The sequence below is a fragment of the Arthrobacter globiformis genome (genome assembly GCF_046536215.2).
Classification (GTDB): domain Bacteria; phylum Actinomycetota; class Actinomycetes; order Actinomycetales; family Micrococcaceae; genus Arthrobacter; species Arthrobacter globiformis_E.
The window spans coordinates 2292955-3199515 of the sequence record NZ_CM143421.1 but is presented as its reverse complement, the minus strand read 5'-3'; the positions used below and the strand labels follow the sequence as shown (position 1 = coordinate 3199515).

The following is a 906561-nucleotide window of genomic DNA, read 5'->3' as shown; positions in this document are numbered from 1 at the left end:
CTGCGTTGTCCATTGCATGGAACACCTGCTGGGCCGTCTTGAAGGCGGTGTTGGCGGAGGGGACTCCGCAGTAGATGGCAGTCTGCAGCAGGATCTCCTTGATCTCGTCCCTGCTCAGGCCGTTGGTGATGGCCGCGCGGATGTGCATGGCCAGTTCCTCCCAGTGCCCGTGCGCCACCATGGCGGTGATGGTGACGGCGGAGCGCATCTGGCGCGGCAGGCCCGGACGGGTCCAGATGCCGCCCCATGCAATGCGGGTGATCATGTCCTGGAAGTCCTCGGTGAAGGCGTCCTTCTTGGCATTGGCCCGGTCCACGTGCGCGTCGCCGAGCACTTCGCGCCGGACCACCATGCCGCCGTCGTAAATCTCCTGGCTGGTGGCGTCCGGCTGGACCACACCGTTGCGCTCGGTGCCGGCCGTTTCGGTGCCGATAGCTTCGGCCCTGGCTCCTTCAAACGTGGTCATTTCGCTCCTCCGCGGGTTTCGGTCCAGGAAATGAGGCTCCGCATCAGTTCGGCCACGTGGGCCGGCGCCTCGGCGGGTGCCAGGTGCCCCACGCCCTCGAGCGTGACTGCGGACGCGGTGCCGCCGCCGGCGGTGATGCCGGCGGCCACCTCTTCGGCGAACGACGGCGGCGCAACAGCATCGTGAGCGCCGGCCACGGCCTGCGTGGGGACGCTGATGCTGCCGAGCTGGTCGCGCACGTCGAAGCCGGCCAGGGCCTCGCAGCAGAACGCGTAGCTGAAGCGGTCGGCGTCGCGCAGGGAGTGCAGGAGGCGGCTGCTGACTTCGGGTTCGCGGTCCATGAATCCGGGGGCAAACCAGCGTTCGGCCGAGCCCTGGATCATCACCGGCGTACCCTGGGCGCGCACGGTCTCGGCGCGTTCCAGCCAGCCCTCGGGGGTGCCGATCTTGGCACCGGAGCACTGCACGGAGAGGCTCTTGAGCCGGTGGCCATGCTTGATGCCCAGCTGCAGGCCGGTGGCCCCGCCCAGGGACACGCCGGCGTAGTGGAACTTCTCGCCGGGGGCGATCGAGTCAACAAGCTCGACGACGGCGTCCGCCAGATCGGCGACGCTGAACGTTTCAGCGGCCGGGGCAGAGACGCCGTGGCCGGGCAGGTCCCAGGCGACGACGTCGTAATCGTTGCCCAGGAGCGAGCCGGACTGGGTCCACAGCACCGAGGAGGTGCCGAGCGACGGCCCGACGATCAGGAGCGGTTTGTCCCCCAAGGCGCGCTGGGGGGAAAGCAGCACTGCCTTCACTGCTGGTTTAGCCACGGGAATCTCCGTTTCGGTCGGGTTCGGTTGAAGTAAGCGCAAAATCCGGGAAAGCTGCCAGGATCCGCCGCGAAATCTCGGTTGCCTGGCCGAGGTAGCTGGCGGGGTTGAGCAGCTCCTCGAGCTGTGCGTCGGAGAGCCTGTCCCCGGGGACGGCCTCGCGCAGCAGCCGGCGGTACGTGGCGGCCTGTTCGGCCGGCGGCGCCTGCAGCGTCTTGTCGACGACGGCCTGCAGCTGCTGCTTTCCGTCCCCGTTGGATCCCGCAGCGCCGGCTTCCCCGGCGGGAAGAAGCGGTGCCACTGCGGCGGAAACACCCTCGCTGAGCAGCAGCGGCCCGGACAGGTCAAGGTTCCGCCGCATGCCGTCGGGGAAGACCTGCAGGCCATCCGCGAGTTCCCGCACATGGCCGGCGGCACCAAGGGCCAACGCGAGCAGCTGGCGCAGGGCCGGCCATTCGGTGTGCCACGCACCGTCGGGGCGTTCGTCGTTGAAGGTGGCCGCGGCAAGATGCAGCTGGGCCGCCAGGCCGGGGGCCTGCAGGGCCGCGCTGCGAACCAGCACGGACAGCACGGGGTTCTGCTTCTGCGGCATCGCGGAGGAAACTCCGCGGCCCGGCGCGCGGGGTTCGGCCACCTCGGCCACCTCGGGACGGCTCAGGAACAGGACGTCCGCGGCGATCTTGCCAAGCGCGTCCACCACGGAGGCAACGGCGTCACCGAGCGAGGTCACCGCGAGCCGGTTGGTGTGCCACGGTGCAGGTGCGGCGGCGAGTCCCAGCTGGGCTGCCAACGAGTCCGCGAGTGTAAAGGGGTCAGTGGTGGAACTGGAGGTCAGCACAGTCCCGGCAGCGAGCGTGCCGGCCGCGCCGCCGAACTGCACGGGCAGCTCCAGTGCACCGAGCCGGCGTGCCGCGGCCGCCAGGCCATGGAACCACTGCGCGGCCCTCAGCCCGAACGTGAACGGCAGCGAATGCTGGGTCAGGCTCCTGCCGACGCACAGCGTGTCCGCATGCCGTTCCGCGAGCCGGGCGAGCGCCGCCGTAGTGCCTTTCACGTCGGCGATCAGCGCCTCAACGGTATTGCGGGCCACCAGCATCAGTGCGGTGTCCAGCACGTCCTGGCTGGTCAGCGATGTATGCACGGCCTTCGCAGCGCCGACACCAGCGCCGGAAGTATCCAGCGCTTTGACCTGGGTGCGAAGGTCGGCCAGCAGCGGGATCACGGGGTTCCCGCCTCCCTGCGCACGGCGGGCGATATCGGCAAGAGCGTACCGGGAGGCGTCGGCGGCGTGGGCCACCACGGCAGCGGAACCGGCGGGAGCGAGGTCATGGTGCTCCAGCACCGCAGCCCAGCCGGCCTCGACGGCGAGAATCGCCGCGAGGACGGCCCGGTCACCGGTCAGGGCCGCCACCAGAGGCGACGCCGACACGGGACTGAGCAGGCCAAAGTCGCCAACCCCGCCGGGGCCCGCTGCCTGGAAGCCGGTCACTTTGCGGCGCCCCCGGTGCCGGTTCCCTCGAAGTCGAGGAAGACGGTTTCGCCCTCGCCCTGCAGGCGGATGTCCCACGTGAGCCCGCCGTCGGCGTCGCGGCGCGCGATCAGCGTCTTGCGGCGCTCGGGGTCCAGCGAGGACAGCAGCGGGTCCTTCGCCAGTGCTTCCTGGTTCTCCGGCAGGTAGACGCGGGTGAAGAGGCGGTTCATCAGGCCGCGGGCAAAGACCGCGACGGAGATGAAGGCCGCGGCGCCGGGCTCGGTGGGCCCCGGGTTCACTGTGGTGAAGGTGTAGACGCCGGTGTTGCCCACGGCGCTGCGGCCGAAGCCGGTGAAGGTGTAGCCGTCGCGGACCAGCGAGCCGGTCCGGTGCACGATGTTGCCCTCGGCGTCCGGCTGCCAGATCTCCAGGATGGCGTCCGGAATCGGGTGCCCGGCGCCGTCGTAGACGGTGCCCTGGAGGCGGATGGAGCCGGCGGATCCGGGGGCCAGCAGCTCGCGGTCCTTGTTGTAGGGCAGTGCGTAGCCGTAGAACGGGCCCACGGTCTGGCCCGGAGTGGGAACAAGCTTGGTGGAGTTACTCATGGTCGTCGCCTTCCGCGCCCAGCGCCTCGTTCTCGGTCCAGGTCCGCTTGGAACCCGTCAGGACGATGTCCCAGTTGTAGCCCAGCGCCCATTCCGGCTGGGTCAGCTCGTGGTCGTAGGTGGCCACGAGGCGGTCGCGGGCGTCCTGGTCCACGATCGACTGGTAGATCGGGTCCAGCGGGAAGAGCTGGTCGCCGGGGAAGTACATCTGCGTGACGATGCGCTGCGTGAACTCGGTGCCGAACAGCGAGAAGTGGATGTGCGCGGGGCGCCAGGCGTTGAGGTGGTTCTTCCACGGGTAGGCGCCGGGCTTGATGGTGACGAAGCGGTAGGAGCCGTCCGGGCCGGTGATGCAGCGGCCCACGCCGGTGAAGTTGGGGTCCAGCGGCGCGGGGTGCTGGTCGCGCTTGTGGATGTAGCGGCCGGAGGAGTTGGCCTGCCAGATCTCCACCAGCTGGCCGGCAACCGGGCGGCCGTCGCCGTCGAGCACCTTGCCCTGGACGATGATCCGCTCGCCCAGCGGCTCGCCGTTGTGCTGGATGGTCAGGTCCGCTTCCAGCTCGTGGACGTCCTGGTGGCCGAACGCCGGGGAGTACAGCTCGATGGTTTCCGGGTCAGCGTGGTGCAGGCTCTTGGTGGGGTGGCGCAGGAGGCTGCTGCGGTAGGGCGGGAAGTCCAGGCGCGGCTGGGTTTCCGGCGCCGCACCGTCCTTCAGCGCCCGGGCGTAGGCGTCTCCGAGGGACTTGATCTCCGCGGTGAGATCCTGCTGGGTTTCCACGCGCGGCTTCCCTGCCGGAGCGGCCGTCGGGGCGGCCGGGGTTGCGGGTACTGCGTCCGACAGGTCCTCGGTCAGCGCGTCGGCGTTGTACGTTGCGAGATTCACGTCTTCAGGCACAGCAGCCTCCTTTCAATCTGTGGTTGGGCAATCAGCGGTTGGGCAATCAGCGGTTGGTTTGGGTCAGGCGGTGCAGGTGGTCGTACTGGACGGCGTGGCGCACCGGCGCGTTGGGCGCCCCGTAGCCGTCGTAGCTGCCGCGGCGTTCCACCATTTCGAAGAACACGCTGCCCACCGTGGCGGTGTAGAAGTGCAGGAATTCTCCGTCGGCGTCGCGGTCGTACAGCAGGTTGAGGTCCCGGAGCGTGGCCAGGAAACCCGGGTCGAGGTCGAAGCGGGCGTCCAGGTCCTCGTAGTAGTTCTCCGGGATCTGCAGGAAGGCCAGTCCCCGGTCGCGGGCTGCGCGGGCCGTGGCCACCAGGTCATCCACCGCGAAGGCGATGTGCTCCTGGTAGGTCTTCCGCGGCGCCGTCCCGGACTCCGCGCCGTCCTGCTGGATGACCGGGGCCAGGTTCAGCACCAGGCGCACGTCCCGGTCCGAAGTCTGCATGACCTGCGACCGGACCAGGCCGCTGGGGCTGGCCACCTCGGCGTACGGCTGCGGCTCCAGCGCCAGCGCGCTCGTGTAGAAAAGGACAGCCTCGTCGAAGTGCTGCCACGGCTGGGCCAGGTTCACGTGGTCGATCACCGCGGTCCGGGCGCCGAAGGGCACCTCGAGCCCCTCACCGAATTCGCGCGTCCAGGCCGCCGTCCCGTCGGGGTTGCCCTGGCACAGGAAGATCTCGGTGGAGTCGGGGGCGGCGAAGCCCTGGAAGACTTCCTCGTTGGCCTGGCTCTTGCGCGGAACCACGGGGGCCTTGAGCTGCTGGGCGCGGGCCGAGGCAATCACCGGGGAGTCGACGTCGAACCCCAGCGCGGCGATGGCGGGCTCGGCGGCTTCGGGGGCCTGTTCGTTGATGATCACCCGGGCGTGGCCCATGGTCCAGAGCTGGACGTCCTTGGTGCGGTGGCGGCCGTTGAACTCGAAGCCGAGCTGGCCGAGCACCTTTTCGAGCACCCCGGTGTCCGCGGCCTTGACCTCGGCGAAGTTGAAGCCGGCGGGTTCCGCCACCTGCGGAAGGGTGGCCAGTTCCATCGGATAACGACGGCGGGCAGAGGCTTGGGTGCCGGCGGCACCGGCAGTGCCAGCGGAGGCAGCGTCCAGCCACTTGGCGCTCTGCTCCTCCAGCCAGATCAGCGAGCGCATGGCGTCGACGGCGGTGCGTTCGACGTCGGACTGGCGGAAGACGTCGTTGAAGACCTCCAGCGACACCGGGCCTGTGTAGCCGGCGCGGACCACGTGGCCCATGAACTTGGCGAGCTCGAACTGGCCCTCGCCCGGGAAGACGCGGTAGTGCCGGCTCCAGGAGAGCACATCCATGGAGAGCTTGGGGGCGTCGGCCACCTGCACGAAGAAGATCTTGTCCGCGTTGATGTTCTCGATGGGCGCGGTGTCCCAGTCCCGGGACAGGATGTGGAAGGAGTCCAGGCAGGTGCCGAGGTTGGGGTGGTCCACCGTCTCCACGAGCCGGTGGGCGTGCTCGTAGTCGTTGACGTACTTGCCCCAGGCGAGGGCCTCGTAGGCGACCTTGACGCCGTGCTCGCCGGCGAGGTCAGCCAGGGCGGAGAGCTGCGCAGCGCGGAGGTCGTCGTCGTCGATGGTGGCGGTGGCGACGTTGGTGCAGACCAGGATGGTGTCCATGCCCAGCCGGGACATGAGCCGGAACTTGGCCTCGGCCCGGCGGAGGTTGGCCGCGAGCAGGTCCTCGGTCACGCTGTCGAAGTCGCGGAAGGGCTGGTAGAGGTCCAGCGTGAGGCCCAGGTCGGCGGCCATCTTGCGGACGTCCTCGGGGCTGAGCGACGAGGTGACCAGGTCCTGCTCGAAGATCTCGATGCCGTCGAAACCCGCGATGGCGCAGGCCTGCATCTTCTCCTTCAGCGTGCCGGAGAGGCAGACGGTGGCGATTCCGGTGCGCATCAGACGGCCACCTCTTCGGCCGCGATGAGCTCGAGGAAGTGGGCGCGCATCCGTTCGGCGTCGGGCTCGAGCCCCGTAAAGATCCGGAACGCGTCGGCGGCCTGGCCCACGGCCATGCGTCCGCCGTCGAGCACCTGGCAGCCCTTGGCCCGCGATTCGCGGACCAGCTCGGTTTCGATGGGGCGGTAGACGATGTCCGCCACCCAGTGCCGGGGCTCGACGAGCGCCATGTCCAGCGGGGTGCCGGGGTGGGCGGCCATGCCCACGGGGGTGCAGTGCACCAGACCGTCGGCGGCGGGCATCAGCTGCGGCAGCTCCGCCGTCGTGCGTGCGGTGACGGTGCGGTCCGGGAAGAAGCCGGCCAGTTCGGCGGCACGTTCGGCGCAGCGCGCCGGATCCATGTCCACCAGTTCCAGCGTCTGCACGCCGGCGGTGAGGAGGGCGTAGGCGACGGCGGATCCGGCACCGCCCGCTCCCAGCTGCACCACGCGGCCCAGCCTGGCATCTGGAAGTCCGGAGGCGAGGGCGGCGGCAAAGCCGGAGAAGTCTGTGTTGTGGCCGATGAACCGGCCGTCCTGGATGACCACGGTGTTGGCGGCGCCCAGGCGTTCGGCGTCGGGGGCGATCTCGTCGAGGTGCTCGAGGACCAGCTGCTTGCACGGGTGCGTGATGTTGAGGCCGTTGTACCCCATCCGGTAGGCGCTCTGCAGCAGGTCGCCTACGGCGGCGGCCGGCAGGTCGAGCTCGTGGAGGTCGATGGGCCGGTACAGGTAGCGGACGCCCTGGACGTCGCCTTCGCGTTCGTGCATGTAGGGCGAGAGCGACGGCATCACGCCATCCCCGATAAGTCCTATGAGGTAGGACTCGGTTCGATTGCTCATGCGTGCGGCTCCTTTGACAACGGCACTCGGCGGGTGCGGGCGTCTGCTGCGTCGCGTGCTGGCCGGGTGATATGGATAACGGTACAGGAAAAGTTCACATGCTGCACTCTTGTTCTAGATGCGAACAAAAAAGTTTCGGATCGCATTTTCCGAACGGTTCAGCGCTGGGGCAGACGGGCGGAAAGCTCGACGGCGGCGGCCTGCAGGAGGGGGACCAGCGCTTCCATCGCCTCCATACTGAGCCGGAAAACCGGAGCGGCCGTGGCCAGGGAGGCAAAGGCAATGCCCTGGGAGTTGAAGACCGGCACGGCAATGGCCCGCATGCCGAGCTCATTTTCCTCATCCATCACCGCGTAGCCCTGCCGCCGGACTTTCTCGATTTCGGCGCGGAAGGCGTCCCGGTCGGTGATGGACAGGCTGGTCAGCGGCTCCAGCGGAAGCTCCTCCAGCAGCCTTTCCCGGTCCTCATCCTCAGCGAACGCCACGAGCGCCTTGCCGACCGAGGTGGTGTGGAGCGCACCGAGAAAGCCGGGGTCACTGGTCACACGGAAAGTCTGCGGACCGTCCACCTTGTTCACGGTGAGGTGGTGGATGCCGTCCCGGACAGACAGGATGGTGGCCTCGCCCGTCTGCTCAGTAACCTTGCGCAGGACAGGCAGCGCGGTGCCGGCGAAACCGTGGTGGTTGGAGACCGCCTGGCCCAGCTGGAAGATGCGGAGGCCCAGGTGATAGCGGCGGCCATCCGGCTCGTAGTCCACAAAACCGTCGCGGGTGAGCGAGCCGAGGAGCCGGTAGGTGGTGCTGAAGGGCAAGTCCGCGCGGCGCGAGATCTCCGCAGCGCTGGCGCCGCGGGGCTCATCCCCCAGCAGCACCAGCAGGCCCAGGGCCTTGCCCACCATGTCGGTGCGGGACTCCCCCTTGGCGGGCTTTGCGACTTCGGGGGCTACTGCTTCAGCAGGGGCTGCTGGGTCAGCGGGGGTCTCTGGGGAGGCGTCTTCGCCTGTGGCTTCCTTCACACTCATAGCTCGATGTTGCCACAATGTGAGAGCTATTTCTAGATCGTGAGCAGGTTTCTTGACAGGTGACTGTCCTCACAGCCATCATTGCTGTATCGCACAGGTAGCTCTCACCATGTGGCTACTGAGCTCCGGGTCTCCCCAGGGACCCCCAACCGCCCCTCCCCCACCCGGACGGCGGCCCGCGATCCCCCGATTTATCCCGCGACAACGTCGTCCCCCTGAAGGAACACCATGAGCCAGACCATCCCGTCCGCCGCGCCGGGCACTGTTGCCCCGGCCGGGACACCGAAGAAGGCAGCCCTTGCCAGCTTCCTCGGCAGCGCCGTCGAGTATTACGACTTCTTTATCTTCGGCTCGGCAGCCGCCCTGATCTTCCCGCACGTGTTTTTCCCTGACGCGGACGCCAATGCCGCCATCATGTCCTTCGCGACGTTTGGTTTCGCTTACATCGCACGGCCCGTCGGCGCCGTCATCCTGGGCCACTTCGGTGACCGGGTGGGCCGGCGCAAGGTCCTGATGTTCACCCTGGTCCTCATGGGTGCCTCCACCTTCCTGATCGGCTGCCTGCCGGACTTCAACACCGTGGGCTGGTGGGCTCCGGCGCTGCTGGTGCTGGCCCGCCTCTGCCAGGGCCTCTCGGCTGCCGGTGAACAGGCCGGCGCATCCTCCATGACCCTGGAGCACGCTCCGGACAACCAGCGCTCCTTCTTCACCTCGTGGACCCTGACCGGCACGCAGGGAGGCCAGATCCTGGCCGCGCTCGTCTTCATTCCGGTCCTCGCCCTGCCCGATGAGATCAAGTACGGCATCGGCTGGCGGGTCCCCTTCTGGCTCAGCGCCGTGGTTGTCATGATCGCGTTCTTCATCCGCCGTTCCCTGCACGAGCCGCCGGCCTTCGAGGCAGCCCAGAAGTCGGCCCAGATCGCCAAGCTCCCCGTCGCCGACCTGCTCAAGGCCCACTGGCGCGATGTCCTCCGCGTCATCTGCTGCGCCTTCATTGCCGCCGTCTCCACCGTGTTCGGGACCCTCGCCATCAGCTACGCCAAGACCGTCGCCGGCGTGGACGGCACCATCACCCTCTGGCTCGTGGTCGGCGCCAACCTCGTCGCCCTGGGCACCCAGCCGCTCTTCGGCAAGCTGGCCGACCGGATCGGCCGGAAGCCGGTCTACATCTACGGTGCCCTGTCCAGCGCGGCCCTGGCCCCGCTGTTCCTGCTGAGCCTCGAGTCCGGCAACGTGCCGCTGATGTTCCTGGCCGCCATCGCCTTCTTCTCCTGCGGCTACGCAGCCGCGAACGCCGTCTGGCCGTCCTTCTACGCCGAGATGTTCAGCACCAAGGTTCGGTTCTCCGGCCTGGCCATCGGCACGCAGCTTGGCTTCCTCATGGCCGGCTTCGCCCCGGCCATCGTCGCGGCCATGGGCGGCATCAAGCCCGGCGGCTGGGTGCAGATCAGCATCTTCACCGCGGTCATCTGCGTTATCGCCGCCGTCTCGGCCCTCACGGCCAAGGAGACCTTCAAGGTTCCCACCAGGGAGCTCGGCCTTAAGTAGCTCAACACGGTGCGTCCCGCCGTCGTGACCCGGTTTGCCCCCCGAACCGGGTCACAGCACGGCGGGTCGCGCCGTTTTGGGGAAATTTAGTTTGAAAGAAGGTCACGACGGCGGGCCGCCCCTCAGGTGGCGAGCACCTCGGCGAGGTCGAACTTCACCGGCTCATCGAGCTGTTCGTAGGTGCAGGACTCCGGGTCACGGTCCGGCCGCCAGCGAACGAACTGGGCAGTGTGACGGAACCGCTCGCCCTCCATGTGGTCGTACTTCACTTCCAGCACCCGTTCCGGCCGCAGCGGCGTGAAGGACAGGTCCTTGCCCGCGCTCCACCGGCTGCCCTCCGCGTTGCGGGGTGTGCGGTTGCCTTCCTCCTGCTTGGCCCAGGCCCACGGGTGCTCCTCGAAACTGGTCACCAAGGGCTGGAGTTCCTCGAAAAGCTCCTTGCGCCGCTTCATCGGGAACGCGCCAACGACGCCCACGCTGGCGAGTTCACCGCCGGGCTTGTACAGGCCCAGCAGCAGCGAGCCGATCGCGTCAGGGCCGCTCTTGTGGACGCGGTAGCCGGCCAGGACGCAGTCGGCGGTCCGTTCGTGCTTGATCTTGAACATCACGCGCTTGTCCGGCTGGTACGGACCGTCCAGCGGCTTGGCAATGATCCCGTCCAGACCGGCGCCCTCGAACTGGTGGAACCACTTTCCGGCCAGTTCCGGGTCCTGCGTGGCGGCGGTCAGATGGACCGGGGCGCCGGCGGAGGCGAAGGCCCGCTCCAGGGCCGCCCGCCGCTCGGCGAAGGGACGGCCGCTGAAATCCTCGTCTCCGAGGGCCAGCAGGTCGAAGGCCACGAACTTGGCCGGCGTCTGTTCGGAGAGCATCTTGACCCTGCTGGCCGCGGGGTGGATCCGCTGCTGCAGGGCGTCGAAGTCCAGCCGGTCCCCGGACGCGCCCACCAGGACGATCTCGCCGTCGATCACGCATTTGGGCGGCAGGTTGGCCTTCAGTGCCTCCACGAGCTCCGGGAAGTAGCGCGTCATCGGTTTCTCGTTGCGGCTGCCGATCTCCACGTCGTCGCCGTCGCGGAAGATGATGGAGCGGAATCCGTCCCACTTCGGCTCGTAGCTCAGGCGGCCTTCGGGGATGGCACCGACCGACTTGGCCAGCATGGGGGCGACAGGGGGCATGACCGGCAGCTGCATAGGCCCCATTCTTGCCCGGGACCCTGCCGGACGCCACCCCCATGGCCCGGCGCGCCTCCGCAGGGCCACCCCCCCGAACACGCCGCCCTCGACACGGCCCCCGCCCGCCGGTAGACGTTCAACGATGGCAGCTATCGGTTTCCACGCATCGCATGAACAGATCAGCCCCGGCCAGCTCCTGAAGGACGTCCGGCTCGCCGAGGAGGCGGGCTTCGACGCCGCCATGTGCTCGGACCACATCGAACCGTGGTCGGCGCGGCAGGGGCACTCGGGCTTCGCGTGGTCCTGGCTCGGGGCTGCCCTGGCCACCACCGGCCTGCGCTTCGGCGTGGTCACCGCGCCGGGCCAGCGGTACCACCCGGCCATCATCGGCCACGCCTCGGCCACCCTGGCATCCATGTTTCCCGGCCGGTTCTGGATGGCGCCGGGCAGCGGCGAGAACATGAACGAGCACGTCACCGGCGATCCCTGGCCTCTGAAGGAAACCCGGCAGCAGCGGCTGGAGGAGTGCGTGGATGTCATCCGCCGGCTGCACGCGGGCGAGGAGGTGACCCACCACGGCCTCGTCACCGTGGAGCAGGCCCGGATCTGGGATGTGCCCGAGCCCCCGCCGCCGCTGATTGCGCCGGCCATCAGCGTGGAGACGGCCCGCCGCGCCGCCGGGTGGGCTGACGGCCTCGTCACGGTGAACCAGCCGGCCGAAAAACTCACCGAAATGCTGGCGGCGTACCGGGCCGGGGGCGGCAAGGGGAAGGCCGTGCTGCAGATCCACCTGTCCTGGGCTCCCCAGGAGGAGGACGCGGTCGCCATTGCCCTGGACCAGTGGCGTTCGAACGTCTTCGCCCCGCCCATCCCCTGGGACCTGCCGACGGCGGCGCACTTCGACGGCGTCAGCACCGACGTCGGGGAAGCCCAGGTCCGGAAGTCGGTGAACATCTCCGCCAGTCTGGACCGCCACGTGCAGTGGCTGGGCGAGTACCTGGACCTTGGCTTCGACGAGCTGTACCTCCACTTCGTGGGGCAGGAGCAGGCGCCGTTCATCGACGCCTTCGCGGACAGCGTCCTGCCGCAGCTGCGGAAGGTGCCCGTGGCATGAACATCGCGGAGACATCGGACCTGTGGTGGAAAACCGCGGTCGTCTACTGCCTGGACGTGGAGACGTTCTTTGACCACGACGGCGACGGCACCGGGGACTTCAGCGGCCTGACCCAGCGTGTGGACTACCTGGCCGCGCTGGGCGTGAACTGCATCTGGCTCATGCCCTTCTATCCGTCACCGGACCGGGACGACGGCTACGACGTGACCGACTTTTTCGACGTCGACCGCCGGCTGGGCACGCTGGGCGACTTTGTGGAGTTCATCCGCACCGCGAAGGACCGCGGCATCCGGGTGATCGCGGACTTCGTGGTCAACCACACCTCCAACCAGCACCCCTGGTTCGTGGAGGCCCGCAAATCCGTGGACAACCCGTACCGGGACTACTACGTCTGGCGCAGCGATCCGCCGCCGGACACGTCCTCCGAGGTGGTGTTCCCGGGCGAGCAGACCTCCATCTGGACCCAGGATGACGCCACCGGCGAGTGGTACCTGCACATGTTCATGGAGCACCAGCCGGACCTCAACGTCACCAACCCCAAGGTCCGCAACGAGATCGCCAAGGCCATGGGCCTCTGGCTGGAGCTCGGGCTGGACGGCTTCCGGCTGGATGCCGTGCCGTTTTTCCTGGAGACCCGCGGCGCGCCCAAGGACGAGGCCGCCAACATCAACCCGCACGACTACCTCAGCGCCCTGCGCAGCTTCGTCAACCGGCGCAACGGCGGCGCGGTGCTGCTGGGCGAGGTGAACCTGCCGTACAAGGACCAGCTGGAGTATTTCGGCGGCGCCGAAGGCAACGAGCTGAACATGCAGTTCGACTTCATGTCCATGCAGCACATCTACCTGTCGCTCGCCAGGCAGGACGCCCGGCCGCTGGCCGAAACGCTGAAGACGCGTCCGCGGCTCCATCCCGACAACCACTGGGCGATGTTCGTGCGCAACCATGACGAGCTCACGCTGGACAAGCTCAGCGACGGCGAACGCGAGGAGGTGTTCGCCGCGTTCGGACCGGACAAGAACATGCAGCTCTACGGCAGGGGGCTGCGGCGCCGGTTGCCGCCGATGCTGGACGGCGATGCCGACCGGATCCGGATGGTCTACTCGCTGATGTTCTCGCTGCCGGGCACGCCGGTGCTCTTCTACGGCGAGGAGATCGGCATGGGCGAGGACCTGCGGCAGAAGGGCCGCGCCGCCGTCCGCACGCCCATGCAGTGGAACGACGAAAAGAACGGCGGCTTCTCCAGTGCCAAGGTGTCCGATCTGGTGGTCCCGCTGCCCCGCGGCGAGTACGGCCCGGAGAAGGTCAACGCGGCCGGCGCCAAACGGGATCCGGAGTCACTCTGGAACTTCATGGCCACCCTGATCCAGCGGTACCGCGAATCGCCGGAGCTGGGCTGGGGCGAGTTCGCCGTCCTCGAACAGCCCGAGCCGGCCGTGTTTGCGCACCGCTGCAGCTCGTCGGAGGCCACCGTGGTGCTGCTGCACAACTTCGGCGACGCGCCGGTCAAGGTTGCCGCGAACGTCGGGTCCGGGGACAGCCCGCCACGGGCGTTCCGGGACGCGATCCTGCTGGACCTGTTCGACGGCGGGAACGTTCCGTTGGAGGCCGACGGCGGGTTCACCGTTGAGCTGGGACGGTACGGCTACCGCTGGTTCCGGGTCCACCGGCCCGGTGACCGGCTGGCACCCTGACTTCAGAGATCCCCTGCCGGCCCGGCCGGGCCCCTACTGCAGGCTGCGGCGAAACACTTTCACCTCCCACGGGCGCAGGGCGAACGGCTGGCGTTCGCCGGCGTCGGCGCCGGTGTCCGTGTCGGGCGGATAGTTGCCCAGCACCAGGTCCGGCGTTCCCCCGACCCAGGTACCGCCGTCGAGCGCGGCCGTCCGGCCGGTCCCCGAAAAGTTGGCCAGCACCAGCAGTTCCGCCTCCGGAAGGGAGCGTGTGAACGCGTAGACGTGTTCGTCGTCGGGCAGCAGCATGCCGAAGTCACCGTAGGCGACCACGGGGTCCGAGTGCCGGAGGGCGATGACCTTGCGGTAGAAGCTGAAGACGGACCCGGGGTCGTCAACCTGGGCGGCGGCGTTGATGGTGTTGGCGTTCGGGTTCACGGCGATCCAGGGCGCCCCGGTGGTGAAGCCGCCATGCCGGCTGGCGTCCCACTGCACGGGTGTACGGGCGTTGTCCCGGTTCAACGGCGCCAGGGCGGCGAGGACCTCGGCGTCGGTGTGGCCCAGGTGCGTGGTGGCTTCGCGGTGGTGGTTGAGGACTTCGATGTCGCGGTAGTCGCTGATGGCGCCGAACGCCATGTTGGTCATGCCCAGCTCTTCGCCCTGGTAAACGTACGGCGTGCCGCGGTGCAGGTGCAGGACAGCGGCCAGCATCTTCGCCGACAGTTCCCGGTACCGGCCGTCATCGCCGAACCGTGAAACGGCACGGGCCTGGTCATGGTTTCCCCAGTAGAGGCTGTTCCAGCCGCGTTCCGCGAGCCCTTCCTGCCAGCGCCCCAGGGACTTCTTCAGGTCGGTGAGCAGCAGCTTCTTGGGCCGCCACTTGTTGCCGCCCTCCTGGTCCAGCGCCACGTGCTCGAACTGGAACACCATGTCCACCTCGCGGCGGGCGGGATCCGTGAACAGCGCCGCGTCCCCGACGGTGACGCCCGGCATCTCGCCCACGGTCAGCAGGTCCTTGTCCCGGCCCGCGAAGACTTCCTCGTGCATCTCCTGCAGGAACTCGTGGATGCGCGGGCCGCAGATGAAGTGCGGGCCGCCGTCGCCGTAGAGCATGCCTTCGGCCTGCGGACCGTCGGGCAGCGACTGCTGTTTGGAGATGAAGTTGATGACGTCCATCCGAAAGCCGTCCACGCCGCGGTCCAGCCACCAGTTCATCATGTCGTACACGGCGGCCCGCACCTCGGTGTTTTCCCAGTTGAGGTCCGGCTGCTTGCGGGAGAACAGGTGCAGGTAGTACTCACCTGTCTCCGCGTCGTATTCCCAGGCCGGGCCCGAGAAGGCTGAGCCCCAGTTGTTGGGTTCTGCGCCCGGTGTTCCGGGCTCAGGCGTTCCGGGCTCAGCGCCCTCACGCGGCGGCCGCCACCAGTACCAGTCCCGCTTGGGGTTGTCCTTGCTGGAACGGGATTCCACGAACCACGGGTGCTCGTCCGAGGTGTGGTTCACCACGAGGTCCATCACCAGCTTCATGTCCCGCGAGTGCAGGCCGTCCAGCAGTTCGTCGAGGGTTTCCAGCTCGCCGAACACCGGGTCGATGTCGCGGTAGTCGCTGATGTCGTAGCCGTTGTCATCCTGCGGTGAGCGGTACACCGGGGACAGCCAGACGACGTCGACCCCCAGCTTCTGCAGGTAGTCCAGCTTGCCGATGATCCCGCGCAGGTCACCGATGCCGTCGCCGTCCGAGTCAGCGAAGCTGCGCGGATAGATCTGGTACACCACCGCACTCTTAAACCACTCCCTGCCGGCCCGGTAGGGCGTCTCTGCCTCGGTTTCCTGCGTGGTCATCGCTGGCTCCTCCTGGTCGACGGTGGCGGGCTGCTGGCCCACTGAAAGTCTTGTTCCAGAAGAATCCGCGGTCAATGGCCTGACTCAATGGACCCGCTCAATGGACTGGCTCAATGGATTGGCTTGGGGGAAGTGCCCGGCCTGGCCCATGCTCAGTCCGTTTCCGGGCCGGCGCAGTAGAAGCAAATGTTCGCGTCGCAATCCTCGGCGGTTTCTGCTGTGGATGACGCGTCGCGGGCAGCTTCGGCGTAAAGAATGGCAGTCATGGCGCTGGCCTGTGCTTACTCGCCGTACATCAGGCTGTTGAGGAACGAGTCCAACTGCTGGCGCGTCGCGCCCTTGTTCCCGCGTGCCGTGACCGGGTGGGCCTGTGCCAGGTAGAGGCCTTCCCAGGGGGAGCACACCAGCGCTCCAGGCTCGACGGCGGTCTGTACCGCCGCCGTCGGGGCGGCCACTTCTGCGCCCGGACTGTCTGTGACGGTCAGGGGCTCGGCGGGCAGCGGCCCGGCGGCCCGCTGGGCGTGGCCGTGTCCCCAGCCGAATGCACTGGCAATTGCCCGGTGACCTACTGAGATGGACATGGTTCCTTCCCTTCTGCCTTGCGGGCCGGTACTTCCGCGTACCGGCCGACGTCTTTGTCTGAAGCTGAACCGGATCTGAAGTTCATCGAGACCTGAACAGTTATATATTGAACGTGACGTTCATTTTATGAACGTATAGTCATTGTGGCACGGCTCACCTTCCGGCGCAATAGTTACGGCCGCCGCCGAGGAAGCATTTCCGGGGTGGCTAGCGCGCGCTGTCCGACGTCGCGGCCCGGACCACCACGGGCCTGTCGGAACTGCAGATCATGACCCTTCCCCGGCCGGCCGACTGGATCACCCAAAAGACACTGCGGTCCACGGCGATCATGTCGATTTGCCCCGAGATGATCCTGCCGTCGCGCAGAAGCACCCTGACGGCATCATCCCGCGAAAGCTTGGACCAGTCGGGCACTGGCGCGACGGGCAGGCGGGTTGTGTGGCGGGCTGGCGTATCCGTATGTAAGCGCATGTTCCTGGTCCGGGGATAGGGGGTAAGGGTGCATATCAGACGTTCATTCAATGAACGTGGCGTTCAGCATAAGAAGTGATCCACTTCACCGTCAAGCCCACCACCGCCCGGAACTACCGCCGCGGACGCCGCAACTGCCCCCTTGCAAAATGCCGTGACAGGGGCCACAATGGAGCTACGTTCATAAAATGAACGTAGCGTTCAAAACTTTAGATCTGCAACTATCCCGGATGGCCAAAGGCGGCTCACCGGTATCCGAAACCTACGGGAACCCTGGTTCCCCCAGCACCCGCGAGGAGCCCACCATGAGCACCGTTCACCGCATCCTTCTCATCGCGTTCGCCCGTCCCGCCACCGGGCCCACCGTCGGCGGGCGCAGGCGGGCAGGCGCCGCGGGCGCCGCGGGCGCCGCGATCCGGCAGTCCATGGGCCCCGACGTATTGACCTGCACCCCGTGGGCAGGCCTGTACGTTGAAGGCCCCGACGCGTCCTAAGCGCCACGCAGAGGTACGACATGACTCACTGGCGCCAGAAGGCAAGGCGCAAGACCCCCAAGATGGTCGCGGAAATCCTCCGTGAACGCGATGAACGGCGCACCGCAGCCCTGATCGCCTGCATCACAGAAGTGAGCAGCAGCGAGGGCCCGGACGGCGTCACGCACGGCGTGGTGGCCGAACGCGCGGGAGTCCCGGTCCGGTACGTGGAATGGAAGTACCCGTCGCGCGAACACCTGATCGCGATGGCTGGCAACTAAGCCCCTAGGCGGTCAGCTGAGAGCCGCGACACGGCGCTGATGACCGGCAGCGAAGCCCTAGGAGAGGGCCTTCGCCACCTCGTCGGCGGCCTTGTGGAGCTGGTCGACAACTCCGGGCAGCTTGTCCGACCTGAACCGCTGCACGGGTCCCTGGGCAGCGAGCACGCCGATCAGTCCGTTTGAACTGTCACGCACCGGATAGGCGACGGCGAAAAGGCCCTCTTCAAGCTCCTCATCGATGACTGCATAGCCCTGTTGGCGGACCTGGCGGATCTCCTGCAGGAGCGCCTTCCGGCTCGTGATGGTACGGGCGGTGTAGGACTCCAGCTTTTCGGGCAATGACGCCGCAATTCCGTCGTCGCTGAGTTCAGACAGCAGCAGCTTTCCGGTGGCACTGGCATGGGCGGGGTAGTTCCCGCCGACGTACAGGTGGGTAGCGTTCAGGTAGCGGGAGCCCGAGGCTTCGGCGATCACGTCGTAAGACGTTTCACTCCGGACCATGGCAAAGCTCATCGTCTCCTTGAGCTTCGCGGCGTATTCGTCCAGGATCGGCTGGATCCTGGCTACAGCACCCGTGTAAGGGTCGGCCAGCCTGCCCAGCTTGGCCATCTGCCAGCCCAGCAGATAGCGGTTGTCCACGCGGTCCACAAAGCCCGTCTGCTCAAGGCTCAGGAGCAGCCGGAAGGCGGTCGGGCGGGTCATGCCCACTGCCTGGGCCAGCTCTGTGACGGTGATGCCCTGCCGGTGGCGGCCCAGTTCACTCAAAAGGACGGTCGCCTTAATGACGGACTTGTTGGTCAGGTCCACCGATTCATCGGCAGCTGCCGCCTCGGTTCCTTGTGCGTCGTCTGCTTCTGCTGCGCTTCGTCCCGCCGCCATATCTGCTCCCGGTTCGCGTTCGCTCACGGTCCGAAGCCCGTGCTGTCCCCATCCATCCTATGCGCTTTTCAAGTAGCGAACGGGGCGTTCACCCACGGCTCAACGGCTCAGCCCAGGGCTCAGGGGACCAGGAGGACCCCGCCGGTGGTTGCTTAGCTCATGACCATCGGGGCGGTCAGTCCTCGGGCAGGATCGCGGAAGCTGACCCACGCACCCAGGTGCGTCCCGCGAACTGGCAGCTGTTGCCCTCAAAATCTCTCCGAGAGGGCATCAGCTGCCAGTTCGCGCGAGTGTCCTGTTGGTTTGGGACTACCGCACCAATGCTTTGCCCTGCGGCGCCGAGGTGTCGCTCAGGCTCAGGCCCTTGGTTTCCGGAGCGAGGTACTGCGAGATGACCGCACCCACCACACAGATGCCGGCGGCGATCAGCATGGTGGTTCCCACGCCCAGGCCGTCGACCGACATCGGCAGGATGAACGTTCCGGCCGCGGCACCGATCCGTGAGAACGCCGTGGCAAAGCCGACGCCGGCGCCGCGGATTTCCGTGGGGAAGACCTCGCCGGGGTACACGCCGGTCAGGGCCGTGGAAATGGCGTTGAAGAAGGAGAAGGCGATGAAGCAGACCAGGATGACCAGCGGCGAGACGTGGGAGAACAGGCCGATGATCACCAGGGCGACGGCGGCGATCCACATCGGCGGGATGGACAGTTTGCGGCGGCCGACGCGTTCAATGAGGAACATCGCAGCCAGGGAACCGGCCACCACCACGCCGTTGAGCAGCAGCGCCCCGGCCAGGCCGTCCTCAACACCGAGGCTTTCCAGCACGATGGGTGCGAAGGTGGCGATAGCGAAGTAGGGGGTTACATTGCAGACCCAGTACATGCAGACGAAGATCGTGGAGTTGCGGTACTGCGGGGAGAAGAGCTTGCCGAAGTTGGGGCGCTCCGGCTTCTCAAACGCGAGGTCCCGGACGTCGGCTTCCTCCATGTACTGCTGGGCAATGGCGAGCCCCTCCTCGGTCCGCCCCTTGCTGATGAGCCAGCGCGGGGATTCGGGGGAACCCAGCCGGAGCAGGAAGACGATCAGGGACGGAACCGTGCTCATGCCCAGGATGATGCGCCAGTCCGCGTGGATGGCTGTGGACAGGTAGTAGCCCACCGCGTAGGAGATCAGGTAGCCGACGTACCACGCGACTTCCTGGAAGGCCATGAGCTTGCCGCGCAGCCGGGCCGGGGAAAACTCGACCAGGAGGGGCCAGCCGATGGCGTAGTCGGCGCCGATCGCCATGCCCATGAGCAGCCGGATGATGAACAGCTGCCAGGCGTCCGCGACGAAGAACTGCGCGGCCGAGCCGGCCAGGAAGATGGCCAGGTCCACGATGAACATCGGCTTGCGGCCGATCTTGTCGGCCAGGTACCCGCCGATGGGGCCGCCGAAGAAGATGCCGATCAGGGCCGAGGCGCCAATCAGGCCCTGCCAGGTGGCCGACAGGCTCAGGTCCGACGTCAGCGCCGGCATGACGAGCCCGATGCCGCCCAGGATGAACCCGTCGATGAACATGCCGCCGGCGATGACTCCGCTGAGCTTGTACAGGAACCGCTTCTTCTGCGGATCCTCAACGGCCGGCGACTGCAGCGACGGCCCGGGGGCGGGTGTAACAGGTGTATTCACGATGGACTTCCTTGTAGATCGTAAAAATCGAAGGGGAGCGGACGCCGGCGGTGTCAGCACGGCGGCTGTTTGGGGGGAAGGCTGAAGAGAGCCACAATCAGTTCGTTCATCTTTCGAACGTCGTGGTCAAAAATATGGCATGCGCCACATTCGGTGTCAATAGCCCGCGCGTAATCTTCCCGCCCAATAAGCGCACCCTTGACAGTGAGCTGGCTAACATCTTAAATTGAACGCAGTGTTCAGTTTATGAACGTCAGCCCCAAAGTTGTCGCCTAGTCCGGCACGAGTCCAAGGAAGCACCGCTGCCATGAAAAATGAACCTCTGAGCCTTTTCGCCTTCGACGTCTTCTCCCCCACCCACCTGACCTCGGGTACGTGGCGCGCTGAAGGGGACCAGGGCCACCGATACACCGATCTGCAGTACTGGACCGGCGTCGCACAGATGCTCGAGAAGGCCGGCTTCGACGGGATCTTCTTCGCGGACAACGTCGGCTACCACGACGTCTTCCGCGGCAACGCTGATGCCGCGCTGCGCGACGCAGCCCAGGTGCCGATCAACGACCCGACGGTGCTGATCAGCGGCATGGCCGCGGTGACGAAGCACCTCACCTTCGGGGTGACCTGCTCGGCCACCTACGAGCCGCCCTACCTGCTGGCCCGCAAGTTCAGCAGCCTGGACCACCTCACCGGCGGCCGCGTGGGCTGGAACATCGTGACCTCGTACTCCGAGGCGGCCGCCCGCAACCTGGGCAAGGAACAGCAGCTCTCCCCCGAGGAGCGCTACGACATGGCCGACGAGTACATGGAGGTCGTCTACAAGCTCTGGGAAAGCTCCTACGAGGAGGACTCCGTGGTCCGGGACGCCGACTCGGCAACCTACATCGACCCGGCGAAGGTCCACCCGATCAACCACGCCGGCAAGTACTTCACCGTCCCCGGTTTCCACCTGTGCGAGCCGTCCCCGCAGCGCACCCCGGTGCTGTTCCAGGCCGGCTCGTCCTCCAGGGGCATGGAATTCGGCGGCAAGCACGCCGAAGCCGTCTTCATCCAGTCCACCTCGGTAGAGGGCGCCAAGCGCACCGTCGCCAAGCTCCGCCAGGCAGTGGCCGACGCCGGCCGCGACCCCCGGGACGTCAAGATCGTCATCCTCCTTACCGTCATCGTCGCCCCCACCGACGAAGAAGCCCAGGCCAAGTACCAGAAGGCCGTGGACCTGGCCCCGGTCGACGCGATCCTGGCCCGCCTCAGCGGCTGGACCGGCATCGACATGTCCGAATACGACCTCGACACCCCCCTGGCTTCCGTCGGAACCAAGGCGGGCCAGTCCATGGTGGACATGTTCTCCAAGGCCGACCCGGACCGGGACTGGACCCCGCGCCAAATCGCGGAATTCCTCGCCGTCGGCGGCACCGGTTCCACAATCGTCGGCTCCCCGGAGACGGTGGCCGCCGAGCTGCGCCGCTGGCGCGACGAGGCCGACATCGACGGCGTCAACCTCAGCTACGTCACCAAGCCCGGCGGCTGGGAGGACTTCATCGAACTGGCACTGCCGGAACTCCGCGCCCAGGGCATTGTTGCCCCGGCACGCCCGGAGGACCAGGAGCCGGTGACCCTGCGCGAAAAGCTCTTCGGGCAGAAATACACGCTGGACGGCCACCCCGCCACCGCGCAGCGGGCCGCGAACCTCAGCCAGGCCGCCCGCTAAGCGCCGCCACCCATCAACGAACCATCAACGGAGATACTTCAATGACTGAACAGACAGACGTCGTCGTCATCGGTGCCGGTCTTGCCGGCCTCGTCACCGCCCGTGAACTGAGCAACCGCGGCCACAGCGTGGTTGTCCTGGAAGCCCAGAACCGTCTTGGCGGCCGCCTGTACACCGAGCGCCGCCTCGGCCAGAACCTGGAGCTCGGCGGCAACTGGCTGCACTGGACCCAGCCCCACGTCTGGGCCGAGGTCACCCGCTACGGTCTGGAGGTCTCCCGCGGCCCCCGCTCGGAGGAAACCTACTGGCTCGCCGGCGACGAGGTGCGCCGGGGCAACCTGGATGACTTCATGAAGCTCATCGATCCTGGCATGACCCGGCTGCTGGAGGACACCGTCAAGTGGCTGCCCCGCCCGGACGCGCCGCTGACCGTGGAGAACCTGGCCGAGGTGGACCAGTACAACCTGCAGGAAATGCTGGACAAGCTGGACCTCTCCGAGGACGAGCGGAACGCCAACGAAGCCGCCTGGGTGGGCCACTTCAACGCACCCCTGGACCAGTGCGCCTACGTCAATGCCCTGCGCTGGACCGCCGGCTCCTCCGGCCACTGGCACCTGATGCACGAGGCCTCCGCCATCTACCGCCTGAAGGACGGCAACGACGGACTGGTCAACGCCATCGCCGGGGACAGCACCGCCGACATCCGGCTCAACGCCCCGGTCACCTCCGTCCGGCACGACGCCGACGGCGCCACCGTCACCTACGGCGACGGCCAGGAAATCCAGGCCAGGAAGGTGGTCATCACCCTGTCGCAGAACATTCTGCACAAGCTCGACGTCGAGCCCGCCCTGTCCGAGGGCAAGCTCGCCCCCAGCCGGGAAAAGACCGCGTCCCAGGGCGTCAAGGCCTGGATCCGGGTCAAGGGACCCATCAAGCCGTTCTTCGCCTACTCCGCCCAGGACAAGCCGCTCTCCGTGATCCGCACCGAGTTCGTCGGGGAAGACGACGCCGTGCTGGTCGGCTTCGGAGCCGACGCGAACCGCATCGACGTCACCGACCCCGTCCAGGTCCAGGAAGCCATCAAGGTCTGGCGCGACGACCTGGAAGTCCTCGAAGTCACCGGCCACAAGTGGGGCGAAGACCCCTACGCCGAGGAAACCTGGCAGATCCAGCGCCCCGGCCAGCTCACCAAGTACCACGCCGCACAGCAGGCCAGCGAAGGCGCACTGCACTTCGCCAGCAGCGACACCGCGAACATCTGGGCCGGTTTCTTCGACGGCGCCATCGAGTCCGGCCTCCGCGCCGGCCGCAACATCCACACCGAGCTGCGCGCAGAAGGGAAAGCACTGTCATGACCGCTCCCGTACTGGAAGGCCGCCGGATCGATTCCGACACCTACCGCGCCGTCATGCGGCACCTGCCCACCGGGGTTGCCGCGATCTGCTCCACCGATCCCGTGACCGGGGCCCAGAACGGCATGATCGTGGGAACGTTCGCCTCACTGTCCGTGGAACCGGCACTGGTGACGTTCAGCGTGATGCACTCCTCCACCAGCTGGCCCAGGATCTCCGAAGCGGGGACCTTCAGCGTCAGCCTCCTCGCCGCGGACCAGCAGCAGGTCTGCCGCGCGCTCTCCGCCAAGGGCGAGGAGAAGCTCAGCAGCGTAGCCTGGTCGGAATCCGCGTGGGGCACCCCGCACCTGCACGGCTCCCTTGCGTGGTTCGACTGCCGCGTCGAGCAGCAGTTCACCGCAGGGGACCACGTCGTCGTCATCGCCAGCGTGCTGGCCATGACCCCCGCTGAGGGGGCATCCGCTCCGCTCATTTTCCACGGCGGCCGCTTCGGCAGCTTCCGCGAAACCGCCTGATTCACTCCACCTGATCCAATTCACTTGATCAAGGACCACTGACATGGATATCACCCCCACCCCGGCCGCCACTCCCGTGGCCGACATCACTCCCGCCCTGTACCGCCAGATCCTGGGCAAGCTGCCCACCGGCGTCACGGCCATCACCGGCGTCAACGACGACGACGAGAAGCTCGGTCTCGTCGTCGGCACCTTCCAGTCCCTGTCACTCGAGCCGCCGCTGGTCATGTTCTGCGTGGACAAGTCCTCCTCCAGCTGGCCGAAGCTGCGCAAGCTCCAGAGATTCACCGCGAACATCCTCTCCGACGACCAGATCACCATCTGCAGGTCGCTGTCCCGCAAGGGACCGGAGAAGTTCGAGGGCCTGCCCTGCTCCACCGGCCCCCTCGGCACCCCGCACCTGAACGGTGCAACCGCCTACATCGACTGCGTCGTCACCGCCGAAGTCGTCGTCGGCGACCACTACATGGTGGTCGGCTCCGTGACCAACATGGAAGAGGGAAGCGGCGACGCCCTGCTGTTCAGGGGCGGAAAGTTCGGCCAGTACCTGCCCATCGAAATCCCGGCACCTGTGCCGGCCGCGCCTGCGGCACCGGAAACCGAACCTGCAAGGAGCGCATCATGAGCCGCCGCGACACCATTCTTAAGGCCTGGAACGGCGCCTGGGGCGACGGGGACCTGGCCGCGTTCGAGCAGCTCCTCGCACCGGGCTACGTCCGGCGCTCCAAAACCGGGGCCGAGGACTACGCCAGCCTCCGCAAGACCATCGAGGCGATGCACACCGCCTTCCCGGACTCCAGCACCGAAATCCTGGAAATCATCGAGGACGGCCCCAAGGTGGCCGTGCACTGGCAGACCACCGGCACCCACACCGGCGAGTTCATGGACGTCCCCGCCACCGGCCGCAGCATCGCCGTGACCGGCGCATCCTTCCTCCGTTTCGACGGCGACAAACTCGCCGAGGAATGGGTGGTCTGGGACCCGCGTGAGCTGCTTTCCGCCCTCGGCATCTGGCACCTCGGAGCCGGCAACGCCTAACCAGGCACCGCCGCACCAGAACCACCCATCCCCACTCCCAACCGCCCAGGAGGGCGCATTATGACACTCCAAGGACATTCCCTCATCGCCGGCGAGACCGTTCCCGGCACCAGCGGCACGGCCCACGGCTTCAACCCCGCCACGAACGAACAGCTGGAACCTGCCTACACCCTGATCAGCGAGCAGCAGCTCAAGACGGCCACCGACGCGGCCGCCGACGCCTTCGACTCCTTCAGCACCCTCGCACCGGAGCAGCACGCCCGGTTCCTGGAGGCGATCGCGGAGAACATCGAGGCCATCGGTGAGGAACTGATCGTCCGCGCAGGCCAGGAGACCGGCCTGCCCGCCGCACGCCTGCAGGGCGAACGCGTCCGCACCACCGGCCAGCTGCGGCTCTTCGCCGAGGTCATCCGCCAGGGCGACTTCCGCGGCGTCCGCATCGACCCGGCGATCCCGGACAGGGCACCCCTGCCCCGCGCCGACATCCGCCAGCGCCAGATCCCGCTCGGCCCCGTAGCCGTCTTCGGTGCCAGCAACTTCCCGCTGGCCTTCTCCGTTGCCGGCGGAGACACCGCGTCCGCGTTTGCTGCCGGCTGCCCGGTGATCGTCAAGGCCCACAACGCCCACCCCGGCACCGCCGAGCTCGTCGGCCAGGCCATCATCAAGGCCGTTGCCGACCTCGGCCTGCACCCGGGTGTCTTCTCCCTGATCTATGGCTCCGGCGCCAGCATCGGCCAGGCCCTCGTGGCCGACCCCGCCATCAAGGCCGTCGGCTTCACCGGATCCCGCGCCGGCGGCACCGCCCTCATGCGCACCGCCGCCGCCCGGCCCGAACCGATCCCGGTCTACGCGGAAATGTCCTCCATCAACCCGGTCTACGTTTTCCCCGGCGCCCTGGACGGGGACGTTGAGACCCTGGCCCAGGGATACGTCACCTCGGTCACCGGCAGCAGCGGACAGCTCTGCACCTCACCGGGTCTCGTCTTCGTCCCCGAAGGCGACGCCGGAAACAGGTTCGCCGCGGCCGTCACCGACGCGATCACGCAGCTGTCCGGGCAGACCATGCTCAGCGGCGGCATCGCCTCCGCCTGGGAGCACGGCCACAACGCGCTCGAGGCTGCGGCCGACGTCGAACTCATCGGCCGCGGAACGAAGGGCCCGACCGAAAACGCGCCCGCCCCGGCCGTGTTCGGTGCCGACCTGGACGCCTTCACGTCCAATCCCGTCCTGCACGAGGAAATCTTCGGCGCCGCCAGCCTCGTGGTCCGCTACAAGAACATCGACGACCTGGTCCGGGCCACCCGGCTGCTCGAGGGCCAGCTCACCGCGTCCCTGCACATCGCCGAGGACGATTACACCGCCGCAGCACCGCTCATCCCCGCCCTGGAGCGCAAGGTCGGCAGGATCATCATCAACGGCTGGCCCACCGGCGTCGAAGTCGGCCACGCCGTGGTCCACGGCGGCCCCTACCCGGCCACCTCGGACTCGAAGACCACCTCGGTGGGCACGCTGGCCATCAACCGGTTCCTGCGCCCGGTCGCCTACCAGAACTTCCCGGAGCAGCTGCGCCCGGCACCGCTCCAGGACGCCAACCCCTGGCAGGTCAGCCGCCTGATCGACGGCAAGCCCGAAAAGGCCCAGTAACAGCCACACACTTCCGGCCCCGGACAGGCTCCCGCAACAGACACCGTCCGGGGCCGGAGATCCACCTGCCGGCGGGCGCTGCATTCGATGTAGCCGCCTTAGCCCGGCATCTCTGACCCAACCAAGCCATTCATCCAAAGGACAAACGGTGCGCCTGGCCAACATCGCGAACCGGCTGACACTCGTCACGCCGAACAATGAAGTCATCGACCTTTCGCAGGAGTCGCGCGGCCGTTTCAGTCCTTCCATCCAGGAGTGCTACGAACGCTGGGATGAGCTCCTCGGGTTTGCCCGCTCGCTCGGCAGCACGCCGGGAAAGCCCGTGGCCGAGGTCCCGCTCAAGGACTTCGGCAACCCGGCGCCCCAGCCGCGGCAGGTCTTCGCGATCGGGCTCAACTACGCCGCCCACGCAGCGGAGGCCTCACTCGCAGTGCCCGAGGACCTCACCGTCTTCACAAAGTTCGCCAGCTCCCTCGCCGGCCCGTACGGCACCGTCACCCTCCCGCCCGGAACCGTGGACTGGGAGGTCGAGCTCGTGGCAGTCATCGGACGCGGCGGGTCGCACATCCCGGCGGACAGGGCGTGGAGCCACGTCGCCGGAATCACCATCGGGCAGGACCTGTCCGAACGCACCATGCAGTCCGCGGGACCGGCGCCGCAGTACAGCCTGGCCAAGTCCTTCCCCGGCTTCGGGCCGGTTGGTCCGCTGCTGGTCACCCCTGACGAGTTCGAGGACCCGGACAGCATCGAACTGGGCTGTGCCATCAACGGCGAACAGGTCCAGAAGGGGAACACCTCGGACATGGTCTTCCCGGTTCCCGAGATCATTGCCCGCCTGTCCAGGGTCACGCCGCTGTTCCCCGGGGACGCCATCTTCACCGGCACGCCGCCCGGCGTTGGAGTCGGCCGAGTACCCCAGCGCTTCCTCGCCCCCGGCGACGAACTCGTCACCCACATTCGCGGCGTCGGCGAAATGCGCCACCGGATGCAGGCGTCATCCTAGGCTCCCCGATGGCGCGCGGAAACCGCCTCGGCGCCGGAAACTAACCGGGCGCTAACGGGCAGGAAACGCGTGCGCAACATTGCCGCGCCACACTGGTTGTGCCGGCAATTGCAGGCACCAGCTCCAGCTCAGGAGGCCACGCCATGTTGAAGGAAGCCAAACCCCACATCACCCGGGTCCGCGCCCTGGACCAGCTGCATCGCGGCGACGAGATCGAGGCCCGCCTGTCGGTTGGCCCCAGCTATGACGACGTCATCATCCGCCGCGGCAGCGTCCAGGAGACAGCCCCGGGCATTGGCGTCGTGTGGATCATGGATCATCACACGGGCATGCGCAAGGCCATCAATACGGACGAATGCAGCGTTTGGCGCGTCGCCTGAGCTGCCTAGCCGCCGGCCACGGACTGGATGATCAGCACCTCCTGGCCGGCAGAAACTTCCGTTTCCAGGCCGCGCAGACGCCGGACCTCCTCACCGTTCACGTAAATATTCACGTAGCGGCGGAGCGCACCCGTCTCGTCCCGCAGCCGCCTGGCAAGCACCGGGTAAGTCCCGGTCACGGAATCCAGCAACCGGCCCACAGTCACCGCCCCGTCGGCGGGTGTAGTCAGTATGGACTGCCCGCCGGCGAGCGGCTGGAGGACGCTGGGAAGGACCACGCTGATCTCAGCCACTGCACACCCTCATGCGCCAGTCCCGGCAGCGACCGGGGCCCCGGCCACAACGGCGGCGCGGACGCACAGCACATCCGGCAGGTGGGACGCCACCTCCGCGAAGGTTTCGCCTTCGTCGGCGCTGGCATACACCGCACCCCCGCGCGTTCCGAAGTACACCCCGGCAGGCTCGGCGGAATCCACGCTGGCCGCGTCACGGAGCACGGCATTGAATTCTGACTGCGGCAGGCCGGCGTCCAGGCGCTTCCACGTGGAACCGGCGTCGTCCGTACGGTGCACGGCGAGCTTTCCGTCCGGCGGGATGCGTTCGCCGTCGGCCTTCAAGGGAACAACCCAGGCCGTGCCCGCGCGCCTGGGGTGCGTCAGCATGACGAACCCGAAATCGGCCGGCAGGCCGTCCGCTATCGATTCCCAGTTCTCGGCATTGTCGTCGGTGCGGTACACGCCGTGGTGGTTCTGCGCGTAAAGTCGGCCTTCGACGGCGGCATCCGCCGCTATCTTGTGCACGCACTGGCCGAATTCCGGGTTGGGATCGGGCATGAAGTAGGCGGAGATGCCTTTGTTGCGCGCCTCCCAGGACGCCCCGCCGTCGAGCGAGCGGTACACGCCCCCGGTGCTCATGGCGACGTGGACGTTCTCGCCCGAGGGGTTGACCACGATCGAGTGGGCTGCTGCGCCGCCATACCCGGCTCCCCACTCGCTGCGGTGCGGGTGGTCCCAGAGTCCGCGGTTCAGCTCAAAGTGCTCGCCGCCGTCGGTCGATTTCCACACTGAAATCGGCTCCGCGCCGGCCCAGACGACGCCCGGGCGGGATTCGGCGTCGGGATAGATCTGCCAGATCCGTTCCACGGCGGCGTCGGTGCCTTCGGGGAACCTGATGGCGCCCTGCTCGGGCTCGGTCCAGCTGGCGCCAAGGTCATCCGAGTGGGCTACGTACGGACCCCAGTGCTCGGACCGCACCCCCACCATGATGCGCGTGCGGCCGTCCCGCGTATCGATGCCGATGCTCGGTATCTCGCTCATCAGGAAATGCGGGCCGGAAAAGGACCACTGCTTCCGGTCCTGGCTGGTGGCCAGCCAGAGGCCTTTTTTGGTCCCGATTGCTAACACGAAACTCTCTGAGGCATTCATGGACCCCATGCAACCACTCGGGCGGAGGGGCTGCAATGGTTTTGGCCGCCACGGGTTTGGCTGGATTCCTGGCTGAGGCCGGGCCTAGGACCCGACTTTCGCGCCGTCTTTTGCGGTGCCGTCATTGGGCGTGCCGGTCTTTGCGGCCCGGCGGTTTCGCCACCACCGGCGAAGCAGGTCCGCCGCGGCCAGGATTCCGGCCAGGGGCGTCAGGACGGCGGCGGCGTAGACGAAGAGCAGCCAGGTGAGCGTGGCGATCGGGGGCTGGCTCCGGCTCAGCAGTGACAGGCCGCCGAACAGGCCCGCAACCCAGAAGAGCACCACCAGCGTCAGCACGGCCGCTGCCGGAAAGTACTCGTTCCGCACCACCCTCTTCAAGGTTTCCACCACTGATCCTCCTGTGCCTTGCATCCCCATGAGACCAGTATGCGACGGAGACCCGCTGCGACGGAGACGGCACGACGAACGTGTGATGAACACAACCGCTGCCTGGCGCGGCTGCATTCTGTCAGTCCCGGGAGCTACACTGAACTATCGAACATATATTCGAAAAAAGGTGTGTTGTGGGGGCGATCATTGGTCCCCGCGTGATAGAGGCGGGACTTTCCCTGCGGCTGGTGCTGGTCTCCCCCGTGGCCGTGGCGGCGGGATTTCCGTCCCCCGCCCAGGACTACTTTGACGGGCGCATCGACCTGAACGAGCACCTGATCAAGGACATCACCAGCACCTACATCGTTCGGGTATCCGGCGACTCGATGGAGCAGGCCGGCATCAGCGACGGCGACGAGCTGATCGTCAACCGGGCATTGGAACCGCGCGACGGATCCGTGGTGGTCGCCGTCCTGGACGGCGAGCTCACCATCAAGCGCCTGAAGATCACCGCGGCCGGCGTGGTGCTCCAGGCGGCCAACCCGCTGTATCCGGACATCATTGTCCCCGCCCTGGCGGACCTCACCATCTGGGGCGTGGCCACGAGGTGCCTCCACCATGTCTGAGGCCCGGCAGCAGATTGCCCTGGTGGATGTGAACTGCTTCTATGCCAGTGCGGAGCGGGTCTTCGACCCCTCGCTCGAAGGCAAACCGCTGGTGGTGCTCTCCAACAACGACGGCTGCGCCGTGACCCGCAGCCCGGAGGCCAAGGCCCTGGGTATCAGCACCGGCGAGCCGTGGTTCAAGATTGCGCCCCGGGCCAAGGAGTGGGGGCTCGTTGCCCGGTCCAGCAACTATGAACTGTACGGCGACATCAGCGCCCGGGTCATGGAGCTGCTGGGACGCTACTCGGCCTGGCTTGAGGTGTACAGCATCGACGAGGCGTTCCTGGGCATCAAGGGCAGTCCCGAACAGATGGTGGATCTCGGCCGGACCATTAAGGCCGCGGTCCAGCGCAACGTGGGGGTGCCCGTGTGCGTCGGCATCGCCGGCACCAAGACGCTGGCCAAACTGGCCAACCGGTGGGCCAAGAACAACCCCGCCCTTGGAGGGGTGTGCCGCTGGGAGTCGATGCCCCCGGAGGCGCGGGAACTGCTCATGGCCCGGCTGCCGGTCTCCGAGGTCTGGGGCGTGGCGGGCCGGCTGGAAAAGCGGCTGAACGCCATGGGGATCCGCTCCGTCCTGGAGCTCAGCCGGGCGGATCCGGTGATGGTCCGCGAGCGCTTTTCGGTGGTGCTGATGCGCACCGTGCTGGAGCTGCGCGGGACACCGTGCATACCGCTGGAGGAGGAGCGCGCGGGCCGGGACCAGCTGATCTTCTCCCGCTCGTTTTCCACTCCCCTGACGTCGGTCCCCGAATTTCGCCAGGTTCTGAGCGTTTATGCGCAGCAGGCGAGTGCCCGGCTGGCCCGTCACCACCTTCAGGCCAAAGTCCTCACAGCCTTCGCCGGCACGTCCCACTACAACCCGAAGGACAAGTCGTTTCCCTCGGTGTGCGTTCCGCTGCCCATGCCCACCTCGGACCCGGTGCTGCTCACCAGGGCGGCCCACGCCCTGCTTCCAGTGATCCAGGAGGGCGTGAAATACGCGCGGGCAGGCATCATGGTCACCGACCTTCGGCCGTCCGGCAATCAGCAGCCGCTGGAGCCCTTCACCAACCCGCACGAGGAGCGCGGGATCGGCCCGCTGGTTGAGCAGATCAGCCGCAAGTACGGAAGGGGCACGATCGGGCTCGGGTTCGCCGGCCTGAGGAGCGGTCTGGACTGGAGCATGAAGCGCGGCATGCGTTCGCCGCGCTACACGACCCACTGGGACGAGTTACCGGTGGTGCGCGCGGCCTGACCGGCCCTGACGCATGCGCCGGGGCCGGTCAGACCGGCAGAACCAGTCAGTCCACAAACTCCGACTGGGTCTCGATGAAATCCCACTCGGCTTCGGTCAGGACCGCCTGCGGGGTGTCCGGGTGCGGGCCGCCAGCCTGGGCAATCCCCTCCATCACGAACGCCGGAACATCGCCGGCCCGCAGGTTCTCGCGAAGCCACTCCTTGCTTTTCAGGTCCAGATCAAGCCACCACATGTGAATCTGCATGGGACGCCGCCTTTCTACGTCTCCAAACTAGGCTCACCCGGCGCGGGATTCAAGGGAGAAGTCACGCTCTTCCACCCGCGCCCAGGACTGCGCCGCAGGCCCGAAAACCGGCGCTGAGCTGGGCGAAGGCCCTGTGCCGCTATGGCCTTTCCCGACGCCGCGGGCACACAATTGACTATGGATGCAGAGCACTTCAGCGGCCCGCCTCCCCTTCTTGTGGGCATGGTTCCCGGCCAGCATCCGGAGGTCCTCAAGACCGCCGTCAGCCTGGCCCAAAAGCTGTCCGCCCCGCTGCTCTGCGCGTACGTGGACGAGGCAAGCTATTTGGTCGAATGGGACCCCGCCCGCTCCGCACACCGCCTCTCCCTACATCCGGACAGGGACGACGACGACATCCGCTCAGTTACCACGGAGCTGAAGTCGGCCATCACTTCAGCCGTCCAGGACGGCGGGCCAGCATGGACCTTGCGGACGCTGGCCGGGGACCCCGCCCGCGCGCTCGGCAGGCTGGCATCGGAGGTCAATGCACCCATGATCATTGTGGGAACGCCGGAGCGCGGCTTCGGGCACCGCATAACGGAACTCCTGAACGGCTCCGTGGCCGCCTGGCTCACCCACCACCAGAGCCGGCCTGTCCTGGTGGTGCCGTTCCGGATGGCGGCGCATCAGGACCGCCCGGAATAAGCGGGCCGGAGGCCTGCCACCAAAGCGCGGAAAAGTAAAGTCAAAGTAGTTATTCGAAGCGGTGGCCAACTTGGCTACCGGCAAGTAAGCTGAACACGCAGGCTGATCAAGAGCCCGCCCAAAGACTGCTCCGGAGTGCGTATCCCCCAATAACGCGCTCCGGAGCTTTTTTGTTGCCCACAGCTTCCGGACCTCCCCTTCAGGGCATCCGCCCGCTCGGGGCCATGACTCCCCCATCCCAGGACCAGCGGTTTCCGCATCCTCGTGACCTCCCGCACACCTTCCTTGACGGATACCCCCTAGGGGTATAACTTGAGGGAATGGAGACTTCCGAAGGACGGACGCCGGCGGCGTCCAGCGAAGAAGCGATTGCCGACTCCGCGCAGCACGGCTACACAGGGGACAAAGACGCGTACCTGCGCCGGCTCCGGCGGATTGAAGGGCAGGTCCGGGGAATCGCGCGGATGGTCGAGGAGGACAAGTACTGCATCGACATCCTGACGCAGGTCGCGGCCGTGACCAAGGCCCTGCACGCCGTCAGCCTGGGCCTCGTGGAAGAACACATCGGCCACTGCGTCGTCGGGGCGGCCTCCGAACCTGACCCTGACCTCCGGGCCGAAGCCATCGACGTTAAGGTCAAGGAGGCGGCGGGTGCCATCGGGCGCCTGCTGCGCTAGCGGCACAACCACCACCCACCAAGCTGGCCCACCCAGTCAGCGCAGCAACGAGGAGCCAGCAATGAGCACCATCTCCACCAAAGTCCACGTTTCCGGCATGACCTGCGGACACTGCGTGTCCGCCGTCAGCGAGGAGCTCGAGGCGCTGGCCGGCGTCGAGGAGATCGACATCGACCTCAATGCCGGCGGCATCACCACCGTCACCATCACCTCCACGCAGAAGCTCTCCCCCTCCGAAATCGGCGAGGCAGTGGCTGAGGCGGGCTACCTGGTGGTGGCCAACGAGGCCTAACCCCGCCTCCCATTCACACGCAGCACCAAACACCAGGCAGAGCACGAAGCATCACCACAGAAGGACCAGGCATGGGCACCGAACACCTTCCCGCAGGCAACCCCCGCAGGGTGATCGAACTGGACGTTGAGGGCATGACCTGCGCCTCCTGCGTGAACCGCGTGGAAAAGAAACTCGCCAAGCTCGAAGGCGTCGAGGCCACGGTCAACCTCCCCCTGGAAACGGCCCACGTAACAGCCCCGGCCAGCATCACGGACCAGCAGATTACAGACCAGGTAGCCTCAGCCGGCTACAAGGCAACGGTCAAAGTGGTCACCGAGAAGGACAGGGCGGAGCATGGCGGACCGTCGGAGGACAGTGCCGCGCACGAAGACCACATGGCCCACGGCGGCAAGGCCTCGGAGCTGAAGCCGCGCCTGCTGGTCGCGGCGGTCCTGACGGTGCCCGTGTTCCTGATCTCGATGTTCCCGGCGTTCCAGTTCCCGGATTGGGGCTGGGTGGCCGGCGCCCTGGCGCTGCCGGTGGTCAGCTGGGCGGCGTGGCCGTTCCACAGGGCGGCCGCCATCAACGCCCGCCATTTCGCCTCCACCATGGACACCCTGGTGTCGCTCGGCGTGATCGCGGCCTACCTGTTCTCCGCTTGGCAGCTCCTCGCCTTCCCCCGCCTGACCGAGCACCCCGGCATGGAAGAGATGGGGGGCGCCGGGTCCGGCGGCCTGTACTTCGAGGTGGCCAGCGTGGTCACCACATTCCTCCTGTTGGGCCGGTTCCTGGAGGCGAACGCCAAGTCAAAGGCCGGCGACGCGCTCAGGGCCCTCCTGGACCTCGGCGCCAAGGACGCCTCCATCCTGCAGGACGGCGCCGAAGTGAAGATCCCGGCGAGCCGGCTGGCTGTCGGGGACGTGATCGTGGTCCGTCCCGGCGAGAAGATCGCCACCGACGGCGTGGTGGTGGACGGCGTCTCGGCGGTGGATGCCTCGCTGGTCACCGGCGAATCGGTTCCCGTGGACGTCGGGCCGGGCAGCCTTGTCACCGGCGCCACCATCAACACATCCGGCCGGATGCTGGTCCGGGCCACGCGCGTCGGCGCCGAAACCACCCTGGCCCAGATGGGCCGGCTCGTTTCGCAGGCACAGACCGGCAAGGCCCCGATCGCCCGGCTTGCCGACCGCATCAGCGCGGTCTTCGTGCCCGTGGTCCTGGCCATCGCCGTCCTCACCTTCGCCGGCTGGCTGCTTGCCGCCGGGCCGGACATCACGGGCCCCGAACTCCGTGCGGCCTTCACCGCCGCGGTGGCCGTGCTGGTCATCGCCTGCCCCTGCGCCCTTGGCCTGGCCACCCCCGTGGGCCTGCTGACCGGCACGGGCCGCGGGGCACAACTGGGCATCCTCATCAAGGGCCCGCAGGTCCTGGAAGACACCCGCACGGTGGACACCATCCTGCTGGACAAGACCGGAACCGTCACCAGCGGGCAGCTGTCCGTGGACGCGGTGGCGGCATTTGCGCCGTTCAGCGGGCCGGACGTGCTGCGTCTGGCCGGAGCGGTGGAGTCGGCGTCGGAGCATCCGATTGCCGTGGCCATCGCCGCCGCCGCAAAATCCGCCGTACCGGCCATCGGCCTGCATGCAAACCCCAGCCAAAGCGGCAGTTCAGGGAACGACGGCGCCGGCCTCCCCGCCGTCGTCGGCTTCCGCTCCGCCCCCGGCGGCGGAGTGGTGGGAACCGTTGACGGCCAGCTCGTCGCTGCCGGCCGCAGCGGCTGGCTGCTGGAGAACGGAGTCGAGATCACTCCGGAGCAGGATGAGGTGCTCCGCAACGCGGAAGAGTCCGGCGCCACGGCCATCTGGGTGGCCGTGGACGGCGAAGCTGCCGGCATCATCGAACTTCGGGACACGGTCAAGGAGGGATCGGAGGCCGCTGTCGCGCGCCTCAAGGCCCTGGGACTGCGGCCCATGCTGCTCACCGGCGACAACGACGCCGTTGCTGCCCAGGTGGCTGCCGCCGTCGGAATCGCCGCGGACGATGTTTTCGCCGGAGTCCTCCCCGAGGGCAAGGTGGAAGCCGTCCGCAGGCTGCAGGCCGGCGGCGCGACAGTGGCCATGGCCGGCGACGGCGTGAACGACGCCGCAGCCCTGGCGCAGGCCGACCTCGGCATCGCGATGGGTTCCGGCACGGACGTGGCGATCGAGGCCGCCGACCTGACCGTGATGGGCAACGATCTGGGGCAGGTGGCCACCGCGATCGAGCTGTCCCGGCGCACGCTGGCCACCATCAAGACCAACCTGTTCTGGGCCTTCTTCTACAACGCGGTGGGCATTCCGGTGGCTGCCCTCGGACTGCTCAATCCCATGGTGGCCGGCGTGGCCATGGCGGCGAGTTCGGTGCTGGTGGTGGCCAACTCGCTCAGGCTGCGGCGCTTCGGCAAGTAGTACCCGCGGCGGGTGACCGGACCTAGGCCGTCCCGAAGCGAACGGCCGCGCGGGCCTTCGCCTTGGCCGCTTCCTCATCCCGGTCCTTCGCGGGAGCGTGCGTCACCAGGGATTCGAGCAGGTGCTGGGTCACGTGCGCTATCTCGTGCACGGCGCGCTCGAACGCCTCCTCATTGGCCTTGGAGGGCTTGGTGCTGCCGCTGATTTTTCGCACGTACTGCAGCGCCGCGGCGTGGATCTCCTCGGACGTGGCGTGCGGTTCGTAGTTGTGAAGGGTACGGATATTCCGGCACATACCCCCATGCTAGGCTCTGGAACGCCGAGGATCGACCCTTCCGGACCCGCTTCAGGCGGGGCGTGTGGCCATGGGGAGGGCTCCATGGGGAGCGCTGCCCATCGACACTGTTCCGGGCCGGAGGATAGTTTTTAGGCAATGGATCTTCCGGACGAGCCGGAGGCCGCTGGGGATGCCGACTGGATCGGGTCCGTTGATTAAAGGAGAAATGTAATGGCTATTTGGGGTGCAGACATTGCGCAGCTGAAGAACTTGGGCACCAAGCTTCAGGCTGGTTCGAATGAAATCGAGAAGCAGAAGTCCCTGCTGACCAAGGTGCTCGAGGGCACCGACTGGAAGGGCCCGGACGCCGAAAAGTTCCGCAGCGAGTGGCACGGCCAGCACGCCGCAGCCCTTGCCAAGGTGGCGCAGGCCCTGGACGAGGCCGGCAAGCAGGCCAGCCGCAACGCTTCCCAGCAGGAGGAAGCCTCCCGCTAACCCGGGAACACCGGAGGGCCGGACGCACCATGCGTCCGGCCCTCCGGCATTTAACCGGTAAAGACCTAGGGGACGGGTTCGACGTCGTTCGCGTGGTCAAGCGGTCCGGTCGCCGCCGCCGGCGCCCCGGTTTTGGCTCCCCGGAGCTCATCCAGCCGGACGCAGAGCACGCCGCCCACGATCAGGAGTCCGCCTGCGAGCTGGATTGCACCAGGCAGTTCGCCCAGCAGCAGCCATGCCCAGATCACGGCAAACAGGACCTCGGTGAGGGAGACGAATGAGGCCACCTTGGTGCCGAGCGCGCGTGCAGCCATGATCCCGGAGACGTAGGCCAGGACGGTGGCCAGCACCACAAGACCGCCCAGCGGGACCCACCACGGGGTGGTTAAGGGGCCGAGTTTGGTGTCGGCCGTGCTCATGGCCATCGGGAGGAGGCCGGTGGCCGCCATCAGCCACATGACCGCGGCACCGGTCAGCAGCCCGCCCGATGCGAGGACGATGGGCGGCAGCGTGTCGTTCTGCTTGGCCGTGAGGAAGAAATAGATGGCAAGGCAGACGGCCGCGGCCAGGCCCCAGAGCACGCCGACGGCGTCCACCTTCACCGCCCCCGTGAGGTCCAGGACGAGGACCAGGCCACCCAGGGACAGGAGCGTCCCGGCGATGGTGAGGGCGCGCGGCCGCTTCCGGCTGGCCACCCAGAGCCACAGCACGATCAGCACCGGCCCAAGGTATTCGAGCAGCAGTGCCACGCCAACCGACAGCCTGGCCACGGCGTTGAAGTAGAACAACTGGCAGCCTGCGACGCCGATCAGGCCAAACAGGAGAATCGTTAGCCAGTTCGACCGCAGCTGGTGCCACCGGCCCCGGAGCGCCAGCACAGCGGGGATCGCGAGGATGAGCGCGGCGCCTGTCAGCCGGGCGGTGACGGCAGCCCCGGGCGTCCAGCCGGTTTCCAGCAACGCCTTGGCGAAGGAGCCGGACAGCCCGAAGATCGCAGACGAAAAAAGGGCGATACCCAGTCCTGACGCAAGGAAGCCGGTGGCCGTGGCCTCAGCGGTAGGGGCAGGAGCGGAAGGCTGCACGGGAGCGGGAGCCGCAACCGGGGCCGGAAGGCGGGCCGGAGCCGGCGCCACGGAAGTGAGCGCCGTTTGGGCGCGGTTGTTCGATACGGGCACGGATGCCTCCCGTCAGGAGTAAAGTGGGGTATTGGTCCTGACACTACGCCCCGGCACTGTAAGGAGTCAAGGTGGTCTTTGCCCCTGACACGGAACTCTCGCTGCGCTTTGTGGTGAACCTCATCAACTCGGCCGCCAACGGCGAGGAAAACCTGCCCACGGTAGCGGATCTGGATGAGTTCCTCCGTCAGGAGGGATTCAGCGGTGCCCGCACGCACGATGCCGCCGAGCTGGCCAGCGTCCACGAACTGCGCACCGAACTGGCAAGGCTGTGGACGGCCGACGAGGACACTGCGGTGGACGGCGTGAACCGGCTCCTGCGCGAGGCCCACGCCCTCCCCCAGCTGCTCAAGCACGACCAGTGGGACTGGCACCTCCACGCCACCACCCGCGAAGCACCGCTGGCGGACAGGATGGGCACCGAGGCGGCCATGGCCCTCGTGGACGTGATCCGCAGCAAGGAGATGGACCGCATGCTCGTGTGCGCGGCCGATGACTGCGACGCGGCGGTGCTCGATCTCAGCCGCAACCGGTCCAAGAGATACTGCGATACCGGAAACTGCGCCAACCGCGCGCATGTGGCGGCCTACCGGGCACGGCGCGCCAGCGGAGAATAACCAGCGCCAGGGGAGAGTAATCAGCGCGCGCGGGGAATAATCACACCCGCGGAAAGCAAGCCGCGCCGGCGGCTTGCCGTCGGGCGCTAGGAGGCTCCGCCGTCGGGCCCGGACTCACCGGGTGCGGCAGGACCCGCAGTGCCCGGAGCATCCGGACCGCCCTGGGTCCCCTGCCCGCCGTGCCCCTGCGAGGACTTCCGCGCCGAGCTCAGGTTCACGCCCGAGCCCTTACCCAGGTGGGCCGCGTTGTCCTTGTAGCTCATGGACAGCATCGCGGCGATGACGAGCGTAACAATGAAGGCGATGCCGGCGCCGGTGAAGGCCAGGTCGAACCGCGGCGACCGGGCGCTGCCGCCGGAGGCGAAGATCAGTACCGCGAAGAAGGCGACCACAGCCCAGAAGGCGGAGAACATCAGGGGTCCCTTGACCGAGGTCCGCAGATTGCGCGGTTCTCCTGGTTTCTGGTGTGCCAAGGTGATTCCTCCCGTGCGGGCGGCGCGATGCGGCCTGCCCGCTGTACTGTGTGGTGTTCTGAAGGGCTGCTGGCAGCCAACGGCTGTTCTACAACGAGTAGAACCTTTAGTACTAGTTTACGGCCTTTGACGCGTCCGTCCGCGCATCGTGCCGGAGCGAGAGGCCTGCCAGGATCCACAGCACACCCGAGATGATGGCCCCGCCACCGGCAACCCCCAGCAGCGCGTGCGGGCCAAGTTCCACGAAGAACGGCAGCGTCGCGGCCGTGCCCAGCCCGATGACGCCGGAGGCAAGCCAGTCGCGGGCCAGGACATGCCGTCCGCGGAACCTGATGCCCAGGTAAAGCTCGGCTGCCGACGCCACGGCCAGGCCCAAGGCGCCGATTACGGCGAACACCAGGCTGCCGTGCAGGAACAGCAGGGCCACGCCGGCACCGGTGAGGGCTGCGCCGCCGGCGGACAGAAGCCGGCCGGCCGGTGCGTCACGGCGGAAGCCGGTCAGCGGAATGCCCCAGAGCAGGATCAAGCCGGTGGCCAGCAGATACACGCTGCCCGTCAGCGACATGCCCGTCACGGAAGGAGCCGCCCAGAACACTGTCACGGCACCGAAGACCAGCGCGGCGGCGGCCCGCAGCAGGGCGGGTTTCCACAGTTCCGCCGAGGGGGCAGGCACGTCGGACTGGGCAGGGGTAGCGGGGGAAGTCACCGCTCCAGTTTAGTGCGCCAGCCTGTGCCGGCGAATCCGGGCCTGTTAGGAGCCGAGCACCATCCAGCGGTCTGTCCTGGCCCGCAGCCCCAGCGTTACGGCGCGGGCGCACATGTAGCCCAGCGAAAAGGCCACCCACACCCAAACCAGCGCCGCCGCGCCGTCGGCCCCGGCCAGCGGCACCGCCAGCAGCAGCGGAAGGTACACCGCAAGATTTACGACGCCGGCAATCGCCAGATACTTTGCGTCGCCGGCGCCGATGAGCACCCCGTCGAGCACGAACACGTACCCGGCCAGGGGCTGGCCCGCGGCCAGTACCCAGAGGGCCGCGGTCAGCACTGACTGGACGCCGGCGTCGGACGTGAAGAGGGCACCTGCGAACGGGGCCGCCACGGCGAGCAGCACGCCGGTGGCCACCCCGAAGCCGGCACCCCAGCGGATCATGGTCCGGGTCAGGATCCTGGCCTTGCCGGGATTGGAAGCGCCCAGCTCCTTGCCGATCAGTGCCTGCGCGGCGATGGCCAGGGCGTCCAGTGCGAAGGCGAGGAAGGTAAAGACAGTCATGGCCAGCTGGTGGGCGGCGAGGTTCACGGCCCCCTGGGCCGTGACCACCAGGACCGTGGCGAGGATGGCGGTGCGCAGGCTCAGCGTCCGCAGCATGAGCCAGGAGCCCACCTTGGTCATGGCCCGGATCCCATGCCAGTCGGGCAGCAGGCTGACGCCGTGGTGACGGGCGTTGCGCTGCACCATCACCAGGTACACTGCGGCCATGGCCCACTGCGCAATGCTCGTTCCCACGGCCGATCCGACCACAGACAGGCCGAGGCCGTAAACCAGCACCAGGTTCAGCACGATGTTCAGCGTGAATCCCGCCGTGGCCACCACCAAGGGCGTCCGGGTGTCCTGCAGTCCCCTCAGCACGCCTGTGCCGGCGAAGATCAGCAGCATGGCGACCAGCCCGGGCATGGACCAGCGCAGGTAATCGACGGCGAAGGTGCGGATCTCCGGGCCCGGCCCCATGAGCCCGATCAGCGGCTCCGCGGCAAGGAACCCGGCCAGCGCCAGTACGGTGCCCAGCAGCAGGGCGAGCCAGACGCCGTCGCGCCCGGCGGCCAGCGCCCTGCCAAGCTGGCCGTCACCGACTGCCCGTGCCACTGCCGGGGTGGTGGAGTAGGCCAGGAAAACCATCAGCCCAACGGCCGTATGCAGCACCGCCGAGGCCAGCCCGACGCCGGCCAGCTGGGCAACGCCGAGGTGGCCGACGATCGCCGAGTCGGCAAGCAGAAAGAGCGGTTCGGCGATCAGGGCGCCAAATGCCGGAACGGCAAGCCGGAGGATTTCACGGCCGTGGCTCTCGGGTTTTGGGGTGGAAACGGTGGCGGAAGGCGATTGGGGCACGGTTTCAGCCTAGCTGGCACAGAAAAGATAACCACGACACATTAGTTGACACTTCAACAAAACTTCGGGACAGTGGAAGGGAAGCTTCATCCGACGCGCTCCGGACCGCGTGCCCAAAGAGACAACCCCCCAATCGATCCGAACGGTGAGAATCTCCATGAACCAGTCCACCCAGACCACCACAGCCCTGACGATCCTGCGAGTGATCGCCGGATTCCTCTTCGCCGCGCACGGCTGGCAGAAGTTCAGCGAATTCACCATCGCCGGCACGCAGGCATCCTTCGCCAAGATGGGGGTTCCGGCCGCCGAAATCGCCGCCCCGGTGGTCGCCACCCTGGAACTCGCGGGCGGCATCGCCCTCATCCTTGGCGTGCTGACCCGCGTCTTCGCCGCCCTGCTCGCCCTGGACATGCTGGGCGCCTTCTTCCTGGTCCACGCCTCGGCCGGCGTTTTCGCCGCCACCGGCGGCTACGAGCTGGTCCTCCTGCTGGCAGCCGGAGCCGCGGCCATCGCCCTCGCCGGAGCCGGCCGCATCTCGGCGGACGCCGCCCTGTTCGGCCGCGCCGATTCAAAGCTCAAGGTTCTCGCGTAACATTTCCGGGCGCCGCTTCACGGCGGCGAGTGTCCAGGAAAACAACAACGACGGCGGCTGCCCGCCTGGCGCTTCGGCGCCGGGTGGGCGGCCGCCGTCGTTTTTCCCCTGCTTCAGCCGGTGACGCCCGTCAGTTCATCGGGTGTATGGGGCAGCGAAGCCGTGCGGACCACCTTCCCCGTGTTCAGGTCGACGGCGTGGAGTTTCCGCGAGGCCGGCTCGGTCACATAGGCGGTGGAGCCCTGGACGTACAGGGTGGGCCGCGGATCCTGCCAGGCCCCGGGCTCCTGCCAGGCCGGCACGACCGGCACCGTTGTCACGATTGCACCGGTCAGCGGATTGAGAACATGCAGCCCGCCGTCGGTGCCGAGGACCAGCGCCTCCCCCGCCGGACCGCGTCCCAGCGACCGGAAGGAATAGCTGGTGCCAAGATCCACCAGCCTGAGGGCTTTGGTGCCGGTGTTCACCAGCGAAATCCGCGTGGGCCGCTCCAGGACCGCATCCTTGTCCGCCTTGTAGTCCCCGAGCACCACGGGTGACGCCGGCGAACCGGCCTGGTTTCCCATCCGGCCATAGGCGTCGGGGCTGGAGGTCTTGGAGAACCTGCCGTCCTTGAATACCAGCATCCCGTCCTCACAGCCGAAGGTCACGGTATTTTCACCCGCCACTGCCTCACCGTGGACGCCGGGGCAGTCCTGGCTCCGGAGGACCTCCTTGCGGCCCCGGCCAGCGGCCCCGGAGGAGGCGCCCCCCTCGGAAGAAGCGGCAGGACCCAAAAGCGCCACGGCGTTGCGGGAGTTCTCGTTTCCCACGGTCACCAGCAGCCTGCCGTCCTCCAACTCCACCGCAACGCCGTGGTGGGCCTCGGGTGCGGTGTAGGTCGTCGTCTTCGGAAGGCCGCCTTCGGCAAGCGCTCCGAGGGCGGCTGACTCGAACGACTCCACCTTGCCCGACCCGTCGCTGAACAGGACGGTCCTGCCGGCGTGCCGCACCACATGGCCCGGCTTGCTGGCCCCGAACGCATGGTCCGTCAGCGCGGGCCGGGCGGCATAGGAATGGCCGTGGTCGCCATGCCGCTCAGTCCATGCGCCGGCATCGAGGACGCGGAACGAGTCGCCCGCCGCAACCAGGACGTGGCGGCCGTCCCCGGCAGGGCTGATGCGGTTGTAGCCCTCCAGTGCAACATCGCCCGCGGGTTCAAGGGTGGCCGCATCGAGCACGCCGGCACCGCCGGCGTAGGTGTAGACCAGGCGCGGCTTGGGGGCGCGGAGCTCGGCGGGTTCTGCGGCCTCCGTCTGCGGCGAAGGATTGACGGAACTTCCGGCGGAAGTTGGTGCGGAACTTTGCGCAGAATCTTGCCCAGTGCCGGCTGCGCAACCTGACAGCAGCAGGGCGGCTCCGCAGGCTGCGGCCAGCGGCGCAGCATACGGCGCCCTGCTGCGGTGAGTAGCCGGCGTGGTGGGCGGTCCTGCGAAGGGCCGGGCCAAGGGCCGCGCGAAGGGCTCGTGGGGGCGGCCGCGGTGGCGCCCGGGTGTGGCGTCGGGAAGTGCAAATCGTCTCATCAACATGGGACTAATGATAATCATTATCGTTAGTGGAATGGCCAATCGGTCTTGTCAATGACGCCAACGCCCGGCCTGAGGGCCTTATGGCGACCGTGCGCGCCTTTGTGAAGGCCCGGATCTGCCGTTCGGACGGCGGTCAGTAAACTGCGAGCATGAGCGAGACTGCCGCCAACTCAGTAACCCTCCGCTTCCTGGCCGCCCCCATGGACGTGGGCCACAGCGGATCCGTTGACGCCGGAACGGTACTCGAGTGGGTGGACAAGGCGGCCTATGCGGCTGCCGTAGGCTGGGCCAAGTCCTACTGCGTCACCGCCTATGTGGGGAACATCCACTTTGCCGATCCGGTGAACATCGGCGACATGGTTGAGGTAACGGCCACCATCGTCTACACAGGCCGCTCCTCCATGCACATCCGCACCGTGGTTTCCTCCGGGGACCCCAAGGGCGGACCGGCCACCATGCGCAGCCAGTGCATGGTGATCTTTGTGGCGGTTGGCGAGGACGGGAAACCCGTCCCGGTGAAGCAGTTCGAGCCGGCTACGCCGGAGGAACTGGAAGAGCGGGACCACGCCCTTGCCCGGATCGGGATCCGTGAGCAGATCGTCAAAGCGATGAACGCCCAGGAATATACCGATGCCGGCACGGCCGAGCGCGTCGTCCTGCGGTTCATGGCGGCGCCCACCGACGTGAACTGGGGCGGCAAGGTCCATGGCGGCATCGTCATGAAATGGATCGACGAGGCCGCATATGTCTGCGCCTCACGCTACTGCGGCCGGGACACGGTGGCCGTCTTCTCCGGCGGGGTCCGGTTCTACCGGCCGCTGCTGATCGGCCACGTGGTGGAGGTGGAGGCACGGCTGGTCTACACAGGCACCAAGGGCATGCACATTGCGGTACACGTCCGCTCGGGGGACCCCAAGGGCCGCGAGCTGAACCTCACCACCTACTGCCTCACCGTAATGGTGGCCCGCGACGCCGAGGGCACCTCGGTCCCGATCCCCGCATGGACCCCGGTGTCCGAGGAGGACAAGCGGCTCCACGCCCACGCCCGTGAGCTACTGGAAATCAGGGCAGCAGCCCCCGGAAACAGGCTGCCCAACCACCTGCTGCAGTCACAACCGCACTAGCAGCGGCATTAGCAACAGCAGCGCAGCCTAGAAGCCGCCGCCTCCGCCGGCGTCCCCCGCCATGTTGGCGAACCGCGAGTAGTGGCCCTGGAAGGCAACCACGATGTCCTTGGTGGGGCCGTTACGGTGTTTCGCCACGAGGATGTCTGCCTCACCGGCGCGCGGGGACTCCTTGTCGTACACGTCCTCGCGGTGCAGCAGGATTACCATGTCGGCGTCCTGCTCGATGGACCCCGATTCGCGCAGGTCGGAAACCATGGGGCGCTTGTCCTGGCGCTGCTCGGACCCACGGTTCAGCTGCGACAGCGCGATGACGGGGACCTGGAGTTCCTTGGCGAGCAGCTTCAGCGCACGGGAGAACTCGGAGACTTCCTGCTGGCGGGACTCCACCTTTTTGCCTGAACTCATGAGCTGCAGGTAGTCAAGGATCACCAGCTTGAGGTCGTGCTGCTGCTTGAGGCGGCGGCACTTGGCCCGGATCTCCATGAGGGACATGTTCGGACTGTCGTCAATGAACAGCGGGGCGTCATTCATCCGCCCCATGGTGGTGGCGATCTTGGACCACTGCTCGTCCTTGATGGTGCCCTTGCGAAGGTCCTGCAGGCCGATGGTGGCCTCGGCCGAGAGCAGACGCATGGCGATCTCGTTGCGCCCCATTTCGAGCGAGAACATCACCGTGCTCAGGTTGTTCTTGATGGCGGCCGAGCGGGCAAAGTCCAGCGCGAAGGTGGACTTACCCACGGCGGGACGGGCGGCGATGACGATCATCTGGCCCGGGTGCAGGCCATGCGTCAGCTCGTCCAGCTCGTAGAAGCCGGTGGGAACGCCCACCATGCCTTCGCCGCGGTGGCCGGAGGCCTCAATTTCATCCACCGTGGACTCCATGACGTCCTTCAGGACGACGTAGTCTTCGGCCGTACGGCGTTCGGCGACCGCATAGACCTCCGCCTGGGCCTGGTTGACCAGGTCCTCCACCTCGCCGTCCTGCCCGTAGCCGAGCTGCACGATCTTGGTGCCGGCGTTGACCAGCCGGCGGAGCACGGCGCGCTCGGCCACGATCTCGGCGTAGTAGCCTGCGTTCGCGGCCGTGGGCACCGTCTGAATGAGCTCATGGAGGTAGGCGGGGCCGCCGATCCGGTTGATCTCGCCGCGCTTGGTCAGTTCATCGGACACCGTGACGGCATCGGCGGGTTCACCGCGGCCGTAGAGGTCGATGACGGCCTCGTAGATGGTTTCGTGGGCGGGGCGGTAGAAGTCCTGCCCCCGCAGGATCTCAACCACGTCCGCAATGGCGTCCTTGGAGAGCATCATGCCGCCCAGGACGGACTGTTCGGCGGGGATGTCCTGGGGAGGTTTGCGGCTGCCTTCGGATTCGCGGGTACCTTCTATTGAGTCCAGGTGCGTAACTGACAAAGCTGCCGTCCTCCATTGTGTCCGCAGCCCGTGCAGGGAACTGCGGCGCGTGTGCCGTGTGCCGTGGGTGGTCCGAGCTGCAGAAATCTGCTGCCCGGGCTGATGCAACTACACCAGCAGGCCCTGACATTTTTCAGTCCCGGCCGCTGAACCCCGGCGACGCCTCATCCACAGGTTTTCCACAGGGCAGCACGAATCTCCCGGAGTCCGGCTGTCCGCCGGCTCCGGTCTTCAGGCCGGAAGGGAAAACCCACCCGAATGGGGTGTCTCCGCAACGTTAGCGCCCAGCCGGCCACTCACAAAGCCCGCAGTTCCGCACCTCTGTGGATAACGTGTGCACAAGATACTGATGCTTGTGCACAGCCTGTGGGGGAAGCTGTGGATAGAAATTTTCTTTCCGGCATATATGGCCTCTGACCTGCGGAAACGTCCGAATTTTCCTGTGGACAAATTTAATTTTTACGCCAACCTTCATCCACAGCCTTAACCGCCCGCTGGGGATACCGGCCGGTAAGTCAGCCTCTGGCAGGAGTTTTCGCCGCCTTTATATCCTGTTTGTGATACGGGTCACCGGCATATGCCTGAATCCGTCCCCGCATGCATGCCGGCTGGACGATTCTTCCCTCCCAAGGCCGCAACCGGCGCCGCCGCAGGGCCGCACTATGCGCGGCCGGGCATATGCTGTGGATAACGCGGATGTGGCGTTAAGCTCTAGGTATGGGCGACGTTCTGACAGTCTTGGTTCCTGCCCTTGTCCTCGCCGCAGCCCTCTGGGCGTTTGCCACGGCACTGAAGCCGCGCGACGGAGGAATGTCCGATGCTGACCGCTACCAACTGGAGCTGGCCCGGCGCTCCCAAGCCCACTACACAGCCCAGGTTCAGGCGGCCCTGGCAGCCCGGGCCCGCATGGAGGCGGCAGCCCTGCCCAGCCAGAACAGGCAGCAGCAGATCCAGCAGCATGAGCATCGTCCGGCAACGCCCCCGGGCCATCCTGGTCACGATCCCGGCCGCCAACCTGACTACCCGCACGGCTCTTATCCCGCGGCGCCTGTGCCCGGAACCATGCTGAACCCGCAGCTGGTGTTACAGCTGCAGACCCTGGTGCGCAACGGGCAGAAGCTCCAGGCCATCAGGCTTCTGCGCCAGGCCACCCACTCCAACCTTTTGACCGCCAAGCAATACGTAGATCGGCTGTAACCATGGAATCGCTCCTGATCCCCTTCCTGATCCTCGTGGCCGTGGCTGTGGCCGTGGCCCTGACGGCGCGGACGTTGAGCCGCCGCCGTACAGTCACGGAGCCCGCCAAACCGCCAGCGGAGTCCGCAGAGCTGGCCAGGGAAGCCGCAGCCAAGCTGTCCGAGGACGAACACCGGCGGTTGTATGCGCTCATCGCCCAGGGCCAGGCCATGGCTGCGATCAAGCTGTACTACGAAGTGTCAGGACAGGGCCTGCGCGCATCACGGGACGCGGTGGCCGCGCTGGCAGCCCACCCGCAGCCCTTCCGTTCCCCGGCCCAGGTGCCCAGCGAACCCGAGGACGACGACGAGCCGCCGCAGCGGTTCCCGTACCGGTACCGGGCCATCGCCAGCAAGGGCGATGTCACCCGGGAGGTCAGCAGCAACATGCTCAATGACGAGATCTACGGCCGCATCCGCACGCTCGCGAAGAGCGGCAACATCGAAGCAGCCGCCACCGCGCTGACCCGGCACTCGGACATCACCATGAAGCAGGCGCGCGAGTTCATCGCACTGCTGGACGACTGACCGGCTCCGCTAGCCACGGCGCAGCAAACGGCAGCGGGTGGCTGGCTAGAAGTCGAACAGGTCCCCCAGCCAGCCTTCCTTCTTCTTGTTGCGGCGGCGGTCGTAGTCGCGGTCATATCCCTTGCCGTAGCTGCGGTCGTCGTAACGCGGCTGGTCACGCCGCGGTTCGAAGTTGCGGTACAGCGGCGGCGGAGCCATGCCGGGTGCGGGTGACCCCGGAGCAGGGGTAACGGGCGCAGCAGGTGCCGCCGGCGCTCCCGCGTTGACCCGGTCGATGATCTTGTCCAGTTCGCCGCGGTCCAGCCACACGCCCCGGCATTGCGGGCAGTAGTCGATTTCCACCCCGCTGCGTTCGCTCATGACCAGGTCTGAAGAATCAATGGGACATTTCATGCCCGGCACAACGAGCGGGTGCCGCGATTAGTTCGCCCTACCGCCCGCCCGAGATCCCGGCCAGCAGCTGCTCAAAGGGCAGCGACTCCAGCGGGGCAGGCTTGCGGCCGGGCTGGTCGCCTTCCAGGAGACGGCTGAACTCTGCCGCCGCCCGTTCGATCCGCGCCGAAAGGGGCGTTCCGCCGTCGTCCGTGTTTCCCCAGTCCTGGGGGCCGGCGAAGACGGCGGTGGCGGCGGTCCGCGTGCGCAGGTAGCTGAACAGCGGGCGCATGGCGTGGTCCAGCACCATCTGGTGGCGGTCCGTTCCGCCGGTGGCCCCCAGGAGCGCCGCCTTGCCGTCCAGGGACTTGGGATCGAGCACGTCAATGAAGGACTTGAACAGCCCGCTGTAGGACGCGCTGAACACCGGCGAGACCGCGATGATGCCGTCGGAGGCCTCGACGGCGGCAATCACTTCCGCCAGCCGGGGCGGGGCAAAGCCAGTGACGAAGTTGTTGGCGATGTCCACGGCGAGGTCGCGGAGCTCGACGACGTCGGTGGCCACCTCGTAGCCGGCCGCCGTCAGCTCGCGTGTGGCGGCGGCGGCCAGCTGGTCGGCCAGCAGGCGGGTCGACGACGGCACTCCCAGGCCGGCGGACAGAACGGTTATGCGGCGGGTCTCCATGGCGGTCTCCTCTGATTGGCGCTTACATGCATTTGCATCTACTCGCTCAACCCGGCAGGTCCGGCCTTTATTCCGCTGCCCGGCAGACGGTTCAGTACACTGCCTCCATGGCGGAGAACAAGACACAGGTGACAGGGGTTTCGGCGGACGACTTCATCGCGGCTGTGGAGCACCCCGTACGCCGGCAGGACGCCGTGCGCCTCCGTGCCCTCATGGCGGAACTGACGGGCGAGGAACCGGAGATGTGGGGTCCCACGATCGTCGGGTTCGGCAGCGTGCACTACAGGTACGCCACAGGGCGGGAGGGGGACACTGCCGCGGTGGGGTTTTCGCCCCGCAAAGCGAGCCTCTCGCTGTACGGCCTGACGAATGCACCGGAGGCGGCTGCGCTCCTCGGCCGGCTGGGAAAGCACAAGGCCGGCGCCGGCTGCCTCTACATCAACAAGCTCGCCGACATCGACGAAGCCGTCCTGGCCGAATTGATTAGCCTCGGCTACCGCCACGGCACCACAGTCCTGCACAGCCGCTAGCGAGCCCGCCTGAACGACGAAGCCCCCGCCGTCGGCTTCCCGGAGGAATCCGACGGCGGGGGCCGTCAGCAGTTCAGGACTGCGGAGCAGATCCGGCGAAAGCCGGGACTGCTACTTGCCTGCGACTACGTCGAGTTCGATCACAGCGGCAACGTCGTCGTGCAGACGGACGTTGGCCTGGTAAGAACCGACCGACTTGATGTGAGCCGGCAGTTCAACCTTGCGCTTGTCGATGCTGCCCAGGCCTGCGGCCTCAACAGCGGCGGCAACGTCGGCCTGCTTGACCGTGCCGAACAGGCGGCCGCTTTCGCCGGCCTTGACAACCAGCTTGACCGGCTTGGCGGACAGAGCGGCGGCCTGCTTCTGAGCATCTTCCAGGGAAGCGTGCTCGCGGGCAACGCGGGCAGCCTTGATGGACTCAACCTGCTTCTCGCCACCCTTCGACCAGGTCAGGGCGAAACCGCGGGGCAGCAGGTAGTTACGTGCGTAACCGTCCTTGACCTCGACAACGTCGCCAGCAGCACCGAGACCGGTTACTTCGTGGGTCAGAATGAGCTTTGCCATGTTAGTTAATCCCTTTCCTTAGCCCCGGCCAGCGCCGGAGTAGGGCAGCAGAGCAACTTCGCGGGCGTTCTTGATTGCCTGGGCGATCTTGCGCTGCTCCTGGACCGTAACGCCGGTGACGCGACGGGCGCGGATCTTTCCGCGGTCGGAGATGAACTTGCGCAGCAATGCTACGTCCTTGTAGTCGATGACAGTGATGTCAGCGGCCTTCAAGGGGTTGGACTTTGGTTTGGGCTTACGGAGTTCAGCCTTAGCCATCGTGGAGCTCCTATTCTAGGGAGCCCGTGAATCGTGATCCACGGGATGGTGGTGGTCCGACCGCGGCGTGCACAGAACGTTCCATATGGAACGCTGTGGCGCATGCTGCGCCGGACCTTTGTTTATGTTTTAGAAGGGAGGTTCGGAATCCGGGCCGTTGCCCCAGCCGCCGCCCGCATTGCTGACTCCGGGCGTGGCCCAGGGGTCATCCTGCGCTGCGGGCTGCTGGTTGCCGCCCCAGTTTCCTCCGGTGTTGCCGCCCTGGTTTCCACCCTGGCCGCCACCGAATCCACCGCCACCGAATCCGCCGCTGTTGCCGCCGCCGAAACCGCCCTGGCCGCCGGAGCGCTGGGTGCGGTTGACCTTGGCATTCGCGTAACGCAGGCTGGGGCCGATTTCGTCGACCTCGAGCTCGATAACGGTGCGCTTCTCGCCTTCTTTTGTTTCGTAGGAACGGCTCTTCAGGCGGCCGGAAACAATCACACGGGTGCCCTTGGTGAGCGACTCGGCGACGTTTTCTGCTGCCTCGCGCCAGACCGAAGCGCGGAGGAACAGGGTTTCCCCGTCCTTCCACTCATTGGACTGGCGGTCGAAGGTGCGAGGCGTGGACGCGATGGTGAAGTTCGCTACTGCCGAACCTGACGGTGTGAACCTCAGTTCGGGGTCATTGGTGAGATTACCGATGACCGTAATAGTGGTTTCGCCTGCCATCTACTGCCTCCTTGTTCGTTCCTGCGGGGTAAAGAATGAAAGTTGGGAGCTGAAATTACTCAGCAACAACCTTCTGCTCTTCGGGGCGGATGATCTTGGTGCGCATGATGGTCTCGTTGAGACCCAGCTGGCGGTCAAGTTCCTTGGCGGTAGCCGGCGTCGCGGTGAAGTTCACCACGGCGTAGATACCTTCGGACTTCTTCTTGATGTCGTAAGCCAGACGGCGACGGCCCCAGATGTCAACCTTTTCGATGGTTCCACCATCGTTGGTGATGACGTTCAGGAACTTCTGAAGCGACGGCTCTACGGTACGCTCTTCGACCTCGGGGTCGATGATTACCATCAATTCGTAAGGACGCATATGTGAACCCACCTCCTTTGGGCTAAGCGGTTACGGTATTTCCGTAACAGGAGGTTCATTTGCGATGCCGTGCACGCCCGCGTCTAAAAATGGACCAGGGCGCAGCACAGACTTCACTATCTTAGTGCATCGGGGAGGAATTCCGCGATTCGGACAGGTCCTAGGCTACTGGGCCCCATGACGGGCAGGAAGTGCCTGGCCGCCTATGTGGAAAACCGGGCGGAATACTGGACCCATGACGATTCTGAAATCCGTGCTCCTTTTCACCCTGGCCGCCGTGGCCGAGATCGGCGGAGCCTGGCTGATCTGGCAGGCCGTGCGGGAAGACAAGGCGTGGTGGTGGGCCGGACTCGGGATTGTGGCGCTGGGGCTCTACGGTTTCGTGGCCGCGTTCCAGCCTGATGCCCACTTTGGCCGGGTCCTCGCGGCATACGGCGGAGTCTTCATCGTCGGGTCCCTGGCGTGGGGCGTGCTTCTGGACGGCTTCCGGCCCGACCGCTGGGACCTCATCGGTGCCGCCGTCTGCCTCGTTGGCGTCGCCCTCATCATGTTCGCTCCCAGGCAGGGCTGAACCGGAAGCATGACACCCAACCAAAACCATCCGCCCGGTCAGGCCGTGAAGGCCAACCGGGCGGATGGTTCAAAAGGGAAGGATGGGGGCGGAATTACGACGCCGGGCCGGACCCCACGCCTGCGTCTGCGGTTTCGGCGGGCGTTGCGGAAGCGGCAGGCACCTGAGCCTGCCCCGGACCGCCCTTGCGGTAGCGCCACACGCCGATGCCGACCACCACGACGGCCAGGGCCACGGAGAGCAGGAGCGACTCGCGGGTGGAGTCCAGGATCACCATGCCGATGATGAGAGCCACGATGCTTCCGATTGCCAGCCAGGTGAGGTAGGGGAAGAGCCACATCTTCAGCGTCAAGTCCTTGGCCGCGGCGCCCATCCGGCGGCGCAGCACCAGCTGGGACGCGGCGATGACCAGCCAGACAAACAGGGCGATCGCGCCGGAGGTGTTCACCAGGAACAGGAAGACGGTGTCCGGGGCGATGTAGTTCAGTCCCACGGTGATGAAACCGACCACGGTGGAGGCCAGCACCGCAGCTGCGGGCACACCGCGCCTGGAGATGCGGGTCCAGGACTTCGGGGCGTCGCCGCGCTGCGAGAGCGAGAACAGCATGCGGCTGGCCGTGTAGAGGCCCGAGTTCAGGCAGGACAGCACAGACGTCAGGACCACGATGTCCATGATGGTGCCCGCACCGGGGATGCCGAACAGTTCGATGACCGCGACGTACGGACTCTTGGCCACGTTGGCGGAGTTCCAGGGGAGCAGCGTGACAACAATGGCGATGGAGCCGATGTAGAAGACGAGGATCCGCCACACGGTGGACCGGACGGCCTTCTTGACCGCCTCCACCGGGTTCTCGGATTCACCGGCCGCGATGGTGGCGATCTCCGCCCCGAAGAACGCGAAGACCACCACGAGGATGCCGGCCAGGACCGCTCCCGGGCCGTTGGGCAGGAAGCCGCCGTTGCCCGTCAGGTTGCTCAGTCCCGGCGCCGGAACGCCCGGAACCAGACCGAGGATCGCAGCCACGCCAAACAGGAGGAACAGGATGATGGCGGTGACCTTGATGGAGGCGAACCAGAACTCGAACTCCCCGTAGGACTTCACCGAGCCCAGGTTGGTCAGCGTGAGCAGGACCATGAGCACCAGGGCCCAGACCCACTGGTCAATGCCGGGCACCCAGCGGTGCATGATCGCGGCCCCGGCCGTGGCTTCGATGCCCAGCACGATGATCCAGAACCACGCATAGAGCCAGCCGATGCTGAAGCCCGCCCAGCGGCCGAGCGCCTTGTCCGCGTAGGTGGAGAAGGATCCGGTTTCAGGGTTCGCGGCCGCCATCTCGCCCAGCATCCGCATGACCAGAATGACCACGATGCCTGCGGCCATGTAGGCCAGCAGGATGCCGGGACCGGCCTGCTGGATGGCCGCTCCGGAGCCGACGAACAGGCCGGCGCCGATGACACCGGCGATGGCGATCATGGACAGGTGCCGGGGTTTTAGGGATTTCGACAGTTGTTGGTCAGCGTGCATGGCTGCGCCATCCTCGTTTTGATTGCAGGTTTTGGGCGGTGGCCGGGCGGCAGCGTCTGTGCCGGGGACCACACTGTGCGTTTCACACTAAGGGAGCCGGGGGCAGGTCCGGGCTGTGCAAAGACACAGTTTACGGCAATTCAAAACGGGCACATTTCCAGCCATGCACCACAGCATGCAACAAAAGTTGTCCAAAAGGCACTTTTGTAACCGGGCGGAAATCTGTCACCCGCGCGCTAGGAGTGCGCCGCGGCTCCGAAGAACAGCTCAGTCACCCGTGCCAGGCGGTGCGGGTCCTCAACGCCGCAAAGCTCCCGGGCAGAGTGCATCGACAGCAGCGGAACACCCACGTCCACGGTCCTGATGCCCAGCCGGGTGGCCGTCAGCGGGCCGATCGTGGAACCGCACGGCATCACGTTGTTGGAGACAAACTCCTGGAAGGGAACCCCGGCCTCGCCGCACAGCCGCGCCCAGAGCGCAGCTCCGGCGGCGTCGGTGGCGTACCGCTGGTTGGCGTTGATCTTCAGCAGCGGCCCGCCGTTGAGGACGGGGCGGTTGACGGGATCGTGCCGTTCGGCATAGTTGGGGTGGACGGCGTGGCCCGCATCGGCGGAAACACAGAACGACGCCGCGAACGCCTGCCGCCGCTGGCTCGCCGAGGCGCCCAGGCCGTCCGAGATCCGGACCAGGATGTCCTCCAGGACCGGCCCGCATGCCCCGGACCGGGACGCCGACCCGATTTCCTCGTGGTCGAAGGCGGCGAGCACCGGAATCGGTGCGGTCCCCCCGGAAGCCGCCGGGCCGCCGTCGGAAGCGTCAGCGTGCGCGATCAGCGCGGTGATTCCGGCGTGCGTGGCGGACAGGTTGTCCAGGCGCCCGGAGGCGAAGAACTCACCCCTGACCCCGAAAACCGCAGGCGGCTGCGTGTCCGCGATGACGACGTCGTACCCGCCGATCCGGGCCGGGTCAACCGGTCCGGCATCGCCGGAAACCCGTTCGGCCAGCACCGCCAGCAGGTCCTCGGCGCCGGGATCGCCGAGCCCGAACACCGGATTCATGTGCTGCTGCTTGTCCAGCGTGAGGCCCTCGTTCACGGCCCGGTCCAGGTGGATGGCCAGCTGCGGAAAACGCAGCATCGGGCCGGTGGCCGTCAGGTGCTGCGTGCCGTCGAGCATTACGAGGCGCCCCGCCAGCTGCAGTTCCCGGTCCAGCCACGAGTTCAGCAGCGGCCCGCCGTAGACCTCCACGCCGGCCTGGAGCCAGCCGAACCGGCCCGTGGTCGGCCTGGGCTTTAGCTTGAACGACGGCGAATCCGTGTGGGCGCCCAGGATGTTGAAGCCGGTGGTGGGGCCGGCATCAACAGGAGTGACCCAGGCAATGAGGGCACCGTCCCGGACGATGTAGAACTTGCCAGCCGTTGCCTCCCACGGCTGCAGCTCGTCCAGGCCGGTGAAGCCTGCTTCCGTGAGGCGCCGGGCGCCCTCGTGGGCGGCGTGAAAGCTCGACGGCGAGGCGCTGACGTAGTCGCCCAGGTCCCGGATGTGCTCTGCGGCGGAGGAATGGAGAGGCATGGCTCCGAGTCTAGCGGTGCGCTAGATGGTGACGTTGAGCCCTGCCGTGTACCCGGCGGCGACGGACCCGGACATGGTGGCCAACTGGTAGATGCCGCCGTCCTCGCCGAACACGTTGTCCGATCTCAGCGTGGTGTTTGGGAAGTTCCGGGCGCTGGTTTCGTAGCCCGTGGAGGCATAGACCTCCCGGCAGGCGGCATCGGTCAGGGCGATCTGCGAGACGGCGAGCACCTGGCCCGCCGCCGTGGCGTTGTTCATGGACTCGAACACCTCAAAGTGGATGTGCGGCCAGCGGCCGTTGTAGGCGCCGGGGTAGACGGTCTTGAAGGTGACCTGGCCGTTGGCGTCCGCCTCCTGCACGCCGCGCAGGAAGTTCTCGTTCTCCAGCCCCGAATCGTAGAGCGAGTACCTGCCCTGCTTGTCGCAGTGCCAGGCGTAGACGGCCGCGCCGGCCAGCGGGACACAGCCGTTGGCGTTGTCGAGCAGGGTCAGCGTGACGGTCAGCGGCACGCCGTCCGTCTTCGTGGCGGACGTGCCGAAGCTCGAGGTGATGTCCTGCCGGACCACGCCGGAGGCTTCCAGCACGTTCGGTCCGTTGGAGCCATCGCCGGGGTACGGTCCGGCCGTCTCCTGCGGAATCTCCACGCCGCATTCGGCGATGGCCCGGGTCACGGTGGGCGACGCGGACGCCGTTGAGCCGGCGGAAGCCGACGACGGCGATCCCGACGGTGCGGACGACGACCCGCCGGGCGTGCAGGCCGCCAGCGCGGCGGCCGTGCCGGCGCCGAGGAACATGCCCAGCGAGCGGCGCGACATGAGCGTGGAGAGGTCGAACTCCAGGCCGCGGTCATGGTTGGGATGCGGCTCGTGCCGGGGCGGCTGTCCCTCGGGTGTGACTGTCATGGCACCATCCAACTCCAGCAGGCTATGACGTGCATAGGGCCTCCCTGTGCGGGAGCTGTGCCTGCATCCCCGGCCGGTCGTGTCAGTAGTCCGGGTTGCCCTCAGTAGTCCGGGTTGCTGGGGGTCACCAGGCCGGTCTCGTAGGCGTAGACCACGGCCTGGACACGGTCCCGCAGGTGCAGCTTGGTCAGGATCCGCCGCACGTGGGTCTTCACCGTGGCCTCCGAGAGGAAATAGCGGTGCGCGATCTCCGCGTTGGACAACCCCTCGGACATCGCCTCCAGCATCTCGGTTTCCCGGGGCGTCAGGTCCTCCAGCAGCGGGTCGCGTGAAGCAGGCACCGCTGCCGGCGGGGCCTGCGTGCCCAAAGCATCCGGCGCGGGGGCCGGTCCGGCGCCGCGGACGTACGTCTCCAGAAGCCGCTGGGTGACGCGAGGCGCCACCACGGCATCCCCGCTGGCCACCACCCGCACGGCCTGGACCAGTTCGGCGGGTGCCACATCCTTCAGCAGGAACGCCGAGGCACCGGCCTGGAGCCCGGCGAAGGCGTACTCGTCCAGGTCGAAGGTGGTCAGGATGATGATCCTGGCACGTGCGCCTGATCTGGTGATGGCCCGCGTGGCCTCGATCCCGTCGAGGGTGGGCATCCGGACGTCCATCAGCACGACGTCGGGATCGAGCCGGCCCACCTGGCGGACGGCGTCGGCCCCGTCGGAGGCCTCACCCACCACCTCGAGGCCGTCCTCACCCTCGAGGATGAGCCGGAAACCCATCCGCAGCAGCGGCTGGTCATCCGCCAGCAGGACGCGGAGTCGCCCGGATTCGTTCATTCTTTCCCCCATGTGCCGTTCCCCGTGTTGCCGTTCTGCATCCGGCCGTCCTGCATCCTGCCGTTCAGTGCCAGGACCGCCCGAACGTGCCAGCCACCGCCTGCTGCCGGCCCCGCCTCCACCGTACCGCCGTAGATTCCGGCCCGTTCCTTCATCCCGGTCAGGCCTTGGCCCGTCCCGCCCGGGGTGACCATGTCAACGGTGCCCCGGCCGTCGTCGAGCACGTCAATGGTGACCATGGAATCCTCGCGCACCACCAACACGTCCACCCGGCTCAGCGCCCGGCCGTAGCGCAGTACGTTGGTCAGCGATTCCTGCACGATCCGGTAAACCGTCAGCTGGAGCGCCACATCCTCGGGCAGTGCCGGGCCCGTGTGCGAGTAATGGACCGGAAGGCCTGCGGTCCGGAAGCCGTCCAGCAGCTTCCCGAGACTGGCACCGTCCGCGAGGGGCTCACGGGGCGCCTGGCCCCCGGTTGCGTCATCCCGCAGAACCCCGAGCACCCTGCGCATGTCGGCCAGTGCGGCACGGCCGGTCCGGGACAGTTCCGCGAGGACCTCCGCCGCACGTTCCGGATCACGGCGGACCACGACGGCGGCCCCGTCGGACAGGGCGACCATGACGGTCAGCGAATGGGCCACGACGTCGTGCATCTCCCGGGCGATCCTGTTGCGTTCGTTGACCGAGCCCAGGCGGGCGGACTGGGCCGCCCATGCCGCGATTTCCTGCTCATGCTCGCGCCGCTGGCGGACCGAAATTCCGATTCCGGTGGCGATGATGTTGGAAAACGCGATGCTGGTGCCGGCCGCAATGCTGGTCACGAGGTGGAACTCCTCGGGCGAGACCGGACGGTTCGGCAGTTCCCGCTCCAGCGGCCCCACCGCGGACAGGAAGTACAGCAGGGCCAGCGGCGCGGTGGCCACTGCCATGGTTACCAGGGCAAAGCGGCGGGTATGGACCACGGCAACCGCGTACAGCGAGAACCACAGCCCCGCCGAAACGTTGGATCCCCACGGGTGCAGCAGGGTCACGCCGACTTCGGCCACCGCGACGAACGCCACCACGGTCACCGGGCGCCGGCGCCGCAGGAACAGGGACAGCGCCACGGCGGCGAGCAGCCCCACAGCGGCCCACCTGCCGGCATTCACGGCGTCGATCACGGTGGGCACCACCAGCACCGCATAGCAGGCGACCACCACGGCATCCATTACCCGCGGCCGCCGGTACAGGTAGCGCCGGAGCAGGCCCCGGCGGCGGGCAGCGAGCTCGGCAAAGGACGCGTCAGCCTGGGTGGCTGGCGCGTCCCTTCCGGAAACCGTGTCAATCATGGGGAGAGCCTGGATGCGGCTAGACGTCCCGTTTCTTCAGCAGGACCATGGCCAGGACCACCGGCACCACCACCCAGGCGCCCAGCACCAGGGCCGCCTGCCAGACCTCGAGCGTGTCCGGGACATGCTCCACGGCGGTCAAAGGGTTGATCGTGTTTCCGGGGAGGTACTTGCGGGCCTCCTCGAAGAAGTCGCCCGGGATGAGCTGGAACGCGATGGGTGCCACGAAGAACAGACCGACGAGTGCCATGATGCCGCCGGCCGAATTCCGCAGCAGCGTGCCGAGCGCCATGCCGATGGCGGCCACCGCGGCCACGTAGGCGCTGGTGACGAGCAGCAGCTTGACGGACTGCGAGCTGGCGAGGTCGAGCTTGAGGCCGAAGTTGTCCAGGATCGGCACCGCCACCAGGCCGGCGATGTAGGTGGACACCGCCGTCAGGGCAAAGGCACTGACGACCACTACCACGAGCTTGGCGACGAACGCCGGGAGCCTCTTGGGCACGGCCGCGAAGGTGGAGCGTGCCATGCCGGTGGTGAACTCCGAGCTCATGAGCAGGACGCCCAGTGAGCCCAGGATCAGCTGCGCAAAGGATACGCCGGAGGTGGGGACCGTGACGGCGAGGTCGCCGCCCTGTGCCGCGATGGCTGCGGCTGCCTCGGGGTCGGAGGCGGCCTGGTCCGCGAACTGGCCCGTTCCCCAGGCGGACAGGGCGCCGAAGCCCACCATGACGACGGCCGTCGAAGCGAGCAGGATCATGGTGGACAGGAGCGTCCGGAATTTGATGAATTCCGAGTTCAGGACGCGGAAGAAGCTCGGACCGGGACCAGGGCCAGCTGCGTGGCGGATGGCGGCGCGGCCGGGACCGGGCTGGGTGGAAGTCGATGTGCTCATGGCGTCAGTTGCCTCCGGACTGGGCGGGAACCGGGGCTCCCGTGGTGATCAGCGAGTGGTATTCGACCTCGTCCTTGGTCAGCTCCATGTAGGCCTCTTCGAGGCTCGCCTGGAGCGGGGTGAGCTCGTAGATCAGAACCTGGTTGTCCAGTGCGGTGCGGGCGATCTGGCGGGGATCCAGGCCCGTGACCTCAAGGAGTTCGTGGTCCTGCAGCTCCACCGAGACCCCGGTTCCGGCAAGGACGTTCATGAGACGGTCAGGCTGGTCGGAGCGCACGCGGGTCCGGCTCTGGCCCTTGCCCGTGATGATGTCCTTGATGGGCGCGTCGGCGATGATTTTTCCGCGGCCGATCACGATCAGGTGGTCTGCGGTCAGGGCCATCTCGCTCATCAGGTGGCTGGAGAGGAACACCGTGCGTCCCTCGGAGGCCAGATACTTCACGAGGTTCCGCACCCAGACCACGCCTTCCGGATCGAGGCCGTTGACGGGTTCGTCCAGGATGATGGTCTGCGGATCGCCGAGGAGCGCGGCGGCGATGCCCAGCCGCTGGCCCATGCCGAGGGAGAACCCCTTGACCTTCTTCCGGGCCACATCAGCGAGGCCTGTCATGTCGATGACCTCGTGCACACGCTTCCGCGGGATGCTGTGCGTGGCAGCCATGGCCAGCAGGTGGTTGTACGCGGAGCGGCTCGTGTGGACGGCCTTGGCGTCCAGCAGCGCGCCGATTTCGCGGAGCGGTGCCGTGTGCTTGGCGAACGGCACGCCGTTGACGGTGACCGTTCCCGCCGTCGGGGTGTCCAGGCCCATGATCATGCGCATGGTGGTTGACTTGCCGGCCCCGTTGGGTCCCAGGAAGCCGGTGACCTGGCCGGCTTGGACGGTGAAACTGACGCCGCCGACGGCGGTTTTGTCGCCGTAGACCTTCGTCAGGCCTTCTGCCTCAATCATGGAAGCTTTCCTTTGCATAGCTGCGGGCGTGCTGTCTGGTGTGCACGTTCCACGCTACCGATGCCGTCTGCCGAATTCGCCGGTCTCAGGGATGATTCAGGGGCGAATCAGGGTTCTGCCCGTCATCCGGTGGGATGAGCGGATGCGTCCCCTTCCCGGCGTCAGCTGTCTTCCGCCGGGGAGTAGTAGCGCAGGGCGGCACGCTTCAGGGTGAACTCGGCGGCACGGACACCGGGCATGGCTTCGCCGTCCACGGCGAGCACCATGGGTGCCGTGCCGCATTCCACGCGGACGCGGGTGGCTTCGGTCAGGTGGGTGATCCTGGACGTCGCCACCGTGCCGGTCAGCACTGACCAGAGCATCCGCAGCCGGGCGAAGGACTCGTCGGCGGTTATCATCCTGACGTCCAGCACGCCGTCGTCCAGCACCGGCCGGAAGAGGGGGGCGTGGTCCCGCGGGTAGTAGCGGCCGCGGCCCAGGTACATGATCCACAGCCTGTGCCGGACGCCGTCGACGATGAGCGTGATGGGCTTCTCCATGGCGAAGGTCCGGAACATCGCCACCACGCCGGCGAGCGGCTTCCCCAGGGCGGGCTGGAGATGTTCCCTGCGCCGCACCAGGTTCGGGTAGAGACCGATGCTCGCGGTGTTGAGCATGATGAGCTCCACCTTTTCCGGATCGTCCGCGAGGCCGCGTTCCACTGCAACGGCGCCCACGTCGGCCAGCGCCGCTTCGCCGCGTTCCGCCGCAGCCACCGCCTCCACCAGGGAAGGCGTTCCGGCGTCCCTGGCGAAGTGGTTGAGGGTTCCGCCGGCCAGGACCAGCAAGGGAAGATCACGTTCGACGGCGGCAGCGGCAGCAGTGCCCACCGTACCGTCCCCGCCCCACACTCCAAGGGCGCGGATGCCCGGCACAGCGGCTGCCTCCGCCATCCGCTCGGCGACATCGTCATCCGGTGCCATCAGCGTTATATGCGCGAGAGGGAATACTTGCTTCAGGGCTGCTGCGGTTTCTTCCGTGAAGGAACCGCCCAGCGTGTTCACCGCGATACTCAGGCCCTCGCCCTGCGGGACCTTGGCCGCGTCCACCCGACGCCTGGCGGTGGCAGGCATGGGTGGCCGGACCGGCCACCACTTCCTCGTCACGAGGGCCGCGCCGGCCCCGATCGCCGAGCCGAACAGCACATCGGAGGGCCAGTGCGCACCTGTATGCACCCTCGAGTATGCAACGCCGGCCGCCACCGGGGCGACGACTGCTCCGAGCGCGGGCTGCACCAGTCCGGTGCCGAGCGCGAACGCCACTGCCGAGGCGGAGTGGCCCGACGGCATGGACGAACTGGTGGGCTGCGGATGGACGAAGCGGAACACTGGCAGATGCTCGGGCAGCGGCCGGGCGCGGGGGAGCAGGGTCTTGAAAACGAGGTTGGTCACGGCTGACGCCACGCCCTGGGCCAGCAGCCCATGGACCGCCGCGCGCCTGGTGCGTCCCGGGATGGCGGCCGCCACGGCGGCGACGCCAAACCAGAGTTTTCCCTTGTTGGCGGAGGCTGAGAGCCGCCGGAAGAAGGTGTCATGGTGGCCGCCCGGGAAGCCGGAGACAGCCCGCATCAACGTGCGGTCCAGGGCGGCAACCCAGCCCGGTCCGCGGCGCAGCATTCGTCGCATTTCCCCACCCTACCGCCCGGTACAGGCGTGTGTTCCCGCTACGGCAGATTTCCGCCCCGGCGGGTCATTCGCCGCGGGTCATTCCCTGCCGGGAAGCGGTTTGGCGACGCCGGCGAGCAGCAGGGCGACCAGGATAGGCACACCGATCGCCAGCAGTGCCAGGTGGATTCCAGTCAGGTCCCCCAGGTAGCCAAGCAGCGGGGGGCCGGCCAGGAATGCAACGTAGCCAATGGTGGAAACCACCGCGACCCTGGCCGCCGCATGCCGCGGATCGTCCGCCGCTGCCGACATTCCCATCGGAAACGCCAGCGCCGCGCCCACTCCCCACAGCGCTGCCCCGACGGCGGCCAGCCAAAGGTTTCCGGCGAACACGAACAGTGCCAGGCCCAGGGCGGCAGCCGCCATGCTTCCGCGGAGCACTGCCACCCGGCCGTATCTGTCGATGACACCGCCGCCGAAGAACCGCATGCCGGTCATGGCCAGCACAAAGAGGGCAAAGAGCAGCGCGCCCGTTGACTCGGAGCTCCCCAGCCCGTCCACTGACGCCTTGGCGATCCAATCGTTGCCGGCCCCCTCGGTCAGCGTGGCGCCGAGGACCACCACGCCGATGAGCAGGGTGCGGCCGTCCCGCCAGGCCGATGGTCCGCGGGGAACCTTGGCTTCGCCGTCGGCCGGCTTTTCCGGTGCGGTGTGAGGGAGGAAATAACGGGGGACCACCAGCGTCAGCACTGCCACGGCGGCGGCGATGGCCAGCAGATGCTGGGGCAGGCCGACGCCCAGTCCGGACAGGCCTGCACCGATCAGCGCACCCACGAAAGCACCGCCGCTGAACGCCGCGTGGAACTTCGGCATCACTGTCTTGCGGAGCCGGTGCTCGACGTCGGCCCCTTCAACGTTCTGGGAGACGTCCCACAGCCCGACGCCCATGCCGAAGAAGAGGAGCGAGACCGCTGTGCCGGGCACTGACTCAGCGAGCAGCGACACAGAGACTCCCACACTCGCCAGCGCGGCCAGGAGCCCGCTGGCGCGGACGCTGTTGGCGGTGCCGATCCGGGTGATGACGTGGCCGGCGGTGGGCAGCGCGATCAGCGAACCGACGGCGGTGCACAGCAGCAGGGTTCCCATCTGGCCCGACGAGATCCCCAGGATCTGCGTGACAGCCGGGATGCGGGCGGCCCAGCTCGCAAAGACCAGGCCGTTCGCACCGAAAATGATGAACGTGGCCAGGGCGGCGGCGGACACCTGCCGGCCGGCAAGCTGCTGGGTTGTGGTCATTCGACAACTCTAATGCCGCCGCCAACGCTCTCTCACGTCCTGCAGCAAACCGGCCAACGCTCTCTCACCGGGTGCGAGAGCGTCGCGGCAAAACGTGCAGGAAATGAGAGTGCGTCAGGGGTCAGCGGGCGCGTTCCACCCGCTTCTCGTCCCAGACAGGCTCGGCGGACTCGTACACCTTGCCGTCGGAGCCGAAGACCAGGAAGCGGTCGAAGGTCCGGGCGAACCAGCGGTCGTGGGTGACGGCCAGGACGGTGCCTTCGAAGTGGTCGATGGCCCGCTCCAGCACCTCGGCCGAATGCAGGTCGAGGTTGTCGGTGGGCTCGTCCAGGAGCAGCAGTGTTGCCCCGGACAGCTGCAGGAGCAGGATCTGGAACCGTGCCTGCTGGCCGCCGGACAGCGACTCGTACTTCTGCTCCGACTGTCCCGCCAGCCCGTAGCCGTCGAGTGCGCCGGCGGCGGCCTCGCGGCCCAGGCCGGAACGGTGCTCATCGCCGCGGTGCAGGATCTCCAGCAGGGTCTTGCCAAGCAGGTCGGGCCGGACGTGCGTCTGGGCAAAGAACCCGGGCCGGATACGGGCGCCGAGTTTCACGGTGCCCTCATGGGGCACTTCGGCTATTTCGACGTCGGACACCGGAAGGTGTTCCCGCTCCGGATCGGTGCCCCCGGTGGCCAGCAGCCGCAGGAAGTGTGACTTGCCGGAGCCGTTCGAGCCCAGCACGCCCACCCGGTCACCGAACCAGATCTCGGTGGAGAAGGCCCTCATCAGGCCGGTCAGCTCCAGCTTTTCGGCCACGATGGCCCGCTTGGCGGTGCGGCCGCCCTTGAGCCGCATCTGGACGTTCTGTTCGATCGGCAGTGCTTCGGGCGGGCCGGCCTCGAGGAACTTCGCCAGCCGCGTCTGGGCGGCGTGGTACCGGTTGGCCATGTCCGAGCGGAAGGCGGCTTTGTTCTTGTACATGTTGACGAGTTCCTTGAGCTTGGCGTGCTCCTCGTCCCAGCGTTTGCGAAGCTCCTCGAAGCGCGCGTTGCGGTCCGCCCGGGCCTCCACATAGGAGCCGAAGCCGCCGCCGTGGATCCAGGCGCCTGCGCCGTTGATGCCCGGCTCGAGCGTGACGATGCGGCCGGCGGCGTTGTTCAGCAGCTCGCGGTCGTGGCTGATGAAGAAGACTGTCTTCTTCGATTCGTTCAGCTTCTCCTCGAGCCAGCGCTTGCCGGGGACGTCGAGGTAGTTGTCCGGTTCGTCGAGGAGCAGCAGTTCGTCGGGGCCGGCGAAGAGCGCCTCAAGAACCAGACGCTTCTGCTCACCGCCGGACAGCGTGGACGCGCGGCGGTGCTGGGCACGGTCGAAAGGCAGGCCCAGCGCGGCCATGCAGACCTCGTCCCAGACGGTTTCGACGTCGTACCCGCCGGCGTCCCCCCAGTCCACGATTGCCTGGGCGTAGCGCATCTGGGTGGGCTCGTCGTCGTGCTCCATCATGGCCAGCTCGGCCTCATCCACGGCGCGGGCGGCGTCCGCCAGCGCCGGAGGTGCGGCGGACACCAGAAGGTCGCGGACCGTGGAGCCGTCGCGGACCTGCCCCACGAACTGGCGCATGATGCCCATGTTCCCGGAGCGGCCGACCACGCCCTCGTCCGGGGTCAGGTCCCCGGCGATGATGCGGAACAGGGTGGTTTTGCCCGTGCCGTTGGGTCCGATGAGCGCCGTCTTGGTGCCGTCCGGGACCTTGAAGGTCACCCCGTTCAGCAGCTGGGTGCCGTCGGAGAGGAAGTAGTCGATGCCGGAAACGTCAATATGGGCCACCGGGCAATTCTCCCACGCCCGCCCGCCGGAGTTTTTGTCCAGATATCGTGCCCAAAAGGGCCTTAAAGTCGCGACAAGTGGACAAAAACTCCAGCGCGGGAGGGGGACGCGCGCGGGGTGTCAGCCGGCGGCGGTCAGGAACTTCTTCAGGAGCGGGCCGGAAGTGGTGGCGCCGAGCCCGCCGTCCTCGACGAAAACAGCCACGGCCAGGTCCCCGTGCACGGCGATGATCCAGGCGTGGGTCTTGGGCGGCTTGGCGTTACCGAACTCGGCGGTGCCTGTCTTGGCACCCACGGGCTCGCCGGGGACATCGGCCAGGAAGCCGGCGTGGCCGGAGGTCACCACCGCACGCATCATGTCCGCGAGGGACGCAGCTTCCGCCTTGGTGACGGGGGTCTGGACGGTCTTGTTGGGCGCTTCCGCTGTAACGGTCGACGACGGGGCGGAACCTTCCGGGGTCGGCGCCGGGCTAGCCGACGCCGATGCGGAGGGAGCGCTCTCTTCCACCAGGACGGGGGAGACGGGTGCGCCCTTGGCCACCGAGCCTGCCATCACGGCCGCCGCCAGCGGCGACATCAGGACCCTGCCCTGGCCGATCATGGCCGCCGCGTGTTCGGTGCCCTCGGCCTCGCCGGGAACGGAGCCCATGAAGGCCTCGGCGCCCAGCTTCGGCGCCTCCACGGCGACGCCGAGGGAGGTGGCGGCCGATTCCAGCTGGGCCTGGGTGACCTTGTCCCGGGCGGCAATGAAGGCGGTATTGCAGGAGTGCGCGAAGGCGTCACGCAGGGTTACGGAGCCGAGGGAGTCCTTGGGGTAGCCCTCGGCGTTCTTGAATTTCCGTCCGTCCACGGTGAGCGTAGGCGTGCATTCGACGGTCGAATCGGGGGTGAATCCGTTGCGGATCATGGCAAGGGAGTCCACCACCTTGAAGGTGGATCCCGGCGCGTACTGTCCGAGCATGGCCGTGTTGTAGCCGTTGCTTCCGGGTCCGGATGCGGCGGCCAGCACGGCTCCCGTAGAGGGCCGGAGCGCCACGATGGCGGCCGCCGGCTTGATGTCGGCAAGGGTGTCCTCGGCAAGCTGCTGCAGTTTCGTGTCGAGGGTGGTTTGCAGCGGCGTGCCGGGAACTGGCTTCACTTCGAAGACAGTGCGCCGCGGGTCCGTGGGCGCGGCCTGGATCTCTTCGCGGGTCAGGTCGGCGCGCTGCACGCGGACAACGGTGCCGTCCGTACCCCGGAGCTGGGCGTCGTACTGCTGCTGGAGTCCGCCCGTGCCGATGACGTCACCCGCGGTGAGGGTGCCCTTGGACTTTTCGATCTGTTCAGCGCTGGCTTGGCCAACGGTGCCAAGAACGGCCCGGGCGAAGTTCCGCGTCGGTGCCAGCGGCAGTTCGTCCGGGATGGCCCGGCCTCCCGGGATGGCCTCGATCTGGGCATCGGTGACGGCCCGGTCGCTGGTGTTGCGCAGGGTGATGGCGGGAACGAACGCCTCGGCGCCGGACGCCTCGACCTGCTGCACGTAGGCTGCGGGATCCACGCCCACCAGCTTGGCGAGCTTGGTGGCCGAGTCTGCGGCATCGGCGCCGCCCAGCTGGGGCTTGTCGATGCCCACGTTGACCACCGGGCGCAGCGTCACGAGCTTCTGGTTGCCGGCACCGAGGATGTCGGCGCGCGGGGACGACTGGGTCGCCTTGCTGAGGATTTCCCCTTCGGCCAGGTTCGGGACCAGCAGCCCGGGCGACCAGACGGTCAGCCATTTGTCACCGGATTTACGCAGGTCGGCTGAGACGGTGTACTTCCACTCGCCGGTGGAAATCTTCCAGCTGTAGTTAAGCGGTATCCGCGCAGTGTCGCCGTCAAGCGTCAGTTCACCGGCTTCGACGGACGGTTTGGCAGGCGCCAGTGCCTTAAAGACCTGGTTGAGCTGGTCGTTGGCCACCGACGAGTCACGGCCGTCGAAGGCCACCGGGCGCAGGTCCAGGCCCGCGACGGCCGAGGCCAGCTGCTTGGCGGCTGCTTCCGCGCCGCCGCGGCCGTCGTCGCACGCCACCAATGAACCGCTAAGTATGAGACCGGCAAGGACAAGTGAAATTTTTTGAGTGTTCCCCACCGCGCTATTATCCCCCGGCGGCAATGGCTCGCCAGCCACGAATCAACGCCGCCACAGCCGCGGGCGGCGCCCGCGGCCCGCCCCGGCTACAGGCCCAGTGCCGGGACCTCCAGCCCGAAGATGTCCTTGAGTGCATATTTGGCGGCGCGGAACCCGGACATGCCCGTGACGCCGGGTCCGGGCGGCGTGGAGGAGGAGCACAGGTATACGCCGCGTGCGGGAGTGCGCCAGGGAACGGGCGAGACGACCGGCCGCTGGATCAGGCCGCGGGGGTCCAGCAGGCCGGCGCTGAAGTCGCCGCCGACGTAGTTCTCGTTGTAGGCGGCCAGTTCTGCCGCCGTCGTGACCTTGTGCCGCAGCACGATGTCACGGAAGCCGGGTGCGAAGCGCTCCAGCTGGTCCATGACGGCCTGGCCCATGTCCACTGTGGACCCCGCGGGAACATGGCAGTAGGTCCAGAGGATGTGCCTGCCCTGCGGCGCGCGGCCGGGATCGACCACGGACGGCTGCGAAACCAGGACGTAGGGCTGTTCCGGGTGCCTGCCGTGGGACACGGCGTTTTCCGCGTCCGCCATCTCTGCCCGGGTGCCGCCCACGTGCACCGTTCCGGCCCCTGCCAGTCCTGCAGCGGTCCACGGCACCGGCCCTGAGAGGATGAAGTCCACCTTGCACGCACCGTTCCCGAACCGGAAGGACTCCAGTGCCCGGCGGTAGGACGCGGGCAGGCGGCTGCCCGCGATGCGGGACAGGGCTGGGGGAGCCACGTCCAGAAGTACTGCCTTCGCCGGCTCGAGCTCCGCCAGCGACGTGACCCGGATTCCCGTCTGCAGTTCGCCGCCGTGGGCTTCGATGTCGCCGGCCATGGCCTCGGCGATGGCCGACGATCCGCCCACTGGAATCGGCCAGCCCCCGCTGTGCGCCAGCGCGTTGAGCAGCAGGCCGGCACCCGCTCCGGACAGGGATGGGAGGCGGCCCACCACGTGGGCTGCCACGCCGCTGACGAGGGCGGGTGCCAGGTCCTGCCGGAAACGCAGGTTCCAGAGAGCCGATCCCTGCTCAAAGGTCCGCAGTCCCAGAACGGCGGCGGCCAGCGGGTCGCCGGGAACGCGCAGCAGCTGGTCGGACGTGGTCTGCACTATGCCGTCGATGTGCCGCACCAGCGGAGCGAGGAGCCTTCGGTAGGCGTGCCCGTCCCTGCCCAGCTCGTCGGCGGTCCGGTCGAGTGAACGGTATGCCAAGGCGGACCGGCCACCGTCCAGCGGTGAGCCGAACTGTACCGGCGGGAGCCGCAGGTCCACACGGCGCGCCAGCTCGAACGCCCGGAAAAAAGGCGAGGCCAGGGCCATCGGGTGCACGGCCGAGCAGACGTCGTGCCAGTGCCCTTCCTCTATGACCTGTGACGTCCGGGACCCTCCGCCGAGCTGGTCCGCGGCCTCGTACACGCGCACCTTGAGTCCCGCCCGCGCCATGACGACGGCGGCGGCGAGTCCGTTGGGTCCCGAACCAACGACGGCGACATCAGACATCGCGGGCAACCGTTCGCCACGGGACCAGGGAAGCAGAGGGACGGAACGGATCGATCCGCAACCAGTCCGGGGCACGGTCGAAGGGACCGCCGTGGGGGTCGTCCATGTCGTGCCGCCGGATGGGATCATACCGGGGGTCCCATACGTCCCAGGCGACCCGCAGCATGAGATATGCCGTTGCAAGCATATGAGCGGCGACGGCCAGGACGTAATAGGGCATGTCGATGTTGTGCTGTGAGACGCCACCGCTGGTCACTTGGCCAAGATACATCCAGATGGCCGCCCAATGCAGCCCCTCGATGCCCTGCCAGATCAGGAAATCACGCCACTTCGGCCGGGCGAGGGCCAGCAGCGGCACGAGCCACAGGACAAACTGGGGCGAGTAGACCTTGTTGGTGAGAATGAAGGCCGCCACGATGAGGAAGGTCAGCTGTGCAATCCGCGGCCGCTGCGGGGCGGTCAGGGCCAGGACCGCAATGAGGACGCAGGCCAGCAGGAACACGTTCAGCGCCAGCGTGTTGATGACCTCCGGGGTGAGGAGCGTCCAGCGCACCCGCCCGGCCACCAGGTTGTACGCAAACCAGGGTGAGCTGTAGCCCGCCGGGCGGTCCTGGGTGAACTCGAAGAAGTACTTCCAGCCGGCCGGGTCCCGCGCGGCAATGGGCAGATTGACGGCAAGCCAGGCTGCGGCGGCTGACACCGCCGGGATTACGAAGGCCCGGATCTTCCCGGTGCGCAGGGCCAACAGGAAGATGGCACCGAAGACCAGGACGGGGTACAGCTTGGTGGCGGTTCCCAGGCCGATCAGGATGCCGGCAAATACCAGCCGTTCCCGGGACAGAAAGTACATGCCAAGGGCCAGCATGGCCACGGCCCACATGTCCCAGTTGATCACTCCGGCGAGGACGATGCCCGGCGCAAGGGCCACCATGGCCGCGTCCCAGGGCCGCCGCCGGGTCATCCGGGCCGTGGCCAGCACGGTGACGATCCAGACGGCGGCAACCAGGGTTGCGTTGACGTCGAAGTAGCCGAGGATCCGGGCATCCGTGACTCCGTCGCCCGGCACCAGATGGGCCGTGATGCCTGCAATCAGACCCATCAGGACCGGATACTCGAAGAGGGCACCCGGGGTGAAAAACGGAAAAGCCCCGTCGCCAAGGCCCCGGTTGCGGAACAGTTCTGGGAAATCTGAGTAGCAGGTCGCGTAGAACTGCGACGGCGTCTCCCAGCCGTTCACCCGGCAGTAGTCCTTGATGATGATGGCTGCCAGGGCGGCCAGCACGGTCAGGACGATCAGTACGCGTTCCACCGTGAAGAAGCCGGACGCGACCACCCCCGGGGCAGACCGCTGGCCCAGGGGCCCGCCGATGAGCTCGGTAAAGTTCCGCAGGAAGCGGTCGCTGCGGCTCGGCACCACCAGGCGCGCGAGCTTTCGATCGGGCGGCGGCTGTGTCTCCTGCATGGTCTCGAGCTTACCGGTGGGTCGCTGGCCGACGGCTGCGGGCATACGGTTAGCGCAGGCTGATCATCTGCTCGTGCATGAGCGTGTAGACGTCCTCCCGCTTCCGGTCCAGCATCTGTCCGTCGAACTGGGGCTGCTGGACCGCTGCCGAACCAAGGCCGAAAAGGAACTCCTGAAGTTTGCGGAGCATAATTTCACCTCCTTTCAGGAAATGAGGAAAAGAATCCGGGCACGGCAATTAGAGCCATTCAGGCATGCAAAGAAATGACCGTAAACGGACAAAGAAATGCCCGGCAAGGAAAAGAAATCCGCAAAAGCGGTAAATTGGCCCACGAAACGGTGGCGCGGCAATCCCCAACAAGAAGCAGGGTTCGGAATTATGGGGAAGCTGCGCAACCGCGTGGTTCCGCTACATCAGACCGCCGGGGTCAGGGTTCCTGAGAAAGCAGCAGAATCAGCTGCCGATCTCCTCACCGCTCTTCCGCGTCAGCGGGAGAGCGGCCGGGGAGTCAGAATTGGGCTCGGGCGAGTCCGTGAAGAGGGCGCGGGTCAGCAACGAAGGCCGGAAACGCGATGATGGTCATCTTCCATCCGCTAGTCAAAGTAATCATTTTCCCAACCTCCTTTTCTGCTATGCCGCTGTTCCGGCTGACTGGCCGAACAGCGTGCGCCAAGACCCCGGCAGATCGCTCTGGGGTCAGGAATAAAAGTACACCAGAAATGCCGGGGCTGACTACTTATTTTTCAAAAATTCGAAAAACAAATCCAAAAAGGACGTTTTTACAGGCCCCAGCGGAGAATCACGGGGGTCCTTTTGTCCCAGCCGAGGGTGCAGACTTTGGCTGTTCCGAGAAGGAAATGCCGGCCCTCAGTTGGATCGAGTTCGAGCCAGCGGGCGGTGAGGATCCGGGAAAAGTGGCCATGGGCCACAATGAGGACGTTGTCCAGTCCGGACTCCAAAACCCGGGCAATGATCTTGTCTGCCCGTGCCGCGACATCCTCCAGCTTTTCGCCGTTGGGGACCCCGTGCGTCCAGATGAGGTAATCGGGGTTGTCCTTGCGGATCAGGTCGGAGCTGATGCCTTCGTAGTCGCCGTAGTCCCATTCGACGGCCAGCGGTTCGTGGACGGCGTCCGGGAATCCGGCGAGTTCCGCGGTCCGCCGGGCCCGGCGCAGCGGGGAGGTCAGGACCAGGTCGAAGTCGACGGTGTCCAGGATCCGGCGTGCCTCGACCGCCTGCTGTTCACCCTCCACTGTCAGGGGCAGGTCTGTCAGCCCGGTGTACTGACCGCTCTTGGACCATTCGGTTTCGCCGTGCCGCAGGATCCAGAGCTGGGGGCGGGCGATGTTGGCGGCGTTCACTTGGACTCCTCGGTTAGGGAAGATTCGACGTCGGCGGGAGAAGCGGCAGATACGGAAGTAGCAGCTGACTCAGGCTGCTCAGCCCACCAGGCCCGCAGCCGGGACTCGGCGTCGGCATGATCGAGCGGGCCATTTTCCATCCGTTCCTCCAGCAGGAACTTGTACGCCCTGCCCACGACAGGCCCGGGCTTGAGGTCCAGCAGGGCCATGATCTCGGCGCCGTTGAGGTCCGGCCGGACCGCGTCCAGGGATTCCTGCTCACGGAGGGCGGCAATGCGGGATTCGAGGTCGTCGTAGGCGAAGGAGAGCCGGTCGGCCTTGCGCTGGTTGCGGGTGGTGACGTCGGAGCGGGTCAGCCGGTGCAGGCGCTCCAGCAGGGGACCGGCGTCGGTGACGAAGCGCCGGACTGCGGAATCGGTCCAGCCGGCGTCACCGTAGCCGTAGAAGCGCATGTGCAGCTCGACGAGGCGGGCCACTGCCTTAGTGGTGTCGTTGTCGAAGCGCAGCTTCTTCATCCGCTTAGTCGTCAGCTTCGCCCCCACCATGTCGTGGTGGCGGAAACTGACCGCACCGCCCGGTTCGAACCGGCGCGTAGCCGGCTTCCCGACGTCGTGCATCAGTGCCGCAAACCGGAGGACAAAGTCGGGGCCGGGGACGGCGCCGTCGGAATCCGTCTCCAAAGCCGCCGCCTGCTCCAGGACCTGGAGGGAGTGCTGGTACACGTCCTTGTGGCGGTGGTGCTCGTCCGCTTCCAGCCGCAGTGCGGACACCTCGGGCAGCACGAACTCAGCCAGGCCGGTATCCACGAGCAGGTCGATGCCCACGCGCGGGTGCCGCCCGCAGACGAGCTTGACCAGCTCATCGCGGACGCGTTCGGCCGAGATGATGCTGATGCGTTCGGCCATCCGGGTCATGGCAGTGCGGACATCGTCCCGTACAGTGACGCCCAGCTGGGATGCAAACCGGGCGGCCCGCATCATCCGCAGCGGATCGTCGGAGAAGGATGCCTCGGGAGCACCCGGGGTGGCCAGCGCCGAGGCGTGCAGGTCACGGACTCCGCCGAAAGGATCCACAAGCTCCATCGACGGCAGCCGCAGGGCCATGGCATTGATGGTGAAGTCGCGGCGCAGCAGGTCGTCTGTGAGGGAGGACCCGAAGGCCACCACAGGTTTCCGCGACTCGGGGTCGTAGGCCTCGGCGCGGTAGGTGGTGATTTCAATCTGGAATCCGGCCTTGCGCATGCCGATCGTTCCGAAGGCGCGTCCGATCTCCCAGAAGTTGTCCGCCCACTTCTTGATCAGCGCCACTGTCTGGTCCGGCGTCGCGTCCGTCGTGAAATCGAGGTCGGGGGAGGTGCGGCCCAGGAAGAGGTCCCGGACCGGGCCGCCGACCAGCGACAGCTCATGACCGGCATCCACGAACCGCTGGCCGAGCTCCAGGACCACCGGGTCCACCTGGAAGTCAACGGTGTGAAGATCAGTCTTTTGATGTGCGTGCGCCATAGTTACTTAAGCTTGTCAGAAAACCGAGCCCCACCGCACCAAATCCCGTCATTGTGCGACGGCTCCGGCGAACCCGGTCACATGCAGTCCACCTGCAAGCCATGTCCCGGTCATCACGGCGGGGCAAGAGTCGTTAGAGTGGACTGCATGGCCCATCCAGTACCGAGCGCTCCCGGCAGGAGGACGAACCCACCGTTGCCGTCGGCAATCGGTGCCCACGTCGCGCCTGCACCGCACTCGGCCCCGGCCTCGCTCCCCACTGTGGAGGAGATCTCCGCCGGCGGCGTCGTGGTGGACACGTCCGACGACGAGCTGAGGGTTGCGATTATTGCCCGCCTTAATAGGGGCGGACGGCTGGAGTGGTGCCTCCCCAAGGGCCATCCGGAGGGCCGGGAGAACAACGAGGAAGCCGCGGTCCGTGAGATCGCCGAGGAAACCGGCATCGACGGTGACATCCTGGCCCCGCTGGGCAGCATCGATTACTGGTTTACCGTCAGCGGGCACCGCGTGCACAAGACAGTTCATCACTACCTGCTGCGCGCCACCGGCGGCGAACTCACCATCGAAAACGATCCTGACAAGGAAGCGGTTGATGTTGCCTGGGTTCCCATCCACGAGCTTGCCCGCAAGCTTTCGTTCCCCAATGAACGCCGCATCGCCGACCTGGCACGCGAAGTCCTTCCCGAGCACCTCTGACCGTCCGGCAATGCCTGCGAGGTACCCCCTTGCGTGCCGCAATATCAGCACCCGGGTGAGACGATGAAGACGATGTCAGCAGCCAATCCGTCCTCCGACCAGCCCGCGCAGCCGGGCGAAACACCGCCCGGTGAAACTCCGCCCGGTGTGACGCCCGCCAGCGAGGCAGCCTCCAGTGCCGCACAGCCCGGCGAGGCCCGTTCCAGCGCCATCATGGCCGCCGGGACGCTGGTGTCCCGTGTGCTGGGATTCGGGAAGACCTGGATGCTCGGCGCGGCCCTCGGACTGGGCTCGACCGTTAATGACACGTTCATCAACGCCAACAACCTGCCCAACCTGATCTTCCTGCTGGTGGCCGGCGGCGTCTTCAACGCCGTGCTGGTGCCGCAGATCATCAAGGCGAGCAAGGCCGCGGACAGGGGAGCCGACTACATCAGCAGGCTGCTCACGCTTGCAGTCATCGTCCTCCTGTCGCTGACCCTGCTGGTCACCCTGTTGGCGCCCGCCGTCATCGAACTCACCACGCAGGGCTACTCGCCCCAGCAAAAGGCACTGGCCGTTACCTTCGCCTTCTGGTGCCTGCCGCAGATTTTCTTCTATGGCCTGTATGCGCTGCTGACCCAGGTCCTCAACGCCAACGGTGCTTTCGGCCCGGCCATGTGGGCGCCCATCCTGAACAACATCGTGGCCATTGCCGGCCTCGGCATGTTCATCTGGATCTTCGGTGCCAACAATGTCAACCGGCATTCGCTGGATAACTGGGGTGCATCCCAGACGTTCTTCGTCGCCGGCTTCTCCACCATCGGCGTCCTCTCCCAGACGGCCATCCTCCTGGTCCCGGTGTTCCGGCTGAAGCTCGGGCTCCGTCCGCGTTTCGGCTGGCGCGGGGTGGGGCTGGGCCACGCCGCGAGACTGAGCGTGTGGACGCTCCTGACGGCCGCCGCCGGCCAGCTCGCGTTCCTGTACGTCATGCGCATCGCCACCATCCCCGGTGCCGAACGGCTGCGGCTGCAGGAGGCCGGCGACCCCGCCGGTGACATGCTTCCGGGCAACGCGGTCCTGGAAGTGGCGAGCCAGCTTTACCTGCTGCCGCACTCCATCATCGCGCTCTCGCTGGCCACCGTACTGTTCAACCGCATGACCCGTGCCTCGCAGGACGGCAACCGGGCGGCACTTCGGGATGCCCTGTCCCACGGCCTACGGACCATGGCCGTGGCCACGGTGTTCGGCGCGCTGGCGCTGTTCGCCCTCGCCGGCCCGCTGGGCATGTTCTTCTCCGGCGGTGCCCGCACGGACGGCGTCATGCTGGCCCAGACGCTCACCATCCTGGCGCTCAGCACGCCGTTCATGAGTGCCAACTTCATGATGTCCCGGGTCTTTTACGCCAACGAGGACGCGCGCACGCCTTTCTATATCCAGCTGGTGCTGGCCCTGGTGAATGTGGTGGCCGCGTTCTTCATCCAGTTCCTTCCGTTCGACCAGATTATTTTCGCCATCGCCGTCCTATACACCGCGGGGAATATTCTCTCGGTGGTCGTCTCCGCCATTTTCCTGCGCCGGCTGCTGGGACACCTGGACGGTCCGCGGATCATCACCTCGTACATCCGCATGGGCTACGCCGCGCTCGGCTCGGCCGTTGCCGGCGCGGGGGCACTGTGGCTCATGGGCAGCTACAGCCCGGTCGGCTTCGCCTGGAGCAGCCGGCCCGCCGCCCTGGTGACCATCGTCGTCGTCGGCCCCGTCATGCTGGCCGCCTATCTGGTGCTGCTGAAGCTGTTCCGGGTCACCGAACTGCGCGACCTGCTGCGCCCGCTGCTGGGACGGCTGGGCCGTGGTTCGGCTGCACCGGCGGCTGCTCCGGCTGGCCCCGCAAGCGCCCGGGCTTCGGCTGCCGGTGCGGCCGCCGGCGCTGCGCCGTCTCGGCGTCCGACGCCGGAACGGGCCACAGTCTCCTCGGACACCGGCCTGATTCCCCGGATTTCCGGCGAGTTCGATTCCGCCTCCTTCCGTGCCGGGCCTGCGCCCCAGCCGGAACCGGAAGATTACGACGGCGCCACTTACCTTCCCGAGGAGGATGTCCCAGGGACGGCCCGCGGGAACGCCCTGCGCGGGGAGATCCCGCTTCCTGGCCGCCGGACCTACCAGGGGACCCCCGGCCAGAACCCGCATTTCCCGTCGCGGCGGCGGAGGAAAAAGTAGCCCCGACGGGAGTCTGCCAGCCCCGTCTTCCGCGGCCGTTGCACAGCATCGGCTAGGATCGAGGGGAACAACGGTAGTTGCAGACCAGGGGTCCGCCGGTGCGCCGGAGGCCTTCCCGGGCGACGCATCGCCACGGCCAGAAGCAATTCCCGGACAGGCTAGGAGGAACACGTGTCCCACCCGATCGATGTCGGATCAGTACTTGGCGGCCGCTACAAGGTCACGGCCACAGTGCTGAGTTCGCATGACCAGGATCAGGTGCTGGACGGTGTGGACCAGGTGCTGAACCGTCCGGTCAGCATTCTTGTGGCCGGTCCGTACAACGCCGACCAGGTGGCCCAAAGCGCCCGCGAGGTGGCCACGGGGGAGCGCCCCGGGAACGTGCAGATCCTTGACCTTGGAGTCAGTGACGCCACGACGTACCTGATCACCAACCACACCTCTGCCGCTGACCTGCTGGACCTTGTGGTCGCCTCCAACCCGCCCTACGTGGAGCCGTTCTTCACAGACACCCTGGGCAGCGAGATCTTTGGCCAGGCACGCTCCCACGAACCCGAAACCTACGACGAAGACGACGAGGTCGAAGCCGGGTACATCAACTACAACGGCGAGCAGAGCTACAGCGAGGGCCAGTCCCGGCCGGGCGGGCAGTACCCTGCCACCGCGCCGAGCCCCGCCGCCAGCCGGTCCGGCCACGGCGGCGTGGCTTCCGGCGCTGCGGCTCCCGCGCAGGCCCCCACGGCGCCCGTGCGGAAGGCTCCCGTCGTGCCGCCGCTCCCGGCTGCCCGCCCCGCCGCAGGTCCGGCCGCTGGTGCAGCTGCCGCGGCTGCCGCCGGCGCGGCAGCCGGTGCTGCTGCTGGTTCGCGCGGCAACAGGCAGGGGGTCCCGGAGACCACTGCGCCGCAGCCGGTTCAGCCGGGTAACGGCCGCGAGCAGAAAGCCGGACAAGAGGCCGTTCAGCACGACAACGTCGAGCAGGCACTCCTGCAGCGCGACACCAACCGTTCCGGAAACGCCGCACGCGGCGCCGCCGGCGCAGGCGCAGCTGCTGCCGGTGCCGCAGCTTCCGGTGACGGCCACAACTCGTCCAAGGTCTCGCTGTGGTCCGAGAACGACTATGACTATGTCCCCGAAGACGAGTACGGCGACGAGGGCAACAACGCGCAGGAGCAGGATCGCCGTGCCGGGAATTTCCCTGCCGTCGCCCGCACCGGCGCAGCTCCGGCTGCCGATTATTACGACGATGAAGACGACGAGCCGCAGAAGGAACCGCGTTCCATGCGCTGGCTTGTCGGTGGTCTTCTCGCGGCCGTCCTGATCGTCGGGCTCATCTTCGCCGTGACCAACCTCGGCAGCCTCTTCAGGAGTGCACCGCAAACGGAAGCGACCCCCGGAACCTCCGCACCGCCGTCGGCCGCTGCCCAGCCGAGCACCGGAACGCCGACCAAGAGCACCGCTCCGGCGGCAGGACCGCCGGCCATAGAGGGGATCACCCGCCAGGGCAACTTTGATTTCGCCGCGACGTACGACGACGACCTCGGCAAGGCGTTCGACGGAAATGCTGCCAGCTACTGGTCCGACATGGAGTTTGCCACCGAGGACTGGGGCGGTCTTGCTCCCGAGGGTGTGCCGCTGGTGGTCAAGCTCAAGAGCCCTTCCCAGGTCTCCTCGATCACCCTGAACCAGTTGGGTGCCTCTGGCGGAAGCATCACGGTGTACACGAATGACCGCCCGTCGCTGGACGGTGCAAAGCAGGTGGGAACCAACAGCTTCACTTCGCCGGACCTCACCATGCCGCTGGCCGAACCGGTGACGGCCCAGTACGTGATCATCTCGATCAAGAACCTTCCCAAGCTCGCCGCCCCGAAGACCCGCTTTGGCTACGGCCTGCGGCTCGCGGAGATCAAGGTCCAGTAGGCGCTACCGCCGTTCGGCAGTCACGTTCCATTAAGGCGTAACCGGCATGCCCTGAGGTGGCCGGAGGCGGTACCCTTGTGGAAAGTCCCGTGGCGGTGTTTCCGTGCAGGCACGGGCGTTTCCGTCTGCCTCCAAACACGTTTGGAATATTCCACACTGCCAATCAGTTGTGCCCTGTGGCTGGCCGGAAGGCTGGCGCATCGACAAAGGAAGAGGTTCACCGTTCAGTGAGCACCGCAGAAAACAGCACGTCAGAAGTACGTGATGTCATCATCGTCGGCTCCGGCCCCGCAGGCTACACAGCCGCCGTATACACGGCCCGCGCCAACCTCAAGCCGCTGCTGCTTGCTGGCTCCGTCACCGCGGGCGGTGAGCTCATGAACACCACCGACGTCGAGAATTACCCGGGCTTCCCCGAGGGCATCATGGGGCCGGACCTCATGGAGAACTTCGAAAAGCAGGCCGCCCGCTTCGGCACGGAGATCCAGTTCGAGGACGTTACCGCCCTGGACCTCGACGGCGACATCAAGACTGTCACCATCGCAACGGGGGAGACCTTCCGCGCCCGCGCCATCATTCTGTCCACCGGTTCGGCGTACCGCGAGCTCGGCCTGGCCAACGAAAAGCGGCTCTCCGGCCACGGTGTCAGCTGGTGTGCAACCTGCGACGGTTTCTTCTTCAAGGACCAGGACATCGCCGTGATCGGTGGCGGCGACTCGGCCATGGAGGAAGCCCTCTTCCTCACCAAGTTCGCCAAGTCCGTGACCGTGGTGCACCGCCGCGACACGCTGAAGGCCTCCAAGATCATGGGTGACCGTGCCCAGGCCCACGAGAAGATCAACTTCGTGTGGAACACCGCCGTCGAGGACGTCCTCGGTGAAGACAAGGTCACCGGCCTGAAGCTGAAGAACCTGGTCGACGGCACCGAGTCCGAACTTGCCGTGACCGGCGTCTTCGTGGCCATCGGCAACGATCCTCGCACCGAGCTGATCGAGGACAGCCTCGAAATCACGGATGCCGGGACCATCGCCGTCGAGGGCCGCAGCTCGCGTACCAGCGTCAAGGGGGTTTTCGCCGCCGGCGATGTCGTGGACCCGACCTACCGCCAGGCGATCACTGCCTCCGGCTCCGGCTGTGTCGCGGCGATTGACGTCGAGCACTACCTCGCAGACCTTCACGCCTGACCGGCGCGGAAATTCATCCGAAGAGAGAGACAAGGGTTATGAGCAACGCAAAAGATGTAACTGACGCAAGCTTCAGCACTGACGTACTCGCTGCTGACAAGCCGGTAATCGTTGATTTCTGGGCTGAATGGTGCGGTCCGTGCCGGAAGCTGGGCCCCATCCTGGATGAGATCTCGGTGGAGTACGGCGAGAAGGTCAACGTCGTCAAGGTGAATGTCGATGACAACCCGGCCATCGCCGCTGAGTACGGCATCACCTCGATTCCTGCCGTCTACCTGTTCCAGGGCGGCGAAGTGAAGAGCACGGTCATTGGCGCCAAGCCGAAGCAGTTCTTTGAGAAGGAATTCGCGGACGTCCTGTCCTAGAGGCATCGCGCCTCTGTGGTGGCTGCCTGCACGGTAACCGTTCAGGCAGCGCCGGCACCAATTCGCGAAGAGGTGGCCATCGCTCCAAGGGGAGTGGTGGCCGCCTTTTTGTTCGCTCCCGAGGGAGTGCAGTCGCACATTCGGCCCGCGTCGTATCTCTTTCTCCTGGTACTTCCTCAATTGACGTCACGTGGATTTAGAAATAGCGCTCTGTCGGTTGTATTCCGAGCCTTTCATCTCTCAGAACCCCTCAGCTGAAGTGGACTCGGTGAAGCCAGCGTCCGGCACCGCGCCCCAGCTGCTTTCGAAGCCGATTCCGTCCTGGAGCGTCGGAATTGGCCCAAGTGCAGCGGATGTTTCACGTGAAACGACGGCAAGCTGATAGTTTGGGGCCGCGCAACTGACTGCTGCGCGGACGTTCCCACTCCTTAGCAATTGAACCCGTTTTGGCAAATGAGCCCGTACCTCCTCAGCGCCGTGCCGCCTTCCTTCAGATGAATGCCACGCTGAACTGCCTGCGCTTTACGCGGGATCAGTCGACCTACCGCGTGAAGGTGGTGTTTGGCGATCGGGGAGTATTTGCCGGTCTCTGGTTGGCGGCGAGCACGGCGGGCATCTACCATCCTCATAGCGAGGCCAACGTGTCGATTGCCTCCAGAGTCGTTCCTTCTTGCCGGGAACAGGATGATCCTCGCTGGCGCGCACAAGCCGCGGGTCCATGGTGATGCAGATTGAGGTCTCATCAGGACGCCGCCAGGCACGCTGCCAAATTGTTGCCAGCCTCTCAAGCGGCGTGACATCGCATTCATATGCGCGGTCCCTCTGCTTCAGCTCCTCCTGTGCGCACTGCGCTGACCTAGTCCACGTGGGGCGTCATGGGTCTCGCACCCAGAGTTTGCCGGTCCGGGCACGGCCACTCGGGGTCGTTTCACGTGAAACAAGCCCGGTCCACTCGGGTCCTAACCCCTGCGACACTGGCAGCGTCGCCCGCCTAAGAAGGGACGAGTCGAAGCTATCGGGCCACTGTCTCTCCGCACACCGCCTACGGGGAAGTTCAACGCCAACCCAAGAACTTCTTTTGTATGATTGGCTCTCGGATGGCCCAGGCGCGGTTGATGTGGGAGCACAACTTAAGTAGCGATATATAGCGAGTTAAGTCGGTAGAGCCCATGCATCGTGCGTTGTTCCCCAACCGACCGACCAAAAAACGCCTGCAGGAACGCGAAATGGATTGCAGGCCTTCTCTGGTTAGCACCACCTGCGCTCCCCGATTCCCAGGTGGGAATCCGAAGACTCCTGACGAGGCACTTAGCGCCCGTTGCCCAGGCTCCATTCGCACAGCGCCGCGTCGATTGCGCGACGGCGACACTCATTCCGGCAGACGACGTAACTTGCTGGTGCGTGAATTCGACGGCATCCATTTCCCTGTACGCCGGCCGTAGCGGGAAACTTTGCAAGCTTCAGGTCCGACCATCGACGGACGTGCCGCACACCGTCGGTACCTCAGCGTCAACGACACCAGCGCCACCAGCAAATTGCGCGTCCTGTTTTCAGTGAACACCACCATAGGGGAGCAGAGCGGTTGCACAAAAGTGGACCCGCCGTTGACCGCAGCCGCCCTGGGGAGTTCTCTAATGCCTTTCGGCTGCTTTTGGAATCCTCAGACGTCATTTCAGCGTGATTTGGTACCAAGCGTGCTGCATCCCTGCACTAAATGCCCCTTATGGAGAATCAGGTCCCGCGAAGTCAGGGGGCCATGCGCGCCGTCCAAGGCTTTTGCGCCCGGCGCCGCCAAGTCCTTTGGCTTCTGGCCGCTAGTCTCCAGCTGTCACCGACGCCACCGCTCGCTCCGAAAACCGCTTCTAAGTTTCACGTGAAACAGGGCACGTTCACCGTCCTGTGCTACCGCTGCATTGTCCCCGTTTCACGTGAAACACGGCCCTACTCAGTCGTGGCCGCAAAATGGGCGCTGGATGCAGAACTAGTACACAGTCGAGTCGTGCATGGCCTACCGCCAGGCGACATTCCCCGCTCCACACCCCTGTTTCTCAACGTGTCCGCACTTTAGCCCGCTTCTTCAACGCGGCGGTGGGGACCCGTCGAAGACAGGTTTGCGCGCACCATCCACGGAACATATGACGGAGCGAAAGAGACAATTGCAACGTCATCCTGTGAGTCCGCAGCCGGTCACCAGATCAGTATGGACGCCAAACATTCGTGGAATCACTGTGAGCCGGAACCGCGCAAAGAACAACCCCGAGAACGAGATGGGGGCTAAACCAGTACTCGAGGTTTCACGTGAAACCGGTCGACAAATCTGGCATCCACGGGCCGCATCGTGCAGGGCGAAGACACCATGTACCAGGTGGATGACCCACTCGCCGGCACGACGGGTGGCGGGCGCACTGTGGCCGGATCGCTCGAACAGGCATGCTGGTCAAAGCGAACCGGAGTACTACGACCCGCCGAGGATTACGCGCTGCTGGGCAGTTGCTTAGACCGAGGCCGAAGCGGAGACAGAAGCGGAGGACAGCGCCTCACACCACGGACTTGGATTCCCGGCGATCATAACAGGACCCCACGACTCGGCCGAAGCGGTCAGGCACAAGTCGCAATGACGGCTCAGACCTCCACTCGATCGCCTGCAGTCCGAAGGCCGGCGGCTCGGCCAGCCCCTAGAAGGGGCAGGCCTGGAACACCTACAAAGGGGGCCGCTGCGCTCACCGGGTCCACCCGCTTGGGCCCACGAATTTGCCACCTCCCTACTGGCACCCCCAGCCATATCCCTAGCGACATTAGACAGTATGCTTACGGATTGTCTGCACTTGTCCGATGAACTTTGAAGCCCGCGGAGGTAAGTGCCGGCAAGCGTACGCCGAAAGAGAGACAGTCTGAGGATCCCCTGACTTCATAACCACAGCTCATCACCCAAAGGGAAGAGCCATGGCAAAGCATGTAGCTAGTCGGAGGATCCAAGCATCTACGGGACGGTATTCTCCTTCAGCGCAACACACGGGCCACATCGGAACCGACGCCCAGGAAACAGCACCTCAACCACGCTCAGTCACGAGTCCGCGCCAGTCACGGAAATCCGTATTCAGACAGTGCCACCGTCAGCGGCGCGCTCATTTCCTTTCCAGGCCCGGAGCCGTGCGTTGTCCTTCGCGCGGATATGACGATGCGGGCGTCCGATGTCCCACTTTGCGGTCACCTGTTGGTGCTCTTGGTCAGGAGCCTGCTGAGTCGAGCACACGAGCCTGACGGCCAGAGGTGCCGCACGGACGGCTGGCTACATACCTAGAAGCTGGGAACGGCCATCATCCATCGTGCGCCACAGATCACCATTGGAAATGGAGTCGCTCCTCGGGAAGCTCAGCACCCTCGCCTAGGTCGCTGTGGCGCATCGAGAAATGTCCAGCGGTCGGTATGTTGGTGGCCCGTCATGTGCTGATGTATGGAGTCTCACCATGACATTATTCACACGTTTATCCACAGCGGAATCCACAGGGTTATCCACAGCCAGATGAGTCGGCCTGTGGATTAGAGTCGGGGGCCCGTGAGCAGAATCACAAGGCGCCGCTCCTTGAGCACTGGGGCTGTCGAGCCCCGCGGGCCCACCTGTGGTGGAAGGAGCCGCCGATGTGCGCGGAATCGGCTAGGCAAAATGGACCTCGCACCACCAAATATGATTGACGACCGTGGCAGAATGCGTGCGTGCTGCGATGTGGCACGCGGAAGCACCAGCGGGTACGGGTGTTTCACGTGAAACACGGCCAGCAGTCGCGAAGGGGGTCACTACCCGGGAAGGTCGGTGGCTCGGTCGGTCCAGATGCGGGAGCCCGCAAGCTGTGTCATATCCCCAGCTTTACCCACAGGGTTATCCACAGCCTTATCCACCGGGTTATCACCAGCTAAATATGCTCGCGGACAACTGACAAAAACATGGTCGCGCATGCGTCCGTCGGGCCCCTGAGAGGCAAACACCGTGAGCGCTAGACCGGGCTGGGTACTCCACTATTGCTCGCAAACTGACTGACAGCTGCAGCACTGGTGGTCAGATGCTGAGTCGGGACGGACTTCGGCGCCGGCAGGGAAGCGAGCATGGGGAAGTGAGACAGCATGCCGAACAGCAGGCCGGCCGAGTTTGGGGGTTGGAGCAATGGTACCGATATGGCTCGGAGGGCACGGTCTACTCCAGCGTGGCCAAACGCCGCGCAGAGCACCGAGAATCCGTGTCGTCGCTAATCGGCCACTTGGCATTGTTCGTGAGCTTCACGTGCCGCCGGCCGCGGCTCTTCTGCTTCGCAATAGAGAGGCAACTCCGTGAGGGACCAATAGTTCGAGGCGTGGGGGCTCCCGGCCTTCTGGTCGTTGCGCTCCATGTGTCCCGTGGTCCGACATTGACTGTCCAGTCCCTGACAGAGTGGGGCGGCTATTCCAACGGCGCCGCAGGGCTCGGCAGGCCGCCTTTAGCAAAGGTGCGCGTTTCACGTGAAACTGTCGTCGGCCCTACCGGGGCTGAGGTGAGAGCTGAGCGAGCATCAGCAGTTTGGTTGGGCCCATTAGCCTGGGTAACCGCGGACCGCCACCAGGCCCCCTAGGCCTGCGGCGCGCCCTCTGGGGAAAACGACACGCGCGGGCGCCAGCGTATCTCGCCTGCCGACACGCAAGGGCTGCCAGGCTGCCAACATCCTGCGGGGTGAAGGCGGGCGATTAGCGTTTGGTCCGTTATGCCCGCGTTATCGACCGACGATCCACGAATGGGCACCGAGCCCTCAGCCCAGCGAGGCGACAAGCTGCGACCGCGAGCTCAAGCAGCACACCCTCGAATCACCAGCCGCTTTTGACGAAGCAACTGGCCCTCCTGGTTCGGTCGAACTCAGCCTCCGTAATTGTTTGTACCGAGTCGACACTTCCTTCTGACGCACTTGGGAGGGTTGGGCACGCCGGGACGCTCACAGTTGCGTCCTCCTTCGCGACGGCGCCTTACCGCAAACACAAGTGCCCTAGCATCAATGCTTCCCAGAATCGCAGCCTTTGCGCCTGTCTCAGCAGCGCAAAGAAGCCAGTGGGGAAGCCGCCAACTTGATATCCGGGTTCGGTGCATGACCTTCTCGCCACGCGCCACTTGTTTCACGTGAAACGTGGGCGCGGCAGCGCGTCTCCCCAGCCCCCCCCAGAAGGGTGCGAAACCAGCGGGGATGCGGCACCAAGAAGGGCTGGGCCGTCAGTGAACGGACAGCGAAGCCATTTCGGCCAGGCTGCCGATCTCGGTCTGCAGATGGCCTAGTGCCTGGACGGAGACGCGCTAATGCGGGACCGCCAAGATGAGCGAAAGTGACCGAGCATCCACAGGCCGGGGGAGCGGTGGGGAGTTCAGAAAATATAGGCAGCGTCGCTTACCGCGCGCCGATCGACTCCGATGGACTCCGGACCATATGGATACGCACTAACGTTCTGCAGGACCGCATCGGGTTCCAGCGTGATATGGGACTCCGAAGTGCCTTGAGTAGCTATCAACACCTGCGGCCGCTATCCCTCACGGTCGGCGGGACAAACAAGAACGGCGGGCGCTATTCAATCAACAAGCTGTGTGGGCGTACTGACCTTCGCCGGAGCCGACGCCCTGCGTCAATTGGAGCTGGTTTCACGTGAAACATGCCCTCCAAAACCGGGAAGCTCAGGGAACAAACGGGCAATTCAGCTCCACAACATCAACGCGCCTGACGGCGCATCCGCATTTTGCGGCGCTTCAGGGCCGTGCACGGCGCCGCGGGCACATGGAACATAGACGCCAGTGCAGTAGAAGGGGGAGTGGCTTCTGCACATGCTCCAGGCTTCGATAACAAAAACCCTGCGAATCATGCGGATTCGCCACCCCACATGGGCTCGTGCGCGTTGTGAACGGGCCACCAAAGAAGATAAGGATATACAACGGCGCAAACCCCCAGGAGGTCAACCACGGCTGCCAAAAGGCCGGCGGGCGGGCTAACGCGCCCATGAGCGCGGTCAAGCCCGACGCAACAAGGCAGAGCCAACGAGGAGGCTGTTCAGACCGCCTAGAACGCTCTGAAATCGCCCCTAGATACTATAGGCGCCCCAAAAGCCGCCCGCGCATCTGCCCACAAACGTACAGACTTCCACGGGCCCGTCAAAAACTTCCCCGTTGTACCCAATTAGCTGCAGGACGACACCAGAACGCTCAGGTCTCCAGACTCCCGCGCATTTACGATTCTTCCAGGTTCACCCCGCGGCCACATGCCCCACTCACGTGAAACGGCCAGGCAGCCATCAAGCCGCCTGATTCAGCCAAGCGGCCCTAGATACCGCCGTCGAAACAATCCGCGAACAGCAAAGATGAACAGCAAACAGAAAAGGGCCCGTTCACCTGAACGGGCCCTGATCTTCGACTGAGTTCTTAGTTGTCGCTTCCTGGTGCGAGAACGTCCATGATGCGGTTGAGGTCCTCAACACTCGCGAACTCGATACTCACGCGGCCCTTCCGCGCACCAAGTGAGATCTTCACATTGGTGTCGAGCCTGTCGGACAACGAGGAGGCCAGGTAGTCCAGACGCTCGTGGCGTGCCCCCGGGCGGGGAATGTTGTTCTTGGCCGGTGTCGCGGGTTCCCGGTGGAGCGTGACTGCTTCCTCGGTGGCGCGAACAGACATGCCCTCGGCCACAATCTTCTGCGCGAGGCGCTCCATGGACGCTGCGTCGGGAAGCGAGAGGAGAGCCCGGGCGTGGCCGGCCGAGAGCACATTGGCGGCGACACGACGCTGCACCAGCGGCGGGAGCTTCAGCAGCCGGAGGGTGTTGGACACCTGGGGGCGCGAGCGGCCGATGCGGTCCGCCAGCTGCTCGTGCGTGGTACCAAAGTCTTCCAGGAGCTGCTGGTACGCCGCTGCTTCTTCGAGCGGGTTCAGCTGGCTGCGGTGCAGGTTCTCCAACAGGGCGTCGCGGAGCAGGTCGTCATCCGTCGTGTCACGGACAATCGCCGGGATCGTGGGGAGTCCGGCAGCCTGTACTGCACGCCAGCGGCGTTCACCCATGACCAGCTCATACGGTTCTCCACCCTCTTCGGTTGAAGTACGCACCACAATTGGCTGGAGGACGCCTATTTCGCGAACCGAGTGAACAAGCTCCGCCATATCGTCCTCATCGAAGACGGTACGGGGCTGTTTGCGGTTGGGATGGATGTCCGTGACCGGGATTTCGGCAAAGCGGACGCCCGGCACCTCGACGAGTTCGACGTCGTTATCCAGGACAACGGCGGAGTCCGCCTTTCGGGGATCGGCGGCAGCCTTCGGTGTATCCACGGCGTCCGGCCCAGCAGGTTCGGACTTCGCGGCCGATGCCGCACCAGAGGGCTTGACTGCACCAGTGGGCTTGGCACCACCGGCGGACTTCGACGCACCCGCACCAGAATCCTTGGCGGGCGTCTTCGCCGTGGACTTCGCAGCCGAGGGCCTCGCCGAATCCGAAGCGTCGGCACCACCTTCGACCGCGGCTTCGGCCTGGGCCTCAGCCTTCCGGCCGGACCGGCGCGCCGGCGCGTCATCGAGGACAGACATGTCGGTCTCTACGGCAGGAACGGGTTCGGCCGTTTTCCGCGCCTCCGGGAAGAAGAGATCCACAGGGCGCGACGGAGCTGCTCCGTTACCCGAAGCGCCTGCGGAAGCGGAACTTGGAATGAGTGCGCCAAGACCGCGACCGAGCCCGCGTCGCTTATCGCTCATGGATGATTCCCTCCATCGGAAGAGCCCGGCTATGCCGGGCTCCGGCTGTTGCTGTGTTTGGAAAATTCTAACGCTCAGCGATTTCCGCTGCGGCTTCCAGGTAGGACAACGCGCCGCTGGAGGATGGATCATAGGTCATGACGGTCTGCTGGTAGCTCGGCGCTTCGGAGATGCGCACGGAGCGGGGAACGACGGCGTCGAGGACCTGGTCCGGGAAGTGCTGCCGGACTTCAGCTGCGACCTGGGCGGCCAGGTTGGTCCTGCCGTCGTACATGGTCAGCAGGATGGTGGAAACTTCAAGATCCGCATTCAGGTGCTTCTGGATCATCTCGATGTTCTTCAGCAGCTGGCTCAGGCCCTCGAGGGCGTAGTACTCGCACTGGATGGGGATGAGAACCTCGCCGGCCGCGCAGAACGCATTGACCGTCAGCAGACCCAGGCTGGGCGGGCAGTCGATGAAGATGTAGTCCAGCCGCTGCTCGCCCTTCTTCTGCCGGGCTTTGGCATAGACATCGATGGCTCGGCGGAGGCGCTGCTCCCGGGCCACCAGGGAGACCAGTTCGATCTCGGCACCTGCCAGGTGGATGGTGGCCGGGGCGCAGATAAGGTTGCTAATGTCCGGGCACTGGGCCACCACATCCTCAAGCGCCACATCGTTGATTAGCACGTCGTAGATGCTGTCGACGTCGGCGTGGTGTTCAATGCCCAGTGCCGTGGATGCATTGCCCTGCGGGTCAATGTCAATGACCAGGACGTTCAAGCCGGCGGCAGCCAGGGCCGCAGCGATGTTCACGGTGGTGGTGGTTTTTCCCACGCCACCTTTTTGGTTTGAAACCGTGAAGATTCGCGTCTTCTCCGGCTTCGGCAGATTACGGCCCAGGAGCCGTTCCCGCCGCCGGTTCTCGTGCGCGAGCTCCCGGGCGATGGGGCTCGAGTCATCCAGGGTGTCCAAGACGTTGCCGCGGGCCGCGGTTTCACGTGAAACCTTGGCGGCAACAGTTCCTGCAACCGGATTGAATTGATTTGCCGTGGTAGCGACCGGTGATACGCCAAAGGCACGCGCCGACCCCAGGGACACGAACGGGGGGATCCGCTGCGTGGAGGTTTCGCTACTGGTCACTGGGACACACTCACTCTCGTTCGGCTTTCACTGCCGTTCTCTAGCCTAACCGCTACACCCTATGGACCCGCGGCACCGTGCGGGGCTAGGCGCTCTTTTGGGTCTTCTTAACTACGATCCGCACCACCGTGGTGGGTTCTTCGAGCAGGTTTTGTCCTACTGTGACAACGGATGTCTCCACACCGCCGAGCTTGCGGATGGCCTTGGCCGCCTTCTCGATCTCCTCGGCAGCACTGCGGCCCTTGATGGCCACGACTTCACCCTCGCCGCCTAGCAGCGGGATAGTCAGGCCGGCAAGGTTGCTCAGGGCGGACACAGCCCGGGCGGTCACGACGTCGGCCGTCACCATCCCCACAGCCAGTTCAGCACGCGTGCGCATAACGGTTACGTTGCTCAAGCCGAGGTCGTCAACCACTTCCTGCAGCCAGATCACCCGGCGCTCCAGCGGTTCGATGAGGGTCAGTTCCAGGTCCGGACGGGCAATGGCCAGGCACAGGCCCGGCAGGCCGGCGCCGCTTCCGACGTCGGCCACGTGGCTGCCCTGCGGAATTTCGCTTTCAATCACCGCACAGTTCAGGACATGGCGTCCCCAGAGCCTGGGGATTTCCCTTGGGCCGATGAGACCGCGCTCGGTCCCGGAGGTCGCCAGGTGTTCGACGTACCGTTCAGCGAGGCCAAGGCGGTCACCGAAGATCTTCTCCGCCGCCTGGCGCTCGGCTGCAGTCATTTCAACCATCAGTAAGTCAGCCAACGGTTCAGTCGGCGGAAACGACGATGTGCCGGCCTGCACCCTCGCCCTCGGACTCGCTGACGAAGCCAAGGTCGGCAACGGCGTCGTGCACGATCTTCCGTTCGTAGGCGCTCATGGGCTCCAGGGCTACGGCTTCACCGGTCTCCTTGACGGAGGCGACGGCGTCCTCTGCGATCTTCTGCAGGTGGCCCGCGCGTTCCTTGCGGTAGCCGTTGATGTCCAGCACCAGGCGTGAGCGGTTCTCCGTCGCGGAAAGAACGGACAGACGGGTCAGTTCCTGCAGGGCTTCCAGCACCTCGCCGTCGCGGCCCACGAGGCTCTCGAGCCCGGCGGACTCTTCCTCGGTCACGATCGAGATGTAGGTGCGTCCGTTGCGGACCTCAATGTCAATGTCGCCGTCGATGTCGGCGATGTCGAGCAGTTCCTCAAGGTAGTCGGCGGCGACGTCGCCTTCTTCTTCCAGGCGGCTTGCCGAGGTGCCCTTGCCCGCGTTCACGGTGCCGGCAACGGAGTCCTGGTCTTCGCTGGGATCAGCGGAAAGTGCGTGTTCAGAGCTCTCAACAGACATTACTTCTTCTTCCTGTTCTTACGTTGTGGCTGAGTGCGCTGCGTCCGGGCCTGCGCAACTGCAGCGGCGGCAGCTGCTTCCGCTTCGGCGTCGGCCTTCTTGCCGCCCAGGATGGGAAGGGCCGGAAGGCCCTTGGCGGCACGGCGCTCCGCGAGGGCCTTGGCGGCGGGGGATCCCGGCGTCGGCATGCGGCGGATGACAAAGAACTGCTGGCCCATCGTCCACAGGTTGGTGGTGGTCCAGTAGATCAGGACACCGATGGGGAAGTTGATGCCGCCCACACCGAAGACGATGGGGAGGATGTACAGCATCATCTTCTGCTGGCGCATGAACGGGCTGGCCATGGCCTCTTCGGACATGTTCTTGGCCATGATCTGCTTCTGCGTGATGAACTGCGAGGCCGTCATGGCGAGGATCATCACGATGGAAAGGATCCAGACCGCAACCACGTTGCCGCCGGGGGGCGTGCCGTGAAGGAGGGTCGCGGACAACGGAGCACCAAAGATGCTGGACTCGTCGAACTGCCTGACCTGCTCAACACTCATGGCGCCAATGCCCTGGCCGCCTGCCTTGGCGGAGCTGATGCCGGAGAGCACCTGGAACAGCGCAAAGAAGAATGGCATCTGGATCAACATCGGGAGGCAGGCAGAGAACGGGTTGGTGCCGTGCTTCTTGTACAGGGCCATCTGCTCCTGCGCCATGGCCTGGCGGGAAAGCTGATCGGTCTTGCCCTTGTACTTGTCCTGCATCTTCTTCAGGTCGGGCTGCAGCAGCTGCATCCCGCGCTGGGCCTTGATCTGCTTGACGAACACGGGGATCAGCGCAGCACGGATCACCAGCACCAGCCCGATGATGGACAGCGTCCAGGTCCAGCCGTTCGCGGCCGGCAGGCCGATGAAGCTCAATCCGTCATGGAAGCCGACCATAATGACTGAGACCAGCCATTTGAACGGGGCCATGATTGTTCCAAAGAAGTCCATACGATTTCCCTATTCGTCAGGCCGCAGCGCGGCCTTCTTCATCAGTCTGAGCAGCCAGGTACTTGTCCGGGTTGTTCAGCACAACAATTCTGGGGGTCTGGTTTTCAGGCCATTCCCGGCGGCCGGCGGGGACATGGTCCACACCGCCGGCGTTCCACGGGTGGCAGCGTGCCAGGCGCCTGGCCGCGAGCCAGCTGCCCTTGACAGCGCCGTGGACGGTGACGGCTTCAAGCGCATAGGCCGAGCAGGAGGGAAAAAAGCGGCATACCTGGCCGTACAAGGGCGAAACCACCTTGCGGTAGGCCAAGAGCAGAAGAATGAGGATGTTGCGGGGCAGGTTCCAGATGAAGCTGCCCACGGCCGCTGCTGCGGACTTGGCGGGACGCTTGGGAAAACGGACGACGGCGGCAGTCGGGTCAAGCACGCTGTGTCCCTTCCTGTGTTGTCGCGTCCGGTGGCGTTCCAGCCGGCCGTTTTCCGGTCACCGCCGGAAGGCGGCCAGCCAGCCGCCTCATGGTGTTTTCCAGGGCGGCGTTGTAATCCGCCAGGAGTTCATCCCAGCTGGCTGTTGCGGAGGCGGGCAAAGCACGCACCACAATAGCGAATCCGGTGCCGTACTCGCGCAGCGAGACAGCGCCGGCTTCTCTAAGTCTCCTCTTAACGAGGTTCCTGGCAACAGCGTTCCCGACAGCTTTGGAAACGATGAACCCGATCCGGCTGGGTTCGTCGGCTCCGATAGTTGCCGTATATAACACTACGTTCCGGCGTCCATTGCGGACGCCGGAACGTACAGTTGTTGAAAAATCGGTTGAAGTCCTCAGGCGGTTACGGGTGGCAAGCACCGCTAATCTCGCAGAAGGAAGAAGACCGACAAGTCAGTATTTATGCCGACAGTTCGGTGCGGCCCTTGCCACGGCGGGCGGCCAGGATGGCGCGGCCGGCACGGGTGCGCATACGAAGGCGGAAGCCGTGCTTCTTGGCCCGACGGCGGTTATTCGGCTGAAAAGTCCGCTTGCTCACGTTAGTTACTCCAGTGGATCAAAGGTGCGCCCACCCGATCAGTAAGGGGAAGAACTGGCCGACGCTAAGTTTTGTATGTGTCTGCTTCCCCAGGTTTTTCCGAACACGCGAAGTGTCCGGAAGTCCAAAATAGGGTCAGAAAGCAGGCACAAAGGACTCCACAACGTTAGGGCAAAACGCCGACGCGAGTCAAACCAGCAGGCCGCCCGGCGTGTTTCCCCAGCTGTGGCTAACCGGGCGCCGGACCTGTGGATGAAGCGGCTCACAAACGCCGTTTTCGAACCACAGCGGTGTAATTATCCACAAGGCACTTCCCAGCTATCTTCTAGGCTTTTCATCCCCTAGAGTGTCTCAGTAGCCGATTATCCACGGACTGTGCATAACCCTGTGGATTAAGCCGGGCCAGCACCCTGGTTCCGGGCTTGCGGCTGCATGTAATGCAGGCAGCAAGCTTTGAGGAACCAAATTTGATGACAGTAGACGAAGCCAACCACGCCAACACTGTCGGAAGTTCCTGGCGGCGCGTGGTGAATCTTCTCGAACAGGACGACCGCGTCTCGCCCCGGCAACGCGGCTTTGTCATCCTCGCGCAGGCCCAGGGCCTCATCGGTTCCACGCTCCTCGTCGCAGTCCCCAACGAACTGACCCGCGAAGTCCTCCAGACGCAGGTCAAGGACGCACTTGACGACGCGCTCCGCAACGTCTTCTCGGACGACATCCGCTGCGCTATCGACGTCGACACCGATCTGGTGCCCATCCACGACGAGCCGGAACCCGCCGTCGAGCTTTCCCTCGCAAACGATCCCTCCATTGAGCAGAAGCCGCAGCCCATGCTGCCGAGCACGTCGCACGAATTCGGCCGGCTCAATCCGAAGTACGTTTTCGACACGTTCGTGATCGGATCCTCAAACCGGTTTGCCCATGCCGCAGCCGTCGCCGTCGCAGAAGCCCCCGCGAAGGCCTACAACCCGCTGTTCATCTACGGCGACTCGGGTCTGGGCAAGACGCACCTGCTGCACGCCATCGGCCACTACGCCCGGCGCCTCTACAGCGGCATCCGCGTCCGGTACGTCAACTCCGAGGAATTCACCAACGACTTCATCAACTCGATCCGCGACGACGAAGGCGCCAGCTTCAAGACGACGTACCGCAACGTCGACGTCCTGCTGATCGATGACATCCAGTTCCTGGCCGGCAAGGACCGGACGCTGGAGGAGTTCTTCCACACGTTCAACTCGCTGCACAACAACAACAAGCAGGTGGTCATCACCTCGGACCAGCCGCCCAAGCTGCTGGCAGGTTTCGAGGACCGGATGAAATCCCGCTTCGAGTGGGGCCTGCTGACGGACATCCAGCCGCCCGAACTCGAAACGCGTATCGCCATCCTCCGGAAGAAGGCGCTCAGCGAAGGCCTCTCGGCCCCGGACGACGCGCTGGAGTACATCGCTTCGAAGATCGCCAGCAATATCCGCGAACTCGAAGGCGCCCTCATCCGCGTCACGGCATTTGCCAGCCTCAACCGCCAGCCGGTGGACGTGGCCCTTGCGGAGATGGTGCTCAAGGACCTCATCACCGACGACGGCGCCCAGGAAATCACCTCGAGCCAGATCCTGCAGCAGACGGCGGACTACTTCAAGCTCAGCATGGAAGAGCTCTGCAGCAAGTCCCGGACCCGGACGCTGGTGACCGCACGGCAGATCGCAATGTACCTGTGCCGCGAGCTGACTGACATGTCGCTTCCCAAGATCGGCCAGGAGCTCGGTGGCCGCGACCACACCACCGTGATCCACGCCGATCGCAAGATCCGTGAACTCATGGCCGAGCGCCGTGTGATTTACAACCAGGTTACGGAGCTCACCAACCGGATCAAGCAGCAGCAGCGCGACTCCTGATCCAAGGTTCTTAACCTTATTAACAGGTGCGTGTGGATAACCCTGTGGACAGTTAAGGGGACAACCGCGGTTAATGGGCTTAAAACCCTTAAGGCGTCTGTGGATCACCGAAACGGGCCAAAAATCTTGTCCCCATCCACAGCCTGTTTAAAACCTGCCGAACCCACAGTCCATGAACAGGGCTTAACCGCGGATCCGCGCCGGGAAACCGGGTTATCCACAGTTTCCACAGCAGTTATTAACACTACTAATCCCAAAAAATTGAAATCCCTCAAACAACAATCTCGTTCCCGGACCTCCACCGCACCGGCCGATGGCCCGCCGAAGGGCCGCCGGCTGAGCCGGCATCAATGCCGGGGATGGGGAATGCCTGTAGTTCCGGCTAAGCTGTCTGCAGCGCTCCCATCCCTGGGTCTGTTTGCGGTCGGCCATGCGCGGACCATGCAGGTTCCGGGACTTGGGGGCAACGGTCTTGTGGGCTCCTGGCGAGTTCCCGTTCAGAAAATGGCAGCAGCAATGAAAGGCGGCACCCTTCCGTGAAGTTCAGAGTCGAACGGGACGTCCTGGCAGAAGCCGTCACATGGACAGCCCGGTCGTTGTCTCCGCGGCCGCCCGTACCCGTGCTGTCCGGCCTCCTTCTCAAGGCCGAATCCGGGACCGTCAGCCTGTCCAGCTTCGATTACGAGACCTCCGCACGGCTTGAGATTCCTGCCGACATCAGGGACGAAGGCACCATCCTGGTTTCCGGGCGGCTCCTGGCCGACATCTGCCGCAGCCTGCCGTCAGCGCCGGTGGACATCGAGACCGACGGCAACAAGGTGACACTTACCTGCCGCCGAAGCAGCTTCCACCTCGCCACCATGCCCGAGGCCGAATACCCCCCGCTGCCTGCACTGCCCACCATCACCGGAACAGTCGCCGGCGACGCGTTCGCCCAGGCGGTGTCCCAGGTGATCATCGCCGCCAGCAAGGACGACACCCTTCCGATCCTCACCGGCGTACGGATGGAGATCGAGGACGACCTCATCACTCTCCTGGCCACGGACCGTTACCGGCTCGCCATGCGCGAGGTTCCCTGGAAGCCCGTCACTCCGGGCATCTCCACCAGCGCCCTGGTCAAGGCCAAGACCCTCAACGAGGTTGCCAAGACCCTGGGCGGCAGCGGTGACATCAACCTCGCCATCGCCGACGACGACAGCCGCCTCATCGGCTTCGAAAGCGGCGGGCGCACCACAACGTCGCTGCTGGTCGACGGCGATTACCCCAAGATCCGTTCGCTGTTCCCGGATTCCACCCCGATCCACGCCACCGTTCAGACCCAGGAGCTGGTTGAAGCCGTCCGCCGTGTCTCGCTCGTCGCGGAACGCAACACCCCGGTCCGGCTCGCGTTCACCCAGGGCCAGCTGCACCTGGACGCCGGCACCGGCGAGGACGCTCAGGCCTCCGAAGAACTTGAGGCACAGCTGTCCGGCGATGACATCACCGTCGCGTTCAACCCGCACTACCTGGTTGAAGGCCTCAGCGTGATCGAAACCAAGTTCGTGCGCTTCTCCTTCACCACGGCACCCAAGCCGGCCATGATCACGGCGCAGAATGACGTCGACGGCGAAGATCAGGACGACTACCGCTACCTCGTAATGCCGGTGCGCCTGCCTAACTAAGCCACACGCCCAACTGGGTAGCAGCTGAGGGGCTTCTGAACGTCCAGAACGCCCTGATCTGCTACCTAGTTGGGTCACCAGCCCCCAACCATCCGCGCAGAAAAGAGTTCCCACGGTGCATATCGGACTGATCGGCCTTGGAAAAATGGGCTTCAACATGCGCGAACGGCTGCGCAAGGGCGGGATCGAGGTCACCGGCTTCGACCGCAACCCAGAGGTCACCGACGTCGCCTCCACGGACGAGCTCATCGCGGCAATTCCCGCGCCGCGCCTCATCTGGGTCATGGTCCCGGCGGGTGAAATCACCGACGCCGTCATCACCGAGCTCGGTGCCAAGCTGCAGCCCGGCGACATGGTGATCGACGGCGGCAACTCCCGTTTCACCGAGGATCAGAAGCACGGCGCCGCCCTGGCCGAAAAGGGAATCCGCTTCGCTGACTGCGGCGTCTCCGGCGGAGTCTGGGGCCTGCAGAACGGTTACGGACTCATGGCCGGCGGCGACGCCGAGGACATCGAACGAGCCCTTCCGGTCTTTGACGCACTCCGTCCGGAAGGTGACCGCGCGGACAGCTTCGTCCATGTGGGCGGCGTCGGCGCGGGCCACTACGCCAAGATGGTGCACAACGGCATCGAGTACGGCCTGATGCAGGCCTACGCCGAAGGCTACGAACTGCTCGCCGCCAAGGAAATCGTCACGGATCTGCCCGGAACCTTCCGGGCCTGGCAGAAGGGGACGGTCGTCCGGTCCTGGCTGCTGGACCTCATGGTGAAGGCTCTGGACGAGGATCCCGGACTGGCCTCGATCGACGACTACGTCGAAGACTCCGGTGAAGGCCGCTGGACCGTGGAAGAAGCCATCGCCAACGCGGTGCCGGCCCCGGCGATCACCGCTGCGCTGTTTGCCCGCTTCGCCTCCCGCGAGGACAACTCGCCGGCCATGAAGATGGTGTCCGCGCTGCGCCACCAGTTCGGCGGGCATGCCACCCGGCCAGCCAAGTAGTGTACCTAGAACACCTGTCCCTGACGGATTTCCGCAGCTACGCCCAGGTGGATCTCCGGTTTGACCCGGGCGTCACGGTCCTGGTCGGTTCCAACGGAATCGGCAAGACCAACCTGATGGAGGCCATCGGCTACCTGGCCACCCTCAGTTCCCACCGGGTCAGTGCCGACGGTCCGCTACTCCGGTTCGGAACCGACCGCGCCCTGATCCGCGCGAAGCTGGTCCGGGGCGAACAGTCCACCATTCTTGAGCTGGAGATCAACGGCGGCCGCGCCAACCGCGGGCGGATCAACCGCAGCAACCCCGTCCGTGCGCGCGACCTGCTGGGCATCTGCCACACCGTCCTGTTCGCTCCGGAGGACCTGGCGCTTGTGAAGGGCGATCCGTCAAACCGCCGCCGCTTCCTGGACGAGCTTCTGGTGAGCCTTATTCCCCGGCACGCCGCCACCCGCAGTGATTACGACCGGGTGCTCAAACAGCGCAACGCACTGCTGAAGTCGGCCCGTGCCGGAAAGTTCACGGCTGGCCACGAGGCGACCCTCGATGTCTGGGACCAGCACATGGCCCGCGCCGGCGCGGAACTGCTCCACGCCAGGCTGGAACTTGTCGAGCGCCTCCGGCCGCACCTCAACAACGCGTACGCCCAGCTCACCGACGGCTCCAAAGCCGCGGATGCGATCTACCGGTCAACGCTGCAGAACATGATGGACGACGACGGCGAGCCGGCCGCCGCTTCGGCGGCACCGTCCGCCCCGGGCAGCCAGGCGGAGGATCTTCGCCAGCTGTCCGTGGAAGAGCTCGCCGAACGCTACATCCAGGCCTTGGCGGCGTCCCGCCGCAAGGAACTCGAACGCGGCATCTCGCTGGTGGGTCCGCACCGGGATGAGCTGGAACTCGTGCTCGGACAGGCCCCCGCCAAGGGCTACGCCTCGCACGGCGAAACGTGGTCCATGTGCCTGTCCCTCCGGCTGGCGTCCTACTACGTCATGCTCGACGACGCCCGCACCGGAGGGTCGGCGCCGATCCTCATCCTGGACGACGTTTTCGCCGAACTCGATGTCCAGCGGCGGCGTAAACTGGCCGCAATAGTTGCCGGCGCCGAGCAGGTGCTGGTGACCGCCGCCGTCGACGCCGACATTCCGGACGAGCTTGCGGGCCGGCGGGTGAAGGTCATCCCGGGAGGAATCGATGAACAGGGATAAGGACGGCGGCCTGCAGCCGGGCCGCGATCCCGATGAAATCGATGCCGCCCAGGCAGCGCTGAACAGGATGCGTGAGGCAGCGGCCGCGCGGGGCGAAATCCGCCGGAAGGCGCCGCCGGCAGGTGCCGGCCAAAAACCGCGCACCGCAGCCCAGGGCACGCGGGGCTTCAGCCAGTTCCACTCCACCGGCCGCGATCCCCTCGGGCTGGGAAAAGTCGTGGGCCGGCTGGTCGCCGAGCGTGGCTGGACCTCGCCGGTCGCCGTCGGCTCGGTCATGGCCGAGTGGCCGGCGCTGGTGGGACCGGAAATCGCCGCCCACTGCACCCCGGAAAGCTTCACCGACACCACCCTCCACGTCCGGTGTGATTCGACTGCCTGGGCGACTCAGCTCCGGTTGCTCAGCATGAGCCTGCTGGAAAAGTTCCGCACCGAACTCGGTGATGGCGTGGTCACCAGCATCCAGGTGCTGGGCCCGGCGGCACCGAACTGGCGCAAGGGCGGACGCACCGTCAACGGACGCGGGCCCAGGGACACCTACGGATAGCGTCGACAGCTGCGGTTCCGATTGTGCCTTCTGAGAACAAAGCTCAAACGGCGTGCAGGGCGCTCAAACCGCCGTCGGCCGTATAGGAGTCCAAAACGGGGACTGCTGGAGCCTTGCAGGCGGGGCCAATGGCCAGCGAGAGGCACATTGGGCCGCGTCGGCGCCCCGCCAATGCGGGGATCGACCACGTTTCACGATAGAATTCCTCTAGATAACTGGGCGCCGGTGAAACGTTGACTGAGTCCGTTTTCCCGCGCTTTTTTTCGTGCGGGAGCGGTACCGCAAGTCAACCGAGCAGCCGGCGCTGGCAGTGACGTGCCTTTTGGCGGACGCCTTCCCCGGCGGACGGCGGAGGCCGGCCATCATCGAACATAGAGGAGTCGAAAGCGCCTGTGGCTAACGACAATGCAGATATCGAGGCAGTGGAGCCTGTAGCGGAGGATGCCCGGACGTCCGGCACTCCGGCGGAGACTGCTACACCGCGGGAGTACGGCGCCAGCGACATCACCGTTCTTGAGGGCCTCGAGGCCGTGCGGAAACGGCCCGGCATGTACATTGGCTCCACCGGTCTGCGCGGCCTGCACCACCTGGTGTACGAAGTCGTGGACAACTCCGTGGATGAGGCCCTCGCAGGGTACTGCACGCACATCGAAGTGGTTCTGCAGGCGGACGGCGGCGTCAAGGTAATCGACGACGGCCGCGGCATCCCGGTGGACATCCACCCCACCGAGGGGAAGCCCACCGTCGAGGTGGTCATGACCATCCTGCACGCCGGCGGCAAGTTCGGCGGCGGCGGTTACGCGGTGTCCGGCGGCCTCCACGGCGTGGGCATTTCCGTGGTCAACGCCCTCTCCACCCGCGTGAACACCGAGGTCCGCAGGCAGGGCCACGTCTGGCGCATGTCCTTTGCCGACGGCGGCAAGCCCCAGGGCGCCCTGGTCCAGGGTGAGGAAACAGAAGCCACCGGAACCACCCAGACCTTCTACCCGGATCCGAGCATCTTCGAGTCCGTGGAATTCGACTTCGAGACGCTCCGCGCCCGTTTCCAGCAGATGGCCTTCCTCAACAAGGGGCTGAAGATCACCCTGACGGACGAGCGCCAGTCCGCAGCAGGAACGGATGAAGCCGGCGACCTGGACCTGGACGGCGTGCTGACTGAGGGCGAGGTCCTCGCCGACCACCGCACCGTGGTCTACCAGTACAACGAGGGCCTCCTCGACTACGTCAAGCACCTGAACTCGAGCAAGAAGGTGGATGTGGTCCATGAGGACGTCATCGCCTTCGAGACCGAGGACACAGAGCGGCACATCGCCGTCGAGATGGCAATGCAGTGGACCACGGCGTACTCCGAAAGCGTCCACACCTACGCGAACACCATCAACACCCACGAGGGCGGCACCCACGAAGAGGGATTCCGCGCCGCAATGACCTCGCTCATCAACCGCTATGCGCGGGAGAAGAGCATCATCAAGGAAAAAGAGGAGAACCTCACCGGCGACGACATCCGTGAAGGCCTGACGGCAGTCATCTCCGTGAAGCTCTCCGAGCCCCAGTTCGAGGGCCAGACCAAGACGAAGCTCGGCAACTCCGAGGTCAAGGGCTTCGTCCAGCGCGTGGTGACCGACCAGCTGGGCGACTGGCTGGAACGCAATCCCGGCCCCGCCCGGGACGTGATCCGCAAGGCGATCTCCGCGGCTCAGGCACGCATGGCTGCACGCAAAGCCCGCGACAACGCGCGCCGGAAGAGCCCGCTGGAGTCCTTCGGCATGCCGGGCAAGCTCTCCGACTGCTCCTCGAAGGATCCCTCGAAGTGCGAGGTGTACCTGGTGGAGGGTGACTCGGCAGGCGGCTCGGCCAAACGCGGGCGCAACCCCGAAACGCAGGCCATCCTGCCGCTCCGCGGCAAGATCCTCAACGTGGAGCGGGCACGCCTGGACAAGGCACTCGGCAACAACGAGGTCCAGTCCATGATCACGGCGTTCGGCACGGGCATCGGCGAGGACTTCGACCTCAGCAAGCTGCGCTACCACAAGATCGTGCTGATGGCCGATGCCGACGTGGACGGACAGCACATCACCACGCTGCTGATGACGCTGCTCTTCCGCTACATGCGCCCCCTGATCGAGAACGGCTATGTCTACCTCGCGCAGCCGCCGCTGTACCGGATCAAGTGGTCCAACGCACCCCACGACTACGTCTTCAGCGACCGTGAGCGCGACGCCGTCCTGGTCTCCGGCCAGGCAGCGGGCCGCCGCATTCCAAAGGAAAACGGCATCCAGCGCTACAAGGGCCTCGGTGAAATGGACTACACCGAACTCTGGGACACCACCATGGACCCCGACCGGCGCACCCTCCTGCAGGTGACCATGGAGGACGCAGCCGCCGCCGACCAGATCTTCGCCGTGCTGATGGGCGAGGACGTCGAGTCCCGCCGAAACTTCATCCAGCAGAACGCCAAGGACGTCAGGTTCCTCGATATCTAGCGGTTTTCACCCGTGATATTCCAGAACCGACATATACCTGAAACGGAAAATACAGACTATGAGTGACGAAACACCCGAGGTCCCGGCCGAGTCTCCGGACGGCAAGGAGCCGGTGCTGGAGGGCGACGTGCTGATCGACCGCGTGGAGCAGGTGGACCTGCAGACGGAGATGCAGCGCTCCTACCTCGACTACGCCATGGCCGTCATTGTCGGCCGCGCGCTGCCGGATGTACGTGATGGGCTGAAGCCGGTCCACCGCCGCGTGCTCTACGCGATGTTCGACGGCGGCTACCGTCCGGACCGCGCCTTCAACAAGTGTGCCCGCGTGGTGGGCGAGGTCATGGGCCAGTACCACCCGCACGGTGACACGGCGATCTACGATGCGCTGGTGCGCCTGATCCAGGACTGGACCATGCGGTACCCGTTGGCGCTGGGCCAGGGCAACTTTGGCTCGCCCGGCAACGACGGCGCCGCGGCCCCGCGGTACACGGAAACCAAGATGGCGCCGCTCGCCATGGAGATGGTCCGCGACATCGACGAGGAAACCGTCGATTTCCAGGACAACTACGACGGCAAGAACCAGGAACCCACCATCCTTCCGGCGCGGTTCCCCAACCTGCTGGTCAACGGGTCCTCCGGCATCGCCGTCGGCATGGCCACCAACATCCCGCCGCACAACCTCCGCGAGGTGGCCGACGGCGTCCAGTGGTACCTGGCCAACCCGACCGCCAGCCGCGAGCAGCTCCTGGAGGAACTGCTGAAGCGGATCAAGGGCCCCGATTTCCCCACCGGCGCCACCATCCTGGGCCACAAGGGCATCGAGGATGCCTACCGCACCGGCCGCGGCTCCATCACCATGCGCGCCGTGGTCAACGTCGAGGAGCTGCAGGGCCGGACCTGCCTGGTGGTCACCGAGCTGCCGTACCAGGCGAACCCGGACAACCTGGCCATCAAGATCGCCGAACTGGTCAAGGACGGCAAGGTCCAGGGCATCGCCGACCTCCGCGACGAAACCTCCGGCCGCACCGGCCAGCGCCTCGTCATCGTCCTGAAGCGCGACGCCGTCGCCAAGGTGGTGCTGAACAACCTCTACAAGCACACCCAGCTGCAGGAAAACTTCGGCGCGAACATGCTGGCGATCGTGGACGGGGTGCCGCGCACCCTCAGCCTCGATGCCTTCATCCGCCACTGGGTCACCCACCAGCTGGATGTCATCGCCCGGCGCACGCGCTACCGCCTGCGCAAGGCCGAGGAAGAAGCACACATCCTGCGTGCCCTCCTCAAAGCACTGGACATGCTGGACGAGGTCATCGCCCTGATCCGCGCCTCGAGCACCACCGAGGCTGCACGGGACGGCCTCATGCAGCTGCTGGACATCGACGAGATCCAGGCCCGCGCCATCCTGGACATGCAGCTCCGCCGGCTGGCTGCCCTGGAACGCCAGAAGATCCAGGACCGCCACGCCGAACTCGAAGCGATGATCGCCGAATACAACGCGATCCTCGGCTCGGAGGAACGCCAGCGCACGATCATCAGCGAGGAACTCGCCGAGATCGTGGCCAAGCACGGCGACGACCGCCGCACGCAGATCCTGATGGGCTACGACGGCGACATGTCCATGGAAGACCTCATTCCCGAAGAGGAAGTGGTGGTCACCATCACCCGCGGCGGCTACGTCAAGCGCACGCGGAGCGACAACTACCGTTCGCAGCAGCGCGGCGGCAAGGGCATCAAGGGTGCCCAGCTGCGCGGCGACGACGTCGTGGAACACTTCTTCGTCACCACCACCCACCACTGGCTGCTCTTCTTCACCAACTTCGGCCGGGTGTACCGGGCCAAGGCCTATGAGCTTGCCGAGGGCGGCCGCGACACCAAGGGCCAGCACGTGGCAAACCTGCTGGCCTTCCAGCCGGACGAGCACATCGCGCAGGTGCTGGACCTGAACGACTACCAGCAGGCGCCGTACCTGGTGCTCGCCACCAAGCGCGGCCTGGTCAAGAAAACCCGGCTCGAGGACTACGACACCAACCGCTCCGCCGGCGTCATTGCCATCAACCTCCGGGAGGAGGACGAACTGGTTTCCGCCCAGCTGGTCTCCGAGACGGACGACCTCATGCTGGTGTCCCGCAAAGGCCAGTCGATCCGCTTCACGGCCACCGACGACGCGCTCCGCCCCATGGGCCGCGCCACGTCCGGCGTGACTGGCATGAAGTTCCGCGAGGACGACGAACTGCTGGCCATGAATGTCGTGGCCGAGGGGTCCTACGTCTTCGTGGTGACTGAAGGCGGCTACGCCAAGCGCACCGCCGTCGAGGAATACCGGCTGCAGGGCCGCGGCGGCCTGGGCATCAAGGTGGCCAAGCTGGCCGAGGAACGCGGGGATCTTGTGGGCGCCCTCGTGGTCCAGGAGGAAGACGAGGTCCTGGTGGTCATGGGCGGCGGCAAGGTGGTCCGTTCATCCGTGGCGGGAGTCCCTGCCAAGGGCCGCGACACGATGGGCGTCATCTTCGCCAAGCCGGACAAGAACGACCGCATCATCGAGGTTGCCCGCAACACCGAACGCGGCCTCGAAGCCGAAGTTGAAGCCAGCGCCGAGCGCGAGTCTGAAGCCGACCACGCCGACGAACCGAGCGCGTCAGAAATCTTGGCTATCGCCGCTGATGACGTAACGTTGGCTGAAGATGCCGGGCCAGACGAGGAATCCGCAGAGGCGGCTTCAGGACTGGCCGATGAAGCAGAAGGAACGTCCGGCGATGCTGAGGCGAACGAAGACAACACCGGAGGTAACGAGTGAGCAATTCCGACTCATTTCCCAAGCCGAGCAGTAATGGTCCCGGCGGGATGCGTCAGCCGGCCTCCGCTCCCCGGGTGAACGCCCCGGTGCGCCCCCAGCAGAGCCCGGCCGCGCCGTCGGGCGCCCCGGGACAGCGTCCGGCAGGTGCGGGGCAACGCCCGGCCCCCACCGGGCAGCGCCCGCAGGGCCAGCGGCCGGCCGCGCCGGCACAGCGCCCGGCAGCCCCCGGACAGCGGCCCCAGGCCGCCCAAAGCGCCCAGGGCGCGCCCGGGCTGGTTAAGCCCGCTCCGAAGGCGAAGGTGCGCCGCGCCCGGCTCCTGGTCAGCAAGGTTGACCCCTGGTCCGTCCTGAAAATGGCGTTCCTGCTGTCTGTCGCGCTCGGCATCGTCACCGTCGTGGCGGCCATCGTGCTGTGGACCGTGCTGGACCTGACCGGCATCTTCGACCAGGTGGACAGCCTGCTGGGAACCCTCGCCGGTTCCGAAGGCGGCGGCTTCGAACTGAAGAAGGTCGCCTCGCTCGGCCAGGTGGCGTCGTTCGCGACCATCATCGCGGTCGTGAATGTGGTGTTGCTCACGGCCCTGTCCATGCTGTCAGCTGTGCTGTACAACATCTCGGCAACCCTTGTGGGCGGCATCGGCGTGACCCTGACGGACGACTAAAACCCCGTATTTCCGCGGGAAAAACCCGCTGGAATGCCTCGATTTGAGATCGGGCCGGGATGTGCTGTAGAGTCATGTCTCGGCCCGATGAGGCATCGGGGCGTATAGCTCAGGCGGTTAGAGCGCTTCGCTGATAACGAAGAGGTCCCAGGTTCAAGTCCTGGTACGCCCACGGAACCTGCACAGGTCCAAGTAGAGGTTTAGGTCGGATTTTCAGGAATCCAGCCGGAACGGGGTGCGTGTGAAGAAGTTGCTGGTTATTGCAGCTGCGGTCGCAGGCGTCCTCTTCTACAGGAAAAAGGTGCAGGAATCCGAAGCCCGGAAAACAGTCTGGAGCGAAGCAACCGACAAGGTTGAATAGCCCGGATCCCGGTGCGGAGGCCGGTCAGCCGGCCTCCGGAACTAGGGTATGATGGACGGGTTGCTTCTTATGGGGGCATGGCGCAATTGGTAGCGCACCTGCTTTGCAAGCAGGGGGTTCGGGGTTCGAGTCCCCGTGCCTCCACCATAAGAAAGGTCCCGGTCGGAAACGGCCGGGACCTTTTGCTTTGCCCTGGTTTCGGCAGGCATCGGCAGGCACCGGCGGGGCACTCCCGGCCCACTACTGTTGAAGCGTGAATCTCTTCTTTGCAGCCTTGGGCGTCCTGGGCGTGGCTTCATCCGGACCGCTCATCGCCGCCACGCTTGGCGCCACCACTGTCACGGCCCTCGCCATCGCCTTCTGGCGCAACGCCATCGCGGCAGCCGTCATGGCCACCCCCACCCTGATCCGGGAGCCGCGCCAGTTCGGCCGCATCGGGCGTTATGAGTTCCGCTGGTCGCTCGTCGCGGCCGTAGCCCTCGCCCTGCACTTCGCCTGCTTCATCACGTCCCTGCAGCTGACCTCCGTGGCCGCAGCTACGGCCCTCGTCTGCCTGCAGTCCGCCTGGATCGCCATCATTCAGCTCTTCCGCGGCGTGCGGCACCGCTGGCAGGTCCTGGTGGGCCTGGGCATCTCGTTCGGCGGCGTGGTGGCCATCACCGGCTTCGACATGGGCACCTCCGCCGACGCGCTGCTGGGTGACCTCCTGGCCATGGCGGGCGGGCTCCTCGCCGGCATCTACACGCTGGCCGGTGGCCGGGCCCGGCAGAGCATGACCACCGGCACCTACACGGCCCTCTGCTACGGCATGTGCGCTGTCCTGGTGGCCGTACTGGCAGTCTTCACCAACCAGCCACTGACCGGGTTCGACGCCGGCGGCTGGCTGGGGATCCTGGCCATCACCGTGTGCGCCCAGCTCGTGGGACATACGGCATTCAACCATCTGCTGGCCACCATGAGCCCGCTGCTGGTGTCCATGGTCATCCTGCTTGAAATACCCGGTGCCGCGCTCCTGGCCGCCGTGTTCCTGAACGAGACTCTCCCTGCGGGAACGTACGCCGGGCTGGCGCTCATCCTCGTGGGCCTCGCCGTCGTCGTGGCCGGACAGCGCAACGGTAAAGCCGGGCGGGGCAAGCCGCCCGAGGAACGCCCGCTGGCGGAGCTGGGGGCTGACTGACCGCGGCGGCCGGTAGCCGCCGTGCTACTGGCCGCCGCGGCGGACCGGCTGGCTGGTGTTGACGGTGTGGATGGCGCGCAGTAGCTTGGCCGGAAAATACACCGAGAAGAACACCACCATCGGCGCCTTGAGGGCCATCTTCTTCACGTTGTGGGCCTTGTACGTGCGGTCGAAGCGCGTCACGTAGTACCTGTAGTCGCGGGGTGAGTCCTCAAGCCGGCGTGCCGACATTCCGGAGACCATCTGCGGCCAGTAATGGACCTTGAGGTCGTGGTCCGCGAGATGCAGGGAAAGGTCGATGTCCTCGTGCATCTCGTCCTTCTCATCCCGGCAGGTTTCACTGCGGATGGTCTCCCAGGCGGACCGGCGGAGGGCCATGTTGGAGCCGAACAGGAAGTGGTACTGGTGCTTGGCCAGCTTCAGCATCAGCTGGCGCATCTTGTCATCCGCCTTCAGGCCAAAGCGGCGCATCGGCATGTCGTAATAGACCACGGGCCCGGTGGCGGCGGATGTGGACAGGTCCTCGAAGGCCTTCTGCACCTGCTCCACCCAGTCAGGTTCAACCACCGAGTCGGCGTCGATCCGGCCCAGGATGTCCCCGGTGGCGTGGTCCAGGCCAAAATTGCGGGTGGGGATGAGTCCCTGCTCCCTGTCCTGGCTGAGCAGGATGATGGGGCTCTCGGGGTACTCCTGCTGCATCTGCGTGACGATCGACGCCGTGCGGTCCTTGGACATGTTGTCCACCACGATGATTTCGTGCGCCGGAACGGACTGGTACACCGCCGCGATCAGGCACTGCCGGATGACACTTTCCTCGTTGTAGGCCGGGATAACAATGGATACGCGCGGCTCAGTGTCAGTCAAGGCATCCTCTGCGGATCTATCGGGTGACATCACCTCAAACTTAGCACCGCAGAGACAACAGGAGGGGTCCCGCCGCAGCGGAACCCCTCCTGTTGCTGCCCCTGCGGGCACTTGGCTAGGCCTTCTTGTCGGCACCGTTCTCGATGTTGGATGCGATGTTCTTCACCGCGGTCTTTTCATCGGTGGCAACGTCAGCGGCGTTGGAACCAGCGTCGCCGGCAACGTGCTTTGCCTTGTCGGCGGAGGCGTCGGCGGAAGTCTCGGCTTCGTCCTCGGCGGCCAGTGCGAAGGCGGCATCCAGCGGCGTTTCAGCGGAATCCGAAGCAGAACCGCTGGCGGGGGCTGCCGGAACGGGAGCCGGGGTGGCGGCGGCCGACCCAACACCGGTGGCGGAGGCTGCCGGCGTGGTCGCAGCCGTCGTCGACGGTGCCGGCGTCACGGGGGCGGGAGTCTTCCAGGGGTCCTCGACCGGCTTGGAAGCCTTCCACGCCGCAACGCCGGCGGCCACGGCCGCGGTGATCACACCGATAATGAGGAGGCCGCGCTTCTTCGGCTTCTGGGGCTCCACCACCAGCGCCTTGCCCGTCACTGCCCGGCTGGCCTCGTTGGCGGCTGACTTGAGGTGGCCGCCGGCCACGTGGGCCTGTTCCTGGATAGTGTGGATGATGCCCACGTCGCCGAGCTTCTGGGCCACGGCGTCAACACGGGCCGGGGTGTTTTCGAGCGTCCTGTGGACAGCCTCGGATGCGGATCCGATCTGGTCCGAGAGCCGGGGCAGGTACTCAACCACCACGCGGTCGCGTGCGTTCGCAATGACGGGGGTGGCCCGGTCCAGCGCATCGTGCAGCCGCGGCGGCGCGCCTTCCACGACGTCGTGGATCTTCGGGGCAAGCTGCGCCAAGCCGTCCTGGAGCCGCGGCGTTACCGTGGCGACGCCGTCGGCAAGGTTGTGGGCTGCCACCTTGAGCCCCTCTTGGATCTTGGGGGAAGCGGTGTCAATGCCCTGCTGGAGGCGGGGAACTGCCCAGTCCACCGCTGCTTCCACGCGGTCTTTTGCGTTCTCGACTGCAGAACTGACCGACAACTCCAGTTCGCGGGCAATACGATCCGATTTCTTCACAACTACCTCCCGATTAATGTGACGGTTCTGTTGTTAGCCTACGTGCACGAATAGCCGGGCTGCTATCGTTCCGGCGGATTCACGGTGGATTTCACCGAACGCGGAACTGTCTTTGGCGCCCGGGTTAGCGTTGACCCGCCGTGAAAGAATGACCGTATGACTGCCTCAGCAACTGCAAAAGCAACCATCCACACCAGCCTCGGCGACATCGTTGTGAACCTTTTCGGCAACCACGCGCCCAAGACTGTCAAGAACTTCATCGGACTGGCCACGGGCGAACAGGCCTGGACCCACCCGGAAACCGGCGAGGACAAGACCGGCACGCCGCTCTACAACGGCACCATCTTCCACCGCATCATCAAGGACTTCATGATCCAGGCCGGCGACCCGCTGGGCCGCGGCACCGGCGGACCGGGCTACCGCTTCGACGACGAGATCCACCCCGAGCTGAGCTTCAGCGCCCCCTACAAGCTGGCCATGGCCAACGCCGGCATCCAGATGGGCAAGGGAACCAACGGTTCACAGTTCTTCATCACCACCATCCCCACCGACTGGCTGCAGGGCAAGCACAGCATCTTCGGCGAAGTTGCCGACGACGAGTCCAAGAAGGTTGTGGACGCGATTGAGGGCGTCCGCACCGGCATGGGCGATCGCCCGGTTGAAGATGTGACCATCAACAGCATCGACATCGAGCAGCTCTAGCCACGTGAGCTACGGAATTCCGGCGGCGGAGCCGTCAGCGCAGGTACCGGTGTGCCCCCGGCACCCGGACCGGCCCTCGTATGTCAGCTGCCAGCGTTGCGGGCGGCCGGCATGCCCCGAGTGCCAGCGCGCGGCCGCCGTCGGATTCCAGTGTGTTGACTGCGTCAACGAAACAAAGCGTGCGACGCCGGCAGCACGGACCGTTTACGGCGGTGCCGTTGCGTCCGGCAAACCCGCGGTGACGTACGCGATCATCGCCTCGTGTGCCCTGCTGTTCGTTCTGCAGTGGGTGCTTCCCGGCAACGCCGTGTACCGGACCCTCGCCTACGCGTCGGTCTACGCGACACCCGAGTACGGGGTGTTCCAGCCGTGGCGCATGCTCACCTCGGCATTCCTGCACTCCCAAGGTTTCCTGCTCCATATCGTCCTGAACATGTACACGCTGTGGATTTTCGGCCAGGCGCTTGAGCCATTGCTGGGCCGGATCCGCTTCCTTGCCGTTTACCTGCTGTCCGCCATCGGCGGGTCGGTGGGATACCTGCTGCTGACGCCGATCCTCCCCGAGGGCGGTCCCGTGGGACTCGTGGGCGCCTCCGGCGCGATCTTCGGGCTGTTCGGCGCCATGCTGGTGGTGCAGCGCCACCGCGGCGGCGAGACGAGACAGCTCTGGGTGCTCATCGCGATCAACGGCGTCATCGGCTTCATGGTGCCGCAGATCGCCTGGCAGGCACACCTGGGCGGCTTCATCACCGGTGCCCTGTGTGCCGCCGCCATCGCCTACGCTCCACGCGGCCCGCGGCGCAACATCCTGCAGGCCGGCGGGCTGGCCCTGGTGATGGGCCTGCTGGTGGTGGCCTCCTGGTACCGGGTGATCGTGGCGTCCTGACGCTGGGCCGCGGCACCCCGCGCCCTCCAGTCCTCTCCCCCGCAATGCCCTCGCTTTCCGAAGCGGGGGCATTTTTGTGTATACGGGCCGGGGCGGGTGCCCTTGGGTGGATTCCGGGAGGCCGCACCCGGTCTGCGGGACCCGCAGGGTTTTCCACAGCGGTTATCCACACTGTTAATAACTTACACAGCTGTAACTCATCGGCCCGGCCCCGAGATGGCGGGCTGCTGAGCGATTTCCGGACAATGTGCACGCTGCCGTCCACACCTGTGGATAACTTCGCAGCCTACGGCTGTGGTTAAGTGGACAACTTCACCGAAAGTTCACCGCGTGACGGTGTTCCGGGCACAAATAGACATCTGGACACCGGTCGAGCCCTGCAGCGGCCTTCCTTTCAACAGGGTTATTCACACTGTTAATAACTCACAGGGGTGTCATTCCACCGGTAAAAAGCCCCGCAACGCCTAGTTTGTGCCGATCCCGCGGACTATCCCCACAAGTTTTCCCCACCTGTGGATAACTTGTGGGTAGTCGCCTGTTGCTAAGTGGATAACCGGCCGAGTATCCACACCCGCCCGTGTAGTCTCTATGGGGTGAGTACCCACAGCCACATCTTCTTGGACAAGCACCACCCCGCGGCCTGGCGGGCCCTGAACGGGCTGGGGCTGAAGGCCAAGGAAGCGATGCTGGAAGCCGGCCTGGACGCGAAGCTGATCGAACTGCTCAACGTCCGCATATCGCAGATTAACGGCTGTGCCTACTGCCTCGACATGCACGTCGCCGATGCCGTCAAGGGTGGCGAATCCACCCAGCGCCTGGCCGTTCTTCCAGCCTGGCGGGACACCGCTGTGTTCCAGGACCACGAGCGTGCCGCGCTGGCCCTTGCCGAGAGCGTCACGGTTCTCCCGGACGCCCGTACGCGCGGCCTGGAGGACGCGTACGCGCGGGAGCACCTTACCGAGGAGCAGTATTCAGCGGTGAGCTGGCTGGCTATCGCGATGAATGCCTTCAACCGGGTTTCCATCACCAGCCAGCATCCCGTGAAGCAGGAAAAGGGCTGAAAGCCGGAGTTTTCCACAGTCGTTTCCACAACTGTTAATAACTTCGAAAATGCAAGTTTCGGCCCTCCGGCGGTGCCAGCCGGGGTTGTAGCGGGTTCTCGCCGGGCGGCGACCGCCGAAGTTATCAACACTGTGGATATCTTTACCAACACGTGTGGACCGGCCGGTGCGGGAAGCTAGCGTGCCCGGCAGCGTGTCCCGAAGAAGCTAGGCCCAGACTCCTGAGGTTCCCCGTCGGTGGCTGTCCACAAGGTGCGTGTCCACCATGCCGATCGCTTCCATCAGGGCAAACATGGTGGTGGGCCCCACGAAGGCGAAGCCCTTCTTCCGCAGTGCCTTGGAAAGGGCGATGGACTCAGGGGACGTGGTGGGCACGTCGGCGTAAGTGACGGGGGCGGGGGTGGAGGTTGGCCGGAACTTCCAGACAAAGTCCACGAGGCCGCCCTCGTCCCGCAGCGCGAAGGTGGCTTTGGCATTGGTGATCGCGGCACGGATCTTGAGGCGGTTGCGGACGATGCCGGGATCCTGAAGGAGGCGTTCGACGTCGTCCTCGGTGAAGGCGGCCACGGTTTCGGGGTGGAAGTTGTCGAAGGCAGCCCGGAACGCGGGGCGTTTGCGCAGGATTGTGGCCCACGACAGGCCCGCCTGGAAAGCTTCGAGGCTGATTCGCTCGTACATGCCCTGTTCGTCCCGGACGGGCAGGCCCCACTCCGTGTCGTAATACTCGCGCAGAAGGGGATCCGTGGACGCCCACAGCGGGCGGGCCAGGCCATCCTCGCCGATGATGATGCCTTCTGCGGTCATGGGTGTTGGCTCAGGAGCGCCAGCGCGTGGTCATCAGGAAGCCCACGATCGCAATGCCGAACCCGGCCAGGATGTTCCAGGACTGCCACGCCTGGACCGGCAGCTGCCCCTCGCTGATGTAAAAGGTGATGATCCAGAGCAGGCCGATGATCATCAGGCCGAACATGACGGGCTTGAACCAGACGGGGTTCGGCTTGTAGGCGGCCTGGGCGGAAACGGGCTCGGCCGGGCGGGCAGGCTTCTTACGTGGCTTTGACTCGGGCACATGTCCTCCTTAGCTGCTGAATCAAGAGGACCGACCCCGGCTTGATATCCTGCTGTGAGGGGATAGCCGGCGGTCTGCACACTCTTGGTCAGGTCTGAAGTCTTACTAGCAGCCAATTCTAGCTGTAGTTCAGTCCGCACCGGTGCCCCGCAACCGCCTTGGAGGAGATCGCGTGGTAGTGCAGGAGAAGGTGACGGCCACCGGCAAGCCGGCGACCGGCGTCGTAATCCTGCGGAAGGCCGTGCAGATCTTCGGCGAGCTGCTCATCACCGCCGGCATAGTGCTGCTCCTGTTTGTCGCATGGCAGCTGTGGTGGACCAACGTGGAGTCCGATGCCAAGCAAAGCGCAGCCGTCAGGGACTTCGCCCGGGACCTGGGCGGCCCGGTGACCCCCGCGCCTGCGCCGTCTGCGACGGGCGGCACGGCCTCCGCCGGCCCGAAGGACTACGGAGCGCCCGTTGTGGGAGAGGCCCCCGGACACGGCGGCACCATCGGAATCATGTACATCCCCCGGTTCGGCGAAACCTACACCCGGCCCATCGTCGAAGGCACCAGTGCGGACGTCCTGGACACCCTGGGCCTCGGCCACTACGGCAACACCTCCATGCCAGGCGCGGTGGGCAACTTCGCGGTGGCAGGCCACCGGCAGACACACGGCGCCGTGCTGGACAATATCCACACGCTGGTTCCCGGGGACAGGATCTACGTCCAGACACGGGACGGCTACTACATCTACGTCTTCCGCAACAACCGGATCGTCCTGCCGACCGAAGCCGATGTCCTCCTGCCGGTGCCCAACCAGCCAGGAGTGCGCCCCACCGAAAGACTTCTCACCATGACCAGCTGCAATCCCCGCTTCGGCTCCGAGGAACGGATCATCGCGTACTCGGTGCTGGACCACTGGCAGCCGGCCTCGGCAGGACCGCCTGCCGAGATCGCAGCCCAGGTGGCCCGCGCGAGGGGGGAAGGCTAGGCATGTACGGCTGGATTTTCCGTCATCTCCCCGGCCCGCTCTGGCTTCGCGTCCTCACGTCGCTGGTGCTGGTGGCAGGCGCTCTGTTCCTGATGGTCGAGTTCCTTTTCCCCTGGATGTCCCAGTTCACCCAATTCACCGACTCAACGATTGGTGCGCCGAAAAACCCATGAGCACAGCAAAGATTCTCGTCGTGGATAACTACGACAGCTTCGTCTACACCCTGGTGGGGTACCTCCAGGAGCTGGGCGCCGAGACAACAGTGGTCCGCAACGACGATGTGACCCTCGCCGAAGCGATCGAAATGGCAGAAACGCGCGACGGCGTACTCATCTCGCCCGGCCCGGGATCGCCGTCGGAAGCGGGCGTCTGCATCGAGCTGATCCGGTGGTGCGGCGAGAAGACGAAGCCGATGTTCGGCGTGTGCCTGGGGCACCAGGCCCTGGCCGAGGCCTACGGCGGAACGGTGACCCACGCGCCGGAGCTCATGCACGGCAAGACCTCCCTGGTCCAGCACGACGGCGCCAGCGTTTTCGCCGGCCTGCCCTCCCCCGTGACGGCCACGCGCTACCATTCCCTGGCCGCTGTCCGGGACACGATTCCGGAGATCCTGGAGATCACGGCGGAAACCGCCAGCGGCGTCGTCATGGGGCTGCAGCACCGCACCGCACCGCTGTGCGGAGTCCAGTTCCACCCCGAGTCCGTGCTGACCGAGGGCGGCTACCAGATGCTGGGCAACTGGCTCGAGTCGCTGGGCATGAAGGGTGCCGCCGAAAGGGCCGCCAAGCTCAGCCCGCTGATCCAACACTAGCCGGATTCGGCACTGGCCCGAACCAGTACCCGGGCTGGTGCGGCGCCGGCCCTGCGCCAGTTCTGGCCCTACTTGCCCTTGGTGGGGCTCGGTGTAGGCGTCGGGGTGGGTGTGGGCTCCGGAGCCGGAGCCGGGGCCACGGCCACCGTCACGGTGATGGCCTTGCCCTGCTCCACCAGCGAATTCAACGGATCGCTCTGGCCGGTCACCTTGCCGGGCTGGACCTGGGAGTTCTCCACCTCACGGATGACGGCAACCAGGCCGAGTGCCTTGAGCGCCGCCTCAGCCTCGGCGCGGGTCATCCCGCGAAGCTCCGGCATGGCCACCTTGCCGGTGGACACCAGGATCTCGACCGTGCTCCCCACCGCCACCTGCTGGCCCGGGGCCGGCTTGGTGGTGATCACCAGGCCCGCCGGAACGGTGGCGCTGTTGACCATGGTGGTGGACGGGGCGCCCACCAGTCCCGCCTGCCGCAGGATGTCGCGGGCGGCCGCCTCCGTCCGTCCCGGCAGCGTCTCCGGGATCTTGACGGCACTGGGGCCCGCCGAGATGTTCAGGACCACTTCCGAGTTCGGTTCCAGCGACGAACCCGCAGGCGGGGCGGTGCCAATGGCAGTGCCCTTGGCGATCGAGTCGTGCTGCACCCGCTTGATCTGTGGCCGCAGTTTCGCGTCGTAGAGCGTCTGTATCGCCTCGGATTCGGAGAGCTTCTCCACCGAGGGAATGGCGACGCGCGCCGGCTCGGCAGGCGGCTGGTTGAGGAAGTTGTAGAACCACAGGCCGCCGCCGGCCAGCACCAGGAGGGTAAAGATCACGAACGTCGTGATCCAGGCCCGACGGCGGGACTTCTGCAGGCCGGACCGCTCCCGTTCGCGGGGTAGCCCGAGCGGCAGCTCGTCGTGCTCGGCCGTCTCGTAGACCGCCGCGGCCTCGGCCGGCAGCACGGATTCGTCATCACCGGCGTCCCGGGAACGGCGAAGCCGGCCCGTGGGAGCGTCGTCGAGGAAGCTGGCTCCGGTCATGGAGAACGCTTCCGTGGCCGGCGTGCGGTGCGGCTCCGGGATGTCATTGGGGTCGGTCGGCGCCTCGCTGGGCGACAACGCCGGAACGGCGATTCCGTTCTTCGCGGCGCGCAGCGCACGGCGGAAGGCCGCGGCATCCTGGAAACGGTCCGCACGGTTCTTCTGCAGCGCCTTTTCCAGCACGCTGTCCAGCGCATCGGAGACGTCCGGATTGAAACTGCTGGGCGGTTCGGGCTTCTCCCGGACATGCTGGTACGCCACGGAGACGGGGCTTTCACCCACGAACGGCGGGCGGCCGGTCAGGGTTTCGTACAGCAGGCAGCCTGCCGAGTACAGGTCGCTGCGGGCATCGACGGCCTCGCCGCGCGCCTGTTCCGGCGACAGGTACTGCGCCGTGCCCACCACGGCCTGCGTCTGGGTCATCGTCGCGGAGGAATCAGCCACTGCGCGGGCAATGCCGAAGTCCATGACCTTGACCATGTCCGAGTTCTCGCAGTACATCACGTTGGCCGGCTTGATGTCCCGGTGCACGATTCCGGCCTTGTGGCTGTACTCCAGCGCGGACAGGACACCCAGCGTGTAATCCACCGCCTGGTCAATGGTGATGTCGCTGGCCCGGATCAGGTCGCGGAGGGTCTTGCCGGCCACGAACTCCATGACGATGTAGGGAACGCGGACCTGGTCGTGCCCGTCGCCCGGCACAGTATGTTCGCCGGTGTCGTAGATGGCCACGATCGAGGGATGGTTCAGTGCTGCGACGGCCTGGGCCTCGCGCTTGAACCTGGCCTGGAACTGGGGGTCCCGGGCCAGGTCGGGGCGGAGCAGTTTGATGGCGACTGTCCGGCCCAGCCGGGTATCCAGGCCACGGTGCACATCGGCCATGCCCCCGCGGCCGATGAGTTCCCCGAGTTCATAGCGTCCGTTCAGGACACGCTGACTGGTCACCGGGATGTTGTCTTCCCGGTGTGACGGAGTTCGTGGCGTGGTCACGGCTTACCTTCCAGTTGGCGGGCCGCTTGGAGTTGGCGTGGGTGTGGGGATCAGCGGTTCGGCAAGGTGGTAAGTGACGACCGACCCGGCGTCGACCTCCCGGCCGCTGTCGGGCTCGGTCCGGACCAGCGTTCCGGGGTCCTGGCCGGGGTCGCCGGCCTCGTCAGCGCCCTTTTGCCAGCGCAGCCCGGCCTTCTCGATGGCTGCCTGGACCTCCTTTTCAGTGCTGCCCGTGCTGATGTCCGGGACCCTGATCTTCTCAGGGCCCTTGGAATAGGTGACAGTGACGGTGTCACCGGCCTGCAGCGGGCCCGACGGGTTGAGGTCCGTGACCGTGCCCGGGGCGGCAGGGTTGAACACTTCCTTGCCGTCCACCTTGAGGCCCAACGCGATCAGTTCGGTGCGTACCTCACTGAACTGCTTGCCCAGGTACGCCTCAGGGATCACGTTGATGGCCGCGGGAGTGGTCTGCGTAGGCGTCGGGGTCGGCGTCGGGGTTTCCGAGGTCTGCGTAGGCGTGGGCGTTGCACTCGTGCTGATGCTGCGGCTCGGTGTGCTCGACGTGGTGGCGGCCGGGCTCTTGGTCGGGAACAGGAAGCCCGCCTGGCTCAGCAGGATACCGGCGACGGCGAACAGCACCAGCAGGATGAGGGCGATCAGCGGCCAGGTCCACGGGCTGCGCTTCCGCCGCTCGGGCTCATCCTCTGGTTCGTCGTCGTACTGTTCCGGTTCCTGGTCCCAGGTGCGTTCGGCTGCCAGGGCATCGGCACGCGACAGCGTGCTCCCGGCACGTGTGGGGGCGGCATCCGGGTCACCGGCCGCCGCAGCCGCCGCCCCGCCGGCGGCAGCGCCGGCGGCCGCAGCGCCAAGCACGGGCAGGGCGGAGGTGGCTGTCGTCGAGCTCTTCTCCGAGCCGATCACGCCGGTGGGCGCGGTGGCGATGTTCACAGGGGCCGTCATGGCGCCGGTGCCGCCTTCGTACAGGAGCATGCCGGGGACGGCGGCGTGGGCCGCAGAGATGTCACCGTTGCGGATGGCCTCTGCCGCCTCGGCCAGCTTGATGGCGTTGGCCGGCCGGTTCTTCGGATCCTTGGCCAGCATGGACATCAGCAGTGCACGGACCGGCTTGGGCAGCGACTCCGGCAGCGGCGGCGGCGCGTCGTTGACCTGCGCCAGCGCGATGGCGATCTGGGATTCGCCGGAGAACGGCCGGTGCCCGGTGAGGCACTCGTAGCCGATCACTCCGAGCGAGTAGATGTCCGAGGCGCCGGTGGCGGTCTGGCCGGTGGCCTGTTCGGGGGCGAGGTACTGGGCGGTGCCCATGACCTGGCCGGTCTGGGTCAGCGGCACCTGGTCGGCCAGGCGCGCGATGCCGAAGTCGGTGACCTTGACCCGCCCGTCAGGGGTGATCAGGAGGTTTCCGGGCTTGACGTCACGGTGCACCAGGCCCTGGGCGTGGGCCACGGACAGGGCCCGCGCCGTCTGGGCCATGATGGACAGCGTGCGGTCCGGCGAGAGGACCTGCTCGTGCTCGATGATGCTGCTCAGCGGCTGGCCGGGGACCAGCTCCATCACCAGGTAGGCGGAGCCTTCCTCCTCGCCGTAGTCGAAGACGTTGGCGATGCCCACGTGGTTGAGCAGGGCGGTGTGGCGGGCCTCGGCACGGAACCGCTGGAGGAAGCCGGGGTCACCCGTGTACTCCTCTTTGAGTACCTTGATGGCCACGATCCGGCCTAGGATCTGGTCCTTGGCCTTCCAGACTTCACCCATGCCGCCGATCGCAATACGCGTGGTCAACTGGAATCTGCCGCCGAGGGTGATTCCCGATGTAGGCCTCACTTATTCAACACCGCCTCAAAAATCTTCTTTGCGTTCGGACTGGTTAGCTGTGCTCCGGTGGTGATGTCCACGCCCTGCATGACAACGGTGACGGACACTTGCGGATCGTTGGCCGGGGCGAACCCGGTGAACCAGGAGTTGTTCAGGCCGTTCCCGAGCTCGGCGGTGCCGGTCTTGCCGGCCACCTGGACACCGGGAACGCCGGCACCCGAGGCGATGCCCTCGCTGACCACGCTGGTCATCCATTCGGTGATCTGCCCGGCGATCTCGGGCGTCGTGGAGGTCCGCAGAGCCACCGGCTTCGGTTCATCGATGACCCTGAGGTCCGGGGAACGGACTGCCTTGATGAGGTTGGGTGCCATCTGCACCCCGCCGTTGGCGATGGCCGAGGTCATCAGTGCAATCTGGAGCGGCGTCGCCCGGACGTCGCGCTGGCCGATGGCGGACTGCGCCAGTCCGGCGGCGTCGAGATCCGACGGGAAAACGCTCTTGGCGTAGTCCAGCTTGAGCTGGTCGCCCAGCTCCTGGTTGAAGCCGAACTTGCTGGCTTGCTGGGCTATCGCGTTTTCGCCGAGGTCGCGGGCAATGCTGGCGAACGGGGTGTTGCAGGACTGCTGCAGCGCGAACGCGAAGCTGGCTGTGTTCCGGGTGTAGCAGTTGCCGCCGGCGTAGTTGGGCAGCTGGTACTGGATCCCCGGGAAGCTCATCTGGGCAGGGTTGGGCAGCACGCTGTCGGCGTTGTACTTGCCGGAGTTCAGGGCTGCTGCCGTGTCCACCAGCTTGAACACCGAGCCCGGTGCCAGCAGGGCGCCGGTGGGGCCGCTGACCGAGGGGTTCAGGTTTACGCCGGGGACCTTAATGGCGTCGTTGTAGGCGGCCTGTTCCTTGGCAACGTCCTGGGTGGCGATCAGGTTGGGATCGTAGGACGGCTTGCTGACCATGGCCAGGATGTTGCCCGTCTTGGGATCGGTCACCACGATCGAGCCCCGCTGGCCGTCCGGGATCAGGTCGTACGCCAGCTTCTGGATCTTGGGGTCGATCGTCAGCTCGACGGACGCGCCCTTGGGCTGGTTGCCCAGAAAGAGCTGCCCGATCCGGTCGAAGAACAGCTGGTCCGAGCTTCCGGCGAGCTGGGCATCCATGGCGCCTTCGAGGCCGGTGACCCCGTAGCTCCGGGAGAAGTATCCGGTCAGCCCGGCATACAGCTCGGGCTGGTTGTACTTGCGCTGGAACTTGCAGGACTCGTTGCCCGGCACGGATTCGGCGATGGCCGAACCGCCCACGAGGATCGCCCCGCGGTCATTGCAGTAGTTCTGCAGGATGGCCCGCCGGTTCCACGGGTTGGCTTTGAGCTCGTCCGCGCCCACCACCTGGACGTAGCTGATCGCACCGAAAATCAGGGCGAACATCGCGATCGCGGCGATCCATGAATGTCGAATGGCCTGGTTCACAGGTGTTTCACCGCCTCGGTGGGAGCGTCTGGGAGGGTCTGGGTGGCGTTACGGTCCTGCCGGCTTCCTGCGGCGGTCACCGGCTTCTGCGCCTCCGGTGTCCGGCCGGGCTGCATCGGCGAGGTGTCCACCGGGCCGCGGGCCGTGTGCGAGATCATCAGCAGCAGGCCCACGATGATCCAGTTGGCCAGCAGCGAGGAGCCACCCGCGGCGAGGAACGGCGTGGTGAGGCCGGTGAGCGGGATGAGCCGCGTGACGCCGCCGATCACCACGAAGCACTGCAGGGCCACGGCGAAGGACAGGCCGCAGGCGAGGAGTTTGCCGAAGGCGTCGCGGGTGCCGAGGGCCGCGCGGAAACCGCGGGTGAAGAGCAGCAGGTACATCATCACGATGGCGAACAGGCCGATCAGGCCGAGTTCCTCACCGAAGGAGGCGATGATCATGTCGCTGTTGGCGAACGGGACCAGGTTGGGCCGGCCCTGTCCGAGGCCGGTGCCCACGAGGCCGCCGCTGGCCATGCCGAACAGGCCTTCCACGATCTGGCCGCTGCCGCCGGGGGAACGGCCGAAGACTTCCTCGGTGAAGGCGTTGAGCCAGCTGTCGATGCGGAGGGCAACGTGCGAGAAGACCTTGGACGCCACGAAGCCGCCGCCGAGGATCAGGGTGAGGCCGATGACCACCCAGCTGATGCGGCTGGTGGCCACGTAGATCATCACGATGAACAGGCCGAAGAACAGGACTGACGATCCGAGGTCGCGCTGGAAGATCAGTACACCGATGCTGACGAGCCAGGCGGTGATCATCGGGCCCATGTCCTTGAACCGCGGGAACTGCATCGGCCCGATCTTCCGGCCGGCCAGCATGATGAGGTCCCGGTTCGAGGAAAGATACCCGGCAAAGAATATGGCGAGGGTGATCTTGGCGACCTCACCGGGCTGGAACGTCATGGGTCCGAGGCGGATCCACACCCGGGCGCCGAGGATTTCGCCGGCGGAGATGCCGGGAACCAGCGGCAGGATCAGGAGCAGGGCACTGACGGCCAAGGAAATGTACGTGAAGCGGCGCAGCACGCGGTGGTCCTTGAGGAACCAGATCACGGCGATGGCAACGGCCATGGCGATGACGGTCCACCGCAGCTGGTTGTTGCCGGTGTCCTCCCCGGGGGCGTCCAAGCGGTGGATCATCGCCAGGCCGAGGCCATTGAGGGTAATCACCAGTGGAAGTATTACCGGGTCGGCATATTTGGCACGGAGCCGGAGAACCACGTGGAACACGAGGGATGCGACGGCCAGCAGGCTGGACTGGAACCAGAAGTCGGTGTCCAGTGACGTCTGTTCATCGATGCTGATCAGTGCGTTGGCGCCGATGCTGACCGACAGGGCGAGCACGAGCAACAGCAGTTCCACGTTGCGCCGGGGTTTGGGCATGGTGTCGGCGTGGCTCATTGGCCCCCCTCACAGGTTGCGGTTGGGGTGGGTACGGCCGAGGCTCCGGCTGTTGCGGTCGGCGAGGCCGTCGGCTTGGCGGTGGAGGTCGCCTTCGGTGACGCTGTTGCCGTCGGCTTCGGTGTGGCGGAAGCCTTCGCGGTAGCCGTGGCCTTGCCTGTCGCCTTCGGCGTGGCCGAAGGAGTGGCGGTGGGCGAGGGAGTCAGGCACTCATCCGACGGCGCGGTGCTTCCCGTGCGCTCGAGGTTCTTCACGATCCGCTGGGCATCGTAGAGATCCCGCGCGGGGACCGTCTGGCGGACCCGCTGCTGCGAGAACTGCGGCAGCGAGTCCATCTTGATGTCCGTGACCGCTTCCAGGGTGGAAAGCTGTATGGGCCCGAGGCGCTGGGATACCCCGTTGAAGATGGCCACCCGCTGGTCGAACTCGCCGATGTAGTAGCGCGTCTGGGTCCAGGCGTAACCGAGCCAGAGGCCGACGGCGAGAACCAGGAGTGCCGCGCCGGCAATTCCCAGGGTGAGCCAGCGGCGGGGACGCCTGGCCGGCGCGAATTCGTCGGCCTCGTCGCGGGCCTGGTCCGCCTTGTGGGTCAGGACCGTGGCGGCGCGGCGGGCGACGGTGCGGCCGGCGATGGTGGGGATGGAACCGGTCTCGGCAGCAGCAACGGCGGCGCCGACCAGGATGTGCGGCCGGGAGGAAAGCTCCTCGCGCAGCACCTCGGCGGAAAGATGTTCACCCAGATGCGGGTCTGTGCTGGTGGAAGGCTCGTTGGACGGCTTCTCTGTGCCTTCGGCTGCGTCACCCTCGGCTGCGCTAGCCTCGGCTGCGCTGGCGGACGCGGGCGCGGACGCGGGCGCTGCGGCAGCCGGGGTGGCAGGAGGTGCGGCGTCCGGCTTCGCTTCGGCTGGTACGGCGCCCGGCGCCGCGGCGTCGGGCCCGGCAGGAGGAGCGGCGGCAGCTACATCGGGGGCCGCAGCCTTGGTCCCGGTAATCGCTTCCGGTTGCCCGGTGTCAGGCACGATGTCGACGGCGGCGGTACTGACGTCGTCGGGCGTTTCCTCCACGATCTCCACCATGACAACGGTGACGTTGTCCGGCGCGCCCGCCTCGAGGGTGAGGTCGACGAGGGTCTCGACGCATTCGTGGAGGTCCGGGGTTTCCCGCACGGTGCGTTCCACGACGTGGCCTGCCACGTAGTTGAGGCCGTCGGAGCAGAGCAGCCAGCGCTCTCCGGGCTGCACCTCGATCGTGGCGAGGTCCAGTTCGGGGCTGGCATCGACGTCGCCGAGGACACGCATCAGGACGTTCTTGTGCGGATGCGTTTCTGCTTCCTCGGGGCGCAGCCGGCCCTCGTCGATGAGGCGCTGGACGAACGTGTGGTCCACGCTGATCTGTTCGAACTCGCCGTCGCGCAGGCGGTAGGCGCGGGAATCGCCGATGTGGGCAAAGTGCAGCTTGCCCTCGGCGAGCAGCAGGGCAGTCACTGTGGTGCCCATGCCCGCCAGCTTGGGATTGATGTGGACGAGTTCCGAGAGCAGCGAGTTGGCGGTCTGGATCTCGTCGGCCAGCACGGTGCCGGCGTCGTCGTCGTAGTCATCGGTGTCCAGGTGGATCATGTCCAGGACAGTGGCGGCGGAAGCAACATCGCCGCCGGCGTGGCCGCCCATGCCGTCCGCCACGACGGCCAGATGCCGGCCCACGTAGGCGGAGTCGTCGTTCTTCGCGCGGATGCGGCCGACGTCGGAGCGCGCCGCGTAGCGCAGGATAAGGGGCCGGGGCGAGGCTGGAACCTCGTCCGCGGGCATGTCCGGAGCGGCCATGGCTACGGCCTCAATTCAATGACCGTCTTGCCGATTCTCACGGGTACACCAAGGTCCACGGGCAGGGCCCTGGTGAGCTGCTGGTCGGCCAGATAGGTGCCGTTGGTGGAGCCGAGGTCCTCGATGAACCAGCGGCTTCCCTGGGGAAAGAGCCGGGCGTGCCTGCCGGACGCATAGTCATCCTCGAGGACCAGGGTGGCCTCCTGTGCGCGGCCCAGCAGGATGGGGCTGGCAGCCAACGGGACCGTACGGCCCTTGAGCGGGCCTTCGGTGACCAACAACTGGCGTGCCTGTTGCTTGACCGGCGCCGGAGCCGGTTCGGCGAGTTCGGGATTCTTGCGCACCTGCCGTGCCGTGGGGGCCCCGGTGGCGGCCTTGCGGCCGATCATGAGGTCCCGCCGCATGGCGGAGACGATGCTGAAGATGAGGACCCAGAGAAGAAGCAGGAACCCGAAGCGCAGGGCCGTGATGGTCAGTTCGCTCATGGGCGGCCGCCATTGTTGGCGGGCAGGAGGCGGAAGATGATTTTGGTCCGTCCCATCGTGATGGTGGAGCCGTCGGTGAGCTCCATGCTGCCGGCCACTTTGTGTCCGTTGACATAGCTGCCGTTGGTGGAGCCAAGGTCGACGGCGGTGGTGGTTCCGCCCTGGGTCTGGATTTCCAGATGACGGCGGGAGACTCCGGTGTCGTCCACCAGGATGTCAGCCTCTGATGAACGGCCCAGGACGACTGAGGGAGCATTGAGTGAATACCGCTGGCCGTCAATGTCCAGGACAGGCTGCAGGCGGACCGGCTGGCGGCTTGGCGCTGCCGGGACGTTGGCCCGCGGGGCGGCCGGGGCGGCGCCGGATGACTTCTCGGTTTTTGAGGTGATCTCGAAGTCTCCGGCCCGGTGGGATTCGTCCCGCCGGAACGAGATGCGGACCGGACCCTGGAGGATGTAGCCCTGGCTGCGGACGTGGTTGATGACGACGTCGCAGAGTTCCTCGGCCAGCGGCGTTCCCCATTCCTGGGCGCGCTGGAAATCCTCGTCGCTCAGGAGGACATCGAAAACGTTGGGCACCAGGGTGCGGCCGGCGGCGATGGTGATGGCCTTGTGGTCCACTTCGCGGCGGAGGCGGCTCGCGATTTCCACGGGCTCAACCTGCGCTTTGGAGCCGGTGGAGAAGACGCCGCGGACGGCCTTTTCGATGCCGCGCTCGACCTTGTCCAGCAAACCCATGGTCTTCTCCTTTCCTTGCTGCTGAGGGACAGCACGTCCCGTGGAACTCGTTCAGGCAACGCAGTCACAACAAAACACCGTGCCCGCCGGAAGCGGGCCCCTATGTATCCGATACTACTTGCCACGTCTGCGAAAGACCTTAATCCACAACGTGCCGGGAACCCGATTCGTTCACGTTTCCCCGGTGAATGTGGGCGCGATCACAGGCACGGATCCTCCCTCGGCCGCGGTCTCAGGGGTCTTCCTAACCCCTGTCCTGCCGGGGATAACCGTGCCGAAAAGTGGCTCCGATGCGCCGATTAGGAATTTGCGGGGAATGTCCGTTATGCTTGATCTCGCTGCTTTTACGAGGTACAAACCGGACTCCGGTTGGCCGAGTGGAAGAAGTTGCGCGCGAGTGGCGGAACGGCAGACGCGCTGGCTTCAGGTGCCAGTGTCCGAAAGGGCGTGGGGGTTCAAATCCCCCCTCGCGCACGCATCAGAACCCCGGGAAATCAATGATTTCCCGGGGTTCTTTCTTTGTTTTGGCCGGCGCCCTCTAAGCCCGGTTACCGGGACCCCTTTTACCCCGCCGCCAGTGCTGCGTTGACAAGCTTGGCGAGCTCCGGCGCCGCACCTGCTGTCACGCTTCCGGCGGCCCCGGTTTTCACGGCCGTGGCCGCCAGCGTGCCTTTAACACCCGTAACCGTGAGTACGGCCTGTTTCTGGCCATTGGGGAGGGTCTGGGTCTGCAGCGCGCTGACCGACTTGTCAGCTTCCACCGCCACATCGATCGGCTTCATGGCACTCGTGATTTTCTGCCCCTTCAATTCGAACGTATAGGTTGCGCAGTCGCGGACCGCTGTATCGCTCTTCTCGAACTGGGTTGTCATGACTGCGGGATCCTTGACCGCGAAGACCGTCACCACCGTTGCCGTCTTGGCCTCCGCCGCGAGGCTTGCGCCCGCTGCGTAGGTGCTCCCCTCGGGCACCTGCGTGTTGTTGTCTGCCAGCACCCCGCAGGCCTTCGGCGTAATGACGGCGTTCTTGAGCAGTTCCCGGGCGACGATCAGGCCCTGGTCCACCTGGGCGGCGGGAACCACGGTCAGGGCCTGGCCCTGCGCGTCCTTAAGCCCCGTGACGATCGCCGTGAGGTCCTCGTTGGTGTAGGCCTTCGCCGGAGACGTTGATGCCGGAGACGTTGGTGCGGCAGGCGCGGAGGATGGCTCTGCCGTGCTTGAGGGTGCGGGGCCGCCGCAGCCCGCGAGGAAAAGGGCCGCTGCTGCGGCGAGGGAGGTTGGCGCGATGCTTCGTTGCATGAGTGGATCCCCGTTCCCTGTGCCGGGTGACCCGCGGGTTTTCGCAGGCTTATCCCGGAAACCGCCCCAGCCGGGGCCGGAGCGCAGGGAGCAGCGTTCGGTTTTGCCCGGCCGCGTGCGATTGCTCCGAGCCTACGACGCTTGTCCCTTCAAGGCCAGAGCGCCGGCGGCCCAATCCCAGACGCCGCGGGCGAGTGCCGGAATTCCGGCACCCGCCCCAAGGCAATGGATGGCCTACTTCGCGGTTGACGGTTCCATCCGGGTTGCGCCCGGCACCGCTGCCTTCTCGGTAACGTCGCCGGCCGGCTTCCGCTCCTTGAGGAAGTACACCAGGATGGCAGCCACCGTTGATGCCGCGGCGAGGGCGAACAGGCCGGGCACCACGCTTCCGGTCTGCTCCTTGATGATGCCGAATCCGAACGGTGCCACGAAGCCGCCGAGGTTACCCAGCGAGTTGATGATGGCGATGGCGGGGGCGAGGACTAGCGGGTGCAGGGCCGACTGCGGGATGGTCCAGAACAGCGGCGACGCGCTCTTGAAGCCCATGGCTGCGATGGCGAGGAACACCAGGGCAAGGACCGGGGTTGCGACGGCTGCCGCGAGGGTGCCGACGGCGGCCACGAGGAGTGCGGCGACCAGCAGCGGGCGCTTGGACTTTGCCTTGTCCTGCCACTTGGCGGCGAAGTACATGGCGAAGACGGCGCACACCCAGGGAATGGAGGACAGGAAACCGACGCTCAGGTCCGTGGTGCCGGGGATCTGCTTGACGATGGTCGGCAGCCAGAACGTGTTCGCATAGATGGAGAGCTGCACCGAGAAGTAGATGCCGCACAGCAGAAGGATCTGGGGGTTCAGGAGCATCTTCCAGCGGTTGACCTTGCCGCCCTGCGTGCCGTTGGCCGTCGTGTGCTGGGCGTCCTCCTGGTCGATGGTTGCGGTGAGGGCGGACTTCTCGCCGGCCGTGAGCCACTTGGCGTCCTGGATCTTCGCGTCCAGGAAGAAGAACACGATGATGCCGACGACGACGGACAGCACGCCTTCGAAGCCGAACAGCCACTGCCAGCCGCGCAGGCCCAGGACGTCATGCAGGCTCAGGAGCAGGCCGGCGATGGGGCCGGACAGGGCAGCGGCCACAGACGAGCCGGCGATGAAGACGGCGGTCGCCTTGCCGCGCTGGCCGGCGGGCACCCAGCGGGCGAAGTAGAAGATCACAGCAGGGAAGAAGCCGGCCTCCGCCGCACCCAGCAGGAACCGCAGAACGTAGAACATCATCTCGTTCTGGACGAACGCCATGAGGAAGGACACGATGCCCCAGCTGACCATGATCCGGGTCAGCCAGATCTTGGCGCCGTACTTTTCCATCATCACGTTGCTCGGAAGCTCGAAAATGGCGTACGCGATGAAGAACAGCCCGGCGCCGAAGCCGTAGGCCGCGGCACCGATGCCGACGTCAGCCTGAAGATGGTCCTGCGCGTAGCCGATGTTGGACCGGTTCAGCTGGTTGCACACCAGCATGACCAGCATGACGGGCAGCACGCGCCGGAAAAACTTCTTCATGGCCGAAGCCACATCCGTGACAGCGATGTCTACAGACTGCATGGGGGGAATCCTCTTTGATAGAGCAGCAAGATCACGCTGTGGGGACTACGGGGCAGGCCGTTGTGGTCCTCGCCACAGCACCTGTTAACTGTAAGCAGTTGCTTTCATGCCCGTCCAACACACATATTGCATGGCGTGATACCCGCAGGGAACCACCGTCGCCGCGCCTACTCGCGCGCCCGGCTCCTAGTCCCGCCCGGCCCGGAGCCTGCGCCGCGAGTTGGCCAGGTGGTTGCGCATCGCAGCGGACGCCGCGGCGCCATCGCTGTCCGCGATGGCGGCAAAGATGGACCCGTGTTCGTGGACCACCTGTTCGAAGTGGTCCCGGGCGTAATGCTCGACGCCGGTCATCAGCCGGGTGCGCGGCATGGCGATCATCGTCTGGCCCAGGGAGGCAAGGCAATCCGTGTAGAAGGGGTTTCCCGAGGCTGCGGCGACGGCCTTGTGGAACTCAAAGTCCGCCTTCATCGCGTGCGCCGGGTGCTCCACGCTGTCCGTAAAGTCCGTCAGGGCCTGCCGCAGGGCGTTCAGCTGCCGCTCGGTCCGGTTGCCGGCAGCCAGCGCCGCCGCTTCGGTTTCGACGCCGATCCGGAATTCCAGCAGGTGCAGCCGGTCCTCGGCGGTGACCACAGCCCTGGCGGGCTGGCCCGCCGTCGGACCCGCCGTGGGCGGGGTCAGCGCAAAGCTGCCCCGCCCACGTTCGGTTTCCACGAGGCCTTCGGCCTGGAGCCGCGTGAGCGCGGACCGGACGACGGTCCGGCTGACGCCGAATTCCCCGATCAGGGTGTTTTCGCTCGGAAGCTTCTCACCGGGCTGGATGACGCCGTCGACGATGCGGGTGCGAAGGTCGGCGGCGAGGTCCGCGGTCAGGTTCCGGCTCATGGATTCAAGGTTACGCGCCGAATTCCGCGGTCTCGGTGGTCCATGCGCGGGCCTGGTCGCTGAGACTGACGCCGAGGCCAGGACGGTCCGGAACGATCATGCGGCCGTCCTTGGTTTCCAGTCGCTCGTTGAACAGCGGGTCCAGCCAGTCGAAGTGCTCCACCCACGGTTCGCGCGGGTAGGCGGCGGCCAGGTGCAGGTGGATTTCCATCGCGAAGTGCGGGGCGAGGCCCAGGCCGCGTTCGTCCGCGAGGGCGGCCAGCCGGAGGAACTGGGTGATGCCGCCGACGCGCGGGGCGTCGGGCTGGATGATGTCGCAGCCGTTGGCGGCGATGAGGCCCTTGTGCTCGGCCACGGAGGCAAGCATTTCACCGGTGGCGATTGGGGTGTCCAGGACCTGGGCGAGGTGGGCGTGGCCCTCGAAGTCGTAGGCGTCGAGCGGCTCTTCGATCCAGATCAGGTTGAACTCCTCGAGCTGGCGGCCCATGCGCAGTGCCGTGGCGCGGTCCCACTGCTGGTTGGCGTCCACCATGAGGGGCACGTCCCAGCCGATGTGCTCGCGGATGCCGGCCACACGGCGCAGGTCTTCCTTGGTGTCCGGGAGGCCCACCTTGATCTTGATGCCGCCGATGCCTTCCTCGACGGACTGTGTGGCGCGGGCCTTCACCTCGTCGAGGGTGGCGTTGAGGAAACCGCCGGAGGTGTTGTAGGTCTGGACGGAGTCGCGGTAGGAGCCCAGGAGCTTGGCCAGGGGCAGGCCGGCGCGCTTGGCCTTGAGGTCGTACAGGGCGATGTCGATGGCGGCGAGGGCCTGGGTGGCCACGCCCGAGCGGCCCACGGAGGCGCCGGCCCAGAGCAGCTTGGTGTAGAGCTTGCCGATGTCGTTCGGGTCCTCGCCGATGATGCCTTCGGCGACTTCCTTGGCGTGCGCGTACTGGGCCGGGCCGCCGGCGCGCTTGGAGTAGCTGAAGCCGAGGCCGGTGTGGCCCTGTTCCGTGGTGATCTCGGCGAAGAGGAAAACCACCTCGGTCATGGGCTTCTGCCGGCCCGTGAAAACCTTGGCGTCGCTGATCGGGACGGCCAGCGGAAGGCGGGCGGTGGAAAGTTTGACGTGCCGGATGAGATCGACGGTGCTCATTGGGTTCTCCTTGGAAGTAGGGGCAACATCGCCCGCTCACATAGGATACAAGTTAGATACTTGTAGTACAAGTGACTGTCCCATATCGTGGTACAGGGGAAATACGGCGCGCAGATCTGCCCCCGCCCGTAGTCTGTTTACATGCCTCGTTTTGCGCTTGATATCGACTCCGTCCCCCGTCCCGATCGCTCCCAGTTGCTGCTGGATGCGGTGAACCACCGGGTGGTCATTGCCGATGGGGCGATGGGAACCATGCTCCAGGACCGGGAACTGTCGCTGGAGACGGATTTCCAGGGGCTGGAAGGCTGCAACGAGATTCTCAATGACACGCGTCCGGACGTCATCGCGGACATCCATGACGCGTACTTCGCGGTGGGGATCGATGCCGTCGAGACCAACACCTTCGGTGCGAACTGGTCAAATCTCTCCGACTACGGCATCGACGACCGGATCGAAGAGCTCGCCCGGAAGGGTGCGGCAATCGCCAGGGAACGTGCCGAGGCTGCGGAAGCCGCTGACGGACGGATGCGGTGGGTCCTGGGCTCAATGGGGCCGGGCACGAAGCTCCCCAGCCTGGGGCACACCAGCTACGACTACCTCAAGCAGACGTTCGCGCTGCAGGCCGAAGGCCTCATCGACGGCGGAGCGGATGCGTTCCTCGTCGAAACGAGCCAGGATCTCCTGCAGACCAAGGCCGCGGTCAACGGCTGCAAGCAGGCGATCGTGGCCCGCGGCATCCGCCTCCCGATCTTCGTCGAAGTGACCGTCGAGACCACCGGAACCATGCTGATGGGATCCGAAATCGGCGCAGCCCTCACCGCGCTCGAGCCGCTCGGCGTCGACGCCATCGGCCTGAACTGCGCCACCGGGCCGGACGAGATGAGCGAGCACCTGCGCCACCTGGCCAAGCAGTCCTCCGTGGCGATCGCCTGCATGCCCAACGCCGGCCTGCCCATCCTCGGCGCCAACGGTGCGTACTACCCGCTTTCGCCCACGGAACTCGCCACCTCGCACGAGCAGTTCGTACGGGAGTTCGGCCTGGGCCTGGTGGGCGGCTGCTGCGGTACGACGCCGGAACACATGGCCGCCGTCGTCGAACGTCTTGCGCCCTTCCGCACCAGCGCCGCCGTCACCAGCGGCGGGAGGGGCGCCGAGGGCGAACGCCTTCCCACCGAGCGCGAAGCAGGCATCGCTTCCCTCTACCATCACGTGAATTTCGACCAGGAGTCCGCGTACCTCGCCATCGGTGAGCGCACCAACGCGAACGGCTCGAAGGCGTTCCGCCAGGCGATGCTCGAGGAGCGCTGGGACGATTGCGTTGACATCGCCCGCGAGCAGGTCCGCGTCGGCGCGCACCTGCTGGACGTCTGCATCGACTACGTGGGGCGCGACGGCGTGGCCGACATCAAGGAGGTCGTCTCACGTTTCGCGTCGGCCTCCACGCTCCCGCTCGTCATCGACTCCACCGAACCGCCCGTCCTGCAGGCCGGCCTCGAACTCATCGGCGGACGCCCGGTGGTCAACTCCGTCAACTACGAGGACGGCGACGGCCCCAACAGCCGCTTCGCGCGCATCATGCCGCTCGTGAAGGAACACGGCACGGCGGTGATCGCCCTGACCATCGACGAGCACGGCCAGGCGCGCACCACCGACGGCAAGGTGGCCATCGCCTCGCGCCTCGTCGACGCCCTGGTGGGCGAATGGGGGATGCGCGTCGAGGACATCATCGTCGACGCGCTGACCTTCCCCATCGCCACCGGCCAGGAAGAAACCCGCCGGGACGCCATCGAAACGATCGAAGCCATCCGGCAGATCACCACGAAGTACCCCGGCATCCAAACCACCCTCGGCGTCTCGAACGTGTCCTTCGGCCTGAACCCGGCGGCGCGCATCGTCCTGAACTCGGTGTTTCTGCACGAGGCAGTGCAGGCGGGCCTGACCAGCGGCATCATCGACGCGGCGAAAATCGTGCCGCTCGCTTCACTCCCGGAGGACCAGCGCAAAGTGGCTCTGGACCTCGTCTGGGACCGCCGCGAGTACGACGCCGACGGCAACCTGACGTACGACCCGCTGGCCATCATGCTGGACCTGTTCGCCGGCGTCGACACCGCAGCGCTCAAGGACCAGCGCGCGGCGGAACTCGCGGCGCTGCCCACCGGGCAGCGCCTGGAGCGGCGCATCATCGACGGCGAAGGCAAGGGCCTTGAAGAGGACCTGGACCTGGCCCGCGCCGAGGGGCTGACCCCGCTCGGCATCATCAACGACTACCTGCTCGAAGGCATGAAGGTGGTGGGCGAGCGGTTCGGCGCCGGTGAGATGCAGCTGCCGTTCGTGCTGCAGTCCGCGGAGGTGATGAAGACCGCGGTGGCACTGCTCGAGCCGCACATGGAGAAATCGGATGCCTCTGGCAAGGGCACCATGGTGATCGCCACCGTGCGCGGCGACGTGCACGATATCGGCAAGAACCTGGTGGACATCATCCTCACCAACAACGGCTACAAGGTGATCAACCTCGGCATCAAGCAGCCGATCGCCGACATCATCGCCGCGGCCGAGGAACACGACGCCGACGTGATCGGCATGTCAGGCCTGCTCGTGAAATCCACGGTGGTGATGAAGGAGAATCTGGCGGAGCTGCAGTCCCGTGGCCTCGGGAAGAAGTGGCCGATCATCCTCGGTGGCGCAGCCCTGACCCGTGCCTACGTCGAGCAGGACCTGGCAGGCCAGTTCGAGGGCGAGGTGCGGTACGCGAAGGACGCCTTCGAAGGCTTGTCCCTCATGGAACCGCTGGTGCGTGTTGCGCGCGGTGAGGCGCCGGACGCCGTGGGCCTTCCGCCCCTGAAGAAGCGCCTCCACCGGACGGGTGCGAAGGTCACTCTGACTGAGCCGGAGGCCATGCCCGGGCGGTCCGACGTCGCCGCCGACAACCACGTTCCTTCGCCGCCGTTCTGGGGCACGCGCATCGTGCGCGGCGTCTCGCTCCACGACTTCGGTGCCTTCCTCGACGAGCGCGCCACATTCATGGGGCAGTGGGGGCTCAAGCCCGGCCGCGGCGACGACGGCGCCTCCTACGAGGAACTGGTGGAACGCGAGGGCCGCCCGCGGCTGAGGTACTGGATGGACCGCATCCTCGGCGAGGGAATGCTCGACGCGTCAGTCGCATATGGCTACTTCCCGGTGGTCTCCGAGGGGGAACAGGTGGTGGTGCTGCACCATGGAGAGGACCGCGATGGCGTCCTCGGCACCCCGGGCCTGCTCGCCCCCGACGGCGGATCAGGCGGTCCGCTCGGCACCGAGCGGCTGCGTTTCGATTTCCCGCGCCAGCGCCGCGACCGGCACCTGTGCCTCGCCGACTTTGTGCGGTCGCGCGAATCGGGGCAGATCGACGTCCTGCCCGTGCAGTTGGTCACCGCCGGCGGCAACGTCGACCAGGTGACCGCCAAGCTCTTCGCCGGCGACCACTACCGCGATTACTACGAGCTCAACGGCCTGGTCATGCAGCTCACCGAGGCACTCGCCGAGTTCTGGCACGCACGCATCCGCTCGGAGCTGGGCTTCGCCGCCGAGGACCCCAAGGACAAGGCCGGCCTGTTCAAGCTCGATTACCGCGGTGCGCGGTTCTCGCTCGGCTACCCCGCGTGCCCGGACATGGAGGACCGCCGCAAGGTGGTGGAACTGCTGAAACCCGAGCGGATGGGCGTGGTCTTGAGTGACGAGCTGATGCTGCACCCCGAACAGTCAACCGATGCATTCGTGTTCCACCACCCGGAGGCGAAGTACTTTAAGGTGTGAGCCGACGCCGGTCCGGGTCCTGCGTCGGTTGGGCCCGGGCGGGTTGCCCGCCTTGGCTTCCGCCCGGGCCGGCGACCGGCTTGACCCGCCGCAGGGCGGCGAGAATGGCCCTGCCCACCACAGTGATGCCGATGATCGTGGTGACGGCGCGCAGGGTGTCCCATCCCGCCGTCGAGGTCAAAAGCGAGTAGAGCAGGAAGCTGCTGAGATTGGTGGCCAGCGGCGCGCCGGGCGTGTACGAGATGCCGGTGCCGGCGCCCACAGCGAAGGGCCAGAACCACAGATTGGTCAGCAGGCCGAACACGTAGGACGCCAGGATGCCGTAGCCGCACAGCATCCACAGTTCGGCCCGCCCCCGCACCCGGCCGGGGAGCAGGCCTGCCCCGGCGGCCACCCACGCGCAGGCGAAGATCTGGAACGGTGACCATGGCCCGATGCCGCTCCACAGGGCACTGGAGACGGCGATGGTGGCGGCGCCCAGGAGCATGCCGAAGCGGGCACCGAAGGCCCGGCCGGCCAGGATCAGCAGGATAAAGACTGCCTCCACGCCCCCGACGCCGGTGCTTGCCACCCGCACCGCCGAGCCGATGGCAGCCAGAACGCCGAGCAGCGCCACCGTATGCGCGGAGCGGACCGAGCCGTCCAGGGACACCACGATGGCGACGACGGCAAGGGGTGCCATGGCCAGCGCCGCGTAGGGGACGGCCGCGGCGGCATCCTCCGGAAGGGCGGCAGCGAGCAGGGGCCAGCAGAATGCGCCGAGGGCCAGGAGATTTGCCGCGGTGAGAACCGTGAGCTCCACAGCCCGCGGCAGCCGGAAGCAGCGGGCTTTTCCGGCCGCGGGAAGGTTGGCTGGACGGGCGGTGAATGGTACTGCTGCGGGGCGGTGGGTTGGTTCGCTGCCGTGCGCTGTTTCGCTGCGCTGTGATTCGACGACGGGCGCCGTGGCGGCGCTGGCCGGCGCGGCTTCTGTCACGGAGGAGGGGGTGACACCGTCGCGCATCGGCAGGATCCGGGCTCCGAGGCCGTGGGCGAAGTCGAGGTCGTGGGTGGCGATCAGGACCGCCGCGCCGGCGTCGGCTGCGGCCCGCAGCGCCGCCGCGACTGCTGCGCGCGCCACGGGATCGAGTCCGCGGGTCGGCTCGTCGATCAGGAGTACCTGGGGGTCGTACGTGGTCTGCAGCGCGATGGCCAGGATCCGGCGTTCACCTGCGGAGAGGTCCCGGGGATGCTCGTGTCCGATGGGAACCCGGACGTCCCCGCGCAAACGGGCAAGGCGTGAAGCAGCGTCGCCGGGCGCCGGTTGGGCGCCGCTCTTTCGGCGCGCCTGGCGCCGCTCTGCCGCGCGGAGCTCGGCAGCGACGGTATCCCTGGTGAAGAGGTCGTCAGAGGCGTCCGGGACGAGGGCTATGCGGCTGCCGTCGGCTGTGTTTTCCCTGGGTGTGCTTTCCCCGGGCGTGCCTTCACCGAGGGCGAGTGCCACAAGGAGGGAGGACTTCCCGGCGCCGTTGGGCCCCACCAGGGCGACCACTTCACCGCGGTGCAGGGAGAGGGAGGCGTCGTGCACGAGTGGCTTGCCGCCGCGGTGCACCGCGAGGTTTGTGGCAGTGAGCACGGACGCGTGCTGTACCGGCGGATCCGCCGGTTGTGCCGGCGTCGGATGCTGGGCGACCGGATGCGAAGGTTGGGGCACTGCCCCTGGTACCAGGGCGCCGTCGTCGATGTTCCACCACAAGTCTGCAACGGGTACCAGCGGCTCCGCCCGGTGCTCCGCCACGATGACGCAGACGCCGGCGTCGCGGGCGAGGCCGTTGAGCACGGCGACGACGCGTCGGCGTGCTGCGGTGTCGAGGTCGGCGAGGGGCTCGTCCACGAGGAGGAGGGCCGGATGCTCCACTATTGCGGCGGCGATGGCTACGAGCGTTGCCTCACCCGCGGAGAGGGTGCTGAGATTCCGGTCCAGCAGCGCCGACACCCCGACCCGCTCCGCGACCTCCCGCACCCAGTCTTTGGCGGTGGCGGGGGCCACGCCGCGCAGCTCAAGTGCGAGGGAGATTTCGTCCCGGACCCGGGTGGTGGCGAATGCGGCGCGGGGGTTCTGCAACACGACGCCGACGAGGCGGGCAGTGTCGCGCGGCGGCGCGGTGGCGCGGTCCGTTCCGCCGACCCGCACCGTGCCGGAAATGTCTCCGCCGTCGACGTGGGAGAGGAGGCCCGCGATGCCCCGCAGGATCGTGGACTTGCCGGAACCTGTCGGCCCGGTGATGACCGTGATTGACCCACTCGGCGGCGCAAAATCGGCGACGCGCAGCCGCGTGTTTGCAATGCGGAAATGTGCGTCCCGGACGAGGACCGGCGGTTCGCCGCCGAGGGCGGGCTGGTGTGCTGCCCGGCTGCCGAAGCCGCGCAGCTCCAAGGCGGCGGCGACCCGGCTGGCGTGCTCGAGGGTGCGCTCGAGCACGGGAACAAGGGCGCGGGGTCCGAAGCGTTCGCCGCGCAATCGGAAGGCCAGGCGCACGGAGTTTACGGCGTCGGCGAGGGCCGGCAGCGCCGCCCAGGCCACCACAAGCATCCGGGCTATGCCCTGCATGGGGCCGCCGCGGGCCAGGTGCACGAAGCCGCGGGCGACGTCCACCCAGGCGTTGAGGACCCCGAAAGCGAGGATCATCCCGGCAATCGGCAGGGCGGACAGGACCGCCTCCCAGAGGCCAGGCGCCGTTACCGGACCGAGGAGGACCACATGGGCGTACGGGGGAGGCAGCGGCACCGGCGGCGTGTCGAGCAGAACGGGGCTGCCGATGCCCGCCCCGTTGAAGAGGATGCGGTAGACGACCCGCGCCGCGATGAAGACGGCGGCGAGAGCCGCCGCGGCGCGTAACGGCGCGGGTCGAAAGGTCACGCCGCGGGTGCTGCCGGTGCGCCGTCGACCGTGTAGAGCAGTTCCAGGCTCTGTCCCGGGCTCACCTTGAGGGTGGCGAGGCCTTCCTGTGCGTAGGCCCAGGCGCCGGTGGCGGGCTTAACCCAGAGCGACCAGTAGGCGAAGGCAGCCGGCATCTTCTTGCAGTCTTCCTTGTACGTGCCGCCCTTGTGGGTGATGTCGAGGTCTGCGGCGGGGACACCGTTCACCCGGCACACCAGTTCCTTGGGGTATTGCTCGGTGCCCTCGGTCTTCACCTTGGCATCGTCGAGGACCTTGGACGCGAGCGTCGGCCCGCTCGCAGGCACGCAAACTGAGGTGTCGGCGGCGGCCTGCTTCAGGGCGCCGGAATCGACGATGACCTTCACGCCGGCGCAGGGCTCGGCGGCCGCGCTGGCTGATGCTGATGCTGATGCCGATGCGGTGGAAGCAGGGGCGGAGGTAGCGGGCTGGGTGGCGGCGGGCGCGGAACACGCGGCGAGAGTAAACAGGAGACCGGCGGCGGCGAGGGAGCTCGCGGCGGCGGTGCGGATCTTAGTCAAAGTCACCAGTCAAGGGTAGGTCGTTGCCGGTCCGGATCCGGATGCTGTCGCGTTGTGTGACGCTGTCGTTGCGGCACCGGCGTGGCCAACGCTGTGGCGCCTACTCGGTGTAGCTCTTGAGGCACCGCCAGCGGGCAGTTTCGCGGGCAGGGCATACGCGAATCTTGAGGGCAGTGTTTACGCGGAATTCCGGGAGTGGGGGAGTAGCTCGGAAGTGTCGCGTTGGAGGACCGTCATATGCGACAGAAGTAGCGTCCAGCAGCCACGGTTCCAAGCGCCGTACTTCCGCTGAGGACCATTAGAGGTGTCAGGCTCCTATCTGCCTCGTTTACGACGGGAGGGTGAGCGTTACGGTGGTTCCCTGGCCCGGCGCGCTCCGCAGGCTGATGGAACCGCCGTGGCCCTCCACGATGGTTTTGCTGATCGGCAGCCCCAGGCCGGCGCCCGGAATGGCCGTTTCGCGTGAGCGGGCAGACCGGAAGAACTTGGTGAAGGCCTGCTCCTGTTCCGGGCCATCCATGCCAATGCCGGTGTCCGCGATGGAGCAGACGACGTGGCTGTTTGCCCGGTAGGCACGGGCGGTGACCTTTCCCCCGTCTGGCGAGAACTTGATTGCATTGGAGACCAGGTTGCCGAAGACCTGGCGGATCCGGCCTGGGTCGATGCAGGCGGCCAGGGGTTCCTCGACGTCGAGGACCAGCTCCACACCGCAGACCGCCGCCTTGGCGCGCGAGGAGGCCACGACCCCGGCCAGCAGTGCGGCGACGTCGGCATCCTGCAGGGTCAGTTCGATCCGCTCCGAGGCGACTGCGATCAGATCGTTCACGAGGCCCAGCAGGTGGTGGGCGTTGCGCTCCACGATCCGCAGTTCCTCCTCAATGCCCTCGTGGCCGGGCTCGTCGAGGACGAGCTCAAGGTAGCCCAGGATGGAGGTCAGCGGGGTGCGGAGCTCATGGGAGACGGTGGCCACGAAGTTGTCCTTGGCGGAGAGCGCACCGATCAGTGCCGTGACCTCGGCGAAGGTGATCACCGCACCGGCATGGTTTCCGTTGGTGGAACTCATGGTGCGGGCCGTGACGGAGTAGGCGCGCATCTCCTCGCCCTCGCCTGCCCCGTATTCGCCTGCCCAGTACAGCTCGTCGGTGAACGTCTCGCCGCCGGCCGCACGCGCCGTCGGGAAGCGTTCCGGCGGCACCGGTGTGGTGCGGTCGGCCTGGAACAGCCGTGGCCGGGTGCTGGACGGGGCCAGCACCGACAGGGCTGCTACAGACAGTGCTGCGTCCGTCTCCAGCGCTTTGTTGGTCAGTACGTCCTTGCCGTCCTGGTCCACGACCCACACGGCCACATTGACCGTGGATAGTACGGCGTCCAGGAGCCTCTGCCGGCGGATGCTCTCGGCGGCTGTGTCCGCCAGGGCTTCGTCCTTCCTGGCCAGGGTCTGGCGCTGGCGGTACAGCGTGCCCGCCAGAACATGGGCGGTGACCGCGATGGCGGCCATGACCAGTGGCAGGAAAATCGTCCGGATGATCGGCCCCTGCGCGGGCGGGGTGCCGAAGGCCGCAGCGGGCAGCAGGGTGCTCAGGAGAGTCGCAGCCACGGCGAGGACGACGCCGGCGCGGTTGCTGTCCACGGACAGCCAGATGACGGGAAACACCAGCAGCAGGCTCAGGACGTTGAAGTTGGGACCGCCCGCCTCCCGCGTGAAGCCGATGGCCAGACAGTCCAGCACGGGAATCACGGCGTAGGCTCCCGCCGGAAGCCTGCCCCAAGGCACGGCAATGCTCAGGACGAAAAGGGTCGCGTGGGCCAGCAGGGCGAGGCGGAAGCGTGGATCCGCCAGGGTCTCCGGGTAAAAAACCGCGGCGGCTGCAACCACCAGCAGCACAGTGATTGAGAGGGGGCAGCTGCCGCACGATTACGCGGCCGCGCTCCCCGCGGCGAAAGAAGGCATCACCCCGGTCTGACAGTTCAAACCTGTCGGCCAGTTCTGGGCCGGCGCCAGGCCGACGCTCGGGCTGGACATCCGGTTCCCCTACACGACACATCAGTCTCTTCCCCCCGGAGCAGGACCAAGTAAGGCCCCGGCTGCTTGAAGGGCGCTGGTCACAGAGTAACCCGCAGGAGGCGGGTGGGCACCGACGTTTCACACTTAGGTTCGACGCTGGTGGAACCGATCGGCGTTGAAGGCTTCGCAATCTCATGGTCAAAACGGGCTCTGAGAAGCCGCTCCGCTGCACCACGTGTCCGCCGGGGAGGTTTCGCTTCCCTACTGATCATCCTGTTAGAGGTTGCGGCATCCTGGTGATGGTCAGACGGGCACGGCATGTAGGACATTCAAAGCGTGGCAGTCACCATTCGGGTGGGCTTGCTGTGCTCAGGCTCTGCTGCCGGGTCTGGTTGTGAGTCTCGCGCTCCCGCGTATTGAATGCTGCTTGGGTCGAATCCATCCGAACAAGGTTGAAGGCGATTAGCCCGAAAATTTTGGGCGGTCCGGTCAGCCACGGCCGTAGGTGCTGTCCTGCTGATCACTGCCCGACCTGTCCGGCGCTCTGGAGCTACGGTTCACAGCCACTCTGCTCCAGGGACATGACCAGTGTCTGTTCTGCACCTTATGAAATGTGTGGATGTTCGTTCGGATCTGGGCCGGGTTGTTACCCCTATTTGCGGGGGAAAGCATCGCAGCTGCTTTCTCCGACGCTCCGGCAAGCCAACCACGCTTTAATCGGTCCCGCTCCTGCACCTTCGCCTACTGCCTAGTTCACCGCGACGAAGTTTGGGCCGGTGCCGACGAAAATAGCCTTACCGATCAAGGAACGCGCGTTCATAGCGGGCATGGGCCTGAGGCGGTGTGCTTCGCAAACCCAGACGGGACGTTTGTCCCAGTCAACGGTTCAGGACAAAGGGGTAGGACACTAGTGTTAGGAACAGGCCCCCACCCGGGCGAAAACGGGATACTGGAGAGTGAGCTATGCGGATACCCGCGGAAGAACGAAAAGAACAACTAATTGCGGCGACCGTTGAACTGATGCGTCGTGAGGGCGTTCAGGCCGTGACCGTCCGGGCGATCGCCAAGGAAGCCAACGCGCCCCTGGCTACGGCACATTATTGCTTCACTGGGAAAGACGAGATTCTGGACGCGGCCGCCGAGGCGTGGCTGAAGAATTTGAGTCTTTTTTCCAGTGACGTCCCGGTCGATCTGGGGTTGCGTAAGGCCGTGGAACAAGTCGCGGAAGGCTACTGGCGGGCGCTGGAAGAGGAGCCGGCCAACCTTCTTGCTGAGATCGAAATGATTCTGTGGGCAACTCGCAATATCGCCGTCAGCCCGCTTGCCGCGAAAATTTATCCCGCCTACGAAAAAGAGCTGGGAAACATATTCTCCTCCGCGGCAACAAACAGCGGCGAAGAGTGTCTCATCAGCTTTGCCATGCTTGCGCGGTCCTTCCTGATGATCTACGACGGAGCGGTCATTCAGTACCTCACCGACCCCGAGGCTGCCGATCACAGGGTCATGTTCTTCATGATGCTGGATGCACTTCTGCTCAAGGCCGGCGTCTAGACTTCGCCGATATCGGAGCGGCGACTTCGCCGCCCCGATATCGGTTCGCTTTCGTTGTATTGAAGGCTGACGCGGTTTCTAACCGGGTTCTATGGCGCTGCAGAGCTTCCGGATTGCGGGAGGCGGTGGTTCTGATGGCCCGTGTCCGGGTTAGTCCTCGGCGCGGGTGTCCGTGCTGTGGGCGTCTTGGGGGTTCAGGTGGGTGAGGAAGCCGAGGTGTGCTTCGTACCGGGCCAGGACGTCGTCGATCATTTGCTCGTGCGTTACGCCCATTAGGTCATAGCCCTCGGAGCCGGTCGCGGTGAAGACTTCCACGCGGTAATAGACGTCGGTTTCCGGGAACATCCGCCCACCGAATACCGGCATGTGGGCTTCAACGGCCTGCACTTGATAGAGGAAGTCGGGATGGTCCGGGATGTTGACTACCATGGCGTAACTGGAAATGCCTGTCTGGTCGTTCGGGACTATGTCCATGGTGGCCTGGTGGCCCTGCTTGGTGAACTCTGCGATAAGTTCGGTCAGGGCTGGTTGCACAGTGTCTTCCATGAACTGGGCTGCCTGCTTTTTCGAGGGATAGGACCATATTCCGGCGAGCCTGTGCCGCCAGGTGCGTTCGGGCACGTGACCGCCGTCTGCTGCCGTTGACCGTCGGCGTAGTATCCGGCCTTCACGTTGGGCGCGCTCGATGCGCAGTGCCTTCGTGAAGGAGGCCATGATCAGCCAGGCGATGATGGTCACGGGCAGGGCGAAGATGAGTGTGGCGTGTTCCATGGTGGTCACGCCGCCTGCTACCAGCATCGCGATGGTCAGCAGTGCGGTGACCAGGGCCCAGAAGATTCGGAGCCATTTGGGCCCGTCCTGGGATGGGTCGGGGATGGTGGAGGAGAAGTTGGACATCATCATTGCGCCGGAGTTGGCGCTGGTGATGTAAAACAGCATGCCGGACAGGGTGCCCAGGCCAATCAGGAAGGGGGCTCCGGGGAACATGCCGAGCAGCGCGTACCAGCCCTGTTCCGGGCTTTCGGTGGCGAGTTTGGCGAATGCGGTGTTTCCGCCCAGGACTTCGTGCATGGCGCTGTTGCCGAAGATGCTCACGACCAGGAAGTCGCACAGCACCGGGGCGGTGATGGCGGCGATTACGAACTCGCGCAGGGTCCGGCCCCGCGAGATGCGTGCGAGGAACAGGCCGACGAACGGGCCCCAGGCCAGCCAGAAGGCCCAGAAGAACAGGGTCCAGCCGCCCATCCATTCCGATCCGCCGTGTTCGTAGGCGAATGTCTGGAGTGTGCGGCCGGGCATGGTGACGATGAATTGGCCGATGTTCTCCACCAGGGAGTTGAGCAGGAAGGAGGTCTGGCCGGTCACCAGGATGTACAGCAGCAGGGCTGCCGCGCACCAGATGTTGAGCTCGGCTATCCAGCGGATTCCTTTGTCCACACCGGATGTGCATGCCCCGATGGTCAGTACGACGGCGACAATCACCAGCGCGATCTGCAGGGCCAGGCCCTGCTCCAGGCCGAACATGATGGAGAAGCCGACGTTCAGCAGCACGACGCCGATGCCCATCGCCGTGGCGACGCCGAAGACGGTCCCTACCAGGGTGATGATGTCGATCGTGTCGCCGACCCCGCCGTGGACGCGTTTGCCCAGCAGGGGATACAGGGCTGCCCGGATCGACAGGGGCTTGCCGTGCCGGTAGGCGAAATACCCCATTGCCATACCAAGCAGCGAATACATGGCCCAGCCTGCCATCCCGTAGTGGAACATGGTCCACACCACGGCATCCTGGGCGGCCGCCGCCGTCTGGCCTTGGCCTGAGGGGGGCGACATGTACTGGGTGATGGGTTCGGTCACGGAGTAGAACAGCATGTCTATGCCCACGCCGGCCGCGAACAGTTGGGCCACCCATGTGAAGAGTTTGTATTGGGGGCGGGAGTGGTCCGGGCCCAAGCGGATCGAGCCGACCTTGGACAAGGCGACCCACAGGACAAAGCCGATGACGACGGTGACGGTGAGGACGTAAACCCAGCCGAGGTTTTCCGCGGTCCAGCCCACCACCGCCTTCATGGTGTCCTCCGCGTTACCGGGCGTCAGGATCGCCCAAATGGAGAATGCCAGGGTGATGGCTGCAGCGATGATGAGGACGCGCCAGTTGACCTTGGGCCCGCGGTCCTTAGTGACTTGGGCGGGCGCCGTGTCAGGGTCTTTCTTGATCATGGTGATGCTCAACGATCCAACTCCAATTCTGGTTCTGTGCCACGCGCAGCAGCACATCCTGTGATGTGTTCGTGGCCCTTTCGTCGTCCGCCAGAAAACCGGCGCCCGGGGAGCCTCGGGATTACTAGGGGTGCATGCGGCAAGCAAACTAGGTCCACATGTTCCAATCGCATTCCGGCCCGGGGGCGGGTTCGCCGATTGATCTTCGCCGGCTCACGGCTGCGGAAGGCTTTTAATCCACCAGGCACGCCAGGCGGCTACGCGGTCGTGCCTGCCACCGGACTGCGTCGAGGGCGGCGTGGCATCCTTGTTGGCCCATCAGGCAGGGTGTGGCGTAAACGAAAGGGACCGGTCTGATGCCGGCTCCCGGTCACGGATAGTCCGGACTCTCACCACAAGCGTCCGTCACGACTTTGCGTTTTCCACTAGTGCCTATTTCCTGGCAGTGGCCGCCCGCAAACGTTTCTGGCACGCGTGACCGGCCCTAGGGTGCGAAGGTGCGGTCGCCGGTAAAGAACCCGAGACCGTACTCGGGCGTCTCGAACTTGACTGTCGTTCCCTTCGGGAAGAACAGCACATCGCGCTCCTTGGCGTGGGTGACTTCCCCTGTGGTCTGGTCGGTGAGGATGAACTCACCGGCGATGACGACCTTCATCTCGTCGTAGGTGTACGTGTACACCAGGGGTTCGGAAGCCTTCAGTTCGAAGAACCCGGCGCTCATGACCGACCCTTCGGGGTTGTGGAGGGAGTCGCCGATGGCGGCGACTGTCCCAGGCTCGTTCATCGGCGGCAGACCGACATAGCCGTTTACTACCTTGTGGATGGATCCGGCCTTGCTCAGTGTTCCTACGAGGGTTTCCATGTCACTCCTGTGTGAATAGCTTGATGTGAATGATGTGTCAGAACTGTTCATCGTCGTCAGAACTGATCACCTTGGTGGGCGCCAAGTGAGACTGTGCTGAAGATCAACCAAAGTCCGGTCAGGAATTTGGGAGGATCGTCCGCTAACCCGGCATCCCCTACTGTTGAGGGTCGGGTGTGGCTCATCTTCGAGCCTCTTCCGTGTGATGCCAGTCACTTAGTTCGTCCCCAAAACTGTGACATGGACGCAGGTCTAAGTCAACGGTCCATGAAGAAAGAATCGAGTTTTGCTGAAGTATCGTCCGGACCGCGGCCGTGCGAAGGCTCCCAGTGCGCGGATTTTCGGCCGTTCGGCGACTAAGGGAAGTGGGACTGTTGACTGGGACGAGTGTCCATGTAAGAGTACTGGCAGGCGAAGTGATCCACATCACGAGTGCGCCGGCGAGCTTGATGACATCACCCGCAATGCGGGTTCCCACTGAAGAAATGGTTTAAGACAATGGCGACCACCACCCCTCAGCCCTCGACAGTGACGACGGGGGAAGCAATCGATTTTTGGCCGGTACGGTCCATGAAGGCCATGAAGGACGAATGGCAGGGATTGAGCTGCAGGTTCATCAATTCCCATCCATCAGTAGGCCGGTGGGACGATTTCATACTTTCGGAGTGGGAGCTGCATTCCTGCGCCTGGGAGGACTTCCACCCCCACACCGAGACCAACTTCGTACTGGAAGGCGAACTCCACATCGAAAGCGACGGCAAGACCGTCATCCTGAGGCCCGGAGACGCGGCGCGGGTAAATCCCGGACGAAAGGGCAGATATTGGGCCCCCGTCTACGCACGCATGGTGACCATTTACGGCCCCAACCCCGAAGGCCTGGAATCGCACTCCTTCAGGTACTCCGAAATCTGATCCTAGAACACCCGGTCCAGCCCTCGGCTGATCATCTCGCCGGTTGCGCGGTGCGGGGAGCGGACACGCCCTTCTTGAGTTCGAAGCCGGAACCAGCCCTCATCCAGGGAGTGGTCCCGAACCTCCTTATCAGGCGCTTTGGTCACCTTGGCGCCACACCTTGAAAATCCATTCCAGAAGCGACTAACAGCCACTAACAGCCCGACGAAAGGCAAGATCCATGACTGAAAAGACGGCCTCGATTCCAGCACACCTGATCCGTGACGCACGGAACGTTACGGTACTCGACGATTGGGGCCCATGCCCTGAAGCGACCGGACAGCTGATGGACACCCGCGGGCGCTACCTGTGGAAAGACGACAACGGCTCCGAATCCGGCATCTGGGAATGCACCCAAGGACCCTCCCGCTGGGTCCTTGAAACGAACGAATTCGTACACGTTCTCTCGGGTTCGATGACCATCACGCCCGACGGCGGAGAACCTGAGCTGGTCGGCCCCGGCGACACGGTTTTCATCCCCCGCGGCTGGAGCGGCAACTGGGAACTGCACGAGACACTGCGCAAACTCTATGTCATCTTCTGAGGCAGCCGCAGGCTGCATGAAGGAGTAGCAGCATGATTTTCGATCCGAAGCTAGTCGTTCGTGACTGCGCGGACCTGTCCGTCGGCGAGCAGATACACGCCTGGCAGGCTGGCAAGATATTTCAAACGGGAATCATTACCGACCTCTTCCCCGCCATGGGGCTGTTCTGGATTCGGGAACGGGCACTGGGTGAACGTCGACTGCTGGACATGAACGACCTCCAAATCACCCGCATGCCGCATCCCGCGCCTCAGAAACCCGAGCCTGCAGCCGCGTGAAAGGCCACTGGAGTCCGGCCACTCCTGCGATGGCTCATCCCATCCAGCCCTTCCGGCGCTTCCTCTCTTCAGGCTCCGCGATGGACTGGTCGTTTCCGGCCGCATCGGTGCCGGCTCTAGACGGGAAGGTCGCCAAGGGATAACGGGCTGTCAGCGGCCATGAAAAACTGCCCGTAGGCGGCCACGGAAATGCCCACTGACGGCCAGTAGCACTGCCCATTGGTGGCCATGAGATCTGCCCACTTCCTTACTGAACCTGCCGCGTCTTAAGCGGTGGGGGCCTCTCCCCGGGATTTGATGACGGTGTCTAGTCGCACCAAATGTCATCCCAGGAAGAGGCCCTGTATGAAGCATGACGGAGAAATCATGGAAATTCTTGCTGCCTACGATCTGACTGGATCGTTGCGCGCCACGGCGGAGCTCACGGGCTGCTCGCACCACACTGTTGCCAGGCATGTCGCGGCGCGGGACGCCGGCCGGCCAATCGCCGAACCTGGGCCCCGGCCAAGGGTCACGGACGATTACCTGCCCAAGATCGAGGAATGGATCGAGACGTCCAAGGGGCGGATCCGCGCCGACAAGGCCCACGCGAAGCTCCTCGCCATGGGGTATGCGGGCTCGGAGCGGTCCACCCGCCGTGCGATCGCGCAGGTCAAGGCCGCGTGGCGGCTGGGACACACCCGCGTTCACCGGCCGTGGATCACCGAGCCAGGAATGTGGCTGCAGTACGACTTCGGCGACGGACCACGGATCGGCGGAGTGAAGACCATCCTGTTCGTTGCCTGGCTGGCGTTCTCGAGGTTCCGGATCGTGATCCCGCTGCGGGACCGGACCGCGCCGAGCGTGTTCGCCGCTCTGGACCGCTGCTTCCGGATCCTGGGCGGGGCACCGACCTACGTCCTGACGGACAACGAGAAAACCGTGACCACGGCCCACGTGGCCGGGGTGCCGGTGCGGAACCAGCAGACCCTGGACTTCGCCCGCCACTACGGGGTCACCGTGCTGACCTGCCAGCCGGCGGACCCCGCCACGAAGGGAGGCGTCGAAGCGTCCGTGAAGCTGGCCAAGGCCGATATCGTTCCCAAAGAGACCAACCTGCGGGCGGACTACAGCTCCTTCACTGAACTTGAGGCCGCCTGCGAGGCGTTCATGGACGAGGTGAACAACCGGGAGCACCGCACCATCCGGCGCAAACCTGCAGCGGTGCTGGCAGAGGAACAGCTCCGGCTGCACCGGATCCCGGACACGGCGCACACGGTCGCGTTCGGACTGGCCCGCACGGTTCCGGGGAACACGCCGATGGTCACCTTCGAGAACGCCCAGTACTCCGTGCCCGCGCATCTGCTCGGCGCGAGGGTGTTCGTCCGCTCCCACGGCACCGAGCCCGATGAGCAGGTCATCATCGTCCACCACGGCCCCGCCGGCCCGGTCGAGGTCGCCCGCCATCACCGGGCCAGGCCCGGCAGCCCCGCGATCATCGATGAGCACTTTCCCGGGACCAGGACCAGGATCCCGGGCGACTACGCCGTGAAGGCACGCAACGCCGGTGAGGCCGAATTCCTTGCCATCGGCGAGGGCGCCAGGTCCTGGCTCGTGGAAGCCGCCGGGACCGGGACGGCCCGGATGAACGTGAAAATGGCTGAGGCCGTGACGCTGGCCAAAATCGCCGGCGCCGAGGCGGTGGACCGGGCCCTGGGCGACGCCGCCCTGCATGGCCGCTTCGCTCACGGCGATCTGGCTTCGATCCTCAACGCCAACATCCGACGCACCACCACCCACGCCGCGGACGAGACCCGGTCCCTGACCCAAGGCACCAGTGCCTGGGCCGGCCTGGGCACTGAACCCGCCCCTGTGAAGGAGCCGAACCGATGAGCCCTGTCAGCACCACGAACACCACCGCGCCGCCCCTGCCGGCCGAACTTGAAGCGTTGATGCGGCAGCTGAAAATGCCCCACGCCCGCGCCCTGGCCCCGGAACTCATCGCGACCGCACGAGCCCAGCGCTGGGAACCGGCAGAGATCATCAAAGCCCTGTTCACCGAAGAAACAGCCGGCCGGGCCCGGTCCATGCTCGCCACCCGGCGCAAGGCAGCAGGCTTCCCCACAGGGAAAACCTTCGACGCCTGGGACCCCACCGTCTCCTCCATCCCCGCGCCGACCCAGCAGGCCCTGCGCACCCTGGAATGGATCAGCCGCAGGGAGAACCTGGTCGTCTGCGGACCGTCCGGCACCGGAAAAACCTTCTTCCTCGAAGCCCTCGGCCAGCAAGCCGTCGAAGCCGGCATGCGCGTGGCCTGGTTCAGGCTCGAGGACCTCGGCGCCCTGATCCGGGCCCACCGCACCGACGACAGCGTCACCCGGGCCGTGGCCAAATCCTGCGCGCCGAACTCGTCGTGATCGATGACATCGGGCTCCTGCCGGTGGCCACGGACGCCGCCGAAGGCCTCTACCGGGTCGTGGACGCAGCCTACGAAAAGCGCTCCGTCGCGATCAGCTCGAACCTGCACCCGGCAGGCTTTGACGAGCTCATGCCCAAAACCCTGGCCACCGCCACCGTGGACCGGCTGCTGCACCACGCCCATGTCTGCCAGACCAGCGGCGATTCCATCCGGCTCACCCAGGCCCTCACCGGAAAAGGAGTCACCCAACTGAACTGACACGACCCCACGATGGCCAACCCCGCCGAAACCTTCAGTGGGCAGATCTGTTGGCCATCACCGGGCAGTTTCACTGGCCACCAGCGGGCACATTAACTGGCCGCCGTTGGGCAGAAACTAATGGCCATTGACAACGGGCCATCGCAGGCAGTCAGGCAACGTCGTGCCATGCAACGCGCCGAGGCGGCATGCTCGCATCGCCTGATGCACAATCCGCCAACTGCAGCACAACGTGCGGGCTCATCCGGGACCGCCGTCGGGCCTTTTCGAGGCCCAAAGTCTTGGCGGTTACCCCGCCCCAGAAAAAGCCCGCTGGCGGTAGGCCAAGAGCGACACTGCCTCGCATGCCCGGTTTGCCCCAGCTACACGTGTCGTCTGCAGAATCCAGTCATTTCAGGTCAGGGAACGCGCATTCATAGCCCGCGACGTGGCTGTGGACGGCACAGGTTCGAAAATCGAGCCCTCTTTCGGACTCGCGGACCCCAACCGAGAGATAGCCGAAAAGCAGGATCATCTATTCACACCCCCGAATTGGGCTAGATGACGGGGGGAGCGGATGCGAGGTGTCGCGCTGGAGGACCGGTCTACGCGACTGGGCGTGAGATTGAGGACCATGACCTACGACAAGGTGCGTCAGTAATACAGCCAATCAGGTCCTATCTGACGCTTTATTGTTTTCATCTGACGTCAGGTTGCTGTGTGCCCCAGCCGGGCCTTGGATGTTATTTCACACGGATAGTCCCTTCTGTTATCCGAGGTACTGGGAGAAGCCGAGTGCCAGCGCGGCTAAGATACGCACGGGATTAGCTGCCGAACTAAGGACATTACTGACATATCACAGACGTAGAGATTTCCGTTGGCAATCACGCGTAATCCTTCTCAACGACCTTGTTTGCAAGCTGCGTGGCGGACAGTCCCAGGCCGAAACCCCTTTCCGTTCTGCCCGTACCAATATTCGTTTTCCTCTCGAAAAGCCAGTTGACGAATGTTGAGGGGAAGGTGTGGTATGGGACCAACTTTTGTTCGCACCTAGCGCTGGAACGTTGGGAGATCAGAATGTCTCGACACGATTTCGATGGTGACGGACGTGCCGCGTTAGGTTCGGACGTCGGCGTGCGCAAGTACGCGATCGACTCCGTGATGCTTGCCGGCAGTGCGAGTGTGAAGCGACTGGTCATGGACATGTCAAACTCAGAGCACGCAACCCTCAAGGTCCGGGCAGAATCCGGGTACGCGATCAAGGCAGGTGACCAGTGAACGTGGTCAGTAAAGGTGCACCGGAGGCTGACATTCTCAGCCCTGACTTCTACGTGCAGATCCCTGCCTACCGTGACAATGAACTGTTTCCCACGCTACGTTCACTGTACGCCCAGGCAGCCAAGCCGGGACGCCTTCGTGTGCGGGTCATGTGGCAGAGAAAAGTGCACGTAGACCTGCCCATCGACGTCCAAGGGCTTCCGGGGCTGGAGGTGGAAGAAGTTGATGCCGCGAGCAGTGAGGGCTGTAACTGGGCACGGCGCAGGCTTCAGCGTGCGTGGCGCGGGGAGCGATACACTCTCTTCATCGACTCGCACCACCGATTCGTCGCAGGGTGGGACGATCTCGCGCTCGAGATGCTCGAAGAGTCACGTGGCGAGAATTCTACGAAGCCGGTGCTCACCGGGTACCTGCCGGGCTATGACCCTGCCAGCGGCTATCGCCGCACTCGTCGGCCCCTTCGGCTCTACCCGTACGCGCGTGACCAGGGCGTGTTGACCCGGCTCAAAGGCGAAATCATGACTGACTTCGAAAGACTGGTGAAACCGGCGCCGGCGGACTTCGTGTCTCTTCACTTCCTTCTCGCCGACGGGTCTTTCAACAATGATGTCCCGTTCAACCCGGCGATCTACTTCTTCGGCGACGAAGTGCTGACCAGCGTGCGCGCATTTGCCGCGGGGTATCGCCTTTTCCATCCCCAAAGGGTAGTCGGGTGGCACGCGTACAACCGAGACAGCCGGGTGACCCACTGGGTCGATCACGACGGGTACGAGGCTCGGCACGAGCATTCGCTAGCAGAACTGCGACGCACATATCGCGGCGAACGAGACATCTCATCCGCTGAAGTCGCTGCATTCGAGGACCACGTTAATCTTTCGCTGGTGATCGACTGATGCTCGGCACCCCTGTAACTCTGGAGAGAGGCACAGTCACGTGTGTGGACGACTTCCTGAACGTGGAGGAGTGCGCCCGCCTCACGGACGATCTCCAACACATCTACTGGTGGGACAGCCCTGTCATCCGGCTCGACTCGCAACGTGGGTTAGTGTCTGGACACTCAATCAGTCGGACTAGTTCGACTACGGACGAGACTTGGCTGAGCGACGAATCTCGCGAGGTGCTGCGCAGCGTCGAGCAGAAGCTGGCCGTCGACTTCCGCGTACCCATTGAGCACTTCGAGCCGTGGCAGCTGGCCAGGTACCGGAAGGGCGAGCGATTCGAGGAGCACCACGACAGCGGCTTCTTCACTGGTGACCAATGGGGCGAGCGCACGATTTCCGTGCTCATTTACCTTAGCGCTTCCCCCACTGGGGGAAGCACGTACTTCCCCGCCCTCAAGCAACGCTTCCAACCCGTGACCGGGCGGCTGTTGGTCTGGCCGGATCTTCTTCCCGACGGCTCCGTCGATCACCGCATGCGTCACATCGCGTGCCCTGCCAGGCGTGTCAAAACGATTGTCTCGACGTGGGTGCGTGAGCTTCCGACGAAATGAACACTGAGGAGTAAGGACGTGCACTAATGCCGATCTCAAAGCGAGAGAACCGCGTGATTCAGCAGGTTGTCAAAGCCCACGGCACGGTGATCGACCTCGAAGCCCAGCCGGAGCTTCTTGTCGAGATCGTTCGCAAGTGGGGCTTCGACCTGCTGGAGGAGATTCCGGATGCTGGAGTGCGGCCCGGGGGCGTGGGCCCCACGAGTCTGGAAGCCGGTCCGGGACTGGAAGACGTGCTCAAGGAAGTCCTCGCGCTCCGCAGGCAAGTCGACAAACTCGGCCGCCAGATCACAGGTTGAGAACGCACAGGTTCCCCGCTGCCACATGCCGAGTTTGCCGTGCGGACAGTTCACCGCTAATGGGTATTCCGTCAAGCTGCGGCCGCGTCAGCATTGGCGAATCGTCGATGCATTCACCGAGTCGTGCAAGAGCCCCCACTAGACTGTCAATCCTGCAGTCATCGATTCTCCGCTCTGGCTGCCAACACCCTGAAATTCCCAACTGCTTCCACGTTGAGCAATGAGTTGCAAGCCTGCACTGATCCGCCCCAAACCATCAGGGTCCACGGCGGTCAAAGTAGCCCATGAGCCCCACTGGCCGCCGATTTTTTGCCGATCCCGTAGTGTGACCACTTCCCCAGGCCTGAACCCCGATCCCCCCACGGTCACTGAAATGGAGCTGCCGAAATTGGATGAGTCTGCTTCAACCGAAAGAAAGGGGCGCCCATTGCTGGCGACACCTCCTCCATGGCCGGACGGCACTGCCTTCTGAACCAGATTATTGACCAGCAGTTCAAGGGACTGAATCCTGTGTAAAAGATCCGCTCCTTGAACGATGATGGACCCGCTGACAGCTACATTGCCTGCAAAGTATCCTGCGTGACCGCGAGTTCCGCGTTTCTCGGCGTAAATGGCGGCACCATCGCTAGTCTCATTCCTGTGGAAGGCAACGATTGCGGCATGATGGGTGGATGCAGTTTCGGAATGAACTCCTTCATTGGTTGCACTGTCGGCCCAAATTCCAGGGCCGGATTTACTGCTGGCACGGACTCCGGCTCCAGATTGGCTATCGCCATGAACTCCGATACCGCTGACACTCACCCCTCCCGTACCTGTAAGGACCTTGCTGGCGCCGAATACTCCTACTCCTGATTCAGAATCACCGCGAACTGCTGGGCCAGCCTCGCTCACGCCGTGCACACCGATACCGCTCGTGCTAACGCCTCCAAGGCCGCTGGAGCTTTCACTCTTCCCCCAGACACCGACGCCCGAGGTTGACGTTCCAACGACGCCAGTTCCAGATACCGTATGTCCCAAAACTGCGGTCCCTTTTGCGTTATGCTGACCCTCTACCGCCGGTGTATTGGCATCGTCGCTGACGCCACTAAACGTTGTCATTTCCTTCACCTTCTCTATGTTTTCTGCCTTCTTGGAGATGGATGAACTCCAAAAGATGCATTTATCGTTATTGAGGGAGCTGGGCAGGCACACATCGCAGTATGGCCGTGTTCTTAAGTTCTCCGACCGCGACAACGTCTACCGAAATGTCCGATAACGCGATTCGTCCCTTTGCTCAGGCAATCGTCTTGTTGATAGGGGTCCGTTCTGCACCCGAACACTTCGCACTTTTAGCTCCTACGAAGATGATAGGAAAGTGAGAGTCTTGGCAGGGCAAGTTTTTCCTTGCTGGAAACGGCCCTTGACGAGCAGGGATTGACTGTTCTTCTGACCAGGCACATCTTTGTTACGAATAGGCTAAAGGCCACTGAGACTTCAGGTGGAGGTCCGTCGTGAATATTGATCTCAGCTGCGTGGAAAGCTTTGTAGTCTTGGCTGGCGAACGTCATTATGGTCGCGCAGCTAGCCGTCTAAGCATGAGCACTTCGGCCCTGTCCAAACGCATCAGCCGGCTGGAGAAGTCGGTTGGGACGCAGCTAGTTGAACGGGACACCGGCGGGTTCGTGGACCTCACACGTTCAGGGGACCGTTTCCTCGCCCGCTGTGATCCTTTGCTGCGCGCCGTTCGCGATGCACGCCGAGACGCTCTGCAGGCATCCGAATCCGCGGTTCTCCGTGTCGGGATTCCTGGGGCGCCTACCGACCACTTCCCGCCGCAGGCTTGGCGCATGGTTTCCTTAGGGCTCAAACAACTTGTTCCCGGATGTCGGCTGGAACTCAGGGACGTGCCCTATGGGCGAGTCGCGCAAAGTCTTCTGTCGGGCTGGATTGATGTACTCCTGAGCTCTTCGCTCGTGGGCTCACCTTTAGTGAACCGGTTTGATCTCGTCGCTGAGCAGATAGGCGTGTCGGGTAGAGTGCTTCATGTTCCCCCTGGGCACGAACTGGACGGCGCCCTCACAACTACAGTCGCCGAGATTGCCGACTTTGCTTTTGTTCGGGAGCCTACAGCTCCAGACTATTGGATGGCTCCGTGGCTCCTTGGCGACCTTCGCGGGCCAAAAGAGATACGTGCCGTTGACGTGCCCGGCCGAAGGATCGGGGACATTGATCGCGCTGTGCATCAGCGCGTAGCTGCCGGTGTGTTCTCCGCCATAACGCCTCTTTCATTCCCTGATCTGATCGTCATACCCATCAAGGACGCACCCCTTGTGCCTTTCTATGCCGTTAGACGGCGTCAAGACGATCGCGACGCAGTTTTAGGCCTCCTGCAAACACTCCGAGTCCTGTCGGCGGCTTTTGCCGTGAATCATTCGGCGACTCGATCTCAGCCCTCCATGCAGGACCTGAATGCCTGGTGGGTGGCATGGACAATCGCATCCGCAGGGGATCCGTCAGCCCTCGGAACTCTGCCTAGGGCATAGAGCATCCGAACAGGCGGCGTCCTGCACTCAGCACGGCGGGAGATGCAACAGCGACTGGCCGTCGCTCTAGGGATTCCACAAATTCTGTTGCCGGTCAGGTGGATTCTTGCGCTACGGAGCATCTGAAAAGCCTTCGGGTCCTCGTCGCCGAGCAGGTCGTGTTGGAGCCCTAGCAGGAACATCCCAAGATTCGCTTGGCCCTCTGATCGGATTTCCGCAGCCCAGGTCTCCGTCTCCCCCCCACAGCATTTCAAACGCCGATAGCCGCGATTCCGTCAAGCTGTAAGGACGGTTAGGCCAAAGCATAATCATGTATTTCAATTTTTGGGATGCTCGTGAATGCTTTGGTTATGATGTGGACATGGAACCAGCTCTGAATCCCTTCGCTCCCGGCTCTGGAGTCAAGCCCCCGGCTCTTGTTGGCAGGCGGCCTGAGATTGATGCGTTCGATCTCCTAGTGGCAAGGGCGAAGGCCAACGCTGTTGGGGACCGTGGCATTCTCCTGACAGGGCTGCGGGGAGTGGGCAAGACAGTGCTCTTGAACGAGTTCTCGGAGATGGCGCGGCGCAACGGCTGGCTCGTGGTGCAGTTTGAGGCTCAGCCCGGGGAAGGCGGCCCCGAAGCTGTCCGGAAGAAGCTTGCCCGTGAGCTCCAGCTAGGAGCTCGCCGGCTTCGACAGACTCCCGCATGGTCGCACCTTCGCAGCCAGGGCTTGGGGAGTATCTCCAACATCTCCGTGTCCCTTGGACTCCAGGGACTCACCGCTGACCTGAAATTCGCGGCCGGGCGGGCCGACTCCCGCGTCCTCGACATCGATCTAGAGGAAATGATCGAGGACGTCTCGATATCCATGAGGAAGGCCAGGGCCGGTTTCGCGCTGGTGATCGATGAGATGCAGGACGTCGACGCGGAGCTGCTGGGTGCGCTGTTGACCGTCCAGCACGCCGCAGGTCAACGCGGCTGGCCCTTCTACATTGTCGGTGGAGGACTGCCGTCCCTGCCGGGTCGGCTCAGTGAAAGCCGCTCTTACGCCGAACGGCTGTTCCACTACCGCATGGTCGGCCAACTCGATCCGGGCGCAGCAGCGGAAGCGCTCACCGTTCCGATCGGCCGACTCGGGGGAGTCCTTCGAGGAGAAGCTCTCGATACGGTCCTCGACGCCGCCGGGGGCTACGCCTACTTCCTCCAGGCCTATGGACGCACACTCTGGGAGACAGCTTCCGAGAAAGAGATCACCGTCGGAGACGCCCGCCTCGCCGTCGAGCTCGGAACGGCAGACCTGGACCACGGCTTCTTCGTCGCCAGATGGCAACGGGCAACACCTGCCGAAAGGAACTACCTACGCGCAATGAGCCAGGACGGCGAAGGCCCCTCCACCACCGCCGACCTGAGCGGCCGGCTCGGAAAGGACCACAGCTCCCTCACCAGCCAACGCGGCCGCCTCATCGAAAAGGGCATCATCTTCGCCCCCGAGCACGGACAGATCCAATTCACCGTCCCCGGCATGGGAGCATTCATTACCCGTCAGAAGGAGTGACCAGAAACCTCTTCGCCACAGTCCACTACGGCTGTCAGGTTGGGGTGTGCCTCCCTCTGACTGAGGGCCTCGAGACTGTGGGTTTCCGCGCTATGGCGGTCAGGAGGCGTCCGTCGTCCCTCCATTCCCGGGTTTCGGATGCTACATATGCGACGCGAGTCGTCTGTCATCTGGACCCAGTTCGCCCCCGAATCACGTCATTCTCCCAGGAGCTTCCCAAGGATCCGGAGACCAGCATGTGTCCGTCAGATTGAACTCGGACCTCCCGAAGCGTTCGAGTGCAAGGTCCAGCTCTCCCCATGTCTCGGCGGACACTTGAGCAACGGCGGACCGAAGAAAGGATTCGATATCGCGCCGGTCGAACTTGGCAACAATCACCTGACCATGTCCGGCTATGTAGGGCTGAAATCATCCGGAGCGTCAGTTCCTCGACCGTTGTCACGGCTACCTCATATCGCAGAGCAGCAGCCTGCCCGGGCGATGTCACGTACATCGCTAGGAGAGTCGGGAAATTAGGGGCAGCGTTGTCATCCTCGATGTCGAGCCACCTAAACTGCCTTACTTCCGCGAACATCATCTAGATCCCCTTCCAGACTGCGTAGGGCCGGCCATGGGAGCGTAATACAGCTCTGTGCCACCTAGCATCCCAAGCTGCGGAGGATGTCGCCTCGAGAGCGCCATGGCTTCACTTTACTGGTTCCTTTAGGCCTGGGGCTTTGGTCCGTTTTTTCTGCCATAGGGGTTAGTCCTTGGTGCTGAAGGCGGCGTCGAAGCTGGTCTGCGACGCCGGGAAGTCGAACTTCTTGAGGGCGGCGAGGGCTTCGGGGGCGCCGTGGAGGCGGTCCATGCCGGCGTCTTCCCATTCGATGCTGATCGGGCCGTCGTAGCCGATGGCGGTGAGGGCACGGAAGGAGGATTCCCAGGGGACGTCTCCGCGGCCTGCGGAGACGAAGTCCCAGCCGCGGCGGGGGTCGCCCCAGGGCAGGTGGGAGCCCATGACGGTGTTCCGGCCGGTGGGGCGGAGCTTGGTGTCTTTGCAGTCGACGTGGTAGATCCGGTCTTTGAAGTCCCAGATGAAGGAGACGGGGTCGATGCCCTGCCACATGAAGTGGGAGGGGTCCCAGTTCAGGCCGAACGCTTCGCGGTGGCCGATCGCTTCGAGAGTGCGGACGGTGGTCCAGTAGTCGTAGGCGATCTCACTGGGGTGGACCTCATGGGCGAAGCGGACGCCGTTTTCGTCGAAGACGTCCAGGATGGGGTTCCAGCGGTCGGCGAAGTCCTGGTAGCCGGCGTCGATGACCTTTTCCGGGACGGGCGGGAACATCGCGACGTATTGCCAGATGGAGGAGCCGGTGAACCCGACGACGGTGTCCACGCCGAGGGCTTTGGCGAGCCGGGCGGTGTGTTTCATTTCCTCGGCGGCGCGGGTGCGGACGCCTTCGGGGTCCCCGTCGCCCCAGACCTTGGATCCGACGATCGCTTCGTGGCGGAAGTCGATCGGGTCATCGCACACGGCCTGGCCCTTGAGGTGGTTGGAGATGGCCCAGACCTTGAGGTTGTATTTGTCCAGGATGGCGAGTTTGGAGTCGACGTAGCCGGGCTCGTCCCAGCGCCAGGCGTCCAGGTGGTCGCCGGAGACGGCGATTTCCAGGCCGTCGTAGCCCCAGCCGGAGGCGAGCCTGGCGACTTCCTCGAAGGGGAGGTCGGCCCACTGGCCGGTGAACAGGGTGTACGGGCGGGACATGGTCAGGCTCCTTCAGTGGTCAGCGCAGCCTGACGCACGTTCGTCAGCACGCTCTTGTTGTTGGCTGATTCTTCGACGGCTGCGAGGACGCTTTGCACCTGAAGTCCTTCTTCGAAGGACGGCGAGGGCGACTCATTGTTGTCAATGGCGGCTAGGAAGTCGCGGATCTCGTGCGTGAAGGTGTGCTCCCAACCGATGATGTGGCCCTGCGGCCACCACGCCTCCAGATAGGGGTGCTCGGGTTCGTTGACGAGGATCCGGCGGAAGCCCTGCTCCCGGATCGAATCACTTGCATCGAGGAACATGAGTTCATTCAGGTTCTCTAGATCAAAGGTCAGTGAGCCTTTGGAGCCGTACATCTCGATGCGAAGGCTGTTTTTTTGGCCGGTAGCCACCCGGGAGGCTTCCACGGATGCGCTGATCCCGCCGGTCAGTCCAAGGGTTGCCCAGACCGCATCGTCGACGCTGACTTCCTCAGGGCCGTTAGGTCCGGGACGTTGCGTGACAAAGTTACGTAGAGTGCCTGTCACTTCCGTGACGGTCTGCGCGGTGAGGTGCTGGATCTGGTCGATGGCGTGGCTGGCAATATCACCTAGGGCGCCGGACCCGGCCGTTTCTTTGCGCAAGCGCCAGGTCATGGGGACTTCCGGGTCGGCGAGCCAGTCCTGCAGGTAGGCGGCCCGGACGTGCCGGACGGTGCCGAGCCGGCCTTCCGCGATCAGTTCGCGGGCCAACGCCAGGGCCGGGACGCGGCGGTAGTTGAACCCGACCATCGACTGGACCCCGCGGGTCCGGGCCGCCTGCGCCCTGGCGGTCATCGCCTCGGCCTCAGCCAGGGTGTTGGCCAGCGGCTTCTCCACGAGCACATGCTTGCCCGCCTCCAGGGCGGCGATGGCGATCTCGGCATGCATCCAGCCCGGGGCGCAGATGTCGACGATGTCGATATCGTCCCGATCCAGCACGGACCGCCAGTCCGTCGCGGACTCGGCCCAGCCATACTTAGCTGCAGCTGCGGCAACCTGTCCGGCGTCCCGGCCGACTAGGACCTTCATCTCGACGGGGGGTACATCGAAGAAGCTGCCGACATTCCGCCAGGCGTTCGAGTGGGCCTTGCCCATGAACGCATAACCGATCATTGCCACGCCGAAGGTTTTGCTCGGATTATTCGGGTAAGACATGCTTTCCGTTTCTTTCTGCGAACAGTAGGGGTCGTTGGCGAGCTGGCACAGCCCAGCTTCAATGGCACGGGGACTGAGACGGTGCTCTTTGCCAGCCCGCCTCGCTCAGGCCATGGGGCGGCGGGGAACGGGAGGGGACTGTCCCGGTCGTAGGAGGGTGCGGGCGAGATGGCCCGCACCCTCCTAAATCAATCCCTACTTGGTGATCGTGGACAGTTCGGCGACCGTTGGTACGTCCACCCAGGCGCCCTTGTCCGCTGATGTGACGATAGCGTCGTCGATGAGCGCGGTCTGATAGCCGTCGGCGAAGTTCGGGCTCACGCTGCCGCCTTCTGCGATGGCTTTGAAGAAGTCATGCGCTTCGATGATCTTCGTTTCGCCATAGCCGATACCCAGAGCCGGGATCGGCCAGAGCCCGTCCCCGTAGGGATGGGCGGGGCCGGTGTAGACGGTCCGGAAGCCGCGTCGGTCGTTCTGATCGGAGGCGAAGCAGACCTGCAGCTCGTCGCGGCGTTCATAGTTGAATGCGATGCTGCCTTCGGTGCCGTGGATTTCGAAAGTGATGAAGTTATTGCGGCCATAGGCATTGCGGGTGGCCTCGATCGAGCCGACGGCGCCGTTGGCGAAGCGGACCATGGTCATCACCTCGTCGTCGACGTCAACCTCGCCCCGGGGTCCTTCACCGCCGCGGACGTTCCCTAGCGCGTCGGCGCCCCCGGTCTGCAGCGGACGTTCCGGGATCCACGTTGAGAGGACCGAGTTCACGGAGGCGAACTCACCGACAAGGTAGCGGGCCATGTCAACGACATGGGTCGCGATGTCGCCGAGGGCCCCGGACCCGGCGATGTTTTTCTGGAAGCGCCAGGACAGTGGCGAGTTGGGGTCCGCGGACCAATCCTGGAGGTATGTGCCGCGGAAGTTCAGGATTCGCCCGATAGCGCCCTCCTCGATGTACTTCTTGGCCAAGGCGACGGCGGGAGTTCGGCGGTAATTGAAGGCCACCATATGGACGATTCCCGCGTCCTTGACCGCGTCGTACATGGCCTTGGACTCCTCACCCGTGCGGGCCAGAGGCTTTTCGCAGATAACATGCTTGCCGGCTTGGGCTGCGGCGATGGCGATCTCGGCATGCAGGTGGTTGGGGGTGGCAATGTCGACGACATCAATCGCCGGGTCATCCACGATCCGGCGCCAATCGGCGGTGGAGTTTTCAAAACCGAAGCGGCGGGCGGCCTCGGCGGCGAGGGCGTCATTGGCTTCAGCGATGGTGTGGCGGATGGGGAGGGCCGGTGCGGGCCAGAAGAACATGGGCATGGCCGAGTAGGCCAGGGAGTGGGCCTTGCCCATGAAGCCGCCTCCGATGAGGCCGACGTTAAGGTTTTTCACGATCGTGTTCCTTTTCTGAGATGCGTTGGGGTTAGGGGAGGAGCTCTTCGAGGTATTGGCGGCTGATCTCAGCCGCCTCCCTTGGGTTGCCGTCGTACTCATCGAGCTCAACCATGAGCCAGCTGTCGTAGCCGCTCTCTTTGATGGCTTGGACGATGTCTGGGAAGTCCAGCTCACCCTGCCCGAGGGGCAGGAAGGAGAAGGGGTCCTTTCGCAGATCCTTGAGGTGGACGTGGCGGATCCGCTCGGGGTACTTGCGGATGACAGCGGCCGGGTCCGCCCCGCCTGCCGCGAGGTGTGCGGTGTCCGGGCAGAAGCCGATCCGGGTGAGGGGCATGAGGCGTTCCAGCTCATCCGGGCTCTCGACGATGGTGGTCAGATGCGGGTGGTAGGTGGCGGTCAGCCCCGCGGTCTCGGCGATGTCGGTGACGCGGTCCAGGGCCTCGCCGAGGCGCCGGTAGTCCTCGTCCGTGGTGCCCGCGGCGCGCCGGGCGCCGCCTCCAACGACGAGGCGTTCGGCCCCGAAGGTCGCGGCGAGCTCGGCGGCACGCTGGATGCGGTGCAGCTCGTCGGGCAGGATGTCCGCGTAGACGAAGTTTGCCCCGGTGTAGACGCTGACGAGGGAGACACCGGCCTCTTCGAGAATGCCGCGGAGCTGCTCCGGGTTGTCCTCGTAGTGGGCGAGGTTTCCGTCGAACATTTCCACGCCCTGGTATCCGGCCGCGGCGATGTCTTTGACGGCGGTGTCCATTGACCCGTGCGTCAGATAGAAGAGGTCCTTGACGCTGGTCACGCCGACCGGATGGCCGACGACGCCGCCCCAGGTAATGGTGCAGTATCCGAGTTTCATGGTTCTGCCTTTCAAAGGAGAATGTTGCGAGGGGCCTGCGTATGCGGGCCAAGGCGACGGCAAGGGCAATGCCCTCCTGCTGTCCGAGCGCCCCCAGGATCAGGGGTCGTTGATCAGGAGCCCCGGCTCTTGCGGGAAGAGGAGGCGCAGTCTGCCGTAATGTGCTCCGTGAACGTTTACGATTCAGCCTCCGCATCCACGGAGTATCGGGGGAACTATTGCTTCGCCACCGACGTGCAATTCGAACGATGGCGAAGCAGCGCTGGGAGTTGCAGCGGGCAGTCGGGTGCGTCGTTTGGCGCAGTCGCCCGCAGGTTGGCCCGCCGCCGGAGCGGCGGGGGTGGCTCCCGGAGCCGGTGTTCAGGAGGGGTGGGCTGTCATTTCCGTTGCTGGGCTGTAGCCTGTGCCTGGGCGTTGGCTTCGCGGATCCGGTCGGTCATGTCGGTGTAGAACTCGTCCTTCGGGTCCTTGATGCCCCAGCCGCGGCCGAGGTTCTCGATGTAGCCGCACCAGTGCCAGCCGATGATCCAGGGCTCGGCCATCACCTTGGCGAGCCCGTTGGCGTAGTCCGCGCCGCGCTCGGCGTGGGTGGTCATGTCGCTTGTCCGGTGGGGGTTCATGTCCGTGGGTACCCAGTTGCCGATGTCTGCGATGACCACGGGCTTGCCGGTCAGTTCGTGCCAGCCGCGAAGGTCTTCGATCATGGTCTTGTATTCCTCGTCCGACTTCCCGGTGAAGTACTGGACGGAGAGGACGTCCACAAAGGGGACCATTGCGCGCAGCGCCGCTTCCGGGATGCCTTTATTACCGTTGTAGCGGTCGCCAAGGATCAGGTGGTTGGGGTCGTAGCGGCGAATCGCCTCGGTGATGGTCTTGTAGTACTGGGTTGCGACCTCGAAGAGCTTTTTGTCGTGCTCTTCCTGGCTGAGCCCCTCGAATCCGGGCCAGAACCTACCCGCGGCGTGGGGCAGCCAGGCTGGGATGTCCACCAGAAAGTAGCCGATCAGGTTCCGGCTGTTCTTGTGGTCGGAGACCATCCGTCGGGCGATCCAGTCGGCGTACTTCTGGAAGTCTTCCCCGAAGACGTCCCGGAAGGCGGGGTGGCCGTTCCAGTCCTCGATCTCCTGCACGCGGATTTGCACGACGTAGGGCATGCCGGAGTCCAGCAGGTGCTGGTCGGGCCAGGGGAGTGAGTGGCCAAGGTCCACGGGGTCCCCGAACCAGTCCAGGGCCTCACCCCAGCCGCCGCTGATGTACTGCGACGTCCACCCGATCGTGTTGAAGTTCAGGTCTTGGAGGTCCTGGACCACGCCCTTCGTCCAGGCCTCGCGCGAGCCGTACTTGCGATCGAAGATCTCCGCGTTGTGCGGGTAGCGCAGGTCGGTGTCGTCGATGTGGTTCAGGGCGAGGGAGAGGAACGGCTTGCCCTCGGGGTCAACGAAGCTCCACGCTCCGTCTCCGTTCTGGGCTACCTGGAAGAATCCGTTGTTCTTTGCTTCGGCTGACATTTCAATCGTTCCTTTGCGGGTTCTGCTATTTCTTGCTGAGGGACACGGCGGCGATGATGATGGCTCCCTTGATGATCTGCTGCACCGAGGAATCAACGCCCATGAGGACCAACCCGTTGTTCATCATGCCGATGATCAGGGATCCTGCAAGGGCTCCGATAATCGTTCCCCTGCCGCCGAAGAGGCTGACGCCTCCAAGGATGACGGCGGCGATGACATCCAGTTCGAGGCCGACGCCGACATCCGGGCGGGCGGCGTGGGCGATGCCGGTGAACAGGAGCGACGCAACACCAACGAGAGCGCCAGTGATGACGAACGACAGGATCACGGTGCGGTGCGTCTTGACGCCGGTGAAGCGCGCCGCCTGTGGGTTCCCTCCGGTGGCGAAGACCCGGAGCCCGAAGACACTCTTGTGCAGGAGCACGAAGCCGAGTGCAACTATCACGATGGTCCAGACGACGGCGATGGGAACGCCCAGGATGCTGCTGTCACCGAAGATGCTGAAGTAGGGCCGGTTGGCGATGAGCACGGGGCGGGTGTCCGTGATGAGCAACGCTATCCCGCGGGCGACGCCGAGCATCCCCAAGGTGACCAGGAAGCTGGGTATCCCGAGCTTCACAGTCAGCAAGCCGTTGACGAATCCAAAGACGACGCCGACGGCGATGGCCGCCAGAGCCCCGAGCACCCAGAAGTTGGACAGGTGCTGGAGCGCCAAGGCTGAGGCCATTCCGGAGAGCGCGAAGACGCTTCCGACCGAGAGGTCGATCTGGGCGTTGACGATGACGAGCGTAACTCCGACGGCGATGATGGACACGATCGCTGTTTGCCGGCCGACGTTGGCGAAGTTCTGCACGCTGAAGAAAACAGGCGAGGCTATGGAGAAGAAAATCACCAGGGCCACGAGCGCGATATAGACGAAGTATTCGCGGACAAAGTCCATGGCGGACCGGCCGCCCCATTGCGGTTTGGTCAGGCTAAAGCTGTTGGTGATCGCGCTCATGGCTCTCACGAACCCTTTCATTGAGTCTTGAATAGATGTACTGGTCAGTCATGCCGGGGGTGACTTTCTCCGGTTCGCTCATGGATGTTGAGGTCATGAAGTAGATCTCGTCGCACAGCTCCTGGAGCTCGACGAAGTCGGAGGAGGCCACGACGATGGCCGCTCCCTCTTCTGCGAACCGGTGGATGACCCGGTAGATCTCCTGCCGTGCTCTGACGTCTACGCCCTGGGTCGGCTCGTCCAGGAGCAGGAGGTGCATCCCCGGCTGGAGCCACTTGGCGAACACGACTTTCTGTTGGTTGCCGCCGGACAGTGTCTGGACGGGGCTGTCGATCGAGTTCGCTTTTACCTGAAGTGTCTCCACGAGGCCGCGGATCAGTGACCGTGCCGCCCTGTTGTCGACGAGCCCGCCCCTCCGCAGTGACTTGTAGTGGGCCAGGGTCAGGTTTCGCTGGATCGAATGCTGCAGCACGACACCCGAGCGGTGTCTGTCCTCGGGGACGAGCGCGACCCCGGCGCTGAGCGCTTCCCACGGGTGCTTGAAACGGACTGTCCTGCCATCGAGCATGACTTCCCCGGCGGTGCTGCGGCGCATGCCGCCGATGGTTTCCAGCAGCTCGGTGCGGCCGGTCCCGATCAGCCCGGCGATGCCGATGATCCGCCCAGCCTCAGCGGTGAAGCTGATGTCTGAGAACCGGTCCCCGGCCAACTTGGATACCCGGAGTTTCGGTCCGCTGGAGGAGTTGGGCAGCAGTTCGGGACGGGCGAACCTGTCGAACGCTTCCTTCGGCGGCCCGGGTTCCTGGGGTTCGACGCCTGTGATCTCGCGGACCAGCGAGCTCATCTCCATATCGGCTACGTCGGCGGTCAGCACCTTCTTGCCGTCGCGGATGATCGTCACCCGGTCGGCGAGTTCGAAGACCTCCGTGAGGCGGTGGGTGACATAGATGATGCCCACGCCGGACTTTTGGATGTCGCGGATGCTCTTGAACAGCAGCAGCTCATCGGCCTTGGTCAGTGTCGACGTCGGCTCGTCCAGCACCAGGACGCGGGCGTTCCGGTGGATGGCCTTGGCGATCTCGACAAGCTGACGGGAGGCGACGGAGAGGTTCTCGACCAATTCCTGAGGTGGCAGGTGCAGCCCGAGCGAGTCGAGGAGTTCCTGGGCTACGCTGTTCATCTTCTTCTTCTGGACGATCCCGAAGGCGTTTCGGAGCTCGTTGCCGAGGAAGATGTTCTGGGCCACTGAGAGTGACGGGACGAGGCTGAGCTCCTGGAAGACGGTCGCGATGTCCGACTCGACGCGTTCGCGTCCGTCGATTTCGACATGTCCTTCGTCCTGTGGCTGGACGCCGTCGAGGATCTTGATCAACGTGGATTTGCCGGCGCCGTTGGGGCCCAGGAGTGCATGGACCTCGCCGGGACGCAGATCGAAATCGACGTCCTTCAGGGCATAAACTCCGCTGAAAGCCTTGCTGACGCCACGGGCTTGAAGAATTGGTTTGGCGTAGGCCTGCCCTGCTTCGCCCACTTCGGTCGCCGTTTTCATGTCGGTGTCTTCCGTGGGTGTTTGCTTGTTAGTGGCCATGTCACTGGCCTCCGCAGATTCCCGAGGACTTGCATGCGTCCAGGACTTCCCGGGGCGGCTTGGCATGGAAGATCGTTTCGTATTTCTCCAGGAGGTTCCCGGGCGTAACGGCGACGGCCGGAAGAGCAACCCAGGCCGGTACCTTGTTGCCGATCAGGGCGTGCGCGGCAGCCATGCCCTCGGCGACTCCTTGGTTGTAGGGCTCCTGGGCACCAATGGCCTTGATGTAGCCGCCGCTGGCCATCTCTACGGCGACTTCGGTGCCGAGGTCGATTGTCGTGATCGGGACGTTGATTCCTGCGTTGCGGAGGGCGGCGACGGACTGCATGGCCGGTGAATCCCAGATGACAAAAAGCCCTTTGACGTCAGGGTTCGCGGTCATGAAATTGGCTGCGGCCGGTCCGACGGCATTGGTGTCCGTGAAGCCGACTTCCTTGATTTTCACGTCCGGGCGGTTCTCCTTGAACCATTCTTTAACCCGCTGGGTGCGCTGGTTCGTGGTGTAGAAATCGACAGCGAAGTCCACGATGCCGGCTGTCCCGTTCTGCGGGATGAATTCCGAGAGGGCGGCCGCGGCAATTTGTCCGTTGCCCTGGTTGTCCGGGGCGATCACTGCCTGATAGTCCGAGGGGTAAGAGAGCCCGGAGGCGGGCATGTGGATGAAGACGAGTTTGATGCCGGCGTCCGCGACCTTTTTGTAGGTCTGGGCGGTGGCTACATCGTCAGTGGGGATGCTGATGATGAGGTCCGGTTTTTTGGTGATGAGGTTTTCGAGGTCGGCAATCTGCTGCTGGACTTTGAATTTTGCATCGGTGACTCCGATGACTTTGACGCCGAGGTCGCCCAGGGTTTTTTGGATGCCTTCGATCGTCAGCCGGGACCAGTCGATGTCCATGGTGTTCATCGAGATGCCGACGGTGAACTTGCCCTCGGCCACTTTCTTCTTGTCTGCGTCGCTGAGTTTGAGTGCGTCCGCAAGTGCTGGCTTCTCGCCGTTCTTGCCCTGACCGACGATTCCGGCGGGGGTGATGGATGCGGCGTTGACGGCTGTGCGTTCCGGGGATGTTCCGCCGCCAGCATCGCTGGAGCATCCGGACAGCGAAATGGCGATCGCGGTGAGCAGCCCGGCCGCGGTGGAGAGCGTCTTTCTGCGTGTCATTACAGTTGGTCCTTTTGGTGGCCAGGGAAGCCTGTGGCGGACTTCAACCTGAGGGGAATGAAATGTATTGAGGGAACCGAGGTCGCCGGTTGCGCGTCGTCCTCGTGTTTGGACTTCTAAGGCCGCGCGGGACGGCCGGGCGGCCGTCCCGCGCGGGTGTTGCTGTTATTCCTTGAAGAACTGCAGGTAAGCCTCGGCCAGGGCCTCCGGGTCCTCTTCTGCCAGCTGGTGGCCCCAGGGTAGGATCACGCCTCGCACGTCCTCGGCGACTTCGCGCATCTGCCGCTCGTTGTCGGCTCCGATGAAGTACTCGCTGCCAACGGCCAGGACCGGCATGGTCAGTTTGGTCTTTGCGGCCTCGCGGTTCTGTTCGGCGTCCTCGAGTGTGGCCCGGTAGATGGCGAACATGCTCCGCAGGCCTCCAGGAGAGGAGTAGCAGCGCACGTACTCGTCTAGAGCATCGGGGGTGATGGCCTGGGGGTTGTGAGTCTCGTGCTTGATGAAGTAGTTGAAGTACTCCCGTTCCTTGCCAGTGATCAGCAGCTCCGGGAAGTCCGGCACACTGTAGAAGTTGATGTGCCAGAGCCAGACGTAGGTGCTGACGTTCTCCTTGGTCAGGAAGGAATAGTCCTCGAGCCCGAAGCCGGGCAGGATCATCTCCTGGTAAACGAGTTTCTTCACCCGCTCCGGGTACTGGGCTGCGACCTGGTAAGCGGTCGAGGCGCCCCAGTCTTCGCCGACGAGGTAGAAGCTCTCGTAGCCGAGGTGCGTGGCAAGCTGCGCGATGTCTTCGGCCATGTTTTTCATGTCGAAGCCGCCCTGTGGGTGCTCGGAGTCGCCCAAGCCCCGGAGGTCCGGTGCGATGACCGTGTAGTAAGGGGTCAGCAGAGGAATGATGCGGCGCCAGTGGTAGGACGTCTTCGGCACACCGTGCAGCAGGAACAGCGGCTCACCTTCGCCGGCGATGGAGTAATGGAGCCTGACTCCGTTGACGAAAGCGCGTCCGTGCTTTGCAGGCACTCCATTGTGGTCCTGAATGATTTCCATGATCTACAGCTCCTGTTTTCTTGTCGGTATTTCGGGATATTGGGTTGTTGGGGTTACCCGCAGCCCTCGGTGGACTTGCAGGCCTCTGCGAGCTGGCTGGGTGGATCCTGGTGGTAGACCTGCTTCCACGCCTGGAGGACGTTGTTCTGGAGAACCGGAACTGCGGGGAAAGCAAGCCAATTGGGAGCGGTGCCGCCCAGGAGCACCTTGATGGCCATGTCAGCCTCGGCGAGGCCCTGGTCGTAGGGAACCTGGGCCCCCAGGGCCTTGATGTTGCCGCCGGTAGCGAGGTCGGCCGCCACATCGGAGGCGATGTTGACTGCGGTGATTGGCATCGTTTTGCCCTGGGCCCGCAGGGCCTGGTCAATGCCCACTGCCGGGACTTCCCATTCAGTGAACATTCCCTGGACGTCCGGGTTCGCCGTGAGGAAATTCCCGGCGTCCTTGCCTGAGTTAGCCGGATCGAGGAATTCGGCGACCTTGATCTTGATGTCGGGGCGGTTGGCCTTCATCCAGCCGACGAAGCCCTTCATGCGTTCCTTGGTCACAAAGAAGTCGACTCCGAAGTCGAGCACGCCGACGGTTCCGCCTTGCGGGATGTGCTTGGCCAGTGCCTCGGCGCAGACGGCGCCGTTGCCCTGGTTGTCGGAAGAAACCATGCCCTGGTAGTCCTTCGGGTACTTCAGTCCCGTGGGCACGTTGTCCATCATGATGAGCTTGATGCCGGCAGCCCCAATCTTGCGATAAGCCTCGGCCGTAGCGGTGTCGTCCACCGGGATGCTGATGATCGCGTCCGGTTTCAGCTGGATCATGTTCTCGATGCTTGATACCTGCTTTTGGACATCAAAGTTGGGATCGGCCACGCCAACAACCTCGGCGTCGTACTTCTTCAACCGGTCGGTAATGGCCCGAACCTGTTCGGTGGACCACTCGATGTTCATCGTCTGCATGACGATGCCGACCCGGAATTTCCGCTGCTTGGCCTGATTGACTTCCGCCTCGGTCAGTTTGATGTCGTCAAGGGTCCCGGACTTTACACCGTTCGGCCCGCGTCCGACGATGTCCTTGGGCACGAGGTCTTCTGCCTTGACCTGTGCGAGTGGGTTCTGGCTGCCAGCGGGCGCTGCCCCCGTGTCCGAGGCGCAGCCAGTAAATAATGCAGCGATCGTGGCGAGGGCAAGGGCCCCGGCTGTTGCTGACCTTCTCATTCTCGTCTTCCCTTCAGTTGGTCGTCGGCGACCCCGGTGGTGCCCGTTTCGGGCATGGCTTTTCACGGTGGGGATATTGGAGTCTTGTGGGGTGGGGCGGCTCAGGCGAGGGCGGTCGCCAGAGCAGGGGGCAGCGGAGACAGTACGAGCCCGCCGGCGGCCGATGCCGCGCGGATGGCCGCAGCCTTGTCGGAGGCATTCAGCAGGGCCTCCGCATGGGGTTTATCCAAGAAGAGGCCCAGGGAGCACGGTCCGTAATGGGTGTGAACCCACCGCACTGCATCGCCCGCCACTGCGGCCATGTCCCCCCGCAGCTCAACGGCGTCGCCGTCCACTGTTGTTACTGACACAGGCAGACCTGAGGAGTCGACAGCGACGACCAGGCTTGCCCATAGGACGCCGGCCTCGAAGACGCCGACGACCGCCGCGGAGCGGTGGGGTACGAACATTCGGATGCCGAGCGCGAGATCTTCGCGTGTGCATCCCGTATCCGCTAGGAGTTCTTCGGCGTGCGTCCACTGGGCGCCGCCGATGTTGTGGGGCTCGAGGTCGGTGCGGAGCGCGAGGATCTGCTCGATGTAGTCATGCATCCTGCACTCCTTTCCACTTCTTCGTGAACGTTTACGGTTTCTATCGTGAACGTTCACGAGAGTTGTGTCAAGAGTCACATCGGGAGATTTTTAGTGGAAGGATAATTACAGCTTTAGAACTTCGTGGCTCTGTAAGCTTAATTAGGCAGTCAGGCTTCCCGTGCGGCTGGAGGGATAGACAGGAGAGTTCGTGGCAGGAGCAATCAGGCAAAAGGACGCCGAAGCAAGGCCACCAGAATCACCTTCGCGCCGCAAGCCGAACATCAATGACGTTGCACGGATTGCGGGCGTCTCTTACGGTACGGTCTCGCGGGTGCTTAACAATGCGCCCGATGTCAACGCCGCAACTCGCGAACGGGTGCTGCAAATTATCAAGGACATCGGGTACCGCCGCAATCGCGCGGCGACCACGCTCGTAACGAGCCGCTCGACGTCCATCGGAATCCTGACTGACGGCTCGCCCCGCTTTGGCCCGGTCGGGACGCTCATGGCCCTTGAGAACACCGCCCGGAAGAAGGGCTATTCGACGAACGTCGTCACAGTGGAGGCGCCCTACGAAGATTCGGTGCACAAGGCTCTGGACACCTTGGACGACATCGGTGTGGACGGAATCATTGCCATCGCGCCGGTCGTATCGATGGCCTCGGCCGTCTGGAGCGCCTCGGTCCGGGTTCCCGTCGAGATGATCGCCGCCGGAGCGTCTTCGACACCCAATGTCTTCACGTACTCGGAGAACCAGGAGCTGGGGGCGCGCATGGCGACACAGCACCTCATCGACCTCGGCCACACCGACATTGCCCACTTGGCGGGCTCGATGGAATGGTTTGATGGCCGGGTCCGCAAGCGCGGATGGGAGGCCGCCCTGCGAGATGCAGGCCTCCGCCCGGGGCTCTGCCTTGAGGGTGACTGGAGCCCAAAATGGGCCTACGAAACGGGCTTGCGGCTCGTGGAGGAGGGCAACATCCCCCAGGCTATTGTCGCAGCGAGCGACCACACAGCCCTTGGAGTGATTCGGGCCTTTGCTGAGAAGGGTGTGCGGGTGCCCGAGGATGTTAGCGTTGTTGGCTTTGACGACATCGAGGGATCGGACTATTTTCTGCCTCCGTTGACGACAGTGCGACAGGATTTCACTACGCTCGCGGCAGCCAGCATTGACGTGCTCCTGGGCGCGATCGAAGGCCGGGAGGTTGACCGCGATCCCAGTCCGCCGACGCTCGTCGTCCGTCGAAGCTCCGCCCCTGCCCGTAACGCCGGTCGCTAGCTCACGGGGTAGGCGGAGGAGAACGACCCCAAGCAGACCTGAGCAAGCCTACGTTTCAAACGAAACCCCGGGCACCGCCACAGCGGCGCCGGAGTGCGCACTCGCTAATCCACGGCCGACAACGCGCCCCTGCCCGGGCGTTTTTGAAACGCCGATAATGGAGATTATGTCAACCTGAACTCTGCGTATCTCATCAGATGAATCAATTCGCACTGTTCGCTCTCAGTTTTTTAGCAACATTCACAACGACTCTGGCGATCCACGGATCGAGGTCATCCGTCTCATGCAAGTTGGCATCTCGGTCCCCTGACTGACCCGGCTCAATGGGCCGCGGCCCGACGCAAAACACTTACTGTATTGCCAATCATGAGTGAGGCGCCGGCCGCCGGATCCGTCTCCCTCGAGTTGGCGCCAGGTCAGCGTCCTTGGGCCATGCCTAACCGTGGTTCCCTAGCCGGCAAGCCAAGGGATCTCGCAGGTTCCTTCCGGACAGCTACTTCCCGAAGTATTCGAGCTCGGCCTCTATCTCCTGGGTCTTTGTGGGACAGAAGTAGGCGTTGGTCAACCGGACGACTTCGATGCCACCCCCATCAGCAGGGGTTCCGCCGCCGATACTGCGGACAGCGATGCCGAGGCCAGTACGATCCTGCTCGCAGATCTGCTCCTTCATCCACGAGGCGTAGCTCTGCATGTTGTCTGGCTTGATGCCCAGCTTGGTCACGTCGGCCTCGTAGGAGCCAGTTGTCGCGATTGGCTTGGAGATGGGGGCAGCAGTAGTCGCGGCGCCATGCGATGCCGATGCATTTGAATCTGCTGTGGGAGAAGTTGTCGCGGCTGTCGTTCTTGGTGATGCCGCTTCTGGAGCCCCATTGGCGCATCCTGCCAGGCCCAGCCCCGTCGCCATCATGAATATTAGCGATGCCTTCTTCATAAATCCCCCAAATTCTCAAATTGCCCTGCAAGCGAGGCCTTCAAGACAGCCTATAGGGAGGCGAGCAGCCTGCGGCGGACGACTAGGATTTTGACCCTTTCACGTTGGCACTGCGGACGCCCGCGGCGAGATGGCTTTTACTCATCGTGCAGCGACTAGCATCAAATTTGGCGAATTGCTCGGCCGTTGACTGGCCGAAGCAACCTACACGGCAAAGCGGGGACAGGCACATCGAATGGAAGAAGCAACGCTATTTTGGACGATGATCTCGGCGATTGCCACTGCAATTGCTGCTGGAGCCACCGCAGTATCTGCGGTGGTCATCGCGGTACAAGCAGTTCAAACAAAGAGGTCAGTGGAAGAGGCAAAAAGGTCGGCTGACGCGAGCGAAAGAGCGGTGAACGCGGCAAATGAGGCCTTGCAGCTCACCCGGCAGCAAGCTAAGCACTCTGAAATCATGGCAGGGGAAGCCATACGTTCCCGAATGGAAGCCCAAGGTCCCGCAGTCTCCGTCTCCTTTAGCGATGTCGATGATGATGGACGGCCACTGCCCTTCGGGTACGCGATAGGGTCGAAGCTAGACGATGACAATTACCAGCAGGTAGAGCCAGGCCACGTGTTCTTCGAAACGCGAGATGACGACCAGTGGCTCTTTGCTGTTGTGCGGGTGGCCTTCAGCAACAACGGCCCGCATCCTGTGACGGTTTCGACTCACACCATGACGCGGCAGTTCAGGAATAGGCAGCTTTCGCTTGCCAATCGCCATGTGCGCCTAGAAGGCGCTGGAAGTACTGGCCGTACAGATGGCGGCTTCATGCCAATTGGCGCCCCAGTCAGCCAATGGGTGTGGGTAATTAGACAATCTCAAAGAGGTCATCAAGTAGGCGGGTCTACAGCATGGTGGACCGAAATCGACGGAGAGGCTGGGATTCAAATCACCCAGACTCTCAAGATCATGGGAACGCTACTGGAAAGTGGTGACCGGCAGGGTGAGTGGCGCCTTAGGGGCTTTGGCCCTGACGTGAACTACCCATCGTCCTTTGTCCTTGAGCCCCAGAAACGGCACTACTATATCGGCATTGACCCCACTGGCAAGCGGCACGCGTTACCACCGCTCGAGCCGGAGGAGTTGGCGATCGACGCTCCCTAGCTGTTTCCAACCGTCGCCAAGTGGCGGTTCTTAGCGGAGTAGATTGCGCCCTGCGATGCTGGGAAACAGTGATGCCCGCGACAATTGACCCCGCGCCCGTACGCCACCAGTAGCGTATGAGGCCGATCATGGTAACAAGCTGGTATCGGGCATCAAGTGGAAGCCGGTGAGGGTGCAGGTGCGCATGGATACGGCCGCGGTCACGCGATGATCGGGGCGGAAGCCCAACGTCGTGCCTCCGCCCGACCATCTAGACAAACCCCATCCCCAACGAACCCTGCACAGGCCGCCGGCCGGTAGCATCGGTGGCATGAACACGGACGACAGCGCGGCACTGGCGGAGCTCTTCGCGAACGCGGACCGAATCAAGGGCCTCACGCTGCAGGACCTTGGCTATGTCCCCCATCCCGGTGTGCTGTCTGAGGAAGACCGTGCCCAACTGGATTCACTAACCCTGGAGTGGATGGCCGAGGTACCCGGCGCCGAGCGTGACCGCGGGCTGGTCCGTGCCCGCCTTCTGGCTGGTGCGATCTGGCATGCTTCCATCGTCCTCATCGACGAGCTCTTCCAGGACGTCGCCGCCCTGTACGAAAAGGAAGCCATCACGCGGGAGGACATCGACGAAACTTGGGTGCTGTGGAGCCTCCCACCCCAATACGCCACCAAGTACGACGGACTATTCGCCCGGCGCTTCCTCGTCATGGCCTCCGACCTGACCACCAAGCTAACCGGCCACTGGACCATGCCCAGCTGCGTCGCCCAAGAACTCGCCGTGCGATGCCTGCTCGACAAAATCGAGGTCGTCGCCGATACCTATGACCTTGACCTGGAGCCAGGATGGCGAGGACGGCTCACCGACCGGATGCTCGAAGACACCGACAGCGAACTGCTCTACGACCCCAGCCTTGACGGCTTCCAACACGACGAAGAACTCACTGCAGCATTCAGGCTCGCACCAATGACACTCGAGCACTGGTTCGAACCGTTCAACGAGGAAAGCCAGGTCGCACCCTACGCCCGCGAACATTGAAGGCCTCCTGCTGCAGCGGGTCGCGGGCTAGCAATCGCCAGATTTCTTTCATCCAACCTGACAGTCCCCACGTCGCGACTGACAACTGGATTGAGAACGAGCACACCTGGCCCTGGTAACAGGCGTCGAATGCGCCCAGGTTTACGAAACGGCGGTTATCGGCGTTTAAACCACGGGAGTAGAAAGTAGCTGCGAGAACTCCCGGCCTCGGACGTATTGGACGTTTCGCACGCAACGCGGCCAGTTGGATACCGTTCCGCCGGCCTGCCTGCTGCGAAGGCCATGTCGAGCATGGGGCCCAGGCCGTCCCCGCCGCCCCTATGCCTTCAGGGCCAAAGGCTTACAGGGGTCATGAACTCCAACCCGCCATAGCAGTTAGCCGGCACGGGCGGTACGGCCGCGAGGAAAGTTCGGGCGGCTCAGGGGTTTTTCTCGACCCGGTGCCCGGTACCTTGGACGCCCAGGCGGTATCCCAGCCAGAAGGTCAGGACCAGCAGACCTACAGCAATGAGCAGGTATCCAGCCCACGCTCCGGTGTCCATCAGGACTATCTGATCCGACACGAACGTCTGCTCGGAGTCGCCTACAAAGGAGAAATCAACGGTCTGCTCCCGAGGCGCCAGAACGAAGGCCGCCCCGGCGACCACCGCGGATGCTGCAAGCACAGGCACCAGCGGCTGCCGCCAGCGGCGTGACTGGATTGATGGACTGTTGCCGTGGTCTTCCCCCATGGTCATGACATCACCCTACTGCCGCTCTGTGCGCTGGCGGGACAGCCTGCAGGCCGTGGCTGCACGACGGGCGCAGTTCCGGTCGGCGTGACGGCACACCGACTGCCGGTCGATGGTCGGGCAATTCGAAACGGAGGCAAACCGTCTCTACCTGCATCGGCGTAAAGTTGTAATCGGCCGGCGGCGGACAGCCGACTGGCGTCCCCCCACGCCAGCGGCCCCCAGCTCCGTCGTCGGTCCGCTGCTCGGTGGCAGCGGTGTTAACCCAGGCCAGGGACGTGGGTGGACTACCCTACGGAGGGCCCGCTTCAGGTTGACGAAATCCTGGTTGTCGGCGTTTTTGGAACACGCCGGGGAGAACCGTGACGGAGTTGGGTTCCGGCTATCGCCGGCGGTGTTTCGTCGTGGGCCCCGAACTTAGAAGAGCTTTTCCAGCGCCCGGTTCGCGGCGGGGATATCCAGGCTGCTTGAGGTATTGGCTGGCTTTCGCCGCGATGCCAGGCTGGTGCGGAGCTGGACGAGGCGCCTGTGCCGCCGTTGATAGCACACGCCGCAACGTTGGAAGGGTCGGCGTCGGGACAGGGTCCACGACTGAACTGCAGGCCCATTACGGGCCGCCGGCCCGCTCGATTGGTGACGCCCGGAGTCTTCGCTGGTCCTCAGGTTGCTGTGGAAGCCGTCAGTGGCTATCCCGCTGGTGCATCCCTGACGCCGGTGCCCGGGTCCCTGACAGGTTGCTGGCTGACCCTTGCGCGTTGTTAACAGGAGTGCTAAAAAATCTATATCAGCGGATAAAGATGTCTGCACTTGGTTGATGATCAAGGAGGTATGTGATGTTGATGATGAGCGATCCGTTCCGGCAACTGGACCGGCTGGCCCAGCAGGTGCTGGGCACGTCGGCGCACCCAGCGGCCATGCCCCTGGATGCCTGGCGGGAAGAGAACGAGTTCGTGGTCGCGGTGGACCTGCCCGGCGTGGACGTGAACTCGATCGATGTGGATGTTGAGCGGAACGTCCTGACCATTCGGGCTGAACGGAAGAACGGCGCCCCCGAAGGTGCCGAGATGGTGGCCGGTGAGCGGCCGCAGGGCGTCTTTAGCCGGCAGCTGGTCCTCGGTGAAGCGCTGGATGCCGACAACGTGAAGGCCGGGTACGACGGAGGCGTGCTGACCCTGCGCATCCCGGTCGCTGCCAAGGCCCAGCCGCGCAAGATTGAGATCACCAGCGGCCAGGGCACGCAGCAGCAGATCGGCGCCTAGCATCGGCGGCCAGGGCGGCCACGCCCCGCACGGTTTCCCGGTACCCGTCACCCGGGGAACCGTGCCGCCGCGCCCGGCCATGAGCCGGTACCCCGGGGGCATGAAAGGAAGGAACTTTCGGGACAAGGAGGAGCTCTGCTGATGCCAGTCACACGCAATGTTGCCTGGGACGGGCGTTTGGAATCGTTCAAAGGCAGGGACACCGTGCAGTACGTGCTCGCGGCTGCCTCCATGGCCAGCGCGTGCGCTGCCTGCCGGGCTCCGCTGGAGCCAGGTGAGCCGCTCTCCCTGCTCGTGAACGTCACGGAAAGCACCGCTCCGGACGGAACAAAATACGTTACCTTCACCGACTGTGTCTGCCACAGCGGCTGCAGCGGCCCCGGCCTGAGCGTCGAGCGTGGTCCGTGGGCTCCCAGCGAGCTCACCCCCGTGGCCGCCCGGATGGTCCTAACACAGGACTCCGATGGCGTGAAGGGTCGGCCGGTGCCGGTACTGGCCTACACCCTGGTCCCGGTCGTGGCCTTCCGCGAGGGCGGCGGCGACCTGACCTCTGCCCTGGTCTCGGTGCTGCTCTTTCATGGCTTTCAGCTGGCCTTGGGCCCTGACTTGGGCGGCATTGTCGGGGACGTGGCGGAAACGGCGGCCAGCTGCACGGTTGCCGTGGACCCCCAGGGCCTGGTGACCTTCAGCATCGGCGGCAGGCTGCTCTTCCGGGACCGGCTCCGCCCCGAAAATCCGGATGATGCCTTGTGGATGGAGGCTGTGCGCAGCGGCGAGCACGTCCTGGTCATCAGCGGGGACAACCTCTTCATTACCAGCGGCGGCCTCGACCTGCGCCACGCTGCTGCGCAGGGCACCCTGGTCATCGGCGCGGTCCGGGTCCACCGGCAGGCACCTCGGTTCGCAGGGTAGAGGCCGGCCGGTTCATCGCTATAGCTTCAGTCCACGAGTGGGGGCGGCCCGAAGAGGAATTCGTTGGCGTGGGCTACGGCTTTGCGGAACGCGTCATTCCGCAGCGCGACCAGGTGCTCGACGTCGTCAGCGGCTGGTTCCAGGAATGCGGTGAAGCCTGGCCGGAGCATCCAGATATCCCCTGCCGGGGGCAGATAGAACACCCCGAAGGAACGGTGCTGGCTGTCGTTCTCGTCCGTCCAGATGGGCACCACGGCCAGGGCGGCGCCGGTGGCCGGATTGATCCACTGCGCCCGAGGCAAGGGTTCCTCGTGGGCCTCGGGGTCCAGGAAGGGTGCCGTCCCCTTGCCCCAGCGCTGTTCGAAACGCTCGCAAAAGGCCGGGATCAGATGTGAGTCGTAACGGCGCCAGTCACTCATGGTGGTAGTTCCTCCTCGGGGGCGTGCTTCGTGTGCTCTTGAGTTATCGGCTGCTCTCCCACCGGACCGGCGTGACGCGCAGTGGCGGCTCCGGGCGCCGGATCACACGGACCGGGATCACCTGCGGGCCGCCGCTGCGGGGCCCTTCCGGTTTCCGGTGTTCTTCCCGTGGGTGCGGCTCCTGGCCGGCCGCCCCCTGGCGCGACTGCGCCTTGCTTTCCCCGACCTCGGGCCCGGTACGCCTGCTGCGGGCGGCTTCCCGGTCGTAGGCGCGCCGGCGCTGAGGGTCCCGGAGCACGGAAAAAGCCTTCATGATGAGCTGCAGTTCTGCCGGCACAGCGTCCGCGCTGCCCATATCCGGATGGTGTCGGCGCATCAGGGCCCGGTAGGCGCGCGCGATCTCCTGCGGTGATGCGCCACGGGAAACGCGCAGCACCGCGTAATGGTCCGGGACAGGTACGGTCATCAGCTGAACACCCCCGACCCCCGAAGAGCCGGCGCAGGGCCGTGGCGGCAGTTCCGGCGGCAGCCGCCGGGGGCGGCTCCGGCTGTGGCCCCGGGGGCCAGGGACCGGGCGGCCGCCCCCTCGCGCGCGCCGCAGGGCTATGATGCGATCTGCTGTTGCTGGCCCTTGCTTTCGATCTCGATCTTCCGCGGCTTGGCCTGCTCGGCAACCGGGATCCGCAGCGTCAGCACGCCGACGTCGTAGCTGGCCTTGATGTTGTCCGTATCCAGGGTGTCTCCCAGAATGAGCTGGCGGCTGAAGACACCGCGCGGCCGTTCGGAGACGACCAGCTCCACATTGGGCTGGGTGGCCTCACGGCGTTCAGCCCGGACGGTGAGGACATTCCTTTCGACGTTCAGGTCCACGGCGTCAGGCGAGATGCCGGGCAGGTCGAACGCCACCACGAATTCCCCGTCTTCCTGCCACGCATCCATCGGCATGGCTGCCGGACGGGCTGCTGTTCCGAAGACCTGCTGGGTGAGCCGGTCCAGCTCACGGAACGGGTCAGTACGGATTAGCATCATTTCCCACTCCCTTCAGCATGTAGGTTTCATCGCTACCCACCGTGACTATCTGTGACGGTGGATATAGATTTTTTATAGCACCAGTGCCAAACTGGTGCAAGAGGGGGAGCCAGCCATTTTCTGACGGGAAGCCAGATGACGAACCAACGCAGCAACGCGCGCGGCCTGTACGCGATTTCCGTGGTGGCGGAACTGCTTGGAACAGGCCAGCAGAACATCCGCCTCTATGAACGCCGCGGCCTGCTCACTCCGAAACGGACCGAAGGCGGGACCCGCCAGTACAGCGAAGCCGACCTCGCCGTACTGCGCCGCATCGCTGCACTCCTGGAGGAAGGACTCAACCTGGCCGGCGTCGCGAAAGTGCTCGAACTGGAATTGGACAACGCACGCCTCCGGCGCCAGCTCAAGCGCGCCCGCGCCGCCGCCCGGCAGGACGGCCACAAGGAATGAACCATCCAGACCACCCCAGGCCGCCGTCATGCCAACGGCGCTGGCAGCGGCCCGGGGGAATCATCAGGTTGTCCTCCGTTGCGGCATCTGCCTGCAAAGGTGGACATAGGGGCGTCTAGGACAGCCCCTCGATACCGGGTGCCGCCACAACGGTTCCCGTGCCGGAAGGTTCCGGCTGAGCAGCTCCAGCAGCTCGCCCTGGTCCAACTCCGTCGCCGCACTGACGTCAGCAAGGGTCGCATCCCCCGTGCGCAGCAGCGCCGCGGCCGACTCCCGCAGCGTCCGGCATGCCGCGCCCAGGGTGATTTCTGCGGTGGCTATGACCGCCGCCAGCGCCCGCAGCCTCTGAAGTTCCGGATTCATGCCCTGCCGCCCCCTTCGTCTGAACCTGTGCGGACCAGCGCCCGCGAAACGTCCAGGCGTGCACCCGGTGGGGATCGAACCCACGACCCGAGGATTAAAAGTCCCCTGCTCTCCCGGCTGAGCTACGGGTGCCAGCACCGCCCGCACGCGTCCTCCCAGTTTTCACATTCACCCCGTGATCTATGCCATTAACCATAGATTTTCTAGCACTCACGTACGGCGCGCAACCGTTCTTCGGTGAAAAAATAGGCCGGAAAACACTTGCGCGGCCCCGTGCCCGGTGCTATTTAAATCTATGTCAGCCAATATAGATACGGATCGAGAGTGAACCAGGGGGAGTCAGTAGCCGCAGTTTCGACGCGGCCCAACAGACCGGCACGGGACACCCGGTACACGCCAACGCTGCCACATCGGGCGGTCGGGCATTCACCGAAATGCAACGCCACCGCGCCTTGCAGCGCACATGCAGCGGCAGCGCACGGACCGTCCCAAACCGGCGGTCCCTGGCCGCCCCGGCGGCCAGGGACCGTTCTAAACCAGAACCGTTCTGACCTACCGTGGCTCCGCAAAGGAGGTGCCCGCAGTGGACGATGAGGGCCGGCCGGTTGCCTACACCGCGCTGCCCAAAGGGATACCCGTCACCACCCAGTCCGGACGAGCCCTCGGGAAGCTGGAACGGATCCTGGATGACAACGGGGACATCTTCCACGGGATCGTTGTGTCCACCGGCACAGGCCCGAAGTTCGTGGCCCGGAACATGATCGAGCGCATGACAACCACCCATATCCGCTGCTTCCTCACCGACGAACAAGCCCGGGAACTGCCCCCGGCGCCGTCAATCCGGCGGCCGAAGGCCAAAGCATGGTTTACCCGGAGGGCCCCGTAACCCGCCCACACATCCACCACGATGGCGCCCCAACGGTGAACCCGGGCATCCGAAGCCCAGCGGCAGCCGCAGCACCAAACCTAACCCAACCGGGGATCACTCGGGCCAGTCGAACCGCGACCTCGCCCACCCGGGGACGGACGCAGGGCTGGGCCGCCGTCGGGAGATTCCGGCGGGCGTTTCTCGTTTCTCAGCACCACAGAATTCGCAGGCCAAGCGGTTCAACGCGCCGAGGGATTGGCTCGTCAGCCCGCTCCCCCGGTTGACTGAATCTCCATTATCGGCTCTCAAGGGCGGCGGGTGGGAAAGTGACTGAAAAGTTGCCCTGGCTGAGCGGGATTCCGTCGGGACGTTCCTGCCACTCGCCTTGATTGTGGCATTGGCATTGTTGCCTGTCGTCATGAAGACGGCTGTTCCTTCGGCCAACAAATCGTCTAGGAAGGCAGGCGGTCCTTGGGAAAACCTTGCAACAACAGCCCCTGTTAGCCCCTCAAATAGGGGTGACGGGGCGCCAAGCGAAATACTAAGCTCCCGATGTGGCCGCCGCGACGAAGCGGCCAGAGGACGTACAGACGTACAGACGCCCCTACGCGGGCTGATTCAAACGTCTCGGTGTCGCGTGCCAATGGCGGCATGCACATCGCCACCTGCTGGGGGATTGGCGGATTCACAACTGCAGCATTTTTATGCACCGCTGAGGAATCATCATGAAAAAAATTTTGCGGGCGCTCGTGTCAGTCGCCCTTCTCGCTGGCCTAACCATGGTCGCGCCACAAGTGGCCACCGCCCAGGAAACAATTGGTCCTTTCCCGGCATGTCCGAACTTCGATGTCTCCCTCACCATCTCCGGCGGAAACCAAGCACTACGTCAAACACGCGTGAAAGACGGCGTGATCTACACCGTCACCGCAGGAAGCGGAACAACGATCATCTTCAATGCCGTGGGCAAGAAAGGAACCATACTCAAATCCGTGACGTTCGACACGAAAGGCTCCGTCACCAAGACGGCCACAAGCGGTAACCTCACAACCTTCCAGATCACCGGATTCGGGACGCTCCTTCTCTTCCCCACGGATCCGGGCGGCCCATCGACAACGGTCTACAACGGCAAGGTTACTTTCACCCTCGACCAAACCGGGACGCTGGTCAGCACCGTAGTCAACAGCGGGCGGACGTTCGACATCTGTGCGGCACTGTCGTGACAGTGCCGATTTGACCGCCAGCCACTATCGTCGATAGCACTGGGTAAGCGGTCCTGGTGTCCGGGGCCGCTTGCTTTCATGAATCCCGGAGCTTCATTGTCCTGATGATCAGCATGGGCCATGCATGCGCCTGTAGAAAGACCTGCACCACCCATTGCCGATCAGATGAGTCACGACCGCCGGGTGGAACGGCCTGCACTTACTCTGCCAGCCAGTCCCAGACCAGCCACCCCAATCCTCACAGGCGTTTTAAGTAGGACGAGGCTTCCGCCCGGACATGCAGGAGGCGGACAACGAACTGCTGGGCAAGGCACGAATCTTCGTTGACAACCACCAATCGGCAGCGGCGGCAGGGGACATCCTCATCCGCTTGAGGCGGGCGTGATCGACAGGGCACGCATCGAAGGAGACCTGTTCGACCTGACCCAATTACCGGCCTTCGAGCGCCGGCGGGATGACATCACCGTGTACAAGAACGCCGGTGGAGCGCATCTGGACCTGATCGTCAGCCAGCATGTAATTGCACGTCTAAGCTGACTCACCGCGCGCAGAGACACGCAAAGAACGAGTCCACGCCGGGACGGTAGGACGTGCTGAGCAACTGCCCCCGCAAAACCCGCAAATCCAGTTGGTCACGCAACTCCCGCCCCTATTCCGAGGTGACACCCCCGCCGCTACTATGGCGACATCACGTCTGTCCATTAGATCTATGGGGAGAAATGAAAACTTCTCGGATCGCCGCCGGAATCGCCCTCTTGGCACTAGTGCTCACGGCATGCGCCGGCCCGCAGCCCCAAGCAGAACCGGTCTCAGTTGCACCGGCACCGGCAGAGGCGCCGGCGCCGAGCGCAACACCTATCCCCAAGGCGGCCGTTGCCGGCATTGCGAACGAACGCGGCCAGGTGGTCCAGGAGATCGGTGAAACGGGCGTACTCGTTACCGATGGATATGACGCCCCTCCTACGATGACCTTCAAGGTGACGTCCATTGAGCCGGTCACATGCGACGCTCCTGACGCACCCACGCCACAGGGAACTGCCGTCGCGGTGGCCCTGGAGATCGTCACCTCCCCAACGTTTTCCGGACCGCTGGAAGTCAAAGGCCAGCCAGGGATGATCAGTTTCCGCCCGCACTACTGGAAAGGCTATGCCTCCAACGGTGCGCAGATGAACACCGTTGAGTCCTCCATCGAGCACAGCTGCCTTACCGACAGAACAAAGCTTCTGCCCGATTATTTCGGCAAAGACCGAAAGCTGAACGGCATGGTCATCCTGGATGTGACCGCACCGATCGGTGAGGTTGCCTGGATTCCGAACGGCATCGGCGGCTGGGCCTGGGAGTACCCCGGGGAGGAACCCCGGGACTGAGCCGAACGTCCCGCAGCCCTACGCCGCAGCCCACGCGACCACCAGCAGCGCGCCCACGCACAGGATGGTGGTGCAGAGGATCACGTCGCGGGCCACCGTCATGCCCCGGCCGTAGGGGGAGGCGAAGAGGAAGACGTTCTGCGCGGTAGGCAGCGTCCCCATGATCACGCTGGCCAGCAGATGCTGCCCCGACAGGCCAAACACATAGCGTCCCAGCAGCCACACAATCAAAGGCATGCCGGCGATCTTCAGGAAGGTCGCCACGAGCGTTTCAACACGGCCGTCGTCCTTCTGCAGCGGCGCCCTCCCGGCCAGTGACAGGCCGAAGGCGAGAAGCACCATCGGGACAGCACCGCCGGCCAGCATGTCGATCGGTTTCTGTAGCAGGTCCGGGGCCTGCCAGCCCGTCAGCGCAACCACCACGCCAAGCGCCGATGCGATGATCATCGGGTTGGACAGCGGCTGGAGTAGCACTTTCTTCCACGAGATCCGGGCGCCGGAGAACAGCCCAAGAAGCGTGAGGTAGAACGGGGCCATGACCAGGAGCTGCACCAGCAGCACGGGCGCCACGTGCTGGGCGGTTCCGACGGCGTACAGCGAGACCGGGATGCCGATGTTGTTGGCGTTGGCGTAGCTGCTGGCCATCGCGCCGACGGCGGTCTCCGCGGCCGGGCGGCGGAAGAACAGGAAGCTCAGCAGCCAGTAAAGAAGCCCCACCGCCGCTGCTGAAAGCAGCGCCAGCGGGGCGTCGGTTCCGAGGGCGGCCCGGATATCGGAGCCGGCCACCACGGTGTAAAGCAGGGCAGGGTTGGTGATGTAGAAAGCTGTGCGGGTCAGTGCCGTCTGGACCTCGGGCCCCAGAATGCGGAACCTGGCGGCGAAGTACCCCACGGCGATGACTGCAGAAACAACGAGTATTCCGGAGACAACGCCGCCCACTCTTGACCCTTCTGTTTATGTGCGCTCCGCACGGCCGCCCCCTCGAGCGGAGTGCCGGCCGTGCGGAAGTCTACTTGAGCTACCGAACCAGGCAGGGCCGCTTCGGGTCGAAGGACCAGCCGTCGATGTAGTACTGCATGCCGATGCTGTCGTCGCGGGCGTCCAGGCCGTGCTGCAGGTACAGCTGGTGCGCCTTGTCCAGTGCCTCGCGGTCCAGTTCGATGCCGAGCCCGGGCGCGGCCGGAACCTCGATGGCGCCGCCCCTGATCTGGAGCGGGTTCTTGGTCAGGCCCTGCCCGTCCTGCCAGATCCAGTGCGTGTCCAGCGCGGTGATCTCGCCGGGGGCTGCCGCGCCGGTATGCGTGAACATGGCCAGCGAGATGTCGAAGTGGTTGTTCGAGTGCGAGCCCCAGGTCAGGCCGAACTCGTTGCACAGCTGCGCCACGCGGACCGAGCCGTGCATGGTCCAGAAGTGCGGGTCCGCCAGCGGGATGTCGACGGCGTTGCTGCGGATGGCGTGCGCCATCTCGCGCCAGTCCGTGGCGATCATGTTGGTGGCCGTCTTCAGCCCGGTGGCCCGGCGGAACTCTGCCATGACCTCGCGGCCGGAGAAGCGGCCTTCAGCACCGCAGGGGTCCTCGGCGTACGCCACGACGCCCTGCATCCGCTTGCCCAGCCGGATGGCCTCCTCGAGCAGCCAGCCGCCGTTCGGGTCCAGCGTGACGCGGGCATCGGGGAAGCGTTTGGCGAGTGCCGTGACCACGTCCACTTCGTCGTCGCCGGACAGCACGCCGCCCTTGAGCTTGAAGTCGCTGAAGCCGTAGCGCTCCTGCGCCGCTTCGGCGAGGGCGACGACGGCTTCCGGAGTCATGGCCTCCTGGCGCCGCAGTTCCTCCCAACGGTCCGACGGCGCGTCCTCCACGAGGTACGGAAGATCCGTCCGCTTGTGGTCGCCGACGAAGAACAGGTAGCCGAGCATCGGCACGGACGTGCGCTGCTGGCCGTCGCCCAGCAGTTCGGCCACGGGAACGCCCAGGAACTGGCCGTGCAGGTCCAGCAGCGCGGACTCGACGGCGGTGACGGCGTGGACCGTGGTGCGCAGATCGAAGGTCTGCAGGCCGCGGCCGCCGGCGTCGCGGTCCGCGAACTCCGCAGCGATCTCGCGCAGCAGGGAGCGGTAGCGGGCCACCGGCTTGCCGGCGATCAGCGCGCCGGCTTCCTCGATGGTGGTGCGGATCTTCTCGCCGCCGGGAACCTCGCCGAGGCCGGTGCGGCCGTCCGAGTCGGTCACGATGACCACGTTCCGGGTGAAGAACGGCCCGTGAGCGCCGCTGAGGTTCATCAGCATGCTGTCGTAGCCAGCAACCGGAACTACTTCCACGCGGGCAATTGTCGGCTGGGCGGTCATGCGTTGACCTCGGCTTTCTCTCCAACGGGAACAACTTCGCCGTCGATGCGGCGGTTCAGCTGCCACGGGTTGGCGTCCTTCAGTGGTGCGGGGAGCAGTTCCTGGGGCAGGTTCTGGTAGGCGACCGGGCGGAGGAAGCGGTTGATGGCGAGGGTGCCGACGGAGGTGGTGCGCGTGTCGGAGGTGGCGGGGAAGGGTCCGCCGTGGACCATGGCGTGGCCCACTTCGACGCCGGTGGGCCAGCCGTTCACGATGATTCGTCCCACCTTCTGTTCCAGCGCGGGGATCAGTTGCGCCGCCGTCGGGTAGTCCTCTTCGGTGAGCTGCAGGGAAGCGGTGAGCTGGCCCTCGATCCGGTTGGTGGCCTCGATGAGTTCCGCGGCGGTGGAGTAGCGGATCACCAGGGAAGCCGCGCCGAAGATCTCGGCGTGCAGCACCTCGTTGGTGATGAAATCGCGGATTTGGGTGCCGTAGATGGCCGGTGCCGGGGCATTTTCGGTGGGGCCGGGGGTTCCGGTCCCGACGGTCGTCACGTTCTCGGCGGCGCTGAGCGCCTCCGTGCCGGAGGTCCAGGAGCCGGCGATGCCCGCGGTGAGCATCGTCTGGCCGGCGCAGGCGGAAACGGCGCGTCCGACGGCGGCAGCCAGTTTGTCGCCCGCCTCGCCGGCGGGGGCGAACAGCAGGCCGGGGGAGGTGCAGAGCTGGCCGGAGCTGCCGGTCACGGCGGTGACGTACTGCTGTGCCAGCGCGTCGATCTGTTCGGCGGAGCCGTTCAGGGCGCCGGGGAACACGAACACCGGGTTGAGCGAGGACATCTCCGCGTACACGGGGATCGGCTCCGGGCGGGCGGCGGCGGTGCGCATGAGGGCGACGCCGGCGCTCTGGGAGCCGGTGAAGCCCACGGCCTTGATGGCGGGGTCGGCCACGAGGGCCTGGCCGATGCTGCTGCCGGGGCCGTAGATCAGGGAGAACACGCCGGGGTGCAGGCCGAGGTCGGTGACGGCCTTGGTAATGGCCTTGCCCACGAGTTCACTGGTGCCGGGGTGGGCGTTGTGCGCCTTGAACACCACGGGGCAGCCGGCGGCGAGGGCCGAGGCGGTGTCTCCGCCCGCCGTCGAGAACGCCAGCGGGAAGTTGCTGGCACCGAACACGGCGACGGGGCCGAGCGGGATCTGGCGCTGGCGGATGTCGGCCCGGGGCAGCGGCGTGCGGTCCGGGAGGGCGGGGTCGATGCGGACGCCACGGAAGTCGCCCTGGCGGACCACGTTCGCGAAGAGCCGCAGCTGGCCGGTGGTGCGGGCACGTTCACCCGTGAGGCGGGCGGCGGGCAGGCCGGTTTCCTGGCCGGCGCGGACGGTCAGTTCGTCGCCGATCGCTTCGATGTTGTCCGCGATGGCGTCCAGGAACGCGGCGTGGGTTTCCGGGTCAAGGGTGCTGAACGACGCGAAGGCCTCGGCGGCCGCCGCGGTGGCGGCCGTGAGCTGCTCCGCGGTGAGCAGGGTGTAGGCGGGCTCGAGCTGTTCGTTGCTGGCCGGGTTGAAGGCGAAGGTGGTCTTGCCTTCGCCGGCAACGGTCTGTCCGGCGATGAGGGAGTGTCCGGTGAGGGTCACGGTTGGTTCCTCCTGGGTAAAGGTGGGAGACGGCTGACTAGGAAACCCTGGCGATGAGTGCCTTGAGGTCGGCCAGGTCCTTTTCGGCCATGTTCTGCAGCGGGGGACGGACGCCGCCGGCGGAACGGCCGATCGCGTCCAGCCCGCCCTTGACGATGGAAACGGCGTAGCCCTTCACGCGGTCGCGGATGTCCAGGTACGGGATGACGAAGTCGTTGAGCTTCTGGTTGACGGCCACACGGTCGTTGTTGCGGACGTCCTGGTAGAAGTCGAGCGCAAACTGCGGAATGAAGTTGTACATGGCGCTGGAGTAGGTGCTCATGCCCAGCTGCAGGAGCGGCAGCGCGAAGGTCTCTGCCGTGGGGAGGCCGCCCAGGTAGAACAGGCGGTCTCCGAGCTTGGCGTAGACGCGGGCATCGTGCTCCAGGTCGCCCACGCCGTCCTTGAAGCCGATGAGGTTCTCGTGGCGGTCTGCCAGGGTGGCCACCGTGGTGTCCTTGTAGATGGCGTTGGCGCGGTTGTAGATGATGACGCCCAGCGACGTGGCGCTGCAGACGGCGCTGACGTGGTCGATCAGGCCGCCCTGGTCGGCTTCGGTCAGGTACGGCGGCAGGAGCAGGATGCCCTCGGCGCCGGCGGCCTCGGCAGCCTTGGCGTTCTCGATGGCCTGGGCGGTGGAACCGCCGGCGGAGGCCAGGACGGGGACGGTGTTGCCGACTTCCTCGACGGCGGCACGGACCACGCGGGCCGACTCGGCCGGGGTGAGCGAGAAGCCCTCACCCGTGCCGCCGGCGGCGAAGAGGCCGGCAACCGGGTAGCTGGCCTGCCAGGCCAGGTGCTTGCGGTAGTTTTCCTCGTCGAACTGCAGCTCTGCGTCGAAGGAGGTCACGGGGAAGGACAGCAGCCCGTCCTTGAGGGTGTTGGCGAGTTCCTGGGGTGAAAGTTTTGCCACGGGATGTCCTTGGAGTCGGTGCCGGGAATGGCGGGGGTGGTGTGGTTCCTTTCAGACTAGGACTCCCGTCTATGCCTGTCTAAGTGCATTTTTGTATCTATTGATACCCTCAGCGCATTGAGCACGGGGTGCGGGGGTTAGCTGGCCGCAAACTCCAGGTCGCGCAGCAGCCGCACCAGCGCAGGGTTCTTTGCGTCCCGGTTCCAGATGGCATGGAGCTCCACCGGCTCCTCTTCGCTGCTGGCCAGCCGCAGGAACGAAACTCCGCGGATGCCCAGTGCTGTGGCCGAGTGAGGCACGAAGGCCACCCCGCGCTTGGCGGCCACCAGCGAGACCATGGTGAGGATCTGGCTGACGGTGTGCACCACGTTTTCATGCCGGATGGCGTGCAGCCGGACCACGAGGTCGTAGAAGTACCTTGCCTCCGTAGGGGAGTGCATGATGAGCGGCTCGTCCTTGAAGTCCTCGTTCCGGATGTCCCGCTTGAGGTCCGCGAGGGCGTGCGATGCGGGGACGGCCAGCACCATCGACTCGCGGTACAGCAGGTGGGAGTCGAAGACCCCAGTGTCAAAGGGTGGACGCGCCAGGCCAAGGTCCAGTTCGCCGGTGAGCAGGCCCTGGATCTGTTCGCCCGTCACCAGTTCTTGGAGGTCGATGTCCACATCGGGCACGATGGCGCCGATCTCCTCCAGCAGGGGGCCCAGGATGCTGAACCCGCTGGCGGCCGTGAAGCCGATGCGGAGATGGCCCTGCCGGCCCGAGGCAATACGCCGTGCCGTCACGGGCGCCCGGCTGGCCAGTGCCATGAGCCTGCGGGCCTCCTCGAGGAAGGCCCGTCCGGCGGCGGTCAGCTCAACCCGGCGGTTGTCCCGCTCGAGGAGTTCGGCCCCCACCGTCTTCTCCAGTTTCTGGATCTGGCGGCTCAGCGGCGGCTGCGTCATGTTGAGCCGTTCCGCGGCGCGGCCGAAGTGCAGCTCCTCGGCTACGGCAATGAACCCCGTCAGCTGGTCGAAGGTAAACGTGATGCCCTCCCGGTATTACTTGATGCATATTTGGGCTTAGACATGCATCATAACGCCTCCCTACACTCGACCTAGCGAACCGGCAGTGACCCGGTTCACACAGACCTACGGGCTGAGGCAGCCCGCAGTGCAAACGAGGAGTTTCAATGATGCACTTCCCCACCCGCCGCGCCGTTCTCGGAGCGGCGTCCGCCATCACCCTGCTGGCCATGACCGCATGCGGCAACGTTGCCGGCGGCAGCAGTGATTCGTCGAAGTACCCCAACGGCCCGGTCACCCTGACCGTGGGACAGGCGCCCGGCGGCAGCACCGACCTCATCGCGCGGGCCGTCTCGGAGGGCGCCGCCAAGACACTCGGCGCCCCGGTTCCCGTGGTCAACAAGCCCGGCGCCAACGGCGCACTCGCCAGCAAAGAGGTCGCCGGCAAGCCTGCCGACGGCCAGAACCTGCTGCTCCTCACCGCTTCCCTGATCACCATCACGCCGCTGGCCGTGACCCAGGACGAGGCCGTCAACATCGATGACTTTGACATCATCACCGGCCTGTCCCAGGACGACTACGTCCTCGTTGCCAGCGAAAAGTCCGGCTTCAAGTCCATCAAGGACCTGACCTCGGCCGGCCGCAACATCACCTACGGCACCACCGGTGTCGGCACCGGCAGCCAGCTCGCCCAGACCGTCCTGTTCAAGCAGGCCAACGTGAAGGGCACCGACGTTCCGTTCGACAGCGGCAAGCCCGCCCTGACCGCCGTCCTCGGCAACCAGGTGGAAGTCACCACCATCCAGCTTGGTGAAGCGATGCCGCAGATCAAGGCCGGCAAGGTGTCCCCGCTGCTCGTCTTCTCGGAGGAGCGCAACTCCTTCCTGCCGGACACGCCCACCGCCAAGGAGTCCGGCTACGACGTTCCGGTGGCCCAGTACCGCGCTGTCGCCGCACCCAAGGGAACCCCGAAGGAGGTCAAGGACAAGCTGATCGCCGCCATCCAGGACACCCTGAAGTCGGACTCGTACAAGGAGTTCAACAAGAAGAACATGCTGACTCCGAAGGAAATCTCCGGTGAGGAAGTAGTCACCCAGTGGAAGGACTACGCAGCCAAGTACAAGGCCCTGGTGGAGAAGTACGACATCAGCCTCGCCGGGAACAAGTGATTCCAGTGCAGGCAGCATCACCGGTCGAACCCGATGATCTGACGCCCGAACAGCTGGCCGCCCAGTGGGAGGAAGAAAAGCCCCCGGCCGCCGGGCCGCTGGCCAACGTGGGATCCTCCCTCGTGGTCATCGGCGTCGGCGTCGGAGCTGTGGCCCTGTCAGTCGCCATGGGCCTCGGCACCCCGTCCGCTCCGCAGCCGGGCCTGTGGCCGTTCATGATCAGCTGCGTCATGGTGGCCCTCGGGCTGTTCCAGCTCATCATGGGACGGCACAACCGGGACGCAGAGAAGTTCACCCGGATGTCCATGGCCCCGCTGACCGGCCTGGTCACCCTGGCCGCCACGGTGGCCCTGATGCCGCTGGCCGGCTTCGAACTGCCGGCCCTGGTGCTCTGCATCATCTGGATGCGTTTCCTCGGCGGCGAAACCTGGCGCTCCACGCTCCTGGTGAGCGCCGTCGTCGTAACGGCCTTCTACGTCATCTTCGTGACTGCGCTCAACACGTCCATCCCCCACCTCTTCTAGGAGACCACCGTGGATTTCCTGAATCCCGTGATCAACGGATTTGCAGTCGTCCTGGAGCCAATGAACCTCCTGTACTGCCTGATCGGCGTCGTCATCGGCATGCTGATCGGTGTGTTGCCCGGTCTGGGGCCCGCGGCAACCATCGCCATCCTGCTTCCGCTCACCTACAACGTTGAGCCCGTCACCGCCATCATCATGCTCGCCGGCATCTTCTACGGTGCCCAGTACGGCGGCACCATCACCTCAGTGCTCCTGCGGCTGCCCGGCGAGGCGTCCTCGGTGGTGACCGTCTTCGACGGCTACCAGATGGCGAAGCAGGGACGGGCCGGCACGGCCCTGGGGCTGGCCTCCATCGGCTCGTTCATCGGCGGCACCGCGGCCATCATCGGCCTGACCTTCCTGGCCCCGGTCGTGGCGAGCTTCGCCCTGGACTTCGGTCCTGCGGAGTACACAGCCCTTGCACTGCTGGGCATCCTGCTGGTGGCCACCATCAGCAGCGGTTCAAAGGCCAAGGCGCTCATCGCGGCCGCCCTCGGACTGCTGCTGGCGACCGTCGGCCGGGACATCTTCACCGGTGAAAACCGGTTCACTTTCGGCGGCCTGGAGCTGGCCGACGGCATCGACTTCGTGCCGATCGCCATGGGAATCTTCGGCCTCGGCGAGATCCTGTACAACCTCGAAGAGCGCCACCGTGCCGCAAAGGCGCCCTCCGCCGTCGCCAACGTCTGGCCCTCGCGGGGCGACCTCAAGCAGGCATCAGGCGCCATCGGGCGCGGCTCGGTCCTCGGCTTCTTCCTCGGCATCCTGCCCGGCGGCGGTGCCACCATCGCCTCGATGGCCTCCTACGCCATGGAGAAGAAGCGGGCCAAGCAGCCCGAGCGCTTCGGCAAGGGCGCGCCGGAGGGCGTGGCCGGGCCGGAAACCGCCAACAACGCCGCGGCGACGTCCTCGTTCATTCCGCTGCTGACCCTCGGCATCCCGGCCAACGCCACCATGGCCCTGATGTTCGGCGCACTGCTGATCCAGGGCGTCACACCCGGACCCCAGCTCGTCGAACAGGACCCGGGGCTGTTCTGGGGCGTGGTGAACTCCATGTACATCGGCAACATCCTGCTGCTGATCATGAGCCTGCCGCTGGTGGGGATCTTCGTGAAGATCCTCCGCGTCCGCGCCGCCATCCTGGCGCCGATCACCGCGCTGATCACCCTGCTCGGCGCGTACACGATCAACAACAGCATGTTCGACGTCACGCTCGTGGTGGTCTTCGGGATCGTGGGCTACCTCATGAAGAAGTTCGGCTTCGAACCGGGTCCGCTGGTGCTGGCCTTCGTGTTGGGTTCACTGCTGGAAAGCTCCCTGCGCCGTGCGCTGCTGGTGTTTGGCGGCGACCCGCTGGGCTTCTTCAGCCGGCCCATCTCCGCCACGCTCCTCATCGTGTTCGTCGTCGTCGCCGCGCTGCCGGGAATCCGCTCGGCGCTGGCCAAGCGCAAGGCCATCGTCCCCGCGGGAACCGCCGCCACTGAAATCAAGGAGAAGGTATGAGCATCATCGTTGGATTCGTCCCAACCCCGGCAGGGGAGGCCGCCCTCGCGGCCGGGATCGCGGAAGCACGCCTCCGCGACCAGGATCTGGTGATCGTCAACTCCGCCCGTGAAGGCGCCTTGGTCGATAAGTCTGTTGCCCCGGATGATGTCCTGGCCAAGGCCTCGAAGCAGGCAGCGGACGCAGGTGTGACGGCCCGGGTGATCCAGCCGCCGTACCAGCATGACCTGGCGGATGAGTTCCTGGACGTCGCGCGGGATGAAAACGCCTCCCTGATCGTCATCGGGCTGCGGCACCGGACGCAGGTGGGCAAGTTCATCCTTGGCAGCCACGCGCAGCGCATCCTCATGCAGGCTGACCGTCCCGTTTTGGCCGTGAAGGCCGACGGCGGCCAGTTTTAGTTCCAGAATCACCGCTTGGTAAGAGGCGGGCCGGCACCCGAAAGGATCCCGGACCGCCTCAGCCGTACCCGCACTCCTCCGCAAGTCCGCCACAAGCCCCCAAAGGAGTTTTTGTCCAGATAATGGCCGCTAAAGGCCCCGCAACTCGCGATATCTGGACAAAAACTCCCATCCGTTGCTCCGTAGGTGCCCTTATGGAGCGTGAAAAGGGCACCTGCGGAGCAACCGATGTGCGGGATTTCCAGAGGAGCAGCTCCCGGACTGTCAGCTGAAGCCGGATCGTGCCGGCGGGCTTAAGCTGATACCAAAGGGTCCCTTCCAGCGCCGGGGAGCTCTGCATGGACAACAATGAGACCGCCACCGTGATGGGTCATGACGTCACCACCATCACCTGTGTCTGCGGCAACACGGTCAGCCAGGCGGGACTGATCCAGGCCAATTCAGATGGCGTCCCCGTTTACGCCGGCGGAAAAACTCCCATCCCCGATACTCTGGCGGAGTGGCCCTCGGACGAGGATCTCTACACACTCTGTCCCTCATGTGGCCGTGTGTACCGCGATGCCACAATCGAAGAGACCGGGACCGCTCCCGTTGCTTTCCGGGTGGATGTCACCGCTGCCCCCATTGCAGAGGCAATCCGGGACCACTGGAACCTCAGTTCATAGGCCGCGCCCGTAAAACAGTCGATATTCCCGCCGTCGTCGGCATAGGGTGGGCGGAGCGGACAAGCGTGAATACTCTCGAAATGCCGGGGTACGGAAAGACTGAAGAACACCCCCGGGGGGAGGTGCCACGCAGGAACCACCGATAAAGGAGCAGTCTGTGCGGGAAGCAAGCTTCAACCAGAGCGTTTCAGCAGCCGACGAGTTTGACGCCGAGACCAACGGATTCGGGCCCGGCGCAGCAGCGGCCCCGGCCGGGGAGGCGGACCCGGCTGACTCAGCAGCCGAGGCGGACGAGACGGTAGAGGCGACCGAAGCGCCGGAAGCTACCGAAGCCGGGGACATCACCTACGACGAGCAGTTCTATCCCGCCCGGCCCAAGGCACTCAGGCCGATCGCCCGCCGTCGGCAGTTCTTTGCCGACCGCCCATCGCTCGAATTCGACGGGCGCAACGCGGCCTATGTTGAATGGCTGCGCAACCAGGCGATGCTGGGCGACGCGAACGTGATGGCCCGGCAGCTTTCCGGGCAGGCCAGCATGTGGCAGAACTCGTACGCCCATCCGAACCCGCGGGCCGCGGTGGAACGCGCGCCCGTCTGGTTTACCGCCTACCCGCTCTCCTTCATCACGCGCCCGGGCCAGTCCTTCCTTTCGGCCCTGGGCGATCCCGAGCTGTGGGACGCGTTCCGGGAGATCGGCATCAGGGGCCTGCACACCGGGCCCGTAAAACTCGCCGGCGGCATCAGCGGCTGGTCGCAAACGCCGAGCGTGGACGGGCACTTCGACCGCATCAGCATGGCGATTGACCCCGTGTTCGGCACCGAGGACGAGTTCCGCAAGATGTGCGAGGTCGCCGCCGACCACGACGGCACCGTCATCGACGACATCGTCCCCGGCCACACGGGCAAGGGGGCCGACTTCCGCCTGGCCGAGATGAACTTCCGCGATTACCCCGGCATCTACCACATGATCGACATCCCGGAGGAGGACTGGCACCTGCTGCCGGACGTTCCCGCCGGCGAGGACTCGGTCAACCTAAGTCCGGACGCGGAGCAGGCCCTGCAAGAGGCCGGGTACATCATCGGCCGGCTGCAGCGGGTGATCTTCTACGAGCCGGGCGTCAAGGAGACCAACTGGAGCGCCACGCGGCCCATCGTGGACACGGCCGGGAAGACCCGGCGCTGGGTCTACCTGCACTACTTCAAGGCCGGCCAGCCGTCCATCAACTGGCTGGACCCCACCTTCGCGGGCATGCGGCTCGTGGTCGGGGATGCGCTGCATTCGCTGCTCGACCTGGGCACGGGGGCGCTCCGGCTGGACGCGAACGGGTTCCTGGGCGTCGAGAAGAGCGCCGAGGAGCAGCCGGGCTGGTCCGAGGGGCACCCGCTGTCCGAGGCGGCCAACCAGCTGATCGGCTCCATGATCCGCAAGGTGGGCGGGTTCTCCTTCCAGGAACTCAACCTGACCATCGACGACATCAAGGCCACGTCGGAGTCGGGCCCGGATCTCTCCTATGACTTCGTCACCAGGCCGGCGTACCACTACGCGCTGGTGACGGCCGATACCGAATTCCTGCGCCTGACCCTGCGCCTCGCCATGGAAATCGGCGTGGATCAGGCATCACTGGTCCACGCCCTGCAGAACCACGACGAACTGACCTACGAGCTGGTCCATTTCGCCGCCGGCCACAAGGACGACGTGTTCGAGCTCAACGGCCAGGAGCTCACCGGCGCCGAAGTTGCCGAGCATGTCCAGCAGACCCTGCGGGAGCGGCTGACCGGTCCGGACACCCCGTACAACGCCCTGTTCACCACCAACGGGATCGCCTGCACCACCGCCAGCTTCATCATGGCCGCCCTTGGCATCCAGGACCCGGAGAACCTCACCGACGAACAGCAGGCCCAGGTCCTGGACGTCCACATCCTGCTGTCCATGTACAACGCCCTGCAGCCCGGTGTGTTCGCCCTCTCCGGCTGGGACCTCACCGGCGTCGCCGCCCTCGACCGCCAGAAGGTCCGCGAGCTCACCGCGCAGGGCGACACCCGGTGGATCAACCGTGGCGCGCACGACATCATGGGCACCAGCCCCGAGGCGGAGGCCTCCTCCGCCGGCATGCCGCGTGCCCGCAGCCTTTACGGCCCGCTGCCGGACCAGCTCAAGAACCCGGCTTCCTTCGCCCGGCGGCTGCAGAAGATCCTTGCCGTGCGGGAAGAGAGCGGGATTGCCACCAGCACCCTGCTGGACGTGCCGGAGGTTTCCCAGCGCGGGCTGCTGGTCATGGTCAACCGGCTGGGGGACGGGAACCTGCAGGCCACCGTGCTCAACTTCTCCGGCCAGGACATCGCGGGCAGCATCCAGTCCACGCACCTGGTTCCCGGCAGCAGCGTCCACGACCTCTTCAGCGGCGAGGCCGTGGGGCAGGTCGACGACCTGCACAGCTTCTTTCTGGAGCTGGGTGCCTATCAGGGCACGGCGCTGCTGCTTAAAGAAGGCGAGAAGGACGACGACGGCGACGCAGCGTGAGCGGCTGAGCCAGGTTCTCCCGGGGTAAGGCAAGCGGAAGCCCCGCACCGTTCAGTTCCTGAGCGGTGCGGGGCTTCTTTGGCGAATCCTCCGGTCTGGGGTATCCGGAGTGCTCCCCTAAAGCTACCGGCCAGTAACCAGAAGTCAAGAGGCGGTCACAATCACGAGGCGGCTATCGGATGGTCCGCCGCCGTGACGTACGATACGAGTCACATGCGGTTGCTGCCCGTCGGGTGCTGGGCGCATCTGATGCTGGGGGGCGGATGAAAACAGGCGTGACTCGAAAAGCGGACGGACCGGGCGCCCGGCAGGGCCCGCGGCGGTCCCTGCTGTGGCTTATGTGGCTGCTGCTGGCCCTATACCTGACCGGTCTGCTGCTGGACACGGACGGCTTCAGTCCGGTTGAGAACTTCTGGCTCGGTGTGCCCGCGGCCTGGGCTCCCGCAGCAGTAGCCGGCCTGGCGGCGTACCGGGCCAAGTCGCACCGGTCATTGGCCCTGGTGGCGATGGCTCTGGCCGCCTTTGCCGCCGGAAGCACCATCTATGTGTCCGCGCTCGCGGGGGCCACTTCGCTGCCTTTCCCGTCACCCGCTGATATTGGCTACCTGCTGTTCTATCCCCTCGCCCTGAGCGGGCTGTTCGTCTATCTGCTCCCGTTGCGCCAGCGGCTCGCCCGCTCGGTGCTGCTGGACGCCGTCGTCGGCTCGCTCGGCGCGGCCTCTGTCCTCGTGGTTCTGCTCAGCCCGCTGCTGGCGGCAGCCGGCGGCTTTTCCTCACTGGCTACGGCCGTGGCGGCAGCCTACCCGCTCCTTGATCTCATCCTCCTGGCGGTGACCGCCGGAATGGCGGCAGTCCCAGGCCTTGCCACGGGCCGCAGCGGGGCAACGCTGATGCTGGGACTGATGGTGTTCTCTGCCGCCGACGTCGTCTACGTCTACAGGCTTGCGACTGACACCTACTACCTGGGCACTCCGCTGGATGCGGGATGGACAGCAGGTCTGTGCCTCATCGCCACCTGGGCGGACGGCTTCGCCCGGCAGGAAGAACGGGCCCAGGGTGCCAGCGAAGGCTCGTGGACACCTGCGGTGCCGTTGGCTGCCACCGCCGCGGGACTCGGGGTGCTGGTCGTGGGCACCGGAGTTGAGATACCGGAACTTGCTGTCGGGCTTGCCGCGGCAACCCTGGTGTCCGCGGGCATCCGGACGCAGATGGCCTTCCGCCAGCTCGTCACCCTTGCCGAGGTGCGCCGGCAGTCGAGGACGGACGAGCTGACGGGCCTGCCGAACCGGCGGGCTCTGTATGCCGACGCTCCCGCCGTGCTGAAGGCGCGGCAGGGCAACCCATGCGCCTTTCTGCTGCTGGACGCGGACCGCTTCAAGGAGATCAACGACAGCCTGGGGCATGACGTCGGAGACCGGCTGCTGATCCAGGTCAGCGAACGGCTTCGCCGCTGCCTGCGCCCCGGCGACCTGATAGCCCGGCTGGGCGGGGACGAGTTCGCCATCCTCCACCTGGACGCCGGCGAAGAGGAGGCCATCCGGTTCGCGGACCGGCTGCGGGCTGCCCTGAGTGAACCCCTGACCCTCAGAGGCATTGCCCTCCAGGTCGGCGTCAGCGTCGGCATCGCCATGTCCCCCGAACAGGGGGAGGACCTCAAGACACTGCTCCGCAAGGCGGACACTGCCATGTACCGGGCCAAATCGTCCCGCAGCGGCCGGCATGTGTACGCCAGTGAGGACAACAGCCCCGGGGAGGAGCGGCTGCGGATGCTGCAGGAGCTTCGCGCCGCCCTGGTCGAGGAGGAGCTCGTGCTGCACTACCAGCCGAAGGTGGATGTGCTCACCGGCGAGCCGAAGGGTGTGGAGGCCCTGGTCCGCTGGAACCATCCCCGGCACGGGCTGCTGTGGCCGGGCTCGTTTCTTCTCCTGGCAGAGGAGAGCGGGCTCATGAACGCCTTGAACGACCGCGTGCTCACCTTGGCGCTGGACCAGGCGACGGTCTGGCATTTGCAGGGGCGTCCGATGACGGTGGCGGCAAACCTCTCCGCCAGCTCACTCATCGATGCAGAGCTTCCCGGCCGGATTGCCGGCATGCTCACGAAGCGGGGTTTGCCGGCGTCGGTCCTGATGGTCGAAATCACCGAGGATTTCATGATGCCCGACCGCGTCCGTGCCAGGGACATCCTGGCCGGATTGCAGGCCAGCGGCATCCGGGTGGCCATCGATGACTTCGGCACCGGCTACAGCTCGCTGGCCTATCTTCGCGACCTGCCCATCAACGAGCTGAAACTGGACCGCTCCTTCATTGTTTCGATGACCGAGGACCCCCGGGCGGCGGCCCTGGTGGCCTCCACCATCAACCTCGCGCACAGCCTCGGGCTGACCGTCGTCGCCGAAGGGGTGGAGGACGGCGACGCGCTGGACCAGCTGGGCCGCTACGGCTGCGACCAGGCCCAGGGATTCCATATCCTCCGCCCCGTGCCGCCCGCCGAGCTGGACGACTGGTTCAGCACGTCCCCGCTGGACAGCGGGCTGTCCTCGGCGTGACCGGCTCAGCCTGCCGTTGCCGGCTCAGCTGCGCAACTGCCCCGACGGCGTCGTGTGGTCAGGCCAGGATTTTCTTGTGGAAGAACACGAGGTAGTCGCCCGTGGCGTCCTCGAATCCGAAGTCCTTCCAGTACTCGCGCAACGCCGACTTGGCCTGCGCGTATTCGTCCGAGTCCTCCGGCGCGGACTCCTCGCCGTCCGCCGGCGCGGCGTGGACCACCACCAGGTTCACGGACCGGCCAACAGTTTCCACGATGGCGTTCAGCACCGAATAGCCGGTCCTGCCGCCCCGGTACTCGGGGAAGATCTCGAGCGAGGAGACGATCATCAGGTCGCCGCCGTCCTGCAGGTACTCCCTGATCAGGTCCGGGCGGTCCATGGTGAGCATTTCGACGGCCTTGGCCATTTCCTGGTCGGCCTTGCCGGTGGTGAGGAACAGGTTGATCATGCCGGCTTTGGGAACAACCTGGACGACGGCGCTGCCGAGCTGCCGTTCCTCGCCGCCGCCGGGGGTGGGAACCGGGCAGCTTACGGCGACTTCCCAGCGCAGCGGGTAGTCCACTGGGTCATGCTCCAGCCCCGGCGTACCGCGGTACCGGAGCTTGTACTCAAAGTACAGCGATTCCGGGTCGATTACGGTCATGGCGCCGTCCTTGAGCTCGCAAAGTTGCGTGTTAAGGAATTTTAGTCGCCCTGGGCAGCATGAGGAATGGACGGCATGAGGAATGGGCGGCGTGAGGAACGGGATCAGCCCCGCAGCGCGCCCAGCCCGCTGATGAGTGCCTCCAGGCCGAGGCTGAAGGCGACGTCGGCCGGCCGTTCGTGGCCCTGCTCGGCCAGGCTCCGGACCGCGCCGGTGAAGCTGGGCGTCTCCTCGGCCATGGTTCCGGGGTCGAAGATGTCCGCCGGCGCCGTGACGTCGTAGGCCGAGCCGAAGATGAACGACTCCAGCGCGACGATGGAGGAGACGATCCGTTCCTCCGGAAAGCCTGCATCGCGGAACCCCGCGCTGACCGTCTCATACATGGCCAGGGTCTGCGGTGCGTCGGTGACGGGCAGCACGGCAATGACGGGTATCAGCGGGGTGTGCTCGGAAAAGACGTCCCGGTAGCTCCACGCCCACTTTCGCACGGCGTCCTCCCAGGGACCGCCGCCGAATGCCGAGACGTCCACGAGTGATGCCAGGTGGTCCTCGACGAGCAGGAGCACGTCCCGCTTGGATTTCACGTGGTTGTAGAGGGCCGACGGCGCCACGTTCAGTGAGCGGGCCAGTGCGGCCATGGTGAGGCCGTCGTAGCCTTTCTTCTCAATGAGCCGCAGCGCGGCTTCCGTGATGCCGCCCTTGTCCAGGACGCCTCCCACAGGGCGCCCGGCGCGGCGCCGGTTGCCCTGACGATCTGCTGCTGAGCCAGCCGTTGCTGAACCGGCTGTTGCTACGGCTGGTGATGCCGGCATGGTGACCTTTCTGCGGGTGAACGTCCTTTCGCATTATTCCACCAGCCTCTTCCGCTCCTTCGCCAAAGGCTCTATAGTTCTTATAAATGAATGGCATTCATTTAGTGGTTCGCATCAGTTACGCGGCCACAGAGAGAGGACATCATGCTGAATCTTGACCGCGACGTAGTGATCGTCGGCGCCGGCCCCTCCGGCCTCACCGCTGCCCGCGAACTGAAAAAGGCGGGCCTGAGCGTCGCCGTGCTCGAAGCCCGTGACCGCGTGGGCGGCCGGACGTGGACCGACACCGTGGACGGTGCCATGCTCGAGATCGGCGGCCAGTGGGTCTCGCCGGACCAGACCGCCCTGCTGGCCCTGCTGGACGAGCTCGGCCTGGACACCTACCCGCGCTACCGCGACGGCGAGTCTGTCTACATCGGGGCGGACGGGACGCCGGTCCGCTACACCGGGGACATGTTCCCGGTCAGCGCCACCACGGCTGCCGAAATGGACAAGCTCATCACGCTGCTGGACGAACTGGCGGCCGAGATCGGCGCCACCGAGCCGTGGGCGCACCCCAAGGCGCGGGAACTGGACACCATCTCCTTCCACCACTGGCTGCGCCAGAACTCCCCGGACGAGGAAGCCTGCAACAACATCGGGCTCTTCATCGCCGGCGGCATGCTCACCAAGCCGGCGCACGCCTTCTCCGCCCTGCAGGCAGTCCTGATGGCCGCCTCCGCCGGCTCTTTCACCCACCTGACGGATGAGGACTTCATCCTGGACAAGCGGGTTATCGGCGGGATGCAGCAGGTTTCCCTGCTGCAGGCAGCGGAACTGGGTGCCGACGTCGTCCTTAACAGCCCCGTGCGCACCATCAACTGGGAAGCCGACGGCGAAAACGGCCACCGCGTCACCGCCGTCTCCGACCGGGCCACGGTGAACGCGCGTTTCGTGATCATGGCCGTGCCGCCCAACCTGTACTCCCGGGTCTCCTTCAACCCGCCGCTGCCGCGCCGCCAGCACCAGATGCACCAGCACCAGTCCCTGGGCCTGGTCATTAAGGTCCACGCCGTCTACAGGACGCCGTTCTGGCGCGAGGACGGGCTCTCCGGCACCGGATTCGGCGCCGGCTCGCTGGTCCAGGAGGTCTACGACAACACCAACCACGGCGACACCCGCGGAACACTCGTGGGCTTCATTTCCGATGAGAAGGCCGACGCAGTCTTCGAACTGAGCGCCGGGGACCGCAAGAAGGCCGTCCTGGAATCGATCGCCGGCTTCCTGGGGGACAAGGCGCTGGAGCCTGAGGTGTACTACGAATCCGACTGGGGCTCAGAGGAGTGGACGCGCGGTGCCTACGCCGCGAGCTACGACCTGGGCGGCCTGCACCGCTACGGCAAGGACCAGCACGCCGCCGTCGGCCCCATCTACTGGTGCTCCTCCGACCTCGCCGCCGAGGGCTACCAGCACGTGGACGGGGCGGTCCGCATGGGCCGGGCCACGGCTGCCCGCATCGCCGGGGCCGCAGCGGCGGCGCCTGAACTGGCGGACGCAACGGCCGCCGTCGGCTAAAAAAGCGGCGCCGCATCTGTGGCCGCACCCCATTCAACGATGAATGACACTCCGGAGAGGCAATCCCATGAGTACAAAAGCCCCCATTAGCCGGGGCACGCATAAAAGCCTGAGCGAAAAGGGACTCAAGGCCGGGTCCGTCGGGCTGATCGGCGCCGTGGTGATCGGGGTGTCCTGCATCGCGCCGGCGTACACGCTCACCGCGGCCCTCGGTCCCACCGTGTCCGAGGTGGGCGTGCACCTGCCGGCGGTCTTCCTCGTGGGGTTCATCCCCATGCTGCTCGTGGCGCTCGGCTACCGGGAACTCAACAACGCAATGCCCGACGCTGGAACCTCCTTCACGTGGGCAACGCGCGCCTTTGGCCCGTGGATCGGCTGGATGGGAGGCTGGGGGCTGATCGCCGCCACCATCATCGTGCTGTCCAACCTGGCGGCAGTCGCCGTCGACTTCTTCTACCTGATGCTCGCCCAGCTGCTCGGCAACCCCGGGATCGCTGAGCTGTCAAAGAACCTGCCGCTGAACATCGCCACCACTTTGGTGTTTATTGCGGCGGCGTGCTGGATCTCCTACCGCGGCATGGAAACCACCAAGGGCGTCCAGTACGTCCTGGTGGGGTTCCAGCTGCTGGTGCTGGGATGGTTTGCCGTCTCCGCATTCGTGCACGTGGCCAACGGGACCGCCTTCGACGCCATGGCCATCTCACCGGACTGGTTCAACCCCTTCGCCGTCGACTCCTTTTCCGCCTTCGCGGCCGGGGTGTCACTGTCGATCTTCATCTACTGGGGCTGGGACGTGACCCTGACCATGAACGAGGAGACGCGGAACCCGGAGAAGACCCCCGGGCGGGCGGCGACCGTGACCGTCGTCGTTATTGTGGCCATCTACATGATGGCCGCGCTGGCCACGCTCTCCTTCGCCGGCGTCGGGGAGGCCGGCCTGGGCACCGGCAATCCCGAGAACCAGTCAAGCATCTTCGCCGTCCTGTCCGGGCCGGTCATGGGGCCGTTCGCCATCCTGATGTCGCTGGCCATCCTCAGCAGTTCCGCTGCCTCGCTGCAGTCCACCTTCGTCTCCCCGGCGCGGACGCTGCTGGCCATGGGCCACTACAAGGCCTTGCCGGGGAAGTTCAGCAAGGTCAGCCCCACGTTCAAGTCGCCGAGCTATGCCACAGTTGCGGCGGCCGTCGCGGCGGCGGCGTTCTACGTGATCACCCGGACCACGTCCGAGAACGCGCTGTGGGACACCATCACGGCGCTGGGCATGATGATCTGCTTCTACTACGGGATCACGGCGCTCGCGTGTGTCTGGTTCTTCCGCGCGGTGGCCTTCAGCAGTGCACGGGCGTTCCTCTTCAAGTTCCTCGCGCCGCTGCTGGGCGGCGTGATCCTGCTGGTGATGTTCGTGAAGACGGCCTACGACTCCATGGACCCGGAGTACGGTTCCGGCTCCTCGGTGGGCGGCGTGGGCATGGTGTTCATCCTGGGCATGGGCGTCATCCTGCTCGGCGTGGTCAGCATGCTGGTGATGGCCAGGATCCGGCCGGAGTTCTTCCGGGGCGAGGTGCTGGCGCGGGGCCTCTGACTGGAAACTAAGCACGCTTACCAATAGGGTGGTGCCAGGGCACTGACCCGGTTCAACTGAACGTACTGAGAACGTACTCGAGCAGAACGAGGTGACAGCATGACGGGCACGGAAAGCATCAGCAAGGTCACGGACATCATCAACCATTCCCATATCGGAATGTTCACCACCCTCAACGGGGAAGGCGCCCTGGTCAGCCGGCCGCTGGCCGTCCAGGACGTGAAGGACGACGGCGACATGTGGTTCTTCACCGGCGAGGGAACCTCCCAGGTGGCGCACGTTTCCGCCGACGCCAGGGTCAACGTGTCCTTCGGCAAGGGCACCGAGTGGGTCTCGGTGGCCGGGACCGCCGAAGTGGTCCGTGACCGGGCCAAGATCCGCGAACTGTGGAACCAGTCCGTCGAGGCCTGGTTCCCGGACGGCCCGGATACGCCGGAGGTGGTCCTCCTGCACGTGGATTCCGACTCCGCGGAGTACTGGACCAGCCCCGGCGGCACCGCGGCGACCGTCCTGCAGTGGGTCAAGTCGAAGGTCACCCACAGCCGCGTGAGCGTCGGCGAGAGCGGCACCGTCGAGCTGTAACCCCCAAACACCAACGCGGGGTCACTTATCGCCCAATCCGGGCCTCGGAAAGGGCGATATCTGACCCCGCGTTGGTGTTTCTAGGCTTCCGGTGCCGTCTCCTTGACCTTCAGCGGTTCGATCCTGCCCATGATGAACAGGTAGTTGGCGGCGCCGACCAGGGACACCGCGCCGATGACCGCGAGCGGCGCGACGAACGATCCCGTCTGGTCCACCAGTACGCCGATCAGGATCGGGGTGAAGATGCCGGCCAGGTTGGAGGCGAAGTTCTGCAGGCCGCCGATGGATCCCACGTGGCGGGAGCTGGGGGCGACGTCGGCCGGCAGCGACCAGATGCCGGTGGCGGCCACGGTCAGGCTGGAGTAGGCCACGGACAGCAGGGCGAGAGCCATCCAGGCTTCGGGCACCAGGGCTGCGAACATGATGACCGAGCCGCCGGCCAGGCCGCCGGCGATGGCGGTCTTGCGGACCTTGGTCACGGATGCCCCAGCCCGGACCGCGCGGTCGGCCAGGTAGCCGCCGAGCCAGCCGAACAGTACGGCGCAGATGCCCGGGATGGCGCCGAAGAAGCCCAGCTTCAGGAGGTCGAAGCCGCGTTCCTTTACGAGGTAGCTGGGGAAGAACGTGATGAAGAAGTAGATGGCGCTGTTCAGGCAGAAGAAGCCGAACATCATGCTGAGCACGGTGCGGTACTTGAAAAGCGATCGCCACGGGAGCTTGGCGGCGCCGGCATTGTCGCTGGCTTCGCCGCGGGCTCCGCCTTCGCGGATGTAGTCCACCTCGGCGGCGTTGGCGCCCCTGTGCTCCTCGGGGTTGCGATAGTACTTCCACCAGACTGCGGCCCAGATGATGCCGGCGACGCCGATGATGATGAACACCGCGTGCCAAGAGGTGAGGGCAACGATCAGGGTAACGATGGGCAGTGCGATCACCGCGCCAACCCGCGAACCGGAGTCCCAGATGCTCGTGGCGAAGGCGCGTTCCCGGACCGGGAACCAGGTGGCCACCACCTTGGCTGCGGTGCTGGGCGCCGGGCTCTCGCCGATGCCGAGGAGGAACCTTGCGGCGAACAGTGACCAGAAGCTGGACGCGGCGGCCGTGACCATGGTGAAGGCGGACCACCAGACGGCCGCCAGGGAGAAGGAACGGCGGGGACCCACCTTGTCCACGTACCAGCCGGCGGCGAGCTGGCAGAAGTCGTAGGCCCAGAAGAAGGCTGCGAAGATGAGTCCCTGCTGGGTGGCGGAGAGCTCAAAGTCCTTGCCCATGAATGGCAGGGCGACGCTGAGGCTCGAGCGGTCGAGGTAGTTGATGCTGAGGCCCGCAAAGGCGAGCCAGATGATCACCCAGCGCTTTCTGGTCATCAGGCGGGGTGGCGTGGCGGATGATGTGGCGGCGGTCTTGCTTCCGAGCGCAGTCATGCGGTCTCCTTCGACGTGAACATGGCTTCGGGTGCTGTGGGCACCGGCGGGAGGGGGAGACGCCGAAGAGGTCGGCGCCAAAATCATATAGGAATCTGGTTAATCATATAGATCATGTGCTGCGGATCAAGGGGCAGCCGAAAAAAGTTTGCCAGGAGGTGCCGGGGCCCGTGGCTTATGATTCCCCCAGCGACTCCAGTCAGACCAGAATCAAGAGGTAACCGCGTGCCACCACGTCAATCGTCCGATACGTCCCGCGGAAAGGCTGCCGTCAGCGACGTCTACGCGTCCATGCGGGCGGCCATTCTCGAGGGTGAGATGGCCCCGGGCGCACGCATCAACATCGACGCTGTCTCACGCAGTCTCGGCGTCTCCCAGACGCCGGTTCGCGAGGTGCTCCAGCGCCTGGAAGGCGACAATCTGGTGGTCTACAGCCCCGGCCGTGGGTACAGCACCACGCCGCTGCTGGATCTGGCCGAGCTGCGCTCGCTGTTCGAGTTCCGGCTGCTCGTGGAGCCCTGGGCTGCGCGGGCGGCCGCCGTAGACCGGCTGGCCAATCCGGCGGCTGCCCTGGAGAAGGAGCTCGCCGGCTTCAGGAAGGCCATGAAGGTCACCAAGGACCTGCGCCAGGATCTCGTGGCGCACGACACCCGCTTTCACGACACCATCCTGGCTGCCTCCGGGAATTCCGTCGTCCGGCATGCCTTTGCGCAGACCCACTGCCACCTCCATACCTTCCGGCTGTATCCGGCGGACGTGGACGGCGCCATCACTGTGGCGGAGCATTCCGCCGTCACGGATGCCATCGAGGCATGTGATCCGGAGGGGGCGGAGGTGGCCATGACCCGGCACATCCGCAACTCCTTCGACAGGTTCGCGCAGGCCTTCGAGGGCGAGCTGGCCCCGCTGGAGGACGTCGGCCCGCCCGGAAAGCGGATCATCAAATAGGCGGACCTGCAACGGTCCCCGGGAAAGGCCCTGGCCCTCGTGGCCGGGGCTTTTTCGCGCCCGAACGCGGGTGATGTCCGGATCCCGGCGCGGAGAGGGGCTTGATCTGGATCACAGTTCCTATATGATTATCGAAATTCATATAGGAATCGCCAGATCCAACCCAGTTCCAGACCCGAAAGAAGCACCATGCCTTCCATCACCTCCATCAGCACACAGGACGTCCGGTTCCCCACGTCCCTGGAGCTTGACGGCTCCGACGCGGTCAACGTCGACCCCGACTACTCCGCCGCCTACGTCGTGATCCGCACCGACGTGGGCGACGAAGGCCACGGCTTCGTCTTTAGCTGCGGCCGCGGCAACGAGATCCTCACCGCCGCCATCGACGCCTACGCCCGCCTGCTTGTGGGCCGGGATATCGACGAACTGATCTACGACCTGGGCGGCGCGTCCCGGCGCCTGGTCCACGACTCACAGCTCCGCTGGCTGGGACCCGAGAAGGGCGTGACGCAGATGGCCTGCGGCGCCCTGGTCAGCGCCCTGTGGGACATCCGGGCGCGCCGCGAGAACAAGCCCCTCTGGCTCCTGCTCAGCGAAATGAGCCCGGAGGAGCTGGTGAGCGTCGTCGATTTCACCCACATCCGCGACGCCCTCAGCCCCGAGGAGGCGCTGGAGATCCTGCGCGCCGGACAGGAGGGAAAGGCCGCCCGGATTGCCGCGCTGAAGGCGGACGGGTTCCCGGCCTACACCACCTCGCCCGGCTGGCTCGGCTACAGCGACGAGAAGCTGGTCCGGCTGAGCAAGGAGGCCGCCGCCGACGGCTTCTCCATGATCAAGCTCAAAGTGGGCGGCGACATCAGCGACGACCGCCGCCGCATGGCCCTCGCCCGCGAAGCCGTGGGCGACCTGCCCATCGCGATTGACGCCAACCAGCGCTGGGAGGTCTCCGAGGCCATCAGCTGGGTCAACGAGCTCGCCGAATTCAACCCCTACTGGATCGAGGAGCCCACCAGCACCGATGACATCCTGGGCCATGCCGACATCCGGAAGGGCGTCGCGCCGGTCCGGGTGGCCACCGGTGAGGCCGTCGCCAGCCGCATCGTGTTCAAGCAGCTGCTGCAGGCCGGCGCCATCGACGTCCTGCAGCTCGACTCCACCCGCGTGGGCGGCGTCAACGAGAACATCGCCAACCTCCTGCTCGCGGCCAAGTTCGGCGTCCCGGTCTGCCCGCACGCCGGCGGAGTGGGCCTGTGCGAACTGGTCCAGCACTTCTCGTTCTTCGATTACGCAGCGGTCAGCGGCAGCCAGGAAGGCCGCATGATCGAGTACGTCGACCACCTGCACGAGCACTTCGCGGAGCCGGTCCGGATCATCGGCGGACGCTACGCCGCGCCCGTTCTTCCCGGCACCGGGGCCGAGATGCTCAGCGCCTCCCGCACCCGCTGGGAATTCCCCGCGGGATCCGGCTGGCAGGAAGTGGGCACCCGCGCCGCGGTCACTGGCGCGGCCCTCGCTCCCGCCGGTGCCGCCCGATGACCGGCGCAAGCACTGCGGTCATCGCTGACGCCACCACTGTCGACGAACTGAACGAGGCCGTCGAGGCAGCGCAGTCCGCCTTCGAGGGCGGCCGGACCGCGGCACCGGCCACCCGGGCCGGCTGGCTGGAGGCCGTGGCCGCCGGGCTGGAGCAGGACGCCGCAACCCTGGTGGGCATCGCCGCCCGGGAAACCCACCTGGGCGTTCCCCGGCTTGAGGGGGAGCTCAAGCGCACAGTCTTCCAGCTCCGGCTCTTCGCGGCCGAGATCCTGCAGGGCGAGCACTTCGACGCCACGATTGACCATGCCGACCCCGGCTGGGGCATGGGTCCCCGCCCGGACCTGCGGCGCTACAACGTCCCGCTTGGCGTCGTGGGTGTCTTCGGCGCGTCCAACTTCCCCTTCGCGTTCAGTGTGATGGGCGGTGACAGCGCGTCGGCGCTCGCCGCCGGCTGCGCCGTCGTGCACAAGGCGCACGACGGCCACCGGGAGCTCGCGGTCCGCACCGCCGAAACGGTGACGTCCGCGCTGGAAGCCGCCGGGGCGCCGTCGGGCCTCCTCTCCCTGGTTTCCGGACGGCGGGCCGCCGAGGCGCTGGTGGACCATCCGCTGGTGAAAGCCATCGGCTTCACGGGTTCGACGGCGGGCGGCCGGGCACTGCTGGACCGCGCCGCAGCGCGGCCCGAACCCATCCCGTTCTTCGGCGAACTGGGCGGCATCAACGCCGTCTTTGTCACGCCGAACGCGTGGAAGGCCCGCCGCGAGGAGATCCTCACCGGCTACGCGGCATCCTTCACCCTCGGCATGGGCCAGTTCTGCACCAAACCGGGGCTGCTGTTCGTTCCCGCCGCCGGATCCGCCGCACAGGCCGGGAAGCTCCAAAACACCCTCGCCGGGGCCCTCGCGGATTTCGCTCCGGCGCAGCTGCTCAGCGAACGGCTGCACGCCGGCTACGCCGACGCGGTCCGCCGCCTCAGCGCCAGCAGCGGGGTAGACGTGCTGCTCGAGGGCGACTTCGCGGCGGCCCCGGCGCCCACCGTCCTGCGCACCACGGCCGACGCGGTGCGCAGCGATCCCGGCATCCTGCGGCAGGAGATGTTCGGCCCGGCCAGTCTGGTGGTTGAGTACGCGGACGAGGCTGAGCTTCCGGGCCTCGCCGAGCTGCTCGAGGGGCAGCTCACCACTACACTGCAGGCCGAAGAGCACGACGACGTCGCCGGGCTCGCCGCCCGGCTCACCGACATCAGTGGCAGGGTGCTGTGGAACGGCTGGCCCACCGGGGTCACCGTCAGCTACGCCCAGAACCACGGCGGCCCTTATCCGGCCACGACGGCGGCCACCACGTCCGTGGGGACCGCCGCCATCCGGCGCTTTCTGCGGCCGGTGGCTTACCAGTCGTTCCCCGCCGGCCGCCTGCCGGAGCCGCTGCGGGACGGCAATCCGTGGCACGTTCCGCAGCGGGTGGACGGCGTCTGGCACCGGCCGTCCGACGCCGGTGCCGGTGCTGGTGCGGCGACCGGGGGCCGGCCGTGACCGGGTCGCCGCTGAATTCTGTCCTGCCGGACGATGCCGGCCAGGCGCTGCTGGTTGGCCGGATCTGGGACCCCGCCACCGGCGGTCCCCGCGTGGTGGCACTCAGCGGGGACTCCGCCGTCGACCTGACCGGTCTAGCCGGCACTGTGTCGGAACTCCTCGAACTGGCTGATCCGGCCGCCGCGGTCCGGGCGGCACTCCTTGACCCGGCGGCGGGGCAGCGGTGGGCGACGGCCGACGTCGTCGCCGCTTCGCTGGCGGGCGACACGGCGCGCCCGCACCTGCTCGCCCCGGTTGACCTGCAGGTGATCAAGGCCTGCGGCGTGACCTTCGTGGACAGCATGATCGAGCGCGTGATCGAGGAACGGTGCGCCGGTGACGCCGGGCGGGCGGCCGAGATGCGCGAGCTTGTCGGGAAGGCGCTCGGCGGAAGCATCGCAGCGGTCCGGCCCGGGTCCGCGGAGGCGGCGGAGGCCAAGCGGGTGCTGATTGCCGAGGGCCTGTGGTCGCAGTACCTCGAGGTGGGCATCGGGCCGGACCCGGAGGTGTTCACGAAGGCGCCGGTGCTGTCCTCGGTGGGCCTGGGCGCGGGCATCGGGATTCCGGTGTTCTCGTCGTGGAACAACCCGGAGCCTGAACTGGTCCTGATTGCCACGTCCCGCGGCGAGGTAGTGGGCGCCACGCTCGGCAACGACGTCAACCTGCGCGACGTCGAGGGCCGCAGCGCCCTGCTGCTGGGCAAGGCCAAGGACAACAATGCGTCCAGCGCGCTGGGGCCGCTGATCAGGCTTTTCGACGGCGCCTTCACCCTGGATACGCTGCGCGCGGAGGAGATCCTGCTGCGCGTCGAGGGCCCGGACGGCTACCTGCTCGAGGGGCGGAACACGCTGGCGAGGATCAGCAGGCCCTTCGAGGAGCTCGTGGCGGCCACCCGCGGCAGGCACCACCAGTATCCGGACGGCTTCGCCCTGTTCACGGGCACGCTGTTCGCGCCGACCCAGGACCGCGACGAGCCCGGCCAGGGGTTCACGCACAAGCACGGGGACGTGGTGACCATCCGCAGCCGCCACCTCGGCGCCCTCATCAACACCGTGGGTGCCGCGGAGGAGCTGCCGGAGTGGACCTTCGGCCTGCGGCAGCTCTTTGCCTACCTCGAGGAGCAGCGCCAGGCGAGGCAGCGTCAGGCGGAGCAGTGCCAGATGGAGCAGGCAGCCCTCGGCGGCTGAGCCTTACAGCAACGCGGGGTCACTTATCGCCCAATCCGGGCCTCGGAAGCGGCGATATCTGACCCCGCGTTGCTGTTACTTGGTGGAGTCTCCCTGCAGGGTCAGATGCAGGAGTAGTCGTAGTCGAAGCCGCCGGAGACGTACTGCGTGAGCGAGACTGTGCCGCCACCGGTCAGCGGCGCGCCCGAGCAGTTGCGGCTGGCCGCGGTCAGGGTCCGTGCCCCGGCCAGCCAGCTGGGCAGTGTGTACAGCGGGCTGGCGGACGGGACGGCGCCGGCGATCTGCGACCACTGCGTGGCGGTGGAGTAGATGCCCGTCTTCGCGTTGATGCTGCCGAAGAAGGCGACCATTCCCTCCAGGTCCGCCCGGTTGGCCACCTTGTCGCCGGACCAGGAGTTCCCCGTTTCCACATCCAGCCACCAGGTGTAGCTGGAGGGGTTGCTGACGCCGCGGATGTTCGCGTCGTCGTAGGCCTTGGCCCAGCCGTACATGTAGGAGCAGGCAGGACCGACGTCGTTCGCCTTGCAGTCGCCGTACGGGTTGAAGACCTTGGTTCCGGCATAGGTGTTGCTGGTGGGCCACCAGCTGCCGGCCAGTCCCGGGTTGGCGGTGTTGACGTACAGCTGCACCTTCGGTTGGCCCGTGGTGCCCGACGAGGACCCGGCCCATGTCAGCTGGGTGGCCAGGCACGGGTTCGTGGTGTTTGCCAGGCCGTTGTTGACCCCCACAATGCCGAAGGCCTGCCCCTTCGGCAGGGCCTTGCCGCACTGGGGCCACGAGACGTCATTGCCGACAGACGCATTGGGGGCGGCCTCGGCCGGAACGGCCTGAAGCATCAGTATGGCGGTGGCGGCCAGCGCCGGAAGCCATCGGAATTTGGACAGAAAAGATCGAGTAGCGGACATCATCGGCCTTCCTCGCGCGGTGACAGAACGAAGAAACAAGCATCGGTTCCGCCGGCGGCCGAGGTCAAGAGGCCAGGCTGACCTGTGTTTTCAGCGGCCGCCCTTTTGGGTGTAGTCCGCGGCGTCGTAATGCAACCGCAGAGCAGTAATTTTGCCGTCGCTGATGCTGAAGAATTCGGCGAACCGCACTGTCCCGCCGGGCATCCGCGCGTCGTAAAGGATCGCCGACCCGTCCAAGCCGTGGACTTCCTGGATGACATCAATGTCTGAGACGTTGGCGATGAAACCCTTGACCCCCTGACAAAAGCCTCCCGCGCCTGTGCGTTTGCCGGCCAGCGGACCTTCGAACTCCAGGCCGTCCGCGAGGAGCGTCCGAAATTCGCCGCCCGGATCGTAGGCCTCGATTCCTGCACCGAGGATCCGGTAGTAGGCCTGCAGCACTCCGGGTGCGTCGCCTCTCAGCGTGGTCACTGCTGCTCCCTGGCGGACTGCCAGCTGACAGGCAGCTCCTTGACCCCGTACACGATGGTGCTGTCCATCCGTTCGAGGTGGGCTCCCGGCGTGAGGGCCAGCCCGGGGAGCCGCTCCAGAACGGACTGCAGCGCCACCCTGGCTTCGAGCCTGGCCAGCGGGGCACCGAGGCAGAAGTGAATGCCGTGACCGAAGGCGAGATGCCGGTTTGGCGTCCGCTCCACGTCGAAGTGTTCGGGACGCTGGAATTGGCGCGTATCGCGGTTTGCCGAACCGATCCAGGCAACCAGTGGGGCGCCGGCCGGAACCTGAAGGCCGCCCAGCGTTGTCTCGCCGGCGGTGACCCGGTACATCGACTGGACGGGGGAACGGTAGCGGAGCACCTCTTCGATGGCCTGGGGGAGCAGTGCCGGTTCCGCGCGGAGCCGTTCCATCGTTCCGGGGGCCTCGGTGAAACACAGGACCGCGTTGCCGATCAGGTTGGTGGTGGTCTCATTGCCGGCCACCAGGAGCAGGCTGCAGAAGCCCAGCAGCTCGGGAACGCTCAGCTTCTGCCCGTCGATCTCGGCCACCAGCAGGCTGCTGATCAGGTCATTCCCGGGCTGTCTCCTGCGGTGCTCGATGAGGGCGAGGAAGTACTCGGCCATCTCCCGGTTCGTGGTGCTGTGGTCGGCAGTCCGGGCTCCGGACTGCGTCTGGCTGACGATGACATCGGACCAGTTTTTGAAGCGGTCGCGGTCCTCGGCGGGGATGCCCATGAGCTCGGCGATGACGATCACCGGGAGGGGGTAGGCCAGCTCGGCGATGAGGTCGGCGGATCCTTTGGACTCGATCCCGTCCAGCAGCTCCTCCGTCAGTGCCGAGATGCGCGGGGCGAGCCCGTCCACTGCCTTCGGGGTAAACGCCTGGGTCACCAGGGAGCGCAGCTGCCGGTGCCGGGGCGGATCGGCCGTGATCAGGCTCGCCGCAAACAACTGGCCCGTCTCGGATGGATCGTCGCCGCCCATTCTCGAAGAGAAGGTGCCGTGTTCGGACAAAACCCGCTGGACGTCGTCGTACCTGTAGACATGCCAGCTTCCGGATTGCTCGTCGTGGTAGACGGGGGCGGATTCCCGCATCCGTTCGTACTGCGGGAAGGGATCCAGCGAAGACGCATCACTGTTCACGAAGTCCATGGCGCAGTCTATTCCGGGGAGGCGCCCGCCGTCAGTAGCCTGCGCCGGAATCAGCCAAACATCCAGGCCGCGCCCAGAAGCAGCGGGATGGCCAGGGCCGATGTAACTACCGCCGTGGTCTGCGCAAGGTTCTGGCCCACACCGTACCGGACGGCGTAGAGGACCACGTTCTGGCCGGTGGGAAGGATCGCGCAGGCCGTGACGACGAAGGTGCTGAAGGTATCGAGCCGGAACACGAACACGGCCAGCAGCCAGGCGAGCAACGGCTGGACGGCCGACTTGAGAATCACCGCGAACAGCGTCGGGACGCGGTCCAACGTGCCCTGCCGCGGAGACAGGCCGTGGAGTGACATGCCGAAGATGATCAGCATCAGGGGCACCGTCAGCTGGGCCACCAGCTTCAACGGATCCAGCACCAGGGCAGGAAGTTCAATCCCGGCCGCGCTGACGATGACGCCGAGAATGGCCGCCACCGTGACAGGGTTGCGCAGTGGGGTGGACAGGATGCTCCACACAGAGGCCCGTTTCCCGGCAGGATCGGTCAGGTCCAGGATGGTCAGCGCCACAGGGGTCACCAGCGCCAGCTGAAACAGCATGATCGGGGTGACGAAGGTGGCACTCCCCAGGATGTAGAGGGACAGCGGAACGCCGAGGTTAGTGGAATTGACGATTCCCGTGGCCAGCGCGCCGACCGTGGTGCGCCGGACGCCCCACCTGCCGATCGCCCCGCTTAGCGCGAACAGCGCCATGCAGCACAGTGCCGTCACGACGGAGATGAGGCCTGTCTGGCTGAGCACTTCGGAGATGTGCCGGGAGGCGATCGTGGAGAACATCAGGCTTGGCAGCCCCACCATGAACGTCAGGGTGGACAGGACCTTCGTTCCGTGCGGCCCGAGGGCGTTCGTCCTGGCCAGAATGTAGCCGACGAGCAGGACCATGCCCACCACAAAGAATCCCTTTAAGACTCCGTCCAAGCCGCTGTCCTCAATCGTCTTTATCAGCTATTACGACGCCGGGCACCCGGCTCTTATCTAAGACTACAGTGTTATTTAGTGGCTTCGTTGGTGCGCAGTCCCTGCAGGGCGCTCCAGTACAGGCGGCTGCACCGCTGCACGAGTTGCTCGTCCGGCATGCCTTCCACAGCCCGGAAATCCATGATCTCCCTGGAGTTGAACAGGGCGTTGAACAGGGACAGTGCGTAAGGAAGCTGGCTTCCGTCGATGTTGGCTTCCTCGAGCAGCTGACGGACGGGCGGTCCCCAGACCCGTTCCAGGGCGCGGGCGTGGGGTTCGCCCGCCTGCAGCCTTGTCAGGAACCCTTCGCGGGAGCGGACAAGGACCATGGCGGGGCCGTATTCCGCCACCACCCTGAGCCATTGCGCCATGGTGTCCTTGAAGAGGTCCATTCCGCTGCTTTCCAGGGTCTTCGTGGACTCGTAAAGCTCGTCGATGACGCTCAGCATGAACTTGCGGTGCAGCTCATCGAGCGTAGGAAAGTACCGGTAGGCAGTCGCGAGAGAGAGTCCTGCGCGTTCGGCCACGGCGGGCATTGTTGCCGAATCCGGATCCTCACGGAGAAGTTCGCCGACAGCCACAACGAGTTCCTGCTGGTTGCGGATTGAATCCTGCCGGAGGCGACGCTGCCGCGGCGCAGCTGCTGGCTTCATGCGTCCTGCTCCTCCGCGGGGTTGGTGTCCGTAAGCCGGTCGCGGCTCTGTTTAGACGATAAGCCAGCGACCAGGCAGACAGAAAAGGCTGCGCAGGCGGAAAAGACGGGCACACAGAAAAGACGGGCCCCAAAAGCGGGCCCGCCTCTTCAGTACTGCGGCCCTGCTACAGCCCGAGGCCCCCAAGCTTGTCGCCCAGCCCGCCCGGAAGCTTGCCCAGCAGGTCGGCGGGGTTGATGCCGAGCTGGGAGAGCAGCCCGGAGTGCTGGTCCGTGTCCACCTGGTCGGGCAGCTGCGAATCGGCCTGGGCGGCCTTGTCGTTGTCGCCCTGGGACCTGAGGAATTCGAGGATCTGGGACTTGTCGATCTGCATGGCGTTTCTCCTTTGCGATTCCGGAACTGCTAAGGGTGCTTATTACCTTTCCGGAAAAAAGCCCGCCGAACAAGGCCCAACCAGTGCCGGGCAAGGAACCCAGGACCGGGGCAGCGGAACTACGCCTGCCTGGTCCCGGCCGCAGTGGCCAGCGAAGCCAGGCCCTTCTCGAAGTCACCGCCCACCAACTTGTCCATGTTCATGAACACTGCAAAGACCTTGCCGATGCCCTTGTGCTCGCCGGTCATGGCCCAGGTCACACGGGTGCCGCCGCCCTCCGGAACGAACGTGAAGATGGTGGGGTTCACGCCTGGGAACGGCTTGGTGAACTCCAGCCGGATCCTGATCACGTCCGGCTCCTGCGCCTCGACAATTTCCATGTTGCCGGCGCCCGCCTTGCGGTTGCCGCTCCAGGCGTACCTGGCACCGGCGCCGGATTCCGCGCCCGAGTAGGTGCGCTTCATGTCAGGATCGACGGTCTCCCACGGCGACCACTTGGGCCACTCGCGGAAGCTGTTGACCAGCGGAAACACATCCTTGGCGGGGGCAGGGATCACTGTGCTGCGCGTCACTGAGTATGTTGACATGGCCCCATCCTAAGGCCGCGCCCTCCAACCGGCCCGCTGCAACCCGGGGGACACAGCGGGCCGTTCCATCGGCTGCCGCTAGCTGTTGGCGATGGCGTCGCCAGAGCCCTGCGGTCCTCCGCGGCCGCCGGGACCGCCGAAGTCTTCCTGCGTGCCCGTGACCGCGAAGTTCGCATGAAGAAGCACCGTGGCACGGGTGGCGTCCAATGGTGGCGCCGGGCTGGGCGGCCTTGACGGCCGCCTCCACCTTGGCAGCGGTATCGCCGGTCAGGATTTCCCCACGGCAGGCCGCAGAGTTGCCGGGACTCCCGCGGCGGTTTCCGCGCAGTCCAGCGCCCGGCCGAGGCGATCGACTGCGTGCGGATACTCAGGAGAGGCAAGGGTTTTCAGCGTCTCGGCCTCCCGCAGGGCCTTCACAAACGCAGCGGTTTCGGGCCGCCGGACGTCCGCCAGGTCCGGGTAGCTGATGGCCAGTGCGGGGTCGAGTTCGTAGCGCGCCCAGCGTCCCATGATTTCCTCATGCACGACGGCGGCCGCCCGGCACCGCGGGCCGTCCACCCGGCGCTGCCGCCGGGCGTCGTGCCAGGAAAGCACCGCAGGGCTGCTGCGGTAGGCGGCGATGCCGCTTAGCCCCGCCACGGCGGCCAGCGCCAGGCCGGCCGGCGGCGAAGCCACCGCGGGAATGAGCAGCGCCGGGGCGATCACCACTGCGCCGCCGAAAAGGTCCCAGAAGAGCAGATCTGAACTGTCGCCGTCGGACGTCCTTAAATGGTGGCGCACCACGAAAACCGTGCAGGCGACGGCGGCCACCAGCACTGCGCTCCAGAGGACCAGCTGCAGCAGCCCCAAGGGGGCGGCTTCGGAAACTGCGGGCACCACTGCACCTCCCAAGGACGGGCGCTGCCCGGCAATTCGGGCCGCACTTAAATTGCAGCCCCTGCGGAAGCCCCGGTCAATGGGTGCAGCTACGGTCATTGGGCCGGGTTTGCAGCGGCGGCGGTGCGGCGTAGCGTAGGCGGCATGCGACTCAAAATGTGCAGCATCCACGTCCAGGACCCTGCCGCTGCGCACTCCTTCTACACGGAGACCCTCGGCTTCGACACTCTCATGGCCATGCCCGAGCACAACCTCTTCATCGTCAAGGACCCCGGTGCGGCCGGCACCGTGGGCCTGCTGCTGGAGCCCAGCGACAACCCCATCGCCTCCGCCTACAGCAAGGGACTGTACGACGCCGGGATCCCCGCCATCGTCTTTGGCGCACCGGACGTCCGGGCCGAGTATGAGCGGCTGGCCTCCGCCGGCGTCCGGTTCCGCGGCGAGCCCGCCGAGGACCCGTCCGGAATCTCCGCAGTGTTCGACGACGGCTGCGGCAACTACATCCAGCTGCACCAGGACTGAAACCGCCGCCGCCGGAAAAGGAGCAGAATGGACGCCGCCGACGCCCTCAACGAGATCGCCTTCTGGCTCGAGCGCTCCGCAGCGCCGACGTTCAAGGTCCAGGCCTTCCGGAAGGCGGCCGGCGTCATCGGGGGACTGACGCCGGACGAGGTGGCGGAGCGCGCCCGGGACGGCCGGCTCAAGCGGACGAAGGGGATCGGGGACACCACCTTCACCGTGATCCGGCAGGCTGTGGACGGCGACGTCCCGGAGTACCTGGAAAAGCTGCGGCAGGGCGGCGCTAAACCGCTCGCCGCCGGGGGAGACGGGCTGCGCCCGCTGCTCCGCGGCGACCTGCACAGCCACAGCGACTGGTCCGACGGCGGTTCCCCGCCGGAGCTGATGGCCGGTGCCGCCCGGCACCTGGGCCGGGAATACCTCGCCCTGACGGACCACTCGCCGAACCTCAAAATCGCCAACGGGCTGAGCGCCGAGCGGCTCAGTGAGCAGCTGGATGTGGTGGCAGGGCTGAACGGCGATGCCGACGGCGGCTTCCGGCTGCTGTCCGGCATCGAGGTGGACATCCTGGAAAACGGCGAGCTGGACCAGACGCCGGAGATGCTGGACCGGCTGGACGTGGTGGTGGCCAGCGTGCACTCCAAGCTCCGCTCGGACCGGCGCACCATGACCGAGCGGATGCTCGGCGGCATCTCCGATCCCCACACCAATGTGCTGGGCCATTGCACCGGCCGCCTGCTGCAGGGGTCGCGCGGGACCCGTCCCGAGTCTGAATTCGATGCCGAGCGGGTCTTTGCGGCGTGCGCTGAAGCCAATGTCGCCGTCGAAATCAACTCCCGGCCGGAACGGCAGGACCCGCCGGACAACCTGATGCAGCTGGCGCTCGCGGCCGGCTGCCTGTTCAGCATCGACAGCGACGCCCATGCCCCGGGCCAGCTCGACTTCCTGCAGTACGGCGCCGAACGGGCCGAACGCAACGGTGTTCCGGCCGAACGGATCATCACCACCTGGCCGCTGGACCGGCTCCTGGAGTGGCTGAACAGCAGGAATTAGCGGCGCGGACCCTTGCTTAAGAATTTAGTAAGCATAATGACTATGCATGGACGGAGTGGTACACCTTAATTGTTCCGTCGCGGAACCCGGGCGGACCCGTCTCTCCTTGCGAGGTGCACCATGACCGCTATGAATCCGGCGAACCACCTGGACGAACTGGGCCACCGGACCCTGAGAAAAGTGCGCGGCCGCCTCATGCCGCTCATCGTGCTGCTCTACTTCGTGGCGTACCTGGACCGGAACAACGTCGGTTTCGCCAAGCTGACCATGAGTGCGGACATCGGCCTCAGCGCCGCGGCCTACGGCCTCGGTGCGGGCATGTTCTTCATCGGCTACGCGCTGCTGGAGATCCCCAGCAATGCCGGCATGTACCGGTTCGGCGCGCGGAAGTGGATCGCCCGCATCCTGATCTCCTGGGGCATCTTCGCCACCGCCATGGCACTGGTGAACGGGGAGACCACCTTCTACGTCATCCGCTTCCTGCTCGGTGCGGCCGAGGCCGGCTTCTTCCCCGCCATCCTCTTCTACCTGACCCTGTGGTTCCCCGCCCCGCAGCGCGTGCTGGTGCTGGGCATCTTCATCCTCGCCCAGCCCGTCTCCAACGCCCTCGGCGCACCCGTGTCCGGCCTGCTGCTCCAGATGGAAGGCGTCGCCGGGCTGCACGGGTGGCAGTGGCTGTACATCATCGAAGGGATCCCGGCCATCCTCCTCGGCCTGCTCACCCCCGTGCTCATGACGGACAAGCCAAGCCACGCGCACTGGCTCGCCGCGGACGAGCGGGAATGGCTCACCCGGACCATGGACGAGGAACTCGCCCACAAGCAAAAGGGCCAGCCGCACCACTTCCTCGCCGGCCTGAAGGATCCCCGCACCATCGCATACTCGGCGCTGTACTTCGGCCTGGTCTGCGGCATCTACGGCCTGGGCCTGTGGATGCCCACCATCGTCGCCGCCCTCGGCAAGTTCAACACCACCCAGGTGGGCTTCATCGTCGCCATCCCGTACACCATCGCCGCGGTGTTTGTGTACTACTGGGGCCGGCGTTCCGACCGCACCGGCAACCGCGTGCTGCACGCCAGCATCAGCATGGTGATGGCCGCCGTCGGCCTGGTGGCTGCCGGCAGCCTGGTGCAGGTCAACGCCATCCTGGCCATGATCGCCCTGACCCTCGCGGCCATGGGCATCTACTCCGCCATCGCACCGTTCCTGGCGATGCCGTCCACGGCGCTGGTGGGAGCCGCCGCCGCTGCCGGCCTCGCCATGGTCAACTCACTGGGTAACCTGGGCGGCTTTGTGGCGCCGTACATCGTGGGCGTGCTCAATGATGCCAGCGGCGACAACCGTTCCGGCCTGCTCTTCCTGGCCGCCTGCCTCGCTGTCACCGCCGTCGCCACCTACCTGTACGCCCGCAAGCGTCCCGAGGGGCACGTGAAGCCGGGCACGCACGCTGCGGTGGGTGAGGAAGCCGTGGCCGCTGACGAGTTCGGTGATACGAAGTACTGACGACGCGAGTACCAACAACAACACGCACCAAGAGGGGATCACAGAAATGACGCACCACGACACGTTCCCGGCCGAACGCACCGCGGTGCTGACCGGGGCCGCTTCTGCACGGGGCATTGGCCGGGCGACGGCGGAAATGCTCGCCAGCGAGGGCTGGTCCGTGGCCATCCTCGACATCGACGGCGACGCCGCCCGGCGCGCGGCGGAGGACATTTCCTCCGTGTACGGCGTCCTGGCCAGGGGCGTGGGCGCCGACGTCTCGGACCAGGCCACCGTGAACGCCGCCATCGACGAGGTGGAGGCCAACATGCCGCCCATCGTGGCGCTCGCGAACCTCGCCGGCATCAGCTCGCCCACCGAGTTCATGGACGAGACGCTGGAGGCATGGGAACGGGTCTTCCGGATCAACATGACCGGCACGTTCCTGGTCACCCAGCGCGTGCTCCGCGGCATGATCGAGCGCAGGCTCGGCCGGGTGGTCAGCGTGTCCTCCATCTCCGCCCAACGCGGCGGGGGCACCTACTCCAAGGTGGCGTACAGCGCCTCGAAGGCGGCCATCATCGGGTTCACCCGGGCGCTCGCGCGGGAGATGGGCCAGCACAACATCACCGTCAACTGCATCGCCCCCGGCCCCGTGGACACCGACATCATGGGCGGCACCCTCACCGACGAACGCAAGGCGGACATGTCCCGGGACATCCTGATGGGCCGCGTGGGCACGGTCCGCGACATCGCCGCCCTCATGGCGTTCCTGATGGGGGAGGACGCCGGCTACATCACCGCCGCGACCTACGACATCAACGGCGGCCTGCAGATCTCCTGAAGCACTCAGGCCGCGGGGCTGGGCGACATCTCGGCCGCCTGGCGCAGCGCCTCGATCATGCTGCGCACGTCCACGATGCCCTTGCCCGCGATGTCGAAGGCCGTGCCGTGGTCCACGGACGTGCGGATGACGGGCAGGCCCACGGTGATGTTGACGCCTGCCTCGATGCCGAGGACCTTGATGGGGCCGTGGCCCTGGTCGTGGTACATCGCCACGATGAGGTCGTAGTCGCCGCGCCCGGCCAGAAAGAACGCCGTGTCCGCCGGGAGGGGTCCGCGGGCGTCGATGCCGTCGGCCTGCAGCTTCTCGATGGCCGGGGTGATCTTCTCGGCCTCCTCGCCGTAGCCGAACAGGCCGTTTTCGCCGGCGTGCGGGTTGATCGCGCACACGCCGATCTTCGGGGTGGCGATGCCGGCGCGCTGCATGGCGCTGTGGCCGCGGCGCACGGTCCGCTCCACCAGGCCGGGCTCAATCCTGTTGATGGCATCGATGAGGCCGATGTGCGTGGTGACGTGGATGACCTTGACCTTCGGCGTGGACAGCATCATGGACACTTCCTCGATGCCCATGAAGTGCGCCAGCAGCTCCGTGTGGCCCGGGTAGATATGGCCCGCCTTGTGCAGCGCTGCCTTGTTCAGGGGTGCCGTGCAGATGCCCTGGACCTGGCCGGCCATGCCCAGCTCGCAGGCGATCCGGATGTAGTGGTAGGCGGCGTTGCCGGCCTCGGCGGACTCCTGGCCCCACGGCAGGTCGGCCGGAAGCAGCTTGGGGTCGATCACGTTGATCCGGCCCGCTTCGAAGACGGCGTCGCCCACCGATTCAACCTCGACGATGTTGGCTTCCACACCCAGCGCCTTGGCGCCCAGCTGCAGCCGGTATACGTCGCCGATGACGACCGGGCGGCAGTCGCGGTAGGCGTTTTCGTCGAGGAGGGCACCCACGGTCACCTCGGGGCCCACGCCGGCGCCGTCGCCCATGGTCACGGCGATAAAGGGCCGGGTGTCCTGTTCGGTTGCGTTCACTGCAGATGTCATTGGAGCTCCAGGTTCGAGGGAGGGATGGGAAGTGCTGTTGGAAGACCGGAGGTCTTTGATGGCTGAGTAAAGCTGGACGAGGGCGTCGTTGTCGCCGAAGCTGCCGGGTTTGGTGCCCACCAGCCGCCCGTCGTCGGAAAGGCTGACCACGGCGCCGTGCTGGACTGACGCCAGCGGGGTCAGCGCGCGGATACCGAGGGCGTCGAGGACCTCACGGGCCGTTTCGCCGCCGGTGAGGATCAGGTCTGCGGTACCGGCTGCCGCGCCGGCTGCCAGCCGCGCCAGGTTCCGCACGATCCTGCCCGACTCTTGCGGATTGACGACGCCGGCACTGACAGTCACGGCTGCCGGTTTGCCTGCCGCCAGCAGCAGCTGCGCCTCGGTGAGCCGCGGGCGGAAATCCTCCGGACGCTTCAGCTCGTCCGGCGCGATGCGCAGGGCGGTGAAGCCGCCGGCTTCCAGGTTCCGCAGCTGCGCCGCGGCCTTTGCCGAGGCGGAGCCGACGGCGGCCAGCAGCGGCCGGGGTCCGCCCACCGTCGTCTGGCCGAACGGCTCCTGTTTTTGCGCGTTTCGCGCAGAGCTGTTGCCCAGTTTCGTGGCCAGCAGCAGCGCCATGCCCCCGGTCCCTGCCAGCACTATGCGCCGCCCGCCGGCACTGAAGCCCACATCCAGGAGCGCGTCCGCGACGGCTTCGAGGTCGGCGGAAGTCTCGCCGTCCACAATCACGGTGGCGGGGGCGGCGCCGGAAGCAGCGCCGGAAAATGCCTCCGCGAGGAAGGCCGCCAGGCCGCCCGACCGCAGCATGGGCAGCTCGGCAAGCTGTACCGCGGTGCCCAGCAGCTTCGCGAGGTCGCCGGGCGGGGCGGCTGCCTCCGCCCGCCACAGGTCCGTCCGGTCCAGCCGGATACCGCCGGCAAAGGGCCTGCCGCCTACGACGGTCCGGTTCAGCTGGGGGAGCGCACCGGCGACCACAACGTGGTGGCCCAGGGCCGAGACCGCCGCGAGTTCCGGGCCGATGTTGCCCCGCCACAGGGAATCGATTTTCTTGAACAGGACGCCTGCGTCGGCGGCGGCGGCGCTGTCAAAGACGGCTGCGGAAGCCGCGGCTGCGGACTCCGGGGCCACGGCCCGCGAGTGGGTGTCCACCACCACAACGTCCGGGGCGCCTTCGGTGTTCGCGTCCGCGGACAGGAGGAGCCGCGTGTCCAGCCCCTGGGCTGCGAAGCATTGCCCTACTTCTGCTGCGCCGGAAAAGTCGTCGGCCTGGATGAGGACTGCAGTCACGTCGTCCTCCCTTCTTTGGGTTGTCGGTAGCACCATGATGGCATGGTTGCGCGAATTGCGCTAGGGCGGTTGCGCATTTCGCGCAGAGGTGGCAGAGTGATCCATGTAACACGGCGCAGGCCATCCGGCCGCCAGCCGTCCCATTCAACCGAGAGGTCAACGATGACCGTTCTTCCTCAAGGAAGTGAGATCTCACGGCGCCGCCTCCTGCAGTTTGGCGCAGCCGCCGGATTTCTCCTGGGCACAGGCTCCATGGCCGGGTGTGCCGGCCCCACGGGCCTGCCGGGACCCAGCACCCTGACGCTGGCCCTCAACAGGTCCCTCGTCAGCCTGGACAACAAGCTCAACCAGTTCGACGCCGCTGTCACCGTCCAGCGTGCCGTGCGGCAGGGCCTGACCGCCATCGGCCCCGAAACCAAGCCGATCCTGGTCCTCGCGGACCGCTTCGAGATGACCTCGCCCACCGCGTGGACGGTGCGGCTGCGCGAAGGCGTCAAGTACTCCGATGGCACGCCGCTAAAGATCGAGGACGTCGCCACAGCCCTGAAGATGTACCAGCAGGTGCAGGGCTCCTTCGTCGCCGGCTTCTTCCCCGAATTCCCCACGGTGGTGCCGGTGGATGACCGGACGTTCCGGATGGAATCCAAGAACCCCATTCCCATCCTCGACTCCCTCATGAGCATGATCCTGATCAGCCCGGCCGCCAAGAACAAGCCGGAGGAGCTGCAGGAGGGCGTGGGCACCGGCCCGTACGTGGTAACCAGGTTCAACCGCGGCGCCGGCACCTACAGCCTCAAGCGCAACGAGAACTACTGGGGCCCGGCCCCCAAGGTGGACAACGTCGAAGTCCGCTTCCTGCCGGAGGAATCCAGCCGCGTTATCGCGCTGCGCAGCGGCGAGGTGGACGTCATTGACTCCATCACGCCCGACTCGCGCGAACAGCTTGCCGGACTTCCCGGCGTCGTCCTGGCTGAGGCGTCAAGCCTCCGCCTGAACCAGATCTTCTACAACTTCCGCAAGCCGTCCAGCCACCCGCTGTCCGACGTCCGCGTCCGCGAAGCCCTCAGCTGGGCGGTCGACGGCGGGGCGCTGGTCAAGGACGTGCTGGTCGATTCGGTCAGCGAAGCCGAAGGCGTGGTCCCGTCCAGCCTCACCGGCTTCGCCAAGACCGGCAACTACACCTATGATCCGGAAAAGGCCAAGGCCACGCTGAAGAGCCTCGGCGTCACCGACCTGAACCTGAAGATCATCTGGGAAACCGGCGAGTTCGCCTCCGACACCTCCGTGATGGAGGCACTGGTGGAGATGTTCGGCAACATCGGCGTGAAGACCCAGCTGCAGCAGTTCGAGCCGGGCGGCAACATCCTGGCCTGGCGCCAGGGCAAACAGGGCGACTGGGACCTGCTGGGCAACGGCTTCAGCAGCCCCACCGGCCTGGCCATCACCATGATGCAGGGCATGTACGCCGGCACCGCGGAAAAGGAAAAAACCCGCGACACCTACCAGGGCTACGTGATTCCGGACGTCCAGGCCAAGATCCAGGCCGCCTCCTCCGAGGTGGATCCCGTCCGCCGCGGGCAGCTGCTCGCCACGGCGCAGAAGGCCATCTGGGACACCTGGCCGTGCGCCTGGGCCTTCGTTCCCAAGTCGGTGCTGGCCCACCAGAAGCGCGTGGCGGGCCTGGCCCTGGCGCCCACCAACTCCTACCCCCTTGTTGACGTCCGGCTGGAGGCCTGAGCCATGACCACGTACATCCTCAAGCGGCTGGGCCAAGGCCTGCTGACCGTGTTCCTGACGGTCTCCACGGTCTTCATCCTGATCCGCCTCGCTCCCGGTGATCCGGCGGTGTCCTACGCCGGACCGCTGGCCACCACCGAGCAGCTGGCCAAGGTCCGCGAACAGTTCGGCCTGGACCGGCCCGTGCTGGAGCAGTACTGGATCTTCCTGCAGCAGCTGTTCACCGGCAACCTGGGCACCTCCTACTCCTTCCAGGCGCCAGCCATGCAGGTGGTGGCCGAGCGCATGCCGTACACGCTCACCCTCGCCACCGCCGCCATCCTCCTCACCGCCGTGATCGCCATCCCGCTGGGCGTGTGGATGGCCCGCCGGCCGGACACCAACCGGGAACTCGGCGTCAACGTCCTCACCATCGCCGGGCAGTCCATGCCGGACTTCTGGACCGGCATCATGCTCCTGACCGGCTTCGCCGTCCTGATTCCGCTGTTCCCGGCCTCGGGCTTCGCCACCTGGGGCGGACTGGTCCTCCCCACCGTCACCATCGCCATCCTGCAGATCGCACTGATCTCACGGATGGTGCGGCGGGAGATGACCGCCAACTTCGCCGCCCCTTACCTGACCGTGGCGCGGTCCAGGGGAGTGGGCAGCCCGGCGCTGACCTGGCGCTATGCCATGGGCAACTCCGCCATCCCGGTCTTCACCGCCCTGGGCACCCGCTTCGCGGCCATGCTGAACGGCGTGGTGGTGGTGGAAGTCGTGTTCGCCTGGCCCGGCGTCGGCTCCCTCATTGTCCGGGCCCTCGAAACCCGCGACTACCCCCTCATCCAGGCGACCGTCCTGCTGACATCCCTGCTGGCGGTGGCCGTCCAGCTCGTCATCGACCTCGCTTACCCGCTTCTTGATCCCCGCGTTCGTCTTGGAAAGGCGGCAGCAGCATGAGCATCAGCGACACCGCAACACCGGCGGCCTCCGCCGCACAACCGTCCCGGACGCCCTCGCCCAGCGCCGTCACCAAGGAACTCGTGGCGAAGGCCGGTGCCACCCGCCGCCGCAACGCCGCCAAGTGGAAGCTGCGCATCGGCGCCGTCTGCACGCTGCTCGTGATCATCCCCATCCTGCTGGCCCAGGTGCTTCCGCTGCCGGACGCCAACCACCAGGACCTCTCCGCCCGCCGGCTCGCCCCGCTGGTGGACGGCCACCTGTTCGGCACCGACCAGTTGGGCCGCGACCTGCTCTCCCGCGTCCTGCACGGCGGCCAGGTGTCCCTGACCATCGGCATCCTGGCCGTGGTGGTCTCCGGCGCAATCGGCATCATCCTCGGTGCCGCCGCCGGCTACTTCGGCGGCTGGGTGGACACGGTGGTCTCGCGCCTCCTCGAAGCCCAGATGTCCCTGCCGCTCCTGATGATGCTGCTCCTTGTGGTGGCACTCTTCGGCCCGTCCATCCCGGTGATCACGTTCGTCATCGCGATCGCGCAATGGCCCGAAGTGGCCAGGCTGACCAGGTCCATGGTGCTGGTGGAACGCGAAAAACCGTACGTCTCTGCGGCGCGCATCCTCGGCCTGCACCGCATCCAGATCCTCATCCAGCACATCATCCCCAACGTCATCAAACAGGCAACCCTCGTGGTGCTGCTGCTCCTGGCCCAGGCCGTCCTACTCGAGAGCGCGCTCAGCTTCCTCGGCGCCGGCCCCCAGCGGCCGTTCGCCACCTGGGGACGCATCATCTCCGACGGCCAGGACTACATCACCACCTCGTGGTGGATGGTCACCCTGCCCGGCCTGGTGATCGTGCTGATGGTGGTGGGCGTGAACCTGCTGGGCGACGGCCTCCGCGACCGTCCCCGCCGCAAGAAGAAGGGTGCCTGACATGAACGCCAATAAAGAGCAGGCCCTCCTGGAGGTCCGCGACTTCCAGGTGGAGCTGATCACCGACGCCGGCATCATCCGGGCCGTGGATTCGGTGAACTTCAGCATCCACCGCGGCGAGACGGTCACCATCATCGGTGAGTCCGGTTCGGGCAAATCGACGACGGCGATGGGCATCCTCCGTTTGCTCCCGGACGATCTGGCGGTGCTGTCCGGCACCGTGCGCATCGACGGCGTGGACGTGGTGGCCGTACCCAAGGCCATCGACAAGGTCCGCGGCCGGACCCTCGCGCTCATCCCGCAGGACCCGATGACCGCGCTGAGCCCCGTGCATTCCATCGGCAGCCAGCTCTCCGAGGCCATCCGGATCGCCGGCGCCGCGTCCAAGGACAAGGACGCCGTCCGCGCCCGCGCCATCCGGTTGCTGGAACAGGTGCACATCCCCACACCGGAGGTGCAGCTGAAGAAGTACCCCCACCAGCTCTCCGGCGGCATGCTGCAGCGCGTCCTGATCGCGATCGCCCTGGCCAGCGAACCGCAGCTGCTGGTTGCCGACGAACCCACCTCGGCGCTGGACGTCACCGTGCAGGCCGGCATCCTGGACCTCCTGCTGGAGCTCCAGGAGCAGCGCGGCATCGGCATCCTGATGATCACGCACGACCTCGGCGTGGCCCGGCTCATCTCGGACCGCATCCACGTCATGAAGGACGGCTCCTTCGTTGAGTCCGGCGATGTCCAGCAGATCGTGGAGCAGCCGGCCACGGAGTACACCCGCAGCCTGCTGGCAGCGGTCCCTGTGCTGGGCCCGTGGGACGAAACCCCGGCCGGCAGCACCGACCCGAAATCCACGACGTCCACTACCAGCACGGCCGGCGACGCCGCCCTGACCAGCACCGGAGGCCAGCATGACTAAGCCGTTCCTCTCCGTCGAGAACCTCGTGGTGGACTACCACGTGCCGGGCGGAACGTTCCGCGCCGTGGACGACGTCTCCTTCTCCGTGGACAAAGGCAAGACGATCGCCGTCGTCGGTGAATCCGGCTGCGGAAAGTCCACGGTGGCCAAGGCACTGATGCGCCTGGTGACGCCGGCCAGCGGCCGGATCGAACTGGACGGCACGGACCTCGCCGCGCTCAGCGAGGCGAAACTGCGGCCGCTGCGCTCCAAGTTCCAGATGGTCTTCCAGGACCCGTACGGCTCGCTGGATCCGCACCTCACCGCCCAGGAGATCGTGGCCGAACCGCTCAAGCTGCAGGGTGTGCGGTCCAAGGCCGAACGGCACAAGGAAGCCGCGAAGCTGATCGACCAGGTGGGCCTGCCGGCCAAGTCCCTGGACCGCCACCCCGCCGAGTTCTCCGGCGGCCAGCGGCAGCGCATCGGCATCGCCCGGGCGCTCGCCTCCAAGCCGGAACTGCTGGTCTGCGATGAGGCCACGAGTGCGCTGGACGTGTCCGTCCAGGCCCAGGTGCTGCGGCTGCTGAAGTCCATCCAGGACGAAACGGGCATCACCTACGTGTTCATCTCGCACAACCTTGGCGTGGTGCAGGAGATCAGCGATAGCGTCATGGTCATGCAGCGCGGCAAGCTCGTCGAGCACGGAACCACGGCGCAGGTGCTCACCGCGCCCAAGGAGGACTACACCCGCAAGCTCCGCCGTGCCGCCCTCGACCCGTCCACCATGCGCGGCCTCAAGCCCCGCCACGTGGTCCGGTCACTGGCCCTGAAGGGCGCCTGACCCGGCTCCCTGATAAGGCTCCCTGGCCCGGCCCCTCAACCGCCCCGAACCCAACCCATACTGCAACCACGGAGAATTAACGCATGAGCAAGCAGCCAGAAGGCACCCCGGTGGAAGGACTGAAGCTTCCCATCTCGCGGCTGGTCCTGGGCACCATGACGTTCGGCGACACCGCCGATGAGGCCACCGCCGGACGCATGGTGGAGGAGGCGCTCGACGCCGGCATCACCACCATCGACACGGCCAACGCCTACGTGGGCGGCGTGACCGAGGAAATGCTCGCCCGCCTGCTCAAGGGCCGCCGCGACGAGGTCATCCTTGCCTCCAAGGCCGGCATGCCGCACGCGGACCACGGCGAGCACACGCCGCTGTCCCCGCAGGGGCTGCGCAACAGCGTGGAGGGCAGCCTGCGCCGGCTTGGCGTGGACAGCATCGACCTGTTCTACCTGCACCAGCCGGACCGGGCCACCCCGCTGCAGGACACCCTGGCCACTGTGGCTGCGCTCAAGGCAGAAGGAAAGATCGGGGCGCTGGGCGTCTCCAACTTCGCCGCCTGGCAGATCGCCGACGTGATCCACACGGCCCGCGAGGTGGGCGCGCCCACCCCCGTGGTGGCGCAGCAGCTCTACAACCTGGTGGCGCGGCGGGTGGAGGAGGAATACCTCGAGTTCGCCGCCACCCACAAGGTCCACACCATGGTCTACAACCCGCTGGGCGGCGGCCTGCTTACGGGCAAGCACAGCTTCGAGGCCAAGCCGTCGGAGGGCCGTTTCGGGGACTCCAAGCTGGCCGCCATGTACACCCAGCGCTACTGGGACAAGCAGCTGTTCGACGCCGTCAATGCCCTGGCCGGCATCGCCGAGGGGGCAGGCATCAGCCTCGCCGAGCTGTCCCTGCGCTGGCTCGCCTACCGGGACGGCGTCGGCTCGATGCTGCTCGGGGGTTCCAAGGTGGAGCAGCTGCGCTCCAACATCGCCGCCGTGGCCAAGGGCCCGCTGCCGGAGGACGTCACCGCCGCGTGCGACGCCGTCGGTTCCGGGCTGCGCGGGCCCATGCCGGCCTACAACCGCTGATAACCCGCCCACCCCGCTGATTTTCCGAACCTAAGGCAGAAGACACCCCATGACATCTGAACTCGCAACCGAATTCGCCCGCAAGGTCCGCGCCCGTGAGCAGGCCGTCGGCTACTGGGCCGTGCTGGACGCGCCCGTGGCAACCGAACGCATCAGCCGGCTCGGCTACGACTACGTGGCCCTGGACGCGCAGCACGGCCTGCTCGGCTACTCCGGCGTGCTGAACGGCCTGATGGCCATCGACGCCGGGCACACCGCCGTCGGCATGGTGCGGGTCGAGGCCAACGACTTCACCGCGATCGGCAAGGCGCTCGACGCCGGCGCCGTCGGCGTGATCGTCCCGCTCGTCAACAACGCGGCCGACGCCGCCGCGGCCGTCGCGGCCGCCAAGTACCCGCCGCTGGGCGGGCGGTCCTACGGGCCCATGCGCTCGGCCCTGCGGATCGGCCCGGTGCCCGCCGAAGCCAACGCCGCCACCCTGGTCTTCGCCATGATCGAGACGCCCGAGGGGCTGGCCAACGTGAAGGAGATCTGCGCGACGCCCGGCCTGGACGGCATCTACGTGGGCCCCTCGGACCTGGCCATCGCCGTCGGCGGCGCCTTCCCGGGCGATCCCGCCATCGAGGCAGAGTTCAACGCGGCGCTGGAAACCATCGCCGACGCGGCAGCCTCCGCAGGCATCGCCGCCGGCATCCACACCGCCGCGGGCGAGATCGCCGCCCAGCGGCTGCGCCAGGGCTACACGTTCACCACCGTCGCGTCGGACCTGACCCACCTGGAGCTGGCCGCCAAGGCGCACCTGGCCGCCGCCAAGTCGGAGGGCTGAGGAATGCAGACCACCAGCGCCGGCTACAGCACCATCACGCCCGACGGCGCCGTGAAGCGCGCGGACGGCGCAGACTTCGCGTACCTGCCGGCGCCCACCGTGCAGAGCCACGCCGCCAACCTCCTGACCCTGCCGGACGGCCGCCTCGGCTGCGTGTGGTTCGGCGGCACCCAGGAGGGCGTGCCGGACATCTCCATCTGGTTCTCCACCCTGGAGCCCGGTAGCCCCCAGTGGTCCCCGGCGCAGCAGCTGTCGGACGACTCCACCCGCTCCGAGCAGAACCCGATCCTGTTCACCGCGCCCGGCAACCAGCTCTGGCTCCTGTACACCGCGCAAAAGGCGGGCAACCAGGACACGGCGGAGGTCCGCCGTCGTACTTCAACCGACAGCGGCCGCACGTGGGGACCGGTGGAAACACTGTTCCCCGCCAACGAAACGGGCGGCGTCTTTGTCCGGCAGCTGCCGGTGCTGCTGCCGTCCGGCCGCCTGATCATCCCGATCTTCCGCTGCATCACCACGCCGGGCGAGAAGTGGGTGGGCAACAGCGATGACAGCGCGGTGATGATTTCCGACGACGGCGGCACCACCTGGAGCGAGCACATCCTGCCGGGCAGCCTGGGCTGCGTCCACATGAACATCCAGCCCGTGGCCGACGGCTCGCTGCTGGCACTCTTCCGCAGCCGCTGGGCCGACTCGATCTACGAATCCCGCTCCACCGACGACGGCACCACCTGGAGCGAGCCCGTCCCCACCGAGCTGCCCAACAACAACTCCTCCATCCAGTTCGCGGCGCTCGCCGACGGCCGCCTGGCGCTGGTCTACAACCACAGCCGCGCGGAGGAGAACACCGAGCGGCGGCTCTCGCTCTACGACGAAATTGACGACGACGGCCTGGCCGCCGAACAGGGCCAGCTCGCCGAACCGGACCCGTCAGCCGGCGCCGGAACGGACGACGGCGGGCGGCGCGCCTTCTGGGGGACGCCGCGCTCGCCCATGACGCTGGCCATCTCCGAGGATTCGGGGCGCAGCTGGCCCATCCGGCGGAACCTCGACGTGGGGGACGGCTACTGCCTTTCCAACAACTCCCGCGACGGCCTGAACAGGGAGTACTCCTACCCGTCCATCCACCAGGGATTGGACGGTGCGCTGAACATCGCGTACACCTACTTCCGGCAGGCCATCAAGTACGTCCGCGTGGACCCGCAGTGGGCTTATGAGGGCAGCACGACGCCGGGAGGAGACGAGCAGTGACCGGCTCCTGCCACGCGGTGGTCACGGGCTGCAGCTCCGGCATCGGCAAGGCGATCGCAGAGTGGCTGCTGGCCGACGGCTGGACTGTCACCGGGCTGAGCCGCAGCGAAACCTCGCTGGGGCCCGGCTTCCGGTGGCTGCACGCGGACCTGTCCGACCCGGCGTCGCTGGCGGAAACGGCGGCGGGGATTGACACCGCCGACGCGCTGGTGCACGCCGCCGGATACCAGCGCACCGGGCCGCTGGGCGAACTGGACCCGGAGGCCCTCGCCGGCATGTTCGCCGTCCACGTGGGGGCTGCCAGCGCGCTCGCCAACGAGGTGGTGCCGCGGATGCCCGACGGCGGCCGGGTGCTGCTGATCGGCAGCCGGACCTCCACGGGCGCGGCGGGCAAGAGCCAGTATGCGGCCACGAAGGCGGCGCTGATGGGGATGGGCCGGACGTGGGCGCAGGAGCTTGCCCCACGCGGCATCACGGTGAACGTGCTGTCGCCGGGGCCCACGGACACGCCCATGCTGGCCGACCCCGGCCGGGCGGCCACCCCGCCGAAGCTGCCGGCGCTCGGCCGGCTGGTGGATCCCGAGGACGTCGCGGCGCTCGCCGGTTTCCTGCTCGGGCCGCACGGAAAGTCCATCACGGGCCAGAACTACGTGATCTGCGGCGGCGCCTCGCTGTGAGGCCTGGGACGGACCGGGCCCTACGATAAAGGTCAGCGTGTAAGGAGAGCCACAGATGACCACCGCCAAAGCCAGGCGCGAAGAGATCTACCACCTCGCCGTCACCACCGGGCTGGCGTCTGTGGAGGAGCTGTCGCGTCATTTCCTCGTCACCGCCTCCACCATCCGGCGGGACCTCGCCGTCCTGAACGAGGAAGGGAAGCTGGCCCGGACCTACGGCGGGGCCGTGGCGCTCGGCGCGCACCCCGAACCGTCGCTGCGGCAGCGGACCGGCGAGGCGTACGAACAGAAGCACGCCATCGCGGCCTGGGCCGCCGCCGAGGTCAAGGACGGCGAGAATATCCTGCTCGACGGCGGTTCCACCGTGGGTGCCTTGGCGCACGCCCTGCGCGGCCGGGAAAACCTGTCGGTCACCACGCCGGGAATCAACACCCTGCAGGAGCTCGCCGACTCGCCAGGCATCCAGGTGGACTGCCTCGGCGGCCGGCTGCGCGGCGTCAGCCAGACGTTCGTCGGCCCCCTCGCCGAGGCTGCCCTGGAGCGCATGAGCTTTGACCGGGTGTTCCTGGGCGCGGACGCCGTCACCGCCGACGACGGTCTCTGCGAGGCGGACCACGCCCAGACCCGGCTGAAGGAGCTCATGGCCCGGCGCGGCGACGCGGTTTACGTCCTGGCCGACTCCGGCAAGCTGGGGAAGCGCCCCTTCCACGCCTGGGCGAAGCTCGCCCTGCCGTGGACCCTGGTGACCGATTCCGGCGCAGACCCGGGCCAGGTGGCGCTGTTCAAGGAGACCGGTGTGCAGGTGCAGCTGGTGCCGGTCCAGGCCGGGCAGCAGGCCTCGGCGTAGGGAAACGCCGGTCTGACGGGAACACCGGCGTGCCGGCAGTTGTTATTGCCGGCAGTTGTTATTAAGAGTGACCGAAAATGAACACTGCACATACCGCCTTGATCGTCCCGCCCCGCCTGGGCGAACCCCTCCGGGTCGTACCCGTGGAAGGGGCGGACAGCCTGAAGGACCTGCTCGGGGGCGACTTCGAGTCCGTCGCCCGGGGCGACTGGCACCTCTATCTCAACGCCGAGGGGACCTCGGCCAACCTGCCGGTCAACCTCCGCGCCGACCAGCTCATGCACGACTGCGGCCTTGACCTCGCTGGCGCCGCCCGCGGACCGGCGGTCATCGTCGGCCGTGATGCCAAGGGCAAAGACACCAGCATCCCGGAGCACCTGCTGCGCCTTGCCGCTGAGCTCTTCGGGACGCCGCAGGCAGCCTGAGACGCGCGCTTGATTTTTTGCTTCCCCGAACAACCGGGCCTTTTGACGTTTAGCATTGTGGAATGACTGAAGCGAGCGAAGATTCGGCCGTCCTGCAGCTGCAGGACATCCTGATAGGCGCCGAAAGCGTTGATGGCTTCCTCTACGGGCTGGCCACGTTTGCCGCATCCACACTCACCGGTCTGGCAGGTACCGGCATCGAATGCGCCGTGACCCTGAAGCGGCACCGGCACACCGCCACTGTTGCCGGCAGCAGCCCCCGGGCGGTGGAGCTGGACCGGATCGAGCAGGCTGTGGGCGACGGTCCCTGCATCCGGGCGCTGTTCACCATGGCCCCCGAACTTCTCGACGACGTCCACACGGACGAACGGTGGCCGGAATACCAGAAGCAGCTGGCTGAGCACGGCGTATATACAACGCTGGGGGTTCCCCTGGACATCGGCGAAGGCGCCAGCGCGGCAATCAACTTTTTCGGCCCCGCACCGGGCCTGTTCACTGCCGAGCTCTTCGAGCGGGCGGTTGAGTTCGGCGAGCTGGCCAGCCGTACCCTGCACCTGTCTGTCCGGATCGGGTCCGCCCAGGCCAGGGCGCAGAACCTTGAGGCAGCCATGCAGAGCCGCACGGCGATCGACGTTGCCTGCGGCGTCATCATGGCGCAGAACAGGTGCTCGCAAAAGGAAGCAATGGACATCCTGGCCAAGGTCTCGAGCAACCGGAACCAGAAGCTGCGCGACGTGGCCGTGGAACTCCTGGGCAGGCTCTCCGGATCAGGTGTCGAGACGCACTTCGAGTAGGTCTTCAGCCTGCCCTGGCGGCGCTACTTGCCGCCCTTCCCGATCATGGACGCCGGAGGTTTGGGGAACGGTTTGGCCGGATACATCTTTGCCACCTTCAGCATGTAGTTGGCCCACTGCGGCCCGGCGATCATGTAGCCGTCAATGCGGTCATAGTGTTTGCCGTTGATGGTGATGTTCCTGCCGGGCCGTTTCTGGCCGTTCAGGGCATCACCGAAGAAGGACGCTGTGACGATGCCGCTGGTGTAGCCCAGAACCCAGGTGGCACCGTTGCTGTTGTTGGTGCCGGTCTTGGCCGCCACGGGGACCTTGCTCTGGACTTTGGGGTTGATGTAGACGCCTGAACCCTTTTTGAGCACGTCCTGCAGGACCGAGTTCACACCCCGCGCGATATTCGGTTCGACGGCGGTCCGGCACGCCGGCCGCTGGCTGGCCAGCGCCCGCCCGGAGAAGTCGGTCACGCGCAGGATGGCCATCGGTGCGCAGTAGCGGCCGTCGGCGGCGAAGGTGGCGAAGGCGGTGGCAAGGTTGAGCGGTGAGACGGCGGTTCCACCGAGCACGTTGCCCAGCTGGTGCATGTTGATCCCGGAGCCGTCCAGCCCGCTGTGCAGGCCCAGGGCGTCAACCATCTTCTGGATGCCGCAGATGTCCAGCTGCGCGACTTCGGCGAAGGTGGCCGTGTTGATGGAGTTATACAGCCCGTAGTTTGCGGGCATCCTCCGGTAGTAGCCCTCCGACGCGTTCTGCAGATCGTCGGCAGTTTCGAGGCCGGCGGCGCGTTGCCTGCTGCTGTAGCCGCCAACCACCCTGGCGCACGAGTCCCGCCAGCCGAACCCCAGGGGGTACTCCCGGCGTGTGGCGTCCACCTCTTCGGTGATCTTCCGTCCCTGGTGCAGCCACTCAGCGAACGTGAACGGCTTCATGGTGGAGCCGGGCTGGAATCCGCCCGCACCGTTGAGGTCGTTGCCGTTGGCGTCCTTGGCGTCCACGTTGAAGTTCAGCTGGGTGTCGAATTTACCCGGCAGCGGGAGGAACACCGTGTTCTGCGCCATCGACAGGATCTTGCCGGTGCCGGGCTGGAGCGTCAGCAGCGAAGCCCCCCACTTGCCCTGGTTGGCCCCGGCGGTGGAATCCACCTGCGCCTGGGCCGCCGCCTGCAGCCGGCTGTCCAGAGTCGTGGTGATGGTCAGCCCGCCGCGGAACAGCTTCTGCTCCCGGGCCTCCGTGTCGGCGCCGTACGCCCGGTTGTTCAGGATCAGGTGGGACACGTAATCGCAGAAGTAAGGGGCGATGGTGGCCGCGGCGCAGCCCTGCTTGGAGCTGCGGATTTTCAGGCCGACGCCGGAGGCGGCCGCGGCGTCGTGGTTCTTCTTCGTGATCTTGCCCTGCGCCAGCATGGCGTCCAGGACCAGGTTTCGCCGCTTGAGTGAGTTCTCCGGGTTCGTCACGGGATCGTAGAGGCTGGGGCTGTTGACGAGCCCTGCCAGCAGCGCGGCCTGCGGGAGGCTGAGCTTGCTGGCCGGAACGCTGTAGAAATGCTGCGCGGCGGCCTCGATGCCGTAGGCGCCGCGGTTGAAGAACACGATGTTCAGGTAGCCCTCGAGGATCTGGTCTTTGGTGAACTTCTTCTCCAGCTCGATGGCGAGCTTCATTTCCCGGACCTTGTCGCCAATGGTCTTCTCCCCGCTCAGGACCACCTCATCCTCGCGGCCGGAGGTTACTTTGGCTTCGTTGGCCACGTTGGTGACGTACTGTTGGGTCAGGGTGGACGCGCCTTGCCGGCCCCCGCCGGAGACGTTGCTCACCAGTGCGCGCAGGACACCCACGGGGTCGACGCCGCTGTGTTCGTAAAAGCGGCTGTCCTCGATCGCCACTACGGCGTCTTTGATGTACGGCGACATCTGCTTCAGTGGCACCCGTACCCGGTTTTCCTCATAGAACGAGGCGATCAGTTTGCCGTCCGATGTCAGGATCCTGGTGGTTTGCGCCGGCGGACGCACGGCAAGGTCGGAAGGCAGGCCATTGTAGAAGTTGAGGGACCCGTTCACGGCTGCGCCGGCGGCGGCAAGCTGGGGAACGAAGTACGCGGCAACGAGGGCGCCGCAGACGCAACTGAGGACTACGAACCCCAGCAACCTTGCCAGGGCCGAATGGGATCGCGATGCCTTGCTTTTGCGTACCATCACCACGGTTCACACCCCAAAAAAGCGTGCTTACAGAATACGCTTTACGTGACTGCCGGGCCAGAGCGGGGCCGCCACGCCGCGGGCTCAGGGCAGTTCGATATTCGTCAGCTCTGAGCGGCTGCCGTTCGGTTCCTCGATCAGGACCAGCGAGCTTACCTTGGGGCAGTAGTACTTGTGTTCCCGTGAATTGAACTCCAGCGGAGTCCAGTCGTCCACCTTGACGCAGTCCGTAAAGGTGCCCATTTTCGTGGTGACGGTCTGGCCCGTGGCTATGGTGTCCCGCATGTCCTCGGCATGTCCACGGTAATACTCCTGCCGGTAGGTGTCGCCCACGCGCTGCTCGGCCTTCATCCAGATGCCGGCCTTTGCCCCGTCCTGGCCGTGGATGAAGCTGCCGGAGTGATCCTTCAACTGGCCGTCCTTGAAGTTGTTCACGTCCTCGCCGAAGTACCACACGTCGCCGTTCCTGTGCTGCGCGAGGTAGTCCCTGGTCTCCTCGACAAGCTGCCCGTTCTTGAACTCCTTGTCCAGGTAGATGACTGTTTCGACGCCCTCAATGACCCGCGTCTCCTTGAGGATCTCGATCTCGATCCTGTTGTCGCCGGCGCCGTACGTCATCTTCTTGCCGACTGGGAGCGCGAAGTACTTGTTGGTGATCTTCGTCGTGAAGTCCGCCGGGGTGATCTGCGGATTGTAGTCAGCAGCCATGCTTCTCTGGTTATTGAAGTAAAAAAATGCCGCCCCGCCAGCGACCAGCAACAGAACGATGATCCCCAATACGATGGTTCTTGGCTTCATGGCCCGTCCCACTCCTCGTTGAGTAGAAACCTTCATGCGGCCCGGTGCATCTGCTGCCTGCCCGGTCCATAGGAGAAAGGTAGTCCTGTCAGGCCGCCGGGGACAGAGCCAGCGCAAATCCATTCAGCTGAATGAGGCAGCCGCTACCTTTTCGCCGTTGAAGTATTCGAGCTGCCAGCCGTCGACGGCGTGGTGGTGGGCCAGGTTGAGCACGGCGTTGTCGATGCTTTGCAGGGTGCTGCCGGTGGCGCGGCTGAGGGCCAGGCGGAGGAGCGTGCCGCGCGCTACGACCAAAACGCGGCGCCCGCGGAACTCCTCGGCCAGTGCTTCCAGGGCGGCCAGGCCGCGGGAGGCCGCGTCGTCGTCGCTCTCTGCCCCACGGAAGCCGTCCGGGGTGCGCAGGGCCTCCAGTTCAGGGCCTGCCTGCAGTCCCTCGGCGTCGCCGAAGCTGCGCTCCGTCAGCTCCGGCACGTGGCGGCTCACTGTGAGCCCCAGGCCGGCGGCGATCAGTTCCGCGGTCTCCGCCGCGCGACCCAGCGGCGAAGATACGACCGTGTCCCACTCCTGCCCGGACAGCACGGCGACGGCGTCACGCGCCTGGCCGCGGCCGACGTCGTTCAGCGGAATGTCGCTGGACCCCTGCAGCCGGCGCTGCGCGTTCCAGTCTGTCTGGCCGTGGCGGATGAGGGCGAAAGTCGTGTGGGTCATGCCTTCCATTGTGCCCGACAGCAGGGAGGCGACTTGAGCCGCCGCCTTACAGCCCGAACGGGCCGAACCGGCCGGCTGCCACGCCTGCGGCGAGGACGGCGAGGAAGAGGAGTGCGAGGATCGAGGTGATGACCCAGAGGGCGATGTTCATGGTGTGTTCCTTCTTTGAGGTGCGGTCAGGCGGCCGTGCTGGAGCGTCCGCCGTCTGCGAGCATTTCGCGGACCAGGGGCACGACCTTGCTGCCGTAGAGTTCCACGGCCTTCAGGCGGGCGCTGATCGGCTGGGCTCCTGAGGTGAAGATGAGGTCGAAGCGGCCGACGTCGAGGGCGGCGACCGTACGGGCGATTCTCTTGGCGACGGTCTCGGGTGAGCCGACGTACATCGAGCCGTGCCGTGTCTCTGCCTCGAATTCCTCTCGCCGGACGGGGGGCCATCCGCGCAGGGCGCCGATGCGGTCCCGGACCACCTTGTAGTGGGGCCAGAAGATTTCCTTTGCTTCGTCGTCGGTATCGGCAATGAACCCGGGGGAGTGCATGCCCACCGGCCACGCGGTGGTCCCGAATTCCCCGGCCGCCCGCTGATAGAGGTCGATGAAGGGCATGAACCGTTCTGGCTGTCCGCCGATGATGGCCAGCATGAGCGGGAACCCGTATCTGGCCGTGCGGACGACCGATTGCGGCGTGCCTCCGACGCCGACCCAGGTTTTCAGCCCACTCTCGGTTTTGGGGTACACATCGGCGTCCGCCAGGGGAGCGCGCGTGGTGCCGCTCCAGGTCACGGGCTTTTCGAGGAGGAGCCGGGCGAAGAGTTCAATCTTCTCCTCGAACAGGATGTCGTAGTCCTTGAGGTCGTAGCCGAAGAGCGGGAACGACTCCGTGAAGGAACCGCGGCCCAGGATCACCTCGGCGCGGCCGCTGGAGAGCGCATCCACGGTGGCGAACCGCTGAAAGACCCGTACGGGATCGTCGGAGCTGAGTACCGTCACGCCGGAACCCAGGCGGATCCGTTCGGTGCGGGTCGCCATGCCCGCCAGGACGGTTTCCGGCGCTGAGACCGAATATTCAGGTCGGTGGTGCTCACCCACCGTAAAGGCGTCGACGCCGAGCTGGTCTGCGAGTACCGCCTCGTCCAGCAGCTGCCGGATGGCCCGTGCATGGCTCACGGGTGCCCCGGCGTCATCCATGGGCACGTCGCCGAACGTGTCCAGGCCAAAGATCACTTCGCTCACGACTCTCCTCTAATTGACATGTCAATCACTTAATTGACGTGTCAATGAACGTGTCGCCGGGTGACTACGCCGTACTTCTGGCCCTCAGCGAAGCCGACGAACACCGGCTGCGCTCCTCGGTACTCGCGGACGGCATCGGATGGGAGCGAAGCCGGCTGTCCCACCACCTCGGCCGCATGGAAAAGCGGGGACTTATCCGCCGCCACCGGTCCGGCTCCGACAGCAGAGGTGCTGAAATTGAACTGACGGACGACGGCGCCAGGACCTTCCGCAGCTCCTCGGCATCACATTTGCGGCTGGTCCGCCAACTCTTCATTGACGCGCTTGCACCGGAGGACCTGGAAGCCGCGGGCAGGGTGGCAGCGCGTCTGCGGCACCACCTGGCTGAGATCGCCCTAGAGCCCGGGGCTGACTAGTGCCCTGAGGGCTGCCTGATGCCAGGCCTGCCGGGGACCGGCAGGGGCTCAGCCGAACAGGACCGCGGCTTCGTCGTAGCGCTTCTGCGGAACAACCTTCAGCTGGCCCAGGGCCGCCTTGAAGCCCACGTGCTCGATGTCCGTTCCCTTCTGGGCCACCATGGTGCCCCAGAGGCCCTCCACCACCAGGTGGACGGCGGCCATGCCAAGGCGGGTGGCCAGGACGCGGTCGAAGGCGGACGGGACGCCGCCGCGTTGGATGTGGCCCAGGATGGTGGCGCGGGTTTCGATGCCGGTCCGGGCTTCGATTTCCGGGGCCAGCTGGTCGGCGATGCCGCCCAGCCGCGGCCTGCCGAAGGTGTCCAGTCCGCGTTCGGAGTGCGGGGTCTCCATGTGCTCCGGCATGAAGCCTTCGGCGACTACCACCAGCGGCGCGCGCCCGCGGGCATGTGCTTCCTTCACCCACTGGGCGATCTGCACGACGCTGACCTTCTGCTCCGGAATGAGGATGGCGTGGGCGCCTGCAGCCATGCCGGAGTGCAGCGCGATCCAGCCGACGTGGCGGCCCATCACTTCTGCGACCATGCAGCGGTGGTGGGACTCGCCGGTGGTCCGCAACCGGTCGATGGCCTCGGTGGCGATCTGCACGGCGGTGTCGAAGCCGAACGTGTAGTCCGTGGCGTCGAGGTCGTTGTCGACGGTCTTGGGGACGCCGACGATCTTCAGGCCGGCGTCGGTGAGGCGCTGGGCGGCGGCGAGGGTCCCCTCACCGCCGATGGCGATGATGGCGTCGATGCCCAGCCGGTCCATGTGGGCCTTGATGACCTCAGGGCCGCCGCCGTTCTCGAACGGGTTGGTCCGGGACGTGCCAAGGATGGTGCCGCCCTGCTTGGCGATGCCCCGGACCATGGTGCGGGGTAGATCGATGACGTCACCCTCCACTACGCCGCGCCACCCGTCGCGGAAACCGACGAACTCATGGCCGTGAACCGCGATGCCCTTGAGGACGGCGCCGCGGATCACCGCATTCAGGCCGGGACAGTCGCCCCCGCTGGTGAGGATTCCGATCTTCATGTTTCGGCTCAAATCGCAGGAGTGGCCGATTCCACGGCGGCAAGCACCGACATGGCCTCCTCAACGACATCCGCGGCGGGGAACGACGGCCGGTTCACGCCGGCCATTTCCTCCAGAACGCGGACCACCTGGCAGCTGTAGCCGAACTCGTTGTCGTACCAGACGTAGAGCACCAGGTTCTTGTCGTTGGAGATGGTGGCGAGGCCGTCAACGATGCCGGCGTGGCGCGAGCCCACGAAGTCGGTGGAGACCACCTCGGGGGAGTCGATGTAGTCGATCTGCTTGCGCAGGTCCGAGTGCAGCGCCATCCCGCGGAGGTAGTTGTTGACCTCGTCCTTGGTGGTGCCGCGTTCCAGGTTGAGGTTCAGGATGGCCATGGACACGTCCGGGGTGGGGACCCGGATGGAGCTGCCGGTGAGCTTGCCCTGCAGTTCGGGCAGCGCCTTGGCCACGGCCTTGGCGGCACCGGTCTCGGTGATCACCATGTTCAGCGCGGCGGAGCGGCCGCGGCGGTCGCCCTTGTGGAAGTTGTCGATCAGGTTCTGGTCGTTGGTGAACGAGTGGACCGTCTCGACGTGGCCGTGGACCACGCCGTACCTGTCGTTGAGGGCCTGCAGGACCGGGGTGATGGCATTGGTGGTGCAGGAGGCCGCCGTCACGATCCGGTCCGAGTCGGTGATGTCACGGTGGTTGATGCCGTGCACGATGTTCTTCAGGTCGCCCTTGCCCGGTGCGGTCAGCAGGACCCGGGCAATGCCCTTGCTCAGCAGGTGCTGGCCGAGGCCCTCGGCGTCGCGCCAGCGGCCGGTGTTGTCCACCAGGATGGCATCCTTGATGCCGTAGGCCGTGTAGTCGATGGTGGCGGGGTTGTCCGAGTAGATGACCTGGATCTGCACGCCGTTGGCCGTGATGGTGTTGGCCTCGGTGTCCACCCGGATGGTCCCCTCGAAGGAGCCGTGCACCGAGTCGCGGCGCAGCAGGCTGGCACGCTTGGTGAGGTCGTTGTCGGAGCCGCGCCGGACCACGATGGCACGCAACCGCAGGCCGTGGCCGCCGCCGGCCTGTTCGATCAGGAGCCGCGCCACCAGGCGGCCGATGCGGCCAAAGCCGTAGAGCACGACGTCGGTGCTGGCGCGGCTGCCAGCCCCGCCCTTGCCCACTACCTCAGCCAGTTCGGCACGGAGGAATTCCTCCAAAACCATGCCCCCGCCGTCGGACTTGAACTTCTGGTTCAGGCGGGCAATGTCGATGGCAGCGGCACCCAGGTCCAGCTGTGCCAGCGTGTTCAGCAGCGGCGCCGTCTCCTCCAGGGGCAGCTCGTCCTTGCTGATGCGGCGCGCGAAACGGTGGGCCTTCAGGATGCTCATGGTGGACTTGTTGATCAGGCTGCGGCCATGGATGCTCGTCACCACGTTGTTTTCGCGGTAGAGCCGGCCGATCACCGGGATCATGGCCTCGGCGAGGGCCTCCCGGCCCATCCAGGCATCAAGACAAGAATCTGAGGTTTTTAGCATCGGGCTGCCTTTCCAAAGGGGTGGGTCTGTTCTTAGCTTCAGCTCCTGAGATGGTCTGAGAGGGGCTTGATATCCATCGTCCCGCCATCTTTGGGTAGGGGAAACGCTAATTCAGGATGGTTTTTACGACCCTTTTGGGTAGGGTGGCCGGGTTATGCGGTGGTGGCGAACATGAGGGCCATGGTGGTGGCGCTGAGGGTTTCGAGGGCGTGTTCTGTGCGGGTGGAGGGGCGTTTGGACCCGTGGTGGTTGGTGGTGGTTGTGCGGTTGCGGAGCAGGAGGATGAGGAAGATCAGGGCGGCGGTGGCGAAGAGGAGGGTGAGCAGGAGGCCAGGGGTTGGGCCGAGTGCCGGTGCGGTTGTTGCTGTTCCTGTTGTTGCTGGGGTGTGGGGTGTGGTGGTGATGGCGTGGTGGCTGGCGTGGTCCATGGGCATCTGCATGGGTGCTCCGCTGGCGGGGTGGGTCATGGTGGTGATCATGAGGGCTGCGCCGGTCATCGTGAGGGCGTGGTAGGCGCATTTGATTCGGCCTTGGGTGCCGGCGCAGAGGAGTTTGTATTCGGGGCGGGCGACGGCCTGGATGATGAACCAGAGGGCGGCGCCGGCGAGGAGGCCGATTTGGGCGAGGAGTGTGGTGGGGGCCAGGTTCCAGAGCATGGCTGCCATCAGGGTGTTCATGAGGGCGTGCAGGGTGTTGTTGACCCGGTCGGTGACGTGGCCGGATCGTAATGCCTGCCAGAGGTGGTAGGTGGTGCCGGCGAGGAGGACGGCGGTGAGGGTCCAGGTCATTGCGGGGAGGTGGAACACGCGGATCACGCCCTTTTTGGGTGGGGAAAGGGGTAGGTCCCCGGTGCTGCCCGTGGGCAGCATCGGGGACCCGTTTGGTGGTGCTGGTTGTTCTTCGGCTCTTGGTTTTGCGGAGCGTGTGTGTGGTTAGTGTCCGTTGCTGGTGGAGCAGTGTCCGCCGTTGGTGGTTCGGGTTTCGGTGGGGAGGTTGAGGGTGGGGTTTTGGTTGAAGAAGCCGTGGGGTTCGAGCATGAAGCCGATGTTCTGGCGGGGCATGACGGGCCAGTCTTCGAGGCGGACGACGTGGTGCATGCCGAAGGTGTACCAGACGACGAGGTCCTGATCGACGATGTTGCGGTCTTTCTGGGTCCAGATGTGCAGTCCGTCGTCGGCGCCGGTGGCCTGGTTGGGGTATTCGCCGGCGGCGAAGCGTTCGGTCCGGTCGTAGGCGGTGACCCAGAGGTTGTTCCGGGCGAACTGGGCGCGTTTGGAGACGTAGGACTCGTCGCCGGCGGCGAGCTGGATCCCGTCGGTGGGGATGAGCCGGTAGGCGACGGGTTCGTCGACGATGTTTTTGGAGTCGTGGTTGACGATCTTCCAGAAGCGGTGTTTGGCTGAGTCGGTCTTGCGGATCGCTGCCTGCTCGGTTTCCAGGAGCCGGTCCACGGCCTTGAACGCGGTGTGGGTCGGGTTGTGCTCGGGGTATTCCATGTCGACTTCGTAGACGGCGTTGTTGGGTCCGTCGATTTCGAAGTCCATCCGGACGTTGAACATGTGCTGGTGGATGGGGGCGTAGAGGCCGTCGTTGTTCAGGGACTGCCCGTACGGGCTCTTCTCACCGGGGGCCTGGCCGGCGGTGGAGAGGATGCCGGTGGCTTTGACGAGGAACTCGATGGACCCGTCGAGGAAGAGGTGCCAGTAGAAGGCGTATTCGTAGTTCGCGACCGTGGCGATGAAGGAGATCACGAGCTTGCGGTTCCGGCGGGTCTCGGCGGTCCCTTCGCGGAAGTCGAAGTGCTTCCACAGGATCGAGTCGTCTTCCTCGTGCATGCAGATCGCGTTCTCGATGGTCCACGGGTTGCCGTGGGAGTCCACGCTGTTGCCGTCGAAGTACTTGATCTCGCCCAGGCAGTCACAGCCCAGGGTCAGGGAGTTGGCCATGTTGCCGATGTTGTACTCACCGGAATCGAACGCGTTCTTCTTCGCCTGGACCGGGGCGGTGTCACCGTACGGGACGACCATTTCCGAGAGCGAGGCGCGGTTGATGACCGGGCGTTCCACGCCCTGGTCCTTGAACTTGAGCTGGTGCAGGACCAGGCCCTCACGCGGGGTGAACCCGACCCGGAAGGACCAGTCGGCCCACTGCACATGGTTCCCGGTGACCTGGAACGAGGCGCCCTCGGGCTGGGTGATCTCGATCGGCTTCAGGTCCGTGCGGGCCGGGCCGACGTACTTGGGCAGGTAGTTGCCGCGCGCGGCCGGGACCGGGATCGCCTGGTCGTCCTCGAGCTTGACGACCTCGCCGGCGTTCAGGTCATAGAAGACAATGAAGTTCTCGATCGGGTGCGCGTACGGGCTGTCATCGGCCTCGTCCCGGACGAAGACCAGGGCACGCATCAGGCGCCGGCCCTCGTTGTCCTCACCGAAATACCCCACGCTCCACGGCTCGAAGCACACCAGGTCCAGATCCGTCAGGCCACGCTTGGCCAACGCAGCGATCACGTTCGGGTCTTTCCGGCACGCTTCCTCGCACTCGGCGAACTCATCCAGCATGAACGGCGGCTGGACATTCTCCGCCAGCTGAACCCACGACTCCACCGTGCCGGTCTCCAGGTTCACCACAGCCTCGAACGCACGCGCCGCGGCACGGTCCACCAGCACAGCGTCCGCCTCACGGACCACCCGCACACCATTGCGCAGGTCCTCCTTGGACGGCTCCCGCAGCTCAACGCTGATAAAACGGAACGACTCCGCCGCAGCAGGGCCCTCCTTCAACACCGCCACCGCACGGGAAATCTCCCCTCGCGACAACGGATCCAACGGGTGCGAAACACCCACAACAGTTGAAGTTTCAATGTCAAGAGTCATGCTTTTACTCCTTGATAAGTCCCAAACAGGAAGAGGATGCCTACGTGGTGTTGCTTTCAGGGGGCCGGCCAGGCTCTGCTCCGAACCCTCCAATGTGATGCCGGCCACATAAATTCCGTCCGTGTAGAAAAAGCTACGGCATCTAAATCATCTAGTCCAGCCCTTTTTAGGAATTACTTCCTCGGGCTGCAGTTATTGCGTGTCGGGCTGGGATGAGGGCGGCGTTAGCCGGCCAGCAGCCAGTCGGATGCCGCCTTGCGGTAACGGACGATGCCTTTGTATTCGGCCATGTCATCCGGGAGCTCGGCCAGGACATGGCCGAACTTTTCGCGCCAGGCGGGAACCATGGCGATGTCCCTGAGGGGCAGGAGGTAGCTGCGGATCAGGAACAGCAGGACCCCGGTGTGGGGGAGTCGGATCAGGTGCTGGACTTCGACGCGAAGATGGAGCTTGTCCGGCATGTCGGGGTCCGTGGCGATGGTTCCGCGGTCCGGGCCCCACTCGGGGTAGGTTTCGGTGGAGGTGTCCAGCCGGTTGCCCACGGTCATGGTCCAGTTGGTGCGGCGGAACTGTTCCCCGGGCTGCAGGCGCATGAGGAACTGCTCGGCGCGGCTGATGATGTTTTCTTCCTTGACCCGCGGGACGGGGCCGTGGATCTCGAGGAAGCTCATGCCGACGTCGAAATTGAAGGACCAGTCGGCGGCGAAGGTGACCAGGCCGGCGTCGAGCCACATCGTGTTGTCCCGAATGTCCAGGAGCACGATGTCGTCCTGGATCTGGGTGCCCAGGAACTTCATGGGGCCCATGGGCAGCGAGTCGTCGTCGCCTACGGTGAACTCGATGTCGAGGTTCTGCAGCTTGTTCTGCCAGCGGCAGGCGTTTCCTTCGCGGTGGAAGGACATGATCTCCGGGTATTCCGCCGCCATGGCGGGAAGCAGGGTGGCGATCGTGTCCCAGACGGCGGGCCGCATGTGGGGCAGGACCTGCATTCGCGAGGGGTCCTTGGACAGGATTCGGTCGCGGTCGGCCAGTTCCTGAAGGTAGAACTCGTCGATGTCGATGAGGCCGGCGCCCCATGCGCCGGCGTCCGTCGGCACGTTCTTGTTGGCCGGTTCCACGTTGGCGCTGTAGCGGTACTGGTCGCCGGTAAAGGGGAAGGGGAAGCGCCTGATGCGTTCCGGGAGCGTGGCGGTGTCAGTGTCTTTGTCGAGAGTGATACTCAAAGGTCCAACTCCAATTCTGGGTCTTCGCTGCGTGAAACACAGCACATCATTGTGGTGTTCTCGGCCTTTTCCTGGTCTGTCAGGTAGAGGTCCCGGTGCTGCGGGGTTCCCCGGAGGACCGGCAGGACGCATTCGCCGCAGATGCCTTTGCGGCACATGTTGGGGATGGTTTTTCCTGCCTTTTCGAGCGTTTCCAGCAGCGATACGCCAGCCGGCACATCCAGCTTGAGTCCGCTGCGGACCAGGTTCACCGTGAACGGCTCGCCATCGTCCAGTTCGGCCGCGCCGAAGGCTTCCGAGTGCAGCCTCGCCGGTGGCCATCCCAGCTCCCGTGCCTGATCGAGGACTGCATCCATGAAAGCGACCGGGCCGCACACATAGAGGTGGGTTCCCAGGCTCTGGGTCATGAGCTGTTCGGTGAGGACCGCATGGAAACTGTTGCGGTCGCTGCATTCGGTCAGGCCATCTCCCAGCAGATCCCGGGCTTCCTCCACGTGGGCTCCGGCCCCGGGCCGGTACACGTAGATCAGGGATGAGGTGGTACCCCGGTCGGCGGCTGCACGGGCGTGCGAGAGGACCGGCGTGATGCCGATGCCCGCGGCGATCAGCAGGTGGTGGGTGGCTGTTGAGGCCGGGGCGAAGGCGCTGCGGGGCCGGGAGACGTATACCCGGTCGCCGACGTCGAGCTGGTGCATGGCTACCGAACCACCCGCTCCGTCCTCGACCCGGAGGACGGAGATGTTGTATTCGGACGGGCCATTGCCCGAGCCGGTGAGCGAATACGCATTCACGCCGCTGCCGTACTGGACCACCAGATGGCTGCCCGGGACATAGGGCGGAAGGCGTGCTCCGGACGGGTCAGCCAATGTGATGCTGACAATCGATTCCGTCTGGGGACTGACGTCGGTCACTTCCAGCTGGAGGCCACCTTCCACCGCCGGGTGGGCAGTGATCGGGAGCGCCGTGATAGTCATGATGCCTCCTCGGCGTGGGCTGCGTACCCCAGGTACGCACCCATTCGGCGGGAAAAGTGATCTGTAGTGGCCAGGCTGGTGGCGCATCCCTGGCACTGCACCTCGGAGCCGGCTGGCCGAAAGGTTGTGGTGGTTGCGTGGCAATGCGGGCAGTAAATTACCCGCGGGGCGGTCTCGTCACTCAGGAGGGTGAGCTCCTCCTGCTGCAGCCCGCATTCCGCGGCGGCGGCCGCGGCTGCACGGATGTCCGCCGGAGGGCCGGCGAGTACGAGGCGGACTCCAACGTGGGAACGTCCGAGTGCGGACCTCAACTCCGAGAGGGCCTCGTGGTTTGCAGCTTTGAAACGGAGATCATGCCTGGGCTGGACACCGGTGTGTTGACCCGCGGTGTCACCTGTGGCGCCAAAAGACGCACAGATGACACCGCGGAAACCAGGTTCCAGGCCTGTGCCTGCTGCCGGCGGCATGGACGCGGAACGCATGGTCGGTCCTTACGGTGCGAAGGAGCGGTGGCCGGTGAAGAACCCCAGGCCGTACTCAGGGGTCTCGAACTTGACGGTGGTGCCCTTCGGGAAGAACAGCACGTCGCGCTCCTTCGCGTGTGTCACTTCGCCTGTCGACTCGTCGGTGAGGATGAATTCGCCGGCTACGACGACCTTCATTTCGTCGTAGGTGTACGTGTAGACCAGGGGCTCTGAAGCCTTCAGCTCGAAGAAGCCGGCGCTCATGACCGAGCCCTCCGGGTTGTGCAGCGAGTCACCGATTGCGGCGATCGTTCCAGGCTCGTTCATGGAGGGCAGACCGACGTAGCCGCCTACTACCTTGTGGATGGATCCTGCCTTGCTGAGTGTTCCTACGAGGGTTTCCATGGGTCTCTCCTGAGTGGATAGTGGTGAAAATGGTTCGTCAGAACTGTTCGTCTTTGTCAGAACTGTTCGTTGGCGGGGTGCATTTGAAGGTTGCGCTGAAGGTCACCTCAAACCCGGTTAGAACTCCGGGTGGGGACCTGCAAACCCGGCATCCTCTGTCTCCAGAGGGTCCAGCCGAGCTCTGCTCCGAGGTCTGCTGGTGTGATGCCGGTCACGCATCTTCGTCCCAAAAGCAAACCTACTCCTCGTAATTCATCTAGTCCAGCTTTTTTTATATAAATCTGTGCATTGGGTCACTATTACGTTTGAGGCCGCGGAATCGTGGGCATCGGGCCCGCACTTGTGGTCCTTTGGAACCGCACATGCCGGGCGGAGGCGGGCCCAGTGACCCTAGGCGGCTAAAACCTGGATTTTGGGAAGTATTGGCTGGGCCGACGAGAGGGCAGCAGCACCGGACGGAGTCGGACGCAGAAAGGACAGGAAGGCGAGACCGTTCCAGTAACGGTCTCGCCTTCCTGTCCCTATACGGTCACATCATTGCGGGCTGGAAGCGTTCTCCAGATCCGCGGCATCATGATTTAACGCGCGAGCCGTGGCCGCTTTTTGGTTCGCGCGCCTCGTTTCATTCTGGGAGTAGAACCAGATGGGTATGTACAGTGCCAGCACGATGAAGCCGACCCAGGTTGGGGTCCAGCCGATCTCCAGGCTGTTCAGGTAGACCACGCCGGCCAGGCACAGCGGCAGATTGAACAGGCCAAAGAGCATGGCGACGTTTTTCCAACCTCTGGGTGCCTTGAAGGGCCGTTCCAGGGCAGCGAAGGCAGGGTGCTTCTTTGCCCTGACATAGGCGAACAGGCTGATGCCGTTGGCGCAGGTGTAGCCAATGGCCGAAGCCGCGACGATTGCCGCGGGGTTGCCCATGAAAATCAGCACCAGGTTGAAGGCTCCGATGACCAGCATGGCAATAAACGGAGTGCCGTGGCGGTTCGTTTTGCCGAGGGACCTCGGGAGGTTCCCTTCAACTGCCATGGAGTGCATCGCGCGGGAGGAGCCCAGATAAGCGGTCTGGATGATCAGGACCATGGCGGCGATCAACATGATGATGGTGATCATAGAGCCGGCCTCGCCGAAGACGGCATGGGCCACCGGAATCAGGGGCGACACCGGTTCGTCCAGAACACCGTTAATGCCGAGCACGCCGATAACTGCAGCCTGGACCAGCACGAACGAGAAGAAGCAGATGATGCCGCAGGCAAAGAGCGCTTTGGAGACATCCTTGGCCGGGTTTTTGTACTCCGGGCCGTAGATGGCTGCCGTTTCCCAAGCGCAGGCACTCCACTGTGCGATGGCAAAGATGCCCAGGAGGATCAGGATGTGGTGCATGTCCCAAGACCAGTCGGCGGGCAGCCAGCTGCCGGTGATATTTGTCAGTTCAACGTGTCCGGTAGCGAAAGGCGCCACGGTCAGGACAATCAGCGGTATCAGGGAAAACGCAGCCAGGATGTAGCCCAGGGTGGCGCCATCCTTGAGGCCGAACCAGTTGACCACAAACAATCCACCGAAAATCACCAGGCCTGTCATCAGGGCGAGCTGATTCTCGGTGAACGTCTCGCCCAGCACGGGAAAGAGCCCGTGCAGGTAGCTGCCCACCAGGATGGAAAAGATCGCCAGTACGGGGGTCCAGGCGAACCAGTAGCTCCAGGCGCTGAAGCCGCCGATCAGCTTGCTCTTGTCGTACTTGCCTTGGTAGTTCTCAGTGCGAAACACATGCTGCGCAAAACCCGGAAGGCCGGAAGCCTTGGGAAATGTGGTGGCCATTTCAGCATAGGCGGCGTTCTGAAAGAAGCCCTGAATGACCGACAGCCCCCAGATGAGGATTGCTGCGGCCGACAAATACATCGGAAGGTAGCCCAAGGAGGGCAGAATCAGCAGAGGCACACCCAGCGCAATGGCCAGGCCCTGCTTCCAGTCAATCGACCTTTCCAGGCCGTCGCCCCCATCAATACGATTTTCACTCATAACAATCTCCCTAAAACAACGTAAAAGTTGTCAGATTCTTGTCCAGGTCCTGCGTAGCTGGCAGGCCGGCTGAGGAAGCTCTTCCCGAATGCGACACCTTCGTCCGGGTTCCGCTGCTGGTTCAGGTGTAGTTCGCCAGTGAACTGCCTGAAAGCGAAGCCGATATCGGTGAATCCCTCTCCAACCTCGGCGGGCCGGCTAAGAGCGCCGGATTCTTCGAGCTGAAGGCTTCCGAGCCTGCGGCGCACCCCACGCCTTAGGCCCTCCTGTGAAACAGATCACTTCGAAGATTACTCCTTAAAGCTGCAATGCAATAGCTTTTTTTGGATCAACGCGGCGCTTCGTCTTAGCCGCTTGCCTTGGGGTAGTGCCAGCCAAAGGCGGTGTTCTCCGCTTAGCCGGGCACGTCGGCGTCGTGCGTTTGATAGAGGATTTAGCGGTACTCCGGCAGGGGCGCGGCCGCCTCAGGATTCGTCGCCACGCATAGATCAGGTGGTTAGTCCGGGCGTGCCGCCGGCTTAATAAAGTTCCAGTTCTGAGGGTTTTCCATCGTTTCGCGGGGTGCCGCCACGGCCGCCCTGCTTGAGGAGACTACGGCGCTGCGGTGTAGATCAATGACAGCCCCAGGTGCGGGACATCCAGGGCCATCCGCTGCTGCTCCGGAGATCCGGACTTGATCCGCTCGCCAACCAGGTACATTCCGGAGTTGCCGAGAATGACGCGGTTGCTGGCGTTGACCAGGGCGGCATCCCCCGGGATGACGCGCAGGTGGGGCATGATGAGGGGCTCCAGGTCCTTGATCCGGATGTCGCATCCCGTAACGCCCGTGAAGGTTCCGTGGACGGAAAAGGGCGCGGTGAACGTCAGGATGTATTCCTCGAAGCCGAGATAGTCGATGTACGGGCCCCAGAGGGTCTGTTCACCTGTGGAAGCGGCAGTCGAGAAAAAGGGCAGCTTCTCATAGTCGTAGAAACGGTTGCTGCCCGGAGTCAGGTCAAAGTCCAGCCTTCCGACTGCCCCGGTTGCCTTGCGGGACCACCATTCCAGGGCCCGGCCGCCCTCCTCAACGGATTCATGGGCGAAGAACGTCCCGGCGCCGACGGCAAAAGCGTTCTTCGCCAGGAACTCCTGGGAGAGTTTGTCCAGCCCCACCAGGGCAGCCTTGTCGACCTTGGATTTGCCGACGAGATTTCGTTCAAGCAGCGAGGCAACCTTTTTGGAAAGTTCCTCGATCTCCGCGGAGACGCCGTTGGTCCACGAAGTGAGGGCATTGGCAGCATGTACGACTTCAGTGTCGGGCTTCATTGGATTCCTGGATTGATTGGCTGTAACCGAGGGTCAGTTTCGTGTCTATGAGGTGGAAAATATTCCGCCTGATGTGCTCAAGTGCCAGTTTCTGGGCTCGTTCGGGTTGGTCCTGGGCCACTGCCCGGACCAGCTCCAAGTGTTCTGCGGTTGCCGTTTCGGGGTCAAGTGCTACGCCGAGGGGGGCCCACAGCTGTTGAACTGACTCCTCCTGAAGCCGGATTTCGGCGTTCGCCAGCCTCGGTGACTGCGCTGATACTGCCAGCTCGATGTGGAAGCGGCTGTCGGCCGATGCGCGGACCTCCGGGGTCCTGGCCAGAACCAATGCGCGCGCCAGCTCCTGGAGACGCTCGAAGTCATGCGCTTCCGCGCGTTCACAGGCCAGCCGGATAGTGGTGGCGGCGATGGCCGAATGTTCGTCTCCGATGTCGCGTATTTCCGAGATCGACGTCGAGAGAAACCAATCCCGGATTGCGTCGGTCTGGCTCTGGGGCTGGCGGACGACAAAGGATCCTCCGCTCCGGCCCCTGCGCGTTTCAACGATTCCGCGGTCGCGCAGCTCGCCCAGAGCCTCGCGAAGGGTGGCGCCGCCCACCCCGAACATCTCCGAGAGTGATGCTTCGGGGGGCAGGCGTTCGCCCACCTTGAGCAGCCCGAGCGAGATGGCCGTGGAAATTCTGTCGACGATCGCATCGGCCCGCTCGATCTCGGGCAACGATCGATATATCTGCGACTCGAAGGGGGTCGGCGAGGACAAAAGTCTGCGCTCCGAAGATGGGCTACGGGTTGGGCCTAATACTACAGTCCGGGAGTACTTCAAGAGCTTTGATATGCCTTGGAGCCTTTTGCAATTTCGGTGTCGCTCTACCCCGTTCCCGAGCCCGACCAATCCTTAAGGGTAGTCAGAACCGTCAGAAAACAGTGTTACCCCTGCCCGTTCGCTTCGCAATCATGGATATCAACCAGAAAGCATCCACTCGGCCGACACAGGCCGATGGCCGAATCGAAGGGAACAATCGTGAATCCGACAGCAACCGCGACGAGCACTGTCTACAGCACCACAGACGACATTGTCCGCAACCTGTCCCTCGTCCGGGACGAGATCGCGGCCACGGCGGCCAAAATCGACGAACAGCAGGTAGCCAGCCTGGCACGCCACATCAGCCTGACGGGCCGCATTTTCGTCGCCGGAGCCGGCCGCAGCGGTCTGGTCCTGCGCATGGCCGCCATGAGGCTGATGCACCTGGGCCTGAACGTCCACGTCGCCGGCGACACCACCACGCCGGCCATCGCCTCCGGCGACCTGCTCCTGGTAGCTTCCGGTTCTGGAACCACCTCCGGTGTGGTCAAGGCAGCGGAAACCGCAGCGAAGGCCGGAGCGCGGATTGCCGCGTTCACCACCAACCCGGACTCGCCGCTCGCTGGCCTTGCCGACGCAGTAGTGGTCATCCCCGCCGCCCAGAAGACCGACCACGGCACCAGCGTTTCACGCCAGTACGCCGGGTCCCTCTTCGAGCAGGTACTTTTCGTTGCCACCGAGGCCATCTTCCAGTCGCTGTGGGACAACGACGCCCAGCCGGCTGAGGAGCTGTGGCTGCGCCACGCAAACCTCGAGTAACAGATTTTCCACACCCAACATTTTCCACACCGAACAGCAGTTCCCTTACAGAAAGAAACACACCATCATGAAGCTCCAAGTTGCCATTGACCTCCTGACCACCGAAGCTGCCCTCGAGCTGGCCGGCAAGGTTGCCGAGCACGTTGACATCATCGAACTGGGCACCCCGCTGATCAAGGCAGAAGGCCTCTCCGTCATCACCGCCGTGAAGAACGCGCACCCGGACAAGGTTGTCTTCGCCGACCTGAAGACCATGGACGCCGGCGAGCTCGAAGCCGACATCGCCTTCAAGGCCGGCGCCGACCTCGTCACCGTGCTCGGTTCTGCCGATGACTCCACCATCGCCGGTGCGGTCAAGGCAGCCCAGGCCCACAACAAGGGTGTTGTCGTTGACCTGATCGGCATCGCTGACAAGGTCACCCGTGCCAAGGAAGTCCGCGCCCTGGGTGCGAAGTTCGTTGAGATGCACGCCGGCCTGGACGAGCAGGCCAAGCCGGGCTTTGACCTGAACGGTCTGCTCAAGGCCGGTGCCGAGGCCCGCGTTCCGTTCTCCGTGGCCGGCGGCGTGAAGCTCGCCACCATCGGTGACGTGCAGAAGGCCGGCGCCGATGTCGCCGTCGCCGGCGGCGCCATCTACGGTGCAGCCGACCCCGCACTGGCCGCCAAGGAACTCCGCGCAGCCATCGTCTAGGTCGCCGATTTACGGTGGCGTCCCGCGCCCTTGCGGCTGCGGGACGCCACCTACGGAGTTAAGACCCATCTATGGAATCAGCTAACCCCGGGGAATAGGGGTTGCATGTCGGGGGACCCTAATCCCTGGGAAGGAAACTGTTCATCATGTCTAGTCAGGCCGCCGAGTACGTGGAAGTTCTCGTTAATGACCCTGTTCGACTTTACGAGTTGCTCGACGATGCAGAGGCCTTGCTGCGCCGGGCGCCCCAGCGGTTTGCCGGGATTCTGGTCACCCGCCATGATCCTGGCCGGTACACGCTCACGCTTAGCGACACCGTTCCCTTTGGGGAGACTCGCGAGCTAGTTCTCTCGTGACCGTCAGTCGACGCGCACTGCCTGTCGATAGTTAGAAGGCAACAATGTCTGTTACTTACCCTGATTCGAGTGTGAGGTCCGGGCAGAATCCGCTCCGGGACCCGCGCGACCGCCGGCTATCCCGGGTGGCGGGCCCATCGTCCCTGGTGCTCTTTGGCGTAACCGGCGACTTGGCACGCAAGAAGCTCCTGCCCGCCGTCTATGACCTGGCAAACCGGGGACTCCTGCCGCCCAGCTTTGCGCTCGTGGGGTTCGGCCGGCAGAACCGGACGAATGAGGAGCTCACGGCCGCGATAAAGGAGTCAGTCAAAGCATATTCGCGGACGCCGTTTTCCGAGGCGGTATGGGACCAGCTTTCCGAGGGCATCCGCTTCGTCCAGGGCGAGTTCGACGACGACGCCGCCTTTGGGCGGCTTTCCGCCACCCTGGCCGAACTGGACGAACAGCGCGGTACAGGGGGCAACCACGCGTTCTACCTTTCTATCCCTCCGAAGGCCTTCGAATTGGTCTGCCGGCAGCTCTCGAAGCACGGACTGGCACAGGCCGAGGACGGGAAGTGGCGGCGGGTGGTCATTGAAAAGCCCTTTGGCCACGACCTCGAATCAGCAAGGCAGCTGAACAACATTGTCGAGTCGGTGTTCCCGGCCGATTCCGTATTCCGCATCGACCATTACCTCGGCAAAGAGACGGTGCAGAACATCCTCGCCCTGCGCTTCGTCAACCAGCTCTTCGAGCCGCTCTGGAACGCCAAGTATGTGGACCACGTCCAGATCACCATGGCCGAGGACATCGGCACCGGCGGCCGGGCGGGCTATTACGACGGCGTGGGCGCAGCCCGCGACGTGATCCAGAACCACCTGCTGCAGCTGCTCGCGTTGACAGCCATGGAGGAGCCCATCTCCTTTAACGCCGCTGACCTGCGCGCCGAGAAGGAAAAGGTCCTCGCCGCGGTCCAGCTCCCGGAGGACCTGTCCACTCACTCCGCCCGCGGGCAGTTCAGCGGGGGCTGGCAGGGTGGCGAGGAGGTCCAGGGATACCTCGAAGAAGAGGGCATCCCGGCGGACTCCGCCACCGAAACGTATGCCGCGATCCGGGTGGACATCAATACCCGGCGCTGGAACGGGGTGCCGTTTTACCTGCGCGCCGGCAAGCGGCTGGGCCGGCGCGTCACGGAGATCGCCGTTGTGTTCAAGCGGGCACCAAACCTGCTCTTCCATGGCCACGGCGACGACGATTTCGGGCAGAACGCCGTGGTGATCCGCGTCCAGCCCGACGAAGGCGCCACCATCCGGTTCGGGTCCAAGGTCCCCGGCACACAGATGGAAGTCCGGGACGTGACCATGGACTTCGGCTATGGCCATGCGTTCACGGAGTCCAGCCCTGAAGCCTATGAACGGCTGATCCTGGACGTGCTCCTCGGTGAGCCGCCGCTGTTTCCCCGCCACCAGGAGGTGGAGCTGTCTTGGAAAATCCTGGACCCGTTCGAGAAGTACTGGGCCTCGCTGCCCGACCAGCCCGATCCGTACGCGCCCGGAAGCTGGGGGCCGGCCTCGGCTGACGAACTGCTAACCCGCGACGGACGCACCTGGAGAAGGCCATGATTGTAGAACTCCCCAACACCACCACGTCGACGGTTGCCAAGAAGATCCAGTCCCTGCGCGCGCAGGGCGGCGTGATCGCCCTTGGCCGCGTCCTGACCCTGGTGGTCATCACAACGTCAGGGCTGGAAGAGGAAGCCATCGAGGCGGCCAATGAGGCAAGCCGCGAGCACCCCTGCCGGATCATCGTGCTGGCTGCCGGTTCGCCGGAGGAACCCACCCGCCTGGACGCCCAGATCCGGGTCGGGGGCGACGCGGGCGCATCGGAGGTCATCGTGCTGCGCGGCTTCGGTGAACTCGCCGAGGAAAGCGAGTCCCTCGTTGCCGCACTGCTGCTGCCCGACGCCCCGATTGTGGCCTGGTGGTCGAACGGGGCACCGCCGAATGCCAGCCAGACCTCTATCGGCCGGATTGCGCACCGCCGGATTACGGACTCGGCCAATGAGGCGGACCCGCGGTGGGCGCTGGAGAACATCCGGAACACCTATCGGGCAGGCGATACCGACCTGGCCTGGACCCGGCTGACGAACTGGCGGATCAAGCTCGCTGCAGTTCTGGATCAGGCCGACGACACCCCGATTACCGCCGTCACCGTCGAGGGCGCCTCAGACTCGCCGAGCACCATCCTGCTCGCGGCGTGGCTCACGCAGGCCCTGGACGTGCCGGTCAGCATCCTCGCGGACGCCCCCGGCACCGGCATCCGCGGCGTCCAGCTGATCAAGACGTCCGGCAATATCCGGCTGTTCCGGCCCGGACACACCGTCGCCGAACTCACGCAACCGGGACAGCCCGCGCAACGGATTTCCCTCCCGCGGCGCAGCCTTCGTGACTGCCTCGCAGAGGAACTCCGCCGCCTCGACCCCGACGAAGTCTTTGGCGAAACGGTCCGCGGTCTGTCTGATTCTCCAGTGCATCAAGTAGGCCATTACGGGCCGGGGAACGCCGACCTGGATTCGTTCGTCCCGGAGCGCCTCACCATTGACGAGGCCGTCAGCAAGATGGCGGTATCTGCATGAGCGTCCGAGTAGAGAACCTCGTCACGTCCGGCACGTTCTCGCTAGACGGCGGGACCTGGGATGTGGACAACAACGTCTGGATCGTGGGCAACGATGAGGAGTGTGTGGTCATTGATTCCCCGTACGACGCGGCCGCGATCATCAACGCAGTCCGGGCCCGGAAGGTCCTGGCGGTCCTGCTCACGCACGCGCACAACGACCACATCGGCGTCGCCCGCGAACTCGCCGAGACCGTCGGTGCCCCGGTCTGGCTGAACCCCGAGGACCAGGTCCTCTGGGAACAGGTCTACCCCGGCACCACCCCGGACCGGCAGATCAGCGACGGGGACGAGTTCCACGTCGCCGGGGCGATGCTGAAGGCGATCCACACCCCGGGCCACTCACCCGGCTCCACCTGCTTCCACCTCGAAACAGAAGGGACCGTGTTCACCGGCGACACCCTGTTCAACGGCGGACCCGGCGCCACCGGCCGCTCCTACAGCGACTACCCCACCATCCTGACCTCCATCCGCGAACGCCTCCTCACCCTCCCCGCGGACACCATCGTCAGGACCGGACACGGCGAGAACACCACCATCGCCGCCGAACGCGAAACCCTCGCCAAAGTCACCCAGCAATAAGTAAAAGAAAAAAGACACGCTCCCATAGCTAATGCGCGCCAGGAATGCCTGGCGCGCATTACGTGCTGGCCATCAGAACAGGAAAGGTGCCAGCCGCAAGGTCAGCTCGCGGGCCGCTTCGGCGTGTTCGCGGGTTGCGGTGAACCGCTCCGCCGGGCTGGAGAGGCACAGGGCTGCGCCTGCCACCCCGTTGGGCAGTCGTACGGGGAGGGCCAAGCTGGCGGACCCCTGTTCTAATTCGTTGATTTCCGATGCCTCGCCTTGGAGCCTTATCTCCGCGAGCTGTTCTTCCAGCTGAGCACTGTTGGTGATGGTCTGCGGTGTCAGTCTTACCAACGGCCCTTTCGGGAGCGGGGAGGTCGAATCGCCAAGTTCGGCAAGCATCAGCTTTCCTGCGGCGGAGGCGTGCGGATACCGGAGCATTTCGAAAACAGAATGGAGCGGATAATCCGGGTCCTCATCGGCCACCCTGAGTGCAGCGCTCCGGAACATGAAGAGGTGCACTGCGAAACGGTTCCCGCCGCGGAATTCCTGTATCAGGCCGCGGGCTGCCGTGGGCACGGTTGGGGGAGTCGCAGCCGTAATCAGCCCCGTAATCGCCTGACCGAGCGCAAACCCGCGGAGGTCGGAGGTGCGGGCCAGATATTCGTCCGCGACGAGCGAATTCAGGATCCGGTACGCGGTGGCCTGGGGCATCTGCAGCGCATCGGTGACCTCTTTGGCCGTTGTCCCGGTGCCGTACCGTGCCACGATTTCCAGGATCCTGAGCGGGTTTGACGTTGTGCTGGGTCCGGAGTGGGTGGGCCTGTAGGTCATGGGGTGGCCCTGCCATTAAAGAGGTCCAGTTCCCGGGTTTCGTCGTAGATCCCCACCGACGCCAGCCGTCCCGGTAACCGGAGGCGGAGGAACGTGGCGTACAGGCCACTGGCCAGGAGGACGCCGGCGTAGATGACGGTTTGCAGGCTGCCTGTGCGGATCGATGCCGCCGCGGCCGTCCAGAAGACCGCTCCGAGGGCCACGGTGGTCACGGCTCCCACGATCCAGCTGGAGAAGGTGCTCTCGCCTATCCGGCGAAGGAAGAAGGGCATGGACGCGCTGGCAAGGATGTAGGAGCCCAGGTATCCATATGCGCCCAGGGTGAAGAGGTTCACGAGGCCCCGTTCCGGACTGGCGCCGAAGATGGTGACCGCGATGGGAACGACGGCGACTACCGGCATTACGACCATGATTGCCATCGAGGGGGTCCGGAAGACGGGATGCGTCCTACCGACCAGCCGCGGCGCAACCCCTTCCCTTCCCATGCAGAAGAAGATCCGGGCGAGGGCGTTCACGGATGCGATCGCGCAGCCAAACCAGGATGCTGCGATTCCCAGGTCGAGAACGGCGGCAGACACAGGGGAAGACTGGGAAAACAGGTCAGACAACGGTGTGGAGCTGGCGGCAACATTTAACGGAGCATCCTTGAGTGCTGCGTCCTGGGCGGTCACTGCCAGCAGGCAGAGCACGCCCATCAGGATGGGGGTCCACGTGATGGCCCGGGGGACGGTGATGAAGGGCCTGTGCGCCTCGCCGCCCAGCGTGGTCGGGCTTTCGAAGCCGACAAAGGCACTTACGGCCACGACGATTCCGATCGGTAACGAATCAAAGTCTCCGTTCCACGCAAACACGCTGCCAAGATCGGCGCTTGGTGCGTTGAAGGCGAAGTAGACGATCATGAGGACGGCGAGGACACCGATCGAAATGGACTCCAGCAACACCGTGAACCACGCCGATACCCGGATCCCCCTCACCATGAGGAAACAGGCGGCGGCCGCGGCGGCAATGATGACCGGCACTGTGAAGGCCCTGGAATCCGCGACGGGAACGCCGAGGTTGTCGAACAGCTTGACGACGTATACGCCAACAAGCAGCAGGCTGGCCATGGCTATCAGGCCGTAACCAAACATCGCCGACCAGCCGGCGGTAATTGCCGTCCGCTGGCCAAGTCCCTTGGCGGTGTAGCTGTAGAGGCCGCTGACGGCAGCCATGCGCTGCGCCATCGGTCTCAGGGAGAACGAAACGAGGACCATGACTGCCATGGCCGCACCGAACGTCACCACAAGATTCGGTCCGCTGGACCCAAAGACGAGTCCCGGAAACACAAGGGCCGGAATGACGGACATGGCACCCGCAGGCGCCACGCCGGCAACTGCCTGCGCGAAGACCGGCAGGAAGGAAAGTCTCCGGCGGCGCAGGCCCTCCACTGGGGAGCGGGGGGTGATGAAGCGATCACCGCGAGCAGACACTGGGTACCAACTTTCCCTCGGACAGGCAGGTGTGCCTTGCTCACGAGGGGACGCAAGTCATCGGGCCCACGCTGCAGAACATTAGCATTTCCGGGCTCCTGGCAACAGTCTCGGCCGTGTTTCCGAATGTTTCCAACATGTTAACTGCGGTGGGAATTAATGCCCCGGAATTTCTCAAGTAAATCTTTATGAATTCCTCGCCTAAATGAATTCCCTGACGTAGTTTTGCTTGTGAAAGGAACGCAGGTGACCGGAATCACACCGCTGATCTGCACCAGGGATGACCAGCTCTGACGAAGACGAACAGTTCTGAGAATCCGTGGACCTTTGTGTGTCTGTTGGCCCCAACACCACCGACCGGGCCGGGCACGAGATCCAGGCCGCGTGTGGGTCAGCAACCACCATGACTACCCCTCGGCTTTTCAAAGCCCGTTTCCGGGGCGCTTCGGCTCCGAGGCCATAGGCGTCCTCATCCTTTTCCAAGGACTTATTAAGGAGTTAGGCATGACCATCGATACTGAAACTTCAACTGTTGTGGGTGTTTCGCACCCGTTGGATCCGTTGTCGCGGGCGGAGATTTCCCGTGCGGTGGCGGTGTTGAAGGAGGGCCCTGCTGCGGCGGAGTCGTTCCGTTTTATCAGCGTTGAGCTGCGGGAGCCGTCCAAGGAGGACCTGCGCAATGGTGTGCGGGTGGTCCGTGAGGCGGACGCTGTGCTGGTGGACCGTGCCGCGGCGCGTGCGTTCGAGGCTGTGGTGAACCTGGAGACCGGCACGGTGGAGTCGTGGGTTCAGCTGGCGGAGAATGTCCAGCCGCCGTTCATGCTGGATGAGTTCGCCGAGTGCGAGGAAGCGTGCCGGAAAGACCCGAACGTGATCGCTGCGTTGGCCAAGCGTGGCCTGACGGATCTGGACCTGGTGTGCTTCGAGCCGTGGAGCGTGGGGTATTTCGGTGAGGACAACGAGGGCCGGCGCCTGATGCGTGCCCTGGTCTTCGTCCGGGACGAGGCCGATGACAGCCCGTACGCGCACCCGATCGAGAACTTCATTGTCTTCTATGACCTGAACGCCGGCGAGGTCGTCAAGCTCGAGGACGACCAGGCGATCCCGGTCCCGGCCGCGCGCGGCAACTACCTGCCCAAGTACGTCGGCCCGGCCCGCACGGACCTGAAGCCGATCGAGATCACCCAGCCCGAGGGCGCCTCGTTCCAGGTCACCGGGAACCATGTGCAGTGGGCCGACTGGTCCTTCCGGGTCGGGTTCACCCCGCGTGAGGGCCTGGTCCTGCACCAGCTCAAGTTCAAGGACCAGGGCGTGGAACGCCCGGTCATCAACCGCGCCTCGCTCTCGGAAATGGTCGTCCCGTACGGTGACACCGCCCCGGTCCAGGCGAAGAAGAACGCGTTCGATTCCGGTGAGTACAACATCGGCAACATGGCCAACTCCCTGACCCTGGGCTGTGACTGCCTGGGCGAGATCAAGTACTTCGACGGCAACAGCGTGGACTCCCACGGCAACCCGTGGACCATCGAGAACGCGATCTGCATGCACGAGGAAGACGACTCGATCCTGTGGAAGCACTTCGACTTCCGCGAAGGGACCGCCGAGACCCGCCGGAACCGCAAGCTCGTGATCTCCTTCATCGCCACGGTCGCGAACTACGAATACGCCTTCTACTGGCACCTCTTCCTCGACGGGTCCATCGAGTTCCTCGTCAAAGCCACCGGCATCCTCTCCACCGCCGGCCAGGCCCCCGGTGAGAAGAGCCCGTACGGGCAGTCCCTGAACAACGACGGCCTCTACGCCCCCATCCACCAGCACATGTTCAACGTCCGGATGGACTTCGAAATCGACGGACCCAACAACGCCGTCTACGAAGTCGACATGGAATACCCCGAGCACAACCCGACCCACACCGCGTTCAAGGCCGTGGACCGGCTCCTGGAAACCGAGCAGGCAGCGATCCGCAAGACCGACTCAGCCAAACACCGCTTCTGGAAGATCGTCAACCACGACTCCAAAAACATCGTCGACGAACCCGTCGCCTACCGGCTCATCCCCACCGACGGGATCCAGCTCGCCGCCGGCGACGAGTCCTACGTCTCCAAACGCGCCCAGTTCGCCCGGAACAACCTCTGGGTCACCGCCTACGACCGGACCGAACGCTTCGCCGCCGGCGAATACCCCAACCAGGCCACCGGCGCCGACGACGGACTGCACATCTGGACCCAGAAAGACCGCAACATCGTCGATCAGGACCTCGTCGTCTGGTACACCTTCGGCATGCACCACGTCGTCCGCCTCGAAGACTGGCCCGTCATGCCCCGCCAGAACATCGGCTTCATGCTCGAACCCCACGGCTTCTTCAACCAAAACCCCACCCTCAACCTCCCCACCGAAACCCGAAGCACCAACGGCGGACACTGCAGCATGGGAGGAGAGCGATGAGCCGGCAACAAGCTACCGCAAGCTCCAGTACCCCCAAGTCGGGGAAGCTGAAGGCCAACACCCTGGGGCTGTGGGATGTGGTGTTCATGGCGGTCGCGACGTCAGCACCCATCACGGTGATGAGCGGCAACGTCCCGATTTCGGTCGGCTTCGGTGTCGGTACCGGAACCCCGGCAACATACATCTGGGCAACGGTGATCCTGTCGGTCTTCGCGATCGCCTATGTCACGATGGCCCGTTACGTGACCTCTACGGCCGCGTTCTACGGCTTCATCTCCCGCGGTTTAGGGCGCGTGCTCGGCCTCGGAACCGGTTTCATGGTGACCTTCGGCTACATCGTTTTTGAGGCCAGCATCATCGGTATTTTCTCGTACTTTGGCCATCTGGCCTTCAAGGATCAGCTGGGCCTGGATATCCACTGGGTAGTCTTCGCTGTGGGCGGCCTGCTCATCATTGGGTTCCTGACCTTCTTCGAGATCAGCATGGCAGCGAAAATCCTGACGCTGCTGTTGTTCACGGAGATCGCGATCCTTGCCATCATGGCTTTCGGCGTGCTCTTCAAGGGCGGAGGGCCCGACGGGTTGATGCCGGAGACATTGAACCCGGCCATTGCATTCTCGCCCAACGGGCTGCAGGTCGCAGCGCCCGGGCTGGCCATGTTCATCGCATTCTGGTCCTGGACCGGCTTCGAGTCGACTGTGATGTACGGGGAGGAATCCAAGAACCCGAAGAAGATCATCCCGATCGCCACGATGATCGCGGTCACCGGCGTTGGCGTCTTCTACACGTTCGTCTCCTGGATGTCCGTCGCCGGCAACGGCGCCCAGGGAGCCATCGCCCTGGCGCAAAGCTCCAACCCGCTGGACATGTTCTTCCACCCCACTGACGTCTTTGTCGGCCATGGCTGGGTCCTGGTCATGGAATGGCTGATGATGACCGGATCCTTCGCCTGCGCTATGGCCTTCCACAACGCGGCATCACGCTACATGTACTCCCTCGGACGGGAAGGCATCCTGCCTGGCGCACTTGGCAGGACCCACAAGAAGCACGGATCGCCCCACGTCGCGTCGTTCCTCCAGACAGGTATCGCCATCCTGTGGATCCTCGGATTCTGGTTCTTCAACAAGGACCCCTACCTGGATGTTTTTGCCCTTCTGGCGATCCTTGGGACATTCATGCTGGTGATTGTGCAGACCGTAACCATGGCGGCAGTGTTCAACTACTTCCGCAAGCACCATCCGGAAGAAAACTTCTGGCGGGTCAAGGTCGCCCCGATCATCGGCGGGGCCGGGATGCTGGGGGTGGTCATCATGATGTTCATGAACCTGGACACGGCTGCCGGACCCGCATCGTCGTCCCTGCTGTTCAAGCTCATCCCTTATATCGCCGCCGCGCTCTTCCTCACCGGCGCAGGCCTGGCGCTGCACTTCCGGAAGACCGATCCGCTCAAGTACGAAACCATCGGCCACGTCGTTCTTGCCGAGGATGGCCACGGCCCGGTCCTGGATGAGGAAGATCCGGAACCGTTGCACCCGATCGATCTCGACGACGTCAGGGAGATGGAGCGCCAGCACGCCACCGGCGACCTGGACCTGGAACTCGACGAACTCGAACGCGAGAAAAAGCTGGAGCTGGAGAAGGAATAGCACCGGCATCCGGTCCCCGATGCTGCCCGACGGCGGCATCGGGGACCGGCCCTGTTCCCCGCCCAAAAGCTTTCTCCCCCGAAATCTTCGGTCCCCGGTGCTGTCGGCACCCGCACCGGGGACCGAAAACCAAATCCCCACCTCAACCCAACCCAGTAGGGCGTGATCCGCGTGTTCCACCTCCCCGCAATGACCTGGACCCTCACCGCCGTCCTCCTCGCCGGCGGCAGTTACTACCTCTGGCAGGCATTAAGATCCGGCCTCGTCACCGACCGGGTCAACAACACCCTGCACGCCCTCATGAACACCCTGATGGCCGCCATGCTCTGGAACCTGGCCCCCGCCACGCTCCTCGCCCAGATCGGCCTGCTCGCCGGCGCCGCCCTCTGGTTCATCATCCAGGCCGTCGCCCGGCCCGAATACAAACTCCTCTGCGCCGGCACCCAGGGCCGGATCAAATGCGCCTACCACGCCCTCACCATGGCCGGCGCAGCCCTCATGATCGCCCTCATGACCCACCCCGCCAGCCCCGCCACCGGCCAAACAGCCATGACAATGCCCATGCCGGCCGGCCACCATGCGATGACAAGCGCACCGCACAGCCAAGGAATGGCAACAGGAACAGCAGCTGCGGCACCAGTACTCGGACTAACACCCGGCGTCCTGCTCACCCTCCTCTTCGGAGCCGCCGCCCTGATCTTCCTCATCCTCCTGCTCCGCAACAGGGCAACCACCACCAACCACCACCCCGGCTCAAGGCGCCGCTCCACCCGCACAGAACACGCCCTCGAAGCACTCAGCGCCACCATCATGGCCCTCATGTTCGCCACCACCGCATAACCCAATACCAGCAGAGTAAGAACGACGGCGGCACCCTCCTCGGGTGCCGCCGTTTCGCGTGCTGCCGTGTTTCCGAATGTTTCCAACATGTTAACTGGGCTGGGAATTTATGCTCCCGAATTTCTCAAGTAAATGTTTATAAATAACTTTCACAAACGAATTCGCTCGCGTAGTTTTGCTTGTGAAAGGAAGCAGGTGACTGGCATCACACCCGCTCACCCGCGCCGGGGATGAACAGATCTGCCAAGGACGAACAGTTCTGGGAATCCACAGGACCCTTTTCTGCCTATCGCCCCCCAACGGCAATACCACCAGGCTTCGGGCCATAGGCATCCTCTTCCTGTTTGGGACTTATCAAGGAGTAAAAGCATGACTCTTGACATTGAAACTTCTGCTGTTGTGGGTGTTTCGCACCCGTTGGATCCGTTGTCGCGGGGGGAGATTTCCCGTGCGGTGGCGGTGTTGAAGGAGGGCCCTGCTGCGGCGGAGTCGTTCCGTTTTATCAGCGTTGAGCTGCGGGAGCCGTCCAAGGAGGACCTGCGCAATGGTGTGCGGGTGGTCCGTGAGGCGGACGCTGTGCTGGTGGACCGTGCCGCGGCGCGTGCGTTCGAGGCTGTGGTGAACCTGGAGACCGGCACGGTGGAGTCGTGGGTTCAGCTGGCGGAGAATGTCCAGCCGCCGTTCATGCTGGATGAGTTCGCCGAGTGCGAGGAAGCGTGCCGGAAAGACCCGAACGTGATCGCTGCGTTGGCCAAGCGTGGCCTGACGGATCTGGACCTGGTGTGCTTCGAGCCGTGGAGCGTGGGGTATTTCGGTGAGGACAACGAGGGCCGGCGCCTGATGCGTGCCCTGGTCTTCGTCCGGGACGAGGCCGATGACAGCCCGTACGCGCACCCGATCGAGAACTTCATTGTCTTCTATGACCTGAACGCCGGCGAGGTCGTCAAGCTCGAGGACGACCAGGCGATCCCGGTCCCGGCCGCGCGCGGCAACTACCTGCCCAAGTACGTCGGCCCGGCCCGCACGGACCTGAAGCCGATCGAGATCACCCAGCCCGAGGGCGCCTCGTTCCAGGTCACCGGGAACCATGTGCAGTGGGCCGACTGGTCCTTCCGGGTCGGGTTCACCCCGCGTGAGGGCCTGGTCCTGCACCAGCTCAAGTTCAAGGACCAGGGCGTGGAACGCCCGGTCATCAACCGCGCCTCGCTCTCGGAAATGGTCGTCCCGTACGGTGACACCGCCCCGGTCCAGGCGAAGAAGAACGCGTTCGATTCCGGTGAGTACAACATCGGCAACATGGCCAACTCCCTGACCCTGGGCTGTGACTGCCTGGGCGAGATCAAGTACTTCGACGGCAACAGCGTGGACTCCCACGGCAACCCGTGGACCATCGAGAACGCGATCTGCATGCACGAGGAAGACGACTCGATCCTGTGGAAGCACTTCGACTTCCGCGAAGGGACCGCCGAGACCCGCCGGAACCGCAAGCTCGTGATCTCCTTCATCGCCACGGTCGCGAACTACGAATACGCCTTCTACTGGCACCTCTTCCTCGACGGGTCCATCGAGTTCCTCGTCAAAGCCACCGGCATCCTCTCCACCGCCGGCCAGGCCCCCGGTGAGAAGAGCCCGTACGGGCAGTCCCTGAACAACGACGGCCTCTACGCCCCCATCCACCAGCACATGTTCAACGTCCGGATGGACTTCGAAATCGACGGACCCAACAACGCCGTCTACGAAGTCGACATGGAATACCCCGAGCACAACCCGACCCACACCGCGTTCAAGGCCGTGGACCGGCTCCTGGAAACCGAGCAGGCAGCGATCCGCAAGACCGACTCAGCCAAACACCGCTTCTGGAAGATCGTCAACCACGACTCCAAAAACATCGTCGACGAACCCGTCGCCTACCGGCTCATCCCCACCGACGGGATCCAGCTCGCCGCCGGCGACGAGTCCTACGTCTCCAAACGCGCCCAGTTCGCCCGGAACAACCTCTGGGTCACCGCCTACGACCGGACCGAACGCTTCGCCGCCGGCGAATACCCCAACCAGGCCACCGGCGCCGACGACGGACTGCACATCTGGACCCAGAAAGACCGCAACATCGTCGATCAGGACCTCGTCGTCTGGTACACCTTCGGCATGCACCACGTCGTCCGCCTCGAAGACTGGCCCGTCATGCCCCGCCAGAACATCGGCTTCATGCTCGAACCCCACGGCTTCTTCAACCAAAACCCCACCCTCAACCTCCCCACCGAAACCCGCACCACCAACGGCGGACACTGCTCCACCAGCAACGGACACTAACCACACACACGCTCCGCAAAACCAAGAGCCGAAGAACAACCAGCACCACCAACCGGGTCCCCGATGCTGCCCACGGGCAGCACCGGGGACCTACCCCTTTCCCCACCCAAAAAGGGCGTGATCCGCGTGTTCCACCTCCCCGCAATGACCTGGACCCTCACCGCCGTCCTCCTCGCCGGCGGCGCCCTCTGGTTCATCATCCAGGCCGTCGCCCGCCCCGAATACAAACTCCTCTGCGCCGGCACCCAGGGCCGGATCAAATGCGCCTACCACGCCCTCACCATGACCGGCGCCGCCCTCATGATCACCCTCATGACCCACCCCGCCAGCCCCACCAACGGCCAAACAGCCACGCCCATGCCGGCCGGCCACCACGCCATCAACAGGCACAGCAACAACCGCGCCAACCGCACAACCACCACCCCGGCTCAAGGCGCCGCTCCACCCCGCACAGAACACGCCCTCGAAACCCTCAGCGCCACCACCATGGCCCTCATGTTCGCCACCACCGCATAACCGGGCCCAGCCAGAACGACAAACGGCGGCACCCTCTCGGGTGCCGCCGTTTTCGAGTGCTGCCGGGTTCCTAGGCTGTCACCGGAGCCCGTGGTTGTGTGCCAGCGCGATCGCCTCGGTGCGTGAGCCGACGTCGAGCTTCTTGAAGAGGTTCCGCACATGGAACTTGACCGTGTTCTCGCTGATGCCCATTGCCGCGGCGATGGTGCGGTTGCGGTTTCCGGCGGCGAGGTGCTGGAGTACTTCAAGTTCCCGGGCGGCAAGGTTCCACCCGGCGACATCCCCGGCCGGGCGCGTGGGTAGGTCGAGGGGTAGGGAGACGAAGACGTCTGCACCCCAGCCCGGCATGACGTCCATCCGCAGCTGTCCGGTGAGCGCCTGGACCCGGCGGTCGAGGCGGGTGATGCTCGGCGAGTCGGCGGCGAGTGCACCGCGGCCGTCGTCGCGCACGTTGATCAGCAGGTTTTCGCCGTCGCAGTCCCACTGCGTCCGGATTCTGCTGACCTCGGGTTGCTCCATCATGGCCAGCACAAGTCCGCGGACCACTGCCCTTGCCGCGTGGGCGACTTCGCCGGGGAGGGCCCGTCCATTCAGCGGCGGTTCGATGAACTCGGCCTCGATGCCGCTGTAACCGGTCAGCGGCCGCAGGTCCTCGCGCAGGCGTTCGAAGGCCTTGGCAACGGGCTCTTCCACCAGGTCGGTGGTGCGGTCACTGAGGGTGCGGAGCCGGACCAATGCCTTGGCGGTGAGGTCCGTGACGGTGGTGCGGGCGGCTGCGTTGTCCATCGAGGAGGAGCGCAGGGCCGCCAGGAGGGTCTCCAGGGTGGTGGAGTGCAGGTCAGTCAGTTCCGCGGTGACGCGGATGCGTTCGGCTGAGGCCGCCCGGGATTCCAGCAGGTACGACGGCGGCGCATCGGCCACCTTCTCCTGGATCCGACGGGCAGCAAGGCCCCACAGGTACGTCACCAGGTCCAGGCCGGCGTTGTCCCCGGCATCGGCCGGCTGGGGATCCGTGAGGACGAGGAGGGCCTGGCTGGACGCGTGTTTCAGGGCGAGTGCAGGCCGGGATTTGCCGGCCAGCTCGGCTTCGCCGAACCAGGGGGTCTCATCCGAAAGCGTGGCACGGAGGGTGTCCAGTTCGGCGATGGAAACGTGGGAAATGATTTCTTCGGCACCGGCCTTCTTTTGCGGCCGCCCCGTGCAGTCCTCTGTGAAGATAACCAGCGCGCTGCTTCCCAGATAGGGGAGCAAGGCATCACGCAGCCGCTCCGCTATCTGAAGCAACGGGGCATCCGCTACTGCGGCCACGGAATGCAGCAGCGGCCACGGCAGGTCTGAAACGGGCTTATTGGACGCCTTCGTGGGCTGGTCGGTGACTGCGCTCATTCGGACAGTTTACCCACTACCCAGTCCGAAAGTGTAGTAAAAACCGTCAGAAAACAGTGTTACCCCTACCCATTAGTTTCGGAAATATTGGTGGCAACCGGAAAGCATCCGTACGGCCGCCGCAGGCCGACGACCGAATCAAAGGGGATTAATTGTGAATCCGACAGCAACCGCGACGCGTATCGCAGACAACACCACCACACTTGACTGGACGTCCGAGGACCAGCGTGCGGTGGACACCCTCCGGGTTTTGGCCGCCGACGCCGTCGAGAAGGTCGGCAACGGCCACCCCGGCACCGCGATGAGCCTCGCGCCCGCAGCGTACCTTCTGTTCCAGAAGCTGATGCGCCACGACCCGCGCGACCCGGAGTGGATCGGCCGTGACCGGTTCATCCTGTCACCGGGGCACTCCTCGCTGACGCTGTACAGCCAGCTGTTCTTCTCCGGCTACGGCCTGGAACTGAAGGACCTGGAAGCCCTCCGCACGTGGGGTGCGCTGACCCCCGGCCACCCGGAATACAAGCACACCCCGGGCGTGGAAATCACCACCGGCCCGCTGGGCCAGGGCCTTGCCTCCTCGGTGGGCTTCGCGTACTCCCAGCGGCGCCAGCGCGGCCTGTTCGACGCCGATGCTCCCGCCGGCACCAGCCCGTTCGACCACACCATCTGGGTCATCGCTTCCGACGGCGACATCCAGGAAGGCGTGACCTCCGAGGCTTCCTCCCTCGCCGGCCACCAGGAACTCGGCAACCTGGTTGTCATCTACGACGAGAACCACATCTCCATCGAGGACGACACCGACATCGCCTTCACCGAGGACGTCCTGAAGCGCTACGAAGCCTACGGCTGGCACACCCAGCGTGTGGACTGGACCGAGTCGGGCGAGTACGTCGAGGACGTCCAGGAGCTCTACTCCGCACTCCTGGCTGCGAAGGCCGAAACCTCCAAGCCGTCCATCATCTCGCTGCGCACCATCATCGGCTACCCGGCCCCCAAGAAGCAGAACACCGGCAAGATCCACGGTTCGGCCCTTGGCGCGGACGAGGTCGCAGCCCTGAAGGAAGTGCTGGGCTTCGACCCCGCCAAGTCCTTCGAAGTGGACGCCGACGTGCTGGCCCACGCCCGGCGTGTGGTGGACCGCGGCGCGGCTGCCCGCCAGGAATGGGAAGAGTCCTTCTCCGCGTGGCAGTCCGCCAACCCGGAAGCCGCCGCCCTGCTGGAGCGCGTCGAAGCCCGTCAGCTTCCCGCCGGACTCGACGCCGCGCTGCCGGTCTTCGAAGCCGGCAAGGACGTTTCCACCCGCGCCGCCTCCGGCAAGGTCCTGAACGCCATCGGCCCGGTCATGCCGGAACTCTGGGGCGGCTCGGCAGACCTCGCCGAGTCCAACAACACCACCATCGAGGGCTCGCCGTCGTTCATCCCGGCCTCGCGCTCCACTGAAGCGTGGAAGGGCAACCCGTACGGCCGCGTCCTGCACTTCGGTATCCGTGAGCACGCCGCCGCGTCGATCGTGAACGGCATCAGCCTGCACGGCAAGACCCGCGCGTTCTCCGGCACGTTCCTGATCTTCAGCGACTACCAGAAGCCGGCCATCCGCCTCGGCGCGCTGATGGGCGTCCCGTCCATCTATGTGTGGTCGCACGACTCCATCGGACTGGGCGAAGACGGCCCCACCCACCAGCCGGTGGAACAGCTCGCCACCCTGCGTGCGATCGTCGGCCTGGACGTCGTCCGCCCGGCCGACGCCAACGAGGTTGGCGTCGCGTGGAAGACCATCCTGCAGAACCACGAGAACCCGGCCGGCATCGTCCTGACCCGCCAGAACGTCCCGACCTTCGCCCGCGGCGAGGGCGCTGCCCAGGGTGACACCTTCGCCTCCCCGGCAGGTGTGGCCAAGGGCGGCTACGTTCTGGCCGAGGCATCCAAGGGAGGCCAGACGGTAAACCCGCAGGTCATCCTGATCGCCACCGGCTCCGAGGTCCAGCTGGCTGTCCAGGCCCGCGAAGCACTCCAGGCCGAAGGCATCGCCGCCCGCGTGGTCTCCATGCCGTGCGTTGAGTGGTTCAACCAGCAGGACGCCGCCTACCGCGAGGCAGTCCTGCCCGCAGCGGTCAAGGCCCGTGTGTCCGTCGAAGCCGGACTTGCCCTGGGCTGGAAGGAATTCGTCGGCGACGCCGGCCGCTCCGTCAGCCTCGAGCACTACGGCGCATCCGCCGACTACAAGCGCCTGTTCCAGGAATTCGGCATCACCGCAGAAGCAGTAGCGGCCGCCGCCAAGGACTCCCTCGCCGCCGCAGCCAACTAACTCTTGAAGGAAGAAACAAGCCATGACCAACGCAACACCCACCGCACAGCTTTCTGAAGCAGGTCTGTCCATCTGGCTGGACGACCTCTCCCGCGAGCGTCTCGACAGCGGCAGCCTGCAGAAGCTCATCGACCAGAAGAACGTCGTCGGCGTGACCACCAACCCGTCCATCTTCCAGGCCGCGATCACCTCCGGCACGGACTACGACGCCAAGATCGCCGAACTTGCGGCGCAGGGCGCGGGCGTCGAGGAGACGATCTTCGAGATCACGACGACGGACGTCGCCGACGCCTGCGACCTCTTCGCCCCGATCGCCGCCGCCACGAACGGCGTCGACGGCCGCGTCTCCATCGAAGTTGATCCCCGCCTGGCCTGGGACACCGAAGGCACGATCGCCGAAGCCAAGAACCTGTTCAAGAAGGTCGACAAGGACAACGTCCTGATCAAGATCCCCGCCACGCTCGAAGGCCTCGCAGCCATCACCGCGGTCCTGGCCGAAGGCATCAGCGTCAACGTGACCCTGATCTTCTCGCTGGAGCGCTACCGGGCAGTCATCAACGCCTTCCAGGCCGGCCTCAAGCTGGCCAGGGACAACGGCCATGACCTGTCCAAGATCCACTCGGTGGCCTCGTTCTTCGTCTCCCGCGTGGACAGCGAGATCGACAAGCGCCTGGATGCGATCGGCACCGACGCAGCCAAGGCCCTCAAGGGCAAGGCCGGCGTTGCCAACGCCCGCCTCGCCTACCAGGTCTACGAGGAGCTCTTCTCCACCGAACGCTGGGCGGTCCTGGCCGAAGCCGGCGCCCGTCCGCAGCGTCCGCTCTGGGCCTCGACCGGCGTAAAGGACCCGGCCTACCCGGACACCCTGTACGTCACCGAGCTCGTCGCTGCCGGCATCGTCAACACCATGCCGGAGAAGACCCTGGACGCCACCTTTGACCACGGTGTGGTCAAGGGTGACACCATCACGGGCACGTACGGGGAGGCGAACAGGGTCCTCACTGCCCTCGAGCACCTCGGCGTCTCCTACAACAACGTCGTCGCCCTGCTGGAATCCGAAGGCCTGGACAAGTTCGTGGCCAGCTGGAACGAGCTGCTGGCCGACGTCAACAACGCCCTCACTACTGCACGGAAGGCGTCCTAGCCGCCCGGCTATCCGCCATCCGTCGTGACTGCGTGGGGACCCCTTTGGGGGTCCCCACGCAGCTCTCACCCAGATCACTGAAAGGCAGATATCATGTCCGTTTCACCCCTGAATTGCTGCATCAACCCCAGCATCCTCTCGGCCGACTTCGTCAACCTCGAAGCCGAGCTGGCCCGCATCAGCAACGCCGACGCCGTGCACGTGGATGTCATGGACAACCACTTCGTGCCGAACCTGACCATCGGCCTGCCGGTTGTGGAACGGATCCAAAAGGTCAGCCCCGTGCCGCTTGACGCGCACCTCATGATTTCCAATGCCGACCGCTGGGCGCCCCATTTCGCCGACGCCGGCCTCGCCTCCGTGACGTTCCACGTCGAGGCGTCCGACGCCCCCATCAAACTGGCCCGCGAACTTCGCGCACGCGGCTCCAAGGCAGGCATGGCACTGCGCCCGGCCACGCCGGTGGAACCGTACCTGGACATGCTCACCGAACTGGACATGCTGTTGCTCATGACGGTCGAGCCGGGCTTCGGCGGCCAGGCATTCCTGGACGTCGTGCTGCCCAAGATCCGCCGCGCCCGCGCCGCGGTCGAGGGGGCCGGGGTGAACGTGGCCATCCAGGTTGACGGCGGCATCACCGAAGAAACCATCGTCCGCGCCGCAGAGGCCGGCGCCAACGTCTTCGTGGCCGGATCGGCCGTGTACGGCAAGCCGTCTCCCGAGGACGCCATCGAGTCGCTGCGGGCAAAGGGCCAGCTCGCCTTCGGCCCGGCAGCATCGAGCCCCAACAACGTCGTATTCCAGCAAGCCTAAAGGACCACTCATGCGCGTTCATATCGCAACCGACCACGCCGGCATGGAGCTGAGCTCCCACCTCATCACGGCCCTGTCAGCCAGCGGCTACGAGATGGTGGACCACGGTCCTGCCGCCTACGACGCCGAGGATGACTACCCCGCATTCTGCATCAACGCCGCGGCCGCCGTCGTCGCCGACCAGGCCGCGGGCGTGGACGCCCTGGGGATCGTGCTGGGCGGCTCAGGCAACGGCGAGCAGATCTCGGCGAACAAGGTCAAGGGCGTGCGGGCAGCACTGGCCTGGAACCTGGACACGGCCAAACTGGCCCGTCAGCACAACAATGCCAACGTTGTCGCAGTCGGCGGACGCCAGCACAGCGTCGAGGAGGCCACCGAACTGATCAAGGCGTTCCTGGCCGAACCGTTCACCAACGCCGAACGCCACGAACGCCGCATCGGCAAGATCGCCACCTTTGAGTCCACCGGCGAGGTTGTCGAATAACATGCCAATTGCAACCCCAGAGATTTATGCCGACATGATCGACCGTGCCAAGAAGGGCGGCTTCGCGTTTCCGGCGGTCAACGTCACGTCTTCGCAGACCCTGAATGCTGCGTTGCGTGGTTTCGCGGAGGCCGAGTCTGACGGCATTGTGCAGGTTTCCACCGGCGGTGCCGCGTACTGGTCCGGTGCGTCGACGAAGGACATGGTGGCCGGGTCGCTTGGTTTCGCGGCGTTCGCGCGTGAGGTGGCGAAGAACTACAACGTGAACATCGCGCTGCACACGGACCACTGCCCGAAGGACAAGCTGGACGGGTTTGTGCTGCCGCTGCTGGCGGCGTCGGAGGCGGAGGTCAAGGCTGGCCGGAACCCGCTGTTCAACTCGCACATGTGGGACGGTTCGGCCGAGACGCTGCAGGAGAACCTGCGGATCGCCCGTGAGCTGCTGGCCCGCACGGCCGCGGCGAAGATCATCCTCGAGGTCGAGATCGGCACGGTCGGCGGCGAGGAGGACGGTGTGGAGCACGAGATCAACGAGAAGCTCTACACCACGGTGGAAGACGCGCTGGCCACGATCGATGCCCTGGGTGCGGGGGAGAACGGCCGGTACATCACCGCTTTGACGTTCGGGAACGTGCACGGTGTGTACAAGCCGGGCGGGGTGAAGCTGCGTCCGGAGATCCTGAAGGACATCCAGGCCCAGGTGGGTGCGAAGATCGGCAAGGAGAACCCGTTTGACCTGGTGTTCCACGGCGGGTCGGGGTCATCTGACCAGGAGATCGCGGACGCTGTCTCGTACGGCACCATCAAGATGAACATCGACACGGACACGCAGTATGCGTACACGCGTCCGGTGGCGGACCACATGTTCCGCAACTACGACGGCGTCCTGAAGGTCGACGGCGAGGTGGGCAACAAGAAGACCTACGACCCCCGCGTCTGGGGCGCCTCCGCCGAAGCCGGCCTCGCCGCCCGCGTCGTCGAGGCAACCCAGCAGCTCGGCTCCGCAGGCCAAACCTTCTAACCCTGAAAGTGATCACATGAATAACACATCAGCAAACAACGGGCCCGAAGCCGGCGCTGTTTACCGTGTCCACATCGGTACCGATCACGCAGGCCTGGAATTGAGCCGCACGCTGCAGCATGAACTGGCAAGTCTCGGGTTCGACGTCGTGGACCACGGCCCCACCGAGTACGACGCCCAGGACGACTACCCGGCTTTCTGCATCAGTGCCGCCGAGGGCGTCGCCCACGACATCAGCCACAACAGGCCAAGCCTCGGAATCGTCATCGGCGGCTCCGGCAACGGCGAGCAGATCGCGGCGAACAAGGTCAGGGGCATCCGCGCGGCTTTGGTCTGGAACGAGTCAACCGCCCGCCTGGCCCGGCAGCACAACGACGCGAACGTCATCGCCCTCGGCGCCCGCGAGCACACCCCGGAGGAATGCCGCCGGCTCGCGGTCCTCTTCCTGCAGGAGCCTTTCACCCAGGACTCCCGGCACAAGCGCCGCATTGCGCAGATCGCGGACTACGAAACCTGCCTCACCCCGCTGGCATGCGAGATCAGCCGGAAGGACGCGCTGGCACGCATGGAGCGCAACGTGGGAGTCCCGCAACCCGTTTAGCCGGCTGATACCCGGTAGTGAAACCCCAGCCGTTCCTCAACGGCCCAGGCTTCGTAGGACGCCGCCTTCTCGAAAAGGCGGCGTCCTTCTATCGCTGAGCGGATCCAGAGGATCCCGCCGTCGTCCGTCACGTCGTCGACCATCCCGCTGCAAACGGCGACGCCGTGTGCGCGAATCTCCACGCTGGCGCCGCGGAGCAGCCCCCAGTCGTCAATGCGCCGGACGTTGAGCATGCGGCTGAAGCTCATGGCTTTCCTTTCCTACCGGACGTAGTCCGCGCCGGTGATGTCGATGGTGGCTCCGGTGGTGTGCCGGGAGCGGCCCGAGGCCAGGAATGTGATGACTTCGGCCACGTCCTCCGGCGGTGTGACCTCACCGAGCGGCAGGGCGCTGAGCATGGGGTCGTCGGGGGAGATGTGCGCGGAGATGTCGGTGGCCACCCAGCCCGGCGCGACAGCGTAGGCGAGGATATTGTCCTTCGCATAGCCGCGGGCGATGCCCTTTGTGAGGGCGAGCAGCCCGCCCTTCGCCGCACCGTAGGCGAGGTGCTCGGCGTCGTCCCCCCGGTGCGCCGAGCGGCTGGTGACGTTGACGATGATCCCGCCGCCCCGTTCCCGGAACCCCAGGATGGCTTCCCGGCAGAGATCGGCAGGGGCGAGCAGGTTCAGCTCATGGTTGGCCTGCCAGCCCTGCTGCCACGCGGCGTCGTCACCGATGTCCGACGCCAGCCAGGCACCGGCGTTGTTGACCAAAACGTCGACGCCGGCCCGCCAGTCCGCCGCTTCGGTCCAGACCCGCTTGCGCTCGGCCGGGTCCCGAAGGTCCCCCTGGACCAGCTTCACGCGCTCGCCGAGCCGGTCCGCTGTGGCTTGCGCTGAGTCCTTGTCGTTGCCGTAATGCAGCACCACGTGGGCGCCTTCGCGGTGGAATGCCACCGCCGTCGCGCGGCCGATGCCGCGCGAGGCGCCGGTGACCAGGACGGTGCGGCCATCCAGCATGCCGCTCATGCGACTGCCTGCGCGCCGGTGATTTCGACGACGGAGCCGCAGATATACGGCGCCTCGTCCGAGGCGAGGAACGCCACAAGCGCGGCAACTTCCTCGGGCTTGCCGATGCGCCCGAGCGGCACGAGCGCGTCGAGGTCGGCCACGGTGCGGCCACTGCGTGCCAGCCCGGATTCGAGCATCGGGGTGTGGATCTCACCCGGTGCTACGGCGTTGACCCGGATGTTGTCCGGGGCGTAGTCGCGGGCCAGGTTTTTGGTGAACGCGACGACGGCGGCCTTGGACACGTTGTACGCCAGGTGGCCCGGAGCGGGGTAGAGGCCCCACTGGGATGCGGTGTTCACGATGGCGCCGCCGCCGGCCTCGATCATGTACGGGAGGACAGCCCGGCAGAGGTGGAAAAGAGAATCGACGTTGACGGCGAAGGACAGGTCCCAGTCGTTTTCGCTCAGCGAGAGCAGGTCACCGCGCCGGTTGACGCCGGCGTTGTTGACCAGGACGTCGAGCCGGCCCCGCGCGTCGATGATGCGCTGGACCGCGGCCTGCGAGACCTCCGGGTCCAGGAGGTCGAAGACCAGCGGCTCGGCGGAAAGGCCTTCACCAACCAGGGTGTCGGCGATTTCCTTGGCCGCTGCCTCGTTGACGTCGCAGATGAACACGTGGGCGCCCTCGGTGGCGAGGCGCCGGCCGATGGCCGAGCCGATGCCGCCGCCGGCACCGGTGACCAGCGCCGTCTTGCCGCTGAAGCGGCCGGCGAGTCCCGTCGTCGTCATTCCTTCAGCCCTCCAGCGAGAAGATGGTGCGGTGCCAGGGTTTGGCCTGTTCTCCGGTGAGGTCGAACATGACGTGTTTGACGACGGTGTATTCGTCGAAGGAGTAGGTGGACATGTCTTTGCCGAAGCCGGACTGCTTGAGGCCGCCGTGGGGCATTTCGCTGATGATCGGGATGTGGTCGTTGACCCAGACGGCTCCGGCGCGGATTTCGCGGGTGGCGCGCAGGGCGCGGTAGACGTCCTTGGTCCATGCTGAGGCGGCCAGGCCGTAGGGGGTGTCGTTGGCGAGGGTGATGGCTTCGTCGTCGGTGTCGAAGGGGGTGACGGCGAGGACGGGGCCGAAGACTTCGTCGCGGAAGATCTCCGAGTCGGGGGTGGCGTCGGCGATGAGGGTGGGGCGGTAGTAGGAGCCGTTGGCCAGGTCGCCGTCGGGGATGCCGCCGCCGATGACGCGGGCGTAGCTGCGCGCCCGGTCGACCATGCCGGCGACGGTTTCCTGGTGCCTGCGGGAGACGAGCGGGCCGAGGTCCGTGGCGGGATCGGTGGTGGGGCCGAGTTTGACCTTGGCATACAGCGCCGCGACGCCTTCGATGAACTGCTCGTAGAGGGAGCGGTGGACGATGGCGCGGGTGGCGGCGGTGCAGTCCTGGCCGGTGTTGATCAGGGAGGCGGCGACGGCGCCGTGGATCGCGGCGTCCAGGTCGGCGTCGTCGAACACGACGAAGGGTGCTTTGCCGCCGAGTTCGAGGTGGACGCGTTTGGCGGTGGTGGCGGCGGCGTCCAGGACGGTGCGGCCGACGGTCGTGGAGCCGGTGAAGGAGAGCATGTCGACGTCGGGGTGGCGGAGGAGTTCGGCGCCGACGGTGGAGCCGCGGCCGGTGAGGACGTTGATGACGCCGTCCGGGACGCCGGCCTCGGTGGCGGTTTGGGCGAAGAGGAGGGTGGTCAGCGGGGTGATTTCGGCGGGTTTGAGGACGATGGTGTTTCCGGCGGCGATGGCGGGCAGGATCTTCCACGCGGCCATCTGGAGGGGGTAGTTCCAGGGCGAGATGGAGCCGATCACGCCGATCGCTTCGCGGCGGATGGAGGAGGTGTGGTCGGCGGAGTATTCGCCGGTGGCTTTGCCTTCGAGGTTGCGGGCGGCGCCGGCGAAGAAGGCGATGTTGTCGATGGTGCCCGGGACGTCGAATTCGCGGGTCAGGCGGATGGGTTTGCCGGCCTGGCGGGATTCGAGCTGTGCGAATTCTTCGGCGCGCTCTTCCATCAGGGCGGCGAATTTGGTGAGGATGGCGGAGCGTTCGGCCGGGGTTTTGGTGGACCAGGCGGGGAAGGCGTCCCGGGCGGCCTGGACGGCCTGTTTGACCTCGTCGCTGCCGGCAACGCTGAGGGTGGCGATCACGGTGCCATTGGACGGGTCGATGACGTCCACGGTCTCCCCGGTGCTGCCTTCGAGGGTCTTGCCGTTAATGAACTGGCTCACAACTCCTGCTTTCAAGTCGTTTGGAAAGAATGTGTGGTTGGCGCGGCGTGCTTTAGGCGCCGGGGGCCCAGATGTCGCCGACGGTGTAGCCGGCGGGGAAGGGGTCGGTGGGGTCCAGGATCCATTGGCTGTGTCCGGTGACCCAACCCCGCCCCGTGACGGTGGGAAGGGCCGCGTCCCGGCCGCCGACCGTCGTCGTGCCTGTGAGGCGGCCGATGAATTCGCTGCCGATGATGCTGTGGTGCGAGAAGTCCTCCCCGATCTCGAGTTGGCCGCGGGCGTGCAGCGCGGCCATCCGGGCACTGGTGCCGGTGCCGCAGGGGGAGCGGTCCAGCGCCCCGGTCCAGGTGGAGGGGTCGGAGGGGACGAGTTTGCCGTTGGAGAGGACCACGGTGTTGCGGTCCTGCCGGCCCGGGACCCGGTCGCCGGTGTGGAGCATGACCAGGTTCACCCCGGAAATCAGCGGGTTCTCCGGATGGCTGACATGGATCTGTTCCAGGGCGGCCATCTTGATCAGGGCGCCGGCGCGGGCGAGGTCCTTGCCGTTGTCCGGGTGCAGCTCCAACCCGACGTCGGCAACGCGGGCCTGGGCGAAGAACTGTCCGCCGAACACGACGTCGACCGGCACCGTGCCCAGTTCCGGAACCTGGAGCGGGAAGTCGAGTTCGACGACGAACGCCGGGACGTTCACGACGGTCACCGACAGGACTTTGCCCTCATGGACCTTGGCGACCGCCTGCACCGTCCCGACCGCGGTGTCGATCGTGACTGTCGTTTCGGGGCCGCGGGCCGGGACGATGCCGGCCTCCAGGACCGCGGTGACGGCGCAGATCGTGTTGGACCCGGACATCGGGGTGAAGCCGCCCTGTTCCAGGACAACGATGCCGAAATCCGAGCCCTCGTTCACCGGGGGCAGGATGATCACAGAGCACAGGCCCGGGTAGCCGCGCGGCTCATGGAGCATGAGCCGGCGCAGCCAGTCCAGGTGTTCCTTGCAGTACTGCAGCCGCTCCACCATCGTCTCGCCCCGCACCAGCGAGGCGGCGGAGGTCAGGATCCGCCCGGGCTCGCCCTCCGCGTGCACCTCGATCGCGTCCAGGGCGAGCCTGTGGGTAGAGGTTGTGCTGCCGGTGGTGGAGCGGGTGCTCATGCTGCGACTGCCGGGAGGACGCCCGCGTTCTGCAGGATGCCGGCGAAACGCTCACGCTCTTCGGCAGGCAGCGGCAGGATGGGCAGGCGGGCGGGGCCGACGGGGTGGCCGATGAGTTCCAGTCCTGCCTTGATCCCGGCGACGTAGTTGACGGACTCGAGGAAGTCGCTGATGGCCCAGAGGTGCTTCCACAGTTCGCGGGCGCGGACCAGGTCCTTCTGTTCGGCCAGTGCCTCCCAGAATTCGACGGCGAGTTCGGGGACGACGCCCGCGGTGCCCCAGACGGAGGCTTCGGCGCCGGAGGCGATGCCGAAGAACGTCAGGGTGTCCCAGCCGTTGAACGCCTTGATGCTGCCGGTGTGGTTGGCGAGGAGCTCGGCCAGGCCGACGGCGTCGTCGGAGGTGTTCTTGATGTAGTCCACCCCGTCGATCTGGCCGAGTTCGGCGAGTTCGGAGGCGGTCAGGCGGATGCCGGTGGCGCCGGGGACGTTGTAGTACACGATCGGCAGGGTGATTGAGCCGGCGACGGCGGAGAGGAAGGCCTTCAGGGTGGTGAAGTCCAGCGGGTCGTAGAACGGCGGGACGAGCATGATCGCGTCGGCGCCGACGGTTTCGGCGTGCTGGGCGAGGTCGATCGCGGCCTGGGTGGAGAGCGCGCCGATGCCGGCGACGACGGGGATGCGGCCGTCGGCGCCCTTGACGTAAAGCTCGATCACCCGGCGGTACTCGTCCGCGGAGAGGGTGGTGAATTCGCCGGTGGTGCCGGTGGGGACGATGCCGTGGATCCCGGCCGTGACCAGCCGCTCGACCTGGTGCTGCAGGGCTGCCTCGTCGATCGCGGCGCCGTCCTCGGTGAACGGGGTGGTGACGGCGGCGAGGATGCCGCGGAGGTCCTTCTTCGTGCGTGATGACATGTCTTCTGGGTCCTTTCGGGACGTTTATGGAAAATGGGGAGGTCTTAGAGGGCCGGGACCGGCTGCCGGCGTTGGACGCCACTGAAGCGGTCGGCCCTGAAGGGCTGAAGGGTGGGCGCCATGCGGCCGTGCACGATCAGGTCCGTCAGGGCGGCAGCGGTGCCTGGCGCGAGGGTGATGCCCATCATTCCGTGGCCGGTCGAAACATAGGTGTTGTGCAGATGCCCGAGGTGGCCTATGACCGGCAGGCCGTCCGGTGTCATTGGCCGCATGCCGGCCATCGGCGTCGGCTTCGTGGCGGGCGGCTCCCAGTTGCGGAAGTACTTCGCGGGGGCACGCAGGATCGCGTCGACCCGGACCTGGTTGATCTTCTCGTCCAGGCCGCCGAACTCCATCGTGCCGGCAAGGCGCAGGCGTTCGTTGAACGGGGTCACCGCGACCTTCGCGTCCCAAAGGTTCACTGCGCTGCGCAGGCCCAGCGCGGGCACCTCAACGCTGTAGCCCTTACCCGGACGCACGGGCAGCACCACGCCGAACTGCTTCGACAGGTTCCCGCTCCAGGCGCCGGCGGCCAGGACGAAGTTGTCCCCGGTGTAGCGGTTTCCGCCGCTATGCACCGCGGTGACCCGATCCCCGTTCCGCTCCACCGCATCGATCGGTGAGTTCTCGACGATCTTCACGCCCATCGCCACCAGCCGCTTGTGCAGCGCGGCAGCCATTGCGCCCGGATCCACGTGCCGTTCCTGCGGGAAGTAGATGCCGCCAAGGACTCCGTCGGTGAGCAGTGGCTCGTGCTCATGCACGGCGTCCCGGTTCAGCACCCGTGGTTCGCGCCCGTACTGCGACGCCAGATCCAGGTTGTCGATGTGGTGGTCGAAGTTGTCCTGCTCCATGAACGCCATGAGCAGTCCGTCCGTGTGCATTTCGAAGTCCATGCCGTCAGCGCGGTAATCGTCAAAGATCTGGAGGGTGTCGGCGGCGAGGCGGAGATGACCCTCAAACCCGGCGCGCTGGTCCCGGGCGTTGGACTTGCGCCACATCCCGAACATGAACTTCAGGAAGTCGGGCCGGAGTGAGGGCCTGATGTAGAGCGGGCTGTCCGGGCGGAGCATCCACTTCATGGATTTGAGGACGACGCCGGGCCCCGGGACGGGTGCCGATTCGGCCGGGCAAATCCACCCTGCGTTGACCTTCGACGCGCCCAGGCCCGTGGCCCGGGCATCGATGACGGTAACGATCTCGCCCTCGCGGGCGAGGTGGTAGGCCTGCGTCAGGCCGATAACGCCGCCGCCAATTACAACGGTGTGCACTGTAGTTTCCTTTCTTGGCCCGTTTTAACCCGGTTGGGCTAGAAACGGACGGCGTCCACGAACTTCTTGAGGTCTTCGTTGTCGCACTTGTCGAATGCGGCTTCCGGAGTGGCGTTGACGGCGATTTCACCGTTGTGGAAGAACACCACGCGGTCGGCCGCCTTGGAGGCGAAGGCCATGTCATGGGTCACGAGGGCTACCGCGATGCCGTCCTCCTCCTTCAGGCGGCGCAGGACGTCCAGGACCTCGGCCGCAACGGGCGGGTCAAGGGCGGAGGTGATCTCGTCGCAGAGCAGGAGCTTGGGCTTCATCATCAGGGCCCTGGCGATGGCGACGCGCTGCCGTTCACCGCCGGAGAGCCGGGTGGGTTTGCTGAGGATGTGGTGTGCCATGCCCACTTCCGCCAGCGCCGATTCGGCGCGGTCCCGGGATTCGGAGGCGCTGGCGCCGCGGACCTTGCGGGGTGCCAGGACCAGGTTGTCCAGCACGTTCATGTGCGGCCAGAGCGTGTAGGTCTGGAAGACCATGCCGACTTCGGAGCGGACGCTGTCCCATTCCTTGGTGCGCTGCTGTTCGGTGAAAACGGTCTGGCCGTCGACGATGATCTGGCCTTCATCGGGGTCGGTGAGTCCGGCGAGGGCCCGCAGCAGGGTGGATTTGCCGGAACCGGACTTGCCGATGATGACGGTGATGTCGCCCTTGTTCATCTGGAAGTCGACGTTCTTGAGGATCTGCCGGGGACCGAAGCTCTTCTGGAGGCCGCGGGCCTCCACCAGTACCTGCCCGCTGCCGGTGCGGCCCGCGATCTGCTCCAGAGTTGTCATCTGGGTGCCCTTCCGTTCGCTTCCATCATTGTCCTTCTGCTGGCGGGTGGAAAGCTGCGTGCTGGATGCCGAATGGCTCATGCCGGCACCGCCGTCCGGGAGTCTTTTGCCGGTGAGCTCGGCGTCCCCGTGCCTGTCGTCCGGGACCCGGGCATCATGCGGGAGACGAGTTTCCGGGACGGCGGGGCACCCATTCCGGAGCTGTTCTGCATCCGGCGTTCCAGGGCGCTCGTTGCCAGGGATACCGGGAAGGCGATCGCGAAGTAGACGAAGGCCGCCAGGGTGAAGACTTCCAGGGACCGGTACGTCTGCGAGGAGATGGTGTTGGAGATGAACATCAGGTCCGCGACGGCGATGGTGGAGACGAGTGCCGTGTCCTTGAACAGCGAGATGTTCAGGGACAGGATCACCGGAAGCTGCTGGCGCAGGGCCTGCGGGACGATGATGTAGCGAAGCTGCTGGAAGCGGCTCAGCTGGAGCATCCGCCCGGCCTCGACCTGTTCCACGGGCACGGACTGGAATCCGCTGCGGTAGGCCTCGGCCATGAAAGCCGTGAGGTTGGCCGTCAGTGCGATGACTGCCGAGACCTCGCCGGGAAGGGTGACCCCGGTCAGCGCCGGCATCGCGTAGAAGATCCAGAACAGCTGGACCAGCAGGGGTGTGCAGCGGAAGACCTCGATGTAGGCCTGGGCGGCCCAGCGGATGACCTCGATCTTGGACATGCGTCCCACGGCCACGGGGACTGCCAGGACCATGCTGATGGCAATGGTGATGAGTGTGATCTGGACGGTGATTCCGAGGCCCTGCACCATTGCAGGTACTGCCCGGGCAACCACGTCCCAGTCGAAGTTGTAGTTCATGATGTCTTGGCTCCTTGCCGGGTGACTTCTTGCCAGATCATTTCCTGGCAGGTCACTTCTTCTGGAGGTCGCCGAGGTTGTCCACCTCGAAGTAGTTGACCTTGGAGTAGGCCTGGGCGAGTTTGCCGCTCTTCTGTGCGCGCTCGATGGCGATGTTCACAATTTGCATTGAACGGGCGTCGACGGTGGCGGGTACGCCATAGGCTGCGGTGCCTGAGTAGATCTCCGGGTCCGGGACGACGATCTTCAGGGTCTTGTCTGCCTGGGCCTGGGATTCAGCGGTGGGAAGGTCCGTGAATTCGGCGACCGCACGGCCGGCCTGGATGGCGGAGATGGCGTTCGAGTAGGAATCCATGGGCATGATCTTGGACGTGAGGCCCTTCAGCGTCGCTTCCGGGGCTGCGCCCTGGGCGGTGGCGATCTGGCCGCCGCTCTGGATGATCTGGTCAGAGGTGGTGTGCGGCGAGTTGGCCTTCACCACGAACACGCCGGGGTACTCGTAGACGGGGTTCGTGAAGGAGATCGCCAGTGACCGCTCCACGGTGTAGTCCAGGTTGGCTGCGAAGTCGTAGCGGTTGGCCTGCAGGCCGGCCACGATGTTCTTCCATTCCGCGGCCACCGGCACCAGCTTCACGCCGAGCTGCTTGGCCAGTTCCTCCAGCGGAATGAGGTTGGGGCCGCCCAGCGTGCCGTCGGCCTGCTGGACAGTCATGGGCGGAGCGATTGCAACGCCGACGCGGAGTTCGCCGCGCTTCTTGATTTCCTCGATGAACGTGCCCTGCGCCGAGCCGGTGGAAGCGGCCGCGCTGTTGCCGCGGAAGCCGCTGCCGAAGAAGCCTGCGGCTGCGGACAGAACGGCGATGGCGAGGACAGCAAGGACGATCTTGCTTGTTTTGGTCATTTTTAAACCCTCTTTACGGGAATGGGGTTACCGGGCCGGGAGGCATCAAGGGGCCATCCGCAGCTCGAAGGAAATTTGTGGCCGGCTGCCCGGGGGCTGCCGTTGGGGAGGTGAGGGACGACGTTTGCATTGGGCCGTCGTCGTGGTTTGGTTGTTTTATTGTCAAACAATCTGCTTGCTGGTTCAACAGTAGCGTTGTGACCCCTGCCACGTCCAGTACTTTTTCCGCGGACCTTGCGTTAGGCGGAAATATTGCGGCAGGAATTACGACGGCGGCACTCGCCGCGCTGCTCTGGGTGCAGGCAACAGCCATGAGCAGGCCTCCAACGGCGCTTACCCCTGGGCTGGACCCACGCCACCGAGCTGGCAGAAATCGGCAATGCCGACTATCCGCCCAACGAACCAAAACCCCCACCCTTCTGGCAGGGCGGGGGTTCGGGTGATTCAGCTGTGCGTTCGCGCTGGACCGCGGCAGCTCAGTCCAGGGCGAAGACCTGGCCGGTCTGGATACCTTCGACGGACTTCACGTAGGCGCGGCCAACCTCGTCGGCGGGCACCTGCGAGAAGCCGGGGAAGAACTCGTGATAGCCGGAAGCCTCGGCCAGGACTGTGGGGCTGACGGCGTTGATCCGGATGCCCCGGGGGAGTTCGGCGGCGGCAGCCATCACGAACGACTCGAGCGCGCCGTTGGCCAGCGATGCCGCGGCGCCGGTCAGGATGGGCTCGCGGGCGAGGACACCGCTGGTCAGCGTGAAGGAGCCGCCGTCGGCAATGTACTCGGCGCCGAGCTGCACCAGGTTGACCTGGCCGAGGACCTTGTCCTCAAAGCCGGACCGGAAGTCCTTGTCCGTGAGCTCAGCCAGCGGCTTGAAGGGTACCGACCCCGTGCAGGAGATAACGGCATCCACGGTGCCCACCTGATCGAACATGCGCCGGATCGAGTCGGGTTCGGCCAGGTCCACGCTGATGTCGCTCGAACGGGATGCTTCGATAACTTCGTGCCGTCCCTTGAGGGCTGCGACCGCTGCGGATCCGAGCAGGCCGTTCGCGCCAACGATGAGAATCTTCATGGGCTGATGCTCCTTCTACTTCTTATCCGACTGGGGTGCGTCCGCACGTTGCTTGTCCAGCAGCGCGATGAGTTCCTTCGCGCTGTCGATCGTGTGTTCCTTGAAGGCCTTCCGGATGACCTCGAGGTCCTTGGTTCGGATAGCCTTCACCAGCTTCTCGTGCACGCGGTGGGCGCGGACGGGGTCCGCGCGCGTGGCCTGGTCCTGGGCGAGGATGATGGTGACGTGGGCTTCGGTAACCGGCCAAAGACGCAGCAGCAGCGCGTTCTCGGAGGCGGCCCACAGCTTGCGGTGGAAGGCCACGTGGCTTTCGTGCCGCACCACAGGATCGGGGTCCATCTCCACGCGGCTGTATTCGGCCCAGCTTTCCTCAACCATGCGCATGCGGCGCCCGGTCTCGTCTTCAATGATCGCGGCGACGGCGAGCATGTCCAGGGCCATGCGGGTGTTCGCCAGGTCCATGATGGCGGTCGTATCCAGCGTGGCCACGCGGAGCCCGCGGTAGGGTTCCTGCACCAGGAGGCCCTCCTGCGCCATCTGGTTCAGTGCCTCGCGGACCGTGGGCCTGCTGACGTTGAGCCATTCGGAGAGTTGGACTTCCGTCAGCTTTTCGCCGGGCTTGATGGTGCCGAGCACCACCGCGCGGCGGATTTCGTTGACCACGCCGTCCCGGCGGGAAACAGAGGCCACGGGCGACATTCTCACAGGCAGGGATATCGGCTCGGGTGACAGGTGCGTTTCCGCCATGCGCTTCCCCAATTGCTAGTTTCTGGTCTGCCTTGCTTTGCAGATTGTCTGACAAAGCCTACCGGCTACGCGCGCGCGCGTAAATGGGGCGGCGGGAGTTTTCGCTGCGGGGCCTTGCGGGCGTGGTCAGCCGTTCCGGCCCGGCAGCCACAGCGACGGTGCGCCGGCGACCGCCGGCATGACGCTTCCCTGCCCCACGAACCGCGGGGCCGGACCGGATGCCGGGGCCGGGCCGGGTGCCGGGTCCGGGCCGGGCGCTGAGCCGGAGGCGGCCGGCTCGGACGCCAGCGGGTACCACCACCCTGTCTGGGGGCAGTGCTCGCCGGTGCGGACCGCAGCCCGGCTCGGGACGGCGGCGGTGGCGGCAATGGAGACGGCGGCGGGACGGCGTCGTTTCATGGAGGCTCCTCTTTACAAGACACTCAGGTGGGGTGGCTGGTGACATCACCGTAGGACCGCACCGGCCGCCGTCGGGCGTATACATATGTCGATCCGTACCTCCGGGGCGTGACAAATGTAGGGCGCTGGCCGCCTCGCGGCCCAACTACCGTGGCTAGCAAGCCGCTCCGGCGCCCCTGCCAACAACCCTGAAAGCGAGAAGCAGCGTGTCAGAAAACAGCGTTTCAGAGAACCAGGAACTTCCCGTACTGTCCCACTGGATCGGCGGAGAAGAAGCCATCTCCTCGGGTGATCGCACCGCGCCGGTCTTCGACCCCGCCCGCGGCATCGAGACCAAGCGCGTGGCCCTTGCCAACGCCGGCGACATTGAGGCCGCCATCTCCTCCGCGCAAAAGGCCTTCCCGGCCTGGCGCGACCTGTCCATCACCAAGCGCCAGCAGATCATCTTCCGCTTCCGCGAGCTGCTGAACGAGCGCAAGGGCGAGCTGGCACAAATCATCACTGCCGAGCACGGCAAAGTGGTCTCCGACGCGCTGGGCGAAATCACCCGCGGCCTGGAGGTCGTGGAACTGGCCACCGGCTTCCCGCACCTGATCAAGGGCGAGCACTCCGAGAACGTCTCCAGCGGCGTGGACGTGTACTCCACGAAGTCGCCGCTTGGCGTGGTCGGCATCATCAGCCCGTTCAACTTCCCCGCGATGGTACCGCTGTGGTTCCTCCCGATCGCCATCGCCGCCGGCAACGCCGTGGTCCTGAAGCCCAGCGAAAAGGACCCGTCGGCGGCTAACTGGCTCGCCGAGCTGTTCACCGAGGCGGGGCTGCCGGACGGCGTCTTCAACGTCCTGCACGGCGACAAGGAAGCCGTCGACGGCCTCCTGGAGCACCCGGACGTGAAGGCCATCTCCTTCGTCGGCTCCACCCCGATCGCCCAGTACATCTACGAGACCGCAGCCCGCAACGGCAAGCGTGTCCAGGCCCTCGGCGGCGCCAAGAACCACATGCTGGTCCTGCCCGACGCCGACCTCGACCTGACCGCCGACGCCGCCATCAACGCCGGCTTCGGTTCCGCCGGCGAACGCTGCATGGCCATCAGCGTCCTGGTCGCCGTCGAACCCGTCGCCGACGCCCTGATCGAAAAGATCACCTCCCGCATGTCCACGCTGCGGATCGGCGACGGCCGCCGCAACTGCGACATGGGCCCTCTGGTCACCAGGCAGCACCGCGACAAGGTGGCCTCCTACATCGACGTCGCCATCGAGGACGGCGCCAAGGTGGTGGTGGACGGCCGCGGCATCAACGTTGACGGCGACGAGAACGGCTTCTGGCTTGGCCCCACCCTGATCGACGACGTCCCGGTCACCTCCCGCGTCTACACGGAAGAGATCTTCGGCCCCGTGCTGGCCGTGGTCCGCGTCCGCAGCTACGAGGAGGGCCTGGACCTGATCAACTCCGGCGCCTTCGGCAACGGCACCGCCATTTTCACGAACGACGGCGGAGCCGCCCGCCGCTTCCAGAACGAGGTCGAGGTGGGCATGGTCGGCATCAACGTGCCCATTCCGGTCCCCGTGGCCTACTACTCCTTCGGCGGTTTCAAGGACTCGATCTTCGGCAGCTCCAAGGCGTACGGCCTGCAGGGCTTCCAGTTCTACACGCGCGAGAAGGCCATCACCTCCCGCTGGCTCGACCCCAGCCACGGCGGCATCAACCTCGGCTTCCCGCAGAACTGATGGAGCGTTGGGGGAAACCCCGCAGGATGTGAAAGAGCGTTGGGGGAAACCCCGCAGGATCTGAGAGAGCGTTGGTGGGGGGGGCCGCCCCGTCCCAACGCTCTTTCACTTAATACCGGTTTCCGGCGGACGCTCTATCACTTATTACCGATTTCCCCTGACGCTCTATCACTAATTACCGGTTTCCGGCGGACGCTCCCGCACTTGGGCCTCTTCGAGGAACTGCACCGCGGCGAACAGCTCCAGCCGGTCGCGCATGCCGTCCAGGTTCAGCCCGAGGATCCTGCCGGCGGCATCCACCCGGTTCCGCAGGGTGTGGCGGTGGACGCCGAGACGCCGGGCTGTCTTGTCCCACACACAGTCGTTCGCGAACCACTCCCTTACCGTGGCCAGCAGCTCCGTCTGCTCGGCCGCGTCGTGCGCGATGAGAGGCTGCAACAGTCCGCGTGCCACGGGTCCCGCCTTTTCCTCGCGCAGCAAACCCAGCATCCCGCCGTCGGACAATTCGGAAAATTCGACGGCGGTCCTCCCCAACTCCGCAGCGCGCCCCAGTGCGCGGCTGGCTTCCTCAAGGGCGCCGGAGAGCCTCTCCATGGACGTTTCGGAAGAAACGCCGCAGGCACCGTGGCGCTGCAGCAGTTCCAGGACCTTGTCCTGGTGCTGCCGGCCGGCCAGGACCACCAAAAGGTCGCCGCGGAGCGCATAAAACACGGCGCCCCGGTAGTCGTCGGCGAGCAGTTCGAGCGCCTCGAGCAGGTTCGGGGCCGGGTTCTCCTGCCGCGAGGCGGTGACCAGCAACGGTTCCCGCGGCAGCTGTCCCCACACCTGACGGGCCGTCCTGACCGCGACGTCGGTGCTGCCCGCCAGCAGCTGCTCGAAGACACCCGCGCGGAGATGACGGCGGGCGGTGTCCAGGGTGCGGGCCTGCTCAAGCGCCAGGCTGGCGAGGCCGATCACGCTGTTGACGATGTCCGTCCTGGCCGGGTCCAGGGGCTCGATGGCGCCCAGGGCCAGAGCGCCGCGGAGGCTGCCCTTCCGGCCAAGCGTCTGCAGAGTCACCGACTGGCCGCCGATGTCCAGGTGCGAGGCGGAACGCGTCCCCAGGTCCAGGGCTTTGCGGACCTTCGCCGTGACCTCGGCGGCGATGTCAGAGGGAACCGGACGGTTCCTGGGCATCCGGACGTAGTTGCCTGCTGCGTCATAGAGCGCCACCCAGCTGTGCAGTTGGCGTTCCAGCTCCCCGAGGATCGAGGTCAGCCCGTCCGGGCGGAGGGCGGCGCGGGAGATGGCGCGCTGCGCCTGCAGCGACCATTCCGCCCGGGCATGCTCTTCCTTGGCCAGATAGTCGGCCACCATACGGATGATCGCAATGAACGGCGTCCGGTCGGGAACCTCCAGCAGCGGCAGCCCGTGGTTCAGGCAGGCTTCCTCCAGCGCCGGCGGCAGCGTCCCGTGGATCACCTGCGTGGCGAAGCCCAGGCCCGCGATGCCGTGCCCCACGAGGCGCTCCACGTACTCCTCGTAGATGGAGCCGTTGGGCACGTCCAGCGGAAACTGGGTCCCGTCGGTGAGCAGCAGCTGACCGGCGTCGAGGAACGGCGTGGGGTCGGCGAGGTCTGAGCTGTGGACCCAGGAAACCGGTTCGTCGAGCTGGGCAGAGCCGGGTTCGGGCGCCACGAGGCGAAGCTTCAGCGCGCGGCTGCGGAGGAGGACGTTCAGGCTTGGCGGCATGCCGGACCCCTAGGATGTGAAAACGTCGAATGGGATTGGACTGATTGTACAAAGGTATATGGGGTCGCAGTGCGCGTGGACCGGATGATGAAGGAACTCCCCAATCCATCCACCGAGAGGAACCGTCATGGTCGCCAGCCAGGCAATCCTGGACTCCGCAGTCACCAACACTGTCTCCAATGCCGACGTCGTCGCCCTGGACCGGGCGAACGTCTTCCACTCCTGGTCGGCGCAGAAGTCCCTAAACCCGATGGCCATCGCGGGCGGGGCCGGCAGCACGGTCTGGGACCACGACGGCAACACGTACCTGGACTTCTCCAGCCAGCTGGTGAACACCAACATCGGACACCAGCACCCCAGGGTCATCGCGGCCATCGCGCAGCAGGCAACGAGCCTGGCCACCGTGGCGCCGGCGCACGCCAACCACGTCCGCGGAACGGCTGCGGCCAAGATCCTGTCCCACGCCCCTGCCAACATGGAGAAGGTCTTCTTCACCAACGGCGGCGCGGACGCGAACGAGAACGCCATCCGCATGGCCCGCCTGCACACCGGCCGGGATAAGGTCATCTCGCGCTACCGCTCGTACCACGGCAACACCGGTTCGGCGATCGTTGCCACCGGCGACTGGCGCCGCATTCCCAACGAGTACGCCCGCGGCCACGTTCACGTCTTCGGCCCCTACCTCTACCGCTCCGAGTTCTGGGCGGAGACCCCGGAACAGGAAACCGAGCGCGCCCTGCACCACCTGCGCCGCGTCATCCAGGCCGAGGGGCCGCAGTCGGTCGCCGCGGTCCTGCTGGAAACCGTCCCCGGCACGGCAGGCGTCCTGGTGCCGACGCCGGGCTACCTCGAAGGTGTCCGTGCGCTGTGCGTTGAGTACGGCATCGTGATGATCCTGGACGAGGTCATGGCCGGCTTCGGACGCACCGGCGACTGGTTCGCCCTCGACGCGTTCAACGTCACCCCGGACCTCATCACCTTCGCCAAGGGCGTGAACTCCGGCTACGTCCCCGTGGGCGGCGTCATCATCTCCGGCGAGATCGCAGCCACCTTCGACGAGCGCGTCTTCCCCGGCGGCCTCACGTACTCCGGCCACCCGCTTGCCGCCGCCTCCGTCGTCGCGTCCATCGAGGCGTTCGAGGAGGAGGACATCGTCGGCAACGCCGCACGGATCGGCCGCGACCACCTCGAGCCCGGCCTTCGTGCGCTGGCCGAGCGGCACGGCGTCATTGGTGAGGTCCGCGGCCGCGGCGTGTTCTGGGCGCTGGAACTCGTCCAGGACCGCGCCACCCGTACGCCGGTTCCCGCCGAGTACATGGGACGCCTCAAGGCCGAACTGCTGCGCCTCGGTCTGCTGCCCTTCTTCGCCGACAACCGCATCCACGTGGTTCCGCCCGCCGTCGTGACGCCCGAGGAAGTGGCCACGGCCCTGGACATCTACGACCAGGCGCTGACCGCCGTCGAACTCTAACGAGGGAGGAGTTTTTGTCCATATATCGCGACTTAGAGGGCCTTTAGAGGCCATTATCTGGACAAAAACTCGGGAGACTAAGGCAAGTACGACGCCGGCCGGTCACTTTTCGTGGTGACCGACCGGCGCCGGGTTTTATCAAGAGCCGAACTGGGCGGGGCCGGCGTGGCGGTGCGGAGCGATCAGTCCGCTGGCCATCCGCCGGGCGCGGTGGCCCGAATGCCGGTCGGTATCGGCCCGGCACGGTAATAGGACCGGGGCAGAAGGGCTATCCTTCTGCCCCGTCATTCACAGCGGCTTGTTATCCTCGGTGTCCGCCTCCGGGTCCACGTCGTCCCCGTAATGGGTGGCGGCAGCGAGCCCGGCCACCTGCTGGTCCGCGTTGGTCTGGCCCGGAGGCAGCCGCTTCCCCTCGCTGTTGGTGGTCTCCTGGTCGGCGCCGGGCACCACGTCTTCCCGGAGGTGCGAATCACGGGGCAGGTCTGAGTTTTCTTCCTTGTCCGTCATGACCTCAGGGAAGCAGCTACTCCGGGCCGCCGCAAGGGCAAGGCTGGGTCACCAGCACCTAGAAGGGCGGGGGTTCGGGTGCTTTCGGCGGATAAAGGGCATTGCCGAAGTCTGCTGGTTTGGTGTTGTATTTCCGGCCCAGGGGTGATCGCCATTGCAGGTTTCCGGTTGGGGTGGATTGTGTGTAGGTCCAGGCGCCGATGGATTTGAGGGCGTGGTGTTTTGGGCAGAGCATGGCGAGGTTGCCGGGGTCGGTGGTGCCGCCGTTTTGCCATTCGATGGTGTGGTCGGGTTCGCAGGCGGTGGCGGGCCGGGGGCAGCCGGGGAAGCGGCAGGTTTTGTCGCGGGAGTTCAGGTAGCGGCGGAGTGCTTTGGGTGGTCGGTAGGCGGTGCGGCCGACGCCGAGGGCCTGGCCGGTGGTGCAGTCGGTGAAGAGCCGTTGCCAGGTGGGGGCGAGGGCGGCCAGGCGCCGGGCGGTGGCGGCATCGATGGGGCCGTAGCCTTCGAGTTCGGCTGATTCGGGCTCGGCTGCGGCGAGCTCGTTGCTGAGGATGTGCCGGACGGGGATGGTCACGATGATCTCGGCGCGGAATGCTCCGGTATCCGGGCCATGATTTTCGCCCAGGAATCGGTGGGTGAAGGCGTCGGCGCGGAGCTCCGGGAGCGTGTTGTGGTCGGGAGCGGCGTCAGCCCCGGGGACGGGGCCGGGTTTGGTGGCGTGTGCGTGGGCTTGCCGTGCGTGCTGGTCGAGTCCGCTGTAGATGGCGAGTCCGGTTTCGGCTGTCAGGCGTGCGGTGAGGGTGCACATGCCGTCGGGTTCGGCCGTGAACCAGACTCCGCGTTCGCGTTGGGCGGCTTCTTTGCGGGTGGTGAGGCTTTCGGGGTGGAGTCGCTCGCGCAGCCGCCGCAGGCAGGAGCGGAACTCGGACGGGGTGCGGCGGCGGCCGTGCCGGGTCCGGGTGCGCTGCAGGGCGATGGTGGCGAATTGTTCGGACTGTGTGGCGGGGAGGGAGCGGGCCTGGTCCAGGATGATCCGGGCGTGGGCCTCGGAGATCTCCCCCTGCTCGACCGCTTCGAGGACCTGCCAGTGGGAGGTGGCCAGGTCAGCGGCATCGTTCAACCAGCGCGCGGCGGTCCCTTCGGCGAGGGCGCACGCGGCGCCCACTTCGGACACGGCCAGGGCGTGGGCCTCGTCCCCGCCGAAGCGGACCGGCTGGCTCTCATGACGGGGGGGTGGCTCTTCGCCCATGGCTTCCTCAACCCGCGCCAGGGCGCTCATTTTCATGGCTGTTGCCCAGGCGATGACCCGATCGGCCGACTCCACCACGCCGAGCGCCTGATCGGCCGTCAGGAACGACGGGAGCGGAACGCTCAGGGTGCCGGCCAGCAGTGAATCCTCCCGGTCCGCGAAGTCCACAGCCGGAACCCACACCCCGTCATCGCTGACCGCCATAACTTCCACGCCGCACCCCCTCCGGAAACCCCGCCGGTATTTCCCCTAACCGGACAATTCCAGAGTATGGGGAGGGTCTGACATTTTAATGCTGAGCCCGGGTAGGGGCCTCAAGTGTACGTTCGCGCCGAGGTGGGGGTACCGGCGCTGGGCCGTTTAGGCCGTGGCTTCGTCGTCCAAGTTGGGATCAGCCGTGAGCGTGTGGTCGGTCTGGGCTGATTCGATGAGCCGCGTCATGGCAACGTGGATGTCCTCCGCCTGCGCGCGGGTGAGGCCGAGCTTGGCCAGCATGGTGCCGGGCACGCCCATGGCCTTGTCGCGCAGCGCCGCACCTTCCGGCGTCAGGCCCACCGCAAGGGACCGTTCATCGCCGGGAACGCGGCGGCGCGTCACGTACCCCAGGGCCTCGAGGCGCTTTAGCAGCGGGGACAGGGTGGCCGGAACCAGGAGGAGGGCATCGCTGATTTCCTTGACTGAACGCGGACTCTTCTCCCACAGCGCCAACATCACCAAGTACTGCGGGTGGGTCAGGTTCAGCTCCTGCAGCACGGGCCGGTAGGCGCCGATGACGGTGCGCGAGGCGACAGCCAGAGCGAAGCAGAGCTGCCGCTCGAGCAGGAGGTCTTCGTCGCTCCCTAAGGGGGAAGTCATGAAGCCATGATATCGAAGTGCCGAAACCGGTTACTGGAACACCGCCTACGGGAACATGGCGAGGAACAGGAACGCGGCGAACAGCACCAGGTGGATGGCCCCCTGCAGCCGCGTGGCGCGGCCGGGCACAACGGTGAGTGTTCCCACGATGACGGTCAGCAGGAACAGGACTATCTGCGTGCCGCCGAGCCCCAGCGTCAGCGGTCCCTCCAGCCAGATGCTGGCCACGGCGATGGCGGGAATCGTCAGGCCGATGCTGGCAATCGCCGAGCCGTAGGCCAGGTTGAGGCTGATCTGGATCCTGTTCCGCGAGGCGGCCCGGGTGGCGGCAAGACCCTCCGGCAGCAGCACCAGGAGGGCGATGACAACGCCCACGAAGGACTCCGGGATCCCGGCCCGGGTGACGCCCGCCTCGATGACCGGGGATACGGTTTTGGCCAGTCCGACGACGGCGACCAGCGCCGCGCACAGCAGCGCCAGGCTTGTGTAGGTGGCTCGGTTGGTGGGGGCTGGGCCATGCCCATCGTCCTCGCCGTCGTCGTCGGAAACGACGGGAAGGAAAAAGTGGCGGTGGCGGACGGTCTGGGTCAGCACGAACACGCCGTACAGGGCAAGCGAGGCAACGGCAGCGAAGCCCAGCTGCAGGGGCGAAAATTCAGGCCCGGGGCGTGAGGTCGTGAAGGTGGGCAGGACCAGCGTCAGGGTAGCCAGCGTGGTGACCACTGCCAGGGCCGCACCGGCACCCTCCGAGTTGAACCGCGGAATGCCGTACCTGCGGGCGCCAACGAGCAGGGCGATCCCCACGATGCCGTTGGCTGTGATCATGACGGCGGCGAAGACAGTGTCCCGTGCCAGCGAATGGCTTCCCTCGCCACCGGACGCGATCAGCGTGACGATGAGGGCCACCTCAATGATGGTCACGGCGACGGCCAGCACGAGCGATCCGAAGGGCTCGCCGACGCGGTGCGCCACCACTTCGGCGTGATGCACCGCGGCCAGGACCGCACCTATCAGGACCACCGCGATGACGGTGGCCAGCGCCGGCCCGGGGGAGACTCCCCAGGTCACGGCCAGCACGATCAGGCCGACGACGGGGACGACGGCGGTCCAGGACGATCGGATCCGGGCCAGCACAGCGCTATCTTCTCAGTGCTGGCCCTTCAGAGCTAGCCCTCTGGTGCTAGCCTTCACACTCCGAGCAGTACTTCTTGCCGTCCTTTTCGCGCGCGAGCTGGCTGCGGTGGTGGACCAGGAAGCAGGACATACAGGTGAACTCGTCTTCCTGCACCGGAACAACCTGGATCAGCAGCTCTTCGTGCGACAGGTCGGCGCCGGGAAGGTCGATGCCTTCGGCGGTGTCCGCTTCCTCCACGTCAAGCAGGGCAGTCTGCGATCCGCCCTGCCGGGACTGTATAGCCTCCAGGGACTCGTTGGCCGGCTGGTCCTCTTGGGCCACGCGAGGGGCGTCGTAGTCAGTTGCCATGGTTCTTACTCCTTCGGCTGTGCGCCGGACGACGCACATTTCGCAGGACTCAACGAGTGGGCGCCGCCAGGTATTCCCGGAAACCGGGGACGGGTTAAGGTCCCCAAAGTTTAGAGGATGATTTCGCGGGTCATGCCGAAGGGGACCTGGTCGGACAGCGTGGCGGTGTAGCTCCCTGGCTTGTTGCGGGTGACCATGATCCCGTGTGTACCGGTGAGAATGGCCGCCTCCTGAAGGCACTTGACGGCGGCATCGAGCCGCTCGTCGAGGATCTTGCGGTCGTCTACCTGGATATCGATGGTCTGGGTGGTGCTGGGCATGGGTGTCCTTTAGGTGTTAATAAGTTTGAGCTGTGCAGAGTTTTTTGGGCCGCTCGTGAATCGGCGGCAGGGCACTTCGGGCTGTCTGCGTATGCGGCGACTGCCGGATGCCAATATGTGCGGCCTGTAGGCCGCTGGTGCACCGCCCCCACGGGCTCTGATGGAAGCCTGTCCACGCGTACGGTTCGCGTGATTATGTCGGTGCTCTGCGAAAAATTAGACCGTGAGCCCAAAACTTTTGTCAAGACACGCCGGTGGCAGCCCCAGTGGTTCGGGTGCCCAAGTAGTTAGCGGGCCCCAAAACCCAGGAACCTAGGCTCCTTCCCGCACCGCTTCTTCGATCCGCCGTGCTGCCCGAACGACGACGGCGCCGTGGTCCTGGCCCGGCGACCCTGTGACCCGGGCAAGGGGCATGGCGAGGCAGACCGCGGCGATGATTCCCTCCTGCGTCTGCACGGGCGCGCTGATGGAACCGAGGCCCGGCGTCCGGGAGCCCACAGATTCAATCCACCCGGACGAGGCCAGCTCGGCCAGCACGTCGTCGTCGGCGGCGAGGAGCCGGCCGCTGGAACCGGCGGGCAGCGGGAGCCGCGAGCCCGGCGGGAGGGTGGCCCGCAGTTCGTGCCGACTGTCCGCGCTGAGGAGGCAGACCCGTTCGTCCCCGCGGCGGACCCAGAGCTGGGCGGTCTCGCCGGTGCTGTCACGGAGCTCATGCAGCACTGGCAAGGCGGCGTTCTCCAGGGCCGATCGGACGAACCGCTGGCCCAGCCGGAAGGTGCCGTCCTCGGTACGGCGGAGGAAGCCATAGTCCACCATCTGCAGGGCCAGGCGGTGCGCAGTGGACAGCGACAGGCCGGTCCGCCGCGACAGTTCACTGCCTGATACGGCGGACCGGCCCACCGCGTCGAGGATCGCGGCGGCGCGCTCCAGGGTGCGGTTGCTTCCGTTCTGTTCAGTAGGCGGCATATGGCCAGCTTATGACGGTGGCTCAGCCCTTGGCGGCCACAGACTCCCTCATGTACTCGGCAACCACCTTCTGCGAGATGGCCACATCCAGAACGAACACGCCGTCGTCGTGCGTGGCAAGCCACTGCTCAAGCTGCCCCAGGTCTGCCAGCGTCCGGGCCTTGGCCCCCTCCGCACCCAGGGCGCGTCCGACGGCGGCAAAGTCCACTTCGTCGATCAGCATCGCCTGGCTGTGCAGCCCCTTTGCGGCGTACTGGTGCAGCTCCGCACCATACGCCGAGTCGTTCAGGACCACCACCACACCCCTGCGGGTGGCCCGGAGGAACGTCTCGAAGTCGGCCAGCCCCATCAGCCCGCCGCCGTCGCCGCTGACCAGGACGGTGGTGCGTTCCGGACGGGCCGCCGAGACGCCGGCGGCAGAGCCGAAGCCCATCCCGATGGACTGGAAGGCCGTCCCCACCAGGACCATGGCGTGCGGGTCCGGGACAGACAGGTACATCGGTGCCCAGCCGATGAAGTGCCCGCCGTCCATCACCACCGAGCGTTCGGCGGGCAGGATGCGGTCCAGGGCAGCGACGACGGCACGCGGGTTGAGCCGCCCGTCCGGGCCGAACTCCACCGGGTCTTCGCTGGGGTGCGATGAGCGGAAATCTGCGCCGGACACTTCCGGGACAGCGTCCCGCCAGGTGGGCGATCCTGACGCCGGCACCCGTTCCAGCAGGCCTTCGACGAACGGCAGGATGTCGGCCCGGACGTATTCGGCGCCGGCGTTCTGCCCGCCGTCGGGCTCGTTGTCGAGGCGGATGATCCTGGCATCCGCCGGGAACAGGGTCCCGTAGCGAGTCTGGAAGGTGTTGAGGCTCGCCCCGGCCACCAGGACGACGTCGGCCTGCCGGGCCACGTCGAGGCGGTGGCTGCGGGTGAAGCCGCCGGCGATGCCGAGGTCCCACTCGCTGCCGAAGGCATTGGCGGCCATCACCGAGGTCATGAACAGGGCACCCAGCCGGTCGCCGATTTCACGGAGCGGGGCGACGGCGCCGGCCAGGAGCACGCCGCGCCCGGCCAGGATCAGTGGCCGCTGCGCCGAACCGAGCAGCTCCGCCACCCGGTCCAGATCGTGAGGCTCTGCGGGCCACACGGGCTTGACGGGCAGCGGCTGCAGCGGCACCTGGGACGACAGGGGAGCGGTGGCGAGGTCGTACGGAATCGCCACCACCACAGGCTGGACGGACTGGAGTGCGAGGTCGAAGGCGCGGTGGGTGACCGCGGCGGCGTTGTCCGGGCGGGCCACCAGCGTGGTGACGCCGGCGGCTTCGGCCGCCTTGGCCTGGTCGATGTCGAAGAACCGGCGCCCTCCGGCAGGGGCGTCTCCAACGACGAACACCAGCGGGATGCGGGCCAGCCGGGCCTCGGCGAGGGTGGTGTAGGCGTTCGTGAACCCGGCGCCGTAGGTGGTGGTGGCGGCCGCGACGCCTCCGGTGGCCCGGTGGTACGCGTCGGCCATGGCAACGCTGGCCGCCTCGTGCCGGGCCGACGTGAAGGGAAAGCCGCCGCGGGTGAGCCGGCTGATGAGGTGGGCGTTGCCGTTGCCCATCAGCCCGAACAGGTGCCCTGCCCGCTCCGCCAGGACGTCCGCGATGGCGGCGGAGACGTGGCCCTCGTCGGGGAGAGCCGCATCGGCGGGGCGAAGAGCGGTGTGAGTGGTGGTCATTGGCTGTCCTCGCGTTCGTTGGGTGGGAACCGGTCAGGCCGGCAGCGCCGCGGCAGTGGCGTCCCGGTGCTTCAGGGCCAGTGCGGCGTACGTGACGGCGTTCTGCCGGCAATGCTCGATTTCCTCCGCCGTGAGCGGGCGGCGCACCTTGGCTGGGACCCCCGTCACAAGCGAACCGGGCGGCACTTCGGTGCCCTCCAGGACGAGCGCGTTGGCCGCCACCAGGGAGCCGGCGCCGATGACGGCGCCGTTGAGGACCGTGGCGTTCATCCCGATGAGCGCACCGTCGCCCACTGTGCAGCCATGCAGCACCGCGCCGTGCCCGATGCTGACGTGGTTGCCGACATGTGCCGGAAAGCCGGGGTCGGCGTGGACGACGGCGATGTCCTGGACGTTGCTTCCCTCGCCCACGGTGATGTCCTCCATGTCGGCACGAATGACGGCGCCGTAGAAGATTCCCGTGCCTGCTCCGATGGTGGCGGATCCGACGACGGCGGCGGTGGGCGCTACCCACGCCCCGCCGTCGATCGCGGGGGAGCGGCCGTCGACGGCCAGGATGTTCGAGCTCATGGTGGCCCTTTCTTAGGTGAAGGAACGCGTCTTAGGTGAGGAACGGGACGATCAGCGACGTCACGAACAGGACGAGCGCCCCGCCAAGGCGGTTGGTGAGGGCTGCGAACGGCATGAGGTGCATGCGGTTCGCTGCGCTCAGCACGGAGACGTCGCCGCTGCCGCCGGTGTCCGCCATGACCAGGCCTGGTGTGATGGAGGCTTCGACGAAGTTGAACTTCACGAGCCAGCCGAGGACGCCGGAGGTCAGGGTGGCGATGATGACGGTGCAGATGGTGAGCAGGATGAACAGCGGGTTGCCGAGCGAGGCGAAGACCTGGGTCATGTCGATGTAGGTGATGCTGACGCCCACGAGGAGCGCCGGGACCAGGACGGCGCCGATCAGGTCGCCCCAGTCGGCGGTCGAATCCTCGACGTCCTGCGGGAGCAGCCCGAAGATCTTGACGGCGGCCGCCGCGATGATCGTCCAGGCGTACGGGTGCAGTCCGGGGATGAAGGCGGCCATGAGGTTGCCGAAGACAAAGAGGCTGCCGGCGATCAGGAGGCCCTTGCCCAGCGCGACGAACGAGGAGGTGTCGCGTTTGGGCGGCAGGGTGAGCTCGCCGCCGCGGCCGGTGATCCGCAGCAGCTGGCCGTGGCCGTTGAAGCCGACGAAGAGCTGCTTCTTGCGCTTGCCCAGGCCGTTGTAGATGCCGGCAATGAGGATGCAGACCACGTTGGCCATCACGACGGCGGACATCAGGTCGCCCATGAAGGTGGCGGAGTCGCCGCCGGTGGCCGTGGCGTACATCTTGGACATGGGCAGCGCGCCGACGCCGAGGCCGCCGGCCATGATGGGCGCCGCGATGAAGAGGATGCCGTTGATGAACCCGAAGCCGGTTACCGCTCCGAGCAGCCCGACCAGGACGAACGTGGCGATGAGGCAGCCGATGAGAGGGACGGCGAACCGCGGACCTGCTTTGAGGAGCAGCGCCCGCGGCATGCCGAGGATGGAGCCGGCGATGATGCCGACGACGAAGAAGTCCAGGAAGCCCTGGCCGTCAACGAAGTTCTTCACCACGCTGACCAGGTTCTCCGGCATAAAACCCAGGAACACCAGGGTAGCGGGGACGAACGTGCAGAGGATGGTCGGCAGGCCGAAGTCCCGGACCACCGGGAACAGGTTGCCGATCCAGATGAAGAGCCCGCCGAGCAGGATGGTGGCGGCGAAGCCCACCACCATGGTGTCCGGGAGGTTGCCAGTGATCGCGGCGGTGAGGACCAAGCCAGCGAGGACGACGTAGAGGGGAGCAGGGACACTGGCGATTTTGAACCCCGGCCGGCCGGGGGCGGTCTCGCTCATGGCGGTGTCCGTTGGTTTGCTGGTGAATTCCGTGGTGCGTGGGCTTGTAGACATCATCGTCTCCAAAACGGTGAGTAGGAACTGTTGGTTGGGGAACGTCTTAGCTGGGAGATTTTCAACGGGCGGGGTCGAGCACGCCGACTGCCGGGGAAAGGGCGACGACGTCACGCGCGAGCCGGACAGCCTCGCCGAGGCGGTCCTCGTCGATGCCGGTCTGGTGCCCGGCGTCGTGCAGGTGCCGGACGAGTTCCTCGGTGGCGATGTTGCCGTGCGCCCCGGGGGCGAACGGGCAGCCGCCGTAGCCGCCGAGGGCGGCGTCGAAGCGGAGGACCCCGGTGTCCACCGCGGCGCTCGCGGTGGCCAGCGCCTGGCTGTGCGCGTTGTGCAGGTGCAGGTAGTACGTGAGGTCCGGTTCGGCCTCGCGGACGTGCTGCAGGCTGGCCATCACCTGGTCGGTGGGCGTGGTGCCGAGCGTGTCCGCGAGCCCGACGTCGGTGATGCCCATGTCCTTGAACGCCCGCACCACGCGCAGCAGGTAGGCGGGGTCGATCGTGCCCTCGAACGGGCAGGTGAAGGCGGTGGAGATGCCGGCGAAGAACCGGGCTTCCGGAAATTCCGCCACGGCCGCGCCCAAGCTGGCCAGCGCGTCCTCGATGGCTTGGCCGGCGTTGGCGTTGCTGTGTGCCTGGCTCGCCGAGGTGACCACCTGGATATCGGTGGCGCCGGCGTCCACGGCCCTCTGGATGCCCCGGCCGTTGAGCACCAGGCTGGTGTAGGTGACGCCCGGAACTGCCGGCAGCGAGGAGACGAGGCCAGCGGCATCGGCCATCTGCGGTACCCGTTTCGGGTTCACGAAGGAGGCCACCTCGATGCGCTTCAGCCCGGCGCCGACGAGTGCCGCGGCGATCTCGAGTTTGTGCGCCGTGGAGACGATGACGGGCTCGTCCTGGAGTCCGTCGCGCAGGAAGACGTCGGTTACTTCTACCCTCATGGTCAGCGCACCTCCTGCAGTCCGAGTCCGGCGATCTGGTCGGCGTCCATGCCGGCAAGGTCCTGCAGGACCTCGGCCGTGTGCTGTCCCAGTTCCGGGCCCACCCAGCGCACGCGCCCCTCGTGGCCCGGGATCTTCGGCACCACCCCGGGGAACCGGATCAGCTCGGGCTCGTCCTCGATGACCACCTCATGGGTCTGGATCATGTCCCGCGCCAGGTAATGCCGGTCGACGGCGATACTGGGGGCGTCGTACACGGGACCGGCGGGGACACCGGCGTCGTCCAGCTTGTCCAGCACCTCGGTGAGCGGCATGCTGCCGGTCCACGCGGAGATGGCACCGTTGAGCTCTTCCTCGCGTGCGCCGCGGGCCTCTGTGGTGAGCAGGGTGGTGTCCTCGGCGAGGTCATCGCGGCCGATGGCGCGCATGAGCCGGATGAAAACGGAGTTCGAGTTGCCGCCGATGACCACCTCGAGGGCGTCGCCGCACAGGTAGGAGCCGGTAGGAACGACGCCGGGCAGCGCACCGCCGGTGCGCTGCCGGATCATGCCGTAGGCGTCATAGTCCGGGACCAGCGATTCGAGCAGGCTGAAAACCCCTTCATAAAGGGCGACGTCGACAACCTGGGAAGTTCCGGCCCCCAGTCCGCGGGCCTTCTGCAGCATCAGCATCAGGGCACCGATGACGCCGTAGAGTCCGGCGACGGTGTCGCCGACGCTGGCCGCCGCGCGGCCGGCGGGGCGGTCGGGCTCGCCTGTGATGTAGCGCAGGCCGGCGAAGGATTCCGCCGAGCTGCCGAAGCCTGCACGGTTCTTGTACGGTCCGGTCTGGCCGTAGCCGGAGATCCGCACCATCACGAGCCCGGGGTTGAGTCCCTGCAGCACGTCCGGTCCGAGGCCCCACTTTTCAAGGGTGCCAGGGCGGAAGTTCTCGATGACCACGTCGCACTGGGCGGCGATCTTCTTGACCGCCTCGCGCCCCGCCTCGGAGCGGAGGTCAAGGGCCACGGATTTCTTGTTGCGGCCGATGGTGCGGAACAGCATGGAGGTGGTGCCGCGGGTCTTGCGCCAGTCGCGCAGTTCGTCGCCGCCCTGAGGCTTTTCGATCTTGATGACCTCTGCACCGAAGTCGCCGAAGACGCGGGCGGCGAACGGGGCGGCGATGAAGCTGCCCAGCTCGAGCACGCGGATGCCGCGGAGGGGGAGGGCATTGCCCTCAATGTGTAGTTCGTCAGTCATGTTCTTCCTGCCTGCACTGTTGGCGGTTTCCCATTCTGTGGGAAGTACTTGTCATTAGGCGGAGAAACGATAACAGGGTTGTGTGACCTGCGCAACAGGGTTGTGACGCCTTTGTGCGCCGGGTGGGCAGGCGGGCGGTGCCGCCGGGTTAGGCTGTTCCGTGCTTCGTCTGAAACGCCTCGCGGTTCTTGGCCTTTTCGCGTTCTGCGCCATCACGGCGTGCGCGTTCTGGCTGCTCGGTGCGACCGGTGCGGGCGTGTCCGGGGCGGGGACGCGTGCAGCCCAGCCGGCCCCGCCGCAGGCGGCGGGGAGATTCTTGCCTCTGGCCAGCGGGAGTGCGCATGCCGTGAACATCACCAGGACCGTCGACCCGGGCTGGCTGGCCCGGACCGCTGTAAAAACAGGAATCCCCGCACGGGCCCTCCGGGCGTACGTCGCCGCGGCAGGCATGGCGAATGCCGACGCGCCGGGGTGCGGGATCGGCTGGAACACGGTGGCCGCCGTCGGATTTGTTGAATCTGTGCACGGCGCACTCGGCGGCGGCCGGCTTACGGCTTCGGGGGAGGTGAGCGGCCCGATCGTCGGGCCCGGTCTCAACGGCGACGGTTTCGCCGCCATTCCCGACACCGACGGCGGCGCGCTGGACGGTGACGCCCGCTGGGACCGCGCCGTCGGACCCATGCAGTTCATCCCCTCCACGTGGAAGCTCGCAGGGCGGGATGCGAACGGGGACGGGGTGGCCGATCCGCACAACATCGACGACGCGGCACTCAGCGCCGCCGGCTACCTGTGCACCGGCGGCCGCGACCTCACCGCCGCGCAGGGATGGAGCGACGCCATCTGGTCCTACAACCAGTCAGAGGCCTACCTGGGGCAAGTGGGCGAAAAAGCTGTCGAGTACGCGGAGCGGGCCGGGTAACATCCTAGATCCGGTGCGGGGATCCCAACTCCACGGGTTCCTCATCCATCAGGTAGGCGGATTCGGAGTGCGCGGCGATGTCGATGCCGCGGAGTTCGGCAGCCTCGTCGATGCGGAGGCCCATGGTGCTGTTGAGGACCTTGGCGATGACCCAGGTTGCCGCAAAAGAGTAGGCGAGTGTGGCCACCGTTGCCAGCGTCTGGATGCCCAGCAGGTCAAGCCCTCCACCGTAGAAGAGCCCGTTGACCTTGTTCGGGGCGGCGTCCGTGGCGAAGAAGCCGATCAGCAGGGTTCCGATAATGCCGCCGATGAGGTGCACGCCCACGACGTCGAGTGAGTCGTCGAACCCGAGGCGGAACTTCAGTTCGATGGCCAGGGAGCAGACGGCCCCGGCGATCAGTCCGATGGCCAGTGCGCCGAGCGGGCTCACGGCGCCGCACGCCGGGGTGATGGCGACGAGGGCAGAAATCAATCCGGACGCGGCACCCATGCTGCTGGCCTTGCCGAGCCTGATGCGTTCCACCAGGGTCCAGGCGAGCAGGCCGGCTGCCCCGGCCACGGCGGTGTTCAGGAAAACCACCGACGCCGAGTGCCCGGCAGTGAGGGCGGAGCCGGCGTTGAACCCGAACCAGCCGGCCCACAGCAGCCCCGCTCCGACCAGCACCAGAGGACGGCTGTGCGGCCTGACGTGCTCGCTCTTGGGCCACCCGGCGCTGCGTCCCAGGACGAGTGCGAGGGCCAGGGCGGCGATTCCGGCATTCATGTGCACGGCTGTGCCGCCGGCAAAGTCGATCGCCTTGAGATTGTTGACGATCCAGCCGCCGGTGACGGAGCCGTCCGCGGAGCTGAAGGCGAAGACCCAGTGGGCCACCGGGAAGTACACCACCGTTGCCCACAGGGCCGCGAACATCATCCAGGCGCCGAACTTCATCCGGCCGGCGGCGGCTCCCGCGATGATGGCGGTGGTGATTCCGGCGAAGAATAGCTGGAAGGCGGCGAAGAGAGCCGGCGGGATGGCGGCGCCGGGATCCTCGGCCAGCAGCTGGCCCATGCCGAAGTACTCGGTGGCGTCGCCGATGAGGCCCGCCCCGCCGAGGGAATTGCCGAAGACCATCGAGTAGCCGAAGACTGCCCAGAGGACAGCGACCACGCTTACGCCGCCGAAGCACATCATCATCATGTTCAGGATCCGGCGGGAACCCACCATGCCACCGTAGAACAGGGCAAGCGCGGGGATCATCATGCAGACCAAGGCGCTCGCGGCGAGAATCCAGGCAACATCTCCAGAGTTCATGGGGGCTCCAATCAGGGAACTTGATAAGTAACGGCGTGAAACCATGATTCACCGCAGTGAACCATGGCGGGTTTCGCCCGCGTTAATTCCACGTGCGCTCACCGCCTCTGGCCGTCTTTCAGATTTAACAAACAGGGCGCACTTTTGTAACATCAGCTTGGCTACTGTGGTTCAACACCGTTTCACCGAAGGTAACACCGAACCGAACAGGACAGTTCCGATGACAAGCCTCGCAACACCTGAAGTAGCAACGGAGCCCGCCGTTCCGCTGGAAGCCGGCCGGATCTCCCTTGCCGACGTCGCCAAGGCCCACGATGTCCGCTTCCTGCTGGCCACGTTCGTGGACATGACCGGTAAGCCGTGCGCCAAGCTGGTGCCGGTCGAGGCCGCCGGCGAGCTCGAATCCGGGGCCATGGGATTCGCGGGCTACGCAGCCGGACTGATCGGCCAGAAGCCGCAGGACTCAGACCTCGTTGCCGTTCCCGACCTCGCATCCTTTACCCCCGTGCCGTTCATCAAAGAGGGCCTGGCGCTGATCCACTGCGATCCCTACGTGGACGGCAAGCCCTGGCCCTACGCACCGCGCGTCATCCTCAAAAACACCCTCGCCCGCCTGGCAGAGAGAGGGATGCAGGCAAAGATCGGCGCCGAGGTGGAGTACTTTCTCGTCAACAAGAACGCCGACGGCACGCTGAGCACAGCCGACACCCGCGACGATTCGCCCCGTCCCTGCTACGACGCCCGCGGCGTCACCCGCATGTATGAGCACCTCACCTCGATCTCCACCGCAATGAACAGCCTGGGCTGGGGCAACTACGCCAGCGACCACGAGGACGCCGCCGGCCAGTTCGAGCAGAACTTCAACTATGCCGACGCCCTGACCACTGCCGACCGCGTGGTCTCCCTGCGTTACATCCTGAACATCCTCGCCGAGCAGCGCGGCATGACCGCGACCTTCATGCCCAAGCCCTTCACCGACCGCACCGGCACGGGGCTCCACTTCCACCTGTCCCTGTGGTCAGGCGCGGACGCCCTGTTTCCCGGGAACGACGGCGACCGCGGCCTTGGGCTGTCAGAGCTCGCCTATTCATTCATCGGCGGCCTCCTCGAACACGCCCCGGCCCTGCAGGCCTTCCTCGCGCCGACGGTCAACTCCTACAAGCGGACCGGCGCCACCACCAGCTCCTCCGGGGCAACGTGGTCACCCCGGAAAGCCTCCTTTGGAGGCAATGACCGCACCCACATGGTCCGCGTTCCGGATGAAAAGCGGATCGAGCTGCGGTCCGGGGACGGCTCGGCCAACCCCTACCTGGCCATCGCCACCACCATCGAGGCAGGGCTCGACGGGATCACCAGCGGAGCGGACCCCGGAGCCCCATCCGGTCCGGGTGAAGCGCGCCCGGATGCCCATTTGCTGCCGGCAACACTTCTCCACGCCGTGGAGGCCCTGCGCCGGGACCCCGTCATCCTCTCCAGCCTCAGCGGCGACCAGGAGATTGGCCAGTACTACGCCGATGCCAAGGAAGAGGAGTTCCTGACCTGGCACAACCAGGTGAGCGACTGGGAAATCCGGACGTACCTGACCTCGATCTGAAACCAGCCCCACCTAGAAAAGGACACACACATGTGCGGAATCGCCGCGCTGCAGCTGCGCAACCCCCTGCTGCATTCCCAAATGGGCAGCCTTCTGTCCTCGATGCTGTGCCAGATCGTGGACCGCGGCCCGGACTCGGCCGGCCTCGCCGTCTATGACACCCCGGGCCTCGTTTCCGGCAACACCTCCACGCTCAGCCTCCTGGGCAAGGAACATGCCCTGCCGACGGCCGGAATCGCCGCGGCACTGGAAAACCTCCTGCCGGCCTCCGCCGGGACGGCCGTGAAGGTGGTGGGTGATACCACCTTCGTCAGCTCCGCCGTCGACACCGGGCTGCTCGCCAAGGCGGTGCGCGAAACCCTTCCTGAGTCCACCATCATCGGCCGCGGCGAGCACGTGGCGGTGATGAAGAGCGTGGGCCATCCGATGGAGATCGCCGCCGAGCACGGGCTGGAGGCCATGGCCGGCAGCCAGGGCCTGTCCCACACCCGGATGGCCACGGAATCGGCCGTCACCGCAGGCGGATCCCACCCGTTCTCCGTTGCCGACGACCTGTGCCTGGTCCACAACGGCTCGTTCTCCAACCACGCCACCATCCGCCGGGACCTGCTGCGCGAAGGCGTGGAGTTCGACTCGGACAACGACACCGAAGTCGGCGCCCGGTACATCGCCTCCCGCCTCAAGCAGGGCGACACCCTGCAGGAGGCCCTGACCAATCTCGGCAAGGTCTTCGACGGCTTCTACACGCTGGTGGTCACCACCGCCGACAGCATGGCAGTGGTCCGCGACCCCATCGCCTGCAAGCCGGCCATCATCGCCGAAACCGACGATTACGTGGCCATGGCGTCCGAATACCGTGCCCTGGCATCCCTGCCAGGCATCGACTCAGCCCGCATCTTTGAACCGGAACCCGGAAAGGTCTACACATGGTCACTCTGATCGAAACCCAGACGCAGGATTACGCCACGGTCACCGATGGGTTTTCCACCCGGGTGGACCTCGCCGACAGGCCCGTCCGTGAGCTCAACCAGGCCCTGCACGATGCAGCCGACGGGCAAACCTGGACCGTTGAGAACCCTGGCGGGAAACACAGCCTCGCCGTCGGCATCAATGCCGCGGTGTCCGTCACCATCAACGGCCACGCCGGCTACTACGCTGCCGGGATGCACCAAAAAGGCGACGTGACCGTCAACGGCAATGCCGGCGTCGGACTCGCCGAGAACATCATGTCCGGAAGGGTCCACGTAACGGGTGACGCCTCCCAGTCGGCGGCGGCCACGGGCCACGGCGGACTCGTGGTGATCGACGGCAACGCCGGAGCCCGCTGCGGGATCTCCATGAAGGGCGTCGACATCGTGGTGGGCGGCAACATCGGCCACATGTCCGCCTTCATGGCGCAGGCCGGACGGCTCGTGGTCTGCGGCGACGCCGGCGACGCCCTCGGCGACTCCATCTACGAGGCCCGCATCTACGTGAAGGGAACCGTGGCCTCCCTCGGCGCGGACTGCATCGAGAAGCCGATGAAGGCCGAGCATCTGGAGGAGCTCGGCGACCTGCTCGCCGCCGCCGGGCGCACCGACAACCCCGCGGACTTCAGGCGCTACGGCTCGGCGCGGAACCTCTACCACTTCAGCGTCCACAACTCGACGTCTTACTAAAGGACAACGCCATGACCATCACCTCCCTGACCCAGGCCGCCCCGGCAGCCTCCCCCGCACGGCAGGTCGAAGAACTGGGCCTTCGCGAATCCGCCACGTTCGACCGCGCCACCATCGCCGACATCCAGCGCGCCGCCGCCACCGGTGTCTACGACATCCGCGGCTGGGGAGCCAAGCGCAAGGTCCCGCACTTCGATGACCTGCTGTTCCTGGGTGCCTCCATGTCCCGCTACCCGCTGGAGGGCTACCGCGAAAAGTGCGATACCGACGTCGTCCTCGGCGACCGCCACGCCTCCCGGCCGCTGCACCTGGAGACCCCGGTGACCATCGCCGGGATGAGCTTCGGCGCCCTGTCCGCCAACGCCAAGGAGGCCCTGGGCCGCGGCGCCAGCGAGGTGGGCACCTCCACCACCACGGGCGACGGCGGCATGACGCCCGAGGAGCGCGGGCAGTCCAAGCACCTCGTGTACCAGTACCTGCCGTCCCGCTACGGCATGAACCCGGACGATCTCCGCAAGGCCGACGCCATCGAAGTGGTCCTCGGCCAGGGCGCCAAGCCCGGCGGCGGCGGCATGCTGCTGGGCCAGAAGATCACCGAGCGCGTGGCAGGCATGCGCACCCTGCCGGTGGGCATCGACCAGCGCTCCGCCAGCCGCCACCCGGACTGGACCGGACCGGACGACCTGGAGATCAAGATCGGTGAGCTCCGCGAGATCACCGACTGGAAGACGCCCATCTACGTCAAGATCGGAGCGTCCCGGCCCTATTACGACACCGCCCTGGCCGTAAAGGCCGGAGCCGACGTCGTCGTCGTCGATGGCATGCAGGGCGGCACCGCCGCGACCCAGCAGGTGTTCATCGAAAACGTCGGGATCCCCACCCTGGCGGCCATCCCGCAGGCGGTCCAGGCGCTGCAGGAGCTCGGCCTGCACCGCAAGGTCCAGCTCATCGTCTCCGGCGGCATCCGCACCGGCGCCGACGTCGCCAAGGCCATGGCCCTGGGTGCCGACGCCGTCGCCATCGGTACGGCGGCGCTGATTGCGCTGGGCGACAACGATCCCCGGTACGCCGCCGAATACGCGGCCGTGGGCTCCGCGGCGGGCTTCTACGACGACTTCCAGGACGGCCGGGATCCCGCCGGCATCACCACGCAGGACCCGGAACTCGCGTCCCGGCTCGACCCCGTCGCCGGCGGCCGGCGCCTGGCCAACTACCTGCGCGTCCTCACCATGGAGGCCCAGACCATCGCCCGGGCCTGCGGAAAGTCGCACCTGCGCAACCTTGAGCCGGAGGACCTTGTGGCCCTCACCATCGAGGCGTCGGCCATGGCCCGCGTCCCGCTAGCAGGGACGAGCTGGATCCCCGGCGCCGGGTAGCGGCGCCCCCAGGCGGAGCCCGCGGGTCCGGGTGCAGGCTCCGCCTATGATGGCTTGATGACGGATCAGGCTGGCGAAGCGAGGGATATGGCCGCGGAGAACACCGACGACGGCGTGGCCGGCAAGCTGGAACGGATCATTGCCGGCCAGGTCCGCCACTACCGGACGGCGAACGGGCTCTCCGCCTCGGAACTGGCCTCACGCACCGGCATGTCCAAGGCGATGATCTCCAAGATTGAAACCGCCAGCACGTCCTGTTCGCTCACCACGCTGCAGCGGCTGGCGGACGGGCTGAAAATTCCGGTCACGGCGCTGTTCCGCGGCGCGGACACGGACCGGGACGCCACCTTCACCAAGAACGGCCAGGGCAGCCTGACGGTGCGCAGCGGCACCCAGCACGGACACGAATACCGGGTGCTGGGGACCCTCAAGGGGCGGAGTGACGCCCTCGAGCCGACGCTGGTGACACTGACCGACGCGTCCGACGTCTTCCCGCTGTTCCAGCACCCCGGCACCGAGTTCATCTACATGCTGGCCGGCAGGATGGTGTACGGCCACGGCGCCTACGAATACACGATGGAACCCGGCGATTCCCTGCTCCTGGACGGCGAAGGCCCGCACGGTCCGCTGGAGCTGCTCGACCTGCCCATCCGGTTCCTGGCCATCGCGGCGAGATAGGGCCTAGTCCGCGAGGATCTGGTAGAGAGCGCGGCGGGTCTCATCGATCTTTTCCATTGCGGCCGCACGCTGTTCCTCGGTTGCCGCAAACCGGAACTGGTGGATGACGCCCATGAGCTTCTCCACGCTCTGGTGGAACACCGGTCCGGAATCCTCGGCGTTGGTGTTCCACGCCCGGTCCAGTTCCTCGGCGTGCTCGGTTACGTACTGCCGCCCCTGGTCAGTGAGGGCGAACTCGGTGCGGCGGCCGTCGCCCACCGGGGCAATGAGCTCCTCGTCGACGAGCTGCTGCAGCGTCGGGTAGACGGAGCCAGGGCTGGGCCGCCAGGCGCCGGACGACTTCTCGGCAATGGTCTTGATGATTCCGTAGCCATTGGACGGAGCTTCCGCCAGGAGCGAGAGGATCGCGGAGCGGACATCGCCCCTGTTGGCCCGGCGTGAACCGCCGGGGCCAAAGCCGGGGCCGAATCCGCGGCCGGGGCCGAACCTGCCGTGTCCATGCGGCCCGCGCCGGCTCCTTCCCCGCTCGAAGCGCCCCGCCTCGGGGCCGAAATCCGCAAATCTGTGATGTTCGTGAATGCCTTTCATGGTGGCATCGTCCTTTCGTTGAGTATCACTTCGACTTGAAGCGATACTCAACGATATATCGGTACATATCGGCCGTCAATGATTTTTTGATGCCCGCACGGTGCAACGGATGAGAGTTTTTGTCCAGATATCGCGAGTTGAGGGGTGGCAAAGTCCCGTTATCTGCACAAAAACTCTTGGGGTTTCATGCTTTTTCCTTTAGTGCTCCCGGGTCTGCAGGCCTGATGCTGTGCGCTTCGGTGGCGGCCCAGCTGGCGAGCAGCCGGAGGCCGTCCTCGTCCGGGGTTCCGGGTTGCGCGCTGTAGGCGGTGAGGGTCAGGCCGGGCGTTGCCGGAAGTTCCATGGCGTCGAAATTCAGGCGCAGATTGCCGACGGCGGGATGCCGGAACTCCTTGAATCCGGTGCTGTGCAGGCGCACGTCGTGCCGCGCCCAGCGGATGCGGAATTCCTCCGACCGTGTGCTCAGCTCGCCCACGAGGTCGCTGAGGTCCTTGTTGTACGGGTCGCGGCCGGCCTCGGTATGCAGCAGCGCGGCGCCGGTGTCCGCGGCTTTGTCCCAGTCGGGGTAGAGGTTGCGTGAGCGCGGGTCCAGGAACTGGAACCGGGCGAGGTTCACCGGCCGGACGGGGGAGAGGAACGCTTCGAAGTAGAGTGCCCGGCCCAGGTCGTTGATCGCGAGGATGTCCAGCCGGCCGTTGCGGACGAAAGCGGGGATCCCGCTCATTGAATCGAGGATGGTCTGGACGCTGGGCTGCACGGCCGTTGCAGGTTGCCGCCTGGCGCGCCGCGCCGGGCCGGCGGCCCGGGCGAGGTTGGCCAGGTGCTGCCGCTCAGCGGCGTCGAGCTGCAGGGCCCGGGATAATGCATCCAGCACAGTCTCGGAGACGCCGGCGAGGCCGCCGCGTTCCAGCTTCGTGTAGTACTCCATGCTCACTCCCGCGAGCAGGGCGACCTCTTCACGCCGCAGCCCGGGCACGCGCCGGATGCCGCCGAAGTTCGGCAGCCCCGCGGCCTCGGGAGTGATCCTGGCCCGCCGTGACACGAGGAACTCGCGGGCTTCCTTTCGGTTATCCATGCCCACCACGTTAGGCCCGGACGCAGGGCCGGTGGCAGTCCCTGCCAGTACCTGCATGAGCCCCTCAGGCCTCCCGCCGGCTCACCATCTCGTTGATCCAGATCGGAGCAAAGGGCGACGTGCAGTTCGGCGGCGTCGGGTAGTCCTTCAGGACTTCCAGCCGTTCGCCGATGTTGATGGCGCGGGCCCGGTGGTCGGCGTGTTCGATGCCGATCTGCGCCAAGGTGTGGTTCATGGCCCACTGCAGACGGTCCGGGGCGGCCTTCATTTCCGCTTCGATGGTGTCCAGGAGCCCCGTCAGGTCGAGACCCTCGGGCTTCTTGGCGACCCGCTCCGTGGTCAGGGCCCAGCCGGCGCTCGCGACCACCGGGTCCGGATCGTCAGTCCACGCGAGGCGCAGCTCTTCGGCGTGCGGGCTTTTCTTCACCACGTAGTTCACCAGCCAGTCGTGCACCTTGGGTGCCCGGGCCTGGCGCAGCATGGTGTCCAGCTCCTGCAGCTCGAAGGACTTTGGCCGGCAGATCAGCAGCGACAGCAAGCGGGCGGCGGTGTTATCCGTGGCCCACAATTCACGGGCCAGCTCGTGCTGGGTCTTCAGCCGCTTGGCGACCGCGCGCAAGGCCGCGAGGTTCACGCCGTGGTCGTCGCCGCGCCTCTGGTTCGCCTCGCGCATCTTCGGATCCTCGAGTGCGGCCACTTCGGACATCACTGCGTCGATCGTTGCCTCTGCCATCACTGCTCCTGCTCGCCGGCCCTTCGGTCGTATTCTACGGTCGCGGACTGAACCGCCCGTTGCACTTGCCTCAGTGCCTGTTCACTTGCCGGACCGCTGCGGTTCGCTTCCGGACCCTAGCCTGTCCCGGGATAACCGATGGACACACTCAAGATGGACAAACTCAAGGAGAAGCCATGCGATCAATCACACGCCGGTCAATCAAGCGCCGATCAATCACACGCCGGGCGCTGGCAGGTGTGGGCGCAGCCCTGATGGCGGGATCGGTGCTGGCACAGCCGGCGCTCGCTGCCAACGACGATGCCGCCACGAAGGGCACCTTCAGCTTTGCCGTTATCGGCGACGTGCCCTACGGCGATGCGGAGTTCCAGGCGTTCCCGTCCTACATCCAGGACATCAACGCCCACCAGGAGCTCTCCTTCGTGGCCCACCTCGGGGACATCAAGAGCGGCTCCACCAAATGCACCGATGAGTATTTCGCCGCGATCCGGAAGAATTTCGACACGTTCACCCTGCCCCTGGTCTACACGCCCGGGGACAACGAATGGACCGACTGCCACCGGACGAACAACGGCGCCTACAACCCTCTTGAAAGGCTGGACCAGGTCCGCGACACCTTCTTCCCGAAGCCGGGCACCACGCTGGGAACCCCGATGAAGGTCAGCTCCCAGGACCGGCTCGGCTTTCCCGAGAACGTGAACTTCAGCAGGCACGGCATCGCCGTCACCGCCGTGAACATCACCGGCAGCAATAACGGCCTCCTGCCCTGGTCAGGGCTCGGCAACACCGCACCCACCGCCGAGCAGGCGGACGAGGTCCGGGTCCGCACCGCGGCGGACATCAAGGAACTGACCGAGACGTTCCGGAAGGCCCGCGAGGACGACGACCGGGCCGTCGTCGTCATGACGCAGGCTGACATGTTCGACCCGACCGTCACCGCCCCCACGCAGGCAAACTACAGTGCGTTCACGCCGCTGGTCCAGACGCTGATCCGCGAATCCAACGCCTTCGGCGGTCCGGTGTACCTGATCAACGGCGACAGCCACGTCTTCAACCAGGACTACCCGCTGGCGGCCGGCTCCCCGTGGCTGGACTTCTACGGCCAGGACACGGCCGCCAAGAACCTGACCAGGGTCACCGTTGACGGATCGGACAACGCCAAGGACTGGCTCAAGGTCACCACCACCAGGCCAGGTGCATCGCGCGTCCTGTCCTTTGAACGGATCCCCTTCACCAACGCTGTGTCCTAAGGGACTACAGCGGGAATTACGACGACGGCGGGTCGCCCTTGCGGGGGCGGCCCGCCGTCGTCGTCGTGCCAGCAAAAAATGCAAACGGTTTACCGTTGACAGATTTACCTGACGGAACGTATGGTGAACGTCACGTTCAACTTTCGAGCATCGCAAGTTGGCCTTCCCCCAATTACGGACATACGAACAAGGGAGTTCCGTGAGCACTACTACGGAAGAAGGCGTGGGCCCCGTGCCGGCGCGCAAGGAATCATTGCCCGCGACGATGGCGGCGGTGCTGCTGACCGGCCATGGTGGCCTGGAGAAGCTTGAGTACCGCACGGACGTTGCCGTTCCTACCCCGGGTGAGGGGGAGGTCCTGATCCGGGTCGCGGCGGCGGGCATCAACAACACCGACATCAACACGCGGATTGGCTGGTACTCCAAGGCCGTTGATTCGGGAACCAATGTTGGCGGCGCTGCTGGGTTCGCTGAGATCACCGATGACGACGCCGCGTGGTCGGGTGAGGCGCTGACCTTCCCCCGCATCCAGGGTGCCGACGTCGCCGGGCGCATTGCCGCCGTCGGCCCCGGCGTGCCGGCCGAGCGGATCGGTGAGCGGGTGCTGGTACGGAACATGCTGCGGACCTATGTCGGCTACCGCCCGTACGAGTGCTGGACGTTCGGCAGCGAATGCGACGGCGGTTTCGCCCAGTTCGCCGTCGCCCCCGCCCGCGAAACGTACGCCGTGAACTCGGACTGGTCCGACGCTGATCTGGCCGCAATCCCCTGCGCCTACTCCACCGCGGAAAACATGCTGCACCGCGCCGGCGTCGGCCCCGAACGCGTGCTCATCACCGGAGCCTCCGGTGGCGTGGGACTCGCCGCCGTCCAGCTCGCCAAGCGCCGCGGCGCCACCGTGACCGCCGTCTGCTCCGCATCCAAGGCCGAGCAGGTCCGGGCCGAAGGTGCCGACCGCACCATCGACCGCGGCACCGACCTCGTGGCCGAACTGGGACGGAACTCTTTCGACGTCGTCATCGATATGGTCGGCGGCGCGCAGGCAGGGCAGCTGCTCGAACTGCTGCGGGCCGGCGGCCGGTACGCCATCGCCGGTGCAATCTCCGGCCCGCTCGCCGAGATCGACCTGCGCACCATCTACCTCAAGGACCTGAGCCTGCTTGGCTGCACGTTCCAGGAGGACGAGGTCTTCGAAAACCTCATCAGCTACATCGAGGCCAACGAGATCCACCCCGTGGTCTCCAAGACCTACCCCCTCGCCGACATCGCCCAGGCCCAGGAAGACTTCCTGTCCAAGAAGCACACCGGCAAGCTCGTCCTCCTCCCGCCGGCCGTCGCTCCGGCCAGCCCCAACCAGACGGAAATCTGAGACATGAAAATCGAACGCATTGAACTTTTCCAGGTGGACCTGCCCTACTCGGGAGGCGTGTACCACCTGTCCGGAGGCCGTACCTACGAATCCTTCGACGCTTCCATCGTGAAGATCACGGCCGACGACGGAACCACCGGCTGGGGCGAGAGCACCCCGTTCGGTTCCACCTACATTGCCGCCCACGCCCTGGGCACGCGGGCCGGCATCACTGAACTCGCTCCCCACCTGCTGGGCCGCGACCCCCGCCGGGTGGACCGGAACTATGACCTGATGGACGCCACCCTCGTGGGGCACAACCACGCAAAAACACCGCTGGACATCGCCTGCTGGGACATCTTCGGCAAGTCGGTGGGCCTGCCCGTCTACGAGCTGCTGGGCGGCGGCACCGGGACCCCGATGGTGATGATCTCCTCCATCCACGTGGGCGATCCCGAAGAGATGCGCGCCCGGGTGGCCGACCACCGTGCCCGCGGCTACCGCGGCCACTCCATCAAGATCGGAACCCCGGACAGCGAAGGCGGGCCCGCCCTCGACGCCGAGCGCATCGCCGCCTGCCTCGCCGACCGGCAGCCGGGGGAATTCTTCCTCGTGGACGCCAACGGCGGCATGACCCCCGAATCCGCGCTGCGGATGCTGGCGATGCTCCCCTCCGGCCTGGATTTCGTCATCGAGGCACCCTGCGCCACCTGGCGCGAAACCATGTCGCTGCGGCAGCGCTGCCGGTACCCGATCATCCTGGACGAACTCGCGCAACAGGACAGCGACCTCGCCTGGGCGATCGCCCACGATGTGGCGGACGGCCTGGGGCTGAAAATCTCCAAGGCCGGCGGACTCACCCCGGGACGGCGCCAGCGGGACGTTGCCCGCGCCGCCGGACTGACCGTCAGCGTCCAGGACACGGTCGGATCCGCGATCGCCTTCGCCGGCATCGCCCAGCTGGGCGCCACCGTTCCCGAAAAGCTGCTCCGCTGCGTGCTCAACTGCGATGACATGGTCACCCTCAAGACGGCGGAGTTCAACTACATCCAGCGCGACGGCGGAATCCTCCCGCCCGAAGCGCCGGGCCTCGGCATCACCGTCAACGAAGACGTCCTCGGCGAACCCGTCGCCGTCTGGGGCGACTAGAGGGGAACTCAGCCGGGAAGCCTCGACGTGATTCGCTAGAATCAAACGGGCTCACGAGAGGTGGAAGTATGGCTGTGGCGCGACGCGTCGCCCGGGCGGAGGCACTGAGCGAGCAGGTGGTGGCGGCCTTGCGGTCCGACATCCTGACGGGCGACCTTCCTCCCGGGGAGCTGCTGGTCGAGGCCGCACTCGCGGAGACCTTCGGCGTCAGCCGCGGCCCGGTCAGGGATGCGTTGCGTACGCTGTCCGGCGAAGGCCTCATCGCAGCGTCCGGCAGGAGCTACCGGGTGGTCGGCCTGGATGAGCAGGACCTCCACGATCTCTTTGCGCTCCGCGAACTGCTCGAGGTTGCGGCCGCACAGCGGTGTGCGGTCTCCGACGCGGACGGGTTCCGGAAGTCGGCGGAGGCAGCCCTGGCCGACATGCAGCGTGCGGCCGACGCAGGGGACGCCGACGCGTTCGCGCGTGCGGACGTGGCGTTCCATTCCGCATTTTTCACCTCCTGCGGCAACCGCCGGCTGCTGGCAGTGTGGGAGCAGCAGGTGCCCACCTTCGGGGAGCTGTTCCGTTTGACCACGGCCCTGGACGAACCCCTGTCGCGCTCCGTGGAGTGGCACCGCCCAATGCTCGACGTCATTTCAGGAGGGGATCCGGAGGCCATTGCAGCCGAGGTCCGCAAGCTCGTGGTGGGCGGCGAGCAACAGATCATCGCCGCCCAGCGCAAGCTGCTCGAACAGCAGGCCGACGCCTGACCCCAAGGCGCCGGATCAGGCGTAGGAGGCCACCGGCCCGCCGAGCACTGACTCATCGGGCGTAACGCCAAGACCGGGTCCCTCGGGCAGGGCGATGTGGCCGCCCACGACCTTGATTCCGTTCTCCGGGTCGAAGTGGCCGTCGATGTATGGCTGCGCGATCCACACGCCCTCGTTCAGGTGCGGCCGCACGGTGGCCCCGACATGCGCGCACGCGGCGGCGATGATGTCTCCGCCCCAGGCGTCGTCCACGGTGTGCGGCAATGACAGGGTCTCGCAGATGTCCCGGACCACAGTCATTGGACGGATTCCGCCGATCCTGGTGATCTTCATGCCGAACCCGTCAGCCAGGTTCGCCCCCACCACACGCAGGACGGTGGGCAGGTTCTCCGTCACCTCGTCGAGGTAGACGGCGTGGTTCAGCTGTGGCCGGACCCGGGCGATTTCCTCGATGGTGTTGCACGGCTGTTCGATGATGAACGGAATGTCCGGGCATTCGAGGCTGAGGCGCAGCGCGTCGCGGCCCGTCAGGCTCCGGTTGGCGTCCACGGCGAGCCGGACCTTGTTGCCCACCCGCTCCCAGACCTTGCGGATCACTTCGATGTCGATTTCCACGGGACGGTTGCCGACCTTGAGCTGCAGCCGCGGATAGCCTTCCGCTGCCCGCTCGGCAGCCTGCGCGGCGACCTGGTCCGGTTCCCCGACGCTCAGGGCGTAGTAGGAGGGGATCCGTTCGGTTTCGACGCCGCCGAGCAGGTCAGCGACGCGTACGCCATAGTGCTTGCCGGTGAGGTCGTGGGCGGCAATGTCGATGGCCGCCTTCGCGTAACCGTGCCCGTTCAGCAAAGAGTCCATCCGGCGGTGAAGCCCAAGCAGGTTGGTCGGGTCGGCGCCGATGAGGCCGGGAGCCATCTCCATCAGGGCGGCGCGGGCACCCTTTGCATGGTGCGGCTGGTACACGGGGCCGACAGGACACGTCTCGCCCCAGCCCACCAGGCCGCTGTCCGTGGTGATCCGGACAAGGGTGCTGTCAACGTCCTTGATCTCGCCGAACGACATCCGGTAAGGCCCGTTCGCCACGGGAAGGTTGTAGGAGTAGACGGAAATTTCTGAAATGCGCAATTTTCTTCCTTAAACGTCGGTGTCAGTGGGCGGAAGGAGGACGAGCTTGCCGGTGTGCCTTTTGGACAGGAAGTCTTCCTGGGCCTGGGCGATCTCGGCGAGGGGGTAGGTCTTGGAGACCACGGGGTGGATCTCGTTGGCCTCGATGTAGCTGATGAGGTTCTCGAAGACCTCGTCCTCCTGGAACGTGCAGCCGAGAAGCTGCAGGTCCTTGAGGTAGACGGTGCGCAGGTCGATCTGGGCCAGCGGGCCGGAGATTGCGCCGGCGATGGCGTACCGGCCGCCGGCCCGCAGCAGTTCGAGCAGCTGCCCGGCCTGCGCGCCACCAACGACGTCGATGACGGCGTCGAAGGAGTTCCGTCCCAGCCCGGCCACGAGGTCGGTGCCGCGGTCGATGGTGCGGTCGGCGCCTTCTGCCCGGACCTGCTCCGCCTTGGATGGGGAGCAGACGGCGGTCACGGTGGCGCCGCGGCGCTTGGCGAGCTGGACGGCGGCGAGTCCCACGCCACCGGAGGCTCCGGTGATGAGCACGCGTTCGGCGCCGACGCCGGCGCGGTGCAGCATGTTCTCCGCGGTGGAGTAGGCGCACGGGATCGCGGCCAGTTCGGCGTCCGACCAGTCCGAGTTCACGGCGTAGGTTTCGCGGGCGGGGGCGACGGCGAACTGGGCGAATCCGCCGTCGCAATCGCTGCCGAACGTCCAGCACTCGTACGGGCGGTAGCCGACATAGGTCCGCAGCAGATTCCGCACGAGGACACGCTGGCCGATCCGTTCGGCCGGCACGCCGGGACCGACGGCGGCAATGTAGCCGGCGACGTCGGCACCCTGGATGCGGGGGAAGGTCAGCGCCTCGCCCGACCATGATGCGTCCGAGTCCGTGATCTCAGCGAACCCAGCAGCGCCGCCAACATTGGTTCCGGAATCAACGGCCTTGGAGTACCAGCCAATCCGCGTGTTGATGTCGGTGTTGTTGATGCCCGCCGCCGCGACCCGGATCAGGACCTCCCCCTCACCCGGGGTGGGAACGGCAACGTCCGTGCGGTACTCAAGCTTCTCCAGGCCGCCATGGCCGGTCAGCAGCACCGCCGCCATTGTTTCGGGCAGTGATTCAGTGCGGGCTGACATCAGCCCTCCTCTCGTGCGGGCACCAGCAGCATGGTGGAGGTGTCGACCCGGTCGTTGGTGTCCTGGCCTTCGGCGAGGGCTGCCGCTTCGCCCTGGCTGGTTACGACCGGCACGGAGCCGAGGAGCGGACGGGCGGCCGTTTCGCGCATCTTCAGCAGCGCCAGGAGGGCGACGGCGGAGAAGAACATGACGTAGAACGCCGGTGCGTAGGAGTTGCCGGTGGCCTCGACGAGGATCTGGCTCACCAGCGGGGTGGTGCCGCCAAACAGTGAGATGGCGACGTTGTGTGTCAGGCCCACGCCGCCGTAGCGGGAAGCCGTGGGGAACAGTTCGGACATCGCGGCGCCGGTCAGGGCCAGGAAGAACGCGCTGGGCAGGGAGACCATGAACAGGGCCAGGTACAGCGACCACACTTCGCCTATGTGCATCAGGGCGAACGCGGGCAGGAGCAGGACGAGGTTGCCGAGCGTGGCGATGGCGTAGACGGGGCGGCGACCGATCCGGTCCGACCACCGCGCGACCACCGGCACGATGAGCGCCTGCAGCAGGAGGATCACCACTGTCGCCACTGCGGTGTAGACGGTGGCCATGCCCACCTGGGTTTCCAGGTACGTCGGCATGTAGCTGGTGACGGTGTAGGACGAGGTCCCGTCCGCGGCGATCAGGGCGATGCCGACCAGGATCTGCGGCCAGTACAGCCGGACGATGTTGGTGAGGTTCTGCCGGACGAAGAGCGGGTTGGTGTTCTCGGTGGCGGTCTTTTCCTGCGCCACCTCAAAGCTGGGCGACTCGGGGATGCGCTTGCGCAGGGAGATGGCGACCAGGCCCAGCGGCAGGGCGAGCAGGAAGGGGATCCGCCAGCCGCCGTCGAGCATTGCCGACTCGCCCCACACGGAGGTGGTGACCATGGTGGTGACCGCGACGACGGCGGCGCCGGCGGCGAAGCCCAGCTGCGCTCCGGTGTTCAGCAGCGCCGTCCAGAAGCCGCGGTGCCGGTCCGGGGAGAACTCGGCCACGTAGGTCGCGGCGCCGGAATACTCGCCGCCCGTGGAGAACCCCTGCAGCATCTTCAGCAGGTACATCGGGACGAGGACCCACAGGCCCACCTGCCCGGCGGTCGGCAGCATGCCGATGACAGTGGTGGCCGACGCCATCAGGGCCATGGTGAAGAAGAGGACCTTGCGGCGTCCGATCCTGTCTCCCAGCGGACCCAGGATCATGCCGCCAAGCGGCCGCACGATGAACGAGACCGCGAAGCCCAGCAGCGTCACCAGCAGCCCCGTCCGCTGGTCCATGCCCTCGGTAAACACGCTGGTCATGGTGATCGCCAGGTACCCGTAGATGCCGATGTCGTACCACTCGATGAAGTTGCCCACGCCGGCGCCGATCTGGGCCTTGCGCAGTTCACGCTTGTCGACGACGATGCAGTCTTCCGCCCGCAGCCGGCGGGAGGTCTGGGGTGATGTTGGGAGTTGTGTGCTCGGATAATCGGACATCTTTGTCTTTCGTTTGTGTGGCTACTGGTTGGGGGGCCCGGCGAGGTCAGACGAGGCGTACGCCGTCGACGAGGCGCGGTGCCGCGAACGGGTTGTCCTCCCGCAGCTCCGGGGGAAGCAGGTGCTGCGGGAAATTCTGGAAGGCCACCGGGCGGAGGAAGCGGGTGATGGCCGCGGTGCCGACGGACGTCGATCCGGGCACGGTGGTTGCCGGGTACGGTCCGCCGTGCTGCTGCGCGTAGGTGACGGAGACACCGGTGGGCCACTGGTTCCACAGCAGCCTGCCGGCCTTCTCCGCCAAAACTGCTACAAGGTCCTGGACCTCGCTGGCAGGCTCCGCCTGCAGCGTCGCGGTCAGTTGCCCCTCGAAGGTCTTCGCCGCCTCGACGAGTTGGGACTCGTCGTCGTACTCGACGACGAAGGCGGCGGGGCCGAAGCACTCCGCCTCCAGCGCTTGGGGGTCGGCCAGGAGCCGCTCCACGCCGGTGCCGAGCAGCACGGGTGCGGGAGCGCCGGAGCCGGCCGCCGCGGTGTTCAGCACCTGCACGCCGTCGATGCCGGAGAGTGCCTCCAGAACGTGGTTGAAGCCCGCCTCGATCCTGCCGTTCAGCATTGGCCCGACGGCCGGCAGGGACGCGTTCCGCAGTTCCTCCACCATGCCGGTGCCGCGGGGGACGAACATGATGCCGGGCTTGGTGCAGAACTGTCCGGTGCCCAGGGTGAAGGATTCGAGGAATCCGGCAACGATTTCCGCGGCGCGGGCCTGCGCCGCATCACGGGTGACGAAGATCGGGTTGGTGCTTCCCAGCTCGCCGTAGAACGGGATGGGGTCCGGGCGCCCGTTGGCTATGTCCTGGAGGGCGCGGCCGCCGGGAATGGAGCCGGTGAATCCTGCCGCCTTGATCCGGCTGTCCGCCAGGACCGCGGTCCCCGCGTCGCGGCCGAAGACAACGCTGAGCAGGTGGGGATCCACGCCGGCCGCCTTGAGTGCGTCCTGCACCACGGTCCCGGTCAGCCCGGACAGGCGCGGATGGCCCTCATGGGCCTTGACGACGACGGCGTTCCCGGCCGCCAGGGCCGAGGCGGTGTCGCCGCCGGCCACCGAGAAGGCAAACGGGAAGTTGCTCGCGGAGAAAACAGCGACCGGTCCGATCGGCCGGAGGGACCTGCGCAGGTCCGGGCGGGGTGCTCCCATCGGCCACTCGGGATCGGCGTGGTCGATCCGTGCATCGAGGTATCCGCCCTCGCGCAGCACGGTGCCGAAGAGGCGCAGCTGGAAAGCGGTGCGCTTCAGTTCGCCGCGCAGCCTTGCCTCGGGCAGGTGCGTCTCCTCGAGGGCCACCGGCACCAGGCGGTCCGCGGCTTCTTCCAGGGCATCTGCCACGCGGTCCAGGACGGCCGCGCGGCCCGCCGGCGGTGTGGCCGACCAGCCGGCGTGGGCGGCGGCGGCCGCCGAGAGGATCTCTGCCGTTGCGGCGGCTGAGGTCTCCTGCGTGTCGATGTGAGTGACCGTCATCTCGGTGAATTCCCTTCGGGGTGGTTGGTGTGAACCCCGGGAATGCCACCCTCAGATGCGGGTCGCTATCCCTGCGGTGCGGGGTTCATGCGCTGCTGCACACGTTCTGCAACAGCAATCAGGCGGGCCGGCAGCTGCGCCTGTGTTTCTTCGTTGTCCATGCGGTGGCGGGGGCCAACGACAGAGATGGCTCCGACGAGAGTCCCTACCGAGTCCCGCACGGGGGCGCCAAAGGCGATGATGCCGTCCTCAAGCTCCTCGACCGTGCTGGCCCAGCCTCGTTCCCGAACGGCCTCCAGCTCCCTGGCCAGGTCCTCGTGCTTGGTGATCGTCAGGTCCGTGAGCGCCTCCAGCTGCTCTCCCAGCGCCAGGCGCACCTGTTCCGGCGTCAGCTCTGCGAGCAGCACCTTCCCGGTGGCTGAGGCGTGGTGCGGCCACCGCATGCCGTACATCTCGGACATCCGCATCCCCAGGGAACGCGGCGATGTCTGGAGCACCAGGTCCAGCTCGTACAGGCCGTGCCTGAGGCTGAACGTGACCGTCTCGCCGGCTTCGTCGGCAAATTCCTCGAGGACGTCCTTGATCCGGGGCACCAGGCCGGAGGCCGGGTTGACGGACTGGGCGATGCGGCCCAGGTCCCATCCCAGTGTGTACAGCGTGTCCTGCCGGTCCACGATCCCTTCCTCCTCCAGCGTCATCATGAGGCGGAAGGTGGTGGCGCGGGCCAGGTCGATCTTCTTGGCGACGTCGGTGACCGTCATGGGGGTCTCCGACGCCGCCAGAGCGCGCAGAACCCGGATGGCCCGTGTCACCGAGCGGTTCGCTGCGAATCCCTGCTGGGGTGGGTCCTGCGTGGTGCTCATCGTCGGTCAGGGCCTTTCGGGTAGAGGTCTTTTCAACCCTAACCGGCGGCGGTGTAGTCGAAGCTGACCTCTCCCCACCCTTCAAAGCGGCCGGTGATGCGGGTGCCGGGGACCATCCTGGCTGCGGCAAGGCAGCTGCCGGGAAGGATCAGCTGGCCGGCCTTCAGGGTGATGCCGTACTCCGCGACCCGGCGGCACAGCCACACGAGGGCGGAGATCGGGCTGCCGTAAATGTCCGCGGTGTTTCCCTTGGCCACGACCTCACCGTCGAAGGTGATCTCACCCGGAGTGTCGGAGAGGTTCACATCGCTGAGGCTCCGCGGCTGGCCGCCGAGGATGACGCCGGCGCTTGAGCCGCTGTCGGCCAGCGTGTCGAAGATGCCGATGTTCCAGTCGCGGACCCGCGAGTCGATGATCTCCAGTGCCGGCACCACGAAGTCGGTGGCGGCAATGATGTCGGCAACGGTCACGTTGGCGCCGCCGACGTCGCGCTTGAAGACGAAGGCCGGCTCCAGTTCGATGTACGGCTCGATGAATTCGGCCTCGGAGCGGGGCAGGTTCTCCGGGTAGAACTGGCTGGCGAGCAGGTAACCGTAGTCGGGTTCATCGACGCCGAACTTTGCCTGCATGGCCTTGGCGATGTTTCCCAGCTTGAAGCCTGCGACGCTGTCGCCGGCGGCCACCTGGCGGCGGATCACTTCCTCCTGGACCCGGAAGGCGTCAGCGACGGTGGGCCCGTCTTCGGCCCGGATCAGGGTGTCGACCGGGGTCCGGGCCGCCTTGGCGTCAAGGATGCGGTCTGCGGTCTCGAGGATGTTAATTGGCATTGTTCTGTACCTTTCGGCGGGGGGAGCGCTGGTCACCGAGGTGCCAGATGCTCATGGAGGAAAGCATTTCGCGGGGATCCCACACCACCGATTCGGAGGTGATCACCCCGTCCTGATGGCTGATGAACGAGGCACCCTGGACGGTCACCGTGCGGCCCGTCGGGGGGACGCCCATGAAGTCGCCGGTGTGCTTGCCGGCGGTCTCCCAGTGGATGGCCACGAGGTTCTCGTCCTCGAGGGCACGCAGGACCGTGACCTGGAAGTCGCTGAAGGCGCGGTGGGATTCCTGGATCTGCTCCACCACCTGGGCCAGCCCTTCCGGGCCGGTCTTCGACTGCCGGACATAGTCCGGGGCGACGAGGCGCTCGAAGGCTTCCGTTTCGCCGGCACCCCAGGCCTTAGTCCAGGCCTCGGTCACCCGGTTAAGCATGCTGGTCATGTCGCTACGCCTTTCCGGCCGGGGCGGCTGCTGCGGCCGGGGCGGCTGCTCCGGCAGGGGCGGGGGCGGGCCACTGGTTGAAGTCGCCGAATTTGCCGCCGCGGAACAGCAGGGCCTCCCCAACGCCTGGGACGAGTTCCTCGATGGAACCGACGATCATGTAGTGGTCGCCGGCCACGACCTCGGAGAGCACTTCGCAGTCGACCCAGGCCGTGGCGCCGGAAATCCGGGGGGTGCCGATGGGGCTCGTTTCGTAGTCGACGCCGTTGAACTTCTCATCGCCCTTGCGGGAGAGCGCGCGGCACACGGGCAACTGCTCCGTGGAGAGGATGTTGGCGGTGAACCGGCCCAGGGACCGGAGCGTGGGCCAGGTGCTCGAGGACTTGTCGACGCAGAACGTGACGAGGGGCGGATCGAGGGACAGCGACTGGAACGTGCCGACGACGAATCCGCGGGGAGTGCCGTCCTCGGTCAGACCAGTGATGGCCGTGACACCCGTGGGCAGGGCGCCGAAGACCTGGCGCTGCACGGCGGGGTCGATGGATGTGGTTTCGGCGGTAACGATGATGGACATGGTTGACCTCCTTTACTGGGCCTGGGTGGTGAGGGAGTGGTGGTAGGCGGCGCCCGGGTGGTCCGAAGCCAGCCGGGCCTGTCCTGCGCCGAAGAGGCCTTCGCGCAGGGTGTCGCCGTCGTAGGAGGTGCGCATAACGCCGCGGGCCTGCAGTTCGGGAACGACGTAGCGGACGAAGTCCTCGATGTCCCGGAACTTGACCGCGTGCGAGATGTTGAAGCCGTCCGCTCCGGTCTCGTCGATCCAGGACGCCAGTTCGTCGGCCACCGTCTGGGGGCCGCCGACGATCACTGGCGAGGTGCCGCCGATGCCGTTGTATTCGGCGATGTCGCGAGGGGTCCAGCGCTTGTCCGGGTCGATCTTGGTGAAGAAGTTGACCATGGTCTGGCCGGCGTTGGTCTGCACGTTCTCGAACGGCTCGTCCGGGTCGAACTGGGCCATGTCCAGGCCGGTCCAGCCGCTGTAGCGGGCCATGGCGCCGTCGTAGTCAACGTATTCCTGGTACTCGCGGTACTTGGCCTGCGCCTCCTCGTCGGTGGCGGCGCTGATCACGGTGACCATCTGCAGGATGGCGATGTGGGAGGGTTCGCGGCCGACCTCGACGGCCTTGGCGCGCAGCGCGTCGATCTGCTTCTTCAGGCCGGGCTTCGTCGCGGAGTTCATGAAGACGGCCTCTGCGGTCTTGGCCGCCAATTCCACGCCGCGGGGTGAGCCGCCGGCCTGGAAGATCACCGGGGTGCGCTGGGGGGACGGTTCGCAGAGGAAGATGCCCGGCACGGTGAAGTGCTTGCCCTCGTGGCCGATCTGGTGAACGCGGCTGGGGTCCACATACGTCCCGGTCGCCTTGTCGCGCACGACGGCGTCGTCCTCCCAGGAGCCTTCCCAGAGCTTGAGCGCCACGTCGATGAATTCCTCGGCGATCTCGTAGCGGTCGTCGTGCGCCGTCTGGGTGCCGGTTCCGAGGTTGCGGGCGGCGCTGTCGGAGTAGGACGTGACGACGTTCCAGCCGATGCGGCCACGGGTGAGGTGGTCAAGCGTCGAGAACTTCCGTGCCAGCGCGTACGGGTGGTCGTAGGCGGTGGAGGACGTCACGCCGAAGCCCAGGTGGCGGGTGCCGGCAGCCATCGCAGGAATCAGGTATGCCGGGTCGTTGGCAGGAATCTGGGCTGCGTCCCGCAGGGCCCCGTCCACCTCGCCGCGGTACTTGTCGTGGTAGCCGTTGTTGTCGGCAAAGAACATGCCGTCGAAGCCGGCGCGTTCCAGCATCTGCGCGTATTCGACCCAGCGCCGGACATCCAGGTAGTCCGCCCCGCCGTCGTTCTCATGGCGCCACAGGCCGGCCGAAAGATGCGCCGGTCCGTTGAAGTCAAAGGCAAACACCTTTATTTGCTTTGCCATTCCATTCCCCTTGTGTGTGTTCATTAGATGAACAGAGTATTTATCTGTTGAACACTAAGGTAAAGTGGTGCGAGACACATCGTCAAGTCCCCTCCCACTTTCGAGAAAGGAAGTGCAGCATGAAGATTCCCGGTGAGACGAGCAGGCCCAGCCCGCTCACGGCACCAGAACTGAACCTGACGGACCGCGGGCGCCGCGGGGTCTGGATCGACCTGCAGGACCCGGCCTCGATCGAGCTGATCTGCGCGGAGGGTCCGGACTGGATCTGCATCGACGGGCAGCACGGGCAGCCGGAGTTCCCGGATTTGCTGGGCCTGATCGACGCGGCCAACGTGTTCGGCGTCCCGGCCATCGTTCGGGTGCCGGGACACGACGTCGGCAGTGCCGGCCGGGTGACCGACGCCGGCGCCCAGGGCATCATCTTCCCCACGGTGGAGGACGGCGCCGCGGCGTCGGCGCTGGTCTCGGCGCTGCGCTTTCCCCCTCGCGGCGGGCGCAGCTACGGACCCGTCCGGCGCTCTCCCCGGTACGCGAAGCCAACCCCCGGTGTGGCGGCGGACGATCCGCTGGCCATCCTCATGGTGGAGACCCGGGCCGGCTACGACAATCTCGACGCGATCCTGGCCGCAGACCCCGACGGCATCTTTGTGGGCCCCTACGACCTCTCGCTGAGCCTCGGCGTTGACTTCGACACCCTGATCTCCACCGACCCGGACGGCATCCTGCGCGATATCGCCGGGCGGTGCGCCGACGCCGGCATTCCGGCCGGAATCTACTCTGGTTCGCCGGAGCTGTCCGCGGCGCCGGCCAGCTGGGGATACAGCTTCATGCCCATCGCCTCGGACTACTCGCTGCTGTCCACCGCGACCCGCGGCGTCCTGGCAGAGCACGCCGCCCGCTACGAGACCGTGAGCCTGTAGACAGCATGGAGCTCGAAGGCAAAGTCGCGCTGGTCACCGGCGGCGGGCAGGGCATAGGACGCGGCATCGTTGACCGGTTCCTGGAAGAGGGGGCGCAGGTCGCCGTCGTCCAGCGCCGGGCACTGGGGGAGGAGCTCCTGCGCCAGCCGGGCATTCTGGGCATCCAGGCAGATCTTGGCGACCCCGCCGCCATCAAGGAGGCTGCCGACCAGGCCGCCGGGCACTTTGGCGGCATCGACATCGTGGTCAACAACGCCGGCATCATGTTCGAGCGCAGCGTCGCGGACATCAGGCTGGACGAATGGGACCTGATGATGGCCATCAACATGCGTGCCCCGCTGTTCCTGGCCCAGGCTGCCCTGCCCCACCTGCAGCGGCGGGGCGGCGGAAGCATCATCAACGTGGGGTCCATCGAAGGACTGTCGGCGAATCCGCTGCACGCTGCCTATTGCGCGTCGAAAGCCGGCGTCCACGGCATGACGCGCGCCATGGCGGTGGATCTGGGCAAGGACGGCATCCGCTGCAACGCCATTGCCCCCGGGTGGATCGCTTCGGAGTTGAGCGAAAACTACCTGGGGTCCCAGCCGGACGCGGCCGGCGCCCGGGAGGCCCTGAACCGCTTGCACGCCGTCGGGCGCGTGGGCCAGCCCAGCGACGTCGGGGACCTGGCCGTTTTCCTGGCCGGCGACCGGTCAGGCTTCCTGACCGGAGAGATCCTGGTGCTCGACGGCGGCAGGACGGCAAAGCTGCCGCTGCCCTTTTAGGGCTACCCAGGCTCTGCCTTGGACACTTAAACAGCGGTGGTGCCCGGCCCCTCAGGGGGCCGGGCACACCGCTGTTTGGCCGGCTCTACCGGGCCTTGTTGTGCATGACGTGCTTGGTGCGTGAGTAGTCGTCCAAGGCGTAGGCGGAGAGGTCGCGGCCGTAGCCGGAGCTCTTGAACCCGGCCCAGGGCATTTCGTTGGCCAGCGCCAGGTGCGAGTTCACCCAGACCGTGCCCGCGTCCAGGCGCGAGGAGACGTCGTGGCCCCGCTGCGCGTTGAGCGTCCACACCGACGCAGCCAGGCCGTACGGCACACCGTTGGCCCGCGTTACTGCCTCTTCTTCGGTGGAGAAGGTTTCCACGGTGACTACCGGTCCGAAGATCTCCTCGAGCGTGCAGGCCGCGCCTTCCGGAACGTCCACGAGAACCGTCGGAGCAATGAAGTAGCCCTGGCCCTCCAGGGCGCCGCCGCCCAAAGCCGCGCGGGCGCCGTCGGACTGTGCCCGTTCAAGGTGCCCCACAACGCGCTCGTAGTGGGCCTTCGAGATCATCGGACCGATTTCGACGTCGGACCCAGCCGTCGGCTCGCCGACCACCAGAGTGCTGACCTGCTGCACAAGCAGTTCGGTGAAGCGCTCGGCAACCGATTCGTGCACCAGCACGCGGGTTCCGGCGCCACATTCCTGGCCCGAGTTCCAGTATCCGGCCGCGCGCAGGGACTCGGCTGCAGCGGCGAGATCCGCGTCCTCGAAGATGACCACGGGGGCCTTGCCGCCCAGTTCCAGGTGCACGCGTTTGACGGTGTCGGCGGCGGCGCGGGCTACGGCACGGCCGCTGTTCACCGAACCGGTCAGGGCGATCATGTCCACCTGCGGGTGTTCGGCCAGGCGCTGGCCAACCACGGGACCGAGGCCCGTGACGATGTTCAGCACGCCCGCGGGCAGCAGGTCCGCGGTCAGCTCGGCGAACTTCAGCGTGGTCAACGGGGTCTGCTCTGAAGGCTTGAGGACGATGGTGTTGCCTGCGGCCAGGATGGGTGCGATCTTCCAGACCGCCATGAGCAGCGGGTAGTTCCACGGAGTAACGACGCCGACGACGCCCAGCGGTTCGCGCAGGATCACCGAGAGGTGGTCCTGGGCGTATTCGCCCGCGGCGATCGAGGTCTGGGCACGGACAGCCCCGGCCATGAAGCGGAACGAGTCGATCGAGGAGGCGACGTCATCCTCGGACACCATGAGCGGCTTGCCGCAGTTGGCGGACTCGATCCGGGCCAGCAGGTCCGCGTTCTCGGACAGCCGGTCCGCGATGGCCAGCAGGATCTCTGCGCGTTCCTTCGGAAGTTTTCGTCCCCATGCCTGCTTGGCCTCCAGTGCTGCAGCGACCGCGACGTCGACATCCGCCGCGGTGCCTTGCGGCACCTCGCAGAGGGTCGCCTCAGTGCACGGATCGACAATCGCCTGCGTCTCACCGCTTGAACCGGCTTGGAACTGTCCTGCGATGAAGTGCTGGGTGGGGGGAAGCTCGCCGGCGGCGAGCAGCGGTGTGGGCTCGGTGGGCCGGCGCACGGCGCCGGAAATGGTCTCGGTGGTAGAGGTCATGATCACTCCTAAGTAATGAACGGGATAAGGGTCAGGCGTACGCAGCTTCGAGCTGCAGCTCGGCAATGAGTTTTTCCAGGCGCGCCACGGACACGGGGTCCAGGTCTTCGGTGGGGCGGCGGGGCGAGCCGATCGGGTGTCCGAGCAACCTCAGGGCCGCCTTGACCGACGGCACGAAAGGCGAGGACAGGACGGCGTCGATCAACGGATAGATGCGGTTCCATTTAGCCCGTGCAGCAGTGAAGTCACCGGCCGCGACCGCCCGTTGGGCGGCCACGATCTCCCGCGGCACGATGTTCGCCGTGCCCGCCATGACGGCAGCCGCACCCTCGGTCAGGGCAGCCAGGATCAGGCTGTCCCACCCGATGATGGTGGAGATGTACTCGCTGTGGTGGTGGATCAGCTGGGTGGCCTGCCCCATGTCGCCGCTGGAGTCCTTGATGTATTGGATGTTCTCCACTTCGCGGGCGAGCTTCCCAACAAGATCGGGCTCAAGGTTGATCCCGACGGGTCCAGGCATGTTGTACAGCATCACTGGGCGCTCCACAGCCTCAGCTACGGCGCGGAAGTATCCGTTGACCTCGGAAATCGAGGGCGCGTCATAGTAGGGGGCGACCACCATGAGCACGTCCGCACCGCATTGCTGCGCGTGGAGGGACAGGTTGATGGCCTCCTGGGTGCTTGTCGCGCCGGTCTGGGCCACCACCGGCACCCGGCCCGCGGTGTGCTCGACGACGGTCTCCACTACCAGGCGCCGCTCGTCGGCGCTGAGCGCCGCGAACTCGCCCGTGGAGCCGCAGGCCACCACCCCATTGACCCCGGCCTCAATTGACCGATCCACAAGGTACCGCAACATCGCGACGTCGATCCCGCCGTCGGACGTGAACGGCGTGGCAAGCGCGGTCAGTACACCGCTGAGCTGAGTGGACATCACTGGAACCAGCTATCGGCGTCCTTGCGATTCTGGGGTGTCTCAAGCCACTTCTTGGCGCCTTCCACCGGATCCTTGGCCTGGCTGACTGCGAGCATGAGGCTCGCGAACTGGTCATCGGTGATCTTGAAGTTGGACATCCACTTGACGACCTCGGGGTCCTTCGCTGCGAACTTCTTGGACAGCACCACGAATGAACCGTCCGGCTTGGGCCAGGCGCCCATGTCATCCGTCAGCACCTTGATGGGCATTTCGGAAAAGGCCCAGTGCGGCGTCCACAACGTTGCTACGAGCGGCTTGTTCTTCGCCGCGGCGTCCTTGAGTGCCGCGAGCGTTGCAGGCGTACTTCCCGCCACGATGTTGAGCTTGTCCGTTGCCCCGTATTTATTCAGCACGTCGGGGAGGATCTTCATCTCGCCCGAGCCTGCTTCAATGCCGACAATCTTCGAATCGTATTTGGCAGCGTTCTGGACGACCTCCGAAATGGTGTTCTCGGGGACAGACTTCGGCGCGACCAGGACCAGGCGGTCGTTCGCGAAGAAGGGCTTGTCCAGGATCTGCAGCTTGTCCTTGTACTTGTCCACGTACGTGCCGTGCGTTGACGGCAGCCATGCGTCCAGGTAGCCGTCCAGGTCACCGCGGGCGACGGCGGAGAAGCCGGCGGCGAGGTCCACCTGCTTGGTCTGGAGGGTGTAGCCGTGCTCGCTGAGCAGTTGCTGCCACAGTCCGTTGACGGCGACGGTGTCGTCATACCCGGCCACTGTGGCGACAGTGATGGTCTTGTCACTGGCCGCGGAATTGCTGGCGGTGGTGCTGACTCCGGAGCATGCGGCCACGGAGGCGGTGAGGAAGGCACAGGCCAGGAAGGCCCCGATCTTCTTGTTCAATGTAGGTCTCCAATATGAGGGGTGGGCGTGGGGAGGATTAGTGGGCGACTGCGGTTGCGGGTGGTTTGGCTGCCGGGGTCGCGGCCGCAGCCTTCTGTTCTTTGCGGATGCGCCTGCGGCGAAGGACGTCACCGAGGGACTGGGCGCCGCTGGTAACACGGTCCAGGTAGACGGCGAGGATCACGACGGCGACTCCGCCTTCGAAGCCGCGGGCGGTGTCGAGTTGGGCAACGCCCTGGACGACGACACCGCCCAAGCCCCCTGCCCCGACGAGTCCTGCGACAACCACCATGGAAAGGGCGAGCATGATGACCTGATTGACGCCGGCCATGATGGAGGGGAAGGCCAGCGGCAGCTGGACGTCTTTGAGGATGATGCTTCGCTTAGCCCCGAACGCCGTGGCGGCTTCGAGGAGTTCGACGTCGAGCTTGCGGATCCCGAGCTCGGTCAGGCGCACCGCCGGAGGAATGGCGAACACGATCGTGGCGGCGATGCCGGGGACCGTGCCGACGCCGAAGAAGAAGACCGCCGGGATGAGGTACACGAACACGGGCATGGCCTGCATGAGGTCAAGGATCGGACGCACGATCGCGCTCACCGTGGAGTTCAGGGCCGCCCAGATCCCCAGGGGGATGCCGATGGCAAGGGAGAACAGCACCGACACGAGCACCACGGCAAGTGTGGACATGCTCTCCACCCACAGTCCGATTGAGAGGATCAGCAGGAACGCCAGCACGGAGAAAACGGTCAGGCCGAGGCTCCGTGTCAGGACCGCTGCCAGCCCCGCCAGGATGACGATGATCACGAACGGGTGCAGACCGACCAAAGCGTCCTGCACGCCGCCGACGATCCCGTTGACCAGCCAGGCAGCGCCGTCGAAGAACCATCCGAAGTTGGCCAGCATCCAGTCGATGACGGACGCGAACCAGTCGCCTATGTTAAGACGCATAGCTGTTCCCCTTGGGTGAAAGTGCCGCAAAGACTTCCCTTGCGGTCAGGTGTCCGATTGATTCCCCCTGGTTGTCCACGACGATGACCCGGTCCGCGCCTGCTGCGAAGACCGGCAGCACTTCGTGCAAGACGGTGCCCTCGGCGACCTGTTCGGCGTCGTTGCCGTAGGGGGCGGAGTCTTGTGATGGTGTGGTGTGCCGGGCGATCATGCCGGCGGTGACGACCCGGCTGCGGTCGACCTCGGCAACGAACTCCTCGATGTAGGGATCGGCCGGTGCTTCGAGCAGGTCCAGCGCTGTGCCGGTCTGCATGTTTTTGCCCTGCTTCATCACCATGATGCGGTCTCCGAGGTACATCGCTTCGTTGAGGTCGTGGGTGACGAAGACAATGGTCTTCTTGAAGTTGCGCTGCAGTTTGACCAGGAGTTCCTGCATTTCCTTGCGGATGAGCGGGTCCAGGGCGCTAAACGGTTCGTCCATCAGCAGGATTTCGGCGTCCGTGGCAAGCGCCCGCGCCAGCCCGACGCGCTGCTTCATGCCGCCGCTGAGCTGGTCCGGCATCGCGTGGATGCGGTCTCCGAGGCCGACGAGTTCGAGGGCCTCGGCGGCCTTTGCCTCCCGGGTCTCCTTGTCCACGCCGCGCACCTTCAGCCCGAAGGCGACATTGTCGACGAGCGATTTGTGCGGGAAAAGCCCGAAGTGCTGGAAGACCATGTTGATGGTCTGGTTCCGGTAGGCCCGCAGATCAGCCGACACCAGGCCGAGGACGTTCTTGCCATCGACGGTGATGGCTCCGTCCGTGGTGCCGATGAGGCGGTTGAGCATGCGGATGATGGTCGACTTCCCCGAGCCGGAAAGCCCCATGATGACGAAAATCTGTCCCCGCTGTACCTCGAAGGACACGTCGTCGACGGCGGTGAAACCTTTCGGCGCGGACTTCTTTAGCAGCCCCAGGCGCTGGGACTTGCCAAGACGGTAGACCTTGGTGAGGTGGTCGACCCTGATAAAGGGCGCTTCGGCGTTCATGGTCTCCCCGCCGCGTTTCGTTGCGGGCGCTGTTGTAGGCACGGTGCTCACGCGTTTCTCCTGACCTGCTCGCCGAGGTGCCAGATGTTCATGGAGGACAGGAGTTCCCGCGGATCCCACACGACTGATTCCTCGGTGATGAGTCCGTCCCTGTGGCGCAGGAACGACGCGCCGTTCACCGTCACGGTGCGGTTGGTCGGCGGAACTCCCATGAAAGTTCCGGTGTGCGTGCCGATGCTCTGCCAGTGGATGGCGACGAGCTCCGAGTCTTCGACGGCCTGCAGCACGTTCACGCGGAAGTCGGAAAATGCGGCGTGCGACTCCTCGATCTGGCGGATGACCTCGGAGAGCGCTTCCTCTCCGCTCTTGGAATGGCGGCGGTAGTTGTCGGCCACGATGCGTTCGAAGGCACCTGTGTCCCCGTCGCCCCAGGCGCGTGCCCAGGCTTCGGTGATGCGCGTCAACATAGTCATCGCTCTTCTGCTTTCTTCATAAAGCTCTGTTCCTTAGTTCACTAGATGAACAACCCGGTTACTGGATGAACAACAGATTAGAGTGGCCTAGCTCACAGCGTCAATACGTTTGGTGAAATTCTGAACACTTAGCTCAAAATGTGAACGGATGCGCGCGCTTTATTAACGCCAGTCGATGAAGAAATGAAGGTGCTGCGGGCGCGCGAAACCGGCGCCCGGCATCCGGGCAGGCGGGGCCAGAAATTGCCCACGGTTTTGGGCGGGGAGGAGCCTGTTTTAGGCGCTGGCCGGCAGGGTGCTGGTCAGCTGGTGGGTCAGCCGGCCGGCGGTTTGCAGGAGGAGCTCCCGGGACCGCTCGATGGTTTTTTCGCCTGCGATCCGGTGCTTCGGGCCCACCATGGCCAAAGCCGCGAACATTTGGCCGACGTTGTCGCGGAGGGGGACGGCCATGGCAATGATGCCGTCCTCGAGTTCATCGTCGATGTGCGCCCATCCTTCACGGCGGACGCGGTCGAGCTCCGTGCGCAGCTGCGCCTGGTCCGTGATGGTCCGTGACGCGAGCTTGGGCAGCTCCTCGCCCATGACACTGGCCACCTGTTCCGGGGGGAGTTCGGCAAGCAGAAGTTTCCCGGTTGCCGTGGCGTGGTGGGGCCACCGCATGCCGCGCATGTCCGACATCATCACGCCAATTGACCTCGGGGCTTCCTGCAGGACGAGGTCGTATTCGAAGAGGCCCTGGCGCAGGCTGAGGGTGACTGTCTCCCCGAGCTGCTCGGCAAGCGCGTGCACCGTGTCCCGGACCCGGGCAACCAGCCCGGCCGCAGGGTCTGCAGACCTTGCAACGCGCGCCAGGTCCCAGCCCAGCGAATAGTGGGTGTCCATCCGGTCCACGAAGCCCTCTTCCTCGAGGGTCAGCAGGAGCCGGAAGACCGTCGGCCGGGGCAGGCCAACCATCTTGGCCACCTCCGTGGCAGTGGTGGCCCGTGAGCTGGCGGCCAGGGCCCGCAACACGCTGATGGCGCGCGCCACCGACCTGTTGGCACTGACCGTGCCTTTGGACCGGGACTCCGGCTGACTCACAAGACGGGCCTTCCGAGTAGTTTTCCCTTCAGGCTAGTACATGGAACACCCGATATAGTGGAGGGCATTATGGACGACCCTCCTTCACATATGCCCTGGCCCCTCACCCACTTGACCGGCAAGCCGGTTAGCACGGGAGAGGGGCGCCCCCAATGAATGAATGGATCATGATCGGGATCGGCCTGATCCTGACAGTCGGCACCGGATTCTTTGTGGCATCCGAGTTTGCCCTGGTCAATCTTGACCGCAACGACCTGGAAGCGCGCCAGGCCCGGGGTGAGAAACGCCTTGCCCCCACCATCAAAGCCCTGAAAATCACGTCGACGCACCTTTCCGGTGCGCAGCTGGGCATCACCCTTACCACCCTCCTGACCGGTTACACCTTTGAGCCGGCCATCAGCAGGCTGCTGAGCGGGCCGCTGGCGGCGGCAGGGTTCCCGGCGGGCCTCGTGCCCGGTGTGGGTGCCGTCGTCGCGATTTTCATCGCCACCATCTTCTCGATGGTGATCGGCGAGCTGGTGCCCAAGAACTTCGCGCTGGCACTGCCGCTGGCCACCGCCAAGGTGGTGGTCCCGTTCCAGGCCCTGTTCACTGCGGTCTTCAAGCCCGTCATCCTCCTGTTTAACAACACCGCGAACGCCGTCATCAGGTCCTTCGGCATCGAGCCCAAAGAGGAGTTGTCAGGTGCCCGCAGCGCCGAGGAGCTGAGCTCGCTGGTCCGCCGTTCCGCGCTGGAAGGCGTCCTCGACCTCGACCACGCGGCCCTGCTGCACCGGACGTTGCGCTTCTCCGAGCACAGCGCCGCCGACGTCCTGACCCCGCGCGTCCGGATGACCGCCGTGAACACCGATGACACGGCCGAGCAGATCATCGCGCTGGCCAGTTCCACCGGCTATTCACGGTTTCCCGTCATCGGCCGGGACCGGGACGACGTCCTCGGCGTGCTGCACGTCAAGCAGGCCTTCGCCGTGGCCCTCGGGGAGCGCGCCAACGTGCTCGCCGCCGACCTGATGATCGAACCGCTCATGGTCCCCGAATCCATGGGCGTCGACTCCCTCCTGGTGCTGCTCCGCAAACAGGGCCTCCAGGTGGCCATCGTTTCTGACGAGCACGGCGGAACGGCCGGCATCGTCACCTTGGAAGACCTGGTGGAGGAAATCGTGGGCGAACTGGAGGACGAGCACGACCGCGCCCGCGTGGGCGTGGTCCGGACCGGCCGCTCCATCACCTTCGACGCGTCGCTGCGCCCTGACGAGCTCCTCGACCGGACCGGCATTGCCGTGCCGGACGGCGAGGACTACGACACTGTGGCAGGTTTCGTCGCGGACCGGCTGGACCGCATCCCGGAACTCGGCGACGAGGTGGCCATCGACGGCGGCACGCTCCGCGTGGAGCGGGTGGCCGGCACGCACGTGGGGCGCCTGAAGTTCACGCCGGAGGAATCGGCAGAGCCGCCCAAGAGCGCGCACGACCGGATCATCGACAGCCTTACACAGGAGCTGACCCATGAGTGAGTATCTTCCGGGCATCATCTGGCTCGCCGTCCTGCTGGTGGTCAACGGCTTCTTCGTCGGCGCCGAATTCGCCGTCATCTCCGCCCGCCGGTCGCAGATCGAGCCCAAGGCGGAGGCAGGCAGCAAGGCCGCGAAAACCACCCTGTGGGCCATGGAGCACGCCACGCTCATGCTGGCCACCAGCCAGCTGGGCATCACCGTCTGCTCGCTGGTGATCCTGAACGTTTCCGAACCGGCGATCCACCACCTGCTGGAGATCCCGCTGGGACTGACGTCCCTGTCAGGTGAGGCGATCGGCATCATCGCCTTCGTGGCGGCGCTGCTGCTGGTGACCTTCCTGCACGTGGTCCTCGGGGAGATGGTCCCCAAGAACATCTCGTTCTCGGTCCCCACCCGCGCAGCGCTCATCCTTGCACCGCCGCTGGTCATGGTGGCGCGCGTCTTCAAACCGGTGATCTGGACCCTGAACGGCATTGCCAACTCCATCCTCCGCCTGTTCCGGGTGGAGCCCAAGGACGAGGCCACCAGCGCCTACACCCTGGACGAGGTGGCCAACATCGTGGAGCAGTCCACCAGGGAAGGCGTCCTGACGGACAACACCGGCGCCCTCAGCGCGGCCTTCGAGTTCACCGAAAAGACCGTGGCCGACGTCGAGGTTCCCATCGCGGAGATGGTGCTCCTGCCGGCGTCGTCGACGCCGGCGGACATCCAGCGGGCGGTGGCCGAGCACGGTTACTCCCGCTACATCCTGACCGACGGCGACGGCGACCCCTCCGGCTACCTCCACCTGAAGGACGTCATGGACCTCACCTCGGCGGAGAAATTCAGCCGGCCGGTGCCGGAGAAACGCATCCGCCGGCTGGCCTCGACCTTCCGCGGCAGTGAGCTCGAGGATGCCCTCGCCACCATGCGCCGCACCGGCGCCCATGTGGCCAGGGTCTTCGATGCGCGGGGGAACACTACCGGCGTGCTGTTCCTCGAGGACATCATCGAGGAACTGGTGGGCGAGGTGCAGGACGCCACCAGCAGCTCCTAAACAATAGAACCCGGAACGCAAAACGGGTCCGGTGGCTGACGGCTGATGCCGCCGGCCACCGGACCCGGTGGTTAATGCTGGCTCTACTTGTTGGCTACCGCCTTGGGACCTGCGGTGCCGCCGAGCGTGGATTCAACCCACACGGTGCCCGGGTTGGTGGTGCCGGCGGCCGCGTTGCGGAGCCGCAGCGTGTAGACGCCGCCCGTTGCCGGTGCCACGGCCGCGGTGACCGCTGCCTGGCCGAGGACCCGGCCGGTCGGTCCGCCGACGCGGATGGTGACGGTGCCGCCGACCGCGGAGCTGGTGCCGTCGATCCGGAGGTCGCCGGTCTTCCACTGGGCGACGCCGATGGTCACCCGGTCCGTAACCGGTACGACCTTGACTTCATCGGTCCGGACCGTCGTGCCGACAGTTACGGTGAGCCGGAACGTGAGCGCGTTGTTGGTCATCGGGGTCCTGAAGACCGGGAGGCTGAACGTCGGCTTGAGCGTGGTGGCCCCGTTGAGCGTGACCTGGTCCGGATCGGTGGCGCCGCTCAGGACCTGCTCCCACTTGTAGGTTGCCCCGGTGGTGGTGGAACCGGTGCCGTCAAGGGTGACCGTGGTGGCCGTGGTGCGCCGGACAACGTTCTGGTCCGGGCCGGCCACTGCGACGACGGCGCCCTGTGCGGTGACGGAGGTGGTCTTGGCCGATTCGGGGCTGCTGCCGTTGGCGTTGCTGGCCTTGATGGTGAACTGGTAGGCGGTGTCTCCCGCGAGTCCGTCGTAGACGAGGGACGTTGCCGTGCCGGCTGCCGTCTTGGGGGCGCCGAATGCCGTGCCGTCAGCGGTGTACGCCTGGAGGGTGTAGCCGGTGATCGTCAGGCCCGGGGCGCCGGGATCCGGGGCGGTCCACGTCAGTGTGGCCGTGCCCTGGCCCACCACGGGTGCACCGGAGAAGGCGGGTGTGGCGGGAACAGGATCATTCGTGACGGTGAAGACGGCCTGGCTGATGGTGGAGACGTTGCCCGAGGGGTCGAACGCGGCAAACCGCAGGGTGGTGGTGGCCGGGATGTCCATCGGGCCCGTGTAGCGGATGGCCGTCGCGCCGAGGACGCCGCCGGAGAGGACCGGATCGGAACCGTCGGTGGTGTAGTAGATGTCGCTGCCCGTCTCGTTGGAGGTCAGCGTGACGCGCTGGGCGACCGGGGAGGTGCCGCCGTTGGGGGTGGCGGATACCGTCGGAGCCGTGGTGTCCGTCACCGGGATGGCGTGGGCGGCGGGGTAGGTCTCGCCGACGCTGCTGACGCCCACGACGTACACGTCGTAGTCCTCGCTGGCGGTGAGGCCGGTGATCGTGGTGCCGGTGGCGGCCTGGCCGGAGATGCGCTTGCCGATCTCCACCTGCTCGTTTGCGGTGACGGTCTTGGCGACTGCAACGGCACGGTAGCCGGTGATGGCCGGGGTTCCGGGGATGGCTTCCGCCGGCGTCCAGTTCAGCTTGATGCCGCCCGAAACCTTGGCGGCCGTGATGCCGGAAGGTGCGGGGGGACCGGACTGCAGCGGGCCGTTGGGGCAGCCGCCCATGCCGGGGCCGCCGGGCTCGCCGTACTCGGCGATGGTCAGGCCCTGCCGGTTGGCGTCTGCGTCTTCGAACTCCCAGGCCATGGCGCGCTCGCCGAGTCCTGCGTTGGCGGCGATTTCGGCGGTGGCGGCGTCGTCGAAGTTGTAGGTGGCCGTGAAAGTGTCGCCCAGGACTTCCAGCCCGGAGGAGTAGCCGCCCTTGGGGGCCGGGGTAAGCGGGCCGGGGACGGCGCGGATGTCGCGGCGGGCCACCGTGGTGTCCCTGAGTGCCGGCTCAATGATGCGCTGTTCCAGCTGGGCGGGGTTGACGCCCGGGCCGATGTGGCCCTTGACGGTGAGGGTGGTGCCGCTGAGCGCGGCATCGCCGGTCACGTAGGTGTCCTGGACAGTGGTCTCGCCGGCGGCTGTGGCGCCGAACCGGAGCGAGACGACGTCGCCGGGGAGGATGTCCGGGGTGACGTTCAGGCCGGTTCCTGCTCCCCAGCAGTACCCGCCGGGGTGGTTGACTTCGAAGGCCACATCGCCGGCCGCGACCACGCCTTGCGCGGAGCCGATGATCTTGCCGGCCCGCTTGACCTCGACGGTGCCGGTCTGCCCGAGGTGGTCCTGGTAGCCCTCAAGGGTGACGAAGTCGCGGTTGGGGAAGACGACGATGTTGTCCGGGAAGGTGGGGACGGCGGCGCTGGCGGCTGGAATGGCGAACATGGAGGTTGAGCAGATGACCGCGGAGACGGTGGCAAAGACACCGGCTCTGCGGGCGCCGTGAGAAGTGTGCGCTCCCGGCTCGCTTTGTGCTGATTTCATGATGACCTCATCGATCCGAGGTGCGCGACCTTCACGCACAATCACAGAATCAAGAAGGCCCCTTGGGGAAACGCTGTGCGGTTTGGCTCGGAGAAACATGCCGCAGCACCGGATTGACCGTACTTTTTGGGCCCCCCACGTGGAGGGGCCCATGAGGGCGACGCGGGTGGTTTGCCCACGTCAGCGCTGGCATTCCGGGCGTTTAACCGGCCGGAGGACGTGCACCCCGCAGAGGGGTGGGAACCCCCACTTCCCCCTGTGCGGGGGGATCAGGTTTCCGGTTTTCCCCAAGGGGGCGGCCGGAAACCGGGCCATTCTCAGTTTTGGCGTGCCTTTTTTGCTGCCTTCTTGGCAGCCTCGTCCTTGACCCGCTGGGCCTCGGCGCGGACGGCGGCGTGCGTGGCCCGCTCGGCGACCAGCCATGCGGGGGGAGCCTGCAGCAGCGCGGTGATTTCCGCCGTCGTCAGCGCCTCTTCGACGCCGCCGCGGGCCAGGCCGCTGATGGAGATGTTGAGCTTCTGCGCTACGACCGGGCGGGGGTGCGGGCCGTTGCGGCGCAGTTCGGCCAGCCACTCCGGCGGGTTGGTCTGCAGCTCGGCGAAATCCGCGCGGCTGATGGTTGATTCCTGGAACTCCTGGGGCGTCGCGGGCAGGTAGATGCCAAGCTTCTTGGCAGCGGTGGCCGGCTTCATGGACTGGGAGTTAGCAGAGGTCATGCATTAAGGGTATCCGGCCGGGCCGGTTCCCCCGACCAGGCCCGGGAGCCTACGCGCGCCGCGCTGTGGGTGCCGGTGGCAGTACTGTGAAGGTGTGCCCGCTGAAGATGACCCCGCCCTGGACCCGGCCGCGCCGGAGTCCCCGCCGCGCGAGCTCCGCTTTGCCTACGTTGCCGGCGTGACGCCGGGGAAGTGGATCCGGCGCTGGGAGGAACGGATGCCGCACGTTCCCCTGCGGTCGTTCATGTCCGACGGCGGCACGCAGCTTTCGGTGCTGAGTGACGGTTCGGCGGACCTCAGCTTTGTCCGCCTGCCGGTGGAGCGCGAAGGCCTGAACGTCATCCCGCTGTACGAGGAACAGCCCGTGGTGGTGGCACCCAAGGGCCACGAGATCACCGTGTTCGAGGTCGTTGCGCTGGAGGACCTGGCCGAGGAAACCTTCCTCGACGCCGATGAGCTGGGCGGGCCGGAAACGGCCCTACAGGTGGTGGCGTCCGGCGCCGGCCTGCTGATACTTCCCATGTCCGTGGCGCGGCACTTCAACGTCAAGGACACCGTGGCCCGCCGGCTCACGGGGGCGCCGGGAACGCAGATCGCCCTCGCCTGGCCCAGCGATGCCACGGACGAGGTCATCGAGGAGTTCATCGGCATCGTCCGCGGCCGCACGGCGCAAAGCTCACGGCAGCCGTCCGCCCGGCAGGAGAAAGAAAAGAAGGCTCCCAAGCCTGACCGCCGCGGCAGCGGTGCAGGGGCAGCCGGCAAGAAGCCGAAGATCGCCCAGCGCTACGCCCCCAACCCGGACAAGGGCCGGGGCCGTGGCTCGCGGAAAAAGGGCAAGCGGTAGCGCCGTCCGCAACGTGTGCCGACGGCGCTACCGTTTATTGCTGGCGCTTCAGCTGTTAGCGGGTGCCGGTGGTGAAACTCCAGGCTGTGCTGGCCAGGGGAGTGCCGGCCACATCCCGTACTGCCGCGGGTCCGCCCGTGATGGTGGCGGTGTACCTGGTGCCCGCAGCAAGCGTGGCTGCCGGGTTGAGGATCCACTGGTTGGTGGTCCCGTTGCGGGTGACGGAGGCTGCCACAGCGGCGCCGGTGGCGGCGTTCTTCAGCGTGAAGGTGGTGGTGCCGACGCCGTTGACGGGCTTGCTGAACGTTGCCGTGATGTTGGCCGTCCGCAATGCCCCGGTGGAGTTCACGCCAGGAGCCCGGGAGGACACGGTGGGGGCGGCGCTGGTGGTGAACCGCCAGCTGGTCGAGGCCAGCGGCCGGTTGGCCAGGTCGCGGATGGTGGCCGTGCCGCCGGTCAGGGTGGCGGTGTAGGTTGTGCTCGGGGTGAGCAGGGCGGTGGGGTCCAGCGTCGCCCGCCGGGTGGCCTGGTCGTAGGTGACCGTCGCCGGGATCGTGGCCCCGGCGGCGTTCTTCAGCGTGAACGTGCTGCCGGAGACGCCCTGGACGAACTCACTGAAAGTGGCGGTGACATTGGTTCCGGTACCCACACCGGTGGCGGCCGAGGCGGGTGCCCGGCCCGTGACGGTTGGGGCCACCGTGTCGGCCGGTCCGATCTGCACGGTCCGGCTGGCGACTGCGCTGACGTTGCCGGCGGCATCCGTTGCGCGGACGTTGAACACGTACGTCCCGTTGGCCTGCGCATCCCAGGTCTTGGGTGCCGCGCAGGTGGGGTCCCAGTCGGTGTTGCTCGGCAGCAGCTGGCATTCAAACCTGGCACCGGCTTCGCTGCTGAAGTTCAGCGTGGGCGTGTTGTCGAGGGTGGGGGTTGACGGAAAGGGTGCGATGACCGAAGCCACCGGCGCGGCGCTGTCCACGGTGAACGTCAGCGTCGGGGAAATCAGGAACTGCGGAACGCCTGCCGGCACAACTCCGGTCAGCGGGTCCGGGACGTAGGCCGGATTGGCGGTCCGGGACTGAATCCTGTGGACGCCCTGGCCGAGCGGTGCCAGCCGGGCGGAGTAGTTTCCGCCGGCCAGGGTGGTGGCCACGGGGGTTGCCGCGCCGTCCACGATCAGCTGCACGGGTGCGGTGCTTCCCGCGGGCAGGGCCCCGGTGAAGGTGGGCGCCGTGACGTTGGTGATGTTGTCCGTGGCGGAACGTCCGCTGTCACTGGCTGCCGCCAGGTCCGGGGTGGCGGGGGCGCCGTCGGACCCTTCAGCGATCAGTCCCTGCACGGTAAATGTGCTGACGGTCAGGGTGTTGATCCCCGGGCCGCCGGCGTTGGGGCCGGTGATGACGACGGCGTTGGTGCCGGAGGGTGCGCCGGTGACCGCCCGTGCTGTGTTGATATCGCCCAACGTGCCGGGCGCGGCGCCGACCTGGCGGAGGAAGGTGGCCGTGCTGCCGGCCTTGTAGTCGCCCAGGAAGGCGGCGCCGACTCCGGCCCAGTCGCAGGGTGCCGTGGGGCTGGGCGCGCACACGCCGGAGTCGATGGTGGTCTTGATCCTGCCGAGGGAGGCGTTCTTGGGGTCAGGCGCGGCAGTCAGAACGTTCACGCCGTACGGGTGGGTGATGGTGTATGAAGCATTGGGGACGAGGTTGTCTACGAGGAAACGAAGCCGCGCGAATCCCATCTGCTGGCCGGGTTCCACCACGCCGTTGGTGTGGGCGCCTTCGAGGCCTGCCTCATAGAGCCTGAGGTTGCCGCCGGTGGCGGACGCGTTGAACCAGAACGCCTCCTCCGGGAAGTTGTCCGGATACGACGCCGGTGCAGCGGGGTCCGGCGGCTCGGAGAGGCACCCCGCGCCTGCCATGTAGCAGAGCTGCAGCTTCACCGTGCCATCGGAAAACCAGGTGGGAAAGCCGTTGGACGGATCCACGGGTCCCACCCCGGCAGTGGCGGCGCTCGCCGGCACCGCGGCCAGCGGCGACAAGGCGGCGGTCAGCAGGGCGGCGGTGGCAGCGGCTGCCAGTCCGCCCCTGGTGCGTGTGCGGTGGAATTTCGGAAACATGGTGACTCCTTCGGTGGTCAAGATGGCCCCCAGAACCTCTTAGGCCAGACCGGGTGATTTCCCCCGGCCACCGCAAGCTTCAAATAAAGACCTTGGATAAAAGCCCGGCAGGTCCACCCTCAAACGAGCCCCCGTTCACCCTTGTGGGGGGACTACCCCGGCGCTTCCTTGGCCCCCGCAGTCGCGGAGGTGCGCCAGCAGTGCCTGTTCCGGGCGTCCGGGGTTCGCGCCAAGGTGCCGCAGCAGCGCCATCCGGACGTCCGTGTCCGTGGCCTCGTCGGTGAGGACATGGCTGATCACGCCCATGATCTGGCGCCGAAGGCCTTCCTCCTGCATGGGACCACGCTCCTTTGCTCCTCAGCCCAGTCTGCCGCCGGTCCGTTGTGAATAACCGGGAGCCTGCACGCCGGTCCGCAGATGCGGCGGCCATACCGAGGGGGCCGGCCGCCGCTCCCACCTATTCAGGTGGGACGGGCGCCCGCCGGCGCTGCTTCCCAAGGTTTTCTGGAGTCACGCGGCGCACCATGGCTGTGTTTCCACTTTTGGCCGGCGTCAACGCCGCCGCCGAGGCCATAACAACCAGCTGGGAGGACGTCATGGCAACAACACGGAGGGACGTGTTGAAACTAAGCCTGTTAGGCGGCGCAGTCGCCGTCACAGCATCAAATGCGGGGCCGGCGCTCGCCGGTGTCCCCGGCAGTGTCTCCGGGCGCCGGGGAGCGGACGATGTTGAGACGGCGATCACCACGCCAAGCAGGCTCGCCCCGGCAAACATGCCGGTTCCGTTTACCACCGTCTTCCGGCGGCCGCCGGAACTGCTTCCCTACGCCACTGGCCGGGACCGCGACGGCACGCCGTTTGCGAAGTATGCCCTAAACCAAAAACTGGGCAGGGCCCAGATCGCGAGGGGCCTCAGCACCACCCTGGCGGGGTACAACGGCGTTTTCCCGGGCCCCACCATCCGCGTCCAGCAGGGAACGCGGAGCGAACTGAGGATCAGCAACCGCCTGCCCGCCACCGGCCTGCTGTACCCGAACACGTTCAACACCGTCACCCACCTGCACGGTTCCGCGTCGCTGCCCCAGTACGACGGGTACGCCAACGACCGCACCGCACCCGGCAGGGTGAAGAACTACCACTATCCGAACTGGCAGGCGGCGCGGACGCTGTGGTACCACGACCACAACCACATGCTGACGGCGCAGGGCGTCTACTCGGGGCTCGCCTCCATTTACTCGATCACCAGCGCCGGTGAGCGGGCGCAGCTGCCGCAGGGCGAGTTCGACGTGCCCATCCTGGTCTCGGATGTGATGCTGAACGCCGACGGGTCCCTCGGCTACAACGACAACGGCCACGCCGGCCTGTGGGGCGACATCATCATGGTCAACGGGGTGCCGTGGCCCACCATGAAGGTCAAGCCGCGCATCTACCGGTTCCGGTTCCTGGTGGGCTCGATCACCCGCTCCTACCGGTTCGCCCTGTCCAACGGCGACCCGTTCCATGTGGTCGGCACGGACGCCGGGATGACCCCGAAGGTGCAGGCGGTGTCCTCCTGGCGGCAGGGCACGGCAGAGCGCTACGAGGTGCTGATCGACTTCCGGAAGTACAAGCCGGGCCAATCCGTGGAGCTGCGGAACCTGAGCAACAAGAACAACGTGAACTTCGCCAACACCGGCAAGGTCATGAAGTTCCAGGTTGTAGCCGATTCCCCCGCCCAGCCCGGATCCCACACCATCAGCTCCATCCCCACCACGCTGGACCCCGGCCCGCACCCCACCAGGGCCATCGGCGGGCTGGACACCATGAAGCTGACCCCTGACATGGCCGTTGCCAAGAGAATCCTCCGGGTCCAGCGGCAGAGCGGTGAATGGACCATCAACGGTGAGACCTGGGACGACGTGGAGAAATCCAACTTCACCCGGTGCTTCGCCAATCCGCAGCGCAACCAGGTGGAACAGTGGACCATCGTCAATGAGTCCGGCGGCTGGTTCCACCCGGTCCACATCCACCTGATCGACGGCAAGATCATCGGCCGCAACACCAACGGCGGCAAGCCCTTCGCCTGGGAAGGCGGGCCGAAGGACGTCTTCTACGCGGGCGAAAGCGAGTCGGTCACGGTCCTCATGCAGTTCGACACCGGCAAGCACGTCGGCGGCCGGTACATGGTGCACTGCCACAACCTCGTGCACGAGGACCACGACATGATGGTCCAGTTCTCCGTGGGCGACCTGCGGAACAACGATCCCATCAACGCCGACAAACCCGTGCTGGAGACCCGGCCGGAGGGGTACTATGCGTCGAAGTACAAGCTGGCCTACCCGGCGGGGACGTGACATGAAGCGGACGCTCCTGATCGCACCGGCGGTGCTCCTGGCCTTCTCCCTGGCCGGCTGCACCGGCGGTGTCCAGGCCAGCCCCACGGCAAACCCGGCGCCCCGTCCATCCGCAAGCAGCGCCGCCGCCGCGGACCGGGTCCTCGCGCAGGCGGAGGAAGGCCAGGACCTGGGCAATGGGCGGCCCACCGTCAGCTATGACGGGCTGATGGTCCGGCGCAGGGTGGTGATCGCCGTCCATACCGGGCTGGACGCCGACATCGCCGGCATCCGCAAGCGGCTGGACGTCGCCGCCGCGGCTCGGGGCACCGCCCTGTCCGCCATTTCGCCTGATGTGCTGGAACCAGCTGTGCTGCAGCAGATGGTTCCGGAGGTCATCGTTGCCCTTCCGTCAACGGCCACGTCCGACGACGGACGGACCATTGTGCGGGCAGTCACCGAGGAGGACACCGGGAAACTGGGCGTGAAGAACTTCTACGTCCTGCCGGTCCTGGTGCATGACCTGCGCTTCAGTGTCGCCACGGCGGACCCCACCGCAGTGTTGGCCGCGGTGGACAGGGAGGGCATCGTCTCCGACGCACTCGGGAACTACAGCACCGTGGCCCAGAGCGGGCAGCTCAGCATCAGCTACACGGGCCCGCTGCTGGGAGACGAAACCGTGGAGAGCGTCCGCGCGGGCATCAGCAGGCAGGCGAAAGTTCCTGCCGCCGAGGTGACCGTCGGCCCAAGGTCGGCGTCCGGAACCGGCGTGGACATGGCCGCCGAGCCGCCGTGGGACGCGGAGCAGCTCGAGGGCCAGGCAATACATCCGCATACGGAATGATTAGGAGATAACAGTGAGGAGCATGTCCAGCCCCACCATCCGGGACGTTGCCGAACGGGCCGGGGTCTCACTGACGACGGTGTCCTACGTGCTGTCCGGAAGGAGCGGAGGCACCACCCGGATCAGCCCGTCGACGCATGATCGCGTCCTGGCCGCCGTCGACGATCTTGGCTACGTGCCCAACCAGGCGGCGCGGGGAATGCGCCGCGGCAGGACGGACCTGGTGGCCATCGCCATTGAGGACCTCGAATGGCCGGCGGACCGGGCGCTGGCCACGGCCGCCGCCGCGATACTTCCGCGGCACGGCTACCAGCCGGTCATCCTGCTCGGCCAGTCGTGGCGCAAGTTCATGCTGGCCGGCGGAGCCGACGGCGTGATCGTGGGCGTCCTGCCTTCCACTGAGGAGGAGGACTACGCCATCGCCGAGCTGACCAGGCGCGGCATCGCACAGGTGGTCATCTCTGAATCGGTGCAGGCCGAACAGGCGGTGGCGCTTCTCGTGGACCGGATGGCGGCATACGCGGCCAAGGCCGCGGAAAACCCGTCGTGGAAGCGGCTCAGCGGACATGCCCTCTTCGGCGGCGGTGCACTCCAGATGCTGAACGAGATCCTGTCCGCCGCCGGCGCGTTTGCCGAGCAGATCCCCGTTTTCTAGGAACCCGTCTTCCAGGGGCCGGGTGCCGGCGGCCGCGTAACAATCGGCACTTCGCCCTGCCCGGGTTCGGTGCAGGGCGCGGGCGGCTCCAGCCCGTCATGGTCCGTAGCCTGCCGCAACATCAGCCGCCGCCGGGGCCGGTTTCTGTCGCCATGCGTCATCCAGTGTCCCCGGAAGACGCCCGCCATTACGCACTGTTTACTCTGAAGTCCCTGCGCGTCCCCGGGCCGCCCATCCGCGGCGCCGGCCGGCAGGTTACGCCCCGTTTCCCCTCGTGACCGTGCCCTTCAGGCGGTGGTCCATCTCTGCTCTCATGGTGGACACCAAACGCCTTGAACGACCTGCTGAAGGGAAGCACGCCATGACCTCCGGAACCGGGCCGATACCGAAAATCAGCCTCCAAAACATCACCAAGAAGTTCACGGTGCGGCCTAGCAAGGACAACCCGGAAGGCGCTGTCCTTACCGCCCTGGACGGCATCTCCCTTGACGTCTCCGCAGGCGAATTCATCACCCTGGTGGGCCCTAGCGGCTCCGGCAAGACCACCCTCCTGGATCTTCTGGCCGGCCTCACCAGGCCGGACACCGGCCAGGTGCTGGTGGACGGCCGGGAAGTGTCGGGCCCGGGCCGGGACCGCGCCGTCGTCTTCCAGCAGTATGCGCTGTTCCCCTGGCGCACCGCCGCCGCCAACGTGTCCTTTGGCCTGGAAGGCGTGGGCAGCGACGGGAAGCGCTATACCCGCCGGGAGCGGGCCGAGAAGGCGCGGGAATACCTCGGGCTTGTGGGCCTCGGCGGGTTTGAAGACCGCTACCCGCACGAGCTGTCCGGCGGCATGAAGCAGCGCGTGGCCATCGCCCGCAGCCTGGCCTACGAGCCGGACATCCTGCTGATGGATGAACCCTTCGCCGCGCTGGACGCCCAGACCCGCGAGCAGCTGCAGACCGAGCTGCTCCGGATCTGGGCCACCACGGGCAAGACCATCATCTTCATCACCCACGGCATCGACGAGGCCGTGTACCTCGGCCAGCGCGTGGCCGTGCTCAGCTCCCGGCCGGGACGGCTGAAGGAAATCGTGGACATCGACCTCGGGGACCGCTCCGGTGACGAGGACGTCCGCTCCAACCCGGCCTTCGTGGAACACCGGCACAAGGTCTGGTCGCTGCTGCATGACGAGGTACGCCGTGCCCAGGAAGCAGGGCACGCAAAGATCCAGCCCGACGGAACGGCGCCGGACGAGACCAGGACCATCACCACCGGAAAGGCAGCCTGATGAGCACGCCAACACTGACCAAGGAAACGGAAACCCGCAGCGGTCCCGCGGCGGCCGCCGGGGAGGCAACAGCGGAGCGGACTCCGGCGCTGCGTCCCGGGCCGGGCAAGACACCGGCGGCCAGATTGCGCCTGTACGCCCTGCAGGGCGGCAAAGCCGTCTGGGGCGCCGGGGCCATCATCCTCTTCCTGCTGCTCTGGGAACTGGGACCCACCTACCTCGCGCCGGCATCGACGAGGGTGTTCCTTCCGCCGCTGCACGTGGTGCTCGAGGCGCTGGGCGCACTTATCGCAAACGGCCAGCTGCAGAACCACCTCGCCGCCAGCCTGAGCCGCTCCGCGAGCGGCTTCGGCATCGCCGTCGTCACCGCCGTGGCCCTCGGGCTGCTCGTGGCCTGGTACGGCGCCCTCGACCGCTTCCTCAATCCGCTGCTGGAGGTATTCCGGAACACGGCCGCACTGGCCCTGCTGCCGGTGTTCACGCTCTTGCTGGGCATCGGCGAGACGTCCAAGATCAGCATCGTGGCCTACGCCGCGTTCTTCCCGGTGCTGCTGAACACCATCGCCGGCGTCCGGACCGTTGACCCGCTGCTGATCCGGGCCGCCCGCTCACTGGGGCTGTCCAACTTCCAGCTGTTCCAAAAGGTGATCCTCCCGTCCGCCGTACCCACCATCTTCACGGGCATCAGGATGGCCGGCACGTCCTCCATCCTGGTCCTGATCGCCGCCGAGATGGTGGGGGCCAAGGCCGGGCTGGGCTACCTGATCGTCAATTCCCAGATGAGCTTCCTGATCCCGGACATGTACGCGGGCATCCTGACCGTGTCCCTGCTCGGCCTGGTGGTCAACTACCTGCTGGTCGCCGTCGAACGCCATTTCTCCCGCTGGCGGACCGCCGTCGGATCCCGGACCGCCTGACCCGCCCTCCCTACCCAAGGAACCAGACCATGCCTGAACGCAAGCTCCACCTGAATGCCTTCCTGATGAGCACCGGACACCATGAGGCGTCCTGGCGCCTCCCCGAAAGCGACAGCTTCGCCGGAACGCAGGTGGCACACTTCCAGCAGCTCGCCCGCACGGCCGAGCGCGGCACCTTCGACTCGATCTTTTTCGCCGATTCGCCCGTGCTGCACGGCGACGTGCGCCAGCGCCCCTACGGGACGCTCGAGCCGACGGTCCTGCTAAGCGCCATAGCCGCCGTGACCAGGCGGATCGGCCTGATCGCCACCGCCTCCACCACCTACAACGACCCCTACAACCTGGCCCGCAGGTTCGCCTCGCTGGACCACATCAGCGGCGGCCGGGCCGGCTGGAACGTGGTGACGACGGCTGGCGAGGCCGCCGCGCGGAACTTCTCCCTGGAGGACCAGCCCGCGCACTGGCGCCGCTACGAGCGCGCCGCTGAATTCCTCGACGCCGCCAGGAAGCTCTGGGACAGCTGGGAGGATGACGCTGCGGTGGGGGACAAGGCCGACGGGATCTGGGCGGACAGCTCCCGTGTCCACGCCATCAACCACACCGGCCGCTATTTCCGGATCCAGGGTCCCCTGGACGTGCCGCGCTCACCGCAGGGCCACCCCGTCATTGTGCAGGCCGGCTCGTCGGAGGATGGCAAGGACTTCGCCGCCCGCTACGCCGAGGCGGTGTTCACCGCGCAGCAGACCCTTGCCGAGGCACAGCGCTTCTACGCCGACCTGAAGCGGAAGACGGCCGCCGTGGGCCGGAACCCGGACCACATCAAGATCCTGCCCGGCATCGTCCCGGTGATCGGCTCCACCGAGCAGGAGGCGCGGCGGCTGGAGAAGCAGCTCGATGAGCTCATCCATCCTGAGCACGCGCGGAAGCAACTGGCCGGCGTACTGCGTGTCTCGCCGGAATCACTGCCGCTGGACGCGCAGCTGCCCGAGGACCTGCCGTCGGAGGACGCGATCGAGGGCGCCAAGAGCCGGTACACGCTGATTGTGGAACTCGCCCGGCGCGAACGGCTCACCGTCCGCCAGCTCATCGGCAGGCTGGGCGGCGGCCGCGGCCACCGCACCTTCTCCGGCACACCCGAGCAGGTGGCGGATGCCATCCAGGAGTGGTTTGAGAAGGGTGCTGCCGACGGCTTCAACATCATGCCGCCCGTGCTGCCGTCGGGCCTGGACGCCTTCGTGGACCACGTCATTCCGATCCTGCGGTCCCGCGGGCTGTTCCGCCGGCAGTACTCGGGGAACACGCTGCGTGAGCATTACGGACTGCCGCGGCCCGTTAGCGTCTTTGCCCCGGCAGGCGCCGGGGAAGCCGTCCCTGCCTAGGCTTCCTGCTGCGCGGGCTGTTCCGGAGTCCTGGCCAGTTCCTGCTGTTCGGGCAGCGGCTTGCGGGCCAGCCAGGCTGCGACGATGGCGCCGGAGATGTTGTGCCAGAGCGAGAAGACGGCTGACGGCAGCGCTGCCAGCGGCGTGAAGTGGGCGGTGGCCAGCGTCGCCGCCAGGCCGGAGTTCTGCATGCCGACCTCGAACGCGAGTGCCCTGCGCGCCTTGGCGTCCAGGCGGCCCAGCCTGCCGGCCAGGTAGCCGAGCCCGAGGCCGAAGCCGTTGTGCAGCACCACGGCCAGGAACACAATGCCGCCGGCGGCCAGGATCTTGCTGGCGCTTCCCGCCACCACCACCGCCACGATCAGGGAAATTACGACGGCGGACGCCCAGGGGAGCGCCGGCAGCGCCGTGGCGACGAGGTTCTTGAGGAACAGCCGGGCCAGGAGGCCGGCAACAACCGGCATCAGCACGGTCTTGACGATGTCCAGCACCATGCCGCCGGCGTCGATGGTCAGGAAGGAACCGGCCAGGAACAGCACCAGGACGGGCGTGACCACCGGGGCGATCAGGGTGGACACGCTGGCAACCGCCACGGACAGGGCCACGTCGCCCTTGGCCAGGAACGCCATCACGTTGGAGGCCGTGCCGGAGGGCGCGCAGCCAACGAGGATCAGGCCGACGGCGAGTGCGGGCTCCAGGTGAAGAAGGGTGGCGATCGCCCAGCCGGCGCCGGGCATGATCACATAGTGGGCCACGATGCCCAGCACCACGGCCCAGGGCCTGCGGGCAACAGCCGCGAAGTCCGGCGGGGTCAGCGTCAGGCCCATGCAGAACATGATGATTCCCAGCAGGTACGGGACGGCCGGCCCGAGGGGTTTGAAGGCGCCGGGAAGCAGGAACCCGGCAATGCCGGCTGCGAGCACCAGGAGGGGGAAGACGGTCACCGCGACGCGCGCAATCCTGGCTTCCGCGGCGAGGGCCGGGTTCAGGGGTGCGGCGCCGGCCGCCGTGGCCGGGGGAGCGGATACGGGGTCTTTTGTTGCCTCAAGCATTCAATAATGCTGGCACCGGAGCGTCGCAGCGGCCAATTCGTGACAGATGTCAGACAAATGTGTCGTTTCCCCGGGAAATTTCTGTGCGCCATGGCGGGACCCTGATCGCTCTCGGTGCGATACTGGATTGCACTGGATCGGCATTCAAGGGGACGGAATGATCCTAGACACGGCAACACTGCGGGTTGCCTTCGCAGCGATGGCCCTGGTCCTGGCGCTGCTGTTCTACTTTTCAACGTTCCGCAGCACCCGCTCGCCCTACAGCGCCTGGTGGTGCGCCGCCCTGCTCCTGTTCCTCTCCGGCTCCGCATCTTTCCTGCTCAACGGCACGCCGCAGCAGGTGTGGGCCAATCCGCTGGGCAACTTTCTGTTGGTGTCCGGCGCGGCGGGTGTCTGGGCGGGGGCCCGATCCCTGCGGAACCTGAAATACAACCTGTGGGTGTCCGTGGCGCTGCCCGTCATCGCCGGCGCCGCAGCCGGTGTCGACAGCCCGGGAACCAACACGTGGGCCGGAGGTGCTGTGTTCCTGGCCTCCATGGCCGTGCTTATCGGACTGGCGTCGCATGAACTGTGGCGGCTTGAACCCGGGTACTCCCGGGTGAGGATCCCCATGGCCATCGCGGCCGGCGGGGTGGCCTTCTTCTATTCCTGCCGCCTGGTGGTGTTCCTCATCCAGGGACCAAACGGTCAGGTTTTCACCACCTACTTCGGGTCCGCGGTGACCACCATGGTCACCATGGTGCTCCTGGTGGTGGTTTCCTTCAGCATGGCGGGGCTGAGCACCGAGCAGCAGACCCGGGCGCTGCGGACGGTCGCCACCCAGGACGGGCTCACCGGCCTGCTCAACCGCGGCGCTTTCCTGGAGGCGGCGGCCGAAGAGCTGGAACGCAGCAGGGCCGCCAACAGCGGCGGCTCGCTGATCCTCGCGGACCTGGACCACTTCAAGTCGGTCAACGACACCTTCGGCCACGCGGCCGGAGACCTGGCGCTGCAGGCGTTCGCCGAGGCGTGCAGCGCATCGGTCCGGTCCACGGACGTCGCGGGGCGCTACGGCGGCGAGGAGTTCATCCTGCTGCTTCCCGGTGCGGGCCCCAAGAGTGCCGAAATCATCGCGGGTGAAATCAGCAGGAGGCTGGCGGAGCAGCACATTCCGGAGCTGCTCCGGATGCCGACCGTCAGCTACGGCATCTCCACCTACAACGCGAAAACGGCAGACCTCGACGAGGTGATCGCGGCGGCCGACGTTGCCCTGTACGAAGCCAAATCGCAGGGGCGGAACCGCACCGTCAGGGGCTGAAATGGAACCGGCGCCCGCTTGGACCAGGCGCGGGATCATTAAAAGCAGGCACCGGATCCGGAATGCATGGGGGACAATCCGGACCCGGCGATCCTGACTCGCAGCCGGAGACTGCGGTCTTTCATCAGGCACAGCCAGTGTGTTCCGCCATCCTTGGAGAAAGGTGGGAGCACCTTGGGGGGGCCGTGTTCCGCCGCCCCCAAGGCAGCGGAACACGGCGGTTTTTTCGGTTCTGCCAGCCGTGCGCCGGCTAGGCCGCGCGGACGAACGTGACGGGACCCGTGGCGGTGAGCCAGGACAGCGGGTGCGCCATGGTGGCGTTGATGCCGTTCATGCCGCCGCTGATGACCTTGCCGGCGCCGGCGTAGATGCCCACGTGGCCTGACTGGACCACCATGTCGCCGGGCTGCGGGGTGGAGACCACCTTGCCGTGGCCCAGGAACTGCATCGGCGCGAGGTCACCCACACGGATGCCGGCGGCGCCGAGGGCCTTCTCCACCATGGCCGTGCAGTCCTGCGTGATGCCGATCTGGGAGTAGGCCGAGGCCAGCATGGTTGCGTTGACGCCGGCGGCAGCCTTGACGGGTGCCGCAGGGGCCGGGGCCGCGGCCTTGACGGTGACCTTCGGTGCGGGCGCGGCCGGTGCGGGTGCAGCCTTGGGAGCCGGGGCGGCCACAGGCGCGGCAGCTTTCTTTGCGGCAGGCTTTGCGGCGGCCGGCTGTGCGACGGCGACAGGTGCTGCCGCCACGGGGGCCGGGGACGACTTGACGGCGGTGCGTTCAAAGTCGATCTTGACGCCGGAGGCGGCGCTCAGGGGAGCCTGGACCTGGCCGGCTGTCGCGAAGACGCCAGCGGGAGCCTGGGCCTGCTGGGCCGGAGCGTTGGCGGCATTGGCCGCGACGGTGCCGGTGAAAGCCAGGCCGGATGCTGCAAGGATGGCCGCAGCACGGCGGCCAGAAATAAAGCGGAACGACATGAAGAAGCCTCTCCCGATGCCTGCGAGGTGAGCTGTCGGATTCGGATGGGAGGCACCCGGCCGCGGTCCTGAGCGTGGTCAGGAGCTGTGCGGCTTCACCCCAAGGCCTGCTTCGAGCAGGCCGAAAAGTGGTTTCCCCGTCTCTGCCGGACATGGGTCTTCGGTTGGTTCCTCGGGCTGCGGCAGAGTTAGGCAATCAGCGCGGGAGTGCCTCATCGGTGAAAAAGGCACGTTTTCCACCGTACGGGAGGCCTCATTCAATGTCACATTAAGGTAACGGGGCCGTGTCGTTCACGCCGCGTTGGTCCGCGTCATGTATGGGTTTGTGGTCCGAGTGGTGTGGTGAATCTCACTCTGCGGCGTTGAGTTTACCGGCGAGTCGTTCCCGCATCTGAATGCTGGCGGAGTTGAGGCCGATCAGTTCCACCTCGCGGCCGTGCCTGCGGTATTTCTCCGTGACGGAGTCCAGTACGGCGATGGTGGAGGCATCCCACAGGTGGGAGGCGTGCAGGTCGATCACCACGCTGTCGATGTCCGGCTCGGCGTCGCGGGCGTAGTTGAACTGCGTGTAGAGGTCGTTGGAGGAGGCGAAGAACAGTTCGCCGTCCACCGTGTAGGTGGCCACCGTCCGGCCGTTGAGCTCCACTTCCGTCCGTTCCACGGTGGCGAAGTGGGCCACCCTGCGGGCGAACATCGCCATCGCTGCCAGCACCCCGACGCCGACGCCGATGGCCAGGTTGTGCGTGACCACCACGGTGCCCACCGTGATCAGCATGACGGCGGTCTCCGATTTGGGCATCCGCTTCAGGGTTGCGGGTGCAACAGAGTGCCAGTCGAAGGTGATGGCCGAGACGAAGACCATTACCGCCACCAGAGCGGCCATGGGGATGCGGCCCACGATGTCGCCCAGGGCGACCACCAGCACCAGCAGGAAGGCGCCCGCGAGGAACGTGGAGACCCGGCTCCGGGCGCCGGAGCCCTTGACGTTGATCATGGTCTGGCCGATCACGGCGCAGCCGCCCATGCCGCCCAGGAACCCGGTGACAATGTTGGCCACGCCCTGGCCCCAGGATTCGCGGGTCTTGTTGGAGCGGGTATCGGTGATGTCGTCCACGAGCTTGGCCGTCATCAGGGATTCCAGCAGCCCCACGAGCGCCATGGACAGCGAGAACGGGGCGATGGTCTGGAAGGTTTCCCACGTCAGGGGCACATTCGGAATGAACAGCGTGGGGAGGCTCTCCGGCAGCTGGCCCTTGTCCTGGACGGTGGGGACGTCGATCCCGGCGACCACGGCGAGGACCGTCAGGAGGACGATGGCCACCAAAGGTGAGGGCACCGCCGTCGTAATCCTGCGGAAGCCGACGACGATCAGCAGGCCCGCGGCGACCAGCGGATACACGGGCCAGGGCACGCCGATTAGTTCCGGCAGCTGGGCCATGAACACCAGGATGGCCAGCGCGTTCACGAAGCCCACCATCACCGAGCGCGGGATGAAGCGCATGAGCCGGGTGACGCCCAGGACGGCGAGCAGGATCTGGAACACCCCGGCGAGGATCACCGCGGCGATCAGGTGGTCCAGGCCGTGGCTGCGCATCAGCGGTGCGATCACCAGGGCGACGGCGCCCGTCGCGGCCGAGATCATGGCGGGCCGGCCGCCCACGAAGGAGATGGTGACGGCCATGGTGAAGGAGGCGAACAGTCCGATCCGGGGATCCACTCCGGCGATTACGGAGAATGCGATGGCTTCCGGAATGAGGGCAAGGGCCACCACCAGCCCGGCAAGGGCCTCGGTCTTGAGGCGCGCCGGGGAACGGAGCGTGGCCCGGACGGACTGGAGCTGTTCGGGCTTCATGGAACTCTATTTCTTGGTCTGGCGGTAGCGCTCGATCTGCTTCAGCCGCCGCAGGAGGCTGTCGCGCCGCGGGTGGGGAACGGCGTCGGGCGCCTCGGCGGTGAGGTCGATGTGTTTGGTGCCGTACTGCCACAGCAGGAGGTCATCCAGGAGGCGGTCCGGGCCGGGGGAGTAGCGGTGGTCCAGGGCCTTGCGGACCTCGGTGATCCGGTTGGCGCTGAGCAGTCCGGCAAGCTGGACTGTCTGCTTGAGTCCGTGGGCCGCCAGGAGTTCGGCCGCCCATCCCCAGTCATCATCTACTTTACGGTCTACGTGCGGAAGCAGGGTGCGCCAGACGTCCCGGATGCGGTTGGGGGTGAGCTGCGCCGCGCCCTCGCCGTCCACGTCCCAGTAGCTGCGGACCTCCTCGTAGCGTTCATGGAGGTCGGCGAAGGCGCTCTCCACGGTCTCCAGCATGGCGGCGGTGGCGGTGAACTGGCGGTCGAAGTGCGGTGTCCAAGCACGCGGGTCCTCGGCCTTGAACCGGATGTCGTGCTCGATCTCGCTCCAGGCATGCGCGAAGACGGTGCGGATCTGGCATTCGAAGAAGTAGCTGCCATTGGGCGGGACCTCGGGGTTGAACACCTGCTGGTAGTTCTTCACGACGTCGTTCTGGATGGTGCGCAGGATCAGGTGCCTGCTGGAGTAGCCGTACGTTCCGGACTCAATGGAGCCGATGTCCTTTTCGCGGTCCCCGCGGCAGTCGAAGAGGTTCCGCTGGCGCTTGATCAGGTTGGCCACCAGGGCGTTCTCCGCAGGCAGCTTGGTGATCACGCGCACGCCCACCATGTCGTTGAGGGTCCGGAACGGGTCCGGGAACTTCAGGAGCCGCGGGCCGCCCGGCTCCAGCGGTTCCTCGGTCCGGGAGATCTTCTCGCGGAAGGAATCCACCGATTTGGTGCGGCCGGTGACGAACAGCGGCGTGACCTCGGTGTCCTTGAGCATGGTCCGCAGGATCTGCAGGACTTCCCGGGTGACCAGCTTCAGCGCAGGCCGGACGCGCTCATAGAGTTCCACGCTTTCCTGCACGGAGTCGCGCTGAGTGACGTCCAGGCGATCCCAGTTGCTTGCCATGGTTCCAAACTATCAAGGCGGTGCGACAGCGCGCCGGTGACACCCCTGCCACTGCAGCCCCTTCTGCCCCATGGAGGCGGTGCCCATGTAGGCTCGGGACATGGGTTTTGTGGATCCTAGGAGGATGCAGTGAAGCGGCAGAAGTACCACTACGGTGACCACCCCAGCCAGTGGGGTGAGCTCTTCCTGCCGGAAACACCTGCCGCACGCAACGGCCGGCCGCCCTCCCCTCGCGGTGTCGTTGTTGTGATCCACGGCGGCTACTGGCGCTCCCAGTACGGCGCCGAACTGGGCGAACCGCTGGCGAAGGACCTCGCGGCGCACGGCATTGCGGCCTGGAATCTGGAGTACCGCCGGGCGGGCAACGGCGGCGGCTGGCCGCGGACCTTCGAGGACGTCCTCGCCGGGATCGACAAACTGCGTGAGGTGGCCAGCGAGCACGACCTCGACCTGAACCGCGTGGTGGCGCTGGGCCATTCGGCAGGCGGGCACCTGGCCGTCTGGGCGGCCGGCCGGGACCGGCTCGCGGGGCTCGGTGCGGCCGACGCCGACCGGCAGGTCGACCGGAACCTCAACGGTGAAGCCGTACACCTGACAGGCGTGGTCAGCCAGTCCGGGCTGCTCAACCTCGCGCAGGCGGAGTGGCTGGACCTCAGCAACGGCGCCGTCAGCAACTTCCTGGGCGGCTCCGCGGAACGGTACCCCAAGCGGCACAAGTACGCCGACCCGATGAGCGCCGTGCCGCTCACCATCCCGGTCTACGCAGTCCACGGGCTCGACGACGACACCGTGCCGGTCAGCCAGTCCGAGGCCTACGCCACGGCCGCCCGCGCAGCCGGGGCACCGGTCCAGGTGGTCAAGGTGCCGGGCGACCACTTCTCGCTGATCGACCCCAAGACCCCGTCCTACCGGAAGTGCCGCGAGCTGGTGCAGGAGCTGCTGCAGCTCTAGGCCCTTCGGCGTTGGCCGGGGAACCCTAGGCGTCCGGCGGGGTGAAGCAGCGCTCCTCCCCGGCCCTGTCCAGGATGGCGTCGATGGCCTGCTGCCCCTTGCCGAACCACGCCTCCCGGACCTGGATCTGCTGGCAATCGATGCCGATCAGGCTTACCAGTCCGTCCGGCGCCACAGCCACACCCACGAGGTCATCCCAGGTGATGCTGGCGGTGTAGTCCGCGGAGAGCGTTACGCCCTTCTCTCCGACGAACAGCTTGCTGCCGCCGGGAACTCCGTAGAGGGCGCCGCGTACGCTGCGCCGGAACTCCCTGCCGCCCAGCCAGTCGATGGTGCGGTCTGAATCGGATCTGATGGAGTCATCGTCCGGCCGGGTCCCCTCCGGCATCCCGAAGATGGCTGTCGCTTCGAGGCTGGCCAGGGCGGCGCGGCAGGCTTCGGCGGTGACGCCGTGAGCCAGCGCCAGCTTGTCCGGCGGAGACACCGGTTCCCGTCCGAGCAGGTGTGCTTCGGCGGCGGCGACGGCCATCTCAATGGCTGACGACGAATCCTCCAGATACTCCTGAAATTCCTCCGCGTCCGCCTGGAGTTCCCCGGCTGTGGGGCCGTTGAGCCGAAGGTCCCGCAGGATGGCCATGAGGCCGAGCCGTGCGTCGTCGGCATGCTGCGGTGTCGGATCGGTTTCGAAGCACAGGATGCCCGTGTCCCCGCTGTCGAGGAAATGCATGACGTCGACGTCGTAGACCCAGCCCTGCTCCTGCCGCAGAGTGCGGTGGGCGCGGCGGCAGGCGATGCGCGACACGGTGCGGGCTGCCTCCCGCAGGGCTTCCGTCCCGGCAGGCACTTCGAATGAGAGGCCAAGACGGGGCCACCCCTGCTCGAACCACATCGGCAGCGAAGCGGCCAGGGCCGCCGGGCTGTGCGGCCGACGTGGAGATCCCGCCGGAAGGTCAAGGCGGAGTCCCTCTGGCGGCGCGCCACTCAGGGCCAGCGCCGCGTTGCCCGCCGTGAAATGGCTTCGGAGCAGCTGCAGGACTTCGTCCGGTCCCAGCGTCCCGAGCGACGGCGGTGACACGTCTGTCAGGCCCAGGGAGGACAGCCCGAAGCGGTGCCGCAGGTGCTCTGCCGTAGCTGGCGGAACCGTCGTGGAAGCCTCGGCGGCCAGAATTTTCTTTTCTATTTCGAGCCGGCCGAGATCAGGCACTGACAGGAAGGAGCAGACCGCGGCGAGAAACGTCGCCACGGTCTCAGCCTTGCCGCTGCAGGTAAACGAGGTGAAGGTCGGCCCGACCGTGGCATTGTGACTATGGCGCCGCAGGTCGGGGACGCCTGACATTGCCAGATGCTCCACCAGGTGCGTGAGGCCGGTGGTCATGAAGGTTTCGTCTCTGACTCCCGCGCGGAAAACCAGTTGCGCTGTGAGTGGCTGGGCGCCCTCGACCCAGAACACGGGAACTCCACGGAGTTCCGTTCGTTGCAATGTCATGGGGTAGATCGTAAATGCGCTGCCGGCGATTGGGGGCAGCGGCGCACCCGTGCATTGTCTCCCGCTGTATCCACACTCCGGCGGTAAGTATGCTTATCATCAACCGCGGATGCCGCAGACGCCACAACGGAGGGATATTGCCTTGTCTGACCCCACCATCGCCCGGATCTGCACGCTCACGCCGTCGCCCTCGCCATCCAGCAGCGAACTCATCCGCAAGGCGCCAAAGTGGACGCCGGTTGCTAGCGGCACCGGCATGGGGGACTCTTGTAGTTGGGGGACAGTCAGCACATTTCGATCATGGGTTTCACTAGGAGATACACATGGGTGAACCCGGTAAGAAGCGGACGGCGTGATCCGGCTCCGCAAATTGGCGCGCGCGGCGTCCGTCCTGACAACTCCCTTGGCCCCGGAGGACATCCTCGCGCTGTTTGACCCGGTGTTCTCGGCCCGGCAGCTGCGCGGCGTGGTCACCAAAGTCGTCCCCGAAACGGCGGATTCAGCCACCATCCATTTCCGGCCCGGTCGCGGCTGGAAGGCCCACAAGGCCGGCCAGTGGGCGCGCATCGGCGTGGAACTGGACGGCGTCCGGCACTGGCGCTCCTATTCGCTCAGCGCCCCGGCTGGCGAGGACCCCGCCATCACGGTCAGCGACATGGGCGCCGTGTCCGGCGTCCTGGTCCGCACCACCCGGCCCGGCGACGTCCTGTTCCTGGCCCCGCCGCAGGGTGACTTCGTCCTCCCCGAACATCCCCGGCCGCTCCTGATGCTCACCGCCGGCAGCGGCATCACCCCCGTGATGTCCATGGTCCGCACGCTCGTGCCGCACCGCCCCGACGCCGACGTGGTCCTGATCCACTCCGCCCGCAGACCGGAGGACAGTATCTTCCGCGAGGAGCTTTCCGAGCTCGCCGACCAGTTTCCCAACTTCCGCGTCACGCACTGGTACACGGGGGAGCGCGGCCGGGTGGACTTCGGCTCGGCCGCCGGGCTGGACGCACTCTGCCCCGACTGGCGTCGCCGGGCTGCCTACGCCTGCGGCCCGGAAGAGTTCCTCGACGATGCCGAAGCCCTGTGGGCCGCCGAAGCGGCCGCCCACCCCAAAGACCCCAAGTCAGCCCGCGCGGACGGGGCCACCGGCCCCTTCGCGGCGGACCCCGTCAACCTCATCATCGAACGCTTCAACACCAGCCTGCTGGGTGGTGAAGGGCACGACGGCGGTTTGGTCACCTTTGAAGCCTCCGACCGCGAGGTGGAGGCCGACGGCGACACCCCCCTTCTCGACGTCGGCGAAGACGCCGGCGTCCTCATGCCCAGCGGCTGCCGCATGGGCATCTGCCACAGCTGCCTGCTGCCCCTGCGTGCAGGGCAGGTCCGGGACCTGCGCACCGGCGAAGTCCACGGTGAACCGGGCCAACTAATCCAGACGTGCGTTTCGGCAGCTGCCGGGCCCGTTAACCTCGACATCTGAGGAGCATCACCAGCATGACTGCAATATCCGATCGCACAGCCGCGACTGCAAGGTCCACCGGTGGAGCCGCCACCGACAAACCCGTCACGAAGCCGCGGCCCGGGGCCCTCGCTGCCACCGGCCGGCCGGCGGTGCGCCCGCCCGCCGCGGCGCACCTGACGGACGAGCAGGTGGCAGAGCTCGGCCGTGAGCTGGACGCCATCAAGGACGAGGTCCTCGCCAAGCGCGGGGCCTCGGACGCCGCCTACATCCGCCGGATGATCAAGATCCAGCGCGGCCTGGAGATCACCGGACGGGCAGCGCTGCTGGGCAGCCGCAACAAGGCGGCATGGGTGGCCGGCACCAGCCTGCTCAGCCTCGCCAAGATCCTGGAAAACATGGAGATCGGCCACAACATCCTGCACGGCCAGTGGGACTGGATGCGCGATCCGGACATCCACTCCACCACGTGGGAATGGGACTTCGTGACCCCGGCGCGCTCCTGGCAGCACACCCACAACGACCTCCACCACCGCTGGACCAACGTGGTGGGCAAGGACAACGACGTCGGATACAACCTGCTGCGCATGGACGAGGACCAGCCCTGGACCCCCCGCGCCCTGGGCAACCCGCTGTACAACGCCATCCTCGCCCCGATTTTCGAATGGGGCATCGCCGTCTACGACCTCGAGCTGGTGGAGTACAAGGAGGGCAAGAAGAGCAAGGAGGCCATGACCCGCGACCTCAAGGCGCTCGGCATCAAGGCCCTCAAGCAGTTCACCAAGGACTACGCCGCCACCCCGGCCGTGGCCATGCTCACCGGCTCGGGCAAGCAGGCCCTCCTCGGCACACTCACCGCCAACGCCGTCCGCAACGTCTGGGCCCACGCCGTGATCTTCTGCGGACACTTCCCCGAGGGGACGGATACGTTCACGGAGGAAATGGTGGAGGGCGAGACCCGCGGCGACTGGTACGTCCGCCAGATGATCGGCTCGGCCAACATCTCCGGCTCCAGGTTCATGCACATCATGACCGGCAACCTGTCCCACCAGATCGAGCACCACCTGTTCCCTGACCTGCCCTCCAACCGGTACGGGGAAGTGGCGCCCAAAGTGCAGGAAATCTGCCAGCGCTACGGCCTGCCGTACACCACCGGGCCGCTGCTGAAGCAGGTGGGATCCTCCTGGGCGAAGGTCTTCAAGCTCGCGCTGCCGGGAAAGAAGGCCTAACCCACGGCGGCGAACCCGAGCGCCGGGCGGCGTTCTCTGGCAGAGTATGACCATGCTCACTGTTATCGGCGAGGGCCTCGTTGACGTGGTCCAGCGCAGCTCCGGAATCGAAGCCCATGTGGGCGGCAGCCCGCTCAATGTCGCCGTCGGGCTCGCCCGGCTGGGGCACCCGGTGCAGTTCGTCGGCCGGTACGGCCGGGACGCCTACGGTGAGTCGGTGGCCGCCCACCTGCGGGCGAGTTCCGTCATGCTCCCGCAGGCCCCGGACGGCCTGCCCACCAGCGTTGCCACCGCCCTGGTGGACGACGACGGCGCCGCCACCTACACGTTCGACCTCGCGTGGGAGCTCCCCGGGCTGGGGGAACGGCTGCCGTTCATGCTGCAGGGAACCACGCTGCTGCACACCGGCTCCATCGCCACCATGCTGGCGCCCGGCGCCGCGGAGGTGCTGGCCGCCGTCGAGCACGCCCACCCGGCGTCGACCATCAGCTTCGACCCCAACTGCCGCCCCAGCATCATCACGGACGCCGACTACGCCCGCCGGCAGGCGGAAAAGTTCGTGACCCTCTCGGACATCGTCAAGGCCTCCGACGAGGACCTCGCCTGGCTCTACCCCGGCGTGGACCCGCTGGAGTCCGCGCGCCGCTGGCTGAAGCTCGGTGGTGCCGAGGGGCCCGCCGTCGTGGTGGTGACGCGCGGCGCAGCCGGGCCGTGGGGGATCACTGCGGCAGGGGAGGCAGAGTTTGCCGCGCCCCGCGTGGAGGTGGCGGACACCGTTGGCGCAGGGGATTCGTTCATGGCCGCGCTGCTTTCCGGCGTGGTGGACCGCGGCCTGGACGGCGCCCAGAACCGGGCTGACCTGCGGGCACTCCCGGCCGAGGGGCTCACCGCCCTCCTGGCGCACGCCTCCCGCGCGGCCGCAGTGACCGTGTCCCGCGCCGGCGCCAATCCGCCTACCCGGGCGGAGCTCAACCACGTCGAAGCAGCAGCAGAGGAAACCGAAGTTCCCACCACCTGAGGAGCAGCCATGACATCGCCGGGCCCTTTTTCAAACCTGCCGGACGTTCCCTCGTTCGGGCTCACCAGCCGCTCCTTTGAGGATGGCGGGACCCTGGCGCCGCCGCAACGCAGCGGCAGGATGCACGCCGGCGGCGCCGACGAGTCCCCACAGCTGAGCTGGACCGGGGCACCGGACGGCACCCGGAGCTACGCCGTGACCGTGTTCGATCCGGACGCGCCGGGCGCCGGCGGATTCTGGCACTGGGCCGTCCTCAACCTCCCCGCGGACACCACCTCCCTCGCCGAGGGGGCCGGGGCCGAGGGCGGGCCGCAGCTCCCGCCTGCCGCCGTGCAGCTGAAGAACGACGGCGGCTTCCGCGGCTACCTGGGTGCGGCCCCGCCGCCGGGGCATGGGCGGCACCGCTACGTTGTTACTGTCTACGCGCTGGACGTTGAGGAACTGCCCGGAGGGGCAGGGGCGAAGCCGGCAAGGCTGGGATCCGAACTCGCCCGCCACCTGCTGGGCACGGCGACGCTCACCGGCGTCTACCAGCGCTAGGGCCGAGTAGGACTATTGACAGGACAAAGTCCTGCTTTTATTCTCAATTTGTGGAGCGCTCCAAGTGCGCTCGGTCACATCCACTTCTCCGGCCGGGAAGATCCTGTGGTGTGGTTCCCCTAATCATCTGGACGCGATCGAAGGAGATCACCAGTGAAGAAGTATTTTTGGCGCCGCGCAGCGGTGGCCGCGGTTGCAATCCCGATGCTGGCTTTGACGGCATGCTCCAGCCAGGGCGGAAGGGCGCCGGAAGCCAACAGCGGGGGCGGCGGGGGCCAGGCCGTGTCGACTCCGCGCCTGAAGATCGCCCTGGTCACGCACGCTCCGGCGGGCGACACCTTCTGGGACACCGTCCGGAAGGGCGCCGAGGAAGCCGCGGCCAAGGACAACGTGGAACTCCTCTACACGAACGATCCGGAGGCCGGCCGGCAGGCGCAGCTGATCCAGCAGGCCGTGGACCAGAAGGTGGACGGAATCGCCGTCACCCTGGCCACGCCCGGCGCGCTGAAGGATTCCCTCAAGAAGGCCTCTGACGCCGGCATCCCCATCGTGAGCCTGAACGCCGGCGAGGACGTCTCCAAACAGCTCGGGGCGTTTACGCACTTCGGCTCCAACGAGCAGCTCGCCGGCCAGGCCGTGGGCGAGAAACTGGCGGCCGAGAACTTCAAGCACCCCATCTGCGTGATCCAGGCGCAGGGGCATGTTGGGCTGGAGGCGCGATGCGCCGGCGTGAAGTCAAAGGTTCCCGGAACAGAGATTCTTTACGTGAACGGCGCCGACATGACGTCCGTCGAGTCAACGGCAACGGCCAAGCTGCAGGCAGCCAGGGACGCCGACGTCATCATCGGCCTGGGCGCGCCCATCACGCTGACCCTGCTGAAGTCCGTGGCCACCGCGGGCAGCTCAGCCAAGGTGGCCTCGTTTGACCTGAACAAGGAACTTGCCCAGAAGATCGCCGACGGCACCGTGCTGTTCACGGTGGACCAGCAGCCGTGGCTGCAGGGCTACGAGTCCGTGGACGCCCTGTGGCAGGTCAAACGGGGCGGCTTCAAGCTCGGCGGCGGACAGCCAGTGCTCACCGGGCCCACCATCGTGGACAAGGCCAACGCCGCGGACGTCGTGAAGTTTTCCGACCAGGGAATCCGCTAACCTGACTGCCGCTGGTTGAGCCTGCCGAAACCCACGCTCAGTCGCCCGCGACGAGGTGCCACGGGGGAGTGGTGAGGTCCGCCACCGGCACGGGGACTGACCGGGGTCCGCTGCGGGGCCCCTCGAAGCGGGTGCCGGGGGCAAACCGGGCGCTGTTGGAGGCCACCACCTTGCCGGTCTCGGTGATCAGAGCGACGTGTTCGTCCCGGCGGCCGAGGTTGAGCAGGAATGTGCGCTCGATGGACTCCATGGAGAGGTCCGCCCCGGCCACGGCCACCGTGCGTTGCTCATGCTGTACGGGCAGCGACGCGGTGACGATCTTGATGTCAGCTCCGCCGAAATCGATGTAGGGGCCAATGAGTTCGGGCTGGCCGGACGCGAGCGGCCGCTCGTACCAGGTCATTTCGGTGTAGTCGTAGTAGTTGATCGACGCGGGATTCAGGTTGTGCGGGATGAACACCAGTTTTCCGCCCACCAGGCTCCACCACTGGTGCCACGCGTCGGCGTCGGTGAACAGCCCCGGGGTGACGGACACCCCGGCGCTGTCCACCAGGCCCGCGTGCCGCGTGACGATGTCTCCGACGACGGGCCGGAGGGACTCGAGTTTGGTCCTGGACGTGCCCGGGGCCGCGAGGATGTCCGTCGTGGCGCCGGCCAGGACTGACAGGTCGGCGAAAACCCGCTCCAGGCTCTGGCCAAGGGCGCGGGCGGTCGACTGCAGGACCTCGTTGATGGGCTTCACCGCTGGTCCGCCAGGTCCGAGGTGAGGATGGCCAGGCGCTGGTTGATGATAAGGGCGCCTTCCCGTTCGAAGTGCGCGATGGCGGTGTTCTCCGCGGCGGCGGGGTCCCCCTGCTCGATGGCGTCCAGGAGCGCCCCGTGTTCCTCGACGGCGGTCGGCTGGCCGTCCAGCCACGCGTTGCCCCACGTCAGCGGGGACAGCTCGGCGTGGATCTGGATCAGCAGGGCGGTGAGGCGGCGGGACTGGGCGGCGACACCAAGGCCGATGTGAAGCCTGGCATCCGCCTGCCGAAGCATGTGCGGCTCCGAGCTTGAGGCGAAGCGCTGGGCGAGCTTCCGGAGGCGCCGCACGTCCTGCTCATCGGACCGCCTGGACGCGAGCCGCGCTGCCGAGCCGGCCGTCGCGGCGGCGAGGTCGATGAGGTCGCGCAGGTCATCGCTCTTGTGCCGGCGCAGTTGCTGGGCGATCTCCGCTTCCCTGACCGGAAGCACTCCCGCCACGTAGCTTCCGCCGCCGCGCCCGCGGCGGGTGCCAAGGAGCCCTTTGCTCCGCAGCACGGCCAGGGACTGGCGCAGGGTCAGGGGTGAGACGCCGAGGTGCTCGGCCATGACCGATTCCGGCGGGAGCCGCTCGCCCGGGTTGAGCAGCCCCATGCCGATGGCGCTCTCCAGTTGCAGGGTCACCTGCTCCGCCCGGCCGGAGATGTCCTGCCCCTGGGGCCGGACCTGGGCCGCCATTTCCAGGGCGCGGAGGGATACGGAACCGCCGTCGTCCCGCACTTCTTTCGCCATGGTCCGGCCTGCTCCTCCTCGTGCGATGTGTGACCTCAACAGTTAACAATAAGTTTTAGACTATCGATTTTCTCCCAGCCGGCTCGACCGTTCGCAGGAAAACAAGAGCGTGCCGCCCAGGTGGCTGACCCACTCTGAACGGCACGCTCTTCTGGTTGAGGCCGCTAGTTTGCCTGCAGGGCCGGCTCCTCCTTGCCGGCTGCCGCTTCGGGCTCGCCGCCGGCCTGGGCCAGCGTCATGCCCTTGGTTTCTTCGGCCATGAACAGGCAGACGAAGAATCCGATGGCGGTCAGCACCGCGGCGACGAGCATGGTGGGGCCGATGCCCCAGTAGGCAAGGCCGAACGGCAGCGCGAAGGTTCCGAGGGCCGCGCCGATGCGGCTCACGGCGGTGGTGATGCCGACGGCGCTGGCGCGGACGTGGGTGGGGAAAATTTCGCTCGGGTAGGCCCATTCGAGGATGCTGGGTCCGCCGGAGAACAGGGCGTAGGCCACGAAGCAGCCCACAATGATGGCCACGGGAGCCGACGGGAAGAGCCCCAGGATGAACAGCGGGATGGCCATCAGGGCGAAGCACCAGATGATGAGCGGCCGGCGGCCCCAGGACTCGATGAGTTTGAGCGCCGGGATGCAGCCGGCCAGGAACACCATGTCGATGATGACGGAACCGAGGTTGGAGAGATTGCCCTCGCCCATGCCGAATGCTGACAGGATCGTGGGGCCGAAGGTAAAGATGGCGAACAGCGGGCCCACCTGCAGGGCATAGAAGGAGCTGCAGAAGATGATGCGCTTGAGGTAGGGCCGGCGCAGCAGCACGCGGAGATCCACCTTCTTCTTGGTAACAGGGGCTTCATCAGCCGTTTCAAAGACCACGTGGTCGACGTTGAGCTGGTCCGAAAGGGCGGCGCGAAGTGCCAGTTTGGCGTCTGCCTTGCGTCCGTTGTGCAGCAGCCAGCGCGGGGACTCCGGTGTCCCGAGGCGCATGAGCATGACGACGGTACCCAGCACGGCTGCGGTGAGCAGGATCCAGCGCCAGGAGCCGGCACCGAAGACTTCGAAGATGGCGAATCCGACGAGGGATGCCAGGGCTGCGCCGATGAACCAGCCAACCTGCAGGACGCCGAGCATCTGCCCGCGGCGCTTCCGCGGGAGCCATTCGGCCAGGAGGGAGTTGGCGATCGGGTAGTCCGCGCCGATGGCCAGGCCGGCAATGAAGCGCAGGATGATCAACTGCAGGGAATCCTGCACGAAGAACTGCAGCACTGACACGATCACCAGCGCCCACAGGTCAATGGTGTACATCAGCTGCCGGCCGATCCGGTCGGTCAGCGGGCCCAGCAGGACTGCGCCAAAAAAGATCCCGACGAGGGCCGAGGCGCCGATCAGGCTGGTCTCCAGCTCCGTTGTGTGGAAATCGGCCGAAATGCCCACCAGGGCGATGGCAATGATGCTCAGGATGTAGCCGTCAAGGATCGGCCCTCCCATGCAGGCAGCGACGAGCTTCTTGTGGAACCGCGTGAACCGCGCTTCATCGATGGCGACGTGTATGTTCATGAATCCTTCTCACGGGCTGAACGAAGTGGGAATCAGGTGCTGGATCAATCGTCGACAGGTTGGCAACACTTGATATATCAGGAGCGTAATGTGGGTCCCATCACAGGTCAATAGAAATTTGAAGGTTACGTCGCGCTGATGTAGCTGCTGAATCCGCTGACGTGGCCGGCCATGAGGGCGGCCGCCTTGGCCTCGTCCTTGCCGAGGATCGCCTGGATGACGCCGTCGAGCTCCACGATGTGCTGCAGGATCAACGGCCGCCGCTCCAGCATCACGCCCTGGATCCGGGTCCAGAGATTGGCGTAACGGATAAGGATTTCCTCCATGTGGCTGTTGCCGGCGGCCCGGTAAATGAGCTGGTGCACGGCCAGGTCCAGGCGCATCAGGTCGCTCTGGTCCACGGTGGCCGCCTCCAGCCCCCGGATCACCCCTGAGTACTTTTCAAAGGTCTCAAGCGCGTCCGGGCGCGCCTTCCTGGCGGCCAGTCCGGCCGCCACGGGTTCCAGCGCCTGCCGCACCTCGGAAATCTCCTCAAGGTCTGCGAGATCGACCGGCGCGGCGAACGCGCCCTTCCGGGCATGCGAGACGATCAGATGGTCATTCTCGAGGCGCTTCAGGGCGGCCCGGATGGGGGTGCGCCCCATCTGCATCTCTTTGGACAGCTGGGTTTCATTGATCGACGCGTTGGGCCGGATGCCCAGCATGATGACCCTGTCGGCTATCACCCGGTAGGCCACATCCTCCAGCGACTCATCGGTGCCGCCGGTCTTCCCGGCCATGGGGATGTCCAGCATTGAGTCCCACCTTTCTCCCCGCCCGCGGAGCGTCCGGCGCGTTGGACCTGCATTCCAAAGTCACACCTACGATACCTGCGGGCCGTGTGACTCAGGCAACGGCGGAAGCCTGCCGGTTGAATGCCGGCAGGCTTCCTGTCCGTGCGGGTAGTGCGCGTCCGGCCGTCAGGGGCTGACCAGCGATGCGGCCAGGGCTGCGTCCGCTTCCTTCAAAACCTTGGCGGCGACTTCGAGGCCTTCGATGCGGCCGAGTTCGGTGTCTTCGTGTTCGATGTTGACGAGCATGTCCGGGTCGACGTCGTGGAGGGCGCGCAGGAACTCGGTCCAGTAGGCGGTGTCGTGGCCCTTGCCGAGGGCGACGAAGTCCCACGCGGCGGGCCTGGGCCATTCGTTCGCCCACTCGTCACCGCCGAGGTTGGTGCGGTTTTCCTCGGGGGAAAGCCGGCGGAAGCGGTTGTCCAGGACGCCGTAGATGGCGGCGGTGTCCTTGTTGACGCGCACGTCCTTGGCGGCGGCGTGGAACACCAGGGGCCCGAGTTGGCGGACGACGGCGATCGGGTCCATCTGCTGCCAGAACAGGTGGGAGGCGTCCAGCTCGACGCCGACGTGGGTGGCTCCGGTGAGTTCGACGAGCTTGTGGACGTCGGCGGGGTTGAAGACGAGGTTTTGCGGGTGCAGTTCCAGGGCGACCTTGACGCCGTGGTCGGCGGCGAGCCGGTCCGTTTCCTTCCAGAACTTGGCGGCGACCCCCCACTGGTAGTCCAGGACGTCCAGGGCCGCGGAGTTCCACGCGTTGACGATCCAGTTGGGCACGGTGGCGCCGGGTTCCCCGCCGGGCAGGCCGGACATGGTCACGACGCGGTCCTGGCCGAGGCGGTGGGCCAGGCGGATGGAGCGGCGGATGTCCTCGGCATGCTTGTCGTCGATGGCGCGGTTGGGGTGCAGCGGGTTGCCGTTGCAGTTCAGCCCGGCGATGGAGACGCCGGTGCCTTCGAAGATGGCGAGGTAGTCATCGCGGGCGGCGTCGCTTTCGAGGATGTCATCGAAGGTGGGGACATGGACCGCGGGCAGGAACCCGCCGGAGTTGATTTCGATGCCGGTCAGGCCGAGATCGGCGACGACCTTCAGGGCCTCGGGCAGTGGGCGGTCGTGCAGGATCGCGTTGTAGACGCCGAGCTTCATAGCGTGATCTTCTTTCCGTTGTTCAGGGCCGATTCGGTGACCGCGGCGAGCAGTTCCATGTTGCGGACGCCTTCGTCGAAGGTGGCGCAGCGCGGCAGGGATTCGGCTTCGCTGAGGCCGGCGACCTCGTCGAGGAACGCGCGGGACTGGTAGGCGAAGGCGTCGTTCTGGCCGAAGCCGACCTCGGGGGCGTCCATGGCCAGGCCGCCGGCGATGTAGGGGTGGCCCGGGCCGAGGATGACCTGGCGGTAGCCGCTTTCGTGGTCGGAGCCGTCGTTGAGGAACAGCTGGACCTCGCCGGGGCGGCGCTGGTCGAATTTCGCGGAGCCGTTCTCGCAGAAGACCTCGAAGTTGAGGCTGTTGGCGTGCCCGGCGGCGACGCGGGAGACTTCGAAGCTGCCGGCGCCGTTTTCGAATTCGGCGTTGAAGGCTGCGTAGTCGTCGTTTTCCACGGCTTCGTAGGTGTCGCTGACGGCGGCGTGGTCGTGGCCCATGACGGCGCCCAGCGGCAGGGGCCGCTTGTCGATGGCGGTGGTGAGGCGGCCGCCGCTGATGGACTTGATGTCGCCGCAGAGGAACTCGGACACGTACGCCAGATGGGATCCGACGTCGGCCAGGGCGCCGGAGCCGGGGCCGCCCTTGTAGCGCCAGCTCATCGGGGCGTCCGGGCTGAAGCCGTAGTCGGTCCAGTAGCGGCCGCTGAAGTGCAGCACCTTGCCCAGGGTTCCGTTGCGGATGAGGTCGCGGATGTAGGCGATGCCCGGGGTGCGGCGGAAGGTGAAGCCGATGCGGGCGATCGAGGAGGCGCTGCGGGCGGCGTCGGCCATGGCCCGGGCGTCCTCCAGGGTGTCGCTCAGCGGCTTCTCGCACAGCACGTGCTTGCCGGCGGCGAGCAGGCCCTCCACCACTTCGCGGTGCAGCGAGTTGGCGATGACAACACTGACGACGTCGATGTCATCGGCCTCGGCAATGGCCTGCCATGAGGTGTCGTTGCGCTCGTAGCCGAAGCGCCGGGCGGCCAGGGAGCCGAACTCCGGGTTCACGTCGCCGATGGAGACCAGCCGGATCGGCGGCAGGACGGGGCTGTACAGGGCGGAAGCGGTGCGGAAGGCGGCGGCGTGAGCCTTGCCGGCCATGCCCGCCCCGATAACGGCGACGCCGAGATCTTTGGGCATTGGTTTTCTCCTTTGAAACGGGCTTTGCGGGCTCAGCCGCTGTGACGTGTGACGCATAATGGAGCGCTCCACAAACACGATAGGGGCCGAAGTTTGTCCTGTCAATATGCTCAGGTATCCAAAAAGAGGCGACCGATGGGTGACAATGGCAGGGTGACCCAGGAGACGGGCAAGCGCCCGAACATTTACGACGTTGCCTCCGCGGCCGGGGTATCAAAATCCCTGGTCTCGCTGGTCCTGCGAGGGGCGCCGGGCGTCTCCGCCGCCCGCCGTGCCGCCGTCGAGGAAGCCATTCAGCGGCTGAACTACCGCCCGAGCCGGGCGGCAGCGACCCTCGCCGGAAACCGGTCCCGGACCATCGGCGTCGTCCTGGATGACTACCGGAACCTCTGGTTCGTCGGCCTGCTGGGCGGGCTGCACGATGAACTCGCGCCCCTCGGCTTCCGGGTGGCCGTCGCCGACCCGTCGTTCAACGCCCACCTGGACCGGACGCCGGTGGACGGCCTCATCTCGCTGCGGGTGGACGGCATTGTGATTGCGACCGAGCCCACGGAGGAGATGTTCGCCGCCGTCGACGTTCCTGCGGTGGTGGCCGGCAACCGCGACGTCGTTGTCCCGGGGGCGGACATCGTGGCCAATGACGACGAAGCCGGCGGACGCCTGGCCACGCAGCACCTGATCGGGCTGGGGCACAGGGAAATCGGCCATGTGACCGGCGGGGGCGGCGCCGCGCGCCTCAGGGCGCAGGGGTTTGCGGCTGCGATGCGCGAACACGGGCTGCGGCCGCACACGGTGCAGGGCCACGGGCTGACGATGGAGCCGGACGGCTACGAGGGGGCGCTGACGCTGCTTGACCGGAACCCCGGGCTTACGGCGATTTTTGCGGCCAACGACGTGATGGCGATGGGCGTGGCGGCCGCGGCAAGGGACCGGGGCCGGCGCATCCCGGAGGATCTTTCCCTGATCGGCTACGACAACTCGCCGTTGGCCTCGGCGAACCTGCTGCGCCTGACCACCATCGACGGCCGCAACGGCGAGGTGGGTGCCGGGGCCGCAAAGGCCCTGCTGGACCGAATGAAGGAACCGGAGCTGCCGGTGCAGACGAAGCTCGTGGACCCGGAGCTGGTGGTCAGGGCTTCGACCGCGGCCCCCGCCTGAGCGGCGGACCCTCGCCCGCACAGGCGAGGGGCCGCCGTCGTTCTTTAGGCCGGAGCCCTTAGGTCAGAGCGCGCCCTGCGCGCTGGTGCCGGCGGGGATCGCGGCCAGCCGCGTCACCTCCACCGGTTCCGCCAGGAGTCCCTCGAGGGAGGCGTTCAGGCGCCTGACCGGCTCGCCGGCGCCGTGGGCATCGAGGAGTTCGGCGCTTTCCCACTTTTCGATCATGACGATCTGGCCGTTCGGGGCTTCGTGGATGGCGTACAGGATGCAGCCGGGCTCGTCGTGCACCTCCGCGATGGCGGGGGAGAGGGCGGCCACGACGTCGTCGAAGGCGCCTTCCTTGGGCGTGAACATGGCGGTGACAACTACGGTCATGGGTTTTCCTTTTCCTTATCTGGTTGCGGACTTGCTGGTGACGAGGCGGGCCGGTGCGGCGCAGCTGCTGCGCGGCACGAAATCCGCCTTGACTTCGATGGTTCTGGCGCCGGCGGGCAGCCGGCCCTGCATCCGTCCGAGGACGAGCTCGAGGGAGTGCACCGCGAGCATGCCGATGGGCTGCCGGATGACGCTGAGGGGAGGGCTCGTCAGTTCCGTCCACGGGTTGTCGTCAAAGACGATCACCGACAGGTCGTCGGGGATCCGGGCGCCCATCTGGACGAGGCGCCGGACCGAGCTTTGCACCTGGGCGGTGTTGGCGACGATCAGCCCGGTGGGGGCGTCCGGGGACGCAAGGAGGGAGCCGACGGCGTCGCCCCCTCCATCTCCGCGGAAGGGAACGTCGCGGACCAGCATGGGATCGAGGCTTATCGACGCGTTTTCGAGGGCGGTCCGGTAGCCGCTGATCCTCGAACGGCCCGTGGAGGTGCTGGCCGGTCCGGTGATTAGCCCGATCCGCTCGTGGCCGAGGGCGAGGAGGTGGTCGGTGGCGCGCCGGGCCGAGTCCGAGTTTTCGATGCTGACGACGTCCACGTCGCCAAGCTCGGCAATGGCGCGGTCAACGAAAACCACGTTGACCCCGAGGTCACGCAGGCGGTCCCATTTCTCTACGTTTCCGCCCGTTGGCGTGGCAATGACGCCGCCCACGGAACGGTCCAGGAGCGTATCGAGCGATTCAGCCTCAAGGTGCGGGTCCTCCTGGGTGGTCATGACCACCACCTGCACGCCGTGGCTGCGCGCCTCCCACACCACCCGGTCCGCCAGTTGGGCGAAGAACGGGTTGGCAAGGTCCGTGACCACCAGGCCGACGGTGAGGGCGTGGCCGGCGCTGAGTTCGCGCGCAGCCGCCCGGGGGCGGTAGCCGAGTTCGCTGATGACATTCAGGACCTGTTCGCGCTTGGCCGGCGCGACCGGGCCGGAGTCGGGGTTCAGCACCCGCGACACCACGGACACGGAGACTCCCGCTGCTGCCGCCACATCGCGGATAGTGGGCGCCTTCTTCAATGCTCCTCCTTGCGGCCGGCGGGGTTCACCGACATCTGTTGACACAGCTTAACACTGACTGGTACAAAAGTGGAACCGGTTCCACTCGGTAACCCAGATCACAGCAGCTACGACGAAGAGGTGCTCCACCGCCCGGTGTGAGGTCGTCTCCCTTCGGTCAGACATCAATCAGAGAGATCCCCATGAACCTTCACAAGCTTCTTAGCGACCGCGAGAACCAGGGCCGTCCCATCCGCGTGGGCCTCATCGGGGCCGGCCGGTACGGGACCATGTACCTCGCCCAGGCGAACAACATCCCGGGCATCCATGTTGTGGCGATCGCTGACATCAATGTGAAGCGGGCTGAAGGCGCCTTCGAGCTGGTGGGATGGCCCCGGAACCAGATCGCCCCGGACATCGCCACCGCACTGGAGAACCGCTCCACCACCATCGTGGCAAACGCCGACGAACTGTTCGACGTCGACATCGACGTCATCGTTGAAGCCACCGGCAACCCGATCGTCGGCGTGAAGCACGCGCTGCGTGCCATCGAAACGAAGAAGCACATCATCATGGTCACGGTCGAGGCCGACGCGCTCGCCGGTCCGGCCCTCGCCAAGCGCGCGGAGGAGGCCGGCGTCGTGTATTCCATGGCCTACGGCGACCAGCCCGCCCTCATCATGGAACTGGTGGACTGGGCGCGGACCAGCGGCTTCGACGTGGTCTGCGCCGGCAAGGGCGCCAAGTACCTGGAGCACTACCACGAAATGAACCCGGACAACGTCTGGGAAAACTGGGAGTTCTCCAAGGAGCTGACCGACTCCGGCCAGCTGAACCCGTACATGCACACCTCCTTCCGTGACGGCACCAAGGCCTCCATCGAGATGGCCGCCGTCGCCAACGGTGCCGGCCTCACGCCGTCGGACTCCGGACTGACCTTCACCCCCGGTGACGTGGAAGAGATCGCCACCATCTGCCGGCCGGCCGACGTCGGCGGTGCCCTGGCACACGAGGGAAGCGTGGACGTCATGTCCAGCGTCAACCGCGACGGCAGCTGGATCAGCCACAACACCCAGGAAGGCGTCTTCGTCGTTGTCAAGGCCACGAACGGCTACGTCTCCGGCTGCTTCAACGAATACCCGTGGCACCCGGACCCCACCGGCCAGTACGCGGCCCTGTACCGGCCGTACCACTACGTGGGCCTGGAGCTGAACATGTCAATCGCCAACGCGGCCCTCCGCGGCATTGCCACCGGCTCGCCCGTCGGCTTCTTTGGTGACGTTGTTGCCACCGCCAAGAAGGACCTGAAGGCCGGCGAATTCCTCGACGGCGAGGGCGGCTACACCGTCTGGGGCAAGCTCGTCTCGGCCAGGCACTCCGTGGAAATCGGCGCCCTGCCGGTAGCGCTGGCGCACCACGTCGAACTGCGTGCCGACGTCGCCAAGGGCGCCACCGTCCGCTGGGAAGACGTCATCATGGACGACTCGCTCTCCCAGGCCCTCGAGCTGCGCCGCGAAACCGAGGCGCTGGTCACCGAAGCCGCGCTGACCTCCTGATTCACCAAGCAACCCACAAGACTCCTTCCAATGAAGAAAGGCATCACATGAAATCGAAGACCCGCGCCCTCACCGGAGTGCTGGCATGCACCCTCGCCGCCTCCGTCCTGGCCGGCTGCGCCTCCGGGGCACCCGGCGGCGGTTCGCCGGTGGCCAAGATCCAGCTGTCCATCCCGGATCCGCTGACCTCCTCGGTGGGCGTCTCCGCCCAGCACTTCGCCGACCAGGTGAAGAAGACCTCCAACGGCTCCGTGGTGGTCACGGTGGTTCCGAACGGAACGAGCTTCAGCGGGGACCAGAACGCCGCCGTCACCAGGCTGCAGGGCGGCTCACTGGACGCGCTGATCCTGTCGACGTCGGTCTACGCGTCCGTGGTGCCCGAGATGAACGCCATCAGCATCCCCTACCTCTTTGACGACACCAAGGAGGAGGCTGCGTTCCTGGCGGGCAAGCCCGGCGACATGCTGAAGGAGAAGCTCAAGGAGAAGAACACCGTCGCGCTGTCCTTCCTCACCCGGACCGGCCGCCAGATCACCAACTCCGAACGCCCCATCGAGCAGCCCTCCGACCTGAAGGGCCTGAAGATCCGCGTGCCGGGCAACCCGCTGTGGACGGACTTCTTCGGCAAGCTGGGCGCGAGCCCCACCACCATGGCGTTCTCCGAGGTCTTCACCGGCCTGCAGACCGGAACGATCGACGGCCAGGAAAACCCGATCGAGGTGCCGTGGACCAACAAGTTCTCCGAAGTCCAGAAGTACGTCTCGCTGACGCACCACATCAACGACGCCTGGGTCCTGGCCCTCTCCGCCAAGAAGTGGGACTCGCTGAACGAGGACCAGAAGAAGATCCTGACGGACGCCTCGGTTGAGACCGCCACCTTCAAGGAGGGGTATGACGCTGAGCAGTCGGAGAAGCAGCTGGCCGAGCTGACCGCCAAGGGCATGAAGGCCAACGAGCCCACCGCCGCCGGACTTGAGCAGTTCAAGGCCGTGTCCAAGAGCCTCTACCCGGACTTCTCGAAGCTGATCGGTAAGGAATTCTTCGACCAGGCGATCGCCGCAGCCAAGTAACCCCTGTTCGAGGGCCGGAGCGCAGTCCGGCGCCCGGCCCTCGACCCGCAACCCCACATCCCGCACTCAGCATCCCGCTCTCAACGATGACAGTCTGGAAAAACATGGAACATACACTCGCCCCCAAGGAACTCGAAGAGGTCCTTCCATCCGACGCGGAAGAGATCCTTCATCACGGGCACGTCGCGCCGCGCTGGAGCGGAGCCGTCTGGCTGGACAAGGCCTTGGAATGGACCGTGGGCGCGGCGATCCTCGCCGAGCTCGTGGTTATCCTGCTGAACATCATGGTCCGGGTCATCACCGGGGATTCCGTGCTGTGGACTCAGGAAGTCTCCGAAATTGCGCTGCTGACCATCGCCTTTGTGGGCGGTGCCATCGCCTATCCCAAGGGCGCCCACATGTCCGTCCAGGCCCTGGTGATGCGCCTGCCGGCGAGCTGGAAGCCGTACCTGGCGGCGCTCGTTGACTGCCTCGTCTTCGTCATGAGTGCGGGTGCCTTCGCGCTCTTCATCCCCACCCTGGTCCAGCAGCTCGAGGAGAAGACCCCAATCCTCCAGCTGCCGGTGTTCTGGGTGTCCCTGCCCTTCTCGGTGGGCATGGTGCTCATCGCCTGGTTTGCGGTCCTGAAGCTCTCACGGCAGCCCCGCCGCGCCGTCCTGCTGGCCGTGGGCATCACCGCGGTCCTGGCCGCGTCGGTCCTCTTCGCCCAGCCGCTCTTCTACTACGCCTCGCCCAACCTGCTCCTCGGCGTCGTGCTCGTGGCCCTGTTCGCCCTGCTGTTCCTTGGCCTGCCCATCGCGTTCGTCCTTGCGCTGGCCTCGGGCATCTACCTCTACCTGGGCGGCATCTCCGAGGTCAGCGCCATCCCGATCGGCATGGCCTCCGGCGCCAAGGGCTTCGTGCTGCTGGCCATCCCGTTCTTCATCCTCGCCGGAACCGTCATGAACTCCGCCGGCCTGACGCTGCCGCTCGCCAAGCTGGTGGACGCGCTCATCGGGCACCTGCGGGGCGGCCTGCTCCAGGTGGTCGTCGTGACCATGTACATCTTCTCCGGCATCTCCGGCTCCAAGGTGGCGGACGTCGCCGCCGTGGGCACCACGATGCGCGGCATGCTCGAGGAACGGAAGTACCCCCGCGGCGAGGTTGTCGCGGTGCTGTCCGCCTCCGCCATCATGGGTGAAACCATCCCGCCGAGCATCGTGCTGCTCATCCTCGGCTCCATCACCACCATCTCCACCACCACGCTGTTCCTCGCCGGCTTCGTTCCCGCCGCATTCCTGGCCCTAGTGGTCATGGGGCTCGTCTTCTTCCGGGCCCGCAAACAGGGCGGGGTGTCCAGTCCGAAGGCCACCTGGCGTGCCCGCGGCTCCGCCACCTTCTTCGCCATCCCCACCCTGCTGCTCCCGGTCGGCATGGTGGTGGGCATCCTGAGCGGCTTCGCCACCCCCACCGAGGTGTCCTCGGTGGCCGTCGCCTACGCCTTCGTGCTCGCCGCCGCCTACCGGCGCGGCAGCAAGCGGCTGCTGGGCGATACCCTGCGGGAAACAACGACGACGGCGGGCATGGTCCTGTTCATCATCGCGGCCGCCTCACCGCTCGCCCAGACGCTCGCGCTTGCCGGGGTGTCCCAGCAGATTCACGACCTCATGTCCGGCCTCGGCGACTCGCCCATCCTCTTCATGCTGTTCACCATCGTGCTGCTGATCATCATGGGCCAGCTGCTGGAGGGCCTGCCCGCAGTGCTGATCTTCGCACCGCTGCTGCTGCCCATCGCCACGGATTTCGGCGTGAACCCGGTGCAGTACGCCATGGTCCTGATCATCGCCATGGGCATCGGTTCGTTCGCTCCGCCGGCCGGCGTCGGCTTCTACGTGGCCTGCGCAACCGGCCACGAAACCGTGGAAAGGAGCCTCAAGCATTTCTGGCCCTACCTCATCGCGGTGTTCATCGGGCTGCTGGTGCTTGCCGCCGTCCCGTGGTTCAGCACCTTCCTGCCCGCCATGGCCGGCCTGATCCCCTTCTAGCCACGTGAGCACAGTGATAAAAACCCACAACGAACTGACGTCCGTTGCCCTGCTGGGCACCGGACCGATGGGCGCCCCGATCGCCCGGAACATCCTGGCCGCCGGCGTTCCCCTCACACTCTGGAACCGCACCGCCGATAAAGCCAGGGCCATCGGCGGGGGACGGGTGGCCGGCACGCCGGCGGAAGCTGCGGCCGGCGTCGTCCTCACCGTCCTGCCGGACCTGCCGCAGGTCGCGGACCTGCTGGCCGGCGAGGACGGCCTGCTGGCCGGATGGAAGGTGGCCGGCATCGCGGAACCGGTCCTGGTCATTCACGGAACCGTGTCCCCGGTGGCCGTGGCCCGGTTCGCCGAGGACTGCAGGAGCCGGCACGGGGTGACGGTGGTGGACGCGCCGCTCAGCGGCGGAACCATCGGGGCCGAGGAAGGCCGGCTCAGTACCATGGCCGGCGGTCCGCGCGACACCGTTCAGCGACTCCTGCCGCTGTTCGGGCTCTACAGTTCCACCGTCGTCTGGTTCGGCGAAGCCGGCGCCGGATCCACCGTCAAGGCCTGCAACCAGATCGTGGTGTCGGCCACCGTCACGGCGCTGGCCGAGGCGATGGCCGTGGCAACCGCAACCGGGCTGGATCCGGCGAAGGTGCAGTCCATCCTGGCCGGCGGGCTGGCGAATTCAGAGGTGCTCCGGCAGAAGGGACAGCGCTGGATCGACGGGGACTTCGAAGGCGGCGGCTCCGCGAAAAACCAGCTGAAGGACCTGAACTTCATCGCCGAGATCGCCAAGGACGCCGGGCTGGAGCTGCCGCTCTCCGGCAGTGTGCGCGGCGCCTTCGAGCGCATGATTGACGCAGGCGACGGCGACCTGGACCACACCGGGATCTACCGGACGGTTCTGGGGCAGTCAGCGTAACGCACGCTACCCGCCGCTGAGGCGTTCGGCGTGCTCGGCCTCGGACGGGTCGAGCACGCCGGGGCCGCCGCCGAGGAACGCCCAGCGGCTGGTGCGGCCGTCCGGGCCGGTGAGGCTTCCCTGGCGCAGCGCGCTGTCGATGCGGCTGCGGACCAGCGCCTCATTCGCCGGTTCCGTGGCGAAGATGATCCGCAGCGTGACGGTGTCCCCGTCCTTCTCCGGCCGGGTGTGGTGTGGCGCGAGCGGGCAGGGCGGCTCGTGGTCCCAGCTTCCGCACAGCTCGCGCGTGACCGCGGCGCCGAGGGCGGCTATATCAGGGGCCGGCATGCCATCCCCTGCGGGTTCCAGGGCGACCGTGGCCAGGTGAAGGTAAGCGGATCTCACGGGCGCAGTCCAAGGTGCTCGAGGAGTGCGTCGAGGATGGGCAGCTGGCCCTTGACCAGCTTTGTGCGGGCTACAGGTTCGCTGATCCATTCGGCGCGGTCTATCTCGGGGAAGTCCTGGACGGTTCCGGACCCCTTGGGCCACTCCAGCGGAAACGTGTTGCTCAGGATTTTCTCGGGCTTGAAAGCGGATTCGGCCGCGAATGCGGTGATGAGCTTGCCCGAGGGCTGCCGGAAGGTGCCGAGCAGCACGTAGTCCGCGGCCGGCGCCGGGACGCCCATCTCCTCGGCGAACTCACGCTGCGCCGCCGCCAGCGGATCCTCGTCTTCAAGGTACTCGCCCTTGGGAATCGACCATGCGTGCTGGTCCTTGCGCTCCCAGAAGGGCCCGCCCATGTGGGCGATCCACACTTCCACGTCCGCCCCGCTGTTCTGCCGATACAGCAGGAGGCCTGCACTCCTGACCGCCATGATGCCCTCCTGCCCCAAGGCTACCCCCGGCCTGTGCTTTGACCGCAGGCCTACGGAAGCGGTGGTCCGTCCTGTAGGGCCGTGATGTGGCGGTGTGCCAGCTTCATGAACTCCCGGGTGGCCGGGGACAGCGCGCCGTTCAGCCGGGTGATGAACGCAAAATGCTCGTGGAAAGCAGGTTCCAGCGGGACGTGCCCGAGCCCGTTCTTCCGGATCATGGACTTGGCCACGTGGAAGGACACCAACGAGTCGCCGACGCCCTGGGCGGCCAGTTCCACGGCGTGGGTCTGGAACTCCACCTCGGCGATCGGGTTCAGGCTCACCCCGGCGTGCTGGGCCCGTTCCGTGATGGAAAGCCGCAGCGGGTCCGAGGTGGCATAGCGGGATTCGGACAGGATCAGCGGGGCCTCCGCCAGGCGTTCGATGGTCATCGCGCCGGTGAGCCGTCCGGGTTCGGCGCTGACGTAGACCACCTCGTCCCGCAGCACCGGCTGCCCCACCGACAGGCCCCGGTCATCGACCGGGAGCTGGACCAGTCCGGCCTCAAGCTCGCCGGCCCTGACGGCGTTGGCAACCTCGGAGGAGTTCAGGCCCGCCACCCTGATCTGGACCAGCGGGTATTTGCGGTGGAAGTCGCGGATCAGGCCGGTCAGCAGGTACAGGTGGGCGCTGTTGAAGGTCCCGAAGGACACCGTTCCGCCCTGCAGGGCGCGGACCTCCCGCACCACGTCGGCCAGGTTCTCCACCTCGCCCAGTGCGCGCTCGGCATGGGGCAGCAGCAGGCGGGCGGCCTCGGTGAGCTGGAGTTCCCGGTTGGTGCGGGTGAACAGCTTCACCCCGAGCGTGCTTTCCAGGCGCCGGATCTGTTCGGACAGGCTCGGCTGGGCGATGTGCTCGGCCTCGGCGGCGGCGGACAGGGTCCTGTGTTTCGCCGCGGACAGGAAGTAGCGGAGCTGCTGCAGGGTCAGGTTAGACATAGGCATTTCCTTGAGGAATGGTCGGAAAGTGAGTCTACACCTCGAGGAGATTCCTCCCTACTGTGGAATGCATCACAGCCGAGGACGGCCGCCTCGGTGAGCAAACCCCCTGACTTAAGGACTTCCGCTCATGACTGCCATCTCTTCAGCCTCCGGGCACCTGATCGACGACGGCCCGCTGACCCGCTACCACCGGCGGCTCATCGCGGCCTGTTCGGGAGGGCCGTTCCTGGACGGCTACCTGCTGAGCATCGTCGGCGTCGCACTCGCCGGAGCCAGCGCGGAACTCGGCCTCGGAGCCGGCGAGCTGGGCCTCGCCGGGGCCGCCTCGCTGGTGGGCCTCTTCCTCGGCAGCCTGCTCCTGGGGCCGGTCACCGACCGCATCGGCCGGCGCGTGATGTACACCGTGGACCTGCTGGCCATGATCGCCGCGTCCGTGGCCTGCCTGTTCATCAGTGACGGCATCCAGCTGATCCTGCTGCGGCTCGTCGTCGGCCTGGCCGTCGGCGCCGATTACCCGATCGCGACGGCGCTGCTCACCGAGTGGCTGCCCCGGAAGCGCCGGGGTGCGGTGATCGGCTGGCTGTCCACCATCTGGCTGGTCGGCGCCATCACGGCCTACCTCGTCGGCTTCGCACTGACCAGCGCGTTCGGCCAGGAGGCCTGGCGGTGGATGCTGGCCAGCGGCGGCGTGTTCGGCATCATCGTGATGCTCCTCCGCCTGGGTGCCCACGAATCCCCGCGCTGGCTGGTGGCCAACGGCCGGATCGAGGAAGCACGCAAAGCCGTCTCCGACGCCCTGGAACGGGACGTCACCACCGAGGAAATCCTCAGCCTGGCGCAGACCGAGGAAGCGGAGACGAAGGCCAACTTCGGTTCGCTGCTGAAGAAGCCGTTCCTGCGCCGGACGCTCTTCTGTGGCCTGACCTGGATGTGCATCGCGCTGCCGCAGTTCGCCCTCTTCACCTACGGCCCCATCATCCTGGGCCAGTTCGGCCTTGGCCACGGCGGAGCCGAGGAAACCCTCGGCCAGATCGTGCTCAACCTCGGCTTCCTCATCGGGTCGCTGCCCGCGCTGCGCTGGGTGGAAAGCGTCGGCCGCCGCCCGCTGATGATCTGGACCTTCGTGGCGGCGGCCGCCTTCCTCCTGCCCCTGGGCCTCTTCCCGCAGGGTCCCGGCTGGTTCGTGATGGTCTTCTTCTTCCTGTTCACGCTGGCCAGCGGCGCCGGAACCATTCTGGTGTTCATCTACCCCAACGAACTCTTCCCCACCAGCGTCCGCGCCTCCGCCGTCGGCCTGGCCACCGCCATCAGCCGCATCGGCGCCGCGGTGGGCACCTACATGATCCCGGTCTCCCTCAGCGGGCTCGGCGCCGGACCCACCATGCTGATCGGCTTCGGACTCACGGTCCTGGGGCTCGTCATCAGCATCACCTGGGCAGAGGAAACCCGGAACAAGTCCCTCTCCTCCCTCAGCACCAAGGTCATGGAGACCGTCAAAATCCCGGGCTGACAAGCCGCCACCATTTCCCGCAACCAGCGGACAGCACAAGCTAAGGAACGAACATGAACACAGCACCCCGGGTCGCCTTGATCACCGGTGCCGGCAGCGGCATGGGCCGCAGCACGGCGGAAGTCTTCCTCAATGAGGGCTGGCACGTCATCGCCGTTGACGTTGCCGCGCCCGATTTCAACGGCCACTCCGTCCGGGTGACGCCGCTGGTTGCGGACGTGCGGGACCGCGCGTCCCTGGAAGAGAAGCTCGACGGCGTCCTGCCGGGCCTCGGCGGCGAGATCCATGCGGTGGCCAACATTGCCGGCGTCTACCCGCCGTCGACCCTGGACTCTTACACCGAAGAGCTCTACCGGCGGGTGTTCGACGTCAACGTCCTGGGCGTCCTGAATGTCATGGCAGCGGCCAAGCGGTCCATGCCCGAGGGGTCGGCGATCGTGAACTTCGCTTCGGTTGACGGCTTCCAGGTCTCGCCTGGGCAGCTGGTTTACGGGGCCTCAAAGGCCGCCGTCATCATGATCACAAAGGCCACTGCGCTGGAACTGGCCGACCGGAAGATTCGCGTCAATGCCATCGCGCCGGGCTGGGTCAACACGCCCGGAAACGCCGCCACTGGCCGCATGGAAGCCGCCGCGGCCTCGATCCCGGTGGGCCGGGTGGCCCAGCCCGAGGAAATCGCGAAATGGGCGTGGCTCCTGACGGGCAGTGACGCGGCCGGATTCATGACCGGCGAAACCGTCACGCTGTCCGGCGGCGACGTCATCCGCTGACCGGACATCATCCGCTGATCCACCACTGACCACGAAGGAACCCACCACCATGACCCGCTACTGCGTCATAGGCGCCGGCGCCGCCGGCCTCTCCGCCCTCCAGCAGCTCCGCCAGGCAGGCTTCGACGTCGACTGCTACGAAAAGACAGACCGCGTCGGCGGCCACTGGCACACCGACTATGAGGCCCTGCACCTCATCACCGCCCGGGACATGACCCACTTCGAAGACTTCCCCATGCCGGCGCACTACCCGCACTTCCCGCGCCGCGACCAGGTCCGCGAATACATCGAGTCCTACGCCCGGGAACACGGCCTCTACAGCGTTATCCAGTTCAACACCGAAATCCTGGCCGTCAGCCCGGTGGAGACAGACAGCCCGGTCGGATCCGCCGGCTGGCAGGTCACCACCTCCCGCGGCACCGCGTTCTACGACGGCGTGATCGTCGCCAACGGCCACCTCTGGGACAAGAAGGTCCCGTCGTTCCCCGGTGACTTCGCGGGCAAGCAGCTGCACTCCAGCGAATACAGCAACGTGGCCGACATCGAAGGCACCCGGGTCCTGGTCGTCGGGGCCGGCAACTCCGGCTGCGACCTCGCCGTGGACGTCGCCCAGCATCGGCTCGAAGCAGACATCGTGATCCGCGAAGGCACCTACTTCCAGCCCAAGGCGTACTTCGGCAAACCCCGCCAGGAACTGGACTTCCTCAAGCAGTTCGCACCGGACGAGGTGGACCTCATCAGCCGCCTCCTGGCCAGGGTGTCCATCGGCGAATGGAGCGACTACCCCGGCATGCCCGAACCCAAACACCGCACCCTGGCCGAGGGAAGCACCGTCGTCAACAGCCTGTTGCCGTACTGGGTCCAGCACGGCCGCGTCGGCATCGTGCCGGGCATCGAACGGTTCGAGGGCAAGGCCGTCCACTTCACGAACGGCACGACCAAGGAGTATGACACCATCCTGTGGGCCACGGGGTTCCACTCGAGCGTCCCGTTCCTGGACAGCAACCTTGTCCCCCGGCGGAAGGGCGCCCCGATCCGCTACGGGGCGGGGATCATTCCCGAGGGCCTGGAGAAGCTGTACTACGTGGGCATGATCGCTCCGCGAGGACCCCAGATCCCCGTTTACGGCATGCAGTCGAAACTGGTCGCCACCATGATCGGCCTCCACGAACGCGCAGGCGACGGCGGAGCGAACATCGGCGCCTACATCTCCGGGCTGCAGGAATCCGAAGACCGCATCGACATCGTCCGCGCCATCTGGGAAGACCAGATGAAGGACACCGGGCGCCTGCTCGCCGCCTTCGAGTCCATCAGCGTCCCGGCGGAACCGGCCGGGGCGGGCGCGCCATGAAAAGACGCCCCATGAAAAGAATCGGGCACCATCCCAGGGTGGCGGGCACGCCGCGCTGCACGGCCAACAGTGCCGCGCTTCAGTCAGCGGGCCACCTGATCGTTGACTCGCTGCTGGCGCACGGGGTGCAGCGCACCTACGTGGTACCGGGGGAGAGCTTCCTGGATGTGCTGGATGGCCTGCATGGCTCGTTTATCCACACAGTGGTGTGCCGGCACGAGGGCGGCGCCGCGTACATGGCCGAGGCGGACGGGAAGCTGCACCAGGTGCCCGGGATCGCCATGGTGACCCGTGGCCCGGGTGCCGCCAACGCCCATGTCGGTCTGCACACCGCCTGGCAGGATTCGACGCCGATGGTCCTCTTTGTGGGGCTGATCCCGTTTGCGCACCGGGACCGGGAGGCGTTCCAGGAGTTCGACATCAAGGCCTGGTTCGATTCGGGTGCGAAGCGCGTGATGGTCCTGGACAACGCCGAACGGGCGTCCGAAATCGTGGCCGAAGCGATGTTCGCCGCCATGAGCGGCAGGCCGGGTCCCGTCGTCGTCGGCCTTCCTGAGGATGTCCTCCGGCACAAGGTGCCGGCGGTGGTCCATCCGCCCATTCCGGTGGCGGCGGGCGGCATGACGGCGGCGGATGCGGACGCGCTTGCCGCCGCCCTTGCCGCGGCGGACCGGCCGCTGTTCGTCACTGGCGGCAACGACTGGACGCAGGAGGGGGCGGACCGGCTGACGGTCTGGCTGGAGCGGCACCACATCCCGGCAGCGGCGGAATGGCGCACCGAGGGGACGGTGCCGTTCGACTCGCCGTCGTATGTCGGGCCGATCGGGTACGGCCGGCCGCGGCCCACCTACGACCTGCTGGAGGAAACCGACCTGCTGGTCTTCGTGGGCACCGTGCCGGGCGATGTCATTACCGACGGGTTCCTGTGCCGGCAGGACTGGGCCAAGGAGAATTTCCTGGTGACCATCGATCCGTCCCTTCGCGGACGGTCCGGGCCGGTGTCCCACCAGATCGTGGCCAAGCCGGACGCCTTCGCCCGGGACCTCGCCGCACTGGAGGTGCCGGTCAGGGACGAATGGAAAGCCTGGACGGCACGGATGCGCGCCGAGCAGGAGTCCTTCGCCGCGCTTCCGCCGGCGGTACCCAGCCGCGGCCCGGCCCGGATGGACACGCTGATGGCCAACCTCGTTCCGCTGCTGCCGCGGGACGCGGTGGTGACCTTCGGCGCCGGGGAACACACCAACTGGGCGCACCGGTACTTTCCGACCCGGCGCTACGCGTCCATGGTCAGTGCCCGCAACGGCTCCATGGGCTACTCCGTGCCGTCGGCCATCGCCGCGTCGCTGGCCGGCCCCGGACGGCGCATTGTGACCATCGCCGGTGACGGGGAGTTCCTCATGAACGGGCAGGAACTCGCAACCGCCGCACAGTACGGGGCCACACCGCTGGTGATCGTGATGGACAACCAGGAATACGGCACCATCCGTACCCACCAGGAAAAGCACTACCCGCACCGCGTCTCCGGCACCCAGCTGAAGAACCCGGATTTCGCGCTCATGGCCCGGGCGTTCGGCGGGTTCGGCGTCAGGGTGGACCGCGACTGCGACGTGCCGGCCGCCCTGGCGGCGGCGCTGAACGCCATCGACGCGGAGGGCGTTTTCGCGCTCATCCACCTCGTCGTCGAACAGCGGGTCAGGGCTTACTGAACGGAACCGGCCGACCGCCGGTTGCGTCCGGCGAGCAGAATGGCCGCCACGTTGGTGGCGATGATGACCGCAATGCCCAGCCACTCGTGCAGCACCAGGAACTGGCCCAGCACGACAGCGCCGGAGACGGCGGCCAGCAGCGGGTTGATGCTCATAAAGACGCCGAAGATGGCGACGACGGCTGAGCCGAGCCTGTGATCGGGATAGGGGCATGGGTGGGAATCTTGTCGTGCTCCCTTGGCATTACGAGAACTGGCCAAACGCGCTTGGTGCGAGCCTGACGAAACGGGAGCCGGCGCGAGTAGTGCGACCGCGGCATGCCGGGGCATGCCATCGACGCGCCAGGACCGACTAACGCCGATAGTTGCTTCTAACCTATCCAATTCACGGACATCGCTTCTGGTTTACCATCCCTCGGAATGCTGCCCGGTGTAAATGCCAGGACTGACCCCATTCCCAGCTCGTCAAAGGTTCGACGGTCCCACATTCCCCGAGCGTGGAAGTAATAGCGCTCGGAAGCTGACCGGAGAAAACCGAATCCACGCTCGGCAAGGTGCTCGACCGTTCCTATGCGACGGAGCGAATGTCCCGCATCGGCCCGAAGGCGTCTGTCTCTTAGACCATCTGCCAGGGTGACTAGACGTGCGGCAATGTAGTTATCGGCGCAGTCCCCTGCGCCGCGTCGGGTCATTTCCTCAGCCCACAAGACTAGGTCTAGCGTCCCAACTAGGAATTCGTCGTCTTCCAAACTTTCCGTAGCCGCCACCGCGTATTCAACGTCTTCGGCCACTTGCGCCCAATTTTGGTTTTCGGAGAGCGTCTGGACTTGAAAGGCACAGGCGCGCCAGAACACGTAGGCGGCATCTTTGGCGTCCGTGTTCGCGGCTCCTGTTGTTACCGCATATGCGGCGGCGTCCATCGCAGATCGCAGATCCCCAGTACTTATGTGGGCATCAGCGATCGCTAGCTGCAGTACAGGTGAGTTTGGGTCGAGGTTGGCAGCCCGCTGTAGTTCTCGCAGCCCATATGACGGATTGAAGCCCGAGCGGACGAGGAACTCCCCGAAGAAATAAGCGACATATGGGTCTTCGGGAGAAAGATCCTTCGCCCGCGAGTAGGCTTCATAAGCCTCACCAAAGTTCGTCGATCTTTCGTGTATGTGAGCCTCAACCCGGGCAGCTTCGTGATATCCAGGCGCTAATTCTGCCGCTTCAGCGCAGAGCCTAAGTCCGTCATCGAAGCGTCCTTGTTCTGCGAAGTCCAATGCTTCGCGCAGTTGTTTGGCCGCTGAGTAATCACCCACACCTCGGACGTCTATAGTCTCAGGGCTGAAGGGATCGAGCGCGTGGGCGGCTTTTAGCCCTCCACCCAACGTGTATAGCTGTTTCTGCTTTTGCGTAAGCAGTTCTCTTTCCGACCCGTCAATGGATAGAGAGCGCCTGAGGTAGGCGCGAGCAAAATCGCTTAATTCCAAGGCCGTTCCAGACGCCCCACTCCGTACCTGTGTCACGAAGTTGGTCGTTGTCAGTTCAAGGATGACCTGCTGGATTTGCGCCGAATCGAGATCGGTCAGAAATGCCAGTTCGGCCATGGTGTGTGAGCCAGGGACTACAAGCATTGCGCGGAGGGCGGCCCTAGCAGTTTCGCCTAGGTAGTCGAAAACGTTCGACATGCAGTAATCAAGGACCAGCCCATTGTCACTCAGAAGACGCTCGGGGAGTTGACCTGACTGTAGTCCTGAGATGAACCATTTGATGTAAGCCGGATGGCAATTCATCTTCTTTGCCCAGACGGCCAAGTCGTCGTTGCTGGCGATGGCGTCCAGATCGATTCCCCGTGCCCGAGCAAGTATGCGCATCAACTTCACGGAATCATCGAGTGAGAGCCCGATCAACCTGAAGGGGTTTTCTGTTTTGACACCTATGCGGCTCGTGATGAGAACTTTACTGCCTAGCGGAATTTCTCGGAGGAACTGAGGAAATTTTTCATCGAGTACAGTTTCGACGTTGTCTAGAACGAGAAGTGTGGGAAAGCTCTCCAGTACTCCCAATAGTTCATCGATTGCCTCAGTAGACTCACCGGATCCGCCCAGCGCCTCAGAAGCCGAAGCGAACAAGCCGAGTGAATCTTCGACCGCCGACTCAATTCGTACAATTTCAGTAGACGTCAACTGCGCGTTTTTTGCAGTGACCCATACGATCGCTTCAAACGGGCATGCCTTCTGTTCGATCAGGTCATAGCAGATCTGCAAGGCCAACGCAGTTTTACCGATTCCTCCGTCTCCGAGGATCGAAATGACCGGCCAAGAGCCCCTTAAGGCCCGCATCAACTGTTTCCGCTCATCTTTGCGCCCCAGTAGAGACGTTTCATCGAAGTCAGGCGCCGGCAGGTTATTCGCCACTGATGTGTCAGGATCGATTATCAGTTGCGAGGCGGCACGAAAGATATATCCAGGATCTGATGTCAGTTCTTGTTGTGTTTCCCTAATTCTTGTCCATTGCCATCCGGCAAGTTTCGAAAGTTCAGTTGCGAAGTCGACAACGGTGGGCAGATCATCGATATCCAACGGGCGGTTATGCGCAACCCGGTTGCGGATTCCGGTGATCCGGCCAACTTCCGCAGACAAGCTCTTCAGGCCATCCCGGAGGGAGTGTGGTAAGAGGTCGCCTATCGAATTAGTGAGCTCGTAACTGTCGTGGAAGTCAAGGTAAGGAAGCAACTGAGACAGCGTTTGCGGCTCGCTTTCAAGTCCGTCCCTCCGACGCCGCTCATGCGCTATTTCCAGGAGTTTGTTTTGGAGGACATTAAGTGGGTCTTCGTCCCCGGCAAAATGATCAACGATGGAACGAAACTCATCTTCGATGCTGGCGAGCAACACGTAGGCGGTGCGGCTGGAAACACTAGACATGGACAGACGCTACCATTGTTCTGGCTGTAATAGCCGGCATTCCTGGACGTGCGCCGTCCATGCCTCGATGTTTATGACGCCTCAACCCAGGCTAAGACAAAACTGATCGCTTAGTGGGGGCGAACCAAGTAAGACCCACGCTCGTAACCCTTCGCGTAAAGCCAACATTGTCGTGCCTTCTGGATTGAAGTTGACGGGCATGGCCGGCGAACAATAGCTGCCGCACTTTGAGATTACGTCTCTTTCGCGCTTTTCCACGTTCTGAGGGGCGCCCCGCCCATCTCCGTGTTCCTCGCGCACTGGAAGGACGACCCGTCGGCGCTCATCCCGGAGTTCGCCCGCCTGGCCAGCCAGGCGTATGACGACGGCGGCTAGGTTTCGACAGGATCAGCCAGCGGGTTCAACCGGCGACCCATTCGCCGTCCTTCATCACGGCGGCCACCTCGAGCTCCGGGGTGAGGACCACCAGGTCCGCCTTCCGGCCGGCTTCGATGCGGCCGACGTCGGTCAGTCCCAGCATGTCCGCCGGGTTCTGGCTGGCCGCGCGGACGGCGTCGGCGAGCGGGATGCCGGCGTCGTGGACAGCGTGCCGGACCGCGGCATCCAGCGTGAGGATGCTGCCGGCGATGGTGCCGTCGCTGACCAGGCGCGCCTCGCCGCCGGCCACCCGGACGTCCAGCCCGCCCAGCTGGTACCTGCCCTCCTGCGCGCAGGCCGCGGCCATGGCGTCCGTGACGAACACGGCGCGTGCCGGGCTGGCGGCGATAAACCGGACCAGCGACGGGTGGAGGTGGACGCCGTCGGCTATCACCTCGGCAAACACCGCGGGGTCCTCCAGCAGCGCCAGCGCCGGGCCGGGCTCACGGTGGTGCAGCGGCCGCATCGCATTGAAGACGTGCGTCCCGGCAGTGGCCCCGGCCGCGATCGCTTCGCGGGCCAGGTCGTAGCCGGCGCCGGTGTGGCCGACGGCCGCGACGGCGCCGTAGCCGGTGATCTGCCGGATCGCGGCCAGGCCGCCTTCCAGTTCGGGCGCGACCGTGACCATCCGGACGGCGCCCCGGCCGGCCAGCATGAGCCGGTCGACGGCGGCCGGTTCCGGGGCGAGCAGAAGGTCCTCGGCGTGGGCGCCCCGGTGGTCGGGGCTGAGCCACGGGCCCTCCAGATGGATCCCGGCCAGGACCCCTTCCTCCACCAGCGCGGCCAGCGCCGCCACCGCCTTCTCAAGCTCGGTGAGCGGGGCGGTGACCAGGCTGGCCATCAGCGTGGTGGTGCCGTGCGCCCGGTGCACCCCGGCGATCCGCACCGCGGCGGCAGCGGGGTCGGCGTCGTTGAAGCTGAAGCCGCCGCCGCCGTGGATGTGCGCGTCCACAAAGCCCGGTGCGAGGGTGGCATCCGGAAATCCGGCGTCGGGCTTCCGCGGCGGCAGCCCGGGACCCGCGGCGGTGATCCGGCCGCCGTCGGTCTCCACCCAGCCTGGCTCCAGCACGGTGTCCGGCAGGATGACCCGTGAAGCGGAAATGAGCGTGGGACTCACCAGGTTTCCGTGATCTTGCGCAGGCCGCGGGGAGCGTCGGGGTCCCGGTGGCGGGCTGCCGCCATCGCGTGCGCCAGCCGCTGAAGGGGCATGATCTCCAGGATGGGCGAGAGCTGTTCGTGGACGGCCGGCAGCGGCACCACGTGGTTCCCGGACCGGGCGGCGCCGGCGTCACCCACCAGGCAGACGTCCGCCCCGCGTTCGGCGAGGCGGTCCAGGACCGGGTGCAGGGCGCGGCCGCCGGCGCCGGGCGAGGTGACGGCGAAGACGGGCCGGTCGGCGTCGATCATCGCAAAGGGCCCGTGCAGCAGGTCCGCGCCGGAGAAGGCATGCGCGGCCAGGTAGGACGTTTCCATCAGTTTCAGCGCCGCCTCCCGTGCGGTGGGGTAGGAGAAGCCGCGTCCGGTGGTGATGATGTGGTTCACGAAGCGGTAGCGGTCTGCAACCTCCAGTATCTCCGGCCGGGCCAGCACATCGGCGGCGAGACGCGGCAGGTCCGCTGCTTCCGCGCCGTTTCCTCCGGCCCACGCGTCGATCAGCTGCCACAGCGCCAGCAGTTGCGACGTGTAGCTCTTGGTTGCGGCGACGGTGCGCTCCGGCCCGGCCAGGATGTCCAAGTGGTGCCGGGCGGCGGCGGCCAGCGGCGAGGAAGGCGCGTTCGTGACGGCCACGGTGAGGGCGCCGCCACGGGCGGCAGCGGCGGTGGAGTCCACCAGATCGGGGGAGCCGCCGGACTGGCTGACCGCCAGCCACAGTACCCCTTCCATTTTCGGTTCGGCGCCGTACACCGTAAGGCTCGACGGCGATGCCAGGCCCGCCGGCAGCCCCAGCACCGTCTCGATGAGGTACTTCGCGTACAGGGCGGCGTGGTCGCTGGTGCCGCGGGCGGCCAGGAGGACGTACCGGATGTCCGCGTCGCGGAGGACGTTTGCCAGGCGGGTGATCGCGGGGCGCCCGTTCTCAAGCAGCCGGGCCAGCGACTCCGGCTGTTCCAGGATTTCGGCGGCCATCAGGGAACCCGGAAGCGGCGGTGTGGCGGTTGCGGGGGTGGCGACGGTGGTGTGCGGGGCGGTCATGGGTCTCCTTGGGAATCGGCGGGGTGGGTATGCAGGAAAGGGGGATCAGGCGGGGATTGTGGTGGCTGGCCGGTGCGGTGTGCCGGCAAGCTGGCCGGCCAGTTCCACTGCGCCCCAGGCGGGTGCGCGGTCCAGCACGCGGACGTCGGTGAGGCCGCCGGCTGCCAGCAGCTCGCGTACCCTGGTGGCCAGTGCCGGCTGGTTGACCAGCATGCCGCCGGCCAGCAGCACCGGGGCATTTTCCGCAATGGTGTCCAGCCGCCGGTTTACCGTCAGGGCCAGGCGGGCGAGATGCAGGGCGGCGTCGTCGGCGATGGCGGCACTCGCAGCGTCCGAGGCTGCGAGGCTGAACACGATGCCCGCCAGTCCGGCCCAGTACCGCCGTTCCGGCCGGCGGTAGAACAGGTCCAGCAGCTCGCCGGGTTCCGCGGCTCCGGTCTGGTCCAAAAGCCGGGACGTCAGCGGCCCGGCGGGCAGGCCGTCGTCGGAATCCTGCAGGGCGTTGCGGACCGCGCTGCGGGCCACGGCGTAGCCGCTGCCTTCGTCGCCGAGCAGGTAGCCCCAGCCGCCGGCGCGGGCCTCCCGGCCGTCGCCGGCCTTGGCCCATGCGGCGGACCCGGTGCCGGAGATGAGGACGGTGCCCGCGGTGAGGCCGCCGGCCGCGAGGATAATGCGGGTGTCGTGGTCCACGTGGATCCGGGCTCCGGGAAAGCGGCGGGAGAGCAGGCCGGCCAGCAGTTCCCGGGCGGCCGGTGTGTCCGCCCCCGCGGCGCCGGCGAACACGGTGTCTATTCCGTGGTCTGCGGGATCGCCGATGCCGAGCTGTCCGGCGAGGTCGTCCAGCGCCTTGGCGGCTTCGTCCGGTCCGACGGAGGCGACGTTCGCACTGCCGGCCGTGCACTCGGCGAGCTGCCGCGGAACTGCTGTCCCGCCGTCGTCCTTTACAGCAGCGTCTGTTCCAACCTCCGCCAGAATGGCGTGGGTCTTGGAGCCTCCGATGTCGAGGCCGAGGACAAGCCGCATCACTTGGCCGCCGGCTTGCTGCTGCTGTCGGTGCTGCCGGTGGCTTCCGGCCAGCGGGCGCCGTTTTCCCAGTAGTGGCGGATTTCCTCGAGGTTGCGGCCCTTGGTTTCGGGGGCGAGGCGGTGGACGAAGATGAAGCCGGCGATGGCCAGCGCACCGAACACCGCGAACGTGCCGGCGCCGCCGAGCCGCTGCAGCATGGTGAGGAAGAAGGCCGCGACGATCACGTTGGCCACCAGGTCCGAGGTCAGCATGGCGCTGGCGCCCAGGGAGCGCAGCCGGGCCGGGAAGGATTCGCCGGCGTAGACCCAGACCAGTGCGCCGAAGCCGAAGGTGAAGCCCACGGTGAACAGGAGGACCCCGAGGAAGCCGACCACGGTGAGGATTCCGCCGAAGTCGCGCCCGGCCATGAAGACGCCCACCAGGATGGCGTTGGCAGCGATCATCATGCCGATGCCGCCGAGCAGAATGGGGCGGCGGCCCACGCGGTCCACCAGGGACAGCGAGACGAACACGGCCACCAGGGAGGCAGCCTGGACCAGCGCGGGCAGCAGCAGGAGGGCGGCGTTGCCGGTGAAGCCCATGGCCTCGAAGATGCGGGGGCTGTAGTAGACCACGGCGTTGATGCCGGTGATCTGGATGAAGAAGCCGAGGCCGACGACGAACACGGTGGCCTTGAGGTACGGCGAGCGGAGCATCTCGCGCAGGCCGCCGCCGCGCTCCTCGCTGATGGCGCGGCGCATGTCCGCCAGCTCGGCGTCGACGTCGGCGTCCGGCTCGATCGAGCTGAGGGTGCGGCGGGCGTCTTCGGTGCGGCCCCGCATCATGTACCAGCGGGCGGTGTCGGGGAGGCGGAGGGTGACGGCGAGGACCGCGAGGGCGGGGACGGCGGCCAGGCCCAGCATCAGCCGCCAGTTCTCGGTGGAGGACAGGACGTAGGCGGCCAGGTAGCCGATGATGATGCCGATGACGGTGGCCACCTGGTACGCCACGAGCAGGGCGCCGCGCACCTTGGGCGGCGCTGACTCAGCCACGAAGACGGGCACCACCACCACGGAGATGCCGATGGTCAGGCCCAGGAGCAGGCGGGCCACGAGCAGCATGGGCACGTCGGCGGCGAGGGCGCTGAGCACCGCGAACGCGGCATACGCCCCGGCCACGCCCACCATGCAGGCCTTGCGGCCCAGTTTGTTGGCGAGCCAGCCGCCGAGGACGGCGCCCAGGACTTCACCGACGACGACAGCGGTGGTCACCAGCTCCTGTTGGCTGGTGGAGAGCTGGAACTCCTTGGTGATGAACAGCAGGGCACCGGCGATATTCGACAGGTCGTAGCCGTAGATTATGCCGATGGTGGCGGCGGTGCCGCCGACCAGAAGGCCGAGGCGGGGCGTCTGGCGCAGGTCTTGCAGGAACGACATCTTTGGGTCCTTGGAAGTGGGGTGGGGGATTGGTTCTTGGTTCGAAGGATTGGTGTAAACCAATTTCACTCATTTTGGCCTAGACCAATTTTCGTGTCAATAGGTACCATCAGATTCATGGAAACCTCCGCGGCCGCTGCCCTGCCCAAGTACTACGTACTCAAGGAGCAGATCCTCACCCTGATCGAGGACGCGGTGCCCGGAACGCTGATCCCCACCGAGCGCGCCCTCGCCGAGCAGTACGGGACGTCCCGCACCACGGTCCGGCAGGCCATCGGCGAACTGGTGGCCGAGGGCCGCCTGGACCGGACGCAGGGGAGGGGGACCTATGTGGCGCCGCCGAAGGTGACGCACGTCCGCCAGCTCACGTCCTTTTCCGATGACGCCGCGAGCCAGGGCCTCACGGCTGCGGCCCGGATCGTGGACGTGAGCGTTTTGCCGGCTGATCCGGCCACAGCGCGCCGGCTGGCGGTGGATCCGGGTACGGAGATCCACCGGGTGGAGCGGATCCGGCTTGTGGACGGCGAGCCGCTGGCGCACGAGATTGCGTTCCTTGCCGGGCCGCTGCCGGACCTTGCGCGGACCGTGGCGGAGCGCGGCTCCCTGTACGCTGCCCTGCGCGAGGATTACGGAATCCGGATCGCCGAGGTGGAGGACACCGTGGAGACCAAGCTGGCCGGACCCGCGGAGGTGCAGCTCCTCGACGTCGAAATGGGCGCGCCCATGCTGCTGGTCCACCGGCTCGGGTTCACTCCGGAAGGGCGGCCCGTGGAATGGACCGAGTCGGTGTTCCGGGGTGACCGCTTCCGCTTCGTGGCGCGGATGCACGTCTGAGCTGGGCGTTTGTTACGCACAACTGCGGAAAGTTAAGCAGTGTTGCGTTGCACGACGGCGGGTGTCGCCGGGCGTTGTGAAGCAAGTTACTCGGTGGTTGTGTAAGTCCATAATCAGCGACGGGGCGGCGTAACGCCCTCCCTGGATCGAGGGGGACATGATCACAGCATTGGTTCACAGAATCCGTACGCAATGCGGCCCGGAGCTCAACACGTTCCGCAGCCAGGTGCACGCACTGGCGAGTCAGGAGATCGGTTCCGGAGGCCTCGACGCGGCGGCCACCACCATGGCCCGCCGGCCGTGCCTGGCCACCCCGGGAGTTTCCGTGGACATCGTCGGCTTCACTTGCCCCCGTTCATCCGAGGGAAGGCCTTCGGTGCGCGTTGCGGTGTCCCTGAGCCTGCAGCCGGGCCGGAGGGCCTCGGCCGTCCACTGGGAAGAGGCCCATGCCTGGGCCGGAGCCGTGGCCAGCGGGGAATGGGCTGCCGCCGAGTATGTCGGAAGCCAGGAAAGCCCGGACGGGATGGTCTTTCACTACGCCCTGAAAACCGCCGAGGACCCGTACGCCGTGCCCGAGTATTCGGCAGTGCCGGAATATGCGGCGCCGGAGTACTCGGCGGACTATTCGACGGCGTTGTAACGGCGTCGCGACGCTGCCGCCACCTCCGGCGCGAACTGGCAGGTAATGCCCGCAAATTTCGGATTTGCGGGCATTACCTGCCAGTTCGCGCTCTCTGCGGGCTATGGCTTGAAACAAAAGGATCCGGCGGGAATGAACTCCCGCCGGATCCTTTGTGTGTTGCCGTGCTGCCGTGTTGTCTGCCTTGCCGGGCTACTCCTTGCCAGCTACTCCTTGCCCAGGCCTGCGGCAGAGGTCTTTTCGCCGGTGACCTCGTTGAGCTTGGTCAGGTCGAAGATGCCACTGATGTCGGCCTGCTTGGTGGTGCCGGCGTCCACGCCGTCCTGCAGCAGCTTCTTGAATGCTCCGGCCAGCGGGTCCACCGTGAACACGATGTTCTTCAGCGAGCGGTCAATGACTTCCTGCGGGAGAGCCTTGCCGGCAGCTTCCTTCAGGGCGGCGTTCACTTCCGTGGCCTTCTCGGCGGCGGGTGCGTCGTTGAGCCACTTCACGGCCTCGACGTGGCCCTTGAGCAGCGCTTGCACGGTCTGCGGGTGCTCCGCGGCGAACTTCTTGTTCACGATCAGGATGGTGGTGGGGAACTCGCCCGGCTTGCCGGTCAGCGACCCGTCCCACAGGTCCTTCTCGTCCACCAGGACCTTCGCGCCGGCCTGGAGCACCAGGCGGGAGGCCCACGGCTCAGGCAGCCACGCGCCGTCGAGCTTGCCGTTCTGGAAGAGCTTCAAGGTCTGGGCGTTTTCGGTGGGGTTGATCGCAACGTCCCCGCCGCCGTCGGTGTTGGTCTTGTAGCCCTGCTTGCCCAGCCAGGCGCGGAGCGCCACGTCCTGGGTGCCGCCCAGCTGCGGCGAGGCGAGAGTCTTGCCCTTCAGGTCAGCCGCGGTCTTGATCTCCGGCTTGACCACCAGCTGCGCGCCGCCGGAGGCTGCGCCGGCGATGATGTTGATGGACTCGCCCTTGCTCTTGACGAACGAGTTGATGGCCGGGTTCGGACCGATGTACGTGGCGTCAATGGCGCCGGCATTCAGCGCCTCAATGGCGGCCGGACCGGCGTTGAAGACCTGGGTGCTCAGCTTGGTGGCGCCGAGTTCCTTGGCGATGAAGCCCTTCTGGACGCCGACCAGCGCGGTGGCGTGGGTGATGTTGCCGAAGTAGCCCAGCTTCAGCTCCGTGGCGGGGCTGGTGGCGACGGCCGCGTTGGCGGAACTCGGGGCGGAGTTGTTGGCGGCCGTGGTGGCCACGGCGACGCCTGCACCCAGGACGGCAAGGATGCCGGCGGCGATGCCGATCTTGAGGCCGCTGGGGCGCTTCCGGCCGGCGGTCTGGCCCGCGGCGATCCGGGTGGAGCCCGGATTCTCGTTTGAAGAAGACATGATGTTTCCTTTTCGGATGGTGGAGCGGAGGGGATGGCGCTGAGCGTTGGATTGAGATTACGGACGCCACTCCGGCGGCCACAATGGCAGTCGACGCAGGCGTTCACCCGGCGTCGCAATCGTTCATCCGGGCAGTCTCATAGCTTCACCGGGCGTCGCGGAGCGTAAAAATCCGGGGCTAAAGACCCTCCGCGGCGGACTTCAGGGTTTCCAAAACGGCGGGCAGAAGGTGCTGCTGCCGGCCCCAGACGGGATCGAGGAGCTCGACGTACCAGGAGTCGGCCAGCAGGAGGGCGAGCGTTTCGTTGCTCTCGCGTGCCCAGTCCTGGATCTGCTCCGACTCGACCGGGTTTTCGCTGCTTCCCAAAACGGTGACCACTTCGCCGTCGTGCAGTGTGACCGGAACGGAGGCCTGGCTGACCTCTCCCGGTGCGTGCGCGATGGCAATGAATTCCGTCCCGGCCGAGAGCCGCAATAGCAGGGCCGCCGACTCCGCGGAGCAGAAGCCGGTGACGTACTCCCGCTGGGCATGGCCGGCATCGGGGCCGAGGCCGGGCTGGGATTCCTTGGTGAACAGTCCGCTGCGGTTGAGCTCGGCCAGTTGGCCTGCGATGGGCCGGGTCTCGTCGTCGAAGCGCGGGGTGAGGGTTCCGGGCTGGTATTCGCTGGTGCCCTCAAGCCACCGCGCGGTCAGTTCCCCAGCGGCGGCCAGGGTGCCTGCCTGCCGCCACACTTCACGGTCTGCGAGGAGCCTGCCGTAGCTGTCACGTTCGGTGGTGAATTGATCGCTCATACTCGATGCTAGGCGCGGTCCCGGGGTGTCCGGCAGGCTGAATGACGACTTCGGACGCCGTGTGAATCGCGGTTACGCCGTGTATCTTCCGGTTTCTCCGCGCTTTGACCGCCGCTTTTTGCCGCCGGATAGTTGCTGCCACAACCTTCGCATTCACTACTTTCCATTTCCCAGGGGGCAACCATGGTCCGTCAGTCTCTCAAGTCCCACACGGGCACATTCAAGCCGGGCTTCAAGCCGGCGGTGGGCCTGGCTCTCGCCGCCACGAGCCTGCTGGCGCTCTCCGCCTGCTCCGATCCCGGGGCTGCGGCCGCCACGAACGCGCCGGCCGCCACCAACACTGCCACGTCGGCTGCCAAGACCTTCAACCTGACGCCCGAGCAGGACCGTTTTCCCGTCACCGTGGACAAGGCGGCTGCTGCGCTGGTTCCGGAAGCCATCAAGAAGGACGGAAAGCTGACGGTTGCCGTAAGCCCGTTCGCGCCGCCGCTGGCGGTCTACGCCACGGACAACAAAACTCCGGTGGGCAACGAGGTGGATATCGCCGTCGCACTCGCCCAGGCGCTGGGGCTGGAAGCCGAGCTCGTGCCCACCGCCTGGGCCGACTGGCCCCTCGGCGTCGAATCGGGCAAGTACGAGGCCGTCCTCTCCAACGTCACCGTGACGGAGGAGCGCAAGCTCAAGTTCGACTTCGCCAGCTACCGCGACGACAAGCTCGGTTTCTACGCCAAGAGCGGCAGCGACATCACCAAGGTCGAATCCGCCGCGGACGTTGCCGGCAAGCGCGTCATCGTCGGCTCGGGCACCAACCAGGAATCCATCCTGCTGCGCTGGGACGAGGAGAACAAGGCCAAGGGGCTGAAGCCGGTTGAGTTCCAGTACTACGACGACGACTCCGCCTCGAACCTGGCGCTGCAGTCCGGCCGCGCGGACCTGACGTTCGGGCCGAACGCCACCGCCGCCTACAAGGCCGCCACCGACGAGAAGACCAAGCTGGTTGGCCTGGTGGACGGCGGCTGGCCGCTGAAGGCGAGCATCGCCGCCACCACCAAGAAGGGCAACGGCTTTGCCGCGGCTGCCCAGGCCGGCCTGAACCACCTGATCGAGGACGGCACCTACGGCAAGATCCTGGACCGCTGGGGCCTGTCCTCCGAGGCCGTTGCCAAGTCAGAGCTGAACCCGGCGGGCCTGCCCAAGAGTTAGGTCCTTCATCGATTGCTCCGTACCTGCCCTTATCGGACCTGAAAACGGCAGTTACGGAGCAGCCGATGGGTTTTCCGGCTCATCCTGTCGGTTAGCTGGCCGGGACCACCTTGAGCGCGGAATTCCACTGGTACTCGGGCAGCTGGTCGTTGGCCGAGAGCAGTATGTGCAGGAACCCGGCCTGTTCGAGCTGGCGGGCCCGGCGCTGGGGGCCGACGACGACCGGCCGAAGGCCGCCTGCCGAAGCAAACTCCGCCACGGCCCGCACTGCGTCATCGTCGTCACCGGCGATGAGGACGTCGAGCTGCTGGCCGGCGACGTCGCCGGTAGCCAGCGTTCCGGCGAAGGTGGTGTTGAAGGCCTTGACCACTTTGGCTCCGGTGGATTTCTGGAGCTCTTCGGCCGCGGAGCTGCCCTCGGGGACGCTGAGGCCTTCGAAAGTGGACATGTCCACCGGGTTGGTGATGTCCACGTACACCTTGCCGTCCAGTGCGCTGCCGTATTTGGCCACGACGGCCTTGGCGGGATCGTAGTAGACGGCGGGAATCACGACGGCGCCGCTGAGCTCGTCGCCCACCACGCCGGTGGTCACCTGGCCCCCGAGCTCGGCCGCGAGGGCATCGGCTTTGGCCTTGTCCTCGTGGGCGAGCAGCTGGACACTCTTGCCGCCTGCAATCGCACGGGTCGCGAGCCCGCGGGCCATGTTGCCGGTTCCGATGATGGTGATGTCAGCCATTGTGTTCTTCTTCCTCTATTGGGCGAGACACGCACTGCGGTCCTTCGCAGCTCCACCCAGTGTCCTTCCATGGATTTGAAGCGTCAACAAAATTTCGGGGTTTATTTCGCGCCCCAACCCTGTAGGTTTGACGAGGTACTGAAACCGGATAAAGTGTATGCAAATGCATGAAATATCCGTTCGACGGCGTCGGGCCGCCGGTGCGAGGCCTGCTAAGGAGTCCCATGCTCGACCCGTTTTTCCTGGATGAATCTGAGCCGGCATGAGCAATCTGGAAACCTTCCCCGAGGAGATCGTCTGCACCGAGGGGGACCACGCGGAAGCGGTGGAATTCCTGGCCCCCCGGAGCGTTCCCCTGGGCGGGCCGCGGGCCATGCCGGTGCGCCGGACCCTGCCCCAAAAGCAGCGCAGCCTCATCGGTGCCTGGTGCTTCCTGGACCACTACGGCCCGGACCTCGTCCCGGAGTCGGGCGGCATGAGAGTCCCGCGCCATCCCCACACCGGCCTGGCGACGGTGAGCTGGCTCTTCACCGGCAACGTGGCCCATCGCGACTCGGCGGGGTACGAGGCGATTGTCCGTCCCGGACAAGTCAACCTCATGATCGCCGGACGGGGGATTTCCCATCAGGAGTTCTCCACCCCGGACACCGGCGTACTCCATGGCGCGCAGCTTTGGTACGCCCTACCCGAGGAAACCCGGAACATGGCCCCGACTTTCCAGCACTATGCGCCGGAGCCGGTGCACGGAGAGGGCAGCGAGTTGCGTGTCTTCCTCGGCTCGCTGGCAGGGTCGTCCTCGCCCGTCAACACCTACACACCGCCGCTGCTGGGTGCCGAGGCGGTGCTGCACGCCGGCGGACGGCTTGACCTGGACCTGGACCCGTCCTTTGAACATGGAATCCTGCTCGACACCGGTGACGTTTCCCTCGACGGGACGGCCATGGCGGTGGACCACCTGCATTACCTGCGCCCCGGCCGGACCAGGATTGCCCTGGAGGCCGGGCAGGCGCCGGCCCGGTTGCTGATCCTCGGCGGAGAGCCGCTCGGTGAACGGATCGTCATGTGGTGGAACTTCGTCGGGCGCACCCACGAGGAAGTGGTCGCCTACCGTGCGGCCTGGCAGGCAGAGATCGGCGCCGAGCCAGCCGACCCTCCTCGGGAGGATACCTACCCGGACGGTGCCCCGTTCCCCCGCTTCGGGCCCTTCCCGGAAGGGTATCCGGCGCCACTGCCTGCCCCAGCACTGCCCAACGCCCGGCTTCGGCCGCGCGGCTAATAGACCATCCAGGAGGAGACCATTGGAACAAGCAACAACCCTGACCGTCCGGAACGTCCCGCAGCGCCGCCGCTACGAGCTCAGCGACAGCGACAAGGTCATCGGAAAAGCGCACTACCTGCCCTATGACGGGGGACAGGGGCCCGAGCGGATTTTCTACCACACGACCGTCAGCGAGGAGTACGCCGGGCAGGGCCTGGCCGCCCGCCTGGTCCAGGAAGCGCTGGACGATACCCTGGACGCCGGGATCGCCGTCGTTCCCGTTTGCCCGTACGTCAAGCTCTGGCTGCGCAAGCACCCGGACTACCAGCAGCGCGCCGCCGCGGTCCGCCCCGAGCATCTGGCCGCCCTCGAGAACGCGCAGCGGTAACGGCAGCAGTGTTCGCTGGCCCGCCGTCGTCCTTTACGGCAGCCGGCCCGGCCGGAGCACGCTTGGAATGCCCGCCTGGTCGGGCTCCAGTGGCACCGGGCTGACCAGGACGGCCGGCCCGCGGTGCAGCACGCCGTCGGACAGTGCCCGGCAGCGCATGCCGCCGCGCCCGCGCATGGCGGCATGGGCGCCGGGCGCGAGCATGCGGTCCATCCACGCGCAGGGGTGGGCGGGCCGGCCGCCCCTGAACCGCACCACATCGCCCTGGGATTCCAGCGCGAAGTCCTGGCCCAGGAGCGGGGCCAGGTGCGCACCCCGGAGGATCACGTTGCGCCGGGTCAGGAGGGGGTCGAACGGTCCGGCGTCGAGTTCCGCGGCCATCGCCTCGAGGGCCTCGACGGCGAATAGCGTGACTGCAGCGTCCATGTGCGCGGCCTTGCCGAAGAAGCGGTCCCCCACGATGCCCTTGCCCGCCACAACCTCAACCCGGTCGGAATCCGCCGTCGGAACATCAGCGGCGCCGTCACGCGCACGGCCGAAGTAGGCGTGCGCCGGCGAAACGAGAAGGTGCAGGACGTCCACGTCGTACCGGTAGGTTGCCGTCATGCAACCAACGCTATACCCCGGGTCAGGGCCGGGTCAGGGCCGGGTCAGGGCCGGGTCAGGCCGGAGGTCAGGCGGGCCTCGCGAGCAGGGAGCTGGCTTCCTGGCGGGTGGTTCCGGAGTCCTGGATGCCGTCGGCGATGTGGGCGAGTTCGGCGGGGATGTCGCGTCCTTTTTTGCGCATGGCGGTGGCCCAGAGCCGGCCGGCGCGGTAGGAGGAGCGGACCAGGGGGCCGGACATGACGCCGAGGAACCCGAGTTTTTCGGCTTCGTGCTGGAGGTCGACGAATTCCTGGGGTTTGACCCAGCGGTCCACGGGGAGGTGCCGTTCGCTCGGGCGGAGGTACTGGGTGATGGTGATCAGGTCGCAGCCGGCCTGGTGCAGGTCGGCCAGGGCTTCGGAGATCTCTTGCCGGGTTTCGCCCATGCCCAGGATGAGGTTGGATTTGGTGACCATGCCCAGGTTCCGGCCCTGGGTGATGACGTCCAGTGAGCGTTCGTAGCGGAACGCGGGGCGGATGCGCTTGAAGATCCGGGGCACGGTTTCGACGTTGTGCGCGAACACTTCGGGTTTGGAGTCGCAGATCGCCTTGATGTGCTCGGGGTTGCCGGAGAAGTCCGGGATGAGGAGTTCAACGCCGGTGCCGGGGTTCAGTTCGTGGATCTTGCGGACCGTTTCGGCGTAGAGCCAGACGCCTTCGTCCTCGAGGTCGTCGCGGGCGACGCCGGTGACGGTCGCGTAGCGCAGCTGCATGGCCTGGACGGAGCGGGCGACCTTGGTGGGTTCGAACCGGTCGACGGGGGAGGGTTTGCCGGTGTCGATCTGGCAGAAGTCGCAGCGGCGGGTGCATTCGGAGCCGCCGATGAGGAAGGTGGCTTCCTTGTCTTCCCAGCATTCGAAGATGTTGGGACAGCCGGCCTCTTCGCAGACGGTGTGCAGGCCTTCCTTCTTGACCAGGTTTTTCAGGCCGACGAACTCCGGGCCCATCTGGACCTTGGCCTTGATCCAGTCCGGTTTGCGTTCCACCGGGGTGGCCGCATTGCGCTGCTCGATCCGCAGCATTTTCCGGCCTTCAGGTGCCAGTGTCATTGTTCTCTTTCCCTTAAGTACTGAATCAGCAGGCCACGACGTTGACCGCCAGGCCGCCCATGGCGGTTTCCTTGTATTTGGAGCTCATGTCCTTGCCGGTCTCGCGCATCGTCACGATGACCTCATCCAACGAAACCCGGTGCGAGCCGTCGCCCCACAGCGCCATCTTGGCCGCGTTGATCGCCTTCGCCGCGGCGATCGCGTTCCGCTCGATGCACGGCACCTGGACCAGGCCGCCGATCGGGTCGCAGGTCAGGCCCAGGTTATGTTCCATGGCAATCTCGGCGGCGTTCTCCACCTGCGCGGGCGTGCCGCCCATGACCTCGGCGAGCCCGGCAGCGGCCATCGACGACGCCGACCCCACCTCGCCCTGGCAGCCCACCTCCGCCCCGGAAATGGACGCCTGTTCCTTGTACAGCACCCCGACGGCACCGGCGGCGAGCAGGAACTTGACCACGACGTCGTCGCGGTCTTCCTGGGTCGCCTTATCCATGCCCGGCGCGAAGTGCAGCGCGTAGTAGAGGACGGCGGGGATGATCCCGGCGGCGCCGTTCGTCGGAGCGGTGACCACCCGGCCGCCGGAGGCGTTCTCCTCGTTGACCGCCAGCGCGACCAGGTTTACCCATTCCTGCCAGTACTTCGGGTCCCGGTCCTTGTCCTCCTTCAGGAGGCGTTCGTGCCAGTCGGGAGCACGACGGCGGACCTTCAGCCCGCCCGGCAGCAGCCCCTCACGCTTCAGGCTGACTTCGACGCAGCCTTCCATCACCGAGTAGATGTGCAGCAGGCCTTCCCTGATGTCCCCGGCACTCCGGCTGTCCTCTTCGTTGACCATCATCACTTCGCTGATGCTGAGGGAGGTGTTTTGGCAGTGCTTGAGCAGTTCCGCGGCGGTCCGGAACGGCAGCGGCAGCTCCTTCTTGGACTCATCCAGTTCCTGCTGCGCGGCCTCTTCCTCGCCCTCGCGGACAATGAACCCGCCGCCCACGGAGAAGAACGTCGCCTTCCGGAGCTCGGAGCCGGCCGCATCAAAAACCGTAAAGGTCATGCCGTTGGTGTGCCGGGGCAGCACCGTCAGCGGACGCAGCACCATGTCTTCGACCCCGTATGGCAGCGGCACGGACCCGGCCAGCTGCAGGGTCCCGGTCTCGGCGATCGACGCCAGCCGCTCCTCAACCTCATCGGGCAGGATCAGCGTACCCCTCCAGGCCCAGCAGGACCGCCGTCATGGTGCCGTGCCCGTGCCCGGTGGCCGCAAGCGAGCCGTACAGGTCCACCCGCAGCGCTGCCACCTCCGCCAGGTTCCCCGAGGCCTTCAGCTCCTCCGCAAACACCGCCGCGGCCCGCATGGGTCCAACGGTGTGCGAGGAGGACGGGCCAATACCGATCGAGAAGAGGTCAAAGACGCCAACAGCCATGGTCGGTTCCTAACTGGATAGTTGTGGTCGGTTCGGGCTGGGGAGGGTTTGAGGTGCTGCGGGTGGAGTTTTTGTCCAGATAATGGCCGCAAAAGGGCCTCGAAATCGCGATATCTGGACAAAAACTCCAGCCTTGAGCTGGGGCTAGAGTTCGCCGCCGTTTGCTGCTGCGTATTCTTCGGCCGACATCAGCGGGCCCTCGTCGGTGACGGCCACCTTGAACAGCCAGCCGGCACCGTAGGGGTCGCTGTTGATCAGGGCCGGGTCCGCGACGACGCCGTCGTTGATCTCGGTTACCTCACCGGTGACCGGTGCGTAGAGGTCGGAGACGGACTTGGTGGATTCCACCTCGCCGCAGGTTTCGCCCGCCGTGACAGTGGAGCCGACCTCGGGCAGGTCAACGTACACGATGTCGCCCAGGGCGTCGGCGGCCACAGCAGAAATGCCGATCCCCACCGGTCCCGAGCCGTCAGAGGCAACCCATTCGTGCTCGGCGGAGTACTTCAGTTCAGCAACAACTTTGCTCATATCAATTCCTTTACGTGTCGAAACCTGGGTTACTTGGTGCGCTTGTAGAACGGCAGGGCGACGACCTCGAAGCGCTCCGCTTTGCCGCGGAGGTCCACATCGAGGACGGTGCCGACCGAGGCGTGTTCGACGTCGACATATGCCATCGCCACCGGGTAGCCGAGGGTGGGGGAGGGCTGGCCGGACGTGACCTCGCCGACCAGCGTGCCGTCCTTGAGGACCGGGTAGTGGCCGCGGGCGGCGCGCCGGCCCAGGCCCTTGAGGCCCACGAGCTTCTGGCCAATGGCGGAACCGACGCCGGCCGCCTTGAGTGCGGCCAGCGCCTCCTTGCCCACGAAGTCGCTTTCCTTGGCCAGCGAAACCACCGGGCCCAGCCCCGCCGCGTAGGCGTTGACGCGGCGCGAGAGCTCGTTGCCGTAGAGCGGCATCCCGGCCTCCAGGCGCAGCGAGTCGCGGCAGGCCAGGCCCGCCGGGATCAGCCCGTGTCCGGCGCCGGCGTCCAGAAGGGACTCCCACAGTCCCGCCGCGTCCTCGTTGGGCACGTAGATTTCGAAGCCGTCCTCACCCGTGTAGCCCGTGCGGGCCAGCAGCAGGGTCTGGACAGTGCCGTTGACTGTGATCCCCACCTCGACGGCGGCGTAGTACTTCAGTTCGGTCACCAGGGAGTGCTGACCGGCCGGGACGAGCCGGAGCAGGATCGCTTCCGCGTTGGGCCCCTGCACCGCGATCAGCGAGATGTCGCCGGAAACGTCCTCGACGGCGACGTCGAAGTTCCCGGCCCGCTCGGCGAGGGCGGCGGCCACCTTCGTTGCATTGCCGGCGTTGGGGACCACCAGGTACTTTTCCTCCCCGCGGCGGTACGAAATCAGGTCGTCGATGATGCCGCCGTCGGCGTCGCAAATCAGCGAATACTTGGCCTTGCCGACGGCGAGGGCGGACAGCCTGCCGGCCAGGGCGTAGTCCAGGAAGGCCCCGGCATCCGGACCGGTGACCCGGATTTCGCCCATGTGGGAGAGATCGAACAGGCCGGCTGCGTTGCGGACGGCGTGGTGTTCGGCGAGCTCGGAGGTGTACTTCAGCGGCATCTGCCAGCCGCCGAAGTCGGTGAAGGAGGCGCCGGCTTTCTTGTGCTGGTCGTAGAGGGCGGTGTAGTTCTCGGCCATTGGTCAGTCTTCCAATCCGGTGATTGAGCTTGTCGAGATCTCAAAAGATTCGATCGGAGGGCAGGAGCAGACCAGGTTCCGGTCGCCTGCGGCGCCGTCGATGCGGCCCACCGGCGGGAAGTACTTGTCCTGCCGGAGCGACGGAACGGGGAAGGCGGCCTGCTCGCGCGGGTAGGAGCGCTCCCAGCTGGAACTGACGACGGCGGCTGCCGTGTGGGGTGCGTTGCGCAGCGGGGAGGTCTCCACGGTGAAGTCGCCGTTGGCGACCTGCTCGATCTCGGCGTGGATGGTGATCATCGCGTCGATGAACCGGTCGATCTCGGCAAGGTCCTCGGACTCGGTGGGCTCCACCATCAGCGTGCCCGCCACCGGGAACGCCAGGGTCGGAGCGTGGAAACCGAAGTCGATCAGGCGCTTGGCCACGTCCTCGGCGGTCACGCCGGTGCGGGCCGTGAGCTCGCGCAGGTCCAGGATGCATTCGTGCGCCACCAGCCCGCTGTCTCCCGTGTAGAGGACCGGGAAGAACTCGTTCAGCCGCGACGCGACGTAGTTCGCCGCGAGCAGCGCCGACTTGGTGGCCTCGGTCAGACCTTCGCCGCCCATCAGCTTCACGTAGGCCCATGAGATCGGCAGCACGCCGGCCGAACCGAACCGGGAAGCGGAAATGGCAACGCCGTGCCCTGCTTCAGGGGCGGCCTTGTTGGCATCCCCCGGCAGGAACGGGGCAAGGTGCGCCTTCACGGCAACAGGCCCGACGCCGGGCCCGCCGCCGCCGTGCGGGATGCAGAACGTCTTGTGCAGGTTCAGGTGCGAGACGTCGCCGCCGAACTTGCCCGGCTGCGCCAGGCCCACGAGCGCGTTCAGGTTCGCCCCGTCCACGTAAACCTGGCCGCCGGCCGCGTGGATGGCATCGCAGACCTCGCGGACGTCACCGTCGTACACCCCGTGGGTGGACGGGTAGGTGATCATGATCGCCGAGAGAACGTCCTTGTGTGCCTCGATCTTCGCGTACAGGTCCGTATGGTCGATGGTGCCGTCGGCGGCGGTGGCCACCACAACCACCTTCATGCCGGCCAGCACGGCCGAGGCCGCGTTGGTGCCGTGCGCCGACGCCGGGATCAGGCAGACGTTGCGCTGCTCATCGCCGCGGGAGAGGTGGTAGCCGCGGATCGCCAAAAGTCCGGCGAGCTCGCCCTGGGACCCGGCGTTCGGCTGGATGGACACCTGGTCGTAGCCGGTGATCTCGGCGAGGTCGGCTTCCAAACCATCGATGAGTTCGCGCCAGCCCTGGGTCTGGGAGTCCGGGGCGAACGGGTGGATCGAGGCGAACTCCGGCCAGGAGATGGCCTCCATTTCAGCCGTCGCGTTCAGCTTCATGGTGCACGAGCCCAGCGGGATCATGGTCCGGTCCAGGGCCAGGTCGCGGTCGGAGAGCTTGCGGATGTAGCGCAGCAGCTGGGTTTCGGAGCGGTGCGTGTTGAACACCGGGTGCTGCAGGTAGCCGGAGGAGCGCAGGACGGCTTCGGGAAGTTCAAAGCCCGCTGCGTCCCCGACGGGACCGGCGCCAAAGGCCACGGCCACCGCGGACAGCACGTCCGCCGTCGTCGTCTCATCAACGGAAACACCCACGGTGTCCGCGTCGATGAGGCGAAGGTTGATGCCGCGGGCCTCGGCAGCGGTGATGACCTTGGTGGCCTTGCCGGGCACGCGCACGGTGAGCGTGTCGAAGAAGGACTCGCTGACGAGTTCCCGGCCGGCAGTTTTGAGCGCGGTGGCGAGGATCCGGGCGTTGGTGTGGACGGACTCGGCGATGGCCTTAAGGCCGTCGGGGCCGTGGTAGACGGCGTAGAACGAGGAGACGATGGCGAGCAGCGCCTGGGCGGTGCAGATGTTGGAGGTCGCCTTCTCGCGGCGGATGTGCTGCTCGCGGGTCTGCAGCGCCAGGCGGTAGGCGGGGGCGCCGGCGTTGTCCTTGGAGACACCCACGATGCGGCCCGGGAGCGTGCGCTCCATGCCCGTGCGCACCGCCATGTAGGCCGCGTGCGGGCCGCCGAAGAACAGCGGAACGCCAAAGCGCTGGGCAGTTCCGACCGCGATGTCGGCGCCCTGCTCGCCCGGAGGCGTGATCAGGGTCAGGGCCAGCAGGTCGGCGGCCACCGTCACCAGCGCACCGCGTTCCTTGGCGGCGGCGATGACGCCTGACTGGTCCCACACCCGGCCCGAGACGCCCGGCTGCTGGAGAACGACGCCGTTGATGTCGCCGTCGGGCAGTCCCTGGGAAAGGTCCGCGACCTCCACCTCAAAACCGAGCGCCTCGGCGCGGCCCCTGACGACGGCGATGGTCTGCGGGAGGCAGTCGGCGTCCAGGACCGTCCTGCCGTCCTTGGCGTCCTTGTTCTTATTGGCCCGGCGCATCAGGAGCACGGCCTCGGCCACGGCGGTGGCTTCATCCAGCAGGGATGCGTTGGCGACCGGCAGCGCCGTCAGGTCCTGGACCATGGTCTGGAAGTTCAGCAGCGCCTCGAGCCGGCCCTGCGAGATCTCCGGCTGGTACGGGGTGTACGCGGTGTACCAGGCTGGCGCTTCGAGGACGTTGCGGCGGATGACCGGCGGCGTCACGGTGTCGTAGTAGCCCTGGCCGATCATCTGGACGGCGGTCTTGTTCCTGGCTGCCAGGCGGCGGAGCTCGGCCAGGACCTCAACCTCGCTCAGCGCAGCGGTGAGGCGGAGAGCGTTGTCCTGGCGGATGGACGCCGGAACGGCGGTATCAACGAGGCCATCGACCGAGTCGTAGCCGACGTTCTTGAGCATGGTGTCGATATCGGCCTGGCGGCGGGCGCCGATATGCCGGTCGGCAAACGTTGATGGAAGCGATTGAATCGTCATGAGGAACTCCAGGTCTGGCCGGCCACGGGTGGCACGGCATGGATTGGGTTCCTCCCCGCTCTGTATTGGACCTGAGAGATTCCGCGGACAGGGAGCTCCGCTTGCACCGTCGGTGAGCCCGGTTGCCCGAACTGCTTTCCAGAGTTGCCTAGCCGCGGCGGTACGGGGGCCTGAGAGATTCCTGGGGAGGATTTGCTCCTACGGCGCCTGCCCGGTGGTTACTGGGAGGACTCTCCCGCCACGGTTCGAAAGGCTATGAAGATGTGGGTGATTCGGCTCACAAGCTACAGGACAATTCCGCGCATGCCAAATCCGGGGCCCGTTTGACATTTCTTCGTGACCGAGACCACACTGATCCGGTGGCCAGCGGGGCTACGCCGACCGGCCCGGACCGGACGGACGGCAGCCGCCGGCACGGACAATTTTTTCTCGACATAACTGAAAATGCTTACGATCTGCGGCGGGAGAGCCCTGCCGGTACGTTCAGCAGGCGCCGTAGGAGCAAACCCTCCCCAGGAAACTCTCAGGCCCACGTACCGCCGCGGCGAGGCAACTCTGGAAAGCAGGCAGGCACGTCCTGTCTCACCGACGGTGCAAGCGGAAGACCATGTCCGCGGAATCTCTCAGGTCCCATACAGAGCGGGGAGGAACCGAATCAGTGTGGCCATCCAGGGCCACTTGAACGATGGAGTTCCTTATGACGATTCATCCTCCTGCCTCCCCAGCCAGTTCGTCGGCCGGTGAGGCTCCCCGCCTGGAGCGGCAGCTGAGCAACCGGCACATCCAGCTCATCGCCATCGGCGGAGCCATCGGCACGGGCCTGTTCATGGGCTCCGGCAAAACGATTTCCGCGGCCGGACCGTCCGTGATCTTCGTGTACATGATCATCGGCTTCATGCTCTTTTTCGTCATGCGCGCCATGGGTGAGCTGCTGCTGAGCAACTTGAACTACAAGTCCTTCAGCGATTTCGCTGCCGACCTGCTGGGGCCGTGGGCGGGGTTCTTCACCGGCTGGACCTACTGGTTTTGCTGGGTGATCACCGGAATCGCGGACGTCATCGCCATCGCAGGGTACTCCCGGGAGCTCTGGCCGGGACTGCCGCTCTGGATCCCGGGTCTGGCGACCGTGGCCGTCCTGCTGCTGCTGAACCTGACCACCGTTAAGGCGTTCGGCGAGACCGAATTCTGGTTTGCCCTCATCAAGATCATCGCCATCGCCGCCCTGATCGTAGTGGGCATGTTCATGATCCTCACCGGGTTCCAGAGCGACGCCGGGCAGGCGAGCTTCACCAACCTGTGGAGCCACGGCGGCTTCTTCCCCAACGAGTTCATGGGCTTCGTGGCCGGTTTCCAGATTGCCGTGTTCGCCTTTGTGGGCATTGAACTGGTGGGCACCACGGCGGCCGAGGCCAAGAACCCCGAGAAGAACCTCCCCAAAGCCATCAACTCCATCCCGGTCCGCGTCCTGCTCTTCTACGTGGGCGCCCTCATCATCCTGATGTCCGTCACACCCTGGACCCAGTTCGCCGCCGGCCACAGCCCGTTCATCGCGATGTTCTCGCTGGCCGGACTCGGGGCCGCTGCCACGGTGGTCAACCTCGTGGTGCTGACCTCTGCCATGTCCTCGGCCAACTCCGGGATCTACTCCACCTCGCGCATGGTCTACGGCCTGGCCCAGGAAGGCGACGCACCGGCCGCCTTCGGCAGCCTGTCCCGCCGCAAGGTCCCCAACAACGCCCTGTTCCTGTCCTGCGTGCTGCTGCTCTCCGGCGTGGTGCTCATGTACGCCGGCCAGGACGTCGGCAAGGCGTTCGACATGGTCACGACCGTTTCCGCGGTCTGCTTCGTCTTCGTCTGGTCGATCATCCTCGCCAGCTACATCGCCTTCCGGCGCCGCCGGCCGCACCTGCACGACGCCTCCAGGTTCAAGATGCCCGGCGGCATTCCCATGGTGTGGGTGGTCTTCGCGTTCTTCGCCTTCGTCCTGTGGACCCTGACTACCCAGCCGGACACCCTGACCGCGCTGCTGGTCACGCCCGTCTGGTTCGTCCTGCTCGGTGCGGCCTGGCTGGTTCTGCGCCGCCGGCCTGCCCACCTGGCCCGCTACGCCGCGTTCCAGGAGGAGCTGCAGGCTGAGGAGACCGCCGCCCGCGAGCACGCCGGCGGGCGCCTCGAGGAGAAGGAAAGCGTTCAGGGATGATCAGGACAGAGGAACGGCCGACGGCGGAACGCCAGGTCCGCGGGGCCCGGACTCCCGCGACGGACAGTGAGTTTGTGCTCACCTTCCATTGCCCGGATGCCCTGGGAATCGTCCAGTCCGTTGCTGACTTCCTGCTCAGGCAGGAGTGCTACATCGTTGACCTCAAGCAGTTTGGCGACCGCACCGCCGGGCACTTCTTCATGCGGGTCCACTTCGCCGCAACGGGTGACACGGCGGGTGACATCACGGGTAACGCGGCGGGTGACGCCGCCGCCGTCGAACAGCTCCGGGACAGCTTCGCGCCGCTGGCGGGACAGTGGGGCATGGACTGGCGCCTGGAGCGCCATGGCCGCAGGCAGCGGATCCTGGTGATGGTGTCCCGGTACGATCACTGCCTCAACGACCTCCTGGTCCGCGCCCGCAGCGGAGAACTGCCGGTGGAGATCGCGGCCGTGGTGTCCAACCACCCCGACCTGGAGGGGCTCGCGGCCTGGCACGGGGTCCCGTTCCACCACATCCCCGTGACGCCGGAGACCAAACCCGAAGCGGAAGCCAAGCTCCTGGAACTGGTGGACGCGTCCGCCGTCGAACTGGTGGTTTTGGCCCGCTACATGCAGGTCCTCAGCGACTCTGCCACCGCCCGGCTCGCCGGCAAGGCCATCAATATCCACCATTCGTTCCTGCCCAGCTTCAAGGGCGCCAAACCGTACCACCAGGCGCATGAGCGTGGAGTGAAGACGGTGGGGGCCACGGCACACTACGTGAATTCGGAGCTTGATGAGGGGCCGATCATTGCGCAGCAGGTGATCGAAGTGGACCACACTTACACGCCCGCGGACCTGGTGTCCGTGGGCAAGGATGCCGAGTGCAAGGCCCTGACAAACGCTGTGCGCTGGCACGCCGAAGGAAGAATCATCCTGTCCGGAAACCGCACGGTCATCCTCCGCTGACATGCCCAACCAGACCTGGAGTTGCTCATGACGAACCCATTGCCTGTGCCGAACCAATTGCCGGCGCCGTTCCAACTGCCTGTGCGCCTGGAGATCATCCCCACGGACGGCATCATTCCCAAAGTCCGGGCGCACGTTCCCGCTGGCTCAACGCTGACGGTGACCTGCCTCCCGCACCACGGGGTTGAAGCCACCGTGCGGGCCTCGGTCCGGCTTGGCGAGCTGGGCTACAACGTGATTCCGCATCTGGCGGCACACAGCCTCGGGAGCCGCGCCCAGCTGGCAGGCCTGCTCCGCGACTGCGGGGCAGCCGGGATCACGGAGGTTTTCGCGATCGGCGGCGATGCTGCGGAGGCGGCAGGTCCCTACGGCACCAGCGGCCGGCTCATGGAGGACATCGCCGACCTGACCGGCGGGACCATGGCCATCGGCGTCGCCGGATACCCGGAAGGCCATCCGAAGTGCAACGAGCTGCAGATGCTCGACGCACTGCTGGAGAAACAGCATCTCGCCTCGAACGTGGTGACGCAGATGTGCTTTTCGGCGCCCAGGATCGGCTGGTATGCCGAACTGCTGCGCCGTGAAGGCGTCGACCTTCCCATCTGGGCCGGCGTTGCCGGGGCTGTCCCGCGGGCCAAGCTGATCTCGCTGGCCACCAAGATCGGGGTGGGTCCCTCGCTGAAGTTCCTGAACCGCAAGGGTCCGCTCGCCCGAAGGCTCCTGAACGCCGGCAGCTACTCATCACGGTCCCTGGTTTCCGAACTGTCGGCACTGGAACCTGCACTAGAGGGCATCCACCTCTACACCTTCAACAGCGTCGACACCCAGCCCGCACTGAACTGGAGCGGCGGGGAGGACGCCAGGGCCTCCTGAGCCCGGTCCCGTAACCAGAGCCCGAACGTACAGTCGTGGCCCCTTTTCCCCGGGAATTGGGGCCACAACTGTACGTTCGCGCTTTTTCTTGCCCGAAACATCTTGCATTGTGGGTTGAAACCCATAATATGGGAATAGCAAATGTGTCGCTCCTCACGCCCGACCCTGCTCCCAAGCCTTCAGTGCGGAAGGCCCAACGATCGGATTCCCCCTCATGCCAGACATCGCTGTCCTGATCAACACAGCCGTCGCGGTGCTCGCCGCCGTGCTGCTCATTGTCCGTTTCAGAGTCAACCCCGTCATCGCCCTGGTGGTCAGCTCCGTATACCTTGGCCTCGCCGTCGGCCTCGGCGTGGAGAAGACCGTCAGCACCATCACCGCCGGATTTGGCGACATCATGGTGGACGTCGGCCTGCTCATCGCGTTCGGCGTCCTCATGGGCTCCATCCTTAACCAAAGCGGAGCCATCCGGCGCCTCGTGGAGCACCTGCTCCACACGTTCGGTCCCAAGCGCCTGCCCTACACCATGGGCCTGGCCATCGGAACCTTGCTGCAGTCCATCTTCCTGGACGTCCTGCTCGTCATCTCCGCCCCGCTGGCCCGCAAGCTGGCACCCAAAATCGGCAAGCTCGGCACGGCACGCATGGCCACAGCCATGGCCATCGCCCTCGAATGCGGCATCGTCTTCACGGTCCCCGGCGTCGCATCGCTGGCCCTGGCAGGCCTCCTCAACGTGCCGCTCGGCAAAATGCTGCTGTTCGGCCTGCTGCTGGTCATCCCCACGATCATCATCGCCATCGCCATGATGACGTTCCTCTTCCGCCGCGGCTTCTGGAACGAGGCCAAGGATGAGGACCACACCTTCGTCGCCGAGGAAGACCGGGAAGGTGAAGAGGACCAGTACGACGGCGGTGCTGGCCGCCCGGTTGCCGCCGGCAACGCCGCCGGTCCGGGCACCAACGGAACCGAGGGCCCCAGCGCTGCCCAGTCCACCGGAAGCGTCGCCGTCGCGGAACGCGATCCCAAGCAGCTCCCGCTGATTGTCCTGTTTGCGCCCCTGCTGACCTCGCTGCTCCTCATCGGGGCCGGTGCCATCCTGCAGATCCTGAAGATCGACCTGCCCTGGCTGCAGCTCCTCGGCGAACCGGTCATCGCCCTGCTGATCGGCCTGATCGGCACCTGCCTCGTCACCCGCTCCGCCATCGGGCAGAAGCGCGTCGAGGAGGCCATCGCCGTCGGCTTCAAGGAGAGCGGCCAGATCCTGATCCTCACCGGCGTGGGCGGGTCGCTCGCCGCAACGGTAAAAGCGGCAGGCCTCGGCGACATCCTTGGCGGCTTCTTCTCCGCAAGCACCGTCGCCCCGCTCCTGGTGGTCTGGGGCATCGCGGCTCTGCTGCACATCGCCGTCGGCTCCGTCACGCTGTCCGCCATCACCGCCGCGGGCCTGCTGGCCCCTATCGCACCCGTCATCGGCCTGGACCCCGTGCTGCTGGCACTGTCCGCCGGCGCCGGTTCACTGTTCATGGTCCACGTCACCAGCAACACGTTCTGGCTCCTGCAGTCCCTCCTTGGCCAGAGCGTACGGGGTGCGCTGAAGTCGGTGACAGTCGGCGTCTCGGTGGCCTCCGTCGTCGCAATCCTCCTGATCATGCCCATGAGCCTGCTGTTCTAATCGAATCTGAGAACCCCGAACCTGATACCCCCGCTGAACCCGAGAACACCGCGCGTTTCCGGCGTACGCCCACGAAAGAAGAAGACACCATGACACCACCACGCATCGCGCCCCTGGAAGGCATCCGCGTCCTGGAACTCGGAAACTACATCGCCGCTCCGACGGCCGGCCGGCTCCTCGCCGACTTCGGCGCCGAGGTTATCAAGGTGGAGCGGCCCGGAACCGGCGACGAGCTGCGCAATTGGCGGCTGCACAAGGGCGACACCTCCATGCTGTACCGGACCATCAACCGCAACAAGAAGTCCGTGGTGCTGGACCTGCGGACCGAGGCCGGCAAGCAGGCGGTCCTGAAGCTCGCCGCGAAGTCGGACATCCTGCTGGAAAACTTCCGCCCGGGAACGCTGGAGAAGTGGGGCCTCGGACCGGAGGTCCTCAACGAGGCCAACCCGGAACTCATCATCACGCGCATCTCCGCCTTCGGGCAGACCGGTCCGCTGTCCGAGCGTCCGGGCTTTGCCGCCGTCGCCGAAGCGTTCGGCGGGTTCCGGAACCTCGTCGGGGACCCCGACCGGCCACCTGTACGTGTCGGCGTCTCGATCGGGGACTCCATCGCCGGCCTGTACGCCGCGTTTGGGTCGATGATGAGCCTCTACCAGCGTGAAGCGCGGCGCGGGAATGCGGGCAATGGAAACCCGTCCAGCGCTGTGCCGCTCACCGAGCGGGTGATCGACGTGGCCCTGAACGAGGCCATGTTCTCCATGATGGAATCCCTGATCCCCGACTACCAGGCCTACGGCGTGGACCGGCGGCGCGTGGGCGGCCGGATGGAAGGTATCGCGCCGTCAAACGCCTACATCTGCCGGGACGGGGCCAGCATCGTGGTGGCCGGCAACGGTGACTCGATCTACCAGCGGTACATGCAGACCATCGGCCGCCCCGACCTGGCCGAGGACCCCGCGCTGCAGAGCAACGCCGGCCGGTGGGACCGCCGCGAAGAGCTGGACCATGCCATCGGCGCCTGGACCGCGGAACTGGATGCCGCCGACGCCCTGGCCGCCCTCGACGCAGCCGGCGTTCCGGCCGGGCCCATTTACACGGCGGCGGACATCAGCAACGACAGCCAGTACGCTGCCCGCAACATGGTCCAGAAATTCGACGTCTCCACCGGCGAGGAGGTCCTGCCCGGCGTCGGCTTCCCGGGAATTGTTCCGGTGATCGGCAGCGAATCGCTCCCCATCCGGAACCTCGGCCCGGACCTGGGCGAAAACACGGCAGAAATCCTCTCGGGGCTCCTCGGCATGGAGCCGGCAGAGATCACAGCGGCCACCGGCCGCGAGGAGGCGCTCCAGGCATGAACCAGCACTACGAAACCAATCTCGCCTCGACCCTGGGCAACGCCATCCTCCGGGACGTCACCCTCCGGGACGGGCTGCAGCTCACGGGCAAAGTCCTCTCCACCGAACGGAAGGTGGAAACCGTCCGGGAACTGCTCCGGCTGGGCGTGCCGGCCATCGAGCTGGGCTCCATGGCCCGCCCGGACCTCGTCCCCACCATGGCCAACACCCTCGAGGTGGTCCAGAACCTCACGCCCGAGGAGCTGGACAAGTGCTGGATCTGGGTGGCCACCCCCGGCCACGTTGCCAAGGCCTCGGCTGCCGGAGCGCGCAACTTCCAGTACTGCATCTCGGCGTCGGACTCGCACAACCAGGCGAACATCGGACGCACCACGGAGGAGAGCCTCGCCGCGCTGCCCCAGGCAGTGCAGTACGCGCAGGAGGTCAACGGCCAGATCCAGCTGTGCATCGCAACGACCTTCACCTGCCCGTTTGAAGGAACCGTGCCCGAGCAGCGCATCCTGGCGATCGCCAACGACCCCCGCGCGGAGGGAACCACGGACATCGTCCTCTGCGACACCCTGGGCCAGGCCATCCCCGCCCAGGTGTCCGGCCTCATCCAGCGCGTGCGTGCGGAGTCCCCGGCCCGGCGGATCGTCTATCACGGTCACGACACCTGGGGCCTGGGCGTGGCCAACACCCTCGCCGCCATCCAGGCCGGCGCCGCCATGGTGGACGGCGCCCTCGGCGGACTGGGCGGCTGCCCCTTCGCCCCGGGCGCCAGCGGCAACACCTCCAGCGAGGACATCCTGTTCGCCACCCGCCCCGAGTGGGTGACTCCGGAAACCTTCGCGGACCTCGTTGTCCTGTCCGAGAAGCTGCTCGCCGAACTGGGTGAACCCAACCGCTCCAAGGCGGCGCAGGGCGCCAGGTCCAAGGCCCCGGCGTTCGGCTGGGTCATTCCGTCGGAAGGCGAGTAGGGATGGGCAGCCGTTTCCTGGTGACCACCGCCATCCCGGACCCGGGGCTGCAGCTGCTGTCCGACGCCGGCAGCGTCACCGTGCTGCCGTCCCCTCCCGACTACGAGACGCTGGCGGCGCTGTGCGCCTCAGGGGAGTACGACGTCGTCCTCACCCAGCTGCGCGACGTCATCGACGAGCCGCTGCTGGCCCGCGCGCGGGTGAAGGGCGTGTCCAACTTCGCGGTCGGCTACAACAACATCGATGTGGACGCCGCCACCCGGCACGGGATCCTGGTGGGCAACACGCCCGGGGTGCTGACGGATGCGACGGCGGACATCGCCATGCTGCTCATCCTCGGCACCGCCCGGCGGGTGGTGGAGGCGGACCGGCTGGTGAGGGACGGCAGGTTCCACGGCTGGGAACCGGAGCTGCTGCTGGGCCGGGACGTGTCCGGCGCGGTGCTGGGCCTGGCCGGCTTCGGCCGGATCGCCCGCGCCACCGCACGCCGCGCCCTGGGCTTCGGGATGGAGGTGCTCTTCGCGCCGCGGCCTCCCGGGCACCGGCCCGTCAGCGACGGGGAGCTCGGCGAGTTCGCCGGCAAGGTGCGGCAGGTTTCCTGGGATGAACTCGTGGAACGCAGCGACTTCCTGTCCCTGCACGTGCCGCTCAACGACCAGACCCGGCATCTGGTGGACCGCGCCGTGCTGGAGCGGATGAAGCCGGACGCCATCCTGATCAACACCGCCCGCGGGCCGGTGGTGGACGAGGCCGCCCTGGTCGCGGCGCTCCGGGACCGGGTCATCGCCGGCGCCGGGCTGGACGTGTTCGAGGACGAGCCGCGGCTCGCGCCCGGCCTGGCCGAGCTGCCCAATACGGTGCTGCTGCCGCACGTGGGCAGTGCCACCGTCCCGGTCCGCAGCGAGATGGCCCGCCTCAGCGCGCTCAACGCCGTCGCCATCGCCGAGGGACGCACCCCGCCCCACGCCGTCAATACCCTTACCGGCGCATGACCGTCCTGGTCGCCCCGGACAGCTTCAAGGGCACATACTCCGCGGCGGAGGTGGCAGCGGCCATCGCCGCCGGCATCCGTGCCGCCGGCGGGACGGCGGAAGAGCTGCCCGTCGCCGACGGCGGTGAAGGTACGTTCGACGCGCTGTGCAGCAGCCTGGGGGCCACGGCTGTTTCCGTCGCCGCGCAGAACCCGTGGGGTGAGCCGCTCACGGCGACCGTCGGGCTGTCACCGGACGGAACCGCCGTCGTCGAACTTGCCCAGGCCAGCGGCCTGAACGTGCCAAGCAGCCGCCCGCGGGACGCGGTGTCGGCCAGCACGTACGGCACGGGCATGATGGTTGCCGCCGCGGTGGACGCCGGCGCCACACATGTCATGGTGGCGGCGGGCGGCTCCGCCACCACAGACGGGGGCGCCGGCGCCATTGAAGCCATAAACGACGGCGGCGGCCTCCGGGGTGCCCGGCTCACCGTGCTCTCCGATGTCACGTCGACGTTCCTGGATGCGCCCCGAATTTTCGGGCCACAGAAGGGCGCCAGCCCCGCCGACGTCGGACTGCTGGAACAGCGGCTCAGGCAACTGGCGGACTCGTATCCGCGCAACCCGGCTGGCGTGCCGCGCACCGGGGCGGCGGGCGGCCTGTCCGGCGGGCTGTGGGCGCACTTCGGCGCGTCTCTTGTGTCCGGGGCCGACGCTGTCCTGGATGCCGCGCAGTTCGACCTGCACCTGGAAGCCGCGGACGCCGTCGTGGTGGGCGAGGGGCGGCTCGATTCGCAGACCGGGGAGGGCAAAATCATCTCGGCCATCCTGGAACGGGTGCGCCGCTCGGGGCGGAGCATCCCGGTGGTGGCCGTTTAAGCCTCGCCGGGGAACCGGCCGCCGATCAGCCGTGTCATGTGTTCGGCCGCTGCAAGCAGCGGCTCCACCCAGGCTTCACAGGTTTCCAGCGGCATCCGCAACGTCGGACCGCTGATGGTCACCGCGCCCACCAGCCCGGCCGCAGAGTCGAAAACCGGGGCGGAAAGCCCGGAGGCCCCGTCCTCCCGCTCACCCACCGTGATGGCAAAGCCGTCTGTCCGGGTCTGCTTCACCACGCTCACCAGGTCCTCGGAACTGGTGATGGTGGACTCGGTGATCGGTTCCAGCGGATCCTTGAGAACGGCGTCCATGAGCTCGGGATCCCAGGCGAGCAGGACGCGGCCGGCCGAGCCTGCGTAGAGCGGGAGCACCTTGCCGAGGTGCATCTCACGGCGCAGCGCATGGCGGGTTTCCGCCATGGCCACGCACACGCGGTAATGCTGCTCCGCCTTGAAGAAGCAGGCGGTCTCGCCGGTGGTGTCGCGCAGGGTCTTGAGCAAGGGGCTGAGGACGTCGATGACTTCCATGCCGCGGGTGGCCGGCGCCGCCCAGTACGCCATCCGCATGCCGATGCGGTAGGCGTCCTCCTCCCGGTCCAGGAAGCCCTGGGAGGTAAGGTTCGTGACCAGCCGCTGGACCGTGGACGTGGGCATCCCGGTGTATTCCCGGATGTCGCTCAGCGAGAGCACCGGCCGGGAGAGCGAGAAGGCATCCAGGATCGACGTGATCTTCGCCAGGACGAGCAGGGGGTTGCTGCTGGATTTCGCTGAAGCATCGGCTGCCGACATAGGACTCACGCTAGACGGTGGCTTCACCCCGGTCCAATCACCCCGCCTAATCTGCAGCCCGACCCCCTGCAGGTAGATTGAACAGGTGACCTTGACGTTGAAAAAGGCCGTCGCCTCCGACGGTGCGGAGCTCGCCTGGGCAGAGGAAGGCCAGGGCGAACCCCTGCTGCTGGTGGCGGGCCAGGCCACGGGAATGTCCGGCTGGGATCCGGTGGTGCCGGCCTGGCCCGTTCGTTCCGGGTCATCCGCTTCGACCACCGCGGCATCGGCGCCAGTACGGAAGGCCGCCCGGAAAACTACACCACGCGGGCTTTCGCCGCGGACGCGGTTGCGGTTCTCGATGCCGCCGGCGTCGCCAAGGCGCACGTCTACGGTCACTCGATGGGCGGCCGCGTCGCCCAGTGGATGGCGGTGGACTTCCCTGCCCGGGTGGCGTCGCTGGTCCTGGCGGCGACGAGTGCCGGCGAGGCCGGGGGAGTGGGGCGCGATCCTTCCGCCACCGCAGCCCTCGTCAGCGGAGACCCTGCGCGGATGGCGCCCTTGTTCTTCAGCCCCGCCTGGGCGCGGGTCAATCCGGCGGCCGTTGCGGCGTTTTTCCGGGTCCAGGCGTCTGCGGCGGTCAAGAGCCGGCATTTCCGGGCGAGCCGGCTGCACGATGCCTGGGACGTCCTTCCCGCCATCCAGGCCCCGGCGCTGATCATCCACGGCAGTGAAGACGCCCTTTCGCCCGTTGCCAACGCCGTCATGATGGCGGAGCGGATTCCGGACTCGCAGCTGATCCAGGTCGACGGCGGCCGGCACGGTCTGCACCTGGATGACGTCCGGGTGCAGCCCTGGATTGAGGACTTCCTGTCATTGGCGCTCCCCGCCGGGGCTGCGCACTGAACTCCGGCGGAAAAACTCCCATCGATTGCTCCGCAGGCGCCGTTTTGGAGTGTGAAAAGGGCACCTGCGGAGCAATCGATGGGGGTTCTAGAGGAGCAGCTCCCGGACGGTCAGCTGGAGCCGGATGGCCCAGGCGGCAGCCGCCGCTGCCTCGGCATCGCGCTCACGGTCGTCGCTGCCCCCGTCGCCAGCCACGTGCCTAAACTTCCAGTCCGACGGCGGTGTTCCCGACGGCGGTGCTCGCATGGGAGTCAGCCGGCCGGACCGGCGTCGCCAGGCCGAGGTTCTCGCGCAGCGTGGTGCCCGCGTACTCGGTCGGGTAGACGCCGCGCTCCTGCAGTGCCGGGACGAGGTGGTTGACGATGTCGTCCAGGCCGGTGGGGATCAGCCACGGCGAGATGTTGAAGCCGTCCACTGCACCGGTGCGGGCGTACTCGGCCAGCCTGTCGGCCACCTCCGTATAGGAACCAGTGAAGCTCGAGTCCCCGCGGCTGGTCCGGGCCGAGACGAACTGGCGGATGCTCAGGCCCTTGTCCCTGGCCTCGGCCCGCCACTGGTCCGCCAGCTGCTTCGCCTTGGCGCCATGGAAACCGCTGCCGCGGGTTTCGGAGGTCTCCTCCACCACGGGGTCGATGTCCGGCAGCGGCCCGTCCGGATCGTAGGCCTGGAGCTCGCGGCCCCAAAACTGCTCGAGGTAGGCGATGGCCTGCTCGGGGCCGATCTGCAGGCTACGCACCCAGTCCTTCTTCTCGAGTGCTTCCTGCGGGGTGGCGGCCAGGATGAACTCGCTCGCGGGCATGATCTTCACGTCGTTCGGGCCGCGGCCGGCCTTGACCGTACGCTCGACGATGTCGCGGCGGAAGTCCAGGGCATCGTCGAGCTTCGGGTGGGCGGAGAAGATGACGTCGGCCTGCCGGGCAGCGAAGTCGCGGCCCTCGGGCGAGTCGCCGGCCTGGAACAGCACCGGCCGGTACTGGGCGCTGCGCGGCAGCCGGGGCACGTAGTCCACCGTGTAGTGCTTGCCCTCGTGGTGCACGGGCCGGGCCGAACCGGGTGCGGCCCAGGCGGGGGCGGCAGGGCTCGACGCGATGGCGCCGTCCTCCCAGGAGTCCCAGATCCGCTTGGCCGTGTTGACGAACGCTTCGGCGTGGACGTAGCGGTCGGCGTGGTCCAGGTAGCCGCCGCGGCGGAAGTTCGCACCCGTCCAGGCGTTGTCCGTAGTGACCACGTTCCAGGCCGCGCGGCCGCCGGAGAGCAGGTCCAGGCTGGACAGCCGGTGTGCCAGGTCGGCGGGATCGTTGTACGTGGTGTTCTGCGTGGCCACCAGTCCGATGCGGCTGGTCACGGACGCCAACGCGGCCAGCATGGTCTGCGCGTCCGGCCGGCCGACGACGTCCAGCGCGTGCGGGCGGCCGAGGTGCTCGCGGAGACGCAGCCCCTCACCGAGGAAGAACGCGGCGAACAGGCCCCGTTCCGCGGTCTGGGCGATTCGGCGGAAGGACTCGAAGTCCGTTTGCGACCCGGATTCCGGCGACTTCCAGACCGTGCCCGAGTTCACGCCCTGGAAGAAGATGCCGAGCTGAAGCTGGCCGGAGGGCACGAAGCCGTTGCCGATGTGTGTGTCTGTCATGGGTCTCTCCCTAGTTCTGTGTGCCGGCATGCCGGCTGGACGGACGCTGCCGGCCCAGCAGGTCCCGGAAGGTGGAACCCGGCTGCTGCGGTGCGAGCAGGCCCCGGCGCCGGAGGGCAGGAAGCACCAGCTGGGCCAGCTCCTCCAGGTCCACGTCCAGGACCGCGGGGAGGACGCGCACGCCGTCGGCTGTCTCCAGAATGGAGGCCAGCAGGTCGGTGAGCCCCGCTGCGGTGCCGACGAAACGGGCACGGCTGCTCTGCCAGGGCGTGTGCGCATCGAGTTCGGCGAGCCGCCCGGCGGCGCTTTGCCCGCGGGCGTCGAGGATGATGTCGAGCTCGGCGATGATGGCCGCTGCGGGAGCGGCGGCGCGGGCCTCGGCGATCTCGCCTGCCAGCAGCTCGGGCGTGGGCGCGGAGACGAGGACGGCATCCGCCGCGCCGGTAGTGAGCTGGTCCGCGTCCAGCAGGCCGGCCGGCGCCAGGACCGGCAGCTGGCCCTGCAGCGGACGGGGAATGATGGACGGCCCCTTGACGGAATAGCCGCCGTCGCTTTCCGCGGCACCGGTGCTTTCGAAGTCCACATAGTGCAGCTTGTCGACATCGATGTACCGGCCGGTGGCGACGTCGCGGATCACAGCGTCGTCCTCCCAGGAGTCCCAGAGCCGGCGGCTGACCTCGATGGAATCGGCGGCTTCCCGGCCCACGGCGTCAGAGGCGACAACAGAACGTCCGACGGCGGCAGCATCCGCCGCCCGGTCCGACGCCGCCACCAGCCACCCGGCGCGGCCGCCGGACACATAGTCCAGGCTGGCCAGCTGCGTGGAGATGTGGAACGGCTCCGTGTACACGGTGTCCACCTCGGGGACCAGCACGATGGAAGAGGTAACGGGCCCGGCGAAGGCCGCGCGTTGCAGCGCGTTCAGCCGGCCCGGGATGTCGCGGCCGCCGGGCCCGGAAGATGCAGGGGCCAGCGATCCGTCCGCGAACGTGGCCACGTGGAAACCGGCCGATTCGGCGGCCAGCACCGTGGCGCGGACGCGGGTGCCGTCGAGCAGTTCGGCGGGGGTGTGCCGGGCCTTGCGCCAGGCGGCGGGGTGCGCCCCATCGCCGTCGAGTTCGATGGCCAGGAAGGAATTGGCTGCGGTGCTCACTGTCCGGCCTGCCTTTCGTGGGGGTTCTGTTCGCCCGCTTCGATGGCGACTGCCAAGCGGTTTTCGGCCGGCGGCAGCGGGCAGGTGGCGAGGTCGGTGTAGGCGCACGGCAGGTTCACGGCGCGGTTGAAGTCCAGGACCACGCGGCCGTCGGCGTCCGGCGCGCCCACCGTGAGCGAGCGGTTCGCCGCGTACGTGGTCCTGCCGGATGTGGCGTCGGTGAACAGTACGGACAGGGTGCCCGGCGCGTGGCCGTTGAAGGCCGTGAGGGTGAGGTCCTGGCCGTCCAGCTCGAAGCGGATCTCGCCGGGCGCTTCGTACACGTGCACAATGCCCTCGACGGCGGCCCCCACCGTTGTGGGCCGCGGCTCGTCAAAGGCCACGTACACGCCCCCGACGGCGAAGCGCGGGTCCGGCGCGTAGGCCGGCGTGCCGCGGTACCCGTTGAGCAGCGGGTTCTCCGGGTGCCGGGGGCGGACGATGTATTCGCCGCCGCGCTTGGCGAGTTCGACGACGGCGGGACCCGCCGCGAGGTTGATCCCCTCACGCTCGGCGATGGGATCGAAAACGACGGCGGTGCTTCCGTTCTCAACGGTGCTGCCGTTCAGCTCCCGGCCGTCCCGCAGCAGGCTTTCGCCGGCCTCCAGAACCACCGTGACGGCGTCGTCCTTTACGCTCCAGGTGCCCGGAACACCCTCGAGCCGGGCAGGTTCCGCGCCCAGCCAGTGCAGGTGGGTGACCGCGAGGAAGCCGTGCGGATCGGCACGGCGGCGCTCATGCGCGGCGTGCCACTGCTCCCATTCGGCGGCGAAGGCGGCGCCGGTTTCAGTGTGCGTAGACGTAGGCATTCGGACTCCTGTGGTTGCTGTGGTCGGTGGTGACGGCTGAGGCGGCATCCGGTTCGGTGGCTCCCGCAAAGCCGGGGCGGCCGCCGAAGGGATCCGCGGACTCCCAGAGCGTGGTGGGGGCTGACGCCCGGACGGCCGGGATGACCTCGAGCGCGAACCGCTCCAGGATCTCCAGCTGCTGCTCGAAGGGGAGTGTGGTGGGCAGCGAGATGGACTGCAGATCGTGCCCGTACAGCGCGTGGTAGCTGAGGATCTTGTCGATCACCTGTTCCGGGCTGCCGACGAGGGCGGGGCCCTCCGACACCGCGTGGTCGATGTCCCGGAACGGCGAGTTGTTGCCGGGGACGTTGCGCGCGGCCGTGAGTGCCTCGTACACAGGGCCGTATTGGCGCTTGGCCTCCTGCGTGGTGCTGGCGATGAACACGCCGCCTGCCCCGCTGCCCGAACCCAGGTAGCGGTGCCGCGGATCATGGCCGTGCCGCTCGTACTCCGCCACGTAGTGGTCGATGAGCACCTTGTAGTTTTCCCGCGGCTGGATGGCGTTGGCGGTGAACAGCGGGTCGCCCCAGCGGGCTGCCAGCGCCGCGGACGTCAGGGTTGTAGCAGACCCGTGCCAAATCCGCGGGGAACCGGCGTAGGGGCGGGGCGTGGTGGTGGTCGGATCGGTGAGTGCGGGGCGAAAGCGGCCGGACCAGGTGATGTCCTCCTCGCGCCAGAGCCGGCGCAGCAGGGCGTACTTCTCCTCCAGCAGGTCCCACTGGTCCGCCAGGTCCAGGCCGAAGAGCGGGTACTGCAGCACCTCGTTGCCCTTGCCGATGACCAGTTCCAGCCGGCCGCGGCTGAGCTGGTCGATCGTGGCGTAGTCCTCGGCTGCGCGCACCGGGTCCAGCACGGACAGGACTGTGACGCCGGTCTGCAGCCGGATCCGGGAGGTGACGGCGGCGATGGCGGCGAGCACCGTGGTGGGAGAGGAGGGGATGAACTCCCCGGCGTGCCGCTCTCCCACGGAGAAGCTGTCGTAGCCGAGCTCCTCGGCCCGCCGGGCGGTCTGCACCACCTGGTTCAGCCGGTCCGCGGTGGACACGATCTCGCCGGTGACCGGGTTCTTCAGGTGCGGAATGATGTCCAGGACCTGGAACTTCACTTTGAAGCCCCCGTCTGAGCAGCCCCCGTCCGGGTGGAAGCGAAGTTGGCCTCGGTCACGGTCTTGGATTCGGGCAGGGCTTCCTCGGACAGTCCCCAGCGGTCCAGCACCTTGCCGTAGGAGCCGTCCTTGATGGCGGAGTTCAGAGCCTCGGTGATCACCGGCGCGAGGCCGTTGCCCTTGAGCGTGGTGGCGGCCACGAGGGTCTCCGACGGCCAGCCGGCGTTGACCTTGCCGACGATCTTCAGGTCGTCGCGGGTGTTTTCCCGGTAGACCGTCGAGGGGTAGGGCGCGATGTTCAGGTCGGTCCGGCCGGAGGACAGGGCAAGGATGGTGTCTGCGTCGGAGGAGTAGTACTGCAGGCTGGCAGGTTCCTTGCCCCTGGCCTCAAGCTCCTTGTTCCAGGCCAGCAGGATCTTCTCCTGGTTGGTGCCCGAGCCTACGGAAACCTTCAGGCCGGAGATGTCGTCCGCGCCCCGGATGTTGTAGGTCGAGGACTTCTTCGCCTCAAAGCCCATGTATGCTGCCCGGTAGCTGGCGAAGTCGAAAAGCTTTACCCGGTCCTTGTTGATGCCCACGTTGGAAAACACCGCTTCGAAGTCGCCGGACTGCGTCTTCAGCGGCCAGTTCTCCCAGGACGTGACCTGGATGTCGAGCTCCAGGCCCAGCTTGTCCGCCACCAGCTGGGCGATGTCCAGCTCGGAGCCGATGGGCGTCTTGTCGTCCGTGGCGTGGAAGGACAGCGGGATGGAGCCTGCGGTGGTGGCCACGGTCAGCTTGCCGTCCCTGCCGATCAGCGCCGGCACCTTGGCGGCCAGCGCGGCGTCCTTGTCGGCGCGGATCCGCTGTTGGTCCGGTGAGGTGTTGTACACGACGCCGTTGCGGCCCGCTGTCGTTGCCGCCCCGCCTGTGGCGGAACCGGCAGCCGAGGCACCGGGGTCGGAGCAAGCGGACAGGGCCAGTGCGCTGGAAAGCACGACGGCGGGAAGCGCGGCGAGGCTGCGCCGGCTGCGGAAGCGCGGGCTGCTTGGGCGGGGCGGGGCGGAGAGTGCCATGGGAATTCCTTAGATATTGAAGGCGGGCTCGATCACCTTGGAGAAGAAACTCCGGGTGCGTTCTTCCTGCGGGCTGGTGAAAATGTCCTGGGGTTTGCCCTGTTCGACGATCTGGCCCTGGTCCATGAACACCACGGTGTCCGCCACGTCGCGGGCGAAGCCCATCTCGTGCGTGACGATGATCAGGGTGGTCCCGGACTTGGCCAGCTCGCGGATCACGTCCAGCACCTCGTTGACCAGTTCGGGATCAAGGGCGGAGGTGGGCTCGTCGAAGAGCAGGATCTTGGGGTCCAGCGCCAGCGCCCGGGCGATGGCGACGCGCTGCTGCTGGCCGCCGGAGAGCTGGCGGGGGTAGGCGCCGGCGCGGTCCCGCAGGCCCACCCGGTCCAGGAGTTCCAGGCCGCGCTCGCGGGCTTCGGCCTGTGACTTCCCCTGCGCGACGACCGGCGCCTCGGCCACGTTCTCAAGCGCCGTGAGGTGCGGAAACAGGTTGAAGTTCTGGAACACCATCCCGATTTCGGTGCGCTGCTTCAGGATGTCCTTCTCGGGCAGCTCGTGCAGCTTGTTGCCCCTGACCCGGTAGCCCACCAGCTGGCCGTCGATGGCGATGAACCCGGCATCCACCTTCTCCAGGTGGTTGATGGTGCGCAGCAGGGTGGACTTCCCGGAACCGGAAGGGCCGACGATGACGGCCACGCCGCCAGGCTCCACCGTCAGTGAGATGCCCTTCAGGACCTCGGTGGGACCAAACGACTTCCGGACCTTGGTGATCTCCACCAGCCCGCGGGTGGCGGCGGGTGCCTCAAGAGTTGTGCTCATCGGAGTCACTTCCTTCCGGTGGTGTTGAGCGGTGCGTGCGTGGCGAAGAACTTCCGGGCCTTCTGCAGCGGTGTGAGCGGCAGGGTGCGGACGGCGCCCTTGGAGTAGTGGCGCTCGATGTAGTACTGGAACACGCTGAGCACGGAGGTGATCACCACGTACCAGAGCGTGGCCACGAGCAGCAGCGGCAGGACCTGCTGGGTGCGGTTGTAGATGACCTGGACGGTGTAGAAGAGCTCTGAGTAGGCAAGGACGTAGACGATCGAGGTGCCCTTGACCAGGCCGATGATCTCGTTGAAGGCCGTGGGCAGGATGGCGCGCATGGCCTGGGGCAGCACGATCCGGGTGGACCGGCGCCAGGCGGGGATGCCCAGGGCGGCCGCCGCCTCGAGCTGGCCCTGGTCCACGGACAGGATGCCGCCGCGGATGATCTCGGCCGAGTAGGCGGCCTGGTTCAGCGTCAGGCCGAGCACCGCCGCCGCGAACTGGCTGATCAGGGTGGTGGTCTGTGCCTCGAAGAAGCGGATGTCCGTGAACGGGATGCCCAGGCTGATCTTCTCGTAGAGGTAGCCCAGGTTGTACCAAAGCAGCATCTGGACCAGCAGCGGCGTGGACCGGAAGATCCAGGAGAACGTCCAGGACACGGAGACCAGCAGCGGCGAAGCGGACAGCCGCATGAGGGCCAGGATGAAGCCCAGGATGAAGCCGAGCGCCCCGGAGATGGCGGTGAGCTTGAGGGTTTCCACCAGGCCGTTCACCACGGACTTGGCGGTGAACCATTGGGCCACCACGCCCCATTCCCAGCGCGGGTTGGTGGCCAGCGACCACGCGACGGCGGCCACGCCGAGGGCAACGATTAGGGTGCCCACCCAGCGCCAGGGGCGGCGGGCAGGAACCAGACGGTAGTCGGCGTAGTCGACGGCGGCACGCAGTTCGGCGGGGCCGGCCGGCACCGCCGGTGCCCCGCTTGCGGACGCCGCGCCGGCGGCCGGTGCGTCAGTGGCGGCCTTTGTGTCAGTGGGGGACGGTGCCTCAGTGGGGGACTGGGACGTCCTTGTAGCTGCTGAACTCATGCGCCATCTCGCTTCTTCCGGTTGGTATTTCTGGGGTGGTTGGCTGCAAATCTAGGTGCGCTCGGAAGGCCGGGCAAAGCCGCCTGTTGCATTCGTTCACGCGGCTTAGCGGGGCGTCATGAGACGAATTCTTGCGCCGATTTACGGGCCATTACGCGGGGTGAACGGCCGTGACAGCGCCCTCGACCAGCGGTTTGTCCAGACCCTAGATTGAGGGCCCAAGCCCTTCCCCAGTGGCCCTTTCCAAGGGGCCCTTTCCCACCAGGAGTTTCCGATGCCAGCGCAGCACCCATCCGTGGTTTTCATCGGCGGTGGCCCGCGCACGGCCGGAATCCTCGAACGGCTCGCGGCCAACAGGCGGGGGCTCGCGGGCGGCCCTATGCGCATCCACATCGTGGAGCCGTACGAACCCGGCTCCGGTCGGATCTGGCGCTTCGACCAGGAACCCGGCCTGATGATGAACTCCACCGCGGCGGATGTCACGATGTTCACCGACTCCTCCGTGCTGTGCGAGGGACCGCCCATCGACGGCCCCGGCCTGGCCGCGTGGGCTGCGGGCGTGCGCGACGGTTCCATCACCGACGTGCCCGCTCTGCCGCCACACGTGCGGGAACAGCTGCGGTCGCTGACGGGCAGCTCCTTTGCCACCCGGCAGCTGCAGAGCAAGTACCTTGAGTGGTTCTACCGCCGCGCCGTCCGCGCCCTCGGCAGCGACGTCACCGTCACCGTCCACCGCGACACCGCGCTCAGCGTCGAACCAGTTAGCGTCGAACCACAGGACGGCGGCGGGTACAGCGTGCGGCTGGCCGGCGGCGCGACGCTGCACGCCGACGTCGTGATCACCGCCCTGGGGCACACCGACGCGGAGCCGGATCCCCGCTCCGCCGCCTGGAGCGATTTCGCGGCCCGGCACGGCGGGTTCCACGCGGCACCCAGCTACACCACCGACGTCGACTATTCCCGGATCGCCCCGGGCCAGGACGTCATCGTCTCCGGCATGGGACTGGCCTTCGTGGACCTGCTGGTGCTGCTCACCGAGGGCCGCGGCGGCCGTTTTGAAGAGACGTCCGACGGCGGGCTGCGCTACCTTCCGTCCGGGGCCGAGCCCAGGCTCTGGGCCGGGTCACGCCGCGGCGTGCCGTTCCACTCCAAGATTTCCGTGGCCCTGCGCGGCGAACCGGCGGCGGCGCCCCGGTTCTTCACGGCAGACGCCGTGGGCGCGCTCCTGGCGGAGCACACGGAACTGGATTTCCGCGCCCACCTCTGGCCGCTGATCGCCAAGGACGCCGGCTACGGCTACTACCGGGAGCTGTTCACCGGCAGCCCGGAGCGGGTGGCGCTGGGCTGGGACGAGTTTGCTGAGCGGTTTGCTGCCGTGGATTGGTACAGCAGCGCCCGCAGCGAGCTCGTCGCCGCGGCCGTGCCGGACGCGGAGCTGCACCTGGACCTCGAACGGCTCGACAGGCCGTTCAGCGGGCAACTTTTCTCCGGCCACGACGACGTCCAGGACGCGGTGGCCGCCTACATCGAGCATGACCTCGAGCTGCGGACGGGACCCGACCACCCGGAAACGCTGGCGCTGTTCATGGCACTGCTGAAGGTGTACATGGAGCTGGGCGGGATCGTTCCGCCCGAACGGCTGAACGCCCGCTCACAGGAGGACGTGCATGGCTGGTGGCACGGGTTCTTCAGCTTCGTGGATTCCGGCCCGCCGCCCCGCCGGCTGCGCGAAATGCTGGCCGTCCACCGCGCCGGGCTGCTGCACTTCCTGGGGCCGGGGCTTGCCGTTGCCGCCGACGACGCCACCGGCGAGTTCGTGGCGACGTCCGCTCAGTCACCGGTGAGCCTGCGGACGAAGGCCTTCATCGAGGCGCGGCTGCCCGGCCCCGCCGTGGCCCGCTCCGCCAACCCGCTGCTCCGCTCGCTGCACGGCACGGGCCTCGGCGCGGAGCAGCACCTGCTCACGTCCGACGGCGGCCACTCCACCGGCCGGCTCCTGGTCACCTCGGGCCACCGGATCGTCGGCCGGAGCGGTGAGGCCCGGAGCCGCCTGTTCGGCATCGGCCCCGGGACCTCCGGCTGGGGAGCGGGCGCGTTTGCCCGGCCCGGCACCAACGCGGCGCCGTTCCGGGAAAACGACGCCCTCGCGAGAAAAATCCTTGAAGCGGTCTCCGGCGCCGGCCGGCCCCGCGCCGCTGCCGCCGTCGGAAAGGCCTGAAAGATGCAACTGGAAGCAACGCCCTCCACCCTCACCGTCCTCGAACTGCCCATGCACGACCCCCGGGTCCGGCCGCTCCTGGACGAGCTCGCCGTCGAGTACGACACCCGCTACGGCGACCTCTTCGGCCGTGGCGCGGCCGAAGAGGAACTGAACAGGTACCCGGCCGAGGAATTCGAGGCGCCGGGCGGGGCCCTGCTGATCATCCAGGAGAACGGCGAGTCCGTGGCCGGCGGGGCATACCGCCGCTATGACGCCGAAACCGCCGAGTTCAAGCGGATCTGGACGCACTCCGCCCACCGGCGGCGGGGACTGGCCCGCCGGGTGCTCGGGGAACTGGAGCGGCTGGCCGCGGAGCGCGGGTACCGCGGCGTCTACCTCACCACGGGCCCGCGCCAGCCGGAGGCCAAGTACCTGTACCTGAACACCGGGTACACGGCCCGGTTCGACCTTGCCGCCGACCCCGAGACCATCGGGCCGCTGGCGTTCACCAAGGACCTGTCCGTGCTGGCAGGGGACCCCGCGTAGGTGCCGCTTCAGGACCGGGGTGAGGCGCCCAGGTTCACGGGGTCTTCATCGGTCAGGTAGGCAAACTCGGAGTGGGCTGCGATGTCGATCCCGCGCAGTTCGTCCTCCTCGTGGATGCGCAGGCCCATGGTCATGTCCACCACCTTGGCGATCACCCAGGTCAGGCCGAAGGAGTAAGCCAGCACGGCAACGGTGGCGATTGACTGGATGCCCAGCTGGCGCAGCCCTCCGCCGTACAGCAGGCCGCTGACGCCGTTGGGTGCGCTGCTCGTGGCGAAGATGCCGATCAGCAGAGTACCGATGATGCCGCCCACGAGGTGCACGCCCACCACGTCGAGCGAGTCGTCGAAGCCGAGGCGGAACTTCCATTCGATCGCCAGCGAGCAGACAGCACCGGCGATGGCGCCGATGGCCACGGCACCCAGCGGGCTGACCGCGCCGCAGGCGGGCGTAATGGCCACGAGGGCGGAAACCAGCCCCGATGCGGCACCCATGCTGGTGGTGGCGCCGTGCCTGATCCGTTCAACGACGGCCCAGGCGAGCAGGCCGGCGGATGCCGCCACGGCGGTGTTGAGGAACACCACCGAGGCCGAATGGCCGGCGGCCAGCGCGGATCCGGCGTTGAACCCGAACCAGCCCACCCAGAGCAGGCCGGCGCCCACCAGCACCAGGGGACGGCTGTGCGGCTTGGAATGTTCCATCTTGGGCCAGCCGGAGCTGCGGCCCAGAACCAGTGCCAGGGCGAGGGCGGCGGCGCCGGCGTTCATGTGCACGGCGGTTCCGCCGGCGAAGTCGATGGCCTTGATGCCGTTGGCGATCCAGCCGCCCGTCACCGAGCCGTCCGCGGAGTTGAAGGCGAACACCCAGTGCGCGATGGGGAAGTAGACCAGCGTGGCCCACACGCCGGCGAACACCATCCAGGCGCCGAACTTCATCCGCCCGGCGGCCGCACCGGCAACCAGGGCGGTGGTGACGCAGGCGAAGAACAGCTGGAAGGACGTGAACAGCGCCGCCGGCAGGGCGGCATCGGGATTATCCTGCAGCATTGGCTCGAGGCCTGCGTACTGCGTGACATCCCCGATCAGGCCCAGGCCGTTCACGGAACTGCCAAAGGCCATCGAGTATCCAAACAGTGCCCACAGGACGGCCACAAGGCTCGCCCCGCCAAAGCACATCATCATCATGTTCAGGATCCGGCGCGATCCCACCATGCCCCCGTAGAAGAGGGCCAAAGCGGGAATCATCATGCACACCAGTGCGGAACTTGCGAGGATCCAGGCAACATCTCCAGCGTTCATTTCGAACTCCACTCAGGAAATCGGTGGGTGGCATTTTTGCTGAGACCCGGACGAATGCCGTTTGTCCCCACAACATAGGACTCCGGAAACTGCCTTGGGTTTCGGGAATGTAAATTGCTTGTAACCGCTGCCGCGCACCACGTAAGGCGACGGCGGCCCCCAAAAAACCGGGGACCGCCGTCGTCGTTCGATTGAGCTGAAAGCGCGCCTAATGCGTGGTGCTGTGGGTGGTGTTTCCTGAGGTGTCCACGTCGCCGAGCAAGCCGGGCACGGCGCCGGCAACGCCCAGGGATCCGACGGCGATTACCGCCACCACGGCCAGGGCGCGGAGGTGGGCCGACGCCGTCGTCCGCCCCTCCGGCCCGGTGTCATCCCTGGGCCCGGTGTCATCCCTGCGCCTGGCGCGGAGCAGGACGACGGCGATCACCAGGATGCCGAGCTCGAGGAGGGACGCTGCCATGTCGGCCAGGCCAAACGGCTCGGCCACGTTGGAGTTGGGGCCGAACGGCAGCCCGGTTGTGCGGGACCAAGCCCACAGTGCCAGCGGAACCACGGCGGCGGCAGCGATGGCAACGAGGACGTTCTGCCCCGGCCGGCCCAGCAGCAGGATACCGGCGGCCACCTCGGCCATGGCCAGGGTGAGGAAGAAGGCGCTGGCCACCACCCAGTGGTTGAGGTGGTCCGGTATGACGGCCAGGTGGATGGCGGCGCAGCCGAAGAGTGCCACCGCGGCCAGCGTGAGCCGGAGGTCCGTGGGGACAGCCCGGGCACGGGCGGCCCGCACCCGGCGGGGAGCACGCCCGGGGGACGCCTTCGGCCGGCGGCTGACGTCCAGCCGCCCGCCCCGGATCGCCACCGTCCACCCGGTGACCACGATGTTGGAGACCAGCAGCAGGCCGACGCCGTAGCCGAAGGCGGCCACCTGGAGTCCCAGCGAGGACTGGTCAAGCTGATCGACTGACTGTGCGGAGTTTGAATGGTGCAGGTGGCTCATCAGGTCGTGCTGCAGGGCGTAGTCCCAGGCCTGGCTGGCGGCCAGCGTGAGGGCCCCGGCCAGGGTGCCGGCGGCGGCAATCAGCAGGGCCGTGGTGAAGAAGGCCTTCTTGCCTGCCAGTACCGGCCCGAACCACCGCAGTGCCAGCGTCACGGCCGCAATGACAGCCGCCACGAACAGCGGGACCAGGAGGGCGGACTCCCGAAGCCAGCTGATGAACGGTTCCTGCGTACGTTCGATGGCTCCCACGGCGCCCCTGAGCGACACCATCCAGAAGCCGTCGGCGTAGGCCATCATCGCCGCCAGCGGGATGACCGTCAGCCACGGGACCGCGGGGCGGGCCGGCGCCTGGGCGCCGGTCCCGCTGCTGCTCCAGCTGGCGGTGCCCGCCGGCACCGCTGTCATGGCGTGATCTCCCACCCGAACATCATGGCGTGGTCCTCGTGCGCCAGGTTGTGGCAGTGCGCCACGTACGGTCCAACGAAGTCACGGAAGCCGCGGTAGATAATGGTCGACTCGCCGGGATCCAGGGCCACCAGGTCCTCGCGTGACACATCATCCGGATGGCCCTTGTCGCCGCCGCGCGTGACGTCCCTGCCGTTGCGCATCACCACCCGGTGTTCCTCCATGTGCAGGTGGAACGGATGGACCCAGCCGCCGCCGCCGTTGCGGATTTCCCAAAGGTTGTAACTGCCCTTCTTCTGCTGGGCCAGCGGCGAGCGGCCTGCGCGGTTCTTAAGGCTGGTGGCGACGGTGTTCGGGGTGAACGGCGTGCCGTTGATGAGCCACTCCGTTTCGCCGCCGCCGGAGCCGCGCTCCACCTCGAAGATCAGCCGGTTGTCCAGCATGGTCTGCCAGTTGCTCGGCAGCGGCGGGAGCTCACGCATCATTCCCGTCGGGATCACGCTGTCATCGGGGGCGTCGTCGCCGATCACGAACTTGAGCACCGGAACCTTGTAGGCGGGGTCGGGCGCGAACCGGGATGAGTTGCTCCACATCCGGCCGTTGGGCATCTTCATCACGTCGGTGAGGTAGATGACGTCGCCCTTCGTGGTGGGGGTGCCGTCCTGGTACCTCGTGAAGTCGATGACCACTTCGCGCCGCTTGGCCGGCCACAGTTCGAAGGAGTCGCGCTTGATCGGGAACGGCAGCAGGCCGCCGTCGGACGCGATCTGGGTGAACTGCATGCACTGCTGCCCGTCCGGAATCCGGTACTGGCCCTCCAGCTCATCACCCTTGTAGCCGAGCGAGACCGAGGTCTTCGGCCCCTTCGTGGAGCTCATCAGCTTGAACTCGTAGATCCGGGCGATGGACGCGTCCAGGAAGCGGAAGCGGTACTTGCGGCGCTTGACCTCCATGACCGGGTAGGCGGTGCCGTTCACGGTGAAGATGTCGCCCACGAACCCGTGGTTGGGGAAGTGCTTGTAGAAGGTCTTGCCCCACCACTCGGGGTGCTTGGCCGGGTTCTTGGCGTCCGGGAACTCCTTCTGGACGTCGTGGATGTCCTTGTGCATGGTGACGCCGTCGTCCAGCCGGCAGTCGTAGAAGGCCAGCGGGACGTCGTAGTCCACGTCGAAGGAGCCGTCCGGGTTGTTCTTGCGGACGCCGGGGAGCCGCAGGCCCTGGGTCTCATCGCCCATGTCCATGCCGTTTTTCGGGTCATAGATCGGGTAGAGGCCCACCATGCCCTTGTAGACGTTGGAGCCCGTGTGGTCCATCCGGTGGTCGTGGAACCAGAAGAAGCTCTGCTTCTCGCGGTCGTCGCCGCCGGCGGGCCAGTTCAGGTACAGGTTGTCGCAGAAGGACTTCGGCAGGTAGCCCTCGTACTTGGGTCCGCTCACCATGCTGTAGTGCGGGTTGCCATCGGACTCCGGCGCCGTGTGGCCGTTGTGCAGGTGGGTCAGGAAGGACCAGTCCGGCGAGCCGAAGTCCTGGCGGTCCAGGTTCAGCGGGTTCTCGTCCAGGTGGTTCTCGAACCGGACCAGTGCCGGCCTGCCGTATTCGGCGTTGATCATCGGGCCGGGGAACGTCCCGTTGAAGCCGTAGATGGTGCTCAGCGGCAGCGTGCGTTTGGTTCCGGCCGGGTAGGTCTTGCGCTTCTCGTCGAAGGAGATGGTCGGGCGGCCGCTCGCGTCGATGGGCAGCACCTGCGAGGTGGTGAACGCATGCTGCCGCAGCAGGATGTCGATCTTGTAGACGAGCGGGTCCGGGTAATTCAGCTTGGAGGGCCAGATCTGGTGCTGCTCGTTCTTGAAGGAGCTCTGCTGGCCCTGGCCGGGTCCGGGCGGATCGCTCCACTCGGTGTAGCCCTTTGTGAAGCCGTCCCCCACTGCCGGAGTCGGGGCCAGTGCCTTGGGAATGGGCAGGTGGTCCGTGAACGGCGACAGGATCAGCGGGCTAGTAGGGAATGCCTCAATGTAGAACAACAGGTCGCCGAGGGCGGTGGACGAGGCGCCGAACGCGCCGTCGGGCGAAAGGAGTCCTTTCTGCGCGAGCAGCGGGCCCGCCCAGCCCTGGGCGGCCACGAGGGCCGCGCCGGCACCTCCGGCCGCGCTGAGCCGCAGGATATTGCGGCGGGACACTGTGTTTGTCGGCACTGTGTCTGTCGGCACTTCGTTTGTGGTTGCGGTTTCTTCTGACATGGGTACGCGCCTCCTTCGGGGCAAAAGAGTGGCCTGCTGGCCCCGGTATTCGAGCTTTATCAGGGTCTTTTCCCGGCGGTTTCTGCACCGGGAAATCCTGGCCTTGCGGAAGCTGGCTGCGCTTGTCGTTGCCCCGCGCAACTACAGTGCGGGCAGGGGGTTGGGAAAACATTGGACGAATGCCGTGTATACCCCCTCAAGAAGATGGGTATAAGGGGGTGGCCGTTCCAAGGCTACGGCCCAGTAAATAAAAGGAATTGGCCGGAAATCGGCCGATTTGGTGAAACGATCGATCAGGCGCCGGGTTAAACGATCGATCAAAAACCCAGGCTAGAACAGCGGGGCGAGCCCGTTCCAGCCCGCGCTGATGCGCATCCGCGAAGCGAATTGCCCGGTGCCCAGGCCGGGATAGAGCCACAGGACGCCGGCGGCGTCGCGGGCCAGCAGGTCCGGGTTGCGGTCGCCGTTGAAGTCGCCGGGACTTACGACGGCGGTCATGGCGTTCCAGCCGACGCCCACCCGGACGCGGGGGAGCCAGCCGCCCGTGCCGCTGCCGCGGTACAGCCACAGGACGCCGGTGGCCGCCTCGCGCGCCAGGACGTCGGCGGCGCCGTCGTTATTCATGTCGCCCGGGCCCACCAGGGCATTGAAGGCATCCCATCCGGAGCCCACACGGATCCGCGGCAGGAATGCCCCGGTGCCGTTGCCGCGGTACAGCCAGAGGAAGCCGGTGGCAGATTCGCGGGCGAGGATGTCCACGCGCTGGTCGCCGTTGAAGTCACCCGGGCCGACGATCGCGCTGAAGCTGTTCCAGCCGGTGCCGAGCCGGATTCGGGGGAGGAACCCGCCGGTGCCGTTGCCGCGGTACATCCACAGGAACCCGGTGGCGGACTCCCTGGCGAAGACGTCCTGCGGGCCGTCGCCGTTGAAGTCGCCGGGCGTCTCAAGGGCGCTGAACACGTTCCAGCCGGTGCCGATCCGCACGCCGGGCAGCCGGCCGCCGTGGCCGTTCCCCGGGTACAGCCGCAGTTCGCCGGAGGCGGTCACGCGGGCCAGACTGTCCGTATTCCAGTCGCCGTTGAAGTCGCCGGTCGACCTGGACAGGGTGGACGCCGGAACAGGCAGGGTAGTGAAGGCGTAGGGATCGCAGGTGAGGTCGTAGTCCCGAACGTCGTCGTACCACTGGGACAGGTACACGTGGCCGCCGGAGAAGCTGGCGGTGCGGCAGAGGTTCTGGGCTTCGCCAGGGAAGTCCAGCCGGCCGGCGGTGGCCCACACCGGAACGCCGGCGAGGCGCCAGGAGCCGGTGATGCTGGCCCAGCCGGAGGCGAACGAGTACAGGCCATACGAATAGCCAGAGTCGCGCAGCCCGCGCATCAGGCCCTCCACGATGTACCGGTTTTCGCGCTGCTGCGCTGCGCTCGCGGTGGGCCACGGCTGGGCCGGGCGGGGTTCGACGTCGATCCACACCATGCGCGGCGCAAACCGGGCCCGCGCCAGGCTGGCAACCGCGAACTTCGCCTCCGCGTAGCCGACGTTGGACAGCTGCCCCGCCCGGGTGGCTGCGGACCACGGCCCCTGCGACCGGTAGGTGGCGAGCTGGGCGGCGGTGGGGAAGGCCGCCATCGTATAGGCCTGCGCCGGCTTGCGGTTGCTGGACGCCCAGGTGACCTGGCTGGCGAGGCACGGGTTCTCCGTGAAGGGCAGCCCCTTCGTCAGGCCGATCACCACGAACTGGGACGACGCCGGCGGAAGCGGCAGGCCAAAGCCGCCCACCGCCGTCGGGCATTGGGGCCAGGAGATGTCGTGGCCGTTGAGCGATACGGCGCGTGCCGGGGTGGCGCCGGGCAGGTAACTGAAGAAAAGGGCGAACAGGAGCAGGAGGCCCGTCAGCATGTGCCGTGCGGATAGTCCGCCCCCCGAATGATGAACTTTGCCGTCCATCGCCAGCGCTCCTTTGCTCCCATCAGTTTACGTCCGGCCGCGTCCGTTCGTGCTGCGCCCATTCGTGTTCAGGGCGGTGGGTCGCGCACAATTACCCCATGGCAAAAAGCAATGCCCGGCTGCCCCGGCTTGAGGATGTGGCGGAGCGCGCGGGTGTCTCGCACCAGACTGTGTCCCGGGTGATCAACAACCATCCCAACGTCAGCAAGGCCACGCGCGAGCGCGTCGAGGCCGCCATCGCCGAGCTTGGCTACCGACGCAACACCGCGGCCCGGAGCCTGGTCACACGGAAGTCGCAGACCATCGGCGTGCTGGGCAGCGAGTTGTCACAGTACGGTCCCGCCAACACGCTGCTGGGGGTGGAGCAGGCCGCGCGCGACGCCGGCTATTTCGTGAGCATCGCGGCCCTCCGCTCGGTGAGCCGGGAGGCGATCTTCGATGCCATCCGGCACTTCCTGGACCAGTCCGTGGACGGCATCGTGGTGATCGTGCCGCATTCCGAGACGCTCCTGGCACTGGCCGAGCTGAACCCCGGCGTGCCGGTGGTGGCCGTGGGGTCGCTGGGCAGCGAGGCGGTGAGCGGCGCCATGGTGGACCAGAAGCGGGGGGCCGAGCTCGCCGTCGGGCATTTGATTGAGCAGGGCCACCGCCGGATCGGCCACGTGGCCGGCCCGCAGGACTGGATCGACGCCGTGGCGCGTGCCGAAGGCTGGAGTGCGGCGCTGCGTGAGGCCGGGCTGGATGACAGCCTGGTGGTCGAGGGGGACTGGAGCGCGGGCAGCGGCTATGAGATCGGCCGGAAGCTGGCCGCCGAACGGACCGCCACCGCGCTGTTCGTGGGCAACGACCAGATGTCCCTGGGGTTGCTCCGCGCGTTCAATGAGGCCGGCGTCCGGGTCCCCGAGGACGTCTCCGTGGTGGGCTTCGACGACCAGCCGGAGTCGGGTTACTTCACCCCGCCGCTCACCACAGTGCGCCAGGACTTCGAGGAACTCGGCAGGCGCTGCATGGACCTGATGCTAAGCGCCATCGCAAACGGTGACACGGTGAGCACCACGGTGGTGGAACCCGAGCTCGTGGTCCGCCGGAGCACCTCCGCGCCTGCCTGAGGGCAGGGATCCCCAAATCAGTGATCAGCGGCACTTGACGCAGTAAGTTGTTAGCGCTCACAATAGTTTCAGCCCGATAAGCAGCGGGCCATCATTTGGAGGATTCATGGACGTCACAGCAGACGGCAGCGAAAACTATGTCATCGGGGTGGACTACGGCACCCTGTCCGGCCGGGCCGTGGTTGTGCGGGTCCGGGACGGCAAGGAACTGGGCAGCGGCGTGTTCGACTACCCGCATGCGGTGGTCACCGAGGCGCTTCCGGCAGACGTGGCCGGCAATGGAGCAGCCCGCCTGCCCGGGGAATGGGCACTGCAGGTTCCCAACGACTACCGGGACGTGCTCCGGCATGCTGTTCCCGCCGCAATCGCTGACGCCGGGATCGACCCGGCCGCCGTCGTCGGGATCGCCACGGACTTCACGGCCTGCACCATGGTGCCCGTCAAGGCTGACGGCACCCCGCTGAACGAGGTGCCGGGCTTCGCGAACCGCCCGCACGCCTACGTGAAACTGTGGCGCCACCACGCCGCACAGGGCCAGGCCGACCGCATCAACTCGCTGGCCGCCGAGCTGGGCGAGTCCTGGCTGCCCCGGTACGGCGGGCTGATCTCGTCCGAGTGGGAGTTCGCCAAGGGCCTCCAGTTGCTGGAGGAGGACCCCGAGGCCTACGCCGAAATGGACCACTGGGTGGAGGCCGCAGACTGGATCGTCTGGCAGCTCTGCGGCAACTACGTCCGCAACGCCTGCACCGCCGGGTACAAGGGCATCTACCAGGACGGCCACTACCCGTCCGATGACTTCCTCGCCGCCCTGAACCCGCAGTTCAAGGACTTCGTCAGCACCAAGCTGGACCACACCATCGGCCGCCTGGGCGACGCCGCCGGCTACCTGACCGCCGAGGCCGCCGCCTGGACCGGGCTGCCGGAGGGCATCGCCGTCGCCGTCGGCAACGTAGACGCGCACGTCACCGCCCCGGCAGCAAAGGCCGTGGAACCCGGCCAGCTCGTGGCCATCATGGGAACCTCCACCTGCCACGTCATGAACGGCGCCGAACTCCACGAGGTGCCGGGCATGTGCGGCGTGGTGGACGGGGGCATCGTCGACGGGCTCTGGGGCTACGAGGCCGGCCAGTCGGGAGTGGGTGACATCTTCGGCTGGTTCACCAAGTACGGCGTCCCGCCGGAATACCACCAGGCTGCCGCCGGGGCTGGGCAGGGCATCCACGAATACCTGACGGACCTGGCCTCCGGGCAGGCGATCGGCCAGCACGGACTGATCGCACTCGACTGGCACTCCGGCAACCGCTCCGTGCTGGTGGACCACGAACTGTCCGGCGTGGTGGTCGGCCAGACCCTGGCCACACGGCCCGAGGACATCTACCGGGCCCTTCTCGAGGCCACCGCCTTCGGTACCCGCACCATCGTCGAGGCCTTCCGCGATTCCGGCGTCCCGGTCAAGGAATTCATCGTGGCCGGCGGCCTGCTGAAAAACCGGCTCCTCATGCAGATCTACTCCGATGTGACCGGCCTCCAGCTCTCCACCATCGGCTCCACCCAGGGCCCGGCACTCGGATCGGCCATCCACGCCGCCGTTGCCGCCGGAAAGTATTCCGATGTCCGGGCCGCCTCCGCGGCGATGGGCGCGGCGCCCGGCGCCGTGTACACCCCCATCCCGGAAAACGTCGCCGCCTACGACGAACTGTTCCGTGAATACCGGACCCTCCACGACTACTTCGGCAGGGGAACCAACGACGTCATGCACCGGCTCAAGGCCATCCAGCGGAACGCCGTCCAGACGGCAAACATCGAATCCCTGACACCTGAGGAGGTTTCGGCATGAGCGCCCTGCTGGAAACCATTGCCCGCGTCCGCCGCGAGGTCTGCGAACTGCACGCCGAGCTGACCCGCTACGACCTCGTGGTGTGGACCGCCGGGAACGTGTCCGGCCGGATCCCCGGCTACGACCTCATGGTCATCAAGCCCTCAGGCCTCTCCTACGACGCCCTGACCCCCGAAACCATGGTGGTCACGGACCTCTACGGCACCCCGGTCAGCAGCCTGAGCGCGGATGCCGACGGCGTCCCGGCCCAGTGGGAGAACCCGGGCCTCTCGCCGTCGTCGGACACCGCCGCGCACGCCTACGTGTACCGGAACATGCCGGACGTCGGCGGAGTGGTCCACACCCACTCCACCTACGCCACGGCCTGGGCCGCGCGGGGCGAGCAGATCCCCTGCGTGCTCACCATGATGGGCGACGAGTTCGGCGGCCCCATCCCGGTGGGCCCGTTCGCGCTCATCGGCGACGATTCGATCGGCCGCGGCATCGTGGAGACCCTGCAGGGATCCAACTCCCCGGCCGTGCTGATGCAGAACCACGGCCCCTTCACCATCGGCAAGGACGCCCGCTCAGCGGTCAAGGCCGCCGTGATGTGCGAGGAAGTGGCCCGCACGGTCCACATCTCGCGCCAGCTCGGCGAACCGCTGCCCATCGACCAGGGCCAGATCGAATCGCTTTACGACCGCTACCAGAACGTCTACGGACGCTAGGTCCAGCACCCGCCCCCAGCAACACCGCCGCCGCATGCGGCCCCACGACTTTCAAAGGAGACACCAATGTCCAGCGCCAACAACACCTCCCTCGAGCACTACGAGGTCTGGTTCCTCACCGGCAGCCAGCACCTCTACGGCGAGGACGTGCTGAAGCAGGTGGCGGCCCAGTCGCAGGAGATCGCTGCCGCGCTGAACGAGTCCTCCGAGGTCCCGGTCAAGCTCGTCTGGAAGCCCGTGCTGACGGATTCGGACGCGATCCGCCGCACCGCGCTGGAGGCCAACTCGGACGATTCGGTGATCGGCGTGACGGCGTGGATGCACACGTTCTCCCCGGCCAAGATGTGGATCCAGGGCCTGGACCTGCTCCGCAAGCCGCTCCTGCACCTGCACACCCAGGCCAACGTGGACCTGCCCTGGGCGGACATCGACTTCGACTTCATGAACCTGAACCAGGCCGCGCACGGTGACCGCGAGTTCGGCTACATCCAGTCCCGGCTGGGCGTGCCGCGCAAGACCGTCGTGGGCCACGTGTCCAACCCGGAGGTGGCCCGCCAGGTGGGCGTCTGGCAGCGGGCTTCCGCCGGCTGGGCCGCCGTCCGCAACCTGAAGCTGACCCGCTTCGGGGACAACATGCGCAACGTCGCCGTCACCGAGGGCGACAAGACCGAGGCGGAGCTGCGCTTCGGCGTCTCGGTCAACACCTGGTCCGTCAACGAGCTCGCCGACGCCGTCCACGGCGCCGCGGAGTCCGACGTCGACACCTTGGTCGCGGAGTATGAGCGGCTTTACGAGGTGGCACCGGAGCTGCGCTCCGGCGGTGCCCGGCACGAGTCCCTGCGCTACAGCGCCCGCATCGAGCTCGGGCTGCGCAGCTTCCTCGAGGCCAACGGCTCCGCCGCCTTCACCACATCCTTCGAGGACCTCGGCGAGCTGCGGCAGCTGCCGGGCATGGCCGTCCAGCGGCTCATGGCCGACGGCTACGGCTTCGGCGCCGAGGGCGACTGGAAGACCGCCATCCTGATCCGTGCGGCCAAGGTCATGGGCGCCGGACTGTCCGGCGGCGCCTCCCTGATGGAGGACTACACCTACCACCTGGCGCCGGGCCAGGAGAAGATCCTCGGCGCGCACATGCTGGAGGTCTGCCCCTCGCTGACCGCCTCCAAGCCGCGCGTCGAGATTCACCCGCTGGGCATCGGCGGCAAGGAGGACCCGGTCCGCATGGTCTTCGACACCGACGCCGGCCCCGGCGTTGTCGTCGCCCTGTCCGACATGCGCGACCGGTTCCGCCTTGTGGCGAACGCCGTGGACGTCGTCGACCTCGACGAGCCGCTGCCCAACCTGCCGGTGGCGCGCGCCCTCTGGGAACCGAAGCCTGACTTCGCCACCTCCGCCGCCGCCTGGCTGACCGCCGGGGCCGCGCACCACACCGTCCTCTCCACCCAGGTGGGCGTGGACGTGTTCGAGGACTTCGCCGAGATCGCGCAGACCGAGCTGCTCACCATCGACGAGGGCACCACGCTCAAGCAGTTCAAGAAAGAACTGGCCTGGAACGCCGCCTATTACCGGCTGGCCGGAAGGCTGTGAACCAAACCCGGCATGTGACGATCCAGACTAGTGCTGTGACCGAATACAAAATCCGCGCAGGGGAGTACACCGCCACCATCACCGCACAGGCAGGCGCGCTGCGGGAGCTGCGCCACCGGGACCGGGACCTCATCGTTCCGTTTCCGACGGGCGGGCCCATCCCCGACTACCGCGGCATCGTCGCGGCGCCCTGGCCCAACCGGATCGCCGACGGCCGGTACACGTTCGACGGGACCGGCTACGAGGTGCCGGTCAACGAGCCGGAGCGCGGCTGTGCGCTGCACGGGCTGGTGTTCCCGCTGGACTGGGACCTGGAGTCGCAGGACGCGTCCTCGGTGACGCTGTCCTGCACCCCGGAACCGACGGCGGGCTACCCGCACGAGGTGCGCATCGCCGTCGAATACCGGCTGGACCCGGACGGCCTGCACAGCCGGGTCACGGCGTCGAACCTTGGCGCCACGGCGGCGCCCTACGGGGTCTGCCCGCACCCGTACCTGGTGGCCGGCCCGGCACCCCTCGACGAGTGGACCCTTGAGCTCCCCGCCGGGAAGTTCCTCGAGGTCACCCCGGACCGGCTGCTGCCGAAGGAAACGCGCACCGTGGAGGGCCACGGCTTTGATTTCCGGACGCCGCGCACCATTGGCGCCACTGAGATCGACCACGCCTTCACGAACATAGCGTTCGACGGCGCCGGCCAGGCACGCGTGCTGGTCCGGGATCCGGGTGGTACGGGCGTCGGAATGGCCTGGGACCGCACCTGCCGGTGGCTGCAGATCCACACGGCCGACAAGCAGCCGCCGGCCCCCAACCGGCTGGGCCTCGCCGTGGAGCCCATGACCTGCCCGCCCGACGCCTTCAACAGCGGCGTGGACCTGATCCGGCTGGAGCCGGGCGCCACGCACGAGGCATCCTGGAGCATCTTCGCCACGTGACAGCAAACACCACGAAATGACAACAAACACCGCGTCGCGTCCTCCCGTGATGGAGGACGTGGCGCGTCTCGCCGGGGTGTCCCACCAGACCGTCTCACGCGTCCTGAACACCCACCCGAACGTCAGTGCCCGGACCCGCAGGCGGGTGGAACGCGCCATCGCCGAGCTGGGCTACCGCCGCAACACCGCGGCCCGCAGCCTGGTCACGCGGCGGTCCCAGGCCATCGGCGTCCTGGGCGCCGGCACGGCGCACTACGGTCCGGCCAATACGCTGCTGGGCGTCCAGCAGGCAGCCCGCAACGAAGGCTATGCCGTCAGCATGGCCAGCCTCAGCGAGGTGACGGCCGCCGGAATCCACGACGCCCTCGAACACTTCCTGCTGCAGTCCGTCGACGGGATCGTGGTGATCGTCCCGCACGAGACCATGCTGGAATCGCTGCACACCATCGCGCTGTCCGTGCCGCTGGTTGCGGTGGGCTTCGGCGCGGATGAGCAGCTGACCGTGGCGGCTGTGAACCAGCGCGTGGGGGCGGCCCTCGCTGTACAGCACCTGGTGAACCTGGGCCACACGTCTATCGCTCACATTTCGGGCCCGCGGGACTGGATCGACGCCGCGGCCCGGACCGAGGGCTGGCGCAGTGCCCTTGGCCAGGCCGGGTTGCAGGAGGGCGTGCTGATCCAGGGTGACTGGAGCGCCGAAAGCGGCTACCGCGCCGGACTGGAGCTGGCGGCCGCCGGCAACGTCACTGCCGTGTTCGCGGCCAACGACCAGATGGCCCTGGGTGTACTGCGCGCCTTCAGCGAGGCCGGCCTGCGCGTGCCGGCGGACGTCAGCGTGGTGGGCTTCGATGACCAGCCCGAAGCCGGCTATTTTGTCCCGCCGCTGACCACGGTGACCCAGGGCTTCAAGGAACTCGGCGCGCGCTGCATCCGGATGCTCCTCTCCGACATGGCCCACGGCCCCTCGGGAGCGGCTTCGGTCCTTAACCCCAAGCTGGTGGTGCGGGGTTCCACGGCGCCGCCCGGCCGGTGACGCCCGGAACTCCAGCCCGGCCGGACAGGGGGTGCAGCGGGGCCTCCCTCAGTTGCCGGTCCAGCACCTACCGTGGAGGTTATGAGTTCGAAGGATGAGGTGCGGGAGTTCCTGATGTCCCGCCGCGCAAACGTCACCCCCTGGACTACTACACCCGTCTGGAACGCGGGAACATCCGCGGCGCCTCGGAGCACGTGCTCAACGCCCTCGCCAACGCCCTCCGGCTCAACGACGTCGAACGGGAGTACCTGTTCGGGCTCGCCCGCACTGCATCGGCAAATACGCGGGCACGCACGGGGCAGAAGACCACTGAAACGGGGGTGCGGGAATCGGTGCAGCGCGTGCTGGACAGCATGAGCATCCCGGCGGTGGCGTGGAACGCGCGGCAGGACGTGGTCGCAGCGAACCTGATGGGCCGGGCGCTGTACTCGCCGCAGTTCGAATCGGACAGGCCCAATTTCTCGCGCTTCATCTTCCTGGATCCGCGGGCGAAGGACTATTACGTGGAGTGGCCGATGATCCGGCGGTACAACGCGGCGATGCTGCGCCTCAACGCCGGGCGCGACCCGCTTGACGCGGACCTGACCGCCCTGATCGGAGAGTTGTCCACACTCAGCCCCGAGTTCCGCGCGAACTGGGCTGAGCCTCGCCACCTACAGCGTGGACGAGGGCAGCGAATCCGCCGAAAAGTACGCGCTCCTGGCCAGCTGGGCCGCCACCAATGAGGCCATCGCCGCCCACCGCCCGGCACCCCCAGTAAAAGCGTCACCAAAGATCGGAGAACAATGAAAGTCATCGTCATCGGCGGCAGCGGCCACATCGGCACGTTCCTCGTGCCGCGGCTGGTCCGCGCCGGCCACGAGGTCATCAACATCAGCCGCGGAACCTCCAAAAGCTATGCGGAGGCCTCCGAATGGGAGCAGGTCCGCCAGGTCACCGCCGACCGGCAGCAGGAGGACCGGGACGGCACCTTCGGTGACCGGATCGCGGGACTGCAGGCCGACGTCGTGGTTGACCTGGTCTGTTTTACGCTCGGGTCCGCTACGTCGCTGGTCAACCGGCTCCGCGGCGAGACCGGGCACCTGCTCCACTGCGGCTCCATCTGGCGGTACGGCAAGAGCCTCAAGCTGCCGATCGCCGAGGGGTCCGGCTCGGCCGCCGCCCCGTTCGACGAGTACGGGATCCAAAAGGACCGCATCGCGCGGATGCTCAAGGAAGAGACGGCCGACGGCGGGCTGGTCACCACGTCGCTGCACCCCGGCCACATCGTCGGTCCCGGCTGGCACCCCACCGGGCCGCTCGGAAACCTCGACCCGGCCGTCTGGTACACCCTTTCTGCCGGGGAGCCGCTGCGGGTCCCCGGCAGCGGTGCCGAACTGATGCACCACGTGCACGCCGACGACGTCGCCCAGGCGTTCGAGAAAGCCATCAGCAACCGGGACGCGGCCGCCGGCGAGGACTTCAACATCGTCGCCCCCACCGCGCTCAGCGTCCGCGGCTACGCCGAGATCGCCGCCGGCTGGTTCGGGCAGGCCGCAGAGCTGGAGACGGTCACGTGGGACCGGTTCCGTGAATCGACCACGGCGGAGTACGCCGACTCGAGCTGGGGCCACCTGCACCGCAGCCACTGCTTCACCATCGAGAAGGCCAAGGCGCTCCTGGGCTATGCACCCCGGTACGAGCCCGAACAGGCTGTGCTCGAATCCGTGACCTGGCTCATTGACCACGACCAGCTTCGGGTCGCCCGTCCGTTGGGCGCCCTGGCCGGCTGAACCGCCGTCCGGCTAATGCGTTAAGTGGCGAACCCCTCCCGCGGTGTAAACCGCGGGAGGGGTTCAGCGCTGCTGGCTGCGGGCCGGCGGCTAGGCGTTGCCTGAGTCCCGGCTGCCGGCGGCCACGGGCGTGGCCGATTCGGCCGGTGCAGGAGCCTGGGTTTGTGCAGGTGCCTTGGTTTCGGTGGCGGGCGGGGTGGTCCTGAGCTTGAAGCGCTTGGCGATGGAGGATCCGCCGCCGGCACGGTTCTTGTTGAAGATGTCGAACCCGACGGCGATCAGGAGCACCAGGCCCTTGATCAGCTGCTGGTAATCGGTGCCAAGGCCCAGGATGGACATGCCGTTGTTCAGGACGCCCATGATGAGGCCGCCGATCATGGCGCCCGCCACGGTGCCGATGCCGCCCTGGACCGCCGCGCCGCCGATGAAGGCTGCGGCGATGGAGTCCAGCTCGAAGCCGGTGCCGCCGGCGGGCTGGGCGGAGTTCAGGCGGGCCGTAAAGATCAGGCCGGCCAGTGCGGCGAGGACACCCATGTTCACGAACAGCCGGAAGGTCACCGCCTTGGTCTTGATGCCGGAGAGTTCCGCGGCGTGCAGGTTGCCGCCGATGGCGTAGGTGTGCCGGCCGAAGATGCTGTTGTTCATCAGCGCCGAGTAGGCGATGACCAGGGCCGCGAGGACGATCAGCACGATGGGGGTGCCGCGGTAGCTGGCGAGCAGGAACGTGATGACAAGCATCAGCAGGGCGATGAACGCGGTCTTCGTGGCGAACCAGGCCATGGGCTCGTTTTCCAGGTTGAACTTGCGGCGGACCCGGCGTTCCTTGATGGACTGGAACAGCAGGGCTGCGGTGCCGCCGACGCCGAGGATCACGGTGAGCCATTCGAGCACGGAGGTGCCGCCGGAGATGTCCGGCAGGAAGCCGCCGCCGAGGGCGCGGAGCTCATCCGGGAACGGGGTGATCTGCTGGTTCTTGAGGGTGATCAGGGTCAGGCCGCGGAAGATGAGCATGCCGGCCAGGGTGACGATGAAGGCCGGGATGCCGACGTAGGCGATCCAGTAGCCCTGCCATGCCCCGACCAGGGCGCCGACGAGGAGGCAGGCCGGGATGGCCGCCCACCAGGCCCAGCCCCAGTGGACGATCATGACGCCGGCGACGGCGCCGATGAACCCGGCGATGGAGCCGACGGAAAGGTCGATGTGGCCGGCAATGATGACCATGACCATGCCGATGGCCAGGATGAGGATGTAGCTGTTCTGGACGACCAGGTTGGTGACGTTCTGCGGCTCCAGCAGGATCCCGTCGGTGAGGACCTGGAACAGCAGGACGATCAGGATCAGGGCGACGAAGATGCCGACCTGGCGGAGGCGGCTTGCCAGGAAGCCGAGGGATTCTCGTAGGGCGGACATGGCTCGTTATTCCTTCTCTTGGGTCATGTAGTGCATAAGGGTTTCCTGGGAGGCCTCGGCGATCGGGACTTCACCCGTGACGTGGCCGGCGGACAGGGTGTAGATCCGGTCGCAGATGCCCAGGAGTTCGGGGAGCTCGGAGGAGATCACAATGACGGCTTTGCCCTGGGCGGCGAGCTCGGCGATGATCGTGTAGATCTCAAACTTGGCGCCGACGTCGATGCCGCGGGTGGGCTCGTCCAGGATCAGCACATCGGGGTCGGAGAACATCCACTTGCTCAGGACCACTTTCTGCTGGTTGCCGCCGGAGAGTTTCCCGGTGATGGCCGCGACGGACGGGGCCTTGATGTTCATGCTCTTCCGGTAGCTGTTGGCCACCGTGGTTTCCTTGTTCCTGTCCACCCAGCCGCGCTTGGCGAGCTTGGGCAGGGCAGCCATGGAGATGTTCCGCTTGATGTCCTCGATGAGGTTAAGCCCGTAGTGCTTGCGGTCCTCGGTGGCGTAAGCGATGCCGTGGCGGATGGCCTCCGGGACGGTGGAGGTGTTGATTTCCTTGCCGTACTTGAAGACCTTTCCGGAGACGGCGCGGCCATAGGTGCGGCCGAACACGCTCATGGCCAGTTCGGTGCGGCCGGCGCCCATGAGGCCGGCGAGTCCCACCACTTCGCCCTTGCGGACGTTGAGGCTGGCGTTGTGCACCACGGTGCGGCTGTGGTCCTGCGGGTGCTGGACCGTCCAGTCCTCGATGCGCAGCACTTCCTCGCCGATCTGCGGTTCGCGCTCCGGGTAGAGGCTGTCCAGGTCGCGGCCCACCATGCCGCGGATGATGCGTTCCTGGGTGATCTGGCCCTGGTCCACGCGCAGGGTTTCGATGGACTTGCCGTCGCGGATGATGGTGACGGCGTCCGCCACCTTGCGGATTTCGTTGAGCTTGTGGCTGATGATGATGCTGGTGACGCCCTGGCCCTTCAGGTGCAGGATCAGGTCCAGCAGGTGGTCCGAGTCCTCGTCGTTCAGGGCCGCGGTGGGCTCGTCCAGGATCAGCAGCTTCACTTCCTTGGACAGCGCCTTGGCGATTTCGACGAGCTGCTGCTTGCCGACGCTGATGTGCTGGATGGGGGTGACCGGGTTTTCGTCCAGGCCCACCCGGGCCAGCAGCTTGGCGGCCTCAAGGTTGGTCTTGCGCCAGTCGACCCAGCCGCGGGAGGCCATTTCGTTCCCCAGGAAGATGTTTTCCGCGATGGACAGGTACGGGCTCAGGGCCAGCTCCTGGTGGATGATCACGATGCCGCGCTTCTCGCTGTCGCTGATGGACGCGAAGTCGCACGGTTCGTTCTCGAAGAGGATGTCCCCCTCAAAGGTGTTGTGGGCGTAGACGCCGGAGAGCACCTTCATCAGGGTGGACTTGCCTGCCCCGTTTTCGCCGCAGATCGCGTGGACCTCGCCGCGGTTCACGTCCAGGGTTACATTCTGGAGGGCCTTGACGCCGGGGAAGGTCTTGGTGATCCCGCGCATCTGAAGAATGGGTACGTTCATTGGTTATTTCCCGCTGATCTGTTCGATGAGCTGATCTGGTTCGGTGGGTCGATCTGTTGGGGTGCGGGGGCGCCTGCCGCTGCAGGCGCCCCCACCGTGCTCTTACTGGAAGGGTGCTGCTACTTGATGTCGGCGTCGGTGTAGTAACCGGAGTCGATCAGTTCCTGCTTGTAATTGTCCTTGGTGACAATGACGGACTTCAGCAGGAAGGCCGGGACCACCTTGACCTTGTTGTTGTAGGTCTCGGTGTCATTGGTCTCGGGCTGCTGGCCCTTCAGGACGGCGTCAACCATCTTCACGGCCTGCTCGCCGAGCTTGCGGGTGTCCTTGAAGATCGTGGAGTACTGCTCGCCGGCGACGATGGACTTCACCGACCCCTTTTCCGCGTCCTGGCCGGTCACTACCGGCAGGGCGCCCTTCGAGTAGCCGCCGGTGCTGGTCAGGGCCGAGATGATGCCGATCGACAGGCCATCGTAAGGTGACAGCACGCCGTCGAGCTTCTTGCCCGAGCCGTAAGCGGCGGTGAGGATGTCTTCCATCCGCTTCTGGGCGGTGGCCGCCTGCCAGCGGAGGATCGCTGCCTGCTCAAACTTGGTCTGGCCGCTGGGCACCTTGAGGGTGCCGGCGTCCAGGTACGGCTTCAGGGTGTCCATGGCGCCGGTCCAGAAGAAGTTGGCGTTGTTGTCGTCCGGGCTGCCCGCGAAGAGTTCAACGTTGAACGGACCCTTGCCCTCTACCTTCTTGCCGGAGGCATCCACCAGGCCCAGCCCGGTCAGCAGCGACGTTGCCTGCTGGACGCCCACCTCGTAGTTGTCGAAGGTGGTGTAGTAGTCCACGTTCGGGGTGCCGTTGATCAGCCGGTCGTAGGCGATGACCTTGACGTTCTGCTCCTTGGCCTTGGCCAGGACGTCCGTCAGCGTGGTGCCGTCGATGGCGGCGATGATCAGGGACTTGGCGCCCTTGGTCAGCATGTTTTCGATCTGCGAGACCTGGGTGGGGATGTCGTCGTTGGCGTACTGCAGGTCCGTCTTGTAGCCGAGCTTGGCCAGGGATTCGGAGACGTTCTTGCCGTCCGCGATCCAGCGTTCCGACGTCTGCGTCGGCATGGAGATTCCCACCAGGGCACCGGCAGCGTCGGCGCTGCTGGAGCTGGTGGCGGCGCCGGGGCGGCTGCCGCAGCCGGTGGCCCCCACCGTAACAGCCAGGACGACGGCGACGGCGCCCAGGAGTTTCTTGATTCTCACGTTATTCTCCTTCCGTGGCCGGGTTGGGCCACGAATCTGCTTGAGCGGAAAGCGTATGTACTTTCCGCCGGGACCGGCCACTTGTGTCCGGCGTACCGAGGCCGTTCCAGAGGACCGGCGTCGGAGGCTGTCATCACCGGAGCGGAGACCCCGGTTGCTCCAACATTTCTGTTAGCGCTAACAATCGTGGATAATATTATCCCCGCCGGGGCTGTGAAGCAAGACACAGATTTAAGAGAACGACGGCGGTGCCTGGCCGTGCTTTTGGCCCGCCTTCCCCGGCTGTTTACGCCGGCCAGCTGAGTAGGTAGACTGGTCTACCTGCTTACTGTTTCTGTAGGAGGTTCACCGGTGGCTTCAGCTGAAGGGCCGTCCGTAAAGCGGCCTGCCCGCGCTTCGCTCCTCGACGCTGCGGCGCGGCTCTTCTACGCCGACGGCGTGGCGGCCACGGGCATCGACTCCATCACCGCGGCGGCCGGGGTTGCGAAGAAGAGCCTGTACAACAACTTTGCGTCCAAGGCGGACCTGGTGGCGGCCTACCTTGCCGCCCGGCATGAGGAATGGCTCGCCCTGTACCGGGAGCGGGTAGCTGCGGCGGACACCCCGCAGGAGCGTGTCCTTGCCGTGTTCGACGCCTATATCGACCACGCCAACTTCGCGTATGAGCACGGTTTCAGGGGGTGCGGCCTGCTCAATGCTGCCGCTGAACTGCCCGCGGCGGCTCCCGGGAGGCAGGCCGTGCGGCAGCACAAGGAAGAGGTCGAGGGTCTCCTGCTCAAGCATGTGGCCGAACTGAAACCGGGGGAGGACGGCGCCGCGGCCGGGGTGGCCCGGCATCTGGCGTTCGTGCTCGAAGGGGCCATGGCCAGGGCCGGGCTTGAGGGCGAAGACCGCTGCCTGCGCGAGGCGCGGGCGATCGCTGCCCGGATGGTGGAGGGGCTGTGAACGCGGTGCTTGGCCGGATGAACGGGCCTCTTCTGGGTGCATTTTTCGTTGTGGGCGCGTCGACGCTGTGGGGCACCACCGGAACGGTGGCGACGTTCGCGCCGTCGGTAAGCCCGCTGGCGATCGGTGCCGTGGCCATGGGCGTGGGCGGACTGCTGCAGGCGCTGTACGCGGTGCAGCCGATCGCGAGCCACTGGGCCAGCCTCCGCGGCAGGTGGCTGCTGGTCTCCCTCGGGGCCGCGGCGGTGGCGGTGTACCCTCTTGCCTTCTACAGCTCCATGCACCTTTCCGGTGTGGCGCTCGGTACGGTCGTCTCAATCGGATCGGCCCCTCTGGCGTCGGCAGTCATCGAGCGCCTGGCAGAGCGGAAGGAGCTGACCCGCCGCTGGATGCTCGGCGCGCTGATCGGGGTGGCGGGCGCCGGACTCCTGTGTTTTGCCGGTGACAGCGCGGAGCGGCCGGGCGCTGTTGCCGAAGCCTGGGCCGTGCCGGCGGGGGTCCTTCTGGGTCTCGTGGCCGGCGTGACCTACGCGCTGTACTCGTGGGCTGCCCACCGCCTGATCAGCGGGGGAGTGTCATCCCGGGCCGCCATGGGTGCGGTGTTCGGGCTGGGCGGAGTGCTCCTGATGCCGGTACTCGCCGTGACCGGCCGGCCGCTGCTCGAGTCCTGGGGCAACTTCACGGTGGGCGCCTACATGGCGCTTGTGCCGATGTTCGCGGGCTACGTCCTGTTCGGCTGGGGACTGGCGCGCGTCCGCGCGAGCACCGCCACGGGCCTGTCCCTCATGGAAACCGTCGTCGCAGCGGTGCTGGCCGTCGTCGTCGTGGGTGAACGGTTGCCTGCACTGGGCTGGCTCGGCGTCGCCATGGTGCTGGCGAGCCTGTTCGTCCTGGCTCCCCGGCAGGCGGGGAGCCAGAGCGGTGACCGAAGCGGTCAGGCGTGTGCCTCGGCGAGAACCGAGGCCCGTTCCACCGTGGGGCAGTAGATCTTTGCGACCCCGTTCTCCGGCGCCTCGTCAACGCCGAGGAGCATCCGCACCCCCGCGGCGCCGAGTTCGTAGTGGGGGAGGGACACCGTGGAAAGCGGGGGCCGGAGGTGGGCGGCGATCACTTCCTGGTTGTCGAAACCGACCACAGCCAAGTCGTCGGGGATGGACAGCCCGTGTTCCCGGAGGCCGTCATACAGTCCCATGGCCATGCGGTCGTTGTAGCAGTAGACCGCGGTGACGCCGAGCTTCAGAAGCTCCCCGGTCGCTCCGTATCCGCCTTCCTGGTCGGGGTAGGCTTCCAGGACCAGGTCCGGGTCGAACGGTATGCCCGCTGCCCCGAGTGCTTCGCGGTAGCCGTGGAGCCGCCCGTCTTTGGCCGGGGCGGGAGTGGTGGCGTTGATGAAGGCGATGCGACGGTGGCCGTGCCGCAGCAGGATCTCGGTGGCTGAGCGGCCGCCCTGTTCCTCATCCGGCACCACGGCCCTGGCGCCTGGCTCGGTGGCGAAGCAGTTGACCAGGACGAAGTCCGCTTCACGCAGCGGGGCCGGGATGTCGGCGGAGCGGTGAAACCAGGTCGAGTACAGGATGCCGCGCACTTTGTATTCGAGCATCATCGCCATTGCGTCTTTTTCGAGCTCCGCGTTGCCCTCGGTGTTGGCGATCAGGAGGGCGTATCCGTGCTTCCAGGCCTCGTCCTGTGCCCCGTGGATGATCTGGCCTGCGAACGGCGTGGTGGCAACGCCGTCGGCGACTAATCCGATGAACCGTGAGGTTCCGCTGACCAGCGTCTGGGCCATCGCATTGGGCCGGTATCCCAGTTGGTGGATGGCGTCGCGGACCCGTTTGCGGGTCTCGGCCGCGATGCGGGCGTCCTTTTTCTGGTTGACGACCAGGGAAACTGTGGCGGTGGAGACACCGGCTGCTTCGGCGACCTCGCGCAGGGTGACGGGGTGCGCACGCTCGGCGGCCCTGACAGACCGCGCCGCAGGCGCGGGATTGCCCGTCTTTTTCTCCTTTGAAACCATCTGCCCTCCTTTTGGAGTATATCCGTCAGCCACGGCCGTCATCCCTTGGTCGCTCCGCTTTCCAGGCCCTGGATCATGGCCTTGTTGAGCACCAGGAACACCAGCAGCAGCGGGGTGATGGTGACGCAGACCGCCGCGAAGGTTGCGGTCCAGTCGACCTTGCCCATGGCGCCGATGTAGTTCTGCAGGCCGAGCGGGATCGTCTTCAGTTCCTCGGACAGGACGAACGTGTTGGCGAAGATGAAGTCGTTCCAGATGAAGATGCTGTTGACGAGCACCACGGTCACCACCGTATTCAGTGACAGCGGCACGGTGATCAGGCCGAAAATCCGGTACGGGCCGGCGCCGTCCAGGGAGGCTGCCTCATATGTTTCGCGGGGTATGTACTCGAAGAACGAGGAGAACAGGTACACGGACATGGGCAGTGAGAACCCTGCCAGCGGGATGATCATCGCCTGGTAGGTGTCGAGCAGGTTGACCGTGGAGTAGTCGATGAACAGGGGGACCAACGCGATCTGGACGGGGACGATGATGCCCACCAGGAACAGTCCGCGGACCAGGCGGCTGAGGCGGAAGCCGAGCACCTGGATGGCGTACGCGGCCATCATGCCCAGCAGCACGATCAGGATGTTGGCGCCCATGGTGACGATGAAGCTGTTCAGGATGTTCTTCCCGAGGTCTCCGGTTTCAAAGGCCCGGGCGTAGTTTTCGAGGGTGAGTGCCTTGGGCAGGGCGAAGGGGTCTCCGGTGGCGAAGTCGTGTTCGCTGCGCAGGCTGGTCAGGAACAGCCAGGCGAGGGGGTAGACCTGGGCGACGACGATGAGGGTGATGAGCACGCGGGACAGGGTCCGGGCGGCGCTCGGGCGGCGGCGCCGCCGCGCGGCGGGCGGTGCAGGCGCCAAAGCCGACGACGGCGGCGGGGCGGGGGCTGTCTGGGTGATCATGACTCTGCCTTCCGCTTGAGCATGAAGAGGATGAGGCCGACGGCGACGAGGCACTCGATCACGATGAACACTGAGATGGTGCTGGCGTATCCGAAATCGGTACTGGTGAATGCTGTTTTGTACATGTAGGTGGTCAGGAGCTCGGAGGACTGCCCGGGGCCGCCGTTGGTCATGAGGTAGGGGATGTCGAACCCGCGGAGCCCGTAGGTGGTGGCCATGATGGTGGTGGTGATCCAGACCGGGCGGATGTACGGAAAGCGGATCTTGGTGAAGAGCGTCCACCGGGAAGCGCCGTCGAGGACCGCTGCCTCTTCGAGTTCCTTGGGCACGGCGATCAGGGCCGCATAGATGATCAGCATGTAGAGGCCGGTGAACCGCCAGCCTTCGGGCGCGGATACGGCGGCGAGCACCGTGCTGACGTCGGAGAGCCAGGCGCGTTCCAGGCTTCCGAGGCCGATCCACTCGAGGAGCTGGTTGAGCAGTCCCACCGGGTCGATCGAGTAGATGCGCACGAACAAGAAGGCGATCGCAACGGTGGAGATGACGGCCGGCAGCAGGTAAAGGGTCTTGATCAGCTCCCGGCCGCGGCGCAGGGACGTCAGCAGGCTGGCCACCAGGAGGGCTCCGCCGAGCTGCAGCACGAGGCAGATCGCAAGGTATCCGAGGGCGTTGAAGAAGGAATGCCAGAAAACGTCATCTGCGGTGAACATCCGCACATAGTTGGCCAGGCCGACGAATTCCATGTCGCTGATGCCGTTCCACGAGAAGAAGCTCAGGAAGAGGGATTGGAGTATCGGGAAGAGCACGGCTGCGCCGTAGAGCAGCAGCGGCGGGAGCAGGAACACCAGGACTGAAAGTCGTGACCTGTTGGGAAGCATGGCGGGGCCTTTCGGGCGGGGGACCGGGGTCCCCCGCCGCTTGGGTTTACTTGAAGAACTTGGGTGCGTTCTGTGCGACGGTGCTGTCCATCGTGCTGGTGAACTGCTCGGGCGTGATGTCGCCCTGGACGAGGAGCACGAGCTCCTGCTGGAGCCGGCCGTTGGTGGTGGGGTCAAGCTGGGTGTCCCACGGCATGGCCTGCTTCCCGCCGAGGTCGCCTGCCTTCTCGATGGCCTTCTTGTACAGCGGCGTGGCGTTGGCGGGTATGGCTGTCTGGACGTCCGTCGTCGGGGAAAGGGCCCCGGTTGCGGCGTATTGGGAGGGGTATTTCGCCAAGGCGAATTTCAGGAAGTCGCTCACTAGCGGGTCGTAGGTCTTGGCGTTTACCGCCATGCCAATACCGGACGGGGAAACGTATTCGTTGGCAGCGGTGACCGATCCTTCCGTCACCGGAAGGGTTGTGAAGTCGATGTCCTGGCGTGCCGCCGGGTTCAACTTGCCGGTGGCGAGGCTGGGCAGTTCCCAGGTGCCGATGTTGTACATGGCAGCTTTGCCGGAGGTGAACTGGTTCTGCGCGTCGGAGTAGCCCTGCGAGGAAAAGCCGTCCTGGAAGCACTTGGCCTTGCCCAATGCAGACATCCACTGAACGGTCTTCTGGCCGGCGGGATCAGAGAATTTGGCGTCGCCCTTCTTTAGCTTCTGGACGAAGTCCGGCCCGGCTGCCCGGAAGGGCTGATAGGCGACATAGCGTTCCAGCGGCCACTGGTCCTGTCCGTCGATCGCGATGGGGGTGATGCCGGCCTTGCGAAGGGTGGTGCACATCGCTGGGATGTCATCCAGCGACTTCGGGATGGACACTCCTGCCTTCTGCAGCAGCGCCTTGTTGTACCAGATGAACTCCAGCTCGAACTGGAAGGGAATCATGTAGAGGGATCCGTCGTCGAACCTCTGGTAGTCCAGCGCGGCAGGACGGTAGGTGTCGTAGACGTTCAGCGTCTTGAGCAGCTTTTCGGCGTCGAGCATCTTGCCCTGCTTTGCCAGCTGTTGGGCGAACGGGGTGGCATCGGTGTCGAAGAGCTCCGGGAGCTTGTTCGCGGCGGCCAGGGTTTCCAGTTTCTGGATGTAGGAGGGCCGGTCCGGAGTGGTGATCAAATTCAGTGCGAAGCCCGGGTGGTCCTTGGCGTAGTCGCTGGCGAGCTTTTTCATGATGTTGATGACGGCACCGTCGGCCGGCCGGGACAACAGCCACGATATTTCGCGGGGTTTGATTTCCCCGGTCGGTGTGACGTTGGAGGGGCTGCTGGCACCTCCGCCGGCGCAGCCTGCGAGGGCCAGGGCGGCGACGGCGGCCACGGCAGCCGTTCGGAACAGTTTTTTCATTGCGGCAATCTTCCTTGATTGGAATGGTTACTTAGGGGTGAAGGGCTAGGGAGTGCGCTGGCGGATTTCAAGTTCGGTGAGTGTGGCGGATCCCTCTCCGGCGAACACGCCGAGCAGGCCGTCCGCCAGGTCGTAAATTCTGGTGCTGAGGGCCACCTGCCGGTCCAGGACTGCGACACACAGGTCTCCGTCCGCGACGACTTCGAGCGTGTGCTCGCCAGGGCTGAGGTCGCACGGGCGCTCCAGTTCGATATCGAAGGGAACGTCGCCTGAGACGTGCCACTGTGCATCGCCGGTGATATTCCGGGGCCAGCGGTCAAACACCATGCGGCCGCGCTTCGGCTCAAGCCTGATGATGTAGGACCGGTCCCCGTCGGCGCTGGATCGCAGCAGCAGGCCGCATTCTGTGGTTCCGGCCTCGATGTGCAGGACGGCCCTGACGTAGAACTGGCGCGGTACGTTGTTGCGGGTCAGGATGGCTTCGTATCCGTCCGGGACCGTCAGGGTGGCGGGAAGTTCCCGGTCCACCTCAGCAGGGACCTCGTCCCAGAAGCTTTCCACGAGTTCGTCAGGGAATGCGAACGCCAAGGTGCCGTCCGCGTTCTGGCGGGCCTCGAGCACCGACATGGTGCCCGCCCACTGCCAGGGGCCGTCGTCGCGGGCGTTCTCTTTGCTGGCGATCCAGCCGAAGAAGAAGCGCCGGCCGTCACGCTCGGCAGATTTGGAGGCGTAGAAGGCGCGCCCGTCGATGCTGTCCAGATCCGGCACGGTCCAGGGGCCGTCGGGGCTTTTGGCCATTCGGTACCTGGTGGTGAACGACTCGGAGAACTCTGAGTAGACCATGTACCACCAGTCGCCCCAGGCGAAAACGTCCGGGCACTCGTGGGTGATGTAGCGCCGCGGATCCCAGAACGGTTCGGTGTGCTTCCAGTTCATCAGGTCCGAGGACACGCACTGGGCGATCACCCCGCGGCGGCGTTCCGGCCCCTCGGCGTGCCGTGCGGCCAGCAGCATCCGCCATTGCCCGGCTTCCTCGTCCCGGAAAACAAAGGGGTCACGCCAGTCTCCGGTCTCGTAGCCTTCCGGGGCCCCAAAGGTCAGTTCCGGATGCTTGGTCCAGGTCTTCATCCCGTCGGTGCTGGTGGCATGCATGACGAGCTGCAACGGAAGGCCTTCCGCGCCCAGGTTCGCCGGATTTTGTCCCGTGTAAAACAGGTGGTGGACGCCCGTTTCGTCGACGGCGATGCTGCCCGTGTAGGCGTTGAAGTCCAGGTCATCAGTGGTTCCGTGGGCGAGGGACACCCCATGGTCCTGGAACTGGATGAGGTCCTTGGTGGTGACGAGGTTCCACGAGGTTCCCGGTTTCGGTTCGGAGCGGACCTCGTGGAGATAGAACAACCAAAACTCCCCGTCCTTCTGGAAGGGGATAAGGTCTCCAACCCATCCGTCGGCGGGCTGGAAGAAGACTGGGTGATTCATCGGCGTTAATGTCCATTCTGCTAAAGCGCTTGATCAACCGCAGACTAGCTTGGAACCGGTCAGGTGATCAAGCGTTTTAGCAAAATAATCAGGTGGCCCCCTGGCTCCGTGGTTTGGCTGGCTTAAACGCTTGACCAAGCTGCGAGTTCGACGTCGACGGCGGCCGGATCTGTGTTACGAACATGTTTCCAACAGATTTCCAACATGTTAACTCAGGTGGCAAAATAGGTGGACGAATTTCTCAATGAGATTTCATAAATGGCTAGCAGAACCGAATTAGGCGACGTACTTTTGACATTAGAAGGAATGCGGGGCCCGGAGCAGCGCAGCCCTGAAAGTCCAACCGCTTGGCTAGTATGAAAGGAACGGCAATGACACGCGAGGAAGCCTTCGCAAGATGCACGCCGGACTCGTATGTCGAGTTCTACGGCGGCCGGTGGCTCGTCGTGCCATTCGCCCAGGTGGAGCAGCCGGTCTTCTTCGTTTGCTCACCAGCGACGCTCCGCAGCAATGTTTGAGTTGGGATGGGCCGCGCGAGAGGTGCGGGAGGCCTGCCAAGATTAGGTATTAATTCAAGCCTCATAAAAACTAATTAACCGGGAATGCATCTGCGCCTAATCAAATCTAGTCAAATATATTCCGGGCATTTGAGCGGTGTCTTTTCAAGACACCGCTCTGCCCGTTTCCGGGAACACCCGTCTCCGGGAACACCCGTCTCCGGAGCGTCAGGCTGCCCGCTGATCCTCGAAGCCCGCAACTTCAAGCCCGCGCGCGGCGCTAAAGGCGCCCACGCTCTCCGGCGAACAAACGAAGAACTCCGGTTGCTCAACCGGTGCGAACGGAACGACGAGCCAGCGTCCGCCGTAAAACTCGACGTACGAATCCGGAGGGCACCGTGCGTAAGCTTCTTCCCGGGTCATGGTCTTTCCTTTCAAATAGAACTTGAACCAGCCGTTGCCGGTACTTTCTGCCTGACATCCATGATTCCGAAGCAAACGGGCAGGGGTAACGCCGTTTTCTGACGGTTCTGACTACCCTTTCGGGTGGGGCCGGTTGAGAGCCGAAAAAACAGCAGGGCCGGCGGGGGAACCGCCGGCCCTGCCCAAGTGCCTTGAAGGGCTAGGAGCGCAGGAAGAACGTGGCCGCCGGCCGCTCGTTCTTGCCCACCTTCGCCACTGCCAGGGCGCCCTGCCGGAGCACCAGGTAGGAGCCCGGGAAGTCCACGGACTCGAAGGACACGCCGGCCGCATCCGACAGGCCACCCCGCTGCAGGAAGGCCGACGACGACCCCTCCGTGGCAGCGATGGTCACCGCTGCTCCCTGCACCCGGAAGTAGCGGCCCTTTGCCAGGACCGGTTCAATGACCACCGAGTTCTTCTTGGCGTACCCCGGCGCGATGCGGAACTGGGATGAGCCCAGGGCGGGGGAGGAAGCGGCGGTGACGGTCACGCCGTCGTGCGCGAGAAAAGTACCCGCAGCGGAGGCGGGCTCCAGGCGGACCGGCAGTTCGCCGTCGCCCACCGGGACACCGAAATTCGGTGTGCCGTCCGCGTTCCAGTACAGCCGCTGCACCCGGGCGTGCCGGTTGGGGTCGTAGAGCGGGTCGCCGACAATGGCGCGGTAGGACCGGGCGTGGTAGACCAGCACGTCGTTCCCGCCCTCATCCACGGTGAACGAGTTGTGGCCGGGGCCGTACTGCTTCGAGCCCTCGGTGGTGACAAAGACGGGGGTGGGGGTCTTGGTCCACGAGGCTGCGTTGAGCAGGTCGGCGGTGGCGTCCGCCGTGAGCAGGCCCATGCAGTAGTTGGCGTCCGTGGCGCTGGCGGAGAAGGTCACGAAGATGCGGCCGTTCCGCTTGATGACCGCGGGGCCTTCGTTCACCTTGTAGCCCCGGGTTTCCCAGTCCAGCGTGGGAACGGCGATCCGGACCGGCGTGCTCGACAGCGTGGACGGCGACGACATGGACGCGATGTACAGGCTGGAGTTCACGCCGGTGTCGCTCTGCGCCCACAGCAGGTAGCGCGTGCCGTTGTGCTCGAAGGTGGTGGCGTCCAGGGAGAAGGTGTCGGCATGCGTGTACACGCGCACCGGCGGTCCCCAGACGGCGGTGGTGGGATCGGCGTCGTCGGTGGAAATCACGTAGATCCGGACCCGGAAGACGTCGCTGCTGTCGCCGGCGGCGAAGTAGATGTGCCACTGGCCGTCGAAGTGGTGCAGTTCCGGTGCCCAGATGTGGCCGCCCATGGTGCCGGCGGCGGGCCGCGTCCAGACGACGGCTTCGGTCGCGCTGCCCAGCCCGGCGATCGTGGGGGAGGAGCGGACAATGATGCGGTTGTACTCGGGTACGGAACCGGTGAAGTAGTACCTGCCGTCCGTGTGCTTCATGAGCCACGGGTCCGCCCGCTGCGGCACCACGGGGTTGATCAGCGGGGCCGGATCGACGGCGGCGGCAGCGGCGGGCGCCGTCGCCAGTGCCCCGCCGCCGGCTCCCGCGACGGCGAAGGCTGCCGCGGCTGCGGTGCCGGTGCCGAGGAAGGACCTCCGGGAGAGCTGGCGGTTGACGGAATCATTCATGCTGAAATGTCCTTTCGACGTGCGTGAGGTGCCGCTGTGTGAGGGGAGGTGCGGGGAGGTGCGAGGCAGGTAAAGAGTCAGCCGGCTTTCCGGGCGAAGAGCCGCTGCAGCAGGATGAAGACGAGGAGCAGGCCGCCGATGACGATCTTGGTCCACCAGGAGCTGAGCGTGCCGTCATAGGCGATGAAGGTCTGGACAATCCCCAGCACCAGCACGCCGACGACGGATCCCAGGACGTAGCCGGTGCCACCGGTCAGCAGCGTGCCGCCGATGACCACCGCGGCGATGGCGTCGAGCTCCATGCCCTGCGCCGCCAGGCTGTAGCCGGAGAGGCTGTAGAAGGAGAACAGGATGCCGGCGACTGCGGAGCATAGGCCGCTGAGGGAGTAGACCAGGATCTTGGTGGTCTTGACCGGCAGGCCCATCAGCATGGCCGAGTGCTCGTTGCCGCCGATGGCATAGACGGTCCGGCCGAAGCGGGTGTGGTGCAGGACGAAGAAGGCAATGGCCACGATCCCGAGCGCCAGCAGCACGCCGGGCGAGACGAACAGATCGCCGGGCAGCGGGATCTGGGCCTGCGCCATGCCGGTGAAGAAGCCCTCGGTGACCGGGATCGAGTCGAGGCTGATGACGTAGCAGAGGCCGCGGGCCAGGAACATGCCGGCCAGGGTGACGATGAACGGCTGGATGTCGAAGTACTGGATGATCAGCCCCATCAGGAGCCCGAGCCCGCCGCCGATGAGCAGCACCAGGACGATGACCGCGCCGGCGTTCCAGCCCTGCTGCAGGAGCGTGGCGCTCACCATCATGGACAGTGCGACGACGGCCCCGACGGAGAGGTCGATGCCGCCTGTGAGGATCACGAAGGTCATGCCTACGGCGAGCACGATGAGGAAGGTGTTGTCGATAAAGAGGTTCAGGAAGACCTGGCCGGAGAGGAAGCTGGGGTACATCCCCGCCCCCACGGCGAACATGGCGATGAACAGACCCACCGTGGCCAGCGTGGGCGCGTAGCGGGCGCCGCCGCGCAGGCGGCTGCGTGCCGGTGACGGCTTCTTGACGGTCAGGGGCGTGAGCGTGGACAGCGGGGACATCAGACGGCCACCTTTTCCTTTGCGGCTTCTTGTGCGGCGGGCTTGGGTGCTGCCTTGAGGCGGCTGAGGAGGTTCCGCGCCTTGGGCGCCTGCAGGAGGCACACGGTGATGACCACCAGCGCCTTGAACACCAGGGTCACCTCCGGCGGGATCCCGAGGGTGTAGACGGTGGTGGTCAGCGTCTGGATGATGAAGGCCCCGACGACGGTCCCCACCAGCGTGTACCGCCCGCCCGCCAGTGAGGTGCCGCCGATGACGACGGCGAGGATCGCGTCCATTTCGATGTACAGCCCGGCGTTGTTGGCGTCGGCCGCCGTGACGTTGGAGCTGATCATCAGGCCGGCGATGGCGGCGCAGACCGCGCTGAAGACGTAGACGATCCAGATGATGTTCCGTGACCGGAGCCCGGCCAGGCGGCTGGCCACGGGGTTGATGCCGACCGCCTCGATCAGGGTTCCCAGCGCGGTGCGCCGGGTGAGGGCGGCGGCCAGGACGAAGACGGCTGCGGTGATCAGGATGGAGATCGGCAGGGTGAACAGGTAGCCCGCGCCGATGGATTTGTAGTGGTCGTTGGACACCGAGATGATCTGGCCGCCGGTGATGAGCTGGGCGATGCCGCGGCCGGCCGTCATGAGGACCAGCGTGGCGATGATCGGCTGGACGCCGATGGTGGAGACCAGGAATCCGTTCCAGACGCCCAGGGCAAGGGCGGCGACGACGGCGATCAGTACCGCCGTTGCTGCCGTCACCGGGGATCCGGGGTCAGGCGAGCCGGCAATGTAGGTGCACGAGGCGGCGCCCGCGATCGCCACGACGGCGCCGACCGACAGGTCAATGCCGCGGGTGGCGATGACGAGCGTCATGCCGAGCGCGATCAGGATCGTGGGTGCGCCGTTGCGCATGATGTCGATGAGGCTGCCGTAGAGGTGGCCGTCCTGCATCCGCAGGCCCAGGAAGTCGGGCCGGAAGATCTGGTTGAGCAGCAGCAGCGCTGCCAGCGCGATCACCGGCGGCCATGCAAGGCGGTGTTTCAGAAGGGATTTCACTGGGCACCTCCGGCGATGACCGTCATGACGTCTTCCACGGAGACGCCGTCGTTGTTAATTTCGGCGACCATCGCCCTGTCCTTGATGACGGCGATCCGGTCGCTCACACGCAGGACTTCCTCGAGCTCGGAGGAAATGAACAGGATGGACATGCCGTCGGCCGCCAGCTGGCTGACGAGTTTCTGGATCTGGGTCTTGGCTCCGATGTCAATGCCGCGGGTGGGCTCGTCGAGGATCAGGAGTTCGGGCCGGGTGACCAGCCAGCGGGCCAGGAGCACCTTTTGCTGGTTGCCGCCGCTGAGGTTGCGGATGAGCGCATCGGGGTTGGCCGGGCGGATGTCGAGGGCCTTGATGTACTCGGCCACGAGCTCGTCCTGGACCTTGCGGGGAATGCGGCGCGCCCAGCCCTTGCTGGCCTGCATGGCCAGGACCAGGTTGTCGCGGACGGTGAGGTCGCCGATGAGGCCTTCCTCCTTGCGGTCCTCCGAGCAGAACCCGATCCGCCTGTCGATGGCAGTGCGCGGGGAGCGGACCTTCTGGCCCGCCCCCTTGATTTTGATGGCGCCTTCGTCGGCCTTGTCAGCGCCGAAGAAGAGCCGGGCGATTTCGGTCCGGCCGGCACCGAGGAGGCCGGCCAGGCCAACCACCTCTCCCGGGTGGATGGCCAGGTCGACGCCGGAAACCGAACCCTTCCGGCCGAGCCCCTTGGCTTCGATGAAGGGCGTCCCGCCGGTGCCGGTGCGCGCTCGGGTTCGGGCGGTGGCCTGGTCCAGTTCGGCGAGGGCTTCCATGTCCTTGCCGATCATCTTGGAGATGAGGCTCATCCGGGACAGGTCCCGGGTCAGGTATTCGCCCACCAGCTTGCCGTTGCGCAGGACCGTCATGCGGTCGGAGATCTCGTAGACCTGTTCCAGGAAGTGGGAGACAAAAAGGATCGCCACGCCCCGGTCGCGGAGGTCCCGAATGACCCGAAACAGCTGGTTGACCTCGTCGGCGTCCAGGCTCGACGTCGGTTCGTCCAGGATCAGGACCTTGGCGTTGATCTCCACAGACCGGGCGATCGCGATCAGCTGCTGGACCGCGATGGAGTGCGTGGACAGCAGCGAGCCGGGGTCGATGTGGTCCAGCTGCAGTTCCGAGAGCACCTCCCTGGTCCGTGTCCGCACGCCCTTCCAGTCGATGGAGCCGCGGCGGCGCGGCTCGCGGCCAAGCAGGACGTTTTCCTCAACGGTGAGGTTGGGGCAGAGGTTGACTTCCTGGTAGACGGTGCTGATGCCGGCCGCCTGGGACTCGCCGGGGGACGGGAACCGCTTCGGTTCGCCGAGCACCGTGATGGTGCCGGAGTCGATGGTATACACGCCGGTCAGGGCCTTGATCAGCGTTGACTTGCCGGCACCGTTCTCACCCATCAGGGCGTGGACCTCACCCGGGAAGAGGCGGAAGTCGACGCCGTCGAGCGCCTTCACCCCCGGGAATCCAATAGCTATGCCGGCCATCTCGACGACCGGAACGATTTCGTTCATCCTCGTGTCTTTCCTGTGATTGGTGTCCCGTGCGGCGGCGGTGATCCGCCGCCGCACGGACGAACAGGTGCGCCGCGGCTTAGTACGGGCGGCTGGCCAGAACCTGCTTGGCCTGTTCCTGCGTGAAGGTGGTCTCCTCGGTGACGACGCGCTCGGGGACGCTCTCGCCGGCGATGACCTTCTTGGCCAGGTCCATGAGCTGGTCACCAAGCATGGGGCTGCACTCGACGATGTAGTTGATCTTGCCGTTGCTCAGCGCGGTCATGCCGTCCTTCACGGCGTCGATCGTGATGATCTTGATGTCTTTGCCGGGAACCTTGCCGGCTGCTTCGATCGCCTCGATGGCGCCCAGGCCCTCGTCGTCGTTGTGGGCGAACACGACGTCGATGTCGGCGTTGTTCTTGAGGAAAGCCTCCATGACCTGCTTACCGCCGCTGCGGGTGAAGTCGCCGCTCTGCGAGGCGACGATCTTCAGCTTCGGGTCAGCCTTGATTGCCTCCGCGAAGCCTTCCTTCCGGTCGTTCGCGGGGGCGGATCCGGTGGTGCCCTGGATCTCGACGATGTTGACAGTGTCGGTGGCGGACTTGGAGTCCTTGACCAGCCAGTCCCCGGCCTTCTTGCCTTCCTCCACGAAGTCGGAGCCGAGGAACGTCTTGTAAAGGGTCTTGTCCGAGGAGTCCACCGCGCGGTCCGTGAGGATGACCGGAATCTTCGCGTTCTTGGCCTCCTTCAGCACCGTGTCCCAGCCGGACTCCACCACGGGGGAGAAGGCGATGACGTCGACCTTCTGCTGGATGTAGGAGCGGATCGCCTTGATCTGGTTCTCCTGCTTCTGCTGCGCGTCGGAGAACTTCAGGTCGATGCCGGCCTTCTTGGCGGAATCCTGGACAGACTTGGTGTTCGCGGTGCGCCAGCCGCTTTCGGCACCTACCTGGGCAAAACCCATGGTGATTTTGTCTCCGCCGGAGTTGCCGCCAGCGCTGCCGGCGCCGGCGGTTCCGCCGCAGGCAGTGAGGGTAAGCATCGATGCGGCGGCCACCGCAAGCAGGGATTTCTTAAACACAACATCCTCCCGGAAGCGTTAGTTACATGCAGGCGGGAGACTTCATACACCGCCGTTGCTGCAAGTGAGCTGATGCGCTCTGCGAATCATTGTGAACGCTAACAAATTCGATCGTCAAGTAGCCCGGGTCACAATTTCGCACGCGCCGTGGATAGCGTGTCGATTTTGGGAATGCCCTTTACAAGAGCGGAAAGATGTCGAATACTCGACTCCGGCCGGCACTTTGTTAGCGTTCACATCAGGTTGTCCACATCAGCTTGTCCACACCGGTCGCCGTCGAACCGTTCAATGGAGAAAGGCCATCCCTTCCATGCCATCTAAACCCTCAAGCCCCGCCAAACGGGCCTGTACCCTGGTGCTCACCGGGTCGCTGGCGGCCGCGCTGCTGTCGTTGGCCCCCGCCCTGGGCGCCAATGCCGAGTCCGGTGAGAACCGCACCATCAGCATCAACGCCGCCGGGTCAGGGCCGGCGATCGACCCCACCATGTATGGAGCCTTTTACGAGGACATCAACCAGGGCGCTGACGGCGGCATCTACGCCGAGCTCGTCCAGAACCGGTCGTTCGAGTTCAACTCCGCGGACAACCGCGCCTACACTCCGATGACCGCCTGGGAAACCCTCAAGCGGGGCAGCGACGGAACGGTCGCCGTCGTCAATGACAGCAACCGGCTGAACGAAAACAACCGGAACTACCTGCAGATCGACGCCACCGCGGCCGGCGCGGGAAGCGGCGCCGGAGTGGGCGTGCGCAACAGCGGCTGGAACGCCGGGCAGAAGCTCGAGGCGAAGAAAAAGTACAACTACTCCGTCTGGGCGCGCACCTCCAACCCGTCCGGTTCCACCCTCGCCGTGACGCTGGAGACGCCGGAGGGCACCCGCCTGGACATCGCCACCATCAAGGTCAGGGGTGACCGCTGGGCCAAGTACAGGGTCACCCTCTCACCCAAGTCCTCCACCGGCGCCGGCCGGCTCACCACCCTCGTCCAGGGCACGGGCACGGTCCGCCTCGACATGGTCTCGCTGTTCCCGCAGGACACCTGGAACGGCAGGGAAAACGGCCTCCGCAAGGACCTCGCCGAGAAGATCAATGACCTGCACCCCGGGTTCCTGCGCTTCCCGGGCGGCTGCATCGTCAACACCGGAAGCTACGACACCTACTCGGCGCCCAACTTCACGCGGGCCCGCACCTACCAGTGGAAGGACACCATCGGTCCGGTGGAGCAGCGGCCCGCGAACCGGAACTTCTGGGGCTACAACCAGACGTACGGCCTGGGGTACATGGAGTACTTCCAGTGGGCCGAGGACATGGGGGCCGTCCCCGTGCCGGTGGTCCCGGTCGGCGTGACCGGCTGCGGCGACAGCAACCGCGCCCCGGACCAGGCAACACTCGACCGGTACATCCAGGACACCCTGGACCTGATCGAGTTCGCGAACGGCGACGCCAGCACCGAGTGGGGCGCCAAGCGCATCGCCTACGGCCACCCCGCACCGTACAGGCTCGACCGCATCTCGCTGGGCAACGAGGAGTACAAGCCGGAGTTCAAGCAGTACTTCACCCAGTTCTACAACGCGGTCCGCAAAGCCCACCCCGAGATCAAGATCATCGGCAACACCGGCCCGTTCAGCCAGGGCCCGGAGTTCGATGACCTCGCCAGCTTCAACGCCCAGACCGGCGTGGACCTCGTGGACGAGCACTACTACAACACGCCGTCGTGGTTCCTGAACAACAACCACCGCTACGACTCCTACGACCGCAACAGCTACAAGGTGTTCCTCGGCGAATACGCGTCGCAGGGCAACAAGCCGGAGAACGCCTTGGCGGAAGCCTCGTACATGACCGGCCTGGAGCGGAACGCCGACGTGGTGAAGATGGCGTCCTACGCGCCGCTGATCGCCAACGAGGCCAACACGCAGTGGAGCCCGGACATGATGTTCTTCAACGGCACGTCGGTGCGGACCACCCCCAACTATGAGGTCCAGAAGCTGTTCATGAACAATGTGGGCACGCAGGTGGTGCCCAGCACGCAGGAGAACCCGGCCTCCACCGTGGTGCCGATTTCCGGCAAGATCGGCCTGTCCACGTGGGCCACCTCCGCAAAGTACGACGACGTCAAGGTCACCGGGGCGGACGGCGCCACCCTGTTCAGCGACGACTTCTCCGGAACGGCGGCTGCATGGTCCGGCAACGGCACCGGGTCCTGGTCCATCAAGGACGGCGGCTACGTCCAGTCGAGCACCACCGCGCAGAACACCATGGTGACCGCCGGCAGCGCCGACTGGAGCAACTACACACTAAGCACCAAGGCCACCAAGCTGGCCGGCTCGGAAGGCTTCCTCGTCTCCTTCGGCGTCAAGGACACCGGCAACTACTTCTGGTGGAACCTGGGCGGCTGGAACAACTCGAAGTCCGTCGTCGAGAAAGCCGTCAACGGCGGCAAGTCGAACGTCATCGAAAAGAACACCGTGATCGAGACCGGGCGTGAATACGACATCCGGATCGAGGTGTCCGGGCGCACCGCCAAGCTCTACCTGGACAACGTCCTGTGGGGCACGGTGGACGACACCCAGGCTGACCCCGTCTACTCCGTGGTCACGAAGGACGCCAAGTCCGGCGACACCATCGTGAAGGTGGTCAACACCTCCGCGGACAAGGCCCCGGTTGACATCAAGGTGGCCGGCGCGGCCAACGTCAGCACCACGGCCGCCGTCACCACCCTCACGCAGACCGCCGACGGGCAGAACCTGGCCCCGGCCGCGAGCACCTTCAGCGGCGCGGGAGCGGCATTTACCTACGAATTCGCGCCGAAGTCGGTGACCTTCATCCGGCTGGCGGACGCGGGCTCGCGCAAATAGGCAACACTCCGAAGCCTTTGGCTTCGACCGGGAAGGCCCGGCTGGACCACACAGCCGGGCCTTCCCCTTACCCGGCCACCCGGCGTCGTCCGTTTTGTTTGACTCCCATTCCAGCCAGCGGCCTCCGGGCCGCCCGAACGAAAGTGTTCCAATGCTCCCAACACACTCACGGGCCCGCACGGGTCCGGCCATGACAGCGGCGGCCGCGCTGGCGGCTTCCGCCGCCTTGGCGCTCGGCGGGCTGGTCGCCGCGGCGCCGGCCCACTCCGCCGTCGACGACGGACTGGTCCTCAAATACAACCTGACGGAAACCGCCGGGACGGTGGCGGAGGACAGCTCCGGCAACGGCCGCAACGGCACGATCACCGGGGACGCGACCCTGCTGGGCGGCGAAGGCCTGCAGCTCGGCGGCACGAACGCCCATGTCCGGCTGCCGAACGACGTCATGCGCGGGCTGGACTCCATCACCGTCTCCACCGACGTGAAGATCGCGGCCGACCAGGGCGCCCCGTACTTCATCTGGGGCCTGGGAAACACCACCAGCGGCACCGGCAACGGCTACCTCTTCACCACGGGTAACTCGTACCGGACCTCCATCGCCAGCGGCAACTGGGCCACCGAGCAGACCACCAGCGCCAACCGGGACCTGGCCCGCGGTGCCTGGAAAACCATCACCTACACCCTGAGCGGCGGCACCGCCGTCCTCTACGAGGACGGCGCCGAGGTGGCCCGGAAGACCGGCGTTACCATCACGCCGGGAAGCATTGGGGGAGGAACGACGACGGCGAACTACCTCGGGCGGTCGGTCTACACCGGCGACAAGTACCTCAAAGGCCAGGTCCGTGACTTCCGCATCTACAACCGTGCGCTGTCGGCCGACGAGGTGCGGGAGCTCGGGTACGTTTCCCCGGAGCAGCGGGTTGCCCTCGACCTGCAGGAGCTTTCGTTAGGGGACACCTCCGCCGTGACCTCCAGCCTGAAGCTGCCCGCCACCGGCCCGAACGGCTCGGCCTACACCTGGTCCTCCTCGGATCCGGCCACGGTCTCCGCCCAGGGGGCGGTCACCCGCCCTGCCAACGGATCCGGAGACGCCACCGTGACGCTGACCGCCACGGCCACGTCAGGTGAGGTATCGGCGTCGAAATCCTTTACCGTCACGGTGCCGGAGGACATCAGCGACGACCAGAAGGTCACCGAAGCCGCCGCAGCACTGACCGTGTGGGATGCTGACGCGGTCCGCGGGAACATCACCCTGCCCACGGCGGGGCTGTACGGAACCGCCGTCGAATGGAAGTCGAACGACCCCGCGGTCATCACCGCCACCGGCGAGGTCACCCGGCCCGCCTACGGCAGCAAGGCCGCCGTGCTCAACCTGCAGGCAACCGTGGCCCTGGGCAAGGCCAAGACCAAGAAGAAGTTCCGCGTCACGGTGCTGCCGCTGCCCAAGACCGAAGCCAAGGAAGGCTACGCCTTCGCGTACTTCACCGGCAACGACCTCGCCGGCGAGAACATCTACATGGCCGCCAGCCGCGGCAACGACGCACTCAACTGGGATGAGCTGAACGGCGGAAGCCCCGTCCTCAAGTCCGGTCTCGGCACCAAGGGCCTGCGCGACCCGTTCATCATCCGTTCCCCGGAAGGCGACAAGTTCTACATGATCGCCACCGACCTCTCCATCGGCAGCGGCACCAGCTGGGACTCCTCCCAGCGCCAGGGCAGCCAGTACATCGAGGTCTGGGAATCGACCGACCTGGTGAACTGGTCCGCGCAGCGGCACGTGAAGGTTTCGCCGGACACCGCGGGCAACACCTGGGCGCCGGAAGCGCACTACGACGAGAAGATCGGCGCGTACGTGGTTTACTGGGCCTCCAAGATCTACGCAGAGAACGACCCCAACCACACCGGCGGCACGTACAACAAGATGATGTACTCCACCACCCGGGACTTCAGGACGTTCACCGAGGCCAAGGTGTGGAACGATCCCGGCAACTCGGTCATCGACTCCACCGTCATCAAGGAGGGCGACACCTACTACCGGTTCACCAAGGACGAGGGCCAGGTCTCCGGCTGCCTGGACATCATGCAGGAGAAGTCGGGCGACCTGCTCGCCATCGACGTGCCCGCCACGAACCCGCGCAACTGGACGCTGATGGCCAACTGCATCGGCAAGAACGCCGGCACGGGCGGGGTGGAAGGCCCCACCATCTTCAAATCGAACACCGAGGAAAAGTACTACCTGTTCGTCGATGAATTTGGCGGCCGTGGCTACATTCCGCTGGAAAGCACCAGCCTGGAAAACCCCGACTGGAAGCTCTCCACCAACTACGAGCTGCCGCGGGCTCCGCGCCACGGCACGGTCCTGCCCGTCACCAAGACGGAGCTGGAGCGCCTGCACAGCCAGCTCTGATTCAGCTCGACTTGTTGGAGTTTTTGTCCATTTGTCGCGACTTCAGGGGCCTCCAGCCCGCGATATCTGGACAAAAACTCCTCCGCAGCGAGGGAGCCCCGCCTGAACTTTGGCAGTTCGCGCGGGGCTCATTGGCTTTTATCTCTTGCCGTACTTCTTGTGGACAGCCTGCTTGCTGACGCCGAGTGCGTGCGCGATCGCCTCCCAGGACAAACCCGCGAGCCTGGCCCGCCGTACCAGCGCAGCCTCCGCCCGTCCGATCTCCCGGTGCAGCTCAGCCACGGCCTGCAGGCCGTCCACCGGATTGTCGCCGTCCATGGATCCCACCAAAGTTTTCAACCGGTCCACCTCCATGGCGTCAACCTTAGTTGACGCCAGCCCGGCCGGTCAACGAAAGTTGACAACCCTCGCAGGGTTGTGGTGGCTGTCACCTTATTCGTCAACCGGTTGACCAATGAGGAACAATGGGTGGGGATAGGGCTATCGCCCACCACCCCCCCAAAAAATTCTTGTAATACGTCCTGGAGAAAATATGCAAAGCGCCGGCATGATGGCCCTCTTCCTATCCCGCTCGGACAGCCTGGCCACGAGCGCCCTGCCTGGAGCCCCGACGGTCACCGAGGAGCAGGCGCCGCGGTCAGCTGCCTGGAGCACCTTCCGGGGCAGGACTGCCAGTGCACTGCACCGCCTCGCCTGGGCTGTTGAGCCGAAGGTGCCCGGCAGCCGCTGACCCCGGCGATAAACTCCGGGAGACGACGTCGTACCCCAAACCTGCATCCTGCGGAATTGGGGTGCCCGGCACCCCAAGGAGTGAGGCATGAACCATCCGGTTCCCAACCCCGGTACGCATCTCCGGCTCGTCTGGCCTGAATGGCAGGGAGCCGGAACCTCCAGCGTCCGGGCGCTCGCGCCGGAGTTTCCCTTCGGCGCCGCCCGCCGCGGCTACACTGTGGGGACCAAAGTCCTCCAGACGGTATTGCCTGACCACCCTTCTCGGCGCTGATCGACAAATACGGCGACGACCTCGCCATTCTCTGGATCGACTCCCACCCCGACATGGGAACAGGGGAGGGCGCCTCCCCCGGCTATCACGCGATGGTGGTTTCCGCCCTCACCGGCCACGGCGACCAGGACATTCTCGACCGGCTTCCGGCGACGATTCCGCCCGGCCGGGTGGCGCTCGTCGGCACGCATGACTCTACCGATGATTCCCTGCCCACGGTTGCCGACGAATGGGGGCTCACAGTGTTCCCACCGGACCAGCTGCGGCGTGACAGCACGGCCCTGATCGAATGGCTGCGAGGCACGGGCGCGTCCCGCGTCGCTATCCACTTCGACGTCGACACTGTTGACGCGAACGAAATCCAGCTCGGCCTCGGTGCACCTCCAGCAGATCCTGGCCGGTTTTCCGCTTCTTGGCTAGGCGCTGCAGGCGCCTGGGCGGCCTAGAATCACTTCTAGTGATTTCTGCCCGCCCTCACGCTTTGGAGTTTCAATGATCCGGAAGGCTGTTGCCGGAGACGCCGCCGTCCTTGCTGACTTGGCGGCCGCGACTTTCCCGCTCGCGTGCCCGCCCGGATCCTCGCCGGAGGACATCCGGCTCCATCTCAAACGGACACTCAGCGAGGAACGGTTCGCGGAGTACCTCGCCGACGGCAACATCGCCATCCTGGTGCTTGACGAGGACGGCCGGCTCGACGGGTACACCCTGCTCGTCGACCGGCAGCCAACAGACCCGGATGTGCTCCGCGCCCTGGGCGGCCACCGGTCCGTCGAGCTGAGCAAGTGCTACGTGCACCCGGATCACCACGGCCGGGGCGCGGCCTCCACGCTGATGCGGGCCTCACTGGCGTGGGCCAAGGACCAGGGCGCGGCGAGCGTCTGGCTCGGGGTCAACAGCCAGAACGCCAAGGCCATCCGCTTCTACGAAAAATCAGGCTTCACCAGGATCGGGACGAAGTCATTCACCCTCGGCGACTCGGTGGAGAGCGACTTTATTCTGGAGCACTTGCTCCAGGCGCAGGGCTGACCACGCGGCTCCTCCGCGGGAAGGACGCCAGAAGCTGTTGCCGCATGGTGAGCCGGCTGCTCCGGACCACCACGAACACGCCGAGCAGTCCGGCCAGCAGGACGACGGCGCCGCCTGCGGCCACTGACCAGCGGGCGCCGAAGGTGCTGCCGAGCCAGCCCATGAGCGGTGCGCCCAAAGCGGTGCCGCCCTGCAGGGTTGCCAGGTAGAGGGCCAGGACGCGGCCCCTGAACTGCGGTTCCACCGAGAGCTGGATACTCGTGTTGCAGCTGTTCAGGAAGGTCATTGAGGCCAGGCCCACCGGGACCAGGATAGCTGCGTACAGCCAGAACGACGGCGAGACGCTGCCGATGAGTGTGAAGAAACCGAGCCCCAGTGCCCCGCCGAGCAGGAAACGCAGCCGGGGGCCGGACCGGCGGGCGGCCAGCAGCGCTCCGGCCAGGGTCCCGACGGCCATGATGGAGCCCAGGAGTCCGAATTCACCGGGACCCATGCCGAATTCCGAGGTGGACATCAGTGCGTTGGTGATGGGGAAGTTCATGCCGAAGGCGCCCAAAATGCCCACCAACACGAGGATCAGCACCAGATCCGGGCGCCTGCGCACATAGCCCAGCCCCTCCGCGACCTGGTGCTTGCTGCGGACTGCCGGCGTGGCCGGGGCCAGCCCTGCTGTGCGGATCCGGGCGAGCGAGATCAGGACGGCCGCGAAGCTGGCGGCGTTAAGCAGGAACACGGGGCCGGTGCCAACCCAGGCGATGAGAACGCCGGCGATCGCAGGTCCCGTGAGCCGCGCGGTGTTGAAGGATGCGGAGTTGAGGGACACCGCATTGGCGATGTCGTCCTGTCCCACGAGTTCGGAGACGAAGGCCTGGCGTGCCGGCCCGTCAATGGCGCTGGCCAGCCCAAGGCAGAGTGCTGCTGCATACACCTGCCACAATTGGGCCACGCCGGTCACCACCAGGAGCCCGACGGCCAGCCCGCACAGGCCCATGGCCGTCTGCGTCCACAGCAGGATCACGCGTTTCCGGTGCCGGTCGGCCAGGACCCCGGCGTAGGGGCCAAGCAGCAGCATGGGTAGGAACTGCAGGGCCGTGGTGATGCCGACGGCGGTCCCGGAATGATCCGTGAGAACCGTCAGCACCAGCCAGTCCTGCGCGACCCTCTGCATCCACGTTCCGATGTTGGACACGAGCGCACCGCTGGCCCAGAGGCGGTAGTTGGGGTTCTGCAGGGCCCGGAAGGTGGCGCTCACCGGCCGCTCATCTCCTGCATGATCTGCGCGGCGCGGCTCAGGGTCAGCCGGTCCTCCGGACTCAGGCCGGCCACCCGTTGTGCCAGCCAGGCGGTCCGCTGTTCCCGCGCCTCCTCCAGGACGTCCACGCCGGCCGGGGTGATGCCCACCTGGATCTGGCGGCCGTCCTCCGGATGCGCTGACCTGGACACGAACCCCTGCTCCGCGAGGGCATTCACAATCCGGGTCATCGACGGGGCCTGCACGTGCTCCCGTTCCGCCAGTTCCCGGGGTGTGCGGGGGCCGTCGCTGTGGAGCTGGGCCAGCACCGTGTACTGGCCAGGGGTGATGGTCTCGCCCGTTGCCTCGACGCGGAGCCGGCGGGAAGTCCGCATCACGGCAGTCCGGAGATCGATCGCCAGGACATCGGGGCTGATGGAACCGGCAGCTTCTGCGTCTGTCGCGTGTGTTGGTGGCATCTGACGCCTCCTAGAGGTGGTGATTAGCGCAGCTAATTAGCACTGCTAACTATTATCTTCCGAAGTCGGCGGTGCCGCAACCGCCGGCCGTGTGAAGTCTGTCTATCGGGAGCCGGACATGAGGCGCAGCATCTGGCCGCTGGCATCGCTTCCGGGGGCCGGTGTATACACCACGAGGTGGAGATCGGGCCGGTCCGAGGGGGAAAGCTGGTGGTGTTCCAGCTGGAGGATTCCCACTGCCGGATGGTGGAAAAGCCGCTCGCGGGACTCGAAGCCGAGGATGTCGTACCGGTCCCAGGCCGCCCGGAATTCGGGGCTGGCCTCCTGGAGCCGTTCCACCTGGTACTTGATATCCGGATCGCCGAGGCGCTGTCCGGTTTCGGCCCGGAATTCCGCAAGGAAGCGCTTGCTCGTCACCTCCCAGTCGGGGAGCAGGTCCCGGACGCAGGGGTCCGTGAAAACCAGCCACAAAAGATTGCGGTCCGGAGCAGGAACCTTTGCGATGTTGGGATAAAGCGCCGCGTAGGCCGTGTTCCAGCCTGCGACTCCCCAGTCGGGGAACAGGGCGAAGGCCGGGTTGGGATCCAGTGCATCCATCAGCCGCTGAACGTGGGCCGGCGCGGAGGCGGCAGCGGAGCTGGCAGGCGCAGTTGTTGCGTAGCCCCCGAGCGACAGCACGTAGGCGAGCCCGGTGTCCGAAAGATGCAGGGAGCGGCAGATGGACTCCAGGACCTGCCGGGACGGACTGATGTCCCTGCCCTGCTCAAGCCATGTGTACCAGGTGACGCTCACCCCGGAGAGGAACGCGATCTCTTCCCTGCGGAGGCCGCGCTCGCCCTCGCGCTTGCGGGCTATGGGCGGAAGGCCGTACTCGGCCCGCACTGCCTGGTCCCGGCGGGCCCTGAGGAAGAGGCCAAGCTCCTTCCGTCTCTCTGAACCCTGCACCCCCCAATACTATTACTCTGGTACTCCTACTACTAGTATCAGGACCATCTTCCGCTTGCCTGAAGGGTCGAGCAGGATGGTACCCATGCCTGCACTACGCTCTAAAACAGTCACCCACGGCCGCAACATGGCCGGAGCCCGCGCACTGCTGCGCGCCTCCGGCGTCGCCAACTCGGACATCGGCAAGCCGATCATCGCCGTGGCCAACTCCTTCACCGAATTCGTCCCCGGCCATACCCACCTCGCCCCCGTGGGCCGGATCGTCTCCGACGCGATCCTCGCCGCCGGCGCCGTGCCGCGCGAGTTCAACACCATCGCCGTGGATGACGGCATCGCCATGGGCCACTCCGGCATGCTCTACTCCCTGCCGTCCCGCGACCTGATCGCCGACTCCGTGGAGTACATGGTCAATGCCCACTGCGCCGACGCCCTGGTCTGCATCTCCAACTGCGACAAGATCACCCCTGGCATGCTCATGGCAGCCCTGCGCCTGAACATCCCCGTGGTCTTCGTCTCCGGCGGCCCCATGGAAGCCGGCCGCGTGACCCTGACCGACGGCTCCGTGCGCTCCCTGGACCTGGTGAACGCGATTGCCGACGCCGTGGACGAATCCATCTCCGACGCTGACATCAACCTCATCGAAGAGAACGCCTGCCCCACCTGCGGTTCCTGCTCCGGCATGTTCACCGCCAACTCCATGAACTGCCTCACCGAGGCCATCGGCCTCTCCCTGCCGGGCAACGGCTCCGTGCTGGCCACCCACACCGCGCGCAAGGCGCTGTACGAGAAGGCCGGTGCCACCGTCGTCGAGCTCGTCAAACGCTATTACGACGGCGACGACGACTCCGTACTGCCGCGCTCCATCGCCACTGCGAAGGCCTTCGACAACGCCATGGCCCTGGACATCTCCATGGGCGGCTCCACCAACACCATCCTGCACCTGCTGGCCGCGGCCCAGGAGGCGGGCGTGGACTACGGCCTGGCCGAGATGGACGCCAAGTCCCGCCAGGTGCCCTGCCTGGCCAAGGTGGCGCCGAACGTCGCCAAGGACAAGACCTACTACATGGAGGATGTGCACCGTGCCGGCGGCATCCCTGCCCTGCTGGGCGAGCTGAACCGCGGCGGCCACTTGCACAAGGACGTCCACTCCGTGCACTCCGGCGACCTGGATGGCTGGCTGGACGACTGGGATATCCGCGGCGGCAAGGCCACCGAGGAAGCGAAGGCCCTGTGGCACGCGGCTCCCGGCGGCGTCCGCTCCTCCACCGCGTTCTCGCAGTCGAACGAGTGGACCTCCCTGGACACCGACGCCGCGGAAGGGTGCATCCGCTCTGTGGAGTACGCCTACTCCAAGGACGGCGGACTGGCCGTGCTCCGGGGCAACGTGGCCGTCGACGGCGCCGTGGTGAAGACCGCCGGCGTGGACGAGTCCATCTGGACCTTCTCCGGCCCGGCAGTGGTGTGCGAGTCCCAGGACGAAGCCGTGGAAAAGATCCTGAACAAGGGAGTCAAGGAAGGCGACGTGGTGGTTATCCGCTACGAAGGCCCCAAGGGCGGCCCGGGCATGCAGGAAATGCTCTACCCCACGTCATTCCTCAAGGGCCGCGGCCTCGGCAAGAAGTGCGCCCTCATCACGGACGGGCGCTTCTCCGGCGGCACCTCCGGCCTGTCGATCGGGCACATCTCCCCGGAGGCTGCCTCCGGCGGCGCCATCGCCCTGGTGGAGGACGGCGACATCATTAGCATCAACATCAGTGAGCGCTCCCTGGAGTTGCAGGTCTCCGACGAGGTCCTCGCCGAACGCCGGGAGAAGCTCCTGGTCAACGGCGGTTACAAGCCCAAGGACCGGGACCGCCAGGTTTCCGCCGCGCTGCGCGCCTACGCCGCCATGGCCACATCCGCGGACAAGGGCGCCGTCCGCGACGTCTCCCTCCTGGAGTACTAACCGGCAAAGGTTGCAGGAGGCCGGGCCCCGTTCGCTTATGCGGGCGGGGCCCTTCCGGGTTTAGTCGCCGGCTAGTCCGACCCGCCCCACAGGGCCTTCCGCAGCAGCATCCTCAACTGGCCGGATTCGGCATCGGAAAGTGCCGCGAGCTGTTCGTGCTCACAGGCCTCCAGGGCCGCCCGGGCTTTCATATGGATCCGGCGGCCCTCCGCGGTGGAAACGATGATCCTGGCCCGCCTGTCCTGCTTGCCGGTCGAGCGCTCCACGTGTCCCCGGCGTTCGAGGTCGTCCACTAGGCTGACTACCTGGCTGGGATCCAGGCCCAGGAATGTGGCGAGTTCCCGCTGGGTCGGCTCCAGTCCGCTGCAGGCGAGCGTCAGAATCCAGAACGACCGTTCCCGCAGCCCAAAGTCCCCGAGGGCCTTGTTGTTAACCGCGGACCCCGCCACGTGCAGCTTGGCCAGCAGCAGGCCGGTGTCGTTGCCGGCCTTGGCGGCCGCCAGCCGGGGCGTTCCGGCTTTAGTGTCGTGCATCGCGTTGCCTGCTCCGGTAGTGGTGAAAAACAATCATTGATCATATCAACAATCGATCATTACCTTTGAGTCGCATGCGGTGCCGCCGTGCTCGCCCGGATGACCAGCTGGGTGGGCACCAGAGTGACGCCGGGTTCGGTGGTGTTGGTGCAGATCTGCTGCAGGACGTTGTCGACGCAGCGTTCGCCGACATCGGCGAAGTTCTGGTGGACTGTGGTGAGCGGGGGAGCATAGGAGGAGGCTTCCGGGACGTCGTCGAAGCCGACCAGGCTGATGTCCCCGGGGACCGATTTTCCCTTTTCGCGGAAGGCCCGGAGCAGGCCGAGGGCCATGTGGTCGTTGGCCGCGAACACGGCGGTGCAGCCGGGTTCGTCGGCGAGCCGGAGCCCGGCGGCGTAGCCGGAGTCCGCCGACCAGTCGCCGCGGAGCACCGGCGGGACGGGGCGGCCTGCGGCGCTGAGGGTGCTTCGCCAGGCGGCTGCCCGGCGTTCGCTGGCGAAGGACTCTTCCGGGCCGGCGACGTGCCAGACGGTCTCGTGGCCGAGATCCAGCAGGTGCTGGACGGCCTTGCGTGCGCCGTCGGCCTGGTCGGTGTCCACCACGCTGTAGCTGTCGCCCGCATCGGAATCTACGACGACGACCTTCACCCCCGGAGGCAGCGTGACCGTCGCGGCGTCCAGGAGGTGGACCTCCATGATGGCGATCACCGCGTCAACGGCGAGCTCGCCCATCCGGGAGAACGCGCCCTGGATCCCGGCCTGCGTTGGTGCCGTTACCGGGATCAGCGTGATCGCGAAGTCCTGCCGGGCCGCGTGCAGTGCGATGGCCTCCAGGGTGCGCATGTTCCCCAGCGAGGACAGCGAGAACGTGATCACCCCGATGGTGCGGAAACTCCCGCGCTTCAGCGCCCGGGCGGCGCTGTTCGGCCGGTACCCCAGCTCATTCATCGCCGCGATGACCTGACGCCGCGTGCTTTCGATGACGTCCGGGCTCCCGTTGGACACGCGCGACACGGTTTGGGACGAGACTCCGGCCAGCTTGGCGACGTCGGCCATGGACACCTGCTGCTTACGCTTCGCCGGGGGCAAATTGTGGACCGGGGGTTGACCGGGTTCGTGCTCCATGTCACCATCGTACCAATCATGTTTGCGCAAACATTCACAAAACCGCACATCAATGTTTACGCAAACAGAACACTAAACCGCCACCCTCGAGGTGGCGCAGCCCTACAGAGGACTTTTCATGACAATGACGTCCCCGCAAGTCGAGACGCGGGCCGGACAGGCTACACCGGCAGGCCGGACCACCCGCCGCGCCGGCCGTTCAGCCAGCCGCCGCTCGTGGGCCGGCTGGTGTTTCATCGGCCCGTTCATGGCCGTGTTCGCCCTGGTTTTCCTTGCCCCGATCGCCTACTCCATCTACCTGAGCGTCTTCCGCAACCAGCTCATCGGCGGCACCGCGTTCGTGGGCCTGGACAACTATGCCCGGGCGTTGGGGGACCCGCAGTTCTGGTCCGCACTGGGCCGGGTCTCGCTGTTCCTGGCAGTCCAGGTGCCGGTCATGCTGATGATCGCACTGGTTGTTGCCCTCGCCCTGGACAGCGGGCGGCTCTACGGAAGGTCGTTCTTCCGGATCTCGATTTTCCTCCCCTATGCGGTGCCGGCCGTCGTGGCCACCCTCATGTGGGGCTTCATGTACGGCACCCGCTTCGGCCTGGTGGGCAACATCAACCAGGCCTTCGGCCTCAACCTGCCCAGCCCGCTCTCCTCGGAACTGGTGCTGGCCTCCATCGGGAACATCGTCACCTGGGAGTTCATCGGCTACAACATGCTGATTTTCTACTCCGCGTTGACCGTCATCCCCAAGTCACTCTATGAGGCTGCCGAGATCGACGGCGCCGGGCAGCTGAGGGTCATCACCGCCATCAAGCTGCCGGCCATCCGCGGCGCCATCGTGGTGGCCAGCATCTTTTCCGTGATCGGCAGCTTCCAGCTCTTCAACGAGCCCAGCATCCTCAAGGGCCTCTCACCCAACACCATCTCCACCTACTTCACACCCAACCTGTACGCCTTCTCCCTGTCGTTCTCCGGGCAGCAGTACAACTACTCCGCCACGGTGGCGATCATCATGGGGCTGATCACCATGGCCATTGCCTACGCCGTCCAGGTCCGCGGCATGCGAAAGGAGCGCTGACCATGAGCGTTCAGACAGCGGCCCGCCTCGGCAGCGCCGGCGCAGCCACGTCACCGGCAAGGCTCCGCACCCCGCGCCTGCGGTCCCCGCGCACAGCCGGATCCCGGCGCCCGGGCCGGAGCGTGGCGCTGACCCTCCTGATGGGCCTTGTCCTGCTGTACAGCCTGGCCCCGCTGTTCTGGCTCGTGGTCAACGCCACCAAAACCCAGGACGGCCTGCTCAATTCGTTCGGGCTGTGGTTCGACGGCGATTTCGCGCTCTGGGACAACATCGCCCGGACAGCAACGTACGACGGCGGGATCTTCCTCCGCTGGTTCGCCAACACGGTCCTCTACGTCGTGCTCGGCGCCGGCGGCGCCACATTCCTCGCCGTCCTCGGCGGCTACGCGCTGGCCAAGTTCGACTTTCCCGGCCGGAAGGCCGTGTTCGCGGTCGTCATTGGCGCGGTGGCCATCCCCGGCACGGCCCTCGCGGTTCCCACCTTCCTCATGTTCAGCCAGATGGGCCTCACCAACACCCCCTGGGCCGTGATCATCCCCTCGCTGATCTCGCCCTTCGGCCTGTACCTCATGTGGACCTTCGCCGCGGAGGCCATCCCCACCGAGATCATGGAGTCCGCCCGTATCGACGGCGCCAGCGAGGCCCGCACATTCTTCCAGGTCTGCCTGCCGCTGCTGACCCCGGGCATTGTCACCGTGCTGCTCTTCACCATGGTGGCCACCTGGAACAACTACTTCCTGCCGCTGATCATGCTGAAGAACCCGGACTGGTACCCCCTCACCCTGGGCCTGAACGCCTGGAACGCGCAGGCCGCCACCGCCGGCGGCGAAGCCATCTTCAACCTCGTGATCACAGGTTCCCTGCTCACCATCCTGCCCCTGATCGCAGCGTTCCTGCTGCTCCAGCGCTACTGGCAGTCCGGCCTTTCCGCCGGAAGCGTCAAAGAATAACGCCCGTCCCCTCCCACCAACAACGCAGTTAGAAGGAAGACATGATCAAGACCCTGACCCGCCGCGGCCTGCTGCAGACTTCCGCCGTTGCCGCCGCACTCGCCCTCGGACTCACCGCCTGCGGAGGCGGCGGCAACGCCGCGCCGCAGCAAACGGTCAACAGCGACGCCGTCGAGCAGGCCCTCCAAAAGGGCGGCAAGCTGACGGTGTGGGCCTGGGACCAGTCGCTGAAGAAGGTCGCGGAAGGCTTCGAGGCCAAGTACCCCAACGTGGAGGTCAACCTGGTCAACGCAGGCACCGGCAACGACCAGTACACCGCGCTGCAGAACGCCATCTCCGCAGGCTCCGGCGTACCCGACGTCGCGCAGATCGAGTACTACGCCCTCCCGCAGTTTGCCCTCAGCAAGTCCCTGGCTGACCTCGGCCAGTTCGGCGCCGCGGACCTCAACGGCACCTTCACGGCCGGTCCCTGGTCCTCGGTGCAGGCACAGGGCGGCGTCTACGGCCTCCCCATGGACTCCGGGCCCATGGCCCTGTTCTACAACAAGGAACTGTTCGACAAGTACGGCATCGCGGTGCCCACCACCTGGGAGGAGTTCCTCGAGGCCGGCCGCGCGCTGAAGAAGGCGGACCCCAAGGCCTACATCGCCAACGACACCGGCGACGCCGGATTCACCACCAGCATGATCTGGCAGGCCGGCGGAAAGCCCTACCAGGTGGACGGCACCAATGTCGCCGTGAACTTCTCCGATGCGGGCTCCACCAAGTTCGCCGAAACCTGGCAGAAGCTCATCGACGAGGACCTCCTGGCCCCCATCAGCTCCTGGAGCGACGAGTGGTACAAGGGCCTCGGCAACGGGACCATCGCCACCCTCTCCACCGGCGCCTGGATGCCCGGGAACCTGGTCTCCGGCGTCGCCGACGGTGCCGGCAAATGGCGGGTCGCGCCGTTGCCGCAGTGGGAGAAGGGCGCCAACAGCAGCGCCGAAAACGGCGGCAGCTCGCTGGCCATCCCCGCCGCCAGCAGCCAGGCAGCACTGGCCTACGGCTTCCTGAAGTACTCCAACGTTGAGGAAGGCGTCCAGGCCAGGATCGACGGCGGGGCGTTCCCCGCCACCGCGAAGGACCTCGCGTCCGAGAAATTCCAGAACACCCAGTTCAAGTACTTCGGCGGCCAGAAAGCCAACCAGATCTTCGCCGAATCGGCGAAGAACGTTCCCGCCGGCTGGTCCTACCTGCCGTTCCAGGTCTACGCCAACAGCATCTTCAACGACACCGCCGGCCAGGCCTACGTCTCCGGCACCAAGCTCAAGGATGGCCTGGCGGCGTGGCAGAAAGCCTCGGTCAAATACGGCACCGAGCAGGGCTTCAGCGTCAAGGAATAACAGCCCACCCCTAACCCACGCGCACCCAAAAAGAGGAACTCCATGACCCAAACCACCCACCACCGCTGGCTGCGCTGGCCGTCCCCGGGCACCAAGAGGCTGGCCTTCGGTGCCGACTACAACCCCGAACAGTGGCCGCGCGAAGTCTGGGCCGAGGACGTGCGGCTCATGAAGGAGGCCGGGGTCAACGTCGTCTCCCTGGCCATCTTCTCGTGGGCACGCATCCAGCCGGCCCGGGACAGCTGGGACTTTGACTGGCTCGACGACATCATCAACCTGCTGCACGCCAACGGCATTGCCGTGGACCTCGCCACCGCCACGGCCTCCCCGCCCCCGTGGCTGGCCGCCGAGCACCCGGAAATCCTGCCGGTCACCCAGAACGGCGAAACCCTGTGGCCTGGCGGCCGGCAGCACTGGCGGCCCACGTCGCCGGTGTTCCGCCAGCACGCACTGGCGCTCGTGCGCACCATGGCCGAGCGCTACAAGGACCACCCCGCCGTCTGCGCCTGGCACGTTTCCAACGAGCTCGGCTGCCACAACGTCTATGACTATTCCGACGACGCTGCGGCCGCCTTCCGCCGCTGGCTCCAGGACCGCTACGGCACACTCGAGGAACTGAACACCGCCTGGGGGACCGACTTCTGGTCGCAGCGCTACTCCGACTGGAACCACATCTTCCCGCCGCGGAAGGCTGCGTCCTACCCGAACCCCACGCAGCAGCTGGACTTCAAGCGCTTCTCCTCGGACTCGCTGCGGCTTTACCTCCGTGCTGAGCGCGCGATCCTGAACAGCATCACCCCGGACATCCCCGTCACCACCAATTTCATGGTGATGGGGGAGACGAAGGGCATGGACTACGCAGCCTGGGCCGCCGACGTCGACTTCGTCTCCAACGACCACTACGTGGTTCCCGGCACGCAGGACCACGACGAGCTGTCCTTCTCCGCCAACCTGACAGGCAACATCGCCGGCGGCAACCCCTGGTTCCTCATGGAGCACTCCACCAGCGCCGTCAACTGGCAGCCGGTGAACACACCCAAGAAGCCCGGGGCCCTCGCCCGGGACTCCCTGACCCACGTGGCCCACGGCGCGGACGCGGTCTGCTTCTTTCAGTGGCGGCAGTCCCGCGCCGGGGCGGAAAAATACCACTCCGCGATGGTGTCGCACGCCGGCAGCGACAGCAGGCTCTTCCGCGACGTCACCGCCCTGGGCCGGACACTCGGTGAACTTTCGGCGCTGACCGGCAGCCGGCGCGAACCGGCCCGGGCCGCGATCCTCTTCGACTGGGATTCCTGGTGGACCAGCGAACTGGACTCCCACCCGAGCGACCGGCTCCGCTACCGGCAGGAGGCGCTGGACTGGTACTCGGCGTTCCTCGCCAGCGGCATCCGCGCCGATGTCCTCCCGGTGGCGGCTTCGCTTGACGGCTACCAGTTGGTCATCGCGCCGGTCCTGCACGTGGTGCCGGCGGAGCTGCGCTCGCGCCTGACCGCCTTCGTCGAAGCAGGCGGGCATCTCGTGACCACCTACTTCTCCGGCGTCGTGGACCAGAACGACCACGTGTGGCTCGGCGGATATCCCGGCGCCCTCAGCGATCTGCTGGGTATCCGGGTGGAGGAGTTCGGGCCGCTGGCCCCCGATGCAGAGGCAATGCTCGACGACGGGTCAACAGGCACGCTGTGGGCGGACTCCGTCGCCACCACCTCCGGGGACACCAAGGTCCTGCGCCGGTTCACCTCCGGTGACCGGGCCGGCGAACCCGCGGTGACCCGGCGCAGCGTGGGTAGCGGATCCGCCGGCTACGTGGCGACGCGGCTCGGACCCGGCGGGCTGGTCCGGGTCCTCCAGGAATTCGCCGGTCTGGCCGGCGTCGAGTCCGAACTGCCCGCGGACCTGCGTGGCGCCGTCGAACTTGCCGTCCGCACCGGCGAGGACGGGCGCTTCCTTTTCCTGATCAACCGCACGGACCAGGCCGTCGACATCTCGGCCGTTCCCGGAGCCGTCCTCGCGGGAACGGCCCCGGCCGACGGCGCTGCCAAGCTCGCCGCCCGCGGCGTGGCAGTCCTGCACACCCCCAACTAAAACAGCAATCCCCAGAGATCAGCACTTCACCGCACCGAAGGGAATTCAATGACGAACAGATCCAGACGGCCCTGGGCCGTGACCGCCGCCGGCGTCACCGCGGCGGTCTTCTGCGCAGGGCTCGTGGCCGGACCTGCGCTCGCGGCCCCGGCGCCGGCCAAGGCAGCCGGCGAACCCGTGCCGGCCGGCGCCGTGACCGTGCGGCCGGACCCCTCCTACCAGGGCGAAGCCTTCGAAGGCTGGGGCACCAGCCTGGTCTGGTTCGCCAACGCCACCGGCGGCTATCCGGAGGAAATCCGCAGCAAGCTTGCCGACATGGTCTTCGGCGATGAGGGGCTGAACCTCAACATCGCCCGCTACAACATCGGCGGCGGCAACGCTCCGGACGTGAAGGACTACCTGCGGGCGGGCGGCGCCGTGGAGGGCTGGTGGAAGGCACCCGAAGGCACTACGCGGACGGACAAGGACTGGTGGGATCCGAAAAATCCGGAGCACTGGAACCTCGACGCCGACCAGACGCAGCGCTGGTGGGTGGACCGGATCAAGAACGACATCACGCACTGGGAGGCGTTCAGCAACTCCCCGCCCTGGTTCCAGACGGTCAGCGGCTATGTCTCCGGCGGCTTCAACTCCTCGCAGGACCAACTGCGGACCGAAAGCGTCGACGATTTCTCCTCCTATTTGGTGGGCGTCGTCAAGCAGCTGGAAAAGGCCCACGGCATCAAGATCGACACGATCGACCCCATGAACGAACCGAACACGCCATACTGGGGGACCACCCTGAATGCGGCGGGCCAGCCTGTCGGCGGCCGGCAGGAAGGCGCCCACATGGGGCCTGAACTGCAGCAGAAGGTGGTCCAGTCCCTGGCCAAGGCACTGGCCGGTGCGGACACCGGTGCCGTCATCAGCGCCATGGACGAGACCAACCCCTCGACCTTCGCCAGCAACTGGAACAGCTACTCCGCCGACGCCAAGGCGGACGTCGCGCAGCTCAACGTCCACACCTACGGGACCGGGCAGCGGACAGCCGTCCGGGACATCGCCAAGGGCGAAGGCAAGCCCCTCTGGATGAGCGAAACCGGCGGATCCTGGCTGGACGGGCAGAACTTCACCAGCATGCAGCCGGGCCTCGGCCTGGCCCAGCACATGGTCAACGACCTCCGCGAGCTCGAGCCCGAGGCCTGGGTGTTCTGGCAGCCCGTGGAGGATTACAACAACATGAAGCCCGGCGGCGAAAGCGCCATCGGATCCAACTGGGGCGAGATCCAGCTGCCCTTCGACTGCACCGCCGGCGACACCCTGCAAAGCTGCCCGATCTACACGAACACCAAGTTCAACACCGCCCGGAACTTCACGCACTACATCAAGCCCGGAGACCGCCTGGTCAAGGTGAACGACACGAACAGCGCCGCCGCTGTCTCCGACTCCGGAGCCACGGTGGTGCACGTGAACGACAGCAAGCAGCAGCGCCAGGTTGCCCTGGACCTCTCCGGCTTCGAAGCCGTCCAGGGGAACGCCACCGTGACGCCGGTGACCAGCGACGTCTCCGGCGCACTGGTGCAGGGCGCGCCGGTCGCCGTCGGAAAAGACCGCACGGCGGTCCTCACGGTGCCTGCCGAGTCCGTCACGACGTTCCTCGTCAACGGTGTGCACGGCGTGGCCGAGGACGCCCCGCTGATCCAGGCGGACCACGTCTACAGCCTCCGGGGCGTTGAAAGCGGCAAGTCCCTGGCTCCGGCGGCGGACGGCAAGGCCGTCATCCGCTCCGGTTCCGCCGCCGACCAGCAGTGGACCATCCGCCGCCTCAGCGGCGGGAACAGCAGCCGCGCCCGGTATGCACTTGAAACGCCCGACGGCGGGCGGCAGCTCGCCGTCGTCGACGGAACACCGCAGCTGGTTCCGGCGGAGGAAACGCCGGCTGACGCCTTCCAGTGGACCATGTCCACCACCGGCGACGGCACCTACACGTTCGTCAACGCGGCAACGGGCCGGCTCCTCGAGGTGGGCGGGCACGCCACCGCGGACGGATCCCCGGTGACGCTGTGGACCGCCAACTCCGGCGAGAACCAGCGCTGGCGGGTCACCGACGAAACCGTTCAGGGATTCCAGAACGTCGCGGCGTTCACAGTTCCCGGAACGGACCCGCAGCTGCCCGCCACGGTGGTCCCCGTCTACCGTGACGGCGCCCGGGGCGAACTGCCTGTCACCTGGGCGATGCCGCCGGAAAGCCGGTGGAGCAAGCCCGGAGCCGTTGACGTGCGTGGAACGGCGACCGACGTCCTGGGAGCCGCGCATCCGGTGACCGCCAAAGTCACGGTCGACACGCTGGTGGCGACGCTTCCGGCGAGGGCCAAGACGTATGCCGGTGGAACGCCCGTGCTGCCCGCCACCGTGACGGCGGTGACTGCCGCCGGCAGCAAGGTGGAACGGCCGGTGGTCTGGAACGCGGCTCCCGCGTTCACCGAAACTGGCGTGGTGAGCGTTGCCGGCACCGCCGACGCGGCTGGCGGCCGCACGCTGCCTGCCACCGTGCGCGTGCAGGTCACGGCGGGAACGGCCGACAATGTTGCGGATGACCCCGGCACCACATTCAGCGCCACCTTCACCGAGCCCGGCTACAGCACGGCCGGGCTGGGCAACGGCAACCTCACGGACAAGGCCTGGTCCAACTGGAAATCGGGCACCAAGAACACCACCGACACACTGTCCGTGGGTCTCGCCAGCCAGAAGACAGTGACCGGCGTGAAGGTCCACTTCTACCGTGACGGGTCCACCGACAGCTACGCCCAAAGCCTCCAGGTGCAGACGAAGGCGTCCGACGGCACGTGGAAGAACGCGGGCGCGGCGGTCCAGGTCCCCGGCGGCAGCCCCGCGCCGGTGGTCACGGTTCCGGTTGCCAGCGCGGACACCAGGGACGTGCGGGTGGTGCTCACTGCCCGGCCCAACACCCACATGACGGTCAGCGAAGTGCAGGTGCTGGCGCTGGCTCCGGGCCAGTCCTCCGACGCCGCGGCAGCCGGCATTTCCGTCAACGGCCAGCCCTTGGCCGGCTTCGACCCCGGCGTCACCTCCTACCGGACCGGTGGCCAGGGGCAGCGCCAGGCGGTCACGGCCACCGCGGCAGACCCCTACGCCACGGTCACTGTGCGGCAGGCTGACGCGCAGTCCGGCGCCGCCGTCGTGACCGTCCGGAGCGAGGACGGCAGCCAGACCCGGACCTACGAGGTCGTTTTCGGCCGGTAAGTCCGGTAGTTCATGGCAGGGCACCGGGTGCATCCTTAGGGGTGCACCCGGTGCCCTGCCTCCGTTTTCCTAAGCCGTCGCGGTGGCCCTATTCCGCGGCTGCCCCGAAGCCGGTGGGATCGGCCAGGAACCGGGCAAACCCGAGTTCCGCCGCACCGATCATCATCAGGTTCGACCCCAGCGCCGCGGGGTGTACCTTGACCTGGCCGGCAGGGCCGTCCATCGCCTGGGACAGCAGCAGGTCATCGAGGGCGGACGGCGCCATCGCATAGAGGACGCCCAGGAATCCGTCGAGGATGATCACCTCCGGGTTGAAGGTGTTGACGGCATTCCGCAGCGCGATGGCCAGGTAGCCCAGCTGCCGGGAGATCTCCTCCGCGACGGCGGGGCTGCTGGAATCGCGCAGGGCCTGTTCCAGCTGGGGCGTGTCGCCGCCGCCGAGGCCCAGGAGCTCAAAGAGCCGGCCCTGCGACACCTCGGTTTCCAGGCAGCCGGTGGCGCCGCAGTGGCACTGCGCGCCGGAGCTGCGGACGAAGGTGTGGCCCAGTTCCCCGGCGTAACCCGAGGCGCCGCGGAGCAGCATGCCGTTGGAAATGATCCCGCCGCCGATGCCGCTGGCCCCGCCGTTGAGGTAGATGAGGTTGTCCCGCCCGGCGCCGGCCCCGAAGATCAGTTCCGCCTCGGCCGCGAGTGAGGCATCGTTGGCGGCCTGGCAGGCGTAGCCGGTGGCTTCGCTGAGCATCCGCGCCACCGGTTCGTCCCGCCAGCCCAGGTGCGGCGCATGGGTGACCGTTCCGTCGTCGGGGTTTACCAGACCCGGCACCGCCACCCCCATGCCGGTGATCCGGTAGGAGTGCTCCAGCTCCGTGCGCATCCCCTCGATCACGGCGGCGGCGATGTTGACCGCTTCCCGGGCGCTGGGAATCCGTTCAGTGGCGAACCGGATCTTCTTCTGGACGATGCCGCCGAGGTTGACCAGCCCGATGGTGACGGCGTCGATCTCCGGATAAACAGCGAGCGCCGCGATGGACGGGCTCGGCCGCACCTCGGGGCTCGGCCGGCCCACCTGGGACTCGCCGGTTGGGGCGGTCTCGTAGACCAGGCCGAGCGACGCGAGCTGGCCGATCAGGGTTCCGACCGTTGACCTGTTCAGCCCGGTCCGTTTCGTCAGCTGCGCCCGGCTGAGGACACGGTGGTGGTGGACCAGGGACGTGATCAGCGCCAGGTTGTTCCGCCGTGAGGGGTCCAGCTCGCTGGGCGGGGCTGCGGGGACGGCCCGTTGGCGGGGGGATGACATCATCGGAACGATATCAGCCGCCGAAGACCTTGGTGTCGAGGAACCCGTTGCGGAACTTCCCTTCGGGATCGAGGCGGTCTGCGAGAGCCTTAAAGTCCTCGAAGCGCGGGTACAGCGGCGCGACGCGGGAGGCATCGCCGTCGAACAGCTTCCCCCAGTGCGGACGGGCGCCGAACGGCGCCAGCTCGGCCTCGATCACCGGGAGCACGGCCTCGACGGCGGGCTGGTCCTGCCGCCAGGTGAGGTGCAGGCCGATGCTGTCGGTTCCGTAGTTCGGGCTAAGCCAGAGGCTGTCCGCGGCCATGGTGCGGATTTCCGAGACCAGCAGCAGCGGAGTCACCAGATGGGACAGCCTGCGCATGGCCCGGATGGCGTCCACGGCGTGCTCGCGGGGAACGAGGTACTCGGTCTGCAGCTCGTCGCCCTTGCTCGGCGTGAATTCCATCCGGAAGTGGGCCAGCCTGTCCGACCACGGGCCCGGGACGCCCAGCTGCTGCGTGCAGGTGCTGCCCGATACCCCGGGGATCGGGTGCCGGGCGTCAGTTGCCGGGGTGCCGCCGAAGAAGCTGGTGCGTTCCGCTGCCGCTTCGGCATCCGTCCTGGCCTTGAGCCAGGCCTGTCCGATCCGGTCGCCGCTCCAGTCGGTGAAGAGGCTGACGCTGTAGGCCGAGGAGGTGACGCCGTCGAAATTCTCCAGCACCAGGTCCCACGGGAGGTCCTCAAAGACCGTCTGCGCCACTGGGAAGTCAGGTTCGACGTCCAGCGTCAGGCTGCTGACCACGCCCAGGGCGCCAAGGCTCACCACCATGCCGTCGAAGTCGGGGGTTTCGCCACGGCGGGCGCTGAGGATCCCGCCGTCGGCGGTCACCAGGTCAAGACCGGCGACGGCGGTGGCCAGGTTGCCGTTGCGGTCGCCCGATCCGTGTGTGGCGGTGGCAACGGCCCCGGCCACCGAGATGTGGGGGAGGGAGGCCAGGTTGTGCAGTGCGTAGCCCTGCCGCTGCAGCTCCGCCGCCAGGGTCCCGTAGCGGGTGCCGCCGCTCACGGTCACCGTCATGTTGGCGGTGTCCACCTCGACGGCGGGCGCGAGGTGCTCGAGGGAGACCAGGACGCCCTCGGTGTCGGCGATGCGGTTGAAGGAGTGCCGCGAGCCGAGCGCGCGAAGCCTTGACGCGCCGGCCACCAGGTCCTGGAGCTCCTGCACCGTCCGCGGCTCGCGCACCTCGGCGGCGGCGTACCGGAGGTTGCCGGCCCAGTTGTACTCCTCGGTGTGCAGCTCAGTTCCTGCTTCGCTAACCATGGCCTGCCTTTCTTTTGATGTTTTAGAGAACATAACACCGGCCCGCGCCCCGGCGGTAGGGGTCTTGGATATCTCGCTGGGCTAGTTACTCCTGAAAAAATGGTTGACAGCTGCCCAAAACCTAATATGTTTGTTTGTGGAACATTTACCGGATCTTCCCGCGGGACAGGTCCCTCCAAACCAAACGGGAGCACTCAATGGCGATTCAGCCCACGCGTGATGACAAGTTTTCCTTCGGCCTGTGGACCATTGGCTGGGAGGCGCAGGACCAGTTCGGTTCGGCGACCCGGCCGCCGCTTGACACCGTGGAGGCCATCAACCGGCTCAGCGATCTGGGTGCCTATGGCATTACCTTCCACGACAACGACCTGTTCCCTTTCGGCTGCTCCGCGGCTGACCGGCAGCGGGAGATCGACCGCCTGACCGGCGCCCTGAAGGCCACCGGCATGGTGGTGCCCATGGTCACCACCAACCTGTTCAGCCACCCGGTCTTCAAGGACGGCGGCTTCACCAGCAACGACCGGGGCGTGCGCCGCTTTGCCCTGCGCAAGGTCCTGGAGAACATCGACCTCGCCGCCGAACTGGGTGCCGAGACATTCGTGATGTGGGGCGGCCGGGAAGGCAGCGAGTATGACGCCGCCAAGGACATCCGCGGTGCCCTCGAGCGCTACCGCGAGGCCGTGAACCTGCTGGGCGACTACGTGACGGACAAGGGCTACAACATCCGCTTCGCGATCGAACCCAAGCCCAACGAACCGCGCGGCGACATCCTGCTGCCCACCCTTGGCCACGCCCTGGCGTTCATCGAGACCCTCGAGCGCCCGGAACTGGTGGGCATCAACCCCGAAACCGGCCACGAGCAGATGGCCGGGCTGAACTTCACCCACGGCATCGCGCAGGCGCTGTACCAGGGCAAGCTCTTCCACATCGACCTCAACGGCCAGCGCAGCATCAAGTTCGACCAGGACCTGGTGTTCGGCCACGGCGACCTGCAGAACGCCTTCTCGCTCGTCGACCTGCTGGAAAACGGCGGTCCGCAGGGCGGCCCGGCCTACGATGGCCCGCGCCACTTCGACTACAAGCCCAGCCGCACCGAGGACATCAACGGCGTCTGGGATTCCGCGGCCGCCAACATGCAGACCTACCTGCTCCTCAAGGAACGCGCCAAGGCCTTCCGCGCCGACCCCGAGGTGCAGGCTGCGCTGGAGGCGTCACGTGTTTCCGAGATCAACGTCCCCACCCTGAACCCGGGCGAAGGCTACGAACAGCTCCTCGCGGACCGCTCGTCCTACGAGGATTTCGACGCCGACGCCTACTTCGGCGGCAAGGGCTTCGGTTTCGTGAAGCTCCAGCAGCTCTTCATCGAGCACCTGCTCGGCGCCCGCTAGTACTGTGACGGCTGCTCCCATGTCGCTCGTTGCGGGGATTGACTCCTCGACCCAAAGCTGCAAGGTGGTGGTGCTGGACGCCGCGACCGGCGCCTTGGTCCGGGAAGGCCGTGCCGGCCATCCGGACGGCACGGAGGTCCACCCGGACCACTGGTGGCGGGCGCTTTCCGAAGCGCTCGACGGCGCCGGCGGACTTTCCGGGGTCAGCGCGCTTTCCGTGGGCGGCCAGCAGCACGGCATGGTGCTGCTGGACCGGGAAGGCAACGTGCTGCGGCCGGCCCTGCTCTGGAACGACACCCGATCGGCTGAGTCAGCCGCGGCCCTCACCGACGAAGTCGGGGCAGAGGACTACGCGAAGCGGACAGGCCTGGTGCCCGTGGCCTCCTTCACGGTCACCAAGGTCCGCTGGGTCCGGGACCATGAGCCGGACATCGCCGGCCGGGTGGCCGCCGTCGCACTTCCGCATGACTGGCTGACGTGGCGCCTGCGGGGTTACGGCCCCGCCGGCGCCAGCCCGCTGGGACCCGACCTGGGTCAGCTCACCACCGACCGCTCCGACGCCAGCGGTACCGGCTACTGGAACCCGGCGGCCGGCACCTACGATCTGGAGCTGTTCCGCCTCGCGTTCGGCCGCAGTGCCGTCGAGGCCGGCGGCCATGCGTTTGGTGCGGCGGGGCCGTCAGCTCATGCTGGGGATGCCGTGATCCTGCCCCGGGTCCTGGCCCCCGGCGCATCACCCGGCGAGGTCCACCCTTCCGTGGTGGGGGACGCTGCGGTGGAGGGACAGCAGGCTCCGCCCATAAGACTCGGGGCGGGCGCGGGGGACAATGCCGCAGCGGCACTGGGCCTGGGCGCCCAGGCGGGTGACGTCGTCGTGTCCGTGGGCACCAGCGGGACGGTGTTCGCCGTCTCCGATGAGCCCATCGGAGACCCGAGCGGGACGGTGGCGGGCTTCGCGGACGCGAGCGGTCTCTTCCTGCCGATCGCCGTGACCCTCAACGCCGCCAGAGTGCTGACGTCGATTGCCGGGCTGCTCGGTGTGGACTTCGACGAGCTCTCCCGGCTGGCTCTTGAAGCAGAACCCGGGGCGGGCGGCGTGGTCCTGGTGCCGTACTTCGAGGGTGAACGGACGCCCAACCTGCCGCACGCGACGGCCAGCTTCTCCGGGCTGTCCATCGCCTCGACCACCCGCGGCAACATTGCCCGGGCAGCCGTCGAAGGGATGCTGTGCGGGCTGGCCGGAGGGCTGGACGCGCTCCGCGGCCTGGGCCATCCGGCCGAGCGGCTTCTGTTGATCGGCGGCGCCGTGCAGAACCCCGCCGTCCAGCGGATCGCCGCACAGGTGTTCGACCTGCCAGTCATGGTTCCGAGCCCCGGCGAATACGTGGCCATGGGCGCGGCAGTGCAGGCGGCCTGGGCGCTGACAGGGGAGCGGCCGGCATGGAACGTGTCCCTGGACGGCCATCCCGAGCCGGATTTCCGGCCTGCGATCGCGGAACAGTACCGGGCGGAGCAGCGCAAGGTGGCCGCGGCCGCAGGCTGAGCCTGCTGGCGGTTGAGCCTGTCCCCAGTCGGTTGAGCTTGCCGAACCTCTTCGTACCCGCCCAACTAGGTAGCATTTCAGGGCGTTCTCAGGCCCGGGAACGCCCTGAGATGCTACCCAGTTTCCGCTCGCCCGCGAATTAGATAAGTTTTTTGAATTCCGCCCGCTCTGGTGCCGGCTCGGCAGTTAAATGTCGTACCCCCTCCTCAGACTGTATCTATGGATGGAATTGGGGAATCGGGGCTGGCTTTGGCAGCGGTGCCGCACGGCGGCGTCCTGCAGGCTGCTGCTTTTCCTGACGCCGATTTCCACTTCCCTGACGCCCCCAATCTCGACGCCGATCCGTACTCCGGGTTGCCATATGACGATGATCCCGACGCCGTTTATCTGGCATCGTTTCCGGAGGATCCCTTTCCCGAGATCCTGTTTGCGGACCGTCCGTTCGACCGGGACCTCCTTTTCGACGACGGCCCTTTCGACGATGGCGGCCAGGACAGCGGAACTACGCCCGGGTGCTTTCTCCCGGCAGCTGACCTCAGGGCTGACAGTGCCGGACTGATCGACCAGATCCGCGCCTACGAGAACGCCAAGTGCTGGGCCGCCGGGCAGCAGGCGCGGCTGTCGGTGGCCTTCGAGGCCCGGCTCCGGCAGGAATCCACCGACCGCCCGCCCCTGGCCGCGGAGGACCTGGGCAAAGATGTGGGGAGGGCCCGCAGCAAAGACCGGAACCTGGGTGCGGCCGAGCAGATCGCGCTGGCCCGGGGCGAGTCGCCGCACCGCGGCCGCCGGCTGCTCGGCATGGCTAAGGCCCTGGTGACCGAGATGCCGCACAGCCTCGCAGCCCTGGATGCCGGCCAGCTCAATGAAGAGCGCGTCATGTATGTCGTGAAGGAAACGGCCTGCCTGACCGTCGAAGACCGGACCGCGGTCGATGAGGAGCTCGCCGCCGACACGGGGACCATCGACGGGGTTGGGACCCGCGGCGTTGTCGCTGCGGTCAAGGCCGCCGCGATCCGCAGGGACCCGCGCTCGGTCACCCAACGGGCCAGCCGCGCCGCCTCGGAACGGTCCGTGAGCCTGCGCCCGGCACCAGACTGCATGATCTACCTGACAGCCCTGCTGCCCGCCCACGAGGGCGTCGCCGTCTACAAGGCCCTCACCCGGCGGGCCGACGCCCTCCGCTCCGCCGGTGATCCCCGTACCCGGAACCAGGCTATGGCCGACACCTTCGTCGAAGCGATCACCGGCACGCCCGGCGGGATCACCGGCGTAGAAGTCAGCCTCGTCATGACCGACCGCACCCTGCTTCAGGGCGACAGCGAACCCGCGCGCCTCACGGGCTACGGCGTGGTCCCCGGCACGTGGGCGCGGGAACTCATCGCGCAGGGACAGGGACAGGAAGCCGTGGAACGAGAAGGTGCCACGAAGAACGAGGGGAACCGGCTGAAGATCTGGCTCCGCCGGCTCTATTCCGCCCCCGGAACCGGCGACCTGGTGGCTATGGACTCCAAACGGCGCCTGTTCCCGGCCCCGCTGCGCCGCTTCGTCCAAATCCGCGACGACACCTGCCGCACACCCTATTGCGACGCCCCGATCCGCCACCACGACCACATCATCCCCTGGCACAACGACGGCCCAACATCACTAAGCAACGGCACCGGGTTGTGCGAAGCCTGCAACCACACCAAGGAACTCCCCGGCTGGACAGTGAAACCCGGCCGGGACCGAGACACACCATTGAAATCACCACACCCACCGGCCCCACCTACCGCTCCACGGCACCACCGCTGCCGGGTACAAGGCTGCGGATCAGCGAACCGCCGGGAACTTAGGCCTGAACGGACAGGGCTGCCCGTTAACCGGTAAAGCTAACCGGTAAAGCTGCCCCTTAACCGGTGAAGCGGCGGCGGAAATAGCCGCCGCCGCTTCACCCCCAAGGGTGGAGTGAGCTCCTACGAGCTGACCTCGGCGACCTGCGCCGTAAGCGTCGTCAGTTCCACAGCCTCAGGGCGTGCCGCCGTGCTCTGGATCTGCACCATTGAGCCGCTCTTGGCTGACGCGAGGACGGACTCCATGACCTCGAGCGCGTGGTAAGCCAACTGGCCGCCGGCCCGCGGTTCGGAACCCGGGGGAGTGGCTGCGAGGTCTGCGATTCCGAAGCCGCGGCCGGAATCCACGTAGCCCGCAGATACCGGTAGCGTCTGCCAGTCATCGGCTCCCAGCGCGAAGAGCTGCACGTCGCCGTCGAAATGGTTGGGGTCCGGCACGGCCAGTGAACCGCGCTCGCCGTGGATTTCGACGTTCGGGCTCTTGGTTTTCACGGCGTCGAAGCTCATCACCAGCGTGGACAGCGCCCCGGAGGCGTGCACCAGCACGCCGGTTACGTGGGTATCAGTCGTGACCGGAACGGTCTCGCCTTCCCGGGGGCCTGAGCCGATGGTCCGCTCCAGACGGGTGTGGCTGGCGGCGCCCATCACCGAAACGACGGGTCCGAGCAGGGTGACCAGGGCCGACACATAGTACGGACCCATGTCCAGGAGGGGGCCGCCGCCGGGCTGGTAGTAGAAGTCAGGGTTGGGGTGCCAGCGTTCGTGCCCGGGGGTGACCATGGTGGCAGTGGCGGAGATCGGCCGGCCGATCAGGCCGTCGTCGATCGCCTTGCGGGCTGTCTGGATGCCGGTGCCCAGCACGGTGTCCGGTGCGCAGCCGACCTGGACGCCGGCCGCCTTGGCGGCGTCCAGCACTTCCCGTGCCTCAGCGGTGGTGGCCGCGAGCGGCTTTTCGCCGTACACGTGCTTTCCGGCGGCGATGGCTTTGAGCGCGACGTCGGCATGGGCGGCGGGGAGGGTCAGGTTCAGGACCAGTTCGACGTCGTCTGCCGCCAGCAGCTCCTCGACCGTGAGTGCGCGGACACCTTCGTAGTCGTCCGCCACTGCCTGCGCGCGTGCAGGGTCGAGGTCCGCGACGGCCACGAGGCTGACCTCGTCCAGCCGGCGGAAGTTCGCCAGGTACTGTTCCACGATCTTGCCGCAGCCGATGATTCCTACATTTAGCGGCTTGCCCACAGCATGCCCCTTTCGATGATGGTGCGGACGTTGGTGTCCTGGAGGATCTCTACGCGGTGGCCGGGGGTGGCGACGAAGATGCGGCCCTTGCCCCACTGGCGGGTCCAGATGGCCGGCGAGGTCACTTCGCGGTGCCACGGGTCCCATTCGCGGACCTTTTGGGTGGTGGTGGCGAGGACGTCGATGTAGTCGTCGGCCAGGACCCAGTACTGCTCGGTGACGAGGTCGAAGTCGCCGATGCCTTCCGTGATGGGGTGGTCCTGCGCCGCGGGGAGCATGTCGACCGTGTAGGGAACATAGTTGTCCGCCTGCTCGCCCTTGCGCTCGTCCGGGTGCTTGCCGGGGTGGCAGGCAAACTGCCCGCCGATCAGGTGCAGGTAGTCCGAGGTGTTCCGGTAGGAGTCGGCAATCCCGCCGTGCCAGCCTGCCAGCCCGGTGCCGTTCTCGACGGCGGTCCGCAAGCCCTCGAACTCGTCCTTTTCGATGGTGGACATCGTCACGCACTGTACGATGAGGTCCACGCCGGCCATAAAGCCGGCATCGGCGTAAATTTTGGGTGATTCCTCCACCCGCACCTCGTAGCCCTGCTCTTTCAGGTACGGGATGAACAGTTCCGTGGCTTCAATGGGCTGGTGACCGTCCCAGCCGCCGCGCACCACCAAGGCAGTCTTGTTCTCGCTTGTCATGGTTTCCTTGTTTGTCTGTCGGCTTTGTCAGGTTGGTTGGCTGTGGCTCAGCGGGTGCTGAAGGCGGCGTCGAACGCAGCGGCCGGCGGGCTGATGGCGGCGAGGTCTTTGACCATGGCCAGGGCCTGGGGCGCGCCGACCAGCCGGTCCATGCCGGCGTCTTCCCATTCGATGCTGGTGGGGCCGTCGTAACCGATGGCGTTCAGTGTGCGGAAGATCGGTTCCCAGTTGACGTCGCCGTGCCCGGCGGTGACGAAGTCCCAGCCGCGGCGCGGATCCGCCCACGGCAGGTGCGAGCCGAGCCGGCCGTTGCGGCCGTTGAGCTGCCGCACGGACTCCTTCACGTGCACATGGAAGATCCTCTCGGCGAAGTCCTGCAGGAACATCACCGGGTCCAGGTCCTGCCAGATGAAGTGCGAGGGGTCGAAGTTCAGGCCGAAGCCTTCGCGGTGCCCGATCGCTTCCAGCGTGCGCTTGGCCGTCCAGTAGTCGTAGGCGATTTCGGAGGGGTGCACCTCGAGGGCGAACCTGACCCCGACCTCGTCGAAGACGTCCATGACCGGGTTCCACCGGTCGGCGAAGTCCTGGTAGCCGCGTTCGATCATCGCGTCGGATGCCGGCGGGAACATGGCCACGCACTTCCAGATCGATGACCCGGTGAAGCCGGTGACGGTCTTGACCCCCAGCCTGGCCGCGGCGCGCGCCGTGGTCTTCATCGCTTCAGCGGCCCGGCCGCGGACGCCTTCGGGGTCGCCGTCGCCCCACACGGCGGGGGAGAGGATGTCGCGGTGCCGCTCGTCGATGGGGTCGTCGCAGACCGCCTGGCCGGTCAGGTGGTTGGCGATGGCATGGACCTTGAGGTTGTGCTTGTCCAGGATGTCCAGCCTGCCCTGGAGGTAGGCATCGTCCTCGACGGCGCGCTCCGGATCGAGGTGGTCGCCCCAGCAGGCGATTTCCAGGCCGTCAAAGCCCCACTCGCCGGCGAGCCGGGCGACTTCTTCGAAGGGCAGGTCGGCCCACTGGCCGGTGAACAGGGTAATGGGGCGGGTCATGGTGCAACTTTCTGCCAGCGGCTGTCGTCGGACGCGCTGGCTTCGACGGCGGCCAGTACCTTCTGCACCTGCAGGGCCTCGGCGAACGACGGCGACGGCTGGCGCTCCTCGCTAATGGCGTTGATGAGGTCCACCACCTGGTGCGTAAAGACATGCTCGTAGCCGAGGCCGTGGCCGACGGGCCACCAGTTGCCGGTGTACGGGTGCTCCGGTTCGGTGACCTGGATCCGGCGGAATCCGGCGTCCGGTTCTTCGGCGGCGTCGTAGAAGGAGAGGGAGTTCATGTCCTCGAAGTCGAACGCCAGCGAACCCTTGGTGCCGTTGAGCTCGAGGCGCATGGCGTTCTTCCTGCCCAAAGCGAAACGGGTGGCTTCAAACACACCAACCGGCCCGCCGTCGGAAGCGCCGCCGTCGGAAGCGCCGCCGTCGAAGCGGGCGCTGAAGATGGCTGCGTCATCCACCGTGACCGGTCCGAACTCCACGTCCTCGCCGGTGGCGCCGTGCCCGCCGAGGCCAACGAAGTCCCCGCCCACGGGGCGTTCCTTCACGAAAGTTTCGAGCAGGGCCGAAACCCCGGTGATCCGGCGCCCGGTGATCCACTGCGCGGCATCGATGCTGTGGGCGCCGATGTCCCCGAGCGAACCGGAGCCGGACTTTTCCTTGTCCAGCCGCCAGGTGAGCGGGGCGGTGGCATCACTGAGCCAGTCCTGCAGGTACTGGGCCCGGACATGGCGGATCTGACCCAGCCGTCCGGCGTCGACCATCCGCTTGGCAAGCGCCAGTGCCGGGGTGCGGCGGTAGCTGAAGCCGCACATCGAGTACACGCCGCGGGCAGCTGCGGCGTCGGCGGCCGCCGTCATCCGTTCGGCTTCCTCCACGGAGTTGGCCAGCGGCTTCTCGCACAGAACGTGCTTGCCCGCCTCCAGCGCCGCGATGGCGATCTCGGCGTGCGTGTTGCCGGGGGTGCAGATGTCGATGAGGTCGATGTCGTCCCGCTCGATCAGCCGGCGCCAGTCAGTCTCGGTACTGTCCCAGCCGAATTTGCCGGCGGCGGCCCGGACGCCCTCGGCGTTCCGGCCGGCCAGGGCGGACAACTGCGGCTGCACCGGCAGATCGAAGAAGCGCGGGGCCGTCCGCCAGGCGTGGGAGTGTGCTGCGCCCATGAAGGCGTACCCCACCATCCCGACGCGCAGGGGCTTACGGTCACTCATTGGTTGGTTCCTTTCACTTTCGCTCTGCGGAGCGGGTCACTTGCTGAAGCCGGTTATTTGCTGAAGCCGGCGGTCAGGCCGCTGAGCAGCTGGCGGCGTGCCATGACGTAGAGCACCAGCAGCGGCAGCGTGGCGAGGACCACCGACGCGAGCACGGCGGGGATGTTGGCGGTGAACTCGTCCTGGAACGTCCACAGGGACAGCGGCAGCACGCGGGTGGAAGGGCTCTGGGTGAGGATGAGCGGGAAGAGGAAACCGTTCCAGACGTGCAGGGCGTTGTAGATGCCCACAGTGACCACTGCCGGGCGCATCAGCGGCAGCGCGAGCCGCCACATCATGGTCCAGTCGCTGCATCCGTCCAGCCGCATCGATTCGAACAGCTCATTGGGGACATCCCGCATGAAGTTGGACAGGATCAGGACGGAGATCGGAATGGCAAAGGCGATGGAAGGCAGGATCAGCGCCAGGAGGGTGTCGTACATGTGGGCCCGGGTGATCATCCAGTAGATCGGGATGATCGTGGCGTGCAGCGGGATGGCCAGGCCCAGCAGGAACAGTTTGTTGGTGGAATTGAGGAACCAGCCGCTGCCGCGCACGATGGCATACGCCGCCATGAAGGACACCAGCAGCGCGGGAATCACGCTGCCGATGGTGACGATCAGGCTGTTGGCGAAGTACTTGACGAAGTCCTTCTCCAGGACCAGCTTGTAGTTGTCCAGCGTCGGCTCAGTGGGCGGCATCAGCGGGTTGGTGGTGAAGAACCCGGCCTGGTCCTTGAGGCTGGTGATGATGACGTAGTAGACGGGCAGGATGATCACGGCGAGCCAGATCCACCCGCCGAATGAGCCGAGGAAATTGGGACGGCTGCCTGCCCCCTTGCTCCGCCGCGTGACGGGCTGCCGCCGGGTGGCCGGAGCCGCGGGAGGGACCGCGAGCTGGGTGGTTGAGGCCATGTCAGGCTCCTTCAAGTTGGCTTGCGCTGCGGTTGCGTCCGCCGAGCCGCTGCAGCAGGAGGGCCAGGACCAGGCCGATGACGACCAGGATGACGCCGAGGGCGCTGGCCGCACCCATGTCGTTGGCCTTGAAACCGGTCAGGTACATGTGCAGCGGGAGCAGGCGGGTGGAGTAGCCGGGGCCGCCGGCAGTCAGGACGAAGACCAGGTCGAAGTAGGCAAGGGAGCCCACCACCATGAGTGTGGAGGAGGTGATCATGGTGTACTTCAGCTGGGGCAGCGTGACGTGGAAGAACTGCTTGACCCGGCCTGCCCCGTCGATCTGTGCCGCCTCGTACAGTGAGGCGGGGATCTGGCGGACGCCGCCTTGGTAGATCAGGGTGTGGAAGGGGACGAACTGCCAGGCGATCACAAAGACCACCACAAACAGCACCAGGTCCGAATTGCCGAGCCAGTCCTGTGCAAGGGCGGGGATGCCCAGCCCAGGTCCCATTCCGAAGTTCGGATCCAGGAGGGCCTTGAACGCGATGGCGACAGCTGCAGACGAGAGCAGCAGCGGCACGAAGTACAGCACGGCCAGAGCCGCGCGGTACTTCTGCGCCCCCGAGGTGAAGACTCCCAGCAGCAGGCTGATGGGTGCCTGCACAATGAAGGAAAAGACGATGATCTTGGCCGTGACCGCCAACGCGTTGCCGGTCACCGGATCGGTCAGGACGGACGCCCAGCTGCCAACGCCATCCAGCCGGATTTCACCCAGGCCGTCCCAGCTGGTGAAGCTGAGGAACAGAACCCCGCCGAGCGGGATCACTGCAAAGACCAGGAAGAAGACCAGGGCCGGCGCGGCCAGCCACCCCGACGGACCCTTGCTCAGGGGCCGCCTGTCAAGGGTCTGCCGGGAGGTGCTTGTAGTCGAAGCCACAGTTACTTCGCCACCGTCGCGTTCATGGTGTCCACGAACTGCTGGGGAGTGATTTTCTTCAGGAAGATCTGGTCCAGGTTGGAGAGCATGGCGTCACCCTGGGCGGGGCTCAGTGCCTGGTCCCACGACATGGTGAAGGTGGGTGCGTCCTTGGCCAGGCCATAGGCGAAGGCCAGGAAGTCCTTGTCCGGGGACGCCGCAAGCTTGGATTCGATGCCCTTGACCACCGGCACGGCGCCGGAGTCGATCAGGTCCTGCGTGTTCTTTTCGGTAAACATGCCGTCCTTGATGTAGTTCAGCGCCGCTTCCTTCTGCGATGCGCTGGCCTTGGAGGACACGGACCAGAAGTTGGACGGGTTGCCCACAACGTTCGCCGGGTCGCCCTTGCCGCCGGAGACGGCGGGAAATGTGGTGAAGCCGAGCTTGCCGCTGGTCACAAAGTTCCCGGCGTCCTTCTTCATGCCCTGGTAGATCCAGCCGCCCTGCAGGATCATGGCAGCCTTGCCCGTGTACAGGAGGGCCTGGTCGGCACTGCTGTCGGCGGCGATGGAGGAGAAACCGTTGATGAAGCCGCCGGCGTCGACCAGCTCCTGGATCTTGGTCAGCGCCTCCTTGACGGCCGGGTCGGACCAGGCGTTGGGCTTGTTCGCGGCGATGTTTGCGAAGACCTCCGGGCCGCCGATGCGTTCCACCAGGTACTCAAGCCACATCAGGTTGGGCCATTTCGACTGGCCGGCCAGCGAAAACGGGGCAATGCCGGCGGCCTTGAACTTCGGCACCAGCGCCATCAGTTCGTCCCAGGTCTTGGGCGGCTGGGCACCCACCTTGTCGAAGACTTCCTTGTTGTAATACAGCACGACCGGCTGGGCGTTGTTGTTGGGGATGGCGTAGGTCTTGCCGCTGATATCGCCGTTCTTCAGCACAGACGGCAGGTAGCGGTCCTTGACCTGCGGGTTCTTGTCCAGGAAGCTGCTCAGATCCTCAACCTGCCCGGCATCGACGTAGGACTTCAGCACCCCGCCGCCCCAGCCGTAGATGAAGGTGGGGCCTTGGCCGGCACCGACTGCGGTGCGGACCTTGGTCTTGTAGGCGTCATTCGCGAAGAACTCGATCTTGATGCTCTGGCTGTTGTGGGCGCTGTTCCACGCATCAACAGAATTCTGCAGGGGCACCTGGTTCCCGCCGGTCAGTCCCCACATGGAGGCGGAGTCGGCGCTGACGGAGCTGCCAGCCGGGCCGCTCGAGCCGCAGGCGGCGAGGGAAAGGGCAAGGGCGCCGGCAGTGAGGGCTGTACCTGAGGTCTGCAGTCTGCGAAATTTCATTAATCTTCCGTTCATCCTTCGGGGGCGTCGTTGGCTCCCAGGCTTGAAACCCCATCTCCGCTGTGAGACGGGAACGAATTTGAAGTTCGCTTCTCGAAACTTTTCGATAAGCGTTCGATACGATGCAAACGTACTAGTGATCGCCATCACGGTCAAGAGTCATTTTGCGGCAGGGAAAGCGCAGAACCCCGCTAATAGTTGACGTTCCGCGGGGAGTCGGCGAGACTTCTTACGGCGAAACATTTTCGAAAGGCGGAATGGCTGTGTCCCTCTCGACACCACCGAAGAAGACGACGCTGGCGGCTATCGCCAGGCTGACGGGGGTCTCCACCCCTACCGTCTCCAAGGTCGTTAACGGCCGCGAGGATGTGGCGGAAGAAACCAGGGCCAAGGTGCTGGCCGCACTCGTGGACGCTGGCTACCAGTCGCCCCTGCAGCGCCGGATCGTCACTCCCGAACCATCAATCGTCGAAGTCTCATTTGATGCCTTCACGCCGGCCTACTCGACGGCTGTCCTCAACGGGATCCTGGAGTACGCAGCATCTGTTGGCGTGGAGGTCCTCATGAGCACTGCGAGCAGCGGGGCTATTCCCGGCCTGAGCCCCGAAAAGCGCGCTGAGCGGATGGTTGCCCACGGCAGGATTGGGCTGATCCTCGTCACGTCCGACTTCAGTGAGGCGCAGCTGACCGCCCTCAGGCGGCGGAACATTCCCGTGGCCGTGGTGGACCCGCTGAATCCTCCGCCGGCGGATGTTGTCAGTGTCGGCGCCACCAACTGGGCGGGAGGCAAGGCCGCCGCCGAGCACCTGCTCAAGCTGGGGCACCGGGACATCGCCTATCTGGGCGGGCACGAGACGGCCGAATGCAACCAGGCCCGCCTGCATGGCTACATGTCGGCGCTGGCCTCGGCGGGCGTCCAGGTTAATCCGGACTACATCATTCACGGAAAGTTCAGGACGCATCACGGCATAGAGGGGCTCCGGCGCCTGATCGCGCTGCCAAAGAGGCCGACGGCGATATTTGCCGGAAGTGACAGTGTGGCCGTTGGCGTGCTGCGGGAAGCCCGCCAGCATGGCATCCGTATCCCGGAGGACCTGAGCCTGGTGGGTTTTGACGGAACCACGCTGGCGGAAGATGCTGTTCCGTCGCTGACGTCGGTTTCGCAGCCGCTGCACGAGATGGGCAGGGCGGCGCTGCGGGCTGTCCTGAGCCAGGCGCGGGGAGAAGAGCTGGACTCCCACCGCGTTGAACTTGCCACCCAGCTGGTGGTGCGGGAGTCCACCGCTTCGCCGCGGGAAACCGGCGTTCGGAAAGACGGCACCCGGACGGACGGTGCCCGCAAGGGAATGGCCTCGTAAATCCGGCCCCGTAAAAATCCGGCCTCGTAAATATCGGATTATCTCGCACAGGCTTCCGCCCGGCAGCCTCTTGCGGGTTATTCTGTGACCAGTGCCCTTCAAGCAGCCGGAGGCTTTACTTCATGCTGCTCCGGGGGGAAGAGACTGATGAGTCGTTTACGGGAACCGGACGTCCAACCGGAGCTTCGTCCAGGCGGCGGCACTACTGGCTCTGAACTGGCAGACAAGTCTGAACCGGCCGCAAAGTCAGAACTGACTGACAAGTCTGAACTGGCCGACAGGCTGGATGCATTCTTCGGCCGCCTTGGGAAGCGCGGGCGCGTCGTAGTCCGGCAGTTACCTCTTTCAGTCACTGTGCTGCTGGTGGTTGCAGCGGCCGCCGTCTTTCACCCCGAGACGCTGGCCGCAACCCCCTTCCGGCTCGCCCTGCTGGCGCACACCGCCCTTTTTGCCCTCAGCGTCGCGGTCCCCTGGGGCAGGCTCCCGAGGGGAGCCTACGCAGTGATTCCGGTTCTGGACTGCGTGGCCATCGGCTTCACGCGGGAGGCCGGCGGCCCCAACTTCAGCTTTCTGAGCCTCCTGCTGGTGTTCCCCGTGATCTGGCTGTCCGTGGACCGCCGACGGGCGGGCGTTGTCCTCGCCGTGGCCGGCGCCATGCTCAGCGTCGTGCTGCCCTCGGCAGCCTTCGGCATGGCGCCCACCCAAGGCTCGGTCCTCCGGGCGATTTTCCTGCCCCTGGTGATGGCCGCCATCGCCGTCACGGCCCATGTGATGGCGGGCGTACTCCGCCGCCAGCGCCAGACCCTGGTCAGGAAGGACGCAGCCCTGGCGGACACGGCAGCCGAGAGTATCCGCCGCCAGCGGCTGCTGGATGCTGTGCTTTCCACGGTCAATGTAGCCGTGTGGGTGGTGGACCAGGACGGCCGGGACGTGCTGACCAACAAAGCGCTGAAGACGGATGCAGCACTGTCCGGTGCAGCACCATCCGGAGCAGCACTGACGGGGCCGTCCCCGTCAGGCAACCGGCCGCGGCTGTTCCTGGCTGACCGCACCACTCCTGTGCCGCCGGAAAACTTCCCGACGGCGCGCGCGGCCGCCGGCGAGACGTTCACCGACGAGCTGTACTGGGCGGGTGAATACGACTCGGGCGACGGCGGGGAGATGCGCGCCTACTCTGTCACGGCCCGCGCCATGAGCTCCGCCAACGGAAACCATGCCGGTGCCGTGATCACCTTCGCCGAGGTCACAGCACTGATCCGTGCCCTGTCGGCCAAGGACAACTTCGTTGCCACCGTCTCCCACGAGCTCCGTACCCCGCTGACGTCCATTCTCGGCTACCTTGAGCTCGTCCTCGACGAGCCCGGCCACGAGGACATTGCAGAGGAACTCCGGATCGTGCAGCGCAACGCCCACCACCTGCTGGGCCTCGTGAACGATCTGATCGCCGTTGCCTCGGAGCGGATCGAACTGACCCTGCAGGATGCTGACGTGGCCGGCCTGCTGGCAAGCGTCGTGGCCTCCTCGCGCGCCAAAGCCACGGTCAGCGGCGTGGAACTCGTGCTCGACGTCGAGGAACCGCTGACCGCCCGCGTCGATCCCGGGCGGATACGCCAGGTCTTCGGCAACCTGGTGTCCAACGCGATCAAGTTCTCGCCAGACGGGGGACGCGTTATCGCCCGCGCCTACCGGGCGAACAGCCACGTTGTCTGCTCCATCGCGGACACCGGCGTTGGCATGGACGGGCAGGAACAGGAGCAGGCGTTCACCAAGTTCTTCCGGTCCGCCCGCTCCCGCGAAACGGCCGTCCCCGGTGCCGGTTTGGGGCTGCCGATCAGCAAAACCATCGTGGAGGGCCACGGCGGTTCCATCAGCCTGCAGAGCGCGCCGGGCAAGGGGACCACGGTGACGGTGAGCCTTCCTGCTCGTGAGGCAGCGCCGGCTGCCGCGGAGAGCACCCGGCCCGCCCAGTAAACTTGCACCATGCGGTTGGTAGCGAGTGACATAGACGGAACGATCCTTGGGCACGACGGAAAAATCAGTGACCGCACCGTCCGTGCCTTCCACGCCTGCCGGCGGGCCGGCGTCGAACTTGTCTTTGTTACCGGCCGCCCGCCGCGCTGGCTGCACCCGCTCGAGGAGCAGCTGGGCCACACGGGGACGGTGATCTGCTCGAACGGCGCCGTGGTGTGGGACCTCGAGGCGGACAAGGTGGTCTCGGCGCAGACCATGGCCATCGACGACATCTTCGAAATCCGCCGCATCATCAAGAAGCTGCGTCCCACTGCACTCTTCGCCGCAGAGACCCTGTCCGGCTTCCACCTCGAGCCCGGCTTCATTGAAAACGGCTCGAGCGAGCTGCTCTCCGAATTCACGCCTGCCCCGCTGGACTCGACGCTCACGGCGGAGGACGCCGTCGTCAAGTTCCTGGCGATTGTCCGCGAAGGCACTGCCGACGAGTTTCTCGCGGAGGTGGGCCCCGCCGTCGGAAACCTCGCCTCGGTGACGCACTCGGCGCCCACCGTCGCCATGCTGGAGCTCGCCGTGCCGGGGATCAACAAGGCCGTCACGCTGGCCGACTACGCCGCCTCGCTGGGGATTGACGCCGCGGACGTCGTGGCGTTCGGCGACATGCCCAACGACATCGAGATGCTCCGCTGGGCAGGACACGGCTACGCCATGGCCAGCGGGCACCCGGAAGCGATCCGTGCAGCCGGCCAGCAGGCGCCGCACTTTGACGACGACGGCGTGGCCCAGATCCTCGAGGAAAGGCTCGCCGCGCTGGGCCTCCAGTTGCCGTAAGCCGGCCGTCGCCCGCCCGCCACCGAACTCCCGGCTGGCGGTCAACTTGCGTTCATGTCCGCATCATAGGGTGTGGCCTGTTGGGTGAGTGACCGATAGGGGACATCGTGGCCAGGAAAAAGATCAACAATGCGGAGGCTCCGCTGCGCCCCGTGGAACCGGCACCGCACTGGTCGGCCCTTCGTGAGGGAGACCGGGTCAACGTCCGGCTGGCGCCGGGATTCGAAACCGGCGGCCGCGTCTCGGCCGTCACGCCGGACCGCACCGTGGTCTGGGTGGATCTCGACGGCGGCCGCGGCCGGACGCTGCTGCACTGCAGCGACGGCGTGGAGATCCTGCCCGCCTGAGGCTGGCCTATTAAGTAAGCTTCGGGGATGACGGGAACGCTGCCGTACTTCTCCGCTGCCGGGGCTGAATCCGGGGCCGGGCCGCGCCGGCCGGTTGCCATGGCCCACCGCGGATTTTCGCTGGCGGGCCTGGAGAATACTTTGGCGGCGTTCCGCGCCGCCGTCGAACTTGGCTATTCCCACCTGGAGACGGACGTCCACACCACGTCCGACGGCGAGCTCCTCCTCCTCCACGACCGCACCCTGGACCGGGTCACCGATGGCCGTGGCAGCATCCACGACCTCACCGCGGACGAGGTGCGGCGGGTGCGGATCGGCGGGACAGAGCCCGTGCCCACCTTCGACGAACTTGTGGCCGCGTTTCCGGATGCCCGCTTCAATCTGGATGTCAAGGACTGGCACTCCGTGCCCAGCGTCGTGGCCGCGATCGAGCGCCATCAGGTCCACGACCGCGTGCTGGTGGCCAGTTTCTCCGACCGCCGGCGCCGCGCGGTCCTGAAGCAACTCAGCCGCAGGACCGCATCCTCGGCGGGAACCACGGCGAATGCCCTCTTCCTGGCGCTGGCGCCGCTGATGTCAGTTCCCGCGCTTGGACTGCTCGTGCGGGCCGTGCTGCGCCGGGCCATGCGCGACGTCGATGCCCTGCAGGTGCCGGTCCGCTACCGGGCAATACCTGTCGTCACGGCGGAATTTGTGCGCCGGGCACATCTGCTTGGGCTGCTTGTGCACGTCTGGACCATCAACGACCCCGCCGAGATGCAGCGGCTGCTCGATCTCGGCGTGGACGGGATCGTCTCCGACCGCGCCGACCTGCTGAAGGACGTCCTGCAGGCGCGCGGGCAGTGGGGTTAGCCGGGCAGTGGGGCTAACCGCGTGGCGGGGTTAGCCGCGTCCCAGGCCGGTTCCCGGGTCCTCGTCCCCTTCGGACGGATCAGCCCGCAGTTCCTCAGGGTCGGGGTCGGGAAGCCCGGCCGGACCGGGGACGCCGCGCGCTGCTTCCGGAGCGTCCGTGGTGCCTGCCGCGCCGATGCCGCCGGACGTCGCCGCTCCGGCTGACTCGTCGGCCGCGTCTGAGCCGTACGCGCTCGTGGTGTCGGAGGTGCCTGCCGTGCCCTGGCCCCCGCCCGTCCCGGTGCCGGGGCCCTGCGGTGTGGAGGTCGTGTGGACGCCTGCCCGCGGGCCGGCTTCGCCGTCCCTGGCGTTGGAGCCTTCGCTGATGGAGGAGTGGACCTGGATGTCCTCGTCGGACGCCCCGGGCTCAGGGGCGTGGGCGTAGTCGGTCGGCTCGGACGTCTGCGCCAGGTCCTCCATCGCGTTTTCCGCTGCTTTGCCAATGCTGTCGCCGATTCCCATCAGTTTGCTCCTTCGATACGTTCCGGCAGGGGCCGGACTGTGCGGCATCTGACTGTTCCAGAATTATCAGCATGCTTACAATTAGTCCAGTGTTGCCGGACGGGTCCAGGGTTTGCCAGACCAGGGCAGCATGAGTCCGTTACCGAAGTCCGCCGCCGCGGCGGCGGCCTGAATCAAGGAGGACCGCAGGAGCATGAGCAGCTACCACCCCGAAAATGACCCGGCCAACCCTGACCGGGACGCCGCCAACAAGAACGCCGGCGGCGACTCGGCCGCCACGCCCAACCCCGACCCCTTGAACGGCAATGTCACCGGCCTCGAGCCCGGCGGGGGAGTGCCGCCGGGCGAGACGCCGCCCGCCGAAGACCAAATGAGCGGCGACCAGGGGCACGACGAATAACCAAGGACACGCCGATTAAACAGGACGACGATCAGAAGGAGTGTGCGATGGCTGACCGGCTGGTTGCCGACGTAATGGTGGAGCGCCTCAAAGCGTGGGGCGTCAACAGGGTCTTCGGCTACAGCGGGGACGGCGGCGTTCATGGCCGTCGGGCACGCCAAATACACCGGCCGGGTGGGCGTGGTGACGTCCACCCAGGGGCCCGGCGCGGTGCACCTCCTCAACGGGCTCTACGACGCCAAGCTGGACGGTGTTCCGGTGGTGGCCATCATCGGCCAGCAGAGCCGCAGCGTGCTGGGGTCGGCCTACATGCAGGAGATCGACCTGCTCACGCTCTTCAAGGACGTGGCCGCGCAGTTCGCGCAGATGGTCAGCACCCCGGAGCAGCTTCCCATGGTGCTGGACCGCGCCTTCCGCACGGCCCTCGAAACCCGCACGCCGTGCGTCGTGATTGTGCCGCACGACATCCAGAAGGCCCCGGCGCCCGAGCTCAACCAGGAGCACGGCATCATCGTCACAGCGCCGGAATGGCAGCCCGCCCGGGTGCTGCCTCACGATGACGAGCTGGCCAGGGCCGCCGGGGTGCTGCGGGCCGGCAGCAAGGTGGCGTTCCTGGTGGGGCAGGGTGCCAGGAATGCGCGGGCCGAGGTGGTCGCCCTGGCGCAGCAGCTGGACGCAGGCATCACCACCAGCCTCCTGGGCAAGCCGTACATGGACGAGACCCTGCCGTTCGCCGCGGGCACCATGGGGCACCTCGGTTCCACCGCCAGCGCCTACCTGATGGCGAACTGCGACACCCTCCTGATCATCGGCTCCAACGATCCCTGGACCGAGTTCTATCCCAAACCCGGCGCTGCCCGCGCCGTCCAGGTGGACATCGACGGCCGGAAGGTCGGCAACCGCTACCCCGTCGAGGTGGGCCTCGTGGGCGATGCCGCCGAAACCCTCGCCGCGCTCGCCGAGCTGCTGGACAGCGCCGACGGGCAACCGAACGGGCAGTCGGACGGGCAGCAGTCGGCGGATGCCCGCAAGCAGTGGCGGGCGGACGTGGAGGAGAAGGTCCGCAGCTGGCGTGCCCTCTCCGAGGAGCGCTCCCGCGTTCCCGCCAAGCCCGTCAACCCGGAGCTTGTGGTCCGCGAGCTCGGCGGCCGGCTGCCGCGCAACGCGCAGGTGAGTGTCGACGTCGGGAGTTGCGTTTACTGGTACGCCCGCCAGCTGGTCCTTCCGGAGGGAGTGCCGGCGCACCTTTCCGGGACGCTCGCCAGCATGGGCTGCTCGGTCCCGTACGGGATCGCTGCCAAGCTGGCCCGGCCGGACAGGCCCGTGGTGGCGCTGGCCGGGGACGGTGCCATGCAGATGGCCGGCATCGCTGAGCTGGTCACGGTGGCGCACCGCTGGCGGCAGTGGTCCGACCCCCGCTTCGTGGTGTGCGTCTTCAACAACCGCGACCTCGCCGAGGTCACGTGGGAGCAGCGGGAAACCGAGTCGGAGCCGAGGTTCCCGGACAGCCAGGAGATTCCGGACTTTCCCTACGCTGGCTATGCGGAGCTGCTAGGGCTGACCGGGATCCGTGTTGAATCACCTGGGCAGCTGGCCGGAGCGTGGGACCGGGCGCTGGCTGCGGAGCGCCCGGTGGTGATCGAGGTCCTGACCGATCCGGATGTGCCCCTGCTTCCGCCGTTCCCGGCCGGTGCGGAAAAGCTGGACGGCATGCGGTCGGCCCTTGCTGCCGAGGGCGGATCCGGCGAAGGTGCGGCAGCCTTGCTGGAGACGTACGCGGACCAGGAGGAGTCCGGCAGCTGACCGACCGGACTGTGTGACTTCCATTACGGGGTAGGCAAGCGCGTTCCCGGGCGGGAATGGCAGGATAGGGGGCATGCGTATCCTCATCGCCCCTGACAAGTTCAAGGGATCACTCACCGCCGTCGAAGCCGCCGCCGCCATCGCCGAGGGCGCACTCCGTGTCTACCCGGACGCCGTGACCACCCAGTTCCCGGTGGCCGACGGCGGCGAGGGAACCCTGGAAGCCGCCGTCGCCGCCGGCTACGAGGAGCGGATCAACGCCGTTGTTGGTCCTATCCTCGCCCCGATCGGCGCCGCATGGGCGCTCCGGAAGGACGCGTCCGGCGCCACCACCGCAGTCATCGAAACCGCACAGGCTTCCGGCCTGGCCCACATGGAGCCGACGCCGGAGAACTCCCTGCGGGCGCACAGCTACGGCTGCGGGCAGCTCATTGCCGCTGCCCTGGACGCCGGCGCCACCGAGATCGTGCTGGGCGTCGGCGGCTCGGCCATGACCGACGGCGGCAGCGGCGCCCTGCGCGCCCTGGGCCTCAAGCCCCTCGACGCCGCCGGAAACGTGGTGCCGCTGGGTGGCGGCTCACTGGCCGACGCCGTTTCCCTGGACGTCACCGGACTGGATCCGCGGCTGTCCGCTGTCAGGTTCCGGATCGCCGTCGATGTCCAGAGTCCGCTCTACGGCACCACCGGCGCTGCCCATGTCTTCGGCCGCCAGAAGGGCGCCGATGACGACGCGATTGAGAAGCTCGACGCCGGGCTGCGAAACTGGGCGTCCCTCCTCCGGGAGGCGACGGGCCGGGACGTCAACGTCCCGGGCGCCGGCGCCGCCGGCGGATTCCCGGCGTCGTTCCTGGCCTTCACCCAGGCCACGCTGGAAGGCGGCTTCGCGCTGGTTGCGGCGCTGACGGGGCTGGCCGAGAAGCTTGCCGACGCCGACCTGGTGATCACCGGCGAGGGGTCCATGGACTCCCAGTCGCTCACCGGCAAGGCGCCGATCGCGCTGGCCGAGGCCGCCCGGGAGCGCGGCATTCCCGTGGTGGCGGTGGCAGGACGCATTACTGTCACGCCGGAGGAACTGGCCGAACACGGGGTGGTGGCCGCGGCCCAGTTGCTGGACGTCGCGCCCAGCCCGCAGGACGCGATCTCCGACGCCGGCAAATATCTTGCGTGGGCCACGCGCCAGGTGCTGGAAGGGGCCTGAGCTGCTGAAGGGCGGCTGAGGCCTGGCCTCAGTCGCCCTCCCCCTTGGCCTTGCGGTGCAGGTACACGGGTACATAGGCCAGGAGGATGGCCAGCACGGCGAAGAGCACGCCGCCGGCAATGAGGCCAACGGTGCGCCCGGCCGTCACATCGAATACCAGAGCCGCGGTTCCCACGCTCAGGGCGGCCACTCCGCCGAGGGCGATCTTGGTGATGTTGTCGGCGCTGCTGACCAGGGTTTCCTTGAGCCGCTTGCGGAACAGCCGGCGGTGGACGCTGACGGGCAGGAGGATGAACGCGGTGGTCAGTGCAGCCAGGCCCACGTTCACGAGGTAGAGCCTGATCTGGAAATCGTCGAGGGTCTGGAATCGCTGCTGGAACGGCAACGTCAGCAGGAAGCCGGCCAGGATCTGGACGCCGGTCTGCAGGACTCTCAGCTCCTGGAGCAGCTCCCCCCAGTTCCGGTCCAGCTGCTCCTCGCGGGTCTCGTTCCGGCCGCTGCCGGCCCGGGCGTCCGGATCGGTCATGAACCCTCCTTTGTCGGCCCGCGGCGTGCGCGCTTGCCTCAAACCTAGGCTCAAGTCTGCCCTAATTCAACAAATGCTAAGTTTACTGACTAGCTTTGCGTCAGGTGGTGGACTTGCTCCTCAAACCTGCGTTAGGTTCGAACAACCGGCAGCCCGACAACGTGAGCAGGTGGACAATGAGCGACCCAGCAAAGCAGTCTGACCAGCCCGGTGATCCCCGGAGGACGTACCATTCAGGGCCCTTTCCCAGGCAGGAACAGAAGCAGCCGGGCCTGACCGCGCCGATGGATCCCCAGCCGGACCACGGCGAGCTGAGCTACGAGGGCAGCGGGGCGCTGGAGGGCAAGGCGGCGCTTATCATGGGCGGCGATTCGGGCATCGGAAAGGCTGTGGCCATCGCCTTCGCACGCGAGGGGGCCGACGTCGCCATTTCCTACCTTCCCGAAGAGGAGGACGACGCGCAGGACACCGCCGAATGGATCCGCAAGACCGGCCGGCGGGCCCTGCTCCTGGCCGGTGATGGCAGGAACGAGGACTTCAGCACGGCGATAGTGCAGGACGCCGTCGCCGAGTTTGGCCGGCTGGATGTGGTGGTGCTGAATGCCGCGTACCAGAAGAACCGCGACAGCCTCGAGTCGTTGCCCACCGAGGAATTCGACCGGGTCTTCAAGACCAACCTGTACTCGCTGCTGTGGACTGCCAGGGCCGCCGTGCCCCACCTGAAGGCCGGTGCCTCGATCATCACCACGGCCTCCATCCAGGCATTCAATCCGTCTCCCGGGCTGATTGACTACGCCATGACCAAGGCGGCGCAGGTGGCGTTCACCAAGGCTCTCGCCCAGGAACTGGGGCCCAAGGGGATCCGCGTCAACGCCGTGGCGCCCGGGCCCATCTGGACGCCGCTCATCCCGGCCACCGAATGGCCGGACAAGCTGCCCAAGTTCGGCCAGGACACCCCGCTGCAGCGTGCCGGGCAGCCCGCCGAGCTCGCCCCCGCCTACGTGCTGCTGGCGTCCGACGCCGGTTCGTACATGTCCGGGGCGGTGGTTCCCGTCACCGGCGGCAAGGGCCTTTGAGCCTTCCCTGCTAAGCCCGGCAATTCCCAGCCAGACATTTCCCAGCAAGCCATTTCCGAGCCAAGCAATCCCCACCAAGCAGGAGACCAAGCAGGAGGAACAGATGAGCCAGGACAACCAGCACGCAGCCCCGGAAGAGGAAGCGGGAGGCTACGGCACCCCCACCGTGGAACAGGAAACCGGCGGCCAGCAGTTCGCCCAGCCACGCGAGGAGGAGGACTTCGACGCCGCGGGCCTGAACCAGAACAGCCCGGAGGGGGAGACCTTCCAGACCGGCACTCCGAACCTCAGCCACTTCGCCGAGGAGGACCAGGACAGCTCCGGCGAGCCCGGGGCAGGACGGTTTGGCGGCACCGACGAGCAGCTCCACGCCGAGAGTGAAAGCGGCGAGGCCGGTTTTGAGCCCGTCCCGGGTGAATCGCCGCTGCCGCGCGATCCGGACGCCTCGCCCGGGGCCGGCGCCGAGGACACGGCCGTGCCCTCGGCGGACGCCGAGATCGACGAGGGCAACGCTGACGAATCCAGTGCCGGGCAGTTCTCCTCGGAGCCCAGCCAGGAGGCCGGGGGCATTCCGGACGGCAGCGGGAACGACCTGCCGAAGGAGAAGTCACCCAACGACGACGATGAAACGTTCGACGCCGGGTAAGACTGCGTCCATGTAGCCCGGTGCCCGCATTTTTGCACCGCTTTGGAGACGGCAAGGCCCTGGCACCCCTGGAATTCCCGGGTGCCAGGGCCTTTTGCCTGCCTGAAGTGGAGCAGAAATGCGCCGGGTTGGCCGCTGAGACCACCCGGGAAGTGACTAGCGCTTCTTGGGCTGCCTCTTTGCCGCGGCATTGATGGCTGCCTTGGCGGCGGGCGGCAGTCCCTGCTGTTCGGTCTCGGGCTCGGCAGCCGTGCCGCGCGCCTTCGCGATGGCCCGCATGCCGTGGTAGATCACCAGGGCCGCGGCGGACCCGAGCGCGATGCCCGTGAACTTCAGGTCCCCTACGGTCCAGGTGTAGTCCGCGATGCCGATGATGAGGGACACGGCGGCCGTGGTCAGGTTGACCGGGTTCGAAAAGTTGACCTTGTTCTGGACCCAGATCTTCACGCCGAGGATGCCGATCATGCCGTACAGCATGGTGGCGGCGCCGCCCAGCACGCCCGGCGGGACCGTGGCGATCAGTTCGCCGAACTTCGGCGAGAAGCTCAGCAGGATGGCGAAGATGCCGGCCACCCAGTATGCGGCAGTGGAGTAGACCTTGGTGGCCGCCATGACACCGATGTTTTCCGCATAGGTGGTGGTGCCGGAGCCGCCGCCGAAGCCGGCAAGCACCGTGGCGGCACCATCGGCCAGCAGGGCACGGCCGGAGACGCCGTCGAGGTTCTGGCCGGTCATCGCGGACACCGACTTCACGTGGCCGATGTTCTCGGCAACGAGGACCAGGACCACGGGAACGAAGAGGCCCACCACGCCGAGGTGGAACTCGGGGGTCTGGAAGTGGGGGAGGCCCACCCACGCGGCGGCGTCCATCTTGGAGTAGTCCACCTCGCCCCGGAGCATGGCCACGAGGTAGCCCACAACCACGCCCACCAGGATGCTCAGGCGGCCAATGATTCCGCGGAACAGGACGCTCACCACAATGATGGTCACCAGCGTGATCAGTGCCGTCACGGGGGCGGCGTCAAAGTTGTTCTTGGCGGCCGGAGCCAGATTCAGCCCGATCAGGGCCACGATGGCGCCCGTGACGATCGGGGGCATCAGCCGGTTGATCCAGCCGGCGCCGAACTTCTGCACGACCGCCCCGACGACGGCAAGGGCAGCGCCGGCCAGCACCACGCCGCCGAGCGCCCCGGGGATCCCGAACTGCTGCTGGGACGCCGTGATGGGCGCGATGAATGCGAAGCTCGAGCCAAGGTAGCTGGGAACGCGGCCCTGGGTGATCACCAGGAACAGGAGCGTGCCGATGCCGGAGAAGAAGAGGGTGGTGGCCGGCGGCATTCCGGTGATGATCGGCACCAGGAAGGTGGCGCCGAACATGGCCACAACGTGCTGCATTCCCACGCCGATGGTCAGCGGCCACGCGAGCCGTTCGCCGGGTGCCACCACCTCGCCCGGACGCACTGCCTTGCCGTTGCCGTGCAGCTTCCATTTGATTCCGAGCATGCTCATTGGCGGGGCCTTTCGGAGGGGAGTGTGCCCGCTCGCCGGGCTGGATCTTCAGGAGCAAGAATACCCCGCCGGACGCGGGCGCGAGAGGGCTTCCGCTCAGTAGTGCCGGCAGTACTTTGCACCACGCCGGGGACGCCCTGGTGTGTCAAACGTCACGCCGTCTATTTGGCCATTCCGGGAAGAGCGTCCCGCTGAATCGGGTTGAACCCAACGAAAGCAAACAAGGACTGCCCGACGCCGCCCGCAGGGATGTCGGCCTAGTGAAAGGGGCGCGAATGACCATCGCCCATGAAGAAGCAGTGATCGATTCCGCCGCCGTGGATGCCATCTTCGCCGAAGCCCGCACCGCCAATGCCTTCACCGGTGAGGTCAGCGAGCAGCAGGCCCGTGCCATCTACGAACTCACGAAGTTCGGCCCCACGGCCTTCAACTCCCAGCCGCTGCGCGTCACCTATGTGCGCTCGGAAGAATCCCGCGCCAAGCTCGTGTCCACGCTGTCCAACGGGAACCGGGCCAAGACGGCCTCCGCCCCTTTGGTTGCGATCCTGAGCTACGACACCGCCTGGCAGGAGCAGTGGGACAACTTCCTCCCCGGCTACAACGCCCCCAAGGCCATGTACGACGCCTCCCCGGACCTGGCCACCTCCACGGGCAACAACAACGCCCACCTGCAGGCCGGCTACTTCATCCTGGCCGTGCGCTCCCTCGGTTTCGCCGCCGGCCCGATGACGGGTGCGGACTTCGCCGCGATCGACGCCGAGTTCTTCCCGGCAGGTGACCAGAAGAGCTTCCTGGTGGTCAACATCGGCCAGCCCGGTCCCGAGGCCTGGGGCGAAGCGAAGCCCAAGTTCGCCTACGAAGACGTCGTCCGCACGGTCTAATCACCGCTTTGATGGCCCGGGCCTAATCGCTCCGGACACGGAATGCCTCCGGCAATATGGGGGACATTCCGGAGGCATTCGGGACAGTATTTTTGCAGTTCAGAACTGCAAGGCATGCATCCGGGCCAATTCCAATATTAGTCCTGTTTGGTCCTGTTGAGCCGGTCCGTCCTGCCGCAAGATGCGCTCGGGCAGCAGCAGGAAAGCGCCGGATGGCATATAGCCGTCCGGCGCTTTCTGGTTCGCGGCTAACCCGACAGAGTCCTAGGAAATGACGCCGTCCACCAGGGCCTTGGCTTCGGCCTGGACCTGCTTGAGGTGGTCGGCGCCCTTGAAGGACTCCGCGTAGATCTTGTAGACGTCCTCGGTGCCGGAGGGGCGGGCCGCGAACCAAGCGTTCTCGGTGACCACCTTCAGGCCGCCGATGGAGGCGCCGTTGCCCGGCGCCTTGGTCAGCTTCGCCGTGATCGTCTCGCCGGCCAGCTCGGTGGCCGTGACGTCCTCCGGGGACAGCTTGCCGAGCGCGGCCTTCTGGTCCCGCGTCGCTGCGGCGTCGATCCGGGCATAGACCGGAGCGCCGAACTGGTCCGTGAGTCCCTTGTAGAGCTGCGACGGCGACTTGCCCGTGACAGCTGTGATCTCCGAGGCCAGCAGCGCCAGCAGGATGCCGTCCTTGTCCGTGGTCCAGACGCTGCCGTCACGCTTGTTGAAGGAAGCACCGGCCGATTCCTCGCCGCCGAATGCGCCTTCGCCGGACAGCAGGCCGGGCACGAACCACTTGAAGCCCACGGGCACCTCCACGAGCTTGCGGCCCAGGCCGCCCGCCACGCGGTCGATGATCGAGGAGGACACCAGGGTCTTGCCCACAACGGAGTCCGGGTTCCAGCCGCTGCGGTTCCGGTACAGGTAGTCGATGGCCACCGCGAGGTAGTGGTTGGGGTTCATCAGGCCGCCGTCGGGGGTGACGATGCCGTGGCGGTCGGCGTCGGCGTCGTTACCGGTGGCGACGTCGAAGAGTGCGGACCTGTCCGCACCTACAGCCATCCGGTTGATGAGCGAGGCCATGGCCGACGGTGATGAGCAGTCCATCCGGATCTTCTCGTCCCAGTCCAGCGTCATGAACGCCCACTGCGGGTCCACCGTGGGGTTGACCACGGTGAGGTTCAGCTGGTGGCGTTCGCCGATCTCGCCCCAGTAGTCCACGGACGCGCCGCCCATGGGGTCGGCCCCGATCCGGACTCCGGCGTCGCGGATTGCGTCCAGGTTCAGGACGGAGGGCAGATCGTCAACGTAGCTGCTCAGGAAATCGAACTTTCCGGTGGTTTCGGCCTCGAGGGCCTGGGCCAGCGGAATCCGCTTCACTCCCCGGAGCCCGTTCTCCAGCAGTTCGTTGGCGCGGTTGGCGATCCAGCCCGTCGCATCGGTGTCGGCCGGGCCGCCGTGCGGGGGGTTGTACTTGAAGCCGCCGTCGGCCGGCGGGTTGTGGCTGGGGGTGACAACAATGCCGTCGGCCTGCGGGGCTCCGGCGGGGGCGTTGCGGTTGTACGTGAGGATGGCGTGGCTCAGTGCAGGGGTGGGCGTATAGCCGTGCCGCGCGTCGATGAGGACGTTCACGCCGTTTGCCGCCAGCACCTCAAGGGCGGAGTTCTGGGCCGGTTCACTCAGTCCGTGGGTGTCCTTGGCCAGGAACAGCGGGCCGGTAATGCCCTGTCCGGCGCGGTACTCCACGATCGCCTGCGTGATCGCCACGATGTGCCCTTCATTGAAGGACGCTTTGAGGCTTGATCCGCGGTGCCCGGAGGTTCCGAAAGCCACACGCTGGCCGGGATCCCCCAGGTCAGGCTGGACGTCGTAATACGCGTCGAGCAGTGCGGTCAGGTCAACAAGGTCTTGGGGTTGGGCAACTGTGCCCGCTCGGCTAGCCATGGCACCAGCATGCCAGACGACGGCGAAGGGCAACACGGAGTGTCCGGAATCCGGCCCCTGTGACGCAGAATGTCACGAAATTCCCGGACTACTTGCATTTATCGGCGATAAAAAACTGAGTAGTGCCGGAAAAGTACTTATATACCCGCCCCTGGCGGGGCTGTTACGTTCGAACGGCAGGAACGTCCGGTGCCATGTACGACGCCGGGTGTCCGGACCAGCGGAAACATCCCGGAAGCCTGTGGCTGATTTGGCTGTGCCATCCTTTGGCGGTAATTCGGTCCGTTGGGGCCGGGGACTTTATCCGGCTTTTGGGCCGGGTCATTTACGGCGGGCACAATTGGTCCGGTTGAAATCGGCCGGTCATTTAGAAAACGAGCGAGCAATGCAGGGGTGAACAATGGGGGCTGGAGATGCAGCATTCGAAAGGACGAGGCTCGCCTCCGAGCGGATCGCGCGGCTGAAGCGTGACCTCGCCCCACTCGAGCGGCGCGTCGCTGGCGGCGCGGGCCAAAATGTATGCCCTGCTCCTCCAGACAGGGAGCTAAACAGCCATCTCGTGGCCGACAGGCTTGCCCGGCTGGGGCCATACGGCTGGTTCCTCCTGCACGACGTCCATTGGCCCGGCCGCCCGCTGGCCCGGCTGGAGCATGTCCTCGTGGGACCCGGTGGCGTGGTGGTGGTCAGTGCCAAGAACTGGTCCGGCGGCGTCGACGTCGTGGATGGTGCGCTCCGGCAGAACGGTCACGACCGGTTCCCGGCGGTGGAGACTGCGCTGGCGCAGGCAGCAGCGGTGGCCGCAGTCCTGCCGGCGCCCAGGCGGAGGCTGGTACGGTCCCTGATCTGCCTGACGGCCCAGCCTGACCTGCAAGGCACCACCGCGTCCGGTATCGAGGTGCGCGGAATCGACTGCTTCGCGGCCGCCGTCACCGATCTGCCTGACGTGCTGGACGCTCCCTCGGCCCTGTTGCTCTACGCGGAGCTCGGGCAGCTTCTCACCCGTCCACAGGTGCCGGGGAGCGGCGCCGTTCAGAACCCCGCATACCGTCCGGCCGCTGGTCCACCCAACACAGCCCGCCCGGCTGCGCCCCGCCCGACCACAGCCCGCCCGGCCCGCAGGCATCCCGCTCAGATCCGTTCCGTTCAGCCGCGATACGTGTACGGCAGGGAGCAGCGGCCGGGAACTGTGCTGCGCGTGGTGGGAAGGTCGCTGGTCGCGGGGCTGGTTTCCGCGGCCCTGCTGGCGCCGCCCCTGTGGCTGTTGTGGGAGCTGCTTCCAAAGTGAGTGAGCTTCCCAATCCATTGCCGCGGTGGCGGCGGTAATGTTCTGTTGAGGACCAAATGAGGGGGATTCCATGACAGAGCCGCGTCCCGGAACCGGCGACGAGCCGGCACCGGACACCCACCAGCAACCGTCGTACAAAACCCAGGGCCCGGACATCCCGGCCCCGCCACTGTACGATCCGCCGCTGTACAACCCGGCGGGCCAGCAGTACGGCGGGCAATACGGTGACGCCGGCAAGCAGTACAGCCAGCCGGCCAGCCCTTACGGCCAGCAGTACGGCTACCAGTACGGCCAGCAGTACTCCAGCCCGTACGGCCAGCCGTCGTACTACGGCGCGGTACCCCAGCCAAAGGGTCTGAGCATTGCCAGCCTGTGCTGCGGCATCGCCGTCTACCTGGGCTTCGGGTTCTTCATCCTGCCGCAGCTCGCCGCCGTGATCCTGGGCCACCTGGCGCTGCGCCGGGAACCGTCAGGCCGCGGTTTCGCCATTGCCGGGCTGGTGATGGGGTACCTGGGCCTGGTCCTGACTGTCCTCGCGATCGTGGGGATCACCATCCTTGCGAGCGTCGCCGGCACGTCCAGCACCGTCTGACCCGCTGGTACCCCAGCTTTAGAACCCCAGCTGGGCCGCCACCTGCAGGAGCAGTGCCTCCGAGCCGGGCCGCCCAATCAGCTGGATGCCCATCGGCAGCCCCGCCCCGGGGCTGCCTCCGGTCCAGTGAACGGGAATGCTGACGGCCGGCAGGCCGCACACATTGACCATGGACGACCACGGCGCGAATTCGCACTGCCTCCGGTAGTCGCCGTCGGCGTCGCCTGCCCACTCAGGTGACGGCCACCGGCCGTCACCGTGGCCCGACCCGGTGAACCAGCCCACGGGGCGCGGTGTCTGCGCCAGTGCAGGTGTCAGGATCAGGTCCCAGGCCGAGTACTGCGCCAGGGTGTCGCGCTCGAATTGCCGCAGGAACGCCAGGCATTCGTTGAGTTTGGCGGCGCTCCGCTGCTGCGCTCGCCGCCGGAAGGTCCGCGTCAGGGGCGTCAGGAGGGCCTCGCGGTGCGGCGCGATCCGGGCCGCACCCACCCCTGCCGTCCAGGCGGTGGTGAACGCGTCGGGATACCGGTTGTCGTACCGGATCTCAGCCTCGGCAACGTCGTGCCCGGCACCGGTGAGCAGCCGGACGCCGGCGTCCAGCGCGTCCAGTGCCTCCGGATCAGGGGTAAACGGGAAGATCCCGCCCCAGGGGCTGTCCAGGCTGACGCCGATCCGCAGCGAAGCAGGGGCGCGGTTCACGGCATCGAGGTAACCCGTCCCGTCCGCGTTTCCCGCGCCCTTGATGGCCACGGCATCCAGCAGCAGCGCGGCGTCCGCCGCGGTGCGCGCCAGCGGTCCGGCCACCACCAGACCGGCGGGATCCCCGCTGCTTTCACCCGCCGGGACCACGCTCCGGCCGGGTTTCAGGCCCAGCAGCCCGCATGCCGCCGCCGGAATCCGGATCGACCCGCCGCCGTCGCTTCCGGGCGCGAACGGCACCAGCCCCGCCGCCACCGCAGCGGCGCTGCCGCCCGAGGAACCTCCCGAGCTCCTGCTCAGGGCATAGGGATTGCGCGACGGCGGTGCGATGCGGTTTTCGCTGTAGGCCGTCAGCCCGAATTCGGGTACCTGGGTCTTGCCCAGGGAGATGGCGCCTGCACCCCTGAGCGCCGCGGCGAGGGCGCCGTCGGCCGGTGCCGGACGCCGGTCCAGCGCTGCGCTGCCGTGGGTGGTGACCACTCCGGCAACATCGGTGAGGTCCTTGAACGCGACCGGCATGCCATGCAGCGGCGGGAGCGGCTGGTCCGGCCGGTGCCGGGCGAGCAAGGCGTCGGCGGCGACGGCCTCGGTCACCGCCCTCGGGCCGGTGACGGTGATGAACGCGCCCAGCCTCGGGTTCGATTCCTCGATCCGGGCCAGGAAATGCTCCGTGACCTCGCGGGCGGAGAGTTCTCCGGAACGAAGCGCCGCCCTCAGCTCGACGGCCGGCAGGCGGTGGATGTCAGCCAGGCGGTGTGGGGCGGACACTGTGCTCCTTTGCTGTGCTCCTGTTTAACCGGCTCGCGGGCTTCGGACCAGCGTAACCTGTGCCGGCCGACGGGTGCGGGGCGGTGTGCTGGCGATACGCTGGAGCTGAAAGCTTGACCAAGGAGAGGACTCCCATGAGCGACTTCGATACCGTCACCGTGAAGGACGTCCCGGCGGACGCCACCATTCTGGACGTGCGGGAGGACTACGAGTGGGCAGCAGGCCACGCTGAAGGCGCCCTGCACATCCCGATGGACCAGCTGCCCGGACGCCTGGACGACCTGGACCCGGACGAGGACCTGTACGTCATCTGCCGGACCGGCGGGCGTTCCTTCCGCGCGGCGCAGTGGCTGGTGGGCCAGGGATACTCGGCCGTGAACGTGGCCGGCGGCATGGACCAGTGGCTGGAATCCGGCAAGCCGCTGGTGTCCGACAACGGACTCAAGCCTGTGATTTTGTAGGCCTTCCGCCGTCAGTCCTAAGCCGCCGGTCCGCCGTCGTCCGTCCCGTCCCATCCCCGCAAAGGAATATTCATGCCCGCCGCCCGCCGCACCTACACCTTCCTGGGTCCCGAGGGCACGTTTACGGAGGCGGCGCTCCTGCAGGTTCCTGATGCCGCCGAAGCAGTGCGCATCCCGTCCTCCAACGTCAACGCGGCGCTGGACAGGGTGCGGGACGGGTCCGTGGACGCCGCGATGGTGCCCATCGAGAACTCGGTGGAGGGCGGCGTCACCGCCACCCTGGACGCCATCGCCACGGGCCAGGAACTGCGGATCATCCGCGAGGCCCTGGTGCCCATCAGCTTCGTACTGGTGGCGAGGCCCGGCGTCGAGCTTTCGCAGATCCGCCGGGTCTCCACGCACGGGCACGCCTGGGCGCAGTGCCGCCTGTGGGTGGACCAGCATATTCCCGGAGCGGAATACATCCCCGGTTCGTCCACGGCCGCCGCTGCTATGGGCCTGCTCGAGGATGACGCACACTACGACGCCGCCATCTGCGCACCGATCGTCGCGGCGGAGCAACCCGGGCTGCAGGTGCTGGCGGAGAACATCGGTGACAATCCCGGCGCCGTGACCCGGTTCATCCTGGTCAGCCGTCCCGGCGTCCTGCCGGCCCGGACCGGCGCGGACAAGACAACGGTGGTGGTTCCCCTGCCCGAGGACCGGCCGGGTGCGCTGATGGAAATCCTGGACCAGTTTGCCACCCGCGGCGTTAACCTGAGCCGCATCGAGTCCCGGCCCACCGGCCAGTACCTGGGCCACTATTTCTTCAGCATCGACGCCGACGGCCACGTGGGCGATGCGCGCGTGGCGGACGCCCTCGCCGGCCTGCACCGCATCAGCCCCGCCACGCGGTTCCTGGGCTCTTACGGCCGTGCCGATGAGCAGGCTCCGGTGGTGCCGGAGCACACGTCCGACGAGGCATTCCGGGCGGCGCGTGCATGGGTCAACGGGATACTCGCGAGCGACTCCCTCGGCGCGGAGACGCCGGGGGAAGCTTCGCCGTCAGCGTAGATAAATGCCCCTCGGGGCACTTCCCTGCCCCTGCTGCTGTGCGTATGCTTGCATGATCAACAAAGGGATGGCCCCAACGAAAGGAGCGGGTCATGTCGGACAAGAATGACAATGACGGCCAGGGAATGATCGTCAATCCCAAGCCCACAGCCGAGAACCAGGACTGGGATGGGGACGAGGCCGACCGTGCGGACCGCCTGCGCTTCGAGGAGGAGCAGGCCATGATCCGCGAACAGTCCGAAGCCCGGGCAGCCGCCAAGGCCGCTGCCGAGTCAGCCAAGCACGCCGGCACAGCGCAGTCGGCCTAGGCGCGCGGTCGGCCCAGGGCGCAGTCAGCCCAGCCGCGCCGTTTCTTCCCTGACCCGCACCAGCAGCGATCTCGGCTCCACCTGAACTGTCACCTTCGTGGCGTCCCCGGACGTGTCGCCGTCGAGTTGGGTGGGCATGGGTTCGGGGCACTTGATGACCACCTTGCCGGAGCGGTACACGCTCATGACGGGCAGGTGCCGCTTGTGCTTGAACAGGATCTTGGCGTACATCGCCAGCCAGCCCACCGCGCTGCGGGGGCTCATGACCACCACGTCCAGCATCCCGTCGTCGATCATGGCCTGCGGGATGAAGTCGATGCCGCCCGGAACCAGGCCGCAGTTGGCAAACAGGATGCTGCGGATCTTCCGGGACTGGTCCGGCTGGTCGTCCAGCGAGATGGCGACCTTCTTCCTGCGCCCGGGGAGGTGGCGGACGCCGGCCTCCGTATAGGCCAGCCAGCCAACCGCGCGCTTGAGGTCAGCGTTGGTGTCGCCCACCACCTCGGCGTCCATGCCGATGCCGGCGATGACGAGGAACGAGTGGCTGGAGGAGTGGCCGGTGAGTGAGTTCTCGATCTCCATCCGTGCCGTGTCGATGAACCGCTGGTGGCCAAAAAGTGCGGTCTGGATGCTGCCGTACAGGTCGTAAACGTCCAGGTCCACATTGCGGGCCAGCAGGTTGCCGGTACCCAGCGGAACCAGGCCCATCGCCACCCCGGTGTGCGCCAGGGCCTCGGCCGCAACGCGCACTGTACCGTCGCCGCCGCCCACCAGAACGACGTCGGCCCCGTACTCCAGCGCCGCCCGGACCTGCGAATGGCCAGGGTCCTCCGGCGTCGTTTCGAAGAAGCGGGGCTCTTCCCAGCCGGCGGCCAGGCAGGCGCGCTGGATAGTGGCGCGGGCTTCACCGGCTTTGGCTTTGACGGGGTTGAGGATGACGGCGACGCGCTGGCGTTCCAGGCCGTGTTCGTGGGCTGCTTCACGCACGGCGCTGCGGATGTGCAGGGCCTTCAGCCTGCGCACGCCCCACCAGCTGGAGACGGCGAAGGCCAGGGCTGCAGCGATCAGGACGTAAAGAAGCAGGTCGCTCATGGTGCTCCAACACTATCCCGCCCGGAGTGTCCCGCAGATTCGATACCCTTGTCTGGTGATCGACGTAAAAGACCTCAGCGAAAATCCGGACAAGTTCCGCGCCAGCCAGCGCGCCCGCGGTGCGGACGAAACCCTGGTGGACGCGATCATCGACGCAGATGCCGCGCGCCGCACGGCACTGATCAGCTTCGAAAACCTCCGCGCCGAACAGAATGTGTTCGGCAAGAAGGTGGCGCAGGCCAAGGGCGAGGAAAAGCAGGCGCTGCTTGCCGAGGTCCGCGAGCTGGCGGGTGCAGTGAAGGCCGCCTCGGCCGAGGCCGACGCCGCCCAGGCCAAGCAGGAAGAACTGCTGCGCACCATCCCCAACCTCATCGAAGACGGCGTGCCCGCCGGCGGCGAGGACGACTACGTCGTGGTCAAGACCGTCGGCACCCCGCGCGAATTCCCGGACTTCGAGCCCCGCGACCACCTCGAGATCGGCGAGCTGATCGGCGCCATCGACATGGAGCGCGGCGCCAAGGTCTCCGGCGCGCGCTTCTACTTCCTCCGCGGCGTGGGCGCCCGTCTGGAAATGGCCCTGCTGCAGATGGCCATGGAGCAGGCCATCGAGGCCGGCTTCATCCCCATGATCACCCCCACCCTGGTGCGCCCCGAGACCATGCAGGGCACCGGGTTCGATGTAAAGCACGACGCCGAGATCTACCGTCTCGCCGAAGACGACCTTTACCTGGTGGGCACCTCGGAGGTGCCCCTCGCCGGGTACCACGCGGACGAGATCCTGGACCTCTCCGCCGGCCCCATCCGCTTCGCCGGCCAGAGCTCCTGCTACCGCCGCGAGGCCGGCTCGCACGGCAAGGACACCCGCGGGATCATCCGCGTCCACCAGTTCAACAAGGTGGAGATGTTCATCTACACCACGGTGGAGGAGGCCGCGGCCGAACACGAGCGCCTGCTGGCCTGGGAAGAGCAGATGCTGGCCAAGTGCGAGCTTCCGTACCGCGTCATCGACACCGCCGCGGGCGACCTCGGCATGTCCGCGGCCCGCAAGTTCGACTGCGAAGCCTGGGTCCCCACCCAGGGCGCGTACCGCGAGCTGACCTCCACGTCCAACTGCACCACCTTCCAAGCCCGCCGCCTCAACATCCGTGAGCGCGTGTTCACCGAGGACGGCACGCCCAAGGGCACCCGTGCTGTGGCCACGCTCAACGGCACGCTGGCAACCACCCGCTGGATCGTGGCCCTGCTGGAACACCACCAGAACGCTGACGGCTCGGTTAACGTGCCCGCGGCCCTGCAGAAGTACCTCGGCGGCCTCGAAGTTCTGCCGGTTCTCTAGGCACCAACCTGTTGCGCGGGTAAATACTCACACCGGGGACAACCTGTGAGTATTTACCCGCTGTTCACGCGCTGCTGTGCTCTGCGTCCTAGCTGGTGTCAGGGGCATCTGCTCTACTAGGAAGCATGACTACACTGACTGAATCCTCAGCCGTCGGCATCGAAGACCGGCGAGAAGCACAACAGAAACTCATGATCGCCCTGGACGTGGACGGCACCCTCGTGGACCACGATGGCCACATGTCCGCCCAGGTCCGCGACGCCGCACAGGCTGTGGTGGCGGCCGGGCACGAGGTGATGATCGCCACCGGACGTTCGCTCAACGCCACGCTTCCCATCATCGAGCAGATCGGCCTGGACCGCGGCTACGCCGTCTGCTGCAACGGCGGTGTCACGCTGCGCCTGGACCCGGGCCTGCCCGACGGCTACGACATCATCCACAAGGCCACTTTCGATCCCGGCCCGGCGCTCCGCGCCCTCCGCAAGCGCCTGCCGCTGGCGAAGTACGCGCTGGAGGACGAGGACGGCAACTTCCTCTCCACCGAGCGCTTCCAGGATGCGAGCTTCGGCGTCGAGGCCATCGGCGTGGACTTCCAGACCATGCTCGAGGCCACGGCCGTCCGCGTTGTTGTCTTCAGCGCGGAGAACACGCCGGAGGAATTCAATGAAGCCATCGAGCACATCGGCCTTGCCGGCGTGACCTATTCCGTGGGCTGGACCGCGTGGCTGGACATCGCCGCGGCCGGCGTCACCAAGGCCAGCGCGCTGGAGAGCCTCCGCAGCCGCCTCGGCGTTGATCCCGCCGCCACGGTTGCCATCGGCGACGGCCGGAACGATATCGAGATGCTCGGCTGGGCCGGCCGCGGGGTGGCCATGGGGCAGGCTCCGGAGGAAGTGGTGGCCGCCGCGGACGAGGTCACCAAGTCGGTCTACGACGACGGCGCTGCCCACGTGCTGCGCGGCCTCCTGTAAAGGGCGTTTAGCGCACGTCGAGAATCAGCGAGAGCAGCCTGGCCGCCGCCGGCCGGGCTGCGTGCTCCTCGTTCCACTGCGACCTCGCCACAGCCTTGCTGACGGCCTGGGAGGTAATGCCGAGTTCCGCGGCCACGGTCTTCTGCTGGCCGCGCACCCCGGGGGTCATCAGGTCAAGCACACGCCACTCGGCCTCGCTCCTGTCCCGGACAATGTGGCCCAGCAGGCGGAGCACCGACTCCGACTCGGCCGCCACATCCGGCAGGGGGCCCTCCACGGCCACCGGGATGCGCTCCTTGCTGTTGCGGAGGCGGTCCACGGCACGGCGGGCGTAGATGAGGCCGTGCCCGCTGGCATCCTTGATCTGGTTGGGCAGCGGCTCATTCACCGGGCCCACGCCGATCCCCACGTACCAGCTTCCGCAGCGGAGTGCGATCAGCGCGGCATCCACAGCCTGGTGCGGGCAATCCACGATGCCCTGCACCTCGTCCTCGACGGAGCGGTCAAAGTCCAGTCGCGCCGGGATATGCCGTAGGTCCTTGAGGAGATGCGGGACCCGGTCGCCGTCGCGCCGGCTGTCTGTTTGATTGATAGTCAGCGTGAACATGGTGGACATCAGACTACCCGGTGGTAGCTGCGAGGCAAGCTGGGAGCCGACGCCACGTTACGGAACTCACGTCAAGCGCGAACTGGCAGCTGATGCCCGCAAAACCCGGATCTGAGGGCATCAGCTGCCAGTTCGCGCTATAAAGAACGACGGCGGGAGGTGAGGTTCATCGCGAACCTCACCTCCCGCCGCCGGTCACTGCGCTGGGCCCACGCCGTCAGGGTTCCCTGGCCGAGCGAAGCGAGGTTAGGGAGACGGTGGGGACTAGTGTGCTGCGGGCACGTAGCGCTTGATGGAAGCCTCGAGTTCGGCTTCGGCAGCTGCGCGGTCGGCCCAGCCTTCGGCCTTGACCCACTTGCCGGGCTCCAGGTCCTTGTAGCGTGTGAAGAAGTGCTCGATTTCCTTGATCAGGAACTCGTTAACGTCGCTGACTTCCTGGATGTGGTCGAACCGCGGGTCGGCCGGAACGCAGAGGACCTTGGCGTCGCCGCCGCCGTCGTCGGTCATGTTGAAGACGCCGATGGGACGGGCTTCGACGATGACGCCCGGGTGCAGATCGAAGTCCTGCAGGAGCACCAGCGCGTCCAGCGGGTCACCGTCTTCGCCGAGGGTGTTCTCGAAGAAGCCGTAGTGGGTGGGGTACTGCATGGAAGTAAAGAGGACGCGGTCCAGGCGGACTCGGCCGGTCTCATGGTCGACTTCGTACTTGACGCGCGATCCCTTGGGGATCTCGATGGTCACGTCATGCTTCATGGAATGCTCCTCGACGATTGCTTGGTGTTCGCGGCACACGCGATGATCAACCGAAAATGGACTGTCGGTGCCGCCGACTACTATTGAGGATATAGCGAGAGGCCCAGGTTTCAGGAACTAATGGGGTAATTTCAGGACTTTGAGGACCAGCAGTATGAGCGGCACCAGGGGCACGGCGAGCAGCCGCGGCAGGCTTTCCACCATGGTCCGGAGCTGGCCCACCGTCCTGATCACGGTGCTCCTTCTGGCGCTGGCTGTTCCCGCCGGGATGCTGATTGCGCCTGCGCTGTCCGGCCCGGGCCTGCCCACTGCCGAACCCGCCCACACACCCGCCTGGCAGCTGGTCCCGGAACGGCTGTCCGTCCCGCAGGGCATCGATCCGCTCAGCACCGCGGCACCGGTGCCGGTTCCCGCCAGTGTGGCGGCCCGGCTGGACCCCGTCCTCAAAACCGACGGCGGCGGAACGTTCACGGCCGTGGTCCAGGACGCCGCCACCGGCAAGGTCCTCTATGACCGGGACGGCGCCGCCGACAGGATCCCCGCCTCCAACATGAAGCTCCTCACCGCCGTCGCCGCGCTGCGGGGGATCGGACCCGAGGAACGGTTCAGCACCAAGGTGGTCACCGGCCCGGGCACAGCAACCCCGGGGGCAACTGGGGCGGCAACGTCCGTAGTGCTGGTGGGCGGCGGGGACGTCCTGCTCGGCGCCGGCGACTCCGCCGAGTCCAAGGTCCTGGGCCACGCCGGGCTCGCCACGCTGGCCAAACAGACTGTGGATTCACTGCGCAAGGGCGGCTTCAAGGGTGAGGTCCAGGTGCTGGTGGATGATTCCCTCTTCACCGGTCCGGCGCTGAACCCGGCCTGGAGCCCGGATGACGTTGCCGCGGGCGAGACTGCCCCGCTGTTTCCGCTGGCTTTGAACTCTGCTCGGTTTGATCCCGCCGACACCACGGCGCCCCGGCCCCAGGACTCCGCCATTGCCGCGGGGGAGGCGTTCGCTGCCGGCCTCAAGGCGGCCGGTGCCGCCGCGGGCCTCACGGTGGCACCCGCCGTCGTACGTCTTGACGGAAAGCCGACGGCGGACGCCAAAGTCCTCGGCCAGGTGCAGTCCGCGACGGTCAGCCAGCAGGTAGACCTCATGCTCCAGACCTCGGACAACTACCTCGCCGAAACCCTGGGCCGCATGACCGCGGCGGCGGGCGGCCAGCCGGCGACGTACGAGTCGGCCAAGGCCGCAGTGCTGGGGCAGCTCGCCGGGCTCGGAATCCCCACGGACGGGATGCTCGCCGCCGATGTGTCCGGCCTCGCCCTGGCCAACCAGGTGTCCGCCCGCCAGTTCTCGGAGGTGGTTCGGGCCATCACCAACGGCAAGGACACCCGGCTCAGGGCCGCGCTGGCGGGGTTCCCGGTGGCGGGGCTGACGGGCACGCTCGGCGACAGGTACATCGACGAGTCCACGGCCGAGGGCGCCGGCCTGGTGCGGGCCAAAACGGGAACCCTGAACACGGTCATCGCGCTGAGCGGGTACGTGGTGGACGCCGACGGCCGGCTCCTGGTGTTCTCCTTCATCGGCAACGGCCTGACGCCGGGAGCGCAGGGCAACAAGCCGGCCCTGGACACGGCGGCCACGGCGCTGGCCGGTTGCGGCTGCAGCTGATTCGCCGGTCAGCGAACTTAAGGCGCGCTGCAAGGCACGTATGTTCTGATGGAGCGTATGGAGTCCACTGCAAGCCAGTCATCCGCCCCTGCCGAGGCCCTCATCAACTGGGACCTCGCCGCGTCCGCAGCAGCACGGCTGGCTCCGCCCGGCCCGTCCCTAACCGCCGCCGAGATCGGCGACGCCGTCTCCCAGCTCCGTCAGCTGGCGGACGCCTCCGTTCCGCACGTCCACCAGATCACAGGGCTGGAGGCCGCACGCGACCTCCGTGACTCATCAGTCCTGGTCGTGGACCGTGCCTCCTGGGCGAAAGCCAACACGCAGAGCTTCGCCGTGATGCTGAAACCCGCCATCGAAAAGATGCTCGAGAACCGGCGCGGCACCATCAGCCCCGGGGCCGCTTCCGTCAGCGGCGCCATCACCGGCAGCCAGCTCGGCGCCGTGCTCGCCTTCCTCTCCAGCAAGGTCCTGGGCCAGTACGATCCCTTTGCCGCCCTCGCCGAAGGATCGCAGGCGCCGTCCGGCGGCCGGCTGCTGCTCGTGGCGCCCAACATCATCGCCGTCGAGCGCGAGCTCAACGTGACCCCCGCGGATTTCCGGCTTTGGGTATGCCTGCACGAGCAGACGCACCGCGTACAGTTCGCTGCGGCACCATGGCTCCGGCACCACATGCTGAACGAGATCGACAACCTCAGCGGTCACCTGCTGGGTAACGTGGACTCCCTGATGGAACGCGCCTCAGCGGCCGCACGCTCGCTCAAGGACCGGGCCGCCTCCGGCTCCACTCCCGGCCGCGGAGCCATTCTGGACCTCCTGCAGGACCCCGAGGAGAAGGCCTCGCTGTCCCACCTCACGGCGGTCATGAGCCTGCTCGAGGGCCACGCCAACGTGGTGATGGACGCCGTGGACGCCAGCATCGTCCCGTCCGTGAAGACCATCCGGCAGCGGTTCAACGCCCGCGGCAAGGACCGGGGCGTGATCGAGAAGTTCATCCGCAGCCTGCTGGGACTCGACGCCAAGATGAAGCAGTACAGCGACGGCGCCAAGTTTGTCCGCGCCGTGGTGGACGTGGCCGGGATGGAGGGCTTCAACCGGGTCTGGGAGGCCCCGGCGAACCTGCCCACCGAAGAGGAGATCCACAACGCCAGGATCTGGCTCGACAGGATGGGTTTCTAGGTTTCCGTGCAGCACCTCCCCAACACTGCCGGCGGTACTTCCCCTGTTCCCGGCGGGCCCGTCCCTAGCGGAAGGCGGCGGCCGGGCCGGCTGGCGCCGGTCCTCGGCACGGCACGGAAAATGCTGCAGGATGCGCTGGCCGACGCCGGCTACCCCGAACGCGTCCTGGTGGCCTGCAGCGGCGGCCCCGACTCCCTGGCCCTGGCCGCTGTGGCCGCCTACTTCGCCCGGCGCGGCCACGTGGACGGCCGGCCGGTTTCCGTCGGCGCCGTGATTATTGACCACCAGTTGCAGCCAGGCTCCGCCGATGTTGCCGCGCGAACCGCAGGGACCCTCCGGGAACTCGGCTTGGACCCCGTGCAGGTCCGGACAGTGGACGTTGCCGCCACCGGTTTCGGGCCGGAAGCTGCAGCCCGCGATGCCCGCCATGCCGCACTCGAGGCCGCCGCAGGGGAGTGGGAAGCCGGCGCCATCCTCCTGGGGCACACCCTCGATGACCAGGCGGAGCAGGTGCTGCTGGGCCTGGCGCGGGGATCAGGCACCCGGTCCCTGGCCGGGATGCGGCCTGCGCGGGGGAAACTGCTGCGGCCGTTCCTTGGCCTGCGCAGGGAAGACACCCTAGAGATCTGCCGCGCGGAGGAGCTGGAGCCCTGGCACGACCCCAGCAACGCCGACCCGTCCTTCGCCCGTTCGCGGACCAGGGTGGAGGTCATGCCGGTGCTGGAGGACAAACTCGGTCCGGGGGTGGCCGAATCGCTGGCCCGCACGGCCGCCATCCTGCAGCTGGATGCCGACTATCTGGAGGACGTGGCCAACAGCACGTACGAGTCCCTGGTTGAGCACGACGGCCGGGACGCCAGCCTCCCGGAGGCTGCCCTGACTGACCTGGCCCCGGCCATCAGGTTCCGTGTGATCGCAAAGGCGGCTGCCGGCGTCGGCGGTCAACAGCCCAGCTATCAGCGCCTTTTGGCGGCGGAGGCACTGCTGCGGCGGAAGGGCTCGGCCGGTCCGGTGGAACTGCCCGGCGGGGTCAGCGTGTACCGCCTTTCGCTTGCCGAGCTGCAGGATCGGGAGCGTGCCCGGGGCGAAGGCGGGACGGAAGGCGTTCCCCGCGAGGCCGCCCGCTGTGGGAAGCTTGTATTCCGGCTTCATAAACCGTCCCGCAAATAGTCGCCCCCGCATCTACACAGGAGCAATTGGTGGATTCATCCGACGTCCAGGCAGACCTCAAGCACGTTCTCTACACCAAGGAACAGATCCAGCAACGCATCACCGAGCTCGCGGCCGAGATTGACAAGGACTACGAGGGCCGCGAGATCCTGATCGTGGGCGTGCTCAAGGGAGCCGTCATGGTCATGGCCGACCTGGCCCGGGCCCTGCACTCGCACATCTCCATGGACTGGATGGCTGTCTCCTCCTACGGCTCCGGCACCCAGTCCTCCGGCGTGGTGCGCATCCTCAAGGATCTCGACACGGACCTGATGGGCAAGGACGTGCTGATCGTCGAGGACATCATCGACTCCGGCCTCACCCTGTCGTGGCTGAAGACCAACCTCGAATCCCGCGGCACCGCGTCGGTGGAAATCTGCACCGCCTTCCGCAAGCCCACCGCCGCCAAGGTGGAGATCGACGTCAAGTACGTCGGCTACGACATCCCCAACGAGTTCGTGGTGGGCTACGGCCTGGACTACGCCGAGAAGTACCGCAACCTGGACTTCGTGGGCACCCTGGCCCCGCACGTCTACGAGTAGGCCTTCCGCTGCCCCGGCCGGCGCCGCATTTTTGCACCGCTTTCGGTGACCGCGCCGCCGTCGAGTCCTGAGAACACGGGCCCGACGGCGGCGCGCGCTGCTTAAAGCGGTGCAGAAATGTCCGGCAGGCCATCGGGTTAGCTCGGCAGGCCATTGGGTCAGCAGGGCATCCGCGGGGGAGTGGCGAGGGTCAGCCGGATCTGCGCCAGCATTTCCTCCGGCCGGTGCAGCACATCCTCGTAGAGGTAGCGCAACACCCGGTAGCCGGTGGCCGCGCCGACGTTGTTCCGCCGAATGTCCTTCTTGAACTGGGGCTTGCTCAGGTGGAATCCCACGCCGTCGATTTCGACGATCAGGCACCCGTTGAGCAGGAAATCCACATAGCCGATGCCCGCCAGGTAAACCTGCGTGCGCACTTCGAAGCCGTGCCGCCGGAACAGTACCCGGGCCACCGTTTCCAGCAGGGAATCCGATCCGCGTTCCACGAGGTCGAGTACCGCGCTCGCCCGGCCGTTCCGCGTTCCGGGGAGTAGCCTGCGAAGGAAATCCAGGTCGATGTCGCCGCGGCCAAAGGCACATTCCACCATGACCAGGGCCTCCAGTTCGGGAAGGCACTGCAGCGCGTGGACGAGGACATCCTTCAGCGGGAGAACCGGCGGATGAAGAGTGGAGATGTTGCCGCTGAACCTGTGCGGCAGGACGCGGCCCTCCAGCCTGCGGTGGCAGGCAGCGAGGTGCGGCTGGCCGGGAGTCCGCAGGGTCCAGAGTGCGTAGTGTTCCGCGGCGGAGATGCAGGTGACCGCGGCGTTGGCTTCGTAGGCGCGGACAAAGTTTTCGTTCGCCTGCGGCAACCGATAGATGCCGTGGCGGGGATTCTGCATGATCCCGGAGTCCACCGCCCGGCCAATCTGGCCCCTGGTGAATCCCGCCCGCCGCAGGTGCGCCAGCCTGGCCACACCTCCATGCCGTGCGAGGAAGTCCGTGGGCTGCATGTGGTCCAGCGTGCCGCCGCGGGGATGCATTCCGGCAGGCAGAGCCCCGCGTATGTGGATAACCGGTGCCGCGGAGAAGCTGTGGAGGGCCGGTGGCCGCCAGCCGGCCCTGCATTTCTGCACCACTTTGGCGGCAGCTCGAGGGGCCCGGCCCAGCAACGCCGCGGAGGGGTTTTCCGGGCAGCCTTGAAAGCGGTGCAGAAACGCCGGCCGCCGCCCGCCGGGGCCGCATCCACAGACGCATCCCCGGCCCGACCAGCCACTACGCCCTGAGGGAACTTTTGTATTACACCGTGCGTGAATTACTCCTGACGGTGTATAGCTAGAAGCGACGCAGCACCACACGCGCGCAGTCCTCGCGCCGTGCAGCACTACCAGGAGGGACGGGGCCAGCCCCCGAACAGATGAAAGCTAAGAGTTTCTTCAAGGGCCCGGGCATTTGGATCATTGTTGTGGTCGGCATGCTCCTGCTGGCCTTTGCAACGTTGGCTCCGGGCGGCTCGACGCGCATCGACACGCAGCCGGGCCTCGAGCTCCTCGCCCAGAGCGGCAAGGTGGAACAGGCCAAGATCTTCGACGGCGAAAACCGCGTCGACCTGGTGCTGAAAGACAACCTCGTCATCGACGGCCAGGACAAGGGCAAGAACGTCCAGTTCTTCTTCGTCAATGACCGCGGCCCCGACGTTGTCAAGGCCGTGACTGCTGCCAACCCCTCCAAGGGCTACACGGACCAGCCGGTGGAGAGCAACTGGCTCTCGGGACTCTTCTCGCTGCTGGTGCCGGTGCTGCTGCTCGGCGTCCTGTTCTGGTTCCTGCTGTCCCGCATGCAGGGCGGCGGCTCCAAGGTCATGCAGTTCGGCAAGTCCAAGGCCAAGATGGTCAGCAAGGACATGCCACAGGTAACCTTCGCCGACGTCGCCGGTGCAGACGAAGCCGTCGAGGAACTGCAGGAAATCAAGGAGTTCCTGCAGGAGCCCTCCAAGTTCCAGGCCGTCGGCGCCAAGATCCCCAAGGGCGTGCTGCTTTACGGCCCTCCGGGCACCGGCAAGACTCTCCTGGCCCGCGCCGTCGCAGGCGAGGCCGGCGTGCCGTTCTTCTCCATCTCGGGTTCTGACTTCGTGGAAATGTTCGTCGGTGTCGGTGCGTCCCGCGTCCGCGACCTCTTCGAACAGGCCAAGTCCAACTCGCCCGCCATCATCTTCGTCGACGAAATCGACGCCGTCGGCCGCCACCGCGGTGCCGGCGTGGGCGGCGGCAACGACGAACGCGAACAGACCCTCAACCAGCTGCTGGTTGAAATGGACGGCTTCGACGTCAAGACCAACGTCATCCTCATCGCGGCCACCAACCGCCCCGACGTGCTGGACCCCGCATTGCTGCGTCCCGGCCGCTTTGACCGCCAGGTCTCCGTGGAAGCCCCGGACCTGATCGGGCGCGACCAGATCCTCCAGGTCCACGCCAAGGGCAAGCCCATGGCCTCCAATGTGGACCTCAAGGCCGTGGCCAAGAAGACCCCCGGCTACACGGGTGCAGACCTGGCCAACGTGCTCAACGAGGCCGCTCTGCTGACCGCCCGCTCCAACGCCAACCTCATCGACGACCGCGCACTGGACGAGGCGATCGACCGCGTCATGGCCGGCCCGCAGAAGCGCAGCCGCGTCATGAAGGAACACGAGCGCAAGATCACCGCGTACCACGAGGGCGGCCACGCCCTGGTGGCAGCCGCGCTGCGGAACTCCGCCCCGGTCACCAAGATCACCATCCTGCCCCGCGGCCGCGCCCTGGGCTACACCATGGTGGTCCCGGAGAACGACAAGTACTCCGTCACCCGCAACGAGCTCCTGGACCAGATGGCCTACGCCATGGGCGGCCGCGTCGCCGAGGAAATCGTCTTCCACGATCCGTCCACCGGCGCCTCGAACGACATCGAGAAGGCCACCTCCACGGCCCGCCAGATGGTCACCCAGTACGGCATGAGCGAGCGCGTCGGCGCCGTGCGCCTGGGCCAGGGTGGCGGCGAGCCGTTCCTCGGCCGCGACGCCAGCCACGAGCGGAACTACTCCGACCAGATCGCCTACATCGTGGATGAAGAGGTCCGCCGCCTGATCGACCAGGCCCACGACGAGGCCTACGCCATCCTCACCGAAAACCGGGACGTCCTGGACCGCCTGGCCCTGGAACTCCTGGAACGCGAAACCCTCAACCAGGCCGAAATTGCCGACGTTTTCCGCGACATCCGCAAGCGCGACTTCCGCGAGGTCTGGCTGTCCAAGGAGACCCGCCCGGTCTCCACGGCCGGTCCGGTGGAAAGCCCGCAGGAGCGCGCTGAACGCGAAGCCCAGGAAGAAGCCAAGGAAGCCCGGCTCGAGGAACCACTGGATGCAATTCCGCCGCACCCGCAGGGTGTTCCGGAGGACGCCTCCTTTCAGGGCGGAGTAACGGAATCAGGTCCAGACGGTCACCACGGCTAAGCTCTTTGGTGTGACTCACTTCGACGACGACGACCTCACCGCCACCGCCGACCACTCGGCGGTGGACGGATCAGGCCACCACCACAAGGTGGACAGGCCCCGGATTGAAGCAGCCGTGCGGGAAATCCTGCTTGCCATAGGGGAGGACCCGGACCGGGGCGGGCTCCAGGACACGCCCAAGCGCGTGGCCAAGGCCTACGCCGAGGTGTTTGCCGGCCTACACCAGGATCCGGGCAGCGTGCTCGGCACCACCTTCGACCTCGACCACGAGGAACTCGTGCTGGTGAAGGACATCCCGTTCTACTCCACCTGCGAGCACCACCTGGTGCCGTTCCACGGCGTCGCGCACGTGGGGTACATCCCCTCGCACGACGGCAGGGTGACGGGCCTGAGCAAGCTGGCACGCCTGGTGGACATCTACGCCCGCCGCCCGCAGGTGCAGGAGCGCCTCACCACGCAGATCGTCGAAGCCCTGGTCACATTCCTCAAGCCGCGCGGAGCCATCGTGGTGGTGGAATGCGAACACATGTGCATGTCCATGCGCGGCATCCGCAAGCCCGGAGCCAAAACCGTCACAAGCGCGGTTCGCGGGCAACTTCATGACCCGGCCACCCGTGCCGAAGCCATGAGCCTCATACTCGGAAGGTAAAAAACAGACTATGGATTCCCTAGCTGCAGCACCTGGAACCGGCCCCGCAACCTCACCCCTGCCCATCCTGCGCAAACCGCGGCCGGCAGCCAAGTTCGAAGCCCTGCCCACAGACCGCACGCTCGTCATGGGCATCCTCAACGTCACCCCGGATTCGTTCAGCGACGGCGGCAAGCACGCGACGGCGGATACCGCCATCGCCGCCGGCCTCCGGATGTTCTACGCGGGAGCCGACATCATCGACGTCGGCGGCGAATCCACCCGCCCCGGCGCGGACGAGGTCAGCCCGGAGGAGGAACAGCGCCGGGTGGTGCCTGTCATCGAAGCCCTCGTGAAGGCCGGCGCCCTGGTCAGTATCGACACCACCCACGTCTCCACCGCCGAGGCCGCGCTGAACGCCGGCGCGGCGATCATCAATGACATCTCCGGCCTCAGCATCGAACCCGGCATGGCCGAGCTCGTGGCGAAAACCAAGGTGCCCTACGTCCTGACCCACCGCCGCGGCGACGCCAAGACCATGACCTCCCTGACGGAGTACGAGGACGTGGCCAACGACGTCGTCGCCGAACTGAACGGCGTCCGCGACAAGCTGTACGCGGCCGGCGTGCTGCCCGAGCAGATCATTGTGGACCCGGGCATCGGGTTCTCGAAGACTGACGTGCAGAACTGGGAACTGCTGCGGAACCTGGACCGGCTGGACGCCATGGGCCACAAGGTGCTGGTGGGCGCGTCCCGCAAGCGCTTCCTCGGCACGCTCCTGACGGTTTCCGGCAAGGCGGCGCTCCCGGAGGAGCGCGACGCCGCCACAGCCGCCATCACCGCCATCAGCGCCGCCCGGGGTGCGTGGGCCGTGCGCGTGCACGACGTCGGACCCAGCCTTGACGCCGTCAAGGTGGCCGCCCGCATGGCGGCCCCGGACCACGGCCACTGACCAGGAAAGGCCGAGCAGAACAGCCATGGACAGGATCTCGCTGACCGGTGTCACCGCCACCGGCTACCACGGGGTGTTCGATTTTGAGCGCCGCGAAGGCCAGCCGTTTGTGGTGGACGCCGTGCTGCACCTGGATTTCAGCCAGGCGGCAGAGTCGGATGACGTCCGCGACACCGCCCACTACGGCGAGGTGGCCGGACGGATCACCGACTGGATCACCGGCGAGCCGCTGAACCTGATCGAGGGACTGGCGGTGCGGATGGCCGAGGGCCTGCTCCAGGAATTCAAGGTCCAGGCAGTGGAGATCACGGTGCACAAACCGAAGGCACCCATCGAGGTTCCCTTCGGCGACGTCGCCGTCAGCGTCTACCGGGAGCGGTCATGACTCCGGCCCCCGCACTGCACGAGAAGCCGGTGCACGAGCAGCCGGCACCAGCGACGACGGGCTACACGCGGGCGGTGCTGGCACTGGGCAGCAACCTCGGCGCCCGGAACGAGACGCTGTCCGAGGCCGTGGCGGACCTTGTGGACCGTCCGGAGGTCCGGCTGCTGGCCGTGTCACCGATAGTGCAGACCAAGGCCGTCGGCGGCCCCACCGGGCAGCCGGACTTCCTCAACATGGTGATTTCGGTCGAAACGTCCCTGGCACCGCTGGAACTTCTCAAGCACTGCCAGTCGGTGGAGAACAAGCACCACCGGGTGCGTGAGGTCCACTGGGGCCCGCGCACGCTCGACGTCGACGTCATCGTCTACGGCGACATCGAGAGCGACGATCCTGTGCTCACGCTGCCGCACCCGTTTGCCGCGGTGCGCGCCTTCGTACTCTTCCCCTGGGCCCAGATGGACCCCGCGGCGACCCTGAACGGGCAGCCGGTGGCGGAGCTGGCCGCCAGGGCCGCCGACTTCCCGGACCTGAAGCCGTTCGACGGCTTCGGGGACTTCGACGGTGTGCCCGACGGCGGGACGGTGGAACAGCCGTGAAGCCCGTGAGTCCGCTGCTGCTCGCAGTCGTGGGCATTGCCCTGGCCATCGCCGGCTGGTCCGCCGCCGTCCTGACGGTCCGTTACGGCATGGCCACACCGGTCCTGCCGGCCACGGCCCTGGTCACCATGGGCATCATCGTGGCGCTGACCCTGGTGCTGGGCATCCGCGTGCTCCGCTGGCGGAACGGCAAGAAGAAGAAAATGCTGAACCCCATCCTGGCGGCGTGGACGCTGGTCCTTGCCCAGGCCTGCGCGTACACCGGCGCGATGCTGCTGGGCTGGCACGCCGGGATCTTCCTGGACCAGCTGCGGTTCTGGAGCATCCGCAGCGGGCTGGACGTCACCTGGCTCTCCCTCGGGATGGCCGGCGGCGGGCTGGTCATGATCGTGGTGGGGCTCGTCGTCGAACGCTTCTGCAAGATTCCGCCGGAGGACGGCGAGACGGAGGCCGGCGAAGGCCTGCCGGGCCACGGCCGGGGCAAGGCCAAGGGAGAAGGCGAGTATGCCTACCGCGGCGATTGATCCCCCCGGGATCACCTGGCTGCGCGTGTCCCCGAAGTACGTCACCGTCCGGCTCGTCGAGTGGGCGGTCGGCAACCTGGTCATGGTTGCCGTGCTGAGCCTGCCGCTGGTGTTCGTCCGGCTCGGCTGGTGGCGGTGGCCGCCGCTGTGGCTGGCGATCGGCATCCCCGCCTTCATGCTCCTGCTGGCGCTGTGGCGCCTGGTCCTGATCCCGCGGCAGGTGCGTGCCATCGGCTACGCCGAGCGCGACGACGACCTCCTCATCCGCGGCGGCATCTTCTTCCAACGCGTCATGGTGGTGCCGTACGGACGCATGCAGTACGTGGACATCAGCGCAGGCCCGGTGGAACGCGGGCTGGGGCTGTGCACCCTGAAGCTGCACACGGCCTCCGCCGGAACCAACGCCGGCATTCCCGGCCTTCCGGCGGCGGAAGGCGCCCGGCTCAGGGAACAGCTCTCGGCACGCGGCGAAGCCAGGCTGGCCGGGCTGTGAGCGCCGGCGGCGCTTCCGGAAAGCCCGACGGCGAGTGGCTGCGTGTGCACCCGGCCACGCCTTTCGTGCGGGGCTGGGTAGCTCTTGCCGCCATCGGCTACTTCTTCGGGCGCGACAGCTTTGAACGGCTGCTGCAGGGCCAGCCGCTGATCGATGACCGCATCGCCGGCCGCGCGCCGTGGCTCCTGGGCGGCGGGGCGCTGATGCTGGTGCTGGCGGTCCTCGGCTTCATCCTGTCCTGGTACTTCACCCGCTACCAGGTGGCGGAAGGCTACGTCAGGGTCAACACCGGCTTCCTGTTCAAGCAGCAGCGGCAAGCCCGGCTGGACCGCGTCCAGGCCATCGACATCGTCCAGCCCCTGCTCGCCAGGATCTTCGGCCTGGCGGAGCTCAAGTTCGAGGTCGCCGACGCCGGCGAGTCCGCCGTCCGGCTGGCTTACCTGCGCATCGACGACGCCCGCCAGCTTCGTGCCACCATCCTTGCCCGCGCGTCGGGAGTCCGGATGGACCCCGGGCACCCCGAAGCAGCCGCCCCCGAGGCGCCGGAGCAGCAGGTGCTGCAGGTCCCGCCGTCGCGCCTTTTCGGTTCGCTCCTGCTCAGTGAGCAGAGCGTCTTTGTGGTCCTTGGCGCCGCGGCATCGGTGATGATGTCAGCGCTCACCGAGAACAGGGCCTTTTTCCTGTACCTGATTCCCGCGGCGCTCGGCCTCATGGCGGCCTACTGGAACTCGTTCACCAAGGGCTACAACTTCACGGCGGCCATTTCCCCGGACGGCATCCGGCTCCGCTACGGGCTGCTCGACACCCAGGCGCAGACACTGCCGCCGGGCCGGATCCAGGCGCTGAAGGTGGCGCAGCCGCCGCTGTGGCGGCTCTTCGGCTGGTACCGGATGCAGGTCAACGCCGCCGGCTATGGGGCCGCCGGGGTGAACAACGGCGAGGCCGGCGCCCGCACCACGCTCTTGCCCGTGGGGAAGATGGACGACGTCCTGAATATGATGGCCCTCGTGCTGCCTGACCCGGGAACGGCCGATCCGCTGCGCGTCTTCCACCAGGGCGTGAACGGCCTGGATTCCGACGCCGGATTCGTCACCACGCCGCGCCGGGCACGGCTGCTCGCACCGCTGGGCTGGCGTCGCAACGCTTTCGCGGCCACGGACACCGCGCTGCTCATGCGCTCCGGCCGCTGGTGGCGGCAGCTGGTGGTGGTGCCGCACCAGCGGACCCAGTCGATTGCGATGCAGCAGGGGCCCCTCGCCCGCTGGTTCGGGCTGGCCGACCTCGTGCTGCACACCACCGCGGGCCCGGTGGCGCCGCGCGTGATCCAGGCGGACATCCGGGAGGCGCAGGCACTCTTTGACGCCCAGGCAGCCCGCGCCCGCGCAGCCCGGCGGCGGCAGACCAGCGAACAGTGGCTGGCCCAGGTGGCCCCGGCCCTGTCCCCGGCGGTTGAGCCCGCCCCGCCGGTTCAGCCCGTCGAAACTGAGCCGGCCCGGCTGGTTGAGCATGCCGAAAACGGGCCCGCCGGCCTCGACCAACATCCAACCCCAGCACCCCAACAGGAAGGCCAGCAACGTGGCTAAGCCAGGACGCCTCGGCGTCGGAATCATCGGCGCCGGCAAGGTGGGCGCCGTCCTCGGTGCGGCGCTCCGCGCGGCCGAGCACGCCGTCGTCGGGGTTTCCGCCGTGTCCGACGCGAGCCGGGAACGGGCCGAAACGCTGCTGCCCGGCGTTCCCGTCCTGGAGATCCAGGACATCGTGGAACGCTCGGAACTGGTGCTGCTGGCCGTTCCGGATGACGCCCTCGCCGGGCTCGTGGAGGGGCTCGCCAAGCTCGGTGCGTGGCAGCCCGGCCAGCTCGTGGCGCACACGTCGGGCCGGTTCGGCGTCGGCGTGCTGTATCCGGTCCGGGCGGCCGGTGCCGTGCCGCTGGCCCTGCACCCGGCCATGACCTTCACCGGCATGAGCCTGGACCTGACCCGGCTGCTGGACTGCACGTTCGGGGTCACGGCGGACGCCGCCATGCTCCCCATCGCCCAGGCGCTCGTCGTCGAGATGGGGGCCGAACCGGTGGTGATCGCCGAGGGCGACCGGACGATCTACCACGCCGCCCTTGCCCACGGTTCGAACCATTTGGTCACCCTCGTGGCGCAGGCGTCCCAGCTGCTGGCCGAGGTGGGTGTCGAGTTTCCGGACCGCATGCTCGGGCCGCTGCTTCGTGCCACGTTGGAGAATGCGCTCGCCTCCGGGGAGTCGGCCCTGACGGGCCCGGTGGCGCGCGGGGACGCCGGAACCGTGGAGGCGCATGCCCGGGCGCTGCGGGAGCACGACGCCGGAACCGGCGGCGACGTGCTCGCGGCGTACCTCGCCATGGCCCGGGCCACGGCCAGACGGGCTGAAGGTCGGGGCCTGCTGAAGCCGGATCAGGCGGACAATATTCGTATCGCACTTGAGGGCACGGGCGAGGATGGCACCGATGACGGCCGCTGATGGAAACGGCCGCAGGGCCAAGAAGGGGACACTGACATGGCAATCCGACTCGTAACGACGGCGGACTCCCTCCGTGCGCAAAGCCGGCTGCTGCTGACGCAGAAGAACGGCTCGTCGCTGGGCCTCGTGCCCACCATGGGCGCCCTGCATGAGGGACACGGGCGGCTGGCGCGGGCCGCCGTCGAACAGAACGACGTGGCGGTGGCCACCATCTTTGTGAACCCGCTGCAGTTCGGCGAGGCGCAGGACCTGGACCGCTACCCGCGGACCCTCGAGGCGGACATGGCGCTCCTGGAAGAGCAGGGCGTGGACCTGGTCTTCGCGCCGTCGGTCGAGGAGATGTACCCGGGCGGGCAGCCGATGGTCCGGGTCACGTCCGGTCCGCTGGGGGAGAAGTGGGAGGGGGCGTCCCGGCCCGGGCACTTCGACGGCGCGCTTACCGTGGTGGCCAAGCTGCTGCACCTGGGCATCCCGGGCACCGGGCTGCCCGGCGGCAGCGCCTTCGTGGCCGGCTCCGGCGGGGGGCTGCCGGCGTACCGGGCCTACTTCGGGCAGAAGGACGCCCAGCAGCTGGCCCTGGTGCGCCGGATGGTGGCCGACCTGAACTTCCCGGTCGAGATCGTTGCCGTGCCGACCGCACGCGCCGCCGACGGACTGGCGCTGTCCAGCCGGAACCGCTTCCTCTCGGACGAGGAGCGGGAGGCTGCGCTGGTCCTGTCCCGGGCGCTGCACCTCATTGAGGAGCGGGCCAACGCAAACGAGGCCCTCGATGTCGAGTCGGCCAGGGCCCTGATCGAATCCCAGCCCCTGGTCCAGCTCGACTACCTCGACGTCGTGGATCCCGTCACGCTCGAGCCGCTCGCGGAGAACTGCCACGAGACACCCTTCCGGGGTGAAGGGCTGGCACTGGTTGCCGCGAAGGTGGGCGCCGTGCGGCTGATCGACAACGTGCCGCTCAATTCCTGACGGTAAATCTGCCTAATTCCCCGTGTACGGGGAATGGCTCCGGCCACTACACTGTTGGAGTCTGCAGCGGCGCTGACCGCCAGCCACCACATCCAACTCTCCTGAGGGCCTCGCCATGTCTACCAACGTCACGTCCGATTCGCACGGCGAACCCGTCCAGGAGCCGGCCGCTCCCGTTGCAGCCCCGAACGCAGCACCATCCCCGGCGTCGGCCCCGGCCTCGGCACCGGCGTCGGACAGGATGTCCCGCGAGTCCGTGACGGTGATCGTCACGCTGCTGGTGGCCACCTTCGTGGTGATCCTGAACGAGACCATCATGAACGTGGCCCTGCAGCGGCTCATGGTGGACCTGCGCGTGGATGCGCCCACCGTGCAGTGGCTCTCCACCGGGTTCATGCTGACAATGGCGGTGGTGATCCCCACCACCGGCTTCATCCTGCAGCGGCTTTCGACGCGGTCCGTCTTCCTCCTGGCGATGGGCCTGTTCGCCGGCGGCACGGCGCTTGCCGCGGCGTCGCCCGGCTTTGAAGTCCTCCTGCTGGCACGGATCATCCAGGCCGGCGGCACCGCCATCATGCTGCCGCTGCTGATGACCACCATCCTCACACTCGTGCCGCTGGCCCGCCGCGGCGCCGTCATGGGCAACGTGAGCATCGCCATCTCCGTTGCGCCGGCCATGGGGCCCACCGTCTCGGGGTTCATCCTGCAGCAGTTCTCCTGGCGCTTCATGTTCATCTTCGTCCTGCCCATCGCCCTGGCGGCGCTGGCCATCGGTGCCAGGTTCCTGACCAACGTCGGCGAGACCGAGAAGTCCCGGCTGGACTTCCTTTCGGTGGTGCTGACCGTGCCCGCCTTCGGTGGCCTGGTCTACGGCCTTAGCCAGATCGGCGGCGGACACGGCGGCGGCAGCGGCCCAAGCACGCTGGCCGTGGTGGCGCTGGTGGTCGGCGTGGCCGGCCTTGCCGCGTTCACGTTCCGGCAGCTCCGGCTGCAGAAGTCGGAGTCTCCGCTGCTGGACCTGCGGGCCTTCAACTTCCGGATGTTCACGGTCTCGGTGCTGCTCATGGTGGTGTCCATGGTGGCCCTGTTCGGCGCTGTGATCCTGCTGCCGCTGTACTTGCAGGAAATCCGCGGCCTGCAGTCCCTCGAGACCGGCCTGGCGCTGCTGCCCGGCGGCCTCGCCATGGGCCTGCTCGGACCGGTGATCGGCCGCCTGTTCGACAAAGTGGGGCCGCTGCCGCTCACGGTCACCGGATCCTCGCTCATGGTCCTGACGCTCTGGCAGTTCGCAATGCTCGACGCCGGCACTCCGGTCTGGTGGATCGTCACCCTGCACGTCGGGCTCAGCTTCGGGCTGGCCCTGCTCTTCACGCCCGCGTTCACCACCGGCCTGAACCCGCTGCCGCCGCACCTGTACTCGCACGGCTCGGCCATCATGAGCACCCTGCAGCAGGTGGCCGGCGCGGCGGGCACTGCGCTGCTGGTGTCCATCTTCGCCTTCGTTTCCGCAGGCTCCGGCCTCGTTGCAGGCATGAACGCAGCGTTCCTGACGGCAACCGTCATAGCCGTTGCCGCCGTCGTCCTTTCCACCATGATGCGGAAGACTGCCGGCGCCGAAGGAACACCCGCCGCCCACTGAGAGCCACATAAAGCAACGCGGGGTCACTTACCGCCCAATCCGGAGGGTTTATTGGGCGCTAAGTGACCCCGCGTTGGTTTGTCAGCCGGCGAAGAAGTCGCTGAGTTCGGTGATAAGCCGGTCGGGGGCGCGGTTGACGCCGTCGTGCCCGAAGCCCGGCAGGATGGTGTAGCTGGAGCCGGAGAGCACATCGTGGATCTGGCCGCAGGCCACGCCGAAGTAGGCCGGGCTCTTCTCGCCCACGATGATGAGCGTCTCCAGCGGCAGCGCCAGGAAAGGCTCGGCCGGCATGTCCGCGGCGATGATCGCCTTGATCTCCCGGACGCCGGTGCGCATCATTTCGCGCATCTGCTTGCCTACCGTCGTTCCCGCCGTGAGCTTGTTAGCGAGGGTCATCATGGACAGCGGCATGCGGGACGAGAAGGCACTCTCGGCCTCGAGCCCGCGGAGCAGGACGGCGAGGGCACGGTCGTCGTCCCCGGCCGCCGTCGCCCGCTCGTATTCGGTGGTCCAGTCTGCCGTGACGCTGTGGTTAACGGAGACGGCGGGGTCGTAGACGGCGAGGCGCTCCACCGGGAGGGTCCGTGCCGCGTGGATGGCCACGGCGCCGCCGAAGCTGTGGCCGAAGACGTCGGTGCTGTCCGTGTGCTTCATGACGGTATCGAGGTCGCGGATGTCGACGTCCAGGGTGTAGTCCCCGGCCTGTTCGGAGGACAAGCCCCGGCCGCGGCGGTTGAACGTATGCACCGGCCGGCCGAGGGAGGCGCTGAGTTTCTGCGCGAAGCGGGTGTAGTCCGCCGCCGTCACCATGGAGGCCGTGACCACAACCACGCCGGAGCCGGCCGAGGCCAGTTCCTCGCCCGTGCTGAACAGCTCGAGCTTGCCGCCGTCGGGTGTGCTGATGATCTCGCGAGTCATGGTCCGAGCCTATCGGAGGCCGGCCCGTGCTGACAGCCGGAACCTACTTGCGCCGGCGCTTCCGGCTCAGTGGCCGGACGCTTCCGTCGGTGCCGTTGAGGAAGCGCGCTATCCGGAGGGCCAGGCGCTTGCCCGGCCGGATCGGACCCTCGTGCAGCTGGCCCGGAACCACGGCGAAATCGATCGCCGGCACCGCCGACGCCAGCTGCCGGCCGGTGTCCGCAAAATATCCCGGGCTCCAGCCGCCGCTGAGCATCAGCGTGGGGGTGGTCAGTTCGGTGAAATCCGCGAGCTCCGCGTCGGCGTCGAGCACCGCCCGCATCTCCTTCACGGCCGTCGGCAGCAGCTCCCGCATCTCCGCGCCGACGTTGGTCCGGGCCGACATGATGCTCAGCATCCGCAGCGCGCCGAGCGGCAGGTAGGACAGCGGCCCGGCCGTGGCCAGCCCCTGCACCAGGTGCGCCCAGGCGTGGTTGAGCTGCCCCTCCGTCACGGCCTGCTCCAGCTCCGGCCGCCAGCGGTGGTTCAGGTTGCCGGACAGGGACACCGCGGCGTCGTACGTGACGAGCCGGCGCAGCGGCATGTCGCGTGCCGCCTGAAGAGCCACGAAGCCGCCGAAACTGTGCGCCACCACGTCCTCCGAGCCCGTCGTCTTCATCACGGCGGCCAGGTCCCGGATCTCGGTTGCCACAGAATAGTCGTCCGGCTGCGGCGCGGACCCGGCGCGGCCGCGGCGGTTGTAGCAGTGCACCGGCCGGCTCAGCAGGAGGCTCAGGTTGCGGGCGAACGGCCGGTACAGCGCGTCGGTCACCAGCGTTCCGTGGATTATGACGACGCCGGGTGCGGTCACCGGGGCCGGGTCACCTTTCGCGGAGGTGCTGCCGCCGTTTGCCGTGGTGAGTGCGGCGGGCCGGAAGGAGTGCACCTCAAGCCGGCTGCCGTCGTCGTCCGTCTCAACTGTCCACGTCTCCACAGCCCGAGTCTATGCCCCGGTAAACCCGGTAAACTTGATGACTGTGACTTCCCAAAACACCCCCGCCCCCAAGAATGCCCCCGAACCGCTCGACGCCAGCGAACAGATGCGCATCCGCATGGAGAAGCGCGCCAAGCTGATCGAACGCGGGCAGGAGGCGTACCCGGTGGGTGTTGAGCGCACGCACTCGCTCAGCGAAATCCGCGAAAAGTACGCTCACCTGCAGGCCGACGAGACCACCGGCGACGTCGTTGGCATCACCGGCCGCGTGGTGTTCGTCCGGAACACCGGCAAGCTGTGCTTCGCCACGCTGCAGGAAGGCGGCACCGACGGCAAGGGCACCCGGCTGCAGGCCATGCTCAGCCTCGCGAACGTGGGCGAAGAGGCCCTCGCCGAGTGGAAGGCGCTGGTTGACCTGGGCGACCACGTCTTCATCAGGGGTGAAGTCATCTCCTCACGCCGCGGGGAACTCTCGGTCATGGCCGAGTCCTGGTCCATGGCGTCCAAGGCGCTGCGCCCGCTGCCGGTGCTGCACGCCGAACTCAACGAGGAAACCCGCGTCCGCCAGCGCTATGTGGACCTGATGGTCCGCGACGAGGCCCGCGAGATGGTCTACACCCGCGCCGCCATCACCCGCTCCATCCGCGAGACGCTGTTCCGCCACACGTACGTCGAGGTGGAAACGCCCATCCTGCAGCTGGTCCACGGCGGCGCCCTGGCCCGGCCGTTCGAAACGCACATGAACGCGTTCGACCAGAAGATGACCCTGCGCATCGCCACCGAGCTGTACCTCAAGCGCGCCGTGGTGGGCGGCATCGACCGCGTCTACGACATGGGCCGCGTGTTCCGCAACGAGGGCGTGGACTCCACCCACAGCCCCGAGTTCACCACGCTTGAGTGCTACGAGGCCTGGGCGGACCAGTTCGTCATGGCCGAGCGCATCAAGGAGATCATCCTGGACGCCGCGGACGCCGTGGGCGCCGGACGGGTACTGCAGACCGAGGCCGGGGAGATCAACCTCGACGGCGACTGGGCCTGGGTTGCTGTTTACCCCGGGCTTTCCGACGCCGTTGGGCAGGAAGTCACTCCTGACACTCCGCTTGAGGTGCTTCGGGAGATCGCCGGGAAGCACGACGTGAAGGTCGACCCCAAGTGGGACGCCGAGAAGCTGGCCGTGGAACTCTTCGGCGAAATCGTGGAACCCACCCTGCTGAACCCCACGTTTGTCTACGACTACCCGCCGTCCGCCCAGCCGCTGGCACGCCCGCACCGCGAGGACGGCCGGCTCATCGAGGCCTGGGACCTGATCATCGGCGGCATGGAACGCGGCACCGCCTTCTCCGAGCTCATCGACCCGGTCATCCAGCGTGAGCGCCTCACCGAGCAGTCCATGCACGCCGCCGCCGGCGACGTCGAGGCCATGCAGCTGGACGAGGACTTCCTCCGCGCGCTGGAGTACGGTGCGCCTCCCATGGGCGGCATCGGCCTGGGCATCGACCGCCTGGTCATGCTCTTCACGGGCGCAGGCATCCGCGAAACCATTCTCTTCCCGCTGCTCAAGCCCGAAGGCCACTGATGATGGACTACGTCGCGGTACTGCTGCCCTCGCTGGTAGTCGGGCTGCTCTTTTGGTTTGCCATGAAGTCGATTTTCAACGCCGACAAAGCAGAACGCCAGGCCGAAGCGCGCGCGCAGGCTGAAGCCGATGCCCAGGCGGCAGCCACGGACGATTCCCCCGAGCCGCCGGGTAAGCCCGAGCCGCCGAGTAAATCAGACAAATAGCAGGCGACTTTTAATACCCTTCGGTTATCCCCAAGGAACTCTTGCGCGTTTTGACGCGTTGCCTTATTGGGAGAGATACTTCAGGTGGAAACATCCTGCTTTTCTGATTACACGTCCTTTCCAAAAGAGAGATTTTTGATGGCACAGAAAGTCAATATCGTCCTGGTGGACGATCTGGATGGGGGATCTGCGGACGAAACCGTTCGCTTCGGCCTGGATGGCGTCGGTTATGAAATTGACCTGTCCTCAGCCAATGCTTCAGAACTGCGGTCATCACTGGAACGCTTTGTTTCAGCCGGCCGTAAAACGTCCGGCGGCCGCCCTACCCGCGCCAAGGCACCGGGTGGACGCAGCCAGGACTCTGCCCAGATACGCCAGTGGGCGCGGGACCACGGTTACACCGTAAACGCGCGCGGCCGTATTCAGGCAGAAATCCAGGAAGCCTACCAAAAGGCCAATTCCTAGTACGGAGCCCTGACAATCCGTTAGGGCAAAACGTTCTGAGCATATGTGCGGCGCCCCCGGCTGACGGGGGCGCTTCGCTTTAACCGGCAGTTGCCGCCGGCATTAATCAGAACCGCCGTTAATCAGAACCGCCGCCCTGCCGGGTAATCGGGTCTCCGGGTCTAATCCCCGGCCATTGGAACATTCCGTCATCCGTGATTTCCGACACCCGCCCAAGGGAAACGGTAATTGCCCGCCGGGCGGTATCCGGGTGCTATTCAAGGCCTTCTCCGGCATTGCTCCGGCAACGCTGCTACGGCAGCTGCGTGGACCAGTGCAAGCCCCCCGGTTTCCCCTGTGGCGAACAAGCTCCCCAAGTCAGGGTTCCCCCACGTAGCATCAAAGTACGTCGTAGCTAGGAGTGTGGCGAAATGTTTGAGCGATTTACGGACCGTGCCCGTCGCGTAGTTGTGCTTGCCCAAGAAGAGGCACGCATGCTGAACCACAATTACATTGGTACCGAACACATCCTCTTGGGTCTGATCCATGAGGGTGAGGGCGTTGCCGCCAAAGCTCTTGAGTCCTTGAGCATTTCGCTCGACGGCGTCCGCGAGCAGGTGCAGGAGATCATCGGCCAGGGCCAGCAGGCGCCCTCCGGCCACATCCCCTTCACGCCGCGTGCAAAGAAGGTGCTGGAGCTCTCGCTGCGCGAAGCCCTTCAGCTCGGCCACAACTACATCGGCACGGAGCACATCCTGCTGGGACTCATCCGCGAGGGTGAGGGTGTGGCAGCGCAGGTGCTGGTGAAGCTCGGCGCCGACCTGAACCGGGTCCGCCAGCAGGTCATCCAGCTGCTGTCCGGCTACCAGGGCAAGGAAACCACCGGCGCCGGCGTCGGCCAGAGCCAGGCAGAGGGTACCCCCGCCGGCTCCGTGGTGCTGGACCAGTTCGGCCGGAACCTGACGCAGGCTGCCCGCGAGAACAAGCTGGACCCTGTGATCGGACGCGAGCAGGAAATGGAACGCGTCATGCAGGTCCTTTCCCGCCGCACCAAAAACAACCCCGTGCTGATCGGCGAACCCGGCGTCGGCAAGACCGCCGTCGTCGAGGGCCTTGCCCAGGCGATCGTGCGCGGCGACGTGCCGGAGACCATCAAGGACAAGCAGCTTTACACGCTGGACCTTGGCTCCCTCGTGGCCGGCTCCCGCTACCGCGGTGACTTCGAAGAGCGACTGAAGAAGGTCCTCAAGGAGATCCGCACCCGCGGCGACATCATCCTCTTCATCGACGAGATCCACACCCTCGTGGGTGCCGGTGCCGCCGAAGGCGCCATCGACGCAGCCTCGATCCTGAAGCCGATGCTGGCCCGCGGCGAGCTGCAGACCATCGGTGCCACCACGCTGGACGAGTACCGCAAGCACATCGAGAAGGACGCAGCCCTCGAGCGCCGATTCCAGCCCATCCAGGTCAAGGAGCCGTCGGTTGCGCACGCGATCGAGATCCTCAAGGGCCTGCGGGACCGCTACGAGGCGCACCACCGCGTCACCATCACCGACGGCGCCCTCGCCTCGGCTGCGAACCTGTCCGAGCGCTACATTTCGGACCGCTTCCTGCCGGACAAGGCGATCGACCTCATCGATGAAGCCGGTGCCCGGCTCCGCATCCGCCGCATGACCGCTCCGCCGGAGCTCAAGGAGATGGACGAGCGCATCTCCGAGCTGAAGATGGAGAAGGAGTCCGCGATTGACGCACAGGACTTCGAGGGTGCTGCCGCGCTGCGCGACAAGGAGCAGAAGCTCATCACCGAGCGCTCCGAGAAGGAACGCCACTGGAAGACCGGCGGCATGGACGACATCTCCGAGGTGGACGAGGACCTGATCGCCGAAGTCCTCGCGAACTCCACGGGCATTCCGGTCTTCAAGCTGACCGAGGAAGAATCCTCGCGCCTGCTGAAGATGGAAGACGAGCTGCACAAGCGCGTCGTCGGCCAGGACGAGGCCATCAAGGCGCTGTCCCAGGCCATCCGCCGCACCCGTGCCGGCCTGAAGGACCCGAAGCGTCCCGGCGGCTCGTTCATCTTCGCCGGCCCCACCGGCGTCGGCAAGACCGAGCTCGCCAAGGCCCTCGCCGAGTTCCTGTTCGGTGAAGAGGATGCCCTCATCACGCTGGACATGTCCGAGTACTCCGAGAAGCACACGGTGTCGCGCCTCTTCGGTGCCCCTCCGGGCTACGTCGGCTACGAAGAGGGCGGGCAGCTGACCGAGAAGGTCCGCCGCCGTCCGTTCTCCGTGGTCCTGTTCGACGAGGTGGAAAAGGCCCACGCGGACCTCTTCAACTCGCTGCTGCAGATCCTGGAAGACGGCCGCCTGACCGATTCCCAGGGCCGCGTGGTGGACTTCAAGAACACCGTGATCATCATGACCACGAACCTCGGAACCCGGGACATCTCCAAGAGCGTGGCCACCGGTTTCCAGTCCGGCACGGACACCCAGACCGGCTACAATCGGATGCGGGCCCGGGTCACGGAGGAGCTCAAGCAGCACTTCCGCCCCGAGTTCCTCAACCGTGTTGACGACGTCGTGGTGTTCCCGCAGCTGACGCAGGACGAGATCATCGAGATCGTGGACCTGTTCGTGACCCGCCTGGAGAAGCGGCTCAAGGACAAGGACATGGGCATCGAACTGACCAAGGCAGCCAAGGTGCTCCTGGCCACCCGCGGCTACGATCCCGCCATGGGTGCCCGGCCGCTGCGCCGCACCATCCAGCGCGAGATCGAGGACCAGCTCTCCGAGAAGATCCTGTTCGGCGAGCTGCACCCCGGCGACATCGTGGTGGTGGATGTGGACGGCGAAGGCGACGACGCGAAGTTCACCTTCGCCGGCAACGCCAAGCCGCGCATCCCGGAAATCGCCCCGAGCGCGTAACTGCCGGACTCCTAGCCGCACTCCAGCGCCAAGAGGCCCCGCCCGCCCCGAAAAGGGGCAGGCGGGGCCTCCTGCTGTTGGCGCGGTGGCGGCCAAGGTCTGAAAGTACTGTTTCACTAATAGTGAACCCTCCTGTGATCCACGGCACAGAAGGTGTTGAATCGGCACATGTCAACTGAAGATGCAGCGATCCTGCGCGACCAACCGGCGACCCCCTTCCACGACCTGGACCACTACCTGGCGATCCCGCGCGTCAGTGGCCTGGCTCTCAGTCCCGACGGCCGGCGGCTGGTGACCACGGTCGCCACGCTCAACAGCAAGGGCACCGAATACGGCACGGCGCTGTGGGAGCTGGACCCGGCCGGCCAGAAGCAGGCCCGCAGGATCACCCGCAGTGCCAAGGGTGAGGCCGGCGCCGCGTTCGCGGCCAACGGCGACATCTACTTCACGTCCGCCCGGCCGGATCCAGACAAGGAGGCCGACGGCGATCCCGTCAGTGCGCTCTGGGTCCTCCCCGCAGACGGTGGCGAGGCCCGCGTGGTGCTGTCGCGGGCCGGCGGCGTGGACAGGGTCATGGCGGCCAGGGATGCAAACGCGGCCTTCGTCACCGCGTCCGTCCTTGCCGGCTCCGGCGACGAGGAGGACGACGCCGAGCGCCGCAAGAGCCGCAAGGACAACAAGGTGGCGGCCATCCTGCACAGCGAATATCCGGTGCGCTACTGGGACGCGGACCTCGGCCCGGCCCAGCCGCGGCTCTTCGCGGTGGAGCCTGGGCCGGAGCAGGAGTCCGGCAAGCCCGCCACCGTGGACAGCGCGGCGCCCCTCACTCTGCGCAACCTCACCCCGCAGGCAGGGTCCCGCCTCCGCGAAGCCGTCACCGTGGTCAGCCCGGACGGCAAGACCCTCTACACGAGCCTGGCCAAGCCGCTGCCGAAGGCGGACCTGCGCTCGGTCCTGGCCGCCGTCGACGTTGCCACCGGCACGGTGCGGATCCTCCTCGACGGGGAGGGCGTGAACTACTTCCCGGGGCCGGTCAGCCCGGACGGCGGCACACTCGCCGTTGTCAGTGAAACCGACACGACTCCCCAGCAGGCCCCGCAGCTTAAACTGCACCTTCTCGACGTCTCCGGGGAGGCCGGCCGGGAGGACCTGGAGCCGCTGGCCCACGGCTGGGACCGCTGGCCCCACCCGGAGGCGTGGCTCCCGGACGGCTCGGCCCTCCTGGTCACGGCGGACGACGACGGCGCGTCGCCGGTTTTCAGTGTCAGCGTTGCGGCAGGTGCCGCCCGGGGGAGTGCCACCCGGGTGACACCGGACGCGGCGGCCTATACCGACGTCGTCGTTTCCCCCGACGGACGCAGCGCTTACGCGCTGCGAAGCTCGTACGAGTTCCCTGCCGAGCCTGTTCGAATCGACCTGGCCAGCGGGGAGGTGACGCGTCTGCCCTCGCCTGCGGAGCGGCCGCAAACCGAGGGGTCGCTGGAGCGGGTGGAGACGACGGCGGCCGATGGCTCCAGGGTGCCGGCCTACCTGGCCCTGCCAGCGGGGGCCTCCGCCGAGAACCCCGCACCGCTGCTGCTGTGGATCCACGGCGGCCCGCTGGGATCCTGGAACGCCTGGACCTGGCGCTGGAATCCCTGGCTGCTCACTGCCCGGGGCTACGCCGTCCTGCTGCCGGATCCCGCCCTGTCCACGGGCTACGGCCAGGACTACATCCAGCGCGGCTGGGGCGGCTGGGGCAAGGCGCCCTTTACTGACCTCATGGCTATCACGGATTCGGTGGTGCAGCGGCCGGACATCGACGAAAGCCGCACGGCTGCGATGGGCGGGTCGTTCGGCGGTTACATGGCGAACTGGGTGGCGGGGCAGACGGACCGCTTCAAGGCGATCGTGACCCACGCCAGCCTGTGGGCGCTGGACCAGTTCGGGCCCACCACCGATGCGTCGCAGTACTGGCTCAAGGAAATGACGGCGGAAATGGCGCTGGAGAACTCCCCGCACCTGCATGTCGAGAAGATCCGGACGCCCATGCTGGTGATCCATGGCGACAAGGACTACCGGGTGCCCATCGGGGAAGGCCTGCGGCTCTGGTACGAGCTGTTGTCCAAGTCGCAGCTCGCCTCCGACGAGAACGGGCAGACCAGCCACCGGTTCCTCTTCTACCCCGACGAGAACCACTGGATCCTGCAGCCGCAGCACGCCAAGGTCTGGTACGGGGTGGTTGAACACTTCCTGGCCAGGAACGTCCTCGGCAAGGATGTCGGGCTCCCGGCGGACCTCGGCCTCTAGCGGTAAATGTCGCAGCCTCCGACCGGTGGTGAGCATCCCCGTAAGATGGGGCTGTGACTGACTCCTTCACTGTTCGCCCCGCCCGGACCAGCGATGTGGCTGCCATCAAGAGACTGGTGGCGCCGCTGGCGGAGGAGCGAATACTGATGGCCAAGGAAACGGTGGCCTACTACGAGAGCCTGCAGGAGTTCCTGATCGCCGAGTCAGCGGCCGGCGAGGTTATCGGCTGCGGCGCCCTGCACGTCATGTGGGAGGACCTTGCGGAGGTGCGCACCCTCGCCGCCTCGGATGCGTGGCGCGGCAAAGGTGTGGGGCACGTCCTGGTGGAGAGCCTCCTGAAGCAGGCCGGGGCGCTGGGCGTCTCGCGGGTGTTCTGCCTGACCTTCGAGGTGGACTTTTTCAAGCGGCACGGCTTCGAGGTGATGGCCGACCAGTCGGCGGTGGACCCGCAGGTGTACTCCGAGCTGCTGCGCTCGCATGACGAAGGCGTGGCCGAGTTCCTGGACCTTGCCCGCGTGAAGCCCAACACGCTAGGCAACACGAGGATGATCAAGGCTCTCTAGAGCCCGCCGCTACCTCCTCGCGGGATTCCTCGCCCGAATTTCGGAGCGGGATTCCGCGGCGTGCCCTCCGGGCTTGCCGCGCGAACTGATCAAGATCCGCTCAAAGTTCCGCCGCAATATTCCTTTTATTTTATAAATTTGCTGGATAAACTATTGGGGAACCGGAAGGGACAGCATTGGGGGCTGTCCCTTCCGCCGTTTGCGAACTACCGCGCAGCCGGTGCCGGTAGTAGGGTCAAAGCACATCCTGACCGATGTCAATGAAGCACCGAGAGCCCAGGAGCCGGCCGTGAAAAAGCTCATCAATGATCCCCGCGCTGTTGTGGATGAATCCGTGGAAGGATTCGGTCTTGCCCATGCAGACCTTGTTTCTGTCAGCGCCGACCCCAAGTACGTCACACGCAAGGATGCCCCCGTTGCCGGCAAGGTTGGCCTGGTATCGGGCGGTGGCAGCGGGCATGAACCGCTGCACGCCGGCTTTGTGGGGCGTGGCATGCTCGACGCCGCCGTGCCCGGCGCCGTCTTCACCTCACCAACCCCCGACCAGATCATTCCGGCAACGCTCGCCGTGAACTCCGGCGCCGGGGTGGTTCATATCGTCAAGAACTACACCGGCGACGTGCTCAACTTCGAGACGGCGGCCGAGATGGCCCAGGCCGAGGGCGTGGAGGTCCGCACCGTGCTCGTCAACGACGACGTCGCAGTGGAGGACTCGCTGTACACCGCAGGCCGCAGGGGAGTGGGCGGCACCGTCCTGGTGGAGAAGATCGCCGGGGCCGCGGCGGAACGCGGCGACGGCCTCGATACGGTGGCTGCCATCGGCGACCGCGTGAACCAGAACGTGCGGACCATGGGCGTCGCACTCACGGCCTGCACGGTGCCGCATGCCGGGTCCCCGAGCTTTGACCTTGAGGACAACGAGATCGAAATCGGCATCGGGATCCACGGCGAGCCGGGCCGGCACAAGATCGCCATGGAAAACGCTGACGGCATCACTGGCCGCCTGCTGGAACCGATTCTCAGCGACCTCGGAACGGCGTCGGGGGAGAAAGTGCTCCTGTTCGTCAACGGCATGGGCGGAACGCCGCTGAGCGAGCTGTACATCGTCTACCGCCGCGCCGCCCAGATCCTTGCGGACAAGGGCCTCACGGTGGAGCGGTCCCTTGTGGGGAACTACATCACGTCCCTCGAAATGCAGGGCTGCTCCATCTCCGTGCTGCGGCTTGACGACGAGATGACCGAACTCTGGGATGCGCCCGTGCACACGCCTGCCCTGCGGTGGGGCGTGTAGCAGTGGGGCTGGACGTGACCTGGGCCGTCAGGTGGCTGACGCTGTCCGCCCAGGCGATGGCGGAACACCGCGTGGAACTCATCGAACTGGACAGGGCGATCGGCGACTCTGACCACGGCGAAAACATGGACCGCGGCTTCCAGGCTGTCCTGGACAAGCTGGCCGAGAGCCCTCCGGAAACCCCCGGCGCAGCGCTGAAGCTGACGGCAATGGCCCTGATGTCGAAGGTCGGCGGTGCTGCCGGTCCGCTCTACGGCACGGCTTTCCTGCGGGCCGCGACCACGCTGGGGGATACCGCGAATGTGGACGCTGCGGCGCTCGCCGCCGCCCTGACGGCGGCGCGGGACGGCATCGTGGCCCGTGGAAAGGCCGAAGCCGGCGACAAGACGATGGTGGATGCCTGGACCCCGGCCGTTGACGCAGCTGCAGCAGCAGCGGCCGACGGCGACACGCTGGCAGTGCTCATTGCCGCGGCGGAGGCTGCCGAGGCCGGCGCCGTGGCGACGGATCCGCTGGTGGCGCGCAAGGGCAGGGCCAGCTACCTCGGGGAGCGAAGCGCGGGCCACCGGGACCCCGGGGCGGCCTCGAGTGCCCTCATTCTCCGCGCGGCCGCCGGAGCCGCCGCATGACGGTGCGGATCGTGGTGGTTTCGCACAGTGACAAGATTGCCGACGGCGCCGTGGAACTCGCGGCCCAGATGGCGCCGGACGTGATGATGGTTCCGGCCGGCGGGACGTCTGACGGCCGGATCGGCACCAGCATGGAAAAGGTGATGGCCGCGCTGGAAACTGCTGCCGGGGCCGACGGGGTGGTGGTGCTGACTGATCTTGGGTCGGCCGTGATGACGGCGGAGTCAGCCTTGGAGTTCGCCGAGGGCAGCACCCCGGTGCTTCTGGCCGATGCCCCGATTGTGGAGGGCCTCGTGGCGGCGGCGGTGGCTGCCCAGGGCGGCGCCAGCGTTCATGCCGTCCGGCGTGCCGCCGAGGCCACGCATGGCTACCCGGCGTCCCGTCCCAAGGCCGAGGACCACCTGACCGCCGGCGTCCAGGCGGCGGCCACGCAGGCAGCGAGCTCTCAGGCCGGAGGCGGCCAAGCCACGGGCGAACCGGCAGCGCAAGAGCTGGCCACCCCCGACGCCAGCGGTGATTTCCAGCTCGTCAACCTGGCGGGCATGCATGCCCGGCCAGCTGCCAAGATAGCCGGCGGCCTGTCGGCACTGGATGCGGAGGTGACGGTGAACGGGGTGGACGGCGCTTCCATGACGGGGCTGATGACGCTGGCGGCCGGGAAGGGATCGGTGCTGCACGTGGAAGCCTACGGACCCGATGCCGAGCGCGCCGTGGCGTACGTGGCGGGACTGGTCAGCGACGGTTTCGGTGAACCCTGAAGTGTCCGGGCCAGGCTGTACTACCGGTCCTGCCTGAGGCCCGCCGCATCCAGCACAACAGCAGCGGAGATAAACCGTCCGCACTGCTCGCCAAAGGGGTAGCTGGCCTTGGGCTCGAAGCGCAGGGTCCGCGTTGGCATCGGCTTGCCATTCGCGTATTGCCCGCTGGCGGTGACGTCGATGGCGGAGTCGGCCAGGGTTCCCAGTTCGAGCAGCCCGCGCTGGGTGCCGTCCGGCTTGGCCGTTGCCGAGCACGCGCCGTCGGGCCTGGCATCATCCGTGCAGCCCTGGTCGACTGCGACGGTGCCGGGCATGAGGTGCAGGGTGTCCTCCTTGCACTTGCCGTCCTGGCAGGCCTTCAGGTGCAGCGTTTTCACCTGGGGCGAGTAGTCTGCCGCCACGGTGACGGCGACCCCGGATACCTGGGCGATGGCCGGGCATACCGTTTCGAAAGCATGGCAGCCCGAGAGGAGTGCCGTCGTCGTGATTGTGGCCAAAAGTACCCCTGTCTTGCCCATGTCTTCAGGGTAGATCCGCGCTTCGGCGGCGGAACCGGCGGGCGCAAACTGGCGCCCTCATCGTTATCCGGATCGCCGCTGTGGGTGCCTAATTGAGACCAAACCCGTGCGGCGGGGCCCAGTCCCTGGGTCAGGCGGGCAGCCGGTAGCCGCCCTGGTGCAGCTCCGCCAGGCCGTCCGCGAGGAGGCCCGCCAGTGCCCGTTCCAGCTGCTCCGGCGCGCAGTTCAGCCGTTGCAGGGCCGCCAGTGGCACGCCGATGCCGGACGCCTCGAACCCGAGGTCTGCCGGAGCCTGCTGGAACATCTCCGCCGGCACCGGTGCGTCAGCCAGGCGGAGGACGGCCATCACGCCGCCGCGGACCTGGCGGTCGGTGCCGTGCCACGCCTGGCCCTTGGGCGTGTACGACGGCGGCGGCTCGCCGGCGGCGAGCCAGGCACACCGGTGGCGCACCGGGCACGCCGCGCACTTGGGTGAACGCGCCGTGCACACCAGCGCCCCCAGCTCCATGACCGAAGCGTTCCAGCGGACGGAAGTGCCGGCGTCGGACGGCAGCAGCTCCGCGGCAAGCCGCATCTCCGCGGCCGTCAGCGCGGGGGCGGGCAGGGCGGCGCCGGAAAAGAGCCGCGCGTGGACGCGCCGGATATTGGTGTCCACCACGGTCTCGCGGCGGCCAAAGGCAAAGGCAGCGACGGCGGCCGCAGTGTAGCTGCCCACGCCGGGCAGGCCGAGCAGCTCGGTGTAGTCGGACGGGACCTCGCCTCCGTGGTCACGTTCGATGGCGGCGGCGGCGGCATGCAGCCTGAGCGCGCGCCGCGGATAGCCGAGCCGGCCCCAGGCGCGGACCGCTTCACCCGCGGATTCCCGGGCCAGCGCGGCAGGCTCCGGCCACCTGCGAATCCACTCTTCCCACACCGGCAGCACCCGCACCACGGGAGTCTGCTGCAGCATGATCTCGCTGACCAGCACGCCCCAGGGCGTACGGTCGGGCGCGCGCCACGGCAAATCCCGGGCCTCGGCGTCGAACCAGCCGTCCAATGTTGAGTGGACGTCCGCCAGCTCGGCGGAGGCCGGTTCGGCAGCGGCTAAACCGGGCCCGGGCGCGGCAGGGCTGGGCGTGGCGGGATAAACGGTTGTGGTTTTGATGCCAACACTCTAGTTGAAAACCCCGCCGGCGGTTCCCGGCCGGGTACCGTCAGCTCGCCTCCTGCTCCACGGGAGGCAGTCCCTCCCGCCGCCCCGGCAGCCGCCGAACATGGCCGTGCAGGGTTTCCCCGCCGCGGCCATTGGGCGCCGGAACAGCAAGGGCCACCACAAAGCTGGCACTGTTCGGATCCACCGAGCGGATGGTCAGGCTCCGCGTTCCTTCCGGTATAGAGGGCGCAAAGAACTGCAGCTGGCGGGAGCCGACGGTGGCCACCTCGTCCAGCTTGTACTCTGTGCCAAAGTGGTCATGGATGACGATTTCGGGGGTTTGCGGCTCGTCTTCATTGACTGAGGCGAGATGCAGGTTCACCACGATTCCGGTGTCCCAGATCTCAACCGCAAGCACCGTGAACTCAGTCCCCTGGCTCTGATGTTTGCCAAACGTCAGCGGCAGAAGGACGCGTTCGAGGTGACCGCCAGACACATGATCTACCATCACTTGGTCCTCTCCTACTCGGCCCGGTAAGTGGTAACCGGGATTCAATTTTAGTAAGTGTGCTGACAGTTGTCACCCAAATTTACGTTACGAATTGGACATGGTGCGGCCGGGGCGGCGTGGTGGTGCGGCAGAAGCCCGGGCGTTCCCTAGCCTAGAAGGATGGGCAGGCAAGACACTCCGAATTCCGGCGCGGGCAAGAACCGGTCACCAAAAACCGCGGCACAGAAAACGGCACCCGGGAAAACGGCACCGCGCACCGGGCGCAAGCCGAGCCCCGCCGTGTACCGCCGGCGTCGGCTCTTCGCCGGAGTGGCGCTGCTGCTGGTCCTGTGCCTGATCGCCGGCGGTGTCGCAACGCTCACCAGCCTGCTCGGCGGCGCCCAGCAGGCCTCGTCCGCGCAGGATGCGTCCACGGAAGGCACCAGCGCGGCCCAGCCGGCCGCAACGCCGTCGGCCAGCCCGTCGGCGACGCCCTCAGCCTCGCCCACCTGCGACCAGAAGCTCGTGACGGTCAAGGCGACCACGAACAAGACGTCCTACACCGCGGATGAAAAGCCGGTGCTGAGCCTCACGGTCACCAACGGCGGAAAGCTTCCGTGCAAGGTGAACATCGGCACGTCGCAGATGGACTACCTGGTCACCAGCGGTTCGGACCGGGTCTTCTCATCCGCCGACTGCCAGGCGGCCAGCACGGACCTCGTCAAAACCATCGCGCCCGGCAAGAGCGAAACCGCGAACTTCCCGTGGCCGCGCAACCGCTCCGTGCAGGGTTGCGAACAGGTGGCCGAGGGCGCGGTTGGCGGCGGGTACTACGTCTTCATAGCCAAGCTTGGCGCGAAGGTCAGCGCGCCGACGGTCTTCCAGCTCAGCTGACGGATCTAGAGGAACCTGTCCAGCAGGCTGGCCTCGGCCATCCGGCTGAGGCCCTCGCGGACGGTGCGGGCGCGCTGGTCGCCGATGCCGTCCACGGTCATCAGGTCGTCGATGGTGGCGGCCATGAGGTGCTGCAGCCCGCCAAAGTGGTCCACCAGCCTGTCCGCGACGGCCTTCGGCACGGCCTTGAGCCCGGAAAGGAGCCGGTAGCCCCGCGGCTGCACCACGGCGTCGAGGGTGTCCACGCCGCCGGCGAAGCCGATGATTCCGGCGATCTTGCTGAGGTCGATCAGCTCGGTGGGGCCGAGGTTGAGGAGGGCGCTGACCGCGCCGTCGATGTCCTCCGGGGACGCGTTCGGCCCCGCGTAGTCGCGGATGATGATGTCGCTGCCCGGGCCGCGGCCCACGGTGAGCTCGTCCAGCTGCAGGGACAGGAGCCTGCCGTCCTCGCCCAGCTCCAGCACATACTGCGAGATCTCCTCGGAGATCCGGCGCACCATCTCCTGGCGCTGCAGGGTCACGGCCACATCACGGACGGTCACCATGGCCTCGATCTCCAGGGCGGAGAGCGAGCTGGTCACCTGGTCCAGGCGTGAACGGTAGCGTTCCAGCGTGGCCAGGGCCTGGTTGGCACGGGCCAGGACCTTTTCGGAGCCCTCGAGCACGTGCCGCAGCCCGTTGACGTACAGGGCGATGATCTGCATGGACTGGCTCACCGAGATCACGGGAACGCCGGTCTGGATGGCGACGCGTTCGGCCGTCCGGTGGCGGGTGCCGGATTCCTGGGTTTCGATGCTGGGGTCCGGCACGAGCTGCACGGCCGCCCGGAGGATGTTGCCGGCGTCCCTGTCGCAGATGATGGCGCCGTCCATCTTGGCCAGTTCCCGGAGCCGGGTGGGGGAGAAGTCGATGCCGATGTCGAAGCCGCCGGAACAGATGGAGTCGATGGTCCGGTCCGAGCCCAGTACGATCAGCGCGCCGGTGCGTCCGCGGAGAATGCGTTCCAGGCCGTCGCGCAGTGCGGTCCCCGGGGCCACCCTCCCCAAAGTCGCCTTGAGCGATTCTTCAGGGCTGCGAGCCATAGATATTCCCTTCAAAGGTGCAGGCGGGGCCTGCAGGTTTGCCGGTTGGGACTGGTCCGCCGGCAGGATCAAAAGTACTCGGTTTCCCGCATGCACCATCCTAGAGGTAGATTACCCCAGCAACCGCACGGGCAAGCCTTAAAGTGCCCCGTCGGAGGCCTGCGGAAGCGGCATCCGGAGTGCGTCCGACGGCGGTTGGCTGAGGGGCACTTTTGGCCCGCCTTCGGTGCGGATTCCGCCCCTGCGATAAACTTGGAGCCTTGGCTGGCAGGTTTCGCCGCCACATTTTCCAACCCAGGATCCCCAGCGGATCGCAGTGAAAGTAGCACCGTGTCCCAAGAAGTGCAGAGCCCCGCCCGAGTGCACGAGATCCACAAGCAGGCCTCCCGGCGCCGGACGTTCGCCGTCATCTCCCACCCTGACGCCGGCAAGTCCACGCTCACCGAGGCCCTTGCCCTGCATGCGAAGGTGATCGGCACCGCGGGCGCTTCCAGCGGCAAGGCCAACCGCAAGGAAACGGTCTCGGACTGGATGCAGATGGAGAAGGACCGCGGCATCTCCATCAGCTCGGCCGCCCTGCAGTTCTCCTACCGGGACACCGTCATCAATCTGCTGGACACCCCCGGCCACGCCGACTTCTCCGAGGACACCTACCGGGTTCTCGCCGCCGTCGACTGCGCAGTGATGCTGGTGGACGCGGCCAAGGGCCTCGAGACCCAGACCATGAAGCTGTTCGAGGTCTGCAAGCAGCGGAACCTCCCCATCATCACGGTCATCAACAAATGGGACCGCCCCGGCCTGGACGCGCTGGCCCTCATGGACGAGATCACCGAGCGCACCGGGCTGCAGCCCATGCCGCTAACCTGGGCCGTGGGCATCTCCGGGGATTTCCGCGGTGTCTGGGACCTTCGCAACGACCGGTTCGCGCGCTTCCAGCGGAACAACGCCGGCGCCAGCATCGCCCTCACCGAATACTTCACGCCCGAAGAGGCCGCCGAAAGCCAGGGCGGCAACTGGACGGACGCCGTGGACGAGGCGGGCCTGGTCATCGAGTCCAACCTCGCGTTCGACGTCGAGAGCTTCCACGCCGGCAAGGCCACGCCCATCCTGTTCAGCTCCGCGGCGCTGAACTTCGGCGTCAAGGAACTCCTGGACGCGCTGGTGGACTTCGCGCCGCCGGCCGCGCCCCGGCCGGACATCGAGGGCAGCCCGCGCGCCGTGGAGTCGCCGTTCTCCGGCTTCGTCTTCAAGGTCCAGGCCGGCATGAACAAGGCCCACCGCGACCACGTTGCCTTCATCCGTGTCTGCTCCGGCGTTTTCGAGCGCGGCATGGTGGTCACCCAGACCCGGACCGGCAAGTCGTTCGCCACGAAGTACGCACAGCAGGTGTTCGGCCGCGAACGCGAGGTCATCGACGAGGCCTACCCGGGCGACGTCGTGGGCCTGGTGAACGCGTCCTCGCTGCGCGTGGGGGACAGCCTCTTCCTTGAGGAAGCCGTGGAGTTCCCGGCCATTCCGCTGTTCGCCCCCGAACACTTCCAGGTTGCCCGTTCCAAGGACCCCAGCCGCTTCAAGCAGTTCCGCCGCGGCATCGAGCAGCTCGAGCACGAGGGCGTCATCCAGGTGCTGCGCTCCGACGTCCGCGGTGACCAGGCGCCCGTGCTTGCCGCCGTCGGACCCATGCAGTTCGAAGTGGTGGAGGACCGCATGGCGCACGACTTCAGCGCGCCCATGCGCCTGGAACGCCTGCCGTACTCCATGGCAAGGATCTCGTCGGCGGATGCCATGGCTGCGCTGGCCAACGTACCGGGCGCCGAGGTGCTGCTGCGGTCCGACGGCGAATACCTGGCACTCTTCAACGATGTCTGGGCCCTGCGCCGCATCGAGAAGAACCACCCCGATCTCACGCTGGTACCCATCGGGACGCACAACCCCGCTAAGTAGCGGCATCAACGGGGGCTCCGGCTCCCGAACCCCGACGGGGGGCTCCGGCCGCCGAACGGTCTCCCAAACAACGAAGCAAGGTATCGCCGTGTCCACAAACCAACAGTCTGCAGTCCCATCAGCCAGGGTCGTCGTGACAGGCATGGGCTCCATGAACCCGCTCGGGGCCACCGTGGCCGGGACCTGGGAGGCGATGCTGGCCGGACGCTCGGGCATCGCTGCGCTGGAGGACGGCTGGGCTGAGGCCCTGCCGGTGCGCATCGCCGGGCGGGTCACCGCCGACCTCGGCGCGTTCCTCAGCACCCGGGAGCTGAAGCGGATGGACCGCTGCGGCCAGCTGGCGCTCGTGGCCTCGCGCGAGGCGTGGGAGCAGGCCGGGAAGCCCGCCGTCGAACCGGAGCGGCTCGCCGTCGTGATCGGCTCGGCGTACGGCGGCATGGACACCGTGCTCGCCCAGGTCAGGGAGCTGGACAACGGCGGCCCGCGCAAGGTTTCCCCGCACACCCTGACCCGGCTCATGGTGAACGGGCCGTCCGCGTGGGTTTCCATCGACCTCGGTGCCAAGGGCGGGGCACGCACTCCGGTGAGCGCCTGTGCGTCCGGGGCAGAAGCGATCGCCCAGGGTGCCGACATGATCAGGTCCGGGGCGGCCGACGTCGTCATTGCCGGCGGTGTGGATGCGTGCGTCAATGACCTGATCATCAGCGGGTTTTCCCAGATCCGGGCGCTCTCCACGCGCAATGGCGATCCGGAGCGGGCTTCGCGGCCGTTCGACCGGGACCGCGACGGGTTCGTGCTGTCCGAGGGTGCGGGGATCGTGGTGCTGGAGAGCGAGAACCACGCGCGCGCCCGCGGCGCGAAAGTGCTGGGCGGCATTGCCGGGGCAGCCGTGACCTCGGACGCGAACGACATCGTGGCGGCCGATCCGGACATGCAGGTGCGGGTCATGGAGAAGGCCCTTGCCTCAGCCGGCCTCCGCGGCACGGACATCGGGTTCGTGCACGCACACGCCACCTCGACGCCGGTAGGGGACCGGCTGGAGGCGCAGGCCATCAAGGCCATTGCCGGCGGCCAGGTGCCGGTGACTTCCACGAAATCCCTCACCGGCCACCTGCTCGGCGGAGCGGGTGCGCTGGCCGCCATCGCCACGCTGCAGGCACTCCGGACCGGCGAGCTGCCCGGCACCTACAACGTGGCTTCCCTTGATCCCGAGGTGGACCTCAACGTCATCACCGGTACCGTCAGTGGCAGCACCGCGACGGCGGGGCTCGTCAATGCGTTCGGGTTCGGCGGGCACAGCGCGGCCCTCGTCATCACCAGCGCCTAATCTTTTGCGCTTCCTGGCCCGGACCAGGGCTGCGGCAGGAGCTGCCCGTAGACTGGCCGTGACGCCCGCGCTGCCCCGCCGATCCTGTGGAAAGGACCGCCAATGATGCCCCGTGCCTCGTTCCGGCTTTTCCGAACCGGGCTGATTGGCTCCCTCGTTATCGGGTTTGCAGCAGGCGGGCACCTTGCAGGCGGCGGCATGCTTCCTTCCGCGGCCATCCTGGCGGCGCTGTTCGCCGTGACCCTGGTTCCCGTCGCCGCACTGACCAGGTTCCGGCTCTCCTGCCCGGCCCTGGTTGGCCTGCTGGGTTCCGGCCAGCTCTGGCTGCACTGGGCCTTCGATGCCCTGGGCGGCGCGCGTGGTGCCTCACCGGCGTCCGCTGCCGTGCTGCCGGGCCATGCCAGCCACACGGGTCCCGCCTTGGCGCCGGCATTCCTGAATCCTGATGCACTGGGCGCAGCAGGCCCGGCCGCCGCAGGAAGCGTCCATGCGGCGGCTACCGACGGCGTCATGTTCGCTGCGCATGCCATCGCCACCGTGTGCACCGCCGTCGTGCTGGCCCGCGGCGAACGCGTGCTGGCAGCACTTGCCTCGTGGCTGCAACCGCTTTTCCGCCGGCCGGAGCCGGCCGTCATCCTTCCCGAGCGAATCCCCGCTCCTTTGCCGGTGCCGGCCGTCCTTCCCCGGACGCGGGCCGGCGTGCGCCTGCCAGCCCGGCGCGGGCCGCCGGTGCCTTTGGCCGCCTAAACGGGCTCCCAACAGAGCGGGCCGTTCCATTCCGGACGGTTCGCTTTTCAGGTAGGGTCCGACGGCGGCGTGCAGCTACCAGCCCATGACGCCCCGAAGCTTCAGATCGCCTTGAGGGCACATGGGCCCCTGACTGATTTTCCTGAAAGGCAAGACCCTCATGAACACCTCCATTCGCCGTGCCCTTAAGTCCGCGGCAGCTGCCTCCCTCACGGCAGGCCTCCTCGCCGCCGGTGCCGCCGCAGCCTCCGCACACGTCACGGTTGACCCCTCCGCGACCGCCGAGGGCGGCTTCACCAAGCTGACATTCAGTGTTCCGAACGAATCCGGCACGGCCAAGACCAACCGGCTGGAGGTCAAGCTCCCCACCGACACCCCGCTGACCTCGGTGTCCGTGAAGCCGATGGACGGCTGGAAGGCGCAGGTGGTCACCACCACGCTGCCCAAGCCCGTGGAGATTGCCGGCGCAACAGTCACCAAGGCACCCACCAGCGTGATCTGGACCGCGGATAGCGCCCACCAGATCGGGCCGAACGAATTCCAGACCTTCACGCTGTCCGTCGGCCGGCTACCGGCCGCGGGCACCACCCTGATGCTGCCCGCGGCCCAGGGCTACACCGACGGAACCACCGTCAACTGGGCGGATGCGGCCGAGGCCGGGCACGACCACGCCTCCGCCACCTCTTCCGCGAGCCCCTCGGCGGCGGCTTCCTCTGCCGCCGCCCCGGCACCGGCGGAGGCGGAGGAACACCACCCGGCGCCGTCGTTCGTGGTCACTGCGGCGGAAGAAGGGTCCGCAGGTGCGGCGCAGGGCGCTGAACCGGCCAGCTCGGCGTCGGAAGCCACGGAAGCCACGGAATCCAACGGCGGCCAGGCCGTCGGCTGGATCGGGCTGGTGGCGGGTCTGCTTGGCCTCGCCGCGGGTGCCACGGCCCTGGCCCGCACGCGCGCGGTCAAGAAGTAGCCCAACACTCCTTTCAAAAAAGCAGCGGCCCGCACCGTCACCTGGAACTGCCAGGGGACGGTGCGGGCCGTTTTACTTGTCCGGCCACGGGACAGTCAGGGCATAAGGCTCAGCAGGTCCAGAACCTCGGTCAGGTGTCCGACTTCCCTTACGGAAAAGCCGGCCGGGACCAGGCCGGGACCGGTGGGGCTGGCCGGAACGACTGCGTGCGTGAAGCCCAGCCGGTGGGCTTCATGGATGCGCTGGTTGATTCCCGGCACAGGGCGGACCTCGCCGGCCAGCCCCACCTCACCGAAGGCGATCAGGCGCTGCGGCAGCGGTTTCTTGTGTTTCGCGGAGGCCACCGCCAGCGCGACGGCGAGGTCGGTGGCCGGCTCGCTCAGTTTCACGCCGCCCACCGTGGCCACGTAGGAATCGTCCTTCTGCAGTTGGCAGCCGGCACGCTGCTGCAGGACCGCCAGGAGCATGGACACCCGGGAGCCGTCCAGGCCGCTCGTTGCCCGGCGCGGCTGTGAGTTCTGAGTCTCGGCCATCAGCGATTGCACCTCGGCCAGCAGCGGCCGGCGGCCCTCCATGGTGACAGTGATGCAGGTGCCGGATACCGGCTCCTGGGTGCGGGTGACGAATAGCCCGCTGGGATCGGCGAGCCCCAGGATGCCGTCCTCGGTGAGGTCGAAGCAGCCCACGTCATCGGTGGGCCCGTAACGGTTTTTGACCGCCCGCAGCAGCCGGAGCCGGGAGTGGCGCTCACCCTCGAACTGGCAGACCACGTCCACAAGGTGCTCCAGCAGGCGGGGCCCGGCGATGGAGCCGTCCTTGGTCACGTGCCCCACCAGCAGCGTGGTCATGTTCCGGCGCTTGGCCGCGGAAATGATCGAGGCTGCCACCTCGCGGACCTGGGAGACGCCGCCGGCGCTGCCCTCAACGTCCGCGCTGCTGAGCGTCTGCACGGAGTCCACCACCAGCAGCTTCGGCTCCACCTTTTCCACCTGGCCAAGCGCCTGGCCGAGGTCGGTCTCCGCGGACAGGTAGAGGGTGTCCGCGATGGCGCTGATCCGCTCCGCGCGCAGCTTCACCTGGGCCGCTGATTCCTCGCCTGTCACGTACAGGACGCTCTGACCGGTGCGGGCGAACTTGGCGGCCACATCCAGCAGCAGCGTCGACTTTCCCACGCCCGGCTCGCCCGCGAGCAGGATCACGGCGCCGGGCACCACGCCGCCGCCAAGCACGCGGTCGAGTTCATCAACGCCGGTGGGCAGGTAAGCGGCGGTGGTGGCGTCAACCTCGGCAATGGGGCGGGCTGGCTCCAGAACTGTAGTGGCCGCCGTCGTACGTGCTACCGCGGCGCCGGTTTCCTCAACGGTGCCCCACGCCTGGCACTCACCGCACCGGCCCACCCACTTGACCGTGGTCCAGCCGCATTCCGCGCATTTATAGCCCGGCGCCTTGGAAGCCCGGGAAGTCTTTGTAGCCATTGCTCCACAGTATCCGTCGGGTACGACAATATTTGCGCGCCTACAGCGGGGGCAAAAGGTCACGCGCCTCGCTGGAATCGATGCCGGCGGCTTCCAGCAGGTCCACCATGAGCGGCCGGAACAGCATCACCACTGTCTCGCCCTCGAGCTTCTGCACCTTCAGCACCCTCGGGTGCAAGCGCCCGGCGATCTCGCCCAGGTCCTGCCGTGCGCTGCGCAGGTGGGCATGGCGGGCACCCTCCTGCACCTCGGCTAGGCCCAGTGAAAGCTCTTCCACGGCCGCGGCCGTCTCCTGCAGCACCTCGGCGATGTTCTCCGTGGCTTCGTCGGACAGCGCGGCGTGGTTGATGGAACTGGTGAGCCGGCGGGCGAAGACGCGGCTGTTGCGGAGTGCAAGGTCGATGTACTCGAGTGACTGCTCCAGCCGGTCGAGTTCGTCCCGGTGCCGGCGGTAGGCGGGCGCCAGCGTGGCCACCTCGCCGGAGGCCCGCAGCGAGTGCCGCATGGCGTCGACCAGCGGCTGGCTGTTCCGGCCCCGGACCAGGGCATGCCAGGCCCGGGTGGAGTCGCTGTCCACCAGGGCTGCGGCGCATTCCCGCAGCACTTCGGCGAGTTCGTGGAGCAGCTTCTGGACGTCCTTGCGGGGTTCCCTGCGGGGATCCTTGGGCGCCAGGATGGTGACCAGCAGTGCCACCACGCCGCCCACCACTGCGTCGATGCTGCGGGTGAAGGGACCGCCCGCAGGCGCCGGCAGCAGCACCACCAGCAGCGACTGCAGCGCCAGCTGCGTGGTGAAGATGTTGCCGCTGTCCAGGAAACGGGCCAGCAGGATGGAGACCAAAAGTACGACGGCGGCCTGCCAGATCCCGGCCCCGAGCCAGTGGAGCAGCATGTCGCCCACCGCGATGCCGATGGTGCAGCCCAGGCCCACCTCCATCACCCTGCGCATGCGCAGATCGCGGGAGAATCCGAGGGCAATCAGGGCGGACGTGGCCGCGAACAGTGGGCCGGTATGACCCAGGACGTACTCGGCAAAGGCGTAGGCGGCAACGGCTCCGAAAGTCATCTGGATCGCGGGGACCAGTGAATTCCGGCTCCGGACCATCCCAGTCCTGATCCTGCCCCGAAGGAAGCGTCTGCTGGCGGAGAGTCCGGTCTGGGGCATGGCTTCAGTCTATGGCCGGAGCCAGTGCAGACCGGGAACCCGACGCCTCGGTGACAAGCCACCCGGATAGCCAACGAGGGAAGCCGAAAAACGGCAGGGCCGCCGTCGCGTTGGTGCGACGGCGGCCCTTTTGTCCTGCGGTGTTCCGGTGAGCCGGTTAGCCGTTGATGATTTGGGGGACGCCGAGGGCTTTGAGGCCTTCGACGCCGAATTCGAGGCCGTAGCCGGATTGTTTGGCGCCGCCGAAGGGGACGCGGGGGTCGACGGCGCCGTGTTTGTTGATCCAGACGGTGCCGGCCTGGATGCGGGCGGCGACTTCGCGGGCTGCGGGGAGGTTGGGGGACCAGACGGAGGCGCCGAGTCCGACGTCGAGGGCGTTGGCCATCTCCACTGCCTCGTCGATGGTGGTGTAGCGGATGATGGGCAGGGCGGGGCCGAATTGTTCTTCGGTGACGAGGGGGTTGTTGTTGTCGATGTCGGCGACGAGGGTGGTGGGGTAGAAGTAGCCGGGCTGGCCGGGGTCGGGGTTGCCGCCGAGCAGGATCCGGGCGCCGGAGTCGCGGGCGGCTTGGACGAGGGTGGCGACGATGTCGTATTGGGCTTTGTTTTGGAGCGGGCCGAGGACGTTGTTTTCGTCCAGGCCGTTGCCCATGGGCATGGTTTTGGCGATGGTGGTGAGTTCGTTGCAGACGGCGTCGTAGATGTCGTTGTGGACGTAGAGGCGTTTGAGGGCGGCGCAGGTTTGGCCGGTGTTGATGAACGCGCCCCAGAACAGGTCCTGGGCGATGGTTTTGGGGTCGGCGTCGGGCAGGACGATGCCGGCGTCGTTGCCGCCGAGTTCGAGGGTGAGGCGTTTGACGGTGTCGGCGGAGGATTTGATGATCGCTTTGCCGGCGGGGGTGGAGCCGGTGAACATGATTTTGCCGACGGCGGGGTGTTCGGCGAGGCGGGCGCCGACTTCGCGGTCGCCGGAGATGGCGGTCAGGACGTTCTCGGGGAGTTCTTCGTTGAGGACCTTGATCAGGGCCAGGACGGAGAGCGGCGTCATTTTGGAGGGCTTGACGACAGCGGTGTTGCCCATGCGCAGTGCGGGGGCGATCTGCCAGATGGTGATCATCATGGGCCAGTTCCAGGGGCCGATGGCGCCGACGACGCCGATGGGCTTGTAGTGGAGTTCGGCGTAGGTTTCGCCGTCGTCGACGATGACTTCGGGTGTGAGTTCGGTGGCGGCGGTGGCGCGGAGCCAGGCGGCGCAGGCGCCGACTTCGAAGCGGGCGTTGGGGCCGTTGAGGGGTTTGCCCTGTTCGCGGGAGAGGAGCTGGGCGAGTTCCTCGGCGGAGCGTTCGACGGCGTCGGCGGCCTTGAGCAGGGCGGCGGACCGGGCGTCGTGGCCCAGTGCGGCCCAGGCGGGCTGGGCGGCGACGGCCGCGGCCACCGCGGTTTCCAGGTCCTCAACGGTGTGGACCGGCGCCTCGCCCACGACGCCGCCGGTAGCGGGATCGTACATGGTCCGGCTGTCCTGACCGGGGCCGGCGGTGACGGACGCGAGGAGGGCATCGTAGGTTTCCAAGAGGTACTCCACTTCGAGTAGGAAAGTGCGCTCAGCCGGGCGGCGAGGCGGGCATATCTAAGTGTTCTCCGCGCCCGGGGCCGCTGGCTTGTCTTTGGGTGCAGAACCCTTGACTTGGGGCGAACTGACTGGCTGGACTGCCCCTCTGGCAACTCCCGTCGATTGCTCCGTAGAAGCCCTTTTCATGCTCCAAAACGGCGTCTACGGAGCAACGGATGGGAGTTTTTGTCCAGATATCGTGGGATTGCCGGCACTCGATGGTGGTGCCGATGATGGTGGCGATCGCTACGCGGCGGTTATCCGTTGCCGAGCCGCGCTGCCCGTGCTGGACAGTACTCAATGCTTTTTCCTTCAGTTGGCGTAAGGGTCGGCGATGCCGATGTATTGGGTGGTGGTGTATTCGGCGATGCCTTCGGAGCCGCCTTCCCGGCCGAGGCCGGATTGCTTGACGCCGCCGAAGGGTGCTGCGGCGTTGGAGATGACGCCGGCGTTGAAGCCGACCATGCCGAATTCGATTTGTTCGGCCACGCGCAGGAGCCGGTTGAAGTCCCGGCTGTAGAGGTAGGAGGCGAGGCCGTATTCCGAGGCGTTGGCGAGCCGGATGGCGTCCTCTTCGGTGGCGAAGGTGGTGACGGGTGCGACGGGTCCGAAGATCTCCTGGCGGAGGATGGCGGCGTCGTTGGGGACATCGGCGAGGACGGTGGGCCGGGAGAAGTAGCCGGGACCGTCAACGGGTGCGCCGCCGGTGACGGCCGTTGCTCCGGCGTCGACCGCGGCCGTGACGAGGGCGTGCACATCGTCGCGGGCGCCGGTGTCGATCAGCGGGCCAACATTTGTGGTCGGTTCGGTGCCGCGGCCGGTGGTCAGGGCGCCCATGGCGGCGGCGAACTTCCGGGTGAATTCGGCGGCGACGGTTTCCTGGACGAGGAAGCGGTTGGCTGCGGTGCAGGCCTCGCCCATGTTCCGCATCTTGGCGGCCATGGCCCCTTCGACGGCGGCGTCGAGGTCGGCGTCCTCGAACACGATGAAGGGTGCGTTGCCGCCGAGTTCCATGGAGGTGCGCAGGACGTTCTGCGCGGCGTCGGCCATGAGCCGCTTGCCGACGGGGGTGGAGCCGGTGAAGGAGACCTTCCGCAGGCGCGGGTCGGCGAGCAGCGGCCCCGAGATCCCCGAGGCGGAGGAAGACGAAACCACGTTCAACACCCCGGCGGGGAGGCCGGCGTCGAGCATGGTCTGGGCGAAGTACTGGGCCGTCAAGGGGGTGAGCTTGGCTGGTTTGAGGACCATGGTGCAGCCGGCGGCGATGGCGGGGGCGACCTTGCGGGTGGCCATGGCGAGCGGGAAGTTCCACGGGGTGATGAGCAGGCAGGGGCCGACGGGTTTGTGCTGGACGAGGATCTTGTTCTTGCCCTCGGGCGTGGTGAGGTACCGGCCGTAGTCGCGGACGGTTTCTTCGGAGAACCAGCGGAGGAACTCGGCGCCGTAGGTGACTTCGCCGCGGGCCTCGGCCAGGGGCTTGCCCATTTCCAGGGTCATCAGCAGGGCGAAGTCCTCGGCACGTTCGGTGACCAGGTCGAATGCGCGGCGCAGGATCTCCGCACGTTCCCGGGGCGCGGTGCGCGCCCAGGAGGCCTGGGCGGCGTCGGCCGCGTCGAGCGCGGCAAGGGCGTCGTCGCTGGTGGCGGAGGCGAGGGTGGCGAGCACCTCCCCGGTGGCGGGGTCGTGCACGTCGAACGTGCCGCCGTCGGTCGCGTCCACCCATTGGCCGTTGATGAGCAGGCCGGTGGGGACGGACGCGAGCAGCGATGTCTCGCGCTCCGGTGAGATGGCAGGGGGCAGCGCAGAAGTAACTGTCATGGGAGAGAGTCCTAAAGAGGGGAAGAGTCAGTAGCTGGCCGGGGTGCCGCCGTCGGAGGGCCGGACGTACTCCGCGGCGAGGGCTTCGGAGCCGCGGGCCAGGAGGGCGACGTCGGCGCCCACCAGGATGAAGTCGGCACCTGCCGCGAGATAGGCGCGGGCGGTGGCGGGGGCGAAGGCGTTGACGCCGATGGGTTTGCCGGCCGCTTTGGCGGCGGCGAGGCAGTGTTCGACGGCGGCGCGCACCTCGGGGTGTTCTTGCTGGCCCAGCAGCCCCATGGACGCGGCGAGGTCGGATGGGCCCACGAAGATGGCGTCCACGCCGTCGACCTTCAGGATGTCCTCCACTGCCTCAACCGCGGCCGCCGACTCGATCTGCACCGTGACGCTGATGGTCTCCGATGCCCGGGCGAGGTAGTCCGGGACGCGGTTCCAGCGGGCCGCCCGGGCGAGTGCGGAACCGACGCCGCGGACCCCGTGGGGCGGGTAGCGGGTGGCGGCCACCGCGGCTTCGGCTTCGGCGACGGAGTTGACCATGGGGATGAGCAGGTTCTGCACGCCCAGGTCCAGGTACTGCTTGATCAGCACGGTGTCGTTCACGGGCGGCCGGACCAGGGTAGGGACCGGGTAGCCGTGGATGGCCTGCAGTTGGGCGAGGATGGATTCGAGCCCGTTGGGGCTGTGTTCGGCGTCCACCAGGAGCCAGTCCAGGCCGGACCCGGCGCAGAGCTCGGCGATGAGGGGGCTGCCGGAGCAGACCCACATCCCGGCCAGCGGCCGGTCAGTCACGGCGAGGGCGGACCGGAAGGTGTCTTCTATTCGAAGCGGCATGTGACGCTCCCGAGGGGTCCGTAGTCGGCGTGGACGGTGTCGCCCTTGTAGACCCAGAGCGGGCGGGTGAAGGAGCCGGCGAGGATGATGTCGCCGGCCTTCATGGAGTCCCCGTGCGCGGCGATCTTGTTGGCCAGCCAGTGGACGCCGTTGGCCGGGTGGTCCAGGACGCCGGCGGCCACGCCGGTTTCCTCCACGGTCTGGTTCTTGTAGAGGATCGCGGAGACCCAGCGGAGGTCGACGGCGTCCGGCTTCACCGGGCGGCCGCCCACCACCATGGCGCCCATCGCGGCGTTGTCGGAGATGGTGTCCACGATGGTCCGGCCCTCCATCTCGATCCTCGAATCGAGGATCTCGAGGGCCGGAACCACGTAGTCGGTGGCGTTGAGGACGTCGAAGATGGTGCAGCCGGGGCCTTTGAGCCCGTCCTTCAGGACGAACGCGAGCTCCACCTCCACCCGCGGGTGGGTGTACCTGTCCCATTGGACGGAGCAGCCGGTTTCCAGGACCATGTCATCGAAGATGGCGCCGTAGTCCGGTTCGGTGATGCCGGTGGCGGCCTGCATGGCCTTGGAAGTGAGGCCGATCTTGCGCCCCACCAGGGTCCGGCCGGCGTCCTCGTTGCGGCGCCGCCACAGCTGCTGCACCGCGTAGGAGTCCTCCACCGTCATGTCCGGGTAACGGGCAGTCAGCCGGGGCAGAGGGGTGCGGGTCCGGCCGGCTTCCACCAGCTCGTCCGCGATGGCCTCGATCGTCTTCGCGTCCAGCATCGGTTAGACCTGGGCTCCCAGCTTGAAGCCCTCCACCGCGGCGGAGGTCTCGTCCTTGCGGGTGTAGGAGAAGCCGTCGGCGCCGACGGTGACGGCCATTTCGGAGGCGTCGGTGCGTTCGATGACCGGTTGCGGGTTGCCGTCCAGGTCCAGGACCAGGGAGGCCTCGGTGTACCAGGACGGGACGACGGGGTTGCCCCACCAGTCGCGGCGCTGGTTGTCGTGGACGTCCCAGGTGATGGTGGGGTTGTCCGGGTCGCCGGTGTAGTAGTCCTGGGTGTAGATCTCGATGCGGTGGCCGTCCGGGTCCAGGATGTAGAGGTAGAACGCGTTGGAGACGCCGTGCCGGCCGGGGCCGCGTTCGATCCGGTCGCTGATGCGCAGGGCGCCCATTTTGTCGCAGATCTGGATGATGTTGTGCTTCTCGTGCGTGGCGAAGGCGACGTGGTGCATGCGCGGGCCGTTGCCGCCGGTGAGGGCGGTGTCGTGCACGGTCTGCTTGCGGTGCATCCAGGCGGCGTAGGTGACGCCGTCGGAGTCCTTGATGTCCTCGGAGACGCGGAAGCCGAGGTCCTCCAGGTAGGCGCGGCCGCGGGGAACGTCCGGGGTGACCTGGTTGAAGTGGTCCAGGCGCACCAGTTCGCCGGCTGAGTACAGGTCGTAGCGCTGGGTGAGGCGCTCGACGTGCTCGGTCTCGTAGAAGAACTCGTACGGGAAGCCCAGCGGGTCCTCGACGCGGACGGAGTCACCGATGCCCTTGGTGAAGCCTTCCTTCCGGCGCTCAACGCGGCAGCCAAGCTCGCGGTAGTAGGCCTCGGCTGCGTCCACCTCGGCGGGGGACTTCACCCGGTAGGCGAAGGCTGCCACGGCGGCGATGGGGCCCTGGCGCAGGACCAGGTTGTGGTGGATGAACTCCTCCAGGGAGCGGAGGTAGATGGTGTTTTCATCCTCTTCGGTGACGTGCAGGCCCAGGACGTCGACGTAGAACTCGCGCGACTTGGCGAGGTCCGTGACCACGATTTCCATGTAGGCGCAGCGCACGATATCCGGTGCCGGAACGCTGGGGGTGGGAACGAAGTTGGTCATGATGTTCTCTCTTCTTTGAAAGGGTGGGTAGCGCTTAGGCGCCGAATTTGGGGGTGTGGACGGAACCGAGCGAGATGTGCACGGCCTGCTGGTCGGTGTAGAAATCGATGGAGCGGTAGCCGCCCTCGTGGCCCAGGCCGGAGGCCTTGACGCCGCCGAACGGGGTGCGCAGGTCGCGGACGTTGTGGCTGTTCAGCCACACCATGCCGGCCTCCACGTTCTGCGAGAAGTTGTGGGCCCGGGTCAGGTTCTGGGTCCAGATGTAGGCCGCCAGGCCGTACTTGGTGTTGTTCGCCAAAGCCAGCGCCTCGTCGTCGTTCTCAAACGGCGTGATGGCGACGACGGGACCAAAGATCTCCTCCTGGAAGATCCGGGCGTCGGGGGAGACATCGGCGAAGACGGTGGGGGCGATGTAGTTGCCCTCCGGCAGGGCTTCCGGCCGTCCGCCGCCGGCCAGCAGCCGGCCCTCGGACTTGCCGATCTCCACGTAGGAAGCCACCTTCTCGTAGTGCTCCGGGTGGACCAGAGCCCCCACCTGCGTCTTGGGATCGTGCGGATCGCCCACCACGATGTTCCTGGCGCGGGCGGCGTACTTCTCGCAGAACTCCTCGTAGATGGCGCGTTCCACCAGGATGCGGGAGCCGGCGGTGCAGCGTTCGCCGTTGAGCGAGAAGACCCCGAACAGGGCGGAGTCGATCGCGGCGTCCAGGTCGGCGTCGGCGAACACGACGCACGGTGACTTGCCGCCGAGCTCCATGGAGAGGCCCTTGAGATTGGCGGCCGCGTTGCGGAAGATGGTCTGGCCCGTGGTGGTCTCGCCGGTGAAGGAGATCAGCGGAACGTCCGGGTGCTTGACCAGTGCGTCGCCGGCTTCCTCGCCCAGGCCGTTGACCAGGTTGAAGACGCCGTCCGGCAGGCCTGCTTCCTTGAAGATGGTGGCCCAGAGCGACGCGGACAGCGGGGTGAATTCGGCCGGCTTGAGGACCACGGTGTTGCCGGTGGCCAGGGCCGGGGCAAGCTTCCAGGACTCGAGCATGAACGGGGTGTTCCACGGGGTGATGAGCCCGGCGACGCCGATCGGCTTGCGGTTTACGTAGTTGATCTGCGAGCCGGGGACCTTCATGGCGTCGTCGAACTGGGCCACGATCAGATCCGCGAAGAAGCGGAAGTTCTCCGCCGCACGCAGCGCCTGGCCCTTGGCCTGGGTGATGGGCAGGCCGGTGTCGAAGGTTTCCAGTTCGGCGAGGCGGCTTTCCTGGGCCTCGACGGCGTCGGCGATCCGGTTCAGGACCTTGGCGCGCTCGCGGGGCTTCATCTTGGGCCACGGGCCGCTGGTGAACGCCTCGCGTGCTGCGGCAACGGCGAGGTCGATGTCTTCCCTCTGGCCTGCCGCGGCGGTGGCGTAGTTCTGATTGGAGACCGGGTCCAGGACGTCGAAGGTCTTCCCGCCCACGGAATCAACGAACTTGCCGTTGATGAAGTGCTGGATGTGGGTGGGCAGGTCCTCGGGAACGTAGTGCTTGGCTGCCGTTTCTACAGGGGTCGTCATCGTTGGTTTTCCTTACTGTCTAGAGCAACGCGGGGTCAGTTACAGCCGAATGCGGGGCCGTTATTGGGCGCTAAGTGACCCCGCGTTGGTTTGGGAGAGGTATGCGTCCAGGGTGGCGCTGCGGTGGAGTCGTGCTGCTTTTTCGATTGTGTCGGCGTCGGCACCGGTTTCAATGAGCCGGAGCAGGGCCTCGTGTTCGTCCACGGATTCGTGGGCCCGGCCGGGAACAAAGCGGAACGTTGAGGACCGCAGTGATGCCAGCCGGTTCCAGCCGCGGTGGACAAGATCCAGGATGTGCGGGTTGGGGCAGTGCTCGAACAGGACGCTGTGGAAGTCCTGGTTGAGCCGGGTGAAGCGGACGGGGTCGAAGTGCTGCAGGCAGTCGCGCATCTCGGCGTTCACGGCGCGTGCACGGGCAATGTCCGCCTCGCCGACCAGCGGCGCGGACAGCGCCGTGGCCGCACCCTCCACGATGCTCAGGGTCTGCATCGTGTAGAGGTACTCGGTGGGGTCGATGCCCGCCACCGTGGCGCCGACGTTGCGTTCGAACTTCACCAGGCCTTCGGCCTCGAGCCGGCGGATCGCTTCGCGGACCGGGACCACACTGAAGCCGAGGTCCTTGGCGATGGCGGCCAGGACCAGCCGGTAACCGGGCGTGTAAGTGCCTTCCACGATCCGGGCCTTGATGGCCTGGTAGGCCTGTTCGGACTTGCTGCCCGCGGTGCCTTCAGAAATGCCCGCGGGGGCGGCGACTGTTTCAGTCATTGGCCTTGCCTGCTTCCCATCGCTTCCCATTCCAAATACTTGGCGCGCCATTCCGCGTTGAGCGGGTAGAGCCCGTCCACGCTGTGTCCCTGCTCCACCATTTCGGCGATGAAGACCTCTTCGCGTTCCTGGGCGATGGAGTCGTCGGCCACTTCCTCGGCGATGGCCGGCGGGATCACCAGGATGCCGTCGGCGTCGGCCACGATGATGTCGCCGGGCTGCACGGTGGTGCCGCCGCAGGCGATGGTGATGTCCGTGTCCCACGGGATGTGGCGGCGGCCGAGGACGGCGGGGTGCGGGTTGGAGTAGTAGGTGGGCAGTTCCATGGCGGCGACGGCGGAGAAGTCACGGACCCCGCCGTCGGTGATGATGGCGGCGGCGCCGCGGACCTGGGCGCGCAGGGCCAGGATGTCGCCGATGGTGCCGGTGCCCTTCTCGCCGCGGGCTTCCATGACCAGGATTTCGCCCTCGTTGACGGAGTCGATGGCGCGTTTTTGGGCGTTGAAGCCGCCGCCGTGCGTCTTGAAGAGGTCTTCGCGGTTGGGCACGTAGCGCAGGGTCCGGGCCAGGCCCACCACCTTGCGGTCCGGGCGGGTGGCGGTGAGACCGTCGATGCTGACGTTGTTCAGGCCGCGCTTGCGCAGCTGGGAGGACAGGGTGGCGGTGCAGACGCTCTCCAGCTTGGCCTTCAGCTCCGGGTTCAGGACGGAGGCGGCAGTCTCTGAAGAAGTAGCCGGCAGCCCTGCCGCTTCCCGCGACCCGTACGCCTCTTCCCGCTGCAGATCATCGGCCTTCGGCTGGGCACCAAAGTCAGCGAACGCCGTCGTACCTTCCTTAACGGTGGTGGTGAGGCGTCCGGTGCTCAGCCCGCCGTCGCTGCCGTTCGAACCGACGGTACTGACTTCCACCTCCAGCACGTCGCCGGGTACGGCGACGGAGGCGCCGGCGGGCGTGCCGGTGAGGATGATGTCCCCCTCCTCGAGGGTGAGCAGCTGGGACAGATCCGCCACGAGCCGGGCGAACGGGAAGAGCAGGTCTTCGGTGGTGTCGTCCTGGACCAGGTCGCCGTTGTGCCAGGTGCGGATGCGCAGTTTGGCGGGGTCGACGGCGTCTGCCGGAATCAGTGCCGGGCCGACGGGGGTGAAGCCGTCGCCGCCCTTGGAACGGAGGTTGGAGCCCTTGTCCGCGTAGCGGAGGTCGTACACGCCCAGGTCATTGCTGGCCGTAACGGCGGCGACGTGGCTCCACGCGTCCCCGACCTCGACGCGGCGGGCGGCCTTGCCGATGATGATGGCGATCTCGCCCTCATAGCCGAGCAGTTCGCAGCCGGCCGGGCGTTCGACGGCGGTACCGGTCAGGGACAGCGACGACGACGGCTTCAGGAAGTAGGAGGGCTGCGCCGGGGTCCGGCCGCGCTGGGCTGCCCGGCTGGGGTAGTTGATGTGCACCGCGATCACCTTGCGCGCTGCTGCAAAGGTGTCGTCGTTGACCTGCTCCAAAGCGTTCTCCTCATCAGGTACGAAATCGTATACGAAACATACTGGACCGCTTCCGGCGAGTTCGTCAACCCCTGTTTTTCGCGGCGGGGGACTTCTTGTAACCCGGGTCATGTGTGACGTACAGTACTGAAGCATAACCACAGTTTCTATTATCGAACCATCTGTTCTGATATAGAACACAAAGAATGGCGTAAGCCAGCCACACAGTGAAGTGAGGAAAGCCCGTGCAGTTCCACCACCACGGTTACGTTTCCGGTGACCCGCGCATCCAGCCGGCCGCCGGCGTCGGCATCAACCGCCCCGAAGAGCTGCCTGACGAGGTCGACGTGCTCATCGTGGGCTCCGGTCCCGCGGGCATGCTCGCCGCCGCCCAGCTGTCGCAGTTCCCGGACATCACCACCCGCATTGTGGAGCGCCGCCCCGGACGCCTCGCAATCGGCCAGGCCGACGGCATCCAGGCCCGCAGCGTGGAGACCTTCCAGGCCTTCGGCTTTGCCGAGGAGATTACCGCTGAGGCCTACCGGATCACGGAGATGGCGTTCTGGAAGCCGAACCCGGAGAACCCGAAGCACATCTACCGTGCCGCCCGCGCGGTCGACGATGAGATGGGCATCAGCGAATTCCCGCACCTGATCGTCAACCAGGCCCGCGTGCTGGACTACTTCGCCCGGGTCATGGCCTTTTCCCCGACCCGGATGACCCCCGACTACGGCTACGAGTTCCGCAACCTCGAGGTTGCGGAGGCGGGGGAGTACCCCGTCACCGTGACGCTGGTGCACACCACCGGTGAACTGGCAGGCCAGGAGCGCGTTGTGCGCGCCAAATACGTGGTGGGTGCCGACGGCGCCCGCAGCAGGGTCCGCGAGTCCATCGGCTGCACGCTCGCCGGAGACCAGGCCAACCACGCCTGGGGCGTCATGGATGTCCTCGCCTCCACCGACTTCCCGGACATCCGCACCAAGTGCGCCATCCAGTCCCACGACGGCGGCAGCATCCTGCTGATTCCGCGCGAGGGCGGCCACCTGTTCCGCATGTACGTCGACCTCGGCGTCGTGCCGGAAAACGACAACGGCGCCATCCGCAAGACCACCATCGAGCAGATCATCGCCCACGCGAACCAGATCCTCACCCCCTATACCCTCGACGTCCGCAACGTCGCCTGGCACAGCGTCTACGAGGTGGGCCACCGCCTCACCGACAGGTTCGACGACGTCCTGCCCGCCGAACGGGACACCCGCACGCCGCACGTGTTCATCACCGGCGACGCCTGCCACACCCACAGCGCCAAGGCCGGCCAGGGCATGAACGTGTCCATGCAGGACGGCTTCAACATCGGCTGGAAGCTCGGCCACGTGCTCGAGGGCCGCAGCCCGGAGTCGCTGCTCGCCACCTACTCCGCTGAGCGCCAGGTGGTCGCGAAGAACCTCATCGACTTCGACAAGGAATGGTCCACCCTGATGGCCAAGAAGCCCGAGGAGTTCGACGATCCCTCGGAGCTCGAGGACTTCTACGTGCGCACCGCCGAATTCCCGGCCGGCTTCATGACCGAGTACGCGCCGTCGATGATCGTGGCCGAGGCCAAGCACGCCGGCCTGGCCGCGGGATTCCCGACCGGCAAGCGCTTCAAGTCCGCGCCGGTGCAGCGCGTCTGCGACACCAACCCGCTGCAGCTGGGCCACCAGGCAACGGCCGACGGTCGCTGGCGCATCTACGTGTTCGCCGACGCCGCCGAGGCCGGCGCCGCCTCGCCGACCGCTGACTTCGCGCAGTGGCTGGCGAACTCGCCGGAGTCCCCGCTGGCCGCCACGCCGGAGGGTGCCGACGCCGATGCCTGGTTCGACGTGAAGGTCATCTACCAGCAGGATCACCGGGGCATCGACATCAACGCGGTTCCGGCAGTGTTCAAGCCGGAGGTAGGGCCGTTCAGGCTCACCAACCTCGAGAAGGTCTACGGCACCGACCCGAACGCCGACATCTTCGAATTGCGCGGCGTGGACCGTGGCGGCGTTGTGGTGGTTGTCCGCCCGGACCAGTACGTGGCGAACGTCCTGCCGCTGACCGCGACGGCGGAGCTCGGGGAGTTCTTCGCGGGCATCCTCCCGGCCCGCCGGGCTGAGCGGGGTCAGACCGAAGCGCCTCCGGCCGAAACGCTGCAGTCCGCCGGCTCGGGGCTGGTCGCCAACCTGGTGTAGGAACCTGCCACTCCCCAAAACACCGGAGTCGAAACAACAGAGTCAGAACGCCAGAACCAGAACACCAGAGTCCGGATCCTTTGCGCCAAGGGATCCGGACTCTGTTGTTCCACGGGCTTGTTCTGTTGTTCCGGGAGCTTGTTCCCGGGTGCCGCCTCAGCCGAGCCCGCGGTGCGCGGCCCACATCCCGGCCGCGTGGCTGGCGGCTTCGGCGATAAGCACCGCGAGCTCCGGCCGGTCCGGGCGCTCACATCCAGAGCGGGATCGCTGCTCATGGACACATGGTCTCACGGCGGCCCATCGTGGCACGCGGGCCCGCAGCGGCACGCGGGGGGCCAGTGGCCGCAACCTGCTTGACGGCACGCTGCCGCCGCGGGACCCTCTGAACAAAGACCGCGCCGAATAAAGACCGCGGCAGCCGACCAGTGCGCTGAGGCACAACAACTGATCGCTGCCAGACAAGCCCTGTCCGGCCGGGACTGCCAAGCTGGATTCAGCGGTGCGAGGCCATTGCCGGCACCCCTCTCCAACGCTCATGACCGTTAAGAAGGATCCAATGAGTATTTCAAATTCCGAGTCCCGGACTGCAGAAGCAAATCCGCGCAAGGAGCAGTCCACCGCCCTCCGCGCGGGCAGCATCGGCGTCCTGGGCATTCTCTTTTTCGTTCTTTCGGCCCAGGCCCCGCTGACCGGCATCGTCGGCGCAGCGCCCCTCGCGGCTGCACTCGGCAATGGCGCCGGGGCACCCGGTGCGTACCTCGTCGTGGGCATCGTCATTGTCATCTTCGCCGTCGGCTTCGTGGCCATGAGCCGGAAGGTGCAGGCCAACGGCGCCTTCTACGCCTACATCACCGCCGCCTTCGGCCGGAAGACAGGCACAGGCGCCGCCTGGCTGGCGCTGCTCGCCTACAGCACGGTACAGGCCGCCATGTACGGGCTGTATGGCGCGGCTTTCTCCGGCCTGCTGGGATCCGCCGGTGTGGCCGTTCCCTGGTGGCTACTGTCCGTTGCCACCATGGCAGGCGTGCAGGTGCTTGGTTCGAAAAACATCGAACTCGGCGCCCGCGTCCTGGCAGTCCTGGTGGGCCTGGAAGTGGCGATTCTGCTGCTGTTCGGATTCACCGTCCTGCTGAAGGGCGGAGGCCCGGAGGGCCTCAACATGGCAGCCTCCTTCTCCCCTGAAGCGATCGCAAGCGGTGCTCCCGGCGTTGCCATCATGTTCGCCGTTGCCTCCATGTTCGGCTTCGAATCGACGGCCATCTACTCGGCCGAGGCCAAGGATCCGCACCGGACGGTGGCGCGGGCAACGTACCTCTCCGTGGGTATCATCGCGGTGTTCTTCTCCTTCATCACGTGGATGCTGGTGAGCTTCTACGGGCCCTCGCACGTGATCGACGCCGCCGGAGCCGCCCTGGAGTCGGGCGACGCGACCTCCTTCGTGATCGGTCCGCTCGTCGAGCTGTTCGGCCCGTGGGCCGGCGTGACTGCCGGGATCCTCCTGGTGACCTCCCTGCTTGCAGGCATCATCGCCTTCCACAACGGCATCAACCGCTACCTCCACTCGCTGGCCCTGCGCGGATCCCTGCCCGCTGTCCTGGCGCGGACCAACAAGCACCGCGCCCCCGCGTCCGCGGCCTGGGTCCAGACAGCGGTGGCCGTGCTGCTCGTGGGCCCGTTCGCCGTCCTGGGAATGGACCCTGTACTGACGCTCTTCTCGTGGTTCAGCGGGCTCGCCGTGGCTGCGCTGCTGGTGCTCTACATGCTCTGCTCCCTGGCCGTCGTCGCGTTCTTCCGCCGCGAACGGGTGCCCGGACAGCTCTGGCAGACCCTCATCGCGCCGGCCCTTGCTTCGCTGCTGCTGGCGTGGGTCCTCTACCTGGTGGTCGGCAACTTCACGTCCCTGATCGGCGGGAGCGCCGAAACGGCCGTCGGGCTGCTGGTTGCCGTGCCCGTCATGTTCGTGGCCGGAGTGGTGGCGGAAATCGCGGTGGAGAAACGGGCCGGCACCTCGGGGCTTCCGTTCACTGATGAAGCGGCCGTCAGCGGCAACTAACGTCCCGTTGTCCCGCACGGCTCGTTAGGGATAACGACGACGGCGGCGGGCTGGCCTTCCAGCCCGCCGTCCCGCCGGGCATCCCCTCGGGCGTCCCGTCTGGCGAGCCCGGCGGCGAGGGCGAGCAGCGCCGCGATAGACGCCGCGGCTCCGCCGGCCACTGCGGTGCCGCCGGGCCATTGCCCGGTGATCCCGAGCAGGGCCGGCACCGTTGCGGTCGCCTGGCTGGCCAGGACCAGGGACCAGCCGATCAGCGGCGACAGCCGGCTATGGCCCAGCGCCAGCGAGACGAAAAACAGCATCCACAGGTAGGACCAGCAGAGCCACAGCACCGCCAGCAGCGGATCCCCGGGGAACCAGGCCGCGGCGAGCACGAGGCCGCACCCGGCCACCATTCCGCAGAACCAGCCAAGGCCCCTGGACCCCAGCCCCAGCAAGAACTCCAGCCCGACGTAAACGTAGGTCAGGCCGAACAGGAACATGCCGGACGCCGAAAGCAGCAGCTGCACTCCGCCGTCGGGCTCCGGAGCCGTAACGCCGGGAGCTGTGACGCCCAGATACGTGATGCCCAGGACCAGCTGAAGGCTGCCGATGAGCAGGCTCAGCACGGCCGCATCCCGGCGGGGGAGGGCTCCCAGGGTGGCGAGCCCGTTGATCAGCAGCGCGGCGCCTGAGAGCAGAAGGCAGACATAGGCCATCAGCCGGCCGTCCTGGGGAAAGACATTGGTAAACCATCTCTCATAATGTGGAACTTTACTGTCACAATACGGAGAATAAGGGATGAATCCCCGCCTGCCTATCCGGCCGCGGTCTTAATCGGTTAGGTTGAAAGCTCAACCATAGGACGGCGGACTGCGCCGCCGGCCGCCGAAGATAGGACGTTTCATGGACGCACGGCTGGAGGCTGTCAGGGATACGGTGCTGGCGCGGAATCCGGGCGAAGCCGAGTTCCACCAGGCGGTGGTCGAGGTGTTCGAAAGCCTCGGCCCGGTCCATGACCGGCACCCGGAGTTCCTTGAAGCCGCCATCCTGGAGCGGCTCTGCGAGCCCGAACGCCAGATCATCTTCCGGGTGCCGTGGACGGATGATTCAGGCCGGGTGCAGATCAACCGCGGCTTCCGCGTGGAGTTCAACTCGGCGCTCGGCCCGTACAAGGGCGGCCTCCGGTTCCATCCCTCCGTTTACCTCGGGATCGTGAAATTCCTCGGCTTCGAGCAGATTTTCAAGAACGCGCTCACCGGCATGCCGATCGGCGGCGGCAAGGGCGGCTCCGACTTCGACCCCCGCGGCCGCAGCGACGCCGAAGTCATGCGGTTCTGCCAGTCGTTCATGACCGAGCTCTACCGCCACATCGGCGAGTACACCGACGTGCCGGCCGGCGACATCGGCGTGGGCGGACGCGAAATCGGGTATCTCTTCGGGCAGTACAAACGCATCACCAACCGCTACGAATCAGGCGTCCTGACCGGCAAGGGCATCTCCTGGGGAGGTTCGCTGGTACGGCCGGAGGCCACCGGCTTTGGCACCGTGATCTTCACGGAAGAGATGCTCAAGACGCGGGGCTCATCGTTCGACGGGCAGCGCGTGGTGGTTTCCGGCTCCGGCAACGTGGCCATCAATGCCATCGCGAAGGCCCAGGCCCTCGGCGCCAATGTCGTGGCCTGCTCCGACTCCTCCGGATACATCGTGGACGAGGCGGGGATCGACGTCGGGCTGCTCCGGCAGGTCAAGGAAGTGGAGCGCGGCCGACTCAAGGACTACGTTCTCCGCCGTTCCGGCGTCGCCTACGTGGAGGCGGGCTCCGTCTGGGACGTCGACGCCACCGTCGCCCTGCCGTGCGCCACGCAGAACGAGCTCGACGGCGGTGCTGCCGCGCGGCTCGTGCGGAACGGCCTGGTCGCCGTCGGCGAGGGCGCCAACATGCCCTCCACCCGGGACGCCGTGGCGGTGTTCCAAGAGGCGGGGGTGCTGTTCGGGCCGGGCAAGGCCGCGAACGCCGGCGGTGTGGCCACGTCGGCGCTCGAGATGCAGCAGAACGCGAGCCGCGACTCCTGGTCCTTCGAGCACACGGAACAGCGGCTCACGGACATTATGGTGGGAATCCACCACCGCTGTGCCGCCACCGCGGATGAGTACGGCGACCCCGGCAACTACGTGCTGGGCGCCAACATCGGCGGCTTCGTCAAGGTGGCGGACGCCATGCTGGCGCAGGGTCTGATCTAGGCCCCGGCTTGCTTAGGCGCAGAGTCTGATCTAGGCGCCCCGGCGCCAGTCGCTGGGTGATTCGCCGAAGGCGTCCCGGAACGTGCGGCTGAAGTGCGCCGCGTCCAGGAATCCCCACCGCGCCGCCACGGCACCCACGGAGGAGCCGGAGTGCAGCGGATCCCGAAGGTCCCGGCGGACCCGTTCCAGCCGGCGGCTCCGGATCCAGCTGGCAACGGTGCTGCCGGACTCGTGGAAGACGTTGTGCAGGTGGCGGGTGGAAATGAAATGGGCGGCGGCAATGCTGGCCGGCGACAGCTGCGGGTCAGCGAGGTTCGCATCAATGTATTCGCGGACCGAGGTGGCCAGCAGCGCCTGGGGCTTCATGCTGTCCGCAGCCAGATCCAGTTCCGAGTGGAGCATGGTGGCGACGAGACCCAGGGTGTTGGCAGCGAGCCGGGAACCGCTGGGCCCGCTGAGCGCGTCCAGGTTGCCGGCGAGCTGCGTGATGAACGGTCCCACGATGCCCGCGAGTCCGGATTCCCCGGGCATGCGGACGGCCGACAGCTGTCCCACATAGTCCGGCGGCAGCGACAGGGAATCGTGCGGGAACATGACCACCATCATGCGCGCCGCATCCTCGAACGCCAGCGTGTACGGGCGGTTGGTGTCGTAGATGGCCAGGTCGCCGGGGCGGAGTACGGCTTCCCGGTTGTCCTGGATCAGGAGCCCGGTGCCCTCCAGCTGGAGGTTGAGCTTGAAATAGCGCTGGTCGGACTGTGCCAGGAGTGCCGGAGTGCGGTGGACGCTGTGCCCCGACGCCGAAACTTCCACGATGCACGTGCGGTCCAGCACCCTCGAGCGCATGCGGCCGCGGAACTCCTCGGGCCGGTCCGTTTCGGCGGCCAGCGGCACGAACGACTGCGCGACGAGGTGCCGCCAGTGGTCAAAGGAGGTGGCCACGCTGGAGGTGAGGTTCTGGTCCGCGGGGCGGGCTGTGGTTGCTGGCATGAACATTCCTGACGCCGGTTGGCTGTCTGTTGCGGGTCCCCAACACTGTGTCGTGGAACACAGTCATTTCAGGTTAGCGGCGAAATCCTGCCCTGTCATCTTTTTTCAACACATGGCGAAAAAAGATTCCGGAAACACAAGCCGTCCGGCCCTTTACCTGTTCTTGCCCCGGGCCGCGACCACCCAGCGGTCCACGAGTTCGCCGCCGCGGACCACGGCGACGTCGTCCACCAGGTTCATTGCGAGGCATACGTGGTTGGGGATGACCCGCAGCCTGTGCCCGATGGCCGGTACGGTGTCGGGCTCAAGCCACTCGACTGTCGCGTGGTGTTCGGACAGTGCGGTGATCCGGGCCTCGGGATGGTCCATCAGCCGCCCGAAGCCGCTTGCCCACGCGGGCCGGTCGCTGCCGAGAACCTTGCTGCCGGCGTCGATGATGAAACGTGCCGGCCCGTCCGCAGCGGCTGCGTGGTGGCTGACCACGGTGGCCGCCACTGTCAGTGCGATGTCCTCGGCGGCGCACCGCTGGAGCTCCAGCTGCTGGGCGTCGCCGAAGACGTAGACGCCCGGGCGCACCTCGGTGGCGGCCGAGTTTTCGGTCAGCATCGCCGTCGGGGTGGAACCGCCGCTGCGGCAGGTGACGTTGAATCCTGCCGCCGTCAGAACCTCGGACGCCTGATTCAGGGCCTGCTGCTCCTGCCTGGCCGCTTCGACCGGCATGCCCGGTGCGTAGCTGTGCCCCGGAAAGGTGAAGACTCCCGCGACTTTCAGCCCGGCGCGCGCCGCTGCTTCGGCCACCGGCGCGACGGATCCCGGGTGCACGCCGCTGCGGTGGTGGCCGCTGTCCACCTCCACGAGGACGCTGATGCTCGGCGCGGCACTTCCCAGGCCGGACCCGAGCGCCGTTGCGCCTTCCACCGAGTCCACGCCGACGGCGATCTGCGCAGCCTGTGACAGGCGCCGGAGCCGCTCGGCCTTCTGCGGAGACATCCAGAGCGGGTAGGCGATGAAGAGGTTGTTGACGCCGGCGGCGGCGAACACCTCAGCCTCGCCGATGGTTGCCACCGTCAGCCCGGAAGCTCCGGCCGCCATCTGGCGGGCTGCGATTTCGGGAATCTTGTGGGTTTTGGCGTGCGGCCGCAGGCCCAGGCCCCGTTCCCGGACGGCTGACGCCATCCGCTCGATATTCCGGTCGAGGATGTCGACGTCGATCATGATGTCCGGAGTATCGATTTCCTGTGGGATGGTCACAGCCGCTGTCTCCTGGTTGTTCTTGCTCAATGCGGGCCCGTCAGCAGGGAAAGGTATGCCTCAAGCTGTCTGTCCAGGCCGAGCTCTGTCTGGCCTTCTGGGAGCAGCGCCGCCGCGATCTGGGCGCCCAGCAGCATGTTGAGCAGCTGGCCGGCGAGGCTGTCGTCATCGACGGCGGTGCTCACATCCCCGGTATCCCTGGCCTCGGCGAGGTGGCGCCGGATCGTATCCAGCCACTGCTGCATCGATTCCCGGTGGATCTGCGCCTTGCCGGGATCGTTGATGGCCTTCTGCCAGAAGGGTATGACGATCCGTGCTTCATTGATGCGTTCCTCATCCAGCGGGAGCACTTCGATGCAGAAGGCCCGCAGGGCCGCCAGCCCCGAAAGCCCCGAGGTGACTTCGGCGATGCGCTCGTTGGTCCGGTTGAAGACGTGGCCGAACGCGAAGGTGAGCAGCGTGTCCTTGGTGGGAAAGTATGGCTTCAGCGCCCCGTTGGCGAAGCCCGCCTCGGTGGCGATCTCCCGCATTGTGGCGCTTTCGATTCCCATCCTGGCGATGATCCGCCAGGTCGCATCGACGAGTTCCAAGCGGCGCTCGTCGTGGTCAACAATCTTTGGCACGCGGCCGCTCCCCGATAAATATTTTCGCCCAGACTCTTGTGAGCCATCTTACGTTCGCTTATTCTCTACAACTATAGAAAATAAAAATCCGACCCGCCAGGGTCCCGGACAAAGGCCGCTATGACGCTCTCCATGACAGAAACAGCCAGCCCGTTCCGCCTTGCCTCGGCCGCGGACATCAGCGAGGTGCAGGGCATTCTTCGCTCCGGCGGCCTCCTTGGTCCGGAGAAGCGCATTGCTTATCTGGGCCTGCTGGATCCTTCCCGCGGAAGCGCAATCGCCCGCGGTGCCGGGAGTGAGGCAGAGGACCGCCGGTTCCGGATCTTCATCCACGATGTCTCCGGCGCCCGGCCCCAGGACGTCACTGTCTCGGTCACCAGCGGCACGGTGATCTCCGCCGTCGAAATCGATACCGCGGCCACCGGCGAACTGCCGGTCCTGGAAGAGGAGTTCGAGGTGGTGGAGCAGCTCCTGGCTACGGATGAGCGGTGGCTGAAGGCCCTGGCCGCCCGGAACCTGGACGTCAGCAAGGTGCGGGTTGCGCCGCTGTCCGCCGGGGTCTTCGAGTACGCGGAAGAGAAGGGCCGCCGGATCCTGCGCGGGCTCGCCTTTGTGCAGGACTTCCCGGAGGACAGCGCCTGGGCCCACCCGGTGGACGGGCTGGTGGCCTATGTGGACGTAGTGAGCAAGGAAGTCACCCAGGTGATGGATACCGGCGTCTTCCCGGTCCCGGCAGAGCACGGCAACTACACCGATCCCGAGCTCACGGGTCCGCTCCGCACCACGCAGAAGCCGATCAGCATCACCCAGCCCGAAGGCCCCAGCTTCACGGTGACCGGCGGCAACCACATCGAGTGGGAGAAGTGGAGCCTGGATGTCGGCTTTGACGTCCGCGAGGGCGTGGTGCTGCACAACATCGGTTTCCGGGATGGGGACCGGCTCCGGCCCATCATCAACCGTGCGTCGATCGCCGAGATGGTGGTCCCGTACGGGGATCCGTCCCCGATCAGGTCCTGGCAGAACTACTTCGACACGGGGGAGTACCTCGTGGGCCAGTACGCCAACTCCCTGGAACTGGGCTGCGACTGCCTCGGCGACATCACCTACCTCAGCCCGGTCATCAGTGACGCCTTCGGCAATCCCCGCGAGATCCGCAACGGCATCTGCATGCACGAGGAGGACTGGGGCATCCTGGCCAAGCACAGCGACCTCTGGACCGGGATCAACTACACCCGCCGGAACCGCCGCCTGGTGATCTCCTTCTTCACCACCATCGGCAACTACGACTACGGCTTCTACTGGTACCTCTACCTCGACGGCACCATCGAATTCGAAGCCAAGGCCACCGGCGTCGTCTTCACGTCCGCGTTCCCGGAAGGCGGCTCGGACAACATCTCCCAGCTCGCGCCGGGCCTGGGTGCGCCGTTCCACCAGCATATCTTCAGCGCCCGCCTGGACATGGCCATCGACGGCTTCACCAACAGGGTGGAGGAAGAAGAAGTGGTCCGCCAGGCCATGGGCCCGGGCAACGAGCGCGGCAACGCCTTCACCCGGAAGCGCATCGTGCTCGCGCGCGAGTCCGAGGCGGTCCGTGAGGCGGATGCCCGCACCGGCCGGACCTGGATCATCTCCAACCCCGAATCCCGCAACCGCCTGGGCGAGCCGGTGGGCTACAAGCTGCACGCGCACAACCAGCCCACCCTGATGGCCGACCCCGGGTCCTCCATCGCCCGGCGGGCCGCGTTTGCCACCAAGGACCTGTGGGTCACCCGCTACGCCGCGGACGAGCGCTACCCGACCGGCGACTTCGTCAACCAGCACTCCGGCGGCGCCGGCCTGCCCGCCTACATCGCCCAGGACCGCGACATCGACGGCCAGGACATCGTCGTATGGCACACCTTCGGCCTGACCCACTTCCCGCGCGTGGAGGACTGGCCCATCATGCCGGTGGACACCGTCGGGTTCAAGCTCCGCCCCGAAGGCTTCTTCGACCGCAGCCCCGTCCTGGACGTCCCCGCCAACCCGAATGTGCAGGCCGGAGGCCACTGCCACGCTGACGCCGGGGAGCCGGCCGATTCCTCCTGCCACGGCTAGGCTCACGCCGTGACCGCGCTGCCGGGATGGGGCCGCACCGCCGGACCCATCCGCGGCAACCGCTCTTTCGCCACCGGCCGCCATGTCCTGCACTCCCGTGCCGTCTCGCTGGTGACCGCCGCGTCCTGCGTGGTGCACCTGTGGCTGGTCGCCGGAAACCACCACGGACCGTGGCTGGGCGCCGTGATGCTCGCGATGGTCGGGGTCTGCCTGCCGTGCGCCGTGCACCTGTGGCGCGGCGGCCGGGAGAAGGCCCTGCGCCAGGTCATGGCCTGTGCCCTGGCCATGACTGCCTTGCACGCCGTCCTGCTGCTGGGCGGCTCCGCCTCTACCGGGGGCGGGGCGTCCGGTCACACCCACGCCGGAGCGGCGGCTGGCGCCGGGCTTCTGGGGTCAGGCGCCTTGGGTTGGGGCGCCTTGGGTTCGGGCGCAGGGGGCCTGCTGGCCGTTGTCGTCCTGGAAATTACGACGGCGTTCCTCGCCGCGACGCTGCTGGCCCGCCTTCGCTCCGTCCCCCGGACTGCGGCTCTGTTCCATACTGAAATGGAGCCCTGACGGAAAGCCCGTTTGCGGATGATGGAGTGCCGATGATCCTGCTCGATTCACTGGAGCGCCAGATTGTGGCTGCCCTGCAGCTGGATCCCCGCTGCCCGTGGCGCAAGATCGCCGCTGTCCTGGGCGAGCCGGAGCGCACCGTGGCCCGCCGCGGGGCGCAGCTCCTGGAATCCGGTGCTGTTGCCGTCGCCGCCGTGCGGCCGCATCCGGCGTCGATGCTGGTGGAAATGCGCTGCACGCCGGGCACGGCCCGCGCCGCTGCGCAATCGCTGGCGCAGCGCCCCGACACCACGTTCGTCTACACGGTCACGGCAACGGCGACTGCGTGGCAGAGATCCTCACGGATCCGGACCGAATGGGGGACATCCTTTCCGACGAACTGCCCTCCACAATCGGGCTGCGGCACTCCGTGAGCTATCCGGTGCTGCGGTACTTCCGGACCATCCAGGGCTGGCGGCCGGAGATGCTCACCGCGGAGCAGGCGGACGCCCTGCGCTCGCCGGTCGCTGCGGACACCGGCGTGTATGCGGTGCGGCAGCCCCTGAACCGCCAGGACACAGAGCTCGTGGAGGCACTGTGCGCGGACGGGCGCATCAGCTTTGAAGCGCTGGCCCGGCGCGTCGGGGTCTCGGAGGCAACTGCCCGCCGGCGCTGCGAATGGCTGCTCGCCAACAACCAGGTCCAGCCCCGCGTGGTGGTGGAACCCGCCGCGCTGGGGCTCGCCGTCGAGGCCCTGCTGTGGATCCGGGCCGCGCCGCACGAGGTGGAGCAGCTGGGCCGGAGCCTGGCCGGGCTGCCCAGCGTTCGCTACGCGGCAGCGCTCGCCGGCGACTACCAGCTCGTGGCCGACGTGACCGTGCCCGACCAGCCGTCGCTGTACCGCCTGATAACAGCTTCCGACTGGGGGGCGCAGGCCTCGGGCGTTGACGTATCCATACTGCTGGACGCCCGCAAACGCGGCGGGCGCGTCATGCGCCCGCCGCGGACACCGGCCTGATTCCACCCAGGTCCGGCGCCACCGCGGCGTACCGGGTCTGCTGCTCGAACGCCCTTGCCCAGCGGAGCAGCTGCACGTCGGTGTAGTGGTTGGAGGCGAGCTGCAGCCCGATGGGCAGCCCGGAGCCGCTGAACCCGGCCGGCAGGCTCAGCACCGGCAGGCCCGTGGCCGAGAGCAGGCACGCCGACCGCATCCAGTCCAGATAGGTTTCGGACGGGACGCCGGCCACCTCCTGCGGGTAGCGCAGGGACGCATCGAACGGCAGGACCTGGGCACACGGGCTGGCAAAGATGTCGAAGCGCCCGAAGAATTCCTGGACGCTGTATTCAAGCCGGGTGCGGGCGGCGTTGGTGGCAATGATGTCTTCGGCAGTGAGAGCCAGGCCCTTGCCGACGTTCCACCGCACCTCGGGCTTGATGAGCTTGCCGGATTCGGCGACCAGACCGCCCAGGCCGGCCGCGAAATCCAGTGCACGCGTGTTGCCGAAGACAAGATCCGCCTCGCTTAAATCCGGGCACGCCTCCTCCACCACTGCACCCAGTTCCTCAAACACCGCGAGCTGGCGTTCCAGGTGGTCCGCGATCTCGGGTTCCACCGGAACACCAATGCCAAAGTCCCGTGACCAGCCGATCCGGACCCCGCGCATGTCCGTCTCCAGCCCGGCCCTGAAGTCTGCCGGATCCACCGCCTGCGGGTGGGGCACGCGCGGATCCCGTCCGGCGGTGACCGACATGAACAGCGCGATGTCCTCCACGGTCCGCGCCATCGGGCCGGTCCGTCCCAGCCAGGACCAGGCGTTGATATCGGACGGCACTGGAATGACGGCCTGGGACGGGCGGAAGCCGACGATGTTGCAGAAGGACGCCGGGATCCGCAGCGAGCCGCCCATGTCGCTGCCGTCACCCATAGGCTGCACACGGGAACCCACGGCGGCGGCCACCCCGCCGCTGCTTCCGCCTGCGCTGAGGGCCGGCGCATACGGATTGGTGGTGGTGCCGAAGAGGTCGTTGAAGGTGTGGGAGCCCGCCCCGAACTCGGGAACGTTCGTCTTTCCCGTGCTGACCACGCCGGCTGCCTTGAGCCGGGCGATGATGAGGTCGTCCTTCGCCGGCACGAAGTCCTGCAGCACCACCGAGCCCTGGGTGGTGCGCATTCCGGCGGTGTTGTTGGTGTCCTTGTGGGTCAGGGGCAGCCCGTGCAGGGGCGGCAGGTCAGCGCCAGATGCTGTGAGCTCGTCGGCGCGGGCTGCCAGCTTCGCGGCGCCCTCGGCGTCGAGGGTCACCACCGCGTTGATCCGGGGGTTCACCTCGGCAATGCGTTCGAGGTGGCAGTCGAGGACCTCCCGCGCCGAGATCTCCCGGTTCCGGATGGCGGCAGTGAGCTCGACGGCGGAAAGTTCGCTGATGGCGTCAGACATGGTGCTCCTTGGGGCGGCGGTTGAAGAGTGCGCGGATGTATTTCCCTGAAGTGTGGAGGACCGGGAGCGTGAGCGGAAGGCATCGGCGAATGAATCCGCGCCGTGACTGATCCGGCCAGAATTTTGGCTGATTCCGCCATCCCTTGCCGTCCTGGGCCGGCGTCCCGGACAGTATTCCTAACCTGCTGGCCGATCGGTCGGAGGTCCAGATTCCGCAACGCAGCGGTTTTGCCCGCGGCATCAGCAGCGCCGGCCCACTGCGGCCCTAAACAGGAGGCTCCCATGCACGCACCCCTGGCTCCCACCGGCTCAACGGACATCCTTGCAATCGCCAACGCCCCGGTCCTCTGGCTCTGCGTGGCCGGTGTCTTCGGCGTCATCGTGGTCCAGTCGCTGATCTTCCTCCGGGCAGTGCGGCGGGCAGCGCCCTCGGTGCAGATGACACCGGGTGACATCAGGACGTCCTTCCGGTCCGGTGCTGTCTCCGCGATCGGACCGTCGCTCGCCGTCTCGCTCGTGGCCATCGCGCTGTTGGCACTCTTCGGTGCACCCGCCGTGCTGTCCCGGATCGGACTGATCGGCTCTGCCGCCTACGACGTCTCGGCCGCCGGCATCGCGGCAGGCACCATGGGAGCCAAGCTTGGCGACGGGAGCTACACCCAAAGCGTGTTCGCGGTGGCGTTCTTTGCCATGAGCATCGGCGGAGCCATGTGGATGATCGCCACGCTGATCCTCACCCCGCTGCTCCGCCGCGGCGACGCCAAGGTCCGCGCCATCAACCCGGCGGCCATGGCCATCGTCCCCGCGGCGGCCCTCATCGGAGCCTTCGCGTGCCTGGGCTTCACGGAGCTGCCAAAGTCCGGCACCCATGTGGTCACCTTCGCCGTGTCTGCCGCGGTTATGGCGCTGTCCCTGCTGCTGGCCAAGGCGCTCGGCAAGAGCTGGCTGCGGGAGTGGGGCCTGGGCATCTCGATCGTTGCCGCCCTTGGCGCGGCACTTCTCACGTCCGCCGGCTGACCCTATGTCCGGCACAACCCGGACCGCCCCACCCGGACCAGCCCGCAGTTAGCCACTAGTTGCCGTTCACCCCTAGTTAAGGACAGGAACCATGACAGCCACGAGCACCGCACCCGCCGCCACGGACCAGGCCATGGCCGAGTTTGACCGCACCACCTCGCGCTGGGGACGCGCCACCATGATCGCCGGCCTGCTGGTTTCCGTCGCCGGCCCCCTGTACCTCGTCTTCGCCGGCGGACTGGACATCGCGCCCGCGCAGCTCTGGATCGCGTTCGCCGCCGTCGCCGCCACGTTCGGCATCATCTGGATCGTGGAGCCGCTGACGTATTACCCCATCCTCGGACAGGCCGCGATGTACCAGGCCTTCATGATCGGCAACATCTCCAACAAGCTCCTGCCCGCCGCCCTGATCGCGCAGACCAACATCGGTGCCAAGCCCGGAACCCGCCGCGGCCAGCTGGCCTCCGTCGTGGCCATCTGCGGTGCGGCCGCCGTCCACCTGGCCTCACTCGCCATTTTCGTGGGGCTGCTGGGAAGCTGGCTCATCAGCGTTATCCCGCCTGCCGTCATGAACGTGACCCGGCTCTACGTGCTGCCCGCGGTCCTCGGCGCCGTGCTGGTCCAGGCCATCGTCTCCATGAAGCAGCCCAGAACAACGGTTATCGCCCTGGCTGTGGCAGCCGCCGTCGTCTTCCTTGTCCTCCCGGCGGTCCCCGGACTGGCCATGGTCTCCACCGCCATCGCCGTCCTGGGGACGGTGCTGCTGGCGTGGTTCCTCCGGGGCCGGCAGCCTGCCCCGGCCGGCCGTCCGGCGCAGCCGATCCACCTCGAGTAGCCGGTCGACCTCAACCAACCCAAGCGCCACAGTAATAGCGCCACAGTAATAAGGGTGCGTTCCGCGGGGTCCCGGCGGAACGCACCCTTATTACTGCGAAAACGGGTTCACGGTGCCAGCCGGCGGAACTCCGAGCCGAAATGCACCAGCGGGTCCGGTGCCTCGGAAGGTTCCGCGCCGCTGCCCATGGCCACCACCTCGCCCACCACAAGCAGGTGCGTGGCGGCGGAATGGACCGACACGGTGCGCAGCTCGAAGAAGGCGAGGCACTCATCGATGACCGCAGCTCCGGTGGCCGGTCCGCGGCGGAAGGGGACCTGCGCCAGCAGCCCGTGCAGCGGTGTCCCCGGACTGGCCAGCCACGTCGCCGTGCCCTGGTGCTTGCCGGACAGCACGCTCAGTGCCCAGGTGCCTGACTCCTCCACGGCCTCGCCTATGCGGGACTCCGCGTACAGGCTGACCAGCATGGTGGGCGGGTCGTAGGAAACCGAGAGGAAGCCGCTTACCGTGGCGGCGTAGTCACGGTTCCGCAGCCGGGTGGAAACCACAGCGACGCCGGCGGTAACGTCCGCACTGAGCCTGCGGTACAGGTCCGTGTCGGCGTCCGACGGCCCGGCGCCCAACAGATGTGCCTCAAGCTGACCTGACGTTTCCATGAGCCCCATCGTGCCACGTGGGGCGGTTGTTAACGCTGTTAAGAGTGTGACGAAACCACTACGACTGTGGCGCATCCAACGCAATGGCAACCCAGTATCTGTAAGCCAATGGCCCGCCGTCGTTAACCCTCCGTTCACCTCGGACCCCAAAACTTGTTACCTGCGGCCCATAACTTCAATGAAGGTACAAAAAGTACGTAGCTCACGTTCGGACGTCTCCGGTCCGCACCGCATCGAAAAACCCTGGAAGGGGTACACCCAGTGAAGGCACTCCGCTTCGGCCGCCACGCGGCAATCGCTGTTATCGCCGCTGGCGCACTCGCGCTCACCGCCTGTGGTTCAGACAACGCCACGAACACCGCCCCGTCAGGCAGCGCCTCCGCCGCCGGCACCAAGGTAACCGGCACCCTGACCGGCATCGGCTCCTCCGCGCAGGGCGCGGCCATGGACGTCTGGAAGACCAACTTCGCCTCCGCCAACCAGGGCGCCACCGTGCAGTACTCCCCGGACGGCTCCGGCGCCGGCCGCAAGGCCATCCTCGACGGTTCGGCACAGTTCGCCGGCTCCGACGCCTACCTGAAGGACGAGGAACTGGCGTCCGCCAAGAAGGTGTGCGGCCCCGAGGGTGCCATTGAGATCCCCGTCTACATCTCGCCGATCGCCATCGCCTTCAACCTGCCGGACATCACCGAGCTGAAGCTGGATGCCCCCACCGCTGCCAAGATCTTCCGCGGCGAGATCGCCAAGTGGAACGACCCCGCCATTGCTGCCCTGAACCCGGACGCCAAGCTCCCGGACCTCGCCGTCACCCCGGTGAGCCGCTCTGACGACTCCGGCACCACCAAGAACTTCACCGAGTACCTCTCCGCTGCGGCTCCCGACGTCTGGAAGGACAAGGCCGACGGCATCTGGCCTGCATCCCTCAAGGGTGAGAACGCCAAGGGCACGTCCGGCGTCGTCAAGACTGTCACCGACACCCCCGGTGCCGTGACCTACGCCGATGACTCCGCCGTTGGCGGCAAGCTGGGCATCGCCCAGATCAAGGTCGGTTCCGAGTTCGTCAAGATCTCCCCGGAAGCTGCCTCCAAGGCAGTCGACGCCGGCAAGGCAGTTGAAGGCCGCGCCGACACCGACGGTGCCATCAAGCTCGACCGCACCACCACCGAAGCCGGCGCCTACCCGGTAGTCCTGGTTTCCTACCACATCGTCTGCTCCACCTACGACAAGAAGGAAACCGTCGACCTGGTCAAGGCTTTCGAGACCTACGTAGTCTCCGAAGAGGGCCAGAAGGCTGCTGCCGAGTCCGCCAAGTCGGCTCCGATCTCCGCCACCCTGGCCGAGAAGGCCGTCAAGGCCATCGAATCCATCAAGGTCAAGTCGTAACCTTTGACCTGAACGCCGAAGTTCCCCGCCCAGCCGCCAGGCAGGGCGGGGAACTTAGCCGTGTTACACGCGGTTTCAGCACGATCCATATCTCTGCACCACCAACACCGAAGGGCCGGGTATGACCACCACCTCCCTGACCAGTTCCCGAGGCGCCGGCCGCGCCGGGGACAAAGTCTTCTCCGGAGCGGCCCTCGCAGCAGGCTGCCTGATCCTTGCCGTACTGTTCGGCGTGGCTCTCTTCCTCGTCATCCAGGCCATTCCCGCCTTTACCGCCCCCGCCGCGGACATCCAGGGCGGAGAGGGCTTCTTCGCCTACATCTGGCCCATTGTGCTCGGCACACTGATCGCGGCCATCATCGCCCTGGCCATCGCCACGCCGGTGTCCATCGGCGTCGCCCTCTTCATCTCGCACTTCGCCCCGCGCGGCCTCGCGTCCGGCCTCGGCTACGTGATCGACCTGCTCGCCGCGATCCCCTCGGTCATCTACGGCGCCTGGGGCGCGGCCTTCCTGGCCCCCCAGATCTCGCCCGCCTACGGCTGGCTCGCCGCGAACATGGGCTGGCTGCCCATCTTCCACGGACCGGCCTCCGCCACGGGCAAGACCATCCTCACCGCCGGCATCGTGCTGTCCGTCATGGTCATCCCCATCATCACGTCGCTGTCCCGCGAGATCTTCCTCCAGACCCCCAAGCTGCACGAGGAAGCAGCCCTTGCGCTGGGTGCCACACGCTGGGAAATGATCAAAATGTCGGTGCTGCCCTTCGCCCGCCCGGGCATCATCAGCGCCGTCATGCTGGGCCTCGGCCGAGCCCTGGGCGAGACCATGGCCGTGGCCTTGGTGCTGTCCTCCGGCGCACTGACCGCCAGCCTGATCCAGTCCGGCAACCAGACCATCGCCGCCGAGATCGCCCTGAACTTCCCGGAGGCCAGCGGCCTCAAGGTGAGCACGCTGATCGCCGCGGGCCTGGTCCTGTTCGTGATCACCCTCGCCGTCAACATGATCGCCCGGTGGATCATCAGCCGGCACAAAGAATTCTCGGGAGCCAACTAAATGACCTCCACCCTGACCCCGGTCCGCAAGCGGTCCGCCCTGACCAAGGGCCAGCTGCCCAAGTACGCCCCCTACGTGGTCCTGGGCGTCGCGCTGGTCCTCGGGGCGGCCATCCTCGCCCTGATCGGATTCAACGCCTTCGGCTGGGGAGTTGTGTCCGCCATCCTGTTCGCCGCGGGACTCGTCGGCTGGAGCGCCGCCGTTGAGGGTGCGCGCAAGGCCAAGGACAAGCTGGCCACCTGCCTCGTGGTGGGCGCCTTCCTCGTGGCACTGCTCCCGCTGATCTCCGTCATCTGGACCGTCATGGTCAACGGCATTCCGGGCCTGCTGAACCCCGGCTTCCTGGGGACCTCGATGAACGGCGTCACCGGTGTCTTCGACAACCGGGCCGCGGAAGGCACCGGCCCGGTACTCGGCGGCATCTACCACGCCCTCATCGGCACGCTGCAGATCACCCTGCTGGCCACCGTAATCTCCGTACCGGTGGGACTCCTCACGGCGATCTACCTGGTCGAGTACGGCAACGACCGCCCGCTGGCCCGCGCCATCACATTCTTCGTGGACGTCATGACCGGCATCCCGTCCATCGTGGCCGGCCTCTTCGCTGCCGCGTTCTTCTTCGCGGTGGTCGGTCCCGGTACCAAAACGGGCGCCGTCGCCGCCGTCGCGCTGTCCGTGCTGATGATCCCGGTGGTGGTCCGCTCCAGCGAGGAAATGCTGAAGATTGTGCCCAACGAGCTCCGCGAGGCCTCCTACGCGCTGGGCGTCCGCAAGTGGCGGACCATCCTCAAGGTGGTCATTCCGACGGCGATCTCCGGCATTGCGTCCGGCGTCACCCTGGCAATCGCCAGGGTCATCGGCGAGACGGCCCCCATCCTGGTGACCGCAGGGTTTGCGACGAGCATCAACAACAACGTGTTCGGCGGCTGGATGGCTTCGCTGCCCACGTTCATCTACACGCAAATCCTGAACCCCACCTCGCCGTCCAACCCCGACGCGTCGTCGCAGCGGGCATGGGGTGCGGCCCTGGTCCTCATCATCCTGGTGATGCTGCTCAACCTTGGCGCCCGCCTGATTGCCCGGGTCTTCGCCCCGAAGACAGGCCGCTAGGCCGGGCCGCTACCGGCCACCTTTCCTCCCCGGTCCGGGCGGCCGGGCTCTAGACTTCATTTCATACCAGCAAGTTAAGGAACATCATGTCCAAGCGCATCGACGTCAAAGACCTGAACGTGTACTACGGCAATTTCCTGGCCGTGGAGGACGTCAGCATCAACATCGAGGCCAAGTCCGTCACGGCGTTCATTGGCCCGTCGGGCTGCGGCAAGTCCACCTTCCTCCGCACGCTGAACCGCATGCACGAGGTGCTGCCGGGCGCCCGCGTCGAGGGCGAGGTGCTGCTCGACGGCGACAACCTGTACGGTCCCGGCGTGGACCCGGTGACGGTGCGTTCCCAGATCGGCATGGTGTTCCAGCGGCCCAACCCGTTCCCCACCATGTCCATCCGTGACAACGTCCTGGCCGGCGTGAAGCTGAACAACCAGAAGATCTCCAAGGGTGAGGCCGATGCCCTGGTGGAGCGCTCGCTCCGCGGCGCCAACCTCTGGAACGAGGTCAAGGACCGCCTGGAGAAGCCGGGTTCGGGACTGTCCGGCGGCCAGCAGCAGCGTCTCTGCATCGCCCGCGCGATTGCCGTGGAGCCGCAGGTGATCCTCATGGACGAGCCGTGCTCCGCGCTGGACCCGATCTCCACCCTGGCCGTTGAGGACCTCATCAACGAGCTCAAGGACCAGTACACCGTGGTGATCGTGACCCACAACATGCAGCAGGCCGCCCGCGTCTCGGACAAGACGGCGTTCTTCAACATCGCGGGCACCGGCAAGCCGGGCAAGCTCATCGAGTTCGCCGAGACCAGCACCATCTTCAACAACCCGAGCCAGAAGGCCACCGAGGACTACGTCTCCGGCCGCTTCGGATAAGCCCCACCGCCACCCTAACCTCGCAAGCTCGGCCAGGGAACCCTGGCGGCGTGGGCCCAACCACCGCCACCCTAACCTCGCAAGCTCGGCCAGGGAACCTTGGCGGCGTGGGCCCAACCACCGCTCCGCTAAAGCAACGCGGGGTCACTTAGCGCCCAATCCGGACCTCCGGAAGGGCGCTAAGTGACCCCGCGTTGCTGTATTACCGCGCTGCTGTATCAGGCGGCGATGAGCGGGGACAGCGCCAGTTCGAGGACGAAGGCACCCGCGGCCGTGGCTGCCGGCGTCAGGACCCACAGCGACAGGATCCTGGTCATCAGCTTGCGGTGAATCGTGGCGAACTGCTGGTTCTCACCTGCGCCGAGCACTGAGGACGTGACCGTGTGGGTGGTGGACACGGGCCAGTGCAGCCCGATCGCACCAACAAACAGCAGGAGCGCACTGAAGCCCTGGGCCACCACGCCGCGCAGCGGATCGATCCGGGTGAGCCGGTAGCCAATGGTGTGCGAGATGCGCCAGCCGCCAAACATCGTGCCCGCTGTGATCGTGGCTGCGGACAGCAGCGCCACCCACAGCGGAAGCGAACCGCCGTCGGAGTAGCCAGCCGCCAGCAGCGCCAGGATGAGTACAGCGCTGACCCGCTGACCGTCCTGGAGGCCGTGGCCAAAGGCGACGGCGCCGGCGGCGATGGCCTGGGCGGACCGGAACCGTTTGTTGACCACGCTCGGCTGGGTGTAGCGGGCAGCCCAGGTCACGGGAAACACCAGCAGGTAGGCGGCGACGAACGCAATGACAGGGGAGAGGACCAGGGGGAGGACCACCTGGAACAGGAGCGACTGGTCCACGCCGCCCACGGAATTGCCGCCCACCACCACGCTGGCCGTTCCGGCTCCCGCCAGGCCCCCCACCAGGGCATGCGTGGAGGAGGATGGAACGCCACGCCACCACAGGAAGATGCCCCAGGCGCACGCGCTGGCAAGGCCGGCGGCGATGATGGTCAGGCCGCTGTTCCCCGGCGGGAGGGCCACCCAGTTCTGGCTGACGGCCACCGCCAGTCCGGCGCTCAGCAGGGCGCCGATGAGGTTGAATAGCGCGGCCAGGAGCACCGCCACTGTGGGGGTCAGGGCGCGCGTGCGCACGGCCAGGGCCACGGAGGTGGAGACGTCCCGGAAGCCGTTGACGAAGGAAAACGCCGCGGTGAGGAGCACCACCAGGGCGAAGATGAACAGCGTCACCTCATGATTCCTTGACGATGATGCTGCCCACCAGGGTGGCGATCCTGCGCATGTCCTTGGTGACGTCCACCAGCTGGTTGGCGATGTCCCGGTTGCGGGCGTACTGGGCAGACTTCATGTCCTTGAGCATGTCCGCGACCCACACACGGTGCGTGCGTTCGGCCCGTTTGGCCAGCCGCAGCACCTCGATCCAGTAGTCCTCAAGGTCGTCCAGGTTGTTCAGGCGGCGCATGGCGTCAGCCGTCAGCTCGGCCTGCCGGCTGATGATTTCCAGCTGGTCGGCGGCGCGCTTCGGCAGCCGGTCCAGGTTGTACAGCGCCACCAGCTCGGCCGCGGCGTCCAGTTTTTCAATGGCTTCGTTCAGGCTCTGCGACAGGGCGTACATGTCCTCGCGGGGGAGCGGATTCACAAAGCTGGTGCGCATGTGCGTCAGGAGGGCGAAGTGCAGCTCGGCCGACTTCGCCTCGTGGTTGTGCATGTCCTCCACCAGCCGGTTGTGTTCGGTGGCCGGGGCGCCCAGGATTTCCGCCATGGTGGCGCTGGCAAAGACGATCTGCCGGGCGAGCTGCGAAAGAAGGTTCAGGCCTGCGGGTTCCTGGGGAAAAAGGCGCAGCTTCATGAGTACCGGTCTCCGGAGGATTGTCAGGGCGGGACGCCGCGGGAGTTTTGACTTGACGTCCGAGCCGCAGCTAGTCAGTACTTTACCGGCACCTGCGTTGGGGCATAAAAATGGTGCCGAACCGGATACGCCTCTCGGCGGTAGGCCGCTCTAGGCGGCTAAATGTTGAAGCCCGGGGGTTTCGCGGTTCGGCACCTATTTCAGTGTTCTACTTTGGCTGGGCCAAGTCAACATTGACAGATCGGGCCTGATGGGTCAGTCGAGCTCACCCAGCCGCCAGGCATTGGCGGCGTGTTCGAGGTCCTCTGCGGTCTTCACGAGCAGGTGGGAGTTGCGCGTCAGCTTGCGCGCATGGCTCTCGTTGGAGTGCTCCGCGCCGTCCGCGAGCGTGGCCTGGCCGAGCGCCACCACGCGGCAGAACGCGGCGGACCGCTCCAGTGCCACATCGAAGTCGCCGTCAAAGGCACCGGACAGGATGGCATCCGCCATGTTCTTCATTTCATCGGCACCAGGCGGCTCGGCCGCGCCGGCTACCACGTTGGATACCTGCGCGGTGTCCTTGCCCGCCTTGAAATAAACGGAGATGCGCTCGGGATCCTGCACTGTTGCCGCGCGGAGGGCATAAAGCCGCCACAGCGCGCCGGGCAGCGACCGGGCCGGGCTTTCGGCCCACATTTCCGCTATGGCCTCCAAGCCCTGCTCGTCGGCCAGCTTGACCAGCCGATTGGTGATGACGGGATCATCGCTGTCCCGCCCGTGGCGCACCAGGGCCTGCGCGGCCAGGTGCGCGGCTTCCGAGACACGCGCCGGATCGGCGCCGCCTGCGAAAGGTTCGAAATCAATGGGCGCAAAAGGCTTCGGTTTATGGTGCCGCTCCGCCCCGCCCGGGCCGCTGGTTCCTGCTTTCTGGCTCATGGTCCCACGCTACTCCTGCATGGAACCGGAATCGAGCGTCCGCTGCAGTGCCCGGGCAGCGTCCCTCCGCAGGCCGAAACCCTTGCCGCGACCCGGCAAAGACACGTTCGACGACGGCGGCGCGGCGCCGTGCTGAAGTCGCCACCGTCTGCGGTACAGTATTAAACGTCCAGAAATGGACTGGAGCTGTTTCGCGCTTGCAGGCTGTTGAGGCCCGCATTCCAGCAGGCAGTTTGGGCCTTTAGCTCAGTTGGTAGAGCATCGGACTTTTAATCCGTGGGTCGTGGGTTCGATCCCCACAGGGCCCACTCTTTTAGCGAAGAGTGGAAAGTCCCCGGCTTCCTGGCAACAGGAAGCCGGGGATTTTTTATGTCCGGGACCCCCTATGTCTCTGCCGCGCTCGGGCAAATCCGCTAACTCGCTGCCGGCAGGGTGTCCTCCGGGACCTGAAGGCCCTGCGGCTCCCGTGCGGGGCATCCCGACGGGGCCTTTTCTGCTTCTGCAGACCTGGTCCTGCTCGCGCCGGCCGCCGGCGCTTCCACGCCCGCCGTCACGTCCAGCCCGAACAGCGTTTCAAGGGCGGCGGTGTACTCGTCCTGCCGACCGGCTGCCGCCAGCTCGCGCGCCCTCGAGGTGGGCACATGCAGGAGTTGCCGCACCACCCGCCGCAGGGCGAATTCAACCGCTTCCGCCGTGGCCGTGCAGCCGTGCTGGCTCTTCACCTTGGCCACTTCACCGGCCAGTACCGACTGCATGTGCTGGCGCAGCGCCACGATCGCCGGATCCAGCAGCCGCGCCTGCCGGTCCTCATCAAACTTCAGGCCGGCCTGCCGGACCAGTTCAACGGCCTGCCTGACGACGTCGGTTTGTTCACTCGGCGAGGCCAGGCGCACATGCTCCAGCGTGATGAGGTCAAGCCCGGGCAGCTCGCCGAGTTCCGGTTCAAAGTCCCGGCTGAGGGCGAGGTCGACGACGACCGGCGGAGCGGCAGCGCCCTGCCGGAAGGCCAGAATATCCTCGGCGCTGAGCCTGGGGCCGCGGCCGCTGCAGCCGATCACCACATCCGCCCCGCGGACGGCTGCGGGCAGTTCCCCCAGGGTCAGGCCGGTGGCACCCCGGGCTGCCGCAAAGGCCTCGGCCCGTCCGGACCAGGAGAACACGGACACCGCCGTGCACGCCCTCGCCGCCAGGAGCGCAAGGGTGGATCCAGCGTAGGCGCCGGTGCCGATGACCACCACGGACAGGCCGGACAGGTCCCGGCGTCCCAGTTTGGCCAGGGCCAGGTCCAGTGCAACGGACACCATGGAGCGGCCGGCGTCGCCCAGAGCCGTCAGCGATCCAACGTCACGGGCGGCACGGGAGGCTGCCTGGAAGAGCCGGACCAGTGGTCCGCTGGCCGACCCGGTCTCCTGGGCCGAGGCAAGTGAGCGTCGCAGCTGCCCGGCGATTTCCCGTTCACCCACCACAGCCGAGTCGAGGCCGGCACCCACCGCGAAGAGGTGCTCGGTCATGGCGGTGCCCGTCAGGCAGTCAAGTGCCCGGCAGAGTTCCTCCGCGGACACAGCCGAGCAGCTGCTGATCGTGTCCAGAACGCATTTTTTGGTGGTGTCCGGATCCGCGCCCGGAGCAACGTCGCAATAGACCTCAAACCGATTGCACGTGGAGAGCACCACCGCTCCCGCCACGCCGTCCAGGTCCGCAAGAACGTCTGAAGTGATGCGGACGGGTCCCGAACCGAGCCGGGCCAGGAACTCAAGGCCGGAACCCCGGCTTTCCCCGTTGCCGACCGGTTCGGGACACCCGTCTCCGTGCCGCGGAACTGTTCCCCGGTACGGTGTTCGGGCGTGATGGGAGACCACAAGAGCAAACTGCCGTTCTGACGGGGCCAATCCTTCGACGGATCCCCCTGCACCCTGCAACAATTCGGCCCCCTTCAGCCGCAACGTTCCCCACCCTGTCCTGCCGCGCCACTTGGCGGCCGCCCCGGGCAGTGGCACCGCGCGGCCACCGTTTCCGGACCGGTCCCGCCGGTGGCCGCCGCTAATTCGGACACCGCCGGTTGTCGCTGGGACCAGGCGCCGTTGCCTGGCCCCAGAGCCAAGAGACCATGCAGAAAGGGTGGGGGACCCACCTTGGAAAATTCTTGGCGGGCGGGGCGGCCTGCATTCTGCAACGATGTACCTGAGAGATGCCCGAGAGGTACGTCTGCCGCGAAAGGGACCCTGCATGGCCGTGACAATGAACGATGTTGCCCGCGCGGCCGGGGTGTCCCTGAAAACCGTGTCGAACGTGCTCAACAACTATGAGTTCATCAGGCCCGCCACCCGGCAGAAGGTGCTGGACGCCATTGCCGAGCTTGGGTACGAGGCCAACCTGACGGCGCGGAGCCTGCGGTCCGGAAAATCCCGGATGCTGGGCCTCGTGGTGTCCGACCTCTCCGTGCCGTACTACGCGGAGCTCGCTTCAAAGCTCATGACCGCGGCAGCCGCCAGGGACTACCGTGTCCTGGTCGAACAGTCGGCGGCCACCCGGGCCAACGAGCTTGTTGCGCTGCAGGGATCCCTGAGCCAGCTGACGGACGGGCTCCTGTTTACTCCGCTGGTGCTCGACGCGGACGCTGTGGCCGCCGCCAGGCGCGGAACCAAGCCGCTCGTCATGCTCGGCGAGCACATCGACGACCCCCGGTTCGACCTGGTCACCATGAAGAACGTCGGGGCAGCCAAGGCCATGACAGCCCACCTGCTGGCGGGAGGCCGGCGTCGTATTGCGGTGATCGGTGCCTCTCCCGCGGACCGGGAGGGCTCGCCAGGACTGCGGCTGGCCGGATACCGGGAGGCGCTGGCAGATGCTGGAATCGACTTTGACCCTGCCCTGGTCGTGCCCGCGGAGTGGCGCCGGGACGGCGGTTCGTCGGCGGTCGCACGGCTCGTGGACAGCGGCAAGCCCTTCGACGCCGTCTTTGGATTGAACGATGCCCTGGCTCTGGGTGCCATGCACGAACTGCTGCTCCGCGGCGTCAGTGTGCCCGGGGACGCAGCCGTGGCCGGGTTTGACGACATCGATGAGGCGCGGTTCTCGTCCCCGTCGCTGACCACGGTTGCTCCGGGCATGGACGAGATCGCCGAGCGGTCCGTGCGGCTGCTGATCGACCGGATCGAGGGGACCGAGAAGGCCGCCGGGAGCGTGCATGTAAAAGCAGAATTTGAGCTGAGGGTCCGCGCCTCGGCCCCTTAGACTTCGTAGTGCACGAAAGGTGGATCAATGATTGCCCTGCTCATCATCGACATGCAGAACGCGTACTTCGAAGCGCCGGAACTGGCAGCTGAGAAAGAGCGGCTGGTCACCTCCTGCAACAGGCTGCTGGAGGGATTCACGTCCAGCGGGCACAAGGCGCTGCTGGTTGGCACCGAGCACGAGCGGGACAAGTCCACATGGACCCTGAGCATGCTCGACGACGACCAGGGCTTCATTTTCCGCGGCAGCAAGCAGGCCGAGGCTGTGCCAGGGCTCGCCACCGACCGCCTGCCGCAGCTGAGCAAGACGCGGGACAGCGCCTTTATGGGCACCAACCTGCTGTCCCGGCTGCGGAACTGGGGCGCCGACGAAGTGGTCCTGGCCGGTGTCTCCACGCACAACTGCATCGCCCAGACCGGGGCGGACGCCTTCGCCCACAACATCCGGGTCACGTACGCGGAGGACGCCATGGCGTCGGAAGACAGCCAGGACGCCGCGGACATGCTGCGCATCCTGTCCAGCACATACCGCCAGCCGGTCGAGTCGAGCGATGAAATTCTCGCCCGGCTCGGCGCCGCTGGGAGCAGGACCTGACACTTCCGAAACGTGGGTGAAACGAAAGGGGCCTAGTGTGGGTCCCACGCCGACCCACAGGCCGTTGAAGGGATTCTCATGCATTTGCTGCCTCGTGAGCAGGAAAAGCTCATGATCGTGGTCGCCGCCGACCTCGCCCGACGGCGGCAGGCGCGCGGACTAAAACTTAACTACCCGGAGGCCGTGGCCATCATCAGCTACGAGCTGATCGAGGGTGCCCGGGACGGCCGCACCGTTGCCGAGCTCATGAGCTATGGCACCACGCTGCTCAGCCGCGACGACGTCATGGAGGGCGTGCCGGAGATGATCCACGACGTCCAGGTCGAGGCCACCTTCCCTGACGGCACCAAGCTCGTCACCGTCCACAATCCCATCCGATAGGGGCGCCATGATTCCAGGAGAGTACGTCCTGCGACCTGAACCGGTGGTCATCAACGCGGGCCGGCAGGCGACCGACGTCGTCGTGCTTAACACGGGCGACCGGCCCGTGCAGGTGGGCTCGCACTACCACTTCGCGGAGGCGAACCCGGCGCTGGAGTTCGACCGTGACGCCGCCCATGGGCGGCGACTGGACATCCCCGCCGGCACCGCCGCCCGGTTTGAACCCGGCGACCGGAAGACCGTCCGCCTGATCCGGTTGGCCGGCACCCGGGAGGTCTACGGCCTAAGCAACGCGGTGAACGGCAGTCTCGACGGCGGCCGGGACGGCACTGAACAGGCAGGGGAACGCCGATGAGTTTTGAACTGTCCCGCAGGCAGTATGCGGACCTGTACGGCCCGATGGCGGGCGATGCCATCCGCTTGGCGGACACCGAGCTGTTCCTCGAGATCGAGAAGGACCTGACAAACTACGGCGAGGAAGTGGTGTTCGGAGGCGGCAAAGTCATCCGGGACGGCATGGGCCAGAACGGCCAGGCGGTCCGCGACGATGTGCCGGACACGGTCATCACGAACGTTGTGGTGCTGGACTACACCGGCATTTACAAGGCGGACGTCGCGCTGAAGGACGGCCACATCTTCCGGATCGGCAAGGCGGGAAACCCGCAGATCGCCGACGGCGTGGACATTGTCATCGGGGCCAGTACAGAGATCATCGCGGGGGAGCGCAAGATCCTCACCGCGGGAGGAGTGGATACACACATCCACTTCATTTCCGCGGACCAGGTGGCCGCTGCCCTCTGCAGCGGCGTGACCACCATGGTGGGCGGCGGCACCGGACCTGCCGAAGGGACCAAGGCCACCACAGTCACCCCCGGCAAATGGCACATCCAGCGCATGCTGCAGGCCGCCGAAGGGCTTCCCGTCAACATCGGCCTGCTCGGCAAGGGGCACGCCTCCGCCGTCGAACCGCTGGCGGAGCAGATCCGCGCCGGAGCGGTGGGCCTGAAGGTTCACGAGGACTGGGGTTCCACCACGTCCTCAATCGACACCTCACTGAAGGTGGCGGACGAGTACGACGTCCAGGTTGCCATCCACACGGACACGCTGAACGAATGCGGCTTCGTGGAGGACACCATCCGGGCCATCGACGGGCGCGTCATCCACGCGTTCCACACCGAAGGCGCCGGCGGCGGGCACGCGCCGGACATCATCAAAATCGCGGGCCTGCCGAACGTGCTTCCCGCCTCCACGAACCCCACGCTGCCCTACACCCGCAACACCATCGAAGAGCACCTGGACATGCTCATGGTGTGCCACCACCTCAACCCGGACATCCCGGAGGACGTGGCCTTCGCCGATTCCCGCATCCGGGCCGAAACCATCGCGGCGGAGGACGTCCTGCAGGACATGGGGATCTTCGCCATCACGTCGTCGGACTCCCAGGCCATGGGCCGCGTGGGCGAGGTGATCACCCGCACGTGGCAGGTGGCGGACAAGATGAAGAAGCAGCGCGGCGTGCTGAAAGATCCCGACGGCGGGACGCACGGTTCCGCTGCGGGTTTGGGTTCGGAGAGCGACAATTTCCGGCTCAAGCGCTACGTGGCGAAGTACACCATCAACCCGGCCATCGCCCAGGGCATGGCTGACTCCATCGGCTCCGTCGAGGAGGGCAAGTTCGCCGACCTGGTGCTCTGGGATCCGGCGTTCTTCGGCGTGAAGCCCGAACTGGTGCTCAAGGGCGGCCAGATCGCCTACGCCCTGATGGGCGATGCCAACGCGTCCATCCCGACACCCCAGCCGCGCACCATGCGGCCGATGTTCGGCACGCACGGCAAGGCCCTGCAGAAGTCGTCCATCACCTTCCTCTCCCAGGCAGCCATCGACGCCGGCGTGCCGGCGGAACTCGGACTGGAGAAGGTCATCCGGCCGGTCTCCGGCATCCGGACGCTGACCAAGGCGGACCTGAAGTACAACGACGCCACGCCCGATATCGAGGTGGACCCGGAAACGTACTCGGTGACTGTGGACGGCGAAGAGGTCACCTGCGAACCGTCGGACGTCCTGCCCATGGCGCAGCGATACTTCCTCTTCTAGGAGCTTCAGATGATCATCGAGAAAGTCCTCGGCAACGTTCACGATTTGCCTGCGGAGTCCTACTTCGGCCTGCACCGGGAGAAAGTGGTGCTGCCCAGCGACCAGCTGGTCAAGCGGATTCAGCGGGTCACCACTGACCACGGCAACGAGATCGGCATCCGGCTTCCTGCCGGTTCTGCCGACCTCCGCGACGGCGACGTGCTGCACGTGGCCGACACCAACATGGTCGTGGTGTCCGTGCTGCCCTCCGACGTCCTGGTGATCGCACCACGGACCATCCACGAGATGGGCGTCGTGGCGCATTCCCTCGGCAACCGGCACCTGCAGGCACAGTTCTTCGACGCTTCCTCCGAGTACGGTGCCGAAGTCATGGTGTGCCAGTACGACCACACCGTCGAGGACTATCTCAAACACGTCGGAGTGCCCTACGACCGGCAGGAGCGCGTCATGCCAGTGCCTTTTCGCCATGCTGAACACACGCACTGACTCCTATCAGCTGGCGCTGGGGCAGCTTACTGATTCCTCGCTTCCTACTGGGGCTTTTGCGCACTCGCTTGGGTTTGAGACCTATATCGAGCGGGGGATCGTTCTTGATGAGGGGTCTTTTGGGGTGTGGCTGGCTGCGTTTTTGGGGCAGCAGCTGACATATTCGGATGCCTTGGCGATTCGTTTGCTGTATGAGGGCGTTCCCGTCCTGGAACTCGATGGGTTGCTTACTGCTCAGCTTTTGCCTCGGCAGGTGCGGGAGGCGAGCGTCAAGATGGGCGGACGGCTGCTTGAGATCGGTGCGGAGGTGTTTCCGTCGGAGGAGCTGGACGCGTACCGGGCGATGGTGAGCGGGCGCCGGGCTGCCGGCCATCAGCCGCTGGCGTTCGCCGTCGTCGCCCGTTCCCTGGGGGTTCCACAGGAGGAAGCGATTGCCGCGTACCTTTTCGCCGCCGTCACCTCCCTGACGCAAAACGCCGTCCGGGCCATCCCGCTCGGGCAGGCAGCCGCACAGCGGCTGCTGCGGAACGCGCACGACGCCGTTGCTGCCGCCGTCGAGCGCGCCGCCCGCCTGACGCCCGACGACTTCGGGGCGGTCAGCCCCGGACTGGAGATTTCGCAGATGAGGCACGAACGCCAGCGTGCCCGGATGTTCATGAGCTAACTGTGCTTTTTGACTTAGGAGGACAACATGACTGAACCCATCAGGATCGGCATCGGCGGACCTGTCGGCGCCGGGAAGACCCAGCTCGTGGAGCGGCTGACGCGGCACATGAGTGCGGAAATCTCGATGGCCGCCATCACCAACGACATCTACACCATCGAGGACGCCAAGATCCTGGCCGCCAACGGCATCCTGCCCGAGGACCGCATTATCGGCGTCGAAACCGGCGGCTGCCCGCACACCGCCATCCGCGAGGACACATCCATGAACACCGCCGCCATCGAGGAGCTCAAACAGCGCCATCCGGACCTGCAGGTGATCTTCGTGGAGTCCGGCGGCGACAACCTCTCCGCCACCTTCAGCCCCGAGCTGGTGGACTTCTCCATCTACATCATCGACGTCGCCCAGGGCGAGAAGATCCCGCGCAAGGCCGGCCAGGGCATGATCAAGTCCGACCTCTTCATCATCAACAAAACAGACCTTGCGCCGCACGTCGGAGCCGACCTCGCCGTCATGGAACGCGACTCCAAGGAATTCCGCGGCGCCAAGCCGTTCTGCTTCACCAACCTCAAGACAGACGAAGGCCTCGATGCGGTAATTCACTGGATCCGACACGAAGTCCTGATGCTCGACTTGGCCCAGTGATTAGTACCAGGGCGCAGGAGCCTCAAGGCGACTTAACCGCTGAGGCGGCGAGGCCGGATTTTGGGGCCGCGGCGTGGTGGGCACCGCGAAGCGGGCACGGCCCCAAATCCGGCGAAGCCGCCGGACCCAGCCCGGAACCAATGGGCGAGCTTGAGCTGCAAGTTGCAGTGCGTGCCGGGAAGTCCTTTGCCTCGCACCAGTTTCATCGGGGTGCCTTGCGGGTGCTGCGGCCGCACTACTTGGATGAGTCCGGGCAGGTTTGCTACGTCGTCGTCAATCCTGGCGGGGCTTATTTGGGGGCCGATCTTTATGTCATCGATGTGGAGGTGGGGGACGGGGCTGACCTGCTGCTCACCACGCAGTCGGCCACCAAGATCTACCGGACCCCGGGCTCGTTTGCCGAGCAGCGGACGACCATCCGGCTGGGGGAGGGGGCGCGGCTGGAGCTGGCGCCGGACCAGGTCATCGCGTACCGGGAGGCCAGCTACCGGCAGAACACCCACATCACGCTCCGGCCGACGTCGAGCCTGCTGCTGGCGGAAGTGATCACGCCGGGCTGGTCCCCGGACGGTGCCTCGTTTCGGTACGAGGAACTGCGGCTCCGCAACGAGATCCACGTGGAGACCGAGGAGGGCGCCCGGCTGCTCGCCCTGGACAACCTGCTGATCCGCCCGCCGCTCGGCGATGTCACCGGCACAGGCTTCATGGAGGGCCACAGCCACCTGGGCTCGCTGGTGGTGGTGGACGCCCGGGTGGACCAGGCGCTCGCCGACGAACTGCACCAACTGGCCGAAAAGTTCGACGCCTACACAGGCGTCTCGCTCAGTGCCACAATGGACGGCATCACGGCACTGGTGCTCAGGTCCCTGTCCAACAGCACCGAAAAACTCAATACGCTATTGGGTGGCTGCAGCGGCCTTCTCCGCCAACGCTGGTATGGCCAGGCGCCCCTGAATCTGAGGAAGTACTGATGACTGCCTTGACCCAGTTCGCCGCCATGTACCGCGAGCGTGAGCAGCTGCCGCTCCGGACACGCCTGCTGGCCACCTTTGGTGCGGTGGGCATCCTCCACCTCGCCGCCGTCGTGCTTCTCCTTGCCGGCACCGCCGCAACGGGGCAGCCCCGGGCGTCCGGACTGGTGCTCACGGCTTACCTGGCCGGTATCAAGCACAGCTACGACTGGGACCATATCGCCGCGATCGACAACTCCACGCGGAAGTTCGTGGCCCAGCGCCAGGACCCCACGAGCGTGGGATTCGCCTTCAGCCTGGGGCACAGTTCGGTGGTGATCCTGGCCGGGGCGCTGGTGGTTTCCGGCGTTTCGCTGGTGGGCAGGGTCATGACCGAGGGCAGCAGCGGGAACCTGGTTCTGGGGCTGATCGGCAGCGGTGTTTCCGGCCTGTTCCTGCTGGCCATGGGCATCTTCAACGGCTCGGCGTTCCTCGGTGCCGCCAGGTCCTACCGCAGGGTCCGCAGCGGTGGAACGGTGCTGCCGGGTGAGCTGGAAGCGAAGGGCTTTGTGGCCCGCCTGATGGCCCGGCCGCTGTCCAGGGTGCGGCGGCCCAGGAATGTGTATGTGATCGGATTCCTGTTCGGGCTGGGTTTTGATACCGCCACCACCATTGGGCTTCTGGTGATGACGACGGCGGCTTCCCTGGCCGGCGTTTCGCCCGCCGCGCTGCTGGCGCTGCCTCTCGCGTTCACCGCCGCCATGACCCTGTGCGACACGACGAACGGCGTGGCCATGATGCGGATGTACAGGTCAGCCATCCATGACCCGGTGCGCAAACTCGGGTTCAATGCCGTCATCACCGGGCTCTCGGCGCTGTCCGCTCTTTTCGTCGCCGTGATCACCCTCGGCGGCTTCGTCAGCGATGCTTTCGGGCTGAGGGACCCGCTCACGGCCTGGCTCGCCGGCATCGACCTGGGCGACGCCGGGCTGCTGCTGGTGGCTGCATTCCTGCTGCTCTGGGGCGGAGCAACACTGCGGGCACGCCGGAAAGCCGTCTAGTCCGCGTCGGCCACGATCCGCTTGTAGAGTTCCTTCAGCCCGCCCACCGTGCCGATGACCTGGCCGAGCATGAGTCCGTCCATCACGGCAAGGCTGCACAGCTTCACGATGTCCGCGGGCACCCACAACGCCACGATGCGGCTGCGGAAAATACTGAAGACGATGTAGGCGACCAGAATGATTCCGCCGAGGATGTCCAGTTTGCCCACCACAGTCCTGGCGGCCCGGTCCCATTCCAGCCGGAACATGCGGCTGGCCACGAGTCCGACGGCGATGCCTCCCACCAGCCCTGCCAAGGCCGGCGGGACCGCCTCGGGAGTGGCCAGGAAGAGCTCAACGATCACCACCACGAGAAGCACCACAAATATGACCGCGAAGATCCGCATCCGCATCCGGATCTTTTTGTCGACGTGGCGCCGGGCCATGTCCCGCCGCTCGCCCCGGGGGATGCGGGTGTGTGGGCGGGAGACTTGGGCGGGTTGGCCACCGTCGAAGGTGCGGCGGCCGTCCGGGTCGCTCATGCGGCCCAGTCTACGCCCGGGGCAGCTTAGTGCCACATGTACCAAAGCAGCCCGGATGTTCCGGCTCGCCGAGCCTACTTACAGGCTGTCCCTACCTGCCGAGCCGGGCGCGCAGGCCGCCGATCACCACGTCCAGGCCGAAATCGAAGGCGTGGCCGCCCCGTTCCTCCGAGGGGCCGGCGTTGCCGAGGGCGCGCTTCAGGGTGGGATAGCCCTCCGCCGGCGGGTCCCACACCACTTCCGGCGCCGCCAGGTCCAGTGCCGCGCCCAGGGCGAAGCTGTCGATCGTGGAGATGCCTGCAACGACGTCACGTCCGCGGAATCCCGCGCTCTCCAGGGCCAGGGCCAGGTCCTCGTACATGCCGATGACCGCAGGATCGGTGATGGACTGCAGCACCAGCAGCGGGGCCAGCCGCGGATGGCGCGCGAAGGCGTCCCGGTACGCGCGGATCAGGACACGCAGCGCGCCTTCCCAGTCGCTGTGGTCCACCGGCGGGTACGGCTCCTCGGTGATGATCCTGTGCCGCAGCAGTTCCAGGATCTCGTCCCGGCCGCTGACGTGGTTGTAGATGGAGGACGGGCTGACACCGATCTTTTTCGCCAGCTTCGGGAAGCTGAAGTCGCCGCTCTCGTCGACCAGCTCCAGCGCGGCCGTCGTCAGGGCCTCCACGGATATCAGCGGAAGGAGCGGGCGCCCCATGGAATCTCCTGTCTGCAGCTCTGGAACATCGGAACCCAGCCTAGTCTCCGCCGCGCGCCCGAGCCGCTTTTGCGAAAGCTATTGTGCTCCGCGCCACACGCCCTCATACTAAACGAAAGCCTTTCGTTTAGTCGGGCTTCCCAGAAAGGACGGACCAGTGCCGGATATCCAAACCAGACCTCCGGCGTCGTCTGCTGACGGCGCCCTCAAGCGCAATGCCCTGGGCACGGGCGGCATTGCCTTCCTCGTCATTTCGGCGGCAGCGCCGCTGACCGTCATGGCGGGCGTTGCCCCGGTGGCCATCAACGTCGGCGGCATCGGCGCCCCGGCCGGCTACCTCATGGCAGGCCTCGTGCTCACCCTCTTCGCCGTCGGCTTCATGGCCATGACCAAGCACGTGAAAGCGGCAGGCGGCTTCTACACCTACATTTCCCTGGCCATGGGCAAGACGGCGGGACTCGCCTCAGCAATCCTGGCGATCGTCTCCTACAACTGCCTGCAGATCGGCGTCTACGGCCTCTTTGCCGTCCAGACCCACGACATGCTCAAGGTGGTCTTCGGGCTCGAGGTGCCCTGGCCGGCGATTGCCCTGGCCGCGGTGGCCGCCGTCTGGTTCCTCGGCTACCGGGGCATCGACGTGGGTGCGAAGGTGCTCGGCGTGCTCCTCGTCGCCGAGACCGGCATCCTGGCCCTGATGGGGGCGGGCATCCTCGGCAGCGGCGGCGCGCACGGCATCAGCGTGGGCTCCTTCAGCCCGGAGAACGCGTTCGGGCCGGGCGTCCTGGCCATCCTCGGCATCTGCTTCGCGGCCTTCATGGGCTTCGAATCCACCGTGCTGTACCGCTCTGAGGCCCGCGACCCGGACAGGTCGGTGCCCCGCGCCACCTACATCGCCGTCGGCTTCATGTCCGTGTTCTATGCCTTCATCGTCTGGGCCGTGGTGCAGGCCTACGGCGAAGACCGTGCCGCCGAAGCCGCCGGGGAGCTGGCCGGCGGAATGTTCTTCCAGACCATCAACCACTATGTGGGGCCCTGGGCCGAGGTGGCGATGTACATGCTGATCGTCACCAGCGTCTACGCGTCCCAGCTGGCCTTCCACAACGCGATCAACCGCTACGTCTACATGCTGGCGCGCGACGGCGTGCTGCCGTCCTTCCTGGGGCAGACCCATCCCAAGTTCAAGTCCCCGCACCGGGCCGGGCAGGTCCAGACTCTCCTCGCTGCCGCGGTCATCACCGTCTGCGCCATCCTGAACGCCGACCCCTACCAGCAGCTGCTGATCTGGGTGAACACCCCGGGGATTTTCGGCATCGTCGGGCTGCAGGGACTGGTGTCGGTAGCGGCGTTCCTCTACCTGCGGCGGAATCCCGACGCCGTCACGCACCGTCTCATGGTCCCGCTCAGTTTGGCGTCGGCCATCCTGCTCTTCGGCGTGGTGCTGCTGATCGGGTTCAACATCGAACTGCTCACCTTCGCCGATGCCCTGACCAACACCGTCCTCATCCTGGTGACCCCGCTCGTCTTTAGCGCCGGACTCCTGGCCGCCCGCTGGGTGCGCCGCCACCGGCCGGAAACCTTCGCCCAGATTGGAAGCTTCGAAACCCATGAATCATGATGTGATCATCCTCGCCGGCACCGTCCACACCATGGACGGTCTGCCGCCGGGGATCCCGGCGCCGCAGGCCGTTGCCGTCCGTAACGGCGTGATCGCCGCCGTCGGAAGCCGTGCGGATGCCGCCGGCTGGCAGGCCGCGGAGGTCACCGACTTCGGTGACGCCGTGCTGACACCCGGCCTGGTGGACTGCCACATGCATCCTGTGTTTGGCGTGGAGCTGACCCGGGGGTGCGACCTGTCCGGCGCCGCGGACCTGCCTGCGGTGCGCGCGCTCCTGCGTGCCGAAGCGGACGCAACGGCGCCGGGCGGGTGGGTCCGCGGCTGGGGTCTGGACCCCAACGTGTTCGGATCCACGGCCGCCCACCGCGACCTGATAGACGACGCCGTCTCCGGACGCCCGTGCCTTATCCGCCTGTTCGACGGGCATTCCGCGCTCGCCAGTTCCCGGGCCCTCGAAATCGCTCGGGTCACCGGGCCGCGCTCTTTCGACCAGGCCGCCGAGGTGGTCTGCGACGCCAGCGGCAGGCCCACGGGGCTCCTGCTGGAGTCGGCCGCCGTCGACCTCCTTGCCAAGGTGATGCCCGCCGAGTCCTTCGGCGAACGGAAGGCGCGGCTTGCGGAACTGCTGGCGCAGTTCTCACGGTCCGGCCTGACCGGGGCACACGTGATGGACTGCAGCGACGATTCGCTGGAGCTTTACCGCGCGCTCGAAGAAGAGTCCGACGGCGGCCTGCCGCTGCGCCTCCGGATCTCACCATGGTGCATGCCCGGCACGGGTGAACCGGAATGGCGCGGGCTGGCGGAACAGATCGGTACCGGCGGGCGGCGCTGGCAGGTGGCCGGCATCAAACTGTTCGTCGACGGCACGGTGGACAATGGCACGGCGTGGCTGTTTGAACCCGATGCCTATGGCGAGTCGGTGGCACCGTTCTGGCCGCGGCCCGAGGAATATGCCGAGGCCGTCCGCTACTTCGCCGGGCGCGGCATCCCCACCGCCACGCACGCCATCGGCGACGCCGGGGTGGCCGCGGTCATGGACGCCTTCGAGTCCCTGCCCTCTGGCACGCCGCCTGCCGTTCACCGGATCGAACACCTCGAAACCGTTCCGGACGAACTGATCGGCAGGTTCTCCCGCTCCGGCCTCATCGCCAGCATGCAGCCCACCCACTGCACGCACTACTCCCGCGCCGACCACTCGGACAACTGGTCCACCCGGCTTGGCACGGAACGGGCCAACAACGCCTGGCGCTGCGCCGACCTCCGTGCCGCCGGAACCACCCTGGGCCTCGGCTCCGACTGGCCGATCGCCCCGTTCGAACCGCTGCCCATCCTGGCGGACGCGCAATTACGACGGCGGTCGGGCCGCCCGGGCGAACAGCCGATTATGCCCGGCCAGGCCCTTACGGCCCGGCAGGCGTTCGAAGGCTACACCTCGCACGCCGCCCGGGCCGCGGGGGAGGAAGAGATCTCCGGTTCCATCACGGTGGGCAAGCGCGCGGACTTCACGGTGTTCGACGCCGACCCGCTGGCTGCTGATCCGGATGACCTCGCGGCGGCCCGGGTGCTGGCGACCTTCGTGGACGGGCAGGTGCAGCATTCGGCGGCGACCAGCCTGCAGCTGCCCTAGGAGGGAATGGGCTCCAGCCGCTTGCGCAGCAGGCAGAACTCGTTGCCCTCAGGGTCTTCCAGGACGTGCCAGTGCTCGTCGCCGGTCTGCCCGACGTCGGCGGGACGGGCGCCGAGCGCGAGCAGCCGCTCCAGCTCGGCGTCCTGGTCCCGGTCAACGGGGTTGACGTCGATATGCAGGGGGAGCCGCCCGGTCCGCGGATTGCTGCTGGGGCTCAGGATGATGGTGGGCTGCAGTCCGCCGAACCCGGCGTCAGGCGGGCCGATCTCGATGTACCCGTCCTCCCGGTCCAGCTCGACGTAGCCGAGGACCTCGCTCCAGAACCGCGCGAGCAGTTCGGGGTCGGCGCAGTTGAGGACAAGTTCGCTGATACGGCATGCCATGGACCTCAGTGTACGGCGGGCACCGCCATCTGGCCGGGCATACTGTCCTCGGGCAGGTCCGCCAGGAGCTCGGCTGCCGTGGGCGGGTTGGCTCCGGGGCGGCGCACCGTGATCGCGGCGGCCTTCGAGGCCGTGCGGCCGAGTGTTTCAAGCACGGCCGGGGCCAGGCCGTCCGATCCGCGTGCCAGCAGTCCGTAGATCAGCGCCGACATGTAGGAGTCCCCGGCACCGATGGTGTCCGCCACCGCGGACCGGATCGCGGGCACCACCAGCTGCAGCTCGGGTGTGGCAAGCAGCGATCCTTCTGAACCCCGGGTGACCACCGCCAGCCCGGCGCCCAGCCGGAGGATCCGGGCCGCGGTGTCCTCCAGTTGCAGGTCCGGGTAGAGCCAGCGGGCATCCTCGTCGCTCAGCTTGACCACGTCCGTGAGCGGAACCAGCTCCTCGAAGATGGTCCGCGCCTCGGCCTGGCTGCCGAGGAGGGCCGGGCGGATGTTGGGATCGTAAGTGACCAGGCATTCGCGGTGCGACTGCTCCAGCAGAGCCCGGACGGCTGCTGCGCCCGGCTCCAGGAAGGTGGCGATCGAGCCGGTGTGCAGCACCTTCGGCAGGGAGGCCGGGGCCACGTCCGCCGGAAGTTCCCAGCGGATGTCGAAGTCGTAGCTGGCGGAGCCGTCGGCAGCCAGCGTCGCGGTGGCCGTCGCCGTCGTTCCCGGCATCCTGGACCCAGGCAAAAGCGCGACGCCGGCGCGCTGCAGGTGGGCCTCGATGGCCCGGCCGCGGCCGTCGTCGCCAATCGAGGTGAGGAGCGCCGTCCGGATGCCGAGCAGGCCCAGCCCGTAGGCAACGTTCGACGGCGATCCGCCGGGGTGCTCGACGGTTCCGTTCGCGGACGCAACGACGTCCACCAGCGCTTCACCGATGACGATGACTTCCGGCGCTGCCGCGCCGGTTCCGGTGTAAGCAGGTCCGGGGTTGGTTGTTGGGATCACGGTGGGCCTTTCATGGAGCCGTCCGCGGGCCGGCTTGGGCCCGCGGACGGAGGTTGGTGCTGGATTGTGGTGCTGCTTTGGTGGAGCCGGGTGTGGAGCCGGTTCAGGCCGGTCAGGCTGTGGCGGCACCGGTCATGATCGCCACGGCGTCGGTCATGCTGTGAGACTGCGGCGTGATGGTGGCCGCGCACTTGCCCAGCCGCTGGATGTGGATGCGGTCCGCCACGTCAAACACATGCGGCATGTTGTGGCTGATCAGGATCACCGGCAGGCCCCTGTCCCGGAGGTCCCGGACCAGCTGCAAAACCTGGTTGGACTCCCGGACGCCGAGTGCCGCCGTCGGCTCGTCCAGGACCACCACCTTGGAACCGAACGCCGCGGCGCGGGCCACGGCCACGGCCTGGCGCTGGCCGCCGGACAGGTTCTCCACCGGGACCGTCACGTCCTGGAGGGTGGAGATGCCCAGCCGGGTCAGTTCCTCCTTGGCCTTGCGGCGCATGCCCTTGGTGTCCAGGACGCGGAAGAGCTTGCCCAGCGGGCCGGCAAGGCGTTCTTCACGTCCCAGGAACAGGTTGGAGGCGACGTCCAGCGCCGGCGACACAGCGAGGTTCTGGTAGACGGTTTCGATGCCGTGGGCGCGTGCGTCCTGCGGCCGCTTGAAGTGCACCGCCTGGCCGGAGACCTTCAGCTCGCCGGAGTCGGGCACCTCGGCGCCGGTGAGGCACTTGATGAGGGTGGATTTGCCGGCGCCGTTGTCGCCGATGACCGCCAGGACCTCGCCTGGGTAGAGGTCCAGGCTGACACCGTCCAGGCCCACGACGCGGCCGAAGGTCTTGACGAGGTTCCGGGCCTGCAGGATCGGCTGCCGCACCGCCGTGCCGGAGGGCTGGATTTCAGTGGCGGTCATGATTTCACCTTTCGGATCCACTGGTCGATGGACACAGCGAGGATGATGAGGACGCCAACGGCGAGGGTCTGGTACAGCACGTCGAGCCCGGCCAGGGACAGGCCGTTGCGGAACACGCCCACGATCAGCGCGCCGAGGAGGGATCCCCAGACGGAGCCGCGGCCGCCGAAGAGGCTGGTTCCGCCGATCACGACGGCGGTGATCGAGTCGAGGTTCAGGTCCACGCCCGCGTTGGGGCTGGCTGCGTTGGTGCGGCCGATCTGGAGCCAGGCACCGATGGCTAGCACGGCCCCGGCGGCGAGGTAAACGCTCATGAGGACGCGGTTGACGGGAATGCCGGCCAGCCGGGCGGCTTCCTTGTCATCGCCCACGGCGTAGACGTGCCGGCCCCACGCGGTCTTGCCCAGGATGAAGGCCACCGCGCCGTAGAGCAGGAGCATCATGACCACGCCGGTGGAGATGCGGACGGGGCCCAGCGGGAACGTGCTTCCGGTCCAGGTGAGCAGGTCCGGCATGCTGGACCCGCGGACGGTGGAGCCGCCGGAGTACAGCAGGGTGACGGCGATGAAGATGTTCAGGGTGCCGAGGGTGACGATGAACGGCGGAAGCCTGAACCGGGTGACGAGGAAGCCGTTGAGGGCGCCCGCCCCAAGGCCCACCACCAGCCCGGTCAGCAGGGCCAGCGGGCCGGGAATGCCGCTGCCCACCGCCAGCTGCGCCACCACCATGGACGAGAGGATCATGACGGCACCCACGGAGAGGTCGATTCCCGCGGTGAGAATGATGAGCGTCTGCGCGATCGCCAGGGTCCCCACCACCGAGACCTGCTGGGTGATCAGGGAGAGGTTTTCGAACCGCAGGAACCTGTCGTTGAGGAGCCCGAACACCACCACCGCCACGAGCAGCACGATGGCCGGACTGAGCGCGGGGTACCGGTGCAGGACGTTGCGGATGCGGCTGAGCGGGGTCTGGCGGTCGAGGAATTCCTCGGCCAGGTCGGCGTGCCCGGCGGCGGGCGGGCCGGCTGTCTGTTGCTGGGTCATGTTCGCTCCTGTCATGTCCGCTTACTTGCCCCAGCAGATCTTGGAGGCGTCCGACGTCGTGATGCTCTTGACGCCGTCGGCGGCCTTGTCCGTCACGAGTTCCACGCCGGTGTTGAAGAAGTCCAGGCCCTCGGAGTTGGACGGCTTCTTACCGGTCTTGGCAAGATCCACGATGGCCTTGACGCCGAGCTCGGCCATCTTGACGGGGTACTGCTGGGCGGTGGCGCCGATGATGCCGGATTTGACGTTGTTGACGCCGGTGCAGCCGCCGTCCACCGAAACCACCAGGACATCCTTCTCCTTGCCGGCGGACTTCAGGGCTTCAAAGGCGCCGGCGGCTGCAGGCTCATTGATGGTGTAGACGACATTGATGTTCGGGTTCTTGGCGAGCAGGGTCTCCATGGCCGTGCGTCCGCCGTCCTCGGCACCCTGGGAGGCCTGGCTGCCGACGATTTCGTAGTCGCCGCCCTTGCCTCCGGTGTACTTGCCGGTCTTGGCCTCGTCGCCGTTCTTCTTCTTGTCCGCGGTGTCGATGCCGAGGCCGGTGAGGAAGCCTTGGTCGCGGTTGTAGTCCACCGAGACCACCTTGTCGTCGAACAGGTCCACGAGGGCGATGGTGGCCTTCTTGCCGTTCAGCTGCGCGGCCGTCCACTTGCCGATCAGTTCACCGGCGGCAAAGTTGTCCGTGGCGAAGGTGATGTCCGCGGCGTCCGCGGGGTCCGGCGGGGTGTCGAGGGCGATGACGAACAGGCCGGCGTCCTTGGCCTTCTTCAGCGCGTCAACGACGGACGGGCCGTTGGGTGTGATCAGGATGCCCTTGTCACCCTTGGAGATGGCGTTTTCGATGGCCTGGATCTGGGTGTCCTCATCGCCGTCGGCCTTGCCGGCCGCGAGCTTGAGGTCCACGCCGTCGGCCTCGGCGGCCTTCTTGGCCCCGTCCTGCATGGACACGAAGAACGGGTTGGACGTGGTCTTCACGATCAGGGAGACGCCGACCTTTTCGGACGAGGAGCCTCCGGCGGAGGTGGCGGTGGAACTTCCGCCGCAGGCGGTGAGGCTGAGCGTGCCGAGGGTCAGGACTGCGCCGACGGCGAGCAGCCGGTGGGTAACTGTCCGCGGGGCTTTGGAACTCAACATTGAATCTCCTGGTATCGGGGCATTTGGTGTGCCTGACAACGATGTCAGGCATCATGTAATCAACGTCACAGGGTAGAGTCAAGGCAAATGCAATGATGAAGGACGGATTAATGACAACGATGTCTAATCGTTACCAGGCCGAGGGGTCCAAAAGCCGCCCCACCATGCGCCACGTCGCGGCGCTGGCCGGCGTGGGCATCAAGACGGTGTCCCGCGTAATGAACGATGAGCCCGGCGTCTCGGAAGCCACCCGGCAGCGGGTACTTGGCGCCTCGCAGCAGCTGAACTACCAGCTGGACATGGCGGCGGGCAGCCTGCGGCGCGCCGGCCGCCAGACGTTGTCCATCGGGCTGTTGCTGCCGAGTGTGGCCAACCCGTTCAGCAGCGAGATCCACCGCGCCATGGAGGACGCCCTGGCTGCCCGCGGAATCGCGGTGTTCGCGGCCAGCCTGGACGACGACGCCGAACGGGAGAAGGCCATGGTGACTGCCTTCCTGGGCCGCCGCGTGGACGGGCTGGTGCTGACGCCCATCGCGAAGAGCCAGGCGTATGTCATTCCCGAGCATTCCCGGGACCTGCCCATCGTCTTTATCGACCGCGAGCCCGTGGGCGTCGAGGCGGATGCGGTGGTCACGGACAACGCCGTCGGCGCCGCCAAGGCTGCGGCGCACCTGATCGCGCACGGCCACACCCGGATCGCGTACATGGGTGACCGCTCCGACATCCAGACGGCCCGGGAGCGGCGCCGCGGGTTCGTCGAGGAACTTGGCAGGGCGGGGATACCCACGTCCACGGTTCCGGTCCGCGAAGGGCTCCACGACGTGGAGTCGGCTCGCCTGGCCACGCTGGAGCTGCTCAGTGCGGATGATCCGCCCACCGCCATTTTCTCGAGCCAGAACCTGGTGACCTTCGGCGCCATGCGGGCCCTGAAGGAGCTGGGGCTGAACAGGCGCGTTGCCCTCGTCGGCTTCGACGACTTCACCCTGGCGGACATGATGGAGCCGGGCGTCACCGTGATTGCACAGCACCCCGACCGGATCGGAAAACTGGCCGCCGAACGCCTGCTGGCCCGGATTGACGGCGACCACGGCGCCGCGCAGACCTACATTGTCCCCTCCGAGCTCATCACCCGCGGCTCCGGCGAGCTGCGCCCGCCGGAGTAATCTGCCCAGGATTAAGCCTGCCCGGAGGGCTAAAGCCGCCCGCCGCACTAAGACTGCCCGATCCCCACGCAAATCCATCCCGACAGGAGAACCATGACCAAGACGCTCTACGCCGAATTCACCGTCAAGCCCGGCAGCGAAACCCGGGTGGCCGAAATGATGCGCGAACTCACCGAGCAGGTGCGCAACGAGCCCGGCAACCAGCTGTTCCTGCCGTACACCCGGGAAAGCAACCCCCGGGAGTACTTCGTGTTCGAGGTCTACCAGGACGCGGCGGCCTTCCAGGAGCACATCACGGCGGACTACGGTGCCCGGTTCAACGGGGAGCTCGCGGACCACATCGAGGAGGACGGGTCGGTGCTGACCTGGCTGCAGCCGGTCCACTAGGCCACGCGCCGCCCCAACCAGTACACCGCAACGCAGGGAATGGCCGGTGTCCGCAGGTTCTGCGGACACCGGCCTTCCGTGCGTTTCGTTACTCGACGCCGGCAATTACTTCCGGTACTCGGCTTACTTCCGGTTCTTGGCGGGCGCCTGTGCAGCCTGGAACATGGACTGGCTGAGCGGCGTGACCGTCAGGGACTTGAGCCGTGCGGTTCCCCCTTCGGCGAAGAGGGCCACCTGGTTGGGGACCTGCTGTGACGGGACCTGTTCGGGGAAGACCTGGTCCGTGATGGTCCGCAGGCCGTTCTGGGCGAACACCTCCACCGATGACCTGTCCACGTAGATCCGCAGCGTCACGTTGCCGCTGGCGTCCACGGCCACGGGGGCGGAGTCAACCGAAACGAAGAGCGGATGGAAGTCCGTCATGCCGGAGTTGCTCCGGTCCACATACAGTTCACCGGTTGCCTTGTCGTAGCCGATGACTGTCGACTTGCTGCCGTTCCCCAGCACGGTGATCCCGGCCTTGGACGCTGATCCGGGGGAGAAGGTCACGTCGATCCGCTGCACGTCGCCCGATGCCGCTGCCGGCAGGGCGTGAGTGCCGGCGGGAATGTTCCGGGCCCGCTTTTCGGCGTAGCTTTCCTTGGTGCCGAGGCCATCCACCTGCTGGACGGCCTTCTGCGTCAGCCGCGGACCGCTGGCAGTCTGCGTCAGAGCCACTTCACGGGGCAGGGACATGGCGCTGCGCCAGGGCGTGGTGGGAATGTTGTTGGCGTAGTCCCAGTTGTTCATCCAGCCGAGCATGACGCGCTTGTTCTGCGGCATGTTGTTGAAGGACACGGACGCGTAGTAGTCCCGTCCGTAGTCCAGCCAGTCGTAGGTCTGGACCCGCGGCGTGGCGGGCCGCGGCGAGGCGATGAACTCGTCCGCCAGGATGTGGCCCCAGCCGAAGCGGTTGTTGTCCACCACCCGGATGCTGGCCTGCCGTCCCCTGAACTCGGACACGTTCCACGACGCCCAGTCCAGGACCTCGCTGTTGGCGCCGGTGGCTGTCCTGACCACTTTGCCGTCCACCACGAGGTTGACGGTGGTTTCATCGGAACGCGGCACGGCGGCATGGTCAGTCAGCATGACGTGGTCCAGTGTGAGGTGCCCCCAGCCGCCGGTGGCCTGGTCCACGATCCGGAGCTGTGCCTGCTGTCCGGCGAACTCGGACACGTCCCAGCCCTTCCAGTTCAGGGCGCCCGCGTCATCACCCGCGAGGCTGCGCACCACGTTGCCGTTCACCAGCAACTGGGCTTCCAGCGTCTGCCCGGAACCCGCCGTGCGGTGTCCGCCGCCCACCAGCATGCTCATGAAGTTCCGGGTTACCGTGAACGACGGCGATGTCAGGGTTCCCTGCCGGTCGTCGCCGGGTGCGCCGCCCGTGTCGAACGTGTTGATCCGCTTGGCGCCGATATAGAAGTCGCCGCCGGAGGTGGACGGCTGGAACGCCGGTGCCAGATCCCCGGTTCCTGTCCACCCGGCGTCGGCCAGAGTGGAGCCGTCCGGGACCTCAAAGCCGTTGAACAGCAGGTCCCCGGGCGGCGGGGTGTTGTCCAGCTTGTCCGAGACCCGCGGATGCTGTCCGCCGCCCACCAGGAAATTGAGGTAATCGCTGTCCACGGTGAACTGCGGCGAGGTCATCGACCCCACTGGCCAGTCGCCGTCGTTGAATGAATTGATCAGCCCGGCGCCGGCAAAGCCGCTGACGCCGTTCTGCCCGGCGAGTGTGCCGGCCGCGGGTGCCGCGCCGAACGGGCCGTCCTTCGGGTTGCCGGGCTCATTGTTCACGGTCCAGCCGTTGTAGGTGCCGTCGTTGAAGCCTGCCAGGGGAGTGCCCGCGGGCAGCGCGTCGCTGGCCTTCGTGGTTTCCGACGTGAAGGTTGTGCCGTCGAAATTGCCCACGAAGTACTGGCCGGCGGAGCCTCCTGCCACGCCTCCCGGGTTGATGTTGACCACCATCACCCACTTGATGTTCGCGGGGTCGCCGTCGACTGCCAGCGGGAACAGATCGGGGCATTCCCAGAGGCCGCCCGTGGCGTTCGCGGGACCGAACTCGCTGAGCTGCGTCCAGTCCTTGAGGTTGCCGGACTTGTACAGCACCACCTTGTGCTCGGTGGCCTCGACGGCGGCCATCACCCAGTAGCCGCCCCCGCCGGGGGCGTCGTACCAGAACACCTTCGGGTCACGGAAGTTCGCCGAGTTGCGGTTGAGCACCGGGTTGCCGCTGTACTTGGTCCAGGTCTTGCCCTCGTCAAGGCTGTAGGCAAGGGACTGGGCCTGCAGTCCCTTGTGCGGCGAGGCGTCCTTGTAGGCGCTGGTGAAGACCGCCACCAGGGGCGGGTTTTGGGCAGTGCCCAGACCTGAGGTGTTGTTCTTGTCCACCACCACGCTGCCGGAGAAGATGTCCTGCTGGTCGTCGGTGGCGATCGCCAGGGGCTGCTCCTTCCAGTGCACCAGGTCCGTTGAAGTGGCGTGTCCCCAGGACATGTTGCCCCACTGGTTGCCCGACGGATTGTGCTGGAAATACAGGTGGTAGACGCCCTTGTAGAAGACCATCCCGTTGGGATCGTTCATCCAGTTCTGCTGCGGCGTGAAATGGTAGGCCGGCCGGAACTGTTCGTCGCCGGTTGCATCCGCCGCCGTTGCGGTCCCTGCTCCGGCCAGTACCGCGGCCAGGCTGAGACCCGCCACGGTCAGTGCCGTGCATAGCTGTAGTCTGCCGATTTTTCTCTGCTGCATTGTGCTGGTGTCGCCCTTCATCGCGCGTGCCTTTCCCCATGTCACATAGGTAGACAACGTTGTCAGTGACTGGAACGCTAGGGGATGTCCACAAGACAAGTCAACGGATCCGACGGCGGTACATCGGCCTGCCATTGCACGAGTGCCTTGGCTTTGCATGCACGACACCGTTGTCAGATTCGTGATGCTCGAGTTCGCCGGAAGCGCCATTGTTAGGGTGGAATCATGAAACGAAGCCTCCTCGCCCTGTCCATGCTCCCTGCCGTTGTCCTGCTGGCGGGTTGCGCCCAGGCCGGGGAAGCAGCCCAGAATGCGGCGAGCTCGGCGGTGTCCCAGGCCGCCAACGCGGCGGCCGAACAGGTGAAGGGCCAGATCTGCGCCATCATCGAGGACGGCCTGGTAAGCGCCTCGGACAAAGCAGCGCTCGCGGGCCTCGTCGCCGGGGCGGAGACAGCCGGCGTGCCCGCCGAAATCACCGGACCCCTGAAGGAGATCGCCCAGGCCGGCGACCAGGTTCCCAGCGTTTCCGTCCGGGAGCTTCAGAAGGCCTGCGCCGCCGCTTGAGGCCTGGGCGCCAGCGGAGCCTGCAATAATCGGAACCAGCAGTTGCGGGGGCGCTGAAAACGGCCGGCCGTGACGGGCACCAGCGTTAGTTTCGGGCCGATTACAGCAGACGAGGCGGACATATGAACGTTCCCAGCCAGCAGCACGCGACTTCCCATGGGATCTCTTCCCCTGCAAAATCTTCCCCGCAAACCTCGTCCCCCGAAACGTCGGTGAGCAACGGAAAGCCGGCGGCCAATACCGCGGTCAATCCCGAGCTGCTGCGCTGGCTCGCGGAGGCCTACGGCGTTGGTACGTCCTACCAGGGGTGGGACGGGCAGCCGCATGAGGTAGCAGCCGAGACACTGGTCCGCGTCCTGGCCGCGCTCGGCGTCCACGCGCACACCGACCAGCTCATCGAGCACGAACTGGCGGAGGCGGAACTGGCGCCCTGGCGCCGGATGCTGCCGCCCGCCGTCGTACTTCAGGACGGCACGCCGGGGCAGGTGAGCGTCCATGTCCCGCACGGTGCGCCCGCCCGGATGTGGGCCGTCACCGAGGACGGGCGCGAGCTGGAGGCCGTCCAGGAGGACGTCTGGGTGGAACCCCGCGAGGTGGACGGCGTTCTGACCGGCCGGGCCACGTTCGCCGTGCCGCAGAACACCGGACTGGGGTGGCACACGCTGCGAGCCGAGGCAGCCGGCGTGGTCGCGGAGACCACGCTGGTGGTGACCCCCGCGCGGCTGTCCACCGCAGCCGACCTCGAGCAGCGCCGCGGCTGGGGGCTGGCCACGCAGCTGTACTCCGTCCGTTCCAAGCGGTCCTGGGGCGTGGGCGATTTTGCCGACCTAGCGGAGCTCGCAGCTGTGGCCGGCGCACGGGGGGCGGACTACGTGCTGGTGAATCCCCTGCACGCCGCCGATCCCGTGCCGCCCCTGGAACCGTCGCCGTATTCGCCGTCGACCCGCCGGTTCTTCAACCCGCTGTACCTGCGGATCGAGGCCATTCCGGAACTGGCATACCTGAAGCCCAAGAAGCAGCTTCTCGTCCACAGCCTGATGAAGCAGGCGCGGAAGCTGAACAAGGACGCCACGCGGCTTGACCGGGACAAGGTCTACTCCGCCAAACTGGCCGCGCTTGAGCTGATCGCTGCCGTCCGCCGTTCGCCCTCGCGGCACCTCGCGTTTGAGGACTATTGCCGCAAGGCCGGCGCCGGGCTGGATGACTTTGCCCTCTGGTGCGCCATCCGTGAAGACCTCGACGCCGACGACCCGTTTTGGACCGACCCAACGGCTGCGCTCGGCTCGCCTTTGGCGGAGAAGCTCAGGGGCGAGCTGGCGGAACGGATCGAGTTCCACCGCTGGCTGCAGTGGCTCTGCGATGAGCAGCTCGAATCGGCGCAGCAGGCTGCCCGGAACGCCGGCATGCGCCTGGGCGTGGTGAATGACCTTGCCGTCGGCGTGGACCTGCAGAGCTCCGATGCCTGGACACTGAGCGGCGTTCTTGCCCCCGGCGTCAGCGTGGGCGCGCCGCCGGACATGTACAACCAGCTGGGCCAGGACTGGCACCAGCCGCCGTGGCACCCCACCCGCTTGGCCGAGGCCGGGTACAAGCCGTTCCGGGAGATGCTCGCCACCGTGCTGCGGCATTCGGGCGGCATCCGGGTGGACCACATCCTCGGCTTCTTCCGGCTGTGGTGGGTACCCGAAGGGAACTCTCCGGTTGACGGCGCCTACGTCCGGTTCGACCATGACGCCATGATCGGCATCCTTGCACTCGAGGCCCACCGTGCCGGCGCCGTTGTGATCGGCGAGGATCTGGGCACTTTCGAGCCGTGGGTCCGGGACTACCTCGCCGCACGCGGCATCCTGGGCACCTCGATCCTGTGGTTTGAGAACGACGGCGACGCCCCGCTGCCGCCCGAACGGTACAGGCTGCAGGCGCTCTCCAGCGTGAACACGCACGACCTGCCGCCCACGGCCGGTTACCTCGCCGGCGACCACGTGACGCTGCGGAACGCGCTGGGGCTGCTGGAGCGTTCCGCGGAGGAGGAGCGCCTGGAGCACAACGCCAAGCTGGAGAAAATGATCGACCTGCTCCGGCAGCGCGGCCTGCTGTCGTCCAACGACGCCGGCTCCGAACAGGAACGCATCGAGGCGCTGCACCGGCTGCTCGCGCAGACCCCGTCGGTCCTTCTCGGGGTGGCGCTTGTGGATGCGGTGGGCGAACGCAGGGTGCAGAACCAGCCCGGCACCACCTCCGCCCAGTACCCCAACTGGCAAGTGCCCCTGGCTAATTCCGACGGGGACCCTGTGCTGATCGACAGCCTCGAGGGCGACGAGAGGTTCAACTCCCTGCTCGCCGCGGTCGAGGAGGCCATGCGGGCCTAGCCGGCTGCAATCACATGCGTGGTGTGGCTGTACCGGAAGGTGACCGGTCCGCCGTCGTGGCTCAGCACGATATTTGAACCGTTCGGAGCGCCATCCTGGCCGTAATTCTCATCCCAGGAGCCGTTGATGGCCGCCTTGAATTCGTACTGCCCGGCCGGAAGGTCTGCCGTGAGTTTCCACAGCCCGTCAGCCGGATCAAAGGCCATGAACGCGGCCTCACATGCCGGCTGCCAGTCGTCCGGGCAACCCATCTCGCTGTTCAGGCTTCCCGCTACGGTGACCGAGTCCGGTTGCGGGGCGGCGCCCACCACCACGGTCCGGACATTGCTCACCACGTTCGATCCGTCGAGCTTGGCCCGGTACCGCACCTCGGTTCCGTCGGCGAGGTCGAGGGCGGCCAGGTCGTCTGTCACCGTGTACGCCGGGGACGAGTCATCGCCCGAGCCGATGGCTGTCCATGGCCCGCCAGCGACGCTCCGCTCGAAGCGGACCACGTGGCCGGACTTCTCCGGGTCGGCCGTGGCAACAACGTCCACGTTCCCCTGGACGGTGCTGCCCTCGGCCGGCTGCTGAATGGTCAGCACCGGGTCCGGCACCACAGCGGACCGCGAGGCGCTGACCGACGAGCGGCCGGCGTTGTTGAGGACCACCGCCCGGTACTCCACAGCGGTGCCGGGGTTCAGTCCGGAGACATCGTGGAAGATCCGGTACGGCGCGGTGTCGTCGGTGCCCACGCGCTCCCATTTGCCGCCCGGCGTCCTGGCCTCGAAGGTGACCTCATAGAACGAGCTGCCGTCGACGTCGGCCGCCACCCGGATCCGGCCGTTGTCCCCGGCGGTGGTGGCGGTGGCCGCGGCGGAAACGGGGGCCTGCAGCGTGACGGCGGGGGCAGCCTTTTCGCGGGGAATCCGGCCTGATGACTGGTAGACGACGGCGGACAGTGGCGGCACAGTGACGGTCAGCTTGCCGTCGGCTGAGGTCCTGGAGTTTTGGGCTGCGTCGCCGTAGAGAAGGCTGTAATTGCGCTTGGCGATGTAGGTGGGAACAGCGGCGGTCTGCGGCTTCTCGCTGTTGTTCAGCGCCACCACGTACTCGCGCTGGTCCGTGGCATCGGTGCGCGAGAAAGCGTAGATGCCCGGTCCTTCCGCGGCGTACCGGTGCTGGTGGGCGCCGTCGCGCAGGGCGGGGTGCTCCTTGGCCAGCTGCGCGAGCTCGCGGATCTTGGCGTAGAGGGGATGCCCCATGTTGAAGTTATCGGTGGCGTGCGTGGCATCCGTGCCGAGCAGGTCATCGTCAAGGTAGTCGGGCACCTTGCTGGCGAACAGCGTCTGGCGGGCGTCCTGGTCCCCGCCGGGGCCGGTGAAGCCCTGCTCATCGCCGTAATAGACCACGGGATTTCCGCGGGAAAAGTACATGAGCTCGTGGGCCAGTTCGTCCCGGGCCACCCGTTCGGCGTCGGTTGATCCGGGGTTGTCGGTGCTGATGAAGCTGCCGATCCGTCCCATGTCGTGGTTCCCCAGGAAGGTGGGCAGCTGGTAGACGTTGGAGTCCGCGTCGGTGTACCAGTCATCGCCGGCGAAGAAGGTCTCCAGCTCCCTCGCGTCCTGGCCTTTCGAGGCGAAATTGCGCGCCGCGTCCTGGAACGGGAAGTCGAGCACGGCCTGCATCCTGTTGCGGGTGGTGAACTGGCTCGTGAAGCTCGTGGACGTGTCGAAGACCTCGCCGAACATGAAGAACTCGTCCTTGCCGTGCTCCCTCGCGTAGGCCAGGATGTCCGGCCCGAACTGCTGCCAGAATTCGTCGTTGACGTGCTTCATGGTGTCGATGCGGAACCCGTCCACACCGAAGTCGCGGATCCACGTCTCATAGATGTCCGTCATGCCGGCCACGACTTTCGGATGCTCCGTGAACAGGTCGTCCAGGCCGAAGAAGTCGCCGTAGAAGGAGTTTTCGCCGGCGAAGGTGGTGTCGCCGCGGTTGTGATAGAGCGTCGGGTCATTGAGCCAGGCCGGAACCTTGAGGTTCTTTTCCGCCGGATCAAGCACCGGTGTGTACGGGAAGGAGGTTTCGGCGTCGAACTTGGGGAAGTCGGCCTGGCCTGCGAAGTCCCGGTCATCGAAGGCTTCGCCCGAGGCTGTGCGGTAAGGCTCCTTGTCCTTGGAGACGTAGCCGGTGCGGGCGCCCTCTTTGTAGCCGATGACGTCCGCAGTGTGGTTGGTGATGATGTCGAAGTACACCTTCATGCCGCGGGAGTGCGCCTCGTCGATGAGTGCCTTCAGCTCGGCGTTGGTGCCCAGGTGCGGATCGATCTGGGTGAAGTCCGTGACCCAGTAGCCGTGGTAGCCGGCGGAGTTGTCCTCGGGCTGGACCGCTTTGTTCTTGAAGCTCGGGGTGAGCCAGATCGCCGTTGTTCCGAGTCCCTGGATGTAATCGATCTTGTCCAGCAGGCCGTTCAGGTCCCCGCCGTTGTAGAAGCCCTTGCGGGCGGGGTCGAAGCCGGAAACCATCGGATCCGGTCCCAGGCCGCCCTGGTCGTTGCCGGCATCGCCGTTGCTGAATCGGTCCGCCATGACGAAGTAGAAATTCTCGCCCGTGACGGGAGTCCGGAGCGAATGGGTCCCTGTTCCCGGTTTGGTGTCCGGTTTGGTGCCCGGCTTGGCGTCCGACGGCGATACGGAGTTTTCGTTCGCACCAGCGGCTTGGGTGGGTGCGTGGGTTGGTGAGGCGTCTGTGGCCGCTTGGGCTGGCAGGGCTGACGAGGCCAGCAGGACGAGCGCGCCGGTTGCCGCCAGGGCTGCCCGCGTGGGTTTGATGGGACCGCTGGTGCGGCGCGGGGAATGCAGGCGAGGGACGGTGAACATGTTGGACCTTCCGCAAAGCAGCGTTGCTTGTCCGGGTGGGGAAGCCCGGAATCCGTTAGGGTGTCGACTGGTCCTAGGCAGGCCCGATCACCAACAGCAGCTCCTTGACGGGGCCGTATTGGGAATGACTGATCCTGTATTGGCTTTGTCGATTGCGGTTTAGCTTGCCACAATCAGCGCCGTGGGGGAACCCGCGACGAGACGCTGAACAGGGCCCTCCGGAAGGCCGGTCTGGTGGTTCAGGAGGAAGGTCGTGATGTCGTGGGAGCGCTCATGGGCAACGTGAAGCCATCCGCTGCGGACCAGGTGGTGACGGGGCCAGTCGCCGCCGCTGGCGAAGTCGCCGAGCGGGCGAAGCAGGCTGCCCTCGGCTGATGAGTCCACCTCCAGCACGCTGATGCGGTTGGAGCCCCGCACCCCTGCATACGCGAACCGCCCGTCCGCCGACAAGGCAATTTCGGCCGCCGAGTCGCCGTCGTTGGCGCCCTCGAACGTCGCTGATCCCTGCCCGATAACCTCGAACTTGCCCGATGCCGAGGCTGCCCGGGCAGCGAAGACCTCGATCGAATACTCGGATACGACGAACACAGTTCCATCGGAGTGCTGCACCAGATGGCGAGGGCCGCTGTTCTTTGGCAGCACCACCTCATGATCCAGCACCAGGCCAGTCCTGGGAACGTGGTTCCAGACGCGGAGGAGATCGTGGCCGAGGTCGGTGGTCATGATGCGGCCATCGGCGAGTACCAGGCTGGCGTGGGCACGGCTGGGGCGGTCGTCCCGGTGCGGGTCGCTGGAAGGTGCCGCCGGAAAACGGCGGGCGATCCCGCCGTCGTCCGTCAGTTCGTAGAGCAGCACTTGGCCGTCACCCCAGCAGGCGACGACCAGGAACTCGCCCTGCGGATCGACGGTGACGTGGCACGCAGCTTCGCCGGCGGCCCAGGGCTCGCCGATGGCTTCGAGCCCGAATTCTCCACGCCGCCGGTACGCCTGGACGGTTTTGGCGTTCTCACCGACGGCGTAAACCATCGGCAGCTGCAGGTGTACCGCAACGAACGACGGCGAGTCCGCCTTTGCCGCTGTCCCGCGCCAGACGAGCGTCCCATCAACGTTGGCCGATACGGCACCGATCCCGGCCCCGTGGCCGCCGCTGTCCGCGGTGTACGAGCCGGTCCAGATGAGCGTGTGGTTTTCGCTGTGGGTCATCGTTCCATCCTGCCAATAATTGCCGGATTCGGCGTCGGATAACATGGGTTTTGCAGAGCCGATTGAGTGCCGGGCACGCTTAGATGCGCCGGTTTAGTACTACCCGGGAGGTGAGAACAATTCACGCAATGCCAGCTTGGGTTCTCCCTGCCCGCCGCCTTACGGACCGCCAAGGTTAGAAGGACGTATGCACGGAGCGCCCATCATTCAGCCGAAGGACGCCTCCATGCCTGTTCAATCACCGCTTTTACGCACCACCGTCATCAGCAGGCTGCGCTCAGCCGGCTGTGTCTTTGCCGAGGACGAAGCCGACCTCCTTTTTTCCGCAGGCCTTGCCCCCGATGAACTAATGCACGCTGTGCAGCGGCGGGTCGACGGGTTTCCGCTTGAGCACATTCTGGGCTGGGCCGAGTTTTGCGACTTGCGGATCCGGGTCGAGCCCGGGGTCTTTGTGCCGCGCCGACGGACGGAACTGCTGGTTCGGGAGGCTGCCAGGCTCCTGGGGGCCGCGGGGCCAGGGCCGGCTGAGTCGGCCGAACCTGATGGCATCGTCCCGCCCGTATTGCCATCGATGCGTCCGGTTGTTGTTGATCTATGCTGCGGCTCCGGCGCCGTGGGTACGGCGCTGAAGGTACGGGTGCCCGACGTGGAGGTGCACGCTTCCGACGTTGACCCCGCGGCGGTGCGCTGTGCCCGCCTCAACATTGTGCCGGCGGGCGGTGCAGTCCATGAGGGCGACCTTTACTCGGCGCTGCCTGTTCGCCTTCGGGGCACCGTCGATATCCTCGCGGTCAATGCGCCTTACGTGCCGACAGCTTCCATCAGCAGCATGCCGCACGAGGCCCGCGTTCACGAACCGCGGGTGTCGCTCGACGGAGGGCCGGACGGCCTAGACATCCAGCGCCGGGTGATCGCGGATGCCTCGGCCTGGCTCAGGGCAGGCGGGCACCTGCTCATCGAAACGAGCCGGCTGCAGGCTCCTCATACTGCAGCGGCCATGGTTCATGGGGGCCTAAGTCCGCGGATAGCCACGTCGGCTGAATTGGACGCGACAGTGGTGATCGGGCAGCTGCTGTAACCCCCTTGGGGACGCAGTGCCTTCCACATTTGCTGCGAAGTCACGCTCTTCCCGTCGACGCTGGCGTTCCTCGGGTGTTCCGCCGGCCCGGTCTGTCTGGCGGGCGGGTTCATGTTTTGTGGTGGTGGTTTTGTCGGGGTTGTTGGCGGGGGTCGATGTGGGGTGGGGGTATGAACCAGGGGACGCCGTTTTTGACGTGGATTTTCCACTGTTCCTGGTGGATCAGATGGTGGTGGTGGGTGCAGAGGAGGACGCCGTTGTCGGTGCTGGTGGGTCCGCCGCGTGACCAGTAGGTGATGTGGTGGGCTTCGCACCAGGGGGCCGGGATGGTGCAGTTGGGGAAGGCGCAGCCTTGGTCGCGGGCGTTGAGGGCTTTGCGGATGTGGGGCGGGAAGATTCTGGTGGTGCGGCCGATGTCGAGGATGCGTCCGTGGCTGCCGAGGAGGACGGGGATGATGTCGGCGTCGCAGGCGATTTTGCGGATGGTGGAGGCGGTGACGGGGCCGGTGTAGGTGAAGGTTCCGCTGCCGGTGGCCGCGCTGGCGGGCTCGTCGGTGGGCTTGCCGGGGAGTGGTGTGGCGAAGAGGTCGGTGCCTGCCCGGTTGATGCCGGCCGGGTCGGTGCTCGCGGGGTTGGTGCTGGGGCGGTTGTCTGTCGGGGCGTCGGGTTCGATTGTCGGCGGGGTGTCTGGGCTGGTGTCAGGTTCGGGCCAGGGCTCGGTGGGCTGCCAGGTGCCTGGCAGGAGGGTGGGGCCGCTGGGCTGCCAGGTGTCTGTGCTGGTGCCGGCCGTAGGTTTGGTGTTGTTGGGGGCCGCTGGTTCGGTGTCGTTGGTTTGCCAGATGCCTGGGCCGGTTGGCGGGTGGGTGGTGGCTTGCCAGGGGGCGGGTGTTGGCCGGGGGCTGTCTGTGGGCCGGGCATCGGGTCGGTTTCTGTTGTAGCGGGGGCCGCGGGTGGCGGTGGTTTGGATGCTGTTGAGGAGGTCGCGGTAGCCGACGGTGACCATGACTTGGGGGCGGAGTCCGCCGGTGGCGGGCAGGGTGCCGGCGGCGAGGGCTGCCTTGGACGCGCCGACGAGTCCGTCGAGGCGTTGCTGGGCGGGGGTGCGTCGGTCCAGGTCGGGTTCCGGGGTGGGGGCGTTGAAGGCCGCGTCGGGGTCGACAGCGGCACTGTCGCCGTTGGTGCTGCGGCTGTCGCCGCTGCCGCTGCCGTTGCCGTTGCCATTGCCGTTGCTGTCGGTTCCGCAGGTGGTGGTGTTGGGTGTGGTGGTGCGGGGGTTGGTGGCGGTGTTCATGACGGTGGTGAGGACTTCGTATTGGTCGGTGGTGGCGCGGATTTCGAGGTGGTGGAGGCCGCCGCGTTTGTGGTGGAGGAAGACGCCTTGGCGGTGGCGGAGGTTTTCTTCGGAGGGTTCGGTGCCGTCCTGGTCGAGGGCGTCGATCCAGCGGTGGGCGATGCGGGTGAGGAAGTCGTGGTCGTTTTCGATCGCGGTTTGGGTGAGGTTGTGTTCCATTTCGGCGATCAGGGCGGGGTTGGGGATGTGGCGGACTTTGTCCAGGGCGGTGGTGATGGTGGTTCCGGCGCGGGAGGAGATGATGCCGGCGGTGAGGGCGGAGGCGGTTTCTGCGCGTTCGGGTGGCATGGGCCGGCCGGCGAGTCCGGTGCGGGGGAGGGTAGCGTTGGCGAGGGCGAGTCGGCGGCGGGCTTCGGGGGTGCTGATCCGGAGCCGGGTGCGGAGGAACTCGGCGGTGTTGTGGGCTCCGTCATCGGACGGGGACCAGCCCACCGCAGAGGCAGACGCTGACGCTGCCGGGGCTGGAGCGGGTTCGGGTTCGGTTCTCCAGCCGGTGGTCCATGCGGGCGCTTTGCTGGTGGTTTGGGCGGCGTTGATCGCCTCGGTCCGGGTCCGGTCGACCGTGCCGGCGGCGCGGACCTGGAGGTGTTCGACGCGGCGGGAGAGTTTCTCGGTCAGTTCCGCGAAATCGGCCGCCTCAAGGAAGTTGGCCGCGGCCAGTTCCTCCGGCGCTGCAGCGGTTGCCGCGTCCAGCAGGACCAGCGCCGCCTTCAGGTCAGGCGTTGCCAGCGCCGGGGACGCCAGCCCAGTAGTTGTCTCGGCAACCGACGCCGGGCCGTCCGTTTCCGGACGCTGAGTTGCAGGGCCAGAGCCCACCGCAATGGCCGCGGCAACACCGCCCTCGGAAGCCCGGGCATCCGAACGGAAGCCGGCGGCAGCACCGTCCTCGGAATCGGTCTCTATTGACGCGGCCTTTACAGGTGAGTCAGAGCGGGAACCGGCGGCGGGCGATTCGGAGGGTACGCTGCGTAGCCGGCGGCCAAGCGGCAGGGCGGCAGCGCTCGGGCCCGGGACGTCAGTCCCGGCTGCGCTGTCCGCTCGATCCTCCCCAAAGGCTTCCATAGGAAAACTATCTCAACGGGGTCTGACATTTTTGGGTGGGACCGGAAGCACTGCCCGCCGCGAAGCACGGCCAGGCGCAAAGCCGGCGGCAGCACCGCCGTCGGACGAAGATGTGTCCGCAACGGCGGTGCCGGATCCGGCAGAAGCCGGACGCCCGAAAGCGGGGACTCTATACAGCTGGGCAGCACTCAGGCCGGGCACTGCTGCCCGGCCTGGCATGCCGTCTGCATTTCCCCCGATAGCTTCCATAGGAAAACATTGTCAGAGGGGTCTGACATTTTAGTTTCGTGCCGCACCGCCAGGGATGCGGGCTCAAGGAGCCAACCTCGGAGCTACTGCTTCTCCGGATTCACGTTCGTGGCGGCTCCGGCGGGCGTTGCACCGCCCTCGTCCGTCCAGTCCTGGCCCGTGCTGGCGTTGAGCGCCGGATCGGACTCCACATCGGAGGTGCCGAGATTGACCGTTTCCGGATGCGTGCTGTGGGCGGGGACGTGCCCGCTGTCTGCGGAAGTACCGGCAGCAGACGCAGTGCCAGCGGTGGAAGTACCAGCGGCATCCGCGTGCGTGTCGCGATGCATGGCCGAGCCGAGTACGGTTCCCGCCCGGCGCGCGGCCTCGGCCAGTTGGTCCCCGACCTCAGGGGCCTTTTCCTTGACGGCTTCAGTTGCTGCCGTGACCTTGTCCTGGACGGGCTTGCTGTCCCAGATGCCGGCGGCCCGTGCTTTGAGCTTGTCGTACGCTGCCCGGCCGGACCTGGATCCGAGCACGTAGCCTGCAGCGATTCCGGCGCCGAAGAGAAGTTTGGATTTCATGATGATCTCCTACTCTTGAGGGGGATCTGTACGATTTGGTTCGGCCCGGTAGGGCCTGGGGTAGGAAACCGGCCCCGGGCGTTCCCCGGAGCCGGTTCCGGCGCTGCTTTATCCAGCGACTCTGTTTAGCGGGCTGTGCGCCTGGTAATCATGCCGTAGACCAGCAGGACAATCAGTGCGCCGCCGATCGCGAGCAGCCAGGTGGACAGCGAGAAGAACTCGTTGATACCCACTCCAAAGAGCGCGCTGCCGATAAAGCCGCCGAGAATTGCGCCAACCACGCCGAGCAGAAGCGTGATAAAAATGCCGCCGCCCTGCCGGCCGGGGAGGATGGCCTTAGCAATGGCTCCGGCGATAAGGCCAAGAATCAGAAATGCGAAAAAACCCATCTTTTATCGTTCCTTCTTCATCTAGAGGAGTTACCCGGATTGCCGGGTACGCTTCGTCCTTCTGCTCAATACTAATCATGCTTACTATTTTTTTGCCAGTCGCCTTCCCGTGAGGAGCGGATGGCAGTATGCGCCCGGGGCCGGGCGTTAGTGGCCTTGGACGTCGGAGTTTACGCCTGCCTCGGGGCCTTCATCGAGGGTGCTGATGGCGGTCAGATCTTCCTCATCCAGGGCGAAATCGAAGACGTCGATGTTCTCTTTCATCCGCTGTGGGTCAGCGGACTTGGGGATGGCCACGAGCCCCTGCTGGACGTGCCAGCGCAGCACCACCTGGCTTACAGTCCGGCCGTGCTTGCCGGCGATTCGGTTCAGGACGGGCGCGGACAGCAGTCCCGACCCCGCGCCCAGCGGGCTGTAAGACTCCGTGACGATCCGGTGCCCGTCGTTGTAGGCGCGGTCCGCCGAACGGGTCACCGACGGGTTGAGCTGGATCTGGTTCACGGCCGGGACAACATCGGTCTCCCACATGAGCTTTTCCAGATGGGAGGGCTTGAAGTTCGAGACCCCGATCGACCGGGCTTTCCCTTCGCCCTGCAGCCGCTCAAAAGTCTTCCACGTGGAAATGAATTCTCCGCGGCGGGGGAGCGGCCAATGGATCAGCAGCAGGTCCACGTAGTCCAGGTTCATGCGGTTCAGCGACCCCTCGAGTCCGGCCGCGGCCAGGTCCCCGCCCTGGAATTCCCCGTCCAGCTTGGTGGTGACGAAGAATTCCGTCCGGTCCAGTCCGCTGGCGCGGATTCCGGATCCGACGCCGGCCTCGTTCCCGTAGCGCACGGCCGTATCGATATGCCGGTACCCGGCTTCCGCAGCGCGTACGACGGCGTCGCTCACCTCCCGGTCGTTCAGCGGCCAGGTGCCAAGGCCGATCTGAGGTATCCGGTTGCCGTCGTTCAGCTCGATGACTGGTGCGAGTGCCATGCGGATGAGTCTTTCCTATCGCGGCCAGTTTGCCCAGCCCCTTCCTGGCTGCCTCGGCCGCTCCTTTTGCTATCTTCCGAGGTCAGGCCGGGGATGTTTATGGGCCGCCTGTTGTTACGATGAGCGCAAGGAGGCACATGCAGCTCTTGCTCGGTAGGCGCGCTGTGGTGGACGTAGCCGTTGCCACAGCTGGTTTCCTTGTGTCCGGAGGCTGGATCCTGACCTCTGCAGGTGCTGGAGTGTCCTACTTCGTTGCCGCCATGGCTGCCGGCCTTGCGGTGGTGGGAAATGCCGCGGCTTCGGTCCTCAACCGCAGGCCCAGGCTGACAACGGCTGCGGACCGCGTTACGCTGCTTCGCGCTGTTTTGGTGGCATGTTGCGCGGCGGCGACGGTCCCGGCGCTGTTCGGCGGGGTTGGGCCCGGCACGCCGGTAGTTGTGCTGGGTGCGGCGGCCTTTCTCCTTGACGCGGTGGACGGCGCCGTTGCGCGGCGACTTGCCTGTGTGAGCCCGGCCGGAGGCCGGCTGGACGTCCAGACCGACGCAGCGCTGGTGCTCGTCCTGTCGTGTGCGGCGGTGCCCATAGTCGGTCCCTGGGTGCTGGCCATCGGGCTCATGTGGTACGCGTTCGTCGCCGCCGGATGGTTCCGGCCTGAGCTGAAACGAACGCTGCCTGTTAAGAGGCTGCGAAAGGTTATCGGTGCCTTCCAGCCTGCCGCCTTGCTGCTGGCGGTGACGCCTGGGGTACCCGTCGGAGTCGGCATGAGCGCCGTTGTCCTGGCGCTTGTGGCCTTGGTGGCCTCCTTTGGCCGGGACGTCGTCGAACTGGAGCAAAGCCACCGCAAGTGGACCGGCCGGCACTCCAGCACCGAACTGGTGAACTAACGGCGGGGCCTGGCGCTCTGGACTAGCCGTGCTCTGGACTAACCGTGGCTGCGCTGGTAGTCCTTGGAGAGGCCCGGCAGGAGAAAATCCTTGCCCCTCCAACAGCTAAGGATCCAGACCATGAGCGAGACGCCCGCCGATCCGGAGCAGAACCCGTCGGAGCAGAACCCCGCGGACCAGCCCAGGAACGGTACGCCCGAGGGATTCCCCTTTGACCCCAACCAGGACCCGCCCCAGGAGGAGCCCGCAGTTCCCCATCAGGACAACCCGGGACCACCCACGGGTCCGGACGGCGAGCCTGACGAGCCGGCGCTCGAGGATCCGCAGCGGCCGCCCGCCCGGTAGAAGTATCTGCACCGGCGAGGCTGTGCTGATGCCCAGCCGGAGGGCAGGATTCTATCCATTCGTCCATTGGGCCGTTGTGGCGCGTTTCCTAGCCTTGGAGGAGAACTTCTCCCAGCCCTCCGACCCAAGGATGACCTTCAACGATGAAACGCATCGCACTGCTTCGGGAACGCCACACACCCTCCGCTCCGACCGGAACCCATTGCCCGGCGTCGGGAATGTGGGCCCCGGCAGACTCGCCGGACGAGGCGCACGCCTTTTTTGAAGGACAGGTGTTTCCCGCATTCCGCGGGACCCCCACCGTGTGGCGCCGGAGTGCTACCGGCCAGGATTAGGAACACGCAAGGCGGCGCCGGCTGAATGACAGCCGGCGCCGCCTTACTTAATTCCGCTGCCGCGGGGTCAGTCCCGCCGCCGCAATGATAAATGCCGTGCCGTGAAATCTAGTCCCGCTCCAGGCGGAACCCGAGCTTGAGGGTGACCTGCCAGTCCGCAACCTTGCCGTCCTCGAGGTGGCCGCGGATCTCCTTGACTTCGAACCAGTCCAGATTGCGCAGGGTTTTTGCGGCGTCGGAAATTCCATTGCGGACGGCCGCGTCGACGCCTTCGGTCGAGGTTCCGACAATTTCAGAAATGCTGTAGGTGTTATTAGACATCTTCGCTCCTCATGATCGCCATCGATACCCGGCTGCGGGCCGTTCCTGCAGAGTATCGGACGGGGCGCCCGGGAACTAGGCTTCCAGCACGTAGCTTCTGAGGTCGTCCAGGGTCTGCTGCATGTGGGCATCCATCGCATTGCGTGCCTGCTGCGGATCGCGGGCGGCCAGGGCGTCGTAAATGTTCTGGTGGTGCCCGATTGCATGTTCCTGGATATCAGGCACCTTCGAGGTTTCGGTCCGGCCCTTCTCGAGGACGCGGTGCAGCGGTTCGAAGAGGACGGCCACGAACACGTTCTCGGACGCCTGCAGAATCTGGTCGTGGAAAGCCAGGTCGGCGGCAACAAAGCTCGCCACATCGTTGCCCTGGTGCGCCTTCCGCATGTCCGCCACGCAGTCCCGAAGGCCCTCGAGCTCGGCATCGGTGATCCGCTGGGCCGCCAGTTCGCAGGCACCTGTTTCCAGCATCCGGCGCAGCTCAATCAGCTGGACCGCGGCGGCCGGGCCGTTCTGCCCCTCGGATGCGGCCCGCAGCACTGCCTCAAGCGACGACCACCGATTCAGCGGGTTCACGAACGTGCCGCGGCCGCGTTCCACGCTGAGGATGCGCTGCGCCTCGAGGGTCTTCATCGCCTCCCGGACCGTCATGCGGCTGACGTCGTGCCGTGCGCTGAGTTCCAGTTCTCCCGGCACGCTGCTGCCCGGTGGAAACTCGCCGGCGATAATGCGGTCAAGGAGTTCGTCGGCGACGACGCCCACCAGTGATTTGCGTGCCATTTCTTCCGTTCAGCGTGTGCGGCCTGCTACAGCCGGGGATGTCTGCCAAAAGTGTACTTGCGCACGTGCTGTGCGTTATGCCACACTAGCACCAAAGAACAGATGTCTGACATCTGACAAATATCCGCAAGACAGTTTCGACACAACGGAGTGCACAGTGCCCCTCGAATCCGACGTCCTGGCCGCCTTTCCCGCCGAGCTCCAGATCCCTGCCCGGCAGGTCGCAGACGCCGTTGCCGCCACGGCCGCCACGTCCCCGCGCGTTCTGGTGGTGCTCGACGACGACCCCACCGGCACGCAGTCGGTTGCGGATCTCCCTGTGCTCACCCGCTGGGAAGTCGAGGACTTCCAGTGGGCTCTTCATCAGGGTAAGCCCGCCGTCTACGTGCTGACGAACACCCGCAGCCTTGATCCCGAAGAAGCGGCCGCCCGCAACGAAGAGGTGGTTCGCAACGCCCTGGCTGCTGCCCGCGACGGCGAGGGCGAGGTCCGGCTTGGCTTCGTGAGCCGCAGCGACTCGACCCTCCGCGGACACTTCCCGCTGGAGCCGGACGTCATTGCTGCCACGGTGGCAGCCGAAAGCGGAGAGGCCACGGACGGCGTCGTGATGGTTCCCGCATTTCCCGACGCCGGCCGCATCACCATTGGCGGTATCCACTACACGCGCGGACCGGGGACGGGGCAGCTGACCCCCGTTGCCGAGACGGAGTTCGCCAAGGACGCCACCTTCGGCTTCGCCAATTCCGAGATGGCCAAGTACGTGGAAGAGAAGTCCCAGGGCCGGTTCGCCGCGGACTCCGTGATCGTGCTGGACCTGAACATCATTCGCGCCGGCTCCGCCACCGGGGAGGCCGAGGTATCGGCCAAGGCCATCGCCGACGCCATCGAGCCGGCCACGCAGTCCACGCCCATCGTGGTGGACATCGTCACCGAAAACGACATGCGCGCACTGGCCCTGGGCCTGGAGGAAGCCGAACGCCGCGGCAAGAAACTGCTCTACCGGGTTGGCCCGCCGTTCATGCGCGCCCGGATCGGCCAGGACATCCGCCCCGAACTCAGCGGCGAGGAAGCCTACGCGGGCAACACCCCGTCCGAAGCCGGCGGCCTGATCGTCGTCGGCTCCCACGTGGGCGTGACCACCCGGCAGCTCAAGGTGCTCACCGACCGGCACAGCAGCGCGCGCATTGTGGAGATCGACGTCGAAAAGCTCCTGGGCGAGGAGGCATCCGCCTACCTCGACCAGACCGTCGACGCCGTCGTGGCGGCGCTGCGCAGCGGCGACGTTATTGTCCACACGAGCCGCCTGCTCATCAAAACCGATGACCCGGCCGAAAGCCTGCGGATCGCACGCACGGTGTCAGCCGCCGTCGTCGCCGTCGTGAACCGGACACTGAAGACCTTCCCGCCCCGCTTTGTCATTGCCAAGGGGGGCATCACGTCCTCGGACGTTGCTGCGCACGGGCTGGAGATCCGGCACGCGATTGTCCGCGGGCCCATGCTGCCCGGCATCGTGAGCCTGTGGGAGCCGGTTGACGGTCCTGCCAAGGGGATCCCGTACATCGTCTTTGCCGGCAACGTGGGTGACGACGAGTCGCTCGCCCAGGTCACCAGCAAGCTCAGCAACACATTCTAGGAAGAAGAAAATGACCTCGAATTACACAGTCACCGTCCTCGGCCTGGGTGCCATGGGGCTGCCCATGGCCACCCGCCTCGCCAGCCAGCTGACCGTCCACGGGTTCGACATCGCCGAACCGCGCCTGCGCCTGGCCGAAGAAGCCGGCGTAGAGACCTTCGCGTTCGCGCGGGACGCCGCCCAGGACACTGACGCCCTGCTGCTGGCCGTGCGCAACAGCGAACAGCTCGACGACGTCCTGTTCGGCGGGAACGGCGTGGCCTCGGTGCTGAAGCCGGGCGCCGTCGTCATCCTGACCAGCACCGTTGGCACCGAAGCCATTCCGTCCACCGTCGCCCGCCTGGCCGAGTTTGGCGTCGGACTCGTGGACGCCCCGCTGTCCGGCGGGCCGAAGCGTGCCGGCGAGGGCGACCTGCTGATCGTCGTCGGAGCCGAACCCAAGGCTCTGGAATCCGCGCGCCCGGTCCTGGAACTGCTCGCCTCCACGCTGACGGTTGTCGGCGACAAGCCCGGTGACGGGCAGGCGCTGAAGACCGTCAACCAGCTGCTGTGCGGCATTCATATCGCGGCGGCGGCCGAGGCCATGGCACTGGCCGACGCCCTGGGCCTGGACCAGGCGAAGACCCTGGCCGCCCTCGAGGCCGGCGCCGCGGGCTCCTTCATGCTGTCCAACCGCGGACCGCGGATCCTTGAGGCGTACACCGAGGACGGCGCCGAGGTGCTCAGCCGCCTCGACATCTTCGTCAAGGACATGGGCATCGTGGGCAAGGCCACGCGCAGTGCCGGCCTGGCGACCCCTGTTGCCGCCGCCGCCGAGCAGCTGTACCTGCTGGGCCAGGCCCACGGGCTGGCCGCCGCCGACGACTCCGCCGTCATCAAGGTGGTTGCCCCCACCAAGCGCACCGCCGGGGAAGGCTGATGCGGGCACGACTCGATGAGCTGGTGGTGACCGCCCTCAAACGGGGGTCGGCCGTGCCGGCGTTCACCTGCTATGACTTCACCACTGCACTGGCGGTGGTGAGCGCCGCGGAGGAAGCCAAGCGCGGAGTGATCCTGCTGGTGGCGCCCAAGACCGCCGCCACGGCCAACGGGCTGCGGCTCATCTCCGCGCTCCGGGGCCTGGCCGACGCCGCATCCGTGCCGGTTGCCGTCCAGCTGGACCACGCCTCCGATCTTGAGGTCATCACCGCCGCCGCCGCTGCCGGTGCGGACTCCGTCCTGGCAGACGGGTCGGCGCTGCCCTACGAAGAGAACATCGCCCTGGTGTGTGCAGTGCGTTCCGCCCTGGAGGCCCAAGGGCACTCCGGCGTGGTCCTGGAGGCCGAACTCGGCGGCCTGGCCGGCGACGAGGACAAGGCCTTCGGCAACGAAGGGGACGGCGCCGGCAATGAGGTTGCCGGCCTCACCGATTCCGCCCAGGTGGAGGACTTTGTGGCCCGGACGGGCGCGCAGCTGCTTGCGGTGGCCGTGGGCAACGTCCACGGCAAGTACAAGGGCGAGCCACGGCTGCGCTGGGATGTCCTGCAGGACATCGCTGTACGGACCCACATTCCGCTGGTGCTCCACGGCGCGTCCGGCATTCCGGCGGACGAACTGGCCAAGGCGCCCGCCATGAACGTGGGCAAGGTCAACTTCAACACCGAGCTCCGCACCGGCGTCCTGGCCACGCTCGAGGATCAGCTTCCCGCGCACCGGGCCGACGGCGAGAACCTGCAGGGGCTCCTGGCCAATTGGAACGCAGCCGCGAAGGACTTCGGCACGAGCACGTTGGCGATCCTCAGCCGCTGATCCCGCTCTCGAGGGAGTTTTTGTCCACGTATCGCGACTTCGGGGGCCTTTAGCGGCCAATATGTGGACAAAAAATCCAGTCCGTTCCAGATGGTTGGGCGCTTCATGCGGGGCAAGTTGGCGCACAATGGAAAGCACAACGACGTAAGCGAGTTCCAGTGGTGGGGGCGCCATGAAGAATTCCACGGAGCCGGCGGCGGGGACGGACATTGCCGAGCCCGCCCGGGACCTGGCCATCGATCTCGCGCGCTTCGTGTGCCTCGCCCTGGTGGTGGTGGGTCACTGCATGATGACCAGCCCGGTCCTGCATCCCGACGGCACCGTAACCACCGAAAACACGCTGGCCGAGCAGGATTGGTTCGAACCGGTCATCTGGGTCTTCATGGTGATGCCGCTGTTCTTCGTGGCCGGAGGCATCACCGGGGCGCAGTCCTGGCGGCGCATGCACGCCCGCGGCGGCAGCGGCTTCGAGTTCGTCCAGTCCCGGCTGCTGCGCCTGGTCCGCCCTGCGGCGGCCCTGCTGGCGGTAATGTTCGTCGGCCTGTGGGGCGCGCTGCTGGCCGGTGTGGATCCGCAGGTGGTGCAGCTGCTGGCCAGCGGGGCCGGGATGCCGCTGTGGTTCCTGGCTGCCTATCTGGCGGCCCAGCTGAATATTCCGCTCCTGGTGGGGCTGCACCGGCGTGCTCCATGGCTGACGCTCCTGGGGCTGGTGGCGCTCGTGGTGACGGTGGACTGCTTCCGCGGTGCTTTCCCGACGCTCGCTTACATCAACATGGTGTTCGTCTGGTGCGCAGTGCAGCAGCTCGGGTTTTTTCTGGCGGACGGCTGGCTGGACCGGTGGAGCAGGTCGCAGCTGGTGGGGCTGGTCGCCGCCAGCAATCTGCTGATGCTTGTCCTCGTGATGCTGGGCCTGTACCGGGACAACATGCTGGTGAACCTGAATCCGCCGAACCTGAGCCTGGTCCTGCTGGGCGTCTCGCAGGCGGCGGTACTGCAGCTCGCCCGGCCGCTGCTGAACGCGGTGGCCGCCGTGCGCTGGATCAGTGCGGTGGTGGCCGTTGCCGGGCGCCACGCCATGACCGTCTACCTCTGGCACCTGCCGCTGCTGGCGGCCATGACCGGGCTGCTCTTGCTGACGGACTTTCCCAAGCCGGCCTCGGGCACCGCCGAATGGTGGTGGTCGCGTCCGCTCGTCTTCCTCGGTGTGGTCCTTCTCCTGCTCCCTGCCGTTCTTCTGTTCGGGCGGCTTGAGGAACGGCCGACGCCGGCCATGCACTCACGAGGCCGGGCACCGGCCGCCGTGGTGACCGCCGTCGTCGTCGTTTTTGTGCCGGTGGCGGACGCCGCCGTCAACGGCCTGACGCTGGGACTGCTGGGCGGCGGTGCCGCCTGCTTTGCGATGGCGGTGCTGCTGCTGGGGCGCGTTCCCGCCCGCGGCACCCGACCATTGCCAGCACAGCCTTTAAGTGCCAATGTCGAACCATGACGGAGAACACGGCAGCCACCGAGGACCATTTCACCCCGGACGTCACCACCTTCCGGAACGATGCGCTCCACCGCTACGAATTGCACGTCGGCGGGAAGCTGGCGGTGGAAGTCAGGTTCGAAGACAAGCCAGGGCACGTGGATTTCATCCACACGGAGACGGCCGAGCAGTTCCAAGGACACGGACTGGCCAAGGTTCTTATCCACTTCGCCCTCGACGATGTGGTGGCGTCGGGCAAACGGATCATTCCGCATTGCCCGTTTACCGCCCGCTACCTGCGCAAGCACGAGGTGTACACGCAGTGCATCGACTGGCCTGAGGCGGCCGCGCCCAAGCTTCTGGGCACCTGACGCGTCCCGCGCGGGGTTCGTAACCCCGCGATACCTGGGAGACCCCGATACTTGTGACCGCGGGGACATTTCCGTACGATCGGGCAGGGCTATGCAGTTGGCCCCTGGACTCTCTTTTTTGGGGATCTCTTGGAATCAAAAACTGCGCGTGCCGGTGCGATGACCGACGACGAACTGCGCGGCCTCCTGGACGGATGCCTCAACGACGCCGTTGACCCGGCTGCAACCCTCGCGGCCGTGCCGGATGCGGAGCTGGCCCGGCTGGCGGACGGCCTGTACCGGCATTTGGACACCCCCAGTCCTGCTTTTGGTGCCCGCTTCTGGTATCTCCAAGTCGCCGAGGAACTGCGGCTGCGCCGGGTAGGTGCGGCTGCCCCGGGCGCCGGGGCTTAACTGTCCGTTGGCCCCTTGGGCTCCGTTCGCCGGGTGGGGGATTACGACGGCGGGAGCTGCGTTGCGCGGTTCCGTTGCCATTGCGCTGCGTGCCAGACAAGCAGGCCGAGAAGTCCGACGAGCCCGGCGAACAGGATCTGCGGCGCGAACGTGATCCACATGTAGCTCACGGGCATGACCTGCGGTTCGGTGCCGGAGTTCAGCGACTCCTGCGCAATCGTGAAAACACCGAACGGCGACACCAGCAGGATTGCCTCAAACACCCACAGCGCAACGATGAAGGGGTTTACGGCCAGTCTCCGCTGCCCGAAGCCGGCCGTGCCTGGTTGCCGCTGTCCCAGTCGGGGCTGACCTGTCGCGGGCCCGTATTCGGTGGGATTTCCCTGCGCATCCACTTCCCGAAAATGTATCGGATCATGCTCGCTGCCGGACATGTCCCCCTGCTTCCTGCTGTGGTCGACGGCTTGTGGCAGAACTCTACTCCGCCAGTCCCGCGCTGTCCCGGGCGGCCATTATGTGGTTGCCGGCAGCCGTTCGAAAGTCAATGACTCCGGATTAACGGCCAAAAACCCCGAGTTCATGCGGATTCTACAAATACATCACAAAAGTTTGACTAAAAGGCTTGCCTAAGTAAGGCTTACCTTGCTTGGCGCCCACTGCTGGTGGGCGCGCCTCACGCCGACAAGAAGGATGACCCATGACGCTGCTGCCCGATGTGGACGAACCACTCGCGGACTTCAATACCGGAACTGGCCTGCGTGCCCAAGAGCCGTGTGCCCAAGGCCCCATCGCGCTGGACCCCTCCGGCCTGGATTTCGGGTCCGGCGTGGAACTCGCCCTCGCCGCCAGCAACCAGCTCTTCAACTCCCGGAACGCGCCGCGCTACGTTGCCCAGGTGCTGCAGGGTGTCAACGCCGTGGCCACCAAGCTCGAGCGGACCTCGCAGCCGTTTACCGGGATCGGACCGGCCGAGATGAAGCGCCGCGTCGACGCAGTGGACCTGGAGCGGCCGCTGCCGGACACCGCGGCCGCACTGGAGGAACTGCAGCACACCTACCTGCGCGACGCCGTGTACTTCCACGATGCCAAGTACGCCGCGCACCTGAACTGCCCGGTGGTCATCCCCGCGCTCGTGGGGGAGGCAGTGCTCTCGGCTGTGAACTCGTCGATGGACACGTGGGACCAGAGCGCAGGCGCCACCATGATCGAGCGCCGCCTCATCGACTGGACGGCTGAGCGCCTCGGCCTGGGAGAAGAAGCCGACGGCGTGTTCACGTCCGGCGGCAGCCAGTCCAACCTGCAGGCGCTGCTGCTCGCCCGGAACCACGCGGTGGCCCGGCTGCGGCAGGACCCGGCGAACGAGGGGCTGCGCCTCCCGCTGCTGCTCGAGAAGCTGAGGATCTTCACCTCGGCGGACAGCCACTTCAGCATCCAGAAGTCCGCCTCCATGCTGGGGCTGGGGTTCGATGCGGTGGTGTCCGTAGCCTGCGCAGCGGACCACCGGATGGACCCGGCCGCCCTCGCCAGCGCCCTGGCCACGGCCCACAACGAGGGACTCATTCCCATGGCGGTTGTGGGTACGGCCGGGACCACCGACTTCGGCGCAGTGGATCCGCTGGCCGAGCTGGCCGCCCTCGCCGGAGCCTACGGTGCGTGGTTCCACGTTGACGCTGCCTACGGCGGCGGGCTCATGGTTTCCAACCGGCACCGCCGCCTCCTGGACGGCATCCGGCTGGCGGACTCCGTCACGGTGGACTTCCACAAGACCTTCTTCCAGCCCGTCAGTTCCAGCGCGCTGCTGGTGCGCGAGGGCGCGATGCTCCGCCACGTCACCTACTACGCCGACTACCTGAACCCTGAAACCGCGGCGCGCGCCGAGATCCCCAACCAGGTGGACAAGAGCATCCAGACCACACGCCGCTTCGACGCGCTCAAGCTGTGGCTGACCCTCCGGATCATGGGCGCCGATGCCGTGGGCGCGCTGCTTGACGAGGCCATCGACCTGGCTGCCCGCGTCGGCTCGGTCCTCGCGGCGGACGACGACTTCGAACTCGCAGCCGAGCCCCAGCTGAGCACTCTGGTTTTCCGGTACCGTCCGGTCCTCGCAGATGGAACACGGCTGTCCGAGGACGCGGCCGACCAGCTGAACCCGGCCATCCGCTCGGCAGTGTTCGCGTCGGGCCAGGCCGTCGTGGCGGGCACGAAGGTGGCCGGCCGGCACTACCTGAAGTTCACGCTCCTCAACGCCGAGGCGACGCTCGAGGACATCGGCGAGATCATCGCCCTGCTTCGAAGCTCGGGCGAACGTCTCCTCGCCGCGGATCTCCCGAGCGCCGGCTCCGAAGCAAAGGCGGAGGCACACGCATGAGCACCCCAGCCTCGAGCAGCTCGACATTTAGCACCTCCAACAACGGCCGCGTTTACGACTTCGCCGGCATCGGCGTCGGGCCTTTCAACCTTGGCCTCGCCGCGCTGAGCGAACCGATCGACGGCCTGGACGGTGTGTTCCTCGAGCGCCGCGAATCCTTCGACTGGCACCCCGGCATGATGCTGGAGCCTGCGCACCTGCAGGTGCCGTTCATGGCCGATCTCGTGACGCTGGCGGATCCGACGTCCCCCTACTCGTTCCTGAACTTCCTCAAGCAGACCGGGCGGCTCTACCGCTTCTATATCCGCGAAAACTTCTACCCGCTGCGGGCCGAGTACAACCAGTACTGCCAGTGGGTGGCCGGCCAGCTGCCGTCGGTGCGGTTCGGCACGGACGTCACCAACGTGACGTACGACGGCGGCGTGTACACGCTTTCGGTAGACGGCCCGGCGGGGCCGGAGGTGCTCCGTGCGCGCCGGCTGGTGCTCGGCACCGGAACATCGCCGTACGTACCGGAGGCATGCCGCGGGATTCTGCGGGCCGGGCGACCGGCCCTCCACAACGCGGAGTACCTGGCGCGGAAAAGCGAACTCCAGCAGCGGCGGAGCATCACCATCGTCGGCAGCGGCCAGAGCGCGGCGGAGATCTACTACGAGCTGCTCCAGGACATCGACGCGCATGGCTACCAGCTCAACTGGGTCACCCGTTCGGGCAGGTTCTTCCCGCTGGAGTACACCAAGCTCACGCTGGAGATGACCTCGCCGGAGTACGTTGACTATTTCCACGGGCTTCCGCAGGACCGGCGCGACTCCGTCATCAAGAACCAGAAGAACCTCTACAAGGGCATCAACTCCGAGCTCATCGACGCGATTTACGACCTCCTGTACACCAAGAGCCTCTCCGGCATGGTGGACACCCGGCTGCTCACGCATTCCACCGTGACCGGTGCCCGTTGGGACTCCTCCGCCGGGACCCACACCCTGGAGCTGTCCCACGGGGAGCAGGGCGCGGACTATTCGCTGGAGACGGAGGCGGTGGTCCTGGCCACCGGATACGCCTACCGCGAGCCGGCGTTCCTTGCCGGCGTGCAGGGGCGCATTGCCCGGGACAGTGCCGGAAGGTTCGCCGTGCAGCGCAACTACAGCACCGGCGTCGAGCCCGGCGAAATCTTCGTGCAGAACGCCGAACTCCATACCCACGGCTTCGTCACGCCGGACCTCGGCATGGCCGCGTACCGGAACTCGTGCATCCTCCGGGAAATCCTGGGCCGGGAGGTCTACCCGGTGGAGCGCAGCATCGCTTTCCAGGAGTTCGGGGCGCCCGCTGCAGTGCCTGCTGGAGTATCCACGAACATGGGGGTGCCCGCATGAGCTTTACGTTCCGCTGCCTCGATCCCGAGGCCGACGCGCCGCTCCTGCACAGCTGGGTCACCCGCCCCTACGCCTCGTTCTGGGGGATGCTGAACGCGACAGTCGATGACGTCGTGGCGGAGTATTCCAGGATCCAGTCCAGCGGGCACCACCACGCGCTGCTGGGAATCGACGGCGGCGTTCCGGCCTTCCTGATAGAGGAATACCTTCCGGCGTCATCGCCGCTCAACAGCGTCTACGCGGTCCAGCCCGGCGATATCGGCATGCACCTGCTGGTGGCCCCGCCGCAGGGGACACCACGCAACGGCTTCACGGCCGACGTCATGGAGTCGGTCCTGGACCGGCTCTTCCACAAGCCCGGCGTGGAGCGCGTTGTGGTGGAACCCGACGCCCGCAACACCAAGATCCACGTACTCAATGCGCGGCTGGGCTTTGAGCCCGCCGGCGAGGTGACCCTTCCGGACAAGCAGGCCATCCTGAGCTTCTGCACCCGCGAGTCGTTCCACGCCGCCCGCGCCGCCCGTTCAACCCCGATCCGCGAGGAAGCATCACTGTGACCACCCTTGAATTTGAATCCGTCCTGACCGCAGGCAATGCGGCCCCCCACCTCACGCCGGAACGCTGGGCCGCAGCCAACCGGCACCTGGTCCGCAAGGCGCTCGCCGAGTTCTCGCACGAGCGGATCCTCGTTCCGGAACCGGTGGGCGGCGGCAATGACAGGAACAGCGACGGCCGGTACCGCGTCCGGAGCGATGACGGCACCGCCGAATACCGGTTCTCCGCCCGGATCCTGCAGCTGGACCACTGGTCCGTCGATGCCGCCTCCATTACCTGCAGCCGCGACGGGCAGGACGCCCCGCTGGACGCGCTGACCTTCATCACCGAATTCTCCGGCACGCTGGGCATCCGCCAGGAAATGCTCCCGGTCTACCTCGAGGAGATCAGCAGCACGCTCTCCAGCCACGCCTTCAAGCAGTGGATGGGCCAGCCGTCGTCAGCCGAACTGGCAGCCGGCGTGACCCGCGGAGCGGACGCGGCCACGGACTTCCAGACGATTGAACGCAGCATGACCGAGGGGCACCCGTGCTTCGTGGCCAACAACGGCCGGCTGGGATTCGGCATCGGCGACTACCGCGCCTTTGCCCCGGAGGCAGGAGCCCCGGTGCAGCTGGAATGGATCGCGGTGCACCGCAGCAAGACAGTCTTCACGTCCGGCGAGGGGCTGGGGTACGCCGCCCACCTGGAGGCCGAACTGGGGGCCGGCGCCCTGGCCTTCTTCGACGCCGAGCTCGGTGCCCTTGGCCTGGACCCGGACCAGTATTTCCTGATGCCTGTGCATCCGTGGCAGTGGGAGAACAAACTGACGGTCACGTTCGCGGCCGACATCGCCCAGCGGCACATCGTCCACCTCGGGATCGGGGCCGACAGCTACCAGGCCCAGCAGTCCATCCGCACGTTCTTTAACACCAGCGCACCGGAGAAAACGTACGTAAAGACGGCCATGTCGGTCCTTAACATGGGGTTCATGCGGGGGCTGTCGCCGCAGTACATGAAGGCAACGCCGGCGATCAATGACTGGCTCCAGGACCTGATTGACCGGGACGAGGCACTGCAGGCCCGCGGGCTCAGCATGATCCGCGAAGTGACGGCGATCGGCTACCACAACAGCTATTATGAGGCTGCCGCCGCGAAGGGCTCGCCGTACCGCAAGATGCTTTCAGCCCTGTGGCGGGAGAGCCCGCTGCCGCTCCTCAAGGACGGCCAGCAGCTGGCCACCATGGCCTCGCTCCTGCACGTCGACGCCGCCGGCAAACCCATGGTGTCCGCGCTGATCGAGCAGTCCGGGCTGGAGCCCGGCGCGTGGCTGCGGCAGTACTTCGAGGCATACCTCGTGCCGCTGGTGCACTGCCTGTACCGCTACGAGCTCGCGTTCATGCCCCACGGCGAGAACGTGATCCTGGTCCTCGAGAATGGCGTGCCGGTCCGCGCCGTCATGAAGGACATCGCCGAGGAGATCGTGGTGATGGGGGACAGGCTCGACCTTCCCGAAGCGGTGGCCCGGATCAAGGTGGACGTTCCCGACGGCGACAAGGTCCTGTCCATCTTCACGGACGTGTTCGACTGCATCTTCCGCTTCCTCGCCGCCCTCCTGGAGGAAGACGGCGTACTCAGCGGCGAGGAGTTCTGGCGCACGGCGGCGGAAGCCGTCCGCGGCTACCAGGCCGAGCACCCGGAACTCGCGGACCAGTTCGCGCGCCATGATCTGTTCGCCCCGGACTTCGAGCTGTCCTGCCTGAACCGGCTGCAGCTGCGCAACAACCAGCAGATGCTGGACCTGGCCGACCCGTCCGGTGGCCTGCAGAAGGCCGGAAGGCTCGCGAATCCGCTGGCCAAATTCGCCTGAGCTCCGGGCCGCCGGTGCAGCTGTTTTCAGCGTTGCCGCGGGCTTAGGCTGTTGCCATGACGCCCAACACCGCCAGACCCACAGCCCTCGTCACCGGCGCCACCGCAGGACTGGGTGCCGAATTCGCCCGCCAGCTTGCCGAAAAGGGGAACAACCTCGTGCTCGTGGCACGTGACACGGCACGGCTGCAGGCCACGGCGGACGAGCTGCAGCGGCGGTACGGGACCGCGGCTGAGGTGCTGACCGCGGACCTGACCGACGACGGCGGCGTGGCCGCCGTCGTCGGACGCCTTTCCGACCCCTCACGGCCAGTGGACGTGCTGGTGAACAACGCTGGCATCGGGCTGCTGCACAACTTCGACGAGAACCCGATCGAGGACGAGAAGAAGCACCTGAAACTGCACGTGGAAACGGCCATGGAGCTCTGCCACGCCGCCCTCCAGGGCATGCTGGCGCGCGGCTCCGGCCGGATCATCAACGTGGCCAGCGTGGCCGCTTTCCTTCCCCGAGGCTCCTATTCGGCGGCGAAGGCCTGGCTGCTCAGCTTCAGCCGCTGGGCCAACCTCGCCTATTCGCCCCGGGGCGTGAAAGTGACTGCCGTCTGCCCCGGATTTGTCCACACCGAGTTTCACGACCGGATGGGGATGGACAAGTCCGTGGCCCCGGGCTGGACATGGCTGCGGCCCGGGCGTGTGGTCCGGGAAGCACTGGCGGACAACGAGCGCGGGAAAGCTGTGTCCATTCCCACCAAGCGCTACAAGGTGCTGGCAGCCGTGGTCCGCGTGGTGCCGGACAGGTTTACGGCCGGGCCGCCGCGCCGGCCGCAGGAGCCGGGCGTCGGTTCCGGCGCGAGCGGATAAGCACCACCACGAGGATTCCGGTGCCGGCCCCCACCACGGTTTCGACGGCGCGTTCGACGATGAGAACCTGCGGATCCGCCGGCGATGCCAGCTGGGTCATGAGCAGGATCACCGGAGTGAACCAGACCATCGCCAGCCCGTAGTGCCGGGTCATGAACAGCTCAGTGCCGAACTGGAAGGCGATCACCAGCAGCGCCAGCACCGCGGCTTCCGCTCCCGGGAAAAAGTGCAGCGGAGCCCAGGGTCCCGGCAGAAGTACGACGGCGACCAGCACCAGCCCGAGGAACGTCCCCATGATCCTGTGGATGCCCCGGTGGACGCTGCTGGGCAGGTCCGCGCCCGCGAGCGGAACCGCCGCGGCCGCCATCGCCCAGTGCGGGTGGCCGCTTCCGGTCAGGACGCCGACGGTGCCGGCGGCGCCGACGGCCAGCACGTAGCGGGAAGCGTGCAGGGCCGCCCGGCGGCGCATGGCTCCCCGCAGCCGGGCGGACGGCCGTGCCGCGCCGCGGTGCCACGCCCGGCCGCGGACCCAGCCGCCGAATCCCACGAGCAGCGAGAACGCAGAAGAGCCGGCCGCGATGAGCAGCGCAACATACCAGGGCACGGCGGCGGGAACGGAGGCGCAGGCGCCCAGGGCGAGGATGCCGAAGAATGGGCCGTTGGGCCGGAGATGGACCTTGTCTGAATAAACGGAACCCACGCCGGCCAGGATGGCTTCGATGCCAACCAGCCACCAGGAGTGCAGGCCGTTGACCGAAAGGGTCACGCCCACGGTCACGCCCGAAAGCAGGACCAGCGCCGCCTGCAGCTGGTGCTTGAGCCGGAGCTGGTGGGGCTCGGAGCGGCCGTACATGCCGGTGAGCGCGCCGAACACGGCATAAATGGTGAGCTCCGGCCGGCCGAGGAGCAGCAGGACGAGGGAGGGGACGGCCACGCTGATGGCCACGCGCCACGCAGAGAGGTGGTCGTTGTTCGCCGGTCCCAGGCTGTGCAGCTGCCGCAGGTGGTGTACCACTGACTGCACCGGAACGACCCCCTTCACCCTATGAAGGTAGCACCGCCGAAAAGATCTCACCGCGGGCTGCGTCACAAAGTGAGGGAGGCAACAGGGCCGGGTTTGCCCGGCAGCTGTGCAGCCGGCGGCCCTGCAGGAAGCGCGAAGGCCCGCCCGGCGTGCCCCTGAAAAGGGGTTGCCGGACGGGCCTTCAATCGCGTCAGACTTCAGCAGCCATAGGCGGGCTGCGGCGGTGTCAGGTGCGCGCAGGCACCTTGTTCAGTTCGTCGTCGAGTTCCTTGTCCAGATCACTGTCCTTCGCCAGGGCACTGTTGAGTTCGTCGATGGTCTCGAACGGCAGTTCGTCGAGGTCGATCAGCGGGTTCTCGTCCTGGGTGGCCACCAGCTCACGGGCCTCCGCCGCGGTGTCCACGCTGGGCATGGAGCCGGGCAGCGGGCGCTGGGCGGATTCCTTGAGGAAGTAGATGGCCACGGCGCCGACAGCCGAGGTGGCCATCAGGTAGTAGGCAGGCATCATGTCATTGCCGGTTGCGTTGATGAGGGCATCGACAATGAAGGGCGTGGTGCCGCCGAAGATTGCCACGGAGAAGTTGTAGGCAATGCCCATGGCGCCGTAGCGGCTGGCCGTGGGGAACTGCGCCGGCAGCGCGGAGGCGAGGTTCGCAACGTAGAAGGTCACGGGGAACGCGATCAGCGACAGTCCGGCCAGCGTGGACCAGATACTGCCGACGCCGATCAGCATGAAGGCCGGGGCTGCCAGCACCACGGTGCTCACGGCGCCGATCCAGAGAACCGGGCGGCGGCCGATGCGGTCGGAGAGCTTGCCGGTCAGCGGAATGCAGAGGCTCATGACCACGAGCACCGGGATGGTGAGCAGCGTGCCGTGGACGGGGTCGTAACCCTTCGACTCGGTGAGGTACGTCGGCATGTAGGACGTCAGCGCGTAACCGGCGGTGTTGGCCGCTGCCACGAGGATCATGGCCACGATGATCGAGCGCCAGTAAGCCTTCACAATGCCTACGGGACCCTTTGCTGCAGCATCATCAGCGGCGGCAGCATCCTTGGCGAGTTCCTCCTGGGCGTCCAGGGTGGCCTGGAACTGGGGGGACTCCTCAATCTTGCTTCGGAAGTACACGGCGATCAGGCCCAGGGGACCGGCGATCAGGAACGGCAAGCGCCAGCCCCAGTCCTCCATGGCGGCCTGGCCCAGCGTCAGCTGCAACACGGACACCAGCGCGGCGCCCATGGCGAAGCCGAGGTAGCTGCCCATGTCCAGGAAGCTGGCGAAGAAGCCGCGGCGCTTGTCCGGCGAGTACTCGCTTACGAAGGTGGTGGCGCCGGCGTATTCGCCGCCGGTGGAGAAGCCCTGCACGAGCTTGAGCACCACCAGCAGGGCCGCTGCCCACATGCCGATCTGCGCGTAGCCGGGCAGCAGGCCGACGGCGAAGGTGCTCGCGGCCATCAGCATCAGCGTGGCCGCGAGGACCTTCTGGCGGCCGATCTTGTCGCCAAGCCAGCCGAAGACTACTCCGCCGAGGGGCCGGGCGATGAAGGTGGCAGCGAACGTGCCCAGGAGGAACAGCGTCTGCACGCTCTTGTCTGCTTCCGGCAGGAACACGGGCCCCATGGTGGTGATGAGGTAGCCGAACACGCCGACGTCGTACCACTCCATGGTGTTGCCCACGATGGTGCCGCCGAGGGCCTTCTTGAGCATGGGCTGGTCGACGACGTTAACGTCGGATACCTTGAGCCGGCGCCGCGCGAGCAGCTTTGGTTTCTTCGCACTCTGGGGTGCGGCCTGGTTGGTTCCGCTGGCGTTCCTGGCGCCTGCTGAAGAGTCGGTCGTGCTTCGGTCTGTGGGCATTTGGGCAACTCCTGTGGAGGTCATTTGCTTGCGACTTATAGCTGCCCCGCTCCGGGCAGGCCTTCAATTTTACGGGATTTCCATGGATTTCGAGAGTTCGGTACCGTATGATCGCCCGGTGTGGGGGGCCTAACGGGGCTGAAATCAGATTTGTTTTGGGCGATCTGGCCCCGTCATCCTGCGGATTTTTCGCCGCCGGGGCGATCGTTATCAAACATTTTTCTGGAGCAGGGCTTTTCGGACCCGATCTTGTGCCGAATCCGGCACTGCCGGGCGGGCCGAGGACGGCCCCGCCGGAGGGCTGAAGGAGCCACGCACGGGTGCCGATTGAACCGTTCAACCGCTGGGCTCGTCTCAATGGTTAGGTCCCGGCTTAGGACCCGGGACTCATAACTCCAGACAGTTCACAACTTCCAGACAGGGTGTTCGCCATGGACTACGAGATCAACGGTCTGCCGCTGCACGTGTTGCTCGTCCATTGCACGGTGGTCTTCGTCCCGCTGGCGGCGCTTTGCACCCTGCTCAGCATTCTCTGGCCGGCTGCCCGGCGCCGCTTGGGGATCGTGACGCCACTGGTTGCCCTGGTAGCACTTGTCCTGGTGCCGGTCACGGCGGCGGCCGGGCAGTGGCTGCTGGACCGTGTGGATGCAACCCCGCGGATCCTTGCCCACATGCAGATTGCCGGGTCGCTCCTGCCCTGGGTAGTGGGCGTGTTCATCGTGGCCCTCGCCCAGTGGCTGTGGTTCCGCTACGGCACTGCGCAGGCAGCGGGGATGAGGCGGCGAATGGGCACCGCCGGATCCCGTATCGCAGCAATTGTCGCCGTAGCGGTCGCCCTGGTTCTCTGCGGCGGTGCAGTCGCCGCCGTGGCGCTGATCGGCGAATCGGGGTCCAGGGCAGTGTGGGAGGGATCCTTCCGGACCGGGACCGACGACTGACGGCCGGCCGGCGCCTAAGAAGTCTCTTCCCGGACGGCGTGATTCTGCCTAAGGTGGACCCATGGGAACACTGATCTTCGAGTAATGGACGCGCCATGGCGGCCAAATTCCAAGGTGACCAGTCCAGTGTCAAGACCCCTCCAGGGTTGACCAACCGATTGCCGACCGGTCCTTTTGGCCGCTGTGCCCGGCAATCGCCGCCGCAATCAACTCCGCCTGTTCAGGGTTCTGCCTCCGCAATGCTTCGTCGCAGAAGCAGGGCTTTTTTGCCATCCGGTACCGGCGGAGTCACAGATCCAATATGGGGAACACTTCATTTCATCGCGGAAAGGAAGAACAAATGGCCGACTCCTACAACGGAAGCAGCATCAAGCCGGACGTCGCTGCGCATCTGGCGGAATCCATGGATATGCCGCCGCTGCCCACTCCCGAGACCCTGGCCGTGACCTCGGCAATGGGCGGGTCAAAGCAGTGGCCGGACGGCAACGGCAAACGGCGCCACCCCAAGGAACACGGGGCTAGCCCCGGCCGCCTTGGACAGGGCGCTGCTGTGACGGCAATCCACCGGACCAGCCGCCCGCAGATGCCGCATTCGTCCTGACCAGCTGCAATCATAAAACCGCCTGGCGACGCCCAATATTGGGGGCGTCGCCAGGCTGTTTCATGCTTCCCTCACGACCTCCTCCGGTTCCTTGTCCAGCCGCCAGCCGCGCCACACCGGGTGGCGGAGTTTGCCGCTTCCGGTCCACTCACCGAAGGTCACCTCACCCACCAGGTCAGGGTTTACCCACCGCGCGTCCGCCGCGTCCGCAGAGGGAACGTCATCGAACGGCGACGTCTTCCGTGCCAGTCCCTCCACCTTTTTCCGCAGCTCCTCCAGTTCACGCATGCTGAAGCCACTTCCCACTCGGCCTACATACCGCAGCGTCTTGCCCTCGGGAATGCCCACCAGCAGGGAGCCCACTGTGTTGGACCTGTCGCCCCTGCCGGGACGCCAGCCGCCCACCACCACTTCCTGGGTCTGCTCGATCTTGAGTTTGATCCAGGTGTGGGTCCGCTGCCCGCTCACGTAGCGGCTGTCCGCCCGCTTGGCCATCACGCCTTCAAGGCCCAGCTCGCGGGCGCTTTCCAGGATGTGTTCCACCCGGTCGTTCAGGGTCTCCGACAGTTCCACCGGGCAGTCGCCGGGCTCGAAGAAATCCGTGAGGCGTTCCCGCCGCTTCCGTAGGGAAAGCCTGCGCAGGTCGTCGCCGCCGTCGGCCAGCAGGTCAAAAAGCATCATCCGGACGGGGATGGCGGCGCTGGCCCGTTTCACGTCGCCCGGTTTGGTCAGCTTCATCCTTCCCTGCAGGAGCCCGAAGTCGGGCCTGCCGGAAGGCCCGACGGCGATGATCTCGCCGTCCGCGATAAAGTCCTGCGGCGGCCAGCAGCTCCGGTCGGTGAATTCGGGATAGCTGGCCGACATGTCGTTGCCGTTGCGGCTCAGGAGCCTGATCCGGTCGCCGTCCGCCACCACCAGCGCGCGGATGCCGTCCCACTTGAGTTCGAAGAGCCAGTCGCTGCCGTGCAGGTCCGCCGGGGTGCCCGCCGACGCGAGCATGGGGGCAGGGTCCTCCTGGAGCGTTTCTCTCCGGGCTGGCACCGGTCTGGAAGCCGCCGCGCGGGCGGGGCCCGCCGGCTCTTGGGCGGCAGCCGGTGCCTTGGCGCTGGCCCCTACCTTTGCGGTGGCCGGCCTTTTCCGTGCCCCCGGAGCCCTGTCCATCAGATGGATGAGCCACTGTGACTCCTCGCCGTGGCCCTTCCCGGTGTGGATCAGGGCGAACCTCCTGGTGCCGCCCAGCCCGCCGCCCTCACGGCCCGTCAGCGTGGCGATGACTTCCTTGCCGTTGACCCATTTTTCGAGCTCATAGACGCCTTTGTCCCAAATGCTCACGCTGCCGGCCCCGTATTCGCCCTTGGGGATGTCGCCCTCGAAATCGGCGTAGTCCATGGGGTGGTCCTCGGTCTGTACCGCCAGGTGGTTCCTGTCCCCGGATTCCGGCACGCCCTTCGGCAGCGCCCAGGAGACAAGCACGCCCTCGTGCTCCAGCCGGAAGTCGTAGTGGAGCAGGCTGGCGTGGTGCTCCTGGATGACGAAGATCTCCTTGCCCGCCTGCGCCGCAGCGCCGTTGGCTTTTGCCGCGTGGTGCTCTTCCGCGGTGAACGGCTCCGGCGTCTTGCCCTGGTCGCGCAGGGACCGGTACTTGTTCAGCCGGGGGTCCGCGTGCCCGCCACGGCGCTCTCCGGCCGCTTTCGGAGCCGCTGGCGCTGCATGGACGGAGGCTGCGTGGGCTGGGGCAGGGTGGGCGGTGGCGGCGCTGATCGGGGCGAAGGGGTCCTTGCCGGCGGCCACCCGGCGCATGACCTCCTCGTAGTCCAGGTGCTTGAGGGACGGCGAACTAAGCTCGCGCCAGGTCCGCGGAGCCGCCACGGTGGGGTGCAGGCGCCCGCGAAGCGAATAGGGAACGATGGTGGTCTTCGCGGCATTGTTCTGGCTCCAGTCCACCAGGACCTTTCCCGTCCTGAGGGTCTTCTTCATGTCACTGACGGCGAGGTCCGGGTGGTCGGCCTCCAGCGCCCGGGCCAGCTCACGGGCGAATGCTGACACCTCATCCGAGGTCTGCGTCCCGGTCAGGACCGCGTACAGGTGGATCCCCTTGCTGCCGCTGGTGACCGGAACGGGGTCAAGCCCCACATCCTGCAGGATGGTCCGCGCCAGCTTGGCCACCTCCACGCATTCGGGCAGCCCGGCTCCTTCCCCGGGATCGAGGTCCAGGACCAGCCGGTCGGGCGGCAGGGCGCTGCCGTGGGAGTCCACCGTCCACTGCGGCACGTGGATTTCCAGCGAGGCGATCTGCGCGAACCACGTGAGGGTGGCCGGATCATTGACCAGCGGGTAGTAGTTGGTGTTGGTCTTGTGCGTGATGGCAGCGCGCGGCACCCAGCCGGGGGCGGAATCGTCGAGGTTCTTCTGGAAAAACATCTCGCCGGGATGGCCTTCGGTTCCTACCCCGTGGACCCACCGCTTGCGGGTTGCCGGGCGGTTCCTGGCGGCGGGGATCAGCACCGGGGCCACAGCGGCGTAGTAGGCAATGACGTCCGCCTTGGTGGTGCCGGTGGCCGGATACATCACCTTGTCGAGGTTGGTGAGGGTCAATTCGCGGCCGCCGACCCGCACGCGTTCCTTACCGCCGGCCATGGGGCTTCACCTCCGGCGTTGTGTGCTGTTGACTTGTCCCATGAGAGCGATCTGGAAAGGCGCCATCGCGTTCGGGCTGGTCAACGTCCCGGTGAAGGTCTACAGCGCCACCGAGGACCACGACATCAGCCTCCACCAGGTGCACAATGCCGACGGCGGCCGGATCCGCTACCAACGGCGCTGTGAGGTCTGCAGCGAGATCGTTGACTACTCGGACATTGAGAAGGCCTACGAGGACGACGGCCGGACGGTGATCCTCACCAAGGAGGAACTGAAGTCCATTCCTGCCGAGAACAGCCACGAAATCGAAGTGGTGCAGTTCGTTCCCTCCGAACAGCTCGACCCCATCATGTTCGAGAAGAGCTATTACCTCGAGCCGGACTCCAAGTCTCCCAAGGCCTACATGCTGCTGCGCAGGGCCCTGGAGGACACCGAGCGCGTGGCCGTGGTGCAGTTTGCACTGCGGGACAAGACCCGGCTGGGTGCCCTGCGGATCCGCGACGACGTCCTGATGCTGCAGGCGCTGCTGTGGGCGGACGAAGTCAGGGAAGCGTCGTTTCCGGCCCTGGACACGTCCATCCGGATCTCCGCGCAGGAACGAGAGATGTCCGCCGCGCTGGTAGAGTCCATGGCCTCGGACTTCGAGCCCGAGCAGTTCACCGACGACTACCAGGCGCAGCTCCGGCAGCTCATCGAGGCGAAGCTGGAAAAGGGCGATGCGCTGGACACGGAAGAGACCTTCGGTGCCGAGGCCGAGGGCGGCACCGGCGAAGTGATCGACCTGATGGAGGCCCTGAAGCGCAGCCTCGACAAGAAGCGCGGGGGAGGGTCGGCCGCACAGGAACCGTCCGAAGACGAGTCGGAAGAGGACGAGGAGTCCGAGCCCGCCAAGCGCCGGAGCGGGAGCACCGGCGGCGGCCGCGGCACCGGCGGCAGGAGCAGCACCAGCCGGAGCAGCACCAGCCGGAGCAGCACCGCCAAAAAGGCCGCCGAGGATTCCGACGCCGAAACAGCCGGGAGCGGTACGGCCAAGAGGGCTACTGTAAGCGCCCGCAGCAAGACCGCCGCCGCTTCGAAGACGGGCACTGCTGCCAAGGGCGGTAGCGCTGCCAAGACGGGTACTGCCGCGAAGACCGGCACGGCCTCCAAGACCGGTACCGCTGCGAAGACCGGCACGGCTGCGAAGACCGGTACCGCTGCCAAGTCCACCACGAAGACCGCGTCCACGGCGAAGACCGCGCGGAAGGGCGCCTGACAGGGCGGGCGCCTCGCCGCGCGGCTGTACGTGCACCGGCTCAGGAGTTCCTGAGCGCGGAAATGAGTTCGCTCTTTTTCTTTCCTGAGTACCCCTTGAGGCCGATTTCCTTGGCTTTGGCCTTGAGCTGGTCCACTGTCCAGTCATCGTAGGAGCCGGACTTGCCGCCCTTGTGGCCCACCTCGGACCGGCCCTTCTTGGCTGCCGCGTTGGAGACGCGGGCGGCCTTCTGCTTCGAGGCCCCCTCGTCGCGGAGCTCTTCGTAGAGTTTTGGATCCTTCAGGCTGGGGTTCTTCTTCTCTGGCATTGCTACCTCCCTGGTGGAACTGCCGGTCGTTAGGGGAACGATCGGTCGCAATGGAACGGTCAGGGTCAGTGGGATCCCGGGCTGTCCACTTCGCCCCGGTCCACGGCGGCACGCCAGGCGCCCGTCTCGATGCCCCGGGTCTCGATGAACTCCTTGAACCGCACCAGGTCGGAGGACACCTGCTGCTCATCAACGTGGGCGGCGGCGCCGGCCCTCTCCAGCAGGCTCTCCGGCTCCCACTCGAGTTCCACGTTCACGCGGCAGAGATCCTCGCCCAGGTTCTCGAATGTGACCCTGCCGGCGTTGCGGGGCTTGTCCTTGCTGACCCAGGCGATGCACCGGTCCGGCGTCTGCTCAAGGATCTGCGCATCGTATTCGCGCTTGACGCCCGCCACGCTGGTACGGAAATGGAGGGAGGTTTCGTCGATCTGCTCGACGGACTCGACGCCCTTCATGAAACGGGGAAACGATTCGAACTGGGTCCACTGGTTGTAGGCGGTGCTGACCGGCACCTCGACGTCCACGCTTTCCTGCAAGGTTTCCACTCCGTCATCCTCCTTCAGGCCGGCTGTTCCGCCGGTCATTCGAATGGCTGGCCACAGTTCCAAGCTAGTGGGACGCAGAATCAAAAACAAGAAACTACTAAGTTTGCTTACTTACGCGTAACAGCCCCCTGATCAGGGACGATGCCCGCAGACGGCAACGGCCGGCTTCCGCGGCAGTCCCCAAGGGGAGCTGATGCGGAAACCGGCCGTAAAAGCCCAGGTGCCTGTAAAGCCCAGGTGCCGGTAAAGCGCGCGGGCCTATTCGGCGTCGTGATCCGTTTCCAGGATCTGGACCAGCCGCTCGAGTGCGGCGTCCGCGCCATCACCCTCGGCCCGCAGCACCACAACGTCGCCGTGGGATGCGCCAAGGCTCATGAGGGAAAGGATGCTGGCTGCGTCCATGGCCTCGTCGGCCGGCTCCCCTTCGCGGGCGATGGTGATGTCGAGGTCAAACTCGCCCGCGGCTTCGGCGAAGATGGCGGCGGGGCGGGCGTGCAGGCCTACGCGGCTGGCGACGGTTGCGGTACGTTCGGACATTTCTGCTCCTTGCAATTGCAGTGCGGGTTGGGTGCTGAAGGACAGCGGGATCAGACAGTTACAGGGACGGTCTCCACCGTATCAACGGCCTTGCGGGCAGCCCAGCGTTTGAGGGCCACCACGATGAGCGCCGCGACCACCATGCCGGCCAGGATGGAGACGATGAACATCACCACGTTGCCGATGGCGAAGAACACGAAGATGCCGCCGTGGGGTGCCTGTGACGTGACGCCGAAGGCCATGGTGAGCGCGCCGGTCACGGCGCCGCCGATCATGCTGGCGGGGATGACGCGGAGCGGGTCGGCTGCCGCGAACGGAATGGCGCCCTCGGAGATGAACGAGGCACCCAGCAGCCAGGCCGCCTTGCCGTTTTCACGCTCAGCCAGGCTGAAGAGCTTCTTGTCCAGGACGGTGGCCAGTGCCATCGCCAGCGGCGGCACCATGCCGGCGGCCATCACGGTGGCCATGATCTGCCAGGGTGCCTGGTTGGTGGCGCTGCCGGCTCCCAGGCCGGCGACGGCGAAGGCGTAGGCCACCTTGTTGACCGGGCCGCCGAGGTCGAAGCACATCATGAGGCCGAGGATGATGCCCAGGACGATGGCCGAAGCGCCGGACATGCCGGAGAGCCAGGTGTTCAGCCCGACGGTGATGGCGGCAATCGGTCCGCCAAGGAAGAGGAACATCGCGCCGGAGGCAATGATGGAGGCGAGCAGCGGAATGATGACGACGGGCATCAGGCCGCGGAGCCAGCGCGGCACCGACCATGTTCCGATCAGGTGGGCGATGTAGCCGGCGAGCAGGCCGCCGACGATGCCGCCGAGGAAGCCGGCACCCATGAAGCCGGAGACGGCACCGGCAACGAAGCCCGGTGCAATGCCCGGACGGTCGGCAATTGCGTACGCAATGTAGCCGGCGAGGGCAGGAACCAGGAAGCCCATGGAGAGGGCGCCGATCTTGAAGAAGACGGTGCCGAGGTACAGGGCGAGGTTTCCGTCGGGAAGGTTGACCAGGGAGTTGTTGGCCAGGATGTCGTTGGCCTTGGTGCCCAGGGCGATGTCGAACCCGGCGAGCAGGAAGCCCAGCGCGATCAGCAGGCCGCCGCCGGCCACGAACGGAATCATGTAGCTCACGCCGGTGAGCAGGGCCTTCTTCAGCTTCTGGCCGATGTGCTCGCCCTTTTCGGCGGCTTCACGCTCGGCCTGCTCCTCCGCACCGAAGTGCGGAACGCGGTGGGCGTGCGGGTTGTCCGCCGCGTCCAGGGCTTCCTGGACCATCTTGGCGGGCTCGTCGATGCCGCGCTTGACCGGGGCGTTGATGACCGGTTTGCCGGCGAAGCGCTCCTTGCCGCGAACGTCCACGTCGACGGCGAAAATCACGGCGTCGGCAGCGGCGATGACGGCGGGGTCCAGCGGCTTGGCGCCGGAGGAGCCCTGGGTTTCGACCTGCAGGTCTACGCCCACTTCCTTGGCTGCGGCCACAAGGGAGTCTGCCGCCATGTAGGTGTGCGCGATGCCGGTGGGGCAGGCCGTGACGGCGACGAGGCGGCGGGGTGCACCCGAAGCAGCGCCTGCAGCACCCGCGTCCGCACCGGTGGCAGCGGCCGTGGCCGGGGCAGCAGCTTCGGGCGCGGCAGCCGGCTTGTCCGCGAGGGCGTTGTCCACGAGCTCCACGATTTCCTCCCGGGAGGTGGCGGCGCGGAGCGCACCCGTGAAGTCCTTCTTGATGAGCGAGCGGGCGAGCTTGGACAGCAGCTTCAAGTGCTCCTGGTCGGCGCCGGCCGGTGCAGCGATGAAGAAGATGAGGTCGGCCGGGCCGTCCTTGGCGCCGAAGTCGACGGGCTGGGACAGGCGTGCCATGGCGAGGGTAGGTTCGGTCACGGCGGCCGAACGGCAGTGCGGGATGGCGATGCCGCCGGGAACGCCGGTGGCGGTCTTCTGTTCGCGGGCGAAGGCGTCGGTGAAGAGGCCTTCGACTTCGCTCGCACGTCCGTTGGCGGCAACACGGCCGGCCAGGTGCCGGATCACGTCCTCGGGCGAATTGCCCAGGTTCTGGTCAAGCTCGACCAGGTCCGCGGTGATGAGCTGAGTCACTGTCAATCCTTCCGGAGGGCCGTGATGGTTACGGCGTCGGGGGTTGTTTGGTGGACTGCCGGGACGGTGGAGCCCGGCAGGGAAGCGGCGGCGGCGCCATGCGCCACAGCCTGGCGGAGGCAGTCAGCCGGGGCGGCACCCTGGCTGGCGGCCAGCAGATAGCCGGCCAGCGACGAGTCACCGGCGCCGACCGTACTGACTGCGGTGACCGGCGGATGCGTGGCCAGCCACGCGCCGTCGGCCGTCACGAGGACAGCGCCCTTTGAACCGAGCGTTGCCAACACGGCCCCCACACCGGAACGCACGACGGCGGCAGCTGCCGCCGCGGCAGCATACGGGTCCGCTTCGAGTTCCTCAGCCGTGCTCACCGAGGAAAAACCTGCTGCTGCGGCCAGTTCCGCCAGCTCCTCGGCATTGGGTTTGAGCAGGTCCGGCTTCCCGGACGCCGCTTCTGTTGCGTCGCCGGCCACCGCCGCTGCCAGGGGCGCGCCGGAGGAGTCGACAGCAATCATCGGTACGCCCGCGCCGGCGTCGGCATTGCGCAGCCGACGGGTCACAGTGGCGTAGAAATCAGCCGGGACGCCGGGCGGAAGCGATCCCGCCAGAACCACCCAGCTGGCTCCGCGCGACCGTTCCAGGAGCAGGCTGATCAGTGCCTCCTGGGCCTCTTTCGCGAGGACCGGGCCGGGTTCGTTGATCTTGGTGGTGACGCCGCCCGGCTCCGTCAGGGCCACGTTGGTGCGCAGCGGTTCGTGGATGTCCAGCGACGCGAACGGAACGCCCTCTTCCCGCAGGCCCGCCAGCACGGGATCGGATTCGGCGCCGGGCAGCACCGCGAGTGTCTCCAGGCCGGAGGTCACGAGGGCGCGGGAGACGTTTACGCCTTTGCCGCCGGATTCCTGGCGGACTGAGACAGCGCGCTGCACTTCGCCCCGCTCGAGCGGGCCGGGCAGCGCCACCGTACGGTCCAGGCTCGGGTTGGCTGTGAGGGTGACAATCATGCGACTACCACCTCCACGCCGGCCTCGGCGAGGGCCGCAGCGAGTTCGGAGCCGGGTTTGCGGTCAGTGATCACGGTATCCAGATCTTTCAACGAGGCGAACTGGACGAGCGTTTCCGCTTCCAGCTTGGACGAATCGGCCAGCACCACAATGCGGCGCGCCGAGTGGACGAAGGCAGCCTTAACAGCGGCTTCTTCAGGGTCTGGTGTGCTCAGGCCGAAGCTTGCGTGGATGCCGTTGGTCCCCACAAAGGCCATGTCCGGACGCAGCTTGCCGGCGGCTTCCACCGTGCCCTGGCCCACCGCTGCCTGCGTGAGCCCGCGGACCCGGCCGCCCAGGATCTGCAGGGCGATGCCGGGCGTGCTTGCGAGCTTGGCCGCGATGGGGACGGCGTGGGTGATGACAAGGAGCTCCTGGGTCGGATCGGCCGTCTTGGCCGGAGCTGCGGCGCCGCGGCGGGCCAGGAGGTCGGCGAGGACTTCGGTGGTGGAGCCGGCGTCGAGGAGGATGCTGCTCGAGGGACCCTTCGGGAGGAAGTCCAGGGCGGCCTCGGCGATGCGGAGCTTCTGGGCCTGCCGCTGGATGGTCCGCTCGAGGATGCTCTCCTCCGTGGTGCTGAAGCGGTCAGCGGAGACCGCCCCGCCGTGCACGCGGCGCACCGTGCCGGCCGATTCCAGGGCGGCGAGGTCGCGGCGGACGGTTTCGGTGGTGATGCGGAAGCGCTCGGCGAGGTCGGTCACGCTGGCGCGGCCGCTGGCTGCAACGAGCCCGGCGATCTGCTGCTGACGCTCCTCGGCAAACACATACCCTCCATTGCGTAGTTACTGCTGCAGTGCGTCGGCACTGCCTTTCCGGGTCCTTTGCTGATCAGTGACCGCTGTCACAAATCTGCAAGTACTTGACTTTATCTTCGTTCATGTTGGTTTGTCAACGAAAAAAACCACAGAAAACCAAAAGCCGGACCAGACCCGAAGGTCCGGCCCGGCCATGCCTGGTGGTTCCACTGCTGCACGCCCTGTTATGCAGCCCGACGGATTCGTGCGGCTCTAGAGGCCGTTGTCGCGGCTTTCGTTCCGGGTGATCCTCTCGCCTGTATTGGGGTCCACGACGGAACGTGTCTCGCTGACGCGGCGGCTCCTGCCGGGAGAAGCGATGACCAGTGAGGCGATGAGGCCGATGACGCCGACGGCCATCAGGATGTAGCCGATCAGTGTCTGATCCACATAAGGGATGAGGCCTGGCGTGATGGCCCAGGCGAGGATGGCACCCAGGGCGATAAGGAAGATGGCGGAACCGATTCTCATGACTTGCTCCTTGCGTTCGCGTACTTCTCGCGGCGTGGTCCGGTTGTTCGTCAATTGCTAAGCATGCTGTCAAGCGTCAGGCTACATCCCGGTAGGTCGTGTTTCAATCAAATCCGCAGGTCAGCGGCGGGCGGCCATCTTGGTGAGTCGCTAGGCTGATCGGATGGAGACGGTTGTATGGTCGAGGCCGGAGGAGGAGCGCGCCGGCACGCCGCTGCTGGTGATGATGCACGGCTACGGTACGGATGAATCCCGGATGGTCAATCTCTTCGACTATCTCCCCAGGGAGTTCACCTGCGCGGCGCTCCGGGCGCCCATGCCCATCGCGAACGGCTATGGCTGGTTTCTTCTGGACTATTTCCTGACCAACGATTTTGCCGACGTCATCACGGCCGCCAATTCCGTGTTCGCCTGGATCGACTCGGCCAGGACGCTCCACAGCAGTGTGAGCCTGCTGGGCTACTCGCAGGGGATGGCCATGGCGAGCACGCTCCTGCGCCTGCGGCCGCAGGACTTCCCGGCCGTGGTGGGGCTCTCCGGCTTCGTCCTGGACAACGACCTGCTGGCCCTCAGTGAGTCCCTCGATGAGCGGCCCCCGTTCTTCTGGGGGCGGGACAAGGCCGACCTCGTGATCAACGGGGAGGCTACCGCCTATACGGAGGAATGGCTCAACACGCACACGCGGCTGACGGCGCGGACGTATCCCGGAATGGGCCACGCCATGTCCAAGGCCGAGATGGTGGATGTCAGCGCGTTCCTGCGGCACTACGTCCTGAGCTGACCCGGGCTGACCCGGCCTGCGCTGGGGCGGCGCCTCCCGGAACCAGGCGGGAGAAATAAAAACAGTTGCAGGGTAAATCTGCAAGCGCTTACACTCTTCTTCGGCCGGGACCCGGCCGGCAGGTGTCCACTCGGCGGTGGGCGGCTGGCAGTGCATCACTCAAGAGTGTTCGAAAGGGCAGGACCGCGCCATGCATCCTTGCGCCACCCGTCCCGCGGGGATGATCCGCTGGCTTGCCCTGAACCGCGCGCACCTTCATCATGGACGTAGGCAAAAAACCGTGCGCCCGCGCATCGACGTATTCTGCCGGGCCCGCAACGCCGCGGTGCAGGTGGCGGAACCGCGCGAATTCACGCGCCGGACATAACCCGGCCGGCACCGAACCGGCCGCCAGAAGTGGTAAGCCGTCGCAGGCGGCCAGGGCAACGCCGCCCGGGTCCGCGAAACTGCCGGCCCGTCCTGCAAACTGCAGAATCACCCTCAAGGAACCGTCGGGCCCGCGGCGCGCTCACATAAAGGTGCTGGGCCGAAGGTCTTGAGCGGCAGGTTCTGCAGGCACGCACTACACCCTTTTGGTCATTGGCGACCACGTTCCTGGTAATTCCCAACAATTCCCAGCAAATTGCTGTCCGAACCCCGAAAGGACACGGAGCAAAGCATGACCGAAACCCTGAACACCAGCTCTGGCAGCCGGCCCAACGGCTGGACCGGCGCCGCCGCCATCCTCTTCGACCTCGACGGCGTGCTCACGCCCACGGCCGTGGTCCACGAGCGCGCCTGGCAGGAGCTGTTCGACGGCTACCTGGAGACCGTTCCCGAAAAGGACGGCTACCGGGAGAGCGACTACTTTGACCACATCGACGGCAAGCCGAGGTTCGACGGCGTCCGGGACTTCCTGACGTCCCGCGGCATCACCCTTCCCGAGGGCCCGGCCGACGACGATCCGGACAACATCACGGTCCAGGGCCTGGGCAACCGGAAGAACCGGATCTTCAACGACATCGTCAGCGCCGGGGTGGAGCCCTATACGGGTTCGGTGCGTTTCCTTGAAGCCGCGCTGGACCGCGGACTGAAGGTCGCCGTCGTCTCCTCCTCACGGAACGCCCCTTCGGTGCTGCGCGCGGCAGGGCTGGCGGACCGTTTCCCGGTGGTCGTGGACGGCGTCGTGGCCGCTGAGGAAGGGCTGCCCGGCAAGCCGGACCCCGCCACCTATGAGTACGCCGCCCGGCTCCTGGACCTGCCCAGCGAGCAGTGCGTCGTCGTCGAGGACGCCGTGTCCGGCGTGCAGGCGGGCAGGGCCGGCAGTTTCCACTCCGTCATCGGCGTGGACCGCGGGGCGGGGCGGCAGACGCTGCTCGACGCCGGCGCCACCCTCGTGGTCAGCGACCTCGAGGAACTTCTCTAGTTCCGGTTCCAGTACCGCGGTTCCCAGGCCGCCAACCCGGGGTCCCCAGCCCCGACAGAATCTCCAGCACCACTTTCAACCGTCTAAGGAACGCCACTCATGGCACTCATCACCGCCGACCGCGTCCGCTTCCCCAATGATCCCTGGAAGCTCGTGGAGACGAGCCACGAACCCGGCGACGCCGGGACGCTTGAGACGCTCTTTGCCCTTGGCAACGGACACCTCGGTGTCCGGGGTGCCCACTGGGCCGCAGCCGATGCCGAGCTGCCCGGCAGCTTCATCAACGGCTACCACGAGATCTGGGACATCAAGCACGCCGAGAACGCCTATGGTTTCGCCCGCACTGGCCAGCGCATCCTCTACATCCCGGATGCCAACAACTTCACGGTCATCATCGACGGCGAAATGCTCAGCCTCGCCGAATCGACAGTGCTGGACTACCGGCGGTCCGTGGATTTCGCCACCGGCATCTATGAGTGCAGCATCGTCTGGCAGTGCCGCTCAGGCGCCACGGTGACCACGGTGGAGCGCCGGGCGGTGGGCTTCGAAGCGCGCGGCAGCCTGGGGATCTCCCTGGAGGTTTCGGCTGACCGGGCAGTCTCCGCGGACGTCACCTCCTCGGTCATCAACCGGCAGGACCAGCCGGTGGAGGACCACTCCACGCACGACCCGCGCCGCGCAGGCCGGCACGCAGGGCGTGTCCTGCTGCCCCTCAGGATGGAAGGCGGCGACGGTTCGCTGCGCCTGTCCTGGGAAGCCGCGGAGTCGAAGCAGCGGGTGGGGATCGCCGTCGACCATTGGACGTCCGCCGGCCACCAGCCCTTCGACACCCTCGTGGACCAGGACGACAGCAGCGTCCGCTATGTGCTGGCGATTGCCGCCGACGAGCCGTTCCGGCTTGAAAAGAGCGTCAGCTACGCCGTGGCCCGTGGCACCCGGACTGGCCTGCCCGGCGCTGCGGACGCGGAGGCGGGGGAGGACCCGGCCGACGCCGCGGAGGCCGGGCTGAAGCCGGCTGCCGACGTCTTCGCCGAAAGCGAGGCGCACTACCGGAGCTACTGGGCATGCGCCGACATCCAGGTGGGCGGCCAGCCGGAACTGCAGCAGGCCATCCGCTGGAACCTCTTCCAGCTCGCGCAGGCCACCGCCAGGGCGGGCGTCGCCGGCATCCCGGCCAAGGGTGTCACCGGTTCGGGCTACGACGGGCACTACTTCTGGGACCAGGAGGTTTACCTCCTGCCGTACCTGACGTATTCAAACCCCGACGGCGCGCGGCAGGTTCTGGAGTTCCGTCACGAGATGCTTCCGGACGCCAAGATCCGAGCCAAGGAGCTCAGCGTGGACGGTGCGCTGTTCCCCTGGCGCACCATCAACGGCCTGGAAGCGAGCGCGTACTACGCTGCCGGCACGGCGCAGTTCCACATTGCCGCCGCCGTTGCCTTCGCCACCAACAGGTACGTCTGGGCCAGCGGTGACTCCGAGTTCTGCGCCGGAATGGGCGCCGACCTGCTGATCGAAACCGCCCGCATGTGGGTTTCCCTGGGCTTCTTCGGCAAGGACGGCCTGTTCCATATCCACGGTGTGACCGGGCCGGACGAGTACACGGCGGTGGTGAACGACAACCTGTACACGAACGTCATGGCCAGGTTTAACCTGCGGGCCGCCGCTGCCCTGGACCACCCGGCAGTGGACGACGCCGAACGGGAGCTGTGGGAGGCGGCCGCGGAGCGGATCCAGCTGCCTTTCGATGAGACCTTCCAGGTGTACTCGCAGGACAACGACTTCATGACCCTGGAGCCGTGGGACTGGACCACGCCGCGCTCCAAGTACCCGCTGCTGCTGAACTTCCACCCGTTGGTGATCTACCGCCACCAGGTGCTGAAGCAGGCGGACACGGTGCTGGCAATGTTCCTGCAGTGGCAGGAGTTCACCGCGGAGGAAAAGCGCCGCGCCTTCGACTTCTACGATCCCATCACCACGGGGGACTCCACGCTCTCGGCGTGCGTCCAGGGGATCATGGCTGCCGAGGTGGGTTACCGCAGGGCTGCCCTGGAGCACTTCACGAATGCCGCGTTCATCGACCTGGACAACTCGCACGGCAACACGATCGACGGCGTCCACATCGCCTCCACCGGCGGTGTGTGGAGCTCGCTGGTGTGCGGCTTCGCCGGACTCCGTGACCAGGGGCCGATGCCGTTCTTTGATCCGCGGCTGCCCGAGGAATGGGAAAGCCTGCGGTTCCACCTGAAGCTGCAGGGCCGCCCGCTCCTGGTGGAGCTCGACCAGGACGCCATCACGCTGACCGTCCTCGGCGGCGAAGCGCTGGACATCGACGTGCGCGGCGTCCGGTTCAGCGTGGGTTCCCAGCCGGTGCGCGTGCCGCTGGAGCCGGTGCACGTCCCCGAGCCCTCAGTGTTTCCGAGCGGACCGCCGACGGCGAGCATCCCGGTGGTGCGGGCCCACTAGGGGCCGCCGGGCTAGGGGTGCGGCGGTTTGGTGGCCCGGTTAGATGGCGGCCTCGGCCCCGGCGGGCAGGATGCCCTGGGGGTCGAGCGGATGGGCGATTTCGTCCGCCGACATCCGGGCCACCAGCAGCGCCACCACCGCCATGACCGGACACACCCCGCCCGCCACCAGGAAGATCAGCCAGATCGGGAGCACGGCAGCGGCGGGGCCGGCCAGCGCCATCGACACCGGCATCAGTGCCAGGGACACAAAGAAGTCCAGGCTGGAAACCCGCCCCAGCAGGTGCGGCGGCACACGCCGCTGCAGCAGTGTGCCCCAGATGACCATGCCCACACTGCCTGTGGCGCCGAAGATGAAGAGCGCCAGGGCCAGCAGCCAGAAGCTGTCCATGAGTCCCACGGCCGCGAGCGGCAGGGTGCCGGCTCCCCAGCACACCATCATGACGGTCAGATAGCGGCGCGGGAGCCGGACTGACGCCGTGACCAGCGAGGCCACAGCGCTGCCCACTCCCATGACGGCCAGCAGGAAACCGAACATGCGGCTGTCGCCGCCCAGCTGGTCCCGGGTCACGAAGGGCAGGAGCACCTCGATGGGGCCGATCAGGAACAGCACCGAAATGCAGGCCCACAGCAGTGTCCAGAGGAGCCACGGCGTCTGCACGGTGTAGCTGACGCCCTCGCGGAGGTCGGCAAAGAAGGAGGTCTTGGCCGGTGCCGCGGCGGCACCATCCTTCGCCCCGTGAGAGCCAGGCGCCGCGAGGGCGTGCTGGCCCAGGAAGTTCAGGACGATGAACGCCAGCAGGTGGCAGACGGCAACGCCGGTCACCGCATGCGACGGCGAGAGGGCGGCCACCACGACGCCGGCCACGGCCGGACCCGCCGCCTGCTGCAGCGTGGGGCGCAGGGTTCCCTCCATGCCGTTGGCCGCGAGCAGGTCCTCCGGCGGCAGGATCCGTGGCAGGATCGCCGAATACGCCGGGAAGAAGAACGCCGCCCCGACGCCAAGGACGAACGCGCCGGCCACAAGGTGCCAGAGCTGAAGCCAGCCCGCCATCGCCAGCCCGCTGACCGTTGCGATCACGGCAAGGTTGGTCCCCTCGACGGCGATGATCAGCAGCCGCTGTGGAACCCGGTCCGCTGCGATGCCGCCGGCCAGGACGAACGCCACGAGACCCACGCTGCCTGCAGCGGCCACGAGGGACAGTTCCAGCGGGCCGCCGCCGATGTGGATGACCTGGTAGACCATGGCCACGGCCCACATGCCCGAACCGAAGATGGAAATGGCGAGGGCGCCGATCAGCACGCGGTATTCGCGGTGGGAAAAGGGCCGAAGGGCGCGGGGGAGGGGCACACGGCAATCTTAGGCCGAGCCTCCGGCGCATGGAACGCGTCCTGGGGGGATAGGCTCTAGCCATGGGGAACACACCGGCCAGGCCGGGGCGGCGCAATGTGGCGCTGATCGGCGCAAACTTTGGCCTTGCCCTGCACCCGGTGGACCGGAACGGCGTTCATATAGCCGGCGAACCCGCCAGCTGCTTCGCCTCTTTCTGGGTGGCTGACTGGTCCCGGTGGGGAACCGGAACGGTCCTCATGGTGGCCACCCTCCAGGGCTGGCGGAGTTACGGCTCCAACGAATTCTTCGCCTCCTCCCTCGCCACCGAACTGACGCGCTTCTTTCCGGAGGCCGCGCGCTTCCCGCTCGGCGCGGTCAGCCACACCCAGGACGAGTTCGACGTCGAACTGGACCTTGAGCGCGGATTTCGCGCCACCGGGCGGCGGGCCGCGCTCGAAATCTCCGGGGTGCTGGACCGCCGGCAGTTCTCCGCGCCCGACTTCCAGCTGGGTCCCGCCAGCGCCTCGATGACCAACGTCTACCACCCGTGCAGCGGAGGCAAACTCTCCGAGTTCGGCGTCGAATGGCCCGGCGCGCCCACCGTCTACCCGGGCCCCCGCGGGCCTTCCTCGTCCGCGTACATGGCCGTGGCCGAGTCCTGGGCGCTGTGACAGCCACCGGGTGATCAGCATGCTTGGTATGTTGGAGTGTGGCCTAGTGTTAAGGCTAGACGGCGGTCTCTGGCCGCCGGTTGTTCCGACGTAGAGGTGATGATGGCCAAGCGACGCAACCCCGCGATGAGAATCGCGCAGGAAACAGCCCACAACGCCGTGTTCGATGCCCACGGCAATCCCAAACCCGGGGTTCACAACGTGCTGCTCCGGGCCGTGGAGATCCAGCGTCCGCTGGTGCTGGCGTATATCCGCCGGCTCCAGCGCCGCAACCCGCAGGCATCCGCCGCCCAGCTCGCCGACATCCTGGAACGCGACTATCTCCGGGCAGTGACCGGCGGGGGCGCGCTGGTCGGGGCTACCGCCGTCGTTCCCGGGGTCGGCACGGTGGCGTCGCTGGGCCTCTCCGCCGCCGCCACCGTCGGCTTCCTCGAGGCGACAGCCCTCTACGCCACCTCGCTGGCCGAACTCCACGGGATCCGGATGACGGACCCGGAGAAGGCCAGCACCCTGGTGATGGCCGTGATGCTCGGCGAGGAGGGGACCGCGCTGCTTGGTTCGCTCAGCGGCCAGGCCATGGGCAAGGGCAAGGGCGCCAGCCAGGCCTGGGGAAATGTGCTGTCGGGCAGGATGTCGTCCTCCGGGTTTGGTTTCATCCGGGAGCGCATCCAGAAGGCCTTCCTGCGGAGCCTGCTCAGGCGGCAGGGCACCGCCCTGTTCGGACGTGCGCTGCCGTTCGGCATTGGGGCCGTGGTGGGAGGTGCCGGTAACCTCATGATGGGCCGGGCCGTCGTCGTCAACGCGAGAGAGGCCTTTGGGCCGATGCCGGACACAGTGCCGGGCGAACTCACGGAAGGTAGTACAGGTGGATCTGAACGCTGACCTCGGGGAGTCCTTCGGCTCCTGGACCATGGGTGATGACGCGGCCATGTTTGAGCTCATTACCAGTGCCAACGTGGCCTGCGGCTTCCATGCCGGAGACCCCGTGACCATGCTGGACAGCTGCCGAGCCGCCTACGAACTGGACGTCAGGGTAGGCGCGCACGTTGGCTACCGTGACCTCGCCGGCTTCGGCCGCCGCTCGCTGGACATGTCCTTCGACGAGCTGTTCGGCGACGTGCTGTACCAGCTCGGCGCCCTGGACGGAGTGGCGCACGCCGTCGGGGCCTCGGTGGATTACGTCAAGCCGCACGGCGCCCTCTACAACCGGACATTCCACGACGCCGAGCAGGCATCCGCGCTGGTGGCAGCCATCCAGGCCTACGATCCCGGCATGCCCATCCTGGGGCTTCCCGGATCCGAGCTGCTGAAGCAGGCCGGGGACGCCGGGCATCCCGTCTTCCGTGAGGCCTTCGTGGACCGCGCCTACCTGCCGGACGGCACGCTGGTGCCGCGCTCGCAGGAAGGTGCCGTGCTGCACGACATCGGACCGATCGTTGAGCGGGCCGTGCGCCTGGCGCTGAAGGGGGAGGTGGTGGCGGTGGACGGGACCGTGGTCCGGGTGGACCCGGATTCGCTTTGCATCCACGGCGACACCCCGGGCGCCGTGGACATGGCCGCCGCTGTCCGCGCGGGCCTGGCGGACGCCGGAGTGGAATTGGCGTCGTTCGCCTAACCGTTGCATGGGGCATAGCCGGTCAGCAGTGCCCCGGCCGTTCAGCCGAACGTCAGGTGGGCCACCGTGAAGATCGCGAGCCCGGCGAGGGAGCCCACTACTGTGCCGTTAATCCGGATGAACTGCAGGTCTTTGCCCACCTGGAGCTCGATCTTCTGCGACGTTTCCTCGGCGTCCCAGCGGGCCACGGTATCCGTGATCACCCCGGCGATGTCCGACCGGTAGGTGCGGACCAGATACCCGGCGGCATCCCCGATCCACGCGTTGACCTTGCCTGCCAGCTCTTCGTCGTTGACCAGCCGGGTGCCGAAATCGCGGACGGCCGCCTTGAACTTGATGGTCAGTTCGCTGTCGGGATCGTCGACGGCCGTGAGCAGCGCGCCCTTGATGGTGGCCCAGGTACGGGAGGCCAGCTCCCGGACCTCCGGGTCGCCCAGCACCTGCGCCTTGATGCCTTCAGCGCGGGCGATCATGGCGGGATCGTGCTGCAGGTCCTGGGCCAGGTCCGTCAGGTACTTGTCGATGGATAGCCGGACCTGGTGCTGCTGGTCGTCCTGGACCGCGCGGGTGAATTTCAGCAGTTCGATGTAGACCTTGTCGCCCACCAGGCCGTCCACGAAGCTGGGCACCCACTGCGGGGACCGCTCGGTGACGAGCCGGCTGACCGTCTGGTGGTTGGCGGCCACCCAGTCCGCTGCCCGGTCCACGAGGAGGTCCACCAGCTTGTGGTGGTGCCCGTCGGCGAAGATCCGCTCAGCCATGCGTCCCACGGGCGGTCCCCAGGGGGGAGCCAGGAGGTGCTTGCGGACCATGCCCTCGATAACTGCCTGGACGTCGTCGTCGTTCAGCACTTTGAACGTGCCCCGGATGACGGCGGCGCCCTCCTTGGCAACGCGCTCGGCGCCGCCCGGCCCCGACAGCCAGCCGCCCACCTTGCCGGAGATGTTGATGCTGGCCAGCTTGTCCTGGACCACCTGTTCGGAAAGGAAATTGGTCTCCACGAACTCGCCCAGGGATGCGCCGATCTGGTCCTTGCGGCGCGGAATGATGGCAGTGTGCGGGATTTTCAGCCCCATGGGGTAGCGGAACAGGGCCGTCACCGCGAACCAGTCGGCCAAGGCGCCCACCATGCCGCCTTCCGCCGCCGCCCGGACGTACTCCAGCCACGGGTACTGCTTCTGCAGTGCGAAGGCCACGACGAACACCACCGCCATGGCGATGAGCAGGCTCAGGGCCACCAGCTTCATCTTCCGCAGCGCTGCCGCCTTTTCGGCGTCGCCCGCCGTGAAGTCACGTACGACGGCGGGACGCGCCGGGGTCCGGCCGCCGGGTCCGCCGTTCCGCTCGGGGCTTTCCCGGAGCTTTCGCTCCGCCGCCGGATCCTGCTGGGTGGTTGGCTCAGAGTTCACCTGCATGTGCCAAGCCTAGCCCCGCTTTGGCGGCCGCGGTCGGCTAACGTGTGACCATGACAGCCGACGAGTCAGCCCTTACCCGTCCCCTGGTCTACGCCCACCGTGGTGCCAGCGCGGATTTCGCCGAGCACACCCGAGCCGCCTATCTCCGGGCGCTCGCCGACGGAGCCGACGGCGTGGAATGCGATGTGCACCTGACCCGCGACCAGCACGTTGTCCTGCTGCACGATTCGAACCTGGACCGGACCTCCGACGGCACAGGCCCCGTGGCCGAACGGACCGTCGACCAGTTGCGGCTGCTGGATTTCTCATCCTGGAAAGGCGTCCGGATCCCCGAGGCCTACGGGCCCAGATCCGAGCAGTTCCTGACCCTGCCGGACCTGCTGGACCTGCTGCGGAATGCCGGCCGGGAGATCGGCCTGGCCATCGAGCTGAAGCATCCCAGCCCCTACCAGCTGAAGCTGGAGGACAGGGTGCTTGCGGTGCTGCGCGCGGAAGGCTGGGACGCCGCGACCTCCAGGCTGGGCAACATCCGGGTAACCTTCATGAGCTTCAGCCCCGACTCGGTCAGGCACCTTCGCAAAGCCGTCCCGGCGGAGTTCATCTGCCAGCTCGTGGACGACGTGAACGTCACCGGCATCCGCGAGGAACTGGGCCTGGGGCCATTCACGGGCAGTGCCGTGGCCAACGTGATGAAGGCCGCGCAACTGGAGGGCGAGCGGATACTCAACGACGGCGAAGTGGCCATGGCCGGGCCCGGCATCGACTACGTCCGCCGGCACGCCGGCACCGTGCGGCGCTGGCTGGATTCCGGCCGCCGGTTCCGGGTCTGGACGGTGGACGAAGAGGACGACGTGGCCCTGTGCCGGGGGCTGGGCATCCAGGAAATCACCACCAACCGGCCGGCGCGGGTCCTGGCCCAGCTCCAGCAGCCGGCCCTGGCGGCAAGCTCGGCGATCCAGGCGCAGCCGCCGCTGTGATTGAGTGGTGGCATGCCCATCACCTGGCCCCCTAAACTCCTGCGTTCCCCTGCGGTCCGTGTTGGCCTGTCCATCAGCGTTGCCACCGGCCTTTACGGAGTGTCCTTCGGAGCGCTATCCGTGACCTCCGGCCTGGACTTCTGGCAGACCATGGCACTGAGCCTGCTGCTTTTCAGTGGCGGCTCGCAGTTCGCGTTCATCGGGGTGGTTGCCGGCGGCGGCTCCGGCCTCGCGGCCATGGGGGCCGCCACCCTGCTGGGAATGCGCAACGGCATTTATGGCATGCAGCTCAACGTGCTGCTCCGGCCGACGGGGTGGCGCCGGTACGCCGCCGCCCATGTGACCATCGACGAGTCCACGGCCACCAGCACCGGGCAGTCGGATCCTGACGAGCAGCACAGGGGCTTCTGGGCCGCGGGCGTCGGGATCTTCGTGCTCTGGAACGTCTTCACCGCGGTGGGTGCCCTGGCCGGAGATGCCCTGGGTGACCCTAAGCAGTGGGGGCTTGACGGCGCCGCCGTCGCGGCTTTTCTTGGCCTGCTCTGGCCGCGGCTGAAGGGCCGGGAGCCGGTGGCGATCGCGGTCGTCTGCGCGCTGGCCACCGTGCTGGCCGTGCCGTTCGTGCGTGCGGGCGTTCCCATCCTTATTGCCGCTGTGGTGGCTGCGGTGATCGGCTGGTTCAGCCACGGGCGCCAGGACGAGGGGCTGGAACCGGATATCGACCCCTACGCGGAGTGGCATCCCAGCCACCACCCGCGCTCCGGCCAGCCCACGGCTGCCAGCCATCCCACGGAGCCCCGACCCAACCAAGATCCCCGACCCAGCCAAGATCCCCGACAGGACAGAGGCAACGGGACCAACGCCGGAGGTGCCAAGTGAGCCTGTGGGTGTGGTTGCTGCTGTCCTGCCTCTTCGCCTACGCATGGAAGCTGGTGGGCTACCTCCTCCCGGCCAGCCTGCTGCAGAATCCCCGGATGTCCCGGATGGCCGGAACCATGACCATCGGATTGCTGGCCTCCCTGACGATCGTCAACACCCTGGCGAACGGGCAGGCCCTGGCTCTTGATGCCCGGCTGGGCGCCTTGGCGGCCGCCGCTGCGGCCCTGTTCCTTCGGGCGCCCTTCCTGGTGGTTGTGCTGGCAGGGGCGGGAGCCGCCGCCTTGCTCCGGCTGGCCGGCTGGAACTGACGCGGCTGGAACTTAAACGTCAGGAACTGCCGGCGGGCCGCCGTCGTCGTTTAGGAGTGACGTCGCTTAGGAGTGATGGAGGTCACATGCGTTGTATCCTCGAATGAAGAGGAGTGGTAAAAATGAAGGCCGTCAGCAGACTGTCACGTTCCCGCGCCACGGATGCGCCGTTCGAAATAAAAGCCCCGGTGGACATCGTCCTCGAGCACTTGCGGCAGGTAGGGCCTGCGGTAGCCTCGCTGCGGAATGAATCCTCACGGCTGGCTGGCTGGGGAGAGGAACTGGCCCGCCGCCTGCTGTCCGGGAACCGCCTGGTCACAGCCGGAAGTGCCGGTTCGGCGGCGGAAGTGCAGCAATTCACCGCCGAGCTGCTGGGACGCCACGCGGGTGAGCGCCAGCCGTTTTCCGTCATCGCCCTGCGGTCCGGTGTGTCAGCAGGGGCTGCCCCGGTCAGCGCCATCGAAATTGCGCAGGGGCATGCGGACGAGGTGGCCAGCCAGGTGCACGCCCACATCCGTGCCGGCGACGTTCTGCTGGTGGTCTCCGCCAGCGGGCACCGGCATGCCCTGCTGGAGGCGACGGCGGCAGCCCGGGCAGCCGGCGCCACCGTCTGGGCGGTCACCGGGGCAGCCCCCAACCCACTGGCCCAGGCTGCCGACGAGGCTATCTGCATCAACTCGCCCAAGCCCCAGGTGCGGGAGGCGCAACTGATCGCCCTCCAAGCCATGAGCGAATGCCTGGCCTCGGCACTGCACGCCTTGTCCGCCCGGCCGGAGCCGCGCAGGTGACGCTGAAGCGCAGCGCCACTCTGCCGGCGCAGCGCTAACCAGCGCGGTTGAACCTTCGAAAGGGAGAGAGCCAGGCGGCCGGATTTGATCTACCCGGATTTGATCTACCCGGATCTGATCTACGCAGCCCCGTACGCGTGCGGGGAAACGGTCTCGGACCGCCGCGCGAGTTCTTCGGTGGCCAGGTCATACCAGTCCTGGGCACCGAACACGGGCGTCGGCGTGTCGAGGTTCCGGTAGAGCGCGTCCACGATGATGCTGAGCTCATCGGTGGAGGCCGCCGTAATTGTGGTTTCAGGATCCGTTGAATGTTTCATGAAGTGCGCTAGTTGCGAGCGGTTCATGATGCCACGGCCGGTCTGAATTGAACACATGCAGGGAATGACATGGTGTGCTCCGTATATGGAAACTGCCCGAGGCTGACTTCCTAACCCACCGGTGTGCCTAGCTTACTGTGCGCGGCCGGTGTGCGGAATAAGCGAGCTGCCACCCGCTGCTCGAACTGCGAGCGGCTACTCGAACTGCGAGCGGCTACTCGAACTGCGAGCCGGGGAGCGGCACTTGCGGAGGCAGCGGCCTGGCGGGCCGTTCCGCGCGGATCGCGTCCTCCACGAGGGCAGCCGGCCGGCGCCAGGCGTCGGATCCGGGCTCCATGGTGTCCACCACGCCGATCAGCATTGCGAGCAGCCGCACCATGTCAGTCAGCGAGATGTCCACCCGCAGCGTCCCCTGGTCCTGGCCACGGTCAAGGAGAACGCCGACAGACTCGATCAGGCTTCCGGTAATGCCGGTGAGCAAATCCCGCCTGCCGGCCACGGCGCCGAGCAGATTGGCATTTTCACTGGCCGCAGTCATCACTGCGTCGATGACCCGGAACAGGCCTTCCGCCGCATCGCTGCCCGCAAGGGCAACGTCGATAACCGGATCCACATTGAGCCGGAGCTGGCGGTTGAGGGCAGCCAAAACCAGCTGCTCCTTGTCCGAGAAATTCCGGAACAGCGTGGCTGGACCCACTCCCGCCGTGGCGGCAATGGTCTGCAGCGGAACGTCCGGGCCGTACTGCCGGAAACACTCGCGGGCGGCGTTAATGATCTTGTCCACATTGCGTGCAGCGTCAGCACGGAGTGGCTTGCGCTCTACTGCGAGGTTCATGAAAACAAGGTTAGCAACGCTGTGTCAGCCTGACTCCGTTACCCGTTGGTAGCACCGAATATGACACAGGACACGTTCCGGCCGGCGCATCCGGCCGTGCCAGACTGGACCCATGTTGCTTGCATTTTCAGTCGCCCCGTCCGGAATACCCGCTGATCCTGCCTATGCCGCGGCGGGCGCCGGGGACGCATCAGTGCACGACGCCGTAGCTGCCGCCGTCAAGATCGTCCGGGAGTCCGGGCTGCCCAACAGGACGGATTCCATGTTCACCACCATCGAAGGTGAATGGGATGAGGTCTTCGACGTGGTCAAGCGCGCCACCGAGGCCGTGGGGAAATTCGGCAGCAGGGTGTCCCTGGTGATCAAGGCCGACATCCGGCCGGGCTATTCCGGCGAGCTCACCGCGAAGGTCGAGCGTCTGGAAGGTGCCTTGGACGGTGCCAATGGTGCGTTGGACGGCGGCCCGGACGGTCCCCGGGCCGAGGGCAGCTGACGGGAGCCTAGCCCGGCCGGGCGCTTGCTGGAAGACTGTGCCCATGTTTGAGCACAAGCCGCGGCCCGAGTGGACGGCCGTAGAAGAATACCTGTCCGACGTTGTCGTCCACCCCGACGATGCCGTCCAGCGAGCCGTGCGGTCCGCCGAGGAAGCCGGGATGCCGCCGATCGAGGTGACCCCGAACGCCGGAAAGCTCTTGAAGCTGCTGGTGGCGGCGTCCGGTGCCCGCAAGGTGCTGGAGATCGGCACGCTGGCCGGGTTCAGCACCATCTGGATGGCCCAGGGAATGCCCGACGACGGGCGGCTGGTGACGTGCGAATACCTCCAGAAACACGCCGATGTTGCCCGGGCCAACGTGGACGCCGCGGGCGTGGGCCACAAGGTGGAGATCCGGACGGGCGCGGCACTGGACACGCTTGCGGCCCTGGAAGCCGAGGGAGCCGGGCCGTTCGACTTCGTGTTCATCGATGCGGACAAGGAAAACAACCCGCAGTACCTGGAGTGGGCGGTGCGGCTGGGCAGGGCCGGAACCAGCATCGTGATGGACAACGTTGTGTGGGAGGGCGTGGCGATGGACCCGTCCATTGATGAGGTCAACGCCCCTGGAATCATCGGCGCACTGACGATGATGGGGGCGGACAGCCGGCTGGACGCCACTGTCATCCAGACCGTGGGATCCAAGGGCTGGGACGGCTTCGCGCTGGCAGTGGTCCGTTAGCAGCGCAGTGGTGCCCACAGCAAAGCACCGCCCGCGTACTGGAGGTACGCGGGCGGTGCCTTTCTTGCTGGGCGCTTTTGCCTGTAGCTGACTACTGGATCGAGTTCATCACGTTCCAGCCGGCGCCGGCCACCGTCTTGGTGACGAGGGTGGTGCCGTTGCCGCGGTACAGGAGGAGGCTTCCCCTTGAATCACGGGCGATGATGTCTGCCCTGCCGTCACCGCTGAAGTCGCCGGGAGCCACCAGGGAGCTCAGGCCGCCCCAGCCGGTGCCGATCTGGGTCCGGGCGAGGAACCCGCCGGCGCCGTCGCCCCGGTAGAGCCACAGGCTGCCGGCAGCGTCCCGGGAGACGATATCGGGCTTGGCGTCACCGTTGAAGTCGGTGCCCAGGACGGTGTTCTGGCTGTTCCAGCCGCTGCCGATCTGGATCCGTCCGGAGAGACCGCCGTTGCCGACGCCGAGGTAGGCGAAGAGCCCGCCGGCGCTGTCGCGGGCCACCAGGTCGGGCTTGCGGTCACCGTTGACGTCGCCGCCGGCGGTGATGGTCGTGAAGGAGTTCCAGCCCGTGCCAATCTGGACGCGGCCGGAGAAGCCGCCGATGCCGTTGCCCTTGTACAGGTACAGCAGGCCGGTCGAGGACCTGGCGATGACGTCGGCCTTGCGGTCGTTGTTGAAGTCACCCGCGCTGATGATCGACGTCATGGAGTTCCAGCCGGTGCCGACCTTGGTCTTAGCACCAAATCCGCCGGTGCCGGTGCCGCGGTAGAGCCAGAGCGTTCCGGAGGAGTCGCGGGAAACGACGTCCGCCCGGCCGTCACCGTTGAAGTCCTGCACCTTGCGGTAAGGAGCGGTGACGGTGGTGCCGATCTGCACGGTGCGGCTGGCCAGCGGGCTGACGTTGCCGGCGACGTCCGTGGCGCGGACCAGGAAGTTGTACGTGCCGCTGACCTGTCCGTCCCATGTCTTCGGTGAGGCGCAGGTGGGATCCCAGACCGTGTTGGTCGGCTGCAGCTGGCATTCGAACCGGGCCTGCGGGTCACTGCTCGTGAAGTTCAGGGTCGGGGTGTTGTCCAGGCTCGGCGAGGACGGGAAGGGGCTCACGATCGAAACCGGAGGAGCAACCGTGTCCACCGTGAACCTGAGCGTTCCGGAATTCTGTCCGCCGGCTACAGCCTGCACAGAGTGGGGCCCGTTGGCCAAAGCGGGCAGCGTCAGGGAGTAGGTCGATCCGGTAAGGGTGGCAGCACGGGGAGCGCCGCCGTCGACGATGAGCTGGACCGGGCCAGCGGTTCCCGCGGGCAGCGTGCCCGTGATGGTTGGCGTGGCCACCCGCGTGATGTTGTCGGAGTTGGAGCGGCCGCTGTCGCTGGCTGCGGCCAGGTCAGGCGTGTTCGGGCCGCCAACGGAATCCGTCGCGATCAGGCCCTGGACCGTGAACGTATTCACGGTGAGGATGTTGACCCCGGACCCGCCGGCATTCGGTCCGACGACGCGGACAAAGTTGTTGCCGGAGGGGGCGCCCGTGACGGTCCGCGCGGTGTTGATGTCGCCCAAGGTGCCGGGGGCAGCGCCATCCTGGCGGAGGAAGGTCGCTGTGGTCCCCCTGCCAAAGTCGCCCAGGAAGGCGGCACCCACGCCGGCCCAGTCACACGGTGTGGCAAGCGAGGGGGCGCAGACGCCCTGGTCGAGGGTCTGGTTGATGACACCGTCCGCGTCCGCCGTGAAGGTGTGGAGGCCGTACGGGTGCGTGATGGTGTAGCTGGCATTCGGCGTCAGGCCGTTGAGCCGGAACCGCAGCCGGCCGAAGCCCATCTGGTCGCCGTCGACCACCGGTCCGTTGGCGTGCGCGCCTTCGAGGGCGGCCTCGTACAGGCGCAGGTTGCCGGATGAGGCCTCGGCCCCGAACCAGAATGCTTCATCCGGGAAGTTGTCCGGGTAGGACGCCGGCGCGCTTGGGTCAGGCGGCTCAGTGAGGCAGCCCTGCCCTGCCTGGTAGCAGAACTGCAGCCGGACAGTGCCGTCCGAGAACCACGTGGGGAACCCGTTTGCGGGGTCAACCGGACCCATCCCGGCCGTTTCCGCGTGGGCGGGAAGAGCGCCGAGGGGTGACAGGGCAGCGGCGAGCAGGGCGCCGGCAACGGCCGGGGCGAGACGCCCGGCGGTGGTGGAGGGCTTGCGCTGCGCTGACCGGGAGCGCGTGGCTCCGTCAGGCATTAAAGGCCTCATCGCGGAATGCGAGGACATGGTAACTCCTTTTTGGACACTCGATTTATGGCCCCCAGTACCTTCAAGGCCAAGCCGGGAGGTGCGTTCCCAACTGCGTCAAGCGTGGACGCCGCACCTTGGGCAAAGGTCGGATTTAGCCGGTGGGGAGCGGTCTCTGCGAGGCCCCAAGCCGTTGCGCTTCCCCCGCAGCGATCCGGAATGGTGCGGATGTCGGGTGGGAAGGCCGAATTTGACCATCGATTTGAGGGGGCCCAATTGGGGGTGCTCCCTCAGAACCCCCACCGCTCCCAGCCCGGTCCGGCTTTTTCCAAGTAGGCCGGGCCATGCTCGAACCATCCCAAGTTGGTCTCAACCATCCCTTTCGAAAGGAGGCCCGGTAATGACCGTGTCCAGACGAAATGTCCTGCTACTGGGCGGCCTCGGCGTTGTTGGAGCAGGCGTTCTTTCGCTCCCGCGGGGCGAGGTGGAGGCCAAGTCCGCCAGCCGGCTCAGCAGCGCAGAGATGCCCAAACCCTTCCAGTCGGCGTTCGTGAAGCCGCCGGTGCTCGCTCCGGACAAGGTGGAGGTGGACCCCGCCGACGGCAAGCCCGTCAACTACTACACCCTGACCGAGAAGGCAGCCATGGCGTCCATCCTGCCGCGGCTCCAGACGCCGATCCTGGGCTATAACGGGATATTCCCCGGCCCCACGATCAGCCTGGACCAGGGAACCAAGGCGGTGGTCCGGGTGCGGAACCAGCTTCCCGCAACGCACCCGAACGACGGCCACGTGCTCTCCACGTCCACACACCTGCACGGCTCAGCCTCGCTGCCCCAGTTCGACGGGTATGCCAGTGACGTCACCCATACCGGGTTTTTCAAGGACTACCACTACCCGAACTTCCAGCCCGCCCGCACGCTCTGGTACCACGACCACGGGGTGCACTTCACGGCACAGAATGCCTACTCAGGCCTGGCAGCCCAGTACCACATGCACGATCCGCTGGAACGGCAGCTGCTCCCGCAGGGCGACTTCGACGTGCCGCTCATCATTTCCGACGCGATGTTCGCCGCGAACGGAGCCCTGGGCTATGACGACAACACCCACTCGGGCCTTTGGGGGGACGTCATCCTGGTCAACGGCAAGCCGTGGCCGGTCATGCAGGTCCAGAAGCGCATCTACCGCTTCCGGGTCCTGAACTGCAGCATTTCCCGATCCGTGCGGCTCACGCTGAGCACCGGCGACCCGCTGATCATCGTGGGCACCGACGGCGGCCTGATCCCTGCGCCCCAAAAGGTGGCCAACTACCGCCATGGCGGAGCGGAACGGTACGAGGTGCTCATCGATTTCAGGAAGTACAAGACCGGCCAGCGGATCGAGCTGCGGAACCTGTCCAACCCGAACAACGTCGACTACGACTTCACCAACAAGGTGATGGCCTTCGACGTGACGGACGAGCCCGTCAACACCGCTGACGCCACCTGGAACACGGTGCCCGCCCAGCTGGCGCCCGGAAATGAGGTCATGGCGCTGACCGAGAAGCAGGCCACCAAGGTACGGAAGTTCCGGGTCAAGCGGAACGACGTCACGAACATGTGGACCATCGACGACGACAGCTGGCAGGACGTCATCGCCAGCGGCTACAAGAAGGTGGCCGCGGAGGTGGACCTCAACGCCGTCGAGGTCTGGGAAATCGAGAACAGGTCCGGCGGCTGGTTCCACCCCGTGCACATCCACCTCGTGGATTTCAAAATCCTGAGCCGCAACGGCAAGGCACCGTTTCCCCAGGAACTTGGGCCCAAGGACGTGGTCTACGTGGGAGAGGGCGAGACTGTCCGCCTGGTGATGAAGTTCGGTCCGCACCGGGGCCGCTACATGGTGCACTGCCACAACCTGCCCCACGAGGACCACGACATGATGGTTCAGTTCCGTGTGGGGCTGAAGGAAACCGACAACGATCCCAACGACCCCATGACGGCGGCGCTGCCCCAATGGGACGGCTAGCGGCGCACAGGGCCGACCCAAAATCCAGGGCAGTCCCTGACAGTGAAGCCGTCACCGGGAACCCTGCCGGATCCGTCCGGCGGGGTTTTCGGGGGAGGACAATTACGACGGCGGTGCTGCTGGCCGCCGGTCTGCTCGCCTCCCGCCTGTGGCTGGTGGAGCCCGTGACGGTTAGCTCCGAAAGCATGGAGCCGGCGCTGCGCAAGGGGAGCACGGTGCTGATGTTCAAGCCCGGGCCGGCGCTCGGATCCCTCAGGGCCGGTGACCTGGTGGTGTTTACAAGCCCCGAGGACGGGAACCCCGCCGTGAAGCGTGCTGTTGCCTTCGCAGGGCAGACAGTTGCCATCGAGGACTCGGTGCTGGTGGTGGACGGTGTTCCGCAGGCCGAGCCGGGGATCGACCACAGCCGGATCGACGGCACCTACTTTGGTCCGGTCACGGTGCCGTCCGGCCACGTCTTTGTCCTGGGTGACAACCGGGCGGGTTCCATCGATTCGCGCACCTACGGGAGCGTGCCGCTGGAAGCGCTGCAGGCCACGGTGCTGTGGCCCTTCGGCCGCTGACGCGGCACTAATGCCCATCCTCCTGCCAAAACCGTCCGCGCCCAAAAGGTAAGTATGCTGGGAATCATCCTGGCCGGCTTCCCGGCTGGCCAGGCATGGAAAAGCACCGGTGACGGCAGCGGAGGAAGACATGAAAGCATCCGAGACTCTGGCCAGCAATCTTCAGAAGGTCCTCACCGACCTGATCGAGTTGCACGTCCAGGGCAAGCAGGCGCACTGGAACCTTGTGGGCACCAACTTCCGGGACCTGCATTTGCAGCTGGACGAGATCGTGGACAGCGCCCGGCTGCTCGCCGACCAGACCGCTGAGCGCATGCGGTCGCTCCACGCACTTCCGGACGGCCGGAGCGGTACTGTCTCGTCCGGCACCAGGCTGGACCAGTATCCCGCCGGCCTGACCGTCACCAAGGACACCGCCAAGCTCATTACCGCGAGGCTGGAACAAACGGTCAAGACCATCCGCGGTGTCCACGATGAGGTGGATGAAGAAGATCCCACGAGCGCGGATCTCCTGCACGAGGCCATCACCAGGCTGGAGCAGCTGGCCTGGATGGTGAACGCGGAAGTGATGCCGGTGTCGGCGTCGGTGACCGCGCCGGAGCAGGAATAGCAGCGTCATGACCAGGCGACCCCAGCCCGTCCGCCTCAGCCTGGCGCCGGACAGGAAGGCAGGCGGCGAACCTAAACCTTCGCTCGACCTCGAACGGTTGCTGGACAGGATTGCTTCGAGCGTTGGGGATATCCCCGCCCTGCTGGCCATCGCCCAGGAGGCCGGCCGTTCCGCACCGAAGCCCGGTGGCGGGCGGACAGCCCAGCTGTGGGAACTGCTGGCGTCAGTGGCCGCGGTGGACGTGGCCGCAGCCAGGGTGTTGGAGCCGCACCTGGATGCCGGCGCCATCCTGTCCCAGGCGGGAACACCGGAGACATTCACCGGATCGTGGGGCGTGTATGCGGCCGAGGCTCCCGGCACGCGGCTGACGGCCGGGCCGGCGCCCGCCCCGAATGATGGACCATCCTCTGGCGGGGCAGAACCTGGGAATTCCGCGGGCGTGCTGCTGACCGGCTCCAAGCCCTGGTGCTCGCTGGCCCAGTTCGTTGACCACGCCGTAGTGACAGCGCACACCGAAACAGGCGGCCGGGCCGCCTTTGCCGTCGACCTCCGGGCCGCCGGCGTCACGTGCGATGTGCCGGAATGGACCAGCCGCGGACTGCGCGAAATCCCCAGCGGAACAGTCCACTTCGACCGGGTGCCGGCCATGCCGCTCGGCGCCGACGGCTGGTACTTCCAGCGCCCCGGTTTTGCCTGGGGCGGTATGGGCGTGGCCGCGTGCTGGCTGGGCGGCGCCGTGGCGCTCGGCCGGCAATTCGAAGCCGCTCTCCTGCGGGGCGCCAAGTCCCAGCGCGAGCCCGACCAGGTGGCGCTCGCGGCCCTGGGCGAAGTGGACCGGATCCTGACCTCCACGATCCAGTACCTCGCCCGGGCGGCGGACGCCGTGGATGTCCCGCTCAACGGGAGCGCCGTTGGCGGGTGGAGCGAGGCACTCCGTGTCCGGGGAACTGTTGCTGCCGCCGTCGAACGCGTCCAGCTCCTGGTGAGCCAGAACCTGGGACCCGGCCCCCTGGCCTTCGACGAACGGTACGGCAAGTGCATGGCGGACCTGTCCCTCTACGTGCGGCAGCACCACGCCACGCGCGACGACGCCCAGCTGGGCGCCCTCACGCTCGAGGGGGAGCACGCATGGTGAGCTTTTCGCACACGGATGCCGGCACGGAGGAGGCGGCCTGGGCGGCCAGCGGCCTGGACGCCATCGGCGAACTGCCGCTGGATTCGGCCGAGCTGGCACGGATGGAGTTCGTTGTCCTGGTGGCCCATCCGGACGACGAATCCCTCGGCGCCGGAGGGCTGCTGGCGCGGCTCACATCGGCCGGTGCACGCGTTGAGGTGCTCCTGTGCTCGGCCGGGGAGGCGTCCCACCCGGACTCACCCACCACGACGCCGGAGCAGCTTGCCGCCGTCCGCCGGGCGGAGTTCGGGGCGGCCATGGCCGCGTTGGGACTGGCGGAGCACTGGCAGTTCCTGAACCTCCCGGACGGCGGGCTGGCCGGGCATCGTGCCGTCATTGCCGAACGCCTGGCGGACGCAGTTGGGCAGCGCAATGTGGTCATCGTTGCCCCGTTCCGCGGGGACGGACACATCGACCACGACACCCTGGGAGCCGTGGCGGCCGAGACCGCCGCCGGCGGCGGCCACGGGCTGCTGGAATACCCCATCTGGTACTGGCTGTGGGCCACGCCCCGGGACACCGCATGGCAGAACTGGGTGCGGCTGCCACTGGGCCCGGACGAACGGCGGGCCAAGCGCGACGCCCTGCATGCCCATGCATCCCAGCTGCAGCCGCTCTCGAACCAGCCGGGCGACGAGGTGCTGCTGTCGGAACAGTTTCTTTCGCATTTCTCCCGGCCGTTTGAGGTCTTCGCCTGGCAGCCCCCGGTGGCCGGCAGGCGCAGCGCCCGCGACGCAGAGGCCGTCTTTGACGCCCTGCACCGCAGCGCCGAGGACCCGTGGAGGTACCAGGACAGCTGGTATGAGCAACGAAAACGCGGCCTGACGCTCGCCGCGCTCCCGGAACAGAAGTACGACGCCGGCCTGGAGGCCGGCTGCTCGATCGGCACCCTGAGTGCGGAGCTGGCAAAGCGGTGCGGGAGGTTTTTGGCCGTGGATGCCAGCGGCACCGCTGCGGCGCGGGCAGCCGAGCGGCTTGCCGGGTACCCGGGCGCTGAAGCCCGGCAGCTGACCCTGCCGGACCAGTGGCCGGCGGGCAGCTTTGACCTGATCGTGGTCTCCGAGATGGGCTACTACCTTTCGGCCGCGGAACTGAAGGAGCTGTTCACCCGGATCTCCGCGTCCCTTCTTCCGGGCGGAACGCTGCTGCTCTGCCACTGGAGGCATCCGGTTTCCGGCTGGGAGCTCGACGGCGACGCCGTCCACGCGATGGCACGGCGTCAGCTCGGGTGGCCGTCGGCGAGTGTTTACCGCGAGCGGGACTTCGTCCTTGAGACCTTCGTCGCCCCGGAGGCTGCGCGTGCTACCGGGCCGGAGGGTGCGCGTGACGCCGGGTAGTTCCCGGCCGGTCATCAGCCGGGTCGAGGTGGTGATGCCGGTCCATGACGAGGAGCACCACCTTGGAGCTGCCCTTGATGCGCTCGGAGTCGCGGCCCAAACGCTGGCGCAGCACCGCCCGGGGATGGCCGTGGGCATCACTGTCGTCCTGGACCACTGCACCGACCGCTCGGCGGAGATCGCCGCCCGCTTCGCCCGCTTCGCCCGGTCGTACGCAGGAGCAGGCGCCGGATCGAGTGCTGGCGTGCGGGTGCTGCACCGGCGGTTCCGCAATGCGGGAGCCAGCAGGGCTGCGGGGGTGGCAGCTGCCTTGGGGGCGGTTAGCTCGGACGGTGTGGAAAGCGCGGAACTTCTGGAAAGCCCCGGCCGCTTGGAAAGTACCGGCCACGTGGAAAGTACGGGGCTTCTGGAAAGTACGGGGCTGCTGGAAAGTACCGGCCTCGTGGAAAGCCCGGAACTTCGGGAAGGTACGGGGCTGCTGGAAAGTACCTGGCTGGCGAATACGGATGCCGATTCCCGGGTTCCCGGGGACTGGCTCGTGCGCCAGCTGGAATTTGCTGACGCCGGCTGGGACGTGGTGCTGGGCTCCGTGGAGCCCGACTCCACCGGAATGGATCCCGAGCTTCTGCTCGGCTGGCGCCTCCGGCATCCGTTGGAGGAAAGGCACGGCAATATCTACGGTGCCAATCTCGGCGTGCGCGCTTCGGCGTACCGCCGGGCTGGCGGATTCCCGCCGCTGCGCTCCTCCGAGGACCGCGCCCTGGTGGAACAGCTGCGACGGCGGGGCTTTGCCGTCATTGCCACGGACAGCACCCGTGTGCTGACTTCCGGACGGACCGCCGCCCGGGCGCCCCACGGTTTCGGCGCCTACCTCCGTGCGCTCAGCGTTGAAGCAGCAGCTGCGCTCCGGAGCAGCTGAACGCTCCGGAGCACTGAACAATGAGCAACGGCAGCGAAACTTGTCGGTAAGAAACTGAGTCGGTAAATCAGCTGCCGGAAGGGCAAGGCTGGGTCACCAGCACCTAGAACGGCGGGGGTTCGGGTGCTTTCGGCGGATAAAGGTCATTGCCGAAGTCTGCTGGTTTGGTGTTGTATTTCCGGCCCAGGGGTGATCGCCATTGCAGGTTTCCGGTTGGGGTGGATTGGGTGTAGGTCCAGGCGCCGATGGATTTGATGGCGTGGTGTTTGTGGCAAAGCATGGCTAGGTTGCCGGGGTCTGTGGTGCCGCCGTTTTGCCATTCGATGGTGTGGTCGGGTTCGCAGGCGGTGGCGGGGCGGGGGCAGCCGGGGAAGCGGCAGGTTTTGTCGCGGGAGTTCAGGTAGCGGCGGAGTGCTTTGGGTGGGCGGTAGGCGGTGCGGCCGACGCCGAGGGTCTGGCCGGTGGTGCAGTCGGTGAAGAGCCGTTGCCAGGTGGGGGCGAGGGCGGCCAAGCGCCGGGCGGTGGCGGCATCGATGGGGCCGTAGCCTTCGAGTTCGGCCGTTTCGGGTTCGGCTGTTTCGGGTTCGTTGCTGAGGATGTGCCGGACGGGGATGGTCACGATGATTTCGGCGCGGAATGCTCCGGTTTCCGGGCCATGATTTTCGCCGAGGAATCGGTGGGTGAAGGCGTCGGCGCGGAGCTCCGGGAGCGTGTTGTGGTCGGGAGCGGCGTCAGCCCCGGGGACGGGGCCGGGTTTGGTGGCGTGTGCGTGGGCTTGCCGTGCGTGCTGGTCGAGTCCGCTGTAGATGGCGAGTCCGGTTTCGGCTGTCAGGCGTGCGGTGAGGGTGCACATGCCGTCGGGTTCGGCCGTGAACCAGACTCCGCGTTCGCGTTGGGCGGCTTCTTTGCGGGTGGTGAGGCTTTCGGGGTGGAGACGCTCGCGCAGCCGCCGCAGGCAGGAGCGGAACTCGGACGGGGTGCGGCGGCGGCCGTGCCGGGTCCGGGTGCGCTGCAGGGCGATGGTGGCGAATTGTTCGGCCTGTGTGGCGGGGAGGGAGCGGGCCTGGTCCAGGATGATCCGGGCGTGAGCCTCGGAGATCTCACCCTGCTCGACCGCTTCAAGGACCTGCCAGTGGGACGTGGCCAGGTCAGCGGCATCATTCAACCAGCGCGCGGCGGTCCCTTCGGAGAGGGCGCACGCGGCGCCCACCTCGGACACGGCCAGGGCGTGGGCCTCGTCCCCGCCGAACCGGACCGGCTGGCTCTCATGACGCGGGGGCGACTCTTCGCCCATGGCTTCCTCAACCCGCGCCAGGGCGCTCATTTTCATGGCTGTTGCCCAAGCAATGACCCGGTCGGCCGACTCCACCACGCCGAGCGCCTGATCGGCCGTCAGGAACGACGGGAGCGGAACGCTCAGGGTTCCGGCCAGCAGTGAATCCTCCCGGTCCGCGAAGTCCACAGCCGGAACCCACACCCCGTCATCGCTGACCGCCATAACTTCCACGCTCCACCCCCTCCCAGACACCGTTCCGAACGCTGTGCCGGCATCCCCTTACCGGACAATCCCAGACTAGGTGGAGGGTACGACAATTAACCCCGTCGGCTGTTTTTCGCGGTAGTGCGCGCGGCACTGCACCCGGCGCCCCGCCCTTGCCGGCTACCGGTCCTTGTCCCGGAAGCCAGATGCTTCGCTGCTGCCTTTACGGCCGCCGTCGTGCGTGGCGTCCTGGCCGTTGCTGTCCTTTTCACTGCCGTCTGCGCCGTTGTCCTGTTCGCTGTATTTCTCGCGCAGTTCGCGGCCCAGCCGGATGTCTTCCTCTTCCTTCTCCTGGAGTTTGTCGCTCTTCTTGGTGTCCCGGGGCGGGAGCTGGAGCGTTTCCTCGGCTTCGATGCCCGCCTGCAGCTGCCGGCCACGCTCCATCTCCGCATCGAACTCGGCGCCGAAAAGCAGCGACATATTCAGGATCCAGAGCCACAGCAGCATGACGATCACACCGCCGATGGCGCCGTACGTCTTGTTGTAGTTGCTGAAGTTCCCCACGTAGAACCCGAAGCCCACAGAGGCCACCACGAAGACCAGCAGGGCTATGAGCGAACCAAGGCTCATCCAGCGGAACTTTGGCTGACGCACGTTCGGGGTGGCGTAGTAGAGGATCGCAATGACCACAATGACCAGGGCAACGATGACAGGCCATTTGGCGATATTCCACACGGTCAGGGCCACGCCGCCGAGGCCCAGAACATTGCCGATGGCTTCGGCCACAGGGCCGCTGACGACCAGCATCACCGCTAGCAGCGCAACGATGATCAGCGAGACCACCGTGACGCCGAGCATGGTGCCGCGGAGCTTCACGAAGCCGCGGCCCTCATCGACTTCGTAAATCCGGTTCATCGCGCGGCCGAAGGCTGTCACATATCCGGAGGCGGACCAGATCGCGGCCACGATACCAATGACGAGCGTGAATCCGGCGGCCGGTGACGTGGTCAGTTCCTGGATTGGGTCGCGGATCATTTCCACAGCCTGACCCGGTGCCACGCCTTGAACGATTTCCAGGAGTGCCGACGTCGTCTTTTCCGCCTGACCGAAGATGCCGAGCAGGGAAACAAGGGCGAGCAGCGCGGGGAACATCGAAAAGATCGCATAGTAGGTAAGCCCTGCGGCGAGGTCAGGGCATTGGTCGCCCGTGAATTCGCGCATGGTCTTGCGGGCTATGTACTTCCATGATGGCTTGCCTAGGTCCGGGGGGCTGTCAGGTTTCCGGTCGTCTTCCGGGGCAGGCGCCCTGCCCGCCTTTGCTGTGCTGGTTTCCGGGGCTTCTTTCGTAGCCATGAGGCATCCTTTCGTTCGCGGGCGGGACGTGTTCCGGCGTCGCGGATCGTTTCCTGCCCGCTATCAGGGGTTCGGGCTCGCGGGGCGTGCTACAGGTCTCATCAGGGTCAGTCACTCACGGTGCGTACGGGTGCCTACTGTCCGGGCGCCCTGGGTGGACTGCGGCGGTCCAGGGTGAGCGGGTCGCTCCCCAGCGGATCGTCTGCCGGCTGCTTCCCGCCCAGCGGATCGTCCGCCATCCGGGTGTCCGACTGCGGGGTCTCCACCAGCTGGCCGGAAGCGAGGGGGTTGGGGTCCTGCCGGCTGCTCTGGGCGCCGGCCCGGGTCTTCTCCGTGGCGGGCAGGGGAGCGTCGGGCGGGGGAGCGCCTGCGCCCTGCGGCCGTTCATTCTCCGTCATGGTCGATCCCTCTCCAACATGTGGCTTGCCGGGTCACGCCGGCAATCGCTCGCTATAAAATAGTAAGCATGGTTACTATTAGATCGTAAGTACCCTGATCGCCGCTAGTTCAATCGGCCGCCTTCCGACAGTGCTACGCCGGGTGCCGGCGGCCGGACCTGCCGGATAATGACGTGCTGGAAAAGAGAGAGGTGGATCCACGGTGGACCCAACTGCCTGGATTTGGATCGTCGTTGTAATCGTCGTCATCGCACTCATCGCGGTGCTTCTGATGTCCAGCCGCAAGCGCCGGGAGGCCTTCCGGCAGAAGAGGGATGAGCAGAACCGGCAGCACGCTGCCGAGATCCGCAGGAAGGCGGAGAACGCCGACCTGGAGGCTCGCGAAAACGAAGCCCGGGCCATGCATGCCAAGGCCGACGCCGAGAAGGCGCAGGTCGAGGCGGCGCGGCTTCGCCAGGAGGCGGAGCAGCGGCAGTCAACCGCGCAGGACCTGCGGACGGACGCCGAAAAGCACCAGTACAAGGCGAACGCCCTGGACCCGGACGTGGACGAGGCTGGTAACCGCCGCACCGATGCACGGACAGATGCCGGGCGCGACGATCTTCGGGATAAGGGGGCCGGCGACGCGCGGGACACTGATACCCGCAACGCCGATGCGCTCAACACTGATACCTGGGCCGACGATGCCCGGGCAGATGACAGGCGGACCGGCGACGCCCGGATGAATGAGCGGGACCTGGGCGGTGGTGAGCGGGGTGCCGGCAGGCAAGCCGGAGATGTGCACGAGGCTGACGCACGAAATGCTGACGCGCGCAACGCCGACGCTACCCGGCGGAACACCCCGCGCGAGTAGCCGCCGTCGACCGTTAAACCTGAAAGCCACGCCAGCTGTAACGGGCGGCCGGTGAACTAGCGCCGGCGCATGAGCGTCAGGGCGTTGCGCCGCGGCCTAAGCGGGGGAGACGCCGGTACGCCGGCGCCTCTTCCCATGCCGTCAATCACCTCGCGGATGGCCTCCAGCGACGGCGTCTGCGGCTCCCAGCCGAGCTCCTCCCGGATCCGCCGCGTGTCCATGACCGGTGCGCCGGCCGCCATCTCCACCCATCCCGAGTCCGTTTGCTGCAACCGCAGCCGCCACGTGGCGCCAACGAAGGCGTGCAGTGCGCGGACCGGAACGGGGAGGATCCTCTTGGCGGAGAAAAGCCTGGCCAGGTTCTGCGGCGTGACCACCGGCTCGGCCGCCACATTGAACGCTCCGCTGGCCCTGCGCTCAAGTACGCGCCAGTACGCGTCCGCGACATCGTCGGCATGCACGGCCTGAAAGATCAGTTCCCCGGGAATCGGCAAAATTGGCAACGCCGGCCGGCGCGGGATGAACCTCGGGTGAACCCACCCCAGGAAGTACCTGCCGATTTCGCTTCCGGCCTGGCTCTGGAAGATGAGCCCGGGGCGCAGCCTGGCCACGGCAACTGACGGATTGTCTGCCGCGAAGCTGTCCAGAAGCCTTTCCTGCTCTGCCTTGTGCCGGCTGTAATGCGAACCCTCCATGCCTCCTGCCGGCCAGCCTTCGTCCACCCGGCGGTCCTTTGCGGACCTGCTGTACGCGCCCACCGAGGAGGCGCACACTATGTGCTTGACTCCTGCCTCCCGAGCGGCTGCCAGTACGTTTGCGGTGCCCGTGACATTCGTGCGATGCAGCTGCGGGAGGTCCCGGTTGGGCTGGATCTGCCAGGCCAGGTGCACCACCGCATCGGCGCCGGCGAAAGCCCTCGCCAGGTCCGCTGCCGCCCCCTCGCTGCCTACGTCCAGGGCATGCCACTCGACGCCCGCGTACGGCGGCCGTGACGTGTCCGGCGCACGGCGGCTGACGCCCACCAGCTCCAGCCCGCCCGGCCGCTCCTGGCCGGCTCTTTGGAGCCTCCGCAGGAGCGCTGTCCCTGCATTGCCGCTGGCGCCCGTGATCGCGATACGCATGAAATGCCTCCGTCCGATGCCGTGGAAAGTGTGCCCTGCAAGGTTTTGCCGTGGAACGTTGCGGCCAGGTGCCCGACGGCGGACCGTGACCGAGGTGCTTGTTCGACCCTATCGCCTCAGGGCCATTGTGTAATAAGCACGCTTATGATTTCCTACTTCTAAGTCTTGCCGCAGGCTTTCTCGACCTCCGATCGAAGGAACCGACGACAATGCCAGAAACCCCGCCCTCCTTGTCCACGTCCTTCCCCACGCACGCAGCACACCACTCAGCTGCCCAGCCAGCGGCCCCGGGAGCGGGCCAAACGGGGCGGCTGCACGATGCCTTCCAGAACCAGCTGGTACTCAACTACCTGGACCTGGCGGAGTCGCTCGCCTCGCGGTATGCAGCCCGCGGACGGGAGCGCTCAGACCTGGTGCAGGTGGCTTATCTGGGCCTCGTCAAGGCCGCCCGTGGCTTCGATGAGGAGAAAGGCGAAAGCTTCCCGGCCTACGCGGCACCCACCATCAGCGGCGAACTCAAGCGCTTTCTGCGGGACCGGTGCTGGACCGTCCGGCCGCCGCGGCGCATTCAGGATGTCCGGACGCAGCTCCTGCACACTGCCCCCGACCTGTCCCAGTCGCTGGGCCGCGTTCCCTCGGCGCAGGAACTGGCGAGCGAACTTGGCGTCACCCCGGCGGAGGTCCGGGAAGCGCAGGCAGCAGGCAGCAGCATGCATCCTGACTCGCTGGACAGCCCGGATCCGTGGGGCGGGCCGACCATGGGCGAGGGGCTGGTCTCACCGGACCAGCCGATCGAGCACCTGGAGGAACTCGTGTGCCTCAATGAGGCGATCCAGGAGCTGGACCCTGACGACCGGGAAATGCTGTACCGGAGGTATTACCGCGAGGAGACCCAGGTGGAACTCGGCAGGCGGTTCGGCATCTCCCAGATGCAGGTGTCCCGGCGGCTGTCCCGGATCCTCGTCTGGCTGCAGCGCCGGCTGCTTGACGAGGATCAGGCGGGCCGGAGCTGCCCCACGGCCGCGAGGACATGCTCCACGGAAACCGCCAGCAGGGCAGGATCAGGAGTGGCCGCGAAGGTGTCGCCACGCCGCGCCTGAGCATCGGTCAGCACAATGTGCGGTCCCGGTGGCGGCCCCCAGACCTCGGCCGGTGCGGGACCAAACAGCACCACCGATGGCCGCGAATATGCGGACGCGAGGTGCGCCGCACCGGTGTCCGCTGACACCACCAGCCGGGCACCCGCGATGACGGCCATGAACTCGGCCAGCCGCAGGCGCCCCGCCAGGACCCGGGCCTCCGGGAGCCCGGCGAGCCGTGCAACATCCAACGCCCGCGGCCGTTCAGCCGAGCTGCCGGTGAACACCACTTGGTGGCCGTCCGCCGCGAGCGTGCGGGCCACGTCGGCAAAGCGGTCCTCAGGCCACAGCCGGCTGCCGTAGGCGGCCCCCACGTGCAGCACGGTGGCGCCGGGACAAGGACTGGAAACAGCCGGCGGCAGGAGCCGGAAATCGTCCGGCTCCGCATTGATGCCGTGCCACTGCAGCAGCCTGGTCCACCGCTCGCGCTCGTGGATTTCCTCGAGCCAGGCCGGTCCCGGCCGCTCGGGGGTCCGGTGGCCGACGATGGTCCTGGGCCGGACGGCCGCGAGCCGGGCCTCGCTTTCGGGTCCGCTGCCGTGCAGGTTCACGGCGATGTCCACCGTGCCGGCCTCGATGGGAATCGGGACGTCCAGGCCATGGGTCGGCAGCAGCTCATAGCCGCCCACCAGCTCCAGTGCATCCGCCAGCCAGTCCTGGGCCGCGTAGAGCAGTCGGTGTTCGGGGTAGGCATGCCGCAGCGCGCGGAGCGCCGGCACGGCAACCAGCAGGTCGCCCAGCTTCAGGGCCCGCAGGACCAGCAGGACCGGTTGTTCTTGCTTGCCGTTCGGTGCTTCCACTGCCGTCCTTCTGCTCCTCGGGTGGCTCTGCCAGGGCGCCTGTCGAGGAGTCTAGCCGAGAAGAAGTGGGCGGCCGGTGGTTTAGGTCCCTGCCGGCCGGGGAACGGAGGGGGTATGGCAACTAACGCTTTGACGCTCAAGGCTGTGCTGTTCGACCGGGACGGGACGCTGGTGGTTGACGTGCCGTACAACGGCGACCCGCAGCTGGTCGAGCCGTACCCCGGCGCGCGGCGGGTTCTCGACGGACTGCGCAGCCTGGGCCTGGCCACCGGCGTACTCAGCAACCAGTCGGGCATTGCCCGCGGCCTACTGACGGCGGAGCAGGTGGACAGCGTGAACGCGCGGGTGGAGGACCTGCTGGGGCCATTCGACGTCTGGGAAATCTGCCCGCACGGCGCCGGCGACGGGTGCCTTTGCCGGAAGCCGGCGCCGGGCATGATCCACAGCGCCTGCCGGCGCCTTGGCATTGACCCGTCCGAGGCGGCGTTTATCGGCGACATCGGCAGCGACGTGGAGGCGGCAGCGGCCGCCGGTGCCCGGGGTGTCCTGGTTCCCACCCCGCAGACCAGAACCGAAGAGGTCGAAGCGGCCCCCGAGGTGGCCGCGGACCTCGGTCAGGCCGTCGCCCTGCTGCTCCAGGGGCCGATTCAGAGACCCCTGCTCCCGGAACAGCTGCTTCAGGACCAGCTGCTTCAGGGACCGGCATGACCAGGGTCCTGGTGGCCAGGCTGGACAGCGTCGGCGACGTTCTCCTGGCCGGCCCGGCGGTCCGGGCCGTGGCGAACGGACGGCGGGCCGACGGCGGCAGCCCCAACGACGTCGTCGTGCTTTGCGGACCGCAGGGCCAGTCGGCGGCGTCGCTGCTGCCCAGGGTGGCCGATGTTTTTGCCTGGGATGCGCCGTGGATCAGCAATCCGGCACCGCAGGTGACCGGCCCGCACCTGGACTCGCTGGTGGGCTTTGTCAGGAACTCCCGCATCACCGAGGCGGTCATCCTGACGTCATTCCACCAGTCGCCGCTTCCCCTGGCGCTCCTCCTGCGGCTGGCCGGCGTGGAGCGCATCACCGGCGCGTCCACCGACTACGCGGGATCACTCCTGGACGTCCGGCTGAGGCCCGGCGAGGACTTTCCCGAGGACCAGCCGGAGTCCGTCCGGGCGCTGGGCATCGCCCGGGCGGCCGGCTTCCAGCTCAAGGCCGGCGACGACGGAAAGCTCATGGTCAAGGACGCGCCGGACATCCGCCACCTCGTCGGTGACGGCCCCTACGTGGTGGTCCATCCCGGGGCCACGGTGCCAGCCCGTGCCTGGCCGCCGCTTCACCATGCGGCGGCGGTGGAACTCCTGGAGGGGGCCGGACACAGGGTGGTGGTGACCGGCGGGCCGGGGGAAACCGCCCTCACCGCAACGGTGGCCGGCCCTTCCGCCATCGACCTGGGCGGCCGGACGGACCTGTCCACCCTGTCCGGGGTCCTGGCCAACGCTGACGTCGTGGTCGCCGGAAACACGGGGCCCGCCCACTTGGCCGCCGCCGTCGGAACCCCCGTGGTGAGCCTGTTTTCACCGGTTGTCCCCGCCGTCCGCTGGGCGCCCTACGGCGTTCCGCTGGAACTGCTGGGGGACCAGAACGCGCCGTGCCGGCTCAGCCGCGCGCGGGACTGCCCGGTGCCGGGACATCCCTGCCTCAGCTCGGTCCCGCCCGAGCAGGTGGTGGACGCGGTGGAACGCCTGCTGAGCGGGGTCTCCTCGCTCAGCACACGGAGAAAGGTCCGGAAACAATGAGAATTTTGCTCTGGCACGTGCACGGATCGTGGACGGACGCCTTTGTCCGCGGCCGGCACGAGTACCTGCTGCCGGTCCTGCCCGGCGGCGGTCCCTGGGGACTGGGCCGTGCGGGCCGGGACTGGCCCGCTTCCGTGCGGGAAGTGGCGCTCGCGGAGCTTGACGCCGGCAGCATTGACGCCGTCGTGCTCCAGCGGCCGGAGGAAGCCGCGGAGGTGGCGCGCGTCCTGGGCCGCCGGCCCGGCGTTGACCTTCCCGCCGTGTACGTGGAACACAACACGCCCAAAGGTGATGTTCCCTTCACCGTGCATCCGCTCGGCGAGCAGCGCGACATCCCGATCGTCCACGTGACCCACTTCAACGAGCTGTTCTGGGACAGCGGCCGCGCCCCCACGAAGGTCATCGAGCACGGTATCGCGGACCCCGGCTACCTCTACACGGGCGAGGTCCCGGAGCTGGGCGTGGTGGTCAATGAACCGGTGCGGCGCGGACGCGTGACCGGCACGGATCTGCTGCACCGCTTTTCCACCGCAGCCCCGCTCCAGGTCTTCGGCATGGGCGGCGGCGGGCTGGCCGAGGCCACCGGAATTCCGGCAGTGCGCCTCACCGTCCGGGGTGACCTGAAAACCGCGGAGCTCCACTGGGAGCTGGCGCGCTGCCGGGCATACCTGCACCCGCTGCGGTGGACTTCCCTGGGGCTGGCGCTGCTGGAGGCAATGCACCTCGGCATGCCGGTCCTGGCCCTGGCCACTACCGAGGCGGCGCGGGCCGTCCCGCCCGAGGCAGGCTGCATCTCCACCGACGTGGAGGAGCTGAGCCGGTGTGCCCGGAGGCTGGTCAACGACCCGGAGGAAGCACGACGGCGGGGCAAGGCTGCGCGGGAGGCAGCGCTTGAGCGGTACGGACTCGAGCGGTTCCTCGCCGACTGGGATGAGGTGCTGGGGGAACTGGCGGCATCGGGGGATGCAGCTTTGAAGGGGTCCGGACCGGATGCCCTGTCCGCGGCGCGAGAAAGGAATGTCCATTGAAGATCTCAATGATTTCGGAACACGCCAGTCCTTTGGCAGCGCTTGGCGGAGTGGACGCGGGCGGCCAGAACGTGCACGTTGCCGCCCTGTCCTTGGCACTGGCCCGGCGCGGCCACCGGGTGACGGTCTACACCAGGCGTGACGCGCCCGAACTGCCGGCGCGGGTCAGGGTGCATCCCCGGCTCGAGGTGGTCCACGTGGACGCCGGTCCGGCCGAACATGTGCCCAAGGACGATCTGCTGCCCTTCATGGCCGCCCTCGCGGACGGGGTGGTCCAGGACTGGGGCGACTCGCCGCCGCACGTGGTGCATGGCCACTTCTGGATGTCCGGCGTCGCCGCGCTGGACGCCGCGCGCCGCGCCCCGGGCGGTTTCCGGGTGCCCGTGGTGCAGACCTTCCATGCGCTGGGCACCGTCAAGCGCCGCCACCAGGGCGCCGCCGATACCAGCCCCGCCGAGCGGCGCTTCCTTGAGCCGTCGGTGGGCCGGTCGGCGGACCGCATCGTGGCCACGTGCTCTGACGAGGTCTTCGAGCTGAGGGCCATGGGGATCGATACGCGCCGGGTTGCGATCGCTCCCTGCGGCGTGGACCTGGACCTTTTCTCCAGCGAGGGCCCGGCCGACACTCCGGCGCGGTCCCACCGGATCCTTTCCGTGGGCCGGCTGGTTCCCCGCAAGGGCGTGGACCTAGTGATCCGGGCGCTGCCGCATCTGCTGCAGGCGGGGTTCGACGACGTCGAGCTGCTCATCGTGGGCGGCGGCGCGGAGGCGGGCGGCCAGGATCCGGAGGCCCGCCGGCTGCTGGACCTTGCCCGTGAGCTCGGTGTGGCAGGCCATGTGGAGCTCCGGGGCCAGGTGCCCAGGGACGCCATGCCCGGCATTTTCCGAAGTGCGGACGCTGTGGTGTGCACACCCTGGTACGAGCCGTTCGGCATTGTTCCGCTGGAGGCGATGGCCTGCGGCGTTCCGGTCGTCGCCGCAGCGGTGGGCGGCCTGACCGACAGCGTGGTGGACCGGGGGACCGGCCTGCACGTGCCGCCGAAAAACCCCGAAGCCATCGCCGAAGCCATCGGCACCCTGCTGGCAAGCCCGGACCTCCGCGCCAAACTCGGGCAGGCCGGCGAGCAGCGGGCGAAGGCCCGGTACTCGTGGAACAGGGTGGCTGCCGAAACCGAGAAGGCCTACCAGCTGGCCGTAGCAGGCACTGTGGAAACAGGCAGCCTGGAACCGATGGAAGGAGCGGCACTGTGACTTCGGAATCCCTGCGGGAGGCCGAACTTCCCACCATGCCCCGGGTGGGAGCGCCGCCCGGTTTCGCCGGGAACCCGGCCGGGCAGGAGGCCGCCCTGGCCTCGCGGGATGCAGTGCGGACCCACCTGGAAAACGTCCTGCCCGCCCTGCGGTCCCTGGAAAGCCAGGCTGACAGGCTGGCCGGCTGGGGCGTGGAGCTTGCCCAGCGGCTGCTGAGCGGGCAAAAACTGCTCGCTGCCGGGAACGGCGGGTCCGCCGCCGAGGCGCAGCACCTGACCGCGGAGCTGGTTGGAAGGTTCGACGGCGAGCGGATGCCCTTTTCCGCGATCTCCCTGCATGCCGAGAGTTCGGCCGTCACGGCCATCGCCAATGACTACGGCTACGCTGAACTCTTTGCCCGGCAGGTCCGGGCGCATGGCAGGTCGGGCGACATTCTTGTACTGCTGTCCACGAGCGGCCGGAGCCCCAACCTGCTCCGGGCAGCCGAGGCGGCGGCCAGGCTGAATGTGACCACGTGGGCCCTGACCGGTCCGGCGCCCAACCCGCTGGCATCCTGCTGCGACGACGCCGTGGCTATCGATGCCATCTCGGCAAATGCGCAGGAAGGGCACCTGATTGCGCTGCACGCCATTTGCCGTGCCTTCGAAGCCGAGGTGGCCCGCAGGGGCCAGAGCGTTCCCGGGCCGGAGGCTGATCGCGGATGAGGATCACGGTGGTGGGTGACGTCCTGCTGGACGTGGACCTCTCCGGTGAGGCAACCCGGCTGTGCCCCGACGCGCCGGTTCCGGTGGTGGACGTCTCCGATGTCCGGCGCCGGGCCGGCGGTGCCGGGCTCGTGGCCCGGATGCTGGCCCACGACGGCCACCGGGTCACCCTGGTGACGGTGCTTTCCGACGACGACGCCTCCCTTGCGCTGGAAGGCGCGCTCGCGGGGGTGCGGGTGGTCTCCGGGCCCTCCGGCGCGCGGACACCGGTGAAGACCCGGGTCCGGGCAGGGCGCCAACCGGTGGTGCGGGTGGATGAGGGGTGCGAACGGCCGGAAGTGCCTGCGGCCACCCCGGGCATGCTCAGGGCTTTGGACCAGGCCGAGGTGATCGTCGTGGCCGACTACGGCAGGGGCGTGGCCGCCAACCCGGAGATCCGCGGGTTGCTCGAGGCCCGCGCCGCCGACATTCCGATCGTGTGGGATCCGCACCCTGCCGGCGCTGTCCCGGTCCGGGGCGTGGCGGTCGTGACCCCCAACCTGTCTGAGGCTGCCAAGGCTGCGGATTCCGGTGGAGCGGGTCCGGGCGCCGGAACGCCCGCGGCGATTGCCGCCGTCGGCAAAACACTGCTGGAGCGCTGGCACAGCCAGGCGGTCCTTGTGACCATGGGGGAGCGGGGCGGACTGCTGTCCCGGCCCGGCACGTCGCCGGTGACCATCCCGGCGCCTGCCACCGAGGTCGCCGATCCCTGCGGCGCCGGCGACCGGCTCGCGGCCAGCCTGGCCGTGCACCTGGCGGAGGGCCGCAGCCTCAACACCGCCGCGGAACTCGCCATCAGTGAAGCTGCCGCCTTCCTCGGCGCCGGCGGCGTGGCTTCCCTGCCGGACCGCCACCGGCCCGTCTGGCACCACAGCCGCGAGGAGGACGCCGTCGGCCTCGCCCGGCGGGTGCGCGCCAACGGCGGAACAGTCGTGGCAACCGGAGGCTGCTTCGACCTGCTGCACGCCGGCCATGCCCGCACGCTCTCGGCCGCCCGGGACCTTGGCGACTGCCTGATCGTGTGCCTGAACTCGGACGAGTCGGTGCGCCGGATCAAGGGCGAGCAGCGGCCCATCGTGAGCCAGCAGGACAGGGCCGAACTCCTGCTGGCGCTCGAGTGCGTGGACGCCGTCCTGGTTTTCGGGGAGGACACCCCGGAGGCCTGCCTGGAGACGCTGCGGCCGGACGTCTGGGTGAAGGGCGGCGACTACCGCGCCTCCGAGCTGCCGGAAGCCGCACTGGTCGAGAGCTGGGGCGGGCGCTGCGTGACGGTGCCGTTCCACCAGGCCCGGTCCACCTCTGTCCTCGCGGATGCGCTGGCCAAGGTCAGCTGAACCGAGCAACAACGTTTGAACCTGTCCCAAGCGAAAGGAACACCATGACTGAATCGACTTTCCGGCCCGGCCGGGTCCTGGTAACCGGCGGTGCCTCCGGACTGGGGGCCGCCGTCGTCGATGCCGTACTGAAAGCCGGCGGAACCCCGGTGGTGCTTGACCGGGATATCCGGAACGTCTCCGCGGCGAAGGCGTTCGAGGTGGACGTCTCGGACCGCGTCGCCGTTAGCGAGGCCGTGCGGCAGGCGGCCGAGACCCTGGACGGGCTGGACGCAGTGGTCACGGCGGCCGGCATCGACCGTTGCGGCAAGCTGGAGGACGTGGCTGCGGACGAATGGGAGCGCGTCATCGGCGTCAATCTGATGGGCACGGTTTCCGTGGTCCGCGCGGCCCTCCCGTACCTCAAGGAGTCCCGCGGCCGGGTGGTCACCATCGCGTCTACGCTGGGCAAACGCGCACTGCCGGAAGCCACCGCCTACTGCGCCTCAAAATTCGGCGTCGTGGGCTTCAGCCATTCCCTGGCGGCAGAAACGGGCGGCGAGATCGGCGTGACCACCATAATCCCCGGCGGCATGAAGACCCGCTTCTTCGACGACCGCGCCGAGCAGTACAAGCCGCAGGACGACTCACGCCTGAACGACCCCGGCAACGTGGCGCAGGCGATCCTGTTCGTCCTGTCCCAGCCCGCCGGCTGCGAGGTCCGCGAAATGCTTATCTGCCATGAGGAAGAGGGCTCATGGCCGTGAGCTGGAGGACGTCCTCGTAAACCTCCGAGGGTTCGACGGCCTTCACGGTGGACTCGTCATGCGGGCACCGTGGGGCTGTCCACCCGACCTGGGTGACGTCCACGCCGCACACCGGGCAGCGCGTGACCCAGCCCAGACGGACGCGGTGCCTGCTCCGGCCCAGCGGCGCGGCGTTGATGGCATTGCCGGCCCAGTAGATGCCCACCGTTGGCGCGCCGAGGGCCTGGGCCAGGTGGCGCGGCCCGCTGTCGTTAGCCACCACGACGGCGCTCCCCGCCAGCAGCGCCGCCAACTCGCCGAGGCTGAGATTGCCGGCCAGTGACCCGACGGCGGGGCGGAGTTCCGGATCATGTTCGACGGCGAGTTCCACCACCGTCTCGGCCAGCTCCTTTTCGCTGCTGTCGCCCACCACAAAAACCCGGAAGCCGTCGTCGGCGGCCCTCCGGGCCACCGCGGCGAAACGCTCGGCCGGCCAGCGCCGGCGCGGGTCCGTCGCGCCCGGATGGATGACCAGCGTGCGGCCGTACCCGGGCCCGTTCCCCAAGGCCAGGTCCTGCTCGGCCTGCTGGCCAAACTCCGGCAGCGCCCGGAGCCTGGCCTCGAGCTCACGGGGAGGGGCACCGGCGAATCCCGCCACCTCGAGGGCCCGGAGCGGCTCGTGCTGGTAATACACGTAGGGCACGGTCCGCTCCAATGGAGCCGCGTCCGGGGTCCTGGTGCCCACGGTGTGGCGTGCGCCGAGGCGGAGCAGGAACGGATTTGAGTACCGGCCGCCACCGTGCAGCTGGACGGCCAGGTCAAAGTTCCTGGCGCGCATCGCCGCAAAGAACCGCTCCAGTTCGTGGTGGTCCTCAGGCCCCGGCCGGACGCCTTCGGCAAACGGGAGAATCACGGTCTCATCCGCCGGACCCGCGGTCTGGGACAGCAGCTCAGCCTGGACCGGCGTGCACAGCAGGGTCACGCTGGCCTCAGGGTAGGCGGCCTTCAGCGCTGCCACCGCAGGCAGGGCATACATCAGGTCACCGAGTCCGCCGCCGCGGAGAACAGCGATGCTGGCTACGTCGCTGAAGGCTTCCAGCACAGGGCCGATTCCGTGCCCCGTGATGCGTGCTCCGCCGAAGTCGGCGTTGAGGAGTTCCATGCAGTCAGCCCTCTCGGTTCCGGATCGTTCAGGTCGGGATGCGTTCAGGTCAGGTTCAGTGGGGCCCACCCTACGGTGCACCGGCCCCGGATTGCCAGCCCGAAAAACCCCGCCCGGCAGCCTGGTGCGGACCCGGCCCGCGGCTGTCAAAACTCCTGCCGCAGATGCGTGTAAACCCTTCGGCGCCGGGGTACGGATCACCTCAGAGAGGGCGGGAAGGGACGCCCGGCAACACCGAGCAGCATGCCGAAAGACCAGTGCCTTTGAGGCCAGGCGCCTGCAGCCCAGGCCAATCCCCAGTGAGGAGCCACATGCAATCGACCATCACCAGCGAGCTGGCCAGTGCGGAAGACATGCTCACCATCCTGAACCCGCGGACAGGGGAAACCGTCGGCAGCCTTCCGGTCGCCGGCGCAGCAGATGTGGCCGCAGCCGTGGCGGCTGCCCGCGCCGCCCAGCCGGGCTGGGCGGCCACACCCCCGGGGGACCGGGGCAAGCTGTTGCGTGAGGCTGCCCGGGCGCTGGAGGCGGCTGCTGCCGGGCTGGCCGAACTGAACGCACAGGAAACCGGGCGCCCGGTGGAGGAAGCCCTGGCCGGCATTGCCGCCGGTGTGTCGACCCTGGAGCAGTATGCGGAGCTGGGGCCCGTACACCGCGGGCACAGCCTTCGCGGCAACCCGCTGGCCGCGGACTACACCGTCGCCGAGCCCCGCGGGGTGGCCGTGCTGCTCACCCCGTGGAACGACCCCGTGGCCGTGGCCTGCGGACTCATCGGCGCTGCCCTGGTCACCGGGAACACGGCCATCCACAAACCCAGCGAGCGCTGCCCGCACGTGGGAAAGCTGCTGGGGGAGGCGCTGGCGCCGGTCTTCCCGCCCAACGTGCTGGCCACGCTCACGGGAGGGGCCGACGTCGGGACCCTCCTCACCCAGCAGCAGGACGTTGACATGTTCGCCCACGTGGGGTCCAGCGCCACCGGTGACCGGATTGCACGGGCGGCGGTGCTGACGGGCGCGTACGTCATTAGGGAAAACGGCGGCAACGATCCGCTGCTGGTGGACGGCGACGTCGATCCCGACTGGGCCGCGGAACAGGCAGCGATCGGGGCCTTCAGCAACAGCGGCCAGATCTGCACCTCCGTGGAGCGCATCTACGTCCATGCGTCCATCGCCGAACCGTTCTGCCTGGCACTGGTGGAGCAGGCCAGGGAGCGGAACCGGGATAACCGGCTGGCGCCGCTCGTGGACACCCGGATGCGGGACGCCGTCCAGCGGCACGTGGCCGAGGCGCTGCAACTCGGGGCGCGGGCCGTGGAGGGCGGCTCGGTTCCGGACGGGCCCGGCGCCTTCTACCCGGCCACGGTCCTGGTGGACTGCATAGAAGCCATGGACGTCATGTCCGAGGAAACCTTCGGCCCGGTGGCCCCGGTGCGCGTTGTGAACAGCTTCGAGGAAGGGCTCTCCCTCGCTGCGGCCGGCCGGTATGGATTGGCGGCAACCGTGCTGACCGGCAGCATCGCCCACGCCCAGCAGGCCGTCGCCACGCTGCCGGTGGGGACCGTCAAGGTCAACGAGGTGTTCGGTGGCGCACCTGGCGGGGCCGCCCAACCCCGCGGCGAAAGCGGGCACGGGTTTGGCTACGGCCCGGAACTCCTGGATGAATTCAGCCGGGTCAAGGTGGTCCACATCGCTGCGCCGCTCACCCCTGCTGACCGTGAAACCAACAGGGCGGCGTCGTGACCGCGGCGGAACATTCCGAACCCGTGCCCTCCGAAGCGGAACATTCCGAACCCGTGCCCTCCGACCCCGTTCTTTCCGACCCCGTTCTTTCCGAACAGCGCGGCCTGGCGGCGTGGCTTCCCCGGCGACTGGCCGAGGAGCAACCGGCCATCACGGTCGTGGGCGACTTCATGCTCGACGGCTGGTGGACCGGCTCCATCGACAGGATGTGCCGCGAGGCCCCCGCCCCCGTGGTGGACATCGCGCGGCGCGACTTCGCCCCCGGCGGCGCCGCCAACACCGCGATGAACCTGGCCGCCCTCGGCGCCCGCGTGAGCGTGGCTGGAATTATCGGAACGGACGACGCCGGCACGGAACTTAGGCGCCAGCTGGTCGCCGCCGGGGTGGACACCGCCCTCCTTGCCGGGCACCCGGAGATGGTCACCACCACCAAGATCAGGATCAGCAGCGGCGGCCAGGTCCTCCTTCGCTTCGACGACGCCGCGGCAGCTGTCCCGCCCGACGCCCTGGCGACGTTCGAGGCGTCGGTGGGTGCCGCCGTCGGACGCCAACATGCGGTGGTGATCTGCGACTACGGGACGGGAGTCCTCGCAGAACCGGTTCGCCGCCGGCTCATCGAATCGCTGGCGGACCGCGGGCCGGACACGCTGGTGGTGGTGGACGCGCACGATCCCCGACCGTGGGCCGGACTCGAGCCGGACCTCGTCACGCCCAACGCGCAGGAGGCCGCCCGGATGCTGGACCTCCGGCTGGGCAGCGGGCCCGGGCGCGCAGATGTGGTGACCGCGCACGGCGGCGAGCTGCTGCAGGCGACGGGGGCACGCGCCGTCGTGGTCACGCTGGACCGGGACGGCACTGTCCTCATCCCGGCCGCCGGAAACCCGCACCGGACGTGGGCACGGCCCGCCACCGAGAAGCAGGCCTCTGGTGCGGGCGACACCTTCGTGGCGGCGCTGACCCTGGCGCGTGCCGCGTCGCTGCCCCTGACGGCCAGCCTCGACCTGGCCCAGGCCGCAGCGGACGTGGTGGTGCACCATCCGGGGACATCGGTGTGCGGCACGGACGAGCTGGGGCGGTACCTGGAAAGCTTCGCGGACACCGCGCTGACCGCCGACGAACTGGAGCGCCACATCCGTGCCCACCGCAGCGACGGCCAGCGCGTAGTGCTGACCAACGGCTGCTTCGACGTGCTGCACCGCGGGCATACGCGCTACCTGAACCAGGCCAAACAGCTCGGCGACATCCTGGTGGTGGCGCTCAACAGTGACGACTCCGTCCGAAAGCTCAAGGGCCCGGGCCGTCCCATCAACAGCGTGGCCGACCGGGCCGCCGTGATCGCGGCCCTGAGCTGCGTGGATTACGTCACCGTCTTCGACACCCCGACGCCGATTCCCCTGATCGAGCAGCTGCGGCCGGAGATCTATACCAAGGGCGGTGACTACACGCCGGAGATGCTGGCCGAAACGGAAGCGGTGGAGGCCTACGGCGGCACAGTGACCATCCTCGACTACGTGGCCGAGCGCTCCACCACGGCGATTGTGCAGCGCATCCGCAATGGTGAAGGCGCGGCCGTGCCGGAGGGGTAGGGGCCGCCGATGGAGCTGTGCCCGTAGAGATCAAGGGCACCTTGCAGTCAACTAGGCTTGAAGGATGACGGAAGCGGCGGAGAACTGATGGCACGGCGCACCAAGTCAGGCGGGAAATCGGGCGGACGGAAAGCCATAGCGGCGGCCCCGGCGCTGCTGGACCCGGCCGGTAAAGCGGCTGCAGACGGCCCCGTTGAAGGCGTCTACTACATCGACACCGGCGACTGCGAGCTCATTGCCGACCAGGACAACTCCACCGGCTGGCTGCTGCGCATCAACGGCGTGATGAGTTCGCACATCGACCTCGCCGATCCGCTGTTCCTCGACTTCGAGTACATGCGCTGGATGTCCGCCCTGATCGAAACCCGCTGGCCGACGGAGACCAAGCCCCGGCTGCGCGGCCTGCACCTCGGCGGCGGAGCCTGCTCACTGGCCCGGTACTTCCATGCCGCCTACCCGGACGCCCGCCAGGTGGTGGTGGAACTGGACGGGAAGCTCGCCGAGTACGTCCGCGGCTGGTTCGATCTTCCCAAGGCCCCGCTGCTGCGGCTGCGCGTCGGTGAGGCCCGTGCGGTGACGGAAACCCTGACCCCGGACACCCGCGACTTCATCATCCGGGACGTCTTCGCCGGTGCGCTGACCCCTCTCCCGCTGACCACCGCCGAGTTCAACCGGCAGGTCCGGCGGGTCCTCGCGCCGGGCGGCATCTACGTGGTGAACTCAGGCGACGGCCCGGACCTGAAGAATGCCCGGGAGGATGCCGCCACCATCGCTGCCGCGTTCGAGCACACCCTCATCATCGCGGACCCCGCCATGCTCAAGGGGCGCCGCTACGGCAACATGGTGATGGCCGGCAGCGACCAGCCGTTCGACGACGATCCGCAGCTCGCGCGGCGGCTCCTGGGCGGGGCGGTGCCCGCACACATTTGGGACGACGCCAGGGTCCGGGCCTTCGCCGCCGGGGCCCAGGTGCGGCACGACCCTGTGCCCCGCAGAGACGCCCACCCCAGCCCGGACGCCACCGGCCCGCACGCGCAATCCAGCCCGGACGCCACCGGCCCTCAGCCTTTGGTCAGCAGCTGAGCCGAGCCACCCGACCGGGACGCTCTCTCACTACCTGCCGGTTTTCCCGGGACGCTCTCTCACCGCCGCGTCACCGACCGAGTGGCGCGCCCCTGCCCGAGGAGCCACTCCCGGTGCGCGGTGGTCTGTTCGCGCAGAGCCGTCACCACGGCGGCGACGGCGGGCCTGCGCATCGAGTCGGGCCGCAGGACCATCCAGTAGGGGAGCCGTTCGGCGATGTTCCCCGGCAGCAGGCGCACCAGGTCCTCGTGCCGGTCGGCCATGAAACAGGGGAGGAACCCCACCCCGGCGCCGGCCCGGGTGGCCTCCACGTGCACGAACACGTTGGTCGAGCTGACGCCGTCGCGCATGGCCGGCACCAGCCGCCGCGGTGCATCAAGATCGTCCACCTGCAGCATGGAGTCCACGAAGTAGACCAGCGGATGGGCGGTCAGGGCCTCCACCGTTTCCGGCATCCCGTTGGCCTCGATGTACTGCCGGGATGCGTACATCCCGAGCTCATACTCGCCCAGCCGGAACGCTTCGGCCCGGTGCACCTGCGGCTCGCCCACCACCACTTCGATGTCCAGTCCCGAGCGCTGCTGCAGCGCCCGGCGCGTGACGGTGACGATTTCGACGCTGAGCCCCGGGTGGTCCCTCCTAAGCCGGGCCACCGCCGGAGCGGCTATGTACGCGCTGAAGCCGTCGGTCGCCGTCATGCGTACGACGCCGGTAATTGGGTCAGGCGCGCGGCCTGACGGTCCCAGCGCACGCACCGCCGTTTCCACCTGCTCTGCCACCAGCACGGCCTGGGCGCCGAGCTCGGTCAGCTCCCAGCCCCCGGACGCGCGGGCCAGAACACGGCCGCCGAGGGCCTTTTCCAGTGCGGCGATCCGGCGTGAAACGGTGGTGTGGTTCAGGCCCAGGACCTGGGCCGCCGTCGTGAACTTCGCCGAGCGGGAGACGGCGAGCAGCACCAGCAGATCATCCGGGTTGGCATCCATATCTGCAATTTTGCACGAATCCAGTGCCCGATTAGTCATTGAACCGCGTTCCTTCTGCAGGAATACTCGGGTGAATCGGAAGTGCCGCACGAGTTGGAAGTCAACGGCGTGCGACACGTGTCAACGTGGACACTTGGAGGAGCAGACTGTGGACGCACAAGGTCCGGACGTGGAAAAGAACCTGAACGGCCGCAAGGCCCTGGTCACAGGCGGTGCCAGCGGCATCGGCGCGGCGTGCGTACGGGAACTGGCCGCCAGAGGCGCCAAGGTGGTGGTGGCCGACGTCGACGAAGCCGGCGCCGCGGCCCTCGCCGACGAGGTGGGCGGCACGTCCTGGGCCGTCGACCTCCTGGACGTCGAGGCGCTGGCCGCGCTGAGCCTGGACTGCGACATCCTGGTCAACAACGCCGGCATCCAGCGCATCAGCCCCATCGAGGAGTTCGATCCCGTGGCGTTCCGGCGGATCCTGGCGCTCATGCTCGAGGCGCCCTTCCTGCTGATCCGTGCCGCGCTGCCGCACATGTACGCCAATAACTTCGGGCGCATCATCAACCTGTCGTCGGTGCACGGGCTCCGGGCCTCGCCATTCAAGAGCGCCTATGTCTCGGCGAAGCACGGCCTTGAGGGGCTGAGCAAGGTGACGGCGCTGGAAGGCGGCGAGCACGGCGTCACGTCCAACTGCATCAACCCGGGCTATGTGCGGACCCCGCTGGTGGAGAAGCAGATCGCGGACCAGGCGCGTGTCCACGGGATTCCGGAGTCGGAGGTCCTCGCGAAGGTGATGCTCACCGAGTCCGCGGTGAAACGGCTGGTGGAACCCGAGGAGGTGGCCTCGCTGGTTGGGTGGCTGTCTTCCAACGCCGCCGGCATGGTCACCGGCGCCAGCTACACGATGGACGGCGGCTGGTCCGCCCGCTAGCTCTTGGAACCTGTCAGGGCGAGGGTGCCGCCCAGCCCGATCATCATCACCCCGCCGGTAGTCGTCACGGCTGCCACCCGGCGGGGTGAACGGGCGAACCATTGCCTCGCGGTGCCGGCTGCGAGTGCCCAGATGCTGTCCGAGACCAGCGCGATGGCCAGGAACGTGGCACCCAGCAGGGCAAGCTGGAGGGGAATGACGCCGGCACCGTGGTCTACGAACTGCGGGAGGACGGCCACGAAGAACACCACCGACTTCGGGTTCGTGGCCCCGACAACGAAGCCTTCACGCAGGATCCGACGGGTTGTCGCCGGCCTGGACGGGTCAGTGGCAGCATGGCCGCCCCGGCGGTGGAGCACAGCCTGGATTCCCAGATAGATGAGATAGGCCGCGCCGGCAAACTTGACCACCGTGAACAGCAGCACCGACTCAGCCAGCACCACGCCGAGTCCCAGCGCCACCCCTGCGATCTGCAGCAGTTCCCCGACCGCATTCCCGAGGACACTCAGCAGACCGCCCCGCCGTCCCAGGGCCAGCGACCGTCCGATGACGAACAGGACGCTGGGGCCAGGGACGGCGATCAGCAAAGCCGAGACCAAGGCAAAGGCCAGGAGATTCTGCAGCGGGAGCATGCCTGATCGTAACGCCGCCGGCCGGCAAACAGCCAGCACCGATGTGCTCTAAGCGGCTGGCAAATAGCCGACGGCGCCACAGTCGACGGCGCAACAGGCGAGTGAGCTTAGCCGAGTGGGCTTAGCGGCGTTGGCCCGGCGGCTCCTCCGTGATCGGGTTGCCTGAGGCCCGGATGTACTCCTCCACGGCCGACTCCGGCACGCGGTAGGACTTGCCGAACCGGTCCGCCGCCAGCGTTCCGGCCCGGACCATCCGGTAGACAGTCATTTTGGACAGGCGCAGGGCCGCGGCGACCTCGGCAATGGTGAGGTACGCGGTAGGCAGGTTGGCGATGGACATGGGTTCGGCTCCTGTGGGTCGGACGGCTGGACTGGCGGTGACCCGCCTAGTCCGGCCGCCTCAGTTGCCGGTAGTCGTAGAAGTACACCCGGTCCGAGGACCGGATCCCGATCGACCTGCCGTTCTTGGCCACCACGGTGCCTTCGCGCCTGCCGTTGAACGGATCGTCGCCCACCAGGACGTCGCCGATCTTGTACGGAACCGCGGCCGTCCGCGCCCGCTGCAGGGTCTGGGCCAGGAAGCCCGGTGACCGTCCGGACTGAATATGTGATGCCGGTGCCCCGGCCTGGATTTCCAACATGAGGACCACTCCTTCACAGTGTGACCAATCGTCGAATCACTGGCGGCGCGGGTCCGGGTCATCATCCGGGGTCAGATCCCCAGCCGGCTGGCACCGTGTAGTCCACTGTAGGAAGGAATCACATACGTCACACGAGTAACATCTACCTCATTTATCACATCAGGCACTCGTGAAACAGTCTCTGATTACCTGTCTTTACCCATTTTTACTACTTGTTTTTCTCTATTCCAGCCTGGCGCGCGGATTCGCGGGGAATCCTACTCAGTTTTGGCGACCACCGGCAGCGGCGAGGTTTCATCGTCAAGGTGGGCCCGGCGTCGTCCGTTGCCTTTGACCCAGAGGCGGTAGGCCACCACCAGCAGTCCCAGCCACACGGCCCCCACGTAGAGCGCCACGCGGGTGTCCTCGAAGAAGCCAAGCACCGCGATCACCAGCGCCATGAAGCCGATGGTGAGAACGGACGCCGCCGGCCACCAGGGCGAGGGAAATTCCGACGCCGGCAGGCCGTTCCGGGCGATCTCGCGTTTCATCGCCACGTGGGAGGCCAGAATCATGACCCACACCCAGACCGTGGCGAAGGTGGCGATGGACGCGATGAGCAGGAAGACGTCTTCCGGGATGACCGCGTTCAGGACCACTCCCACGAGGAGTATCCCGGCCATCATCACCACGGTCATCCACGGCACGCCATGCCGCGAAACACGCCCGAAGCTCTGCGGCGCGTGCCCCTGCTTGGCAAGGCCGAAGAGGATCCGGCCGGCGCCGAAAATGTCGCTGTTGATGGCGGAGAGCGCGGCGGTGATCACCACGGCGTTGAGGATGTGGGGTGCGGCGGGAATGCCCAGGCCGCTGAAAATCTGGACGAACGGGCTGCCGTTGCTGCCGATCTCGTTCCACGGGAAGAGGCTCATGAGCACGCCCAGGGTGAGCACGTAGAACAGCAGGACGCGGACCGGCACGGTGTTGACGGCCTTCGGGATGACCTTCTTGGGGTCGGCAGCCTCGCCGGCCGTGATGCCGATGGTTTCAATCCCGCCGAAGGCGAACATGACGACGGCGAACGAGGCCAGAAGCCCTTCGAAGCCGTTGGGGAACAGGCCGCCGTGGTTCACCAGGTTGCCCAGGCCCGGAGCTGCTGCCGAGGCGTCGCCGTTCTGGAAGCCGAACGCAAGGATGGCCGCGCCGCCCGCGATCATCGCGATAATGGCTGAAACCTTGACCAAGGTGAACCAGAATTCCAGTTCGCCAAAGACCTTCACGCTCAGCAGGTTCAGCGCCGCGAGGAGGAAGATGATGGCCAGGATCCAGACCCACCGCTCCACGGACGGGAACCAGAAACCCATATAGATGCTGAACGCGGTGACATCGGCGATGGCCACGATCGCCATTTCGAAGACGTAGGTCCAGCCGGTCACGAAGCCTGCCAGCGGGCCAAGGTAGCGGCTGGCGTACTGCCCGAAGGATCCCGAGACCGGGTGCCGCACGGCCATTTCCCCCAGCGCGCGCATCACCATGAACACGGCGGCGCCGCCGATCATGTAGGCGAACAGCACGGCGGGGCCGGCCTTTTGGATGGCCGAGGCCGAACCGTAGAACAAACCGGTGCCAATGGCGGAGCCCAACGCCATGAAACGGATGTGGCGGACGTTGAGGCCGCGGTTCAGAACGGATTCGACGGCGGTTCCGACGGCGGTTCCGACGGCGTTGCGGGCGTTTCCGACGGCGGTGCCCGCCGCGGTGCGCCCGGTTGGATTGCCGGCGGTGCTGTCGTCGGTGGTGCTGTCAGGCGCCGCCGTTTCGGCTGTTGATTGGGCTTGTTGCATGCCAATACCTTCTCGTCATTGGGAGGGGGATCGCTATCCAGCACACCACGTCGGCGGGGGCTGTGATGAGGCTCACCGGCTCTTGGTGTCTTTGATTTCAGACTGTGCGGCTGCAGGCTGTGCGCTCGGAATTTTGGCGCCATACGATGGTGCCCCGAGCGCGAACTGGCAGGTAACGCCTTCAAATGCCGGTTTTGAGGGCGTTACCTGCCAGTTCGCGCTTTGTTTATCCCGACGCGTCAGCGGTAGCCGGTGGGATCCGCAGGCAGCCCTGCCTCCTGGACCTCCACCAGATAACGCCAGCAGTCCGGCCGCGAGCCGTCCACGTCGGTGAAGCCGTACTCAAGTGCAAGGCCGCCCGAGGAGAAGGAACCGCCGGTCCGCCGGTGCACGTCGGGATCGGCGGCGAGGGCGGCGACTGCACGGCCCACAAAGCGCGGGCTTTCCGAGATGGCGGCGAAGTGCGGATTCGTGGCCGCCGCCTCGCGCCAATTGGCTTCGGTCACGCCGTAGTGTTCGAGCATCATCTCCGAACGCATCCATCCCGGCGTCAGCGCCACGGCCGTGCACCCGAACGGCTTCAGCTCCTCGGCCTGGCTGAAGGCGAGCCGCAGGACGGCGGACTTGGCGAGGTCGTAAAACGCGGAGAGCCGGTAATGCGCGGCGTTGTATTCGCGCGTTCCGTCCGTCATTTCCACCACCAGTCCGCCCGGCTGCCGGATGAGCAGCGGCAGCGCGAAGTGGCTCGTGATCAAGTGCGTATCGACGGCGCCATGCAACATCCGCAGACCGCCGTCAAGGTCATGCTCCCACAGGGGCGTGTTCCACTGGATGAGGTTTTCACCGCCCCAGATGTCGTTCACCAGGATGTCCAGCCGGCCGTGCTCGTGATCGATCCGGCCGACCACCGCTTCCACCTCCGCGGCGTGGAGATGGTCCACCGCCACTGCGATGCCCGTCCCGCCGGCGGCGCTCACCATGGCTGCCGTTTCCTCGATTGTTTCCGGGCGGCGATAGTCGGTCGGACGTCCGTCCCTTCGCCGTGCGGCCGGTGCAGTAGACCACCGCGCCGGCCTCACCCAGGGCCACAGCCGTGCCGCGGCCTGCCCCTCGCGTGGCCCCGGCCACCAGGGCCACCTTGCCCCGCAGCGGATATTCCATGGACAAACGCTACATCCGGGGACAGGAAAGCGGGATGATGGGGCTGATTGGGCATTTGTCCGGTATTCCAGACAGCGGCAATTGAGAAGGAGCGCCGCAGGGCACTGGTTAGGCGCAAGCTTAAGTACGGGATCCCGGACACCATTCGGATAAACGCCGAAAAGACGAACCCCGAACAGACAAGACCCCAAAGACAGACAACGACGAAGCCTGGAGGGCACATGGCAGGCACGATGGCCGCAACCGCGGCGAAGCAGCCGGAATCAGCAGTGAAAGCGAAGGTTCCTGCCGCCGAAAACACCCTGCGGATCCTCAAACTGCTGGCTTCCAAGCGGGGCCCGATGGCGGCGTCGAACATTGCCACGGCACTGGGGCTGCCCCGCTCGAGTGTCTACCACCTCCTGGGCGTCATGGAGGCAAACGGCTTCGTCCTGCACCTGCACGAGGAGCAGCGCTACGGCCTGGGCATCAGCGCCTTCGAGCTCAGCTCCGCGTACTCGCGGCAGGAACCGCTGTCCAGGTTGGGGCGGCCAATGCTCGCCTCCCTCGTTGATGTCCTTGGCGAAAGCGCACACCTGGCGGTCCTGCACGGCCGGGACGTGCTCTACATCGTGGAGGAGCGCGCCAAGAACCGGCCATCCCTGGTGACCGACGTCGGTGTCCGGCTGCCCAGCCACCTCACCGCCAGCGGCCGGGCGATCCTCGCCGCGCTGCCGAAGTCGCAGGTCCGCGCGCTCTATCCGAACGCCGCCGCCTTCAGTGCCCGGCACGAGGTGGAGGGCGCCATCATGAAGTACTCGGCCCTCTCATCGCACCTGGACCAGGTGCGCCAGCGTGGCTACGCCACGGAACACGGCGAGGTGACACCGGGCTTTGGTTCCATCGCCGCTGCCGTCACCGATCACCTGGGATGGCCGACGGCGGCAGTCGCCGTCACGTTCCTGGAGGACAAACTGCCGGAGGACCAGTGGCCGGTACTCGCCGCCCGCGTGCAAAAGGTCGCCGACGAGCTCTCGGTGCGGATCCACGGCCGCCCCGGGACGCAGTAGCCCAAGTAAGTAGCAGCACAGGGCGTTCCCGAGGCTCAGAACGCCCGGATCTGCTACCTAGTTGGGTCTGGGATACCGGACAGTACCCGCCGGAAACCCCTGTCTGGCCCGCTCAGAAGGGGCTTTAGTTGATACAGAAGCACTTCCGCTCGAACCCTTGAGCAACACCACAGAACTTCCGCAACACGCAACAGCACATACCCCGCAACACGAAGGAGCCACCATGGCACCCGCCGATTTCACTACCGGTGCCCGTCCGGTCAAAGCAGCCCGCGGCACCGAGCTCACCGCCAGGTCCTGGCAGACCGAGGCGCCCCTGCGCATGCTGATGAACAACCTCGATCCCGAGGTGGCCGAACGCCCGGATGACCTGGTGGTCTATGGCGGCACCGGCCGGGCCGTGCGTTCCTGGGCTGCGTTCGATGCGATCACGCGGACCCTGGAAACGATGGAGAAGGACGAGACCCTGCTGGTCCAGTCCGGCAAGCCGGTGGGCGTGTTCCGCACCAACGAGTGGGCACCGCGGGTGCTGCTGGCCAACTCCAACCTTGTTGGTGACTGGGCCACGTGGCCCGAGTTCCGCCGGCTCGAGGCCGAGGGCCTGATGATGTACGGGCAGATGACGGCCGGTTCCTGGATTTACATCGGCACCCAGGGCATCCTGCAGGGCACGTTTGAGACGTTCGCCGCGATCGCCCGCAAGCTTACCGGGGACGGCAACGGCACGCTGGCCGGGACCCTGACCCTGACCGGCGGGTGCGGCGGCATGGGCGGGGCGCAGCCGCTGGCCGTGACCCTGAACGAGGGCGCGTGCCTGATTGTCGACGTCGACGAGACCCGGCTGCGCCGCCGGGCCGGCAAGCGCTACCTGGACGAGGTGGAGACCGACCTGGACGCCGCGATCGCCAAGGTCATGAAGGCCAAGGAAGAGCGCCGCGGCTGGTCCGTCGGGTACGTCGGGAACGCCGCCGAGGTGTTCCCGGAGCTGCTGCGCCGTCACCAGGCCGGTGAGCTGGCCATTGATATCGTCACGGACCAGACCTCCGCGCATGATCCGCTGTCCTACCTGCCGGAGGGCATTTCGGTGGAGGAGTGGCACCGTGAGGCCGAGGCCGACCCGGAGGGGTTCACGAAGAAGGCGCAGGCGTCGATGGCCAGGCACGTCCAGGCGATGGTGGAGTTCCAGGACGCCGGCGCCGAGGTGTTCGACTACGGCAACTCGATCCGCGACGAGGCCCGCAAGGGCGGCTACGGCCGGGCGTTCGAGTTCCCCGGCTTCGTGCCGGCCTACATCCGGCCGCTGTTCTGCGAGGGCCTGGGCCCGTTCCGCTGGGTCGCGCTCTCGGGTGACCCGGAGGACATCGCCGTCACGGACAAGGCCATCAAGGAGCTGTTCCCGGAGAACCAGCACCTGCACCGCTGGATCGACGCTGCCGGTGAGCGGGTGGAGTTCGAGGGCCTGCCGGCCCGGATCTGCTGGCTGGGCTACGGCGAACGCGCCAAGGCCGGTCTGCTCTTCAACCAGCTCGTGAGGGAGGGCAAGGTCAAGGCGCCCATCGTGATCGGCCGTGACCACCTGGACTCGGGCTCCGTCGCCTCCCCGTACCGGGAAACCGAGGCCATGGCCGACGGCTCGGACGCGATCGCGGACTGGCCGCTGCTGAACGCGTTGATCAACACCTCCTCCGGCGCCACTTGGGTCTCGATCCACCACGGCGGGGGAGTGGGCATCGGCCGTTCCATCCACGCCGGGCAGGTCTCCGTGGCCGACGGCACCGACCTCGCCGCCGAAAAACTCGCACGGCTCCTCACCAACGACCCCGGCATGGGCGTCATCCGCCACGTCGACGCCGGCTACGACCGCGCCATCGACGTCGCCAAGGAGCGCGGCGTCCGCATCCCCATGAATGAAGGCAACTAACACCATGACCACCATTACCCACGAACCGCTCACCGTCACCCTCGGTGCCAGCGGTGCCACGCCCGAGGACGTCGTCGCCGTCGCACGCCACGACGCCAAGGTGACCATCTCCCAGGAAGCCCTGGACACCGTCGCCAAGGTCCGCGCGCACATCGACGAACTGGCCCACAGCGACGTGCCCGCGTACGGCATCTCCACCGGCTTCGGCGCGCTGGCCAACCGCCACATCCCCGGCGAGCTCCGCACACAGCTGCAGAAATCGCTGATCCGCAGCCACGCCGCCGGCATGGGCCCGGCCGTGGAACGCGAAGTGGTCCGCGGCATCATGTTCCTGCGCGCCAAGACGCTGGCATCCGGCCGTACCGGCGTCCGGCCCGTGGTGCTGCAGACCATGGTGGACGTGCTCAACGCCGGCATCACCCCGGTGGTCCGCGAATTCGGTTCGCTGGGCTGCTCCGGGGACCTCGCACCGCTGTCGCACTGCGCCCTGGTCCTCATGGGCGAAGGCGAAGCCGCCGGTCCCGACGGCGAACTGTACGGCGGCGCGGGCCAGCGCACGGTTGCCGAGCTGCTCGCCGCGCACGGCATCGAGCCGGTCACCCTGGCCGAGAAGGAGGGGCTGGCTCTGGTCAACGGCACCGAGGGCATGCTGGGCATGCTCCTGATGGCCATTGCGGACCTGCGGCAGCTGCTGACGACGGCGGACATCACCGCCGCGCTCAGCGTCGAGGCGCTGCTCGGCACGGACCAGGTGTTCCTGCCTGAGCTGCACGCCGCCCTCCGCCCGCACCCGGGCCAGGCCGCCAGCGCCGACAACATGCTCCGGGTCCTGTCCGACTCGGCCATCGTGGCTTCGCACCGCGTGGGCGATTCCCGCGTCCAGGACGCCTACTCCCTGCGCTGCGCACCCCAGGTTGCCGGCGCTGTCCGGGACACGGTGGACCACGCCGAACTGGTGGCCTCCCGTGAACTCGCGGCCGCCATCGACAACCCCGTGGTCCTGCCCGACGGCCGGGTCAGCTCCAACGGCAACTTCCACGGCGCCCCGGTGGCGTACGTGCTCGATTACCTCGCGATCGCCGTCGCGGACCTCAGCTCCATCGCCGAGCGGCGTACTGACCGCATGCTGGACCCGGCCCGCTCGCACGGCCTGCCGGCATTCCTGGCCGCGGATCCGGGCGTGGACTCGGGCCTCATGATCGCCCAGTACACCCAGGCCGGGCTGGTCTCGGACAACAAGCGGCTTGCGGTTCCCGCATCCGTCGACTCCATCCCGAGCTCGGCCATGCAGGAGGACCATGTGTCCATGGGCTGGCACGCTGCACGCAAGCTCCGGAAGGCCGTGGAGAACCTGCGCCGGGTGCTCGCGATCGAACTGGTGACATCGGCCCGGGCGATCGACATGCGTACCCAGCTTTCCGGCGGCCAGCTGACGCCGGGACCTGCCGGGGCGGCTGTCCTCGAAGCGCTGCGGACCGTCGTCGCAGGTCCGGGCACGGACAGGTTCCTTTCACCGGAACTGGAGGCCGCGGACCGGCTGGTTGGCTCCGGCGCGGTGCGCACGGCGGCCGAATCCGCCGTCGGCAATCTCGCCTGACGGTGAACAATGTGCACCGCCGGCAGACAATTGCCGGCGGTGCCGAAATAGTCTGCAACGCGCGCCACACAGCCCGGCGAGTGTAGTAGAACTAAAGGTGTAGTAAAAGTCACATCAAAGATGCTGTGGCGTAAGAAGAACATCCACAAAGGGGTAGAAGTTCAAATGAAAGCACGCGGGGCAGTCCTCTCCAGGCGCATCGCACACGCAGCTACGGTTTCCGACTGGGGATCGCTGCACGTGGGTGAGCGGATTGAGATCATCAAGCATGCGCACGTCATTGCGGCAGGCGAGGTGGAGGAAATCTCACAGAGCGGCAACGTGCTGTGGCTGACCGGCTCGGCCGGGCATGAGTCCCAGCTCTTTATGAAGTCCGACGGCGTGCAGGTGCGCCGGATGTAGTCCGGCTCAAGCCGTGCGGTAGAACGCACACCAGAAATAAAAAAGCCCCCGACCTTGGATCATTCGGCCAGATGGCCAGCATGAGTTCAGGATCGGGGGCTTTTTCGCGCCTTAGGCTGCGATGTCCTCGTGTGTTTCACCGAAAGGAACAGACTCGTCGAGGGCCACCGTGTAACGGCCCGGCTCAAGGCGCGTGACCTTGATGCCGCAGGTGCCTTCCTGGGCAGCCGTTTCGATCAGCGCCTCTACCGCGCTTTCCAGGCCGTCGTGGACCTGGTCCGCACTGGTGAACGCCAGGTCGATGGACCGGGCATCCGCCGAGCGAGACGCGCTCATGGGAGCGGTTGGGCGCTCCATGGTTGCTGTGCTCATGTACTGACTTTCTATGGTTCTTGCCGGGGGGGCAATAGACCATTCTACCGGGAACAGGCCCAAAGGTAAGATGACTGTCATTTGACAAGAATATTTACGATAGTTGTCTTATCAACCATTCTGCCCTTCCGCCGCTCTGCAAGCGATTCTGAGCGGCGCCGGAGACACCCTCTGTTCTGCGTCGCGCGCTAGTGTTGGTCAGGTCCGAGATGCCGACGGCGCAGGAGGCGACCGTGTTTGAAGGTGCCAGCATCATGTTCGCCGCGGCGGGCGTCGCCGTCTTCGTTGCCGCCATCCTGCCCAAGGCGCTGCGCAACGCGCCGATCTCCATGCCGATGGTCTTCCTGGGTGCCGGGGCGGCCGCCTTCGGCCTGCTTCCCAACCTCCCGGACCCGAACCCGGTCCAGCATCCCGAGCTGACGCTCCACCTGACCGAGATCTGTGTGATCATCTCGCTGATGGGCGCCGGGCTGGCGCTGGACCGATCGGTGGGGCGGCGGAACTGGGCCACCACCTGGCGGATGCTCGGCATCGCCATGCCCCTGTGCATGCTGGGCCTGACGCTCCTCGGACTCTGGCTTCTGGGCCTGGGACTCGCCGCCGCGCTCCTCGTGGCCGCCGCCCTTGCCCCCACCGATCCGGTCCTGGCCTCCGAGGTGCAGGTGGGTGAGCCGGCCGACGAAGAGGTGGGCACCGACCAGGAGGACGAGGTCAGGTTCGCCCTGACCTCGGAGGCGGGACTGAATGACGGGCTGGCCTTTCCCTTTGTGTACCTGGCCATTGCCATGAGCCTCGTGGGGACCGCGCCGTCGGCCTGGTTTCCGGAATGGTTCGGCGTGGACGTCCTCTGGCGCATCGGCATGGGCGTGCTGCTGGGCTACGGTACGGGCAAGGCGCTGGCCCTGCTTTTCTTCTCCGCCCGGCACGACAGCATCCGGCTGTCCAACCACTCCGAGGGCTTCGTTGCGCTGGCCGCCACCTTCCTGGCCTATGGCGTGACCGAGATGATCGAGGGCTACGGGTTCATCGCGGTGTTCGTCTGTGCCGTGACCATTCGGGCGGCGGAGCGCACCCACGGCTATCACCGCATCCTCCACTCCTACGTGGAACAGCTTGAGCGGCTCCTGACGGTGGTCATCCTGGTGCTCCTGGGCGGAGCGATCGCGCGGGGCCTGCTGGCCGGCGTCGGCTGGGCCGAGGTGGGCGTGGCGCTGGCCTTCCTGGTCATGGTGCGTCCGCTGTCCGGCTGGCTTGCGCTGGCCCGCGGCAAGACCGGTCCCCGCGAAAGGATCGCCATTTCCTTCTTCGGCATCCGGGGCATCGGATCCCTGTATTACCTTGCCTACGCCCTGGGCCAGGGCAGCTTCGGGGACCAGGGGCAGCGCCTGTGGAGCATCATCGGGCTGGTCGTGGCGATGTCCGTGGTGCTGCACGGGGCCACCACGGCACCGGTCATGAAGCGGCTGGACCGGCTCCGCGAACGCAGGGCGGCCGAGAAATTCGGCGACGAGGGCAAGGCGCCGCACACCCCGGTCTGACCCTGCGAAGCACGCATCAAGCCGGGAGCGGCGAGTATTCTACTTTCCGGCCGATCATGTGGTGAGCTTGGATCATGGCAGGCAGAAGGTTGATATCCCGTTTGGCTCTTGCACTGGCAAAGTTGCTGGGGTTCGTGGTTGTCAGCTGCCTCTGCGGGGTCCTCGTGGCCAGTTTCCTGGTGCCCGGGGCCGCACTCGCCGGCACCTCGGTCAGCAAGTCGATCTCCTACTTCAACAGCCTGCCCACGGAACTCGCCGTGCCTGCGCCGTCGCAGACCACCCGCATGCTGACCGCGGACGGCAAGCTCATCGCCACCTTCTATTCGGAGAACCGGGTCCGGGTTCCGCTGAAGCAGATGTCCCCGTTCATCCGGAAGGCCGTCGTCGCCATCGAGGACAGCCGCTTCTATGAGCACAGCGGCGTGGACACCCAGGGCGTTCTCCGCGCGCTGACCAGCAACCTGACCCGCGGCGACCGGCAGGGCGCCTCCACCCTCACCCAGCAGTACGTCACCAACATCGTCAACGAGTCCCTGATTTCCGAAGGCCGTGAGGACCAGGTGGTGCTCAGCGGCCAGAAGACCATGGGGGACAAGCTGCGGGAGATGCGCCTGGCGATGGCCCTGGAGAAGAAATTCACCAAGGACCAGATCCTCGAGGGCTACCTCAACATCGTCTTCTTCAACCGCAGTGCCTACGGCATTGAGGCGGCGGCGCAGTATTTCTACAGTGTTCCGGCCAGCAAGCTGACCCTGCCCCAGTCGGCTCTGCTCGCCGGCCTGGTCAACAGCCCCAGCTTCTACGATCCCGTCACCAACCCCAAGAACTCGGTGAAGCGCCGCAACCAGGTCCTCGGCGAAATGCTCAAGCAGAAGATGATCACCAAGAAGCAGCATGACGCCGCTGTGGCCTCTGGCGTCGGCCTGAAGGTGCGGCCATCGCGGCAAGGATGTGCCGCTGCCACCATGGCACCGTACTTCTGTGACTACGTGACTCATTTGTTCCTCAACAACCCTGCCTACGGCGCGGACACCGAGGCCCGCGAAAAGCGGCTCTTCCGCGGCGGACTGACCATCACCACCACGCTGGACAGCCGGCTGCAGGCCAAGGCCCAGGCGCAGGTGAACGCCACCGCCGGCGCCAATCCGGACAGGTGGGGCGCCTCGCTGGTCACGGTCCAGCCGGGCACCGGGAAGGTCCTGGCGATGGCGCAGAACACGGTGTACCTGCCCCAGCCCGGCAAGTTCAACACCCAGCTGAACTTCAACGTGGATGCCAAGGACCCCAACGGAAACGACCTCAACGGCGCCGGCGGGTTCCAGCCGGGCTCCACCATGAAGCCCTTTACCTTCGCCGAGTGGCTGCACCAGGGCAAGACCATGTCCACGGTGGTGGACGCCTCGAAGCGCGAATACCCGCTGGGATTCCGCTGGCGGGACTCGTGCGGAAAGGTGGCCGGCGCCTACAGCACCAAGCAGCGGCGGGCAGGACTCGAAGCGGCCGACGACCTGCAGAACGCATCCGAGGGCTACTACCGGAAGATGCCGGCCGACTACGGCCTCTACAACTCCATCAACACGGCCACGTTTGCCGAGGCCGCACAGCTGGACTTCTGCGGGATCCAGAACATGGTCAACGCCGTCGGACTCCGCAGCGGGCTGGACGGGACACCGGTCAACATGCACCAGCTGGGCAACCTGCTCGGCGGCACCGAGGTGGCCCCGCTGACCATGGCCAGCGCCTTCGCCACGTTCGCCGCCGACGGCCGGTATTGCGTGCCGGTGGCCCTGGCCGGGGTGGCGGACGTGGCGGGCAAGAAGCTCCCGGCGCAGGCCCAGAAGTGCAGCGAGACCGTGGACAAGAACGTGGTCCGCGGCGTCAACAAGGCCCTCCAGGACATGCTCAACAAGGGCTCCGGCATCTACATCAACCCCAAGGTCCAGAAGAGTGTGCCGGTGGCGGCCAAAACGGGCACCAACAACAGCAACAGCGCCACCTGGGTGCTGGGCTACACCACCGGCCTGGCCACGGCCTCGTTCTTCGGCGATGCCCTCGAGGGCCAGCAGCGCCCGGGCCGCAACCTGACCGTCAACGGCAAGTTCTACGACCGCATTGACGGCTACATGATCGCGGGCCCGCAGTGGGCGAACTACATGCTCCAGGTGGCGCGGCTCTATCCGGCTGCCGCCTTCCCCAAGCCGCCGGCGTCGATCGTGAGCAAGCCCGCGGCTAAGCCCAAGCCTGTGGCAAAACCCAAGGCACCCGTCCGGCCTGCCCCGAAACCCACGGCCAAGCCCAAGCCGAAGGACTAGCGGTTCTCAGCCCAGCAGGATGCTGACCAGCCGCGCGGCCACCCGTGCCGTCCGGTTGTCGATGTCGAAGGCCGGGTTCAGCTCGGCCACGTCCGCGTGCAGGAGCTTGCCGCTGGCCACCACCTGGCGGCAGACGGCACTGATCACCGGCAGCGGAACACCGTACGCGGCGGGGGCGCTGACGCCGGGCGCCACTGCCGCCGGCAGCACATCCAGGTCGATGGTCAGGTACAGGACATCGATCCCGCTGAGGAAATCCGCCACAAAGGCCTCGGCCGCGCCGGCGGTGCAGTCCTCGTCCAGCAGGTACTTCACTCCCAGCTCATCGGCGGTGCTGAACAGCGCGCGTGTGTTGTTGGGTTCGGAAATTCCGACGACGGCGTACTTTAGTTCGCGTCCCGCGGCGGCTTCCGCGCGGGCCATCTGGAGGAACGGGGTTCCCGAGGTGGGCGCCGCCTCATCCCGGAGGTCGAAGTGGGCGTCGAGGTTGAGGACGCCCAGCCGCTGGCCGTCCCGGACCGGCCTGGACCCGGCCACGCCGAGGTAGCTGGCGTAGGCGGTTTCGTGGCCGCCGCCGAGTAGCAGCGTGAGGCGGCCGGCGTCGAGCAGCGCCGCAACGGCGAGGCCTGCGCGGGCCTGGCCGGCCTCCAGTCCGCCGTCGCGGACCACCACGTCGCCGGCGTCGGCGACGGGCCGTTCCGAATGGAAGGCGAGGGGTCCCAGCGCACTGCGGATCGCTGCCGGGGCGGCAGCGGCTCCGGTCCTGCCCTTGTTCCGGCGCACGCCCTCGTCGCTGCAGAAACCGAGGATCACGGCGGGGCGCTGTGCTGATGCCGCGGTCTCCGCGGGCGTGTGCAGTGCGGGCTTGTGCAGTGCGGGAGTGCCATCGGCAGCAGGCGTTACGGCCTGCCACCACCTGAGGTGGGCTTCGCCGTCGCCGTCGTAGCGGCCCGTCCAGGGGCGTGGTTCATCGTCAACGGTAAGCGCGGGAAAGTCCATGCCTCAAGCTCACCGTACGGACCCGGCGAAAGCCAGCAGCGCCGCCGTCGTACTGTCTGGAATACCGGAACCGCGGGATGGCACTTGGCGCGGTGCTACATGCCCAGCGCCTGTTCGATCGGGCCGATCCCGAAGAACACGACGAAGGCGGCCGCGACGGCCCACATCAGCGGATGCACCTCGCGGGCGCGGCCCTGGAAGGAGCGGATGAGGACGTAGGAGATGAAGCCGGCGCCCAGGCCGTTGGCGATCGAGTAGGTGAACGGCATCAGCGTGAAGGTGAGGAAGGCGGGCAGGGCGATGCCCCAGTCCTGCCAGTGGATCTTGCCGATCTGGGCCACCATCATGAAGCCCACCACCACCAGCGCGGGGGCCACGGCCTCGAACGGCACGAGGTTGATCAGCGGGGTGAAGAACATGGCCACCAGGAACAGCAGGCCGGTGACGATCGAGGCCAGGCCGGTCCGTGCGCCCTCGCCGATGCCGGCGCCGGACTCGACGAAGATCTGGTTGGAAGACACAGAAGCACCGCCGCCCACGATGGCGCCGAGGGCATCCACCTGCAGCACGCGGTCAACGTTGGGGATGTTGCCTTCCTTGTCCACGGTGCCGGCCTCGTTGGCCAGGCCCACCATGGTGCCCATCGCGTCGAAGAAGATGCTGAGCAGGATCACGAACGCGAGCAGTGCCGCGGCCACAATGCCCAGATGGCCAAAGGCGCCGACCGGGTTGGCCTTGCCGATCAGGGAGAGGTCGGGAGCCGACCATTCGGTGAATTTGGGGGCAACCAGGGACCAGCCCTGCGGGTTGAAGTTTTTGCCGTCGAAGCTCGGGCCGATGTGGAGCGTGAACTCGAGGATGACAGCCAGGATGGTGGAGGCGACGATGCCGATCAGGATGGCGCCCTTGACGTTGCGCACCAGCAGGGCGATGGTCAGGATCAGGCCGAACACGAATACCAGGGTGGGCCAGCCCAAAAGCTTGCCGTCAAAGCCGAGACCCACCGGGACCGTGGTCCCGGCCGCGTCTGGAACGCGCCGGACGAAGCCGGCGTTGACCAGGCCGATCAGGGCGATGAACAGCCCGATGCCCACCACGATCGCGGTCTTCAGTCCGTCCGGAACCGCACGGAACACGGCGGTCCGGAATCCGGTCAGGACCAGGATCATCATGGTGACGCCGGAGAGGACCACCAGTCCCATCATGTCCGGCCAGGTCAGCCCCGGGTTGGTGGCCACTGTCACGGCCACGAAGGCGTTGACGCCCAGTCCGGTGGCCATGGCGAAGGGGTGCTTGGCCCAGGCGCCCATGAGGATGGTCAGGATGCCGGCCACGAAGGCGGTGACGGCTGCAACTGCCTGAAAACCGAGCGTGGCGCCGGAGGAGTCCGCGACGGACAGGATGAGGGGGTTCAGCACCACGATGTAGCTCATGGCAAAGAAGGTGGCAAAACCGCCGCGGATCTCGCGGGAGAAGTTCGACCCCCGTTCGGATATCTTGAAGTACCGGTCCAGTGCAGAGCCCTGCTTGAGCATTAGTCCTCCGGTGAGAGTGTGGGGGTTACTTGAATCCTAGTAGGTTGCCCGGTGCCGTCCCAGCAAATTCGCCTAGTCTGTAAGGAAGTCAACACTAGGAGTAGTCCGCCCATGCGTTTTCCCCGCCAGCTGCTGTCCGCCCTCCTTGGCGCGCTCGCGCTCGTCGCCATGCTCCTGACGGCCGGCCCCGCTTCCGCGCACGACGCCGCCGAATCCAGCAGCCCGGCCGACGGCGCCACGGTGGCAGCAGCTCCCGCCAAGGTCTCGATCACCTTCAACAACACCCCGCTGGGGCTCGGCTCCCAGGTCAAGGTGACGGACGCCGCCGGAACCGACTGGGCCGACGGCCAGGTGCAGATCGTGGACAACGTGGCCTCGCAGAAGCTCCGGGAAGGTGCGCCGGCCGGGAAGTACACGGTGGTGTGGCGCGTGGTGAGCTCGGACTCCCACCCGATCGAGGGCACGTTCGCCTTTACTGCCACTGCTGCTGCGGCGGGGGCAACGTCCGCGCCGGTCCAGACCGTCGGTACGCCTCAGCCCGGCGCCACCCAGGCCACGGGAACCGCGCCGGATTCCTCGGAGCCCTTCCCCTGGAGCATCGTGGTGTTCGCGGCCGTGGCCCTCGGCCTGCTCGTCACCCTCGGTGTGCTGGCCCGCCGGCGGCTCAGCGTGGGCGACGACGACGTCGACGGCTCCTAGCAGCGGCACATCCTGCCAAACTGGGGCACATTGACCCGCGACACGCCGTGTTTGGGCGGATTGAGGCGCGAAGCGTGGCCAAAGTGCCCCACGACGGCACCGGGAGCCCGTCCACCGGGGCAGAAGAAAGCCCGACGGCGGTCCCGCCGCCGGGCTTGCTAGTCACCGAAGGATTAACTCAGATGGCAGGCAGCGCCGGGAAGCTTCCGGTCAGGACCGAGGGCACGCTGTCCGGGTAGACCTTGGCCGAGATCGCCTGGCCAACCACCTTGGCTTGGCGCAGCACCTCCTTGGGCGTCGGCGTGATGAGCTCGCCTACGCCCACCAGGTAAATGCCGATGGCGCGCATGGCCGCGACGAGGTTGGTGCCGATGGAGATGCCGAGGTCCGTGAGCATGCGCCGCAGCTGGCTGTGGGCGCAGCGCGTGAGCACAATGTGGTCGGCCAACAGCACGCCGTCGGGGGTGTGCACCGCCCAGCGGTGCAGTGAGGCTTCCGCTCCCGGCCCCATCTTGTCGAGCAGCACGGCTGACGTGTCGCTGCGGATGTCCAGCCGGTGGCTTGAGGCGTAGTTGCGCAGGTGCCGCAGAATCTCGTTCCGCTCCTGGATGGACGCTGCCTCGGCGTCGTCGCACCGCTGGTGCGTGGATTTCTGGGACTGGCCGCCGGGGGATTCCAGCCGGCTGACGATGATTGAATCAACGCCACGGCGCCGGAGTTCCGTCGCTATGGCTAAACCGGGAAGCCCGGTGCCGATGACCACAGTGGTGGTCCGTTCTGCGCCGCTGAGACCAGGCATGCGTGACACTACTTCCTCCTCGAGATTTTCGAAGCGCAGGGCATCATCGCCCATGCACCGTCCACTGCCCCAGCAAGCAGACACAACCCATTTCCGGCTGTGCGGTGGAGCACAATCCGGACCGATGGTGCCTCGACATTACAGAATTTTTTGGTCGCTGGGTACCCCTCCCGAAACATTGGTTTGCGGGGCTTTGCACAGCGTCACCGGAGCACCCGGAACCGTGCCGGAAGAGCACCGAGGAAGTTGCCCGCGGAGCGCCCCGAAGGGCCGAAAAACACGCTGCCGGGATGACCGGCAGAGCCCCGGGGGCCCGCTTGCTAACAAGTCGCCGACCGAGAATAGTTGGTCCTAAAGGCGGGCTGTGCATAACCGGGAACCGGACGGCCTGCCGGTGCCGGCTAGACGGGCCGCTTCTGGCAGAATAGCCGCATCATCAGGCAGTATCGCGAGGAGGCGGACCGCATGGACGCACACGATTTGCATCCCGACCCGGCACGGGATGGCGGTGCCCGGCACACGAGACCGGAAGGAATCGTGGTCGGCGTCGATGGTTCGGACCACGGCCAGTGCGCCCTCGTGTGGGCTGCCCGGGAAGCCGAACGCCGACGTCGTCCCCTCCACATCGTCACCGCCTATTCGGTGCCCATCTTTGCGGCCTCCGGACTCGACGGCGGCTATGCCACCGTGGACGACTCGGTGATCCGCGAAGGCGCCGAGGCTATCCTGCAGCACGCCGTGGACAAGGTGTCCGGCTACAACATCAGCGTCAGCGCCTCGGTAGAGAACGGGGACGCCTCCGGCGTGCTGCTCGACCTGTCCGAAACCGCCGAGCTGCTGGTCTTCGGGACGCGCGGCCGCGGCGGTTTCGTCGGCAGGCTCCTCGGCTCGGTGAGCAGCGCCCTCCCGGCCCACGCGAAGTGCCCCACGGTCACGGTTCCGCTGATCTGCTCCGACCGCCTGGGCGAGACCACGCAGGACAAGCACATCCGGGCTGAGCAGGCCAAGGCCGGACACGGCCCGGTGGAAAAGGTAGTGGCCGTGGGCGTGGACGGATCCGAACAGGCCCGCGTCGCCGTCCTGGAAGCCGCGGAGCAGGCCGAACGGCTGGGTGCGCCGCTGCGCGTGATCTGCGCCGTGCCGCAGTACAGCGGATCCCTGGCCTGGGTTCCGGCCCCGCTGGACCGGGAAGCGCTGTTCGCCGATATCCAGGTCCAGCTGAAGGCCGGTGTGGCCTGGCTGCAGAGCCACTTCCCGCGGCTGGCCATCGAGACCCGGCTGCTGGACGGTTCGCCCGTGGACGTGCTGGTGGAGGCCAGCCGGCATGTTGAGCTGATCGTGGTGGGAACCCGCGGCCGCGGCGGCTTCACCGGCATGCTCCTGGGCTCGACGTCGGACGGAGTCCTGCACCATGCCAAGAGCCCCGTGATGGTGGTCCCGGACCGGGAAGACCGCCGGCTCGCCGACCGCGCCAGCTTCGGACCGATGCTCGGCGCCTCGTAGCGCATGAGCGGCCTGGTGCTCGGCCTCGGGGACCTCAGCGCCTCCATGCTCCCGCAGGTTGGCGGCAAGGCCGCCAACCTTGGCGAGCTGCTGGCGGCCGGCCTCCCGGTGCCCGACGGGTTCTGCCTGACCACAGAGGCTTATGTCCAGGCCGTGGAGCCGCTGGGGCTCGGTGAGGTGCACATCGCCCTCCAGGACACCCCGGCCGATGACCTGGAATCCCTCGCGGGCCTGGCTGCCAGGGCCCGCAGCCTGATCACGTCTGCAGAACTCCCGACGGCGATCGCCGGGGAGATACTCACCGCTTACCGGGCGTTGGACGGCGTTCCCGTCGCGGTAAGGTCCTCGGCCACGGCCGAGGACCTTCCCTTCGCCAGCTTCGCCGGCCAGCAGGACACCTACCTGAACGTCATCGACGCCGTGGCGCTGCTGGATGCCGTCCGGAAGTGCTGGGCCTCGCTCTGGACCGACCGGGCGGTAGCGTACCGCGCCAGCCGGAACATCGACCCGGCTACGGTGGCACTCGCCGTCGTCGTCCAACGCATGGTGAACGCCGAGGCGGCGGGGGTGATGTTCACCGCGAATCCGGTCACCGGCAGGCGCCGGGAGGCGGTGATCGACGCGAGCCCCGGGCTCGGCGAAGCCGTGGTGTCGGGTGCCGTCAACCCCGATCACTTCGTGGTGGACACCGGATCCGGAGCTATCCTGCAGCGCCGCCTGGGGGACAAACGGACGGCTGTCCGGCCGCTGTCCGGGGGAGGTACGGAATTTGTCGAGCAAAGCGCGGACGGCCAGGCGTGCCTGACCGACGCGCAGATCAGGGAACTCGCGGCGCTGGGGAGCAAAGCCGAGGCCCACTACGGCGCCCCGCAGGACACGGAGTGGGCGCTCGACGGCGCGGGGAAAGTCTGGCTCACCCAGTCCCGGCCGATCACCACGCTTTACCCGCTGCCGGAGAAGGCCCTTCTGGCCGAGAAAAACAGGGAACGCCGCAGCCCGAAGGGCGAACTGCGTGTCTACCTGTGCTTCAGCCTCGCCCAGGGCCTCACCCGGCCGCTGACTCCCATGGGACTTGCCGCCCTCCGGCAGGTCGGCTCCTCGGTCGCTGCCGCCGCCGGCTTTGACGTTCCGGACCCCCGCAGCGGCCCGCCGCCCTATGTGGAAGCCGGGCAGCGGATTTTCATCGACCTGACCGCCGCCGCCCGGAGCACCGTTGGCCGCCGGATCATCCCGAATGTCTTCGACGTCATGGAAGCACGCTCCGCAAAAGTCCTGCGCAGCGTGTTCGACGACCCGCGCCTCTCCATCACCCGCCGCACGCCCTGGGACCTCCTCAGGCACGTGGTCCCCATCGCTGCCCGTGCCCGCGTGCCGGAAGCAGCGGTCCGGGCGCTGCTCCGCCCCGAGGCCGCCCTCAAACGCCTGAACCGCTTCACCACGGAGTTCAACGCGACGCTGGAACTGCCCCGGGGTGCTTCCCCCCGGGCGCGGCTTGACCACGCCGAGGGGATACTGTCGAGGGTCTTTCCCAACCTTCCGGCCGTGCTCCCGCTGGCCGGCCTGGGCTTCGCCATGCTCAGCCTCGCGGGGAAACTCCTCGGCGCCGGCAAGCTTTTTGGGTCCGGCTCCGGCGACGACGCGGCCGGCGAGGGCAGCGCCGGCGCGAAACGAAACATCGACCTCCAGCCCGTGCTCCGCGGTTTGCCGAACAACGTGACAACCGAGATGGACCTGGAGTTGTGGCGGGTGGCCACAGAGATCAAGTCAGACGCCGAAGCGGTGGCCGTCCTCACCGGGAATCACCCCACGGTGCTGGCCCAGCGCTTCGCCGCGGGCGACCTTCCGGCCGCGGCCCAGACGGGCCTGGCGGAATTCCTCGCACGGTACGGGCACCGGGCTGTCGCCGAGATCGACGTCGGCATGCCCCGCTGGCGGGATGACCCCACCCACATCCTGGGCGTCCTGGCCAACTACCTCCGGCTGGAGGATCCTGAGCGGGCTCCCGACCGCCAGTTCAGCAAGGCAGCAACCGAAGCGGATGCACAGATCGAGCGACTGGTGGCCGAGGCCACGGCCCGGGGGCGGCTGCGCGGCATGGCCGCCCGGGCGGCGCTGCGGCGGGCACGGCTCTTCGCCGGGCTGCGGGAGCTTCCCAAGTTCCAGATCGTCCTGGCGCTGGCGGAAGTCCGGAAGCAACTCGCAGAAGTGGGCACAGTGCTGGCGGAACAGGAACGGATCGCCCGGGCTGAGGACATCTTCTTCCTGGACTTTGCCGAGGCCAGCCGGGCGCTGGACGGTGCGGACATGCAGGATCTCGTGGCGCAGCGGCAGGGGGCCTATTACCTGGAACTGGAGCGGCGCCACATTCCCCGGATGCTGCTCTCAGACGGAACGGAACCCGAAACGCTGCTCACCGCCGTCGGAAGCGCGGATGCCGGGGCACTGTCCGGCAGCCCGGCGTCGGCGGGCACGGTGACAGCGCCCGCCCGCGTCATCCTCGACCCCGTCGGGGCCCACCTGGAACCGGGGGAGATCCTCGTGGCACCGTCCACCGATCCGGGCTGGACCCCGCTGTTCCTCACGGCGGGCGGCCTGGTGATGGAGATGGGCGGCCCCAACTCCCACGGCGCCGTGGTGGCCCGGGAGTACGGCATCCCTGCCGTGGTGGGTGTGGCTGACGCCACCTCGCTGCTCAGGACGGGCCAGGAAGTGACCGTCGACGGCGGCGCGGGCACCGTGGTGCCCGGCGCCTGAGAGTTCGGGGCTACTGCCGGTCCGGTGCCGGCTTCCCGCGGCGGATGTGCCGGACCACGAGCCAGATCACGAAGATGGCCAGGGCGGCATAGACGGCGTAGTTGAGGTAGCGCGAGTACTGCTCCACCATCGTGTACTGGCGGCCCAGCAGTACGCCGAAGCCGATCAGCGCACCGTTCCAGATACCGCTGCCGGCAATCGTGAAAATGCTGAAGGTGCCCAGATGCATCCGCTCGGCACCCGCCGGCAACGAGATGAGGCTCCGCACTCCGGGCAACAGCCGGCCGAAGAAAATGGCCGACCTGCCGTGGCGGCGGAACCAGCCGTCCGCCCGCTCGAAGTCCTCCCTGTCCACCAGCGGCAGCTTCGACAGCCAGCGGATCGAACGCTCCAGCCCCACCTTCGCGCCCAGGAAATACAGCGCAAGGGCGCCCAAATAGGCCCCCAGCGTGCTGGTTACGAAGACCAGGACCAGATTGAGGGACCCCTGCCTGGTCAGGAACCCGGCGAGCGGAAGGATCACTTCGCTGGGAATCGGCGGAAACACCGTCTCGAGGAAGGTAAAGAGTCCCACACCCCATTCCCCGAGCGAATCGATCGCCTGGGCGGCGAAGCCCACGATGCCTGTCAGTTCGTCGGCCGGACTGGATGTGGCACCGGGAATGCGCATTGGCGAGGGCTCCTGCAAGCTGGAAAACGGCGTCCCACCCAGTCTGGCCCACCAGGGGCGACAGGGAAAGCGGGCAGCCCCGCCGGGGCTGCCACATAAGGGGCCGAGGCGTACCCTGAGGGTATGAGCTGCGACGTCGGAGCGGAGTTGACATGACTGCCACCTGGCTGCGGTGGACACCTGCCGTGGCCGTACCTGCTGTTATAGCTGCCGGAGTCCTGGCGGGGTCCTTGCCCGCGAGCGCCCGGGATCCGCTGCCGGAGAAGACGCCGGCCCAGGTGCTGGCCATGATCGGACAACACCAGGCCAAGTCCTTTTCCGGCACGCTTGAACAGTCCTCCGAACTCGGCCTGCCCGATGTTCCCCAGGTGGGCCCCACCTCAGGCGCAGGAACCGGGTCGCTCGCCGAACTGCTGACCGGGCCGCACAGCGCCCGGGTCTATGTCGACGGGGCAACCAAGGCCCGCATCCAGGTGATGGACCGGATGGCCGAGCGCGACGCCGTCCGGCAGGGCAACGAGGTGTGGCTGTACAACTCCAAGGACAACACGGCCACGCACCTCACGCTTCCGGCGATGCCTTCGAAGGAATCCCGCAGCCATGACATGCCGGCAGGAGTGGCCACGCCGGAGGAGCTGGCCGCGAAGATGCTCGACAAGCTGGACAGCAGCACCGAAGTGGCGGTGGCTGCAGACACCGAGGTGGCAGGCAGGGCCGCGTACAACCTTGTGCTCACACCGCGCTCGGACGTGACCCTGGTGGGTTCGGTGGCTGTGGCCGTCGATGGCGAGAACGGCATGCCGCTGAGCGTGGAGGTCCGGGCGCGCGGGCAACAGGAACCTGCCTTCCGGACCGCGTTCTCCAACCTGACGCTTGGCGCTCCCGACGCGAGCCTGTTCAACTTCTCACCGCCGCCGGGTGCCTCGGTGAAGGAACTTGCAGTGCCGGCAACCGGCCATAAGAAGGATATGGCTGACAAGAACCGGGCTGACAAGAATTGGGACCATAAAGACCTTCGCGGACACGCCCCGACGGTCACCGGAACCGGCTGGGAACGGATCGTCGGCATCCCGGCTCCCTCCGCTTCCGCCCCCTCGGCGTCGCCTGAATCCGGGAGGCAATCCGTGGACAAGCTGCTCAACGACCCCCTGCTTCGCCAGGCCACAGTGACGGTCCAAGGCGGCCGTGCCATCTCCACATCACTGGTCAATGTCCTGCTCACGGATGACGGCCGGACATTCGTCGGGTCCGTGCCCCTGGAGCGGCTTCAGGCCGCCGCAGCCGCGAAGTGACAGCCGCTGGCCGCGGCCCGGGCTCCGCAACCGGCGCGCGTGGGACCCGCGTACCGGAGCCTGTCGCCCCCGTATTCGGGGCAACACCGGCAATAGAGACCAAAGGGCTGAGCAAGCGGTTCGGCCACCAGATGGCGGTGAACAGCATCGACCTCATAGTGCCCCGGGGTTCGGTGTTCGGTTTCCTCGGTCCCAACGGATCCGGAAAGACCACCACCATCCGCATGATGCTGGGCCTCGCTGCAGCCACCGCGGGGGAGGTCAGGGTCCTGGGGCTGGATATGCCGCGGCAGCTGGACGAGGTCCTGCCGCGGGTGGGTGCGCTGGTGGAGGGGCCGGCTTTCTATCCGTTCCTGTCGGGCGCGGCAAATCTGCACCGCTTGGATGCAGCGGACCGCCACGCCGCGCCGGCCACCCGCCGTGCGCGGGTGGCCGAAGCGCTGGAACGCGTCGGGCTCTCCCACGCTGCCCGGAAAAAGGTGCGGGCCTACTCGCTCGGCATGAAGCAGCGGCTCGGAATCGCCAACGCCCTGCTGGCACGGCGCGAATTGCTGGTCCTGGACGAACCGACCAACGGGCTGGATCCGCAGGGCACCCGCGAGGTCCGCAACCTGGTGCGGTCCCTCGCCGCCGACGGTGCCACTGTCTTCGTCTCCAGCCACCTGCTCGCCGAAGTGGAGCAAATCTGCACGCATGCAGCCATCATGAGCGCCGGCCGGCTGGTGGCGCAGGGGCCGCTGGCCGAACTCCGCCAGGCCGGCACCGCGCAGCTCCGACTTGTGACGCCCGACGCCGGTACGGCCTCGGGTGTTTTGGCGCGGTTTGGCTTGTCCCCGGTTGTGGGACATCCCGACGGCGCGGACGCAGTGATCACGTCGAGTCTGCCCGTTGGGGCAGGACTTGACCGTCCAGCAGGGTTTAACCGCGCAGCAGGACTTGACCGCGCAGCAGGGCTCTCCGGTCCTGGGCATCACCAGGCAGCGGCAGGTGAACCATCCGCAAACGGAGGCGTGGCACCGGAAGCGATCGTCGCCGCCCTCGTGGCCGACGGGGTGCGTGTCCGCGGGTTCACGGTGGAGCGTGGCAGCCTGGAGGACCGGTTCGTGGCTTTGACGGGGGAGGGCTTCGATGTCGCACAGTGACCGGCCGCCAGTGCAGGAGCCGGCAGTTCAGCGACTGACGGTGCACACCAGCCTGGCGCCGGGGACCCGGCGCCGGGCGTCCAGCGGTTCCCTGCTTGCCTCGGAGCTGAAGCAGCTGTTCCGCCGCCGCAGAACCCAGGCGATGCTCCTGGCACTGGCCGCCATCCCGGTGGTGATCGCCGTCGTCGTCCGCGTTTCCTCAGCCGTTCCCCCGGGACGGGGACCGGCCTTCCTGGACCGGATCAGCCAGAACGGGCTGTTCGTGGCTGTCACGGCGATGCTGGTATCGGTTCCGCTGTTCCTGCCGCTGACCATCGGCGTGGTCGCGGGGGACACCATTGCCGGGGAAGCCGGACTGGGCACGCTGCGGTACCTGCTGGTGGCCCCTGCCGGAAGGGTGCGGCTGCTGCTGGTCAAGTATGCCGGGGCCGCGGTGTTCTGCATTTCCGCCCCGCTGGCCGTGGCGCTCGCAGGGGCCGGCATCGGTTGGGCGCTGTTCCCGGTGGGGCCGGTGGCCCTGCTCTCGGGTGACCTGGTGGAACCGGACGAGGCGCTGGTCAGGATGCTGCTGATCGCCGCCTACCAGGCCGTGTCCCTGTTGGGTTTGTCGGCCATCGGGTTGTTCCTCTCCACGCTGACCGACGTGCCGGTGGGCGCCATGGCCGCCACCATCGTCCTGTCCGTCGTGTCGCAGGTGCTCGACCAGCTGCCGCAGCTGGAGTGGCTGCACCCGTGGCTGTTCACGCACTACTGGTTCGGCTTCGCAGACCTGCTTCGGCAGCCCATCGGCTGGGACTCGTTCGGTGACAACGCGCTGCTGCAGTTGGGCTACATCGCGGCGTTCGGCGCGCTCGCGTATGGCCGGTTCGTCAGCAAGGACGTGCTGTCCTAGCGATTGCTCCCGCCGGCAGAGTCCCAGCTATAGGGTCTCCGGTCAGTAGCGCGCAGCAACCGGGTAGAGCTGCATGCCGGCCATCATGCTGAGGTCCGTCACGGTGATGCCCGCGGACGGGTTCAGGGCCTGGACCACCCGGCCGCCGCCCAGGTAGATCGCCACATGGTAGAAGCCCGGGGCCGAACCCCAGACCAGGAGGTCCCCGGGCTGCGCCTGGGACAGCGGGACATGGACAGGTGCCTGGGCGAACTGCTCCGCAGCCGTGCGCGGAAGCTGCTTTCCGATGGCCGCGAAGGCGTTCTGGACCAGGCCCGAGCAGTCGAAGCCGTAGGCGCCGGTCCCGCCGTATTGGTAGAAGTACGGGGAACCCACCTTGCCCATCGCCACCGAAATGGCCGCCTGGTTCGAACCGCCCGGCGACGGCGCAGGCTCAACGGGTGCAGGCCGGGGCGCCGGCTGAACCGGGGCAGGTGCCGGCTGAACCGGCGCAGGTGCTGGCCTGACGGGCGCCGGCCGTGCCGGCGCGGGAGCCGGGCGGACAGGAGCCGGAGCAGGCGGCGCCGCCGGCGAAGGTGCCGAGGGAACCGCCGGGGCGGCAGGTGCCGGAGCGGCTGATGCGCCGGGAGTCTGGGCAGGCGTCCGGGAGGGCGCGGAGGCCGACTGTTGCGCCGGCGCCGCATTCCCGCCGTCGGAACCCTCGGCAGCCGCCTTGTCCGCGGCCGCCTGGTCTGCGGCGGCACGTTCAGCAGCAGCCGTAATGGCGGCGAGCCGTGCCTGCTGGCGCTGGCGCTCCAGGCCGTCCACCCGGGCAGACTCGAGGGCTGCAGTTGTGTGGCGCAGCGAGGCAAGCTGCCCCACGAGGACAGTCCGCTGGGCTTTGGCGTCCGCCACCGCCTTCAGCTGTGCCGCGTTGGCCTGGTCTGCCGCTGCCTTGAGCGTCTCAGCGGTCTTCGCCGCGTCGTCTGCCGCGCGGCGGGCGTCAGCGGCAGCAGCGGTGAGTGATTCGGCAGCGGCGGCGGTGGTTTCCGCGGCGGCGAAGGCCCTGCTCCGGCCGGCAGTGAGGGCCTGCAGCGTTGCGGCCTTGGCGAGGACGTCGCCCGTGCCCGTGACCAGGCCACTCAGTTCCGGATTGAGGCCGCCGTTCCGGTACAGGTCCCCGGCCAGTTCGCCCACGGCCTTGCGGCTCTTGGATTGTTCCTTGTTCGCGGCAGCAGCCCTGGCCGTGGCCACCGCGGCCGCGTCCGACCTCGTGTCCAGCTCCACCAGGGCGTTGCTGTAGGCGTTGTTGGCTTCGAGCGTCCGTGCGAACGTGACCTCCTGGGCTGCCGCAGCGTCGGCCAGGATGCCCTCGATGTCGGCCACCTTTGCCGCCGTCTTACTTTCACTGGACTTGGCCGCGGCGATGTCTTCGGCGGAGGGGATTTCCGGCGCCGCCGGAACTGTCAGGGCTGTCACTCCGGCAACTGCTGCTGTCGGCGTAAGCGCGAATGCCCGGTCACCCCGCGCAGGCGCTGCAAGGGTTCCAAAGAGGACGACGGCGGTGCACAGGACAGCCGCTGTGCGGCCGGGGCCGGTCAAACTCATTCATAACCTCGCAAGTCAGGGCGGGGCGAACGAGTCGGGAGGCAGCACGGAAGTGCCCCTCTGAAGATGCCCAGCCCTCTGAGGTTAGGTGCCAGCTTGCCACTTTGGCAACACTGGTCACATCAATAACATAAACAACACCAGTGTCATTTCCGTGGAGATTGGCGAGCGTGTCGCGGAACGGTGCTCCGCCGTGGACGCACCCTGGACAGGCGGGAAGCGGGCTCAGGAACGACGGCGGGGAAGTGGCGCGATTCAGGCGGGCTCCGGCGATTCGTGCTAGTCCCACCCCAGTTCGTGAAGCCGCTGGTCGTCGATTCCGAAGTGATGGGCAATCTCGTGGATGACTGTTACCGCGACTTCCTCCACCACATCCTCGCGGGAGGAGCATATATCCAGGATGGGTTTGCGGTAGATGGTGATGCGGTCCGGAAGCGATCCGGCGTCCCACCAGGAATCGCGCTCGGTCAGCGGAACCCCCTCGTACAGTCCCAGCAGCACCGTGTCCGGGTCCTCGCCGGGCTGCGGGACGTAGTCGTCGTCGATGAACACGGCCACGTTGTCCATGGCCCGTGCCACTTCTGCCGGAAGCTGGTCCAGGGCGTCGCTGACAGCGGCTTCGAAGTCGGCCTCGGACATCTCGAAGCCGGAGGGGTCGCCGGCCCCGTCCGGCACGATCGGGAGGCCGGGCGGCAGGTTTCCGGGCATATCCAAAACTTTAGCGGGATCTCCGCCGGGTCAGCCCCACGCCGAGCAGGCAGATGGCGCCGCCGACGAGCCCCCAGACTGTCGGGATTTCGCTGAGCACCAGCCACGAGATCAGCACCGTCGTGCCCGGCACCAGGTACGTGGTGGCAGCCAGCTTGCCGGCCTCGATCAGGGAAAGGGCGTAGGCCCAGGTGGTAAAGGCGATGGCGGTGGGGAAGATGCCCAGATAGACCAGGCCCAGGGTGGCGGGCAGCGGCGCCGCCTGCAGTTCCTGCCCCAGCTGGCCGGCGAAGGGCAGGCAGCAGACCAGACCCACCATGATGCCGAACCAGGTGGCCTGCCCGGCCGGAAACTTCCGCAGCACGGGCTTCTGGATGATGACGCTGACCGCCGCGAGTGCAGCGGCGAGGAGGCAAAGCAGCACGCCTGCCACGTCCGCCGTCGAACGTGTCCCCGACCCCAGCGCGATGACCGCGACCCCGCCGAACGCCACCAGGCTGCCGATAATCAGCCAGCGCGGAAAGCCCTCCTTGAGGATGATGCCTGCCATCACGGCCACCAGGATGGGATTCACATTGATGAGCAGTGCGCTGGTTCCGGCGTCGAGCGAATGCTCCGCGGCGTTGAGCGCCACGTTGTACCCGCCGAACCACATGACGCCGTAGGCGAGGATCGGCCACCACTCCCGTCCCCGCGGCAGCGCCCGCAGCCTGGGCAGCACCACCGCGCCAAGCACGACGGCGGCAATCGCCAGCCGCCCCAGCGTCAGGGCTCCGGGCGAGAAGCTCGGGCCGACGGCGCGGATGCCCACGAAGGCGGAGGCCCAGAGCGCGACTGTCACCACCACGGCGGTGACGCCAAGTGCGCTCACGGAAGGGGCGGGCTTCTTCGTAGCGGGATCTTCAGAGGACTGTGGGTGCAGGGGGCTGGTGCCGGCGGTGGATGCCATGGTGCCAATCTAGCCCCGTTGCCCGCGCCGTGGCTGGCGGAAATCGGCCATGTCTAGCCAAGAAACTGCCATTGTGGCGCGCCCTGGTTTCCTTGCCGTTGGGGGGTCCTCAGGGCCGATTTTGGATATTCGGGGGAGAGGCTCTATAGTTTTACAGGTCCAGTTCGGAGGAACACGAAAGGACAAGAACGAAAGGCTTCGGCCCTTTATTTTTGCCCTTGTTCAGCCAGATTGAGTCCAGGCCCCCATCGTCTAGCGGCCTAGGACACCGCCCTTTCACGGCGGCGGCACGGGTTCGAATCCCGTTGGGGGTACGCAAGGAAGTGGTCAAAGCAGGCAAAAAAGTCTGGTAGGCTGGAGTCCTTGAAAAAACGCGGTAGCGATACTGCGGAAAGCAAGATAGCAAGGCCCTGTAGCGCAGTTGGTTAGCGCGCCGCCCTGTCACGGCGGAGGTCGCGGGTTCAAGTCCCGTCAGGGTCGCTTTGATTGCCGGAAGAAATTCCGGCCGTCATGGTGACACGTCACCTAGGCTCTGTAGCTCAGTTGGTAGAGCGTTCGACTGAAAATCGAAAGGTCACCGGATCGACGCCGGTCGGAGCCACCAGCTAAAACCCCGCTGTTCCCTTGGGAACAGCGGGGTTTTTTCATTTCCCGGGGTTTGCGGGTTCTCCGACCCGGTTCACCAGCCTTTCTCTTTCCCTCGCAAGCCGCCATGGGGCACTTTGGAGGCATCGGCGTCGTGATTTCCGGCTGCAGCGGCGTGTCGCGGATCAGAGTGCCCCGTTTTGGCCGGCCGCGCCGGCAGTCCGGGGTGTGAGCAATGCCATTGATGACGCGCTTGTGAAGCCACATTTGATTCCGCTCCTGAAGTGGGGCACGCGCGCGCAAAGGAGATGTAAGCGCTTGCACCACAGGGGCGCCGCCGGCAGACAGCCCCCGAAAACCGTGTTGAACTCGGCTGACAACGTTGTCTACCGTTGGGTGTGGGCCGCGAAATGTATGACATTTCCGATCACCCAACGGGGGTCCTACCCAAACCCCCTTTTCTCCCTCGACACAACGGCGTCCTCGATGACGCATGCCGTGTCAGCGGGGTCTCCGGAGTCCGGGGGACAAGGGCAGCCGCCCGTCTTCCACGAAAGTAACTCCGCGAGAAGAGCAAAAAATGCACAAGCACCCCAACACCCCCCGGATGCTGCGGTGGCGCCCTGCCGCCGCAGCTCTGGTGGCCACTGTCGCCGCCACGGCCTTCCTCGCCGTGCCCTCGGCGCAGGCCAACGAGCCGTCGGATCCGCCGTCGAGCACCCAGATGCCGGCGCCGACTCCGGGCTTCCCCCTGCCGACGCCCCACACCCAGACGGCACATGACCCGGCGTCGGACTTCACCTCAAAGTGGACCCGTGCGGATGCCAAGCAGATCATGGCGCAGAGCGACTCTAAGGTTCAGCCCGGCCAGAACTCCATGAGCCCGGACGTCACCATGCCGGAAATCCCCGAGGACTTCCCCGCCATGAACGACGACGTGTGGGTCTGGGACACCTGGTCGCTGACCGACGAGAACGCGAACCAGATCAGCTACAAGGGTTACGACGTGATCTTCTCGCTCGTCGCTGACCGGCACGCGGGCTACGGCTTCGACCAGCGCCACTGGAACGCCCGCATCGGCTACTTCTTCCGCAAGACCAACGCCGATCCGGCCAAGGACAAGTGGAACTACGGCGGACACCTGTTCCTGGACAACACTTCCATCGGCAACACCGAATGGTCCGGCTCCACCCGCCTGATGCAGGGCAACCACGTGAACGTGTTCTACACGGCCACCACGTTCTACGACGTCAAGGAGCGCAACGCCGGCGGCGGCGGCATCGCGCCGGACGCCGTCATCGCCAAGGCGCTCGGCAACATCCACGCCGACAAGAACGGCGTGACCTTCGACGGCTTCCAGCACACCAAGCTGCTCGAGCCGGACGGAAAGCTGTACCAGAACAAGGCACAGAACCCGGGCTTTGCGTTCCGCGACCCGTACACCTTCGCCGACCCGGCACACCCCGGCAAGACCTACATGGTGTTCGAAGGCAACACCGGCGGCAAGCGCGGCGACTACCGCTGCAAGAACGAGGACCTGGGCTACGCCAAGGGTGACCCCAACGCCGAGAACCTCGACGAGGTCAACAGCAAGGGTGCCTACTACCAGACCGCCAACGTCGGCCTGGCCGTGGCTGACAACAAGGACCTCACCAAGTGGCACTTCCTGCCGCCGATCCTGTCCGCCAACTGCGTCAACGACCAGACCGAGCGTCCGCAGATCTTCATCCAGAACGAAAACGGCAAGAACAAGTACTACCTGTTCACCATCAGCCACCAGTTCACCTACGCTGCAGGCATGCGCGGCCCCGACGGCGTCTACGGCTTCGTGGGCGACGGCGTCCGCTCCGACTACCGGCCGATGAACAACAGCGGCCTGGCCCTGGGCTCGCCGACGGACCTGAACCTGCCGTCCGAGTCCCCGGAAGCCCCGACGCCGAACCAGAACGGCCGTCAGTTCCAGGCCTACTCGCACTACGTGCAGCCGGGCGGCCTCGTTCAGTCGTTCATCGACAACGTGAACGGCGTCCGCGGCGGCTCCCTGTCGCCCACCGTGAAGATCAACTTCCGGGACGGCGTATCGAAGGTCGACCGCACCTTCGGCAAGAACGGCCTCGGCCCGTTCGGTTACCTGCCCACCAACGTCCACGTTGGCGGCAACGGCCTCTACAAGTAAGCCGTCACTGAAGCAGTAACCGGGAGGCGCCCGGACCCTGACGTGAATCTGGGTCCGGGCGCCTTCTGCCGTGTCGGCAACTCTGTATATACAGGGCTAATTACGCGCGCGACTGCAAAAGTGCACCCGGCCTGTCAACTTGGAAAGAGGCATGCCGGCCGGGCTAGACTCGCACGCCGGGGGACGGGGCAGGCGTTCTTCGGCTGCCCAGCCAGGCCGCCGCAGGCGGCAAAACCACTCCAGGAATGGAAACCGTGAAACATCTTGCCCGCCCGCTGTACGCCACCGCCCTTCTTGCCCTAGCGGCGCTTACCGGCTGCTCCGCGCCCGCCGCCGGCAGTGCGCCGTCGGCCTCTGCAACGTCCACGACGGCGGCCAGCAGCGCCGCTCCGACCGCATCCGCGAGTGTCGCCTCCGGTCCGTACGGCGGCTACGCCTCCGCGGCCGAGGCCTGCGACGCCATTTCCACGCAGGCCACCGGTGCGTCCCTGCTGCCCCTTTCTGCTGCCCAGGGCAAGACGGCGGAACTGGAGCAGAAGAAGGCGGAACTGGCCGAGACGGCCCAGCGGGCGCCGGAGGCCCTGAAAGCGGACTTCGCGCGGCTGAAGGACGTGGCCCTGGCGGGACTCACCGACCAGAGCGTGTACTCCAACGGCAAGTTCGAGGCCGCCATGGCCCCCGTGACCAGCTGGCTGTCCGCGAACTGCCACTAGGCTGCCGGGCGCCCGGGCTCAGCCGGGCGCCGCGGGCCCGGAGACGGTCCCGGCCCCTGACGTTGTCGGGCCTAGGGGATAGGGTTGTGTTCAACAGAAGGGGAGTGCTGATGGAATACCCGAATCCACAAACCGCCGCCGTTCGAGCGGACCCTGCCCTGACGCCGGCCGCAGCCGGGGGACGGACCGTAATCTCCGAGACCGCCGTGGCCAAGGTTGCCGGCATCGCTGCCCGGGCCGTGCCCGGCGTGTACTCGCTGGGGACCGGCTCCTCCCGGGCGCTCGGGGCCATCAGGGATGCGGTGGGCAGCTCCGACCATGCCGCAGGCGTGCACGCCGAGGTCGGCGAAACCCAGGTGGCAGTCGATATCACCCTGGTAGCGGTCTACGGCGCTCCGCTGCATGCGCTGGCCAACCAGGTGCGGGCAGCCGTTTATGCAGCCGTTGAGAAGCTGGTGGGCCTGCAGGTCATCGAGGTGAACGTCGAGATCAACGACGTTTACATTGCGCCGCCGGTGAAGCCGACGGGTGCGCCCGCCGTCGCCGAGAGGGAGGCGGTCCTGTGAGCCCCACTGTTGTCGGAATCGCCGTCGGCGCCTTCGTGGCGTTCATGTCACTACAGTTCGGCCTGTGGGGCTTCCTGATCTCCCTGCTGTTCATGGGAATCGGCGCGCTCCTGGGCCGCGCCGCGGAAGGGAAACTGGACCTGCGCAGCGTCATCGATGCCATCAGCGGCCGGCGCTCCTCCTCATGAGCGGGGCAGCCCACATGAACGGGGCAGCCGACATGGGCGGGGCAGCCGACCGGAGCAAGGCAGCCGAGGCAGCTACGCCCAGCCGGCAGTACAGCGGCCACAACAGGATCAGCACCCAGGCGCTTACGAGCCTGGCCAGGGCCGCCGCCGCAGAGGCCCTGGGCATCCATGCCCATGACGTGCGCGCCGACTGGACGGACGACGGCGGCCTGCTGGCTTTGTCGCTCGTCGCACCCATCAGGGTCCCCAGCCTGACGGCCGTGCTCCGGGATCCGGGGCGCGTCCAGTCTGTGGGCGGCTCCATCTGGGACAGGACCGTGCACGCCCGGACCGCCATTCTCACCAAGGTCACCGAACTCAGCGGTGCGAGCCTGAGCAGGGTGGACATCCGCATCAGCGGGGCCAACGTCACGGAAGGGGGCAGGGTTCGGTGAGTTCCGTCGTCGAACAGCAGCATGAAGCCGGCGGGGACCCGGCGCAGGGCGGCTCCGGGGCGGCGCACGCCGCCGCCATCGACATGCGCCGCGTCCTGCACCGCGAGACCCATGCTTCGCGGGCCGTCGCGTCGGTCATCGCCGGGGCTCTGGTCATCGTGCTCTGCCTTTACGCGCTCCTTGAATCCGCGGTACGCGCCATTGGCCAGCCGCCCTGGCTCATCGACCCGCAGACGGCAGCCGAGCGGATCGTGGCACTCCCGTCGGGCGTGCCGCCGCTGCTGCTGGGTGCTGCCGGAGCCGTGACCGCCGCTGCAGGCCTCTTCTTTTTCCTGAACGCGGTCCTGCCCGGGCGCCGGGCCAGGCATCTGCTCGCCGACCGGCGGATTGCTGTGGTGGTTGATGACGAGGTCATCGCCGCGGCGCTTGCCCGGAGCGCCCGCCTGGCGGCCAATGTCACGCAGGAACAGGTCATGGTGGTGGTTTCCCAGCGGCAGGTAGTGGTCAACGTCCGCCCCACCTCCGGTGTGCCCGTCAGTGAGAACGCCATCCTGCAGGCGGTGGAGGACGAACTGCAGGCGATGGGACCGTCGCCCATGCCGCAGGTGACCGTTAATCTGTCGACCTCCGGGGTGGTGGGCGCGTGAACGGCACACCCAGGCTTCTGAACCGGATCCTGCTCGGCATTCTTGGCCTCAAACTGCTGGTGATCGGCGTGCTGCTGGTACTCCTGGCGGCGGTCCCCGCCGTCGCGGTGTGGTGGCACTCCTGGTCCAAAAGCGTGTCGGACAACGCCACGGCGGTCTTCGAGGGCACACAGTTCCCCGGCCGGCAGGGGAGCTGGCTGTGGATCGTCCTGGCCCTCGCGGTGGTGCTGCTGATCGGCCTCATGGTCGCGTGGATCGCCCAGCAGGGCAAGGGCCGCACCGACCTCCTGCTGGCAGCAGAGGACCCGGGCGGGGTTCCCGGCGACATCCGGATCGGCGGCGGAGTGGCCGAACAGGCACTTAAGAACGCCCTGGCCGACCGTCCCGACCTCGCCGGAGCCACGGTCTCGATCTACGACGTGAAGGGCCAGCCCGCGCTGAAGCTGCGCCTGCATCCACGGCCCGGTGTTTCTCCGCAGGCCGTCGCTGCCGAGGCGGCGGACCTGGTTGACGCCCTCAGCGCCGTGGTAGGCCAGCGCACGCCGGTCCTGGTGCACATCGCGGCCGGGGCGCGGACCCGCTTCAGCCGCGCCGAGCGGGTCCGCTAGCTCTTTCCGCCGGAAACGGCCGGCCTGCTTAGCCGGCCACGAGGTAGGCCGCGCTGTTGGGTGCGACGACGGCGTCGTCAGCGCCCGATTCTTCGGCGCCGGATTCCTGGGCGCTGGATGCCGGTGCGCTGGACAGCGCCACACGGTAGCCGTCCGGGATGGGCGTGGGATCCGCCCCCGTGTTGGCGACCACCAGGACGTCCCGGTTCACGAAGGCGAGGACGCCCAGCTCGGGATCGTGGTTGTCCGCCCAGCAGAATGTTCCGGACCCCAGCCCGTGGCTCCGGCGCGCCGCAAGCGCCGAGCGGTACAGCTCCAGTGTCGAGCCTTTGACGCCGTCCTGCCGGTCCGCGGCCAGATCCTCGAAGGATTCGGGCTGCGGCAGCCACGGGGCGGCCGGATCCTTTGCTGAGGAGGCCGCCGCGAAGCCGTACCCGGGGGCTCCGGATTTCCACGGGAGCGGCACCCGGCAGCCGTCCCGTCCGCGCTCGATGCCGTTGGTCCGGAAGAACGTGGGGTCCTGCCGGGCCTCGGCCGGCAGCGTGGTGTGCTCGGGGAGGCCAAGCTCCTCGCCCTGGTAGATGTACGCCGAGCCAGGGAGGGCAAGGGACACCAGCGTGGCGGCACGGGCACGGGCCAGGCCCAGGGCTGCATCGGGCTGCTCGTCCTCGGCGGCGATGCCCTTCGGGAAGGTTGTGGGGTCCTGCAGGCCGAAGCGGCTCGGATGGCGCACCGTGTCATGGTTGCTGAGTACCCAGGTAGACGGCGCCCCCACGGACGCGGCGGCCTGGAGGGAATCCTCGATGGCCACCGCCATCCGCTGGGCGTCCCAGCCGGCCAGGAGGAAGTCGAAGTTGAAGGCCTGCTGCATCTCGTCCGGGCGGATGTACCGGGCGAGCCGCTCCGCGGGTTCAACCCACGCCTCGGCCACCAGCATGCGGTCGCCGTCGTACCCAGCCAGGACCCGGTTCCAGTCCCGGTAGATGTCGTGGACGCCGTCCTGGTCAAAGAAGGGCGACGGCGGGTACAGCGGCGATACGGGCTCGTGTTCCGCGGCAGAGCCGGCGGCGTTGCCCGTCGGACCCGCCGGCGCAGCGTGCGCGGTATGCGGCTCAACTGCCTCGCCGTGGGCGCCCGGGGGATCCGTGACGTGGGCGGCTTCTGCGGCGCCTTCCACCATGGCAGCCACGCCTTCCCAGTCCGGAAGGCCGGCCTCCTTCACCATCCCGTGGGCCACGTCCACGCGGAAGCCGTCCACGCCCCGGTCCAGCCAGAAGCGGAGCACGGAACGCATCTCCTCCCAGACCTCGGGATTTTCCCAGTTCAGGTCCGGCTGCTTCGTGTCGAACAGGTGGAGGTACCAGTCCCCGGGGGAGCCGTCCGCATTCGTGGTCCGCGTCCAGGCCGGCCCGCCGAAGATGGATTTCCAGTTGTTCGGGGCGATGTTGCCGTCGCCGGAGCCGGGGACCCCGTCCTTCCCCGGCCGGAACATGTAGCGCTCCCTGGCGGCCGAGCCGGGTTCCGCCGCCAGCGCCTCCTGGAACCACACATGTTCATCGGACGTGTGGTTGGGCACCAGGTCCACGATCACTTTCAGCCCGCGGCTGTGGGCCTCGTCCAGCATGGCGTCGAAGTCGGCCAGCGTGCCGAACGCCGGGTCCACCTGCCGGTAATCCGCGACGTCGTAGCCGCCGTCGGCCTGCGGGGACCGGTAGAACGGCGAGAGCCATACGGCGTCGACACCGAGCTGCTGCAGGTAGGGCAGGCGTGCCGTGACGCCGGGCAGGTCACCCATGCCGTCACCGTTCCCGTCAGAAAAGGAACGCGGATAAATCTGGTAGACAGCAGCGTGGGCCCACCACGCTGCTGTCTCGGAAGCCGGCGTGCTGATCGGGCGGTGGGTCATGGTTGCCTCTCCGGTAACAATTAGGTGTAAACGCTTGCATATCTTCGGGCAACGTTACTAGTGTGACAGTCACCACATCAACCGCACGATTGATTTCCATGTCACTCAGCGAGGAGTCTCCAGCCAATGAAAACCCCTAAGTTCTTACTCCCGGTTGCCACTGCCGGCGTGCTCGCTCTGACCCTGTCTGCCTGTGGCGGCGGCGGCGGGGGTAGCACCACGGGCGGCGGTGCCGGGGGAGGCGACGCCGCCAACAACCTGGACGGCCGCGGCCCCATCACCTACGTGCAGGGCAAGGACAACAGCAACGTTGTCCGCCCGCTGATCGAGAAGTGGAACGCCGCCCACCCGAACGAGAAGGTGACCTTCAAGGAACAGACGGACCAGGCGGACCAGCAGCACGACGACCTCGTGCAGCACTTCCAGGCCAAGGATGCCAGCTACGACGTCGTTGACGTTGACGTGGTGTGGACCGCGGAGTTCGCAGCCAAGGGATGGCTCCAGCCGCTGAAGGACAAGATGGCCTTCGACACCGCCGCGATGCTGAAGCCGACCGTTGACAGCGCCACCTACAAGGGCACGCTGTACGCGGCACCGCAGACCTCCGACGGCGGCCTGCTGTACTACCGCAAGGACCTTGTCCCCACCGCCCCCAAGACGTGGGACGAGATGATGGGCATGTGCTCCATCGCCAAGCAGAACAACATCGGTTGCTACGCCGGCCAGTTCAGCAAGTATGAGGGCCTGACCGTGAACGCTTCGGAGGCGATCAACTCCGCCGGCGGCTCCGTCCTGGATCAGGACGGCAAGCCCAGCCTGAACACCGCCGAAGCCAAGGCCGGCCTGGAGAACCTGGCCAAGGCCTACGCCGACGGCAACATCCCGAAGGAAGGCATCACCTTCCAGGAGGAGCAGAGCCGCCAGGCGTTCCAGAGCGGAAAGCTCCTCTTCCTGCGCAACTGGCCCTATGTTTACAACCTTGCCACCACTGAAGGTTCCTCGGCCGTGAAGGACAAGCTGGGCATCGCCCCGCTGCCCGGCAAGGACGGCCCCGGCGCCTCCTCGCTCGGCGGCCACAACCTCGCCGTCAGCGTTTACTCCAAGAACAAGGCCACTGCCCTGGACTTCCTGAAGTTCATGACGTCGGAGGAAACCGAGAAGTTCTACGCCACCCAGGGTTCGCTGGCGCCGGTGCTCGGTTCGCTTTACACGGACCAGACCCTGGTGAAGAAGCTCCCGTACCTGCCCGTGCTGAAGACCTCCATCGAGAACGCCAAGCCGCGCCCGGTCACCCCGTTCTACCCGGCGGTCACCAAGGCGATCCAGGAAAACGCGTATTCAGCCATCAAGGGCGAGAAGCCCGTGGACACTGCACTGTCTGACATGCAGAAGTCCATTGAATCCGCCGGTGCAGGATCGTAGTTCTGCCATGGCAACCGAAGTAGGCTCGACGCCGGTCAAGGCACCGGCGTCGGGCGGCACCCCGGTCCACCACGGCCCCAAGGGCGTGGGTGAGGACAACAAGATTCTCAGTCAGGGCAAGTGGGCCTCGTGGCTCCTGGCCCCGACCATCATCGCCCTTGCCGTGGTGATCGTGTACCCGATCATCAGCGCAATCGTGATGTCCTTCCAAAAGGACGCCGGCCTGGATCCTGCCACCGGCCTCTTCACCGCAGGCGGGCCCGCCGGCGTTCAAAACTACGTCAACTGGATCGCCCAGCAGTGCGCCACCCCGGACGGCGGCTCGGTCGCCTGCCCGCCGGGCACGCTCGGTTCGCAGTTCTGGTCCGCCACGGCAACAACCTTCTTCTTCACCGTCGTTACCGTGGCCTTCGAGACCGTCCTGGGATTCTGGATGGCAATGATCATGGCCCGCACCTTCAGGGGCCGGAGCATGGTCCGTGCCGCTGTGCTGGTGCCGTGGGCCATCCCCACCGCCGTCACCGCGAAGCTGTGGTTCTTCATCTTCGCGTTCGAAGGCATCGCCAACAAGCTGTTCAACACCACGATCCTGTGGACGGGCAGCGAGTGGCCGGCGAAGTGGGCGGTGGTCATCGCGGACGTGTGGAAGACAACCCCGTTTATGGCCCTGCTGATCCTCGCCGGACTCCAGATGATCCCGGCCGAGGTCTACGAGGCCGCGAAGGTGGACGGCGCCACCGCATGGCAGCGGTTCCGGCTGATCACGCTGCCGCTGGTGAAGCCCGCCCTGATGGTGGCCATCCTCTTCCGCACGCTGGATGCGCTGCGCATGTTCGACCTCCCGTACATCCTGACGGGCGGCGCGAACAACACCACCACCCTGTCGATCCTGGTGATCAACCAGATCAGACAAGGGTTCAATGCGGCCGCAGCGTTGTCCACTATCACCTTCATCATCATCTTTCTTGTCGCGTTCATCTTTGTCCGGTTCCTCGGCGCAAATGTTGTTGAACAGAGCGGCGCCACAGGTAAGGGGAAGAAATGACCGCCGCGACAACCTCCGCCACCGGCCTGCGGGCGGAGCAGGACAGAGGCCGCCGCAAGGCGCAGAACAAGGAAAAGTGGGCGCAGGGCAGGACCTACATCAGCGCCGCCGTCATCCTGATCTGGTGCCTGGCACCGGCGTACTGGATGGTGGTGACGGCGTTCCGCGAGGTGGGCTTCACCTACGACACCTCCATCCTGCCCAGCCATGTCACGCTGGACAACTTCAACACCGCGTTCGACACCTCGTTCGGCAACCGGTTCGGCCAGGCCCTGCTGAACAGCGTCTTCATCGGCGGCGTCGTCACACTCGTGTCGCTGATCATCGGTGTTTTCGCGGCGTACGCACTCGCTCGGCTGAACTTCAGGTTCAAGTTCCTGGTGCTGGGCTTCATCCTGGGAGCGTCCATGTTCCCCGGCGTTGCCCTGATCACCCCGCTGTTCCAGCTGTTCACCAACATCGGCTGGATGGGCACCTACCAGGCGCTGATCATCCCTAACATTTCGTTCGTCCTGCCGCTGACCGTCTACACCATGACCTCCTTCTTCCGGGAGATGCCGTGGGAGCTGGAGGAGTCGGCCCGGGTGGACGGCTGCACGCAGGGCCAGGCCTTCCGCAAGGTCATCATGCCCCTCGCCGCACCGGCCATCTTCACCACGGCGATCCTGGCGTTCATCTCCTCGTGGAATGAATTCCTGATCGCCAGCCAGCTGTCCAGCGATGCAACCCAGCCGGTAACGGTGGCCATCGCCAACTTCGCCGGCGCCCAGCCGAACCAGGTCCCGTACACGGCCATCATGGCCGCGGGCACCATCGTCACCATCCCGCTGGTCATCCTGGTGCTGGTGTTCCAGCGCAAGATTGTTGCCGGCCTGACGGCGGGCGCTGTCAAGTGACGCACGGAGCAGCGCCACAGAACGGGAAGCCGGAGCCGGTCGCGCCCAAGCGCGTCCGCTCCGGCGAGGACTTCGACATCATCATCGGATTCCTCGGCTTCTGGGCTGTGGTGCTGCTCGTCGTCACCGTCTGGATGGAGGTGACGGCGCAGCCCGCTGTCTGGTGGGCGCTGGGTCTGCTGGCCACGCTGCTGGCACTGTATGGCATGGTCAGGCTCCGCAGGCGCCTTCCGGCCCGCACGGCCACGCGCCGCAGGTGAGGCCGGCCGGACTAAAATGGATTCTTGCCGCCGGGCAAACAGCATGGCGGAGATCTGCATGAGGGGATAGAGAGGACATCGTGGCGCGCACTACTGAACGGGCACAGCGCGGTGGCCACTCAGGAGTCAGCATCGAAGACGTGGCCGCGGCCGCAGGTGTATCCACGGCAACCGTGTCACGGGCCGTCCGCGGGCTGCCCCGCGTCTCCCCGGCCACCCGGGAGAAAATCCTGGAGGTGGCCGCGGCGCTCGGTTACGTCGCGTCGTCGTCGGCGTCCGGCCTCGCCACCGGGCGCACCAAAACCATTGGCGTGCTGGCTCCCTTTGTGAGCCGCTGGTTTTTCTCGAAGGCCATCGAGGGTGCGGACCGCGAGCTGCACGCCCGGCAGTACAACCTCTCCCTGTTCAACCTCGGCGGCCACGGCAGCCACCGCGAGCGGCTCTTCAGCAAGACCATGGTCTACAAGCAGATCGACGCCCTCCTGGTGCTCTGTATGGCACTGACGCGCGATGAGCTGGACCATCTGCAGAAGATCGACATTCCGCTGGTGGTGGTGGGCGGCCACGTCGAGGAATGTGCCTACATCGGCATCGACGACTACGCCGCGGCGTCCACCGCGGTCAAGCACCTGATCGGGCTCGGCCACCGGGACATCGCGCTGCTGCACGGCGACGACGAAACGGACCTCAACTTCGACGTTCCCCGGGTCCGCATCCTTGCCTTCCAGGACGTCATGTCAGCCGCGGGCCTGGAAGTCCGGCCCGAGTGGGACGAGTGGGGGGACTTCACCGTCCGCAGCGGCCAGGAGGCATTCCGGCGGCTGTGGGCCCAGCCGGGCGAGAAGCCGACCGCCATCTTCTGCGCGTCGGATGAAATGGCCATGGGGGTCATCTTCGAAGCGAACCGGGTGGGCGTCCGGGTGCCCGAGGACCTGTCCGTGATCGGCATCGACGACCACGACTTTTCCGACGCCATCGGCCTCACCACGGTGGGGCAGCGCCCCGATGAGCAGGCGGAGCTTGGCACCAAGATGCTGCTCGACGAACTCCTGGGGATCACCGGTTCCGTGCAGTCCTCCGTCGCACCGCACCGCCTGATTGTCAGACGCACGACGGCGCCGCCCCGGTCTTCCTAGCAGCGCACCTTTCACAGCGGGCACCTTGGGTGCCCTGCCGCTTAGGAAGCCCGGGCCAGCTGGCGGATCGGGATCCAGCGCGAGGCAAGCCGGCGGTAGGCGGCGGCCGCGCCGGTCATGTCGCCCTCCGCGAGGCATTCGATCCCCAGCCGCACGTCCATGGGAGAGTCGTCCGGGTAGACCTTGTCCGCCACTGCGCCGTAGTCCAGCTCTACCATGGAGTCCGCGTGGAAGAGCTCCAGCCATTCGGTGAGCTGCGTCAGGTCGTCCAGCATGTCCAGGTCGGGCGCTGCGAGGGCCAGGTTTGCCACGGCGTAGCGCACCCGGTCGAGGGCATCGGAGATCGGCGTCCATACCCGCACGGTGAGGATCCTGCCCCCGGCCTCGACGACGTCCTGCGGGTCGGACTCGAGGAACAGCGAGAACCAGCTGAAGGGGATGCCCCAGGTGGAGGCGCGGGTGTGCACGCGGGTGACGCCGTCGCGTGCGTTGACCAGGTCGATGCGTTCCTGGTGCCGGTCGCGCTGCTCCTCGGGGATCAGCAGCTCGGCCAGGGGCCCGTGGATGCCCTCGATCAGCGCGTTTGCCGCCAGCCCGGCCCGAAGCACCAGTTGACTGGGGCAGTAAAGCAGCGCGACGCCGTCGGCCGTTTCCTCCTCCGAGCCTTCCTTGCCGTTTTCCTCCACGGGGACGCCCGGAGCGCGCGTGACGCGCACCAGGTCGGTCCGCCCGGTGGGGAACGGATCGCCGCCGGGCCGGGTGATCCGGCCCAGGGAGGCCAGCAGCTCCGCGTTTTCGACCGCGGCGCGGGACACCGCCCGCTCACCGGCTGACTTGATGGCGGGGCGCTGTTCCTCGGGAAACGCGTCCAGCGGCTCATAAACGCGCAGCGTGGAGGAAAACGGGAGCCCGGCCTGGCCCCGGTATAGGTTGCCCGTCATGAATCCCTGCCTGTCATCAGCCGTCGGCCTCCATCAGTCGGTCAGTTCCACAATCACCGGTGCGTGGTCGGATGCGCCCTTGCCCTTGCGTTCCTCGCGGTCGATCGACGCTCCGGAAACCCGCGAGGCGAGGGCCGGCGAGGCGAGCACGAAGTCGATCCGCATGCCCTCCTTCTTGGGGAAGCGCAGCTGGGTGTAGTCCCAGTACGTGTAGACGCCCGGGCCAGGGGTGTGCGGGCGCACGACGTCGGAATAGCCCGCCGACTCGAAGGCGCGGAACGCGGCGCGCTCCGGTTCGCTGACATGGGTGTAGCCCTGGGTGAGGAACAGGTCGATGTCCCAGACGTCGTCGTCCGTGGGGGCGATGTTCCAGTCGCCCATCAGCGCCACCTGCTTGGACGGGTCCTCGGAGATCCATTGGGCAGCGTGGTTCTTCAGGGAATCAAGCCACTTGAGCTTGTAGGGCATGTGCTCGTCGTCGAGGGAGCGGCCGTTGGGCACGTAGAGGCTCCACACCCGGACTCCGCCGCAGGTCGCGGCCATAGCGCGGGCTTCCTGGACCGGATCCTTGCCTGCCTTGCCGAAGTGCGGCTGGTCCGTGAAACCGCGTTCGACGTCCTCCAGGCCAACCCGCGAGGCGATAGCCACACCGTTCCACTGGTTGACGCCGAAATGCGCCACCTCGTAGCCCATGCGCTCGAAGAGCTCCCACGGAAAGTTGTCGTCCTTGCACTTGGTTTCCTGAATGGCCAGGACGTCACAGTCGGAGCGCTGCAGCCACGCCTCCACACGGTCGGCACGGGCACGCAGCGAGTTCACATTCCAGGTAGCTATCTTCACAGTCCTAACTTACCGAACTTGGCCGCGGATGGGACTCCCGGCGGCGGCGGCCCGCGCGGTTGCCAAGCCCGCCTTTGGGACTCTGGAATTTAGTAGGAAGTCCGAGTAGATTCAGCACCAGAGATGACCGGGGTCATGCAAAGGAGCATCCATGGTTCGCGAACTTTCCCACTACATTGGCGGCCGGCGGGTCGACGGCACGTCCGGCCGGTACGGCGATGTCTTTGATCCCTGCACCGGGGAGGTCCAGGCGAAGGTGCCGCTGGCGGCCGCGGAGGAAGTCCGCAACGCCGTCGCGAACGCCGAAAAGGCCCAGCCGGAGTGGGGCGCCATGAACGCCCAGCGGCGCGGCCGCATCCTGCTCAAATTCGTGGACCTCGTCAACGACAACATGGATGAGCTCGCGGCCCTGCTGTCCTCGGAGCACGGGAAGACCCTCGCCGACGCCAGGGGCGACATCCAGCGCGGCATCGAGGTGGTGGAGTTCGCTGCCGGTGCCCCGCACCTGCTCAAGGGCGAGTTCTCGGACGACGCCGGCTCGGGCATCGACGTGCACTCCATGCGCCAGCCCTTGGGCGTGGTTGCCGGCATTACGCCGTTCAACTTCCCAGCCATGATCCCGCTGTGGAAGTCAGGTCCGGCGCTCGCGGCCGGCAATGCGTTCATCCTCAAGCCGTCCGAACGCGATCCGTCCGTGCCGCTGCGGCTGGCCGAGCTCTATTCCCAGGCGGGGGTGCCGGACGGGGTGTTCAACGTGGTCAACGGCGACAAGGAGGCAGTGGACGCGCTGCTTGAGGATCCGCGGGTGCAGGCGATCGGCTTCGTGGGTTCCACCCCGATTGCCCAGTACATCTACGCCACAGCGGCGGCCCACGGAAAGCGTGCCCAGTGCTTCGGCGGCGCCAAGAACCACATGGTGGTCATGCCGGACGCGGACCTGGACATGGCCGCCGACGCCCTGATCGGGGCCGGCTACGGGTCGGCCGGCGAACGCTGCATGGCGGTATCCGTGGCCGTCCCCGTCGGGGAGGAGACCGCGAACAACCTGGTGGCGCGGCTGCAGGAGCGGATCAAATCCCTGAAGGTTGGCCACAGCACGGCCAAGGACTCCGACTTCGGTCCCGTGGTGACACCGGCCGCCAAGGAGCGGATCGAGGGCTACATCAAGTCCGGCGAGGAGGAGGGCGCCTCGCTCCTGGTGGACGGCCGCGGCCTGGCCGTGGACGGCTACGACGGCGGCTTCTGGGTTGGCCCCACGCTGTTCGACAACGTCACCAAGGACATGAAGATCTACCGCGAGGAGATCTTCGGCCCCGTGCTCAGCGTCCTCCGCGCGTCCGACTACGACGAGGCCCTGCGGCTCTGCAGCGAGAACGAGTTCGGCAACGGCGTGGCCATCTTCACCCGCGACGGGGATGCCGCCCGGGACTTCGCCAGCAGGGTACAGGTGGGCATGGTAGGCATCAACGTCCCCATCCCGGTGCCCATTGCCTACTACACCTTCGGCGGCTGGAAGGCGTCAGGATTCGGCGACCTCAACCAGCACGGCGCCGATGCGTTCCGCTTCTACACCAAGACCAAGACCGTGACCTCGCGCTGGCCCTCCGGCATCCGGCAGGGCGCCAGCTTCATCATGCCGGAAGGAAGCTGATGACTGAACCTGCCCCGAACTCGACGCCTGCACCCTCGGAACCGGACGCGGTTCCCGATCCGGAGGTGCTGTTCGAACAGCGGGGCAGACTGGGGGTGGTCACGCTCAACCGGCCCAAGGCCGTCAACGCGCTCACTGCGGGCATGGTCGCCGCCGTCCTGGAGCAGCTCACCGCCTGGGCGGACGATGACACGGTGGCCACGGTGCTGGTCCGGGGAGCCGGCGACCGCGGACTGTGCGCGGGCGGGGACATCGTGGCCATCTACCGGGACATCCTCGCGGGCGGCGACGAGACGGCCGGCTTCTGGGCGGACGAATACCGGATGAATTCGCTCATCGAGAAGTTCCCCAAGCCGTACGTGGCATTTATGGACGGCCTGGTGCTGGGCGGCGGCGTGGGCATCTCCGCGCACGGCTCCCTCCGCATCGTCACCGAACGGACCCGGACGGGGATGCCGGAGACCACCATCGGGTTCGTGCCCGACGTCGGCGGGACCCTTCTGCTGTCTCGCTCACCCGGGGAATCGGGCACCCATGCAGCCCTCACCGGGGCGCACCTGAGCGGGGCGGACGCCCTGTTCCTTGGACTCGCGGACCACTTTGTCCCCTCGGGCAGCCTCGCGGAGCTCGCGGCGGCGCTGGAAACCGAAAGCGCGGAAGCCGCCGTCGTACGTTTTGCCGAAAAGCCGCCGGCCTCGGCGCTGGAGGGGCAGCGGGACTGGATCGACGCCTGCTATGCAACGGACGACGCCGAGGACATCGTCCGGCGGCTGCGCGCCGCGGGCGGGGAGGCCGCGGCGGCCGCCGACACCATCGAGGCGAAGTCGCCCACCTCGGTCAAGGTGACCCTGGCGTCGCTGCGCAGGTCCCGCGGCCTGACGCTCGACCAGGTGCTGGCCGAGGAGTACCGGGTGGGGCTGCATTGCCTCGCCGGACCGGATTTCCGCGAGGGGATCCGGGCGCAGGTGGTGGACAAGGACCGCAACCCCCGGTGGCAGCCGGCCACGTTGCAGGAAGTGCGCGCGGACGACGTCGAGCGCTACTTCGCGCCGCTGGGGGACCGGGAACTGGTGCTGTGGGAGAGGGAGTCGGACCATGCCTGAAGAAGCAACTGTGCCTGAGGAAGCAACCGTGCCTGGCGTATCGCGGCCTGAAGGTGCAAAACCGCGCATTGCCTTCCTGGGACTTGGCCACATGGGCGGTCCCATGGCGGTCAACCTGGTCAAGGCAGGCTACGACGTCATCGGCTTCGACGTGGTGCCAGCCGCGCTGGACGCCGCCCGGGAGCATGGCATTACGGTTGCCGCGAGTGCCGCGGAAACCATCCTGGGGGCGGACGTGGTGCTCACGATGTTCCCGAGCGGGCAGCATGTGCTGGACGCCTACCGGGGCGCGGACGGGGAGCCCGGGCTGCTGGCCGCCGCGGCGCCGGACACCATGTTCCTGGACTGCTCCACCATCAACGTGGACGAGGCGCGGGAGGCCGCCAGGCTGGCGCTCGACGCCGGGCACCGCTCCGTGGACGCTCCGGTTTCCGGCGGCGTGGTGGGGGCCGAGGCCGGGACGCTGACGTTCATGGTGGGAGCGCTTCCGGAGGACTTTGAGACGGTGCGGCCCCTGTTCGACGTCATGGGCAAACGCGCGGTGCTGTGCGGAGAACACGGCGCCGGCCAGGCCGCAAAGGTCTGCAACAACCTCATCCTGGGCGTCTCGATGATCGCCGTCAGCGAGGCGTTCGTGCTCGGCGAGAAGCTGGGACTGACGCACCAGGCCCTGTTCGACGTCGCCTCCGCGGCGTCGGGGCAGTGCTGGGCCCTCACCACCAACTGCCCCGTCCCCGGGCCCGTGCCCACCAGCCCGGCCAACCGCGACTACCAGCCGGGGTTCGCCGGAGCCCTGATGGCCAAAGACCTCCGGCTGGCGCTGAACGCCCTCCAGTCCACCGGCGTGGCTGCCCGGATGGGCCCCCTGGCCTCCGAGATCTACGACGCCTTTGCCGCGGAGGGCGGGGCGGGCAGGGATTTCTCCGGCATCATCACCGACATCCGGGACAAGTCAGGACAGTAGGCTTAGTTTCAGGACTTACCAACGTTGCAGGACGCACCAACCACGTGAGGGGAATGGATGACGCACGACTACGGGAACATTCTGGTGGAGCGCCGCGGGCGCGTCGGCCTCGTCACCCTGAACAGGCCCGAGGCGCTGAACGCCCTGGACAGGACCACCCTGGAGGAACTCGTGTCCGCGGTCTCCGCCATGGACACGGATCCCGGGGTTGGCGCCGTCGTGATCACGGGCTCGGGGAAAGCCTTCGCCGCGGGCGCCGATATCAAGGAGATGGCGGACAAAGGCTACCTGGAGATGTACGACGCCGACTGGTTCCGCGGGTGGGAGGACCTCACCCGGCTGCGCATTCCGCTGATCGCGGCGGTGTCCGGTTTCGCGCTGGGCGGCGGCTGCGAGCTGGCCATGATGTGCGATTTCATCATCGCCGGCGACAACGCCAAATTCGGCCAGCCGGAGATCAACCTCGGCGTCGTGCCGGGCATGGGCGGATCCCAGCGGCTCACCCGCGCCGTGGGCAAGGCCAAGGCGATGGACATGATCCTCACGGGCCGGTTCATCGATGCGGACGAGGCAGAACGGTCAGGCCTGGTGGCACGCGTGGTGCCCGCCGCGGACACCGTGGAGGAGGCGCTGAAGGCCGCTGAGGTCATCGCGTCCAAGTCGAAGCCGGCCGCCATGCTGGCCAAGGAAGCCGTCAATGCGGCCTTCGAGACGGGGCTGGCGCAGGGTGTGCTGTTTGAACGCCGGCTGTTCCATTCGCTCTTCGCCTCCGAGGACCAGAAGGAAGGCATGGCCGCTTTCACGGAGAAGCGCCAGCCGGAGTTCAGGCACCGGTGAGCGCCGGGCTGACCGGGGAACGCACCGTCAAGGGGACTTCCCTGCGCGTTGTCCCGGCAGCCATGGTCTCGCTGGCGGGCTTTGTCCTGTTCGCGCTGGACCAGAGCCTGCCCGGTTATGCCCTGCTCGCGGCGGCGCTCGTGGTCGCAGTCCTGATGGACCGCCTGCTGTTCCGCGACCTGAGCTTGATTGCGGCCGGGGTGGCCATCATCAGCGCCGTGCCGATCACCACCGACGTCAGCACCTCGCACATGATCGTCATGGGCTCGGCCATGATCGCGGCGGTGGGGATCCCCTACGCCGTCTCGCGGTTCGTCACCAAAGAGCATGCGGTGGTGTTTCCGGTCCGGACCGGGCAGAAATGGACGCATGCGGAGAAGTGGTACCTGCCCGCCGTCGTGGTGATTGGCTACGCCCTGCTGCCCGTCTACATGATCCGGACCGGGGTTTATATGAACTGGCCCGCCGTGCACGACCCCGAGGGCATCGCACGGCTGTTCGTCGGCACCAACGCCCTGGGCATCTGGGATGAGCTGTTCTTCATCTGCACCTGCTTCGCGCTGCTGCGCCGGCACCTGCCCGACTGGCAGGCCAACCTGCTGCAGGCTGTGCTGTTCACGTCCTTCCTGTGGGAACTGGGGTTCAAGGCCTGGGCGCCGTTCTTCATCTACCCGTTCGCCCTGCTGCAGGCCCGCATCTTTACCGCCACCAAGTCCCTGTCGTACATCGTGAGCGTGCACCTGCTCTTCGACTTCGTGCTGTTCCTGGTGCTGCTCCACGCGCACAACAGGGCGTGGATCGATATCTTCCTCTACTAGCCCGCTCCTATTTACTAGCCCCCTATTTCCTAAATCCGGCCACACCCACACGGCCCATCGAGTTTTTGTCCAGATATCGGCCTCTAAAGGCACTTTTGCCCGCGATATCTGGACAAAAACTCCAACCGGGGCAGGGGACGGACGCAAAATTGCCGCCCGGATTTCACCCGCAGTTAATCGTAATGGCCTAGCCTTGCACTTCAGGCAAAAGTGTTTATTCAGGCAAACGTTTGAAAAGGGGAACGATCGTGGCCGACATCGCTGCTGTACTGGGACGGCTCACCGCAGCCGAGCTTGAAGAAATCCACGCCACAGGCCCGCAGGGACACCTGAGCCGCCGGATCGTGGAGGCGCTGGACAGGGCTGCCGGCGGTCCCGGCGGCGGCCGTGGCTATTACGTTCCGGCCGGAAGTGTCAGCGGAACCGGCAGCCCGCACGTTGTCCTGAGGAGCGACGTCGCAGCCTGGCTTTTCGGGCATTCCGCACCGGCCGCCGTCGCCGATCCGGCCTAAAAGCCGGGCTGGTTTAGCTAGCCTGCGGGCCCTGCTACGGGCGTAAGGGCGGATGCCGGCGTCGCGCCGGGGGCGCCGTCAGATTCGCCGTTTTGCTGCCGCAGGCCGCCGTCGAGGATGGTGCCCAGCAGGCCGCGGGCCGCCTCGAGGACTTCACGTACCTCGGGGGACGTCAGTTCGTAGAACAGGCGGCCGTCCTTCCGGGACGGAACGATCAGCCGCTGGCGCCGCAGGATGCCGAGGTGCTGGGAGAGGTTCGAGGCCTCGAGGCCGGTGCAGTCCCGCAGGTTGCTCACGGTCACCGGGCCGCTGACCAGCATCTCCAGGACCAGGATGCGTGCAGGGTGGCCCATGGACTTAAACAGGTCGGCCTTAACCTCGGTGTGGATCACGCCGTCGGGCATGTCACCCATTATGGATTCCTTCCACTGTTGCTTGCCAGATGTTGCAGCCAGATATTGCCCGGCCCGCCAAACTGGTGCCCCCAAGGCGTATAGACCTAAGTATAGAGACAGAACGGTCTGTCCCCGACGAACCGGGTGATTTTTTGTCAGGAGCCCGTCCTGCGGGGCGTGCGAAGGCAGGGCAGCGGTACTGGACAGGCCTTGCCAAAGACCCGTAACTAGTTCACAATTTCATAAATTCCTCAATTACCGCCCCGGCTCATCCGCGGGAGCGGCAAGGAGAGAAACCTCAGCTGCTTCCGGCGACGACGGCGTCCCGGACGCCGTGTTCCCGGATCCAGGAGGGCTAAATGGCTGGCATGTTCGAACTCTTCACTGACGCAGAGGCTTCATTCAGATTCCAGCTCACCGCCCCGGACGGCACTGTCATGGCCGTGTCCCGGGCTTTTCCCAGTAAGGCGGCCGCGGTTGAGGGCATTGCCGCCGTGCGCGAGTACGCCGGAATGGGGCATGTGAAAGAGCTGGCCACGGCACCGGCGGAACGCCACTTCGGTTCGCGCCCGCACGCTGCTGTCCGCCCCCTGTCCAAGCGCATGCCCCTCCAGTGCCAGGGGTTGGCCGGGTAGGGCGACAGGGCGCCGCTATGAGCCTTCCGAAAACCGTGCGGGCGTACTCAAGCGCCGTTGGGCCGGACGGCTGTGTTGCCGGCACGTTCCACTATGACGCCATTTCGGGGCGGCTCGAGTGGTCGGACGAGCTGTACACGCTCCACGGTTACCGCCGCGGCGAGATCGTGCCCACCGTGGAGCTTCTCTACGCCCACAAGCACCCGGATGACAGGGACCGATGCCACGACATCTTTACGGCGGCCTGCGAGGCGGGCGGATTCTTCTGCACCTACCACCGCATCATCGATGCGCGCGTGCGGGAACACCGTGTCCTCACCGCCGGCGAGGCGCTCGTCCAGGACGGCAGGCTCGTTGCGGTAGAGGGGTTCATCGTGGACCTGACCAGCACGCTGCACTGGGAAACGGAACAGGCGGCACGGGAAGCGGTTGAAGGTGCCCTCGGCACGCGGAGCACCATTGAACAGGCGAAGGGCATCCTGATGGGCGTCCTGCGGATTGGTTCCGACGCCGCCTTCGAGCTGCTGGCCAAGTACAGCCAGGACACCAACATCAAGGTGGCCAGCACTGCCGCCGACCTCGTGCAGCTCGCCAACAGCCCACAGCAGGCGGCCTTGCTGGACACTTTCGTCCAGGAGCTCCAGCGGCCGTCGGCAAGCCACCCGGACCGGCAGCCTGTGAAGCCGGTCAGCCCGTAAAGTCGCCGGCGCCGCGGCGGAAATCGCCCAGGATCCTGATGAGCTGGTCTACGTCCTGTTCACCAAAGCCGGACCGGGCGAAAACCTCTGTGTTGAGTACCGCCGTCGCCCGTTTTGCCAGCGTGCGGCCCTCGGCCGTGAGCTCGATGAGCGTGGTGCGCCCGTCGGTGGGGTGCGGTGAGCGGACCACCAGTCCCGCGGTCTGGAGGCGGTCGACGGCGTTGGTCACCGAGGTGGGATGGACCTGGAGCAGGGCGCTCGCCTTGTTCATGGGCAGGGCGCCGCTCCTGGCGAAGCTGAGCAGCGCCAGCAGCTCGTAGCGGGCGAAGGTCAGCCCGAATGGCTTCAGCGCCCCCTCGATGCGTGCCAGCAGGATCTGCTGGGTGCGCATGATCGCCGTGATGGCGGCCATCGGGGCGGCGACGTCACCCCAGCCGTGGGTCTCCCAGTTGCGCTGCGCATCGGCAATCGGGTCACGGGGCAATGGCGGGCTCACGGTTCAGCCCTGGCTTTTCAGACCCGGAAAATCCGTTTCGGAGTACTCCGTGCCCAGGCGAAGGGGAGCGCCGGCCGCACTGTGCTGCGTGCCGTCCGCGTGTCGGAGTTCCTCGCTGTGCCGGATTTCTTCATTGTGCCGCAGCTCGACCCGGCGGATCTTGCCCGAGATGGTCTTCGGCAACTCGGCGAACTCGAGCCGGCGGATGCGCTTGAACGGCGCCAAATGGTCCCGGCAGTAGCGCAGGATCTCCTCGGCGAGTTCGGGTCCCGGCTCGTGGCCGGCCGCCAGCACCACAAACGCCTTGGGCACGGACAGCTTCATCGGATCGGGGGAGGGGACGACGGCGGCCTCCGCCACCGCCGGGTGCTCGATGAGCACGCTTTCCAGCTCGAACGGGGAGAGCCGGTAGTCGGAGGACTTGAAGACGTCGTCGTCGCGGCCCACGTAGGTGATCACGCCGTGCTCGTCCCGGCTGGCCATGTCACCCGTGTGGTAGTAGCCGCCGCGGAAGGCCTCGGCCGTCTTTTCCGGGTCGCCGTAGTACGACTTCATCAGCCCGGCGGGGCGGGGATTCAAACGGAGGCAGAGCTCGCCGTCGTCCGCTTCTTCTCCTGTCGCCGGATCGACGAGCACCACGTCGTACCCCGGCAGCGGCTGGCCCATGGCGCCGATCTTGACCGGCTGACCGGGGGTGTTGGCCACCTGCACCGTGGTCTCGGTCTGGCCGAAGCCGTCGCGGATGGTCTGTCCCCAGGCGCGCTGGACCTGGCCGATGACCTCCGCGTTGAGCGGCTCGCCGGCCGACACAACCTTGGTGGGCGGATTCTTCAGGAGGGTGAGGTCGGCCTGGATGAGCATCCGCCAGACGGTGGGCGGTGCGCAGAAGCTGGTGACCTTCTCGCGGTCCATCTGCTCCATGAGGGCCCTGGCGTCGAAGCGGTCGTAGTTGTAGACGAACACGCATGCCTCGGCAATCCACGGGGCGAACAGGTTGGACCACGCGTGTTTTGCCCAGCCCGGCGAAGCCACGTTGAGGTGCACGTCGCCCGGTTCCAGCCCGATCCAGTACATCGTGGACAGGTGGCCCACCGGATAGGAGGTGTGGGTGTGTTCCACGAGCTTGGCCTTGGAGGTGGTGCCCGAGGTGAAGTAGAGGAGCAGGGTCTCGTCCGCCAGGGTGGGGGCGTCGGGCGTGAAGTCGCCGGGGGCGGCGGTGGAGTCTGCATACTGCAGCGCCGCCGCGGCGGCGGCGCCTGGGCTGGTGCCGGCGTCGGGGATTTCTATGAGCCGGTAGCTGCCTGGCACCTCGGCAAACTTGCCGAGGTTTGAACTGCCGACGGCGGCCCAGCCCGCTTCGCCGCGCTCCACCCGGTCCTTCAGGTCCGCGGGACCCATGAGGGTGGTGGTGGGGATCAGCACGATGCCCAGCTTGATGCCGGCCAGTACGAGTTCCCACAGTTCCACCTGGTTGCCCAGCATGATGATCATGCGGTCGCCGCGCTTCACACCCTGGCTGCGGAGCCAGGTGGCGACCTGGCTGGAGCGGGCCGACAGCTCGCCGAAGCTGCGGCGCGTGGCGGAGCCGTCCTGCTCCACGATCACCAGGGCCGGGTTGTTGCCGCGTGCGGGATCGGCAGCGATGCCGTCAAACCAGTCGAGCGCGAAGTTGAACTCAGTGGGCCGCGGCCATTCAAAGCTGGTCCTCGCCTGCCGGTAGTCCTGGCGCATGGCGAGCAACTGGTCCCGTGCGGCACGGAAGTCGTCGGTGACTGTCATGGGGCACCTTTCGCCTGGGGATTCACGTCCTAGTGATCCACATCACTGTGCAATATACTAGGACATCCAAGGGTTTGGAAGAGCGAAGGGATCTATGCCCGTGCAGCCACAAGGACGTGACAGCGGACAGCCCACAGAGGTGACAGCGGGGGAGGCCACGCCAGGGGAACCGGGCAGCGCGGCGCCGCCGTTTGCCGATGCGGACCTCATGTACATAGCGGACCTCCTGCCGCCGGCCGAGCGGACGCGCTATCTGGAGATCCGGGAGTTCCTGCAGTCCCGGGTTCGCGCCCAGTCCATCGAGTACTGGAACCGGGAAGAGTTCCCGTTCGGGCTGCTCGCGGAGCTGGGAAAGCACGGGCTTGGCGGCCTGCAGACGGACGGGACATCCACTCTCTTCAAGGGCCTCATGTACGTTGAGGTGGCCCGGGCCGACGTGTCCCTGTCGGCGCTGGTGGGCATTCACAACGAACTGATCGTCGGCATGATCGACGCCCTCGGGTCCGAGGAACAGAAGCAGCGGTGGCTGCCAGGCCTGACCGCCTTCACCCAGCTGGGGGCCTTCGCGCTGACCGAGCCGGAGCACGGTTCGGATATTGCAGGCGGACTGGCCACCACGGCCCGGCGTGAGGACGGCGAATGGGTCATCGACGGCGCCAAGCGCTGGATCGGCGCCGGAACCATCGCCGACTTCGCGCTCGTGTGGGCCAGGGACGCGGCCGACCAGCAGATCAAAGGCTTTATTGTCGAGACGGACCGCCCTGGCTATACGGCCACCAAGATCAGCAACAAGATCGGGCTGCGGATCATGCAGAACGCCGACATTCAGTTGGACGGCGTCCGCATTCCGGAAGCCAACATGCTTCCCGGGGCGACCGACTTCACCAAGGCCAACGAGCTGCTGAGGGATTCCCGGGCCTGGGTGGGCTGGCAGGCTGCGGGCATCCAGCTCGCAGCTTTTGACGTTGCCCGCTCCTATTCGCTGCAGCGCCGCCAGTTCGGCAAGGAGCTGGCCCGGTTCCAGCTCATCCAGCAGCAGCTCGCCGAGATCCTCGGCAACGCATCGGCTTCGCTGGCCCTGATGGCGCAGCTGGCCCGGATCCAGGAGGAGGGGCGGCTGGAAATGGCCCAGGCGGCGATGGCCAAGGCCACCACCACCCGGCTGGCCCGCGCTTCCGTGGCCTTGGGCCGGTCCCTGCTGGGCGGCAACGGCATCAGCAGCGACTTCGAGATGGGAAAGCTGTTCGGTGACGCCGAGATCCTCTATACCTACGAAGGCAGCTACGAGATCAACTCACTGATCGTGGCCCGCGCCGTGACCGGGAAATCGGCGTTCGTATAGGCCGGGCCGGCAGGCCGGGGCGCTAGCCAGCCAGCGGGTCAGCCAGCCCTGTCACCCAGCCAAACGCTACCCGGCACGCGCGGCCGCTTTCCGCGCGGCGGCCTCCAGCTGCTCCAGGTAGGCGGCCTGCTCGGCCGATCCTCGTTGCGGAAGATTGGGGTCGTTCGGCCCCTGCCCGGCCGAGCCGTCAAGAAGTTCCCGGATGATGTCCGCATGTCCCAGGTGCTGCGCCGTCTCGGCACACATGTGCACCAGCATCTGGTGCAGGGTCACATGCCGGCGTTCTTCCCGCCACCAGGGCACCACCCCGGGAGCGTCCAGCGGCAGCGCCTCGATGGTCGCGTCCGTGTGCGCCGCCGAGAAATGGTGCAGCTCCACGATCTCGGCACGTGTCTGCTCAGCGGTAGCCCACATGTCCGCGTCAGGCGCTGCACCGTCGTCGAACCAGGGCAGCTCCCGGTCACTGGCCCGGCCGAACACCTCGCCGAAGTAGCCGAGTTCCACGCTGGCCACATGCTTGACCAGGCCCAGGAGGTTGGTGCCGGTGGGCGTCATCGGCCGCCGGACCTCATACTCGCCCAGTCCGTCGAGCTTGGCGAGGAGCTGGGCGCGCCGTGTCCGCAGGTAATGGTGCAGGGTCGCTTTTTCATCCATGGCGGCACTCTACCGGGCATCACAGCATCAATCAGCGGCAATTCTGCACCACTTTGCGACGCCTTCGGAGGCGTGCTCCCGGGAACGGCGCGGGACCGGGGCAGCTTTGCGACGGAAAGCGGTGCAAATGTGCTGCGCCAAAAGACTGCCGACAGCAAAAACTCCCCTGTGCGTGCCGGGCACGTACAGGGGAGTCCTTGATAAGCCGTTACAGCGGGCGGATGTTCTCTGCCTGCGGACCCTTGGGGCCCTGGGTCACTTCGAATTCGACCTTCTGGTTTTCATCCAGGGAGCGGTAGCCGCTGGTGGCAATTGCCGAGTAGTGGGCGAATACATCTGCCGATCCATCATCCGGAGCGATGAAGCCGAAGCCCTTTTCGGCGTTGAACCATTTAACTGTGCCTGTTGCCATTGCTACTTCCTTTGTAACCCTTTTCTGGTCCTGCTCCGACAGCAGGCAGAGACGGAAACTGTTGTCCGCTGTCTCCAACCTATGGGCCATCCGCCGGGCGTGCAATACCTGCCGTCATCAGGAGTCCCACCTGTAACGGGAGATTTAGTCCGCAAACGCCAGTTGGAGACGCAGTTTCCCTGCCCTAGGCTGTGGTCTCCTTCTCCTGTCCGGTGTCCTCCCACATCACATCGAGATTGCGGAAAACCGGCGGACCATCGCACAGGGCCGCCATCTTCGCGGCGAAGTCGGATGTTTCAGGCCGGTTGGAGTTCTCCATCGCCGACTCGTAGGAATCGAACTCCACGATGGTGAAGTACGTCCCGGGACGGTCCCGGTCCGCAGTGGCGCTGATGCGGCGAAACGTCGGTGCGGTGGTTCCCTCGGTTCTCGACGGGCGGCCCAGCGACTCGATCTCCTCGATGCGTGAGGTCTGGAATTCGATGATCTGCACAAACCCGGCCATGACGGCTCCCTCGACGGCGGTGGTGTCTGATGCGGATCACGGTAGACCTGGTGCCGGGCCCGCGCAACCGTTCTACGGCGTCAGGAGCACCTTGATGGCCCGGCGCTCATCCATCGCCTTATAGGCTTCGGGCGCGTCCTCCAGGGGCATCTCGACGTCGAACACCCGCCCGGGATTGATGGCGCCGGACAGCACATCCTTGAGCAGCTCTGGAATGTAGGTCCGGGCGGGAGCCATTCCGCCGGACACGGTGATGTTCTTGTCGAACAGGTACCGCAGCGGAATCTCCGCGCCGCCTGTGGGGACCCCGACGAAGCCCAGGGCGCCGCCGGGCCGGACGGAATGCAGTGCCTGCTCCATGGACTCCTTGGTGCCCACGCATTCGAGCACCGAATCGGCCAGCACTCCGCCGAGCAGTTCACGGACCTTGGCGACGCCGTCGTCCCCGCGTTCCTCCACAATGTCGGTGGCACCGAACTCACGGGCAATGGCCTGCCGGTCGGCGTGGCGGGACATCGCGATGATCCGCTCGGCGCCGAGCCGCTGGGACGCCAGGACGCCGCAGAGCCCCACAGCGCCGTCGCCCACCACCACAACGGTCCGGCCGGGACCCACCTGGGCGCTGACGGCGGCGTGGTGCCCGGTGGCCATGACGTCCGAGAGGGTCAGCAGGCTGTTGCGCAGCTTTGCGTCCGGTTCACCCATATCAGGCACCTTGACGAGCGTCGATTCGGCGAGCGGGACGCGCACGGCCTGGCCCTGGCCGCCGTCCACAGCGAATCCGGCGTCGTCCTTTCCGCCCCAGCCGGCGAGGTGGTCGCAGGCAACGGTGACGCCGTTCAGGCACTGCGGGCACTGTCCGCAGCTGACCACGAAGGGGGCGATCACAAAGTCGCCCGCCCGGAGCGTGGACACGTCGGCGCCTGTGCTTTCCACGACGCCCACGAATTCATGGCCGATGGCGGAGGCATGGCGGACGGGCTTCACGCCGCGGTACGGCCACAGGTCCGAGCCGCAGACGCAGGCCGCCGTCACGCGGACCACGGCGTCCGTGGGGAGCTGGATGGCCGGGTAGTCGCGGTCCTCCACCCTGATGTCTCCGGGTCCGTGGATGATGGTGGCGCGCATGGCTGCTCCTCTCGAAGGGCGGGGCTGGACGGGATCGAGTCTAGCCCTGCTGCCGGGAGCGTTGCTTTTAGAGCACACGGCCCATCAGGCGGCTAGCGCATCCCCTCGCGGCGGATGGCGGTGGCGATGGCAGCGGCCCGGGTCTCCACGCCCAGCTTGGCGTAGATGTGGGCGAGGTGGGTCTTGACGGTGGCCTCGGAGATGAACAGCCGCTGCCCCAGTTCCCTGTTGCTGAGCCCTTCCGTGAGGAGGCTCAGCAGCTCGGCCTCCCGCGGGGTCAGGACCTCGTCGGGATTGCGCAGCTGCTGGAACAGGCGGGAGGCCACCGGCGGGCTCATGACGCTTTTGCCCTGGACGGCGCCCCGGACGGCGGCGAAGATCTCCTCCGGCGCGGCGTCCTTGAGGAGGTAGCCCATGGCCCCGGCATCCACGGCGCGGACGATGTCGGCGTCGGAATCGTAGGTGGTGAAGACCAGCACTGCCTGCCGGCGGTTGCGTTCGCGGAGCTTCCTGATGGCCTCGATCCCGTCCATGCCCGGTCCCATGGCCAGGTCCATCACCACGACGTCGGGGGTGTGCGCTTCCACGGCGGCCAGGGCTTCCTCGCCCGAGGAGGCTTCGGCAACCACCTCGATGTCCGGCTGCGTCCCCAGCAGGGCCTTCAGCCCGCTGCGGACCACGAGATGGTCGTCCACGAGGATCACGGTGATTGCGCTCATTCTTCCCCCTTCACCGGCAGGTGTTTGACCGGCACTTGCGCCGCCACAACAGTTCCCTCGCCCGGGGCGCTTTCCACCGAGAAGGCGCCGCCCAGCTGCTCCACCCGCTGCCGCATCGCCCGCAGTCCGTACCCTCCGGCGTCCGACGGCGGTGCTACCGCCGCCGGATCAAAGCCCGTGCCGTCGTCGTAAATGTCCAGCGTGACCGCGTCCGGCAGGAAGCCGAGGGTGATGGTCGTGGTGCTTGCCGAGGCGTGCAGCTTGATGTTCGCGGCCGCGCTCTGCACCACCCGGAGGAGTGCGTGGCGGACCTCGGCGGCGACTGCCCTCGGTTCGCCGGTGACCAGCAGCCGGGCATCCGGCACGTACAGGGCAGCGGCCTGGAGCAGGGCGTCAGGCAGCGGCGAGGCGTCGAGGCCGGGGGAGGCAAGTTCGTGGACCAGGCTGCGGGTATCGGAAAGGTTCCGGCGCAGCAGCTCAGTGGCCTGCCGGAGGTCCTGCCGGGACGCCGGCTCCGGCCAGGCGCGGTTTGCCGCCTCGAGGAGGAGAAGGCTGCTGGCGAGGCCCTGCGTCACGGTGTCGTGGATCTCCCGGGAAACACGCTCGCGTTCGGCGATGGTGCCGGCGCGGCGCTCGCTGGCGGCCAGCTGCCCCTGGGCGAGGGACACCTCCGAATGCAGGCGGCGCTGCTCGGCGGCATCGTGCTCGATGCGGTCGTAGATGAGGGTCAGCAGGACGCCTACGGCGAGCGGGCCCAGGAGCATGGCCAGGTCCGTGCCGTCGCTGAGCCGGAACAGCCCCGCGGCGGTGGCTGCCGCCGTCGCCCCCGCCGCAGCGTAGGCGACGGCGCCGGTGAAGGCGATGCGGCACAGGAAGAACAGCGCAAACGAGCACCAGGCGAAGCTGGGCGCGGAGACCACCAGCACGGCCCAGACGGCCACGAGGACGAACATCCACAGTGCCCAGGGCCGCCGGCGCTGCGCGAGCACGGCGATGACCGCGTAGAGGGCGCAGGCGGCGGCGGCAAGCGCGAGGACCAGCAGGTTGTCCTGGGCACTGTGCCGCATCACGTAGCGCACCACCGAGGCGACGATGAGCACGGCGAAGCCCAGATGGACTGCGGCGTCTATCCGTCCAAGCCGGCTGCCCGGAATGGGGCCGGTGCGTGCATGGGGAAGTGCCGGTGCGGCGGTGGGGGCTGGGGAGGGCATGGCGGGTCCGGTTCCGGTGGGTGGCGTGCTACGAACCATGCTATTGCCCGCGCCGTTGCTGGTCTCTCAGCCTTTTGGCTGATACCGCCAGCCGGAAGGACCACCCGGCTCCACCTGATGGCCTGATGCGCCCCCGGCGGCGCAGGTCCACCATGGAAATGCAGCCGTTTGGCTGCCCGAAACCACCGGATACGCAACCACCGGATTCCGGTCCTGACATACCCAGCCGGCCCCCCGCCGCCCACCGAAGGAGAACCCCGTGAAGAAGTCCCAGAAGATTTTTGCCGCCGCGGCAGCCGGAGCGCTCGCGATCACCGCCGGTGCCACCGCCGTCGCCAACGCCGGGTCAGGGTCTTCCCCCGCTTCGGTCCAGCCCGCGGCGGCCGCAATACAGCCCGCCGCGGCGCCGGCAGCCGTGCCCGCCGCCGATGTCCAGCCGGGTGCGGATAACGTCGTAACCCAGAACCGGATCACCGTTGGCGCCTCGGCGAAGGCGGTGGGCGCTGCGCTCGCCAAGTGCCAGGCCGACAAGCTGCCCTTCGTGACCGTTGCCCTGGTGGACCGCTTCGGCACCGTACAGGCCCTCCTGCGCGGCGACAACGCCGCCGAGCACACCATCGAGTCCGCCAAGCAGAAGGCGTACACCGCAGCAGCGTTCGGCAGCCCCACGAGCGAACTCGCCAAGCGCATCAGCGGCAACGGGCCGAGCATCGCTGACCTTCCCGGCACCCTCTTCCTCCCGGGCGGCGTCCCGCTGAAGGTCAACGGGGTCTCCGTGGCGGGCATCGGCGTCGGTGGCGCTCCGGACGGCAAGCTCGATGAAGCCTGCGCCGAGGCCGGCGCCGCCGCAATCGCCGTCAAGTAGGTTGCGGGCTGTGGGTGGTGGGGACGGGTTCGACGGCGTGCGCCGGGAACGGCGTGAGGCCAGGGACGGGTACGACGGCGGCAGGCCGGCCGCCGCTCTTCCGCTCGCTGGCGCGGCGGTACTGGTGGCGTCCCTGCTGGCGGGGTGCGCCTCCGCTTCCCCATCGGCCGTTGAGCCGGCCTCAGCCAGTTCAACAGGGGCCAGTTCAACACCGGGAAGTTCAAGCCTTGGCGGTGCAACGAAGGAAAGCCCGGCGGGTGGCTCTGGCGCGGGCGGCACGCCGCGGCCGCCGTCGTCTGCTCCCGCCCCACGTCCCTCCCTGTCCCCGGCCGAGCAGGGGAGGCTGGACCAGCGGCTGGTCCGGGCCGCGAAGGCCAACGATGCGGCGCTTGTGGCGCAGCTGATCAGCGAAGGCGGGAACGTGAACGCCAAGGACCCGATCCAGGATTCCGCGTTCCTGTACGCCGGTGCTGAGGGCTTCAACGAGATCCTGCGGCTGACCCTGGCCAACAGTGCGGACGTTCGGAGCACCAACCGTTTCGGCGGTACCGCGCTGATCCCGGCCAGTGAGCACGGGCACGTGGAGACGGTGCGGATCCTGATCGCCGCCGGTGTCCCCGTCAACCACGTGAACAAGCTCGGCTGGACGGCGATGCAGGAAGCCATCCTCCTGAACAACGGAGGCCCGAGGCAGCAGGATGTGGTCCGGCAGCTGCTCGATGCCGGGGCGGACCCCGGCATCCGCGACCCGCAGGGCAGGACGGCTTTGGAGAACGCCGAGCGGCTGGGCCTTGCCGAGATCGCCCGGCTGATCCGCGGGCGGGGCTGAACGCCGGCTAATCAACAGCGCCGAACTGGCCCGGTTTTGGGACCGTCAGCCGCAAGGGTTCGGCCGTTTCACCGCGCCTTCAGCGACAAAGCCGGGCCGGTTCGGCGAGGTCCGCGGCCACGGCGAAGTCCGCTTCCGTCTTCTCCCGGATTTCTTCCATGGTGACACCGGGGGCGAGCCGGGCGAGCGTCAGCTGCCGGCCGCCGTCGTCCGTCTTGGGGAGATCGAAGACGGCGAGGTCGCTGATGATCCGGTCCACGACGCTCACGCCAGTCAGGGGCAGGGTGCAGTCGGGAACGATCTTGGCTGAGCCGTCTTTGGCGTTGTGTTCGGTGAGGACTACGACGCGCGGTGTCCCGGCGACGAGGTCCATGGCGCCGCCCATGCCTTTGACCATTTTGCCGGGGATGGTCCAGTTGGCGAGGTCGCCGTTGCCGGAGACCTGCATGGCGCCGAGGATGGCGACTTTGACGTGTCCGCCGCGGATCATGCCGAAGGAGGTGGCGGAGTCGAAGATGCTGCCGCCGGGCAGGACGGTGACGGTCTGCTTGCCGGCGTTGATCAGGTCGGCGTCCTCCTCGCCCTCGTACGGAAACGGTCCCATGCCGAGAAGTCCGTTCTCGCTCTGCAGGACAACCCGGACGCCATCGGGCAGGTTGTTGGCCACCAGCGTGGGGATGCCGATGCCCAGGTTGACGTAGTCGCCGTCGTTCAGTTCCTCGGCCGCGATCGCGGCCATCTCATTCCGGGTCCAGGCCACGGGGATCTCCTTTTAGTTGTTGACGAGTTCGGGGCTGACCTGATCCGCACGGGCGCGGACGGTTCGCTGTTCGATGTCCTTGGCCCGGTTGCTGGCCTGGACCAGGTGCTGGACGTAGACGCCGGGGGTGACGATGTTGTTCGGGTCCAGGGCGCCCGGTTCGACAATGACCTCCGCTTCGGCGATGGTGACGGCGCCCGCGGTGGCCACCACCGGGTTGAAGTTCCGGGCCGTATAGCGGTAGATCAAGTTGCCGTCGGCGTCGGCCGTGTGGGCGTGGACCAGTGCGACGTCGGCGAGGATGGCCCGTTCCCGGACGTATGTTTCGCCGTCGAACACCTCGTGCGGCTTGCCCTCGGCCACCAGGGTGCCCACCCCGGTTTTGGTGTAGAACGCAGGGATGCCGGCCCCGCCGGCGCGCAGCCGCTCGGCCAGCGTGCCCTGCGGGGTGAACTCCACCTCGAGGACGCCAGCGAGGTACTGCTCGGCGAAGAGTTTGTTCTCACCCACGTATGAGGCGATGACCTTGCGGACCTGGCCGGCCTCGATCAGGACGCCCAGGCCCTTACCGTCCACGCCCATGTTGTTGGACACCACGGTCAGGTCCTTCACGCCGGAATCGCGGACGGCCTCGATCAGGTCAGCCGGGATGCCGCTCAGCCCGAACCCGCCCACGGCAAGGGTGATCCCGTCCCGCAGGACATCGTGCAGGGCTTCCGCGGCGCTGGATTTCAGCTTGGACATCGCATCTCCTCGTTGAGCTGTGGTGCAGTCCACTTTATGGACGCTAGTTCTGAGTGTGGAGCGTAGGCGGGCTGTTATGACGGTGTCAAGGTTCCTTTACCCCTGCATGGCGCGGCTCTTACACTGTGGACGGTAAGCTGGAAAGTGTCCACATTATGGATGATCAAGGAGCGATTGTGAACCAGGCACCGGTCCAAGGCGCGCAGGTCGTCAGCCGCATCGCAGGGCTTCTGCGCATTGTGGGACGGAAGCCCGAAGGAAGCCCGCTGGTGGAGCTGGTGCGGGACTCGGGACTGACCCGCCCCACAGTGCACCGCCTGCTAACGTCGCTTGCGGCCGAGGGGCTCCTCGACCACGACCCCCTGAGCGGGAACTGGGTGCTCGGCCCCGAGGCCCTGCTGATGGGCTCGGTGGCGGCCGCGCGTTTTCCGTTGGAGGACCTCGCGAGGCCCAGCCTGCGCCGGCTTGCCGAGGAAACCGGTGAGAGTGCCTTCTTCTCGATCCGGCGGGGTGGCGAGACCGTGTGCCTGCTGCGCGAGGAGGGCAGTTTCCCCGTCCGCTCCTTCGTGCTCCACGAGGGTGTGCGTTTTCCGCTGGGCGTCGCCTCGGCCGGAACAGCGATCATGGCGTTCCTGCCCGAATCAGAGCAGGAGCAGATACTGGGGGACTGGGCTGCCCACGCCGGCAAATACGCCAGTGGGCACCCCGAGGATGTGGTCCGGGACAGCTTGCAGCAGACCCGCCGGCGCGGCTACTCCGTGAACCCGGGCCTGGTGCTGGAGGGCAGCTGGGGGATGGGCGCGGCGGTCTTTGACCAGGCCGGCCGTCCGGCCTGGGCGCTGTCCCTGACCGGGATCGAGCCACGCTTCCGTGAGGACCGGCGCGATCTGCTGGGCCGGCTTCTGCTGGAGGAGGCCCACCGGCTCACCGTCCGGCTCGGCGCGGGACAGCGCCGGCGGCAGAACTAGCCGCAGCACCTCGCCGGGCGCAACGTCCTCGGGCGGGACCGCTGAAACTGTTGTGGTGCCCGCTGCCCGTGCCTAACCTTGCAGAGGGTCCACCCCGCAGGCGGAAGCCGCCCGCGGACCGGCCCCGCCCTGCAGACGGCGCTGTCTGCAGAAGAGCTGGACAGCATCGAAGGAGCCAGAGCCATGAGCACACGGGTCTACTTTGAGGAATACGGCGATCCGCAGGTCCTGAAGGTGGGAACGGAGAAGCTGGCCGAACCGGGTGATGGCCTGGTGCGGGTGGAGTTCCGGGCGGTCAGCGTCAACCCCGTGGACTGGAAGCTCGTGGCCGGCTACCTGAAAAAGTGGGTCCCCCTGGACTTTCCGGCGGTGCCGGGCAGCGAGGCGGCCGGCGTCGTGACCGCCGTCGGGCCCGCTTTCGAAGGGTTTGCGGCAGGTGACGAGGTCATCTGGAATGGGATGCTGGGCGGCTACCGGACGGAATTCGTGGTGCCCGCCGACCAGCTGACCCCCCTGCCGGCCGGCGTGGACTTCGAGCAGGCTGCCTGTATCCCGGTAGCAGGCGGCACGGCGTACTCGGCCCTGAAGCAGCTTGCCGTGGCAGCAGGGGACACGGTGCTGATTCATGGCGCCGCCGGTGGAGTTGGCTCGGCCGCGGTCCAGATCGCGCAGGCCTTCGGCGCGCGGGTGATCGGCACGGCGTCGGAGGCCAACCAGGAGTACCTCAGCGAGCTGGGCGCCGAACCCGTGACGTACGGCCCCGGGCTCGCGGACCGGGTCCGGGCGCTGGCCGAGGACGCGGGCACGGTCACGGCGGTCCTGGACACCGTGGGGAGCGAGGATTCGCTGGCAGCCACGGCCGAGCTGCTGCAGGGCACCGGGCGGGCGGTGACCACCGTTCCGGGCGAGCAGGCAACGGCCGCCGGGCTGGCAGCCGTACAGCAGGTGGAAGGCCGGATCGCGGAGGTGGGGACGCTCGCCGCCGAAGGGCAAATCACCTTCACGATCGGGCACCGGATGCCGCTGATCGAGGCTGCCGACGCGCTGGAAATCAGCCGCGGCGGCCACGGCCGGGGGAAGATCCTGCTGCTGCCGTAGGGCTGGACGCCGGGTGGGCGGTCCGGCGTCCGGGAAGCCTGGAGCCCTGCCCGGGCCTAGAGCCCTGCCCGGGCCTCTTCCGGCCCCTCGTGCTTCCACCAGGTGTCGAAGATGCTGACCGGAACGGTCCGCTTGTGCCGGGTCCGCAGGTACTTCTGTTCGATCAGTTCCGCGGCGCTGTCGCCGACCTCGCGGCCCTCGAGGTAATCGTCGATCTGGTCGTAGCTCAGGCCCAGTTCGTCCTCGTCCGTGCGGCCGGGCCGGTCGTCCAGCAGGTCGGCGGTGGGCACCTTCTTCCACACGCGCTCCGGCGCGCCGAGGTGCTCCAGCAGGGCCCGGTTCTGCCGTTTGTTCAGGCCGAACAGCGGCAGGATGTCGGCCCCGCCGTCGCCGTACTTGGTGAAGAACCCGGTGACCGATTCAGCGCCGTGGTCCGTGCCGATGACGAGGTAGTTGTGCTCCCCGGCCAGGGCGTACTGGGCGATCATGCGCGTGCGGGCCTTGGTGTTGCCCTTGTGGAAGTCGGAGATTCCGTTGCCGACAGTCTTCTCGAACTCGTCCTCGAAGCCGTCCACGGCGGCGGAGATGTTGAAGGTCCATTCCTTGGAGGCCTTGATGAAATCCAGCGCCGCCTGCGCATCCTCCTCGTCGTGCTGGACGCCGTAGGGGAGACGGACCGCCACGAACTGCGCGTCCGTGCCCTCCGCCTGCAGTTCCTCGACCGCCAGCTGCGCGAGGCGCCCGGCGAGCGACGAGTCGAGGCCGCCGGAGATGCCCAGGACAAAGCCCTTGGTGCCGGTGGCCTTGAGGTACTCCTTGAGGAAAGTGACGCGTTTGCGCACCTCCTCTGCGGGATCGATCCGGGGCTGGACGCCCATTTCTTCGATGATCTTGGCTTGGAGTGTGCGCATGGAACTCAGCCTAGTCAGCGGAATCCGCAAGGCTCAACTGTTTCCGCCCGCGTCCCCCCGGCTGCCACCCTGCGGCTACCGCCCGGCCGGTGCCGCCCTGCGGCTACCGCCCGGCCGGTGCCGGGCCGGTGGAGCCCCGGACCGTCAGGTGCGTGGGCATGACGGAGCGGCTCCGTGCGACGCCGCCGGCCAGCGGGTTCAGCTGGGCCAGCAGCATGGAGACGGCGACGCGGCCCGCCTGCTCGATGGGGGAGGCCATGGTGGACAGCGGCGGGTTGCAGAAGTCGGCGCCGAAGATGTCGTCGCAGCCCACGATGCTCATGTCCTCGGGCACCCTGATGCCGCGTTCGCGCAGGCGCTGGAGCATTCCGATGGCAATGAGGTCGTTGAAGACGATGCACGCCGTCACCCCGCTGTGCACGGCGGCATCGGCGGCGGCGGCTCCGGACTGCGTCTTCGGGGCGAAGGGTCCCAGCCTGCGGACCTCCACGCCGCGCTCCTCGGCAGCCCCGGACAACGTGTCCCACCGCCGGGTGCTGGACTGGGAGGTTGCCGGGCCGGCGATGTAGGCGACGCTGCCGTGGCCGAGCGAGATGAGGTGGTCCAGGGCCTGGGTGGTGGCCGAGGGCGTGTCGATGATGACGGCGGGAACGCCGGCAACGTCGCGGTTGATGGTGACCATCGGCATCTTCTCGGCGGCGGCCAGCAGCGCGTCGTCGGTGAGCCGGGACGCTGCCACCACCACTCCGTCAGCGCTCTTGCGCAGCTGCTCGACGGCGCTGGCCTCCACCTCGTCGGATTCCTCCGTGTCCACCAGCAGCTGCGTGTATCCGGCCGCCTTGAGCTGCAGCTGGGTTCCCCTGATGAGGTCGAAGTAGAACGGGTTGGTGATATCCGGCACCAGCACCCCGACGGCGCCGGTCCGGCCGGAGCTCAGCGCTTTGGCCTGGCTGTTGGGAACATAGCGGAGCTGGGCGGCCGCCGCTTCGATCCGCTGGCGTGTGCGGATGTTGACGCGGTCCGGGGTGGACAGTGCGCGGGAAACGGTGGAGGCCGCCACGCCGCAGAGCGCGGCAATATCGTGGATGGTGGCCGGCCGGTCCACTGCCGCTGGTTGCGTCGCAGCCACGGCGCTCCTCTCTGAACGTACGAGCCACTTGAATTGGCGGCTCTCTCCGCAGGCCCGGGCCCTCGCGGCACGGGTCGAAAATGGCGGGTCTGTGACTGGCGGCACAGGTCCGTTGAACAAAGAATGCCACAGGTTGTCAAAGTTTGGCAATCGGTTGTCATGAGCGTGCCACTGGACCTAGACTGGCTCCGACACTGTTGTGAACTGCGTCACCGCGCTTAGGCCGGGAACGGACCGGGAACGGACTGTACCGGGACCGGACTGCCGCGCGGCGGCCGCGAAAACCAGGAGACCCCGCGTGAGCAAAACCCCAACCACCGTCTGGCCGCTATCGGGATTCGGCGACGAGATCGACCCGGACCCGGCGGTGCAGGCCGCCGTACTGCTTGCCCTGGGGGCCAGCCACATCGAGGTCCGCAGCGCCTGGGGCACCAACGTCTCCGAGCTGGACTCCGCACAGGTTGCCCGGCTCAAGGAAATCCTGGACAGCAAGGGCCTGAAGGTCTCGGCGGTCGCCAGCCCCATCGGCAAGGTGGACGTCAGCCTCCCGGTGGAACACGAGCTGGACCGGCTGAAGCAGATCATCTCCGTGGCCCGGGGCCTGGACGCCCGGTACATCCGGATCTTTTCCTTCTACCGGGCGGAGGGGCAAAGCCCCGAGGACGTCCGGGAGGACGTCCTGGCCCGCATGGGTGCGCTTGCAGCGCTCGCCGGGCAGTCCGGCGTCGTACTTCTGCATGAGAACGAAAAAGGGATCTACGGCGATACACCGGAACGCGTGCTGGACATCATGCAGTCAGTGGATTCGCCGGCCCTGCGCATCGCCTGGGACAACGCCAACTTCGTCCAGGTGGGCGTCAAGCCCTACACCGACGGCTACGCCATGCTGCGCCCGTACCTGGAGTACTTCCAGGTCAAGGATGCGCTCTCGACCACCGGCGAAGTGGTGCCTGCCGGCGAAGGCGACGGCGAACTCGAGGCCACCATCGCGGCCCTCAAGGCGGACGGTTTCACCGGCTTCGCCTCGCTGGAACCGCACCTGGCCAGCGCCCACGAACTGGGCGGCTTCTCCGGCCCGGTGGCTTTCGGAACCGCTGCCCGCGCCTTCGCAGCGCTCGCCGCGAAAAACGGAATAGAACTGTCTTGAGGACGACGTCGGCCGTCATCGGCTGTGGCGATGTCTCCTCTGTGCACTTCGAGGCATTAGCAAAGCTCGACGGCGCCACCTTGGTGGGCGTCTGTGATCCGGACCCGCAGCGGCTGGCTTCCGCGATGGCCGCCTACGGCGTCCCCGGCTTTGCGGACCACCAGAGCCTCATCGAAGCCGTCCGCCCGGACGTGGTGCACATCTGCACCCCGCATGACCGGCACGCGTCGGTCGCGGCGGACTGCCTGGAGCGCGGCGTGCACGTCATCGTAGAGAAGCCGCTGGCCCATACGCTCGCGGAGGGACGGCGCCTGGTCGAAGCCGCCGCTGCCGGCAGGGCGAAGATCGCGGTGTGTTTCCAGAACCGGTACAACGCGACGTCGCAGGCCATGCATTCGCTGCTGTCCACAGGCGGCCTGGGGCGCGTCCTGGGGGCTTCGGCCACGGTGACGTGGCAGCGCACCGCGGAGTATTACCGCGACCGGCCATGGCGGGGGAGCTGGGCAGGCGGCGGGGGAGGCCTGATGATGAACCAGGCCATCCACACCGTGGACCTGCTCCAGTGGCTGGTGGGTGACGTGACGGCCGTCAGCGGCAACGCCTCCACCCGCTTCCTGGGCGGAACCATCGAGGTGGAGGACACTGCGGAGTTCGTGGCGGAACACGCCAACGGTGCGCGGAGCGCGTTCTATGCCACTCTGGCCCATGCCACCAACGCCCCGGTCACCCTGGATGTGGTCACGGAGGAGGCCGTGTTGAGCCTGCGCGGCGATCTCACTGTTGCCTACGGGGACGGGCGCGTTGAGGTGGTCCCGGAGCGCCGCAGTGAGTCGGGCGGCCGGTCCTACTGGGGCGTCTCGCACGAGTTGCTGATCAGCGATTTCTACGCCCGGCTGGGCGATGCCGATCCCTTCTGGATCAGTCCCGCGGAGGCCGTAAAGTCCTTGCGCATCGTCAAGGACGTGTACCGCCAGAGCTACCCGGAGTCCGCTGCCAGGGTCTCCTGATGGTCTGACTTGGCAACCGGCTGCATTGCTCTCTGTCTTACCCTGGAGCTGCACTGAACCATATTTAAGAAACATGGCAACAATTTTTGACAATCGGTTGCCAAGCTGAGCAGCAGTGCGTACTCTGAATCCCAGACGGCCAGTGTGGCCCACGCCACACCCGCCTCATCAAAAGCCCACGTTCTACAGACTCCCTTCTAATTCCTTTCAAGGAGCCAACAATGAAGTTAGGTCCCAAGGCGGCAGCAGCCGCCATCGTACTGAGCGCCTCGCTGGCACTCACCGCATGTGGCGGCGGCGCCGGCTCGGGCTCAAACGCCGGCGGTGGAAGCGCCGGAACAGCGCTGACGCTGGGCACCCTCCGGGACATCACTTCCTGGGATCCCGCACAGGCCCACGTCGGACATGCGCTGCAGCCGTACCAGGCCGCGTATGACACCCTGATCCTGCGCGAACCGGACGGGAAATTGAGCCCCATGCTGGCTACCGACTGGAAGTACAACAGCACCAACACCAAGCTCACCGTGGACCTCCGGACCGACGTCACCTTCAGCGATGGCGCCAAGTTCGACGCCGAGGCCGCGAAGGCCAACCTGGACCACTTCAAGAAGGCCAACGGCCCCCAGATGGCCCAGCTCGCCTCCGTGAAGGACGTGAGCGTGGTGGATGCGGACACCATCGACATCAACCTCAGCGCCGCGGAACCCGCCCTGGAATACTTCCTGAGCCAGGCCGCCGGCCTGATGGGAAGCCCCAAGGCCCTGGGCACCGATGCCATCAAGACCGTGCCGGTCGGCTCCGGCCCGTACGTGATGGACAAGGCCGCATCCGTCAAGGATTCCCAGACGGTCTTCACTGCGCGCAAGGACTACTGGAACAAGGACCTGCAGAAGTTCCAGAAGCTCACCCTCAAAATCCTGACCGATCCCACAGCCCGCACCAACGCCCTGGTTTCCGGCCAGATCGACGCCACGCTCCTGGACCCGAAAAACGGCAAGCAGGCCGAAGGCGCCAAGATGAAGCTCGAAACCAACCAGGTCGACTGGTCCGGATTGCTCCTGCTGGACCGCGACGGTGCCAAGAACCCGGCCCTGGCCAACGTCAAGGTCCGCCAGGCCATCAACTATGCGTTCGACGGCAAGACGATCCTTGAACAGGTGATGCTCGGCCAGGGAACTCCGACGTCGCAGCCGTTTGGCAAGGACAGCGGCGCATGGTCGGAGGAGCTGGAAAACTACTACAGCTACGACCCCGCCAAGGCCAGGCAGCTGCTGAAGGAATCCGGCTTCGAGAACAACGTGACTCTGGACGTCCCCACCCTTCCGGGGGCTGAAACCCTGATTTCGGTTCTCCAGCAGCAACTGGCAGACGTCGGCATCACCCTGAAGCCCGGTGCCGCGATCACCAATACCTTCACCTCGGACGTTGCCGCCCGGAAGTACAACGCACTGTTCTTCAACCTCTTCCAGGGCGAGCCCACTGTAGCGATTGACCAGATCGTCTCCACCAAGGCCCTGTACAACCCGTTCAAGAACACGACGCCGGAGCTCGAGAAAAAGATCCAGGCTGTCCGCACCGGGGGCAAGGATGCAGGCAAGCTGGCCCAGGAAGTCAACAAATACGTGGTGGAACAGGCGTGGTTTGCCCCGCTGTTCCGGGTGAACCAGATGTACTACCACAACGCCAAGGTGAACGTCACGCCGCAGATCCAGCAGGCCGTTCCGTCCATCTACAACTACTCGCCGGCCAAGTAGGACCCCATGATCAGGTTCATTGCGAAAAGACTGGGCAGCGGTCTGGTGGTGCTGTTCGTAGTCTCGGCGCTCACCTTCACCCTGCTGTACACGTCCAGCGGCAGCATTGCGCGGAACATCCTGGGCGACCAGGCCACCCCTGAACAGGTTGCCCTGAAAGAACAGGAACTGGGGCTGGACCAGCCCCTCCTGACCCGCTACTTCGCCTGGCTGGGCGATGCCCTGGGCGGGAACCTTGGAGCCTCATGGTTCACGTCGGAACCCGTAGCCAATTCGTTGGCCACCCGGATCCCGGTGACCATGACCATGGTTTTCGCCGCAATGATCCTGATCGCCATCTGCGCAGCGCTGATCGGCGTTGCCGCAGCCGTCAAGCGCGGCTGGGTGGACAGGCTGGTCCAGGTGGGCGCGATCGTTGGCGACTCCATCCCGGGGTACGTGATCGGCGTCTTCCTCGTGACCCTCCTGGCCATCCAGCTGGGCTTCTTCCCCGCCACCAGCACCATCTCCCCGGAGGTGGGTCCCGAGGCCTGGGTCTACTCGATGACCCTTCCGGTCATCGCCCTCCTGATCAACGGCGTGACCGGCGGTGCGCAGCAGATCCGCAGCGCCGTCATCAAGCAGCTGGAACGCGATTACGTCCGCACGCTGCGCAGCCGGGGCATCGGAGAGCGCGAGATCCTGTTCAAGCACGTGCTGCGCAGCGCCGCTCCGGCCGGCCTGACCGTGCTCAGCCTGCAGCTCATCGGCATGCTGGGCGGTGTGGTGATCATCGAGCAGATCTTCGCCCTCCCGGGCATGGGTCCGCTCGCGGTCACCGCCACGGGCCAGACGGACCTGCCCGTGGTCATGGGGGTGGTGATGTACACCGTGGTGGTGGTCATCGTCGTGAACCTCCTGGTGGACATCCTCAATGGTTGGCTCAACCCGAAAGTGCGTGTGTCATGAGTGATTCCGTAGAAACAGCGGCTGTTGCCGCGCCCGCCCCGGCGGGGCCGCATCAAACCGGGCAGAGCGGGACGGTGGTCCGTTCCACCGTGATGCGCCGGCTCCTCAGGAACCCCCTCGGCATCGCTTCCCTGGTGATCCTGGCGGGCATCGCGTTGCTGGCCATCCTCGCCCCGGTCCTGGCACCTTTCGACGAGAACTTTGCCAACATCACCAAGACCCTGGCGGCGCCCGACGGCGTGAACATCCTGGGCACGGACAGCGCCGGCCGTGACAACTGGAGCAGGCTGCTCTTCGGAGCCCAGCTGACCCTCCTTTCGGCGCTGCTGTGTGCCGGTGTTGCCATCGCCATCGGCCTCCCGGCCGGCCTGATAGCCGGCTACTACTCAGGAAGGTTCGAGGCCGTCTCCAACTGGGTTGTCAGCATCCTCATGAGCCTCCCGGGCCTGATTGTGCTGCTCACCATCCGTGCCGCGTTCGGTCCTTCGGTGTGGATCTCCATGATTGCGTTCGGCATCCTCATCAGCCCGTCCTACTTCCGGCTCACCCGCACCGCGGTCCAGTCAGTGCGGAACGAGCTCTACGTCGACGCCGCCCGTGTCTCCGGACTCTCGGACCTGAGCATCATTGCCCGCCACATTTTCTCCGTGGTCCGCGCTCCTATCATCATCCAGACGGCGGCCATCGCCGGGGTGGCCATCGCCATCCAGTCCGGACTCGAGTTCCTCGGCCTCGGCGACCCGACCAAGGCAACCTGGGGCGTCATGCTGTCCGAGGGCTTCAAGAACGTCTACCTCACCCCGACACTGCTCTTCTGGCCGGCGTTTGCCATGGCATTGACCATCGGCGGACTCGTCCTGCTGGGCAACGCCATCCGGGACGCGCTCGAGGACGGCGAGAAGATCAAGCACCGCAGGAAGCGGACACCGGCTCCGGGTGCTTCTGCGGCAGGCACGACGGCGGCGCCCGCCAAGGCGGGACAGCCGCGTAAGTCCGTGGCCGCCGTCGAGCTTGGAACCGAGCACCACCTCGTGAAGGTGACCAACCTCGGCGTCGGGTATCCGCAGGCCGACGGCTCTGTCAAGAAGGTGGTGGACGACGTCTCCTTCCACGTGGACCGCGGCGAAATCCTCGGCATCGTGGGGGAGTCCGGATCCGGAAAGTCCCAGACCGCGTTCTCCATCCTGGGCCTGCTCCCGGACAACGCCCGTATTGTGGCCGGCTCCATCCAGTTCGACGGCAACTACACGGTGGCGCCGGGCGAGGACCGGGTCAGCCAGGACCGGCTGTCCAAGCTGCGGGGCAAGCGGATCTCCTACATTCCGCAGGAGCCCATGAGCAACCTGGACCCGGCGTTCACCATCGGCTACCAGCTGGTCACCCCCATGGTGCGGGTTCTTGGAATCTCGAAGGAGGAAGCCCGCAAGCGCGCGCTGAAGCTGCTGGCCGACGTCGGCATCGTGAATCCGGAGCGGACTTTCGGTGCCTACCCGCACGAGGTGTCCGGCGGCATGGCCCAGCGCGTCCTGATTGCCGGCGCCATCAGCTGTGAACCCGACCTGGTGATCGCCGACGAACCCACCACGGCCCTGGACGTCACCGTGCAGGCCGACGTCCTTGACCTGCTGCGCGAGCTGCAGCAGCGGCTGAACATCGGCGTGATCCTGGTGACGCACAACTTCGGCGTGGTGGCGGACCTCTGCGACCGGGTGGCCGTCATGCAGAATGGCCGGCTGGTGGAGGAGGGATCCGTCCGCGACATCCTCCGCAATCCGAAGGAGCGGTACACACAGACCCTGCTGGCTTCCATGCTCGAAGGCAAAACCCCCATGTCCACGCTTGTATCCAGCCAGAAGGAACCGGTCGCATGAGCACTGCGGAACTCAAGGAAAGCGCACCGCTGCTGACAGTGGACAACCTGGTGGTCGAGTACCCCAGCAAGAAGTTCCGGGCCCGGCCGTTCCGGGCGCTGACGGACATCAACATCTCCATCGGCCAGGGCGAGACCCTTGGCCTGGTGGGTGAATCCGGCTCCGGCAAGACCACCCTGGGCCGGGCCGTCCTGGGCCTCGCCCCCGTGACCGGCGGCAGGATCGTCTTCGAGGGCAAGGACATCAGCCACGCCACGCGCAAGCAGCGCCGGACCCTGAGCCGCGACCTGCAGGTGGTGTTCCAGGACCCGTACACCTCCCTGAACCCGGCGCTGGAAATTGGCGACATCCTGGCCGAGCCCCTCGGCGTGCAGGGCATGGAGCAGAAGGCCGCCAGGACGCGCGTCAAGGAACTGCTGGACCAGGTGGGCCTGCCGTCGGACGCCATCCACCGCCTGCCGCGGGAGTTCAGCGGCGGCCAGCGCCAGCGCGTGGCGATTGCCCGTGCCCTGGCGCTGTCCCCGAAGCTGATTGTCTGCGACGAGCCCGTCAGCGCCCTGGACCTGTCCACCCAGGCACGTGTCCTTGACCTGTTCCTGCAGATCCAGAAGGACACCGGCGTGTCATATCTGTTCGTTTCCCACGACCTGGATGTGGTGCGGCACATCAGCCACCGCGTTGCCGTGATGTACCACGGCGAAATTGTTGAACAGGGGCCCGCCGAGCTGGTCACCCGCGATCCCGAGCACCCCTATACCCAGCGGCTCCTGCTGGCATCCCCGGTGCCCGACCCGGACCGGCAGGAACAGCGCCGGGCGGACCGGCACGGCCTGCTGGAGATCCAGCGGCAGCAGAACGAACAGGCCGGCGTCCCTGCCTAGGGGAACCGACCGCCACCAACGAAAGGAACAACGTGGCCATCATTGGCGTGCAAGCTATGATGCTGAAGGACAGCTTCAGCGAACTCGGGGCGTTCGAAACGCTCCGCAAGGTCAGCGCGATCGGCTACAACGCCGTCGAAATTTCCCAGATCCCGATGACGGCGGACAATGTGGCGGAACTGGACCGCTCCCGCAGCGAACTCGGCATGGACATCGCGGCGCTGTCCGTCATGCTGGAGAAGCCCCAGGGCCGGCCGGGCGATTCGCTCCGTGAAGACTTCGACAAGATCGTGGACGACGCCAGGACGCTGGACTCCAACCTGCTGCGGATCGGCATGCTGCCGTTCCCGGCGATGAAGTCCCTCGACGCCGTCGTCGACTTCGCCCGGGAAGCCAACGACTACGCCGAACGCCTGCAGGAGCACGGCATCAGCCTGTACTACCACAACCACCACATCGAGTTTGCGAAGTTCGACGGCAAGTACATGCTGGACATCATTGCGGAAAATTCGCCGGCGATGGGCATGGAAGTCGACGTCCACTGGGTGCAGCGCGGCGGCCTGGACCCGGTCCGCACCCTGGAAAAGTACGCCGGACGCACCGCCATGGTGCACCTGAAGGACTACCGGATCGGCCAGTTGCCGGAGACCGCCTTCGGGCTGCTGGAAGCCGGGGACGTGGCGGGCTTCATGGCTGAGTTCAAGGACGTGGTCCAGTTCGCCGAAGTGGGCGAGGGCAACCTCGACTTCCCGGCCATCGTCCCCGCCGCACAGGCTGCCGGCGCAAAGTACCTGCTGGTGGAGCAGGACCAGCTGTACGGCCGCACCGTCTGGGACGCCCTGCAGACCTCCTACGACAACCTGGTGGCCATGGGCCACGCCGACCTCTTCTAGATAGGGAGACCGATTAATGAGTGAGAAAGTACGCCTGGGCATCATTGGCCTGGGCCAGCAGGGCGGCGCGTACGCCAAGTTCATCACGGAGGGCCTGGTCCCGAACATGGTGGTCGGCGCCATCAGCGACACCGACCCGGCCAAGAAGGAACTTGCGGCTTCCCAGTACCCTGACGCGCCCTTCTATGACGACTACATCGCCATGCTGGAAAGCGGCGACGTGGACGCCGTCGTCACCTGCGTCCCGCATTTCCTGCACCCGGAAATGGGCATCGAAACGCTCAAGCGCAACATCCACGCGCTCGTGGAGAAGCCTGCCGGCGTGTACACCAAGCAGGTCAGGGAGCTCAACGAGTTTGCCGCGGGCAAGCCCGAGCTGTCCTTCGCTATCATGTTCAACCAGCGCAACAACCCGCTGTACCGGAAGCTCAAGGAGATCGTCGATAACGGCGAGATCGGCGCCATCCGCCGCACCAACTGGATTATCACCAACTGGTGGCGGCCGCAGGGCTATTACAACTCCAGCGAATGGCGTGCCACCTGGGGCGGGGAAGGCGGCGGCGTCCTGGTGAACCAGGCCCCGCACCAGCTGGACCTGTGGCAGTGGATCTGCGGCGTGCCCAGGTCCGTGTACGCAAAGGTGGCCTACGGCTTCCGCCGCGATATCGCCGTTGAGGACGAGGTCACAGCCGTGGTGGACTATGGCAACGGGGCCACCGGCGTCTTTGTCACGGCCACGCACGACCTCACCGGAACCGACCGCTTCGAGATTCTGGGCGACCAGGGCAAGATCGTCGTCGAAGGCTCCAAGACCGCCACGGTGACCCGCCTGGTCAAGCCCGAGCGTGAACTCAGCGACGGCATGGACATGGACGACGTCCGCAGGCTCTTCATGGGTCAGCTGAATCCCGAGGAGTATTACACCACCGAGGTTCTCGAGTTCGAGTCGGCCTGGGGCGCGCAGCATTCCGGCGTGCTGCAGAACTTCGCGGCCAATATCCTGGACGGCACGCCGCTGCTGGCCCCGGGGTCGGACGGCATCAACGGGGTCCGCCTGGCCAACGCCATCCATCTCTCCAGCTGGACCGGCACGGAAGTGGGCCTGGACTTTGACGAGGACGAGTTCCTGGCGGAGCTGAACAAGCGCATCGCGGGCGAAGGCAAGTTCCCCGAGCGCTCGTAATCTCCTACCCCGCCCAACTGAGTAGCAGCACAGGGCGTTCCCAGCGCTGGGAACGCCCTGTGCTGCCACCTAGATGGGCCGGTTCCTCGTTAGGATGGGGCAGTGACTGAACCCAAGACGCCGGATGCCCCCGCCACCAAGGTCCCGGCCAGGAAGCACGCCAGGGACGGCAAGTCCAACGCCACGATCTACGACATCGCCAGGCTTGCCGGCGTCAATCCGTCCACGGTCTCGCGGGCGCTCAGCAAGCCGGGCAGGGTCAGCGCCAAGACGCAGAAGCTCATCGAGGATGCCGCGGCCGAACTGAACTACCAGGTCAATCCGTTTGCCCGTGCGCTGCCCACCGGCCGCACCAACACCTTCGGGCTCATCGTCGCGGACATCACCAACCCAACGTTCTTCGACATCATCCGCGGCGCCGAAACCACGGCCACCCTCCGCGACTACACCCTGGTGCTGGCGGAGTCCGCCGAATCCGCCGTCACCGAGCTCACGGCCGCCAGACGGATGATGACCACCGCGGACGGGCTCATCCTCGCCAGCCCCCGCATGGACGACGACGACATCCGCGCGCTCGCCCGCGACAAGCCCGTGGTGGTGATCAACCGCGAGGTCGACGGCGTGCCCTGCGTTGTCCCCGACGTCAACAAGGGAATCAGCGAGGCCGTCCGCAGCCTGGCCGCCAACGGCCACAAAAAGGTGGCGTTCGTTGCCGGCCCGCAGCAGTCCTGGATGTCCGCACGCCGCTGGGAAGGCGTCCAGGCGGCCTGCGAATGGTCCCGGCTCGAGGCCGTGCGCCTGGAATCCGGTAAACCGACGGTCGACGGCGGCCGGCAGGTGGCGCGCGACGTGCGGGACAGCGGTGCCACCGCCGTGCTGACCTACAACGACCTCCTGGCCATCGGCCTCATGCAGGAACTCCAGGCCGCCGGCCTGGTGGTCCCGGACCAGATCAGCATCGTGGGCTTCGATGACATCTTCGGTGCCGACTTCACCACGCCGCCGCTCACCACCGTCCGCTCCCCGCTGGGTGAGTGCGGATCGGGCGCCACCACACTCCTGCTGGACCTGCTTCACGGCGACGGCGAACCTGCCGCCGTTCTGCGCGTGGAGACGGAACTCGTGCTGCGCGGCTCGAGCGGAAGGCTGCTTCCCGCACACTAACCGCAACCGGGATGGCAATTTTTGGCAACCGGTTGACAAGAAGCTCGATGAAGGCCGACCATTGAGCTATGTCACAGTCGATTGCCGCCAACCCAGACAGGCTCCTGCCCGCGGACCCGGGAACGCGCAGCATTGCGCGCGACCTCCTGCAGCGCGTCCAGGACCTCCCCATCATTTCCCCGCACGGGCACGTTGACGCCGCAGTCATCGAGCAGAACACGCCCTTCCCCGACCCGGCGGCGCTGCTTGTCAGCCCTGACCACTACGTCACCCGCCTCATTCACGCCAGCGGCGTGCCGTTTGACCGCCTGCGGCAACCGGACGCCACCGGTTCCCCCGGGGCCGGCGCTGCAGCCCCGGACTCCAGGGCCATCTGGTGCGAATTCTGCCGGGCCTGGCCGCGGTTCGAGGGCACCGCCTCCGGCTACTGGCTCCGCACCCAGTTCAGCAGCGTCTTCGGCCTTCACGGGGAGATCAGCGCCGAGTCAGCCGACGCCAGCTACGACGCGATCTCCGCCAAGCTGCTGGAACCGGGCTTCCGTCCGCGGCAGCTCTTCAAGGACTTCAACATTGAAGTGCTCGCAACTACGGATGATCCGCTGGACAGCCTCGCCTGCCACGAGGCCATCGCCGCAGATCCCACGTTCCACGGCCGCGTCCTGCCCACCTTCCGCCCCGACGCCTACCTCAACATCGCGCACCCCTCGTGGTCCGCGAACGTTGACCGCCTCGTCGCGGCAGCGGGCGACGGCGGCACCGGCTATGCCGGGTACATCACCGCCCTGGAGAACCGGCGTCATTATTTCGTGGAGCACGGGGCGGTGTCTGCCGACCACGGCGTCCGCACCCCTGCCACGCTAAAGCTTGACGACGCCGAGGCCGCGCGGCTGTTTGACCGCGCCCGCTCCGGTGAGGCCACGGCGCAGGACCGCGACGTGTTCGAGGCGCACATGATGTACCAGATGGCGCGGATGTCCGTGGCGGACGGCCTGGTGATGACCATCCACCCGGGCTCATACCGGAACCATCATGAGCAGACGTTCGAAAAGTACGGCCCGGACACCGGCCACGACATCCCGTTCGCGGTCAACTACACCGAGGCGATCCGGCCGCTGCTGCAGGACTTCGGCACAGCCAAGGATTTCCACCTGGTGCTGTTCACCCTGGATGAGACGGTGTTCTCCCGCGAACTCGCTCCGCTGGCCGGCTTCTACCCGTCCGTCTACCTCGGGGCCCCGTGGTGGTTCCTGGACGCCCCGGACGCCATGCTGCGCTTCCGGTCCGCGGTCACCGAGACCGCAGGGTTCTCCCGTTCCTCGGGCTTCATCGACGACACACGCGCGTTCTGCTCCATCCCCGCCCGCCACGATGCCTCCCGCCGCATCGAAGCCTCCTTCCTGGCGCGCCTGGTGGCCGAGCACCGCGTTAGCGAGGACCGGGCCCACGAACTCATCGTGGACATTGTGGACGGATCGCCGCGAAGGGTCTTCAAGCTGTGAGCGTCGGACTGCAGCCCGAAAAGGCGGCTGCCGTGGACCTGCCCAGGCTCGACCGCACCCTGCAGCCTGGTACCAAGGCCCCAATCCGCATCGTCCATCTCGGGCTCGGCGCCTTCCACCGCTCGCACCAGGCCTGGTACACCCACCGGGCCGGCGACGCCGCCGACTGGGGCATTGCTGCCTTCACCGGCCGGCGCCCCGATGCGGCCCTGGCCCTGGCCGAGCAGGACGGGCTCTTCACGCTGGTGGAACGGTCCGACGGCGGCGACTCCTTCGACGTGGTCGGCAGCATCGTCGAGGCCGTGGACGGCGCCGACGTGCAGCGGCTGGCGGAACTGGTCGCGGCCCCGCAGACCGCCGTCGTCACCCTGACCGTCACGGAAGCCGCCTACCGGCTCGGCGCCGACGGTCAGCTCGACCGCAGCGCTCCCGACGTCGTGGCCGACCTTGCGCTGCTGTCTTCCGACAGCGGAAACCCGACTACGCCGCTGGGCCGGCTGGTCTTTGCCCTCGCCGCCCGCCGGGCTGCCGGTGCGGATCCGCTCGCCGTCGTCTGCTGCGACAATCTCTCCAGCAACGGCACCGTGGCGCGCAACGCCGTGGTGGGCATCGCCGGCGCATGGGACCCTCAGCTCGCTGTGTGGATTAAGGACAAAGTCAGCTTCGTCAGCACCTCGGTGGACCGGATCACGCCGCGCACCACCGATGCGGACCTCGAAGCCGTCGCAGCGTCCTGCGGCTACCGCGACACGTCTCCGGTGGTGGCCGAGCCCTTCGCCAACTGGGTGCTCAGCGGGGACTTTCCTGCGGGCCGGCCCCGGTGGGAGGACGCAGGTGCGGTGTTCGTCGGCGACATCGAGCCGTACGAGAACCGCAAGCTCTGGCTCCTGAACGGGGCCCACTCGCTGCTGGCGTACGCCGGCCAGCTGCGTGGCCACACCACCGTGGCGGAAGCCCTGGCCGACCCGTTGTGCAGGACGGCCGTGGAAGCGTTCTGGGATGAGTCGGAAAGCAGCCTGCACGGACCTGGCGGGAATGCTGCGGACCTACAGATTCCGGCTTACCGCGAGGCCCTCCTGGTGCGCTTCGGCAATGCGCGCATCGCCCACCACCTGGGGCAGATCGCGATGGACGGCAGCACCAAGCTGCGGATGCGGGCCGTGCCGGTGCTGCGGGCCGAGCGTGCAGCGGGCAGGTCCGGGGCTGCCGCCGCGCTCATGATTGCCGCCTGGATGGACTTCACCACTGTGGCGGTGACGGTCCAGGACCCCTTGGCGGACCGAATCGCCGCGGCGAACCGGCTGGGCGGCCCGGAGGGGAGCGGCCTGGAGCGCGTCAGTGCGCTGCTGGCACTGGTGGACCCATCCCTGGCTGGCGACGCCGACGTCGTAGGGCTGATTGAGGACCTGTGCGGAACATTCGGGGAGCGGGCTGTCTCCCCGTAGCGTCCCGCGCATGCGCGGCACTGCCCGGCTCCCGGACCATAGGGAGCCGGGCAGTGCTGTGTCGGGGCCGTCTGTTTGCGGGGACTGCCGTTTCCGCGCAGGCTGAGCTACCGGCCCAGCTCATTTTGTAAAAGTTTCAAGGAATACTTGGCAACCGCTTGCCATTTGATTGCCAAGTGACTAGCATTACAACAAGAACCCCACACCCGGCTCAGTCCGCAAAGACGCGATAGGACCCCACCAAATGCTTAAGCCCCAGGCAAATGAAACCCGAGAGCTGATCAACCTCGACGGCCTCTACCGCTTCAAGGTGGACTTTGGCCGGGTCGGGCACCAGCAGGAGTGGTTCAAGTCTCCGCTGGCCACGGACCTCGAAATGGGAGTTCCCGCCAGCTACAACGACGTCTTCCCGGACAAGGCCATCCGCGACCACGTGGGCTACGTCTGGTACCAGCGCGAAGTGCGCGTGCCGCGCGGCTGGGCAGGGGAGCGGATCCACATCCGCCTGGACTCCGCCACCCATGAGGGCATGGTCTGGGTCAATGACGTCCTGGTTGCCGAGCACACCGGCGGCTACATGCCCTTCAGCGCAGACATCACCGAGCACGTCGCGGCCGGCCAGGCGTTCCGGCTCACCATCGCCGTGAACAACGAACTGACCCAGGCCACCATCCCGCCGGGCACCATCACCGTCTCCGAGGACGGCCGCCGGAAGCAGAGCTACCTCCACGACTTCTACAACTACGCCGGTCTGCACCGCAGCGTCTGGCTGTACAGCACACCCGCCGTCACCGTCGAGGACATCACCGTGGTGACCGGCTTCGAAGGCACCACCGGCTCGGTGAATTACCGCATCGCCACCGCAGGGGGCGCCGGCAGCGAAGAGGTGAGGGTCACGCTCAGGGACGCCGACGGCGACACGGTGGCCACCGCGGAAGGTGCTGCAGGCACCCTGGCGATTGACGGCGTCGTACTTTGGCAGCCCGGCGCCGCCTACCTCTACAGCCTGGCCGCAGAAATTTACGACGGCGGCCGGCTGGCTGACACGTACACCCTGCCCGTCGGCGTCCGCACCGTTGAGGTCAGCGGCAAGGAATTCCTGATCAACGGCGAGCCGTTCTACTTCACCGGCTTCGGCATGCACGAGGACCACGTGACGGTGGGCAAGGGCCACAGCAACGCCCAGATGGTCAACGATTTCCAGCTCCTGGACTGGGTGGGCGCCAACTCGTTCCGCACCTCGCACTACCCGTACGCCGAAGAGGTCATGGAGTTTGCCGACCGGCACGGCATCGTGGTGATCGACGAAACCGCCGCCGTCGGGCTGCATCTCGGCTTCGGGGCCGTGTTCGGCGGCATCGCCAAACCTACGTACGTCGACGGCGGCGTGGACGCCAACACCGCGGCAAACCACCGCCAGGCCATCACCGAACTCGTCGCCCGGGACAAGAACCACCCGTCCGTGGTGATCTGGTCCATCGCCAACGAACCCAACGGGTCCGAGGAAGGCGCCCGCGAGTACTTCCAGCCGCTGGCCGAACTTACCCGTGAGCTGGACCCCACCCGTCCCGTGGGCTACGTCAACGTCATGTTCGATACCCCCGAAAAGGAAGTGCTGGCCGACCTCTTCGACGTCCTCATGCTCAACCGCTACTACGGCTGGTACGTCCACAACGGCGACCTCGAAACCGCCGAGCGGGTCCTCGAGAACGAACTCCGGGAATGGGAAGCCAGGTACGGCAAGCCCATGATCATGACCGAGTACGGCCCGGACACCATGCCCGGCTTCCACTCCATCTACGAACAGCCGTGGAGCGAGGAGTACCAGGCCGCGTTCCTCGCCATGTACCACCGCGTCTTTGACCGGGTGGACGCCATGGTGGGGGAGCAGGTGTGGAACTTCGCGGACTTCCAGACCTCCAACGGCATCATGCGCGTGGACGGCAACAAGAAGGGTGTGTTCACCCGGGACCGCCGGCCCAAGCCCGCTGCCTTCGCCCTGCGCCAGCGCTGGACGGCGCTTGCCGGCAGCAAGGACGTCACCGGCAAGACCCTCACCAACCCCTAACGCTTTTCACATTTTGCGCCGCCCTTTGGCCGGCTCGGGTAAAGGAGCCCACTCATGAAAAAGCTGAACAAGCTCAGCATCATCGGCTACGGAGCCGGCGATGCCGCCAACAATCTCGCTTTCACCACCGCCACCATGTTCCTGCTGGTGTATTACACGGACGTGGCCGGAATCTCGGCGGCAGCGGCCGGCACCCTGCTCCTGGCGGTGCGCATCTTCGACGCCTTCGCCGACGTTTTTGCCGGCCGGATCGTGGACCGCTCGTACAGCAAGCGGTTCGGCAAATTCCGGCCTTTCATCATGTTCGGTTCCATCCCGCTCCTGCTCCTCAGCGTGGCCACGTTCTCGGTGCCGCAGCTCGGTGAGTCGGGCAGCCTGCTCTATGCCTACGTCACCTACGCCGCCCTCGGCCTGGCCTACAGCCTGGTCAACATCCCGTACGGGTCGCTGGCCGGCGCCATGACACAGGACCCGGGCGACCGGGCCAAGCTCGGCTCGGCCCGCATGATCGGGGCCCTGCTGGTGGGCTCTTCCCTGGGCATCTTCGTGGCCCCGCTGATCAAGCCCGGCGCCGCCGGCCTGCAGGCAACCTTCACCACCCTCACGCTGGTGTTCGTGGTGATCGGCGCCGGCCTGTACTTCTTCACGGCCCTGACCGCCAAGGAACGGGTGCACCGCGCCGTTCCGAACGTCACCTTCAAGCAGAGCATGGACACCCTCAAAGGCAACAAGCCGCTCCTGATGCTCTGCCTGAGCTCCTTCTTCTTCCTCACCGGCTACCTCGCCCTGACCTCCGTGCAGCTGTACTACCTGCGCGACGTCCTGGGCAGGCTGGACCTCTACCCGGTGCTCTCCATCATCCAGCTGGTCCTCACCTTCGTGCTGTCGGCCTTCATGCCCAGGATGGTGCGGGGCGCCGGCAAGAAGCGCGTCTACATCGTCTCGTCGCTGATTTCTGCTGCGGGTGGCGCGATCGTCTTCTTCACCCCGGCCAGCCAGGTGTGGATCGGCTTCTCCGGCCTGGTGATCAGCGTGACGGGCGTCCTCGCCGTGAGCATCGTCGTTTGGGCCCTTGAGGCCGACACCGTTGAATACGGCGAATGGAAGACCGGCGTCCGCACTGAAGGCATCACCTACGCGCTCTTCTCCTTCACCCGGAAGACCGGCCAAGCCGTAGGCGGCGCGCTGGCGGCCTACGCGCTGGCCCTGGGCGGCTACAAGTCAGGCGCTGCCCAGACGGCTGAGGCCGTACACGGCATCCAGGTTGCCGCCGGTGCGCTGCCCGCCGTCATGACCCTGCTGGCCGTGCTGGTCATGGCCAAGTACAAGCTCACGGACACCATGCACGCCCGGATCCTGGCGGACATCACGGCCCGCCGCGAAAGCGGCGATGCCCCCAAAACGGCCGGTGCCGCCGTCGGGCCCGTCACCACGACCATCAACTGAGCAGCGCCCACCAACTGAGCAGTACCTGCCAACCGAGCATCCACCAGCTGACCCCTGACCCAGTCCATCCGAAAGGACCTGTTGTGAAAATCATTGCCGCGGAAGTCTTCGTGACCAGCCCGTCCCGTAACTTCGTGACGCTGCGGATCACCACCGAGGACGGTGTGACCGGCATCGGTGATGCCACGCTGAACGGGCGTGAGCTTGCGGTGGCCGCGTACCTGAAGGAGCACGTGGCGCAGTTGCTGATCGGGAAGGATCCGCACCGGATCGAGGACACCTGGCAGTTCCTGTACCGGTCCTCGTACTGGCGGCGCGGCCCGGTGACGATGGCGGCGATCGCCGCGGTGGACATGGCGTTGTGGGACATCAAGGGCAAGCTGGCCGGCATGCCGGTGTACCAGCTGCTCGGCGGGGCGTCCCGGAACGGGCTGCGCGCGTACGGCCATGCCTCGGGCTCGGACATCCCCTCCTTGTTTGATTCGGTCCGGGAGCACTTGGAACTCGGCTACAAGTCGGTGCGGATCCAGACCGCGGTGCCCGGGATCAAGGCCGTCTACGGGGTGGCCGCCCAGGCGCAGGCGTCGGGGGAGCGGTACGACTACGAACCCGCCGGCCGGGGTGCGTTCCCGGTGGAGGAGGACTGGGACACCCGGGCGTACCTGCGCCACCTGCCCACCGTGTTTGAGGCGGTCCGGAACGAGTTCGGCCCGGAACTGCCTTTGCTGCACGACGGGCACCACCGGATGACGCCGATCCAGGCCGCGAAGCTGGGCAAGGCGTTGGAGCCGTATGACCTGTTCTGGCTGGAGGACTGCACCCCGGCCGAGAACCAGGAGGCACTGCGCCTGGTCCGGCAGCACACCACCACCCCGCTGGCGATCGGTGAGATCTTCAACACCGTGTACGACTACCAGACCATCATCAAGGAACAGCTGATCGACTACGTCCGCGCAGCGTCCACCCACTTCGGCGGGATCAGCCCGCTGAAGAAGGTCATGGACTTCGCCGCGCAGTACCAGATCAAGTCCGGCTTCCACGGCCCCACCGACATCTCCCCGGTCGGATTCGCCGCGCAGCTGCACGTAGGACTGGCCATCCACAACTACGGCATCCAGGAATACATGCAGCACTCAGACAAGACCAACCAGGTGTTCGAGCAGTCCATGACCTTCACCGACGGCTACCTGCACCCGGGCGACAAGCCCGGCATCGGCGTCGAATTTAACGAGGAAGCCGCGGCCGCCTACCCGTACCAGCAGGCCTACCTGCCCTACAACCGCCTCGTCGACGGAACGGTCCACGACTGGTGAGCGGGCACGCTTCAGGCGGGCGGCGTACACCGCCCGGGTCGACGCCGGGCACCGGCCTCCGCGTGATCGTCATGGGCGTGTCCGGCTGCGGCAAGACCACCATCGGCGACCTCCTGGCCCGCGGACTGGGCGCGCCGTTCCTCGACGGCGACTCCCTGCACCCGGTGGAGAACGTCGCCAAGATGTCCGCCGGCACGCCGCTGACCGACGAGGACCGCGGGCCCTGGCTGGCGATCGTGGGCCGGGAACTGGCGGCCGCCGGCCCGGACGGACTGGTCCTCGCCTGCTCTGCGCTGCGGCGCAGCTACCGGGATGCGATCCGGGAACAGGCCCCGGACACGGTGTTCCTGCACCTGCACGGCAGCAAAGAGGTCCTGACCACCCGGACCGAGGGGCGGACCGGCCACTTCATGCCGCCCGCCCTCCTCGCCTCGCAGCTGGCCACCCTCGAACCCTTGCAGGCCGACGAGGCAGGCGTGGTGGTGGACATCGCCGCACCGGTGGCCGCCGTCGTCGAACAGGCGATGGCCGGCCTCGAGCGCCTGGGCTGCCGCGCGGCGAGCTAGCCACCCTGCTGCAGATGCGCGAACTGGCAGCAGATGACCCCAAATCCGCGGTTTGAGGTCATTAGCTGCCAGTTCGCGCTTTCGGAGGGGCGGAAGTGTCCGTTCGGGCTCTGTGCTGCCGCGGGCGGGGAGGCGTACCGTATGGCTCATGGAGAGTACAGGGTGCGCGGTGGTGGGCGGCGGGCCGGCCGGCATGATGCTGGGCCTCTTGCTGGCGCGGGCCGGCGTGGAGGTTACTGTCCTCGAAAAACACGGCGACTTCCTCCGCGACTTCCGCGGCGACACTGTCCATGCCTCCACCGTCCGCCTCATCGACGAGCTGGGCCTCGGCGCCGAGTTCCGCGGACTGCCGCAAAGCCGGCTGCGCAACGTCGCCTTTCCCACGCCCGGCGGCGGCATGGTCACCCTGGGCAACTTCGCTGCGCTGCGGCCGCCCTACAACTACATCGCCATGATGCCCCAGTGGGACTTCCTGAACTTCCTCGCCAGGGCCGCCGAACAGGAGCCAACGTTCACGCTCCTGATGGAGCATAAGGCAACGTCCCTGATGTACGACGGCGGCCGGGTCACCGGGATCCGGTATGTCACCAAGGACGGTACGGAAGGCGCGCTCCGCGCAGACCTCGTGGTGGCCACGGACGGCCGGCATTCAGTGCTGCGCCAGGCTGCCGGCCTGAGATCGAAGGAATACCCGGTGCCGTTCGACACCTGGTGGTTCAAGCTGCCCCGGGCGGAGTCCGAACAGGGGGAAATCGCCGGAATTGTTCCGGCCTTCGGCGACCGCGACGCCGTCATCGCCCTGTTCAGGGACACGTACTACCAGATGGGCTACTTCGGCCCGAAGGGCGCCGGGGACCGCATCAAAAGCGAGGGCGTGGAGCGGTTCCGCGAACGGATCGCCGCACTGCGGCCGGACCTCGCCGACCGCGTCGGTGCCATCCGGTCCCTGGACGACCTGCACTGGCTGGATGTCCGGCTGGACCGCCTGCAGCGCTGGTACGTGGACGGGCTGCTCTGCATCGGCGACGCCGCGCACGCGATGTCCCCTGCCGGCGGGGTGGGCATCAACCTGGCCATCCAGGACGCCGTGGCCGCGGCTGCCCGGCTTGCCCCCGCGCTGCTGCGCGGCAAAGTCACTGAGAAGGACCTCGCGGCAGTGCAGCGGCGGCGGCAACTGCCAACCGTGATCATCCAGTCCGTCCAGCGCCTCATGCACCGGGGCGTCTTCATCCCGCTCTTTACCGGCAAGAGGTCCGGCCCCCCGGCGGCGGTGATGTACCTCGCCCAGCATGTTCCCGTCCTGATGAGGCTGCTGCCGCGGCTGATCGCGCACGGGCCCCTGCCCGAGCACGCACCCGCCTTCGCCCGGCGGGTGGACGCGGGGCCCGGCAAGGCACCCGGCACAGACTAAACTGGAGCCCATGACTGCCACCCCGGACTCGCTTTCCAACACCGCTGCCCGTGCCCGACTTCTGGAACTGATCAAGGAGCTCGCGGTTGTCCGCGGCAAGGTCATCCTGTCCAGCGGTGCCGAGGCCGACTACTACATCGACCTGCGCCGCATCACCCTGCACCACGAGGCCTCCAAGCTCGTGGGCCAGGTCATGCTTTCCCTGATCGACGACGCCGGCATCGACTTTGAGTGCGCCGGCGGCCTGACGATGGGGGCCGACCCCGTGGGCACCGCCGTCATGCACGCCGCCACCGACGCCGGCCGGGCGATCGACGCGTTCGTGGTCCGCAAGGCGCAGAAGTCCTACGGCATGGGCCGCCAGGTGGAAGGCCCCTCCGTTGAGGGCCGCAAGGTCCTGGTGCTCGAGGACACCTCCACCACCGGCGGTTCCGCCCTGACCGCCGTCGAAGGTGTTCGCAACGCCGGCGGCAACGTCGTCGCAGTTGCCGTCATCGTCGACCGTGACACGGGCGCCAAAGAAAAGATCGAAGCCGAAGCCGGCGTGCCGTACCTGTACGCCTTCAGCAAGGACGAGCTCGGCCTGAGCTGACCGGCCGCCCTAGTGGACGGCAAACCCCGGGTGGCCTAATATTTCCGTACCCCGGAACAGTCCCTTCACTTGGAGTACCCGTCATGCGCCCGTCGGATCAAGCCCTGAGCAGTGTTGAGCAAATCCAGAACCTCATTCTGGAGAGTGCCGATTTTGAAGACTTCCTCAACGAGCTGGCGCGGTACTCGGCGCACCAGGTGGCAGGCGACGGCGACGACGCCCTCTGCGGTATCACGCTGCTGAGGGACCGCAAGGCAGCGACGATCGGCTGGAGCAGCGACTCCGCCCGCGAGGTGGATGAAATCCAGTATTCGCTGTCCCGGGGGCCGTGCCTGACGGCTGCGGAGGAAGAGCGGGAAGTCCACGTTCCGGATCTCTTCGAAGAAGACCGGTGGGGCCCTGATTACGCTAATGCGGTGGCTTCGCACGGGCTGCGTTCGGTGCTGTCGCTGCCCTTCAACCTGCAGGGGGACGCGAAGGCCGCTCTCAACCTGTACTCCGACGTGCCCCACAAGTTCAACGAGGTTGCCGCAGCCCGCGCCCGCGGATACACCCGGGAGATCTCCCAGGCCCTGCGCCTGGCGGTCAGGTTTTCGCTGCACACTGACAGCGCCACGAACCTCCGCGCCACGTTGGAATCACGGACCGTCATAGACATCGCCGTCGGCATCGTTATGGCGCAGAACCGGTGCAGCCAGGCGACGGCCGTGCGCATCCTCACCGATGCCTCGAGCCACAGCAACGTGAAGCTTCGGGACATCGCTGCGTCGCTGGTGAATTCGGTGGGAGGCGCCGAGGCCAGCACCCACTTCGAGGAGCCCGGGAAGGTCCAGGCGGGGTAGCCGGGTTGCCGGCTGGTTGTGCGGCGGGACTAGCCGGGATAGGCTGTCCGAGGTTGAGCCGTCGGCCATAGACACCCCGTTTGGAGTACCTATGGACAACCAGCTTAATCCCCTCATTAAGATCGACGACGCCGCCGGCACTGCCCGCATTGACGTGCGCGGGAGCCTCACCCTGGCGTCCCGCCCGGAGCTGATGCACCAAATCCAGCGCCTCCGCCGGATGGGCATCTCTTCGCCCATCACTGTGGATCTTTCGCACGCTTCCTTCGTCGAGTCATCCGCCCTCGCCGGCCTTCGCTTCGACCTCAACGCCCTCGACGCCGGCACGCGGCAGGTGGCCGCGCCAGGCGCACCGGGGGTGTTCCTTGAGGTCATGTCCGCCCGCGGCCAGGCCGTGGCGGAATCGCGGCCTGATTTCACGGCGATGATGAACCCGTCAGAGCTGTCCCAGGCACTGGGGGTGGCCGGGCTCCGCCAGCTGTCCGACTATTCGCCTGACGAGCTGCTGGCCGCGAGCGACGCGGTCTTCGGGATGCTGGACGATCCGTCGGGACATTCCGGACATGAACTGCTGGCCCGGTACGAGGCAATCGGCGAGGAGATCACTCGCCGGGAACCGGCCGACCCGGCCGAGAAACACGCCTCAAGCAGCTGACCAGGCGGCCCAGACCCCAACTTCCCGATCAACAGCCTGCCGGGCCGTGAGCCGTGCGGGGCATTTGAGTTGTCACTTGTGTTGCCCGGCCGGACTGTGCCTAGGGTAGTTCAGTGCCATATGAAGGGGCCGCCGGCCGGACGGGCCGGCCTAAGGCGCCGGGCGCAGACGCTGCCCGGCTGCTTCGGCGCGCCGCAGACCTGAAGCGCTTCTCGCGCCGGACCTTCCTCACCGGCGCCGGCGCCTCCACCATCCTCGCCGCGGACATGCTCTTCACGAAGCAAGTGCAGGAGGAACGGCAGGTCCACAAGATCCTTGTGGTCGAGGACGACTTCGCGCAGAGCTACTTCCCGCACGCCAGCTGGATCCTGTTTCCCGGGTACAAGACCAGCTGGGAGGAGGCCCAGTGGATCCTCAACTCGCTCCGCGGAAGCCTGCGGCTGCGCGGCCAGCTTGCTGCGGCAGGGTATTCGAACCTGGGCCTGGACATCGACCAGCTGGTGATCGCGGTGATCGAGCACGTCCGTGCGCACAACCTCACCACGCTCTACTTCTACGGCCACAGCTTTGGCGGCATGGTGGCCACGCAGGTGGCCGCCCGGCTGCTGGAGCTGCACGGCGTCAAGGTTGAACTGATCCTGCTCGACTGCAGCCCCTACAGCAAGTTCGACGTCCTGGACCAGAGCTGGTTCGACGGCGTGGTGTTCCTCTACGAAAGCGGCTTCCGGATCCCGTCCGTGCTGCGCGGGGGGTACGAACTGGGGGAGCGCGTGGCACACAAGAATGAACGCACCTGGGGCCAAATCCTGGACCAGACGCTGGAACAGCTCTCCCCGATTGCACCCTCGAGCGTGCTGATCCAGACGGAATCCGCCTACATCTACCACTTCGATGCCACGCGCTTCGCAGGCCGGATCGGGGACGCCCGCATGGCCTACATCGGGAATCCACGGGACCAGACCGTCAATTACCAGACCGCCCGTGATTCGTGGGCGCGCACGTTCGCCGCCAACATGGTCTCGGACGACCGGCAGACCACCGGGGCGCTGCCGGCACACGCCAGCCCGGGCTGGAACCCGTTCGTGTACCGGCCCATCCTCGACGACCTGGAGAACGAGATCTTCCCGCTGCCCGGAGGCGGCGGGAAGATGACCCCGTTCTAGTCGCGGCGCAGCAGAGCGCGGGCCGGCAGCCCGGCCTGGCCCGCGTCAGATCTGGTTCTTGAGGTCCGCCACGGAGTTGAGCACCTGGTTGGGGCGGAACGGGTAGGAGGCGATTTCGTCGCGCTGGGTGATGCCGCTGAGCACCAGGACCGTGTGCAGCCCGGCTTCCATACCAGCGATGATGTCGGTGTCCATGCGGTCGCCGATCATGGCGGTGGTCTCCGAGTGCGCGTCGATCTGGTTCATGGCCGAGCGGAACATCATGGGGTTCGGCTTGCCCACAATGTAGGGCTCGCGGCCGGTGGCTTTGGTGATCAGTGCGGCGATGGCGCCCGTGGCCGGCAGCGGACCCTCCTTGGAGGGGCCGGTGGCGTCCGGGTTGGTGGCGATGAAGCGGGCGCCGGCGAGGATGAGGCGGATGGCCGTGGTGATCGCCTCGAACGAGTACGTGCGGGTTTCGCCGAGCACCACGAAGTCAGGGTTCTGGTCGGTGAGGATGAAGCCTGCCTCGTGGAGCGCCGTCGTCAGCCCCGCCTCGCCGATGGTGTACGCGCGGTTTCCACTGTCGGGCCCTCCGGCGGAAACCTGGTCCTTCAGGAACTGGGCCGTGGCCAGGGCCGACGTCCAGATGTTCTCCTCCGGGATTTCCAGGCCCGAGGCCCGCAGCCGGGCGGCGAGGTCGCGCGGCGTGAAGATCGAGTTGTTGGTCAGGACCAGGAAGCGCCTTGAGGTGTCCACCCAGCGCTGGATCAGTTCCGGGGCTCCGGGGACGGCCTGGTTCTCATGCACCAGGACGCCGTCCATGTCGGTGAGCCAGCATTCAATCTCTTGGCCGCTGCGGTACACGGCCGCCGATGTCTTTACCTTGTCCGCTTCTGCCATGTCATTCCTTCACCAAGATGTTTGCGTTCGGAGCCCAGTCTAGTGTTGAGGGGTGACGCAAACGCCCGGGACACCCGAACCCCAGCCAGAACCATGCCAGTCAGACCAGAACGGGACGCCGGAGCCAAAGCCGGAGGTCGGCGTCGGGCCCTGGGAGGGTGAATTGCCGGAAGGTGACCACTGGGATCCGGACCTCCTGGCCGACGGCGACCGGCGCAACGTCGTTGACAAGTACAGGTACTGGAAGCATGAGGCGATCGTCGCGGACCTCGACTCCAAGCGGCACGACTTCCACATCGCCATCGAGAACTGGCAGCACGACCTTAACATCGGCACCGTGGTGCGCACCGCCAACGCGTTCCTCGCCAAGGAGGTCCACATCATCGGACGACGGCGGTGGAACCGGCGCGGGGCGATGGTCACCGACCGCTACCAGCACGTCCGCCACCACCCCACCGTCGAGGACTTCGTGGCCTGGGCGCAGGGGGAGGGGCTGGCCATCATCGGGATCGACATCTTCCCCGACTCCGTGCCGCTGGAAACGTACGAGCTGCCGCAGAAATGCGTGCTGGTGTTCGGGCAGGAAGGCCCCGGGCTGACCCCGGAGGTGCATGAGGCGGCGGAGGCCACGCTGTCCATCGAGCAGTTCGGATCCACCCGCTCCATCAACGCGGGCTCGGCCGCGGCGATCGCCATGCATGCCTGGGTGCGCCGGCACGTGTTCGGCCAGCGCGTCTGAGTCCCGCGCCGAGCTGCCGCAAGTGTTACCCGGCCTGGTGACCCGAAACACGGCGCCTGAACAGAAATGGCTAGGATGGTTGCTAGCCGACGAGGTTCACTCCAGGGTCTACCCAACCCGCAGACGAAATTCGATTTAGGAGTCAGCATGCCAATTGCAACCCCAGAGATTTATGCCGACATGATCGACCGCGCCAAGAAGGGCGGCTTCGCGTTCCCGGCGGTCAACGTCACGTCTTCCCAGACCCTGAATGCTGCCCTGCGCGGTTTCGCTGAGGCCGAGTCTGACGGCATTGTGCAGGTTTCCACCGGTGGTGCGGCGTACTGGTCCGGTGCCTCGACGAAGGACATGGTTGCCGGGTCGCTGGGCTTCGCCGCGTTCGCCCGTGAGGTGGCGAAGAACTACAACGTGAACATCGCGCTGCACACCGACCACTGCCCCAAGGACAAGCTGGACGGTTTCGTGCTGCCGCTGCTGGCCGCCTCCGAGGCCGAGGTCAAGGCCGGCCGGAACCCGCTGTTCAACTCGCACATGTGGGACGGTTCGGCCGAGACGCTGCAGGAGAACCTGCGGATCGCCCGTGAGCTGCTGGCCCGCACGGCCGCAGCCAAGATCATCCTCGAGGTCGAGATCGGCACGGTCGGCGGCGAAGAAGACGGCGTCGAGCACGAGATCAACGAAAAGCTCTACACCACGGTGGAAGACGCGCTGGCCACGATCGATGCCCTGGGCGCCGGGGAGAACGGCCGGTACATCACCGCTTTGACGTTCGGTAACGTGCACGGTGTGTACAAGCCGGGCGGGGTGAAGCTGCGTCCGGAGATCCTGAAGGACATCCAGGCCCAGGTGGGTGCGAAGATCGGCAAGGAGAACCCGTTTGACCTGGTGTTCCACGGCGGGTCGGGGTCATCTGACCAGGAGATCGCGGACGCTGTCTCGTACGGCACGATCAAGATGAACATCGACACGGACACGCAGTACGCGTACACGCGTCCGGTGGCGGACCACATGTTCCGCAATTACGACGGCGTGCTGAAGGTTGACGGCGAGGTGGGCAACAAGAAGACCTACGACCCCCGCGTCTGGGGCGCCTCCGCCGAAGCCGGCCTCGCCGCCCGTGTTGTTGAGGCAACCCAGCAGCTCGGCTCCGCAGGCAAGACCTTCTAGTCATGTCCGACGAGTTCCGCAAGAATCTGCTGGGCCCCGAGCCCACGCTCCTGCCCGCCGAGACCGAGGTGTACCAGCACCTCGCGCTCGGCGCTGAGGCGCTGGACCTCGTGGAAAAGCACCCGACGTCGTCGCTGTTGTGGGCCGTGCTGGCAGAGGAGGCGTGGGCGGAAGGCCGCACCATCGATTCCTACGCCTACGCGCGGGTCGGCTACCACCGTGGCCTTGACTCGCTCCGGCGCAACGGCTGGCGTGGCGTGGGGCCCATCCCGTGGGAGCACGAGCCCAACCGCGGCTTCCTGCGGGCGCTGTACTCGCTGGGCCGCGCCTCAGCCGCCATCAACGAGGCGGAGGAGCCCGAGCGCATCGAGAAGTTCCTCAACGACTCGGACCCGGCAGCCAAGGCAGCCATCGAGGCCAAGCAGCACACCTCCCCACCGCGTTCCTAGCTTCGCTCCGCTCAACCAGGGAACCCTCCGCGGCGGAGGCCCCATTAACGACGGCGGGCGGTCACCTTCTTGAGGAAGGTGGCCGCCCGCCGCTGCTTGACCTTGTTCTGCTTGGTCGGACCGCTGGTTGAGCCAGTTGAAACCTGACGGTCGTCTTTGCTAGCTGGCCTTCTGCAGGCCGGTGCGGGCCATGGCGTCGGCGTAGGCAACGTGCATCTCGTCGAGGTACTGCTTCTGCCGCTCGGGGGTGCCGGCGAAGGAGCGGCCGCTCAGCGAACGGACCTTGTAGGTCTTCAGGCCGCGGCGCCACAGCAGCGGAACTTCGGTCTTGAGCAGCAGGCCGGCGAGGCGGTTGGCCTCGGTGCCGTGGGCCACGATGACCGAGGCGCGGGGGACCAGGGCCAGGACCTTGAGCAGCGGCTTCAGGCCGGCCTGGATCTGGTCGGGGGTGAACTTGCCGTTCGGTTCGCCCGGCGTGTGCCACGGGTGCACGTTCCACGGCATGATGTACTCCGGCCGCAGGCCCAGCTTCCACTGGAGGCCCAGCATGCGGGTGGCTGCGTCGTCGTCGCCCGGCATGATGAAGCCGGTGGGCGATGCCGTGCCGATGTTGGAGAAGAGGCTGATGATGCGGCATTCCTCGACGTCGTGTGCGGGATCGACGTACGGCACCTGGGTGCCCGGCTTGGCGCTCTGCAGCGTATCGCAGAGCTCATTGACAGCGGCAACATTGGGCTCGTAACGGCGCCTCAGAAGCTGTTCATGGAAGGATTCGGTAGCCAGGGCGGTCATATGGTGCTGTGTCTCCTGCAGGTGGGTCGCTCCGCCGCGCCGCAGGGCCGGCACGCCGCAGGCATGCCGAATGCGGCGTGGTGTGAAATGAGGTGGACCGGTACCTGACCGGTCCTTCCCAGTTTAGCAAGGCGTCCGAACCATGAGGCCCCGCCCCCGCGCGTCGCCGTGGCGGAGTCGCGCGGGGAAGGGCCTGCAGGGCAGCAAATGAGGGCTAAATCACTTCCAGAGCCGTTTGGTGGCGAGGCGCGCGCCCTCTCCGAGAGCCTCGAGTTTGGCGACGGCGATCTGCGGGTGGACGCGGCCGCCGAGGCCGCAGTCAGTGGAGGCGATCACCCTCTCGCGTCCGACGAGCCTGGCGAAGCGTTCGATCCGGTCTGCCACCAGTTCCGGATGTTCCACGACGTTGGTGGCGTGCGAGACCACACCCGGGATGATGACCTTGCCCTCGGGGAGCGTGGTGTCTTCCCACACGCGCCATTCGTGCTCGTGCCGGACATTGGCTGCCTCGAACGAGTAGCCGCCGGCATTGATCTGCAGGACGGGGCCGATGATGTCGGCAAACGGGATGTCAGTGGTGTGGGGGCCGTGCCAGGATCCCCAGCAGACATGCAGCCGAATCTGCTCTTCCGGCAGGTCGCGGAGGGCCCAGTTGGTGGCCTCGACCCGGAGCTGGATGAAGTTGAGGTAGTCCTCGAGGCTGGGTTCCGGGTTGATCTGGTCCCAGCTCTCCGCCAGCGACGGGTCATCGAGCTGGACGGTCAGCCCGGCGTCGATGATTGCCTTGTATTCCTCCCGCATGGCGTCGGCACAGGCGTAGACGAGTTCCTCTTCGGTCTTGTAATACTCATTGGTTACCCGGGCGCAGGAGCCGGGGGACAGCGACGCGACGAACCCCTCGGTGAGGCCGGCCGCCTGCAGGCCGGTCTTGAGGTTGGTGACGTCCGAGGCCACGAGGTCCTGCCCTGTGTAGGTCAGCGGGCCGGCGATCTTGGGCTGTGCCACGCTCTTGCGGTGGGCGAGGATCCCGGAGGAGGGATCGTTGTACGCGTCTTTGAACTTTTGCCTGTCCCGGCGGTCCGGGAACGAGGTCAGGACGATGTTTCCCGGCGTGGACCGGTGCACCGCGGCGTCGGCCCACCGGTCCACATTGGTGGGCTCGAGGCCACCCAGCCGTGCGAACGAGTAGTTCCACCAGGCGCCGTAGTCCACGGTGTTGGACATGGCGTGTCCATATTCGCCGTCGTTGGGAATGTCGATGCCCAGGTCCTTTTGGCGCCGGACGATGTCCACCACTGAGGTTTCCAGCAGGTCCAGGAACTCCGGCGTGATGCCGTCGGCTTCCTTGGCTGCGTTGGCGGCGATGAGCTCAGGGGTGCGGGGAAGTGATCCGGCATGGGTGACGCGGATGTGGTCGGTGTTCAGAGACAAGGCGTGGGTTCCTTTCCATCGGTCCTGGCGGTAGCACCTTTACGGACGGCAGGCGCACGGGCGTCGCCAACCGGTGGCAAGGTTGCTGCGGCGTCAGCGATCCAGGTCTCTCGGCCGCTCGGGATGGTTCACTATCACTTAAGTCCGCGCAGAGAGTGAGTGGCAAATCGCAGTCGGAATGTGTCGACTGGTGGCGGCTGATTCGGCCGCGAACCGGGGTTCGTCGAGAGCGCCTCAAAACGTTTAACTTGACTTTGACCTGCGCAAATGATCAGTTGAAGCTATCGGTTTTTTGGGGGAAACACCGATGCTCCCCCATACCTGCAGCCGATTTTTATCGCTCGGTACACATCTAAATTTGGGGGAAATAATGGTTGCATCAACCGGCGCTGAGCCGCGCGCAAAAGCTACGAAAGTCCGGGCCATTCTGGCGGCCGGACTTGTCCTGGGAGTCGGCGCGGCCTTCACGCTCGCCGCCTGGACCGACAATGAATGGGTTTTCGGCCAAAGCGGCAACGGCGGCGGCCCGGGAACGAAGACGTACCACATGCAGCAAAACACCTGGACTGGGACTGGAGGGGCAGCAGTCTGGGGTGACAAGGACGCGGCGCCCGGTGGGGCTCTCACGTTCAGCGTCAATGCCGACAACCTGGTGCCGGGCAGTACTGTCTACGCTCCCATGCAGCTGCGCGCGGCGGCCGGTTCTGAGGCGCTGGTAGCCCGACTGACGCAGGCTGTGCAGTCCACTCCCATCGACGCTGTGACCAACTCCTCGGTTCTCTACTCCGAGCTAAGGTACGAGGCGAAGCAGAATGTGGACAAGGCGCTGTGCAACGCCACGGGCTTCGCGGCTGTCGGAACCAATATCGTTCCTGCAGGATCCCCGCTGGGCACCATTTCCGAACCCGGAGTGGCGAACAACATTGTTCTCCCGGCGGCGGGCGACACCGTGACGGACGGTGCCGCCGTCGATATCTGCTTTGCGCTCACGCTCCCGTCCAGCGCCACAGATACTCTTCAAGGGCTGAAGACAGTTCCGCTCTGGAAGTTCACGAGCACCGTCGGCTCGTAGCCACTGGCCATGCCGGAAGTAATTGCCGGGCAAGGTTCTCCGTCCCGTGCGGCCTCGGCGCCGCGCGGGACGGCGGTCCCGCCGGTCCTGTTGCGCCTCCTCAAAATCGTCCGTGAAGTTGCCTTGACACTGGTGGCCGCTCTGGGGCTGGCGTGCATTCTGGCTCTGATCCTCGGGTTCGTCTTCAAAGCGTCCTTCGTGGTCTTCCGGACAGGTTCCATGGAGCCCCAATATCCGGTGGGCGCTTTGTCCCTGACAGTCCAAGTCGAGGCGGCAGACCTGGTGCCGGGCGACGTCGTATCCGTGAAGCGTGAGGACTCGAGCGTTCTGATCACCCACCGCGTGGTTTCCGTGACACCGCCAGAATCGGCGGGGGCAAGAACATCGCTGACTCTCAAGGGCGATGCGAACAGCTCCCAGGATCCCTTGCCCTACGAAGTCGCCACGGCCCAGAAAGTGCTGGTGACAGCGCCGGTGCTCGGCTCGTGGCTTATGACGGTGCGCGGCCCGGGATTCATTGCCGGAGCCACACTTGCGCTGGCCGTGCTGGTCCTCTGGGCGCACTGGCCTAAACGCCAGACGCGGCAGGGAACCTAATGCATCAGGGCACCTAATGCATCAGGGCACCGGCTGCTTAGGGAGGAGGTGAAGGGAATGCGCGGAATCAGGAGGGGCCTTGGGGTGTGGGGGACCAGACTCGTATTAACGCTGACGGTTGTAGGGGCCGGCGTCGGTACTGCGGTTGCGGCCGAAGACTTGGTTCCGGTGCCCGAGACCGGGGCTCCGGGTTTGCTGTCTCTCTCGTCCTCTGTCTATCCCCTGACGCTGCCCGTCCTTGAGCCGGACGAGTCCTTCAGTTGGCAGATCGGCCTGACAATGACGGAACCGACGGCAGCGTCCGTGCTGCAGGTGACCGCGGCCGGGGAAATCGCAGGAACTGACAGGTACGTGGTCGCGGTGGAGGAGTGTGCTGTGCAGTGGGAGGGAATCAGCGGACTCAACCGAAGCCTGAGCTGTCCGTCTGGCGCCATCTCCAGGATTCCATCCACGACACTGGCCGCGCTTCGACAGGATGTCCAGGTTCCGCTCAGCGACCTTCGCGCAGGGACGACGTCCTTTCTGCGGTTTACCCTTGCCCGGCCCGCCGGCTCTGCAGGATCTGGCGACACTTCACTGACGCTGGGGATTGGTGTGAGCGCCATGGGGGAGTCCGCCGGGGGCGAGGGCTTTCCAGATCCAGACCCGTCGCCGGGGCCAGGCCAATCGCCGGAGCCAACCCAACCACAAGGGCCGGACCAATCGCCGGCGCCGGGCCAGTCGGGGACTGCGAGCCCGCCGATGGACACCAGCCGCGTAGACACGAGCCCGCCGATGGACACCAGCCGCGTAGACACGAACCCGCCGGTAGGCACCAGCCCGGGTGGCACCAGCCGGGGAGACGCCGGGCTGGGTGACACCGGCGCTGCCATCCTGCCGGCGCTCTTCGCCGGCGGGGCACTGGTGCTGCTTGGCGCCGCCGTTGTTGCCGCCTTCCGCGGTTCGCGTGCTTCCACGAGGACCACCCCGTGAGGGCCAGACTGAAACGGGCAGCCCGGAGCGTCGTGGATCGGCCGCGGCATTCGCTGCTGGTGGCCTCCATTGCGGCCATCTCGCTGGCCGCCGGGACGACCATCACCAGCGCCGCCTGGACCGACGACGAATGGATACACAGCGGCGTCGGCGTCGGCGCACCCGGCGACTGCACCACCAATAGTCTGTTCACCAGCCAGTCCTGGGCGCGCCAGCTGAGCGGGACCGTCCTGAACATGAGTCTGGACTCCATCGCGGGCGTTAAGGGACTCACCGTGACGAACAACGGAACCACGGCGTCGCCGATGCCCGTTACCGCTACTCCGGTGCCCGGCACCACCGACACCTTCATCAGCAAGCTGCCCGTCACTGTCCTGGACGGCACTGCTGTTGAAGCGGGCCTGGGGCTCGGTGTCCCCGTTGGTGCGGCCGGCAGCTACACCCAGTGGGCGCAGGCACGGAAGAGCGGGCAATCGCACGGCGCCTCCGGCCTGGTCTCTGACCAGTCGGGCGCAACTGACGTGGGTGGAACCGCAAACGGTGCCGCCGCGGCGCCGAAAGCAGCAAGCATCTCCCTGGGGAACATCGTCCCCGCCTCGCTGGCCGGTGTAACGCTCGACGTCGGCGCCGTCGCCTCGTCTGCCACGCTGGACAGGTGCGCGATGACCAACGGCTGGCCAACGCTGGATCCCACCCCTGCCGTCGAGCGTGACTACGGCATCGCCGGCCTGGACCTGAACGCCAAGGTGCCCGCCGTCGAAGCCGTTGCCCAGCCTGCGAACGCGGTCCTGAACGAGCTGCCGACCGTGCTGGACGACCTGGAGAGCGACCTCATCCAATCCTTGACCAGCGGGGTCGAGGACGTCCTCGACACGCTCGGACTAGTGACCACAACGACAAAAGCAACCCTTGGCGGGCTGGATCTTGAGCCGGTTCAAGACCTGCTGCAGAAACCGCAGTCCCACGGTGCCGTCACCATCACGATGAATACAGGTGAGGTAAGCGTAGACCTGACCAAACTGCCGGGCGGCGGGTCGATCAGCAAAGGGCTTGCACCCAACAGTCCAGTGATCCTCACCGCTGAGTCCATTGCGGAAGTGGAGAAGGATGTCGACCTGCTGACCCGGCGCATCGCGACGCAGTTACAGGCAGCACTGGACGCCGTGACACTCGACGCCACTGTCACGGCGGACGTGCGCGTGCCCCTCACAGGAATCACCCTGGGCAGCACAGAGATCAGCATCAAAGGAACCCTCGGGCAGTTTCGGGCTGGAACTGCGCCGCCACCGACCATCAAGACGGTTGGACTGAACCTCACTCCTTTGCTTTCGTCCCTGACGGCGGCGCTCGTTGGCGCAGTGGCCAACACAGTGCTTGCACCCACGAATGTGATCGCGTCCAACCTGCAGGCCGCATTGGATCCCCTGACAGTGACCGCCGAGAACGCCGTCGGATCCGTCCTCAACGCCGTCAGCACCGTCGTCGCCATAAACGTGAACGTCCAGCCCGACCAGCCCTGGCCGGGCACCAAACCCGCGGACGTCGCTGCGGCTGCCGGAGAGTACAAGGTCTCCGCGGTGAGAGTCGGGCTGATCGACAACGCAGGGCTACTCAGCCTGTCCCTCGGGAATTCCTCGGCCGGCCCTGTGGCGCTGCGTGTCCCGTGAGAGTGCCGCGACACGGGAGAAACCGGTGCAATCCGCTAAACTTGGGTGGTAAGAGCCCCGGGGCCGATGCGTCGCTGGTTCCTGCAGAGGAACAGCGAAAGCCGGTCCACTCGGGGCATTCTCATGAACGGCGCCGCAGAGGTTTTCCATTTCGGTGGAAAAACCTGGGCGGCCCGAACGAATGGGGGAGGATCCCATGCCAGCAATCGTGATCGTCGGAGCCCAGTGGGGCGACGAAGGAAAAGGTAAGGCCACCGACCTGCTTGGCGGCCGCGTCGACTACGTGGTGAAGCCGAACGGCGGCAACAACGCCGGGCACACCGTCGTCGTAGGCGGTGAGAAGTATGAGCTCAAGCTCCTTCCGGCCGGCATCCTCAGCCCCAACGCCGTGCCCATTATCGGCAACGGCTGCGTCGTCAACCTCGAGGCGCTGTTCCAGGAGATCGACGGCCTCGAGGCCCGCGGCGCGGACACCTCGAAGCTGCGCGTTTCCGCCAACGCCCACCTCGTCGCTCCGTACCACCAGGTGCTGGACAAGGTCACCGAACGCTTCCTCGGCAGCCGCGCCATCGGCACCACCGGCCGCGGCATCGGGCCCACCTACATGGACAAGGTTGCCCGCCTCGGCATCCGCGTCCAGGACGTCTTCGACGAGTCCATCCTGCGCCAGAAGGTGGAAGGCTCGCTGCGCCAGAAGAACGAGCTTCTGGTTAAGATCTACAACCGCCGCAGCATCGAGGTGGAAGAAGTGGTCAACTACTTCCTCTCCTTCGCCGAGCGCCTGCGCCCCCTGGTCATCGACAGCACCCTCGTGCTGAACGCCGCCCTGGACGAGGGCAAGGTGGTCCTCATGGAGGGCGGCCAGGCCACGTTCCTGGACGTCGACCACGGCACCTACCCGTTCGTCACCTCCTCGAACCCCACTGCGGGCGGCGCCTCGGTGGGCTCGGGCATCGGACCCACCCGCATCTCGCGGTCCATCGGCATCATCAAGGCGTACACCACCCGCGTCGGCGCAGGCCCGTTCCCCACGGAGCTCTTCGACGAGATGGGCATGTACCTGCAGAAGACCGGCGGCGAATTCGGCGTCAACACCGGACGCCCGCGCCGCTGCGGCTGGTACGACGCCGTCCTGGCCCGCCACGCCTCCCGCGTGAACGGCTTCACCGACTACTTCGTCACCAAGCTGGACGTCCTCACCGGCATTGAACAGATCCCGGTGTGCGTGGCCTACGACGTTGACGGCGTCCGGCACGACGAGATGCCCATGACGCAGACGGAATTCCACCACGCGAAGCCGATCTTCGAGTACTTCGAAGGCTGGACCGAGGACATCACCGGCGCCCGGACGCTGGCTGACCTGCCCGAGAACGCCCGCAACTACGTGCTGGCCCTTGAGAAGCTGTCCGGCACGCGCTTCTCCGCGATCGGCGTCGGCCCGGACCGCGACCAGACCATCGTGGTCAACGACCTGATCAACGACTGACGCGTGGGGACGACGGCGGCGGGTCACCTTACGGTGGCCCGCCGCCGTCGTGCTTTTTCGCACCTGAACATCCCAGCTGAAAAAAGTTTCCGGGACCGCGTAACCTCCCGGGCCGTCCCGACGATTACGTATATGTAAGCGCCGGGACGGAGGTTGTCCCCCATCGGCCTCCGTCCCGGCCTTCAATCAACCAAAGGACTTTTTTCTGATGAAGAGTGTTAGCAAGACCACCAAGATTGCTGTTGCAGCCGCCATCGTTGCCGTTGGAGGTTTCTCCAGCATCGGACTGGCCAACGCCGCCCAGGTTTCCAGCTCGCAGCATGCAGAGGTGACTCCCGCTACGCCCGCCACCCCGGCCGTTCCCGCCACCCCCGAGGTCCCGACGGTTCCCGCCGTTCCGGCCACGCCGGCCACGCCGACGGTTCCCGCCGCTCCGGCCGCCAAGGCCAAGGCCGCCGGCGAAGCTGCAGACGCCGCCGACGCCGCAGTGGAAGCTGACAAGGACAATGCCGCCGCGAACGCCAACGTCTCCGCCGGGGACAAGGCTGCCGGCGCCAACGTGACCGCAGCAATCCCCGCCACCCCCGCTGTTCCCGGCGGCGCCGGCGTACCGGCCACCCCGGCCGTTCCCGCCACCCCGGCAGTGCCGAATGTTGCTGACCACGTGGCCAAGCCGGCCGCTCCGTCCGTCGCCGGCGGCGCAGACGTCAAGGCTGACGCTGCCGCGGACCTGCCCGCCGGCAAGTAGTCCACAGCACGCGAAACAGGGCGTTCCCCGAATAGGGGCGTGAGGTGTGCGGCGGTTAGGCTTAACCGCCGCACACCTGCAGTAAAGGGAAGGACTGTTCCTTGGCAGCTCAGCTGACCGACGACGAATTGTCAGCAGCCCTGTCTGGCGACCCTTCCGGCTTTAGCGCCGTTTACAGCACCATTTCCCCCGCCGTCCTGGGTTATTTCCGGGCCCGCGGAGTGGACGACGCCGAAGCCCTCACGCAGGATGTCTTTGTCGACGTCCTGCCCAAGCTCAGCAATGTCAGGGGCGGCCACTCCGGCCTGCGGACCTTCATCTTCTCCGTGGCGCACGCCCGGCTCGTGGATTACCGCCGCCGGTCCGCGAGGACACCGCACTTCACCGAATTCGACCCGCTCACGGATGACCGGCTGTCGAGTTCCGCCGAGGACGAGGTCCTCGGTTCACTGGGCGGCATGTCCTCTGTGCTGGCCATGCTCAACGAGGACCAGCGGGAAGTGCTGGTCCTGCGGATCGTCGCGGACCTTTCGGTAGAACAGGTGGCCGGCATCATGGACAAGACCCCCGGGGCCATCAAACAGCTCCAGCGCCGCGGTCTCATCGCCCTGCGCGAACTCGTCAAGGAAAAGGACCCCGCAGCATCATGAGTGTCACGCCGGCAGGCCGCGAAGAAGGAGCGATCCAGGCGATCCTCCTGGATTCCGGGCTCGAAGACGACGCCGATCTCCGCAGGTCCCTCGAAGAACTGCGCTGGCTCGGCCAGGAACCCGCACCGCAGCCGCGTGCCGATCTTGCCGCGCTGCTCGCCCACGGGGCAACCGCAGCGGACGCACCCACCCAACCGATGCGACGCGCCTCAACACCGGACGTCGCCAGCCTGGAACTGCACCGCCGCAACCGGCAGCGGCGCATGGGCTTCGTGGTGGGCGCGGCCGTGGTTGGTGCCATGGGGCTTGGCGCGGGCGCCGTCGCGGCCTCCAGCGAAGACTTCCGCAACAGCGTCGGCCATACCGTGGTCCGGATCTTCCAGCCGACCAGCGAGACCACGGCGCCAGCGCCGGTGCCCACGTCGCCCGCCGACATTCCGGCGGCTCCGGCGCCGACTGTTGCCGCACCCAAGCCAACGGCCACGGAAACGGCTGCACCGCCGTCGTCACCCGCGACGCCCGCCCAGACGGAACCGTCTTCCTCGAACGGCTCATCGAATGCCGCACCGGCGAATGGTTCCTCCCGCGGCCCTGTGAAGACCCAGCCGCCGGGCCGCCCCAGCCAGCTGCCCACGGTCCCCGGAACGGGCGTCGCGCCGAAGCTTCCGTCCAAGCCGCTGCCGGCTGTGCCAACCCTGCCCGGCGGCATGCCGACGGTCCCGGCCAAGCCGGTCCCCGGCACGCCCTAAGGACGCGGCACCCCCAAGGCGGAGCTGCTGGAGTTTTTGTGCACTTATTGGCCGCAAACGGCCCTCGAAGTCGCGATACGTGGACAAAAACTCCTCGACAGAGGCGCCTGCTCAGCGGGGCTTACGGGCCTCGAAAAAAGTTTTTGAAAAAGTTTTGGAATCGGCGTAACCCTTTGGGGTTCCCCGTCGATTACCAAAGTGGGTGCCGGGCTGGAACTTGTCCCCCATCAGATTCCAGCCCGGCATTTTTCATGCCTTCGGCCTGCCTGGCCTATTGCGGGCGTGCAGCTAGGCCAGGACCTGGCGCTTCGAGGAGATCACTCCCGTATCGAACCCGGCCAGGTGGAGCCCGCCGTGGAAGCGTGCGTGCTCGATCTTCACGCAGCGGTCCATCACCACGGAGAGCCCCGCGCCTTCGGCATCCCGGGCAACGCCTTCGTGCCACGAGCCGAGCTGCAGCCACAGCGTCTTGGCACCCGCGGCGACGGCCTCGTCCAGCACACCCGGCAGGTCATCGTGTTTGCGGAACACGTCCACGATATCCGGGCTATCCGGCAGGTCCGCCAGCGAGGCGTAGGTCGGCTGGCCGAGGATCTCCTTGACCACCGGGTTAACGAAGTACACCTTGTAGCGCGTCGACGACTGCAGGTAGGTGGCCACGAAGTAGCTTGCGCGCGACGGCTTGTCCGAGGCGCCCACGATGGCGATCGACTTCGCCTCACGCAGCAGGTTCAGACGCTCCGGCGCCGAGGGGCCGGCCCAGGTCCGTTCAGTGGTGCTCATGCCCGTGCTCCGATCGTGCAGGAATCAGCAGGTTCTTCGAGGACGACGGCGTCATCCGCCGTCGCGCTCTGCGCTTCGGTCAGCGCCTGGTCCAGGTCCCACAGGATGTCCGCCAGGTCTTCCAGGCCAACCGAGATGCGGACCAGGTCTTCCGGCACACCGGCGGACGCAAGCTGTTCATCGCTGAGCTGCTGGTGCGTCGTGGACCCGGGATGGATCACCAGGGTCCTGGCGTCGCCCACATTCGCCAGGTGCGAGGCCAGCTGCAGGGACTCGATGAACTTCTGGCCGGCGGCGCGGCCCCCCTTCACGCCGAAGGAGAACACGGAGCCCGGCCCCAGCGGCAGGTACTTCTTCGCCCGTTCGAAGTGCGGGTGGGACGGCAGCCCGGAGAAGTTCACGTAGGCCACGCGCGGGTCGGCCTCGAGCCATTCGGCCACGGCCTGCGCGTTCTTCAGGTGCTCGTCGAGGCGCTGGGGGAGGGTTTCCACGCCCTGCAGCAGCTGGAACGCGGCCAGCGGGGTCAGCGCCGGGCCGATGTCACGCAGCTGCTCGCAGCGCAGCTTGGTGAGGAAGCCGTACTCGCCGAAGTTGCCCCACCAGGAGACGTTGCCGTAGGAGGTCACCGGTTCGGTCATGGTGGGGAACTTGCCGTTGCCCCAGTTGAACCGGCCGCTCTCCACGATCACGCCGCCCAGGGTGGTGCCGTGGCCGCCGATGAACTTCGTGGCGGAGTGGATCACGATGTCCGCGCCGTGTTCGATCGGCCGCACGAGGTATGGCGTGCTCAAGGTGGCGTCGACGACGAGGGGGATGCCGGCGTCGTGCGCCACCTTGGCCAGGGCCGCAAGGTCCTGGACTTCCGACGACGGGTTGGCCACCACTTCGACGAAGATCGCCTTGGTGTTCTCCCGGACGGCGGCCGCATAGTCGGCGGGGTCGGTGCCGGGAACGAAGGTGGTGTCCACGCCGAAGCGGCGCAGGGTCACGTCGAGCTGGGTGACCGTGCCGCCGTAGAGCTGAGACGCGGCGACGATGTGGTCACCGGCCTGGGTGAGGGCGGCGAAGGTGATGAACTCCGCAGCCATGCCCGATGACGTCGCTACAGCTCCGATGCCGCCCTCCAGCGAGCCGATGCGCTCCTCGAACGCGGCCACGGTCGGGTTGCCGATGCGGGAGTAGATGTTGCCGTACTTCTGCAGGGCGAAGAGGTTGGCGGCGTCCTGGGTGTCCTTGAAGACGAACGACGTCGACTGGTAGATGGGCACCGCGCGGGCGCCGTGCTCGGCGTCGGGCGTGCCGCCTGCATGCAGGGCGCGGGTGCGGAACCCGAACTTGCGGTCAGCCATTAGACAGCCGCCGCCTCAGCTGCAACCGGAACCTCGGACAAATCCAGCTCGGTGCCGTGCTTCCTGGCCAGGTCGGCCTCGAGTTCACGGACGATCGGCAGGACGTCGCTGCCGAACGCGGCGATTTCCTCCTGGAAGTGCAGGTAGCCGGTCAGGAAGAGGTTCACGCCGATCTTCTTGTACTCGACGATGCGCTCCGCGATCTGCTCCGGCGTGCCGATCAGCTGGGTCTTGAAGCCGTCGTTGTACTGGACCAGGTCCTCGAACGTGGAGTCCGCCCACATGCCCTTGCCGTCCTTGGTGGACGGGCCGGCTTCCTGCACGGCGTCCCGGAATCCCTGGACGGCCGGCTTGTGCGCCTTCTCCACGATCTCGCGGAGGGTGTCGCGGGCTTCCTTCTCGGAGTCGCGGGCGATGACGAAGCCGTTGAGGCCAAACCGTGGGGCGTCCAGCCGGCCCTCGGTGCCGCGTTTTGTTTCACTGGAAGCGGCGACCACGCCGGCGATGTTCTCCTTGAAACCCTCAAGGTCCTTGCCGTTGGAGAAGTACCAGTCGGCGACGCGGCCCGCGGTGGCCTGGGCCGCCGTCGAGTTTCCGCCGAAGAAAATTTCCGGGTGCGCGCGGCCCGGAACGTCCACGGGGGCGGGGTTCAGGGTGAAATCGGTGATGTTGTAGTACTTGCCGGCCTGGCTGAACTCCTTCTCGGTCCACAGTCCGCGCAGCACCTTGATGAATTCCTCGGTACGGACGTAGCGCTCGTCGTGCTCCAGCCATTCGAGGCCGAAGTTGGTGAACTCGTTCTTGAGCCAGCCCGAGACGATGTTGACGGCGGCGCGGCCGTTGGAGATGTGGTCGGCGGTGATGATGTACTTGGCCAGCACGCCCGGGTGCCACATGCCCGGGTGGACGGCGGCGATCACCTTGAGCCGTTCGGTGGCGGCCAGCAGGGCAAGGCTGAAGGACGTCGCCTCGTGCTGCTTGTCTGCCCCGTATGAGGCGGCGTACCGGGTCTGGGTCAGGGCATACTCGAAGCCGGATTCCTCGGCGATGCGGGCCAGCTTCTTGTTGTAGTCGAAGTCCCAGCTGGTGCGCTGCTCGATGGTGGAGACCACCAGGCCGCCGGACACGTTCGGCACCCAGTAGGCAAACTTCAGCGGTTCGGAAAGACGGGCTACGTTGCTGATGTCGTTCATGATCGTTCCTTTACTTCTGCTCGGAGTTGGGGTTTCCGGGGACAGCGGCAGCGCGGCGGCGCAGCGCATCCTGGATGCCGGCGATTGCCGGTTCGTTCTGGAGTGAGGTGGTGTCGCCCAGCGCAGTTCCCTCAAAGAGCTGGGTCAGCAGGCGGCGCATGATCTTGCCGCTGCGGGTCTTGGGCACGTCCGGGACAACGACGACGTCGCGCGGCTTGGCGATCGGGCCGATCTCCTTGGCCACGTGGTTCCGGAGCTCGTTGGCCACTTCTCCGGATACGCCGCCCTTAAGGACAACAAACGCGACGACGGCGTGCCCCGTCTTGGGGTCCGCCACCGGACAGACACCGGCCTCCACCACGTCCGGGTGGGTGACAAGGGCGGACTCGATCTCGATCGTCGAGAGCAGGTGGCCTGAGACGTTGAGCGTGTCGTCCACCCGCCCCAGGATCCAGATGTCGCCGTCGTCGTCGTATTTGGCGCCGTCGCCGGCGAGGAACCAGCCCTGCTCCGCATACTGGCTCCAGTAGGAGTCGAAGTAGCGGCGAGGGTTGCCCCAGACGGTGCGGGCGATGGCCGGACCGGGCTGGTCCACGACGATGAAGCCCTGCACTCCGGGGGCGGTGCGGTTCCCGGCCTCGTCCACCACGCGGGTGCTGACGCCGGGGAGCGGGCGGGCAGCGCAGCCCGGCTTGAATTCGGTGTCCGTGGGGGCGGGGGACATGATGGTGGCCCCCGTCTCGGACTGCCACCAGGTGTCCACCATGGGCGCGGTACCTGCCCCGAGGTTGTCGCGGAGCCAGCGCCACGCCTCCGGGTTGACGGCCTCGCCCACGGTGCCCAGCAGCCGGATGGAGGAGAAGTCGTAGCTGTCCGGCACGCCGTCGGGGAACCAGCCCATGAGAGAGCGGACCAGGGTGGGCGCCGTGTAGTACTGCGTGACGCCGTAGCGCTCGATGATCTCAAAGTGCCGGCCGGGATGCGGGGTGTTGGGCGTGCCCTCGAAGATCACCTGGGTGACGCCGTTCGAGAGCGGGCCGTAGATCTCGTAGGTGTGGGCGGTGACCCAGGCGAGGTCGGCGGTGCACCAGTGCACGTCCTGGTCCCGGAGCGCGGGATCCGGGTTGCTGAACAGGTACTCGAAGCTCCACGACGCCTGGGTGAGGTAGCCGCCGGAGGTGTGCACCAGTCCCTTGGGCTTACCCGTGGTCCCGGAGGTGTACATGATGAACAGGGGAGTTTCGGCGTCGAACGCCTCGGGCTCGTGGACATCGGAGGCGGGCCCGACGACGTCGTGCCACCAGACGTCGCGGCCTGCTGTCATGTTCACCGTGTGCAGTCGGTCGGGGGCGGTGGTGCGGTTGATGACCAGGACGCGCTCGATCGCATTGTCCCCGGCGACGGCCGCATCAGCGTTGTCCTTAACCGGCACTGCGACGCCGCGGCGGAACTGGCCATCGGTGGTCACCAGCAGCTTCGCGCCGGTGCCCTCGACCCGGAACCGGAGCGCCTCGGCGGAGAAACCGCCGAACACCAGGGAGTGGACCGCACCGATCCGCGCCACGGCGAGGGTGATGATGACCGTTTCCGGGATCACGGGCAGGTAGATGACCACGCGGTCGCCCTTGGTGATGCCGAGGGACAGCAGTGCGTTGGCTGCCTTGGCCACCTCCCGCTGCAGTTCGGCGTAGGTGACGGTGCGGCGGTCGCCCGGTTCGCCCTCGAAGAAGAGCGCCACCTTGTCCCCGCGTCCGGCGGCGACGTGCCGGTCCACGCAGTTGTACGCGACGTTCAGCCTGCCGCCGTCGAACCACTTGATCTCGGGCCCGCGGCCGGCTTCGACGTCGGCGGGCAGCCAGCTGTGCGCCGTGCGCCATGGTTTTTGGCCAGGTTTCTGGCTGCCCGGAAGCTCGGCCCAGTCCAGCCGGAGGGCCTGTTCCTCCCAGAAGGCCACATTGCCGGGGTCGACAATGGAGGTGGTGCCGCTGTGACGCGCCGGCCCGTCGGTGGGGACGCCGTGCACTGCGCCGTCCGGTGGCTCGGTCGAGGACCATCCCGAAGAGCCGGTAGAGGAGCCGGGCGCGTCACGCAGCCCTGCTTCGTCCGCCGTCGCGTCCGAAGTGGATTGTGGGGTTACCTCGGACGGAATCCGGGCAAGGGTGGGCAGGGCAAAAGTATTTTCTGGGGTCATTACAGCACTCCATCGGTCCTGGCAGTAGCACCCCTAGCCCTCCGCCGGGACGGAAGAACAGTGACGTGGGAATGGTCGTCTCACGTCACCCGGGGTTGCTGCGGCTTCATCGATCCAGGTCTCTCGGCCGCTCGGGATGGTCATTACCTACTAGAGCCGAGATGCAGGATTTCTCAAAATCGGCGTCCTCGGGGATGTAATATTCGTTCATCGCTCGTTCCGGGCCGATACGGCGTCCATATATTCGGAAAAGACCGCCAAATCACCGCAGGAGTAGAGTTGAAGCATGGCTCACGAAAACGATCCGGCGGTTATCGACCGACTCATGCGAACGAAGGGCACCTGGGCCATCGTCGGCCTGACCCGGAATGAGTGGCGCTCGGCCTACGACGTCTCGCTGTACGTCCGCGACCGCATGGGCATGGAGATCATCCCGGTAAACCTCCCGGGCGACGACGTGCACGGGGAGAAGGGCTACCGCTCCCTCGCCGAGATCCCGGCGGCAAAGCACCCGATCGACGTCGTGGACTGCTTCGTCAATTCGCAGAAAGTGGGCCCGGTCATCGACCAGGCCATCGCGGTGGGCGCCAAGGCGGTGTGGCTGCAGCTTGGCGTGTTCGACGACGCCGCCGTCGAGCGTGCCAAGGCCGCCGGGCTGGACGTCGTGGTCAACTCATGCCCTGCCCGCGAAGGATGGCGCGTGGGAATTTAGCCTGTTCAGGGCTTCATCAGCTCCGGGTAGTGACGCTCGGTGACATCCGGGTGGGCACGCATCCGGCCCTTGAGCATGTTCAGGCCGAACGAGGCGAGCATCGGGTTGGACGGATCGTCGGAGATGCCCCGCGCCCCCGCCTTCAGTTCTGCCGGCAACGGTACTGGCTCGATGACAGCGTCCAGCCGCGGAGACCAGAAGAACGGCACCGAGTAACGGTCCACGCCGGGCGGCGGGGCTTTGACCCGGTGGATGGTGGCTGCCAGGTAACCCTCGGTGGCCACTTCGAGCATTTCGCCCAGGTTCACCACCAGCGCCTCAGGGATGGGCTCCACCGGTGCCCATGCACTCGCGCCCGGCGGCAGCACTTCAAGCCCGCCCACCTCATCCTGGAGGAGGAGGGTGACAAACCCGTAGTCCGCGTGGGAGCCTACGCCCTGGTCGCCTGCCGCTTCCACCACTCCGCCGACGTAATGGACCAGCTTGCCCATCCAGGCAGGAGTATCCTTGAACGGTTCCTCGAAATAGTCCTCCGGCTGGCGAAGGGACACGGCGATGGCCCGCATGAGTTCGGCCCCCACCTCGGACATGAGCTCGGCCCAGGCCATGGCCGCCTGCTTCAGTTCCGGCATCGACTCATCCGGCCAGAGGTTGCGCCCTTGGAGGAGCCAGTACGGCTGCTCGGGCGGAAAATCCTTCACCGGCTCACGGTCGGGTGAGTAATCGATCTGCTCACGCGCATCCGCCCTGCCCTGCGTGACCTCCGTGCCCATCCGGGTGTAGCCACGGAAATGCGGGGAGAGCCGGTTATCCAGCTTCATCCGTTCTTCGAGGGGCAGGTCGAAGAAGCCCTTGATCGTTGCCAGCAGCTCCTTGGCCTGGCCGGGGGCGCCGCCGTAGCCGATGACCTGGAAGAACCCGACGCGGTGGGTGGCATCGCGGAGTTCCTCAATGAATTCCGGACTGAACGAGCCGTCGGCCCGGCGTGCGGAACTGAGATCCAGTACAGGTATGGTCTCCTGGACAGCTGCCATCTTCGCAGACTAGCACCGCCCGGAAAGGGTTTGTAGGCTCGCTGCATGGATCCCGCCGAACTGAGAAAAATCTGCCTGTCGTTTCCCGGAGCCTTCGAGGATTTCCCGTTCGGCCCCGAAACGTCGGTGTTCAAGGTCCGGGCCGCAGTGTCAGGCGGGGCGCGGCACGAGGCGAAGATGTTCGCGCTGTCCGCCATGGATCCTGGGAACTGGTCGGTGAGCCTCAAATGTGAGCCTGCGCTGGCGGAACAGTTGCGGGCCGTGCATCCGGAGATCACCGGGGCGTGGCACATGAACAAGACGCACTGGAACGGCGTCCGGCTGGACGGGGCCTTGCCCGACGACATGGTCCGGGACATGGTGGAGGACTCCTACGACCTGGTGGTTGCGTCGCTGAGCCGGAAACAGCGGGAGCAGCTTGGCTGGGCCCGGCAGGTGGGCAATGGCTGAAAAGCGCCTGGCACGCGGAGCCCTCAACTATGCGGAGATCGGTGCCACTGAACACGGCGGGGCTCCGGCGGGCTACCGCCACGCGGCATCCCGCACCTATCTCGGCGAGGGCGCTGACGTGTACCGGAGGGTGGCCCAGGGGATTCTGGCCTGGGAACTGCAGCGGCGGTCCGGCCTGCGGGTCCGGACCGAGTCCGGCGTCGTTGTTCCCGGCGCGCGCGTGGTGAGCGGATTCGGCGTCGGGCCCTTCCGCCTCAACGTTCCCTGTGAGGTGGTGTGGGTGCACCGTCCCGTTCCGGGCGGCGGACCGCAGTCCGCGGGTTTCGGCTACGGTTCCCTGCCGGGCCATCCGGTGCGCGGCGAGGAGAAGTTTGAGGTGGAGATCGACGCCCAGGGCCGGGTCTACCTCACCGTCACGTCGTTCAGCCGGCCGTCCAACTGGTTCTATGCAGCGGGCGGCGCGCTGGCCCGCCGGGCGCAGCGCCTCATGACTTCCCGGTACATTGAAGGTGCACGCCAACTCGCCGCAGGTGAAAGCTGATCAGGAGAGGTACATGCTGGACCAGAAGAGCCTTGACCTTTTGTGGAACTTCGAGGATCCGAAGCTGTCCGAGCAACGCTTCCGGGACGCGCTCGCCGACCCCCGGTACGACGCCGACGAACGCGCCGAGCTCACCACGCAGCTGGGGCGCGCCATGGGGCTCCAGGGCCGCTTTGAAGAGGCCGACGCACTGCTCGACGCGATCGACGGGGACGAGCCGACGGTAGGTGTCCGCATCCTGCTGGAACGCGGCCGCGTCCTGAACTCGAGCGGGCACGCGGCCATGGCGGTGCCGCTGTTTGAGCAGGCGGCCGAGCTCAGCGACCATCTTGGCGAGGAGTTCCTCGCGGTGGACGCGCTGCACATGCTGGCCATCGCCGATTCCGCCCACGCGGAGCTCTGGACCCGCAGCGCGCTGGAGTACGCTTCCACGGTCCACGACGAGCGGACCAAGCGCTGGATGGTGGCGCTGCACAACAACCTGGGCTGGACCCTGCACGGAGCGGGCCGGCTAACCGAGGCGCTCGTCGAGTTCCAGCTGGCCGAGCAGTGGGCCGAACGCGTCGGAACCCCGGCCCAGCAGAAGTACGCCCGCGAGGCGATCGAGGAATGCGAGCAGGCGCTGGCCGCCCACTGACCCAATCAAACCAACGGAAGGAATCCCGTGATATTCATCGTCGTCAAGTTCAAGGTCAAGCCGGACTGGTCCGACAAGTGGCTCGGCCTCGTGGCGGACTTCACCGAGGCCACCCGCCAGGAGCCGGGCAACCTGTGGTTCGACTGGTCCCGCAGCGTGGATGACCCCAACGAGTTCGTCCTGGTCGAAGCGTTCAAGGACGATGCCGCCGGCGACCACGTCAACAGCGCCCACTTCAAGAAGGCCATGGCGGACATGCCGCAGGCCCTCGCCGAGACCCCGCGCATCATCAGCCGCCAGCTCGACGGCGAAGGCTGGGACACGATGGGCGAACTCACCATCTGAGCGCCGTCGCTAGCATTAACGGCATGTGGATCGGCTGGATCGAGTTCGACATCCTCCTCGGCGACGTGCATAGCCTCAAGGAGAAGCGGTCCGTCGTGCGGCCGCTGCTGGCCGAAGTGAAACGCCGCTATGAGGTCTCGGTGGCCGAGGTGGGGGACCACAGCCAGTACCGCCGCGCGAGGATCGGCGCCGGCCTGGTGGCCGCGGACCGCGCGCACCTCGTGGAGGTGCTCACCGCCGTCGAACGCTTTGTGGCCTACCGTCCCGAACTGGAGCTGCTCAGCGCCCGGCAGCGGGAGATCCACAGTGAGGACTAACGCCCTAACTGAGCATCCATCGAGTGCTCCGTAAACGCCTTTTTGGCCGCCCAGAAGGGCATTTACGGAGCACTCGATGGAGGCTGTGGATAACGTCAGCGGCACCCGAGTCCTTTCTGTTCTTATGTAGCCATGAAGACCGCACGCCCTTTGCCGAACAAATTCCAGGACAGGCCCTTCACCGTTGGTGAGGCCGGCCGCGTGGGCATTACTTCGAAGCGCCTCCGGCACCGCTCGCTTACCGCGATGGGCAGGGGCATCCGGGCAGAATGCCCGACGGCGGAACTCGCCTTGAGCGTCAGGGTGCGGCCCTTCATCGAGGTCAATGAGCGATGCGCCGCATCGCACCTCACCGCGGCGGAGCTCCTCAACCTGCCGCGACGACGGCAGAAAGGGGCATCCGAGATGTACGACATCATCAGGCCGGAGGGGGCAGCCCATCTAAACCGGCCCCACGTCATCGTGCACAGGATGAAGCTCTACGACGACGAAGTCACGGTTCTCGACGGGATCCCCGTCACAACGCCGGAACGCACCTGGCTGGACATGGCGGAAATGCTGAGCGTGGACGAACTCGTGGCCATGGGCGACAGTTGTGTGCGTGTCCCGCGTCCGGAATTGGAGGGCCGGGACCAGCCGCTATGCGGAGTGGCGGACCTTCAGCGCATGATCGACAGGCACAAGGGCAAACGGGGGCTCCGAAAAGCGAAGGAGGCCATCAGGCTTATCCGGGTGGGCTCGGACTCACCGCAGGAGACTCTGCTCCGGCTGGCGATCGTGCGTGCGGGACTTCCGGAGCCTGCACTGAACGTGCCGATATTTTCTGAAGACGGCAGGCGCCATCATGAGCCGGTACTGTCGTACCGGCAGTACCGCATAGGCATTGAGTATGAAGGGGAGCATCACGGCGATGGGCTGCAGATCGAGCGGGACATCGCGCGGTCGGAACGGTACTCCGCTCTGGGCTGGACGGAAGTCCGCATCTCCAGGCGCCACATGCTCAATGATGGCAAGGAGGCCGTCGCCAAGGTCCGCAGTGCGCTGGTTCAGGCCGGCTGGCGGCCAGGCCGTTAAAAACGAGTGCTCCGTAACTGTCCTTCTGACGGGTCAAAAGGACAGTTACGGAGCAATCGATGCTGGGCCCACGCCGGCCAGGGCGGCGGTGGGGCTTAGCCGAAGTACTTCGGCAGGGTGGCCTCGTGGGCTTCGCGGAGGGCATCCAGCGAGAGGGTGTCCACGCCGTTGATCTCCAGCTGTCCGCTGGCTGCGTCCACCACGCCGATGCGCAGGTGCTCGAAACCGCGGGCCGTGCACATGTCCTTGAAGCGGACTTCCTCGGAGCGCGGAACGCTCACGACGGCGCGGCCCTGGGTCTCGGAGAACAGTGCGGTGAAGAGGTCCACGCCGTCGCGGTCCAGGACATCCTGCAGCGCGATCCGGGCGCCTACGCCGTAGCGCAGCGACGACTCCACGAGGGCTGCGGCAAGGCCACCCTCGGAGAGGTCGTGGGCCGAATCCACCATGCCGTCGCGGGACGCGTTGATCAGGATCTCGCCCAGTGCACGTTCTGCCTCGAGGTCAACCTTGGGAGGCAGGCCGCCGAGGTGGCCGCGCAGGTTGGACCATTCCGAGCCGTCCAGCTCGTCGGCCGTGGTGCCCAGCAGGTAGATGGCTGCGCCATCTTCCCGCCAGCCCGACGGCGTGCGGCGGGCAACGTCGTCGAGCTTGCCCAGCACCGCCACCACGGGGGAGGGGTGGATCGGCGTGGTGCCGGTCTGGTTGTACAGCGAGACGTTGCCGCCGGTGACCGGGATGCCCAGCACCATGCAGGCGTCGGACAGGCCGCGGATCGCCTCGGCCAGCTGCCACATGACATCCGGGTCCTCGGGGGAGCCGAAGTTCAGGCAGTCGCTGACGGCCATCGGCACGGCGCCGGAGGTGGCCACGTTGCGGTAGGCCTCGGCCAGTGCCAGCTGGGCGCCGTGGTACGGGTCCAGGTAGGTGTAGCGGCCGTTGGCGTCGGTGGCCAGGGCCACGCCCAGGCCGGATTCCTCGTCCACGCGGACCACGCCGGCGTCGTCCGGGAACGCCATGGCGGTGTTGCCGCCGACGTACCGGTCGTACTGGTTGGTGATCCAGGACTTGTCGCACATGTTCGGCGAGGCGACGAGCTCGGTGACGGCCGCGGCCAGTTCCGCCGGGGCGGAGGGGCGGCCGGCGTCCTGCACGGAGCCGGTGAACTGGTCGGCCTGGACGGCGTCCTGCCACTCCGGGCGGGCGAACGGGCGGTCGTAGACCGGGCCGTCATGCGCCACGGTGCGCGGGTCGACGTCGACAATGACTTCGCCTTCCCACGTGATGATCAGGCGGCCGCTGTCGGTCACCTCACCCAGCCAGGCGTACTCCACGGCCCACTTGTCCATGACGGCTTCGAACGCCTCGACGTTCTCCGGCGTCACCACGGCCATCATGCGTTCCTGCGACTCGGACATCAGGATTTCGCCCGGGGTCAGGGTGGGGTCGCGCAGCAGGACGGAGGTCAGCTCGACGTTCATGCCGCCGTCGCCGTTGGAGGCGAGCTCGGACGTGGCGCAGGAGATGCCTGCGGCGCCGAGGTCCTGGATGCCCTCAACCAGCGAGCCCTTGAACAGTTCAAGGCAGCACTCGATGAGGACCTTTTCGGCGAACGGGTCGCCCACCTGGACAGCAGGCCGCTTGGACGGCTTGGTGTCGTCGAAGGACTCGGAGGCGAGCACCGAGGCGCCGCCGATGCCGTCGCCGCCGGTGCGTGCACCGAACAGGACCACCTTGTTGCCCTTGCCGGAGGCGTTGGCCAGGCGGATGTCCTCGTGGCGCATGACGCCCACGGCCAGGGCGTTGACCAGCGGGTTGCCCTGGTACACGGAGTCGAAGACCATCTCACCGCCGATGTTCGGCAGGCCGAGGGAGTTGCCGTAGCCGCCGATGCCGGCGACCGCGCCGTGCATGACGCGGGCGGTGTCCGGGTGGTCGATGGCGCCGAACCGCAGCGGATCCATCACGGCAACCGGGCGGGCGCCCATGGATATGATGTCGCGGACGATGCCGCCGATGCCGGTGGCGGCACCTTGGTACGGCTCAACGAACGACGGCGAGTTGTGGGACTCAATCTTGAAGGTCACGGCCCAGCCGTCGCCCAGGTTGGTGACGCCGGCGTTCTCGCCGATGCCCACCAGCATGTCCTTCTTCATCTCGTCGGTCACCTTCTCGCCGAACTGGCGCAGGTGGTTCTTCGAGGACTTGTAGGAGCAGTGCTCGCTCCACATCACGGAGTACATGGCGAGTTCGGCGCCGGTCGGGCGGCGGCCCAGAACCTTGACGATCTCGTCGAACTCGTTGCGCTTCAGGCCGAGTTCGGCCCAGGGCAGTTCCGTGTCCGGCGTCTTGGCCGCGTTCTCGACGGTGTCGATGTTGAACTTCTTGGTCTCGGTGATCGAGCTTGTAGAGATCTCGGTCATTAGTTCGCTCCCACAATCTTGTTCAGTACCGAGGTGAAGAGACCGAGGCCTTCGGTGTCGGACCCGCCGATACCGTCCAGCGACTCGGGACCGAAGCCCACCTCCACGGCGTGCTCCGGGTGCGGCATGAGGCCCACCACGTTGCCTGCGGCGTTCGAGATGCCGGCGATGTCGCGGCGCGAGCCGTTCGGGTTGAAGCCCACGTAGCGGAACACCACGCGGCCCTCGGCCTCCAGGGCGTCGAGGGTCTTCTCGTCCGCGATGTACTGGCCGTCCTGGTTCTTCAGCGGCACCGTGATTTCCTGGCCCGCGGCATAGTCCCCGGTCCAGTACGTGCTGTTGTTCTCAACCCGCAGCACCTGGTCGCGGCAGATGAACTTCAGGTGGTCGTTCTTGATCATGGAGCCGGGCAGCAGGTGCGACTCGGTCAGCAGCTGGAAGCCGTTGCAGATGCCGAGCACCGGCAGCTTGGCGTCCGAGTTGGCGGCGTCGATGATCTTGGACATCAGCGGGGCGAAGCGTGCAATGGCGCCGGCGCGCAGGTAGTCGCCGTAGGAGAAACCGCCCGGCAGGATGACGGCGTCGACGTCGCCGAGTTCTGAGTCACCGTGCCAGAGCTCCACGGGCGTGCCGCCCGCGAGCCGGACCGCACGGGAAGCGTCCCGGTCATCCAGGGTGCCGGGGAATGTGACGACGCCGATCTTCGCGCCGGCGAGGCGCGGCTCGGCGGCGACGGCGACTGCCTCGCCGATCAGGGGAAGTTCAGTCATCTCAGGCCTCGACGACCTCGACGTTCACGACGTCCTCGATCACGGGGTTGGACAGCAGGGTTTCGGCGGCATCGCGGGCCTGGGCCAGGATGTCCTCGGTCACCTCGCCGTCAACGGTCAGTTCGAAACGCTTGCCCTGGCGTACAGAGCTAAAGCTGGTGAAGCCCAGGCGGGGGAGTGCTCCCACGATGGCCTTCCCCTGCGGGTCCAGAATCTCGGGCTTGGGCATGACGTCGACAACGATCCGGGGCATCCGGTAACTCCTGTGCATGTGCATTGGGTAAGGGCGCAGCGGAGTGGTGCCGTCTCACGCCATTCCTGAAAGTTGCCTGGCCGGTTCAAATGGCAGGGCATTCAAATGGCATGGTGTGGACGGGCGCTCCGCGAGCTTGCATGCCTATTCTACCGGCCGCGGCGCACCACTCCGTATTCCGTCCGGCGGACGCCGGAGCAAGGGATGGACGACGCCGGCTCTGGCCCGCCGCGGGCAGCCTCAGTAGGATTGCGGAATGGCTGAGAAACCGAAATCCGTCCTGTTGCCGGTGATGGCCGTCGCCGTGTTCGCCGCCCTCGGGAGGATGGTGATCCAGAAGATCAAGGCCGACCGTGCGGCCCGCCTGAAGGGCGCCGGACAGGACCGCGTGGCAGGTCCGGTGGACGAGAAGACGCGCCAGTGGATCAGCGAGGTGGTCCGCACCCCGCGGAAGTAGCTGCCCCGGCCGCCGTACCCCTGCAGTACAAACTTTCACTCCCCAGGCGGGTGCCCTCCGGGCGCCCGCCTGCTTTTTGATGGCCGTGTTGAGGGCAATGACAAAAAAGTAAACTCGTCGAATGTGTCCTATGTCATATGAGGCTCTCAGTAGGTACTGTGGGGATCGGTCAACGATTGCTGGGATCGACAGGACCTGTCATCTTCACGTGTCGTTGCCGCCTGCGCCCGGCAATGTAGCCGGGGCTGTTCCTTTATGAAAGGTTCAACCACTCGTGAAATCAGCAGGAAAAAGCTTCTTCCGAAGCCGGGGGGCCCGGAAAGCAGCGGCACTGGTTGTCGGCTTGCCTTTGCTCCTTTCGTCAGTCGGCGCGCTGCCGGCAACCGCGGCGCCGTCGCGGGTTGCGGCACTGGCTGCACAGCAAAAGAACGTCGATCCCAACGGTTACTCCGCCGGCCGCTACATTGTGGTCCTGACCGAGAAGCCCGCCGCCACCTACGAGGGCGGCACGCCGGGCCTGCAGGCCACAAAGCCTCGGTCCGGCCGGAAACTCGACGCCAACCGGGCAGAGGTGCGCAAGTACCAGGCCCACCTGGAGGCGAAGCAGGCCGCACTGGCCGAGAAGGAAAACGTGCAGATCCGCCGCAAGTACACGGCAGCACTGAACGGTTTCAGCGCCACGCTCACCGCCGATCAGGCCGTGAACCTGGCCAAGGACCCCGGGGTCCTCGCGGTGGCACCGGACACCCAGCAGGCCCCGGACTACTCCACCACTGACTTCCTCAAGCTCAGCGGCGCCAACGGCACGTGGAACAGGCAGTTCGGCGGCAAGGCGGGCGCCGGCAAGGGTGTAGTGGTGGGTGTCATCGACTCCGGCTACACGCCGGGCAGCCAGTTCTTCGCCGGCAACGATGTGGCGCCGCTCAAGGGAAATCCGCAGGTGGGCGTTCCTTACCGCACCGGCGGCGGCAACATCGCGATGCTGAAGGCAGACGGCAGCACCTTCGAGGGCGAGTGCCAGAAGGGTGAAAACTTCAACGGAACAGCCTGCAACTCCAAGGTCCTGAGTGCCAGGTACTTCTCCGACGCCTTCGAGCAGTCCGTCGCCAAGCCGGACCGGGCACCCGAAGAGCTGATCTCGCCCGTGGACGTGGGGAGCCACGGAACCCACACGGCAAGCACCGCGGCCGGCAACGCCGACGTCGAAACCTTCGTGGACGGCCGCAGCTTCGGCCTGACCGGCGGCATCGCGCCGGCGGCCAAGCTGTCCATCTACAAGATCTGCTGGGAGGACAACGACCCCAGCACCGGCGGCTGCTACACCTCCTCCGCCGTGGACGCCATCAACCAGGCCGTACTCGACGGCGTGGACGTCCTGAACTACTCGATCTCCGGCACCACCTCCACCACCACGGACCCGGTGTCCATGGCGTTCCTGTCGGCCGCCTCAGCCGGCATCTTCGTGGCCACCTCGGCGGGCAACTCCGGCCCTGAAGCCAGCACCGTCAACCACGGCGAACCATGGGTCACCACCGTGGCCGCCAGCAGCTTCTCGCAGGAACTGCAGGGCACCGTGGAGTTCTCGGACGGCAGCAAGTTCCGCGGCGCGAGCATCATGAACCGTGAAGTGGCCGGCGCAGGAGTCGTCCTCGCCGCCAACGCAGCATCCGGACAGGCCGCCGACCCTGCACTGTGTGCGCCCGGCTCGCTCGATCCGGCAAAGATCGCCGGCAAGGTGGTGGTCTGTGACCGCGGCGTCTACGACCGGGTGGCCAAGAGCGCCGAGGTTGCGCGCGGCGGCGGCGTGGGCATGATCCTCGTCAACCTGGCCGCATCCTCGCTCGACGCCGACAAGCACTCCGTCCCCACCGTGCACGTGAACCCGCCTGCCACGGAGACCATCAAGGCCAAGGTGGCGGCGAACCCGGCCATCACGGTTTCCCTGGTCAACAAGGACACCACGGGACTCCCCGCCGAGGCGCAGCCGCAGATCGCCGGCTTCTCCTCCCGCGGACCGCTCCTGGCCACCGACTCCGACCTGCTGAAGCCCGACGTGGCCGCGCCCGGCGTGGCCGTCCTGGCGGGCGTATCGCCGATCGGCGCCGGCGGCGACCAGTTCGGCTTCATGTCCGGCACGTCCATGGCATCACCCCACGTGGCCGGTTTCGGTGCCCTCATCCTGGGCAAGAACCCCACCTGGTCCCCGGCCGCCGTCAAGTCCGCCATGATGACCACCGCCAGCGACGTCAAGCTCGCGGACGGCAGCAAGAACACGGACGTCCTCGCCACAGGTGCCGGGCAGGTCGATCCCGCCCGTGTCCTGGATCCGGGTCTCGTGTACGACGCCAGCACCGACGATTACCTGCGGTTCATCCAGGGCACCGGCGTGGACCTGGGCATCCAGGGCCTCGGCAGCACACGGCCCCGCGACATGAACGTCCCGTCCTTCTCGCTCGGAAACCTGGCAGGCAGGATCGAGGTCACCCGCACGGTGACGGCGCTGACGCCGGGTGTGTACAGGGCCAAGGCCAGCCTGCCGGGCGTGAAGGTGACCGTCACGCCGTCGGTCCTGTCCTTCAACGCGGCCGGCGAGAAGCGCACGTTCAAGGTGGCCTTTGAAAACCAAGGCGCCAAGCTGGGTCAGTTCGCCGCCGGTTCGCTGTCGTGGCAGGGCGCCAACAAGACCGTGACCTCACCGATTGCGGTCCGGCCGCAGTCGGTGGTGGCTCCGAAGAACATTGCGTTCACTTCCAAGGGGGCCAACGGTTCCGGGAACATCGGCATCGTCTCGGGCACGAACTCGTCCACGAACGTGACGCTTGACGGCCTGTCGAAGGCGGACTCGTCCGCCATCGAACTTGTGCCCGGTCCCTTCCGGTACGCGGCGGACGCCTCGAACTTCGTCAAGACGGTCGAAGTTCCGGCCGGCGTGCCGCTGGCCAAGCTGTCCGTAATTTCCGCTGATGAGAACGCCGACTTCGACATGGTGGTGGTCACCCCGGACGGACGGGGAATCGTGGTGGCCACCGCGTCGGCGAGCGAGTCTGTGTCGATTCCGAATCCTGCCGCAGGTACATACCGGATGTTCGTGAACCTTTACGACAGCCCCAACCAACAGGCAACCAAGGCATCCGTGGACGCGGCGGTCCTGGGGGCAAATGAGGGCAACGCCACCGTGTCGCCCGACCCGGTCCGCCTTGCGAACGGACTCAGCGGGAAGCTCGCGCTCACCTGGAAGAACCTGGCTCCGGGCTCCTACATCGGACGGATCACCTTCGACGGGGCCAGTTCCCCGACGTTCGTGGCCGTCGTGGTGACGGAGGGCGGCGCCGTCGCGGTGGCACCGGCTTCGGAAGATCCGAAGAAAAAGAAGGAACAGGGGAAGGTCCAGAACGAGGACCTGACGCGGTCGCCGGATAACTCCATCTAGGAAGGTCCCGGAACCGGGCTCCCGACAGGGCCCCACAGCGAAGGCCGGCGGGCGAGGCACAAAATGCCAGTATCCCGCCGGCCTTCGCCGCGCCTGCCCACGCGCAGGGGGCGCCCAGCGGTGCGATTGGTTGGAGTTTTTGTCCAGATAATGGCCGCTAAACCCCCCGGAAGTCGCGATACGTGGACAAAAACTCTTCCCGGGATCAGATGGCGCCCGTGGACCCTGCCACTCCGCCGAGGAGCGGGGACAGCGCCCGCCAGCGGGCAATTTCGCAGCCGTCGGTCAGGGAGAACCGGGAGTTGACCGTGCGGCCGTTGAAGGTGCCGGTGACCACGGCAACCTGGGGGCCGCCGTACTGCTGGGTGCACAGTTTGGGCGGGCCGGGTTCCGGGAAAAAGATCCGTTCGCCGAAACGTCCGACGGCGGCAATCGCCGCCGCCGGGTCCGGCAGCGTTGATTCCACCAGCTGTCCGGACCGGCTGACGAGGACGAAGACGTGCTCCGGGCCGCCGGGCGCGTGGGTGAGGGCGACGGTCAGTTCGAGGTCCGTGTCGAGGTTCAGGTCGCTGTTCAGGCCGGTGTCCGCGGCGCGGCCCGGGCCGTCCGGGGATGCCGGTGTATCGCTCATCGTTCCGTCTCCGTTTCCAGGCTGTCGAAGAGCGGCGTGAGGGCGGCCAGCAGACGGCCGCGCAGCTCCTGGGCCTCGGCCGAGAAGGCGCGCTGCTGCTCCACGTAGGCCGCCTTGCCCTCGGGCGTCTCAATCGGAATGGCCGGGAAGCCCCAGTCCGTGAGGTCATAGGGGGAGGCCTGCATGTCCATGGCCCGCACGCGCCACGACAGCTCGAAGCAGTCCATCACAAGTTCGCTCGGAAGTGCCGGGGAGAGCTTATAAGCCCACTTGTAGAGGTCCATGTTGGCGTGCAGGCACCCCGGCTGCTCCATGGTCCGCTGGTTCTCCCGGCTGGGCGACAGCTCGTTCAGGGGTATGGCGTCAGGTGTGTAGAACCGGAACGCATCGAAGTGCGAGCAGCGGATCCGGTTGTCCTCAACCACCTTGTCCGTGCCTGCGCCGCCCAGCCGCAGTTTGAGGTACTCATGGCGCAGCTCAAATTTCTCCTGCCGGTAGACCATGGCCCACTCATGGAGGCCGAAGCAGCCGAACTGTGCAGGCCGGGCGGCCGTTCCGGCGAGGATGATCCGGGCAAACACAAGGGCGTCCCGCCGTTCAGCCAGGAAAGCCTCACGGTCGAACGCCACTGCTGTGCTGCCGGCGGGCAGCCCCGCGCCGGCCAGCTGACCGCCGTCGAGCGCTTTGTAGTATTTCCAGTCCCCGCGGGCGGCAGCCTCGGTTCCGGAGAGCACCACGCCGTCCCCGGGGTGCCAGCGCAGCAGCTGGCCGGGCTTTTGCGTGTAGTACGTGAAGAGGAAGTCCTCCACGGGATGCTTCCGCCCAGCAGAGCGGCGGGCGAGATAGGGGTCGGCGTAACGGCGCACCCTGCGCACGTGGGCGGCTCCCCGTTCCCTCCAGCCGGCGGGGGAGAGGACCTGGGCAGCGGGGATCGTCAATGCGGTGCCTGCCACAGTGCTAAAGCGCCCCGCCCGCAGCACCGAGGATGTCCTTGGCGGCGTTCCAGGCACCGATCTGGCAGCCGTCCTTCAGGGCGAAGGACGTTTCCACCGGCGTGCCGTTGACCTCGCCGGTCACGGTGGCCACCTGCGGCCCGCCGTACTGCTGCGTGCAGGAGATCCCCTTCGGCGGAGCGGCGGCGTTGACAATGGCGGCGTTGTTCTTCAAAGCCGTGCAGGCTGCGGCCGCGTTGGGGTGCTGGCTCTCGGCCATCGGGGCACCGTCCTTGCAGACCAGCGTGTAGTTGACGGCCTTGCCGTCCTTCGACGCTTTGACCGTGATGGACAGTTCGGCATCGCCTGCGCCGGGACCGGACGGCAGGGGAGAAGCGGAAGGGGGCGCGGGCGCCGGGACTGTCGTCTCGGCGTCGGGCGGTGTGGAGCCGGGTGAGGGAGTGCCGGTGCCCGGGGTTTCCGTGCCGGGCGTCCCGGTGCCCGGTGATGAAGTCCCCGGCGATGACGTCCCGGGACCGGTGCTCCCCGGCGTGGCCGAAGGCTGGCCGGTTCCGTTGTTCGGGGTGCAGGCCGCGAGACCGCCCGTCGCTGCGAGGGCGAGCAGCACAGAAATCAGTTGCTTGCGCATGCCGGGTCTCCTCAAGTTTTTCCCATTCTACCGTCGGGGCACCCGGCGGTCCGGTACAGGCGGATAACGGTACGCGGCAATTGCTAACGGAAGGGTATCGATTCTTGGGGGCGTCCGCGGTATCTTTCTGACATCAACGGGTGCGCGGCATAAACAGTTAGTGATGACGCCCATGGGGGGCAGAGCGTCCAGTTCGTAGGACCGAAGGTCTGCAGGTCCTGAACAAAGGAAGGCATCCCCATGATCCCTCAGCAATCCACTACCCGCCCCCGACCCAGCAGAAGGCTCCCGGCCATCTTTGCCGCAGTCCTTGCCATGGTCGTCGGCCAGGGCCTGGCCGGGCCAACGGCCGCGGCTCCCGCACCGGCGTCGGCCCAGCCCGCCGCGGCGCTGCCGGCCGCCCTGCAGCCGGCCGCATCCCCGCTCGACGACGGCCATTACATCGTGATGCTTAAGGACAAACCGCTGGCCACCTACTCCGGCGGCGTCCCCGGCATCCCCGGGACGGCGGTGCCGAAGGGGCAGAAGCTGAACCCCTCCGGCCCCAACTCGCGCAAATACGATGCCCACCTGAAGGCCAAGCAGCGCCAGGCTGCGGCGGCCACGGGCGCAACCATCAACCGGAGCTACACCCTGGCCCTCAACGGCTTCAGCGCAGTCCTGTCTGCCGCCCAGGCGAAGGCGCTCGCCGGTGACACCGACGTGCTGGCCGTGGTCCCGGACAGCATCCGCAAGCCGGACTACTCCAGCACGGACTTCCTCGGCCTGCCCGGCGGCGACGGCGTGTGGGACCAGCAGTTCGGCGGCACGGATGAGGCCGGCAAGGGCATCGTGGTCGGCATGCTGGACACCGGCTACACGCCCGACAACCCGTTCTTCGCCGGGGACACCGTCGATCCGCTGTCCGGCAGGCCGAAGGTGGGCGTGCCCTACCGCCTTCAGGACAACGTGATTGCCATGCGCAAGGCCAACGGCGGCACCTTCGTGGGCGACTGCGTGGCCGGCGACTCGTTCGACGGCACGGAATGCAACAGCAAGGTCATCGGAGCCAGGTTCTACGACAAGGCCTACAAGGCAGCGGTTCCGCCGGAGTTCCGCTCCCCGGATGAGAAGTTCTCTCCGCTGGACGTCAATGGCCACGGATCCCACACCTCCAGCACCGCCGCGGGAAACAGCGACGTCACCCAGACGGCAGGCGGCCGGGACTTCGGCAAGAGCTCCGGTGTTGCGCCGGCAGCCAAGATCGCCGTCTACAAGGTCTGCTGGGAGGGCACCATCCCCGAGGCCACGGGCTGCGTTGAGTCAGACATTCTCAATGCCATCCAGGACGCCGTCCTCGACGGTGTGGACGTGCTGAACTTCTCCATCTCCGGAAACAACAACTCCACCACTGATGCCGTTTCCCTCGCTTTCCTCAACGCTGCGGCTGCCGGGATCTTCGTGGCTGCCTCCGCCGGCAACTCCGGCCCGACGGCCTCGACGGTTAACCACGCCGGCCCCTGGATCACCAGCGTGGCGGCTTCGACGTTCGACAACACGCTGCGGGGAACCGCGGAACTGTCGGACGGAAGCAAGTTCGCCGGTGCAAGTGTCATGAGCAGCGAGGTGGACTCCAAGCCGATCGTGCTGGCCGTGGATGTGAAGGCGGCCGCGGCACTGGCCACGGATGCCGCACTGTGCGCTCCGAATTCGCTGGACCCCGCCAAGGTTGCCGGCAAGATCGTGGTCTGCGACCGCGGCGTTGTGGCACGCGTTGACAAGAGCGCCGAGGTCAAGCGCGCAGGCGGCGTCGGCATGGTCCTGGTCAACCTGACGCCCGGCTCGCTCGACGCCGACCTGCACAGTGTGCCCACGGTCCATGTGGGTGACCCGAAGATCAAGGACGTGGTGGCGGCGACCCCCGGCATGACCGCAAGCCTCAAAGCGACCGACACAACCGGTGCCGAGCCTCCGCCCGTGCCGCAGATTGCCGAATTCTCCTCGCGCGGACCCACCCTGGCATCCAACGGCGACCTGCTCAAGCCCGACGTTACGGCTCCGGGTGTGGCCGTGCTGGCCGCCGTTTCGCCGGTCGGCTTCAAGGGCGAGACCTTCGGCTTCCTGTCCGGCACGTCCATGGCGTCGCCGCACATCGCCGGTTCGGGAGCGCTGCTGCTGGGCAAGAATCCGACGTGGTCGCCGGCAGCCGTGAAATCCGCCATCATGACCACGGCCTACGACCTGGTCGATGCCAAGGGCACCGACGTGCATGACGTCTTCGCCCAGGGCGCCGGCCATGTAGATCCCGCGCGGTTCGACTCCCCGGGTCTGGTGTACGACGCCGGCATCAGTGACTGGATGGGCTTCCTCCAGGGACAGGGAATCGACCTTGGCGTCGCCCCCATCGAAGCCAAGGACGTCAACCTTCCGTCCGTTGCGCTGGGCGCCCTGTCCGGCAGCCAGACGGTCACGCGGTCGGTCACGGCGGTGACGGCAGGAACGTACCGGGCGAAGATCAGCGTTCCGGGCATCACCGCCAAGGTCAGTCCGGCAGAGGTGACGCTGGCTGAGGGTGAAAGCGCCACGTTCACCATCACGTTCACCACCGCAGGTGCTGCGCTCAACGCGTACTCGACCGGATCCCTGACGTGGACATCGGGCGACAACACCGTCCGCTCACCGGTGGCGGTGCGGCCAGTGCCCTAGTGTCCTTAAAACCAGGACCTACGACGCCGGGACTCACCGCTGGTGGTGGGTCCCGGCGTCGTGCTTTTTACCGGCTGGCTCCGGGAAGCGAGTGCCGCCGGACCGGCGATCATTAGTGCACTAATCGTTCGTGTATCCTTAATAGTGGCAGTAGTCCCGAAATGGAGTGGGTACCGTGGCAAAAGAGAACGCCGCACAGCGGTTCATGCGGGCAACCGGCAAGCTCAGGGCGGTCTTTGGCCCGGCCAACAGGAGTTCGCTCGTGCACGACATGACCGAGGAGAACCGCAGGCTGCTCGCGCAGCGCGAGGCCGAGACGCAGCAGTGGGAGACCATCCACCGGCCGGACGGCAGCACCTACGTTGTGCCCCGCAACCCCGACGACAAGTCCCTTCGCTAGCAGTCGCTGAACGCCGCTTCCGGCGCCCCATCAAGGCGACTGAAGCATTGCCTGCCGGGGTTCATTTCCGGGGTCCCGGCGTAAAATAAGGGCACTGGCAATCGAAGGGCAGACGCTCTGACGCCTTCAAGCAGGGAAGGGGGTGGGACTTGTGGCACATGTGCTCACAGGCTTCATGAACCTGACAGACAGGCTCCGGTTCGTATTCGGCCCTGCCGCCGTTGGCGATTCAGCTGCGCCGGTGGTTCACCTGCACGACGATTATGAGCATGCTTCCGAAGATGATTTGGCCCAGTTCGAAGTCGAGACCGACTCGGAGGGGCACCACTATGCTGTCCGCAAGAGCGACCTGGACAAGTGACAAGCCCTTTCTGAGCTGAAGAAGCCCGGTGCGTCACACGCACCGGGCTTCTATCTGCACTGCTGACGGCTTAGCGGCCGGTGCCGCCGTAGACGGTGGCGACGGCTTCGCTGTCCAGGTCGAATGCCTTGTGGATGGCGCGGACGGCGTCATCGAGCAGGTCAGCATGGGTCACCACGGAAATGCGGATTTCCGAGGTGGAGATCATGTTGATGTTGATACCGGCGGCGGACAGGGCCTTGAAGAATGTGGCCGAGACGCCCGGGTGGGAGCGCATGCCGGCGCCGATCAGCGACAGCTTGCCGATCTGCTCGTTGTACTCGATGCTTTCGAAGCCGATCTCGGTCTGTGCAGCACGGAGCGCGGCAAGGGCGTCGGCGCCCTCGACGATGGGCAGGGTGAAGGAGATGTCCGTCCTGCCGGTGCCGTGCGTGGAGACGTTCTGGACGATCATGTCGATGTTCGAGTGTGCGTCCGCAATGACCTGGAAGATCGCGGCTGCCTTGCCCGGGATGTCCGGAACACCGACGACGGTGACCTTTGCTTCCGAGCGGTCGTGTGCAACACCGGAGATGATTGGCTGCTCCAAGGCAACTCCCTCTTGAGTCGTGATCTTGTCATCGGCGCCGGGCAGGACCCAGGTGCCTTCGTTCTGGCTGAATGAGGAACGGACATGCAGCGGCACGCCGAACCTCCGGGCGTATTCGACGCACCGGAGGTGGAGGATCTTGGCCCCGGAGGCGGCCAGTTCCAGCATCTCCTCGCTGGAGATGCGGTCGATCTTCTGGGCTGACGGAACGACGCGGGGGTCTGCGGTGTAGATGCCGTCAACGTCCGTGTAGATCTCGCAGACGTCGGCTTCGAGGGCGGCGGCGAGGGCCACGGCCGTGGTGTCCGAACCGCCGCGGCCGAGCGTGGTGATCTCGTTGGTGGCGCGGGTCATGCCCTGGAAACCGGCGACGATGGCGATGTGCCCCTTGTCCAGGGCGGTGCGGATGCGGTGCGGGTCGACGTCGATGATCCGGGCCTTGCCGTGGATCCCGTCCGTGATCATGCCGGCCTGGGAGCCCGTGAAGGACTGCGCGGACGCGCCGAACTTGTTGATGGCCATGGCCAGCAGGGCCATGGAGATCCGCTCACCGGCGGAGAGGAGCATGTCCATCTCGCGGGCCGGTGCTGCGTCGGTGACCTGGGCGGCAAGGTCCAGGAGTTCGTCGGTGGTGTCACCCATCGCGGAGACGACGACGACGACTTCGTTGCCGGCCTTCTGGGCGTCGACCACGCGCCGGGCCACGCGCTTGATGCCGTCAGCGTCAGCCACCGAGGAGCCGCCGAACTTCTGCACAATAAGCTGCGCGGTGACAGCAGCGTCTGCGGGCAGCTCCTGCGGCTGCGGTTCGGTTTTCACATCGGTACTGGGCATACTCATGCGTGCACCCTCACTGGATCAAATTGGAGTTCTTGGAGGCCAGGCGCCCTTGCGGCACGGCGGCATACCCAGTTTATCGCCGTGGTCCTCCTGCTGTGGAATTATGACCCTTGCCGTCAGCTGAGGGCGTTCCGCCGGCCTTCGAAGGCCCTGCCCAGAGTGACCTCGTCGGCGTACTCGAGGTCACCGCCCACGGGCAGCCCCGAAGCCAGCCGGGTCACTGCGATCCCGATGGACTGCAGCATCCGGGCCAGGTAAGTGGCCGTCGCCTCGCCCTCGAGGTTCGGGTCGGTGGCGATGATGATCTCCTGGACTGCGCCGTCACTGAGCCGGTTGAGGAGTTCGCGGATCCGCAGCTGCTCCGGGCCGACGCCGGCGATCGGGTTGATGGCGCCGCCGAGCACGTGGTAACGGCCACGGAATGAGCGCGTGCGCTCCACCGCAAGCACGTCCTTGGACTCCTCCACGACGCAGATGACAGAGGGGTCGCGCCGTGGGTCGCGGCAGATGTTGCACAGTTCCTGCTCGGTCACGTTGCCGCACGAGGCGCAGAACTTGACGCGTTCCTTGACGGTGGTGATGGCCTCCACCAGCCGCTTCATGTCCTGGGGGTCTGCTTCCAGGATGTGAAACGCCAGGCGCTGCGCAGACTTCGGCCCCACGCCGGGAAGTCGTCCGAGCTCGTCGATCAGCTCCTGAACTGCACCCTCGTACACTTTTTCCTCGATTGCTTGGTTGAAACTCGATGGCTTGGTTGAAAGATGACCGGCGCCGCCTTTTACTACGGGGGCAGCACTAGTACCGGGGCATCAGGGGGCTGCCGTCCAGCGACCGTTCTTCGATGAGCTTTCCGCCCAGAATACGCTCGACGGCGGCGCGGCCAAAGACGCCCGATTCCTCGATGGTTTCGTCGTCCGCGCTGGGGATGTCCTGCACGTATGGCGCAGGTTCCTCCGTGCTCCGCGCGGGCGCCTTGGCCCGTCCCGCCTCAGCCTCCGGGCTGTTGGAGAGCCGCTGGTAAAGGCTCAGCTTGCCGCGGGCGGGAGCCTCCGTTACCGGCTCCGGCGGAGCGGTGCGGGCAGCGGCAACCGCCGGTCCTGCCTGGAGTGCTGGCCCAGCTTGGATCGCCGGTCCCGCTTGAATTGCGGGTCCCGGCTGAATTGCAGGTCCCGGGCCGGCTGCGAACACGGGCACCCGGATCGGGGCAGCATCGGTGGCAGCAGTCACGGCGGGCGCGCGGACACCCTGGGGTGGTGTGGGTGCCCCGTACTCGTGGCTGGCAGTCGCCGGGGCGGATGCCATGGCGTAGGCAGGCTCGAACTCCGGCGCACCGTGCTCCGCAGCATCCGGCGCATTCTCCGCAGGCGCGTTCGCAACCGTGGCGCTCTCAGTCGTGGCGCCCACCGCCGGGCCGCCGTTGTTCGGCGGCTGTGCGGCGGCCGGTGGATAAGCGGGTGCGGCGGACCCCGTCGACTCCACGTCGCCATGGCCGTCAGCCGCGTCCTGGTATTTGCCGACGTTGCTTTCGGAACTGAGAGCCCAGATGCCAGGGGTTTGCTCCACCGCACGGGACCACGGATCAGCAGAGGTGTCTGATGCTGGCTGGCGTTCCGCCGGAGCAGAACTCCCTGCACTAATTTTTGCCGACGGTGCCGGACTGACAGGCTGCTTTGTCTCCGGCGCCTTGACCTCACGCGCCCTTATCTCCGGCGCTGCCGATGGTGCGGGGCTGCCCTGCCACTGGGGCGACGGCTCCCAGTCCATGGGAGGCTCTTCGTCCAGCGGAGGTGCGTCCTCGTCGAGTGGCGGACCCCAGTCGTCATCCGGATAGGAGTAGTCGCCGGCTTGCTGCTGCTGGGATCCGTGTGTCGGGACCTGTTCCGCAGCCTGAAGCGCTGACTGCCGGGCGGCAACCGGCTGGGCAGCAACCGGCTGGGCAGCAACCGACTGGGCGGCTGGGGCCGACGGTGCAGAAGCGCTGGATTCGCCCGCACGTCCGGCGCCCGCTGGGGTGGCAGGGGTCGACGGGGACGCCGTGATGGTTGGTCCGGACCATTTCGGCGCAGAAACCGCTGCGGCCGTCGACGACGGAGAAGAGTCATGCCCGGAAACGGGCACGACGGACGAATCCGGCGATGCGGGACCCGGACCCGACGCAAGACCCGCACCCGACGACACCGGCGCCGGGCCCGAAGACACGGGGGCCGGGCCTGGTGCCGCCGGGCGCGCGGGGGAGGACTCCGGCTGCGCGGGGCCATCCGTGGTGGGGGCCAGGCCCCAGTCGGCATCGGTGGTGGCAGCCGGAATATCCCGGCTAGTAGGCGCTTTTGGGTTTGGCTCAGAGCTCGCTGAGCTTCCGGCGCCAGCGACGGCGGTGATCTGGCAATCGATGCCGATCGTTTTATGGATGGCCTGGCGCAGATTCTCGGAGTGGTCGGCCCTGCCGAAGGCGCCCGCCAGCCCGGAGGTGCTGAAGATGAGCGTCAGGACCTGGCCGTCAAACTGGCCGACCTGGGCATTGGGCTCCACGAGCGCCCACGTGCTCCGCTTGATCTTTGCCAGGGTCTGCAGGACCTCGGGCCACGCTCGGCGGAGTACCTCGACGTCTGCATGCGAGCCCGCTGCAGGGGCAGAAGGCTGGGCGTGGGACTGCGGTGCGGGAGCCGAAGGTGCCGCCTGGGCCGCTACCGGCTCCGGCCGCGGGGCTTGTTGGTGCTGGACCTGCTGGTGCTGGGCCTGTTCAGGACGTGCGGCGGGCGCAGGTGTCTGCGAAGCCGCGGCTGGCTGGGCCACAGACTCCCGGCCCTGGCCGCCGTGTGAATCCGGGCTGGGGCGGCGGTCACCTGCGGCGGCGTCATCCATGGGCCAGTCGCCAGTGGTGATCCGCGGTGCCGCCAGGGCCTCCCGTCCGGGTGCGGCATGCGCCGCAGGTGCTTCCCGTCCGGGTGCGTCCTGAGCGGCGGGTGCCGCGTGAATGGTGGGCGCTCCGGCCTGCGGAGCGCTCTGTGCCGGGGCAGGCGCGTCAGGAACTGGAGCCGGAGCAGCCGCAGCGGCAACCGGAGCCGGCGCGGCAGGCGTAGGAGCGGCAACGGGAGCCGGTGCGGCAGAGGCCGGCCCAACAGCGGCGGCGGGAGCACCGGCGTCGGACCCCGCGTAGTTCAGGCGCCGCTCCACGCGGTCAATCCGGGCAGCGATGCCCCGCTCTGTCTGTTCGGAGCTGGGCAGCAGGATGCGCGCGCAGAGAAGTTCCAGGTGCAGCCGCGGCGACGTGGCACCCGTCATCTCCGTCAGTGCGGTGTTGGTGACGTCGGCCGCGCGCGACAGTTCAGCCGCGCCAAGATTATGGGCCTGGGTCTGCATCCGGGCGATCTGGTCGGCCGGCATGCCGCGGAGGATAGCCTGGGCGCTTTCCGGCATAGCCTGCACGATGATGAGGTCGCGGAAGCGCTCCAGCAGGTCCTCCACGAAGCGGCGGGGATCGTGCCCGGTCTGGATGACGCGGTCAACGGCACGAAAGACCGTGGCGGCATCGGACGCGGCGATCGCTTCGACGACGTCGTCCAGCAGGGAGGCGTGCGTGTAACCGAGCAGGGCCACGGCAAGCTCGTAATCGAGGCCGTTGGGTCCGGCGCCTGCCATGAGCTGGTCCAGCACGGACAGCGAGTCCCGCACGGATCCCGCACCCGCACGGATCACCAGCGACAGCACGCCGGGGGCCACCGGGACGTTTTCCTGGTGGCAGAGCTGCTCGAGGTAGGCCATGAGCGGCTCCGGCGGCACCAGCCGGAACGGGTAGTGGTGCGTACGCGAGCGGATGGTGCCGATGACCTTGTCCGGCTCGGTGGTGGCGAAGATGAACTTGATGTGTTCCGGCGGCTCTTCGACGATTTTCAGCAGGGCGTTGAAGCCCGCCGAGGTGACCATGTGGGCCTCGTCAATGATGAAGATCTTGTACCTGTCCCGCACCGGCGCGTAGGTGGCGCGTTCGCGGAGGTCTCGGGCGTCGTCCACGCCGCCGTGGCTGGCGGCGTCGATCTCGATGACGTCGAGGGAGCCGGCTCCGCCGCGGGCAAGTTCGACGCAGCTGGGGCAGACGCCGCACGGGGTGTCCGTGGGTCCCTGCGCACAGTTCAGGCAGCGGGCCAGGATGCGCGCAGACGTGGTCTTGCCGCAGCCGCGCGGGCCGGAGAAAAGGTAGGCGTGGTTCACGCGGTTCTTGCGGAGCGCCGTCATCAGCGGTTCCGTGACATGTTCCTGCCCGATAACGTCCGCGAACGAGTCCGGGCGGTACCTGCGGTAAAGGGCAGTTGTAACAGTCACAGGGAAAACCTACCTATAGGGACTGACATTAAATAAGAGACCCCTCATGCACCCGCCAGAGCCCATCTACCCTTGCTACCTTCCGGTCCTGGGGGAGTTCAACAGGATGACGCCACATGAGGGGCCGTCAGATACTTTACCCGAACTTTGGGCGTGGCCCGAATCGGCTCCGGCGGGACGACGGCGGGACGGTAGCGGGGCTCCGGCGGGCACCCGCCGCCGTCCTAACGATGCCCGTTCACAGGCCAGCTCATGAACGCCGGCTCCTCATAGGGGTGGGCCCGGCGCAATTCCTGCACGACGGCGTCGAGCAGGTCCTCTTCCACGACACACTCGATCCGGACCTCGGAAACGTCCTCCGGGTCGCCCGGGGTGCCGATAAACGGCCGGGCTCCGGACAAGGGGGTAAAGCGTCCAGTGCCCGGCGACGTGAAGGAGCAGTGCGAGTAGTCGCCCAGCCGGCCGGCGCCGGCGTCGCCGATGGCGGTGAGCACCGCTGCGGCGTGGGAATCGGGAACGTAAACCACGAGTGCATGGAGCTGGGACATGGCTCCATTTTGGGCCGATTGGGAGATGCCGGAAAGTTCAGGTATTCTAGTATCTGCTTTTGGTTCAAGAGCAGCTGGAGAATTCGCCTAGCGGCCTATGGCGCACGCCTGGAACGCGTGTTGGGTTAACGCCCTCGGGGGTTCAAATCCCCCATTCTCCGCCATCGGAAAACCCGGTTCTGACATCGTCAGGACCGGGTTTTCTGTTTCCCGCCCGGGCTGGAAGAGGGCTTAGGCGACGCCCAGCCTCTGGAGCCGCTCGCGGGCGGCGAGGCGGCTCGGGCTGGCCGGGCCCAGTGCATGACGGACGACGGCGAGGGTCACCCGGGCGGCCAGCCGCACCGGCAGCGGCAGGGGACCCAGCCGGGCATTGTGCAGCCCGAGCAGCCGGCGGTATTCAGGATCCAGGCTGAGGACGGCGGCCTCGAACAGGATCCGGTACCCCGGTCTCAGGAGGGGATGCAGGGGCGGATCCCGGATGAAGGCAACTGTTTCCGAGACCCGGTCGTCGCCGCGGAGAATCCCGGCGGCAAGATATTCCCCGAGCTCCCGGTTGAGGGCGGATTTGCTCTCCGGCGGGAACTCCACGCCCATGAGCCTGCCGGCCTCCGCCCATTCGCGCACGTAGGCATCCGGACCGCCCGGAATGGGGCCGCCCCACAGCTCGTGCGCACGGAGGAACGAGTCCGTGAAGGTGTTGTGCACCCACCGCAGCAGTTCCGGATCGTTGGCAGAGTACTTCCGCACGGTGCCGCCGCCGTCTAGGTATGTGCCGTTAACGGACTCGTGCAGCCGGACCACTCTCGCGGCCGCCGCCTGGGCCTCCGCGGTGGACCCGTACGTGAGGGCGTGGATCCAAGCTGTGGTCCGGGCCAGCCGGCCCGGCATGTCTTCGCGGAAATTCGAATGGTCGTGTACCCCGGCGAGGACGCCGGGGTGGAGAGTCTGCATCAGCAGCGACCGGATGCCGCCGACGATGGTGGCCACGCCGCCATGGACCGCCCACACCGCAGAGCCGGGGAGGAAGTATCCTGCGTCGTCGCCCTCGGCAAACTTCCGCGCCCAGTCCGGCAGCGCGTCCGGACTGCCGGTTAGCGTGCGCTTCAATTCGGCTTGCCATTCCGTCAGGAAAGTCCGCATATCTCATTCTCTCCCGACTGAACCTGCCCGGTTAAGCCTATGAAAACGCACCCCTTGGCCCCCCAGTTTTAGGGGTTTCGCCGTGCTTTCGGCTGTGGCCACAATGGAGGACACGCTCGTCGAGATAGGAGTTTGGCGGGTACCGATCCAGGAGAATTCTGTGGCAAATCATGGGGGACACAAGCACGCACCGAGGGTGGTCGGCCCGGGCCGGATCGCCTTGCGGAGCCTTTCCGCGGCGGTGGTAGTCGGCTTCTCCGTCTTTGCCTTCGGATTCCAGGGGCCAGCCGCCTCGACCCAGCAGCCCGTGGGTGCGGCCGTCCCCATCGCTCCTCCCTCGGGAGTGGTCGGACCCGAACTCCTTGATCCCGACACCACCGCGCCCGGGTATCCGATCAGCGGGTCCGGCATCGCCGCACCGGCGAAGGTTCCCACGGGCCGCACCGTGTCGAGTTCCACCGTTAAGGCAATCAAGACGGGCGGCACCCCCAAATCTCCCGGCGTGGCCTCCACCGAGCTGAAGCGGCCCGCGGCCGGCTTCCTCATGGCGCCCCTGGAAGTGCTCACTCCCAGTTCACCGTTCGGACTGCGGCGCAGCCCGATCACCGGTGAAGCGGGAGAATTCCACTGGGGCCAGGACTTCTCCGCAGCCTGCGGAACCCGTGTCTACGCTGCCGACGCCGGCGTGGTCCGGGCCGCCGGATGGCACCCTTGGGGCGGCGGAAACAGGGTGGAAATCGACCACGGCAACGGCCTGATCACCACGTACAACCACCTGCAGGGCATCGCCGTTGAAAAGGGCGACCACGTGCGGGTTGGCGAGATCATCGCCGAGGTGGGCACCACCGGGTCCTCCACCGGCTGCCATCTGCACTTTGAAGTGATCAAGAACGGCCAGCACGAGGACCCGATGAAGTGGACCCTGCTGCCCATCCGGCAAACCGACCAGCTCACCCCCGCCGTATTCACCAGCTTCGAAGGCGGCGCGGCCACCACCTACGGGTGGGCCATCCCCAATATCCCCGGCAACAGCGGGCCGGGCAACACCGACGACGGCCTGACGCCGGTCACCGCAGCGGCGGTCGCCAACCCGCGCAGCGGCCCGTCAGCGTCGGCAGGAGCCACACTCGTCCCAAGCTCGTCGACCTCCGGTTCCACCTCGTCCGGTTCGCCGACCTCCCGCCCGACGGCACCGCCGACTGCCACGGTAACTTCCAAGCCGACGGCGCCGAAGCCTCCCGCCACGACCAAGCCCAAACCCACCCCGACGCCGACCCCGACTCCAACACCCACCCCAACGCCGACTCCCACACCCACCCCAACGCCGACTCCCACACCCACCCCAACGCCGACCCCCACACCGGTCCCGACTCCCACCACGCCGCCGGCGGTCCCGGCCGACCCCGCGCCGCCTGCACCCACCGAGCCGGCAGCACCCTCCGCGCCGATCACGAATTCCGCTCCGGCCCCAACGGAAGTTGCCCCCATCGAGCCCGCTCCGGCACCCGTACCCGATCCGGTCCCCACGTCTGCAGCCCCGGCAAGCACGGCTCCGGCAGTGCCGGCACCGGCGCCGGTTCCGACGTCGGAACCGGCGCCACCCGGGGCTTCGCCAAGTGCCGCGCCAACTGAGGAAGCTGCAGCGGCAGCAGCGAAGGCCGCAGCAGACGCTGTTCCGACGGCGGAGCCCACGGCAGCGCCGTAAACGGAGGCGGGCAGCCGCCGTCGGGCTGTTCGTTTGCCGGGAAATCAACTGGTAAGGAGGTCCAGGGAATGCAACGGAGGGCAAAGCCGTTGTCATTAGTGACAGCCATGTACCCGGCGAGAGAGCACGATGTGACTTCCCTCCAAAAGATTCCGCCGACACCCGACGGAACACACCCGGGTTTCGGTTGCCCTGCAGGCGATGCCGTGCAGGCGGCGGACGCGTCCGCCGACGGCGGATGTACCGGCTGTACCGGCCCCGCTGGGTGGTTGACCAGCCCAGCGCAGCCGCACGCCGTCGTCGTCCTTCCAGGCGGTCCCAGGCAAGCTAAGCCGGGCACTTTCCGGAAGAGCATTCCGCCCGGAACTGCCCGGGGAAGTTCCCCATTCTTCACTGCGGCGTAACTGCCGGGCGCATAGCCCACTGTCCGTCGGGTACCGGCGGAATGCGGCAATCACACAATGCGCGGCAATAAATGAGGCGGTCATCGGGTGATGACCGTGCAAGGTAACGAAAGCGAGGAAGGTAGCCCGAAAGCGGCGGCGGTGTTGTAATTTTTCAACATGCCAACTTCCGTTTCCCCTTAGTTCGCTTTTTATCTGGTTGGATGGAAGGTACTGAGAGGGACACTGGAGGCGCCCCGCTTCCTAACTACCGCGAAGGCAGCAATGGAGCTCATCGAGGCCGAGCACCCCCGGCCACGCCATTTTCTACTCCACCTGAGTGACACCCACCTGCTGGGCGGTCCGGACCCCCTATACGGCGCAGTTGACAGCGAAGCCCGCCTGATCCAGCTCTTCGACGAGGTTCAGGCCTCGGGCGCGCGCCCGGAAGCCGTGATTTTCACCGGCGACCTGGCGGACAAGGGCGACCCCGAGGCCTACGCCAAGCTCCGCGCTGTCGTGGAGCCCGCGTGCCGGGACCTCGGTGCCCAGGTCATCTGGGCCATGGGCAATCACGACAACCGCGCCAACTTCCGTGCGGGCCTGTTCGACCAGCACGGCAACGACGACCCCGTGGACCACAGCTACTACGTCAACGGGCTGCGGGTCATCACCATGGACACGTCCGTGCCCGGCTACCACCACGGCGAACTGAGCGACAACCAGCTGGACTGGCTCGCCGGCCAGCTGGAGACGCCAGCACCGGACGGCACCATCCTGGCCCTGCACCATCCGCCGGTTCCGTCGGTCCTGGACCTGTCCGTGCTGGTGGAGCTCCGCGACCAGGCGTCCCTGGCGGCCGTGGTCCGCAACTCGGATGTCCGCAGCATCCTTGCCGGCCACCTGCATTACTCCACGACGGCGACCTTCGCCGGCATCCCCGTCTCCGTGGCCTCAGCCACGTGCTACACCCAGGACCTGAATGTTCCGGTGGGCGGCACGCGCGGCCGCGACGGCGGGCAGGCCTTCAACCTGGTGCACGTCTATGAGCACACGGTGGTGCACTCGGTGGTGCCGCTGGGGGCTACTCCGACGGTGGGCGAGTATGTCAGCCCCGAGGAGACCGAACGCCGCCTGGCGGCAGCCGGAATCCGCATCCCCGAAGGGGCCAAACGCCCCGTACTTACCCGGAAATAAGGGCTTTAGGTACAGGAACCCCGCCGGATCTGGTCAGATCCGGCGGGGTTCCTGTCTGCAGGGGGCCTACTTTTCCCAGGGCGCCTTGATGGGGTAGTACTTCTCCAGGAACTGGGTGACCAGCTCCGCACGCTCGTCGGCCGGAACCTCCGGAAAACTGCCGTCATTGAGGCAGAAGAAGTCCATGTTGCGCTTGGTCAGCAGCTTGGGCAGGTACTTCAGTCCGGAGCGGAGTGTGGTGTCCACGTACCGCACCTTGGCCGCCGTCTGGGTCACGGCCCGTCCGGTCAGCAGAGCGTAGTAGTGGTAGAAGGAATTCGTGACGGAGATGTTGTCCGCGGCCCGGAACGTGCTGGCGGCAGTGTTCGCGAACTCCGCGGGGAACTCCTGCTCCATCTGGGCCACGAGGCTCCGCCGCAGCGGCGCTGCCGTGTGCTCCAGGTGGCGGGTGGTGATCCGGCCGAAGCGGTTCCAGAGCAGCTTCCGGTTGACCCGGGCCGCGTTCTCGAAGCCGCTGCGTTCGGCGTCGTTGTCGCCCAGGCCGATGCGCGTCTCCGCTTCGATGAACTTGGTGATGCCGCCCGGCGTGAAGAACATGTCCGGGCCCACCGGCCGTCCGAAGAACATGTCGTCGTTGGAGTAGAGGAAGTGCTCGGACAGGCCCTCGATGTGGTGCAGCTGGCACTCCACGGCCTGCGAGTTGTGCGTGGGCAGCACCGACGGGTCGGCGAAGAACTCCTCGCTCCGGACGATGGTCACCGACGGGTGGTCGGCCAGCCATTCCGGCGCGGGGGAGTCCGTGGCGATGAAGATGCGGCGGACCCACGGCGCGAACATGTACACCGACCGCAGCGCGTACTTGAGCTCGTTGATCTGGCGGTAGCGCGCCTCATGGTCGTCGCCCGAGCCCAGGACAGCCCCAGCCTGCCGTGCCCGGCGGGCCGCGATGTACTCCGGGGAGGTGCCGTCCACCCAGGAGAACACCATGTCGATGTCGAAGCTGATGTCGCTTGCGTGGTCAGCGAACATGTTCTCGATGGTGGGCCAGGTGTGGCCGTAGCGCTCAACCGTTCCGCGGACAGCCTCGTGCGCCATCATGGTGCGGCGGGTCAGGGAGTTCTCGATCGGCAGGATCACCTCATTGCCAAGGAAGCTCCACAGCTCCACCTGGACGCCGGCGGATGCACCGAATTCGAAGCCGCCCTCGGGTTCGACCCGCGGCCGGTACAGCCGGAAGATGCGTGCCTGGCGGTTGACGGAGAGTTCGCCGTCGGCCACCAGGACGGACGTCTTCTTCTTCGCGTCCACGGTCATGGAGTAGAACGGCTCGTTGCGGCAGGCGTCAACGAGGGCGGAGCGCAGTTTTTTGCGGTCCTTCCAGTCGAGGGCAACCACCGGACGGTCGTTGTTGCCCCGGACCAGGAGGTAATCCAGCCCTGCCCCGTCCAGCACGTTCCGGAGAAAGAGCAGGTCCTCCACCATGGCCTGGTAGGGCGTGCGGGTGTCGTTGATCAGCGCATACCGGCCGGACCGGCGAACGACGTCGGGGCGGTGCTTGAGGCGCGCCACAGCCGCCGGGGACGTTGCCTCCGCGAGTGCGGGTACGTCGTCCTCGGCTGCCTGACCGCCGTAGTAGATGTCGTCCTGAACCGTTACGTCCGTGATGGCGTTTCTCCCAAGCTTCTAGGGGTGAAGTCTTACTTGCATGATAGTCCTGCCGGTAAGGCTTGCCGGGCAGGCGGCCAGGCCCTTTTAAGCTCTGGCCGTGCGGGCCTTTGCTCTGGCCGTCCGGGCCGCGGCAGCGGGCTTAGCCAAGCAGCGCCTGCCGCCAGCTGGACAGGAACGCCGCCCCGGCGTCGTCGTGAATGGCCGTCTCGGGCATGCCCAGGTCGACGGCGGTGAGAACGTCGTAGGGTTTGGCCGGGACGCCGTCCGCGGGGCGGACGTCGACGTGCTTCACGGCGTGGTCGTTGTGGTGCAGCCAGTCGGCCATGGCATAGTCCGTGCGGGAATCGCCCACCGTCCGCCAGGCCTGCGGCGTGATGCCCTGGGCTGCCAGGAGCTCCACGGCGCGGCTCGCGCCAAGATCCTTGCCCAGCCGGACCGACTCAATGTCCGTGGAAATGATGGTGGGATCGACGCGGTAGTCGATCTCGTCGTCGGAGTTCGGTGCGTGGTGTTCCAGCCGCACGACGCCGAAGCCGTGGCGTTCCATGAGCTCCAGGGCTTCGGCATCGAACAGCTTCTGCTCGGCGAGGTACTCACTGTTCGGCACCTCGATGTGCTGCTCCACCGATACCATGGCGCGCTTGGTTTCATCGAAGAACATGTGGGACGCGTAGTCCTCAGCCACCATGCGCCGGATATCGTCACCGTAGGCCGCCGGCACGGCAAGTTCGTGGTCCACGTGGATGGGTCCGGGGCCGGCAGCCGTGTAGCTGAACCACACGGCGCCCTTCTCACAGATGGCGTGGATCAGGGTTCCGCTGGGCATTCCGGCTGCGATCATGGGCTCCATGACCTGCTCGCGGATGAACGTATCCGAGCGTCCGGTGTTGAAGATGACTGGTATTCCGGCGTTCGCGAGAGCCACCAGATCGGCGATGATTTCCGGTTTCACGTCCCTGGTCACCGGGCTGGCGACCGGCCCGTCGACGTCCAGGAGAAGGGCCAGTGCGGGTGCCGACGGAGTGTGGGCGCCGAACCCGGTGGCGGGGTTGGCTGAAGGTGCAGTCATGGCTCCATTCTGTCAGCCGGCGCCGTCCGATCCGCCCAGCCGGCGGGTGGCGGCCGGCATGTGACACTTAGTTACTGTTTGGCTACAACCTCCCGCGGCGCGCTGATTCCACATTCCCTTGAACCGGCCAGTTGCATACGCTTGCAGGGTGATATTCAAAGCTGTGGGCGAGGGACGCCCTTACCCCGACCATGGTTTCAGTACCCCCAAAGACTGGGCGGCGCTGCCGCCCCGTCCCGTGCGGCTGGATGAACTTGTGACCACCAAGCGGACCCTGGACCTTGAAGCGCTCCTTGCCGAGGACTCCACCTTCTTTGGCGACCTGTTTCCCCACGTGGTGCAGTACCAGGGCACCCTCTACCTGGAGGACGGCCTGCACCGGGCGGTAAGGACGGCACTCCACCAGCGCACCGCGATACATGCAAGGGTGCTTGTGATCGATGGCTAGAAAACCGAAAGACCTGACCGTTCTCCACGGTCACCGCGTGATTACCGGCCCCGAGCTCAGGGCCACGTTCGTCGAAGATGACGAGCACGCGGAAAACCCCGGCCGGCTGCGCCGCCGGATCCTGCACGGTGTGGTACTGGTGCTGCTGCTCGGACTGATTGTCGCGGGGATCATGGGGGCGATGGGGGTCATGAGCGGGCAGATCAAGTTTCCGTCCGCCATCCAGGCCCAGGAGAATTCCTCCGTTTGCCCGGCAACGACTTTCGACTACACGCCGCCCGCCAAGGTGAAGGTGAACGTCCTCAACGCCACGAGCCGCAACGGCCTGGCCAAGGCGGCAGCCAATGAATTCAAGGCCAGGAAGTTTGTTGTTGGCAACGTGGCCAACACGCAGACCGGTTACCGCGGCGTGGCGGCAATCGTCTCGGGTGCCGCCGGACAGTCGGCGGCCTTCACCGTCCAGCGGAACCTGCCAGGCTCCGACTACTTCCAGGACGGGCGCAAGGACGCCAGCGTGGACGTGATCCTGACCAGCGACTACCGCGGCCTGGTCAAGCCGCAGCTTGTTGACCAGACACCGGGCGTGCTCAGCTGCCCGCGTGAGAGCCGGCGCGTTGCCGACGAGTCGCAGTGGCCGGTTATGCCCACCCAGGGCGCCAAGCCCTGAGTTTCTTGCCGTGTGAACCGTTGCCTGGTCCTTAGCCGGCCGCAGCGGCAGGGGGCTGCAGGCGCAGGGGTCGGCCGCCGTCGTCGAACCTTGCCCCGGCGCCCAACTGGATGAAGCGGACGGTCCGGGAGATCCTTTCCTCCAGGTCTTCGGAGGCGTCGCCGCCGCGGGCGGCGCTGGAGGAGAGCGTGCCGTGGATCAGCTGCGCCTGCTGCAGGGGATCGGCCGCCGGGAAGTAGCCCTGGTCCATGCCGTCGCGGAGGATGTCCTGCAGCATGTCGCTGAGCCCGCCCACGTGGTCCGCGAGCTTGGCGAACGAGGCCGGCGAGAGGACGGCGCCCATGGCCGGACCGGGTGGCAGATGGCGGCGGCTGAGATCCTCCACCTGGGCCCGCACGTACAGGGCCAGCCGGTCCACCGGATTGTCCAGCCGGGACAGTGACTCGCGCAGCCCGGACATGAACCGTTCCGTCTCCAGGAGGGCGTAGGCGATCAGGAGCTCTTCGATGTCGGCGTAGTAGTTGTAGACAGCCGTGCGGCCGATCCCTGCGTGCCGGGCGACGTCCGTCATGGTGAGCCCGGGCAGCCCGTGGGAGAAGAGGAGCTCACCGAAGGCGTTCAGGATGCGGCGCTGGGTCTCGGCGCGTTGCGCAGCGTTGCTGGGGGCCGAAATCCGTGGCATAGGGACACTTTACCGCGATCTGTCACCAAACCGGTGCCGAGTTTTTGTCCAGATAATGGCCTCTCAAGGCCATCCAGGGGACGATATCTGGACAAAAACCCGGCTGTTCATACTCGGTTATTTAGACGGCGCAGCCGTCCGGGCCGCACGCGTTATCTGCCTGCGCGGCTGCTTGGTCCGGGCCGGATTTCTCGACGCCGACCATCACCAGCGGGTGCGATTCCTGCCACGCCTGCTCGAGGGCCATGGTGAAGCTCGCCGCGGGCTGGGCGCCGGACAGACCGTACTTGCGGTCGATCACGAAGAACGGAACGCCGGTGATGCCCAGGGCCCGGGCTTCGGCGAAGTCATGGCGGACGTCGTCGGCGTATTTGTCGGTGCTGAACAGCTCGGCGACGTCGCCGGCGTCGAGCCCGAGGTCCGCACCAACCGACGTGAGGTACTCAGCATTGCCGATGTCCTTGCCGTGCTCGAAGTGGTCGCTGAGCAGGCGCTCCTTGGCCGCATCCTGCTTGCCATGGGCGGCGGCCAGGTGGATCAGGCGGTGGGCAGTGAAGCTGTTGGCAACCACGACGGCGTCAAACCGGTAGTTGAGGCCCTCACCTTTGGCCTGGGCTGCTACATGGTCGAACATCTGCGTGACCTGGGCGGCGGCCATGCCCTTACGCTTGCTGAGGTAGTCCAGCTCGGTGCCGTCGTAGTGCTCGGGCACGCTCGGATCCAGCTGGTAGCTGCGCCACTGTACCTCCACCTGGTCGCGGTGCGGGAACTCGGCAAGGGCGGACTCGAAGCGGCGCTTGCCGATGTAGCACCAGGGGCAGGCGACGTCTGACCAGATCTCAATCTTCATGCTTGCGTCAACTCCCGGGCTTTCCGGGGCATTCCTGCCGGGACAGTTGCTTTGGTCACGCCGGCCTTCAGTTGCATGGGTGCCCGGCCTGGCCCTTGTCTGGCGGTGCTGCCGGCCATATTGTTTGGACTAACTCCCGGCGGTCAGGCCGTACCTTCGTGGGAGGCAATATGCGCATTGGACTGATATCGGCCCCGTGGATCCCGGTTCCGCCGCCCGGCTACGGCGGCACCGAGCGGGTGGTGGACAGCCTTGCGCGCGGGTTCGCCGCGGCCGGGCATGAGGTCCTGCTGGCAGCCCCGTCCGACAGCACCTGTCCCGTTCCGCTGGCCCCGCGAATGCGTCCCTCTGAGCCGGCGGACCTGGGGTTGGCGTTGTCGGAGCTGAGCCACATCATCAGGGCCTACGACGGCATGGCCGGCGTCGACATCATCCACGACCACACTCTCAGCGGACCGCTGTATGCCCACCGTCCGGCCGGAGTCCCGGTGGTCACCACCATCCACATCCGCCTGGCCCAGCAGGCCGTGGACCTGTACAGCGCGATCGGAAAGACCACAGGCGTCATCGCCATCTCCCATGACCAGGTCAGCCGGTCGCCGGAGGTCCCGGTGACGAAGGTGATCCACCACGGCATGGATGTGGCAGCCGTTCCGGTGGGCCAGGGGACCGGCGGTTACCTGTGCTTTGTCGGACGGCTGTCCCCGGACAAGGGCATCCTGGAGGCAATCCAGATCGCCCGTGCCGCGGTCATCCCGCTGCGCATCAGCGCACGCATCCAGGGGCCCGAGGAGCAGGCCTTTTTCGACGACGTCGTAAAGCCTGCGCTGGGGCCCGACGTGGAGTTCACGGGACCGTTGTCCGACGCCGACAAGTACGAGCTGGTGGGCGGCGCACTCGCGTTCCTGAATCCGATCCAGTGGCCGGAACCGTTCGGGCTCGTGATGATTGAGGCGCTGGCCACCGGAACGCCCGTCGTGGGAACCCCTCTCGGTGCTGCGCCGGAAATCGTGGAGCACGGCGTCACGGGGTACCTGGGCAGCGTCGACCAGCTCGCCGGGTTCGCAGCCCAGGCCGCAGGCCTCAGCCGGGAAGCCTGCCGCGCCTCGGCGGAGCAGCGCTTCAGCTCCGCCCGCATGGTGGCCGACCACCTGGCGCTCTACGAAGAGATCCTCGGCGGGTAGGTGCCGCTTGCATGGAGTTTTTGTCCAGATAATGGCCGCAAAAGGCACTTCAGCCCGCGATATCTGGACAAAAACTCCAGCGGGGTGCGGTCCTGGCCCTAAAGCGTGGAGGCGGTGGGGTTCCAGTCCTCGGGGAGAGCCGGGGACGCTGGGGCGGAGCTTTCGACGTCAACGAAAGTGCCCGAGTCCACGGATTCGGAGATCGCGACCATAGTGTCCAGGACGTGGTAGGCGAGGCTGCCGGTGGCGCGGTGCTGAACGCCGGCACGGATGGAGCGGGCCATGTCCAGTACGCCCATGCCGCGGCCGTTGGAAGGGCCGGTGGCGGGGACAACCGTCCAATCATCGTCGCCCGCGCGCCAGAGGCGCACGTCGCCGTCGAAATAGTTGGGGTCCGGAAGGGAAATGGTGGCTTCGGTTCCAGTGATCTCCACGAAGCCCATCCGCTGCCGTGGTGACTCGAACGAGAAGACGCTGTGCGAGGACTGACCGCCCTCGAACTGGGCCATTGCGGAGACGTGGGTGGGGACGTCCACGGTGAATTCTTCACCAAGCTTGGGTCCGGAACCGATCACACGGACTTCCTTGGCCTTCGACCCGATGGCCGCCACCGTGCGGACGGATCCAAAGGTCTGGACCAAGGCGGTGAGGTAGTACGGGCCCATGTCGAAGAGCGGCCCGGCGCCGTACTGGAAGAGGAATGCCGGGTTTGGGTGCCAGGATTCCGGACCCGGGGTCTGGAACGTGGTCATTGCAGTCAGCGGGGTGCCGATATCACCGCGTTCGATGATCCGCCTTGCGGTCTGCAGACCCGCCCCGAGGAAGGTGTCCGGCGCGGTACCGAGGCGGATACCGGCGGCGTCGGCTGTCTTCAGTAGCCCGAGGCCGGATTCGCGGTCCAGGGAGAAGGGCTTTTCGGTCCAGACGTGCTTGCGTGCCTCGACGGCGGCGGTAGCCACCTCCACGTGCGCGGCGGGGATGGTCAGGTTGACGATGATTTCGACGTCGGGATGGTTCAGCGCCGCCTCGACGCCGCCCCACGCCGGGATGCCGTACTCCTTGGCGCGCGCTGCAGCCGCGTCCTCGAAGAGGTCGGCGATAACGTGCACTTTTAGGTCGGGGAAGGTGGTGAGGTTGTCCAGGTACTGCTTGCTGATGTTGCCGGCGCCGATGACGCCGACGCCGACGGGTCCTCGGCGGGCGGATGCGGCGCTCATGCCTGTGCCCCTTCGGTGGCCTTGGCGGCGTTCAGGAAGGCAAGCGACTGGCTGATGCCGTCGAAGATGTCACCGGAGTAGTCATCGAATTCAACGACGCCGACTTCGAGTGACTTTGCGGCACCGATGACGTTCCACACCGCGATCTTGCCCTGGCCGGCCGGCTGCTGCGCCTTGGTGTCGGTGTTCAGGGGGCCGTCCTTGATGTGGATGAACTTCACCCGGTCACCCAGCTTGGTCAGGATGTCCACCGGGTCCTGGCCGCCGACGGCAACCCAGTAGGTGTCCACTTCCAGGACCACTTCGGGGTCCAGCAGTCCTTCGAAGTACTCCAGGGCGGTCTGGCCCTCGATGCTGGACTCCAGCTCCCACGCGTGGTTGTGGTACCCGACGCGGATGCCGTAGTCGGCGCCCTTCTTCGCAGCCGCGTTGAGCTTGGCGGCGGTGGCCCGGATGGTCTCTGCGTCCTGCCAGTGCTCAGCCGTAATGTACGGTTCGATGACGGTGGTGATGCCGAGTTCCTTCGCGGCGGCGAAGATCTCGTCCTGGTCCTGGCTCAGCAGCGGGGCGTGGCCCGACGGGGCGGTGAGGCCGTTTTCCTTAAGTGCGGCGCCGAGCTCCTTGGCCGTGGCCACGAAGTTGTAGGGCTCCACCTGGGTGAAACCGATCTCCGCCACCTTCCTGATGGTGCCGGGCAGATCCTCCTGCAGGGCATTGCGAAGCGTATACAGCTGGACGGAATAGGACATGAATTTCCCCTGACGTAAGTGTCGGAACGCTGAGTGCTGCGTGCGCGCGGGTCAAAAGCATGAGGCTCTATGCGCTTTGATAACCCCTCAACACCATCAAAGCGGATTGGTGTGGGCATGGCAACAGCTTTTTGCAAAGATCATCAAACTTTTGCCGCACGCTGTGCGAAAGCCCGCGCCTTGCTGGCCGACCCTTCCGGTCAGGACACGCAGCCGCAGCTTTCCCGCAGGACGAGTTGTACCGGGAGTTGGTTGACCACCGGTACGGCACTGGGGCTGTCCACGTGGTCTATGAGGATGGAGGCCGCCCTCGTGCCCAGGGCAACAAGGGGCTGCCGGACGGTGGTGAGGCTGGGCCGGTTGACCAGGCCCGCCACAAGGCCGTCGAAACCCGTCACCGCGACGTCACCGGGCACGCTGAGCCCCGCCCTGGCCAGGGCATCCATGAAGAGCAGTGCCTCTGCATCCACCGCACAGACAAAGGCCTGCGGCAGTTCTCCGGCTGCCTGGAGCCTGCGGATGGTGGTATCCACGTCCCCCGCCGGGTCTTCGGGGCCGGACCTGGGCAGGCTGCGGATTTCCAGCCCGGCGCGCCGCATTACTTCCGCGAAGCCCTTGAACCGGAATTCCCGGTCAGGTGATCCTTCCGCGCCCACGAAGATGATGTCCCCGTATCCATGGTGCTGGACCAGGTGTTCCGTCAGTTCGGCCATGCCAGTTGCATTTTCCACTGATACCCGGTGAAGCCCGTTGTCCACTGCCGGGTTGGACAGTTCGACGACGGGAATCCGCTGGGAGATGCGGCGCAGTATGTCGCCGGGAAGGGTGTTCGGGAAGACTGCCAGACCGTCCACGCGCCCTGCGATCCCGGCGATGTCGGCTTCCGTGCTGGCGCCGTGGCCTTCCCCGACCATCAGCACGTAGCCACGCCGCCGGCACTCCATCTCCACGCCACGCTGGACTTCGTCGTGATACAGCGGAAACAGCCGGAAATCCTTGTTCGCCTCGTCGGAGAACAGGGACTCCAGGTCATGACTGGCCTCTCCGGGTCCCCGTGCGGTCCTCGCCGCCGCGTTGCGGGCAGCCTCTGTGCTGGAACGGCCGAAGTAATCGAACGAGAAGAGTCCGATCGCGCCCGTCTTGCCTTTGGCCAGGCCGCGGGCGCTGGCACTGGGCAGGTATCCCAGCTCCCGGGCAGCCTTCAGCACGCCTTCCCTGGTGGCCTCCCGCACGCGGTGTGGCTGCGTGAAGGTGAAAGATACCGTCGCAATGGAAACCCCTGCGCGCTCGGCGACGTCATACACGGTGGGTTTTTTGGCCATGGGACTCCTTTTCCGCAGGTAATTCTATGCGGGCGCGAGACCCCTGCCGGCGTCAGTCCTTGCTTTTGAAGGCGGCGTCGAAGCTGGTCTGGGAGGCGGGGAAGTCGAACTTTTTGAGGGCTGCGAGGGCTTCGGGGGCGCCGTGGAGGCGGTCCATGCCGGCGTCTTCCCATTCGATGCTGATGGGGCCGGTGTAGCCGATCGCGGTGAGGGCGCGGAAGGAGGATTCCCAGGGGACGTCGCCGCGGCCTGCGGAGACGAAGTCCCAGCCGCGGCGGGGGTCGCCCCAGGGCAGGTGGGAGCCCATGACGGTGTTCCGGCCGGTGGGGCGGAGCTTGGTGTCTTTGCAGTCGACGTGGTAGATCCGGTCTTTGAAGTCCCAGATGAAGGAGACGGGGTCGATGCCCTGCCACATGAAGTGGGAGGGGTCCCAGTTCAGGCCGAACGCTTCGCGGTGGCCGATCGCTTCGAGGGTGCGGACGGTGGTCCAGTAGTCGTAGGCGATCTCGGAGGGGTGGACCTCGTGGGCGAAGCGGACGCCGTTTTCGTCGAAGACGTCCAGGATGGGGTTCCAGCGGTCGGCGAAGTCCTGGTAGCCGGCGTCGATGACTTTTTCCGGGACGGGCGGGAACATCGCGACGTATTGCCAGATGGAGGAGCCGGTGAACCCGACGACGGTGTCCACGCCGAGGGCTTTGGCGAGCCGGGCGGTGTGTTTCATTTCCTCGGCGGCGCGGGTGCGGACGCCTTCGGGGTCGCCGTCTCCCCAGACCTTGGATCCGACGATCGCTTCGTGGCGGAAGTCGATCGGGTCATCGCAGACGGCCTGGCCCTTGAGGTGGTTGGAGATGGCCCAGACCTTGAGGTTGTATTTGTCCAGGATGGCGAGTTTGGAGTCGACGTAGCCGGGTTCGTCCCAGCGCCAGGCGTCCAGGTGGTCGCCGGAGACGGCGATTTCCAGGCCGTCGTAGCCCCAACCGGAGGCGAGGCGGGCGACTTCCTCGAAGGGGAGGTCGGCCCATTGGCCGGTGAACAGTGTGTACGGGCGGGACATGTCAGGCTCCTTCGGCTGTGCTGTCGGTCAGGGGCGCGGCGGCAGAGGCACCGGCTCGCGGGACGAGTTGGATGGTGGCGTTTTTGGCGGCGGCTGATTCCTCGATGGCGTTCAGGATGCGTTGGACGTTGAGGCCTTCCTGGAACGACGGCGACGGCTGGTTTCCGTCGCGGATGGCGGTGAGGAAGTCGCGGATTTCGTGGGTAAAGGTGTGTTCCCAGCCGATGATGTGGCCCTGCGGCCACCAGGCGTCCAGGTATGGGTGTTCGGGTTCGTTGACCAGGATCCTCCGGAAGCCCTGCTCCCGGACGGGCGCCGTGGCGTCGAGGAAGCCGAGTTCGTTCAGGTCTTCCAGGTCGAACAGGATGGTGCCTTTGTCTCCGTAGATCTCCAGTTTCAGGGAGTTTTTCTGGCCCGTGGCCACCCGGGAAACTTCGACGGAGGCGATGGCTCCGGAGGCGAGGGAGAGTGTGGCCCAGGCGGCGTCGTCGACCGTTACTTCCTCCGGGCCGTGCTTGCCGGGGCGGACCGGGGTGAAGGTGTGCAGCCGGCCGGAGACCTCGGTGACGGGGTCGCCGAGGAGGAACAGGACTTGGTCGATGGCGTGGGAGGCGATGTCCCCGAGCGCCCCGGAGCCGGCGGTTTCCTTGTTCAGCCGCCAGGTCATCGGCGCGGTTTCGTCGGCGAGCCAGTCCTGCAGGTACGCGGCGCGGACGTGCCGGACGGTGCCGAGCCGGCCCTCCGCGATCAGTTCCCGGGCCAGGGCCAGGGCGGGGACGCGGCGGTAGTTGAAGCCGACCATCGACTGCACGCCTTTGCCACTTGCGGCCTGCGCCGCTGCGGTCATGGCTTCGGCCTCGGCCAAGGTGTTGGCCAGGGGCTTCTCCACGAGGACGTGTTTGCCGGCGGCGAGGGCGGCGATGGCGATCTCGGCATGCATCCAGCCCGGGGCGCAGATGTCGACGATGTGGATGTCCTCCCGTTCCAGGACGGAGCGCCAGTCGGTGGCGGACTCGGCCCAGCCGTATCTCGTGGCGGCGTCGGCCACCGCTTTGGCGTCCCGGCCTACGAGCACTTTTTGTTCGAAGGCGGGGACGTCGAAAAAGCTGGCCACATTCCGCCACGCATTCGAATGCGCCTTCCCCATGAAGGCATAGCCGATCATTGCCACGCCCAAAGGACGGGGGGAGGATGGAGGAGCGGAGGCGCTATTGCCCGGCAGCTGCGCGGGGTGCGGTGTCGGCATCTGAGTTCCTTGAAGACGGGAGCTGTTTCAACCGAACCTACGGCCACTTTTGTCGATAGTCAATCAAAAGTTATGGCAAAAACCGTTGTAAGCCCGGCAAAGTCCCGGAACCGTGTGCTATTCCTTAACCATGGAGACGACTATCGAGCGCCAGGAGCGGTCCGTGGACACGGGAATTCTGGCCCGGGCGGGCGACCTGTTTCAGCTGCTCCGCGATGGCAAGGCCCGCACCCGGGCCGAGTTGGCTGAGCAGACAGGCTTGGCGCGCACCACTGTTGCGGCGCGCATCGACGCCCTGACGGCCCTGGGGCTCGTCGGCCCTGCCGGCGAAGCTGCGTCCTCCGGCGGCAGGCCGCCGTCGAAATTTGCCTTTAACGCCACTGTCCGCCTGGTGCTGGCGGCCGACGTCGGTGCAAGCCACGCGGCGATTGCCCTCACCGACCTCAACGGCAATGTCCTCGCCCGGCACTCTGAAGCCCTCGACGTAGCCCAGGGGCCCGAGGTTGTCCTGGACTGGGTGCTGGAGAGCGGGCGCAAACTCCTGGCCGGGCTGGGCCGCGGCGAGGGCGACCTCGCGGGTATCGGGATCGGCCTTCCGGGGCCCGTGGAACACGGCAGCGGGCGGCCGGTCAAACCGCCGATCATGCCCGGCTGGGACGGTTTCGACGTGGTCGGGCACGTCCGGAATGGCATCGATGTGGATGTCCTCGTGGACAACGACGTCAACATCATGGCGCTCGGTGAACGGCACGCCCACTGGCGCGAATATGCCGACGTCCTCTTCATCAAACTTGCCACCGGCGTAGGCGCCGGCATCATCAGCAGCGGGGAACTTCAGCGCGGCGCCGACGGCACCTCGGGCGATCTGGGCCATGTCCGCGTGCCCGGCGGCGAGGGTGTGCTTTGCCGTTGCGGAAACACGGGGTGCCTTGAAGCCCTGGCCTCCGGGCCCGCCCTTGCCCGGAAACTCCAGGAGCAGGGGATTGCGGCCGGCTCCGGCGCGGATGTGGTTGACCTGGCCGCGCAGGGAAACGTCCACGCCATCCACGCCCTGCGGCAGGCCGGCCGCGACGTCGGTGAGGTCCTGGCCATCTGCGTCAACATGCTCAACCCCTCGGTGATTGTGGTGGGCGGAAGCCTGTCCAAAGCGGGGGACCAGCTACTGGCCGGCATACGTGAGGCCGTGTACGGCAGGTCCCTTCCGCTCGCCACGGCCCGGCTGAGGATCGAACAGTCGCGGGCGAAGTCGGACGCGGCCATTCTTGGCGCCAGCCGCATGGTTATCGAATACGTCCTTTCGCCTGCCGTCGTCGAGTCTGCCGTCGCGGCCGCCGGCCGTAGCTAGGAACTCCTCCCGCGGGGCGCCGGGACGCCCCTCCGTTTTTCGCCACACCCTTCGCCCGAGCGGCAGAGGGTACTCCTGCCTGCCCGCAGGTTACGGCCCGCAAAAAGGTTAAAAGTTCAAAGCGCTTAGCTGATTGACACCCTTTACTGCCCGTGAAAGCTTACTTACAGCTGAGAAATTGCAGGCTTTTGTAATACGAAAGTCAGAAGACTCACCGATCTTCGCTACTACCCCAAACCAGCACGGCCCGCCGGTCTGCAGGATCCCCTGCGGCCGGAGGGCCGGGCATACCGAAAGGAACCTCGTGAAGGCATTCATGCCGGCCGGACGCCGTCGTCTGGCGAAGAGCGTTGTAGCCACCGTTGCCCTGGGCATTCTGCTCACCGGGTGCGGCGGGACGTCGGCGACCACGCCGTCGACCTCCGCCGCCGCCGTCGACCCTGCCAGCGCCGCAGGCGCCAAAGGCAACATCTCGATCTGCGGCGGCAAGGACGCCAGCGGGATCCACAAGAACACCACCGCAGCGTTCAACAAGGCCCACCCGGGCATGACCGCCAAGTACACGGAGATCGGCTCCACCACGGACGAGTCCCGGACCCAGGCCGTCCAGCGGCTTGAGGGGAAGTCCACGGAGTGCGACATCTTCATGACCGACGTCATCTGGACCGCGGAATTCGCTTCCCAGGGCTGGCTGATGGACCAGACCAAGCTCGTGGACGGCATCAAGGACCGCCTCATTCCCTCCACAGTCAAGGCTGTCGGGTACCAGGACAAGTACTGGGCCACCCCGTTCTACACGAACGCGGGCCTCATCTACTACCTGAAGGACAAGGTCGCCAAGCCGAAGACGTGGCAGCAGCTGTACAAGGAGGCGGCCAAGGCCCCGGCGACGGCCTTGTCTACCAGGGCAAGCAGTATGAAGGCCTGACCGTCAACTTCCTGGAACTGCTCTACAGTGCCGGCGGCGAGGTCCTCAATGACAAGGGCGAAGTGGTGGTGGACAACGACACCACCCGCAAGGTCATCAACTTCATGGCCGACGGGATCAAGAACGGCTCAGCCGACAAAGCTGTACTGACTTACAACGAAGACCCGACACGGCTGGCCTACGAGTCCGGGAACTTCGGATACCAGCGCAACTGGCCCCACGTCTACAGGCTGCTGAACGCCACCAAGCTCGCTGGAAAATTCGACGTCGCGCCCCTTCCGTCCTTCGACGGCTCCACCAAGGCGAGCGGTGTCCTGGGCGGATGGAACTTCTCCATCTCGGCGTACTCGACCAACCCGGCCGCCGCCGTGGCCTACATCAACTTCGCTACCACGCCGGACTGGCAGAAGCACGTGGCCATGGACAACTCGCAGGCACCGGTCAACGAGGCTGCCTACTCCGCCCCCGAGGTGCTGGCGAAGATGCCGTTCGCGCAACAGCTCCTGGAATCGGTGAAGGGGGCCAAGCCGCGCCCGGTATCCCCGGTTTACCCGCAGATTTCCCAGGCGATCAACAAGAACGTCTACTCCGTGCTTTCGGGTACGGCCACGGCTGACGAGGCTGTGAAGAAGATGGCTGAAGAGATCGAGACTGCCAAGGCGAGCTTCTGATCATGGCTGCACCAGTCCTGACGCCCGGTCGCGGCCGTTCCAGCGGGCACGACCGGGCAGAACGGCGGCTCGCGGTCCGGATGACCGCGCCGTCCCTGATCCTCATGGCGCTTGTCGCCGCCGTGCCGATCGGGTACGCAATCTGGCTCTCGCTCAACCAGTACAGCATCCGGCAGGCCGGGCTCTCCCGCTTTGTCGGGCTGGACAACTACATCTCCGCGCTCAGCAGTCCGGAATGGTGGGCAGCCTTCGGGCAGACCTTCCTGTTCGCCGGCCTGTCGGTTTCGCTGGAACTGGTTCTCGGCACCGCGATGGCGCTGCTCCTGAACCTGGCCTTCCGCGGGCGCGCCCTGCTGCGGACGGTGGTTCTCCTGCCGTACGCAGTGGTGACGGTGGTCAGCGCCATTACCTGGGAGACGATGTTCGAGCCCAACCTTGGCCTGGTGACCCAGATCCTTTCGGGCCTGGGGATGCCTGCCGGGAACATCGTCTGGCTCGGCGAGCCGGGCTATGCGATGGCCGTTGTTGTCCTGGCCGATGTCTGGAAGACGACGCCGTTCGCGGCGCTGATCATCCTGGCGGGCCTTCAGGTCATCCCGCAGGAGACCTACGAAGCCGCCGAGCTGGACGGCGCCGGCAAGTGGCAGAGTTTCTGGGGCGTCACGCTTCCCCTGCTGAAGCCTGCGATCGTCCTTGCCGCTATCTTCCGCACCATGGACGCCCTCCGGGTCTTCGACCTCCCGTTCGTCCTTACCCGGGGCGCCAACGGAACCGAGTCGATGTCCATGCTCGCCTACAAGGAGCTGCGCGAAAACAGGCTCGTGGGGGAGGGGTCCGCGCTGTCCATCCTGACCTTCCTGACGGTCATGGTGGTGTCCATGGTCTACGTCCGCTTTGCCGGCAGCAACATCCGCGCCGTCTCAAAGGAGAACTGATGAGCACCCTACTTGCCGAGCGCCCCACACAGCGCGCGCAGGGCACTGCCAGGATCCCGAGGCGACGGCTGCGGGGCGAGACGCGGCTGCACCCGCTGACGTGGGTGTTCATCCTGGGCGTGATGGCTTTTTCCCTCGTTCCCTTTTACTGGCTGATCAATACGTCGCTGAAAAAGGGAGCCAGTCTCGGCCAGGGCGAGCTCTTCCCCAGCGACCCCTCGATTGAGAACTACCTCACTGTCCTCCAGAACGCAGAATTCCTGCTCGCGCTGCGGAACTCGGTGATCATCGCCGTCGTTACCACCGGCGTCGCTCTGGTTTTTGCCTCCTTCGCCGCATACGCACTGGCCCGCCTCAGGATGCGCCGCAAGTCCCTGATCCTGACCCTCATCCTCTCCGTGACCACGTTCCCGGCGATCGCCATTGCGGCGCCGATGTTCGCGATCTGGCGGGACATCGGCCTGTACGACACCCTGCTGGGCCTGATCATTCCCAAGCTGACCTTCGCCCTGCCGCTGGCTATTTACACGCTGACTTCCTTCTTCCGGGAGATCCCGCGGGAGCTCGAGGAATCGGCATACATGGATGGCGCCTCACCCTTCCAGGCCTTCCGCAAGGTCATCCTGCCACTGGCCGTCCCCGGGCTGGCCACCACTGCCATTCTGGTGTTCATCTCCGTGTGGAACGAGTTCCTGCTCGCCGTCACACTGACGACATCCCCGGACGCCCGCCCTGTTCCAGTGGCCATTGCTTTCTTCAGCGGTGCCAGCGAATTCGACCAGCCGCTCGGGACCATCAGCGCAGCCTCAGTGCTCATCACCATTCCTCTGGTGGTCCTGGTGCTCGTCTGCCAGCGGCGCATTGTCTCGGGCATGACCGCCGGCGCCGTTAAAGGGTGACACTTAAGCCATCTCCGCAAACCACATCCAGTACCCCTATCCGGAACGAATAAAGGAAAAATCCGTGAGCAATCACCAGGTGGAGAAGCCCGCCACCCTCAAGGTCGGCGTCGTAGGCATCGGCTGGGCCGGTCAGCAGCACATCAAGGCCTACAAGAATATGGACGGCGTGGAGCTGGTTGCGGTCGCCGCGATGGAGGCCGACCTGCTGGCGAGCATCAAGGACGAGTACGGCGTCCCCCACACGTTTGCCCGCTGGGAGGACCTGATCGAACTCGACGGGCTCGACGCCGTCAGCGTGGCCGTGCCCACCTTCCTGCACGCCCCGATCGCCATCGCCGCGCTGGAGCGCGGCCTGCACGTCCTGAGCGAAAAGCCCCTGGCCCGCAACGGTGACGAGGGCCTGCAGATGGTGGAGGCGGCGCGGAAGGCCGGCCGCGTCCTGGACGTGGCCTTCAACCACCGCCGCCGCGGTGACATCCAAAAGCTGAAAAGCATCATTGACGACGGCGAACTCGGCCGCCCGTACTACGCCAAGGCTTCGTGGCTGCGCCGGCAGGGCATCCCCATGCTGGGCAGTTGGTTCACCAACCCTGCGCTGGCCGGCGGAGGGCCGCTGGCCGACATCGGCGTGCACGTCCTGGACTATGCCCTGCACCTGCTGGGCGAGCCCAAGGTCCTCTCCGTCTCGGCGTCGACCCATTCCGAACTGGGCCCCCGCGGGCTGGGCGGCAACGCCCGCTACACCGCCATGAAGTCCTCCCACAAGTTTGAGGTGGAGGACTTCGCCTCGGCGTTCATCCGGCTGGAGGGCGGCGGCACTCTGATCCTCGAAGCAGGCTGGGCCGCCTACCGGGACGAGGATGACCTGATGGACTTCACTGTCTATGGCACCGACGGCGGAGCGGAACTCCGCGCCGTCGGGGCCTCCAACGTCCCCGTCGCGGACGTCCGGATCTTCAAGGAAAAGGATGGCGAGAACGCCGACTACGTGGTGGTGGCCGAACCGGGCCGCGCGCACCAGGCCGTGGTGGAGGACTTCGTGGACGCCGTCCGCGGCGGCGAGACCGTGTGGGGCGCCCACGACGGCTCGCTCGCACTGACCCGTGCCCTGGTGCTCGACGCCTGCTACAAATCCGCCCTCGAACAGCGCGAAGTGAGGCTCTGACATGACCGAAAAACTCAACATCCTGGTCTGGAACGAAGGCGTCCATGAGGCGAACAACCAGCCGGAAACCATGGCCGAGATGTATCCCCATGGCATCCACGGCGCCGTCGCGGACGGGCTGAAGGGCTTCTACCCGGATTCCAGCATCACCACTGCCACGCTGGCGGACCCGGAACACGGCCTGTCCGAGGAGACCCTCGCCGCCACGGACGTGCTCCTGTGGTGGGGCCACGTGGCCCACGCCGAGGTCAGCGACGAGGTGGTGGAGCGCGTCCAGCGGCACGTGCTCGGCGGCATGGGCCTGATCGTGCTGCACTCGGGGCACTTCGCCAAGATCTTCACCAAGCTGCTGGGCACCACGTGCTCGCTGAAGTGGCGCAACGAGGGCGAGCGGGAACTTGTGTGGACCGTGAAGCCCTCGCACCCGATCGCCGCCGGCGTCGAAAGTCCCATTGTGATCCCGAAACAGGAGATGTACGGCGAGCTCTTCGACATTCCCGAGCCCGACGACCTCATCTTCATCAGCTCCTTTGAGGGCGGCGAGGTGTTCCGCTCGGGTGTGACGTTCACGCGGGGCAAGGGCCGGATCTTCTACTTCAGCCCGGGCGACCAGGAGTACCCCGTGTACCACCAGCCGCAGATCCGGCAGGTGATTGCCAACGGCGTGGGCTGGGCGGCGCAGCCGGGCAGGTTCCGCGAGGCGCCGGGCGTCAGCAATGCCCCGCGGGACTGGTTCCTTAACGCCCCCTGAGCGCGAGCGGACAGTTATGCCCCCCGCTTCAGCCGTATGGGGCGCCGCATGATAGCAATGGGAGTGATGAAAACCGTTTCCCGCTTCCAGTTCCCTGACGTCCGCGCCCTATGAGGGACAGCATCGGAACGAAGGTTCCCCGCAGCTGGATCCTGCTCGCGTGCATCGGCCTCATCGCCCTCAACATGCGGGGCCCCTTCGTGGCGGTGGCGCCGGTGCTGGGCCCGATGCAGCAGGAGCTGGGGTTCTCGCCCGTTGAGCTGGGCCTGCTGACCGGGATTCCGGTGCTGTGCTTCTCGCTCGCGGCGCCCCTGGCCTCCCTGGCCGGGCGCCGGTTCGGTGCCGAACTTGCCATCACGCTGACGCTGGCGGGCGTCCTGGCCGGCGTGGCGGTCCGTTCGGCCGGCGGCGGCGCCATGGTGATGGCGGGCACGGTCATCCTGGGCCTCGCCATCACCGTGGGCAACATCGCGGTGCCGCTGATCATCCGGCGGGACTTCTCGCCGCGGCGCCAGGGGACCGCCATGGGAATCTACACGGCCGCCCTGAACGTCGGCTCGTTCGCTACTTCCGTGATCACCGCGCCGCTGGCCGAAATGGCCGGCTGGCGGGCCGCCATTGCTGGCTCTGCGGCCTTTGCCATCGCGGCCGTCGGCTTCTGGGTTTTCGCGTCCGGGCGCCGGGCCTTCCTCCCTGTGGCCGACGACGGGACGGGCGGTTCGCCGGCAGCTGGCCGCCCGGCGTCGCGCTGGATCACTGTGGGTTTGACTGTCGGCTTTGCCGGCCAGGCCATCTCCTATTACGGCGTCACCGCCTGGCTCCCCAGCCTGCTGTCCGACGAACTCGGCATGACGCCAGCCGCGGCGGGGGCAGGCTCGTCGCTGTTCCAGATCATGGCTATTGCGGGCAGCCTGGGCGTGCCGCTTGCGGCCCGGTTCATGAGTACGACGGCGGTCGCGGTCACCTTGAGTGCCATGTGGCTGACCGTTCCGCTGGGGCTGCTGTTCGTTCCCCAGCTGTGGTGGCTATGGTCCTCGCTCGGGGGAGTGGCGCAGGGCGGGGGCATCACGCTGATCTTCATCGCCATCATCAAGCTCGCCCGCGACCAGGCCTCCGCCGGCCGGATGTCGGCCATCGTCCAGGGGGTGGGTTACGGCGTTGCCGCCCTGGCGCCGACCGCGGTGGGCTACGTCCACAGCGCCTCGGGCAACTGGTCCATGCCGCTGCTGGTGATCCTCGGCTCCGTGCTGGCGTTCTTCATCTCAACAACACTGTCCGTGCGGAAGGTGCCCCGCCAGCGTTAGGCGCCGTCCCGCCGTCGTCCGTTCCTTCAACAAGCGCGAACTGGCAGCTGATGCCCTCAAACCTGGGTTTTCGGGTCATTAGCTGCCAGTTCGCGCTGCAAGGTGGTTCCGCTGCCGGGCCGCCTCCCCGGCCTTCGGGGGTGCCTGTTGCGAAGGGCGTGGCGGCCCGGCGGACGGAAATCTGTGCCGGTTCAGAGGGCGGCGCTAGGCGGCGACGAGCTCGTCCTCGATGGCCTCGGCCGTGGCGTCGATGCCCTCACGGGCTTCGTGCAGGTACCGGGCGTAGGCGGGAACCGTGAGGAAGCTGGGGAACTTGTCGCTCAGCGTGACCTCCTCGAAGACATCGCGGGCGTCGGCAAAGCGGTCGCCGTCGAAGCGCTCAAGCCGGGCGAACTCCTCGTCCAGCATCTCCTCCACCCATTCCCGGCTGATGATCTCGCCGTGGTCCGTGATGGCGCGGGAGTAAATCCACTGCCACAGCTGCGAGCGGGAGATCTCCGCGGTGGCGGCGTCCTCCATCAGGTTGTGGATGGCGACCGCGCCGTTGCCGCGCAGCCAGGATTCGATGTACCGGATACCCACCTCGATGTTGTTCCGGATGCCCTGCTCGGTGATGGTGCCCTGGGTGGCAGCCACGTTGATGAGGGCGCGGTCGTCCGGGGTGACGTCCTCACGCAGGCGGTCCAGCTGGTTCGCCCGGCCGGCCAGAACGCCGTCGAACACCTCGCGGCACACGGGCACCAGGTCCGGGTGCGCCACCCAGGAGCCGTCAAAGCCGTCTGCTGCCTCGCGGGTCTTGTCCGCGCGGACCTTCTCAAAGGCGTTGGCGTTGGCGGCCTCATCCTTGCGGTTGGGAACCGCGGCGGCCATGCCCCCAATAGCCATGGCGCCGCGCTTGTGGCACGCGCGCACCAGCTGTTCGGTGTAGGCCCGCATGAACGGGGCAGTCATGGTCACCTGCCCGCGGTCCGGAAGGACGAAGCGCGGGCCGCGGGTGCGGAAGTTCTTGATCAGGGAGAAGATGTAGTCCCAGCGCCCGGCGTTCAGGCCCGCGGCGTGGTCCCGGAGCTCGAACAGGATCTCCTCCATCTCGAAGGAAGCGGTGATCGTTTCGATCAGCACGGTGGCGCGGATGGTGCCCTGCGGGATCCCGAGCAGGTCCTGGGCCAGGATGAAGATGTCATTCCACAGCCGGGCTTCGAGGTGGTTTTCGATCTTCGGCAGGTAGAAGTACGGGCCCTTGCCCTGGGCCAGCAGGCGGCGGGCGTTGTGGAAGAAGTACAGGCCGAAGTCCACGATGCCGCCGGCGATCGGCTCGCCGTTGATCAGCATGTGCTTCTCGGGCAGGTGCCAGCCGCGGGGCCGGACCACGATAGTGGGCAGGTCCTCGGCGGCCTTGAGCTTGTATTCCTTGCCTTCGGGCGAGGTGAAGTCGATCCGGCGCTCCAGCGCGTCCGTGAGGTTCAGCTGGCCCTGGATGACGTTGCGCCACGACGGCGTGGAGGCGTCTTCCATGTCCGCCAGCCACACCTTGGCGCCGGAGTTCAGGGCGTTGATGGTCATCTTGCGGTCCACAGGCCCGGTGATTTCCACCCGGCGGTCCTCAAGCCCTGGAGCAGGCGGAGCGACCCGCCAGTGCGGATCGTTGCGGACGGACTCGGTTTCCCTCAGGAAGCGCGGGTCCTGGCCCCGGGAGATGTCCTCCCGCCGGGCACGACGCGCCCGCAGCAGTTCCTCGCGCCGCCCCGCCGTGGCCTTGTGCAGCTGCGCAACGAAGGCCAGAGCGTCGGGAGTGAGCACCTCGCCCTGACGGCAAATCGGCTGAGCAGTGAGAGTGATCCCATTGATAGTGAAGTTGTCGGTGAAGCTGTTCATGTCATCTGCTCCTTAAAGCAAGAAGGAAAGTTCGACGGCGGGACGAACCAAAGGTGAGCTGCTCACCAGGCCGAAGGTGCCGGGATTGCGGCAGCCTGCGTAAAAGGGGCCCTGTGCCCGGGTCCGTCCTCGCTCAGCGAGGTCGGACCCGGGCATGGGGAATAGCAGGCAGAGCGATGCCGGACCGAAGGCCGAAGGCGACCGCCGCCGTCGGGAAGTGTTAGTGGAACTGGCCTTCTTCTGTGGATCCCACGAGAGCCAATGTGGATGCGTTCGGGTTGAGCGCAGTGGAGATGTCGTCGAAGTAGCCGGTGCCGACTTCGCGCTGGTGCTTGGTTGCGGTGTAGCCGCGGGACTCGGAGGCGAATTCCTTTTCCTGCAGTTCGACGTACGCGCTCATGCCTTCGCGGGCGTAGCCGTGGGCGAGGTCGAACATCGAGTAGTTCAGGGCGTGGAATCCGGCCAGGGTGATGAACTGGAAGGTGAAGCCCATGGCGCCGAGCTCGCGCTGGAACTTGGCGATGGTGGCGTCGTCCAGGTGCTTGCGCCAGTTGAACGAGGGTGAGCAGTTGTAGGAGAGCATCTGGTCCGGGAACTCGGCCTTGACGGATTCGGCGAACTTGCGGGCCAGCTCCAGGTCCGGGGTGCCGGTTTCCATCCAGATCAGGTCGGAGTAGGGGGCGTAGGCCTTGGCGCGGGCGATGCAGGGTTCGATGCCGTTGCGGACCTTGTAGAAGCCCTCCGGGGTGCGTTCGCCGGTGATGAACTCCTTGTCGCGCTCGTCGACGTCGGAGGTAATCAGGGTGGCTGCCTCGGCGTCGGTGCGGGCGATGACGACCGTGGGGGTGCCGGCGACGTCGGCTGCCAGGCGGGCCGCGTTCAGGGTCCGGACGTGCTGCTGGGTGGGGATCAGGACCTTGCCGCCGAGGTGGCCGCACTTCTTCTCCGAGGCGAGCTGGTCCTCCCAGTGCACGCCCGAGGCGCCGGCCTGGATCATGGACTTCATCAGCTCGTAGGCGTTCAGCGGGCCGCCGAAGCCGGCCTCGGCGTCGGCAACGATCGGAACCAGCCAGTCCTCGACGGTCTGGATGCCTTCGGAGAATTCGATCTGGTCGGCGCGCAGGAGGGCGTTGTTGATGCGGCGGACCACGGTGGGGACCGAGTTGGCCGGGTACAGGGACTGGTCCGGGTAGGTGTGGCCGGAGTTGTTGGCGTCGGCGGCCACCTGCCAGCCCGAAAGGTAGATGGCGCGCAGGCCGGCCTTGACCTGCTGCACGGCCTGGTTTCCGGTCAGGGCGCCCAGGGCGTTGGTGTACTTGCCTTCCTTGTGCTCCTCGGTGAGCTGCTTCCACAGCTTCTCGGAACCGCGCTTGGCGAGGGTGTGCTCTTCGGAGACCCGGCCGCGGAGGCGGACGACGTCGGCGGCTGAGTAGTCCCGAGTGACGCCTTCCCAGCGCGGGTTGGCAGCCCACTCGAGCTCCAGTGCGGCGGCCTGCTGTTCGGGCGTCTGCTGGGTGGGCTCAAATGCTGCAGTCATCTTTGTCTCCTTGTTAGCTCCCGGGCCATTCCGGGAAGATTTTCCGGGCCGGCCGTCCCTGCGCCTTTGCAGGTCCGGCCAGTATCCGGGAGGGGTTTTCCTTCGTGACACCTACTTTTCTGCACTTTCAAAGCGCTTTCTAGAGGAAAAAGCTGGAAAGAAATGCGTTTCTTCACGTATTCTTCAGAAATGTCGCCTTCAAGCTGGAACAGGGAAGTTTCGCCGCCGCCGTCGTCCGCGCCGACGGCGGAACTGGACGTCATTGCGCTGGGCCGCCGCGTCCGGCACCTGCGCAAGCAGGCCGGCCTGACGCTCGATGACCTGAGTGCCGCCGTCGGAACCGCACCGAGCCAGCTGAGCCTCATCGAGAACGGCAAGCGGGAACCCAAGCTGGGGCTGCTGCAGCACCTGGCCGGTGCGCTCGGCGTCGGCATTGACCAGCTGCTGGGAGCCGAGCCGCCAAGCCGCCGGGCGGGCCTGGAAATTGAGCTCGAACGCTACCAGCGCGGACCGCTCTACGAATCCCTGAACCTGCCCAAAATCCGCATCAGCTCACGGTTGCCGATGGATGTTTTGGAGGCCCAGGTGGGGCTGCTGCAGGAGCTCGAACGGAAGATGAACGAGCAGGTGGCGACGCCGGAGGAAGCCCGCCGCGCGAACGGTGAACTGCGGGCCATGATGCGTGAACGGGGGAACTATTTTCCGGAATACGAGGCCGAGGCTCAGAAGGTGCTCAAGCAGGTGGGTTACACCACCGGTCCCTTGAGCCAGCACGTCATCGCGGACATCGCGGAGCACCTCGGATTCACCCTCCACCACGTGGGCGATTTGCCGCATTCCACCCGTTCGGTGACCGATTTGAAGAACCGCAAAATTTACCTGACGCAGAGCGAACGGCAGGACCACGACCCCCGCTCCGTGCTCCTGCAGGCCCTGGGCCACTACGTCCTGGGCCACGAAACGCCCCGCAACTACGGCGATTTCCTGGCCCAGCGGGTGGCGACCAACTATTTCGCCGCGGCGCTCTTGCTGCCGGAGCAGGCAACCGTGGAATTTTTGCAAAAAGCCAAGGCCGCGAAGGAGATCGCGGTGGAGGACATCCGCGACGCGTTTGCCGTGTCCTACGAGACCGCGGCGCACCGTTTCACCAACCTGGCCACCAAGCACCTGGGCATCACCACCCATTTCCAGAAGACCCACCAGAGCGGGATCATATACAAGGCCTACGAGAACGACGGCGTGAACTTCCCGCAGGACCACACGGGCGCCATCGAGGGGCAGCCGTCGTGCAAAGCCTGGACGTCCCGCGCCGTGTTCGATGTGCCCGACAAGTTCAGCGCCTACAGCCAGTACACGGACACGCCGTCGGGCACGTACTGGTGCACCGCACGCACGGACCGGTCGGCCAGCGGGCAGTTCTCGCTGAGCATTGGAGTCCCGTACCAGCACGTGAAGTGGTTCCGCGGCCGGGAGACGACGGCCCGGGCAACGTCCAACTGCCCCGACCCGAACTGCTGCAAGCGCCCGCCGGCCGCGCTCACATCGGAGTGGGCGGGCAATGCTTGGCCTTCGGCCCGGGCGAACTCCCACCTGCTCGCGGCTATGCCCCCGGGCGCCTTCCCCGGCGTGGACGAGACCGAGGTGTACACGTTCCTGCAGGCCCACTCGGGGAGCTGACCGACCGCTCTCGCAGATCCTGCGGGTTCTCCCAGACGCTTACGCGCTCCTGGCGGAGGCCTGTTGACTGCTCCCGGTCCTCGTGCACGGCCACGCGATGGGGGAGAACTTTTCATTGAGCATCCCGTGATACAGCACGCCATGCAAAACCCGATGACATTCTTCCGTGCCGGACCAGCGGTCCGAGTCCTTCAGGAAGTGCATGTATTCAAACAGGACGGCACAGAAATAGGCAGCGAATTCGGGATCTCGATCTTCGAGTGACTGGACATGTTGAGCAACCAGTCTGGGATCCATTGCGCTCACTGGGGCGCCGGAAGACAGCTCTGCGTAGATCGGAAAGAACGCTTTCAGTGTCACCAGGACGGGGTTAGCGTCGGGCAGTATCCCGTACTCCTGGTGCCACGCCAGGAAGGCGAATAGTGAACCCAACTCCTGGTCACCCTGGAGCAGAGCAGGGGAAACTCGCTTGGGGTCGTATCGCACGGATTGGTGCCCACTCCGGGCGGTCCGTCTTGTCTGGCGGCGGCGTGATTTGTTGGCCAACATCGATCCTTACTGTGGATAGGGAGACAGGCAGATTGCCTTCCACCACGCTAAGAGCGGGGACACCGGGACTCCATGGGGTCGAATGCGTATGTGGAAAACGGGCCCACCAGTCCTGCAGCTGAAACCCGCGCCCACGGTCGGCGGACTATATTGGCCCTTGTCAGCCCACCACTCAGCCCACCAATCTGATCACGGGAGCGTGCACCCATGGCCAAGGAACTTGCCACCCAGCTCATCGAACAACTCCAGGCCGCCGGCGTCCAGCGGATCTACGGAATCGTCGGGGACAGCCTCAATCCGATCGTTGACGCCGTCCGCCAGACCGGCGGCTCAAAGCAGGGCGGCATTGACTGGATCCATGTCCGGCATGAGGAAGCCGCAGCCTTCGCCGCCGCGGCCGAGGCACAGCTGACCGGAAAGCTTGCCGTGTGCGCCGGCTCCTGCGGCCCCGGCAACCTGCACCTGATCAATGGCCTGTACGACGCCAACCGCTCCGGCGCGCCCGTTCTGGCCATCGCCTCGCATATTCCGAGCAAGCAGATCGGCAGCGGCTTCTTCCAGGAAACCCATCCGGACCGGATCTTCAACGAATGCTCCGTCTACTCGGAGCTCATCAGCACGGCGGAGCAGGGGCCGCGGGTGATGCACAGCGCCATCCAGCACGCCGTCGCTTTAGGAGGCGTCGCCGTCGTCACCCTGCCCGGCGACATCGCCGGGCTGGAGGCCACCGGCGAAACGCCGCTGCCCGCGAAGTTCCGGCCCGCCACGCTCACGCCGGCACCTGAAAGTATCCAGGAACTCGCCGATGCCATCAACGCGGCGGACAAGGTTGCCATTTTCGCCGGAGCCGGCACGCAGGGAGCCCATGACGAGGTCGTTGCGCTCGCGGAACTGATCGGTGCGCCGATCGGCCACACCCTGCGCGGCAAGGACTTCCTGCAGTACGACAACCCCTTCGACATCGGAATGACCGGGCTGCTGGGCTACGGTGCCGCGGCGGAAGGGATCGAGGACGCAGACCTGCTGCTGCTCCTCGGCACCGACTTCCCTTACGATCAGTTCCTGCCCGGCACCCGCACCGCCCAGGTGGACCGTGCAGCCCACAGGCTGGGCAGGCGGACCGACGTCGACATAGCCGTCCACGGCGACGTGCTGCCCACCCTCTCCGCGTTGATGCCGCTGCTCGCCCAGAAGAAGAGCCGCCGCTTCCTCAACCAGATGCTCAAGAAGCACGACAAGCTGATGAACAAGGCCGTGGGCGCCTACACCCGCAAGGTGGAAAAGAAGCAGCCGATCCACCCGGAATACGCGGCGTCCCTGCTGGACCAGGTGGCGGCCGAAGACGCCGTTTTCACCGCAGACACGGGCATGTGCAATGTGTGGACCGCCCGCTACATCAACCCGCTGGGCACCCGCAGGCTGATCGGCTCATATCTGCACGGCTCCATGGCCAATGCGCTGCCGCACGCGATCGGCGCGCAGCTGGCATACCCCGGACGCCAGGTCATTTCGGTGTCGGGCGACGGCGGCCTGTCCATGCTGCTCGGCGAGCTCATCACCGTTGCCGCGCACCGGCTGCCGGTCAACGTGGTGGTTTTCAACAACTCCACCCTGGGCATGGTGAAACTGGAGATGCTGGTGGACGGCCTGCCGGACTTCGGCGTGGACGTGCCCGACGCCGACTATTCCGCCGTGGCCCGCGCGCTCGGCTTCCATGCCGTCCGGGTTATAGATCCCGCGCGGATCGAGGACGCCTACCGCGAGGCCTTCGCCCATCCCGGGCCCTCGCTGGTGGAGCTCATCACGGATCCCAAGGCACTGTCGATTCCGCCAAAGATCACCGGCTCGCAGGTGCTTGGGTTCGCCACCGCCATGTCGAAGGTGGTCCTCAACCGTGGCGCCGGCGAGGCCGTCAGCATGGCGCGCAGCAACCTCCGGAACATTCCGCGGCGGTAGCGGGCGGTAGGTCCCCCGGGCGTAGGTGCCCAGGACGGCCGGAGGGCCGTGCCGCCGTCGTCGCCTCCCGCCGTCGTACGCGTTCGACGGCGGGTGGTACAGACGGTGGTTACCGCCCCCGGCGCTCGGCCGCGAGCAGTTCCGCCGTCCGTTCGATGAGGTCGTAGGGGAGCGGCTTGCCGAGCGAAAACTTGAGCGTGCCCTTTGCGGCCCGGAACGGCGCGATGTCAGCCCGGAAGTCGTCGTCGCCCGCCGGTACCGGATACACCGAAACATGGTGCGCCCAGCCCGCGAAATAGAAATTGCGCGATGTACTCGTCAACGCTGTCGAAATGCCGGGCCATGCCGCTCCTCCACGATCCGCCGGGATGCCTCGAGGATACGCCCGCGACTGAGAGAGCGTTGCCGAAAACGTTGCAGGAAGTGAGGGAGCGTCGGAGGGGTGAGACCGAACCGACGGCAAAACGTGACCGGCCAGGCATCGTTACTGTCAGACCTCGCTGGTTGACTGTGGACGTAAGGGTGTTCTCCGGATGAGCCGAGGACTGCAATGAACAGGATTCGAATGGCCAAAATGGTGGCGGCCTCGGCCGCGGTGGCGCTCGCGACGGCGTGTTCGGCGCCGGTGCCGGAAATGCTGAAGGCCGACGGCGTGGAGCGCGTTGTGGTGGACGGCCCGGCTTACGCCGCCGAGTTCCGCGCGTTCCGGGACTCCGCCTTCGGCCTGGGCGAGGCACTGCTGGCCGACGGCGGTGACGGTGCGGGCGGCAACGTGGTGTCCTCGCCCGGAAGCACGCTGGTTGCTCTTGCGATGCTTCGCGCCGGCGCATCCGGGGAAACGGCTGCAGAGCTGGATGCTGTGCTGGGTCTTCCAGTGGACAGGCGTGATGAGGCCATGAATGCACTGCTCGCGTCACTGGCGAAGTTCGACGGCGATCCGGGCGCGGTGGACGAAGACAACCCGCCGCGGAAGCCCGTAATGCATGCCGCCAACGGAATGTTCGTGGACAAGGGCGTGCCAACGGGGGGATCATTCCTCGCCACGCTTACCAGGCACTACGGAACCGGCGTTTATCCGGTGGACTTCAGTGACGAGGGCGCAACCAAGCCCGCGATCGATGCCTGGGTGGACAGGAACACCGGCGGCCGGATCAAGGAAGCCCCGGCGAAGTACGACCCCCGGAACACGTTTAGCCTGCTCAACTCCGTGTACTTCGCGGCGGCCTGGGAGACCCCGTTCGACCCAAGCTCCACGTCCGATGAGCCCTTCACCCTCGTCGGTGGCGACCAGATCGACGTCCCGGCCATGCATAACCTGCTGGAAATTAAGTAGGCGGAAGGCCGCGGTTGGCGGGGCGTGGACCTGCCCTACGCCGAGGGCTTCGTGATGCGGCTGGTCCTGCCGGAGGCCGGGACGGATGCCTCGCCCGGGACGGCACAACTCGGGGAAATCGCGGATACCCTGGACGCCGCGCCGGTGCAGACGGTGCAGATTCAGCTGCCCCGCTGGGACCACAAATCCAGCTTCGACCTCCGCCGGGTCCTGGAAGCCCACGGACTGCAGAAGACCCTCACCACCACCGAGGACTTCAACGCCATCCAGCCGAGAATGACCGTCACGCAGGCCGCGCAGGCAGCCAACATCACGGTGGCCGAGAAGGGGACCGTGGCTGCCGCGGTAACCCAGATCAACGGCAGGGTGACCAGCGCGCCGCCCCGGCCCGAGCACACCATCCAATTCGACCGGCCGTTCCACTACCAGATCGTGCACGTTGACACCGGCCTGCCGCTCTTCATGGGGACGGTGGCAGACCCCCGCTCCTGACGGTGTTGGCGCAGGCCACTCGCGGGCTTAGCGCGGGCCGCCCTGCCAGAGCGCGTCGAACGGCGCACCGGAGGCCACCCGGTTGCGGATGCCCGCGGTCACGAATTCCTTCGCCCTCCGCGCTGCCTCCAGTGGCGTAGCTCCCTTGGCCAGTTCGGCCGTCACCGCCGCGGCGAGTGAGCAGCCGGCGCCGGAGACGGCCACCTCGCCCACCTTCGGGGCGCTCAGGACCTCGAGGGTTTCGCCGTCGTAGAAGACGTCGACGGCGTCGGGCCCGGACAGGCGAACGCCACCCTTGGCCAGGACTGCGGCTCCACTCAGTTCGTGGATGCGGACCGCGGCGGCCTTGAGGGATTCGACGTCGGTGATCTCGAGGCCGGACAGGGACTCGGCCTCGAAGTGGGTGGGCGTGACGAACGTGGCCAGCGGCAGGATCTGTGCCTTCAGCGCCTGGTCAGTGTCCAGCGCCTGGCCCGGTTCCTGGCCTTTGCAGATCAGCACCGGGTCCAGCACCACATTGGCGAACGCCCCTGAGGACAGCGCGCCGGCCACCGTCGAAATGGTGGCCGGGCTGCCCAGCATGCCGATCTTCACGGTGTCCAGTACGGAAGGTGCGCCGGAAGCGGCACCGTAGGCCGCCGTCGTTGCTTCCAGCTGGTGCGCGATGACTTCCTGGTCCACGGGCACGAAGCGGTGGTTCCATTCATTGTTCGGGTCGAACGACACGATGCACGTGAGGTTGGCAATGCCGAAGACGCCCAGTTCCTGGAATGTCTTCAGGTCGGCCTGGGCGCCGGCGCCGCCGGTCGCCTCCGAACCGGCGATGGTCAGGACGACGGCGGGAGCGGCCGTGGTGCCGGATGCGGCGTCGGACACGGTTTCGGACGCCAAGGCGGTGGAGTCAAACGCGGTAGAAGTCATGCACTTATCCTGCCATCGCCGGACGAAGCCAGCATTGTGCTCATGAACAGTATGACCAAAACGCACGGGGGTCTCCCTGGCAGGCCATAGGGTGGCGGGCGGCGTTGCTTTCTTTCCGCGCCAAGTCCAGGAAGGTTCACTGATGAGCACCCAACTGTCAGAAGCAGCACAAACCCGCCGGGCGGTCGGCAACATCCTCAAAGGCTCCGCCGGCAACCTCGTGGAGTGGTACGACCTCTACGTGTATACAGTCTTCGCGGCGTACTTCCAGGCACACTTCTTCAATTCCAAGGACGAGCTGCAGGCCGGGCTCGAGGCGATGGCGGTCTTCTCGACGTCGTTCCTCATGCGCCCGATCGGCAGCTGGTTCTTCGGGCGGTACGCCGACCGCAACGGGCGCAAGGCTGCCCTGACGCTCAGCGTGACCCTGATGTCCGCGGGCTCCTTCGCTATCGCCATCCTCCCGACGCAGGACGTCATCGGCATCTGGGCCCTTGTCCTGCTGATCCTTATCCGTGTTCTGCAGGGCTTCTCCGTGGGCGGCGAATACGGCACGAGCGCCACGTACATGTCCGAAGCTGCCACCTCCAGGCGCCGCGGCTTCTTCTCCAGCTTCCAGTACGTGACGCTCGTGGGCGGCCAGATGCTGGCATTGCTGGTTCTCGTGGTCCTGCAGAACTCCCTGGGCGACGGCCTTTTGAAGGAATGGGGCTGGCGCATCCCGTTCGCCATTGGCGGCGTTGCAGCGCTGGTAGTCCTGTGGCTGCGGCGCTCCATGGAGGAGACGGTTTCCGAGGAGCAGGTCCAGGCGGCCAAGGCTCCTGCCACATCCGGCGAAGCCCAGCCCGGCACCCTGAAGCTGCTGTTCACGCAGCACTGGAAGCCGCTGCTGATCTGCATCGGCGTGACCCTGGGCGGCACCGTGGCCTTCTACACGTACACCAACTTCATCCTGAAGTTCATGAACGATACGTCCGGCATCGCCAAGACCGACACATCCGTGATCAACTTCTGGGCGCTGTTCATCTTCATGCTGCTCCAGCCCGTCTACGGCATCATCTCGGACAAGGTGGGCCGCAAGCCGCTGCTCCTCTGGTTCGGCATCACCGGCGTCCTGTTCACCTGGCCGCTGCTCTCCGCGCTGGCCGGCACCAAGGACCCGTTCACGGCGTTCCTGCTGATGATGGGCGGTCTGCTGATCGTGGGCGGCTACACGTCCATCAACGCCCTCGTGAAGGCCGAGCTCTTCCCCGCCTCCATCCGCGCGCTCGGCGTCGGCCTGGGCTACGCAATCGCCAACTCGCTGTTCGGCGGCACTGTTCCGCTGATCGGCGCCGCCCTGCAGAAGGCCGACCAGGTGGACCTCTTCTTCACTTATGTCACCGTCGCGATCGGCGTGTCGCTGCTGGTCTACATCTTCGCGCTGAAGAACAAGAAGACCACGCACCTGGACCGCGAGCAGGGCCACGCATGGTCCGGCGCGGCTGCGTCGGGCGTCCCGGCGGGCGCCGCGCGCAAGGATGATGACGACGACTTCGTCAATGCCTGACCTCCAAACACGAATATGGCAATAAAGCACGACGGCGGGTGGCCGGCACCGCGGTGACCTTTGGGTCCCCGGGGCGGCAGCCCGCCGTCGTCCGTTCCCGGGCTTTGCCGTACGCGAGTCCACCATCCGCGGTGACGGCAATGATGGGAGAATGGAGGCCGGTTTCGGCGGCCAGCCGGCGGGACCCGTCCAGTGCTAATACAGCCGGCTGCCGCTTCGCCTTCCGCGGGGCGCAGGCAGCCTGGCGAACCACTACGAAATGGAACACCATGGCCACCGCCCAGTCCTCCCTGCCGACATCCGCGCCGAAATTCGCCTCGGTAGGGTCCCCGTACTTCGGCATCATGCTTGCGGTCATGGCCGTGGTGCTGATCCTGTCCAACATCGGGGCCTCCAAGGGCGTGGTGCTGGGCCCCATCGTCACGGACGGCGGCTTTTTCCTGTTCCCGCTGGCGTACATCCTGGGCGACGTCATCAGTGAGGTCTACGGCTTCAAGGTGGCGCGGAAGGCCATCGTCACCACGTTCGTGCTGTCCGTGTTCGCTTCACTTTGCTACTGGGTGATCATTGCGCTGCCCGGGTTCGACGACGACTTCGGCACCGCCAAGCAGGCCGCGCTCGAAGGCGCCATCGGCCCGGTGCCGCAGATCGTGCTGGCCTCGCTCCTTGCGTTCTTCGCCGGGCAGACGATCAACTCGTGGATCCTGGTCCGGATGAAGGCCCGGACCGGAGAAAAATCGCTGTGGGCGCGGATCATGGGCTCGTCCGTGGCGGGGGAATTCGTGGACACGCTGATCTTCTGCAGCATCGCGGCCCCGGTGATCGGCATCAGCGACTTCGGCATGTTCGTGAACTACGTGCTGGTGGGCTTCCTCTACAAGACCCTCGTGGAGTTCCTCTTCGTTCCCGTGACAACTCTGGCCATCGGCTGGGTCAAGAAGCGCGAACCGAGCTACGCGTAGTCCCGCGGGGTGTACTTGGCCGGTCGCCGGCTGCAGCCGTTTCGACGGAACCGTGTACATTTGACGTTTTGCAGCGTCTAGCCGGCAGGGAACCGTCGAAACGGCCCGGACTGGTCCAGCGCCCGCAGCAACCGGTACTTGAACTCCTGCTCCCGGAAGAGGTCTTTCCACTCGATCCGGATGAAAGACCAGCCCTGCTCCATGAGCGCCTTTTCTCGTCGGCGCTCCTGAAACACGACCTCGTTTGTGGGCCGGTAATCGAAGTACTTTGTCTTGCCGTCGAACTCCAGAGCCACCCTTTGTTCAGGCCATGCAAAGTCCAGACGGTGTTCGCCGAAGGGTGTCCGTACAACGAATTGGAGTTCGGGCGGCGGGATCCTGAGTCGATGAATGAGTTCCCGGGTCAGGCTCTCACCGGCAGATTCGGAGCGGGCGTCCACCAACTCCAGCGCCCGGCGCAATGCCATGACGCCGTTGCGCCCCGTCAACGCGGTGCAGTAGTCCCGCAGCAGGTGCAGGTCGGCCCCCAGACGGGCGGCGTGGTCCACCAGAATCAGGGATTGGCGCACGTTAAACATCAGGCAGCAGTCCACTACAGTCCGCTCTAGCGAGGTGCACGGGAGGTCATCCACAAAGGTCACCTCACGGCTGCCCAGACGCCCGGTATGGGCCACCACGTCGCGCCCGTGCGAAACACCCGACGGACACCCAGCTTGTGTCAGATGGACCTTATCATCGACTCCCCACAGGCGGAGGCTCTGCAGGCTGGCACCTGAGGTGTGGCTATAGACGAAACCACCGGCCGACGTCGTGCGTGTGCCGTGGGCATGGGCATAAATAAGCTGCCGGCGGCGTGCAGAGCGATTCAGGTCCGTCCACCATTGGCCGCGTGCATAGCAGCCACGGCGCACCCGGATCAGCGTTCCGTCCCTAACCAGCCTCATGAGTGCCCGGGAGTTCAGCCCGCGCTGGAGGAGTTGCTCGGTGCGCCAAAGGTTCTCCCTTGCGGGCAGCCCGGCTAAAGGTTGGCTCATGTTTCCACCTTGGCCGCTCTGGAAGCGGAGGCCCAGAGACCCTCACCCCTATGTGGAAACAGCCCGTTTCGACGGTTCCGTGCCCGCAAGACGTCCGGCAACGTCTAGTGGGCGCGGAACCGTCGAATTGGCGGGCCGGGGAGCCTAGGAGTAGTACCGGCCCAGGGTCTCGGCCTTGAACTCGAAGAAGTCGCCGGAGTCGATCGCCAGCCGGGCGTCATCCACCATCTTCACCACGAAGCGCTCGTTGTGGATGGAGATCAGCGTGGCGGAGAGCATTTCCTTGGCCTTGAACAGGTGGTGGATGTAGGCGCGGGAGTAGTTCAGGCACGCGTAGCAGTCGCAGCCGTCCTGCAGCGGGCCGAAGTCGCGCTTGTACTTGGCGCCGGAGAGATTGAACCGGCCGTCGGGAGTGTAGAACGCGGAGTTCCGGGCCACGCGGGTGGGGGAGACGCAGTCAAAGGTGTCCGCGCCGTTCTCGATGGCCGTGAAGATGTCGTCCGGCTCCGAGATGCCCAGCAGGTGCCGCGGCTTGTTCTCGGGCAGTTCCTCGTTGCACCAGCGCACGATGGTGCCCAGGTTCTCCTTCTCGAGGGCGCCGCCGATCCCGTATCCGTCGAACGCCATGGCACCGAGGTCCCGGCAGGCCTTGCGGCGCAGGTCCTCGTACTGGGCGCCCTGGATCACGCCGAACAGGGCCTGGTACGGCTTGCCGGCCCGCTCGGCCGTGAGCCGGAAGTGCTCCTCGAGGCAGCGGACAGCCCACAGCCGCGTGCGTTCCAGCGATTCCTCCTGGTATCCGCGCGAGTTCTGCAGCGTGGTGAGCTCGTCAAAGGCGAACATGATGTCCGCGCCGATCTGGTGCTGGACCTGCATGGAGATCTCGGGCGAGAAACGGTGGCGGTCCCCGTTGAGGTGGCTCTTGAACCACACGCCGTCGTCGTCCACGTGGGCCAGACGTTCCTTGCCGAAGGCAACGGCGTCGTCCGGGCCCGACTGGTCTACGGACTTCATGTCGATGACCTTCTTGAACCCCGAACCCAGGCTCATCACCTGGAAGCCGCCTGAATCGGTGAAGGTGGGCCCGGCCCAGTTCATGAACGCGCCGAGGCCGCCGGCTTCGTCCAGGATCTCGGGGCCGGGCTGCAGGTACAGGTGGTAGGCGTTGGCCAGCAGCGCCTGGGCGCCGAGCTCGGCCATGGACTCGGGAAGCACGGACTTGACCGTGGCCTTGGTCCCGACGGCGATGAAGGCCGGCGTCTGGATCTCGCCGTGCGGGGTGGTGATGGTGCCGGTCCGGCCCAGAAACCCGCCTCCGTTGGCGTCCTCCTGCTCCGGGGCAGGGCTGCATGTTTCCGTGAGGCGCTTGCCAACCCGGAAGGAGAACTCGGACTGCCGGCCGGCCGGCGTTGCGGCAGGCGCCGGTGCAGATGGGGAGGACGGTTCAGGATTGGCTGGCACTGTTCAAGTGTGCCAGCCAACAGCGGTGAACCTTCACTGGAGGGGTTCTGATGTGGGGTAGTTCTCAGAGCGCCAGTCGTCCCACAGGGAGCGGATCGTTTCCATGCTGTGCGCGCCGAGACCGTACAGCGAGAGGATCACCATCGAGCCGCCGTCGGGCCTTTTCTCGGGGATCACGGGCTGGTCGGCAACGATCAGCAGGCCGTCACCGTGCTCCGCGTAGCTGTGGACGGTGAGCCCCACCTGGTGGTTGGTCTTGTGCCAGACCCTGCCCGAGATCTCCTCGCCCGTGCCGAGGGTCAGCGAATACTCCTCGCCGGCGGCAGGGATGTCCTTGAGCCCCAGTTTCTCGATGGCGGAGCCGCCCGACCCGGGGACAGAGAAGTAGCAGGTGCGGCGCGTGCCGTGGGGGTGGCGTTCCAGCGCGAACCGGAGCTGCTGCAGGAAAATCAGCCAGCCCTGGGTGATGTCCTCGTCCCATGCGGCCCATTCCGAGTTGTGGTCCACGCCGGCGCGGGTGACGCAGACCTCGGTTCCGGTGGGCACCGGTTTGAGCTCGAAGACATCACCGTTGTTGACTGTCAGTTCGGTGTGGTCCGGCCCTTCAACCACGTTGTTGCTGAAGTAGATTTCATTGATTTCCGCCGCCAGCTCATCGGCTTCCCAGCCATGCCACTGCGCGACTTTCGAGGGTTCGCGCAGCATCGTCCAAACCTGCGGCGCGTCCGAATTGATCACAACGCTGAGATTGTTCGTCATGGCCTGAATCTACAACTTGGGGCGGAGCCCGGGCTAGAGGAATCTCCGGCCGAAAACCGGGCGGACGTACGGACTTAGAACGCCACGCAGCGTTAGCCCCGCACGGACTCCAGCTCGTTCGCAATCCGGCGCTCCAGCTCCGACCCGCTGATGGTCTGCGATCCGCCGTGGGCGCGCAGGAACAGCAGCGATTCGAGGCGCAGCCGCCGCCACTCTTTCTCAGCCTCATGGTTGGAGTTGTCGATGGAGCGGAAAATCTCCTTGTCGTACAGGTTCGGCTCATTCAGTGAGCGCTGCCGGACACGGGCCTGCATCCGTGCCTTGAACGGATCCGTCTCCTGGTTGTCCGGCGCCCGGAGCAGCTTCTCGTACACGGCGGCACGGTCCTTGTGCCCCGTCTGCCGGCACACGTAGCTGGACAGCGCGAGCGACGCCTCCACCGAGGCCCAGCGCCCCGGGTTGCCGTCGAAGGGCAGCACGTTCAGCAGGTCGGCCACCGACAGCGACGCCTCGGCGTCCTTGAGCATGATGAACAGCTCGTGCGCGAGGTCGCTCAGGTCCTTCAGGCAGCTGCCCGACTTGGTGTTGATGCCCTTGACCAGTTTGTCGGCCAGCAGCTGCACCCCGACGGAGTCCGGATGGGCCTCCGCCACGGCTTCCACCACGGACTCCGGTGTTCCGGACGGTTCCGGAATGAGGGCCAGGTCTTCGGCGCTCGGGCCGATCACCACCGGGGTGGTGGACGGCAGCGGAGGTACGACGACGGCGGCAGGCGCCGTGCGCGCAGGCTCCCCGGCCGTTTCGTTCCCCACTACCGAAAAGGGAGTGCCGGCGTCGGACCCCCGGGCGTCCGAAGTAGAGGCGGCTGAACGCGGGGCGGTACCGTCCGGCGTCTGGGTATCCGCCGTTCCGGCGCTGTCTGCGGCGCCTTGTTCGACGGCGGCAGCGGGCTTGAGCGCGCCGTTGCTGGCAGCCGCCGCGGACGGAAGGTGGTCAACCGCGGGGGCGGGGATCCGGACGGACGAGCCGGCAGCGATGCGCAGCGTGCCGCCGCCGGTGAGGGTCGCCAGGACGATGGCGGGGCTGCCGAAATCGTCGGTTTCGACTTCCACGGAGTGGATTTCCGCGGTCCGCTGGCCATCCGGCAGGAGAAGGTGGTCGCCCGCCCGCAGAGAGCCCGCCTGCTGTTCGCGGAAGGTCTTGGCAGCTGCAGGGTGGTTCATCGGGAGTCCTTAAGTTCTCTTGCGGTCCGCCCAACAGTCTACAAAGGAGAGGGTGCGAAGTCGGGGAGGCGCGGGCTCCCGGGCGTCAGGCGCCGACGCCGGCGTAGGCCAAAGCCTGCCGCACCAGGGCGCCGCGGCCGCCGGTGAACTCGAGCTGCACGCCGTCGCTGAGCACTTCCTGGGGCGTCATCCAGGTCAGCTCCAGGGCGTCCTGGCGGGGGTCGCATTCGCCGGTCACGGGGATGATGTAGGCCAGCGACACGGCGTGCTGGCGGTCGTCGGTGAAACCGGTGTGCGACGGCGCGGGGAAGTATTCGGCCACGGTGAACGGCACGGGGCTGATGGGGAGCTGGGGAAAGGCCAGCGGGCCAAGGTCTTTTTCCATGTGCCGAAGGAGCGCGGCACGGATGGTCTCGCGGTACAGCACCCGGCCGGAGACAAGGGACCGGACCATGGTGCCGTCCTCGTCCGCCTGCAGGAGTGTGCCCACCTCATTCACGAACCCGAGCGGGTCCAGCCGGACCGGCACCGCTTCGACGTAGACCATGGGGAGCCTGCCTCTGGCTTCGAAGAGATCTTCGTCCGAGAGCCAGCCGGGGTTGGGGTCAGGGGTGCGCACGTTCATGAATCATTTTTACCCCATTGCCGCAGGTCCGGCCGCCGAAGCGTGAGATCCCAACGCTTAGGGGCGGCCAAAGCGGTGAGATCTCGCCACTCGGTGCGCCGCCTCCGGCCCTAGCCGTTACGACGGGCGCCTCGCGGAGATCCAGAGGGGTGCCCGCTGGCCCGGCGCGCCGTCATTGTCCGGGTGGGCAACGTGCAGGGTGCGTCCGAAGGCCTCCTCGGTCAGCGTCACGTCATGTCCCGCGGCCGTCAGGCGGTCCCGCAGTGCGTCAAGATCCCCGGTGTACTCGAACCCCAGGCCCGCATGCGCAGTCCCGGTGCCCGGCCGTGCCATCAGAACGCCGCCGTTCTTGGCGGTGAAGTCGGCGGTTTCGTCGTCGTCCGGGACGGGCCGGAACCGTGCGCCGATGTCCCGCAATGCCTGGGCGGCGGCTGTCACGTCCTCGCTGAACCAGACCTCCACCACGGCCAGCGCCGGATCCGCGTCCGCACAGTTGGCCCCGTGGGCTGCCTTGTCGGCGAAGAAGCTGAAACCGTCCGCGCCGGTGATCCGGCAGGTGTCGCCGTGGTCCGCCCGGACAAGCTCGGCAGAGGAGGTGTCCAATTCCGCGCCGGACTGGTTGGTGCGCCGGGCAAACTCCTCGAGGTCGCCGACCTCCACGCCAAAGTGCGTGACGCCGTCCTCCGCCGCGCCCGGCTCGGCCTGGTGCAGCGCGAGCCGGCCCGCTCCGGCGTCGTATTCCCGCCAGGAGCCCTCATCGGTGGATTTGACCATCCCCAGGTCGGTGAGGAGCCGCTCCCAGGGGTCAACCCGGGACGTGAAGTGGATGGGGCGGACACGAAGCATGCTCTCTCCTCGAACTCGAAACACCAGGATCTTCGAATAAGGCGCCGACATGGCCATGATGCCACGTCTTCAATCGCGCGGCACCGGTTGAATCACAGGACAACCGGGGCAGAATAGCCGCATGGCTGTTGAACTCGAGGAACTGCTGGTGTCCGACGCCGCCGCCTGGCGGACGTGGCTGGAGTCCCACCACGGCGACAGCCCCGGTGTGTGGCTGGTGCTGCACAAGAAAGGCGGGAATGTCACCGAACTCGATTACGACGCCGCCCTTGACGAGGCGCTGTGCTTCGGCTGGATCGACGGCCAGGTCAAAAAGCGCGACGGCGACAGCTACCTTCAGCGGATGACCCGCCGGGGTGCCAAGAGCCCCTGGTCGGAACGGAATGTGGGCCATGTGGCCCGCCTCGAGGCGGAGGGAAAGATGACCGCCCCCGGGCAGGCCGCCGTCGACGCCGCCAAGGCCGACGGCCGCTGGGAGGCCGCCTATGCGGGACCGGCGACGGCGGAGGTCCCGGCGGACCTTGCTGCCGCCATCGCCGCGGTGCCCGAGGCGCAGGCCATGTTCGATGTGCTCACGTCCGTCAACCGCTTCGCGCTGATCTACCGCACCAACTCGGTCAAGCAGGCGTCCACCCGGGAGCGGAAGATCGCCGGATTCGTCGAGATGCTGGCGCGCGGCGAGACGCCATATCCGCAGAAAAAGCGCCCGGTGCAGAACTCCGCTGGCTGAGCATCAGTCCGCCGGGGGGGCTCGTCGAAACGGGCTGCCGGGGCATCGAAAACGCCGTCCGCGCTAAAATTGGAGCCAACCCCCAACACGAACGGCGAACATGCAGCGGTATTCCCTACGCACGCTGGGCCCCCGCGGACGGTGGATTGCGGCGGCCGTGATCCTGGCTCTGGTGTTGTCCGCAGCGACGATCATCGGCCTGGCCAGCCGCTCAAACGACGGCGGAACGCCGGGCGCCGCCGGATCCCAAAGCAACGCACCCCAAAGCAGCGCACCCCAGGGCAGCGGCACGCAGAGTGAAGCCCCGAAATCGTTCAGCAGGCCCGAGGGCGCTTCACAGTTCCGGCCCTCCTACCACCTCACCCCGGCCAAGGAATGGATGAACGATCCGCAGCGGCCCTTCCTGCTGGACGGGGTGTGGCACTACTACTACCTCTACAACGCGGACCACCCCGAGGGGAACGGCACCGAATGGTTCCACGTCACCAGCACGGACCTGGTGCACTGGAAGGACGAAGGCGTTGCCATCCAGAAGTTCAAGAACGGGCTCGGGGACATTGAGACCGGCAGCGCCGTGGTGGACCAGGACAACACGGCCGGCTTCGGCAAGGGCGCCGTCGTCGCCGTTCTGACCCAGCAGGACAAGGGCGTGCAGCGGCAGTCGCTGTTCTACTCCACGGACAAGGGCTACACCTTCAAGGCCGCCGACGGAAATCCGGTCATGGACAACCCCGGCGCGAAGCACTGGCGCGACCCCAAGATCATCCGCGACGAAGCCCGCGGACAGTGGGTCATGGCCCTGGCCGAGGGCGAGAAGATCGGCCTGTACACCTCGAAGGACCTCAAGGACTGGCGCTACGCGTCCGGCTTCGAGCGGAAGGGACTGGGGATCCTCGAATGCCCGGATCTCTTCCAACTGGACGTCGACGGCGACCCCGCCAAGCGCACCTGGGTCCTGGCGGCCAGCGCGAACGGCACCGAAGAAGGCCGGACCACCGGCGTGGCCTATTGGACCGGGACCTTTGACGGGACCACGTTCACGCCCGCGGATGACAAACACCAGTGGCTCGACGCCGGAGCTGACTTCTATGCCGCGGTCACCTGGGATGACCCCCGGCTCCCGGAAAACGAACGGATGGCATCCCGCCACGCCATCGGCTGGCTGAATAACTGGACCTACGCCCGGCAGCTGCCCACCACCGACTGGCAGGGCGGCGCCGACTCGATCGTCCGGGACATCCGGCTGAAAACAGTGGAGGGCCGGCCGGCGCTCGTCTCCACACCGACGCCTGCCCTGTCGGCGCTGGACGGCGAAGCCAAGACGGCGGACAGCCGGGCGCTCACCCCGGAGGGCGCCGGCGGGCTTCCTGCGCCCGCGGGCGGCGCCTACCGGCTGGATGTGACCCTGGAGCGCGCAGCGGGCGACGACGGCACGGAGGCCCTGCTGAAGCTGGGCAATGGCGGGGCGGACTATGCCACGGTGGGCTACAACTTCGAGGCAGGCACGGCGTGGGTGAGCCGGGCGGCAGTGGTTCCCGGCGCTGACGCCCTCGGACCGGTGTTCACGGACCGGAGGAGCGTGCAGAGCCCGCCCCGCAGCGGCAGCGTAGAGCTGACTGTCTTCGTGGACTATTCCTCGGTGGAGGTCTTCGTGAACGGCGGCGAACAGACACTGACCTCCGTGGTGCTGCCGAAGTCCGGGCAGCCGTCGGTCAGCGCCGCCACCGCGGGCGGGAAGCTGACGCTGAAGTCGTTCAAGTACACCTCGCTGGCCACCGCGCTGACGGCTCGCTAAACCTGCCGGACAGGCAAGACGTTAGCGGCCACAGCGCACCGTCAGGCGGACTCGAGCGGGAACGCCACGGCCTCGCCCACCACGCGCAGGCACAGTTCCGTGCCGGGCTGGGCGATGGAGGCGTTCCAGTGCCGGATGGTGATCACTTCGCCGCCGCCGGGATAGCGGTGGTCCGGCATGGTGCCGGCCAGCTTGGGCGGCACGGCGAGCTTGAGCCGGACGGTGGTTTCGGGGCCGAAGTAGTCGGTGTCCACCACCACGCCGCGGATGGGCCCGTCCTCGGCGATCCGGATCTGCTCCGGGCGCAGCATGAGCTGGACTCGTCCCTGCGCGGGCGGACGCCGGACGGGGATCCCGCCCAGCGAGCAGGTGGCCAGCGAGCCTTCCATCCACGCATCGAGGATCACGGCGTCACCCAGGAACTCGGCCGTGGCGCGGTCCGCCGGACGGGTGTACACCACGAACGGGTTGCCGATCTGCGCCAGTTTGCCGCCCCGCATGACGGCCACCTGGTCCGCGAAGGAGAGCGCCTCGGCCTGGTCGTGGGTGACGAGGATGGTGGTCACGCCGGCCTCGTTCAGGACCTTGGCCACCGCCCGCCGGGTGGCGACACGGAGCCCGGCGTCCAGGGCGGAGAACGGCTCGTCCAGCAGCATGAGCTCGGGTTCCCGGGCCAGTGCGCGGGCCAGGGCGACGCGCTGCTGCTGGCCGCCGGAGAGCTGGTGCGGCCGGCGCTTGGCCATGGCGGTGTCCAGCGATACCATCTCGAGGAGTTCGCTGACCCGCGCGTTAACCGCGCGCCGGCCGCCGTCGAGCTTTGCCGCACTGAGCCCGAAGGCGATGTTCTGCCCGACGGTCAGGTGTGGGAACAGGGCACCGTCCTGCGCCACATAGCCGACGTGGCGCTTGTGCGCGGGCTTCCACACGCCGTCGCCCGCCACCGGGGAACCGTTCAGCGAGATGGTGCCGGTGCCCGGGTGTTCAAAGCCGGCGATCAGCCGGAGCAGAGTGGTCTTGCCGGAACCCGAGGGGCCCACAATCGCGGTGGTTCCGCCCTTGGCAACGGACAGGTTGACGCCCTTGAGGACGGCCTGCGGGCCGAAGTTCTTGGTGACGGAGTCGATCTCCAGGTGGCTGTTGGTGCTGGACGCCACGGACGGTGAGATCCGCGGTGCCGGAAGCCTGGATGGGGATTGTTCGGTCACTGTCCCGCTACTTTCTTGGACTGCTGGAAGAGCAAATAGGTCATGGGCGCCGAGATCAGGATCATGAGCAGGGCGTACGGGGCGGCGCCGGCGTAGTCGATTTCGCTGCTCTTGCTCCAGAACTCGGTGGCGAGGGTTTTGGTCCCGTTGGGGGAGAGCAGCAGCGTGGCGGTCAGCTCGTTGGCGATGGCGAGGAAGACCAGCGCCGCGCCGCCGGCCGCTGCGGGGGCGGTGAGCCGGAGCGTCACACGGATGAAGGACAGCAGCGGCGGAGTGCCCAGGGCCTGCGCCGCCTCGTCCAGCTCCTTGGGCGCCTGGGCCAGCCCGGCACGGATGTTCACCAGGGCGCGCGGCAGGAACAGGAGGACATAGGCGGCCACCAGGACGCCCGTCGTCTGGTAGACGCCCGGCAGCAGCCGGATGCTGACCGTGACGAACGCCAGGGCCACCACGATGCCCGGCAGGGAACTCGTCACGTAGTTGGAGAGTTCGAGGGCTTTGCTGAACCAGCTGGCATGCCTGACGGCAAGGTAGGCCATGGGGAAGGCAACAACGGTGGTGGCTGCGGCGCCGGCAAGCCCGTAGAGCAGGGTCTGCCACAGGGCCGGAACGAACTCGTCAGCCGCCCAGATTTCGGCGCCGCCCGCGAAGATCCAGCGCAGCACGAACAGCAGCGGAAGCCCGAAGGCCAGCACGGTCAGGGCAAGGAGAGCCAGCTGGGCAGGCGCCTGGTACACGTGGAGGGGCAGGCGCAGAGCCCTGGCCTGCGCGCCGGAACCGACCCGGGCGTAGCGGGCGGTGCCGCGGCTGCGGACCTCCACGATGAGCAGGATCAGGCAGAAGAACACCAGAACGCTGGCCAGCATGGTGCCGGCCGTGCCGTTGAAGGTGGACTGGTACTGCACCATGATGGCGGTGGTGAACGTGTCGAAGCGGATCATCGCAAAGGCGCCGTACTCGGCCAGCAGGTGCAGCGCCACCAGCAGCGCGCCGCCGGTCATCGCGATCCGCAGCTGGGGCAGGACCACCCGGAAAAACGCCCGCCAGGCCCCCAGGCCGAGGGACGCGGCCGACTGCTCCACGGCGGGATCCAGCCGGCTCAGCGTCGCGGCTGCGGGAATGTAGACCAGCGGGAAGTAGGAGAGGGTAGCGATGAGCACGCCCGAAAACAGGCCGTGCAGCGACGGCACCGCGGAAACCCACGCGTAGCTGTTGACGAAGGCCGGGATGGCCAGCGGGGCGGCGAGCAGCACCGCCCACACCTTCTTCCCGCGGAGGGTGGTCCGTTCCACGAGCCATGCGCCGCCTACGCCCAGGATGAGGCAGAGGGGCACCGTGAGCAGAATCAGGAGCACGGTGTTGAGCAGCAGCTCGCCGACGCGCGGGCGGACAATCAGTTCAATGGCGGTGTCCCAGCCCGTGGCCACGGTCATGAACACGACGTAGCCCAGCGGCAGGAGCGAAAACAGGGCGATCAGCACGGCCAGGATGGCCACCGTTGAAACGCCGAAAGGCGGGCGGGGGCGCTTGCCCCGGCCCGCCGTCGTCGTGCTGCCGGAGGTCTCCGGAGCCGATACTTGCGTGATCACAGAATTAGAGCAGTCCTGCCTTGGTCATCAGTTCGGTGACCTTCTTGGAGTTGAGCTTGGCGGGGTCCACGGTGGGAGCCGCAAGCTCCTTGATCGGGACCAGCTTGTCGTTGGCCGGGACGCCGGAAGCGATGGCGTATTCGAAGGACGTGCCCTTCTGCAGGACTTCCTGGCCCTTCTTGCCGGTGATGAACTTCAGGAAAGCCTGCGCCTTCTCAGCGTTCTTCGACGACTTCAGGACGCCGCCGCCCGAGACCGAGAGGAATGCGCCCGGGTCCTGGTTCTTGAAGTAGTACGGTGTGACGTTGTTGGAGTTCTCGCCGGTCTTGGCCTGGTCGCCGTAGTAGTAGTAGTGGTAGATCAGCGCGGCATCAACCTCGCCGGCGTTCACTGCCTTCATGGCGGTGTTGTTGCCCTTGTAGGCGGTGAAGTTCTCCTTCATGCCCTTCAGCCATGCGTCGGCAGCGGCTTCGCCCTTGAGTTCGACCAGCGCGGAGACGATGGCCTGGAAGTCGGCGCCACTGGGGGAAGCACCCCACTTGCCCTTCCACTCCGGCTTGGCCAGGTCCAGCATGGACTTCGGCAGCTTGTCCTCGGATATCTTGTTCTTGTCGTACACCAGCACGGTGGAGCGGGCGGCGATGCCGGTCCACTTGCCCGTGGAGGGACGGAATTCCGAGGGAACCTGGGCGATGGTGGCCTTGTCCACGTCGGCGAAGAGCCCGGCGTTCTCCACCTGCGCCATTGCGGGGGAGTTCTCTGTCAGGAAGACGTCGGCCGGGGAAGCTGCGCCTTCCTGGATGATCTGGTTGGACATCTCGGTGTCCGAGCCCTGGCGCAGCGTCACCTTGATGCCGGTTTCCGCCGTGAACGCGTCCGCCCATTCCTTGGTGAGGCTTTCGTGCTGGGCGTTGTAGACCGTGATCTCGCCCTTGGCGGGGTCAGCGGAGGGCGAGGCAGCGGGGGAGGTGCTGGAGCCGCAGGCCGACAGGCCGAGGGCTGCGGTGGCGGCGATCGCGATGCCGGCCAGCGCGTTGAGGCGGATCTTCATCAAGGTGCTTCTTTCTGCAAAAGTCTCGTGGGCGAGGCCCTCTGTGAGCTGGGAAAGTTAGGCAAAGCTCACTCGAAAAACTGTAGGTTAGCCAAACCTAAGCACCAAGCGACAAGGGCATTAAGTGATGAGGATCACATCAATTACGAAACTGTTGCGTGTCCTAATTGCCTGCTAATTGCCGGGCCCTTCTGGGGCCAGGTCCAGCGATGCCGCGGCCTCCAGGGCCATCCAGGCCTGAAGCTGGGTGGAAAGTTCGACGGCGGCACCCGGCGGATAGGTGTCGCCCGCCGGCCGCTTGGGCTCGGAAGGGAAAACCGGATACCCTGCCCGGCCGTGCCGGGCCAGGGGTTCGCCAGCTGCGATTAGCCGGCGGCCGGCCCAGAGGGCAGCTGCCGTGCCGGTGACCAGCCCGGCGGCCGTGGTCCGGACGTCCCGCGGCAGCCGCTGGTCGTTGGCGGCCAGCGCCAGGTAGCGGGTGAGGATGCCGGTGAACAGCCCGCCGTCGCCGGTTCCGTCGCAGCGGAGAACCAGTTCGTTGGCGGGTCCTGTTTCCTTGGCGGCGTTTGTCCCACTGGCGGCGGCGCCCGGCAGGGTGAGGTGTATGGCCACCGCACGCACCACGGTTGAGGCGCGTCCCAGGTTGGCGGTGCCGCCGAGTTCCAGCAGGGCGCCCAGGACGGGCCCCTGGTTGTAGGTGTAGATGGCGTCCTCGAGGACGGTCTCCCCGGTGCTGCGGACCCGGATCCCGTCCTGGTAGAGCCCGCGGGCGGGGTCGAACAGCCGTGCATCCAGCCAGTCGAGCAGGGCCTGCGCCCGGGCGGTGTTGCCCGTGCGTGCATAGTAGAGCGCCACGGGGGCTGTTGCCGGGGTGTTCTTGAAGTCCCGCTTGGTGCTCCAGAATGTGCCGCCGCCCAGGTCGTCGGTGGACGCCGAGTCGAACTGCAGCGTCAGGCTCTTGCGGATTCGCTCCTGCCGCCGGGGGCTGGGCCTGCGGCTCTCCTCGGCCAGCCGCTCCAGCCGGAGTGTGGACAGGGCCAGCCATGCCATGTCGTCGTAGTAATGGTTGACGTACGTCAGGAAATTCCGCAGCCGGATGCCGGTGACCAGCCTCGAAGCGAGCTGGCCGGCGCTGGGCCGCGTATCGCCGTCGAACTTTTCCGGCGGGCTGCCCGCTTTGCCGAGCTCGCGAAGGCCGGTGTCTACGAGGCAGTCCAGGTAGTGCGCCTGCCACCAGTAGTGCCACGGGCGGCGGAGGTTTTCGATCCGGCCGGAGGGGCGGGCGGTGGCCGCGATGTGCGTCCCGGGCAGGAAGAACAGCCGCTGGCCAAAGAGGTGCGTCACCGACCGGGCGGCCTCGTCCGCCCGTTCCGCCCAGGCCGCGGCAGGCGCAGAGGCGGCATCCGGGGTGGCGTCTGCGTCTGGCTGGGTCATGGTGCCAGCCTATCGAACCGCTCGCTGCGACCGTGCGGCGCGGGCCCTTGGCAACCGTGCGGCGCGGGTGCATCTGCCGCCTATTTCAGTTAACATTCACTAACTAACGTTCGCGGCCGGGATCCGGACCGCATCGACCGGTTCCGCATCAAGGAGGATGTATGGAGATCGAGGGTTCCGTCGCGCTCATCACGGGCGGTGCATCCGGCCTGGGCGCTGCCACGGCCCGGCGGCTGTTCGACGCCGGCGCTTCCGTGGTGCTCGCCGATCTCGCCTCTTCGGCCGGCGCCGCATACGCCGATGAGCTGAACGCGGCGGGCCCGCGGGGCCTTGCGGGCCATTCGCCGGCAGCCCCCAAGGCGGTTTTCGTTCCCGCGGACGTGACCAGCGAGGACCAGGTGCAGGCCGCCGTCGACGCCGCCGCCGGGCTGGGCCCGCTGCGGATCGTGGTGAACTGCGCGGGCATCGCCACGCCGGGCAAGGTCCTGGGGCGCGACGGCGTGCTGCCGCTGGAAACCTTCCAGCGCGTCATCCAGATCAACCTGGTGGGGACCTTCAACGTGGTCCGGCTGGCCGCCGCCGCGATGGCCGGCACCGAGCCTGCCGTCACCGGGCTCGGCGGGGAGGAGCGCGGCGTCATCATCAACACCGCCTCCGTGGCCGCCTTCGACGGGCAGATCGGCCAGCCTGCCTACGCCGCCTCCAAGGGCGGAGTGGCCGCCATGACGCTGCCGCTGGCCCGCGAACTTGCCCGGTCGCTGATCCGTGTGGTGACCATAGCGCCCGGCATCTTCGAGACGCCGATGATGGCCGGGCTGCCGCAGGAGGCGCAGGAGTCACTGGGCCGGCAGGTGCCCCACCCCTCCCGCCTGGGCCGGCCCGCCGAGTACGCCAACCTCGCCGCGCACATCGTGGAGAACGCGATGCTCAACGGCGAAACCATCCGCCTCGACGGCGCCATCCGGATGGGCCCGAAGTGAGCGGCGCCGGACTTGGCGCGGCCGCGCCGGCGATATCCGCCGTCGACACCCTGCCCACCGCCGACTTCTTCGGCTACGAGTCGCTGCTCAGCGCCTCCGAGCAGCGGAAGCTCGCTGAGTTGCGGGAGTTCCTGGCCGCGGAGATCGCGCCGTTCGCCGGGGACTGGTGGAACAGGGCAGAATTCCCGGCGCACATCCTGCCCAAGCTTGCGGCGCTGGAGCTGAGCACGCCGGCGCAGCGCGGCTACAGCCACCTCTTCGCCGGGCTGGTGATCGCGGAGATGACGCGCGTGGACACGTCCATCGCCACGTTTTTCCTGGTCCACCACGACCTCTTCGTCGAGTCGCTCTACCGCTTCGGCTCCGAGGACCAGCGCCGCCGGTACCTCGCCGACGCCTCGAGCCTCAGGACCACCGGCGCCTTTGCCCTGACCGAACCGGACCACGGCTCGGACGTCGCCGGCGGCATGGAGACCCGGGCGCGCCGGGTTTCCAGCACTACCGGAGAGGCCGACGGCGCCGGGGACTGCTGGGTGCTGAACGGCGCCAAACGGTGGATCGGCAACGGGACGTTCTGCAACTACATGCTGGTGTGGGCCCGGGACGAGGCCGACGGCGCCGTGCGCGGCTTCATCGTGGACGCCACGCTGCCAGGAGTGAGCCGGAGCAGGATCGAGAACAAGATCGCCCTGCGCACGGTGCAGAACGCGGACATCGTGTTCGAGAATGTGCGGGTCGCCGAGGCCGACCGCTTTGCCGGCATCGGCAGCTTCGAGGACACCAACGAGCTGCTCCGCGGTTCACGCATCATGGTGGCCTGGCAGGCGGTGGGGCAGCAGCTGGCCGCGTTCGACGTCGCCCGCCAGTACGCCGTCGAACGCCAGCAGTTCGGCCGTCCGCTGGCGAGGTTCCAGCTCATCCAGCAGCAGCTGGTGTCCATGCTGGGCAACGCCGTGGCGAGCATGGGCATGATGGTCCGCATCGCGCAGTTGCAGGACCACGGTGCCGGGATGGCGCAGGTGGCGCTGGCCAAGTCCTACACGTCGGCGAGGATGCGCGAGACCGTGGCGATGGGCCGGTCCATCCTGGGCGGCAACGGCATCGTCACGGACTACCGGATGGCCAAGGTTTTCGCCGACGCTGAGGCCATCTACACCTACGAGGGCTCGTACGAGATCAACAGCCTGATCGTGGGCCGCGCAGTCACGGGCGTCTCCGCGATCGCCTGACCGTCCTGCCCGGCCATGAGTGGAGCGCGAACGTACACTTGTGGCCCCATTCGAGGCGCGAAATGGGGCCACAAGTGTACGTTCGCGCTTGACGGTCCGTGTCTCAGGAGGCGGGCTGCTTTTCCCCGGCCTCGATCCGGGCGTCCAGGCTGTTGTTCCGCACCGGCATGGGGCACGTGCCGTACGGTGTGAAGGCGCTGGGGTAATTGATGGCGCGGTTGAAGTCCAGCACCAGGGAGCCGTCCGGCCGCGGGCGTGCCGTGGACACCTTGCGCCACTCGTCGGTCGTCTCGCCGTTGGTCTCGTCGTGGAACGTGACGGTCAGGGCGCCGAGCTTCTCCTCCTCGGCCTGGAGCCGGTACTCGTGGTCCTTGCCGGGCAGCCGGAACACCAGTTCGCCGACGCTGCGGTGCACGCCGTCCACCAGCGGGTTGGCGGTGGAAATGGGAACATCCACGGGCTCAGGGTAGGGCTCGAACCTGGCCTCCACCGCAAGGTCGGGCCTGAAGTCGAAGGTGGGCACGCCGTCGAACCCCGTGAACACCGGCGACGAGGAATCCCGGGTGCGGATGGCGTACCTGTCGGCGCGCATCGCCAGTTCCACCACCACCTGCCGGCCGTCGGCGCCGCCGAACTGCACCCACATCAGCGACTCCTCGTCCGCGAGCCGTGCGGTGACCGTCCCGTCCACCGGTTCCCCGGTCTCCACGAGCGTCAGCCCGTCGGACGCCGCTGCGGTGAGTGTCGCCGTCGTGCTGTCCGCCGACCACTGTCCGGGGACGAGGTCGATGGCGGCCGGCTGGCTTTCCAGCCACTGGAACGAGGTGAGGGTGAGCCAGCCGTGTTCTGCCGCGAGGGCTGTGTTGCGGCCTTTCCGGAAGCGGTGCCAGCGCTCGAGCTGGGCGTCTGCTGTGGTGCTCATGTGTCCTCCAACGGGTGTGGTCAGCGTAGGGGTCAACTTCGTGCCGGGCCACTTCATTCCGCCGGCCGGGCGGGCGGCGTAGCCTTGGTGAAGGGCCCCGTTCCGGCGGATCCGGGGGCCAGGTTCCAGGTGCAGCGCCCTAAATACAGCGACCGGCCGCTCCGGTTCAAGGGCCTGACAACATCTGAGACATATTCCCGGGCTGCGGCCGGCTGCGGGTAACATCCCATAGGAACAGTAACCCGGCTCACAGTATCCAGCGCAGTGTACGAGCCAAAGTCAAACACTCGAAAGATAGTTTCCATGGCTGACACTGCAATGAATTCCGAAACAGATCTCGCCGCCGAACTCCGCGCGGATGTTCGCCGCGTCTCCACCCTGCTGGGCGAATCCCTGGTCCGCCAGCACGGCCCCGAACTCCTTGACCTCGTGGAGCAGGTCCGCCTGCTCACCAAGGAATCCAAGGAGGCCGCCCGGGGCGGCGCGGACGCCACCGGACCGTGGAGCGCGCACGACGTCGTTGCCCAGGTACGCGAGCTGCTCGCCTCCCTGCCGCTCGAACAGGCGACTGATCTGGTCCGTGCCTTCGCCTTCTACTTCCACCTCGCCAACGCCGCCGAGCAGGTCCACCGGGTCCGCCGGCTGCGCACCCGGCAGGAGAAGGACGGCTGGCTGGCCAAGGCCGTCGAGGACATCGCGGGGCAGGCCGGCCCGGCGGTGCTGCAGGAAGTCGTCAACGAACTCGATGTGCGGCCGATCTTCACCGCGCACCCCACCGAGGCATCCCGCCGTTCCGTGCTGGACAAGATCCGCAAGCTCTCCGACGTCCTGGCCCAGCCCACCGAGGAAGGCACCAGCGCCCGGCGCCGGCAGGACCGCCAGCTGTCCGAAATGATCGACCAGATGTGGCAGACGGACGAACTGCGCCAGGTCCGGCCCACACCGGTCGACGAGGCCCGCAACGCCATCTACTACCTCAACAGCATCCTGACGGACGCGCTGCCGGAGATGCTCACAGACTTCTCGGAGCTCCTCGGCGAGCACGGCGTCGCGCTGCCGGCCCAGAACGCCCCGATCCGGTTCGGTTCCTGGATCGGCGGTGACCGCGACGGCAACCCCAACGTCACCGCGGCCGTGACCCACGAGATCCTGCAGCTGCAGAACCAGAACGCGGTGCGGATCAGCATCGCCATGATCGACGAGCTCATCTCGATCCTGTCCAACTCCACCGCGCTCGCCGGAGCGGACCAGGCGCTGCTTGATTCGATCGACGCCGACCTCGCGAAGCTGCCCGGCCTGGACCGCCGCATCCTGGAACTCAACGCCCAGGAGCCCTACCGGCTGAAGCTGACCTGCATCAAGGCCAAGCTCATCAACACCGGCAAGCGCGTCGCCGCCGGGGCCAAGCACCAGCCGGGCCGCGACTACACCTCCACCGAGGACCTCATCGGCGAACTCGAGCTGCTGGAGCTGTCCCTGCGCAACCACTCGGCGTCCCTGGCCGCGGACGGCGCGCTGGCACGCGTCCGCCGGGCCATCGCCTCCTTCGGCCTGCACCTGGCCACCCTCGACATCCGCGAGCATGCAGACCACCACCATGACGCCGTCGGGCAGCTCATGGACCGCCTCGGCGGCCCCGGCATCCGGTACGCCGAGCTGACCCGGGAAGAGCGGCTCGAGGTCCTGAGCGCCGAGCTCGCCTCCCGCCGGCCGCTGTCCGGCCACCCGATCAAGCTCGACGGCGCCGCAGACGGCACGTACGACGTCTTCCGGGAGATCCGCCGCGCCCTGCGGACCTACGGCCCGGACGTCATCGAGACCTACATCATCTCCATGACCCGCGGCGCCGACGACGTCCTGGCCGCCGCGGTCCTGGCGCGCGAGGCCGGCCTGGTCAGCCTCTTCGGCGACGCCCCGTACGCCAAGATCGGCTTCGCCCCGCTGCTGGAAACCGTGGAGGAGCTGCGCGCCTCGGCCGAGATCGTGGACCAGCTGCTGTCCGACCCCTCCTACCGCGAGCTGGTCCGGCTGCGCGGGGACGTCCAGGAGGTCATGCTCGGCTACTCGGACTCCAACAAGGAATCCGGCGTGATGACCAGCCAGTGGGAAATCCACAAGACCCAGCGCAAGCTGCGCGACATTGCCACCAAACACGGCGTCCGCGTGCGCCTGTTCCACGGCCGCGGCGGTTCCGTGGGCCGCGGCGGCGGACCCACCTACGACGCCATCATGGCCCAGCCGAACGGCGTCCTCGAGGGCGAAATCAAGTTCACCGAGCAGGGCGAGGTCATCTCGGACAAGTACTCCCTGCCGGAACTTGCCCGCGAAAACCTGGAGCTGTCCCTCGCCGCAGTGCTGCAGGGGTCCGCCCTGCACCGCACGCCGCGCACCTCGGACGACCAGCGCGAGCGGTTCGGCCACGTCATGGAGACCATCTCCGACGCCGCGTTCGCCCGCTACCGCAGCCTCATCGACCACCCGGACCTGCCGGCGTACTTCCTGGCCTCGACGCCGGTGGAGCAGCTCGGTTCCCTGAACATCGGCTCCCGCCCGTCCAAGCGCCCGGACTCCGGTGCCGGGCTGGGCGGCCTCCGGGCCATCCCGTGGGTGTTCGGCTGGACCCAGTCGCGGCAGATCGTGCCGGGCTGGTTCGGCGTCGGCTCCGGACTGAAGGCAGCCCGGGATGCCGGGAACTCCGCCCAGCTTGTGGAGATGATGCACGGCTGGCACTTCTTCCGCTCGGTGCTGTCCAACGTGGAGATGACCCTCGCCAAGACGGACATGGAGATCGCGAGCTACTACGTGGACACCCTGGTCCCGGAGGAACTGCACCACCTCTTCCGCGCCATCCGCGACGAGTACGAGCTCACCGTCTCCGAAATCCAGAACCTCACCGGCGAAAACGTGCTGCTGGACGCCCAGCCCACGCTCAAGCGGTCCCTGGAAATCCGTGACCAGTACCTCGACCCGATCAGCTACCTCCAGGTGGAACTGCTCCGCCGCGTGCGTGCCGAGGGTGCCAGCATTACCGGCGGCGAGATCGACGAGCGCCTGCAGCGGGCCATGCTCATCACCGTCAACGGGGTGGCGGCAGGCCTCCGCAACACCGGGTAGCCCTGGGACGCGCTCTCACTTCCCGCAGGTTTCCCCCAAACGCTCTCGCACCGAAAAAGTTCGGTGCGAGAGCGTTTGCGTTTGGGTGGCAGGGAGTGAGAGAGCGTCGTGGGAAAAGCCGCAGGACGTGAGAGAGCGTCGTGGGAAAAGCCGCAGGACGTGAGAGGGCGTCAGCTGCCGTAGTGGACCACAATGGTCCGGCGGGGCGAGATGCTGGGGGAGCCGTCGCCGTCGTCGGAGTAGGCCACGGTGCTCACGCGCACGCCGTAGAGTGCGGACAGCTGGGCGTCGGTCAGCAGCTCCGCGGCCGGGCCCGTCCGCACGCCGCCGGAGCCCAGCAGGACCACACGGTCGGCCAGGTGCAGGGCGTGGTCGGGATGGTGGGTGCTCAGGAGCAGGGCCATGCCGTCGGCCATCAGTTCGCGCAGCAGCGTCAGGACGCGGGCCTGGTTCTTGAGGTCCAGGCCGGTGGCGGGCTCGTCCAGCACCAGGATGGGCGAGCCGGCGGCGATGGCCCGGGCGATCAGGACCAGCTGCTGCTCGCCGCCGCTCAGTGTGGGGAACCGCCGGTCCCGCAGCCCGGCTGCGCCCACCCGCTCCATCGCCTCCAGTGCTGCATCGTGGTCGGTCGGCCCGGGTGTCCGGAACACGCCAACGTGCCGTGCCCGCCCCATCAGGACCATGTCCAGCGCCCGGTAGGCAAAGGCGCTGCCGTGGGCCTGCGGCACGTAGCCGGCGCTTTCGCTCCGCCGGACGGTCCCCTCCTGCGGGTCCAGCAACCCTGCGGCGCAGCGCACCAGCGTGGTCTTGCCGCTCCCGTTGGGGCCCAGCACGGCGGTGGCGGTTCCCGGTGGCACGCGGAAGCTGACGCCGCGGAACACCCAGTCCCGGGACGAGTAGCCGAAGCCCACGCTGTCGAGTTCAAGCACTGTCCCAGACCTTCTCCCGGTTCCGGCGCAGGAGCAGGAAGAACACCGGCGCGCCGATCAGCGCCGTGAGGACGCCGAGCGGGATCTCCCCGGCGGTGGCCGTGCGCGCGATGGTGTCCACCAGGACGATGTAGGCGCCGCCCAGCAGGAAGGACACGGGCAAGAGGACGCGGTGGTCCGGGCCCACCCACATCCGGGCCAGGTGCGGGATCACCAGGCCCACCCAGCTGACGGCGCCGCTGACTGCCACCGCCCCGGCCACAATCAGGGCCACCGCCACGAGCACCACCCAGCGGAGCGGGCGGGGACGCACACCCAGCGCCGCCGCGTCCTCGTCGCCGAGGGACAGCACGTTGATCCGCCAGCGCAGGGCCACGAGGACGGCTGCCCCGCCGAGGACAGGGATGAGGGCCACGGCGACTTTGGCAAAAGTTGCCGTGGAGACGCTGCCGAGCAGCCAGAAGACGATGGCCGGCAACGTGGTGTTGGGGTCCGCAATGTAGGTCACCAGGGCCACCAGGGCAGAGAAGAAGGACCCGGTGACCACGCCGCCCAGCACGATCATGAGCATCGGCGTCCCGGCGCGGCCCGAGGTGATGAGGAACAGGGTCCCGAGGGCCAGCAGCCCGCAGGCAAAGGAACCGCCGACCAGCAGGAACGGACCCAGGCCGAGCAGCAGCGCCAGAGCACCGCCGAAGGACGCGCCGGCGGACACCCCGATGATCTCCGGGCTGACCAGGGGATTGCGGAAAATGGCCTGCAGGGCGGCGCCGCCGATCGCCAGGCCGCCGCCCACCAGCAAGGCGAGCAGCACCCGGGGCAGCCGGACCAGCAGCACCACATTCTGTTCGGTGCCGCTGGCCTGGACCGGAACCGGGGCGAGTTGGGCGGCCAGGATCTGGACCACGTGGTCCAGCGGCACGCTGTACCGCCCCACCGCCAGTGCCAGCAGCGCCACAGCGGCAAGGAAGCAGGCAGTTAAGGCGACGGGAACGACGACGGCGGGCTCCCGCCGTCGTTCTCCCACCGCCCGTTTCCCTGCGTCTGGTTTTACGGCGTCTGGTTGTATGGCGCCGCCCGGGGCAGCAAAAGGGCCCGCCCGCGGCAGTGCCGGCCGCGGCCGCGGCCGCCTCCGCAAGCGCGGGGAACCGGCCTCATCAAGCATCGAACTGCCGGTAGTTGGCGGACTGCCCGTTCTCCTCAGCCCAGAGGATCTTGTCCAGTTCAGCCTTCGTGAGCTCGTGGTTGTACAGGAACCTGAAGTATTCGGATGCCGTGCTCCGCACCGCCGATTTCTGCTGCGGGAAGGCGATGTCACCCAGCCAGTGCCACATCAGCGGAGACTCCTGCCCGGGCGGATCCCAGCGGTAGCCGCCCAGCGGGACCTTGTACACGCGCTTCGACTGGACCGCGGACACGTTCTGCCACACCGGGTCGCTGTAGATGTCCTGCGGCATGGCGGCGTCGAAGTTGCCCAGCAGGATGACCTCCGGGTCCCAGCGCAGCACCTGCTCGATGTCCACGCCCACCATGCCGGAGCCGGTGAGCGGGTCCTTGCCGGTTGGCGGGTTGGAGCCACCCACCAGCTTGATGTAGAAGTCGTTGTAGCTGTTGGCGCCGGCAACCTTGAGCCCGCCCGTGAAGCGGTTGAAGTACAGGATGCTCGGGCCCTTGGACCTGCGCCCGGCGGCCAGGGACTTGACCTCGGCGAGCTCCCGGTCGCTGCGGGTTTTGAGCTCGGTGGCACGGTCGGGCTTGCCGAGCATGGTGGCGAACATGCTGACCCAGGCGTCCACATCCTCCTGGGTTCCGGAGTTCTTCAGCCCCAGCACCTGAAGTCCTGCCTTCTCCAGGGGCTCGATGAGCTGCGCGTCCGACCATTGCACCACCACGTCCGGGTTGAGGGCCCGGATGCTTTCAACGTTGGCGGTGAAGTCCTGGGTGGCGATGTCGTGCGGGAGGCCCAGGGCGGCGGGAAACATGGTGCCCATGATGCCGTCGCGCATGGCCACCCAGGAGGCGTTGTGCATGGCCGCGAGATGGTCGGCGCTGCGGTCGACCGCCACCAGCAGGGACGCCGACGGCATCGGGATGGTCACCACCCGGGCAACCGGCCGGGCGAAGGACAGGGTTTTGCCGCGCTGGTCCATGAGGCTGATGCTGTTGGCGCCGCCGGAAGGGGACGACGGCGGTGCGGTGCCGGATGCACCGCACCCGGCCAGCAGGGCGGCGGAGCCGCCTGCAATAAACACCTGGAGGGCGGCGCGGCGGTTAAGGTCTGCAGCTGTCATCGTTGACTCCCTGCGAGTGGGTCCTCACAGCATCCGCTTCGGCGGCAGGGCTGTCAACGCCTCCGCCGGCGTGCGTGGAGCCGGGGTGCGGGGGAGTTGCCGACGGCGGGCTGTCCCTCGTGGGTGCCATGTTCCCTTGTCGGCGTCAGGGCCCGGTGCTACTTTCAGAAGACGCTCGCAGAAGGTGGCCACGGGATGGTTATCGATGGTGCCCAGTTGTTCGTCCGCTATGCCTATCCGCCCAATTCACGCGGGAGCTGCGGGCCGCCCGACAGTGACGCCCTGCTGCACTACGGGCAGTCCGGCGTCACGGACCAGGGGCTCCGCGAACTGGCCAAGGGCTTTGCCGGGGCGTGGCCCTACCTCGAACTGATCGCGGGGTCGCACAGCATTGCCGATCCGCTCGATGCCCGCGTGGTGGAGGCCTACTGGGTGGGCAACAGCCTGCTGGATTCCGTCGGCATCACGAACATCGGCAACTCCATGGAGGACCGCTTCCGGGCGCGCACCGGCCGGCAGTTCCCGCATCTGGTGGAAGGCGTGCTGGCGGGCGGGGTCCCGCACCACAGTTTCCACGTGTTCGAGATCTACCCATGGCTGAGCCTGCTGCGCGACGAACGGCGGCACGCCACCGCGCTGAACGTGCTGGACAGATGCCGGATCCGCTGGGGACAGGTGCTCGCAATCACGGGAGACGACGCCGTCGTGCGCTCGCGGCCCCTGGTGTGGGACGGCACGGCCCTGGACATCGGGGAGCCGATAGTGGAATCGGCCAAGTTTGCCGTCAACGGGACGGGCTTCGTGGAAGGGCTCGCAGTGGGCGACGTCGTCTCACTCCACTGGGACTGGGTGTGTGACCGCCTCTCGGCCCACCAGCTGCAGCAGCTGAAGCACTTTACGGCCCGTCACCTGCGGATCGCCAACAGCGGCGTGGAGCACCGCGGGGCGGCCATAGCGCTCGAGCATTAGCGCCGAACTTCAACGGCAGAGAACCTGGCCTCGCGTCCGGACCAGGCGACTCGGGCCAGGCGATTCCGGCCCGGGCCGCCGGCTACGGTGCCTGCAGCCTGCAGTGATAGCGGCCTACGGTGACTGCGGTGCGGCGCCGTCGGGATGTTCGGGGCTCTTCACGGCGGTGGCATCCCGGGCGGACGACTCGCCCGCCGGCCTGCCGGCAGGGGATTCGTCGGTTCCCGTGTGCTCGCGCCCCGCCTCGGAGCCCTCCTCCTTGATGACGTCCTCGCCCCGGCGGGTGGTGCTGACGCCGACGCCGGCCGGTGGCGGTGCGGCGTCCTCCGGGGTTTCGTCTGCTCCGGGCTGGGCTGGTTCCTTCAGCGGCGGTTCGCTGCCGAACGCCCGCGCCGTACCTGGTGCCGTGCCCTCGTCCTTGGCCCTGCCGTCGGAATCAGGCTGGTTCGTGGGTGACATGCTGTTCTCCTTGTGGTGGTTGTGCCGGCTCGGGTCCGGGCGGGGTGTCCGCCGGGCGGCCCATCAGTTCCAGTCCGTCCATGGCCTGTTCCGCGCCCGCGGCGTCCACGCGTTCCAGCGCGAAGCCCATGTGGATCAGGACCCAGGTGCCGGGTTCCAGGGGGCCCTCATCCAGCAGCCCGATGTTGATTTTCCGCTGCACTCCGGCCACATCGGCCAGTGCGAGCTGACCGCCGTAGCCCTCGAGGAGCTCGACGACCCTGCCGGGGATTCCGAGGCACATGTGCGGACACCGCCTTACGTAGAAGTGGACGACCGGTTTGGAGCGGAAGACTGCTGGCCGAGCAGGGACCCGACGGCGGCGGCAGCCTCGGGCACCGCCGCAGCCACCGCCGGAGAGAGGCCGATGCCCTCGGACAGGTCTGCGGGGACACAGCCCACCACATACGTGGCAGGCAAGCCGCCGCCCATCGACCGAAGCCGGACCAGCACGGCCGCCGGGTCCATGCCGTGCGGGTCAAACGAGGCCCTGCTGTCCAGGTCCGCCGAGCTGACCTCCAGCACGCGGATGCTGCCGGGGGCCGAGACCCCGTCGGGCGGCACCGTGTCCACGAGGACCAGGGTGTCGACGCCGGCCAGGAGATCGTAGGCAAGGTGCATGCCGCGGATGCCGTAGTCCACCACCCGGACGCCAGGGGCGAGCGGCTGCGGCTGGGCGGCCAGGTGCCGCGCCACCTCGGGACCGAAGCCGTCGTCGTGCAGGAACATGTTCCCGACGCCGGCCACGAGGACGCTGGCGGCGGTCACATCCGCCGCACTTTCATGTACCGCCGGATATCCGGAACTGCACGGATCCCGACGTAGATGCCCCACAGTGCCATCACTGCCAGCACTGAAACTGTGGCCGTTCCTATTGCCTTCATTGCGGGGGTTCCTTTCCGTCCAGCGGTTCCAGTTCGTCGGGCGCATAGTAGAAGGACCGGCCGTAGCCCTCATGGAGATCCGCCGCCGGATCCTGCTCAAGGACGAGCCCGACGTGGGTGCTGCCGTCGACGTCGAAATGCACGCTGGTGACCCGCCCGGTCTGCCCGCCGAAAAACAGGTCCTGGGCATCGGCGCGGCGCTTCGGGTGCACCCTCACCCTGCTGCCGCGCGCCACCGCGACGCCGTTGATCACGACGGCGTCCTCGTCCGGCCGGACGCTGGCCTCCGCTTCGGGATTCCACCAGGGAACGTCCCCGCCCGCCGTGGTCCATGACTCAGAAGGATCTGGCGCGAATGCGTGCGGGTTCCGGAGGGCGCCGTGCAA

At 66.7% G+C, this 906561-nt stretch carries 826 protein-coding genes, 9 tRNA genes, 1 other RNA gene, 7 pseudogenes and 3 riboswitches (2 of these 846 cut by a window edge); of the genes and pseudogenes, 434 read left to right on the top strand and 409 right to left on the bottom strand.

Features of this window, described 5'->3' with window-relative positions; translation table 11 throughout:
- The 8 genes from pcaC to R5O87_RS14375 all read right to left on the bottom strand — a co-directional run.
- On the bottom strand, positions 1-466 hold the 5' portion of the coding sequence (gene pcaC, locus R5O87_RS14410) for a 4-carboxymuconolactone decarboxylase (RefSeq protein ID WP_410558516.1). Its footprint begins 35 nt before the window's first position; the window shows 466 of its 501 coding nt (coding positions 1-466); its start codon is at positions 464-466; the stop codon falls past the left edge of the window.
- Positions 463-1281, bottom strand: coding sequence for an alpha/beta fold hydrolase (locus tag R5O87_RS14405; protein WP_410558517.1), 819 nt, complete (start codon positions 1279-1281; stop codon positions 463-465). Before R5O87_RS14405 ends, pcaC begins: the two co-directional genes overlap by 4 nt.
- Positions 1274-2770 (bottom strand): lyase family protein, encoded by a 1497-nt coding sequence (locus R5O87_RS14400; RefSeq protein WP_410558518.1) that lies wholly within the window; start codon positions 2768-2770, stop codon positions 1274-1276. Before R5O87_RS14400 ends, R5O87_RS14405 begins: the two co-directional genes overlap by 8 nt.
- Complete coding sequence (gene pcaG / locus R5O87_RS14395; RefSeq protein WP_410558519.1) at positions 2767-3357, bottom strand: protocatechuate 3,4-dioxygenase subunit alpha; 591 nt, start codon at positions 3355-3357, stop codon at positions 2767-2769. The genes R5O87_RS14400 and pcaG overlap by 4 nt, the downstream gene beginning before the upstream one ends.
- Entirely contained in the window at positions 3350-4198 is an 849-nt protein-coding gene (gene pcaH / locus R5O87_RS14390) for a protocatechuate 3,4-dioxygenase subunit beta (protein WP_410558524.1), read from the bottom strand. Before pcaH ends, pcaG begins: the two co-directional genes overlap by 8 nt.
- Before the next feature lie 100 nt (positions 4199-4298).
- Positions 4299-6209, bottom strand: coding sequence for a bifunctional sugar phosphate isomerase/epimerase/4-hydroxyphenylpyruvate dioxygenase family protein (locus R5O87_RS14385; RefSeq protein ID WP_410558520.1), 1911 nt, complete (start codon positions 6207-6209; stop codon positions 4299-4301).
- On the bottom strand, positions 6209-7090 hold the full coding sequence (locus R5O87_RS14380) for a shikimate dehydrogenase (protein WP_410558521.1): 882 nt from the start codon (positions 7088-7090) through the stop codon (positions 6209-6211). The genes R5O87_RS14385 and R5O87_RS14380 overlap by 1 nt, the downstream gene beginning before the upstream one ends.
- Before the next feature lie 158 nt (positions 7091-7248).
- Entirely contained in the window at positions 7249-8112 is an 864-nt protein-coding gene (locus tag R5O87_RS14375) for an IclR family transcriptional regulator (protein WP_410558522.1), read from the bottom strand.
- A gap of 228 nt (positions 8113-8340) precedes the next feature.
- Between R5O87_RS14375 and R5O87_RS14370 the strand changes: the two genes are divergently transcribed.
- A complete protein-coding gene (locus tag R5O87_RS14370) occupies positions 8341-9660 on the top strand; it encodes an MFS transporter (RefSeq protein ID WP_410558546.1) in 1320 nt (439 codons plus the stop codon).
- 122 nt (positions 9661-9782) lie between these two features.
- On the opposite strand, the gene R5O87_RS14365 is transcribed toward R5O87_RS14370, so the two are convergent.
- A complete protein-coding gene (locus R5O87_RS14365; protein WP_410558545.1) occupies positions 9783-10850 on the bottom strand; it encodes an ATP-dependent DNA ligase in 1068 nt (355 codons plus the stop codon).
- A gap of 124 nt (positions 10851-10974) precedes the next feature.
- Between R5O87_RS14365 and R5O87_RS14360 the strand changes: the two genes are divergently transcribed.
- Together R5O87_RS14360 and R5O87_RS14355 are read left to right on the top strand one after the other, a co-directional pair.
- The gene (locus R5O87_RS14360) at positions 10975-11946 is read left to right on the top strand and encodes a TIGR03885 family FMN-dependent LLM class oxidoreductase (RefSeq protein WP_410556461.1); all 972 of its coding nucleotides are present in this window, start codon (positions 10975-10977) and stop codon (positions 11944-11946) included.
- Positions 11943-13637 (top strand): alpha-amylase family protein, encoded by a 1695-nt coding sequence (locus R5O87_RS14355; RefSeq protein WP_410556462.1) that lies wholly within the window; start codon positions 11943-11945, stop codon positions 13635-13637. The genes R5O87_RS14360 and R5O87_RS14355 overlap by 4 nt, the downstream gene beginning before the upstream one ends.
- 33 nt (positions 13638-13670) lie before the next feature.
- On the opposite strand, the gene R5O87_RS14350 is transcribed toward R5O87_RS14355, so the two are convergent.
- The 3 genes from R5O87_RS14350 to R5O87_RS14340 form a co-directional block, all read right to left on the bottom strand.
- Positions 13671-15458 carry a glycoside hydrolase family 13 protein gene (locus R5O87_RS14350; protein WP_410556463.1) on the bottom strand — a complete coding sequence of 596 codons (1788 nt, stop codon included), beginning with the start codon at positions 15456-15458 and terminating at the stop codon, positions 13671-13673.
- 281 nt (positions 15459-15739) lie between these two features.
- Positions 15740-16039: a hypothetical protein gene (locus R5O87_RS14345; protein WP_410556464.1), complete on the bottom strand. Its 300-nt coding sequence runs from the start codon at positions 16037-16039 to the stop codon at positions 15740-15742.
- Positions 16040-16247: 208 nt separating this feature from the next.
- Positions 16248-16412, bottom strand: coding sequence for a hypothetical protein (locus R5O87_RS14340; RefSeq protein ID WP_410556465.1), 165 nt, complete (start codon positions 16410-16412; stop codon positions 16248-16250).
- 404 nt (positions 16413-16816) lie between these two features.
- Between R5O87_RS14340 and R5O87_RS14335 the strand changes: the two genes are divergently transcribed.
- Positions 16817-17005, top strand: a complete 189-nt coding sequence (locus R5O87_RS14335; RefSeq protein WP_410556467.1) for a hypothetical protein — start codon at positions 16817-16819, stop codon at positions 17003-17005.
- Between the two features lie 20 nt (positions 17006-17025).
- On the top strand, positions 17026-17265 hold the full coding sequence (locus R5O87_RS14330; RefSeq protein WP_410556468.1) for a hypothetical protein: 240 nt from the start codon (positions 17026-17028) through the stop codon (positions 17263-17265).
- Positions 17266-17322: 57 nt separating this feature from the next.
- Here R5O87_RS14330 and R5O87_RS14325 read toward each other — a convergent pair whose 3' ends face one another.
- Positions 17323-18171, bottom strand: coding sequence for an IclR family transcriptional regulator (locus tag R5O87_RS14325; protein ID WP_410556469.1), 849 nt, complete (start codon positions 18169-18171; stop codon positions 17323-17325).
- A gap of 282 nt (positions 18172-18453) precedes the next feature.
- On the bottom strand, positions 18454-19815 hold the full coding sequence (locus R5O87_RS14320; protein WP_410556471.1) for an MFS transporter: 1362 nt from the start codon (positions 19813-19815) through the stop codon (positions 18454-18456).
- 307 nt (positions 19816-20122) lie between these two features.
- On the opposite strand from R5O87_RS14320, the gene R5O87_RS14315 reads away from it, so the two are divergent.
- From R5O87_RS14315 to R5O87_RS14280, 8 genes are all read left to right on the top strand, one after another.
- A complete protein-coding gene (locus R5O87_RS14315) occupies positions 20123-21520 on the top strand; it encodes an LLM class flavin-dependent oxidoreductase (RefSeq protein ID WP_410556472.1) in 1398 nt (465 codons plus the stop codon).
- A gap of 41 nt (positions 21521-21561) precedes the next feature.
- Positions 21562-22875: a flavin monoamine oxidase family protein gene (locus tag R5O87_RS14310; protein ID WP_410556473.1), complete on the top strand. Its 1314-nt coding sequence runs from the start codon at positions 21562-21564 to the stop codon at positions 22873-22875.
- A complete protein-coding gene (locus R5O87_RS14305) occupies positions 22872-23387 on the top strand; it encodes a flavin reductase family protein (RefSeq protein WP_410556474.1) in 516 nt (171 codons plus the stop codon). Before R5O87_RS14310 ends, R5O87_RS14305 begins: the two co-directional genes overlap by 4 nt.
- A gap of 43 nt (positions 23388-23430) precedes the next feature.
- Positions 23431-24012 (top strand): flavin reductase family protein, encoded by a 582-nt coding sequence (locus R5O87_RS14300; RefSeq protein ID WP_410556475.1) that lies wholly within the window; start codon positions 23431-23433, stop codon positions 24010-24012.
- Positions 24009-24425, top strand: coding sequence for an ester cyclase (locus R5O87_RS14295; RefSeq protein WP_410556476.1), 417 nt, complete (start codon positions 24009-24011; stop codon positions 24423-24425). Before R5O87_RS14300 ends, R5O87_RS14295 begins: the two co-directional genes overlap by 4 nt.
- A gap of 60 nt (positions 24426-24485) precedes the next feature.
- On the top strand, positions 24486-26069 hold the full coding sequence (locus R5O87_RS14290) for an aldehyde dehydrogenase (NADP(+)) (protein ID WP_410556477.1): 1584 nt from the start codon (positions 24486-24488) through the stop codon (positions 26067-26069).
- A 148-nt stretch (positions 26070-26217) separates the two neighbouring features.
- The gene (locus R5O87_RS14285) at positions 26218-27072 is read left to right on the top strand and encodes a fumarylacetoacetate hydrolase family protein (protein WP_410556478.1); all 855 of its coding nucleotides are present in this window, start codon (positions 26218-26220) and stop codon (positions 27070-27072) included.
- Positions 27073-27215: 143 nt separating this feature from the next.
- The gene (locus tag R5O87_RS14280) at positions 27216-27452 is read left to right on the top strand and encodes a hypothetical protein (protein WP_306920070.1); all 237 of its coding nucleotides are present in this window, start codon (positions 27216-27218) and stop codon (positions 27450-27452) included.
- 5 nt (positions 27453-27457) lie between these two features.
- Here R5O87_RS14280 and R5O87_RS14275 read toward each other — a convergent pair whose 3' ends face one another.
- The 3 genes from R5O87_RS14275 to R5O87_RS14265 all read right to left on the bottom strand — a co-directional run bounded on the left by R5O87_RS14275 (position 27458) and on the right by R5O87_RS14265 (position 29263).
- On the bottom strand, positions 27458-27745 hold the full coding sequence (locus R5O87_RS14275; RefSeq protein WP_331575287.1) for a MoaD/ThiS family protein: 288 nt from the start codon (positions 27743-27745) through the stop codon (positions 27458-27460).
- A gap of 9 nt (positions 27746-27754) precedes the next feature.
- Complete coding sequence (locus tag R5O87_RS14270; RefSeq protein WP_410556480.1) at positions 27755-28885, bottom strand: WD40/YVTN/BNR-like repeat-containing protein; 1131 nt, start codon at positions 28883-28885, stop codon at positions 27755-27757.
- A 75-nt stretch (positions 28886-28960) separates the two neighbouring features.
- Positions 28961-29263 (bottom strand): hypothetical protein, encoded by a 303-nt coding sequence (locus tag R5O87_RS14265; protein WP_410556482.1) that lies wholly within the window; start codon positions 29261-29263, stop codon positions 28961-28963.
- A 176-nt stretch (positions 29264-29439) separates the two neighbouring features.
- On the opposite strand from R5O87_RS14265, the gene R5O87_RS14260 reads away from it, so the two are divergent.
- Complete coding sequence (locus tag R5O87_RS14260; protein ID WP_410556484.1) at positions 29440-29871, top strand: LexA family protein; 432 nt, start codon at positions 29440-29442, stop codon at positions 29869-29871.
- Positions 29864-31147, top strand: a complete 1284-nt coding sequence (locus R5O87_RS14255; RefSeq protein WP_410556486.1) for a Y-family DNA polymerase — start codon at positions 29864-29866, stop codon at positions 31145-31147. The genes R5O87_RS14260 and R5O87_RS14255 overlap by 8 nt, the downstream gene beginning before the upstream one ends.
- A 46-nt stretch (positions 31148-31193) precedes the next feature.
- Here the strand turns inward: R5O87_RS14255 and R5O87_RS14250 are convergent, their stop codons facing one another.
- Complete coding sequence (locus R5O87_RS14250; protein WP_410556487.1) at positions 31194-31394, bottom strand: hypothetical protein; 201 nt, start codon at positions 31392-31394, stop codon at positions 31194-31196.
- Between the two features lie 177 nt (positions 31395-31571).
- Between R5O87_RS14250 and R5O87_RS14245 the strand changes: the two genes are divergently transcribed.
- The 4 genes from R5O87_RS14245 to R5O87_RS14230 all read left to right on the top strand — a co-directional run bounded on the left by R5O87_RS14245 (position 31572) and on the right by R5O87_RS14230 (position 35476).
- Positions 31572-32078 carry a universal stress protein gene (locus tag R5O87_RS14245; protein WP_410556488.1) on the top strand — a complete coding sequence of 169 codons (507 nt, stop codon included), beginning with the start codon at positions 31572-31574 and terminating at the stop codon, positions 32076-32078.
- A 320-nt stretch (positions 32079-32398) separates the two neighbouring features.
- Positions 32399-32755: a metal-sensitive transcriptional regulator gene (locus tag R5O87_RS14240; protein ID WP_410556490.1), complete on the top strand. Its 357-nt coding sequence runs from the start codon at positions 32399-32401 to the stop codon at positions 32753-32755.
- 61 nt (positions 32756-32816) lie between these two features.
- Entirely contained in the window at positions 32817-33047 is a 231-nt protein-coding gene (locus R5O87_RS14235; protein ID WP_410556491.1) for a heavy-metal-associated domain-containing protein, read from the top strand.
- A 71-nt stretch (positions 33048-33118) separates the two neighbouring features.
- On the top strand, positions 33119-35476 hold the full coding sequence (locus R5O87_RS14230; RefSeq protein ID WP_410556493.1) for a heavy metal translocating P-type ATPase: 2358 nt from the start codon (positions 33119-33121) through the stop codon (positions 35474-35476).
- Positions 35477-35498: 22 nt separating this feature from the next.
- Here R5O87_RS14230 and R5O87_RS14225 read toward each other — a convergent pair whose 3' ends face one another.
- On the bottom strand, positions 35499-35771 hold the full coding sequence (locus tag R5O87_RS14225) for a DUF2277 domain-containing protein (RefSeq protein ID WP_410556494.1): 273 nt from the start codon (positions 35769-35771) through the stop codon (positions 35499-35501).
- 213 nt (positions 35772-35984) lie between these two features.
- Here R5O87_RS14225 and R5O87_RS14220 point away from each other — a divergent pair, with 213 nt between their 5' ends.
- Complete coding sequence (locus R5O87_RS14220) at positions 35985-36248, top strand: hypothetical protein (RefSeq protein ID WP_410556495.1); 264 nt, start codon at positions 35985-35987, stop codon at positions 36246-36248.
- 65 nt (positions 36249-36313) lie between these two features.
- On the opposite strand, the gene R5O87_RS14215 is transcribed toward R5O87_RS14220, so the two are convergent.
- Positions 36314-37330 (bottom strand): EamA family transporter, encoded by a 1017-nt coding sequence (locus tag R5O87_RS14215; protein ID WP_410556575.1) that lies wholly within the window; start codon positions 37328-37330, stop codon positions 36314-36316.
- 164 nt (positions 37331-37494) lie between these two features.
- Here R5O87_RS14215 and R5O87_RS14210 point away from each other — a divergent pair, with 164 nt between their 5' ends.
- A complete protein-coding gene (locus R5O87_RS14210; protein WP_410556496.1) occupies positions 37495-38040 on the top strand; it encodes a CGNR zinc finger domain-containing protein in 546 nt (181 codons plus the stop codon).
- Between the two features lie 86 nt (positions 38041-38126).
- On the opposite strand, the gene R5O87_RS14205 is transcribed toward R5O87_RS14210, so the two are convergent.
- From R5O87_RS14205 to R5O87_RS14195, 3 genes are all read right to left on the bottom strand, one after another.
- Positions 38127-38513, bottom strand: a complete 387-nt coding sequence (locus R5O87_RS14205) for a hypothetical protein (protein WP_410556497.1) — start codon at positions 38511-38513, stop codon at positions 38127-38129.
- Positions 38514-38625: 112 nt separating this feature from the next.
- The gene (locus R5O87_RS14200; RefSeq protein WP_410556498.1) at positions 38626-39219 is read right to left on the bottom strand and encodes a hypothetical protein; all 594 of its coding nucleotides are present in this window, start codon (positions 39217-39219) and stop codon (positions 38626-38628) included.
- 45 nt (positions 39220-39264) lie between these two features.
- Positions 39265-40617, bottom strand: a complete 1353-nt coding sequence (locus R5O87_RS14195) for an MATE family efflux transporter (RefSeq protein ID WP_410556499.1) — start codon at positions 40615-40617, stop codon at positions 39265-39267.
- Between the two features lie 157 nt (positions 40618-40774).
- Between R5O87_RS14195 and R5O87_RS14190 the strand changes: the two genes are divergently transcribed.
- On the top strand, positions 40775-41209 hold the full coding sequence (locus R5O87_RS14190) for a DoxX family protein (RefSeq protein ID WP_410556501.1): 435 nt from the start codon (positions 40775-40777) through the stop codon (positions 41207-41209).
- Positions 41210-41322: 113 nt separating this feature from the next.
- Here R5O87_RS14190 and aztD read toward each other — a convergent pair whose 3' ends face one another.
- A complete protein-coding gene (gene aztD, locus R5O87_RS14185) occupies positions 41323-42771 on the bottom strand; it encodes a zinc metallochaperone AztD (protein WP_410556502.1) in 1449 nt (482 codons plus the stop codon).
- A gap of 155 nt (positions 42772-42926) precedes the next feature.
- Between aztD and R5O87_RS14180 the strand changes: the two genes are divergently transcribed.
- Positions 42927-43901 carry an acyl-CoA thioesterase gene (locus R5O87_RS14180; protein ID WP_410556503.1) on the top strand — a complete coding sequence of 325 codons (975 nt, stop codon included), beginning with the start codon at positions 42927-42929 and terminating at the stop codon, positions 43899-43901.
- Between the two features lie 27 nt (positions 43902-43928).
- Here R5O87_RS14180 and dnaB read toward each other — a convergent pair whose 3' ends face one another.
- On the bottom strand, positions 43929-45314 hold the full coding sequence (dnaB, locus tag R5O87_RS14175) for a replicative DNA helicase (protein ID WP_003800110.1): 1386 nt from the start codon (positions 45312-45314) through the stop codon (positions 43929-43931).
- Positions 45315-46031: 717 nt separating this feature from the next.
- Between dnaB and R5O87_RS14170 the strand changes: the two genes are divergently transcribed.
- Together R5O87_RS14170 and R5O87_RS14165 are read left to right on the top strand one after the other, a co-directional pair.
- Positions 46032-46511: a hypothetical protein gene (locus R5O87_RS14170; protein WP_410556504.1), complete on the top strand. Its 480-nt coding sequence runs from the start codon at positions 46032-46034 to the stop codon at positions 46509-46511.
- 2 nt (positions 46512-46513) lie between these two features.
- Positions 46514-47077 (top strand): hypothetical protein, encoded by a 564-nt coding sequence (locus R5O87_RS14165; protein ID WP_410556505.1) that lies wholly within the window; start codon positions 46514-46516, stop codon positions 47075-47077.
- Positions 47078-47122: 45 nt separating this feature from the next.
- Here R5O87_RS14165 and R5O87_RS14160 read toward each other — a convergent pair whose 3' ends face one another.
- Both R5O87_RS14160 and R5O87_RS14155 read right to left on the bottom strand, forming a co-directional pair.
- Complete coding sequence (locus tag R5O87_RS14160; protein ID WP_462836311.1) at positions 47123-47437, bottom strand: TFIIB-type zinc ribbon-containing protein; 315 nt, start codon at positions 47435-47437, stop codon at positions 47123-47125.
- Between the two features lie 70 nt (positions 47438-47507).
- Positions 47508-48134: an FMN reductase gene (locus R5O87_RS14155; RefSeq protein WP_410556507.1), complete on the bottom strand. Its 627-nt coding sequence runs from the start codon at positions 48132-48134 to the stop codon at positions 47508-47510.
- 107 nt (positions 48135-48241) lie between these two features.
- Here R5O87_RS14155 and R5O87_RS14150 point away from each other — a divergent pair, with 107 nt between their 5' ends.
- Complete coding sequence (locus R5O87_RS14150) at positions 48242-48664, top strand: DUF1801 domain-containing protein (protein ID WP_410556508.1); 423 nt, start codon at positions 48242-48244, stop codon at positions 48662-48664.
- Between the two features lie 111 nt (positions 48665-48775).
- Here R5O87_RS14150 and rplI read toward each other — a convergent pair whose 3' ends face one another.
- From rplI to rpsF, 4 genes are all read right to left on the bottom strand, one after another.
- Positions 48776-49228: a 50S ribosomal protein L9 gene (gene rplI, locus R5O87_RS14145; protein ID WP_377960305.1), complete on the bottom strand. Its 453-nt coding sequence runs from the start codon at positions 49226-49228 to the stop codon at positions 48776-48778.
- An 18-nt stretch (positions 49229-49246) separates the two neighbouring features.
- Positions 49247-49486 (bottom strand): 30S ribosomal protein S18, encoded by a 240-nt coding sequence (rpsR, locus tag R5O87_RS14140; protein WP_003800144.1) that lies wholly within the window; start codon positions 49484-49486, stop codon positions 49247-49249.
- 129 nt (positions 49487-49615) lie between these two features.
- Positions 49616-50197 carry a single-stranded DNA-binding protein gene (locus R5O87_RS14135; RefSeq protein ID WP_387102492.1) on the bottom strand — a complete coding sequence of 194 codons (582 nt, stop codon included), beginning with the start codon at positions 50195-50197 and terminating at the stop codon, positions 49616-49618.
- Between the two features lie 55 nt (positions 50198-50252).
- The gene (gene rpsF, locus R5O87_RS14130; RefSeq protein WP_003800148.1) at positions 50253-50558 is read right to left on the bottom strand and encodes a 30S ribosomal protein S6; all 306 of its coding nucleotides are present in this window, start codon (positions 50556-50558) and stop codon (positions 50253-50255) included.
- Between the two features lie 235 nt (positions 50559-50793).
- On the opposite strand from rpsF, the gene R5O87_RS14125 reads away from it, so the two are divergent.
- Positions 50794-51129 (top strand): YnfA family protein, encoded by a 336-nt coding sequence (locus R5O87_RS14125; RefSeq protein WP_410556509.1) that lies wholly within the window; start codon positions 50794-50796, stop codon positions 51127-51129.
- Positions 51130-51223: 94 nt separating this feature from the next.
- Here R5O87_RS14125 and R5O87_RS14120 read toward each other — a convergent pair whose 3' ends face one another.
- The 16 genes from R5O87_RS14120 to R5O87_RS14045 form a co-directional block, all read right to left on the bottom strand.
- Positions 51224-52654: an amino acid permease gene (locus tag R5O87_RS14120; protein WP_410556510.1), complete on the bottom strand. Its 1431-nt coding sequence runs from the start codon at positions 52652-52654 to the stop codon at positions 51224-51226.
- A gap of 236 nt (positions 52655-52890) precedes the next feature.
- Entirely contained in the window at positions 52891-54225 is a 1335-nt protein-coding gene (locus R5O87_RS14115; RefSeq protein WP_410556511.1) for a M18 family aminopeptidase, read from the bottom strand.
- A gap of 21 nt (positions 54226-54246) precedes the next feature.
- Positions 54247-55128: an intradiol ring-cleavage dioxygenase gene (locus R5O87_RS14110; RefSeq protein ID WP_410556512.1), complete on the bottom strand. Its 882-nt coding sequence runs from the start codon at positions 55126-55128 to the stop codon at positions 54247-54249.
- 101 nt (positions 55129-55229) lie between these two features.
- Entirely contained in the window at positions 55230-55958 is a 729-nt protein-coding gene (locus tag R5O87_RS14105) for a response regulator (RefSeq protein ID WP_410556513.1), read from the bottom strand.
- A complete protein-coding gene (locus R5O87_RS14100) occupies positions 55955-57286 on the bottom strand; it encodes a sensor histidine kinase (protein ID WP_410556514.1) in 1332 nt (443 codons plus the stop codon). Before R5O87_RS14100 ends, R5O87_RS14105 begins: the two co-directional genes overlap by 4 nt.
- A 19-nt stretch (positions 57287-57305) precedes the next feature.
- Complete coding sequence (locus R5O87_RS14095; RefSeq protein ID WP_410556515.1) at positions 57306-58178, bottom strand: ABC transporter permease; 873 nt, start codon at positions 58176-58178, stop codon at positions 57306-57308.
- Between the two features lie 4 nt (positions 58179-58182).
- Entirely contained in the window at positions 58183-59127 is a 945-nt protein-coding gene (locus R5O87_RS14090) for an ABC transporter ATP-binding protein (RefSeq protein WP_410556517.1), read from the bottom strand.
- A 161-nt stretch (positions 59128-59288) separates the two neighbouring features.
- Positions 59289-60791: a bifunctional phosphatase PAP2/diacylglycerol kinase family protein gene (locus R5O87_RS14085; protein WP_410556518.1), complete on the bottom strand. Its 1503-nt coding sequence runs from the start codon at positions 60789-60791 to the stop codon at positions 59289-59291.
- Between the two features lie 78 nt (positions 60792-60869).
- Positions 60870-62066: an MFS transporter gene (locus tag R5O87_RS14080; protein ID WP_410556519.1), complete on the bottom strand. Its 1197-nt coding sequence runs from the start codon at positions 62064-62066 to the stop codon at positions 60870-60872.
- Between the two features lie 121 nt (positions 62067-62187).
- The gene (locus tag R5O87_RS14075; RefSeq protein WP_410556520.1) at positions 62188-63870 is read right to left on the bottom strand and encodes an ABC-F family ATP-binding cassette domain-containing protein; all 1683 of its coding nucleotides are present in this window, start codon (positions 63868-63870) and stop codon (positions 62188-62190) included.
- Positions 63871-63990: 120 nt separating this feature from the next.
- Positions 63991-65979 (bottom strand): penicillin-binding transpeptidase domain-containing protein, encoded by a 1989-nt coding sequence (locus R5O87_RS14070; protein ID WP_410556521.1) that lies wholly within the window; start codon positions 65977-65979, stop codon positions 63991-63993.
- 86 nt (positions 65980-66065) lie between these two features.
- Positions 66066-67505 carry a phytoene desaturase family protein gene (locus tag R5O87_RS14065; RefSeq protein WP_410556523.1) on the bottom strand — a complete coding sequence of 480 codons (1440 nt, stop codon included), beginning with the start codon at positions 67503-67505 and terminating at the stop codon, positions 66066-66068.
- The gene (locus tag R5O87_RS14060; protein WP_410556524.1) at positions 67498-68967 is read right to left on the bottom strand and encodes a glycosyltransferase family 87 protein; all 1470 of its coding nucleotides are present in this window, start codon (positions 68965-68967) and stop codon (positions 67498-67500) included. The genes R5O87_RS14065 and R5O87_RS14060 overlap by 8 nt, the downstream gene beginning before the upstream one ends.
- Before the next feature lie 49 nt (positions 68968-69016).
- On the bottom strand, positions 69017-69157 hold the full coding sequence (locus tag R5O87_RS14055) for a hypothetical protein (protein ID WP_410556525.1): 141 nt from the start codon (positions 69155-69157) through the stop codon (positions 69017-69019).
- A 590-nt stretch (positions 69158-69747) separates the two neighbouring features.
- Complete coding sequence (locus R5O87_RS14050) at positions 69748-70329, bottom strand: histidine phosphatase family protein (RefSeq protein WP_410556526.1); 582 nt, start codon at positions 70327-70329, stop codon at positions 69748-69750.
- Positions 70326-71831 carry a CCA tRNA nucleotidyltransferase gene (locus R5O87_RS14045; RefSeq protein ID WP_410556527.1) on the bottom strand — a complete coding sequence of 502 codons (1506 nt, stop codon included), beginning with the start codon at positions 71829-71831 and terminating at the stop codon, positions 70326-70328. Before R5O87_RS14045 ends, R5O87_RS14050 begins: the two co-directional genes overlap by 4 nt.
- A gap of 195 nt (positions 71832-72026) precedes the next feature.
- Here R5O87_RS14045 and R5O87_RS14040 point away from each other — a divergent pair, with 195 nt between their 5' ends.
- The 5 genes from R5O87_RS14040 to trxA all read left to right on the top strand — a co-directional run bounded on the left by R5O87_RS14040 (position 72027) and on the right by trxA (position 78192).
- Positions 72027-72527, top strand: coding sequence for an NUDIX hydrolase (locus tag R5O87_RS14040; RefSeq protein WP_076799448.1), 501 nt, complete (start codon positions 72027-72029; stop codon positions 72525-72527).
- 213 nt (positions 72528-72740) lie between these two features.
- Positions 72741-74726 (top strand): murein biosynthesis integral membrane protein MurJ, encoded by a 1986-nt coding sequence (gene murJ, locus R5O87_RS14035; protein WP_462836441.1) that lies wholly within the window; start codon positions 72741-72743, stop codon positions 74724-74726.
- A 171-nt stretch (positions 74727-74897) separates the two neighbouring features.
- Entirely contained in the window at positions 74898-76643 is a 1746-nt protein-coding gene (locus R5O87_RS14030; protein ID WP_410556529.1) for an ABC transporter substrate-binding protein, read from the top strand.
- 227 nt (positions 76644-76870) lie between these two features.
- Positions 76871-77827, top strand: a complete 957-nt coding sequence (gene trxB / locus R5O87_RS14025; RefSeq protein ID WP_410556530.1) for a thioredoxin-disulfide reductase — start codon at positions 76871-76873, stop codon at positions 77825-77827.
- Positions 77828-77865: 38 nt separating this feature from the next.
- Positions 77866-78192, top strand: coding sequence for a thioredoxin (trxA, locus tag R5O87_RS14020; RefSeq protein ID WP_003800194.1), 327 nt, complete (start codon positions 77866-77868; stop codon positions 78190-78192).
- Between the two features lie 6418 nt (positions 78193-84610).
- On the opposite strand, the gene R5O87_RS14015 is transcribed toward trxA, so the two are convergent.
- The 8 genes from R5O87_RS14015 to rpmH form a co-directional block, all read right to left on the bottom strand.
- On the bottom strand, positions 84611-85930 hold the full coding sequence (locus R5O87_RS14015) for a ParB/RepB/Spo0J family partition protein (RefSeq protein ID WP_410556531.1): 1320 nt from the start codon (positions 85928-85930) through the stop codon (positions 84611-84613).
- Positions 85931-85997: 67 nt separating this feature from the next.
- Positions 85998-87050 carry a ParA family protein gene (locus tag R5O87_RS14010; RefSeq protein WP_410556533.1) on the bottom strand — a complete coding sequence of 351 codons (1053 nt, stop codon included), beginning with the start codon at positions 87048-87050 and terminating at the stop codon, positions 85998-86000.
- An 85-nt stretch (positions 87051-87135) separates the two neighbouring features.
- Positions 87136-87786: a 16S rRNA (guanine(527)-N(7))-methyltransferase RsmG gene (rsmG, locus tag R5O87_RS14005; protein WP_410556534.1), complete on the bottom strand. Its 651-nt coding sequence runs from the start codon at positions 87784-87786 to the stop codon at positions 87136-87138.
- 19 nt (positions 87787-87805) lie between these two features.
- Positions 87806-88369, bottom strand: a complete 564-nt coding sequence (locus R5O87_RS14000; protein WP_410556535.1) for a Jag family protein — start codon at positions 88367-88369, stop codon at positions 87806-87808.
- Positions 88369-89349 (bottom strand): membrane protein insertase YidC, encoded by a 981-nt coding sequence (yidC, locus tag R5O87_RS13995; RefSeq protein WP_410556536.1) that lies wholly within the window; start codon positions 89347-89349, stop codon positions 88369-88371. Before yidC ends, R5O87_RS14000 begins: the two co-directional genes overlap by 1 nt.
- A 16-nt stretch (positions 89350-89365) precedes the next feature.
- Complete coding sequence (yidD, locus tag R5O87_RS13990; RefSeq protein WP_410556537.1) at positions 89366-89773, bottom strand: membrane protein insertion efficiency factor YidD; 408 nt, start codon at positions 89771-89773, stop codon at positions 89366-89368.
- Complete coding sequence (gene rnpA / locus R5O87_RS13985) at positions 89766-90191, bottom strand: ribonuclease P protein component (protein ID WP_377953018.1); 426 nt, start codon at positions 90189-90191, stop codon at positions 89766-89768. The genes yidD and rnpA overlap by 8 nt, the downstream gene beginning before the upstream one ends.
- Positions 90192-90231: 40 nt before the next feature.
- The gene (gene rpmH / locus R5O87_RS13980) at positions 90232-90369 is read right to left on the bottom strand and encodes a 50S ribosomal protein L34 (protein WP_003800212.1); all 138 of its coding nucleotides are present in this window, start codon (positions 90367-90369) and stop codon (positions 90232-90234) included.
- A 470-nt stretch (positions 90370-90839) separates the two neighbouring features.
- Between rpmH and dnaA the strand changes: the two genes are divergently transcribed.
- The 12 genes from dnaA (at position 90840) to R5O87_RS13920 (ending at position 104145) form a co-directional block, all read left to right on the top strand.
- Positions 90840-92261 carry a chromosomal replication initiator protein DnaA gene (dnaA, locus tag R5O87_RS13975; RefSeq protein ID WP_410556538.1) on the top strand — a complete coding sequence of 474 codons (1422 nt, stop codon included), beginning with the start codon at positions 90840-90842 and terminating at the stop codon, positions 92259-92261.
- 536 nt (positions 92262-92797) lie between these two features.
- Positions 92798-93922, top strand: a complete 1125-nt coding sequence (dnaN, locus tag R5O87_RS13970) for a DNA polymerase III subunit beta (protein WP_331575237.1) — start codon at positions 92798-92800, stop codon at positions 93920-93922.
- 115 nt (positions 93923-94037) lie between these two features.
- The gene (gene gnd, locus R5O87_RS13965) at positions 94038-94922 is read left to right on the top strand and encodes a phosphogluconate dehydrogenase (NAD(+)-dependent, decarboxylating) (RefSeq protein ID WP_462836310.1); all 885 of its coding nucleotides are present in this window, start codon (positions 94038-94040) and stop codon (positions 94920-94922) included.
- Positions 94922-96124, top strand: coding sequence for a DNA replication/repair protein RecF (recF, locus tag R5O87_RS13960; RefSeq protein ID WP_410556539.1), 1203 nt, complete (start codon positions 94922-94924; stop codon positions 96122-96124). Before gnd ends, recF begins: the two co-directional genes overlap by 1 nt.
- Positions 96111-96668 carry a DciA family protein gene (locus R5O87_RS13955; protein ID WP_410556540.1) on the top strand — a complete coding sequence of 186 codons (558 nt, stop codon included), beginning with the start codon at positions 96111-96113 and terminating at the stop codon, positions 96666-96668. The genes recF and R5O87_RS13955 overlap by 14 nt, the downstream gene beginning before the upstream one ends.
- Before the next feature lie 392 nt (positions 96669-97060).
- Positions 97061-99151 carry a DNA topoisomerase (ATP-hydrolyzing) subunit B gene (gyrB, locus tag R5O87_RS13950; RefSeq protein ID WP_410556541.1) on the top strand — a complete coding sequence of 697 codons (2091 nt, stop codon included), beginning with the start codon at positions 97061-97063 and terminating at the stop codon, positions 99149-99151.
- A gap of 58 nt (positions 99152-99209) precedes the next feature.
- Positions 99210-101945: a DNA gyrase subunit A gene (gyrA, locus tag R5O87_RS13945; RefSeq protein WP_410556542.1), complete on the top strand. Its 2736-nt coding sequence runs from the start codon at positions 99210-99212 to the stop codon at positions 101943-101945.
- Positions 101942-102607: a DUF3566 domain-containing protein gene (locus tag R5O87_RS13940; protein ID WP_410556543.1), complete on the top strand. Its 666-nt coding sequence runs from the start codon at positions 101942-101944 to the stop codon at positions 102605-102607. Before gyrA ends, R5O87_RS13940 begins: the two co-directional genes overlap by 4 nt.
- Before the next feature lie 98 nt (positions 102608-102705).
- Positions 102706-102779 (top strand) — tRNA-Ile (locus R5O87_RS13935).
- Positions 102780-102842: 63 nt separating this feature from the next.
- Positions 102843-102968, top strand: coding sequence for a DLW-39 family protein (locus R5O87_RS13930; RefSeq protein ID WP_462836309.1), 126 nt, complete (start codon positions 102843-102845; stop codon positions 102966-102968).
- 71 nt (positions 102969-103039) lie between these two features.
- Positions 103040-103115, top strand: a tRNA-Ala gene (locus R5O87_RS13925).
- A 106-nt stretch (positions 103116-103221) separates the two neighbouring features.
- A complete protein-coding gene (locus tag R5O87_RS13920) occupies positions 103222-104145 on the top strand; it encodes a DMT family transporter (RefSeq protein WP_410556545.1) in 924 nt (307 codons plus the stop codon).
- A gap of 24 nt (positions 104146-104169) precedes the next feature.
- Here the strand turns inward: R5O87_RS13920 and R5O87_RS13915 are convergent, their stop codons facing one another.
- Complete coding sequence (locus R5O87_RS13915) at positions 104170-105039, bottom strand: glycosyltransferase family 2 protein (protein ID WP_410556546.1); 870 nt, start codon at positions 105037-105039, stop codon at positions 104170-104172.
- A gap of 85 nt (positions 105040-105124) precedes the next feature.
- Positions 105125-106129, bottom strand: coding sequence for a hypothetical protein (locus R5O87_RS13910; RefSeq protein WP_410556547.1), 1005 nt, complete (start codon positions 106127-106129; stop codon positions 105125-105127).
- A 156-nt stretch (positions 106130-106285) separates the two neighbouring features.
- Here R5O87_RS13910 and R5O87_RS13905 point away from each other — a divergent pair, with 156 nt between their 5' ends.
- The 3 genes from R5O87_RS13905 to R5O87_RS13895 all read left to right on the top strand — a co-directional run bounded on the left by R5O87_RS13905 (position 106286) and on the right by R5O87_RS13895 (position 108778).
- Positions 106286-106831 carry a peptidylprolyl isomerase gene (locus R5O87_RS13905; protein WP_003800238.1) on the top strand — a complete coding sequence of 182 codons (546 nt, stop codon included), beginning with the start codon at positions 106286-106288 and terminating at the stop codon, positions 106829-106831.
- A 4-nt stretch (positions 106832-106835) separates the two neighbouring features.
- Complete coding sequence (locus R5O87_RS13900) at positions 106836-107717, top strand: rhomboid family intramembrane serine protease (RefSeq protein ID WP_410556548.1); 882 nt, start codon at positions 106836-106838, stop codon at positions 107715-107717.
- Between the two features lie 593 nt (positions 107718-108310).
- Positions 108311-108778: a carboxymuconolactone decarboxylase family protein gene (locus tag R5O87_RS13895; protein WP_410556549.1), complete on the top strand. Its 468-nt coding sequence runs from the start codon at positions 108311-108313 to the stop codon at positions 108776-108778.
- A gap of 207 nt (positions 108779-108985) precedes the next feature.
- Here R5O87_RS13895 and R5O87_RS13890 read toward each other — a convergent pair whose 3' ends face one another.
- A complete protein-coding gene (locus R5O87_RS13890; protein ID WP_410556551.1) occupies positions 108986-109582 on the bottom strand; it encodes a DNA-3-methyladenine glycosylase I in 597 nt (198 codons plus the stop codon).
- A 10-nt stretch (positions 109583-109592) separates the two neighbouring features.
- A complete protein-coding gene (locus R5O87_RS13885; protein WP_387102398.1) occupies positions 109593-109847 on the bottom strand; it encodes a cell division protein CrgA in 255 nt (84 codons plus the stop codon).
- 172 nt (positions 109848-110019) lie between these two features.
- Here R5O87_RS13885 and R5O87_RS13880 point away from each other — a divergent pair, with 172 nt between their 5' ends.
- Genes R5O87_RS13880 through R5O87_RS13870 form a run of 3 tightly spaced genes read left to right on the top strand, consistent with a single transcriptional unit; the run spans position 110020 to position 111631 of the window.
- Positions 110020-110820 (top strand): class E sortase, encoded by an 801-nt coding sequence (locus R5O87_RS13880; protein ID WP_410556552.1) that lies wholly within the window; start codon positions 110020-110022, stop codon positions 110818-110820.
- 2 nt (positions 110821-110822) lie between these two features.
- Positions 110823-110993 carry a hypothetical protein gene (locus R5O87_RS13875; RefSeq protein ID WP_043418205.1) on the top strand — a complete coding sequence of 57 codons (171 nt, stop codon included), beginning with the start codon at positions 110823-110825 and terminating at the stop codon, positions 110991-110993.
- Entirely contained in the window at positions 110990-111631 is a 642-nt protein-coding gene (locus tag R5O87_RS13870) for an aminodeoxychorismate/anthranilate synthase component II (RefSeq protein WP_410556553.1), read from the top strand. Before R5O87_RS13875 ends, R5O87_RS13870 begins: the two co-directional genes overlap by 4 nt.
- 68 nt (positions 111632-111699) lie before the next feature.
- Here the strand turns inward: R5O87_RS13870 and pknB are convergent, their stop codons facing one another.
- The 7 genes from pknB to R5O87_RS13835 are packed head-to-tail and all read right to left on the bottom strand — an operon-like array spanning position 111700 to position 121420.
- Positions 111700-113643 (bottom strand): Stk1 family PASTA domain-containing Ser/Thr kinase, encoded by a 1944-nt coding sequence (gene pknB / locus R5O87_RS13865; RefSeq protein WP_410556554.1) that lies wholly within the window; start codon positions 113641-113643, stop codon positions 111700-111702.
- 3 nt (positions 113644-113646) lie between these two features.
- Entirely contained in the window at positions 113647-115482 is a 1836-nt protein-coding gene (locus R5O87_RS13860) for a protein kinase domain-containing protein (RefSeq protein WP_410556555.1), read from the bottom strand.
- Positions 115479-116933, bottom strand: a complete 1455-nt coding sequence (locus R5O87_RS13855) for a peptidoglycan D,D-transpeptidase FtsI family protein (protein ID WP_410556556.1) — start codon at positions 116931-116933, stop codon at positions 115479-115481. The genes R5O87_RS13860 and R5O87_RS13855 overlap by 4 nt, the downstream gene beginning before the upstream one ends.
- Positions 116930-118378 carry an FtsW/RodA/SpoVE family cell cycle protein gene (locus tag R5O87_RS13850; protein WP_331575217.1) on the bottom strand — a complete coding sequence of 483 codons (1449 nt, stop codon included), beginning with the start codon at positions 118376-118378 and terminating at the stop codon, positions 116930-116932. Before R5O87_RS13850 ends, R5O87_RS13855 begins: the two co-directional genes overlap by 4 nt.
- Positions 118375-120198, bottom strand: coding sequence for a protein phosphatase 2C domain-containing protein (locus R5O87_RS13845; protein ID WP_410556557.1), 1824 nt, complete (start codon positions 120196-120198; stop codon positions 118375-118377). The genes R5O87_RS13850 and R5O87_RS13845 overlap by 4 nt, the downstream gene beginning before the upstream one ends.
- A gap of 2 nt (positions 120199-120200) precedes the next feature.
- A complete protein-coding gene (locus R5O87_RS13840; protein ID WP_387102377.1) occupies positions 120201-120683 on the bottom strand; it encodes an FHA domain-containing protein FhaB/FipA in 483 nt (160 codons plus the stop codon).
- Complete coding sequence (locus R5O87_RS13835) at positions 120680-121420, bottom strand: FhaA domain-containing protein (RefSeq protein ID WP_410556558.1); 741 nt, start codon at positions 121418-121420, stop codon at positions 120680-120682. Before R5O87_RS13835 ends, R5O87_RS13840 begins: the two co-directional genes overlap by 4 nt.
- A gap of 391 nt (positions 121421-121811) precedes the next feature.
- Between R5O87_RS13835 and R5O87_RS13830 the strand changes: the two genes are divergently transcribed.
- A tRNA-Leu gene (locus tag R5O87_RS13830) sits at positions 121812-121894 on the top strand.
- Between the two features lie 89 nt (positions 121895-121983).
- Here R5O87_RS13830 and R5O87_RS13825 read toward each other — a convergent pair.
- The 4 genes from R5O87_RS13825 to R5O87_RS13810 all read right to left on the bottom strand — a co-directional run bounded on the left by R5O87_RS13825 (position 121984) and on the right by R5O87_RS13810 (position 126337).
- Positions 121984-122718, bottom strand: coding sequence for a hypothetical protein (locus tag R5O87_RS13825; RefSeq protein WP_410556559.1), 735 nt, complete (start codon positions 122716-122718; stop codon positions 121984-121986).
- 234 nt (positions 122719-122952) lie between these two features.
- Positions 122953-124317, bottom strand: coding sequence for an MFS transporter (locus R5O87_RS13820; protein WP_410556560.1), 1365 nt, complete (start codon positions 124315-124317; stop codon positions 122953-122955).
- A gap of 186 nt (positions 124318-124503) precedes the next feature.
- A complete protein-coding gene (locus tag R5O87_RS13815) occupies positions 124504-125199 on the bottom strand; it encodes a FadR/GntR family transcriptional regulator (RefSeq protein WP_462836308.1) in 696 nt (231 codons plus the stop codon).
- A 10-nt stretch (positions 125200-125209) separates the two neighbouring features.
- Positions 125210-126337 carry an L-talarate/galactarate dehydratase gene (locus R5O87_RS13810; protein ID WP_003800296.1) on the bottom strand — a complete coding sequence of 376 codons (1128 nt, stop codon included), beginning with the start codon at positions 126335-126337 and terminating at the stop codon, positions 125210-125212.
- Between the two features lie 141 nt (positions 126338-126478).
- Here R5O87_RS13810 and metH point away from each other — a divergent pair, with 141 nt between their 5' ends.
- Positions 126479-130129, top strand: a complete 3651-nt coding sequence (gene metH, locus R5O87_RS13805; RefSeq protein ID WP_410556562.1) for a methionine synthase — start codon at positions 126479-126481, stop codon at positions 130127-130129.
- Here the strand turns inward: metH and R5O87_RS13800 are convergent.
- The 3 genes from R5O87_RS13800 to R5O87_RS13790 all read right to left on the bottom strand — a co-directional run bounded on the left by R5O87_RS13800 (position 130119) and on the right by R5O87_RS13790 (position 135464).
- Positions 130119-133028 (bottom strand): ATP-binding cassette domain-containing protein, encoded by a 2910-nt coding sequence (locus tag R5O87_RS13800; protein ID WP_410556564.1) that lies wholly within the window; start codon positions 133026-133028, stop codon positions 130119-130121. The genes metH and R5O87_RS13800 overlap by 11 nt on opposite strands.
- Positions 133025-133594: a hypothetical protein gene (locus R5O87_RS13795; protein WP_410556565.1), complete on the bottom strand. Its 570-nt coding sequence runs from the start codon at positions 133592-133594 to the stop codon at positions 133025-133027. The genes R5O87_RS13800 and R5O87_RS13795 overlap by 4 nt, the downstream gene beginning before the upstream one ends.
- A gap of 322 nt (positions 133595-133916) precedes the next feature.
- Positions 133917-135464 carry a sensor histidine kinase gene (locus tag R5O87_RS13790; protein WP_410556567.1) on the bottom strand — a complete coding sequence of 516 codons (1548 nt, stop codon included), beginning with the start codon at positions 135462-135464 and terminating at the stop codon, positions 133917-133919.
- A gap of 1092 nt (positions 135465-136556) precedes the next feature.
- Here R5O87_RS13790 and R5O87_RS13785 point away from each other — a divergent pair.
- Positions 136557-137144: a TetR/AcrR family transcriptional regulator gene (locus R5O87_RS13785; RefSeq protein WP_410556568.1), complete on the top strand. Its 588-nt coding sequence runs from the start codon at positions 136557-136559 to the stop codon at positions 137142-137144.
- Between the two features lie 150 nt (positions 137145-137294).
- Here R5O87_RS13785 and betT read toward each other — a convergent pair whose 3' ends face one another.
- A complete protein-coding gene (gene betT / locus R5O87_RS13780; protein WP_410556570.1) occupies positions 137295-139361 on the bottom strand; it encodes a choline BCCT transporter BetT in 2067 nt (688 codons plus the stop codon).
- 484 nt (positions 139362-139845) lie between these two features.
- Complete coding sequence (locus R5O87_RS13775) at positions 139846-140223, bottom strand: cupin domain-containing protein (protein WP_410556571.1); 378 nt, start codon at positions 140221-140223, stop codon at positions 139846-139848.
- A 498-nt stretch (positions 140224-140721) separates the two neighbouring features.
- On the opposite strand from R5O87_RS13775, the gene R5O87_RS13770 reads away from it, so the two are divergent.
- The 9 genes and pseudogenes from R5O87_RS13770 to R5O87_RS13730 all read left to right on the top strand — a co-directional run bounded on the left by R5O87_RS13770 (position 140722) and on the right by R5O87_RS13730 (position 147700).
- Positions 140722-141135, top strand: coding sequence for a cupin domain-containing protein (locus tag R5O87_RS13770; protein WP_410556572.1), 414 nt, complete (start codon positions 140722-140724; stop codon positions 141133-141135).
- A gap of 220 nt (positions 141136-141355) precedes the next feature.
- Positions 141356-141718 carry a cupin domain-containing protein gene (locus R5O87_RS13765; RefSeq protein ID WP_410556573.1) on the top strand — a complete coding sequence of 121 codons (363 nt, stop codon included), beginning with the start codon at positions 141356-141358 and terminating at the stop codon, positions 141716-141718.
- Between the two features lie 32 nt (positions 141719-141750).
- Entirely contained in the window at positions 141751-141996 is a 246-nt protein-coding gene (locus R5O87_RS13760; protein WP_410556574.1) for a hypothetical protein, read from the top strand.
- A gap of 345 nt (positions 141997-142341) precedes the next feature.
- Positions 142342-143868: an IS21 family transposase gene (istA, locus tag R5O87_RS13755; protein ID WP_410558547.1), complete on the top strand. Its 1527-nt coding sequence runs from the start codon at positions 142342-142344 to the stop codon at positions 143866-143868.
- Positions 143865-144652: pseudogene (istB, locus tag R5O87_RS13750) on the top strand (IS21-like element helper ATPase IstB). The gene istA and the pseudogene istB overlap by 4 nt, the downstream one beginning before the upstream one ends.
- Positions 144653-145708: 1056 nt before the next feature.
- Complete coding sequence (locus R5O87_RS13745) at positions 145709-145909, top strand: hypothetical protein (RefSeq protein WP_410557284.1); 201 nt, start codon at positions 145709-145711, stop codon at positions 145907-145909.
- A complete protein-coding gene (locus R5O87_RS13740) occupies positions 145906-146802 on the top strand; it encodes a GlcNAc-transferase family protein (protein ID WP_410557285.1) in 897 nt (298 codons plus the stop codon). Before R5O87_RS13745 ends, R5O87_RS13740 begins: the two co-directional genes overlap by 4 nt.
- A 44-nt stretch (positions 146803-146846) precedes the next feature.
- Entirely contained in the window at positions 146847-147401 is a 555-nt protein-coding gene (locus R5O87_RS13735) for a 2OG-Fe(II) oxygenase (protein WP_410557286.1), read from the top strand.
- 53 nt (positions 147402-147454) lie between these two features.
- Positions 147455-147700 (top strand): hypothetical protein, encoded by a 246-nt coding sequence (locus tag R5O87_RS13730; protein WP_410557287.1) that lies wholly within the window; start codon positions 147455-147457, stop codon positions 147698-147700.
- 138 nt (positions 147701-147838) lie between these two features.
- Here the strand turns inward: R5O87_RS13730 and R5O87_RS13725 are convergent, their stop codons facing one another.
- Positions 147839-148891, bottom strand: a complete 1053-nt coding sequence (locus R5O87_RS13725; RefSeq protein ID WP_410557288.1) for a hypothetical protein — start codon at positions 148889-148891, stop codon at positions 147839-147841.
- A gap of 383 nt (positions 148892-149274) precedes the next feature.
- Between R5O87_RS13725 and R5O87_RS13720 the strand changes: the two genes are divergently transcribed.
- Both R5O87_RS13720 and R5O87_RS13715 read left to right on the top strand, forming a co-directional pair.
- Entirely contained in the window at positions 149275-150222 is a 948-nt protein-coding gene (locus R5O87_RS13720; protein ID WP_462836440.1) for a LysR family transcriptional regulator, read from the top strand.
- A 457-nt stretch (positions 150223-150679) separates the two neighbouring features.
- The gene (locus R5O87_RS13715) at positions 150680-151759 is read left to right on the top strand and encodes an AAA family ATPase (RefSeq protein ID WP_462836307.1); all 1080 of its coding nucleotides are present in this window, start codon (positions 150680-150682) and stop codon (positions 151757-151759) included.
- 742 nt (positions 151760-152501) lie between these two features.
- Here the strand turns inward: R5O87_RS13715 and R5O87_RS13710 are convergent.
- From R5O87_RS13710 to R5O87_RS13660, 11 genes are all read right to left on the bottom strand, one after another.
- Complete coding sequence (locus R5O87_RS13710) at positions 152502-153503, bottom strand: sugar phosphate isomerase/epimerase family protein (protein WP_410557290.1); 1002 nt, start codon at positions 153501-153503, stop codon at positions 152502-152504.
- 2 nt (positions 153504-153505) lie between these two features.
- The gene (locus tag R5O87_RS13705) at positions 153506-154681 is read right to left on the bottom strand and encodes a Gfo/Idh/MocA family protein (RefSeq protein WP_410557291.1); all 1176 of its coding nucleotides are present in this window, start codon (positions 154679-154681) and stop codon (positions 153506-153508) included.
- Positions 154682-154876: 195 nt separating this feature from the next.
- Complete coding sequence (locus R5O87_RS13700; RefSeq protein WP_193592256.1) at positions 154877-156067, bottom strand: levoglucosan dehydrogenase; 1191 nt, start codon at positions 156065-156067, stop codon at positions 154877-154879.
- Positions 156068-156098: 31 nt separating this feature from the next.
- Positions 156099-156917, bottom strand: a complete 819-nt coding sequence (locus R5O87_RS13695) for a sugar phosphate isomerase/epimerase family protein (RefSeq protein WP_410557292.1) — start codon at positions 156915-156917, stop codon at positions 156099-156101.
- Between the two features lie 377 nt (positions 156918-157294).
- Complete coding sequence (locus tag R5O87_RS13690; RefSeq protein WP_410557293.1) at positions 157295-158425, bottom strand: glycoside hydrolase 5 family protein; 1131 nt, start codon at positions 158423-158425, stop codon at positions 157295-157297.
- A gap of 25 nt (positions 158426-158450) precedes the next feature.
- Positions 158451-159425, bottom strand: coding sequence for an ABC transporter permease (locus tag R5O87_RS13685; RefSeq protein WP_410557294.1), 975 nt, complete (start codon positions 159423-159425; stop codon positions 158451-158453).
- Complete coding sequence (locus R5O87_RS13680; RefSeq protein ID WP_410557295.1) at positions 159400-160974, bottom strand: sugar ABC transporter ATP-binding protein; 1575 nt, start codon at positions 160972-160974, stop codon at positions 159400-159402. Before R5O87_RS13680 ends, R5O87_RS13685 begins: the two co-directional genes overlap by 26 nt.
- A gap of 40 nt (positions 160975-161014) precedes the next feature.
- Complete coding sequence (locus R5O87_RS13675) at positions 161015-162172, bottom strand: substrate-binding domain-containing protein (RefSeq protein WP_410557296.1); 1158 nt, start codon at positions 162170-162172, stop codon at positions 161015-161017.
- A gap of 165 nt (positions 162173-162337) precedes the next feature.
- Positions 162338-163219: an alpha/beta fold hydrolase gene (locus tag R5O87_RS13670; protein WP_410557297.1), complete on the bottom strand. Its 882-nt coding sequence runs from the start codon at positions 163217-163219 to the stop codon at positions 162338-162340.
- Between the two features lie 53 nt (positions 163220-163272).
- Positions 163273-164427 (bottom strand): substrate-binding domain-containing protein, encoded by a 1155-nt coding sequence (locus tag R5O87_RS13665; RefSeq protein ID WP_410557298.1) that lies wholly within the window; start codon positions 164425-164427, stop codon positions 163273-163275.
- Positions 164428-164528: 101 nt separating this feature from the next.
- The gene (locus R5O87_RS13660; RefSeq protein ID WP_410557299.1) at positions 164529-165017 is read right to left on the bottom strand and encodes a hypothetical protein; all 489 of its coding nucleotides are present in this window, start codon (positions 165015-165017) and stop codon (positions 164529-164531) included.
- Positions 165018-165207: 190 nt separating this feature from the next.
- On the opposite strand from R5O87_RS13660, the gene R5O87_RS13655 reads away from it, so the two are divergent.
- The gene (locus R5O87_RS13655) at positions 165208-166278 is read left to right on the top strand and encodes a LacI family DNA-binding transcriptional regulator (RefSeq protein WP_410557301.1); all 1071 of its coding nucleotides are present in this window, start codon (positions 165208-165210) and stop codon (positions 166276-166278) included.
- 493 nt (positions 166279-166771) lie between these two features.
- Here the strand turns inward: R5O87_RS13655 and R5O87_RS13650 are convergent, their stop codons facing one another.
- Complete coding sequence (locus tag R5O87_RS13650) at positions 166772-167209, bottom strand: hypothetical protein (protein WP_410557302.1); 438 nt, start codon at positions 167207-167209, stop codon at positions 166772-166774.
- Between the two features lie 235 nt (positions 167210-167444).
- On the opposite strand from R5O87_RS13650, the gene R5O87_RS13645 reads away from it, so the two are divergent.
- Complete coding sequence (locus R5O87_RS13645; protein WP_410557303.1) at positions 167445-168359, top strand: hypothetical protein; 915 nt, start codon at positions 167445-167447, stop codon at positions 168357-168359.
- 310 nt (positions 168360-168669) lie between these two features.
- Positions 168670-169389, top strand: a complete 720-nt coding sequence (locus tag R5O87_RS13640) for a hypothetical protein (protein WP_410557304.1) — start codon at positions 168670-168672, stop codon at positions 169387-169389.
- A 419-nt stretch (positions 169390-169808) separates the two neighbouring features.
- On the opposite strand, the gene R5O87_RS13635 is transcribed toward R5O87_RS13640, so the two are convergent.
- Positions 169809-170126, bottom strand: a complete 318-nt coding sequence (locus tag R5O87_RS13635; protein ID WP_410557305.1) for a hypothetical protein — start codon at positions 170124-170126, stop codon at positions 169809-169811.
- An 827-nt stretch (positions 170127-170953) separates the two neighbouring features.
- Between R5O87_RS13635 and R5O87_RS13630 the strand changes: the two genes are divergently transcribed.
- Complete coding sequence (locus R5O87_RS13630) at positions 170954-171379, top strand: Hsp20/alpha crystallin family protein (RefSeq protein ID WP_410557306.1); 426 nt, start codon at positions 170954-170956, stop codon at positions 171377-171379.
- Positions 171380-171520: 141 nt separating this feature from the next.
- A complete protein-coding gene (locus R5O87_RS13625; RefSeq protein WP_410557307.1) occupies positions 171521-172291 on the top strand; it encodes a hypothetical protein in 771 nt (256 codons plus the stop codon).
- Positions 172292-172317: 26 nt separating this feature from the next.
- On the opposite strand, the gene R5O87_RS13620 is transcribed toward R5O87_RS13625, so the two are convergent.
- From R5O87_RS13620 to R5O87_RS13610, 3 genes are all read right to left on the bottom strand, one after another.
- Complete coding sequence (locus R5O87_RS13620) at positions 172318-172710, bottom strand: hypothetical protein (RefSeq protein ID WP_410557308.1); 393 nt, start codon at positions 172708-172710, stop codon at positions 172318-172320.
- A gap of 43 nt (positions 172711-172753) precedes the next feature.
- Positions 172754-173176 (bottom strand): J domain-containing protein, encoded by a 423-nt coding sequence (locus R5O87_RS13615; protein ID WP_410557309.1) that lies wholly within the window; start codon positions 173174-173176, stop codon positions 172754-172756.
- Positions 173177-173313: 137 nt separating this feature from the next.
- Positions 173314-173736, bottom strand: coding sequence for an Hsp20/alpha crystallin family protein (locus R5O87_RS13610; protein WP_410557377.1), 423 nt, complete (start codon positions 173734-173736; stop codon positions 173314-173316).
- 138 nt (positions 173737-173874) lie between these two features.
- Here R5O87_RS13610 and R5O87_RS13605 point away from each other — a divergent pair, with 138 nt between their 5' ends.
- Positions 173875-174189 (top strand): MerR family transcriptional regulator, encoded by a 315-nt coding sequence (locus tag R5O87_RS13605; RefSeq protein ID WP_410557310.1) that lies wholly within the window; start codon positions 173875-173877, stop codon positions 174187-174189.
- A 63-nt stretch (positions 174190-174252) separates the two neighbouring features.
- Here the strand turns inward: R5O87_RS13605 and R5O87_RS13600 are convergent, their stop codons facing one another.
- Positions 174253-174552 (bottom strand): hypothetical protein, encoded by a 300-nt coding sequence (locus R5O87_RS13600; RefSeq protein ID WP_410557311.1) that lies wholly within the window; start codon positions 174550-174552, stop codon positions 174253-174255.
- Between the two features lie 59 nt (positions 174553-174611).
- Positions 174612-174684, bottom strand: a tRNA-Lys gene (locus R5O87_RS13595).
- 451 nt (positions 174685-175135) lie between these two features.
- Between R5O87_RS13595 and R5O87_RS13590 the strand changes: the two genes are divergently transcribed.
- The 4 genes from R5O87_RS13590 (at position 175136) to R5O87_RS13575 (ending at position 178007) form a co-directional block, all read left to right on the top strand.
- Positions 175136-175438, top strand: a complete 303-nt coding sequence (locus tag R5O87_RS13590; protein WP_410557312.1) for a hypothetical protein — start codon at positions 175136-175138, stop codon at positions 175436-175438.
- 707 nt (positions 175439-176145) lie between these two features.
- The gene (locus R5O87_RS13585; RefSeq protein ID WP_410557314.1) at positions 176146-176640 is read left to right on the top strand and encodes a hypothetical protein; all 495 of its coding nucleotides are present in this window, start codon (positions 176146-176148) and stop codon (positions 176638-176640) included.
- Between the two features lie 381 nt (positions 176641-177021).
- Positions 177022-177177, top strand: a complete 156-nt coding sequence (locus tag R5O87_RS13580; protein ID WP_410557315.1) for a hypothetical protein — start codon at positions 177022-177024, stop codon at positions 177175-177177.
- Positions 177178-177359: 182 nt separating this feature from the next.
- The gene (locus R5O87_RS13575) at positions 177360-178007 is read left to right on the top strand and encodes a hypothetical protein (RefSeq protein WP_410557317.1); all 648 of its coding nucleotides are present in this window, start codon (positions 177360-177362) and stop codon (positions 178005-178007) included.
- An 18-nt stretch (positions 178008-178025) separates the two neighbouring features.
- Here R5O87_RS13575 and R5O87_RS13570 read toward each other — a convergent pair whose 3' ends face one another.
- The 5 genes from R5O87_RS13570 to R5O87_RS13550 form a co-directional block, all read right to left on the bottom strand.
- Positions 178026-178946, bottom strand: a complete 921-nt coding sequence (locus tag R5O87_RS13570; RefSeq protein WP_410557318.1) for an AEC family transporter — start codon at positions 178944-178946, stop codon at positions 178026-178028.
- A 79-nt stretch (positions 178947-179025) separates the two neighbouring features.
- Complete coding sequence (locus R5O87_RS13565; RefSeq protein WP_410557319.1) at positions 179026-180354, bottom strand: enolase C-terminal domain-like protein; 1329 nt, start codon at positions 180352-180354, stop codon at positions 179026-179028.
- Complete coding sequence (locus tag R5O87_RS13560; protein ID WP_410557320.1) at positions 180351-181964, bottom strand: aldehyde dehydrogenase (NADP(+)); 1614 nt, start codon at positions 181962-181964, stop codon at positions 180351-180353. The genes R5O87_RS13565 and R5O87_RS13560 overlap by 4 nt, the downstream gene beginning before the upstream one ends.
- A 37-nt stretch (positions 181965-182001) precedes the next feature.
- Complete coding sequence (gene kdgD, locus R5O87_RS13555) at positions 182002-182916, bottom strand: 5-dehydro-4-deoxyglucarate dehydratase (RefSeq protein WP_410557321.1); 915 nt, start codon at positions 182914-182916, stop codon at positions 182002-182004.
- A gap of 137 nt (positions 182917-183053) precedes the next feature.
- On the bottom strand, positions 183054-183941 hold the full coding sequence (locus tag R5O87_RS13550; protein ID WP_410557378.1) for a LysR family transcriptional regulator: 888 nt from the start codon (positions 183939-183941) through the stop codon (positions 183054-183056).
- Between the two features lie 143 nt (positions 183942-184084).
- On the opposite strand from R5O87_RS13550, the gene R5O87_RS13545 reads away from it, so the two are divergent.
- The 7 genes from R5O87_RS13545 (at position 184085) to R5O87_RS13515 (ending at position 193285) form a co-directional block, all read left to right on the top strand.
- Positions 184085-185086, top strand: a complete 1002-nt coding sequence (locus R5O87_RS13545; protein ID WP_410557323.1) for a Bug family tripartite tricarboxylate transporter substrate binding protein — start codon at positions 184085-184087, stop codon at positions 185084-185086.
- A 5-nt stretch (positions 185087-185091) separates the two neighbouring features.
- Complete coding sequence (locus R5O87_RS13540; protein ID WP_410557324.1) at positions 185092-185610, top strand: tripartite tricarboxylate transporter TctB family protein; 519 nt, start codon at positions 185092-185094, stop codon at positions 185608-185610.
- Between the two features lie 9 nt (positions 185611-185619).
- Complete coding sequence (locus R5O87_RS13535; protein ID WP_410557325.1) at positions 185620-187152, top strand: tripartite tricarboxylate transporter permease; 1533 nt, start codon at positions 185620-185622, stop codon at positions 187150-187152.
- Entirely contained in the window at positions 187149-187553 is a 405-nt protein-coding gene (locus R5O87_RS13530) for a universal stress protein (RefSeq protein ID WP_410557326.1), read from the top strand. The genes R5O87_RS13535 and R5O87_RS13530 overlap by 4 nt, the downstream gene beginning before the upstream one ends.
- 338 nt (positions 187554-187891) lie before the next feature.
- On the top strand, positions 187892-188218 hold the full coding sequence (locus R5O87_RS13525; protein ID WP_410557327.1) for a hypothetical protein: 327 nt from the start codon (positions 187892-187894) through the stop codon (positions 188216-188218).
- 157 nt (positions 188219-188375) lie between these two features.
- A complete protein-coding gene (treS, locus tag R5O87_RS13520) occupies positions 188376-190739 on the top strand; it encodes a maltose alpha-D-glucosyltransferase (protein ID WP_410557328.1) in 2364 nt (787 codons plus the stop codon).
- A 275-nt stretch (positions 190740-191014) separates the two neighbouring features.
- Entirely contained in the window at positions 191015-193285 is a 2271-nt protein-coding gene (locus R5O87_RS13515; RefSeq protein ID WP_410557330.1) for a putative bifunctional diguanylate cyclase/phosphodiesterase, read from the top strand.
- 58 nt (positions 193286-193343) lie between these two features.
- Here the strand turns inward: R5O87_RS13515 and R5O87_RS13510 are convergent, their stop codons facing one another.
- Together R5O87_RS13510 and R5O87_RS13505 are read right to left on the bottom strand one after the other, a co-directional pair.
- Entirely contained in the window at positions 193344-193928 is a 585-nt protein-coding gene (locus R5O87_RS13510; RefSeq protein WP_410557331.1) for a hypothetical protein, read from the bottom strand.
- Positions 193929-194032: 104 nt separating this feature from the next.
- Positions 194033-194740, bottom strand: a complete 708-nt coding sequence (locus R5O87_RS13505; protein WP_410557332.1) for a TetR/AcrR family transcriptional regulator — start codon at positions 194738-194740, stop codon at positions 194033-194035.
- Positions 194741-194884: 144 nt separating this feature from the next.
- On the opposite strand from R5O87_RS13505, the gene R5O87_RS13500 reads away from it, so the two are divergent.
- The 3 genes from R5O87_RS13500 to R5O87_RS13490 all read left to right on the top strand — a co-directional run bounded on the left by R5O87_RS13500 (position 194885) and on the right by R5O87_RS13490 (position 198458).
- A complete protein-coding gene (locus R5O87_RS13500) occupies positions 194885-196294 on the top strand; it encodes a flavin monoamine oxidase family protein (protein WP_462836306.1) in 1410 nt (469 codons plus the stop codon).
- Between the two features lie 67 nt (positions 196295-196361).
- A complete protein-coding gene (locus R5O87_RS13495) occupies positions 196362-197876 on the top strand; it encodes an APC family permease (protein ID WP_410557333.1) in 1515 nt (504 codons plus the stop codon).
- 99 nt (positions 197877-197975) lie between these two features.
- Entirely contained in the window at positions 197976-198458 is a 483-nt protein-coding gene (locus R5O87_RS13490; protein WP_410557334.1) for a pyridoxamine 5'-phosphate oxidase family protein, read from the top strand.
- 80 nt (positions 198459-198538) lie between these two features.
- Here the strand turns inward: R5O87_RS13490 and R5O87_RS13485 are convergent, their stop codons facing one another.
- On the bottom strand, positions 198539-199879 hold the full coding sequence (locus R5O87_RS13485) for an MFS transporter (RefSeq protein WP_410557335.1): 1341 nt from the start codon (positions 199877-199879) through the stop codon (positions 198539-198541).
- Positions 199880-200104: 225 nt separating this feature from the next.
- Here R5O87_RS13485 and R5O87_RS13480 point away from each other — a divergent pair, with 225 nt between their 5' ends.
- The 4 genes from R5O87_RS13480 to R5O87_RS13465 all read left to right on the top strand — a co-directional run bounded on the left by R5O87_RS13480 (position 200105) and on the right by R5O87_RS13465 (position 205121).
- Positions 200105-200827, top strand: a complete 723-nt coding sequence (locus tag R5O87_RS13480; protein WP_410557336.1) for a GntR family transcriptional regulator — start codon at positions 200105-200107, stop codon at positions 200825-200827.
- Positions 200828-201016: 189 nt separating this feature from the next.
- A complete protein-coding gene (locus R5O87_RS13475; RefSeq protein ID WP_410557337.1) occupies positions 201017-202363 on the top strand; it encodes an L-fuconate dehydratase in 1347 nt (448 codons plus the stop codon).
- Positions 202360-203895 (top strand): aldehyde dehydrogenase (NADP(+)), encoded by a 1536-nt coding sequence (locus R5O87_RS13470; RefSeq protein ID WP_410557338.1) that lies wholly within the window; start codon positions 202360-202362, stop codon positions 203893-203895. The genes R5O87_RS13475 and R5O87_RS13470 overlap by 4 nt, the downstream gene beginning before the upstream one ends.
- A complete protein-coding gene (locus tag R5O87_RS13465; protein ID WP_410557339.1) occupies positions 203892-205121 on the top strand; it encodes a fumarylacetoacetate hydrolase family protein in 1230 nt (409 codons plus the stop codon). Before R5O87_RS13470 ends, R5O87_RS13465 begins: the two co-directional genes overlap by 4 nt.
- Before the next feature lie 101 nt (positions 205122-205222).
- Here R5O87_RS13465 and R5O87_RS13460 read toward each other — a convergent pair whose 3' ends face one another.
- The 9 genes from R5O87_RS13460 to R5O87_RS13420 form a co-directional block, all read right to left on the bottom strand.
- Positions 205223-206029 (bottom strand): glycoside hydrolase family 25 domain-containing protein, encoded by an 807-nt coding sequence (locus tag R5O87_RS13460; RefSeq protein WP_410557340.1) that lies wholly within the window; start codon positions 206027-206029, stop codon positions 205223-205225.
- A gap of 87 nt (positions 206030-206116) precedes the next feature.
- Positions 206117-206497, bottom strand: a complete 381-nt coding sequence (locus R5O87_RS13455) for a nuclear transport factor 2-like protein (protein ID WP_410557342.1) — start codon at positions 206495-206497, stop codon at positions 206117-206119.
- The gene (locus R5O87_RS13450; RefSeq protein WP_410557343.1) at positions 206494-207672 is read right to left on the bottom strand and encodes a cytochrome P450; all 1179 of its coding nucleotides are present in this window, start codon (positions 207670-207672) and stop codon (positions 206494-206496) included. Before R5O87_RS13450 ends, R5O87_RS13455 begins: the two co-directional genes overlap by 4 nt.
- 50 nt (positions 207673-207722) lie before the next feature.
- On the bottom strand, positions 207723-208646 hold the full coding sequence (locus tag R5O87_RS13445; protein ID WP_410557345.1) for an AEC family transporter: 924 nt from the start codon (positions 208644-208646) through the stop codon (positions 207723-207725).
- Between the two features lie 71 nt (positions 208647-208717).
- Positions 208718-209338, bottom strand: a complete 621-nt coding sequence (locus R5O87_RS13440) for a TetR/AcrR family transcriptional regulator (RefSeq protein WP_410557346.1) — start codon at positions 209336-209338, stop codon at positions 208718-208720.
- A 166-nt stretch (positions 209339-209504) separates the two neighbouring features.
- Positions 209505-209711, bottom strand: a complete 207-nt coding sequence (locus R5O87_RS13435; RefSeq protein WP_410557347.1) for a hypothetical protein — start codon at positions 209709-209711, stop codon at positions 209505-209507.
- A gap of 119 nt (positions 209712-209830) precedes the next feature.
- A complete protein-coding gene (locus R5O87_RS13430) occupies positions 209831-210298 on the bottom strand; it encodes an SRPBCC family protein (RefSeq protein ID WP_410557348.1) in 468 nt (155 codons plus the stop codon).
- 78 nt (positions 210299-210376) lie between these two features.
- On the bottom strand, positions 210377-210505 hold the full coding sequence (locus R5O87_RS13425) for a hypothetical protein (protein ID WP_410557349.1): 129 nt from the start codon (positions 210503-210505) through the stop codon (positions 210377-210379).
- Between the two features lie 60 nt (positions 210506-210565).
- Entirely contained in the window at positions 210566-211174 is a 609-nt protein-coding gene (locus R5O87_RS13420; protein ID WP_410557350.1) for a hypothetical protein, read from the bottom strand.
- A 144-nt stretch (positions 211175-211318) separates the two neighbouring features.
- Here R5O87_RS13420 and R5O87_RS13415 point away from each other — a divergent pair, with 144 nt between their 5' ends.
- The 4 genes from R5O87_RS13415 (at position 211319) to R5O87_RS13400 (ending at position 215072) form a co-directional block, all read left to right on the top strand.
- The gene (locus R5O87_RS13415) at positions 211319-211696 is read left to right on the top strand and encodes a VOC family protein (protein WP_410557351.1); all 378 of its coding nucleotides are present in this window, start codon (positions 211319-211321) and stop codon (positions 211694-211696) included.
- Between the two features lie 27 nt (positions 211697-211723).
- Positions 211724-212746 (top strand): PHP domain-containing protein, encoded by a 1023-nt coding sequence (locus R5O87_RS13410; RefSeq protein WP_410557352.1) that lies wholly within the window; start codon positions 211724-211726, stop codon positions 212744-212746.
- A 120-nt stretch (positions 212747-212866) separates the two neighbouring features.
- Positions 212867-214249, top strand: a complete 1383-nt coding sequence (locus tag R5O87_RS13405) for an MFS transporter (protein ID WP_410557353.1) — start codon at positions 212867-212869, stop codon at positions 214247-214249.
- A gap of 46 nt (positions 214250-214295) precedes the next feature.
- Entirely contained in the window at positions 214296-215072 is a 777-nt protein-coding gene (locus R5O87_RS13400; protein WP_410557354.1) for an SDR family NAD(P)-dependent oxidoreductase, read from the top strand.
- Positions 215073-215077: 5 nt separating this feature from the next.
- On the opposite strand, the gene pdxA is transcribed toward R5O87_RS13400, so the two are convergent.
- Positions 215078-217390 carry a 4-hydroxythreonine-4-phosphate dehydrogenase PdxA gene (gene pdxA / locus R5O87_RS13395; protein ID WP_410557355.1) on the bottom strand — a complete coding sequence of 771 codons (2313 nt, stop codon included), beginning with the start codon at positions 217388-217390 and terminating at the stop codon, positions 215078-215080.
- A gap of 162 nt (positions 217391-217552) precedes the next feature.
- Between pdxA and R5O87_RS13390 the strand changes: the two genes are divergently transcribed.
- The 12 genes from R5O87_RS13390 to R5O87_RS13335 all read left to right on the top strand — a co-directional run bounded on the left by R5O87_RS13390 (position 217553) and on the right by R5O87_RS13335 (position 228621).
- Positions 217553-219127, top strand: a complete 1575-nt coding sequence (locus tag R5O87_RS13390) for an ABC transporter substrate-binding protein (protein WP_410557356.1) — start codon at positions 217553-217555, stop codon at positions 219125-219127.
- Between the two features lie 3 nt (positions 219128-219130).
- Positions 219131-220066 carry an ABC transporter permease gene (locus tag R5O87_RS13385; protein ID WP_410557358.1) on the top strand — a complete coding sequence of 312 codons (936 nt, stop codon included), beginning with the start codon at positions 219131-219133 and terminating at the stop codon, positions 220064-220066.
- On the top strand, positions 220063-220995 hold the full coding sequence (locus R5O87_RS13380; RefSeq protein WP_387104745.1) for an ABC transporter permease: 933 nt from the start codon (positions 220063-220065) through the stop codon (positions 220993-220995). The genes R5O87_RS13385 and R5O87_RS13380 overlap by 4 nt, the downstream gene beginning before the upstream one ends.
- Before the next feature lies 1 nt (position 220996).
- Positions 220997-221908: an ABC transporter ATP-binding protein gene (locus R5O87_RS13375; protein WP_410557359.1), complete on the top strand. Its 912-nt coding sequence runs from the start codon at positions 220997-220999 to the stop codon at positions 221906-221908.
- Complete coding sequence (locus R5O87_RS13370; RefSeq protein ID WP_410557360.1) at positions 221901-222728, top strand: ATP-binding cassette domain-containing protein; 828 nt, start codon at positions 221901-221903, stop codon at positions 222726-222728. Before R5O87_RS13375 ends, R5O87_RS13370 begins: the two co-directional genes overlap by 8 nt.
- 83 nt (positions 222729-222811) lie before the next feature.
- Positions 222812-223801: an aldo/keto reductase gene (locus R5O87_RS13365; protein ID WP_410557361.1), complete on the top strand. Its 990-nt coding sequence runs from the start codon at positions 222812-222814 to the stop codon at positions 223799-223801.
- Between the two features lie 49 nt (positions 223802-223850).
- Complete coding sequence (locus R5O87_RS13360) at positions 223851-224627, top strand: HpcH/HpaI aldolase family protein (RefSeq protein WP_377996000.1); 777 nt, start codon at positions 223851-223853, stop codon at positions 224625-224627.
- A 3-nt stretch (positions 224628-224630) separates the two neighbouring features.
- Entirely contained in the window at positions 224631-225878 is a 1248-nt protein-coding gene (locus R5O87_RS13355; protein WP_410557362.1) for a sialidase family protein, read from the top strand.
- Positions 225875-226555 (top strand): SDR family NAD(P)-dependent oxidoreductase, encoded by a 681-nt coding sequence (locus R5O87_RS13350; RefSeq protein WP_410557363.1) that lies wholly within the window; start codon positions 225875-225877, stop codon positions 226553-226555. The genes R5O87_RS13355 and R5O87_RS13350 overlap by 4 nt, the downstream gene beginning before the upstream one ends.
- Positions 226556-226610: 55 nt before the next feature.
- A complete protein-coding gene (locus tag R5O87_RS13345) occupies positions 226611-227402 on the top strand; it encodes a DeoR/GlpR family DNA-binding transcription regulator (protein ID WP_410557364.1) in 792 nt (263 codons plus the stop codon).
- 77 nt (positions 227403-227479) lie between these two features.
- Entirely contained in the window at positions 227480-227827 is a 348-nt protein-coding gene (locus tag R5O87_RS13340) for a DUF3846 domain-containing protein (RefSeq protein ID WP_410557365.1), read from the top strand.
- Positions 227828-227889: 62 nt separating this feature from the next.
- A complete protein-coding gene (locus R5O87_RS13335; protein WP_410557366.1) occupies positions 227890-228621 on the top strand; it encodes an ANTAR domain-containing protein in 732 nt (243 codons plus the stop codon).
- A gap of 23 nt (positions 228622-228644) precedes the next feature.
- Here the strand turns inward: R5O87_RS13335 and R5O87_RS13330 are convergent, their stop codons facing one another.
- The 4 genes from R5O87_RS13330 to R5O87_RS13315 all read right to left on the bottom strand — a co-directional run bounded on the left by R5O87_RS13330 (position 228645) and on the right by R5O87_RS13315 (position 233542).
- A complete protein-coding gene (locus R5O87_RS13330) occupies positions 228645-230804 on the bottom strand; it encodes a transglycosylase domain-containing protein (RefSeq protein ID WP_410557367.1) in 2160 nt (719 codons plus the stop codon).
- 87 nt (positions 230805-230891) lie between these two features.
- The gene (locus tag R5O87_RS13325; RefSeq protein WP_410557368.1) at positions 230892-231515 is read right to left on the bottom strand and encodes a hypothetical protein; all 624 of its coding nucleotides are present in this window, start codon (positions 231513-231515) and stop codon (positions 230892-230894) included.
- 213 nt (positions 231516-231728) lie between these two features.
- Entirely contained in the window at positions 231729-232322 is a 594-nt protein-coding gene (locus R5O87_RS13320; RefSeq protein WP_410557369.1) for a histidine phosphatase family protein, read from the bottom strand.
- 167 nt (positions 232323-232489) lie between these two features.
- A complete protein-coding gene (locus R5O87_RS13315; protein ID WP_410557371.1) occupies positions 232490-233542 on the bottom strand; it encodes an LLM class flavin-dependent oxidoreductase in 1053 nt (350 codons plus the stop codon).
- A gap of 44 nt (positions 233543-233586) precedes the next feature.
- Here R5O87_RS13315 and R5O87_RS13310 point away from each other — a divergent pair, with 44 nt between their 5' ends.
- Positions 233587-233958 carry a MarR family winged helix-turn-helix transcriptional regulator gene (locus R5O87_RS13310; RefSeq protein ID WP_410557372.1) on the top strand — a complete coding sequence of 124 codons (372 nt, stop codon included), beginning with the start codon at positions 233587-233589 and terminating at the stop codon, positions 233956-233958.
- Positions 233959-234006: 48 nt separating this feature from the next.
- Here R5O87_RS13310 and R5O87_RS13305 read toward each other — a convergent pair whose 3' ends face one another.
- The 11 genes from R5O87_RS13305 to R5O87_RS13255 all read right to left on the bottom strand — a co-directional run bounded on the left by R5O87_RS13305 (position 234007) and on the right by R5O87_RS13255 (position 246524).
- Positions 234007-235032 carry a 6-phosphofructokinase gene (locus tag R5O87_RS13305; RefSeq protein ID WP_410557373.1) on the bottom strand — a complete coding sequence of 342 codons (1026 nt, stop codon included), beginning with the start codon at positions 235030-235032 and terminating at the stop codon, positions 234007-234009.
- An 8-nt stretch (positions 235033-235040) separates the two neighbouring features.
- Complete coding sequence (locus R5O87_RS13300) at positions 235041-236510, bottom strand: glyceraldehyde-3-phosphate dehydrogenase (protein WP_462836305.1); 1470 nt, start codon at positions 236508-236510, stop codon at positions 235041-235043.
- A 188-nt stretch (positions 236511-236698) separates the two neighbouring features.
- Entirely contained in the window at positions 236699-237352 is a 654-nt protein-coding gene (locus R5O87_RS13295; protein ID WP_410557375.1) for a DUF5134 domain-containing protein, read from the bottom strand.
- A 126-nt stretch (positions 237353-237478) separates the two neighbouring features.
- Positions 237479-239419, bottom strand: a complete 1941-nt coding sequence (locus R5O87_RS13290; protein WP_462836304.1) for a primary-amine oxidase — start codon at positions 239417-239419, stop codon at positions 237479-237481.
- Between the two features lie 224 nt (positions 239420-239643).
- Positions 239644-240642: a heme-dependent oxidative N-demethylase family protein gene (locus R5O87_RS13285; protein ID WP_410558491.1), complete on the bottom strand. Its 999-nt coding sequence runs from the start codon at positions 240640-240642 to the stop codon at positions 239644-239646.
- Positions 240639-241616 carry a PDR/VanB family oxidoreductase gene (locus tag R5O87_RS13280; protein ID WP_410558489.1) on the bottom strand — a complete coding sequence of 326 codons (978 nt, stop codon included), beginning with the start codon at positions 241614-241616 and terminating at the stop codon, positions 240639-240641. The genes R5O87_RS13285 and R5O87_RS13280 overlap by 4 nt, the downstream gene beginning before the upstream one ends.
- The gene (locus R5O87_RS13275; RefSeq protein ID WP_410558493.1) at positions 241613-242083 is read right to left on the bottom strand and encodes a dimethylamine monooxygenase subunit DmmA family protein; all 471 of its coding nucleotides are present in this window, start codon (positions 242081-242083) and stop codon (positions 241613-241615) included. The genes R5O87_RS13280 and R5O87_RS13275 overlap by 4 nt, the downstream gene beginning before the upstream one ends.
- Before the next feature lie 24 nt (positions 242084-242107).
- Complete coding sequence (locus R5O87_RS13270) at positions 242108-242485, bottom strand: cupin domain-containing protein (RefSeq protein WP_410558488.1); 378 nt, start codon at positions 242483-242485, stop codon at positions 242108-242110.
- 534 nt (positions 242486-243019) lie between these two features.
- Positions 243020-244504 carry an APC family permease gene (locus R5O87_RS13265; protein WP_410558487.1) on the bottom strand — a complete coding sequence of 495 codons (1485 nt, stop codon included), beginning with the start codon at positions 244502-244504 and terminating at the stop codon, positions 243020-243022.
- Between the two features lie 591 nt (positions 244505-245095).
- Positions 245096-245809, bottom strand: coding sequence for a cache domain-containing protein (locus R5O87_RS13260; RefSeq protein ID WP_410558486.1), 714 nt, complete (start codon positions 245807-245809; stop codon positions 245096-245098).
- On the bottom strand, positions 245793-246524 hold the full coding sequence (locus R5O87_RS13255) for a FadR/GntR family transcriptional regulator (protein WP_410558484.1): 732 nt from the start codon (positions 246522-246524) through the stop codon (positions 245793-245795). Before R5O87_RS13255 ends, R5O87_RS13260 begins: the two co-directional genes overlap by 17 nt.
- 303 nt (positions 246525-246827) lie before the next feature.
- On the opposite strand from R5O87_RS13255, the gene hxlB reads away from it, so the two are divergent.
- The 5 genes from hxlB (at position 246828) to R5O87_RS13230 (ending at position 251708) form a co-directional block, all read left to right on the top strand.
- Positions 246828-247427 carry a 6-phospho-3-hexuloisomerase gene (gene hxlB, locus R5O87_RS13250; protein ID WP_354262910.1) on the top strand — a complete coding sequence of 200 codons (600 nt, stop codon included), beginning with the start codon at positions 246828-246830 and terminating at the stop codon, positions 247425-247427.
- Between the two features lie 67 nt (positions 247428-247494).
- On the top strand, positions 247495-248118 hold the full coding sequence (gene hxlA / locus R5O87_RS13245) for a 3-hexulose-6-phosphate synthase (protein ID WP_410555565.1): 624 nt from the start codon (positions 247495-247497) through the stop codon (positions 248116-248118).
- Between the two features lie 400 nt (positions 248119-248518).
- On the top strand, positions 248519-250075 hold the full coding sequence (gene zwf, locus R5O87_RS13240; RefSeq protein WP_410558482.1) for a glucose-6-phosphate dehydrogenase: 1557 nt from the start codon (positions 248519-248521) through the stop codon (positions 250073-250075).
- A complete protein-coding gene (locus R5O87_RS13235) occupies positions 250072-251088 on the top strand; it encodes a glucose-6-phosphate dehydrogenase assembly protein OpcA (protein ID WP_410558481.1) in 1017 nt (338 codons plus the stop codon). The genes zwf and R5O87_RS13235 overlap by 4 nt, the downstream gene beginning before the upstream one ends.
- Positions 251085-251708, top strand: a complete 624-nt coding sequence (locus R5O87_RS13230) for an MBL fold metallo-hydrolase (protein ID WP_410558480.1) — start codon at positions 251085-251087, stop codon at positions 251706-251708. The genes R5O87_RS13235 and R5O87_RS13230 overlap by 4 nt, the downstream gene beginning before the upstream one ends.
- 72 nt (positions 251709-251780) lie before the next feature.
- Here the strand turns inward: R5O87_RS13230 and R5O87_RS13225 are convergent, their stop codons facing one another.
- Both R5O87_RS13225 and R5O87_RS13220 read right to left on the bottom strand, forming a co-directional pair.
- Positions 251781-252524: an IclR family transcriptional regulator gene (locus R5O87_RS13225; protein WP_410558479.1), complete on the bottom strand. Its 744-nt coding sequence runs from the start codon at positions 252522-252524 to the stop codon at positions 251781-251783.
- Positions 252521-253993 carry an APC family permease gene (locus R5O87_RS13220; RefSeq protein WP_410558478.1) on the bottom strand — a complete coding sequence of 491 codons (1473 nt, stop codon included), beginning with the start codon at positions 253991-253993 and terminating at the stop codon, positions 252521-252523. Before R5O87_RS13220 ends, R5O87_RS13225 begins: the two co-directional genes overlap by 4 nt.
- Before the next feature lie 504 nt (positions 253994-254497).
- On the opposite strand from R5O87_RS13220, the gene R5O87_RS13215 reads away from it, so the two are divergent.
- From R5O87_RS13215 to R5O87_RS13195, 5 genes are all read left to right on the top strand, one after another.
- Positions 254498-256438 carry a primary-amine oxidase gene (locus R5O87_RS13215; RefSeq protein WP_462836303.1) on the top strand — a complete coding sequence of 647 codons (1941 nt, stop codon included), beginning with the start codon at positions 254498-254500 and terminating at the stop codon, positions 256436-256438.
- A complete protein-coding gene (locus tag R5O87_RS13210; RefSeq protein WP_410558544.1) occupies positions 256435-258084 on the top strand; it encodes an APC family permease in 1650 nt (549 codons plus the stop codon). The genes R5O87_RS13215 and R5O87_RS13210 overlap by 4 nt, the downstream gene beginning before the upstream one ends.
- A 171-nt stretch (positions 258085-258255) precedes the next feature.
- Positions 258256-258924 (top strand): DUF5134 domain-containing protein, encoded by a 669-nt coding sequence (locus tag R5O87_RS13205; RefSeq protein ID WP_410558543.1) that lies wholly within the window; start codon positions 258256-258258, stop codon positions 258922-258924.
- A gap of 369 nt (positions 258925-259293) precedes the next feature.
- Complete coding sequence (locus R5O87_RS13200; protein ID WP_462836302.1) at positions 259294-261234, top strand: primary-amine oxidase; 1941 nt, start codon at positions 259294-259296, stop codon at positions 261232-261234.
- Positions 261235-261360: 126 nt separating this feature from the next.
- Positions 261361-261750, top strand: coding sequence for a DUF5134 domain-containing protein (locus tag R5O87_RS13195; protein WP_462836301.1), 390 nt, complete (start codon positions 261361-261363; stop codon positions 261748-261750).
- A gap of 78 nt (positions 261751-261828) precedes the next feature.
- On the opposite strand, the gene R5O87_RS13190 is transcribed toward R5O87_RS13195, so the two are convergent.
- A complete protein-coding gene (locus tag R5O87_RS13190) occupies positions 261829-263136 on the bottom strand; it encodes a helix-turn-helix transcriptional regulator (RefSeq protein ID WP_410558014.1) in 1308 nt (435 codons plus the stop codon).
- Between the two features lie 154 nt (positions 263137-263290).
- On the opposite strand from R5O87_RS13190, the gene tkt reads away from it, so the two are divergent.
- The 6 genes from tkt (at position 263291) to R5O87_RS13160 (ending at position 269504) form a co-directional block, all read left to right on the top strand.
- Entirely contained in the window at positions 263291-265441 is a 2151-nt protein-coding gene (gene tkt / locus R5O87_RS13185) for a transketolase (RefSeq protein ID WP_410558016.1), read from the top strand.
- A gap of 22 nt (positions 265442-265463) precedes the next feature.
- Positions 265464-266585, top strand: a complete 1122-nt coding sequence (gene tal / locus R5O87_RS13180; RefSeq protein ID WP_410558017.1) for a transaldolase — start codon at positions 265464-265466, stop codon at positions 266583-266585.
- 93 nt (positions 266586-266678) lie between these two features.
- On the top strand, positions 266679-267398 hold the full coding sequence (gene rpe, locus R5O87_RS13175) for a ribulose-phosphate 3-epimerase (RefSeq protein WP_410558019.1): 720 nt from the start codon (positions 266679-266681) through the stop codon (positions 267396-267398).
- Between the two features lie 10 nt (positions 267399-267408).
- Positions 267409-267882 (top strand): ribose-5-phosphate isomerase, encoded by a 474-nt coding sequence (locus R5O87_RS13170; protein WP_410558020.1) that lies wholly within the window; start codon positions 267409-267411, stop codon positions 267880-267882.
- Position 267883: 1 nt separating this feature from the next.
- Positions 267884-268903 carry a class II fructose-bisphosphate aldolase gene (gene fbaA, locus R5O87_RS13165; protein ID WP_410558022.1) on the top strand — a complete coding sequence of 340 codons (1020 nt, stop codon included), beginning with the start codon at positions 267884-267886 and terminating at the stop codon, positions 268901-268903.
- A gap of 16 nt (positions 268904-268919) precedes the next feature.
- Positions 268920-269504, top strand: coding sequence for a ribose-5-phosphate isomerase (locus tag R5O87_RS13160; RefSeq protein WP_410558023.1), 585 nt, complete (start codon positions 268920-268922; stop codon positions 269502-269504).
- On the opposite strand, the gene R5O87_RS13155 is transcribed toward R5O87_RS13160, so the two are convergent.
- The 13 genes from R5O87_RS13155 to R5O87_RS13095 form a co-directional block, all read right to left on the bottom strand.
- Complete coding sequence (locus R5O87_RS13155; RefSeq protein WP_410558024.1) at positions 269501-269752, bottom strand: hypothetical protein; 252 nt, start codon at positions 269750-269752, stop codon at positions 269501-269503. The two genes, R5O87_RS13160 and R5O87_RS13155, sit on opposite strands and share 4 nt — an antisense overlap.
- A gap of 12 nt (positions 269753-269764) precedes the next feature.
- Positions 269765-270511 carry an SDR family NAD(P)-dependent oxidoreductase gene (locus R5O87_RS13150; RefSeq protein WP_410558025.1) on the bottom strand — a complete coding sequence of 249 codons (747 nt, stop codon included), beginning with the start codon at positions 270509-270511 and terminating at the stop codon, positions 269765-269767.
- Entirely contained in the window at positions 270508-271281 is a 774-nt protein-coding gene (locus R5O87_RS13145) for an SDR family NAD(P)-dependent oxidoreductase (RefSeq protein WP_410558026.1), read from the bottom strand. Before R5O87_RS13145 ends, R5O87_RS13150 begins: the two co-directional genes overlap by 4 nt.
- Positions 271282-271285: 4 nt before the next feature.
- Positions 271286-272761, bottom strand: a complete 1476-nt coding sequence (locus R5O87_RS13140) for a gamma-aminobutyraldehyde dehydrogenase (protein ID WP_410558027.1) — start codon at positions 272759-272761, stop codon at positions 271286-271288.
- Between the two features lie 52 nt (positions 272762-272813).
- On the bottom strand, positions 272814-273911 hold the full coding sequence (locus tag R5O87_RS13135) for a proline racemase family protein (RefSeq protein WP_410558028.1): 1098 nt from the start codon (positions 273909-273911) through the stop codon (positions 272814-272816).
- Entirely contained in the window at positions 273908-274825 is a 918-nt protein-coding gene (locus R5O87_RS13130; RefSeq protein ID WP_410558029.1) for a dihydrodipicolinate synthase family protein, read from the bottom strand. Before R5O87_RS13130 ends, R5O87_RS13135 begins: the two co-directional genes overlap by 4 nt.
- Before the next feature lie 44 nt (positions 274826-274869).
- Entirely contained in the window at positions 274870-276135 is a 1266-nt protein-coding gene (locus tag R5O87_RS13125; RefSeq protein ID WP_410558030.1) for an NAD(P)/FAD-dependent oxidoreductase, read from the bottom strand.
- A 38-nt stretch (positions 276136-276173) separates the two neighbouring features.
- A complete protein-coding gene (locus tag R5O87_RS13120) occupies positions 276174-277040 on the bottom strand; it encodes an amino acid ABC transporter ATP-binding protein (RefSeq protein WP_410558032.1) in 867 nt (288 codons plus the stop codon).
- On the bottom strand, positions 277037-277819 hold the full coding sequence (locus R5O87_RS13115; RefSeq protein WP_410558033.1) for an amino acid ABC transporter permease: 783 nt from the start codon (positions 277817-277819) through the stop codon (positions 277037-277039). The genes R5O87_RS13120 and R5O87_RS13115 overlap by 4 nt, the downstream gene beginning before the upstream one ends.
- 52 nt (positions 277820-277871) lie before the next feature.
- Positions 277872-278720, bottom strand: coding sequence for a substrate-binding periplasmic protein (locus R5O87_RS13110; protein WP_410558034.1), 849 nt, complete (start codon positions 278718-278720; stop codon positions 277872-277874).
- 476 nt (positions 278721-279196) lie between these two features.
- Positions 279197-279790, bottom strand: a complete 594-nt coding sequence (locus tag R5O87_RS13105; RefSeq protein ID WP_410558035.1) for a short chain dehydrogenase — start codon at positions 279788-279790, stop codon at positions 279197-279199.
- Between the two features lie 15 nt (positions 279791-279805).
- The gene (locus tag R5O87_RS13100) at positions 279806-280489 is read right to left on the bottom strand and encodes a GntR family transcriptional regulator (protein ID WP_410558076.1); all 684 of its coding nucleotides are present in this window, start codon (positions 280487-280489) and stop codon (positions 279806-279808) included.
- 174 nt (positions 280490-280663) lie between these two features.
- The gene (locus R5O87_RS13095; protein WP_410558036.1) at positions 280664-280936 is read right to left on the bottom strand and encodes a hypothetical protein; all 273 of its coding nucleotides are present in this window, start codon (positions 280934-280936) and stop codon (positions 280664-280666) included.
- Positions 280937-281142: 206 nt separating this feature from the next.
- Between R5O87_RS13095 and R5O87_RS13090 the strand changes: the two genes are divergently transcribed.
- Positions 281143-282663: a CoA-acylating methylmalonate-semialdehyde dehydrogenase gene (locus tag R5O87_RS13090; protein ID WP_410558037.1), complete on the top strand. Its 1521-nt coding sequence runs from the start codon at positions 281143-281145 to the stop codon at positions 282661-282663.
- Positions 282664-282834: 171 nt separating this feature from the next.
- On the opposite strand, the gene R5O87_RS13085 is transcribed toward R5O87_RS13090, so the two are convergent.
- Complete coding sequence (locus tag R5O87_RS13085) at positions 282835-284394, bottom strand: PucR family transcriptional regulator (protein ID WP_410558038.1); 1560 nt, start codon at positions 284392-284394, stop codon at positions 282835-282837.
- Positions 284395-284521: 127 nt separating this feature from the next.
- Here R5O87_RS13085 and R5O87_RS13080 point away from each other — a divergent pair, with 127 nt between their 5' ends.
- Positions 284522-285865: an aspartate aminotransferase family protein gene (locus R5O87_RS13080; RefSeq protein ID WP_410558039.1), complete on the top strand. Its 1344-nt coding sequence runs from the start codon at positions 284522-284524 to the stop codon at positions 285863-285865.
- Positions 285866-286153: 288 nt separating this feature from the next.
- On the opposite strand, the gene R5O87_RS13075 is transcribed toward R5O87_RS13080, so the two are convergent.
- The 12 genes from R5O87_RS13075 to R5O87_RS13020 form a co-directional block, all read right to left on the bottom strand.
- Complete coding sequence (locus R5O87_RS13075) at positions 286154-286372, bottom strand: hypothetical protein (RefSeq protein WP_410558040.1); 219 nt, start codon at positions 286370-286372, stop codon at positions 286154-286156.
- Between the two features lie 58 nt (positions 286373-286430).
- On the bottom strand, positions 286431-287825 hold the full coding sequence (locus tag R5O87_RS13070) for an HNH endonuclease signature motif containing protein (RefSeq protein ID WP_410558077.1): 1395 nt from the start codon (positions 287823-287825) through the stop codon (positions 286431-286433).
- 156 nt (positions 287826-287981) lie between these two features.
- Entirely contained in the window at positions 287982-288476 is a 495-nt protein-coding gene (locus R5O87_RS13065; RefSeq protein ID WP_410558041.1) for a MarR family winged helix-turn-helix transcriptional regulator, read from the bottom strand.
- Positions 288477-288521: 45 nt separating this feature from the next.
- Entirely contained in the window at positions 288522-289610 is a 1089-nt protein-coding gene (locus tag R5O87_RS13060) for a calcium:cation antiporter (protein ID WP_410558042.1), read from the bottom strand.
- A gap of 46 nt (positions 289611-289656) precedes the next feature.
- Positions 289657-289959, bottom strand: a complete 303-nt coding sequence (locus tag R5O87_RS13055) for a DUF4193 domain-containing protein (RefSeq protein WP_003802821.1) — start codon at positions 289957-289959, stop codon at positions 289657-289659.
- A 110-nt stretch (positions 289960-290069) separates the two neighbouring features.
- The gene (locus R5O87_RS13050) at positions 290070-290279 is read right to left on the bottom strand and encodes a hypothetical protein (protein ID WP_410558043.1); all 210 of its coding nucleotides are present in this window, start codon (positions 290277-290279) and stop codon (positions 290070-290072) included.
- Positions 290280-290591: 312 nt separating this feature from the next.
- The gene (locus tag R5O87_RS13045) at positions 290592-291245 is read right to left on the bottom strand and encodes an IclR family transcriptional regulator (RefSeq protein ID WP_410558044.1); all 654 of its coding nucleotides are present in this window, start codon (positions 291243-291245) and stop codon (positions 290592-290594) included.
- A 22-nt stretch (positions 291246-291267) separates the two neighbouring features.
- Positions 291268-292956, bottom strand: a complete 1689-nt coding sequence (locus R5O87_RS13040) for a thiamine pyrophosphate-binding protein (protein ID WP_410558045.1) — start codon at positions 292954-292956, stop codon at positions 291268-291270.
- A 33-nt stretch (positions 292957-292989) separates the two neighbouring features.
- Entirely contained in the window at positions 292990-293526 is a 537-nt protein-coding gene (locus R5O87_RS13035) for a gamma carbonic anhydrase family protein (RefSeq protein ID WP_410558046.1), read from the bottom strand.
- A gap of 31 nt (positions 293527-293557) precedes the next feature.
- Positions 293558-294922 carry a 2-hydroxycarboxylate transporter family protein gene (locus tag R5O87_RS13030; RefSeq protein WP_410558047.1) on the bottom strand — a complete coding sequence of 455 codons (1365 nt, stop codon included), beginning with the start codon at positions 294920-294922 and terminating at the stop codon, positions 293558-293560.
- 61 nt (positions 294923-294983) lie between these two features.
- A complete protein-coding gene (locus tag R5O87_RS13025) occupies positions 294984-295859 on the bottom strand; it encodes a hydroxymethylglutaryl-CoA lyase (RefSeq protein ID WP_410558048.1) in 876 nt (291 codons plus the stop codon).
- Positions 295860-295861: 2 nt separating this feature from the next.
- Positions 295862-297097 carry a CaiB/BaiF CoA transferase family protein gene (locus R5O87_RS13020; RefSeq protein WP_410558050.1) on the bottom strand — a complete coding sequence of 412 codons (1236 nt, stop codon included), beginning with the start codon at positions 297095-297097 and terminating at the stop codon, positions 295862-295864.
- A gap of 160 nt (positions 297098-297257) precedes the next feature.
- On the opposite strand from R5O87_RS13020, the gene R5O87_RS13015 reads away from it, so the two are divergent.
- The gene (locus R5O87_RS13015; protein ID WP_410558051.1) at positions 297258-298016 is read left to right on the top strand and encodes a lytic transglycosylase domain-containing protein; all 759 of its coding nucleotides are present in this window, start codon (positions 297258-297260) and stop codon (positions 298014-298016) included.
- A 4-nt stretch (positions 298017-298020) separates the two neighbouring features.
- On the opposite strand, the gene R5O87_RS13010 is transcribed toward R5O87_RS13015, so the two are convergent.
- Positions 298021-299310 (bottom strand): ammonium transporter, encoded by a 1290-nt coding sequence (locus R5O87_RS13010; RefSeq protein WP_410558053.1) that lies wholly within the window; start codon positions 299308-299310, stop codon positions 298021-298023.
- A 220-nt stretch (positions 299311-299530) separates the two neighbouring features.
- Between R5O87_RS13010 and glnT the strand changes: the two genes are divergently transcribed.
- From glnT to R5O87_RS12985, 5 genes are read left to right on the top strand one after another with little or no spacing between them, the layout of a single operon-like run.
- Positions 299531-300904: a type III glutamate--ammonia ligase gene (glnT, locus tag R5O87_RS13005; protein ID WP_410558054.1), complete on the top strand. Its 1374-nt coding sequence runs from the start codon at positions 299531-299533 to the stop codon at positions 300902-300904.
- A 30-nt stretch (positions 300905-300934) separates the two neighbouring features.
- Positions 300935-301843, top strand: coding sequence for a class II glutamine amidotransferase domain-containing protein (locus R5O87_RS13000; RefSeq protein ID WP_410558056.1), 909 nt, complete (start codon positions 300935-300937; stop codon positions 301841-301843).
- A complete protein-coding gene (locus tag R5O87_RS12995; protein ID WP_410558057.1) occupies positions 301831-302562 on the top strand; it encodes a GltB/FmdC/FwdC-like GXGXG domain-containing protein in 732 nt (243 codons plus the stop codon). Before R5O87_RS13000 ends, R5O87_RS12995 begins: the two co-directional genes overlap by 13 nt.
- Before the next feature lie 11 nt (positions 302563-302573).
- A complete protein-coding gene (locus R5O87_RS12990) occupies positions 302574-303938 on the top strand; it encodes an FMN-binding glutamate synthase family protein (protein WP_410558058.1) in 1365 nt (454 codons plus the stop codon).
- A 57-nt stretch (positions 303939-303995) separates the two neighbouring features.
- Positions 303996-304616: a helix-turn-helix domain-containing protein gene (locus R5O87_RS12985; protein ID WP_410558059.1), complete on the top strand. Its 621-nt coding sequence runs from the start codon at positions 303996-303998 to the stop codon at positions 304614-304616.
- A gap of 3 nt (positions 304617-304619) precedes the next feature.
- On the opposite strand, the gene R5O87_RS12980 is transcribed toward R5O87_RS12985, so the two are convergent.
- The 3 genes from R5O87_RS12980 to R5O87_RS12970 all read right to left on the bottom strand — a co-directional run bounded on the left by R5O87_RS12980 (position 304620) and on the right by R5O87_RS12970 (position 307012).
- On the bottom strand, positions 304620-305204 hold the full coding sequence (locus R5O87_RS12980) for a PadR family transcriptional regulator (RefSeq protein WP_410558060.1): 585 nt from the start codon (positions 305202-305204) through the stop codon (positions 304620-304622).
- A gap of 184 nt (positions 305205-305388) precedes the next feature.
- The gene (locus R5O87_RS12975; RefSeq protein ID WP_410558062.1) at positions 305389-306279 is read right to left on the bottom strand and encodes a helix-turn-helix transcriptional regulator; all 891 of its coding nucleotides are present in this window, start codon (positions 306277-306279) and stop codon (positions 305389-305391) included.
- A 64-nt stretch (positions 306280-306343) separates the two neighbouring features.
- Positions 306344-307012 carry a DNA alkylation repair protein gene (locus tag R5O87_RS12970; protein WP_410558063.1) on the bottom strand — a complete coding sequence of 223 codons (669 nt, stop codon included), beginning with the start codon at positions 307010-307012 and terminating at the stop codon, positions 306344-306346.
- A 176-nt stretch (positions 307013-307188) separates the two neighbouring features.
- Between R5O87_RS12970 and R5O87_RS12965 the strand changes: the two genes are divergently transcribed.
- From R5O87_RS12965 to R5O87_RS12950, 4 genes are all read left to right on the top strand, one after another.
- Positions 307189-308262 carry a metallophosphoesterase family protein gene (locus R5O87_RS12965; RefSeq protein ID WP_410558064.1) on the top strand — a complete coding sequence of 358 codons (1074 nt, stop codon included), beginning with the start codon at positions 307189-307191 and terminating at the stop codon, positions 308260-308262.
- Positions 308263-308461: 199 nt separating this feature from the next.
- On the top strand, positions 308462-309631 hold the full coding sequence (locus R5O87_RS12960; protein WP_410558065.1) for an alcohol dehydrogenase family protein: 1170 nt from the start codon (positions 308462-308464) through the stop codon (positions 309629-309631).
- 3 nt (positions 309632-309634) lie between these two features.
- A complete protein-coding gene (locus tag R5O87_RS12955; protein WP_410558066.1) occupies positions 309635-310759 on the top strand; it encodes a mandelate racemase/muconate lactonizing enzyme family protein in 1125 nt (374 codons plus the stop codon).
- Positions 310760-310827: 68 nt separating this feature from the next.
- Entirely contained in the window at positions 310828-311511 is a 684-nt protein-coding gene (locus R5O87_RS12950; RefSeq protein ID WP_410558067.1) for a GntR family transcriptional regulator, read from the top strand.
- 15 nt (positions 311512-311526) lie between these two features.
- Here R5O87_RS12950 and R5O87_RS12945 read toward each other — a convergent pair whose 3' ends face one another.
- The 9 genes from R5O87_RS12945 to R5O87_RS12905 all read right to left on the bottom strand — a co-directional run bounded on the left by R5O87_RS12945 (position 311527) and on the right by R5O87_RS12905 (position 320871).
- On the bottom strand, positions 311527-312633 hold the full coding sequence (locus R5O87_RS12945) for a mandelate racemase/muconate lactonizing enzyme family protein (RefSeq protein WP_410558068.1): 1107 nt from the start codon (positions 312631-312633) through the stop codon (positions 311527-311529).
- A 9-nt stretch (positions 312634-312642) separates the two neighbouring features.
- On the bottom strand, positions 312643-313758 hold the full coding sequence (locus tag R5O87_RS12940) for an alcohol dehydrogenase family protein (protein ID WP_410558070.1): 1116 nt from the start codon (positions 313756-313758) through the stop codon (positions 312643-312645).
- Entirely contained in the window at positions 313758-315254 is a 1497-nt protein-coding gene (locus tag R5O87_RS12935; protein ID WP_410558071.1) for an MFS transporter, read from the bottom strand. The genes R5O87_RS12940 and R5O87_RS12935 overlap by 1 nt, the downstream gene beginning before the upstream one ends.
- A gap of 46 nt (positions 315255-315300) precedes the next feature.
- Complete coding sequence (locus R5O87_RS12930) at positions 315301-316770, bottom strand: aldehyde dehydrogenase (NADP(+)) (protein WP_410558072.1); 1470 nt, start codon at positions 316768-316770, stop codon at positions 315301-315303.
- Between the two features lie 65 nt (positions 316771-316835).
- Positions 316836-317633, bottom strand: a complete 798-nt coding sequence (locus R5O87_RS12925) for an IclR family transcriptional regulator (RefSeq protein WP_410558073.1) — start codon at positions 317631-317633, stop codon at positions 316836-316838.
- 38 nt (positions 317634-317671) lie between these two features.
- Entirely contained in the window at positions 317672-318460 is a 789-nt protein-coding gene (locus R5O87_RS12920; RefSeq protein WP_410558074.1) for a 2-keto-4-pentenoate hydratase, read from the bottom strand.
- Positions 318450-318899, bottom strand: coding sequence for an ester cyclase (locus R5O87_RS12915; RefSeq protein WP_410558075.1), 450 nt, complete (start codon positions 318897-318899; stop codon positions 318450-318452). The genes R5O87_RS12920 and R5O87_RS12915 overlap by 11 nt, the downstream gene beginning before the upstream one ends.
- A 4-nt stretch (positions 318900-318903) precedes the next feature.
- Positions 318904-319473 carry a flavin reductase family protein gene (locus tag R5O87_RS12910; protein WP_462836300.1) on the bottom strand — a complete coding sequence of 190 codons (570 nt, stop codon included), beginning with the start codon at positions 319471-319473 and terminating at the stop codon, positions 318904-318906.
- A 12-nt stretch (positions 319474-319485) separates the two neighbouring features.
- On the bottom strand, positions 319486-320871 hold the full coding sequence (locus R5O87_RS12905; protein WP_410554308.1) for an LLM class flavin-dependent oxidoreductase: 1386 nt from the start codon (positions 320869-320871) through the stop codon (positions 319486-319488).
- A gap of 119 nt (positions 320872-320990) precedes the next feature.
- Here R5O87_RS12905 and R5O87_RS12900 point away from each other — a divergent pair, with 119 nt between their 5' ends.
- Together R5O87_RS12900 and R5O87_RS12895 are read left to right on the top strand one after the other, a co-directional pair.
- Positions 320991-321791 carry an HpcH/HpaI aldolase family protein gene (locus R5O87_RS12900; protein WP_410554307.1) on the top strand — a complete coding sequence of 267 codons (801 nt, stop codon included), beginning with the start codon at positions 320991-320993 and terminating at the stop codon, positions 321789-321791.
- A 5-nt stretch (positions 321792-321796) separates the two neighbouring features.
- The gene (locus R5O87_RS12895; RefSeq protein ID WP_410554306.1) at positions 321797-322555 is read left to right on the top strand and encodes an SDR family NAD(P)-dependent oxidoreductase; all 759 of its coding nucleotides are present in this window, start codon (positions 321797-321799) and stop codon (positions 322553-322555) included.
- 85 nt (positions 322556-322640) lie between these two features.
- Here the strand turns inward: R5O87_RS12895 and R5O87_RS12890 are convergent, their stop codons facing one another.
- The 7 genes from R5O87_RS12890 to R5O87_RS12860 form a co-directional block, all read right to left on the bottom strand.
- Entirely contained in the window at positions 322641-324152 is a 1512-nt protein-coding gene (locus R5O87_RS12890; protein ID WP_410554305.1) for an aminobutyraldehyde dehydrogenase, read from the bottom strand.
- Positions 324153-324183: 31 nt separating this feature from the next.
- Positions 324184-325083, bottom strand: a complete 900-nt coding sequence (gene dapA, locus R5O87_RS12885; RefSeq protein WP_410554304.1) for a 4-hydroxy-tetrahydrodipicolinate synthase — start codon at positions 325081-325083, stop codon at positions 324184-324186.
- On the bottom strand, positions 325083-325970 hold the full coding sequence (locus R5O87_RS12880) for a glycine betaine ABC transporter substrate-binding protein (RefSeq protein WP_410554303.1): 888 nt from the start codon (positions 325968-325970) through the stop codon (positions 325083-325085). The genes dapA and R5O87_RS12880 overlap by 1 nt, the downstream gene beginning before the upstream one ends.
- Positions 325971-326007: 37 nt before the next feature.
- On the bottom strand, positions 326008-326919 hold the full coding sequence (locus R5O87_RS12875) for an ABC transporter permease (RefSeq protein WP_410554302.1): 912 nt from the start codon (positions 326917-326919) through the stop codon (positions 326008-326010).
- Complete coding sequence (locus R5O87_RS12870; RefSeq protein ID WP_410554301.1) at positions 326909-327997, bottom strand: betaine/proline/choline family ABC transporter ATP-binding protein; 1089 nt, start codon at positions 327995-327997, stop codon at positions 326909-326911. Before R5O87_RS12870 ends, R5O87_RS12875 begins: the two co-directional genes overlap by 11 nt.
- Positions 327994-328419 carry an ester cyclase gene (locus R5O87_RS12865; RefSeq protein ID WP_410554300.1) on the bottom strand — a complete coding sequence of 142 codons (426 nt, stop codon included), beginning with the start codon at positions 328417-328419 and terminating at the stop codon, positions 327994-327996. The genes R5O87_RS12870 and R5O87_RS12865 overlap by 4 nt, the downstream gene beginning before the upstream one ends.
- 276 nt (positions 328420-328695) lie before the next feature.
- Complete coding sequence (locus tag R5O87_RS12860; RefSeq protein WP_410554299.1) at positions 328696-329499, bottom strand: IclR family transcriptional regulator; 804 nt, start codon at positions 329497-329499, stop codon at positions 328696-328698.
- A gap of 152 nt (positions 329500-329651) precedes the next feature.
- On the opposite strand from R5O87_RS12860, the gene R5O87_RS12855 reads away from it, so the two are divergent.
- The gene (locus R5O87_RS12855; RefSeq protein WP_410554297.1) at positions 329652-331013 is read left to right on the top strand and encodes a hemolysin family protein; all 1362 of its coding nucleotides are present in this window, start codon (positions 329652-329654) and stop codon (positions 331011-331013) included.
- Positions 331006-332049: a hemolysin family protein gene (locus tag R5O87_RS12850; protein ID WP_410554296.1), complete on the top strand. Its 1044-nt coding sequence runs from the start codon at positions 331006-331008 to the stop codon at positions 332047-332049. Before R5O87_RS12855 ends, R5O87_RS12850 begins: the two co-directional genes overlap by 8 nt.
- 83 nt (positions 332050-332132) lie before the next feature.
- On the opposite strand, the gene R5O87_RS12845 is transcribed toward R5O87_RS12850, so the two are convergent.
- Together R5O87_RS12845 and R5O87_RS12840 are read right to left on the bottom strand one after the other, a co-directional pair.
- Positions 332133-334415 carry a fibronectin type III domain-containing protein gene (locus tag R5O87_RS12845; RefSeq protein WP_410554295.1) on the bottom strand — a complete coding sequence of 761 codons (2283 nt, stop codon included), beginning with the start codon at positions 334413-334415 and terminating at the stop codon, positions 332133-332135.
- A gap of 317 nt (positions 334416-334732) precedes the next feature.
- Positions 334733-335131, bottom strand: coding sequence for a DUF5997 family protein (locus R5O87_RS12840; RefSeq protein ID WP_410554294.1), 399 nt, complete (start codon positions 335129-335131; stop codon positions 334733-334735).
- Between the two features lie 94 nt (positions 335132-335225).
- On the opposite strand from R5O87_RS12840, the gene R5O87_RS12835 reads away from it, so the two are divergent.
- Positions 335226-335975, top strand: a complete 750-nt coding sequence (locus tag R5O87_RS12835; RefSeq protein WP_410554293.1) for a LysR family transcriptional regulator substrate-binding protein — start codon at positions 335226-335228, stop codon at positions 335973-335975.
- 55 nt (positions 335976-336030) lie between these two features.
- On the opposite strand, the gene R5O87_RS12830 is transcribed toward R5O87_RS12835, so the two are convergent.
- Entirely contained in the window at positions 336031-338088 is a 2058-nt protein-coding gene (locus R5O87_RS12830) for an Ig-like domain-containing protein (protein WP_410554292.1), read from the bottom strand.
- Positions 338089-338223: 135 nt separating this feature from the next.
- Positions 338224-338424 carry a hypothetical protein gene (locus R5O87_RS12825; protein ID WP_410554291.1) on the bottom strand — a complete coding sequence of 67 codons (201 nt, stop codon included), beginning with the start codon at positions 338422-338424 and terminating at the stop codon, positions 338224-338226.
- A gap of 188 nt (positions 338425-338612) precedes the next feature.
- Between R5O87_RS12825 and R5O87_RS12820 the strand changes: the two genes are divergently transcribed.
- The 6 genes from R5O87_RS12820 (at position 338613) to R5O87_RS12795 (ending at position 345465) form a co-directional block, all read left to right on the top strand.
- Positions 338613-340421 carry a multicopper oxidase family protein gene (locus R5O87_RS12820; RefSeq protein ID WP_410554290.1) on the top strand — a complete coding sequence of 603 codons (1809 nt, stop codon included), beginning with the start codon at positions 338613-338615 and terminating at the stop codon, positions 340419-340421.
- Position 340422: 1 nt separating this feature from the next.
- On the top strand, positions 340423-341244 hold the full coding sequence (locus tag R5O87_RS12815; protein WP_410554289.1) for a hypothetical protein: 822 nt from the start codon (positions 340423-340425) through the stop codon (positions 341242-341244).
- Between the two features lie 22 nt (positions 341245-341266).
- Complete coding sequence (locus R5O87_RS12810; RefSeq protein WP_410554321.1) at positions 341267-341899, top strand: LacI family DNA-binding transcriptional regulator; 633 nt, start codon at positions 341267-341269, stop codon at positions 341897-341899.
- Between the two features lie 361 nt (positions 341900-342260).
- On the top strand, positions 342261-343169 hold the full coding sequence (locus R5O87_RS12805) for an ABC transporter ATP-binding protein (protein ID WP_410554288.1): 909 nt from the start codon (positions 342261-342263) through the stop codon (positions 343167-343169).
- Positions 343169-344086: an ABC transporter permease gene (locus R5O87_RS12800; RefSeq protein WP_410554287.1), complete on the top strand. Its 918-nt coding sequence runs from the start codon at positions 343169-343171 to the stop codon at positions 344084-344086. The genes R5O87_RS12805 and R5O87_RS12800 overlap by 1 nt, the downstream gene beginning before the upstream one ends.
- Positions 344087-344115: 29 nt before the next feature.
- Positions 344116-345465 carry an LLM class flavin-dependent oxidoreductase gene (locus tag R5O87_RS12795; protein ID WP_410554286.1) on the top strand — a complete coding sequence of 450 codons (1350 nt, stop codon included), beginning with the start codon at positions 344116-344118 and terminating at the stop codon, positions 345463-345465.
- On the opposite strand, the gene R5O87_RS12790 is transcribed toward R5O87_RS12795, so the two are convergent.
- Positions 345462-346517, bottom strand: a complete 1056-nt coding sequence (locus tag R5O87_RS12790; protein ID WP_410554285.1) for a bile acid:sodium symporter family protein — start codon at positions 346515-346517, stop codon at positions 345462-345464. The genes R5O87_RS12795 and R5O87_RS12790 overlap by 4 nt on opposite strands.
- Positions 346518-346674: 157 nt before the next feature.
- Between R5O87_RS12790 and R5O87_RS12785 the strand changes: the two genes are divergently transcribed.
- Positions 346675-347814 (top strand): GGDEF domain-containing protein, encoded by a 1140-nt coding sequence (locus tag R5O87_RS12785; protein WP_410554284.1) that lies wholly within the window; start codon positions 346675-346677, stop codon positions 347812-347814.
- Between the two features lie 250 nt (positions 347815-348064).
- Here the strand turns inward: R5O87_RS12785 and R5O87_RS12780 are convergent, their stop codons facing one another.
- The 3 genes from R5O87_RS12780 to R5O87_RS12770 form a co-directional block, all read right to left on the bottom strand.
- The gene (locus R5O87_RS12780) at positions 348065-348790 is read right to left on the bottom strand and encodes an NlpC/P60 family protein (protein WP_410554283.1); all 726 of its coding nucleotides are present in this window, start codon (positions 348788-348790) and stop codon (positions 348065-348067) included.
- 3 nt (positions 348791-348793) lie between these two features.
- Positions 348794-348959, bottom strand: a riboswitch (cyclic di-AMP (ydaO/yuaA leader).
- Between the two features lie 180 nt (positions 348960-349139).
- On the bottom strand, positions 349140-350642 hold the full coding sequence (locus tag R5O87_RS12775) for a SulP family inorganic anion transporter (protein WP_410554282.1): 1503 nt from the start codon (positions 350640-350642) through the stop codon (positions 349140-349142).
- Between the two features lie 6 nt (positions 350643-350648).
- Positions 350649-351755, bottom strand: a complete 1107-nt coding sequence (locus R5O87_RS12770) for a GTP pyrophosphokinase (RefSeq protein WP_410554281.1) — start codon at positions 351753-351755, stop codon at positions 350649-350651.
- Between the two features lie 129 nt (positions 351756-351884).
- Here R5O87_RS12770 and R5O87_RS12765 point away from each other — a divergent pair, with 129 nt between their 5' ends.
- On the top strand, positions 351885-352706 hold the full coding sequence (locus tag R5O87_RS12765; protein WP_410554280.1) for an alpha/beta hydrolase: 822 nt from the start codon (positions 351885-351887) through the stop codon (positions 352704-352706).
- 25 nt (positions 352707-352731) lie between these two features.
- Here R5O87_RS12765 and R5O87_RS12760 read toward each other — a convergent pair whose 3' ends face one another.
- Both R5O87_RS12760 and R5O87_RS12755 read right to left on the bottom strand, forming a co-directional pair.
- Positions 352732-354081 carry an insulinase family protein gene (locus R5O87_RS12760; RefSeq protein WP_410554279.1) on the bottom strand — a complete coding sequence of 450 codons (1350 nt, stop codon included), beginning with the start codon at positions 354079-354081 and terminating at the stop codon, positions 352732-352734.
- Between the two features lie 210 nt (positions 354082-354291).
- On the bottom strand, positions 354292-354450 hold the full coding sequence (locus tag R5O87_RS12755) for a hypothetical protein (RefSeq protein WP_410554278.1): 159 nt from the start codon (positions 354448-354450) through the stop codon (positions 354292-354294).
- A 94-nt stretch (positions 354451-354544) separates the two neighbouring features.
- Between R5O87_RS12755 and R5O87_RS12750 the strand changes: the two genes are divergently transcribed.
- The 5 genes from R5O87_RS12750 (at position 354545) to R5O87_RS12730 (ending at position 359578) form a co-directional block, all read left to right on the top strand.
- The gene (locus tag R5O87_RS12750) at positions 354545-355663 is read left to right on the top strand and encodes a ferredoxin reductase (RefSeq protein WP_410554277.1); all 1119 of its coding nucleotides are present in this window, start codon (positions 354545-354547) and stop codon (positions 355661-355663) included.
- 14 nt (positions 355664-355677) lie between these two features.
- Positions 355678-356871 carry a fatty acid desaturase family protein gene (locus tag R5O87_RS12745; RefSeq protein ID WP_410554276.1) on the top strand — a complete coding sequence of 398 codons (1194 nt, stop codon included), beginning with the start codon at positions 355678-355680 and terminating at the stop codon, positions 356869-356871.
- A gap of 52 nt (positions 356872-356923) precedes the next feature.
- Positions 356924-357889, top strand: coding sequence for a carbohydrate kinase family protein (locus R5O87_RS12740; RefSeq protein WP_410554275.1), 966 nt, complete (start codon positions 356924-356926; stop codon positions 357887-357889).
- A gap of 9 nt (positions 357890-357898) precedes the next feature.
- Positions 357899-358429: a YbhB/YbcL family Raf kinase inhibitor-like protein gene (locus tag R5O87_RS12735; RefSeq protein ID WP_410554274.1), complete on the top strand. Its 531-nt coding sequence runs from the start codon at positions 357899-357901 to the stop codon at positions 358427-358429.
- 153 nt (positions 358430-358582) lie between these two features.
- Positions 358583-359578 carry a substrate-binding domain-containing protein gene (locus tag R5O87_RS12730; protein WP_410554273.1) on the top strand — a complete coding sequence of 332 codons (996 nt, stop codon included), beginning with the start codon at positions 358583-358585 and terminating at the stop codon, positions 359576-359578.
- A 37-nt stretch (positions 359579-359615) separates the two neighbouring features.
- Here the strand turns inward: R5O87_RS12730 and R5O87_RS12725 are convergent, their stop codons facing one another.
- The 6 genes from R5O87_RS12725 to R5O87_RS12700 form a co-directional block, all read right to left on the bottom strand.
- Positions 359616-360320, bottom strand: coding sequence for a cache domain-containing protein (locus R5O87_RS12725; RefSeq protein WP_410554272.1), 705 nt, complete (start codon positions 360318-360320; stop codon positions 359616-359618).
- Positions 360317-361111, bottom strand: a complete 795-nt coding sequence (locus tag R5O87_RS12720; protein WP_410554271.1) for a FadR/GntR family transcriptional regulator — start codon at positions 361109-361111, stop codon at positions 360317-360319. Before R5O87_RS12720 ends, R5O87_RS12725 begins: the two co-directional genes overlap by 4 nt.
- Positions 361112-361275: 164 nt before the next feature.
- Complete coding sequence (locus R5O87_RS12715) at positions 361276-362664, bottom strand: MFS transporter (RefSeq protein WP_410554270.1); 1389 nt, start codon at positions 362662-362664, stop codon at positions 361276-361278.
- Between the two features lie 125 nt (positions 362665-362789).
- A complete protein-coding gene (locus R5O87_RS12710) occupies positions 362790-363458 on the bottom strand; it encodes a GntR family transcriptional regulator (RefSeq protein WP_410554269.1) in 669 nt (222 codons plus the stop codon).
- 165 nt (positions 363459-363623) lie between these two features.
- Positions 363624-364640, bottom strand: coding sequence for a sugar phosphate isomerase/epimerase family protein (locus R5O87_RS12705; RefSeq protein WP_410554268.1), 1017 nt, complete (start codon positions 364638-364640; stop codon positions 363624-363626).
- Positions 364637-365815 (bottom strand): Gfo/Idh/MocA family protein, encoded by a 1179-nt coding sequence (locus R5O87_RS12700; protein WP_410554267.1) that lies wholly within the window; start codon positions 365813-365815, stop codon positions 364637-364639. Before R5O87_RS12700 ends, R5O87_RS12705 begins: the two co-directional genes overlap by 4 nt.
- 135 nt (positions 365816-365950) lie before the next feature.
- On the opposite strand from R5O87_RS12700, the gene R5O87_RS12695 reads away from it, so the two are divergent.
- On the top strand, positions 365951-366973 hold the full coding sequence (locus R5O87_RS12695; RefSeq protein ID WP_410554266.1) for a LacI family DNA-binding transcriptional regulator: 1023 nt from the start codon (positions 365951-365953) through the stop codon (positions 366971-366973).
- Positions 366974-367036: 63 nt separating this feature from the next.
- Here the strand turns inward: R5O87_RS12695 and R5O87_RS12690 are convergent, their stop codons facing one another.
- Both R5O87_RS12690 and R5O87_RS12685 read right to left on the bottom strand, forming a co-directional pair.
- The gene (locus R5O87_RS12690) at positions 367037-367348 is read right to left on the bottom strand and encodes a putative quinol monooxygenase (RefSeq protein WP_410554265.1); all 312 of its coding nucleotides are present in this window, start codon (positions 367346-367348) and stop codon (positions 367037-367039) included.
- 15 nt (positions 367349-367363) lie between these two features.
- Positions 367364-368413 carry a LacI family DNA-binding transcriptional regulator gene (locus R5O87_RS12685; RefSeq protein ID WP_410554264.1) on the bottom strand — a complete coding sequence of 350 codons (1050 nt, stop codon included), beginning with the start codon at positions 368411-368413 and terminating at the stop codon, positions 367364-367366.
- Between the two features lie 182 nt (positions 368414-368595).
- Between R5O87_RS12685 and R5O87_RS12680 the strand changes: the two genes are divergently transcribed.
- From R5O87_RS12680 to R5O87_RS12665, 4 genes are all read left to right on the top strand, one after another.
- Positions 368596-369948, top strand: coding sequence for an NAD(P)H-dependent oxidoreductase (locus R5O87_RS12680; protein ID WP_410554263.1), 1353 nt, complete (start codon positions 368596-368598; stop codon positions 369946-369948).
- A gap of 47 nt (positions 369949-369995) precedes the next feature.
- Positions 369996-371018: a DctP family TRAP transporter solute-binding subunit gene (locus R5O87_RS12675; protein ID WP_410554262.1), complete on the top strand. Its 1023-nt coding sequence runs from the start codon at positions 369996-369998 to the stop codon at positions 371016-371018.
- Positions 371019-371122: 104 nt separating this feature from the next.
- Complete coding sequence (locus R5O87_RS12670) at positions 371123-373042, top strand: TRAP transporter large permease (protein ID WP_410554261.1); 1920 nt, start codon at positions 371123-371125, stop codon at positions 373040-373042.
- A 4-nt stretch (positions 373043-373046) separates the two neighbouring features.
- Positions 373047-373952: an NAD(P)-dependent oxidoreductase gene (locus tag R5O87_RS12665; protein WP_410554260.1), complete on the top strand. Its 906-nt coding sequence runs from the start codon at positions 373047-373049 to the stop codon at positions 373950-373952.
- Between the two features lie 6 nt (positions 373953-373958).
- Here R5O87_RS12665 and R5O87_RS12660 read toward each other — a convergent pair whose 3' ends face one another.
- From R5O87_RS12660 to R5O87_RS12650, 3 genes are read right to left on the bottom strand one after another with little or no spacing between them, the layout of a single operon-like run.
- Entirely contained in the window at positions 373959-374279 is a 321-nt protein-coding gene (locus R5O87_RS12660) for a hypothetical protein (RefSeq protein WP_410554259.1), read from the bottom strand.
- A gap of 53 nt (positions 374280-374332) precedes the next feature.
- Positions 374333-374806 carry an NUDIX domain-containing protein gene (locus R5O87_RS12655; protein WP_410554258.1) on the bottom strand — a complete coding sequence of 158 codons (474 nt, stop codon included), beginning with the start codon at positions 374804-374806 and terminating at the stop codon, positions 374333-374335.
- A 50-nt stretch (positions 374807-374856) separates the two neighbouring features.
- Positions 374857-375783 carry a LysR family transcriptional regulator gene (locus R5O87_RS12650; protein ID WP_410554257.1) on the bottom strand — a complete coding sequence of 309 codons (927 nt, stop codon included), beginning with the start codon at positions 375781-375783 and terminating at the stop codon, positions 374857-374859.
- 130 nt (positions 375784-375913) lie between these two features.
- Between R5O87_RS12650 and R5O87_RS12645 the strand changes: the two genes are divergently transcribed.
- Genes R5O87_RS12645 through R5O87_RS12630 form a run of 4 tightly spaced genes read left to right on the top strand, consistent with a single transcriptional unit; the run spans position 375914 to position 381123 of the window.
- Entirely contained in the window at positions 375914-377296 is a 1383-nt protein-coding gene (locus tag R5O87_RS12645) for an MFS transporter (RefSeq protein WP_410554256.1), read from the top strand.
- A gap of 53 nt (positions 377297-377349) precedes the next feature.
- The gene (locus R5O87_RS12640; RefSeq protein ID WP_410554255.1) at positions 377350-378066 is read left to right on the top strand and encodes an SDR family NAD(P)-dependent oxidoreductase; all 717 of its coding nucleotides are present in this window, start codon (positions 377350-377352) and stop codon (positions 378064-378066) included.
- Between the two features lie 49 nt (positions 378067-378115).
- Entirely contained in the window at positions 378116-379417 is a 1302-nt protein-coding gene (locus tag R5O87_RS12635) for a flavin-containing monooxygenase (protein ID WP_410554254.1), read from the top strand.
- A gap of 11 nt (positions 379418-379428) precedes the next feature.
- On the top strand, positions 379429-381123 hold the full coding sequence (locus R5O87_RS12630; protein ID WP_410554253.1) for a thiamine pyrophosphate-dependent enzyme: 1695 nt from the start codon (positions 379429-379431) through the stop codon (positions 381121-381123).
- On the opposite strand, the gene R5O87_RS12625 is transcribed toward R5O87_RS12630, so the two are convergent.
- From R5O87_RS12625 to R5O87_RS12600, 6 genes are all read right to left on the bottom strand, one after another.
- Positions 381117-381278, bottom strand: coding sequence for a hypothetical protein (locus R5O87_RS12625; RefSeq protein ID WP_410554252.1), 162 nt, complete (start codon positions 381276-381278; stop codon positions 381117-381119). The two genes, R5O87_RS12630 and R5O87_RS12625, sit on opposite strands and share 7 nt — an antisense overlap.
- Before the next feature lie 215 nt (positions 381279-381493).
- Entirely contained in the window at positions 381494-384031 is a 2538-nt protein-coding gene (locus R5O87_RS12620) for an NB-ARC domain-containing protein (RefSeq protein WP_410554251.1), read from the bottom strand.
- 400 nt (positions 384032-384431) lie between these two features.
- Positions 384432-385565, bottom strand: a complete 1134-nt coding sequence (gene nagA / locus R5O87_RS12615; protein ID WP_410554250.1) for an N-acetylglucosamine-6-phosphate deacetylase — start codon at positions 385563-385565, stop codon at positions 384432-384434.
- On the bottom strand, positions 385562-386641 hold the full coding sequence (locus R5O87_RS12610) for an SIS domain-containing protein (protein ID WP_410554249.1): 1080 nt from the start codon (positions 386639-386641) through the stop codon (positions 385562-385564). The genes nagA and R5O87_RS12610 overlap by 4 nt, the downstream gene beginning before the upstream one ends.
- A 45-nt stretch (positions 386642-386686) precedes the next feature.
- A complete protein-coding gene (locus R5O87_RS12605) occupies positions 386687-387664 on the bottom strand; it encodes an N-acetylglucosamine kinase (RefSeq protein WP_410554319.1) in 978 nt (325 codons plus the stop codon).
- Positions 387664-389082 (bottom strand): sugar porter family MFS transporter, encoded by a 1419-nt coding sequence (locus R5O87_RS12600; RefSeq protein WP_410554248.1) that lies wholly within the window; start codon positions 389080-389082, stop codon positions 387664-387666. Before R5O87_RS12600 ends, R5O87_RS12605 begins: the two co-directional genes overlap by 1 nt.
- Positions 389083-389199: 117 nt before the next feature.
- On the opposite strand from R5O87_RS12600, the gene R5O87_RS12595 reads away from it, so the two are divergent.
- Positions 389200-389916, top strand: coding sequence for a GntR family transcriptional regulator (locus R5O87_RS12595; protein WP_410554247.1), 717 nt, complete (start codon positions 389200-389202; stop codon positions 389914-389916).
- 157 nt (positions 389917-390073) lie between these two features.
- A complete protein-coding gene (locus R5O87_RS12590) occupies positions 390074-390556 on the top strand; it encodes a hypothetical protein (RefSeq protein WP_410554246.1) in 483 nt (160 codons plus the stop codon).
- 206 nt (positions 390557-390762) lie between these two features.
- Here the strand turns inward: R5O87_RS12590 and R5O87_RS12585 are convergent, their stop codons facing one another.
- Together R5O87_RS12585 and R5O87_RS12580 are read right to left on the bottom strand one after the other, a co-directional pair.
- The gene (locus R5O87_RS12585) at positions 390763-391926 is read right to left on the bottom strand and encodes an ABC transporter substrate-binding protein (RefSeq protein WP_410554245.1); all 1164 of its coding nucleotides are present in this window, start codon (positions 391924-391926) and stop codon (positions 390763-390765) included.
- 178 nt (positions 391927-392104) lie between these two features.
- Complete coding sequence (locus tag R5O87_RS12580; protein ID WP_410554244.1) at positions 392105-392719, bottom strand: DUF6919 domain-containing protein; 615 nt, start codon at positions 392717-392719, stop codon at positions 392105-392107.
- Between the two features lie 183 nt (positions 392720-392902).
- Here R5O87_RS12580 and R5O87_RS12575 point away from each other — a divergent pair, with 183 nt between their 5' ends.
- Positions 392903-393922: an ABC transporter substrate-binding protein gene (locus R5O87_RS12575; RefSeq protein WP_410554243.1), complete on the top strand. Its 1020-nt coding sequence runs from the start codon at positions 392903-392905 to the stop codon at positions 393920-393922.
- 91 nt (positions 393923-394013) lie between these two features.
- On the opposite strand, the gene R5O87_RS12570 is transcribed toward R5O87_RS12575, so the two are convergent.
- Positions 394014-394658, bottom strand: coding sequence for an NADPH-dependent F420 reductase (locus R5O87_RS12570; RefSeq protein ID WP_410554242.1), 645 nt, complete (start codon positions 394656-394658; stop codon positions 394014-394016).
- Between the two features lie 262 nt (positions 394659-394920).
- Between R5O87_RS12570 and R5O87_RS12565 the strand changes: the two genes are divergently transcribed.
- Together R5O87_RS12565 and R5O87_RS12560 are read left to right on the top strand one after the other, a co-directional pair.
- Positions 394921-395934, top strand: a complete 1014-nt coding sequence (locus R5O87_RS12565; RefSeq protein WP_410554241.1) for a pirin family protein — start codon at positions 394921-394923, stop codon at positions 395932-395934.
- Between the two features lie 22 nt (positions 395935-395956).
- Positions 395957-396304: a GNAT family N-acetyltransferase gene (locus R5O87_RS12560; protein WP_410554240.1), complete on the top strand. Its 348-nt coding sequence runs from the start codon at positions 395957-395959 to the stop codon at positions 396302-396304.
- A 33-nt stretch (positions 396305-396337) separates the two neighbouring features.
- Here the strand turns inward: R5O87_RS12560 and R5O87_RS12555 are convergent, their stop codons facing one another.
- The 6 genes and pseudogenes from R5O87_RS12555 to gcvP form a co-directional block, all read right to left on the bottom strand.
- Positions 396338-396910, bottom strand: coding sequence for an MOSC domain-containing protein (locus R5O87_RS12555; protein WP_410554239.1), 573 nt, complete (start codon positions 396908-396910; stop codon positions 396338-396340).
- A gap of 67 nt (positions 396911-396977) precedes the next feature.
- Positions 396978-397997 (bottom strand): lipoyl synthase, encoded by a 1020-nt coding sequence (gene lipA / locus R5O87_RS12550; protein ID WP_410554238.1) that lies wholly within the window; start codon positions 397995-397997, stop codon positions 396978-396980.
- Positions 397998-398022: 25 nt separating this feature from the next.
- Positions 398023-399412, bottom strand: a pseudogene (locus R5O87_RS12545) (L-serine ammonia-lyase).
- 144 nt (positions 399413-399556) lie between these two features.
- Positions 399557-399940, bottom strand: coding sequence for a glycine cleavage system protein GcvH (gene gcvH, locus R5O87_RS12540; protein ID WP_410554237.1), 384 nt, complete (start codon positions 399938-399940; stop codon positions 399557-399559).
- 29 nt (positions 399941-399969) lie between these two features.
- Positions 399970-401103 carry a glycine cleavage system aminomethyltransferase GcvT gene (gene gcvT / locus R5O87_RS12535; RefSeq protein ID WP_410554236.1) on the bottom strand — a complete coding sequence of 378 codons (1134 nt, stop codon included), beginning with the start codon at positions 401101-401103 and terminating at the stop codon, positions 399970-399972.
- A 3-nt stretch (positions 401104-401106) separates the two neighbouring features.
- Positions 401107-403989, bottom strand: coding sequence for an aminomethyl-transferring glycine dehydrogenase (gene gcvP, locus R5O87_RS12530; protein ID WP_410554235.1), 2883 nt, complete (start codon positions 403987-403989; stop codon positions 401107-401109).
- 148 nt (positions 403990-404137) lie between these two features.
- A riboswitch (glycine riboswitch) is annotated at positions 404138-404237 on the bottom strand.
- Between the two features lie 203 nt (positions 404238-404440).
- Positions 404441-404538, top strand: a riboswitch (glycine riboswitch).
- A 148-nt stretch (positions 404539-404686) separates the two neighbouring features.
- On the opposite strand from gcvP, the gene cycA reads away from it, so the two are divergent.
- The 8 genes from cycA (at position 404687) to R5O87_RS12490 (ending at position 413847) form a co-directional block, all read left to right on the top strand.
- Complete coding sequence (gene cycA / locus R5O87_RS12525; protein WP_410554234.1) at positions 404687-406189, top strand: D-serine/D-alanine/glycine transporter; 1503 nt, start codon at positions 404687-404689, stop codon at positions 406187-406189.
- The gene (gene purU, locus R5O87_RS12520) at positions 406186-407139 is read left to right on the top strand and encodes a formyltetrahydrofolate deformylase (protein WP_410554233.1); all 954 of its coding nucleotides are present in this window, start codon (positions 406186-406188) and stop codon (positions 407137-407139) included. Before cycA ends, purU begins: the two co-directional genes overlap by 4 nt.
- A 27-nt stretch (positions 407140-407166) precedes the next feature.
- Positions 407167-408012: a methylenetetrahydrofolate reductase gene (locus tag R5O87_RS12515; protein ID WP_410554232.1), complete on the top strand. Its 846-nt coding sequence runs from the start codon at positions 407167-407169 to the stop codon at positions 408010-408012.
- A gap of 214 nt (positions 408013-408226) precedes the next feature.
- On the top strand, positions 408227-409684 hold the full coding sequence (locus tag R5O87_RS12510) for a GntP family permease (protein ID WP_410554231.1): 1458 nt from the start codon (positions 408227-408229) through the stop codon (positions 409682-409684).
- A gap of 89 nt (positions 409685-409773) precedes the next feature.
- Entirely contained in the window at positions 409774-411039 is a 1266-nt protein-coding gene (locus R5O87_RS12505) for a CaiB/BaiF CoA transferase family protein (protein WP_410554230.1), read from the top strand.
- Positions 411036-411998 (top strand): beta/alpha barrel domain-containing protein, encoded by a 963-nt coding sequence (locus R5O87_RS12500; protein ID WP_410554229.1) that lies wholly within the window; start codon positions 411036-411038, stop codon positions 411996-411998. The genes R5O87_RS12505 and R5O87_RS12500 overlap by 4 nt, the downstream gene beginning before the upstream one ends.
- Before the next feature lie 2 nt (positions 411999-412000).
- The gene (locus R5O87_RS12495) at positions 412001-412990 is read left to right on the top strand and encodes a 2-hydroxyacid dehydrogenase (protein ID WP_410554228.1); all 990 of its coding nucleotides are present in this window, start codon (positions 412001-412003) and stop codon (positions 412988-412990) included.
- Positions 412987-413847 (top strand): glycerate kinase, encoded by an 861-nt coding sequence (locus R5O87_RS12490; protein WP_410554227.1) that lies wholly within the window; start codon positions 412987-412989, stop codon positions 413845-413847. Before R5O87_RS12495 ends, R5O87_RS12490 begins: the two co-directional genes overlap by 4 nt.
- Here R5O87_RS12490 and R5O87_RS12485 read toward each other — a convergent pair.
- Complete coding sequence (locus R5O87_RS12485; protein ID WP_410554318.1) at positions 413844-414635, bottom strand: IclR family transcriptional regulator; 792 nt, start codon at positions 414633-414635, stop codon at positions 413844-413846. The two genes, R5O87_RS12490 and R5O87_RS12485, sit on opposite strands and share 4 nt — an antisense overlap.
- A gap of 135 nt (positions 414636-414770) precedes the next feature.
- Here R5O87_RS12485 and R5O87_RS12480 point away from each other — a divergent pair, with 135 nt between their 5' ends.
- The gene (locus R5O87_RS12480) at positions 414771-415520 is read left to right on the top strand and encodes an alpha/beta fold hydrolase (protein ID WP_410554317.1); all 750 of its coding nucleotides are present in this window, start codon (positions 414771-414773) and stop codon (positions 415518-415520) included.
- Positions 415521-415719: 199 nt separating this feature from the next.
- Here the strand turns inward: R5O87_RS12480 and R5O87_RS12475 are convergent, their stop codons facing one another.
- From R5O87_RS12475 to R5O87_RS12445, 7 genes are read right to left on the bottom strand one after another with little or no spacing between them, the layout of a single operon-like run.
- A complete protein-coding gene (locus R5O87_RS12475) occupies positions 415720-417150 on the bottom strand; it encodes an NtaA/DmoA family FMN-dependent monooxygenase (protein WP_410554226.1) in 1431 nt (476 codons plus the stop codon).
- 10 nt (positions 417151-417160) lie between these two features.
- Positions 417161-418303, bottom strand: a complete 1143-nt coding sequence (locus R5O87_RS12470) for an LLM class flavin-dependent oxidoreductase (protein WP_410554225.1) — start codon at positions 418301-418303, stop codon at positions 417161-417163.
- A complete protein-coding gene (locus R5O87_RS12465) occupies positions 418300-419151 on the bottom strand; it encodes a DUF1684 domain-containing protein (protein ID WP_410554224.1) in 852 nt (283 codons plus the stop codon). Before R5O87_RS12465 ends, R5O87_RS12470 begins: the two co-directional genes overlap by 4 nt.
- Positions 419129-420295, bottom strand: a complete 1167-nt coding sequence (locus tag R5O87_RS12460; protein WP_410554223.1) for an LLM class flavin-dependent oxidoreductase — start codon at positions 420293-420295, stop codon at positions 419129-419131. Before R5O87_RS12460 ends, R5O87_RS12465 begins: the two co-directional genes overlap by 23 nt.
- Positions 420292-421350 (bottom strand): ABC transporter substrate-binding protein, encoded by a 1059-nt coding sequence (locus R5O87_RS12455; RefSeq protein WP_410554222.1) that lies wholly within the window; start codon positions 421348-421350, stop codon positions 420292-420294. The genes R5O87_RS12460 and R5O87_RS12455 overlap by 4 nt, the downstream gene beginning before the upstream one ends.
- Before the next feature lie 9 nt (positions 421351-421359).
- Complete coding sequence (locus R5O87_RS12450; RefSeq protein ID WP_410554221.1) at positions 421360-422169, bottom strand: amino acid ABC transporter ATP-binding protein; 810 nt, start codon at positions 422167-422169, stop codon at positions 421360-421362.
- Between the two features lie 5 nt (positions 422170-422174).
- Positions 422175-423242 carry an amino acid ABC transporter permease gene (locus R5O87_RS12445; protein WP_410554220.1) on the bottom strand — a complete coding sequence of 356 codons (1068 nt, stop codon included), beginning with the start codon at positions 423240-423242 and terminating at the stop codon, positions 422175-422177.
- Between the two features lie 274 nt (positions 423243-423516).
- Here R5O87_RS12445 and R5O87_RS12440 point away from each other — a divergent pair, with 274 nt between their 5' ends.
- Positions 423517-425460 carry an FAD/NAD(P)-binding protein gene (locus R5O87_RS12440; RefSeq protein WP_410554219.1) on the top strand — a complete coding sequence of 648 codons (1944 nt, stop codon included), beginning with the start codon at positions 423517-423519 and terminating at the stop codon, positions 425458-425460.
- A gap of 3 nt (positions 425461-425463) precedes the next feature.
- On the top strand, positions 425464-425988 hold the full coding sequence (locus R5O87_RS12435) for a GNAT family N-acetyltransferase (RefSeq protein ID WP_410554218.1): 525 nt from the start codon (positions 425464-425466) through the stop codon (positions 425986-425988).
- 8 nt (positions 425989-425996) lie between these two features.
- Here R5O87_RS12435 and R5O87_RS12430 read toward each other — a convergent pair whose 3' ends face one another.
- The 4 genes from R5O87_RS12430 to R5O87_RS12415 all read right to left on the bottom strand — a co-directional run bounded on the left by R5O87_RS12430 (position 425997) and on the right by R5O87_RS12415 (position 432866).
- Entirely contained in the window at positions 425997-427286 is a 1290-nt protein-coding gene (locus tag R5O87_RS12430) for an ammonium transporter (RefSeq protein WP_410554216.1), read from the bottom strand.
- Positions 427287-427494: 208 nt separating this feature from the next.
- On the bottom strand, positions 427495-428685 hold the full coding sequence (locus R5O87_RS12425) for a hypothetical protein (RefSeq protein WP_410554215.1): 1191 nt from the start codon (positions 428683-428685) through the stop codon (positions 427495-427497).
- On the bottom strand, positions 428682-430922 hold the full coding sequence (locus R5O87_RS12420; protein WP_410554214.1) for a multicopper oxidase family protein: 2241 nt from the start codon (positions 430920-430922) through the stop codon (positions 428682-428684). Before R5O87_RS12420 ends, R5O87_RS12425 begins: the two co-directional genes overlap by 4 nt.
- A 330-nt stretch (positions 430923-431252) precedes the next feature.
- On the bottom strand, positions 431253-432866 hold the full coding sequence (locus R5O87_RS12415; RefSeq protein WP_410554212.1) for an FG-GAP-like repeat-containing protein: 1614 nt from the start codon (positions 432864-432866) through the stop codon (positions 431253-431255).
- Between the two features lie 98 nt (positions 432867-432964).
- Between R5O87_RS12415 and R5O87_RS12410 the strand changes: the two genes are divergently transcribed.
- From R5O87_RS12410 to R5O87_RS12375, 8 genes are all read left to right on the top strand, one after another.
- A complete protein-coding gene (locus tag R5O87_RS12410; protein WP_410554210.1) occupies positions 432965-433975 on the top strand; it encodes a LacI family DNA-binding transcriptional regulator in 1011 nt (336 codons plus the stop codon).
- 106 nt (positions 433976-434081) lie between these two features.
- Positions 434082-435812, top strand: a complete 1731-nt coding sequence (gene araB, locus R5O87_RS12405) for a ribulokinase (protein ID WP_410554208.1) — start codon at positions 434082-434084, stop codon at positions 435810-435812.
- A complete protein-coding gene (locus R5O87_RS12400) occupies positions 435809-436519 on the top strand; it encodes an L-ribulose-5-phosphate 4-epimerase (RefSeq protein WP_410554206.1) in 711 nt (236 codons plus the stop codon). Before araB ends, R5O87_RS12400 begins: the two co-directional genes overlap by 4 nt.
- A 66-nt stretch (positions 436520-436585) precedes the next feature.
- Positions 436586-438106 (top strand): L-arabinose isomerase, encoded by a 1521-nt coding sequence (araA, locus tag R5O87_RS12395; protein WP_410554205.1) that lies wholly within the window; start codon positions 436586-436588, stop codon positions 438104-438106.
- Positions 438107-438141: 35 nt separating this feature from the next.
- Positions 438142-439038 carry an aldose 1-epimerase family protein gene (locus R5O87_RS12390; RefSeq protein WP_410554204.1) on the top strand — a complete coding sequence of 299 codons (897 nt, stop codon included), beginning with the start codon at positions 438142-438144 and terminating at the stop codon, positions 439036-439038.
- 16 nt (positions 439039-439054) lie between these two features.
- On the top strand, positions 439055-440071 hold the full coding sequence (locus R5O87_RS12385; RefSeq protein ID WP_410554202.1) for a LacI family DNA-binding transcriptional regulator: 1017 nt from the start codon (positions 439055-439057) through the stop codon (positions 440069-440071).
- 194 nt (positions 440072-440265) lie between these two features.
- Entirely contained in the window at positions 440266-440796 is a 531-nt protein-coding gene (locus tag R5O87_RS12380) for an MmyB family transcriptional regulator (protein ID WP_410554201.1), read from the top strand.
- 60 nt (positions 440797-440856) lie between these two features.
- Complete coding sequence (locus R5O87_RS12375) at positions 440857-441843, top strand: NAD-dependent epimerase/dehydratase family protein (protein ID WP_410554200.1); 987 nt, start codon at positions 440857-440859, stop codon at positions 441841-441843.
- A 90-nt stretch (positions 441844-441933) separates the two neighbouring features.
- On the opposite strand, the gene mmsB (R5O87_RS12370) is transcribed toward R5O87_RS12375, so the two are convergent.
- The 3 genes from mmsB (R5O87_RS12370) to chvE form a co-directional block, all read right to left on the bottom strand.
- On the bottom strand, positions 441934-443253 hold the full coding sequence (mmsB, locus tag R5O87_RS12370; RefSeq protein ID WP_410554199.1) for a multiple monosaccharide ABC transporter permease: 1320 nt from the start codon (positions 443251-443253) through the stop codon (positions 441934-441936).
- Positions 443254-443259: 6 nt separating this feature from the next.
- Positions 443260-444789 carry a multiple monosaccharide ABC transporter ATP-binding protein gene (mmsA, locus tag R5O87_RS12365; RefSeq protein ID WP_410554198.1) on the bottom strand — a complete coding sequence of 510 codons (1530 nt, stop codon included), beginning with the start codon at positions 444787-444789 and terminating at the stop codon, positions 443260-443262.
- A 119-nt stretch (positions 444790-444908) separates the two neighbouring features.
- Positions 444909-446033, bottom strand: a complete 1125-nt coding sequence (chvE, locus tag R5O87_RS12360; RefSeq protein WP_410554197.1) for a multiple monosaccharide ABC transporter substrate-binding protein — start codon at positions 446031-446033, stop codon at positions 444909-444911.
- A 351-nt stretch (positions 446034-446384) separates the two neighbouring features.
- Between chvE and R5O87_RS12355 the strand changes: the two genes are divergently transcribed.
- Both R5O87_RS12355 and R5O87_RS12350 read left to right on the top strand, forming a co-directional pair.
- The gene (locus R5O87_RS12355; protein WP_410554196.1) at positions 446385-446978 is read left to right on the top strand and encodes a TetR/AcrR family transcriptional regulator; all 594 of its coding nucleotides are present in this window, start codon (positions 446385-446387) and stop codon (positions 446976-446978) included.
- Complete coding sequence (locus R5O87_RS12350; protein ID WP_410554195.1) at positions 446975-447964, top strand: DMT family transporter; 990 nt, start codon at positions 446975-446977, stop codon at positions 447962-447964. Before R5O87_RS12355 ends, R5O87_RS12350 begins: the two co-directional genes overlap by 4 nt.
- Here the strand turns inward: R5O87_RS12350 and R5O87_RS12345 are convergent.
- Genes R5O87_RS12345 through R5O87_RS12325 form a run of 5 tightly spaced genes read right to left on the bottom strand, consistent with a single transcriptional unit; the run spans position 447913 to position 453674 of the window.
- Positions 447913-448992, bottom strand: a complete 1080-nt coding sequence (locus tag R5O87_RS12345) for a LacI family DNA-binding transcriptional regulator (RefSeq protein WP_410554194.1) — start codon at positions 448990-448992, stop codon at positions 447913-447915. The genes R5O87_RS12350 and R5O87_RS12345 overlap by 52 nt on opposite strands.
- Before the next feature lie 38 nt (positions 448993-449030).
- A complete protein-coding gene (locus R5O87_RS12340; protein ID WP_410554193.1) occupies positions 449031-449936 on the bottom strand; it encodes a carbohydrate ABC transporter permease in 906 nt (301 codons plus the stop codon).
- Complete coding sequence (locus tag R5O87_RS12335) at positions 449933-450814, bottom strand: carbohydrate ABC transporter permease (RefSeq protein ID WP_410554192.1); 882 nt, start codon at positions 450812-450814, stop codon at positions 449933-449935. The genes R5O87_RS12340 and R5O87_RS12335 overlap by 4 nt, the downstream gene beginning before the upstream one ends.
- Positions 450815-450860: 46 nt before the next feature.
- Positions 450861-452195, bottom strand: coding sequence for an ABC transporter substrate-binding protein (locus R5O87_RS12330; protein WP_410554191.1), 1335 nt, complete (start codon positions 452193-452195; stop codon positions 450861-450863).
- A 45-nt stretch (positions 452196-452240) separates the two neighbouring features.
- The gene (locus R5O87_RS12325) at positions 452241-453674 is read right to left on the bottom strand and encodes a glycoside hydrolase family protein (RefSeq protein WP_410554190.1); all 1434 of its coding nucleotides are present in this window, start codon (positions 453672-453674) and stop codon (positions 452241-452243) included.
- Positions 453675-454045: 371 nt separating this feature from the next.
- Between R5O87_RS12325 and R5O87_RS12320 the strand changes: the two genes are divergently transcribed.
- Complete coding sequence (locus R5O87_RS12320; protein ID WP_410554189.1) at positions 454046-454192, top strand: hypothetical protein; 147 nt, start codon at positions 454046-454048, stop codon at positions 454190-454192.
- A gap of 207 nt (positions 454193-454399) precedes the next feature.
- Here the strand turns inward: R5O87_RS12320 and R5O87_RS12315 are convergent, their stop codons facing one another.
- The 6 genes from R5O87_RS12315 to R5O87_RS12290 all read right to left on the bottom strand — a co-directional run bounded on the left by R5O87_RS12315 (position 454400) and on the right by R5O87_RS12290 (position 460974).
- The gene (locus R5O87_RS12315; protein WP_410554188.1) at positions 454400-454594 is read right to left on the bottom strand and encodes a hypothetical protein; all 195 of its coding nucleotides are present in this window, start codon (positions 454592-454594) and stop codon (positions 454400-454402) included.
- A 199-nt stretch (positions 454595-454793) separates the two neighbouring features.
- Positions 454794-456248, bottom strand: coding sequence for a family 43 glycosylhydrolase (locus R5O87_RS12310; RefSeq protein WP_410554187.1), 1455 nt, complete (start codon positions 456246-456248; stop codon positions 454794-454796).
- A 77-nt stretch (positions 456249-456325) separates the two neighbouring features.
- Positions 456326-457342: a galactofuranose ABC transporter, permease protein YjfF gene (gene yjfF / locus R5O87_RS12305; RefSeq protein ID WP_410554186.1), complete on the bottom strand. Its 1017-nt coding sequence runs from the start codon at positions 457340-457342 to the stop codon at positions 456326-456328.
- Positions 457342-458388 (bottom strand): ABC transporter permease, encoded by a 1047-nt coding sequence (locus R5O87_RS12300; protein WP_410554185.1) that lies wholly within the window; start codon positions 458386-458388, stop codon positions 457342-457344. The genes yjfF and R5O87_RS12300 overlap by 1 nt, the downstream gene beginning before the upstream one ends.
- Complete coding sequence (locus R5O87_RS12295; RefSeq protein WP_410554184.1) at positions 458385-459911, bottom strand: sugar ABC transporter ATP-binding protein; 1527 nt, start codon at positions 459909-459911, stop codon at positions 458385-458387. Before R5O87_RS12295 ends, R5O87_RS12300 begins: the two co-directional genes overlap by 4 nt.
- Positions 459912-459990: 79 nt before the next feature.
- Positions 459991-460974, bottom strand: a complete 984-nt coding sequence (locus R5O87_RS12290; protein WP_410554183.1) for an ABC transporter substrate-binding protein — start codon at positions 460972-460974, stop codon at positions 459991-459993.
- Positions 460975-461284: 310 nt separating this feature from the next.
- Here R5O87_RS12290 and R5O87_RS12285 point away from each other — a divergent pair, with 310 nt between their 5' ends.
- Positions 461285-463828 carry an alpha-L-arabinofuranosidase C-terminal domain-containing protein gene (locus tag R5O87_RS12285; protein WP_410554182.1) on the top strand — a complete coding sequence of 848 codons (2544 nt, stop codon included), beginning with the start codon at positions 461285-461287 and terminating at the stop codon, positions 463826-463828.
- A 190-nt stretch (positions 463829-464018) separates the two neighbouring features.
- Positions 464019-466235, top strand: a complete 2217-nt coding sequence (locus R5O87_RS12280; RefSeq protein WP_410554181.1) for an immunoglobulin-like domain-containing protein — start codon at positions 464019-464021, stop codon at positions 466233-466235.
- Positions 466236-466373: 138 nt separating this feature from the next.
- Here R5O87_RS12280 and R5O87_RS12275 read toward each other — a convergent pair whose 3' ends face one another.
- Positions 466374-466589, bottom strand: coding sequence for an AsnC family protein (locus tag R5O87_RS12275; protein WP_410554180.1), 216 nt, complete (start codon positions 466587-466589; stop codon positions 466374-466376).
- Between the two features lie 193 nt (positions 466590-466782).
- On the opposite strand from R5O87_RS12275, the gene R5O87_RS12270 reads away from it, so the two are divergent.
- From R5O87_RS12270 to R5O87_RS12255, 4 genes are all read left to right on the top strand, one after another.
- Complete coding sequence (locus R5O87_RS12270; RefSeq protein WP_410554179.1) at positions 466783-466965, top strand: hypothetical protein; 183 nt, start codon at positions 466783-466785, stop codon at positions 466963-466965.
- A gap of 87 nt (positions 466966-467052) precedes the next feature.
- A complete protein-coding gene (locus tag R5O87_RS12265) occupies positions 467053-467238 on the top strand; it encodes a hypothetical protein (RefSeq protein WP_410554178.1) in 186 nt (61 codons plus the stop codon).
- Entirely contained in the window at positions 467235-467684 is a 450-nt protein-coding gene (locus tag R5O87_RS12260; RefSeq protein WP_410554316.1) for an arginase family protein, read from the top strand. Before R5O87_RS12265 ends, R5O87_RS12260 begins: the two co-directional genes overlap by 4 nt.
- A 46-nt stretch (positions 467685-467730) precedes the next feature.
- Positions 467731-468264 (top strand): GNAT family N-acetyltransferase, encoded by a 534-nt coding sequence (locus tag R5O87_RS12255; protein ID WP_410554177.1) that lies wholly within the window; start codon positions 467731-467733, stop codon positions 468262-468264.
- On the opposite strand, the gene R5O87_RS12250 is transcribed toward R5O87_RS12255, so the two are convergent.
- The 3 genes from R5O87_RS12250 to R5O87_RS12240 all read right to left on the bottom strand — a co-directional run bounded on the left by R5O87_RS12250 (position 468230) and on the right by R5O87_RS12240 (position 470919).
- A complete protein-coding gene (locus R5O87_RS12250) occupies positions 468230-469516 on the bottom strand; it encodes an MFS transporter (protein WP_410554176.1) in 1287 nt (428 codons plus the stop codon). The two genes, R5O87_RS12255 and R5O87_RS12250, sit on opposite strands and share 35 nt — an antisense overlap.
- Positions 469513-469974 (bottom strand): MarR family winged helix-turn-helix transcriptional regulator, encoded by a 462-nt coding sequence (locus R5O87_RS12245; RefSeq protein ID WP_410554175.1) that lies wholly within the window; start codon positions 469972-469974, stop codon positions 469513-469515. The genes R5O87_RS12250 and R5O87_RS12245 overlap by 4 nt, the downstream gene beginning before the upstream one ends.
- Before the next feature lie 102 nt (positions 469975-470076).
- The gene (locus tag R5O87_RS12240) at positions 470077-470919 is read right to left on the bottom strand and encodes a helix-turn-helix transcriptional regulator (protein WP_410554174.1); all 843 of its coding nucleotides are present in this window, start codon (positions 470917-470919) and stop codon (positions 470077-470079) included.
- 85 nt (positions 470920-471004) lie between these two features.
- Between R5O87_RS12240 and ilvD the strand changes: the two genes are divergently transcribed.
- The gene (gene ilvD, locus R5O87_RS12235) at positions 471005-472864 is read left to right on the top strand and encodes a dihydroxy-acid dehydratase (RefSeq protein WP_410554173.1); all 1860 of its coding nucleotides are present in this window, start codon (positions 471005-471007) and stop codon (positions 472862-472864) included.
- Positions 472865-472935: 71 nt separating this feature from the next.
- Here ilvD and R5O87_RS12230 read toward each other — a convergent pair whose 3' ends face one another.
- Positions 472936-473397 (bottom strand): MarR family winged helix-turn-helix transcriptional regulator, encoded by a 462-nt coding sequence (locus R5O87_RS12230; protein WP_410554172.1) that lies wholly within the window; start codon positions 473395-473397, stop codon positions 472936-472938.
- A gap of 59 nt (positions 473398-473456) precedes the next feature.
- On the bottom strand, positions 473457-474521 hold the full coding sequence (locus R5O87_RS12225; protein WP_410554170.1) for a LacI family DNA-binding transcriptional regulator: 1065 nt from the start codon (positions 474519-474521) through the stop codon (positions 473457-473459).
- 124 nt (positions 474522-474645) lie between these two features.
- Here R5O87_RS12225 and R5O87_RS12220 point away from each other — a divergent pair, with 124 nt between their 5' ends.
- From R5O87_RS12220 to R5O87_RS12200, 5 genes are read left to right on the top strand one after another with little or no spacing between them, the layout of a single operon-like run.
- Positions 474646-475590 carry a carbohydrate ABC transporter permease gene (locus R5O87_RS12220; protein WP_410554315.1) on the top strand — a complete coding sequence of 315 codons (945 nt, stop codon included), beginning with the start codon at positions 474646-474648 and terminating at the stop codon, positions 475588-475590.
- Positions 475591-475592: 2 nt separating this feature from the next.
- Positions 475593-476540, top strand: coding sequence for a carbohydrate ABC transporter permease (locus tag R5O87_RS12215; protein WP_410554169.1), 948 nt, complete (start codon positions 475593-475595; stop codon positions 476538-476540).
- 41 nt (positions 476541-476581) lie between these two features.
- Positions 476582-477925 (top strand): ABC transporter substrate-binding protein, encoded by a 1344-nt coding sequence (locus R5O87_RS12210; protein WP_410554168.1) that lies wholly within the window; start codon positions 476582-476584, stop codon positions 477923-477925.
- 42 nt (positions 477926-477967) lie between these two features.
- On the top strand, positions 477968-480007 hold the full coding sequence (locus R5O87_RS12205) for a beta-galactosidase (RefSeq protein WP_410554167.1): 2040 nt from the start codon (positions 477968-477970) through the stop codon (positions 480005-480007).
- Between the two features lie 48 nt (positions 480008-480055).
- On the top strand, positions 480056-483250 hold the full coding sequence (locus R5O87_RS12200) for an Ig-like domain-containing protein (RefSeq protein WP_410554166.1): 3195 nt from the start codon (positions 480056-480058) through the stop codon (positions 483248-483250).
- An 88-nt stretch (positions 483251-483338) separates the two neighbouring features.
- On the opposite strand, the gene R5O87_RS12195 is transcribed toward R5O87_RS12200, so the two are convergent.
- Positions 483339-484550 (bottom strand): ROK family protein, encoded by a 1212-nt coding sequence (locus R5O87_RS12195; protein WP_410554165.1) that lies wholly within the window; start codon positions 484548-484550, stop codon positions 483339-483341.
- 10 nt (positions 484551-484560) lie between these two features.
- The gene (locus R5O87_RS12190) at positions 484561-485847 is read right to left on the bottom strand and encodes an FAD-binding protein (RefSeq protein WP_410554164.1); all 1287 of its coding nucleotides are present in this window, start codon (positions 485845-485847) and stop codon (positions 484561-484563) included.
- 197 nt (positions 485848-486044) lie between these two features.
- Between R5O87_RS12190 and xylA the strand changes: the two genes are divergently transcribed.
- From xylA to R5O87_RS12175, 3 genes and pseudogenes are all read left to right on the top strand, one after another.
- Positions 486045-487235: a xylose isomerase gene (xylA, locus tag R5O87_RS12185; RefSeq protein WP_410554163.1), complete on the top strand. Its 1191-nt coding sequence runs from the start codon at positions 486045-486047 to the stop codon at positions 487233-487235.
- A 19-nt stretch (positions 487236-487254) separates the two neighbouring features.
- Positions 487255-488778, top strand: a complete 1524-nt coding sequence (locus tag R5O87_RS12180) for a xylulokinase (RefSeq protein WP_410554162.1) — start codon at positions 487255-487257, stop codon at positions 488776-488778.
- Positions 488779-488997: 219 nt separating this feature from the next.
- Positions 488998-490610, top strand: a pseudogene (locus R5O87_RS12175) (HNH endonuclease).
- Between the two features lie 120 nt (positions 490611-490730).
- Here the strand turns inward: R5O87_RS12175 and R5O87_RS12170 are convergent.
- From R5O87_RS12170 to R5O87_RS12140, 7 genes are read right to left on the bottom strand one after another with little or no spacing between them, the layout of a single operon-like run.
- The gene (locus R5O87_RS12170) at positions 490731-491843 is read right to left on the bottom strand and encodes a Gfo/Idh/MocA family protein (RefSeq protein ID WP_410554161.1); all 1113 of its coding nucleotides are present in this window, start codon (positions 491841-491843) and stop codon (positions 490731-490733) included.
- The gene (locus tag R5O87_RS12165; RefSeq protein WP_410554160.1) at positions 491828-492529 is read right to left on the bottom strand and encodes a ThuA domain-containing protein; all 702 of its coding nucleotides are present in this window, start codon (positions 492527-492529) and stop codon (positions 491828-491830) included. Before R5O87_RS12165 ends, R5O87_RS12170 begins: the two co-directional genes overlap by 16 nt.
- A 47-nt stretch (positions 492530-492576) precedes the next feature.
- Entirely contained in the window at positions 492577-493581 is a 1005-nt protein-coding gene (locus R5O87_RS12160; RefSeq protein ID WP_410554159.1) for a sugar phosphate isomerase/epimerase family protein, read from the bottom strand.
- On the bottom strand, positions 493578-494792 hold the full coding sequence (locus R5O87_RS12155; RefSeq protein ID WP_410554158.1) for a Gfo/Idh/MocA family protein: 1215 nt from the start codon (positions 494790-494792) through the stop codon (positions 493578-493580). Before R5O87_RS12155 ends, R5O87_RS12160 begins: the two co-directional genes overlap by 4 nt.
- Positions 494793-494845: 53 nt before the next feature.
- Entirely contained in the window at positions 494846-495745 is a 900-nt protein-coding gene (locus tag R5O87_RS12150) for a carbohydrate ABC transporter permease (RefSeq protein ID WP_410554157.1), read from the bottom strand.
- Between the two features lies 1 nt (position 495746).
- Positions 495747-496664 (bottom strand): carbohydrate ABC transporter permease, encoded by a 918-nt coding sequence (locus tag R5O87_RS12145; RefSeq protein ID WP_410554156.1) that lies wholly within the window; start codon positions 496662-496664, stop codon positions 495747-495749.
- 2 nt (positions 496665-496666) lie between these two features.
- Entirely contained in the window at positions 496667-497986 is a 1320-nt protein-coding gene (locus R5O87_RS12140) for an extracellular solute-binding protein (RefSeq protein WP_410554155.1), read from the bottom strand.
- A gap of 257 nt (positions 497987-498243) precedes the next feature.
- Between R5O87_RS12140 and R5O87_RS12135 the strand changes: the two genes are divergently transcribed.
- From R5O87_RS12135 to R5O87_RS12115, 5 genes are all read left to right on the top strand, one after another.
- Positions 498244-499344, top strand: coding sequence for a LacI family DNA-binding transcriptional regulator (locus tag R5O87_RS12135; RefSeq protein WP_410554154.1), 1101 nt, complete (start codon positions 498244-498246; stop codon positions 499342-499344).
- A gap of 147 nt (positions 499345-499491) precedes the next feature.
- Positions 499492-501315, top strand: a complete 1824-nt coding sequence (locus tag R5O87_RS12130) for a sensor histidine kinase (protein WP_410554153.1) — start codon at positions 499492-499494, stop codon at positions 501313-501315.
- Positions 501316-501324: 9 nt separating this feature from the next.
- Complete coding sequence (locus tag R5O87_RS12125; RefSeq protein ID WP_410554152.1) at positions 501325-502143, top strand: HAD family hydrolase; 819 nt, start codon at positions 501325-501327, stop codon at positions 502141-502143.
- 107 nt (positions 502144-502250) lie between these two features.
- Positions 502251-502490 carry a hypothetical protein gene (locus R5O87_RS12120; protein WP_410554151.1) on the top strand — a complete coding sequence of 80 codons (240 nt, stop codon included), beginning with the start codon at positions 502251-502253 and terminating at the stop codon, positions 502488-502490.
- Positions 502491-502517: 27 nt separating this feature from the next.
- A complete protein-coding gene (locus R5O87_RS12115; RefSeq protein ID WP_410554150.1) occupies positions 502518-503342 on the top strand; it encodes a glycerophosphodiester phosphodiesterase in 825 nt (274 codons plus the stop codon).
- Positions 503343-503372: 30 nt separating this feature from the next.
- On the opposite strand, the gene R5O87_RS12110 is transcribed toward R5O87_RS12115, so the two are convergent.
- Positions 503373-503843: a hypothetical protein gene (locus tag R5O87_RS12110; protein WP_410554149.1), complete on the bottom strand. Its 471-nt coding sequence runs from the start codon at positions 503841-503843 to the stop codon at positions 503373-503375.
- 193 nt (positions 503844-504036) lie between these two features.
- Between R5O87_RS12110 and R5O87_RS12105 the strand changes: the two genes are divergently transcribed.
- From R5O87_RS12105 to R5O87_RS12095, 3 genes are all read left to right on the top strand, one after another.
- Positions 504037-504243 (top strand): DUF6480 family protein, encoded by a 207-nt coding sequence (locus R5O87_RS12105; protein WP_410554148.1) that lies wholly within the window; start codon positions 504037-504039, stop codon positions 504241-504243.
- Positions 504244-504384: 141 nt separating this feature from the next.
- Positions 504385-506046 (top strand): thiamine pyrophosphate-requiring protein, encoded by a 1662-nt coding sequence (locus tag R5O87_RS12100; protein ID WP_410554147.1) that lies wholly within the window; start codon positions 504385-504387, stop codon positions 506044-506046.
- Between the two features lie 73 nt (positions 506047-506119).
- Positions 506120-507244 carry a glycerate kinase gene (locus R5O87_RS12095; protein ID WP_410554146.1) on the top strand — a complete coding sequence of 375 codons (1125 nt, stop codon included), beginning with the start codon at positions 506120-506122 and terminating at the stop codon, positions 507242-507244.
- 28 nt (positions 507245-507272) lie between these two features.
- Here R5O87_RS12095 and R5O87_RS12090 read toward each other — a convergent pair whose 3' ends face one another.
- On the bottom strand, positions 507273-507770 hold the full coding sequence (locus R5O87_RS12090) for a DUF6328 family protein (protein WP_410554145.1): 498 nt from the start codon (positions 507768-507770) through the stop codon (positions 507273-507275).
- Between the two features lie 176 nt (positions 507771-507946).
- On the opposite strand from R5O87_RS12090, the gene R5O87_RS12085 reads away from it, so the two are divergent.
- Positions 507947-508846, top strand: a complete 900-nt coding sequence (locus R5O87_RS12085; protein ID WP_410554144.1) for an SDR family oxidoreductase — start codon at positions 507947-507949, stop codon at positions 508844-508846.
- Positions 508847-508949: 103 nt separating this feature from the next.
- Entirely contained in the window at positions 508950-509492 is a 543-nt protein-coding gene (locus R5O87_RS12080) for a hypothetical protein (RefSeq protein WP_410554143.1), read from the top strand.
- A 156-nt stretch (positions 509493-509648) separates the two neighbouring features.
- Here R5O87_RS12080 and R5O87_RS12075 read toward each other — a convergent pair whose 3' ends face one another.
- Complete coding sequence (locus tag R5O87_RS12075; protein WP_410554142.1) at positions 509649-511001, bottom strand: uracil-xanthine permease family protein; 1353 nt, start codon at positions 510999-511001, stop codon at positions 509649-509651.
- Between the two features lie 275 nt (positions 511002-511276).
- On the opposite strand from R5O87_RS12075, the gene R5O87_RS12070 reads away from it, so the two are divergent.
- Entirely contained in the window at positions 511277-511882 is a 606-nt protein-coding gene (locus tag R5O87_RS12070) for a malonic semialdehyde reductase (RefSeq protein WP_410554141.1), read from the top strand.
- A 264-nt stretch (positions 511883-512146) separates the two neighbouring features.
- On the opposite strand, the gene pgm is transcribed toward R5O87_RS12070, so the two are convergent.
- Positions 512147-513808: a phosphoglucomutase (alpha-D-glucose-1,6-bisphosphate-dependent) gene (gene pgm / locus R5O87_RS12065; RefSeq protein ID WP_410554140.1), complete on the bottom strand. Its 1662-nt coding sequence runs from the start codon at positions 513806-513808 to the stop codon at positions 512147-512149.
- A gap of 559 nt (positions 513809-514367) precedes the next feature.
- Here pgm and R5O87_RS12060 point away from each other — a divergent pair.
- Positions 514368-515093, top strand: a complete 726-nt coding sequence (locus R5O87_RS12060; protein WP_462836299.1) for an NERD domain-containing protein — start codon at positions 514368-514370, stop codon at positions 515091-515093.
- 70 nt (positions 515094-515163) lie between these two features.
- Positions 515164-515685 carry a DUF4190 domain-containing protein gene (locus R5O87_RS12055; protein WP_410554138.1) on the top strand — a complete coding sequence of 174 codons (522 nt, stop codon included), beginning with the start codon at positions 515164-515166 and terminating at the stop codon, positions 515683-515685.
- A gap of 18 nt (positions 515686-515703) precedes the next feature.
- Here the strand turns inward: R5O87_RS12055 and R5O87_RS12050 are convergent, their stop codons facing one another.
- A complete protein-coding gene (locus R5O87_RS12050) occupies positions 515704-517134 on the bottom strand; it encodes an amidase (RefSeq protein ID WP_410554314.1) in 1431 nt (476 codons plus the stop codon).
- A 152-nt stretch (positions 517135-517286) separates the two neighbouring features.
- On the opposite strand from R5O87_RS12050, the gene R5O87_RS12045 reads away from it, so the two are divergent.
- The 3 genes from R5O87_RS12045 (at position 517287) to R5O87_RS12035 (ending at position 518974) form a co-directional block, all read left to right on the top strand.
- Positions 517287-517613: a rhodanese-like domain-containing protein gene (locus tag R5O87_RS12045; RefSeq protein WP_410554137.1), complete on the top strand. Its 327-nt coding sequence runs from the start codon at positions 517287-517289 to the stop codon at positions 517611-517613.
- Between the two features lie 72 nt (positions 517614-517685).
- Positions 517686-518666, top strand: a complete 981-nt coding sequence (pheA, locus tag R5O87_RS12040; RefSeq protein ID WP_410554136.1) for a prephenate dehydratase — start codon at positions 517686-517688, stop codon at positions 518664-518666.
- Between the two features lie 92 nt (positions 518667-518758).
- The gene (locus tag R5O87_RS12035; protein ID WP_190605680.1) at positions 518759-518974 is read left to right on the top strand and encodes a hypothetical protein; all 216 of its coding nucleotides are present in this window, start codon (positions 518759-518761) and stop codon (positions 518972-518974) included.
- On the opposite strand, the pseudogene R5O87_RS12030 reads toward R5O87_RS12035, so the two are convergent.
- Both R5O87_RS12030 and R5O87_RS12025 read right to left on the bottom strand, forming a co-directional pair.
- Positions 518971-519033 (bottom strand): annotated as a pseudogene (locus R5O87_RS12030) (hypothetical protein); the annotation flags it as partial. The gene R5O87_RS12035 and the pseudogene R5O87_RS12030 overlap by 4 nt on opposite strands.
- Positions 519023-520066: pseudogene (locus R5O87_RS12025) on the bottom strand (diacylglycerol/lipid kinase family protein); the annotation flags it as partial. The pseudogenes R5O87_RS12030 and R5O87_RS12025, both read right to left, overlap by 11 nt.
- 55 nt (positions 520067-520121) lie before the next feature.
- On the opposite strand from R5O87_RS12025, the gene serS reads away from it, so the two are divergent.
- Together serS and R5O87_RS12015 are read left to right on the top strand one after the other, a co-directional pair.
- Positions 520122-521402: a serine--tRNA ligase gene (gene serS / locus R5O87_RS12020; RefSeq protein ID WP_331570919.1), complete on the top strand. Its 1281-nt coding sequence runs from the start codon at positions 520122-520124 to the stop codon at positions 521400-521402.
- Positions 521403-521527: 125 nt separating this feature from the next.
- Positions 521528-522373, top strand: coding sequence for an HAD family hydrolase (locus R5O87_RS12015; RefSeq protein ID WP_410554135.1), 846 nt, complete (start codon positions 521528-521530; stop codon positions 522371-522373).
- Between the two features lie 7 nt (positions 522374-522380).
- Here R5O87_RS12015 and R5O87_RS12010 read toward each other — a convergent pair whose 3' ends face one another.
- Both R5O87_RS12010 and R5O87_RS12005 read right to left on the bottom strand, forming a co-directional pair.
- Positions 522381-522980, bottom strand: a complete 600-nt coding sequence (locus R5O87_RS12010) for a hypothetical protein (RefSeq protein ID WP_410554313.1) — start codon at positions 522978-522980, stop codon at positions 522381-522383.
- 264 nt (positions 522981-523244) lie between these two features.
- Positions 523245-523733, bottom strand: coding sequence for an inorganic diphosphatase (locus tag R5O87_RS12005; protein ID WP_003799714.1), 489 nt, complete (start codon positions 523731-523733; stop codon positions 523245-523247).
- 154 nt (positions 523734-523887) lie between these two features.
- Here R5O87_RS12005 and dacB point away from each other — a divergent pair, with 154 nt between their 5' ends.
- The 4 genes from dacB (at position 523888) to hpt (ending at position 528317) form a co-directional block, all read left to right on the top strand.
- Positions 523888-525390 carry a D-alanyl-D-alanine carboxypeptidase/D-alanyl-D-alanine endopeptidase gene (gene dacB, locus R5O87_RS12000; protein WP_410554134.1) on the top strand — a complete coding sequence of 501 codons (1503 nt, stop codon included), beginning with the start codon at positions 523888-523890 and terminating at the stop codon, positions 525388-525390.
- Positions 525391-525447: 57 nt separating this feature from the next.
- Positions 525448-526566 (top strand): zinc-dependent metalloprotease, encoded by a 1119-nt coding sequence (locus tag R5O87_RS11995; protein ID WP_410554133.1) that lies wholly within the window; start codon positions 525448-525450, stop codon positions 526564-526566.
- A 120-nt stretch (positions 526567-526686) separates the two neighbouring features.
- Positions 526687-527736, top strand: coding sequence for a tRNA lysidine(34) synthetase TilS (gene tilS, locus R5O87_RS11990; protein WP_410554132.1), 1050 nt, complete (start codon positions 526687-526689; stop codon positions 527734-527736).
- 29 nt (positions 527737-527765) lie between these two features.
- Positions 527766-528317: a hypoxanthine phosphoribosyltransferase gene (gene hpt, locus R5O87_RS11985; protein ID WP_410554131.1), complete on the top strand. Its 552-nt coding sequence runs from the start codon at positions 527766-527768 to the stop codon at positions 528315-528317.
- Positions 528318-528475: 158 nt separating this feature from the next.
- Here hpt and R5O87_RS11980 read toward each other — a convergent pair whose 3' ends face one another.
- A complete protein-coding gene (locus R5O87_RS11980) occupies positions 528476-529339 on the bottom strand; it encodes a DUF559 domain-containing protein (RefSeq protein WP_410554130.1) in 864 nt (287 codons plus the stop codon).
- A 374-nt stretch (positions 529340-529713) separates the two neighbouring features.
- Between R5O87_RS11980 and ftsH the strand changes: the two genes are divergently transcribed.
- The 11 genes from ftsH to R5O87_RS11925 all read left to right on the top strand — a co-directional run bounded on the left by ftsH (position 529714) and on the right by R5O87_RS11925 (position 540453).
- A complete protein-coding gene (ftsH, locus tag R5O87_RS11975; protein WP_410554129.1) occupies positions 529714-531780 on the top strand; it encodes an ATP-dependent zinc metalloprotease FtsH in 2067 nt (688 codons plus the stop codon).
- A gap of 10 nt (positions 531781-531790) precedes the next feature.
- Positions 531791-532429, top strand: coding sequence for a GTP cyclohydrolase I FolE (gene folE, locus R5O87_RS11970; RefSeq protein ID WP_410554127.1), 639 nt, complete (start codon positions 531791-531793; stop codon positions 532427-532429).
- Between the two features lie 10 nt (positions 532430-532439).
- Positions 532440-533360 carry a dihydropteroate synthase gene (gene folP, locus R5O87_RS11965; protein ID WP_410554125.1) on the top strand — a complete coding sequence of 307 codons (921 nt, stop codon included), beginning with the start codon at positions 532440-532442 and terminating at the stop codon, positions 533358-533360.
- 25 nt (positions 533361-533385) lie between these two features.
- Complete coding sequence (folB, locus tag R5O87_RS11960; RefSeq protein WP_410554124.1) at positions 533386-533745, top strand: dihydroneopterin aldolase; 360 nt, start codon at positions 533386-533388, stop codon at positions 533743-533745.
- Positions 533742-534341, top strand: a complete 600-nt coding sequence (gene folK / locus R5O87_RS11955) for a 2-amino-4-hydroxy-6-hydroxymethyldihydropteridine diphosphokinase (protein ID WP_410554123.1) — start codon at positions 533742-533744, stop codon at positions 534339-534341. The genes folB and folK overlap by 4 nt, the downstream gene beginning before the upstream one ends.
- Complete coding sequence (locus R5O87_RS11950) at positions 534338-534865, top strand: DUF3180 domain-containing protein (protein WP_410554122.1); 528 nt, start codon at positions 534338-534340, stop codon at positions 534863-534865. Before folK ends, R5O87_RS11950 begins: the two co-directional genes overlap by 4 nt.
- The gene (locus R5O87_RS11945; protein WP_410554121.1) at positions 534846-535358 is read left to right on the top strand and encodes a PH domain-containing protein; all 513 of its coding nucleotides are present in this window, start codon (positions 534846-534848) and stop codon (positions 535356-535358) included. The genes R5O87_RS11950 and R5O87_RS11945 overlap by 20 nt, the downstream gene beginning before the upstream one ends.
- Positions 535355-536941, top strand: a complete 1587-nt coding sequence (locus R5O87_RS11940) for a PH domain-containing protein (RefSeq protein ID WP_410554120.1) — start codon at positions 535355-535357, stop codon at positions 536939-536941. The genes R5O87_RS11945 and R5O87_RS11940 overlap by 4 nt, the downstream gene beginning before the upstream one ends.
- Complete coding sequence (locus R5O87_RS11935; RefSeq protein ID WP_410554119.1) at positions 536934-537848, top strand: Rossmann-like and DUF2520 domain-containing protein; 915 nt, start codon at positions 536934-536936, stop codon at positions 537846-537848. The genes R5O87_RS11940 and R5O87_RS11935 overlap by 8 nt, the downstream gene beginning before the upstream one ends.
- 36 nt (positions 537849-537884) lie before the next feature.
- A complete protein-coding gene (locus R5O87_RS11930; RefSeq protein ID WP_410554118.1) occupies positions 537885-538814 on the top strand; it encodes a 4-phosphopantoate--beta-alanine ligase in 930 nt (309 codons plus the stop codon).
- Between the two features lie 115 nt (positions 538815-538929).
- Positions 538930-540453 carry an MDR family MFS transporter gene (locus tag R5O87_RS11925; RefSeq protein WP_410554117.1) on the top strand — a complete coding sequence of 508 codons (1524 nt, stop codon included), beginning with the start codon at positions 538930-538932 and terminating at the stop codon, positions 540451-540453.
- Between the two features lie 81 nt (positions 540454-540534).
- Here R5O87_RS11925 and R5O87_RS11920 read toward each other — a convergent pair whose 3' ends face one another.
- On the bottom strand, positions 540535-541371 hold the full coding sequence (locus R5O87_RS11920; RefSeq protein ID WP_410554115.1) for an alpha/beta fold hydrolase: 837 nt from the start codon (positions 541369-541371) through the stop codon (positions 540535-540537).
- Positions 541372-541414: 43 nt separating this feature from the next.
- Complete coding sequence (locus R5O87_RS11915; protein WP_410554114.1) at positions 541415-542344, bottom strand: alpha/beta fold hydrolase; 930 nt, start codon at positions 542342-542344, stop codon at positions 541415-541417.
- A 37-nt stretch (positions 542345-542381) separates the two neighbouring features.
- On the opposite strand from R5O87_RS11915, the gene lysS reads away from it, so the two are divergent.
- From lysS to dhaM, 9 genes are all read left to right on the top strand, one after another.
- Positions 542382-543920, top strand: coding sequence for a lysine--tRNA ligase (gene lysS, locus R5O87_RS11910; protein ID WP_410554112.1), 1539 nt, complete (start codon positions 542382-542384; stop codon positions 543918-543920).
- A 2-nt stretch (positions 543921-543922) separates the two neighbouring features.
- A complete protein-coding gene (locus R5O87_RS11905) occupies positions 543923-544126 on the top strand; it encodes a hypothetical protein (RefSeq protein ID WP_410554312.1) in 204 nt (67 codons plus the stop codon).
- A 138-nt stretch (positions 544127-544264) separates the two neighbouring features.
- A complete protein-coding gene (locus tag R5O87_RS11900) occupies positions 544265-544591 on the top strand; it encodes a histone-like nucleoid-structuring protein Lsr2 (RefSeq protein ID WP_307099115.1) in 327 nt (108 codons plus the stop codon).
- A 410-nt stretch (positions 544592-545001) separates the two neighbouring features.
- Positions 545002-547494, top strand: coding sequence for an ATP-dependent Clp protease ATP-binding subunit (locus R5O87_RS11895; protein ID WP_331570872.1), 2493 nt, complete (start codon positions 545002-545004; stop codon positions 547492-547494).
- A 168-nt stretch (positions 547495-547662) separates the two neighbouring features.
- Positions 547663-549783: a S9 family peptidase gene (locus R5O87_RS11890; protein WP_410554111.1), complete on the top strand. Its 2121-nt coding sequence runs from the start codon at positions 547663-547665 to the stop codon at positions 549781-549783.
- A 53-nt stretch (positions 549784-549836) separates the two neighbouring features.
- Positions 549837-550346 (top strand): amino-acid N-acetyltransferase, encoded by a 510-nt coding sequence (locus R5O87_RS11885; protein ID WP_377996580.1) that lies wholly within the window; start codon positions 549837-549839, stop codon positions 550344-550346.
- 289 nt (positions 550347-550635) lie between these two features.
- Positions 550636-551637: a dihydroxyacetone kinase subunit DhaK gene (gene dhaK / locus R5O87_RS11880; RefSeq protein WP_410554110.1), complete on the top strand. Its 1002-nt coding sequence runs from the start codon at positions 550636-550638 to the stop codon at positions 551635-551637.
- 2 nt (positions 551638-551639) lie between these two features.
- Positions 551640-552266, top strand: a complete 627-nt coding sequence (gene dhaL / locus R5O87_RS11875) for a dihydroxyacetone kinase subunit DhaL (RefSeq protein WP_410554311.1) — start codon at positions 551640-551642, stop codon at positions 552264-552266.
- The gene (gene dhaM, locus R5O87_RS11870) at positions 552263-553024 is read left to right on the top strand and encodes a dihydroxyacetone kinase phosphoryl donor subunit DhaM (protein WP_410554109.1); all 762 of its coding nucleotides are present in this window, start codon (positions 552263-552265) and stop codon (positions 553022-553024) included. Before dhaL ends, dhaM begins: the two co-directional genes overlap by 4 nt.
- Positions 553025-553044: 20 nt before the next feature.
- On the opposite strand, the gene R5O87_RS11865 is transcribed toward dhaM, so the two are convergent.
- From R5O87_RS11865 to R5O87_RS11855, 3 genes are all read right to left on the bottom strand, one after another.
- On the bottom strand, positions 553045-553521 hold the full coding sequence (locus tag R5O87_RS11865; RefSeq protein ID WP_410554108.1) for a hypothetical protein: 477 nt from the start codon (positions 553519-553521) through the stop codon (positions 553045-553047).
- A gap of 151 nt (positions 553522-553672) precedes the next feature.
- Entirely contained in the window at positions 553673-554509 is an 837-nt protein-coding gene (locus R5O87_RS11860; RefSeq protein ID WP_410554310.1) for an A/G-specific adenine glycosylase, read from the bottom strand.
- 226 nt (positions 554510-554735) lie between these two features.
- Positions 554736-555185: a hypothetical protein gene (locus R5O87_RS11855; protein WP_410554107.1), complete on the bottom strand. Its 450-nt coding sequence runs from the start codon at positions 555183-555185 to the stop codon at positions 554736-554738.
- 159 nt (positions 555186-555344) lie between these two features.
- On the opposite strand from R5O87_RS11855, the gene R5O87_RS11850 reads away from it, so the two are divergent.
- On the top strand, positions 555345-556058 hold the full coding sequence (locus tag R5O87_RS11850) for a hypothetical protein (RefSeq protein ID WP_410554106.1): 714 nt from the start codon (positions 555345-555347) through the stop codon (positions 556056-556058).
- A gap of 5 nt (positions 556059-556063) precedes the next feature.
- On the opposite strand, the gene disA is transcribed toward R5O87_RS11850, so the two are convergent.
- Positions 556064-557140 (bottom strand): DNA integrity scanning diadenylate cyclase DisA, encoded by a 1077-nt coding sequence (gene disA / locus R5O87_RS11845; protein ID WP_306920444.1) that lies wholly within the window; start codon positions 557138-557140, stop codon positions 556064-556066.
- Positions 557141-557470: 330 nt separating this feature from the next.
- On the opposite strand from disA, the gene R5O87_RS11840 reads away from it, so the two are divergent.
- The 4 genes from R5O87_RS11840 (at position 557471) to R5O87_RS11825 (ending at position 562122) form a co-directional block, all read left to right on the top strand.
- Positions 557471-559084, top strand: a complete 1614-nt coding sequence (locus R5O87_RS11840) for a peptide chain release factor 3 (protein ID WP_410554105.1) — start codon at positions 557471-557473, stop codon at positions 559082-559084.
- Between the two features lie 142 nt (positions 559085-559226).
- Positions 559227-560411 (top strand): beta-ketoacyl-[acyl-carrier-protein] synthase family protein, encoded by a 1185-nt coding sequence (locus R5O87_RS11835; RefSeq protein WP_462836439.1) that lies wholly within the window; start codon positions 559227-559229, stop codon positions 560409-560411.
- Positions 560412-560609: 198 nt separating this feature from the next.
- Positions 560610-561158, top strand: a complete 549-nt coding sequence (locus R5O87_RS11830) for a hypothetical protein (RefSeq protein WP_410554103.1) — start codon at positions 560610-560612, stop codon at positions 561156-561158.
- A 160-nt stretch (positions 561159-561318) separates the two neighbouring features.
- Positions 561319-562122, top strand: a complete 804-nt coding sequence (locus tag R5O87_RS11825) for a YcnI family copper-binding membrane protein (protein ID WP_410554102.1) — start codon at positions 561319-561321, stop codon at positions 562120-562122.
- A 95-nt stretch (positions 562123-562217) separates the two neighbouring features.
- Here R5O87_RS11825 and radA read toward each other — a convergent pair whose 3' ends face one another.
- The 10 genes from radA to R5O87_RS11775 form a co-directional block, all read right to left on the bottom strand.
- On the bottom strand, positions 562218-563597 hold the full coding sequence (gene radA, locus R5O87_RS11820; RefSeq protein ID WP_410554101.1) for a DNA repair protein RadA: 1380 nt from the start codon (positions 563595-563597) through the stop codon (positions 562218-562220).
- Between the two features lie 40 nt (positions 563598-563637).
- Positions 563638-564762: an FUSC family protein gene (locus R5O87_RS11815; protein WP_410554100.1), complete on the bottom strand. Its 1125-nt coding sequence runs from the start codon at positions 564760-564762 to the stop codon at positions 563638-563640.
- 157 nt (positions 564763-564919) lie between these two features.
- A complete protein-coding gene (locus tag R5O87_RS11810) occupies positions 564920-566332 on the bottom strand; it encodes an aldehyde dehydrogenase family protein (RefSeq protein WP_462836298.1) in 1413 nt (470 codons plus the stop codon).
- A gap of 351 nt (positions 566333-566683) precedes the next feature.
- The gene (locus R5O87_RS11805) at positions 566684-568189 is read right to left on the bottom strand and encodes an NAD-dependent succinate-semialdehyde dehydrogenase (protein ID WP_410557780.1); all 1506 of its coding nucleotides are present in this window, start codon (positions 568187-568189) and stop codon (positions 566684-566686) included.
- A 27-nt stretch (positions 568190-568216) separates the two neighbouring features.
- Positions 568217-569020 (bottom strand): HpcH/HpaI aldolase family protein, encoded by an 804-nt coding sequence (locus R5O87_RS11800; protein ID WP_410557781.1) that lies wholly within the window; start codon positions 569018-569020, stop codon positions 568217-568219.
- The gene (gene hpaH, locus R5O87_RS11795) at positions 569005-569790 is read right to left on the bottom strand and encodes a 2-oxo-hept-4-ene-1,7-dioate hydratase (protein WP_410557782.1); all 786 of its coding nucleotides are present in this window, start codon (positions 569788-569790) and stop codon (positions 569005-569007) included. The genes R5O87_RS11800 and hpaH overlap by 16 nt, the downstream gene beginning before the upstream one ends.
- Positions 569791-569793: 3 nt before the next feature.
- Positions 569794-570876: a 3,4-dihydroxyphenylacetate 2,3-dioxygenase gene (gene hpaD, locus R5O87_RS11790; RefSeq protein ID WP_410557783.1), complete on the bottom strand. Its 1083-nt coding sequence runs from the start codon at positions 570874-570876 to the stop codon at positions 569794-569796.
- Between the two features lie 34 nt (positions 570877-570910).
- Positions 570911-572425 carry a 5-carboxymethyl-2-hydroxymuconate semialdehyde dehydrogenase gene (gene hpaE, locus R5O87_RS11785; protein WP_410557784.1) on the bottom strand — a complete coding sequence of 505 codons (1515 nt, stop codon included), beginning with the start codon at positions 572423-572425 and terminating at the stop codon, positions 570911-570913.
- A 60-nt stretch (positions 572426-572485) separates the two neighbouring features.
- Positions 572486-573190 carry a GntR family transcriptional regulator gene (locus R5O87_RS11780; RefSeq protein ID WP_410557785.1) on the bottom strand — a complete coding sequence of 235 codons (705 nt, stop codon included), beginning with the start codon at positions 573188-573190 and terminating at the stop codon, positions 572486-572488.
- Complete coding sequence (locus tag R5O87_RS11775) at positions 573187-574689, bottom strand: fumarylacetoacetate hydrolase family protein (RefSeq protein ID WP_410557786.1); 1503 nt, start codon at positions 574687-574689, stop codon at positions 573187-573189. Before R5O87_RS11775 ends, R5O87_RS11780 begins: the two co-directional genes overlap by 4 nt.
- A gap of 224 nt (positions 574690-574913) precedes the next feature.
- On the opposite strand from R5O87_RS11775, the gene R5O87_RS11770 reads away from it, so the two are divergent.
- Positions 574914-576881 carry an FAD-binding monooxygenase gene (locus R5O87_RS11770; protein WP_410557787.1) on the top strand — a complete coding sequence of 656 codons (1968 nt, stop codon included), beginning with the start codon at positions 574914-574916 and terminating at the stop codon, positions 576879-576881.
- A gap of 556 nt (positions 576882-577437) precedes the next feature.
- Positions 577438-578934 carry an APC family permease gene (locus R5O87_RS11765; RefSeq protein ID WP_410557788.1) on the top strand — a complete coding sequence of 499 codons (1497 nt, stop codon included), beginning with the start codon at positions 577438-577440 and terminating at the stop codon, positions 578932-578934.
- Here R5O87_RS11765 and R5O87_RS11760 read toward each other — a convergent pair.
- Positions 578931-579632 carry an AmiS/UreI family transporter gene (locus tag R5O87_RS11760; RefSeq protein WP_410557789.1) on the bottom strand — a complete coding sequence of 234 codons (702 nt, stop codon included), beginning with the start codon at positions 579630-579632 and terminating at the stop codon, positions 578931-578933. The two genes, R5O87_RS11765 and R5O87_RS11760, sit on opposite strands and share 4 nt — an antisense overlap.
- 187 nt (positions 579633-579819) lie before the next feature.
- Here R5O87_RS11760 and gdhA point away from each other — a divergent pair, with 187 nt between their 5' ends.
- A complete protein-coding gene (gdhA, locus tag R5O87_RS11755; protein WP_410557790.1) occupies positions 579820-581157 on the top strand; it encodes an NADP-specific glutamate dehydrogenase in 1338 nt (445 codons plus the stop codon).
- A 30-nt stretch (positions 581158-581187) separates the two neighbouring features.
- On the opposite strand, the gene R5O87_RS11750 is transcribed toward gdhA, so the two are convergent.
- From R5O87_RS11750 to R5O87_RS11740, 3 genes are all read right to left on the bottom strand, one after another.
- Complete coding sequence (locus R5O87_RS11750; RefSeq protein ID WP_410557791.1) at positions 581188-582147, bottom strand: AraC-like ligand-binding domain-containing protein; 960 nt, start codon at positions 582145-582147, stop codon at positions 581188-581190.
- A gap of 153 nt (positions 582148-582300) precedes the next feature.
- Positions 582301-583362, bottom strand: coding sequence for a D-TA family PLP-dependent enzyme (locus tag R5O87_RS11745; protein WP_410557835.1), 1062 nt, complete (start codon positions 583360-583362; stop codon positions 582301-582303).
- A gap of 62 nt (positions 583363-583424) precedes the next feature.
- Positions 583425-584021, bottom strand: a complete 597-nt coding sequence (locus tag R5O87_RS11740) for a TetR/AcrR family transcriptional regulator (protein WP_410557792.1) — start codon at positions 584019-584021, stop codon at positions 583425-583427.
- A gap of 120 nt (positions 584022-584141) precedes the next feature.
- On the opposite strand from R5O87_RS11740, the gene R5O87_RS11735 reads away from it, so the two are divergent.
- Genes R5O87_RS11735 through R5O87_RS11720 form a run of 4 tightly spaced genes read left to right on the top strand, consistent with a single transcriptional unit; the run spans position 584142 to position 587667 of the window.
- Positions 584142-586115 carry a primary-amine oxidase gene (locus R5O87_RS11735; RefSeq protein ID WP_410557794.1) on the top strand — a complete coding sequence of 658 codons (1974 nt, stop codon included), beginning with the start codon at positions 584142-584144 and terminating at the stop codon, positions 586113-586115.
- 9 nt (positions 586116-586124) lie between these two features.
- On the top strand, positions 586125-586670 hold the full coding sequence (locus R5O87_RS11730) for a hypothetical protein (RefSeq protein WP_410557795.1): 546 nt from the start codon (positions 586125-586127) through the stop codon (positions 586668-586670).
- 32 nt (positions 586671-586702) lie between these two features.
- Positions 586703-587083, top strand: coding sequence for an Lrp/AsnC family transcriptional regulator (locus R5O87_RS11725; RefSeq protein ID WP_410557797.1), 381 nt, complete (start codon positions 586703-586705; stop codon positions 587081-587083).
- Positions 587026-587667, top strand: coding sequence for an Lrp/AsnC family transcriptional regulator (locus tag R5O87_RS11720; RefSeq protein ID WP_410557798.1), 642 nt, complete (start codon positions 587026-587028; stop codon positions 587665-587667). The genes R5O87_RS11725 and R5O87_RS11720 overlap by 58 nt, the downstream gene beginning before the upstream one ends.
- On the opposite strand, the gene R5O87_RS11715 is transcribed toward R5O87_RS11720, so the two are convergent.
- On the bottom strand, positions 587639-589084 hold the full coding sequence (locus tag R5O87_RS11715; protein ID WP_410557799.1) for an amidase: 1446 nt from the start codon (positions 589082-589084) through the stop codon (positions 587639-587641). The two genes, R5O87_RS11720 and R5O87_RS11715, sit on opposite strands and share 29 nt — an antisense overlap.
- A gap of 282 nt (positions 589085-589366) precedes the next feature.
- Here R5O87_RS11715 and R5O87_RS11710 point away from each other — a divergent pair, with 282 nt between their 5' ends.
- Together R5O87_RS11710 and R5O87_RS11705 are read left to right on the top strand one after the other, a co-directional pair.
- Positions 589367-590101 (top strand): DUF5058 family protein, encoded by a 735-nt coding sequence (locus R5O87_RS11710; protein ID WP_410557800.1) that lies wholly within the window; start codon positions 589367-589369, stop codon positions 590099-590101.
- Positions 590102-590192: 91 nt separating this feature from the next.
- On the top strand, positions 590193-590936 hold the full coding sequence (locus R5O87_RS11705; protein WP_410557801.1) for a hypothetical protein: 744 nt from the start codon (positions 590193-590195) through the stop codon (positions 590934-590936).
- 107 nt (positions 590937-591043) lie between these two features.
- On the opposite strand, the gene R5O87_RS11700 is transcribed toward R5O87_RS11705, so the two are convergent.
- Positions 591044-591592 (bottom strand): flavin reductase family protein, encoded by a 549-nt coding sequence (locus R5O87_RS11700; protein ID WP_410557802.1) that lies wholly within the window; start codon positions 591590-591592, stop codon positions 591044-591046.
- A gap of 261 nt (positions 591593-591853) precedes the next feature.
- On the opposite strand from R5O87_RS11700, the gene pstS reads away from it, so the two are divergent.
- From pstS to pstB, 4 genes are all read left to right on the top strand, one after another.
- On the top strand, positions 591854-592975 hold the full coding sequence (gene pstS / locus R5O87_RS11695) for a phosphate ABC transporter substrate-binding protein PstS (RefSeq protein WP_410557803.1): 1122 nt from the start codon (positions 591854-591856) through the stop codon (positions 592973-592975).
- A gap of 121 nt (positions 592976-593096) precedes the next feature.
- On the top strand, positions 593097-594029 hold the full coding sequence (gene pstC / locus R5O87_RS11690) for a phosphate ABC transporter permease subunit PstC (protein ID WP_410557804.1): 933 nt from the start codon (positions 593097-593099) through the stop codon (positions 594027-594029).
- Positions 594030-595139 carry a phosphate ABC transporter permease PstA gene (gene pstA, locus R5O87_RS11685; RefSeq protein WP_410557805.1) on the top strand — a complete coding sequence of 370 codons (1110 nt, stop codon included), beginning with the start codon at positions 594030-594032 and terminating at the stop codon, positions 595137-595139. It abuts the gene before it with no gap.
- An 86-nt stretch (positions 595140-595225) separates the two neighbouring features.
- Positions 595226-596005, top strand: a complete 780-nt coding sequence (pstB, locus tag R5O87_RS11680; protein WP_003799400.1) for a phosphate ABC transporter ATP-binding protein PstB — start codon at positions 595226-595228, stop codon at positions 596003-596005.
- 218 nt (positions 596006-596223) lie between these two features.
- Here the strand turns inward: pstB and R5O87_RS11675 are convergent, their stop codons facing one another.
- The 3 genes from R5O87_RS11675 to R5O87_RS11665 form a co-directional block, all read right to left on the bottom strand.
- Positions 596224-597240, bottom strand: coding sequence for an inorganic phosphate transporter (locus tag R5O87_RS11675; protein ID WP_410557806.1), 1017 nt, complete (start codon positions 597238-597240; stop codon positions 596224-596226).
- A 1-nt stretch (position 597241) separates the two neighbouring features.
- Positions 597242-597859, bottom strand: a complete 618-nt coding sequence (locus tag R5O87_RS11670; RefSeq protein WP_377953153.1) for a DUF47 domain-containing protein — start codon at positions 597857-597859, stop codon at positions 597242-597244.
- 255 nt (positions 597860-598114) lie between these two features.
- Positions 598115-598774: a hypothetical protein gene (locus R5O87_RS11665; RefSeq protein ID WP_410557807.1), complete on the bottom strand. Its 660-nt coding sequence runs from the start codon at positions 598772-598774 to the stop codon at positions 598115-598117.
- Positions 598775-599009: 235 nt separating this feature from the next.
- On the opposite strand from R5O87_RS11665, the gene R5O87_RS11660 reads away from it, so the two are divergent.
- Positions 599010-599082 (top strand) — tRNA-Lys (locus R5O87_RS11660).
- Positions 599083-599187: 105 nt separating this feature from the next.
- Here the strand turns inward: R5O87_RS11660 and R5O87_RS11655 are convergent.
- Positions 599188-600522, bottom strand: coding sequence for a glutamyl-tRNA reductase (locus R5O87_RS11655; protein WP_410557836.1), 1335 nt, complete (start codon positions 600520-600522; stop codon positions 599188-599190).
- Positions 600523-601000: 478 nt separating this feature from the next.
- On the opposite strand from R5O87_RS11655, the gene R5O87_RS11650 reads away from it, so the two are divergent.
- From R5O87_RS11650 to R5O87_RS11605, 10 genes are all read left to right on the top strand, one after another.
- The gene (locus R5O87_RS11650; protein WP_410557808.1) at positions 601001-602008 is read left to right on the top strand and encodes a LacI family DNA-binding transcriptional regulator; all 1008 of its coding nucleotides are present in this window, start codon (positions 601001-601003) and stop codon (positions 602006-602008) included.
- A gap of 27 nt (positions 602009-602035) precedes the next feature.
- Positions 602036-602602 carry a cysteine hydrolase family protein gene (locus R5O87_RS11645; protein ID WP_410557809.1) on the top strand — a complete coding sequence of 189 codons (567 nt, stop codon included), beginning with the start codon at positions 602036-602038 and terminating at the stop codon, positions 602600-602602.
- A 78-nt stretch (positions 602603-602680) separates the two neighbouring features.
- On the top strand, positions 602681-602983 hold the full coding sequence (locus tag R5O87_RS11640) for an urease subunit gamma (RefSeq protein ID WP_387096085.1): 303 nt from the start codon (positions 602681-602683) through the stop codon (positions 602981-602983).
- Between the two features lie 7 nt (positions 602984-602990).
- Entirely contained in the window at positions 602991-603338 is a 348-nt protein-coding gene (locus R5O87_RS11635; RefSeq protein WP_410557810.1) for an urease subunit beta, read from the top strand.
- Complete coding sequence (gene ureC, locus R5O87_RS11630; RefSeq protein WP_410557811.1) at positions 603335-605077, top strand: urease subunit alpha; 1743 nt, start codon at positions 603335-603337, stop codon at positions 605075-605077. The genes R5O87_RS11635 and ureC overlap by 4 nt, the downstream gene beginning before the upstream one ends.
- Positions 605078-605086: 9 nt before the next feature.
- On the top strand, positions 605087-605563 hold the full coding sequence (ureE, locus tag R5O87_RS11625) for an urease accessory protein UreE (protein WP_410557812.1): 477 nt from the start codon (positions 605087-605089) through the stop codon (positions 605561-605563).
- Positions 605544-606227 (top strand): urease accessory protein UreF, encoded by a 684-nt coding sequence (locus R5O87_RS11620; protein ID WP_410557813.1) that lies wholly within the window; start codon positions 605544-605546, stop codon positions 606225-606227. The genes ureE and R5O87_RS11620 overlap by 20 nt, the downstream gene beginning before the upstream one ends.
- A 27-nt stretch (positions 606228-606254) precedes the next feature.
- Entirely contained in the window at positions 606255-606872 is a 618-nt protein-coding gene (gene ureG, locus R5O87_RS11615; protein WP_410557814.1) for an urease accessory protein UreG, read from the top strand.
- A gap of 140 nt (positions 606873-607012) precedes the next feature.
- Positions 607013-607843, top strand: coding sequence for an urease accessory protein UreD (locus R5O87_RS11610; protein ID WP_410557816.1), 831 nt, complete (start codon positions 607013-607015; stop codon positions 607841-607843).
- A complete protein-coding gene (locus tag R5O87_RS11605; RefSeq protein ID WP_410557817.1) occupies positions 607843-608883 on the top strand; it encodes a HoxN/HupN/NixA family nickel/cobalt transporter in 1041 nt (346 codons plus the stop codon). Before R5O87_RS11610 ends, R5O87_RS11605 begins: the two co-directional genes overlap by 1 nt.
- Here the strand turns inward: R5O87_RS11605 and R5O87_RS11600 are convergent.
- Positions 608880-609404, bottom strand: coding sequence for a hypothetical protein (locus R5O87_RS11600; protein WP_410557819.1), 525 nt, complete (start codon positions 609402-609404; stop codon positions 608880-608882). The genes R5O87_RS11605 and R5O87_RS11600 overlap by 4 nt on opposite strands.
- A 91-nt stretch (positions 609405-609495) precedes the next feature.
- Complete coding sequence (locus tag R5O87_RS11595; RefSeq protein ID WP_410557820.1) at positions 609496-610104, bottom strand: TetR/AcrR family transcriptional regulator; 609 nt, start codon at positions 610102-610104, stop codon at positions 609496-609498.
- A 157-nt stretch (positions 610105-610261) separates the two neighbouring features.
- On the opposite strand from R5O87_RS11595, the gene R5O87_RS11590 reads away from it, so the two are divergent.
- Positions 610262-611719 (top strand): APC family permease, encoded by a 1458-nt coding sequence (locus tag R5O87_RS11590; protein ID WP_410557821.1) that lies wholly within the window; start codon positions 610262-610264, stop codon positions 611717-611719.
- The gene (locus tag R5O87_RS11585) at positions 611709-613346 is read left to right on the top strand and encodes an amidohydrolase (protein WP_410557822.1); all 1638 of its coding nucleotides are present in this window, start codon (positions 611709-611711) and stop codon (positions 613344-613346) included. Before R5O87_RS11590 ends, R5O87_RS11585 begins: the two co-directional genes overlap by 11 nt.
- On the opposite strand, the gene R5O87_RS11580 is transcribed toward R5O87_RS11585, so the two are convergent.
- The 5 genes from R5O87_RS11580 to R5O87_RS11560 all read right to left on the bottom strand — a co-directional run bounded on the left by R5O87_RS11580 (position 613343) and on the right by R5O87_RS11560 (position 617808).
- The gene (locus R5O87_RS11580) at positions 613343-613729 is read right to left on the bottom strand and encodes a VOC family protein (protein WP_410557823.1); all 387 of its coding nucleotides are present in this window, start codon (positions 613727-613729) and stop codon (positions 613343-613345) included. The genes R5O87_RS11585 and R5O87_RS11580 overlap by 4 nt on opposite strands.
- A 5-nt stretch (positions 613730-613734) precedes the next feature.
- The gene (locus tag R5O87_RS11575) at positions 613735-614721 is read right to left on the bottom strand and encodes a carbohydrate kinase family protein (RefSeq protein WP_410557824.1); all 987 of its coding nucleotides are present in this window, start codon (positions 614719-614721) and stop codon (positions 613735-613737) included.
- Positions 614722-614833: 112 nt separating this feature from the next.
- On the bottom strand, positions 614834-615628 hold the full coding sequence (locus R5O87_RS11570; RefSeq protein WP_387096051.1) for an ATP-binding cassette domain-containing protein: 795 nt from the start codon (positions 615626-615628) through the stop codon (positions 614834-614836).
- The gene (locus tag R5O87_RS11565) at positions 615625-616671 is read right to left on the bottom strand and encodes an ABC transporter permease (protein ID WP_410557825.1); all 1047 of its coding nucleotides are present in this window, start codon (positions 616669-616671) and stop codon (positions 615625-615627) included. Before R5O87_RS11565 ends, R5O87_RS11570 begins: the two co-directional genes overlap by 4 nt.
- A gap of 21 nt (positions 616672-616692) precedes the next feature.
- The gene (locus tag R5O87_RS11560; protein WP_410557826.1) at positions 616693-617808 is read right to left on the bottom strand and encodes a substrate-binding domain-containing protein; all 1116 of its coding nucleotides are present in this window, start codon (positions 617806-617808) and stop codon (positions 616693-616695) included.
- 164 nt (positions 617809-617972) lie between these two features.
- Between R5O87_RS11560 and R5O87_RS11555 the strand changes: the two genes are divergently transcribed.
- Both R5O87_RS11555 and R5O87_RS11550 read left to right on the top strand, forming a co-directional pair.
- Positions 617973-618971 carry a LacI family DNA-binding transcriptional regulator gene (locus R5O87_RS11555; protein WP_410557837.1) on the top strand — a complete coding sequence of 333 codons (999 nt, stop codon included), beginning with the start codon at positions 617973-617975 and terminating at the stop codon, positions 618969-618971.
- A 93-nt stretch (positions 618972-619064) separates the two neighbouring features.
- Complete coding sequence (locus R5O87_RS11550) at positions 619065-619358, top strand: putative quinol monooxygenase (RefSeq protein ID WP_410557827.1); 294 nt, start codon at positions 619065-619067, stop codon at positions 619356-619358.
- A gap of 123 nt (positions 619359-619481) precedes the next feature.
- Here R5O87_RS11550 and R5O87_RS11545 read toward each other — a convergent pair whose 3' ends face one another.
- Positions 619482-622160 carry a GH32 C-terminal domain-containing protein gene (locus tag R5O87_RS11545; RefSeq protein WP_410557828.1) on the bottom strand — a complete coding sequence of 893 codons (2679 nt, stop codon included), beginning with the start codon at positions 622158-622160 and terminating at the stop codon, positions 619482-619484.
- Between the two features lie 204 nt (positions 622161-622364).
- Between R5O87_RS11545 and R5O87_RS11540 the strand changes: the two genes are divergently transcribed.
- Together R5O87_RS11540 and malQ are read left to right on the top strand one after the other, a co-directional pair.
- Positions 622365-622703 carry a hypothetical protein gene (locus R5O87_RS11540; RefSeq protein ID WP_410557829.1) on the top strand — a complete coding sequence of 113 codons (339 nt, stop codon included), beginning with the start codon at positions 622365-622367 and terminating at the stop codon, positions 622701-622703.
- Between the two features lie 122 nt (positions 622704-622825).
- Entirely contained in the window at positions 622826-625072 is a 2247-nt protein-coding gene (malQ, locus tag R5O87_RS11535; protein WP_410557830.1) for a 4-alpha-glucanotransferase, read from the top strand.
- Here malQ and R5O87_RS11530 read toward each other — a convergent pair.
- Together R5O87_RS11530 and R5O87_RS11525 are read right to left on the bottom strand one after the other, a co-directional pair.
- Positions 625069-627933 (bottom strand): alpha-amylase family glycosyl hydrolase, encoded by a 2865-nt coding sequence (locus R5O87_RS11530; RefSeq protein WP_410557831.1) that lies wholly within the window; start codon positions 627931-627933, stop codon positions 625069-625071. The two genes, malQ and R5O87_RS11530, sit on opposite strands and share 4 nt — an antisense overlap.
- 159 nt (positions 627934-628092) lie before the next feature.
- Positions 628093-629136 (bottom strand): lactonase family protein, encoded by a 1044-nt coding sequence (locus tag R5O87_RS11525; protein ID WP_410557832.1) that lies wholly within the window; start codon positions 629134-629136, stop codon positions 628093-628095.
- A gap of 226 nt (positions 629137-629362) precedes the next feature.
- On the opposite strand from R5O87_RS11525, the gene R5O87_RS11520 reads away from it, so the two are divergent.
- Positions 629363-630214 carry a HemK family protein methyltransferase gene (locus R5O87_RS11520; RefSeq protein ID WP_410557833.1) on the top strand — a complete coding sequence of 284 codons (852 nt, stop codon included), beginning with the start codon at positions 629363-629365 and terminating at the stop codon, positions 630212-630214.
- Positions 630215-630323: 109 nt separating this feature from the next.
- On the opposite strand, the gene R5O87_RS11515 is transcribed toward R5O87_RS11520, so the two are convergent.
- The 4 genes from R5O87_RS11515 to R5O87_RS11500 all read right to left on the bottom strand — a co-directional run bounded on the left by R5O87_RS11515 (position 630324) and on the right by R5O87_RS11500 (position 634806).
- On the bottom strand, positions 630324-632627 hold the full coding sequence (locus tag R5O87_RS11515; RefSeq protein WP_462836297.1) for an HNH endonuclease signature motif containing protein: 2304 nt from the start codon (positions 632625-632627) through the stop codon (positions 630324-630326).
- A gap of 332 nt (positions 632628-632959) precedes the next feature.
- The gene (locus R5O87_RS11510) at positions 632960-633439 is read right to left on the bottom strand and encodes a hypothetical protein (RefSeq protein ID WP_410556312.1); all 480 of its coding nucleotides are present in this window, start codon (positions 633437-633439) and stop codon (positions 632960-632962) included.
- Between the two features lie 125 nt (positions 633440-633564).
- Positions 633565-633828, bottom strand: coding sequence for a GlsB/YeaQ/YmgE family stress response membrane protein (locus R5O87_RS11505; protein WP_410556313.1), 264 nt, complete (start codon positions 633826-633828; stop codon positions 633565-633567).
- 147 nt (positions 633829-633975) lie between these two features.
- On the bottom strand, positions 633976-634806 hold the full coding sequence (locus tag R5O87_RS11500; RefSeq protein WP_410556314.1) for an aldo/keto reductase: 831 nt from the start codon (positions 634804-634806) through the stop codon (positions 633976-633978).
- Between the two features lie 137 nt (positions 634807-634943).
- Here R5O87_RS11500 and R5O87_RS11495 point away from each other — a divergent pair, with 137 nt between their 5' ends.
- Both R5O87_RS11495 and R5O87_RS11490 read left to right on the top strand, forming a co-directional pair.
- Positions 634944-635690, top strand: a complete 747-nt coding sequence (locus R5O87_RS11495) for a CDP-alcohol phosphatidyltransferase family protein (RefSeq protein WP_410556315.1) — start codon at positions 634944-634946, stop codon at positions 635688-635690.
- Positions 635691-635810: 120 nt separating this feature from the next.
- Positions 635811-636035, top strand: a complete 225-nt coding sequence (locus R5O87_RS11490) for a hypothetical protein (protein ID WP_410556316.1) — start codon at positions 635811-635813, stop codon at positions 636033-636035.
- Between the two features lie 443 nt (positions 636036-636478).
- Here the strand turns inward: R5O87_RS11490 and R5O87_RS11485 are convergent, their stop codons facing one another.
- Both R5O87_RS11485 and R5O87_RS11480 read right to left on the bottom strand, forming a co-directional pair.
- Positions 636479-636691: a dodecin gene (locus R5O87_RS11485; protein WP_387096006.1), complete on the bottom strand. Its 213-nt coding sequence runs from the start codon at positions 636689-636691 to the stop codon at positions 636479-636481.
- 75 nt (positions 636692-636766) lie between these two features.
- The gene (locus R5O87_RS11480) at positions 636767-637468 is read right to left on the bottom strand and encodes a FadR/GntR family transcriptional regulator (RefSeq protein WP_410556317.1); all 702 of its coding nucleotides are present in this window, start codon (positions 637466-637468) and stop codon (positions 636767-636769) included.
- Positions 637469-637625: 157 nt separating this feature from the next.
- On the opposite strand from R5O87_RS11480, the gene R5O87_RS11475 reads away from it, so the two are divergent.
- The 6 genes from R5O87_RS11475 to R5O87_RS11450 all read left to right on the top strand — a co-directional run bounded on the left by R5O87_RS11475 (position 637626) and on the right by R5O87_RS11450 (position 643118).
- A complete protein-coding gene (locus tag R5O87_RS11475; RefSeq protein ID WP_410556319.1) occupies positions 637626-639101 on the top strand; it encodes a four-carbon acid sugar kinase family protein in 1476 nt (491 codons plus the stop codon).
- A gap of 10 nt (positions 639102-639111) precedes the next feature.
- Complete coding sequence (locus R5O87_RS11470; protein WP_410556320.1) at positions 639112-640020, top strand: NAD(P)-dependent oxidoreductase; 909 nt, start codon at positions 639112-639114, stop codon at positions 640018-640020.
- On the top strand, positions 640020-640889 hold the full coding sequence (locus R5O87_RS11465; protein ID WP_410556322.1) for a class II fructose-bisphosphate aldolase: 870 nt from the start codon (positions 640020-640022) through the stop codon (positions 640887-640889). The genes R5O87_RS11470 and R5O87_RS11465 overlap by 1 nt, the downstream gene beginning before the upstream one ends.
- Positions 640890-641061: 172 nt before the next feature.
- A complete protein-coding gene (locus R5O87_RS11460) occupies positions 641062-642375 on the top strand; it encodes an acyltransferase family protein (protein WP_410556323.1) in 1314 nt (437 codons plus the stop codon).
- Positions 642372-642725 (top strand): GNAT family N-acetyltransferase, encoded by a 354-nt coding sequence (locus R5O87_RS11455; RefSeq protein WP_331569455.1) that lies wholly within the window; start codon positions 642372-642374, stop codon positions 642723-642725. The genes R5O87_RS11460 and R5O87_RS11455 overlap by 4 nt, the downstream gene beginning before the upstream one ends.
- Positions 642726-642854: 129 nt before the next feature.
- Positions 642855-643118, top strand: coding sequence for a hypothetical protein (locus tag R5O87_RS11450; protein ID WP_410556325.1), 264 nt, complete (start codon positions 642855-642857; stop codon positions 643116-643118).
- Positions 643119-643159: 41 nt separating this feature from the next.
- Here R5O87_RS11450 and R5O87_RS11445 read toward each other — a convergent pair whose 3' ends face one another.
- Positions 643160-643552 (bottom strand): hypothetical protein, encoded by a 393-nt coding sequence (locus tag R5O87_RS11445; protein ID WP_410556327.1) that lies wholly within the window; start codon positions 643550-643552, stop codon positions 643160-643162.
- A gap of 263 nt (positions 643553-643815) precedes the next feature.
- Between R5O87_RS11445 and R5O87_RS11440 the strand changes: the two genes are divergently transcribed.
- From R5O87_RS11440 to R5O87_RS11420, 5 genes are read left to right on the top strand one after another with little or no spacing between them, the layout of a single operon-like run.
- On the top strand, positions 643816-645486 hold the full coding sequence (locus R5O87_RS11440; RefSeq protein WP_410556328.1) for a pyridoxal phosphate-dependent decarboxylase family protein: 1671 nt from the start codon (positions 643816-643818) through the stop codon (positions 645484-645486).
- A complete protein-coding gene (locus tag R5O87_RS11435) occupies positions 645483-646856 on the top strand; it encodes a lysine N(6)-hydroxylase/L-ornithine N(5)-oxygenase family protein (RefSeq protein WP_410556329.1) in 1374 nt (457 codons plus the stop codon). Before R5O87_RS11440 ends, R5O87_RS11435 begins: the two co-directional genes overlap by 4 nt.
- On the top strand, positions 646853-647413 hold the full coding sequence (locus R5O87_RS11430; protein ID WP_410556330.1) for a GNAT family N-acetyltransferase: 561 nt from the start codon (positions 646853-646855) through the stop codon (positions 647411-647413). Before R5O87_RS11435 ends, R5O87_RS11430 begins: the two co-directional genes overlap by 4 nt.
- On the top strand, positions 647410-649260 hold the full coding sequence (locus R5O87_RS11425) for an IucA/IucC family protein (protein ID WP_410556331.1): 1851 nt from the start codon (positions 647410-647412) through the stop codon (positions 649258-649260). The genes R5O87_RS11430 and R5O87_RS11425 overlap by 4 nt, the downstream gene beginning before the upstream one ends.
- A gap of 56 nt (positions 649261-649316) precedes the next feature.
- Positions 649317-650120 carry an SDR family NAD(P)-dependent oxidoreductase gene (locus tag R5O87_RS11420; RefSeq protein WP_410556332.1) on the top strand — a complete coding sequence of 268 codons (804 nt, stop codon included), beginning with the start codon at positions 649317-649319 and terminating at the stop codon, positions 650118-650120.
- Here R5O87_RS11420 and R5O87_RS11415 read toward each other — a convergent pair.
- Together R5O87_RS11415 and R5O87_RS11410 are read right to left on the bottom strand one after the other, a co-directional pair.
- The gene (locus R5O87_RS11415; protein ID WP_410556333.1) at positions 650059-651144 is read right to left on the bottom strand and encodes an FUSC family protein; all 1086 of its coding nucleotides are present in this window, start codon (positions 651142-651144) and stop codon (positions 650059-650061) included. The two genes, R5O87_RS11420 and R5O87_RS11415, sit on opposite strands and share 62 nt — an antisense overlap.
- Before the next feature lie 226 nt (positions 651145-651370).
- On the bottom strand, positions 651371-652999 hold the full coding sequence (locus tag R5O87_RS11410; protein WP_410556335.1) for an MFS transporter: 1629 nt from the start codon (positions 652997-652999) through the stop codon (positions 651371-651373).
- Between the two features lie 431 nt (positions 653000-653430).
- On the opposite strand from R5O87_RS11410, the gene R5O87_RS11405 reads away from it, so the two are divergent.
- Both R5O87_RS11405 and R5O87_RS11400 read left to right on the top strand, forming a co-directional pair.
- Positions 653431-653937 (top strand): hypothetical protein, encoded by a 507-nt coding sequence (locus R5O87_RS11405; RefSeq protein WP_410556337.1) that lies wholly within the window; start codon positions 653431-653433, stop codon positions 653935-653937.
- Between the two features lie 340 nt (positions 653938-654277).
- The gene (locus tag R5O87_RS11400; protein WP_410556338.1) at positions 654278-654538 is read left to right on the top strand and encodes a hypothetical protein; all 261 of its coding nucleotides are present in this window, start codon (positions 654278-654280) and stop codon (positions 654536-654538) included.
- A 60-nt stretch (positions 654539-654598) separates the two neighbouring features.
- On the opposite strand, the gene R5O87_RS11395 is transcribed toward R5O87_RS11400, so the two are convergent.
- Positions 654599-657175 (bottom strand): ATP-dependent DNA ligase, encoded by a 2577-nt coding sequence (locus R5O87_RS11395; RefSeq protein WP_410556340.1) that lies wholly within the window; start codon positions 657173-657175, stop codon positions 654599-654601.
- A gap of 40 nt (positions 657176-657215) precedes the next feature.
- Between R5O87_RS11395 and ku the strand changes: the two genes are divergently transcribed.
- Positions 657216-658430 carry a non-homologous end joining protein Ku gene (ku, locus tag R5O87_RS11390; protein ID WP_410556342.1) on the top strand — a complete coding sequence of 405 codons (1215 nt, stop codon included), beginning with the start codon at positions 657216-657218 and terminating at the stop codon, positions 658428-658430.
- Positions 658431-658470: 40 nt separating this feature from the next.
- On the opposite strand, the gene R5O87_RS11385 is transcribed toward ku, so the two are convergent.
- The 7 genes from R5O87_RS11385 to R5O87_RS11355 form a co-directional block, all read right to left on the bottom strand.
- Complete coding sequence (locus R5O87_RS11385) at positions 658471-658737, bottom strand: DUF7218 family protein (RefSeq protein WP_410556343.1); 267 nt, start codon at positions 658735-658737, stop codon at positions 658471-658473.
- A 65-nt stretch (positions 658738-658802) separates the two neighbouring features.
- Positions 658803-659282, bottom strand: coding sequence for an SRPBCC family protein (locus R5O87_RS11380; protein WP_410556345.1), 480 nt, complete (start codon positions 659280-659282; stop codon positions 658803-658805).
- A gap of 258 nt (positions 659283-659540) precedes the next feature.
- Entirely contained in the window at positions 659541-659819 is a 279-nt protein-coding gene (locus R5O87_RS11375; protein WP_314193380.1) for an HPr family phosphocarrier protein, read from the bottom strand.
- A 50-nt stretch (positions 659820-659869) separates the two neighbouring features.
- Positions 659870-661909: a PTS fructose transporter subunit IIABC gene (locus tag R5O87_RS11370; protein WP_410556347.1), complete on the bottom strand. Its 2040-nt coding sequence runs from the start codon at positions 661907-661909 to the stop codon at positions 659870-659872.
- A gap of 2 nt (positions 661910-661911) precedes the next feature.
- A complete protein-coding gene (locus R5O87_RS11365; protein WP_410556349.1) occupies positions 661912-662910 on the bottom strand; it encodes a 1-phosphofructokinase family hexose kinase in 999 nt (332 codons plus the stop codon).
- On the bottom strand, positions 662907-663713 hold the full coding sequence (locus R5O87_RS11360) for a DeoR/GlpR family DNA-binding transcription regulator (protein WP_410556351.1): 807 nt from the start codon (positions 663711-663713) through the stop codon (positions 662907-662909). The genes R5O87_RS11365 and R5O87_RS11360 overlap by 4 nt, the downstream gene beginning before the upstream one ends.
- Before the next feature lie 243 nt (positions 663714-663956).
- Positions 663957-664214 carry a DUF6458 family protein gene (locus R5O87_RS11355; protein WP_410556352.1) on the bottom strand — a complete coding sequence of 86 codons (258 nt, stop codon included), beginning with the start codon at positions 664212-664214 and terminating at the stop codon, positions 663957-663959.
- A 163-nt stretch (positions 664215-664377) separates the two neighbouring features.
- On the opposite strand from R5O87_RS11355, the gene R5O87_RS11350 reads away from it, so the two are divergent.
- The 3 genes from R5O87_RS11350 to R5O87_RS11340 all read left to right on the top strand — a co-directional run bounded on the left by R5O87_RS11350 (position 664378) and on the right by R5O87_RS11340 (position 668866).
- Positions 664378-664995, top strand: coding sequence for an alpha/beta hydrolase (locus R5O87_RS11350; protein ID WP_410556353.1), 618 nt, complete (start codon positions 664378-664380; stop codon positions 664993-664995).
- 658 nt (positions 664996-665653) lie between these two features.
- On the top strand, positions 665654-666400 hold the full coding sequence (locus R5O87_RS11345; protein ID WP_410556354.1) for an HAD family hydrolase: 747 nt from the start codon (positions 665654-665656) through the stop codon (positions 666398-666400).
- A 99-nt stretch (positions 666401-666499) separates the two neighbouring features.
- Positions 666500-668866 carry a glycoside hydrolase family 65 protein gene (locus tag R5O87_RS11340; protein ID WP_410556355.1) on the top strand — a complete coding sequence of 789 codons (2367 nt, stop codon included), beginning with the start codon at positions 666500-666502 and terminating at the stop codon, positions 668864-668866.
- 39 nt (positions 668867-668905) lie between these two features.
- Here R5O87_RS11340 and R5O87_RS11335 read toward each other — a convergent pair whose 3' ends face one another.
- On the bottom strand, positions 668906-670216 hold the full coding sequence (locus tag R5O87_RS11335) for an MFS transporter (protein WP_410556356.1): 1311 nt from the start codon (positions 670214-670216) through the stop codon (positions 668906-668908).
- 62 nt (positions 670217-670278) lie between these two features.
- Here R5O87_RS11335 and R5O87_RS11330 point away from each other — a divergent pair, with 62 nt between their 5' ends.
- The 3 genes from R5O87_RS11330 to R5O87_RS11320 all read left to right on the top strand — a co-directional run bounded on the left by R5O87_RS11330 (position 670279) and on the right by R5O87_RS11320 (position 672484).
- Entirely contained in the window at positions 670279-670869 is a 591-nt protein-coding gene (locus R5O87_RS11330; protein ID WP_410556357.1) for a hypothetical protein, read from the top strand.
- A 102-nt stretch (positions 670870-670971) separates the two neighbouring features.
- Entirely contained in the window at positions 670972-671751 is a 780-nt protein-coding gene (locus R5O87_RS11325) for a hypothetical protein (protein WP_410556454.1), read from the top strand.
- On the top strand, positions 671735-672484 hold the full coding sequence (locus R5O87_RS11320; RefSeq protein ID WP_410556358.1) for a LamB/YcsF family protein: 750 nt from the start codon (positions 671735-671737) through the stop codon (positions 672482-672484). Before R5O87_RS11325 ends, R5O87_RS11320 begins: the two co-directional genes overlap by 17 nt.
- A gap of 41 nt (positions 672485-672525) precedes the next feature.
- On the opposite strand, the gene R5O87_RS11315 is transcribed toward R5O87_RS11320, so the two are convergent.
- Positions 672526-673899, bottom strand: coding sequence for a DUF445 domain-containing protein (locus tag R5O87_RS11315; RefSeq protein ID WP_410556359.1), 1374 nt, complete (start codon positions 673897-673899; stop codon positions 672526-672528).
- 50 nt (positions 673900-673949) lie between these two features.
- Between R5O87_RS11315 and R5O87_RS11310 the strand changes: the two genes are divergently transcribed.
- From R5O87_RS11310 to R5O87_RS11295, 4 genes are all read left to right on the top strand, one after another.
- Positions 673950-674876 (top strand): glycerophosphodiester phosphodiesterase, encoded by a 927-nt coding sequence (locus R5O87_RS11310; RefSeq protein ID WP_410556360.1) that lies wholly within the window; start codon positions 673950-673952, stop codon positions 674874-674876.
- 12 nt (positions 674877-674888) lie between these two features.
- Positions 674889-675755: an AzlC family ABC transporter permease gene (locus tag R5O87_RS11305; protein ID WP_410556361.1), complete on the top strand. Its 867-nt coding sequence runs from the start codon at positions 674889-674891 to the stop codon at positions 675753-675755.
- Complete coding sequence (locus tag R5O87_RS11300; RefSeq protein ID WP_410556362.1) at positions 675752-676063, top strand: AzlD domain-containing protein; 312 nt, start codon at positions 675752-675754, stop codon at positions 676061-676063. The genes R5O87_RS11305 and R5O87_RS11300 overlap by 4 nt, the downstream gene beginning before the upstream one ends.
- A gap of 122 nt (positions 676064-676185) precedes the next feature.
- A complete protein-coding gene (locus R5O87_RS11295; RefSeq protein WP_410556363.1) occupies positions 676186-676851 on the top strand; it encodes an SIS domain-containing protein in 666 nt (221 codons plus the stop codon).
- Between the two features lie 119 nt (positions 676852-676970).
- Here the strand turns inward: R5O87_RS11295 and R5O87_RS11290 are convergent, their stop codons facing one another.
- Positions 676971-677168 (bottom strand): hypothetical protein, encoded by a 198-nt coding sequence (locus R5O87_RS11290; protein WP_410556364.1) that lies wholly within the window; start codon positions 677166-677168, stop codon positions 676971-676973.
- A 214-nt stretch (positions 677169-677382) separates the two neighbouring features.
- Positions 677383-678003: a TetR/AcrR family transcriptional regulator gene (locus R5O87_RS11285; protein ID WP_410556365.1), complete on the bottom strand. Its 621-nt coding sequence runs from the start codon at positions 678001-678003 to the stop codon at positions 677383-677385.
- Positions 678004-678115: 112 nt separating this feature from the next.
- Here R5O87_RS11285 and R5O87_RS11280 point away from each other — a divergent pair, with 112 nt between their 5' ends.
- Both R5O87_RS11280 and R5O87_RS11275 read left to right on the top strand, forming a co-directional pair.
- Positions 678116-678496: a thiamine-binding protein gene (locus R5O87_RS11280; protein WP_410556367.1), complete on the top strand. Its 381-nt coding sequence runs from the start codon at positions 678116-678118 to the stop codon at positions 678494-678496.
- Positions 678497-678539: 43 nt separating this feature from the next.
- Complete coding sequence (locus R5O87_RS11275; protein ID WP_410556368.1) at positions 678540-679217, top strand: O-methyltransferase; 678 nt, start codon at positions 678540-678542, stop codon at positions 679215-679217.
- 91 nt (positions 679218-679308) lie between these two features.
- Here the strand turns inward: R5O87_RS11275 and R5O87_RS11270 are convergent, their stop codons facing one another.
- Positions 679309-681432: an FG-GAP-like repeat-containing protein gene (locus R5O87_RS11270; RefSeq protein ID WP_410556369.1), complete on the bottom strand. Its 2124-nt coding sequence runs from the start codon at positions 681430-681432 to the stop codon at positions 679309-679311.
- 391 nt (positions 681433-681823) lie between these two features.
- Here R5O87_RS11270 and R5O87_RS11265 point away from each other — a divergent pair, with 391 nt between their 5' ends.
- The 6 genes from R5O87_RS11265 (at position 681824) to R5O87_RS11240 (ending at position 688031) form a co-directional block, all read left to right on the top strand.
- Positions 681824-683428: a multicopper oxidase family protein gene (locus R5O87_RS11265; RefSeq protein ID WP_410556370.1), complete on the top strand. Its 1605-nt coding sequence runs from the start codon at positions 681824-681826 to the stop codon at positions 683426-683428.
- A gap of 113 nt (positions 683429-683541) precedes the next feature.
- Complete coding sequence (gene lepB, locus R5O87_RS11260; RefSeq protein WP_410556371.1) at positions 683542-683991, top strand: signal peptidase I; 450 nt, start codon at positions 683542-683544, stop codon at positions 683989-683991.
- Between the two features lie 130 nt (positions 683992-684121).
- Positions 684122-684601, top strand: coding sequence for a Dps family protein (locus R5O87_RS11255; RefSeq protein WP_410556372.1), 480 nt, complete (start codon positions 684122-684124; stop codon positions 684599-684601).
- Between the two features lie 7 nt (positions 684602-684608).
- The gene (locus R5O87_RS11250; protein WP_410556373.1) at positions 684609-685736 is read left to right on the top strand and encodes a hypothetical protein; all 1128 of its coding nucleotides are present in this window, start codon (positions 684609-684611) and stop codon (positions 685734-685736) included.
- The gene (locus R5O87_RS11245) at positions 685730-687112 is read left to right on the top strand and encodes a PIG-L family deacetylase (protein ID WP_410556374.1); all 1383 of its coding nucleotides are present in this window, start codon (positions 685730-685732) and stop codon (positions 687110-687112) included. Before R5O87_RS11250 ends, R5O87_RS11245 begins: the two co-directional genes overlap by 7 nt.
- A complete protein-coding gene (locus R5O87_RS11240) occupies positions 687099-688031 on the top strand; it encodes a glycosyltransferase family 2 protein (protein ID WP_410556375.1) in 933 nt (310 codons plus the stop codon). The genes R5O87_RS11245 and R5O87_RS11240 overlap by 14 nt, the downstream gene beginning before the upstream one ends.
- A 103-nt stretch (positions 688032-688134) precedes the next feature.
- Here the strand turns inward: R5O87_RS11240 and R5O87_RS11235 are convergent, their stop codons facing one another.
- From R5O87_RS11235 to R5O87_RS11225, 3 genes are all read right to left on the bottom strand, one after another.
- Positions 688135-689529, bottom strand: coding sequence for an HNH endonuclease signature motif containing protein (locus R5O87_RS11235; protein WP_410556455.1), 1395 nt, complete (start codon positions 689527-689529; stop codon positions 688135-688137).
- Positions 689530-689691: 162 nt separating this feature from the next.
- Positions 689692-690864: a YihY/virulence factor BrkB family protein gene (locus tag R5O87_RS11230; RefSeq protein ID WP_410556376.1), complete on the bottom strand. Its 1173-nt coding sequence runs from the start codon at positions 690862-690864 to the stop codon at positions 689692-689694.
- Positions 690865-690998: 134 nt separating this feature from the next.
- A complete protein-coding gene (locus tag R5O87_RS11225; protein WP_410556377.1) occupies positions 690999-691262 on the bottom strand; it encodes a hypothetical protein in 264 nt (87 codons plus the stop codon).
- Between the two features lie 202 nt (positions 691263-691464).
- On the opposite strand from R5O87_RS11225, the gene R5O87_RS11220 reads away from it, so the two are divergent.
- Positions 691465-692115 carry a hypothetical protein gene (locus R5O87_RS11220; protein WP_410556378.1) on the top strand — a complete coding sequence of 217 codons (651 nt, stop codon included), beginning with the start codon at positions 691465-691467 and terminating at the stop codon, positions 692113-692115.
- A gap of 56 nt (positions 692116-692171) precedes the next feature.
- On the opposite strand, the gene R5O87_RS11215 is transcribed toward R5O87_RS11220, so the two are convergent.
- Positions 692172-693236: an NAD-dependent epimerase/dehydratase family protein gene (locus R5O87_RS11215; protein ID WP_410556379.1), complete on the bottom strand. Its 1065-nt coding sequence runs from the start codon at positions 693234-693236 to the stop codon at positions 692172-692174.
- Positions 693237-693445: 209 nt separating this feature from the next.
- Between R5O87_RS11215 and R5O87_RS11210 the strand changes: the two genes are divergently transcribed.
- Positions 693446-694336 (top strand): sigma-70 family RNA polymerase sigma factor, encoded by an 891-nt coding sequence (locus R5O87_RS11210; RefSeq protein ID WP_410556380.1) that lies wholly within the window; start codon positions 693446-693448, stop codon positions 694334-694336.
- Here R5O87_RS11210 and R5O87_RS11205 read toward each other — a convergent pair.
- Entirely contained in the window at positions 694231-695175 is a 945-nt protein-coding gene (locus R5O87_RS11205) for a glycosyltransferase family 9 protein (protein WP_410556381.1), read from the bottom strand. The genes R5O87_RS11210 and R5O87_RS11205 overlap by 106 nt on opposite strands.
- Before the next feature lie 114 nt (positions 695176-695289).
- Here R5O87_RS11205 and R5O87_RS11200 point away from each other — a divergent pair, with 114 nt between their 5' ends.
- Genes R5O87_RS11200 through R5O87_RS11170 form a run of 7 tightly spaced genes read left to right on the top strand, consistent with a single transcriptional unit; the run spans position 695290 to position 702057 of the window.
- A complete protein-coding gene (locus R5O87_RS11200) occupies positions 695290-695883 on the top strand; it encodes a D-glycero-alpha-D-manno-heptose-1,7-bisphosphate 7-phosphatase (RefSeq protein ID WP_410556382.1) in 594 nt (197 codons plus the stop codon).
- On the top strand, positions 695880-696956 hold the full coding sequence (locus R5O87_RS11195) for a glycosyltransferase family 9 protein (RefSeq protein WP_410556383.1): 1077 nt from the start codon (positions 695880-695882) through the stop codon (positions 696954-696956). The genes R5O87_RS11200 and R5O87_RS11195 overlap by 4 nt, the downstream gene beginning before the upstream one ends.
- A complete protein-coding gene (locus R5O87_RS11190; protein ID WP_410556384.1) occupies positions 696953-697984 on the top strand; it encodes a glycosyltransferase in 1032 nt (343 codons plus the stop codon). The genes R5O87_RS11195 and R5O87_RS11190 overlap by 4 nt, the downstream gene beginning before the upstream one ends.
- Complete coding sequence (locus R5O87_RS11185; protein ID WP_410556385.1) at positions 697981-699234, top strand: glycosyltransferase; 1254 nt, start codon at positions 697981-697983, stop codon at positions 699232-699234. The genes R5O87_RS11190 and R5O87_RS11185 overlap by 4 nt, the downstream gene beginning before the upstream one ends.
- Positions 699231-699938: a D-sedoheptulose-7-phosphate isomerase gene (locus R5O87_RS11180; RefSeq protein WP_410556386.1), complete on the top strand. Its 708-nt coding sequence runs from the start codon at positions 699231-699233 to the stop codon at positions 699936-699938. Before R5O87_RS11185 ends, R5O87_RS11180 begins: the two co-directional genes overlap by 4 nt.
- The gene (gene rfaE2 / locus R5O87_RS11175) at positions 699935-701311 is read left to right on the top strand and encodes a D-glycero-beta-D-manno-heptose 1-phosphate adenylyltransferase (protein ID WP_410556387.1); all 1377 of its coding nucleotides are present in this window, start codon (positions 699935-699937) and stop codon (positions 701309-701311) included. Before R5O87_RS11180 ends, rfaE2 (R5O87_RS11175) begins: the two co-directional genes overlap by 4 nt.
- A gap of 44 nt (positions 701312-701355) precedes the next feature.
- A complete protein-coding gene (locus R5O87_RS11170) occupies positions 701356-702057 on the top strand; it encodes an SDR family oxidoreductase (RefSeq protein WP_410556388.1) in 702 nt (233 codons plus the stop codon).
- Here R5O87_RS11170 and R5O87_RS11165 read toward each other — a convergent pair.
- Complete coding sequence (locus R5O87_RS11165; RefSeq protein ID WP_410556389.1) at positions 702023-703198, bottom strand: glycosyltransferase family 9 protein; 1176 nt, start codon at positions 703196-703198, stop codon at positions 702023-702025. The genes R5O87_RS11170 and R5O87_RS11165 overlap by 35 nt on opposite strands.
- 311 nt (positions 703199-703509) lie before the next feature.
- Here R5O87_RS11165 and R5O87_RS11160 point away from each other — a divergent pair, with 311 nt between their 5' ends.
- The 3 genes from R5O87_RS11160 to R5O87_RS11150 all read left to right on the top strand — a co-directional run bounded on the left by R5O87_RS11160 (position 703510) and on the right by R5O87_RS11150 (position 707606).
- Complete coding sequence (locus R5O87_RS11160) at positions 703510-704937, top strand: aldehyde dehydrogenase family protein (RefSeq protein ID WP_410556390.1); 1428 nt, start codon at positions 703510-703512, stop codon at positions 704935-704937.
- Positions 704938-704990: 53 nt separating this feature from the next.
- Positions 704991-706523 carry a D-glycero-beta-D-manno-heptose 1-phosphate adenylyltransferase gene (rfaE2, locus tag R5O87_RS11155; RefSeq protein ID WP_410556456.1) on the top strand — a complete coding sequence of 511 codons (1533 nt, stop codon included), beginning with the start codon at positions 704991-704993 and terminating at the stop codon, positions 706521-706523.
- An 87-nt stretch (positions 706524-706610) separates the two neighbouring features.
- Entirely contained in the window at positions 706611-707606 is a 996-nt protein-coding gene (locus R5O87_RS11150) for a spermidine synthase (RefSeq protein WP_410556391.1), read from the top strand.
- A gap of 59 nt (positions 707607-707665) precedes the next feature.
- Here R5O87_RS11150 and R5O87_RS11145 read toward each other — a convergent pair whose 3' ends face one another.
- Positions 707666-708589, bottom strand: coding sequence for a LysR family transcriptional regulator (locus tag R5O87_RS11145; RefSeq protein ID WP_410556457.1), 924 nt, complete (start codon positions 708587-708589; stop codon positions 707666-707668).
- A gap of 169 nt (positions 708590-708758) precedes the next feature.
- Between R5O87_RS11145 and R5O87_RS11140 the strand changes: the two genes are divergently transcribed.
- Positions 708759-709508 carry a 3-hydroxybutyrate dehydrogenase gene (locus tag R5O87_RS11140; protein ID WP_410556458.1) on the top strand — a complete coding sequence of 250 codons (750 nt, stop codon included), beginning with the start codon at positions 708759-708761 and terminating at the stop codon, positions 709506-709508.
- Here R5O87_RS11140 and R5O87_RS11135 read toward each other — a convergent pair.
- The 5 genes from R5O87_RS11135 to R5O87_RS11115 form a co-directional block, all read right to left on the bottom strand.
- Positions 709505-710140, bottom strand: a complete 636-nt coding sequence (locus R5O87_RS11135) for a LysE family translocator (protein ID WP_410556392.1) — start codon at positions 710138-710140, stop codon at positions 709505-709507. The genes R5O87_RS11140 and R5O87_RS11135 overlap by 4 nt on opposite strands.
- A 121-nt stretch (positions 710141-710261) precedes the next feature.
- Positions 710262-710480, bottom strand: coding sequence for a helix-turn-helix domain-containing protein (locus R5O87_RS11130; RefSeq protein WP_410556393.1), 219 nt, complete (start codon positions 710478-710480; stop codon positions 710262-710264).
- Positions 710481-710526: 46 nt separating this feature from the next.
- Positions 710527-710781: a hypothetical protein gene (locus tag R5O87_RS11125; RefSeq protein ID WP_410556394.1), complete on the bottom strand. Its 255-nt coding sequence runs from the start codon at positions 710779-710781 to the stop codon at positions 710527-710529.
- A gap of 257 nt (positions 710782-711038) precedes the next feature.
- Positions 711039-712604: an amino acid permease gene (locus R5O87_RS11120; protein WP_410556395.1), complete on the bottom strand. Its 1566-nt coding sequence runs from the start codon at positions 712602-712604 to the stop codon at positions 711039-711041.
- Between the two features lie 239 nt (positions 712605-712843).
- On the bottom strand, positions 712844-713584 hold the full coding sequence (locus R5O87_RS11115; protein ID WP_410556396.1) for an SDR family oxidoreductase: 741 nt from the start codon (positions 713582-713584) through the stop codon (positions 712844-712846).
- 402 nt (positions 713585-713986) lie between these two features.
- Here R5O87_RS11115 and R5O87_RS11110 point away from each other — a divergent pair, with 402 nt between their 5' ends.
- From R5O87_RS11110 to R5O87_RS11095, 4 genes are all read left to right on the top strand, one after another.
- Positions 713987-714814 carry an IclR family transcriptional regulator gene (locus tag R5O87_RS11110; RefSeq protein ID WP_410556397.1) on the top strand — a complete coding sequence of 276 codons (828 nt, stop codon included), beginning with the start codon at positions 713987-713989 and terminating at the stop codon, positions 714812-714814.
- Positions 714815-715037: 223 nt separating this feature from the next.
- Positions 715038-716735 carry a urocanate hydratase gene (gene hutU, locus R5O87_RS11105; RefSeq protein WP_410556398.1) on the top strand — a complete coding sequence of 566 codons (1698 nt, stop codon included), beginning with the start codon at positions 715038-715040 and terminating at the stop codon, positions 716733-716735.
- Positions 716736-716739: 4 nt separating this feature from the next.
- Positions 716740-718332, top strand: a complete 1593-nt coding sequence (hutH, locus tag R5O87_RS11100; protein ID WP_410556399.1) for a histidine ammonia-lyase — start codon at positions 716740-716742, stop codon at positions 718330-718332.
- A gap of 165 nt (positions 718333-718497) precedes the next feature.
- Complete coding sequence (locus R5O87_RS11095) at positions 718498-718734, top strand: hypothetical protein (protein WP_410556400.1); 237 nt, start codon at positions 718498-718500, stop codon at positions 718732-718734.
- Between the two features lie 111 nt (positions 718735-718845).
- Here the strand turns inward: R5O87_RS11095 and R5O87_RS11090 are convergent, their stop codons facing one another.
- The gene (locus R5O87_RS11090) at positions 718846-719106 is read right to left on the bottom strand and encodes a hypothetical protein (protein WP_410556401.1); all 261 of its coding nucleotides are present in this window, start codon (positions 719104-719106) and stop codon (positions 718846-718848) included.
- A gap of 233 nt (positions 719107-719339) precedes the next feature.
- Between R5O87_RS11090 and R5O87_RS11085 the strand changes: the two genes are divergently transcribed.
- Both R5O87_RS11085 and R5O87_RS11080 read left to right on the top strand, forming a co-directional pair.
- A complete protein-coding gene (locus R5O87_RS11085; protein ID WP_410556402.1) occupies positions 719340-720644 on the top strand; it encodes a cation:proton antiporter in 1305 nt (434 codons plus the stop codon).
- A gap of 74 nt (positions 720645-720718) precedes the next feature.
- Positions 720719-722956 carry a transglycosylase domain-containing protein gene (locus R5O87_RS11080; RefSeq protein ID WP_410556403.1) on the top strand — a complete coding sequence of 746 codons (2238 nt, stop codon included), beginning with the start codon at positions 720719-720721 and terminating at the stop codon, positions 722954-722956.
- A 6-nt stretch (positions 722957-722962) separates the two neighbouring features.
- On the opposite strand, the gene hutG is transcribed toward R5O87_RS11080, so the two are convergent.
- Together hutG and R5O87_RS11070 are read right to left on the bottom strand one after the other, a co-directional pair.
- The gene (gene hutG, locus R5O87_RS11075) at positions 722963-723955 is read right to left on the bottom strand and encodes a formimidoylglutamase (RefSeq protein ID WP_410556404.1); all 993 of its coding nucleotides are present in this window, start codon (positions 723953-723955) and stop codon (positions 722963-722965) included.
- A 95-nt stretch (positions 723956-724050) separates the two neighbouring features.
- Complete coding sequence (locus R5O87_RS11070) at positions 724051-725490, bottom strand: NCS2 family permease (RefSeq protein WP_410556405.1); 1440 nt, start codon at positions 725488-725490, stop codon at positions 724051-724053.
- Positions 725491-725601: 111 nt separating this feature from the next.
- Here R5O87_RS11070 and R5O87_RS11065 point away from each other — a divergent pair, with 111 nt between their 5' ends.
- The gene (locus R5O87_RS11065) at positions 725602-726189 is read left to right on the top strand and encodes a copper resistance CopC family protein (protein WP_410556406.1); all 588 of its coding nucleotides are present in this window, start codon (positions 725602-725604) and stop codon (positions 726187-726189) included.
- 178 nt (positions 726190-726367) lie between these two features.
- Here the strand turns inward: R5O87_RS11065 and R5O87_RS11060 are convergent, their stop codons facing one another.
- Positions 726368-726988, bottom strand: coding sequence for an FAD-dependent monooxygenase (locus R5O87_RS11060; RefSeq protein ID WP_410556459.1), 621 nt, complete (start codon positions 726986-726988; stop codon positions 726368-726370).
- A 465-nt stretch (positions 726989-727453) separates the two neighbouring features.
- On the opposite strand from R5O87_RS11060, the gene R5O87_RS11055 reads away from it, so the two are divergent.
- Positions 727454-728491 (top strand): universal stress protein, encoded by a 1038-nt coding sequence (locus R5O87_RS11055; protein ID WP_410556407.1) that lies wholly within the window; start codon positions 727454-727456, stop codon positions 728489-728491.
- Between the two features lie 3 nt (positions 728492-728494).
- Positions 728495-731245, top strand: coding sequence for a PEP/pyruvate-binding domain-containing protein (locus tag R5O87_RS11050; RefSeq protein WP_410556408.1), 2751 nt, complete (start codon positions 728495-728497; stop codon positions 731243-731245).
- Positions 731246-731255: 10 nt separating this feature from the next.
- Here the strand turns inward: R5O87_RS11050 and R5O87_RS11045 are convergent, their stop codons facing one another.
- Positions 731256-731915 carry a DedA family protein gene (locus R5O87_RS11045; protein ID WP_410556410.1) on the bottom strand — a complete coding sequence of 220 codons (660 nt, stop codon included), beginning with the start codon at positions 731913-731915 and terminating at the stop codon, positions 731256-731258.
- A gap of 152 nt (positions 731916-732067) precedes the next feature.
- Between R5O87_RS11045 and R5O87_RS11040 the strand changes: the two genes are divergently transcribed.
- The 3 genes from R5O87_RS11040 to R5O87_RS11030 all read left to right on the top strand — a co-directional run bounded on the left by R5O87_RS11040 (position 732068) and on the right by R5O87_RS11030 (position 735241).
- On the top strand, positions 732068-733207 hold the full coding sequence (locus tag R5O87_RS11040) for a LolA family protein (protein ID WP_410556412.1): 1140 nt from the start codon (positions 732068-732070) through the stop codon (positions 733205-733207).
- 131 nt (positions 733208-733338) lie between these two features.
- Entirely contained in the window at positions 733339-734349 is a 1011-nt protein-coding gene (locus R5O87_RS11035; protein ID WP_410556414.1) for an ABC transporter ATP-binding protein, read from the top strand.
- Positions 734336-735241 (top strand): ABC transporter permease, encoded by a 906-nt coding sequence (locus tag R5O87_RS11030; protein WP_410556416.1) that lies wholly within the window; start codon positions 734336-734338, stop codon positions 735239-735241. The genes R5O87_RS11035 and R5O87_RS11030 overlap by 14 nt, the downstream gene beginning before the upstream one ends.
- 42 nt (positions 735242-735283) lie before the next feature.
- Here R5O87_RS11030 and R5O87_RS11025 read toward each other — a convergent pair whose 3' ends face one another.
- The 3 genes from R5O87_RS11025 to R5O87_RS11015 form a co-directional block, all read right to left on the bottom strand.
- On the bottom strand, positions 735284-736828 hold the full coding sequence (locus tag R5O87_RS11025) for a C40 family peptidase (RefSeq protein WP_410556417.1): 1545 nt from the start codon (positions 736826-736828) through the stop codon (positions 735284-735286).
- 279 nt (positions 736829-737107) lie between these two features.
- The gene (locus R5O87_RS11020; protein WP_410556418.1) at positions 737108-737536 is read right to left on the bottom strand and encodes a metallopeptidase family protein; all 429 of its coding nucleotides are present in this window, start codon (positions 737534-737536) and stop codon (positions 737108-737110) included.
- Positions 737537-737546: 10 nt separating this feature from the next.
- Positions 737547-738485, bottom strand: a complete 939-nt coding sequence (locus R5O87_RS11015; protein ID WP_410556419.1) for a DMT family transporter — start codon at positions 738483-738485, stop codon at positions 737547-737549.
- A 241-nt stretch (positions 738486-738726) separates the two neighbouring features.
- Between R5O87_RS11015 and R5O87_RS11010 the strand changes: the two genes are divergently transcribed.
- The 10 genes from R5O87_RS11010 to R5O87_RS10965 all read left to right on the top strand — a co-directional run bounded on the left by R5O87_RS11010 (position 738727) and on the right by R5O87_RS10965 (position 744402).
- Positions 738727-738799 (top strand) — tRNA-Glu (locus tag R5O87_RS11010).
- A gap of 92 nt (positions 738800-738891) precedes the next feature.
- Positions 738892-738965, top strand: a tRNA-Asp gene (locus tag R5O87_RS11005).
- A gap of 48 nt (positions 738966-739013) precedes the next feature.
- Positions 739014-739089: transfer RNA gene (locus R5O87_RS11000), tRNA-Phe, on the top strand.
- Between the two features lie 561 nt (positions 739090-739650).
- Entirely contained in the window at positions 739651-741246 is a 1596-nt protein-coding gene (locus tag R5O87_RS10995) for a glycoside hydrolase family 68 protein (RefSeq protein ID WP_410556421.1), read from the top strand.
- Between the two features lie 245 nt (positions 741247-741491).
- A complete protein-coding gene (locus tag R5O87_RS10990) occupies positions 741492-741959 on the top strand; it encodes a hypothetical protein (protein WP_410556422.1) in 468 nt (155 codons plus the stop codon).
- 110 nt (positions 741960-742069) lie between these two features.
- The gene (locus tag R5O87_RS10985; RefSeq protein WP_410556424.1) at positions 742070-742525 is read left to right on the top strand and encodes an Asp23/Gls24 family envelope stress response protein; all 456 of its coding nucleotides are present in this window, start codon (positions 742070-742072) and stop codon (positions 742523-742525) included.
- Positions 742522-742713 carry a DUF2273 domain-containing protein gene (locus tag R5O87_RS10980; RefSeq protein ID WP_003799126.1) on the top strand — a complete coding sequence of 64 codons (192 nt, stop codon included), beginning with the start codon at positions 742522-742524 and terminating at the stop codon, positions 742711-742713. The genes R5O87_RS10985 and R5O87_RS10980 overlap by 4 nt, the downstream gene beginning before the upstream one ends.
- 32 nt (positions 742714-742745) lie before the next feature.
- Positions 742746-743147, top strand: coding sequence for a hypothetical protein (locus tag R5O87_RS10975; protein ID WP_410556460.1), 402 nt, complete (start codon positions 742746-742748; stop codon positions 743145-743147).
- Positions 743144-743794 carry a hypothetical protein gene (locus tag R5O87_RS10970; protein ID WP_410556425.1) on the top strand — a complete coding sequence of 217 codons (651 nt, stop codon included), beginning with the start codon at positions 743144-743146 and terminating at the stop codon, positions 743792-743794. The genes R5O87_RS10975 and R5O87_RS10970 overlap by 4 nt, the downstream gene beginning before the upstream one ends.
- The gene (locus R5O87_RS10965; RefSeq protein ID WP_410556426.1) at positions 743791-744402 is read left to right on the top strand and encodes a hypothetical protein; all 612 of its coding nucleotides are present in this window, start codon (positions 743791-743793) and stop codon (positions 744400-744402) included. Before R5O87_RS10970 ends, R5O87_RS10965 begins: the two co-directional genes overlap by 4 nt.
- Positions 744403-744430: 28 nt before the next feature.
- Here the strand turns inward: R5O87_RS10965 and R5O87_RS10960 are convergent, their stop codons facing one another.
- Positions 744431-746308, bottom strand: coding sequence for a glycoside hydrolase family 13 protein (locus R5O87_RS10960; RefSeq protein WP_410556427.1), 1878 nt, complete (start codon positions 746306-746308; stop codon positions 744431-744433).
- Between the two features lie 126 nt (positions 746309-746434).
- Here R5O87_RS10960 and R5O87_RS10955 point away from each other — a divergent pair, with 126 nt between their 5' ends.
- The 5 genes from R5O87_RS10955 to R5O87_RS10935 all read left to right on the top strand — a co-directional run bounded on the left by R5O87_RS10955 (position 746435) and on the right by R5O87_RS10935 (position 751067).
- Complete coding sequence (locus tag R5O87_RS10955; protein WP_410556428.1) at positions 746435-747730, top strand: ABC transporter substrate-binding protein; 1296 nt, start codon at positions 746435-746437, stop codon at positions 747728-747730.
- Positions 747731-747737: 7 nt separating this feature from the next.
- Positions 747738-748775, top strand: a complete 1038-nt coding sequence (locus R5O87_RS10950; RefSeq protein ID WP_410556429.1) for a carbohydrate ABC transporter permease — start codon at positions 747738-747740, stop codon at positions 748773-748775.
- Complete coding sequence (locus R5O87_RS10945) at positions 748772-749671, top strand: carbohydrate ABC transporter permease (protein ID WP_410556430.1); 900 nt, start codon at positions 748772-748774, stop codon at positions 749669-749671. Before R5O87_RS10950 ends, R5O87_RS10945 begins: the two co-directional genes overlap by 4 nt.
- Positions 749668-749931 carry a hypothetical protein gene (locus R5O87_RS10940; RefSeq protein ID WP_410556432.1) on the top strand — a complete coding sequence of 88 codons (264 nt, stop codon included), beginning with the start codon at positions 749668-749670 and terminating at the stop codon, positions 749929-749931. The genes R5O87_RS10945 and R5O87_RS10940 overlap by 4 nt, the downstream gene beginning before the upstream one ends.
- An 80-nt stretch (positions 749932-750011) precedes the next feature.
- Positions 750012-751067, top strand: coding sequence for a LacI family DNA-binding transcriptional regulator (locus tag R5O87_RS10935; RefSeq protein ID WP_410556434.1), 1056 nt, complete (start codon positions 750012-750014; stop codon positions 751065-751067).
- A gap of 41 nt (positions 751068-751108) precedes the next feature.
- On the opposite strand, the gene R5O87_RS10930 is transcribed toward R5O87_RS10935, so the two are convergent.
- Entirely contained in the window at positions 751109-752008 is a 900-nt protein-coding gene (locus R5O87_RS10930; RefSeq protein WP_410556435.1) for a hypothetical protein, read from the bottom strand.
- Positions 752009-752041: 33 nt separating this feature from the next.
- On the bottom strand, positions 752042-752848 hold the full coding sequence (locus R5O87_RS10925; RefSeq protein WP_410556436.1) for an exodeoxyribonuclease III: 807 nt from the start codon (positions 752846-752848) through the stop codon (positions 752042-752044).
- Positions 752849-752999: 151 nt separating this feature from the next.
- Here R5O87_RS10925 and R5O87_RS10920 point away from each other — a divergent pair, with 151 nt between their 5' ends.
- The 6 genes from R5O87_RS10920 to R5O87_RS10895 all read left to right on the top strand — a co-directional run bounded on the left by R5O87_RS10920 (position 753000) and on the right by R5O87_RS10895 (position 758733).
- A complete protein-coding gene (locus R5O87_RS10920; RefSeq protein WP_410556437.1) occupies positions 753000-754499 on the top strand; it encodes a CoA-acylating methylmalonate-semialdehyde dehydrogenase in 1500 nt (499 codons plus the stop codon).
- A complete protein-coding gene (locus tag R5O87_RS10915) occupies positions 754499-755602 on the top strand; it encodes an enoyl-CoA hydratase/isomerase family protein (protein ID WP_410556438.1) in 1104 nt (367 codons plus the stop codon). The genes R5O87_RS10920 and R5O87_RS10915 overlap by 1 nt, the downstream gene beginning before the upstream one ends.
- A gap of 91 nt (positions 755603-755693) precedes the next feature.
- Positions 755694-756566, top strand: coding sequence for a 3-hydroxyisobutyrate dehydrogenase (mmsB, locus tag R5O87_RS10910; RefSeq protein WP_462836438.1), 873 nt, complete (start codon positions 755694-755696; stop codon positions 756564-756566).
- Positions 756567-756623: 57 nt separating this feature from the next.
- Positions 756624-757403, top strand: a complete 780-nt coding sequence (locus R5O87_RS10905) for an enoyl-CoA hydratase (protein WP_410556441.1) — start codon at positions 756624-756626, stop codon at positions 757401-757403.
- Positions 757400-758221: a CPBP family glutamic-type intramembrane protease gene (locus tag R5O87_RS10900; protein ID WP_410556442.1), complete on the top strand. Its 822-nt coding sequence runs from the start codon at positions 757400-757402 to the stop codon at positions 758219-758221. Before R5O87_RS10905 ends, R5O87_RS10900 begins: the two co-directional genes overlap by 4 nt.
- Positions 758222-758469: 248 nt before the next feature.
- Positions 758470-758733 (top strand): hypothetical protein, encoded by a 264-nt coding sequence (locus R5O87_RS10895; RefSeq protein ID WP_003799094.1) that lies wholly within the window; start codon positions 758470-758472, stop codon positions 758731-758733.
- Positions 758734-758750: 17 nt separating this feature from the next.
- On the opposite strand, the gene R5O87_RS10890 is transcribed toward R5O87_RS10895, so the two are convergent.
- The gene (locus R5O87_RS10890) at positions 758751-759146 is read right to left on the bottom strand and encodes an ArsR/SmtB family transcription factor (protein ID WP_410556443.1); all 396 of its coding nucleotides are present in this window, start codon (positions 759144-759146) and stop codon (positions 758751-758753) included.
- Between the two features lie 341 nt (positions 759147-759487).
- Between R5O87_RS10890 and R5O87_RS10885 the strand changes: the two genes are divergently transcribed.
- Positions 759488-759763 carry a YegP family protein gene (locus tag R5O87_RS10885; RefSeq protein WP_410556444.1) on the top strand — a complete coding sequence of 92 codons (276 nt, stop codon included), beginning with the start codon at positions 759488-759490 and terminating at the stop codon, positions 759761-759763.
- Positions 759764-759780: 17 nt separating this feature from the next.
- Complete coding sequence (locus R5O87_RS10880) at positions 759781-760461, top strand: PAS and ANTAR domain-containing protein (RefSeq protein ID WP_410556445.1); 681 nt, start codon at positions 759781-759783, stop codon at positions 760459-760461.
- On the opposite strand, the gene R5O87_RS10875 is transcribed toward R5O87_RS10880, so the two are convergent.
- Positions 760451-760957 (bottom strand): MarR family winged helix-turn-helix transcriptional regulator, encoded by a 507-nt coding sequence (locus tag R5O87_RS10875; protein ID WP_410556446.1) that lies wholly within the window; start codon positions 760955-760957, stop codon positions 760451-760453. The two genes, R5O87_RS10880 and R5O87_RS10875, sit on opposite strands and share 11 nt — an antisense overlap.
- Before the next feature lie 3 nt (positions 760958-760960).
- Entirely contained in the window at positions 760961-762736 is a 1776-nt protein-coding gene (locus R5O87_RS10870; RefSeq protein WP_410556447.1) for an AMP-binding protein, read from the bottom strand.
- Positions 762737-762830: 94 nt separating this feature from the next.
- On the opposite strand from R5O87_RS10870, the gene R5O87_RS10865 reads away from it, so the two are divergent.
- On the top strand, positions 762831-764078 hold the full coding sequence (locus R5O87_RS10865; protein WP_410556448.1) for an acyl-CoA dehydrogenase family protein: 1248 nt from the start codon (positions 762831-762833) through the stop codon (positions 764076-764078).
- Positions 764079-764144: 66 nt separating this feature from the next.
- On the opposite strand, the gene R5O87_RS10860 is transcribed toward R5O87_RS10865, so the two are convergent.
- The 6 genes from R5O87_RS10860 to R5O87_RS10835 form a co-directional block, all read right to left on the bottom strand.
- Positions 764145-764732 carry a DinB family protein gene (locus R5O87_RS10860; RefSeq protein WP_410556449.1) on the bottom strand — a complete coding sequence of 196 codons (588 nt, stop codon included), beginning with the start codon at positions 764730-764732 and terminating at the stop codon, positions 764145-764147.
- Between the two features lie 208 nt (positions 764733-764940).
- On the bottom strand, positions 764941-765144 hold the full coding sequence (locus R5O87_RS10855) for a cold-shock protein (protein WP_087871805.1): 204 nt from the start codon (positions 765142-765144) through the stop codon (positions 764941-764943).
- A 184-nt stretch (positions 765145-765328) separates the two neighbouring features.
- Positions 765329-765649 carry a putative quinol monooxygenase gene (locus R5O87_RS10850; protein WP_410556450.1) on the bottom strand — a complete coding sequence of 107 codons (321 nt, stop codon included), beginning with the start codon at positions 765647-765649 and terminating at the stop codon, positions 765329-765331.
- Between the two features lie 72 nt (positions 765650-765721).
- Positions 765722-766777 (bottom strand): zinc-dependent alcohol dehydrogenase family protein, encoded by a 1056-nt coding sequence (locus R5O87_RS10845; protein ID WP_410556451.1) that lies wholly within the window; start codon positions 766775-766777, stop codon positions 765722-765724.
- 92 nt (positions 766778-766869) lie between these two features.
- Entirely contained in the window at positions 766870-767496 is a 627-nt protein-coding gene (locus R5O87_RS10840; RefSeq protein ID WP_410556452.1) for a response regulator, read from the bottom strand.
- Positions 767493-768707: a sensor histidine kinase gene (locus R5O87_RS10835; protein WP_462836425.1), complete on the bottom strand. Its 1215-nt coding sequence runs from the start codon at positions 768705-768707 to the stop codon at positions 767493-767495. The genes R5O87_RS10840 and R5O87_RS10835 overlap by 4 nt, the downstream gene beginning before the upstream one ends.
- 259 nt (positions 768708-768966) lie before the next feature.
- Between R5O87_RS10835 and R5O87_RS10830 the strand changes: the two genes are divergently transcribed.
- The gene (locus R5O87_RS10830) at positions 768967-769572 is read left to right on the top strand and encodes a GlcG/HbpS family heme-binding protein (protein WP_410557639.1); all 606 of its coding nucleotides are present in this window, start codon (positions 768967-768969) and stop codon (positions 769570-769572) included.
- A 121-nt stretch (positions 769573-769693) separates the two neighbouring features.
- The gene (locus tag R5O87_RS10825; protein WP_410557712.1) at positions 769694-770401 is read left to right on the top strand and encodes an ankyrin repeat domain-containing protein; all 708 of its coding nucleotides are present in this window, start codon (positions 769694-769696) and stop codon (positions 770399-770401) included.
- A gap of 79 nt (positions 770402-770480) precedes the next feature.
- On the opposite strand, the gene R5O87_RS10820 is transcribed toward R5O87_RS10825, so the two are convergent.
- A complete protein-coding gene (locus R5O87_RS10820; RefSeq protein WP_410557640.1) occupies positions 770481-771161 on the bottom strand; it encodes a CoA transferase subunit B in 681 nt (226 codons plus the stop codon).
- Positions 771162-771173: 12 nt separating this feature from the next.
- Positions 771174-771905 carry a CoA transferase subunit A gene (locus R5O87_RS10815; protein WP_410557641.1) on the bottom strand — a complete coding sequence of 244 codons (732 nt, stop codon included), beginning with the start codon at positions 771903-771905 and terminating at the stop codon, positions 771174-771176.
- 176 nt (positions 771906-772081) lie between these two features.
- On the opposite strand from R5O87_RS10815, the gene R5O87_RS10810 reads away from it, so the two are divergent.
- Both R5O87_RS10810 and R5O87_RS10805 read left to right on the top strand, forming a co-directional pair.
- Complete coding sequence (locus R5O87_RS10810; RefSeq protein WP_410557642.1) at positions 772082-772873, top strand: IclR family transcriptional regulator; 792 nt, start codon at positions 772082-772084, stop codon at positions 772871-772873.
- A gap of 183 nt (positions 772874-773056) precedes the next feature.
- Positions 773057-773971: an NADP-dependent oxidoreductase gene (locus R5O87_RS10805; RefSeq protein WP_410557643.1), complete on the top strand. Its 915-nt coding sequence runs from the start codon at positions 773057-773059 to the stop codon at positions 773969-773971.
- A gap of 56 nt (positions 773972-774027) precedes the next feature.
- Here R5O87_RS10805 and nadE read toward each other — a convergent pair whose 3' ends face one another.
- Positions 774028-774882 (bottom strand): ammonia-dependent NAD(+) synthetase, encoded by an 855-nt coding sequence (nadE, locus tag R5O87_RS10800; RefSeq protein WP_410557644.1) that lies wholly within the window; start codon positions 774880-774882, stop codon positions 774028-774030.
- A gap of 103 nt (positions 774883-774985) precedes the next feature.
- Positions 774986-776011: a LacI family DNA-binding transcriptional regulator gene (locus R5O87_RS10795; protein ID WP_410557645.1), complete on the bottom strand. Its 1026-nt coding sequence runs from the start codon at positions 776009-776011 to the stop codon at positions 774986-774988.
- A gap of 298 nt (positions 776012-776309) precedes the next feature.
- Between R5O87_RS10795 and R5O87_RS10790 the strand changes: the two genes are divergently transcribed.
- The 20 genes from R5O87_RS10790 (at position 776310) to R5O87_RS10695 (ending at position 799859) form a co-directional block, all read left to right on the top strand.
- A complete protein-coding gene (locus tag R5O87_RS10790) occupies positions 776310-777158 on the top strand; it encodes a sugar phosphate isomerase/epimerase family protein (RefSeq protein ID WP_410557646.1) in 849 nt (282 codons plus the stop codon).
- Positions 777155-778165: a Gfo/Idh/MocA family protein gene (locus R5O87_RS10785; RefSeq protein WP_410557647.1), complete on the top strand. Its 1011-nt coding sequence runs from the start codon at positions 777155-777157 to the stop codon at positions 778163-778165. The genes R5O87_RS10790 and R5O87_RS10785 overlap by 4 nt, the downstream gene beginning before the upstream one ends.
- 221 nt (positions 778166-778386) lie before the next feature.
- Positions 778387-779919 carry an ABC transporter substrate-binding protein gene (locus R5O87_RS10780; RefSeq protein WP_410557648.1) on the top strand — a complete coding sequence of 511 codons (1533 nt, stop codon included), beginning with the start codon at positions 778387-778389 and terminating at the stop codon, positions 779917-779919.
- Positions 779920-779925: 6 nt separating this feature from the next.
- Complete coding sequence (locus tag R5O87_RS10775; RefSeq protein WP_410557649.1) at positions 779926-780867, top strand: ABC transporter permease; 942 nt, start codon at positions 779926-779928, stop codon at positions 780865-780867.
- The gene (locus tag R5O87_RS10770) at positions 780864-782738 is read left to right on the top strand and encodes a dipeptide/oligopeptide/nickel ABC transporter permease/ATP-binding protein (RefSeq protein WP_410557651.1); all 1875 of its coding nucleotides are present in this window, start codon (positions 780864-780866) and stop codon (positions 782736-782738) included. The genes R5O87_RS10775 and R5O87_RS10770 overlap by 4 nt, the downstream gene beginning before the upstream one ends.
- Positions 782735-783619, top strand: a complete 885-nt coding sequence (locus tag R5O87_RS10765) for an ATP-binding cassette domain-containing protein (RefSeq protein ID WP_410557652.1) — start codon at positions 782735-782737, stop codon at positions 783617-783619. The genes R5O87_RS10770 and R5O87_RS10765 overlap by 4 nt, the downstream gene beginning before the upstream one ends.
- Positions 783620-783651: 32 nt before the next feature.
- Positions 783652-784512 carry a sugar phosphate isomerase/epimerase family protein gene (locus R5O87_RS10760; RefSeq protein ID WP_410557653.1) on the top strand — a complete coding sequence of 287 codons (861 nt, stop codon included), beginning with the start codon at positions 783652-783654 and terminating at the stop codon, positions 784510-784512.
- Between the two features lie 16 nt (positions 784513-784528).
- Positions 784529-785695 carry a Gfo/Idh/MocA family protein gene (locus tag R5O87_RS10755; RefSeq protein WP_410557654.1) on the top strand — a complete coding sequence of 389 codons (1167 nt, stop codon included), beginning with the start codon at positions 784529-784531 and terminating at the stop codon, positions 785693-785695.
- A 102-nt stretch (positions 785696-785797) separates the two neighbouring features.
- Positions 785798-786859, top strand: a complete 1062-nt coding sequence (locus R5O87_RS10750) for a LacI family DNA-binding transcriptional regulator (RefSeq protein ID WP_410557655.1) — start codon at positions 785798-785800, stop codon at positions 786857-786859.
- Positions 786860-786927: 68 nt separating this feature from the next.
- The gene (uxaC, locus tag R5O87_RS10745; RefSeq protein WP_410557656.1) at positions 786928-788358 is read left to right on the top strand and encodes a glucuronate isomerase; all 1431 of its coding nucleotides are present in this window, start codon (positions 786928-786930) and stop codon (positions 788356-788358) included.
- The gene (locus R5O87_RS10740; protein ID WP_410557657.1) at positions 788355-789803 is read left to right on the top strand and encodes a mannitol dehydrogenase family protein; all 1449 of its coding nucleotides are present in this window, start codon (positions 788355-788357) and stop codon (positions 789801-789803) included. Before uxaC ends, R5O87_RS10740 begins: the two co-directional genes overlap by 4 nt.
- A 244-nt stretch (positions 789804-790047) precedes the next feature.
- Entirely contained in the window at positions 790048-791871 is a 1824-nt protein-coding gene (gene uidA, locus R5O87_RS10735; protein ID WP_410557658.1) for a beta-glucuronidase, read from the top strand.
- A gap of 54 nt (positions 791872-791925) precedes the next feature.
- A complete protein-coding gene (gene uidB / locus R5O87_RS10730) occupies positions 791926-793317 on the top strand; it encodes a glucuronide transporter (protein WP_410557659.1) in 1392 nt (463 codons plus the stop codon).
- A gap of 83 nt (positions 793318-793400) precedes the next feature.
- Complete coding sequence (manD, locus tag R5O87_RS10725; RefSeq protein ID WP_410557660.1) at positions 793401-794630, top strand: D-mannonate dehydratase ManD; 1230 nt, start codon at positions 793401-793403, stop codon at positions 794628-794630.
- Positions 794627-795196, top strand: coding sequence for a gluconokinase (locus tag R5O87_RS10720; protein WP_410557661.1), 570 nt, complete (start codon positions 794627-794629; stop codon positions 795194-795196). Before manD ends, R5O87_RS10720 begins: the two co-directional genes overlap by 4 nt.
- Before the next feature lie 148 nt (positions 795197-795344).
- A complete protein-coding gene (locus tag R5O87_RS10715) occupies positions 795345-796607 on the top strand; it encodes an FAD-dependent oxidoreductase (protein WP_410557662.1) in 1263 nt (420 codons plus the stop codon).
- Positions 796608-796617: 10 nt separating this feature from the next.
- Positions 796618-797199 (top strand): orotate phosphoribosyltransferase, encoded by a 582-nt coding sequence (gene pyrE / locus R5O87_RS10710; protein ID WP_314193536.1) that lies wholly within the window; start codon positions 796618-796620, stop codon positions 797197-797199.
- Positions 797200-797282: 83 nt separating this feature from the next.
- Complete coding sequence (locus tag R5O87_RS10705; RefSeq protein ID WP_410557663.1) at positions 797283-798041, top strand: GAF and ANTAR domain-containing protein; 759 nt, start codon at positions 797283-797285, stop codon at positions 798039-798041.
- Positions 798042-798132: 91 nt separating this feature from the next.
- On the top strand, positions 798133-798696 hold the full coding sequence (locus R5O87_RS10700; RefSeq protein ID WP_410557664.1) for an STAS domain-containing protein: 564 nt from the start codon (positions 798133-798135) through the stop codon (positions 798694-798696).
- A gap of 113 nt (positions 798697-798809) precedes the next feature.
- Entirely contained in the window at positions 798810-799859 is a 1050-nt protein-coding gene (locus tag R5O87_RS10695) for a thioesterase domain-containing protein (RefSeq protein ID WP_410557665.1), read from the top strand.
- Between the two features lie 45 nt (positions 799860-799904).
- Here the strand turns inward: R5O87_RS10695 and R5O87_RS10690 are convergent, their stop codons facing one another.
- The gene (locus R5O87_RS10690) at positions 799905-800741 is read right to left on the bottom strand and encodes an HAD-IIA family hydrolase (protein WP_410557666.1); all 837 of its coding nucleotides are present in this window, start codon (positions 800739-800741) and stop codon (positions 799905-799907) included.
- 52 nt (positions 800742-800793) lie between these two features.
- Between R5O87_RS10690 and R5O87_RS10685 the strand changes: the two genes are divergently transcribed.
- From R5O87_RS10685 to R5O87_RS10675, 3 genes are all read left to right on the top strand, one after another.
- Positions 800794-801480: a TrmH family RNA methyltransferase gene (locus tag R5O87_RS10685; RefSeq protein WP_410557668.1), complete on the top strand. Its 687-nt coding sequence runs from the start codon at positions 800794-800796 to the stop codon at positions 801478-801480.
- Between the two features lie 147 nt (positions 801481-801627).
- Positions 801628-802647, top strand: a complete 1020-nt coding sequence (fbaA, locus tag R5O87_RS10680) for a class II fructose-bisphosphate aldolase (protein WP_410557669.1) — start codon at positions 801628-801630, stop codon at positions 802645-802647.
- Between the two features lie 2 nt (positions 802648-802649).
- Entirely contained in the window at positions 802650-803096 is a 447-nt protein-coding gene (locus R5O87_RS10675) for a DUF3151 domain-containing protein (RefSeq protein ID WP_410557670.1), read from the top strand.
- Between the two features lie 159 nt (positions 803097-803255).
- On the opposite strand, the gene R5O87_RS10670 is transcribed toward R5O87_RS10675, so the two are convergent.
- Together R5O87_RS10670 and R5O87_RS10665 are read right to left on the bottom strand one after the other, a co-directional pair.
- Complete coding sequence (locus R5O87_RS10670) at positions 803256-803888, bottom strand: uracil-DNA glycosylase family protein (protein WP_410557671.1); 633 nt, start codon at positions 803886-803888, stop codon at positions 803256-803258.
- Positions 803889-804107: 219 nt separating this feature from the next.
- Complete coding sequence (locus tag R5O87_RS10665) at positions 804108-805319, bottom strand: cobalamin-independent methionine synthase II family protein (protein ID WP_410557672.1); 1212 nt, start codon at positions 805317-805319, stop codon at positions 804108-804110.
- 370 nt (positions 805320-805689) lie between these two features.
- On the opposite strand from R5O87_RS10665, the gene R5O87_RS10660 reads away from it, so the two are divergent.
- From R5O87_RS10660 to R5O87_RS10625, 8 genes are all read left to right on the top strand, one after another.
- Entirely contained in the window at positions 805690-806391 is a 702-nt protein-coding gene (locus R5O87_RS10660; RefSeq protein WP_410557673.1) for a SipW-dependent-type signal peptide-containing protein, read from the top strand.
- Between the two features lie 9 nt (positions 806392-806400).
- Positions 806401-806988 (top strand): signal peptidase I, encoded by a 588-nt coding sequence (locus R5O87_RS10655; RefSeq protein ID WP_410557674.1) that lies wholly within the window; start codon positions 806401-806403, stop codon positions 806986-806988.
- A 774-nt stretch (positions 806989-807762) separates the two neighbouring features.
- Entirely contained in the window at positions 807763-807960 is a 198-nt protein-coding gene (locus R5O87_RS10650) for a hypothetical protein (protein WP_410557675.1), read from the top strand.
- A complete protein-coding gene (locus R5O87_RS10645; RefSeq protein WP_410557676.1) occupies positions 807957-809627 on the top strand; it encodes a choice-of-anchor G family protein in 1671 nt (556 codons plus the stop codon). The genes R5O87_RS10650 and R5O87_RS10645 overlap by 4 nt, the downstream gene beginning before the upstream one ends.
- A gap of 196 nt (positions 809628-809823) precedes the next feature.
- A complete protein-coding gene (locus tag R5O87_RS10640) occupies positions 809824-811113 on the top strand; it encodes an adenylosuccinate synthase (RefSeq protein ID WP_410557678.1) in 1290 nt (429 codons plus the stop codon).
- A gap of 208 nt (positions 811114-811321) precedes the next feature.
- Positions 811322-811861: a hypothetical protein gene (locus tag R5O87_RS10635; RefSeq protein WP_410557680.1), complete on the top strand. Its 540-nt coding sequence runs from the start codon at positions 811322-811324 to the stop codon at positions 811859-811861.
- Between the two features lie 101 nt (positions 811862-811962).
- A complete protein-coding gene (locus tag R5O87_RS10630) occupies positions 811963-812511 on the top strand; it encodes an RNA polymerase sigma factor (RefSeq protein ID WP_410557682.1) in 549 nt (182 codons plus the stop codon).
- A complete protein-coding gene (locus R5O87_RS10625; protein WP_410557683.1) occupies positions 812508-813260 on the top strand; it encodes a hypothetical protein in 753 nt (250 codons plus the stop codon). Before R5O87_RS10630 ends, R5O87_RS10625 begins: the two co-directional genes overlap by 4 nt.
- A gap of 288 nt (positions 813261-813548) precedes the next feature.
- Here R5O87_RS10625 and R5O87_RS10620 read toward each other — a convergent pair whose 3' ends face one another.
- Genes R5O87_RS10620 through acs form a run of 4 tightly spaced genes read right to left on the bottom strand, consistent with a single transcriptional unit; the run spans position 813549 to position 818776 of the window.
- Entirely contained in the window at positions 813549-814043 is a 495-nt protein-coding gene (locus R5O87_RS10620) for a CoA-binding protein (protein ID WP_410557684.1), read from the bottom strand.
- Positions 814040-815392 carry an O-acetylhomoserine aminocarboxypropyltransferase/cysteine synthase family protein gene (locus R5O87_RS10615; RefSeq protein WP_410557685.1) on the bottom strand — a complete coding sequence of 451 codons (1353 nt, stop codon included), beginning with the start codon at positions 815390-815392 and terminating at the stop codon, positions 814040-814042. Before R5O87_RS10615 ends, R5O87_RS10620 begins: the two co-directional genes overlap by 4 nt.
- Positions 815392-816585 (bottom strand): dimethylsulfone monooxygenase SfnG, encoded by a 1194-nt coding sequence (sfnG, locus tag R5O87_RS10610; RefSeq protein WP_410557687.1) that lies wholly within the window; start codon positions 816583-816585, stop codon positions 815392-815394. The genes R5O87_RS10615 and sfnG overlap by 1 nt, the downstream gene beginning before the upstream one ends.
- Positions 816586-816595: 10 nt before the next feature.
- On the bottom strand, positions 816596-818776 hold the full coding sequence (acs, locus tag R5O87_RS10605; RefSeq protein WP_410557688.1) for an acetate--CoA ligase: 2181 nt from the start codon (positions 818774-818776) through the stop codon (positions 816596-816598).
- Positions 818777-819062: 286 nt separating this feature from the next.
- Between acs and R5O87_RS10600 the strand changes: the two genes are divergently transcribed.
- The gene (locus tag R5O87_RS10600; RefSeq protein ID WP_387095579.1) at positions 819063-819488 is read left to right on the top strand and encodes a CoA-binding protein; all 426 of its coding nucleotides are present in this window, start codon (positions 819063-819065) and stop codon (positions 819486-819488) included.
- Positions 819489-819493: 5 nt separating this feature from the next.
- On the opposite strand, the gene R5O87_RS10595 is transcribed toward R5O87_RS10600, so the two are convergent.
- On the bottom strand, positions 819494-820522 hold the full coding sequence (locus R5O87_RS10595; protein ID WP_410557690.1) for an isopenicillin N synthase family dioxygenase: 1029 nt from the start codon (positions 820520-820522) through the stop codon (positions 819494-819496).
- 45 nt (positions 820523-820567) lie between these two features.
- Between R5O87_RS10595 and R5O87_RS10590 the strand changes: the two genes are divergently transcribed.
- The 6 genes from R5O87_RS10590 to R5O87_RS10565 all read left to right on the top strand — a co-directional run bounded on the left by R5O87_RS10590 (position 820568) and on the right by R5O87_RS10565 (position 823886).
- Positions 820568-820972 carry an MmcQ/YjbR family DNA-binding protein gene (locus tag R5O87_RS10590; RefSeq protein WP_410557691.1) on the top strand — a complete coding sequence of 135 codons (405 nt, stop codon included), beginning with the start codon at positions 820568-820570 and terminating at the stop codon, positions 820970-820972.
- The gene (locus R5O87_RS10585; protein ID WP_410557693.1) at positions 820965-821513 is read left to right on the top strand and encodes a DUF1990 family protein; all 549 of its coding nucleotides are present in this window, start codon (positions 820965-820967) and stop codon (positions 821511-821513) included. The genes R5O87_RS10590 and R5O87_RS10585 overlap by 8 nt, the downstream gene beginning before the upstream one ends.
- 13 nt (positions 821514-821526) lie before the next feature.
- Positions 821527-822150, top strand: a complete 624-nt coding sequence (locus tag R5O87_RS10580; RefSeq protein WP_410557694.1) for a tetratricopeptide repeat protein — start codon at positions 821527-821529, stop codon at positions 822148-822150.
- Positions 822151-822177: 27 nt separating this feature from the next.
- Entirely contained in the window at positions 822178-822495 is a 318-nt protein-coding gene (locus R5O87_RS10575) for a putative quinol monooxygenase (RefSeq protein ID WP_410557695.1), read from the top strand.
- Positions 822496-822518: 23 nt separating this feature from the next.
- Positions 822519-822812, top strand: a complete 294-nt coding sequence (locus tag R5O87_RS10570) for a DUF503 domain-containing protein (protein WP_410557696.1) — start codon at positions 822519-822521, stop codon at positions 822810-822812.
- A 201-nt stretch (positions 822813-823013) separates the two neighbouring features.
- The gene (locus R5O87_RS10565) at positions 823014-823886 is read left to right on the top strand and encodes an endonuclease domain-containing protein (protein WP_410557697.1); all 873 of its coding nucleotides are present in this window, start codon (positions 823014-823016) and stop codon (positions 823884-823886) included.
- Positions 823887-823981: 95 nt separating this feature from the next.
- Here R5O87_RS10565 and purL read toward each other — a convergent pair whose 3' ends face one another.
- From purL to purS, 3 genes are read right to left on the bottom strand one after another with little or no spacing between them, the layout of a single operon-like run.
- Positions 823982-826309: a phosphoribosylformylglycinamidine synthase subunit PurL gene (gene purL / locus R5O87_RS10560; protein WP_410557699.1), complete on the bottom strand. Its 2328-nt coding sequence runs from the start codon at positions 826307-826309 to the stop codon at positions 823982-823984.
- On the bottom strand, positions 826309-827079 hold the full coding sequence (gene purQ / locus R5O87_RS10555; RefSeq protein WP_314193579.1) for a phosphoribosylformylglycinamidine synthase subunit PurQ: 771 nt from the start codon (positions 827077-827079) through the stop codon (positions 826309-826311). Before purQ ends, purL begins: the two co-directional genes overlap by 1 nt.
- A 1-nt stretch (position 827080) precedes the next feature.
- Entirely contained in the window at positions 827081-827332 is a 252-nt protein-coding gene (gene purS / locus R5O87_RS10550; RefSeq protein WP_003798434.1) for a phosphoribosylformylglycinamidine synthase subunit PurS, read from the bottom strand.
- Positions 827333-827588: 256 nt separating this feature from the next.
- On the opposite strand from purS, the gene R5O87_RS10545 reads away from it, so the two are divergent.
- Both R5O87_RS10545 and R5O87_RS10540 read left to right on the top strand, forming a co-directional pair.
- The gene (locus R5O87_RS10545) at positions 827589-827789 is read left to right on the top strand and encodes a hypothetical protein (RefSeq protein WP_410557701.1); all 201 of its coding nucleotides are present in this window, start codon (positions 827589-827591) and stop codon (positions 827787-827789) included.
- 343 nt (positions 827790-828132) lie between these two features.
- Positions 828133-831219, top strand: a complete 3087-nt coding sequence (locus R5O87_RS10540; protein ID WP_462836424.1) for a S8 family serine peptidase — start codon at positions 828133-828135, stop codon at positions 831217-831219.
- 205 nt (positions 831220-831424) lie between these two features.
- Here the strand turns inward: R5O87_RS10540 and R5O87_RS10535 are convergent, their stop codons facing one another.
- From R5O87_RS10535 to R5O87_RS10525, 3 genes are read right to left on the bottom strand one after another with little or no spacing between them, the layout of a single operon-like run.
- Positions 831425-831850, bottom strand: a complete 426-nt coding sequence (locus R5O87_RS10535) for a serine protease inhibitor (protein ID WP_410557702.1) — start codon at positions 831848-831850, stop codon at positions 831425-831427.
- Entirely contained in the window at positions 831847-832788 is a 942-nt protein-coding gene (locus tag R5O87_RS10530) for a 3-methyladenine DNA glycosylase (protein ID WP_410557703.1), read from the bottom strand. Before R5O87_RS10530 ends, R5O87_RS10535 begins: the two co-directional genes overlap by 4 nt.
- Before the next feature lie 19 nt (positions 832789-832807).
- Complete coding sequence (locus R5O87_RS10525) at positions 832808-833431, bottom strand: SSI family serine proteinase inhibitor (RefSeq protein WP_410557704.1); 624 nt, start codon at positions 833429-833431, stop codon at positions 832808-832810.
- 240 nt (positions 833432-833671) lie between these two features.
- On the opposite strand from R5O87_RS10525, the gene R5O87_RS10520 reads away from it, so the two are divergent.
- The 3 genes from R5O87_RS10520 (at position 833672) to R5O87_RS10510 (ending at position 836877) form a co-directional block, all read left to right on the top strand.
- On the top strand, positions 833672-836116 hold the full coding sequence (locus R5O87_RS10520; RefSeq protein WP_410557705.1) for a S8 family peptidase: 2445 nt from the start codon (positions 833672-833674) through the stop codon (positions 836114-836116).
- 205 nt (positions 836117-836321) lie between these two features.
- Entirely contained in the window at positions 836322-836516 is a 195-nt protein-coding gene (locus R5O87_RS10515; protein ID WP_410557714.1) for a hypothetical protein, read from the top strand.
- A 175-nt stretch (positions 836517-836691) separates the two neighbouring features.
- Positions 836692-836877, top strand: a complete 186-nt coding sequence (locus R5O87_RS10510; protein ID WP_410557706.1) for a hypothetical protein — start codon at positions 836692-836694, stop codon at positions 836875-836877.
- A 70-nt stretch (positions 836878-836947) separates the two neighbouring features.
- Here the strand turns inward: R5O87_RS10510 and R5O87_RS10505 are convergent, their stop codons facing one another.
- From R5O87_RS10505 to R5O87_RS10485, 5 genes are all read right to left on the bottom strand, one after another.
- On the bottom strand, positions 836948-838306 hold the full coding sequence (locus tag R5O87_RS10505) for an aspartate kinase (protein ID WP_410557707.1): 1359 nt from the start codon (positions 838304-838306) through the stop codon (positions 836948-836950).
- A gap of 116 nt (positions 838307-838422) precedes the next feature.
- Positions 838423-839022, bottom strand: coding sequence for a recombination mediator RecR (gene recR, locus R5O87_RS10500; RefSeq protein ID WP_387095538.1), 600 nt, complete (start codon positions 839020-839022; stop codon positions 838423-838425).
- A 79-nt stretch (positions 839023-839101) separates the two neighbouring features.
- Positions 839102-842626 (bottom strand): DNA polymerase III subunit gamma and tau, encoded by a 3525-nt coding sequence (locus R5O87_RS10495; protein ID WP_410557708.1) that lies wholly within the window; start codon positions 842624-842626, stop codon positions 839102-839104.
- A 32-nt stretch (positions 842627-842658) separates the two neighbouring features.
- Positions 842659-842755: signal recognition particle sRNA small type (gene ffs, locus R5O87_RS10490), an RNA gene on the bottom strand.
- A 95-nt stretch (positions 842756-842850) separates the two neighbouring features.
- Positions 842851-843174 carry a YqfO family protein gene (locus R5O87_RS10485; RefSeq protein ID WP_410557709.1) on the bottom strand — a complete coding sequence of 108 codons (324 nt, stop codon included), beginning with the start codon at positions 843172-843174 and terminating at the stop codon, positions 842851-842853.
- A 76-nt stretch (positions 843175-843250) separates the two neighbouring features.
- Between R5O87_RS10485 and R5O87_RS10480 the strand changes: the two genes are divergently transcribed.
- Positions 843251-843338, top strand: a tRNA-Ser gene (locus R5O87_RS10480).
- 67 nt (positions 843339-843405) lie between these two features.
- Here R5O87_RS10480 and R5O87_RS10475 read toward each other — a convergent pair.
- Positions 843406-844314, bottom strand: coding sequence for an oxygenase MpaB family protein (locus tag R5O87_RS10475; RefSeq protein ID WP_410557710.1), 909 nt, complete (start codon positions 844312-844314; stop codon positions 843406-843408).
- A gap of 160 nt (positions 844315-844474) precedes the next feature.
- On the opposite strand from R5O87_RS10475, the gene R5O87_RS10470 reads away from it, so the two are divergent.
- Together R5O87_RS10470 and R5O87_RS10465 are read left to right on the top strand one after the other, a co-directional pair.
- Positions 844475-846019: a M23 family metallopeptidase gene (locus R5O87_RS10470; RefSeq protein WP_462836423.1), complete on the top strand. Its 1545-nt coding sequence runs from the start codon at positions 844475-844477 to the stop codon at positions 846017-846019.
- Positions 846020-846687: 668 nt separating this feature from the next.
- Positions 846688-847599 (top strand): phosphodiesterase, encoded by a 912-nt coding sequence (locus R5O87_RS10465; protein WP_410555247.1) that lies wholly within the window; start codon positions 846688-846690, stop codon positions 847597-847599.
- Positions 847600-847665: 66 nt separating this feature from the next.
- Here R5O87_RS10465 and R5O87_RS10460 read toward each other — a convergent pair whose 3' ends face one another.
- Positions 847666-849237 carry a stealth conserved region 3 domain-containing protein gene (locus R5O87_RS10460; protein WP_410555255.1) on the bottom strand — a complete coding sequence of 524 codons (1572 nt, stop codon included), beginning with the start codon at positions 849235-849237 and terminating at the stop codon, positions 847666-847668.
- A gap of 169 nt (positions 849238-849406) precedes the next feature.
- Entirely contained in the window at positions 849407-850336 is a 930-nt protein-coding gene (locus R5O87_RS10455) for a Cof-type HAD-IIB family hydrolase (RefSeq protein ID WP_410555246.1), read from the bottom strand.
- Positions 850337-850484: 148 nt separating this feature from the next.
- Here R5O87_RS10455 and R5O87_RS10450 point away from each other — a divergent pair, with 148 nt between their 5' ends.
- Both R5O87_RS10450 and R5O87_RS10445 read left to right on the top strand, forming a co-directional pair.
- Positions 850485-850784 carry a type II toxin-antitoxin system VapB family antitoxin gene (locus R5O87_RS10450; RefSeq protein ID WP_043417724.1) on the top strand — a complete coding sequence of 100 codons (300 nt, stop codon included), beginning with the start codon at positions 850485-850487 and terminating at the stop codon, positions 850782-850784.
- Positions 850777-851451 (top strand): LytR C-terminal domain-containing protein, encoded by a 675-nt coding sequence (locus R5O87_RS10445; RefSeq protein ID WP_410555245.1) that lies wholly within the window; start codon positions 850777-850779, stop codon positions 851449-851451. Before R5O87_RS10450 ends, R5O87_RS10445 begins: the two co-directional genes overlap by 8 nt.
- A gap of 31 nt (positions 851452-851482) precedes the next feature.
- Here R5O87_RS10445 and R5O87_RS10440 read toward each other — a convergent pair whose 3' ends face one another.
- A complete protein-coding gene (locus R5O87_RS10440) occupies positions 851483-852133 on the bottom strand; it encodes a TetR/AcrR family transcriptional regulator (protein ID WP_410555244.1) in 651 nt (216 codons plus the stop codon).
- 121 nt (positions 852134-852254) lie between these two features.
- Complete coding sequence (locus R5O87_RS10435) at positions 852255-852983, bottom strand: DsbA family oxidoreductase (RefSeq protein ID WP_410555243.1); 729 nt, start codon at positions 852981-852983, stop codon at positions 852255-852257.
- 170 nt (positions 852984-853153) lie between these two features.
- Here R5O87_RS10435 and R5O87_RS10430 point away from each other — a divergent pair, with 170 nt between their 5' ends.
- Positions 853154-854167: a glycosyltransferase family 4 protein gene (locus R5O87_RS10430; protein ID WP_410555242.1), complete on the top strand. Its 1014-nt coding sequence runs from the start codon at positions 853154-853156 to the stop codon at positions 854165-854167.
- A gap of 98 nt (positions 854168-854265) precedes the next feature.
- On the opposite strand, the gene R5O87_RS10425 is transcribed toward R5O87_RS10430, so the two are convergent.
- The 5 genes from R5O87_RS10425 to R5O87_RS10405 form a co-directional block, all read right to left on the bottom strand.
- A complete protein-coding gene (locus R5O87_RS10425; RefSeq protein WP_410555241.1) occupies positions 854266-855384 on the bottom strand; it encodes a Gfo/Idh/MocA family protein in 1119 nt (372 codons plus the stop codon).
- Positions 855381-856133 (bottom strand): sugar phosphate isomerase/epimerase family protein, encoded by a 753-nt coding sequence (locus R5O87_RS10420; RefSeq protein ID WP_410555240.1) that lies wholly within the window; start codon positions 856131-856133, stop codon positions 855381-855383. The genes R5O87_RS10425 and R5O87_RS10420 overlap by 4 nt, the downstream gene beginning before the upstream one ends.
- A gap of 200 nt (positions 856134-856333) precedes the next feature.
- The gene (locus tag R5O87_RS10415) at positions 856334-857455 is read right to left on the bottom strand and encodes a LacI family DNA-binding transcriptional regulator (RefSeq protein WP_410555239.1); all 1122 of its coding nucleotides are present in this window, start codon (positions 857453-857455) and stop codon (positions 856334-856336) included.
- A 52-nt stretch (positions 857456-857507) separates the two neighbouring features.
- Positions 857508-858509: a sugar phosphate isomerase/epimerase family protein gene (locus R5O87_RS10410; RefSeq protein ID WP_410555238.1), complete on the bottom strand. Its 1002-nt coding sequence runs from the start codon at positions 858507-858509 to the stop codon at positions 857508-857510.
- Between the two features lies 1 nt (position 858510).
- Entirely contained in the window at positions 858511-859755 is a 1245-nt protein-coding gene (locus tag R5O87_RS10405) for a Gfo/Idh/MocA family protein (protein WP_410555236.1), read from the bottom strand.
- Positions 859756-859885: 130 nt separating this feature from the next.
- On the opposite strand from R5O87_RS10405, the gene R5O87_RS10400 reads away from it, so the two are divergent.
- The 7 genes and pseudogenes from R5O87_RS10400 to R5O87_RS10370 all read left to right on the top strand — a co-directional run bounded on the left by R5O87_RS10400 (position 859886) and on the right by R5O87_RS10370 (position 867756).
- Positions 859886-861100 carry an ROK family transcriptional regulator gene (locus R5O87_RS10400; protein WP_410555235.1) on the top strand — a complete coding sequence of 405 codons (1215 nt, stop codon included), beginning with the start codon at positions 859886-859888 and terminating at the stop codon, positions 861098-861100.
- Positions 861101-861416: 316 nt separating this feature from the next.
- Positions 861417-862699 (top strand): annotated as a pseudogene (locus tag R5O87_RS10395) (ABC transporter substrate-binding protein).
- A gap of 2 nt (positions 862700-862701) precedes the next feature.
- Positions 862702-863634, top strand: a complete 933-nt coding sequence (locus R5O87_RS10390; protein ID WP_410555234.1) for a carbohydrate ABC transporter permease — start codon at positions 862702-862704, stop codon at positions 863632-863634.
- Positions 863634-864533, top strand: a complete 900-nt coding sequence (locus R5O87_RS10385; RefSeq protein ID WP_410555233.1) for a carbohydrate ABC transporter permease — start codon at positions 863634-863636, stop codon at positions 864531-864533. Before R5O87_RS10390 ends, R5O87_RS10385 begins: the two co-directional genes overlap by 1 nt.
- 64 nt (positions 864534-864597) lie before the next feature.
- Entirely contained in the window at positions 864598-865701 is a 1104-nt protein-coding gene (locus tag R5O87_RS10380) for a Gfo/Idh/MocA family protein (protein ID WP_410555232.1), read from the top strand.
- A gap of 1 nt (position 865702) precedes the next feature.
- The gene (locus R5O87_RS10375; protein WP_410555231.1) at positions 865703-866452 is read left to right on the top strand and encodes a ThuA domain-containing protein; all 750 of its coding nucleotides are present in this window, start codon (positions 865703-865705) and stop codon (positions 866450-866452) included.
- Between the two features lie 110 nt (positions 866453-866562).
- Positions 866563-867756 (top strand): MFS transporter, encoded by a 1194-nt coding sequence (locus tag R5O87_RS10370; protein WP_410555230.1) that lies wholly within the window; start codon positions 866563-866565, stop codon positions 867754-867756.
- Positions 867757-867960: 204 nt separating this feature from the next.
- Here R5O87_RS10370 and aceB read toward each other — a convergent pair whose 3' ends face one another.
- Complete coding sequence (aceB, locus tag R5O87_RS10365) at positions 867961-869631, bottom strand: malate synthase A (RefSeq protein WP_410555229.1); 1671 nt, start codon at positions 869629-869631, stop codon at positions 867961-867963.
- Positions 869632-869851: 220 nt separating this feature from the next.
- On the bottom strand, positions 869852-871168 hold the full coding sequence (gene aceA / locus R5O87_RS10360; protein WP_410555228.1) for an isocitrate lyase: 1317 nt from the start codon (positions 871166-871168) through the stop codon (positions 869852-869854).
- Between the two features lie 162 nt (positions 871169-871330).
- On the opposite strand from aceA, the gene R5O87_RS10355 reads away from it, so the two are divergent.
- Together R5O87_RS10355 and R5O87_RS10350 are read left to right on the top strand one after the other, a co-directional pair.
- Positions 871331-872845: a helix-turn-helix domain-containing protein gene (locus R5O87_RS10355; protein WP_410555227.1), complete on the top strand. Its 1515-nt coding sequence runs from the start codon at positions 871331-871333 to the stop codon at positions 872843-872845.
- Between the two features lie 756 nt (positions 872846-873601).
- The gene (locus R5O87_RS10350; RefSeq protein WP_410555226.1) at positions 873602-875350 is read left to right on the top strand and encodes a pyruvate dehydrogenase; all 1749 of its coding nucleotides are present in this window, start codon (positions 873602-873604) and stop codon (positions 875348-875350) included.
- A 109-nt stretch (positions 875351-875459) separates the two neighbouring features.
- On the opposite strand, the gene R5O87_RS10345 is transcribed toward R5O87_RS10350, so the two are convergent.
- Positions 875460-875672 (bottom strand): hypothetical protein, encoded by a 213-nt coding sequence (locus tag R5O87_RS10345; protein ID WP_462836422.1) that lies wholly within the window; start codon positions 875670-875672, stop codon positions 875460-875462.
- A gap of 228 nt (positions 875673-875900) precedes the next feature.
- Between R5O87_RS10345 and R5O87_RS10340 the strand changes: the two are divergent.
- Positions 875901-877175 (top strand): annotated as a pseudogene (locus R5O87_RS10340) (serpin family protein).
- A 27-nt stretch (positions 877176-877202) separates the two neighbouring features.
- Here R5O87_RS10340 and R5O87_RS10335 read toward each other — a convergent pair.
- A complete protein-coding gene (locus R5O87_RS10335) occupies positions 877203-878096 on the bottom strand; it encodes a hydroxymethylpyrimidine/phosphomethylpyrimidine kinase (RefSeq protein WP_410555224.1) in 894 nt (297 codons plus the stop codon).
- Between the two features lie 142 nt (positions 878097-878238).
- Here R5O87_RS10335 and R5O87_RS10330 point away from each other — a divergent pair, with 142 nt between their 5' ends.
- A complete protein-coding gene (locus R5O87_RS10330) occupies positions 878239-879645 on the top strand; it encodes an MFS transporter (protein ID WP_410555223.1) in 1407 nt (468 codons plus the stop codon).
- A 269-nt stretch (positions 879646-879914) separates the two neighbouring features.
- On the top strand, positions 879915-880607 hold the full coding sequence (locus tag R5O87_RS10325) for a queuosine precursor transporter (RefSeq protein ID WP_410555222.1): 693 nt from the start codon (positions 879915-879917) through the stop codon (positions 880605-880607).
- Positions 880608-880684: 77 nt separating this feature from the next.
- Here the strand turns inward: R5O87_RS10325 and R5O87_RS10320 are convergent, their stop codons facing one another.
- The 6 genes from R5O87_RS10320 to R5O87_RS10295 form a co-directional block, all read right to left on the bottom strand.
- Complete coding sequence (locus R5O87_RS10320) at positions 880685-881641, bottom strand: type IV toxin-antitoxin system AbiEi family antitoxin domain-containing protein (protein ID WP_410555221.1); 957 nt, start codon at positions 881639-881641, stop codon at positions 880685-880687.
- Between the two features lie 144 nt (positions 881642-881785).
- Entirely contained in the window at positions 881786-883102 is a 1317-nt protein-coding gene (tgt, locus tag R5O87_RS10315; RefSeq protein WP_410555220.1) for a tRNA guanosine(34) transglycosylase Tgt, read from the bottom strand.
- Between the two features lie 33 nt (positions 883103-883135).
- Positions 883136-883861, bottom strand: coding sequence for an SRPBCC family protein (locus R5O87_RS10310; protein WP_410555219.1), 726 nt, complete (start codon positions 883859-883861; stop codon positions 883136-883138).
- A 92-nt stretch (positions 883862-883953) separates the two neighbouring features.
- Positions 883954-885084, bottom strand: coding sequence for a DUF6707 family protein (locus tag R5O87_RS10305; protein ID WP_410555218.1), 1131 nt, complete (start codon positions 885082-885084; stop codon positions 883954-883956).
- An 85-nt stretch (positions 885085-885169) separates the two neighbouring features.
- On the bottom strand, positions 885170-885709 hold the full coding sequence (locus R5O87_RS10300; RefSeq protein ID WP_331571980.1) for an NUDIX hydrolase family protein: 540 nt from the start codon (positions 885707-885709) through the stop codon (positions 885170-885172).
- A 117-nt stretch (positions 885710-885826) separates the two neighbouring features.
- Positions 885827-886555 carry a VOC family protein gene (locus R5O87_RS10295; RefSeq protein WP_410555217.1) on the bottom strand — a complete coding sequence of 243 codons (729 nt, stop codon included), beginning with the start codon at positions 886553-886555 and terminating at the stop codon, positions 885827-885829.
- A 121-nt stretch (positions 886556-886676) separates the two neighbouring features.
- Here R5O87_RS10295 and R5O87_RS10290 point away from each other — a divergent pair, with 121 nt between their 5' ends.
- Together R5O87_RS10290 and R5O87_RS10285 are read left to right on the top strand one after the other, a co-directional pair.
- Positions 886677-887285, top strand: a complete 609-nt coding sequence (locus tag R5O87_RS10290) for a YdeI/OmpD-associated family protein (protein WP_410555216.1) — start codon at positions 886677-886679, stop codon at positions 887283-887285.
- Between the two features lie 100 nt (positions 887286-887385).
- On the top strand, positions 887386-889080 hold the full coding sequence (locus R5O87_RS10285; RefSeq protein WP_410555215.1) for a glycoside hydrolase family 32 protein: 1695 nt from the start codon (positions 887386-887388) through the stop codon (positions 889078-889080).
- 41 nt (positions 889081-889121) lie between these two features.
- Here R5O87_RS10285 and R5O87_RS10280 read toward each other — a convergent pair whose 3' ends face one another.
- From R5O87_RS10280 to R5O87_RS10265, 4 genes are all read right to left on the bottom strand, one after another.
- A complete protein-coding gene (locus tag R5O87_RS10280) occupies positions 889122-890285 on the bottom strand; it encodes an ABC transporter ATP-binding protein (protein ID WP_410555214.1) in 1164 nt (387 codons plus the stop codon).
- On the bottom strand, positions 890282-891874 hold the full coding sequence (locus tag R5O87_RS10275) for an ABC transporter permease (RefSeq protein WP_410555213.1): 1593 nt from the start codon (positions 891872-891874) through the stop codon (positions 890282-890284). Before R5O87_RS10275 ends, R5O87_RS10280 begins: the two co-directional genes overlap by 4 nt.
- 4 nt (positions 891875-891878) lie before the next feature.
- Entirely contained in the window at positions 891879-892925 is a 1047-nt protein-coding gene (locus R5O87_RS10270; protein WP_410555212.1) for an iron ABC transporter substrate-binding protein, read from the bottom strand.
- A gap of 174 nt (positions 892926-893099) precedes the next feature.
- Entirely contained in the window at positions 893100-894359 is a 1260-nt protein-coding gene (locus R5O87_RS10265) for a glycoside hydrolase family 76 protein (RefSeq protein ID WP_410555211.1), read from the bottom strand.
- A gap of 161 nt (positions 894360-894520) precedes the next feature.
- Here R5O87_RS10265 and R5O87_RS10260 point away from each other — a divergent pair, with 161 nt between their 5' ends.
- Both R5O87_RS10260 and R5O87_RS10255 read left to right on the top strand, forming a co-directional pair.
- Positions 894521-895339, top strand: coding sequence for an SDR family NAD(P)-dependent oxidoreductase (locus R5O87_RS10260; protein ID WP_410555210.1), 819 nt, complete (start codon positions 894521-894523; stop codon positions 895337-895339).
- Positions 895340-895371: 32 nt separating this feature from the next.
- Positions 895372-896568 carry an acyl-CoA dehydrogenase family protein gene (locus R5O87_RS10255; RefSeq protein ID WP_410555254.1) on the top strand — a complete coding sequence of 399 codons (1197 nt, stop codon included), beginning with the start codon at positions 895372-895374 and terminating at the stop codon, positions 896566-896568.
- 103 nt (positions 896569-896671) lie between these two features.
- On the opposite strand, the gene R5O87_RS10250 is transcribed toward R5O87_RS10255, so the two are convergent.
- A complete protein-coding gene (locus R5O87_RS10250; protein ID WP_410555209.1) occupies positions 896672-897490 on the bottom strand; it encodes a DUF1684 domain-containing protein in 819 nt (272 codons plus the stop codon).
- Between the two features lie 303 nt (positions 897491-897793).
- Between R5O87_RS10250 and ppc the strand changes: the two genes are divergently transcribed.
- Complete coding sequence (gene ppc, locus R5O87_RS10245; protein ID WP_410555208.1) at positions 897794-900604, top strand: phosphoenolpyruvate carboxylase; 2811 nt, start codon at positions 897794-897796, stop codon at positions 900602-900604.
- A 170-nt stretch (positions 900605-900774) separates the two neighbouring features.
- On the opposite strand, the gene R5O87_RS10240 is transcribed toward ppc, so the two are convergent.
- The 3 genes from R5O87_RS10240 to R5O87_RS10230 all read right to left on the bottom strand — a co-directional run bounded on the left by R5O87_RS10240 (position 900775) and on the right by R5O87_RS10230 (position 903824).
- Positions 900775-901533: an ABC transporter ATP-binding protein gene (locus R5O87_RS10240; RefSeq protein ID WP_410555207.1), complete on the bottom strand. Its 759-nt coding sequence runs from the start codon at positions 901531-901533 to the stop codon at positions 900775-900777.
- Positions 901526-902560: a FecCD family ABC transporter permease gene (locus tag R5O87_RS10235; RefSeq protein WP_410555206.1), complete on the bottom strand. Its 1035-nt coding sequence runs from the start codon at positions 902558-902560 to the stop codon at positions 901526-901528. The genes R5O87_RS10240 and R5O87_RS10235 overlap by 8 nt, the downstream gene beginning before the upstream one ends.
- 130 nt (positions 902561-902690) lie before the next feature.
- Complete coding sequence (locus R5O87_RS10230; protein WP_410555205.1) at positions 902691-903824, bottom strand: ABC transporter substrate-binding protein; 1134 nt, start codon at positions 903822-903824, stop codon at positions 902691-902693.
- 195 nt (positions 903825-904019) lie between these two features.
- Between R5O87_RS10230 and R5O87_RS10225 the strand changes: the two genes are divergently transcribed.
- Positions 904020-904793 carry a DUF6390 family protein gene (locus R5O87_RS10225; protein ID WP_410555204.1) on the top strand — a complete coding sequence of 258 codons (774 nt, stop codon included), beginning with the start codon at positions 904020-904022 and terminating at the stop codon, positions 904791-904793.
- 114 nt (positions 904794-904907) lie between these two features.
- Here the strand turns inward: R5O87_RS10225 and R5O87_RS10220 are convergent, their stop codons facing one another.
- The 5 genes in view from R5O87_RS10220 to R5O87_RS10200 are tightly spaced (at most 14 nt apart) and all read right to left on the bottom strand, a layout consistent with a single transcriptional unit that may run on beyond the window.
- Positions 904908-905252 carry a hypothetical protein gene (locus R5O87_RS10220; protein ID WP_410555203.1) on the bottom strand — a complete coding sequence of 115 codons (345 nt, stop codon included), beginning with the start codon at positions 905250-905252 and terminating at the stop codon, positions 904908-904910.
- On the bottom strand, positions 905230-905535 hold the full coding sequence (locus tag R5O87_RS10215) for a HypC/HybG/HupF family hydrogenase formation chaperone (protein WP_410555202.1): 306 nt from the start codon (positions 905533-905535) through the stop codon (positions 905230-905232). The genes R5O87_RS10220 and R5O87_RS10215 overlap by 23 nt, the downstream gene beginning before the upstream one ends.
- A gap of 14 nt (positions 905536-905549) precedes the next feature.
- Entirely contained in the window at positions 905550-906059 is a 510-nt protein-coding gene (locus tag R5O87_RS10210; RefSeq protein ID WP_410555201.1) for a hydrogenase maturation protease, read from the bottom strand.
- Complete coding sequence (locus tag R5O87_RS10205; protein WP_410555200.1) at positions 906056-906175, bottom strand: DUF6893 family small protein; 120 nt, start codon at positions 906173-906175, stop codon at positions 906056-906058. The genes R5O87_RS10210 and R5O87_RS10205 overlap by 4 nt, the downstream gene beginning before the upstream one ends.
- On the bottom strand, positions 906172-906561 hold the end of the coding sequence (locus R5O87_RS10200; protein WP_410555199.1) for a hypothetical protein. It continues 1026 nt past the right edge of the window; only the last 390 of its 1416 coding nucleotides appear in the window; its start codon lies beyond the right edge, outside the window — the gene reads right to left on this strand; it ends in the stop codon at positions 906172-906174. Before R5O87_RS10200 ends, R5O87_RS10205 begins: the two co-directional genes overlap by 4 nt.

What these genes read in the sequence shown, in the direction of transcription:
- pcaG (WP_410558519.1), bottom strand. Translation starts at nt 3,357, where the DNA reads ATGAGTAACTCCACCAAGCTTGTTCCCACTCCGGGCCAGACCGTGGGC.
- R5O87_RS14385 (WP_410558520.1), bottom strand. Translation starts at nt 6,209, where the DNA reads ATGCGCACCGGAATCGCCACCGTCTGCCTCTCCGGCACGCTGAAGGAG.
- R5O87_RS14380 (WP_410558521.1), bottom strand. Translation starts at nt 7,090, where the DNA reads ATGAGCAATCGAACCGAGTCCTACCTCATAGGACTTATCGGGGATGGC.
- R5O87_RS14375 (WP_410558522.1), bottom strand. Translation starts at nt 8,112, where the DNA reads ATGAGTGTGAAGGAAGCCACAGGCGAAGACGCCTCCCCAGAGACCCCC.
- R5O87_RS14370 (WP_410558546.1), top strand. Translation starts at nt 8,341, where the DNA reads ATGAGCCAGACCATCCCGTCCGCCGCGCCGGGCACTGTTGCCCCGGCC.
- R5O87_RS14365 (WP_410558545.1), bottom strand. Translation starts at nt 10,850, where the DNA reads ATGCAGCTGCCGGTCATGCCCCCTGTCGCCCCCATGCTGGCCAAGTCG.
- R5O87_RS14360 (WP_410556461.1), top strand. Translation starts at nt 10,975, where the DNA reads ATGGCAGCTATCGGTTTCCACGCATCGCATGAACAGATCAGCCCCGGC.
- R5O87_RS14355 (WP_410556462.1), top strand. Translation starts at nt 11,943, where the DNA reads ATGAACATCGCGGAGACATCGGACCTGTGGTGGAAAACCGCGGTCGTC.
- R5O87_RS14350 (WP_410556463.1), bottom strand. Translation starts at nt 15,458, where the DNA reads ATGACCACGCAGGAAACCGAGGCAGAGACGCCCTACCGGGCCGGCAGG.
- R5O87_RS14345 (WP_410556464.1), bottom strand. Translation starts at nt 16,039, where the DNA reads ATGTCCATCTCAGTAGGTCACCGGGCAATTGCCAGTGCATTCGGCTGG.
- R5O87_RS14335 (WP_410556467.1), top strand. Translation starts at nt 16,817, where the DNA reads ATGAGCACCGTTCACCGCATCCTTCTCATCGCGTTCGCCCGTCCCGCC.
- R5O87_RS14330 (WP_410556468.1), top strand. Translation starts at nt 17,026, where the DNA reads ATGACTCACTGGCGCCAGAAGGCAAGGCGCAAGACCCCCAAGATGGTC.
- R5O87_RS14315 (WP_410556472.1), top strand. Translation starts at nt 20,123, where the DNA reads ATGAAAAATGAACCTCTGAGCCTTTTCGCCTTCGACGTCTTCTCCCCC.
- R5O87_RS14310 (WP_410556473.1), top strand. Translation starts at nt 21,562, where the DNA reads ATGACTGAACAGACAGACGTCGTCGTCATCGGTGCCGGTCTTGCCGGC.
- R5O87_RS14305 (WP_410556474.1), top strand. Translation starts at nt 22,872, where the DNA reads ATGACCGCTCCCGTACTGGAAGGCCGCCGGATCGATTCCGACACCTAC.
- R5O87_RS14300 (WP_410556475.1), top strand. Translation starts at nt 23,431, where the DNA reads ATGGATATCACCCCCACCCCGGCCGCCACTCCCGTGGCCGACATCACT.
- R5O87_RS14295 (WP_410556476.1), top strand. Translation starts at nt 24,009, where the DNA reads ATGAGCCGCCGCGACACCATTCTTAAGGCCTGGAACGGCGCCTGGGGC.
- R5O87_RS14290 (WP_410556477.1), top strand. Translation starts at nt 24,486, where the DNA reads ATGACACTCCAAGGACATTCCCTCATCGCCGGCGAGACCGTTCCCGGC.
- R5O87_RS14280 (WP_306920070.1), top strand. Translation starts at nt 27,216, where the DNA reads ATGTTGAAGGAAGCCAAACCCCACATCACCCGGGTCCGCGCCCTGGAC.
- R5O87_RS14270 (WP_410556480.1), bottom strand. Translation starts at nt 28,885, where the DNA reads ATGGGGTCCATGAATGCCTCAGAGAGTTTCGTGTTAGCAATCGGGACC.
- R5O87_RS14255 (WP_410556486.1), top strand. Translation starts at nt 29,864, where the DNA reads ATGTCTGAGGCCCGGCAGCAGATTGCCCTGGTGGATGTGAACTGCTTC.
- R5O87_RS14250 (WP_410556487.1), bottom strand. Translation starts at nt 31,394, where the DNA reads ATGCAGATTCACATGTGGTGGCTTGATCTGGACCTGAAAAGCAAGGAG.
- R5O87_RS14245 (WP_410556488.1), top strand. Translation starts at nt 31,572, where the DNA reads ATGGATGCAGAGCACTTCAGCGGCCCGCCTCCCCTTCTTGTGGGCATG.
- R5O87_RS14240 (WP_410556490.1), top strand. Translation starts at nt 32,399, where the DNA reads ATGGAGACTTCCGAAGGACGGACGCCGGCGGCGTCCAGCGAAGAAGCG.
- R5O87_RS14235 (WP_410556491.1), top strand. Translation starts at nt 32,817, where the DNA reads ATGAGCACCATCTCCACCAAAGTCCACGTTTCCGGCATGACCTGCGGA.
- R5O87_RS14230 (WP_410556493.1), top strand. Translation starts at nt 33,119, where the DNA reads ATGGGCACCGAACACCTTCCCGCAGGCAACCCCCGCAGGGTGATCGAA.
- R5O87_RS14225 (WP_410556494.1), bottom strand. Translation starts at nt 35,771, where the DNA reads ATGTGCCGGAATATCCGTACCCTTCACAACTACGAACCGCACGCCACG.
- R5O87_RS14220 (WP_410556495.1), top strand. Translation starts at nt 35,985, where the DNA reads ATGGCTATTTGGGGTGCAGACATTGCGCAGCTGAAGAACTTGGGCACC.
- R5O87_RS14190 (WP_410556501.1), top strand. Translation starts at nt 40,775, where the DNA reads ATGAACCAGTCCACCCAGACCACCACAGCCCTGACGATCCTGCGAGTG.
- aztD (WP_410556502.1), bottom strand. Translation starts at nt 42,771, where the DNA reads ATGAGACGATTTGCACTTCCCGACGCCACACCCGGGCGCCACCGCGGC.
- R5O87_RS14180 (WP_410556503.1), top strand. Translation starts at nt 42,927, where the DNA reads ATGAGCGAGACTGCCGCCAACTCAGTAACCCTCCGCTTCCTGGCCGCC.
- R5O87_RS14170 (WP_410556504.1), top strand. Translation starts at nt 46,032, where the DNA reads ATGGGCGACGTTCTGACAGTCTTGGTTCCTGCCCTTGTCCTCGCCGCA.
- R5O87_RS14165 (WP_410556505.1), top strand. Translation starts at nt 46,514, where the DNA reads ATGGAATCGCTCCTGATCCCCTTCCTGATCCTCGTGGCCGTGGCTGTG.
- R5O87_RS14160 (WP_462836311.1), bottom strand. Translation starts at nt 47,437, where the DNA reads ATGAGCGAACGCAGCGGGGTGGAAATCGACTACTGCCCGCAATGCCGG.
- R5O87_RS14155 (WP_410556507.1), bottom strand. Translation starts at nt 48,134, where the DNA reads ATGGAGACCCGCCGCATAACCGTTCTGTCCGCCGGCCTGGGAGTGCCG.
- R5O87_RS14150 (WP_410556508.1), top strand. Translation starts at nt 48,242, where the DNA reads ATGGCGGAGAACAAGACACAGGTGACAGGGGTTTCGGCGGACGACTTC.
- rplI (WP_377960305.1), bottom strand. Translation starts at nt 49,228, where the DNA reads ATGGCAAAGCTCATTCTGACCCACGAAGTAACCGGTCTCGGTGCTGCT.
- rpsR (WP_003800144.1), bottom strand. Translation starts at nt 49,486, where the DNA reads ATGGCTAAGGCTGAACTCCGTAAGCCCAAACCAAAGTCCAACCCCTTG.
- R5O87_RS14135 (WP_387102492.1), bottom strand. Translation starts at nt 50,197, where the DNA reads ATGGCAGGCGAAACCACTATTACGGTCATCGGTAATCTCACCAATGAC.
- rpsF (WP_003800148.1), bottom strand. Translation starts at nt 50,558, where the DNA reads ATGCGTCCTTACGAATTGATGGTAATCATCGACCCCGAGGTCGAAGAG.
- R5O87_RS14125 (WP_410556509.1), top strand. Translation starts at nt 50,794, where the DNA reads ATGACGATTCTGAAATCCGTGCTCCTTTTCACCCTGGCCGCCGTGGCC.
- R5O87_RS14120 (WP_410556510.1), bottom strand. Translation starts at nt 52,654, where the DNA reads ATGCACGCTGACCAACAACTGTCGAAATCCCTAAAACCCCGGCACCTG.
- R5O87_RS14115 (WP_410556511.1), bottom strand. Translation starts at nt 54,225, where the DNA reads ATGCCTCTCCATTCCTCCGCCGCAGAGCACATCCGGGACCTGGGCGAC.
- R5O87_RS14110 (WP_410556512.1), bottom strand. Translation starts at nt 55,128, where the DNA reads ATGACAGTCACACCCGAGGGACAGCCGCCCCGGCACGAGCCGCATCCC.
- R5O87_RS14105 (WP_410556513.1), bottom strand. Translation starts at nt 55,958, where the DNA reads ATGAACGAATCCGGGCGACTCCGCGTCCTGCTGGCGGATGACCAGCCG.
- R5O87_RS14100 (WP_410556514.1), bottom strand. Translation starts at nt 57,286, where the DNA reads ATGATTGACACGGTTTCCGGAAGGGACGCGCCAGCCACCCAGGCTGAC.
- R5O87_RS14095 (WP_410556515.1), bottom strand. Translation starts at nt 58,178, where the DNA reads ATGAGCACATCGACTTCCACCCAGCCCGGTCCCGGCCGCGCCGCCATC.
- R5O87_RS14090 (WP_410556517.1), bottom strand. Translation starts at nt 59,127, where the DNA reads ATGATTGAGGCAGAAGGCCTGACGAAGGTCTACGGCGACAAAACCGCC.
- R5O87_RS14085 (WP_410556518.1), bottom strand. Translation starts at nt 60,791, where the DNA reads ATGCGACGAATGCTGCGCCGCGGACCGGGCTGGGTTGCCGCCCTGGAC.
- R5O87_RS14080 (WP_410556519.1), bottom strand. Translation starts at nt 62,066, where the DNA reads ATGACCACAACCCAGCAGCTTGCCGGCCGGCAGGTGTCCGCCGCCGCC.
- R5O87_RS14065 (WP_410556523.1), bottom strand. Translation starts at nt 67,505, where the DNA reads ATGTCTGATGTCGCCGTCGTTGGTTCGGGACCCAACGGACTCGCCGCC.
- R5O87_RS14060 (WP_410556524.1), bottom strand. Translation starts at nt 68,967, where the DNA reads ATGCAGGAGACACAGCCGCCGCCCGATCGAAAGCTCGCGCGCCTGGTG.
- R5O87_RS14055 (WP_410556525.1), bottom strand. Translation starts at nt 69,157, where the DNA reads ATGCTCCGCAAACTTCAGGAGTTCCTTTTCGGCCTTGGTTCGGCAGCG.
- R5O87_RS14045 (WP_410556527.1), bottom strand. Translation starts at nt 71,831, where the DNA reads ATGGCGCACGCACATCAAAAGACTGATCTTCACACCGTTGACTTCCAG.
- murJ (WP_462836441.1), top strand. Translation starts at nt 72,741, where the DNA reads ATGGCCGCCGGGACGCTGGTGTCCCGTGTGCTGGGATTCGGGAAGACC.
- trxA (WP_003800194.1), top strand. Translation starts at nt 77,866, where the DNA reads ATGAGCAACGCAAAAGATGTAACTGACGCAAGCTTCAGCACTGACGTA.
- R5O87_RS14015 (WP_410556531.1), bottom strand. Translation starts at nt 85,930, where the DNA reads ATGAGCGATAAGCGACGCGGGCTCGGTCGCGGTCTTGGCGCACTCATT.
- rsmG (WP_410556534.1), bottom strand. Translation starts at nt 87,786, where the DNA reads ATGGTTGAAATGACTGCAGCCGAGCGCCAGGCGGCGGAGAAGATCTTC.
- R5O87_RS14000 (WP_410556535.1), bottom strand. Translation starts at nt 88,369, where the DNA reads ATGTCTGTTGAGAGCTCTGAACACGCACTTTCCGCTGATCCCAGCGAA.
- yidC (WP_410556536.1), bottom strand. Translation starts at nt 89,349, where the DNA reads ATGGACTTCTTTGGAACAATCATGGCCCCGTTCAAATGGCTGGTCTCA.
- dnaA (WP_410556538.1), top strand. Translation starts at nt 90,840, where the DNA reads ATGACAGTAGACGAAGCCAACCACGCCAACACTGTCGGAAGTTCCTGG.
- R5O87_RS13955 (WP_410556540.1), top strand. Translation starts at nt 96,111, where the DNA reads ATGAACAGGGATAAGGACGGCGGCCTGCAGCCGGGCCGCGATCCCGAT.
- gyrA (WP_410556542.1), top strand. Translation starts at nt 99,210, where the DNA reads ATGAGTGACGAAACACCCGAGGTCCCGGCCGAGTCTCCGGACGGCAAG.
- R5O87_RS13915 (WP_410556546.1), bottom strand. Translation starts at nt 105,039, where the DNA reads ATGTCACCCGATAGATCCGCAGAGGATGCCTTGACTGACACTGAGCCG.
- R5O87_RS13905 (WP_003800238.1), top strand. Translation starts at nt 106,286, where the DNA reads ATGACTGCCTCAGCAACTGCAAAAGCAACCATCCACACCAGCCTCGGC.
- R5O87_RS13890 (WP_410556551.1), bottom strand. Translation starts at nt 109,582, where the DNA reads ATGACCGCAGAAGGCATCATCATCGGCGAGGATGGCCTGGCCCGCCCG.
- R5O87_RS13875 (WP_043418205.1), top strand. Translation starts at nt 110,823, where the DNA reads ATGTACGGCTGGATTTTCCGTCATCTCCCCGGCCCGCTCTGGCTTCGC.
- R5O87_RS13870 (WP_410556553.1), top strand. Translation starts at nt 110,990, where the DNA reads ATGAGCACAGCAAAGATTCTCGTCGTGGATAACTACGACAGCTTCGTC.
- R5O87_RS13850 (WP_331575217.1), bottom strand. Translation starts at nt 118,378, where the DNA reads ATGAGCCACGCCGACACCATGCCCAAACCCCGGCGCAACGTGGAACTG.
- R5O87_RS13845 (WP_410556557.1), bottom strand. Translation starts at nt 120,198, where the DNA reads ATGGCCGCTCCGGACATGCCCGCGGACGAGGTTCCAGCCTCGCCCCGG.
- R5O87_RS13840 (WP_387102377.1), bottom strand. Translation starts at nt 120,683, where the DNA reads ATGAGCGAACTGACCATCACGGCCCTGCGCTTCGGGTTCCTGCTTCTT.
- R5O87_RS13835 (WP_410556558.1), bottom strand. Translation starts at nt 121,420, where the DNA reads ATGGGTTTGCTGGACAAGGTCGAGCGCGGCATCGAAAAGGCCGTCCGC.
- R5O87_RS13825 (WP_410556559.1), bottom strand. Translation starts at nt 122,718, where the DNA reads ATGCAACGAAGCATCGCGCCAACCTCCCTCGCCGCAGCAGCGGCCCTT.
- R5O87_RS13820 (WP_410556560.1), bottom strand. Translation starts at nt 124,317, where the DNA reads ATGCAGTCTGTAGACATCGCTGTCACGGATGTGGCTTCGGCCATGAAG.
- R5O87_RS13815 (WP_462836308.1), bottom strand. Translation starts at nt 125,199, where the DNA reads ATGAGCCGGAACCTGACCGCGGACCTCGCCGCCGACCTTCGCACCCGC.
- R5O87_RS13810 (WP_003800296.1), bottom strand. Translation starts at nt 126,337, where the DNA reads ATGAGCACCGTCGATCTCATCCGGCACGTCAAACTTTCCACCGCCCGC.
- metH (WP_410556562.1), top strand. Translation starts at nt 126,479, where the DNA reads ATGCCTCGTTTTGCGCTTGATATCGACTCCGTCCCCCGTCCCGATCGC.
- R5O87_RS13785 (WP_410556568.1), top strand. Translation starts at nt 136,557, where the DNA reads ATGCGGATACCCGCGGAAGAACGAAAAGAACAACTAATTGCGGCGACC.
- betT (WP_410556570.1), bottom strand. Translation starts at nt 139,361, where the DNA reads ATGATCAAGAAAGACCCTGACACGGCGCCCGCCCAAGTCACTAAGGAC.
- R5O87_RS13775 (WP_410556571.1), bottom strand. Translation starts at nt 140,223, where the DNA reads ATGGAAACCCTCGTAGGAACACTGAGCAAGGCCGGATCCATCCACAAG.
- R5O87_RS13770 (WP_410556572.1), top strand. Translation starts at nt 140,722, where the DNA reads ATGGCGACCACCACCCCTCAGCCCTCGACAGTGACGACGGGGGAAGCA.
- R5O87_RS13765 (WP_410556573.1), top strand. Translation starts at nt 141,356, where the DNA reads ATGACTGAAAAGACGGCCTCGATTCCAGCACACCTGATCCGTGACGCA.
- R5O87_RS13760 (WP_410556574.1), top strand. Translation starts at nt 141,751, where the DNA reads ATGATTTTCGATCCGAAGCTAGTCGTTCGTGACTGCGCGGACCTGTCC.
- istA (WP_410558547.1), top strand. Translation starts at nt 142,342, where the DNA reads ATGAAGCATGACGGAGAAATCATGGAAATTCTTGCTGCCTACGATCTG.
- R5O87_RS13745 (WP_410557284.1), top strand. Translation starts at nt 145,709, where the DNA reads ATGTCTCGACACGATTTCGATGGTGACGGACGTGCCGCGTTAGGTTCG.
- R5O87_RS13720 (WP_462836440.1), top strand. Translation starts at nt 149,275, where the DNA reads ATGAGCACTTCGGCCCTGTCCAAACGCATCAGCCGGCTGGAGAAGTCG.
- R5O87_RS13710 (WP_410557290.1), bottom strand. Translation starts at nt 153,503, where the DNA reads ATGTCCCGCCCGTACACCCTGTTCACCGGCCAGTGGGCCGACCTCCCC.
- R5O87_RS13705 (WP_410557291.1), bottom strand. Translation starts at nt 154,681, where the DNA reads ATGTCTTACCCGAATAATCCGAGCAAAACCTTCGGCGTGGCAATGATC.
- R5O87_RS13695 (WP_410557292.1), bottom strand. Translation starts at nt 156,917, where the DNA reads ATGAAACTCGGATACTGCACCATTACCTGGGGCGGCGTCGTCGGCCAT.
- R5O87_RS13690 (WP_410557293.1), bottom strand. Translation starts at nt 158,425, where the DNA reads ATGTCAGCCGAAGCAAAGAACAACGGATTCTTCCAGGTAGCCCAGAAC.
- R5O87_RS13685 (WP_410557294.1), bottom strand. Translation starts at nt 159,425, where the DNA reads ATGAGCGCGATCACCAACAGCTTTAGCCTGACCAAACCGCAATGGGGC.
- R5O87_RS13680 (WP_410557295.1), bottom strand. Translation starts at nt 160,974, where the DNA reads ATGAAAACGGCGACCGAAGTGGGCGAAGCAGGGCAGGCCTACGCCAAA.
- R5O87_RS13675 (WP_410557296.1), bottom strand. Translation starts at nt 162,172, where the DNA reads ATGACACGCAGAAAGACGCTCTCCACCGCGGCCGGGCTGCTCACCGCG.
- R5O87_RS13670 (WP_410557297.1), bottom strand. Translation starts at nt 163,219, where the DNA reads ATGGAAATCATTCAGGACCACAATGGAGTGCCTGCAAAGCACGGACGC.
- R5O87_RS13665 (WP_410557298.1), bottom strand. Translation starts at nt 164,427, where the DNA reads ATGAGAAGGTCAGCAACAGCCGGGGCCCTTGCCCTCGCCACGATCGCT.
- R5O87_RS13660 (WP_410557299.1), bottom strand. Translation starts at nt 165,017, where the DNA reads ATGCATGACTACATCGAGCAGATCCTCGCGCTCCGCACCGACCTCGAG.
- R5O87_RS13650 (WP_410557302.1), bottom strand. Translation starts at nt 167,209, where the DNA reads ATGAAGAAGGCATCGCTAATATTCATGATGGCGACGGGGCTGGGCCTG.
- R5O87_RS13645 (WP_410557303.1), top strand. Translation starts at nt 167,445, where the DNA reads ATGGAAGAAGCAACGCTATTTTGGACGATGATCTCGGCGATTGCCACT.
- R5O87_RS13640 (WP_410557304.1), top strand. Translation starts at nt 168,670, where the DNA reads ATGAACACGGACGACAGCGCGGCACTGGCGGAGCTCTTCGCGAACGCG.
- R5O87_RS13635 (WP_410557305.1), bottom strand. Translation starts at nt 170,126, where the DNA reads ATGACCATGGGGGAAGACCACGGCAACAGTCCATCAATCCAGTCACGC.
- R5O87_RS13630 (WP_410557306.1), top strand. Translation starts at nt 170,954, where the DNA reads ATGTTGATGATGAGCGATCCGTTCCGGCAACTGGACCGGCTGGCCCAG.
- R5O87_RS13625 (WP_410557307.1), top strand. Translation starts at nt 171,521, where the DNA reads ATGCCAGTCACACGCAATGTTGCCTGGGACGGGCGTTTGGAATCGTTC.
- R5O87_RS13620 (WP_410557308.1), bottom strand. Translation starts at nt 172,710, where the DNA reads ATGAGTGACTGGCGCCGTTACGACTCACATCTGATCCCGGCCTTTTGC.
- R5O87_RS13615 (WP_410557309.1), bottom strand. Translation starts at nt 173,176, where the DNA reads ATGACCGTACCTGTCCCGGACCATTACGCGGTGCTGCGCGTTTCCCGT.
- R5O87_RS13610 (WP_410557377.1), bottom strand. Translation starts at nt 173,736, where the DNA reads ATGCTAATCCGTACTGACCCGTTCCGTGAGCTGGACCGGCTCACCCAG.
- R5O87_RS13605 (WP_410557310.1), top strand. Translation starts at nt 173,875, where the DNA reads ATGACGAACCAACGCAGCAACGCGCGCGGCCTGTACGCGATTTCCGTG.
- R5O87_RS13600 (WP_410557311.1), bottom strand. Translation starts at nt 174,552, where the DNA reads ATGAATCCGGAACTTCAGAGGCTGCGGGCGCTGGCGGCGGTCATAGCC.
- R5O87_RS13585 (WP_410557314.1), top strand. Translation starts at nt 176,146, where the DNA reads ATGAAAAAAATTTTGCGGGCGCTCGTGTCAGTCGCCCTTCTCGCTGGC.
- R5O87_RS13575 (WP_410557317.1), top strand. Translation starts at nt 177,360, where the DNA reads ATGAAAACTTCTCGGATCGCCGCCGGAATCGCCCTCTTGGCACTAGTG.
- R5O87_RS13565 (WP_410557319.1), bottom strand. Translation starts at nt 180,354, where the DNA reads ATGACCGCCCAGCCGACAATTGCCCGCGTGGAAGTAGTTCCGGTTGCT.
- R5O87_RS13545 (WP_410557323.1), top strand. Translation starts at nt 184,085, where the DNA reads ATGATGCACTTCCCCACCCGCCGCGCCGTTCTCGGAGCGGCGTCCGCC.
- R5O87_RS13530 (WP_410557326.1), top strand. Translation starts at nt 187,149, where the DNA reads ATGAGCATCATCGTTGGATTCGTCCCAACCCCGGCAGGGGAGGCCGCC.
- R5O87_RS13525 (WP_410557327.1), top strand. Translation starts at nt 187,892, where the DNA reads ATGGACAACAATGAGACCGCCACCGTGATGGGTCATGACGTCACCACC.
- R5O87_RS13510 (WP_410557331.1), bottom strand. Translation starts at nt 193,928, where the DNA reads ATGACCGTAATCGACCCGGAATCGCTGTACTTTGAGTACAAGCTCCGG.
- R5O87_RS13505 (WP_410557332.1), bottom strand. Translation starts at nt 194,740, where the DNA reads ATGCCGGCATCACCAGCCGTAGCAACAGCCGGTTCAGCAACGGCTGGC.
- R5O87_RS13500 (WP_462836306.1), top strand. Translation starts at nt 194,885, where the DNA reads ATGCTGAATCTTGACCGCGACGTAGTGATCGTCGGCGCCGGCCCCTCC.
- R5O87_RS13495 (WP_410557333.1), top strand. Translation starts at nt 196,362, where the DNA reads ATGAGTACAAAAGCCCCCATTAGCCGGGGCACGCATAAAAGCCTGAGC.
- R5O87_RS13490 (WP_410557334.1), top strand. Translation starts at nt 197,976, where the DNA reads ATGACGGGCACGGAAAGCATCAGCAAGGTCACGGACATCATCAACCAT.
- R5O87_RS13485 (WP_410557335.1), bottom strand. Translation starts at nt 199,879, where the DNA reads ATGACTGCGCTCGGAAGCAAGACCGCCGCCACATCATCCGCCACGCCA.
- R5O87_RS13475 (WP_410557337.1), top strand. Translation starts at nt 201,017, where the DNA reads ATGCCTTCCATCACCTCCATCAGCACACAGGACGTCCGGTTCCCCACG.
- R5O87_RS13470 (WP_410557338.1), top strand. Translation starts at nt 202,360, where the DNA reads ATGACCGGCGCAAGCACTGCGGTCATCGCTGACGCCACCACTGTCGAC.
- R5O87_RS13460 (WP_410557340.1), bottom strand. Translation starts at nt 206,029, where the DNA reads ATGATGTCCGCTACTCGATCTTTTCTGTCCAAATTCCGATGGCTTCCG.
- R5O87_RS13450 (WP_410557343.1), bottom strand. Translation starts at nt 207,672, where the DNA reads ATGGACTTCGTGAACAGTGATGCGTCTTCGCTGGATCCCTTCCCGCAG.
- R5O87_RS13440 (WP_410557346.1), bottom strand. Translation starts at nt 209,338, where the DNA reads ATGAAGCCAGCAGCTGCGCCGCGGCAGCGTCGCCTCCGGCAGGATTCA.
- R5O87_RS13435 (WP_410557347.1), bottom strand. Translation starts at nt 209,711, where the DNA reads ATGCAGATCGACAAGTCCCAGATCCTCGAATTCCTCAGGTCCCAGGGC.
- R5O87_RS13430 (WP_410557348.1), bottom strand. Translation starts at nt 210,298, where the DNA reads ATGTCAACATACTCAGTGACGCGCAGCACAGTGATCCCTGCCCCCGCC.
- R5O87_RS13415 (WP_410557351.1), top strand. Translation starts at nt 211,319, where the DNA reads ATGCGACTCAAAATGTGCAGCATCCACGTCCAGGACCCTGCCGCTGCG.
- R5O87_RS13410 (WP_410557352.1), top strand. Translation starts at nt 211,724, where the DNA reads ATGGACGCCGCCGACGCCCTCAACGAGATCGCCTTCTGGCTCGAGCGC.
- R5O87_RS13405 (WP_410557353.1), top strand. Translation starts at nt 212,867, where the DNA reads ATGACCGCTATGAATCCGGCGAACCACCTGGACGAACTGGGCCACCGG.
- R5O87_RS13400 (WP_410557354.1), top strand. Translation starts at nt 214,296, where the DNA reads ATGACGCACCACGACACGTTCCCGGCCGAACGCACCGCGGTGCTGACC.
- R5O87_RS13390 (WP_410557356.1), top strand. Translation starts at nt 217,553, where the DNA reads ATGACCGTTCTTCCTCAAGGAAGTGAGATCTCACGGCGCCGCCTCCTG.
- R5O87_RS13385 (WP_410557358.1), top strand. Translation starts at nt 219,131, where the DNA reads ATGACCACGTACATCCTCAAGCGGCTGGGCCAAGGCCTGCTGACCGTG.
- R5O87_RS13380 (WP_387104745.1), top strand. Translation starts at nt 220,063, where the DNA reads ATGAGCATCAGCGACACCGCAACACCGGCGGCCTCCGCCGCACAACCG.
- R5O87_RS13375 (WP_410557359.1), top strand. Translation starts at nt 220,997, where the DNA reads ATGAACGCCAATAAAGAGCAGGCCCTCCTGGAGGTCCGCGACTTCCAG.
- R5O87_RS13370 (WP_410557360.1), top strand. Translation starts at nt 221,901, where the DNA reads ATGACTAAGCCGTTCCTCTCCGTCGAGAACCTCGTGGTGGACTACCAC.
- R5O87_RS13365 (WP_410557361.1), top strand. Translation starts at nt 222,812, where the DNA reads ATGAGCAAGCAGCCAGAAGGCACCCCGGTGGAAGGACTGAAGCTTCCC.
- R5O87_RS13360 (WP_377996000.1), top strand. Translation starts at nt 223,851, where the DNA reads ATGACATCTGAACTCGCAACCGAATTCGCCCGCAAGGTCCGCGCCCGT.
- R5O87_RS13355 (WP_410557362.1), top strand. Translation starts at nt 224,631, where the DNA reads ATGCAGACCACCAGCGCCGGCTACAGCACCATCACGCCCGACGGCGCC.
- R5O87_RS13345 (WP_410557364.1), top strand. Translation starts at nt 226,611, where the DNA reads ATGACCACCGCCAAAGCCAGGCGCGAAGAGATCTACCACCTCGCCGTC.
- R5O87_RS13340 (WP_410557365.1), top strand. Translation starts at nt 227,480, where the DNA reads ATGAACACTGCACATACCGCCTTGATCGTCCCGCCCCGCCTGGGCGAA.
- R5O87_RS13335 (WP_410557366.1), top strand. Translation starts at nt 227,890, where the DNA reads ATGACTGAAGCGAGCGAAGATTCGGCCGTCCTGCAGCTGCAGGACATC.
- R5O87_RS13330 (WP_410557367.1), bottom strand. Translation starts at nt 230,804, where the DNA reads ATGGTACGCAAAAGCAAGGCATCGCGATCCCATTCGGCCCTGGCAAGG.
- R5O87_RS13325 (WP_410557368.1), bottom strand. Translation starts at nt 231,515, where the DNA reads ATGGCTGCTGACTACAATCCGCAGATCACCCCGGCGGACTTCACGACG.
- R5O87_RS13320 (WP_410557369.1), bottom strand. Translation starts at nt 232,322, where the DNA reads ATGGAAGGCATGACCCACACGACTTTCGCCCTCATCCGCCACGGCCAG.
- R5O87_RS13310 (WP_410557372.1), top strand. Translation starts at nt 233,587, where the DNA reads ATGAACGTGTCGCCGGGTGACTACGCCGTACTTCTGGCCCTCAGCGAA.
- R5O87_RS13305 (WP_410557373.1), bottom strand. Translation starts at nt 235,032, where the DNA reads ATGAAGATCGGAATCCTCACCAGCGGGGGCGACTGTCCCGGCCTGAAT.
- R5O87_RS13300 (WP_462836305.1), bottom strand. Translation starts at nt 236,510, where the DNA reads ATGGGCCGGGAGGCCCTCGCCGAGGCCATGATCCCGGTGATCGGCCGG.
- R5O87_RS13290 (WP_462836304.1), bottom strand. Translation starts at nt 239,419, where the DNA reads ATGACTCTTGACATTGAAACTTCAACTGTTGTGGGTGTTTCGCACCCG.
- R5O87_RS13280 (WP_410558489.1), bottom strand. Translation starts at nt 241,616, where the DNA reads ATGACTATCACGGCGCTCCCGATCACTGCCCACCCGGCGGTGGAAGGT.
- R5O87_RS13275 (WP_410558493.1), bottom strand. Translation starts at nt 242,083, where the DNA reads ATGCCGCCGGCAGCAGGCACAGGCCTGGAACCTGGTTTCCGCGGTGTC.
- R5O87_RS13270 (WP_410558488.1), bottom strand. Translation starts at nt 242,485, where the DNA reads ATGGAAACCCTCGTAGGAACACTCAGCAAGGCAGGATCCATCCACAAG.
- R5O87_RS13265 (WP_410558487.1), bottom strand. Translation starts at nt 244,504, where the DNA reads ATGAGTGAAAATCGTATTGATGGGGGCGACGGCCTGGAAAGGTCGATT.
- R5O87_RS13260 (WP_410558486.1), bottom strand. Translation starts at nt 245,809, where the DNA reads ATGAAGCCCGACACTGAAGTCGTACATGCTGCCAATGCCCTCACTTCG.
- hxlA (WP_410555565.1), top strand. Translation starts at nt 247,495, where the DNA reads ATGAAGCTCCAAGTTGCCATTGACCTCCTGACCACCGAAGCTGCCCTC.
- zwf (WP_410558482.1), top strand. Translation starts at nt 248,519, where the DNA reads ATGTCTGTTACTTACCCTGATTCGAGTGTGAGGTCCGGGCAGAATCCG.
- R5O87_RS13235 (WP_410558481.1), top strand. Translation starts at nt 250,072, where the DNA reads ATGATTGTAGAACTCCCCAACACCACCACGTCGACGGTTGCCAAGAAG.
- R5O87_RS13230 (WP_410558480.1), top strand. Translation starts at nt 251,085, where the DNA reads ATGAGCGTCCGAGTAGAGAACCTCGTCACGTCCGGCACGTTCTCGCTA.
- R5O87_RS13225 (WP_410558479.1), bottom strand. Translation starts at nt 252,524, where the DNA reads ATGACCTACAGGCCCACCCACTCCGGACCCAGCACAACGTCAAACCCG.
- R5O87_RS13215 (WP_462836303.1), top strand. Translation starts at nt 254,498, where the DNA reads ATGACCATCGATACTGAAACTTCAACTGTTGTGGGTGTTTCGCACCCG.
- R5O87_RS13210 (WP_410558544.1), top strand. Translation starts at nt 256,435, where the DNA reads ATGAGCCGGCAACAAGCTACCGCAAGCTCCAGTACCCCCAAGTCGGGG.
- R5O87_RS13200 (WP_462836302.1), top strand. Translation starts at nt 259,294, where the DNA reads ATGACTCTTGACATTGAAACTTCTGCTGTTGTGGGTGTTTCGCACCCG.
- R5O87_RS13190 (WP_410558014.1), bottom strand. Translation starts at nt 263,136, where the DNA reads ATGAGCGCAGTCACCGACCAGCCCACGAAGGCGTCCAATAAGCCCGTT.
- tal (WP_410558017.1), top strand. Translation starts at nt 265,464, where the DNA reads ATGACCAACGCAACACCCACCGCACAGCTTTCTGAAGCAGGTCTGTCC.
- rpe (WP_410558019.1), top strand. Translation starts at nt 266,679, where the DNA reads ATGTCCGTTTCACCCCTGAATTGCTGCATCAACCCCAGCATCCTCTCG.
- R5O87_RS13170 (WP_410558020.1), top strand. Translation starts at nt 267,409, where the DNA reads ATGCGCGTTCATATCGCAACCGACCACGCCGGCATGGAGCTGAGCTCC.
- fbaA (WP_410558022.1), top strand. Translation starts at nt 267,884, where the DNA reads ATGCCAATTGCAACCCCAGAGATTTATGCCGACATGATCGACCGTGCC.
- R5O87_RS13160 (WP_410558023.1), top strand. Translation starts at nt 268,920, where the DNA reads ATGAATAACACATCAGCAAACAACGGGCCCGAAGCCGGCGCTGTTTAC.
- R5O87_RS13155 (WP_410558024.1), bottom strand. Translation starts at nt 269,752, where the DNA reads ATGAGCTTCAGCCGCATGCTCAACGTCCGGCGCATTGACGACTGGGGG.
- R5O87_RS13150 (WP_410558025.1), bottom strand. Translation starts at nt 270,511, where the DNA reads ATGAGCGGCATGCTGGATGGCCGCACCGTCCTGGTCACCGGCGCCTCG.
- R5O87_RS13145 (WP_410558026.1), bottom strand. Translation starts at nt 271,281, where the DNA reads ATGACGACGACGGGACTCGCCGGCCGCTTCAGCGGCAAGACGGCGCTG.
- R5O87_RS13135 (WP_410558028.1), bottom strand. Translation starts at nt 273,911, where the DNA reads ATGAGCACCCGCTCCACCACCGGCAGCACAACCTCTACCCACAGGCTC.
- R5O87_RS13130 (WP_410558029.1), bottom strand. Translation starts at nt 274,825, where the DNA reads ATGTCATCACGCACGAAGAAGGACCTCCGCGGCATCCTCGCCGCCGTC.
- R5O87_RS13120 (WP_410558032.1), bottom strand. Translation starts at nt 277,040, where the DNA reads ATGAGCCATTCGGCATCCAGCACGCAGCTTTCCACCCGCCAGCAGAAG.
- R5O87_RS13115 (WP_410558033.1), bottom strand. Translation starts at nt 277,819, where the DNA reads ATGAACTACAACTTCGACTGGGACGTGGTTGCCCGGGCAGTACCTGCA.
- R5O87_RS13110 (WP_410558034.1), bottom strand. Translation starts at nt 278,720, where the DNA reads ATGACCAAAACAAGCAAGATCGTCCTTGCTGTCCTCGCCATCGCCGTT.
- R5O87_RS13105 (WP_410558035.1), bottom strand. Translation starts at nt 279,790, where the DNA reads ATGAAGATTCTCATCGTTGGCGCGAACGGCCTGCTCGGATCCGCAGCG.
- R5O87_RS13100 (WP_410558076.1), bottom strand. Translation starts at nt 280,489, where the DNA reads ATGTCGCCCGTGGCCTCTGTTTCCCGCCGGGACGGCGTGGTCAACGAA.
- R5O87_RS13095 (WP_410558036.1), bottom strand. Translation starts at nt 280,936, where the DNA reads ATGAAACGACGCCGTCCCGCCGCCGTCTCCATTGCCGCCACCGCCGCC.
- R5O87_RS13085 (WP_410558038.1), bottom strand. Translation starts at nt 284,394, where the DNA reads ATGCCGCCAAGCCTGAACGTCCTCCTCCGCAGCCGCGCGCTGAAGCTT.
- R5O87_RS13080 (WP_410558039.1), top strand. Translation starts at nt 284,522, where the DNA reads ATGGTCGCCAGCCAGGCAATCCTGGACTCCGCAGTCACCAACACTGTC.
- R5O87_RS13075 (WP_410558040.1), bottom strand. Translation starts at nt 286,372, where the DNA reads ATGACGGACAAGGAAGAAAACTCAGACCTGCCCCGTGATTCGCACCTC.
- R5O87_RS13070 (WP_410558077.1), bottom strand. Translation starts at nt 287,825, where the DNA reads ATGGCGGTCAGCGATGACGGGGTGTGGGTTCCGGCTGTGGACTTCGCG.
- R5O87_RS13065 (WP_410558041.1), bottom strand. Translation starts at nt 288,476, where the DNA reads ATGACTTCCCCCTTAGGGAGCGACGAAGACCTCCTGCTCGAGCGGCAG.
- R5O87_RS13055 (WP_003802821.1), bottom strand. Translation starts at nt 289,959, where the DNA reads ATGGCAACTGACTACGACGCCCCTCGCGTGGCCCAAGAGGACCAGCCG.
- R5O87_RS13050 (WP_410558043.1), bottom strand. Translation starts at nt 290,279, where the DNA reads ATGCCCAGCACCACCCAGACCATCGATATCCAGGTAGACGACCGCAAG.
- R5O87_RS13045 (WP_410558044.1), bottom strand. Translation starts at nt 291,245, where the DNA reads ATGCCGCCTACTGAACAGAACGGAAGCAACCGCACCCTGGAGCGCGCC.
- R5O87_RS13040 (WP_410558045.1), bottom strand. Translation starts at nt 292,956, where the DNA reads ATGACCACCACTCACACCGCTCTTCGCCCCGCCGATGCGGCTCTCCCC.
- R5O87_RS13035 (WP_410558046.1), bottom strand. Translation starts at nt 293,526, where the DNA reads ATGAGCTCGAACATCCTGGCCGTCGACGGCCGCTCCCCCGCGATCGAC.
- R5O87_RS13030 (WP_410558047.1), bottom strand. Translation starts at nt 294,922, where the DNA reads ATGTCTACAAGCCCACGCACCACGGAATTCACCAGCAAACCAACGGAC.
- R5O87_RS13025 (WP_410558048.1), bottom strand. Translation starts at nt 295,859, where the DNA reads ATGAGGGTAGAAGTAACCGACGTCTTCCTGCGCGACGGACTCCAGGAC.
- R5O87_RS13020 (WP_410558050.1), bottom strand. Translation starts at nt 297,097, where the DNA reads ATGACTGACGAACTACACATTGAGGGCAATGCCCTCCCCCTCCGCGGC.
- R5O87_RS13010 (WP_410558053.1), bottom strand. Translation starts at nt 299,310, where the DNA reads ATGAACTCTGGAGATGTTGCCTGGATTCTCGCCGCGAGCGCCTTGGTC.
- glnT (WP_410558054.1), top strand. Translation starts at nt 299,531, where the DNA reads ATGACAAGCCTCGCAACACCTGAAGTAGCAACGGAGCCCGCCGTTCCG.
- R5O87_RS13000 (WP_410558056.1), top strand. Translation starts at nt 300,935, where the DNA reads ATGTGCGGAATCGCCGCGCTGCAGCTGCGCAACCCCCTGCTGCATTCC.
- R5O87_RS12995 (WP_410558057.1), top strand. Translation starts at nt 301,831, where the DNA reads ATGGTCACTCTGATCGAAACCCAGACGCAGGATTACGCCACGGTCACC.
- R5O87_RS12990 (WP_410558058.1), top strand. Translation starts at nt 302,574, where the DNA reads ATGACCATCACCTCCCTGACCCAGGCCGCCCCGGCAGCCTCCCCCGCA.
- R5O87_RS12985 (WP_410558059.1), top strand. Translation starts at nt 303,996, where the DNA reads ATGACGGATCAGGCTGGCGAAGCGAGGGATATGGCCGCGGAGAACACC.
- R5O87_RS12980 (WP_410558060.1), bottom strand. Translation starts at nt 305,204, where the DNA reads ATGAAAGGCATTCACGAACATCACAGATTTGCGGATTTCGGCCCCGAG.
- R5O87_RS12975 (WP_410558062.1), bottom strand. Translation starts at nt 306,279, where the DNA reads ATGGATAACCGAAAGGAAGCCCGCGAGTTCCTCGTGTCACGGCGGGCC.
- R5O87_RS12970 (WP_410558063.1), bottom strand. Translation starts at nt 307,012, where the DNA reads ATGGCAGAGGCAACGATCGACGCAGTGATGTCCGAAGTGGCCGCACTC.
- R5O87_RS12965 (WP_410558064.1), top strand. Translation starts at nt 307,189, where the DNA reads ATGCGATCAATCACACGCCGGTCAATCAAGCGCCGATCAATCACACGC.
- R5O87_RS12955 (WP_410558066.1), top strand. Translation starts at nt 309,635, where the DNA reads ATGAAAATCGAACGCATTGAACTTTTCCAGGTGGACCTGCCCTACTCG.
- R5O87_RS12950 (WP_410558067.1), top strand. Translation starts at nt 310,828, where the DNA reads ATGGCTGTGGCGCGACGCGTCGCCCGGGCGGAGGCACTGAGCGAGCAG.
- R5O87_RS12940 (WP_410558070.1), bottom strand. Translation starts at nt 313,758, where the DNA reads ATGTCAGCCCGCACTGAATCACTGCCCGAAACAATGGCGGCGGTGCTG.
- R5O87_RS12935 (WP_410558071.1), bottom strand. Translation starts at nt 315,254, where the DNA reads ATGTCCGATTATCCGAGCACACAACTCCCAACATCACCCCAGACCTCC.
- R5O87_RS12930 (WP_410558072.1), bottom strand. Translation starts at nt 316,770, where the DNA reads ATGACGGTCACTCACATCGACACGCAGGAGACCTCAGCCGCCGCAACG.
- R5O87_RS12925 (WP_410558073.1), bottom strand. Translation starts at nt 317,633, where the DNA reads ATGAGCACCACGCAGGACCCACCCCAGCAGGGATTCGCAGCGAACCGC.
- R5O87_RS12920 (WP_410558074.1), bottom strand. Translation starts at nt 318,460, where the DNA reads ATGCCAATTAACATCCTCGAGACCGCAGACCGCATCCTTGACGCCAAG.
- R5O87_RS12915 (WP_410558075.1), bottom strand. Translation starts at nt 318,899, where the DNA reads ATGACCAGCATGCTTAACCGGGTGACCGAGGCCTGGACTAAGGCCTGG.
- R5O87_RS12910 (WP_462836300.1), bottom strand. Translation starts at nt 319,473, where the DNA reads ATGTCCATCATCGTTACCGCCGAAACCACATCCATCGACCCCGCCGTG.
- R5O87_RS12905 (WP_410554308.1), bottom strand. Translation starts at nt 320,871, where the DNA reads ATGGCAAAGCAAATAAAGGTGTTTGCCTTTGACTTCAACGGACCGGCG.
- R5O87_RS12900 (WP_410554307.1), top strand. Translation starts at nt 320,991, where the DNA reads ATGAAGATTCCCGGTGAGACGAGCAGGCCCAGCCCGCTCACGGCACCA.
- R5O87_RS12895 (WP_410554306.1), top strand. Translation starts at nt 321,797, where the DNA reads ATGGAGCTCGAAGGCAAAGTCGCGCTGGTCACCGGCGGCGGGCAGGGC.
- R5O87_RS12890 (WP_410554305.1), bottom strand. Translation starts at nt 324,152, where the DNA reads ATGACCTCTACCACCGAGACCATTTCCGGCGCCGTGCGCCGGCCCACC.
- dapA (WP_410554304.1), bottom strand. Translation starts at nt 325,083, where the DNA reads ATGTCCACTCAGCTCAGCGGTGTACTGACCGCGCTTGCCACGCCGTTC.
- R5O87_RS12875 (WP_410554302.1), bottom strand. Translation starts at nt 326,919, where the DNA reads ATGCGTCTTAACATAGGCGACTGGTTCGCGTCCGTCATCGACTGGATG.
- R5O87_RS12865 (WP_410554300.1), bottom strand. Translation starts at nt 328,419, where the DNA reads ATGACTATGTTGACGCGCATCACCGAAGCCTGGGCACGCGCCTGGGGC.
- R5O87_RS12855 (WP_410554297.1), top strand. Translation starts at nt 329,652, where the DNA reads ATGAATGAATGGATCATGATCGGGATCGGCCTGATCCTGACAGTCGGC.
- R5O87_RS12850 (WP_410554296.1), top strand. Translation starts at nt 331,006, where the DNA reads ATGAGTGAGTATCTTCCGGGCATCATCTGGCTCGCCGTCCTGCTGGTG.
- R5O87_RS12845 (WP_410554295.1), bottom strand. Translation starts at nt 334,415, where the DNA reads ATGAAATCAGCACAAAGCGAGCCGGGAGCGCACACTTCTCACGGCGCC.
- R5O87_RS12840 (WP_410554294.1), bottom strand. Translation starts at nt 335,131, where the DNA reads ATGACCTCTGCTAACTCCCAGTCCATGAAGCCGGCCACCGCTGCCAAG.
- R5O87_RS12830 (WP_410554292.1), bottom strand. Translation starts at nt 338,088, where the DNA reads ATGTTTCCGAAATTCCACCGCACACGCACCAGGGGCGGACTGGCAGCC.
- R5O87_RS12825 (WP_410554291.1), bottom strand. Translation starts at nt 338,424, where the DNA reads ATGCAGGAGGAAGGCCTTCGGCGCCAGATCATGGGCGTGATCAGCCAT.
- R5O87_RS12820 (WP_410554290.1), top strand. Translation starts at nt 338,613, where the DNA reads ATGGCTGTGTTTCCACTTTTGGCCGGCGTCAACGCCGCCGCCGAGGCC.
- R5O87_RS12815 (WP_410554289.1), top strand. Translation starts at nt 340,423, where the DNA reads ATGAAGCGGACGCTCCTGATCGCACCGGCGGTGCTCCTGGCCTTCTCC.
- R5O87_RS12810 (WP_410554321.1), top strand. Translation starts at nt 341,267, where the DNA reads ATGTCCAGCCCCACCATCCGGGACGTTGCCGAACGGGCCGGGGTCTCA.
- R5O87_RS12805 (WP_410554288.1), top strand. Translation starts at nt 342,261, where the DNA reads ATGACCTCCGGAACCGGGCCGATACCGAAAATCAGCCTCCAAAACATC.
- R5O87_RS12800 (WP_410554287.1), top strand. Translation starts at nt 343,169, where the DNA reads ATGAGCACGCCAACACTGACCAAGGAAACGGAAACCCGCAGCGGTCCC.
- R5O87_RS12795 (WP_410554286.1), top strand. Translation starts at nt 344,116, where the DNA reads ATGCCTGAACGCAAGCTCCACCTGAATGCCTTCCTGATGAGCACCGGA.
- R5O87_RS12790 (WP_410554285.1), bottom strand. Translation starts at nt 346,517, where the DNA reads ATGCTTGAGGCAACAAAAGACCCCGTATCCGCTCCCCCGGCCACGGCG.
- R5O87_RS12785 (WP_410554284.1), top strand. Translation starts at nt 346,675, where the DNA reads ATGATCCTAGACACGGCAACACTGCGGGTTGCCTTCGCAGCGATGGCC.
- R5O87_RS12780 (WP_410554283.1), bottom strand. Translation starts at nt 348,790, where the DNA reads ATGTCGTTCCGCTTTATTTCTGGCCGCCGTGCTGCGGCCATCCTTGCA.
- R5O87_RS12775 (WP_410554282.1), bottom strand. Translation starts at nt 350,642, where the DNA reads ATGAAGCCCGAACAGCTCCAGTCCGTCCGGGCCACGCTCCGTTCCCCG.
- R5O87_RS12770 (WP_410554281.1), bottom strand. Translation starts at nt 351,755, where the DNA reads ATGGCAAGCAACTGGGATCGCCTGGACGTCACTCAGCGCGACTCCGTG.
- R5O87_RS12760 (WP_410554279.1), bottom strand. Translation starts at nt 354,081, where the DNA reads ATGACCACCGGCCTCACGCACCTGGTGGAGCATCTGGCAATGTCAGGC.
- R5O87_RS12755 (WP_410554278.1), bottom strand. Translation starts at nt 354,450, where the DNA reads ATGCCGGTGCCGCTAGCAACCGGCGTCCACTTTGGCGCCTTGCGGATG.
- R5O87_RS12745 (WP_410554276.1), top strand. Translation starts at nt 355,678, where the DNA reads ATGACTGCAATATCCGATCGCACAGCCGCGACTGCAAGGTCCACCGGT.
- R5O87_RS12740 (WP_410554275.1), top strand. Translation starts at nt 356,924, where the DNA reads ATGCTCACTGTTATCGGCGAGGGCCTCGTTGACGTGGTCCAGCGCAGC.
- R5O87_RS12735 (WP_410554274.1), top strand. Translation starts at nt 357,899, where the DNA reads ATGACATCGCCGGGCCCTTTTTCAAACCTGCCGGACGTTCCCTCGTTC.
- R5O87_RS12720 (WP_410554271.1), bottom strand. Translation starts at nt 361,111, where the DNA reads ATGGCGAAAGAAGTGCGGGACGACGGCGGTTCCGTATCCCTCCGCGCC.
- R5O87_RS12715 (WP_410554270.1), bottom strand. Translation starts at nt 362,664, where the DNA reads ATGAACATACACGTCGCCATCGATGAAGCGCGGTTCACGCGGTTCCAC.
- R5O87_RS12710 (WP_410554269.1), bottom strand. Translation starts at nt 363,458, where the DNA reads ATGCTGGACATCCCCATGGCCGGGAAGACCGGCGGCACCGATGAGTCG.
- R5O87_RS12705 (WP_410554268.1), bottom strand. Translation starts at nt 364,640, where the DNA reads ATGAAGCTCGGCGTCTACAACGCGATCCTGCACGACCGCCCACTGCCC.
- R5O87_RS12700 (WP_410554267.1), bottom strand. Translation starts at nt 365,815, where the DNA reads ATGCCCAAAGATCTCGGCGTCGCCGTTATCGGGGCGGGCATGGCCGGC.
- R5O87_RS12695 (WP_410554266.1), top strand. Translation starts at nt 365,951, where the DNA reads ATGGGTGACAATGGCAGGGTGACCCAGGAGACGGGCAAGCGCCCGAAC.
- R5O87_RS12690 (WP_410554265.1), bottom strand. Translation starts at nt 367,348, where the DNA reads ATGACCGTAGTTGTCACCGCCATGTTCACGCCCAAGGAAGGCGCCTTC.
- R5O87_RS12680 (WP_410554263.1), top strand. Translation starts at nt 368,596, where the DNA reads ATGAACCTTCACAAGCTTCTTAGCGACCGCGAGAACCAGGGCCGTCCC.
- R5O87_RS12675 (WP_410554262.1), top strand. Translation starts at nt 369,996, where the DNA reads ATGAAATCGAAGACCCGCGCCCTCACCGGAGTGCTGGCATGCACCCTC.
- R5O87_RS12670 (WP_410554261.1), top strand. Translation starts at nt 371,123, where the DNA reads ATGGAACATACACTCGCCCCCAAGGAACTCGAAGAGGTCCTTCCATCC.
- R5O87_RS12660 (WP_410554259.1), bottom strand. Translation starts at nt 374,279, where the DNA reads ATGCCGGCCCCTGATATAGCCGCCCTCGGCGCCGCGGTCACGCGCGAG.
- R5O87_RS12655 (WP_410554258.1), bottom strand. Translation starts at nt 374,806, where the DNA reads ATGGCGGTCAGGAGTGCAGGCCTCCTGCTGTATCGGCAGAACAGCGGG.
- R5O87_RS12650 (WP_410554257.1), bottom strand. Translation starts at nt 375,783, where the DNA reads ATGTCTAACCTGACCCTGCAGCAGCTCCGCTACTTCCTGTCCGCGGCG.
- R5O87_RS12645 (WP_410554256.1), top strand. Translation starts at nt 375,914, where the DNA reads ATGACTGCCATCTCTTCAGCCTCCGGGCACCTGATCGACGACGGCCCG.
- R5O87_RS12640 (WP_410554255.1), top strand. Translation starts at nt 377,350, where the DNA reads ATGAACACAGCACCCCGGGTCGCCTTGATCACCGGTGCCGGCAGCGGC.
- R5O87_RS12635 (WP_410554254.1), top strand. Translation starts at nt 378,116, where the DNA reads ATGACCCGCTACTGCGTCATAGGCGCCGGCGCCGCCGGCCTCTCCGCC.
- R5O87_RS12630 (WP_410554253.1), top strand. Translation starts at nt 379,429, where the DNA reads ATGAAAAGAATCGGGCACCATCCCAGGGTGGCGGGCACGCCGCGCTGC.
- R5O87_RS12625 (WP_410554252.1), bottom strand. Translation starts at nt 381,278, where the DNA reads ATGAGCATCAACCCGCTGCTGGCCGCCGTCTCCGGCGCTGTCGTGCTG.
- R5O87_RS12620 (WP_410554251.1), bottom strand. Translation starts at nt 384,031, where the DNA reads ATGTCTAGTGTTTCCAGCCGCACCGCCTACGTGTTGCTCGCCAGCATC.
- R5O87_RS12610 (WP_410554249.1), bottom strand. Translation starts at nt 386,641, where the DNA reads ATGACCGCCCCGCACACCACCGTCGCCACCCCCGCAACCGCCACACCG.
- R5O87_RS12605 (WP_410554319.1), bottom strand. Translation starts at nt 387,664, where the DNA reads ATGCGGCTTGTCCTCGGCCTCGACATCGGAGGCTCCAAGACCCACGCC.
- R5O87_RS12600 (WP_410554248.1), bottom strand. Translation starts at nt 389,082, where the DNA reads ATGTCGTTCCTGCAAGACCTGCGCCAGACGCCCCGCCTCGGCCTTCTG.
- R5O87_RS12595 (WP_410554247.1), top strand. Translation starts at nt 389,200, where the DNA reads ATGGAAACCTCCGCGGCCGCTGCCCTGCCCAAGTACTACGTACTCAAG.
- R5O87_RS12590 (WP_410554246.1), top strand. Translation starts at nt 390,074, where the DNA reads ATGATCACAGCATTGGTTCACAGAATCCGTACGCAATGCGGCCCGGAG.
- R5O87_RS12585 (WP_410554245.1), bottom strand. Translation starts at nt 391,926, where the DNA reads ATGTCTTCTTCAAACGAGAATCCGGGCTCCACCCGGATCGCCGCGGGC.
- R5O87_RS12580 (WP_410554244.1), bottom strand. Translation starts at nt 392,719, where the DNA reads ATGAGCGATCAATTCACCACCGAACGTGACAGCTACGGCAGGCTCCTC.
- R5O87_RS12575 (WP_410554243.1), top strand. Translation starts at nt 392,903, where the DNA reads ATGGTCCGTCAGTCTCTCAAGTCCCACACGGGCACATTCAAGCCGGGC.
- R5O87_RS12570 (WP_410554242.1), bottom strand. Translation starts at nt 394,658, where the DNA reads ATGGCTGACATCACCATCATCGGAACCGGCAACATGGCCCGCGGGCTC.
- R5O87_RS12565 (WP_410554241.1), top strand. Translation starts at nt 394,921, where the DNA reads ATGAGCAATCTGGAAACCTTCCCCGAGGAGATCGTCTGCACCGAGGGG.
- R5O87_RS12555 (WP_410554239.1), bottom strand. Translation starts at nt 396,910, where the DNA reads ATGACGGCAACCTACCGGTACGACGTGGACGTCCTGCACCTTCTCGTT.
- lipA (WP_410554238.1), bottom strand. Translation starts at nt 397,997, where the DNA reads ATGACACTGGCACCTGAAGGCCGGAAAATGCTGCGGATCGAGCAGCGC.
- gcvH (WP_410554237.1), bottom strand. Translation starts at nt 399,940, where the DNA reads ATGAGCAAAGTTGTTGCTGAACTGAAGTACTCCGCCGAGCACGAATGG.
- gcvT (WP_410554236.1), bottom strand. Translation starts at nt 401,103, where the DNA reads ATGGCCGAGAACTACACCGCCCTCTACGACCAGCACAAGAAAGCCGGC.
- gcvP (WP_410554235.1), bottom strand. Translation starts at nt 403,989, where the DNA reads ATGACGATTCAATCGCTTCCATCAACGTTTGCCGACCGGCATATCGGC.
- cycA (WP_410554234.1), top strand. Translation starts at nt 404,687, where the DNA reads ATGACGATTCATCCTCCTGCCTCCCCAGCCAGTTCGTCGGCCGGTGAG.
- purU (WP_410554233.1), top strand. Translation starts at nt 406,186, where the DNA reads ATGATCAGGACAGAGGAACGGCCGACGGCGGAACGCCAGGTCCGCGGG.
- R5O87_RS12515 (WP_410554232.1), top strand. Translation starts at nt 407,167, where the DNA reads ATGACGAACCCATTGCCTGTGCCGAACCAATTGCCGGCGCCGTTCCAA.
- R5O87_RS12510 (WP_410554231.1), top strand. Translation starts at nt 408,227, where the DNA reads ATGCCAGACATCGCTGTCCTGATCAACACAGCCGTCGCGGTGCTCGCC.
- R5O87_RS12505 (WP_410554230.1), top strand. Translation starts at nt 409,774, where the DNA reads ATGACACCACCACGCATCGCGCCCCTGGAAGGCATCCGCGTCCTGGAA.
- R5O87_RS12500 (WP_410554229.1), top strand. Translation starts at nt 411,036, where the DNA reads ATGAACCAGCACTACGAAACCAATCTCGCCTCGACCCTGGGCAACGCC.
- R5O87_RS12495 (WP_410554228.1), top strand. Translation starts at nt 412,001, where the DNA reads ATGGGCAGCCGTTTCCTGGTGACCACCGCCATCCCGGACCCGGGGCTG.
- R5O87_RS12490 (WP_410554227.1), top strand. Translation starts at nt 412,987, where the DNA reads ATGACCGTCCTGGTCGCCCCGGACAGCTTCAAGGGCACATACTCCGCG.
- R5O87_RS12485 (WP_410554318.1), bottom strand. Translation starts at nt 414,635, where the DNA reads ATGTCGGCAGCCGATGCTTCAGCGAAATCCAGCAGCAACCCCCTGCTC.
- R5O87_RS12475 (WP_410554226.1), bottom strand. Translation starts at nt 417,150, where the DNA reads ATGACAGACACACACATCGGCAACGGCTTCGTGCCCTCCGGCCAGCTT.
- R5O87_RS12465 (WP_410554224.1), bottom strand. Translation starts at nt 419,151, where the DNA reads ATGCCTACGTCTACGCACACTGAAACCGGCGCCGCCTTCGCCGCCGAA.
- R5O87_RS12455 (WP_410554222.1), bottom strand. Translation starts at nt 421,350, where the DNA reads ATGGCACTCTCCGCCCCGCCCCGCCCAAGCAGCCCGCGCTTCCGCAGC.
- R5O87_RS12450 (WP_410554221.1), bottom strand. Translation starts at nt 422,169, where the DNA reads ATGAGCACAACTCTTGAGGCACCCGCCGCCACCCGCGGGCTGGTGGAG.
- R5O87_RS12445 (WP_410554220.1), bottom strand. Translation starts at nt 423,242, where the DNA reads ATGAGTTCAGCAGCTACAAGGACGTCCCAGTCCCCCACTGAGGCACCG.
- R5O87_RS12440 (WP_410554219.1), top strand. Translation starts at nt 423,517, where the DNA reads ATGCCAGCGCAGCACCCATCCGTGGTTTTCATCGGCGGTGGCCCGCGC.
- R5O87_RS12435 (WP_410554218.1), top strand. Translation starts at nt 425,464, where the DNA reads ATGCAACTGGAAGCAACGCCCTCCACCCTCACCGTCCTCGAACTGCCC.
- R5O87_RS12430 (WP_410554216.1), bottom strand. Translation starts at nt 427,286, where the DNA reads ATGAACGCTGGAGATGTTGCCTGGATCCTCGCAAGTTCCGCACTGGTG.
- R5O87_RS12425 (WP_410554215.1), bottom strand. Translation starts at nt 428,685, where the DNA reads ATGACAGCGGTGCCGGCGGGCACCGCCAGCTGGAGCAGCAGCGGGACC.
- R5O87_RS12420 (WP_410554214.1), bottom strand. Translation starts at nt 430,922, where the DNA reads ATGTCAGAAGAAACCGCAACCACAAACGAAGTGCCGACAGACACAGTG.
- R5O87_RS12415 (WP_410554212.1), bottom strand. Translation starts at nt 432,866, where the DNA reads ATGGACGGCAAAGTTCATCATTCGGGGGGCGGACTATCCGCACGGCAC.
- R5O87_RS12410 (WP_410554210.1), top strand. Translation starts at nt 432,965, where the DNA reads ATGGCAAAAAGCAATGCCCGGCTGCCCCGGCTTGAGGATGTGGCGGAG.
- araB (WP_410554208.1), top strand. Translation starts at nt 434,082, where the DNA reads ATGGACGTCACAGCAGACGGCAGCGAAAACTATGTCATCGGGGTGGAC.
- R5O87_RS12400 (WP_410554206.1), top strand. Translation starts at nt 435,809, where the DNA reads ATGAGCGCCCTGCTGGAAACCATTGCCCGCGTCCGCCGCGAGGTCTGC.
- araA (WP_410554205.1), top strand. Translation starts at nt 436,586, where the DNA reads ATGTCCAGCGCCAACAACACCTCCCTCGAGCACTACGAGGTCTGGTTC.
- R5O87_RS12385 (WP_410554202.1), top strand. Translation starts at nt 439,055, where the DNA reads ATGACAACAAACACCGCGTCGCGTCCTCCCGTGATGGAGGACGTGGCG.
- R5O87_RS12375 (WP_410554200.1), top strand. Translation starts at nt 440,857, where the DNA reads ATGAAAGTCATCGTCATCGGCGGCAGCGGCCACATCGGCACGTTCCTC.
- mmsB (WP_410554199.1), bottom strand. Translation starts at nt 443,253, where the DNA reads ATGTCCGCCCTACGAGAATCCCTCGGCTTCCTGGCAAGCCGCCTCCGC.
- mmsA (WP_410554198.1), bottom strand. Translation starts at nt 444,789, where the DNA reads ATGAACGTACCCATTCTTCAGATGCGCGGGATCACCAAGACCTTCCCC.
- R5O87_RS12345 (WP_410554194.1), bottom strand. Translation starts at nt 448,992, where the DNA reads ATGGTTTCAAAGGAGAAAAAGACGGGCAATCCCGCGCCTGCGGCGCGG.
- R5O87_RS12340 (WP_410554193.1), bottom strand. Translation starts at nt 449,936, where the DNA reads ATGATCACCCAGACAGCCCCCGCCCCGCCGCCGTCGTCGGCTTTGGCG.
- R5O87_RS12335 (WP_410554192.1), bottom strand. Translation starts at nt 450,814, where the DNA reads ATGCTTCCCAACAGGTCACGACTTTCAGTCCTGGTGTTCCTGCTCCCG.
- R5O87_RS12330 (WP_410554191.1), bottom strand. Translation starts at nt 452,195, where the DNA reads ATGAAAAAACTGTTCCGAACGGCTGCCGTGGCCGCCGTCGCCGCCCTG.
- R5O87_RS12325 (WP_410554190.1), bottom strand. Translation starts at nt 453,674, where the DNA reads ATGAATCACCCAGTCTTCTTCCAGCCCGCCGACGGATGGGTTGGAGAC.
- R5O87_RS12320 (WP_410554189.1), top strand. Translation starts at nt 454,046, where the DNA reads ATGACACGCGAGGAAGCCTTCGCAAGATGCACGCCGGACTCGTATGTC.
- R5O87_RS12315 (WP_410554188.1), bottom strand. Translation starts at nt 454,594, where the DNA reads ATGACCCGGGAAGAAGCTTACGCACGGTGCCCTCCGGATTCGTACGTC.
- R5O87_RS12310 (WP_410554187.1), bottom strand. Translation starts at nt 456,248, where the DNA reads ATGAATGATTCCGTCAACCGCCAGCTCTCCCGGAGGTCCTTCCTCGGC.
- yjfF (WP_410554186.1), bottom strand. Translation starts at nt 457,342, where the DNA reads ATGTCCCCGCTGTCCACGCTCACGCCCCTGACCGTCAAGAAGCCGTCA.
- R5O87_RS12295 (WP_410554184.1), bottom strand. Translation starts at nt 459,911, where the DNA reads ATGAACGAAATCGTTCCGGTCGTCGAGATGGCCGGCATAGCTATTGGA.
- R5O87_RS12285 (WP_410554182.1), top strand. Translation starts at nt 461,285, where the DNA reads ATGCCATCTAAACCCTCAAGCCCCGCCAAACGGGCCTGTACCCTGGTG.
- R5O87_RS12280 (WP_410554181.1), top strand. Translation starts at nt 464,019, where the DNA reads ATGACAGCGGCGGCCGCGCTGGCGGCTTCCGCCGCCTTGGCGCTCGGC.
- R5O87_RS12275 (WP_410554180.1), bottom strand. Translation starts at nt 466,589, where the DNA reads ATGGAGGTGGACCGGTTGAAAACTTTGGTGGGATCCATGGACGGCGAC.
- R5O87_RS12270 (WP_410554179.1), top strand. Translation starts at nt 466,783, where the DNA reads ATGATGGCCCTCTTCCTATCCCGCTCGGACAGCCTGGCCACGAGCGCC.
- R5O87_RS12265 (WP_410554178.1), top strand. Translation starts at nt 467,053, where the DNA reads ATGAACCATCCGGTTCCCAACCCCGGTACGCATCTCCGGCTCGTCTGG.
- R5O87_RS12255 (WP_410554177.1), top strand. Translation starts at nt 467,731, where the DNA reads ATGATCCGGAAGGCTGTTGCCGGAGACGCCGCCGTCCTTGCTGACTTG.
- R5O87_RS12245 (WP_410554175.1), bottom strand. Translation starts at nt 469,974, where the DNA reads ATGCCACCAACACACGCGACAGACGCAGAAGCTGCCGGTTCCATCAGC.
- ilvD (WP_410554173.1), top strand. Translation starts at nt 471,005, where the DNA reads ATGCCTGCACTACGCTCTAAAACAGTCACCCACGGCCGCAACATGGCC.
- R5O87_RS12230 (WP_410554172.1), bottom strand. Translation starts at nt 473,397, where the DNA reads ATGCACGACACTAAAGCCGGAACGCCCCGGCTGGCGGCCGCCAAGGCC.
- R5O87_RS12225 (WP_410554170.1), bottom strand. Translation starts at nt 474,521, where the DNA reads ATGGAGCACGAACCCGGTCAACCCCCGGTCCACAATTTGCCCCCGGCG.
- R5O87_RS12220 (WP_410554315.1), top strand. Translation starts at nt 474,646, where the DNA reads ATGACGTCCCCGCAAGTCGAGACGCGGGCCGGACAGGCTACACCGGCA.
- R5O87_RS12215 (WP_410554169.1), top strand. Translation starts at nt 475,593, where the DNA reads ATGAGCGTTCAGACAGCGGCCCGCCTCGGCAGCGCCGGCGCAGCCACG.
- R5O87_RS12210 (WP_410554168.1), top strand. Translation starts at nt 476,582, where the DNA reads ATGATCAAGACCCTGACCCGCCGCGGCCTGCTGCAGACTTCCGCCGTT.
- R5O87_RS12205 (WP_410554167.1), top strand. Translation starts at nt 477,968, where the DNA reads ATGACCCAAACCACCCACCACCGCTGGCTGCGCTGGCCGTCCCCGGGC.
- R5O87_RS12200 (WP_410554166.1), top strand. Translation starts at nt 480,056, where the DNA reads ATGACGAACAGATCCAGACGGCCCTGGGCCGTGACCGCCGCCGGCGTC.
- R5O87_RS12195 (WP_410554165.1), bottom strand. Translation starts at nt 484,550, where the DNA reads ATGATGTCATCCCCCCGCCAACGGGCCGTCCCCGCAGCCCCGCCCAGC.
- R5O87_RS12190 (WP_410554164.1), bottom strand. Translation starts at nt 485,847, where the DNA reads ATGGTTAGCGAAGCAGGAACTGAGCTGCACACCGAGGAGTACAACTGG.
- xylA (WP_410554163.1), top strand. Translation starts at nt 486,045, where the DNA reads ATGGCGATTCAGCCCACGCGTGATGACAAGTTTTCCTTCGGCCTGTGG.
- R5O87_RS12180 (WP_410554162.1), top strand. Translation starts at nt 487,255, where the DNA reads ATGTCGCTCGTTGCGGGGATTGACTCCTCGACCCAAAGCTGCAAGGTG.
- R5O87_RS12165 (WP_410554160.1), bottom strand. Translation starts at nt 492,529, where the DNA reads ATGACAAGCGAGAACAAGACTGCCTTGGTGGTGCGCGGCGGCTGGGAC.
- R5O87_RS12160 (WP_410554159.1), bottom strand. Translation starts at nt 493,581, where the DNA reads ATGACCCGCCCCATTACCCTGTTCACCGGCCAGTGGGCCGACCTGCCC.
- R5O87_RS12155 (WP_410554158.1), bottom strand. Translation starts at nt 494,792, where the DNA reads ATGAGTGACCGTAAGCCCCTGCGCGTCGGGATGGTGGGGTACGCCTTC.
- R5O87_RS12150 (WP_410554157.1), bottom strand. Translation starts at nt 495,745, where the DNA reads ATGGCCTCAACCACCCAGCTCGCGGTCCCTCCCGCGGCTCCGGCCACC.
- R5O87_RS12140 (WP_410554155.1), bottom strand. Translation starts at nt 497,986, where the DNA reads ATGAAATTTCGCAGACTGCAGACCTCAGGTACAGCCCTCACTGCCGGC.
- R5O87_RS12135 (WP_410554154.1), top strand. Translation starts at nt 498,244, where the DNA reads ATGGCTGTGTCCCTCTCGACACCACCGAAGAAGACGACGCTGGCGGCT.
- R5O87_RS12130 (WP_410554153.1), top strand. Translation starts at nt 499,492, where the DNA reads ATGAGTCGTTTACGGGAACCGGACGTCCAACCGGAGCTTCGTCCAGGC.
- R5O87_RS12125 (WP_410554152.1), top strand. Translation starts at nt 501,325, where the DNA reads ATGCGGTTGGTAGCGAGTGACATAGACGGAACGATCCTTGGGCACGAC.
- R5O87_RS12115 (WP_410554150.1), top strand. Translation starts at nt 502,518, where the DNA reads ATGACGGGAACGCTGCCGTACTTCTCCGCTGCCGGGGCTGAATCCGGG.
- R5O87_RS12110 (WP_410554149.1), bottom strand. Translation starts at nt 503,843, where the DNA reads ATGGGAATCGGCGACAGCATTGGCAAAGCAGCGGAAAACGCGATGGAG.
- R5O87_RS12105 (WP_410554148.1), top strand. Translation starts at nt 504,037, where the DNA reads ATGAGCAGCTACCACCCCGAAAATGACCCGGCCAACCCTGACCGGGAC.
- R5O87_RS12100 (WP_410554147.1), top strand. Translation starts at nt 504,385, where the DNA reads ATGGCCGTCGGGCACGCCAAATACACCGGCCGGGTGGGCGTGGTGACG.
- R5O87_RS12095 (WP_410554146.1), top strand. Translation starts at nt 506,120, where the DNA reads ATGCGTATCCTCATCGCCCCTGACAAGTTCAAGGGATCACTCACCGCC.
- R5O87_RS12090 (WP_410554145.1), bottom strand. Translation starts at nt 507,770, where the DNA reads ATGACCGATCCGGACGCCCGGGCCGGCAGCGGCCGGAACGAGACCCGC.
- R5O87_RS12085 (WP_410554144.1), top strand. Translation starts at nt 507,947, where the DNA reads ATGAGCGACCCAGCAAAGCAGTCTGACCAGCCCGGTGATCCCCGGAGG.
- R5O87_RS12080 (WP_410554143.1), top strand. Translation starts at nt 508,950, where the DNA reads ATGAGCCAGGACAACCAGCACGCAGCCCCGGAAGAGGAAGCGGGAGGC.
- R5O87_RS12075 (WP_410554142.1), bottom strand. Translation starts at nt 511,001, where the DNA reads ATGAGCATGCTCGGAATCAAATGGAAGCTGCACGGCAACGGCAAGGCA.
- R5O87_RS12070 (WP_410554141.1), top strand. Translation starts at nt 511,277, where the DNA reads ATGACCATCGCCCATGAAGAAGCAGTGATCGATTCCGCCGCCGTGGAT.
- pgm (WP_410554140.1), bottom strand. Translation starts at nt 513,808, where the DNA reads ATGGCTAGCCGAGCGGGCACAGTTGCCCAACCCCAAGACCTTGTTGAC.
- R5O87_RS12055 (WP_410554138.1), top strand. Translation starts at nt 515,164, where the DNA reads ATGACAGAGCCGCGTCCCGGAACCGGCGACGAGCCGGCACCGGACACC.
- R5O87_RS12045 (WP_410554137.1), top strand. Translation starts at nt 517,287, where the DNA reads ATGAGCGACTTCGATACCGTCACCGTGAAGGACGTCCCGGCGGACGCC.
- pheA (WP_410554136.1), top strand. Translation starts at nt 517,686, where the DNA reads ATGCCCGCCGCCCGCCGCACCTACACCTTCCTGGGTCCCGAGGGCACG.
- R5O87_RS12035 (WP_190605680.1), top strand. Translation starts at nt 518,759, where the DNA reads ATGTCGGACAAGAATGACAATGACGGCCAGGGAATGATCGTCAATCCC.
- R5O87_RS12015 (WP_410554135.1), top strand. Translation starts at nt 521,528, where the DNA reads ATGACTACACTGACTGAATCCTCAGCCGTCGGCATCGAAGACCGGCGA.
- R5O87_RS12010 (WP_410554313.1), bottom strand. Translation starts at nt 522,980, where the DNA reads ATGTTCACGCTGACTATCAATCAAACAGACAGCCGGCGCGACGGCGAC.
- R5O87_RS12005 (WP_003799714.1), bottom strand. Translation starts at nt 523,733, where the DNA reads ATGAAGCATGACGTGACCATCGAGATCCCCAAGGGATCGCGCGTCAAG.
- dacB (WP_410554134.1), top strand. Translation starts at nt 523,888, where the DNA reads ATGAGCGGCACCAGGGGCACGGCGAGCAGCCGCGGCAGGCTTTCCACC.
- R5O87_RS11995 (WP_410554133.1), top strand. Translation starts at nt 525,448, where the DNA reads ATGGAGTCCACTGCAAGCCAGTCATCCGCCCCTGCCGAGGCCCTCATC.
- tilS (WP_410554132.1), top strand. Translation starts at nt 526,687, where the DNA reads ATGCTGCAGGATGCGCTGGCCGACGCCGGCTACCCCGAACGCGTCCTG.
- R5O87_RS11980 (WP_410554130.1), bottom strand. Translation starts at nt 529,339, where the DNA reads ATGCATCCCCGCGGCGGCACGCTGGACCACATGCAGCCCACGGACTTC.
- ftsH (WP_410554129.1), top strand. Translation starts at nt 529,714, where the DNA reads ATGAAAGCTAAGAGTTTCTTCAAGGGCCCGGGCATTTGGATCATTGTT.
- folP (WP_410554125.1), top strand. Translation starts at nt 532,440, where the DNA reads ATGGATTCCCTAGCTGCAGCACCTGGAACCGGCCCCGCAACCTCACCC.
- folB (WP_410554124.1), top strand. Translation starts at nt 533,386, where the DNA reads ATGGACAGGATCTCGCTGACCGGTGTCACCGCCACCGGCTACCACGGG.
- folK (WP_410554123.1), top strand. Translation starts at nt 533,742, where the DNA reads ATGACTCCGGCCCCCGCACTGCACGAGAAGCCGGTGCACGAGCAGCCG.
- R5O87_RS11945 (WP_410554121.1), top strand. Translation starts at nt 534,846, where the DNA reads ATGCCTACCGCGGCGATTGATCCCCCCGGGATCACCTGGCTGCGCGTG.
- R5O87_RS11930 (WP_410554118.1), top strand. Translation starts at nt 537,885, where the DNA reads ATGGCAATCCGACTCGTAACGACGGCGGACTCCCTCCGTGCGCAAAGC.
- R5O87_RS11925 (WP_410554117.1), top strand. Translation starts at nt 538,930, where the DNA reads ATGTCTACCAACGTCACGTCCGATTCGCACGGCGAACCCGTCCAGGAG.
- R5O87_RS11920 (WP_410554115.1), bottom strand. Translation starts at nt 541,371, where the DNA reads ATGACTCGCGAGATCATCAGCACACCCGACGGCGGCAAGCTCGAGCTG.
- lysS (WP_410554112.1), top strand. Translation starts at nt 542,382, where the DNA reads ATGACTGTGACTTCCCAAAACACCCCCGCCCCCAAGAATGCCCCCGAA.
- R5O87_RS11905 (WP_410554312.1), top strand. Translation starts at nt 543,923, where the DNA reads ATGGACTACGTCGCGGTACTGCTGCCCTCGCTGGTAGTCGGGCTGCTC.
- R5O87_RS11900 (WP_307099115.1), top strand. Translation starts at nt 544,265, where the DNA reads ATGGCACAGAAAGTCAATATCGTCCTGGTGGACGATCTGGATGGGGGA.
- R5O87_RS11895 (WP_331570872.1), top strand. Translation starts at nt 545,002, where the DNA reads ATGTTTGAGCGATTTACGGACCGTGCCCGTCGCGTAGTTGTGCTTGCC.
- R5O87_RS11890 (WP_410554111.1), top strand. Translation starts at nt 547,663, where the DNA reads ATGTCAACTGAAGATGCAGCGATCCTGCGCGACCAACCGGCGACCCCC.
- dhaM (WP_410554109.1), top strand. Translation starts at nt 552,263, where the DNA reads ATGACGGTGCGGATCGTGGTGGTTTCGCACAGTGACAAGATTGCCGAC.
- R5O87_RS11850 (WP_410554106.1), top strand. Translation starts at nt 555,345, where the DNA reads ATGGGCAGGCAAGACACTCCGAATTCCGGCGCGGGCAAGAACCGGTCA.
- disA (WP_306920444.1), bottom strand. Translation starts at nt 557,140, where the DNA reads ATGGCTCGCAGCCCTGAAGAATCGCTCAAGGCGACTTTGGGGAGGGTG.
- R5O87_RS11835 (WP_462836439.1), top strand. Translation starts at nt 559,227, where the DNA reads ATGGGCTCCATGAACCCGCTCGGGGCCACCGTGGCCGGGACCTGGGAG.
- R5O87_RS11830 (WP_410554103.1), top strand. Translation starts at nt 560,610, where the DNA reads ATGCTTCCTTCCGCGGCCATCCTGGCGGCGCTGTTCGCCGTGACCCTG.
- R5O87_RS11825 (WP_410554102.1), top strand. Translation starts at nt 561,319, where the DNA reads ATGAACACCTCCATTCGCCGTGCCCTTAAGTCCGCGGCAGCTGCCTCC.
- radA (WP_410554101.1), bottom strand. Translation starts at nt 563,597, where the DNA reads ATGGCTACAAAGACTTCCCGGGCTTCCAAGGCGCCGGGCTATAAATGC.
- R5O87_RS11815 (WP_410554100.1), bottom strand. Translation starts at nt 564,762, where the DNA reads ATGCCCCAGACCGGACTCTCCGCCAGCAGACGCTTCCTTCGGGGCAGG.
- R5O87_RS11805 (WP_410557780.1), bottom strand. Translation starts at nt 568,189, where the DNA reads ATGACAGTTACTTCTGCGCTGCCCCCTGCCATCTCACCGGAGCGCGAG.
- R5O87_RS11800 (WP_410557781.1), bottom strand. Translation starts at nt 569,020, where the DNA reads ATGCCGCTTCGAATAGAAGACACCTTCCGGTCCGCCCTCGCCGTGACT.
- hpaH (WP_410557782.1), bottom strand. Translation starts at nt 569,790, where the DNA reads ATGCTGGACGCGAAGACGATCGAGGCCATCGCGGACGAGCTGGTGGAA.
- hpaD (WP_410557783.1), bottom strand. Translation starts at nt 570,876, where the DNA reads ATGACCAACTTCGTTCCCACCCCCAGCGTTCCGGCACCGGATATCGTG.
- hpaE (WP_410557784.1), bottom strand. Translation starts at nt 572,425, where the DNA reads ATGACGACCCCTGTAGAAACGGCAGCCAAGCACTACGTTCCCGAGGAC.
- R5O87_RS11780 (WP_410557785.1), bottom strand. Translation starts at nt 573,190, where the DNA reads ATGACTGAAACAGTCGCCGCCCCCGCGGGCATTTCTGAAGGCACCGCG.
- R5O87_RS11765 (WP_410557788.1), top strand. Translation starts at nt 577,438, where the DNA reads ATGAGTATTTCAAATTCCGAGTCCCGGACTGCAGAAGCAAATCCGCGC.
- R5O87_RS11760 (WP_410557789.1), bottom strand. Translation starts at nt 579,632, where the DNA reads ATGGCCTATGTCTGCCTTCTGCTCTCAGGCGCCGCGCTGCTGATCAAC.
- gdhA (WP_410557790.1), top strand. Translation starts at nt 579,820, where the DNA reads ATGGACGCACGGCTGGAGGCTGTCAGGGATACGGTGCTGGCGCGGAAT.
- R5O87_RS11750 (WP_410557791.1), bottom strand. Translation starts at nt 582,147, where the DNA reads ATGCCAGCAACCACAGCCCGCCCCGCGGACCAGAACCTCACCTCCAGC.
- R5O87_RS11745 (WP_410557835.1), bottom strand. Translation starts at nt 583,362, where the DNA reads ATGATCGACGTCGACATCCTCGACCGGAATATCGAGCGGATGGCGTCA.
- R5O87_RS11735 (WP_410557794.1), top strand. Translation starts at nt 584,142, where the DNA reads ATGACGCTCTCCATGACAGAAACAGCCAGCCCGTTCCGCCTTGCCTCG.
- R5O87_RS11725 (WP_410557797.1), top strand. Translation starts at nt 586,703, where the DNA reads ATGATCCTGCTCGATTCACTGGAGCGCCAGATTGTGGCTGCCCTGCAG.
- R5O87_RS11720 (WP_410557798.1), top strand. Translation starts at nt 587,026, where the DNA reads ATGGGGGACATCCTTTCCGACGAACTGCCCTCCACAATCGGGCTGCGG.
- R5O87_RS11715 (WP_410557799.1), bottom strand. Translation starts at nt 589,084, where the DNA reads ATGTCTGACGCCATCAGCGAACTTTCCGCCGTCGAGCTCACTGCCGCC.
- R5O87_RS11710 (WP_410557800.1), top strand. Translation starts at nt 589,367, where the DNA reads ATGCACGCACCCCTGGCTCCCACCGGCTCAACGGACATCCTTGCAATC.
- R5O87_RS11705 (WP_410557801.1), top strand. Translation starts at nt 590,193, where the DNA reads ATGACAGCCACGAGCACCGCACCCGCCGCCACGGACCAGGCCATGGCC.
- R5O87_RS11700 (WP_410557802.1), bottom strand. Translation starts at nt 591,592, where the DNA reads ATGGAAACGTCAGGTCAGCTTGAGGCACATCTGTTGGGCGCCGGGCCG.
- pstC (WP_410557804.1), top strand. Translation starts at nt 593,097, where the DNA reads ATGACCACCACCTCCCTGACCAGTTCCCGAGGCGCCGGCCGCGCCGGG.
- pstA (WP_410557805.1), top strand. Translation starts at nt 594,030, where the DNA reads ATGACCTCCACCCTGACCCCGGTCCGCAAGCGGTCCGCCCTGACCAAG.
- pstB (WP_003799400.1), top strand. Translation starts at nt 595,226, where the DNA reads ATGTCCAAGCGCATCGACGTCAAAGACCTGAACGTGTACTACGGCAAT.
- R5O87_RS11670 (WP_377953153.1), bottom strand. Translation starts at nt 597,859, where the DNA reads ATGAAGCTGCGCCTTTTTCCCCAGGAACCCGCAGGCCTGAACCTTCTT.
- R5O87_RS11665 (WP_410557807.1), bottom strand. Translation starts at nt 598,774, where the DNA reads ATGAGCCAGAAAGCAGGAACCAGCGGCCCGGGCGGGGCGGAGCGGCAC.
- R5O87_RS11650 (WP_410557808.1), top strand. Translation starts at nt 601,001, where the DNA reads ATGGCCGTGACAATGAACGATGTTGCCCGCGCGGCCGGGGTGTCCCTG.
- R5O87_RS11645 (WP_410557809.1), top strand. Translation starts at nt 602,036, where the DNA reads ATGATTGCCCTGCTCATCATCGACATGCAGAACGCGTACTTCGAAGCG.
- R5O87_RS11640 (WP_387096085.1), top strand. Translation starts at nt 602,681, where the DNA reads ATGCATTTGCTGCCTCGTGAGCAGGAAAAGCTCATGATCGTGGTCGCC.
- R5O87_RS11635 (WP_410557810.1), top strand. Translation starts at nt 602,991, where the DNA reads ATGATTCCAGGAGAGTACGTCCTGCGACCTGAACCGGTGGTCATCAAC.
- ureC (WP_410557811.1), top strand. Translation starts at nt 603,335, where the DNA reads ATGAGTTTTGAACTGTCCCGCAGGCAGTATGCGGACCTGTACGGCCCG.
- ureE (WP_410557812.1), top strand. Translation starts at nt 605,087, where the DNA reads ATGATCATCGAGAAAGTCCTCGGCAACGTTCACGATTTGCCTGCGGAG.
- R5O87_RS11620 (WP_410557813.1), top strand. Translation starts at nt 605,544, where the DNA reads ATGCTGAACACACGCACTGACTCCTATCAGCTGGCGCTGGGGCAGCTT.
- ureG (WP_410557814.1), top strand. Translation starts at nt 606,255, where the DNA reads ATGACTGAACCCATCAGGATCGGCATCGGCGGACCTGTCGGCGCCGGG.
- R5O87_RS11610 (WP_410557816.1), top strand. Translation starts at nt 607,013, where the DNA reads ATGGGCGAGCTTGAGCTGCAAGTTGCAGTGCGTGCCGGGAAGTCCTTT.
- R5O87_RS11605 (WP_410557817.1), top strand. Translation starts at nt 607,843, where the DNA reads ATGACTGCCTTGACCCAGTTCGCCGCCATGTACCGCGAGCGTGAGCAG.
- R5O87_RS11600 (WP_410557819.1), bottom strand. Translation starts at nt 609,404, where the DNA reads ATGAGCGACCCGGACGGCCGCCGCACCTTCGACGGTGGCCAACCCGCC.
- R5O87_RS11595 (WP_410557820.1), bottom strand. Translation starts at nt 610,104, where the DNA reads ATGGGGCGCCCGCTCCTTCCGCTGATATCCGTGGAGGCCCTGACGACG.
- R5O87_RS11585 (WP_410557822.1), top strand. Translation starts at nt 611,709, where the DNA reads ATGAATCATGATGTGATCATCCTCGCCGGCACCGTCCACACCATGGAC.
- R5O87_RS11580 (WP_410557823.1), bottom strand. Translation starts at nt 613,729, where the DNA reads ATGGCATGCCGTATCAGCGAACTTGTCCTCAACTGCGCCGACCCCGAA.
- R5O87_RS11570 (WP_387096051.1), bottom strand. Translation starts at nt 615,628, where the DNA reads ATGACCGCCACTGAAATCCAGCCCTCCGGCACGGCGGTGCGGCAGCCG.
- R5O87_RS11565 (WP_410557825.1), bottom strand. Translation starts at nt 616,671, where the DNA reads ATGACCCAGCAACAGACAGCCGGCCCGCCCGCCGCCGGGCACGCCGAC.
- R5O87_RS11560 (WP_410557826.1), bottom strand. Translation starts at nt 617,808, where the DNA reads ATGTTGAGTTCCAAAGCCCCGCGGACAGTTACCCACCGGCTGCTCGCC.
- R5O87_RS11555 (WP_410557837.1), top strand. Translation starts at nt 617,973, where the DNA reads ATGCGCCACGTCGCGGCGCTGGCCGGCGTGGGCATCAAGACGGTGTCC.
- R5O87_RS11550 (WP_410557827.1), top strand. Translation starts at nt 619,065, where the DNA reads ATGACCAAGACGCTCTACGCCGAATTCACCGTCAAGCCCGGCAGCGAA.
- R5O87_RS11545 (WP_410557828.1), bottom strand. Translation starts at nt 622,160, where the DNA reads ATGAAGGGCGACACCAGCACAATGCAGCAGAGAAAAATCGGCAGACTA.
- R5O87_RS11540 (WP_410557829.1), top strand. Translation starts at nt 622,365, where the DNA reads ATGAAACGAAGCCTCCTCGCCCTGTCCATGCTCCCTGCCGTTGTCCTG.
- malQ (WP_410557830.1), top strand. Translation starts at nt 622,826, where the DNA reads ATGAACGTTCCCAGCCAGCAGCACGCGACTTCCCATGGGATCTCTTCC.
- R5O87_RS11530 (WP_410557831.1), bottom strand. Translation starts at nt 627,933, where the DNA reads ATGTTCACCGTCCCTCGCCTGCATTCCCCGCGCCGCACCAGCGGTCCC.
- R5O87_RS11525 (WP_410557832.1), bottom strand. Translation starts at nt 629,136, where the DNA reads ATGACCCACAGCGAAAACCACACGCTCATCTGGACCGGCTCGTACACC.
- R5O87_RS11520 (WP_410557833.1), top strand. Translation starts at nt 629,363, where the DNA reads ATGCCTGTTCAATCACCGCTTTTACGCACCACCGTCATCAGCAGGCTG.
- R5O87_RS11515 (WP_462836297.1), bottom strand. Translation starts at nt 632,627, where the DNA reads ATGGAAGCCTTTGGGGAGGATCGAGCGGACAGCGCAGCCGGGACTGAC.
- R5O87_RS11510 (WP_410556312.1), bottom strand. Translation starts at nt 633,439, where the DNA reads ATGAAATCCAAACTTCTCTTCGGCGCCGGAATCGCTGCAGGCTACGTG.
- R5O87_RS11505 (WP_410556313.1), bottom strand. Translation starts at nt 633,828, where the DNA reads ATGGGTTTTTTCGCATTTCTGATTCTTGGCCTTATCGCCGGAGCCATT.
- R5O87_RS11500 (WP_410556314.1), bottom strand. Translation starts at nt 634,806, where the DNA reads ATGGCACTCGCACCAGTCATCGAGCTGAACGACGGCAACCGGATACCT.
- R5O87_RS11495 (WP_410556315.1), top strand. Translation starts at nt 634,944, where the DNA reads ATGCAGCTCTTGCTCGGTAGGCGCGCTGTGGTGGACGTAGCCGTTGCC.
- R5O87_RS11490 (WP_410556316.1), top strand. Translation starts at nt 635,811, where the DNA reads ATGAGCGAGACGCCCGCCGATCCGGAGCAGAACCCGTCGGAGCAGAAC.
- R5O87_RS11485 (WP_387096006.1), bottom strand. Translation starts at nt 636,691, where the DNA reads ATGTCTAATAACACCTACAGCATTTCTGAAATTGTCGGAACCTCGACC.
- R5O87_RS11480 (WP_410556317.1), bottom strand. Translation starts at nt 637,468, where the DNA reads ATGGCACGCAAATCACTGGTGGGCGTCGTCGCCGACGAACTCCTTGAC.
- R5O87_RS11470 (WP_410556320.1), top strand. Translation starts at nt 639,112, where the DNA reads ATGACCTCGAATTACACAGTCACCGTCCTCGGCCTGGGTGCCATGGGG.
- R5O87_RS11465 (WP_410556322.1), top strand. Translation starts at nt 640,020, where the DNA reads ATGCGGGCACGACTCGATGAGCTGGTGGTGACCGCCCTCAAACGGGGG.
- R5O87_RS11460 (WP_410556323.1), top strand. Translation starts at nt 641,062, where the DNA reads ATGAAGAATTCCACGGAGCCGGCGGCGGGGACGGACATTGCCGAGCCC.
- R5O87_RS11455 (WP_331569455.1), top strand. Translation starts at nt 642,372, where the DNA reads ATGACGGAGAACACGGCAGCCACCGAGGACCATTTCACCCCGGACGTC.
- R5O87_RS11445 (WP_410556327.1), bottom strand. Translation starts at nt 643,552, where the DNA reads ATGTCCGGCAGCGAGCATGATCCGATACATTTTCGGGAAGTGGATGCG.
- R5O87_RS11440 (WP_410556328.1), top strand. Translation starts at nt 643,816, where the DNA reads ATGACGCTGCTGCCCGATGTGGACGAACCACTCGCGGACTTCAATACC.
- R5O87_RS11435 (WP_410556329.1), top strand. Translation starts at nt 645,483, where the DNA reads ATGAGCACCCCAGCCTCGAGCAGCTCGACATTTAGCACCTCCAACAAC.
- R5O87_RS11430 (WP_410556330.1), top strand. Translation starts at nt 646,853, where the DNA reads ATGAGCTTTACGTTCCGCTGCCTCGATCCCGAGGCCGACGCGCCGCTC.
- R5O87_RS11420 (WP_410556332.1), top strand. Translation starts at nt 649,317, where the DNA reads ATGACGCCCAACACCGCCAGACCCACAGCCCTCGTCACCGGCGCCACC.
- R5O87_RS11410 (WP_410556335.1), bottom strand. Translation starts at nt 652,999, where the DNA reads ATGCCCACAGACCGAAGCACGACCGACTCTTCAGCAGGCGCCAGGAAC.
- R5O87_RS11405 (WP_410556337.1), top strand. Translation starts at nt 653,431, where the DNA reads ATGGACTACGAGATCAACGGTCTGCCGCTGCACGTGTTGCTCGTCCAT.
- R5O87_RS11400 (WP_410556338.1), top strand. Translation starts at nt 654,278, where the DNA reads ATGGCCGACTCCTACAACGGAAGCAGCATCAAGCCGGACGTCGCTGCG.
- R5O87_RS11395 (WP_410556340.1), bottom strand. Translation starts at nt 657,175, where the DNA reads ATGGCCGGCGGTAAGGAACGCGTGCGGGTCGGCGGCCGCGAATTGACC.
- ku (WP_410556342.1), top strand. Translation starts at nt 657,216, where the DNA reads ATGAGAGCGATCTGGAAAGGCGCCATCGCGTTCGGGCTGGTCAACGTC.
- R5O87_RS11385 (WP_410556343.1), bottom strand. Translation starts at nt 658,737, where the DNA reads ATGCCAGAGAAGAAGAACCCCAGCCTGAAGGATCCAAAACTCTACGAA.
- R5O87_RS11375 (WP_314193380.1), bottom strand. Translation starts at nt 659,819, where the DNA reads ATGTCCGAACGTACCGCAACCGTCGCCAGCCGCGTAGGCCTGCACGCC.
- R5O87_RS11365 (WP_410556349.1), bottom strand. Translation starts at nt 662,910, where the DNA reads ATGATTGTCACCCTCACAGCCAACCCGAGCCTGGACCGTACGGTGGCG.
- R5O87_RS11355 (WP_410556352.1), bottom strand. Translation starts at nt 664,214, where the DNA reads ATGAGAATCGGTTCCGCCATCTTCCTTATCGCCCTGGGTGCCATCCTC.
- R5O87_RS11350 (WP_410556353.1), top strand. Translation starts at nt 664,378, where the DNA reads ATGGAGACGGTTGTATGGTCGAGGCCGGAGGAGGAGCGCGCCGGCACG.
- R5O87_RS11345 (WP_410556354.1), top strand. Translation starts at nt 665,654, where the DNA reads ATGACCGAAACCCTGAACACCAGCTCTGGCAGCCGGCCCAACGGCTGG.
- R5O87_RS11340 (WP_410556355.1), top strand. Translation starts at nt 666,500, where the DNA reads ATGGCACTCATCACCGCCGACCGCGTCCGCTTCCCCAATGATCCCTGG.
- R5O87_RS11330 (WP_410556357.1), top strand. Translation starts at nt 670,279, where the DNA reads ATGGGGAACACACCGGCCAGGCCGGGGCGGCGCAATGTGGCGCTGATC.
- R5O87_RS11325 (WP_410556454.1), top strand. Translation starts at nt 670,972, where the DNA reads ATGGCCAAGCGACGCAACCCCGCGATGAGAATCGCGCAGGAAACAGCC.
- R5O87_RS11315 (WP_410556359.1), bottom strand. Translation starts at nt 673,899, where the DNA reads ATGCAGGTGAACTCTGAGCCAACCACCCAGCAGGATCCGGCGGCGGAG.
- R5O87_RS11310 (WP_410556360.1), top strand. Translation starts at nt 673,950, where the DNA reads ATGACAGCCGACGAGTCAGCCCTTACCCGTCCCCTGGTCTACGCCCAC.
- R5O87_RS11305 (WP_410556361.1), top strand. Translation starts at nt 674,889, where the DNA reads ATGCCCATCACCTGGCCCCCTAAACTCCTGCGTTCCCCTGCGGTCCGT.
- R5O87_RS11295 (WP_410556363.1), top strand. Translation starts at nt 676,186, where the DNA reads ATGAAGGCCGTCAGCAGACTGTCACGTTCCCGCGCCACGGATGCGCCG.
- R5O87_RS11290 (WP_410556364.1), bottom strand. Translation starts at nt 677,168, where the DNA reads ATGAAACATTCAACGGATCCTGAAACCACAATTACGGCGGCCTCCACC.
- R5O87_RS11285 (WP_410556365.1), bottom strand. Translation starts at nt 678,003, where the DNA reads ATGAACCTCGCAGTAGAGCGCAAGCCACTCCGTGCTGACGCTGCACGC.
- R5O87_RS11280 (WP_410556367.1), top strand. Translation starts at nt 678,116, where the DNA reads ATGTTGCTTGCATTTTCAGTCGCCCCGTCCGGAATACCCGCTGATCCT.
- R5O87_RS11275 (WP_410556368.1), top strand. Translation starts at nt 678,540, where the DNA reads ATGTTTGAGCACAAGCCGCGGCCCGAGTGGACGGCCGTAGAAGAATAC.
- R5O87_RS11270 (WP_410556369.1), bottom strand. Translation starts at nt 681,432, where the DNA reads ATGCCTGACGGAGCCACGCGCTCCCGGTCAGCGCAGCGCAAGCCCTCC.
- R5O87_RS11265 (WP_410556370.1), top strand. Translation starts at nt 681,824, where the DNA reads ATGACCGTGTCCAGACGAAATGTCCTGCTACTGGGCGGCCTCGGCGTT.
- R5O87_RS11255 (WP_410556372.1), top strand. Translation starts at nt 684,122, where the DNA reads ATGAAAGCATCCGAGACTCTGGCCAGCAATCTTCAGAAGGTCCTCACC.
- R5O87_RS11250 (WP_410556373.1), top strand. Translation starts at nt 684,609, where the DNA reads ATGACCAGGCGACCCCAGCCCGTCCGCCTCAGCCTGGCGCCGGACAGG.
- R5O87_RS11245 (WP_410556374.1), top strand. Translation starts at nt 685,730, where the DNA reads ATGGTGAGCTTTTCGCACACGGATGCCGGCACGGAGGAGGCGGCCTGG.
- R5O87_RS11235 (WP_410556455.1), bottom strand. Translation starts at nt 689,529, where the DNA reads ATGGCGGTCAGCGATGACGGGGTGTGGGTTCCGGCTGTGGACTTCGCG.
- R5O87_RS11230 (WP_410556376.1), bottom strand. Translation starts at nt 690,864, where the DNA reads ATGGCTACGAAAGAAGCCCCGGAAACCAGCACAGCAAAGGCGGGCAGG.
- R5O87_RS11225 (WP_410556377.1), bottom strand. Translation starts at nt 691,262, where the DNA reads ATGACGGAGAATGAACGGCCGCAGGGCGCAGGCGCTCCCCCGCCCGAC.
- R5O87_RS11215 (WP_410556379.1), bottom strand. Translation starts at nt 693,236, where the DNA reads ATGCGTATCGCGATCACGGGCGCCAGCGGCAATGCAGGGACAGCGCTC.
- R5O87_RS11210 (WP_410556380.1), top strand. Translation starts at nt 693,446, where the DNA reads ATGCCAGAAACCCCGCCCTCCTTGTCCACGTCCTTCCCCACGCACGCA.
- R5O87_RS11200 (WP_410556382.1), top strand. Translation starts at nt 695,290, where the DNA reads ATGGCAACTAACGCTTTGACGCTCAAGGCTGTGCTGTTCGACCGGGAC.
- R5O87_RS11195 (WP_410556383.1), top strand. Translation starts at nt 695,880, where the DNA reads ATGACCAGGGTCCTGGTGGCCAGGCTGGACAGCGTCGGCGACGTTCTC.
- R5O87_RS11190 (WP_410556384.1), top strand. Translation starts at nt 696,953, where the DNA reads ATGAGAATTTTGCTCTGGCACGTGCACGGATCGTGGACGGACGCCTTT.
- rfaE2 (WP_410556387.1), top strand. Translation starts at nt 699,935, where the DNA reads ATGAGGATCACGGTGGTGGGTGACGTCCTGCTGGACGTGGACCTCTCC.
- R5O87_RS11170 (WP_410556388.1), top strand. Translation starts at nt 701,356, where the DNA reads ATGACTGAATCGACTTTCCGGCCCGGCCGGGTCCTGGTAACCGGCGGT.
- R5O87_RS11165 (WP_410556389.1), bottom strand. Translation starts at nt 703,198, where the DNA reads ATGGAACTCCTCAACGCCGACTTCGGCGGAGCACGCATCACGGGGCAC.
- R5O87_RS11160 (WP_410556390.1), top strand. Translation starts at nt 703,510, where the DNA reads ATGCAATCGACCATCACCAGCGAGCTGGCCAGTGCGGAAGACATGCTC.
- R5O87_RS11150 (WP_410556391.1), top strand. Translation starts at nt 706,611, where the DNA reads ATGGCACGGCGCACCAAGTCAGGCGGGAAATCGGGCGGACGGAAAGCC.
- R5O87_RS11145 (WP_410556457.1), bottom strand. Translation starts at nt 708,589, where the DNA reads ATGGATGCCAACCCGGATGATCTGCTGGTGCTGCTCGCCGTCTCCCGC.
- R5O87_RS11135 (WP_410556392.1), bottom strand. Translation starts at nt 710,140, where the DNA reads ATGCTCCCGCTGCAGAATCTCCTGGCCTTTGCCTTGGTCTCGGCTTTG.
- R5O87_RS11130 (WP_410556393.1), bottom strand. Translation starts at nt 710,480, where the DNA reads ATGTCCATCGCCAACCTGCCTACCGCGTACCTCACCATTGCCGAGGTC.
- R5O87_RS11125 (WP_410556394.1), bottom strand. Translation starts at nt 710,781, where the DNA reads ATGTTGGAAATCCAGGCCGGGGCACCGGCATCACATATTCAGTCCGGA.
- R5O87_RS11120 (WP_410556395.1), bottom strand. Translation starts at nt 712,604, where the DNA reads ATGCAACAAGCCCAATCAACAGCCGAAACGGCGGCGCCTGACAGCACC.
- R5O87_RS11115 (WP_410556396.1), bottom strand. Translation starts at nt 713,584, where the DNA reads ATGGTGAGCGCCGCCGGCGGGACGGGCATCGCAGTGGCGGTGGACCAT.
- R5O87_RS11110 (WP_410556397.1), top strand. Translation starts at nt 713,987, where the DNA reads ATGGCAGGCACGATGGCCGCAACCGCGGCGAAGCAGCCGGAATCAGCA.
- hutU (WP_410556398.1), top strand. Translation starts at nt 715,038, where the DNA reads ATGGCACCCGCCGATTTCACTACCGGTGCCCGTCCGGTCAAAGCAGCC.
- hutH (WP_410556399.1), top strand. Translation starts at nt 716,740, where the DNA reads ATGACCACCATTACCCACGAACCGCTCACCGTCACCCTCGGTGCCAGC.
- R5O87_RS11095 (WP_410556400.1), top strand. Translation starts at nt 718,498, where the DNA reads ATGAAAGCACGCGGGGCAGTCCTCTCCAGGCGCATCGCACACGCAGCT.
- R5O87_RS11090 (WP_410556401.1), bottom strand. Translation starts at nt 719,106, where the DNA reads ATGAGCACAGCAACCATGGAGCGCCCAACCGCTCCCATGAGCGCGTCT.
- R5O87_RS11080 (WP_410556403.1), top strand. Translation starts at nt 720,719, where the DNA reads ATGGCAGGCAGAAGGTTGATATCCCGTTTGGCTCTTGCACTGGCAAAG.
- hutG (WP_410556404.1), bottom strand. Translation starts at nt 723,955, where the DNA reads ATGGACTTTCCCGCGCTTACCGTTGACGATGAACCACGCCCCTGGACG.
- R5O87_RS11070 (WP_410556405.1), bottom strand. Translation starts at nt 725,490, where the DNA reads ATGCTCAAGCAGGGCTCTGCACTGGACCGGTACTTCAAGATATCCGAA.
- R5O87_RS11065 (WP_410556406.1), top strand. Translation starts at nt 725,602, where the DNA reads ATGCGTTTTCCCCGCCAGCTGCTGTCCGCCCTCCTTGGCGCGCTCGCG.
- R5O87_RS11060 (WP_410556459.1), bottom strand. Translation starts at nt 726,988, where the DNA reads ATGCCTGGTCTCAGCGGCGCAGAACGGACCACCACTGTGGTCATCGGC.
- R5O87_RS11055 (WP_410556407.1), top strand. Translation starts at nt 727,454, where the DNA reads ATGGACGCACACGATTTGCATCCCGACCCGGCACGGGATGGCGGTGCC.
- R5O87_RS11050 (WP_410556408.1), top strand. Translation starts at nt 728,495, where the DNA reads ATGAGCGGCCTGGTGCTCGGCCTCGGGGACCTCAGCGCCTCCATGCTC.
- R5O87_RS11045 (WP_410556410.1), bottom strand. Translation starts at nt 731,915, where the DNA reads ATGCGCATTCCCGGTGCCACATCCAGTCCGGCCGACGAACTGACAGGC.
- R5O87_RS11040 (WP_410556412.1), top strand. Translation starts at nt 732,068, where the DNA reads ATGACTGCCACCTGGCTGCGGTGGACACCTGCCGTGGCCGTACCTGCT.
- R5O87_RS11035 (WP_410556414.1), top strand. Translation starts at nt 733,339, where the DNA reads ATGGCGGTGAACAGCATCGACCTCATAGTGCCCCGGGGTTCGGTGTTC.
- R5O87_RS11030 (WP_410556416.1), top strand. Translation starts at nt 734,336, where the DNA reads ATGTCGCACAGTGACCGGCCGCCAGTGCAGGAGCCGGCAGTTCAGCGA.
- R5O87_RS11025 (WP_410556417.1), bottom strand. Translation starts at nt 736,828, where the DNA reads ATGAGTTTGACCGGCCCCGGCCGCACAGCGGCTGTCCTGTGCACCGCC.
- R5O87_RS11020 (WP_410556418.1), bottom strand. Translation starts at nt 737,536, where the DNA reads ATGCCCGGAAACCTGCCGCCCGGCCTCCCGATCGTGCCGGACGGGGCC.
- R5O87_RS11015 (WP_410556419.1), bottom strand. Translation starts at nt 738,485, where the DNA reads ATGGCATCCACCGCCGGCACCAGCCCCCTGCACCCACAGTCCTCTGAA.
- R5O87_RS10995 (WP_410556421.1), top strand. Translation starts at nt 739,651, where the DNA reads ATGCACAAGCACCCCAACACCCCCCGGATGCTGCGGTGGCGCCCTGCC.
- R5O87_RS10990 (WP_410556422.1), top strand. Translation starts at nt 741,492, where the DNA reads ATGGAAACCGTGAAACATCTTGCCCGCCCGCTGTACGCCACCGCCCTT.
- R5O87_RS10985 (WP_410556424.1), top strand. Translation starts at nt 742,070, where the DNA reads ATGGAATACCCGAATCCACAAACCGCCGCCGTTCGAGCGGACCCTGCC.
- R5O87_RS10975 (WP_410556460.1), top strand. Translation starts at nt 742,746, where the DNA reads ATGGGCGGGGCAGCCGACCGGAGCAAGGCAGCCGAGGCAGCTACGCCC.
- R5O87_RS10960 (WP_410556427.1), bottom strand. Translation starts at nt 746,308, where the DNA reads ATGACCCACCGCCCGATCAGCACGCCGGCTTCCGAGACAGCAGCGTGG.
- R5O87_RS10955 (WP_410556428.1), top strand. Translation starts at nt 746,435, where the DNA reads ATGAAAACCCCTAAGTTCTTACTCCCGGTTGCCACTGCCGGCGTGCTC.
- R5O87_RS10950 (WP_410556429.1), top strand. Translation starts at nt 747,738, where the DNA reads ATGGCAACCGAAGTAGGCTCGACGCCGGTCAAGGCACCGGCGTCGGGC.
- R5O87_RS10945 (WP_410556430.1), top strand. Translation starts at nt 748,772, where the DNA reads ATGACCGCCGCGACAACCTCCGCCACCGGCCTGCGGGCGGAGCAGGAC.
- R5O87_RS10930 (WP_410556435.1), bottom strand. Translation starts at nt 752,008, where the DNA reads ATGACGGGCAACCTATACCGGGGCCAGGCCGGGCTCCCGTTTTCCTCC.
- R5O87_RS10920 (WP_410556437.1), top strand. Translation starts at nt 753,000, where the DNA reads ATGGTTCGCGAACTTTCCCACTACATTGGCGGCCGGCGGGTCGACGGC.
- R5O87_RS10915 (WP_410556438.1), top strand. Translation starts at nt 754,499, where the DNA reads ATGACTGAACCTGCCCCGAACTCGACGCCTGCACCCTCGGAACCGGAC.
- mmsB (WP_462836438.1), top strand. Translation starts at nt 755,694, where the DNA reads ATGGGCGGTCCCATGGCGGTCAACCTGGTCAAGGCAGGCTACGACGTC.
- R5O87_RS10905 (WP_410556441.1), top strand. Translation starts at nt 756,624, where the DNA reads ATGACGCACGACTACGGGAACATTCTGGTGGAGCGCCGCGGGCGCGTC.
- R5O87_RS10890 (WP_410556443.1), bottom strand. Translation starts at nt 759,146, where the DNA reads ATGGGTGACATGCCCGACGGCGTGATCCACACCGAGGTTAAGGCCGAC.
- R5O87_RS10885 (WP_410556444.1), top strand. Translation starts at nt 759,488, where the DNA reads ATGGCTGGCATGTTCGAACTCTTCACTGACGCAGAGGCTTCATTCAGA.
- R5O87_RS10880 (WP_410556445.1), top strand. Translation starts at nt 759,781, where the DNA reads ATGAGCCTTCCGAAAACCGTGCGGGCGTACTCAAGCGCCGTTGGGCCG.
- R5O87_RS10870 (WP_410556447.1), bottom strand. Translation starts at nt 762,736, where the DNA reads ATGACAGTCACCGACGACTTCCGTGCCGCACGGGACCAGTTGCTCGCC.
- R5O87_RS10865 (WP_410556448.1), top strand. Translation starts at nt 762,831, where the DNA reads ATGCCCGTGCAGCCACAAGGACGTGACAGCGGACAGCCCACAGAGGTG.
- R5O87_RS10860 (WP_410556449.1), bottom strand. Translation starts at nt 764,732, where the DNA reads ATGGATGAAAAAGCGACCCTGCACCATTACCTGCGGACACGGCGCGCC.
- R5O87_RS10855 (WP_087871805.1), bottom strand. Translation starts at nt 765,144, where the DNA reads ATGGCAACAGGCACAGTTAAATGGTTCAACGCCGAAAAGGGCTTCGGC.
- R5O87_RS10850 (WP_410556450.1), bottom strand. Translation starts at nt 765,649, where the DNA reads ATGGCCGGGTTTGTGCAGATCATCGAATTCCAGACCTCACGCATCGAG.
- R5O87_RS10845 (WP_410556451.1), bottom strand. Translation starts at nt 766,777, where the DNA reads ATGCGCGCCACCATCATCCACGGACCCGGAGACATCAGGGTGGAGGAC.
- R5O87_RS10840 (WP_410556452.1), bottom strand. Translation starts at nt 767,496, where the DNA reads ATGAGCGCAATCACCGTGATCCTCGTGGACGACCATCTCGTGGTCCGC.
- R5O87_RS10835 (WP_462836425.1), bottom strand. Translation starts at nt 768,707, where the DNA reads ATGCCCTCCCCAGCCCCCACCGCCGCACCGGCACTTCCCCATGCACGC.
- R5O87_RS10815 (WP_410557641.1), bottom strand. Translation starts at nt 771,905, where the DNA reads ATGTCCAAGCTGAAATCCAGCGCCGCGGAAGCCCTGCACGATGTCCTG.
- R5O87_RS10805 (WP_410557643.1), top strand. Translation starts at nt 773,057, where the DNA reads ATGAGCACACGGGTCTACTTTGAGGAATACGGCGATCCGCAGGTCCTG.
- nadE (WP_410557644.1), bottom strand. Translation starts at nt 774,882, where the DNA reads ATGCGCACACTCCAAGCCAAGATCATCGAAGAAATGGGCGTCCAGCCC.
- R5O87_RS10780 (WP_410557648.1), top strand. Translation starts at nt 778,387, where the DNA reads ATGAAGTTAGGTCCCAAGGCGGCAGCAGCCGCCATCGTACTGAGCGCC.
- R5O87_RS10775 (WP_410557649.1), top strand. Translation starts at nt 779,926, where the DNA reads ATGATCAGGTTCATTGCGAAAAGACTGGGCAGCGGTCTGGTGGTGCTG.
- R5O87_RS10770 (WP_410557651.1), top strand. Translation starts at nt 780,864, where the DNA reads ATGAGTGATTCCGTAGAAACAGCGGCTGTTGCCGCGCCCGCCCCGGCG.
- R5O87_RS10765 (WP_410557652.1), top strand. Translation starts at nt 782,735, where the DNA reads ATGAGCACTGCGGAACTCAAGGAAAGCGCACCGCTGCTGACAGTGGAC.
- R5O87_RS10755 (WP_410557654.1), top strand. Translation starts at nt 784,529, where the DNA reads ATGAGTGAGAAAGTACGCCTGGGCATCATTGGCCTGGGCCAGCAGGGC.
- uxaC (WP_410557656.1), top strand. Translation starts at nt 786,928, where the DNA reads ATGTCACAGTCGATTGCCGCCAACCCAGACAGGCTCCTGCCCGCGGAC.
- uidA (WP_410557658.1), top strand. Translation starts at nt 790,048, where the DNA reads ATGCTTAAGCCCCAGGCAAATGAAACCCGAGAGCTGATCAACCTCGAC.
- uidB (WP_410557659.1), top strand. Translation starts at nt 791,926, where the DNA reads ATGAAAAAGCTGAACAAGCTCAGCATCATCGGCTACGGAGCCGGCGAT.
- R5O87_RS10715 (WP_410557662.1), top strand. Translation starts at nt 795,345, where the DNA reads ATGGAGAGTACAGGGTGCGCGGTGGTGGGCGGCGGGCCGGCCGGCATG.
- pyrE (WP_314193536.1), top strand. Translation starts at nt 796,618, where the DNA reads ATGACTGCCACCCCGGACTCGCTTTCCAACACCGCTGCCCGTGCCCGA.
- R5O87_RS10705 (WP_410557663.1), top strand. Translation starts at nt 797,283, where the DNA reads ATGCGCCCGTCGGATCAAGCCCTGAGCAGTGTTGAGCAAATCCAGAAC.
- R5O87_RS10700 (WP_410557664.1), top strand. Translation starts at nt 798,133, where the DNA reads ATGGACAACCAGCTTAATCCCCTCATTAAGATCGACGACGCCGCCGGC.
- R5O87_RS10690 (WP_410557666.1), bottom strand. Translation starts at nt 800,741, where the DNA reads ATGGCAGAAGCGGACAAGGTAAAGACATCGGCGGCCGTGTACCGCAGC.
- fbaA (WP_410557669.1), top strand. Translation starts at nt 801,628, where the DNA reads ATGCCAATTGCAACCCCAGAGATTTATGCCGACATGATCGACCGCGCC.
- R5O87_RS10675 (WP_410557670.1), top strand. Translation starts at nt 802,650, where the DNA reads ATGTCCGACGAGTTCCGCAAGAATCTGCTGGGCCCCGAGCCCACGCTC.
- R5O87_RS10670 (WP_410557671.1), bottom strand. Translation starts at nt 803,888, where the DNA reads ATGACCGCCCTGGCTACCGAATCCTTCCATGAACAGCTTCTGAGGCGC.
- R5O87_RS10660 (WP_410557673.1), top strand. Translation starts at nt 805,690, where the DNA reads ATGGTTGCATCAACCGGCGCTGAGCCGCGCGCAAAAGCTACGAAAGTC.
- R5O87_RS10655 (WP_410557674.1), top strand. Translation starts at nt 806,401, where the DNA reads ATGCCGGAAGTAATTGCCGGGCAAGGTTCTCCGTCCCGTGCGGCCTCG.
- R5O87_RS10650 (WP_410557675.1), top strand. Translation starts at nt 807,763, where the DNA reads ATGGACACCAGCCGCGTAGACACGAACCCGCCGGTAGGCACCAGCCCG.
- R5O87_RS10640 (WP_410557678.1), top strand. Translation starts at nt 809,824, where the DNA reads ATGCCAGCAATCGTGATCGTCGGAGCCCAGTGGGGCGACGAAGGAAAA.
- R5O87_RS10635 (WP_410557680.1), top strand. Translation starts at nt 811,322, where the DNA reads ATGAAGAGTGTTAGCAAGACCACCAAGATTGCTGTTGCAGCCGCCATC.
- R5O87_RS10625 (WP_410557683.1), top strand. Translation starts at nt 812,508, where the DNA reads ATGAGTGTCACGCCGGCAGGCCGCGAAGAAGGAGCGATCCAGGCGATC.
- R5O87_RS10620 (WP_410557684.1), bottom strand. Translation starts at nt 814,043, where the DNA reads ATGAGCACCACTGAACGGACCTGGGCCGGCCCCTCGGCGCCGGAGCGT.
- R5O87_RS10615 (WP_410557685.1), bottom strand. Translation starts at nt 815,392, where the DNA reads ATGGCTGACCGCAAGTTCGGGTTCCGCACCCGCGCCCTGCATGCAGGC.
- sfnG (WP_410557687.1), bottom strand. Translation starts at nt 816,585, where the DNA reads ATGAACGACATCAGCAACGTAGCCCGTCTTTCCGAACCGCTGAAGTTT.
- acs (WP_410557688.1), bottom strand. Translation starts at nt 818,776, where the DNA reads ATGACCCCAGAAAATACTTTTGCCCTGCCCACCCTTGCCCGGATTCCG.
- R5O87_RS10600 (WP_387095579.1), top strand. Translation starts at nt 819,063, where the DNA reads ATGGCTCACGAAAACGATCCGGCGGTTATCGACCGACTCATGCGAACG.
- R5O87_RS10595 (WP_410557690.1), bottom strand. Translation starts at nt 820,522, where the DNA reads ATGGCAGCTGTCCAGGAGACCATACCTGTACTGGATCTCAGTTCCGCA.
- R5O87_RS10590 (WP_410557691.1), top strand. Translation starts at nt 820,568, where the DNA reads ATGGATCCCGCCGAACTGAGAAAAATCTGCCTGTCGTTTCCCGGAGCC.
- R5O87_RS10585 (WP_410557693.1), top strand. Translation starts at nt 820,965, where the DNA reads ATGGCTGAAAAGCGCCTGGCACGCGGAGCCCTCAACTATGCGGAGATC.
- R5O87_RS10580 (WP_410557694.1), top strand. Translation starts at nt 821,527, where the DNA reads ATGCTGGACCAGAAGAGCCTTGACCTTTTGTGGAACTTCGAGGATCCG.
- R5O87_RS10570 (WP_410557696.1), top strand. Translation starts at nt 822,519, where the DNA reads ATGTGGATCGGCTGGATCGAGTTCGACATCCTCCTCGGCGACGTGCAT.
- purL (WP_410557699.1), bottom strand. Translation starts at nt 826,309, where the DNA reads ATGACCGAGATCTCTACAAGCTCGATCACCGAGACCAAGAAGTTCAAC.
- purQ (WP_314193579.1), bottom strand. Translation starts at nt 827,079, where the DNA reads ATGACTGAACTTCCCCTGATCGGCGAGGCAGTCGCCGTCGCCGCCGAG.
- purS (WP_003798434.1), bottom strand. Translation starts at nt 827,332, where the DNA reads ATGCCCCGGATCGTTGTCGACGTCATGCCCAAGCCCGAGATTCTGGAC.
- R5O87_RS10545 (WP_410557701.1), top strand. Translation starts at nt 827,589, where the DNA reads ATGGCTGAGAAACCGAAATCCGTCCTGTTGCCGGTGATGGCCGTCGCC.
- R5O87_RS10535 (WP_410557702.1), bottom strand. Translation starts at nt 831,850, where the DNA reads ATGAGCGATACACCGGCATCCCCGGACGGCCCGGGCCGCGCCGCGGAC.
- R5O87_RS10525 (WP_410557704.1), bottom strand. Translation starts at nt 833,431, where the DNA reads ATGCGCAAGCAACTGATTTCTGTGCTGCTCGCCCTCGCAGCGACGGGC.
- R5O87_RS10520 (WP_410557705.1), top strand. Translation starts at nt 833,672, where the DNA reads ATGATCCCTCAGCAATCCACTACCCGCCCCCGACCCAGCAGAAGGCTC.
- R5O87_RS10515 (WP_410557714.1), top strand. Translation starts at nt 836,322, where the DNA reads ATGCGGGCAACCGGCAAGCTCAGGGCGGTCTTTGGCCCGGCCAACAGG.
- R5O87_RS10510 (WP_410557706.1), top strand. Translation starts at nt 836,692, where the DNA reads ATGAACCTGACAGACAGGCTCCGGTTCGTATTCGGCCCTGCCGCCGTT.
- R5O87_RS10505 (WP_410557707.1), bottom strand. Translation starts at nt 838,306, where the DNA reads ATGAGTATGCCCAGTACCGATGTGAAAACCGAACCGCAGCCGCAGGAG.
- R5O87_RS10485 (WP_410557709.1), bottom strand. Translation starts at nt 843,174, where the DNA reads ATGTCCCAGCTCCATGCACTCGTGGTTTACGTTCCCGATTCCCACGCC.
- R5O87_RS10475 (WP_410557710.1), bottom strand. Translation starts at nt 844,314, where the DNA reads ATGCGGACTTTCCTGACGGAATGGCAAGCCGAATTGAAGCGCACGCTA.
- R5O87_RS10465 (WP_410555247.1), top strand. Translation starts at nt 846,688, where the DNA reads ATGGAGCTCATCGAGGCCGAGCACCCCCGGCCACGCCATTTTCTACTC.
- R5O87_RS10455 (WP_410555246.1), bottom strand. Translation starts at nt 850,336, where the DNA reads ATGACTGCACCTTCAGCCAACCCCGCCACCGGGTTCGGCGCCCACACT.
- R5O87_RS10445 (WP_410555245.1), top strand. Translation starts at nt 850,777, where the DNA reads ATGGCTAGAAAACCGAAAGACCTGACCGTTCTCCACGGTCACCGCGTG.
- R5O87_RS10440 (WP_410555244.1), bottom strand. Translation starts at nt 852,133, where the DNA reads ATGCCACGGATTTCGGCCCCCAGCAACGCTGCGCAACGCGCCGAGACC.
- R5O87_RS10435 (WP_410555243.1), bottom strand. Translation starts at nt 852,983, where the DNA reads ATGAAGATTGAGATCTGGTCAGACGTCGCCTGCCCCTGGTGCTACATC.
- R5O87_RS10430 (WP_410555242.1), top strand. Translation starts at nt 853,154, where the DNA reads ATGCGCATTGGACTGATATCGGCCCCGTGGATCCCGGTTCCGCCGCCC.
- R5O87_RS10425 (WP_410555241.1), bottom strand. Translation starts at nt 855,384, where the DNA reads ATGAGCGCCGCATCCGCCCGCCGAGGACCCGTCGGCGTCGGCGTCATC.
- R5O87_RS10420 (WP_410555240.1), bottom strand. Translation starts at nt 856,133, where the DNA reads ATGTCCTATTCCGTCCAGCTGTATACGCTTCGCAATGCCCTGCAGGAG.
- R5O87_RS10415 (WP_410555239.1), bottom strand. Translation starts at nt 857,455, where the DNA reads ATGGCCAAAAAACCCACCGTGTATGACGTCGCCGAGCGCGCAGGGGTT.
- R5O87_RS10410 (WP_410555238.1), bottom strand. Translation starts at nt 858,509, where the DNA reads ATGTCCCGCCCGTACACACTGTTCACCGGCCAATGGGCCGACCTCCCC.
- R5O87_RS10405 (WP_410555236.1), bottom strand. Translation starts at nt 859,755, where the DNA reads ATGCCGACACCGCACCCCGCGCAGCTGCCGGGCAATAGCGCCTCCGCT.
- R5O87_RS10400 (WP_410555235.1), top strand. Translation starts at nt 859,886, where the DNA reads ATGGAGACGACTATCGAGCGCCAGGAGCGGTCCGTGGACACGGGAATT.
- R5O87_RS10390 (WP_410555234.1), top strand. Translation starts at nt 862,702, where the DNA reads ATGGCTGCACCAGTCCTGACGCCCGGTCGCGGCCGTTCCAGCGGGCAC.
- R5O87_RS10385 (WP_410555233.1), top strand. Translation starts at nt 863,634, where the DNA reads ATGAGCACCCTACTTGCCGAGCGCCCCACACAGCGCGCGCAGGGCACT.
- R5O87_RS10375 (WP_410555231.1), top strand. Translation starts at nt 865,703, where the DNA reads ATGACCGAAAAACTCAACATCCTGGTCTGGAACGAAGGCGTCCATGAG.
- R5O87_RS10370 (WP_410555230.1), top strand. Translation starts at nt 866,563, where the DNA reads ATGAGGGACAGCATCGGAACGAAGGTTCCCCGCAGCTGGATCCTGCTC.
- aceB (WP_410555229.1), bottom strand. Translation starts at nt 869,631, where the DNA reads ATGAACAGCTTCACCGACAACTTCACTATCAATGGGATCACTCTCACT.
- aceA (WP_410555228.1), bottom strand. Translation starts at nt 871,168, where the DNA reads ATGACTGCAGCATTTGAGCCCACCCAGCAGACGCCCGAACAGCAGGCC.
- R5O87_RS10355 (WP_410555227.1), top strand. Translation starts at nt 871,331, where the DNA reads ATGCGTTTCTTCACGTATTCTTCAGAAATGTCGCCTTCAAGCTGGAAC.
- R5O87_RS10350 (WP_410555226.1), top strand. Translation starts at nt 873,602, where the DNA reads ATGGCCAAGGAACTTGCCACCCAGCTCATCGAACAACTCCAGGCCGCC.
- R5O87_RS10335 (WP_410555224.1), bottom strand. Translation starts at nt 878,096, where the DNA reads ATGACTTCTACCGCGTTTGACTCCACCGCCTTGGCGTCCGAAACCGTG.
- R5O87_RS10330 (WP_410555223.1), top strand. Translation starts at nt 878,239, where the DNA reads ATGAGCACCCAACTGTCAGAAGCAGCACAAACCCGCCGGGCGGTCGGC.
- R5O87_RS10325 (WP_410555222.1), top strand. Translation starts at nt 879,915, where the DNA reads ATGGCCACCGCCCAGTCCTCCCTGCCGACATCCGCGCCGAAATTCGCC.
- R5O87_RS10320 (WP_410555221.1), bottom strand. Translation starts at nt 881,641, where the DNA reads ATGAGCCAACCTTTAGCCGGGCTGCCCGCAAGGGAGAACCTTTGGCGC.
- R5O87_RS10310 (WP_410555219.1), bottom strand. Translation starts at nt 883,861, where the DNA reads ATGACGAACAATCTCAGCGTTGTGATCAATTCGGACGCGCCGCAGGTT.
- R5O87_RS10305 (WP_410555218.1), bottom strand. Translation starts at nt 885,084, where the DNA reads ATGAACCACCCTGCAGCTGCCAAGACCTTCCGCGAACAGCAGGCGGGC.
- R5O87_RS10300 (WP_331571980.1), bottom strand. Translation starts at nt 885,709, where the DNA reads ATGAACGTGCGCACCCCTGACCCCAACCCCGGCTGGCTCTCGGACGAA.
- R5O87_RS10295 (WP_410555217.1), bottom strand. Translation starts at nt 886,555, where the DNA reads ATGCTTCGTGTCCGCCCCATCCACTTCACGTCCCGGGTTGACCCCTGG.
- R5O87_RS10290 (WP_410555216.1), top strand. Translation starts at nt 886,677, where the DNA reads ATGGCTGTTGAACTCGAGGAACTGCTGGTGTCCGACGCCGCCGCCTGG.
- R5O87_RS10285 (WP_410555215.1), top strand. Translation starts at nt 887,386, where the DNA reads ATGCAGCGGTATTCCCTACGCACGCTGGGCCCCCGCGGACGGTGGATT.
- R5O87_RS10270 (WP_410555212.1), bottom strand. Translation starts at nt 892,925, where the DNA reads ATGAAGATCCGCCTCAACGCGCTGGCCGGCATCGCGATCGCCGCCACC.
- R5O87_RS10265 (WP_410555211.1), bottom strand. Translation starts at nt 894,359, where the DNA reads ATGACCCAGCCAGACGCAGACGCCACCCCGGATGCCGCCTCTGCGCCT.
- R5O87_RS10260 (WP_410555210.1), top strand. Translation starts at nt 894,521, where the DNA reads ATGGAGATCGAGGGTTCCGTCGCGCTCATCACGGGCGGTGCATCCGGC.
- R5O87_RS10250 (WP_410555209.1), bottom strand. Translation starts at nt 897,490, where the DNA reads ATGAGCACCACAGCAGACGCCCAGCTCGAGCGCTGGCACCGCTTCCGG.
- ppc (WP_410555208.1), top strand. Translation starts at nt 897,794, where the DNA reads ATGGCTGACACTGCAATGAATTCCGAAACAGATCTCGCCGCCGAACTC.
- R5O87_RS10230 (WP_410555205.1), bottom strand. Translation starts at nt 903,824, where the DNA reads ATGACAGCTGCAGACCTTAACCGCCGCGCCGCCCTCCAGGTGTTTATT.
- R5O87_RS10225 (WP_410555204.1), top strand. Translation starts at nt 904,020, where the DNA reads ATGGTTATCGATGGTGCCCAGTTGTTCGTCCGCTATGCCTATCCGCCC.
- R5O87_RS10220 (WP_410555203.1), bottom strand. Translation starts at nt 905,252, where the DNA reads ATGTCACCCACGAACCAGCCTGATTCCGACGGCAGGGCCAAGGACGAG.
- R5O87_RS10215 (WP_410555202.1), bottom strand. Translation starts at nt 905,535, where the DNA reads ATGTGCCTCGGAATCCCCGGCAGGGTCGTCGAGCTCCTCGAGGGCTAC.
- R5O87_RS10205 (WP_410555200.1), bottom strand. Translation starts at nt 906,175, where the DNA reads ATGAAGGCAATAGGAACGGCCACAGTTTCAGTGCTGGCAGTGATGGCA.